The following is a 903,376-nucleotide window of genomic DNA, read 5'->3' on the forward strand; positions in this document are numbered from 1 at the left end:
CTGTCCGGCGGCCCGCCCCCTCTGGGGCGGGTATTCGTTTATCTAAAGGTATTGTTTTATGGCGTCGACCCAAGTCCTGGCCGGGTTTCACGCGGTTGTCGCGCGGCTGCGGCACGCGCCCGAGTCGATCAAGGAAATCTACGTCGAGGCCTCGCGCCGCGACAAGCGCATGCAGACATTCATCGAGCAGGCCGAGCGCGCCGGCTGCCGCCTGCACCCGGTTCCGATGGAACGCCTGGACGGCCTGGCGCGCGGCACGCGTCACCAGGGCGTGGTAGCGCTGGCCGACGAGCGCCAGCTGGCGGTGGATGTCGACGAGGTGCTCGACGTGATCGAAGGGCCGCCGCTCCTGCTGATCCTTGATGGCGTGACCGATCCGCACAATCTGGGCGCTTGCCTGCGCACCGCCGACGCGGCGGGCGTGCATGCGGTGATCGCGCCGCGCGATCGGGCGGTGGGGCTGAACGCCACCGTGCAGCGTGTCGCATGCGGCGCGGCGGACACGGTGCCGTACCTGATGGTGACGAACCTGGCGCGCACCATGCGCGGCCTGAAGGACCGGGGCGTGTGGCTCGTCGGGACGGACGATCAGGCCACCGACAGCATGCACAAGGTCGATGCCCGCCAGCCGATGGCGTGGGTCATGGGCGCGGAAGGCGAGGGCATGCGCCGCCTCACGCGCGAGACCTGCGACCAGCTCGTGAACATCCCGATGCTGGGTTCGGTGGAAAGCCTGAACGTCAGCGTCGCCAGCGCCGTCTGCCTGTACGAGACCCTGCGCCAGCGCCAATCGTGATCCGTCCCACCCTGTAGATTCACTTCTTCAATTGCGTCAGCCCATCATGCACCAGAACGGCTTTACCACCACGATTCTCCATTCCGACCGTCATCAATCCGTCGAGCACGGAGCGGTGCACAAGCCGATGCACCCGTCGTCCGAATTCGCTTACGACGACGCACGCGAGCTGGCTGCCGTGTTCCAGGGCAAGGCGGGCTTTACGTATGCGCGCCAGGGCACGCCGACCACGACGGCGCTGGAGGCCAAGATCAGCCAGATGGAAGGCGGCAAGGGCACGGTCAGCTTTTCAACGGGCATGGCTGCGCTGGCCGCCATTTTCACCACGCTGCTGCGCCGGGGCGATCACCTGGTGTCCAGCCAGTATGTGTTCGGCAACACCAACAGCCTGTTCGGCACGCTGCAGGAACTGGGCGTTGAGATCACGTTCGTGGACGCGACGGATTCGGCGCAGGTGCGCGCCGCCATCCAGCCCAATACGCGCATGGTCTTTACCGAGACCATCGCCAACCCGGGCACGCAGGTGGCCGACCTGGCTGTGATCGGCGAGATCTGCCGCGAGAAGGGGCTGGTCTATGTCGTGGACAACACGCTGACCTCGCCGTGGATGTTCCGGCCGGCCTCGGTCGGCGCGTCGCTGGTGATGAATTCGCTGTCCAAGTACATCGGCGGGCACGGCAATGCGCTGGGCGGCGCCGTGACCGACACCGGCCTGTATGACTGGGCCGGCAACGACAACATCTACGAAGCCTATCGCAAGGGCGCGTCCACCGGCTGGGGGCTCACGCAGATCAAGAAGAAGGGGCTGCGCGACATGGGCGGCACGCTGGCCGCCGAGCCCGCGCACCGCATCGCGGTGGGCGCCGAAACGCTGGCGCTGCGCATGGCCAAACATTGTTCCAACGCGCTGGCGCTGGCGCGTTTGCTGCAAGCGCATCCGGGCGTGGCGAAGGTGCATTATCCGGGCCTGGCCAGCCACCCTCAGCATGAGCGGGCGGCGGCATTGTTCGGGTCGCGATTCGGCGGTCTGCTGGGCGTCGAACTGGCGGATGGCGTCGATTGCTTCGACTTCCTGAACCGCCTGCGCGTGGTGCTGATGGCGACGCACCTGGGCGATACGCGCAGCCTGGCGCTGCCGGCGGCGCACACGATCTATTACGAGATGGGCGCGGAGCGCCGCAAGCAGATGGGCATCGCGGACAGCCTGATCCGCGTGTCGGTCGGCATCGAGGACGAGGCCGATTTGCTGTTTGATTTCGATCAGGCGCTCAATGGTTGCCTGAAGGGATAATTCTGCAGCCGCGGCGCTCCGGGCAGGGGCGCCAGCAACGCAATCGGGCAGGAACCCATGCTTATTCAGATCGCAGAAGTCTTTACGCCGCAAGAGGCTGCCGACATCCGCCAGCGGCTGGATGCCGCGGACTGGGTGGACGGCAAGGTGACCGCAGGACATCAGTCGGCCCAGGTCAAGCGCAACCGGCAACTGTCCGAACAGCATCCGCTGGCGCAAGAGCTCGGCACGCTGATCCTGCAGCGCCTGTCGGCAAACAACCTCTTCATGTCGGCGGCGCTGCCGCGCAAGATCTTCCCGCCGCTCTTTAACCGCTACGAAGGCGGCGAGGCGTTCGGCTATCACGTGGACAACGCCGTGCGCGGCATCGCCGGCTCGGCCGAGCGTGTGCGTACCGACCTGTCCGCGACGCTGTTCTTCTCGGACCCCGACAGCTACGACGGCGGCGAACTCGTCATCGACGACACCTATGGCCCGCGTGCCGTGAAGCTGCCGGCCGGACACATGGTGCTGTATCCGGGAACGAGCCTGCATAAAGTCAATCCGGTAACGCGCGGCGCGCGCGTCAGTTCATTTTTCTGGATGCAGAGCCTGGTGCGCGAAGACAGCCAGCGTGCGCTGCTGCTGGACATGGACGTCGCCATCCAACGCTTGAATCAAGATGTGGCGGGACATGCCTCAATTGTTCAGCTCACCGGCATTTATCACAATCTGCTGCGCCGCTGGGCCGACGTTTGATGAAGCTTAAAGTGTTTTTTGCGGGTGTCGCGCAAATCCCAAAATGAGCGTTTTTGTTTATTGCGGAATCGGCTAAAAGCTAGTATTGACGCGGGTTGCCGTGAGGTTTTCGCTTGACAGCCGCTCTACGCCAAGGCCTAATACACGTCTGCGTCGCTGACGGTTTGCAGGCATTAAGCCAGCAAATCCTAGGCGGCGCAGCAGTTTAAAAGTTGTGCTTTGCAGCGCAAGAAAAAAGTTTATCCACTGTCTGTTCGTCGTTTGCCTGGTCTCGCGTCCATTTGTGGCATTCCTTCCTGACGGCCATGAACTGCCGCCCCGGGCAGACTCCACACCTTGTGAGGGGTACACCTGCATGAACAAAACCGAACTCATCGATCACATCGCCAGCAAGGCCGATATCTCCAAGGCTGCAGCCGGCCGTTCGCTCGACGCCCTGATCGGTGCCGTGAAGACCACGCTGAAGAAGGGCGGTACGGTCACGCTGGTCGGTTTCGGCACGTTTGCCGTGTCGGCTCGCGCCGCGCGCACCGGCCGCAACCCGCGCACTGGCGAAACCATCAAGATCAAGAAGGCCAAGGTGCCGAAGTTCCGTCCGGGCAAGGCCCTGAAGGACGCTGTCAACTGATAGGACGGCAGCCGATCGCATGGCGCACGGCGCTGCGATTTGCCCACAAGTACGCGGTCCGGTATACTCCGGCCCGCGTATTGCTTTTGAGTACCCCAAATTGGCAATGTCCCCGCGCAAATGCGCCGGGCGATTGCACCGAAATGGGTGCTTAGCTCAGTTGGTAGAGCGGCGCCTTTACACGGCGTAGGTCACAGGTTCGACCCCTGTAGCACCCACCAGAAGCCCTCGCAGTTCACATCGAACCCGCACACATCCCGCCTCCGGCGACGTGGCGGGTTTTTTGTTTTCCGGCCCTGATTGCGATGGCGCGTCTCTTCGGATTGAACGCCTGGCCAACATGGGTCTGACCCGCATTGGTCTGACCCGCGTGGCTAACGCGCCGTCACGGGCATGCCTCGTGCTGCCCGCCTTTTCATAAGCGTTTTATCGATGCTGCCTTGATTCCGATCAGCAGTGTTACGCTGTTCCATTCGAAATACAACGTGCGAATCATTCGCATTTAAGATACTATGACGGGCTTGTACCGGTCAGCCGGCGCCGCGGTCTTGTGCGCGTCAATTTCCTGGCAGGCCGGAAAAGTCAATGCACCCTGGCTGATTCATGCCTAGTCTTCAACCCGGTTGGAATTCTTCTTCGCGGTCTTCTTTTGGTATTCGCGCAGGCGCTGGCCTGGCGGTCGTTGCGCTTCATGCAGCGGTGATCGGCGCCATTTTCATGGCGCCGGAGAGTCGTCCTGAATTGGAGGAACCCGAGGCGATCATGGTGAGCGTGGTGGATGCGCCCGTTCCCCAGATCGCCAAAGCCGAACCTACGCCCGAAGTGCCGCAGCCGGTCACCGAGACGCCGCCCGAGCCGGAACCCGAGATCGAGCCCGAACCCGACCCCGAACCGGAATTGAAACCGGAACCCGAGCCGGAGCCCGAACCCGAGCCGGTGGTCGAAAAGCCGCCCATGCCGGCGCCCAAGCCGCCTCCGCCCAAACCCAAGCCGAAGCCCAAGCCCAAGCCTCAGCCCAAGCAGGAGGTCAAGCCCGAGCCCAAGCCCGAGACGCCGCCGCAGCAGACGCCGCCCAGCGGGGCGCCGGAAGGCACGCAGGCGCCGCAAGGCCCGACGCAGGGCCCGCCGCCCGATCAGCCCGTGCTGGTCTCGAGCATCGAATTCCAGGGCGCGCGTCCGATGCCCAACTATCCGATGGCATCGCGCCGCATGCGGGAAGAGGGGCGTGTCGTGGTGCTGGTGGAAATCAACACCCAGGGCCTGGTCGAGCGCGCGACCATCGACGCTTCGTCGGGGTTTCCGCGCCTGGACGAATCGGCGCTGGCAGCCGCGCGCAAAGGCCGATTCAAGCCGTATACCCGCAATGGCGTGGCCTATCCCGCCAAAGCAAAAATTCCGTTCGATTTCGTAATGAGGAACTGAGATGTCCAACGCACTGCATAGCGCCACCCTGGTGGCGCAGGCGACCACCAGCCCGGCGGCAGCGCCGGCTGCCGCCGCCGCGCCCGCAGCCCAGCAGGCCGCCACGACGGGCGGCGAGGTCGCCCAGCAAGCCGCCGGCGCCGTTCAGCAGGCCGCTGGCGCCGTCCAGCAGTCGGCCGACGCGCTGCACAGCGCCGCCGCAGCGATTCCGCCCGCGCCGGCGCCGGTCCCCGACATGGGCTTCCTGCACTTCGTCGCGCAGAGCGACTTCGTGGGCAAGAGCCTGTTCGTCATCCTGATCCTCATGTCGCTGGTGACCTGGTATCTCATCCTGGTCAAGGCCGCCAGCAATGTCAGCATGCGCAAGCGTTCCGCCGACTTCCTGAACAAGTTCTGGAACGCCAGCTCGCTGGAACAGGTCGAGCACGAAATCAACACGCACGGCGCGCGCGATCCGTTCTCGCATCTGGCCAGCCACGCCATGCACGCGCAGGCGCATCACAACAAGTTCGGCGCGACCAAGCTGGAAGAGTCGGGCAGCAATTCGGATTTCGTTACGCGCACCATGCGCAAGGTCATCGACGAAGAAACCGCCAAGCTGGAAAACGGCCTGACCGTGCTGGCCTCGGTGGGTTCGACGGCGCCGTTCGTCGGCCTGTTCGGTACGGTGTGGGGCGTGTATCACGCCCTGGTCGGTATCGGCCTGTCCGACGGCGTGACCATCAACCGCATCGCCGGTCCGGTGGGCGAGGCCCTCATCATGACGGGCCTGGGCCTGGCAGTGGCAATTCCGGCCGTCCTGGCGTACAACACGTTCGTGCGCAACAACCGCGTGTTCCTGTCGCGCCTGGATGCCTTTGCGCATGATCTGTTTGCGTTCCTGACCACCGGCCAGCAGGTTGCGCTGTCCGACGGCAAGGTGCGCGCACTGCGTCGCCAGAACGGCCACGCGGTCCAACGCGGGAGCGAATGATGGCCTTTGGCAGCTTTGAGGGTAAAGGGTCCGGAAGCCATGCGGTGTCCGAGATCAACATGGTGCCCCTGATCGACGTCATGCTGGTGCTGCTGGTGATCTTCATCATCACGGCGCCGCTCTTGGCGCACTCGATCAAGATCAACATGCCCCAGGTGGCCGCCGAACAGATCGAGGAAGAGCCCAAGACCGTGGACCTGGCCATCGATGCCAGCGGCGCGCTGTTCTGGGACGAGAAGCCGGTCAATATCGACGACCTGCCCAATCGCTTCAAGTCGATCGCCGGCACCAAGCCGCAGCCCGAGATCCGCATCCGCGCCGATCAGAACACCCGTTACGAAACGCTGGCCAAGGTCATGGCCTCGGCGCGTCGTTCGGGCATGACCCGGATCGGTTTCGTCACGACGCCGCCCTCTGGCGGCGCCCCGGCGGCCGGTGCGCCGGCAGGGGCAGCGGCGCCCGCGGCGGCACCGTCCGGCCGGTGAACGAATCCGGAAAGGGGGCGCATTTCGCGCCCCTTTTTTTTTGGATCGCGCTAGAATCGCGGCATGCGAGTTCTGGTAATCGAAGACGACACCACCCTGGGCCATGCGCTCCAGGAATTCCTGGCCGACCAGGGTTATGCGGTCGACTGGCTGACCGATGGCGACCGGGTTCTGGGCGCGTTGGCAGGCCAGCCGTATGACCTGATGCTGCTCGACCTCAACCTTCCCGGCATGAGTGGTCTGGACGTGCTGCGCCAGCTGCGCCAGGACGGCAATCAGGTTCCCGTGCTCATCCTTACCGCCCGCGATGGCATCGAAGACCGCGTCGCCGGTCTGGACGCCGGGGCGGACGACTACGTCACCAAGCCTTTTGAACTGCCCGAGCTGGCCGCGCGCGTGCGCGCCTTCGGCCGCCGCCGCGCGGGCCAGGCCCAGCCGCTCATCGAAGTCGGCCCGCTGGTGTTCGACACCGTTGGCCGCGAAGTGCGCGCCAACGGCCAGCGCCTGTCGCTGTCGGTGCGCGAGCTTTCCGTCCTCGAAATGCTGATGGCCCGCGTGGGCCGCGTTGTGACCAAGCGCCAGATCGTCAATTCCCTGTCCGCCTGGGATGCGGATTTCAGCGAGAATGCGGTCGAAGTCTATGTGTACCGCTTGCGCAAGCGCCTGGAAGGCACCGGCGCCAGCATCCAGACGGTACGCGGCTTTGGCTACATGCTGGATGTGGAAGCGGCCTGACGGGCCGGCCGCGGCCGGCGACCGCCAGCCGCGCGCATTCATCCGCCTCATTAAGGGCTTCGCGCCATGACGCAGGAACGCACCCCCCAACCGTCTCCGGCTGCGCGGCCTCCCATGCTTCCCTCCCGTTCACTGGCCCGGCATCTGGTCATCCGCCTGATGCCGCCCATCCTGCTGCTCGTCCTGCTGGACCTGGCGGCCACCTGGGTCATCACCCACAAGATCGACATGTCGTTGTGGATGCTGGAAGACTTCTTCTGGCTGATGGTCGTGGGCCAGGTGGCGCTGATTGCGCTGTTCGCTTGGGTGGTGATGCAGGGCGTGCGCTCCGGGCTGCGGTCGGTGAATCACCTGTCCGAAGAAATCCGGCAACGCTCCATCGACGACATGCAGCCGCTCGAGGTCGCCGGCGTGCCGGTGGAGATCGAGCCGCTGGTTACCCACACCAATGACTTGTTGCTGCGGCTGGATGCATCGCTGGCCGCGCAGCGCCGCTTCATCGGCCATGCTGCGCACCAGCTGCGCACGCCGTTGTCGGGCCTGCGGATGGAATCCGAACTCATGCTGGCGCGTCCCTTGCCCGACGATGTCCGCGCCCGCGCCGAGCGCATCAAGGCCGTCAGCGACCGCATGATCCGGCTGGGTCAGCAGCTTCTGGTGCTGGCGCGCGCCGACCCGAATGCCCGGCCCCAGGACAGTTTCGTGCGCATCGACCTGTGCGAATGGGTGCGCGTGCATGGCGCGGAATGGTTTCCGCGCGTGCGCGAGGCGAACTACGAACTGGACCTGGCCGCGCCCGAAACGCCCATCTGGATCGACGCGGATCCCTTGCTGCTGGCCGAGCTGCTGGGCAACCTGATCGACAACGCGCTGCGCTATGGCAACCCCACGGGCCGCATCACGCTGATCGTCGGCGCCAATCCCCCCTCGCTGACCGTTGAAGACGACGGCCCCGGCATCCCGCCCGAAGAGCGCGACCGCGTGTTCGAGGCGTTCTACCGGTCGCCCACGGCCACGGCCGGCGGCTCGGGTTTGGGACTGGCCATCGTGCGTGAGATCGCGCATGCGCACGGCGCGTGGTGGAAGCTCACGAGCCGGCCCGACTTTTCCGGAACGCGGCTGTCCGTCGTGTTCCCCGGCCCCCGCAAGGGTGCTCAACTCACTCGCCAAGAACCTGCATCATGAGCCAAGGCACGGTCAGCGCTGCTTCTTTGCCCCCCGGCCACCCCGGCGGCGCGCACGCGCCGTCGTCGCGCGCCGCCCTGATCCTGGGCGCCCTGGGCGTGGTGTACGGCGATATCGGCACCAGCCCGCTGTACACGCTGCGCGCCTGCCTGACCGGCCTGAGCGTGCATACCGATCTGGAACCGGCCCACCTGCTGGGCGTGCTGTCCATCCTGTTCTGGATGCTGATGGTGGTGGTGTCCCTGAAATACGTGATGCTTGTGCTGCGCGCCGACAACCGCGGCGAGGGCGGCACGCTGGCGCTGCTGGAACTGGCGGTGCGTGCCCGCGAGGGCAAGCTGCGCTGGATCCTGATCGTGCTGGGCATCTTCGGGGCGGCGCTGTTCTACGGCGACAGCATGATCACCCCGGCAATTTCCGTCTTGTCGGCGCTGGAAGGCATCGGCATCGTGTCGCACACGCTGGACCACTGGGTCGTGCCGATCGCATTGGTGGTCCTCATCGCGCTGTTCGCGATCCAGTCGCGCGGCACGGCGACGATGGGCAAGCTGTTTGGCCCCGTGATGTTCCTGTGGTTCGCCACGCTGGCCGCGCTGGGGGGCTGGCAGATCTGGCAGACGCCCGAGATTCTGGCCGCGCTGAATCCTATATGGGGGCTGCGCTTCATCGTGGAAGCGCCGTGGGTGAGCTTTGTGCTGCTGGGCGCGGTGGTGCTGGCGCTGACCGGCGCCGAGGCGCTGTATGCCGACATGGGCCATTTTGGCCGCCCGGCGATCCGCCGCGCCTGGTTCAGCATGGTGCTGCCGGCGCTGACGCTGTGCTACTTCGGCCAGGGAGCGCTGCTGCTGCGCGATCCCACCGCGATCCGCAATCCCTTTTTCCTGATGGCCCCGGAATGGGGGCTTGCCCCGCTGGTCGCGCTGGCCACCGTCGCCACCATCGTCGCCTCGCAGGCGGTCATCTCGGGCGCCTATTCGGTGACGCGCCAGGCGGTGCAGCTGGGCTTCTGGCCGCGCATGCAGATCCTGCACACGTCCGCCATCGAAAAAGGCCAGATCTACCTGCCGCAGGTCAACGCGTTGCTGCTGTGCGCGGTGCTTGTCCTGGTGCTGTGGTTCCGCAACTCCGACAACCTGGCAGCCGCCTATGGCTTCGCCGTGACGGGCACGATGCTCACGACGTCGGTGCTGGCGTTCGCGGTGCTGCCGCGCGGCACCACGGGCGTCAAGCGCATGATGTGGTTCGTGGTGCTGGGCTTGCTGCTGCTGCTGGACGTGCTGCTGTTTTCGGCCAACGTCTTCAAGATCCACGAGGGCGGCTGGCTGCCACTGGTGGTGGCGATCGTGGTGTTCACGCTGATGATGACGTGGCGCCGCGGCCGGCATCTGCTGTCCGACATGCAGCAGCGCGACCGCCAGCCGCTCAAGGAATTCATGGAGCAGCTCGAGCAATACCCGCCGTCGCGGGTGCCGGGCACCGCGATTTTCATGACGATGAATTCGGGCAACGTCCCGTCGGCGCTGCTGCACAACCTGAAGCACAACAAGGTGCTGCACGACCAGGTGCTGTTCCTGACGATCCTGTCGGCCGACGTGCCGTACATCGCGCCGGAAGAGCGCTTCGAGGTGAACCGGCTCAGCGCATCGAGCTGGGCCGCGACCATCAACTACGGGTTCAAGGAAGATCCGGACGTGCCGGAGGCGCTGCGCCTGATCGCAGAGGGCTACCCCGAACTGGATCTGGAACCGATGCGCACGTCGTACTTCCTGTCGCGCCAGACCGTGGTGGCGGCCAAAAAGCCCGCCTTGTCGCGCTGGCGGCGCGCGGTGTTCTCGTTCATGGCGCGCAACTCCACTCGCAGCACCAAGTTCTTCAAGATCCCGGCGAACCGGGTGGTGGAAATGGGCATGCAGGTCGAACTCTAGGCGCGCCGCGCCGCGGTCAGGCGAAAAAAAACCCTCGGTGTGAAATGAACTGACCCCCAGAAGTTGGACGGTCAACTAAAGCCCGTAGGCCTGAGCTCGGTATTGCACCGGGCTCAGGCCTTTTAGCTTGAGCTTGATGCGGTTGTGATTGTAGTAATGGATGTACTGCCGGATGCCGGCCAGCAACTGCTCGATGCTCTCGAAGCGGTTGAGGTGGAAGAACTCTGCTTTGAGCGTGCCGAAGAAGCTTTCCATGGCGGCATTGTCCAGGCAGTTGCCCTTGCGTGACATGCTCTGCGTGACGGACCGGGCGGCCAGCATGCGCCGGTAGATGGGCTGCTGGTATTGCCAGCCCTGGTCGGAGTGCAGCACGGGGCGCTCCGTCGGCCGCAGCCGCGCCAGCGCCTTCTTCAGCATGCTGCCCACGAGCTTGAACACTGGCCGCCGAGCGGTCTCGTAGGCCACGATCTCGCCGTTGTACAGGTCCATCACCGGCGACAGGTACAGCTTCTCGCCACGCACGTTGAACTCGGTCACGTCGGTGACCCACTTCTCGTTCGGACGCTCGGCCTCGAAGCGACGCGCCAACACGTTGGCCGCCACATGATGCGACTGACCTCGGTAGGACCGGTACTTCTTGGCGCGCACGAGCGACTTCAAGCCCAGCGCCTGCATCAGCTTCTGCACCGTCTTGTGATTCACCAGCTCACCTGCCTGGCGCAGCACCGCCGTGATCCGGCGGTAACCATAGCGGCCCTTGTGCTGCGCATAAACCGCGTTGATGTGCTGCTTGAGCTCGGCGTACGGGTCCACGGCGCCAAGCGCCTTCAGGTGGTAATAGAACGTGCTGCGCGACAGCTTGGCTGCTCTCAGCAATAGCGCCAGCGGATGACGATGCCTCAACCCTTGGACCATTTGCGCTTTTTCACCAGCGCTTCGGTCCGTTCCGCTTGGATCAAGGCATCGAGTTTTTTTAGGTAATCGAGCTCCGCTCGCAGGTACGCGTTCTCTTCGCGCAACTGCTTCTCTGTCATGTCCTTGGGTGTTGGCTCGGGTGGATACTTGTGTGGCATGGCGGGGCTATCTCGACGTCTGGGCTCCAATGCGCCCATTCCGCCCTCATCATACCCACGACGCCATTTGCCGATGGTCCCGGAATCGCCCAAGTTGTAAACCGCCACAGCCTGCCTGTCCGATAAGCCGTCCTGCTCGATGCGCTTCAACACCTCAAATTTGAATTGCGCCGAATACCGCTTGCGCGGCCTGACTAAACCAGCCCGTCCATGCAGTTGGTAGACAGCCACCCATCGCCGCAGCAACGCATAGTCCACGCCGACCTCCCGCGCCACTTCCGCATAACTATGCTGTTCAGACAGATACCGCCGTACAGCGTCCAGCTTGAACTGCTCGTCGTACTTTGCCATGCAAAAAACCCCCGAAGGATGGATCAAAGTCCAACTTTCGGGGGTCAGTTCAAAAACCGAGGGTTTTTTTTCGGGCCTTGAAGCATTACTTCTTCGAGGTCGCGTCCTTCAGTTGGGGCAGCGACGTGCCGCTGGAGGCGAGCAGGCCGGTCTTGACGTACGTGAACAGCTTTTCGCGCGTGTCGACGATGTCGAGGTTGCGCATGGTGAGCTGGCCGATGCGGTCCGCCGGCGTGAAGGGGGCGTTTTCCACCTTCTCCATGGACAGGCGCTCGGGCGCGTACGTGAGGTTGGGCGACACGGTGTTGAGCAGCGAGTAGTCGTTGCCGCGGCGCAGTTCGATGGTGACTTCGCCGGTGACGGCGCGGGCAACCCAGCGCTGGGCGGTTTCGCGCAGCATGATGGCTTGCGGATCGAACCAGCGGCCTTGGTACAGCAGGCGGCCCAGCTTGCGGCCGTTTTCGCGGTACTGCTCGATGGTGTCTTCGTTGTGGATGCCGGTGACCAGGCGCTCGTAGGCGATGAAGAGCAGGGCCAGACCCGGGGCTTCATAGATGCCGCGGCTCTTGGCCTCGATGATGCGGTTTTCGATCTGGTCGCTCATGCCCAGGCCGTGACGGCCGCCAATGCGGTTGGCTTCGAGCATCAGTTCGACGGGGTCGGCGTATTCGACACCGTTCAGGGCGACGGGCTGGCCTTCTTCGAAGCGCACCGTGACTTCCTCGGCCTTGACGGCGACGTCGTCGCGCCAGAACGCCACGCCCATGATGGGCTTGACGATGCGGATGCCGGAGTTCAGGTGCTCCAGGTCCTTGGCTTCGTGCGTGGCGCCGAGCAGGTTGGAGTCGGTGGAGTAGGCCTTTTCAGCCGACATCTTGTAGTCGAAACCGGCCTGGCGCATGTATTCGGACATTTCCGAACGGCCGCCGAGTTCGTCGATGAAGCGCTGGTCCAGCCAGGGCTTGTAGATCTTCAGTTCCGGGTTGGTGAGCAGACCGTAGCGGTAGAAGCGCTCGATGTCGTTGCCCTTGAACGTGCTGCCGTCGCCCCAGATGTTGACGTTGTCTTCCTTCATGGCGGCGACCAGCATCGTGCCGGTGACGGCGCGGCCGATGGGCGTCGTGTTGAAGTACGTGATGCCGGCGGTCGAGATGTGGAAGGCGCCCGATTGCAGGGCGGCGATGCCTTCGGCCACGAGCTGCGCGCGGCAGTCGATCAGGCGGGCGTTTTCGGCGCCGTAGGCCATGGCCTTACGGGGAATCTCGTCGTAGTCGGATTCGTCGGGCTGGCCCAGGTTGGCGGTGTAGGCGTAGGGAATGGCGCCGTTGTTGCGCATCCAAAGGAGCGCCGCGCTGGTGTCCAGGCCGCCGGAAAAGGCGATGCCGACTTTCTGGCCGGTGGGCAGGTTCGGGAGGATAGTGGTCATTGTTTGAGGTGAGACGCCAACAGGACTTTGACAGCAACGAGCCGCCAAACAAGAAAAGTAGCCCGCCATTTTAACTCTTTTGAGGGGGGCTGGCCTCGGGGGCGAACAGATCGGCAAGCCGCAGTTCGCGGATGAGCTGGCCCGTGGCGGCGGCCAGCCGGGTGGCCGGGCGATGGCGCGGGCTGGCCAGCACCAGGTTGTTGGTGATCGTGGGCGAACCGATGGCGCACAGGGACAGTTCATGCTCGGCGGCCGGGCCGCGCGCGGCCGAGCGGGGCAGGATGGCGTAGGCGTCGCCCTGCGCCGCCAGTTCGACGATGGTCTGCACGGCGTCGACCTCGGCCGCTACCTTGAGCCGCACGCCCTGCGCGCGGCACACGCTTTCCACGAGTGTGCGGATGGCGTTGGGCAGGCTGGGCAGGACCAAGGGATAGTCGCCCAGCCGCGCGACCGGCACGCGATCGGGCAGGGGCGGCTGATGGCCCGCGGCGGCCGCCAGGACGAGATCTTCGCGAAACAGCGATTCGTACGCGAGCTGCGGGGACGGGGCCGGGTCATAGAGCAAGGCCAGGTCCACCCGGCCGGCGAGCAGCCATTCGCGGACCTGCGCGCTCAAGCCTTCGGCCACCGCGATGGAGGCATCCGGGAAGTCCTGGCGGAACGCCTGCACAAGCGGGGGCGTGAGCACGCGCGCGATCCGTGGCGGCAGGCCGATCATGACCTTGCCCGTGGGCGTTTCGCGCAGCGTCTGCAGATCTTCCTTGGCGCGTTCGGCCAGCGTCAGCAGGGCGCGGGCGTGCTCCAAAAAGCGCAGGCCGGCCTCCGTGGGTTCGGCGCCTCGGCCGTTGCGGTAGAGCAGGTGCTGGCCCAGCTCCACCTCCAGCAGCCGCACCTGGCGGCTGAGCGTGGGCTGCGCGACGTCCAGCATCTCGGCGGCGCGCGAGAAGCTGCGGCGCTCGGCCACCCGCACGAAGTATTCGATCTGCTTGAGATCCATCGGATATTAGCTTTTTCGATATCAGAAATATCAGGTATAGCATTGTTTGCCAGGCCACATTCCGCGAGGATGGCGTTTTGCAATGAGGAAGTCCCCCGTGCCCGATTGCCGTCCGCCGCTCGCCTCGCCGTCCCGTCCCCGCCACGCGCTGCCGCCGGGCGCGTGCGACGCGCATTGCCACATCTTCGGGCCGAACGACGTGTTTCCGTACGCGCAGGGCCGCTCCTACACGCCGCCGGACGCGCCGTTCGCCAGCATGGCGGCGCTCCATGCCCATCTGGGCATCGAGCGGGCCGTCGTCGTACAGGCCAATTGCCATGGGTCGGATCACCGCGCCTTGCTGGACGCGCTGGCGCGCAGCGCCGGGCGGTATCGGGGCGTGGCGTTGCTGGGCGCCGACGCCACGGCGGCCAGCGTCAAGGCACTGCATGAGGGCGGCGTGCGGGCCGCGCGCTTCAATTTCGTGCCGCATCTGGGCGGCGCGCCCGATCCGGCCGTGTTCGACCATGTGGTCGCGCTGATTGCGCCGCTAGGCTGGCACCTGTGCCTGCACTTGGACGGCGCGATGCTGCCGGAATTGCTGCCGCGCCTGCTCGCGTTGCCGGTGCCGTTCGTCGTGGATCACATGGGGCGGCTGAAGGCATCGGACGGGCTCGATTCGCCGGCGATGCGGGCGCTGCTCAGCCTGGCCGACGTCGACGCGGCCTGGGTCAAGGTGTCCGGCATCGACCGGATTGCCGCCGGCCGGCGGCCGTTCGCCGAAGGCATCCCGTTCGTGCGCGCGCTCGTTCAGGCCATGCCGGACCGCACGCTGTGGGGCACGGACTGGCCGCATCCGAATGTGGCGGGCGACATGCCGGACGACGGCGAGCTGGTCGACACGTTTTTCGAGGCCTGCCCGGACGCCGGGCTGCGTCAGCGCGTGCTGGTGGACAACCCCGCGCGGCTTTACGGATTTCAGTAGTACCGAGACCGCGGAACGAGGGCCAGGATGCCCGAGCCGCAAGCACACCCCCATCAACGAGGAGACACCATGTTCAAGAAAATCATCTCGGCCGCCGTGCTGAGCCTGGCCGCCGCCGGTGCGGCCCATGCCGACGGTCCCGTGCGCCTCATCATTGCGTTCCCGCCGGGCGGTCCGGTGGACCTGGTGGGCCGCGTGCTGGCCGAGCAACTGGGCAAGGAGCTCAAGCAGAACGTCATCGTCGAGAACAAGGCGGGGGCCAATGGCAACATCGCGGCCGCCTACGTGGCCAAGGCGCCTGCCGACGGCTCGGTGCTGTTCCTGACCAGCGTTGGCGCGGTGGCGATCAGCCCGGCGCTGTACAAAGACCTGCCTTACGATCCGGCGCGCGATTTCGCGCCGGTGTCGCGCGTGGTGAACAACGCCACGGTGTTCGTGGTGAACCCGTCCAATCCGGCCACCGATGCGGCCGACTTCGTGAAGAAGTCGCAAGCCGCGTCGCAGTCGGTCGCCATCGGCTCGTCGGGCATCGGCAGCATTCCGCACCTGACGCTGGAAATGTTTGCCGATTCCAGCAAGGCCAAGGTGCTGCATGTGCCTTACAAGGGCGCGGCCCCCGTCATCAACGACGTGATGGGCAATCAGGTGTCCGGGTTCTTCGGCGACGTGCCGGGCCTCATCGGCCACATCCAGGGCGGCAAGCTCAAGCCCCTGGGCGTGGCGGCGCCGACCCGCCATCCGCTGCTGCCCGATGTGAAGACGCTGGCCGAGCAGGGCATCCCCGGCGTCGAGTCCAACAACTGGTACGGCCTTGTCGCGCCGGCGGGCACGCCTGCCGCCACCGTGGACAAGCTGAACCAGGCCGTGCGCGCCGCGCTGGGCAACGAAACCGTGCGTGCCCGCCTGGAGAAGTTCGGCGCCGAGGCCGCGCCCAGCACGCCGCAGGAATTGGGCGCGCTGATCGCCGCCGACCGCGAGAAGTGGACCGCGCTGATCCAGCGCAAGAACATCCGTCCGGAGTAAGCATGAGCGCCCGCCGAATCGAACCCGTCGTGCCGGGCACGCGCCCGGAACTGGCCGTGCTGGAGGCGCGCATCGCGGCCGCGCGCGGCCGCATTTCGCCGCTGTATCAGGTGCTGCTGAACAGTCCGGCCGTGGTCGAAGGCTGGGAAGCCATGCTGACCGCCATCCGGCAGAAGACGTCGCTGGCGCCGCGGCTGCGCGAGCTGATCATCCTGCGCGTGGCGACCTTGAACAACGCGCCGTACGAGTTCGAGGCGCATGTGCCGCACGCGCTGGCGGGCGGCATGCCGCAGGCGGTCATCGACGTGCTGCGCGGCAATCCCGCTCCGGATCAGGTACCGGGCCTGGAACCAGGCGAGGCCGAGGTGCTGGCGCTGACCGACGCCATGACCCGCGATATCGAGGTGCCGGACGCGGTGTTCGCGCCGCTGCGCGCGCGCTATGACGACGCGCAACTGGTGGAACTGACCGCGACGGTGGGCGCCTACAACATGGTGTCGCGCTTCCTGGTCGCCTTGCGCGTCGGGCATTGAAAGGAGAGGGCTGTGCAGGAAACGATGTTGCTGGTGTCGCTGGGCGAACGGTTTGACGAGGCGCGCATTCAGGATCTGGCCGGGCGTCTCGCGCACGGGCTGGAGGATGTGAAGATCAGCGCGTTTGCCGCGCTGGAAGCCGAAGACACCTACGTATACGTGCGCGGGGCCCGTGCATTGCCGCAGATCCAGGCCCGCCTGAATGAACTGGCGCCCGGCGCGCACGCGCGGATGTTGCATCTGACGCTGGATTTGCCGGGCGCGTCGGCGGGACAGGAGGCGCCGTGGCATTACATCGTCGAAACCGACGTGCTGCCCGAGGCCGAGGCCGACCTGAACGCCTGGTACGACCAGGAGCACCTGCCCGGCTTGGCGTCGGTGCCCGGCACGGTGCGCGCGCAGCGCTGGGAATGCCGCGATGAGTCGCCGCGGTACCTGGCCTGCTACGACCTGCACACGCAGGAAACCTTCGGCAGCCCGCCGTGGCTGGCCGTGCGCGCGACCGACTGGAGCAGCCGCGTGCGGCCGTCCTTTCGCAACACGCGGCGAAAGATGTTCAGGAAGATCCTGTAGCGCCGTTGCGTCACAAAAGAGAAGGGGCCCGGACATCGCGCGATGTCCGGGCCCCTTTTTACCTGCGGGAGGGCGTCAGTCGACCTGACCCAGCAGCAGGAATTCCATCAGCGCCTTCTGCGCGTGCAGGCGGTTCTCGGCCTCGTCCCAGACCACGCTCTGCGGGCCGTCAATGACTTCGCCGGTCACTTCCTCGCCGCGATGGGCGGGCAGGCAGTGCATGAAGACGGCCTGCGGGTCGGCGGCGGCCATCATTTCGGCATCCACGCACCAGTCGGCAAACGCGGCGCGGCGCTCTTCGTTTTCGGCTTCGTAGCCCATGCTGGTCCAGACGTCGGTCGTGACCAGGTGCGCGCCCTTGCACGCCTCCATGGGATCCTTGAACTGGCGCAGCACCTTGTCGGGCGGCGTGCCGATGCGGGCGGATTCAAGTTCGTAGCCGGCCGGCGTGGACACGTGCAGCGTGAAGCCCAGCATTTCGGCCGCCTGCAGCCACGTGTAGGCCATGTTGTTGGCGTCGCCCACCCAGGCGACCGTCTTGCCGGCAATGGGGCCGCGGTGCTCGATGTAGGTGAAGATGTCGGCCAGGATCTGGCAGGGGTGGAATTCGTTGGTCAGGCCGTTGATCACGGGCACGCGCGAATGCGACGCGAAGCGCTCGATGCGGGTCTGCTCGAACGTGCGGATCATGACGATGTCGACCATGCGCGAGATCACGCGCGCGGTGTCCTCGATGGGCTCGGAGCGGCCGAGCTGCGAGTCGTTGGACGTCAGGTTGATCACCGAACCGCCCATCTGGTACATGCCGGCCTCGAACGACACGCGGGTACGCGTGCTGGCCTTTTCGAACACCATTGCCAGCGTGCGGTCGTGCAGCGGCATGTGGGGCTCATAGCGTTTGAACTTTTCCTTGATCAGGCGCGCGCGTTCCAGCACGTAGGCGATCTCGGCGGACGAGAAGTCCTTGAACTGCAGGAAGTGCCGCAGCGGGCCGTTTTGAGTCGTGGGAGGAGTCATGTTGATGTCGCAGGTCATTGGGCCCGGCCAGGCTCGTGGCCCGGCAGGGACGTTGATTATGGTTTTTCGGCCAGGAACTGTTGGATGAGCGGAACCAGGAGGGCGACGATTTGGTCGGCCTCTTCCCGGGTCAGGATCAGCGGCGGCAGCATGCGGATGACGCGGTCGCGCGTGACGTTGATGAGCAGGCCCGCTTCCAGGGCGCGTAGCGCCAGGACGCCGCAGGGGCGGGCCAGTTCGATGCCCAGCATGAGGCCGCGGCCGCGGATGTCGGCCACGCCGGGCGTGCCGGCCAGCGCGCCGGCCAGGCGGTCTTTCAGGTATTTGCCCACGGCATGGGCGTTTTCAAGCAGGTTTTCGGATTCCAGCGCATCGAGCACCGCGAGGCCCGCGGCGCACACCAGCGGCCCGCCGCCGAACGTGGTGCCGTGGCTGCCCGGCGTGAAGACGCCCGCGGCGGGGCCTGCCGCCAGCATCGCGCCGATGGGCACGCCACCCGCCAGCCCCTTGGCCAGCGTCATGACATCGGGACGGATATCGGCCCATTGGTGCGCGAACCACTTGCCGGTGCGTCCGATGCCGGACTGCACTTCGTCGATCATCAGCAGCCAGCCGCGTTCGGTGCACAACTGGCGCAGCGCCTGCAGGTAGGCGATGTCGGACGGGCGGATGCCGCCTTCGCCCTGCAGGACTTCCAGAAGCACCGCAGTGGTGCGGGGCTCGGCATCGCCCGCGGCGCGCACCGCGTCCAGGTTGTTGTACGGCACCTGGATGAAGCCGCTGGGCAGGGGTTCGAAGCCCTTGCGCGCCTTGTCGCTGCCGGTGGCCGCCAGCGTGGCCAGCGTGCGGCCATGCCAGGACGAATCCATCGTGATGATGTAGGCGTGCTTGTTGCCGCGCTGGTACGCGTAGTAGCGGGCGAGCTTGATGGCCGCTTCGTTGGCTTCGGAGCCGCTGTTGTTGAACGCGACTTCCTGCATGCCGGCCAGCGCCGTCAGCCGGGCGGCCAGCGCAGTCTGCTGGGGGATTTCGTAGATGTTGGAGGTATGGATGACCCGGGCGGCCTGCTCGGTGATGGCGGCGACCAGCTTGGGATGGGCATGGCCCAGGCACGAGACGCCGATGCCGGCCAGGGCATCCAGGTACTTTCGGCCGTCCGCGTCCCACAACCAGACACCCTGGCCGTGCGTGAACGATACCGGCAGCCGGGCGTAGATATTGGCCAGAGGCGAGCTCATCGCGGATCCTCCTGGGGGAATGGCATCGACAGCGTGCCCGCTTCCAAGGGGCGAATCGGGGGCGAATCGCGATTTGAAAGAGGGCAAAGGATCAATCATATACAATTCGCGGCGCGGCACGCATGTTTGATCACGCCGAAGATCCGGCTTTCGTGAAAGGCGTCCCGCAGTGAAGAACACATGGCAACTCGCGTCAGACAATTCGTAATTCATGGCGTTACCGAAAGCGGTAGCCGCTTCCGCCCCAGCGATTGGGCGGAACGGCTCGCCGGCGTAATGGCACAGTTCCGGCCGGCCGGCTGTGCTGGTAACCACCTCACTTATTCGCCTTATGTGCTGCCCGTCGTGATCGATGGCGTGCGCGGGATCGTGGTCGACCTGCGCCTGCGCGACCTGGAGCCGCTGGCCTACAAGTTCGTGGTGGACTTCGCCCGCGACAACAACCTCAAGACGGAAGAACGCGAAATCTAGGCCCCCAGAACGAAAAAGCGCCCCAACCGGGCGCTTTTCTCATTCTGCGGCCCTGCACGCCCATCGGGCGGGCCGGGCGCCACCCCCCGCGCGGGCGCTTGGCCCGCACGGCGGCAGGCAGATCACTTGGCGTACACCAGGTCGCGCAGTCCCAGCGTCAGGCCTGGCCAATAGGTGATGACGATCAGGCACAGGATTACGACGCCGACGAAGGGCACCAGCGGCTTGACGATACGCTCGAGCGGCAGCTTGGCCACCGCGCAGGCCGCGAACAGGTTCACGCCGAACGGCGGGGTGATCATGCCCAGCGCCAGGTTGACCACCATGATGATGCCGAAGTGCACCGGGTCCACGCCGAACTGCAGCGCCACCGGCAGCAGCAGCGGGGCCAGCACCACGATCGATGCCGAGGTCTCGATGAACATGCCGATCACGAACAGCGCGGCGTTCACGCCCATCAGGAAACCCAGCTTTGTGTCGAAAATCTGGGCGAGCCACGTGCCCAGCGCGTCCGGAATGCCGGCGCGGTTGAGCAGGAAGCTGAACAGGCCGGCGTTGGCGATCACGAACATGATGACCGCGGTCGACACGACCGACTTGTGCAGCGTGGCGGACAACTGGCGGAACGTGAGGCGGCGGTAGATGACCTTGCCCACGAAGACGGCGTACATCACGGCCACCACCGAGGCCTCGGTCGGCGTGAAGATGCCGCCGTAGATGCCGCCCAGGATGATGACGGGCATCAGCAGCGCCAGCCACGCGCGCTTGAACGACGGCCAAAGCGGCAGCCGGCCTTCGCCGTCGCGCTTGCCCAGGTTGTTGCGCTTGGCGTAGAGCCAGACGTAGAACATCAGCGCCACCCCGATCAGGATGCCGGGCATGACGCCGGCGATGAACAGCTCGCCGGTGGACGTGTCGGTGGACACGGCAAACAGGATCATCGGGATCGACGGCGGAATGATGACGCCGAGTTCCGCCGCGCTGGCCTGTAACGACGCCGCAAAGGGGGCGGGATAGCCGTGCCGGATCATCGCGGGGATCAGGATCGCGCCGACCGCGAAGGTGGTGGCCACGCTGGAGCCGGCGACCGCCGCGAAGATCATGCAGGTCAGCACGCAGGTGCAGGCCAGGCCGCCCTGGATGCCGCCCACCACGCTCTTGGCGAATTCCACCATGCGTTCGGAGATGCCGCCGGCTTCCATCAGGTTGCCGGCCAGGATGAAGAAGGGGATGGCCACGAGCGGATACTTGTCCAGCGCGGCGAACAACTGCTGCGCGACGACCAGCCAGGGCATGCCCGCGGCGCCGACGCCCGCCAGGCTGGCCAGCCCGATCGACACGGCGACCGGCACGGACAGCCCGAAGAAAATCAGCATCGAGACAATCATTAATTGGGACATGGCGATATCTGCTGCTCAGGTTCGATAAGGGGCGGCTCAGCCTTGCGCGTCGTTGCGCACGGGCACGTCTTCTTCGTCGCCGGCGCACCAGCGGGCCAGCACGGCGATGGCCGCCAGCGTGGCGCCCACGGGGATCGCCAGGTATATCCAGGAAATCGAGATGTCCAGGCTCGGCACGTTCTGGAATCGCACGCGGTAGGTCATATTGCCGCCGATCCAGGCCAGAAAGCCGAGAAAACCGGCGCAGATGAGGCCGATGATGGCTTCCAATACCCGGCGCCGCTTGCCGCCCAGCATGTTGCGCAGCAGTTCCACGCTGATCATGGCGCCGTGACGAAAGGCCAGGGCCACGCCCAGCAGCACGGTCCAGATGAGAAGCGCGCGGGTGAGGACCTCGCTCCAGTCGGCGGGCGAATGCAGCACGAACCGGGCGATGACCTGATAGAACGCGGCCGCTGCGGCGGCGACCAAGAGGAGTTGGGCGAATGCCGAGACCAGCTTGAACAGGCCGCGGTCGAAGGCGCAGAGCAAACGCATGGTGAATTCCGTTGGCGAAAGTCGCGAAAAAAATAGGGCGGGCGCGCGGCGAAAGCCGGCCCCGCCGCCAGGCGAGCGGCCCCGCCACGGGGGCCGCGCCGGCTTACTTGGTGTCGCGGATCGCGTCGATCAGCTTCTTGTCGAACTTCTTGTAGTACTCGGGGTAGGCGGGTTCCACGGCGGCGGCGAAGGCGGCGCGGTCCACTTCGGTGACTTGCATGCCTTCCTTCTTCAACTGCTCGACGCCCGTCTTCTCGATGTTGTCGACGTAGGCGCGCATGGCCTGGGCCGATTCCTTGCCGGCCTTGTCGAAGTTGGCCTTGTCGGCGGCCGACAGGCCTTCATAGACGTTGGCCGACATCAGCACCAGGGCCGGGCCGTACACGTGGCCGGTCAGGGACAGGTACTTCTGCATCTGCGACAGCTTGGCCGACGTGATCACGGACAGCGGGTTTTCCTGGCCGTCGATGGTGCCCTGCTGAAGGGCGGTGGCCACTTCGGGCCACGCCATCGGCGTGGGCAGGATGCCGATCTGGCGGAAGGCGGTGATGTGGATCGGGTTTTCCGTGGTGCGGATCTTCAGGCCCTTGGCATCCGCCGGGGTCTTGACCGGACGCACGTTGTTGGTCAGGTGGCGAAAGCCCTGTTCGCCCCAGGCCAGCGCCACGATGCCGCGGCTGGGGAACTTGGCCAGCATGTCCTGGCCGATCTTGCTGTCGAGCACGGCACGGGCGTGCGGCAGGTCGCGCAAGAGGAAGGGAATATCGAAAACGCCGGTTTCGGGAACAAAATTGAGGGTTGCACCGGTCGAAACGATCGCGAGATCGATGGTGCCGATCTGCAGGCCCTCGATGACTTCGCGTTCGCCGCCCAGCGCGCTGTTGGCGAATTGCTGGACCTTGAACTTGCCGTTGGAAGAGGCCTCGATGGACTTGGCCATCGCGTCGGCGCCGGCGCCGTAGTGCGACGAGGTCGACAGGGCGTAGGCCATCTTCAGGGTGGTCTGTGCCGCCGAGGGCAGGGATGTGGCGGCCGCGCAGGCGGCCAGAATCGTGGCCGCAAGCCAGGATTTACGCATTGTCTTCTCCGGAATTGGTTATCTTTAGGGGCGGCTTTGCCTCCCGCCCCGGGATGATATCGGGAATCAGATCGCTTTCTTACCGTTGGCTAACATAGTTGAATGATGGATTTCCCTGATATGTCACAGGCCAAGCGCCCCGGTTTCTGGTCCACCCTGCGCCTGGGCGCCCGGATGATGATGCGCGATGCGCGTGCCGGCGAACTGCGCCTCCTGGTGCTGGCCCTGGTCGTGGCAGTGGCGGCGGTCACCAGCGTGGGCTTTCTGGCGGACCGCGTCGGCCGCGCGCTGGAACGCGACGCCGGCCAGATGCTGGGCGCCGATCTGGTGCTGGACGCCGACGAGCCCGTGCCGGCCGCCTTCAAGGATCAGGCGCGCGAGCGCGGCCTCACCGTGTCCAGCACGTGGCAGTTTCCTTCCATGGTGGGCGCCGGCGACGGCGCTCAGCTTGCCGCCCTGAAGGCCGTGGAACCCGGGTACCCGCTGCGCGGGGCGCTGCGGGTGGCGGATGCGCCGTTCGCGCCCGACGCGCCCACGCGCGACGTGCCGCCCGAAGGCGCGGTGTGGGTCGACGCGCAGCTGCTGGCCCTGCTGAACCTGAAGGTGGGCGACATGCTCAATGTGGGCGACGCCCACCTGCGCATCGACCGCGTCATCACCTATGAACCGGACAAGGGCATGCAGTTCGTCAACGTCGCGCCGCGCGTGCTTCTGCGCGCCAGCGACCTGCCGGCCACCGGCCTGATCGCGCCGGGCAGCCGCATCGGGTATGCCATGCTGATCGCCGGCCAGCCCGACGCCGTGGCCGGGTATTCCGCCTGGCTGAACCAGAACCTCAAGCGCGGCCAGAAGATCGCCACGCTGGAGTCGGGCCGCCCCGAAGTGCGCCGCACGCTGGACCGCGCGCAGCGTTTCCTGTCGCTGGTGGCGCTGCTGGCGGTGCTGATCTCGGCCGTGGCCGTGGCGCTGGCGGCGGGCCGCTACATGACGCGGCACCGCGACGGCATTGCGGTCATGCGCTGCCTGGGCGCCGTGCAGTCGCAGGTCGCGCGGATGCTGACGCTGGAATTCACACTGGTTGGTCTGTTCTCGTCCGCGGCCGGCTGCCTGCTGGGCTTTGGCGTGCACCAGGTGCTGGTGATGCTGCTGGGGTCGCTGATCGACACCACGCTGCCGGCGCCGTCGGCCATTCCGGCGCTGCAGGGCCTGTTGACCGGGCTGCTGCTGCTCTTGGGCTTTGCGCTGCCCGCGCTGGCGCAGCTTCGGCACGTGCCGCCCGCCCGCGTCCTGCGGCGCGACGCGGACACGATCAGCGCCCGCAGCGCCTTCGGTTACGTGCTGGGCGCGGCGGGGTTCGCGCTCCTGATCTGGTGGTTCGCGGGCGACGCCAAGCTGGGCGGCGTGGTGGCGGGCGGCTTCCTGGGGGCCTTCGGCGTGTTCGCCCTGGTGGCCTGGCTGTGCATCCTGGGGCTGGCGCGGGTGCGCCGCCTGGCGGCCGGGTTTCCCGCGCTGCGCTTTGCGCTGGCGGGCGTGGTGCGCCGCCGGGCGGCCACGATCACGCAGGTCTGCGCGCTGGCTGTCGGGTTGATGGCGCTGCTGCTGCTGACCATGACCCGCACCGATCTGATCCAGGGGTGGCAGCGCACCATGCCGCCGGACGCGCCCAACCGGTTCCTGATCAACGTGCAGCCAGACCAGCGCCAGGCCGTGACCGATGCGCTGACGCGCGAAGGGCTGGGCCGCATCACGTTATCGCCGATGGTGCGTGGCCGGCTGATCGCGGTCAACGGCAAGCCGGTGGGACCGGACGACTACGAAGAACCGCGCGCCAAGCGCCTGGTGGACCGCGAATTCAACCTGTCCTATGGCGACGAGCTGCCGTCTTCCAACCGCATCGAGCAGGGCCGCTGGCTGGCGCCGGGCTCGGCCGAGGTCTCGCTGGAGGCGGGGCTGGCGCAGTCCCTGCGAATCGGGCTGGGCGACAAGATGACGTTCGACGTGGCCGGCCAGCAGGTCGAAGTGGCCGTCTCGAGCATCCGGCGGGTGGATTGGGATACGATGCGCGTCAATTTTTTCGCCATCCTGACCCCCGCCGCTCTGGCCGACATGCCTCAAAGCTGGATCACGTCCTTTTACCTGCCGCCTGACAAGGCGGCGGTGCTGCCCGCGCTGGTGCGGGAGTTTCCGAACCTGACGGTGTTCGACGTGGGCGCCATCCTGCAGCAGTTGCAATCCGTGCTGAATGAAGTGGGCCGCGCGGTGCAGCTCCTGTTCCTGTTCACCCTGGCCGCCGGCGTGCTGGTGCTGTCCGCGGCGCTGACCGCGACGCGCGACGAGCGCATGCGCGAGGCGGCGGTGCTGCGCGCGCTCGGCGCCACGCGCCGTCAGCTTGCTCGTTCCCAGCGCATCGAGCTGTGGGCGGTGGGCGGGCTGGCCGGCCTTTTGGCGGCGGCTGGCGCCACGGCGATCGCTTGGGTTTTGTCAACGCAGGTGTTCGACTTCACCATTACCCTCAGCCTCTGGCCATGGCTCGCCGGCATCGGCGCCGGCATGCTGGGCGCCTGGGCGGGCGGCGCGCTTGCCCTGCGCGGCGTGCTGCGCACGCCGCCGCTCGTCACCCTTCGAGAAACCTGATGACGTCCCGCGTCCACACCATTACAGAACCCGTGGAAAATTCCCGCACCATGTTTGACCTTCTTGGCGGCGAAGCCGGCGTGCGCGCCCTCGTCGACCGTTTCTATGACCTGATGGACATGGAGCCCGACCTCAAGGAACTGCGCGCCGCCCACGGCCCCAGCCTGGACGAGGCGCGCGACAAGCTCTTCTGGTTCCTGTGCGGATACTTCGGCGGGCCCGACCACTACATCGAACGCTTTGGCCATCCCCGCCTGCGGGCGCGCCACCTGCCGTTTTCCATCGGCGAGGTCGAGCGCGACCAATGGGTGGCCTGCATCGGACGCGCGATGGAAGACGAGGGCATCGAGCCCGTCCTGATCGAGCGGCTGCTCGAATCGTTCTACGGCGTTGCCGACTGGATGCGCAATCGTGCAGGGTGACGATCGATCCGGCGCGCGGCGCACCGCCTGGGATGGTCCGCTAGCCGGGGCCATGCTCAGCGACGCGCGGCGCGTGGCCGACGCGGGGCCGGAAATCTTCAATCCCGCGCATTACGGCGACCGGGCGCGGCCCGTGGACGCCGGCGGACGTCAGGCCGCGTGGTTCGTGGAGGGGCAGGGCTGGCAGGGCGTGCTTCGGCGCTACCGCCGCGGCGGCATGATCGCCCGCATCAGCCGCGACGCGTATCTGTGGAACGGCGAGTCGCGCACCCGAAGCTTCCGCGAATACCGCCTGCTGGCCGCGCTGCGCGCGCAAGGGCTGCCGGTGCCCGCCCCGCTGGCGGCCGCCTACTGGCGCCAGGGCCCGATCTACCGCGCGGCCATCGTGGTCGAACGCATCCCGGGCGTGCGGCCCTTGGCGCAAGCGCTGACCGAACCGTTATGGCAGCCGGTGGCCGACGCCATCGTCCGCATGCACCGGGCGGGCGTCTGGCACGCCGACCTGAACGCCTTCAACATCCTCATTGGCAACGACGGCCGGGTCTGGCTCATCGACTTCGACCGCGGCACACAGGGCGCGCTGTCCGAGCGTCAGCGCCAGGCCAATCTGGACCGGCTGCGCCGGTCGCTGCGCAAGGTGGCTGGCGAGGCCGGCGACCGTTTCTGGATGCGCCTGCGCGACAGTTACTGGACGGCCTGGGGCATCGGCATCCAGCCCTGACCGCCGGCCCGCCGGCGCGTGGCCGCCACGGGGGCAATTGCGCCAATTACCCCCCAAAGTTGGGCAGGTCAGCGCTAAAAGGCTTTATCATTTCGCCTTTTGGTACTCCTGTCATAAACGGCATAGAGCAAGGGGGCTGGACATAATGGAACTGAAGGCGGGAATGCGCTGGGCGCTCGGCGCGGTGCTGGCTGCGGCAGCTACATCGGCGGCGGTGGCGCAGAACAAGGTCGTCAACGTCTACAACTGGGCCGAATACACGGCCCCTGACACGATCCCGGGTTTCGAGAAGGAAACCGGCATCAAGGTCCGCTATGACGTCTATGACAGCAACGACGCCTTGCAGGCCAAGCTGCTGGCCGGCAAGTCGGGTTACGACGTCGTTGTCCCGTCCACTCATTACGCCTCGCGCCAGATCGAAGCCGGCCTCTTCCAGAAACTGGACAAGTCCAAGATCCCCAACTGGAAGTACCTGGATCCGGAAATCATGGCGCTGGTTGCCACGGTCGATCCCGGCAACGAACACGCCATTCCGTGGGGCTACGGCACCAACGGCCTGGGCTACAACGTCACCAAGGTCAAGCAGATCATGGGCGACGACGTGGACCTGGCCAGCTGGGACATGATCTTCAAGCCCGAGAACGCCGCCAAGCTCAAGGAGTGCGGCATCTCGATGCTGGACGAAGCCGCGCAGGTCTTCCCGGCCGTGCTCAAGTACCTGGGCAAAGACCCCAACAGCACCAACGCCGCCGACTACCAGGCCGCGATGGAAGTGCTGAAGAAGATCCGCCCGTACATCCGCCAGTTCAGTTCGTCGGGCTACATCGACGAGCTGGCCGTGGGCGACCTGTGCATGGTCTACGGCTTTTCCGGCGACGTCATGATCGCCCGCAAGCGCGCGCAGGACGCCAAGAAGCCCTATGAAGTGAACTACTTCATTCCCAAGGGCGGCGCGCCGGCATGGTTCGACCTGATGGTCATCCCCAAGGATGCGCCGCATCCCGAAGAGGCGCTGGCCTTCATCAACTACATCGAAACGCCGAAGGTCCATGCGGCCATCACCAACACCATGTTCTATCCCAACGCCAACAAAGAGGCGCGGCAGTACGTGAACAAGGATGTGGCTGAGAATCCCATGATCTACCCGCCCGCCGAGGTCTCCAAGACCCTGTACGTGATCAAGGCGCTGCCCTTGAACATTTCACGTCTGCAGAACAAGTTGTGGTCCGAGCTGAAGTTGGGAAATTAGTCATCATGAACGATAGCCGTTACTCGGCGCAGCACGCGGCGGACCCGGACGAGTTCGTCCGGGTCTCCGACGTGGTAAAGATCTTTGGCGACGTGGTGGCCGTACGCTCGGTCAACCTGTCCGTCAAGCGCAATGAAATCTTCGCGCTGCTGGGCAGCTCGGGCAGCGGCAAGTCCACCTTGCTGCGCATGCTGGCGGGCTTCGAGGAAGCCACCTCGGGCCAGATCCTGCTGGACGGCGAGGACATCACCAGCGTGCCGCCGTACCGCCGGCCCGTGAACATGATGTTCCAGTCGTACGCGCTCTTCCCGCACATGACGGTCGAGGCCAACGTGGCCTTTGGCCTGAAGCAGGAAGGCGTGGACCGCGCGGAAATCCATGACCGCGTGTTCGAGGCCCTGGACCTGGTGCAGATGGCGGGCTATTCGCGCCGCAAGCCCAACCAGCTCTCGGGCGGGCAGCAGCAGCGCGTGGCGCTGGCGCGCAGCCTGGTCAAGCGTCCTAAACTGCTGCTGCTGGACGAGCCCATGTCGGCGCTGGACAAGCAGATCCGCCAGAAGACGCAGATCGAACTCGTGAAGATCCTGGAGCAGGTCGGCGTGACCTGCATCATGGTCACCCACGACCAGGAAGAAGCCATGACCATGGCGCACCGCCTGGCCGTCATGACCGAAGGCCAGATCGTCCAGTGCGGCACGCCCCAGGACGTCTACGCGTTCCCGAACTCGCGCTTTGTCGCCAGCTTCATCGGGTCGACCAACATGTTCACCGGCACCATCGTGGTCGACGAGCCCGACCACGTCGCCATCGAATGCGCCGAGCTGACCCGGCCGCTTTACGTGAACCACGGCGTGAGCGAGCCGCTGGGCATGGAAGTGCACGTGTCCATCCGCCCCGAGCGCCTCTTGGTGTCGCGCGAGCAGCCCGATGGCGACTACAACTGGGCGCACGGCATGGTCAGCCACATGGCCTGGATGGGCAGCTACGCCCTCTATCAGATCCGCCTGGATTCCGGCAAGACGGTCGAGGCCAGCGTGCCCAGCCGGCTCCTTGCCCAGATGGATGCGCCGGGCATCGACGAAGAAATCTTCGTCAGCTGGGACGCCGACAGCGCGACGGTGCTTGCGTCATGATCCGTTTTTCGCCCCGCGACTGGCTGCCGTCGGGCCGGGCACTGGCGGTGGTGCCGCCGTTCGCCTGGCTGGTGCTGTTTCTGCTGGTGCCGTTCCTGCTGGTGCTGAAGATCAGCTTTGCCGAAATGAAGTTCGGCATCCCGCCGTATACGTCGCTGGCGCAGTTCCAGGACGAGGCGATCCAGTTCAGCCTGCACCTGCGCGGCTACATCTTGCTGTTCACGGAAAATCAGTATTTCCGCACATACCTCAGCTCGGTCAAGATCGCCGGCATCACCACGTTGGTCTGCGTGCTGATCGGCTATCCCATCGCGTACTACATTGCCCGTTCGTCGGCGCGCGTGCGCAACCTGCTGCTGCTGGCGGTAATCCTGCCGTTCTGGACCTCGCTGCTGCTGCGCGTGTATGCCTGGGTGGGCATCCTGCGCAACGACGGCCTGCTCAACAACCTGCTGCAGAGCCTGGGCCTGATCTCCAGTCCGCTCGAGATCTACCGCACCGACCTGGCCGTGTACATCGGCATGGTCTACGCCTATCTGCCGTTTTTCATCCTGCCGCTGTACGCGACGCTGGTGAAGATGGACCTGCGCCTCCTGGAGGCCGCCTATGACCTGGGCGCCAAACCCTGGCAGGCGTTCTGGCAGATCACGGTCCCGATGTCGCGCCAGGGCGTGATCGCGGGCGCCATGCTCGTTTTCATCCCGGCCGTCGGCGAATACGTGATCCCGGAAATGCTGGGCGGGGCCAACACGCTGATGATCGGCCGTGTGATGTGGAATGAATTCTTCAACAACGCCGACTGGCCGATGGCGTCGGCCGTGACGTGCGTGATGGTGTTGCTGCTGCTCGTGCCGCTGGTGTACTTCCAGTACAGCCAGGTCAAGCAGCAGGGGGGAGGCCGCAAATGAACGGTCCGAACAAGACGCTGCGCGCCGTGGTGCTGGGGCTGGGCTACTTCTTTCTGTACGTGCCCATCATCAGCCTGATGGTGTTTTCGTTCAACGAGTCGCCGTCCGTCACGTCGTGGACGGGGTTTTCGCTGCGCTGGTATCACTCGCTGGCCAACGACGACGCGCTGTTGCGCGCCGCCTGGCTGTCTTTCCGCATTGCCGTGCTGACGGCCACCGCAGCGGTCATCATCGGCACCTGGGCCGGCTACGTGCTGGGCCGCATGGGGCGCTTTCGGGGCTTTGCCCTCTACGTCGGCATGCTGAGTGCGCCGCTGGTGATCCCCGAGGTCGTGCTGGGCATCTCGCTGCTTCTGATGTTCGTCGAAGTGCGCGGCGCGCTGGGCTGGCCCGAGCAGAACGGCATGTTCACGATCTGGGTGGGGCACGTGACGCTGTGCATGGCGTTCGTGGCCGTCGTCATCCAGACCCGCATCCGCGACCTGGACCGCTCGCTGGAAGAGGCCGCGCTGGATCTGGGCGCCACCCCGATCACGGTGTTCTTCAAGATCACGCTGCCGCTCATCGCGCCCGCGCTGGCGTCGGCCTGGCTGCTCGCCTTCACGCTGTCGCTGGACGACGTCGTCATCGCGTCGTTCCTGTCCGGCCCCGGTTCCAGCACGCTGCCCATGGAGGTCTTCTCCCGGGTGCGGCTGGGCCTGAAGCCCGAGATCAACGCGCTGGCCACCCTGTTCATCCTGGCGGTGGGCACGTGCGTGATCCTCGCCAACCGCATGCAATGGCGCAAGGAGTCCGAATCCAAATGACGCAAACCACCCTGTATGGCCTGACCAAATGCAGCACGTGCGTGAAGGCGCGCGACTGGCTCACCGAGCACGACGTCGACCACGCCTTCGTGGACTATCGCGACAATCCGGTGGCGGCCGCGACGCTCAAATCCTGGGCCGAGCAGGTCGGCGGCTGGGAAAAGCTGGTCAACCGCGCCTCGATGACGTGGCGCAATTTGCCCGAAGACCGCAAGACCGCGCACACCGACGCCCAGTGGACCAAGCTGATCGCCGAATACCCGGCGCTGGTGCGCCGTCCGGTGACGGTCACGCCGGATGGCGAGGTGAGTGTTGGCTTCAGTGAAAAGCGCTACGGCGAGCGTTTCGCCTGAGGCCAGGGGCGGGCCCGGCCGGGCCCTGCCGGACGCCTTCTTCGACCGCGATGCGGCCCAGCTGGCGCGCGAGTTGCCCGGCAAGGTGATCCGCCACCGGGTCGGCGGCCTGTGGCTGTCGGCCCGCATCATCGAGACCGAGGCCTACTATCTGGAAGAGCGGGGCAGCCATGCCTCGCTGGGCTACACCCACAAGCGCCGCGCCCTGTTCATGGACGGCGGCACCATCTACATGTATTACGCCCGCGGGGGCGATTCGCTGAACTTCAGCGCCGGCGGCCCCGGCAACGCGGTGCTGATCAAGTCCGCCTATCCGTGGACCGACGCGCTGTCCGGCCCGGAAGCCCTGGACCGGATGCGCGAGCTCAACCCCGATGCGCAAGGACGGCCCCGGGCGCTGGGCGCGCTTTGCGCGGGGCAGACCCTGCTGTGCCGGTCGCTGGGCCTGAAAGTGCCCGAGTGGGATGCGCGCCGCTTCGATCCCGAGGCCCTGTACGTCGAAGACGTGGGCGAGTCCCCGCCGTATCTGATCTGCACCACGCGCCTGGGCATCCCCACGGGGCGCGACGAGCACCTGAGCTACCGGTTCGTGGATCCGGCCTACGCCGCCTTCTGCACGCGCAACCCGCTGCGGCGCGGCCAGCGCGCGGGACAGGACTATGTGTGGGTGGACCGGCAGGGCATCGTGCTGCCCGAGGCGCCGGCCGGCGGTTAGATGCCGGCTTCGCGGACGCGCCGGGCAAGCGATTCGCGCAGTTCGGCGTACTTGCGCTGCAGGCGCCGGCGGTTCAGGCGCTTGCTCCATGCATACAGCGGAATCAGCGGCAGCACGCCGAAGCCGTCGATCAGGTACAGCCCCTTCTTGCCGTCGGCGTTCAGGCCCACCGCGATGTTGCTGCTGGACATGTCATGCACCACCACGTGCGCGTCAGCCAGGTCGTCGAAGAATTCGTCCAGCTGCGCCCGCAGGGCCTCGTCAAACTGACCCTTCATCGCAAGTTCGGTCAAGGTAGGCGCCATGTTGCCCGCCTCGTCCGTGATCTTTTCGACAACCAGTCCCAGCCCAAGCGAGGTCTGCGCCACACCGAAAATGCGCGCCATGGGCACCTGCCACACGCCGGAGGGGCGAGTCGTGGTGGTGACGTATTCCGAGATCTCGTTCAGGTAGACGCGATAGGCGCTTTCGCGCTGATATTGCTTGTACCAGCGTTTGAACGGCCGGGCTTCCAGGTAGATCGCCCGCGCGCGCATGTCCATGACCTTGACGAGCAGGGACGGGGAATGCGGGTGCTGGAAAATGTGCCGGTCCCCGCCGGTCGCGAGCGGCGTGGCCGTATCCAGGTTCAGCGGTCCGAACACGGATTGATATGACACGGGAGGCGTGCTGGCGGGGCGGTCGGCAGAGTTCAAAGAAGCGGGGCGATTCATTCGGATGGCCGCCAGTTTAATCCGGTTGCTCCCGCCGCGTCTTCGCGCCCGCCGCGCCGGCTGGAAATGGGGGCAGAATGCGACCTACAATTCGCGCTTTGGAGAGCCCTTTCTTGAACGACATTCTGCTTTGGGTGGCCGCGGGTGGCGCGGTGCTTGCCTTCGTGGCCGCGGTGCTGGCCTGGCTGCGTCCGTCCGCTTCGGACGCCCGCCTTGAGGCCTTGCTGGAAGGCCTGGAAAGAACCGAGCGCGCGCTGCGCGCCGACATCGCCGAAGGCCAGCGCGGCCTGCGCAGCGAGTTTTCCGAATCCACGCGCGGGCTGCGTCAGGAGCTGGCGCAGTCGCACGGCGACCTGCGCGCGGGGCTGTCGCGCGATGCGCAGGCCGCCCGCGCCGAATCCGCCGAATCGCTGGCGCGCTTTGCCGCGGGGTTCTCGGAGCAACTGCAGGGCCTCATCCAGATCAACGAGCGGCGCCTGATGGAAGTGCGCGCCACGGTCGATCAACGGCTGCAGTCGCTGCAATCGGACAACAGCGCCAAGCTCGATGAAATGCGCCGCACTGTCGACGAAAAGCTGCACGCCACCCTGGAGCAGCGCCTGGGCGAGTCCTTCAAGCTGGTGTCGGACCGCCTTGAAGCCGTGCACAAGGGGTTGGGCGAAATGCAGGCGCTGGCGGCCGGGGTCGGCGACCTCAAGCGTGTGCTGACCAACGTGAAGTCGCGCGGCACGTGGGGCGAAGTGCAACTGGCGCGCCTGATCGAAGACAACATGACGCCGGATCAGTACGCCAGCAACGTCAAGCCTGTGCCGGGCAGCGATGCCGCCGTCGAGTTCGCCATCCGGCTGCCGGGGCGCGGCGATGGCGGCGATCCCGTCTGGCTGCCGATCGACGCCAAATTTCCCAAGGAAGAGTACGAGCGCCTGATGGATGCGCAGGAAGCGGCCGACGCCGAAGGCGTGAAGGCGGCCGGGGCCGCGCTGGGCCGCGCGGTCGAAGTGCAGGCGCGGCTGATTGCCGGCAAGTACATCGCGCCGCCGCACACGACCGATTTCGCCATCATGTTTCTGCCCACGGAAAGCCTGTATGCCGAGGTGCTGCGCCGCCCCGGCCTCCTGGACAAGCTGCACGACCTGCGGGTCAACGTGGCGGGGCCAAGCAATCTGGCCGCGCTGCTGAACAGCCTGCAGATGGGATTTCGCACGCTGGCGATCGAACAGCGTTCCTCCGAGGTCTGGCAGGTGCTGCGGGCCGTCAAGACAGAGTTCGGCAAGTTCGGCGAATCGCTGGCCAGCGTCAAGAAGACCCTGGACACCGCCAGCAACAAGATCGGCCAGACCGAGGTCCGCACGCGCGCCATGCTGCGCAACCTGAAGGGCGTGGAGGCCCTGCCCGAAGCCGATGCCCTGCGTCTGCTGGGCGCCGGCGCGGCGGACGCCGCCGACCCCGACGACGACACCGACGACACCCGCGCACCGTCCGCCGGCGGCGTCTGAGGCCGGAACACCCAAGTCCGGGGCCCCGTCCGCCCCGGCGCGTGCTTGTTGCCCGCCCGCGCAGCCGATATCCTCATGCATGCGGCACTTCGCCGTCGATACCTGGAGCATCGTCAGCATGAGCATCGCCGAACGCCATGATTCCTCTTCTCTCGACGCGACGGCGCTGGGCGCCGATATCGCCCTGGGCGCCACCACGGCGCTGGCTGCCATGCAGCAGGCGGTGGACCGCGTTGCGGCCCGCAATCCGTCCATCAACGCCGCCTGCGGCGTGCAGGCCGAGGCCGGCTTGCGGCTGGCAGAGGCGATGGACGCCGAACTTGCGTCGCTGACGTCCGAACAACGCCAGGCGCTGCTGCGCGACCGGCCGTTTCTGGGCGTGCCCACCCTGCTCAAGGACCTGGCCACGGCAGCCATCGGCCTGCCCAGCATGATGGGTTCCGTGCTGTACGGCAAGGTCCAATGGAACCTCGACGCCGACATCGTCAAGCGCTATCGCCGCGCCGGGCTGATTCCGTTTGGCCGCACGACCAGCGCCGAGCTTGGCCTGAGCCCCACGACAGAATCGCCGGTGTATGGCCCGGCCACGCAGAATCCCTGGAAAAAGGGTCATAGCGCGGGCGGCTCCAGCGGCGGCGCCGGGGCGGCGCTGGCCAGCGGGATGGTGCGCATCGCCCATGGCAGCGATGGCGGCGGCTCGATCCGCATTCCCGCCTCTTGCTGCGGCGTGCTGGGGCTCAAGCCCTCGCGCGGCCTCATGCCGCTGGGCCCGCTGAAAGGAGAAGGGTGGGGCGGCCTGGCCACCGAACACATGATGACGCTGTCGGTGCGCGATTGCGCGGCGGCGCTGGACATCAGCGCGGGCGCGGACGTGGGTGCGCCTTATGCGGCGCCCGTCCAGCCCGCGCAATCCTATCGTGGCGTGGTGGCCCGCGTTGCCGCCGATCCGCGCGCGGCGCCCCGCCGGCGCATCGCGTTCATCAACACCACCTACGAAGGCGGCGCGATCCATCCCGATGTCGCCGCCACGCTGGACGAGGCCGCCGCGTTCTTCGCCGCGCTGGGGCATGAACTGGTGCCCGCCGCGCCGCCCGTGGGCTCCGAGGAAGTCCTGTCGCCGATGCTGCCCCTGATCGCCAGCGCGGCCGCCAACGCCATCGACAGCTTTGTGGCTGCGCGCGGCCGCCGCCTGGCCGCCGATGAGCTGCAGCCCACCACGCTGGGCGCGCGCGAGTACGCCCGCGCCATCTCGGGCGCGCAGTACGTGGCCTGCGTTGACACCTGCCACGAAATCACCCGCCGCATCGGGCGCTTCCTGCATCGCGACGGCGCCCAGGGCTACGACCTGTTCCTCAGTCCGGTCCTGGCGCTGCCGCCCGCGCCCATCGGCCGCTACGCCATGGACAACGCCGACTATCTGGCCTACCGTCTGGGCAAGAAGGGCGTCATCGGCTATTCGCCATTTGCCCCGTTGGCCAACCTGACCGGCATGCCCGCCATTTCGATCCCCTTCGGCATGTCCGCGGACGGCCTGCCCATCGGTATCCAGGTAATGGGTCCGCTCGGCGCCGAGGCGCTATTGCTGGAGCTGGCTGCCCAGGTCGAAACGCTGCGGCCCTGGCCCTTGACGGCGCCCATGGCCCGATAGCCGCCGCCGGGCGCCGCCGCCCCGCGCCGGCCGGCCAAACCAGGGAGATCGCATGTCATCGTTCGCGACGCATACCGTGTTCAACCAGGTGCCGCCCCTGGAAGACTATTCCCTGTACGACACCGATCCGGCGCTGCGCGAGGCCGTGCGGCGCGAGGGCGCCGAGGCCTGGGCGGGCGATCTAGCCGCGCACGGCGCCTGGTTGGGCCGGGCGCAGACGCTGGCCGCCGGCGCCGAGGCCAACCGCTGTCCGCCCCGCCTGGTCAGCTACGACCGGGCCGGCCATCGCGTGGATCGCGTCGAATTCCACCCCGCCTGGAACGCGCTGATGAGCGGCATCATGGCGCGCGGCCTGCATAGCCGCGCGTGGATGCAACCCGCGCCGGGCGCGCAGGTGTCGCGCGCGGCTGCCTATCTGATGCAGGGGCAGGTCGAGGCCGGCACGCTATGCCCCACCACCATGACCTTTGCCGCCGTGCCGCTGCTGCAACGCGAGCCCGCCGGCGTGGTGGACTTTGCCGGCCAGTGGCTGCCGGCCCTGTACGCGCGGGAGTTCGATGGCAGCGACGCGCCGCTTGCCGCCAAGCGCAGCGCGCTGATCGGCATGGGCATGACCGAAAAGCAGGGCGGTTCGGACTTGCGCGCGGTCACCACGCGCGCCGTGCCGCTGGGCGCGCCCGGCCGCGGATGCGCCTATCAGCTCGTGGGGCACAAATGGTTCTTTTCGGTGCCGCAGGCCGACGCCCACCTGGTCCTGGCGCAGACCGACGAGGGGCTGAGTTGCTTTTTCGTTCCGCGCTGGATCCCGGATGGCCCGCGCAACGCGGTGCGCGTGCGGCGGTTGAAGGACAAGCTGGGCAACTGGAGCAACGCCAGTTCGGAAGTCGAATTCGAGGATGCCTGGGGCGTGATGGTCGGCGAGCCCGGCCGCGGCCTGTCAGTGCTGCTGGAGATGGCGGGCACTACGCGGCTGGACTGCGTGCTCGGCAGCGCGGCGCTGCTGCGCCAGGCGCTGGCGCAGTCGGCGCACCACGCGCTGCACCGGCAGGCGTTCGGCAAGCCGCTGGTCGAACAGCCGCTGATGCGCAATGTGCTGACCGACCTGGCGCTGGAAAGCGAAGCAGCCATGGTCCTGGCGCTGCGTCTGGCGCGTGCCGTGGATGAGCGCGCCGACGCGGGCGCGCGCGCGCTGGTGCGCGTGGGCACGCCGGCCGCCAAGCTGTGGGTCTGCAAGCGCGCGGTTGCGGCCGTGGCCGAGTGCATGGAGGTCTGGGGCGGCAACGGTTACGTCGAGGAAGGCCCGATGCCGCGCCTTTACCGCGAAACGCCCGTCAATTCGATCTGGGAAGGCTCGGGCAACGTCATGGCGCTGGACGTGCTGCGGGCGCTGCAACGCGAACCCGATGCGCTGCCGGCGCTAGAGGCCGAATTGGCCCGCGCCGCAGGGCAGTACCAGGATTTCGACGCGGCGCTGGCGCGTTGGCGCGCCATGTTGGCGGATGGCGAGCACGCGCAATTCCACGCGCGCCGCATCGCCGCCGGGCTGGCGCGCCTGTGGCAGGCGGCGCTGCTCATCGAGCACGCGCCCGCCGCCGTGTCGCAGGCCTTCGTCGCCAGCCGCCTGCGGGAGACGGGCGGCATGTTCGGCGAACTGGGCGCGGGGGACGATACAGTTGGCGTCGCCACGCCGGGCGTCGCCACGCCGGCGATCCTGGCGCGCGCCTGGCCCGCCATCGCCGCATGCTAAATTTCCCGGCTCAAGCAACTTTTCCGCACTTCTACCGCCATGCTCTCCCAGCAAGAACTCAAGCAGCAAGCCGCCGACGCGGCCCTGGAATTCGTCGAACAGGTCGCCGGCCCGGACGTCATCATCGGTGTGGGCACCGGTTCCACCGCCGACCTGTTCATCGACGGCCTGGCGCGATTCAAGGGCCGCATCGGCGGAACGGTCGCCAGCTCCGAGCGCAGCGCGGCGCGCCTTGCCGGCCATGGCCTCAACGTGCTGGACCTGAACGACGTCTCGACCATGCCCATCTACGTGGACGGCGCCGACGAGATCAACGCCGACCTGCACATGATCAAGGGCGGCGGCGGGGCGCTTACGCGCGAGAAGATCGTGGCCTCGGTGGCCGAGCGCTTCATCTGCATCGCCGATGAATCCAAGCTGGTGCAGACGCTGGGCAAGTTTCCGCTGCCGCTCGAGGTCATCCCGATGGCGCGCGAGTCCGTGGCCCGCGCGCTGACCGCGCTGGGCGGCCAGCCCCGCCTGCGCGACGGCTTTGTCACCGACAACGGCAACATCATCCTGGACGTGTCGGGCCTCACCATCTCGGACGCGCCCGCGTTCGAAGCCATCGTCAACAACCTGCCGGGCGTCGTGACCTGCGGCCTGTTTGCGTTGTCCGGCGCCGACGTGGCCCTGCTGGCCACCCAGAACGGCATCCGCCGCCTGGACCGCCGCGCCTGATTCCGGCGGCCAAGGCTGGTCCCGCCGAACCGCCTTGCGGGGGGCGGGGCCGCCATTCATAATCCTGTCACACTTGGGTCATAACCTTGCCGGTTGTGCAGGCCCATCTCGTAACTTCTCTCAACTTCGGGGCAATGCAATGAGATCAACCACGCAGGGAGCCCGGATGACGGAGCATACAAACAAGCAGTTCGACGCCGATCTGGAAAGCGTCCGTTCGCAATTCTTGCAAATGGGCGGCGTGGTGGAAGCCATGATCCAGGAGGCGATCGATGCGCTGGCCAGCGGCGACATGACGCTGGTTGAAAAGGTGCGCGAGCGGGAAAAGGAAGTCAACCGCCACGAAGTCGAGATCGACGAGAGCATCAGCCGCATCCTGGCCCGGCATCAGCCCACCGCCATCGACCTGCGCATGCTGATGGCCGTGTCCAAGATGCTGACCGACATGGAACGCTCCGGCGACGAGGCCGAGAAGGTCGCCACCGTCGCCCGCCGCGTCCACGAAGGCGAACTGCGCCACATTCCCGTGATCGAACTGCGCCACATGGCCGCCAACGTGCGCAACATGCTGCACCAGGCGCTTGACGCGTTCGCCCGCCTCGACCCCATCCAGGCCGCTGCCGTCGTGCGCAGCGACAAGGAAGTCGACAAGGAATGGAAGGGCGCGCTGCGCCACCTTATCACCTACATGATCGAAGACCCGCGCACGATCTCGCGCGCCATCGACATGATCTTCATCGCGCGCGCGCTCGAACGCATTGGCGACCACGCCAAGAACATGTCCGAACGCGTGATCTACATGGTCAAGGGCGCCGACGTGCGCCACACCGGCGTGAAGAACACCGAGCGCCTGGCGCGCGGCGAAGAAGAATCCGAGGATACCTCGGACCAGTAAACGGCAAGACCGGCTGCCGCTTCACAGCGGCAGCGCTGCTCCCTGGCATAGCCGGGGGTCCGGCACACCCGGCTTGCCGCCGTCGATGCGGCCCGCCAGCCGGCGTCCAAAGACCGGCATGGCCGGCGCACTGACTTCCAGGTCGTACCAGCCCTCGCAACCCGCGTACTTGAGTTCGACCGCGCCGCCCGCGGGCACGTGCGCCATCGCGCGCCAGCCATCGTTCATCTGTGATTCCACCCGCACCGGCTGCGGCTCGTCGCCGTGGTTCACGAGCCGCAGGCGCAGGCCCGAGGTGACGGGCACCAGTTGCGCTTCCAGCGTGCCCGCATCGCGCGCATCGCCGCGGAACTGCCGGTGAAAGCCGTCCGGCCCCAGTAGCCAGAGGTCGTACCTGCGGTCCGCGCCCAGCTTCCAGCCGTCGTCCAGGCGCGCGCCCGCACCGACCGTGTAGCGCCGTGGCGCGCGCGCCAGCGCGAGCCGATCGTACACGTGCAACACGGCGCCCGCGCTGCCCGGATTGCGCAGCGTCAGGCGGTAGTGTTCGCCGTCGGCCGCCATCTGGCCCACGGCCTCCAGCGTGTAGGGCAGGGGACAGGTGTGGCGGTTGCTGTCCGGGTGATGCGAATTCCGGTCGCCAGCGAAATCGAATGCCGTCGTCAGGTCGCCGGCCACCGAGCGCCGCCAGGCGCTGATGTTGGGTTCGGCTACGCCGAACCGCATTTCCAGGAATCGGATGACCGAGGTGTGGTCGAACACCTGCGAATTGACCCACCCGCCGCGGCTCCAGGGCGATACCACCAGCATCGGCACGCGCGGCCCCAGGCCGAAGGCGCGCCCGTGCATGCCGGCCGGATCGTCGGCCGTGGACGCGCTGGGACCCTGCCGCGCGTCGTGGTATTCGCCGTCCAGCTCCACGGTCGACAGGCCGCCCGACTCGCCATCCGGATGTCGCGCTGGCGGCGCGGGCGGGGGCATGTGGTCAAAGAAGCAATCGTTTTCGTCGTAGGTGACGAACAGCACGCACCGGCTCCAGGTGTCGGAACTGGACGTCAGGATGTCCAGCACCCGCTCGGTATAGGCGCCGCCTCGCCGGGGCGAGGAGACTTCGGGATGCTCCGAGTCGGCCGTGGGCGCGATGATCCACGAGACGGCGGGCAGCGTGCCCTGCGCTACATCGCGCGCCAGGTCGTCCAGCGTGCGGGTGGCCAGCGCGCGGTCGCGCAGCGGCGCGTCCCCGGCGCTGCCCGCGTGTTGCCGCCGGTACTGCCGGAATCCCGCGAGCGGATTGTCGTTGTAGTTGTCCGCCATGTCCTGGTAGATGCGCCAGTCCACGCCTGCGTCCTGCAGACGCTCGGGGTACGTGGTCCAGGCGTAGCCTTCGCCCGCGGGGCCCAGCCGGTCAAAGGTGTTGACCAGCGCGGGTCCGCCGGCCGCGCCCAGCGGATCGTTCGTCCCGGTCCACAGGAACAGCCGGTTCGGATTGGTGCCTGCCTGGATCGAGCAGTGATAGGCATCGCACAGCGTGAAGGCGTTGGCCAGGGCGGTCTGAAACGGCACGTCGGCGCTGCGGTAGACGCCCAGGCCCAGCCGGCTCTTGGCGGACAGCCATTGGTCCATGCGGCCGTCGTTCCAGGCGCGCTGCGAGTCGTCCCAGGTATGCGGCGTGATGTAGCCGACGGGCTTGTCGCTGGGAACCTCCGCCTGCAGATCGTAGGGGCGGCAGCGCGCCTGGCCATCGGTCTGCGTCATCACCGTGCCCGCGCGCGTGGGCGCGGGATGCGGATCCGCGAACCCGCGCACGCCGGGCAGCGTGCCGAAGTAATGGTCGAAGGACCGGTTTTCCTGCATCAGGATCACGACGTGGCGTACATCTTGCAGAGTGCCGGACTTGCGGTCGGGTTCGATCTGCAAGGCACGCGCGATGACAGGGGACGGGTCGGGACTGATGGGCGGGCGCGGTTCTTCTTTCATGACAGCTTTAATACGGTCGGCATTCTTTGAATCTTAAGGCCTTGGCCGGTGTGCGATTGACGCTCGGAAGACACTCGGAAGACACTCGGGCAGGACGGATGCCGGCGTGCCGCAAAAACAAAGCCCCTCGCATGCGAGGGGCTTTGCCAAGCCGCGCGCCTGTGGGCGCGGCGGGGGCGGGCCGGATCAGGCCGAGGGCGGAACGTAGCCGTCGGCTTCGACGCTGCCGTCTTCGAACAGATAGCGTTCCATTTGCTGCTGCAGGTACTTGCGCGCGCGGGCGTCTGCCAGGTTCAGGCGGTTTTCGTTCACCAGGCGGGTCTGCACGCCTTTCCAGTCTTCCCAGGCTTCCTTGGAAATGCTTTGCCAGATGCGGGTGCCGAGTTCACCGGGATAGGGCGGGTAGTCCAGTCCTTCGGCTTCACGCTTCAGTTTCACACAGTTGACGATACGGGCCATGGTTCGCTGCCGGAAAAATGAATAACGCGTCATTTTAGCGGGCTTGGCGTGCGTCGGGCGCCAAGCCCCTTCCGCTGGCGGTGCAATGGCCCCGCAGGCCGGTCTCAGAGCTTCTTGATGAAGACCAGGCTGTTGCGGGAACGGTTGTAGTTGGTCTGCTTTTCGCGGGGCAGGTCGGTGATGCCGCCCTGCACGAAACCGCGCTTGATGAACCAGTGCGAGGTGCGCGTGGTCAGCACGAACAGCCGCTTGGCCCCCAGCGCACGGGCGCGCGACTCCATGTGGCGCAGCAGGATTTCGCCCTCGCCCGAGCCTTGCCATTCCGGGTGCACGATCAGGCAGGCCATTTCGGCCATCTGCTCTTCGTGAAAGTCGTGCAGCGCCGCGCAGCCGTAGATGACGCCGTCGTGCTCCAGCACGGTGAAGTTTTCGACGTCGCGCTCGACCACGCTGCGCGGGCGCGGCACCAGTGTGCCGTCGGCTTCCAGCGGCTCGATGAGGCTGAGGATGGCGCCCACGTCGTCGATGGTGGCCGGGCGCAGGTCGTCCAGCGTGTCCTCGACGACCATGGTGCCCACGCCGTCGTGGGTGAAGATCTCGAGCAGCACGCTGCCGTCCAGTTCGAACGGCAGCAGGTGGGCGCGCGCCACGCCGCGCTTGACCGCGAGCGAGGCGTATTGCAGGAAGGAATGAGTCTCTTCGTCCAGCTCGCCGGCCGCCAGCAGGGCGTCGGCATCCACACGCGCCAGTTCGGTATCCAGCGTGCCGTCGTCGTTCAGCACGCCTTGCGAGCTGGACAGGAAGATCAGCTTTTCGGCGCGCAGTCCCACGGCCACGCTGGTGGCCAGGTCTTCCATCGCCAGATTGAAGGCATCGCCCGTGGGCGAGAAACCCAGCGGCGACAGCAGCACGACCGACGAGCCTTTCTCGATGGCGAACTTCAGCGCTTCCACGTCGATCTTGCGCACCTGGCCGGTGTGCTTGTAGTCCACGCCGTCCAGCACGCCCGCCGGGCGCGCGGTGACGAAATTGCCGGAGATGACGCGGATGTGCGCGTGCGACATGGGCGTGTTGGGCAGCCCCTGGCTGAACGCGGCCTCGATGTCCAGGCGTATCTCGCCGGCGGCTTCCTTGGCGCACTCAAGCGCGGCGGCGTCGGTGGGGGACATGCCCCGGTCGAACTGCTGCGTGTAGCCTTTCAGGCGCAGTTGCTCGTTGACCTGGGGCCGCGAGCCATGCACCAGCACCAGCCGGATGCCCAGCGACGAGAGCAGGGACAGATCCTGGACCAGGGCGTTCAGCGCGCCGGCCTGCACCAGTTCGCCGCCAAACGCCACCACGAAGGTCTTGCCTCGGAACGCATGCACGTAGGGGGCCACGTCTCGGAACCATCGCACAAATTGCGCGGCGGCGAATTCAGGGGCTTCAAGGGCGGAGACGGTGTCTGGTTCCAGGTCGGGCATGATGTGTGTTGCTTAAGATCCTATGGGTCGCGGGACGGCGCGGGCCGAGGGGCCATGCGCAGAGCACCGCCCCGGGGGCGGCGCTAGGCGGAATTATAGGGCTCGCGCCTGCCGCGCCCACGGCGGTCGCGGCGGGCGTTGTTGCGGGCGCCCCACAGGCGGTCGCGCTTTGCGGTCCCGGCAGGCGAGCCGACCGCAAGGCGCGCGTCAATGCCGCGACAGCTGGCGGTGTTCCAGCCGGCTGAGCAGCCGCACCACCGGCCACAGCAGTGCCAGGTAGAAAAGCGCCGCCAGCACGATGGGCGACGGGTTGTAGACCAGCGACTGGGCGTCGCGGGCCACCCGAAGCAGCTCGGGCAGCGCCACGGCGCTGGCCAGCGTGGTCAGCTTGACCACTTCGAGCGTGTTGCTGATGAGGTCGGGCATGACATTGCGCGTGGCCTGCGGGATCTGAACGTGCCACATCGTTTGCCAAGCCGACAGGCCGGTGGACCGCGCCGCCTCGATCTGGCCGCGCGGCACGCTTTCCAGGCCGGCGCGAAAGACCTCGCCGTAGTAGGACGAGTTGTTCAGCATGAAGCCCACGGCCACCGCCAGCAATTTGGGCAGGTCCAGTCCCAGGAACGGCGCGCCGAAATAGATGAAGATCAGCAGCACCAGCGGCGGCAGGGCGCGAAAGAAGTCGATGTAGATGGCCAGCAGCACGCGCGACCAGCGCGCCTTCAGCGTGACCGACAGCACCCCGATGAGCAGCCCCGAGGCCAGCCCCACGGGAATCACCATGGCCGACAGCATCAGCGTGCGGCCCAGGCCCTGCAAGAGGTACGGCGCGACGCTGACATAGATGTTCAGATTGAAGAAATTCTGCAGGATTTCGTCCATGCGGTTCCCCTGGGGCCCGTTTGGGGCCCGTTCGGGGCTCCCTTGTTGTGTCGGGCGGGTGTGATCAGCCTCGCTTCCCGCCCGGTATGTATTCGTAAAGATGCGTTCGCGCAGTGCTTCCCGTCAGTGCTTCCCGTTAGTGCTTCCACTTAAAGCGCGTTTCGGTCCAGCGCCCCAGCACGACCACGGGCAGGAAGATCAGCAGGCACGCCACTGCGGCCAAGGTCAGCGGCGTAGCGTTGCCCGCATTGCTGCTGGCCGATTGCGCGTTGTTGAGCACTTCGCTCAAGCCCACGACAGAGCCCAGCGCGGTGCTTTTGGTGATGGCGATGACGCGGTTGGTCAGCGGCGCGACCGTCAGCCGCATGGCCTGCGGCATCACCACATACACCATGCTCTGCAGCCAGTTCAGCCCCGTCGAGCGCGCCGCCTCGGCCTGGCCTCGCGGCACCGACAGGATGCCAGCCCAGAAGATTTCCTCGGCAAAAGCGGCCAGCACCAGCGACAGCGACAGCCAGCACGCCATGAACGCCGACATCGACAGGTTGATGTACGGGAACGCGAAGAACAGCACCATGATCACCACCAGCGGCGGCAGCGCGCGCAGGATGTCGGCAAAGCAGATGATCAGGAAATTGACCGGCCGGATGCGCAGCGCGCGCACCACGGCCAGGACGAGACCGAGCGCCACGCCTGTCGCGGCCACGGCCACGCCCAGTTGCAGCGTGACCCACATGCCGGCCAGGATGTCGGGCAGGTAGCGCCAGGCGACTTCCGCATTGAAGAACGAGAACAGCAGGGCATTCAGATCCATGGCGAACTCTTCAAACCGCGTTACGCGGCATGTTCCGCCATGCTGGCCAGGAAGGCCTGCGTGCGGGGTTGTCGGGGGGCGCCGAAGACGTCCTGCGGCGGGCCTTGTTCGACGATCACCCCGCCGTCCATGAACACGACCCGGTCGGCTGCCGCGCGGGCAAAGCCCATTTCGTGGCTGACCACCATCATCGTCATGCCGTCGCGCTTGAGTTCACGCATCACGTTCAGCACGCTGCCCACCAGCTCCGGGTCCAGCGCGCTGGTCGGCTCGTCGAACAGCACGACCTTGGGCCGCAGCGCCAGCGAACGCGCGATGCCCACGCGCTGCTGCTGGCCGCCGGACAACTGGTCGGGATAGGCTTTTGCCTTGTCGGCCAGCCCCACGCGGTCCAGCGCCTCCATGCCGCGGCGGTCGGCCTCGGCACGCGCCAGCTTCTGCACCTTGCGCAGCGCCAGCGTGATGTTCGACAGCACGGACATGTGGCGGTACAGGTTGAAGTGCTGGAACACCATGCCGATGTTCTGGCGGATGCGGTTCAGCTCGGCCGCGGGGGCGGTGATTTCCTCTCCGTCGACGTGGATGCTGCCGGCAGTCGGCTCCTCCAGCCGGTTGCAGCAGCGCAACAGGCTGCTCTTGCCCGAGCCGGACGGGCCGATCATGAAGACCAGCTCGCCCTTGCCCACGTCCAGGTCGATCCCTTTCAGGACCGCGTTGTCGCCATAGGACTTGTGCAGCCCGGCGATTTTCAGGATCGGCGTTTCCATTGAAAGCTCCTCAAAGCGCGGGCAGGAGGCCGCGTGGCGGCTTCCCCCCCTGTCGTTGGCGGTGCGTCGGAAAATCAGCTGCAGCGCAGCTCGACCGGCTTGGCGTCGTAGCCCGGCAGGTCCGGCACGCCCTGGCCCGGCGTCACCGTGACCGCCGCGGAGCCCGCGGCAGGCGTGAAGCCGAACCACTTCTGCGCCAGCTTGGACACCGTGCCGTCCTGCTTGAGGCACTTGAGCGCCATCGACACGCGGTCGCGCCCCGCCTGGTCGTCCAGCCGGAACGCCAGCGCCCACACCAGGCCCGTCTTGATCGTGTAGCTGGTGCGCACCGCGGGGTTCTGCTTGGCCGCCCACGCCGCCACCGTGTTGCCCGCCAGGTTGGCGTCCGCGCGGCCGGCCTGCACGGCCTGAACCGCGTCGGCGTTGGAGGCGTACACGTCATACGTGAAGCCGTACTTGGCGGCGTTGTCGCGCGCCCAGTTCTCGTAGGCCGAGCCCTTGTTGACCGCCAGCTTGCGGCCCTTCAGGTCATCCAGCCCTTTGATTTCCTTGCCGTTCTTGCCGATCACGAAGGTGTAGTCCGTGTTCAGGTAGCCCTCGGAAAACAGCAGGGCGCGGGCGCGTTCCTCGGTGGCAGTGGTAGGCGCCAGCACGAAGTCGTACTTCTTGGCGTTCAGCCCCGGAATCAGCGCCGCGTATTCGGTGCCCTCGATCTTGATCGTCGTGCCCAACTGCTTGGCGATCGCTTGGCCGAGTTCGATGTTGAAGCCGTCCAGGCCGCCGCCCAGCTTGGGCATGGCGTGCGGGGCGAACGTGGCGTCCACGCCGGTGGTCAGCGGCTGGGCGGCAACCGCGGCCAGGCTGGCGCCGGCCAGGCACAACGTGAGGCCGCAGCGGCCGGCAAAAGTCAGGGTGCGGAGAAGGCGGGTCATGGCAGGTCCTTTAGGGAAGAGGCGTCTTGCCCAGGGCGGGTCCGGTTCCCACACGCTCGAGGATCAAGCCGTAGTGTTCCGGACGCCGGTGGGCGGCGAAGTTGAAGATGTGCTGCTTGAAGGTGTCTCCCAGCGCCAGATCGGCCTGGCAGAAAATCACCTCGTCCTCCTCCCCCTGCGCCTGCGCCACGATCTCGCCCGTGGGCGCGACGATGGCCGATCCGGCGATCAGGTGGCTGCCGTCCTCGTTGCCGGCCTTGCCTGCGGCAGCCACCCAGACCGCGTTCTGGTACGCGGCCGCCTGCAGACTGAGCAGGTGGTGGAACATGCGCAAGTGGACCGGTTCGTTCCAATGGATGTTCAATGACGGCGTGTTGTATCCCAGCGCCACGATCTCGGCGCCCTGCAGCGCGAGCACGCGCCAGGTCTCCGTCCAGCGGCGGTCGTTGCACAGGCACATGCCGATGCGCGTGCCCAGCGTTTCCCAGACATTGAAGCCGTCGTTGCCGACTTCGAAGAACTTCTTTTCCAGGTGCTGGAACGGCGCGTCGGGCTTGTGGTCGCTGTGGCCCGGCAGATGGATCTTGCGGTAGCGTCCGACGATGCGCGCGTTGGCGTCGACCAGGATGCTGGTGTTGTAGCGCCGGCCGTCCGAGGAGATTTCCGCATAACCCAGATAAAACCCGATGCCCAGTTCCCGGGCGGTGTCGAACAGCACGCGGGTCTCGGGGCCGGGCATCTCCTTTTCGAAGTAGCGCGCCACCGCCTCTTCTTCGGTCATCCAGTAGCGCGGAAAGAAGGTGGTCAGCGCCAGTTCCGGAAACACCACCATGCGCGCGCCGCGTCCGTGCGCCTCGCGCATCATCTCAAGCAGGCGGGCCACCGCCTGCCGCCGGGTCTCTTCGGGTTGCACCGGACCCATCTGCGCGACCGCCAGGCCGAAGGGACGTTTGCTCATGCCGTGATCCTTTGCTCAGTGACTCAGGCGGCGCTGTCGGCCGAAAAGTATTTGCGCACCAGCGCGTTGGGATTGCCGGTCAGGCGCTGGCGCAGCACCGGTTCCGGCGTGCCGCGCTTGATGAAGCGGCCGCTGCCGCGCGCCACGTGCAACTGTCCGTCCTGGACGGCGATGCGGCCGCGGCTGATGACCACTTCGGGCCAGCCGCGCACCGTCCGGCCCTCGTAGGGCGTGTAGCCGACGTTGTCGTGCAGCATGGATGCGGAGATCGTCACTTCGCGTTCCGGGTTCCAGATGGCGATGTCGGCGTCCGCGCCCACGGCGATCGTGCCTTTCTGCGGATACAGGCCGTAGGTGCGGGCGTGATTGGCTGCGGTCAGCGCGACGAAGCGTTCGATGGAAATGCGCCCGCCCAGCACGCCTTCGGAGAACAGCAGCGGCATGCGCACCTCAAGTCCGGGCACGCCATTGGCCACGTCCTTGAAGGTGGTGGCCTCGCCCTTTGGAAGCTTGCCGCTGGCATCGAAACGGTAGGGCGCGTGGTCGGACGAATAGATCTGCAGCGTGCCGTCGGCCAGGCCCTGCCAGACGGCCTCTTGCGAAGCCGCATCGCGCGGGGGCGGGCTGCAGCAGAACTTGGCGCCTTCCAGTCCCGGCGCGTCAATGTCGTCGGCCGTCAGAAACAGATATTGCGGGCAGCTTTCGGCGTGGATCGGCAGCCCCAGCGCCTGCGACGAATGCACCACGCGCACGGCTTCCAGCCCGGCCACGTGCACGATCAGGATCGGCACATCCATCATCCGGGCCAGCGTCACGGCGCGGTTCGTCGCCTCGCTTTCGGCCAGCGGCGTGTGGGCCACCGCGTGATACTTGGGCGCCGTCATGCCGCGTTCGGCCAGGCGGCGCGCCACCCAGCGGATCATGTCGTTGTTCTCGGCGTGGACCATGACCAGCGCGCCCTCGCGGTCGGCGACCTCCAGCACGTCCAGCAGCTGGTAGTCGTCCAGCTTCAGGCGGTCGTAGGTCATGAAGACCTTGAAAGACGTGATGCCGTTCTTGATGAGCGCGGGCAGGTCGTGCTTGAGCGCCTGTTCCGTGGGATCGGACAGGATCAGGTGAAAGCCATAATCGATGACGGCCTTTTCCTCGGCGCGGCGGGCGTAGTCGGCCACGACTTCAGGCAGCGCGTTGCCGCGATGCTGTGCCGCGAAGGGGATGATGGTGGTCGTGCCGCCGAAGGCCGCGGACACGGTTGCGCTGTAGAAGTCGTCGGCGCACATGATGCCCATGCCCGACAGCTGCTCGACGTGGCAGTGGCTGTCGATGCCGCCGGGCAGCACCCAGCGGCCCGCGGCGTCGATGTCGCGCGCGCCCGGCGGCAGGCCCTGGCCCAGCGCGACGATCACGCCGTCGCGCACGCCGATGTCGGCATGGAAGGTGTCGGCGGCCGTGCTGATGCGGCCGTTGCGGATCGTCAGGTCGAATGCTGCGGTGTCGGTCATGGATAGGGATTTCCGCGCGAATGTGTGGTCAGAGCGTGCCGGGATAGATGCCGCCGTCCAGCACGAGGTTCTGCCCCGTCATGAAACCGGCGCGCGCGCCGCACAGGAAGGCGCAGGCGTCGCCGAACTCGGCGGGGTCGCCATAGCGGCCCGCGGGGATGCCCGCCAGCCGCGCAGCCAGCACGTCGTCCACCGTCTTGGCGCTGTCGCGCGCGCCGCGCTCGGCCGTCTGGCGCAGGCGGTCCGTCAGGAACGGGCCGGGCAGCAGGTTGTTGATCGTGACGCCGTGGCGCACGGTCTGGCGCGCCAATCCCGCGACAAATCCGGTCAGCCCGGCGCGTGCGCCGTTGGACAGGCCCAGGATGTCGATGGGCATCTTCACGGCGGCCGACGTAATGTTCACGATGCGGCCGAAGCGGCGCGCGATCATGCCGTCCACCGTGGCGCGGATCAGCGCGATCGGCGTCAGCATGTTGGCGTCCAGCGCCGCAATCCAGTCTTCGCGCGACCATTCGCGGAAGTCGCCCGGCTTGGGTCCGCCCGCGTTGGTGACCAGGATGTCGGGCTCGGGGCAGGCCGCAAGCAGCGCCTGCCTGCCGGCCTCGGTGGTGACATCGGCGGCCACCGTGACGACCGAGGCGCCCGTTTCGCGGCGGATCGCGTCCGCCGCGGCGTCCAGCGTGGCCGCGGTGCGCGCGGCCATCACAAGATTCACGCCTTCGCGCGCCAGCGATAGCGCGCAGGCGTAGCCCAGACCCTTGCTCGATGCGCACACGAGCGCGTGCTTTCCCTTGATGCCCAGATCCATGCGTGCGCTCCTTTTTCAGCCTTGCACGGGTTGGCGGCCGGTGGCGGCCAGGGACAATCCGACGCGGGCGACCGTGGCTTCCAGTTCGGCCGCGGTCACCGGATCGATGCGCATCCCCGGCGCGCGCAACGCATGGCTCTTGATGGCGCCGCGGCGCTGGTACACGTACTTGCGCAGCGCCAGTCCGATCTTGGGCTGGAACTCGTAGCGGATCAGCGGGCAGTAGCGGTCGAAGATCGCGGCGGCGCCGGCGTGGTCGCCGCTGGCGTAGCGTTCGTAGATGGCGACCAGGATCTCCGGAAACGCAAAACCGGTCATGGTGCCGACCGCGCCGCGCTGCAATTCCTCAAGGAAGTACACGCCGCCCAATCCGCCGAAGATCGCCATCTCCGCGTCAGGCACCAGTTCGCGGATGCGGCTGATCTTCTGGCCCACCGGCGGCTCTTCCATCTTGATCATGTGCACGCCGCCTTCGCGGCCCAGGCGCGCCACCACCTCGGGCCGGATCTCGGTGCCGAAGGAATCCGGAAAGTCGTGGATCACGACCGGGATCTTCACGGCGTCCGCCACCGCCTTGTAGTAGTCGAACAGCAGCGCATCGCTGGCGTTGTCCAGGGGGGCGGCGAACACGGCCGAGGCGCCCAGTTCCTGGGCTTCGAGGGCCTGCTCGATGGCGCCGGCAATGCCGTGGGCGCGCACCCCGACCCACACCGGCACGCGGCCATCCGTGTGCTTGACGAAGGTTTCCAGAACCAGTCTGCGCTCGGCGTTCGACAGCTTGTGAAGCTCGCCGAGAAACCCGAGGATGGCCAGGCCAGTGACGCCGGTTTCCAGCAGGAAGTCGACCAGCGTCCGGATGCTGTCGGCATCGATGCGCAGGGCATCGTCAAAGGGCGTGGGGCAAATGGTGAAGACGCCTTTGGCGTCGATGGAGGCTGCCATCTTTTCTCCGTCAGGATGCGTGAAAACCGAAATCGGGAACGACGTTTCGATGTCATCCTAAAGCGGAACTTTTAGAACTCCACTTGCTTTTTTATTGCCTTGGTATAACAGCCGGTTAAGTCAAGGTTTACCCTTGGCAGGGTTTGCCTGGACCTGCGCCGACAGCTCGAAACCCTGCTCCTGCAGCGTGTGGCGCAGCACGTCCACGAAGGCTTGCGCAAGCTGCGACAGGGGCTCGAATCGCGACTGCACCAGGCTCGCCGTAAGGATCTTGGCCTGATCGATCGGACGCACCACGAAGTCGCCTTGCGTGCGGCTCTTGACCGAAAATTCGTCGACGATCGCGATGCCCGCGCCAGCCTGCACCAGCGAGCACGCGTTCTGCGGCGAGCTCACTTCGACAGCCAGCCGGCGGGTCTGGCCGGCCTCGTGGTACATCTGCTCGACCAGCATCCCGAACGGCGTGTCGCCGCCGTAGGAAATCAGCGGGTAGGGCAGCAGGTCCCCGATCGACAGCAGCGAGCGATGGGCAAGCGGATGGTTGTAGGGGCAGATGCAGACGAGCCTGGCCTGCCCGATCGGCTGGGTCAGCAGGTTGGGGTGCTGGACCGGCAGGATCACGACGCCCAGTTCGGCGCGGTTGTCCAGCAGCATCTGCGTGAGGGGCTGCTGCGTAAGCGGCTGGAAGGTGATCTTGACGTCCGGATGCGTTTCGCGAAAGCGCGAGATCGTCAGCGGCACCAGCATGTGGCCGATGCTGGGGCTGGACACCAGGTGCAGGATGCCGCTGCGCCGCTCCGACAGTTCCGAGGCCAGCTCGCCCACGCGGCGCACGCCCGCATAGACGGTTTCCACTTCGCGAAAGAGTTGCCGGGATTCGGGCGTGGGATAGAGCCTGCCCTTGATGCGTTCGAACAGCGCGAAGCCCAGGCGCTGTTCCGTGTGCGACAGCAGCCGGCTGACCGCAGGCTGCGAGACGAACAGCAGCTTGGCCGCCCCGCTGATCGAGCCCGTGGTCATCACCGCCCGGAAGACTTCGATTTGCCGCAGATTCAGTTGCATGGCGCGCCCGCTCCGAATTGACGCGACGAGCATAACAAAGGGTTAAGGGCAGCGCACAAATTGACAATACATGCTCAGGCCGTGCGCGGCTAGACTGGCGCCGTACCTTGCCCCGGACCGCGCCCGCGCGTCGCCAACACCAGGACGGACGAATGGAACAGACCCTGTTTGTGATCAATCCCAACTCCACGCAGGCCGTGACGGACGCGTTCGACGCGGCGCTGGAACCGCTGCGCATGGCCGGTGGACCGCGCATCCGGTGCCTGACGTTGGCCGAGGGGCCCGCGGGCGTGCAGACCCAGCTGGACGTCGAAAGCGTGACCCTGCCGCTGGCCGCCCTGGTGCGCAAGCTGGACGCCGACCACGGCGCCGCCGCCGCCGGCTTCGTCATTGCCTGCTTCAGCGATCCCGGCCTGCATGCCGTGCGCGAAGCCACCCGCAAGCCGGTGCTGGGCATCAGCGAATGCGGCATGCTGACCGCCCTGACGCTGGGCCAGCGCGTCGGCGTGATCGCCATCCTGCGCCAGTCGCTGCCGCGTCACGGGCGCATGTTCGGCGCAATCGGCCTGGCCGGCCGCGTGGCGGCCGAGCTGCCGCTGGATCTGGGCGTGGTGGAACTGTCCGACGAAGCCCGCACGCGCGAGCGCCTGCTGCATGTCGGCGCGCGGCTGCGCGACGAGCATCAGGCCGACGTGCTGGTGCTGGGCTGCGCGGGCATGGCCGCCTATCGGGGCTGGTTGCAGGCCGAGCTGGGCCTGCCCGTGGTCGAGCCGACCCAGGCTGCCGCGGCGATGGCGATCGGCCGCATCCGCCTGAACTGGCACGGCGCCTGAGGCCACCATGCGCAATCATGAACTGATCGAGCGGCTGTCGCATCTGGTGGGCGATGGCGGACTGGTGCTGGATGCCGACGGCCAGGCGCCCTATGTGCGCGACTGGCTGGGCAAGTGGCAGGGCAGCACGCCCGTGGTGGTGCGGCCGCGCAACGCCACGGAGGTGTCCGCGGTCATGCGGCTGTGTCACCAGACCCGCACGCCGGTGGTGCCGCAGGGCGGCAATACCGGGATGAGCGGCGGCGCCACGCCGGATGGCAGCGGCGCGCAAGTGATCCTGAGCCTGAACCGGATGAAGCGCATCCGCGAGGTGGACCCGGTCAACAACACGTTGTGCGCCGACGCTGGCGTGTTGCTGGCCGACGTGCAGGCGGCCGCGCGTGAGGTGGGCCGCTTCTTCCCGCTGAGCCTGGGCGCGGAGGGCAGTTGCACCATCGGCGGCAATCTGGCCACCAATGCCGGCGGCACCGCGGTGCTGCGCTATGGCAACACGCGCGACCTGGCGTTGGGACTGGAAGTGGTGCTGCCGGACGGCCGGGTCTGGAACGGCCTGCGCGGGCTGCGCAAGGACAACACCGGCTACGACCTGAAAAGCCTGTTCATCGGCTCGGAGGGCACGCTGGGCATCATCACCGGCGCGGTGCTCAAGCTGTATCCCGCGCCGGCGGGCCGCGTGGCGGCCTGGGTGGGGGCCGAGACGCCCGCCCAGGTCGTGGGGTTGCTGAGCCGCCTGCAGAGCGTCTGCGGCGAACGGCTGACCGCGTTCGAGATGATGTCGGCGCGCTGCCTGGATCTGGTGGTGGCGCACGTCAGCGGCGCGGCCAGCCCGCTCGCCGGCCGTCACGCGTATCACGCCTTGGTGGAGCTGTCCGACACGGAACCGGCCGGCCTGCCGGGTTTGCTGGAAGCCGCGTTGGGCGCGGCGCTGGAGGCCGGCGTCATCCAGGATTGCGTCGTCGCCATGAACGACACGCAGGTGCAGACCCTGTGGCGCCTGCGCGAGGGCATCTCGCAGGCGCAGGTGCGTGCGGGCAAGGCGGTCAAGCACGACATCGCGCTGCCGATCTCACGCCTGGCGGCGTTTGTGGAGGAAGCGGATCTGGCCCTGGTCTCGGATTTTCCGGGGCTGCCCATCATCAATTTCGGCCACATCGGCGATGGCAACCTGCATTACAACGTGCTGCTGCCGCTGGACGTGGCGCCGGCCGAATATGCCCGGCTGACCGCCGCGCTGAACCGGCGCGTGCATGACCTGGTGGCGCAGCGCGGGGGCAGCATCAGCGCCGAGCACGGCGTGGGCCAGTTGCGGCGCGACGAGCTGCGCCGCTACAAATCCCCGGTCGAAATGGACCTGATGCTGATGATCAAGCGGGCGCTCGATCCCAACCAGCTCATGAATCCGGGCAAGCTGCTGTAGGACGCCCGAAGCGGGCTGGGCAGGGGGGGCGCGCGCGAAGTCCGCCAGAAATTTATAATGGCGGGCTAATCGGATAAATCCTACATGCCTGAATCCTCCAGCCCGCGGGCGCCGAAGCAACCGGCGCCGCGCGCCAGCGACGCGGAAAAGCCCGGGGAACAATCCCGGAAAGACAACCGGGAACCCGCCCGGGCCCGGCCCGAAGGCCGCGTGGCCGCACCTCGTCCCGAACGGCCCATTCCGGCCGTCACCTATCCCGAAGACCTGCCCGTCAGCGCGCGGCGGCAGGAGATCGCGCGCGCCATCGCCGGCCATCAGGTCGTGATCGTCAGCGGCGAGACCGGCTCGGGCAAGACCACCCAGCTGCCCAAGATCTGCCTGGAACTGGGCCGCGGCCGCCAGAAGATGATCGGCCACACGCAGCCGCGCCGCCTGGCGGCGACGTCGGTGGCCAAGCGCATCGCCGAAGAACTGAACACGCCCATGGGCGAAGTTGTCGGCTACCAGGTTCGGTTCAACGACCGCACCGGGCCCAACGCGTCCATCAAGCTGATGACGGACGGCATCCTGCTGGCCGAATCGCAGCGCGATCCGCTTCTGCGCCGCTACGACACGATCATCATCGACGAGGCGCACGAGCGCAGCCTGAACATCGATTTTCTGCTGGGCTACCTGAAGCAGCTTCTGCCGCGGCGCCCGGACCTCAAGCTCATCATCACCTCGGCCACCATCGATGCCGAGCGCTTTGCCAAGCACTTTGCCGCCTCGGAAGACAAGCCCGCGCCGGTCATCGAAGTCTCCGGCCGCCTGTATCCCGTCGAAGTGCGCTACCGGCCCGTGCGCGAAGAGCCCGCCGCCGACGACAACGCGCCCGCGCCCAACAAGGCCGGCCGCGATCGCGAGCGCATGTCGGGCGACGAAGAGCGCGACCTGATCGACGCCATCGTCGATGCCGTCGACGAATGCGCGCGGCATGGCCCTGGCGACGTGCTGGTGTTCCTGCCCGGCGAACGCGAAATCCGCGAATCGGCCGAAGCGCTGCGCAAGCGCCATCCTGCGGGCACCGAAGTTCTGCCGCTCTTTGCGCGGCTGTCGCAGGCCGAGCAGGAACAGATCTTCCGCCCGCGCGGCAACGCGCGGCGCATCGTGCTGGCCACCAACGTGGCCGAAACCTCGCTGACCGTGCCCGGCATCCGTTTCGTGGTCGACAGCGGGCTTGCCCGCATCAAGCGCTATTCGTGGCGCAACAAGGTCGAGCAGTTGCGCATCGAGCCCATCAGCCGCGCCTCGGCCAACCAGCGCGCGGGCCGATGCGGCCGGGTGGGGCCGGGCGTCTGCATCCGGCTCTACGACGAGCTGGACTTCAACAACCGGGCCGCCTTCACCGATCCCGAAGTGCTGCGTTCGTCGCTGGCCTCGGTGATTCTGCGGATGAAGTCGCTCAAGCTTGACGACATCGAGCAGTTTCCGTTCGTCGAGGCGCCGCCGGGACGGGCGGTGGCCGACGGCTACCACCTCTTGCAGGAACTGGGCGCCATCGAGCTGGCGTCGGCGTCCGACGATGATGCGGACGACGGGCGCACGGGCGCGTCTTTTGTTCTGACCCGCACCGGCGATGAACTGGCCAAGCTGCCCGTGGACCCGCGCATCGGCCGGATGATCCTGGCCGCGCGCGAACACCAATGCCTGGCCGAGATGCTGATCATCGCCTCGGCGTTGTCCGTGCAGGATCCGCGAGACCGCCCCATGCAGGAGCGCGAGGCCGCCGAGGCCGCGCACGCCAAGTTCGGCGACGACAAATCCGAGTTCGTCTCGTTCCTGAAGCTGTGGCGCTGGTATGGCGAGCAGGTGCAGCACAAGGCCTCGCAGCGCAAGCTGGTGGGCCTCTTGCGGCAGAACTTCCTGTCGCCGATCCGCCTGCGCGAATGGCACGACGTGCACACGCAGCTTGCGGCGCTGGTGGGCGAGCAGGGCTGGCGCGTCAACCAGTCCGAAGCCACGTATGAACAGCTGCACATGGCGCTCCTGTCCGGCCTGCTGGGCAACATCGGCTTCAAGAGCGACGACGGCGGCAGCTACCTGGGCGCGCGCGATATCCGCTTCCACATCCATCCGGGTTCGCGTCTGGCCAAGAAGGCCGGCCGCTGGATCATGGCGGCCGAACTGGTCGAGACCACCCGCCTGTATGCGCGCTGCGTGGCGCGCATCGATCCGGTGTGGCTGGAGAAGGTCGGCGCGCACCTGATCCGCAAGAACTGGTCCGACCCGCGCTGGGAAAAGAAGGCCGGGCAGGTGGTGGCCAACGAGCGCGCCACGCTGTATGGCCTGGCCATCTACACCGGCCGGCGCATTCACTACGGCCGCGTGAACCCCACGCATGCGCGCGAACTCTTCATCCGCCAGGCGCTGGTGCCGGGCGAAATCGACACGCGCCTGCCATTCGTCGCGCACAACCGCAAGCTCATCGCGGGCATCGAAAAGCTGGAACACCAGACTCGCCGGCCGGACATCCTGGTCGACGACGAACTCATCTACGCGTTTTACGACCGGCAACTACCCGCCGACATTTCGCAGACCGCGTCGCTGGAAAAGTGGGTAAGCGGCCTGGACAAGGCGGCCGCGGCCAAGCTGATGCTGACGCGCGACGAGCTGATGCGCCACGAGGCCGCCGGCGTCACGACCGATGTCTTCCCCAAGAAGGTGGAGTGGCAGGGCGTGTCGATGGCGCTGGACTACCACTTCGAACCCGGCTCGCCGCGAGACGGCGTCACGCTGTCGGTGCCGCTTTTCGCGCTGAACCAGATCGATCCCGCGCGCTGCGAGTGGCTGGTGCCCGGGATGCTGAAGGAAAAGGTGCACCTGCTGCTCAAGTCGTTGCCGCAGAAGCTGCGCCGCCATTGCGTGCCGCTGCCCGACTACGCCGCCGGCTTCTACGACCGCTGGTTCGACCGCCAGGCCGATCCGCAGCAGGGGCTGGTGGACGCGATCATCGCCGACATGTGGGATCAGGTGCAGGTGCGTCCGGCCGTGGGCGACTTCAAGCTCGAGACCTTGCCTGCGCATCTGTTCATGAACTTCCGCGTCGTGGACGAGCACGGCCGCATGCTGGCCGCCGGACGCAACCTGGCGCAACTGCGGGCCGAGTTCGGCAAGCAGGCCCAGGCCACCTTCCAGCAGCTGGCGGCCAGCGACACCCAGGTCGCGCAGGCGCTGGCGCACGAAAACCTGACTTCCTGGTCATTCGGCCCCTTGCCCGAGATTATGGAGATCAAGCGCCGGGGCCAGTCCGTCATCGGCTATCCGGCGCTGGTGGACCGCGGCGCGCATTGCGACCTGGACGTCTTCGACGATCCGGACGAGGCGCGCAAGCACCATCGCGCGGGTCTGCTCAAGCTCTTCCGGCTGGGCCTGCGCGAACAGGTCAAGTTCCTGGAAAAGAACCTGACTGATCTCACCAAGATCAGCATGCTGTACATGACGCTGGGCACGCAGGAAGAACTGCGCGACCAGATCATCGACTGCGCGCTGGGGCAGGCCTGCCTGGCCGAACCGTGGCCGGTGAACGAACAGCAGTTCGAAGCGCGCCGCGCCGAGGGCAAGGGCCGGCTGGGCCTCTTGGCCCAGGAAGTCGCGCGGCTGGCGGGTGCGGTGCTGACGGAATACGCAGCGCTGCAGCGCAAGCTGCCGCAGGCCAAGCCGCATGCGGCGGCCTACGCAGACCTGCAGCAGCAGCTTGGTGCGCTGATGCCCAAATGGTTCATCCGCGACACCCCGTACGCGCAGTTGTCGCACTTTCCGCGATACCTGAAGGCGGCGGTGGCGCGCATTGACAAGCTGCGCGCCGATCCCGCGCGGGATGCAAAGCTGGTGGCGGAAATGGCGCCGCTGGTCACGCAGTACCAGCGGGCGCGGTCGGCGCTCAAGGGCGCGCCCGATCCCCGGCTGGACGAGTTCCGCTGGCTGCTCGAGGAATTGCGCGTGGCGCTTTTTGCGCAAGAGCTGCGCACGCCGATGCCCGTGTCGGTGAAACGCCTGATGAAAAGCTGGGAGTCCCTGCAGCGCTGACCGGCGCGGCATCGCTAGCCTAGGTGTCTGACACCCTTGAGCCGGCGCCCCGCCTGCCAGGGGCCCGCCCGGGTGTCAGACACCGGTGCGCATGCGGGTTTACAGCGCCAGAAACCCGACGACCACCAAAGCGATCAGCCCGAACTTCGTGGCCTTGTACGCCGTGCGGTTCCACTTCTTGAACGCCTTGCGCTTCTGGTCGATCACCCAGTGCGCGTGGGTCAGCTTGTTGATGGCGCCGGTCTGGTCGCCGCCGTCGTTGGGCGAGCTGGCCGCGGACATGACCTTGCGGCCGAACCAGCGGTTGAAGGCCTCGGCCCAGCGCCACTTCAGCGGGCGTTCGACGTCGCAGAACAGGATGATCCGGTTCTGGTCCGTCTTGTTGTAGGCCTCGTGCACGTAGGTTTCGTCGAACACCACGCTTTCGCCATCGCGCCAGCTGTAGTGTTCGCCGTCCACGATGATGTGGCAGCCATCGTCGTTGGGCGTGGCCAGGCCCAGGTGATAGCGCAGCGACCCGGCGAACGGGTCGCGGTGCGGATTCAGTTGGCCGCCCGGGGGCAGTTCGGCAAACATGGCGGCCTTGACCTTGGGCAGGCCTTTCAGGATGGCGACAGTTTTGGGGCAAAGTTCTTCGGCCGACGGGTGGCGGGCGTCGTACCACTTCAGGTAGAAGCGCTTCCAGCCGTACTTGAAGAACGAGTTGAAGCCGATGTCGTTATGGGTGTCGGCTGCCTTGATCCGGCGAAGCTCGGCCATCTGCATGGCTTCCTCGCGGATCGTTTCCCAGTTGTCGTCCAGTACCTTCAGTTCGGCGATTTCGCTGGTGGTCAGGTAGGGGGTGGTGGGCACCCGCGACGTCAGGACCATAAACGCGTTGATCGGCGCCAGCAGCACCGAGTGGTCCAGCAGCTGCCGGCCCAGCGGCAGCTTGACGCGGCCGCGGAAGTGCGCGAACAGGATGGCGGCAAGCCAGATCCCGGGTATTAACCATTTCATAGGTAGATCTCGTCGTGCTACGGGGTGGTGCGTTATAGGGCGGTATTGTCCCACAAGCGGGCGACGCCAATCAGCCGGCAGGGCGCGCGGCCTGCCGGATTCTGATTCAAAGGATTGCCCTCTGGAGGTCGGCCGCTGGGTACAATTCCGCCATGTCCGAAGCCGTAACGACCCCGACCCCATTTGTTCACCTGCGCGTTCACTCCGAGTTTTCGGTCGTGGACGGCACGGTGCGTATTCCCGACCTCATCAAGCGTGTGGCCAAGCTGGGCCAGCCCGCCGTCGCCCTGACCGATCTGTCGAACCTGTTCGGACTGATCAAGTTCTACAAGGGCGCGCGCGGCGCGGGGGTCAAGCCCATTGCCGGCTGCGATGTCTGGATCTCCAACGACGAAGACCCCGCCAAGCCATTTCGCCTGCTGTTGCTGGTACGCAACCACCAGGGCTACCTGAATCTCTGCGAACTGCTGTCCAAGGCCTTCCTGACGAACCAGGGCAAGGGCCGCGCGGAAATCCGCCGCGAATGGCTGCAAGGGCAGGCCGGTCTCATCGCCTTGTCCGGCGGACGGGCCGGCGACGTCGGGCAGGCGCTGGAGGCCGGCAATGCCGTCTCGGCGCTGGCCTTGGCCCGCCAGTGGGCGCTGATGTTCCCCGGCAGCTACTACATCGAATTGCAGCGCGCCGGCATGGACGGCGACGAAGGCTACTGCCAGGCCGCCATGCGGCTGGCCGCCGAAGCCGGCCTGCCGGTGGTCGCCACCCATCCCGTGCAGTTCCTGGATGAATTCGAATTCCAGGCCCATGAGGCCCGTGTCTGCATCGCCGAAGGCGAGATCCTGGCCAACCCGCGCCGCGTGCGCCGGTTCTCCAAAGAGCAGTACCTGCTCAGCTCCGAGGAAATGGCGCGCCGGTTCGCCGACGTGCCGTCGGCGCTGGCCAATACGGTCGAAATCGCCAAGCGCTGCAACCTGAGCCTGGTGCTGGGCAAGCCGCGCCTGCCCAATTTCCCCACGCCGGACGGCGTGACGCTCGACGATTACCTGGTCCAGCTCTCCGAGCAGGGCCTGGAAAAGCGCATGGAGTTCCTGTTTCCGGACCCCGCCGAGCGCGAGTCCAAGCGCGAGCAGTATTACGAGCGGCTGCGCTGGGAGTGCAAGACCATCATCCAGATGGGCTTTCCCGGCTACTTCCTGATCGTGCAGGACTTCATCAACTGGGGTAAGAACAACGGCGTGCCGGTTGGACCGGGCCGGGGTTCCGGCGCCGGTTCGCTGGTCGCCTACGCGCTGGGCATCACCGACCTCGATCCCATCCGCTATGACCTGCTGTTCGAGCGCTTCCTGAATCCCGAGCGGGTCTCCATGCCCGACTTCGATATCGACTTCTGCCAGGACAACCGCGAACGGGTCATCGACTACGTCAAGGAAAAATACGGCCGGGCCGCCGTCAGCCAGATCGCGACCTTCGGCACGCTGGGCGCCAAGGCCGTGGTGCGCGACGCGGGCCGCGTGCTGGACATGCCCTACATGTTCTGCGATGGCCTGTCCAAGCTGATCCCGTTCAACCCGATGGATCCCTGGACGCTGGAGCGCACGCTCAAGGACGAGCCCGCCTTCAAGGACCGCTACGAGCAGGAAGAAGAAGTCCGCTCGCTGGTCGACCTGGCCAAGCCGCTTGAAGGCCTGACCCGCAACATCGGCATGCACGCGGGCGGGGTGCTGATTGCGCCCGGCAAGCTCACCGACTTCTGCCCGCTGTACTGCCAGCCGGGGCAGGAGAACAGCGCGGTCTCGCAGTTCGACAAGGACGACGTGGAGGCCGCCGGCCTGGTGAAGTTCGACTTCCTGGGGCTGCGCAACCTGACGATTCTGGACTGGGCCGTGCGCTACGTGCGCCAGTTCAACGCCGAAAAGCGCGACTTCGACGTCATGGCGTTGGCCCTGGACGATCCGGCGGCCTACAAGATCCTGTGCGATGCCAACACCACCGCGGTGTTCCAGCTTGAATCGCGCGGCATGAAAGAGCTGCTCAAGAAGCTGCGGCCCAACACGTTCGAAGACATCATCGCCATGCTGGCTCTGTATCGTCCGGGGCCGCTGGAATCGGGCATGGTGGACGACTTCGTGAACCGCAAGCACGGGCGCGCGGCCGTCGATTATTTCCACCCGGACCTGGAAGCCACCCTGAAGAGCACCTACGGGGTCATCGTCTACCAGGAACAGGTGATGCTGATCTCGCAGATCATCGGGGGCTACTCGCTGGGCGGCGCCGACCTGCTGCGCCGGGCCATGGGCAAGAAAAAGCCCGAGGAAATGGCCAAGCACCGCGAGCTCTTCGAACAGGGCGCCAAGGAAAAGGGCCACGATCCCGACCTGGCGGTCAAGCTTTTCGACCTGATGGAGAAGTTCGCCGGCTACGGCTTCAACAAGTCGCACTCGGCCGCGTACGCGCTGATCTCCTACCAGACCGCCTGGCTGAAGGCCTACCACCCGACCGAGTTCCTGGCCGCCACCATGTCCTCCGACATGGACGACACCGACAAGGTCCAGATCTTCTGCCGCGACGCCCAGGACAACGGCGTCGAGGTGCTGCCGCCCGACGTCAACCACTCGGGCTACCGGTTCGAGCCCGTCGCCGACAAGCACACCGAAAAAGGCAAGCCGCCGCGCACGATGCGTTACGGCCTGGGCGCCGTCAAGGGCACGGGGCAGGGCGCGGTCGAAGACATCCTGCGCGCGCGCAAGGAAGGCGGCCCGTTCCTGAACCTGTTCGACTTCTGCCGCCGCGTCAGCAAGCAGGCCGTCAACCGCCGCACCATCGAAGCGCTGATCAAGGCTGGCGCGTTCGACACCATCGAGCCCAACCGCGCCGCCATGCTGGCCTCGGTCCCCACCGCCATGGAAGCGGCCGAGCAGGCCGCGCGCAGCGCCAACCAGGCTTCGCTCTTTGGCGACGACAGCGGCGACGTGGTCGCCGGCGAACTGGCCAAGGTCGCGCCCTGGGACCTGCACAAGAAGCTGACCGAAGAAAAATCCGCGCTGGGCTATTACTACAGCGGCCACCTGTTCGATGCGTGGCGCGACGAAGTGCGCCGCATCGTGCCGATGCAGCTTGCGCGGGTGGAGCCTCAGCGCGACCTGCAATGGATGTGCGGCGTGCTGGCCAGCGTGCGCGTCATGATGACCCGCCGCGGCAAGATGGTCTTTGCCGTGCTGGACGACGGCACGGCGCAGGTCGAGATCTCGGTCTTCAACGAACTTTACGAGAAGCATCGCAACCGGCTGCGCGAAGACCAGCTCGTCATCGTGCAGGGCAAGGTCAGCAACGACGACTATTCCGGCGGCATGCGCATCGTCGCCGAGCAGCTCTACGACCTGCAACTGGCGCGCGAGGCGCGCGCCAAGTCCCTGCGCGTCAAGCTCAACGGCACTGCCGACGCGGCCCGCCTGCGTCAGATGCTCAATCCCTTCCGCGCCGAACCCGAGAATGGCATTCCGGGGGTGCCGGTCGATATCGTCTACACGAAGAACAATTTCCTGTGCACGGTCCGGCTTGGGGAGGAATGGCGCGTGCGCATGGCCGACACGCTGCTGGCCAACCTGAACGACTGGACCAAGCCTGATGGCGTGGAGGTCACCTACTAATGATGCCCAGCCTGCGTATTGTGCATTCGGAAGCCGCCACCAGTTTCGGCGGACAGGAAGGACGTATCTTCAAGGAAATGCACGCCATGCGTGCGCGTGGGCATCACCTCGAGGCGATCTGCCAGCCGCGCGCGCAGCTGACGGAACGGCTGCGCGATGCCGGTTTCACGGTGCACGCCGTGGACATGGCCGGGCCGGTGAACTACCTGAAGGGTGTGGCCGCGGTCCGCAAGATCCTGAAGGCCGGACGCTTTGACGTGCTCAATACCCACAGCCGGCGCGACACGGTCATCGCGGCCCTGGCCGGCCGCATGGCCGGCACGCCGCTCATCGTGCGCACCCGCCACCTGTCCAATCCGGTCGGGTCGATGTGGTCGTACACCGTCCTGCCGCACCGCGTCACGGCCGTCAGCGACCACGTGCGCAAGTACCTCATCACCCGCGGCGTCCCGCCCGAAAAGATCGCGACGGTGTATTCGCCCATCGTGCTGCCCGCGCCGGTCGAGCGCTCCACCCTGCGCGGAGAACTTGGCCTGGCCGACGACGACGTCGTGGTGGGCTGCGTGGCCGTCATGCGCGCCACCAAGGGCCACAAGGACCTGATCGACGCAATCGCGCCGCTGATGGCCACGCGCCCGAAGCTGCATCTGGTGTTCGTCGGCGCCGGATCGCCGGTCTTCGAGCAGACCCAGGCGTACGTCGCCGAGCGCGGACTGCAGGACCGCATCCATCTGATGGGCACGCGGCGCGACGTGCCCAATCTGCTGGCGGGATTCGATCTCTTTGCCTTGGCCACGCAGCAGGAAGCGTCCGGCACGGTGTTTGTCGAAGCGCAGGCCAGCGGCCTGCCCGTCATCGGCACGAACGTGGGCGGCGTGTCCGAAATGTTCCGCGACGGCGTGACCGGCTTTCTGGTCCCGCCCAAGGACCCGGCCGCATTGACCGCCGCGCTGGCGCGCCTGATCGACGACCCGGCCCTGCGCCGCACGATGGGCGAGGCTGGCCGCAAGATGGTCTGGGAAGAGGGCGTGTTTTCGCCCGCCCGCCTGGCGGAAACCACGGAAGCCATCTACCTGCGCTGGCTGGCGGAGCGCCGCCCGGCGGAGCGCCGCCCATGAATGCGCCCAATGTGCCGGTGCTGATGTACCACCACGTCACGCCGGCCGGCGGCATGATTGCCGCAACGCCTGACGTCTTCGAGGCGCAGATCTCGCGCCTGGCCCGCGCCGGCTACCAGTCGCTCACCACGGCACAGTTTGCCGCCTATCTGGCCGGCGCCCCTGTACCCGAACGCGCCGTGCTCATCACGTTCGACGACGGCTACCTGAACAACTGGGTGCACGCGCATCCCGTCCTCGCCCGTCATGGCATGCGCGCGGTGTTGTTTACCATCACCGGCTGGATCGGCGACGGCCCCGTGCGGCCCCATGCGGGGCATGGCGGCCCGCTGCCGCCCACGCCCGACCACCACGCCTGCAAGGAACTCGTGGCGTCGGGCCGGGCCGACGAGGCGATGCTGCGCTGGAGCGAGATCGAGGCCATGCAGGCGGCCGGCACCTTCGAGTTCCATTCCCACACCCACACGCACACCCGCTGGGACAAGGTCTGCGGCGCGGATACGAACGCCAAGCGCGAACACATCGCGCAGGATCTGGAGGATTCGCGTGAAACCCTGATCCGCAGGCTGGGCGGCGTGAGCGACCACCTCTGCTGGCCGCAGGGCTATTTCGATGCCGATTACGTGGCCGCCGCCGGGCAGGCCGGTTTCCGGCACTTGTACACTACCGACCCTTTCGGCCAGAACCTCCCCGGCACGGATCCCGCTCACATCTACCGCTTCGCGGTGCGCAATCAGGGCGGGTCCTGGCTGAACCGCCGGATCTGGCTGTCGCGCGACCCCTTCTGGGGCCCGCGCTATCACGCCTGGAAGGCCTGGAAAAAGCGTCTTAGGAATCGCGGATGAAGTTATCAGTCATCATCATCACCAAGAACGAAGCGGCCAACATTGCCGCCTGCCTGAAGTCCGTGTCGTTTGCCGACGAGTTCATCGTTGTGGATTCGGGCAGCACCGACGGCACCGTGGAATTGGCGCGGGCGTTGGGCGCGCGGGTCGAAGTCACCCCTGACTGGCCCGGCTTCGGTCCGCAAAAGAACCGCGCGCTGGATCTGGCGACGGGCGACTGGGTCCTGTCGATCGATGCTGACGAGCGCGTCACGCCCGAGCTGGCGCAGGAAATCCGGGACGTGCTGCGCGCGCCCAAGGCCGATGCCTACGAAATCGCGCGCCTGTCCAACTTCTGCGGCCGCGACATCCGCCATAGCGGCTGGTGGCCCGACTACGTGCTGCGGCTTTTCAAGCGCGGCACGGCGCGCTTCACCGATGCCGCCGTGCACGAACGCGTGGTGCCCGCCAATGGCCGTCCCCTGCAGTTGCGCGGCTATTTCAACCACTATCCATACGACAACCTGGACGCGCTGATCAACAAGGTCAACCGGTATTCGTCCGACGCGGCCGCCATGATGTACGCCAAGGGCAAGCGCACGTCGGTCTTCGGTGCGCTGGGCCACGGCTTCTGGACCTTCGTGCGCATCTACCTGATCCGCCGCGGCTTCCTGGACGGCCGTCACGGGCTCGTGCTGGCCGTGACGGCGGCGGCGGGCAGCTTCTTCCGTTACTCGAAGCTGATGTTCCTGGCAGAAAACAAAAAGTGAAGATCCTCTACACGAACTTCCACGCGGGCAACGGCGGGGGGCACGTCACCTACATCATCAACCTGGCCAAGGCGCTCGCCCGCGACCACGAGATCACGGTGGCGGTGCCGGAGACCAGCCGGCTGTACCGCTACGCCAAGGCCATCCCCGGCGTGAACGTGGTGGACATGCGCTACACGACGCGCCCCTCGTCCTGGTTCAAGGACCGCGCCAGGCTGCACCGCCTGATCGCCGACGGCCAGTTCGACATCATCCACGCCAACGGCTCGGCCGATCACAAGCAGGTCATGCTGGCCACGCTGGGCATGCGGCGCCGGCCGCGCATCGTGTTCACCAAGCACAACGATCACCCGCTGACCAGTTTCGGGCACAAGCTGCGGGTGGCGCTGGCCACCGATCACGGCATCGCCGTCAGCGACTACATCCGCGGCATGATGGAGCAGTCCCCGTACCGCAAACGCCCCATCACGACCATCCGGCACGGCATCGATACGAATTTTTTTGCCCCGCCGCCGCCCGAAAGCCTGGACAAGCTGCGCGGACTCTTCTTTGGCCCGGACTGGCAAGGCAAGCTGCTGCTGGGCAGCGCGGGCGGCACCGATTACGACAAGGGCTGGCTGGACCTGGTGGCGGCCGCGGCCGCGCTGCCGCCGGCCGACAAGGCACGCGTCTTGCTGATGGTGGCGGGCGATCCGCCCTCCGAGGCCAAGCTGGCGCGTGTGCGCGAGCTTGGCATGATCGATCAGGTGAAGTTTCCCGGGTTGCTCGATGACGTGCGCGCGGCGCTGGCGTCCTGCCACGCGGGATTCGTGCTGTCGTACCGCGAGGCGTTGTCGTTTGCCTGCCGCGAGATCATGGCGCTGGGACTGCCGGCGCTTGTCAGTGACGCGGGCGGTTTGCCCGAAAACGTAACAGACGGCGTGGATGGCTGGATCGTGCCCGCGCGCGACATCCCGGCCATGACCGCCAAGTTGCGATTCATGCTGGACAACCCGGAGGCTGTGCGCCTGATGGGCCACAAAGCGCGCGAGACCAGTTTGCGCGACTTCAACCTGGAGCGTTTCGCGGCTGCCACAGTGGATGTATACCAACGCACGCTCGCGGGACGCTGAGTCATATAATGTCGAGCTATGTCTATTCCAATCCTTATGTATCACCAGATCGGCGAGCCCAACCCCAAGGGCACGCCGTTTCGCGGACTGACGGTACATCCCGATAGCTTTGCCCGCCAGATGCGCTGGATGCGCCGGCTTGGCTATCGCGGATTGTCCATGCGCGACGTCATGCCTTATGTCCGCGGCGAGCGCCAGGGAAAGGTCTTCGGCATCACGTTCGACGACGGTTTCCGCAATGTGCATCACAACGCGATGCCGGTACTGAGCGAACTGGGATTCACCGCCACCAACTATTTCGTGGCCCGGCAGTTCGACGGCGGCAACGTGTGGGACCTCGAAAAGGGGATCCCGTTTGCGCCGCTGATGACCGTCCAGGAAATGCGGGAATGGGCGCAGGCCGGCAACGAGGTCGGCTCGCACACGCTGGATCACGTCCACCTGCCCGAGCTGCCTGCCGAAGAAGCGCGGCGCCAGATCGTCCAGTCCAAGGACGAGCTCGAACAGGCGCTGGGCGCGCCCGTCACCGCGTTCTGTTATCCCTATGGCGACCATGGCCCCGAGCATCAGGCCATGGCGCGCGAGGCCGGTTACGAGAACGCCACGCTCACCAGGCGCGGCCTGGCGGCGGCGTCCGACGATCCCTTCGGACTGCCGCGCGTTACCGTGGCGCGCTCGACCAACATCGTCCGATTCCTCCAGAAGTGCCTCACCCGGTATGAAGACAGCCGCCGGCGCTCCTGAACGCCGGCTTCGCATCGCGCTGTTGGTTGATCGCTTCGGCAACCGTTTCGGGGGGGCCGAGGCCTATGGCGTCGAGTTGATGCGTGTCCTCGGCAAGCGCCACGACATCTCCGTGGTCGCCCGCGATTTCGACAGCGACCTGCCATTCGAATACCTGCCCGTGCGTTTTCCCGGCTGGCTGCCCAGCTGGACGCGGGTGCTGTATTTCGCCTGGCGCGCCGACCGCCTCACCCGCGGCCGCTTCGACATCGTCCATTCGCACATGAACGGCTGGGCGGGCGAAATCCAGGTCATGCACGTGACGCCGGTCCGCTACAACCGCATCACCCGGGTCACGCCGCTGCAGCGCCTGACGGCCTGGCTCAGCCCGCGGCTGGCTACCTACCTGATGCTGGAAAAGCTGCGCGTGCGCAAGACGCCCCAGCGCCGCGTGGTGGCGGTATCGGGCCTCATCATGGACCAGCTGCACCGCAGCTACGGCGAAGAACTTGCGGTCGACATCATCGCCCCGGGCGTCAAGCTGCCCGCGCCCGACCGTAACGGGGGCCGCCAGGCCACGCGCGCGCGGCTGGGCTGGGACGCGGACACGATCGGCTGTCTGCTGGTGGCGCGCAATCCGCTGCGCAAGGGCCTGCCCGCCTTGCTGGACGCGCTGGCGCTCTTGCCGCCGCGCTACCGGCTGCTGGTGGTCGGCGCCGACGAGCCCACGCGCGAGCGCGTTCGCGCCGCCGGAGACGTCGCCCGCCGCGTCACGCTGGTCGATCCCACCCCGGACGTCGCCCAGTATTTCAATGCGGCCGACATCTACACGCACCCGACCCTGAACGACAGCTACGGCATGGCGCCGCTGGAAGCCATGTCGCACGGTCTGCCGGTCATCGTCAGTTCGCCGGTCTATTGCGGCTTTGCGCAATACCTCACGGCGGGAACGGATGCGCTCATCCTGCAGGACCCGCGCGATGGCGCCCAATTGGCGCAGGCGCTGGAAAGCCTGGGTTCGGATCCGCAGCTGCGCGCGGCGCTGACGTCACGCGGCCTGGAAATCGCCCGCGACCAAAGCTGGGAAACCGTGGCCTCGCGCTACGAGGCCCTGTACGAACAGGTGCTGCTGGAGCGCCATTGAAAACGGGGCGTCAAGCCCCGTTTTCAATGGCAGGGCGCGGTTGCCCTTTCCAGGTCGGCCAGCCAGCGGATGGCGTGTTCGCGGTCGGAACCGCACATCTCGTGCTGGGGCTGCAGTCCCCCGCAGAAGTCCGGGCGGGAAGGATCACCAAAGATCGCGCACCGCATGTCCGGCAGCAACTGAACACAGGGCACGCCCGCGGGCTTGCCCTGCGGCATCCCCGGAATGGGCCGCGTGATCGACGGCGCGATGCAGCAGGCGCCGCATCCCGAGCGGCACGCTGGCGCCGCGCCGGTCAGGCTCATACCCATCCGCGCAACCAGTACACAAAGAGACCCGCGTATTCCTTCACGATCGAACGGCTGGCGTCGAACGTGCGTTCATCGGGCAGCCACAACGACAGCGACCCGTCGGCCGGCTCCACGATCTGCGGCGGCGCGGGGGCGGCAATCACTTCCACGCCTTGCTTGGAAAAAGCCGCCATGGCGCGGGGCATGTGCAAGGCGGACGTGACCAGCAGCACCTTGCCGATGCCGCGCGCCTTGAGCTGGTCCTCGGTGAGCGTGGCGTTTTCATAGGTGGTGCGGCTGGCGTTTTCCAGGATCAGGGCCGACTCCGGAACGCCCTGCTGGCGGATCGCATGCGCCATGCCGCGCGCTTCGCTGACATCGCCTTCCAGCGCGCCGCCCGACAGCAGCACCTTGGGCGCGCGGCCGGCCAGATACAGCTGGGCCGCGGCGTCCACGCGCACGATGGCCGTGTCCTTGTCATAGGGCAGGAACCAATTGGCGCGGCCGTTGGCGGTATTGCCGCCCAGCACCACGATCGCGTCGGCCGTCGGCATCTCGGCGGCGGGCTTGTGCGGATAGCGGTTCTCCAGCGCGCCGCCCGCCCACAGCGACGTCGCCGGCAACGACCAGGCCAGCGCCCAGAGCAAGCCCGCCGCAACGAGCGCGAGGCCAGTCTTGCGAAGCCGGAACAGTCCCAGCACCAGGCCAAGGACCACCAGGGTGATGCACAAATTCAAGGGAATGATCAGATTCGTGAGATAGCTGGAAAAGGTCATTTCGAGACTGTCCTGATTACTGCGTACCATCCAGCAGGCGCTCGGCCTGCTGCGTTGCTTCTTCCTGCGACGGCCAGGCCTGGTCGCTGCCCAGGCACACCGCGCGCGGCGACCACGGGCCGGTGCGTTGCGGCTGTGTCACGCCAAACAGCGTCAGCTGCCGCGCCGACGCCGCCGCCGCCACGTGCGACACGCCGGAGTCGTTACAAATCACCAGCGCGGCCCGGGCGGTCAGCGCCGCAAAGGCGCCCAATCCCAGCGGGGGCAGCAACTGAGCGGTCGGCGCATTGCGCCGGGCTTCGTCGGTTTCGGCCGGAGGGGGGCACATTACCACGGTATGGCCGCGGGCCTGCAGGGCGCGCGTCAGTGTATCGAATCCCGGCCACACCTTGATCCTGCCCTTGTGCAGGCCCGTGGCGGTGGGCGCGATCAGGACGAAGGGCCGGTCTTGCAGGCCGGCCTGGGTCAGGGCCTCGCCGGCCGCGCGTTCATGCGCCGCCGTCAGCGGCAGGTCCAGCGTCGGGCCAGGCTGGGCGGGACCGCTGGGCAGATTCCAGCGGATCAGGGCCTCGCGGGTCAGGTGATGCCAGGATTCGACGGCGTGCATCGGCTGGTCGGGTTTGGCGAACGGCCAGCGCAGCAGAAAGCTGCGGCCGTCGTCGCGGTAGCCCGCCGACGGCACGCCGGCCAGCCGGAACACCAGCGCGCTGGACAGGGAATCCGGCAGCAGTAGCCCACGGGCGCGGCGGCCTTGCGCGCCCAGCCCGCGCCGGTGCGCGCTGACCGCCGCCCGGTCCGGTCCGACCTTGCCGCGCATGGGGACGAAATCCAGTTTGTCCACGCCATCAAGCAGGTCGCGGGCCCAGGGGCGGGCGCAGAGGACGAGGGGAAGGCCGCTTGCCGCCAGGGCGCGCAGGCTGGGCAGGCTCATGCAGACATCGCCCACCCAGTTGGGCAGGCGGACATACAGGCAACTGATATCGGACATGGAAGGGCGCACGGGCGCGGATAGGGCTAAGGGGCGGGGACGGCGCGCAGACGCGCAGCCGGTACAATCCTGGGCACAATTGTATGAAAAGCGAGTGATCCCTTTGAATTCTGCCGCACGGAATGCGCCAGCGGGCTCCCAGCCCGTCAAATCCGAACTCTGGACCCGGATCTACAGCCGGGTCGGTTCCTACTGGAAGGGCTTGCTGGCGGCCGTCCTCCTGATGGCAGGCGCCGCGGCCACGCAGCCCGTACTGGCGGTCATCATGAAGCCCCTCCTGGACGGCGGCTTCTCCGGCGCCAAGCCGTATTACGTGTGGGCGCTGCCGCTGGCGGTCGTGGGCCTGATCCTGGTGCGCGGCATCTGCAACTTCTTCAGCGACTACCTGCTGGCCTGGGTGGCCAACAACGTGCTGCTGGGCATGCGGCGCGACATGTTCGAGCGCCTCCTGGGCCTGCCGGACGCCGACTTCAAGCGCGGCGACACCGGGCGCCTCCTGAACCGCTTCACCATCGACGCCGGCAACGTCACCGGCTACGCCACCGACGTCATCACCGTGCTGGTGCGCGAAACCCTGGTGGTCATCGCGCTGATCTGCGTGCTGCTCTACATGTCGTGGGTGCTGACGCTGATCATCCTGGTCATGCTGCCGGTCTCGGTCCTGATCTCGCGCTTTTTCATCAAGCGCCTGCGCCGCATCAACCGCGAAACCGTCAACATGAACGCCGAGTTGACCCGTGTGGTCGGCGAAGGCATCGACGGCCAGCGCGTCATCAAGCTGTTCGACGGCTACGAGGTCGAACGCGGCCGCTTCGATTTCGTCAGCCGCCGCCTGCGCCGCTTTGCCATGCGCACGGCCACGGCCGATGCGGCGCTGACGCCCTTGACCCAGGTCTGCATCTCGATTTCCGTGGGCGCGGTCATCGCCGTGGCGCTCAGCCAGGCCAACAGCGGCTCGCTCACCGTGGGCAGCTTCGCGTCGTTCATGGCCGCGCTGGCCCAGATCTTCGACCCCATCAAGCGCCTGACCAACGTGGCCGCCCGCCTGCAAAAGATGCTGGTCTCGGCCGAAAGCGTGTTCACCCTGATCGACCAGATCCCGGAAAACGACACCGGCACCAAGGAATTGCCCGAGCCCGTGCGCGGCAAGGTCGAGTTCCGCAGCGTGTCGCATCGCTTCCCCGACGCCGACCGCGACACGGTCAATGACATTTCCTTCGTGGTCGAACCCGGTCAGACCGTCGCCCTCGTGGGCCGCTCGGGCAGCGGCAAGACCACGCTGGTCAACATGCTGCCCCGCTTCGTGCTGGCCGACAGCGGCCAGATCCTCGTGGACGACGTGCCCATCGATGAACTCACGCTGCGCAGCCTGCGCTCGCACCTGTCGCTGGTCAGCCAGGACGTCGTGCTGTTCGACGACACGATCGCCGCCAACGTCGGCTACGGCGCATTGGGCAAGTCCAGCGAGCAAAAGGTGCGCGATGCGCTGGCCGCCGCCAACCTGCTCGACTTTGTCGAAGGCCTGCCGCAAGGCATCAACACGCCCGTGGGCGAGAACGCCGCCCGCCTGTCCGGCGGCCAGCGCCAGCGTCTGGCCATCGCGCGCGCGCTCATCAAGAACGCGCCCATCCTGATCCTGGACGAAGCGACTTCGGCGCTCGATAACGAATCCGAACGCCAGGTGCAGGCCTCCCTGGAACGCCTGATGAAGGGGCGCACCACGCTGGTCATCGCGCACCGCCTGTCCACCGTCCAGAACGCCGACCGCATCATCGTCCTGGACGCCGGCAAGATCGTCGAACAGGGTCCGCACGCGGAACTGCTGGCGGCCGACGGCCTGTACGCATCCCTCTACAAGATGCAGTTCCGGGAAGACTGAGCCAAACCGGTCACGTCTTTCCCCAGCAGCCGCCCCTCGGGGCGGCTTTTCATTGCCGAAGTTCCTGTTTGCCAATCCCGCGGTTTGCCGGAAAATGGCCCCAGCCTGCGCAGAGCGGGCTGGGCGGCGTCCCAGGCGCTTCGGCCCGCCATGCAACCAGGAGCGCTCCATGGCCCTGCCTTCCGAAGGCAATCAAGTCCTCAACGTCGTCGTTCTGCTTGGCGCAGCGGTGATTGCCGTCCCCTTGTTCAAGCGTCTAGGACTGGGTTCGGTCCTGGGCTATCTGGCGGCCGGCCTGGCGATAGGCCCGTTCGGCATCGGGTTTTTCACCGATCCCAAATCCATCCTGCACGTCGCCGAACTGGGCGTGGTGATGTTTCTTTTCATCATCGGGCTGGAGATGCAGCCGTCGCGCCTCTGGAAGCTGCGCGGCGAAATCTTCGGGCTGGGCGTCGCGCAAGTGCTGGTTTGCGGTGCGCTGCTTACCGGCGTCGGGTTGCTTGCAGGTCTGTCAGGCGCCGCGGCCTTCATGGCGGCGATGGGTTTCGTGCTTTCATCCACGGCCATCGTGATGCAGATCCTGGCCGAGCGCGACGAGACCACCAGCGCGCAGGGCCAACGCATCGTCTCCATCCTTCTTCTCGAAGACCTGGCGATCGTCCCGCTGCTGGCGCTGGCCGCCTTGCTGGCTCCCGCAAGCAGCGGCAGCGAGGCCAATCCGTGGTGGCAGGCCGCCATTGCGCTCGGCTGCATTCTGGCGCTGCTGGCCGCGGGCCGGTGGCTCCTCAACCCACTGTTTCGTCTTCTGGCCGCGGCGCATGCCCGCGAAGTGATGACCGCGGCTGCATTGCTCGTCGTGCTGGGCGCCGCGTTGCTGATGGAACTGGGCGGCCTGTCCATGGCCATGGGCGCGTTCCTGGCCGGTGTGCTGTTGTCCGAATCCACATTCCGCCATCAGCTCGAAGCCGATATCGAGCCCTTTCGCGGCATCCTGCTCGGCCTGTTCTTCCTGGGCGTGGGCATGTCGCTGGATCTCCTGGCCGTGGCGCGGGAATGGCCGCTCATCCTGGCGGGTGTCGTCGCTTTCATGGCGGTCAAATCCGTGGGCGTCTACATCGTGGCGCGCCTGCTGCGCGCCACCCATGCCGAAGCCATCACCCGTTGCGCGTTGCTGGCGCAAGGCGGCGAGTTTGCCTTCGTCCTGTACAGCGCCGCCGCTGACAAAGGCATCTTCGACGCGCATACGGGCGCGGTGCTGACCGCGGTCGTCATCATTTCCATGGCGCTCACCCCGCTGTGCGTCCTGGCCCTGCGCTGGCTCCTGCCCAAACCCAAACCATCCATGGATGGCGTGGACGTGGCCCGCGACCTGGACGGCTGCGCGCTGATCGTGGGTTTTGGCCGTTTCGGCCAGATCGTGACGCAGGCAATGCTGGCACGCGGGGTCAAGGTCTCGATCCTGGACACCGACACCGACGCGATCCGCGCCGCGGCAAAGTGGGGCGTGAAGGTGTATTACGGGGACGGTACGCGCGCCGACATGCTGCGTTCGGCCGGCGCCGAAAACGCCTGCGCCATCCTGGTGTGCATCGACGACCCGCGCGCCGCCACCCACATGGTGCATCTAATCAAATCCGAATTCCCGCTGGTGCGCGTCGTGGTGCGGGCCTATGACCGCATCCATTCCCTGGCGCTGGCCCGCGAAGGGGTGGATTTCCAGGTCCGCGAAACCCTGGAATCGGCGCTGGTCTTCGGCGAAGCGGCGTTGCGCGCCATCGGCGTGCCGCCCGACGAGGCCGAGGAGGTCATTCAGGACGTACGGCAACGCGACACCGAACGCTTCGAGCTCGAGGTGGCAGGCGGGCTGTTCGCCGGCCGCTCGCTGCTTTACGGAAATATGACGGGCCAACCGGATGGCATCAATGACCGGCCGGACCGCGAAACCGGCGATGCTGCGCCCAGTCCATCCGCCTGACGGCTATTTTTCGGCGTGCATTTCCGGATCTTTGCATTACTTTACGCATCATTTCACGCGCAAAATCAAGCAGCTAGGGTAGATTAATCCGCAATGACGCTTCACTCAGGAAGCGCTTTTGCCAGGGGGCTGCCATGCTGCAAACGGACCGTAATTCGACTACGTCGCACGCCATCGGAATCGAGCTTGCCCGGCGTCAGGCCATGACGCTTCGTTGCGGATTCTCTGGCGTGCTCACCCGCCAATTGATGGCGCAGGCCGGCGGGGCAGGGCCCGCCTGGGCCATCAACGCCCACCGCGAGACCGACAAGGCTCGCGGGGCCAAGGCCTTCCCGTTCCGCATCGCAGCCGCCGCGCTGTCCTGAAAGCCCCGCCTCGGGCGCGCCGCGCCCGGCTGCTGTCTTTCCGCGCGTGCCCGGGCGTCTTTCCGGGCAAAAATTCCCGTCACTTGCGCTGATCGCCGCCCCTGACTTTGCCGTCCAGGGCGGCGATGCCTTGCGCCTGGCATCGGACATCGGCATCATCATGCACAGCTTGCAGCTGAACTACGCCACCCGACCGCCACCGCGAAGGAGCGCCGTATTGAAATCACGCGGGATCGTGCACCTTACGCTGTACGCGTTGGCCGGCATCGTCGCCATCGGTATCTGTACGGCAGCAGTCGCTCTGTTGTGGATGGACCGCCGCGTGACGTGGGACGCGGCCTACGTATCGGCCCGCAACCTGGCCAGCGTGCTCGCGGCGGACATCGGCCGCACGTTGCATGTCTACGACCTGTCGCTGCAGGGCGTGGTCGAGCGCCTGCAAGAGCCAGGCATCGCCGACCTCGAACCGGAATCCCGGCATCGCTTCCTCTTTGACCGCGCCGCCACCGCCGCGTATCTCGGCGCCATCGTCGTGCTCGACGCCCAAGGCAACATTCGGTACGACTCGCTTGCCGCCACCCCGCCTGACGTCAATTTCGCGGACCGCGATTACTTCAAGGTGCACCAGACCACGGACGACGTCGGTCTCTACGTCAGCCGGCCGTATTACAGCCGCCTGCGAAGTGCCGATGAAAGCATTGCGATCAGCCGGCGAATCTCCAACGCCGACGGCAGTTTCGCCGGCGTCGTTGCCGGCTCCCTGCGCATGGCGTACTTTCGCGATCGCTTTGCCGAGGTATCCATCGGTCCGCACGACGCCATCACGGTCTTTCGCAACGACGGCGTCGTCCTGTTGCGCAATCCCTATTCTCATGCCGACTTCGACAGCGACATCGACATGCCGCTCGACTTCCAGCAATACCTGATTGGCCGCGAGGGCGCATTTGTCGGCGTGCTGTCGCCCGATGGCGTCAATCGTCTCTATGCGTTCGACGCCATCGAGCGCACGCCGCTGGTGATCGACGTGGCGTTGGCCGTCGACGATCTGCTCGAACCCTGGGTGCGCCGCGCCGCCCTGATCGTGCCCGTGACCTTGGCGCTCTTTGCATCGGTGATGGCGCAGATCCTCCTCTTTCGGCGCGAGATGCGCTGGCGGCAGGCGTTCGAGGCGCAATTGGCGCGTCAGGCCCAGACGGACGGACTCACCGGTATCGCCAACCGGCGCACCTTTGACGAGGTACTCGACAGGGAATGGGCGGCCGCGCGTCGCGATCGCGCGCCGCTGTCGCTGCTGTTCCTGGATGCCGACCGCTTCAAGCTTTACAACGATCGCTATGGCCACCAGGAAGGCGACGCGTTGCTCAAGATGCTGGCGCTTGCGCTTCAGAGCAAGGCTCGCCGGCCTCGCGATCTGGCGGCCCGCTACGGCGGCGAAGAGTTCGTGGTGCTGCTGCCCGACACGCGCCGCGAAAAGGCGCTGGTCATCGCCGAAAGTATCCGGCGCGCGGTCGAGGACCTGGCCATTCCGCACGAAGACAACGAAGGCGGTATCGTCACCGTCAGCGTCGGCGTGGCCACGGTCGTGCCGCTAGGCGACGACGTCTCGGCCGCCCTTGTGGAAGCCGCCGATGCGGCCGTTTACCAGGCCAAGGCCGCGGGCCGCAATCGCGTCGCGTCGGCGCCGGCCTGATTATCGACATGGCAAGAAAAAGCCCCGCCGCACCTTTCGGTGACGGCGGGGCGATGTGTGGCACAGTGTGTTTGAGCGGTGCTTAACGGCCCATGATCACGGCCTGCAGGCGCGTCTGTGCTTGCTGCACATTCTTGGCCTGCGCGTTCATCTCTTGCAGCAGCTTGTTCAGCTCGGCTTGCACGGCAGGATCGGTCACCGTCACGCTGTTGCCCGAGATCTCGATCTTCGACTTGTTCGCTTCCACGTAGTCGGCGATCTTCAGGGTGACGTCGTAGGTGGCGTTGATCTGCGGCAGCACGTCGCCAAAGGTGTCGGCCGGCAGGGTGATGGTCTTCTCGTAGGCCTTGTCGTACACGGCCTTCAGGTCCTCAGGCTGCTTGAGCTGGGCGTGAGCCGCGTCGGCCTTGGCGCGATGCTCCTTCAGCGCCGTGTTCATGTCATCCAGACCGGCACGCACGGACTTCAGGTCTTCGCGGCGCGTGACAATATCGTTCACCGAGCGCACCTGACCCTTCTGCAGGATCCCCGACAGCGGCTTGACCGACGCATCCATGCCGGCATTGAAGTCGGTGATGATGGCGTAGTGGGCCGCGTAGTCGCCGAAGGACTTCTTTTCTTCCTCCGTCAGCTTCGGCACACGCACGCCCGGCTTGTCCACGATGCGCGTCTGCAGGAACTGCGTGAACGCCGCGCGCTGTTCGGGCTCCTTGTCGCCGCAGGCTGCCAGCATCAGCGGCAGGGCCGCGACCAGAACCAGGAACGGACGGAATAGGGACTTCATTGCAATGACCTCCGAATGACTAAGGGAAAAGCGCCGAGGCGGTAACCGACCCGGCAAAGCGCCCGCAGCTTATCGATAACCCTTACTTGTCGCCATCCGTTTCAGAAATCATTTCAAACGAATTGTTAAGTCACAAAATCCACACAAATCGAGTTGAAGCCGGTTCGCGATTCGGGTATGGCTCCTCGTCCTCGTACGCGCGCTGGATGCGGACGTTGCGAAGAGCGGCCGCCAGCGCGGTTTACAGCTCATACGCGCGCATCAATGGGCGCGCAGACATATCGCCATTTCGGCCGCCCGATGGCCCCCATCCTGCCGCGCCCGAATGAAAAAAGCCGCGCTTGCAGGCGCGGCTCTTCCGTCGGTCCGATGACTAGGCATTCTTCTTATGCCGTCAAACGAGGATGATGTCGTACTTCTCCTGTGAATACGCCGCTTCCACTTCCAGCGACACGCGCTTGCCCACGAAGTCGCCCAGCATCGCCAAATGCTGGCTTTCCTCTTCCAGAAAAAGGTCCACCACTTCCTGCGAGGCAAGAATGCGAAATTCCTTGGGATTGAATTGCCGTGCCTCGCGCAGAATCTCGCGCAGGATTTCATAACAGACCGTGCGCGGCGTACGCACATTGCCGCGCGACTCGCACATGGGGCAGGGCTCGCAAAGCTGGTGCGCCAGCGAATCGCGCGTGCGCTTGCGCGTCATTTCCACCAGCCCCAACTGCGTGAATCCATTGACGGTCATGCGGGTCCGATCGCGCGACAACGCCTTCTTCAGCTCCGCCAGCACGGTGTCGCGATGTTCCTGTTCCTCCATGTCAATGAAGTCCAGAATCACGATTCCCCCCAGGTTGCGCAGCCGCAGCTGCCGCGCAATTGCCTGTGCCGCCTCAAGGTTCGTCTTGAAGATCGTGTCGTCGAAATTGCGGCCCCCCACAAACCCGCCGGTGTTGACGTCCACCGTGGTCAACGCCTCCGTCTGGTCAATGATCAGATAGCCGCCCGACTTCAGGTCGACCCGGCGCGACAACGCGCGTGCAATCTCGTCGTCCACGTTGGCGGTGTCGAACAGGGGGCGCTCGCCGCTGTAATGCTTGATGCGGTCAACCACCGACGGCGTGTACACACGCGCCCATTCCAGCATCGCGGCAGTCGTGGTGCGTGAATCCACCAGTATCGACCCGGTCTCGGGGCCGACCATGTCGCGCAATACGCGCTGGGCAAGCGTCAGGTCCTGGTGCAACAGCGCGGGGGCGGGCTGGGTCCGGGCCGCCGCCTGGACACTCGTCCACAGCTTGCGCAGATATTCCACGTCGGCAGTCAGCTCCGCGTCGTTGGCGCCCTCGGCCTGCGTGCGCACGATGAATCCGCCTTTCTCGTCCGAGGGCATCAGCGCTTGCAGACGTTCGCGCAACTGGATGCGTTCGGACTCGGAATCGATCTTCTGCGAAATGCCGATGTGCGGATCGTGCGGCAGGTACACCAGCATCCGCCCGGCCATGCTGATCTGCGTCGACAGCCGCGCACCCTTGGTGCCGAGCGGGTCCTTCACGACCTGCACCATGAGGGTCTGTCCCTCAAATATCAGCTTTTCGATTGGCGTCGGTGTCAAACCCTGGCTGCGCTCGGTACGATTCTCGCGCAGGTCCGCAATATGAATGAACGCCGCCCGCTCCAGCCCAATGTCGATGAACGCGCTCTGCATGCCCGGCAGCACCCGCACGACCCGACCCAGATAGATATTGCCGACGTGGCCCCGTTGGATGCTACGTTCGACGTGCAATTCCTGAACCGACCCCTGTTCCACCAGCGCAACGCGGGTTTCAAACGGGGTGACGTTGATCAGGATGTCTTCGCTCAGGGCGATCGCAGGGGGCATGAGGTATCTGTCTCCAATCAGATGCGACGTACAGGCGAATAGTAAACGTACATACTAGTCCCACAAGCAGGGGCTGCCGCTATCTATATATAGGCGCGGCCAGTCACGGCCCGTGCCTCCTTCGACGGAGCAGGGCGTCGGCGCCAGCCTGACTGCCTTTCCATCAACAAATTTGCGACACTGGCATGACAGCCCAAAATTCTGTGCTATAGTCTCGCTCCTTCGCAGCTCAGACAGTTTTGAGACGCGAAGCCAAGCAAGTGCAACAGGTGACGGGGCAACCCAATTTCACCTGCCGCAGCGGCAATCAGTAATGAGCGCCAAGCGGTTATTGCAAAGATCGACGCAAATCAGGCAGAAGCCAGTTGCAAGATCTGCAAAAATTGTGCTATAGTCTTGGGCTTGGCAGTTACTGAAAAATTAGGGTTTACCCTGAAGTTTCGATAGCTGCTAGGGCAGGACGAAAGTCCTGGCGAGACCTGAAGAGGTCGCCGCAAGCCAAGCGACGCAACTGCGTAAAGCAAAAAGCGAAGCTGACTTGACAAGCGATAAAAACTTCTTCATAATCTCGTTTCTCTGCTGCAACGACAGCGACGACGCAAAAGCGAAGTTCGCCGAAGTTAAAGGCAGAAACCCGTAGTACAGAATTTAGCAGTACCGCTCTTTAACAACTAAACAACCGATAAGTGTGGGCGCTTGATGCGAGTGCAGCGATTGGGTTTCGGCCTTATCGCAAGCACAAGAAATCAAGTGCTCACTAGAAGTGAAGTACCTTAGACGTCAAGTTTAAGAACATACCTCACTTCCTTTGAGTAGCGACGTATGACCTGGTTTGGATTTATTCAGACCAAGAATACGAAACAAATACAGAGATTAAACTGAAGAGTTTGATCCTGGCTCAGATTGAACGCTAGCGGGATGCCTTACACATGCAAGTCGAACGGCAGCACGGACTTCGGTCTGGTGGCGAGTGGCGAACGGGTGAGTAATGTATCGGAACGTGCCTAGTAGCGGGGGATAACTACGCGAAAGCGTAGCTAATACCGCATACGCCCTACGGGGGAAAGCAGGGGATCGCAAGACCTTGCACTATTAGAGCGGCCGATATCGGATTAGCTAGTTGGTGGGGTAACGGCTCACCAAGGCGACGATCCGTAGCTGGTTTGAGAGGACGACCAGCCACACTGGGACTGAGACACGGCCCAGACTCCTACGGGAGGCAGCAGTGGGGAATTTTGGACAATGGGGGAAACCCTGATCCAGCCATCCCGCGTGTGCGATGAAGGCCTTCGGGTTGTAAAGCACTTTTGGCAGGAAAGAAACGTTCCGGGTTAATACCCCGGGAAACTGACGGTACCTGCAGAATAAGCACCGGCTAACTACGTGCCAGCAGCCGCGGTAATACGTAGGGTGCAAGCGTTAATCGGAATTACTGGGCGTAAAGCGTGCGCAGGCGGTTCGGAAAGAAAGATGTGAAATCCCAGAGCTTAACTTTGGAACTGCATTTTTAACTACCGAGCTAGAGTGTGTCAGAGGGAGGTGGAATTCCGCGTGTAGCAGTGAAATGCGTAGATATGCGGAGGAACACCGATGGCGAAGGCAGCCTCCTGGGATAACACTGACGCTCATGCACGAAAGCGTGGGGAGCAAACAGGATTAGATACCCTGGTAGTCCACGCCCTAAACGATGTCAACTAGCTGTTGGGGCCTTCGGGCCTTGGTAGCGCAGCTAACGCGTGAAGTTGACCGCCTGGGGAGTACGGTCGCAAGATTAAAACTCAAAGGAATTGACGGGGACCCGCACAAGCGGTGGATGATGTGGATTAATTCGATGCAACGCGAAAAACCTTACCTACCCTTGACATGTCTGGAATGCCGAAGAGATTTGGCAGTGCTCGCAAGAGAACCGGAACACAGGTGCTGCATGGCTGTCGTCAGCTCGTGTCGTGAGATGTTGGGTTAAGTCCCGCAACGAGCGCAACCCTTGTCATTAGTTGCTACGAAAGGGCACTCTAATGAGACTGCCGGTGACAAACCGGAGGAAGGTGGGGATGACGTCAAGTCCTCATGGCCCTTATGGGTAGGGCTTCACACGTCATACAATGGTCGGGACAGAGGGTCGCCAACCCGCGAGGGGGAGCCAATCCCAGAAACCCGATCGTAGTCCGGATCGCAGTCTGCAACTCGACTGCGTGAAGTCGGAATCGCTAGTAATCGCGGATCAGCATGTCGCGGTGAATACGTTCCCGGGTCTTGTACACACCGCCCGTCACACCATGGGAGTGGGTTTTACCAGAAGTAGTTAGCCTAACCGCAAGGAGGGCGATTACCACGGTAGGATTCATGACTGGGGTGAAGTCGTAACAAGGTAGCCGTATCGGAAGGTGCGGCTGGATCACCTCCTTTCAGAGCTTATGTGCTCGTGTTAAGCGTCCACTCTTATCGGTTGTTTGATATAGCTGGGATCAGTTGTAGGCTTGGGTCGAGGGAATCTTCCCTAGGTCTTCAGCTTCCTGACTACTGATCCGAGAAGGTTTTGGGTCTGTAGCTCAGTCGGTTAGAGCACCGTCTTGATAAGGCGGGGGTCGTTGGTTCGAATCCAACCAGACCCACCAGGTATTTCGCGGCAAGCGAAATATGGGGGTGTAGCTCAGCTGGGAGAGCGCCTGCTTTGCAAGCAGGATGTCATCGGTTCGATCCCGTTCACCTCCACCATTGATTCTCATTGATCGCCGGTGGCGATGTAGAGGCCAACTCATAGTGTCGTCAGTCACGACGTTATGAGTTGGGTTTTACCCAACAGCTATATTTGTTCTTTAACAATCTGGAAGAAGCACAACGAAAATGTGTTCATCGAGTAATCAGCGTTGCTGATGAAGATGGGCACGGGTTGTGATTGCATTATTTTTTGTTCCAAGTTCTCAAGACTGGGGTGATAAGCCTCAGACTGCTTTGAAACTTATGAACGGCACAAACGCTAATACTCAGGTCCTATAGCCTACAGCGTTATAGGATCAAGCGACTAAGTGCATATGGTGGATGCCTTGGCGATCACAGGCGATGAAGGACGTAGTAGCCTGCGAAAAGCTGCGGGGAGCTGGCAAACAAGCTTTGATCCGCAGATATCCGAATGGGGAAACCCACTGCAGCAATGCAGTATCCCTAGCTGAATACATAGGCTAGTGGAAGCGAACCGGGTGAACTGAAACATCTCAGTAGCTCGAGGAAAAGAAATCAACCGAGATTCCGAAAGTAGTGGCGAGCGAAATCGGATGAGCCTTTACGTTTTAGCGCGCAGGATAGTCGAACGGAATGGAAAGTCCGGCCGTAGCAGGTGATAGCCCTGTAGACGAAATTCTGTGTGTGGAACTAAGCGTAAGACAAGTAGGGCGGGACACGTGAAATCCTGTTTGAAGATGGGGGGACCATCCTCCAAGGCTAAATACTCGTGATCGACCGATAGTGAACCAGTACCGTGAGGGAAAGGCGAAAAGAACCCCGGAAGGGGAGTGAAATAGATCCTGAAACCGTATGCATACAAACAGTAGGAGCCTCCTTGTGGGGTGACTGCGTACCTTTTGTATAATGGGTCAGCGACTTACATTCAGTGGCAAGGTTAACCGAATAGGGAAGCCGTAGCGAAAGCGAGTCCGAATAGGGCGATTCAGTCGCTGGGTGTAGACCCGAAACCAGATGATCTATCCATGGCCAGGTTGAAGGCACGGTAACACGTGCTGGAGGACCGAACCCACTAATGTTGAAAAATTAGGGGATGAGCTGTGGATAGGGGTGAAAGGCTAAACAAATCTGGAAATAGCTGGTTCTCTCCGAAAACTATTTAGGTAGTGCCTCAAGTATTACTGCGGGGGGTAGAGCACTGTTATAGCTAGGGGGTCATGGCGACTTACCAAACTATGGCAAACTCCGAATACCCGCAAGTACAGCTTGGGAGACAGAGCACCGGGTGCTAACGTCCGGACTCAAGAGGGAAACAACCCAGACCGCCAGCTAAGGTCCCGAATTATCGCTAAGTGGGAAACGAAGTGGGAAGGCATAGACAGTCAGGAGGTTGGCTTAGAAGCAGCCATCCTTTAAAGAAAGCGTAATAGCTCACTGATCGAGTCGTCCTGCGCGGAAGATGTAACGGGGCTAAGCGATAAACCGAAGCTGCGGGTGTGCACTTTTAGTGCACGCGGTAGGAGAGCGTTCTGTAAGCCTGCGAAGGTGGCTTGTAAAGGCTGCTGGAGGTATCAGAAGTGCGAATGCTGACATGAGTAGCGATAAAGGGGGTGAAAAGCCCCCTCGCCGTAAGTCCAAGGTTTCCTGCGCAACGTTCATCGGCGCAGGGTGAGTCGGCCCCTAAGGCGAGGCAGAGATGCGTAGCTGATGGGAAGCTGGTTAATATTCCAGCACCGTCGTACAGTGCGATGGGGGGACGGATCGCGGAAAATCATCAGGGTGTTGGATGTCCCTGTTGCTGTATCGAAGATGGCGCTTAGGCAAATCCGGGCGCGTAAATCAAGGGTATGGCACGAGCGAGCATTGCTTGCGAAGTGATCGGAAGTGGTTCCAAGAAAAGCCTCTAAGCTTCAGCTGTACGAGACCGTACCGCAAACCGACACAGGTGGACGGGATGAATATTCCAAGGCGCTTGAGAGAACTCAGGAGAAGGAACTCGGCAAATTGATACCGTAACTTCGGGAGAAGGTATACCCCGGTAGTGTGAAGCGCCTGCGCGCTTAGCATGATGGGGTCGCAGAGAATCGGTGGCTGCGACTGTTTATTAAAAACACAGCACTCTGCAAAGACGAAAGTCGACGTATAGGGTGTGACGCCTGCCCGGTGCCGGAAGGTTAAGTGATGGGGTGCAAGCTCTTGATCGAAGCCCCGGTAAACGGCGGCCGTAACTATAACGGTCCTAAGGTAGCGAAATTCCTTGTCGGGTAAGTTCCGACCTGCACGAATGGCGTAACGATGGCCACACTGTCTCCTCCTGAGACTCAGCGAAGTTGAAGTGTTTGTGATGATGCAATCTACCCGCGGCTAGACGGAAAGACCCCATGAACCTTTACTGTAGCTTTGCATTGGACTGTGAACCGGCCTGTGTAGGATAGGTGGGAGGCTTTGAAGCGTGGTCGCTAGATCACGTGGAGCCATCCTTGAAATACCACCCTGGTTTGTTTGCGGTTCTAACCTTGGTCCGTTATCCGGATCGGGGACAGTGCATGGTGGGCAGTTTGACTGGGGCGGTCTCCTCCCAAAGTGTAACGGAGGAGTTCGAAGGTACGCTAGGTACGGTCGGAAATCGTGCTGATAGTGCAATGGCATAAGCGTGCTTGACTGTGAGACTGACAAGTCGAACAGGTGCGAAAGCAGGACATAGTGATCCGGTGGTTCTGAATGGAAGGGCCATCGCTCAACGGATAAAAGGTACTCTGGGGATAACAGGCTGATACCGCCCAAGAGTTCATATCGACGGCGGTGTTTGGCACCTCGATGTCGGCTCATCTCATCCTGGGGCTGTAGCCGGTCCCAAGGGTATGGCTGTTCGCCATTTAAAGAGGTACGTGAGCTGGGTTTAAAACGTCGTGAGACAGTTTGGTCCCTATCTGCCGTGGGCGTTGGATACTTGACGGAGCCTGCTCCTAGTACGAGAGGACCGGAGTGGACGTACCTCTGGTGTACCGGTTGTCATGCCAATGGCATTGCCGGGTAGCTAAGTACGGAAGAGATAACCGCTGAAGGCATCTAAGCGGGAAACTCGTCTGAAGATTAGGTATCCCGGGGACTTGATCCCCCTGAAGGGTCGTTCGAGACCAGGACGTTGATAGGTCGGGTGTGGAAGCGCAGTAATGCGTTAAGCTAACCGATACTAATTGCCCGTGAGGCTTGATCCTATAACACTGATGGTTATTGACCTGGTGATATAGCGTTCCAAGTGTCGTTCAATACAAAATACTGGCTGCACCGTCAGCAGCCAGCCAACACAATTACACCCCACCGTGCGCCGATCATCGAGCCCCAGGCTCTGATCGCCACGCGTTGCGCTTCTTCCAAGATTGGAGCTGTTGCCTAACCCGCAGCTGCTCAACCAGTTACGCCTGACGACCATAGCAAGGTGGTCCCACTCCTTCCCATCCCGAACAGGACAGTGAAACGCCTTTGCGCCGATGATAGTGGACGGACGTCTGTGAAAGTAGGTCATCGTCAGGCTTTTATTGCTCAAAACCCCGCAGGTATCCCCTGCGGGGTTTTGTCTTTGTGGCGTCGGGATTACTGCAGCGATTCCAGTATCGAAAATGCGGTACCGGGAGTGCCGTATCGGGAGTGCGGTATCGGGAAAGTAATTAAAACCCCCCTCGCGGCTTGCGCCGCGAGGGGGGTTTGTTTTTGGTGTCGTAAAGGGATCTGTGCGCCGCGCGGGTCTTGAGGGCGACTGCGGTGTGGGACTTGCGCTAGACGGTGCCGCGAGGCGCGGCCACGTATTCCTGGCGGTCGATGCCGTGGCGCTGGAGTTTGTCGTAAAACGTTTTGCGGGGAATGCCTAGGGTGTCGAGCGTGGCTTTGATGTCGCCACGGTGTGCGGCGAGGGCATCGCGGATGATCTGTGCCTCGTAGTTTTCCATGCGTTCGGGAAGGCTGAGCGAGCCGGCGGACGCCGGAGCCGTATCAGGTGCCGGGCCATTGAGCACGCCCAGCACGAAACGTTCTGCGAAGTGGGCGAGTTCACGCACGTTGCCGGGCCAGTCGTGCGTCATGAGGTGCTGACGGATCGAGGCAGGCATGTCGGGGATATCGCGATGAAAGCGGCGCGCGGCGTGGCCGAGATAGTGTGCGAAGAGCAGCGGGATGTCTTCGCGGCGCTCGCGCAGGGGGGGCAGGCGGATCGTGACGACGTTCAGGCGGTAGAAGAGGTCCTCGCGGAACTTCGCGCGGATGGCGGGGCTGCCCAGATCTTCCTTGGTGGCGGCGACCACGCGCAGGTCGAGATTGCGGACTTCGTTGCTGCCAAGCGGGGTGATCTGGCGGGATTCGAGCACGCGCAGCAGCTTGACCTGGACGGCGAGCGGCATGCTTTCGATCTCGTCGAGAAACAAGGTGCCGCCGCTGGCGTGTTCGATGCGGCCGATGCGTTTCTTTTGTGCGCCGGTGAAAGCGCCGGGCTCGTGGCCGAAGAGTTCGCTTTCGATGACGCTTTCTGGCAAGGCGCCGCAGTTGATGGCGACGAGCGGCCGGTGCCGGCGGCGGCTCAGGCGATGCAGGGCTGTGGCGACAACTTCCTTGCCTGTGCCGGTTTCGCCTTCGACGAGCACGTCGACGTCGGCGTCCGCGATATGGCGCAAGGTCTGCTTGATGCGTTGCATGGCGGGCGTGGTGCCGATGAACGGCACCTCGTCGGCCTCGACGTTGAAAGCGGCTTCGCGGAGACGGCGGTTTTCGAGGACCAGCCGCCGCTTTTCGGCGGCGTGGCTGATGGCGGCGACCAGGCGGTCGGCGGGGTAGGGCTTGGACAGGAAGTCATACGCGCCTTCGCGCATGCACTGAACGGCTGTGGCGATGTCGCCATGGCCGGTGATCAGGATGACCGGGATATCGGGATCAATGTTGCGCAGCCGCTGGAAGAGTTCAAGTCCGTCCATGTCCGGCATGCGGATGTCGGTGACCACCACCCCATCGAAGTTGCGGTCCAACGCCGGCAACGCGGCGCGGGCACTGCCGTGAGCCGCCACCGAGATGCCATGCAGCTTCAGGGTTTGGAGCGCGGCGCGGCGCAGTTCGTCGTCGTCGTCGATGAAGACGGCGTGAGGGGCCACTGGCCGCTGCATGGGATCGTCGGTGACGATCGTGGCGGGGAGCTGGAGATCAGGGGCGCGCGTCATGTGGAGTGCTCGGTGCGGTGGGTCTGGTCCGGCGCCTTGCGCAGGGTCAGGATGAACAAGGCGCCGCTGCCGGGCGCATGGGGAGACGACAGGCTGGCGTCGCCTGCGCGCGCGGCGCGCAGTTCGCCGCCGAACTCGGCGACGATGTCGCGGCTGATGACAAGGCCCAGGCCCAGGCCATCTGGTTTGGTCGTGTGAAACGGGGTGAACAGGCGGGCACGGGCCTCGTCGGAGAGTCCGGGACCGTTGTCGTGAACCTGTAGCTGAACGGATTCGCCCAGGTCTTGCAGGGCGATGACCATCCGTCCGTTTTCCGTGCCTTCGAGGGCCTCGAGGCCGTTCTGCAAAAGATTGACCAGCACCTGTTCAAGCCTGACCCGGTTCGCCTGGACGCGGCAGTTGTGGTTGCGTGGCGGGCTTTGCAGCGTGACGCCCTGGCGCCGGGCACGCGGGCCGACGAGCAGGATTGCGCCTTCGAGCGCCTCCATCAGATCCGTCGGGCCGACAGTCGCACCGGCCTTGCGCGAAAAGGCGCGTAGCTCTCCGGTGATGTGGCCGATGCGATCGGTCAATGCCGCAATGGTGCCGAGGTTTTCCCGGACGGCGCCTTCGTCGTGGCGCCGCAGAAATTCGGTGGCGTTGTCCGCGTAGGCGCGTATGGCGGCGACGGGTTGGTTGACTTCGTGCGCAACGCCGGCGGCCACCTGGCCCAGCAATGCCAGTTTGCTGGCCTGCACCAGTTCGTCCTTCATGGTGTGAAGCTGCGTTTCGGCGCGTTGGCGCTCGTCCATTTCGCCGACTAGCTTGGCGTTCACGTCGCGCAATTGCGCGGTGCGCTCGTCGACCAATGCCGCGAGCTGTTGCTGGACGGCTGCTTGCTGCTCGGCCCGCTCCTGGTTGCGGTGGCGGCGGTAAAGCACTACGCCGATCAGCGCCGCGAGCACGCCTTGGGTGAGCAACGCCCCGAGTTGGGCATTGGCGCTGGCCTGGTTCATGGCCGCCTGGATGGGGGACAACTGGTGCAGTGTCCAGCCGGGCGATTCGGTGACCGGCAGGGTGGTGTGCAGCAACGGGGTGCCAGCGGCGGCGCGGGGCAAGGCGTCGTCGGTGCGTACGAGTTGCCCGCTGCTGGCAGCTTGCAGGCGCGGCGACACAGGCAGCGGCTGAAACTTGGCGTCGCCAAACTGCAGGCTGGTGCGCAGCGTTTGCGCCAGCGCAGGCGGCAGCGGCGACAGGACTCTGAAACGCCAATCTGGAATATTGCCGAGCAGCACCACGCCGTGCTCGTCGGTGACGAAGATGACGGCGTTGGCCTGACGCCAGTCGGCTTCGAGATCCCGGAAGTCGACCTTCAAGACCACTACGCCCAACATCGCGCCCTGCGCGTCGTCGACCCGACGCGACAGATACAGGCCGGCTTCGTGACTGACGGTGCCGAGCGCGAAATGTTCGGCGGCGCCGTGCGCAACCGACCCTTGAAAATAAGGGCGGAATTCGTAGCCGATTCCGACGAAAGTGGCGGGCTCGCGCCAGTTGCTGGCGGCGATGGCCAGACCTTTCTTGTCCAGAACGTAGATGGCGGAGGCGCCGACGCCGCGGCTCAGGGATTCGAGTTTCTCGTCCAGGGCCTCGATCTGCCTGGCGCTGGCACCTTGCAGTGCGGCGCGCAAGTCGACGTCCTGGGTCAGCACGAAGGGCAGTGCGCGGAATTTGTCGAGGTTGTTGCGCAATAAAGCGGCATTGATCTGACCCGTGCTGCGCGCCTGGATGGCGGCTTCGCGAAGTGCGCCGTCACGCGCCCACTGCGTTGCCGCGTGCAGCGTGAACGTGACCGCGGCGACAGCCAATAGCGCCAGGGCCACGCGCCACGGCCAGGGCAACCTGCGCGGTCGAGCGGGCGGGGAAAGGGGGGAGGAGGTGGAGCCGGTCATGGTGTGCGGTTTTCCGCACATTTTAGCGGGTTTCTGTGCGAAGTTTCGCCGCTTTAAGTGACCGAATATTCCGGACGAGATTTAAAAAGATATTTAATTTCAATGGCTTATGTGCGGCGATGACGCCGGTTCCCACCTGGCATGGGTATTGCATTTACACGGGCAAGCCGCGCGACGCATCACCCGCGGTGAAATCGGCTGGCGGCAGGATCGCATGGCCATAAAAGAGAAAACGCCCCGACGTCGCACGCGCCACGCTGCGCGGAGCAAGGGGCCCTGGTGGGGACAATCCCAATGATCGAAGTGGATCAAAGCGCGCCCGCGCGCAAGCTCAAGTTCTATCAAATCCTGTATGTGCAGGTGATTTTCGCCATCGTGGTGGGTATCTTGCTTGGCGCCTTCAAACCCGAGCTGGGCCAGCAGATGCAGCCGCTGGGCGATGCGTTCATCAAGCTGGTGAAGATGATCATCGCGCCGGTCATCTTCCTTACGGTGGCCACGGGTATCGCGGCAATGAGCGACCTGAAGAAGGTCGGGCGCGTGGCCGGCAAGGCCATGCTGTATTTCCTGGTGTTCTCGACGCTGGCGCTGGTCGTCGGCATGGTGGTCAGCCATATCGTGCAGCCCGGCGCCGGCATGCACATCGATCCGTCGACGCTCGACCAGAAAGCCGTGTCCGGCTATGTCGCGAAGGCGCATGACTCGACCATCACCGGCTTCCTGATGAACGTGATTCCCACGACCATCTTCAGCCCGTTCGTGGGTGGCGACATCCTGCAGGTGCTGTTCGTGGCGGTGCTATTCGGTATTTCACTGGCCATCGTGGGCGAGCGCGGCAAGCCGATCCTGAACTTCATGACGGCGTTGGCGCAGCCCATCTTCAAGATGGTGGCGATCCTGATGAAGGCCGCACCCATCGGCGCCTTTGGCGCGATGGCGTTCACCATCGGCAAGTACGGCATCAAGTCGGTCGTGAACCTGGCGATGCTGGTGGGCACGTTCTACGCCACGTCGGTGCTGTTTGTCGTGGTCGTGCTGGGCCTGGTTGCCCGCTACAACGGCTTCTCGATCCTCAAGCTGGTCCGCTACATCCGCGAAGAACTGCTGCTGGTACTGGGCACGAGTTCGTCGGAAGCGGCGCTGCCCACGCTGATGCAGAAGATGGAGCGCGCCGGCTGTTCGAAGTCGGTCGTCGGCCTGGTGGTGCCCACCGGCTATTCGTTCAACCTGGACGGCACCAACATCTACATGACGATGGCGGCGCTGTTCATTGCGCAGGCCTGCGACATTCCGCTGTCGCTGGGCGACCAGATCCTGCTGCTGCTGGTGGCGATGCTCAGCTCCAAGGGCGCGGCCGGCGTGACCGGTGCGGGCTTCATCACGCTGGCGGCAACGCTGTCGGTGGTGCCGTCGGTGCCGGTTGCCGGCATGGCGCTGATCCTGGGCGTGGACCGTTTCATGTCGGAATGCCGCGCCCTGACGAACCTGGTGGGTAATGCCACCGCCACCGTGGTCGTCGCGCGCTGGGAAGGCGAGCTGGACCAGGAGCAGTTGCATGCCGCGCTGGACAGCGCCAGCACGCCCGCCACGCCGCAACCTCAGGTTGCCATTGGCGAGCCTGCGCGGCAAAGCTGATCGCCTGGGCGCGCTGTGCGGATTTCCGCCAGCGCGCCCGTGCCTGATCCGCGCGCGGCAGTGCGCAAGGTCAAAAAGAAATCCCCCGATGCCTCGCGGCACGGGGGATTTTTCTTGGGGATGCGGGCGGAAATCAGGGCACCTGGATGCCCTCCTCCCGCAGCAGGTTGGCCGTTTCGAAGAGGGGCAGACCCATGACGCCGGTGTAGCTGCCGGCGATGTGCGAGACGAAAGTGCCGGCCAGGCCCTGAATGCCATAGGCGCCCGCCTTGCCGAAGGGCTCGCCGCTGTCGCAGTAACGGGCAATTTCGTCCTCTTGCAAGGCGCGCATTTGGACATGGGTGATGGAGACCGCTTCGAGCAGGCGGTCGCCGCTCCAGACTGCCACGGCGGTATGGACCTCGTGCGCGGCGCCAGACAGCGCGCGCAGGATGCGGATGGCGTCGTCGCGGTCGGCGGGCTTGCCCAGCACCTCGCCCGCCAGGATGACAGTCGTATCGGCCGCGAGCAGCGGCAGTTCGGGCAGCGCTTGCGCGCGCATCCAATCGCGGCCCCGCAAGGCCTTGTCACGGGCGGTGCGCTGTACGTAGTCGGCGGCGCTTTCGCCGGGGTGTTGCGGCTCGTCCTCGCCGGGCGGGGCGGGCACGCGCAGGACTTCGTGCGCCAGGCCGATTTGCGTCAGCAACTCGCGGCGGCGCGGACTGGCGGAGGCGAGATACAGGCGCGGGGACGAACTGGGGGAGTGGGCGGTGTCGGTCATGCGGAGCAGGCCAGGCGCCGCGAGGCGGCGGTCAGGCGCGGTGATAGGGGTGGTTGGTCATGATGGCCCAGGCGCGGTAGAGCTGTTCGGCCAGAACCACGCGCACCATGGGGTGAGGCAACGTGAGGGAAGACAGGCGCAACTGCCCGCTGGCGGATGCCTTGAGCGCGGGATCCAGCCCGTCGGGGCCGCCCACGAGAAACGCGACATCCTGTCCCCCGGCGCGCCATTGTTCCAGCTTTTGCGACAGCGCCATCGTGGTGAGGTCGCGGCCGCGTTCGTCCAGGGCCAGGCGCAGCGCATTGGCGGGCAGGGCCGCCTCGATGCGTTTGGCTTCGGCCGCCATCATCTGGGCGGGCGTCTTGCCGGTGGTGCGGGGTTCGGGCTTGATTTCGCGAAGCTCCAGCGCGCAGTCGGCCGGCAGGCGTTTGGCGTAGTCGTCCCAGGCGGTCTGCACCCAGTCCGGCATCCGCGTGCCCACCGCGACGACGATCAGCTTCACGGCGCGTTCAGTCTTCGTTGTCGTCGTAACCGCTGCCGCTGTCGCTGGCGACCGGGGCGGGACGGGTCGATTCGGGAAGGAGCTTCACGCGCACCGGCTTGCCGCCCCAGATTTCTTCGAGGTTGTAGTACTGGCGGATGGCCGGCTGCATGATGTGCACGACGACATCGCCCAGGTCGACGACGACCCATTCGCCGGTGTCTTCGCCTTCGATGGTGATGCCGGTGAGCGACATGGCGCGGCCGCGATCGGCGACGCTGGACGCGAGGGCGCGCGTCTGGCGGTTGGAGGTGGCGCTTGCAATCACGACGCGATCGAACAGGCTGGTCAGATGCGTGGTGTTGAAGACCTTGATGTCTTGCGCCTTGACGTCTTCGAGGGCGTCGATGACGGCGCGTTGGAGTTTCTGTATATCCATAGCTGCAAATATAACCCGCGCAGTGGCAACGGCGGCTTGCCGGTGGCGCCGGGCGGGGAGGGGTTTATCGGTAGAGCTTGTGCGCCGCAATATAAGCGGCGACGGATGCATCGAGCAGTCCGTCGGTGGATTCGCCTTGCGACAGGCGCCGGCGGATTTCAGAAGCGGACACAGGCATGGGCGGAAACGGCAGTTCCTGCAGAACGCGACCCTGTTCGCGCAGCCACTGCGCCAGTTCCGGCGGCGCGCTGAGGGCTGTGCCGGGGCGGGTGGCCACGGCCAGGTCGACCAGGCTGGCGATGTCGCGCCAATTGCGCCAGGTGCAGAAGTTGGCGAGCTGATCGGCGCCCAGCAGCCACACGTAGCGCGCGTCCTGCGGCAGCGCGCGCAGCGTGTCGATGGTGTAGGTGGCGCCGCCCCGCTCGATTTCGATGGGGTTGACCGCCAGCCCCGGATGGCCGGCGATGGCCAGATCCAGCATGGCGCGGCGCTCTTCGCCGGTGGCGTTCAGCGCGGCACGCTGCCAGGGATTGGCGGCGGGAATGAGCTGCACCTGGGCCAGCCCGAGCGACTGCAAGGCGTTCTGGGCCAACGCGATATGCGCGACGTGGACGGGGTCGAAGCTGCCGCCCAAGAGGCCGATGCGTTTCAAACCCAGTCCCGCGGTTTCAGGTAGTCGGCCAGTTCGGCCTCGGGCGTGCGGGGCTGCGGTTGCCAGTCGTAGCGCCACTGCGCGATGGGCGGCATGGACAGCAGGATCGATTCGGTGCGGCCGCCCGATTGCAGGCCAAACAGCGTGCCGCGGTCAAAGACCAGGTTGAATTCGACGTAACGGCCCCGGCGGTAGGCCTGGAAATCGCGTTCGCGCTCGGTGTAGGCGATGCCGCGGCGCTTGTCGACGATGGGCAGGTAGCTGTCCAGAAAAGCGTCGCCAACTGACCGGGTCAGCGCGAAGGACGCGTCGAACCCGGGGGCGTTCAGGTCGTCGAAAAAGACGCCGCCGATGCCGCGGGTTTCGTTGCGGTGCTTGAGGAAGAAATATTCGTCGCACCAGCGCTTGTAGCGCGGGTAGTAATCGGGACCGTGGGGCGCCAGCGCGTCCCGGCATACCGTGTGGAAATGGCGCGCGTCTTCTTCGAACGGATAGTACGGGGTGAGGTCGATGCCGCCGCCGAACCAGAAGACGTCGGCCTCGTCGTGGCCGGGCCGCGCCGCCGCGACGAACATGCGCACGTTCATGTGTGTGGTGGGCACGTACGGATTGCGCGGATGCAGCACCATGGACACGCCCATGGCTTCCCACGAGCGGCCCGCGAGCTCCGGGCGATGCGCGCTGGCGGACGGCGGCAGCTTGGAGCCCTTGACGTGGCTGAACAGCACGCCGGCGCGCTCGAAGAGTTGGCCCCCTTCGAGCAGGCGCGACAGCCCGCCGCCGCCCTCCGGCCGCACCCATTCGTCGGCGCGGAAGGGGCCGCCTTCGGCCGTTTCCAGCGCGCCCACGATGCGGGCTTGCAGGCCGGTGAGGTAGTCCCGGACGGCGGAGACGGGCAGAGCGGTCATGGGCGGTTCCGTTTATGCGTTGGACTTGGGCTTTTGCTGCGAGGGCTTGAGCGCGCGCCAGCCGATGTCGGTGCGGTACTGGCGGCCATCGAAGTGGATGCGGTCGATGGCTTCGTAGACGCGATCGCGCGCCATCTTGACGGAGTCGCCCAGCGCGGTGACGCACAGCACGCGGCCGCCGGTGGTCTTGATGTCTTCGCCGTCGAGCTGGGTGGCGGCGTGAAAGACCATGCAGTCTTCGGCGTCGGCGGGCAGGCCGCGGATGACGTCGCCGGTGCGCGGCGTGTTGGGGTAGTTGTGGGCGGCCAGCACGGCGCCCAGGGCGGTGCGGCGGTCCCAGACGATGTCGGCCTGGTCGAGCGTGCCTTCGACGGCGTGCTCGAGCGCGTCGAGCAGGTCGCTCTTGACGCGCATCATGATGGGCTGGGTTTCGGGGTCGCCCATGCGGCAGTTGAATTCCAGCGTCTTGATTTCGCGGTCGGGATCGTCGCCCGGGGCGATCATCAGGCCGGCGTACAGGAAGCCCGTGTACGGAATCCCGTCGCGCGTCATGCCCTGCACGGTCGGCAGGATGATTTCGCGCATGATGCGGTGATGCAGTTCGGGGGTGACGATGGGCGCGGGCGAGTAGGCGCCCATGCCGCCCGTGTTGGGGCCGCGGTCGCCGTCCTGCAGGCGCTTGTGGTCCTGGCTGGTGGCCAGGGCGAGCACGTTGCGGCCATCGCACATGACGATAAAGCTGGCTTCTTCGCCAACCAGGCATTCCTCGATGACGACGCGCGCGCCGGCTTCGCCCATGGAGCCGTCGCCCAGCATGGCGTCGACGGCGGCGTGCGCTTCTTCGAGGGTGGCGGCAACCACGACGCCCTTGCCGGCGGCCAGGCCGTCGGCCTTGATGACGATGGGCGCGCCTTCCTGGTCGATGTAGGCGTGGGCCTTGGCCGGGTCGGTGAAGGTTTCGTAGCGCGCGGTCGGGATGTTGTGCCGGACCATGAAGGCCTTGGCGTAATCCTTGGAGCTTTCAAGCTGCGCGGCGGCCTTGGTGGGGCCGAAGATCTTCAGGCCACGGGCGCGGAAGACGTCGACCACGCCGGCGGCCAGGGGCGCCTCGGGGCCGACGACCGTCAGGGCGATGCCCTCGCGCTGGACGAAGTCGGCCAGTTCCTCGGCATTGGTGAGCGGGATGTTCTCCATCTGCTCGGCCCGTTGCGTGCCGCCGTTGCCCGGAGCGACGTACACCTTGTGTACGCGCGGGGAGCGGGCCAGCCGCCAGGCGAGGGCATGTTCGCGGCCGCCCGAGCCAATAACCAGGAGTTTCATGTTGCGTGAGTCTGAAGAGGCGCGCAGGCGGGCGGAGCCGCCGGCGCGCCAGGAAAGGGAGATTTACTGCGCTTCGTCGAAAATGACGGTCGTATAGACTTCCTGCACGTCGTCCAGGCTTTCCAGGGCGTCGAGCAGTTTCTGCATCTTGACGGCGTCGTCGCCGGCCAGTTCGGTTTCGTTCAGGGCTTTCATGACGATGCCGTCGACTTCGGCCTTCAGGCCGGCGTCGTCGAAGGCCTTGCGCACGGCCGCGTAGTCGGACGGGGCGCAGACGACTTCGATCACGCCTTCTTCGTCGGTGGTGACGTCTTCGGCGCCGGCCTCGAGCGCGGCTTCCATGACCTTGTCTTCGGGGGTGCCGGGGGCGAACACGAATTGGCCGCAGTGCTTGAACATGAAGGCGACGGAGCCTTCCTGGCCGAGGTTGCCGCCGTTCTTGGAGAACGCGTGGCGGACTTCGGCGACGGTGCGGGTGCGGTTGTCGGTCATGCAGTCGACGATGACCGCCGCTCCGCCGATGCCGTAGCCTTCGTAGCGGACTTCTTCGTAGGCCTCTCCGTCGGCGCCGCCGGCGCCGCGCTGGATGGCGCGCTGGATGTTGTCCTTGGGCATGTTGGCGTCGGTGGCCTTGTCCCAGGCCATGCGCAAACGGGGGTTGCTGTCCGGGTCGGGGCCGCCGGCGCGCGCCGCCACGGTGATTTCACGAATGATCTTGGTCCAGAGCTTTCCGCGCTTGGCGTCTTGGCGCCCTTTGCGGTGCTGAATATTGGCCCATTTGCTGTGTCCGGCCATGGCTTCCCAGGAAAATGTGTCTGCAAAGACGGCATTTTACCGTGCCGGCGGCCCTCCCGTCCGGCTAGAGGGCCGCTTGTGTCCATATAGCCACGCGCACAAGCCGCGCGGCAGGCTCTACACTTGGGCATCCATTTGATCCCTGGTCCGGAGCCGCTCATGCCCACCCCCCTTGTCATCGCCAAGAACGCGCAGACCGAGTTGGCGCTGCTGCCGGCGCTGGCCAACCGCCACGGATGCATCACCGGCGCCACGGGCACGGGCAAGACCGTCACCCTGCAGGTCCTGGCCGAATCCTTTTCCCGGATCGGCACGCCGGTCTTCATGGCGGACGTGAAAGGCGATCTGACCGGTATTTCGCAGGCCGGCGTGCCCAGCCCCAAGCTGCAGGAACGCCTGAAGAACCTGGGCCTGGCGGAACCCGCCTGGGGCGCCAGCCCCGTCGCGCTGTGGGACGTCTTTGGCGAGCAGGGGCTGCCCGTGCGGGCGACCATCACCGACATGGGGCCGTTGCTGCTGTCGCGCATCCTGGAATTGAACGACACGCAGGAAGGCGTCCTGACCCTGGTTTTCAAGGTGGCGGACGACGAAGGGCAACTGCTGCTGGACCTGAAGGACTTGCGGGCGATGCTGCAGAACGTGGCCGACCGGGCCGGCGAGTTGAAGACCCGTTACGGCAATGTGTCCGCGGCCAGTGTCGGCGCTATCCAGCGCGGCCTGCTGGCGCTGGAATCCCAGGGCGCGGAGAAGTTCTTTGGCGAGCCGATGCTGGACGTGGCCGACCTGATGCGCGTGGACGCGCAGGGCCGGGGCATCGTCAACGTGCTGGCGGCCGACAAGCTGATGCAGGCGCCGCGCCTGTACGCCATCTTCCTCTTGTGGCTGCTGGCCGACCTCTACGAAAAGCTGCCCGAAGTTGGCGACATGGATCAGCCCAAGCTCGTTTTCTTCTTCGACGAGGCGCACCTGCTGTTCAACGACGCCCCGCAGGCGCTCCTGACGAAGATCGAGCAGGTCGTGCGCCTGGTCCGCTCCAAGGGGGTGGGCGTTTATTTCGTGACGCAGAATCCGCTGGATATCCCGGATACCGTGCTGGGGCAGTTGGGCAATCGCGTCCAGCATGCCTTGCGGGCGTTCACGCCGCGCGACCAGAAAGCCGTCAAGACCGCCGCGCAGACCATGCGCCCCAATCCGGGCCTGGATATCGAAGCCGCCATCACGGAGCTGGGCGTGGGCGAGGCGCTGGTGTCGCTGCTGGATGCCAAGGGGCGGCCCATGCCGACCGAGCGGGCGTACATCGTGCCGCCGGGCAGCCGCATCGGACCGGCCACAGACGCCGAGCGGCAGGCGCTGCGCCAAGGCAACCCCCTGGCGGCCAAGTATGAAAAGGCGGTCGACCGGGAATCCGCCTATGAAATCCTGGCGGGCCGCGCGGCGGTTCCCGCCGAACCGGGCGCCGCCCAGGACGCGCCGGCCCGGGCGGGGCAGCCGGCCCCCAAGACAGGCGAGCCGCCTGCCTCAGACAGCGGCGGGCTGATGGACAGCCTGAAGGACGTGCTGTTCGGATCGACCGGACCGCGCGGCGGCAAGCGCGACGGCGTGGTGCAGACCATCGCCAAAAGCTCGGCCAGGTCCATCGCGCGGGAACTGACGCGCGGCATTCTGGGATCGTTGCTGGGATCGAAGGGCCGGCGCTAAGCCGCATGGACGCTGATCGTCCCATGCCGCCGTCCATTCCCGCCACCCATTTGGGGGCGGGGTATTTGTGTTGCGCACATTTATGCCTAAGATTGCGGGCGGTGTATCAATGAAAACCAAAGGAAGACACGGTGGCTAAGAAACACAAAATTGCAGTGCTCCCAGGAGACGGAATCGGCAAGGAGGTCGTGCCGGAAGGTTTGAAGGTGCTGGATGCCGTGGCGGCGCGGTTCGGAATCGACTTCCAGTGGGACCATTTCGACTGGAGCTGCGACTACTACGCCAAGCACGGCAAGATGATGCCGGACGACTGGAAGGACCAGATCGGCCAGCACGAGGCCATTTTCTTCGGCTCGATCGGCTGGCCCGCCACGGTGCCCGATCACGAGGCGCTGTGGGGCTCGCTGTTCAAGTTCCGCCGTGAATTCGATCAGTACATCAATCTGCGTCCGGTGCGGCTGATGCCCGGCGTGCCCTCGCCGCTGGCCGATCGTAAGCCTGGCGAGATCGATTTCTTCATCGTGCGCGAGAACACGGAAGGCGAATATTCCAATAGCGGCGGCCGCCTGTTCGAGGGCACCGACCGCGAAGTGGTCATCCAGGAAAGCGTCTTCACGCGCATCGGCGCCGAGCGCGTGCTGAAGTTCGCATTCGAGCTGGCGCAAAAGCGCGGCAAGCACCTGACCGCCGCCACCAAGTCCAACGGCATTTCCATCTCGATGCCCTGGTGGGACGAGCGCGTTGCCGACATGGCCGGGAACTATCCCGATGTGCGCTGGGACAAATACCACATCGACATCCTGTGCGCGCACTTCGTGCAGCATCCGGACTGGTTCGATGTGGTGGTGGCTTCCAACCTGTTCGGCGATATCCTGTCCGACCTGGGGCCGGCCTGCACGGGCACCATCGGCATTGCGCCGTCGGCGAACCTGAATCCGGAACGGAAATTTCCGTCGCTCTTCGAACCAGTGCATGGCTCTGCGCCGGACATTTATGGCAAGGGCATCGCCAACCCCATCGGACAGATCTGGAGCGGGGCATTGATGCTGGATTTCTTGGGGTATCCCGACGCGTCGGCCGCCGTGGTCAAGGCAATCGAAACCGTGCTGGCCGATGGCCCACGGACGCGGGATATGAAAGGCAACGCTTCGACAGCCGAGGTCGGTGACGCAATTGCTTCGCTGGTCCGGGGCGGTTAAGTGCAGTTGCGGGCAGGCCTGTCTGGTTAGTAGATGAACGACTCGATTTTTTCTCCTCCCTCCGATCACGTGGGCGGCGGGCGGGCCGACCGGTTTGTCCGCAAGCTTTTCCGCATGCTGCGTTCGCGCACGCAGCGGCACAATCAGCACCTGTGGCCGTTCGTGCGGATCTGGCGGGACAAGGAGGGCGCAATCAGCGCCTATCGTGCGTTCGGCCGTTCATTGCGCATCACTCCCTTGTCGCAGGGCTACGACCCTGCCGACAAGGTGGTGCACTTGATCCTGAGCGGCCCTTCGATCTCCGAGATCCCGTACGACCGCATGGATATCGGCGTGGCGATGGGCGTAAATGGCTCCATCGCGCTGTCGCGCAAGTTCGACCTGCAGTTCAAGTATTACTGCATCATCGACCAGAACTTCGTGCGGGACCGCATTGAGCTGGTGCGCGATATCGTCGGGCGCGACCTGACGCTGTATGTGTTTCCCGAAGTTCTGCGCTACATCATGCAGGGCATTCCGCAGGAGCAAATCCGCTGCCGCATCTGCATCATCGAGCTGATCTCCCGGCGCGCCTACGAGCGCAGCGTTGCGCCAGCAGTGCTCAAGCGCATTGCCGCTGCCTCGCCTGATGTTGAACTGCTGGACGCCAAACAGGGGCTGGGCTACAGCTTCGATGCGTCGCTGGGCGTGTTCGATGCCGATACCGTGGCCTATGCGGCGCTGCAGGTCCTGATGTCCGGCGGCGCGCGCGAGGTCTACGTGCATGGGCTGGACCTGACCGTGCAGGGCGGATTGCGTTTCTACGATGAAGGCGGCAAGCCGCAGACCAGCCGGCTGACGCGCAACTTTCCGAAGTTCATCGAGCCGTCATTCCGCTTTGCGTCGCCGCTGTGGCGCGAGCGCGGGGTGTCCGTGTTCAATCTGTCTCCGGTCAGCGCGCTGTCGGCCGACATCATCGAACGCAAGGACTGGCAAACGCTGCTCAGGGACTGATCCGCATGGACCAAAAGGAAAAGGCGCCGCGAGGCGCCTTGTCATTGGGCCATGCCGCGCGGATCAGTGCGCGCCCGCCGCCGCTTCCGCCGCGCCGCCGCCACCCGACTTGGACGACCGCGGCCGCGCAAACCACACCAGGCCCGTCAGCAGCAGGAAGATGACCGCCGACGCATAGAACACGTCCGTTGCCGACATGGTGAAGGCCTGCGCGTTGATCATCCCGTCCACCATCGTGAGGGCCTGTTGGTGCGAGACGCCCAGGCCGTTCCGCAAGGTGTTCATGGTCTGGTCGAACGCCTGTTGGCCGGGCTTGGCGATTTCGGTCAGCTGCGCGTGATGCAGGGTGGCTCGGTTTTCCCACAACGTCGTGGAGATCGACGTGCCGAAGGCGCCCGCCGTCAGCCGCAGGAAGTTCGACAGGCCCGACGCGGCCGGGATGCGCCAGGGCTCGATGCTCGAGAGCGTAATCGACGTGAGCGGCACGAAGAACGCCGCCATCGCCGCACCCTGGATGATCGTCGGGATCATCAGCGTGCGCACGTCCGTCTGCGTATTGAACCCGGAGCGCATGAAGCAGACCAGCGCAAAGATCAGGAAGGCAACCGTGACGAGTTGCCGCGGATCGCGCGTGGCCAGCATCTTGCCCACGATGGGCGTCAGCAGGATCGCCAGAAGTCCCACGGGCGCGGTGACAAGGCCCGCATAGGTTGCCGTGTAGCCCATATTGCTTTGCAGCCACAGCGGCAGCAGCACGACGTTGCCGAAGAAGACGCCATAGGCCACCGCCAGCGTCAGTGCGCCGACCGTGAAGTTGCGGACCTTGAACAGGCGCAGGTCCACGACGGGGTGCGCGTCGGTGAGCTCCCAGATCAGGAAGAAGACAAAGGCGACGAAGGCGATAGCCGCCAGCGCGATGATGGTGGGGCTGGCGAACCAGTCCAGCTCCTTGCCCTTGTCCAGCATGATCTGCAGCGCGCCCACCCAGACCACGAGCAGGACGAGGCCCAGCTTGTCGATGGGCAGCTTGCGCGTGACCGATTCCCGGTTGCCGTAGATGCGCCAGCTGATCCATGCGGCCAACAGGCCCACCGGCACGTTGATGTAGAAGATCCAGGGCCAGGTGTAGTTGTCTGAAATCCAGCCGCCCAGCAGGGGGCCGGCCACCGGCGCCACCAGCGTGGTCATGGACCAGACCGCCAGCGCCATGCCCGCCTTGGATTTCGGAAAGCTGGCCAGCATCAGTGTCTGCGACAGCGGGATCATCGGGCCGGCGACGGCGCCTTGCAACACGCGGAAGGCGATCAGCGCCTCTAGCGACGGCGAGAAGCCGCACAGCCAGGAGGCCAGCACGAAGAGCAGCGTGGAGATCAGGAACAGGCGCACCTGGCCGAATCGCTGCGTGAGCCAGCCGGTAAGCGGCACCGTGATGGCGTTGGCCACCGCGAACGACGTGATCACCCAGGTGCCCTGGCTGGTGCTTACGCCCAGGTCGCCCGAGATGGTGGGGATGGAGACGTTCGCGATAGACGTGTCCAGCACGTTCATGAAGACCGCGGTCGACAAGGCGATGGACCCGATGATGCGGGTCGCGCCTTCCAGAGGCGGATGGGTGCCCGGCGGGCGGGCGGCGTCGGGGGGCGCGCCGGCGCCCGCGGGCTGGGCGGCTGTGCTCATGATGCGATGTTGGCGGCGATGATCTTCGCGATCATCGCATCGACTTCATTGTGGGCGGGTTCGAAGGCGCGGGTCGACCAGGCCGGTTCCTTGCGCGCCACTTGCGTGAGCGGGGCGCCGTCGTCCTTGCCCACGTCGACTTCCACGTCCATCGACAAGCCCACGCGAAGCGGATGCTGCTTCAGGTCTTCGGGGTCCAGCGTGATCCGCACGGGGACGCGCTGCACCACCTTGATCCAGTTGCCCGTGGCGTTCTGGGCGGGAAGCAGGGCGAAGGCGCTGCCCGTGCCGGCATCCAGGCCGGCGACGGTGCCGTGGTAGGTGACCGAGCTGCCGTACAGATCGGCCACCATCTTGACCGGCTGGCCGATGCGCATCTTGCGCAACTGGCCTTCCTTGAAGTTGGCTTCGACCCAGACCTGGTCCAGCGGCACCACGGTCATCAGCGCGGCGCCGGGGGCAACGCGCTGGCCGACCTGCGCGGTGCGGCGCGCGATCACGCCGCCCACGGGGGCGGGCAGCACGGTGCGCGACTGGGCAAGCCACGCATTGCGCAGCTCGGCGGCCGCCTGGCGCACGTCGGGGTGGTCTGCCACCGTGGTGCCTTGCGTCAGGGCCTGGTTGGTGGCCAGCTTGGCCTGCGCGGCGGCCAGCGCCGCCTTGGCTTGCGCGACGCCGGACTGGGCCGACTTGAGCGCGACCTCGGCGTGCAGGATTTCCTCGCCGCTGACGCCGCCCGACTTGGCGAGCTGCTGGCGGCGCTTGACGTCGCTTTGGGCGCGGGTCAGCTCGGCCTGGGCGCGCAGGATGTCGGCATTGCGCAGGTCGACGTCGGCCGCCAGCGCATCGTTCTGCACGTAGTAGGTCTGCACCTGGCGCACGGTCTGCGCCAGCTTGGCTTGCGCCTGCTGCAGGGCGACGTCGGTGTCGGCGGGATCGAGGCGGACCAGCGGCTGGCCGGCCGTGACGGTTTCGGTATCGTCGGCTTCGATGGCGACCACGGTGCCGGGCACCTGCGGCGTGATTTGCACCAGATTGCCGTGCACGTAGGCGTCGTCGGTGCTTTCGAAGTGCGCGCCGAACAACGCCCACCAGATGCCATAGGCGATCGCGATGACGATGAAGGCTCCGGTCGCGAGCAGCAGCAGGCGTTTACGGGCGGGATGGGTTGTGGGAGTGGCAGCGTTCATGACGTCTGAATCCGGGATCGTTCAATGAATGGAGTTCGGGGCCGGCTCGGCCGGGGCCGCGTAGCCGCCGCCCAGGGCGGTGGCCAGGTTGGCGTCGAGCTGATAGGCGCGGATGCGCAGGTCCGTGTCAAGGCGCGCCTGCGTCAGCACGCCGGTCTGGGCGATCAGCACGGAGATGTAGTTGCCCATGCCTGCCTTGTAACGGTTGACGGCGAGCGCGTAGGCGGCCTCGATGGCCTCGCGCGCCTGGCGTTGCTGGGCCTTTTCCTGATCCAGCAGGCGCAGGCCGTCCAGTGCGTCGGCGACCTGGTGCGCGGCGTCCAGCACGGTCTGGTTGTAGTCCGACACCGCCAGGTCCGCGTCGGCACGGCGGCCCGCCAGGTTGGCATTGAGTTCGCCACCGTGGAAGATGGGCAGCGTGATCGCCGGACCGATCCCGGCCATGCGGGCGTCCGCGCCCAGCAGGTTGCCGGTGCCAATGGCCTGGAAGCCGACGAAGGCGACCAGGTTCACGTTGGGGTAGAACTCGGCCTTGGCCGCGTCGATGGTGTGGCGCGCCGCCTCGGCGCGCCAGCGGGCGGCCGTGACGTCGGGACGATGCCCCAGCAGGTCGAGCGGAACGCTGGCCGGCACGGCGCCTGCCGGCGCGGTCAGCGTCACTTGAACCAGATCCTGTCCGCGCTGCGGGCCGGCGCCGGCCAGCGCGGCGACCTGATTGCGCAGCTGGGCGATCGTCGTGTCGGTCTGGGTCAGTTCGACCTTGCCGGAGGCCAGCGACGATTCCGCCTGCTTGACCTCGACCTGCGTGTCCAGGCCCGCGGCGTAGCGGCCCTGCGTCAGCGACAGCACCTCGGCGCGCTGCGCGATCACCCGGTTCAACACGTCGCGCTGCGCAAAGGCGTTCTGCAGGTTCAGGTAGGCGCGCACGGTGGCGCTGGCGAGCAGGTTGCGCGCGGCCTGCGCATCGGCGCTGGCGGCTTCCTGCTGCGACACGGCGGACTGCAGGCGTGAGCGGTTCTTGCCCCAGAAGTCCAGTTCATAGCTGAAATCAAGCGCCAGCCGGTTGTCGCTGACGACCGAGCCGCCCAGTGGCGCGGGGTAGATGTAGTCCTTGGACAGGTGCTCGCGATTGAGCGTGTAGCCTGCGTCCACCCGCGGCAGCAGCGGCGCGCGCGCGATGCCGACGGCGGCGTTGGCCTTGGCCAGGCGCGCCTGCGCGGCGCTCATCGACGGACTGTTTGCCAGCGCTTCGGTCATCAGCGCATTGAGCTGCGAATCGCCGTAGCGTTCCCACCACTGCGCGGCGGGCCATTCGGTGGCCTGCCCGGTCAGCCCGAGTTTGGCGGCGTCAAGCTCGGCGACGGGCTTTGGCGCCGGCTCCATCAGCGCGCAACCGGTGAGGGCGAGCACCAATGCGATAGATAAAAGGCGTTTCATCCTGACTGTTAGCTGAAAGTAATTGATTGATCTGTATTTGCCTAGGCAACGATTATGCCAAATAAAAACCCCGGCTCCCGCTCGGGGTGTGGGCGTCAGCGCTCGGGGGCGGCGCCGGAGGCGGACCCGTTGGCGATCATCCGGCGCATGAAGTGCATGAGCTGGGTGACTTCGTCGGTGGAGAAGCCGCGCAGGTGGTGGTTCAGCGCACGGGCGATGTTGGCGGGGATGAGGCGGGCCTTGGCCTCGCCCAGTTCGGTCAGTTCGATCTTGACCACCCGGCGGTCTTCCTGGCTACGGTTACGGCGCAGCAGGCCCTTGGCTTCCAGGCGGTCCAGCGCGCGGGTCATGGCGCCGGTGTCCATGTCGTTCAGGCGGGCCAGTTCGGCGGGCGTGTCGGCGCGGCCCAGGAACACCATGGCCAGGGGGCGCCATTGCATCGCGGTGAGATCGAGGGGCGCCATCTCCTGGTCGAGCATCCGGGTCAGGGAGTGGTAGACCAGCTTGATGAGGTAGCCCGCGTTCTCTTCCGCCATACACCGCGTGTCGTTGCGGTAATGGATGGGAGCGTCGGACGGCTCGGAGGATACGGGCGAGGGCGGGGAGGGCGCGTCAGTCATGCGCCGAATTTTACTGCCTAGTCAGTTATTGTCGAGGCTGTATTTTCGCGGGCTGCTCGGACGCCGGCGCCTGCTTGCGCAGTCCCGACCACACGATGGCTGCGACGATCAGCGCGGCGCCGGCCAGCATGCGCGGAGTGGGCTGCTGGCTGAAAAGCATCCAGGCGAACGCAATGGCGTAGACCGGCTCCAGGGCGATGACAAGCCCCGCGCTGCGGGCATTCAGGCGGGTCAGGCTGGACACGAACAGGTAATGGGACAGCCCGGTGCAGAAAATGCCCAGGAGCGCCAGCCAGAACCAGTCCAGCGCGTGCACGGCGGGCAACTGGCCGACGGCAAAGGGCACCATCACCAATGCGACCACCACGTTTTGCCAGCAGGCCACCTGCATCGGGTCCATGCCGGAGGCCGAGCGGCGGTTGCTCAAGGCGAGCAGGGCAAAGGTCAGGCCGGACAGAATGCCCCACGCCAGCCCGATGGTGCCCTGGTCTGCGAGGTCGAACGACGGCGTGACGAGCACCAGCCCGGCGGTCACCAGACCCAACAGCAGCCATTCGGCCAGACGGACTCGCTCGCGGAAAAGGAGTCCTTCGAATAGCGTGATGAACGCGGGAAAGCTGGCAAAGCCGAGCGTCGCGATGGCGATGCCGCCCACCTTGACGGAAATGAAGAAAGTGACCCAGTGCGCCGCGAGCAGCGCGCCCGCGATCACCAGCACGAACAACTGGGCCGGCGTCAGCGCGCCCAGCAGCGGTTTGCGGCGCATCCGCGCAAAGATGCCCAGCGACACGACCGCGAATGCCGCGCGTCCCAGCGTGATGACCGCTGCGCTGGCCTGGATCAGTTCGCCGAACACGCCGGTCAGGCCGAATAGCACGGCGGCAAGATGGATATAGGTGAGCGCGCGGTGTCGAGTCATGCTGCGAAAGAAGCGGATTGCATCAGAGAAGGCGTGCAATTATTTTTGCGGTGAATTTAAAATCATCGCATGAATCGTATTGCCAAGCTTACGGCGCTCCCGCTGGCGTCCAGCCGCGCTGCCGGGATCGCCATGGCGGTGCTTGGCGCGATCCTCTTTTCCGCCAAGGCCATCGTCGTCAAGTTCACCTACCGCTACGGCATCGACGCGGTCACGCTGATCGCGTTTCGCATGCTGTTCGCGATGCCGTTCTTCGCGGTGGTGGCGTGGCGCCAGTCGCGCCGCGCGGCGCGGGGCGAGATCGTGACGATGACCACGAAGGAACGCCTGCAGGTGTGCGTGCTGGGCCTTCTGGGTTATTACCTGTCCAGCTTCCTGGACTTCCTGGGGCTGCGTTACATCACCGCCAGCCTCGAACGCCTGATCCTGTTTCTGTCGCCCTCGCTCGTCGTGCTGCTGTCGGCCCTCTGGTTCAAACGCCCGATCGAACGCCGGCAATGGCTGGCCATGGTGCTGTCCTACGCGGGCGTGGTGCTGGTGTTCGCGCATGATCTGTCCTTCGGCGGGGGCAGCGAGGTGCTGTTAGGGTCTTTGTTCGTTTTTGGCTCGGCCGCAAGCTATTCTGTGTACCTCATATGTTCCGGGGAACTGATCAAGCGGATTGGCCCGACGCGGCTGGTGGCCTATGCCATGCTCGTGTCGTGCGTGGCCTGCATTATCCAGTTCTTCGTCGTGCATCCGCCGTCGATGCTGATCCAGCCCGCCGCGGTCTACGGTTACTCGATCATTCACGCCACCCTGAATACGGTGGTGCCGGTGTTCATGCTGATGTGGGCGGTGTCGCTGATCGGCGCGCCTACCGCGTCGCTGCTGGGCATGGTGGGACCGGTGTCGGTGCTGTTTCTCGCGTCGTGGTTCCTGGACGAGCCCATCACGGTGTGGCAAATGGGCGGAACCGTCCTGGTGCTGGCGGGGGTGTTTGCGTTGATGGGCGGCGGCGCCGCCCGCGCGCCCGCCGGACAGGACGGCAGGAAATTCCCCCGGTGAAGTCTGCAAATTTGGTCAATTCGCGTTATTTCCAATGAAAGGAGGCCAGCATGGCCAGCAATTTCGTCAAGGCAATTCGTATCGAGCAGCACGGTGGTCCCGAAGTCCTGAAGCTGGTCGAGGTGGAAGTGCCGCCGCCGGCCGCCAACGAAGTCACGATCGAGCAGCACGCCGCCGGCCTGAATTTCATCGATATCTATTTCCGCACGGGCTTGTATCCCCATCCGCTGCCGCATGGCCTGGGTTTTGAAGGCGCGGGCGTGGTCACCGCCGTGGGCGCCGACGTCAAGCACCTGAAGAAGGGCGACCGTGTCGCCTACGGCCAGAGCCCCATTGGCGCGTACGCCAAGGCCCGCAATGTGCCGGCCCTGCAGGTCGTCAAGGTGCCCAAGGGCATCGGCTTTGACGAAGCGGCCGCGCTGATGCTCAAGGGCCTGACGGTGCAGTACCTGTTCCGCCAGACCTACCGCCTGCAAGGTGGCGAAACCATCCTGTTCCATGCCGCAGCCGGCGGCGTCGGGCTGATCGCTTGCCAATGGGCCAAGGCCCTGGGCGTCAAGCTCATCGGCACGGTGTCCAGCCCCGAAAAGGCGGAACTGGCTCGCGAAAATGGCGCCTGGGAAACCATCGACTATTCGCGCGAAAACGTGGTCGAACGCGTGCTGGAACTGACGGGCGGCAAGAAGGTGCCGGTCGTGTATGACGGCGTGGGCAAGGACACGTGGGAAACCTCGCTGGACTGCATCGAGCCGCGCGGCCTGATGGTCAGCTTCGGCAACGCGTCCGGTCCGGTGGCAGGCGTGAACCTGGCCGTGCTGAACCAGAAGGGCAGCCTGTACGTGACGCGCCCCTCGCTGGGCATCCACGTGAACACGCTGGAGAAGCTGCAATCGGCTTCCGAAGAGCTGTTCGACCTGGTGCTGAAAAAGAAGATCAAGGTCCGCATCGACCAGCGTTACGCGCTGGAGCAGGCGGGCGAAGCGCAGACGGCGCTGGCGTCGCGCAAGACGACGGGCGCGACGGTGCTGACGCTGGACTGATTGCAGTACTGATCGCACCACAAAGCAAGGCGGCGCCCCGTGGGGCGCCGCGACAGGCCTGGAGGACGCGCTGCGCGGACTGCCGGGCTTTTTTTGATCAGCCGCCGATCAGAGCTTTTCCTCGTTGATGAGGTCTTCCTTGCCGTAGAACTTCACGCCGATGTGAATGCGCTCGCGGCCTTGCGAGCGGCGGTGGCGGTTGGTGTCGCGCAGCGAATAGACGCAGCCGCAGTATTCCTGCTGGTAGAAGTTCTCGCGCTTGCTGATTTCGATCATGCGGGCCGAACCGCCGCCCTTGCGCCAGTTGTAGGTCCAGTAGATCAGATCGTCGTAACGCGCGGCGGCGCGTTCGCCGCAACCGTTGATCTGGTTCATGTCCTTCCAGCGCGAGATGCCGAGCGAGCTGGTGATGGTGTCAAAGCCATGCTCGTGGGCGTAGAGCGCGGTGCGTTCGAAGCGCATGTCAAAGCACGCCGTGCAGCGCTCGCCGCGCTCGGGGGCGTCTTCCATGCCCTTGACGCGTTCGAACCAGTTGTCCATGTCGTAGTCGGCGTCGATGAATTCGATGCCGTGCTGCTCCGCGAAGCGGATGTTCTCCTGCTTGCGGATTTCGTACTCTTTGACCGGATGGATGTTCGGGTTGTAGAAGTAGATCGCGTAATCAATGCCGGAGGCCGTCATGGCCTCCATGACCTCGCCGGAACAGGGCGCGCAGCACGAATGCATCAGCACCTTGCTGCGGCCGGCGGGCAGGTCGAGTTTGGGGCGGACTAGTTCAGACATGGCGGTGGGGCAAAAGCGGAAAAACCCTTATTTTACGACGAGTTGCCGTCACCCCAGCACCGTCGTCCACAGTTCCCGCACCGCGGCGCGTTCCGGCTGGAGCTGATCGGGCGCCACGCGGGCCTTTTCCACGCCCTGCAAGCGCAACTGATGTTGCACACGCCGCAGGGTGCGGTAGGCGTCGCCCGACCGCGCCGCCAGCTCGGGCGGGATCAGCCCCACTTCGGCAGCCAGGCGCAGCAACGTGATGTTGCCCAGGTTGCGCACCAGCACAGGGTGCGTGCCCGCGTGGCACAGCACCAGATATTGCGTCACGAACTCCACGTCGACCATGCCGCCGCGGTCGTGCTTCAAGTCGAAGCGGTCCGAGGTGTTCGGATGGCCGGCATTGATCTTCTCGCGCATGGCCAGCACTTCGTCGCGCAGCGCCGCCGGGTCGCGCGGCAGCACCAGGATGTCCTCGCGGATCTTTTCAAAACGCGCACCCACGTTGGCGTCGCCAGCCGCGAAACGCGCGCGGGTCAGCGCCTGGTGTTCCCAGGCCCAGGCGTGCTTGTGCTGGTATTCCTCAAAGGCCTCGATCGATACCGCCAGCAGTCCCGCGTCGCCGTCGGGCCGCAGACGCAGGTCGGTCTCGTACAGCCGCCCCGACGAGGTCATGGTCGACAGCCAGGACGACATGCGCCGGCCCAGCTTGGCATAGACCTCCGCCGCGTCGTCGCGCGGGTCGTCGAACAGGAACACGAGGTCCAGGTCGGAGGCATAGCCCAACTCCTTGCCGCCCAGTTTGCCGTACGCAATGACGGCAAAGCGCGGCTCGGCGCCTTCGACTTTGTTCACGAGCGGCCAGGCGCGGCGGATGGTCTCGGTCAGCAGCAGGTCCGCCAGCGCCGATAACTGGTCGGCCAGCTTTTCAACGGTGAGCTCGCCTTCCAGGTCTTGCGCCAGCAGCTGGAAGCTGGCCTGGCGCTGCACGTCGCGCATCAGGTTCATCTGGCGTTCGACGTCGGGGTCGCCGTCCGGCAGGCGGCAAGCGTCCAGGTCCGCCGTCAGCTGCCGCGCGATCTGGCCGAAGTCGAGCGGTTCAAAGAGCGTGCGCCAGTCGATCAGGCTGTCGAGCAGCAATGGGTGTTGCGTCAGGTACTGCGCGGCCCAGGGGCTGGCGGCCACCATGCGCGCCACCCGTGCCAGCGTGTCCGGGTATTCGGCCAGCAGCGCCAGGTACGCGCTGCGCTGCGCAATCTTTTCGATCAGGTCGAAGAGCCGCACCGCGGCCTCGCGCGGGGCGGGCGTTTGCAGCGCGGCGCGCAGCGCGGCCGGAAGCAGGACCTCCATGCGGCGGCGGCTGCTTTCGGGCAGGCTGCGCACGCGGTGGCTGCCCGACAGCGTCTGGGCCCGGCGCAGCAGGTCGTCCGCGTCCTCGCCAAACGCCTGGCGGATCTGGTCGGTAAGCTCGCTTTCGCTGTCGGGTTCTTCCTGGCTGGACGGCGCCTCGCCCGGCGTGGGGGCAGGCGCCGCTTCTTCCTCGCCCATGCCCACCATGCGGAACACGTTGCGGAAGGTCTGCGACACGAAGTCGCGGTGCGCGGCCAGCGTGCTCTCGAATGCGTCGGGCGTCATCCCCAGCGCCTCGGCCAGGGCGGCGCGCAGGGCGGGGTCGCCGGGCAGCAGATGGGTCTGCTCGTCTTCGCGATATTGCAGCGCGTGCTCGGTGCGGCGCAGGAACCGGTAGGCCTCTTCAAGCCGGCGGGCGTCGTCTTGCGGCACCAGGCCGGCCACGCATTCGGCATGCAGCGCTTCCAGCAAGCCGCGCTTTTGCAGCGCCGGCATGCGTCCGCCGCGGATCAGCTGCGCCAGTTGCACCACGAACTCGATCTCGCGGATGCCGCCGTCGCCCAGCTTGATGTTGTTGGCGCTGTCGATGCCATTGCGCGCCGACGCGCGGCGCTGCCAGTCCTGGCGGATGCGTTCGCGCAGCGCGCGCAGCGCGGCCAGCGCATCGAAGTCAAAGTACTTGCGGTAGACGAAGGGCACGCGCAGGCTTTCCAGTTGGCGGGCCTGCGCGGCGCTGTCGCTGTCGTCGAAGGCTTGCGCCGGCATCAGGCGCGCCTTCAGCCACGCATAGCGCTCCCATTCGCGCCCCTGGCCGATCAGATAGTGCTCCAGCGCGTCCAGGCTCCAGGCCAACGGGCCGGCGTCGCCGTCCGGGCGCAGGCGCAGGTCGGTGCGGAACACCTGGCCGTTGGCGTCCACCTCGGACAGCACCGGCATCATGCGGCGCGTAAGGCGGCCGTAGAACTCGTGATGGCTGATGCGGCGGGGGCCGTCGGTTTCGCCTTCCTCGCCGTAGAGCATGATGAGGTCGATGTCGGACGACACGTTCAGCTCGCACCCGCCCAGCTTGCCCATGCCCACGATCAGCATTTCCTGGGGCTTGCCCGTGGCCGGGTCGCGCGGCACGCCGTGCACGGCCGCCAGTTCGGCGGCCACGCTGCGGTAGGCGGCTGCCACCGCCATGTCCGCCAGCGTGGTCATGGCGCCCACCACTTCTTCAAGCGGGGCCTGCCCGGACAGGTCGCGCACGATCAGCACGCTGAAAACGCGTTCGCGCAGCTTGCGCAGCACCATGCGGCAGACATCCACCGGCAAGGCGCCGGTCACGGCCGGGCCGGCCAGTTCGTTCTGCCATTGCGCCATCAACGCCGGTGTGACGGGTTGTTTCACCGCCTCGCCCAGCCACGCGGCCAGATCCGGGTGAGCGTCCAGACGGCGGCGCAGATGGCCGGACCAGGCGAGGGCAGGGGCGATAAGTGATGGTTTCGACATGGTGCAAAGGGCGGCAGACGGATGGACGTGTTTCAGGTATAAGTGGGGACGATACTGCAAGACATCTCCTCCTGCCCACTGATCCGTGTCTGTTCCAAAAAAAGTGCTCCGCAGCCTGTTCTGGGCCGCGCTGACCGTCTATGGCGTTGTCGCCATCGGGTTTCTGGGCGTGCGCTATTGGGTCCTCCCGCGGGTGGATCAGTGGCGCCCTCAGATTGAAGCCTACGCCAGCCAGGCGTTGGGCGCCCGCGTAACGATCGGCGCGATCAAGGCCAACTGGCAAGGGCTCAATCCCCGGCTCGATCTCGCCGCGGTCCAGGTCTACGACGACGAGACGGATCCGGTATTGAGCCTGCCGTCCGTGTCCGCGGTCGTGGCGTGGCGCAGCATCCTGTCCCTGTCGCCCACCCTGGTGCGGCTGCGGCTCGAAAAGCCGGAACTGACGCTGCGGCGGGACACGTCAAACCATCTGTGGGTCGCTGGCCAGAATATCGACCTGAATACCAGCGACCACGCTTCCGATCTGAACCATCCCGGTCTGCGCTGGCTGGCGGCGCAGCGCGAGCTGCTGGTCAGCGACGCAACGCTGCGCTGGCAGGACGAATTGCGCCAGGCGCCCGAGCTTACGTTGGAAGGCGTCGACTTCCTGGTGCGCAACGGCAGCCTCTCGCATCGGTTCGTGCTGCAGGCATCCGCGGGGCCGGCGCTGGCCCACAAACTGGAGCTGCGCGGCGAGTTCAACCGCAGCCTGTTTGCCGCCGACGCCAAGAAGCCCGCCAACTGGAGTGGCCAGATCTTTGCCCAGGTCGATGACGTGGAGCCGCTGGCCTGGGCGCCCTGGATCGACGTGCCCCGGGTAGCCGGCCGCATCGCCGCGCGCGCGTGGTGGCAGCTCGACCACGGCAAGTTGACCAAATTGACGAGCGACGTCGCGGCGCGCGGCGTGTCCTGGCGCGCGTCGCCGGACGGACCCGCCTTTCAGGGCGGTTCGGGCCAGTTGCGCATTGCCGCGCTGCCGGGCGATTTCGTGACGATCGATGGCCTGCCGATGGCGCGCAGCCCCGGCGCGGCCGACGTGACGGTCAAGGGCGCGGTGCACCAGTTGCGCGTGACCCTGCCGGGCGTCTTCGAGACGCCGACGCTGCGGGCCGACGACCTGGAGCTCGACGCCCAGGTCAAGGGGCCTGATGCGGACAACTGGTTCGTGGACGTGGCCCAGATGCGTCTGGCCAATGAAGACATGGATGTGCGTCTGCAAGGCCAGTGGCGCAAAGAGGGCAAGACCGCGGCGGGCAGCGCCGACGTGCGCGGCACGATGGTGCGCGGGTCGATGCCCGCCATTCACCGTTATCTGCCGCTCGAGGTGAACGCCGACGCCCGTGAATGGCTGGCGACCGGTTTGCCTGCCGGCCAGATGCATTCGGCGGCCATCACGCTCAAGGGGGATCTGGACGACTTCCCGTTCGGCGCGCCGGGCGCCACCGGCGAATTCGTCATCGCCGGCGCGTATTCCGGCGCGAAGGTCGACTACGCGCCGGCGGGCGAGAATCGCAAGGGCTGGCCGATGCTGGAAAACCTGTCGGGCAGTTTCCGCATCGACAAGGTGAGCCTGGCGCTGGACAGCGCGGGCGGCGCGGTGGCGCACACCGGCAAGGGGCACACCGTCACGTTGGGCGCCGTGAAGGCGGCCATTCCCAATATGGAGCATGACTCGGAACTGCGAGTCACCGGCGACACCTCGGGGCCGGTGGCGGCCTATCTGGCGCTGGCCGCGAATTCTCCGTTGGGCGAACTGCTGGACGGTGCCCTGGACGAGGCCCAGGGCACCGGCGACTGGCGCATGCCGCTCGATCTGAAGGTGCCGCTGCTCAATACCGATGACACTCAGGTCCAGGGGCGTATCCGCTTCTCGGACAATTCCTTCACCTTCATGCCCGAGATCCCGCCGCTCAGCCAGATCCACGGCGACCTGGAGTTTTCAGAAAAGGGCGTGCAGACCAAGGGCATCCGGGCGCAATTCCTGGGCGGACCCGTCAACATCTACGGCACGCTGGCGCAGGGCACGGACGCGCTGCATTTTGACGGCACCCTGTCGGGGCCCGGGCTGGCGCAGTTGAGCCGCGCCGCATCGATGTCGCGTTTCACCGGCCGCGCAGCCTACAAGGGCCGGCTGCTCTACCTGAAGGGCGGCGCCATCGACATATCGGCCGAGTCCGACCTGGTTGGCATGGCGATCGACATGCCGGCGCCCGCCGGCAAGCCGGCCAAGTCCGCGCAATTGCTGAAGCTGCAATGGTCGCCGGCGCAGGACCGCGGCGCCCGCGACCGGCGCTGGCTGACGGCCAGCCTGGGCGATAACGTCAACGCCTTGTTCGAACGGGACCCCGCCGAGGGCTCGGCCGCCTACTTTTCGCGCGGCGCGCTGGGCATCGGGCGGCCGGCCAGCCTGCCGGAGCGCGGGCTGAGCCTTAACGCCAGCCTGCCCGAACTGGACATGGACGCCTGGGATGCCGTCTCCGAGGGATTCAACGTGGCGCCCGCGAAAGGCCGGCCGCCTTCCAAGCCCATCCTGCCGCAGCCCGAGCGCATCAGTCTGGCTGCCGGCGCGCTGCACACCAGCGGCTACACCCTCAATGACCTGACGCTGTATGCCACGCGCCCTGCGCCGGCGCGCTGGCGCGTCGAACTGGAATCGCGGCAGGCCGCAGGCACGCTGGAATGGCGCGAGGCGCAGGGCGCCATCGCCGGGCAGATCACCGCCCGCCTGAAGCATCTGTCCATTGCGGGCGAGGGCGACTCCAACCAGGCCGACAAGGCGCTGGCCTCCGGCAACGACCTGTCCGACATTCCCGCGATCGATCTGCAGGCCAATCAATTCTTGTTGTATGGCAAGAACCTGGGGGCGCTGCAGGTGACGGGCACCAACCTGGAGCGGGGGCGGCAATGGCGGCTGGACAAGCTGGCCATCACCAATGATTCGGCGGCCCTGAACGCCACGGGCAATTGGGGGCTTGAAGGGCCGAACCGGGGGCTGACCGTCGATGCCGTGCTCAAGCTGGAAAACGTCGGCGACTTCATGAGCCGGATCGGCTTTGAGAACGTCGTGTCCAACGGCAAGGGAACGATCCAGGGCAAGGCGACCTGGCGCAACCTGCCGTGGACGCACGATATCGCCGACGTGGTGGGCGATGTGGTCGTCAGTCTGGACAACGGCCGCTTCATGCACGTGAACTCCCGCACGGCGCGGCTGTTGGAGCTGCTGTCGCTGCAGTCGCTGCAGCGGCTGGCGCGGCTGGACGTCAATCCCACGAACCTGCTGCGGGACGGGTTTCCGTTCGACACCATCCGCGGCAACGTCAAGGTGGCCGACGGCACGCTGAATACCGAAGGCTACAAGATCAACGGTCCGGTGGCCGCAATCGTACTGGCGGGCGGCGTGAACCTCGTCAAGGAACGCTGGGACATGAAGGCGGTGGTAATTCCCAATCTGGACGCCAGCGGCGCGGCAATGGTCACCGCGCTGGCGGTCAACCCGCTGATCGGTCTGGGCGCGTTCGTCACGCAGTGGCTCCTCAAGCAGCCGCTGGCGCGCGCGATGACGATGGAATACGCCGTCACGGGAAGCTGGGACGACCCGCGCATCGAACCCATCGACGCCTCGGGCAAGGAACCGGACAAGCAGACGCCCCGGCCGGCCAATTCCTCGCCGCGCCGGATGCCGGAGTTCATCGAGCACTGAGCTGCCGCGGGAAGCTTCGCAGGTGTCTGACACCCACCGAGATGCCATTGCAGGCTGACGACGATCTCCGCCGGGTGTCAGACACCGTCCGAGCTGCCGCCGACGCAGGACGGGACAGCCACCCAAGAAAAAGCCGCCTCGAAGGCGGCTTTTTCGTGGGCGCGGACGGTGCGCTTACTTCTTCTTCATCATGTCGAAGAATTCGGCGTTGGTCTTGGTGGCGCGCATCTTGTCCAGGATGAATTCCATGGACTGGACTTCGTCCATGTCGTGAATGAACTTGCGCAGCACCCACACCTTCTGGAGCAGGTCGGGGGCGATCAGCAGCTCTTCGCGGCGGGTGCCCGACTTGTTCAGGTTGATGGACGGGTAGACGCGCTTTTCGGCCAGGCGGCGTTCGAGGTGGACTTCGGAGTTGCCGGTGCCCTTGAATTCTTCATAGATGACTTCATCCATGCGGCTGCCGGTTTCGATCAGCGCGGTGCCCAGGATGGTGAGCGAGCCGCCTTCTTCCAGGTTGCGCGCCGCGCCGAAGAAGCGCTTGGGGCGCTGCAGGGCGTTGGCGTCCACGCCGCCGGTCAGCACCTTGCCGGAGGCCGGCACGACGGTGTTGTAGGCGCGGGCCAGACGGGTGATCGAGTCCAGCAGGATCACGACGTCCTTCTTCATTTCGACCAGGCGCTTGGCCTTTTCGATGACCATTTCGGCCACTTGCACGTGACGGGTGGCGGGCTCGTCGAAGGTCGAGGCCACGACTTCACCGCGCACCGTGCGCTGCATTTCGGTCACTTCTTCCGGGCGTTCGTCGACCAGCAGGACGATCATGACCGCGTCGGGGTAGTTGGTGGTGATGGCGTGCGCAATGTGCTGCATCATCACCGTCTTGCCGGACTTGGGGCTGGCGACGATCAGGCCGCGCTGGCCCATGCCGATCGGGGCGAAGACGTCGAGGATCCGGCCAGTGAGGTTTTCCTCGCTCTTGATGTCGCGTTCCAGGCGGATGACGCGATTCGGGTGCAGCGGCGTCAGGTTCTCGAACATGATGCGATGCTTGATCGCCTCGGGCGCCACGCCGTTGACCTTGTCCACCTTCACCAGGGCAAAGTAGCGCTCGCCATCCTTGGGGGTGCGCACTTCGCCTTCGATGGAGTCGCCGGTGTGCAGATTGAAGCGGCGGATCTGCGACGGAGAAATGTAGATGTCGTCGGTGCTGGCCAGATACGAGGTTTCCGGCGAGCGCAGGAAACCGAAGCCGTCGGGCAGGACTTCAAGAACGCCGTCGCCGAAGATCTGCTCGCCTTGCTTGGCGCGCCGCTTCATGATGGCGAACATCAGTTCCTGCTTGCGCAGGCGGTTGGCGTTTTCGATTTCCAGGCCAGCGGCCATTTCGAGCAGCTGCGAGACGTGCAGCGCCTTCAGTTCGTTGAGGTGCATCGCGGTGGGTGTTGGGGGAAAAGTAAAGGAGGGCTCTGGCGGCGCGCCACGGACGGGCTCGCGCGGTACTGAATGAGCGCCGCCTATGCGGCGGCGCCCTCGGTTACAGCACGCGATTTACAACGCGCCGTCCAGGAATGCGGTGAGTTGCGACTTCGACAGCGCGCCAACCTTGGTGGCGGCAGCCTGGCCGTCTTTAAAGAGCATAAGGGTGGGAATGCCGCGGATGCCGTACTTGGTGGCCGTGCCCTGATTTTCATCCACGTTCAGCTTGGCGATCGTCAAGCGGCCTGCGTACTCGGCGGCGACTTCTTCCAGGATGGGGGCGATCATCTTGCAGGGGCCACACCAGGCAGCCCAGTAGTCCACCAGCACCGGCTGGCCGGATTTCAACACATCGGCATCGAAGCTGGCGTCACTGACGTTCTTGATTTGGTCGCTCATGATGGTGATTCTCGGTTCGGCAGCAAAAGGCGCGTTAAGACGCGCCTTGCCGTTGTTCTTGTTTGTGGAATGGACTCAAGCATACCACTGTCAATAACAACAGGCATACCACTGTTAATAACAACAGGGTTTGCAGGAATTTGTGTAGGATGTTGCGGCGCAGCTGTCGCGATCCGGGCGGTCAAAGTCCGGAACGGCGGTTGTGACTGTCATCATCCTACCGAAATCGGACCTGGTCAGGTCGTGCGCATCCCACCCGGAGCCGCGCAGAATCTAGGCTTGTCCGTAAAATGTCGGTTTTTTTCCACAGATGTTGGGGATAACTTGGCCACTCCACGTTACAACGAGGCGTCCATCCGCGTCCTGAAGGGGCTGGAACCCGTGCGGCAGCGCCCGGGCATGTACACCCGCACCGAAAACCCCCTGCACGTCGTGCAGGAGGTCATCGATAACGCCGCAGACGAGGCGCTGGCCGGCTACGGCAAACAGATCCAGGTCACGCTGCACGCCGATGGCAGCGTGTCCGTCGAAGACGACGGCCGCGGCATTCCCGTCGGCCTGCATCCCGAAGAAAACGCGCCCGTCGTCGAACTCGTGTTCACGCGCCTGCACGCGGGCGGCAAATTCGACAAGGCCGGCGGCGGCGCGTACGCCTTCTCCGGCGGCCTGCACGGTGTCGGCGTGTCCGTCACCAACGCGCTGGCCACCCGCCTGGAAGTCGTCGTCTGGCGCGACAACGCCGTGAGCCGCCTGGTGTTCAAGGGCGGCGACGTCGCCGAGCCCCTGGCGCCTTACGACCAGGGCGGCCGCAAGAAGTCCGGCACCCGCGTGCGCGTCTGGCCGGACGCCAAGTATTTCGACAGCCCCAACATTCCGTTGGGCGAGCTTACCCACCTCTTGCGCAGCAAGGCCGTGCTGCTGCCGGGGGTGAAGGTCACGCTCGTCAACGAGAAAACCGGGGACACCAAGACCTGGCAGTACCAGGACGGCCTGCGCGGCTACCTGGCCGAGGCCCTGGCGGGCGCCGAACTGATGGTGCCGTTCTTCGAAGGCGCGCAATACGCCGGCGCCGACCACGAAAACTTCGCCGAGGGCGAGGGCGCCCAATGGGTCGTGGCCTGGACCGAGGACGGCAACGCGGTACGCGAGTCCTACGTCAACCTCATTCCCACGCCGGCTGGCGGCACGCACGAGTCCGGCCTGCGCGAAGGCCTGTTCGGCGCCGTGAAGGGGTTTGCCGAGCTGCACAGCCTGCTGCCCAAGGGCGTGAAGCTGCTGCCCGAAGACGTATTTGCCCGCGCCAGCTTCGTGCTGTCAGCCAAGGTGCTCGATCCGCAATTCCAGGGCCAGATCAAGGAACGCCTGAACAGCCGCGACGCCGTGCGCCTGGTGGGCGGGTTCTCCAAGAGCGCGCTCGATCTGTGGCTGCACAGCAATGTGGAATACGGCAAGAAGCTTGCCGAACTGGCAATCCGGCAGGCGCAGGCGCGCCAGCGCTCGGCCCAAAAGGTCGAAAAGCGCAAGAGTTCCGGCGTGGCGGTCCTGCCCGGCAAGCTGACCGACTGCGAGTCCAGCGATGCCACGCGCACCGAGGTATTCCTGGTCGAGGGCGATTCGGCCGGCGGCTCGGCCAAGATGGGCCGCGACAAGGAATTCCAGGCCATCCTGCCGCTGCGCGGCAAGGTGCTCAACTCCTGGGAAGTCGACCGCGACCGCCTCTTTGCCAACAACGAGATCCACGACATTTCCGTCGCCATCGGCGTGGATCCGCACGGTCCCAACGATACGCCCGACCTGTCCGGCCTGCGCTACGGCCGCATCTGCATCCTGTCGGACGCGGACGTCGACGGCTCGCACATTCAGGTGCTGTTGCTGACGCTGTTCTACCGCCACTTTCCCAAGCTCGTCGAGGCCGGCAACGTCTACGTCGCCAAGCCGCCGCTGTTCCGTCTGGACGTGCCGGCGCAGGGCAAGCGTCCCGCCCGCAAGATCTACTGTCTTGACGAAGGCGAGCTCGAGGCCGCGCAGGACAAGCTGCGCAAGGAAGGCGTGCGCGAAGGCGCGTGGGCCGTCAGCCGGTTCAAGGGCCTGGGCGAAATGAACCCCGAGCAGTTGTGGGAAACCACCATGAATCCGGACACGCGCCGCCTGCTGCCGGTGGGCTATGGCGACCAGACGCCCGACGACACCACCCGCATGTTCGACATGCTGATGGGCAAGGGCGAGTCCTCGCAACGCCGCGCGTGGATCGAGGAAAAGGGCAACCTGGCGGAGCTCGACATCTGATGACCGCGACCGTGCCCGGGCAAGCCCGCATGGTCGTCGACCTGACCGCCGACGACTACGCGGATTTCGCCGCCTATGTGTACAAACGGCCGGAACTGCGCCGCCGCCGATACCGGTCCCATCTGCGCTTCGGCGTCCTGATGATCGTGGCCTTGCTCGCCTACCTGATCTGGCAGACCTGGGACGGCAAGGGGCCGAACTGGGGCGCGCTGCTGCCGGTGTATTTCCAGGGCCTGGCGGTGGGCCTGGGCATCCTCGCGTTGCTGGCCCTGGCGTACGAATATGTGCTGCCCGGCCTCGTGAAGATGAACACGCGCCGCATGCTGGCCAAGCAGCCCGACACCCTTTACCTGGGGCGGCACGAGCTGGACTTCGGGCCGGACGGCGTCACGGACACCACTGCCACCGCCTCCGGGCACATGGCGTGGTCCGACGTGCGGCGGGTCGAGGAAACCCCCGAACACCTCTACGTCATCCTGGGCACGTTGCAAGGCGTGATCATCCCCAAGCGCGGGCAGGACGCCTCCACGCTGCAGGCCGTGCGCACCCAGATGCGCGCGCATGTCGCCGACACGCAGTTTTTGGCCCCGTCCGCCTGAGGCGCATTGACGCCGTTTCGATGAAATTGTCTACCTGAATACAACATGACCGACACCAATCAACCCGGCCTGTTCGACTCCAATCCGCCCGGCGGCGACGGCGATGGCAACGCCGCCATCACGCTGGCGCGCTACGCGGAGCAGGCCTATCTGGACTACGCGGTGTCCGTGGTGCGCGGCCGCGCGCTGCCCGACGTGGGCGACGGGCAGAAGCCCGTGCAGCGCCGCATCCTTTTCGCCATGCAGGCGATGGGGCTGGGCTCCGGCGCCAAGCCTGTCAAATCGGCGCGCGTCGTGGGCGACGTGCTCGGTAAGTACCATCCGCACGGCGACCAGGCGGCGTACGACGCCATGGTCCGCATGGCGCAGGACTTTTCGCTGCGCTATCCGCTGATCGACGGCCAGGGCAACTTCGGTTCGCGCGATGGCGACAACGCCGCCGCCATGCGTTACACGGAAGCGCGCCTCACGCCGATCGCCAAGCTGCTGCTCGACGAGCTGGACGAGGGCACGGTGGATTTCGTGCCCAACTACGACGGCAGCCAGCAAGAGCCGCAGATGCTGCCGGCGCGCCTGCCCGTGATGCTGCTGAACGGCGCCTCGGGCATCGCCGTGGGCATGGCCACCGAGATCCCCCCGCACAACCTGCGCGAAGTCGCGCAGGCCTGCGTGGCGCTCATCAAGCAGCCGCAGTTGCCCGACGAAGAACTGTACGCCATGATCCCCGGCCCGGACTTCGCGGGCGGCGGCCAGATCATCACCCCGGCGGCCGACATCGCGCAGATCTACAGTGTGGGCCGCGGGTCCCTGAAAGTGCGCGCGCGCTGGCAGTTCGAGGAACTGGCGCGTGGCCAGTGGCAACTGGTCGTCAACGAGCTGCCGCCCGGCACCTCGGGGCAGAAGGTGCTGGAAGAAATCGAGGAAATCACCAATCCCAAGGTCAAGACGGGCAAGAAGAGCCTGACCCCGGAGCAGACGCAGGCCAAGGCGGTCATGCTGAACCTGCTGGATGCGGTGCGCGACGAATCCGGCAAGGACGCCGCCGTTCGTCTGGTCTTCGAACCCAAGACCTCGCGGGTCGACCGCGACGAATTCGTCAACACGTTGCTGGCGCAGACCAGCATGGAAGGCAGCGCCAGCGTCAACCTGGTGTGCATCGGCACCGACGGCCGTCCGCGCCAGAAGGGGCTGCGCGACATTCTGGTCGAATGGCTGGCGTTCCGAACCAACACCGTGGTGCGCCGCACGCGCTTCCGCCTGGACAAGGTCATTGACCGCATCCACGTGCTGGAAGGGCGCATGGTCGTCTACCTGAACGTGGACGAGGTCATCCAGACGATCCGAGAATCCGACGAGCCCCGCGCCGCGTTGATGCAACGCTTCAAGCTGTCCGAACGGCAAGCCGAGGACATCCTCGAAATGCGTCTGCGCCAGCTGGCCCGCCTGGAAGGCTTCAAGATCGAGCAGGAACTGGCCGACAAGCGCAAGGAACAGGTCTCGCTGCAAGAACTTTTGGACAACCCCACAACGCTCAAGCGCCTGCTGGTCAAGGAAATCGAAGCCGACGCCAAGCAATATGGCGACGAGCGCCGCACGCTGATCGAGACGGCCGAGCGCGCCGTGCTTGAAACCAAGGTGCTGGACGAGCCTGTCACCGTGATCGTTTCGCAAAAGGGCTGGCTGCGGGCCCGTCAGGGCCATGGCCATGATGCCGCGCAATTCGGCTTCAAGCAGGGCGACGATCTGTACGGCGCCTTCGAGTGCCGCACCACCGACACGCTGATCGCGGTTGGCGACAACGGCCGGGTCTATTCCGTGCCGGTGTCCGGCCTGCCGTCGGCGCGTGGCGACGGCCAGCCGGTCACCACGATGATCGACCTGGAATCGGGCACGCGCATCGTCCACACGATCGCGGCCTCGGCCGACAGCCGCTGGCTGCTGGCAACGCGCGGCGGCTACGGGTTCGCGGCCAAGCTGTCCGACATGGTCAGCCGCCAGCGGGCCGGCAAGCAGTTCATCACCCTTGAGACGGGCGACGAACTGCTGCGTCCGGTGCCGTTGTTCGCCGGTGCCCAGCAACTGGCGCTGCTGTCGCAAAAGGGCAAGTTCCTGGTCTTCGGCCTGGACGAAGTGAAGTCCCTGGCGGGCGGCGGACGCGGCACCATCCTGATGGGGCTGGACGGCGCGGACAAGCTCGATCAGACCGTGCCGATCGGCACGTTGGGGCTGCGCGCCACCGGCATCTACCGCAACAAGATGACCGAGGACATCCTGGCGGGTGCGGACCTGGCGGTCTACGTCGGCAAGCGGGCCCGCAAGGGGCGCGCGCTGGACGTGCGGCCCAAGCAGCCGTTGCTGTCTCCGGTGCTGGGTTGAGGCCTGCCCGCCGCCTGACGCAGCAAAGGCCCGGCGGCGCGCGCGTGTTGCGCCGGCGGCACGCGATCCGGGGGCGGGCATGACCGGCGGCCACGCCGTCCGGCCGCGGCTTGCCCACGTCGATGCCCTGCGCGGCTTTGCGCTCTTCGGCATCCTGGTGGTCAACATCGGCGTGTTCGCCTTTCCGTTCTATGGCGGGGGCGTGGCCGATCCGGTCTATTCGCGCCCGGTCGACGTGACGGTCCGCTGGCTGATCGCCTGGTTGTTCGAGACCAAGTTCTACCTGCTGTTTTCCTTCCTGTTCGGCTACAGCTTCACCCTGCAGATGACGGCCGCCGAACAGGCCGATGCCGCCTTCGCGCCGCGCTTTTTGCGCAGGCTGGCGGGGCTGGCTGTCCTGGGCTTTGCGCACGCCATCCTGTTCTACCAGGGCGACATCCTGGTGACCTATGCCCTGCTGGGCTTCGCGCTGCTGCTGTGCCGGCGCATGGATCCGGGCCGTGCGCTGCGCGTGGCGCTGTGGCTGATCGCGCTGGCGTCGGCGGTGTGGGCGATCCTGGGCGCACTGACATTCCTGGATCCGGCGCCCGCTGGATACGCCGCGCTGTACAAGGCCGAGGCGCTGGCCTCCATCGAGGCGTATCGCGGCACCATCGGCACCACGATCGCGCAGCACATCAAGGAGCTCACGGAAACCATCTGGTTCACCGTGCTGCTCGTGCAGGGGCCTTTCGTCTTTGCCATGTTCCTGGCCGGATATGCGCTGGGGCGGCGCAATGCGCTGGCGGACCCGTGGCGCTCGCGCCGCGCGCTTGGGCTGCTCTGCGCGCTGGGCCTCTTGCCGGGACTGGCCGGCGCCGCGGCCTACGCGACCAGCGCATTGCCGCAGGCGCGCGTGGTGTGGGAACTGCCGGGATTGGCCGTGGGCCTTTTCACAGCGCCGCTCTTGAGCCTGTCGTACGGTGCGGCGTTCCTGCTGGCGCTGCGCACGGGGCCGGGCGAGCGCATGGGGGCGTGGCTGGCGCCGGCGGGACGGATGGCGCTGAGCAATTACCTGATGCAGTCGGTCGTCTGCGCATTCCTCTTCACGGCCTGGGGCTTGCGGCTGTATGCCGCCGTGCCGCCCCTGGCCGCATTCCTGGTCGCGGTGGCCATCTTTGCCGCCCAGCTGCCGCTGTCCGCATGGTGGTTGCGGCGCCACGCCTACGGACCCGTCGAATGGTTCCTGCGCGCGCTCACGATCGGTGCCTGGCCCCCCTGGCGCCGAGCGGCGCCAGGCTGACCGAACCTGCGCAAAGCGGGTCTTTCGATCCCGCTTCAACGGCTGGCGTCTAATCGCCCGATTGCGCGATGGCGGCGTCGATGGCGCCGGTCAACCGTTCGGTCAGTTGGTCCAGTTCGTCCTCGGAAATGATGAAGGGCGGCGCAAGCAGCACGTGATCGCCCTGGCGGCCGTCGATCGTGCCGCCCATGGGATAGACCATCAGCCCCCGCGCCATGGCCTCGCGCTTGATCCGCGCATGCAGCGCCAGATCGGGATCGAAGGTCTGTTTGGTGGCGCGGTCCCGAACCAGTTCCACGCCCATGAAAAGGCCCCGGCCACGGATGTCCCCGACGTGGGGATGGTCGCCCAGCGCCTCCTGCCGCCGCTGCGCAAGGCCTGCGCCCATCACCCGCACCCGCTCCAGCAGCCCGTCGCGCCGGATCACGTCCTGCACCGCCAGCGAGGCCGCGCAGGCCAGCGCATGGCCAAGATAGGTGTGGCCGTGCTGGAAGAAGCCGCTGCCTTGCTGCATGGCCTGCACGATGTGCTGCTGCGCCATGACCGCGCCGATGGGCTGGTAGCCGCCGCCCAGGCCCTTGGCAATGGTGATGAGATCCGGCGTCACGCCTTCTTGTTCGACGGCGTACAGGGTGCCGGTCCGGCCCATGCCGCACATGACCTCGTCGGCGATGAACAGCACGCCGTGACGGTCGCAGACCTCGCGGATCCGGCGGAAATAGCCGGGCACGGCCGTCACTGCGCCGGACGTGGCGCCCACCACGGGTTCCGCCACGAATGCCATCACCGAGTCGGGGCCAAGGCGCTGGATGGCCGCTTCCAGTTCCTCGCCCAGCCGTTCGCCGTACTGCTCGGCGGTTTCGCCGCTGTGCTGGTCGCGATAGGCATAGCAGGGCGACACGTGTTCGACCTCGATGAGCAGCGGCGCGAACTGCGCGCGCCGCCAGGCATTGCCCCCAACCGCCAGCGCGCCCAGCGTATTGCCGTGATAGCTCTGCCGCCGCGCGATGATGTGGCGGCGCTGCGGCTGGCCGATTTCGACGAAATACTGGCGCGCCATCTTCAGCGCCGCTTCCACCGCTTCTGATCCGCCGGACACGAAGTAGGCATGCGATGTGCCTGCCGGGGCGTCGGCCACGAGCCGGGCCGCCAGCTTTTCCGCGACCTCGGTCGTAAAGAAGCTGGTGTGGGCATAGGCCAGCGCGTCCACCTGCGCGTGCAGCGCGGCCTGGACGTCGGGGTGGTTGTGCCCCAGGCACGACACTGCCGCGCCGCCAGAGCCGTCTAGATACGCGCGGCCGGCGCTGTCATGGATCCAGACACCCTGGCCGCGCACGGCGACGGCAGGCGTATGGCGAAGGGAGCGATGCAGGACGCGGGTTTGGCTCATGCTGCGAAGTTCCTGGGTCAGGTTGAGGAGGTTGCCGGCCCGAAGGCCCGGCCCGGGCGGCGCGCGGGCGCGCCATTCCAGTAAACGTTGTCGGCTTGCAGGCGCTGTTCCACCTCGGCCAGCCTGTCCAGCACGGCCTGGCCGCCGCGGGCCGTCAGGCGGGCGATCAGGTGTTCGGCCAGCCCCAAGAGCCCGGCCGTCGTATGAAAGAACGAGCCCGGCCCCTGGCGCGCGGGCTGCGCGCGCACGCCGTCGCGGTCGGGCGGGGCAAACCGCAGGGTGTGGCTGGCGTCCAGCGCCAGCGGCGAGAGCGGATCGTCGGTCAGCGCCACCAGCGCCACACCGCGCTGGGCCGCCTGGCGCGCGAGCTGGACGGTGGCCGTGGGATAGGGCGCCTGCGAGATGACGATCAGCGCATCGCCCGCGCAGAGGTTGTCCGCCTGCTCGGCGGGCGCGCCGCCCAGCCCGTCAATGAGGACGCTGTTGCGTCGCACGAGCTGATAGGCATATCGCATCTGGAACGCGATGCCAAAGGCCGAGCGCGTTCCCAAAAAGCCGACCTGACGCGCATCCAGCAGGGTCTGCACGGCCGCGTCGAACGCTTGCGTCGAGTTCAGCGCGCAGACCGAGGACAGGGCCTGGACTTGGACGTCAGTCAACGTGCCCGGGCCCGGTTCCGGGTTGTCGCTTGACGCGGCCTGCAGGGCGGCGGCGCGGTCGCGCATTCCCGGCTCGTCGCGTCCCGCCAGCGCGTCCTGAAACGGCCGGCGGAAATCCTCGTAACTGGCGTAGCCCACCGCACGGGCCAATCGCAACATCGTGGCGGGCGCCACGCCCAACGCCTGTGCTTGCCGGCGCATCGACCACAGCCCCACCTGCGCGGGATTGGCCACCACCCACTGCGCCGCCCGCTGCAATTCGGGCGGCAGTTGTTCCAGCTTTTCCTGGAGGGCAGCGAGCAGGGAGGAGGGCAGGGGCATGAGAGAGCAGCGTCGTTCGTTCGCGTAAAAACATATGATAAATAAAACATCATGAACAAAACATATGTTTTTTATCCGGGTAAGACCTAGGGGCGACCGTGCGCTGAGCCGCATCCACGCTGGATCCGCCGCACGGCAAGTCCAGTCATAGTGCCGTCATCCTCGCCAAATCAGCGTTCATTTATTTACATCGTGCCGGCGTTTTTGTTTGACTCGAATAAATCGGGCGCATATCATTCGTGTAGAAATGATTTTGTCCGAACCCATCGCAACCCATGACTGACGCCGCGAATTCCGAAACATCTCAGCAGTACGACCTGCGCATTTTGCGAGCTCTGCGCCGCATCACGCGTTCGATCGCGCTGCATTCGCGACAGTTGTCCGCGGTCAGCCACATCACTGCCCCGCAGCTGATGTGCCTGCGCACCGTGATCGCCAATGGCCCCATGACGGCCACGGCGATCAGCCGCGAGATGCACGTCAGCCCCAGCACGGTGGTCGGCATCCTGGATCGGCTGGAAGACAAGGCGCTGATCCGCCGCGAGCGGGGCCGTGAAGACCGCCGCATCGTATTTGTCACCGCCACGGAGGCGGGACGTGAATTGGCGCAAGGCGCGCCGTCGCCGCTGCAAAAGCATCTGGCTGACGCGCTCAATGCCTTGCCGGAATTGGAACAGGCCACCATCACCCTGTCCCTGGAGCGCATCGTGACGCTCATGGAACAGGAAGGTCAGGCCGCAGTCGACACGCATGGAGACGTGTCGTCGCCCATCCTAGAAGTGCCCACGGGCGGGGCACCACCAGAATCAGGAATCGTCGCATGAAGAAAAACGAACTGGACACCCCCACACTCTCAAGTGCCGTGGCGCCGGCGGTCAGCGCGCAGACCCATACCATGCGTCTGCCCGACCGCAAAGACGGCGCCGCGATCCACCGCCTCATTTCCGAGTGCCCGCCACTCGACCTGAATTCCCTCTACGCGTACCTGCTCCTGTGCGAGCACTTTCGCGACACCTGCGTCCTGGCTGAAAGCGCCGGAGGACGTATCAACGGTTTTATTTCCGCCTATGTGGACCCGTCCCGCCCTGACGTTCTGTTCGTCTGGCAGGTTGCGGTGCACGCCCGCGCACGCGGCCAACGCCTTGGCCGCGCCATGCTCCGGGAACTCTTGCAGCGCAAGAACCTGGCGCATGTCCGCTATCTTGAAACCACGGTGGGGCCTGACAACCAGGCTTCGCGCCGCACCTTTGCCGGCTTGGCCGCCGAGGTGGGCGCCCACGTTTCCGAACAGCCGTTCTTCGACCGGCAATTGTTCGGCGGCGCGGATCACGACGACGAGATGCTCTTGAGGATAGGCCCGTTCGCCTTGCCATCCCCGTAGGGGTGGTACAGGCCTGACGGTCTTATCGGTTTACCGGGACGATTCTGCTGTCCGGGTGCGCTTGCCGCACCCGGGGGGATCAGGCCGTCCGTCAATTTATGAGATGAAAAGGGAGGATTAATCATGGACTTGAAGATCTTTGACCGTATGGAGTCTGAGGTGCGGGGCTACATCCGGTCGTTTCCCGTGATATTCAATCAGGCCCGGGGCTCGACGCTCATCGATGAGGATGGCGCCGAATACATCGACTTCTTCAGCGGCGCAGGCACGCTGAACTACGGCCACAACAATCCTGTTCTCAAGGAAAAGCTGCTGGAGTATGTGCAGGCGGACGGTGTCGTCCACGGCCTGGACATGGCCACCAGCGCGAAGAAGCGTTTCCTGGAGACGGTGGATCGCGTGCTGCTCAAGCCGCGCAACTGGCAATACACGCTGCAATTCACCGGCCCGACCGGCACCAACGCCGTCGAAGCCGCGCTGAAGATCGCGCGCCAGGTCAAGGGCCGTCCCAACGTGATCTCGTTCACGCACGGTTTTCACGGCGTGAGCGGCGGTTCGCTTGCCGCGACCGCCAACATGAAGTTCCGTGACGCCGCCGGCTACGCGCTGGGCAACACGACGTTCATGCCCTACGACGGATACTTCGGTCCGGACGTGGACACCATGGCCTACATGGAACGCATGCTGGAAGACCCGAGCAGCGGCATGGACAAGCCGGCCGCCGTCATCGTGGAAACGGTGCAGGGCGAGGGCGGCGTCAACGTGGCCACGCTGCGCTGGCTCAAGGAACTGGAAAAGCTGTGCAAGCGCCACGACATGCTGCTGATCGTGGACGACATCCAGGTCGGCTGCGGCCGTACCGGCACGTTCTTCAGCTTCGAGACCGCCGGCATCCGTCCGGACATCATCACGCTGTCCAAGTCGCTATCCGGTTTCGGCCTGCCGATGTCGCTGGTGCTGATGAAGCCCGAGCTGGACATCTGGAAGCCCGGCGCCCACAGCGGCACCTTCCGCGGCAACAACCTCGCGTTCGTCACCGCGACCCAGGCGCTGGAAACCTACTGGACCAACGCCGCGTTCACCGCTGATATCCAGCGCAAGGAACGCCTGGTGGGCGACTGGCTGGAAAACCTGGTGCACAGCTACCCCAATGCCGGCCTGTCGGCTCGCGGCCGTGGCCTGATCCAGGGGCTGGTTTCCAACGGCAATCCGGCGCTGTCCAACCGCATCGCCCAGTGCGCCTTCAAGAAGGGCGTCGTGATCGAAACGTCGGGCGCGCACGATGAAGTGCTCAAGCTGCTGCCCGCGCTGACGATCGAGGAAGAGCTGCTGGCCAAGGGCCTGGATCTGATCGAGGCCAGCGTGGCAGAAGCGCTGGCCGATGAGGGGCAGTCCGCCCGCATCCTGAAATTTGGAGGAAAACGTCAATGATCGTACGTAATGTCAAAGATGTGATCGGCACCGCCGACGAAGTCCGTACCGACACCTGGGTCAGCCGCCGCGTGCTGCTGAAGAAGGATGGCATGGGATTCTCGTTCCATGAGACCACCATTTTTCCGGGCGGCCGCACGCACATCCACTACAAGAACCACCTCGAGGCCGTGTGGTGCATCGAGGGCGACGGTTCGATCGAGACCATTGCCGACGGCAAGAAGTACGACCTGGGCCCCGGCGTGGTCTACGCCCTGAACGAACACGACGAGCACTGGCTGTGCGGCGGCAAGGAGCCGCTGCGCGTCATCTGCGTCTTCAACCCGCCGCTGACCGGCCAGGAAGTGCACGACAAGGAAGGTGTCTACGCGCTACCCGATGCGGTCGCGGCCTGAACAAGGAGGTACGCATGATCTCACCCGCGCAGGATCCGTACGCCTCTCGTACGGATCGCAGTTCCGCCATCATTTCCCGCCAGGACCCCGTCGTCTATGAAGACGGCAAGTACGCCAGCGCGCTGACCACCGAGCAGGTGGGCCAGTACGACCGCGACGGTTTCCTGCTGCTGGAAGACCTGTTCTCGGAGGCCGAAGTGCGTGCGCTGTCGGCCGAGGTCGAGCGCATGACGCGCGACCCGTCCATTGTGCGCCGCGAAGAGGCCATCACCGAGCCGGGCAGCAACGCCGTGCGTTCCATCTTCATGGTGCACGTGCTCAATCCCATGCTGGCCCGCCTGGTGCGGGATCCGCGCCTGGTCAACGTGGCGCGCCAGATTCTCGGTTCCGAGGTCTACATTCACCAGTCGCGCGCCAACATGAAGCCGGGCTTCAAGGGCAAGGAGTTCTATTGGCACTCCGATTTCGAGACCTGGCACGTCGAGGACGGCATGCCGTCGATGCGCGCGCTTAGCTGCTCGGTGCTGCTGACCGACAACAACGAATGCAACGGCCCGCTGATGCTGGTGCCCGGCTCGCATCGCCAGTTCATTTCGTGCGTCGGCGAGACGCCGAACGAGCACTACAAGCAGTCCTTGAAGAAGCAGGAGTACGGGGTCCCGGATCCCGTCAGCCTGCAACTGCTGGTGGAGCAGGGCGGCATCCGCACGATGACGGCCAAGGCCGGCTCGGTGGTGTTCTTCGACTGCAACACCATGCACGGCTCGAACAGCAACATTTCGCCGTGGCCGCGGTCCAACGTCTTCATGGTCTACAACAGCATGGAGAACACCCTGAATCCGCCCAAGTACGGGCTGACCCCGCGTCCCGAGCACATCGCGACGCGCAAGGGGTTCAAGGCGGTGACCCCGCTTGACACCTTGAAGCTGGTGGGCGGCTGAGCAACCGCCACCTGATCTGGCCCGGGCTTGTCCCGGGCTTTTTTTGTCTCTTTCGGGCGGCCCGGCGTGCCGCATTTCTTGTATTCTCTGCGGCATCCGTCACCCGTTGAGCCATCGCCGCCATGTCCGCCCGCATCCTCAGCCTGCATATCTATCCCGTCAAATCCTGCGCGGGCATCGACCTGACCGAATCGCCCATCGACCGGGCGGGGCTGGCCAATGACCGGCGCTGGATGGTGGTGGACGCGGCAGGCCAGTTCATGACGCAGCGGCAATGGCCAGCCATGGCGCTCATCCGCACGGCGCTCACCGCGCACGCGCTGCGGCTGTCGGCGCCCGGCATGGCGGACCTGGACGTTCCGCTGGACGGGTCGGGTCTGCACGGCGAGGCGCTCTCGGTTGGCGTCTGGAGCGACACCACCACGGCCCGGCGCGAAAGCGAGGCCGCCGCCCAGTGGCTGTCCCAGTTTGTGCAGACCCCGTGCGCCCTGCTCAAGGTGGACGCCGCGGCGCGCCGCGACGCCAAGCCTGATTGGGTGTCACGCTGGGTTGATGCACACCCCGACCTGGCCGACGCTTTCGTCGGCGAGCACTGCTTCGGATTTGCCGACGGGTTTCCGCTGCTGATCGCCAACCAGGCGTCGCTGGACGACCTGAATGGCCGCCTGAAGGCCAAGGGGGCGGATCCGGTGCCGATGGACCGCTTCCGTCCCAACATCGTGGTCGAAGGCGAATGGGAAGCCTTCGAAGAAGACCACACCGCCATGATCACGGCGGCGGGCGTGCGCATGGCGTTCGTCAAGCCGTGCACGCGTTGCTCGATTCCCGACATCGACCAGCGCACGGCCAGGCAATACGAGGAGCCGGGCCGCACGTTGGCGGGTTACCGCAATCTGGACATCGGGGTGGTGTTCGGCCAGAACGCCATTCTGGATGCGCCGGCGGGCGCGAGGCTGAAGTTGGGCGACGCGGTCGAGATCGAACTGGATTTCTGACGCGCCGCCCCGATGGGCCTGGGCTAGGCCTGAGCCTTATGCCTTGAGCGGCCTGAGCCTTATGGCGTGGACAGCTTCAGGCCAACCAGACCCAGCACGATCAACGCAACGCTGGCAATGCGCAGCCAGTTCGCCGATTCCCCGAACAGCACGATGCCTGCCACGAAGGCGCCGATCGTGCCGATCCCTACCCACACGGCGTAGGCGGTGCCCAGCGGCAGGGTTTTCATGGCCAAGGCCAGCAGCCAGAAACTGGCCAGCATGCCGGCCACGGTGCCAACGGATGGCCACAGCCGGGTGAATCCGTGCGTGTATTTCAGGCCGACGGCCCAGACGATTTCGAACAGGCCGGCCAATACCAGGATGATCCAGGTCATTCACGACTCCCAAGTTACGCTGCCGGCAAGCCGCCGGCATAAATGGGGTCGTCCCCGGAAAACGCGCCAGCCGTTTGACTGTGCGCAGCAACGGGCCGTCCCGTTGCGGCAAAAATTATAGAATACCGGCTTTCGACGGCAAATCCGGATGCCGGGCATCAACCATGCAACACTTCGCGGTCCGGGCCGCGGAACCAGGAATTTTTTATGCAACGCATCATGCTGCGGGCAAAGCTGCACCGCGTCACGGTCACCGAAGCCGACCTTCACTACGAAGGGTCTTGCGGCATCGACGAAGACCTCCTCGACGCTGCCGGCATGCGCGAGTTCGAACGCATCGAACTCTACAACGTGACGAATGGCGAACGCTTCGACACCTACATCATCAAGGCTGCGCGCGGCAGCGGCGCCATCTCGCTGAACGGCGCGGCGGCGCGCCGGGCGCAGGTGGGCGACCTGCTGATCATCTGCACGTACGGCCCCATGTCCGAAGAAGATTCGGCCACGCACAAGCCCCAGGTGGTGCTGGTTGACGACGCCAACCGCGTCAAGGAAATCCGCAAGTTCCCGGCATGACGCCGGGCCGGGCGGGGCGCCTTTCCGGCAATACCCGGATAGCGCTTCGTCGCCTCTGAACCGTTTCATCATGAGCTTCCAGGTCATCATTCAACCCAGCAAGCATCAATTCCCGGTCGAGCCCGGCCAGACCGTGCTCGACGCCGCATTGGCGGCGGGCATCGTCCTGCCTTACAGCTGTCGCAACGGCGCGTGCTCCACCTGCAAGGGCAAAGTGGTTTCCGGGGAGTTCGACGCCGGCCAGTACCCCGCGCAGATCCTGTCGCCCGAGGAACTGGCCGACGGCTACACGCTCTTCTGCCAGGCCCGCCCCGAGTCCGACCTCGTGGTCGAGTCCACCGAAGTCCGGCTGGCCAGCGACATCCAGATCCGCAAGCTGCCGTCGCGTGTCCAGACCATGGAGCGCGTGGCGCCGGACGTCACGGTCCTGAAGCTGCAACTGCCGGCCTCCGAGCAGTTCCGCTACTACGCCGGGCAGTACGTCGAAATCATTCTAAAGGACGGCCGCCGCCGCAGCTATTCGATGGCCGGCGCGCCGCACACCGGCAGCCCGCTGGAACTGCACATCCGGCACATGCCGGGCGGGCTCTTCACCGATCACGTCTTCGGCGCCGGCGACACGCAGATGAAGGAACGCGAGATCCTGCGCCTGGAAGGGCCCTTCGGCTCGTTCTTCCTGCGCGAAGACAGCGACAAGCCCATCGTGCTGCTGGCCAGCGGCACGGGCTTTGCGCCGGTCAAGGCGATCGTCGAACACATGATCCACAAGAACATCACCCGGCCCGTCGCGCTGTATTGGGGCGGCCGCCGTCCGCAAGACCTTTACATGGACGCGCTGGCGCAGTCCTGGTCGGCCCAGCTGCCGAACTTGCGTTACGTCCCGGTGGTGTCCAACGCGCTGCAGGAAGACAACTGGACCGGCCGCACCGGCTTTGTCCACGAAGCCGTGATGCAAGACATCGCGGACCTGTCCGGGCATCAGGTCTATGCCTGCGGCACCCCGCTGATGGTCGATGCCGCGCGCCGTGAGTTCAGCGCGCAGAACGGCCTGCCACCCGAAGAGTTCTACGCGGACGCGTTCACGTCCGAGGCCGATCTGGCGAAGGCCGGGTCGTAAGTAATATGTTTTTTTATTACTTAGGCGGCTGCAAAACGGCAAGGTAAACTGCTTTGGCAGCGGCCTGCCGGGGGTACGCGGACATCGGGTCCGCGCACGCAACCGGCATGCAAGGAGCAATGCAGGCATGAAAGTAGCGGTATTGGGTAGCGGCATTATCGGCATCTCCAGCGCCTGGTGGCTCAGCCAGGCGGGTCATGACGTCGTGGTCATTGACCGCTGCACCGGTCCCGCACAAGAAACCAGCCTTGCCAACGGCGCGCAGATTTCCGTGTCCTACGCCGAACCCTGGGCCAATCCCCAGGCGCCGATGAAGCTGCTCAGGTGGATGTTCCGCGACGACGCGCCGCTGCTGTTCCGCCCGCAACTCGACTGGCGGCAATGGATGTGGGGGCTGGCTTTCCTGCGCGAATGCCTTCCCAGCCGGCTCGCTCCCAACATCCGGGCGATGGTTCGCATGGCCGAATACAGCCGCGCCACGCTGCGCGGAATGCGCGCCGACCTCGGCATCCAGTACGACCACCTCGAGCGCGGCATCCTGAATTTCTACCGCGATCCCCACGAATTCGAAAACTCGCAGCGCGCCGCCGGCCTGATGCGCGACTTCGGCGTGGAACGCCGTGTCGTGACTGCCGACGAAGTCATCGCCATAGAGCCCGCGCTGGCGCCGCATCGTGCCACCATCGTGGGCGGCGATTACACCCCCGAGGACGAAAGCGGGGACGTACACCTCTTTACCGTCGCACTGGCCGAACACTGCGCGCGCGCGGGCGTCGAATTCCAATACAACACGCGGGCGACCCGGCTCCTGACTCAGGGCGGCGCGGTCACGGGCATCGAAATCATCCAGCCCGATGGCCGGTATGCCACGCTCTCGGCCGACGCCTATGTCGTCGCCATGGGTAGCTTCAGCCCCGCGATGCTGCGTCCCCTCGGAATCCCGTGCAACGTGTATCCGGCAAAGGGCTATTCGGCCACCTTCCCGGTGCTGAATCCGGGTGCGACCCCCACCGTCAGCCTGACCGACAGCAGCCACAAGATCGTCTTCTCGCGCTTGGGCGATCGGCTGCGCATGGCGGGCACGGCGGAACTGTCCGGCTATTCCCGCAGTCTGAATACCGGCCGCTGCGAGGCCTTGACCCGCCTCGCCAAAGAACTCTTTCCCGACGCGCTCGATTTCGGACGCGTCAGCTATTGGTCGGGCTTGCGCCCGTCCACCCCCTCGAACGTACCCATCATTGGCCGCAGCCGCATTCCGAATTTGTATATCAATACAGGACACGGTACGCTTGGCTGGACGATGGGTGTTGGCTCGGGCCGGGCATTGGCCGATCTGATCAGTGGACGGCGGCCAGAACCGGAATTCCCTTTTCTTGGTCTGTGAACCTATGAAGAAACTGCAATTGGCGGGCGTTGCCCGCGCGATGTTCGCCAGCCGGCGCGCATGGGTGTTTGGCGCCGCGATGGCGATGGCCGGCGTGGCAAATGCCGCACCCGTCGAGATCCAGGTCTGGCACACCCTGACAGACGCAAACAAGGCCGAGTTCGAAAAGCTCGCCAAGCAATACAACAAGGAACAGGACGACGTCAAAGTGACGCTGCGCGGCTTCGCCTCGCCGTCCGCCCTGGAACAAGAGGCCGTGTCCGCGGTAAAGGCCAAGAAGGGCCCGAACCTGCTGCAACTGTCCGATAACCATTCGCCCGAAATCGTGGCTCAGCACAAGGCGGTACTGCCGCTGTACGAACTGCTGGCCAAGTATCCGATCAAGGACCTGAACTGGTTCATCCCGGCCACCAGCAATTTCACGCGCGACAGCAAGGGCCGTCTGCTGGCTTTCCCCTGGATGGCCGAAGTGCCCGTGATGTTCTACAACACCGCCGCCTACAAGAAGGCCGGTCTCGATCCCAACAAGCCGGCGCGCACGTGGACCGCGCTGCAGGCTGAACTGCTGAAGCTGCGCGACGTGGCCGACATCGACTGCCCCTACGCGTCCAGCGACCAGGTCGCGGTCCACCTTGAAAACCTGGCGCCCATCAACAACCAGCAGTTCACCAGCAACAACAACGGCCTGGATGCGGTCACCAAGAAGTCCGCTGCCCCCGCCATGCAGTTCGACACGCTGTACATGCGCCACATCTCGCTGATGGTGAGCTGGAAGCGTTCGCTGCTGTTCACTGCCTATTCCGGCGACAACGCCAACGACAAGCTGTTCGCCAAGGGCGAATGCGCAGTGCTGACGGCCAATTCGGGCGCTTTAGGCCAGTTCCTGGCCACCAAGTCGCTGAACTTCGGCGTCGCGCCGCTGCCCTACTACGAGCAAGTCACCAAGGAAGGCGGCAAGCCGTTCGTCAGCGGTTCGGCATTGTGGGCGCTGGAAGGCCACCCGCAGGCGCAGGAAAAAGCCACCGCGCAGTTCCTGGCATGGCTGTCAAAGCCGGTCGTCGCAGCCGAATGGCACCAGCGCACGGGTTACCTGCCGCTGACGGAAGCCGCGTTCCGCGCTTCCGACGTGTCGTTCTACAGCAAGATCCCGGGCGCGCAGGCTGTTGTCGCCTCGATGAGCGCCAAGCCCGTCCAGAACAGCCGCGGCTTCCGCATGGCCAACTACGATCGTATCGAGCCCGTGCTGAACAAGGAGCTCACCGACGCCTTCGACGGCAAGGTGCCGCCCGTTGCCGCACTGAACAACGCTGCCGCGCAGGCCCGCACCATCGCCACGCAGCGCTGATCGCAGCCGTGCGGCAAGCAAAGCCGCACGCCACGCGCAGCAAGCAAAGCCCGGTCTTCGGACCGGGCTTTTTTTGCGCCTGAATTCGTAGCTCCGTCAGTGGGGATGATTCCATCCCTACGTACATGCCAGTCTGGCGGCGCCTTCCGTGCTCGGCCACCATGCCGCTCATGCGTGTCGCTTCCGATGCGCCCTTTGTTCGCGGTGAGGCATGGTACGAATCTTTTTCCTGGCGGCCGGGCTGTCTTGCCTTGGCGCCTGCTCGTGGTCGGGCCCCGGTGCGGCGGGCGGATCTTCCTGGCAGTCCGGCATTCCGTCCTCTCAGGGGTTCCGTTTCGATTGGCAACTGTCCGGCGATCCCGCCGTTGCACCGCTGCAGGTCTTCGACGACGGCCGCGAGACCTGGTTGCAGTTCTTGCCGGGCCAACCGTTGCCGGCCATCTTCGGCCTGGGCGACGGCGGCGAGCACCCCTTGCCGTACGTACGGCGCGACCCCTACGTCGTGGTTGCTGGCGCATGGAATGGGCTTTCCTTTCGCGGCGGCAGGTTGACCGCGCGGGCGCGGCGCGCGCATGCCGCGGCCAACCCGGCGCGCGAACCGGCATCCGCCTCCCGCCTGGCGCTGTCCACGGCGGCAGGACCCGATCAATTGCAGCGTCCGCCGCGCGATGCCACTGCGTCCATCACGCTTTCGACGGACACGCCCGCGCGATCGGACGGCAACGCGCCGGCCGGCCTGCAGATGCTGAATTCCCAAGCCGCGGGCATCGCACCGCCGACCGCGCACGAGGCCGGGAACGCCGGCGTACAGGTGGCCCCGCACGCCGCCGCATTCCGCGCGGCGCCGCCCGACGCCACGCTGCGCGCCGTCCTTGCGCGCTGGGCTGACTCGGCCGGCTGGACGTTCCAACCGCAGCATTGGGCGGTGGACGTCGACATTCCGCTGGCTGCCACGGCCGAATTTCCCGGTGACTTCAAGGCTGCCGTGCGCGGCCTGCTTGGCGCAACCGAACTGGCGGACCGACCCCTGCAACCTTGCTTCTACGGCAACCGCGTTCTGCGGGTGGTGCCGCTTGCGCAATCGTGCTCGCGCGCGGCCACGCCCAAAGGAGCCGCGGCATGATCATCAGCCTGTTTGCCCGCGCCGCTCGTTTGCGCAAATGCCGGGCTCTCGCTTGCGTGTCTCTCTCGTGCGTCCTCGCCGGATGCTCGGTATCTGAACGGGTCACGGACATGCGGCGCGCGGCCAGCGCCCAGCATGCGGATGCCGCGTCCCGACACGCGGCCTATGCCGATGGCTTGACCGATCGTCAGGCGCGCATCGCCGCACAGGAAGTCGCCACACCCTGGCTTGCGGGCAAGCCGCAACCGCTTGCGCGCGAGGTCGTGCTGCCGCCCGCATTGCGTGAAAACGTGAAAACCACGCTCATGCTGGCTGACGACGCGGACCTGCCCACGCTGGCTCAGCGCCTGACCGCCGCTACCGGCATCGCGGTGCGCGTGCGTCCGGACGCACTACTTGCCTCAGACCATTTCCTGCCGCGTCTGGCCGTCAGCGGCTCAGTAGCCTTGGCCGCGCCCGCGCGCATCGAAGTGCGCGCGGATCCGCAACCGCTCGCCGATCTGCTCGATGCGCTGGCCGCACGCTTCTCGGTGCACTGGCGTTACGAACACAACGCGCTCGAGTTCTACCGCACCGAAACGCGCGTCTTCGACCTGCGCGCGCTAACGTTGGCCAGCAAGGTTGACGTGCGGCTCGGCCGGTCGGGCAGCGCGGAAGGCGAGGGATTCGAAAGCACATCCAACACCACGCTATCCGCAGGCGAGCACAACGCGCTGGCCATCTTGCGCGCAAACATCCTGCCATTCCTCACGCGATCCGGCGTGATCGCAGAGCCCGTGGAAGGCGCGGCCGCGCTGGTGGTTACCGATACGCCCGACGCGCTAGACCGGGTCGCGCGCTACCTCGAGCGCGAGAACAAGGCGCTGACCCGCCGCGTCCGCCTCCTTTTCGAGGAGATCACCCTCATTGCCAGCTCCGAGGCCGCCGGCGGTCTGGACTGGAACGCGCTGTATGCGGCCGCGGGCGCGACGGCACGACTGGCCATGCCGGGGGTGCCCGTCACCGGCGCGGGCCTGCTTCAGGCTGCATCGGCCCAAGGGCCATTCCAGGGCTCGCAGGCCATCGTCTCCGCGCTCAGCACGATGGGGGCGGTCGTGCGGCACAGCAAGATCCCGGTTCTCACCTTGAACCGCCGGCCGGTCTCGCACGCCGTGCGAACCACGTTCTCGTACATCGATCGCGTGCAGAGCACGGCAATGCCCGGCATGACGTCCACCGGCGCAAATGGGACGCTGCCTGCGGTGTCCATCAGCCAAAAGGAAGAAACCGTCGGTTCATTCCTTACGCTGGTGCCGGACATCCAGGAAGACGGGCAGATCCTGCTTTCGATCGCGTATGACAACGCGGTCGCGCAGCCCCTGAAGACGATCACGTTCGGTGAAAGCGCCAATCAGGTTCAGGTGCAGCAGATCACCATCGATGGCAGTGGCACGGTGCAGCAGATCGAACTGCGCCCAGGGCAACCCATGATCGTGGCCGGCTTTGACCGCAAGCAGGATCAGCATGATCGCCAACGGCTGGCGCCCGGCTTGCCGCTCGTGGCCGGCGGTCTGGACAGCGCGGCCACCGAACGCCATACCACCCTCATCCTGGTGACAGCCCAGGTCGAGGAAGGGTATTGATCGTGAACCGGGCCCCTCAATTTCTGCTGATCGAATGCCCCGGTGCGGATCGCATGCTGGCGTTCGGCCTGCGCTGGTTTGCGCTCATCGGCTCCAATGTCCCCAAGCTCGCCCGATCCCGCGGGCGCCGCCTGCGCGCCACGCACTACGTTGTGGGCGGATCGCCGGCAATGGTCGCGGGGTATGGGCGGGGACGGCCGGGCCTGCGGGCGGCGCGGCCCTGGCGCCGCGCGCGGTCACCGGGCGCCACGCCGCCGCAATCGGCCGCGCAGTTGTTCGCCCTGCTGTATCCCGAGGGCGGCCATAGTCTGGTTCGCCTGCCGGATGGACGCCATTGGCTGGTTGCCGCACATGGCGGCGCCGTCCTGTCGCAGACGGACAGGGTGTTCGATTCGCTGGATGATGCACAGTCGGAACAGCGCGCGCTGCTCGCGCAGCGTCCGTCGCTGACGGAGCATTCGCCGGATCAGGTGTGGGCGGCATTGGCGCAGACGGTGGAGTCTGGCGCCGCGCTGACGGTGCTGCCTTCGCGTTGGGCCGAACTGCCTGCCGCCCTGCGTCTATTTCTTGCCTGCATTGGTCTTGCCGCCATTGCGCCATCTTTGTGGAACGCGAGCGTCGCCCCGTTCGCGCGCAAACCGGCGGCCCCATCCGCGCCAGCCGCGGTTCGAGACCCGATGGCTGACGCGTACGAGGCGATGCTGCAAGGCACGACGGTCCATCCCGCCACGGACCTGACGCGCCTGCTCGCCAGCGTGGCGGCGTTGCCTGTGCAGGTGCAGGGTTGGGCGCTGCGCCGCGCCCAATGCGAGGCCGCCGCGCAGCAATGGGACTGCGCGGCCGTATATGCCAGGGCTCACCCGCTCGCCACCAATCACGGGCTGCACGCGCTGCTGCCCGCCGGCTGGCAGGTGTCGTTCAAGCCGCTCGAGGAAGCCACGCTGGCCTGGCGCGTGGCGTCGGCGCCCATCCGTGTGGCCGACCTGGCGTTGCCCACGTCGATGCACGTGGACACGCGGGTGGCAGGGGGGCTGCAAGGGCTGCGTCCCGCATTCGCTTCCGTTGCGCTGTCGCCGGCCGTGCCGCTGATGCCGCGGCTGCCTGCCGCGGCGCGTGCCGTTGCGTCGCCCGACAGCGCTGACGGATGGGGAACGCCGCTTGTTCGCAGGCGCAGCCTGGTCTTGCATGGCCCGTTGCGCTCCATGGCGTTGCTGCCGGGGCCAGTGCCCGCTGCCCGCTGGTCGCGCCTTGTGGTGAATGTGCAGCCGCAACCGCGGCCCAGCCTCGTCGCGAGTGCGCTTGTCGCTGAATTGCAGGGGGATCTTTATGAACAGGAATAAGTTTTGCATCCAGCGCAGACGCGCAATCGGGCGCATGCTGGCCCGCATTTCACTGAGCGCCGCGGCGGTCTCGGCAGGCCAAGCCCGGGCCGCGGATCACGCGCAGACGCCCCAACCCTGGCCAGAGGTCGAGACCGTCCGCACCTTGTTGCGGGCGGATGCCGCGGCCGCATTGGCTGACTGCCGGGTGCCGGGCCTTTGCGGAGTGGGCGAAGGCAAGAGCGCCTCGGCGCCATCCGTTGCACACGGCGCAGACGACATCCGCGTGACCGCGATATTCGGCACGGCGCGCGCCTTGAACGTGGACGTCGTCGTCAACGGGACCTTGCTGCGCTACCGGGCCGGCCGTGCCGATCCCGTGGCAGGCGGCGCACTGATGGCGCCGTATCGCCTGCTGGCCGTCGACGGCGCCTGCGTGCGCTTGCAGCGCGACGGTCGCGAGCTGTCGGCTTGTCTGGATGCAGGAAGGGGCCATTGATGCCGATGCACACCTTGCCCGCTTCGGCAATGCCAGCTTGCCCGCCCGAACTGCATACGCCTGAAGACGTCGCTGGCATGGAGCCGGCCTTCGTGCGCGCGCTGAGCCGCCAGTTCGATCTGGCGGCGCTGGCCGGCCGCCTCTGCCCGGTGTTGCTTGAAGGCGGCCAGGCTGCGATCTTCGCCGTCAAGGAATACACCGTTGGCGACCCGATCGATGAGGTCGAACGGATGGTGAAAGCAGCGGGTTACCGCATGGCGCATCCCGCGCGCTACGCCGTTCCCGCGCCGCTTTTGCTGATGATCGCGCGAGGCCAGTACACGGCGTCCGGGCCGGGGCGCCTGGCAAAGGCCAACCCGGCCGAACGCGCCTCGGCGCTGGCTGCGTTGTTCCTCGACATCATCCGCTGGGGCGTGGTGCAGGGCGCCAGCGACGTGCACATCAACGTGGACCAGCGGCGCGACGGCGGCGACATCCGCTACACCATTCACGGCGAGTATGTCGGCGCCGAGCGGTTCGCGGGTCTTTCCAGCGCCACGCTGCTCGAGGTCCTGGCCGTGGCGTGGATGGACGTGCGCGGCGGCAACGGCGCGGTGTTCGATCCGGCGCTCGAGCAACAGGGGCGCATTTCTCTGACCGTGGACGCCGCGCCCATCGTGTTGCGCTGGGCCTCCCTGGCCGCGGACGCGGGGCCTTCGGTGTGCCTGCGGATCCTGCGGCTGGACGCGACCGTCAACGGCGACCTGCTGGCCTTGGGTTACCTGCCCGCGCAGGCCGAAACGTTGCTGCGGGCGCGCGAGCGCGAGGGTGGCGCCATCGTGCTGGCGGGTGTGGTCGGCTCGGGCAAGTCCACCACCATCGCCGCGCTGATGCGAGGCATCTCGCCAACACGTAAGGTCATCACGCTTGAAGATCCCGTGGAATACCACATCGGCAACGCGCTGCAGAACACGTTGAGCGGCGCGCTGGCGGACGCGGCGTGGCCCACGCTGGACGCCAAGCTAAAGACCATCAAGCGCTCGGCCATGAACGACCTATTGATCGGCGAGGTCCGCGATATCCAGACGGGCCGCGCCTTCATGGACCTCGCCAGTTCGGGGGTGAGCCTGTACGCCACCACACACGCCGGGTCGGCCGCGATGATTCCCGAACGCCTGGCCTCCGACGCCATCGGTGTGTCGCGAGAGTTTCTGGCTTCGCCCGGCATCCTGAAACTGCTCATCTACCAGACCCTGCTGCCACGCCTGTGTCCCGGTTGCGCGCTACCGGTGGACAGCCTGTGGTCGGGCGTCCCGGCGCGGCAGGCGCAAGGTTGGGACTGGCGCAGTTGGGTGCGCGCGATGCAAGACACCTTCGACCTGGACGCGGCGTCGCTCAAGGTCAGGAACGAGGCAGGCTGCCCCGCGTGCCGGCGCGATCACATGCCGGAACTGAACGGCACGGCGGGACGCAGTGTCGCGGCCGAAATGATCGAGCCGGACCGCGTGCGGGGCTTTCTTGAGCAAGTGCGGCGGCGCGACAACCACGGCTTGAAGCAGCAGTTCCAGCCCGAAATAGGCGGCGCCTGGCGCGATGCCGCCTTGCGCGGCGCGCGGGCGCTGGATTGCGCCTTGTACCGGACGAGCCTCGGAGAAATCGATCCGCGCACGCTGTTGCGCCGCTTCGAACTGCCGGTCTTGCCGGCGCTGGGTTCGGTGTCGGCTGTTTCAGTGCTGGCCGCAGCGTCTGCGCCGACCCGCGCGGCCGTGTCCCAGGGAGTCCGTCATGGCTGACGTCATAGCGCGCGCATCGCGCTGGTCTGCGTCGTCGGCCGGCCAGCATCGGCTGCGGCTGGATGCGCTGCGTTTTCGCGCGCAGCGTGCGGACTATTACGAATACCTGGCCGATGTCGTCGAAGGCACGCAAGGGCGCAAGAGCCTGCGCGACATCTTCGAGGACGACGCCAGCCGCTACGGACCCGACACCGTGCGCGGGCGCCTCTGCCAGCATTGGGCCGCCGCTTATCTGGGCGCTGGCGGCGACCTGGGCGTTGCGTGGTCAGACACGCTGCCGCACGGCGAATGCCTGTTGCTCAGTTGCGTGCAGGAGGAAGGCGGCGATCTGGCCGCGGCGCTGCGCGATCTGGCGCGCGCCGTCAGGTTGGCGTCCGAGGCCTGGTCGGCATTGCTGTCGGCGGCGGCCACGGGCGTGATCGCCGCCATCGTGGCTTTCGCATTGCTGTGCGCCATTCCGTTTTTCAGCGTGCCTAGGCTGCAGCAGGTTTTCCAGGCCGTGCCCGCCGAAGACTATGCGCCGCTCACGCGTGGCCTGTTCGCGCTGGCGGGCGGCTTGAAGCAGTGGCTTGCGCTGTGGGTCGTCCTGATATTCGGCGCGGTCATGCTGGCGCTCTGGTCGCTCGCCAACTTCACGGGCGATATCCGCGCCGTGCTCGACCGCTGGCTGCTCTGGCGGCTGTATCGCGATTTCCAGGCGATCCGCTTTCTATCGCTGCTGGCCGTGCTCATCAGACAGCACGGCGCAGCCGACACGCGTTTGCGCCACGCGCTGTCCGTGCAGGCGCGCGACGCCTCGCCATGGCTGCTGGCGCACCTGCAGGCCATGCTGAGCCGGATCGACGGCGGCGCCAGCGGCGCGGAAATCTTCGGCACCGGTCTGCTGGATGCCCAGACCTGGTGGTACATGGCGGACCTGATGGATGCGCTGGGCGTCGAGCCGGGTCTGGCCCGCGTGCGCCAGCGCGTGGAGGTCCGCCTGCTGGCCCGAGTGCGGCGGCAGGCGCTGGTGCTGCGCTGGTCATTGCTGATTGCCTCGTTGTCCACGGTGCTGGGCATCACGCTGTGGCACTACGCGGTGATCGACGAGCTGCGCCTGGCGTTGACCAATTTCTATGCCAGCCAGTAGTGGATCGCCGGTTGGCGGCAACTGCGCGGCTCGCCGCGCGCTTTTATCAAAGAGGATCTTCATGAAAAGAGTCAGAGTGTTTCGATGCGCCCCGTGGAAGCAGCAGGGGTTTTCGTTGATGGAGGTGTCCATCGTCACGGCGATCGTCCTGCTCATCGCGATCGTCGGCATCCCGGCCATTGGCGGCTACGTCATAGAAAACAAGGTGCCGAAGGTAGGCGAAGAACTGCAGCGCTTCGTCGCCAGCATGAAAATCAACGCCCAGGGCGGCGGCGTGACGCCTTACACCGGACTGGATACCGGTGCGTTGGCCAACGCGCTGCGCGACTCCACCGTGCTGTCGGTCCAAGGAACGGGCGCGGCGGCAAGCGTGGCCCACGGCCTGGGAGGCAGCGGCACCAGCGGCAGCGGTGTGGTCCAGGTTGAACCGGCCTCCGTTGACGGGGCGGGCATGGGGTCCGCGTTCACGCTGACGCTCACCAACGTCAGCCATGCCGCCTGCCCGGCGCTGGCGTCCGTCCTGCAGCGGGTCTCCGAAATCATTTCCATCAGCGGCAGCAGCGGCGCCAAGGTCGTCAAGGACTCGATCGCCACTCCCGCCACGCCGTACCGCGCCGCACAGGCGCAGGCGCAATGCAGCCAGGGCGACGTGAACACTTTCGTTTTCACGGCAAGATGAGCGCGCCTCGCTGCGCCCCATGCATGCCGGCATGGCGCCCGCGGCCGCCCGCCGTCCGGCGGCGGCAGGAGGGCTTTTCGCTCATCGGCATGGCGCTGGCGCTGGCAATCACCACCGCCGTCGCCATCTGGGCCTCCAACGAAGTCGTTCACCGCATCGAAGCGTCCGCGGCCCGGTCCACGGGCGTCTGGATGACGCAAATCCGCCTGGCAGTGACGCAGATGCTGTCGCGGCATGCCGAGGCCCTGTCCGAAGGCAAGCCGCCTCTGGATGGCGAAGGCCAGCCGCTGTTCGCGCAGGCCCTGCGACCCAGCCTGGCGGAATTGCGCGCCCAGGGGCTGTTGCCCGCCGACTTTCCCAATCGGTCGGCGCTGGGCTTCGGGGCGGACATCCACATCGCTCGCAGCCAGACCTGCCCGGGCGATCCCTGCCGGTTGGACGGCATCGTCTACGCCGACAAGCCCCTGCTGAAAAAAGGGTCGCAAGTGCCGGACGAAGTCGCCATGGCATCCGTCGTTGCATCCACGGACGGATACGGCGGGGCGGTGTGGCCACAGGCGCCAGCCCAACTGCGCGGCGCCGCGTATGGGTTTCCCAATCCCCTGGCCGCCGGCGCGCCCACGCATGCGCCGGGCACGCTTGCCCTGTGGGCGGGCGCTGGCGCCGGGCTGCCCGACCTGAGCGGCTACGTGAAAATGCGCGACACGCGCGATCCGGACCTGCAGGGCGGGCTGACAGTGGCTGGCAGCGTGGAGACGGGCGGATACGTCAACGTGGGCGCCCGGGAAGTCCCGGGCCACGCCTGCGGGGCGCAGCCCGGCGCTTTAGCTAAATCCGCCGCCGGGCAGCTGCTTTCCTGCGAATCGGGGGTCTGGATGCAGGCCAGCGGCGGGTTTGGGGGCGCCTTCAGCGTGAATTACCCGCTAGGCTGCTTCCATTACACGGGCATCTCCACGGCCAACCCCCGCACGGGCCAATGCGCATGCCCGACGGGCTATGAGAGCGTCGTCGTGTCCTCGGGCGGCGTCTGGAAGGGAACCGAAGGCTGGACCATCGGTTACGTCTGTGTCCGGTAACCGCCGTCCAGCCGATTCCCCGCGTATTCCCGCCAACCCTCTATAATTGGCGATTCGCCCTAAATTCTGCTTCATCCACGATGAAATCCTCCGAGATTCGCCAGCAGTTCCTGCAATTCTTCAAGTCCAAGGGACACACCATTGTTCCCTCGTCGTCGCTCGTCCCGGGCAACGATCCGACCCTGCTCTTCACCAATTCGGGCATGGTCCAGTTCAAGGACGTCTTCACGGGCAAGGAATCGCGGTCGTACACGCGAGCCACCTCGTCGCAGCGCAGCGTGCGCGCCGGGGGCAAGCACAACGACCTGGAGAACGTGGGCTACACCGCCCGCCACCATACGTTCTTCGAAATGCTGGGCAATTTCAGCTTTGGCGACTACTTCAAGCGCGACGCCATCCAGTACGCCTGGGAGCTCTTGACGCAGGTCTACAAGCTGCCGGCGGAAAAGCTCTGGGTCACCGTCTACCAGGAAGACGACGAGGCCTACGACATCTGGGCCAAGGAAGTGGGTGTGCCGACCGAGCGCATCATCCGCATCGGCGACAACAAGGGCGCGCGCTATGCGTCCGACAACTTCTGGCAGATGGCGGACACCGGCCCCTGCGGTCCTTGCTCCGAAATCTTCTTTGACCACGGTCCCGAGATCTGGGGCGGCCCTCCGGGATCCCCCGAAGAAGACGGCGATCGCTACATCGAAATCTGGAACCTGGTGTTCATGCAGTTCGAACGCGACGCCGCCGGCAACATGCCGCGCCTGCCGCGTCCCTGTGTCGACACCGGCATGGGCCTGGAACGCATCGCCGCCGTGCTGCAGGGCGTGCATTCCAACTACGAAATCGATCTCTTCCAGCATCTGATCGCCGCCGCCGCGCGCGAAACCGGCATCAAGGACCTGGAAGACAACTCACTCAAGGTCATCGCCGACCACATCCGCGCCTGCTCGTTCCTCATCGTCGACGGCGTGATTCCCAGCAACGAAGGCCGCGGCTACGTGCTGCGCCGCATCGTGCGCCGCGCGCTGCGTCACGGCTACAAGCTGGGCCAGACCAAGCCGTTCTTCCATCGCCTGGTGCCGGATCTCGTTGCCGAAATGGGCGAGGCCTATCCGGAACTGGCAGCCGCGGCCGAGCGCGTGGCCCAGGTCCTCAAGCAGGAAGAAGAGCGCTTCGGCGAAACCCTCGAACACGGCATGCGCATCCTCGACACCGCCCTGGCGAATGTGCCCAAGGGCGGCGTGCTGGACGGCACCACGCTGTTCACGCTGTACGACACCTATGGCTTCCCCGTCGACCTCACGGCCGACATCTGCCGCGAACGTGAAGTCGAAGTCGACATGGCCGGCTTCGAGGTCGCCATGGAGCGTCAGCGCGACCAGGCCCGTGCCGCCGGCAAGTTCAAGATGGCCGAAGGCCTCAGCTACGAAGGCGCCGAAACGCGTTTCGAAGGCTACGAAAAGCTTGAACTGGACAACGTCAAGGTCACGGCCTTGTACGTGGATGGCACCCAAGTCCAGGAAGTAAAGGCAGGCCAGAGCGCCGTCGTCGTGCTGGACGCCACCCCGTTCTATGCGGAGTCGGGCGGCCAGGTGGGCGACACCGGCCTCCTGGAAGCCGACGGCGTGCGCTTTGCCGTCGCCGACACCCTCAAGATCCAGTCCGGTGTGTTCGGCCATCACGGCACGCTGGAATCCGGCTCGCTGGCCGTCGGCGACACGCTGCTGGCTCGCGTGGATGCCATCCGCCGCGCCCGCACGGTGCGTAACCACTCGGCCACCCACCTCATGCACAAGGCCTTGCGCCAGGTGCTGGGCGCGCACGTGCAGCAGCGCGGCTCGCTGGTGGATCCTGACAAGACCCGTTTCGACTTCGCGCAGGATGCGCCGCTGACGGCCGAGCAGATTGCCCGCGTCGAAGCCATCGTCAATGCCGAAGTCCTGGCCAACCAGCCCACGGTCGCGCAGGTCATGGGCTATGACGATGCCGTCAAGGGCGGCGCCATGGCGCTGTTCGGCGAAAAATACGGCGATACCGTGCGCGTGCTCGACATCGGCTTCTCGCGTGAACTCTGCGGCGGCACGCACGTCAGCCGCACCGGCGACATCGGTCTGTTCAAGATCGTTTCCGAAGGCGGCGTGGCCGCCGGCGTGCGCCGCATTGAAGCCATCACCGGCGACAACGCGCTCGCCTGGGTGCAGAACCAGAACGCCTTGCTGACCCAGGTCGCCGGCATGCTGCGCAGCACGCCCGCCGACCTGCCGGCGCGCATTGCGCAGGTGCAGGACCAGGTCAAGGCGCTCGAAAAGGAACTTGAGCAGTCGCGCAACAAGCTTGCGGCCAGCGCCGGCAACGACCTGGCTTCCAGCGCCGCCGTCGACGTCAAGGGCATCAAGGTGTTGGCGGCCAGCATTGGCGACGTCGATCCCAAGGCGCTGCGCGGCATGGTCGACAACCTGAAGGATCGTCTGAAGCCGGCCGTCGTGCTGCTGGCCACTGGCTCGGCCGACGGCAAGATCAGCGTGGTGGGCGGTGTCACGGCCGACCTGACCGACCGCATCAAGGCGGGCGATCTGGTGGGCTTCGTGGCCGGCCAGGTGGGCGGCAAGGGTGGTGGCCGTCCCGATATGGCCATGGGCGGCGGCACGGATATCGCCGCGCTGCCCGCGGCGATCGCCGGTGTGCAGAAGTGGGTGGACGAGCGCCTCTGATGAGCGACGTCGATTCCCGTCTCGATGCCGGCGCCGAGGCGCCGGTGTTCGCCCAAGAGGTCGATGCAAGCGGCCTGACCTGTCCGTTGCCCATCCTGCGCGCCAAGAAGGCGCTTGCGCAGATGGAAAGCGGGCAGGTGGTGCGCGTGATCACCACCGACCGCAACGCCATCCGCGATTTCCAGGCATTTTCTCGTCAAACGGGCAATGCGCTGGTCGCGCAGCAGGAAGCCGACGGGCGGTGCGTGCATTTCCTGCGCCGGCGCTGACCCGCACCGAATCGCGCTATCAACAAAGGCCCGCTCCCGCAGCGGGCCTTGTTCATCCTGGCGGCGTCGGCTAGCGGTGGATGGCCGCTGCGACCGCCTGGGTGATCGTGAAGTCCACCAGGTCACCTTCCTTCAGTTGCTGGAGTTTCTCGCGCAGCGCCGGGTCCCTGACCTGGATGGTGCGGCGGCCGCCCTGAGGACCTTTCAGGATGACCAGATTCGCGCTTCGATTGATGTGCCAGATCTCGGCCGTGATCGTGGTCTGACGGCCGATGGCGCCGCCTGGCATCGCGCCCTTGGCGGTACGAGCCGCCGCGGTCTCGGTCACGACTTCGGGCGCGCCGGAGCCCGCCGGGCGCACATCCACCGCGATCGACTCGTAGTAGTCCAGCGTCAGGGTGTCGCCCGGTTTGATCTGCTTGAAATTGCGGATATCCGGTCCGGCAACGATCTCGACGGTGTTGCCATCGGCGCCGCGCAAGGTGAGGGTCCGGCTTGCCTGGTCCACGGCGGTCACCTGGCCCGATGCCGTCGTCAGCGCCGCACCCATCACCCGTGCGGACGCGCCCGTTGGCAGCGCAAGGGATCCCGCCAGCAATCCAGCGACAGCCAGGCGCGCGACGGGGGCGAAGACGGATTTTTGGTTCTTCATGATGTGCACACTCCAGTTCAAGGACGTCAGTGGGGGAAAGCGCAGCCAGGCGCAGCCGCAGCCGCTCCGATCGGGGAGGCCGGGCCCTGAGGGGGCAGGAAGGCAGGGGAAGGCTGTCGTTGCGGGGAGGCCGGCAAGGGCAGGGCGTAGAGTTTTGCGCGGGTCGACATGAATCCGATCTCTCCAATCAGATTGCTCTTCAGACGCACCAACTGCTCAAACGCATGACAACGAGACAGGCTGCAGGCATGGGCCGGGGGCGGCATGACCGGGCGGACACAGCCCTACGGCGCAACGCCGGACGCCACCACGGCGCGGATACCTGCAGATAGAGCCGCAGCAGGGCTGGGCTCGTGCTTGTAGAATACCCGGATGTGGTGTTTTAGGATACAAATCGCGCCACATCACAGATTCCGGCACTCGCATTTGCCAGCAGGCTCCTTTCAGTGCTAGAATTTCCCGTTTTTCACAACTAATTCAAGGGATTACCTATGGTGGTGATTCGCCTGGCCCGCGGTGGGTCCAAGAAGCGTCCGTTCTACAACCTGGTGGCCACCGATTCGCGTAACCGTCGCGACGGCCGCTTTATCGAACGCGTGGGTTTTTACAACCCCGTGGCTAGCGAAGGCACGGAAAACCTGCGCATTGCGCTGGATCGCGTGCAGTACTGGACCGGCACCGGCGCGCAACTGTCGCCCGCCGTCGAGCGTCTGGTCAAGGAATACTCGGCCAAGGTTTCCGCCGCGGCCTAATTGCCCGCGTCGCACATCCTTAGCTGAAATTCTTTAGCTGAATTCTGAGCGGCTAGTTTTTCCACGCTGAAAGCCCTCGCGCTTGCAAGCTGACATTCCTAGCTGCTTCATCGCTATCCAAGCCGATAAAGAGCACGATAAATGCCTGATGCCGCAACCTCCAACGCGGCGCCTACGGATTTGGTCGAGCTGGGCCGCATCACTGCAGCCTACGGTGTGAAAGGCTGGGTTAAAGTGCAGCCGCATTCGGCCAACGCCGAAGTGCTGCTCTCAGCGTCTCAATGGTGGTTGACTCGCCCTGTGCCTGAATTGGCGCGGGGCGCTGTCGCGTCTGCGCCTGTCGCATTCAAGATCTTGCAAGCCCGATCGCAGGGAGCCACCGTCGTGGCGCAACTGCAGGGCATCACGGATCGCGATCAGGCCGAAGCGCTGCGCGGACATTCCGTGCAAGCGCCGCGCGGTTCGTTCCCCGCGCCCGAGGAAGACGAATACTACTGGGTCGATCTCATTGGTTGCGCGCTGTACTCCAGCGCCAGCGGCGAACCCACGCGAATCGGCGTGGTAAGCGAGGTCCTCGACAACGGTGCTCATGCCGTGTTGAAGGTCCTGCTGCAGAAGGGCGAGGGCGAGAATCCCGAACCCGTCCTGGACGCCAAGGGCCGGCCCGCCGAAATGCTTGTTCCGTTCGTACGCGCGCACATCCATGCCGTCGATCTGGCCGCGCGCCGCATCGACAGCGACTGGCCCGCGGATTTTTGATGCGTATCGACGTCGTTACGCTATTTCCCGAAATGTTCGGGGTGGTGCGCGACCTCGGGGTCACCGGCCGGGCCCATGCCCAGGGCCGGTGGCAGCTGCATGCCTGGAATCCGCGCGATTTCACGCATGACGTCCATCGCACCGTCGACGACCGCCCCTACGGCGGCGGTCCCGGCATGGTCATGATGGCGGGGCCTCTGGAAGCCGCCGTCAACGCCGCCCAGCAGGCGCGCGCCGGACAGGGGCTTGGTCCCGCCCCGGTGGCGTTGCTGGCTCCGGTGGGCCGGCGCTATGACCAGGCTGGCGCCGAGGCACTGGCCGCCAGCGATGGCCTCATTCTCATTTGCGGACGCTACGAAGGCGTGGACCAGCGCTTCATCGATCGCTGCGTCACGCAAGAGATTTCGCTTGGCGACTTCGTCTTGTCCGGCGGTGAGATCGCGGCGCTTGCCGTGATCGATGCCGCGGTGCGCCTTTTGCCCGGCGTGCTCAACGATGGGGATTCCGCGCTGCAGGACTCCTTCAATGACACCTTGTCCGGCCTGTTGGACAGCCCGCATTACACGCGTCCCGAAGTGTACGAAGGCGAAGCGGTGCCGGCGGCCCTGTTGAGCGGTCATCACGCCAATATCGCGCGCTGGCGGCGCGAGCGTTCATTGGCATTGACCGCGGCGCGCCGGCCTGAACTCATCGCGACCGCGCGCGAGAAAGGCTGGCTCAGCAAGCTTGACGAGCGATATCTGGCCGAGTTGGCCGGGACGCCGCTACCCGCCGAGCCGGGATCATCCCGGCGTCGCCGGCCGCGCAAGCCGTCCGATCCCTCTGGCGCCGCCTGACGGTCATCGCGGCCCATCCGCAACGCCCACAACGCTAGGGAAGGTCCTAGATTGTGGGCGTTTTCGCTGCTCCTTAGTATTGAAAATTACATGCACATGAAATTTTCATATGAGCCGCTCAGCCGCCGTTCGTCGTGCCAGTGCAGCACCGTCGTCACCCGCCCGGGCGGACAGGCCGGAGTCGGCCGTCGATCTATGGCTGGGCCAGCAACTGCGTCAGCTGCGCAAACAGCAGGGACGGTCGCTCGCTGACGTCGCCCAGGCTTGCGGCATGTCGCTGGGCCTTCTGAGCCAGATCGAAAGAGGGCTGAGCTCGGCCTCCGTCAAAGTCCTTCATCTCCTGGCGCGCGAGTTTCGCGTGTCGGTCAATGCCCTGCTGCGCAACGCCGAGCACACGGGCGGCGAGGAAGATGGGCGCGTGGCCCGCGCGGGCACGCATCGCTACATCGACCTCAAGGAAAAGGGCATCTGCAAAGAGATGTACACGCCCGCCGCCTGCCGCAGCATGGACCTGTGCCGCGCCTCGATCGCGCCCGGTGGCTCCACCGGCAGCGAGCTCTTCGTGACCGGGCAGGGCGAGCAGATCGGCGTGGTGCTCAAGGGCGTGCTGGAGTTGTGGGTCGGCGACCGCGTCATCCGCCTGCAGGAGGGCGACAGCTTCTGCTATGCCAGCAGCACGCCGCGCCGCTGGTGCAATCCGGGGTCCGAGACGACCGAGGTCATCTGGGCCATCTCCAACATCACTCAAGCCGCGGAGGGCGACACGTCACAAGCGCCCTGAGCGCGCAGCACCCATGCGGCGGCACGCGAGGGGAGCGGGCCGCCACCGGGCGCGCCAGGCGCGGCCCGGCCTTCTTTGCCACGATGAGGATATGTCATGAAATTCAAGACCCTGGTTGTCTCTGTATTCGCAGCATTGTCCATGGCGGCGGGCGCCCAAGCCCAGACGGTATTGAAGGTGGGATCCACGCCCACCGGCAGCCCGTTCACGTTTCTCGATACCAAGACGAACAGCATCGAGGGCGTGATGGTCGACATTGTGAAAGCGGTCGGCAAGGAGGCCGGATTCTCGGTGCAGATCGAGCCGATGGCGTTTTCAGCGCTGATCGGCTCGCTGACTTCCAAGCGCATCGATATCGTGTCGGCGGCGATGTTCATCACGCCTCAGCGCCAGCAGGTGGTGAGCTTTTCGGAGCCCGTCTATCGCTATGGCGAAGGCCTGATGGTGCTCAAGAGCGACAACAAGGAGTACAAGTCGTTCGCCGACATGAAGGGCATGACGGTCGGCGTGCAGGTGGGCACGGCCTTCGTCGAGCCCATTCAGAAGAGCGGCGTCTTCAAGGAGGTGAAGCTCTACGACAATCCGCCCGACATGATGCGCGACGCAAACGCCGGCCGGATCCAGGGCGGGTTCATGGACTATCCCATTGCCGCGTATGTGCTGTCGCAAGGCAACTACCCCAATCTGAAGATGGCGCAGTCCTACCAGCCCACGATCATGGGCAGCCTGGGGCTGGCCACGCGCAAGGAAGACACCGAGCTGCTTGATCGCATCAACAAGGCGTTGGCCAAGCTGAAGGCCGACGGCGCTATCGACGCCATCCTGAAGAAGTGGGGCCTGGGCGGCGCTTGAGGCCGGCCGGGCTTTCGTAGCGCAAACATTCGTAAAAATCCCGCCGGCGCGATCAAACCCGCCGGCGGACGCCGCGCATCCGGAGCGCGACGCGGGCAGTCTTCTGGGGGTGGTGGACGCATGATGCAATTCATGAAGGACGCGGCAGAGTTCATGCCGATACTGCTGGAGGGCGCCAAGCTCACGATCCTGGTCACGCTGGGCTCGCTGGCGCTGTCGACGGTGCTGGGACTGGTCTGGGCGTTGATGCGGGTATCGGGCAACAAATACCTGTCGGGCTTTAGCGCCGGCCTGGTCAATCTGCTGCGCGGCATTCCCATCATCGTGCTGCTCTTCTACATCTACTTCGTGATGCCGGACATGGGCGTGTCGCTGAGCGCGGTGCAGGCAGCGATCATCGGCCTGGGCGTCGCGTATTCGGCCTACCAGGCCGAGAACTTCCGTGCCGGCATCCAGGCAATCGATCGCGGCCAGATCGAGGCGGCCATGGCCATGGGCATGGGCTGGGGGCTGACGATGCGCCGCGTCGTGCTGCCGCAGGCCGTGAAGATCGTCCTGCCGCCATACGGCAACATCATGATCATGATGCTCAAGGACTCGTCGCAGGCATCCACCATCACCGTTGCCGAACTGGCGCTGCAAGGAAAACTCATCGCCGTGTCGACGTTCAAGAACGCCACGGTGTTCACGCTGGTGGCGCTGATGTATCTGGTGATGTGCGTGCCGCTAATCCTGCTGGTGCGGCATCTGGAAAAACGGAGCGCAACCAAATGATCAGCCTGCAAGGCGTTAGGAAAAGCTTTGGGCCGCTCGAAGTCCTCAAGGGCATCGACGCCGAAGTCGAGCAGGGCGAGGTCGTGTGTGTCGTGGGGCCATCCGGCTCGGGCAAGTCGACCATCCTGCGGTGCATCAACGGACTGGAACGCTACAACGCCGGCCGCATCACGGTCGACGGCGAGCTGGTCGATTGCGATTCGCCTTCCATCGTGTCGATCCGCACGCAGGTGGCGATGGTGTTCCAGCGCTTCAACCTGTTTCCGCATCGCACGGCGCTGGAAAACGTCATCGAGGGCCCGATCTTCGTCAAGAAAGAGCCGCGCGCTCAGGCGGTGGAACGCGGCCGCGAGCTGCTGGCCAGCGTCGGCCTGGCGGACAAGGAAAACGCGCATCCGAACCAGCTGTCGGGCGGCCAGCAGCAGCGCGTGGCGATTGCACGCGCGCTGGCCATGCGACCGAAGGCGATCCTGTTCGACGAGCCCACCTCGGCGCTCGATCCCGAATTGGTCGGCGACGTGCTGGGCGTCATGCGCAAGCTGGCCGAGGCCGGCATGACGATGGTCGTCGTAACGCACGAAATGAGCTTTGCGCGCGAGGTCGCCGACCGCGTCATGTTCTTTGACGGCGGCGTCATGGTGGAACAGGGCGCCGCCCGCGAAGTGCTGAATCATCCGCAGCATCCGCGCACGCAGGACTTCCTGCGGCGTGTGTTGCACCCCATGTAAGGACGCCCCATGCAGCCAGCGCCGTTTCCGCTTTCCCCGTCACTATGGGCGGCCACCGCAGCGCCGCCGCCGCCCACCGGGCCGCTTGACGCGTCCACGCGGGCCGACGTCGCCGTGATCGGCGGCGGCTACGCCGGCCTGTCCACTGCGTTGCACCTGGCCGAGCGTGGCGTCAAGGTCGTGCTTTTGGAGGCGCGCGAGATCGGCTTTGGCGGCTCGGGCCGCAATGGCGGGCAGGTCATTCCGGGCTTGAAATACGACCCTGACGATCTGGTTGCTATGTTTGGCCCCGAGCGTGGCGAGCGGTTGACACGGTTCGCCGGCGGGACGGCGGACGCGGTCTTCGACCTGATCGAGCGCCACGCAATGGACGTGCCGCGCGTGCGCAAGGGGTGGATCCAGGGCGCGCACACGCCCGAGGCGCTGCGTGTCGCGCAAGGCCGCGCGGCGCAATGGGCGCGGCTGGGCGTGGACGCGCAACCGCTGGATCGGGCGCAGGTCGCCCGTCTTATCGGCACGGATAAATATCTGGGCGGATGGGTGGACCGGCGGGCGGGCGCGGTGCAGCCGCTGAGCTATGCGCGCGGCCTGGCGCGCGCCGCGCTGAATGCGGGCGCGATCCTGCACACCGACACGCCCGTCACGGGCCTGGCGCGCGACGGCGGCAAGTGGAAAGTGTCCACGGCGCGCGGGCCGTCGATCAGCGCCGATCGCGTGGTGATGTGCACCAATGCCTACGGCGGCGAGCTGTGGCCCGGCCTCAAGCCGTCCATCATCGATGCCAACACCTTTCAGGTGGCCACCGTCCCACTGCCCGACCGAATCCGCGCGGGCATCTTTCCCGAGGGACACGTCACGTCCGACACGCGCAACCTGCTGCTGTACTTTCGTCTGGATCACCAGGGCCGCCTCTTGATGGGCGGCCGGGGGCCGTTTCGCGAACCCAAGGGCGAGGCGGATTGGGCGCATCTGGAGCGCGTGATGGTCAAGATGTTCCCGCAGGTGGCCGGCACGCCGTTCGAGTTCCGCTGGTGCGGCAGGGTGGCCGTCACGCGCGACTATCTTCCGCATCTGCATGAACCGCAGCCCGGGCTGCTGGTGGACATCGGCTGCCAGGGCCGCGGCGTCGGCCTGCAGACCTGCATGGGGGCCGCAATGGCGCAGTACGTGGTCACGGACGATGCCAATGCGCTGCCCGTGCCGCTGTCGGCCATCAAGCCATTTCCGCTTTATCCGCTGCGCCGCCTGTACGTCAATGCGGTGGTCAGCTGGTATCGGATGACGGACGGCGGGGTCTGACTCCCGGCTGTCCCCAAACAAAAACCCCGGAACAATGTCCGGGGTTTCTGGGGCGGCGCGAGGATCAGTTGCCGAGCTTTGCGCGCTGCTCCTGCACCTTCTGCAGGGTTTCGCCGAACTGCGCCATGCGGGCCTTTTCCTGTTCCACGACGGCGGCGGGCGCGCGCTCGACGAAGCTGGCGTTGGACAGTTTGCCCTGGGCCTTGGCGATCTCGCCGGAGAGGCGGGCGATCTCCTTGTCCAGACGCACGCGCTCGGCGGCGACGTCGATCTCGACGTGCAGCATCAGGCGGCTGGCGCCGACGACCTGCACCGGCGCGCCCGCGTCGGGCAGCACGTCCAGCACGTCAACCTGGCTCAACTTGGCCAGCGCGGCCAGGTAGGGCGCGTTGCGGGTCAGCATGGGCGCATCGCCCTGCGCGCACAGCGGCACCTTCTGGGCGGGCGACAGGCTCATCTCGCCGCGCAGGGCGCGCACGGCCTCGACTTGCGCCTTCAGTTCGGCCACATCGGCTTCGGCGGCTGCATCCACCGCGGCCGGATTGGCCTTGGGGTAGGGCTGCACGCTGACGCTGTCGGCCACGCCTTCCTTGCGCTTGCCGGCCACGACCGACACCTTCTGCCACAGCTCTTCCGTGATGAACGGAATGATCGGATGCGCCAGGCGCAACACGCATTCCAGAACGCGGATCAGCGTGCGGCGGGTGCCAAGCTGCTGGGCCGGCGTGCCGGTCTGGATCTGCACCTTGGCCAGTTCCAGATACCAGTCGCAGTATTCGTCCCAGACGTAGCGGTAGATTGCATTGGCGATGTTGTCGAAACGGTAGTCGGCAAAGCCGCGCGCGACGTCGGCTTCCAGCGTCTGCATCTGGCTGACGATCCAGCGGTCGACAAAGGACAGTTCGCCTTCGTCCGGCACCGACAGGTCATGGCCTTCGGTGTTCATCAGCACGAAACGTGTGGCGTTCCAGAGCTTGTTGCAGAAATTGCGGTAACCCTCGCAACGCTTCAGGTCGAAGTTGATGTTGCGGCCCAGGGTGGCGTAGGCCGCCATCGTGAAGCGCAGCGCATCGGTGCCATAAGCGGGGATGCCGTCGGGGTACTGGCGGCGCGTGGCCTTTTCGATGGCGCCGGCCTGTTTCGGATTCATCAGGCCGTAGGTGCGCTTGGCCACCAGGCCGTCCAGGTCGATGCCGTCGATCAGGTCCACCGGGTCCAGCGTGTTGCCCTTGGACTTGCTCATCTTCTGGCCGTCGGCGTCGCGGATGAGGCCGTGCACGTAAACGTGCTTGAACGGAATCTGGCCAGTCAGGTGCGTGGTCAGCATGACCATGCGCGCCACCCAGAAGAAGATGATGTCAAAGCCCGTGACCAGGACGCTGGAAGGCAGATAGCGCTGCAGGTCCGGCGTGTTTTCCGGCCAGCCCAGCGTCGTGAAGGGCACGAGGCCCGACGAGAACCACGTGTCCAGGACGTCGGGATCGCGCGTGAGCGGGCCCGTGACGCCGGCGGCGCGCGCCTGCTCGATTGCGCCCGCTTCGTCGTGCGCCACGAACACCTGGCCGTCTTCCGAGTACCAGGCCGGAATCTGGTGACCCCACCACAGCTGGCGCGAAATGCACCAATCCTGGATGTTGTTGAGCCACTGGTTGTAGATGGTGGTCCAGTTGTCCGGATAGAACTGGATGCGGCCGTCGGCCACGACTTCCAGCGCGACTTCGGTGATGCTCTTGCCCGGGTTCAGTGTGCCTTCCGGCGCGGGCTTGCTCATGGCGACGAACCACTGGTCGGTCAGCATCGGCTCAAGCACGACGCCGGTGCGGTCGCCCTTGGGCTGCATCATCTTGTGCGGCTCGACCTTGACCAGATAGCCCTCGGCTTCCAGTTGCGCAACGACCGCCTTGCGGGCCTCGTAGCGTTCCATGCCCTGGAATTGCTTGGGACCGTTTTCGTTGATGTGCGCGTCCAGCGTGAAGATCACGATCAGCGGCAGATCGTGGCGCATCGCGCAGGCGTAGTCGTTGAAGTCATGGGCGCCCGTGATCTTCACGCAGCCCGTGCCGAATTCAGGGTCGACGAAATCGTCGGCAATGATGGGAATGTTGCGGTCGCAAAGCGGCAGCTCGACTTGCTTGCCGACCAGATGCTTGTAGCGGGGATCGTCGGGATGCACGCACAGCGCGCCGTCGGCCAGCATGGTTTCCGGGCGCGTCGTGGCGATGGTCATGCCGCGCAGGGTGACGGTCTGGCCGTCCTTGTCGACGATGGTCTGCGGACCGTCGACGAACGGGTAGAGGATGTGCCACATGTGGCCATCGGTCTCTTCGGACTGCACTTCCAGGTCGGACACGGCCGTGAGCAGCTTGGGATCCCAATTGACCAGGCGCTTGCCGCGGTAGATCAGTCCCTGTTTATGCAGCCGGACAAACGTTTCCACCACGCCGCGCGACATGCGGTCGTCCATGGTGAAGTATTCGCGAGGCCAGTCGGCCGAGGCGCCCAGGCGGCGCACCTGTCCGGTGATGGCGCTGCCGGACTTCTCCTTCCATTCCCACACCTTCTCGACGAACTTCTCGCGGCCCAGGTCGTGGCGCGAAACCTTTTGCGCGTCGAGCTGTCTTTCAACGACGATCTGCGTGGCGATGCCGGCGTGGTCGGTGCCGGGAATGAACACGGTGTCGTCGCCCGACATGCGGTGGTAGCGCACCAGGCCGTCCATGATGGTCTGGTTGAACGCGTGGCCCATGTGCAGGGTGCCGGTCACGTTGGGCGGCGGGAACTGGATGACGTAGGGCTGGCTTTCCGTCCCCGTTTTCACGTGCTGGCCCGCGGCGAAGTAGCCGCGCTTGTCCCACTCGGCGTACCAGCGGGATTCCAGTTCGGAGGGTTCGAAGCTCTTGGAGAGTTCCGGGGTTTCGCCGGCGATGGGCGCGGCGTTCGGGGGAGCAGCTTGAGTCATTACTAAGTTCCGGCAGACAGGGGCGCCCGGGTAGGAAGCGGGCAGCAAACCGCTCATTTTAAGATGTAATGCGGTCTTCTCAGCGTGTTAGAATACCGGGTTACTGTAAACCTTTTAGAAGTCCCTGAATTCATTGAGGATTCCTTCGGAAATGCGCGTTGAATCATTGGATTGGCGCGCAGCCGGAATCCCGCTGGCATTCCAGGATGCGTCCGACAGGTCGGCAGTGTCGAATCCTGTCTTGGTCGGTGGTTCAGGGCGGCCCGAGACACCCATTCGTTTCGGATCTCCTGCGTGCCAACGGCGCGATGGCGCTTGATGTGGCACCCAAGGGTGGCACCCCAGCGCGGCATCGGCAAGCACAGAGCCCCACCAGGCAATTAACTAGAAACCCGTCAGAAATCAGTTTTCGGAGTCCTTTATGTCCATTCAACGCACCCTCTCGATTATCAAGCCCGACGCCGTCGCCAAGAACGTGATCGGCCAGATCGTCGCCCGTTTCGAGCAAGCCGGCCTGAAGGTCATCGCCGCCCGCCTGACCCAACTGTCGCGCGCCGACGCCGAGCGTTTCTACGCTGTGCACGCCGCCCGCCCCTTCTTCAAGGACCTGGTCGACTTCATGGTCTCGGGCCCCGTGTTCGTGCAAGTCCTGGAAGGCGAAGACGCCATCCAGAAGAACCGCGACCTGATGGGCGCCACGGACCCCAAGAAGGCTGAAGCCGGCACCATCCGCGCCGACTTCGCCGACAGCATCGACGCCAACGCCGTCCACGGCTCCGACGCGCCGGAAACGGCCGCTGTCGAAGTGGCTTTCTTCTTCCCCGAAATCAACATCCACAGCCGTTAATTTTTGGCTTAAGTTGTTGAAAGCGCTTTAGTTTTACCTGGTTATGGAATCCGTCGAACGAATCAATCTGCTGGGGCTGGACGGCTCCGCCCTGTCCGAACTGGTCGGGCAGTGGGGCGGCAAGCCGTTTCGCGCCCGCCAGCTGCAGCGCTGGATGCACCAGCGCGGCGCCGATTCGTTTGACGCCATGACCGACCTGGCCCGCGATTTCCGCAGCCAGCTTGCCACGCATTGCCGCATCGAGGCATTGCCCGTCAACATCGAGCAACGCTCGACCGACGGCACCCGCAAGTGGCTGTTCGATGTGGGGCAGGGCAATGCCATCGAAACCGTCTTCATCCCCGAAGACGACCGTGGCACGCTGTGCATCTCCAGCCAGGCTGGCTGCGTGGTGAACTGCCGTTTCTGCTCGACAGGGCACCAGGGCTTCAACCGCAACCTGAAGACCAGCGAAATCATCGGCCAGCTGTGGTGGGCCAAGCGCGTGCTAGAGGCCGACATCGGCACGGCCCGCCTTGAAAGCGCCCGCGCCACCGAAGACACCCGCGTCATCAGCAACGTCGTCATGATGGGCATGGGCGAACCCCTGCTCAATTACGACCAGGTCCTGCCCGCGCTGCGCCTGATGCTGGACGACAACGCGTACGGCCTGTCGCGCCGCCGCGTCACGGTGTCCACGTCTGGTGTCGTGCCCATGATGGACCGCCTGTCGCAAGACTGTCCTGTGGCGCTGGCCGTGTCGCTGCATGCGCCCAACGACGCGCTGCGCGACGAGCTCGTGCCGCTGAACAAGAAGTACCCGCTGAAGGAGCTGCTGGCCGCCTGCGAACGCTACCTGGCGTTTGCGCCCCGCGACTTCATCACGTTCGAATACTGCATGCTGGACGGCATCAACGACACCGACCAGCACGCCAAGGAATTGATCCACATTGCACGCCAGGTGCGCTGCAAGCTGAACCTCATCCCGTTCAACCCGTTCCCCGCCTCCGGCCTGAAGCGATCGGCCTCGGCGCGGGTGAAGGTGTTTGCCCAGCGTCTGATGGACGCCGGCATCATCACCACGGTCCGCAAGACCCGGGGCGACGACATCGATGCGGCTTGCGGCCAACTGGCCGGAGAGGTGCGGGATCGCACTCGGATCACCGAGCGCAATGCCGCCCAGCGCCAGACCATACCAATTAAACAGGTGCACGCATGACGCAGGATTTCGCTTCTGCAGTTTCCGACTCGTCCGCCGGCGCGGTGGGCAGCGTGGGCGCAGCCTTGCGCGGTTTGCGCCTGGCCAAGGGCTGGTCGCTCGACGAAGTCTCCAGCCGCATCAAGTTTTCCACCAAGCAGATCGAAGCCCTTGAAAACGAGCAGTGGGACAACCTGCCCACCGGCGTTTCCTTGCGCGGCCTCGTGCGCAACTATGCGCGGCTGCTCGGCGCCGACGCCCAGGCCATCGTCGACTCGCTCGATCCCAAGGCCCGCGCCACCGGCCCGGCCAAGCTCAGCCCCAGCTCGCTGCATTCCGCGCATTCCATTCCGCAATCCAGCGCCGACGACGACCGCTCGTCCACGTCGTCGTGGGGCTGGCTGATCGCCATCGTGCTGGTGCTTGCCGCCGGCGTGGCGTATGCCTTCTGGCAAGGTTGGCTGCCGCAGCAGTGGCTGCCCGCCGACTGGCTGCCGAAGCCGACCAAGTAACCCGGTTCCAACCGATGCAAGATTCTTCTCTGCCTTGCCAGGACGCGCCGCCTCCCTCGGTGGGGGCCGCAGCGCGCCGCGCCACGCGTTCCGTCGCGGTGAAGTGGGGCGATCGTGTCGTGACGGTGGGCGGAGACGCCCCGGTCGTGGTTCAGTCCATGACCAACACCGACACCGCGGACGCCATCGCCACCGCGATCCAGGTCAAGGAGCTGGCTCAGGCCGGCTCCGAGCTCGTGCGCATTACCGTGAACACGCCCGAGGCCGCCCGCGAGGTCGTCGCCATCCGCGAGCAGCTCGACCGCATGGGCGTGAACGTGCCGCTGGTGGGAGACTTCCACTACAACGGCCACAAGCTGCTGACGCAGTTCCCGGAATGCGCCCAGGCGCTGTCCAAGTACCGCATCAACCCCGGCAACATGGGGGGCGGCAAGCGCCGCGACGACAACTTCGCGCAAATGATCGAAGTCGCCTGCCGCTATGACAAGCCCGTGCGCATCGGCGTCAACTGGGGCAGCCTCGACCACGAGCTCATGGCGCGCAAGATGGACGAAAACAGCCGCCGCGCCCAGCCCTGGGAAGCGCAGGCCGTCATGCGCGACGCGCTGGTCGTCTCGGCCATCAGCAATGCCCAGCGCGCCGAGGAACTCGGCCTGCGGCGCGACGCCATCATCCTGTCGTGCAAGGTCAGCCACGTGCAGGATCTCATCGCCGTCTACCGCGATTTGTCCGCCCGCTGCGACTATCCGCTGCATCTGGGCCTGACCGAAGCCGGCATGGGCAGCAAAGGCATCGTGGCCTCGACCGCCGCACTTGCCGTGCTCCTGCAGCAGGGCATCGGCGACACCATCCGCATTTCGCTCACCCCCGAACCGGGCGGAGAGCGCAGCCGCGAGGCCATCGTCGCGCAGGAAATCCTGCAGACCATGGGCCTGCGCGCATTCACGCCCATGGTCGTCGCCTGCCCCGGTTGCGGCCGGACCAGCAGCACGTTCTTCCAGGAACTTGCCGACAGCATCCAGTCGTTCCTGCGCCGGCAGATGCCGGTGTGGCGTACGCAGTATCCCGGCGTCGAATCGATGAACGTCGCGGTGATGGGCTGTGTGGTCAATGGGCCGGGCGAAAGCCGTCATGCCGACATCGGCATCAGCCTGCCGGGTACCGGCGAAGTGCCGGCTGCGCCGGTGTTCGTCGACGGCGAGCGCACGGTGACGCTCAAGGGCGACCATATCGCCGAAGAGTTCCAGGCCATCGTTGAAGAATACGTTGCGCGCCGGTATGGCGCGCTCGCCTCTCACTAAAGTAAGGGTGTAGCCATGGGCGCGCTTCTCGGGCGCGCCGACGGCATGATCAAGATGACTCAAGCTTTCCAGAAAGTCGCCGCCATCCGCGGCATGAATGACCTGTTGCCGGGGGCAAGCGCCCGCTGGGAGCAATTCGAGGAAATCGTGCGCGGCTGGCTGCGCGGCTATGGCTACCGCAATGTGCGTACGCCCGTGCTTGAGCATACGCGCCTGTTTGCACGCGGCATCGGCGAAGTCACCGACATCGTCGAAAAAGAGATGTACACGTTCACCGACGCGCTCAACGGCGAATCGCTCACGATGCGCCCCGAAATGACCGCCGGGATCGTGCGCGCCTCGATCGAACACAACCTGCTCTACGATCGCCCGCAACGCGTCTACTCCATCGGTCCCGTCTTCCGTCACGAGCGCCCGCAGCGCGGGCGCTATCGCCAGTTCCACCAGATCGACGTCGAAGCGCTGGGCTTTGCCGGTCCCGACGTGGACGCGGAACTCATCGTCATGCTGGGCCGCCTCTGGAAGCTGCTGGGCCTGAAGGACGTGCGCCTTGAACTGAATTCGCTGGGCCAGCCGGCCGAGCGCGCCGCGCACCGCGCCGCCCTGATCCAGCATCTTGAAAAGCACCGCGACATCCTCGACGAAGACGGCCAGCGCCGCATGTACAGCAATCCGCTGCGCGTGCTGGACACGAAGAACCCCGCCATGCAGGAAATGGCCGACAGCGCGCCGCGCCTGTTCGACTTCCTGGGCGAAGAATCGCGCGCGCACTTTGACGGCGTGTGCCAGCGCCTGACCGACGCCGGCATCGAATACCGCTTGAATCCCCGTCTGGTCCGCGGCCTGGACTACTACAACCTGACCGTCTTCGAATGGGTCACGGACCGCCTGGGTTCCCAGGGCACGGTCTGCGGCGGCGGCCGCTACGACGGCCTGGTCGAACTGCTGGGCGGCAAGCCGGCGCCTGCCGTGGGCTTTGCCATTGGCATGGAGCGCCTGCTCGACCTGTGGGAACAAAGCGTCGAAGTCGCCGCGCCGGCCGAGTGCGACGTGTACGTCGTGCACCAGGGCGAGGACGCGCAGCGCCTGGCCGCGCGGGTCGGCGAAGACCTGCGTGACGCGGGACTGTCGGTCATCGTGCATGCCGGATCGGCAGGCTTCAAGTCCCAATTCAAGCGCGCGGACGCCAGCGGCGCCCGCGTTGCGGTTATCCTTGGCGCCGACGAAGTGGCGTCGCAGACCGCCAGCGTCAAGTTCCTGCGCGCAGAAGGGCAGGGCGACTCGGCGCAGCAACAGGTTCCGCTGGCGAAGCTGGCCGACGCATTGAACAACAAGGGTTAACGCATGGCATACGATCTTGAAGAACAGGAAAAACTCGACGCGATCAAGGCGTGGTGGGCCCGCTATGGCACGCTTCTGCTGACGCTGGCGACGGCGGTGCTCCTGGCCTGGGGCGGTTGGTGGGGCTGGAAGGCGTACGAATCGCACCAGGCCAACCAGGCAATGGGCTACTTCGAAGCGCTGGAAGACGCCGCGCGCCTGGGTGGCGCCGATTCCTCGGTGCGCATCAAGACCGCAGCCTCGACGCTGCGCGAAAAGTATCCCAACACCGGCTACGCCGCGCGTGGCGCCCTGGTGGCCGCGCAGGCCCTGCAGGCGCAGAAGGATGACGCCGGCGCTCGCGAACAGCTCGAATGGCTGGCCGGTCAGAACAAGAACCCCTCCATGCAAGCCGTGGCGCGCCTGCGCCTGGCCGGCATGATGCTGGACCAGAAGCAATACGACGCCGCGCTGGCGCAGCTGAACAATCCGCCGGCCGCCTTCGCCGCCTTGTTCGCTGACCGCCGCGGCGACGTGCTGGCTGCGCAAGGCAAGCGCGAGGAAGCGCGCGCGGCCTGGCAGAGCGCCATCGATGGCCTGGGTGCGGCCAATCCCTTGACCCAGGTTGTGCAACTGAAACTGGATGCCTTGAGCGGAGCGTGACTGTAATGCGTAAATTTGCACCTGGCCGTACGTGGCGCGGCGCCGTCCTCTTGGCAAGCCTGCTTGCCCTGGGCGGATGCGGCCTGTTCTCCCATGACGACGGCCGTTACGATCCGGCGCCCCTGACCGAATACAAGGCCGGCATGTCCGTGCGCCAGGTCTGGTCCACGTCCATCGGCAGCGGCTCCGGCCTGGGCTTCGCGCCCACCGTGCTGGGCGATGCCATCTATGCCGCCACGCCCGACGGCTCGGTCGGCAAGTTCGACCTGCAAAGCGGCCGCGTCATCTGGAAGGCCAAGGCCGAGGGCAAGCTGTCGGCGGGCGCCGGCAGCGACGGCACCACCACTGCGGTCGCTTCGCCCAACGGCGACGTCATCGCCTTTGACGACACCGGCAAGGTGAAGTGGAAGGTCCGCGCCACCAGCGACGTCACGATTCCGCCGGTCGTCGGCTACGGCATCGTCGTCGTGCGCAGCGGCGACTACCGCATCCAGGCTTTCGACGCGAACAGCGGCGAGCGCGTCTGGAGCGTGCAGCGTCCCGGCCCGTCGCTCGCCTTGCGCAGCGTCTCGCAGATGGTCCTGGCCGAAGGCCTCGTCATCACGGGCCTGCCCGGCGGCAAGATCATGGCCATCGCCTCCAATAGCGGCAACGTGCAATGGGAAGGCACCGTGGCCACGCCGCGCGGCGCCAGCGACCTGGAGCGTCTGACCGACGTGGTGGGCGCGCCCCGGATCGCGGGCAACCTGCTGTGCGCGGTTGCTTATCAGGGACGCATCGTCTGCTTTGACGTCACCGCTGGTGGCCGCCCGCTCTGGACCAAGGATTTCTCCAGCGTCAGTGGCCTCACGCTCGATGACCGCTTCGCTTATGCCGCCGACCAGAACAGCGTGGTCAACGCGTTTGCGCTCGATAACGGCGGCAATGTCTGGAAACAGAGCGCTCTGAAGAACCGCCAGCTCACGGCTCCGGCTATGCTTGGGGGAGCGCTGGCTGTCGGCGATCTGGATGGTTACGTGCACTTCCTGTCGCGCAGCGATGGCAGCCTGATGGCGCGCCTGTCGGTGGGCGGCGGTGCAGTCGTGTCGCCGCCGCAGACGACGCCCCAAGGTGTGCTGGTCCAGACGGGCAATGGCAATCTCGTCATGATCGGCGCCAACTGAAACTTATAAAACAAAGCCTTTTACCGTGTCTTTCAAGCCTGTCGTTGCCCTGGTCGGCCGCCCCAATGTGGGGAAATCGACCCTTTTCAACCGCCTGACGCGATCGCGCGCCGCGCTGGTGGCCGATTATTCCGGCCTGACCCGCGATCGCCATTACGGCGAGGGCAGGGTGGGCGATATTCCGTTCATCGCCATCGATACCGGCGGCTTCGAGCCCGTGGCCAAGGACGGCATCCTGCTGGAAATGGCCCGGCAGACCCGCCAGGCCATCGCCGAGGCGGACGTCGTCGTGTTCCTGGTGGATGCGCGCTCTGGCATCAATGCGCACGATCACGAGATCGCGCAACTGCTGCGCAAGTCCGGCCAGCAGCGCGTGCTGCTCGCGGTGAACAAGGCCGAAGGCATGGGCCTTGGCCCCGCCATCGCCGAGTTCCATGAACTTGGCCTGGGCCAGCCGTATCCCATTTCGGCGGCGCACGGCGACGGCATCGTGGATCTCATCGAGCTGGCGCTCAAGGATCTGGCCGAGCCGCCCGTCGAAGAAGAACCGGTCGAAGAAGGCGAGCACGATCACCGCATCAAGCTGGCGATCGTGGGCCGTCCCAACGTAGGCAAGTCCACGCTCATCAATACGCTCATGGGCGAAGAGCGCGTGATTGCGTTCGACATGCCGGGCACGACGCGCGACGCCATCGAAATCGATTTCGAGCGCGATGGGCGCCGTTACACGCTGATCGACACGGCCGGGCTGCGCAAGCGCGGCAAGGTGTTCGAGGCGGTCGAAAAGTTCTCCGTCATCAAGACCTTGCAGGCCATCGAGGCCAGCAACGTCGTGCTGCTCATGCTCGACGCGCAAACCGAAATCTCCGAGCAGGACGCGCACATCGCCGGATTCGTGCTGGAAACCGGCCGAGCCGTGGTCGTGGCCGTCAACAAGTGGGACGGCCTGGACGGCGAAGAAAAGGAACGCATCGAGCGCGAGTTCAACCGCAAGCTGCGCTTCCTGTCGTTCGCGCGCGTGCACACGATCTCGGCGCTGCGCGGGCAGGGCATCAAGCCCCTGCTCAAGTCCATCAATGCCGCCCATGCCGCGGCCTTTGCCAAACTGTCCACGCCCAAGCTCACGCGCGAGCTGCAGGCCGCTGTCGAACAGCAGCCGCCTCCGCGCAAGGGCATCTTCCGTCCCAAGATGCGCTACGCGCACCAAGGCGGACAGAACCCGCCGCTGGTCGTCATTCACGGCAACGCCCTGGACGCCATTCCCGATTCGTACCGCCGTTACCTCGAAACGCGTTTCCGCAATGCGTTCGACTTGGCCGGCACGCCGCTGCGTATCGAATTCAAGTCCTCGCACAACCCTTACGCGCAGGAAAGCTGATCCATGAGCCGCTTCTGGAGTCCCGTTGTCGGGACGCTCAGTCCCTATGTGCCGGGCGAGCAGCCCAAGCTTCAGAATCTGGTCAAGCTGAACACCAACGAGCACCCTTACGGGCCGTCGCCCAAGGTGCTCGATGCGATCCGCGCCGCTTGCGACGATACGCTCAAGCTCTATCCGGACCCGTCCTCGGACCGCCTGCGCGAGGCCATCGCCGCCGCGGTCGGCGCGCAGCCGCAGCAGGTGTTCGTGGGCAACGGGTCGGACGAGGTCCTGGCGCATGCGTTTCTGGCCCTGCTCAAGCATGACCGTCCGCTGCGCTTTCCGGACATCACGTACAGCTTCTATCCCGTGTACTGCGGCCTGTACGGCATCGAATTCGAAACGATGCCGCTCACCGCGGACTTTTGCATCGACGTCGAAGACTACCTGCCCGCGCGCCACGGTCAGGCGGGCGCCATCATCTTCCCGAATCCCAACGCGCCCACCGGCCGGGCGCTCAGCGCCGCCGAGGTCGAGCGCATCGTGGCCGGCAATCCGGACACCGTCGTTGTCGTGGACGAGGCGTATGTGGATTTCGGCGCCGAATCGGTGATCCCGCTGGTCTCGCGCTACGACAACCTGCTGGTGGTGCAGACCCTTTCGAAGTCGCGTTCGCTTGCGGGCCTGCGGGTTGGTTTTGCCGTGGGCAGCGCCGCGCTGATCGACGGGCTTGAGCGGGTAAAGAACAGTTTCAACTCCTACCCCATCGATCGTTTGGCATCCGCCGGCGCAGTAGCGGCGCTGGAAGATACGGAGTACTTTGAGCAGACCCGCAAAGGCGTGGTCGATACGCGGTCCCGCATGACCGCAGGGTTGCAGGCGCTGGGCTTCGAGGTGCTTCCTTCAGCGGCGAACTTCGTGTTCGCGCGCCATCAGTCACAGGACGCCGCGACGCTTGCCGCCGCCCTGCGCGAGCGCAGCATCATCGTGCGTCATTTCCGTCATCCACGGATCGATCAATTCCTGCGCATCACGGTGGGTACCGAAGCCCAGTGCGACCTGCTTCTGCAAGCGCTCCAGAGCATCCTGAAGGCGTGAATTTCAGAGGCATTTCAGCTGGAAAACTCTGGTCTCATTTTTGCTTCCCGGCCAAGTAGCACGGGCCGGGAAAACCCTGTAGAGTACGTGTTTCGGCGTGCACCACCAGTACAAAAAGCGCGTCATTACTCAATAACAAACAAATGGAGCCTGGCCAATGAGCAATAAAGGGCAAACTCTGCAAGATCCGTTCCTCAACACGCTGCGCAAGGATCATGTGCCCGTGTCGATCTACCTCGTGAACGGCATCAAGCTTCAAGGGCAAATCGAATCCTTCGACCAATACGTGGTGCTGCTGCGCAATACGGTCACCCAAATGGTTTACAAGCACGCCATTTCCACCGTCGTTCCCGCGCGCGCCGTCAACTTTCAAGTGGAAGTCCCTGCTGAGTAATCTCGCTCCAGCTTTACCTTTTATTGCCCGCCAGACGGTTCTCGTCGGCGGGCATTTTCGCTTTGGCTCGAATATGGTGCATGTATGCGCGCTCTGATCATCAGCGTGGATCTCGGTGATCCGGACTTCACGGCACACGCCGAGGAATTTGCCATGCTGGCCAAGGGCGCGGGCGCCGAAATCGTCGGCACCCTGACGGCCCGCCGCGATCGTCCCGACGCCAAGTTCTTCATCGGCTCCGGCAAGGCCGACGAGGGTGTCGCGATGGCGCAGGCGCTGCTTGCCGACATCATCCTTTTCGACCAGCCGCTTTCGCCAGCCCAGCAGCGCAACCTCGAACGCGCCTTCAACCTGCGCGTCGTGGATCGCGTTGCGCTCATCCTGGACATCTTCGCGCTGCGCGCGAAGAGCCACGAAGGCAAGCTGCAGGTCGAACTGGCCCAGCTTCAGCATCTGGCCACGCGCCTGACACGCATGTGGAGTCACCTGGAACGGCAACGCGGCGGCATCGGGATGCGCGGGCCAGGTGAATCCCAGCTTGAAATGGACCGCCGCATGATCGGCGCCAAGGTCAAGACGCTGCGTGAACGGCTCGACAAGGTCGAACGCCAGCGCATCACCCAGCGGCGCGCCCGCGCGCGGGGCGGTGCGTTGTCGGTGTCGCTGGTGGGTTACACCAACGCCGGCAAGTCGACGCTGTTTAACGCGCTGACCCGCGCGGACGCCTACGCGGCCGACCAGTTGTTCGCCACGCTGGACACGACGACCCGCCGCATCTGGATCGAAGGCGCCGGATCGGTGGTGGTGTCGGACACCGTGGGCTTCATCCGCGACCTGCCGCATAACCTGATTGCCGCCTTCCGCGCCACGCTCGAAGAAACCGTGCACGCGGATCTGCTCCTGCATGTGGTGGACTCGGCCAGCCCGCAGCGGGATGAGCAGATTTTCGAAGTCAACAAGGTCCTCGCCGAAATAGGCGCTGCCGCGATTCCAACCATTCTGGTATACAACAAGATCGACCGGGCGGGCCTGGACCCGCGGGTGGAGCGCGATGCACATGGTACGATTGCGCGAGTATTTGTAAGCGCCACCGAGCGCGCCGGTTTGGATGCGTTGCGCGGGGCAATTGCGGAAACCGGACAGATTGTGGGAAACAATGCCGCGAATTATCAAACTCTTCAATCTGAATGACCCCGGCTGGGGTCGCGGAAACAACAATGGCTCCGAGCCGCCGCCCAAGCGGCCTCAAGGCAATGGGGACGGCCCTCCCGACCTGGACGAGGTCTGGCGCGATTTCAATAATCGCATCGGGAACCTGTTCGGGCGCAAGGGCGGGGGCGGCAACAACCGGCCCGGCAATCGTGGCGGCATGACGCCGCCATCCCCGCGGGGCACACGCATCGGCCTGGGCGTCATTGCCCTGGTGGCGGCAGGCATCTGGCTGGCCAGCGGCTTCTACATCGTGCAAGAAGGCCAGGTCGCGGTCGTGACCCAGTTCGGCAAATACAAGAGCACGTCGCAAGCCGGTTTTCAGTGGCGCCTGCCTTATCCCATTCAAAGCCATGAAATCGTCAACGTGTCGCAACTGCGCACGTTCGAAGTCGGTTTCCGTGGCGGCGCGCGCAACAAGGTCCTGCCCGAAGCGCTGATGCTCACGACGGACGAGAACATCGTCGATATGCAGTTCGTCGTCCAGTACCGCCTGCGTGCGGACGGCGCGCCCGACTATCTCTTCATGACGCGCGACCCGGACGAATCCGTGCGCCAGGCGTCGGAAACCGCCATGCGCGAAGTGGTGGGCAAGCAGTCGATGGACTTCGTGCTGTACGAAGGCCGTACGACGGTGGCCTCGCAGGTCCAGGCGCTGATGCAGCAGATTCTCGACCGCTACAAGACGGGCGTGCAGGTCAGCACCGTCGCCATCCAGAACGTGCAGCCGCCCGAACAGGTCCAGGCCGCGTTCGACGACGCCGTGAAGGCCGGTCAGGATCGCGAGCGCCAGATCAACGAAGGTCAGGCCTATGCCAACCAGGTCGTGCCGCTGGCCAGCGGTCAGGCTTCGCGCATGACGGAGCAGGCCGAAGGCTACAAGGCCAAGGTCGTGGGCGATGCGCAAGGTAATACATCGCGCTTTACCAGCATCCTGGGCGAATACGAAAAGTCTCCCCAAGTCATGCGCCAGCGCATGTACCTGGAAAGCATGCAGGACATCTTCACCCGCGCCAGCAAGGTCATGGTCGACACCAAGAGCAACAACAACATGTTGTATCTGCCCTTGGACAAGATCATGCATCTCGCCGCTCAGGACGCAGGCAAGTCGAATATCGGCAGCTCCGGCTCGCCGGTGGCCAACCCGCCTGTCCAGCAGCCTTCGCGCGGTTCGGCCGCGCCGGTGCCGCAGCCTTCCGGCAGCAGCAATAGCAACACGCTGCCCCGCGACCGTATGTCGCGCTAATCCGGAGGAGTCCTGAACATGAATCGTCTTATGCCCATCCTGGTCGGCCTGCTCATCGTGCTGGCCCTCCTTTCCTCCAGCGTTTTCGTGGTCCGCGAGCGCGACTATGCCCTGGTGTTCTCGCTGGGTGAGGTCCGCCGCGTCATCAGTGAACCTGGTCTGTACTTCAAGGTTCCGCCGCCTTTCCAGAATGTCGTCACGCTCGACAAGCGCATTCTGACCATCGAAACCAACGAAGCCGAGCGCATCCAGACTTCCGAAAAGAAGAACCTGCTGATCGACTCGTACGTCAAGTGGCGCATTGCGGATCCCCGTCTGTTCTACGTGACGTTCGGCGGCAATGAGCGTGCGGCGCAAGAGCGTCTGCAAGCCCAGATCCGCGACGCCCTGAACGCGTCGGTCAACGTGCGTACGGTGCGCGACGTGGTCTCGACCGAACGCGACAAGATCATGACGGAAATCCTGGACAACGTCGCCAAGCGCGCCGAGCCGCTGGGCGTGCAGATCGTTGACGTGCGTCTGCGCCGCATCGAGTTCGCGCCGGAAATTTCCGAGTCGGTGTACCGCCGCATGGAAGCCGAGCGTACTCGCGTGGCGAACGAACTGCGCTCGATCGGCGCTGCCGAAGGCGAGAAGATCCGCGCCGAGGCCGACCGCCAGCGCGAGGTCATCGTGGCTCAGGCATACGCCAAGGCCCAGGGCATCATGGGTGAGGGCGACGCCGCCGCGGCAGCCATCTACGCCCAGGCTTATGGCAAGAATCCGGACTTCTATACGTACTACAAGAGCCTGGAAGCCTATCGCGCCTCGTTCTCCAAGCCGGGCGACGTGCTGGTGGTGGACCCCAGCTCCAGCTTCTTCCAGTTCATGAAGGATCCGGCGGGCGCCGCCCTGGCGCCGGTCACCGTGCCGGCCAAGTAACTGGCAGCAGCCGGCACGAACGACAAAGCCCCTCGGGTACCCGAGGGGCTTTTCTGCTTCTGGCGGGATGCTCCCTTACCGGTATCGGGGACGCCGCGGGGCTCTGGACATGCCCGTCCCCCGGGTGGCGCTTGCCGCTGAACCATGTACAATACCGCGTAAGCTAGAAAACATTCCGCAGCGGCTGAGCGGGCTTACGCCCCTCAGCCGCTTTTCGTTTGGGCGACGCCCACGCATCACTTGGCGTTATTCAGGTAAACACATTCATGGGTAACTGGCTGCTGCCCGAAAGCCTCGCCGACGTACTTCCGGCAGAGGCCCGGCGCATCGAGGAACTGCGCCGCGAACTTCTCGATCTTTACCGTACGTACGGGTTCGAGCTGGTCGCGCCGCCCCTGGTCGAGTACATCGATTCATTGCTGTCGGGCACCGGCAGCGATCTGGATCTGCGCACCTGCAAGCTGATTGACCAGCTTTCGGGCCGCACGCTGGGCGTGCGCGCGGACATGACTCCCCAGGTCACGCGCATTGACGCGCACTTGCTCAACCGCGCGGGCGTCACCCGCCTGTGCTATTGCGGCAATGTGCTGCATGCCCGTCCCTCGGACTTGCTGTCCAGCCGCGAGTTGCTGCAGATCGGCGCCGAAATCTACGGCCATGCCGGATTCGAAGCCGATCTGGAAATCATCCAGCTGGTGCTGGAAACCGTTGCCATCGCCGGCGTTCGCAATCCGCGCCTGGATCTGAATCATCCCGGTGTGCTCCGCGCGATCCTGAAGTCGGATCCGGCGGCTGCCGAGCTGGCGCAGGACGCCATCCGGCTGATGCGCGACAAAGACGTGCCCGGACTGGGCGAGCTGGCGGCGCGCGCGCCCGGCATCCGGCCGGAAACGCTGAAGGCGCTGCAATTGCTGCCCACGCTGTACGGTGGTCAGGACGTGCTGAAGATCGCCCGCCGTGACCTGCCGGCGCTGCCGGGTATCGCCGAGGCGCTCGACGCCCTTCAGGCAGTGGTAGACGCCATGCCCAACGTGTCTTTCAGCGTCGATCTGGCCGACGTCGGTGGTTACGCGTACCACTCGGGCGTCAAGTTTGCGCTGTACGCTGAAGGCTGGCACGACGCGTTGGTCAGCGGTGGCCGCTACGACGACGTCAGCCACGCGTTTGGCCGGTCGCGTCCGGCAACGGGCTTCAGTCTTGATTTACGCAAGCTGGCGGCGGGTCTGCCGCCGGCGGAAAGGGCGCGAGCGGTTCGCGCGCCCTGGGGGCAGGCCCCCGCTCTGACCGAGGCGGTTCGCCGCTTGCGCCGGTCAGGGGAAATCGTCGTTCAGGTATTGCCCGGTCACGAGCAGGATCAGGACGAATTCGTTTGCGATCGCGAGCTGGCGCTGCAGGATGGCGTCTGGACGGTCAAAACGCTGTGACTAACTCCCTCTCGGAAACGAGGGGGCCGCGGGGAGATTTCCGGATTTCCCGAGAAACTCGAAATTGATTCGTATCATGAGCAAGAACGTAGTCGTAATCGGCACCCAATGGGGTGACGAGGGCAAGGGCAAGATCGTCGACTGGCTGGCGGAATCCGTCCAGGGCGTGGTCCGCTTCCAAGGCGGTCACAATGCCGGCCATACGCTGTGGATCAACGGCAAGAAGACGATTCTTCGCCTGATCCCGTCGGGCATCATGCACCCCGGCGTCACCTGCTTCATCGGCAATGGCGTCGTGCTGTCCCCGGAAGCCCTGCTCAAGGAAATCGAAGAGCTTGAGGCCGCCGGCCTGGACGTGCGTTCGCGCCTGCAGATCTCCGAGATCTGCCCGCTGATCCTGCCGTACCACGTCGCCATCGACAAGGCGCGCGAAGCGCGCAAGGGCGAGGGCAAGATCGGCACGACGGGCCGTGGCATCGGCCCTGCCTACGAAGACAAGGTCGCCCGCCGCGCCCTGCGCGTGCAAGACCTCTTCAATCCGGCGCTCTTTGACGAAAAGCTCGCCGAAGTGCTGGATTACCACAACTTCGTGCTGACCCAGTACCTGGGCGCCGAAGCGGTCTCGGCCAACGAAGTGCGCGATCAGGCCATGGCTTTGGCGCCGGCCATCGCCCCGATGGTCAAGGACGTCTCCAGCAACCTGTACGCCATGCAGCAGGAAGGCAAGCGCCTCCTGTTCGAAGGCGCGCAAGGCGCGCTGCTGGACGTCGATCACGGCACTTATCCCTTCGTGACCAGCAGCAACTGCGTTGCGGGCGCGGCCTCGGCAGGCGCCGGCGTCGGCCCCCAGCAACTGGATTACGTGCTGGGCATCACCAAGGCGTACACCACGCGCGTCGGCTCGGGCCCGTTCCCCACGGAACTGGTCGACGAGATCGGCACCCGCCTGGCCACCATCGGCAAGGAATTCGGTTCGGTCACAGGCCGTCCGCGCCGTTGCGGCTGGTTCGACGGCGCCGCGCTGAAGCGCTCGGTCCGCCTGAACGGCATTTCCGGCCTGTGCATCACCAAGCTGGACGTGCTGGACGGTCTGGAAACCATCCAGTTGGGCGTCGGCTACCGCGTCAACGGTGAATTCCGCGACGTGCTGCCCTACGGCGCGCACGCCGTTGCGCAAGCGCAACCGGTGCTCGAAGAGCTGCCCGGCTGGAGCGAATCCACCGTCGGCATCACCGAATACGCCAAGCTGCCCGCCGCCGCGCGCCGTTATTTGGAGCGTGTCGCCGAAGTCTGCGGCGTGCCGATCGACCTGGTGTCCACCGGTCCGGACCGCAACGAGACCATTGTCTTGCGTCATCCCCTGAAGGGCTGACATCGGGTTATTATTCCCAAGGCCGCCGCCGGTCATACCGGCGGCGGCCTTTTCGTATTTTTGTGCAGGAGATGCTTGCCTATGAGCACGCCGACCAGTGACGATAGCCACCTGTGGGTAACGTGGGACGATTACAACCGCTTGATCGAGCGCCTTACTTTGCAGGTGCATCAGTCGGGCTGGAAGTTTGACAAGATTCTTTGCCTGGCGCGCGGCGGTATGCGCGTGGGTGACGTCATGTCGCGTATTTTTGACGTGCCGCTGGGCATTCTTGCCACCAGCAGCTATCGCGAGGCGGCTGGCACCAAGCAAGGCGACATGGACATCGCCCAGTTCATCACCATCACCCGCGGCACGCTGTCCGGCCGGGTGTTGCTGGTGGACGACATGGTCGATACCGGCAAGACCTTCAACAAGGTCTTCGATCACCTGAAGAGCCAGTTCGCCGACATCACCGAATTGCGCAGCGCCGTGCTGTGGTGGAAGGGGCATTCCCTGGCAACGCCCGATTATTACGTCGAGAAGCTGCCCACGAATCCCTGGATTCACCAGCCTTTCGAAGACTACGACAGCTTGCGTCCCCATCAACTGGAAGCCTGGATCCGCAAGGGTTCCCTGAGCTGATAGCGGGCAGGAAAAGGGCGGGGCCCAGGGCGCGGACTGTCCCTGGCAGTAGTCAAACCGTCCTTGACCATGCTAGAATCGCTGGTTATCGCTAAACCGAACTTGGCTTGTTACTCTTTGGGTAGTCTTTGGGTAACGGAAACAGCCAGCTCAAACCCGGGTGGACGCATGCCCGGGTTGCGCTTTGAAGGTTCACAGTTCGCGGTACTTGCCTATTGGCGGTTTGCAGGTCTTATCGCCAGAGGCCGTCTTCGCGTACCTGGGTCCGCGCAGCGTTGCTGGAAAAGCAAGCCAGGTTTGTCATCAACTTTGTTACCCTACAAGCAGGCCAATTACTTTATGCCTATCGTTCGACTGAAGGAAAACGAACCGTTTGAAGCCGCTCTGCGCCGCTTCAAGCGCACCATCGAAAAGACCGGTTTGCTCACCGAACTGCGCTCGCGCGAGTTCTATGAGAAGCCCACCGCCGAGCGCAAGCGCAAGCATGCCGCCGCCGTGAAGCGCCACTACAAGCGCATCCGTAGCCAACAACTGCCCCCGCGCCTGTATTGATTTCTGATTCCCGAATCTATTGATTCCAGAATCATTCATCCAGGATTTGCTCGCCCGAGTCGACGTCGTCGACGTTGTCGGGCGATATGTGCAGTTGCGAAAGGGTGGGGCCAACTTGCTTGGCCTATGCCCCTTTCATAACGAAAAAAGCCCCTCGTTCACTGTCAGCCCCACCAAGCAGTTCTATCACTGCTTCGGTTGTGGAGCGCATGGCAGCGCCATCACCTTCCTGATGGAACATACGGGCGCCAGTTTCCCCGACGCCGTGCGTACGCTCGCGGCGTCGGCGGGAATGACGGTCCCCGAAGAAAACCGCAGTCCCCGCCAGCAGCAGGAGTCCGCGCGCCGCAAGGCCGAGGAATCCCGGCACACCCAGGTGCTGGACGCTGCCCAAGCCCATTACCTGAAACTGCTGCGCGCTTCGCCCGCCGCCGTCCGCTATTTGAAGCAGCGCGGCCTGACTGGCGAGATCGCCGCGCATTTCGGCCTGGGCTGGTCAGGCACGGACCGGCACGGTCTGTCCCAGGTGTTTCCGAACTACGAGGACCCCACGTTGGTGGAGTCCGGCCTCGTCATCGAGTCCGAGGACGGGCGGCGCTACGATCGCTTTCGCGAACGGGTGATGTTTCCGATCCGCAATGCGCGGGGAAGCCTCATCGGGTTTGGCGGCCGGATCATCGGCAAAGGCGAACCCAAGTACCTGAACTCTCCTGAAACTCCCCTGTTTTCGAAGGGGCAGGAGCTCTACGGGTTGTGGGAAGCCCGCCAAGCCATCCGCCAGGAAGGCCAGGTGATCGTCGTCGAGGGCTACATGGACGTGGTCGGCTTGGCGCAGCAGGGCATTGCCAATGCCGTTGCCACGCTCGGCACCGCCACCACGCCAGATCACGTCAAGAAGCTCTTGCGCGCCAGCGACAAGGTCATCTTCAGCTTTGATGGCGACAAGGCCGGCCGGCGCGCCGCCTGGCGCGCGCTGCAGGCCTGTCTGCCGGTGCTTCGGGATGACATCGCGATCCGGTTCCTCTTCCTGCCGGCGGAGCATGATCCCGATTCGTATGTGCGCGAATTGGGCGCCGAAGCGTTCCGCGCGTGTCTAGGCGACGCCGTGGCGCTGTCGCGCTTCCTGTTGGACGAATTGGCGTCGCGTCACAACATGACCGAGGCCGAAGGGCGCGCCAGTTGTCTGCACGAGGCCAAGCCGCTGCTGGCAACGATCCCCGAGTGCGCGTTGCGCGTGCAGATCGAACGGGAAATGGCCAAGCTGGTGCAATTGACGCCCGAGGAAATGGCGCAGGTTCTGGCGCAACAGCCTGCCAAGCCATTTGCGCCGGCTGCGCGGCCCGCGTCGGGCGGTGCCGAGTCCGGCATGGCATCGGGCGGCGAGCCGAGCCACGACGGCGGTCCGCCGGACATGGGCTACGACTACGGCAACCACGACTTCCACGACATTCCGGCCGACGAGTCCGACGATTACGGCCAGTACGCCTCGCATGGCGAAGAGTCTGCTGGCGGATCTGCGGGCTGGCAGCCAGGCGCCAAGCAGGAATGGAAGGGCAAGAGCGATTGGAAAGGCAAGAGCGACTGGAAGGGCAAGGGTGATTGGAAGGGCGGCAAGGGCAACTGGAAAGGCCGGCGCGACAACGATGTTGGCGGCTTCGAGGGGCGCCGCACCATGCCGTCGCTGGCCAAGCGGCTCTTGAGCCTGCTGCTCGCGCATCCCGAGCTGGTCGACTCCATGGGCGATCAGCAGCTTGAAGTCATCGACCATGGCCCCCATCTAGGATTGGTACGAGACCTGATCATGCTCGCGCAATCCAGCGGCGCGCGCCATGTTGGCGCCTTGCTGGAGGCCGCGGAGCCGGACTCGGACCTTGCAACCGTATTGAAGGGGCTGCGGGCGGACATCCTGGCGCAGGAAGACCTGCCCGACCCGCAGACGGAATGGGACGATGCGTTGCGGCGGATCGAGTTCGATTCGGCGAAAAATGAAATGGCCAAGCTGGCGGCTTCCGGACTGGCTTCGGAAGAGGCTCGCAAGCGGTATCTTGAGCTCTCCCGCCGCATGACCGTGCTGAAAGGTGCCGGAATACGCTAAATACGCTAAAATCAAAGGTTTTCCGCTCATGCGGGGGCCTGTGAGGCCGGCGCAGTTTGGCCAAGCGCGGATGCCGCCATTGCCAGCTGTGCCCGACTGTTGCATGATCGCTGGAAATTCAAGGTCGATTGTTGGCGGATTGTTCGCCAGATCGATGCAGCAAGAGCAGGAACGTGACACGAAGTCCGGCAACTGGAATCTATTCCGGAAGCCGGAATCTAATGATTTATGTACCAATTTGACGAGAGCGGCCTGAAGCTCGGGCATCCCGGTTATTGAGCCCAGGCGGCATCGCTAACCACTAAAAAAGGTTAGAAACGGGACGCGTGCGTCAAAATTGTTACATCGTTAATTAATATAGCTGAGCGGTGGATCAAAAGCAGTTCAGCGGCGGTAACTCCGCGTGGCGTGAGTGGTTTGGGTGCTGTGTATACGTAGCTGCTTGGGGCAATGGCCCGATAAGCGAGCAAAGCCTATTTATAGGCAGGCAGCCCCCCCAACGTCCGCAACCCGCCGTTGAATGAGGTCATGCACGTCGGGCGTCAGAACGGTCAAGAACCGGAGACGTCGCCAGACGGGCTCGCAAGAGCCGGTGCTGCGAACAACGCAGCCGCGTGATCTTCGCCGATCCACCAGATTTACCCGTATTCCATGCCGCACCGGATCCGTATCCGGCGCGGCGTTATGCGGTGCAACAAGCCCGAACGGGTTGCGACGACCACGGAAGCGACTATGACCAAATCCACCGGCAAATCCTCCTCTGCAATTGATGCGGCCGAAACCAAGGCTGTGGCGGCCAAACGCGCCGTCAGCATGGCCGCGGAAAAAGCGCCCGCCAAGACGGCGGTGAAGGTCGCCAAGCCCGCCGCCAAGACGGCCGCCAAAAAGGCGGCCAAAACGGCAGTTGCCGCGGACAAGCCCGAAAAGGTGACGAAGGCCCGCGCCAAGAAAGCCGAAGACAAACTGGCCGACCTGGTCGGCAGCGCGCGTCCCGCGCCGAGCGGCCGCCGTCCGGGCCGCCCCGCCAAGAACGCCAACAACGACTCCGACGGTTTCGACGATCCGATGGACGGCGAAGGCGAAGTCCTGCCCGATCTGAAGCCGCCCAAGCGCGGCGGCAAGCGCGGCAAGGCCGATCCCAAGGACCTGATCGCCCGTGGCCCCGTCACGCCGGAAGAATACGAAGCGCGCCGCAATCGCCTGAAGCAGCTGATCAAGCTGGGCAAGGACCGCGGCTACCTGACGTACGGCGAAATCAACGACCATCTGCCCGACGACCTGGTCGATGCCGAAGCCATCGACGGCATCATCAGCACGTTCAGCGACATGGGTATTGCGGTCTATGACCAGGCCCCCGACGCCGAAACCCTGCTGATGAGCGAGAACGCGCCGGTTGCGTCCAACGACGACGACGTCGAAGACGAAGCCGAAGCCGCGCTCACCACCGTGGACTCCGATTTCGGCCGCACCACCGACCCGGTCCGCATGTACATGCGCGAAATGGGCTCGGTCGAGCTGCTGACCCGCGAAGGCGAAATCGAGATCGCCAAGCGTATCGAAGACGGCCTGAAGCACATGGTCATGGCCATCTCGGCCTGCCCGACCACCATCAACGAAATCCTGGCCCACATCACGCGCGTGCGTGAGGGACAGGCGCAGATCGACGAAGTCGTCGACGGCCTGGTCGATCCGGAAGACGGCGAGGAATACGCCGGTGCCGGCGTCACCGCCGATGAAGACGAAAGCGACGACGGCCCCGCCGGCGGCATGTCCAGCAAGCAGCTGGAAGACCTGCGCGTCAAGGCGCTGGCCAAGTTCGACGAAGTGGGCAAGCAGTTCGACAAGATGCGTCTGTCGTACGAGAAGGACGGCTACAAGTCGGACATCTACGTGCGCGCCCAGGAATCGATCCAGAACGAACTGATGGGCATCCGCTTCACCGCCAAGATGGTGGAAAAGCTGGCCGACACGCTGCGCAACCAGGTTGAAGAAGTGCGTCAGCTCGAGCGCGCTGTCCTGCACACGTGTGTGGACCGTGCCGGCATGCCGCGCCTGCACTTCATCAAGGTGTTCCCCGGCAACGAAACCAACCTGCAGTGGGTCGTCGACGAAGTGGCCGCCGGCCATCCGTACGCCGAAACGCTGGAGCGCCAGATTCCTGCCGTGCAGGAACTGCAGCAAAAGCTGATCGACCTGCAAACGCGCGTCGTGCTGCCGCTGAAGGACCTGAAGGACGTCAACAAGCGCATGGCCACCGGCGAAGCCAAGGCTCGCAAGGCCAAGCGCGAAATGACCGAGGCCAACCTGCGTCTGGTGATCTCGATCGCCAAGAAGTACACGAACCGTGGCCTGCAGTTCCTCGACCTCATCCAGGAAGGCAACATCGGCTTGATGAAGGCCGTGGACAAGTTCGAATACCGCCGCGGCTACAAGTTCTCGACCTACGCAACGTGGTGGATCCGTCAGGCCATCACGCGTTCCATCGCCGACCAGGCGCGCACCATCCGTATTCCGGTTCACATGATCGAAACGATCAACAAGATGAACCGCATCAGCCGCCAGATTCTGCAGGAAACCGGCGCCGAGCCGGATCCCGCGACCCTGGCGCAAAAGATGGACATGCCTGAGGACAAGATCCGCAAGATCCTGAAGATCGCCAAGGAACCGATCTCCATGGAAACGCCCATCGGTGACGACGACGATTCGCACCTGGGCGATTTCATCGAAGACACGTCCACGCTGGCGCCTTCGGATGCGGCGCTGCATGGTTCGATGCGCGATGTCGTCAAGGAAGTGCTAGACTCTCTCACCCCGCGTGAAGCCAAGGTCCTGCGCATGCGTTTCGGCATCGAAATGAGCACCGACCAGACCCTGGAAGAAGTGGGCAAGCAATTCGACGTCACGCGCGAGCGCATCCGCCAAATAGAGGCTAAAGCGCTGCGCAAGCTGCGTCACCCCAGCCGGGCCGACAAGCTGAAGAGCTTCCTGGAAGGGCAGTAAATTTCCTGGGCCTCTAGCTCATGCCTGGTTAGAGCAGCGGACTCATAATCCGTTGGTGCCGAGTTCGACTCTCGGGGGGCCTACCAAGAATGACGCGGGTTTGCATGAAGTTCATGCAGCCCGCGTTTTCTTTTGTGTGTGGGGATTTTTTGCCAATCTGGCTGAGCGCCGTTTTGATGGCTTCGGTGGCCAGGTGCGCGTAGCGCTTGGTGCTGGCTGCGGACTTGCGCCCCAGCACGGCGCCCGCGGTGTACAGGTCGACCTTGGCGTTGATCATCTGGCTCGCTGCGCTGTGTCGCAGGTCGTGAAAGCGCAGGTGGCCCAGTATGCTGGAGTTGGTGAGCCATGTGCCCCGCAGCCGGACGCTTGAGCTGCGCGAGCGAGACGCCACGAGAAAGGCCGCGCAGCGGGAAGTGGGACGAATCTCCCTGGCTCTTGCGCCTTGGACAAGTAGCAGCCGAGGCGCACTGGCGTGCCAATCGTTTGGCTTTGCCTGAGCACATTGAAGTCTCTTTTTGAAACAACTGAAAAAAATGGTAAAACGTCAGGCTGTTATATCAGCCCCAGGAAGTTGCACACCATGAAGCAGTTGAAATTGAAGTCGGATCTCACCGTCGGAGACATCATCGGCCACGGGATTATCTGGATCCTCTTGAGTATCGTCACGTTCGGCCTAGCGCTTTTCGTGTTCCCGTATTACATGCAGCGTTTCATCATCAGCCGCACTTCGGTGCTCGATGATTCTGGACGCCGTGTGGGCCGCCTGCAATGCACCATCGATCTGGCCAGCATTATCGGAAATATCGTCATCTGGGCGATTATCTCTATCGTCACTTTGGGCATCGGGTATCTGATCTTCCTGTACAAGATCAACGCGCATTGCATGAATCACACTAAAGTGATTGACGTCACACTTTGACTCCGACGCTATGCCGCAGACGGCCGCCTCCGGGCGGCTTTTTTGTTTCTGGAGAGCAGGTACCAGGGGAAAACTGCCCGCCGGGCTGCGTGGGCAGCGGCTGGCAGCGTCACGCGAGGCTGCGCGAGCCGTGCCGCGGTGCCATTCCTGATTGGTAACGCCGCGTAACACTTCCTCATCCAAAAGGACTATTCCCCAATAATCCTCGAAACCGCTCGTGGCTGTGGGCGATGAGGGGAGGGCCCATCCGCCCCGTCTGATGTTTGGCATGTGCTGATACCGAAGCTCGATCGGAGGAAGTTTCATGAAAAACAACGCTCTGCCCGTCGGCGTACTGTCTCGTTCGTCGCTGCTCCCCCTCCTGGCATTTCCTTGGGTATCGGTCGCTCAGATCACAATCGAAAGTGGGCAGACGGTAACCGTTCCGGGAACTCAGGCTTCTCCTTGGAACATCAACAGTCCCCTCCTGGTTGGAAATACGGGCGCCGGCACGTTGAACGTGTTGGGTGGCGGTCTGGTGAATAGCCCGGATGCTTACCTGGGAGGTGTTTTCGGTGGCGCCGGGGTGGTGTCGGTGACCGGACCAAACGCGCGATGGGAGGTGTCCGCCAACAGCCTGAGCACGCTGAATGTCGGCTGGAGCGCGGCAGGGACTCTGACGGTTGCCAGCGGTGGCGTGGTCCAGAGTCAGCGCGCCGTTCTCGGGGAATTCGACGATGGCGTAGGCGTTGTGAACATCACCGGCGCCGGATCGCAATGGATCAACAACCAGCTGCTCTACGTCGGGATGTCGGGCGAGGGACGTTTGAACATCTTGGACGGGGGCTACGTTTCGACGGGCTCGGGATCCATCGGCGTCGTTGGCGGCAGGGGAGACGTCACGGTCCGCGGGGCCAATTCCCGGTGGCTTTCAGGATCGCCCATTCAGATTGGCTCGTTCGGCACTGGCAGCTTGACGATCTCGGATGGCGGGCAGGTGATTGCCCCGGGCGCGGTGATGGGGACGACAGCTTCCGGGATCGGCAAGCTTGTCATCGGCAGCGATGTGGGCACTGCACCGGTCGCGCCTGGCACGCTGGAAACCACGCGCGTTGCATTTGGCCCGGGCGACAGCCGGGTGATTTTCAATCACACGTCTTCCGGTTATGTGTTCGACGCGACGATCAACAACGGCGCCAACAATGCCGCGGGCTCCAATACCGGATTGGTCGGGGGCGGGCGGTTGGAGGCGATGGCGGGTCGCACCATCCTGAATGCGGACCACGGGGACTTCTCGGGCGCCGCGCGAGTAGGCGGCGCGGGCATTCTGCAGGTCAATCGCGACCTGTCGGGCGCGGCGATGCAGATTCTCTCTGGCGGTACGTTGGAAGGGCGCGGACGGGTGGGCAGTGTCGTCAATGCAGGCACCGTATCGCCCGGGGCCTCGTTGGGCACGCTGACCATCAGCGGGAACTACACGGGCGGCAGCGGTTCGCTGTTGCAGCTGGAGACGGTGCTTGGCAATGACGCGTCGCCTACCGACAAACTGGTCGTGACGGGCAATGTCGTGGGCAGTACCGCCGTCAAGGTCACCAATCTGAATGGCAGCGGGGCGCAGACGGTAAATGGCATTCGCGTCATTGAGGTCGGCGGCGCGTCGCCTGCGAGCGCGTTCAACCTTCGGGGCGATTATCGGGCCGAAAACGGTCAGCAAGCCGTGATTGCCGGCGCGTATGCGTACACGCTGCAACACGGCGGCAGCAATACGCCCACGGACGGTCACTGGTATCTCGTATCCGAATTCAAGGAACCGGAGACGGCTCCCGAACCGGAGCCAGGGCCGGGACCTGATCCAGAGCCCGAACCCGAACCCGGGCCGGGCGCGCCGGTGGAGGAAATTCCCGGCAGTCCCGAAGCGGGGCCACGCTATCAGCCTGGCATACCGCTTTATGAGCAGTATCCCCAGGTGCTCGCTTCCCTCAATACGTTGCCGACGTTGCAGCAACGCGTCGGAAACCGGTTCTGGCGGACGGACGGTCAGCCCGCGGCCGAGGACAAATTCGGGGGGTGGGCCCGCATCCAAGGCGCCACCAGTTCGATGCGGCCGGCACAGTCGGCGACGAAGTCGAGCCGGGATATCGATCTGTGGAAGCTGCAAACGGGCATTGACGTCGTCGCAAACCGCCAGCCCGATGGTTCGATGTTGGTGGCTGGCGTCAATCTTTCGCATGGCAACGCGTCGGCCGATATCGCGTCTCCGTATGGCCGGGGCAAGATCGACACGACTGGCACGGGCGTGGGCGCCAGCCTGACGTGGTACGGCGTCAGCGGGTTCTACGTGGACGGACAATTGCAGGCCATGTGGTTCGACAGCGACATCTCGTCGCGCACGATCGGGCGCGACGAGGTGAAGGGAAACAATGGAAACGGCGTCGCCATCTCGGTGGAGACAGGCTATCGCCATGACATCGGCAAGGGCTTTTCGCTGACGCCGCAGGCGCAGTTGATACGCTCTAGAGTCCACTTCGACAGCTTTACGGACCCGTTCGGCGCCAAGGTGCGGCTTGACGATGGCGACAGTCTGATCGGACGTCTGGGCGTGTCGCTCGATTACGAACCTGAACGCTCCATTGCGAAAGGGGCGGCCGGGCAAACGCATGTGTACGCCATCGCCAATCTGTACAACGAGTTCATGAATGGCACGAACGTCAACGTGGCGGGCGTGTCATTTCGAAGCCGGGACGAGCGGCTGTGGGCCGAACTTGGCGTTGGCGGGACCTACCAATGGAACAAAGGGCGCTACGGCGTTTATGGAAACCTGAGCGTGGCCGGCGCGACCAACAACATGAGCGACAACCACTCCGTGGGCGGCATGATCGGCTTTCGCGTGCAGTGGTAGGGGGGGAACGTACCTGCCAGCAGGAAAGCGTCTCCAAATGGAAGAGCGCCCCAGCTCAAGATGAGTCTGAGGCGCTCCTGCCCGGCTTCGCACGCGATGGGTGTCAGACAGCCCGGCAACTCCAATCTACTGCTCGGACTTCAGCCCGGCAATAGGGGAAACCCTTGCCAAAAAAAGGGTGGGAACGTCATTGGCGCAGGACCTTTGAGGCACGCACATGCGTCAAGGGGGCATGCGCGGATTTGTCCGTCTCGGCATCCACGAATTGTCCGCCCGCCGCCCGCTGGCGACACTGGCCTCCACGTTCAATGCACGGGAGAGCAGATATGTGGGGGCATCGAAAGCGCCAACTGGGACAGGGGATGACGGAGTACATCGTTGTCGTCGCGCTGGTCGCCGTGGCGGCGATCGCGGTTTATCAGTACTTCGGACAGGTCGTGCGTGCGCAGACGGCAGCCATGGCTCGCGAGCTTGCCGGCGAAGACGGCAGCACGCAATCCAAAGCGGCGCAGCAGGCGGCCCAAAAGGCGGCGGCCCAGACCAAGGCGCGGTCGCTCAAGTCATTTACCGGCAACGCCGAGATCGCGAATTGAACGCGCCGCCGTCCATGTTCGACGATCAACAACGGGGCCAAGCCCTGGTCCTGGGTTTGATGGTCGCTGCCGTCGGCGTGGCGTCGCTCGTCGTCCTGTACAACGTTGGCCAGACGGTCGAAGCGCGCAGCCGCCTGACCCACGCCGCGGATGCGGCGGCCTATAGCGGTGCGCTCATGCAGGCGCGCGCGCTCAATGCCATCGCCTACGTGAATCGCAGCCAGATCGCGCATCAGGTTGCGATGGCGCATCTGGTGACGCTAGGGGCGTCGGCGCAATACCTCGATGCGTTGCAATCGCAGCGTCGGCGCGGCAATCCGCCAGCCGGCCTGATCGCGATGCTATTCGGGCCGGCTGCCGGGGCGTCCTACCAAGGGGCGCAGGCCCCTCCGGGCGCCGAAAGCCGTCTGGCGCGCGCGTTCGCGCAGCATGATCGCGTCGTGCATCAGGTGCTGGAAGCCGCGGCGCGAGCGATTGCTGGCGATTTCATCATGTCTCGGGATCGTGTCATGCGCGAGGTGCTGGCTGCCAATTATCCCGCGTTTGGCAAGACTGGCCAGGACGCTGCATCCGGGGCTTCGCCGCTGGATCTGCGTGTGTTGACGGACGGCTGGCCGGGTTTCACGGAGCGCCAAGCCGCCACACGCAAGGCCGGCCTGCGGCCGGCTATTGAAAACGCAGCGGCCCGCTATGGTTTCCTGGACCGCCGCAACACGACGCTACGCAACCCTTGGGTGGTCAGCACCCGGTGTCCGTGGCTTAGGCACGAACTCCGGCGGCGCGGCTCGACCTGGCTTGGGCCGGATGGCCATTGGGGCGCGTTGGACACGCAGTCCTACCATGCCCTGCGCTCGAACCGCTGGATTGGCTGCTACTTCCGCGAATACGCGATGGGGTGGGGCACCGTCCAGGGCAATAAAAGCCGTGCGCCCGACGACGTGGAATTCGTCGAAGATCCGCCCGCAGACTTTTCGCAGGAAGACTTCTGGCGATGGGTGGAGCACGCCACGTCCTGGAACATCTTTGACGGAGCCAACAACCCCATGGCGAACTCCTACGCAATGGCTGGGGTGCGCCGGTGGCCCGGGGGCGGCTTGCCGGCCTACCGGGAAGTCGCGGCCAAGCGTCTTGCCGATCCCTTGCGTTTTGCCGTGGCGGTCGGCCTGCAATCGTCCGTGGTCAAAACTACGGACGCCAGCAGCGCTGTATCGGCGCCGATCGGTCAGTTTCGATATGCCGCACTGGGCCGAACGGGCGCCATCACGGTCAGCACGGCTGCCGAGACCTACTTTTCCCGGCCGGAGCGGCGCGCCGACGGGCGCCTGGAGCTCGCCACGCTTTTCCGGCCCTATTGGCAGGCTCGCCTTTCCGCAGTCACGCCGCAAGAGGAAGCATTGGCCAGGAGGGTGCCGTGATGCAAGGCGGATCAAACGAACAAGGACAGGCGGTGGTCGAGGCGCTATTGATGTTGCCGCTTTTGACCGTGTTGCTGTGGGCGGTCTCGGATATCGGCGCAATGCAGTTTTCGGCACAGCGCACGACCCAGGTTAGTCGTCAGGCCGCCATGGCGGCGGCGTTGGGGCAGCCGGTCGCGACGCTTCGCGCGCCGGCGCGGATGGACGTGGAAGGCAGCGCGCAACGCTGGCTTGGATCTTCCGTTGCGGGGGGCAGCGCGTTGCAGGATGAATGGTTTGGCGCGGCAATGCGTCTGCTGTCCGTGCAAGTGCATTCGCTGCCGCCGCCGGGCAATGTCATGTTTGGACTGCCGGTCTCGCGTCACCTCAGCGTGGCAGCCGATGCGGGCTATGCGCATGGCGACGCGGATGCGCAACGCCGTATTGGGGCATCGCCAACGGGCTGGTTGCAAGCGAGCCGCACCTCGCAGGCTGAGGCGGCAAGGATGCAGCGTCCCGTCAGCCAGGCAGAGGCGCCGTGGGGGCGGCCGGCGCTGTCGCGGGATTGGCTTTCCGCCTGGGCGGATGTGCTGCCTGGTGATCGGCTTGGCGGGCGTGCGGAGGGCGGAAAATGAATCTTGTCCGAAAAGTGTGCGAAGGGCAGGGCATGCGAATCCGTCCTGCCTTGCTTGCAGTCGGCATCGGGCTGTGCGGTGTGTTGATGCTGTTGCCCGAACGCGCGGGCGCATCAGGCGGCGTGTCCAGCCTGGAGCGCCTGCGGCTTCCCGAAGGCGCCTTGCGAGAACGCATGGCTGATCGGTTGTGGCTGCACGGCATGCCCGCGCAAGTGTGGGTGTTCGATGCGCCCCAGCGCCCATCGGCCGTGGCCAGAACGCTGGCCGCGCAGCAACCTGCGTTGGCGGATCTGCACGTGCTGCCGGGGCAACTCATCCTGTCCGGCCGCGTCGGCGATGAGCGTTGGGTGGCCCAATTGGAAAACGCGGGCGCGGATCGTACCGTCGGCAGCCTCTCGGCAATTTCTGTGCGTGCGGCTCCCTCCGCGCATCTGCCGAGGTGGCTGCCCAACGGCGGGCGCGTCAGGTCGGACGTTGCCGTGATGGAATCCGGCGTCAAGGTTTCCGACCGGATCTGGCAGTACACATTGCCGCCTAACAAGCTGGCTGAACTGCTTGATGCCGCGTTGCGGCGTACAGGATGGCGGCCGCAGGGCGACCCGGATAGTGAGGGGGCCGCGATGGCGGCGTCAGCGGCCACCGCGGGGCGAGGCGCGCCCTCCGCAGGCGCTGGCCAATGGTGGGCGCGTGAACGGGAGCGGATGAAGCTCTGGCTGGTGCCTGTGGAAGGCGGCAGCGGGCTGCGAGCCCTTGGGTGGGCGCCATGAAGCCCTGGATCATTCGCGGCGCCGAGCGGTTGCGCCGTACCGGCGTGTATGGATTGGCGGTGCTGGCGGGCCTGGTCGCCGCATGGGCCGTGCGCGAGCACGTCCAGCAGCGCGTGCAGGCGCTGGAAGCCGAGGCGCAGACGCCGCTGGTCAGCCGTCTTGTGGCGGCCTATGACCTGCCGGCCGGCACATTGCTCGAAGAGGTGCATCTGGCCGTGCGCAAGATCCCTCAGCCCTGGGCGCCTGGCGCCAGCGTCGACCCGATGGAACTGGGCAGCGTGCTGGGCGCAACGCTACTTGCCGATCTGGCGCATGGAGACCCCTTGCTGAGAAGCTTCATGACTTACGACCCGCCGCAGCCTTCGCTGGCCGCGCGGCTTGAAGCGGGGCAGCGCGCGTTCACGGTCAACGCGGCGGACCTTGGCGGGCTTGCAGACATGCTCAAAGGCGGCGATGCCATCGATATCTACGTGACGTTCAATCATCGCCAACGCGAACTCACCGTCCCGGTGCTGCAGGGCATGCGAGTCCTGACCGCCATGAGCGACGACGGCGCGGGCAACATCACCCTGGCCGCGACGCCTGACCAAGCCATGCGGTTCATTGCCGCGCGGCAGGCTGGGGTGCTGACCGCAATGCTGCGTCATCGCGACGACGCCGCGTCCGTAAACCCCGTTGCACGAAGCGATCTGGCTTCCCTCATGGGACTGGACGCCGAACCCAAGCCCGTGCCCGGTGTCGCCATCGTTTACGGTGATCGCCTGGATGCACAGGCAGGCTTTGACGCGGAGCGGCCATGAACCGAATTCAACGCTTGCTCGCCATCGTGCTGTGCCTGTGCAGCCTGCCTGCATGGTCGAACACGCAGACGCTGGAACTGCAAGTCGGCGAAACACGCGTGTTGCCGCACCCCGGCGTGCGGCGAGTCGCCATCGGCAATAGTCAGGTAGCCAGCGCCGTGGCGGCGGAAGGGCGCGAGGTCGTGGTGTTTGCGCGAGCCGAAGGCGTGTCGTCCGTGCATGTGTGGGCAGGACGCGATCGCGTGGCAGCCTACGAATTGCGTGTGGTCCCTGCCGGCACGCCACAACTGCGCGAGGAGGTCCAGATTCTGCTCTCCCGGATCCCGGGGGCGCGCAGCTCGAACGTGGGCGGCCGCATCGTCATCGAAGGCGATGACCTGTCCGACGATGATCGCGCGCGCATTGCGGCGCTGGTGGACCGGTATCCGGACGTCGTGGATTTCACGGGTCAGGTCGGATGGGACCGCATGGTGCTGCTGGACGTGCAGGTGGTCGAGATTCCCACATCGCGGCTGCAGGAGTTCGGCGTGCGCTGGGATGGCATGACGCAGGGTGGCCTTAATGCGGGCCTTGCTTGGGATGGGGGATCGCGCAGCCGCATGACACGCCCTGGCGAGCAGATCATCGAGACGGCCGCGCCGGTCGCGTCGGCCGCGGGCTACTTCGGCGTCAATGCGCTGCTTTCGGCGCGCATTGCCGCGCTGGCGCAAACGGGTGAAGCCGTAATGCTTGCGCAACCGCAGCTGCTGGCGCGCAGCGGCGCCAGTGCGACGTTTCTCGCCGGCGGGGAAGTGCCCTATGCCTCCACGGATGCACGGGGCAATCCCACCACGCTGTTCAAGCCCTATGGCGTGTCGCTGAACATCACGCCTCGGATCGATCGCAATGGGGTCATCCGGTCCTTGATCGAGGTGGAGGCCAGTTCGGTCGATACGTCGCTAAGCCTTCCCGGCGGCCCGGCGCTGCGCACGCGCCGCGCGTCCACCGAGTTCAACGTGCGGTCGGGCAACACGCTCGTCATCGGCGGGTTTCTTTCGCGTGAGCAGGGCACCGATGTCAGCGGTCTGCCGGGGTTGCGCAACATTCCGATCCTGGGCGCGTTGTTTTCCTCAACCCGCTATCAACGCCGCGAGACCGAACTGGCGATCTTCGTGACGCCCAAGATCGTGTCGCAAGCAGAGCCCGCCATGGCCGATCGCATACGCCGCGGGCGAGAGACGCTGCAGGCGGCGTTTCCCGATCCTCCCCGCCTTGGGACGGCGGTTCCGTCGGACGCGATCGGTTGGGATCCCTACTCGGGCGCGGGGTCCCAGTGGGGACAGACATCTGCCGAGGCCGATTCACCTTTTCCGGAGGGGCGCGATGCTCAACGTTGAACTGACCATTGAACTGACCATTGAACTGACCTTCGAGGACGCCGCGCAGCAACAGCTCACGCTGCGCGCGCCGGTGCTGATCGGAAGGGGCGTTCAGTGCGGATTGCGGATTCCCACCTGGAGAGTCGGGCGTCAGCACGCGCGGCTTCTGTGCGAAGCGGATCAAATCGTCCTGGAAGACCTGGGCACGTTGGCAGGCACGATGGTGAATGGGGTGCGGATCGTGCGGCATGCGCCGGTACAGCCTCAAGACGAGATCCTGATCGGGCCTTGCAGGCTGCGCGTGTCGATGCGGAAAGCCGTGGCCGCCTCGCCTCTTGACGGTGCGGATGCGGTGTCATCAGACCCGGTTCAACCGGAAATCCGGTCGATGGGCGATGACCGGGGCGTTGCGCCGCCAGTTGTTCCGCCCTGCGCCCCACATCGGCTGCACGACCGTCGACGTCTCCACGCGGCCCTGCTGAGCGCGCTGGACCTGAGACGGCGCGACGTGGCGGGGATGAGCGACGGGATGCTTCGTGCCGAAGCCGAGCGCCTTCTGGTCCAGATCGTTGCCACGGACGCCGAACTTGCGCCCCATGCGGACAAGGCGGCGCTGTGCCGCGAGGTGCTCGACGAAGCGGTTGGGCTCGGGCCGTTGGAACCCTTGCTTGCGGCCCCCGACATCACGGAAATCATGGTCAACCGCTACGACGAAATCTATGTCGAGCGAGCCGGGCGCTTGTGGCGGGAGCAGGCCGCATTCACCAGCGAACAGTCGGTGCGCTGGGTAATCGAACGCATCGTCACGCCCTTGGGGCGCCGCATCGACGAAAGCTCGCCGATGGTGGACGCTCGGCTGCCCGATGGCTCGCGGGTCCACGCCATCATTCCGCCGGTGGCAATGAAGGGTGCCAGCCTGACCATACGCAAGTTTCCGCAGCGTCGCCCGCAGATGCCCGATCTGATTGCGCTGGGCGCGCTGAGCGACGCGATGTCGCAGTTTCTGGCTTTGTGCGTACGGATGCGCAAGAACCTGGTCGTTTCCGGGGGGACGGGGGCGGGCAAGACCACGCTGCTGAACATCCTGTCGAACGAGATTCCGGACGGCGAGCGCGTGGTCACGATCGAAGACGCTGCGGAATTACGGCTCAACCATGCGCATCTCGTTGCGCTGGAGGCCCGGCCGGCCAACCAGGAAGGAAGAGGCCGAATCGACATCCGCGAACTGGTGCGCAACGCGCTGCGCATGCGGCCTGACCGCATCGTCGTCGGCGAATGCCGGGGCGCCGAGGCGTTCGACATGCTGACGGCCATGAACACGGGCCACGAAGGGTCCCTGACGACGCTGCATGCCAACTCTCCGCGCGATGCGTTGGCCCGGCTGGAGTCCATGATTCTCATGGCAGGGCTTGACCTGCCGCTGTCCGCGGTCCGCGAGCGCATTGCCGCCAGCGTGGACGTGGTCGTGCAGCAGGCACGACTGGCGGACGGCCGCCGCGTGGTCACGTCGATCGTCGAAGTGGCGGGCATGGAAAGCGGCCGCATCCAATTGCAGGACTTGTTTGGGTTTGACCGCAGCCACGGATTTCGGGGATGCGGCGCGCTGCCCGGCTTTGCGCGCGATTGGGCCGATAAGGGCGTGAGCCTGGACGCCACCTGGTTTTCGGATTTGGCGGGCCAGGCGCCGGGCGTTGCGTCCTTTGCGCAGGGCTTGCCATGATCTGGCTTGCGGCGGCGGCCGCGATGCTGTGCGCGGGGTTGCTGGCGTGGCGCGCACAGAACTGGTTTGCGCCCGCGCTGCGGCGATACCGCGAGGTCTACACGCAGGATGCGGGCGTGCGGTTGAGCGAGGTGTTCCTCTTCATCGACCCGCGCCAACTGTGGGCGGGCGCCATCATCTGCGGGGTTGCCGCTGCGGCGGCCGCGTTCTCGGCCACCGGAAGCGCGTTGCTCGCGGCCATGTTCGCGCTGGCGGCCTCGCGCCTGCCAAGGTCGGTCGTTGACGGACTGCGGCGGCGGCGTGCGCGGCGCTTTGAAACGCAATTACCGATGGCGCTGTTGATGCTGGCGTCCGCGCTGCGGGCTGGCGTGGCCATGACGACTGGCCTGCGCCACGTGGTGGAACAGAGCAGCGCGCCGCTGGCGCAGGAGTTCGGCCTGATGCTGCGCGAACAGCGTCTTGGCGTGCCATGGGAGGTTGCGCTTGGCAACCTGCAGGCCAGGATGCCGGCCGATTCGACCTCGCTGGTGGTGGCTGCCATGCGCATCGCGGCAACAACCGGCGGCAACCTGGCCGAGGCCCTTGAAAGCATCGCGCAGACACTGCGGGCTCGCCTGCAGTTGCAAGCGAAGCTGCTTGCGCTGACCTCGCAGGGGCGGCTGCAAGCCTGGATCGTGGGCGCGCTGCCCTTGCTGCTGCTGGCGGTGCTGGACCGGCTGGAGCCCGACATCATGAGTCTGTTGTGGCATACGCCGACGGGATGGGGTGTCCTGGCCATCGTGGCGGTGCTGGAGACGGCGGGCGTGCTGCTGATCCGGCGGATCATGCGGATCGATATCTGAAAGGGGGCGGCATGTGGCTTTATGTGGGCATGGCGGCGACGGCGGCGGGAACGGCCTGGCTTGCGTGGGTGTTGTTGTGTCCGTTGCTGCGGCAGGAACAGAACGCCGAGCGTGCGATGCCGTGGTGGTGGCGCGCCGCATGGCCGTGGATCGTGGCGGTGGCGCCGTTGGCGGGTCCCCTTTGCGCCTGGCGCTGGCGGCTGCGGCTGAACCGGGCAATAGCGCGGGCGGCCTTGCCGCCAGGAGTCGGGTATGCGCACATCGCGGCGTTGTGCGGTAGCGCGGCCGCCGCTGCCGGTGGCGTGGCCGGCGCCGTGGCGGTGGTGCTTGCTGCACCCGGCTCTGCGTCGTGGGTGCTCTGGACGGCTGCGGCGGCGCTGGCCGCCGGGGTGGCGCCGGCGGCGTGGTTGAAAGGCCTGGGCACGCAGCGGCGCCGCGCCATCGAACGGGACTTGCCCTTCGTGTTCGACATGATGACGTTGTGCGTCGAGGCCGGACTGAGCGTGCAGGGCGCGCTGCATTTGGCGGCGCAGAGCGGGCCGCCTGGCGTGCTGCGCGACGCGCTGGCGGATGCGCTGGCCGAGATGCGCGCCGGCGTTTCCCGAACCGCCGCGATCAAGACCTTGGCCGAGCGCAGCAACAGCCCGTTGGCGCGCAATTGGGCGGCGGCCCTGGCGCAGGCCGAGGCACTGGGAGCGAGCTTGGGGCCGGTCTTGCGCGCGCAGGCGGCGCAGTGCCGCAGCGACCGCCACACGCGGGCCGAGCAACTGGCGATGCAGGCGCCGGTGAAGATGCTGCTGCCGTTGATCGGTTGCATCTTCCCTTGCACTTTCATCGTGCTGGCGTTTCCGATCGCGATGCAGTTGCTGCAGAGCGTGCAATGAGCCGCGCCGCGCTATTGCGCCAAGGGCGCCTGCGGCTGTTGATGGTAAAGCGGTGGTGGGGTCGGATGCGCGGGTTGCTGGGGCGGGCCCCGCCCGGGCCGCGCACAGGGGTGATGCTGATTCCCTGTGCCGCGGTGCATACCTTCGGCATGCGTTATGCCATCGACGTGGCGTTCATCGGCCGGGACGGCCGGGTTGTGCGATTGCGCCGGGCGCTTGCGCCGTGGCGGGTGGCGTTATGCCTGCGCGCCGTTGCCGTTGTCGAGATGCGTGCTGGAACTATTGATGCCGAACACGGAGGTGTAGGCCGGATAGAAGCTGCAGTAAAGCACGCCACCGGCGGCAATGTTGAACGGAATCTGCAGCGTGCCGGCCATCTGCGGCGACAAGCCGACGGCGACCAGCAGCCCGGCGCACAGGTCGATGAACAGAAAGACCATGATCCAGCAGACCCCGTAGACCAGGAACGGCAGCTTGTTGCGCCAGCAGGCAATGCCGGAGAAGAACAGGGCCTGGGTCAGGCGCAGGCCGTGCCAGGCGACCAGCACGGGTGCATGCCAGAACAGCGCCGCGATCACCACGTAGCAGATCGCAAACAGCATCAGCGGCACGGCCATGGCTGACAGGATCGGTTCCATGCTTTTTTCGACGGAGGCGATGCGCATGCCTTCCATCATGGCGTCGGAGAAGGGCAGGAAGATGACCAGGCCCATCACCAGGCAAAGGCCGGCATACAGCACGCCCATCAGGAAGAGCTTGCGGAATACGCCCGGCTGCTTCAGCGGCTTGCCCCACATGGAGGGCAGCATGATGCGATCGGCCTCGACATGTTTGCACGCGGACAATGTCATCAGCGTGATGATGGGCATCAGGGCCACGACGAGCATCGGGCCGACCGGCGGCGTGGCCGACGCAAAGACGACGAGCAGGCTGATGGCCATGGCCCAGGTGAACATGGCCAGGGGCTGCTTGCGGAACAGGCGGAATCCGTCGCGGACCCAAAGCCAGCCGGACGTCGCGGGTAGAAATGCTGCTTGCATGGCTCTCTGAAGGGGGAGATCTTTCAAAAAGGGGGCGCTATTCCCATTATGGGGGGCGTAGCGATTACGGCAAGACGGGCAGTTCCGAGCGGTGGCGCGCTTGCAACACTCTTTCGAAGTGGCGCGGGTCGTGCGGCTTGAGCGTCTGCGCGGGGCGGGGCAGGAAGAAGTCATACAGCCTGGACAGCCAGAAGCGCAAGGCTGCCGCCCTGAGCATCTGGGGCCAGACTTCGCGCTCGGCGTCGGTGAAGGGGCGAACCGAGGCGTAGGCGGCCAGCCAGGCCTGCACCAGCTCCGGGATGAATTCGCCGGTGTCGCGCTCGATGCACCAGTCGTTGACGCTGACTGCCACGTCGAACAGCCAGGTGTCGCAGCCCGCGAAGTAGAAGTCGATGATGCCGCCCATGAGCGGATTCTCGAACGTGCCTGCAAACAGGACGTTGTCGCGGAACAGGTCGCAGTGGGCCGGTCCGCTTTGCAGGGTCTGCCAGGCGGGCGTCTTGACGGCGGCCTGCTGCGCGGCCAGTTCCGAGGTCAGCAGCTCGGCCTGGGCCGGGCTGAGAAAGGGCATGACCTTGGGTGCCGTTTCCAGCCACCAGGAAAGCCCGCGCAGATTGGGCTGGTGGATCGGGAAGTCCCGTGCCGCGACGTGGGCGCGGGCCAGCGTGGCGCCGGCGAGCGCGCAGTGGGCGGGACCCGGGGCGGGTTCGTAGCCGCCCGGCAGGCGCGACACGATGGCGCAAGGCTTGCCGTGCAGGGTGGTCAGCCGGGTGCCGTCGCGCAGGGTCTGCGGCTGCGGCACCGGGATGCCGCGTTCCGCCAGGTGATACATCAATTCGATGTAGAAGGGCAGTTGGGCGTGCGTCAACACCTCGAACAGCGTCAGGACATATTCGCCACGCGTCGTGTGCAGGAAATAATTGGTGTTCTCGATACCCGCCGTAATGCCTCGAAGCGAGACAAACTCGCCCAGATCGAAATGCGCCAGCAGGGCGCGCGCGTCGTCATCGGATACGGGGGTGAATACGGCCATGGATCTTCGGTATGAGGGTTGAACGGACGCGCGCACAGGCGTGCAGGGTTGCGGCGCCGCAATTTTAGACCACATGGCGGGCGGGCTTCGGCAGCGGTTCGGCCACGGGTGCCCGGGCCCGGCGGGCACAATGTCGCCAAGCACCGTAAAATACCGCATCCCCTTGTTTTGTAGAGTGATTCTTGGACTCCCCCGACTGGCGGCTCTGCGTCGCCCCGATGATCGACGTCACCGACCGCCATTGCCGGTACTTTCACCGGCTGCTGGCGCCCCGTGCCCGCCTGTACACCGAAATGATCACGACCGGTGCGCTGCTGCATGGCAATGTGGCCCGCCACCTGGACTTTGACGAAGCCGAGCATCCGGTCGCCTTGCAGCTTGGCGGCAGCGAGCCCGATGCGTTGGCGCATGCGGCCAAGCTTGGCAAGCAGTGGGGGTATGACGAAATCAACCTGAATTGCGGCTGCCCGTCCGAGCGGGTGCAGAAGGGTGCGTTTGGCGCCTGCCTGATGGCCGAGCCGGCGCTGGTGGCCGACTGCATGAAGGCCATGCAGGACGCCGTGGATATTCCAGTCACGGTCAAGCACCGCCTCGGGCTGGACTACGACGAATCCTACGAGTTCGTGCGCGACTTTGTCGGCAAGGTCTACGACACGGGTTGCCGCGTGTTCATTGCGCATGCGCGCAACGCGGTGCTCAAGGGCTTGTCGCCCAAGGACAATCGCGAGATTCCGCCGCTGCGCTACGACGTGGTCGCGCAATTGAAGCGTGATTTTCCGGATTGCACGTTCGTGCTCAATGGCGGACTGGCCGATGCCGGGCAGTCGGTGCAGGCGGCCGAAACCTTTGACGGCGTGATGCTGGGCCGCGCCGCCTGGCATACGCCGCGCGTGTTGTCCGAGGTTTCCATGCAGCTGTGGCCGTCGGTGCGGTTGCCCAGCGATGCGCAGGTGGTGGACGCCATGACGGAATACGCCGCGCGGCAGGTGGCCAAGGGCGTGCCACTGCGCGTGATGACGCGTCCGATGCTGGGGCTGGTGAACGGGCAGTCGGGCGCAAGGCGCTGGCGGCGGATGCTGTCGGATCCGGCCCTGCTGGCCGCGAATAATCCGGAACTGATTTATGACGCGTGGCGCAGCCAGCGTCATGCGCCGGGCTCGCGCGATGCCACTCGCGAGGCCGCGCCCGCCGGGATGTAGATCCGCAGCCGGCGCCGCAACGGCGCCGGCGGGCTCAGGATTGGGCCGGTTCCGCGCTTTCGGCGGGCCAATCGCGGATGTAGGCCTTCAGCATGTTGTTTTCAAACTGCTGGGCCGCGACGATGGCCTGCGCCATGTCGTAGAACGAAATGACGCCCATCAGGGTGGGGCCGTCCATGACGGGGATATAGCGGGCGTGTTTTTCCAGCATCAGGCGCTGGACTTCGTCGGCGCTGGTGTTGGGCGAAACGCTGACCGGCGCGTCGTCCATGATGGATCTGATGGTGGTATCGCCGGCGCCGCCATGCTCGTGCATGTGGCGAATGATTTCGCGGAACGTGAGCATGCCGGTCAACGTGCCGAATTCCATGATGACCAGGGAGCCGATATCCTGCTCGCTCATGGTTTGCACGGCCTGGGCCACGGGCATGTCCGGCGACGCCGTGTAGAGCGTATCGCCCTTGACGCGCAAAATCTCACTGACCTTCAACATCGGTATCTCCTGGGGGCGGACTGCGCCCTATGCTTTGCTATTTCTTGTTCGCTTCCAGTTGCAGCACTGGTGCGACGCCATTTCCGGTATTTTGCGCTTCTCCGCAGAGTTCTTCCAGCGTTGGCGTGGTTTGCGGCGAATTTACGGACGATGCGATGCGCAGGATGTCGGGATCGTTGCGCACGCGCGGCTGGCTGCGGTCCAGCAGGAAGCGATCCACGACCGGCGCCAGCGAGGTCTCGCGCGCATCGCACGTCAGCATCCAGTTGTCTTCCGGGCTGCGGGTGGCCAGTCCCATCGCGCTCAGCGTTTCCAGGACTTCGTTGAGCTCGTCCTGGTGCAGCCGCAATTCCGAGGCCAGCAAGCTGGCGGACACCCCGCCCGGCGTGGAAAGCTGCGCTTGGCGCAGCGCGCGCAGGGCGTCCAGCGCGTCGACGAACGAAGCGCCCGGGTAGCGATTGATGTGCCAGCGGCCCAGCCGGATGAGCGGCGCGCTGGAGGCAAGCGTTGCGCCCAGCAAGACGGCCAGCCAGGACAGGTAAATCCACAGCAGGAAGATCGGGAGGGTGGCGAAGGCGCCGTAGATGACCGTGTATGTGGGAAACCGCGTCAGGTAGAAGGCGAACGCGGACTTCATGATTTCCAGCACGATGGCCGTGACGCAGCCTCCGATCAGCGCATCGCGCCACAGCACCTCGCGGTTGGGCACGACGACGAAGAGCGCCGCAAAGCCCAGGCCGGTGAGCACCAGGGGGATGAACGAGACGGCCACGCTGATGACTTCGGGCACGTCCTTGATTAGCCCCAGCGATTCGCGCGCGACGAACGAGGTGGCCCACAGGCTGGCGCCGGCCAGCACGGGGCCCAGCGTGATGATGGCCCAGTACACCAGCGCCCGTTGCGGCAGGGGGCGCTGGCGCGAGACGCGCCAGATGTCATTGAACGCCTGGTCGATCGTCATGATGAGCAGCAGGGACGTGACCAGCAGGAATGCCCCGCCAATGGCGGTCAGGCGCGAGGCCTGGTGCGCGAACTGGTTCAGGTAGTCCATGATGTTGTCCGAGACGGACGGCGGCATCAGGCTGGTGGTGAGGAAGTCCTCGAGGGCGACCCGGAATTCCTGGAACACGGGAAACGCCGTGAACAGCGACAGCACCACCGCGAGCATGGGAACGATGGCGAGGACGGTGGTGAAGGTCAGGCTGGAGGCGACCTGCAGCAGCTTTTCTTCGTTGGCGCGCTGGACGACGAAACGAAATACGCGTCCGGTCCTCGCGACCCGGGAAATGCGCGAGGTTGGTCGTTCTTTGACCGCCGGCGTAGCGGCGGCGGGCTCGGCGGGGCGATTCATCAGGCGATAATAGCAGCATGAATCCCGAACTCAACCCCCGCCTGCGCCTCGTGGCCTCGGTTTCATTGTTTGCCCTGATCGTGCTGTGCGTCGCCTGGGAAACCGTGGTGGCGCCTGTGCGGCCGGGCGGTTCCTGGATGCTGCTCAAAGCCTTGCCGCTGGCGTTCCCGCTGCGCGGCATCGTGCGCGGCAATCTCTACACCTACCAGTGGGCGGCCATGCTGTCGCTGCTGTATCTGATGGAAGGCGTGGTGCGCGCCATGTCGGATCCGGCGCCGCTGTCCGTCCTGATGGCGTGGGGCGAAATCATCCTGTCCACCACGTTTTTCCTCAGCGCCATTTTCTATGTGCGGCCCGCCAAGCGCGCCGCCCGGAGGCAACGCGCATGACCGCCCTGTCCCTGTCCGAATTGCAAGCCGTCAACTCGTTTGCGGCCCTGCCCGAGACCTTCTACACCCGGCTGGCGCCGCGGGGGCTGAACAATCCCCGCCTGCTGCACGCCAATTCGCAAGCCGCCGCCCTGATTGGCCTGGATCCGTCGGTGCTGACCACCCCCGAGTTCCTGCAGGTTTTTTCCGGCGCGCAGCCCTTACCGGGCGGCGATACGCTGGCTGCCGTCTATAGCGGCCACCAGTTCGGCGTGTGGGCGGGGCAATTGGGCGACGGACGGGCTCATCTGCTGGGCGAAATCCAGGGGCCCGCGGGCGCCTGGGAACTGCAGCTCAAGGGCTCCGGCATGACGCCGTATTCCCGGATGGGCGACGGCCGCGCCGTGCTGCGATCGTCGGTGCGCGAGTACCTGGCCAGCGAGGCCATGTTCGGGCTGGGCGTGCCGACCACGCGCGCCCTGGCATTGGTCGTGTCCGATGATCCGGTCATGCGCGAGACCGTCGAGACGGCAGCCATCGTGACCCGGATGTCGCCCAGCTTCGTCCGGTTCGGCTCGTTCGAGCACTGGTCGTCGCGGCGTCAGCCCGACCTGCTCAAGACGTTGGCCGATTATGTGATTGACCGCTACTACCCCGAGTGCCGAGACGTGCGGGCGGGCGAGCCCGCATCCGAGACGGCGCCATATGTGAATCTGCTGCGGGAGGTCACTCGGCGTACGGCATTGCTGATGGCGGATTGGCAGGCCGTCGGGTTTTGCCACGGCGTCATGAATACCGACAATATGTCCATCCTGGGACTTACGCTGGATTACGGCCCGTTTGGTTTCATGGACGGTTTCCGGCTGGGGCATATCTGCAACCACTCGGATGCCGAAGGACGTTATTCCTGGAACCGGCAACCTTCCGTGGCGCTTTGGAATCTGTATCGGCTGGGCGGCAGCCTGCATATGCTGGTGCAGGACGCCGATGCCTTGCGTGCCGTGCTGGATGAATACGAAGCCATTTTCACGCGCGCCTTCCACGACAAAATGGGCGCCAAGATGGGATTGGCGGCTTGGCAGCCCGACGACGAGGCGCTGCTGGATGATCTGCTCAAACTGATGGACGCGAACCAGGCTGATTTCACGCTGACGTGGCGGCGCCTGGCCGATGCGATACAAGGCCAGCGCAGCGGATTTGAGGATTTATTTATCGATCGGCCCGCTGCCGGCGCCTGGCTTGACCGGCTGATTTCCCGTCATGGCCGGCAGGGCAGGTCGGCCGCGGACACGGCGGCCGCCATGAATGGCGTCAATCCGCTGTATGTACTGCGCAATCATTTGGCCGAACAAGCAATTCGCGCGGCCAAGGCGGGCGATGCCAGCGAAATCGATACCCTCATCAAACTGCTGCGCAATCCCTATGTGGCGCAGGACGGTTATGAACGCTACGCCGGTTTGCCGCCGGATTGGGCTGGCGGAATCGAAGTGAGCTGTTCGTCCTGAGGGCGATTTTGCGATATTGTCGGTGGCATTATTCTGGCTGGGAGCCCAGCATTAAGAAAAAGCCTGGGTAAAAAGGTGAAATATCGCCGTTTTTTTCACTGCAATCATTCGTTTCTATTGTAAAAGTCGTAAGATTGCCGGCTCGGGGGCATTTTTTCTTGCGTGGGCGCTCCAGGGTTTTCGTCGACAATTTCAAGGTAAAGCACTCTGAATATGCCTGGTGCAGATGGTTTGCTATGTATTGGTCTACTTGAGGACGACGCCGATTTCCGCGAGGAACTGGCGCTGGGCCTGGGCGGCTATGGCTTTCGCGTGGCGTTTGCTTGCGACAATGCGGTCGCGTTCTACCGCCGGCTGCAAGAGCAGCCCTGCGACATCGTCATCCTGGACGCCCATCTTCCCGGCGAAGACGGTTTTTCCGTCGCGACCCGCCTGCGCGCCCTGAGCCCCGTGGGCATCGTCATGCTGACGGGCCGCAGCGCCCTTGAGGACCGCGTCCGCGGCCTGGAAGGCGGCGCCGACGTCTACATGACCAAGCCGGTGGACCTCCTGGAACTGAGCTCCGTCATTCGCAGCCTGGCGCGCCGCATGCGTCTGGCCAAGGCGCCGCGTCCGGCCGATGCCGAAACGCGCGCGTCGGCGGACACGAACTGGTCGTTGCAGGATGGCGGATGGATTCTGGTGGCGCCGGACGGCGCCTCGCTGCACCTGAGCGCGCAGGAACGGACGTTCCTGGTGGCGTTGATGGACGCCGCGGGCAGCGCCGTCAGCCGCCAGGCGCTGGCCGAACTCTTCCTGCCGGACAGCCCGGGCGGGTTTGAGTTGCGGCGTATCGACGTGCTGGTGAGCCGTCTGCGCGCCAAGGCGCAAAGCGCGGGCCTGAAGCTGCCGGTGTTGTCGGTGCGCGGCCAGGGCTACGTGTTCGCGGCCTGATCCAGGCCGCCGCCCGGGCGGCGTCTAGGCCGTCGGGCCGTTTGAGGGCAGGGTGATGACAAAGCGCGTGCCCACGCCCACCTTGCTCTGCATCGTCAGCGATCCGCCCTGGCTTTGACAGATGCGCCGGGCCAGATACAGCCCGATCCCCATGCCTTGGGTTTCGCGATGCGCTGACCGCCGAAAGCGCGGCTCGAAGATGCGGGCCTGTTCTTCTTCTCCGATGCCGGGACCACGGTCCACGACGGCCGCCCAGGTCATGGGTGTTTCGCCGATGCGCGTGTGCCCCGTTTCGATCCGCACCGGCTCGTTGGCCGGCGAATACTTGATGGCGTTGTGGATCAGGTTGCGTACGACCACGCTGGTGAGCGGCCGATCGCAAAAGACCGGTTGCGGCGCTTGCGCTTCAAGCACCAGCGCGTGCGCGGTATCCGGTCGCATGGCGTTCACCACGTCGCGCACCAGATCGGCCATGTCGGTCTGTTCGCCGCGGGGGCTCCAGGCGTGTTCCTCGAGGCGGTCCTGGTTCAACAACTGGTCCATCAGTTCGGTCATCCTTCCGACCGAGCGGTGAATGCGCGCCAGCCGCGTGTCCACGGTTTCGCCGCTGTCCGACAGAATCATGTCCAGGGATTGCGCGGCGGCGCTGATGGTGGCGAGCGGCGCGCGCAGCTCGTGCGAGATCAGTGCGTTCATCTGCCGCTGCGCGTCCAGCGCGCCGGCCAGTTCCGCCAGCCGCAGTTCGCCTTGCGCCAGATGTTCGGCGTCCGAACCGGCGCCTGTCTTGCTGGCGGACGCGGCGGTATTGGAGGCGTCCAGGGCAACCCAGAGCAGCGCGCCCGACACCAGCATCAGCCTCAGCACTTCCATGCCGGCGTCCGCGGCGTCCGCGCCGCCGGCGTGCCAGGCGTCGTGTCCCAGAACCCAGGCCGATACGGCATAGGCAAGCGCCAGCGTCAGGCTGGCCGGGCGGCCGGCGCGCTGCCGGATCGCGCTGGCCAGAAACCAAATCGCCAGCGGCACGCTGAGCGCGGCGCACACGCCGGCGATGGAGGCGGGCAGCACGCCGGATTCGGTTTCGTACACAAAGATCAGCGCCAGGGCGGCCACCCCGGACAGCAAGATGCTGATCCACCGGCATGCGGCGCCCAAACCGGCCGCCAGGCGTGATCCCTGCAACAGCGGCGCGGTCAGGGCAAGCAAGGCGGCGTAGGACGCGGCCTGGAGCGCGCCGGGCGGCATCAGCTCGGGCAAGGAGCGGAACAGTCCTTCGAGCAGCGCGAAGATCATGCCCGCCGCGAACAATGCGTTGCGGGTGTGCGCCCAGGCCACGCCGCACGTCACCGCGCAGGCGATCGCGACGCCCGCAGTCAGGCCGGCGGGCAGGCCGTCGTAGCCGGCATTCAGTCCGTAGGCAAGCGCATGGGCAGGCCAGAAAAGGGCGCATAGCAGCAGGCCGAATCCCGGCCAGACGGATGTCCGGAACACGCCGGGACGGCTGGGGCGCAGGTGGCGACAATGCCAGCGGGTGCGAAGAAACAATCCTTCCGTCAACTAGGAACCCATTGATGATCGTGCGCGAGGTCTTGCGCGTGGGCGGAGTTTACGACAGCGCCGCTTATCGCGCGGACGCCGAGTTCCTCCAAGATGAGCTGCGTGGCGGCGTCCGGCACGTCGGCGGCATGGACCGACATGCCGAGCGTCATCGCGGTGGCGACGACGGTGGCGGCCAGATGCTGGCTGCCGGGACTATGGAGCAGGCCGCTGATGAAGCTTCCACTCAGCGTCACGTACGAAACCGGGAATTCGTGCAGGTGCTCCATGGCGCCGAACTGCTGCGACAGCCGCGATACGCCGACCCGCCCGCCGGCGCCCGTGACGATGTCGCAGAGCTGGCGCACGTCGGCGCCTTGTTCGACGAGGCCCGCGGCTTCGACTTCCAGGATCAACCGGCTCGACAGCGTGGGCCGGTCGGCCAGCATGCGTTCCAGGCGTCCGAAAAACGATCCTTGAGCAAGCGTGGCAAGCGACACCGGCACGGTCAGCGCGCCTTCATGCGTGAACAGCCAGTCCAGGCCCAGGCGAATCGCCTGGATATCGCATTCGGCGGACAGCCCCAGGCGTACGGCGGGCGGCATGAAGATCGAGGCCGGCACGGGATCGGTGCCGGACAGGTCATGCAGCGTCAGGCTAGCCTCGTGCTGGAGCAGCGCGCCGGACAGGTCGTGCAAGGGTTGGGCCGACAGCGAGAACCGGTGCTGCTCTAGCGCCGTGATCAACGCGTCGTGCCAGCTATATTCGCCGATGCGGGTGCTGTCGGCGGCCTGGCTCGCCGGGGTGATCTGGTCGTCATCGGCGCTTTCGGCGCACATCAGCGCGTGGTCCAGGCGGGCCAGGATGTCACTCATGTTGTCGCCCGGCGCGAATGCGGCCATGGCCAACGCCCAGCGGCACCAGCCGAACTTGTCCATGGGCACGCGCAGCGACCGCAGTTCGCGGCGCACGCGCTCGGCCAGCACGCTGGCTTGCGGCGCCGAGGTGCGCGGCAGCAGCAAGGCGAAATCCGATCCGCTGATGCGCGCAATCAGCGTCCCGGGGCCGCCGAATTCCTGCACCAGCTTGCGCAGGCGATCCGACGAGGAGCGCAGCCACTGGTCGGTGAAGGCGCGCGACAGGTGGCGGTTGATCTGCGCCAGGTCGCGTTGGCGGAACATGAGCAGATGGCCGCCGGCCTCATCGGATTTGTCGGCCAGCGTCAGCCGGAACTGGTCGACGAAATGTTTGCGGTTGGATAGGCGGGAGATGGGATCCCGGTAGATCTCGCTTTGCAGCGATTCGATGCGGGCATTCTGTTCTTCGACCGTGGCGGCGACGCGGCGTTGCGCATCGACAAGCGCCTGGTCCACGCCCGGCACTTCGCATGAACCGGTCAGCTGCGCGTCCGCGCCCGGCGCCAGGGCGCGCACGCGCTCGCAGATGTCGCGGGATGTGCGGGCTTCGATCCAGCGGACAAGATTCGTCGCGAAGAGCGCCCAGAATGCGGCGGCCGCCAGCACCAGGCCCAGCACCCGCACGCCACCTTGCCACAGGGTGTCACGCGCCAGCCGCGCATCGGCCTGCACCGTCAGAACGCCCTTGGCCTTGCCGCCCGGAATGACGAAGGGCCGCGAAACCGCGGGCGCCTCCATGTTCAGCCACGCGGCGCGCCAGTCGGACTCATGGCCGGTGCCGCCCGCTGGCCCGGCACGGCGCTCCACGCGGATCGCGTTCCCTTCGTTCGTGATATTGACCAGCGAATACAGGCCTTGGCCAAACAGTTCATCGGCAAGTTCGATCTGCTCTCGATGGCTGCCCGTGCTGTGCGACAGCGCCCAGGCGAGCGCGTTGGCGCCCGATTCGCTCTGCTGGGCAAGCTGGGTATTCAGATAGCGATGCGCCGCCAGCATCCCCAGGGCTTGCGCGCCGAGCAGGATGAAGCCGATCAGAAGGGCAGAGCAGAAAAGCAGCCGGCGTAAAGTGGACATGTACTTGCGAGTCCCTGTCTGGGTATACGCGGCAGCGGACGCGGGCAGGTGTCCACTGCGGCTTCAACGGGCATCAGGCGGCAAGGGCGCCTGCGCGGGATAAAAAAACCTGGATATCAAACGTGACACACGTTACGAAACGACCGTCAACGACGCGGATGCAGGAAACAGGGGTTGTCACAGAACGCACAGAATATTACGAAATCCTCGGTCATATCAGACAAGGTGTGTAATTATTTCGCTCGTGAGAATGGACCGGTTGAGAACTATTGAGACACTGCGTATTAATTTTTCGGGTTGCGGTGTCGTAGATGGACCGAGGCATGGCGAAAGGACCGGCCAGCGATCGCCGTCCAGGGGCCCAGCCATGACCGAAGCGAGCAACAAGGATCCAAGGAAAGTCAGGATAAAAGGGGCGCGTTGCCTCCGAAATGTGGCGTTTTTTTGCGAAAACAATGCATAATTTAAAATATGTTACAGCCCCCGGGCCCGTGGTTGGGCCGCAACGCCGGGGGCTTATGGATAGGGGGCTCCGTGCGTGAGAGTTACCTGCTCGCACTGTGCCTGACGCTCGCGGGCGCACTTGCAGCGATCAGTCTGCTGTTCTTCCGCCGGGAGCGCGCGCTGCGCCGACGCCTGACGCGGGATGAACTGACCGGCCTCCTTAGCCAGCAGGAGCTGCATCGTCGCGTGCGCGCCTGGCTGGGCCAGCCGCAGGGCACGACCCGGCGCGGCGCCTTTTTTCTCGTCAGCTTCGAACACTATGCCCAGATCAGCGCCATGCTGCGGGCCGGTGAAGATCAGGCGCTGCTGGTGCAGGTGGCCGATCGCATCGGCCTGGTCGCCCGCGCGCTCGGGGGCATGGCCGCGCGCACCGGGACCGACTCGTTCACCGTCTGCGTGCCCGGCGTTGACGAGGAGGGCGCTGCCCAGGTGTCTGCCAAACTGCTGGCCGACCTGAGCGTGCCTTATGAACTGGGCGCCCGTCCCCTTATTGCCGTCTTTCGCATCGGCGCCGCCCTGTACCCGGCCCACGGCCGCAGCGTCGAGGAATTGCAGCGCTGCGTGCAGGTCGCGATGGTGCCGCTTAAGGATCAGGGCGGCCAGGGGTGGAATCTCTTCGACTTCCGGCTGCTGGCACGCCAGCGGGACCAGCAGGGCCTGGAAAACGACCTTCGGCTGGCCCTGACGACGCCGGCCATGGAGCAGTTCGAGCTCTACTACCAGCCGGTCTGCGACAGCGCGAGCGGCATGGTGCAGGGGTGCGAAGCGCTGCTGCGCTGGCATCACCCCGTACTGGGCAGCGTGTCGCCCGCCGTGACGATCGAGCTGGCCGAACGCAGCGGCCTCATCGTGCCGCTGGGCGCCTGGATCCTGGAGCGAGCCTGCACGCAAGCGGCGCTATGGCCCGCCGCGTGGCGCGTGCACGTGAACCTGTCGGTCAAGCAGATGAACGAGGACGGGCTGGTTCAACTGGTGTCGGACGTGCTGGCCGCCACCCGCCTGGCGCCGTGCAAGCTGGTGCTGGAGATCACCGAATCCATCTTCATCCTGCACTACGAGCGGCATGTGAAGATTCTGAACACGCTGCGCGACAAGGGTATCGGGGTGGCGCTGGATGACTTCGGCTGCGGCTATTCCAGCCTGAATCATCTGCGCCATCTGCCCATCGACTGGGTCAAGATCGACCGCAGCTTTATCTCCGCGCTGGAATCGGACGCCGGCAGCCGCGAGGTGGTTTCCGCCCTGTTCGGCTTGTGCCAGGCGATGCACCTTCCGGTCGTGGCCGAAGGTGTCGAGACGGAAGGCCAGCGCGAAATCCTCAAGTCGCTGGGATGCCGGGTGATGCAGGGTTTTCTGCTGGGACGGCCTGCGCCGGCTGCCGAAATCCAGGCTTTGGCTGCGGCGGTGTCATAATCGGGGTTGCTTGCAAACCCGACCTGTTGACTCCCTATGCCCGGCAATACCCTAGGTACTCTCTTTACCGTCACGAATTTCGGCGAATCCCACGGGCCGGCCATCGGTTGCGTCGTGGACGGCTGCCCGCCGGGGCTGGCCCTTACCGCGGCCGACATCCAGTTCGAACTGGACCGCCGCCGTCCGGGCACCTCGCGCCACGTGACGCAGCGCCAGGAAGCCGATCAGGTCGAGATCCTGTCCGGCGTTTACGAAGGGGTCACCACCGGCACGCCCATCGGCCTGCTGATCCGCAATACCGACGCGCGCAGCAAGGATTACTCCAATATCGAGGACACCTTCCGGCCCGGCCACGCCGACTTCGCTTACTGGAACAAGTTCGGCGTGCGCGACCCGCGCGGCGGCGGACGATCGTCGGCCCGCCTGACCGCGCCCACCGTGGCGGCTGGCGCCATCGCCAAGAAGTGGCTGTCCGAGCAGTACGGCGTCAAGGTGCGCGGCTACATGAGCCAGCTCGGCCCCGTCGCCATCCCGTTCGTTTCGTGGGACGAAGTGCCCAACAATCCCTTCTATGCGCCCAACGCCGAGGTCGTGCCCGAACTGGAAGCCTACATGGACCAGTTGCGCCGGGACGGCGATTCCATCGGCGCACGCATCGAGGTCGTTGCCGAGAACCTGCCGGCCGGCTGGGGCGAACCCATCTACGACCGCCTCGATGCCGACATCGCCCACGTCATGATGGGCCTGAACGCGGTCAAGGGCGTCTCCATCGGCGCGGGTTTTGAATGCATCACGCAGCGCGGCTCGGAACATGGCGACGAAATCACGCCCGAAGGCTTTCTGAGCAACCACGCCGGCGGCGTGCTGGGCGGCATCTCCACCGGACAGCCCATCACCGTGTCGCTCGCAGTCAAGCCCACTTCCAGCATCCGAGTCGAGCGCCGCTCGGTCAACCGCGCCAACGAGCCGGTGATGGTGCAGACGCTGGGCCGTCACGACCCTTGCGTGGGCATCCGCGCCACGCCGATCGCCGAGGCGATGCTGGCGCTGGTGCTGATCGACCACGCGCTGCGCCATCGCGGGCAGTGCGGCGCCGCCCCGGTCTGATACGTTTTTCCGTTGTTGAAAATGGCTTGGAGGCCGACATGAAACAGAAGCGTCATTTTCTGCGCAATGCCGGAGCCGTGCTGTCGCTGGCCGTGCTGGCGGGCTGCACCGGCATGAACACCACGCAGTCGGGCGCCGTGGGCGTCAACCGCACCCAGTACATGTCCAGCATGGTGCCTTCGCAGGCGCTGGAACAGGAAGCAACCCAGCAATACGCCGAGATCCTGCAGCAGGCCAAGTCCAAGGGCTTGCTGGACAAGGATGCCAAGCAGGTGGCGCGGGTGCGCGCCATCTCGCAGCGTTTGATCGCGCAGGCGGGCGTGTTCCGTCCGGATGCCGCAAGCTGGAAATGGGAAGTCCACGTGCTGTCCAGCGACGAGGTCAACGCCTGGTGCATGCCCGGCGGCAAGATCGCGGTCTATACCGGCCTGATCTCGAAGATCAACCCAACCGACGATGAGCTGGCTGCGGTACTAGGCCACGAGATCGCCCATGCGTTGCGTGAACACGCCCGCGAGCGCGTATCCCAGCAGATGGCTACCAGCCTGGGCCTGCAGGTGTTGTCCATTGCCACCGGATCGTCGGCGGCGTCGGACCTGGGCGGCGAATTGACCAATGTGATGTTCACGTTGCCCAACAGCCGCACGCACGAGACCGAAGCGGACCGCATGGGTGTTGAACTGGCCGCCAGGGCAGGTTATGACCCGCGTGCGGCCGTGACGCTGTGGCAGAAGATGGGCGCTGCCAGCCAGGGCAGCGCGCCGCCCGAGATTCTGTCCACTCACCCGTCGGCAGCCTCGCGCATCAGCGACCTGCAAACGGCGGCGCAGAAGGTGATGCCGCTTTACGAGCAGTCCAAGGGACAAGCCGCGCGCTGATCGCGCGGGGGGCGGCGCTCCGGTTGGGGCGCCCGCCGGCTTGCCGGGCCCAGCGCGGACCGTTCCGCTTACTCCACACTTGGCGTCTTGACGCCCTGGCCTCGCATGATGTCGATGCCCAGCCCTTGCAGGATGCGTTGGGTTTCCGCGTCCGGCACATCTTCCGCGTACACGGCAATCCCCAGCGACCGGGCCGTTTCCAGGACCGAGGCCGTGAGTTGCTGGCTGCCCGGGCTTTGCGACATGCCGCCCACGAAGCCCCCGCCCAGTTTCACGTAGGACAACGGCAGCGTGTGCAGTTGCGCCACCGCGCCGAACTGCTGCGCCAGCCGGCGCACGCCGATATGGGCGCCGAACTCCGCGGCGACGCGGGCAAACGCGGTGATCTGCTCGTGGCATTCCACCAGGCCGTGCGCGTCGATTTCCACGTACAGGCGGCGCGCAAGCGGCCGGTTTTCGGTCAGCAGCAACGCGAGCTGGCGCAGGAACTTCTGGCCGCGCAGCGACGGCAGCGACACGCGCACGGCAAGCTCGCCCGCGTGGCTGGCCAGCCATTCCAGGCCCAGCCGCACCGCTTCCAGATCGCACTCGGCTACCAGGTCCAGCCGCACCGCCGGCGGAATGAAAAGCGTGGCGGGAATCGGCTCCTGATCCGGGGCGGTGCGCAGCATCAGCATGGCTTCGGTGCGCACGACGCGTCCATTCAGCGCCAGCAGGGGTTCGGTCGACAGTTCGAAGTGACGGCCTTCCAACGCCGTCTGGATGGCGTCCTTCCAGGCCCGCTCGCCGGCTTCCGACGGCGAATGCGTGTCCGTGGCGCCCGCGATGACGACCTGGTCGTTGCCGGCGCTTTCCGCGCGCATCAGGCCGAAATCCAGGCGGGCAAGCACGGCGCCAGCCTGGCTGCCGTGTCCGTAGTCGGTCATGGCCTGCGCCCAGCGGCAAAGATGGCCTTCGCCGACTGGAATGCGCGACGCATGCAGGTCGGCCCGGACCTGCTCGGCCACCATCATGGCCTGGGGCGCCGCGCAGCCCGGCAGCAGCAGCGCAAAGTCCGATCCATTCAGCCGCGCCAGCATGGGCGCGGCGACGTGCATGCGCTTGAGCGTGCCTTGAATGCGTTCGCAGGCAGTGCGCAGCCACTGGTCGATGAATTCGCGCGGCATGTGGCGGTTCAGGTCGGCCAGGTCGCGCTGGCGAAACACCAGCACGTGCCCGCCATCGACCCGCGACGTTCCCGGCGCTGCCCGGGTTTCCAGCGCGCGGCGGAACTCGTTGACGAAGTACTTGCGGTTGGGCAAGCCGGTCACGGGGTCCTGGTTCAGCTCCAGTTCCAGCGACTCGATCTTGGCGTTCTGTTCTTCGACGCTGGCGTGAATGCGCTCGCGCGTCTGGTTCAACGCCTGCACCACGCCGGACAGTTCCGGCACCCGCGCCTCGACCTGCTCGCCCGGCGCATCCCGGCCGATGCCGCGGACGTGGTCGCTGATTTCGCGCAGCAGACGGTTCTTGATCCACCCGACCAGAACGAAGGCGAAGATGGCCCACAGGATGCCCGCGCCGACCACCAGCGCAATCATCTTCAGGCTGCTGCGCCACAGGGCTTCCCAGGCGTAGGCATCGTTGGCGATCAGGGTGACTTCGCCGATCTGCCGCCAGCCGTCGCTGACCGCATGGCTGGCCGCCTGGCTATCCAGCGGCGCCAGCGCCTGGAACCACGCAGGCACCGACGCGGCAGTGGCGGTCGACCGGCGTTCGATCAGCACCTTGCCGTCGGGATCGGTCAGGCGCACCAGCGAAAAGTGCCCGCCATCGTAAAGCGCGGACACCAGCAGTTCCTGCACGACCGGGTCGTTGTTCGCCGGCTGCGACAAGGACAGGGCCAGCGATACGGCCGCGTCGGTGCTTTGCACCTGAAGCTGGCCCGACAGGTACTCGCGCGCCGAGTTGACGCTGAGCGCCAGCGTTCCCAGCAAGATGACGCTGATGGCGAGGGTCACGCTGAGCAGGAGCTGTCGAAGTATGGACATAGTCTTGTTTCCGGACGTCAGGGGCGGATGCCTTCCCGTTCCATGCGTTGAAGGAGGTCGCGCCAGCGGCTGAGGCGGTCGACAGGCGCGGCCGCCTTGCCGTCCACGTAGACGCCGTCGGCGTTGAAACTGAACACCGGCGTCAGGTCGCGCCGCTGCGTGGCCGGCAGGATGGTTGAAATCAGGCTGTCCAGCACAAGCGGGACGGCATTCGGGGTTTCGTAATAGCCCAGCACCATGTGGGCCACCTGGGCGCTGCTGGCCGCGCCGCCGATGCGGGCGCGCACATAGATGAAGCGCAGCTTGTTGGCCGGCACCCCCATGGAGAGCAGGGTGAAATACTTGCCGATGACATAGTCTTCGCAATCGCCGGCGCCCCGGCCCAGCGACTCCAGCGGCGTGGCCCAGTAATCGGCCTGCTTCCAGATGATGGAGTCCTCGCCGGAGAGCAGGGCGCGGTTCCAGAAGTCGTTGGCGACGGTGAGGCGGTCGCGATCCGATGCCGGAGCGGGGCTGCGCAGCAATTGCAGCCAGTTCGATACGGACTTTGCGCCCTTGGCGCCGTAGCGGCTGGCGGACAGGCTTTGCAGCCTGTCCGTGTTGATCTCCAGCGCCGAGCTGCCGCTCCACCCGCAAGCCAGGCATAGCAGCGCCACACGGCACAGAGTCAGCGCGCTACGAAAACGGCGGGTTGGGGGCATGAAACGGATTTTCACATTTTTTCGGGCATCTTGGACGCGCCCTTGAAAAAATGCGTCGGGCGGGAGGGTAAGGCCTGGGCCGGCCCTCCCGTCACGTCGATGTTCAATGATGATCGACGTTCAGCTTCCCCTTCTGCAGCAGGTCGTTGATGATGGCCTGGTTGCTGACGGCCTGACCGTGGACGTCGTGGGTGAGATCGACGCCCTCCAGCACGATCTTCTGATCGGCACCCTGGCCGATCTGGCCCTTGGTGTTGATCTCGAGAATCGTATTGTTGGCGTTGGCCGGATCCTGCTTGAAGTTGAGGTAGTTGGACAGATTGCCATCCTTCTCGCCCACGAGCAGGTCCTTCAGGTCCAGCACATCGCCGCCGTCTGCGGGTTTGGCCAGCGAGAAGTCCTTGATCCGGTCCACGGCCGGGTTGGACGTCGTTCCCTGATCGTTGAACTCCCAGCGGAACGTATCGGAACCGTCGCCACCGATCAGGGTGTCGTGGCCCTTGCCGCCGATCAGCACGTCGTTGCCCTTGCCGCCGTTCAGGGTGTCGTTGCCATCTCCCGCAAGCAGGATCTCGCTCTTGTCGGTGCCCAGCAGGCTGCTGCCCGCTTGATAGGCCACAGACACGTTGGCGCTATCGCTATGGCCGTCCGCCGTACTGATCGTGTACGAGGAATTGGCCACGGTGTCGGCAACGGGCGATGCAGCGGAGTAATCGACGGTCATCGTGAGCAGGTAGTCTTCTTCTCCCGTGCCACCCCAGCTCGATCCGTTGTCGTCGATGTTGACGATATGGATTTCGTAGCTGGCGCCCGTCGCGGAAGAGATGGAATCGCCACTCTTGAGCACGACATAGTCGTCCGAGCTTCCTGCCAAGCGATACTCCATCCGGATCCAATTGGATTGCAGGTTATGGTTCAGCGTAAGAATCTCGCCTGCGCTCAATGCAATGGTGATCAGATCCTGGTCATTGCTGCGGGTGGCGCCGACGCTACCGAGATAACCGTCCACCTTGATCTGAGCGCGATTCTGGCCGATCTGGGCAAGGTCGGCACGATTGACCGTCAGGAATTTGTTCGCGTTGCTGCTGCCGCTGGTGCCGTCGAAGTCAAGCGTCTTGACCGAGGAGGCAGCAAAGTCGCCTCCCTTATCCTTCCAGCCCGTATTGACCGTCAGCGGTCCCATCGTCAACGCGCCCGTGCCGCGAACGTCGTTGGCAAGCAGGGATCCGGCCTGAACCGTCAATTGCGGGCTCAGGATGTTGGTGATCACCGTGTCGTTCACGGCATCCGGGTTTTGATAAACCGGCGCCGTCACCGTCAGCGTGAGGCTGGAGCTTGCTGTATCGCCGTCGCCATCCCTGACCGTGTACTGGACGGTGTCGGTGCCGGCGGTTTGCGGCTGGTAGCGATAATCACCCAGGTTTTCGCCCGCCAGATCGATCGTGAACTTGCCGTGCGACGTCGTCACCGTCAGTTCGGACTTGGCCGAATCGAAGGTGAAGGTCGCGCCGGCGCTAGCCGTGACCTTGTTGGTCGCAACGTCGTAGTTGTACGTCTTGCCGTCGATCACCAGTTGCGTGATGCGCGCACCGGCCAGGTCGGCGCCCAACGTACCGCCCGCCGAGATGTCGCCGACGATCGGCGGTGCGATGGTGTCCGAAATCGCCGTATCCAGACCGTTCAAGTCCTTCACGATGATCGTGTTGCTGTCCTGCGGCTTGCTGGGGTTGTAGGACACCGGATCGATGTACGTGCCGGTGGCGTTGGTGCCAAGACCGATGCCGTAGGAATTGATCTGGTTGTCCGAGAGGAACTTTTCCCACGTCGCCTGCTGAGTGGCGTAGACGGGACCGTTCTCAGGGTTTCCGTCTGTGAAGAAGTAGGAGATGTTCTGGACATTGGCGCCTTCCAGCTTGCCCGTGCCAGAGTTGTTCCACGCAGTCATTGCGGTGTTCAGCGCGGCTTCGTAGTTGGTGCCGCCGCCGTAGCTCAAGCCATCGACCAGCGTCTTGGCTTCGGCCAGCGACATCCAGCCGCCGCCCTTCTGACTCGCGGTCGAGTTGAATTCGACAATCATGACGCGCACGTCGCCGGACTCGCCATACTGGTCGAGCAGCTTGGCGACCGAGGATTTCAGTACCTCCAGGCGCGTCAGCTCACGCTTGTTGTTGTAGACACCGCTACCGTAGTTCATGCTGCCGGACGTATCCAGCGTGAGCATGATGTTGGTGCCGCGTGACGACAGCGCGGAGCTGTCGGCAATCGGGACCAGGTTGGGCGCCGTATCGGTCACCAGCACGCCCAGGTCGCCCGTCGCCTTGCCGCCGAACTTGTCTTCGACCGTGATCGCGAAGTGGTCCTGGACGTTGGTGTCGTCGCCAGTGTGTTGCTGTGCGCCGCTGGTCTGGTAGGTGTAGGTCACCTTGCCGGTTGCCGCGTCGTAGCCAGTGAGCGTCAGCGTGCCCTTGCTGGTGGTCAGCGTGAGCGGGTTGCTCGACAGGCCCGCCAGGCGGTCCAGAGTAAGCGTCGCGTCGGCGTTGCCGGTGCCGTCGATCGAGATCGACTTCAGTCCGGCTGCCGCGGTGATCACGAAGGAACCGCTGCCGGTGGCCTGTGCTTCGGACACGCTCAGGACGCCAGGGGCGCCGGCATTGTTGTCTTCGATGGTCAGGGTCGGGCCCGTGGGCTCGACACCGCCAACCTGGAACTGGCCGTTTGCGAAATCGCCATCCGCGTCGGTCACTTGGTACGTGAAGTCGATCAGCTTGTTGGCCGTGCCGTTCATGGGCTGGTACTGATAGAACTCCCACTTTCCGGTGGCCGGCGTCAGACGGATCTCGAACACCAGATTGCCCGACGCATCCAGACCCTGGATCAGGTTGCCGTTGGCAGCCACATTGGTCTTGATTGCGCCGCCATCACGCGTCGTCAGGCCGCTTTCCACGCCCGTCAGCTTCAGCGTTCCGGGGCCGTCAGCGCCGTAGGCGAATTGCAGGTTGCCGTCGGCGTAGGCGATGGCATGGACATCCTGGCTGCCCAGGAACGTCACGCCAGTCACCGTGAAGTCGCTGTTGTCGCTCGAGGAATTCTTGTGGTTGTCCGTGGCAGACACGACGATCGTGTCGAAACCGCCTTCCTCGACCCGGAAGTTCGCCGCGTAGTCGCCGCCGCTCTTGTCGGAGGTGAAGGTGCGTTCGGCGATCAACACGCCATCGCGGTAGAAGCGTGCGATGCCGCTTTCCACTTCGCCACCATACATGGCGGCGAAGTCGATGGTTGCGCCGTAGGCGATCTTTCCGCCGGTGAGGCGGATCGTCAGTTCTTCCGACGCGCCCTGGCCGTTCAATTCGCGGTAGTCCACCTCGTTCGCGATGTTGTGATACGGGGAGCCCGAACTCGCCACACCCAGCCCTGCGGTGCTCTGGTTGACCTTGGCGTCGATCAGCGTCAGGTCGTTATTCGACGTGAATCCCTTGGCCGAGACTTCCACGGCGCCGTTGCCGAACGTGAACTTCCACTGGCTATCGCTGCTGGAGGAGCCGGCAAAGGAGACCTTGCCGGTATAGACATCGGGAATGCCGGCGGACTCGACGTTGACGGGCGCGTTCTGCTGCACGACAGGCGAATCGTCTTCGATCGTGACGTTCAGCGTGGTGGTGACGGGCGCATTGACGCCGTCCGCGACCTTGACGGTCACGGACAGGCCGACCGTGTCTTCACGCGTCGTGTCCGGATGATCCACCGGCGCCAGCATCTGCACCGTGTAGGCGCCAGCATTGTCGATCTTGATGATGATGGCGTCGGTGGTGCCGGCGCGGCCGGTCAGCGTATGGCCATTGTCGGACAGCGTCCAGTTGATTGGCACGCCGTCGGAGCTGAGGCTGCCATTGGCCGGCGCCACCAGCGTGATCGTGTAGGCGGCTCCGCTGTTGTCGTCGGTGATGTTCAACTGGCCATTGGCCTTCGCCGAATCGGTGGTGTCGGACGTGCCATTGCCGTCCTTGATGCCACCGCTCAGGCCTTCCTCGGACACCGCGACGGATGCGTTGCCCACGACAGGCGGCTTGTTGATGTCCACGATGGCCGCATTGCCGCTGTCCGAGATGCCTGCCGGAAGGGCGGTACCGCTAGCGGTCTGACCGGAGAGCGTGGCGTTGAGCACCATGCTTTCGGTGCCTTCGTAGATGCCGTCGGCAGTCGTGGGCACTTGGACGACAATGCCGCCGGTGGTGCCGGACGGAACCTTGACGCTGTACGAGCCGTCTGCGTTGGCCGTCACCGCCACGGACGTTCCGCCGATCGTCACAACGGGCTTGCCGTAGTCGGCGCCGGTAACCTGGCCGCCCAGCGTGAAGGTCAGCGTCGTTTCGGCATCGACCGGCTTGCTCAGGGTCACGTTGAAGCTCGCCGTGTTCCCTTCGGTCACGTTGCCCGCGTCGGAGACATTGAGCGACGGCACATCGGCGCCCGGACCACGGCTGTCCACGATGGCGGCGTTGCCGGTATCGGTGATGTTGCCAGGCAGGGCGACGCCGCTGGCGGTGTTGCCCGAGAGCGTGGCTTCCAGGGTCAGCTGTTCACGGCCTTCGAACACCGAATCATCGGTGGTGGGGACGGTGACCACGATGCCGCCAGTCGTGCCGGCCGGCACGGTGATGCTGTAGGAGCCATCGGCGTTGGCCGTGACCGTGGCGGGCTTGCCGCCGATCATGACCGTGGGCGTGCCCACGTCGCCGGCTTCGATCTGGCCGCCGAGCTTGAACGTCAGCGTGGTGTTGGCGTCAACGGCCTTGTTCAGCGCGACGTTGAAGACGGCGTTGCTGCCTTCGTTGACGTCGCCCGCGTCGGAGACGGTCAGGGTCGGCACGTCGGCGCCCGGACCACGATCGTCCACGATTGCGGCGTTGCCGGAATCGGTGATGTTGCCAGGCAGCGCGACGCCGCTGGCCGAGCTGCCGGTCAGCGTGGCGTCAAGCGTCAGTTGTTCACGGCCTTCGAAGACGGAGTCGTCGGTGGTCGGGACCGTGACGACGATGCCGCCAGTCGTGCCGGCCGGCACGGTGATACTGTAGGAGCCATCGCCGTTGGCCGTGACGACGGCAGGTTTGCCGCCGATCATGACGGTGGGGGTGCCCACGTCGCCAGCTTCGATCTGGCCGCCCAGCGTGAACGTCAGGGTCGTGTCGGCATCGACCGCCTTGGTCAGCGCGACATTGAAGACGGCGTCGCTGCCTTCGTTGACGTCGCCGGCATCCGAGACGGTCAGGGCCGGCACGTCGGCGCCCGGGTTCGGGTTCGACGGGTCGGTGCTTTCCGTATCGACAATCGTGGCGCTGCCGGAATCGGTAATGTTGCCAGGCAGGGCGACGCCGCTGGCGGTGTTGCCCGAGAGCGTGGCGTTGAGCGTCAGCTGCTCGCGGCCTTCGAACACCGAATCATCGGTGGTCGGGACGGTGACAACGATGCCGCCGGTCGTGCCGGCAGGCACGGTGATGCTGTACGAGCCATCGGCGTTGGCCGTGACGGTGGCAGGCTTGCCGCCGATCATGACCGTGGGCGTGCCCACGTCGCCGGCTTCGATCTGGCCGCCGAGCGTGAACGTCAGCGTGGTGTCGGCATCGACCGCCTTGGTCAGCGCGACATTGAAGACGGCGTTGCTGCCTTCGTTGACGTCGCCCGCGTCGGAGACGTTCAGGGCCGGCACGTCGGCGCCCGGGTTCGGGTTGGACGGGTCGGTGCTTTCCGTATCGACAATCGTGGCGCTGCCGGAATCGGTAATGTTGCCAGGCAGGGCGACGCCGCTGGCGGTATTGCCCGAGAGCGTGGCGTCCAGCGTCAGCTGTTCACGGCCTTCAAAGACGGCGTCATCGGTGGTCGGGACGGTGACAACGATGCCGCCGGTCGTGCCGGCAGGCACGGTGATGCTGTAGGAGCCATCGGCGTTGGCCGTGACGGTGGCAGGCTTGCCTCCGATCATGACCGTGGGCGTACCCACGTCGCCGGCTTCGATCTGGCCGCCGAGCGTGAACGTCAGCGTGGTGTCGGCATCGACCGCCTTGGTCAGCGCGACATTGAAGACGGCGTTGCTGCCTTCGTTGACGTCGCCCGCGTCGGAGACGGTCAGGGCCGGCACGTCGGCGCCCGGGTTCGGGTTGGACGGGTCGGTGCTTTCCGTATCGACAATCGTGGCGCTGCCGGAATCAGTGATATTGCCCGGCAGGGCGATGCCGCTGGCCGAGTTGCCGGTCAGCGTGGCGTCCAGCGTCAACTGCTCACGGCCTTCAAACACCGAGTCGTCGGTGGTCGGGACCGTGACAACGATGCCGCCAGTCGTGCCGGCAGGCACGGTGATGCTGTACGAGCCATCGGCGTTGGCCGTGACGGTGGCGGGTTTGCCGCCGATCATGACCGTGGGGGTGCCCACATCGCCGGCTTCAATTTGACCGCCCAGCGTGAACGTCAGCGTCGTATCGGCATCGACAGCCTTAGTCAGCGCAACATTGAAGACGGCGTTGCTGCCTTCGTTGACGTCGCCGGCATCCGAGACGGTGAGGGCCGGCACGTCGGCGCCCGGGTTCGGGTTCGACGGGTCAGTGCTTTCCGTATCGACAATCGTCGCGCTACCGGAATCAGTGATGGTGCCCGGCAGGGCGATGCCGCTGGCCGAGCTGCCGGTCAGCGTGGCGTCCAGCGTCAGCTGTTCGCGCCCTTCAAACACGGAGTCATCGGTGGTCGGGACCGTGACCACGATGCCGCCTGTCGTGCCGGCAGGCACGGTGATGCTGTACGAGCCATCGGCGTTGGCCGTGACGGTGGCAGGCTTGCCGCCGATCATGACCGTGGGCGTACCCACGTCGCCAGCTTCAATCTGGCCACCCAGGGTGAACGTCAGGGTGGTGTCGGCATCAACCGGCTTGGACAAGGCGACGTTGAAGACAGCGTCGTTGCCTTCGTTGACGTCGCCTGCATCCGAGACGGACAGGGTCGGCACGTCGGCGCCCGAACCGTGGTCGTCAACGATGACTGCGCTGCCCGAGTCGGTGATGGTGCCCGGCAGGGCGATGCCGCTGGCCGAGCTGCCAGTCAACGTGGCGTCCAGGGTCAGTTGCTCGCGGCCTTCAAAGACGGAGTCGTTGGTGGTCGGGACCGTGACGACAATGCCGCCCGTGGTGCCAGCCGGCACCGTGATGCTGTAGGAGCCATCGGCATTGGCCGTGACCGTGGCGGGCTTGCCGCCGATCATGACGGTGGGGGTGCCCACGTCGCCAGCTTCGATCTGGCCGCCGAGCGTGAACGTCAGCGTGGTGTCGGCGTCGACCGGCTTGGACAGGGCGACGTTAAAGACAGCGTCGTTGCCTTCATTCACATCGCCTGCATCCGAGACGGACAGGGTCGGCACGTCGGCGCCCGAACCATGGTCGTCAACGATGACGGCGCTGCCGGAATCGGTGATGTTGCCCGGCAGGGCGACACCGCTGGCGGTATTGCCCGAGAGCGTGGCGTCCAGGGTCAGCTGTTCGCGGCCTTCGAAGACGGAGTCATCGGTGGTCGGGACGGTGACAACGATGCCGCCGGTCGTACCAGCCGGCACGGTGATGCTGTAGGAGCCATCGGCGTTGGCCGTGACGGTGGCAGGCTTGCCGCCAATCATGACCGTGGGCGTGCCCACGTCGTCGGCTTCAATTTGACCGCCGAGCGTGAAGGTCAGGGTCGTGTCGGCGTCGACAGCCTTGGTCAGCGCGACATTGAAGACAGCGTTGCTGCCCTCATTGACGTCGCCGGCATCCGAGACGGTCAGGGCCGGCACGTCAGCGCCCGGGTTCGGGTTGGTCGGATCGGTGCTTTCCGTATCGACAATCGTGGCGCTACCGGAATCGGTGATGGTGCCCGGCAGCGCGATGCCGCTGGCCGAGCTGCCGGTCAACGTGGCGTCCAGCGTCAGCTGTTCGCGGCCTTCAAACACCGAGTCGTCGGCGGTCGGGACCGTGACAACGATGCCGCCTGTGGTGCCAGCCGGCACCGTGATGCTGTAGGAGCCGTCGGCGTTCGTCGTGACGGTGGCCGGCTTGCCACCGATCATGACCGTGGGCGTACCCACGTCGCCAGTTTCGATCTGGCCGCCGAGCGTGAACGTCAGGGTGGTGTCGGCGTCGACCGGCTTGGACAGGGCGACGTTAAAGACAGCGTCGTTGCCTTCATTCACATCGCCTGCATCCGAGACGGACAGGGTCGGCACGTCGGCGCCCGGACCATGGTCGTCAACGATGACGGCGCTGCCCGAGTCGGTGATGGTGCCAGGCAGGGCGATGCCACTGGCCGAGCTGCCAGTCAGCGTGGCGTCGAGCGTCAGCTGTTCGCGGCCTTCGAAGACGGAATCGTCGGTGGTCGGGACCGTGACGACAATGCCGCCGGTGGTGCCAGCCGGCACGGTGATGCTGTAGGAGCCATCGGCATTAGCAGTCACGACGGCAGGCTTGCCGCCAATCATGACCGTGGGCGTACCCACGTCGCCAGCTTCGATCTGGCCACCCAGGGTGAACGTCAGCGTGGTGTCGGCATCAACCGGCTTGGACAGGGCGACGTTAAAGACAGCGTCATTGCCTTCGTTGACGTCACCGGCGTCCGAGACGGACAGGGTCGGCACGTCCGCGCCCGAACCGTGATCGTCAACAATGACGGCGCTGCCCGAGTCGGTGATGGTGCCCGGCAGCGCGATGCCGCTGGCGGAGCTGCCGGTCAGCGTGGCGTCCAGCGTCAGCTGTTCGCGGCCTTCGAAGACGGAATCGTCGGTGGTCGGGACGGTGACAACGATGCCGCCGGTCGTGCCAGCCGGCACGGTGATGCTGTAAGAGCCATCGGCATTCGCAGTCACGACGGCCGGTTTGCCGCCGATCATGACCGTGGGCGTACCCACGTCGCCAGCTTCAATCTGGCCGCCCAGGGTGAACGTCAGCGTGGTGTCGGCGTCGACCGGCTTGGACAGGGCGACGTTAAAGACAGCGTCATTGCCTTCATTCACGTCGCCGGCATCCGAGACGGACAGGGTCGGCACGTCCGCGCCCGAACCGTGATCGTCAACGATGACGGCGCTACCGGAATCGGTGATGGTGCCCGGCAGCGCGATGCCGCTGGCCGAGCTGCCAGTCAGCGTGGCGTCCAGGGTCAGCTGTTCGCGGCCTTCGAAGACGGAATCGTCGGTAGTCGGGACGGTGACCACGATGCCGCCGGTCGTGCCAGCCGGCACCGTGATGCTGTAGGATCCATCGGCATTCGCAGTCACGACGGCAGGTTTGCCGCCGATCATGACGGTGGGGGTGCCCACGTCGCCGGCTTGGATCTGGCCGCCCAGGGTGAACGTCAGCGTGGTGTCGGCGTCGACAGGCTTGGAGAGCGCGACGTTGAAGACGGCGTCGTTGCCTTCGTCGACGTCGCCGGCGTCCGAGACGCTCAGCGAGGGCACATCCGCGCCGGAGCCATGATCGTCAACGATGACGGCGCTGCCGGAGTCGCTGATGTTGCCAGGCAGCGCAACGCCGCTGGCGGTATTGCCCGAGAGCGTCGCTTCGACCGTCAGTTGCTCGCGGCCTTCAAACACCGAATCGTCAGTGGTCGGGACGGTAACGACGATGCCGCCCGTCGTACCCGCAGGAACCGTGACGCTGTACGTACCGTCCGGATTGGCCGTGACGGTGGCGGGCTTGCCGCCAATCATGACGGTGGGCGTGCCCACGTCACCATTTTCAATCTGGCCACCCAACGTGAACGTCAGCGTGGTGTCGGCGTCGACGGCCTTGGTCAGCTCGACATTGAAGACGGCGTCGTTGCCTTCGTTGACATCACCCGCGTCCGAGACGGAAATGGCCGGCACGTCAGCCCCCGGGTTCGGGTTCGACGGATCGGTGCTTTCGGTATCGACAATCGTGGCGCTACCGGAGTCGGTAATGTTGCCAGGCAGGGCGACGCCGCTGGCGGTATTGCCCGAGAGCGTGGCGTCCAGCGTCAGCTGTTCGCGGCCTTCGAAGACGGCGTCATCGGTGGTCGGGACGGTAACGACGATGCCGCCAGTCGTGCCAGCCGGAACCGTGATGCTGTAAGAACCATCGGCGTTGGCCGTGACGGTGGCAGGCTTGCCGCCGATCATGACGGTGGGGGTGCCCACGTCGCCGGCTTCGATCTGGCCGCCCAGCGTGAACGTCAGCGTGGTGTCGGCGTCAACAGCTTTGGTCAGCGCAACATTGAAGACGGCATCGCTGCCTTCATTGACATCGCCCGCGTCGGCGACGGTCAGGGCCGGCACGTCAGCGCCCGGGTTCGGGTTCGACGGGTCGGTGCTTTCCGTATCGACGATCGTGGCGCTACCGGAATCGGTGATATTGCCCGGCAGGGCGATGCCGCTGGCGGAGTTGCCGGTCAGCGTGGCGTCCAGCGTCAACTGCTCACGGCCTTCAAACACCGAGTCGTCGGTGGTCGGAACGGTGACGACGATGCCGCCGGTCGTGCCGGCAGGCACCGTAACGCTATACGTGCCGTCAGGATTGGCGGTGACGGTGGCGGGCTTGCCGCCGATCATGACGGTGGGGGTACCGATGTCGCCGGCTTCGATCTGGCCGCCCAGCGTGAAAGTCAGGGTCGTGTCGGCGTCGACCGCCTTGGTCAGCGCGACATTGAAGACGGCATCGCTGCCTTCGTTGACATCGCCTGCGTCGGAGACGGTCAGGGCAGGTACGTCAGCGCCAGGATTCGGGTTCGACGGATCGGTGCTTTCGGTATCGACAATCGTGGCGCTACCGGAATCGGTGATATTGCCTGGCAGGGCGATGCCGCTGGCCGAGTTGCCGGTCAGCGTGGCGTCCAGCGTCAACTGCTCACGGCCTTCAAACACCGAGTCGTCGGTGGTCGGAACGGTGACGACGATGCCGCCGGTCGTGCCGGCAGGCACCGTAACGCTATACGTGCCGTCGGGATTGGCGGTGACGGTGGCGGGCTTGCCGCCAATCATCACGGTGGGCGTGCCCACGTCGCCGGCTTCGACCTGGCCGCCCAGCGAGAACGTCAGGGTCGTGTCGGCGTCGACCGCCTTGGTCAGCGCGACATTGAAGACGGCATCGCTGCCTTCGTTGACATCGCCCGCGTCGGAGACGGTCAGGACCGGCACGTCAGCGCCCGGATTCGGGTTGGACGGATCGGTGCTTTCGGTATCGACAATCGTGGCGCTACCGGAATCGGTGATGTTGCCCGGCAAGGCGACGCCGCTGGCGGTATTGCCCGAGAGCGTGGCGTCCAGGGTCAGCTGTTCGCGGCCTTCGAAGACGGAGTCATCGGTGGTCGGGACCGTGACGACGATGCCGCCAGTCGTGCCGGCAGGAACCGTGACGCTGTACGTGCCGTCCGGATTGGCGGTGACGGTGGCGGGCTTGCCGCCAATCATCACGGTGGGGGTACCCACGTCGCCGGCTTCGATCTGGCCGCCGAGCGTGAACGTGAGGGTGGTGTCGGCATCAACCGGCTTGGACAGCGCGACATTGAAGACAGCGTCGCTGCCTTCATTGACATCGCCCGCGTCCGAGACGGTCAGGGCCGGCACGTCAGCGCCCGGGTTCGGGTTCGACGGGTCGGTGCTTTCCGTATCGACAATCGTGGCGCTACCGGAATCGGTGATGTTGCCCGGCAAGGCGACGCCGCTGGCGGTATTGCCCGAGAGCGTGGCGTCCAGGGTCAGCTGTTCGCGGCCTTCGAAGACCGAGTCGTCGGTGGTCGGGACTGTGACCACGATGCCGCCGGTCGTGCCAGCCGGCACCGTGATGCTGTAGGAGCCATCGGCGTTGGCCGTGACAGTGGCAGGCTTGCCGCTAATCATCACGGTGGGGGTGCCGATGTCCCCGGCTTCGATTTGACCGCCCAGCGTGAACGTCAACGTGGTGTCGGCGTCGACCGCCTTGGTCAGCGCGACATTGAAGACGGCGTCGCTGCCTTCGTTGACATCGCCTGCGTCGGACACGTTGATGGCCGGCACATCGGCGCCGGTGCCGCGGTCGTCCACGATGACGGCGCTGCCGGAGTCGGTAATGTTGCCAGGCAGGGCGATGCCGCTGGCGGAGCTGCCAGTCAGCGTGGCGTCCAGCGTCAGCTGTTCACGGCCTTCGAACACGGTGTCGTCGGTGGTCGGGACGGTGACAACGATGCCGCCGGTGGTGCCTGCAGGCACCGTGACGCTGTAGGAGCCATCGGCGTTGGCCGTGACGGTGGCGGGCCTGCCGCCGATCATGACGGTGGGGGTGCCCACATCGCCCGCTTCAATTTGGCCGCCCAGCGTGAACGTCAGGGTGGTGTCGGCGTCGACAGCCTTGGTCAGCGCGACATTGAAGACGGCATTGCTGCCTTCGTTGACATCGCCCGCGTCCGAGACGGACAGGGCCGGCACGTCGGCGCCCGGGTTCGGGTTGGTCGGGTCGGTGCTGTCGGTATCGACGATCGTCGCGTTGCCGGTGTCGGAGATGCCGGCGGGCAGTTGGGCGCCGTTGGCGGCCTGGCCGCTGAGCGTGGCCTCCAGCGTCAGGGTCTCGCTGCCCTCGAAAGTGTTGTCGTCCGTCGTGGGCAACGTCACCACGATGCCGCTCGTGACGCCGGCGGGCAGCTGGAAGCTGTACGTGCCGTCTGCATTGGCAGTTACGGCCACGGCCACGCCGCCGATGGTGACGACCGGCACGCCGACGTCCTGGGGTTCGACCTGACCACCAACCTTGAGCGTGATGGTCGTTTCACGGTCCAGATCGATCGTGTTGCCCAGACTGATGTTGAACGTGGCGCTGCCGCCTTCGTTGATGGTGCCCGCGTCCGAAACGGCGATCGTGGGCACGTCGAGCACGCCAACGATCGTGACGGCGACCGTTGCGGTCGAGGTGGCGCCCGACGGATCGGTGATCGTGTAGGAAATGGTGGAGCTCGCGGTCTCGCCTTCTCCCAGCGCCTGGTAATCGCCATTGGGGTTGAAGACGTACGAACCGTCAGGGAACACCGTGAACGATCCGCCGTTCGAGCCGGGCACGGTCAGGCCGGCGCTGGTCATGGGGCGGCCATTGACGGAAACCAGCGTCAATGCGTCGCCATCGGCGTCGGCGTCGTTGGCGAGCAGATTTCCGCTGATCGAATTGTCCTGACGGGTGGTGACGCCGTCGTTCTGCGCGACCGGAGGCGTGTTGCCCGGGACAGCTGCAGCAGCGTCGCCGTCATCGGCGGTCAGCGCCGCGCCGGAAACCCGCGGCAGCGTGTCGTCGCCGCGCGCCGGATTCGGGTAGGCCAGGTCCAGCGGGCTGGTGGTTTCGAGGATGCGGGCCAGACGGACGAAGCTGCTGCCGCCGGCTTCACCGCCGCCAGCCACGACGGCGGCGGTCGGATCGAGTTCGTCGAACGGGTCGCGGCCGGCTTGCAGCGCGGCCAGCAGGCGGTCCGAATCGGTGCCAGAGGGCGGCGCAACCGCGGCCTCGGTCGGATCGGCCAGCGGGCCGGTCATGTCGCCGTTGACCGCGACTTCGCGGCCTTCGCCGATCACGATCGGCATGCCGTTTTCAACCTGAAGCGAAACCGTGGCGCCCGAGGCAGTGACGATGTCGCTGCCGGCGGGGACTTTGCTGCCTTGATGCAGTTCGGTCAAGGAACCGTCGCTATTGCGTATCCACGCGCGACCGGAAATTTCGTTGACGACTGCGGGAGAAGAGTTGGCCATGTTGGTTCCGTTTCAGGGAGTTATCCAAGATGGCCAGATACTACGGGTCGCCGCTGGCGGCGGGTATTGTCCTTGAGGACAGGTTTACGCAGTGATTTTGCTGCGCGCGTCGGCGGGTGCGGAAATGCCGTGGACCAGCAGGGCGAGCTGGAGGCGATCGGTGACGCCCAGCTTGTCGAAAACGGCCGACAGGTGCGCCTTGACCGTGCGTTCGGTGATGCCCAGCGCTTCGGCGATCTGGGCGTTGGACTGGCCGCTGGCGGCGTAGCGCGCGACGGTGATTTCGCGCTCGGTGAGCCGGCCGCCGTCCCAGGCGTGCGCGTCCTGCGCACGCTCGGTGACGAGCTTGAGCAGGCGCGACACCAGCGAGCGGCCCATCCAGATGCCGCCGGAGGCGACGACTTCCAGGGCCTGGGCCATCGCGGCGGGCGGCGCATAGCTGTGGCAGTAGCCGTGCGTGCCGGCGCCCAGCGCCTGCGTGCCTTGTTCATCGTTGGGGCTGGCGCTGGCGACCACGACGTGCAGGCCGGCCAGCGTCGGGGTCCAGAACGGATCGTGCCAGGCGGGCAGCTTGGGCACGTCGGCGTCCAGCACCGCCAGCGTACGGCCTTGTTCTCGCCAGCGTTGCAGATCCGCCAGGCCTCGCCCGCGGGCAGCCATCCAGCGCGCCGGGTCAAGCGCGCGCCAGTGCTGCCAGAGCAGGTCGTCGTGCGTAATCAACAGGACGGGAATGGGTTTCATAAGGCCTTGAAGCTCTCCATTAACGTTCGGTGAAGGCGTTGGCCTTCGCCCGCAGAATGGGCTTGAGCAGGTACTGGAGCACCGTGCGCTTGCCTGTCAGGATATGAACCTCTGCCACCATCCCGGGGATGATGGGCAACAGCTTGTCGCCTACCGTGCTGCGGTCCGTGCGCACGCGCACGACGTAGTAGGAGTTGCCTTTCTCGTCGGTCACGGTGTCCGCGCCGATCTGTTCCACGCGGCCTTCCAGGCCCCCGTAGATCGCGAAGTCGTAGGCCGTGAACTTGACCTCGGCCTTCTGGTCCGCGTGCAGGAAACCGATGTCGCGCGGCTGGATGCGCACTTCGAGCAGCAGCGTGTCGTCCTTGGGGACGATTTCGATGATGTCCTTGCCCGGCTGCACCACGCCGCCGACCGTGTTGTTGAACAGGGTCTTGACGGTGCCGCGCACCGGGGCGCGCACTTCGGCCAGCTTGACCCGGTCGACCAGCGCCGCCTTGCCTTCGCGCAGGGTCGCCAGCTTGGTGTTGGTTTCCGAGAGCTCGCTGCGGGCCTGGTTGCGGATGTTCAGCTCGGCTTCCTGGATCTTGCTTTCGGCTTCCTTGATGGACGCCTGGAAGCGGTCGATCTGCGCCTCGGCGCCTTTCTGCTCGCCGCAATAGCGGGCAACGTCGCGCTGCAGGCGCAGCAGATCGACCTCGGACACGGCGCCGCTCTTGAGCAGCGGCCGGGTCACCTGCAGCTCGCGCGAGGTCAGGCCGCAGCTGGCCGAGGCCTGGTCTCGCTTGGCGATGGTTTCGCGCAGGTCTTCCTGGCGCTGCTTGAGCTGTTCGCGGGCCACGTTGACCGTGGCGTTCAGCTCGGTGTTGCGCGCCTGCCAGGCGTTGCGTTCCATTTCGCCCAGGCCGGGCGCCTGTTTCAGCACTTCCTCGGGCGTGACGAAGGGTTCGCCCGTGGCCAGCGCCTTCAGGCGGGCCGCCTTGGCCAGCAACGACAGGTACTCGGCGTTGTTCTCGCCCAGCGACGAGTTGAAACGGGTGGAGTCGATCTTGAGCAGGACCTCGCCGGCCTCGACTTCCTGGCCGGGGCGCACCAGGATCTCTTCGACGATGCCGCCGTCCAGGCTCTGGATGATCTGCACCTGGCGGGACGGCACGACCTTGCCTTCGCCGCGGACCACCTCATCGATGCTGCCAAAGCCTGCCCAGACCAGCAGGCCCATCGTGGCCAGCAGCGACGTCCACAGCAGGATGCGCGAGCCGCGGGCCTGCGACTCGTGGATGACCCATTCGGCATTGCCGATGTAGTCGGACCGCTGGGCGGGCTTGCCCTTCTCGGCGCCGTCCAGCAGGCGGTCGAAGAAGAACACGAAGACGTTGCGCGGCGCGCGCAGCAGGTTGCCAAAGAAACCGTGCTTGGGGGCTCCAGGATTGTTCAGCATGGTCTTCTCAGCTTCCGCGTCCAACGCGTCCTTGACGCAGGGCTTCGACAACCTGTTCCTTCGGACCGTCGGCCACGATATGGCCGTTGTCGATCACGATGAGCCGGTCGACCAGCTCCAGGAGCGCGGTGCGGTGCGTCACCAGCAGGACCGTCTTGGTTGCGCTGGCTTCGCCCAGGCGCTTGCGCAGCTGGGCCTCGCTCTGGTGGTCCATGTTGCTGCTGGGTTCGTCCAGCAGCAGGATGGGCGGATCGTTGATCAGCGCGCGCGCCACGGCCACCGATTGGCGCTGGCCGCCGGAAAGCGATTCGCCGCGCTCGCCGATGATCATGTCAAAACCGTTGGGATGCAGGTTGGCGAATTCGGTCACGCCGGCCGTGTTGGCGGCCGCCAGGATGCTGGCGTCGTCGGCGTAGGGCGCGCCCATCGCCAGGTTGTGCTTCAGGCTGCCGTAAAAGAGCAGGGGATCCTGCGGGACGTGGCCGATGGCACGGCGCACGTCGGCCGGGTCGATCTGGCGGACGTCCACGCCATCGAGCAGCACGGCGCCTTCGGTGGGCTGGTACAGGGCCAGCGCCAGTTTCTCCAGCGTCGTCTTGCCCGAGCCGATGCGCCCGATGATGCCGACCTTCTCGCCGGGCTTGAGCTTGAACGACACCTTCTTGAGCACCGGTTGCGTGCTGCCGGGATACGTGAAGGTCACATCGCGGAATTCCAGGCCGCCGTGGAACACGGGGCGATGCAGGAACTCGGCCTCGGCCGGACGCTCGATCGCCATCTTCATGTAGTTGTCGATGGAGCCCAGCGAGGTGCGGGCATTCTGGTATTGCATCAGCAGGCCGGCGACCTGGCCCAGCGGCGCCAGGCAGCGGCCGGCGATCATGGACGCGGCAATGATGCCGCCCATCGACAGCGCGGATTCCTGCGCCAGGTACACGCCGATAATCACGACGGCGATCGAAACGAGCTGCTGGACGGCTTGCACGAAGCCGACCGTCGACGAGGAAATCAGCTTGAGCTTGCCGCCCGTCTGGGCGATGAACTCCGTGGCGCGTTCCCAGTTGCGCTGGATCGAGCCCTGGGCATTCAGCGTCTTGACGGCTTCCAGGCCGGTCAGCGCTTCGACAAGCGTGGCGTTGCGCTGCGACGAGGCCTGGAACGAGGCCATCGTCAGCGCTTCCATGCGCGCCTGTGCCGCCAGCGACACCAGCAGGATCAGCACGATCGCGACCAGCGGCGGCAGGATCATCCACGGCGAAATCCAGGCCAGGGCGCCCAGGAACAGCAGGATGAAGGGCAGGTCGACCAGCGTGGTGATGGTGGCCGAGGCGATGAAGTCGCGGATGGATTCGAACGAGCGCAGGTTGGCCGCGAATGAACCGACGGACACCGGGCGGCCTTCCAGGCGCAGGTCCAGCACGCGCTCCATGATCTGCGAGGACAGGCGCACGTCGACCCGCTTGCTGGCGCTGTCCACGACATGCGAGCGCGCGGTGCTCAGGATCATGTTGAAGATCACCACCAGCGTGATGCCGATGGCCAGCACCCAAAGCGTTTCGACGGCGTTGTTCGGCACCACGCGGTCGTACACGTTCATGGTGAACAGCGGCATCGCCATCGCGAACACGTTGATCAGCAGCGCCGCGACCAGGGCGTCGCGGTACAGCCGGCGGTTCTCCATGATGGCGGCCCAGAACCAGTGGCGCTCGCGCACCTTGGCCACTTCCGGGGACCGGGCGTCAAACCGGAATTGCGGACGGACAAAGCAGACCAGCCCGCTGTACTGCTCGGCCAGTTCGGCCGGATCCATGTCGATGGAGCTGCCGCCCAGTTCGGGGTGGCTGACCACGAACTTGCCGCCGTCCTTTTTCAGCAGCAGGCAGGCGCGTTCGCCCTTGAGCAGCAGGATGGCGGGCAGCAGGTCCGGCGAGATGTGATCCAGCGAGCGCTTGACCACGCGCGCGGAAAGCTGCGCCCGCGCGGCCGCCCGAGGCAGCAGGGCGGGCGTGAGGCGGTGTTCTTCCAGGGGCAGGCCCGCCGACAGGGCTTGCGCGGTGGCCGCGACGCCGTGCAGGCGGGTGATTTCCACCAGGCAATCGAGCAGCGGGTCGTCGTGCGCGGAGCGGGCGTCCGCGCGCCATTCCCGGGCAGCCAGATCAGATAACTTGTCCATCTTCGTCATCCAACAGGTCAAGGTGTTCCGAGAGGCGCGCACGCTGCTGCTTGCGCTGGGTGAGCTTTTGCTGGGCCTGGATAGGCAGGTCCGTCATACGCAAGGTGCCGTTGGCGATCAACGCGTCGATCAAGTCTTCCAGGACGCGGACAAAGTCCGCGTCCAACTGCGAGAAATCACTGCCCTTGTTGGCCATTGGGCCTCCTTGCTGCCTGCTCCGATCAGGGTCGGGCGGCAGGCGAGTTCACCGGCACCAGCGTCGGGGGAAGGGTGCCTTCGTTGTAGTGCACGCGAACGGGAGCCAGGCGGGCGGTGTCCGGAACGGTCGAATTGCACAGCTTGATCACTTCGTCCGACACTTCCAGCTTGCCGTTTTCCTCGGGCATTTCGTTGCGCGCGGGTTGCAGCGCCAGCGCCGGCAGCAGGGTGTGGGACAGCGCCAGCCAGCGATACTGCGCAAGACGCAGATCATAAATGGCATTGGTCAGCGCACGGCGCGATTCGAACAGTTCATTTTCCGTGTCCAGCAGGTCCAGCAGAGAGCGCTGGCCAATCTGGAACTGTTGCGCGTATGCATCACGCACCTTGGTCGTGGCCACTTCATGGTCACGCAGGAAGGGCAGCTTCTGGCTCAGGCTTGTGATGTTGTTCCAGGCCACGGCCAGGTCCTGCTGCACGTTGCGGCAGGTGTAGTCGCGGATGTCGCGGGCGGCATACGACTGGTTGGCGGTCTGGCGCACGCGGGCGGAGTCGGCGCCGCCGCGGTACAGGTTGTAGCTCATCACGACCTGGACGCTGGAGCTCTGGATGTCGCGGCTTTGCGGGGTCGGGTCATTCTGGTCGCGGCCGGTGTTGGCCACGAACTCGAACTTGGGCGAGAACGCGCCCTTGGACGACTGCACGCCCGCCTGCGCGGCCTGCAGGCTGGCCTGCTTGGACAGGAAGCTGGGATTGCGGCGCAGGGATTCATTGAAGTTGCCCGGGGCCTTGGGCAGCTTGTCGGCGATATCCGGAGCCGGCAGCATCGATTCGGGCGGCAGGGCGCCGGTCACGCGCTGAAAGCGCTGCTGCACGTCCAGCAGGTTGGCCGTTTCGGTCATCAGGTTGGTCTGGGCCAGCGACAGGCGGCCACCGGCCTGCTCCAGGTCGACGCGACGGCCCACGCCGGATTCCGTGCGCTCGCCGATTTGCTTGAGGGTGTTTTCGTGCAGCGAATAGTTCTGGCGGGCCAAAAGCTCCATGTCGCGGTAGCGCTGCAGGTCGATGTAGGCCTGCACGGCGGTGAACGCGGTGTTGTCGCTGGTGGCCAGCACGTCATAGAAGCGGGCCAGCTTGTCGAAACCGGCCTGCTTGACGTCGTTGGTGGTGCGAAAGCCGTCAAAAATCAGTTGACGCAGCTCGACGCTCCAGCCGGGGCGGTTCCAGCTCTGCGAGCCGACGCCGGGCACGTTGTTGCGCCATTCGCGGCCCAGATAACCTTGCGCATTGATCTGCGGAAAGTAGGCGGCGCGCGCGACGGCCTGGCCTTCCAGGGACGCCTGGAAGTCGTGGTACTTGGCCTGGATTTCGGGGTTGCTGAGCAGGGTCTGCTCAACGATCTGATTCAACGTCACTTGCGGCTGCCCGGCCGGTGCGGTGGCAGCGGGCATCGCGGACTGTGCAAAAACGGCAGGGGCAAATGCAAGGGCAAGGACCGAGGTCGTGCTTTTGAGCAAAAACGAAGCCATAGTGATTATTCGCGAGTCAAGTTGAGATTGAATGGCCGCCATGTTGTATGTAAATGTCAGCTTTGGCGAGTCAAGATTTGTTAATTCTTGAGGTTTGTTGCCGGCGGTCCATAAGGTGAATTTCGCGCAACATCTAACTACTTCTTCGAATTTGCACGAACATCGCTCAATCTAAAATCGTTTATTTCTATTAATACGGTTTATTACGCATTATTTCGAAGTGAACGCTTTCAGGGCGTGCGGCGATTATATCTATTTGAGAGTTCTGTATCTATTTTGTTTACCAATTTGTATCGATAGCGATTTTTCCCGGGCATTAATTGGCTATGCAACAAGTCAACACAACTGCAGGATTGGCCCCCGTCGAGTCGGTCAGCGTGGTAGTGGTAGTACTGGTATATCAGGTGTGCTTGTACTAGGTTTGGTGGCTGGGCATAATTCCCTTCATGCCGCAGCAGCCGGCGCGGAAGGGTAGCGTTTTACCCCTCGCGCCAGGCTCGAGCCGGATTGTCTATTTGCAGAGCGCATCCATGGCCCAAACTCTTTACGACAAACTCTGGGACGCCCACATCGTCCACCAGGAATCAGACGGCACCTGTCTGCTCTATATCGACCGCCACCTGCTGCACGAGGTCACCAGCCCGCAGGCGTTCGAGGGGCTGACGCTGGCGGGCCGCAAGCCGTGGCGTACCGGCGCCAACCTGGCGGTGGCCGATCACAACGTGCCCACGATGAATCGCGCGCAGGGCATCGACGATCCCATCTCGCGCCTGCAGGTGGACACGCTGGATGCCAACTGCGGCAAGTACGGCATTACCGAATTCCGCATGAACGATCTGCGCCAGGGCATCGTCCATGTGATCGGACCGGAGCAGGGCGCCACCCTGCCGGGCATGACCGTGGTCTGTGGCGACTCGCACACCAGCACGCACGGCGCGCTGGGCGCGCTGGCCTTCGGCATCGGCACGTCCGAAGTCGAGCACGTGCTGGCCACGCAGACGCTGCTCATGAAGAAAGCCAAGAGCATGCTCATCAAGGTCGATGGCGAACTGCCCTTCGGCTGTACGGCCAAGGACGTGGTGCTGCACATCATCGGCATCATCGGCACGGCCGGCGGCACGGGTCACGCCATTGAATTTGCCGGCAGCACGATTCGCTCGCTGTCCGTCGAAGGCCGCATGACCGTCTGCAACATGGCGATCGAAGCCGGCGCCCGGTCCGGCATGGTGGCGGTCGACGACAAGACCATCGAATACTTCCGTGGCCGTCCGTTTGCGCCCACCGGCGTCGTCTGGGATCAAGCCGTCAAGTACTGGCGCACCCTGCACACCGATGAAGGCGCCAAGTTCGACACCGTGGTCGAAGTCAATGCGCGCGACATCAAGCCGCAGGTCACCTGGGGCACGTCGCCCGAAATGGTGTTGCCCGTGGATTCGCGCGTGCCGGACCCCGACCGCGAAAAAGACGACGTGCGCCGCAGCGGCATGGAGCGCGCGCTGGAATACATGGGCCTGAAGCCCAACACCCCGCTGACCGATATCCGCGTGGATCGCGTGTTCATCGGTTCGTGCACGAACTCGCGCATCGAAGACCTGCGCGCCGCCGCCGTCGTGGCGCGCGGCAAGCGCGTGGCTTCCAATGTGCGCCAGGCGATGGTCGTGCCGGGCTCCGGCCTGGTCAAGCAGCAGGCCGAACGCGAAGGCCTGGACAAGATCTTCATTGAAGCCGGCTTTGAATGGCGCGAACCGGGCTGTTCCATGTGCCTGGCCATGAATGCCGACCGCCTCGAACCCGGCGAACGTTGCGCCTCGACCTCGAACCGCAATTTCGAGGGCCGGCAAGGGCAGGGCGGCCGCACGCACCTGGTCAGCCCGGCCATGGCCGCCGCCGCGGCCGTCGCCGGCCATTTCGTCGACGTTCGCACGTTCCGATAAGCGTCAAGCACCGAGTAGACAACATGCAAGCATTTACCACTCATGAAGGCCTGGTGGCGCCGCTCGACCGCGAAAACGTCGACACGGACCTCATCATCCCCAAGCAGTTCCTCAAGTCCATCCAGCGCACGGGCTTCGGGCCCAACCTGTTCGACGAGCTCCGTTACCTGGACCACGGCGAACCGGGCATGGACAACAGCAAGCGCCCGCTCAATCCGGACTTCGTGCTGAACCAGCCGCGCTACCAGGGCGCCTCGGTCCTGCTGGCCCGCAAGAACTTCGGCTGCGGCTCCAGCCGCGAGCACGCGCCCTGGGCGCTGACGCAGTTCGGTTTCCGCGCCATCATCGCGCCGTCCTACGCCGACATCTTCTTCAACAACAGCTTCAAGAACGGCCTCTTGCCGATCGTGCTGTCCGAACTGGAAGTGGCGCGCCTTTTCGACGAAGTGAAGGCGTTTCCGGGCTACAAGCTGAACATCGATCTGGACCGCCAGGTCGTGATCGCCGCGGATGGCCGCGCGATGGGCTTTGACATCGAACCCTTCCGCAAATACTGCCTGCTGAACGGCCTGGACGACATCGGTCTGACGCTGCGCCACGCCGACAAGATCCGCGCCTTCGAAGCCGAGCGCCTGGCCCGCCATCCGTGGCTCGAAAGCCGCCCCATCGCCTGATCAAACCATCGAACACAGGATCGTTATTCAATGACCCACAACATCGCAGTCCTGCCGGGTGACGGCATCGGCCCGGAAATCGTCGAACAGGCCGTGCGCGTCCTGAAGGCGCTGGATGTGCCCTTCGACATCAAACAGGCGCCGGTCGGCGGCGCTGCTTTTGACCAGTTCGAACATCCGCTGCCGCCCGCCACGCTGAACCTGGCCAAGGAATCGCACGCCGTGCTGTTCGGCGCGGTCGGCGACTGGAAGTACGACAGCCTGCCGCGCGAATTCCGTCCGGAACAGGCGATCCTGGGCCTGCGAAAGGCGCTGGGCCTGTTCGCGAATCTGCGTCCGGCCATCCTGTACCCGGAACTGGCCAGCGCCTCGTCGCTCAAGCCGGAGATCGTGTCGGGCCTGGACATCCTGATCATCCGCGAACTGACCGGCGACATTTATTTCGGCACGCCGCGCGGCGTGCGCTCGTCGCCGGACGGCGCCTTCACTGGCGAACGCGAAGGCTACGACACGATGCGCTACGCGGAATCCGAAGTGCGCCGCATCGCGCGCATCGGCTTCGAATCGGCGCAAAAGCGCAACAAGAAGCTGTGCAGCGTGGACAAGGCCAACGTGCTCGAGACCTCGCAGTTCTGGCGCGACATCGTCATCGAAGTGGCGCGCGAGTATCCGGACGTCGAGCTGTCGCACATGTATGTCGACAATGCGGCCATGCAACTGGTGCGCAACCCCCGCCAGTTCGACGTCATCGTCACCGGCAACCTGTTTGGCGACATCCTGTCCGACGAAGCGGCGATGCTGACCGGCTCCATCGGCATGCTGCCCTCGGCGTCCCTGAACGCCAGCGGCCAAGGCCTGTACGAGCCCAGCCACGGTTCGGCGCCCGACATCGCGGGGCAGGGCATTGCCAATCCGCTGGCGACGATCCTGTCGGCCGCCATGCTGCTGCGCTACTCGCTGAACCTCGCGCCGCAGGCGGACCGCATCGAGGCGGCCGTGCGCAGCGTGCTGGCCAGCGGCCTGCGCACTGCGGACATCTTCGAACCGGGCACGACGAAGGTCACGACCGCCGGCATGGGCGACGCGGTCTTGAAGGCGCTTGCCTGATGAGGCAAGGGGCCGCGTCCTGATCGCGGTCTCTTTATATATAGCGAGGCCGCCCCGCGGGCGGCCTCGCTTGTTTTGCCAGTGCAAGACGCCGTGTTGCCAGCGCGCGCCGAAAGTCTCGCGTTGCGCTTGCGGCCCCGTTTTTTTCTAGCTGCATCGCAACATCCCTGCGTGCATTCTGATAAATTGTTGAATTGCAGGATTTTTCCCTCCTTACCTTGTCACCCCCTTTAAAGAGCGATTGAAATGAATCAAGCAGTAGGCCTTGTCGGCTGGCGCGGTATGGTCGGCTCGGTGCTCATGCAACGCATGCGCGACGAGAACGACTTCGCACTGATCGAACCGGTGTTTTTCTCCACCAGCAACGCTGGCGGCGCCGCCCCCACTTGGGCGACTGGCGCAGGCCCGCTGCAAGACGCCTACAACATTGACGCTCTGAAAAAACTGCCGATCATCGTGACGGCGCAAGGCGGCGACTACACCTCCGAGGTCTATCCCAAGCTGCGCGGCGCGGGCTGGAACGGCATCTGGATCGACGCGGCCAGCACCCTGCGCATGGCCGACGACGCCATCATCGTGCTGGACCCGGTCAACCGCCCGGTGATCGACGCGGCGCTGAAGCGCGGCGTGCGCAACTTCATCGGCGGCAACTGCACGGTCAGCTGCATGCTGATGGGCCTGGCGGGTCTGTTCAACAACGATCTGGTCGAATGGATGACCTCCATGACGTACCAGGCCGCGTCGGGCGGCGGCGCGCAGCACATGCGTGAACTGCTGACCCAGTTCGGCGAGATCAACCAGTCGGTCAAGTCCCTGCTGGACGACCCGGCCTCGGCCATCCTGGAAATCGACCGCGGCGTGCTGGCCAAGCAGAAGGACGACGCGCTGCCCCACGAACACTTTGGCGTGCCGCTGGGCGGCAACCTGATTCCCTGGATCGACAAGGACCTGGGCAACGGGATGTCCAAGGAAGAGTGGAAGGGCGAAGTCGAAACCAACAAGATCCTGGGCCGCGGCGCCGCCTTCGGCACGCCTGTCACCCCGATCGACGGCCTGTGCGTGCGCATCGGCGCCATGCGCTGCCACAGCCAGGCACTGACCATCAAGCTCAAGCGCGATGTGCCGCTGGACGAGATCGAAGCGCTCATCGCCCAGGGCACGCAGTGGGCCAAGGTCGTTCCCAACACCAAGGAAGCCACCGTTTCGGCGCTGACCCCCGTGGCCGTCACCGGCACGCTGGACATCCCGGTGGGCCGCCTGCGCAAGCTCTCGATGGGCTCGCAGTATCTGGGCGCATTCACGGTTGGCGACCAACTGCTGTGGGGCGCGGCCGAGCCGCTGCGCCGCATGCTGCGCATCGCGCTGAACGAAGCCTGATGTCGTGCAGGGCGGCTTTTCTGGCCGCCCGCCACGCGCAAGAGGCAGTCAGGGCACCTTCGGGTGCCCTTCTTTTTTTGGCGCGCGGCTGGATTGCCCAGCCCGCGAAGATGCACCATCGTGGCGCAGTCCGGCCAAGCCCGGCGGGCGACTCGTACGCCAACAAGCGCCGCCCGTGCCCGCAAGCCAACGTGCGCGCCCCTTTCAGGTTTGTGAAATGCGCTTGATCCATTACACTTTTCGGGTGAATTGAGGCCCTTTTTTGCGCGGCAAATGGCGCGAATGGGTCCAGGCCCGTAATTCGATTACAAGAACGGAATTCCAGCTTATGACCCAGCGTTCGCGCCAAGTGAAGCATGCCCGCCGTTTGAAAGCCCTTCAGTGGGCCATTGCGCTGGCGATCGGTTCAAGCGTGTGCGGTTCGGCGCTGGCCATGCGCGTCGGGCATTCGCGCGTCGTTTCTGTGCCGGGCGCGCCGTTGCAAGCCACCGTGGGTCTGCAGGAATTGACGCCCGAAGAGATCAGTTCGCTCAAGGTTTCCATCGCCGATGAAGCCGCGTGGCAGCGCGCGGGCGTCAAGCCGCCGGTGCCGCTTGCCAGCATGGTGGTCCGCGTCGAAGACGGAATGGATCCGACGCGCAAGAATTTGCGGGTGCGGTCCACGCAGGCGCCTGCGGGCGGCGCGGTGGATCTGCTGCTGGACATCAACTCCAGTTCGGGTCAGCGCCAAGTGCAGGTCAGCATCCTGGTGCCGCTGCGCGGCACGGGCGCCGACGTTACACCCGCCGCCGTGGGCGGGGCCGCCCGCGCGGGCGGCACCTCGGGCTCGGTCACGGTGAAGTCGGGCGACTATCTTTTTGCCATCGCCCAGCGCAACGCGGTGCCGAACGCCTCGGTCTACCAGATGCTGGTGGCGCTGTGGCGCGCCAATCCGCAGGCCTTCATTCAGAACAACATGAATCTGGTGCGGGCCGGCCAGACACTCAAGATCCCGGATGCCGCCACGGTGCGCGCCATCGATCCGGCCGAAGCCCGCCGCATCTTCAATGAGCACGCCGAGGCCTATGCCAAATACCGCGGCCGCGTGGGCGCGGCGGCGGGATCGAACCCGTCGGTGGTCAAGGGTCAGGACGCAGCATCGGGCACGGTCGCCCCGCCGGCCGACACCGGTGTGGCAACCGCCGCGCCGACACAGGACCGCGTGCGCCTGTCGACCGGTCAGGCTCAGGACAGCGCAGCCGCGCAGGCCGAAGCCCAGGCAGACGCCAAGACGTCTGCCGACCGGGCCTTGGCCGACGCGCAAGGGCGAGTCGCCCAACTGCAAAGCAATGTCGACGAACTGACCAAGGCCGTCGCGCAGCAATCGGGCGCGGCCGGCACAGGCGCGGCTGGTACGGGCACGGCCGGCGCTGGTGCGGCAGGCACTGGCGCGGCAGGTATGGCGGGCGCAGCAGGTACGCCCGGTGCGGCAGGCGCGCCCGGTGCAGCAGGTACTCCTGGTGCAGCAGGCGCTTCCGGTGCGGCAGGCGCTTCCGGTGCGGCAGGCGCTTCCGGTGCGGCAGGCGCTTCCGGTGCGGCAGGCGCTCCCGGTACGGCAGGCGGTCCCGGTGCGGCAGGCACCCCTGGCGCGGCAGGCGCTTCCGGTGCAGCAGGCGCTTCCGGTGCGGCAGGCGCTCCCGGTGCTGCAGGCACTCCCGGTGCAGCAGGCGCTTCCGGTGCAGCAGGCGCTCCCGGTGCAGCAGGCACTCCCGGTGCAGCAGGCGCTTCCGGTGCAGCAGGCGCTCCCGGTGCAGCAGGCACTCCCGGCGCTGCTGGCGCTCCCGGCGCAGCAGGCACTTCGGGTGCAGCAGGCACTTCCGGCACAGCAGGCAGTCCCGGCACAGCCGGCGCTCCCGGCACAGCTGGCGCTCCCGGCACAGCCGCCACTCCCGGCACAGCAGGCACTCCCGGCGCAGCGGGTTCTCCCGGCGCAGCGGGTTCTCCCGGTGCAATGGGTACGCCCGGCACCGCAAGCACTTCGGGCGCGGCAAGCACACCGGGCGCCGCGACGACCACGTCGAACGCCACAGGCGCGTCGAACGCCACCACCTCCCCAGGCGCCGCAGGCTCGGCGCCCGCCGATGCCGCCAAGCCCATCGGCACGCTGCCGGACAAGACCGTGCAAACGGGGATGCCTGGCTGGCTGGCCGACAATCTTCTCGTGATCGTTACCGCGGTGCTGGCGCTCGTCGCCTTCGCCATCGCGTGGCTGTTGCGCCGGGCCGGGGCGCGGCGTGACGACGATGACGAAGAAAGCTACACGTACAACGAGCCGGCGCTGGATACGGCAGCGCTGAACCGCAAGCTCGACACCATCAATCTCGACCTGGACGTACCGCCCACGGACGAACCGCGCCGTATCGGCGGTCCTCGGGTTTGAAGCATGTCTAGAGTTGCATTGGGGCTGGCGTATGACGGCTCCGCCTGGCAGGGTTGGCAGACACAGCCGCACCGGCAGACGGTGCAGGACTGCCTGGAGTCCGCCCTGGCCAGTTTTTGTGGCGTCACCGAGCCGGTGCCCACGATCTGCGCCGGCCGCACCGACACGGGCGTGCACGGCGCGATGCAGGTGGTCCATCTGGACACGGCGCTCACCCGCAAGACGGAGTCCTGGGTCCGCGGCGTGAATGCGTTTCTGCCGCCGAGCATCTCGGTGCAGTGGGCCGAAGAAGTTTCCGAAGAATTCCATGCGCGCTTTTCGGCGCGCGCCCGCACGTACGTTTACCTGCTCTGGCGGGGCCGGGTGCGTCCGGCGCTGTGGGCGGGGCGTGCCGGCTGGTGCTTCCAGCCGTTGGATGTGCAGGCCATGCGCGCGGCCGCTAAGGCGCTTGTCGGCGAACATGATTTTTCCAGCTTCCGTTCGTCGCAATGCCAGGCCAAGCATCCAGTGCGGCACATGCACAGCCTGGAGATCGAGGAGCGGGGACCGTTTCTCGTCTTTACCTTGAAGGCAAACGCCTTTCTGCATCACATGGTGCGCAACATCATGGGTGCGTTGCTGCAAGTGGGGCAGGGCAGGGAAACGGTTGACTGGATGACGCAGCTCTTGGCGTGGCGCGACCGCAAGCGCGGCGCGCCCACGTTTGCGCCTGACGGCCTGTACCTGGCCGCGATCGACTATCCCGAATCTTTCGGACTGCGCGAGCTCGACGGCGGATCGTCGCTGCTGTCGCCCTTTACTCAATCTTTTTAGGGAAGCCGCCGCGCAGGCGGCGGGATCCCGCGCCTTTCTGGAGGCATGCGCCATGCAACGCCGCGCGTTTCTGAAGCAAACCGCCTTGGGCGCCGCCGCAGGCAGTGCCGTGCTGGCGGCCCCCGCGATTGCGCAGGAAGCTCCCAACCTCACCTGGCGGCTGGCTTCGGATTTTCCGGTCGACGCGGCCACGCTGTTCGCGGGCGCGACCGACGTTGCGCGCTGCGTGGCCGAGGTCACGGCGGGGCGCTTCACCATCGAGATATCCGCCGCCGGCCAGCTGTTCCAGTCGGGTCAGGCGCTGGAGGCTGTGCAGCACCACATCGTCGAATGCGGCCACGCGGCATCGGCCCGCTACTTCGGCACCGATCCCGCGATTTGCTTTGACGGCGGCGTGCCATTCGGCCTGAATACCCGCCAGATGAACGCGTGGATGCGGCAGGGCGAGGGGCTGGCGCTGACCCGCGAGGCCTTTGGCAAGTACGGCATCCTGAACTTTCCGTGCGGCTATACCGGCGCGCAGATGGGCGGATGGTTTCGGGGCGAGATCAAGACCCTCGATGACCTGCGCGGACTCAAGGTGGCGGCTGACGGCTTTACGGGGCACATCCTGTCGCGTCTGGGCGCCTCGCCGCTGGCAATTCCCGCTGGCGAACTGCATGCCGCGCTGGCAGAAGGCCTTGCGGACGGGGCCGTCACGATCGGACCGTTCGAGGACGAGCGCCTGGCGCTCTTTGACGTTGCGCGGAACTATTACTTTCCGGGCTGGTGGGCCGGTACGCAACAGTTGTCGCTGTACGTGAACCAGGACGCCTTTGCGGAACTGCCCAAGTCATACCAGACCGCGTTGTCCCTGGCTTGCGCGGCGGCAAGCGAAAACATGATCGCAACCTTTGATGCCAACAATCCGCAAGCGCTGCGCCGGCTGATGTCGCAAGGCGCGCAACTGAAGGCGTATTCCAGGCCGCTGCTGCAAGCCGCCCACGAAGCCACGGTGGCGGCCTGCAATGAATTGAGCGCCAAGGATGCGATGTTCAAGAAGCTCTACGACAGCATGCTGGCATTGCGCGGCAACCAGATCCCCTGGTTCCGCATGGCCGAGGGCAGCTTCGACAACATGATGGCCACGCTGGGTTCGACTGGCGCGTGAGACCGGTTTTTCGGTCCGGATATACTGATCCAGCCAGTCGCCGCGGGGCGACACTTCCAGAAAATGTCATGCGTACACGCATAAAGATCTGCGGGCTGACCCGCGAACAAGATGTCGAAGCCGCCGTTGCCGCCGGCGCCGACGCGATCGGATTTGTCTTCTATCCCAAGAGCAAGCGTTGCCTCACGCCCACGCGCGCCGCGCAGCTGCGCCGGATGGTGCCGGCGTTTGTCGACGTCGTCGCGCTCTTCGTGAACGCGCAGGAAGAAGAGATCCGCACCGTGCTGGGTGAAGTGGGGCCCGAGCTGCTGCAGTTTCATGGTGACGAAACGCCGCTGGAATGTGCGCGCTACGGGCATCGCCATCTGCGGGCCTTCCGGGCCGGTGCGCCGGGCCTTGAGACGGCGGAGAGCCTTGCGGCCACGTGCCGCGCCTACGGAGAGGCGGCGGGCTGGTTGTTCGACAGCTATAGCGCCGGCTACGGCGGCAGCGGGCATGGATTCGACTACGCGTTGCTCGATGAGGTGCGGGCCGACCCGGTGTCCCGCCCCTTGATCCTGTCCGGCGGACTGAACGCCGAAAACGTGGGCGCCGCTATCGAATTGGTGCGGCCTTGGGCGATCGATGTGAGTAGCGGCGTCGAAGTCGAGCAAGGAATAAAAAGTTCTGATAGAATCTCGTTCTTCGTTGCTGCGGCACATGACGCGGACACGAAATTGAAGGGCAAGAAGTAGTGCTTAGGCGGGTGGTGCAGGGCGTTGAATGGCAGTTTGGTTTTGACCGAATTGATTTAAACGCGCTTTCAACCGCGTTGCGCAAGAAGTGAAGCTGGCAATCGGTAAACGCCGCAAAACTTCAGACGCAACAAAAAATGCAAAAAATCTTCCAAGACGATTTGCATAGTTTAAAAAAGCACTATATAATTCTTCTTCTTTGCAGGCGGTTAGCTCAGCTGGTTAGAGCGCCACGTTGACATCGTGGAGGTCGTTGGTTCGATTCCAATACCGCCTACCAAATTCCTGCAAAGGTGTGTTTGACAGAGCTAGTCGAACACAGACCTGAAAAGCCGCGTAAGTCTGATGACTTCGCGGCTTTTTTGCATTCAGCGGCGCCGTCAAGTTGCCTGCATCTGGCTCAGCCAGGGGGGGAGCCCAGCTCCTGCCGTGTGTCAGTGCTGCCAAATGTCGCGACAGGCATTTTCCACAGCGATAGGCGGTGTTGCGTGCGAGCCACGACCCCAGGTTACAATGCGCCACCGGAATTATTCACCGCCCGGGAGTGCCGCGGCGATATATTGGTCACGATTCAGTATTCCGCATTTTGCCGTGAGCGGCGGTGTCATAGCCGGCGGCAGACGCCCGATATGGCGCACGGCGGGAATACCAATAATGCGTTTCACGGGTGGCAGAGCAAGCCATTCCAGAGAAAATCCACATAAGAAAATTAATGGGTCGTGGCAGGGATTTTGCCGGAATGCGGGCTTGTGCAGACCTTCCTTAAGGTCTGTTTCTCAATCGCGGTTAGTTGCATGGTGTCATGGAAAACAAGGGTAATACTGCTTCGAGCAGTTTCAAGATCGCCGTCGTTATACCGTCTTATAAGGTAACGAAGCACATCCTGCATGTCATTGCGGCTATCGGTGAAGAAGTCTGCCGAATCTACATCGTCGACGACTGCTGCCCCGATCAATCGGGCAAATTCGTGGAAGCGCATTGTTCCGACGCCCGCGTCGTTGTCCTGCGCAACGAAACCAATCAGGGCGTCGGTGGTGCCGTGATGGCGGGCTACAAGGCGGCAATCGCAGATGGCATGGACATCATTGTCAAGATTGACGGCGACGGACAAATGGACCCGTCCCTGCTGCAGGAGTTCGTCTCCCCGATTATTTCTGGGGAAGCCGACTACTGCAAGGGCAATCGCTTTTTTGATCTTGAAAGCGTCCGCGCGATGCCCAAGCGGCGCTTGCTCGGCAATGCCGCGCTCTCGTTCATGACGAAGCTCTCGTCCGGATACTGGAATATTTTCGATCCCACCAATGGGTATACTGCGATCCACGCTAGCGTAGCCAAATATCTTCCTTTCGAAAAAATCAGCAATCGATATTTTTTCGAGACCGACATGTTGTTTCGGCTCAACACCCTTGGCGCTGTGGTGGTGGATGTGCCGATGGTGGCCAAATATGCCGATGAAGTCAGCAATCTGAAGATCAGCAAGATCGTGGGGGAATTTCTGGTAAAGCATGTCCGGAATTTCTTCAAGCGCCTTTTCTATAACTATTATCTGCGCGGAGTTTCCCTGGCGTCCCTTGAATTGCCTCTGGGCGTCCTGCTGGTATTGTGCGGTGTTTTCTTTGGCGCCGGCCATTGGATCGAGTCGGCTCGGACGGGGGTTTCGACTGCGGCGGGTACCGTCATGATATCCGCGATGCCAATAATACTTGGCGTGCAGTTCATTCTTTCATTCATTGGCTACGATATCTCATCGGTGCCGACCAGGCCGTTCCATAGAACAAAATTGAAATGACATATTTACTCGCAATCGCATGTGTGGTCGGTATCGCCATCGGTCAGCTGCTGTTCAAATTTGGGGCCGCGACTCTGAAGAACAGCGGTTCGATCTTCGATCCCAAGACTTTCATGGTGCTTTCTTTTTCCATCGGTCTTTACGGGCTCGTGACCATTTTGTGGATTTACGTCCTGCAACGGCTGGAACTCGGAAAAGTCTATCCCCTGATGGCGCTGGCGTTTGTGCTTGTTCCCATCGGCAGCTATTTCCTGTTTGGCGAAAGATTCCAGCCCCAATATTTCGTCGGCTTATTTCTGATCCTGCTCGGCATTATTGTCATAGCCAAGGCGTAAGGCGGCACGAACGCGACCCGAATAAGACGATATGTTGATCTTGCTTTCTTCGTTGGGTTTCCTGACCTTTTTTGCAGGACGCCTGCGAATCAAGCTGTCCATCGCCATGTACTTGCATGTGGCGTTGACGGTGCTATGGCTGTATTCCGCCGGCCTGGCCGGACTGCTGCGCCCGGGTGCAATCATTTCCGTTTTGGCGGGAATGGGGCTGCTGGCGTACACGCTGATCTGGCTTTTCCGGCGGCGTGCGGAGTTTCTGCCGCTGAAGTGGAGTGCCGGCAAGCTCAGCCAGTTGCTTTACCTTGTACCGTTCGTATTTTTCGTCTCCCTCGTGCCGTTCGATTTCAAGCTCACGGGTTGGGATGAGTTTTCCTTCTGGGGGCTCGGGGCGAAAGTCATTCACGCCACCCATTCCTTGTATCTGAAAGATTCGCCGATCGTCGATATTTTCAAGGCGTATCCGCCCGCTCAGCAGCTATTTCAGTATTACTTTCTGTTTTTAGGTCCGTGGTCTGAAAGCGGGTTGCTGTCGGCTCAAATTATCTTCATGCTTGCGGCGCTTGCATGTGCGATAGGCGCTTTTCACGGGCGTGCTTCGGTTCTCGAGGTGCTGACGTTCTTTTCGGCCTGCGCAATACCCTATTTCTTTGGGTTCGACTATAAGCACATATTCGTGGATCCGTTGCTGGCCCTTGTGTTTGCGGCCAGCGTTGCGCTGGCGGCGACGGCCAAGGGCCTCAGAGGGTCGCTCCTGGTAGCGGTCAGCCTCGCGGTGCTGGTCCTGATGAAGCAGATCGGCCTGATATTGGCGATGCTTGTCATCGCGATCCATTTTTTCTCGTCTGTTTTGCAAACGGCCGATATCGGTGTTGCTGCCAGATTCAAGCGCGCGATCATCCAAGTAATTCCGGGCTGTATCGCAACACTTCTGACCTTTGCCTCGTGGCAGTGGTACTCGAAATCGATAGGCGCGGGTCTTACCGTGTCCATGCCCAAGCTGAGTTCGCTGTTCCAGGAGCCTCTGCTGGGTCGGATCGGAAAGACGGCGCTCGAATTCATTCAGCGTTTCCAAGCTGAGAACTTCGGGCTTTATCCCGGCGGCTGGAAGATCGTGCTGCTCATGTCTCCGTTGAGCGTGATGCTTTGGCTGATGGTGCTCAGTGCGATTTGCATCCTGATCAGCCGGCGCTACGAGATATTGCCTCGGATCGCAGCGTTCTCGCTGCTTTCCGCCGGTGCGATCGCCTACCTGCTTTTTCTTCTGCTCTCGTATCTGCTGTTCTTTTCGGAGTACGAAGGAATACGGCTGGCTTCTTTCGAAAGATATGCGGGAACCTATTTCCTGGCTTGGGCCCTGGTCGTGTTTGGCGCCTATTCGGGGGCGGTAGACACATTCAAGATCAAATGGCTGCGCCCCGTTCTCGCCATCCCCATACTGGCGGGGTTGCTGTGTTTGCCCCTCGGTTTGTTCGCTCCGCCGGTCGCATCACCCCAGATCGAGAAGGTTCTGCAGCAGCGTGAGCGAATCGATGCATTGGCCGAGCTCGTCAAGAAGCATGCTGCGAAGGGGGATAAGGTCTATTTTATTGACCAGAATTCCACGGGCTTCGAGAAGTTCATGTTCAGCTACAGCGTGAGTCCGCTTGAGACCCAATGGTGGTGCTGGTCTGTGGGCGAAAAATACAATAAGGACGACGTCTGGACTTGCAAGGAAGATCTGCGAAAGCTTCTCGATGGCTATTCGTTTGTCGTCCTGTACAACGCTGACGAGCAATTTTGGGCATCCAATGCCGATCTCTTTGCACCGGATGCCCGAGGACTGACGACGGGCGTATTCAGCGTTGCTCGCAAGGATGGGCAGCTTGTCTTGACCCAGGTCCCATAGCCGAAATGTCGGATCTGGAGGCGGGCCCGGGCGGCACTTCGAGCTTGTGCACGGTCAACCGAGTGGCGCTGGCTTCGCTGCTGGCCCAATTGCTGTGGTTGTCCGGCTGCGTGATCAAGCTTCCTGCGCCCGCTCCGGTGCAAAGCGACGAGGCGCCGATGTATGCCGGGGTGGATCGCCGCGCGGCCGCTGCCTTGCGCGCGGGCGATGAACAACAGGCCGCCGAGGCCGTGAGGGTGTTTGGATCGCCTGGCGCGGCAGCGCAGGCGCGGGTCGAGCAGGGCTACCGGCTTTTTCGCGAAGACCGGCCGGGCCAGGCCATGCGGCAATTCAATCAGGCGTGGCTGCTCAATCCCGACGACCCCGAGGTATACGCGGGTTTCGCGGTCGTGCTGGAAAGCCAGCGCAAGACCTGCCAGGCGATGAGCATGATGGACCGCGCGATCAGCATGAATCCGCCGGCGTTTCGCGGCATTCATGCGGATGCCGGCCGGATCGCGGCGCGTTGCGCCGCCGAGGACAAGACGCTGCCCCCCGAAGCGCGTATCGCGGCGACGACGCGGTCCGACGAGTGGTACCGAAAGGGCGAGGCCGTGGAGCCCGACAAGGGCTATCTGTATGCCTCGTGGGCCACGGCCTATTACTGGCGTGGCCAGTACGCGGAGGCCTGGGCCATGGTCCACAAGTCACGCGCCGCGGGCGGCAGTCCGGATGCGAAATTCGTCAGGATGCTGCGCGCAAGGATGCCGGAGCCCGCCGCGTCGTGAATCAAGCGGCGCACGATGCCTGGCGGACTGCCGGCTGCCCATTTGCGATATCCTGCTCACCATCATGATGAGAGCACTTTGGTTATGCCTGGGCTGCTTGATGCTGGCGCTGGGCGTCATCGGCGCCTTCTTGCCGGTGATGCCGACGACGATCTTCCTGATCCTGGCGGTGGCCTGCTTCTCCCGCTCGTCGCCCCGGCTTGAAAAATGGCTGCTGGATAGCCCGACGTATGGTCCGTCGCTGCGCGCGTGGCGCGACGAGGGCGCGGTGTCGCGCAAAGGCAAGACGTATGCCAGCCTGGGCATGGCGGCTGGTTACGGGATCTTTTACTGGAGCGCCCATCCCTCGCTGCCCCTGGCCATCGGCGTAGGCATCTTCTTTCTGGCCAGCGCGGCCTATGTCCTCAGCCGGCCCAGCCCCCGCGCGGGCGGCCCGGCCAGCAAGCCGCCGCGCGAATAAGCCGCGCGCCAAGCCGCACCCCTCCCGGCCTCAGTGCGAATGCCGCGGATCCCCTCGCGTCTCCACCACTTTCAAATACAGCGTCGCCGCCTCCAGGCATCCGCCCGTGGAAAGCTGCCCCACGGTCTGCCGGTACAGTTCCTGCCACGGCGTCTGCGATGGCGGCGCTTCGTACGGCGGCTCCTGGCGGCGCCGTTCCAGTTCCGCTTCGTCCACCTGCAACATGACCGACCGCTGGTTCAGGTCCACGCGGATCCGGTCGCCCGTGCGCAGCAGCGCCAGTCCGCCGCCCACCGCGGCTTCGGGCGACATGTTCAGGATGGACGGGCTGGCCGAGGTGCCGCTCTGGCGGCCGTCGCCCAGACAGGGCAGGGACTCGATGCCGCGCTTGATAAGGTGCGACGGCGGGGCCATGTTCACGACTTCCGCGCTGCCGGGGTAGCCCACGGTGCCGGCGCCCCGGATCACCAGAATGCAGTGTTCGTCGATGTTGAGGGCCGGGTCTTCGATGCGGGCGTGATAGTCCTCCGGGCCCTCGAACACGATGGCGCGTGCGTCGAAGGCGTTTTCCGACCCCGGTTCGGACAGGTACGCCCGGCGAAAGGCTTCGCCCACGACCGACATCTTGATGATGGCGCTGTCAAAGAAATTGCCCGACAGCACGATGAAGCCGGCGCGGTGCTTGAGCGGCGCGTCGCAGGTCCGGATGACGTCGGTGTTGTGGGTCTTGGACGCCGTCGCAATATCGCCGATGGTCTTGCCGGATACGGTTCGGCAGTCCGGATGCAGGCGGCCGGCCGCCAGCAACTCATGCAGCACGGCGGGTACGCCTCCCGCGCGGTGAAAGCCTTCGCCCAGATGCTCGCCCGCCGGCACGCAGTTGACCAGCAGCGGCACGTCTTCGCCCAGCCGTTGCCAGTCGTCCAGGCTGAGGTCGACGCCCATGTGGCGCGCGATGGCAATCAGGTGCGGCGGGCAGTTGCTGGACGCGCCCAGCGCCGAGGCCACGACGATGGCGTTCTCGAACGCCTCGCGGGTCAGGATTTGAGAAGGCCGCAGGTCTTCGCGCACCATGTCGCAGATGCGCATGCCGGTGGCATAGGCCATCTGCCCGCGCTCGCGATAGGGCGCCGGAATGCTGGCGCAGGTGGGCAGCGACATGCCCAGCGCTTCGGCCAGCGAGTTCATCGACAGCGCGGTGCCCATGGTGTTGCAGTGGCCGATGGACGGCGACGACGCCGTGGCAAGCGTCATGAAGCCTTCGTAATCCAGCTTGCCGGCCGCCATCAGGTTGCGTGCGTGCCAGATGACCGTGCCCGAGCCCACGCGCTGGCCTTCATGCCAGCCGTCCAACATGGGACCGCCGGACAGCACGATGGCGGGAATGTCCACCGTCGCCGCCGCCATCAGGCACGCGGGCGTGGTCTTGTCGCATCCCGTGGTCAGCACCACGCCATCCAGCGGATAGCCGTGCAGGATCTCCACCAGGCCCAGATACGCCAGGTTTCGGTCCAACGCCGCCGTAGGCCGCCGTCCCTGTTCGGCCAGCGGGTGCACCGGGAATTCCATGGGAATGCCGCCGGCGTCGCGGATGCCCGCCTTGATGCGTTCGGCCAGCGCCAGGTGGTGGCGATTGCAGGGCGCCAGGTCGCTGCCTGTCTGCGCGATGCCGATGATCGGCCGCCCGGACTGCAGTTCCTGGCGCGTCAGGCCATAGTTGAGATAGCGCTCGACGTAGATCGCCGTCATGTCGGCGTGCGAGGGATCGTCGAACCATTTCTGGCTGCGCAGTCGGCGGGGTGTCTGGGACATGGCTGTCTCGCTTTGCTTCGGTTGCATTCAGGCCCGGACCCCCACGGGATCCGGGCCGGCACGGTTAGTTCCGCGCCTTCTGGATTTCGTCGTTCAACTGCTTGATCAGTTCCGGCCCGAGTTCCTGGGTGTACTTGTCGACCACGGGCTGCACCTTCTGGCGCATGCGGGCCACTTCCTCCGGCGAGACGGTGTTGATCTTCATGCCGTTCTTCTCAAGCGTGCCCATCGCCTTGGTGGAATCGGCGCGGCTATCCTGCCGCTCGAAGTCGCGCGATGACGCGGCTGCCTGGCGGATCAGCTTCTGTTCGTCGGGCGAGAGCGTGTCCCACCACTTCTTGGAGGCCATCACCACCCACGGCGTGTAGACGTGGCGCGTGATGGTCAGGAAGGGCTGCACCTCGTAGAACTTGCTGCTCTGGATCGTGGTGATGGGGTTCTCCTGGCCGTCCACGGTGCGGGTTTCCAGCGCGGTGAACAATTCCGAGAACGGCATCGGCACGGCATTGGCGCCCAGCGTATTGAAGACGCCCAGCGCAATCTGGTTCTGCATGACGCGCAGCTTGATGCCCTGCAGGTCCTCGGCGCGCGTGATCGGACGCTTGGAGTTCGTCATGTTGCGAAAGCCGTTTTCCCAGTAGACCAGGCCGACCAGTCCCTTGGCTTCCAGCTTCTTGAGCAGATCCTGGCCGAGCTGACCGTCCAGCACTGCGTCGGCTTCCTTTTCGCTGTTGAAGAGGAAGGGCAGGTCAAACACGCCGAACTCCTTGACCATGCCAGCCAGCGGCGCGGTCGACCCCACCATCATTTCCTGCGCGCCGCCCACCAGTGCGCTCTGCATCTGCTCGTCCGAACCCAGGTTGGCCGAGCCAAAGGTTCTCATCTTGAGCTTGCCGCCGCTGATCTTCTCCAGTTCCTGCGCCAGATGGCGGGCCGCGCGGCCCTGCACGCTTTCCTCGTTCAGCCCGTAGCCAAAGCGGATGAGGCGCGGCTTGACGTCCGCCGCCGCGGCCACCCCGGCGACGGTGCAGGACAGCACCGCCGCCAGGACAAGAACGCGGGTCTTCAATTGCTTGATCATGGTGTTTCTCCTCGGGGGTTTGTAATTGCCGCTAGTGCATCCAGCGTGCGGGTACGGTGATCAGTTCGGGGAAGATCACCAAAAGAACCAGCAGCAGCGTGTAGGCCACGACATAGCGCCACACCCCTCTGCAGATGGTTTCCATATTGATGCGGGCCACGCCGCACACGACGTTGAGTACCGTGCCGACCGGGGGCGTCAACAGGCCCACGCTGCCGACCATGACGAACATGACGCCGAAGTAGACGGGGTCGATGCCGGCCTTGACGACGACGGGCATCAGCACGGGGCCGAGAATCAGGATCGTCGGCGTCAGGTCCATCACCGTGCCGACCAGGATCAGCAGGATCAGCAGCGCGAACATCAGCAGCTTGGGCTGGTCCATGACAGGCTCCAGCAGGGCAATGAGCTCCTGCGGCAGGTCAGCCAGCGTAATCATGTAGGACGACACCATTGCCGCCGCCACCAGGAACATGACCACGGCCGTGGTGCGGGCGGCGTTGATGAAGAGCGGCCCCAGGTCGCGCCAGCCGATCTCGCGGTACACGAAGAGACTGACCAGGAGCGCATACACGGCGGCGACGACTGCGGCTTCGGTTGGCGTAAAGATGCCGCCGCGCAGCCCGCCGATGATGATGACCGGAAGGAACAGCGCCCAAAGCGATCCGCGCAGCGCTTTCAGACGGTTGGACCACGGCTCGCGCGGCGAAGGCGTGATGCTGCCGTGCTTGCGCGCCACCCACGTCCACACCGCCACCAGCGTCAGCCCCATCATGAGGCCCGGCGCGATGCCGGCGAAGAACAGCTGGGTGATCGACACATTGGTGGCGACGCCGAAGATGATGAACGAGATCGATGGCGGAATGATGGGCGCGATGATGCCTCCCGAGGCGATCAGGCCGGAAGCCTGCCCCGCGTCATAGCCTTTCTCGCGCAGCATGGGGATCAGCAGCGACCCCAGCGCCGCGGCGTCGGCCACGGCCGAGCCCGACAGCGATGCCAGCAGCACGCTGGCGAAGATGGCCACGTAACCCAGGCCGCCCTGGATGTGGCCCACAAACGTGTTGGCCAGGTGAACGATGCGGCGCGAGATGCCGCCGGCATTCATCAATTCGCCGGCCAGCATGAAGAGCGGCACCGCCATCAGCGTAAAGCTGTTGGCGCCGGACAGCATGTTCTGGGCAAGAAGCTGGGTGTCGTAGAAATCCAGCTGGAACATCATGACGATCGCGCTGATGATGAGCGCGAAGGCGATCGGCAGGCCCAGGGCAATCAGCCCCAGCAGCACGACTAGGAAGACGGTCAGGATCATTGCGGGTATCCGGGCGGATGGGTGGAGGCGGGTGAGGGCCGGGTCAGACCAGCGGGTCTTCCGGACTGGATTCCGCCGGCAGCGGACCGCCCGCAATCACGCGGACCAGGTCGACGACCGTCAGGATGCCCATTGCCACCGCGGCATACAGCCCTGCGGCGTTGAACACGGCCTGGGGCATGCCGGTGACAGGCAATACGGTGTCAAGGCCGATGACCGTCTGGACCCAGCTGCCTTCGGCCATCAGCCACAGCACCCACAGGATCATCAGCTGGCAGGCAATATGCGACACCCGGCGCGCGCCCGGGCCAAAGCGTTCCACCAGCATGGTCACGCCGATGTGCTGGTGCTCGCGCAGCGCGATCACCGAACCCAGGAAAATCATCCAGACGAACGCCAGGCGCGAGACCTCGTCGGAGACGTTGATGCCGGAGTTAAAGAGATAGCGCAGCGCCACGTTGCCGAACAGCAGCACCAGCATGATGACCAGACAGGCGACCATTAGCCAGGTCTGGGCCGCAAAGCACCAGTCCGCGGCGCGGGCCAGCGGCGAGCGGCCCGGACGCGATGGCCCCGGCCGCCCCATTGGGGAAGCTTGCATGTTTGTCTCCTCTCCGTTTGCCGGAATTTTTTAGAGGTTTGATGCGGATCATGTTAGCGCTAACATTTTTGCTTTGGCAAGCCCCTTTTTTTCGGTCAGACTACGCGCTTGCATTCACCGCGAGGGTCCATGTCCATCCGCAAACCTCGAAGCTCGCGCGCCGGCCGCGTCACCATGCAGGATGTCGCGCGGCGCGTGGGCGTCAGCGCGATCACGGTATCGCGGGCGTTGCGCACGCCCGATAAGGTGGGCCAGGATCTGCGCCAGCAAATCGCGCGGGTGTGCCAGGAACTGGGCTACGTGCCCAACCACGCCGCCAGCGCGCTGGCGTCGGCGCGGTCGCAGACCATCGTGGTGCTCATTCCGTCGCTCAGCAACGTGGTGTTCGTGGACATCATCACGGGCATCAAGGAAGTGCTGGATCAGCACGGCTACCACATGCTGATCGGCGTGACGGGCTATTCGCCGGACGAGGAAGAAGCACTGCTGCGCAAGTATCTGCAGCATTCGCCCGACGGCGTGGTCCTGACCGGCATCGACCACAATCCGGGCGTCTGGGATCTGCTTCGCACGCATGCGATTCCCACGGTGCACACGATCGAAACGCTGCAAGGCGGCGAGGACATGAGCGTCGGGTTCTCGCAGTTCGACTCGGGCTACGCAGCAGGCCGCCATCTGGTCGAGCGCGGCTACCGCCGCATCGGCATCATCGGCGCGCAGCTGGATCCCCGGTCGCTGCGCCGCTGCGAAGGGTGCCGGCAGGCGTTGCGCGACGCGGGGCTGTACGACGCCGCCCTGGAAATCATGACGCCGGAAAAATCGTCGATCAGCCTGGGAGCGTCGTTGATCCAGGATCTTCGCGCGCGCCATCCCGACTGCGACGCTGTGTTCTTCTGCAACGACGACCTGGCGCAAGGCGCGGTGTTCCAGTGCGGCCGGGATGGCGTGCGTGTGCCGGAACAGATGGCTATCGTCGGCTTTCATGACTTTCCGGGCACGGCCTGGACCACGCCGCCGCTGTCCACCATTGCCACGCCCCGCTACCAGATCGGTTTGTCAGCCGCGCAACTGCTCATGCAGCACCTGGCGGGCGAACCCGTGCCCGAGCGGCATGTGGATTTGGGTTTCGAACTGGTCCAGCGCGAAACCAGCTAGGCGCCATCCAGCATCGCCATCAGGCCGATGATGAGCGCCTGCATGCCCTGATCCAGTTCCTCTTCCATCTCGGATTCCTCCGCCGCGCGCGCGGCGTCGACGACCGGCTCCAGTCCTGCCACCGAATACACCGTGTCTGCCACCGCAAGGCCGTGAAACGCCACGGTCGCCAGCAGGATGCGCGACTGGTCCTTCGAGATGCCATAGGCGTCGGCAATGTGGCGCTGATGCGCATCTATCTTCTCCAACATGGACGGCGTGGCCGCCAGTCGCCGGATCACGAAGGGCGTCACGCCCGGGTGCGCCTTGACGAACTCGCGCACCGACGTCGCGAATACGGTGAGGTAGTTCTTGAGGTCGCCGCGATCGTTGCTACAGGCCTGCGGAATCTGCCACCGCTTGAAGATTTCTTCGGCGACCAAGCGCTTTAGCGCTTCAAGGCTGGGCACGTGCTTGTACAGCGCCATATGGCTGACGCCCAGCGCTGCGGCCACGCCGACGAACGTGATGTTGGGCAGACCCACCGCGATGCCGGCGTCGGCGATCCGCTCGCGAGTGATGGTGGGAGGGCGTCCCCGCGCGGGGCGGCGCTCTGACGGCTGCATGTGTGATCCCTGTTTTGGCGTCGGCGATCCCCGCACTTTAACCCGTCCCGCAATTATTTAGTTTATTTCAATGCAACTATTTCAGAATTTAGTTTATAGTGATGCAAATAATTATCAACTCCGTCCTGGTACTTTATTCATGAGCACTTCCGGAGCCGCGCCGGCCCCTCCTCGACAGCCCGGCCCGCTCAGCCTGGTGTTGTCCCCCATCCGCGGACAACTGGTCGCCGCGACCACGCTTGCCGCACTGGGTACGACGCTCACGCTGGCGCCGCTGGCGGCCATCGCGCACATTGCCCGCCTCGTTCTGGAAGGTCCGGAGTCAACGGTTTCGGGTCCCGCCATCTGGTGGACCGTCGCCGCCGCCGTTGCATGCATGCTGAGCGGCATGGCATTGGTTTCGGCCGCCGAGCTGACAGCGCACCTGGCCGACAACCGGATCACGCATCACCTGCGCCTGGCCGGCGCGCGACGGTTGGCGCAAGTGCCGCTGGGCTGGTTCACGGACCGGGCGTCGGGCGAGGTCAAGCAGGCGCTGCAGGACGATATGGCGACCCTGCACAGCCTGACCGCGCATTTCTTCACGGCGGTGGGGCGCGCCGGCGGCGCCATCGTGGCGTCGGCGGGCTACCTGGTCGCGCAGGACTGGCGTCTCGCCATCGTGGCCCTGCTGCCGTTTCCGGGCTTCTTTCTCTTTCTGCGCCGGGCCATGAAGGCCGGCGGCGCGAACATGCCGGTGTTCGTCGAACGCCTGGGCCGCCTAAACGGCGCGACCGTCGAATTCGTCAACGGCATGCCGGTGGTCAAGGCGTTTGGTGACGCCGGCAAGGCGCATCGCGGATACCGGGACGCCGTGGACGGTTTTGCCGCGGCCTTTGCCGACTTCACCCGGCCATTGGTCGCGGCGATGGCGCGGGCCCATGCGCTGATCGCGCCAGTAACTGTCCTGGGCGTGGTGCTGGCCGGGGGCGCGCTGTTCGTGGCGCTGGGCTGGATGGCGGCGGTGGACGTGCTTCCGTTCGCGCTGGTGGCGCCGGGCGTCTGCGCGCCGATGCTGCTGCTGCACACGCTGTTGCACGATCTGGGCAGCGCCACGGGCGCGGCGCAGCGGGTGCAGGCGCTCTTGAATACGCCCATTCTGGAGACCCCGCCGGCCGGATGCGGACACCGCCCGGAAGGCCATGAAGTCCGGTTTGAAAACGTGGGCTACCGCTACGGCGACGGCCACGAAGCCGTGTCCGGCATCACTTTCACGTTGGCGCCCGGCACGGTGACCGCAATCGTCGGCCCATCCGGCGCGGGTAAGTCCACGCTCGCCCGTCTGCTGGTGCGGTTCTTCGACCCGGCGCAAGGGCGCATCACGCTCGGCGGCGCCGACCTGCGCCAGATCGAGAGCGCGCAGCTCTACCGGCGCATCGGCTTCGTGCTGCAGGAGGTGCGGCTGATCCAAGCCAGTGTGCGCGACAACATCGCGCTGGGCCGGCCGGACGCCAGCCAGCACGAGATCGAAGCCGCCGCGCGGGCCGCCAACATTCACGAGCGCATCCTGGCGCTGCCGCGCGGCTACGACGCGGTAATCGGCGAAGACGCGCAGTTGTCGGGCGGCGAACGCCAGCGCGTGAGCATCGCGCGCGCCGTCCTGCTGGACCCGCCCGTGCTGGTGCTGGACGAAGCCACGGCCGCGGCCGATGCCGGCAATGAGGCGGCGGTGCAGGAAGCGCTGGCGCGCTTTGCCAAGGGACGCACTCTGATGGTGATCGCGCACCGGCTGGACACGGTGGTTCATGCGGATCGCATTCTGGTCCTGGAAGACGGGATCATCACCGAACAGGGGCGGCACAACGCGCTGCTGGGGCAGGGCGGCACTTACGCGCGGCTTTGGGCGCAGGGCGGTCATGCAATGGTCCGGGCGCAAGAGGAGCCGGCATGCTGAAGACCATTGCGCGCCTGCTGGGCAACGAAGTGCATCTTCTGCGCCGCTACGGGTGGCTGGCCGTCGCCTATGGCCTGGCCTGCGGGCTCACCATAGTGGCCGCTGCGCCGCTGCTCACGTATCTGCTGACCGGCGAGGCGCGGCAGGCCGGCCCGTGGCTGGCCGCGTTGCTCGCGGGGGTGGCGTGCTGCGGGGCGCTGCGCCTGCCGGTCGAGCGGGCAGGCGTGCGCGTGGGCGTCGCTGTCCTGCAAGCCGGCCGCCATCGGCTGGGCGACCATGTGGCGCGCCTGCCCGTCGGCTGGTTCACGGCGCAGAACACCGCGCGTCTGACCCATGTCGTCACGCAGGGCATGATGAGCGTGGCCCAACTGCCCGCCCACGTCTTCACGCCGCTCATCGCGGGCGTGGCGGCGCCCCTGGTGCTGGTGGCCGCCCTGTTTGCGCAGCATTGGCTGCTGGGGCTGATTGCATTGGCCGGGCTGCCGCTGCTGGCGGGCGTGCTGGCGCTTTCCGCGCGCCTGGCCGGGCGCGCCGACGCGGCGTTTCACCAACGCTTTGCCGAAACCAGCCAGCGCGTGGTCGAGTTTGCGCAGGCGCAGTCGGTGTTGCGCGCCTTCAGCGCCGAAGGCGGCGGCATGCGGCACTTCGAGCAATCCCTCGACGCGCAGCGCAAATCGGGCGCGCGTCTGATCTGGCGGTCGGCGGCCGCCGCCGTGCTCAACGTCTGGGCGGTGCAAGCAGTCTTTGCCGCCTTGCTGATTGCAACCACGCTATGGCTCAACGGCGTGCTGGACGCCGGCGCCGCGTCCGGGCAAGTGGTGGCCGCCATCGTCGCGATGCTGCTGGCGGCCCGCTACATCGATGGACTGCTGGAGGCCGCCGGCTATGGCGAAGTCCTGCGCGGCGCGCGCGCCCAGCTTGAAGCGATTGATGCGCTGTTTGCCGTCGCGCCGCTGCCGGAGCCCGCCGCGCCGCAGGCGCCGCGCGACGCGTCCATCGAATTGCGCGACGTGCGCTTTCGCTACGCGCACGACGCGTCGGACGTGCTGCGCGGCGTCAACCTTCGCATCGCGCCCGGCAGCATGGTGGCGCTGATCGGCGCGTCCGGGTCCGGCAAGACGACGCTGGCGCGGCTGATTGCGCGTTTCTTCGACGTGAACGAGGGTAGCGTGCGCGTCGGCGGGGTCGATGTGCGGCAGATCGCCAGCGCACAACTGGCCGGCCAGATCAGCCAGGTCTTCCAGGACACCTACCTCTTTGCGGGCAGCATCGCCGACAACATCCGCGCCGGCCGGCCCGGCGGCAGCGATGCCGATGTCCTGCGAGCCGCGCGCGAAGCGGGCGTGGACGAGATTGCCGCGCGCCTGCCGCAGGGCATGGACACGCCGGTGGGCGAGGGCGGCGCACGGCTGTCGGGGGGCGAGCGCCAGCGCATCGCCATTGCTCGCGCGCTGATTAGCCAGGCGCCCATTCTGCTGGTGGACGAGGCCACCGCGGCGCTGGACGCGGGCAATCAGGCGGTCATCGCCGAGACGCTGGCGCGCCTGCGCGGCACGCGGACGCTGGTGGTCATTGCGCATCAGTTGTCGACGGTGGCGATGGCCGACGCAATCGTCGTGCTGGAGGACGGTCGGATCGTCGAGGCAGGGGCCCCGGCGGCGCTGCGCGCCAGCAACGGACGATATGCGCAGTTCCTGGCGCAGCGCAAGGCCGCCAAGGGCTGGCGCATCGCGGGAGACTGCGTTTGATGCGTGCGGGGTGTTTGGCGCTGTTCGTCGTGCTGTGCGGCGCGTCCCTGCTGGTCGGGGCGCGGCAGTTGGGGTGGGCGCAGCTGTTCACGCTGTCGGGCGACGCGTGGCTGACGCTGACCGCCAGCCGCCTGCCGCGGCTGGCCGCGCTGGTGCTGACGGGCATCGGCCTGTCGGTGTGCGGGGTGATCCTGCAGCACATTGTGCGCAACAAGTTCGTCGAACCCGCCACGTGCGGCGGGCTGGACGCCGCCAAGCTGGGCATCCTGGTTGCGCTGACGGTGGCGCCGTCGATGGGGCCGGGCGGGCGGATGGCGTTTGCGCTGGCGTTCTGCTTTGCCGCCAGCCTGGCCTTCGTCATGATCGTGCGCCGCATCCGGTTCAAGAACACGGTGCTGGTGCCGGTGATGGGGCTGATGTTCGGCGGCGTGCTGAGCGCGCTGGCCGAATTCCATGCCTATCGCAACAACATCCTGCAAAGCATGCAGGGCTGGCTGCTGGGCGACTTCTCGAAGGTCGTGCAGGGCAACTACGAGATCATCTATCTCATCCTGCCGATCGTCGCGCTGACGTATCTGTACGCGCACCGCTTCACTGTGGCGGGCATGGGCGAGGACATGGCCGAGAGCCTGGGGCTGAACTATCCGGCCACCGTCGCGCTGGGCCTGACGCTGGCGGCGGTCACGGTGTCGGCCACGGTCATCACGGTGGGGGCGATTCCGTTCGTGGGGTTGGTGGTGCCGAATCTGGTCGCGCTCCACTACGGCGACAACCTGAGCCGCACGTTGCCCGTCGTCGCGCTGGGCGGCGCGTCGCTGCTGCTGGTCTGCGACATCCTGGGACGCGTGCTGATCCATCCGTTCGAAGTGCCCATCGGCCTGACAGCGGGAGGCGTGGGCGGCGTGCTGTTCCTGGCGCTGATTGTCTGGAGGCATCGATGATGCGCGCGGCTTCCCGACACGTCGTGTGGTTGGCGGTCATCGCGCTGGCCGTGGTGTTCCTTGTGTTCCGGTCGGGCCTGGATTTCGACTACGTCATTCCCAAACGCCTCGCGCGGCTGGCGGCCATGATCATCGGTGGCGTCTGCATCGCCTGGTCGTCGATCGTGTTCCAGACGCTGACCGGCAACCGCATTCTCACGCCCGCCATCATGGGCTACGAGGCGGTGTACCTGCTGCTGCAGTCCGTGATGATCCTGACGCTGGGTACGCAAAGCCTCGTGCTGCTGGGGCCGAACGGCAATTTCCTGCTTTCGGTGCTGGTGATGCTGGCGTATTCGTGGATACTGCATCGATGGTTGTTCCGGCAGAGCGGGCAGAACGTGTATTTCCTGCTGCTGGTGGGGCTGGTGCTGACGATGGTCATCGGCACCTTCACGCAGTTCGTGCAACTGAAGACGAGTCCCGGCGAGTTCTCCATCCTGCTCGGCTTCACCCAGGCCTCGTTCGGCAAGGCCGAGCCCGCGCAACTGCTGGCATCCGCGGCCGTCGTTGCCGCGGTGTGCCTGGCTGGGCGCAGGCAGGTACCCACGCTGGACGTGCTTTCGCTGGGGCGTGAACAGGCCATGTCGCTGGGCGTGGACCACGCGCGCGTCGTGCAACTGCACCTGGCTTTGATCGCCGTGCTGGTCGCCGTCTCCACCAGCCTGCTGGGACCCACGGCGTTCATGGGCATCTTTGTCGCCAACACCGCCTACGCGCTGGCCCGCTCGCGCCTGCACCGGGTCACCTTGCCCACCGGCTGCGCAATGGCTATCGGCATCTTCATCCTGGCCCAGCTCGCTGTCGAGCACGTCTTCAACTACAAGACCACCGTCGGCATCCTGGTGAACCTGGTCTGCGGCGGCTGGTTTCTCGCGCTCATGGCGCGTACGCGGGGCCCCGCATGATCACGACCAGAAATCTGACGAAAAGCCACGGCGCAAAGACCGTCCTGCGCGACGTGAGTCTGCAGTTCCCCGAAGGCAGACTGACGTCGCTCATCGGCCCGAACGGCGCGGGCAAGTCCACGCTCCTGATGATGATGGCGCGCTTGCTGGAACCGACGCGGGGCGGCATTTTCATTGGCAATCGCAGCGTGGCAGACATGCGCCGCCACGATTACGCGCGGCGCGTCGCCACCCTGCGCCAGTCTCCCGACTTCAACCTGCGGCTCACGGTCGAAGACCTGGTGGCATTTGGGCGCTTTCCCTACAGCCGCGGCGCTTTGACGGCGCGGGATAGGCAGGCGATCGACGAGGCCATCGCGTTCCTGTCGCTGGAGCCGCTGCGCCGCAACTATCTGGACGAGCTGAGCGGCGGCCAGCGGCAGATGGCGTTCATGGCCATGACCATCGCGCAGCAGACAGATTGCCTGCTGCTGGACGAGCCGCTGAACAACCTGGATATCCGCCACGCCGTGCAGATCATGCGCGCCCTGCGCCGCCTGTGCGACGCGCACGGCCGCACGGTGATCCTGGTCGTGCACGACATCAACTTCGCGGCCAGCTATTCCGACCACGTCGTCGCGCTGAAGGACGGGGCGCTGCAATGCGCGGGCGCGGTGCACGAGGTCATGACCGAAGACCGGCTGCGCGAACTGTACGGGCTGGACTTCGAGATCACGCAGGGCGATCGCGGTCGCCTGTGCAACTACTTCAATCCCCCTGGAGAACTGAAATGATCCTGTCGCACTGGCCGAGGGCGCTGCTGCTAGCCGCCGCGATCGCCGCAACGGCCGCGCTGCACGGCTGCGGCCCGGCCACTGATGCGTCCACGGCTGGCGCCGCGGCGCCGGCCTCCGCCCCGCCACAGAACGCCTATGCGCCCATCACCGTCAAGCACAAGCTGGGCGAGACCGTGATCGCCCGGTTGCCGCAGCGCGTGGTGGCGCTGGACATGAACGAAGTCGATTTTCTGGACGAGCTGGGCGTTCCTCTCGTGGGCATGCCCAAGGACTTCGTGCCGCACTTCCTTGCCCGCTACCGCGACGCGCCGGACGTGCAGGACATGGGCGCAATCGTCCAGCCGAACCTGGAGCGGGTGCATGCGGCGCGACCGGACCTCATCCTGATCACGTCGCTGCAGGCAAACCACTACAAGGAACTGAGCCAGATCGCGCCCACCATCCACTTCGACGTGGACTACCGCGACAGCCAGGCCGATCATATCGAGATCGTCAAGGACCATCTGCTGACGTTGGGGCGCATCTTCCGCAAGTACGACCTTGCCCGCCAGAAGGCCGCCGATCTGGACGCCAAGGTGGAGGAGGCGCGCGCGCTGATCCGCGACCGCCCTGAGACGGCACTGGTCGTGCTGCACAACAACGGCGCTTTCAGCTCGTTCGGCGTGCAATCCCGCTACGGCTTCATCTTCAAGGCGCTGGGCGTGAAGCCGGCCAGTCCGTTGGCTGATGGCGGCCTGCATGGCCAGCCGATCTCCAGCGAGTTCATCCAGCAGGCGAACCCGGGCATCGTCTACGTGGTCGACCGCACGGCCGTGATGGAACGCCGGCCGGCGCTGAACGCCGAAACGCTGGGCAACCCGCTGCTGCGTCAGACGTCCGCATGGCGCGACGGCCGCGTGGTCTTTGCCGACGCCGAAGCGTGGTACGTCACCGCTGCCAGCGTGAAGTCGCTGCATCTCATGATCGACGAAGTCACGAGGCCTTACCGGAACTGATTTCCCGCGACGCCCCGCGCGTCATTGCCAATTCAAACGTAAATGATTCCCAGTCGCCTGGATTGCCGGGCGATCCCCAGCTCAACTGAACGGAGCATTCCATGAGCAAACGTCGCCACAACGGCCGCGTCGCACGTCATTCGCTGCAGGCCGGGCAGGCAAAGCCCGCCTTTTCCTTGAACCCTCTCATCGCCGCCGTATTCGGCCTCACGTTGGGCGCCGTGGCTGCGACGCCCGTCTGGGCGCAACAGGAGGCGGGTGTGAAGACCCTGCCCACGGTGACGGTCACCGGCCAGGCCGAAGCGCAGGAGGCGCCCTCAACGCCCTACGCCGGTGGCCAGGTCACTTACGGCGGCCGCGTGGGTTTCCTTGGCGACAAGGATTTCATGGACACGCCATTCTCCGTCATCAACTACACGGAAAAGTACATCGAGGACCTGCAGGCCAAGGACATCACCGACGTCATCGCCCGCACCGATCCGTCGGTGTTCAGCAACGGCGTGTCGGGTGCATGGAGCGAGAACTACTCGATCCGCGGCTTCACGTCCGCCACCACCGACATGACGTTCAACGGATTGGCCGGCATGGCGCCTTACTACCGGACGTCGCCCGAGATGTTCGAGCGGATCGAGGTGCTGAAAGGCCCGTCCGCCTTGCTGAACGGCATGCCTCCCGGCGGCTCGGTTGGCGGCACGGTAAACCTGGTGCCCAAGCGCGCCGGCGCAGATCCTCTGACGCGCCTGACCGCCACCTACATGTCGGACGCGCAGTTCGGCGGGCATCTGGATATGGGACGCCGTTTCGGCGAGAACCAGCAGTTCGGCATCCGGTTCAATGGCATGTACCGCAACGGCGACGGCCCCGTGGACGACCAGAAGAAGCGGGCGCAACTGGCGTCGCTGGGCCTGGACTGGCGCGGCGAGCGGGTCCGTATCTCCGCAGATCTTTACGACACCGATGAGCGCATCGACGGCGTGACGCGCGGCATCAACCTGGCGCCCGGCATCGGCGTGCCCAAGCCGCCCAAGCCCGAAACCCTGTTGAACCCGGATTGGGCCTACGTGAAGAACCAGGATCGCGGCGCCATGATCCGCGGCGAGTTCGACGTCACCGACGAGCTGATGGCGTATGGGGCCGTCGGCACCAGCCGTTCCGAATACACCTACAGCGGCGCCATGTCGGCGCAGGTGTTCAACAATGCCGGCGACTTCCGCACGTCGATGGGGCAACTCAACATGGAGGTTGAAAAGACCTCCGGCGACGCGGGCCTGCGCGGCAAGCTGCAGACCGGCGCGATCAAGCACCAGTGGGTGCTGAACGCCACGTACTACTCCGATGACCAGCACGACTATGGCCGCCGCTCGGTGCCCGGCGCAGACTGGGTCACCAACATTTATCACCCGGTCTGGGGGCCGGCGCCGGCCGGCGTTTTCCCGCCGATCATGCACAGCAAGACGCGCATGATCAGCTACGGCCTGGCGGACACCTTGTCCTTTGCCGAGGACCGCGTGCAACTGACGCTGGGAGCGCGCCGCCAAGAGGTTCGCACCGACAGCTTCAGCGTCGTCACCGGCGCACGCACCAGCCGCTATGACGCTCACGCGACGACGCCCGCCGCCGCGCTGCTCGTCAAGGCCACGGGCAACATCTCGGTGTACGCCAACTACATCGAAGGCCTCTCCAAGGGCCAGGCGGCGCCGGCCACTGCGGCGAATGCGGGAGAACTCTTTGCGCCTTTCAAGACCAAGCAGAAGGAGATCGGCCTGAAGATCGACCTGGGCGACTTCACCCATACGCTGGCGCTCTTTGAAATCAACCGCCCCAGCAGCTACACCGACCCGGTCACCAACGTTTTCTCGTTCGGCGGCGAGCAGCGCAACCAAGGCGTGGAATGGGGCTTCTTCGGCGAACCGATGCGCGGGATGCGCTTCATCGGCGGTGTTGCCTACATCGACCCCAAGGTGACGAAAGCCGCCGTTGCGGCCAATGAGGGTAAGCAGGCCACCGGCATCCCGAGGCTGCAGGGCAAGCTCGGCGTGGAATGGGACGTGCCGGTCGTGCAGGGCCTGACGTTAACGGCCAACGCGACCTCGGTGTCCAAGCAGTACATCAGCGCGGACAACTCGCTGTCGGTGGGCGGACGCACGACGTATGACGTGGGCGCGCGCTACGCCACGCGGGTGGCCGACCGCCCGGTGGTGCTGCGCGCCGCCATCAACAACCTGACGAATAAGGCGTACTGGGGAATGCCTCAGCTGTCGAGCCTGGCGTTGGGCGCGCCGCGCACGTTCATGTTGTCGGCGTCGATGGCGTTCTGACAGGCCGCAGTGCCAGAAAGACCCCGGCCGCCATAATCAGCCCCATGCCCGCCAGCGCCAGCGCGTCTGGCGGGCGCTGGAACCAGAATGTGCTGAAGCCCAGCGCCAGCAGCAGCTGGAAGTAGTTCAGGGGCGCCAGCGTTGCCGCGGGAACCCGCTGGAAGGCCGCGATCAGCAGGATCTGCGCCAAGCCGCTGCAGGCGCCCAGGGCAAGGATGATGACGGTATCGGCCGTTCCCGGCCAGGGGTCGGGCAGGAAGAACGGCGCGGGCAGCGCGGTCACGATCAGGCAGATGAAGGCCGTGTACGCATACTGCACCGGCCCCGGCACCTTGTTCGACAGCTTGCGGGTCAGCACCTGGAAGATCGCGTAGCTGACGGCCGACACCGCCATCAGCAACGTGCCCAGCAGGGGCAGGTCGCCGCCGGGCCGCACGATCAGCAGCATGCCCGCAAAGCCGGCGGCAACGGCGCCCCATTGCGCCGCCCGGACGCGTTCGCCCAGCAGCCACGGCGACAGCGCCACCATGATGAGCGGGGCGGTGAAGTAGATGGCGGTGGCCTCGGACAGCGGCATCCAGATCAGCGCGGTCATGAAGCACGTGGCCACCGTGGCCAGCATGACGCCGCGTAGCACCAGCAGGGGCTTTTCCGGCGCGTCGCGCAGCCGCAGGCCGCGGCCGTGGCGCCACAGCATGCCCATCGCCAGCGTCACCACCGCCAGGTAGCGCATCACGTTCAGAAAGGGCGCCGGATAGCGATCCAGAAGCTGCTTGGCGCCCGCATCGAAGGTGGCGAACGCTACCAGCGCCGCGAAGAACAGCAGGACGCCAGTCTGGCGCGCGCCTTCATTTGCCGCCACGGCCAAAGCCTTCAAGAAACGCATCCAGCGCGGGCCCGATCGCCTCGACCATGTAGCCGCCTTCCTGCACCACGACGGTGGGCACGCGCAAACCGGCGACGCGCGCGCCGATGTCGCGGTACGCGTCGATGTCCAGCCTGAGCACGCTGATCGGATCATCCTTGTAGGTGTCGAATCCCAGCGGCAGGACCAGCGCCTGCGGCGCATAGCCCGCCAGGGCATCCAGCGCGGTGTCCAGCGCCTGCAGGAATTCCGCGTTGCCGCAGCCATGCGCCAGCGGCAGGTTCAGGTTGTAGCCTTCGCCCGCGCCGTGCCCGCGCTCGTGCGCGTAGCCGGTATAGAAGGGGTAATACCCGGCCGGATCGGCGTGCAGCGAGACGGTCATCACGTCCGCCCGGTGATAGAAGATGTTCTGCGTGCCGTCGCCATGATGCGCATCCACATCCAGCACCGCCACTTTCGACCAGGTCTGCAACAGGCGGCTTGCCGCGGCGGCGCTGTTGTTCAGGTAGCAGAAGCCGCCGGCGCGGTCGCGATGCGCATGGTGGCCGGAAGGCCGGGACAGCGCGTAGGCCACGCCACCGGCGCTCGCCACATGGTCCGCCGCCGCCAGCGCGCTATGCGTGGACCGCAGCGCCGAGCGCCAGGTCTGCGGCCCGATGGGGCAGGCGAGGTCGCTCAGGTAATACCCGGTTTGCGCCACGATGGACGGGGACGGGCAGGGGCCCCGTCCGGCGGCATCGATGCGGCCGTTGTAGTAGGGCGAAAGATTGGGTAGCACTTCCGGACCGGGATCGACGCCCGGCGCCTTCAGGGCCTGCCAGCGCGCAAAGGCGGTTTCCAGGTAGTCCAGATAATCCGTGCTGTGCACGTGTTCAAGCGGCTTGCGGCCATAGTCGGATGGCGCTTCGACCTTCACGCCGCGGGCGGCCAGCGCCTGCTGCAGGCTCTCAGCGCGCGACGGCAGGTCGGTGGGGGCGCTGATGCGGCCCAGCCGCATGAATTGCCGGGGCGAATGCAGCAACTGTTCTTCGGAAAAAAACGCCTTCATGGATATCCTCGCTCAGACCGTCACGGTCGCTGCCAGATGCGTGGGGCTTATGCCCGCTTGAGTTCGATCTCGACGAACACGAATTCCGTGTCGCTGGGGTTGATGACATTGTGTTCCACGCCCACCGGCCGGTAATACGCCACCCCCGTGGTGAGCTGGCTGGTGACCTGGCCGTTGGGCGTGTCCAGCAGCAGTGGGCCGGTGGTCTGCGGCACCACCACGTAGTTCATTCCATGACGGTGCCAGCCCGTCTCGCCGCCCGGCGGAAAGCGCCATTCGGTGACGGTGACCAGTTCGTTGTCGATCTGCACGGTGGGGATAGCGGCGGGGCGTTGCATAGCGGTTCTCCTGGAATTCAATGTCGAGGCGATGTCCGGTCAGGCGGCCTGCGCCTTGGTCGGGTCCCAATGCTGGCCCGGCACGGCGGCGATCAGCTGGCGGGTGTAGGCGTGCTGCGGGTTGTCGAAGATCTGAGAAGGCGATCCGTACTCCACCACCTTGCCGCGATGCATGACCAGCACCGAATTGCAGATCTGCGCCGCCACGCGCAGGTCATGGGTGATGAACACCAGCGCAATCTTCAGCCGCTGCTGCAGGTCGTGCAGCAGTTGCAGCACCTGCGCCTGAACCGACACGTCCAGCGCCGACACCGATTCGTCGGCCACCAGCACCTTGGGCTCCAGCGCCAACGCGCGCGCGATACCGATGCGCTGGCGCTGGCCGCCCGAAAACTGGTTGGGGTAGCGGTCAAAGGCGGACGGGTCCATGCCCACCAGCGACAGCAGTTCGCGCGCCCGGGCCTCGGCTTGCGCGCGCGGGACGCCATTGGCGACCGGGCCGTCGCTGATGATGCGGCCCACCGTATGCCGGGGATTGAGCGAGGCGAACGGGTCCTGGAAGATCATCTGGATCTCGTGCCGCATCGGCCGAAAGCGCGATTCGGGCAGCGTGGCGATGTCCTGGCCGTTAAAGAGCAACTTGCCGCCATTGATGCCGACAAGCTTGAGCAGGCATTTGCCGATCGTGGACTTGCCCGAACCGGATTCCCCCACGATGCCCAGCGTCTCGCCGCGCCGCACGGCAAAGCTCACGCCGTCCACCGCGTGCACCTGGCGCTTGTTGCCCAGCCAGCCGTGGCCGATCACGTAGGTCTTTTTCAGATCCTTGACCTCCAGCACTGGCGTGTCGTCGGCCAGCCCGGCGCGCTCCTCGCCGCGCCGGTGCGGCACGGCCGCGATCAAGCGCTGGGTGTAGGGATGGCGCGGGCGGTTGAGCACCTCGCTGGCCGGGCCTTGCTCCACCAGAATGCCTTTCTCCATGACGGCGACGCGGTGGGCGATCTCGGCCACCACGCCGAAGTCGTGCGTGACGAACATCACGCCCATGCCTTTTTCCTTCTGGATGCGCGCGATCAACGCCAGGATCTGCGCCTGGGTGGTGACGTCCAGGGCGGTCGTGGGCTCGTCGGCGATCAGCAGCGCGGGCTCCAGCGCCAGCGCCATCGCGATCATCACGCGCTGGCGCTGCCCGCCGGACAAGCGGAACGGATACACGTGATACAGCGTGGCCGGATCCGGCAGGCCGACGAACTCCAGCAGTTCAAGCGTGCGCTTCAAGCGTTCTGCGCCGGGGTAGGCGTTGTGCACGCGCATCACTTCGCTGATCTGTTCGCCCACCGTCATCAGCGGGTTCAGGGCCGACAGCGGCTCCTGGAAGATCATCGCCATGTCCTTGCCGCGCATGGCCTGCAGAGCGGGTTCGTCCAGTTGCAGCAGGTCCTGGCCGCGGAACAGGATGCGCCCGGCCTGCGGCGTCAGGTAATCGGGCAGCAGTCCCATGATGGCGTTGGCGCTCATCGACTTGCCCGAGCCCGATTCGCCCACGATGCACAGGATTTCACCGGCGCGAATGTCGTACGAGACGTCTTGCACAGCATAAGGACGGTCGCCGCCCTTGGGCAATGCGATGGTCAGATTCTGGATCGACAGGAGCGGCGGGGTTGTCAGGTTTTCATTCATGCCGGCCTCCTATTCGCCGCGCTTGCGCAGTTGCGGGTTGAGGGCGTCGTTCAGGCCTTCGCCGATCAGGTTGATGGCCAGCACGGTCAGCAAGATGGCGACCCCGGGCCACACGCTCATCCACCAGGCCTCGCGGATCATGGTGCGCGCCGCGCCGATCATGAAACCCCAGCTCATCAGGTTGCGGTCGCCCAGGCCCAGAAACGACAGCGACGACTCCGTCAGGATCGCGGTCGCCACCATGAACGAGGCCGACACGATGATGGGCGACATGGCATTGGGCAGGATCTGCGTGCCCACGATGCGGGCAGGCGTCTGGCCGATGACGATCGCGGCCTGCACGAATTCGCGCTGCTTGAGCGTCATGAATTCCGAGCGGACCAGCCGCGCGGCCGGCGGCCAGGACACCACCGCGATGGCGCCCATGATCGAATAGACCGACGGGCTCAGGATGGCGACCAGCACCACGGCCATCGCCAGTTGCGGAATGGTCTGGAAAAACTCGGTGAACCGCATCAGCGCGTCGTCCACGCGGCCGCCGCAGTAGCCGGCTATCGAACCGACCACGATGCCAAAGAGCAGCGCGACGGCGGTGGACAGCAGGCCCACCATCAGCGACACGCGCGCGCCCCACACCAGGCCCGCGGTGATGTCGCGGCCCAGCATGTCCGTGCCGAACGGATAGTCCGCATTGGTGAACGGCGGGATCAGCGGGTCGGCCACCATCATCCAGGGCGACTCTTCGTACAGCAGCGGCGCCGCCAGGGCGACGGCGACCACGATCAGCATGATGACCAGGCCGGCCACCGCCCCGTAGTTGCGCAGGTAACGTCGGGCAAATGACTTCATGCGGAGGCTCCTTGCTGCGCACCCGCGCCGATGCGCGGATCGATCAGGCGGTACAGCACGTCGGTCAGCAGGTTGAAGACCACGACCATGATGGAGGTGACCAGGAAGATGCCCAGCAGAAGCTGGTAGTCGCGTTGCAGCAGGGCGTCGAACATCAGGCGTCCGATGCCGGGCCACGCGAAGACGGTCTCGGTCAGCACCGCGCCGCCCGCCATCTGCCCCAGCTGGATGCCGGCAAACGTGATGACCGGCAGCAGCGCGTTGCGCAGCACGTGCGCGCGGATCACGCGGCTGGGGCTCACGCCCTTGGCGCGCGCCGTCTTCACGAAATCCATGCCGATCACTTCCAGCATCGACGCGCGAGTCAGCCGCACGTAGACGGCCATGAAGAAGCACCCTAGCGTCACGGTCGGCAGGATGAGATGCAGGGCGATGTCGCCCGCGCGCGCCCAGCCGGTCAGGTTGGCGCCCACGGTCTCCATGCCGAAGGCCGGCAGCCAGCCCAGCACCACCGAAAACAGCAGGATGCCCATCAGCGACAGCCAGAAGAGCGGCGTGGCGTAGAGCAGCAGGGCGCCGGTCATCACCGAGCTGTCGATCCAGCGGCGCTTGTTGCGATAGCGCGCCTTGGCGGCCACCACGCCCAGCAGCACGCCCAGCACGATGGAAAACACGAAGGCGCACGACATCAGGAGGAATGTGGCGGGCAGGCGCTCGACGATCAGGTCCAGCACCGGCACGTGGTTGCGATAGGAAAAGCCCAGATCCAGCTGCACCACGCCCTTCAGGTAGAGAAAAAGCTGCGTCAGGACGGGCTTGTCCAGGCCAAAGGCAACACGCAGCTGGTCCACGTAGGCGGCATCGCCCGCGCCGGCCTGGCCGGCCAGCACGGCGGCGGGATCGCCGGGCGCAAGCCGTATCAGGAAGAAATTGATGATCACCACGCCCAGCACCACCACCAGGGCCTTGCCGATGCGGGACAGCAGGAAAGACAGGAATCTCATGCTCGGGTCCTTTCAGGACGGACGTGCCTCGCGGCAACCCTGCCCGCCGCGCAGCCGGGCGCCGCCGCGGACACGGGATCCGCGGCGGCACCCCGGGGGCGCTTACTTCTTCTCGATGTAGACGTCGTCGAACGACTCGTTCAAGCCGATGGCGGTCTTGACCAGGTTCTTCACGTTGGCGCGATACAGGGTCGGAAACTCCATATCGACCAGGAAGCCATTGGCGACCTCGTTGACGAGCGTCGTCTGGATCTGGGTGTAGAGCGCCTGACGCTTGGCCGGATCGACCTCGGAGGCGGCGGCCTCCCACAGCTTGTCGGTCTCGGGGTTGCTGTAGCCCTGCACATTGGCAAAGGGCGACCCCTTGACGATATTCGACGAGATATACAAGCGCTGCACGCCCAGCGCGGGGTCGCCGTACTGGTACGTGAAGGTGGTGGTCAGGTCGAAGTCCCAGTTGCCGGTGCGGCTTGCCCAGCCGCCCGCGTCGGTCGATTCCACGTTTACCTTGAAGCCCAGCTGTTCCAGCGCCTGCTTGGTGTATTCGCCCAGCCGGTCCCACGTCGAGCCGTACGGGAAGCTCAGTTGGCGGATCGTGTAGTCGCCGGGCTTGATGCCCGATTCCTTGATCAGCGCGCGCGCCTTCTTCATGTCGAACGGCATCGGCGGCATGTTCTTGTCGTAGAACATCTCGGTGGTCACGAAGGGGCTGGTCGACACCTTGCCCAGACCGAAGAAGATGTTGTTGACCACCATGTTGCGGTTCATGGCCGCCATGACCGCCTGGCGCACCTTCAGGTTGTCGAAGGGCGGCTTACGCATGTTGAAGATCAGGTAGGCCTGCGGCGAGAACATTTCCCAGCCCGCGGTCGTGTATTCCACGTTGGGAAGGCCGCGCAGGCGCTTGATGTCGACGTTGTCCACGTCGCCGCCGCGCAGCACGTCCACGCTGCCGCGCTCGAAGGCCACCGCGCGCGACGCCGCGTCCGGAATCACGTTGAACACCAGCTCGTCCAGATACGGTTTGCCCGGCTTCCAGTAGTCGGGATTGCGCGCCAGCTTGATGTATTCGCCGCGCTTCCATTCCTTGAAGACGAACGGGCCGGTGCCCACGGGCTTCTGGTTGGCCGGGTTGGTCATGTAGTCCGTGCCGGCGTACAGATGCTTGGGCATCATCGGCGCGAAACCGGGTTCGAACATCAGCATGAAGGCCGGAAACGGCGTCTTCAGCTTGATGACCACCGTCTTGGCGTCGGGCGCCTGCACGGACTCGACGAACTTGTTCAGGATGACGCGGGCGCGCGCGTGGGTCTTGGGCAGCATGTCCGCCAGCGAGAACACCACGTCCTCGGACGTGAACGGCTTGCCGTCATGCCACTTCACGTTGTCTTGCAGGTGGAATGTGTAGGTCAGTCCATCGGCGGCGGCCTCCCACGACTTGGCCAGTCCGGGCTGCGGCTTGAGGTCGGTGGAGTAGGTCAGCAGGCTCTCGTAGATCTTGCCCGCGACGAATTGCGTCGGCCCCTGCTGATTGATGGCCGTGACGATCACCGGCGGTTCGGGCTGGACGATCATGTTCAGCGTGCCGCCCTTGGTCTGAGCCAAGGCCTGCGTGGCGGGCAGCGCGGCCGCAAGGACCAATGCGCCGATGCTTAGGGAAAACCAGTTTTTCGATTTCACTGCGAGCCTCCGGGCTGGAAAGGGTCGGACAGGCGGCCGCTCGGACGCGGCGATCGCCGTGCCGGATCAAGCAAACCTCATGCCACCTGCGTTTCTCGGGTACTGCGGGTGGAGCTGCTGCAACAATGCTTCGTTCAGGTGCTGGTTAAGGCGCCGCGCACCAATGCGGAGAATTCAGTGGTGCTTGGCCATGTCTGCGGTGGCCGCTTGGGGCGCATTGGCTCGCGCCACCATGGCGTCAAGCAACACGTTGCAGCCGGCTTCCAGATGCTCGGGCCGGGCGTCTTCGATTTCGTTGTGGCTGATGCCGTCCTTGCACGGCACGAAGATCATCGCGGTGGGTGCCACGGCAGCCATGTAGACGGCATCGTGTCCGGCGCCCGTGACGATGTTCATGGCGGGCAGGCCGCGGTCCGCGGCGCCCTTGCGCACCTTGTCGACCAGATCGGGATCGAACGGCGTGGGCGGAAAATACTGCACGTCCTTCACGTCGACGCGAACGCCGTGCGCGACCGCAATGTCGTCGCAGATGCGCCGCCAGTCCCGGTCCATGCGGTCCAGCGTCGCTTCATCTTCGTGGCGCAGGTCGGTGGTGAAACGGACCTGCCCCGGAATGACGTTGCGCGATCCCGGATATGCGTGGATCTCGCCCACCGTTCCGCGTCCATGAGGCTGATGGCTGTTGGCAATGTTCACCACGGCCTGCAGCAGGAAGCTTGTGGCAAAGAGCGCGTCGCGGCGGATCGGCATGGGTGTGGGGCCGGCATGCATTTCCATACCGGTCACGGTGACGTCGTACCAGCGCAGGCCCAGCGACCCCGTCACGACGCCGACGGTCTTTTCCTCGTGCTCCAGGATCGGACCCTGTTCGATATGCGCCTCGAAGTAGGCGTCCACCGGGCGCCCGCCGACGGGGTCGGCGCCGGCGTAACCAATGGCCTGAAGTTCTTCGCGCACGCTGATACCCTGTGCGTCGCGCGCCGACAACGCGGTTTCCAGCGGAAATTTTCCGGCAAAGACGCCCGATCCCATCATCACGGGCACGAAGCGCGAGCCTTCCTCGTTGGTCCAGATGGCCACTTCCAGCGGAGCCTCGGTCGTCACGCCCGCGTCATTGAGCGTGCGGATCACTTCAAGACCGGCCAGCACCCCGTAACAGCCGTCGAACTTGCCGCCGGTGGGCTGGGTGTCGATATGGCTGCCCGTCATCACGGGCGGCAGGCTGTCATTGCGGCCCGCGCGCCGGGCGAAAATGTTGCCCACCTGATCCACCCGCACCGTCATGCCGGCCTCGCGCATCCAGCCGGTCACCAGATCGCGGCCCTGGCCATCGAGCGCGGTGAGCGCCAGGCGGCAGTTGCCGCCCTTGGGCGTCGCGCCGATCTGCGCAAGATCCATCAGGGATTGCCACAGCCGGTTGCCGTTGATGGACAGAGGGGGTGTCGTCATAGGTCGCCTCGGGGGTGGGAAACGTCGCCAAAGTCCTCGCGCAGGCGCGCCAGGATGCCAAGCAGGTGTGCGTGCATGGCGTGCCGCGCACGAATGGGGTCGCGCGCCACGATCGCGGTCAGGATGCGCTGGTGTTCGGCGTGGGCCACGGCCCACACCTTGGCATCGACGAAATAGTCCTGCATCCGCCGGTACACCGAGCTGGATTGGGTCAGGTTCCACAGATGGGCGACGGCAGCGGCCAGCGCTGCGTTGCCGCAGGCGGCGGCGATCGCGCCGTGAAACTCCCGGTCATGCCGGCCTGGCGAATCCGTCAGGGACATGCCGTCGTGGGCGTCGAGGATGGCCGCCAGCTGGGCGGCCGTGGCATGCTGCGCCGCCATGCCCGCGCATTCGGGTTCGATGATGAGGCGCGCTTCCAGCAGGTCGAACGGCCCGATGTCGTCGACGCCCTGCGCCGCGCTGGGCGGTGTTCCGGCGGCGGCCGCCATGCCGGCGCCTTCCTTGTCCGCCACGAACACGCCGGTGCCCACTCGGACTTCGACGTAGCCCTCGATTTCAAGCGCAATCAGCGCTTCGCGGATCGACGCGCGGCTGACCTGCAATTGTTCGGCCAGGTCCCGCTCCGACGGCAAACGCCGCCCGCGCGGGAAGTCGCCGGCCCGGATCCGTCCGGCGATCTGGTCGGCGATCATGCGATACAGACGGGTGACGGCGACGGCTTGGAAGGTGCTCATCGGGCGGGGGCTTGGCCTGGTGGTCAGGCCACCAATATAGGCACCTCGCCGTTGAAACAAAAGGGAAAACTGACGCTTTCAGGGAAAACGATGTGAGGGATTCCACCGCTGTTCGTCTGGTGGTCAGGCCAGTGGACCGGCCCTTTGGAGTCCGCCGCCGGTCGGGCCGGCGGGATGCCGGGTTCGCTACGCCTCGTCGTCCGGTTCGGGCGTCTGCGTGAAGGCGCAAACCAGACGGGCGATGCCGTCCAGTTCGTCGTGCGCGCCCATCACCCATTCCGGTTTGTCGAACGGGCTGTCCGCCGGCGTGTTGTCCAGATTGGCTTTCAGGTCGCCCAGCAGTTCCAACGCCATGTCGGTGGCCTGGGGGCTGCTGCGGGTGGATAGGGCGATCGCAATCGCCAGCGCCTGGCGCATGGCCAGCAGGCGGCCTTCCAGTTCGGTTTCCATTAGGGGTCCTTGTTTGCTGCGGGAATCGCGGCATTTTACGGGGCAGGGCGCGGGCCGGTAACGGCCCGGCAAAGCTTGCCCAACGGCAGATGCGTTGCGCTCGGTTTGCGCAAGATCAATGTGAAGGGCGCGGGGCAGGCGAATAATCTGCGTTATGCAAGCCGCTCTACGCCCACAATCTTTGGAATCGCCGGCGCCCGCCACCGCCGAGCCGTTTTTTCCTCCCCAACTGCTGGCCCGGTTGGACAAGAACGGGCCGCGATACACCTCGTATCCCACGGCGGACCGCTACCACGGGGGCTTCGCCGAGCAAGACTACCGGCTTGCCTTGCAACAGCGGCGCGCAACCAGTCCGGCCGAGCCGCTGTCGCTCTACGTTCACATTCCGTTCTGCGAATCGGTCTGTTATTACTGCGCCTGTAACAAGGTGGTGACCCGCCACCATGACCGAGCCGCCCGCTACCTGGATGCCCTGGCCCGCGAAATCGCCTTGCACGTGCAAGAACTCGGCCCCGGCGTGCCGGTGTCGCAACTGCATTTCGGGGGCGGCACGCCCACTTTCCTGTCCAATGAGGAACTGGCGCGCCTGATGGGCGATCTGCGCGGCGCCTTCCATTTCCAGCCCGACGCCGAAATCTCCGTCGAAGTCGATCCGCGCACTGCAACGCCCGAGCGCCTTGCGTTCCTGCAGCAGCTAGGCTTTAACCGCCTGAGCTTCGGCGTGCAGGATTTCGACGAACGGGTGCAGGTGGCGGTGCATCGGGTTCAGTCTTTCGATGACGTCGCCGCGCTGATGCACAGCGCCAGGGCATTGGGCTATGCGTCGGTCAACGTCGATCTCATCTATGGCCTGCCGCTGCAAACCGCGGCGTCGTTTGCCCGCACGATCGAACAGGTCATCGCGCTGCGGCCCGACCGCATTGCGCTCTACGCCTACGCGCACCTGCCCGAACGCTTCAAGCCGCAGCGCCGCATCAACGAAGCAGACCTGCCCGATCGCGAGACGCGCGTTGGCCTTCTCAGTTCGGCCATTCAGGGCTTCCTGCACCAGGGCTACACCTACATCGGCATGGACCATTTCGCGCTGAACACCGACGCGCTGGCCATCGCCAAGCAACGCGGTGAACTGCACCGCAATTTCCAGGGATACAGTACGCAGCCGGATCGCGACCTCATCGCGCTGGGCGTGTCGGCCATCGGACGCATTGGCGACACCTACAGTCAAAACGCGAAGATCCTTGACGAATACTACGCGGCCATCGAATCCGGAAAGTTCGCAGTCGAGCGCGGCCTGACGCTCAGCGCCGACGACCTGGTCCGCCGCGAGGTCATCATGGACATCATGTGCCAGGGCCGGGTGGACTTCTCGAGTATCGAAGCCAAGCACGGCCTGCAGTTCGGCGACTACTTCAGCCGAGAATTGTCGCAGATGGCCAGCCTGGCCGAACTGGGCCTGGTGAACCTGCACCTGGGAGAACTGCGAGTCACTGGCCTGGGTTGGTACTTCGTGCGGGCGGTGGCCATGACCTTCGACAAATACCTGCGCTCGGCGATGCCGACCGCCAGGTACTCCCGCATCATCTGACCTGCGCGCGGCCGCGGCGCCGCGCGCTCATTCGGCAAACTTGTCGCGCAGGTACAGCGCCAGCGACAAATCATCGGACAGTCCCAACTTGCGCATGGCGCGGCGCTTGTGCGTGCTGACTGTCTTCTTGCTGCGCACCAGCCTTTCGGCGATCTGCGTCACCGACATCCCCTGCCTGATGTGGCGCAGGATTTCCACTTCCGAAGTCGTCAACAGCGCGTGCGGCGCCGTCGGCTCCATGCAGCGGATCTTCCCGTCCTCTACCGTCAGAAAGGGCGCCTTGGCCTCGATGACGCCGCGGATCATGTCCGGCAGCAAGACCAGCCCCCATTGCTTTGCCAGATAGCCGGCGGCGCCGGCGCGGTATGCCGCGTACTCGGTTTCTTGCCGGTTGCCGGCCGAAAACGTGATGACCGCCATGTTGGGGTGGTAGCGGCGCACCCGCCGCAGATAGTTGACGCCGTCGCAGGGTTCCAGCGGCAGATAGAAATCAATGAGCGCGACGTCGCACGGCTGCTTCGCCAGTTTTTCCAGCAACGCGCGCGCGGAGGTTTCGCGATGAACGACATGAAAGCCAGGCCGGCTTTCGAGGAACGCGCCGATGCCCAACGCCACCACGGGATGGTCGTCCAGGACCGCGACCCGGATGACGGGCGGCGGCCGCGACAGCAGCAGGTGCTTTCGGGTTTCAAAGCCGTCCTCCGGCGCGATAAACGGGCCGTGAAGCGAGCCGCCGGTCATCTGGCTTGCAGTCTCTGAAACGCAATTCATCGTTGCTCCACGATCGGATGGGGGTTCAGGGCGATCCGGGCGGCCACGAGGGGCGGTCGCGTGGCGCGTTTCCTTGAGCAGCCCTGAAATTGGTGGGCAGATTACGTGGTCGGCGCGCGTTTGGGTCGCGAAACGAGGCAAAATCAGACCGATGCACTCGGCGCAATTGATCCGTTGCGGTCCCCCGCGTCGCCCTGCAATCCTCCGTGGCGTTTTCGCCACGGGCAGGGCGCAAACGGTGCTACAATCGGCAACGATCCATGCAGCTATTTCGGCTGCATTTGTCTTGCTGCACCTTGATTCGCGCTGCGCTTCGCGCGCGCACCCACAGGCTCAAAACATGCTTTTCCCGCCCGCACGAACTACGACCCGGAACTTTCGCCCCATGTCGCGTTAGTTTTTTCGTGCGTCGGGTTTCACCGTGTCAGGTCAGCGGTAGGACTCATCAAGACAATCAAATGAACGCGGCTTTGAAGCCGCGTTTTTCGTTTCTGTTTTCGTTTTTCAGTTCCAAGAACCCCAGGAAGCACTCCCGATGGTACAGATCACATTGCCCGATGGTTCGCAGCGCCAATTTCCGGGACCGGTCACGGTCGCCGAAGTGGCGCAATCGATCGGTACGGGCCTGGCGAAGGCTGCCCTGGGCGGCCGCGTGACGTTCGACGGCGCGGAATCCAAGCTCGTCGACACCAGTTTCCGCATCGCGCAAGACGCCCGTCTGGCCATCGTGACGGCCAAGGACGCGGACGGCCTGGATCTGATCCGCCACTCGACGGCTCACCTGCTGGCCTACGCCGTCAAAGAGCTCTTCCCGGACGCACAGGTCACCATCGGCCCCGTGATCGACAACGGCTTCTACTACGACTTCTCGTACAAGCGCCCCTTCACGCCCGAAGACCTGACCGCCATCGAAAAGAAGATGGCCGAACTGGCCAAGAAGGACGAAGTCGTCACGCGCGAAGAATGGTCGCGCGACGACGCCGTTGAATTCTTCAAGGGCATCGGCGAAAAGTACAAGGCGGAAATCATCGCCTCGATTCCCTCCAACGAGACGCTCAGCCTGTACCGCGAAGGCGACTTCATCGACCTGTGCCGCGGCCCGCACGTGCCGTCCACCGGCAAGCTGAAGGTCTTCAAGCTGATGAAGGTGGCCGGCGCGTACTGGCGCGGCGACAGCAAGAACGAGATGCTCCAGCGCATCTACGGCACCGCCTGGGCGACCAGGGAAGAACAGGAAGCCTACCTGCACATGCTCGAAGAGGCCGAGCGCCGCGACCACCGCAAGATCGGCCGCGAACTCGACCTGTTCCACTTCCAGGACGAAGCCCCGGGCCTGATCTTCTGGCACCCCAAGGGCTGGACCCTGTGGCAGCAGGTCGAGCAGTACATGCGCAGCGTGTACCGCGACAACGGCTACCAGGAAGTCAAGGCGCCGCAGATCCTGGATATTTCGCTCTGGAAGAAGACGGGCCACTGGGACAACTACCGTGAAAACATGTTCACGACCGAGTCCGAAAACCGCGTCTATGGCCTGAAGCCGATGAACTGCCCGGGCCACGTGCAGATCTTCAATGCGGGCCTGCATTCCTACCGCGAACTGCCCCTGCGCTACGGCGAATTCGGCCAATGCCACCGCAACGAGCCCTCCGGCTCGCTGCACGGCATGATGCGCGTGCGCGGCTTTACGCAGGACGACGGTCACATCTTCTGTACCGAAGAGCAACTGCAGGACGAATGCGCCGATTTCACGGCGCTACTGCAAAAGGTCTACCGCGATTTCGGCTTTACCGAAGTCCTGTACAAGGTCGCCACGCGCCCCGAAAAGCGGATCGGCACGGACGAAGTCTGGGATACGGCCGAAGCCGCCCTGATGGAAAGCCTGCGCCGCACGGGCTGCGAATTCGAAATCTCGCCAGGCGAGGGCGCCTTCTACGGCCCGAAGGTCGAATACACCCTCAAGGACGCCATCGGCCGGCACTGGCAATGCGGCACGATCCAGGTCGACTTCTCCATGCCCGTGCGCCTGGGCGCCGAGTACGTGGACCAGAACGACCAGCGCCGCCCGCCCGTCATGCTGCACCGCGCGATCCTCGGTTCGCTCGAGCGCTTCATCGGTATGTTGATCGAAAACCACGCTGGCGCCATGCCGCCGTGGCTGGCGCCGGTGCAAGCAGTTGTGTGCTGCATTTCCGAACCTTCGGCCGATTATGCGGCGCAAATCACGCAAAGCCTGAAAAAACAAGGCTTTAGAGTCGAGTCCGATTTGCGCGGTGAAAAAATCACTCGTAAAATCCGGGAACACAGCCTGCAAAAGGTGCCGTACATTCTTGTCGTCGGCGACAAGGAAAAGCAAAACGGCACTGTTGCCGTACGCGGACTGGGCGGCCTGGACCTTGGCGCCATCCCCTTCGACGACTTCGTTTCCCGGTTGTCCGACGACGTGGCCGCCCGCCGCGACGTCCAACCGACTTGATAGCAGCGCTGCTTAACATTTCTAGGAGCTTTCAACATCGCCACTGAAAAAGCCAATCGCATCAACGGTGAAATCCGCGTCCCCGAGGTGCGCCTGATAGGTCTGGACGGAGAACAGCTGGGCATCGTCAAGATTGCCGACGCCTTCCGTCTTTCCGAGCAAAACGACGTGGATCTGGTGGAAATCGCGCCGAACGCCGAGCCCCCGGTCTGCCGTTTGATGGACTACGGCAAGTTCAAGTACCAAGAGCAAAAGCGCCAGGCCGAAGCCCGCTCCAAGCAAAAGGTCATCCAGGTCAAGGAAGTCAAGTTCCGCCCGGCGACCGACGAGGGCGACTATCAGGTCAAGCTGCGCAACCTGCGCCGCTTCCTCGAGGAAGGCGACAAGGCCAAGGTCACGCTGCGCTTCCGCGGCCGCGAAATGGCTCACCAGGAACTTGGCATGCGCGTCCTTGAACGCGTGCGCGACGATCTCCTGGAGCTTGCCCAGGTCGAAGCCATGCCCAAGCTCGAAGGCCGTCAGATGGTCATGGTGCTGGCGCCGAAAAAGAAGGCTGTGCCTGCAGGCAAGCCTGAATCGGCAGCCTGAGTCCCAGCCGTACCGACAGGCAGGGCCCAGCCGCCCATTCCTGCAACCCGCCGTGTCCGTCTCGTGACCGGCGGGTTCGCTTATTGGCTGGCTCTACGCTACGATGTCACAAAGCCTAGCCGCCTTCCCAGCAGGGGAGGCGGCGTCCGTTCAGGGTGTCGCGATGCACGTTTTGTTCGTTTTGGATCCCTTGCCGCTGCTCAAGGCGTACAAGGATAGTTCGGTCGCCATGATGCGTGCCCTCGTGGCGCGCGGCCATACGCTCAGCGTGGCCATGCAGGGTGACCTCTACATCGAGGCGGGCGTCGTCAAGGCGCAGACCACCCCGATCGAGCTCGTCGCCGATGCCGACCTGCACGGCCACGACTGGTGGCGCGAATCCGCCCCTCAGGATCTGCCGCTGGCGGATTTTGGCGCGGTCGTGATGCGCAAAGACCCCCCGTTCGACATGGAATACGTGTATTCCACGCATCTGCTCGAATATGCCGAGGCGCAGGGTGCCTGCGTGTTCAACGGCGGCGCGGCCATCCGCAACCACCCGGAAAAACTGGCCATCACCGAGATCAGCGAGTTCACCGCCCCGACGCTGGTGACCCGCAACATGGCTCGCCTCAAGGCGTTCCATGACAAGCACCAGGATGTCATCGTCAAGCCGCTGGACGGCATGGGCGGCACGGGCGTGTTCCGCCTGCAGCCCAAGGACCCCAACCTGAACGCCATCCTGGAAACGCTGACCGACAACGGCGCGCGCACCATCATGGCGCAGCGCTTCATTCCGGACATCATCAAGGGCGACAAGCGCATCCTGCTGATCGGCGGTGAACCCGTGCCGTATTCGCTCGCGCGCATCCCGTTGGCAGGCGAAACGCGCGGCAATCTGGCCGCCGGCGGCCGCGGCGTCGCCCAGGAACTCTCCCCCCGGGACCGCCAGATCGCCGAAGCCGTGGCGCCCAAGCTGGCCGCCCGCGGCTTGCTTCTGGTTGGCCTGGACGTCATCGGCGACTTCGTCACCGAAGTCAACGTCACCAGCCCCACCTGTTTCGTCGAAATTGCCGAGCAGACCGGGTTCGATGTGGCCGGCATGTTCGTGCAGGCGCTCGAGAAAGCGGTGGCGGCCAAGGCTGCAGGCGCTGCCGCCGTTGCAGCCTGATTTTCCGGAACCGACATGACCACGGGTATTGTGATCGTCGTGCATGCGCCCCTGGGCGCCGCAATGCGCGAATGCGCGAGCCACGTCATGGGCGATCTGGACGGCATGCTGGCTATTCACGACATCCAGCCCGAAGATCAGCCGGACGACCTGGCGCCGGATGTCCTGAAAGACATCCTCGAACAGGACCACGGCGCGGGCGTGCTGGTGCTGACCGACCTGATCGGCGCCACCCCCGCCAATATTTCCAAGCGCGCGGTCGCCGACGCGCAGGCCCAGGGTATCCAGTGCTGTGTACTCGCGGGTCTCAACACCCCGATGCTGTTGCGCGCGTTGACCTACCGCAACCTGCCATTGGCTGAAACCCGCGAAAAGGCGCTTGCCGGCGGCGTGCAAGGTGTCTTGCGGGTAGACTGACGGGCAGAAAATTGCCCTATTATGTCGGCTATTATTTCAAGCCGACGATCGGTTCGACGATTGGCTGCGATCAACACTGCGGCATGGTCCGCGGTCACCATCTTTCCTATGCCTAATACTGACATTGTCATCAGCAACAAACTGGGATTGCACGCTCGGGCCGCGGCCAAGCTGACGCAGCTTGCCAGCAAGTTTTCCAGCGAAATCTTCATTTCGCGCGGTGCGCAGCGCGTGAACGCCAAGAGCATCATGGGCGTCATGATGCTGGCGGCCGGTCTGGGCGTCACGGTCAAGCTCGAGGCCTCCGGCAGCGATGCCGAGCAGGCCTTGTCCGAAATCGAAACTCTGTTCGACAGCAAATTCGGTGAGCAGGAATAAAACGTCTTCTGAAGCTGCCGGCCCGGCTCGGGCCGGTTCGCCTGCACCCGCGACCGGCGCGCCCGCTGCTGGCGCGCCCCACGGGGCTGGCTCTGCCAGCCCCGTTGTGTGTCTGTACGGCAAGGGCGTCGCCAAGGGGTACGCCATCGGCCGCGCCGTGGTCATGGGCGCTGCCGCCCTTGAAGTCGCGCACTACCGGATCTCTCCGGAAGATGTGCCCGCCGAGAGCGCACGCCTGACCGAAGCGCTGGCGTCGGCGCAGCAGGAACTGCTGCAACTGGCCGACACGCTTCCGGCCGACGCGCCGCGCGAACTGGGCGCGATGCTCAATGTGCACAGCCTGCTCCTGGGCGATCCGCTTCTGGCCGAACAGACGCTTGCCCTGATCGCCGACCGTCACTACAACGCCGAGTGGGCGCTGACGACGCAGGGCCAGATCCTGGGGCAGCAGTTCGACGCCATGGAAGACGAGTACCTGCGCGAGCGCGGGGCGGATGTGCGCCAGGTGATCGAGCGCGTGCTGCACGTCCTGGCCGGCACGTCGGCGATCCTTCCCGACATGTCCCACATGGGCGGCGACGATGCCCTGGTGGTGGTGGCGCACGATATCTCTCCCGCCGACATGCTGCGCCTGCGCGGCGGCCGGTTCGCCGCCTTCGTCACCGACCTGGGCGGCCCGACGTCTCACACCGCGATCGTGGCGCGCAGCATGGGCGTGCCCGCCGTGGTCGCCATGGGCAACGTCCGCGAGCTCGTTCGCGACGGCGACATGCTGATCATCGACGGCTCGGTCGGCGCGGTGGTGGTCAACCCGTCCGACCGCATCCTCCAGGAATACCGCCGCCGCCAGGCCGCCTACGCAGACGAGCGCGCCGAGCTCAGCCTCCTGCGCGACGAGCCCTCCGTCACGCTGGACGGCATCGACATCACGCTGCACGCCAACATCGAGCTGCCGGACGAAGCTGCGCTTGCGCTGGCGTCCGGCGCGCATGGCATCGGGCTCTTTCGCAGCGAATTTCTCTTCATGGGCCGGCCAGACCTGCCCGGCGAAGAAGAGCAGTACGAGGCCTATGCATCGGTCGTCAAGGTGATGGCGGGCCGTCCGGTCACGATCCGTACGCTGGACATCGGCTCGGACAAGACGCTGGACGGCGAGGCCACCGTGGCCACCAACCCCGCTCTGGGACAGCGCGCCATCCGCTATTGCCTGGCGCGTCCAGAGATGTTCGCGACGCAGCTGCGCGCCATCCTCAGGGCTTCCGCCCACGGCCCGGTGCGCCTCTTGATCCCGATGATCGCGCACATGCACGAAGTCGTGGCTGCCAAGGCCGCCATCGAATCCGCCCGCCGCGAACTCGATGCTCGTGGTCAGGCCTATGCGCCACACATGGAAGTGGGCGCGATGGTCGAGGTGCCCGCGATCGCCATCGCGATCGAACCCTTCGCCCAGGCGCTGGATTTCCTGTCCATCGGCACCAACGACCTGATCCAGTACACGCTTGCCATCGACCGGGGCGACCACGACGTGGCGTCGCTGTACGATCCGCTGCATCCGGCGGTGCTGCGCCTGGTCGCCAACACCATCAATGCGGGCGAACGCGCGGGCAAGCCGGTCGCCGTCTGCGGCGAAATGGCGGGCGATTCGCGCATGACGCGCCTGCTGCTTGGCCTGGGCCTGACCGAGTTCTCCATGCACCCGCAGCAGCTCCTGGACGTGAAACGCGAGGTTCGCCGCGCGCATTCCAATGCGCTTCGCATCAAGGTGGCCTCGGCGCTGAACCGCGCCTTGCCCGTCGACCTGGACGCCCTCGGCCCGGCTTGATTCATCCTTTGCGGCAGTGACTGAACCGGGTGTCAGACACCCGTGGAGTCGACCGCAATCAGACGACCCTTTCCGCCGGGTGTCTGACACCCTCCCAAGCAAGCTGACAAAAAAAGAGCCCTTCATGATGAAGGGCTCTTTCATTTTCCATCCCGCCCCGCCGCAGGGCGCGGCGGGAGCGTCGCAGCAACTTAGCTGTGATAGGCGGATTCGCCGTGGCTGGTGACGTCCAGGCCTTCGCGCTCCTGGTCTTCCGGCACACGCAGACCGCACAGGGCGTTGGCGATCTTGTAGGCAATCCATGCCACCACGCCAGACCACACGACCGTCAGCAGGACACCTTCGAGCTGCACCCACAGTTGGTGGGCGATCATGCCGGGCTCGGCCAGGCCGGGGCCGCCGAAGACCTGCGCGTTGAACACGCCGGTGAGCAGGGCGCCGACAATGCCGCCCACGCCGTGGATGCCGAACACGTCCAGCGCATCGTCAGCACGCAGCAGGCGCTTCAGGCCATTCACGCCCCAGACGCAGACCACGCCGGCAACCACGCCGATGATCAGGGCGCCCACCGGACCGACCAGGCCGGCGGCGGGAGTGATGCCGACCAGGCCGGCAATGGCGCCCGACGCGGCACCCAGCATCGAGGGCTTGCCCTTGATGGCCCATTCCGTGAACAGCCAGGCCAGGACGGCGCCCGCCGTGGCGATCATGGTGTTGAAGAAGGCCAGGGTGGCGTTCTCGTTGGCGGCCAGGGCCGAACCCGCGTTGAACCCGAACCAGCCCACCCACAGCAGGGCGGCGCCCACGAACGTCATCGGCAGGTTGTGCGGCTGCATGGCTTCGCGGCCGTAGCCCACGCGCTTGCCGACCACGTAGGCGCCGACCAGGCCAGCCACGCCGGCGTTGATGTGCACCACGGTGCCGCCGGCGAAGTCCAGCGCGCCTTGGGCATTCAACAGGCCCGGCGCGGTTTCAGAGGCGAACCACACCATGTGCGCAATGGGGATGTAGGCGAACGTGAACCAGATCACCGTGAACACCAGCACGGCCGAAAAGCGGGCGCGCTCGGCAAAGCTGCCGACCACCAGGGCGCAGGTGATGCCGGCGAACGTGGCCTGGAACGAGGCGAACAGCAGCTCGGTCAGGGTGTTCGACATGGCGTACGTGCCGTCTGCCGGGTTGAACATGCCAGAGAAGAAGGCGCGCGAGAGGCCGCCGAAGAAGGCGTTGCCCTCGGTGAACGCGAGGGAGTATCCATAGATGAACCAGAGAACCAGGCCCAGCACGAACGTGCACAACACTTGCAGCAAGACGGACAGCACGTTTTTGCTGCGCACCAGGCCGGCGTAGAACATGGCCAGGCCGGGTACGGCCATCATCAATACAAGCAGGGTAGAGACGAGCAACCAGGAGATATCTGCTTTATCCATTTTCAGGCTCCATTGAGGCTTTATTTATTTACAGCGCAGCTTCGCCGGCTTCGCCAGTTCTGATACGGATGACTTGTTCAAGGGGGGCGGCGAAGATCTTGCCGTCGCCGATCTTGCCGGTGCGGGCGGCTTGTTCGATTGCTTCGATGACCTGATCGACAAGGTGATCGGGCACGGCGGCCTCGACCCGCAGCTTGGGCAGGAAGTCCACGGCGTATTCCGCGCCGCGATAGAGTTCGGTGTGGCCCTTCTGGCGGCCAAAGCCTTTGACTTCGGTAACGGTCAGGCCCTGGACCCCGATCCCGGACAGAGCCACCCGCACTTCGTCGAGCTTGAAGGGCTTGATGATGGCGATGATGAGTTTCATGGCATTTCCTCTCATGGTTGCACGCACCCTGGTTAAAGCAATATCCGTGCCATGTTGGACAGCGCCGGGGATGGCCGGGAAAGGCGCAAATGTTGTGCGGGAAGGCACCATAATGGTGCGCAATGCACCGTGGAGCGGCCTCTTTTTGGTGCGCAACAATGGGTAGCCCCGCCATGCAACCAGATGTATGCCGCACGAAGGATTTGTAGCCATTTAATGCGGACGTGTCGGGCACGTGCGCGTGCGTGCCGCCGCATCCGCCGGTGCGTTGCGCCGGCTCCGCAGGCCGCTCAGCGTTACCGGCTGCGGCTCCGCGCATGCAGCGCGGGTTTCGGGGGCGGCCGCGTTTGGCCCAAAGCGCCTCAAATTGGGGTGCGAGCCTGATACGAGGGTTTACACCGATCGGCTTGTTGGTAGGGGTGGGGTCGAGAAGAATCGAAACCAGGACGTGTATCGGGCAAATGACCGATGCACAGCGCGGTCTCAGCGACCGGCGGCAAGGCTAGTGGTGTTGGTAGGGGGTTGCCGTCAGGCAGCCCGGTTTTCTCCTGTGCTTTGAAGGGCGGTCACCGCATGCGGCCCGCCCTTTTTTTTGCGGCGGCGTAAGCGGCGCGGCCTGAACCCGGCGACCAACGCACTACACTTGAGGCATCCGGAACATCGAGAGGCAACTATGAACAATCGCACCCAGTGGATGGAAGACCTTCAGAAGAACATTTCCGACCTGATCGCGCGCAGCCCGGCGGCGGACGTCGAGCGCAATGTGCGCGCCATGATGACGCAGGCGTTTTCCAAGCTGGATCTGGTCACCCGCGAAGAGTTCGACGTGCAGGCGGATCTGCTTGCACGCACGCGCGCCCGCGTCGATCAACTGGCTGCCCAGGTGCAGCAGATGGAAGAGCGCCTGACCGGGCTGGACAAGGGGCCGGCCACCGGGCAGGACAAGTAAGCAAGCCCCGCGCGCCCGCTTTGCGCGGGCCCTGCGCGAGATCGTTTTGTCACGGCCGCTTCCCGCGGCCGTTTGTTTTTTGCGGATACTGGCGGCCCGAACCCTCCGGAGACCGTCGTGACGCTTGCCGTACTTGCCAGCCGGGCCCTTTGCGGCATGCATGCCCATGCGGTCCGCGTGGAAACGCACCTGGGGCCTGGGCTGCCGGGTTTCAACGTTGTCGGGCTGGTCGACACCGAAGTCCGGGAAAGCCGCGAGCGGGTCCGCGCGGCCATCATCAACAGCGGTTTTGAATTTCCGGCGGGGCGCATCACCGTCAACCTGTCGCCGGCCGACATGCCCAAGGAGTCCGGCCGCTTTGATCTGCCGATTGCGTTGGGGGTGCTGCTGGCGTCCGGGCAGTTGGCTGCCCCCGCGCAAGACGGTGCACCTGCCGGCGCACCGGATCCCGCGCTGGCCGGGCTGGTGCTTGCCGGCGAACTTTCCCTCACCGGGGCGCTTGTGCCCGTCGCCGCGCCGCTGGTGATCGCCCTGAGCGTCGCCCGGGACGCGCCCGACGCCACGCTTATCCTGCCAGCCGGCAGCGCCGAGCAGGCCGCCTGGGTTCCCGGCTTGCGTGTGCTGTCGGCCCGCTGCCTGGCGGACGTGGCAGCCCACGCAGCTGGCGCCTGCCTGCTTCCCAATGCCGTGCCCGCGCCGTGGCCGCCCGCCGCGCCCGTCCCCTGTCTGTCGGATGTGCGGGGCCAGCCGGGCGCGCGGCGGGCGCTTGAAGTCGCGGCGGCGGGCGGCCACAGCCTGTTGATGCTGGGGCCGCCCGGTGCGGGCAAGAGCATGCTGGCCGCACGCCTGCCGGGCCTGCTGCCGCCGCTGGAGCGCAATCAGGCGCTCGAAGCGGCGGCCGTGGCGACGATGGCCGGAATGCCCGACACGCTCACCGGGCAGCCGCCGTTCAGGGCGCCGCACCATTCGGCTTCGGTAGCCGCGCTGGTCGGCGGTGGCGGGCGCCCGCGGCCCGGTGAAATCAGTCTGGCGCATCACGGCGTGCTGTTCCTCGATGAGCTTCCGGAATTCAGCCGCCGCTCGCTCGAGGCGCTGCGAGAGCCGCTGGAGGCGGGCAGGGTGGTCATCTCGCGGGCGTTGCACGCCGCGCAGTTTCCGGCCCGTTTTCAGCTCGTGGCCGCAATGAATCCCTGTCCTTGCGGCTGGCGCGGCCATCCGGCGCGCACGTGCGCCTGCACGCCGGATCAGGTGACGCGTTATGCGGGCAAGATATCGGGACCGTTACTGGACCGGATCGATCTGCATGTGGCCCTGCCGCCGTCCGATCCCGCCTGGATGACCGCGCCTCCCGGCGAATCGTCGCAAGCCGTCCGCGAGCGCGTGGTCCGCTGCCGTGAACGCCAGATGGCCCGCCAGGGCAAGATCAACGCCGGGCTGGCCGGGGCCGAGCTGGACGAATTCTGCGTGATGGATGCCGATGCCCAGACGCTGCTGCAGCAGGCCATGCGCCGCCTGACAGGCTCGGCGCGGGCGATGCACCGGGCGCTGCGCGTGGCCCGCACGATCGCGGATCTGGACGGCCAGGCGGTGCTGGCGGCCAGTCATGTCGCGCAGGCGGTGCAGTACCGGCGTACGGGGGTATGATCCCCGGGCGGCGTCGGCCCTGCGATCCCGTTGTTCCGGGCGTACGCGCTGACTCGACAAAGTCCAGGAAATCACCATATAATCAAAGGCTTTTCCGGATGTGGGTCAGTTTTGTCCGCCTTCGGGAAACAATCGCGAAACCGCCTGGCCGGCTGCTTTATCGAATGGATGCATTTCGTTCGGAACTGGCTTTTCAGATTTCGCGACCCCCCAGAAGTGGCAACAGGTCTACAAGTTTTGGCGTCTTTGGCGCCAAGCACCTGGCGTCATGTAAATCAACAATGCGTGTTTTAGTTTAGGGAATCATCATGCCCAAGATGAAAACCAAGAAAAGCGCCTCCAAGCGCTTTAAGGTGCGCGGCAGCGGCTCCATCAAGCGTGGTCAGGCGTTCAAGCGTCACATCCTGACCAAGAAGACCACCAAGGCCAAGCGTCAATTGCGCGGCTCTGCGGCGGTTCATGACTCCAACGTGGCCTCCGTCAAGGCCATGATGCCTTTCGCTTGATCTAAGGGAGATCTACTATGCCTCGCGTCAAACGCGGCGTAACTGCCCGCGCACGTCACAAGAAAGTCATTGCCGCCGCCAAGGGTTACCGTGGCCGCCGCGGTAATGTGTTCCGTATTGCCAAGCAAGCAGTCATGCGCGCTGGCCAATACGCCTACCGCGACCGCCGCAACAAGAAGCGTACGTTCCGCGCTCTGTGGATCACGCGTATCAACGCGGCCGTCCGTGAGCATGGCGTCAGCTACAGCGTGTTCATCGCTGGCCTGAAGAAGGCTTCGATCGAACTCGACCGCAAGGTCCTGGCCGATCTGGCCGTGCGCGACAAGGCCGGCTTTGCCGCCATCGTGCAGCAAGCCAAGGCTGCCTTGGCTGCCTGATCGCGCGCTTTAACTCATCGCGCATCGCTGCAAACGGGGCTGTAATGGCCCCGTTTGCGTTTTGAAGGCTGGATTTCATGACTCGATTGGTTGACGACCTGGTAGCCCAGGCGCAAGAACGGTTCGCCGCGGCTACGGATGCCGCCGCGCTTGAGAACGCAAAAGCTCGCTTCCTGGGCAAGGAAGGCGCCTTGACGGTGCTGCTCAAAGGCCTGGGCAAGCTCGATCCCGAGCAGAAGCGAGAGGCCGGCGCACGAATCAACCAGGCCAAGCAGAAGATCGAAGAGCTTCTGACCTCGCGCCGTGCCGAACTGGCGCAGGCGGAGCTGGATGCCCGTCTGGCATCCGAAACCATTGACGTCACCCTCCCGGGCCGCGGTCGCGCGCCGGGCGGTATCCATCCGGTGATCCGGACCTGGGAACGCGTGGAAGAAATCTTCCGTTCCATTGGCTTTGACGTGGCCGACGGCCCCGAAGTGGAAAACGACTGGACCAATTTCACCGCATTGAACAACCCGCTGGACCATCCCGCGCGTTCCATGCAGGACACGTTCTACGTCGACATGAACGACGCGGACGGTCTGCCGCTGCTGCTGCGCACGCACACCAGCCCCATGCAGGTGCGTTATGCCCGCATGCACAAGCCGCCCATCAAGGTCATCGCGCCCGGGCGCACCTATCGCGTCGACAGCGACGCCACGCACTCGCCCATGTTCCACCAGGTGGAAGGGCTCTGGATCGCCGAGGACATCTCGTTTGCCGACCTGAAGGGCGTGTACACCGATTTCCTGCGTTGCTTCTTTGAAAGCGACGATCTGGTCGTGCGATTCCGCCCGTCGTTTTTCCCGTTCACGGAACCGTCCGCCGAGATCGACATGATGTTCACCTCGGGTCCCAACCGCGGCCGCTGGCTGGAGATCTCCGGTTCCGGCCAGGTGCATCCGCAGGTGGTGCGCAATTTCGGGCTGGATCCCGAGCGCTACATCGGCTTTGCCTTCGGCTCCGGACTCGAGCGCCTGACGATGTTGCGCTACGGCGTCAACGATCTGCGCCAGTTCTACGAAGGCGATTTGCGCTTCCTGCGCCAGTTCAACGAATAACAGACGGCTGATCATGCAATTTCCCGAATCCTGGCTGCGTACGCTGGTCAATCCTCCGATCGCAACCGATGAACTCGCGCACCGGCTCACGATGGCCGGCCTGGAAGTCGAAGAAACCGAACCGGCCGCGCCCGCCTTCTCAGGCGTGGTCGTCGCGCACATCGTCGAAATCGCCCCGCATCCGGACGCCGACAAGTTGCGCGTCTGCCAGGTCGACGACGGCTCGGGCGAACGCCTGCAGATCGTGTGTGGCGCGCCCAACGCGGCCGCCGGCCTGAAGGTGCCTCTCGCCCGCGTGGGCGCGGAATTGCCCGGCGGCATGAAGATCGGCGTGGCCAAGATGCGCGGCGTGCAGTCCTCCGGCATGCTGTGCTCGGCGCGCGAACTGGGTCTGTCGCAAGACCACGCGGGCCTCCTGGAACTGCCCGCGGACATGGTGCCCGGCCAATCCATCCGCGAAGCGCTGGACCTGGACGACACGCTGTTCACGCTCAAGCTGACGCCCAACCGCGCCGACTGCCTGTCGATTCTGGGCGTGGCGCGCGAAGTGGCCGCGCTGACCGGCGCGCCGCTGTCGGTGCCGACGGCCGCTGCCGTGCCCGTCACGCTCGATGAGCGCCTGCCCGTCAAGATCGAAGCGCCCGACCTGTGCGGCCGTTTCGGCGGCCGCGTCATTCGCGGCGTGAACGCGCGCGCAGCGACGCCCGAGTGGATGAAGACGCGCCTTGAGCGCGCCGGCCAGCGCTCGCTGTCCGCGCTGGTCGACATCTCCAACTACGTCATGCTTGAACTCGGCCGCCCGTCGCATGTGTTCGATCTGGACAAGATCGGCGGCGACATCAGCGTGCGCTGGGCGCGTGAAGGCGAAACGCTTGAACTCTTGAACGGCCAGACCGTCACGCTCGATCCGAAGGTCGGCGTCGTCGTCGCGGGCGACCAGGTCGAAAGCCTGGCCGGCATCATGGGCGGCGAAGCTACCTCGGTGACGCTGGACACGCAGAACATCTATCTCGAAGCCGCATTCTGGTGGCCGCAAGCCATTGCCGGCCGTGCGCGCCGCTTCAAGTTCAGCTCCGAAGCCAGCCACCGCTTCGAACGCGGCGTGGACTACGCCAGCATTCCCGAGCACATTGAATTCATCACCCGCCTCATCGTCGACATCTGCGGCGGCCAGGTGGGTCCCATCGACGACCAGATCGTCAATCTGCCGCAGCGTCCGCCGGTGCGCATGCGCCTGGCGCGCTGCCATCGCGTGCTGGGCGTGCCGGTCACGCGTGAGCAGGTGGCAACCATCTTCGGCAGCTTGGGACTGGACTACGCGCTAGAGGGCGATGACTTCATCGTCAATCCGCCGTCGTACCGTTTCGATCTGGAAATCGAAGAAGACCTGATCGAGGAAGTGGCTCGCATCTACGGTTTTGAAAGCATCCCCGACGTGCCGCCGATGGCGCGCGCCAAGATGTTCTCGCAGCCCGAAGTGCGCCGCGGCGCGCATGCGCTTCGCCGTCTTGCGGCCGCGCAGGACTACCAGGAAGTCGTCAACTACAGCTTCGTCGAAGCCGACTGGGAACGCGATTTCGCGGGCAACGACAATCCCGTGCGGCTTGTGAACCCGATCGCCAGCCATCTGTCGGTCATGCGTTCCAGCCTGATCGGCGGCCTGGTCGCCAATATCCGTCACAACGCCAACCGCAAGCAATCGCGCGTTCGCCTGTTCGAGCTGGGACGCGTGTTTTTCCGCGATGCGTCGGCCGAGGACGGCCCGCTGCAAGTGGCTGGCGTGCGCCAGCCCATGAAGCTCGCGGGCGCAGCCTGGGGCCCGGCGGCCGAAGAACAGTGGGGCGTGCCCACGCGTCAGGTGGACTTCTTTGACGTCAAGATGGACGTCGAGTCGCTGTTCGGCGCACGCGGCCGCCGCCTGCGCTTCGAGGCTGCGGCGCATCCCGCGCTGCATCCCGGCCGTGGCGCGCGCGTCATGCTGGACGGCAAGCACGTGGGCTGGATCGGCGAATTGCATCCGCGCTGGGCGCAACAGGCCGACCTGGCGCATGCGCCGGTGGTCTTCGAGCTGGACGTGGACGCGCTGTCGGAAGGCGAATTGCCGCAGGTGCGCGAGCTCTCGCGCCAGCCCGTGGTGGTGCGCGACCTGGCGCTGTGGGTCGACGAGGACGTGACGGTACAATCCATGCTCGATACCGTCGCCAAGGCCGTCAAGGCCGATACGCAACTGGCCGTTGTGCAGGATGCGCGCGTGTTCGACGTGTGGCGCGACAAGGCGCAGGGCAGCGAACCGGTCGCCGAGAAAAGCCTTGCGTTCCGTTTCTGGCTACAGGACACTGAGGTCACTTTGGACGAAGCCCGCGTGGCCGACTGCCTCGCGCGCATCAAGGAAGCCCTGGTTGCCGCGCACGGCGCGCGCCAACGTGGCTGAACATGGGGACCAGTATGCTTGCCGAGCAACGCACCCTCACCAAGGCCGAGCTGGCCGAGCTGCTTTTCGAGCGGGTCGGCCTGAACAAGCGCGAAGCCAAGGACATTGTCGATACGTTCTTCGAGGAAATCCGCGACGCCCTGGCGCGCGGTGATTCCGTCAAGCTCTCGGGTTTCGGCAACTTCCAGGTGCGCGACAAACCGCCGCGCCCTGGCCGCAACCCGAAGACCGGAGAAACCATTCCCATCGCGGCGCGGCGTGTCGTCACCTTCCACGCCAGCCAGAAACTCAAGAGCGTGGTCGAGCAGGCCGTTCCTACAACGCCCGACGCCGCGGAGTGATACGCTTTGTCGGTAATTGTTATCGGCGCACCACGCATCGCGCGCATAAAATCCGCTTATGACACGTACTGAATCCACCGTTACCTTACCGCCCATTCCCGCCAAGCGTTACTTCACCATCGGCGAAGTCAGCGACCTGTGTGGCGTCAAGCCTCATGTGTTGCGGTACTGGGAACAGGAATTCACTCAGCTCAAGCCCGTGAAGCGCCGCGGCAACCGCCGCTATTATCAGCACCACGAAGTGCTGCTCATCCGCCGCATCCGTTCGCTGCTGTACGAGCAAGGCTTCACGATCAGCGGCGCGCGCAATCGCCTGGGCGATGCGCGCGACGTGCCGCACGACCAGGATGCCGCCGTGCGCCTGTCGGGCACCGAGATGCAGTCGCTGCGCGCGGAACTCGGCAACGTGTCGGCGATGCTTGCCGAAGCCTTGGGAACGACGGGCACTGCGCCCGCCGCTGCTGCGTCGACGCAGACCGCGCCCACTGCCTGAGCCGTTTTCTTCGCGACCCATCGGTTGCAATCCAGCGTTTGATTTCAGTACCCGCGACGCGCGACCGCCTTCATGGCAGCGCGCGTCGCAGCTAGTCGTGCCTTGCGCTTCGCGCGCGCCGCTTCATCACTTTGCACCGATGTGAACGGCGAACGCAAAGCGCAAAATTTTTTCCGGTATTCAGCACTTTTTTTGCACCAATGCGTGCAAACATTTTTTAGTTCTGCTATACTCTTTTTCTTTCGGGGCGTAGCGCAGCCTGGTAGCGCACTTGCATGGGGTGCAAGGGGTCGCGAGTTCGAATCCCGCCGTCCCGACCAGTAGTTCCAAGGCCGTTAGTGAGAGTACTCACTAACGGCCTTTCTCATTGTGGGGACTTTCGTGGGGACATCATCCCCGCGAATTCCATATCCCCTATGCCACCTTCCGCTTCAAAACCGTCAACGCCGGACTGCGCGTGTCGGTCGCGGAAACTCGGTTCGCATATTCAATAAGCTTCGCCAGCTCAGCCGTTGAATAATGCGAAGTGATACTCCCGTCTGTGTGTCCCAATAATGCCTTGCGGTCCTCCTCTGGCACGTCGGCCGCCCGCAGTCGCCTTCCGTATGTGTGCTTCAAATCGTGAACACGCAGGCTCGCGAACCCAGGGTGCGGCGCCGCGCCGTGGGTCTTCTTCCACTGCGCGGCGGCCCGCTTTCGTGCGTTACGCCAGGCGGTGTCGTTCATCCGGTGCAAGGCTCGGCCCTCGTAGGGAAAAACCCATTCGGGATGCTGTCCCCGTTGCTTGCGAATGATTGACCGCGCGACATCGTTGAGCACAACCAGTCGCTCCTCCCGGTTTTTCACGCCGGAGTCGTCGAACCGTCCTCCGAACTCTGCTGGGATGAGGAACACGCTGGTGCCGAGCCCCTCAACTTCGATTTCCCACTGCCATTTCAGTTTGCAGACTTCCTGCTCGCGGCAGCCGGTGTTCACCTTGTAGAGTGCCATGACCTGCAGGTGCTCCGGCAGCTCTTTGAACAGCGCCGCCTGTTCCTCCCATGAGAGAGGGTAGGGCTGGCGCCGCGACTTCTCGCTCAGCATTTCGATCATCGGGACCACCGCGAGCCAGGGCTTTCGGTTGTCGTCGCGCCACTTGCGAGAAGCGACATTTAGGACTCGGACGACGCGCTGCAGCGCAATGTTGACCGTGCGAGGCGCTCGCCCGGCCTCGAGGCGATCATCGACATAGGCCTGCAGCGCTTCGTTGTCGACCTCATCCAGATGTAGGTCGCCGATGTACGGGTCCAGCTGCTTGAGATAGGTGGCTGTCAGCCAAATGGATGGTTGGTGCGCGTACTCCTTTAGGTAGCGGGTTGCCGCGGCGCGGAAAGTCGGGCGCCAGTGGGGGCGCTCCTTCCGCTCTGCGTCGGCCTGGACGATTCGCTCGAGGAGGAACCGCTCGGCTTCCGCGCGAACGCTTGTGCCAGTGCTGCCTCGAATTCGTCCGTATCCGCGGACGACTTTGTCGATGTGCCAGACGCCGTCTTTGAGCGTGAGCCCGGTAATTGTTTTTTGCCCCATAGACTTGATGCTCCGTTGCTACGTGGGCGCTCGCTGCGGGGGGAATCCTTGCGCGCAGGTGCGTCCTTGTCAATCGCCATCCGCTCCGCATACTCGTCAGCAAAGCGGTCGAGCTCCTTGCGATCGAAGGCAATTCCTTGCTTTCCGATGCTGATTTCTCGCAGAAAGGGCCGTGCCGCCACATCAAAGACGCGGCGGCACATGCCGAGGTAGGCCGGCGCCTTGCCGACTCGGATGAATCGCGGAGGAATGTCGGACATTTATCGGTCCCCGTTTGTATCTGCCGCGCGCGGCGGCGCGTCGTCGCATGCGCCGCCTGTAGTAACCGAGCTGATGAGACGGTCCAGGCCGATGACGGCCGGGTCAGCGGCTGGGAGGAAGGCCAGGGCTGCCCGGACGTCGCGCAGAGCCTGAACGAGGTTGAAAGCCGGCTGCGGTGCCGTGCCCAGGACGGCTCGAATAGTCGCGCCAAAGGTGCCGATGCGCGGGCCGCGTGCGGCGAACGTATCGATCCAGACCTGGTCGGGCTGGTCCGGCACGAGACGCCATGTAGTCGTCGTCATACGCGCGGGCCCTCCATCGCCGCCTTGATGCGGGTTTGCTGAAGCAGGTCGATCTGATCCTCGGGCTTGCCCGTGGCCATCACGTTGCGCAAGATGGGAAGCGCCTGTCGGAGGGCTTCCACGCTGCGCTCCTGGATCGGAACGAGGTAGTGCAGGGCGACGTGCAGGTCGCGCAGCGGCTGGAGCGGAAGCGTCTTGCCGTGGCGGGCTTCCCACATTTCGAAGTGCCATATCAGGCCCTCGATCGCGGGTGCGGCTTCGTACCGATAGCCGTCACACGCCAGGAACTCGGGGAACCCGCGCTCATTGACGGATACCGTGCCTGTGCGGTCCAGCTCGTCGAACAGCTGCTCGAGCGGGCGCATGACGATCTCCGCGCCGACCATCATCGGCGCGGCCTTGGGCCGCTCCTCGTGGCGCGTGCGGCTACGGCGACGGCCTTCGATGCGCTGTACCAGCCGGCGATCCTTTCGGTTCATGTATGGGTGCATAGTCAGGCCTCCGCGCGCTGCAGGTCCCGGATTGCGAAATAGACGTCCATGCAGCCTTTGACGTCTGCCATCGCGCTGTGGGCGTTCACGAGCGGCTTGCCTGTGAAGAATTGGACCGCCTCGCCCAGATTGGCCGTCTTGTAGTGGTTCCTTCCGGCCGCGATCATTTTTGCGGTGGGCGGGCATTTGACGATGGGCGTCGCCTTGCGCGCCGTGCATTCCGCGACGCCGTTCTTCCAGGCGACCAGCTCGGGTTGGAGCTCGCCGGCGCGGTGTTGGGCGATGCGGATGATGCGCGCGTCGAATTGTTCGTTGTGCGCGATCCGGGTACGACGGCCCCAAAGCTCCAAGAACAACGAGAGGGCCAGAGACTCGGGCACCCCGACGGCTGCCGCGTGTTCCGTGGTGATGCCGTGCACCGCCGCGACTTCGTCGGGGATGATCCACCCCTCGGGGCGGACGACGACGTCCAGGCTGGCAACCGTCTCACGGGTGTCCAGGTCGACCAGTGCCGCGGCCAGCTGCACGATATGGGGTTGGTCCGGATGCTCGGACGGCTGGTTAAACAGCGGCAGGCCAGTCGTTTCGGTGTCGTAGAAAAATCCCAGGTTTTGCATGTCGTTGTCCTTGTGTCAGGCGGCCGCGCGCAGCTTGGGCTGCTCGGTCGTACCGTTTTCAATCCAGAAGGTGGTGAAGGCATCCGAGGGCGCAGCCGGCGCGGCTTTGAGCGTGCCCAGCAGCAGGATGGTGTGCAGGTGGCCGTCAGCTGCCAGCGCGTCGACCAAGCCGAGCGCGTCGCCGCGGCCGGGCAGGTCCAGGCAGTCGAAGCGGTCCAGGATCAAGCAGCGCAGGCCTGAAATGAGGGCCAGAGCGGCTCCAATGAGAGCGTCAACGCGCCAACGTTCGGACTCGGACAACAGCCGATACTGTCGACCTGCCCACGTGATGCCCATGTCAGCGCCAATCGCGGGCGCATGCCACCCGGCCAACCCAGCCAGTTCGGCCAGCTTGTCGTTGAAGGGCTGCAATGCCTCGGACAGGATCTCGCCCGGAATGCCATCTGGCGAAAGCGCGTCGCCGATGGCCAGCCAAGCCAGCACCTCGCCGTGGTAGCGCGTAGCGTTCTGAGTGCGCTCCGCAGCGCTGGCGGCGGCCTGTTTGGCGTTCAACAGCGCCTGCACGCGGTCGTCGATCGCCTTGCGCTCAGCGCGCAGTGCGGTCACCTTGGCTCGTGCGGCCTCCACGTCGGCGGGCTGGATCGCCTCCGGTGCGGCCGCATCCTGCAGTTGTGCTTCGGCGGCCTCTGCCGCGGCGATGTCGCGCCGGTCGTTCTCGACGCTGCGCGCCATCAGGTCGCGGGCCTCGATCGCCTTCGGCAGGGCCGCGACAGCCTCCGGATCGCCTTTGCCGTCAATGGGGCCATACTGCGCGACATACTTGCCCAGAGCGGCATCGGCCACGTCATACGCTTCGAAGCCGCCACCCTCTGCCTCAATGAAATTCAGGGCGCTGTACAGCCAGTCGGCCAGCTCATGGATGAGGCCTTCGCGCGCGCCAGATCCGGCCTTGGCCTGCAGGGCTTCGATCTTGGCCGCCAGATTGGCGCATTCGGCCTCGTCGAATTCCAGCTTCTGGCGTAGCGCCGGCAGCTTCGCGGCCTGCGCCTGTCGAGCCGCGATCTGATCGCGGGCCGCCGCATAGGCGTTGGCCTTTTGCTCGAGAGCGCCCAGGGCTTTGGTGTGCTGTTCCAGCTTCGCGTCGACGCCGGCCAGCGTCGCGCGCTCGCCTACCAGCGCGGCCTGGTCGAACGGCGGAATCTCGGCGGCCCATCCTTCTGCCTTCTGGCTTCCCCACTGTTCGCCGGTCGCGGCCTTCCAGGCGCCCTTGGCCTGGGTCGCCTCCTGCTTGGCGTGCTCGGCGCCGGCGGCAAAGCCGCTACGCAGGATGGGCTTGATTTGCGTCACCAGGTTTGCGGCGCACCCGCGCTCCACCAGGCGGCGTTCGATGTCATCCGGCTTGATCTTCGTGCCCATGAGCGTGAACAGCAGCGTACGGCGGTCGTCCGGCTTGGCGGCGGCGAACCGCTCGGGCGCGAGCACGTAGGGCAGGGCGGGTGATGATGGCACCAGTGCCTCGCCCGACTGCGTGCCTTTGGGCAAACCGATACCGATGGCGCCTTCGTCCAGGTCCAGCGTGACTGCACCAAGCTTCGCGCCATCGGTGACGAGCGCGGGAAACTCTTTCTTGAGGCCGACGCGCTCCGGGCTGCCCAGCATTGCCAGGCGCACGGCTTCGGCGATGCTGGACTTGCCGGCACCATTGGGCCCGGCGATCAAGGCGACGGGGGTGCGCAGATCAAGATCAACGGCGCGGGCGCCTTGGAAATTTTCAATGGTGATACGGTTGATTCGCATGATTGCTCCTCAGATTGGGAAAACCAGTTCGCGAGAGCCATCGGGGCGCATCGCCGTAACGACGCCGAACTGCTCCAGGGATTCCAGGAGCGACGCGGCGCGGTTGTAGCCGATGCGCAGATGGCGTTGAACGAGGGAAATTGAGGCGCGGCCGTGTTGGACGATGACGTGGCGCGCTTGAGCCAGAAGCGGGTCGACATTGGGCTCGTCGTCGCCGCTCACGAGCGCCGGCCCGGTTGCCGTCCGGAACATATCGCCCTGGCGGTCGTCAACACATTCGCCACCCAACACGTCCACCAGGTCGGCGATCAGAGGGCGTAGAGTGCTGGCCATCAAGTAAAAATCCGCCTCGAACGTGTCCGCGTCGTTCTTCGCAACGCGCTCCACATCCTTGTGCAGGGCCTCGCAGGGCAGGACGCGTTTCAGCACCAGCTCGTCGTCCAGCAGAAACGACACCTTGTCGTTCCAGGTAAGGCCAAGGCGCGTGCATTGCATGCCGTTCTGGAGGTGGCGGCGGATCTCGTCGGCCTCCAGCGGACGGTTGACGTACTGCACAGCGCCCGCGCCCTGACCGGCGGCGCGCAGGTCCGCCGTCGTGTCGATCGTGAAGCCTTCCGGCGCTTCGTCTTCGGCAAGCCAGCCCGTCATCGCGCCAGCCGCAGCGGTCTTGACGGTGAGGCGTTCCAGGACGAAGTTGTCGATGCTCTTGCACAGCAGACTGATGGCGGTATCTCGCGGGCCGCTCGCAGCGCTGTCGATGCCAAGGCGGCCAGCGTGCGTGTCGATCCATATCAGGACGTCATCCTGCTGCCGGAACGCCGCGGGCAGCATCTGCGTAATGACCTGCTCGCGGATCTCCTTGCGCTGCTTCTTTCCGGGCTTGAACCCCTGGGACTTTTCCACCTTTTCAGCGAGTTCCTGCAGTTGCAGTTCGATCGCCTTGGCGGGCATCACGCGCGATTCCGTGCGCATGCGCAGCAACAGATGGCTCTGCACGGCATGCACCACACCGAAGCCCTCATGGACCGGGGCCCACCCGGTGGACTCGGCCTGCAGATCCGTCGTGGGGACGAACAGAAAGCGCTCGAGCATGCTTGTCAGCTGCTCAAGGGTCACGACCCACCCAGCGGGCAGGGAGTAGACCGAGAGGTTGCGGAAAAACACCATGTCGGTCCCCGGCCGTTACTCGGGTGCGGCCATGCGACGGCGCGGCGTTGTAGCCGGCGCGCGCTGCTGCTCTGCGGTCATGGATACTCGACGCGATTGATACAGCTTGTGCAGCCGCGCGCGCTCGGCCAGGTCGTTCACCCCCTCGATCGAATCGCTGGCCAGGTCCAGGACGTCCAGGGATTTGGCGTTGGAGATCTGGTGTTCCACTGCTGCCGGATCCAGGCCCGGATCCGCGTCACTAGCGCCGGCCGGGTCGGGATGTTGGTCCCCGGCCGCCTCCTCCTGCGCGACAGTGGCGGCTATTGCCCCGTCCTGCGCCGGGTTACCGGCTGCGGCTTGCGCCTTCGCTGCGGAGGTGTCAGGTTGGTCGGCGGGCTCGCGCGCCTCGATGTCGACAGCGTCTGCCTGTGCGGACGCGGGCTGGCGCTGGGTTGGCTGGGCGGTAGCGCGCAGCTCGTCCACATTGACGCTGATGGTGCCGTCAGGCCCGGTGGTCGCTTCAATAATGTCCTGGGCCTCCTCGACGGATTGGAGGCCCATCAACAGCTCGGGCGCGTACAGCTTGCCGAAGAAGCTCGCCGTGCGGTAGCGCAGCATGACTTCTTCCATGGTCTGCCACTTGCTGCCCGACTTCGTGTACCAGCCTTCCTTGACGGCCATTTCGATGGTGACCTTGGGAGACTCCAGGCGCTCTCCCGTCTCTTTCTCGATGGCCCATGCCACGCAAACCTTGTCCCGGATCTTCACCGTGCGGCTGCTGGTTTCGCGCTGGCCGTTGTTCCAGCTGGTAGTCGTGTAGGCGACCTCCTTGTCGCCCAGGTCCTGGATGTCGAAGCGCAAGGGCGAGAACCGGCCGCAGCCGTTGATCGCGGCGATGATCCACTGCGACGACCACGACGGCCGCCCCTCCACGATGTAGAGGTTCTGCATGACCATCAGCGGGTCGGCGCCCATGCGCTGCGCCATGTTGAGCGCGACGACGGAATTCGCCAGCGCGTTGGGGTTCTCGCGCGATTCCTTGACGTTGCCGAAGCGGTCCAGCTTCTCGATCGTCTGGCGGTAGGCGACGGGCACCAGGGTGCTGCTCGACAGCAGGCGCGCAGCGCGCTGCATGAGTTCGAAGCCCTGCAAACTGCCGAAGCCGGGCGCCACCATCGGCATGTGCGATTCGGGCGCCGCGCGCAGGCTCTGGACGGTTGTGTTCTGATTCATGGTTAGCTTCCTTTCTTCTGTTGAGCGCGGTAGTCGTGGTATTCGGCGGCCGTGGCCATGGCGACGGTCTGGCGCTCGTCGGGCTTGGCCTCCTTGTCGTACTGCTTGACCTGGCTGACCAGAAATTCGGCCGGTTCCCAGGCCAGGTGCTGGGTAACGACCGATTTGCCGGCCTTGTCGGTGCGCCGGACGAACACGTCGCGGCTGACGGGGTGGAGGGACATGCGGGGCTCCTCTGGTTATCGGAAAAGGCACGAAGACCAGCGCGCGCAGTACTTCTGGCTGCAAAGAACGCTGGATGGGTTGGGCGGGAAAAGGCCGGTGCGGAACATGGCCGCGGCGTGCTCGAGCAGGCCGGGCTGTTCGGGCTCGCCGACCATGACGCGGCGGGCGTCGAAAACAGGACTCACGGCGGTCGCGGCGCTACCGCTGGTGGACAGGGCGATGATTTGGGAGCCGACCGTGCGCACCTTCTTGGTGTGCTCGTACATGAGCTGATAGGTGCCGGTCTGCGCGGCGCGGCCTTGCGTGACGGCCTTGCCGTCCTGCACGACGCGCGCGCCCGTCTTCACGTCGGGCACGACAATGCCGCCCTCGGTTTCGGCCACGCGCGCTCGGTCCATCGTGCCGGTAAGTCGGACGGTCATTCCGTTGCCGCAGTCGATGTCCAGCGGGTCCAGCTTCGTTTCGACGTCGATGTAGGTGAACTTCGGGGCGACGTCCGCGCAGTACTTCACCAGGATGGTCAGGGCGATCTGCTCGGCTTTCGCCATCGGCAGGCCGTCCTGCGCGTGGTCGACCTCATAGGCGGGGTTGCGCAGTTCGTCGACAAGCACGTCGGCGGCTTCGTCGGGCGTGCACGGCTTGCCCTCCAGGCGGGCCAGGTCATAGGCCGCGGTGCCAGCGTGGACGGCGGTCCCCAGCAACGCGCGCATACCCGCGGGCTTCTTCATGCCCAGGATGTGCGTGCCTTCCCAGGCGTGGGCGCAATCGAAGAGGCGGCCCCAGCTGGACGCCCGCACGGTGAAAACGTTGGGTTGCATGGTGGTCCTTCTCAGCGAGCGGCGTGGTAGGCGGCGCCGGGCTGCTGTGCCGGTTGGGCGTCCAGAGTCGGACCGACCACGCCGGTGGCGGCCAGCATCAGCGCGCCGACGGCGAACGCTGCGTAACCGGCCAGGTCCAGATCGCGGCCTGCGCGGCGTGCGCGGCGCCAGAGCACTACGATGCGGCGCGCGCTCATGCGTGCCTCGCATAGTCAGAGTCGGGCACGATCACAACGTCGCCGCGGATCTGATGGGGAATGCCGCGGGCGTCCTGGTAGAGGCGCGTTGCGGCCGGGTTGACGGGCAAGTTCTTTTGGATTCCGTCGTCGTCGACCAGCATGACGTGCACGTGGTCGGCGAGGCTGACCGTGTCCAGGGCGTCAGCGCCGATCATCTGGCAGACGTCCTGGATAGCGTGGGGCCCGTGCAGGATCGTTTCGGTGCCGTCGGCGCGGATCAGTTTGCGGATGGGCTTCATTCGCGGCCCCCTTGTTCAGCCTCGAGCGCGGCCTGTGCCATCTGAGCCAGCTCGAAATCGCGATCAAGGATGCCGGTGGAGCCACCGGCAATCTGCGCCAGCGTGGAACGCAGGCGGGCGTTGGCCAGGCGCAATTCCAGGTTTTTCGACTGCAGCGCGGAGTTCTTCGATTGCATGGTGGCCTCGGTCACCATCTTGGGCTGATCGTGCTCAGACGCGACGTATGGCCGGCCAGCCAGCGCTGCGTCGGCTCGGCTGGCGATCCAGCGCAGGCGCCGCGTTTGCGACGAACTAGCGCGTGCCGTGCGCATGATGTGATCCAGCGCGTCGCGCTGGAGGTCGTGGGTGTTCATAGCGAGCGGTTCTCCAGGATGGCCGCGCCGGGGCCGATCTGCCGGCTCGGCAGGCACTCGAAGGCGATGCGGGTGGTGGGCGGAAAGATGTCTAGGACGTCGAGGCATTCGGCCTGCGTGGCGAAGCGTTCGATCACCACGACGGGCGGACGGTCGTAGTCGGCGGGCAGGAAGGCCAGCAAGACCCAGAGGGTGGCGGCCGTCATGCGCGTCCCCACGGATCAGTGCGCCGGCGATAGGCCGCGAACGCGTCGATGGCGCGGGCCATGCAGAACGCAACGGGCAGGAGGAGGAGTGCGGAGGCAGTCACGGCTGGCCGCCTTTGCCGAGAATTTGGCGGGCGCGCAGGACGAGTTCGTCCTGCAGCTGCTTCACACCTGCAGCGCCGGCGTCACGATCAAACTGCCACTTGCTGATGGCGGTCAAAGCGACGCCGGCGGCTGCGGTGGGATCCAAGTCGCACTGCAGCGTTTCGGTCCACCAATCGATGGGCTCGCCGAAGGCGCGGGCCGCGCGCCCCGCAAACAAATCGCAGAGGACGCTGAGGATGTCGGCGTCGGTCAGTTCGGCGGGGGCGAGTTGGATTAGGGTGGACTCGGCCACGACGATGTCGCCGTGTGCCGAAGTCGAGGGCGGGGGCCAGAGGCGTCGCATCGTTCGTCTCCAATACTTAAAGTAGAAAACTGAGTTGAATTCTACATAAAGTAGAATTCCAGTCAACAACTAAAAGTAGAAGCTTGGCGACGGGCTTCTTTTAGAAGCGGCAAAGATGCGGGCGAAAAAAAAGCCCCGGACGGGGCTCACAAGAGATCAGTCTGCTAGAAACGCGAGGGGGTCCGCCGCCCTAGGCGAGAAATTTCCGTTTCGCTGGAGTTGCAGTGAGTACTCCATAACCGTCGAGTACGCGAGATTTCCTGCTTGGGTCGTCTTGAATTGGCGAGGTGTGGGGTCGTATGAAACGGTCATGTCATTGAGAAACCGCCCGCATTTCGAGCTAAAGGCGGCTCCTGTCGCGAACCAAGCGGTGTACACACCGGAGGGGATACCTTGAAAGGTGTAGGTCTGTCCGCGCCTGACGTACCCACTGAACGCTGTGTGACCCTGTGCGTCTTTGAGTTTCACCAGTGCGTCGCGGTCACCGTTCGCGACGATACGCAGTTCATGGTCTCCATCCGCGCTCGGCCGCTTCAAAACTGTTCCCGAACTCAAGGGAGCACCGTCGTCTTGGCAGAGTTGCCTAAGCGTATCCGCGTCCGATCCCACCTGAATGTACGTGGCGTTGACATACCCAAACCCAGCCCGATGCGACACAGGAATCCAGCCGACACTTTGGGGGCCTTCAATCGACACCGTATCAAGAAATCGGAGCCTGGCAAGCACGTCGTGGTTGGCGCCTGGGCCGGCACGAACATTTAGCTCCACTGCGTTAACTCGTCCCCTCGGTAATTGGCTTGTAACGGGTGCAGCAGAAGGTGCCGGCATGACAGTCGGCAGCCGCGCCGCCTCACCGGGAATTGAAGACCGATTGACAACCGGCGGGGCTGCCGCAGGAGAATTCGATCCATAACGAGTGGAGCTTGGGGTCGGAGAGGACGCGTCCGTCGGCCGCGGGAATTTATGAGCGGGTTGCGTCTTAGATCCGTTCGATTCTATCAACGCTAGAACGACGATTAATACCAAGAAGCCCCCGCCAAAGACCCAGCCGGATGACCATTCGGATCGCGGTTTTGCTCGCGGAGGCGGCTGCGGCGGCGGCTCCTTTCTGGGTGGGGCGGCATGGGACTTTGAACCGGAAGGATCAGCGCCTTGGCTCCGAGCATTTGGTTGATTTTGAGCTCTTTCCTTAGCTTCCTGCTGGGCAATCCAAGCATCATGCGCCGCGCGCCGAGCAGGATCTGACAGCTCCGCGTACGCCTCGTTTATGAGCCGCATTGCGTTCGCTGCGGCCGCAGAACCTCCGTGTTTGTCGGGATGGTACTGCTGGGAAAGAGCCTTATAGGCCGCCCGAATCACGAAATCTGGAGCGTTGCGCGCAACCTTCAGATTGTCGTAGTAAGTGTGGATCGTGGGTCCCATTTCATTCGAGCCAGTGATATGGCGGTTTTTGCTTCACCGCAAAATAATAGCTACACAAATAGTTTTTGGTTACAAGGCGGCGAAAACTTTGTCCCAAATCGCGCGTAGACCACGTTGTCTTCGATTGACAGAATGGTGCGAGGCGCTGCCGGAGCTACGCTCCCTCCGTGCCGGTGCGCGTGCCTGGTCCGCGGCCGACCTTTGAACCGCGTGCAGACTTATTGATACGCAACTCGATGATGCTTTCAATGTCGTCTTTTACGTCATCATCAAGAGCGGCATACTCTTCCGGCTTGATCCGCATAAACGGATAGCACGAGCCGTGTCTATCGGCACCTGTTACCCCCTCCGAGGTTGGTGTAGTCGCAGGGCTGTCCTCGGTACCGTACTGCAGGAAGCTCGCGCTCACCCCAAGGATTTTAGCAATTTCGCCCATCTTGTCGGGGCGAGGCATGGCTTGCCCCAGCGTATAGCGCCGAACCATCTCGTACGTAATCCGCACTCCAGCACGCTTAAGGGCATCGACGATTCCCTGGACTTCCCACGCGCCATTTGCCATCGCCGTTCTCACGCGTTCGGCGAAATCAGGATATCTGATCGGCAGTTTGTTTCTTTCTACCATAGGTAGAAATCTAACAGTCGCGGCGCAGGCGGTCATTTCTATTTTAGGTAGTTGGAAACTTCTACTTTAAGTAGTAGGATTGCGGGTATGGACGAAAAATCACATATCGCCGAGGCGATCGATATCGCCGGGGGGCTGACGGCCGTGGCCAAGCGCGCGTACCCAAAGCAGCTCACTGCGTGGGCCGTATCGAAGTGGCTTCATGGGCTGCCGGCTAGCCGAGTGTTGTTTCTAGCTGAACTCACCGGGTGGCGAAAGACTCCCCATCAGCTTTGTCCCTCCCTATATCCCAATCCGTGGGATGGAATTCCCCCCGGCCGAGCTGGCGATCACGCGGAGCTGGGCGACGGATGCGCAACGGTCCCGGAGGAGGAGAGTGCATGAGGCCCGAGTGCTTTTAGGTCCGATCCAGCCGATTGCTTGCGACCAACGGGCTCGCGCTGATGGCGTCCACTTGTGCCGGGGTACAGCGGCGTGACTGCCGTCATACCGGGCGACGTAGCAGCCAACAGGGCAAGACGCGTGGAGAGATCCCTCAACGCCGCCAGGTCTAGCGATGCTGCGCCGGCCTGCGCGTAGTCGTTGGCTGTTTCGATCCATCCCTTGATCCATGTCTATGTCGGCATTCTGCCCACCGCGCCGAGCGGGGCCAAGCCGAACAACTTCCGATAGGAATCCCATGACCAACCCCGTCCTGCACTCCCTCGAATCGCGCCCGGCTGAAACGTCCGCTGCGGGCAAATGCACTGAGCGCCTGGATATCCCCTGCACCAGCGACCTGTACGACGCGATCGCGGCCCTGGCCACGGTCAGTGGCAAGAACAAGGCCGAGTACGCCCGCGCTGTCCTGGAGCAGCACGCGTTCGGCGCATTGGGCTACGTGCGCGCTCGCGCCAATCCGGTGGCATGACGCTATGACCCTCTCTGATATCAACCATTTCCACCTTTTCTCCGGAGCCGGCGTCGGCGCGGCAGGCATGCAAGACGCGCGACCGGAGATCCCGGGCCTGACAGGGCGCATGGTGTGCTTGGGCGGGATCGACGTGGATGCGGCCGGCGCCGCAGACTTCTTCCGGTTCACGGGTGTGCGTTGCACGGTGCGCGACCTGTTCAGCCGCCAGCAGTACGCCGCGTTCCATGGGCAGCAGCCCCCGGATGGCTGGGTCGAAGCCATGCCGGACGACATCCGCGCGGCTGCCGGCGGGCGCCGTCCCCACATCCTTTTTCTGTCGGCGCCGTGCAAAGGCTTTTCTGGCCTGTTGTCGCATTCGCGCAGTTTGACTGCCAAGTACCAGGCGCTCAATGAGCTGACGCTGCGCGGCATCTGGCTGGCGCTGGAGGCCTGGAAGGACGACCCCGTCGAGGTGATCTTGTTCGAGAACGTGCCCCGCATCGCTTCGCGCGGGCGTCATTTCCTGGATCAGATCGTCCAACTGCTGCGCCATTACGGTTACGTGGTCCGCGAGACGACCCATGACTGCGGCGAGCTGGGCGGCCTTGCGCAGAGCCGCAAACGCTTCCTGATGGTCGCGCGACACGCCGACAAGGTGCCGGCATTCATCTACGAGCCGCCGAAGCGCCCGCTGCGCGCGGTGGGCGAGATCCTGGGCCGCATGCGTCTGCCGGGCGACCTCGCGGCCGGGCCCATGCACCGCATCCCAAACCTGAGCTGGAAAACGTGGGTGCGCCTGGCGTTCGTCGAGGCGGGGAGCGACTGGCGAAGCTTGAACCGCCTGACAGTCCAGGACGGCTACCTGCAGGATTACCTGCTGGTACCGGAAATGCACCGCGGCGCCTTGGGCGTGCACAGCATGCAGGACAGCGTCGGCGTAATCGCCGGCCGCAGCTTCCCCTTGAATGGCGCTTTCTCAGTGGCGGATCCTCGCTTTGATCCGTCGGCCGCGTGGAAAGACGGTCAGGCCTACGGCGTGCGGCGCTGGGATGCGTCGACTGGCGCGATCGCGGGCCAGCAGGGGCCGGGGCAGGGCGCCTATACCGTCGCCGACCCGCGCCACCACGGGCCCGCCAAGCACAGCAACGAATTCCGCATCGTGCGCTATGACGCCGCGGCGCGCGCCGTCACGGGTGCGCATGGCACCGGGCAGTGCATCGCAGACCCTCGCGGCGGTCCAGACCCAAGCAAGCTGCACGGCAAGTATCACACTGCGCGCTGGAGCGAGCATGCCCATGCGGTCATCGCCGGCAACGCCAATGGCGCCTTTTCCGTGGCCGATCCGCGCCCCGGCCTGGCCCGCGAGCGCGGCGATCACTATCTGACCGCCGGGCATTACGGCGTGGCCGCCTGGGACAAGCACATCGGCGCCGTGTCGGCATCGGCTTGTCACGACAACGGCTCATGGTCCGTGGCGGATCCGCGCTCCCTGCCGGCCGCGAATGACAAACTCGTGTGCAGGATCGTGGCCGAGGACGGCACCTGGCATCGGCCGTTCACCACGCTCGAGCTCGCCGCCCTGCAAAGCTTGTACGACCCCGATGATTACGCCGAAGCCGAGGCGCAGGGCGCTCACTTCGTCATGGATGGCAATTCTGACGGTGCCCACCGCGAGCGCATCGGCAACGCGGTACCGAAGAAGGCCGCAACGGCTATGGCCGAGGAAATCGGCCGCGCCATCCTGCTGTCGCGTGCCGGCGAAACATTCCAGCTTTCGGCCACGCCAATCTGGGTGCGCCCGATCGCAACGGCGATGGCAGTGCGTGGGGGAGAACTGCTGTGACAGGCTTATGTGTGGATATTCGCGTCGAACTCAGCAAGCATTTCGGTCTGGCTTTGGAAAAAGTCGTTTGTGATCTTGCGAAGGTACAGAACGCGGTCCTCCGCGTCACCTTTCTGGGGATCCAGTTGGTCCGATTCAGGCGCCGTCTCGTCAGCGTGGTACGCCTCATCAAGCAAGGCCGTAATCGACATCACGGCACGCTGAACTTGTGCTCGCATGTCGAAGGCAAGGCTTACTCGGCGGTGGCCACCAAGCTCGTGGTGGGGCAGATGATCGAAGGCAGCCATTGCCGCCGTCATGGTGGGCAACAGGAACATCTTCCACGAAAAGACAAAGCTCTCGTAGTCGAGTTCAATTGCTGTCTGTCTGACGGCATAGATTTCCTTGTGAAGCTGGACGACAACGGCTTGGCTCCCATGCTCCACCCGGGATCTTTGAAGGTGAAACACTTCAAGCGCGTGGTCGCGTGCTTTGCGCGCCTGCCGCTCCCCAAGCCAGTACGACGCTCCAATAGCGATGATGGAACCGACAGCTTGGATCCAGGCCGCGGCGTCAGCACTGTTTTTTGGCGCAAAGCTGTCGACCTGAGGAGCAAACAGGACACTTACAAGGCCCACTGCCGCAAAGAATCCCACTATGCCGACGGCCACAGCGACGGCGATCGTGCGGGCGTAGGTTTTCATCGGTTGTCTCCTATTCCATCGGGGCGGCGCCATATTAGCGCGGCAGGGGGCACGACATGAACTGGTCGGAAAATGCCATCGCCCGCGCGCTGGCGCGGCAGTCGTTCAATCGGAAGTACCTGGTGGTCGTTCCGAACTGCAACTGGACTGGCCACGAGTGCGACCTGCTGGTGGTGACGGAGAACCTCCGCCTCATCGACGTCGAAATCAAGATCAGCCGTGCGGACCTGAAAGCCGATGCCAAAAAAGAAAAGTGGTGGCACCGAGAATATCTCGGACAGTGGCCCACTGTCTCCGAACTGCGCCACAGCAAGCTGTCAAACGACCTCGTAGAGGTGCGCAGGCACCGCAAGTCCAGGTACAAGAGCACGCCGAAGGACTGGCCGCGCAAGGTCTGGAAGCACTATTACGCGCTGCCGAAGGATATCTGGCACCCCGACCTGTTCGCGGCGCTTCCCAGCGCGCACAGCGGCGTCCTCCTGCTGGACCGCGAGGGCTACCCGCGCCCGGTCGACGCCGGCATGCGCGTGGACTGCGTGCGCCGCGCAACGCCGAATCGTGATGCCCCTTCGATCAGTCCGGCTGCCGCGGTGGACATCGCTCGCTTGGCCAGCCTGCGCATGTGGGACGCATTTGCACGCCTCGAGCACCGGGAGGCTGCATGACGCCCAAACGGCCCTTAATCCGCTACCACGGCGGCAAATGGCGGCTGGCTCCCTGGATCATCCAGCACCTGCCGCCACACCGAGTTTATGTCGAGCCGTTCGCCGGCGGCGCCAGCGTGCTGTTGCGCAAGCCGCGTGCGTACGCCGAGGTCTACAACGATCTGGACGGCGAGATTGTGAATCTGTTCCGCGTAGCCCGCGACGACGGCGAGCGCCTGGCGCGCGCCTGCGAACTGACGCCCTTCGCTCGGGCCGAGTTCGACGACGCGTACGACCCTGCAGACGACCCGCTGGAGCAGGCCAGGCGGACAGTGTTCCGAAGCTTCTCGGGTTTCGGGTCCGCCGCCGTGACGGGGCAATCCAGCGGGTTCCGATCAAACAGTAGCCGGTCAGGGACGACGCCTGCGCATGACTGGATGAATTATCCGGACTGCCTGCGCCTTGCCATTCAACGACTGCGCGGTGTGGTGATTGAAAACCGCGATGCCATCGACTGCATGACCCGCCACGACGGCCCCGAGACGTTGCACTACGTCGATCCGCCTTATGTCCATTCGACACGGTCATTCCGCACCAGGGCGCATTCCTATCGTCACGAGCTGAACGACCAGCAACATGAGCAGCTGGCCGGCATTCTGCACGGCCTGTCAGGAATGGTCGTGCTCAGTGGCTATCGCTGCGAGCTATACGACCGGCTCTACGCCGGATGGACGCGCATTGATGGCAGGTCGCACGCGGATGGAGCCCGGCCGCGCGTCGAGTCCTTGTGGCTGTCGCCGTCCATTCCAAGGGGCACACTTTTTTCAACGGAGGGCACATGACTGATCTGGAGTTGCCCGACCCTCTCACTCCTCCGGATTGCAATCTGCGCGGCCTGCCGTTCATGCCACTGCAGACTGAGCGCCTGTTGGACAGTGACATGATGGCTCTCTCTACCGGCGAGGAGTTCAAGACGGCCCTGCGGCTCTGGTGCAAGAGCTGGAACCAAGAGCCGGCAGCGTCGTTGCCCGACGATGACCGCATCCTGGCCCACTTGGCCGGCAAAGAGCAACCCGCCTGGCGCAAGGTGAAGACCATGGCCCTGCGGGGCTTCGTCAAATGCGCCGACGGGCGCCTTTATCACCCTGTCATTGCTGCCGAGGCAATCAAGGCCATGGCTAGGCGCGAGGAGCACCAGGCCGCGAAGGACGGCGACAGCGAGCGCAAGCGCGAGGAGCGCGAGGACCGAAAGCTGCTGTTTGCCGCTCTGCGTGACATGGGCGTGATCCTGCCGGCGAAAGGCACAAGCACGTCACACCTGCGCGAGGTCGCGGCGTCACGCGGAATATCCATTGTGGTCACTGAGGGTCACAAGGTTGTCACTGTGACACCGAAGGGAAGTCACAAAGAAAGTCACGGCGGTGTCACGGCTAAGACAGGGACAGGGACAGGGACATATATAAAAGAAGAAGCAGCGGCGGCGTCTCTCACGGGCGCACCCGCGTGCGAGGCTGAGTCCTCGCCGCCGCCGCTCGATGCCGACAAGACCCTCGAGGAAAAAGCCGTTGCCGTGGCTGGCTGGCTGCGCCGCAAGGAACAAGCTCGAGGAAAGCAGCCGCGCGGCACGAACGCCAGTGACCCGCGCATTGCGGCGTGGCTCGAGGCCGGCGCCACCGGGCTGCAACTGGCCGAGGCATACGACCAGGCTCTGCTGGACCGCCAGGCCACAGGCGACGCCGGGCCCGTCACACCCGGCTTCCTGGACGTGTTTGTCGCAAAGGTGCTCAACCCGCCCAAGGGCGAGAGCGCCGTGAACGGCAAGCCAAGGCAAGCCGCGCCGTCGGATCCGCTGGCCTGGGCCACAACCGCGTCGGGGATCACAGCCAAGGGCCAGGAGCTGGGCATCGCGCAAGAGCAGGGCGAAATCTTCCCCGCGTTCAAAGCTCGAGTGCATTCGGCCGCAGGCCTGACCGACGCCGATCGCGCCCGACTGCTGGCCGACTACGGGGTGCGCGCATGACGGCCACCGTGCAGTGCGTCGCCTGCGAGCGCTTCACGCTGCGCCATCACACCGGCATGGCCGCGCAAGGCCTGGGCCGGTGCATCGACATGACCGACCGCCCGGGCACGTTCGTCAGCCCGGCGTTTCCCCGGCAATGCCGGAACCATCAACCTGCGCCGGCGGACAAGACCGCGGCGCGTATCGAATGGCTGCGCGAGCTGCGCAGCGAGGGAGTCTGATGACTACGCAATCTCACAGCCTCGTGCTGCCATACCCGATCAGCGCGAACCGCTACTGGGCCAGTAGGACGGTCAAGCCGCGCAACGGCGGAAAGTCGTTCACGACCACCTACGTGACGCCTGAGGCAAAGGCATACAAAGCGCAGGTGGAGCGCATTGTCCTGGCCACCGGAATTTGCCAGCCTATCCTGGGTCGCGTTCAGGTGGACTTGCGCTTGTACCCGCACCGGCCGCAAGACTGGCAGGCGCGGCAACGCAAGTTCGGTGCTGCCTGGGACGACACGGTCCAGTGTTTGGACTTGGACAACGCCCGAAAAGTCGTCTATGACGCCCTCAAAGGCCTGGTCATGGATGACGATGCGTGGGTCAGGCGTGAGACAGGCGAGCGCATGGAACCGGATGTACTGGGCGCGCGGCTGGAGGTGACCGTCACGTCGCTGGTGTCCTGCGACCCGCAAGCTGCCCTGTTCGGCGTGGAGGCTGCAGCATGAGCACACGCGAACGCAACGCGGAAATCACCCGCCGGCGCTTGGCCGGTGAACGTCCAACGGACTTGGCGGCCGAGTTCGGCATCACGTCGGAGCGCATCTGGCAAATCGTCCAGGCCGAGCAGCGCCGGCTGCGCGGCGAGGCGCCTGCCCAGCGCCAGCGCAGCGGGGCCCAGGCTGCCGCGCCCAAATTGTCCCGGCAATCCGAGCCGTTCGCGGTCCGTCCGCGGCTGCGCAAAGCCGCCTCTGGTCGGTGGGAATGCAGCTGCGGTCAGGTGGCGCGTGCAGCTTCCACGCCGGCGGAGGCGTATAGCCGCTGGCTTACGGCATCGATCATGGATGCGCAGCCCAAGGCGTCGACCTCCATCCCCGCTACGCCGCCGGCCCCGCCCAAGGCCGAGGACGAAGTCTCGCGCGCGATCGCCAGCTACCGCGGGGACGTCGAAATCATCAAAGGAACGCCGGCTCGCAAGCCGCTGTCCTTCGCGTCGCGCCTCGGTCTGAACCTGGAGCGTGTGGGTAAGGCCCAACCGCCGGTGCAGAGCCTGGCAGGCGCGCGCAGTCCTCGCAGTGGCGGGTTTCATGACCAGGAATGACCAGCTGGCCCGGCAGGCCGGCGCACGAATTTTTCTCGATTGCCAGGAGCGCACAGTGTCCGAACCGCTTTTCAAGGGTGCCCACCAGGCGCTCACGTACGCCTTCAACTACTCCAGCGGCACGTTGGACAGGCCGGCCATGGTGAAGATGGCCGACCGAACGCCTCGCACCGGCCGCGGCCTGGCCGGCGTCGATGGCGCAGCGCAGGCGGGCTTCATCCTGCGCGAACTGCAAGCGTTGTCGCCGCTGCATCAGCGGATCCTCGAGGCGGCATTCTTGCCGCAAACCACGCCGTGCCCCTGCTGCCACAGCGCAGTCTGGAATGCCGAGTGGCTGCAATCCGTCCGTGTTGTGTCTGACGCCGCCATGGGTGCGGGCGTGCTGTCGGGTCATGTCGTGCACCGGGTTGTCCGCGACGGCTTGGTGATGCGGTATTTCGCGACCAAGGCGAACCGGCCGCGCATTGTGCTCTCGGATCTGGCCAGCAAGGCCGGCATCAGCGAGCGCACCGTCACCGACCAGAACGGAAAAATTACGCTTTGGCTGCGTGGCGCGCGCCTGGTGCGGAAAGGGCGAGGCGAGTTCGACAAGGGGAAGAAGGGCGAGGAGGCAAAGGCCATGGAGCAGGTCGAAGCCGTGCTGCGCCAAGCCGAAATCGTAGGCGAGTTGGCGGTCGCGGCTTGACATTTGCGGATTGCATCCGCAAAATCCGCCTCATTCTGTCACTGGTCATCAGTGCGCCCAAGACCCCGCCGGCAAGCCGAGCGGGGTTTTTTGTTGCCCTCCTGCCTGGCTTTCCCCTCTCCATGCCCTCCAAAAAATCCCCAGCGCCCAAGCCGGCGCGGAAGACGCCTGCGCGCACGAAACGCGCCTTGTCGACCGCTGCCCGCCGTGTGGTGTCCGTGGATAGCGCGTTGTCGCCGCAGCAGCGGCGCTTCGTGGAGGAGTTCGCCGCTGGTGGCTTCACGAACCAGACAAAGGCGTACGAGGCCGTTTACGCGGCGCGTGGTGCGGCGGCCGTCAGTGGCGCATCCCGCCTGCTAGCCCAGGCTAACGTCGCCGCGGCGGTGCAGGCCATGCGCGACAAGCTTTCGGCACAGCTGGAGGTCACCGCCAAACGCGTGCTCGAGGAATGGGTGGCGATGGGCTTCTACGACCCGGCCGACCTGGTGGTTACGGATCCGACCACTGGCGAAGTGCGCGACATCACCAGCCCGCGTGACTTGAAGCTGCTGCCGGAGCAGGTGCGGCGCTGCGTGATCGGCTGGTCCTGGGACCGCAACGGCAACTTCACGCTCAAGCTGGCGCCCAAGACGCCCAACCTGGAGCTGATCGGGCGTCACCTGGGCATGTTCGTGGAGCGCAAGGAGCTGCGCGTGGGCGACTTGGACAAGAAGTCCGACGCCGAGCTGGATGCCGCGATCGCGCAAGCTGCCCAGGAAATCGCCCAGGCCGAAGGCGTTCCGGTGGAAAAGGTTCTCGCCCAGCTGCGCGCGGCCGGCTCGGGACCCACGATGCACTGATGTCCAATCCGCGCGTGATGTTGGCCCGGGCACTGCAGGAGCGTGCCTGGCGCGCCAAGCGCAACCGGCTCAAGTACTACCGGCCATACGCCAAGCAAAGGGAGTTCCACGCACAGGGCGCCGCATACCGCGAGCGCCTTTTTTCCGCCGGCAACCAGCTGGGCAAGACCTATTCGGGCGCCTACGAGACGGCCATGCATCTGACCGGGCGCTACCCGGACTGGTGGGAAGGCAAGGTTTTCCAGAAGCCCACGGCGGGTTGGGCGGCCTCGGTGTCTGCGGCACTGACGCGGGACGGTATGCAGCGCCTGTTGCTGGGCCGGCCTGGTGTCGAGAGCGATCGCGGCACCGGCGCCATCCCGGCCGACGCCATCAAGGAAGTGGCGCCGCTCGCCGGCGTGCCTGGCGCGGTGTCCATGATCGTGGTGCGCCATGGCGGTGGCGGCGATGTCCAGGCCGGCGAGAGCGTGCTGGGCTTTCGGAACTACGAGCAGGGCCGTGCGAAGTTCCAGGCGGAAACGCTCGATTTCGTATGGCTGGACGAGGAGCCGCCGCACGACATCTACATGGAGGCCATCACCCGAACCAACACGACGTTGGGCCCGGTATACATGACTTTCACGCCCCTGATGGGCATGTCCGCGACCGTCAAGCGGTTCCTGATCGACAAGCACATCGGCACGGTCGTGGTGTTCATGGGCATCTACGATGCCGAGCACTACACCCGCGAGCAGGCCGACGCGATTCTGGCCAGCTACCCGGACCACGAACGCGAAGCCCGCGCCTACGGCAAGCCGGTGCTGGGTTCGGGCGCGGTGTTCCCGGTGCCGGAATCCAGCATCGTGGTGCCGCCGTTCAACATCCCAGACAGCTGGCCGCGCATCTGCGGCCTGGATCTTGGCTGGGACCACCCGACGGCCGGCGCTTGGCTGGCCCACAACCTGGACGCCGATATCGTCTACGTCTACGACGTCTACGCCGAGAGAAAGCAGCCGGTGTCCGTGCACGCCAGCGCCATCAAGGCGCGCGGCAAGTGGATCCCGGTTGCATGGCCGCATGATGCCCTACAGGCGCAGAAGGACACCGGCATTCCGATGCGGGATGCCTACCTGGCGCAGGAAGTGGCGATGCTGCCCGAGCGCGCACAGTTCGAGGATGGTTCGAACGGCGTGGAAGCCGGCATCCAGATCATGTTGGACCGAATGATGACCGGCCGGTTCAAGGTGTTTTCGCACCTGGAGCTGTGGCTTTCCGAGTACCGCACCTATCACCGCAAGGACGGCGCCATCGTCAAGATCGACGACGACGTCATATCCGCATCGCGCTATGGCGTGATGTCCCTGCGCTTCGCAGTCAACAACGTGCCCTCAAACTTCAAACGACACCGGGAATCCTGGCGCGCATGAACACTTCCGTTACCGGCTTTCGCCTCCTCGATGGCAGCGACGGCGCGACCGCGCACGCCCGCGATCAGGCGCCGGCCGAGCCCGGCGCGCTGTCCGTGTCCCAGCTTGAACGCTGGCTGGACGAGATTCGCGATCAGCCCAGCTGGCGCCGCGAGGCGGACAAGGCCTGCGACTACTACGACGGCAACCAGCTGGACGCCGAGACGTTGGCGCGCCTGGACGAGAAGGGCCTGGGCCCGTTGGTCACCAATCTCATCCAGCCCACCGTGAACGCCGTGCTGGGCATGGAGGCCAAGACCAGGACCGACTGGCGCGTAGGCGCCGACGATGACCGGTACCAGGACGTCGCCGAGGCGCTTTCGGCCAAGATGCACGAGACGGAACGCGAAGCCCAGGCGGATACGGCCACGTCTGACGCGTACGCCAGCCAGATCAAGGCCGGCTTTGGAGTCGTGGAAGTCTCGCGCAACAGCAACCCATTCAACTACCCGTACCGCGTGACGAGCGTGCCGCGGTCGGAGATTTATTGGGACTGGCGCAGCCGTAGTCTGGACTGGAGCGACGCGCGGTACGTGGTGCGCAAGAAGCGGTACGACGCCGACCACATCGCCGCGTTCTTTCCTGAGCACCGGGAAATGATCCTGGCAGCGTCCAACTGGCGGGACTGGACGGATCACCTGACGAACGAAGCCCGTATGTCCGCGGACTTCTTCAATTCCCTCGGGCAGGGCACGCGCACAACCTGGGACGACCTGGACTGGCGCGATGTCGAGCGCCGCGTGGTGACGTGCTTTGAGGTCTGGTACCGAGTCTGGGTGCGCGGCCTGGTGCTGGCGCTGCCCGGCGGCCGCACGCTGGAGTTCAACGAGCAGAACCAGGTGCATCGCGCGCTGGTTGCGTCGGGCGCCGTTCAGCCCAAGCTGGCCGTCTACGACAAGATCCGCTGCGCCTTTCACATCGGACCGATCCGCGTGCTGGACCGGGGCACCAACCGCCGCAGGTTTCCGTACATCCCTTTCTTCGGCTACCGGGAGGACCTGACGGGTGTGCCCTACGGGATCATCCGGGCGATGCTGTCGCCCCAGGACGAGGTCAACGCCCGCGCCGCTCGCATGATGTGGCTGCTCAACAGCCGGCGTACGTTCATCGACTCCGACGCGCTGGACGAAAAGTACAACACGATGAGCGACGCCAACCGCGAGCTAGGCCGGGCGGACGCCTTCATCGTCACGAATCCAAGGGCGGCCAAGGGCAACATCAAGGTCGAAAGCAACTTCGAGTTGTCCCAGCAGCAGTTCCAGATCATGCAGGAGCGCAAGCAAGCGATCCAGGAGGCTGCCGGCGTGTACGCGGCCATGATGGGCCAGCAGTCCAACGCCAGCTCCGGGCTGGCCATCCAGTCGCTGGTAGAGCAGGGTGTCACCACGCTGGCCAAGATCAACGATAACTACCGGGTGGCCCGGCGCGGCGTGGGTAACGCGTTGCTGGACCTGATCAAAGAGGACATGACCAGCCAGGCCGAAATCCTGGTGGACAACGGGACGGTCAAACGCAAGGTGGTGGTGAACATTCCTCGCAAGGATCCCGTGACGGGCGAGGCCTACAAGGAGAACGATGTGCAGACGGCGCCGGTCAAGGTGGCGCTGTCCGACGTGCCGAGCACGCCCACTTACCGCGCTCAGCAGTTCGCCGCGTTCTCCGAAATCCTGAAATCCATGCCGCCGAACATGCAGGCGCTGCTGATTCCCTTCGCCCTCGAAATGTCCGACTTCGGCAAGCGCAAGGAAATGGCGGCATTCCTTCGCGCGCAACTGGGCATCCAGGCCGACCCGAACTCGCCGGAGGCCCAAGCCGCCCAGGAGCAGGCCGCCCAGGCCGCGAACGCTCAAGCCGAGGCGGCAATGCAGGACGCGCAATCCAAGATCGCCGAGCGGCAGGCCCGCGCCGAAAAGCTGCTGGCCGAGGCCGAGCGCATCCGCCGGGAAGCGGGTGCCGCAGGCGACGCCGACACGGTGGGCCAGGTGGACGGCGCGCTGGCGCGCTACGAAAGCGAAATGCAGGCGCTGCGACAGCAGCTGGCCGATCGCACGTCCGAATGGCAGACCCGCCTGCAGCAGACCGCCATGCACGAAGAAGCCGAAACGGAGCGCGCCCGCATCCGCGCCGAGGCCCAGACGGGCGGCGCACAGATGCAGGAGCGGTTCCAGCAGCTGACCGATGAGGTCGACCAGGTCCTGGCACGGCTGGGCTCTCGCCAGCCCACGGCCGCATAGCGCACCGATACGAATTCCCCGCCCAGGGACACGGGCAACCACAGGCCCCCGCCGAGCAATCGCCGGGGGCTTTTTCGTTTCAACCCACGGACCTATCCGAGAACTAGGAGCAGGAAGACATGAGCACGGAAAACACGACGGACAATCCCATCGATAACCTCGATGCGGTCTTGCGCGACCCCCTCAGCTTGTCGGAAGACGCGCTGGCGGCGCTCGTAGGTGGGCAGGAAGCCACCGCAGACGCCGGCACGACGACGTCCGACGATGACGCCGCGGCGAATGCTGGCGGCAAACCCCAGGGCGATACCAGCGGTGCAGCGCCCGGCACCGGTGAGGACGGGACGCAACATGAGGCCGCCGCCGCGCCGCAGCAGGGTGACGCCGTCGTGCAGGCGAAGGACGGCAAGCACGTCATTCCGTACCAGGTGCTGCAGCAGGAGCGCGAGCGCGCTATCCGCGCTGAGCAGATGGTGCGGGATCTGACCGCGAAGCTGGAACTGGACCAGGCGGCCGCCGAACAGGGCAAGGCGACCAAGTCGCTCGATCTGAATGAGATCGTCGACGAGCAGCTGTTGGAACAGCTGCGCGAAGAAGCTCCCGACGTCGCCAACCGGATGGACAACCTGATCGCCCTGGCCAAGCGCCTGAGCGACCAGGTGGACGCCGGCCGGCCCGCCGCCGAGGAAGCCGAAACCGCGCGGCGTGAGCTGCAGGTGCAAGCGCTGGTGTCCGTCGAGGACACCATCCTGTCCATTCCCAAGCTTGCCCACCTCCGTGCTACCGCCCCGGCCGAGTTCAACGAAGTCGCCGCCATCGACACCATGCTGCGCGCCAAGCCGACATGGAAGGACAAGCCGCTCTCCGAGCGGTTCGATGCGGCGCTCCGTATGTACGAAGCCGAGAACGGTGCGATCGAGCTGCCCGGCCAGGCCAAGGCCGCCCCGGCGCAGCAGCCAGCCGATCAAGCCGCACGCGTTGCGAGCGCCGTCGCGAAAGCGACCGCCGAAGCATCGGGGCCTTCCACGCTTTCCGATATCCCGGGCGGCCAGCCGGCCGCCGCGTCCGCGACCGACGCCATGACGGCCTTGTCGGGCAGCGCCCTGACGGACCACTTCATGAATCTGTCGCCGGACGAAATCGAAGCGCAGCTGGCGCGCCTCTCTTCGTAAATCCCACGAACTGGAGGCAATATGTCCCAAACTACTGTTCCCGTTGGCTCGCCGCTCGCGCGCAAGGTTTTCGGCGCGGCGCTGTTTGCCAACACCCAACGTCAGCCCTCGCTGATGAACAACCTGACCGGCGCGGCGCCGAAGCAGTCGGCCGCCGAGGCGAAGCTGAAAGGCCAGACCAGCCCGGATATGCCCCTGGTCCGCGTGACCGACCTGACGAAGTCGCAGGGCGATCAGGTGAGCGTCGACCTCATCAACCAGACCGGCGGCAAGCCGATCATGGGCGACAAGCAGGCCGAGGGCAAAGGCGAGCGCCTGGACATGTCCAGCATGGACATCCGCATCGACCTGGCCACGAAGGTGGTCGACGCCGGCGGCAAGATGACCCAGCAGCGTACGGTGCACAACCTGCGCGGCCTGGCGATGGCGAACCTGCAGGGCTGGTTCCGCCGCTTCAACGACCAGTCCACGATCGTGCACCTGGCGGGCACGCGCGGTTCGCAAGTGGGCACGGACTGGGTGGTGCCCATGGCGAGCGATCCCGATTTCAGCGAAATCATGATCAACCCCGTCAAGGCGCCGACCTACAACCGTCACTGGGTGGCCGATGGCACGTCGCTGGTGCAGGGCGGCCAGGGCCTGGGCTCGATCGACACCACGGATACGTTCAAGCTGGAGCACCTGGACCACCTGGGCGCGATCATCGACGACATGGAGTTCAAGCTCCAGCCGATCAAGATCGCGGGCGACGCAGCTGCCGATGACGAGCCGCTGTACCTGTTGCTGGTCACGAACCGCATGTGGCAGAGCATCCTGACCAACACCGCTGCCAACAGCCTGCAATGGCGCACGTTCCTCCAGAATGCCTGGAACCGTGCGTCGTCGTTCACCGGCCCCAAGAAGCACCCCCTGTTCACGGGCGAGGCCGGCATCTGGCACAACATCCTGGTGCGCAAGATGGACCGTGCCATCCGCCTGAATCCGGGCGATACGGTCCAGTACTGCACCCAGGCCGGCCAGGCCACGGCCGCCGAGGCCTCCGTCACGATCCCGGCCCTCCAGCCGGGCTACAGCGTCGATCGCGGCATGCTGCTGGGCGCGCAGGCGCTTGCCCACGTCTACGGCAAGAACCAGGGCTCCGACACCTACGCCAACTGGATGGAGAACCGCTACAACTTCGAGCGCAACCTCGAAGTGGCGGGTGAAGTCATGTGCGGCAAGGCCAAGCTGCGCTTCTCCGTTCCCGACGCGCGCGGCAACAAGATCCCGACGGACCACGGCGTGATGGTGCTCGACACCGTCGTCAACCTCAACACCTGATCGGTTGCGGGCGGCCGGGAAGGCCGCCTGCTCCGGTGGAACTGGAGAAATTCATGGATCGCTACTCTCCCGACTACAACGCGAAGCCTCTGCACACGCAGGCCTTCGGCAATGCCTGGGTGGAAACCTACGGCTATCGCAACGCCGCAGCCGTGGGCGACAAGGTTTACCTGGGCGTCATCCCCGCTGGCGTCGTTGTGACCGCGCTGCGCTTGGTTGCCGACGCTGCCGGCGCGGGCGTCAAGGTGGATCTGGGCTTCGAGCCCTACGACGCCTCTGACGGCCCGCTCGCCGATCCGGACGCCTGGCTCGCGGGCGCCGACATCGCCACGGCGGGCAATGTGGACTCCAAGGCACATCCCATCCTGTTCAAGCGCCCGGTCAAGTTGGTCGCGACGATCAGCGGTGCGGCAGTCACCGGCACGCCGCAGCTGACGGCCGTGGTCAACGGTCAGATGGTCGGCGTCGCCTAAGCCCATTTCGGGGCTGTCTCGCCGCACCAAGCGGCGTTCGGGGCCGGGCGGGTGACCGTCTGGCCCCATCTTTTTGGAGTTCCCCATGGAACAGGACAATCCGATCCCGATCATGTACATCGGGTCGAAGGCTCAGAAGAAAGACACGGTGGCGGGCACCGGTCTGGTGTGGGAGCGCGGGCAGATTCACTTTGTGCCGCCGCTGATCGCCATCAAGCTGACGCCCTACAAGGACGTCTGGCGCGAAGCCTGGGACGAGGCGGAAGACAACCCGGCCAGCGTCGGCCTGGTGCTCACGACCCAGCAACACGCCGGCACCCCGCGGTCGGCCGAGCAAAGCCAGGTCCCGCCGTTCAATATGCCGAACCTGCAGGGCATGAAAAAGGAAGACCTCCAGACGTTCGCCCTGGGGCAATTCAACCATCAGCTGGACGGCGCCCTGAAGAAGGACGAAATGATCCAGCAGATCGTCAGCCTGGCCAACTCCCGCGCGGCGGGTGAGCCCACCTAATGGCTGCCCTCGCAGACTTCGAGCGGTTCGTGCTGCCGCTGGTGGAAGGCGCGCCGGCGCCGGCGGTTGAAGATGCCATCCTGGATGCTTCCGTCGAATTCTGCACACGCACGCGCTTGCTGCGCGCCTTTCTGGACCCGCTGACGCTGGTTCCGGGCACGACCGAATACGAGCTGGATCCGCCCGAGGCGGACACGCAGATCGTCGATGTCACCGGCGCCTGGCTGCCCGAGGGCCAGATTGACCCGGCGACCCGGCCCGAACTCGAGGAAATGTTCCCGGCGGGATGGGCCTGGCGCCAGGTTGGTACGACGGCTGAGGTGAGCCGCTTCTATTGCCGCCTACCCGGCTTCGTCCAGCTGGTGCCGGCGCTGTCGGTCAAGGCGCCGCGAGCGCTGCGCCTGGAAGTTGCGTATGCACCCACGCGCACCTCGCGCGAATTGCCCGACGTGCTGCTCAACCGCTACGCCGAGCAACTGGCAAGCGGAGCGCTGGCGCGCCTGCACCAGCACAAGGCCGGGTATGCAGATCCGGGCCGGGCGGCCGCCTATCTGACCGCCTTCGATCAGGTATGCAGCGTCCTGGCGGATGAGGGTGCCCGCGGGTTTGCCAAGCGGCGCATGCGCACGGGTGGAGACGAATTCCGATGAAAGTGGCCGATGTGCTGGACCGCGCGCGGACGATCTTGCAGGACGCCGACGCCGTGTATTGGGAGGACGACGAGCTGCCGAAGTGGCTGAGCGACGCCCGCCTAGAGGCGTACAGGCTGCGCCCCGATATCTTCGAGGCGTCTGAGGACTTCACCTGCGCCGAGGGTGCGCGGCAGAAATTGCCGGGCGGCGCCCGGCTGTTGTTCGACGTGCCGCGAAACATATCCGCCAAGCGGCAGCGAGCGGTGACGGTGGCAGACGCGGGCGCGCTTGGCCGCGTGCGGCCCAATTGGCGCAGCCTGGCTCCGGCCCAAGAGATCCGCCACTTCCTTTACGACGAACGCAGCCCGGGCCAGTTTGAGGTGTACCCGCCCGCGCGCGCCGGCGTGGTCATCGAACTGTCGTACGCCAAGCTGCCCGCGGCCGTGACCAAGGACATGGGCAATCAGGACCTGGCGCCGGAAGGCGAATACGCCCCGGCGCTCGTGGATTACGTCCTGTACCGGGCCTTCCTGAAGGAGGCCGACACCGTGCCCGCTTTCCACCAGCGCGCGGCGCAGCACCTGGCCGCGTGCCACTCCACCCTGACCGGCGACGTTACCGCGAAGGCAATGACCAGCCCCAACGAGCAGAAATAGAGCATGGCCACGACCAAAATTCGCCTGGTGCAGGGCGACACCGCGCCCGACCTGATTCTGTCGCTCACGGACGAGCGTACCGGTCTTCCCATCAACGTCGCCGATGCCGGCACCACCGTCCGCGTCTTGTTCCGGGAAGTGGGCGGCGATGCGATCAAGGCGACGATGCCGGCCCGCCCCATCGCCGGTTACCAGGACCCGGAGACGCAGGAAATCGACTACAGGCCGCCATACGACCAGCCAGGCCGGGGCGGGCGCGTTGTCATGCAGTGGGACGCGACAGCGCTGGACACTGCCGGCGAGTTCGAGGCTGAGGTGGAAACGACCTTCCAAGACGGGCGAAGCCAAACGGCCTTCGGCATCCTGAAGTTCCAGGTCCGTGAGCAGTTCTAACAACAGGTCCGGCGGCGTGCGCCTCGAGCAGGAGATTGTGCGGCCGACCGCGCGCGCTGAGGCGGCGAGCATCGCGGCGCTCCCGCAATGGGTGATCGTCCAGGTCCAGGCGATTCTGGATGCTCGCGGGCTGAATCCCTTGTATTCAGACGTCGCTTCTGCGCTGGATGCGTTGACTCTCATTCGAACCAGCCCGGTGATGGACATGGCCGCGGCTTCCGACCTCATCGCTACGCTGACCCAGCTCGCGCTGCGCGATCTTTCTCTGGCCGGCGACGCGCTGAACTGGCGCGCCTCTCAGCCCCTTCGTGACGCCAGTGCGAATACCGACGGCGGCTCCATTTTCAAGCAGAGCTACGCAACCAACTACGTCGAAAACACGTACGTCGGCGAAGAACTCACCTCGTTTTAGGACTCAAGCACCATGAAAGATCAGGCGCCTTTGAAAAGTGCGGCTGGGGCCTCCGGCCGTCTGGAGATCATCGCCTATCGCGGCAAGACCGGGGAAGTTGACCGCTTCGTGGTGGACAACATCTGGGTGGACGGCGGCCTGGGCTATATCGCGGCACGCTGCGCAGGCGAGGTCGTGAATCCGATTTCGCATATGTCCGCCGGCACCTCGGCCGCGCCGGCAGCAGGCACCGATACCGCGCTCGGCGCGGAATTCGCCGGCGCCAGGCGCCCGGTTACGGTTGCCGGCACTGGCGCGCAGCGAGTGTACTCGGCGGTCTTCCCCGCCGGCGTTGCGACAGGTGACTGGCGCGAGGCTGGACTGTTCAATGGCGCCGCCGCCGGCCTCATGACGAATCGCACGGTGTTCGGGCTCAAGACGAAGGATCCAGAAGACGTGTTCACGGTCAACTGGACCCTGCGGCATCAGCGAGGCTGACATGGCCATTGACCTCACGCTTCGCCGCGACCTTCCACGCCTACTCACGGACGGGGAGGTAGATGACAACTTCGTCGCGCTTCGCACCGCCATTCAGGGCGTGCTCGATGGAAGGGGAAAGGCCGAGGGGTACGCGGGCCTGGCTGCCGACGGCCGCCTGCCGCTGTCGCAGGCGCCGATCGTGACGGCGACCCTGCTGCCGACCGATGCGCACGACTTGAACACCTATGTCACTCCTGGGCCGTTCTACCAGGGTACGGCCTCGGCCGCCACGCTGGCCGCCAATTACCCGATCGCCAACGTGACCGGGTTCCTAGATGTGGAGACGTTTGGGTCCGCCACGCTGCAGCGGTTCAGCACGCGCACGGCTCCCTACCAGGAATTTTGGCGAGTCAAGACCGGCGCGACCGCCTGGTCGGCGTGGAAAGAAAGCATCGACCACACCACGGGTTTGGTGTTCCAGGGCGTCATGGCGGCGTCTCAGGACCTGAACACCTACACGCAGCGCGGCATCTGGATCGTCACGTCGTCAGGCATCGCCGGCGGGGGCACCAACTTTCCGATTGGTCAGTCCGGCGTGCTGATGGTCTATTCCGCTGGGTATCCGGGCGGCACAACCGCCACGGGCGCGAACCAGGTCTACATCGCCAGCAACTCCAACCAGCAGTTTTTCCGCTCGCTGGTTGGCGGCACGTGGTCCGCCTGGGAACGGGTCGCCACCCTGACCAGCGGCCGGCTGCCGGCTGAGCAGGCACCCTCGGCGATTCTGCTGCCCATCACCGCTCACAGCCTGGACGACATTCGCACCGCCGGCGTGTACGCGCAGAACGCGACCGCAGGCGCTGTGGCCGGCACCAGTTACCCGGCGCCCTTCGCCGGTCTGCTGGAAGTCCATTGCGCCGAAGGCGTGTCGGCTGCAAACCTGCTGTGGCAGGAGTACACCGTCTACGGCGTCGAAGGCGGATCGCCTGTGGGCTTTGGGGGCCGCCGCTACTGGCGTTCGTGCTCCAACAAAGTCACCGGCACCTGGGGACCGTGGCGGGAGGTGGCGCGCGCCAGCGAGGCAATGACCAAAATCGCCCTCACAGCTGCGACTGACGCCGACACGCTGACGGCGGACAACACGTGGTGGACGTGGAGCGCGTCTGCTGCGATGGGAAGCAACTTCCCTCCCGTGCCCGTTAAGTCCGGTGGAAGCCTGTCGACCATCGTCATGACGGCGGCCTACATGGTGCAGACTTGCATCGTCGTGCCCAGCACCGGCCGACGCCCTATTGAGTACCGCCGCGCCGGAAATGCCACGACGTGGTCCAACTGGAAGCTGATCTCGCCTGTACAGCTTGCGTCCGATCTGCCGACCGCGGACTGCGGCGACTGCTATGTGGACGGCGAGGGCTGGTACACGTGGACCGGCACGGCGTATTGGCCGCTGTTCGCTGCTAAGGACCACGGCCAGTGCCGTTTCGGTTATTCAAGCGCGACGAATTGCGTTCTGATCCCTGTCGACGGGAATGGGCTTGTCATCAACGGCAGGCAGTACCGAATCCCGGCAGCAGGCATTCTCGTCCCGGCTACTGGCCTTGCAGCAAGCACCCAGTATTACGCTTACGCCAAGGACGACGGTTCGGGCGGGATTGCGATTGACCTCTTGCCTGCTGCCTCGAACCCCCACAGCAAGCATACCGACGGGGTGGAGATCCGCACGGGCAACCCGGCATACACGCTGGTGGGCTATCTCATCACGACCCCATCCGCGCAGTTCCAGAATACGCCCAACGGGAAGTACGTGCTGTCCTGGTTCAATCGCCGTTTGACTGCGATGGTCGAGGCGGCGACAAATAACACGACGGCCTCGACGACCTACGTGAAATTGCAGCCGGGCCTTTACACCTTGATGTGGGCGGGTGACAGCCTGCAGATGCACGCGACAGGCATCGTTCGACCCGGCGTGGCGGGGGGCGGCGGTGGGTACATGGTCATGACGGTCAACGGCACGGCCATCTCTGGCGGCCAAGGCTACACCCTGGCCAGTGCGGCTGGTGCGCAGCAGGCCAGCGTGACATCTACTGCTTACACCGCTAACTCCGATGGGTACTACAACTTCGCTCCATACGGGTTCACGAGCGCTGCGGCTAACCCCGTGACGTTCTACCACGACGTTTCTGCACTGGCTCTCACATGAAAAAAATTGGCCCCACCTTTTTCTTCGAGCTGCAAGCCGCTGGCCTCACTGAGGGCGTCTCATGGGGAGAAGACGACGGCTCTTTGCGCTTTTCGGAATACGTGTCCGAAGACTACAGGGACCGGGTACGGGCTGTGCTCGACGCGCACGAGCCCGGCAGACCTGCGCCGCCTCTCGTGCCGGAATCGGTAACGAAGTACCAATGCTGCGTGGTGCTGGCCCGGTACAACCTGCTCGACGCGACGACCGCATTTTTCTCTGCAATGGCGGCGGATGATCCTCGCAGGCTCGCCTGGGAAATGGCGCCAACGGTTTTGCGGAGCGGCGATGCAACGCTTGCCGCCGCGGCGCATCACGGCCTGTCCTCCGAACAGGTCGATTCCATGTTCATCGAAGCTGGCCAGGTCGGCGGCTGATCCCGTCGATCCGCACAAAGAGGAGAAAAAATGGCTGAACCTACCAGCACTGTCGGTGCCGCAGTGGCCACGGCGTCCGGCGTTCTGTTCGCGGCGCTGTTGCCCGGCATCGATAGCGGCGCGCTGATCGGGGCGTTCGCGGGCGCGGCGGTGTTCATGATGCACAGCCGCGAACTCGGGCTGGTCCGCCGCCTCGGCTACGGCCTGGTTTCCTGGCTGCTGGGCTACTTCGGCGCCGGGGAGCTTAGCCGAGTCACGGGCGTGAACGAAACCGTGATTACCGGCTTTGTCGCTGCGGCAGTGGCGGTGACCATCGCTGTTACGGCTATCGAACGGATCAAGACGTTCGACATCTCTGTGCTTTGGAAACGGGGAGGCTGATATGCACACGTCCACAATCGCACTCGGCATGACGGGCCACCATCTGGTGGCCTTTCTTTTTGTTGCGGTGAATCTTGGCACGGCCGGCCGGCTGATCTGTTACCGGCGAAAAGGTGCGCGGTATCGCCCGGGCATGTCCGCGATCGCCTACCTGTTGGCGGTCTTCACGGGCGGGCAGGGCCTGGACGTGCTCATTCGCCAGGGTCAGCTTGGCGCATGGGCTGGCGGCGTCACGCTCTGGCAACTGGGCATTGCGGTGCTGCTGGCGATCCTGGTGTTTCGGGCTCGGGGCAACGTCGCCGCCATCGGCAAGCCAGCACGGGCGCAGTGGCGATGAGGGAAGCGATCAAGGCGTTCACCGGCATGCTGCCGCGCGTCGAGCCGCACCTCCTGCCTGCTGGCGCCAGCCAGGATGCGCTGAATGCCAACCTGCAGCGCGGCTCGCTCGTTCCGTACATGGTGCCGGTCAAGGTGGCCGACCTTGCCAAGGTGGGCACCAAGCGCGCGATTTATCGCTTCGGGCGCTCGCTCGATGACGATGCGCGCTACTGGTTTCACTGGACCAACGACACCGACGTGGCTCGTGGCGCGATCCCCGACGACGCGCAAGAACGCACCTACTTCACCGAAGCTGGCCAGCCGCCCCGGGTGACGGACTCCACGATGGCGACCACGAACAACCTGATGCCGTCCGCCTGGTATCGCCTTGGAATCCCGGCGCCGACGTCGCGCGCCACGGTGACCGTCGCCGAGCAGCCCAACCCGCCAGAGAACCTGGAGCGGCAGTCGTGTCTCATGGCGTACACCTTCGTCTCAGCTTGGGGCGAGGAAGGGCCGCCCAACGAAGTGAGCGACCCGTTTGACGCCGCCACGGATGACACCCTCAACGTCATCAACCTGGAGGGGCCGCCGGCGGGCGAATACAACATCACGCACAAGCGGCTCTACCTTTCCACCACGGATGCGACCGGTACCGCGATCCTGCGGTTCTGGAAAGAGATCCCCGCGGGCGCCGTGACGTTCAGCGACAAGGTGGACTTCACGATGCTCGGCGAGGCTTTGCCGGAGCGCGCGCTGGTGCCGCCACCCGCCGACCTTTTCGGCCTGATGGACCATCCTGCTGGGTTCATGATCGGGTTTTCCGGCAAGCGGGTTTACCGCTCGGAACTGTTCAAGCCCTTCGGCTGGCCGTACTACTCGCCCGTGGCGGACGAGATTGTTGGCGGGGCCATCATGGGGCAGGCCACGGTGGTTTGCACCAAGGGCGACACCTACCTGGCCACACAGGCGGACCCGGTCACGCTGACGCCGGTGCGCCTGGATGGCAACCAGCCGTGCGTCGCCAAGCGTTCGATTCGAGCATTCAAGGGCGGCGTGGTGTATGCCTCGCCGGACGGCTTGGTCATGGTCGATCAGACGGGCGGCATCGGCCTGGTCACGGAGGAGCTGCTGACGCGCGAGCAATGGCAAGCCTACCGACCCGAATCCATGCACGCCAACGTCCACGACAACCGGCTGTTTTGCTGGTACGACACCGGCGCCGCCCGGGGCGGCCTGATCTTCGACCTGACGCGCGGCGCCATGTCCATGACGCGCACTGACGTGTACGCTACAGCGTCGTATTCGGACGGCCGGCGCGACGAACTGTTCCTGGCGCTACCCGCCGGCGGCGTGCACAAATGGGGCGGCGGCGCGCTCCCGCTGGCCATGCGCTGCGTCAGCAAAAAGTACTTGCTCGAGCGGGCCCAAAACATCGGGGCTGCGCAGGTCGTGGCCGCGGCGTATCCCGTGACATTCCGGCTACGTGCCGTGATCGAGGCCGTCGGCGGTGCGCGCGAGGTGGTTGTCGAGCACGTCGTGCAAAGCGGCCGCCCGTTCCGGCTGCGGGGGAACTACCGCGCGCGCAGCTACGAGTTCACGGTCGAGGGCACGGCGGCAATCACAGAGGTCACGGTGGCGTCGACCTTGGGCAACGTCACGGCGGTCTGAGCATGGCAACTTCTCCACGATCCGGCCTGCGCTACACGGACCTGCCGGCGATCGAGGCTGCCCAGCTGCCCGGCAACCCGGCGGCCACACGCGCGCTCGAGCAGATGAGGATGACGCTCGCCACGCGCTTCGGCAAAGGCGGCCAGGCCGTTGACCGCGCCGTTACCTGGGGCGACTTGGTCGAGAACGGCATCGTTTCGATGCGGGGCGCCGACGGCAAACCTATCCTCATCACGAACCCTGGCGGCGCGTTCCAACCCAGCATGCCGCCAGCGGTTGACGGAATTCCGCCGGCGCCCACCGGCTTCACAGTGACGCCGGCGCTCGGCGCCGTGGTGCTGGAGTGGGACAAGCCGAATTTCGCCTACTTTGGCTATGCCGAAATCTTCCGGGGGACCACGGACAACCAGGCCCAAGCGCTCAGCGTGGGACAGACGACGGGATGGGTGTATGCCGATCCGGTGGGCACGGACGCTGCTACGACGTACTACTACTGGATCCGGTTCGTGTCGGTCGGTGGGAAGATCGGGCCATTCAATTCCGCTGGCGGTACCGCCGGCGCCGTGTCGATGGACCCGGCCTACTTGATCGACGTCCTGGCCGCGGCCGGCGACCCCAAGGCGCTGCTGTACGAAATCCATGAGCCCACGGAAATCAACGGCGTGCCGGTTCCGCCGGGCATCTATATCCGCAACCTGTACGTCGCCAATGGCTCGATCAGCACGCTCCAGCTGGGCAACGCCGCCATCACGGACGCCAAGGTGGCGTCCCTGTCCGCGGCCAAAGTGACATTCGGGGAGATGAGCGGCGATCGCATCGCGGTGAACAGCCTGAACGCAGATCGTCTGACGGTCGCCTCGCTGTCGGCGCGCCTGGCCGTCATCACCGACGCTTACGTCAAGACGGCCAACATCCAAGACGCGGCTATCACCAATGCCAAGATCGCCAACCTGAGCGCCGAAAAGATCACCGCCGGCGTCTTGAACGCGGCCCGTATCGCTGGCGGATCCATCACAGCGGACAAGCTGAGCGTGACGTCCTTGTCCGCCATCACCGCGACCATCGGGCTGCTGCGCACGGCGGTCAGCGGCGCCCGTCTTGAGATCCGCGACAACCTGTTGCTCGTATTCGATGCGGCCAACGTTCTGCGCGTGCGCCTGGGGATCTGGTAGTGCCTGCGGGAGTGGAAACGTACGGCCCCAACGGGGCGGTCCTTACCTCGTACACAAGCAAGATCGCGCGTCAGCGGGGCTCGTTCTTCACGGGCACCTCGGACGGGGCATTGAACTTCCCTGAGCTGGCAGACGGGATACCGTGGGTCGCGTCGTTTCCGCTGGGCTCGCCGTCGCACAGCAACGCCCCGGCGATCTTCAGAGAGGGAACAACCATCCGCTGGCGCTTTGTTTCTGGAATGCCGGGCGATCGCGTCTCGGTCAAAGTTGTCTACGGGGTCAGGTAATGGGTACGGGCTTTCAGGTGATGTCGGGCGCGAGCGAGCTGATTGTCGATAGCTCCTCGATCAATATGTTTCTGCGCCACGCCGGCGTCGCAAACACAGACGTGACTGTCCCGGCCATCGACCCGGTGGTGTTCATTCGGCCGCTGGCCAACCCCGGATATCTCAGGTTGGCGAACCTGGTGAACGGTCAACTGCAGCTGTCCTTCCGCAACCCGTGCGAGTACTACGTGTTTGATCGGCCGGTGGAGCCCAGCTATCTGGACGCTTTCAACGAGTCGGGAGCGCAGATTTTTACGGCGGCCCAGCGCCCGCTGGACATCATCGGTAGCGTGACCATCCCGGCCTACTACGAGGCCTACCGACTGGCATTTCAGGACGGCTGGACCTACAGCGGCCTGGTATCGGGCAAGTACGCCTACAACCAGTCCTATATCCGACAGGGGTTCAACTGCCAGCCCTACGTGGGCGGCGGCTGGATTTCCTACCTAGTGATGGAAACGCTCGCCCCGACCGCAAATGGCTTCTGGGCAAGCTTCGCGGAATGGTCCACGCCATTTATCGGATGGGCGCCGGTTTACGCCAACGCCTTTGTCTCATACGCGCCCAGCGTGGAAGTGTCGATCATCGACGTCGCGGGCATCCTCTAACCACCATCGGAAGCAATCCATGAATAAGGAAATCGAGAGCGTCATTTTCTCCAACGTCGGCAATCGGCTGACGCAGGAGCTTGCCATGGGTTTGGTCATGAGCTTGGCCCAGATCCTGCACCAAGCCGTCCAAGCCGAGCGGCACGCGGCGGCGGACGCGGCGGATGCGGCTCCGCTGGATGCGCAGGCAGGCGCTGGCCAGGGCCAGCCGGTGGACGGCGGCGGGTCCGCAATCATCGACCCCGCCTACCAGCGCGCGCCGGCGCCCGCGCGGCCCCGGCGAACGACGGCCGCCGGGCTCAAGGCCGCGGCCAGCACCAAGACCAAGAAGGCGCGCCAATGAGCGCGCCTTTTTTTGACCCAGCCCTGGCTCTGCGCTGGATGCGTGGCAACCAGGCCGCCGTGGACTTCCTGCGTCTGGCCTTCCAGGTGGCCCACCTGTGGGATGACCTGATCGACCGCGACCGGGTGTTGGCTGACGACGCCATCAACGATGGCATGTTCGCTGCGCTGGTGCTGCTGCCGCGCAACCCCTTTTACCGGGCCAACTTCGACACGCTCAATTCCATTTTGGCGAACGCCAGCACCAACTGGCGCATTTCGACCGAGCTGGAGCGCGCCGATGGCACCGCACCCAAGCGGATCGCCTACGTATTGCGCGGCGCGTACATGGACCTGGTCACGCACAGCGCGCTCCTGCTGGGCGGGCCTCAGTGGGCGCGGGACGTGGGCTTGGAGCTGCGGCAACTGACCGAGCCCTGGGGCGAGTACTTGACCAACCTTGAGGCCGAGCGGGCCGCACGGGGAGACTGACATGGGCTGCATGTCGACAGAAGTGAAGCAGGATCCGGCCGTCGGTCGGGCACAGGAGGCGAACGCGCAGATCGGGATGCGCGCGCAGGACCTGGCGGAACGCAACTTCGAATGGAACAAGGACCTGACGGACCAGTTTGCGCCCATCTACCAGGGTCTGATGAACAACGCGCTGGGCGAAGCGACGAAGAACGCTGAGCGCGGCGACGACCAATGGCAGCAGTACAAGGACGTCTTCCAGCCTATCGAGAACAAGATGGCCGAAGAGGCCATGAACTATGACAGCCCGGAGGAGGTGGCGCGCCGCGAAGGTTTGGCCGCGGCCACCGTTGGCCGGCAGTTCGACAACGCGCAGGAGCAGACATCCCGCGAGATGGCGCGCATGGGCGTGTCGCCCACCAGCAGCCTGGGTAACACGGCGATGACCGACCAGGCAAACGCCCGGGCCTTAGCGACGGCAGGGGCGGTGACGAAGGAACGCAATGACACCAAGCTGCTGGGCATGAGCCTGCGTGAGAACGCCGCGCGCTTTGGCCGAAATCAGACGGGGACCGGGATCGCCGCCTCGCAGGCGGCGCTGCAGGCGGGGAACTCTGCCACGGGCGTCATGGGCGCGCAGTCCGCCCAAGGCAACGCGGCGGGCACTGCGCAGGGCCTGCTCGGCACAGCCAGCGGAGCATACGGCGCCATGGGGAACCTGGGGCTGAGCCAAATGCAGATGCAGCAGCAAGCCAACTCCGCCAGCCAGGCCGGCCTAGGGTCGTTGATCGGCACCGGAATCATGGCGGGAGCCATGATGTATTCGTCCAAGGAACTGAAGGAGGACGGCGCGCCCGTCGATGACGAAGAAGCCCTGGCCGGCCTGACCAGCGTGCCCGTGGAAAGCTGGAAGTACCAAGACGGAGTCGCCGATGGGGGCCGTCATGTCGGTCCCTATGCCGAAGACATGCAGGCTGCCTTCGGCGACGAGGTTGCTCCCGCCGGCGTGGGCCTGGACATGATCAGCGTCAGCGGCAAGCACCACGCCGCGATCCGTGCTCTGGCCAAGAAAGTGGAGCGACTGGAGCGGCGCGGGAACAAACGCGCGAATGAGGGGGAAGGGGCAGGCCTGGCTGAGTTCGCGCCCTCGCTCGCCGGGGATCTCTCCGGCGGCTTGATTGGACTGGAGCGCATCTGACATGGCGAACTACGGAAGTTTTGCAGGCGGCCTGGCCGACGGGCTGCGCAATGGCATGGCAATCGGACAGGCGTATGACGCCGCCAAGGACAGGAAGCTCGCGCGAGAAGCCGATGAGAAGCGCAAGCAGGTGGAAAAGGAGATCGCGGAAGCCATGGCCGGTAATGCGGCGCAAGGTGCACCGGCCGGACTGGAACGCATGCAGGTTGCGCAATCTGTGCCCAACGGCTCAGCAGTGGGCGACACCTGGGGGCTGCAACCTGTTGCTGTCGGTGCGCCTGCGGCGATGGATACGGCGCGGGGGCTGGATGCCAGCGCCGTGGGCCTGGCGGATTCGGCGCCAGGTGCATTCGGGGGGACCGGGCTGCGCCAGCCGGTCGCCCCAGCCATGGCGGGATCGGCTGAAAAAAAAAGTCCGCAACCAGCTGACTACCTCGGCGGCGGCGAATTCGGCCAGATCGCGGACGGATTGACGCGGGCCTACCGCAAGGCACTTGAGCTGGGCGAGCCCGGGCGCGCCATGCAACTGCTGGCCGACCGCGAAAAGTTTGTCGGCCAGCATCGGGAGCAGGCTTTCAACGCCGCGCAGAGCCGCTATCAGTTGACGGGCGACCCCAATTCCTATGTGCCGTTCGTGAACCGATTCATGCCCGGCGGCATCGAGGTGACCGCCATCAACAAGCGTGCCGAGCAGGCCGGCGGCGCGCCCGTGTACGACTTCGTCGGCGTGGACACCGCTACTGGCAAGCCGGTCCAGCAGCCCATCAGCGAGTTCATGCTACAGAACTTCGTGCGCAGCGTGAGCGATCCCAAGGCGCAGCAGGCGATGGTCGCGCAACAAGCGAAATTGTTGTGGGAAGCGGAGCAAAAGCGCCGCGACAAGTTGCTGGAGAGCCAACTGCGCAGCGATGAGGAGCTGCGAAAGCCGCGCGTCCTAGGCAAGGATCAGACGCTGTATGTGCCCGATGGCAAAGGGGGCATGCGCGTAGGGGCAGAGGGAAGCGAAGCCGGCAAGCCCAAGATGGTCACGTCCAACAAGGACTTCGCCAACCACGTCATGCGGATCTTTAAGGTGGACAGCCTGGAAGGCCTGGGCGACGACCAGCGCAAGCAGGTCAGCGGAATCATCGCCACCGGCGAGAACATCAACCGCTTGAACGCCGGCACACCGGAAGGGGAAGTACTCACCGCCGGAAACCTGGCTTCCCTTGCCCAGCAGGTCCAGGCAGGGACGGCGGACATCGTGCCGATCCGCCTGGGGGACCGTCAGTTTGGGTTCGGTGTTGAGCACGAGGGCCAGCTAATCCGACTGCCCGTTTCCGTCGTGCCCAAGCAGGTGCAGGAACAGATTCGCGCGCGGCTTTCGGCCGCGCCGGTGTCCGCACTAGGGGGGCAGCCGAGCGCCGGCACGGCACAGGCCGCGCCGTCGGCGGCGACTGCGGCCGCAGGTCCCGCAGGGGCCGCACGCGCGGCAGGCACGTCGGCCGGCGCAGGTCCGGCGAGCGCGCCAGCATCAGGCGGTTCGTCCTCTGACCAGGACGCTGACCGGCCCGAAGGCGTGCAACTGGATGCCGCCCGGGCGCAGCTGCATCAGGCGGAAGCGATTGTGCGGAAGCTGCGCACCAAGCCGCCGGGCCTGAAGGCCGGCCCCGAGGCACGGGCCAAGCACGCTGCCCTTCTGCAACAGGCAGAGAACGACGTCGAATTGGCGCGGGCCGCTGAGCGGGCAGCCGCAGACAGTTGGGCACGGGCCACGGAACGGTCCGAAATCACGCGCGCTGCCATGGGGCGTGCCAACGGAGAAGGTGTAGATGGACAACTTTGAAAGCCCCGACGAGGGGATCGAGTTCAAGGACAACGTGGACGCGCGCCATCAGGGCGCCCGCGAGGATCTGAAGGTCCGATTCTCGGACGTCAAGGCGCCCGCTGGCGCCGCTCCGATGACCGCCCCGTTTACGTTCCGCGTTGCCGACTTCCAGCAGCCAAAGCAGGACGCCAGCGGCATCGAGTTCGTCGACTATCCCAAGACCTTCGCCGGCGGCGCAATCAAGGGTGCGGGCAGCGCCGTGCGCGGTGTTGGAAAGGTGGCCGAAGGATTGGGGCGTGTGGGGGTTACCGCCCTCAACCAGGCCTTCGACGCCGGGCTGGAAATTCCCAGCAATCCGCTGGAAGGTGCGGCGGACGCGAGTCGCGATCTGGGGCAGCGCGTGCTTGATTCGCGCAGCGCCGAGGCGAAGCAGCGCGAGGCGGACTCGCAGCCGGGTGGTGACCTGGACAAGCCGGACACGTGGACGCTTGGCCGAGACCCTTCGGCGTCGGGCTTGGCGCTTCAGGCATTGAACGCCAGCGGCTCCAGCCTATTGCCGATCGCGGCTTCGTTGGCAGCCGGCCCGGCTGGCGTCGGGGCGCGCATGGCGGCCGGCGCGGGCGCGGGCGGCGCGATGGGCGGCGGCAGCGCCATCGAACAGGCACGCGAGACCATCGACGCAATGGACGACCAGCAGCTGGCTGCGGCCTCGTCCGGCTTTCGCGACTTGCTCGCCCAGGGGCTGACGCCGTCGGAGGCGCGGGCGCGCGTGCGCGCCGCGGCGGAGGATGCTGCGTTTGTCCGAACCCTTCCAGTGTCTGCCGCCGGCGGTGCTGCAACCGGCAGAATCCTGTCACCAGCGGGCCGCGTGCTGGGCGGCCGAGGGGCAGTCGCGCAGACGGTTGGCCGCGCTGGCCTGGCCGGTGCTGAGGAGGCTATCCAGGAAGTCGGCGAAGGTGTCGCAACGCAGAAGGGCATCAACGCGGGCGCTGGCACGGACCTGGACCCACTGGATGGCTCGTTCGGCAACGCCGCGCTGGGCTTTGTCGTCGGCGTGGGCCCTGGTGCAATCCATGGCGCGGCCGATGGGGTACGAAACCGTGGGGTGCGCGTGGCGCCTTCTCTGGAGGCGGGCGACGTGATGCACGCCAGCGGCAGGCCATTTGTCACGGCCAGCGCGGCGCGCCAGCGTGCGGCGGAGCTGGGTGGCGATGCCCAGGTCATGCGCCACGATAACGGCTTCATCGTGCGTCCGGGCCGAGGACGGGAAGCGCCTGTCCACGCGGATGGGGCTGCCGAGCCGACACAGACCACGCCGATGTATGAACGAGGCGAGCAGGTCTTTTGGAACGGCGTTCCGGTGGAGTTCATACGCATGGAGCCGGAGGCAGGGGCCGACGGGCAACAATATGCCAGGGTGCGCGTGAACCAGCAGGAGTCGTACGTGCCTGCGGTCGAGCTGGCCAAGGCACAACGGTCGGCCGCACAGGCGCAGGCGGCAACGCCTGGCAAGACCAAGGCGGGCGACTCATTCACGCGGGGACAGCAGATTTATCTACGTCAGAACGGCCAGGAACTGCCGGTCGAGTTTCTGGGCTTGGAGCGGAACGCTGCCACTGCGCGGCCAGGCGGGGAGCCTTTGGCGCGGATCCGGACGGGTGATGGTCGTGGGTATTTCGTTCGCCTATCGGAGTTGGCCTCAGACCCGCTGCCTCCAACGCCTGCGCTGTCCAATGATGCGCCGCGTCAGCCGACGGATAGGCCGGCGCGAAGTGATGTGCTGCCAGCTCCGGATGGCTATGCCGCCGGCGATGGCTTCTCGGCCCGCGAATCTTGGCGCATGCCCGCCAATGCCCCGCGTGGAATCCGGAACAACAACCCCGGCAACATCCAGAAGGGTGTCGCGTTCGCCGGCGAGGTGGAAGGCAATGATCCGCGCTTCGCGACCTTCGCGACGCCGGAGGACGGAATCCGGGCCACTGCGCGCAACCTTCTGACCTATCAACGCCAGCACGGGCTGGACACCGTGCAGGACATCGTGAATCGCTGGGCGCCGCCGTCGGAGAACGACACGGGCGCCTATGTCCAGCAGGTCGCGCGCGCCCTGGGCGTTGACGCTGGCGAGCGGCTGGACCTGAGCGACCACAGCACGCTGGAACGCCTGACGACGGCCATCATCCGGCACGAAAACGGCATGCAACCCTACACGGCCGAGCAGCTCGCCGAAGGGGTGGGCGCGGCCCTCGCCGGTGCTCCAGCGCGAGGCGCGTTGCCGGCGCCCGTGTACCAGGTGGATGCGGACGGCGTCGCCGCGACCGCCGGCCAGCGGGGTGTCGAGCTGGAACGTCAGGCGGCCATGGGCCTGACGCCCGATGTGGCCGCCGCCGGCGCGCGCCATCCAGGCGCGGCGATCGACACGGCTGCGAACGAGGCTGCGACCTCACCTACGAATGGCCGGCCAGAGCCGTCGGAAGCTCAGAAGGAGGCCGGCAACTACAAGGTCGGGCGCACGCGCGTGGCTGGCCTGGAGTTGTCGATCGAGAATCCGGAGGGGTCAGAGCGTCGCGGCACCGCGCCGGACGGTACCGCATGGGTGAACCGGATGGCGGGCCACTACGGCTACATCCGCCGCACGGAAGGCGCAGACGGTGACCAGGTCGACGTATTCGTGCGGCCGGGCACGTCGCCCAACTTCAGCGGCCCGGTGTTCGTGATCGACCAGGTGGACCCTGGGCACCGCGGGTTCGATGAATCCAAGGTGATGTTGGGCTACGACAGCCGGGAGGACGCTGAACGCGCATATCGCGACAGCTATACGCCGGACTGGCGGGGTATGGGCAAGGTCACGCAGATGGACATGCCCACGTTCAAGCGCTGGCTGGCCGATAGCGACACCACTCGGCCCGCGGCAGAATCCGGGCTTGGCACGCTGGTGTACGAGCCCGATATCACCGCCAAAAATGGCCGGCCGTTTCTCACGCGAGGCGCTGCACAGCGCGCCGCCACCGCGCATGGAAACGCGGAGCCGGTGCCAGTCGAGGGTGGATTCGTCGCCCGGCCGCGCACGGGGCAAGCGCCCGCCGCAGAGCCCGGGTCCACCGCCGCGGATTTCGGGCGTGATGCGCGGCGCGACTTTCTCCAGATGGTGCGGCAAGCAGGCGGTATCCGGCCGGAGCTGGCAGCCGATATCTACGGCGATCGCGCGCACTTGGCCAATCGCCGCGCGCCCGGGTTGTTCCGCAGGGGGGGCATGGATGCCGACATGCTGGTGGAGGCCATGCAGCAGGCGGGATATCTGCCGATGGACGGCGACACCGTCGATCTGTCGGGCACCGCTATGGACCGCGTACGCGAAGCCCTGGAAGGTGAGGCGGTCTACACACTGGAGCAGATGGACGAGGCAGCCCGCCGCGCGTATGCTGAGCGCCAAGCCGAACGGTTCAGCGATACGAAAGACAAGCAGAAGCTGGCCGAGGACATTTTTGGCGTCATCGACGCCATGCCCGCCGGCACGACAGCGCTGGAGCTGGCCGCACAGTTCGATGCGGCCGTCTATCTGAGCGAACAAGGAATTACGGATGTCCCAACCCAAGAAGCCATCATCGAGCGTGCCTCAATCCGAGCCGACGGCGACGCCGGACTCTACGAGGCCGACATTAAGTCCCAAGCAGCGGCGTATGGCCGACGGGACACTGGCAATTCTTCGCGCGGTGCAGGCCAACCGGGAGCGCGAGGCAACGGACCAGGCGCAGAAGGTGATCGCGCGGGCGGCCCGCAAGCGCTGACACTGGAGAGCCCGACGTCCGACGGGCTACGCAATGCAGCTCAGGCGGTGGCCGCCGGAGAGCAGGAGAATGCTGCGCAGGCTCGAGCGGCCGACCAGCATGCGGCAGCCGATGCGGCCCGCGACGACTTCGTCCTGACGGGGAGTGATCGGGTGGCGGACCAAGCGGAGGCGCGCGGGCAGCGCACCCTGTTGAATGGCCCGCGACCGCTAGAGCGGCGCTCAGCTGAAGAACCCCGGCCCCGCGCCGGGGTTTCTGTTTCCGAGGCCACGAAAGTTGCCGACGCTTTCATGGGCAAGCTGCCTGGCGCGGCCAGCCTTCGGGTGTCCGTCGTGGAAAGCGTGGACCAGATCCCGGAAGGGGCCAAGCCGTCCCTCCTTGCCGAGGGCGCCTATTACCCAGCCAATGACGGCGGCCGCATCTACCTGGTGGCTGAGAACCTACCGACGGCCGAGCGTCTGCACCAGGTCCTGACGCATGAGGTGGTCGGACATTTCGGCGTGGAGGCGGTGCTGGGTGATCGCTTCGGCGAGGTTCTGGCGGACGTGCGCCGCCTAGCGCGGGCGCCTGACGGCGCGCACATCCCGCGCAACGCCGGCCCGGATCATCCGCATTACGCCACGTTCGAAGCGGTGACGCTGCGCTACCCCGACTACTCCGCCGAAAACCGGGCCCGCGAAGTCCTGGCCCGGATGGCGGAGCAGGGCCAGCGCCCTGTTTTCCTGGAGCGACTCTACGGCAAGATCCGAGCCGCGCTGCGACGGCTCGGCCTGAATCTGAAGCTGACCAACATCGACATCAAACAGATGGTGATCGATGCCGGCCGATTCTTGCAGCGTGCGCCAGCCGCTCGCGTGAGCGCGGGCATGCAGGAGGCGGCGGCCTCCCTGGCTGCGGAATCGCGCCGTGGCGCGGAACCCGTCGACCTGCCTCCGACCGTGATCGGCCAACGGCTGGGCACCGCCGGCAAGCACCCCGACCACGGTGCTGCCAAGGCCGGCGACACCGAGGCGGCGTATCGACTTCTCAAAGACGTGTTGTCGCGTGAGGCCGTCGAACAGGTGCGCGCGGCGATCGGCGACGAGAAGCCAGTCATCGTGCCCGTGCTGGCGGTCGAGGCTGCTGGCCCCAACAAGATTCCCGCGGTCACCGCTATGGCTCTTGGCCAGCAGTTGGGTCTGACGGTGGACAGAGGGATCTATCAATCCGTCAGAGCCAAGCGGACGGCGCTGGATGGTATGGGCCGAATTTTTCAGCAGCCTGAATTTGATGGAGAGGTGCAGCCGGGCAGGGCGTACTTCCTCGTGGATGACACCCTGACGCAGGGCGGAACCCTTGCAGCGCTCGCTTCGCACATCCGGCAAAACGGGGGGCGGGTGGTCGGCTCGTTCGCGTTGACTGGCAAACTCTACAGTGCTACCTTGCGGCTGTCCCCCGAAACACTTTCTGAATTGCGAGCCCGCTATGGCGATGTCGAACAAGAATTCCGCGAAGCCACTGGCCGCGGCTTCGACGCGCTCACAGAATCGGAAGGTCGTTATCTCGCCAAGCATGACGCGCCTGACGCCGTCCGAGACCGAATCCTTGCTGAAAGACATGCACGATTCGATGGAGCTGGCAAGCAGGCTGCTGAAGAAGGATCCGCTGCCGCTCTAACATCGGAGCGCCAGGACGAAGCCCCGCCAAGTGCGGGGCTTTCTACTTCTGGGCCGATGGAATCGCGCGCCGCTTCCGACACGGCGGGCGTGCCGCCGATGGAACCGCGCGCCCCACGCGAGCCCAAGCGCGGCGCCAAGGTCGCGCGCCCCGGCGAATCCCTTTCGGACATCGAGCGCCGCCAGCGCAACAAGTTCCTGGGCAAGATCGGCGCATGGGCTGAGCAAGATCCGATCAAGGAACGTCTGGCCAAGGTGTCCGATCGGTGGCAGGCCAAGCTGGTGCAGGGCATCTTCGACCAGTTCGCGCCGCTCAAAGGCATCAGCGCAACCGCCTACATGCAGGCGCGCCTGTCCAAGGGTGCGGACGGCGCAGCGGAGTATTTAGTCCGCCATGGTGCCGTCAAGTTGCAGGACGGCGCGCTGGACACCGCCGGCGGGAAAGGCCTGGCGGAGATCCTGGCCGGCCTGAACGGCGAGCACGATCATTTCATGGCCTGGATTGCAGCCAATCGAGCCGAGCGCCTGGCGGCGGAATGGCAAGTGCAATTCGACAATGGCGTGACCGAGCGCTTCGCCAACGAAGCCGCGGCGCGTGCAGAGGCGGCGAAGTGGCCGGGCGCCAAGGCCGAAGCTGCGTCGCGCGAACGCCTGTTCACACCCGAGGACATTGCGGCCGGCAAGCGCCTCGCCGCCGGCAAGATGGCCGATGGCCGCGACCGCGCGGCGGTGTACCGTGAGGCTCTGAACGAGTTCAACTCCCTGCAGCGCTCCGTGCTGGACGTGGCGCAGGAGGCCGGCCTGGTCGATCCCAGCGCCCGCCAGTTGTGGGAGAGCGAGTTCTACGTCCCGTTCTACCGCGTCATGGAGGACGATGCCACCGGCACGATGGGGCCTGGCCAGATTGGTGGCCTGGTCGGCCAGCACGCGTACAAGCGCCTGAAAGGCGGCACCGACAAGCTGGGCGACCTGGTGGCGAACACCGTTTCCAACTGGTCCCACCTGCTTTCGGCCAGCATGAAGAACTTGGCAGCGCAGGGTGCCCTGCAAGAGGCGGAAAAGCTCGGCATTGCCACGCGCGTGCGCCAAGCCGAGCGCGGAAGCGTGCGGGCCATGTTCAACGGCCAGGAGCGTCACTACCTCGTGGACGATCCGCTGGTGATGAACGCGCTCACGGCTCTGCATTACGCGGGATCCAATGACCCATTCACCAAGGCGGCTCGCAAGTTCAAGCACGCCCTGACCGTGGGCGTGACGATCAGCCCGACGTTCCGCGTGCGCAACCTGCTGCGCGACACGATCCAGGCCATGTCGATCGACAGCAATCTGTCCGTCAACCCGCTGCGCAACCTGGCGGAAGGCTGGAAAGCGACGGGGTCCGAAAGCGACACCTGGCGCCGGTTGATGGCGGGCGGCGGCGCCGTCCGGTTCGGATCCTTCAACGACGGCAACGCCCGCAACGTGAAGCGTCTTGTGGATGAGCTGGGTGCCCACCCCGACGACGTGATTACGTCGCCCGCCGGTATGGGGCGTGCGTTGCGAAAGGCCTTCGACTGGTACCAGGAAACAGGCGACAGGGCGGAGACAATCAACCGCGCGGCGATCTACCAGCAGGCGCGCAAAGCCGGGCGCAGCCACCTGGAGGCCAGCTACGCCGCGCGGGATTTGATGGACTTCACCGCCGGCGGCACGTTCTCGGCAATCCGCCTATTGTCCCAGGTCGTGCCGTTCTTCAACGCTCGCCTGCAGGGTATGTACAAGCTGGGCCGCGGCGCGGCCGCCGACCCTGGCCGATTTGCCGCCGTGACGGGCGCCGTCGCGATGGCGTCGGCGCTGCTTTACCTGGGGATGAAGGACGACGACGACTACAAGCAGTTGCCTGACTGGGCGCGCAACTCGTTTTGGATCACCAAGCTGCCCGGCACCAATCAGTTCGTCTACATCCCCAAGCCGTTCGAAATTGGCGCCCTGGGCAGCGTCGTCGAGCGCGGCACCGAGCTGGCGTTTGGCGGCGATGATTTTCGCCTGCGCGACTTCGGCCGCACGGTGGGCGCCATCCTGACGGAGCAGCTATCCATGAACCCCGTGCCCCAACTGGTAAAGCCCGCCATGGAAGCGGCGTTCAACCATGACTCCTTCCGCGAGCGCGACATCGACAGCGTGGGCCAGCAGCGTCTGCCGGCCGGCGATCGCTTTACGGCATCGACTTCCGCCGGCGCGGTGGCGCTGGGCCGGGCGCTGGGGGTCTCGCCGCAGCGAGTCGAGCACCTGGCGCGTGGCTACTTCGGCTGGCTGGGCACCCAGGCGCTCAACGTGTCCGACCATCTGGCCCGGCCACTGTCCGGCCTGCCGGAGAACCCTCGGCGCGACCTCAGCCGCCTGGACAACTGGTTCGTCGTCGGCGACTTCGTCAAGGAGGCCGACCCGCGCAGCAGCAAGTACATCCAGCGCTTCTACGACGAGCAGCGGGAAGTGAACCAGATCTATGCCGCCTACTCGCAGGCTCGCGAGCTCGGCGACCTGGAGCGTGCGCGAGAGCTGGCCGGCGATGAGCAGCTGCGCGTGCGCGCTCTATTCAAGACTGCCGACAGCCAACTGCGTGACGTGAACACCAAGATCAAAGCACTGGAGCGCGCCGACCTCGAGCCGGAGGAGAAGCGCGCGCAGCTGGATCTGCTGTACCGCGCGCGCAATCGGCTGGCCATGCTGGCGGACGAGCGCGCGCGAGCCGCGCGCCCCTGACGACACCAAACCCTTTCTGAGCAACGGCGCGCCTTCGGGCGCGCCTTTTTTTGAGGAGCAACTATGTCTGGATTCGCCTTGTCGGCGCGCAGCTTGCAGCGCCTGGAAGGGGTACACCCCCAGCTTGTCGAAATCGTCAAACTGGCAATTCAACGCACGGCGGTGGATTTCACGGTGGTCGAAGGCCTACGGACGCCGGAGCGCCAGCGCGAGCTGGTGGGCGCAGGCAAGAGCCAAACCCTGAACGGCCTGCACCTTCGCCAAGCGGATGGCTATGGCCATGCCGTCGATCTGGCGCCTCTTGTTGGTGGCGCCATTCCGTGGAACGAATGGGCCAGGTTTAAAGAGCTGGCCGACGTGGTAAAGGCCTGCGCCGCGGAGTTAGGCGTGCCGGTGGAGTGGGGCGGGGACTGGAAGACGCTCAAGGACGGACCACATTTCCAACTGCCCCGCGGCTGGAAGGTAGCAGCATGATGGCCGCCGGCGGGAAGCTGGTAGGCATTCTGAGCGGATGGAAAGGGTATGCCGCGGCGGCGGTGGCAGGGGCAGGTGCTGCCTGGTACGTGCTTGCTGCGTCCCACGGCCAAGAGTTGGCCGAGTTGCAATTGGACCGGGCTGTCGACGACTTGGCCCTGGCGCGTGCCTCGATCCAGCAAACCAACCAAGACTTGCAGGCGATGGCCGAGAACGCTCGCGCTGCGGCGGCGGTCGGTCCCGAACTCACTGCGTCGATCGGCGCACTCTCCACGGCCTTGAAAAATGCGAATCCTCTGCCTGCTGGCTGCCGGCCTGACGTTGACCGCGTGCGCACCCTCACGGACGCTGTACGTGCCACGAACGGTACCGCCACTCGATAGCGCCCTTGCAGCGCCATGCCCGTCGATTCCGGATCCTCCGCAAGCGCCTGCGAGCTATGACGAATGGCAAACTTGGGTGCAGGATCAGGTGTTGGTGCGATACGCCGTGTGCGCTGCGCGCCACAGCGCGACGGTGAAGGCGTGGCCCGGAAAATATAGAGATTTATGGGATGGCGCGCGAAGCGCAACGAGTCAGCTTCTCGATTCTGGATCGAAGGGACTTGCATCGAATGTGCCAAAGGATTCCAAGATTTGCTCTTCGAGAACCGATGCCTGGCGGTGATCCATCACGAACACCGTCACCTCCGGCCTGGTGTCACTGGCATCCTCGGCCAGGGGTAGGTGTTCCACACGCAAAATCATGACCCCGGGCGTGCCTTTCAGTCGGCCGACTTCCGTCCGGACTATCCGGCTAATTGAGCCGCTTGACGCTTCGCGCATGAATCGCTCCCAAGGTTGCCTCGTTCTCGAAAAATGGCCGAACTCCCGCCCACAATGCGTGTCTCCGAGGCGATCGTGGTCACAAGGGCACCGTCAGACATCACGCGCTAGGCTTGCCCGACACACACTCCAGAAGAGTATCGATATGGACAGGCTTTTCAAGCCAGGCGCTGACCCCTTCAGGACAGGTGGTCACAGCGTCGTCCCGAACACTTCCGCTCAAAATGATGATTCGCACGCCGGAGGTAGGGCACGAAGCTCTCAACGGTGCGACCAGTTCAATCCCGGACACATCCGGCAAGTGCACATCCAAGAGGATGACGTCAGGCGCGAATGAACCGACGACGTTTAGGGCGGACGCGCCGTCACTCGCGATTTCGATGGATACGTCAGCATCCATCATCAAGCATTCAGCGGTTAACTCCGCCGACAAACTATCGTCGTCTACGATCAAAATTCGCATGATATCGGCCTCAAAATACTGTCTCGCTGTAAAGCGCTTTTGGGTCGAGCCAAGACCCAACTGTACCAACATACAGGGAGACGAAGCACGATCAGCGGCGGACGGCGCGCGGCGTGCGATTTTATGCGTCCTGTTTTTCGACACGATCGGACGAGGCCTGTATCCAGCCTTCCTCCCATGCGTGAACTTTGGCTTCCCAATCCCAAAATCGCTCGCCGGTGTGCGCAGGCATTGCGCTGGCATGGATAAAGGGGCAATCCCAGATTGTGAGACCGATTCGGGCCGCGGCGGCGCCTTGACGTCGGACTTCTTCAAGCATGGCCGTGTCCTCCGGTTGGGGGATAACCAGTGTTCGCCTTCTTGCGCCTCATTGCAATAGTGCGGGAAGACCTCCTCACATCTGTGCGCCATGAAAAGCAGGCCTGCCGCGGCTTACGCGCCGTGCACCCAATGGTAAGAATTTGCACGATGGGAAGAATTTTCGTCTTCTCCCGCATTGGCTGACTGGCAACAGCCTGATGGGGAGGGGAACGACGTTTGCGGATACGACGCATCCTGTCAGGGCTCGCGGTGGAAAAATGGACGCGGATGAGATTTTGGAAAAGATGATTACCCGGGCTGCGTCAGTGCGGCCGTTTGAAGACTGGGCTGAAGTGCTATCCAAGTGCGCTGTCTGCTTGGCCTCCATTGAGTCCAAAATCAGCGCCCGTGAAATGAACGCGTTAGTGAATGCCGGCGCAGACTTTTATCGCACGTTGGCACGCGCCGAGGCTTACCGGGCCAATGCCATGAAGCCGCCTTGACACGCGGGTTGACGTGGCCCGCGCATCGTCATAAAACGGCGGTCACTCCCCGCGCTTTTGGGGGGAACGGGAGAAGGAGCCCGATAGTGAAGATCGATTGGCACCCAGAGGCGGCGAGGGACGTCTTCGGCTTGGCCAGTGCTGACCAGCGTCGAATTGTGGATGCGGTCCAGGAGGTCGCTTTGCGTGTCGAGCAGGAGGTTGGATTGCTTTCGGAAAGCGCGCCTCACACAATGACGGTGGGCGGCTACGAAATTCGTTTCGGTGTTGCGGGCGATACCGTAGACGTGCATGGCATTAAGTTGAGACAGGAGCAAGCGTGAAAGAGATTGGCCCCACAGTCTTGCACGTGGATGGTGTTCCCGCGTTTGTGGTGCTGCGTTACGACGAGTACCAGCGTCTCCTTAAGTTGGCCTCCGCTTCGCCTGCCCGACCTGCAGGGATAGTCGACCCTGAATTGATAGGTTTGCTGGCCGATGACGAGCTCACTACCCTTTCAACCGATCCGGCAATGCTGCCAGTGATCGGTGAGTCCCAGCGTCCGAGGATCCCGGCCGATGGGCTAATCCCGCACGAAGTAGTCGTTGCCGCAGTGCATAATCACTGGTCCCTCGCGCGCGCTTGGCGGGAGTATTTGGGGTTAAATCAGCTGACTATGGCCCAACGCATGGGCGTGAGCGTGTCAGCGTACACAAATATGGAAACGGAGTTTTCCCGCCTGTCGCAGGCAAGTCGAGAACGGCTTGCGGACGCGTTAGGGATTGGGCTGGACCAGCTCGTCACGCGCCGACGGCGCCTGCGTCGCCAAGACTACGAGTAGGTCGATCATTCGAATGCTCGTACGGAGCCGTGATCTCTTAGTGCTTTGAGCCGGGGTCGTCGGATTGCGCCGGCATTTCGCCCACAGCCGTGCCTATCTTGCCGTCGGGCATTCGGTACCGCGTGCCCGACAGCCAAGTCACCAATTCGCCCGTGGCGAGCATACAGATGAACTGGGTGTGCAGCGTGCCGCGGCGCCCGGGCGCCACCACCAGGCGGCGCTCCACGCGGCATGTCGAATGATCAGGGAGTTCGAGAACCACATCAGACAATCTTGAACCGGCGGGCATGATGAGACATCCTTCGCACCTGCAGGCCAGATGTAGCAGTGTGCAGGCTCCTGGCATCAAATTTTCTTCCCGGCGCGGAGGAAGTGCCATCGGGAATCCGGCGGATAGGCACGCCAGCATCTGGAGCAATGGGGCTGCGAGGGTCGAGTTCGCCTGCCCGAGTGCCAGCAGAGTGGAGCGACCCGAATGCACTCCGCCCAGCAATAGGGCTACACTTCGTCAACGCAGTTATGGGCAATACCATCATGATTTTCACTATTGGGTACGAGGGAATCGATCTCTCTCGCTTTATTTCGCTCCTCGGGCATCACAGCGTCGAAACTGTTGTCGATATTCGTGAAATGCCCCTCTCCCGCAAGCCGGGGTTCTCCAAAACCGCATTGCGAGCGTCCCTAAATCTGTCCGGCTTTGAGTACACGCATGTAGCGGCACTCGGATGCCCAAAAGACGTTCGCAATCAGTATCGAGTGGACGGAAACTGGTCTTTGTATAAGAAGGGATTTTTGCGATATCTGGCCTCACAAGAGGCAGAGATAGCTGCTCTCGCTGCTTTGACGGCAAGTTCAAATTGTGCGCTTCTTTGCTTCGAGGCGGACCACAATTACTGCCATCGATCGATGGTCGCAAATGCAGTATCAGCGGTGTCGGGCGCAAAGGTTAAACATATCGGTGTAACGCAGTCGGTTAAAACAGCGCGTACTGACTCGTGGGCGTTTGCCTAGGCGGGTAGATGAGACTGATGATCAGCCACTGGTCTTGAAATCGGTGTTGATTGCCCATCAACAGCATCATGTCTTTCTGCAACATCGAATCTAGCAACTTCTGCTTGAACATATCGTCGCATTCCAAGCCGTAGTCTCTCTCGCAACGCCTGTAAAGCTGGCCCGCCTCCCAATCAACGATTTTGTGGCGTCGCTCAATGCCGTCGGAACAGACATACCGATAGTAGAAGTCACAGGGAAGTTTGTTGAGCATGGCGATCTCGCCTCGCGCTTCTGGCTCGGTTAGTAGACTCCCCTGATTTTGAGCACGCATAAGCTTGGCGATTTCTTCGTCGGTCCAATCGGCCCTCCGCGCAGGGACGACGTCCAACGCATTCAGCTTGCGGGGGCATATCAACGCCAAGGACGCCTTCGTCTCAGAAGACCAACGCTCCAGGGCTGAAAAGGACTCAAATTGGGGAAGTCGACCGATCCACTCTCGGCGCGCGTTCCATTCGTTCTTTGGAAGAATTTTCTCGCGGCATTCTAAAGTTCCCACATCTATCCTGAAGCTCTCTGGACGGTGGTCGTTGCGGGCTTTCTCAATGTTGGCATCTACCCATTGCCATTTGGAAAACTGTTGCTCATCTTCGAGCAGCCGAAATGGCACAGGGAATAGGCGCCGCATTTTTCCCGCCGAATTGATACCTGCCACACAGGACGTTTCGATGTAATTAGCGCTCGGCGATGGGTATGTTTTCGCCAAAATTAATATTCGTTCCCGTTGGAGTGCCATATCGCAAACCCTTTCGTTATCGTCCGATGAGATGCTGACCTTCAGACGCTAATTTACCAGAGGTTACGTTGTGCTCGATTGTGTGTATATAACGCGCCAGAATCTACGCCGTCCAGCGCACCTATCATCCTTAATAATGTCGCCGGCCGTCGATCTCTTCGAACCCGCACACCATCATTCCTCGATCGGAGCGAAACGTCAGCATCTCTGGCTCGAGCAGATCAGAGATCGGGCTTTTTTCCGTCGCGCCAAACTTGGCGAGTCGGTCCATGGTGTGGTGCGCGCGGTCCCTGGTGCTGGAAGGTAATGTGGTCTGGCGACTTCTCTGCGATGCTTAGAGGAGAAAGGATGCGGGAGGATGTCCTGAAAAAATGCATTCGCCAGCTCTCGCGTCCATGCGATGAGCTAGCGCTTATAGACTTCCTGGTGATGCTAGGGGGAGGTGCCGCGTCCAATTACAGAACAGCGACAGAGATGCACAACGCTACTGTGGCGTGCGCTGCTTGGTGGGATCACCCTGAACCTGTTTTCGCGCGGCGTCTTCTTTTTGTTCTTGGGTTTGCTGCTCTTGCTGTTTGTTCGACTGGTCGTCCTGACCGGGTTGCGAAGGAGGACCGGCGGCGCTAAAGCGAGTAGGGAATGTCATGATGTGTACCTCTTGAGTTGTCGTGACGTATGCCACCTATTCACGGTACTCCCCATGGCACGTACGTCCTAAGACTGAATTGAAACAACCGTAAGGCTCTGACCGTCCCGGGCCTACACTAGGTTTAGGCACCGACGGGAGGACGCCATGACACAGTCAACGGGTGTAAACGCACAGGAGCGTTGGGACGATGAAGGGGGCTCACAGCTTGCTTCGCTGGCCAAATCATTCGCTATCGAGGAGTACGAGGAGTCTGAGCGTCGAATTCTCGCCTTCCTTGGGGCGTCCATTTTGAGCCTTTGGGATGAGCTTCCGCTTGACGCGCGCCAACAAGTGCTGAATCGTCAAAGTGCTCAAGCAGCGTTTACTAAGTCTGCACTTAAGGCGAAGATTGCGCGCCTAGCAACGGATGATCTTTTGTAGGATTCGCCATGGACCACGATCATCAAGATGACCATGAGATTGAGCGCTGGCTAAACGAGGGCGGCGTGCAACTGCCTACGTTTGTTGAGATGCTGGACCCTGGGGTTCTTGACGAGCATGAGCGGCGCGTCATTGCTTGCCTGGGGGCTGCGGTCGTGAGCGTTTGGCACTCTATGTCGACCGACGCTCGAAGGGTTGTATTGCAGGCTGCCGTCAGGAATTCGACTTATGATGCTAAGTCGCTGAAGGGAGAGGTTGCAGCGTTCTTGCGAGGGAAGGGAAAGTCGGCGTGACACATGCCCCAAGAAAACTTCGGGGCAGAAGTGCTCAACTTCGCGCGCCCCTTTTTTTGATATTGCGTGAATGAGGTTCGACATCTAGGACGGTCTTGGTGGCAACGACAGTCCACTGTCGGTCCAAATGCGTGCGCTCGGAGTTCGTCATTCCGTGCAGGCAATATCTACACTTGAAGGGGGGCTGCGGCGGCTCAGGCGGAGGTGCCATTCGCCTGAGGGCCCGAAGGATGTGCCCACCGCCGCAGCGCCTTGTGGGGCTCGCAAGTACTGTGCCCAGGTGCTGGCTGTTTGCGATGTTAGGAAGGCGGTCTAATCTGCGCTATCAACGCCCTTGGCCGTTCGGCAAGCGCTGCCGATTTTCGCAGAGCCAATTCGACATTGCATCCACCCCTTCCGGGAGTAGCGCCGCCCGCCCACTGTGGCTGGACGCGGACTATTTCTTCCAGTCGGTATGTCTGCGCGGACCGTGCCCGCGGCCGTCTTTAACGGTGTTGGAACCTTCCTCTTTTGTAGGCCGCTCCTGGCTAGGCACCGCAGGACTGTCTGTCTTATTCGGCGTTTGCGTCTCAGGCGAAGAGTGGGACGGAAGGGAACTTTTCTTACCAATATCGCGTGTGCTGCTTTGATGTTGAGTGTTCAATCGCATAGGCTGACCGTCGACGTCAAAGTCCGAGCTGCTTAAGTTCTTCATGAGGAACTCCCTTTCTAGTAGGCATGTCTGCCGATCAAAATCACGCTACTCAGAGGAGGGCGAGCCTTTGCCGGACGAACGGTCCTGCACGCTGTCACGATCCTTCGAGTTAAGAATTCTTGTCGACGTTGGACTCCTTTTTTTCGCTGGGTGTGGTCTCTTGCCTGGCGTCTTCCTGTTGTTGCCGAGGTTGCTCCGATAGGTGTTTCCCCGGCAAATCTTTCTCGTTAAGTCTGCCTGATTGGTCACCAGGCGAATTCATGCGAACCGTCAAGCTCATATATGCACCCTTTGATCTATTGCGGCGAAATGCCACCTCTTTACGGTACGACCTTCCGAAGCCTTTCCCTACCGCTCATTTGAAACAAGCAATCTTTGGGTGAGGTGCGCGGGGACACGGAGGCGCCCATGCGTAGAAAAATGGTCTGCTCGGACAGGAGCTCTGCCGTTTCTGCACCACCTCCGACGCCGGCCGCGTGCCAAAGTGGACGCGCGCCGTTTTGTTAGGTTTGCGTTGCGACGGTTTAGCCTTCCGCCCACTGCATCCACCACCCCTGGTAATAGCGCCTGCCGTCGATTTCTTCGAAGCCGCAGACCATCATGCCGCGCTCAGAACAGAACGTCAGTAGCTCCGGCTCCAGCAAATCGGGAATGGGGCCTTTGGAGGTCGCACCGAACTTAGCCAAGCCGTCCATGGTCATCACCCGTACTTGGCGGCGCATGTCCTCGCGCGTGATCGAGTACATCCGCACAGTGCCGGTCACCGCTGGCGCGGGGTCATTGTCGCGGCGCTTCTGACCGAGATAGTGGGTGCGGACGACGGAGCAAAGCATGATTCGCTGCAATAATGCTGTATGTATATACAGTATATGGCAGCAGAAAAGGGGTCAGGTCATCGGTATGGCGACCAGCTTGTCGGGCGGGAAGGGCACCAGGAAATCTCGGCTCTGATCGGCCGGTGCGGTCAGCCAGTCGCCGTACGCGCCCTCGGGAAGGATCACCACCATGCGTTTTTCCTTGCCGGCCTGGTGATAGTCGCGGAACAGCGGGTCCTCATCCGCGTTGATGGTCAGCATGGTGTAGCTCTCTTGCCACTGGCCAGCTGCATCCCGGAACCGGTCCCATAGCCCAGCCACGCCCAACGGCGCCCCGTCGGCTCTGGTGAATCGCGTCGCTACGGCTTTGCCTGAGCGCCAGTCCGGCTCGAAAATGGCATCGGCTGGAATGATGCAGTGCTGCCCGCGGCGCCAAGCATGGCCAAAGGTGAAAGATGTGGCCGCGCTTTCACTACGAGCGTTGAACGTGGATAGCTTCGCGGCCTTGTCCAAACCGTAAGGCTTGGTCAACGCACTGATGAGGCCCCAGCGGCCGGCTACAGCTTCGCGCTGCGCGGCGGCCTCGTCGCCGGCGTCATGCTCCGGCGGCCGTCGGACGAACACGCCCTGGTAACGCGGCCACATGTCGTATCTGCTCAGCACGCCCGGCCTGGTCACACCGAATTTCCTGAGCAGCAGCTCGGCGTCTTTCAGCGTTTGGTAATGGCTACACATGGTCTCTCCATCGAATGTCCAGTGTAGGCGCGGCGGAGAGAGCGAAACAAATTGACCGCAAAGCGTATCTATCGCACAGTTCACGCCTCGAAGCCAGCAAGCGGCATTCGATGAACTGGGACTTCGACCTTCCAAATATTAAGCAGGCCAACTGTATGCGAGTTCTCATTGTTGACGACGATTCGGCGATGGCCGAATTGACAGCCGAGTGCTTAATGATGGATCCAGCCGTGTTGGTCCGGACAGCCGGCGACGGGGCGTCTGCATTACGGGCAGCGGCAGAGTTCGAGCCCGAAGTGGTCCTTTTGGATGTCGAACTGCCTGACGTATCAGGCTTGGAGTTGGCGCCGCAGCTCAAAGCACGAGGCTCCCGAGTTGTCCCGCGGATCATCATCTTCAGCGGAAGCGTGCAAGAAGCCGATTTCAAGTTTCTGCCGGATGGCGTTGAGGCCTGGCTCACGAAGCCTGCGCAACTTGACGCTCTGCTGGACCGCATTTTTCGCCCCACAGCGTCCAAGAACGGCTGCAGTGATCGAATCAGTCACCACGTTTTGAAAGGCGTTCTTCGCTCTCCACCATGACGTGGGGACTTTGTGGGGACATCCCTGAACGTTTTTGCGCTTCGTTGCGCACCGTTTGCAGCGAGCGACAACGTAAGTCGTTGAAAATAAAAGGGATCGGTCCGACCGCTTTGCATGGGGTGCAAGGGGTCGCGAGTTCGAATCCCGCCGTCCCGACCAGTAGTTCCAAGGCCGTTAGTGAGAGATCACTAACGGCCTTTCTCATTGGTCTCGCGATCACGTCGGCAATCTTCCAATAACCGGGACCTAAGACTTCAACTTAAGACCTCGACCTACGGTGTCACGATGTTGAACCAGAACTCGAAGTTGTCCAAGGACGCAAACATGTCCGTGATTTTCTGCTGATCGCCGCTGACTTTTACGTCACCCTTGGCCAGTGCGTCCTTGAGCGTCATCTCCTTTAGCATCATCCGGTTGAGCGTTTCCCGGCTGAGCGACATGCTGGCCGTCGGCTCCTTGGCCTGCTTGCCTTCGGTGTGATTTAGCACGCTGTTCACCATCTCGAGCGTGTATTTCTGGTCGGTGTCGGTGAAGTCAAGGTTCAGCACCACGTGCTTGCCTGCGGCCTTTTCGCGATTTAGCCGAACCGCGAAATAATCGAACAGCATATCCAGCGTCATTGCGCGCACGGTGTCCGGGCTGGCGGTGTCGGGGACGGGCAGTTTCTGCACGCCTTCGCGCAGTTCCTTTGCCCCGGTCAGGTAAAAATTGCGCCACGGGCCGCTTTCTGCCTGGTAGCCCATCTGCTCCAGGGCGTCGGCCTGGAGGTTCTTTGCTTCCTGGTTGTCGGGCTCAGCAAAGACTGCGTAATTCACCACCTCGGCCACCCAGCGGTAATCTCCCTTCTTGTAGTAATCGCGCGCTTTGGAAAGAATGGCAGGCACGCCGCCCATCATGTCCACGTAGCGCTTGGAAGCCTCCTGGATCGGCAATGTGTGCAGGGTGGCGGGGTTGCCATTGAACCAGCCCAGATACAGCACGTAGGTGGCGCGCACATTGTGGTTAACGGAGCCGTAATAGCCGCGGTTGGAGAACTTCGTGGCGATCGCCTCCGGCAGCTTGACCTGTTCGGCAATCTCTTCTTTGTTGTATCCCATGTTGGCCAGGCGAAGCGTCTCGTCGTTGATGTAGCGGTACATATCCCGCTGCATGCCCAACTGCTCCTGGACTTCCTTCTTTCCCCACACCGGCCAGTGGTGCATGGCATACATGACTTCGACGTCGTCACCCCACAGCGCCAATGCCTCGTTCAAGTATTTTGACCACGCAAGCGGGTCTCGGATCTTGGCGCCGCGAAGCGAATAGGTGTTGTGCAGTGTATGGGTGGAGTCCTCGGCGGTGTTCAGCGCCTTTTTCTCTTTGATGTAGTACAGCATTTCGGCGGGCGCTTCGCTACCGGGTGCGTACAGGAATTCATACGTGAGCCCGTCGATCGTGCGCGTCTCGCCCGTCTTCTCGATGATGTCCGTAGGCGGGATGAGGGTCACCGTGCCGGCTGAGGTCGTCGTGCCCAGCCCCGCGCCCACTTGTCCCGTCGCGCTGGGCGGCAGGAGGTTGCCGTACATGTAGCTTGCGCGTCGGCTCATGGCGGTGCCGGCCATGACGTTTTCCGCGACGGCATGTTCCAGAAACCCAAGCGGCGCGTAGATCTTGACGGTCCCGGCCTTCACGTTCACTTCATCCACCACCCCTCGCACCCCGCCATAGTGATCGACGTGGCTGTGCGTGTAGATCACCGCGACCACAGGCTTCTTTGGACGATGCTGGAAATAGAGATCCAACGCAGCTTTCGCGGTTTCTGTGGAAATGAGCGGATCCAAGATCGTGAGGCCGTCCTTGCCCTCGACGATGGTCATGTTGGACAGGTCGTAGTTGCGAACCTGGTAAATCCCGTCCATCACCTTGAACAGACCCGAAATATTCAGCAGCTGCGATTGCCGCCAGAGGCTGGGATTGACGGTGTCGGGCGCAGGCGCACCTTCCTTGATGAAGTCATACTTGGTCGGATCCCAGACCAGGTTGCCTTGTTCGCCCTTGATCATTCCGGAGGGAAGGGGAGCGATGAATCCCTTGTGCGCCAGTTCGAAGGAGGTCTTGTCGGAAAAGGGCAACTCCTGCAGGAGCGCGGCGTTGGCGTCCTTGGTGGCCTGTTCCGCGGGCTTGGGCGCTGCTGCGGCCCACGCTGATGGTGCGAATGCCAGTACGACGGCCGTGGCGATCGTGCTGATCCTTAAAGGCTGGCTGCGTGCTACTCGGGCGGAACATCTCCGTGCTGCGGAAGACGGGGAAAGGATGTTCATACTGGAAGTGAGCTTCATAACGACTTCTCTCCATGTATCGAGGCAGATTCTCGCCGGCGGCGAGCCGGAAGAAACGGACGGCAGGTATCGAGTCGTGCGGGTGGCCTGAAGGAGGGGGAGGCGGCCTTGCCCGGAAAATTGGTAGGCGAGGGATTTTCGTGACCGAATCGCGTGCGGTGCAGCGGTTTACCGCTTTGTGGTGCAGGCGCAACGCGCGCCAGCAGGATGCTGGAGGCGCCTTTGTTTTTCGCGCCGGTTGCGTGATATTCGAACGAATCCGACCATATGGCAAGGTGTCAATTCATGTTGTCCATGGAGAACCAGCATGTTCAACACACGCGCATTTGGGTTGCGATATGCTCCCTGGCCGCTGCGGAGCGGGAGCGTGCCGGGGTGCCTCGTGATGGGGCTCGCGTGCCTGGCGGGTGCCGAGGCCACGGCACAATCAACCATTCGGTTGAGTCACGATGATCTACAGAAGCGTGCCAATGGGGTATTGGCGCTTATGTCTTTTTCCATCGTGCCAGACATTACGACAAGTTCGTTGTCCATTGGCAGCGCCGGTGCTTCCACCACGGGCTCAACCGAGTTTTTCATGACGCAATTGGGTGGGGGCGACACGATATCTGATTCCGTCCCTATCTACCTTGAAGGCGTGCTGGCCGGCAGCCGCTACGACCCCACTTTCATTGCGACCCAAGGCGCGGAGCAACGCCGCATTCCCACCAAGTGGAACAGTGTGTCGGCTACCGGCGGCATCGGTTGGGACTTCAAACTGACCGATGAACTGAAGCTACGCCCCATCTTCAATGTCGCGTTGGGCAACGTCACGAGCGACTTGCGCGCGGCCAGTTGGTACGTGGGGCAGCGCACGGGCAGGGATGTAGACTTTCTCGATCGTGGATCATTGAACGCGTACGGGTTGGGCGGGTCGCTGATGTTGGACTACGAACATTACCGCCCGGGCTATGAGGTGGACGTGGAGTTGCGGTACTCCGACATCCGCTTGAAGAGCTTCGACAGCTCGACTGCGGTGCAGGGCAGCGCGGTGGCCCAGTCCGCCAATTTGTGGGCGCGCTACCGGGCCCCTACGGGTATCACCATGCTGCAGCGCCCATTGCGATATGTTCTGGAGCTTACCCATTCGGAGTTTCTAGGGGACCAGCGCGGCGCCCTGGGCTTTGACCGGCTGACGGCACTGGGCGCGGGTCTGGAGCTGGACTCTAGCGCCTATGACGTGTTCATCACGCGCACGAGGCTGGTCGGAAGATACGTGTTCGGCACCAATGTGTCGGGCTTCTCTGCCGGGCTGGCGGTGAGCTTTTGATGCGTGAAGCTACAGCAAAAGCAACGCACCCGCCGCAACTGCCGTGGGACCCAGCGCGCCAAGCAGCAGTCCGCCGATGCTGATGGTCTCGTCTGAAAAGCCGCGCTTTAGCAGTGCCACGCCCGCCGGGTTGGGGGCGTTTGCGATGACCGTCAAGCCGCCGCCGGCGACGGCGCCCGCCACCAGCATGTATTTCGATTCGTCGGAGATGCCGTCGATCAGCGAGCCCAGATAGGTCAATGCGGCGTTGTCGGTGATCGCGGTGAGCGCCAGGGATCCGAAGAATAGTGCGATGGGTTCCAGGCTGGAGACGATGGGCTGCAGCCACCACGCCTGCATGCCTCCCAGGATGACGAGGCCGGCCAGGAAGAAGCCAACGAGCAGCGCCTCTTTGAGGATCAGCGGGTTCTGATGCCGCTCATAGGCTTGCGTAAATCCCAGGAACATCAGGAACAAACCAAGAAACGCGACGGGATGGTGCGCCAGGGCAACGACCGCGGCCAGCACGACCAGGTGAACGATGACCACGGTGATCGGCACGGGAGGGCGCTCGGACCGGGTCATGCTTTCGGCCGGCAGTTGAAGCAGATACTTGCGCATCATGAACGTGGCCACGGTGGCGTTCACGACCACGGCAATGGCGGCTTTCCAGCCGAAGGTGGCCAGCATGAACGCCGAGTCCCAATTCCAGGTGGCGGCGACCATCAGAACGGGGGGCGCCGCGTAGGCGGTCAGTGTTCCCCCGATCGAAATGTTGACGAACAGCACGCCAAGCGCGAAGTACTTGGGAACGGCCGGAACGGACGGCCGAAACAATTGCGGGGCAAGCATGAGGGCCGCAATGGTCATGGCGGCCGGCTCTGTGATCAGGGATCCCATCAGCGGAACCGCGGCAAGGCCCAGCCACGCGGTGGCGACGGAGGTATGGAAAGGCAGGTTCTTTGCGACCAGGTTGACGGCGACCATGACCGTCTGGAGGACCGGGCGGGATGCCGCCACGACCATGACTACAAATACGAAGAGCGGTTCGGTGTAGTTGCGAGACTCGGCGTAGGCGAGCGCTTGATCTCCACCGGCGGCTATCGCCATGACGATCAGAAGCACAAAGGCCCAAAAGCCGAAGACGATCTCGACTTCGCCGAGCAGGTGAAACAGGCCGGCGTGGCGGGGATAGCGGTGGGAGAGCCGCTCGAACTGTTTGACCGTGAAGGTGTGGATCAGCGCCAATGCAAAGATGATGGCGGCTGCGATGTCGAGGGCATGGGGGATGCTGGGCTGCATGGACGCGCGGGCTCCTGCGTGGCGGCCCGACCATCGCGTTGACCTGCCAGCGCGAAGGAATACGCCTGACACCCAGCCCGGTAGTGTATCTCGATCGCGGATTTCGGCCTACCCCATCGCGGTGGCCGCTGCGGGACACGATCGCGACGATTGATGTATTTCAAGAGGCGGGACGAGGATTCATATTGTTCCTATCGACACACCTTTTGTATTTCCGGATATTGGCCAGGTTATCAATCGACGGGGCGATCGAATGGTCCAACGGTCAATCGCAGGCATTGTTCTTCAGGCTGAAGCAGTCGGCGCTCTTGCGAAGGCGCTGGCTGTGCCGCGTCAGTTCAGGAGTTAGCGATGCGCTGCAAAGGGCTGGCCGGGCGGTTGTTCAGTCACGACTTCCGGCCGGTGTTTGATACCGCGGCGGTCGATACCGCGGCGGTCGACACCGCGGCGGTCGGCACCGCGCCGCCGAAGGCGAAAGCATTGGTGGCAGGGCCGTCTCGTGACTCGAACAACGTCGTGGGCGCAACGTCCTTGATGGGCGATCGCTTTTACAACGGCCATGTATGCGTGCGCTGCGGGTACAAGATCATCCGGGAACTGTAATGCGCTCGCGCAGCAAGCGCGCTTGCCGGGGACAGCGGAGAAATTGAAGCGGCGGAAAGGGCCGCAGCGGCCAGAGGGAGGGAGTGTGCGGAGCCGCCCTCTGCTTGATCGAATGACAATCACGCCGCTGCGGCAATTGGGTTCCAGCAAACCCCGTTCCCGCCAGCGGGCCAGACGGGATCAGTCCAGCGATTGTTGCAATAACCGGCGGCGGCGAAGCTCTGCAAGGCGGGCTTCGTTTTCCTGATGCCAGCCGGCCTGCCACGAGGCCAATCTGGCGCGCCAACCAGGTAGCGACTCGCCCGTATGGCTGGGCATGTTGGTTTCTTTCATGAGGGGGCAGGCAGATAGCGGCACACCATATCTGGCGGCTTCCTGGCCGGCTCTGTGAACGGGGTCATCCATTCGCGCCTCCTCGTGGGAAAGGTCCTGAGCCAAAAGATGAGCGCGATCGCCATCCTTGTCCAGAAAAGTTACGCGCAGAAATAGCGGGATGGATCATCGTCCGCACGGCTTTGCCGCGCGTCTACAGGTGCACCCACTGCATCCACCACCCCTGGTAATAGCGCCTGCCGTCGATTTCCTCGAAGCCGCAGACCATCATGCCGCGATCGGATCCGAAGGTGAGCAGTTCGGGCTCGAGCAGATCGGGGATAGGGCCTTTCTGCGACGCGCCGAACTTGGCCAGGGTGTCCAGCGTCATGACGCTGATGTAGCGGCGCATGTCCTCGCGCATGATGGAATACATGCGGACCGTCCCGGTCACTGCAGGGGCGGGATCGTTGTCGTGGCGCTTCCGGCCCAGGGTGTGGGTTCGGATGACGGTGCATCGCATGATGAAACTAAAAATACTGTATGAATGTACAGTATATGTCGATAAAAACGGGGCCGATTCACTTATCCGGGTTTCGTATCTGCTCCGCGACATTTGCTTGCGATGCCAAATGCAAAGCGCCCCGGAGGCGGGGCGCATGTCGAGTCAATTGCAAAGCCGCGCCATCGCGCGCGGCACGTAGCGGAAACGGCCGCCAGGGGGCGCTTGGCCGCCGCCCGTGGCCTCCATCCATCCGGCTTCCCAGGCTTCGACCTTGCCGCTCCACTCGGAGATCGATTCGCCGGTATGGCCCGGCATGGCGGCGGCCCGATAGAACGGGCAATCCCACAAGGTCAAACCGTCTCGCGCAGCTTGTGCGCCCAGCTTTTGGATGTCTTCGCGTTGCATTGCAACCTCCTCCAAAAGTAGTTGGTCGGGACGCAAAGTATTCCGCAGCGACGTGTGATTTTCAATAGTGATGGCGCACCAAGCGGGGCGGTGCGGCCGTCATGTCGGCCACGTCTTCCTTGATGCCGAAAGGCGTCTGTTATGCGTGCAATTTCGCGGCTCTGTGCCTTTTCACGTTCGCGCCGCGGCACGCACAATCTGGGCTTGCCGCCCGTGTCGGGTGGATCTTGAGGATGTTTGGATGCGCTACCGCTACGTGACGGCCGATGTGTTCACCGGCCATGCTTACCTCGGCAATCCGCTGGCTGTCGTGCTGGACGCGCAGGGTCTGGACGCACGCCAGATGCAGCGGATCGCACGCGAATTCAACTATTCGGAAACCAGCTTCGTGATGCCGCCGCAAGACCGTGCCCATACCGCGCACGTGCGCATCTTCACGCCGGATCGCGAAGTGCCGTTTGCCGGCCATCCGAATGTGGGCACCGCGGTCGTGCTGGCGCGCGAGCAGATCGCGGCCGGGTTGCCGGCGCCGCAGGCGTTCGTGTTCGAGGAAGAAGCCGGCCTGGTGCGTATTGCGTTGACGTACGGGGAGCACGGCCTGCAGGGTGCGCAACTGCGCGCGCCGCAGCCGCTGTCGCGCGGCAGCGAGGCGCCGTTGGACGCGGTGGCCCGGGCGCTGCGTCTGGATTGCGAGGACATCATGGTGTCAACGCACGCGCCGATGGTGGCGTCGGTGGGATTGCCGTTTTTGGTGGTGCAGGTTGCCAGCCGCGACGCGCTGCGCCGCGCGTCGCCCGATGCGGCGGGCTACGCGGCCTTGATGCCGCAACTGGGCGCGAAGTCCATCTATGTCTACACCACCGACACGGCAAGCGAGGCGATGGATGCGCCCACCGATATCCAGGCGCGGATGCTGACGAGCCGCATGACCGAAGACCCCGCCACGGGCAGTGCGACGGCGGCCGTCACGGCGCTGCGCGCCTCGCTTGCTGGCAAGGGCGCCCTGCGGCTGCGCGTGGGGCAGGGCGTGGACATGGGACGTGCAAGCCTGTTGCTGGCGCATGCGGAGCCGCGGGACGACGGAGTGTGGGCCAACGTGGCCGGCCAGGCGGTGGTGGTGATGGAAGGCACATTGCCCGCGCCCGCGACCGATTGACAAGGCGGTGCGGGGTTTGCGGGCGGCAGGGCGCCTCGTGTAAGCTGCAGCGCATGAACGCACCGCACATCGCTGCCGCATCGCGCGCAGATTTCCGACGAATCACTCGACGTCTCCGTTGAGTGGCTAGCCGTGTTCGGGCGCCGGTTATGCGGCGCTTATCCCAGAAGGCCACGATACCCCTCGTGGCCTTTTTTGTTTGATTGCGTTTTGCATCCGGGGCGTATCGCAAGGCCTTCGTTCTTTCATCACAAGGAATGAAGCATGTCTCAGCAAGACCTCTCCATCCGGCCGTTTCAGGCATCCGACGAAACCGCGCTGATCGCGTTGTGGCAAGCCTGCGGTCTGACACGGCCGTGGAACGATCCGCGCAAGGACATCGCGCGCAAGTTGACGGTGCAGTCCGATCTCTTTCTGGTGGGTGAATGGGATGGCGCCATTGTCGCGACGGTGATGGGCGGCTACGACGGCCATCGTGGCTGGATCAATTATCTGGCCGTTTCGCCCCTGCATAGGCGGCGCCACTTCGCCTCGGCGCTGATGCGGGCGGTCGAGCGAAAGCTGCTTGAGATGGGGTGCCCGAAGATCAATCTGCTGATCCGTTCCGAGAACGTCGCGGTGAAGCGCTTCTACGACAGCCTGGGCTTTCAGGAGGATGCGGTGATCAGCATGGGCAAGCGCCTGATTCCGGATCTTTGAGGATTCGGCGGACATCAGGCGCAAGGCGCTTGATGCCCGGTATGCGCGGCGAGCCGGGCGCATGCGTGCGGCGCCCGCGTCGCTTGGTCACGCGATGTCAGGCGTCAGATCGCCTGCGTCAGATACACGGCTTCGCGGCCCACGATGGGCATGCGCGTGGGCATGAAGATCGTGCAGGCATCGCACGGGGAGCGGATTTCTTCCGTGCCATTCATGGCAATCAGTTCGCCCTTGTCGAAGGTCTCAAAGCCAATCACCGGACGCGTGAAGGTGAAGTCCTCGGACTTCACCATGTGGACCTCCAGCAGGCGATAGCGCTGCGGGGTGGGCGGGGCCGGCGTGCCGGCCGGCGTGTCGATGAGGCCCAGATGCGCGAGAAAGCGCAAGGTGACGTCGGTGGCGAGTTCGGCCGCGGAACGCGAAAAATGCTGGCCGCATTCGACAACGAGCGCACCGCCGCTGTCGGACAGCGGATCGCCATGATGGCCGTAGCCCATGACCCCGGTGCCCGGAAACTTGTCTTGCGGCATGACCAGGTGCACCTGCGGCGAGCCGACTGCAGCGGCCAGCGCGGTGTTGCGGTCCATCTCGTTGTAGACCCAGAAGGGTTGCACGGGGGCGCGCGTGGAATGGATGTCCAGCACGAAGTCGGCGGCGTCCAGGACAGGGCGCATCTCGCGGGCGCGGCGCAATTCCGGACTGTCTTCCGCACCGTCCAGCATGGCGGCCGACCAGATGCGGTTCAGGTTGTGCACGAGCTGGCGGTTGTCGTAAGGTCTGTCGATGTCGAAAGCCTCGTAGGCCTCGACGTGCGCAAAGCTGACCGTCAAGGTGCCGATCTTCGGGCGCACGCCGGTGTCCAGCAGATGGGTGGCGGCCACCATGCCACAGATCTCGTTGCCGTGCGTGATGGCGTTGATGAGCACATGCGGTCCGGGCTTGCCGGAGTCGAAGCGATGAACGTAGGGGATGCCGGTGTTGCCTTCGCGATAGGCGGACAGGTCTCGCGGCAAGACTTCCAGCGGAGCGGTATCAGGTTCGAAGACGGGTTTGTTCATGGGGTCGATGGCAGGTTTGAATGTGAGCCGGTGGGGGGCAATCAATTACGCGCAGCGCAGTGGCCTGACATTATGCGCCGGTTCGCCAATTCGGCGATGAGGGCAAAAATGCGATTTTTCAGCGCTGATTTTTTCAACTTCAAGATGCCTTCGCACTAGGCGAATTAGTACTGTTTTACCCCTTAAAAACTCTGCTTTCCAAGCCTTTTTGTTTGGTGCATATTGCGGCCCGTTAGTCGGAATTCAGAGGTGCAGCATGAGCGGGTGGCCAGAGCGTCATATCAACGGTTTTCAAGTGCAGTGTGAAGTGGTGGACTTGGAAACCGGGGTTTTGGCCATCGAAATCATGGTCCGCCGTCAGGGCAACGAGGCCGCCACGCAGCGGTGGTCGCTGCCTCGTTTCGTCACCTTCAACGATCCTGCCGCCGCGCGGCGTCATGCCGAGCTGGTGCTCTCGGGCATCCGGACCGTTGACGAGTTCACCGGCGAGCCCCGATACGGAATTCTCTAGCGCTTGCTAGTGTTTTGTTTCGTTTATCACATTCATGTGTCTTGTTGGACGTGGAATGCCCGGTACAGTTGTTCATGCATGACAACAAAAGGAGAGTTCCATGTTTGACGCTTATCCCGTTCTGCGCCGCACCGGCATGGCGATTGCAATCGGCGCCGCCGGCGTTCTGTTTGCAGGCTGTACCACGACCACGCCTTCCAAGTCTCCGGCCGCTTCGACGGCAGAGCAGCGGCAATCGATGAACAGCGCGGCCAATGCCACGCTCGCCAAGCTGTATGAAGCCGCTCCCCAGTCCAAGGACCTGGTTGCGCGCGCCAAGGGCGTGCTGGTGTTCCCCGACGTGTTGAGCGGCAGCTTCATTGTCGGCGCCGAGCATGGCAAAGGCGTGCTGCGCGTGAACGGCGCGAATGCCGGCTACTACAGCACGACGGCGGGCTCGATCGGCTTCCAGGCCGGCGCGCAATCGAAGGCGATGATCCTGCTCTTCATGACGGATGACGCCTTGAACAAGTTCCGCAACAGCAGCGGCTGGACCGTTGGCGCGGACGCCACGGTGGCGGTGGTCAATATCGGCGCCAATGGCCGCATCGACACCAACACGGCCCAGCAGCCGGTCGTGGGCTTCGTCATGAACAATGGCGGTCTGATGGCTGGCGTGTCGCTCGCGGGCACCAAGATCTCGAAGCTGGATCGCTGATCGCGCGAGCCCCCCAGTCAAAACGCCGCGGCATCGAGCCGCGGCGTTTTGTTTTGCTGCGGAGCAAGCCGGACCTGCTCCGCGGCCTTTGCCGGCCGGTCAGCCGATCACGTCATCGCTGTTTTTGAGGACGGCGGTTTCGCGATCGATCTCGGCTTGCTCGATGGCGGGGTCCAGACCGCGCCAGCGAAGGATGTGGCCGCGCTCTTCTTCGGGCTCCCAGCCCAGCATGCCGTAGCGCGTGATTTCAGTTTCGCCGGAGGCGAACTCCACTTCGAAGTAACCCTGACGATCGGGTAGCGTATTGCCGGGGAACCAGTCGGTTTCGGGCATGGTGTGCTCCTTGCTAAGCGATGGGAGGGATGCTGGCGCCGGAATGAACGAAACGGCGCCATGCAATTTGATTGTGGGCTTGCCGCCGCAATCCCGCAAGCGCTCGATGGATACCAGATGCGGCGTCAGGCCAGCGGCACGGCGGTGGTGTAGAGCACCTGCTTCAACGCAAAGCTGGACCGGATGCTTGCCACCCCGGGAATGCGCGTGATGTGTTCGACGATCAGCCGTTCCAGCGCATCGACGTCGGGCACGAGCGCGCGGATCAGGTAGTCGGCGTCGCCCGACATCAGGTAGCACTCCATGATTTCGGGCAGCACCGCGATTTCGCGTTCGAACACATCCAGCGCGGCCTTGCGTTGCTTGTCGAGCGAGATCTGAATGAAGACGTTCACCTTCAGGCCAAGCTTGCGCGCGTTCAATAGCGTGACGCGGCGGTCGATGAGTCCTTCGGTTTCCAGCCGCCGCACTCTCGCCAGGCAGGGCGAGGCGGACAGATTCACGCGGGCGGCAAGTTCCACATTGGTGAGCCTGGCGTCGCGCTGCAGTTCGTTCAGGATGCGGATGTCGGTGGCATCCAGGTTGATTTCCGGCATAAGTCACCTCAAGACGGCGGTTTTACGGTGCATGTGTGCCGAGTATGCCGGCAAACGACGCAGAATGCGGTCAGAAATGCTGGGGTTTACCCTATAGACTGTTCCGTTCTTCGGCCATTTGGTCGGAATGCAGAATATTCAGCGGCAGAGCAGGGTAGTGATGAGTCAGCAAGGCAGTCTTCGCAGGTTTCTCCCGCTTGCGGGTGCGGTCGCCATCTGGGGAGGGAATTGGCCCGTGATGAAAATGGGGCTGGCCCACATGAGCCCGTTGTGGCTGGCTGCCAGCCGGTTCGGATCCGCCGCGCTCATCAGCGTGCTGGTGCTGGCCCTGCTGGGTCGCCTGCGTGTGCCGACACGCCAGGAATGGCCGCTGGTCGCGGGTGTGGCCTTGCTGCAGATGGGCGCCTTCACCGCCCTCGCGCTGTGGGCGTTGCAGTACGTGGCGCCTGGACGCGCGTCGGTCATTGCCTATGCGACGTCCATCTGGGTGATCCCGCTGTCGTCGCTGATCCTGAAAGAGCGCCTGTCGATGGGCCAATGGCTGGCGACGGCGCTGAGCTACGCGGGCATCGGCGTCATCGTGGCGCCCGCGTTCAGCCCGTGGCAGGCGCACACTGTCATCGGTCTGGTGATGCTGCTTGGCGCATCGTTCGCATGGGCCTGCAACATCATCCAGCTGCGCGCCAATCGCCACGTTCGGCTGGGCGCCGACATGATTCCCTGGCAGACCGCATTGGCCACGATACCGCTGGCCGCGCTGGCCTGGATGCGTGACGGCGCGCCGACCTTTCTGGCCGATGCGCAAGCCTGGCCGCTGATCCTCTACACCGGACCGCTTGCCACTGCGCTGACGTTCATTGTCGTGCTGAGCATGACGCAGAAGCTGCCGCCTGCCGCGACGTCCATTGCGATGCTGTGCGTGCCGGTGATCGGGCTGATCGTGTCGTCCGTCGTGTTCCACGAACGCATCTCGGCGGACCTGGCGCTTGGGCTTTCGCTGATCGCGGCCAGCGTGGCGGCCTCGGCGCTGGCCGCGCGCCTGCGGCCGTTCGCGTTGCGACCCTCATAGAAGGCTCTAGAATGGCGTGCGCCGGAAATGGTGCCGGCACGTCATGCGGAACGCGCAGCGGATATGGACTCGTTATATGTAGTGGTCGTGGTGGGCGCCATGGCCGCGGGCTTCGTGCAAGGCTTGTCCGGCTTTGGTTTCGGCATGGTGGCCATGTCGTTCTGGGCCTGGACGGTGGACCCGCGGCTGGCTGCGGCGATGGCGGTGTTTGGCGCGTTGACCGGACAGTTGCTGGCGGCTTTTACCGTGCGCCGGGGCTTTGCCGCCGCGCATCTGCTGCCATTCGTCGCCGGCGGATTGCTGGGTATTCCGCTGGGCGTGAAAGTGCTGCCGCATCTTGATCCGACGGTGTTCAAGGCCTTCATCGGCGGGCTGCTCGCGATCTGGTGCCCAATCATGCTGTTTGCCGCGCGCATCCCGCGCATCACGGTAGGCGGCAAGGTTGCCGATGGCGTCGCGGGTGCGATTGGCGGAGTCATGGGCGGGCTGGGCGGGTTCACCGGGGTGATTCCGACGTTGTGGTGCACCTTGCGCGGCTTTGACCGCGACGTGCAGCGCGCGGTGATCCAGAACTTCAACTTGTCGATGCTGATGGTGACGATGGCCAGTTATGTGCTGACCGGCGTGGTCACGCGCGACATGCTGCCCCTCTTTGCGCTGATCGTGCCGGCAATGCTGGTGCCGACACTCTTGGGCACCCGCGTGTATGTCGGCATCAGCGACGTGGCGTTCCGCCGCGTCGTACTGGGCCTTTTGACGGTTTCGGGCGTTGCGTTGCTGGCGTCGTCGGTGCCGCGTCTGCTTGGCTGACCATTGGCTGACGCGGGCCGGACGGGCTTGACGGCCATGCTATCGTAGACAAATTCACGAGAGAACCACGCATGGCATTGCATCGTTTCGAAAAGGGCGAACTGGGACATTGGCTGCGCGTCGTGGCCGACAACAACGAGCCCGGCGCAGTCCAGACCGACGTGCCCGCAAACGTCGCACAAGCGCTTGAGACACTGCGCTGCATTCAGGCCGGCGCAGACGGCCGCTGGGTCATCACCGACAAGGGCAGGCTCTCGCTGCGCATGGAAGAGCCGGGCGCCATCCATTTGCGTTAGGCCATTTGCGGTCGTCGCACATTTGCGGCAATCGCCGGCTTACGCACCATGCCAGCGTTCGCGTGCCCAAGGCGGCAACGAAATTACCGCATGGTTGCGAATGTTTTCGCAGTATTTCGTGCGCCGCGCCGCCACCCCTGCGCCGTCGGGCATATCCTGAGACGGAATGTGCGAATTGACATCTTTCCGTCGTATCCGGCCCGGCGTCTCGCCAGTAAGATGAACTTTGCGTGACGTTTGAAGGTCTATTGTCTTGCGCGGGAAATTTTGTCCTGTTGCACGTCACGCGTGGTTCGCGCGTTTAGGTAACCGACTGGGAGGTAGCACATGCAGCATCGTGACCAGGAAGTACTGATCGACGTTTCCACAGCGGCCATGGACACCGGCGGATATGGCGTATTGCTGACGGTTACGGCTGAGGGCGGCACCGAAGTGGATGCCGCGTTTTCCCACTTGGGCAACTGCGCTTCGTTGGACGAAGCTCGTGATCGCGCGGAAATCTTCGCGCAAAACTGGGTAGAGGAAAATATCTTCCGATAGGGCTTGCACCCTGGACGGAGCTGATCGGCACGACCGGTCTGTGTGTGCATGAGCACGTGGCGGATTCCTACGAGATGGCGACGACGATTTCGGTTATCGTTGCTGCTCCAAAACCTGGGGCCCTCGTCGGGTTTGCGCCGTTCCAAGATGACTGCCGCACAGACCAATTCCTTTCTTGCGGATGATATCCGCGCGCTGCGGGCGCATTTTGATTCTGTCGTGTTGCCCATGTGGTTGGACCGCGGCTTCAACGACGCGCTCGGACTGCCATACGAATCCTTGGACGCTGCCAGCGGTGAACCGCTGCCCGTCACGCGTTATCGCGCCATGGCGTGCGCGCGACAGCTTTATGTTTTTGCCCAGGCGCCTGGCCAGGCGGCCGCGCAGCACGCTGATCGCCTCTTCGAATCCCTGCGACGTGTTTTTCAGAACGAGCATGGCGGTTGGCGCTATAGCGTCGACGCGCAGGCTCGGCCGCTGGACGATACCCAGGACCTGTATACGCACGCGTTCATCGTGTTGGCCGCGTCGGCGTATTTCCAGCGCAGCCGCAATGCGCAGGCGCGCAAGCTGATGCTGGCCACGGCGCGCACGATCGAGGCGCGTTTCAAGACCACGGATTCGCTGTACCACGCGGCGCTGAGCGCGGACTTTTCCCAGCCTTTGAAGCCGCCGGCGCAAAACCCCATGATGCACCTGACCGAAGCCTATCTGGCGGCGGCGCAGGTTGCCGAACCGGCTGGGTTTGCGCAGCACCTGCGCGAGCTTGCGCAAGGCGTCAGCCAGTTCTTCGTCCACGCGCCCACGCAATGCGTATCCGAGGCGTTGCAGGGCAGCGCAGGCAACCGGCTGGAGCCGGGCCATCAATTCGAATGGCTGTCCCTCGTGCACGAATCGGCGCAGGTGTTCGAAGGCCTGGATCTCGCCGAAACATTGCCGCGTGCCGTGCAATGGTCGCGCGCCCATGGCGTGGATGCCGCGGGCGTGATCGCGTCGCTGGATGAATCGGGGGCCGTGGCGGACGACACGCGCCGGATCTGGGCGCAGACGGAATACCTGAGGGTCTTGGCCGTGATGGGCGATCTGCCGGCGCTGCAAACGGCACTGGCAAGCTTTCGCGAGCGGTTTCTGCATCCGGGCGGCTGGCACGAATGCCTGGATGCGAAGGGCAATGTGACTCGGGCCGACATGCCATCGACCTCGCCTTATCACTTGGCCACCTGCCTGACCGCGTTACAAAACGTTGTATCCTAATCACGTTAACAATTTTTATTCCCAAGTTGGGGGCGAATTAATAGAAAGACATTGGTGAAATCCCTTACAATTTGCTAACACTGTTTGTGGGGAAGCATCAATGAGCGTTATGTGTTTGGCTTGCCAACGCATTAATCCAGGCCTTGCCGGTGTTGCGCCGCATTCGCACCTGGGACATCAAGGATTTACCAACCCAACGCAGAAGGGCCGGGAGGAAAGCCGCGAAGACCACTTCCGCTGCCTGAATTGCGGCGCGAAATGGCTGCGCGAGACCGACAAGTGGGGCGTGGACCTGGGCTTCAAGCTCGCGCCCTGACCGGATCCGCCGGCAACTCGGACGACACGGGCCCCTTTATGGGGCCCGTTGCTTTTGGTTGCATGCGCGGGCATTCCCGCACGATGGCGTTTGAGTCTCAGGCGGGAGCGCCGGCCGCCATGACGTCAGGATCCCGGCTGGCGGTTTCCAGCAGCCATTGGCGGAAACACGCCAGGGCGTAGTGGTCGCGCCGCTGCGCGGGCGCGCAGAGGTGGTAGCCGCGGTCGATACGGATGGCCAGTTCGGGGAAGGGGGCGGCGACGCGGCCGGCCTGCAGTTCGTCTCGGACCAGGCAGCGTTGCAACACAGCGATGCCCATGTCGGCCATGACCGCACGGATCAGGATCGATACCTGATCGAACCCGTTCGACAACGTGACGCTGGCGCGAGGCACGCCGGCTGCGGCGAACCATTGGCCCCAGTTTTCCCGGCCGTTGGTGTGATACAGCAGGGGCTCGCCCAACAAGCCCTGCGGCGTGCTCCACAGGCCCTTTGCCTGGCGTGCCGCCAGACGCCCGGGGTGGCAGATCACGACCATTTCGCGGCCGATGACGTAGTCCGCGTGCCAGCCCGGCCACTGGTCTGGCGTGCCCGACAGAATGCTCGCATCCGGCGTGGCGCCGGAGAAGTCTTCGTTGCGTCGGTAGGCCGAGAAGCCGAGCTGGATGTCCGGGTGGCGCTGGTGGAAGTCCGGCAGACGCGGCACGAGCCACGCGCTGGCCAGCGTGGGCACCGAGGATAGGGTCAGGCGCAGCCGGCGGTCGTCAGCGCGCAATTCCGTGCTGAGCGCTTCAATCGCATGCAGGGGCGCCTGTGCACCGTCGTACAGCTTGCGGCCGGTCTCGGTCAGCGTGAGGCCGTGGGCATTGCGGTGCATGAGCGGCTGGCCGAAGTGCGCCTCCAGCCGCGAGATGGCGCGGCTGATGGCGCCCTGGGTCACGCACAGCACCTCTGCTGCCTGGGTGAAGCTGCCCAGCCGGGCCGCGGTCACGAAGGCATGCAGCTCGGACATCGAGGGCGAATGCAGACGCATCTAGCATGACCTTTGGTAATGAAGGAGTGCAATATAGTCGTTTGAAAGGGGATCGTAAAGTTTGGACACTGGCGGCCTTCAGCACTACAACCCAGGAGTCGCCTCATGTCCCGCCGTCTTTTTGGCCGGTCCGCGCGCTTTGCGCTCGCCGGCATGCTTGCCACGTTGTCCTTTGCCGGCATGTCGCATGCCGCCGACTATCCCGCGCGTCCGATCAAGCTGGTGGTGCCGTTTGCCGCGGGCGGGTCGACCGACATCGTGGCGCGGCTTGTGGCCGAGTACGCGGGCCGCGACCTGAAGCAGACCATCGTCGTCGAGAACAAGGCGGGCGCCGGCGGATCGCTGGGCATGGAACAGGTGGCCCGGTCCACGCCGGACGGCTACACGATCGGCATGGCGACCATGAGCACGCACGGGTCGAATCCGGCGGTGTTCCGCAAGATGAACTACGACCCGGTCAAGGATTTCGTGCCGGTGGCGAACGTGCTGGCCGTGCCCAGCATCTTTGCGATCAACCCCAATGTCCCGGCCAAGAACATGGCCGAATTCGTCGCGCTGGCCAAGGGCGCGCCCGAACGCTACAGCTTCGCGTCGCCGGGCGTCGGTTCGCTGGGGCACGTGAACATCGAGAATTTCATGATGCTGTCGGGCATCAAGCTGCTGCACGTGCCGTACCGGGGGGCGGGGCCGGCGTTGAACGATGTGATGGGCGGGCAGGTGGACGCGATCACGGACAACCTGTCGTCGACGCTGCCGCAGGTGCTGGGCGGCAAGCTGCGCCCGCTGGCGGTGCTGGGCGCCGAGCGCTCGCCGCTGCTGCCCGACGTGCCCACCTACATCGAGCTGGGCTATCCCGACATGGGCACCGGCGGCTGGTTCGGGCTGGTCGCGCCGGCGGGCACGCCGCAGGCCGTGGTGGAGCGCCTGAACAAGGCCGTGCGCGCAGCGATGGAAGATCCGGAATTCCGCAAGAAGGCCGAAGACGTGGGTGGTACGCTGATGCCCACGACGCCGCAAGAATTCCAGGTGCAGATCGACCAGGCCCTGGCCCGCTACGCAAAAGTGGCCAAGACCGCCAATATCCAGGCTGATTGAACGATGACGACCGCCGACTTCCCCGCTGTTTCCGTGCATGAACCCACCGGGCCCGCGTTGCCGCTGGTCTGTGATTCGCCGCATAGCGGCGAGCGCTATCCCGATGACTTCGGCGCCTCGGCCACGCTGGCGCAATTGCGCCAGGGCGAGGACACGCACGTGGACGCGTTGTGGTCGGCGGCGCCCGCGCTGGGCGCGACGCTGGTCGCGGCCAATTTTCCGCGCGTCTACATCGACCCGAACCGCACCTTGCAGGATCTGGATCCGGAACTGCTGGCCGAGCCCTGGCCCGAGCCGCTGGACCCCGGCGAAAAGACGCGCCTGGGCAAGGGTCTGATCTGGCGCCGGATGGACAAGGCCACGCCGATCTACGACCGCAAGCTGACGCTGGCGCAGGTGCGGCATCGCATCCAGGCGTACTACGAGCCTTATCACGCGGCATTGGCCACGGCGATCCGGCACGTCCACGAGCGCTTCGGCGCGGTATGGCACCTGAATCTGCATTCGATGCCGAACGACGCCTACGAGCGGCTGGGACGCCAGAGCGAACATCCGCTTGCCGACTTTGTGCTGGGCGACCGGGACGGCACGACGTGCGAGCCGGAGTTCATCGCGCTCATCGAGACGGCGCTGCGCGACAAGGGCTACACGGTGGCGCGCAACGACCCGTACAAGGGCGTGCAGCTCATCGCGCAGATAGGCCAGCCCGCGCTGAACCGGCACAGCCTGCAGGTTGAGATCCGCCGTCCGCTCTACATGGACGAAGCCACGCGGGAACGCAACGCGGGTTTTGACGCGTTGCGCGAGGATCTGTCGCATGTGCTGGAACAGGTGGCGGCCTATGTGCGCGTGCGCGCGCAAGCGGTCACGTCGACAAAATAGAGTCGTTTGAATAACCGGCGCGCAGGGCGGAATGCCGCGCCGGTCCCGGCTTAAGTTTTCTTGGGGCAAGCCGTTGTGAACGTGTCGGCGCGCCCGCTCGATCGCGCCCAAGGAAACCGCAATGTCCGAGAAGATCATCGATGGATTTTCAGTGGTCGCCTACGCGACCCAGCCCGAGGGGCGCATCCCCGCGCGCGCGTTTCTGGAGACGCGGCGCCTGCCCGTGAAGGCCGCCGAAGCGCCTGCGCCTGCCGATGACGCCGAGCCGGGCGCCGAAGCGGCTGCGCCCGAGCCGGAAAGCCAGGCCTTCGAGATATTCCTTTCGCGGCGCTTTCGCAGCACGATCGAAGCCATGTCGGCGGCGCGCAATGCGCTGGACCGCGTGAAGTCCGTGGATGCGGACGGCGTGCCGGACCCGTTGCCCGAGTAGGCCGCCGTCAGGCGGGTCAGGTCAGGGTGCTGCGCATCAGGATGTCGATCAGCGCGCGGGTAGGTTTGCCCGGCGCCGGGGCCGAGATCACGATGAATTCCACCGGCGGCAGCGCGGGCAGGTTAGCCGCGCCCGCGGGCGCCGACAGGCCGGCGGTGGACAGGTGCGAGGGTTGGACGGTGATGCCCAATCCCGCGCGCGCGGCCGCCTGGCAGCCTGCGTAGCTGGTGCTGGTGCAGACGATCTGCCAGCTGCGTCCGGCGCGCGCCAGGGCGTCCAGCGTCAGCGTGCGCGTGACGCTGGGCTCGCGCAGCAGGATCAGCGGAAGCGGTTCGTCTGACACGATCCGCAAGCCTTCCTTGGCGCGCCACAGCAGCGCCTCTTTGTGCAGCGTCTGGCCGCGGCGGTCGCCACGCCGGCGCTTGCCGATCATCACATCCAGGCGGTTGTCGTCCAGCAGCTTGTAGAGCTCGCTGGTGACGCCGATGGTCAGGTCCAGCTCCACTTCGGGATGCGCAAGCCGGAACGCCGCCAGGACGTCGGGCAGGGGACCCATCGCCAGATCGTCCGAGGTGCCGAGCCGGATCCGGCCGCGCAGCCGTGGCGCATCGAACAGGCGTTCGGCTTTTTCGTGGGCGGCCAGGATGATTTCGGCATGCACGAGCAGGCTGCGGCCATCGCTGGTCAGGGCGAGCGAATGCGTGTCGCGCTGGAACAGCCGGCGATTCACGGCCGATTCGAGTTGCCGGATGTGTTCGCTGACGGTGGGCTGGGTCAGGCCCAGCCGGCGCGCGGCCTCGGTGAAACTTGGCGCGCCGGCGGCGGCCGCGAAGGTCTTGAGCCACAGGGGATTGAGCATGGGCGCGGTCTGGTCATAGGAAATGCCGATGACAGTTAAAGTACCCAGTGGCCTTCACGATGGCAAGGGGCGCGCCTATAGTGGGCGCATTTTCTTCGACACGTCCCTGCCATGCGCCGCTTTCTGCCCGACCAATTCACGCTCATCCTGATCGCCACCGTGGCGTTCGCCAGCTTTTTCCCGGCGGTGGGCAAGGGCGCGACGTTCATGATGGTGGCCAGCAACGTGGCGATTTCGCTGCTGTTCTTCCTGCATGGGGCGCGGCTGTCCACGGACGCCATCGTGTCCGGTGTGAAGGACGTGCGCTTGCACGGGCTGATCCTGGCCTGCACCTTCCTGCTGTTTCCTGCCCTGGGCCTTGGCCTGCGCGCCCTGTTTCCCGGGCTGCTGACGCCGTCGCTGTGGCTGGGCGTGCTGTTCGTCTGCACGCTGTCTTCCACCGTGCAGTCCTCGATTGCCTTTACCTCGATGGCGCGGGGCAACGTGCCGGGTGCGATCTGCGCGGCGACGGCCTCCAACCTGTTGGGCACTGTGCTGACGCCGCTGCTGGTGGCCGTTTTGCTGCATCGCCAGGGCGGCGGGCACGGGCTGGCCGACGCCGGCCGCATCCTGTTGCAGCTGTTGCTGCCGTTCGCGGTGGGCAGCCTGCTGCGGCCGTGGATCGGGGCGTGGGCGCTGCGCAACAGCCGCACGCTGTCCAAGGTCGACCGCAGCTCGATTCTGCTGGCCGTCTACACCGCGTTCAGCGAAGCCGTCGCGCAAGGCATCTGGCACGCGTTTCCGGCCATCGACCTGGCCACGATGGTGCTTGTGAACGCCTTGCTGCTGGGATCGGTGCTGGTGATCACGACGTGGGGCAGCCGCAAGCTGGGGATGACCAAGGAGAACGAGATCACGCTGGTCTTTTGCGGATCGAAGAAGTCGCTGGCGTCGGGCATTCCGCTTGCGACGGTGCTGTTTGGAACGTCGCAGATGGGCGTGGTGGTGTTGCCGCTGATGATCTTTCATCAGATGCAGCTGATGGTTTGCGCGGTACTGGCGCGGCGCTATGCCGAGCGCGAGGAACCGGCGGCGGCGGTGCCGGCCCGGGCGTAAGGCCCCGCGCGGCGCGACGCCTGGCGATGGGATCAGGCGGCTGCGTCCAGCGGCTGGATCCTGCCGGCGGGCTGCCAGAAGACGCTGCCGTCGCGCTCGGTGACGTCCAGCGTGGTCAGGCGTCCGTTCTTGCAGGGCCCGCCCACGCAAACGCCTGTGTCGGGTTGGTAGGTGGCGCCGTGGCGGGCGCACATGATGAGGTCGCCCGCGCGGGTGAAGAAGCTGCCTTCCCAATCGAGTTCCACGCCGATGTGGGCGCAGCGGTTCAGGTAGCCGTGCACCTGATCCTGGTAGCGCACGAAGAAGGCGGTGGTGCGGCCCGCGCCATCGGTCACGGGCACCTTCACGCCCAAACCGCCGTTGACCAGGTCGCCGGCGGCGCAGACGAGCACTTCGGGAAGGGTGGGGGAATCCTGCATGGGAGGCCTGGCTCTCAAAGGGTGCGATGTTCTGACAGGGGGCGCGGCTTGTCAATCCGCGGGCGCGGACCGTGCGCTCTCCTGCTGGCGGGTCCACATGCCGGCGTAGATGCCGCCCTGGGCGAGCAGTTGCGGATGACGGCCGCGCTCGACGATGCGGCCGTCTGCCAGCACGATGATCTCGTCCGCGTCGGCCACCGTGGACAGGCGGTGCGCAATGATCAGCGTACTGCGGCCCTGGCTGACCTCGCGCAGGTTGGCCTGGATCTCGCGTTCGGTATGGGTGTCCAGGGCGCTGGTGGCCTCGTCGAACAGGAAGATGGCCGGATTCTTGAGGATGGTACGGGCGATCGCGACGCGTTGCTTTTCGCCGCCTGACAGCTTCAGGCCGCGCTCGCCCACCAGGGTGTCGTAGCCGTCCGGCATGGTCAGGATGAGGTCGTGGATGTGCGCCAGGCGCGCGGCGGCCTCGATTTCCGCTTCCGTGGCGCCGGGCCGCCCGTAGCCGATGTTGTAGCGGATGGTGTCGTTGAACAGCACGGTGTCCTGCGGCACGACGCCGATCGCCGCGCGCACGCTGGCCTGCGTGACGTCGCGCACGTCCTGGCCGTCGATCAGGATGGCGCCGCTGTCCGCGTCATAGAAGCGGAACAGCAGGCGCGCGATCGTGGACTTGCCGGCGCCCGAGGTGCCGACCACGGCCACCGTTTTTCCAGCGGGAATGGAAAAGCTGACGCCCTTCAGGATGGCGCGGCGCGGGTCATAGCCGAAATGCACGTCGCGGAATTCGACGGCGCCGCCCGAGACCTGCAGCGGCGTGGCGCCCGGGCGGTCGGCCACTTCGCGGTCCTGGCCCAGCAGCTCGAACATGCGCTCCATGTCGATCAGCGCCTGCTTGATTTCGCGGTAGATGAACCCGAAGAAACTGAGCGGCGTGTAGAGCTGCAACAGATAGGTGTTGACCAGCACGAAGTCGCCCAGCGTATAGCGGCCCTCGGCGATGCCGTTGGCCGCCATCCACATCACGAGCGTCAGCCCCACGGAGATGATGGCGGCCTGGCCCACGTTCAGGATCGACAGGCTGACCTGGCTGCGCACGGCAGCGCGTTCGTAGCGGGTGAGCGAAGCGTCGTAGCGCCGGGCCTCGTGTTCTTCGTTGCCGAAATACTTGACCGTCTCGTAGTTCAGCAGGCTTTCGATGGCCTTGGTGTTGGCCTCGGAGTCGGTTTCGTTCATCTGGCGCCGGAACTTGGTGCGCCATTCGGTCACAGCCAGGGTGTAGGCCATGTAGAGGACGACCGTGGCGCCCGTGGCCAGCGCCAGCCAGCCGTCGAACATCTTCCACAGCACAACGCAGACGAGGCTGATTTCGAAGAACGTGGGCAGGATGTTGAACAGCAGGAACGACAGCAGCGTCTGGATGCCCTTGGTGCCGCGTTCGATGGCGCGGTTCAGCCCGCCGGTCTGGCGCGCCAGGTGAAAGCGCAGCGCCAGGCTGTGCAGGTGACGGAAGATCTGCAGGCCGACGGAACGGATCGCATGCTGGCCGACCCGCGCGAAGATCGCATCGCGCAGTTCGGAGAACAGCAGCGACAGGACGCGCGCGGTGCCGTAGGCCAGGATCAGCCCGAGCGGCACGGTCACCGTGCCGGGCGCGCCCTTGCCCAGCTCGTCCACCGCCTGCTTGTACAGCAGGGGCACGTAGACGGTCGCGGCCTTGGCGGCGAACAGGCACAGCAGTGCCGCCACCACGCGTAGCTTCAGGCCGGTCTTGCCGGGCGGCCACAGGTAGGGAAAGAGGGTGCGAAGCGTGGCAAGACCGCCGCCCTTGCCGGGCCGCGTTTCAGGAGGATTCATGGGTCGGGATGCCGTGGTTGAGGCGGGCTCCACCAGGGGAGTTAAGCCGTTTGCAGGGCATTATGGGGCACCAGCGGTACTATTTGAGGCATAACCCCTGGGCACGGGTGCACCTTGACCAGGGGCTGCAAGGCGGTATCGCGACACGGGCGCAGCGCGTCGGGCCCGTTTCTTTCTCTTCCAACCGGGGGGCCGGCCGGCTGCTCCCCTGGTTACGCGACCGGGCGCGTTTTCGCCGCGCCGCGGTGACGTTGCAAGCTATGGAGGGTCTTATGGCGAAGGTACCCGCAGTGAAATTGAACGACGGAGGCAAGATTCCGCAGTTGGGCCTGGGCGTGTGGCAGGTGCCTGACGATCAGGCGGCCTCCAGCGTGAAGGAAGCGCTGGCGGCAGGTTACCGGTCGGTGGATACGGCAGCCATCTATGGCAACGAGGCGGGCGTGGGTGCGGGCTTGCGGTCGGCCGGCGTGGCGCGCAAGGACCTGTTCATCACGACCAAGCTGTGGAACGACAGGCACGGCTACGACGACGCGCACAAGGCGATGGACGAAAGCCTGGAGAAGCTGGGCCTGGCGTACGTGGACCTGTACCTGATTCACTGGCCGGTGGCCGGGAGCGAGAAGTTCCTGGACGCCTGGCGGGCCATGATCGAGATGAAGGAAGATGGCCGCGCGCGATCGATCGGCGTGTCGAACTTCACGCAAGCGAATCTGGAACGCCTGATCGACGCGTCGGGCGTCACGCCCGCCGTCAACCAGATCGAGCTGCACCCCGGATTCACGCAGACTGCGCTGCGGGCCTTCCATGCCCGCCATGGCATCGTGACCGAATCCTGGAGCCCGCTTGCGCAGGGCAACATCACGAAGGAAAAGGTGATCCTGGATCTGGCGCAAAAGCACGGCAAGTCGCCAGCCCAGGTAACGCTGCGCTGGCATCTGCAGCATGACCTGGTCGTGATTCCGAAGTCCATCACGCCGGCGCGGATCCGCGAAAACATCGACGTCTTCGACTTCGAACTGTCGCCGGCCGAGATGGCGGCCATCGACGGCATCAAAGAAGGCCCGCGGCTGGGGCCGGACCCCGAGAAGTTCGCGTAACGAGCGGACGTAGGCACGGCGGGCGCGGCGAGCGGGGCCGCGCGGCCGTCCTGGACCGCCCGATTGCGCCAGCAAGCGGCCGGCTAGTGATCGAGCGGGAAAACCCAGTAGCGCAGGATCACCACGAGCAGAATGGTGAGGGCAGTCCATGACGCCCAATGCCACGCGCCGGTGCCCAGTAGGGCGGCCAGCAGGCCGAAGATGCTGAGGGCGCCCAGCAGGATCGGCATGCCCCACACGAACAGGAAGCCGCGGCCGCCTTTGCCTTTGAACTGGCTCATGCGGGCGTCCTTTGCGGGGCGGCGGCTGCCTGGTGTTTCTTGATGAGGTCGTTGATGCGCGCCTCGGTGGCGCGGCGGCGGGCCAGCCACAGGTACAGGCCGCTCACCAGCACCACGATGGTGACCAGGTCGAGCAGCGCCCAGATGATCTTGAGCGGCAGGCCGCCGTAATCGCCGAAATGCAGCGGCCGCGAGACTTCCAGCGCGGTCAGGTACCACGGCATCCGCGCGACCGTCGTCAGTTCGCCGGTCCGGCCGTCGATCAGAACGGGCGTATTCAGCTTGGACGTCAGCGGCGTGTCGCCGCGCATCCAGGCGATGAAGTGTTGCGGGCTGCCGAAGGCGTTGCCGGGGAATGAAATGAACGAAACCTCGTTGCCGGGCATGGACTTGCGCGCGGTGTCTGCCGCCAGTTGCGCCGATGCCAGCTGCGTGGGGATGGGCTGGCCCTTGTAGGGTTCCAGGACGCGCGGCAGTTCGGTGGACTGCCATAGCCGGAAGAGCGGCGTGGACAGTTCGTTGACGACGCCGGTGACGCCCACCACAAACGCCCAGACCAGCGTGACGATGCCCAGCAGGTTGTGCAGATCCAGCCACTTCAGGCGTGTCGAGCGCGTGGCGCGCACGGTGCCGAATTCCAGCTTCTTCATGAAGGGGCCGTACAGCACGACGCCCGACACGATGGCCACGCAGAACAAAAGACCCATGAAGCCCAGGAACAGCTCGCCCGCCAGTCCCGCGAAAAGGTCCACATGCAGCGCCAGCATGACGCCCATGAACGAAAACTTGTCTTCGGTGTAGAGCGGGCCGTCGAGCAGCACATCGCCCGTGCGCGCGTCCATGCGGATGGCATGGCCCGAGGCCTGCCCGTCGCCCGGCGTCTTGGCCATGCCGACGAAGACCTGCGGTTCGTCGGGGTCGAAGAACAGGTAGTCGACGACCTCGTTCGGGTACATCTCGCGGGCGCTCGCGACAAGTTTGTCGAGGTTGGCGGGCGGCGTGCCGGCAGGCACCTCCGATAGGGGCTTGGCATCGTCCAGCCAGTGCTCGATCTCGTGATGGAACACGAGCGGCAGGCCGGTGAGACAGATGATCAGCAAAAAGATCGTGCAGACCAGGCTGGTCCATTTATGGACCAGATACCAGGTTTTGATGGTGGACGCGGCGGTCATGGCGACGGCGGGGGAGCGGCCAGGCGCTACCCCCTCAAGAACGGAACGGGAAAGGAGGAAACATTATCACGAACAAGAGCGATTCTCGTAACGCTATTTGACCCTTTCGGCATCCGGGCTGGCCGTGGGGACAGAGCAAAGCGGGTTAAAAAGAAGGGTCAGATTTTTCCTTGCGGCATACCCGAATCATCATGGAGCAGCGTTTTCTCAAGGTTCCGCGCAATGAAGCCGGCCGCGATTTTGCGGTGGGCGACGTGCACGGCCATTTTTCGCGTCTGCAACAGGCGCTGGATGAACTGGGGTTCGACCCCGCCTTCGATCGGCTTTTTTCCGTGGGCGACCTGGTCGACCGCGGGCCCGAGAACGAGGCCGCGCTGGACTGGCTGGCAAAGCCGTGGTTTTACGCGGTGCAAGGCAATCACGAGGACTACGCGATTCGCCACGTGCGCACCGGGCAAGTGGACGTGAAGAACTGGCGCGGTTACGGGGGTGGCTGGTTTCTGGATTTGCCTGCCGAGCGGCAGGCGGTGTTTGCCGAGGCCTTCACCCGGCTGCCCATTGCCATCGAGGTTGAAACGTCGTCGGGCGCGGTCGGACTGCTGCATGCCGATTGCCCGGTGCTGTTCTGGCCCAGGCTGGAGTCCGCGTTGCAGGACCGCTACAAACGCACCAGCGCGGCGTGCCAGTGGTCGCGCGACCGACTGCGCCAGATGGACCGCACCGGCATCCTGGGCGTCAGGGCGGTGGTGGCGGGGCATACCCCGGTGGCATCGCCGCTTGCGCTGGGCAATGTGTATCACATCGACACCGAAGGCTGGAACGGCGGCTACTTCACCTTTTTGAACCTGGAATCCCTGCAGGCGTGGCCGCGCGAGGTCGTGACCGAGGCCGCGGCCGCCGAGTAGCGGGGGCGGGTCCCAAAAGAAAAACGGGCGCCGAGGCGCCCGTTTTGCGTGATGCGCGGCGCTTACAGCGGCCGGGCGGTCACCGTGCCGGGGCTGGTCACGGCGCTGGCGCTCACGCCGGCCGAGTCGGCCGGCGCGGCCGCGGCAGGCAGGGCCGGCGGCTGCACGCCGCCCGCGGCGGGCATGGCCTGCGCCTGCGGGCCGGGCGCGGCGTCCGCGCGCGGCACCGGGATCGGCATCAACGGCGGTTGGATCGGACTGTCTTGCGGGGCTGCGGCGCCGCCCGGGGGCAGCGGCTTGACCGAGGTGTCGACGCCATCCGTCGAGCGGTTGTTGTTCAGGAAATCGGTGAGCGCGTCGCCGGAAGACAGGTCCAGCGAGGCCACGGCCTGGCCGGGCGGGAATTCGGAGAAGTAGTACTCGCCGTTGTCCACCAGCAGGCCATCGGGACGGGGCGCCGGCTTGGCCTGCGGCACGTCCTTGAGCACGGGCTGCATGTAGTCCAGCCAGGTGGACAGCGCCAGACCGCTGCCGAACTCGTTGGTGCCCAGCGACTTGGGCTGGTCAAAGCCCATCCACACGGTGGTGGCCAGGGTCTGCGTGAAGCCCGAGAACCAGACGTCGACGGCGTCGTTCGTGGTGCCGGTCTTGCCGCCGATGTCGTTGCGCTTGAGCACCTGATGCGCGCGGGCGGCGGTGCCGTTGACGGTGACGTCGCGCAGGATGTCGTCCATGACCCAGGCGGTGCGCGGGTCGATGGCGCGCGCCTGCGCATCGCCGGCCACGACGGGCTGGGCCTTCATCAGCACGTTGCCGGCGCGGTCCGTGACGTGGTCGATGAGGTAGGGCGTCACGCGATAGCCGCCGTTGGCGAACACGCTGTAGCCATTGACGACCTGCAGCGGCGTGGCGCCGCCCGCGCCCAGGGCAAGCGGCAGCACGGCCGGCCAGCGCGACTTTTCGAAGCCGAAGCGCGTCAGGTAGTCCTGGGCATATTGCGGGGAAATTGCCTGCAGGATGCGGATCGACACCATGTTCTTGGACCGCATGAGGCCCTGGCGCAGGGTCAGCATGGGTTCGTACTTGTTGCCGTCGTTCTTGGGCTGCCAGGCCTTCGAGCCCGTCTGCTCGGCCGTCAGCATGAAGGGCTGGTCGGAAATCTGCGTGGCGGGCGTGAGGCCCCGTTCCAGCGCGGCCGCGTAGACGAACGGCTTGATGTTCGAACCGGGCTGGCGCCAGGCCTGCGTGACGCGGTTGAAGTGGCCGCGATTGAAGTCAAAGCCGCCGATCATGGCGCGGATGGCGCCATCCTGCGGCACCATCGACACCAGCGCGGCTTGCAGCGCCGGCATGTTGATGATTTCCCAGTTGTCGCCGTTCTTGTGGATGTAGACGACGGAACCGCGGCGGATGCGCTGGGTGTCGCTGGCCTTGGGATTGAGCGCGCGGGCGACAACCGCCAGGGCCTTCTTGTCCGAGATCGTGATGATGTCGCGTCCGCTGCGCGCCACGGTGACTTCGGTGGGGCTGGCGGCCAGCACGACGGCGGCGAGCAGGTCTTCGCTGTCGGGCGACTTTTCCTGCACGCCATCCAGGACCTCGTCGAGCGCCTGCGGATCCTTTTCCACGCCGTCGGGCAGGTCGACCTGGTCTTCCGGACCCGGATAGACGGCGCGGCGTGTGTAATCGATGATGCCGTCGCGCACGGCGCGATAGGCGGCTTCCTGGGCCTTGGAATCGATCGTGGTGTAGACGTCGATGCCCTGCGAATACGTGTTTTCCTGGAAGACGCCGTACATCAGCTGGCGGGCCAGCTCGGCCGGATAGTCGCCATGCACCGCGAAGCCGCGCGCGCTGCTGCCGTCCGACCCGCGGATCGTGAGGCGCTGGTTCAGGGCCTCTTCGGTCTGCTCCGGCGTCAGGTAGCCCAGCGTCTTCATGCGGCCCAGCACGTAATGCTGGCGGATTTCCGCGCGCGGGAAGTTGGTGATGGGGTTAAAGCGCGAGGGCGCCTTGGGAATGCCGGCCAGCATCGCGGCTTCGGCCGGGGTGACCTCCGACAGCGGTTTGCCGAAGTACGTGCGCGAAGCGGCCGCGAAACCATAGGCGCGATGGCCCAGGTAGATCTGGTTCATGTAGAGCTCGAGGATCTGGTCCTTGGTGAGCTCGGATTCAATCTTGAACGTCAGCAGCAGTTCATAGAACTTGCGCGAGTAGGTCTTCTCCGACGACAGATAGAAGTTGCGCGCAACCTGCATCGTGATCGTGCTGCCGCCCTGGGACTTGGAGCCCTTGACGATGTTGGTCAGCACGGCGCGCGCAACGCCCATCCAGTCGACGCCGCCGTGGCTGTAGAAACGGTCGTCCTCGGCCGCCAGCACGGCTTGGCGCATTACCGGGGGGATCTCGTCGAAACGCAGCACGTTGCGGTGCTCTTCGCCGTATTCGCCGATCAATACCTTGTCCGCCGTGTAGATGCGCAGCGGCACGCGCGGCCGGTAGTCGGTCATCGCGTGCAGGTCGGGCAGGCTGGGCCACGCCAGGGCCAGCGCGAGGCCGAGCAGGATGGCGCCGCACACGGCTGCGCCGGCGGCTGCGATGCCCGCTTTGACCAGGAGAGGTTTCCAGGGGAGGCCCGATTTGCCGCCCGGGTTGGCGGAGGATTGCTGGGGGGTGCTCATTGCAGGCGATTCTAGGTCAGAACGCTATAGACCGCCCAGGGCGCAATAAGGTTTCGGTAACGAAATCTGCCCGCCCAGGAGGAATTCAGCTTTATGTCAGGCGCTTGCAGCGCCGGGGACGCATTGCAGGTAGCGCTGCGGCGGCGCGCCCAGCGCGCGGTGGAACATGGCCGAGAACGCGCTGGCGCTACGGTAGCCAAGGTCCGCGGCGATCCGCGCGACGGGCTCGCCCAGCGACAGGCGGCACACGGCGTCGGCCAGGCGCACCTGCTGCACCCATTGGCGGTAGTTCAGCCCCAGTTCGCTTTGAAACAATCGGATCAATGTGCGGCCGCTGGCGCCGATCTCGCTGCCCCAGTCGTCGATGCCGCGCTGCAGGCCGGGCTGGTCCAGAATGGCCGCGCAAATGGCTTGCAGGCGCCGGTCGCGCGGCCAGGGGATCTGAATCGGCACGACACGGGCCGCGGCCAGTTCGGCCAGGATCAATCCGGCGATCTGTTCGATCCGTCCCCCGAGCGGGTAGTCGATGGGCTCGGCCGTCAGCGCCAGGATCAGTTCGCGCAACAGGCCGCTTACCTCGATCACCTGGCACTGGGGCCAGTAGCCCGCAGCCGCCTCGGCCTGGATGTAGAGCGAACGCATGGAGACCGCGCCCACCATGTCCACGCCGTGCGGCACGCCGGCCGGCACCCAGAGCGCGCGCAGCGGCGGCAGGGCCCAGAAGCCGCTGGGCGTGGTGACGCGCATCACGCCTTCGATGGCGTAGATGAGCTGCGCGCGGGGGTGCGAATGCGAGCCGGTCTGCGCGCCCGCGGGAAATTCCTTGGCCATTGCCGTCACGACGCGCGGGCGATGCTGGTAGTCCTGGGCATTGATGCTTCGCGCGGGATCGGGGGCGGGGCGCACGACCATGGTGTCACTTCCGGCAAAAGGATGAGGGCACGCTCAAAAGCGCAGTGCGCCTATTTTGTCACTTTGGCGACGAAAATTGGCAGATCGCGCGGACGCCGGATTTCTACACTTGAGGCCTGGTTCCGGCGTCCGGCCGGCTGTCCTTCAATCTTTCTTGCGCGACCCATGAACTCCGCCCAGAATCCCGGCGCCGGCCTGGCTGCCACTCCGCCCGCGGCACCGGCCGCCTCGTCCGATCCCTCCACCGCCTTCAAGGTGTTGGGCGCCATCAGCGTGGCGCATCTGATGAACGACATGATCCAGTCGATCCTGCTCGCCATCTATCCGATGCTCAAGGATTCGTTCAGCCTGACGTTTACGCAGATCGGCCTGATCACGCTGGTCTACCAGCTTGCCGCGTCGTTGCTGCAGCCCTTCATCGGCTTGTACACCGACCGGCATCCCAAACCGTACTCGCTGCCGGTGGGCATGGGGTTCACGCTGGTGGGCCTGTTGCTGTTGTCGATGGCGCCGTCCTTCGGCTGGCTGCTGGTGGCGGCGGTGCTGGTGGGCACGGGCTCGTCGGTGTTTCACCCCGAGTCGTCGCGGGTGGCGCGCATGGCGTCGGGGGGGCGGCACGGGCTGGCGCAGTCGCTGTTCCAGGTGGGCGGCAATGTGGGATCGGCGCTGGGACCGCTTCTGGCCGCGCTGGTCATCATTCCGCACGGGCAGGGCAGCGTGGCGTGGTTCTCGGTGGCGGCGCTGTTCGGCATCGGGGTGCTGATGTGGATCGGCCGCTGGTACAGCGCCAACCGCGTGCTGCTCAAGCCGCGCGCGCGGCGCGAGGGCGCGGACAATGGGCTCACGCGCCATCAGGTGATGGGCGCGTTGGCGGTGCTGGGCCTGCTGGTGTTCTCGAAGTACTTCTATCTGGCCAGCCTGAACAGCTACTTCACCTTCTACCTGATCGACAAGTTCGCGCTGTCGGTGCGCGAGGCGCAGCTGTATCTCTTTCTGTTCCTGGCTGCCGTGGCGGTGGGCACCGTCGTGGGCGGACCGGTCGGCGACCGCATCGGCCGCAAGATCGTGATCTGGGTGTCGATCCTGGGCGTGGCGCCTTTCACGCTGATGCTGCCGCACGCGAACCTGTTCTGGACGGGCGTGCTGGTGGTCATCATCGGCGTGGTGCTGGCCTCGGCGTTCTCGGCGATCGTGGTCTATGCCCAGGAACTGGTGCCGGGCAAGGTGGGGATGATCGCGGGGCTGTTCTTCGGCTTTGCGTTCGGCATGGGCGGCCTGGGCGCGGCGGTGCTGGGCAGGCTGGCCGACGCCACCAGCATTGGCCATGTTTATCAGCTATGCGCCTATCTGCCGCTGCTGGGCGTCGTGGCCATCCTGTTGCCGAAGATGCGGCGCGTGTAGGGCCACCCGCGAGGATCGCAAATCTGCCGGCGCCAGAGGCACGCGCCACGCCCGTGGGGCGTGGCGGCGGCGCTGACGGCTGGGCCGTCGACGCACGGAACTTTGCGGATATTTGCGTAAGTTAACTGTCAATTACTGCAAAGGGAACGTCACGGCGCGGGCGCCTTGGCGTATTCTTTCGTCGCAGGCCGTGCGATCGTCTTGGCGCGGGCAGTAAAGGTTCTGAACGAACACGCGCGCGTTGCCCCGATGGGCAAACGCGCAGTGGGTCATTTTGTCGTTCTGGTAACAAAAAGCATCAAAAATGCTGACGTGTAACGCGTTATCGATTGCGAACCCAGTGCAACTGCAATTCCCAACGGCGGGGCAGGCCCAGAAGGCCTGAGCCGGAACAACCATGACGACTAGCTTGTTTTTCCTGATGTGGGGACTCGCCACGGCGCTGGCGTTGCCGCTGCTGCTGCCGTTTCATGGCCGCGGCGTCGAAGGCGTGCCCGCGTTCATGGCGGCCAATGCGCTGGCCGTGCTGTCGATGCTGGCCTACGCGTGCGCCGAGATGATGCCGCCCGCGGCCTATGTGATGGTGTCCAACGCGGCCTGGGCTGTGTCCGCCGCGCTGGTGTACATCGGCGTGCGCCAGTTCTTCGGCTTGCATCCGCACATCCTGCGCACGACCGTGTTGTGCTCGCTGTGCACGTTTGGCTTTGCGCTGCTGCTGTATCGCAACGACAGTCTGCTGTCGCGAATGATGCTGTATTCCGGCTACACCTGCGTGCTGATGGCGGCAACGGGCTGGGTCATCTTCCGGCAGCGGCGGCGCATCCAGACCAAAGGCGTCGTGCTCTATCTGCTGCTGGCCTTCTTCGGGCTGGTGGGATTGCACGCGCTGCGCGTGTATGTCTACGGCGCGGGCGTGGAAGCGCCGGTGTCGCTGTTGCAGCCGTCGGCGTGGGGCCTGTTCTTCATCGTGTGCGGCTCGGTCACGGTGCCGGGGCTGTTTCTGGCGCTGCTTTTCATGATCCAGTCCAGCCAGGCGGAAAAGATGCAGGCCGCGCTGACGTTCGACAGCCTGACGCAGGCCTACTCGCGGCGCAGCATCCTGGACGAGCTGGAACGCGAGCTGCAACGTTGCGAGCGCTGCGGCGGGAAGCTGGCGGTGCTGGTGCTGGACATCGACCATTTCAAATCCATCAACGACCGCTATGGGCACGCGGGCGGCGACACCGCGCTGCGGCACTTCGCGCGCGTGGTGCAGAACGCGGTCCGGTCGAGCGACCGCTTCGGACGCATGGGCGGCGAGGAATTCGTGCTGCTGATGTACGACTGTGATCCGGCGAGCGCGCTGGTGCAAGCGCAGCGCGTCTGCGATGCCTTGCGCGACATGCCGCTTTACCTGCAGGGGTTGGAAGTGCAGATGACCACGAGCGGGGGGCTGGCGTCCTACCAGCCCGGCGATAGCGCCGACGTGATCCTGGCGCGGGCCGACGTGGCGCTGTATCGGGCCAAGGAACAGGGGCGCGACCGGGTGGAAATGGCCTGGAGCGGCCGGGGGATGGTTCGGGCAGGCGGCGGCCAGCCGGCCGCCGCCACGAACGCCCTGGAGGCCGAAGCCGCGGGCACTACGGCTTGAGGTGTTCCGTCAGGAACTTCTCCATGGCCTCGTAGAACTCGAACTTGTTCTCGTCGTTGTGAAAGCCGTGGCCTTCGTTGTCCTTGACCATGTATTCCACATCGACGCCGCGAGCCTTGAGCGCCGACACCATCTGATCGCTCTCGTCCTTGTTCACGCGCGGATCCTTGGCGCCTTGCGCCACGAATAGCGGCGTGCGGATCTTGTCCGCATGCAGCGCCGGCGACGTGGCGGTCAGGCGGTCGCGGTCCCGCACAGGGTCGCCCACCATGTCCTGCATCTTGTCCAGCATCGGCTTCCAGTAGGGCGGAATCGACTTCATGAACGTAAAGAGGTTGGACACGCCCACGTAGTCGACCGCCGCGGCGTACAGGTCCGGCGTGAAGGCCACGCCGGCCAGCGTGGCGTAACCGCCGTAGCTGGCGCCATAGATGCCGATGCGCTTGGGATCGGCGATGCCTTGCTTGACCAGCCATTCGACGCCATCGGTGATGTCGTCCTGCATCGCCAGGCCCCATTGTCCGAAGCCCGCTTCCCAGAAGTCGCGGCCGTAGCCGGTGGAGCCGCGGAAGTTCATCTGCAGGACGCAGAATCCGCGGTTGGCCAGGAATTGCACTTCGGGGTTGTAGCCCCAGCCGTCGCGGGCCCAGGGGCCGCCGTGCGGGTTGACCACGCAAGCCAGGTTCTTGGGCGTGCGGCCCGCGGGCAGCGTCAGGTAGCCGTGGATGGTGCGGCCGTCGCGGCTTTGGTAGCTGATGGGCTGCACCCGTGACATATCGGCCTCGGGGATCGCCGGATTCAGGTCCGCCAGCTTGGTCAGCGTGCCGGCTACCGCGTCATAGATGTAGCGCGAGCCGGGCGTGCGGTCGTTGTAGGCGGCGACGATGAACTTGTTTTCGTCGCGGTTGCCGCCCTGCAGAACGACGTCGTAGCCGGGCAGGCGCTCGGCGAGGGTCTTGTACAGCGCTTCGGTTTCGGCGTCGAAGAACTTGTATTGCGGCTTGTCGGTCTGGTAGGACGCGACGGTCAGCACGCGGCGCTTGCGCGAGAATGCCGCGCCGTCCAGGTCGACCGCGTCGGGCGTGAAGATGACGTCTTCAACGTCCGGCGTGGCCGGGTCGATGACGACGAGCGAAAGCTTGTCGCGGCCGCGGTTGCTGAGCGCGTAGAACTTCTTGTCGTCGAACGTGAAGAACGCGGGGCTGACGCTGGTGCGGTAGTCGGTGGTGATGAGGGGGCGGAAGTCGGAGGCTTCGTCGTCGCGGTAGAGCAGGGTGGTGTTCAGCCCGTCGCTGGCGACGGCGGCGCGCACCTTGCCGGCGTGGTCGGTCTGCCAGCCGACGATGTTGCCCGGGTTCTGCGCCACCAGCACGGCCGCGCCGGTGTGGACGTTGACGCGGTAGACGTCGAAGACTTCGGGGTCGCGCTGGTTGTGACTGATCAGCACGTGGTCGGGATCGTCTTCCAGGTCGTCTTCGATGCCCGCGCGCACGCCCTCGTAGGGCGTCAGGTCGGTGATCGTGCCGGTCTTGGCATTGACGGCCAGGACGTGGAAGTTCTCGTCACCGCCAAAATCCTTCTGGTACAGCACCACGTCCGCGCCTTTCCAGAAGTAGGCGCTGATGTCGCGCGCGGTCTCGCGGGTCAGTTGGCGCGGCTCGCCGATGAGCTCGCTGCCTTGCAGGGGCTGCACATAGATGTTCATGCGGGCCGGATTGCCGTCCACGCTGGTCGGCTGCATGAACGAGAGCGTCTGGCCGTCGTCCGAGAGCCGGAAAAAACCGCGATCCGGGTTGCGGAAGAAATCTTTCAGGGGATAGGCGCGAGGAGGCGGCTGCGTGGCGCAGGCACCCAATGAGGCGCCGACAATGCCGGCCGCAAGGACGGTGCGCAGGAATGAGAACAAGGGAAACCTCCGTGATGTCGATCCGCGTTGCAATGGCCGGTCGATAATGCCATAGCCGCGCAAGGGGTGTCGAACCGGCCCCACTTATGCCGTCAGACGGTTTGCGGGATAATCGCGGCAATTCTTCTGGAGATTTACATGTACAGGAATCTGGTCGCGGCCTCGGCGCTGGCCCTGGGGCTGGCCGGCTGCTCGCTCGGCATTTCGCCGGACAGCGCGTCGCCGCACAGCGAATTCAAGGCGCCGGTGGCGTTCAAGGACGCCTACGATGCGGTCATCCGCCAGTCCAACGCCTGCCTGCGCAGCACCGACAACGCCTACCGTGTCGTGTCCGACCTGAACGAAAGCGCGCAAACCGGCGTGGTGCGCGTGCTGGCGCCGTACTCTGATCGCGAAATGTCGCGCGTGGACCTGAAGTCGCTGGGCCCGAAGTCCACGGACGTGCGCATCGTGATGTGGGGCAAGGGCACGTGGGATGCGGCCGCGATGCGCGCCATGCAGGACGCGGTGTACTACGGGCTGGTGTCGTGCAGCACGTACATGCCGCTGGATCCGCGTCCGCCCGTCAAGCCGTCGCGCGACCTGCCCAGGTAGGACAGGGAGCCTGGTAAGGTCAGTCGCCGCCCGGACGGCGGCGGATGATCTTGAAGGTGGCGGTGGCGCGCGCTACCAGTTCGCCGTCAGCGCGGCGGATGTCGCCCTCGCAGAAGGCGATGGAGGCGCCGCGGCGCAGGCAGCGCGCCTCGATGACCAGATCGCCGGTGCCGGGCGACAGGAACGTGGTGTTCATGTCGATGGTGGCCATGCCTTCGGTGGCGTCGGCTGAGCCGCGGGCGGCGGCGCTCAGGGTGAAGTCCAGCACGCTCATCAGCGTGCCGCCGTGCACATCGCCGCGGCTGTTGGTCAAGTCTTCGCGCCACGGCAGCGTCGTGCGGGCGTAAGCGGGCGCGATGCTTTCCGGCACCAGGCCGATGAAACTCATGAAAGGAATGGTCAGGCCGAAGTAGTCGGTGTTGGCGCGGGCGGGTGCAGTCATGGATCCGTCGGGGGCAAGAAGGGATAGCGAATTGTCGCCGGTCATAATATATGTTTTTGCCACGGGATTGAGGCCATGACGGGGCAGGCGCCCGCGCACTCCGCGCGCAAGATCGTGCATGTGGACATGGATGCTTTCTATGCATCCGTGGAGCAGCGCGACAACCCCGACCTGCGTGGCAAGCCGGTGGTCGTGGCCTGGACGGGCCCGCGTTCGGTCGTGTGCGCGGCCTCGTACGAGGCGCGGCGCTACGGCATCCATTCCGCGATGTCGGCCATCAAGGCCGAACGCCTTTGCCCGCACGCGATCTACGTGCCGCCCGATTTCAACCGATACCGTGACGTCTCGCGCCAGGTGCGGCAGATCTTCGCGCGCCATACCGACCTGATCGAACCCTTGTCGCTGGACGAGGCCTACCTGGACGTCACGGTCAACAAATGCGGGCTGCCGTCGGCCACCGAGGTGGCGCAGGTGATCCGCCATCAGATCCGCGAGGAAACCGGCCTGACCGCGTCGGCGGGCGTGGCGCCAAACAAGTTCCTGGCCAAGATCGCGTCGGACTGGAATAAGCCCGATGGGCTGTTCGTGGTGCGGCCCAACAAGGTGCTGGCGTTTCTGGAGTCCTTGCCGGTGCGCAAGGTGCCGGGCGTGGGCAAGGTCACGCAGGCGCGGCTGGAGCAGCTTGGAATCCAGACGGTGGGCGACCTGGCGACGCACAGCGCGCAGGAACTTGAGCACTATTTCGGCCGCTACGGCCGGCGCCTGTATGAACTGGCGCGCGGCATCGACGAACGCGAGGTGCAGACGGACCAGCCGCTGCAACAGGTGTCCGCGGAAACCACGTTTTCCAACGATGTCCGGCTGGACGCCGTGGGATACGCGCTGGACCGCATGGCGGAAAAAGTGTGGGATCAGGCGCTGAAGAAGGGCGCCTTGGGACGCACGGTGGTGCTCAAGCTGAAGACCGACCGCTTCCGCATCCTGACGCGCAGCCAGACCTGCGCGCAGCCGCCCGCATCCGCCCTGGAACTGGCCGCGCTGGCTCGGCTGCTATGCGAACGGGTCGACCTGCCGCCGGACACGCTGTACCGGCTGGCGGGAGTGGGGATGAGCAACTTCGCAGACCCGGCGGAGCAGTCGCGCCAGCCGGATCTGTTTGGGGGGGCGTTTTAGTTTGCGAGGCGGGCTTTCACTTGCTGCGACAGCGCCGTCATGTCGGCGCGGCCGGCCAGGTTCTGCTTGAGGATCGCCATTACCTTGCCCATCGCGGGCGCGCCGGTCACGCCTTGCGCGGCCACTTCCGCAAGCGCGGCGTCGATGGCGGCAGCCACTTCCTCGGGCGTCGCGGCCTGGGGCAGGAATTCCTGCAGCACGGCGAGTTCGCCCTTTTCCTGCTCGGCGGTTTCCGTGCGGCCAGCCTGCTCGAACGCGGCGATCGATTCGCGGCGCTGCTTGACCTGCTTTTCGATGATGGCGGTGATTTCGGCGTCGGACAGATCGCGGCGTTCGTCCACTTCCTTCTGCTTGACGGCAGCCAGCAGGAATCGCAGCGTGGTCAGGCGCTCGGTGGCCTTGGCGCGCATCGCGTCCTTGACGGCGTCGGACAGGCGGGTCTTGAGCGTAGCAGTGCTCATCGGTAAACCTTTGTGGTGTTGCGGTAATCGGGAAGTGTAAACCGGGCCGGGGCGCACCGGGCGGCCCCGGCCCGTTGGGCTTACTTCACCGTGGCGAGGTCGCCGCGCAGCGCGACGCCTGCCACCATGGCGCCGGCGTGGCACTCGTAATCCGTGGTGCTGCGGTATTCGTTCTTGCGGTAGTAGCTGACGATATTGGTGACGGCATTGGCGCCGGCCTTCTTCGCGGCCTCATGCAGCGCGATCACGGCGGACTGGGCCACCCACACGCAAGCCTCTTCGTCCTTCTTGGCAAAGGCGTTCGTCTTGCGGTTGGTGACCACGCCGGCCTCCAGCACCTTGCCCTTGGGCCCCGTGCCGGCCAGGTAGAACTTGACGCTGCCGTCGATCTTGCCGGCGTCCTGCGCGGCCTTGACGGCGGCCGCGAGGGGCAGGTGGACGGTGCGATCCGCGGCCAGGACCGGGGCGGTCAGGATAAAGGACACGGCCAGCGCGCCAGCGAGCTTGCAATGGAGGGTCATGACTTGCATTCCTTGATGAGACGTTGGAAAAGCGGGAAAGCGGTAGCAGCGGCGCTGGCCCGCGTCAGGGCCAGCGCTTGAAGATCAGGGACGTGTTGATGCCGCCGAACGCGAAGTTGTTGTTCATCACGTATTCGTTGCTCATGCGCCGGCCGTCTCCGTCCAGATAGTCGAGTTCGCCGCACCGCGGATCGACATTCTGCAGATTCAGCGTGGGGGCGTACCAATCGTTCCTGAGCATCTCGATGCTGAACCACGATTCCAGCGCGCCGCAGGCGCCCAGCGTGTGGCCCAGGTAGCTCTTCTGCGAGCTGATCGGCATGCGGCTGCCAAAGAGGCCGGAAGTCGCTTGCGTTTCGGCCACGTCGCCCTGTTCGGTCGCGGTGCCGTGCCCGTTCACGTAGCCGATGGCCTCGGGCGGCAGGCCGGCGTCGGCCAGGGCCATCTCCATCGCGATGCGCATCGTGGCCGCTTCGGGCCGGGTGATGTGCGTGCCGTCCGAATTGCTGCCAAAGCCCACGATCTCGGCGTGGATGCGCGCACCGCGGGCCTGGGCGTGTTCCAGCGATTCGAGGACCAGCATGCCGCTGCCTTCGCCAATGACCAGTCCGTCGCGGTCGCGGTCGTAGGGGCGGGGCGTCAGTTCCGGCGTGTCGTTCTTCTGGCTGGTTGCGTACAGCGCGTCGAACACCAGCGCTTCGCTGGGGCACAGTTCTTCGGCGCCGCCCGCCAGCATCAGGTCCTGACGGCCGTAGCGGATGGCCTCGTAGGCGTAGCCGATGCCCTGGCTGCCGGACGTGCAGGCGCTGGAGGTCGGGATGATCCGGCCCTTCAGTTCGAAGAAGATGCCGATGTTGGCCGCGGTGGTGTGCGGCATCATGCGCACGTAGGAATTGGCGTTCAGGTCATCCGTCACGCCGTTGAGCAGCATGTTGCCGAAGGCGCGGATTTCGGCGGTGCTGCCGACCGACGATCCGCAGGCCACACCCATGCGCCCGTCGGTGATGCTGCGCTCGCCCAGCAGGCCGGCGTCGGCCAGGGCGTTTTCGGCGGCGCGCACCGCCAGCTGCGACACCCGGCCCATGCTGCGCAACTGCTTGCGCGTCCAGTGCGAGGGCGGCTGGAAGTTTTCGACCGGGCCGCCCAGACGGGTGTTCAGTTCCGTGTAGCGCGACCAGTCGGGCATGACGCGAATGGCGCTGCGGCCCTCCTGGAAAGCCTGCTGGATGGCCTGCCATTCCGATCCCAGGGCGCTGATGCCGGCCATGCCGGTGACAACGACGCGTTTCATCAGCAAAGTCCTCCGTTTACAGCGATGACCTGGCGCGTGATGTACGCGGCGCCGGGCGACATCAGGAATGCCACGGTCGCGGCCACCTCTTCGGGCCGGCCCATGCGCTGCGCCGGGATGGCCTTCAGGATTTCCTCGACCGGCACCTGCTCGTCGATCATGTCCGTATCGATCAGACCGGGCGCCACGCAGTTCACGGTGATCTGGCGTTTGGCCAGTTCCACGGCCAGCGCCTTGGCGGCGCCGATGAGGCCGGCCTTCGAGGCGCTGTAGTTGACCTGTCCGCGGTTGCCGACCAATCCGGAGACCGAGGTCATGCACACCACACGGCCCGCCGCGCGGCGGCGGATCATGGGCATCGCCAGCGGGCTCATCACGTTGTAGAAACCGTCCAGGTTGGTCCGCAGCACCTGGTCCCAATCGTCGCCCGTCAGGGCGGGGAACGCGCCATCGCGCGTCAGGCCGGCATTGAGCACGACGCCGTAATACGCGCCGTGCGCGTCGACGTCTGCTTGCAGCACCGCGGCGCACTGCGCGCGGTCGGCCACGTCGAACTGAAGGATGCGGGCCTGGCGGCCACGGGCCTGCACCTCGGCCTGGACGGCCTCGGCCTGCGCGCGCTGTTGGCGGCAATGCAGCACCAGATCGTGGCCCGCGTCGGCCAGGGCCAGTGCGATGGCGCGGCCGATGCCGCGGCTCGAGCCGGTGACGAGAATGGGGTCGGCGCTCATTGGGGGGCTTGTTCCTGCATAAGAGTGTTGGGGTCGCTGGGCTGATAGACGTTGAGCCGGGCTTGGGCCAGCACGCGCGGGCCCTCGCGCAGTTCGCATTCGAAGACGCTCATGCCGCTGGCGTCGATCAGGCCGCGTTCGACGTGGATGGTGAGGGCGGCGCCGGCGGGCAACGAGGCGTCGTGGCATTCGTAGCGCCGCGTGCCAAGCAGGAAGCCGAGCTTGACGGCTTCGTTGGCCTGGCGGGCCTGGCAACCTGCCCAGGCGCCGACGGCCTGGGCCATCAGTTCCATGCCAAGCCAGGGCGGCAGGGAGCCGTCGGGCAGCGAGTAGGGGCCGGGCCGCACGACGGCCTGGGCGGTAAGGCTGTCCGCGTCATGGTGGGTGACCGCGTCGAGCAGGATCATGTCGCCTGCGTGCGGCAGCAGGCTGGCGATGGGCCACGTCGTCATGGCTGGCCTCCCAGCACCAGGCTTGCATTGTTGCCGCCGAAGGCGAACGAGTTGCTCATGGCGAGCCGCCGCCGGCCCGCCGGGTAGCGGTGCGCGGACGTGCTGAAGTCCAGCGCGGGCAGCGCCGGATCCGGTTGGCCATCCCACACATGGGGCATCAGCGCGCCCTGCGTGTTGGCGGCGGACAGCGTGATCCAGGCCAGCGCGGCTTCCAGGGCGCCGGCCGCGCCCAGCGTGTGGCCGGTCAGCGCCTTGGTCGACGCGCAGGGCACGCCGTTCGGAAACACCGCGTGCGTGGCGTGGCTTTCCATGGCGTCGTTGTGCGGCGTGCCGGTGCCGTGCAGGTTTAGCCAGCCGATGCTGGCGGCGTCCACATGGGCCGATTGCAGCGCGGCCTGCATGGCCCGGCGCGCGCCTTCGCCGGTCGGGTCGGGCGCGGACATATGCCAGGCGTCGGAGCTGGCGCCGCCGCCCAAGAGCGCCACGGCGTTGGCATCGGCTGGATCGCGTTCCATCAGGAACAGCACGCCGGCTTCGCCGATGTTGATGCCGCGGCGGTCGGCCGAGAAGGGCGCGCACAGCGCTTCGTCCACCGCTTCGAGCGTCGCGAAGCCATTGATGGTCAGGCGGCAGAGCGTGTCGGCGCCGCCGCAGATCACTGCGTCGCACAGGCCCAGCTGCAGCAGCCTGCGCGCCGACAGCAGGGCGCGGGCGCTGGAGGTGCATGCGGTGGACAGGGTGTAGGCCGGCCCCGTCACGCCCAGCCAGTCCGCAAGGAAGGCGGCGGGCGAAGACAGGGCCTGCCGGCGGTAGTCGTAGTCGTCCGGCCAGGCGCCATGGGCGCGCAGATGGCGGAACGCGGGCGCATTGTCGTTCACGCCGGACGTGCTGGTGCCCAGCACCACCGCGACGCGCGCGGCGCCGTACCGGGTGATGGCGCCGCGCAGCCGGTCTTCGATCTGGAGGGCCGCGGCAAGCAGCAACTGGTTGTTGCGGCTGTGGTGATGCGCGGGCATGTGCGGGGGCGCCGGCGGCAGCGCGCCGGTGACGGCGCCCAGCGTCAGCGTGCGGCCGTTCACCCAGCCGTCCTGGGCGCGCATGCCGCTGGTGTCGCCCGCGAAAGCGGCGCGGCCGACGGCGTCCACGCCAGCGCCCAGCGCGCAGACGATGCCGGGAGTGCCAAGCCAGGTCGTCATGGCTGCTCCTTCAGGGGGGTGATGCGCCACGTCACGCCGCTGGCGCTGCCGATCGACAACGCCTGGCTCTGCGAGTCCGCGGGATAGGTGACCGTCCAGCGCACCTTGCCGCCATCGAGCAGCAGGCGTTGCGTGGCGCCGCCGTGCGATGCCGCGCGCCACGACGCCGCGCCGTAGGCTGCGTCAAGCTCGGCCTGCGGGGTCCAGGCAAACATCAGCGCCGCGAACAGATCGCGCGCCTGCGCGTTGGGCCGCATGAAACCATCGTTGCGCCATTGCCCGCGCTCCAGCATCTGGCGCGCCTGCGGCACGCCCATGGGGTCGAACAGCGACCACCGCAAGGCGGCGTCTTCGCGCTGGACCACCAGCAGCAGGTCCTGGGCGGGCTGGCCCGGCGCGGCCTGCACCACGTGCAACTGGCGCGGCAGCGAAAAGCCGGCGTCGCGCGCGGGCAGGGGCGGCGCGCCTGCGCAGCCGGCCAGCGCCAGCAAGGCCAGCGTCATCGCCAGCGCGCGGCAGGCGGACAGGAAGGAGGCGGGATGGGCGGTCATGATGGGTTCAGGCGGGCTGGGCGAGCCTGTCGCCGCTGCGGCACAGCTCGCTCAGCATGCGCAGGCGGCGCTGCGGGTTGGCGACGAAGGGGTTTGTCGTATCCCAGGCGTAGCCGGCCAGGATGGAGCTGATCATGCGGCGGATTTCCGGTTGCGCCTGCTGATAGAAGACAACGTCCTGGAATTCGCCGGTGTACCAGCCCTGCACATACGCGCGGAAGGTTTCCACGCCGATCATCAGCGGGTCGGCGAATTCGGCTTGCCAGTCCACCTGCGCGCCGCCCAGTTGCCGGTGCAAGGCGTCCGCGGCCAGCTTGGACGAGCGCAACGCGATGGTGACGCCGGACGAGAACACCGGATCCAGGAATTCCGCGGCGTTGCCCAAGAGGGCGAAGCCGGGGCCGTGCAGGCGGGTGACGCTGGCGGAGTATCCGCCGATGGTGTTGGCCGGCGTGTCCCAGACGGCGTTCTTCAAGACGCGCTTCAGGTTGGGCGCGGCATCGGCCATGGCGCGCAACGTGGTCATCAGGTCCTCGCCGGGGCCGCCAAAAAGGTCATCGCCGCCCACCACGCCGAACGAGCAGCGGCCGTTGGAGAAGGGAATCAGCCAATACCAGATGCCGCGCTGTTCAGGGTGAACCGTGATCAGGATCTTCTCGCGGTCAAAGCCGGGATCGTCGATGCGGTCTTCGATGTGGGTGAAGATGGCCTTGCGGGGCGGCAGGCCGGAGGGGCGTTCCAGGTCAAGCAGACGGGCCAGCACGCGGCCGTAACCGCTGGCGTCCAGCACGAACTGGCTCTTGACCTGGTAGGCGCTGCCGTCTGCGCGGCGCACGTCCAGCAAGGGCCCGGCGCTGCCGAAGTCCGCGGCCGTGACTTCCTGTTGATAACGCACCTCGACCCCTTGGCGCGCGGCGTCGTCTGCCAGCACCTTGTCGAAGTGCGCGCGCTGCACCTGGAAGGTCGTGCCCGGCCCGGCGGTGAACTTGTCGCGGAAGTCGAAGTACGTGTAGGCGTCGCCGCAGGCGAACGCGGCGCCGTTCTTGACCTGGAAGCCCGCGGCCTGGACGGCGGGCAGCATGCCGGCCTCTTCCACGAATTCCAGGCAATGCGCGAGCAGGCTTTCGCCGATGGAGAACCGGGGGAACTGTTGGCGCTCCAGCATGAGCACGTCATGGCCCTGCCGCTTGAGCAGCGCCGCGGCGACCGCGCCGGCGGGGCCCGCCCCGATAACCACAACTTCCCGATGTTCCATGCTGGAGGTTTCCATGATTCCTTGGTGAAAGAGGCAGATGTCAGGCCCGCCGGGGCGGCCCGACCCAGGGCGCCCACAGGAGCGAAAAGGCGACGCCCAGGGCCACCGCCAGCCCGAAGTTGGCGATGGCGGGCGTGTGGCTCAGGGCAAGCAGTCCGAAAGACAGCAGCGTCGTGACGGCGCCCAGCAGAATGCCGACGAGGCTGGCTGCGGGGCCGGCGACGCGCTCGTACATGAAGATGGCGTAGTCCACGCCGATGGCCGACACCAGCAGCAGGCCGAAGAGGCTGAAGAGCGTCAAGGGCTGGCCCAGGTAGCCCAGCGCGGCCAGGCTGCAGGCGGTGGCCGCCAGCGGCACGGCAAGGATGCGCCAGGTGGCGGCGCGTCCGAGCGTCAGAAGCAGCAGCACGGCCGCGGCCACGTAGGACAGCAGCTTGAGTTCGGCGGCTTCGACCCGCGTGGCGGCGAACATGCGGTTCAGCTCGCCGCTGCGGTCGACCAGCGTGACGCCCGGCGCGGCCTGCGCGATGGTTGGCAGCGCGGCCGGATCGGTCAGGCCCAGCAGCGAGATCATGCCGGCGTATTCGCCGTCGTGCTGGCCAAGCCACAATGCGCGCCAGCGATCGCCCTGCGGACCTTGCAGCGCGCCGTCGATGGTGACGACCGGCAGCGCCGCCAGCGACTGCAGCTCCTGCGTCACGGCCTCGAGCGGAATGCCGAGGTCCGTCATGGGCTTCCACACTTGCGGTTGTCCGGCCAGCGCGGCCAGGCGGCGGCCCAGGGCCTGCTGGTCGGCGGCGGGCGACACAAGCTGGCTGAGTGCGTTGTAGGTGGCCAGGCCGCCCCGCTGGACCAGCGTGTCGAGCGCTTGCGCGACCCGCGCCTGGCGCCGCAGCAGTTCGTCGGGATCGGGGGCGCGCACCAGAAAGAACTGGCTCGTGGGCACGAAACCGGTGATCTCGCCGATCTGCCTGGCCTGCTGCATCAGCGGCGCCGGCAGGCTCAGCCATTGACGCAGATCGTCCTGGATGCCCAGCCGCGCGATGCCGCCCGCCGTCACCGCCACCAGGACGGCCGCCCCGGCCCACAGGACGCCGCGCCGGGCGCCCAGCCGTTCGCGCGTGGCGAGCGCGGCCTGGGCAAAGTGAAGCAGCGGCAGCCAGGGGCGCGGCTGCCAGCCCCGCATCCACGCCGGAAGCTGGCACACGGTGCAGGCATACGCGCCAAGCAGGCCGGCCGCCGAGAACACGGCGGTCTGGGTCAGCGCCGGAAACGGCGTGAACGCCAGCGCGACATAGCCCACCAGACTGGCGGCCAGGCTGATCGTCAGGCCGGGCAGCACGCGGCGCAGCGCCGGCCACGCTTGCCAGTCCGGCATCCCGAAGCGCTTGCCCAGCCAGTGCATGGGAAAGTCGACCGCCACCCCGATCAGGCTGGCGCCGATGACCAGCGTCAGGACGTGGATCGAGCCGAACACCGCGACGCACGCGACCGCGCCGGTCACAAGGCCCACGGCCACCGGCACGAAGGCCAGCAGCACCCGCCAGCGGCGCAGCGCCAGCAGCAGGACGAGCACGATGCCGATCGTGGCGCCGGACCCGATCCAGCTGCTTTCGGCGACCGCTTGCGCTTTGCCGGCCGCCGCGTACAGCGCGCCGGCCGCCACCAGCATCTGGGCGCTGCCGGCCTGCAGGGCCTCGCGGTCCTCGGCGATCTGCGTGGCGATGCGTTGCGGCGCATCGGCATCGAACGCGTCGCCGCGCGTCTCGGCCCGCACGAGCACCCAGCGTTTGCCGTTTTGCTGCGCCTGCAGCGTGCCCGAGCCCATGTCGTAATGCACGGGTCCGCCAGGCCTGAGCGATTGCTCGGCGCGGCGCGTGAGCCCCAGCCAGTCTTGATCGGCGGGCACGAGCCCCGGCGAGGAGAACGGATCGGACAGCTCGCGTGCGCGGCGCTGTGCGAATGCGGCGGGATCGGTCTCAAGCAGTTGGCGGTCCGCCAGCGGCAGCATCGCCAGGCGGCCGGCCAGCAGTTGTTCGCGCAGGGCGGCCAGGTCCACATTGACTTCCACCTGCACGGCCGAAAAGAGGCCGCTGTCCGTCCAGCGTTTGGCAAGCAGGCGCGCCGCCTGCGCGGGGTCGGCGCCATCCGGGGCAGACACCAGCGCGATGAGCTGGCGCGACAGCGGTTCCTGGATGCGGGCCTCGGCCAGCTGGCGCGTGGCGTCACTGGCGCTTTGCGGCACCAGCTCCATCAGGTTGGCCGACACCGGCCAGCCATTGCGGCATTGCCAGGCGCCGGCAAGCAGCACCAGCAGCAGCCCCAGCTTGAAGAGGCGGGGCAGCCAGCGTTCAGTCCGAGAATGCACGCTGTTCCTCGGGCGTGAGCGCGTCGGCCGCGACCGCGCCCGTCATCTGCAGGACGCTGCGGTCGCCTTGCGTCTCGCGCAATTCGATGCGATCGACCAGCGCGCCGCCGTCGATCTGGATCGTGCTGAAGATCTGCTTGAGCAGCGCCGACCGCGGCGTCAGCGTCAGTTTCCAGGAGGTCGCCTCGCCCGTCAGCGCCAGGTCGAAGTTCTCTTCGAGCCCGCGCGTATCGCCAGCCAGGACCGACAGGAACAGCTGGTTCTCGCGTCCCGCGCCGGTGTGCTGGGGCAGCGCCTGCCAGGCGCCCGATTCGTCGCGGCGCGCGATGCCGTCGGCGTTGATGCGCAGGTCCTGGGCGATGGGCGTACGCAAGCGCCACAGCAGGCCCTTGCCCGCGGCCAGCGTGAAGTCGCCGCGGCTGGTCAGGGGTTGGGGCAGCGACCGCAGGAATTTCTGCTGGACGAACTGGCCGCGCACGATCGGCGTGGCGCGCAGTTGCTGTTGCAGGGCGTTCAGGTCGAACGCCTGGGCGCTCAAGGGCAGCAGCGCCATCGCCAGCAGAAAGAGAAATCGGTTCCAGCGCCTCGACAGGGTCAGGTGCTGGGGCAGGATCAGGCGCATGTCGCGGTCTCCTGGGATTGAAGGGCGCGCTGGACCGCATCGACGAAGACGTTGGGCGAGGTCAGCTGCATTTCGCGGCTGGCCAGGCACACGGCGACCTGTTCGGAGGTGGCCCGGGTGAGCCGCTGGCCCGTGGCCGCGTCCTGGATCAGGTAGTTGATCTTGAGGCGGTGCTCCCATTCGACCAGTTCGGCGCGCACGACCAGGCGTTGGCCGAACTGCGCGGGCTGGGCGTAGCGCAGATGCAGGTCGATCACCGGCCAGGCGTAGCCGCTTGCCCGCATCGCGTCGTAGTTGTGGCCGATCCGGTCCAGAAGCTCGCAGCGCGCCTGTTCCAGATATTTGACGTAATGGCCGTGCCACACGACGTTGATTGAATCGACATCGAAGAAGGGCACACGGATTTCGACTTGCGCGCCGATCGCGCCACGTTTACGCATCGTCTTTCCAGAAGGGGTAGAAGTTGAACCACTGCAGCGGCGCGTCGCGGCAATGCGCGGCCAGACGGTCGGCATAGCGCTGGGTCCAGACGGCGATCTGCGCCTGCCGGGTCGCGCGCGTCCATTCGACGCGCTCGGTCAGGCGCTCCATCGAGACGCGATAGCGGCCGCCGTGGCGGGTGCAGCGCAGCAGGTTCACGGGGCAGCCCAAGAGGCCCGCCAGAAGCCACGGGCCCTGGGGGAACAGGGCGGTGGCGCCCAGGAATTGCACGGGCACCGTGCGGTCGCCGCGCAGCGGCACACGGTCGCCGGCGATGGCAAGCCATTCCCCGCGCTCCAGGCGCTCGGCCAGATCCAGCATGACGGCGGCATCCAGCTCGCTGACCTGGATCATGCGCAGCCCGCCGCCGGCCTCGTCGAGCAGGCGGTTGAAGTTCACGGCGTGCTTGCTGTGCACCAGCACATTGAGCCGCAGCGCGCCGGTCTGCTCCGCAAGCGCGCGGCAGATTTCGAGGTTGCCCAGGTGCGAGCCCACCAGGATCTGTCCGCGGCCGTGGCCCATCTGGCCATGCAGGCCGTCCGGGTCCGCGATATCCAGGCGTGCCATCGTGATCTTGCCCTGCCATACGTCCAGCTTGTCCAGCATGGCGGTGGCGAAGGCGAGGTACTGGCGGTACACGGGCAGGGCGCGCGGCAGCGGCGCGGCCAGTTCGCCGGAGGCCGCCACGCGAGACTGGTACACCGCGATCGCGCGCCGCGCGCGGGCGCCAAACGCGTAGAAGTACAGCACCACCACCCAGACCACCGGGGCGACCGCGCGCCGTCCCAGCCTGCGCGCGGCCCAGGCCGTCAGGCGCATCAGCACGGGGCTGCCGCGTTCGCGCTGCCCGGCCCAATGCTGATCGGCCACGCTCATGGCTGGGCGCTCCGGGACAGGCGGCGCCACAACAGCGCCGGCGACCGGGCCAGCATGCCGAAGAACAGGCGCGCGTGCATGCGGCTGATCAGCACGTTGTCTTGCAGGCCCTTGAAATGCGAAATGCCGCCCTCGGGGTAGACCACGCGCGTCGGCAGCCAGGCCATGCGCAAGCCGCGCCAGTGCAGCCGCACCAGCACGGCAATGTCGAAGTCCATGCGCTGGCCGACGTGGGCGCCGTCGATCACCGGCAGCACGGCTGCCAGCGGGTAGACGCGAAACCCGCACATGGCGTCGGGGATGTCGAGCGACAGGGTGTTGATCCAGACCCACACGCGGGTCAACCAGCGGCCGTAGAGACGGCTGCGCGGCACGTCGTCGCCGTACACGGGCGCGCCGCAGATCACGGCGTCCGGCTGCTCGCGCGAGGCTTGCGCGAATAGCGGGATGTCTTGCAGCGCATGCTGGCCGTCGGCGTCCACCTGCAGGGCATGCGTGTATCCCAATGCCAGCGCGGCCCGCAATCCATCCTGCACTGCGGCGCCCTTGCCGCCGTTGACGGCGCGGCGTACCAGGTGGGTGTCGGGCCGTTCTGCCAAGGCGTCCAGCACGGCGGCGCACGCGGGCGCGGAGCCGTCGTCCACCAGAACGCAAGGCAGGCCTTGCGCGGCAAGCTGCGCGACGACCGCGGCGACGGTGCCGCCGTGGTTGTACACGGGCACGACCGCGCACAGCTTATGCGGCGTCATGGCTTGCTCCGTGGAGAATGCGCCCGGACGAGCACGGCGCGTCATTCACCGTGAAGGTGAAGTAGAGCTTCTGTTTGGCGTTATCCCATTTCAGCGTCAGGACGGCGGCGTCGCCCGGACGCAGCAGACGCTGGAACTTCAGCGCTTCCATGCCCGCGAAGTTCAGGCCGGGGTGCAGGTCACGCTGGGCAAGCGACATGGCCCAGCTGATCTGCGCCACGCCCGGCACGACCGGCGCCGCGGGAAAGTGTCCGCTGAAGTAAGCCAGGTCGTAGGGAATGTCCAGCGTATAGCGGCGTTCGTTGTCCGGTTGTCCGGGCAGGCCGGCCGGGATGGCGGCGGGCGCCACGGGGCGCGGGCCGGCCGCGGCCTCGAAGTCGGCTTGCGGCAGTTTGCCCTGGGCGTTGGCGGGCAGGTGGGGCAGCAGCCGCCAGGTGCGCGGAATCGCCAGCGATTCGAAGCGCGCGGCCAGATGGCCCCGCAGCGCGTCCACCACGGCTTTGCGGCCCTGGTTGCGCAGTGCATGCAGACCGTGGGCCGACAGCGCAACGAGGGCGGCCAGGCGCGTGGCGCCGGCGGCCTTGCCGAGCCGGACGTCGGACGTGAATGCATGTTCCATCAGCGCGTGTTCGATCATGGGCAGCGACACGCGCTTGTCTTCGATCTTCATGATGCGGTCCAGCCTGCCGAGCAGCCGGAAACCCGTCGCTGTGAGCTCGGCGCCATCGGCGGTCTGCGCCTCGCTGGACTGCACCCAGGGCGACGACACGCGCAGCGCGCCTGCGTCGTTCAGGTCGACGCTGACGCCTGGCAGCGGCTGCCAGTCGGTGTCGCCGGTGCGCCACGCGACCGCGCCCGTTTCAGAACTGCCGTAGATCTCGGTGGGGCGCAGTCCGAGCGAACGTTCGATGTCGTCGGATACGTCAAGCGGAAGCGCGCCGCCCGACGAATGGATGCGCGTCAGCCGCCCGCGCAGTTGCGCCGCGTCCAGGCGCTGGCCCAGCCGGCGCAACAGCGCGGGGCTGGCGATCCAGGCGAATGTGGGAAAACGCAGGCTGCCCTGTTGCAGGTCTTCGGGGTACAGCCGTTGGCGGCGGTCGATCTGGCGGCCCGCGCAAAGCGGCCACAGCACGCGAAAGGGCAGGCCATACATATGCTGGGCGGACACGCTGCCCAGCACCGGTGTCTGCGTGTCGGGCCATTGCCGCTGCAAGGCGTCGATCTCCGCCGCAAGCTGGCGCCATTGCTTGACGATGTGCTTGGGCGCGCCGCTGGAGCCCGAGGTGCACAGCACCAGCGTCACCGATGCATCCAGTTCGGCGGGCGCGAGCGGCGGCTGGTCCAAGAGGTCCGCCAGCCGCCATTGCCGCCCGGCAGGCACGGGCAGATCGGTGTCGGTCAGCCACGCATCGACCGTGCCGTCCAGGCCGTTGCAGGTCTGGCCCTGGTTGTCTCCGGGCAGGACGGCCACGACGCCCGCGCGCCAGCACGCGAACAGCGCGCAGGCCAGTTCCACCGCGTCGTCGAACCACAGCGCGGCGCGGCGTACCGGGCGCGCGCGCAATGCGCCCGCCACGGACAGGGCGTTCCGCGCAAAGACGTCACGGGTGATCGCCGGGCCATCCGCGATGGCGGCGTCCATGCCGCCAGGGGCGGGCATCAGCAGGCGGGGCAGGGGCGTCCAGGCCATGGATTCAGGCGGCCTTCGCGGCGGCGGGGCGCACCAGCCATTCGCCGGCGGCCATCATACCCATCAGTACGTAGCTGGCGCAGCCGTTGTAGGCGACCCACCAGCTCCACGGCGCCCAGGCCGCCAGCGCGGCGGCGGTCGCGCCGTTCAAGGCGAAAAACACGCACCAGGCGCGGGTCACGTTGCGGGTGTAGCGCACGCCCTCGGGCGGCAGATTGGGGTGGGGCAGGCGCGCCAGGCGTTCCACCACGGGCGGTCCGGCGCGCAGGCTCATGCCGAAAATGGCCAGCATCATGGCGTTGACCAGCACGGGATACCAGCGCAGCCAGCTCTCGGAATTGGTTACCGCCAGGATCAGGCAGAAGACCAGTGCGGCGGCGGGCAGCAGCTTGTCGCCGGGCTGCGCGGCGCGCGCGGTCAGGCCGCGGGCCAGCCACAACAGCGCCAGCGGCAAGGCCAGCCAGGCGGCGTTCACGCGTCCCAGCATCGCGTACACGACGAAGGGGTAAGCCACTGCGGCGGCGGCCAAGGCGGCCGCAACGCCACGGTTCATGCGGCCGGGTCCTGCTTTTGCCACATGGCCTGCACGACGTCTTCGACGGTGCGGACCGTGCGGAAGTCGTTGGCGTCCAGCTTGCGGCCCGTCTGGCGGCGCACGTGGTCGATGAGGTCGATCGCGTCGATGCTGTCGATTTCCAGATCGGTGTACAAATGCGCGTCGGGCGTGATCCGTTCCGGTTCGATTTCGAACAGTTCGACGAGGGCGCCGCGCAGCGTGTTGAAGATTTCGTCGCGGGTGTGCATGGTGACTCCGTATGCGTCAGTCGCGGCGTTGCGCAGTGACAAATGCCGCCAGGCTGGCAATGCTGGCGAAATGCTCGCGCATGTTGCGCGTTTCGGGATCGATGGTGATGGCGTAACGCTTTTGCAGCGCCAGGCCCAGTTCCAGCGCGTCGACCGAATCCAGGCCCAGTCCGTCTCCGAACAGGGCGGCTTCGCGGTCGATGTCGTCGGGCGTGATGTCTTCGAGCCCGAGGGACTCGATGACGAGCGTCTTGAGCTCAAGTTCCAGTTGATTCATCCAGCTTTGACTCCACTTGCGCCGCCGTGGGCGGCGGCGCGTTCATTGGGGCGCCTTGCGGCGCCTGCGGCGCCAGCTTGGCTTCGAAATAGGCGTGCAGGTAGGCATTCATCTTGCGGCCGGCGATTGGCAGCGGATGCGCCTGGCTCCAGGTCGCCGGGTCGATGTCTTCACCGACCTCGATGACATAGCGCATGCGCGAGGGCGGAATCCGGTACCAGGGCTCGCCCTTGGTGAGGCTGCGCGGATTCATCCGGATCACGACCGGCGTCACGACCTGCGCGCCGCGCAGCGCAATGGCGCATGCGCCGCGATGAAACTGCGGCATGGCGTCCGGCGGCGTGCGCGTGCCTTCCGGAAAGACGATCAGCGTTTCGCCATTGCGCAGCACATCAGCCGCGCGGTCGAACATGTCGAAGCTTTCGTCATTGGTGATGTATCCGGCATTGGCCACGGGGCCGCGGGTGAAGGGATTCGTGGCAAGGCCATGCTTGACGATGCAGTTGGCGTTCTTGACGTGCCCGACCAGGAACACCACATCCAGCAGCGACGGGTGGTTGGCAAGAATCATCTGGCCCGGCCGGCCCAGGCGGTCGGCGCCCTTGAATTCCACGGTCAGGATGCCCACGCGCACCATGAACCGGATGAACAGCCTGAAGGTGCCATTCAATGCCCAGCGGGCCCGGCGTTGGCGGTCCTGGCGGTCGCCCGGCAGCAGGCGCTGGGGCGGAAACACCATCAGGCGCAGCAGCACGCCGCCCACCCCGAACATGGTGAAGGCCATGCCGGTGGCGACCAGGCGCCAAAGCCAGAAATCTTGACGAACTTGAGCCGGGGAGGTCATGCGTTACGTGTCCAGGTCCATTGGCGGCTGCGGTTGGCGTGCCGCCAGCTTCGGGTCTGCAGCGTCAGGTGGCGAACCAGATTCAGCGGATTGGGCCAGACTTGCGGCGGCGCATCGTGGTCGCCAGCCGGACCCATCGAGAGCGCCCAGTCCGTGCCCGGGCACAGGCGGAAGGCGGCGGCGTAGGAAAACGGCGCGTCGCCCACCCAGGGCGCGTACGGGGGCGGCGGCACTTCCTCGGCCAGCACCACCAGCACGTTGTCATGCCCCTGGCCGAACAGCAGCGCGGCTTCGAGGAAGGCGTGCTCCAGGCCGTCGTCCTCGACGGACAGCGCCACGGACTCGGCCGTTTCGCGGCGTATGATCGACCATTGCGCGGCTATCGCGTTGTGAACCGACAGGCCAAATGCCGTGGGCGACAGCGGCTCGTCGGCCGCCAGCGACTCAAGCAGTCCGAAGTTGCGCGTGGTTTCTCCGTGCCGCGAGGCGAATACGAACGGCATGTCCGGGTATCCGTCGGCAAGCGGCCACGCGCACGCAAACACCCCGCGAGCCAGAGGGCTGAGGCGGCGGCGCTGCATGGGGGGCAAGAAGTCGAGGCGGGCGGCGGCCTGATCTCCGAGGGGGCAATACGGGTGTTCCGCCCAGTGCTGCCAACTGCTCGGGTCTTGAAATCCTGGTGTCCAACCTTGCCAATGCGCGATGGAGAACGTCAACATAGCGCGCGATTCTACTATGGCAAACTCGGCTCAAACTGTTTTGAATAGTTACACATCACACAAATTGGCTTAGATTTCTCGCATTATTTTCTAAATAGTTACTTTCTCCGTTGGATATTCAGGAACTTTTAATCTGGTGGGCGGATCAAAGCGCCGCCTCTCTATATAGCCCCGAGCAGCTCTCCGCCGAAGACGCTGCCCGAGCGGCTGCGATCCGCAGCGGCAAGGCGCTGCGCGACTGGAAGGCCAGCCGCGCGCTGTTGCATGACGTGCGCAGCCGCCAGCCCGATTTCCGCCCGGCCTCGCTCAGCCACAGCAACGGCCACGCCATCGTGGCCACCGCCCCGGCCGGCTGGAAAGTCGGCGCCGACCTCGAGGCAATCTCGCCGCGCGACGTGCAGGGGCTGGCCCAGTGGGTGTGTTCGTCCGCCGAACGCGATCTGTTGGCGGGGCTGCCCGACGAGGCGCGCCTGCTCCGCTTCTACCAGCTATGGACATTGAAAGAGGCCTTCATCAAGGCCGCCAGCCTGGATTTTCCGGCTGACATGGCATCGGTGGGCTTGGGTCCGGCGCCGTCCGGTTTGGCGCTGCGCCCGCCGCCGGGACGCTGGCGGGCCTGCTCCTATCGGGTGGGCGCCGGCTGGATGGCCTCGGTGGTGTGGCAGGCCCCAGAAGGATCAGCAGGGGACGTGGCGCAACCCGTGTGGACCGGCGCGGCCGGCTGTCAGCTGCCGGATGTCCTGATACAAGGTTGTTGGCTGCCCGATACGACTTGAAACCGCCCTGACGTTTCGCCGCTCGCATTTAAAGATGTATTATGAATATATGTTTAAAGGCGATCCTGTTCGCCATTCAAGGAGCAGTTGATGTTGAGCCCCCAAATCCGCGAGCTGGTCAAAGCCACGGCCCCCGTCCTGAAGGTCCATGGCGTTGCCTTGACCAAGCACTTTTACGCGCGCATGTTCCAGCACAACCCGGAACTCAAGCACGTGTTCAACCAGGCCCACCAGGCGGGCGGCGCGCAGCAGCACGCGCTGGCCGGCGCGGTCACCGCCTATGCCGAGCACATCGACGATCCCTCGGTGCTGATGCCGGTGGTGACGCGGATCGTGCACAAGCACGTCAGCCTGGGCATCCGGCCCGAGCACTACGCCATCGTGGGCAAGCATCTGCTGGCTTCCATTCGTGAGGTGCTGGGCGAAGCCGCCACCGACGAACTGGTGGACGCGTGGGCGGCGGCGTACGGCCAACTGGCCGACCTGCTGATCGCCGAAGAGGCCCGCCTGTATGCGGAATCGGCCAACAAGCCCGGCGGCTGGACCGGCTGGCGCGCGTTCCGCGTCGTGGGCAAGCAGCCCGAAAGCGCCGAAATCACCTCGTTCTACCTCGCCCCGGCCGACGGCGGCACGGTCCCGGCTTACCGGCCCGGCCAGTATGTGTCCGTGCGCGTGTTCGTGCCGGAACTGGGCCTGATGCAGCCGCGCCAATACAGCCTGTCGGACGCGCCCGGCCAGGATCGCCTGCGCATCTCCGTCAAGCGCGAGCCGGCCGGCGACCAGACGCCGGCGGGCCGCGTGTCCAACGCGCTGCATGACCGCCTGGAAGAAGGCGGCGTGCTGGACGTCGCGCCGCCGCAGGGCGATTTCCACCTGCGCGAGGATGGCGATGCGCCCGTCGTGCTGCTGAGTGGCGGCGTGGGTCTGACGCCCATGGTGTCGATCCTCAACCATCTGGTGCATGCCAATGACGCGCGCCAGATCCGCTTCGTGCACGGTTGCCGCAATCGTTCGGTGCACGCCATGCGCGACCACGTGAACGACATCGCGGCAAAGCGCGCCAACGTGCGCAAGGCGGTGTTCTACGAAGAGGTGGGCCACGGCGACCAGGCCGGCCGCGACTACGATCACCAGGGGCGCGTCGATCTGCACGCCATTCGCGACGAGGCCATCGTGCCGGGCGCGGACTACTACTTGTGTGGCCCGGCGGCCTTCATGCGTGCGCAGCGCGAGGCGTTGCTGGGGCTGGGCGTGACCGAAGACCGCATCCACGCCGAAGCCTTCGGCACCGGCGGCGTCGCCGGCTGACCGGTGTATCCTGGCGGCCCGACGTTTCCGGGCCGCCCGGTCCACATGTCCTGTCCACCATGCAACTGAACCGTTTCACCGACTTCGGCCTGCGCGTCCTGATGTATCTGACGCAATGCCGCGACCGGTCCGCCGCCGTCACGATCCCCGAGATCGCTGACCGCTTTGGCCTGTCGCGCAATCATCTGGTCAAGGTCGTGCATTTCATGTCGCAGCGCGGCTGGGTCAGCACCACGCGCGGCAAGGGGGGCGGGCTGAGCCTTGCCCGCCCCGCCACGGAATACCGCGTCGGCGATCTGGTGCGCGAACTCGAACAGCAGGGTCCCCTCATCGACTGCCGCGAACCCCCGTGCGCGCTGGACGGCGTGTGCCGGCTGTCGGGCGTGCTGGCGCAGACGCTGCAGGCCTTCTACGACACCCTCAATGGCTACACGCTGGCCGATCTGGTCCGGGAACCGACTGCCGCCGCGATCATCAAGCTGCACCGCGTCGCCTGAATCGGGGACATGATGTTTGGTTATGGCCCCTGCGGCGTTTGGCATTTGCCGGCGCGGGGGCGGCCGTTACAGAATGGCCGTGTTCGCGGTCTACTTGGATAACGGTATGCGCGTTTGCGTAATTGGCGCCGGCGTCGTCGGTGTGACGTCGGCCTATTTCCTGGCGCGCCAGGGTCATGACGTGGTGCTGGTCGACAGCCAGCCCCGCCCGGCGGAAGTCTCCAGCTATGCCAATGGCGGTCAGCTCAGCTACAGCTATGTGGCGCCGCTGGCCGGGCCCGGCGTGCTGCCCAGCGTGCCGGGCTGGCTGCTGCGCCATGATTCGCCGCTGCGGTTCCGGCCCCGCCTGGACCCGCATCAGTGGCGCTGGTGCCTGCAATTTGCGCTGGCCTGCCGCGCCTCGGTCGCCAAGGCGTCCACCGCCCAGATGCTGACGCTGTCCTACCTCAGCCGCGATGTCATGCACTCGCTGCTGGAACAGGAAGACCTGGCGTTCGGCCACCTGAAGAACGGCAAGCTCATCGCCTACCGCAGCCCCGACCTGCTGGAAAAGGCGCGCGCGCTGGTGGCGTACCAGGCGGCGCACGGCGCGGACCAGCAGGTGCTCGATGCCGCCCAGACCGTGGCGCGCGAACCGGCGCTGGCCGGCATGGGCGCCAGCCTGGCGGGCGCCATCTATACCCCCAGCGAGGAAGCCGGCGACTGCCGCCAGTTCACCGAAGCGCTGTTCGACCGCCTGCAAGGCCTGGGAAACGTGCAGTGCGCCATGTCCAACCCGGTGTCCGGCCTGCAGCGCGAAGGCCGCCGCATCGTCGCGGTCAACACGCGCGACGGCGACATCGGCGCCGACGCCGTCGTGCTGGCCACGGGCATCGGCACCCGCGCTTTGCTTGGGCCCCTGGGCCACGACGTGCCGCTGTACCCCCTGAAGGGTTACAGCCTGACCGTGCCGCTGGCAGACGACGACACCGTGGCGCCGCGCATCAGCGTGACCGACTACGAACGGCGCATCGTCTACGCCCGTGTCGGCGGCGTGCTGCGGATCGCGGCCATGGTGGACATCGGCAGCAACAACGCCGACATCGACCCCGCTCGCGTCGGCCTGCTGAAAAAACAGGTGCTCGAAGCTTTCCCGCAACTGGACCTGCGCCAGGCTATTCCGTGGGCGGGCCTGCGCCCGGCCACGCCCACCGGAAAGCCGCTGATCGGCCGCAGCCCGGCAGCCGACAATCTGTGGCTGAACGTGGGGCAGGGAGCGCTGGGGTTTACCTTGGCCTGCGGCAGCGCGGCGTTGCTGACGGCGCAAATGGGCGGCCTGGAGCTGCCGCTGGATCCGGCGCCGTTCAAGCCCTGAATCCTGAACCCCGACGCGTGAACCGGGCGCCAGCTAGGTCAATGTCCATTTTGCGATAGCGTGTGCCTTTTCGTCGGCAGACGGGCTGGCGCAGGCTCAATAGGATGGCGGTCACTCCTTCGCGGCACCGCATTCCGGCGGATGCGAAGGAGCCGATCCCTCCTTCGAGCTCCTGACCATGTCCTATCTGTTTCCGTTGTTCGCCATCCTGTTCTGGGCGGGCAACGTCATCGTCTCCAAGATGGCCGCCAGCGCCATCTCTCCCACCGCCATCACCTTCTACCGCCTGCTGCTGGCGCTGTTCCTCATGGGGCTGTTCACGGCCCGTCCCGCGTGGCGCAATCGCAGGGTCATCCTGCGGCACTGGCCGAAGCTGGCGCTGTACGGCGCGCTGTCGTCGGCGGTTTTCCAGGCGCTGTCGTACCGGGCGGCCGAAACCACCACCGCCACCAACATGGCCATCCTGACGGCGCTGATTCCGCTGCTCAGCATGCTGGGCAGCGTCGTGATCCTGCGCGATCCGCCGACGCTCGGCATGGCCGCGGGCGGGGCGTTGTCGTTCCTGGGACTGTTGTATCTGGTGGGGCAGGGCGACATGCTGAGCGTGTTCCAGCATGGCGTGCATGTGGGCGACGGCCTGATGCTGCTGGCCGCGTTGTCGTACGCGCTGTACGGCGTGCTGCTGCGCCACTGGAAGGTGCCGGTGCCCGCCTGGCAGTCCACCTTCGTGCAGTCGATTTTTGCGCTGATCTATATGCTTCCGCTCTACCTGCGGGTGCCGGCCGCCCAGGCCGCGCTGGACACCAATACCATTCCGCTGATCCTGTACGCCGGCATTTTCTCGTCGGTGCTGCTGTCGTATCTGTGGATCGAAGGCGTGCACCGCTTGGGCCCGAACCGCTGCAGCATCTTCATCAACCTGCTGCCGCTCTTTACCGCGCTGGCCGCTTTCGTGATGCTGCGCGAGCACCTGCAGCGCTATCACGTCCTGGGCGGCGCGGTCACGCTGGCGGGCGTGCTGCTGGCGCAGACCGTGCAGCGGCCGCTGTTTGTCGCCGGGCGCGCGCTGGCGGCCGGCAAGGCGTAGCCCCCGCTGTTCACGGGCGTTCAAGACAGGCGCTTGCCGCCGACGCATAGTGGCCGCTTTGCGCGGTGAGGCGATGAGCATTTTTCAAAAGACCACAATTGCGCTGGCCCGGAGCCCGGCGGTCGGCCAGGCGATGCGGGCGATGGCCGCCCGGACATCGCTGGCGCGCCGGTTCGTCGGCGGCGCCGGCGTGGACGAAGCCGTGCGCACCGCCGTGAGACTGCGCGAGGCGCACGGCATCCGCGCGTCGCTCTTCTATCTGGGCGAGTACGTGGCGGATCGCGCCGGCATCGACCACAACGTCGGGCAAGCCATCGACGCCTGCCGGGCGTTGGCGGGCGCGGGCCTGGACGTGCATGTCTCCGTCGACCCCACGGCCATCGGCTACATGCACGCCGACGCGCTGGGCGAGGAAAACGCGCGCCGTATCGGCAGGGCGGTGCAGGCCGTCTCGGGCACGGGGCGGGACTGGCTGGTGCTGGACATGGAAGATTCCGGCATCCGCGACCGCACGTGCGCGCTGCACCGGACACTGCTGGCCGAGGGCCTGCCGGCGGGCCTTACGCTGCAGGCGCGGCGCCGGCGCACGCCCGAGGATCTGGCCTGGGCGATCCGGCAGCGCACATCGCTGCGGCTGGTGAAAGGCGCCTTCCCCGAGCGTGCGCTGGACCACGCCGGGCGCGCGCGCATCGACCAGGCCTATCTGGACGCGGCGTCCATCATGTTGTCACGCGAGGCCCGCGAATCGGGCTTTTACCCGGTGTTCGGCACGCACGACGACCGGCTGGCCGGGGCCATCGTCGATCTGGCGCGCGAGCGCGGCTGGCCCGCCGAGGGATTTGAATTCGAAATGCTCTACGGCGTGCGTCCGGACTGGCAGATTGCGCTGCGCGGATTGGGCTATAACGTCAGGGTTTATCTTCCGTTCGGCGCGGACTGGTGGCCGTATGCCATCCGCCGCGTCGGCGAAAATCCTCGCAATGCGTGGCTCCTGGCCCGTTCGCTGACATCGGACGGGCATTACTTCGGATAGCCGCGACTGGCTGGCGCAACATGGCGGTTTCTCAACACATCTGGCATTGCGGCGCGGGGCTGCCCGGCGACGTCCTGATCGCGGACCTGCGCGCCTACCGGTACGCGCCGCATTTTCACGACGCCTGGTCCATCGGCGCCATCGAGCATGGCCGGTGCGACTTCGCCGTGCAGGGCGAGGCCCACGCCGCCTGCGCGGGCGAACTGGTGGTGATCGCGCCGGGACAGGTGCACACGGGCGGCACGGCCGCCGGACCGCTCGCGTATCGCATAGCGTACATCGATCCGGCCTGGTTCCAGGACCACGCTCGCGCGCTGCATGCGCAGGGCGCGCGGCTGGCGGGACCGGTGATCGCGGATGCCGCCCTGTGCGCGCAATGGCTGGAGGCGTTGACGCCCGACGAAATCGCGCCCGCCGAACGCAGCGCACGCCTGTCCGCGGCCCTGTTCGGCACGCTGGCCGCGCACGGCAAGGCGCTGGTGGAAAGCGGGACGCCCGCAGCCGGTATGCCCGAAGCCGGTACGCCCGCAGCCGGCATGCCCGCAACACCTCCCTCCGATGACCTATCCGCCATCACCGACGTCTGCGCCATGCTGCACGCGCGCATGGCCGCGGATCCGTCCTGCGCGCCCGACCTGCAAGCGCTGGCGCAGGCGCAGGATCGTCATCGGACCACGCTGGTCAAGCAGTTTGCGCGGCGTTACGGATTACCGCCGCAGGCGTGGCTGCGCAACTGGCGCGTGGCGCGCGCGCGGGTGCTGCTGCGCGGCGGCTTGCCGTTGGCGGACGCGGCGCAGGCGGTGGGTTTTGCCGATCAGGCGCACCTGACGCGGGTGTTCAAGCAGGTTTACGGCAGTCCGCCCGGCGTGCTGGTGAGAGCCGGTGCCGGCGGCTCCCAGACGTTGTGACTGCGGGGCGTTTCGAGCCGGTAATCCGAATATTTGCGTGTGAAGAATTCCGCGCCCAGCGCCTGCGCGGCGGCCAGCGGGCGCCGCGGATCCAGCGCCACCTCGCCGCGCCGGTTGCCCGCGCCGTGCACATATCCCACGAAGTCGGAATGCGTGTAGCGCGCAAACTCCTGCACCTGATGCACGATGCCCAGCGCCGCGCCGGGATAGGTCTCTTCGGACGCCACAGTCAGTCCGAGCCGCTTGCCGGCCATGCGGGTCTTGACACGTTCGGGTTCGGGGCCGGAACCCGCGTAGTGGCTGAAAGATCGGTCAAAGAACGCCTTGGTCTGCGCCGACATTCCATACCAGTAGATCGGCGTGCAGAACAGCACGCCATCTGCCGGCAGGAAATGGTCCAGGAAAAGTTCGGCGTACCGGTCGGCGGGCGGTTTGGCATGGCGCAGATCGGGCAGCAGGCCCTGGATGTAGTCATCCAGGAAAAATAGGGAGGCCGAAATGCCAGCCGCCTGCGCGCCCTGGCGCGCGGCGTGGGCCAACGCCGCGCTGTTGCCATTGCGGCGCGGGCTGCCCACCAGGATCAGCAGTCGCTGTTTTGGGTGATTTGAGTTCATTCTTGGCTCCTTGGTGAAATGCTGGGACTACATTCGGATAGGTAATCCTGATCTCCAGACAGGGCCGCGACAACTGACGATTCCTTCACTAAGATGAATCCTGTTCATCCCAGGAATCGCCCATGTTCGCCACGCTACCCGTCACTGCGCTGCGCACGTTCGAAGCCGCCGCGCGGCTGCGCAGTTTCAAGCTGGCCGCGGCCGAACTGTCCGTCACCCCGACGGCGGTGTCGCATCAGGTCAAGGCACTGGAACGCCATGTGGGGTGCGCGCTGTTCGATCGCGTTCCGCGCGGCGTGCGGCTGACCGACCAGGGGGCGCGCCTCTTTGCCGGCGTGCATGGCGCGTTGCTGGACGTGGCGCAGACGCTGGACGCCCTGCGGCCCGCGCCGGAATCCGGCGCGCTCACCGTGTCCACGACGCATTCCTTTGCGGCGTTGTGGCTCGTGCCCCGGCTGGGGCGCTTTCACGAGGCCTACCCGCAGTATCAAGTGCGTCTGGATACGTCGCCCGACCCCGTGGACCTGCTTAAGGACGCCAGCGTGGACGTCGCCATCCGCTACAGCCGGGCGCGCTATCCCGCATTGCACGCGGCCTGCGCGCTGCCCGAATGGTTCGGGGTATACGGCGCGCCGGCGCAGGTTGCCCGTGCGGGCCGGCGGGCGCCGGCCCTGGTGACGGTGCGCTGGCGCGACTCGCCTTTATACGAACAGGGGTGGCAGGCGTGGTGCGAAGCCGCCGGCCTGCCGGCATGGAAGCGGCCGGTGGCAGAGCACGCCTACACCGAGGAACACTACGCGCTGCAGGCCGCCATTGCCGGGCAGGGCTTGGTGCTGGCCAGTTCGGTGATGGTGTCCGACAGCGTGGCCGCAGGCACGCTCGCGCCTTATCGGCCCGAGGTCCGGGTGCCGGGCGCGGCCTACACTGCGCTGTGCGCGCCGGGGCGCGAGCGTCATCCGCCCGTCAAGGCATTCCTGGCATGGTTGCGCAAGGCCTTCCAAGGCTAGTGGCCGGCCGCGCGCGGCATCCGTGGTGCGCGCACGCGCGGCGGGACAGGAGGCGCACGAGCGGGTACATTGACGTCGCCGCCCGTGTGCGGCGTTCGCGTTTTCAGACTACGGAGTGCGCCCCGCCGTGAACCGATTCCATGAAATGACGGTATTTCTTGCGGTTGCCGACGCGGGCGGCTTTGCCGCGGCAGCGCGCCGGCTGGAGATGTCCGCGCCCAGCGTCACGCGCAGCGTCGCCGCGCTGGAACGCCGCCTGGGCGCCTTGCTGCTGGTGCGCACGACGCGCAGCCTGCGCCTGACCGAGGCCGGCCAGCGCTACGCCGCCGATTGCCGCCGCATTCTCGACGAGGTCGAGCAGGCCGATGACGCCGCGGCGGGCGCGATGGCGGTGCCGCGCGGCGCGCTGTCCATCACCGCGCCCGCGCTGTTCGGCGAGCTGCACGTGATGCCGGCGGTGCTGGGCTATCTGCGCGGGCATCGCCAGGTGTCGCTGCGCGCGCTGCTGGTGGACCGCGTGGTGAACCTGGTGGACGAGGACATCGACGTGGCCGTGCGCATCGGCGCGCTGCCGGACTCGTCGCTGACGGCGGTGCCGGTGGGCCACGTGCGCCGGGTGGTGTGCGCCGCGCCGGGATTCCTGAGCGCCCATGGCGAGCCGGCCGACCCCGAATCGCTGCATCGCTTCTGCACCATCACCGCGGCCATGGAAGGCCGCGGGCCGCAATGGCGCTTCCTGCAGGACGGCCAGAGCCTTCGCTTGAACATGCAGTCGCAATTGACCGTCACCTCGTTCCAGGCGGCCGTGGCGGCTGCCCGGGAAGGCTGGGGCCTGACCCAGGTGATGTCCTATCAGGTGGCCCCGCACCTGGCCAGCGGCGCCTTGCAGGTGGTGCTGCGCGACTTCGAGATGCCGCCCGTGCCCGTCCACCTGGTGTATCCGGAAGGGCGGAAAAGCTCGGCCAAGGTGCGCAGCTTTGTCGATTTCTGTGTCGAGGCGCTGCGCCGCGACCTGGCGGCGCTGCCGGCCTGACCGGTTTATTTCATTTCCGGCAAGAGTGTCTTGCCGGCGCCGGCCGTTCTCCATTGGCGCGGGCAGGCTCAAGATGGTGGCTCGAATCCACCTGAGAGCCTCCGATGCCATCCACCTCCTCGCAATCCGCCCCGGCGCAAGCCGCCGCTCCGCTCAAGTTCTATAGCTTCGCGCTTTCCGGCCACGCGCATCGTGTCGCGCTGATGCTGTCGCTGCTGGACGTGCCGCACCAACGCATCGACGTGGATCTGCGTCAGCGTGAGCAGAAGCGTCCCGAATTCCTGGCGCTCAACGCCTTTGGCCAGGTGCCCGTCATCGACGACAACGGCGTGGTGGTGGCCGACTCGACCGCCATCCTGGTGTACCTGGCCAAGCGCTACGGCGGCGGGGCCTGGCTGCCCGAGGATGCGGCGGGCGCTGCGGCCGTGCAGCGCTGGTTGTCGGTGGCGTCCGGGCCGCTGGCGGGCGGTCCGGCGTCGGCGCGCCTGGTGACGCTGTTTGGCGCGCCGCTGGATGTCGACGCCACGTTGGCGCGCGCGCATGCGCTGCTTGCCGTGATGGAAAGCGAACTTGCGCAGCGTGACTTCCTGGCCGGCAGCGAGCCCACCATCGCCGATGTGGCCTGCTATGCCTACGTGGCGCATGCGCCTGAAGGCAACGTGTCGCTGGCGGACTATCCGCGGATCCGCGCGTGGCTGAGCCGCATCGAGAACCTGCCGCGCTTCGTTCCCATGGAATCGTCGCCGGTGGGCCTGCTGGCCGCCTGATTCCCGCCAATCGACCGCGAGGACATTGCCATGAACCTCCCCGAAAACACCATGCCGTCGCCCTGGCACGCGGGTGAATTGCAACTGCAAGCGCACGCGGGCGTTGCCGCGCGCATGGACATGGTCGGCCGCAAGGTCATCCGCGACTACATGCCCGATCAACACCGCGAATTCTTCGCGCAGTTGCCGTTCGTGGTGGCCGGCGCGGTCGACGACCACTGCGATCCCTGGGCCGGCATCCTGGAAGGGCAGCCGGGCTTTGCCGTGTCGCCGGACCCGCACACGTTGCGCATCGCCGCCATGCCGGACGCGGATGACCCGTTGCGCGCGGGAATGGGACTGGGCAAGCCGGTGGGATTGCTGGGTATCGAACTGCACACCCGCCGGCGCAACCGCATGAACGGCCGCATTGCGGCGTGGGACGGCAAGCGCTTTGACGTGGCGGTGGCGCAGTCGTTTGGCAACTGTCCGCAGTACATCCAGTCTCGCGATTTTTTCTTTGCGCGTTCGCCGTCGCTGCGCTTTGCCGGCGCGCCGCAGGAGCGCGCGGGGCTGGACGACGCGGCGCGCGCCCTGATCTCGGTGTCCGACACCTTCTTTGTGGCCAGCTATGCCGACCGTGATGAAAGCGTGGGCGGACGCGCCGTCGATGTCTCGCACCGGGGCGGCAAGCCCGGCTTCGTGCGGGTGGATGGCGACGTGCTGACCATTCCGGACTTCTCGGGCAACCGGTTCTTCAACACGCTGGGCAATCTGGCCGCCAATCCCGTCGCGGGGCTGCTGTTCATCGACTTCGAACGCGGCGACGTGCTGCAACTGACGGGAAGGGCGGAGGTGATTCTGGACAGCCCGGAAATCTCGGCCTTTGAGGGTGCCGAACGCCTGTGGCGCGTGCATGTGCGCCGGGTGGTCAGGCGGCCTGGCGCGCTGGCCTTGCGCTGGCGCTTCGATGCCTGGTCGCCCACGGCATTGGCGACAGGGCGGTGGCCTGCCGCGGCCTAGCGGCTGTCTTGCGTCACCTTGCGCACGACCGTGTCGCCGGGGCGCAGCGGCCGGCCGTCCTGCGCGCGGATCTCCATGCGTTGCACCGGCTGGCCGCGCTGGCGATCGATCAACGTCGAGTGCGCCTCGTCCGGCCCGAAGTAGTGGTCCTCGCCCCATTGGCGCAACCCGACGATCACCGGAAACAGCGCCTCGCCTTTTTCCGTCAGCACGTATTCCTGATACGCGCTGCCGTCTGACGCCGGGGCGACGGCCAGGATGCCGTGCGCGACCAGCGTGCGCAGCCGGTCGCTCAGGATGTTCTTTGCCATGCCCAGATTCTTCTGGAATTCGCCAAACCGGCGCAGGCCGTCGAAGGCGTCCCGCACGATAAGCAGCGACCACCAGTCGCCAATGGCGTCGAGCGAGCGCGCGACCGGACAGGCGGCGCCTTCAAGGCTGGTGCGTTTGACCATGCGGATTCTTTGCGCAGGCTGAGGGTGAAGTTGGTTGCATTATAAAACCTCATGAACTAGCATTCTGGTTTCGTTATAAAACCAGATAAATCATGATGCCAACCGCTCGATCCCGCGCGCCGGGATACGACGAGACACCCTCGATGCCGCCCGCGCTGGTGCTGCTGCTGGCTGCGGCCTGCGCGCTGAGCGTTGCCAATGTCTATTACGCACAGCCGCTGCTTGATGCGATCGGCCACGAATTCCGCATGGACGAGGGCGCGGTGGGCATCGTAGTCACCGCCACGCAGTTGGGCTGCGCGCTCGCGCTGTTCTTCGTGGTGCCGCTAGGCGACCTGCTGGACCGGCGGCGACTGATGCTGGCGCAGCTGGCACTGCTGGTGCTGGCTCTGGCGGCGGTGGCGGCTTCGGCAAGTTCGCCCTGGCTGCTGGCCGGCATGGTGGCGTTGGGCTTGCTGGGCACGGCGATGACGCAGGGCCTGCTTGCGCTGTCCGCGGCCCTGGCCGCATCGGCGGAGCGCGGGCGCGTGGTGGGCGCGGCGCAGGGCGGGGTGGTGATCGGCCTGTTGCTGGCCCGCACGCTGGCCGGCGCCCTGGCGGATCTGTGGGGCTGGCGCGCGGTCTACGTGGTGTCGGCCTGCCTTTCGGCGGTGCTGGCGCTGTTGCTGGCCCGCTGGCTGCCGCGGCGGCGCCTGCCCGTGGCCGGGCTGGGTTATGGCGCGTTGCTGCGCTCGGTCTTCACGCTTCTCGCGACCGAACGCGTGCTGCGGGTGCGCGGCATGATCGCGCTCTTGATGTTTGCCGCGTTCGGCGCGTTCTGGACGGCGCTGGTGCTGCCGCTGAGCGCGCCGCCGCATTCGCTGTCGCACACGGCGGTGGGGGCATTCGGATTGGTGGGCGTCGCGGGCGTGCTGATGGCGGCGCGCGCCGGCCGACTGGCCGACGCCGGGCACGGCCAGCGCACCACCGCGCTGGGCTTGGCCCTGCTGTGCGTGGCCTGGATTCCCATTGCCTTGCTGGACCACAGCCTGTGGCTGCTTGCACTGGGCGTGCTGGTGCTGGACCTGGCTGCGCAGGCGCTGCATGTGACCAACCAGGCCATGATCTTCAGCATCAGCGCGCAGGCGCACAGCCGCCTGGTCGCGGGCTACATGATGTTCTACGCCGTGGGCAGCGGCCTGGGCTCCATTGCCGCGACGGCCGTGTACGCGCGCGCCGGGTGGCTGGGCGTTTGCGCGTTGGGCGCGGGAATCAGTGTGGCGGCGTTGGTGTTCTGGGCGGCGACGGCGCCGCGCGCCAACTGTGCAAGGCAGGGGCGGGCGCGCGCCTGACGGCGCGCGCGCCCGCTTGCCGTGTTACGGCTGAACCTCGTACTCCGCCGTGCCCAGCACCACCGCCGCCAGGCCCGGCGCCTGCGTCAGCTTGTGCAGCGCAAAGCATTGCGCGGTGGCGATCTTGGCGTTGTGGAAGTCCGGGTCTTCGGCCTGCAGGTCAAGGCTGGCCAGCAGCGCGCGGGCCATCTGCCAGCCGGCGAAGGTCGTGCCCGCCAGCAGCAGGTAGGGCACCGCCGCGCCAAAGACCGCGTTGGGATTGCCGGCCGCGTTGGCAAGAATGAACTCGACCGCGCTGGCCAGCGCTTCGCGGGCCTCGCGCAGCAGCTTGAGCATGCGGGCGGCGGCGGGCTCGCTGCGGGCTTGCAGGTCGGCCTCGGTCTGGCGGACCGCGTCCAGCAAGGCGCGCGCCACGGCGCCGCCGTCGCGCAGCGTCTTGCGGCCGACCAGGTCGTTGGCCTGGATGGCGGTCGTGCCTTCATAGATGGTCAGGATGCGCGCGTCGCGGTAGTACTGCGCCGCGCCGGTCTCTTCGATGAAGCCCATGCCGCCGTGCACCTGCACGCCCAGGCTGGCCACGTCGATCGACATTTCGGTGCACCAGCCCTTGACGATCGGCACCAGGAATTCCTGGATCGCCAAGTGGCGCTTGCGCTCGTCCGCATCCGGGCTGGCATGCGCCAGGTCTGCATGGCCCGCCGTGACGTAGGCCAGCGCGCGGCCGGCTTCGGTCAGGGCGCGCATGGTGCCCAGCATGCGGCGCACGTCCGGATGCTGGATGATGGGCACCGCCTCGCGCGACGAGCCGTCCACGGGGCGGCTCTGCACGCGGTCGGCGGCGTACGCCACCGCATGCTGGTAGGCGCGGTCGGCGATGGCGATGCCTTGCACGCCGACGGCATAACGCGCGGCGTTCATCATGATGAACATGGCGTCCAGGCCGCGGTTCTCCTGGCCGACCAGGTAGCCCAGCGCGCCGCCGCCGTCGCCGAACTGAAGCGTGCAGGTGGGGCTGGCCTTGATGCCCAGCTTGTGCTCGATGGACACGCAGGCCACGTCGTTGCGCGCACCCAAAGAGCCGTCTTCGTTGACCAGGAACTTGGGCACCAGGAAGAGCGAAATGCCCTTCACGCCGTCGGGCGCGTCCGGCAGGCGGGCCAGGACCAGATGCAGGATGTTCTCGGCCAGGTCGTGCTCGCCGTAGGTGATGAAGATCTTGGTGCCGGACAGGCGGTAGGTGCCATCGCCCATCGGCTGGGCGCGCGTGCGGATCATGGCCAGGTCCGAACCGGCCTGGGGCTCGGTCAGGTTCATGGTGCCGGTCCATTGGCCGGAAATCATGGGGCCGATGAAGCGCTCGCGCAATTCGGGCGAGCCGGCTGTCATCAGGGCCTCGATGGCGCCGTTGGTCAAGAGCGGGCACAGCGCGAACGACAGATTCGCGGCGTTCAGCATTTCAGAGCACGGCGAGCCGATCAGGCCGGGCAGCCCCTGGCCGCCGTATTCGGCGGGGTGGGCCAGGCCTTGCCAGCCGGCGTCGGCGTATTTGCGAAAGGCCTCTTTGAACCCCGGGGCGGTGGTCACCGCGCCGTCGTGCCAGGCGCTGGGTTCGCGGTCGGCCGGATGGTTCAGGGGCGCCAGCACTTCCGCGGCGAAGTGGGCGGATTCTTCCAGCACGGCCTGGGCGGTGTCGGGCGTGGCCTCCTCGAAACCGGGCTGGGCGGCCACCTGCGGCAGGCCGGCCAGATGGTTCAACACGAACAGCATGTCTTTCACGGGGGCTTGGTACGTCATGGCGTAGGCGCTCCTGGTTTTATGGAATTAGCGGATCAGGCGGGCTTGCCGGGGTCGGCCACGTCGATGGCGGACGTGGCGCCGACGGCGGCGCGCAGCTCGAATTTCTGGATCTTGCCGGTGGAGGTCTTGGGCAGTTCACCGAAGCGCACCGCGCGCGGCACCTTGAAGCCCGACAACAGCAGCTTGCAGTGCGCGATGATTTCCTCGGCGGTGGCGGTGCAGCCGGGCTTGAGCTCGACGAAGGCGCAGGGCGTCTCGCCCCATTTGGGATCCGGCATCGCCACGACGGCCACGGCCGCCACGGCGGGATGCCGGTAGAGCGCGTCCTCGACCTCGATGCTGGAGATGTTCTCGCCGCCCGAGATGATGATGTCCTTGCTGCGGTCCTTGATGCGGACGTAGCCGTCGGCCGTCATCACGCCCAGGTCGCCGGTGTGGAACCAGCCGCCGGCAAAGGCGTCATCGGTCGCGCGGGCGTTCTTCAGGTAGCCCTTCATGCAGATGTTGCCGCGGAACATGACTTCGCCGATGGTCTGTTCGTCGGGCGGCACCTCCTGCATGGTGTCGGGGTCGCGCACCGAGACGCCGGCCTGCAGGTGATAGCGCACGCCCTGGCGGGCGGTCAGCAACGCGCGGCGCTCGGGGTCCAGCGCGTCCCACGCGTCCTGGTGGGCGCAGACTGCGGCGGGTCCGTAGACTTCGGTCAGGCCGTACACGTGGGTGAGTTCAAAGCCGATCTCGCGCATCTTGTCGATCACGGCCGGCGCGGGCGCGGCGCCCGCCACCATGGTGCGCACGGTGTGGGTGATGCCGGCGCGCAGTTCGGCCGGGGCGTTGGCCAGCGCGCTTTGCACGATGGGCGCGCCGCAGTAGTGCGTGACGCCTTCGTCGCGGATCAGGTCGAACACCGTCTTCGGGTCGAACTTGCGCAGGCAGACGTTGACGCCCGCGCGCGCCGCGATGGTCCAGGCGAAGCACCAGCCATTGCAATGAAAGAGGGGCAGCGTCCACAGGTAGACGGGATGCTTGGGCATGTCCCATTCGAGGATGTTGCTGACCGCGTTCAGGTAGGCGCCGCGGTAGTGGTAGACCACGCCTTTCGGATCGCCCGTGGTGCCGGACGTGTAGTTCAGCGCGATGGCGTCCCATTCGTCGGCGGGCGGCTTCCAGTCGTAGGTGGCGGGCGCGGCCGCCAGGAAGTCCTCGTAGTCGGTGGCGCCCGGCAGCGTGGCGGGAGCGCTTTCCAGGTCGTGCACCGAAATGATCTTCAGGTGCGGGAATTCGGCGCGGGCGCGCTGGGCGACGTCGGCGTATTCGGTGTCGACGATCAGCGCCCGGGCTTCGCCGTGGCCCAGCATGAACAGCACGCTGGGCGCGTCCAGGCGGGTGTTCAGGGTGTTCAGCACGGCGCCCAGCATGGGCACGCCAAAGTGCGCCTCGACCATGGCGGGAATGTTGGGCAGCATGACGGCGACCGTTTCGCCGCGCTGGATGCCGGCCTGGGCCAGGGCGCCGGCCAGGCGCTGGGCGCGTTCATAGGTCTGCCCCCAAGTCCGGCGGACCTTGCCGTGGACGATGGCCAGCCGCTGGCCATAGACTTGCGCCGCCCGGGCAATGAAATCCACGGGGGTCAGGGCTTCGTAGTTGGCCTCGCGGCGTTCAAGGCCGTGATCGAACATGCCGGTCATGCTTGTCTCCAATGGGGCGGGTTGACCCCTTATCAAGTCCGCGGGGTGTTGATCCCCGTCGCTTGCCCTAGCTTATGGCCGGCTGGAAAATGGCGTCTGTCGCCTGCATGACAGACCCCCGGCCGGTTGCGCATTCCTCAAGTTTTACACGGTTCTTCCCATGTCCGATGTTTCAAACACAGTTTCCGCCGACGAACTGCCTGCGCTGTTTCGCGCCTGTACGTGGTTCGGGGCGCTGGATGCGCGGCACCAGGCGCTGGTGCTGGCGACCTCGCGCGCGGAACACGTGGCCAGCGGCGCATGGATTGCGCGGCGCAACGCGCCGTCGGACTACTGGCTGGGCGTCAGCCAAGGACTGCTCAAGCTGGCCATCTACAACGAATCCGGCCGCAGCTGCACGTTCTCGGGCGTGCCGCCGGGCGGCTGGTTCGGCGAGGGCAGCGTCATCAAGCGCGAGCTGCGCAAATACGATGTCGTGGCCATCCAGCCGTCGCTGGTGATGATGGTGCCCACCGCGACATTCCACGCGCTGCTGTCGGCCAGCCTGCCGTTTTCGCACTTTGTCATCGGCCAGTTGAATGACCGCATGGGCGAGTTCATCGCGTCCATCCAGAACCACCGTTTGCTGGATGCCGACGCGCGCGTGGCGCAATCGCTGGCCCAGCTGTTCAATCCGCAGCTGTATCCGTCCACCGATCTGACGCTGGCGATTTCGCAGGAAGAACTGGGTTACCTGACCGGGCTGTCGCGCCAGCGGGTCAACCAGGCGCTGCAGACGCTGGCCGACCAGGGCATCCTGGCGCTCGCCTACAACCAGATCAAGGTGCTGGACCTGTCGCGCTTGCGCCAGTACGGGCTGGATCAGATCTGACCGCCGTCAGGCGGCCGGGCCGCCTAGCGCACGGTCCAGCGCGGCGCGCGCCAGCACGCGGGTCGAGTCCAGCGTCGGCAGGACGCAGTTGCCATCGTTCAGCACCAGCGGCAGTTCGGTGCAGCCCAGCACGACTGCGTCGCATCCGTCGTCCTTCATTCGTTGGACGATGCCTTGCAGCCGGGACACCGAGGCCGGCTCGAAGACGCCATAGACCAGCTCGTCCATGATGATGCGGCCCAGCAGCCGGCGGTCGTTCTGCCCCGGCCGCGCATATGCCAGGCCGCGGGCACTGAAGGCTGCGGGGTAGACGTCGCTGTCCACCAGCCAGTGCGTGCCCAGGATGCCCACGCGCCGGTAGCCGCGCGCCGCCGCGACGGTGGCGACTTCCTGGGCGATGTGCAGCCACGGGCGCGGCGAGTCCGCCATGACGCCGCCGAACGCCTGATGGATGGTGTTGTCCGGGCAGATCAGAAAGTCGGCGCCCGCGCGGGCCAGCTTGCTGGCCGACGAAAGCATCAGGGCGGCCACGCCGTCCAGGTCGCGGGCATCCAGGCAGGCCACGTAGTCCGCCAGCGAATGCGTGTGCAGCGAGATCTCGGGATGCGCATGCGGGCCCATGCGCTGCGCGCCTTCGGCGCACAGGGTGCGGTAGCAAAGCGCGGCGCCTTCGGCGGAGCAGGCGACGATGCCAATGTGCAGCGGCGTGGCGTTCATCCAGGCGATTCCTTCTGTAAGGGTCCAATGGACCAGATGGCGGGCGGATCGGGGTCAAATTCACCATGCGAGGGTTGTTTATACCCGCAATCGCGATAGTAAAAAACACCACAAAGAATCCAACCTGTTGATTCTGCGTGGTTTTTTTCTGGCACGGATTTCGCATGAGGACACGTACCCAACCAACCGCAACACAGGAGGGCGTTCCCATCATGGGTCCGTATCGGAAATTATGGTTCACGTTGATCGCCGTGGTGGCGATCACATTTGCACTGCTCGGGTTTTACGGCGGCGAGGTCTACCGCCAGGCGCCGCCGATCCCCGGGCATGTGGTGACGTCCGACGGCCGCGCGCTGTTCGGGCGCGAAGACATCCTGGATGGGCAGACCGCCTGGCAGTCCGTGGGCGGCATGCAGCTCGGTTCGATCTGGGGCCACGGCGCTTACCAGGCGCCCGACTGGACGGCCGACTGGCTGCACCGCGAGCTGATGGCCTGGCTGGACCTGGCCGCGCGCGACGAGCACGGCCAGGCCTACGCCGACCTGTCCAAACCGCAGCAGGCCGCGCTGCGCGAAACGCTCAAGGCCGAGTACCGCGCAAATCGCAGCGACGCCGCGACCGACACGCTGACCATCACGCCGCGCCGCGCCAAGGCCATCGAGCAGACGGCGGCCTATTACGACCAGTTGTTCTCCGATGCGCCGGCCCTGCAAGGCAGCCGCGAGAGCTTCGCCATGAAGGAAAACACGCTGCCGGACGCCACGCGCCGCCAGCAGCTCACGCACTTTTTCTTCTGGACGGCCTGGGCCGCGGCAACCGAACGCGAAGGCAAGCCGGTCACGTACACCAACAACTGGCCGCATGAACCGCTGATCGGCAACCAGCCCAGCGCTGAAAACGTCATGTGGTCCATCATCAGCGTCGTCGTGCTGCTGGCAGGCATCGGCTTCCTGGTCTGGGCGTGGGCGTTTCTGCGCGGCCAGGAAGAAGACGAACCGCAACCGCCCGCCCGCGATCCGCTGACCACCTTCGCCCTGACGCCCTCGCAGCGCGCGCTGGGCAAGTACCTGTTCCTGGTCGTGGCGCTGTTCGGATTCCAGGTGCTGCTGGGCGGTTTCACCGCGCACTACACCGTTGAAGGACAGAAGTTCTATGGCATCGACGTCTCTCAGTGGTTCCCGTATTCGCTGGTGCGCACCTGGCACATCCAGAGCGCCCTGTTCTGGATCGCAACCGGGTTCCTGGCCGCCGGCCTGTTCCTGGCGCCGCTGATCAACGGCGGTCGCGATCCCAAGTACCAGAAGGTGGGCGTGGACATCCTGTTCTGGGCGCTGGTGCTGGTCGTGGTCGGCTCGTTTACCGGCAACTACCTGGCCATTGCACAGATCATGCCGCCCGAGCTGAACTTCTGGCTGGGCCATCAAGGCTATGAATACGTCGACCTGGGCCGCCTGTGGCAGATCGGCAAGTTTGCGGGCATCTGCTTCTGGCTGGTGCTGATGCTGCGCGGCATCGTGCCCGCGCTGCGCACGCCGGGCGGCGACAAGAACCTGCTGGCGCTCTTGACGGCATCGGTCGGCGCCATTGGACTCTTCTACGGCGCGGGCTTCTTCTACGGCGAACGCACGCACCTGACCGTCATGGAGTACTGGCGCTGGTGGATCGTCCACCTGTGGGTTGAAGGCTTCTTCGAAGTGTTCGCCACCACCGCGCTCGCGTTCATCTTCTCCACGCTGGGTCTCGTGTCGCGCCGCATGGCAACGACAGCCAGCCTGGCTTCGGCCTCGCTGTTCATGCTGGGTGGCATTCCCGGCACGTTCCACCACCTGTATTTCGCGGGCACCACCACGCCTGTGATGGCGGTGGGCGCCAGCTTCTCGGCGCTGGAAGTGGTGCCGCTGATCGTGCTGGGCTATGAAGCCTGGGAAAACTGGCGCCTGAAGACCCGCGCCGCCTGGATGGACAACCTGAAGTGGCCGCTGATGTGCTTCGTGGCCGTGGCCTTCTGGAACATGCTGGGCGCCGGCGTCTTCGGCTTCATGATCAACCCGCCCATCTCGCTGTACTACATCCAGGGTCTGAACACCACGCCGGTGCACGCGCACGCCGCGCTGTTCGGGGTGTACGGCTTCCTGGCGCTTGGCTTCACGCTGCTGGTCCTGCGCTACATCCGTCCGCAGTACGCGTTGAATCCGGGCCTGATGAAGCTGGCGTTCTGGGGCATGAACATCGGTCTGGCCCTGATGATCTTCACCAGCCTGTTGCCCGTGGGCCTGATCCAGTTCCATGCCAGCGTCAGCGAAGGCATGTGGTACGCCCGCAGCGAAGCCTTCATGCAGCAGGACCTGCTCAAGACCCTGCGCTGGGGCCGCACGTTCGGCGACGTCGTGTTCCTGCTGGGCGCGCTGGCCATGGTCATGCAAGTGATCCTGGGCCTTCTCAGCAGCAAGCCCGCACTGGTCGAACCGCGCCTGACGCCCAAGGCGGCACGCGGCTGACCTGCGCACCTTCGCGACTTTGCGCCAGCGCAACGTTGCGAAGGGGACCTCCCGGTTCAATGGAAGCAAAGCCTGCGCCGGCCCGGCGCAGGCGCTTCGGAGAAACTCCGCATGCGCTTCCTGCCCATTGCCGCAACCGTTGCCGGCGCCATGACATTGTTGTTGATCGCTTGCGGGCCCGCAGACCGGGCCCGCTTTGCGTTGCCTGACCTTACGCGGCTTCCGCCTGGCGAGGTCACGCATCAGCCCCCCGGCGAGGCGCTGCGCAACGGCTATCCCGTCACCCCCGCACCGGTCACCACCCGCCACCCGCGCGGCGTCGCCATCATGACGCGTCAGGTCAGCCAGGCCGAATACGCGGCGTGCGTGGCCGCCGGCGCCTGCAAACCGCTGGACGCGGCGCACCGCAAGGACGCGTCGGCCGATCTGCCCGCCACCGGCATCAGCTGGTCCGACGCGACGGCCTACGCCGCGTGGCTATCGGGTTCGACCGGCCAGCGCTATCGCTTGCCGCGCTACGCCGAATGGATCTACGCGGCCGGCGAGGCCTATCGCGAAGAATCGCCGCCTGCCGCCTTGCAAGACAACGGTCAGGCGCCCAACGACCCCGCGCAGCGCTGGCTGGCGGAATACGAACAGGAAATCCGCCGCGGCAAGCAGGGCGCCGACATCGACGTGCGGCCGTTTGGCCAGTATGGCGCCAACGCGGCCGGCCTGAAGGACATGGCGGGCAGCGTGTGGGACTGGACGTCCGATTGCCACTCGCGCCGCGTGCTGGACGCGGCGCCGGACGCTGCCGAAGACGCGGACCTGAGCCGCAACTGCGGCATACGCGTCGCGGCCGGACGGCATATTGCGTACCTGCCTGATTTCATCCGCGATCCCAAGAACGGCGCGTGTTCGGTCGGCGTGCCGCCCGCGAACCTGGGGATGCGGCTGGTATTGGAAGAGGGCTAGTGGCCTGTTGCCGGTGACCCGTTGCGGCAAGACAGGCACGATGCGCAGTCCATGGCCGGCTGCGCGTTCTGCGACAGGCTGGCCAGGGCGGCGGGCGAGCGAAGCACGATGCGCTTGCGGCCGCTGCTGACGATGCCGCGCTGCTTCCAGTCGCTGAGCAGCCGGCTGACGGTGTGCAGCGTGGTGCCGGTCATTTCGGCGACGTCCTGCCGCGTGATCGGAAAGCTGATGCCGATGCCGTCGTGCATGGGCTGCCCCGATTGCTGCACCAGCCGCAGGATGGCGCGCGCCACGCGCTGTTCGACTTCGTCGGTGGACAGTTCCTGGATGCGCAGGTGCGCATCCTGCAGCCGTTGTCCCATGGTCTGCAGCGCAATCGCGCCCAATTGCGGATGGCTGCCCATGAAGCCTTCCCAGGCCGACGCCGGCCACGCCAGACACACGCTTTCCTGCACGGCCAGCACGCTGGCGGGGTAACAGGACTGCCGCATCGCGCAAGCCAGGCCAAACATATCGCCCGGATTGACATATCTCACGACAACTTGATCGCCTTCCGATGTAATTTGTGTCACCTTGAGGCAGCCGTGCAGCAACACGAAGAAATGGGCGCCTTCGGCGCCTTGCCGGTAGGCGGCTTCGCCGGCTTCAAGGCGGCAGGGAACGGCGTCCTTGAGCGCGACATCTAGCTGCGCATCGGACAAGGGCCTGAACAGATCCAGGTTGCGCAGCAGGGCATGGCATAAAGGCGATGGCATGGCGGTCCGCGTGTGGACGTGGAGGGATTTTCCACGGATCGATGGTGACACCTGAGGGGCACCATGACAACTTGCGGGCGGCCGCAGGGTTATCCCGAATTTGCGCTACAGCAAAGAACGCGATCGCTCGCGGTTCTTCAATGGAGGTGCCGACAGACTCGGCTTTGAAGAAACCGAAAGAGGAGTAGCACATGAACGCGTTGCGCCCCACCTTGCTTGCCGCCGCCCTGATGTTCTCGATGGCGGGTGGCCTGGCTTCCGCCCAGAACGCAGACACGCTGCCGCGCGCCAAGGTCACGCTGGTCGCCCCGCCGTTGGTTCACCCGCATGAGCAGGTGGCCAAGTCGGGACCCAAGGTTGTCGAATTCACCATGACCATCGAAGAAAAGAAGATGGTCATCGACAGCAAGGGCACCACGCTGCAGGCCATGACATTCAACGGATCCATGCCCGGCCCCACGATGGTCGTGCACGAGGGCGATTACGTGGAATTGACCCTGGTCAATCCCAAGTCCAATGCGATGCCGCACAACGTCGACTTCCACGCCGCCACGGGCGCCTTGGGCGGCGCCAAGCTCACCAACGTGAACCCCGGCGAACAAGCCACCATGCGCTTCAAGGCCGACCGCGCAGGCACCTTCGTCTATCACTGCGCGCCGGAAGGCATGGTGCCGTGGCATGTGGTGTCCGGCATGAGCGGCACGATCATGGTGTTGCCGCGCGAAGGCCTGAAGGACCCGCAAGGCAAGCCGCTCAAGTACGACCGCGTCTACACCATCGGCGAGTTCGACCTGTACATCCCCAAGGACGCCAACGGCAAGTACAAAGACTACGCGACCCTCGCTGAAAGTTATGGCGACACCGTGGAAGTCATGCGCAAGCTGACCCCGTCGCACATCGTCTTCAACGGCAAGGTTGGCGCCCTGACCGGCGACAACGCGCTTACCGCCAAGGTCGGCGAAACCGTGCTGCTGATCCATTCGCAAGCCAATCGCGACACGCGGCCCCACCTGATCGGCGGCCACGGCGACTGGGTCTGGGAAACCGGCAAGTTCAACAATCCGCCCGAAAAGGACCTGGAAACCTGGTTCATCCGTGGCGGTTCGGCTGGCGCGGCGCTGTACACGTTCAAGCAGCCGGGCGTGTATGCCTACCTGAACCACAACCTGATCGAAGCCTTCGAACTGGGCGCGGCCGGGCACATCAAGGTCGAGGGTAAGTGGAACGACGACCTGATGAAGCAGATCAAGGCGCCGGGCCCCATCCCGCAGTAATGCCCAGACGGCAGGGCGCGCGCCGCGCGGCCTGCCGGTTTGCTATCAACCCCACGCCTGGAATTGCTGCCATGCCTCTTATTGCTCGAATCGCCTTTGCCCTTGCGCTGACGGGACTGCCCGTGCAGCATGCCGCGGCCGACACGCTTGCCGCCGTCAATCCCGCCGGAGAAAAGCTCTATAAATCCGCCTGTGTGGTGTGTCATGCCAGCGGCGTGGCCAATGCCCCCAAGCTGGGCGACAAACAAGCCTGGACGCCTTTTCTGGCGCAAGGCGCCGATGCGCTGATGGTCACCGTGCTGAAAGGCAAGGGCGCCATGCCGCCGCGTGGCGGCTCGGCGGCAGACGAGGCCACGCTGCGCGCCGCCGTGGAATACATGATGGCGGCAGCGAAGTAGCGCTCAATGGCTGGCGGCGCGCGCCGCTACACGCGGCTGGCCGCCCGCCCTGCTAAACACGGCTGGCCCGCCTCGCTACACGCGGCGGGCCAGCAAGGCCCACACGCCAGCGGCCGACATCAGCGCGCCGCCGCCCAGGTTGAAGCCGCGCTGCGCGCGCGGCGACACCAGCATCCGCCGGGCCGAGCCCGCAAAGATGGCGTAGGCCGCGGCATTGATGCCCGCGCAGGCCACAAAGGTGGCCGACAGCATCCACAACTGCCGCGTCACATCGCCCGCCGGATCGATGAACTGCGGCAGGAAGGCCACGAAGAAGATCATGCCCTTGGGGTTCAGCGCGGTCACCAGATACGTGTTGGCAAAGAGCTTCCAGCGCGAACCCACCGGCTTGGCGGCGGGCAGCGTGGCCGGCGACACGCCGGCGCGCAGCAGACGGTAACCCAGATACAGCAGATACAGGCCGCCGACGGTCTTGACCACCGTGAACCAGAAGGCGGACGCGGCCAGCAGCGCGCCCAGGCCCAGCAGCGACAGCACCAGGGCGGTCGAATCGCCCAGCGCCACGGCCAGCACCAGCGGCAGGCGTGCGCGCTTGCCGTGGGTAAGCGAATAGCTGATCACGGTCAGGATGGTGGGGCCGGGCAGCATGACAAGCAGGGCCGAGGCGCCCAGGAAGGCCAGCCAGGTTTCGAGAGACATGGAAGGAACTCCGCAAGAGGGACCGGCGCGTGGGGCCGGCTGCGGCCAATGTATCCCAACCGGGGCGGCGTGAGAACCAGGGGGGCCGGCATCCAAGACCCGGCAGTCCGCGACGCGGTGGTGTTAAATACAGCTTTCCCGGACAGTGAACGCCGGCCGCCAGGCCGCGCGAAGGAAACCCCATGGCATTTGACTTTGACCTGTTTGTGATCGGCGCGGGCTCGGGCGGCGTGCGCGCGGCCCGTTTTTCGGCCAGCTTTGGCGCGCGCGTGGCCGTGGCCGAAAGCCGCTACCTGGGCGGCACGTGTGTCAACGTGGGCTGCGTGCCCAAGAAGCTGCTGGTCTACGGTGCGCACTACAGCGAAGACTTCGAACAGGCGCATGGCTTTGGCTGGACCGCGGACACGCCAAAGTTCGACTGGCCCACGCTGATCGCCAACAAGAACCGCGAGATCGAGCGCCTGAACGGCATCTACCGCAATCTGCTGGTCAACAGCGGCGTGACGCTGCTCGAAGGCCACGCGCGCATCGTCGACCCGAACACGGTCGACATCAACGGCAAGACCTACAGCGCCGCGCACATCCTGGTCGCGACCGGCGGCTGGCCGCAGGTGCCCGACATTCCGGGCAAGGAACACGCCATCACGTCCAACGAGGCCTTCTTCCTAAAAGACCTGCCGCGCCGCGTGCTGGTCGTGGGCGGCGGCTACATCGCCGTGGAATTTGCCTCCATTTTCAACGGCCTGGGCGCGCAGACCATCCAGTCCTATCGCGGTCCGCTGTTCCTGCGCGGCTTTGACCTGGGCGTGCGCGAGCACCTGCGCGACGAATTGGTCAAGAAGGGCATCGACCTGCGCATGAACACCGAGGTCGCCCGCATCGACAAGCGCGCGGACGGCTCGCTGGCCGCCACCTGCAAGGACGGCTCCGTCATCGAGACCGATTGCGTGTTCTACGCCACGGGCCGCCGTCCGATGCTGGACAACCTGGGGCTGGAGAACACCGGCGTGAAGCTGCGCGAGGACGGCTTCATCGAGGTGGATGACGAATACCGCACCGCGGAACCTTCCATCCTGGCCATCGGCGACGTGATCGGCCGCGTGCCGCTTACCCCGGTGGCGCTGGCCGAAGGCATGGCCGTGGCGCGCCGGCTGTTCCGCCCGCAGGAGTATCGCAAGGTCGACTACAAGCTGATTCCCACCGCCGTGTTCAGCCTGCCGAACATCGGCACCGTGGGCCTGACCACCGAAGAGGCGCGCGACGCCGGGTACGAGCTGCGGCTTTTCGAAAGCCGCTTCCGGCCCATGAAACTGACGCTGACCGAGTCGCAGGAACGCACGCTGATGAAGGTGATCGTCGACGCGCAGACCGATCGCGTGCTGGGCGTGCACATGGTGGGCCCGGAGGCCGGCGAAATCGTGCAGGGGCTTGCCGTGGCGCTGAAGGCGGGCGCAACCAAGGCCGTCTTCGACGACACCATCGGCATCCATCCCACGGCGGCCGAAGAGTTCGTCACGATGCGCACGCCCGTCGCGCAGTAAGACGCGCGAACGCCTGACGCTACAGGCGTTCGATCATGACGCGCGCCGCCGCCGGCGCGCGTTCTTTTGCCCCATTGATGAAGTACGCAAAGACGTCCTGAACCTTGGCAGCCTTGGCAGGCTTGGCTGGCTTGGCCGGCGCGCCGATGCGCGGCAGGTCGTCCGGGTGGGCGCCGCGCGACCAGGCCTGCAGTCGCTCTGCCCAGGCGTCCAGCGCCTTGGGCGCATACCCGGCCTTGTACCGGGTGCTGGCGCGCATCAGCCGCGCGTAGACAAAGTCGCCCGTCCGGTCGGCGATGGCGGGAAACTCATCGCTGTCGGTGTAGACGGTCGCTGCGCGATGGCGGCGCGCAAGGTCCAGATATTCCTCGCAGGCAAAGCTGGCATGACGCACGTCCAGCGCATGCCGCAAGGGCAGTCCGCCCACCTTGTCCGGCAGCAATTCCAGGAAGGCCCCGAAGTCCTTTGGATCGAACTGCTTGGTCGGGGCGAACTGCCACACGATGGGGCCGAGCTTGGCGCCCAATTCGGCGATGCCGCTTTTGATGAAGCGATCGATCGAGTCCCCCGCGCCCGCCAGTTCGCGCCGGTTGGTGCAATAGCGCGACGCCTTGAGCGAGAACACAAAATCCTCGGGCGTTTCGTCGCGCCACTTGGCGAACGTGGCGGGCTTTTGCGTGCCGTAGTAGGTGCCGTTGATCTCGATGGCCGTGACCTGCCGGCTGGCGTATTCCAGTTCGCGCGCGTGCGGCAGGTCGTCGGGATAGAAGACGCCGCCGCGCCACGGCTCAAAGGTCCAGCCGCCGATGCCAACGCGGATCGCGGCGGCCCGGCCTGCCGGGGACGGATGACGTTTCGGCATGGACTGCGCTCCACAAAAGGGGTCGAGCGGTCCACTGTATCGCCGGCGCGACTAGCCGCCAACCCCATCGGAAAATTCCGCTGTTCCGGTACAGTTTTCGGCTAAGGTGTGCATACACGATCCGACTTTTTCCCGGCGCACGCCGGCTTCCCATGCCCGACCTGACACATCTGCTGACTTTCGCCCTGGTAGCGCTGGGCATGGTGCTCACACCCGGCCCCAACATGATCTACCTGGTGTCCCGCTCCATTTCGCAAGGGCCGCAGGCCGGCCTGATTTCCCTGGGGGGCGTGGCGGTCGGGTTCATCTTCTACGTGGCCTGTGCGGCGTTCGGCATCACCGCCTTGCTGATGGCCGTGCCCTACGCCTACGACGCGCTGCGCATCGGCGGGGCGCTCTACCTGCTCTACATGGCGTGGCAGGCGATCCGCCCGGGCGGCCGGTCACCGTTTCAGGTGCATGACCTGCCCAAAAGCAGCCCGCGGCAATTGTTCACGATGGGTCTCCTGACCAATCTGCTCAATCCCAAGATCGCGGTCATGTACGTGTCGCTGCTGCCGCAATTCATCCAGCCCGATCACGGCAGTGTCTTCACCCAATCGCTGGCGCTGGGCATGACGCAGGTCGTGATCAGCCTGTCCGTGAACGCGCTGATCGCGATCATGGCGGGTTCCATTGCCGGTTTCCTGGCGGGCCGCCCGCTGTGGATGGTGGTGCAGCGCTGGCTGATGGGCACGGTGCTGGCCGGCCTGGCGGTGCGGATGCTTGCGGATACGCGACGCTGATGCCGGCCCAGGACGGATTTTTCGCGACGCTGGGCGGCATGCTCGGCGAGGGCCTGCGCGCCATCGTTGCAGGAATCAAATGGCTCTTGGGCGGACTGGGCGGCGCGCTGGCGGACTTCTACGCCGGCCTGGCCGGCGCGATGGGCATGAGCCCGTCGATCTTCAATCTGGTGCTGCTGGCGCTGGGCCTCATGTTCCTGTGGGGCGCGGTCAAGGCGCTGCTGCGGCGCTCGATTCTGGGGTTCCTTTTCTGGCTGTTCATGACGCTGCTGGTGCTGGGCGGGCTGGTGGACTAGCGGGCCCGCGGCACCGCCTTTGCTACCGCTTGGGCCACCTCCCGCAACCGCCGCACCATCGCTGGAAAGCGTTCCGCGCCGGTGTTGCCATAGCCGATCACCAGACCATTGTCCTCGGGGCGCGGCGTAAGCGCGAACGAAGACAGCGCGCCGGGATTCATGCCCAGCTTGCGCGCCTCGGCCACGATGGCCGTATCCGCATATTCGGACGGCAGCCGCACCGTCAGATGCAATCCGCAGTGCCCGCCCAGCACCTCGTGTTCGATCCCCAGATGCAAGGCCAGCGCCTCGCGCAGCGCCGACTGGCATTCGCGGTACAGGCGCCGCATGCGGCCCAGGTGGCGCGAGAACTGGCCGTTTTCGATGAAGGCCGCCATGGTGAGCTGCTCCAGCCGGTGGCCGCCGCGCTGCATCTCGATGATGGACGGCATGGCCTCGCGCGCGATGGCCTCGGGCAGCACCAGAAAGCCCAGGCGCAGGGCGGGGAACATGGTCTTGCTGAATGTGCCCACGTACAGCACCGGGGCGTCCGGCAGCAGGCCCTGCATGGCGGCGATCGGTTCGCCCTGATGGCGGAATTCGCTGTCGTAGTCGTCTTCGATGATCCACGCGTGCGCTTGCCGCGCGCGTTCCAGCAGGTCGAGCCGGCGCGTCAGCGACAGCACCGCGCCGGTGGGGTACTGGTGCGAAGGCGTCGTCTGGATCAGGCGGGGCGGCTGGCGCGCCCAGGCGCTTTCCGGGATAACGATGCCGTCGGCATCCACACGCATCGCCACGACATTCAGGTCGCCCGCATGAAAGGCGGCCTTGGCGCCGCGATAGCCCGGGTCTTCCAGCCAGGCCGTGTCTCCGGGATTGGTCAGCAGTTGCACGCACAGCGCCAGTCCGCCTTGCGCGCCTTCCGTGATGACGATGCGCGAGGCGTCGCAATGCACGCCGCGCGATACGCGCAGGTATTGGGCGATGGCCTCGCGCAGCGCGGGTTCGCCGGCCGGATCGCCATAGCCCAGCGCGGCGGCGGGGGCGGCCTGCAGCGCGCGGTCCTGCGCGCGGCGCCAGGCATTCAGCGGGAATTGGGTCAGCGCGGGCGTGCCGGGCGTCATCGGCAGCGTGGCGTCCACGGCATGGCGTGTGGAGACGATGCGGGCCAGGCGCCGGGCGGTCGCCGGGGCCTGCGTGGGGCTGGGCACGGTCTGGCGGGCGGCGTGGCGGGCCGCGGCCGACAGCGGCGCCACGCGCGTGCCCTGGCGGTCGGCGATCACGTAGCCCTCGGCGGTCAGTTGCTCGTAGGCGATCAGCACCGTGTTGCGCGAGATGGCCAGGTCCTCGGACAGCGCGCGGGATGACGGCAGCTTGCCGCCTGCCGGAAGCTGGCCCGCCAGAATGGCCTGCTTGAGCCGCTGGATGAGCTGGCGTTGGCGCGGCAGCGAACCCGGGCCGCGCGCAAGCGGACTGGACAGCAGTGAAGCATGGGCGGCGTCGCCCAAGGCAGAGTCGGTCATGGCCCTATTAAATTCCCGGTTCGTGGCGCTTTTTATGATGCCACGGTTCCGATATCGTGAGGCCCTGGGTGTTGCGCCTGCCACCGTCGGCGGCGCGCCCTGAACCGATCGCCGAGGCACCGCCCGCATGCAACCGCGCACCAACGATTTCCAGCAACCCATCGGCCCGGCGCTGCCCGGCTGGACGACGCGTCCGCGTCCGCCGCTCGCGCCCGCCGTCGGCCGCTATTGCCGCCTGGAGCCGCTGTCGGCCGAGCGCCACGCGGCAGACCTGTACCAGGCCTTCAGCCAGGCGCCCGACGACAGCGACTGGACCTACATGGGCGTCGGCCCCTTCGCGGACGAGGCTGCGTACCGGACATTCGCCGAAGCCGCGCAGTCCAGCCCGGACCCCATGCACCACGCCATCATCGACCTGGCCACGGGCCGCGCCGTCGGCACGCTGGCGCTGATGCGCATCGACGCGCCCAATGGCGTCGTCGAGGTCGGCTTCGTGTCCTATTCGCGCCAGCTCAAGCGCACCCGCATTGCCACCGAAGCGCAGTTCCTGCTGATGCGCCGCGCCTTCGACGAGCTGGGCTACCGCCGCTATGAATGGAAGTGCGACAGCCTGAACGCGCCGTCGCGCGCCGCCGCGCTGCGACTGGGCTTCACCTTTGAAGGGATCTTCCGGCAGGCCACCGTCTACAAGGGCCGTAGCCGCGACACGGCGTGGTTCTCGATCATCGACAGCGAATGGCCCGCGCGGCGCGCGGCCTACGAGCGCTGGCTTAGCCCGGACAACTTCGACGCCGAGGGCAAGCAACGCCAGGGCCTGGCGGCGTTGATCGCGGCCGAAGCGGCCGCCGGCGCGGGCAACGATGTGGCCGGCAATCGGCGGGGCAACGGCGCAGGAGACCCGGCCGCGTGCGCCTGATTCCGGTGGCACTGGCCCTTTTCTGGGGGCTGAATTGGCCGGCGGTGAAGATCATTCTGTCCATCTTCCCGCCGTTCACCTTGCGCGTGCTCGGCCTGGGCAGCGGCGCGCTGCTGCTATTGCTGCTGGCGGGCGCCAAACGCTTGCCGCTGTTGCCGCCGCGCAGCGCGTGGCCCGGGATCGTGGTGGGCGGCGTCCTGGCCGTGGCCGTCTTCAACCTGGCCGTGGCGTGGGCGCAGCTCAGCACCAGCACGTCGCGGGCGGCGGTGCTGACCTTCACGATGCCGATGATGTCGGCGCTGCTTGCGTGGCTGGTACTGGGGGAACGCCTGGATCGCCGCCGGGGGCTGGCGCTGCTGTTGGGCGCTTGCGGGGTGGCGGTGCTGGCCTGGCCGGTGCTGCAAGCGGTGTTCGCCGGCAACGATGTGGCCGCCGCCAAGGGGCTGGTCTTTCCGCTGGTGGCGGCGTTCGGGTGGGCGGCCGGCACCGTGTATCTCAAGCGCTGGCCCGTCGCGGGAGACCGCATCGTCATCACCGCGTGGCAACTCGTGGTCGGCGCCAGTTGCGCATTGGCGGGCGCGCTGATCGCCGGCGAGTCCTTCCCCACGCGCGGCTGGACCGCCAGCGTCGCGGGCGCGCTCTCGTTTCACATCATCCTGGGCACCGCGGTCGCGTACTGGCTGTGGTTCGTGCTGAGCGAACGCGTCAGCGCCACCGTCGCGGCGCTGACGACGCTGATGGTGCCGGTCGTGGGCGTGCTGGGCGCGATGGCGCTAGTGGGCGACCGGCCTGCCCCGGCGGACTGGTGGGGCTTCGCCTTCGTCATGGCCGGGGCGGGGCTGATCGTCCTGAACCTGGGTCAGCGGCGCGCCTGACCGGCGCCCTCGGGCGGCGACGGCATCCACGTGCCGTGCAGCCCGGCGGGCACGCGGCGCGGCAGGCGAACCTGCGCGACAGGACCGGCGGCCAGGTCGCGGGCGTCCAGCACGATGAACCGGCCCCCGGTGTCGTTTTCCGCATGCACGAAGCTCAGGATGTAGCCGTCCGCTTCACCCGCGCCGGCCGGGTCGGCCGCGAACACCGGTTCGCAGGCGGTCTGCCCGGCGGGCAGCCGGAACACGGACTTTTCACCCGTCTGCAGGTCGTAGCGGGCAAAGGCTTCGAAGGCGCCGGGCTGCGGCGTTTCACCCGGACGCGGGTCGCGCAGGCCGGCATAGCAAAAGCGGGCGCGCCGCCCGAGCCACGCATCGTTGACCCGGCCGAACTCGCAGGGCTGATCGTCCAGCATCTGATCGTCCACGCGTCCGCTGTCCAGGTCGATGCGCAGACGGTGCATCTCGAGCCGCTTGCGCGCGTTGGGTCCGTAGCCGTCGTGCCAGGGCAGCACGGCCTCGATCACGTTGCCATCCACGCAGGCATTGGCGACGTGCCAGTTGAAGAAGGGATCCGCTTCGATCCACCGGATCTGCGCCGCGTCGTTGCAGTTGCGCGGCACGAGCAGCACGTGCGTGCCGCGTTGCGGCTCCCAGGCTGGCGCCGCGGGTCCGCGGCTGAAGTCGAACACCAGGGGGCACACAAACGCGACTACGTGGGTGGCGGTCAGGCCAATGTCGTGGACCAGCGCCGGCCAGGGCGACGCGAAGGACACCTGGCGGTCCACTTGGCCGGCGGCGTCCAGCCGCATGTATTGCAGCGTGCCGGCCACGAGGTCGTAGTTGATCGCCAGCATTTCCCCGGTCAGCGGATCGACCTTGGGATGCGCCGAGAACGCGCCCGTGAGTTTGCCCTGGAACGTATTGGGACCCAGCGTGCCCAGCGCGTCATTTACTTCGTAGGGACATCCGCCTTCGTACAGCGCGTGGATGCGGCCGGCGTGGCGCAGCACGTTGGTGTTGGCCAGGTTGGCTTGCGGGGGCGGGCCGAACGTCGGGTTGTACAGGCGGTGTCCGGCGTCCCGTTCTTCCTGAAGCTCGGCGGTCAGCACCCAGCGGTTGCGGTAACGCGCGCGGCCGCCGTCCAGGTAGAGCGCGTGGATCATGCCCGTGCCGTCGTAGGGATAGGCGTAGCCCGGTCCCGGTTCGAATTGCGGGTTGGGGCCGTTGCGCATGAAGACGCCGGACACGCCCGCGGGCAGGTCGCCTTCAATGGGCAGGTTCGCGTCGTCGCGTTCGTCAAAGACCGGTGCGAACGCACGGGTCAGGGCGGGGTTGTCGCTGTGCCAGGGTTGCATGGGGACTCCGGGCGGTGGCCGCGCGCCGGGGGGGGCGGCAAGCGTCCGGGGCGGCAAACGTCCGTTATATCCGCCCGGACCGCAGGGTGAAAGCCGAGTTAACCATGATGGCCGGTTCAACCCAAGATGGCCGAGTCAACCATGATGGCCAGTTCAACCATGAGACGCGCCGCCGCGCCGCCTGCGCAGCCGTTCCCGCACCATTTCCGCGCCGCTGACCAGCGTGATGCCGGCCAGCACCATCACCGCGCCGATCACGAATCCCGCATCCAGCGGCTCATCCAGAATCAGCACGCCAAAGCTCACGCCAAAGAGCGGCGTCATGAAGGACAGGATTGACAGGCGCGAGGCAAGATACCGGCGCAACAGCCAGAACCAGACCAGGTAGCTGGACAGCGCCACCACCACCGACTGAAAGGCGACGCTCAGCACGGCGGCCTGGGTATAGCGGATGCCGTGATGGCCGGTGGCCACGGCGAAGGCCAGCAGCCCCACCGCGGCCACGGCCATCTGATAGAACAGCGTCTTGGCGGGGGCGGCCTCGGACAGCGCCGTCTTGCGGATCGCGACCGTGGTGGCGCCCCACAGCAATCCGGCCGCCAGTCCCATCGCATCGCCCAGCAGCATGTTGCGGGCGCCCTCGTGGACGGCGGGTTCGCCGCCCTTGACCAGGAACGCGACCGCGATGCCGCAGAAGGCCAGCGCCACGCCTGCCCATTGCAGCGGTTTGAGGCGCTCTTCGGGCAGCAGCCAGTGCAAGCCGAGCGCCGCGAAGATAGGTGCGGTGTATAGAAACACCGCCATGTGCGAGGCCGTGGTGTAGACCAGACCCTGCGCGACGAACAGGAATTCGCCCGCGAACAGCAACCCCACGGTCAGTCCGGGCAGGATGGTGCCGTCGGTGAACGCGCGCCCGCGCTCTGAACGCCACACCACCACCGCCAGTACCAGGGCCGCGAACGTCGAGCGCAGCCCGATCTGCATGATGGGGGCGATGTCATCGGCCACCAGCTTGATGGCAATCTGCTGAAAGCCCCAGCACACGCACAGCGCCAGCATTGCGCTGGTGGCCAGCGTGTCCAGGGGAAGGCGTTGCGGCCTTGCGGCGGCGACGCTCACGGTAGTTCGGCAGGGTAGCTGTCAAGCGCCAGCCCGATCTGCTGGCGCAGGTCCCATTCGGCCAGCGTGGATTGCACCGGTCCGTAGAAGGCGCCGTCGCGGGCGACGAACATGGCCGGCAGGTGAAAGACCTCGTAGCGCTCGACCAGCCCGCGGTTGTCGCCGGCATCGATCCAGCAGATGCGCTCGACCGGCAGTTCAACGGCCGGAAGCTGCTCGCGCGCCACGCGGCAGGTGCCGCAGGTGCGGCTGTGAAAGACGATGAGCGACAGGCCGGGCGCGTCCAGCAGATAGCGGTCGGCGGTGCTGTCGTTGAGGGTTATCTGTTCCATGGTGTAGGGCTCTCAAGCGCCGCGCAGCACGCGATCGAGTTCCAGCACCGACTGATACAGCACGCGGGTGCCGTCCAGGAGTTGCGCCGGTTCGATCCATTCTTCGGGGCAGTGGCTGCGGCCGTTCAGGCAGGGGATGAAGATCATGCCGATGGGGCCGGTGGGCGCCATGTAGACGGCGTCGTGGCCGGCGCCGCTGGGCAGGCGCATCGACGCATAGCCCAACTGGTCGGCGGCAGCCTTGACGGCGTCCATGACCAGGGGCGAACAGTCCGTGGGCTGCGCGCGGCTGAGCTGAGTGAAACCGGCGGTCAGGCGCAGCGCTTTCAGGTCGTCCGCCACGCCTGCCATCAGGGTTTCCGGGAAGGCATCGAGCACGGCGTTGCTGTCGCTGCGCATTTCCAGCGTCATCTCGACCCGGCCGGGCACCGCATTGGCCGCATTGGGCGTCATGGCCAGCCGGCCCACCGTGGCGACGACGTAATGCGGATTGCCGCTGGCGGCGCTGGCCTGTCGGTGGGCGGCATCAATGATTCGGGCCGCGCCCACCAGCGCGTCGCGCCGGATATCCATGGGCGTGGTGCCCGCGTGATCGGGTTGGCCCTCGACCACGATCTGCACGCGGCGGATGCCGACGATGTTGGTGACCACGCCGATCGGCAGGTTGCGGCTCTCGAGCACGGGGCCCTGTTCGATGTGCAGTTCGACGAAGGCGGCGGTTTCGCCCGCGCGGCGCAGCGGCGCATTCAGCGCCGCCGGATCGCCGCCGATGCGGGCGATGCCCTGCGCCAGCGTCTCGCCCTGCGGATTGCGGGCGGCCAGCATGTCGGCGCTGAGCTGGCCGCACAGCGCGCGGCTGCCCACGCAGGAAATGCCGTAGTCGCTGGGTTCCTCGGACAGGAAGTCGATGACCTCGAAGGGATGGTCGAGGGTGATGCCGTGTTCCTGCATCGTATGCGCGACCTCGATGCCTGCCAGCACGCCGATGATGCCGTCGAAGCGGCCGCCGCTCATGACGGTGTCGCAGTGCGAGCCGGTGGCAATCGGCTTGCGCGCGGCGTCGCGCCCGGCGCGCGTGCCGACCAGGTTGCCGCCCGCGTCCAGGCGCGTGGCCAGCCCCGCGGCTTCGAACTCGCTGCGCAGCCAGGCGCGCGCGTCATCGAACAGCGGCGAAAAGGCGCGGCGCGTCCAGGGCACGTCGGGCAGGGTGAATTTGGACAGGGTGTCGACGCGCGCCCAGAGGCGTTCGGCGTTCAGGGGAGGAAAGGCGGGCGGTGTGGCTTGCGGCATGAGACTTCCAGAAGATCGCCCTGGATTATGGCATCAATGCCATGGCGTCCATGCCGCCGCGCGCCGGGCCGCCGCCTACGTCGTTCTGCGCCAGGCTGGCTCGCGCTTTTCCAGGAAGGCGGTCACGCCTTCGCGCGCTTCCCCGGTGCTGCGGATGGCCGCGATGCGTTCGACCGAGTCGGCGATCAGGGTTGCATTCAGCGGCTGGCCTGCGAAGTCCCGCACCAGCCGCTTGCTGGCCTGCACGGCGCCCGGGCCATTGGCGCACAAGGTGCGGCACAGCGCTTCGGCAGCCGCGAGCGCTAGCGCTGCGGGCACCACCTCGTGCACCAGCCCCAGCCGCAACGCGGTGGCGGCGTCAAAACGTTCGGCGGTCAGGAAGTACCGGTTGGCCGCGCGCTCGCCCATGGCGCGGATCACGTAGGGGCTGATGGTGGCGGGCAGCAGGCCCAGGCGGGTTTCGGACAGGCAGAAGTGCGCGCTGTCCGCCGCCACCGCCATGTCGCAGGCGGCCACCAGCCCCATGCCGCCCGCGTAGGCGTCGCCATTGACGCAGGCGACGATGGGTTTGGGGCAGGTCCAGACCGCGTGCAGCATGTCCGCCAGCCGCGTGGCGTCCTGGCGGTTGTCCGCATCGGTCAGCGTGCCCATTTTGCGCATCCAGTTCAGGTCGCCGCCGGCGCAGAACGCCTTGCCCGCACCCGTCAACAGCAGGACCCGGACCCGGGAGTCTTCCACGGACGTCTTGACCGCGGCCGTCAGCGCGGCGATCAGCGTCTCGTCGAACGCGTTGCGCATGTCCGGGCGGTTCAGCGTCAGGCGGGCGATTGGGCCGTCGAGGGCCAGGTCCAGCGGTGCAGTCGGCGTCATGCGCGGTCTCCGGTGTTATTGATGATGGCTCAATCGGGGTGGCCATTTGCCTGGCTGATTCTATGGGTATAAGCGCGATTTCGCGATACTTCGTTTGGATATATTGAGTTATCCTCAACAAAAAATTCGGAGACAGACATGAGCCAGCATCAGGACGGCGCGTCCGCCCGTGAGCGTTACGCATCGATATTCCGGCCGGGGTTGTTCGACGGCAAGACCGTCATGGTGACCGGCGGCGGCAGCGGCCTGGGCCGATGCACCGCGCATGAGCTGGCGGCGCTGGGCGCCGGTCTGGCGCTGGTGGGGCGCAACCCCGGCAAGCTGCGCGCCGTGGCCGAGGAAATCGCCGGCATCTACCCCGAAGCCGCCGGCCGCATCAGCCAGCATGCGTGCGACATCCGCGACGAGGCCGGCGTTCGCGGCGCCGTGGCCGATGCGCTGGCCGCGCACGGCGGGCTGGACGGCGTTTTCAATTGCGCGGGCGGGCAGTTTCCCGCGCCGCTGGACCGGATCAGCCTGAACGGCTGGAATGCCGTGGTGCAGAACAACCTGCACGGGACGTTTCTGGTGTCGCGCGAGGTCTATACCCAGCACATGCGCCAGCACGGCGGCGCCATCGTCAACATGCTGGCCGACATCTGGGGCGGCATGCCGGGGATGGGGCATTCCGGCGCGGCGCGCGCGGGCGTGTGGAACTTGACCGAAACCGCTGCCTGCGAGTGGGCGCATGCCGGCGTGCGCGTGAACGCGGTGGCGCCGGGCTGGATCGCTTCCAGCGGCATGGACAGCTACGACGAACATTACCGCGGGGTGCTGCGCGAACTGAAGACCAAGGTCCCGCTGCAGCGCTTCGGCACCGAGGCCGAGCTGGCCGCGGCGGTCGTTTTCCTGCTGTCGCCCGCGGCGGCGTTCATCAATGGCAGCGTCATCCGCGTCGATGGCGGCGTGCCCAACGCGCGCCATTCCTGGAATCTGCAGCCGGCCGAGCGCGGCCAGGCCTACAACGGCTTTCCTCAGTACGTGCCGCCGTCGCTGTTTTCGGAAGATTGAAGGCGATGCAGGGCATTCTGGACTTCGCCCCGGAACTGCGCCAGCGCCAGCGCATCCTGGCGCGGCGGCTGCAAGGCCTGCCACAAAAAGCCCACCAGGTGGTCGGCGGTGGCTGCCACATCCACGCCCGTGCCGCGCAGCATCGCGTCCCACAGCACGTGTTCCATCGGCCCGTAGACCGCCGAGCGCAGCAGCCGCAGCGGCATGTCCTGGCGGATGTCGCCATCGGCCTGGCCTTGGGCCAGGATGCGCATCAGCGGGGCGGTGTAGCGGCGTTGCAGGCCGGCGTAGATCTCGCCAAAGTCGTCGTTGCGCGCGCGCCCTTCGGACAGGATGAACGCGCACAGGCCGGGACCCTCGGCCAGCAGATGGCGCAGGTGCGTATGGACCAGGTAATGCAGTTGGGCCCGCGTGCCGTGTATATGGGGCAGGTGGTCTTCCACCCGCGCGATGATTTCGTCGTACCAGTCGCTGATCACCCGCACGCAGAGTTCGCGCTTGCCGCCGAAGTAGGTAAAGACGGTGGCTTCCGAAACCCCCAGGCGCTGCGCGATCTCGGTGGTGGTGGCCGCCTGGAAGCCCGCTTCGGAGAACACCTGGCGCGCGACCCGCAGGATGTCGCGGATGCGTTGCTCGGACTTGGCGCTGGCCGGCGGGCGGCGCATCGGGACGGCTGGGCTATTTTCCATGCAGGCAAAAGGCGAAAAAGGGGCGGGCGGCCTGCCTGGCCGTCCGCGCGAGCGCCTATTATTGAGCGAGGGTCAACGCCGTGGCAAGGCGGGATGCAACCCGCCGCCGCGGCTCCTTCATGGCAACAACCATAATCATCAAGAGACAACCATGCTGCATCGAGCAGATTCCTACGCGCAAGTCCTGTCCACGTTCCAGTGGCAGGTGCCCGCGGCCTACAACATCGGCGTCGACGTGTGCGACAAGTGGGCGGACGGCAGCGGCCGGCTGGCGCTGATCTATGAAAAGAGCGATGGGGCGCAGACGCGCTACACGTTCGACCAGATCAAGTCGCAGTCGAACCAGCTGGCCAACAGCCTGGCGCGCTACGGCATCCGCCGTGGCGAGCGCGTGGCCATCTACCTGCCGCAGGCGCCCGAAACCGCCATCGCCCACGTCGCTGCCTACAAGATGGGCGCGGTGGCGGTGCCGCTTTTCACGCTGTTTGGCGTGGACGCCATCCAGTACCGGCTGGCCAACAGCGGGGCGTCGGCGCTCATTACAGACGCCGAAGGCTGCCGCAAGCTGCTCGAGATCCGCGACAGCCTGCCGGATCTGAAAGTGATCTATTGCATCGACGGCGAGGCGGGGGGTATGGAAGACCCGGTGGCCGCCGTCAATGCGCTGCCGTTTCAGCAGAGCCTGGCGCTGGAGGCTGACGCGTTCGACCCCGTGGCGACGGCGGCCGACGATCCGGCCGTCATCATCTACACCTCGGGCACCACCGGCAAGCCCAAGGGCGCGCTGCATGCGCACCGCGTGCTGCTGGGCCATCTGCCCGGCGTCGAGATGTCGCACGAATTTTTTCCGGAAAACGCCGTCCTGATGTGGACGCCGGCCGACTGGGCATGGATCGGCGGGCTGCTGGATGTGCTGTTGCCGTCGTGGCACCACGGCGTGCCGGTGCTGGCGCGTCGGTTCGAGAAATTCGACGGCGCCTCGGCGCTGGAGCTCATGGCACGCCACGGCGTCACGCACACCTTTCTGCCGCCCACCGCGCTCAAGATGATGCGCGGCTGCGAATGGCCCGGGGACGCCGGGCCGCGCGCGCTGCGCTCGGTGGCCAGCGGCGGCGAATCGCTGGGCGCGGAACTCATCGACTGGGGCCGCCGCGTGCTGGGCGTGACCATCAACGAGTTCTACGGCCAGACCGAATGCAACATGATCGTGTCCTCGTGCTCGTCGCTGTTCGCCCCCCGCCTGGGCGCCATCGGCCGCGCCGCGCCCGGTCACCGGGTCGCTATTGTGGATGACGCCGGGGCCGAGTTGGCCGATGGACAAGAGGGCAACATCGGCGTAATGCGCCCGGATCCGGTCATGTTCCTGGGATACTGGAACAACCCGGCGGCGACAGCGGAAAAATTTGCCGGCGATTATCTTCAGACCGGCGATATCGGCGTGCGCGACGCGCAAGGCTTCATCCGCTTCGTGGGCCGCAACGACGACGTCATCACCAGCGCCGGGTACCGGATTGGTCCGGGCCCAATCGAAGACTGCCTGCTCGGGCATCCCGCCGTGCGCATGGCGGCGGTGGTGGGCATGCCGGATGCTGAACGTACGGAAATCGTGGTGGCGTATGTGGTGCTGAAAGAGGGGGTCGACGGCGACGAGGCGCTGGTCAAGGCGCTGCAGGCGCATGTCCGCACCCGGCTGGCGGCCCATGAATATCCGCGCGCGATCCGGTTTGTAACCAGTTTGCCCACGACCGCGACGGGCAAGATTATCCGCCGGGAGTTGCGCGCCGGTTACCCGGGCTGAGCGGTCTCACACGGTGACAATCTCCTCCATGTGGATGGGTTGACGGGTTGCCCGGCGCTGCAAGTATGATGGCGCAAACTGGATACGGCCCCACTCAATTGGGGCCGTATCACCTTTAGCCAAAGTATGGAGATAACCCCAATGAATAAGCCTTTGGACGGGGGACTGGCAGCCTTGAACGTGCCCGCGTACGTCAAGCACCGCGGACTGATCGACTGGGTTGCCAGTTTCGTCGCGCTGGCCAAGCCCGATCGCGTCGTGTGGTGCGATGGCTCGCAGGAAGAGTACGACCGCTTGTGCGAGCAGATGGTCCAGTCCGGCACCATGCGCCGGCTCAACCCCGCCAAGCGCCCCAATTCCTACCTGGCGTGGTCCGACCCGTCCGACGTGGCGCGGGTTGAAGACCGCACCTTCATCTGCTCGGACCGCGCCGAAGACGCCGGCCCCACCAACAACTGGGCCGACCCGGCCGAAATGCGCGACACGCTGAACGGCCTGTTCGACGGCGCCATGCGCGGCCGCACGTTGTACGTGGTGCCGTTCTCGATGGGCCCGCTGGGTTCGGACATCGCCCACATCGGCGTCGAACTGTCCGACAGCCCGTACGTGGCCGTGAACATGCGCATCATGACGCGCATGGGCAAGCAGGTGTATGACGTGCTGGGCACCGATGGCGACTTCGTGCCCTGCCTGCATTCGGTCGGCAAGCCGCTGGCCGAGGGCGAGGCCGACGTGGCCTGGCCGTGCAACCCCACCAAGTACATCGTGCACTTCCCCAAGACCCGCGAAATCTGGAGCTACGGCTCCGGCTACGGCGGCAACGCGCTGTTGGGCAAGAAGTGCTTTGCGCTGCGCATCGCATCCACGATGGGCCGCGACCAGGGCTGGCTGGCCGAACACATGCTGATCCTGGGCGTGACCTCGCCCAAGGGCCGCAAGTACCACGTCGCTGCCGCCTTCCCGTCGGCCTGCGGCAAGACCAACTTCGCCATGCTGATCCCGCCGCAAGGCATGGACGGCTGGAAAGTCACCACCATTGGCGACGACATCGCCTGGATCAAGCCCGGCCCGGACGGCCGCCTGCATGCCATCAACCCCGAGGCCGGCTACTTTGGCGTGGCGCCGGGCACCAGCGAGCAGACCAACTTCAACGCCATGGCCACGCTCAAGGCCAACGTCATCTTCACCAACGTCGCGCTGACCGACGACGGCGACGTCTGGTGGGAAGGCATGACCGACACGCCGCCGGCGCACCTGGTCGACTGGCAGGGCAAGGACTGGACGCCCGAGATCGCGCGCGAAACCGGCCGCAAGGCCGCGCATCCTAACGCGCGCTTCACCGCGCCCGCCTCGCAGTGCCCGTCCATCGACCCCGAATGGGAAAACCCCAAGGGCGTGGTCATCGACGCGTTCATCTTCGGCGGCCGCCGCTCCACCACCGTGCCGCTCGTCACCGAAGCCCGCAACTGGGTCGAAGGCGTCTACATGGCCGCCACGATGGGCTCCGAGACCACCGCCGCGGCTGCCGGCCAGCAAGGCGTGGTGCGCCGCGACCCGTTCGCCATGCTGCCGTTCTGCGGCTACAACATGAGCGACTACTTCGGCCACTGGCTCAATCTGGGCAAGCAGCTCGAAGCCGCCGGCGCGACCCTGCCGCGCATCTATTGCGTGAACTGGTTCCGCAAGGGTCCGGACGGCAAGTTCGTCTGGCCGGGCTTTGGCGACAACATGCGTGTGCTGCGCTGGATGCTGGGCCGCATCGACGGCCAATCCAAGGGCGTGGACCAGGTGTTCGGCGTGTCGCCCAGCTACCAGGACATCGACTGGACCGGCCTGGAGTTCAGCCCGGACAAGTTCGAGCAGGTCATGTCGGTGGACGAGAAAGCCTGGCGTGAAGAGCTGGCGCTGCATCACGAGCTCTTCGGCCAGCTGTCGCAAGGCCTGCCCGACGAACTGCGGACCACCAAGACCGAAATCGAAGGCCGTCTGGCGGCCTGAGGCTGCTGGACCCTGTGGTCTGAACGAACCCGCCTGCTGTGCGCAGGCGGGTTTTTTTTGCGTGCAGCGGGTGCAGCCCAGGGGCTTAATGCGACTTGCTGGCCGCGATCCCGTCCAGCGCCTTGGCCACGTCGTCCGGCAGTTGCAGCGACGCGGCTGCCAGGTTTTCGCCCAGGTGTTTCGGGGACGACGTCCCCGGAATCAGCAGGATGTTGGGCGAACGGCGCAGCAGCCAGGCCAGCGCTGTCTGCATCGGCGTCGCGCCGATCCGCGCCGCGGCGTCGTTCAGGATGGACGACTGCAACGGGCTGAAGCCGCCCAGCGGAAAGAACGGCACATAGGGAATGCCTTCGCGCGCCAGGTCGTCGATCAGCGCGTCGTCGCCCCGGTGCGCGACGTTGTACTGGTTCTGCACGCACACGATCTCGCAGATGCCGCGGCCCTGCGCCACCTGCGCGGGCGTCACGTTGCTCAGCCCGATGTGCCGGATCAGCCCTTGCTGCTGCAGGCTCGCCAGCACGGACAGCGGTTCCTCGATGGAGCCTTCCGCCGGACCATGCACGTCGAACATGGCGCGCAGGTTGACCACGTCCAGCACGTCCCGTCCCAGGTTGCGCAGGTTGTCGTGCACCGCGCGGGTCAGCTGTTCGGCCGAGAACGCGGGATTCCAGGACGCATCGTCGCCGCGCACCGCGCCCACCTTGGTCACGATCACCAGGTCATCTGAATAGGGGGCCAGTGCCTCGCGAATCAGCTGGTTGGTGATGTGCGGGCCGTAGAAATCGCTGGTGTCGATGTGGTTGACGCCCGCGGCCACGGCCTCGCGCAGGACGGCCAGCGCGGCGTCGCGATCCTTGGGCGGCCCGAAGACGCCGGGGCCCGCAAGCTGCATGGCGCCGTAGCCAAGCCGATAAACCTGGCGCGAGCCGAGCGCGTAGGTGCCGCTGTCTGCGAGTTGAGTCATGTCTGATCCTGTTTTCGGTGAGAGGGAGGCATGGGCCAAACGATAGAACTTCCAGCGCCGCCTGATAAGCCAATACAATCCGCACGGCTTGTACGGAAAAATGAACAATGGCGACCGACCTCGATGACCTCAACGCCTTCGTCGCGGTGGCGCGCGCGCAAGGCTTTCGCGAAGCGGCCCGCACGGCCGGCACCAGCGCCTCGCGGTTAAGCGACACCGTGCGCCGCCTTGAGGCGCAACTAGGGGTGCGGCTCTTTAACCGCACCACGCGCTCGGTCGCGCTGACGCAGGCCGGCCAGGAACTGCTGGCCCGGCTGGCGCCCGCGCTGACGGAAGTGGAGGCGGCGCTGGACGCCGTCAACGTCTTTCGCGACAAGCCCGCCGGCACGCTCAGGCTCAATGTGCCGCTCAGCGCCGCGCGGCTCGTGCTGCCGTCCATCGTGCCGGCCTTCCTGGCCGCCTATCCCGACATCCGCCTGGAAGTCGTGGCCGAAGAGAGCTTCGTCGACGTGCTGGCCGCCGGATGCGACGCCGGCATCCGCTACGACGACCGGCTGGAACAGGACATGATCGCCGTGCCCATCGGCCCGCGCGTGCAGCGCTTCGCGGCCGGCGCCTCGCCCGCCTACCTGGACCGGCACGGGCGGCCCGCCCATCCCGAAGCCCTGATGCAGCACGCCTGCCTGCGGGGCCGATTTCCCAGCGGGTCGATGCCGCCGTGGGAGTTCGAGCGGGACGGGGAATCGGTGCGCATCGACGCATCGGGTCCGCTGGTCGTGCAAATCGGCGGCGCGGTCGACCTGGCCGTGGATGCGGCCATCGCGGGCGCCGGTGTCATGTATCTGTTCGAAGACTGGCTGCGCCCGCACTTCGAAAGCGGCGCGCTGGAACCCGTACTGGAGCCCTGGTGGCCGCAGTTCTCGGGACCGTTTCTGTATTACTCCGGCCGCCGGCTGGTGCCTTCGCCGCTCAAGGCGCTGATCGACTTCATCAAGGCGCGGCCGATTTCCTGAAAGGTGCGCTCGGTCTCGCAGGCCTGCGCCGTTTGATGCACAATCGCTCCATGCACCTGGATCCCGAAGACCTCGCCAAGATCACGTCCCTGACGCTCGCCCATTACGAAGAGAACGCCGATTCGTTCCAGGCCGGCACGCAGGACCACGACGTCAGCCAGAACATCGCCGCCTTGCTGCGCCATATCGACGGCGAGCCGCCCTTTGACATCCTGGATCTCGGTTGCGGACCGGGCCGTGACCTGAAGACGTTCCTGGCGATGGGGCACCGGCCCGTCGGCCTGGACGGCACGCCGCGGTTTGTGCAAATGGCCCGCGCGGCAAGCGGTTGCGAGGTCTGGGAGCAGGATTTCCTGCAGCTTCAACTGCCCGCGGCGCGCTTTGACGGCATTTTCGCCAACGCCGTGCTGTTCCATGTGCCGGGGCAGGAACTGCCCCGTGTGCTGCGCGAGCTCCATGCCACGCTGCGCCCGCGCGGCGTGTTGTTCAGCTCCAATCCGCGGGGCGGCAACCAGGAAGGCTGGAATCGCGGGCGCTATGGCGCGTATCACGATCTTGAAGGCTGGCGGGCGCTGATGCAGGCCGCCGGCTTCGAGGAGCTGGAGCATTACTACCGGCCCGATGGGCTGCCGCGCGAGCAGCAGCCGTGGCTGGCGAGCGTCTGGCGGCGGCGCGACTAGCGCCGGCTTCACGCCGGTGCTGGAAATCCGCTTCCCCTCTTGACGTCTCTCTCATGGTTGCCTCCACGCTCGTTGGCATGCTGTGCGCACACCTGCTGTGCTTTTCCGGCATGTTTCTGCTTATCAGCCGTCGTCTGCCTGGCAACAGGATGGGGATGGACTTCTTTGCTGTCGGCAACCTGCTGCTGGCGGCCGCCTACATCCTGCAACTCATCGAAGGCGGCCCCGCGTGGAGCCTCATGAGCGTCGTCAACCACTGCCTCACGCTGGCCGCCCCAATCGCCTATCTGCTGGGCGCCATGCGGTTCTTCGGGCATCAGGTCCGCTTGTGGCCGCCGCTGCTGGCATTCTGCCTCGTGTACGCCATGGCGCAATGGTGGGTGCAATGGCAGATGGGCCCGGAAGCCCGCTACGCCATGCTAGCCGCGTCGGCCACGCTGCTTTTCTTTGCGATGTCGGTCGCGGTGCTATGCGGCACACGAACCTTCGCCAAGGACTTGCGCGCGGAAATGATCTTCTTCGCGTGCCTGATTGGCGGGATCTGCGTGCTGAACGCGTTGAAGTTCCTGAAAATCATGGAGGGCGGCCTGGATGCCCTGCACATGGACAGCCGTTTCCAGATGATTTTCTACATCTATATGTCCACCCTCGCCACGATCGTGCCGCCGTCGATTGTCTGGCTGGTGCTGCGCCGCTTGACGGACAGCCTGCGGAATATGGCGGCGCGGGATCCGATGACGGATCTGCTCAACAGGCGCGGGCTCTCGGATGCGCTCGTCCAGTATTTCAATGGGCGCAATGCAAAGCCGGCGTATTTGCTGGTGTTGGACGTCGATCACTTCAAGCGCATCAACGACACCTACGGCCACCAGGCCGGGGACGAGGTGATTTGCCATGTGGCGGGGTTGCTGCGTGCGGGCGTGCGCCGTGGGGATCTGAGCGGCCGGATCGGGGGAGAGGAGTTTGTCGCCATTCTGCTCGAATCGGACGTGGCCGATGTGATGGCGCTGGCAGAGCGGCTGCGGGCCAGCATCGAGAGCCAGCCGATCCGTGTCACCGGCGCGAACGAGCGGCTGCGCTGCACCGTGACGATCGGCGTGTCGTCACGGTTCGATGGGGCGGATGCGCTGGAGGAAGCGCTGCGCGAGGCCGACGCGGCGCTCTATCGCGGGAAGGCGGCGGGGCGCAATCGGGTGGAGGTGGACCTTTCAACTCCCGGCGTCCTCGCCCCGAGCGGCGCGTAGCTTCTTCCATAGCGTCGTGCGCGAAATGCCGAGGAGTTTCGCGGCCTGCCCCATATGGCCACCCGACTCCGCAATGGCTTGCTGGATCGCACGCTGTTCGGCGCCAAACCGGGTGGCGGCCAGATCCGGCGTTTCCACAAGTTTGCTTTCCGGAAAGATGTCGCCGCTTTTGACCGTCGTGTCATCCGTCATGACCGCTGCGCGGGCGATGCGATTCTTCAGTTCGCGTACGTTGCCCGGCCAGGCGTAGTCGCACATGGCCTGCAGGGCGTCGGATGACAGCGCGGCCCCGGCGGGCGACTGCTGCGCCAGCAAGGCGCGCGCCAGGTCGGGCAATGCGCCCAGCCGTTGCCGTAGCGGTGGGACCGCGATGCTGGCCACGGTCAGCCGATAGTAAAGATCGGGACGAAACGTGCCTTGGGTCATTGCGGCTTGCAGGTCCGAACTGGTGCTGGACACAATCCGGCAATGCGTTTGCCTTGCGGCGCCGTCGCCCAGCGGCCGGTATTGGCCGTTTTCCAGTACGCCCAACAAGACGGCTTGCGCTCTGGGCGTCAGTTCAGCGACTTCGTCCAGATAAAGCGTGCCGCCGCTGGCTTGTGAAAACAAGCCCTCGCGCGCGGAGCTGGCGCCGCTGAAGGCGCCCTTCACGTGTCCGAACAACAGGCTTTCCACGAGCTCCGTCGCCAATGTGGCGCAATTGACCGCGACAAAAGGGCCCGCCGCGTAAGGCGAGCGCGTGTGCATGTAGCGGGCGGCACGGTCTTTGCCCGATCCCGTCTCGCCTTCGAAGAGCACCGGCAGCGAACTGGCGGCCAGGCGTTCAAGCTCCTGCGCCACCGCGAAGGTCTCGTCGTGTATTGCGAAGGGGTTTTCGAGGACGTCATCGTGAGGGCCGGCGGGTTGCGCGGCGATGACCGACCGGATGCGTGCCACCAGCGCATCGGTGTCGTAGGGCTTGGTCAGATAGTCGTTGGCGCCGGCCCCGACCAGCCGCACCGCCTGCGCGATATCGCCATACGCCGTCCCAAAAACCACGGTTGTGCTGGCCAGGTGGGGAATGAGGCGCCGGTATAAATCTTCCCCGGAGCCGTCGGGAAGCCGGATATCGGCCAACAGAAACGCCGGCCGCATGCGCGTCCGGCGAAACAGTTCGACCGCTTGCGCGCAGCTCTGCGCCCACTGCGCCGAAATGCCTTCAAGCCGCAGTCGCTGCAACAACGCGTGACCAAGCAGTTCGTCGTCTTCGATCAGCAAAACCTGTATGTCGTTCAAGGCGCTTGTTCCTGTATGCCAAAGGGTAGACGCACGGAAATGCGCGTGCCGCTTGCGGGGGACGTGACGCGCAGCCCTCCACGCATGGCTTTTATCAGATCGGCCACAATGCCCAGCCCCATGCCATCGCCGTCGGTCTGGCATCCCGTCAATGCGCGTCGTGCGGCGGGCGGCAAGCCTCTTCCGGCATCGGCCACATGCAGCGTCAGGGCGCCACCGCGGGCACGCGCGAAGACGCGCACCAGTTCGCCCGGCGCCGACGCCTGGATCGCGTTGAGCACCAGATTGAGCAACACCTGACGGACGGCGCCGGCGGGCAGCGCGAGGCGCCGCTCCTGAAGACCTTCGCAATGAAGTTCCACGCGCACGCCGCCCCGGCTGGCTTGTGCCCCCACCATCAGGCGGATGTCGGCGATATCCGCTTCACGCAACAGCGCGTTGCCTGGCCGAAAGGTGCGAAGGCTGGCGTCCACGACGGCTTGCAGGGTTTCGACGCCGCGTTCGATGAAGCCCAGCGACTCGCTGCGGACGTCGGCGCGGTCGCCGAATTGCCTGAGCGTCTGCACGGCGGTGCGCAACCCGCCCAACGGATTGCGCACTTCGTGGGCAAGCGCAGCCGACATTCTTCCCAGCACGGCCTCACGTTCGATGCGGGCGCTGCGTTGCGTCAGCGCTTCGCGTTCCAGCACGCCTTCAATCATCCAGTTGTAGGCCGACAGCAGTTGCTGCAGTTCGGGGTCCGTGGTGTTTACCGGCATGGGGCGCAGGCGATTCTCCGGGCCAGCGCGCAGCGCTTGCGTCAAGGAGATGATCGGGCGTTGAAGCCGTCGCGCCATGCCGAAGCACAACGCCGCGCCAATCAGGCTGATTGCCAATCCCACCAGGCCGAGTTCCCAGGCAAGCGCCTGCCGTTGCCGATGAAAATCACTGACATCAAGGTTGGCCACCACGGTTCCCAGCCCGGGCCGCGTGTCGTCCAGCAGGCGCCATGTCCACACGCCTTCCGATCGCGGGCTGACAAGCGTGCCGGCGGTGTCCACAAATGATGCCAGCGGAATCGGCTCGACCTCGGGATAGCGGGCCACGTGGGCCAGGATGCGGCGATCGGCGGTGACCACGGCAAGGGTTCGATCGACCACGCCCAGGTGCGTATCCAGTGCCCGGTTGAGCACGTCGTCCATCTGCGCGGTGTCTCCGGCGCGCACCGCCGGAAGAATCGCCGCGGACAGGCCGTCCAGATACACCTGTCCCAAATTGGCGACCTGCCTGTCGAACTGGCGTGACACGCCATGCAGCGCCAAGGAAATCAGCGCGGCGGATATCACGAGGAACAGCAACGAGACGGCAAGCGGAATTCTTGCAGTGAGGGGCAATCGGAGCATGCGAGGCGCCAGCAGGCGGAAAAGGCCGATTATGCCTTGGACGATTCGGGCATTGCAGTTGCAAGCAATGGAAAGCGAGCGGCGCGTGGACAAGATCCGTGCCAACCGCTTATCCGGTGAGAAATCGCCGGGCGTTGTTCACTTTTGTGAACATGCCGTGTGAACGGCTGTTCATTCATTCACGCCAGCGTGAACGTCTCTGGCCGCCGCTGCTGGTTTACCCGAATTTCGCGCGTCCAGCCGTGAAAGCGAATTGCAAGGCGTCCTTCTTAAAGTGCCTCCTCCTTCGGCTCGCGACAATCCGCGCGCCAGGATCTTTCGACAACAAACAGGGGAGCAAGCCGTGGGCAGCACCATATTTTCCAGAAAGCGCGATTTATGGGGCGGGGCGTTCATTGCCCTGTGCGGCGCGCTGACTATTCTTGAAGCGATCTCGTACAACATCGGGGAACTGGCCCGGATGGGCCCCGGTTATTTTCCCCTGATGGTCGGCTGCTTTCTGGTGGCGCTGGGCATCCTGGTCCCGCTTAGCCCCGACCCTGATGAAGTGCAGGAAGAGATGTTGGAAGAGCAATTGCCCCAGCCAACGCAGCGTGAGCGCGTGCGCGGCATGGCGTGCATCGCGGGCGGCATCGCGCTGTTCATCATCCTGGGCAGTTACCTGGGATTCCTGCCCGCCACCTTCGCGCTGGTGTTTGTCTCTGCGCTGGGCGATACGTCCAACTCGGTCAAGTCCGCCGCCATCCTCGCGCTTGCGATGACCGTCTTTGGCGCGGTGGTGTTTTCCTGGGCGCTGCAACTGCAGTTTCCGATGCTGCGCTGGGGTTGAATCATGGATCTTTTCGATAACGTATTGCATGGCTTTTCCGTGGCGTTGCAGTGGGAGAACCTGCTGTGGTCGCTCTTTGGCGTCTTCATGGGCAACATGATCGGCGTGCTGCCGGGCATGGGCGTGCTGGCGGCCATCTCGATCCTGCTGCCGCTGACCTACGCGATGACCCCGGTAGCCGCGCTGATGATGCTGGCCGGAATTTACTACGGCGCGCAGTATGGCGGCGGCATCACCTGCATTTTGCTGAATTTGCCCGGTACGCCGTCACACGCGGTGACGTGCCTGGACGGCAATCCCCTGGCCCGGCAGGGCAAGTCAGGATCGGCCCTGTTCATGCTGGTCATGGCGTCCTTCGTCGGCGCCAGCGTGGGCATCGTCATCATGATCCTGTTTTCGCCGCTGCTGGTTGAGGTTGCTTTCCAGTTCGGCCCGGCGGAATATTTCTCGATGATGATGCTGGGCTTGTTTGCTGGCGCAACGCTGGCCAAGGGCTCGGCGATCAAGGGCATTGCAATGGTCTTTCTCGGGTTGCTGCTGGGTGTCGTGGGCACCGACGTCAACACGGGAACCATCCGCTACGGCTTCGGCGTCATTGAACTGAGCGACGGCATCCCGCTGGTGGCGCTGGCGATGGGCCTGTTTGGTCTTGCGGACTTCTTTGCCAACGTCAACCGCATTGGCAAGGCCACCACCGTGGGCGCGGGCCCCAAGATGTCGGTGCGCCCGGAACCCGGCGATATCAAGAAATCGGCCATGCCGGTCGCACGCGGCAGCGCCATCGGCGCCGTCCTGGGCATCTTGCCTGGCACGGGCGCGACGATCGCGTCGTTCATGTCCTATGCCGTGGAAAAGCGCGTTTCGAAGACCCCCAAGCGCTTTGGCAATGGCGCCATTGAAGGCGTGGCGGGTCCGGAAGCGGCCAACAACTCGGCCGCGCAGACCAGCTTCATTCCCACCATGAGCCTGGGCATTCCCGGCGACTCGGTGATGGCCCTGATGCTGGGCGCGCTGATCATCCACGGCATTCAGCCTGGTCCGCAGATGGTGACCGAACACGCCGACCTGTTCTGGGGGCTGATTGCCAGCTTCTGGATCGGCAACATCATGCTCGTCGTGATGAACCTGCCGCTGATCGGCATGTGGGCAAGACTGTTGAAAGTCCCCTACAAGTATCTTTTTCCGTCTGCGCTGTTCTTCGTGTGTGTCGGCGTCTACAGCACCAACAACAACCTGTTCGACGTGGGCATGGTGCTGGTGCTCGGCCTGGTCGGCTACCTGTTCCTGAAGCTGCGGTTTTCCCCCGCGCCGCTCTTGCTGGGTTTCGTGCTGGGTCCGATGGTCGAAGAGAACTTCCGCCGTGCGTTGCTGTTGTCGCGTGGCAGCATGAGCGTCTTCGTCGATCGTCCGATCAGCGCCGGTTTTGTCTACGCGATCCTGGCACTTGCCGCCTGGCTGGTGTTTTCGACGGTGCGCAATCGCAAGCGCGTCCGTGAGCTTGAGCGCGTCCAGGCCAACGCCTGACCGCCAAGCGGCGACGCGCCGATATTCGGGGGCCACTGGCTGGCCCCTTTTTGTATTTACAGGAGGGAGTGATGAAGCAACTGGGGCTGAGTCAGGACACCAACAAGGCCGGACAGGCGCTGACGGTCGTTCGCGAGCTTCCCTTTGTGGAATTCATCGAACTGCTTGAATTCAGCCACTTGCGCTTTGACCTTCCAAAGCGCGGCTCCACGGCAACCTTGGTCGGTTCTCAGGAATGGAACCGGCAAATCCAGGATGACGCGGCCGATCCGGGTTCTGTCTATGTCTGCACGACACTCGACGCGCTGCATCACGCGGTGCTGCCCCCGGAAGACGCCGTACTGAAAATCGACATGCCCTCAAAGAGCCGCGTGCGCCTGCGAACGCTTTCACGCCAACGCGGGCGGCCCGCATCTCAGCCGTGCGTGCGCGTGGATTTGCAGGGACTGATACGGCGTGTTCTCGTGCCCGCCAATGCGCCTGCGCACCTGTTCGACCTGGTCAGGCATGTCGTCATGACGCGCCTCTGGGTGGAAGTTGCGCGGGTCTCGTCCGCTCGGTTCTGACATCCGGGTCACAAACACCCATCCCTTTTTCACACAGGAACGCCAACGTGACAGAGTCCGGTCTGCAAATCCTCGCCGCCATCGTGTTTGCGATTGCCCTGCTGCACACCTTTTCCGCGCCGATCTTCCTGCGCCTGGCGCATCGCAGCAAACGTCATGGCGGTCTGCTGCATCTCTTGGGTGAGGTCGAAGTCGTTTTTGGATTTTGGGCGGCGATCCTGCTCATTCTGATGGCGTTGGCCGCCTCGGGCAGCACGGCGCTGGCGTATGCCGAATCGCGCAACTACACGGAACCGGCTTTCGTATTTGTCGTGATGGTCATCGCGGCCTCGTTGCCGGTGTTGACGGTGGTGATGCGGCTTGTGGAACGCGTCGCGCGGGTCCTGCCCGTTCAGGATCAGACCGCCAAGGCGTGGCTGTGCCTGGCGCTGGTTCCGTTGGCGGGATCCCTGGTGACCGAACCGGCCGCCATGACGATTGCGGCCATGATGCTGGCGCCCCAGGTCTTCCATCGCGACATGCCGGAGCGGCTGAAGTATCTGGCGCTGGGTGTCCTGTTCGTGAACATCTCGATCGGCGGGACGCTGACGTCCTATGCGGCGCCGCCCGTTCTGATGGTGGCCTCGACGTGGGGGTGGGATAGCGCGTTCATGTTCACCACGTTTGGCTGGAAGGCGGCGCTGGCCGTGCTGGTCAACGCCACGCTCGTGACCCTGTTGCTGCGTCCTTACCTGCGTTCTGGGGATGTGTTGTCGGCCAGGAAGGCCGCGGCGCCAATGTCGCCGGTCGTCATCGCCGTGCACCTGTTCTTTTTGGCCGCGGTCGTGTTCACCGCGCACCACCCGATCATCTTCCTGGCGCTGTTCCTGTTTTTCATCGGTTACACGCAGGCTTACAAGGCCAGTCAGAGTCCGCTCATCATCAAAGAGGCGCTGTTGGTCGGCTTCTTTCTTGCAGGGCTGGTCGTGTTGGGCGGCATGCAGCAATGGTGGTTGCAACCCATCGTGAGCGGGCTCGAACCCAACGTGCTGTTTGTGGGCGCATTGGCGCTGACCGCAATCACGGACAATGCCGCGCTGACCTATCTGGGTTCACTCATTGACGGCATTTCCGACCAGGCGCAGTACATGCTGGTGGCCGGCGCGGTGGCTGGCGGCGGGTTGACCGTCATCGCCAACGCGCCCAATCCGGCGGGCGTGGCGTTGCTTCGAGGCGGTTTCGCCAATGGTGCGGTCGGCATGCTTGGGTTGTTGTCTGGTGCGCTGGTGCCCACGGCGATTGCCGCTGCGTTCCTCTTTTTTCTTTGAACTGTCGATTCCGCCCGCTCAGTGAACAAGCCGGCGCGGGGAGGGCCCAAAACGCAAAAAGCCGCGCAAGATTGCGCGGCTTTTCCCTTCACGATGCGGCAACCCTTACCCCATCTGCCCATACTTTCCGGCATTGAAGTCCTGGATCGCCTCGACGATTTCCGCTTGCGAGTTCATCACAAACGGCCCGTACCCGACCACGGGTTCATCGATCGGCTCCCCGCTCAAGATCAAAAACACCGCGTCGTTATTCGCTTCGACCGTGATGTCCTCGCCCTCTTTGGAGAACAGTGCCAATTGCGCATCCCGCGCGACGGATTCGCCGTTGACCAGCACCGTGCCGCGCAGCATGACGAGCATGCTGTTGCGGCCCGCGGCAACGGGGAAGGTTGCCGTCTTGCCCGCCGTCAGCTTCACGTCCCACACGTCCATCGGCGTAAAGGTCCGGGCCGGGCCTGTTTGGCCAGCGTAATTGCCAGCGATCACGCGGAGCGTGCCTGCGTCGTCGGGCAGGTCCACGACCGGTATGTCTGCGTTCAGAATGCCCTGGTAGCCGGCCGGCGCCTTCTTGTCCTTGGCGGGCAGGTTGACCCAGAGCTGCACCATTTCCAGTTTGCCGCCCGTGCGGGTGAAGGCGTGGGAATGGAATTCCTCGTGCAGGATGCCGGACGCCGCCGTCATCCACTGGACGTCGCCGGGGCCGATGACGCCGCCGTTGCCGGTGGAGTCGCGGTGTTCGACTTCACCGCTGTAGACGATGGTCACGGTCTCGAAGCCGCGGTGCGGGTGCTGGCCGACGCCGCGGGGCTGGCTGGCCGGACCGAATTCGGCGGGACCGGCGTAGTCCAGCAGCAGGAACGGGCTGGTGTCTCGGCCCTTGTCGTTGTACGAGAACATGGAGCGCACCGGAAATCCGTCGCCCACCCAGTGGGGACGGGGGCTGGCGTGCACGCCGAGGATCTTCTTCATGGTGAGGTTTCCTGTTGCGCGGCCCCTTCGGGGCCGTTCGTCATAGGCAAGAAGATAAGGGCGGATCGGCATTCCCGGTAGTGCTCGTGATTGATAAGCACCGTTCCATGTGGCGAACGATCAATGCGGGCGAGGCGGGCGGGCCAGCCTCGCGGCGGGTATCCTTCCGGGCATGGACAAGATCAGGGACGACATCGCGGCGGCGCGGCGCGAGGCGGTGGTTACGGGATTTGCCCCGGTGGTGGGGGACGGCCCGCGCGTGCTGGTGCTGGGCTCCATGCCGGGCGTGGCGTCGCTGCGGCAGGCGCAGTATTACGCGCATCCGCGCAACGCATTCTGGCCGCTGGCGGCGCGGATATTCGGGTTTGACGCCGGGCTGGGCTACGACGAGCGGTTGCAGGCACTGCGGTCGAACCGCGTGGCGCTGTGGGATGTGCTGCAGGCGTGCGAACGGCCGGGCAGCCTGGACGCCGATATCCGGGGCGACACGCTGGTGCCGAACGATTTCAACGCCTTCCTGGGCCGCTATCCCTCGATCGCGCGCATCTGTTTCAACGGCGCGAAGGCCGCGGCGATGTTCCGGCGGCATGCGTTGCCCAACCTGCCTGCTGCCGCCTCGATCCAGTTTTTTGAACTGCCTTCGACCAGCCCCGCGCATGCTTCGGCCAGCTTCGCGCAAAAGCTGGCGGCTTGGGAACCGGCGCTGACGCTTCCAACGCCCTGATGGGGCGTCCGGGCCAACCGCCCGCCGCCACCCTGACTCCGTCCCCCAATTGACGCTTATCAAGGCGCTATATAACTACAGGTGATAAGTTAATTTCCGTAACACCTAAACGTTTCGGAGTTTAACGATGCACACCCCCACCAGCCCCCCGGAAACACCGCTGCCGGGCAAGCGTGGCTTTCTGAAAGGGCTGCTCGGCCTGGGCGCCGCGGCCACCGTCATTCCCATTCATGCCGACGCCGCGCCCGGGCTCAACGGGCAGCCGCCGCGCCGGCCCGGCATGGCAGGCAAGCGCTACGGCATGGTTGTCGACATGCGCAAATGCATCGGCTGCCAGTCCTGTACGGTGAGCTGTTCACTGGAGAACGTGCCGCCCATCGGGCAGTTCCGCACCACCGTCCTGCAGTACGAGGTCACGCCCGACGCGGGCGGGCCGTGTTCGATGGTCATGCTGCCGCGCCTGTGCAACCACTGCGACAAGCCGCCCTGTGTGCCGGTCTGCCCGGTGCAGGCGACCTTCCAGCGCGAAGACGGCATCGTGCTGGTCGACAACGCGCGCTGCGTGGGGTGCGGTTACTGCGTGCAGGCCTGTCCCTACGATGCGCGCTTCATCAATCACGAGACCCAGACGGCCGACAAGTGCACGTTCTGCGAGCACCGGCTGGAAGCGGGGTTGCTGCCCGCTTGCGTGGAAAGCTGCGTGGGCGGCGCCCGGGTGATCGGGGACATGAACGATCCGGACAGCGCCATTTCGCACTTGCTGGCCGAACACAAGGCCGACATCAAGGTGCTCAAGCCCGAGATGAAGACCGATCCCCACGTCTTTTACATCGGCCTGCCCGATGCGTTCGTGCATCAGGTCGACGGCCAGGCCGGCGTGCGCCTGGCGGGCGGCCACTGAGCCAAGGAAGGGGACACTCATGCAAATATCTGAATTGCTCACGCCGGTCTACGACGCCGCCTGGCTGCCTTGGGCCGTGCAGTATTTCTTTCTTATCGGCATCAGCGCCACCACCGCGCTGACCGCCGCCTTCGCGGCCTTCGGCCGGGCCGACTCCGACGCGCGCCGCCTGCTGCCGGCGGCGGTGACGGTGCTGCTGGTCAGCGCCATCGCTGCGCCGGTGTCGCTGTTGGCCGACCTGCACCAGCCCGGCCGCTTCTGGCACTTCTATGCGCACATCACGCCGTGGTCCTGGATGTGGCTGGGGGCATTGCTGCTGCCGGTCTTCGTGACGCTGGCGCTGCTGTTCTGCGCGGCGTGGTGGTGGGGCCGGATGGGGTGGCTGCGGGTGGTGGCGGCGGCACTCGCGCTGTCGGCGCTGTCCATTCTGGTCTACACCGGCGCCGAGGTCATGGTGCTGCGCTCGCGGCCCTTGTGGCACACCGTGTTCCTGCCGGTGAACTTTGCGCTGACCGCCTGGCTGGGCGCGCTGGGCGCGATGTTCCTGGTGGGCCGGTGGCTGCCCGGCGGACTGCGCGTGTTGCCGGTGGCGATGCTGCGCCGGCTGAGCGTGACCGCGGTCGTGATGATGGCGATGGGCGCGGGGGCGTGGGCGTTGCTGGGCCTCTCGGGACTCGATGCGTCTTTCGAGGCGGCGCTGCGGCTTTTCGCGGACTTTCCGGTCTGGCGTCTGAGCCTGGCGGGCGCGGTCATCACCGCCTTCTGCATCGTCGCGCTGCTGCAGCGGCCGGCACGCACGCTGGCCGCGCCCCTGCCGTCGGCCGCGTTGGCGCTGACCATGCTGGGTGCGGCGTGGATCTTCCGGTGGGTGGTCTTCATGAGCGTGCAGGGCGTGCCCAAGTACGGCGCGGGGCTGTACCTGTACGACATGCCCTGGGGCAGCGACGGACTGCTGGGCATGGTGGGCGTGCTGGGGCTGTGCGTGGCGCTGATCACCGTCGTGACCTGGGCCCTGGACATCTTCCCCGCGCGCACACGCGCCGTGGCCGCCTGAGCGCGCGCCGAGACGAAAGCACATGGATAAGAACGCAATGGACAAGCAACACAAAGACGACAAGCCCGGCGCCGCGGACGACAGCCCGGATCTGCCTCGCGACGAGGCCCGCCGCAAGCTCATGGTGCGCGGCGGCCTGGCGGCCGGCGGCATGGCGGCGTTTGCCGCGGGCTACGGCGACACGGTGGTCAAGGCGGTCAAGGGGCTGGCGCAAGGCACGGCCGGCGTGCCGACGGCGCATGCCGTGCGCGGCAACTCGCTGCCGCCAGAGTTCCGCATCGACCCGCTGACTGGTGCGCTCAGCGCCCAGCCGGGGCAGACGGTCAGCCCGTCGAGCTGCCTGGGCTGCTGGACGCAATGCGGCGTGCGGTTGCGCGTGGACACGGCCGAGAACCGCATCCTGCGCGTCGCTGGCAACCCGTATCACCCGCTGGCCACGACGCGGCCCGCGGCCATGGAGACTCCGGTGCGCGAGGTCTACGCGCAATTGGGCGGCGACAGCGGCCTGGAAGGGCGCGCCACCTCGTGCGCGCGCGGCTCGGCCATGCTGGAACAGATGGACAGCCCGTATCGCGTGCTGCAGCCCTTGAAGCGGGTGGGCAAGCGCGGCGAGGGCAAGTGGCAGACGATCAGCTTCGAGCAACTGGTCGAGGAAGTCTGTGAAGGCGGCGATCTGTTTGGCGAAGGCCACGTGGACGGCCTGCGCGCGATCTACGACCGCGAGACGCCGCTGGACGCCGACAATCCCGAGTACGGCGCGAAGGTCAACCAGTTCCTGTTCACCGACGCGTCCAACGAAGGGCGCACGCCGCTGATCCAGCGCTTTGCGGGACAGTCCTTCGGCACCCTCAACTTCAGCAATCACGGCTCGTACTGCGGGCAGAGTTTCCGGGTGGGGGCGGGCGCGGCGCTGGGCGACCTGAAGGGCATGCCGCACGGCAAGCCGGACTGGGACAACGCACGTTTCGGGCTCTTCATTGGCGCGGCGCCGGCACAGGCGGGCAACCCTTTTCAGCGCCAGGCCCGTCAGCTGGCCGAGGCGCGCGTGCGCCCGCAGGAATCGGGATTCAGCTACGTGGTGGTGTCGCCCGTGCTGCCGGCCTCGTCCAGCCTGTCGGCGGGATCGGGCAATGAATGGGTGCCCGTCAATCCGGCTAGCGATCTGGCGCTGGCCATGGGGCTGATCCGCTGGATTCTGGACAACGAACGCTTCGACGCGCGCATGCTGGCGCAGCCGGGCCCCGCCGCCATGAAGGCGGCGGGCGAATCGGCGTGGACCAACGCCACGCACCTGGTGGTGGCCGAACCGGGCCATCCGCGCCTGGGCGCCTTTTTGCGCGGCGCCGATATGGGCTGGGCGCGCCCGGCCGACGCGGACGAGAAATGGGAGGACGTCTACGTCGTGCGTCTGGCGGACGGCACGCTGGCGCCGCACACGACGGCCTCGCCGGCCGCGCTGTTTGTCGACGAGCCGGTCGTCGCGCCGGGCTTGGCGGGTCCGCAAGCGGCGCTGCGGGTGCGCACCTCGCTGGACCTGCTGCGCGAAGAAGCGCGCCGCAAGACGCTGGACGAGTACGCCGCGCTCTGCGGCGTGCCGGCAGCGAAAATCGCGTCCCTGGCCGAGCGTTTCACCAGTCACGGCAAGCGCGCCGTGGCCGATGCGCACGGCGGCACCATGAGCGGCGCGGGCTTTTACACCGCCTACGCCATCGCCATGCTCAACACGCTGGTGGGCAACCTGAACGTGGAAGGCGGACTGGTGCTGGATGCCGGGCCGTTTCCGCCTTACGGCGCGGGGCCGCGCTACAACATTGCCGGCTTCGCGAACAAGGCCACGCCCAAGGGCGTGTCGCTGTCGCGCAACCGCTTTCCGTACGAAAAATCCAGCGAATTCAAGCGCAAAAAGGCCGCGGGCCAGCCTGCCTATCCGGCAGCCGCGCCGTGGTATCCGGCGACGGGGGGCCTCAGTTCCGAGATGCTGGCTTCGGCGCTGGCGGGCTATCCGTACCGCGCCAAGGTCTGGTTCAACCACATGAGCAACCCGGTCTACGGGATTGCCGGGTTCAAGCACGTGGCGCTGGAAAAGCTGAAGGACCCGCGCATCCTGCCGCTGGCGGTGTCGATCAACCCTTTCATCAACGAGACCAACGCGCTGGCCGATTACATCGTGCCGGACACGGTCACGTACGAAAGCTGGGGCGTGTCGGCGCCGTGGGCGGACGTGGTGGCCAAGGCCTCGACGGTGCGCTGGCCCGCCGTGCAGCCGCGCGTGGCGCGCACGGCCACGAACGAGCCGGTTTGCCTGGAGACCTTCCTGATCGCGTGCGCCAAACGCCTGGCCATGCCGGGATTCGGCGAGGGCGCGATTTCAGACAAGGAGGGCGCCAAGTACGCGCTGGATACGCCCGAGGACTTCTTCCTGCGCGGCATGGCGAACATCGCGTTTGCCGCGGGACGGCCGGTGCCGCAGGCCAACGACGACGACATGGCGCTGACCGGCGTCGATCGCTATCGCGACCTGCTGCAGGCTAAGCTCAAGCCTGCCGAATGGCGGCAGGTGGCCATGCTGATGAGCCGCGGCGGGCGATTCGACCGGATGGACGACGCCTGGACGCAAGAGGGCGGCCAGACGCGCCGCACGCGCGTGGCGCACGCCAAGCCGCTGCAGGTGTGGAGCGAAGAACTGGCGGGCTTTCGTCATGCGATGACGGGCGAGCGGTACAGCGGCTGTCCCACCTGGTATCCGACCAGGCTGGCGGACGGGCGCGACATGCGCGATGCGTATCCGCGGCAGGAGTGGCCGTTCCTGCTGAGTTCGTTCAAGTCCAATCTGATGAGCTCGATGTCGATTGGCGTGAGCCGCCTGCGCCAGGTGCATCCGCACAACCCGGTGTCGATCAACCGGCAGGACGGCGAACGGCTGGGCATCCGCAACGGCGATACGGTGCGCATCGTCACGCCGGGCGGGTCGGTGACAGGGCCGGCGTTGCTGCGCGACGGCGTGCAGCCGGGCGCGGTGGGCATCGAGCACGGCTACGGCCACACCGAGCTGGGCGCGCGCGTCCATGTCGTCGATGGCAAGCCAATGCCGCATGATCCGGCGCTGGCCGCGGGCGTCAACCTGAACGACCTGGGTTTTGGCGACGCGACGCGGGGTCAGCACGCCAACGTCTGGATCGATTGGGTGTCGGGGGCGGCGGTGCGGCAAGGCCTGCCTGCCCGGATCGAGCGGGTCTGACGGCTGGGGGGGCGGCCCGCGAGCGCGGCGGTAAGCGTCAGGGCACGACGGTGTCGGCCACCAGCGCCAGGCCGTCCGCCCGAGGCCCCACATCCGTCAGCACGCCGTGCAGGTCTCCGGGCTGGGCGGCGGCGTTGCCCGAGCGGCTGACGCGAATCTCCACACGCACCTTGCCGGCCTTGGACAGCGTGGCGTCCGGCGACATGGCGGTGCTGTCGTCCAGCACGAAGGCCCGCGGCAGGTCCGCGGCCTGCATCTTCAGGATGGCGACGGGCATGCGCGATCCCGTCATGGGGCGCGCCAGGATGAAAACGGTGTCGGTCGGGTGGACCTGATCGCGCAGGGCGTCGGCGATCCGAGCCTGGCCGGCCAGCCGGGCGGTCGTGACCGAAGGGCCGGCGGAAGGGTCGGGCGCCATTGCGCCGGGCGCCGCCGTGCCGCTTGCCGCCATGGCGCGCGCCTGGGCGATGTTCGTCTGGATCTGCCGCGCGGCCTCGGAGTCCGGCGGCAGCAGCGCGCGCAGCCGTTCCCAGTGCGTCAGCGCGTCGGCAGCGTCTCCGCGGCGCAGCGCCATCATGCCGGCCAGCGCCAGGGCCTTGGGCTGGTCGGGATCGGCCTGAAGCGCTTGCGCAACGGCGGCAATGGAGGCCTCGTCGGGCTGTCCCTGCCGTGCCGACAGCAGCGCGTCGGCCAGATCGGCCAGCACGGCGGGTTGGCCGGGCACTAACCGCAGCACTTCCTGATAAGCGGCGACGGCGTCGTTGTAGCGGCCCAGCGTTTCGTAGGAACGCGCCAGCATGTACCAGCCGTCGGCGTCATCGGGCGAGGCGCGCAGGCGCTGGGCCAGCGCGTTGATCGCCAGCGCCATGTCGTTGTCCGCCGCCTGCGCATGCGGCTCGGGCGCCTGTGACAAGGCGACGGTGGCGACCGCGCGCGGATTGCCGAGCTGGCCGTACAGCAGCACCGCGGCCACCGGAACGGCCACCGTCAGCACGCAGGCCGCGGCCAGGCCGGCGCGCTGACCGCCCAGCCGCGCGCGCGGATCGCGGCGCATCGCCAGATCCTGCAGCAGGTCTCGCTGAAGCTCTTCGTCGGCGCGGGCGTGCGCCTGCGCGGTGAGGGCGCCGTTGGCGAGATCGCGGCGCAGTTTTTCGCGCTGCGCAAGGTAGAAGGCACGCACGCTGGCGTCCGACGCGGTCTCCGCGGCCGGCGTGCGGCGCAGCAGCGGCGGCACCAGGCAGAGCAGGGTGGCCAAGAGCAGGGCCAGGACGATGAGCCAGAGCGTGGTCATGAGCCGGAATCCAGGAAGCGGGCGGCGCGGGCGCGTTCGTCCGCGGTCAGCGGCGCGCGCACGCCGGCACGCCGCTTGAGTGTGCGCACCAGCACCAGAAAGCCCAGCGCCAGCAGCGCAAAGGGGCCCAGCCAGAGCAGCCAGGTGACCGGCTTGAACGGCGGGTCGTAGCGCACGAAGTCGCCGTAACGGTCTTCGAAAAAGCGCATGATCTGCGCGTCGGTCTTGCCGTCGGCAAGCTGGCCGCGAATGAGGTTGCGCATGTCCTGCGCCAGCGGCGCATTGGATTCGGCCAGGGTCTGATTCTGGCAGACCAGGCAGCGCAATCCATGCGCCAGCTTGTCGGCGCGCTGCTCTTGTTCGGCCGACAGCACGGGGGCCGGCGCGGTGTTCGGGCCGGGCGCCGCAAGCAGCGCGGCCGGCAGCAGCAGAAGGCTTAGCAGTAGCGGCAGAAGCAGGCGACGCAGCGAACGACGACGCAGCGAAAGATGAAGCAGCGGGCAAGGCTGACAAGGCGCGGCGGTCATTGCAGCGCCTCGATGACAGGTTGCAGGCGCGTGCGCCATAGCTCCGGCGTGATGAGGCCCAGGTGCTTGTAGCGGATGCGGCCGTCGCCGTCGATTACAAAGGTCTCGGGCACGCCGTAGACGCCATACTCGATGCCCACGCGCCCGTCGACGTCGCTGGCGGACGCGAGGTACGGATTGCCGTTGCGCGCCAGCCATTGGCGCGCCTCGTCAGGCTTGTCCTTATAATTCAGCCCGTAAAGCGCAATGCCGTGGCGCTGCGCGGCCTCGCGCAGCACGGGCAGCTCGTCCTTGCAGGGGCCGCACCAGGACGCCCACACATTCAGCAGCCACACCTTGCCGCGCTGCGACTCCACATCCAGCGTCTTGCCGGGCTCCAGCAGGTCGGGCAGGCCGATGGCGGGCGCGGGTTTGTCGATCATCGCGGACGGCACCGCGCGCGGGTCGCGCGACAGCCCCTTCGCCAGAAACACGGCCATCGTCAGAAAGATCGCAAGCGGCAGCAGATAGCGCAGCATCAATAGCCCTCCCGCGCCGCGCGGGCAGTCTCCGGCACGCCGGCCTGCGCTGCCCGCTGTGCCTCTGCCTTGGTCTGCGCTTGCTGCGCACGCCGGTAGCGGCCATCGCCCGCCGCCAGCAGGCCGCCCAGCGCCATCAGGATGCAGCCGGTCCAGATCCAGGTCATGAAGGGCTTGACCTGGATGCGCACGGTCCAGGCGTTGCCGGCCACCGGTTCGCCCAGCGCGACGAAGAGGTCGCGGGTAAAACCGCTGTCGATGTCGGCCTGGCTGAGCGCCATGTCCTGCACGGTGTAATGGCGCTTTTCGGGATACAGCGTCACCACCGGCTTGCCGTCCCGCACGACGTGGAATACCGCGCGTTGCGCGGTGTAGTTGGGGCCGGTGGCCGGGCCGATGCCGGCAAACGTGAACTGGTAGCCGCCGGCTTCCTGCGTGGCGCCCACGGCCACGCGCAGCTCGCGCTTGTCCTCGTAGCCGTTGGCAAGCGTGACGCCCGCGATGAAGATGCCCACGCCCACGTGCGCCAGCAGCATCCCGTACCAAGCGCGTGGCTGGCGCGTAAGCCGCCGCAGCACCTCGCCGTCGCCATCCATCAGGCGCTGGCGCGCGTGCGCCGCGGCGCTGGCGACAGACCAGGCGGCAAGCCACAAGCCCAGCACGATCATCGGCGAACCAAAGCGCGACGGCCCGGGCATGGCCAGCGGCACCAGCACCGCCGTCAGCACGCTGACCACGAAGGCCGCGCGCAGGCGTTTGCCCAGCTCGGGCACCTCGGCCTGTTTCCAGCGCGCGACGGGTCCGACCCCCATCAGGAAGATCGCGGGTGTCATCAGCGGCACGAACACGGCTTCGAAGTAGGGCGGCCCGATGGAGATCTTGCCCCACTCCATCACGTCCAGCACGACGGGGTACAGCGTGCCCAGCAGCACCGAGCCCGCCGCGACCGTCAGCACGACGTTGTTGGACAGCAGCAGCGATTCACGCGACAGCAGGGAAAAGCCGCCGCCCAGCCCGACGGTGGGCGCGCGCCATGCGTACAGCGCAAGCGAGCCGCCCACGATCAGCGTCATGAACGCGAGGATGTACAGGCCCCGGCCCGGGTCCACCGCAAACGCGTGAACCGACGTCAGCACACCCGAACGGACCAGGAACGTGCCCAGGATGCTGAGCGAAAACGTGCAGATGGCCAGCAGCACGGTCCAGCTTCGGAACGCGCCGCGCCGCTCGGTCACGATCAGTGAATGGATCAGCGCCGTGCCCGCCAGCCACGGCATGAACGACGCGTTCTCGACCGGATCCCAGAACCACCAGCCGCCCCAGCCGAGCACGTAGTAGGCCCACGCGCTGCCCAGCAGGATGCCGATGGTCAGGAACGTCCACGCGGCCAGCGTCCACGGCCGCACCCAGCGCGCCCACATGGCGTCCAGCTCGCCCGACAGGAGCGCCGCAATGGCAAAGGCGAATGCCACCGAGAAGCCCACGTAACCCATGTACAGCATGGGCGGGTGCACGATCATGCCGGGGTCCTGCAGCAGCGGGTTCAGGTCGCGGCCCGCCATGGCGGGCGGGATCAGGCGCTCGAACGGATTGGACAGGAACAGCATGAACAGCAGGAAGCCCACGCTGATCCAGCCCATCACCGCCAGCACGCGGCCGACGAAGGGCAGGGGAAGCCGCTTGCTGCACAGCGCTACCGCCAGCGTCCACGCGGTCAGCAGATACAGCCACAGCAGCAGCGACCCCTCGTGTCCGCCCCACACCGCCGCGAAGCGGTAGCCGGCCGGCAGGTCGGCATGGGAGTTCGCGGCTACATACAGCACCGAAAAATCGTTGTGAACGAACGACCACGCCAGGCAGGCGAAGGCCAGCGTCGTCAGGCCGAACTGGCCGATGGCGGCGGGCCGGGCCACACGCAACCCGGCCTGCCAGCCGGTGGCCGCGCCGATGAGCGGCAGGGTGCCTTGCGCCACCGCGACCAGCAACGCGAGGATCAGGCAGAAAAGACCGATTTCGGGGATCATCGCGCCTCCGCCTGAAGGGCTGGGCCGTAGCCCGATGCCGGTACGCCCGCCGCCGGTACGCCCGCCGCACCCTGCGCGCGCTGCTCCGCCTTCTTGATCGCGTCGGCGGCTTCGGGCGGCATGTAGTTCTCGTCGTGCTTGGCCAGCACCTCGGTCGCGCGGAATACGCCGTCCGTGCCCATCTTGCCCGCCACCACCACGCCCTTGCCCTCGCGGAACAGATCGGGCAGGAGGCCCTGGTAGGTGACGGGCACGGCATGGGCGGTGTCCGTCACTGCAAAGCGCAGCGTCAGGCCGTCGGCGTCGCGGCGCAGCGAGCCTTGTTCTACCAGGCCGCCCACGCGGAAGCTGCCGCTGGCGGGCGCCTCGTGCGCCACCACCTGCGTCGGGCTGAAGAAGAACACCAGATTCGATTGCAGCGCGTTGAGCACCAGCGCGGTGGCCAGGCCCAACAGGCCAAGGCCGCCCACGATGGCGAGCGCGCGGCGTTTGCGCGGGGTCATCGGCGCGGCCCTCCGGGGCGGCGCGCGCGGCGTGCGCGCCGCCACAGCGCCAGCACTTCCCAGGCCATCAGCGCGATCGTGACGCCGTAGGCGCCCATCAGGTAGGGCCCGTGGCCCTGCAGCGAAAAAAACGTATCCCAGTTCATGGCGCCTCCGACCGCGTGCCGCGGCGCACGCCGGCAGCCGCCGCGCCGTCCGGCGAACCGGCCGCCGGCGTGCCACCCGATGGCACGGCGCCCGGCTCGCGCTCCACAATGATCCCGCGCACGCGCGCCAGCGCGACCGCCGCGCTGTACAGCCAGAAGGCCGCCACCATCAGCAGCATGGCGGTCACCATGACGCGCGCCATGCTGGGGGCCGACGTCAGGTTGATCGAGGCGCCCTGGTGCAGCGTGCTCCACCATTGCACCGAGAAATAGATGATCGGCACGTTCACCACGCCCGCCAGCAGCAGGATCGCGCCACCGCGGTCCGCGCGCTGCGTGTCGTCGGTGGCGGCCTGCAGGGCCATGAAGCCCAGGTACAGGAACAGCAGGATCAGCTCGGACGTGAGCCGGGCGTCCCACACCCACCACGTGCCCCAGGTCGGCTTGCCCCAGAGCGCACCTGTCCACAGCGTCAGGAAGGTAAAGAGCGCGCCCGTGGGCGCCAGCGCGCGCATCATCATGAACGACAGGCGCGTATTGAAGACGAGGCCCAGCGCCGCATACCCCGCCATCAGCAGATACAGGAACATCGACATCCAGGCCGCGGCCACGTGGATGAAGAGGATGCGGTAGACCTCGCCCTGCTGGCTGTCGATGGGCGCCACCACGAGGCCCGTGTACAAGCCGGCCGCGGCAAGCAGGGCGGCGCCCGCCGCGAAGAACGGAATCATCCGCCCGGCCAGCGGATAGAACAGTGCGGGCGACGCATAGCGCAGCCAGCTTGACCGCGCGGCGGCGGGGCGGGGAGCGTCGAAGGTGGAGGGATTGTGCATGGATAACCTCAGTCCAGCGCCACGCGCAGCGCCGCCGATGCGCCCCAGGGGCAGAGCAGGATCGCCAGGCAAAGGCCTGCGCCCAGCAGCGACAGCTGCGGCCCCGCGCCCAGCCCGGCGTGCGTGGCCGACACGGCGCCCGCGCCAAAGATCAGCACCGGCACGTACAGCGGCAGCACCAGGAGCGGCAGCAGCGCGCCGCCGCGCAGGCCCAGCGTCAGCGCCGCGCCCAGGCCGCCCACCAGCGCCAGCGTCGGCGTGCCCAGCAGCAGGGACAGCACCAGGATGCCGATGGCGTGCGGCGGCAGGCCGAATTGCAACGCCAGCACCGGGCTGGCAAGAATCAGCGGCACGCAGGTGCTGAACCAGTGCGCGCCCAGCTTCACGCCCACCAGCATGGGCAGCGGATGCGGCGACACCAGCAGCTGCTCCAGCGCGCCGTTGTCGTAGTCCTGCGCAAACGGGCGATTGAGGCTGAGCAGGATGCCCAGAAGCGCGCAGACCCACAGCACGCCGGGCCCGATTGCCAGCAGCAGCACGGGATCGGGCCCCGCCGCCAGCGGGAACAGCGACCCCGCGACGATGAAGAACAGCGTCGCGCCCAGCGTGTCGGCCGGTCGACGCCAGGCCAGCCGGACTTCACGCAGCGCCAACTGAGACAACGTTGCCAGCATCCGCGTAGTCATCCATGTTCAGGGTTTGGGTGTGTTTGGCTAGGGTTGCCGGGCCGCGATGCGAGGCGACGACGGCCGCGCCGCCCGCCGCCAGATGGGCGGCAAGCGCCTCGCCCAGCTGGTCCAGGCTGGCCGCGTCCAGGCCGGCGTCGGGTTCGTCCAGCAGCCACAGGGGCTTGGCGCCCAGCACCACGCCGGCCAGCGCCAGCCGGCGGCCCTGGCCTTGCGACAGGCGGGCGGCAGGCGTGTGCACGCAGCCGCCCAGCCGCCATGTCTGCAGGCAGGCAGCGATCGCGTCGTCGCCGTGCGGCGTGCCGGCCACGTGCAGCGCGCAGCGCAGGTTTTCCAGTGCGGTCAGGTCGCCCGACAGGCCATTGCCGTGTCCCAGATAGGCCGTGCGTGCAAAGTGCGCCGCCGGATCATGGCGGATGTCGCCGTCGCGGCCGATGACAGCGCCGTCCAGCGGCCTCAATAGGCCCGCCAGCATCCGCAGCAGACTGGTCTTGCCGCTGCCATTGGCGCCTTGTACATGCAGAAGCTGACCGGCGTACAAGTCGAGATCCAGCGACGCGGACCCTTCGGGCGCCCCGCGCCGGCTGACCAGCCCGCGCGCGCTCAGCATCGGCGGCGGCGCGTCAGCGGGCCGCATTGGCGACCTCTTTGGACGCCCTGGCCGGCGGCGTCGCGTCAGAGGTCTGGCCAGGCGGTATGTGCGGCAGTGTGTGGGCGATGCCCTTGTGGCAGTCGATGCAGGTCTTGGACTTGTCGGCCAGGTAGGTCGAGTGCATGTTCTGTGCGCGCACGCTCTGGCGCGTGAAATCCATGTACTCGTAGTTGTGGCAGTTGCGGCATTCCAGCGAGTCGTTCGCCTTGAAGCGCGCCCACTCGTGCTGCGCCAGCTCCAGCCGCTTGTCCACGAACTTCTCGCGCGTGTCGATGGTGCCGAAGATTTTGCCCCAGACTTCCTTGGACGCCTGCATCTTGCGGGCGATCTTGTCGGTCCAGTTGTGCGGCACGTGGCAGTCCGAGCACAGCGCCCGCACGCCCGAGCGGTTGGTGAAGTGGATCGTGCCTTTCAGTTCCGCGTACACGTTGTCACGCATTTCATGGCAGCCGGTGCAGAACTTCTCGGTGTTCGTCAGCTCCATGGCGGTGTTGAACGCGCCCCAGAACAGGATGCCGCCGATGAATCCGCCAACGGTCAGAAAGCCCAGGCTGAAGTGCACGCTGGGCCGGCGGATGATGTTCCAGTAACGCTTGATGAGCTTGACCATGACGGGCTCCTGTCCCTCACTTCTTGTCGGGCGCCGGGGCGGAGAGGCGCTTGAGGATCACGTCGATGTCCTGGAAGTTGTTGGGGACCAGCGGCTTGGCCTCCGTTTGCGGAACGTGGCACTGCAGACAGAAGTAGCGGCGCGGCGACACTTCGGCCAGCACGTTGCTGTCGCGGTCCATGTAGTGCGTCACGCTCAGCGGCACCGCCTGCGTCTGCTCCGTGTTGACGCGGGCGTGACAGGCCAGGCAGCGGTTGAAGTTCTTGTCGATCTGGTAGCCGTCGATCTTGTGCGGAATGGTCGGCGGCTGCATCGAGTACGTGCGCATGCGCCGCACGTCGCGGTTTTCAACCGGGGCCATCAGGGGCGGCGTGGCCGATTCGGTCAGCGGCGTCGGCCCCCGCATCGGATCGACCATCGGGTCGGGCGGGGCGGCCCACGCGTTGGAACCGATCAGAAAGACGATGGCGATCGAAGTGGCGCGAATGTTCATGAGCATCTCCGTCGGCCGTCAAGCCTTGGTGATCTTGACCGCGCACTTCTTGAAGTCGGTCTGGAACGAGATCGGATCGGTGGCGTCGAGCGTGACCTTGTTGATCAGCTGGCCGGCGTCGAACCAGGGCACGAACACCAGGCCGCGCGGCGGCTTGTTGCGCCCGCGCGTCTCCACGCGGGTCTGCATCTTGCCGCGCCGCGACGCAATCTCCACCAGTACGCCGCGCCGCAGCCCCATGGCCTGCGCGTCATCCGGGTGCATGAAGCAAACCGCGTCGGGGAAGGCGCGATACAACTCCGGCACGCGCCGCGTCATCGAGCCGGAGTGCCAGTGCTCCAGCACGCGGCCGGTGGACAGCCAGAAGGGATATTCCTCGTCCGGCACCTCGGGCGGCGGCTCGTAGGGCAGGGCATAGATGTTGGCCTTGCCGTCCGGGTTGCCATAGAAATTGAAGCCGGAGCCGACCTTCACGTACGGGTCCGCCTTCTCGCGGTACCGCCAGCGTGTCTCGACCCCGTCCACAACGGGCCAGCGCAGCCCGCGCACCTGGTGATAGGTGTCAAAGGGCGCCAGGTCGTGGCCATGGCCGCGGCCGAACTCGGCGTATTCCTCGAAGAGCCCCTTCTGCACGTAGAAGCCGAACGCCTTGGCCTCGTCGTTGGCGTACTCCGGGTCCAGCTCCGTGTTCGGAAACTTGTTGACCTTGCCGTTCTCGAACAGCACCTGAAAAAGCGTCTTGCCTCGAAGTTCGGGCTTTTTGGCCAGCAGGTCCGCGGGCCAGACCTCGTCGGTGGTGAAGCGCTTGGAGAACTCCATCAATTGCCACAGATCCGACCGCGCGCCGCTGGGCGCGTTGACCAACTGGTGCCAGAACTGCGTGCGCCGCTCGGCGTTGCCGTAGGCGCCTTCCTTCTCGACCCACATCGCGGTGGGCAGAACCAGATCGGCCGAGATCGTGGTGACCGTCGGGTAGGCGTCGGACACCACGATGAAATTGGCGGGGTTGCGGTAGCCGGGGTAGCCTTCGTTCAACATGTTGGCCGCGGCCTGCATGTTGTTGTTGACCATCACCCAGTAGGCGTTGATGGTGCCGTCCTTCAACATCCGGTTCTGCAAGACCGCGTGGGCGCCAACCTTTTCGGGGATGGTGCCGTCAGGCAGCCCCCAGACTTCTTCGGCGCGCGCCCGGTGCTTGGGGTTGGTCACGACCAGATCCGCGGGCAGGCGGTGTGAGAACGTGCCCACCTCGCGCGCCGTGCCACAGGCGGACGGCTGGCCCGTCAGCGAAAACGGGCTGTTCCCCGGGGTGGAGATCTTGCCCGTCAGCAAATGGATGTTGTAGACCAGGTTGTTCGCCCACACGCCGCGGGTGTGCTGGTTAAAGCCCATGGTCCAGAACGACATGACCCGGATCTTCGGGTCGGCGTACAGCTCGGCCAGCGCTTCCAGATTCCGCGCCGGCACACCAGTCAGCTTGGCGGTGTATTCCAGGTCGTACTTGGAGACGAACTTCGCGTACTCATCGAAGGTGATCGGGCGCGACCCGCCGGCATTGTTGGCGTTCTTGGCGGCCTTTTGCAGCGGGTGCTCCGGACGCAGGCCATAACCGATGTCGGTATTGCCCTCCAGGAACCGGGTGTGCTCGTCGACGAACTCGCGGTTGACACGCTTGGTCTTGATGATGTGGTTGGCGATGTAGTTCAGGATCGCCAGGTCGGTCTGCGGCGTGAACGTCAGCGACACGTCGGCCAGCTCATACGACCGGTTCTCGAAGGTGGACAGCACCACCACCTTGGTATTGGGCTTGCTCAGCCGCCTGTCGGTCACCCGCGTCCACAGGATGGGGTGCATTTCGGCCATGTTGGCGCCCCACAGCACGAAGGCGTCGGCGCTTTCAATGTCGTCATAACAGCCCATGGGCTCGTCGGCGCCAAACGTGCGGATGAAGCCCACCGCCGCCGACGCCATGCAGTGGCGCGCGTTCGGGTCGAGGTTGTTGGTGCGGAACCCCGCCTTCATCAGTTTGAGCGCGGCGTAGCCTTCCCAGATGGTCCATTGGCCCGAGCCGAACATGCCGACGGCTTCGGGGCCTTTGTCCTTGAGCACGCGCTTGAACTGTTCGGCCATGACGTCAAACGCCTGGTCCCACGAGACCGGGGCAAGTTCGCCATCCTTGGCGTACTTGCCGTCCTTCATGCGCAACAGCGGCGAGGTCAGCCGGTCATTGCCGTACATGATCTTGGACAGGAAATAGCCCTTGACGCAGTTCAGGCCGCGATTGACTTCCGCGTTGAAGTCGCCGTGCGTCGCCACGACCTGGTTGTCCTTCACCGCGACGTTCACGCCGCAGCCGGTCCCGCAGAATCGACAGGGCGCCTTCGACCACTTCAGCTTGGCGGCTTCCGACTCGGTCACGATGTTCTGCGTGTAGCCCACGATGGGGATGCCGGCTACCGTGGCGGCAGCGGCGGCGGCAGATTGCTTGATGAACTCTCTACGAGCCATGGACATCGTCAATCTCCTCATTCATCGCGGCAAGCGTGTCGGAATGCTGATACACCAGCGCCGAGGCTAGTACGCCATCCAGCCGCTGGATCTGCGCGATGCGCGCAAGCATGTCTTCGGTAGAGGGGGCTTCCAGCGTGACCACCAGCTTGCCGGTCTCGGAAGCGCCGTGGATTTCGCCGCCGTCGATCGCAAGGATCGCGCCGCGAACATCGGCCAGCCGGCGCGGGGCGGCATGCACCACCATGCTGGCGATGTGCAGCTCGGGCGCCGCGCTACAGGACGCGGGGGCGGGCCGACTGTCGGGGGAAGGGGGGAGGGCGCTTGTCATCAGCTTCCCGGGGGGCCTGCAAACATCTGGTAGATCCAGACCGCAAAACCGTACCCGGCCACGATGACTACTGCCAGCACCGGAGCCATGACTGCCGCCAGGAACAGGAAACTTCGGAATTCCTGGGCTTTTGTGTAGCCATCGGATTCGTCTTGCACACACCACCTCGCTGCAAAAACTTGTAGGGGTATTGCGTCAAACGTACTGATGCGAAAGTTTGTAGCAGATGACTTTGCGCTGCGTCAATGTTGCAACACAGCGAAATATTCGAGAAGGTACCGCGGACTGTTTACGCTGCGATGACGGCAAAGACAGTCCGTGCATACGCCAATGCAGATGCCAACGCGGATGCCCGCGATACCGCGTGCGGCCGCGTCGGCGGATCGCGATGCCGCCCGCCACCGCGTCAGGCGGCTGCGATGCCGCCCGCCGCCGCGTCAGCCGATCGCGCCGTATATGCGCCGGGCGTCCGCCGCCGTCGCCAGCGGCCGGCCCAATGCCTGCGCGCCTTGCGCGGCCTGCGCCACTAATGCCGCGTTGTCCGGGGCGATCGTCCCGTCGCGCAGCTTCAGGTTGTTTTCAAACCCCACGCGCATGTGCCCGCCAAACGCGGCAGCCGTCGTGACGCAGGCGTTTTCCTCGGGGCCGAAGGCGCAGATGGCCCACGGCAGCGAATGATCGTAGGCGGCCAGAAAGGGCAGCAGGTCGTGCGCCGACGACGTCTGCCCGGCGCTGTAGCGCCCCAGCACGAACAGCACCGACCACGCGCCGGGCGGCACCAGCCCGCGCGCGCGCAGCGACAGCCAGCGGCGCACGTCGGCCTCGTCGTACAGGATGATCTGCGTCATGATGCGGCGCTCGGCCAGCCATGCCAGGAAGGCGGCCAGTTCCGCTTCGGCAATGCCCGGCACGGCGATTTCGCGCAGGCCGATGGAGACGGCTTCGGGCTGCAATTCGCGCACCATCGCGATCTGCTCGGCAGCCTGGTACACGCCCGCCGCTTCGCTGGTCACCTGCACCAGCAGTTCATCGCCGACTGCCTTGTGCACCGCGGCAAGCGCGTCGCGATAGGCCTGGGCATCCAGCAGGTGGCTGCCGTCGGGTTTGCGCACGTGCATGTGCATCATGGCGGCGCCGGCGTCCAGGCAGGCCCGGGCCTCGCTGGCCAGGGCCTGCGCGGTCAACGGCACGGCCGGGTGGTCGGCGGTCTTCTTGTAGGCGCCGTTGGGCGCGACGGTGATGATGACGGGCGAGTCGGCCAGCGCGGCGCGCGGCAGGACGGGGGCCAGGGCGCTCATGGCTGGATCTCCGGCAGTTCGGGAGCAATCAGGTCCAGGCCCGCGCGCAGCAGCCTGTCGTAGCGCGCGCGTTCGGCGGCGATGGTCTCGGGCGTCCAGACATGGAAGCCCTCGCCGGCCTTCATGCCGTGGCGCCCGTCGGCGGCGCGTTCCGTCAGGCAGCGCGCCGGGTGGTCGGCGTTGCAGAAGGTGGGATACATCGTGGCGCCGGCCGCCGCGTGAACGTCGATGCCGGCGTGGTCGCGCTGCATGACGGGGCCCGCCGCCAGGAACCGGAAGCCGAAGCCGAAGCGCACGGCGGCGTCCACGTCCTCGGGCGACGCGATGCCGCGGTCGATGAGGTCAAAGGCTTCGCGGGACAAGGCGTGCTGCAGGCGGTTGGCCAGAAATCCGGGCAGATCCTGCTTGACCTTGACCGGCACGCTGCCGCAACGCCGCATGAATGCAATCAGCGTGTCGGCGCAGGCCTCGTCGCTGGCCTCGCCCAGCACCACTTCCACCAGCGGCACCAGGTGCGCGGGCATGAAAAAGTGCAGGCCCAGCATGCGGCCGCGCGTGTCCAGCCCCTGGCTGATCGCACTGATCGGAAAGCTGGAACTGTTGCTGGCCAGGATGGCGTCCGGCCGCGTGCGCCGCGCCAGGTCCGCAAACAGGGCCTGCTTGATGTCCAGCCGCTCGGGAATGCACTCGATGACCAGATCCACGGTGGACCAATCCAACGCGTCCAGCGACGGCGCGGTGGCCAGCAGCGTGGCGTTTGCCTCGCGCCCGATGACCTTCAGGTTCTCCGCCACCCGCGCCGGCACGCCGGCCGCGCGCTCGGCATTCGATTCGATTACCGTCGTGCGGCACGCCGTGCGCGTCAGCACGACGGCCACATCCGCGCCCATCGTGCCGCCGCCCACCACCACCGCATGCGCCGCGCCCGGATTGGGCAGCGCCTTCGCGTCCTTCTGCATGCTGTTCTCCTGATTCTGGAAACCCGTCTGGAGGCGAGTGTAGAGAAGCGCGGTTGATTGATGAATCAGAATTTTTGAATAGAATGATCGACTAATCAGATCAATAACGTCCGGGGACAAACCATGCAGATCAATCTCTCGATGCGCGACATCGACACCACGCTGGTGCTGGGCCGCACGCTCAATTTCCGGCAGGCCGCCGGGCAGCTGCATCTGTCGCAGTCGGCGCTATCCACGCAGATCCAGCGGATCGAGGAGGCGCTGGGCGTGCGACTGTTCGACCGCACCACGCGCACCGTGCGGCTGACGGCCGCAGGCGAGGTCTTTCTGCAGCAGGCCGCGACCCTGCAGGCGGCTTTTCGCGACGCAATCGCCGCCGTGAGCGGCATTTCCAGCGCGGAAGAGGGCCAGGTGTCGGTCGCCGCGCTGCCGTCGCTGGCGGCGCGGCTGCTGCCGCGCGTGTTGATGACCTACCGCCAGGCGCACCCGCATGTCGCGCTGAAGGTGCGCGACACGCTGTCCGGCCCGGCCTTCGACCTGGTGCGCGCGGGCGAAGTGGACTTTGCCCTGACCGCCGCCGACCCGCAGCACGCCGACCTGCACTACGTGCCGCTGATGTCCGACAGCTTCATCCTGCTGATCCCCGAGGCGCACCCGCTTGCGCGCGCAAAGGGTCCGCTGCGCTGGGCCGACACGGCCGGCGCGGAGCATGTGTCCATGGTCCACCCGAGCAGCGTGCGCCAATACACGGAATGGGCCTTCCTGCAGAACCGCATCCGCTTTGCGCCCGCCTTCGAGGCCGAACACCTGACCACCATCGTGGCCATGGTGGAATGCGGCTTCGGCGTGGCCGCGCTGCCAGAGATCGCCGCCGGCGCGGTGGCGCAGACCGGCATCGTGCAGCGCCGCCTGACGGCGCCGGTGGCCGAGCGCTCAATTGGGTTGGTGACGGCGCGCAACCGCAGTCTGTCGCCGGCTGCCGTGGCGCTGGTGCAGACGCTTCGGGAGTACGTGGCGGCGCAGCCGCGATGAAAAAAAGCCGGCCTCGTTGCGGAGGCCGGCTTTGCGGCAGGCAGCGGATTCGCGGCGCGGGGGCCGCGAATCCTTGCAGGCGTACGGATCAAAAATCAATCTGCGCCGACAACAAGAACGTGCGCGGCGCGGCCACCGTCGCGTACGAGCCGCTGGCCAGCCAGAAGTCCTTGTTGAACAGGTTTTCGATATTCGCGCGGAACACCACGGAGCGGCCCAGGATCTCGGTGTTGTAGCGCGCGCCGATGTCGTAGCGGGTCCACGAGGGCAGGGTCAGCGTGTTGGCCGCGTTGAAGTACATCGACGAGGTGTGGATCACGCGGGCGTTCAGGCTCAGGCCGCGCACCCAGGGGGTGTCCCAGTCCACGCCCAGGTTGAAGGTGTTCTTCGGCACGCCGTTGGCTTCGTTGCCGTCGTTCACGCCGCCCGCGGTGCGCTTGAGGGTGGCGTCGTAGAACGTGGCGCTGGCCATCATGCGCAGGCCCGGCATGGCTTCGCCGAAGGCCGACAGTTCCAGGCCGCGGTTGCGCTGTTCGCCGTCGAAGCTGTAGATCCGCGTGTCGGGATCGGTCATCGAGTTGGGGCGCGTGATCTGGAACACCGAGGCGCTGGTGATGATCTTGCCCCAGTCGACCTTGACGCCCGCTTCGTATTGCTTGGACTTGTAGGGCGCAAACACCTGGCCGGCGTTGGCGGCCGTGGCGGGGGCGATGCCGCCGCGGGTCAGGCCGGAGGTGAAGTTGCCGTACAGCGAGACGTTGGAAATCGGCTTGAACACGATGCCGGCGACCGGGGAGATCGCGCTTTCGTCATAGGCGTTCAGGCGCGCGCCGGTGGCGGTCGAATAGTTGTCCAGCGCGACGCGCTGGTTGCGCAGGCCGCCGGTGATAAGCAGGGTGTCGTCGGCAAAGGACAGGGTGTCGGTCAGCGTGTAGCTGGTCAACTCGGTCTTGGACGCCTTTTGCGGCGCGCCGCGGTAGGCCGTGACCGGGGGCAGCGGCGCGGGGCGGTAGATGCTGGACGGCACGCCCGGGCCCGAAGACGTGACGTAGGCGTTGCCGGACTCCTGGTCCAGGCGCGTGGCCGACAGGGTGACGGTGTGGCCGACGCCCCAGGTGTCGAAGCGGGCGCGCAGGCCGACGTCGCCCGTCCAGGTGCGCGAATACGAGTCGTAATACGCGTTGGACACCGTGAAATTGCCGAGCGCATCGGCGGGGCCGGACGGGAAGGTCTGCTCGGCGGTGCCGTAGCGGTAGCCGGTCGCGCCGTAGACCATCAGGTGGTCGTTGATGTCGTACTCGAGGCGGGTGGCCACGGTCGAGTCGTTCAGCTTGAGCTTCGTGCCGGGATAGAAGTTGCGGTGGCCGGACGGCGGCGACGGCAGCGAGGTCACGTTCGACTGGAAGCCGATCTGGGGACGGAAATTGTCGATGTCTTCGTGCTGGGTGTAGGCATCCAGCGACCAGCGCAGCTTCGTGCCGCGGTAGTCGAGCGCCAGCGCGCCCACGCCTTGCTCCTGCTTGCCGTCATCGATGTTGGTGTCGCCGTTGCTGTAGACGCCGTTGACGCGGATGCCCCATTCGTTGTTCTCGCCAAAGCGCCGGCCCATGTCGAGCTGGCCGCCCAGTTGCGATTTGCTCTGGTAGGTCGTGGTCAGGCGGGTCAGGGGTTCGTCGCCCGCGCGCTTGGTGACGATGTTGATGCCGCCGCCGATGCTGCCGCTGGGGCCGATGCCGTTCATCAGCGTGCCGGGGCCCTTCAGGACTTCGACGCGCTCCATCATGGCCGCGGGCATGCGGCTGGCGGACGCCAGGCCGTACAGGCCGTTCAGGCCCACGTCGCCTGCCGCGACGGAAAAGCCGCGGATCTGGAATTCGTCGGAGAAGCCGCCGCTGGACGTGGTGGTGCGCACCGAGGACTCGCTGATGACGATGTCGGCCAGCGTGCGGGCCTGCTGGTTCTCGATCATCTGCGCGGTGTAGTTGGTGGTGCTGAACGGCACGTCCATGACGTCGCCCGTGCCCAACACGCCCAGGCCGCCGCCGCGCGCCACCTGGCCGCCCGCGAAGGGCGCGGGCAGGGTGGGATCGGCGGCCGAGGCCGTCACCGTCACGGCGGGCAGTTGCGTCGTGGCGATGCCCGCGCCGGCCGGGCGGTCCAGCACATAGCTGCCGTTGGATTGCGGCAGCACGCGGATGCCGGTGCCGGCCAGCAGGGTGTCCAGCCCGCCGCGCACGCCGTAGGTGCCACGCAGCCCATTGCTTTGCAGGCCGGCCGTCACGTCGGGCCGGAACGACAGCACGATGCCGGCTTCGCGCCCGAAGCGGCCCAAAGCATCCTCAAGCGTCCCCGCGGGAATGTCGTAGCTGCGCGTGGCGGCGGCCTGCGCGTGGGCGGCGGTGGGGACGGCCAGTGCGGGGGCCGCGAGCAGCGTGGCGGTGGCGATGCGGCCCGCCAGGCGCGCCGTGGCTGCGCGGCGCAGGATGCGGGAGGACTGGCGCTTGGGCGCCCGGACGTGATTCATGAACTGGCCTTTCAGAGAGGTGAGGTTGCTGTGTGCTCACCCTCCTTGACCCTTCGGATCGAAAAACGGATCAGCTTTTTTGTAACAGCGGCGACGGACGCGCCGTGTCGGGGCCGGCGATGAGGTGCAGGCGGCGGCCGCGCCAGCGCCGCGTCTCGGTTTCCACGCGGATGTCCAGCGTGGCGCTGAGCGCGGCCAGCACCTTGTCCACGTTGTTGACGGGAAAGGAACCGGACAGCAGCCGGTCCGCCACGGCCGGATCGCAACTCAGCGTGTCGCGGCTATAGCGGCCGAGTTCGGCAATGAAGTCCGCCAGGCGCATGCCGCGCGCCACGATGAAGCCGTCTTTCCAGGCGATCTGGTTGGTTTCGGCGGCGGCTGGCTGCGCGACATCACGCGACGAGTAATGGGCGCGCAGCCCGGCCTGCAGCGTCAGTCCGTGCGCGGCGTCGTCGCGCGGGCGGATCTGGACGGCGCCTTCGAACACGCTGACCTCGGTCGAGGTGTCCAGCAGCCGCACGGCGTATTCGGTGCCCAGCGCGCGCGCGGTGCCGTGCGCGGTCTCGACAAGAAAGGGCCGGTGGGGTACGCCTGTCTCTTGGGCGGTGGTGATCAGGATTTCGCCCGCGATGAGCGCCACGCGCCGCAAACCCGCGCTGTAGCGCACGTCGATGGCGCTGTCGGTGTTCAGCACCACACGGGTTCCGTCCGGCAGCGTCAGGCTGCGGTGTTCGCCGATGGCGGTGCGATGGTCTGACGTCCACGTACGCCACGGGGCGCTCTGCCCGACGCCCCAGGCCGCGCCGCTGGTGATACCCAGGAGGCTCACGGCCTTCAACGCGCGCCGGCGCTGGGCGCAGGCGGGGGCAGCCAGCGCTGCCTGCGCGATGGCCGAGCTTCCCGGGGCAGCCAGCGGCTGCAGTCGGCCTTGCACGGATTCGATGCGCAGCCACGCGCGCTCGTGGTCGGGGTGCGCGGCGCGCCAGGAGGCCCATGCGCGCACCGTTTCCGGCGCGACGGGGTCGTCTTGCAATTGCACCAGCCATTCCAGCGCGCGTTGCGCGACGGCGGGCGACACGGCAGCCGCATCGCGGGTGGCACCGTACCACGGCGAGGCGGACATGCGGCGGCTCATCCGGTAAAAGACAGATCGGCGAAGCAGCAGCGCTGCAACGCCTTGACGAGATAGCGCTTGACCGTGGGGACCGAGATGCCCAGCGCCTCGGCCACCTGGGCATGCGTGTGCCCGTCCAGCTGCGACAGCAGGAATGCCTGCCGCACGATGGCGGGCAGCCCATCCAGCAGACGGTCCAGCTCCAGCAGCGTTTCCAGCACGATGGCCCGGTCCTCGGGCGACCAGTGCACCGCCTGAGGCGCCTGGGCCAGCGCTTCCAGATACGCGCGCTCCAGTTTCTCGCGGCGCCAGTGGTTGGACACCAGGTGCTGGGCGACGGTAGTAAGAAACGCGCGCGGTTCGGTGAGCGTGGCCGGAATCCGGTCGCTGCTAAGCAGGCGGATGAAGGTGTCGTGAGCCAGGTCTTCCGCTTGATCGGCGTTGCCCAGGCGGCGGCGCAACCATCCTCTCAGCCAGGAGTGGTGATCGCTATAAAGCGTTTCGATGGAGGAGGGGAAGGCGCATCCCGGCGTACTCAAGATCCAACCTTTTGATCAAGCCGCCGGCGCCTCGCAGTCGGAGGCGGGACAACTGCTCATGCGAATTACGGGAAATAGTAATTGTTATTATTACCGATTCCAGGCAGGGCTTGTCAAATTGTTGCCGGGCGAGGGCGGCCGGGCGTTGCCGGCAGGCGTCAGATATGAGCGGCCGGATAGGTGGTTCTGAAACCGAGTGGCGGAATCGGTTTCAGAACCGGTGGGGCACTGGGCTATTGCGGCATGGTGCCGGCGCCGAGCGCCGCGCAGTGATCGTAGATGGCGCCCGGCCGGGTGAACCAGATCTTGTCGCGCTCGGGGTGTTCGACGATGTACTTCAGTGCACGGCGCAAGGCCCGCAGGCGGTAAGGCTGGCCGACGATCATGGTGTGCAGCGCAATGCCGCAGACCAGAGGCTGCGTGGCCGATTGCGCCAGCATTTCGTCGAACTGATCGATGATCATCTGTTCAAATTCCACGGCGGAATGGCGGCGCACCAGCATCTGCGGCGAGTCATTGATCTCCAGCGGATAGGGCACGGACATCAACGGGCCTTGTTGCGTGCTCATCCATACCGGTTGGTCGTCGGCCGGCCAATCCATGACGAATTTGTAGCCGGTTTCCACCAGCAATTCCGGTGTCTGGTGGCTTTGCGACATCCATGGTCCCATCCAGCCGCGAACATCCTGGCCGGTATGCGTCTTGATGGCATCGCGCACCTCCAGCAGCAGGCGGCGTTCGTCGGCCGGCCAGAGATGCCCTTGGGCTTCGGCATTGGTCCGGCCATGGCCGATGATCTCATCGCCACGCGCTACCAGGCGTTCGGCGATCTGCGGCGCGTAGTCAAAGACCACGGTGTTGAGCAAATGGGCGGCTGGCAGCTCAAGCTCATCGAACAGATCCAGCAGGCGCCAGACGCCGACCCGGTTCCCATAATCTCGCCATGCGAACGCGCGTACATCCGGCTGCGGCAGCTCGGCGCCGAGATTGTGTCCCCGGCCGGCGCCGAAGGCGAAATGCTCGATGTTCAGGCCCAGGTAAACCGCCAGACGTTTGCCTTGCGGCCAGTTGTAGTTGCTGCGTTCTGGAATCGCGCTATAGGGATAGCGGTCGTGATACGGAAGAAGCATGATGGTGTCCTGTGTTTAAACGCCTAGAAAGGCAGTCTGTACCTTGGGGTCTTCGAGCAGGGCATCAGAAGCGTCGTCATAGACCTTCTCGCCCAATTGCAGAATGGCGGTCCGGCTGGCGACGCGCATCGCCCAGTTGGCGTTCTGTTCCGCCAGCACAAAGCTCAGGCCTTCGCGAGCCTGGATCTCGAGCAGAATGTCGCCAATGCGCTCGACGACAATAGGCGCCAGTCCCAAAGAGGGCTCATCCAGAAGGAACAATCTTGGTCCGCTCATCAGCGCACGGCCGATGGCCAGCATTTGCTGTTCGCCACCGGACAGGCTACCCGCAGCCTGGCGGGCGCGTTCCTTCAGGCGCGGGAAATAGCCGTAAATCTCGGTCATGCGCTGCGTGGCGCGTTCACGGCCCCGGCCGAACGCGCCCATCTTCAGGTTTTCGGCCACCGTCAGCGACGGAAACACGCGCCGTCCCTCCGGCGAGAACCCAATGCCCAGCTTGACCACTTCCGAGGCAGGCAGTGTCTTGATGCTGCGGCCTTCCCAGAGAATTTCGCCCTGATATTGCCGCGCCAGGCCGGAGATGGCGCGCAAGGTGCTGCTTTTGCCGGCGCCGTTGGCGCCGATGAGCGCGACGGTTTCACCCGCGGCGATGGTCAGCGACAACCGGCGCGTGCCGACCACCTGGCCATAACGTACTTCCAGATCACGCAATTCCAGCAGTGACATTTCTCGTCCCCAGATAAGCTTCGACAACCCGGCTGTCGCGCAGCACGTCGGCCGGTTTGCCTCGGGTCAATTCCTGGCCGGCGGCAACCACCAGCAGGCGGTCGCACAGGCCGGCGATAAAGCGCATGTTGTGATCGATCACCATGACGGTGACCCCGGATTCGCGCACTTGCTGGATGACCTTGCGCACCTGGTCGGTTTCCTCGGCGCTAAGGCCGGCAACGGGTTCATCCAGCATCAATAGCCGAGGCCGAGCCGCCAGTGCAATGGCAATGCCGAGGATCTTCTGTAAGCCGTAGGGCAGACTGCCGGCGCTGGCATCGGCCACGGCGCGCAGATTCATGCTGCCGAGCAATTGTTCGACCAGCGCGTCGGACTCGGCCCGGCGCTGGCTGCTGCTGCCCATGCCGAACAGAGCCGGCAGCGCGCCGGGATAGCGCAGCAGATAACAGCCGCGCACCAGGTTTTCGCGCACGCTGGCTGCGCTGTAGACGGCTGTGGATTGAAAGGTGCGCACCAGTCCGCGTCCGCTGAGTCTGGATGGCGCCCACCCGGTCACTTTTTCGCCATCGAAGACGACCGTGCCGCGTGAGGGCATGATGACGCCGCTGATCAGGTTGACCAATGTGGTCTTGCCCGCGCCGTTGGGGCCGATGACGCCAAGAATTTCGCCAGCATAGACTTCGAAACTTACGCCATCGACCGCTTTCAGACCGCCGAAGCTGCGACCGATGTCTTGCACCTCAAGCAAGGTTTTCATGCCTGGCCTCCACGGCGGCGCGTGGCCAGCCAGCTGAACAGACCTGCCAAGCCCGAAGGGAAGGCGGCCATCACGACGATAAGGGCGATGCCGAACAGAATGCGCTGCACTTCGACATAGCCGCGCAGCAATTCGGGCAGGGCAACCAGAAAGACGGCGCCGATAATGGGGCCGATGGCGTTGTACATGCCCCCTAGCACATTCATCACAACCAGATTGAGCGAATCGACCATGCCGAACGTGGTCGGATCGATGTACCGCATGAAGAAAGCCAGCAGCCCGCCTTGCAGACCCGCCAGCGCGCAACCCAGCACGAAAATGCCGACCTTGAGCGGCAACACGCGCACGCCCGCGCATTCGGTCAGACGCGGCGCCTCACGCACGGCATCGATGGCGCGGCCGGTTTCCGACATCAGCAACCGCACGCACAGCAGGGTGCATAGCGCCGCCGCGATCAGGGACACGTAGTACTGGGCCAGCGGTGAACTCCAGGCCGGGTTGAGCGGTGGCAGATTGGACAGCCCATTGGCGCCGCCCGTCAGGCTTTCCCATTCGACCAGCACCAGACGGATGATCTCGCCCAGCAAAAAGGTCACCAGCACAAAATACTTGCCGGTCAGGCGCAGTAGCACCGGGCCGACCAGCAGGGCGAGCAAGCCGGCTGCGGCAGTACCCACGGCCAGGCCCATGGCGGGCGGCAGTTGCAGTTTCGTGACGGCCAGCGCGCAGCCATAGGCGCCGATGCCGATAAAGCCTGCGTGCGATAGCGAAATATGGCCGGTTCGGATGATGAGGTGCAGGCTCAGAGCGCCGATGATGTTGAGCAGAATCAGCGCGCCGATGGCGAGCAGGAAGGCGTTGTCGAACACCTGGGGCGCCAGTGCCAGCAGCGCAAGCACCAGCAGGCCTGCCAGACTGGCTGCCAGGCCGCGTGAGCGCCGGGGCCGTGCGGGTCGCGCCAGGGGCATGGATAGTTGAGTCATGAGTGCGCGTCCTTCAGTGTTCGGGTTTGCCCAGCAGGCCCCAGGGGCGTATCACCAGCAGGGCGATGACTACCGCAAAGGAAACAAAGGTCGAGGTGGCCGAGCCGTAAAACGTGGCGAGGAAACTCTCGGCAAAGCCGAAAATCACACCGCCGAGCGCCGCGCCAGGGATGCTGCCCATGCCGCCCAGAATGACCACGATGAAGGCGACCATCAAAGGCCGCTCTCCCATGAAGGGCGAGAGTGCATAGGTCTGGGCGTAGATGGCCCCCGCGATGGCGGTCATGAAGACGGCCAGAAAGAATGCCAGCTGGTAGATGCGGCGCGTGTTCACCCCCTGCGCTTCGGCGATCTCGATGTCTTCGGCCGAGGCGCGCACCGCCAGGCCGTAGCGGCTGCTGCTCATGAAGGCCCAGAACGCCAGCAGTACGGCGATGGCGATGCCTATCACCATCAGCTTGTCGGCGGGAATCATGACCGGGCCCAGTTGCACCATGGTGTCGAGCGCTGCGGGCACCGAACGCTCATAGACGTCCCAGATCAGCACGCTGGTGTAGACAATGGCGATGTCCAATCCCAGCAGGCCAATCATGCTCTGGAACATCTTTTGATAGAAACGGCGGTACACCAGCCATTCCAGGATAAGGCTTAGCGAGGCGACTGTCAGTGCTGCCAGCACGATGGCGACCACGTATGGCAGCTTCAATTCGCCGAAGTAGTAGAACAGGGCGTAGCCGCCCAGCATGGCGAAACTGCCATGCGCGAAGTTGACGACTTTCATGATGCCGAACAACAGCGTGAAGCCAAGCGCGATCAGCACATAGATCGCACTCAGGCTCAAGCCATTGATCAGCACCTGCATCAGCACAGGTGCGGAGAACATGAGCATTCCTCGAAACGGGACGGGCTTATTCCTTGACCGGAACCAGGGAAGTCAGGGCATGCGGCTTGCCGTTCTTGATCTCGGTGATCCAGAACTTGTTCAGCAATTGATGGTTGACGCCATAAGCGCGTTCGCCGCCCCAGACCACCGGGCCGTAAATGCCGGCGTCAAAGCCGCTGATGCTCTCCATCGCCTTGCGTACCTTATCCGTGTCGCTGACCGTTCCCGCTTCTTCGATGGCCTTGAAGAGAATCCGCGCCGAGTTGTACCAGCCGGGCGTCTGGGCATTGATGACGCCGCTCCAGCGCTTTTTGTAGTTTTCGACGAACTTCCTGGCGGCGGGTTCGTTGAAGTCGAACACGTCATAGGACATGAAGCCCTCGGCCAGGGGGCCGGCGATATCGGCGACCTCATCGATGCCAGGGCCGCCCACCTGCCAGATGATGCCCTTGTAGCCTATCTGGCGAGCCTGTTTGACCAGCAGGCCGGCCTCGCCTGGCGCGTTCAAATTCAGGTCCAGCACATCGGCATCCTGGGCCATCATGCGCATCAAGAGCGGCGTGAATTCTTTGGAGCCGCGCTCATAGCCTTCCGACCACACGCTGTAGCCGGCGTCTTTATAGGCCTGGCCCAGCGTGGGCATGACGACTTGCCCGGTGGCGTCATTGGGCACGATCAGGGCCACTTTCCTGGCTTCTGGGCGGTTCTCCTTCAGCCACTTCACCATGGCCGGGCCGAACTCGACATTGCTGTTCATGGTGCGGAAGTTGTAGCCGTCCTTGCCGTTCTGCTTGAGGATGTCCGGCGCATAGCCATTGGACAGCATGATGACGCGGCCCTGATTGACGATGGGAACTGCCGCCATGACCGAAGGCGTGCCGATGGGCCCGACGATGAACTTGACCTTGTCGTAATTGACCAGCCGTTCGGCGGCCGTGCGCCCGCCGGTGGCGCTGTACTTGTCGTCATACATCAGCAATTCGGGCTTATAGGTCTTGCCGCCCACCTTGAGGCCGCCTTGCGCGTTGACTTCGTCGATCGCCATCTGCACGCCGCGCTGCACCGCCAGGCCCCACGCGGTGCCTCCACCCGACAGTGGCCCGATGCCGCCGATCTTCAGTGTCTCCTGGGCGTGGGCGCCCACGCTCAATGCACTCAAGGCCAGTGTGGCCAGGATATGTTTTGCTTTCATTGGTATTCCCCTTGTAGTCGTACTGCGGTTGACTGGATTCACGAGGCAGGCGGCGGCTGCAGCGCCTGGGTCACAAAGCGGGCGGCGGCGAGCAGGCGCGTGTCCTGGCCATAGGGGCCAATGAGTTGCGCGCCCACTGGCAGGCCGCCGGGCCCGATCTCCAGCGGAAAGGAGATGCAGGGCAAATGCAGCAATGTCCAGATCGCGCCATATCGGGGCGAGCCGGCCGACTGGTGGCCGGCTTCTGCTTCGCCTTCGGCGGCGGGATACAGCAGCACGTCGTAATCGCTGAACAGCCGGCGCGCACGCGCCCGCAGCCGCGCGGCCTGTTGCAGCATGAGGGTGTACTCGTCCAGGCCGATTTCGGTGCTGAGCCGGGCAGCCAGGCGCGGGCTCAGGCGATCTGCGTGTTGCAGGCGTTCCTGCGCCAGGGACAGGCGAGCCTCGAAGGCAAAGATGCGCAACTGAAGCGCTTCCAGCGCTTCGAACTCGTCCGGCAGCCAGAAGCGTTCAACCGTGCAGCCCTGGCCCTGCAATACGGCGGCGGCGCGCTCGATGGCGGCCAGTGTTGCCGCTTGCGCATAGTCCCATTGGCGGGACAGGCAGAGCCCCACGCGCGGGCGAGCGCCCGTCGCGGCCATGACGTCGCGCGCGGCATGCAGGCCCAGGGTGAAGAACGCCGCGTCGGCCACATCGCGAACGATCACCCCGACCGTGTCTTGCGAGGGGCTCAAGGCCTTCATGCCAGCCGAGGCGATCAGGCCGAAGCTGGGTTTGAAGCCCACGACGCCGCAGTAAATGGCAGGCCGGACAATGGAGGCGGTGGTCTGAGTGCCGAAGGCAACCGGCACCATGCCATCCGCGACTGCGGCGGCCGACCCGCTGGAGGAACCGCCAGGCGTATGGCTCACGCGCAGCGGATTGGCGGCGCGGCTGGGCGTTTGCGTGGCGAATTCGCCGGTGGCGACTTTGCCCAGAAGCATCGCGCCATGATGGCGGGCCATGGCGATGCAGCTGGCGTCGGTGGACGGGCGATGGCCTTGATAGATGGGGGAGCCGTACTCGGTCGGATAGTCAGCCGAGTCGAAGATGTCCTTGGCGGCAAACGGCACGCCACGCAACGGCGCGCCGGCCAGGGGCGTGACACGCCGGGCTTCTGCCAGGACGCGCTCGGGGTCATGCGCCACAAAGGCCTGTATTTCGTCGTTGCGCTCGGCGATACGGTCCAGGCAGGCCCGCGCCACCGCTTCGGGGGTGGTGTCGCCGCGGGCGATGGCGGCGGCCATTTCGCAGGCCGTCCATTGATTCAAAGGCTTCACAGTGAGATCCGTTGTGGGCTACGTCACTGAGAACTTTATGGTTGGCCAATTGGTATGTCTAATACAATAAAAAACAGCAATTAAGATGAAAACTGACCTAATGTTCGGGGTAAACCATGTCCTTGGTTTCACGCGCGCTGCGTGCGTTTGTGGTGGTGGCCGAAGAGCTGCACTTTGGCCGGGCGGCAGTCAGGCTCAATCTCAGCCAGCCGCCGCTTAGCCAGTTGATACGCCAATTCGAGGCCCAGGTCGGCACCGAGCTGTTCGTGCGCTCCACCCGGTCCGTCAAGTTGACCAAGGCGGGCGAAGTGCTCTTGCTGCGCGCGCGGCGTTTGCTCGACGAGGATGAGGCCGCCGTGCATGCGGCGCGGCGTGCCGGCAGCGGTGATGCCGGGCGGCTGGCGGTGGGTTTTGTCAGCACCGCGGCTTATCAGGTCCTGCCGCGTGTGCTGGCGAAGTACCGCGCGGAGTATCCGGACGTCGAATTGGTGCTGGAAAATGCGCTGACCAGCGAGCTGACGGAACAGTTGATGGCCAATACCATCGACCTGGCGATCTTTCGCCGTTTGCCGCGCGCGGTCGAGCCCGATCTGGTGTTTGAGCGGGTGCACCGCGAGAAGATGATCCTGGCCTTGCCGCCGGGACATCCGCTGACACGTTATGAACGCGTGCCGATGGCGCGTCTTGACGGTCAGGATGTGGTCGGCTTTAAACGTGAGGCCTCGTCGTACTTCAATGCCGTGCAGACGCGATTGTTCCGGGATCACAATGTGCGGCCGCATATCGTGTACGAGAGCGTTCTGCCGACCTTGCTGGCGCTGGTGGAAGGCGGAATGGGGGTGGCCCTGGTGCCGGAATCGGCGGCGACGCTGCGCATTAACGGCGTCGAATACCGGCCGCTGACGGGGCAGCAAAATGCCTTCGATGTGGACCTTTACTGTGCTCGTCGCCCCGACAACGTCAACCCTACGGCGGAAGCCTTCGCCCGGATTCTGCGCGGATCAAAGAAGGGCTTGCCCGCCGGTTCCGAGGCTAAAACGAAGTGACCGAGATTGATGGATGCCTTGACAAGTAAGCCATCATCAGCGAGCGGTCAGATCGCAGCGGAAGGCGGCAGGTACGCGCCCTGCGTCTGCGCATACGCCTGTTGCGAGGCCAGATAGGCATCGCGCGACGGGATCAGGTGGTCGCGGCACACGGCCATCAGCGCGTCGCGGTCGCCGTCGCGCAGTGCCTGGATCATCGTCCAGTGCTCCTGACGCGCCCGTTCGCGGTGGCCGGCTGTCACCAGCGAGCCGAAGCGGATCGGGTGGGTGCGGCGCGCGTATTCCTCGATGGCCTGGCCCAGCACGGCGTTGTCCAGCAGGCCGACGAATTCACGGTGAAAGTGCTGGTTGCTGCGGAACACGCGGCGCGCGTCGCCCGCCGCCACCGCCGCATCGTGCTCGCGCTGCACCGCCACCAGCGCGGCCAGCCGCGCTTCGGGCACGGGCAGCGGCATCTGGCGGGCGGCGTGCACTTCCAGCACTTCGCGCAAGGCGTACAGCTCCATCACCTCGCGCACCGAGAACGCGCGCACCACCGCGCCGATGTTGCGCTTTTTCTCGACCACGCCCAGGAGCTCCAGGTCGACCAGCACCTGGCGCACCGCGTGCCGCTTCATGCCAAAGCGCGCCATCAGCTCGTCCTCGGTCAGGCGTTCGCGCGGATGCAGCCGGCCGAAGACGATGTCTTCCTCCAGCGCGGCCACCGCCGCCTGTACGGCGTCGGGGGCGGGTTCCTGCAAGGCGGCGGGCGTGATGGCGTTCATGGCAATGAGGGCAGGTTTACTTCTTGGGCACCGTGTCGTGCGTGACGCCGGCGCGCAGGAAGTCGAAGTCGACGCCCTGGTCGGCCTGCGTCACGGACTGCAGGAAGAGCTTGCGGTAGCCGCGGTCGGCGGCCGGCCGCGTGATGGGTTGGGCGGCGGCGCGGCGCGCCAATTCGGCGTCGTCGACCAGCAGCGCGATTTCGCGCCGGGCCACCGACAGGCGGATGCGGTCGCCGTTTTGCACATAGGCCAGCGGACCGCCGATGGCGGATTCCGGCGTGACGTGCAGCACGATGGTGCCGGCCGCGGTGCCGCTCATGCGGCCGTCAGAGATCCGGACCATGTCCTTGACGCCGGCGCGCGCCAGCTTCTTCGGGATGGGCATGTAGCCGGCTTCAGGCATGCCCGGCGCGCCGGTGGGACCGATGCGCTTGAGCACCAGGATGTCGTCGGCGGTCACGTCCAGCGCGTCGTCGTCGATGCGGCGCGCCATGTCCTCGGCGTCTTCGAACACCACCGCGCGGCCTTCGTGCTCCATCAGTTGGGGATTGGCCGCCGACTGCTTGATGATGGCGCCGCCGGGCGCCAGGTTGCCGCGCAGCACGGCCAGGCCGCCCACCGGATAGATGGGCGCGGCGGCCGTGCGGATGACGTCCTGCTTGAAGGGCGGGGGGGCGTCGTCCAGCTCTTCGCCCAGCGTGCGGCCGGACACGGTGAGCGCGTCCAGATGCAGGAAGGGACGCAGCTCGCGCAGCAGGGCGGGCATGCCGCCCGCGTCGTGGAAGTCTTCCATGTAGTGCTGGCCCGACGGCTTCAGGTCGACCAGCACGGGCGTCTCGCGGCTGATGCGGTCCAGGCCGGCCAGGTCGATGTCGATGCCCAGGCGGCCGGCGATGGCGGTCAGATGGACGATGCCGTTGGTCGACCCGCCGATGGCGAGCAGCACGCGCAACGCGTTTTCGATGGACTTGCCGGTCAGGATGCGGTCCGGGGTCAGGCGCGAAGCCGCCATGGCGACGGCGGTGGCGCCGGTGTGCTCGGCCACGCGCACGCGGTCGGCGGTGACGGCCGGGGCCGAGGCGCCGCCGGTCACCATCATGCCCAGCGCTTCGGTGATGCAGGCCATCGTGCTGGCCGTGCCCATGACGGAACAGGTGCCCACGCTGGCGACGAGCTGGTTGTTCACGTCGGCGATCTCGACGGCGTCGATTTCCTCGGCGCGGTAGCGGCCCCAGTAGCGGCGGCAGTCGGTGCATGCGCCCACGCGCTCGCCGCGGTGCGAGCCGGTCAGCATCGACCCGGTGACGAGCTGGATGGCGGGTACGCCTGCCGAGGCGGCGCCCATCAGTTGCGCCGGCACGGTCTTGTCGCAGCCGCCGATCAGCACGACGGCGTCCATCGGCTGCGCGCGGATCATCTCCTCGGTGTCCATGGACATGAGGTTGCGCAGGTACATGCTGGTGGGCTGGGAAAAGCTTTCGTGCACCGAGATGGTGGGAAAGTCCATCGGCAGGCCGCCGGCCAGCATGACGCCGCGCTTGACGGCCTCGATGAGCTGCGGGGCGTTGCCGTGGCAGGGGTTGTAGCTGCTGCCGGTGTTGACGATACCGATGATGGGACGCGCCAGGGCATCGTCCGACAGGCCGGCGCCCTTGATGAAGGCCTTGCGCAGGAACAGCGAAAAACCCTTGTCGCCGTAATTGGTCAGCCCGCGGGCGACGCCTTGCGCGGTGGCGCTGTCGCTGTCAAAGGGGCCCTTGCCGGGCTTGCCGCCCTTGGTCTCGTCCGTCATTTTCAGTCCCGATAATATTATTGATAATCCTGCGGCGACATCATATCCAGCCCCTTGCGACGCCCGCAAGCGGTATGTGCACATGCCTTCTATTGATCTGAAATAAAGATCAGTCGATAGAAAAATGTCGATTCTTCAATCAAGCACGGCCCCCTACACTGGCTCGGTTGACGAACCGGGCGTCCGTTCATTCCTATACCCATCCCGGCTTGGAGAGACCCTATGTCAGACCTGCGTCTGCGGCCGCGCCGCGCCGTGCTGTTTTCCCTGCTGGCCCTTTGCGCCGGCGTTTCCGCCCCGGCGCTTGCCGCCGACGCCTATCCGGACAAGCCCATCCGCATGATCGTGCCTTACCCGCCCGGGGGCGCCACCGACGTGATCGGCCGCGTGCTTGCGCAGGAATTGACGGGCGCGCTGGGCCAGACCGTGGTCGTGGAAAACCGCGCGGGCGCTGCGGGCAACATCGGCGCCGATCAGGTCGCCAAGGCCCAGCCCGACGGCTACACGCTGCTGATGGGCGCGCTGACCAGCCACTCCATCAATGCCGCGCTGTACCGCGGCCGCGTCACGTACGACGTGGAAAAGAGCTTCGCGCCGGTGTCCATCGTCGGCACCGTGCCGCTGGTGTTCGTGGTGAATCCGTCGGTGCAGGCCAAGACGCTGCCCGAATTCATCGCGCTGGCCAAGTCCAAGCCCGGCTACCTGACCATGGCCTCGGCCGGCAATGGCTCGCCCCAGCATCTGGCCGGCGAAATGTTCAAGCGCGCGGCGGGCGCCGACATCCTGCACGTGCCTTACAAGGGCAGCGGCCCGGCCATGACCGACCTGATGGGCGGCCAGGTGCTGAGCATGATCGAGACGGTGCCTGCGGCGCAGGCCAACATCAAGGCGGGCAAGCTGCGCGCCCTGGCGGTGACCTCGCCGCAGCGCGTGGATGCGCTGCCCGACGTGCCCACCGCCGCCGAAGCCGGCCTGAAGGACTTCGAGGTCAGCTCGATGTTCGGCATCGTGGCGCCGGCCAACACGCCGGCGCCGGTCATCGAACGCCTGAATGCCGAGCTCAAGAAGATCCTGGCCAAGCCCGAAGTGAAGGCGTCGCTCCTGAACCAGGGCGCGATCGCCACGTGGACCACGCCTGCCGACGCCGGCAAGCGCGTGTCGGCCGAAGTGGCGCGCTGGACCAAGGTCATCGATGAGGCGGGCGTGAAGGGCGAATAAGCCCATTGCCGCGGGCGCCTTGCGCGCCATCTCCGCCATGCGCCGGAAATCCGCCAGGGGTTTCCGGCGTTGTCGTTTTTGCGGGTATTGAAAGGAAGCGAAATAATCGATTCCCGTTGCACGCCGCCTGCGCCGGGAAAACACCTGTATTTCAGACAATTGCAAAGCTGCGGGAATGGCTGTGCAATAAAACGCAATAAACAGGTTTGCACCGCCGCAAAGATGGTTGACCCCAAATTCAGTAGCCCGTAATGTGTTTCGCGGGCCTTAGGACGGCGGGGGGATACCAATGACTGAGAACCAGGACGAAAAGTCGATCCTGCACACGCATTTCGGTACGCAGAGCCCATATTGGCGGTTATCCGCCGATAGCGATGCGATTGAACTCGCCGCAGTCAAGGGCGCGACCAATATTGCCATGGCCTTGCGCCCGGATCAGGCCGAGGCCGTGCGCAGCCTGACCGGCATCACGTCCAGCTTGCGCATCGACATCACGTTGTATGGCGATCTGCTGCACCTGCACCTGGTCGGCCGCAAGATCAACGCCAACGAATGGGCCGGCACCGCATCGGCTCACACCGATACCGAATCCGTCGCCAAGGACCTCGTCGAAGGCCTGTCGTTCGCCGAAACGGTGGTGTCGGAAGCCAATTCGGTCATCGCCATCGTGGACCAGAATGGCCGCGTGCAGCGCTTCAACAAGCTGTGCGAGGAATACACCGGCAAGCGCGAACAGGACATCGTGGGCCGCAGCGTCTTCGAGATGTTCATGACGCGCGAAGAAGCCATCGCCTCGCGCCGTAATATTGCCGAGTTCTACAAGCGCGGACAGTCGTATGAGGTCGAGCGCACGATCAACACCGTCAAGGGGCCGCGCCTCTTTCTGTTCCGCAACAAGTTCGTCACCAGCGGCAGCGGCGAAAAGCGCGTCTACCTGATCTGTTCGGGCACGGACATCACGGAAGAGCGTCAGGCGCAGGAACGCCTGCGGGTGCTTGCCAACACCGACATGCTGACCAACCTGCCCAACCGGCACGCGATCACGTCGCGGTTGAAGGCCGCGCTGGAAGCCGGCCGGGAAGGGCGGGGCGGGGTGCTGTTCCTGGACCTGGACAACTTCAAGCGCATCAACGACCACTACGGCCACGGCTTCGGCGACCGGCTGTTGAAAGCCGTGGCCGTCGCCATCTCGAACTGCCTTTCCGATGGACAGACGCTGGCCCGCCTGGGTGGCGACGAATTCATCGTGCTGCAGGAAGAAGCGCAGGCCTGGCAGTTGGAGGCGACCGCGCAGCGCATCATCGACCGGCTGCGCGAGCCCTTCCGCCAGGGCCTCATCGAGGTCTACACCAGTTGCTCCATCGGCATCGCCATGTATCCCGACCACGGGGCCGACCTGGACAGCGTGGTGCGCAGCGCCGACATCGCCATGTATGTGGCCAAGGAAGCGGGCCGCCATACGTACCGGGTGTTCCAGCCCGACATGGACCGCCGCAACGCGGACTACGTGTGGCTGGACACCAATCTGCGCAAGGCGCTGGCCGAGAATCATCTGATGCTGTACTACCAGCCCAAGCTGGTGGGACGCACCGGCGAGGTGGACGGCGTGGAAGCGCTGGTGCGCTGGCGCTCTCCGGAGCGCGGCATGGTCGGGCCCGACACCTTCATTCCGTATGCCGAGGAGTCGGGCCTCATCTCGCCGCTGGGTGTCTGGGTGATGCGCGAAGCCGCGCGGCAGGCGGCGGCCTGGAAGCGCGACGGCCTGAACCTGCGCATCGCCATCAATATGTCGGCCCGCCAGCTGGACGACAAGGGCGTGGTCAGCGAATTCATGCGGGCCATCAACGACGCCAGCCTCAATCCCTGCCTTCTCGATATCGAACTGACGGAAAGCTGCCTGATCGACGATGAAGACGCCGCCATCGAACTCATCAAGCAGTTCCGGCAACTGGGCGCGCGCGTGCACCTGGACGACTTCGGCACGGGCTATTCGTCGCTGTCGCAGCTGGCGCGAATTCCGCTGGACGCGATCAAGCTCGACGCCAGCTTCGTGCGCGGCGTGAACGAGAATCCGGTGTCGCAGGCGCTGGCGCGCGCCATCGTCGCGGTGGCGCGCACGCTGGAGCTCAAGGTCATCGCCGAGGGCGTGGAAACCCAGGAAGAAACGGTCTTCCTGGACACCCTGGGCGTGGACGCCAAGCAGGGCTATCTGTACGCCAAGCCCATGCCGGCGCAAGAGCTCACCGCCTGGCTGGCGCAACGCCGCCGGCTGCATCTCATTGCGTGACGCAACCGGCGGCGCGCCGCCGGGTCAGTGCATGGTGGCCACTTCGGTGGCCTCCGAGCTGCCTGCCGTGCGGCGGTTCTGCGCCATCACCAGCCGTTCCATGTAGGCGCGGTCCTTCGGATCGATGGAGAAGGCCGCCTCGACCCAATCCTCGGTGATATCCATCAGCTCGGAACGCGATAGGCTGAGCACGCGTTGGCGGGCGCGCAGCATCGCGCGCATGCCGTTGAGCTTGGGGCGCATCACGTCGATGAAAGTGCGCGTGGCCTTGTAGGCGTCGCCCGGCTCGAACAGCACGTCGACCAGGCCGCGGCCGTGATACCACTCGGCGGTGTGCGATTCGCCGGTGCCGATCAGCTCTTCGGCCAGCTTCATGCCCGAGCGGCGCGCGACCAGCGAATAGCCGCCCATGCCGGGAAACAGGTTGAACGCCATTTCGGGAAAGCCCATGCGCGCATTGTTCTGCGCCAGCACGAAGTGGTGGGCCAGCGCGGCCTCGAAGCCGCCGCCCAGCGCGGTGCCTTCGATCATCGCCAGCGAGATGGCGCCGGTATCGAAACCGCGCGTGGCGGCATGCACGCAGTCCACGCAGGCGCGGGCATAGGCCCGCAGCGCCTCGCGCTTGCCGGTGCGGATGGCCTCGGCGAAAAAGTTCAGGTCGCCGCCAACGTTGTAGATCTGGGGCACCAGCGAACCGGTGACCCAGAAGTCGATGGGCAGGCCGGAATCCTTGGCGGCGCGCGCCAGGGTCATGATCTCGTCGATGAGTTCATGGTTAAAGCACGGGCGCGGTTGCGCGCGCAGCATCATCCACATGACACGGCGACCTTCCTCGTAATACGCGGAGATCTGCTTCAGATTGCCTGCGGCGGTAAAGGGGTGGCAGTCCGGATGAATGAGTTGATTCATTGCTTTCGTCCAATCGATCAAGGTGAGTCGGAGTACTGCCGGGTCAGGCTAAACCACGGCTTAGGCACTCCGTCTCATGCAAACCTCGTCCAACTGGCCAGACTTTTCCGTAATGCAAAGTCCCGAGCGCGAGATCGGAAAATTTCAAAACCTGCAACGGCTCCTCGGTCCATCGGCCGAGGCGCGCATGGGTAGAACGGATGAGGACAGCAGCAAATATGCGGCGTTCAGCGCCGTGAAAGAAAAGCCCGGCCGACTGGCCGGGCTCGTGCGTTGGGATGAGAGCGCGCCGCAGGAAGGCGCCGGCGCCGACGAAAAAGTTTTCAGGCCACGCCGCCATTGGCGCGCACGATCTGCCCATTTACCCACCCGCTGTCCGGTCCCGCCAGGAACGAGACGATGCCCGCGATGTCATCCGGTTGGCCCAGGCGTTCCAGCGGCGGCATCTTGGCGTAGTGCTCGATCAGCTCGGGGCTCTTGCCCTTGAAGAACAGCTCGGTGGCGACGGGGCCGGGGGCGACGGCATTCACCCTGATCTGGCGGCCGCGCAGTTCCTTGGCAAAAACCTGCGTCAGGCTTTCGACGGCGGCCTTGCTGGCGATGTAGACCGAGTAGCCGGGCAAGTTGAGCGCGACGGTGGTGCTGGACACATTGACGATGCTGCCGCCATCGGCAAGGCGGGCGGCCGCCTCGCGCAAAGTGTTGAAGGTGCCCCGGGTGTTGATGTCGAACGTCCGGTCGTACAGGTCGTCGCTGGTGTCCGCCAGCGGCTGCACCTGCAGCACGCCCGCGCTGTTGACCAGCACGTCCAGGCGGCCGAATTCGGCCGTGACGGCATCGAACATCGCGCGCACCGCATCCGGCTTGGAGACGTCTGCACGCACCGCGAGGGCGCGTCCGCCGGCCTGGCGGATGTCGGCGGCCAGGGCGTCGGAGTCTGCCGCGCCGGACGCATGGTTGATGGCGACGGCAAAGCCGTCATTGGCCAGGCGGCGCACGATGGCGGCGCCGATGCCGCGCGATCCGCCCGTGACGAGGGCAACGCGTTGGGAAGCTTGGTCGGTCATGCGATCTCTCCGTGAAGGGGTGAGGCATATGATCGACTATTCCGTTCGAAAGATAATTAGCCTCCGTTTGCTAAGATAATTTCATTTGCTTTAACAATGGACCTGCGTGGCAGGTAGCCAAAGGCATGGATCGATTCCAGGAAATGCAGGTGTTCGTGCGCATTGCAGAGCGCGGCAGCTTTACCAAGGCCTCCGATGACCTGCGCATTCCGCGCGCCACGGTGACCAACCTGATCAAGCGCATGGAGGCCCGGTTGGGCGCACGCCTGCTCGAGCGCACCACGCGTCAGGTGCGGCTGACGCACGACGGCGAGGCCCACTACCGGCGGTGCGTGCGGCTGCTGGCCGACCTGGAGGAGGCCGATGGCGCGTTCCTGGATACGGCCCCCAAGGGGCTGCTCAGGGTCAATGCGCAGGGCACGCTTGCCCGCTTTTTCGTAATGCCCGGCCTGCCGGACTTTCTGAAGCGCTATCCCGACATTGCCCTGCACTTGGGCGAAGACGACCGGCTGGTTGACTTGGTGCGTGAAGGCGTGGACTGCGTGCTGCGGGCGGGCGTGCTGCAGGATTCGACGCTTGTCGGGCGGACGATCGCGCAGATGCCGCAGGTGACGGTGGCCAGCCCCGCCTACCTGGCTCGACATGGCATGCCGGACAGCGTGCAGGCGCTGGAAAAGCACCTGGCCGTGGACTACGTGTCCAGCGCCACGGGCCGCGCGGCGCCGCTGGATTTTTGGGTCGATGGCCGCATCGTGCAGGTGCGCCCGCGCGCGGTTGTCAGCGTGAGCGGCGCCGAGCTTTACACCAGCGCGGCGTTGGCGGGCCTGGGTATGGTGCAGGTGCCGCGCTATCGCGTGGAACGCGAACTGGCGGCGGGGCACTTGAAGATCGTGCTGCCCCACGCGCCGCCCGCGCCGATGCCGGTGTCGGTGTTGACGCCGCAGAACCGGCAGGTGCCGGCGCGGGTGCGCGTGTTCACGCAGTGGCTGGCGGGCGTGTTTGCCGCCGCCTTCGATCAGACGATGCCGGTCAGGTAGAACACGCCGATCACCAGGAACACCGACAGCGTCGATATCAGGGTGATGGCGAAGATATCGCCATAGGACTGGCGGTGCGTCAGGCCCGTGACGGCCAGCAGCGTGATGACCGCGCCGTTGTGCGGCAGCGTGTCCATGCCGCCGCTCGCCATCGCAGCAACCCGGTGCAGCACTTCCATGGGAATGCCGGCCGCCAGGGCGCCGTCGATGAAGGTCTGCGACATCGCGGCCAGCGCGATGCTCATGCCGCCAGAGGCCGATCCGGTGATGCCGGCCAGCGTCGTCACCGCCACGGCTTCGCCGACCAGCGGATCGGGAATGGCCTTCAGGGCCTGCGCCACCAGCAGAAAGCCCGGCAGTGCGGCGATGACGCCGCCGAACCCGTACTCGGCCGCGGTGTTCATCGAGGCCAGCAGCGCGCCCGACACGGCGCTCTTGCTGCCCTCCGCAAAATGCGACTTGATGGCGCGAAACGAGAACAGCAGGATGGTGACGATGCCCGCGATCAGCGCACCCATCACGGCCCACAGCGCCACCTGCTCGTCCGCGTTGACGGGCAGGGGCTTGGGCAGGCCGGGCAAGTTCACTTCGGAACCGGCCGGATACCAGCCCGGGATCCAGCGCGTCAGCAGAAAGTTCATCACACCCACCACCACCAGCGGCAGCAGCGCGATCAGCGGATGATGATTGCGTTCGGTGGGGGGCGTGGCGGGTTCGTTGCGCAGGTCCGTGCCGTAGGTCTCGCCGGCCGCGGCGGCGCGCTTGCGGCGCCATTCCAGGTAGGCGATGCCCGCGGTCAGCGTGAACGTGGCGCCGATGAGGCCCAGCCAGGGCGCGGCCCAGGTCGTGGTCTCGAAGAAGGTCGTCGGAATGATGTTCTGGATCTGCGGCGTGCCCGGCAGCGCCGTCATGGTGAACGTGAAGGCGCCCAGCGCAATCGCGCCCGGCATCAGACGCTTGGGGATGCCGCCCTGGCGGAACATCTCGGCGGCAAACGGGTACACCGCGAACACCACCACGAACAGCGACACGCCGCCGTAAGTCAGCACCGCGCAGACCAGCACGATGGCCACGATGGCGCGCTCGGCCCCGATCAGCCGCAGCACCGCTTGCACGATGGCGCGCGAAAAGCCCGATAGCTCGATCAGCTTGCCGAACACGGCGCCCAGGAGGAACACGGGGAAGTAGAGCTTGGCAAAGCCCGCCATGCGCTCCATGAAGATGCCCGAGAACACGGGCGCCAGCGCGGACGGGTCCGTCAGCAGCACCGCGCCCATCGCCGCAATGGGCGCGCAAAGGATGACGCTATAGCCTCGATACGCCGCCAGCATCAAGAACGCCAACGCCGCCACCACGATGAACAATCCGGTCATTCGGTACTCCAGGAATGAAGAGACAAGGGGTGTGGGGCTACACCTTAACGTATTGGGCGGTCAGCGCGCTGCCATCAAGTCGGCCGCCTTGTGCGCCAGTTCCGCCACCCCGAAGCTGGTGGCCAGCGCGTGGGCATCAAGATCGTCCAGCGACACCCAGCGCGCGTCGCGGGCATCGTCGCCGGCGACCGGTTCGCCGGACACCCAGCGGCACAGCACCGCGATCAGGATGAAGTGGCGGCGCAGGGCGCCTGCGTCGTCGCGGTCGAACACGTCGACGGCGTCGAAGACGTGCAGCGGCTCGGCCGTGACGCCCGTTTCTTCCAGCAACTCTCGCGCGGCCGCGTCGGGCAGGCGTTCGCCCGCATCGATCTTGCCGCCCGGAAACGCCCAGCGGTCCTGATCGGGCGGATTGGCGCGGCGCACCAGCAGCACGTGGCCGTCGCGCACGACGGCGGCGATGGTGGCGGCGATGGGGCGCGGGGCGGGTTGGGTCATGCGGGTCTCCAGCGGCAGTCAGGCATGCGGCAAGGATACGCTGGTCCGTTCACACTTCTTCGATGCGTTGGCTGGGGGCGAACGGCGTGCCCAGGCCGAGCAGCGCGTAGATGCGTTCGGTGATGCGCTGGCGCCGTGTCGGCCTGCCCATGCGCCACCGCATGTCGAGCCACAGAAGCGGCAGCGCAAAGCACAGCCATACCACCAGGAACATCCCCAGGATGAAGAGCGCGAGTTCCGGAAAATCGCCCTGTAGCGCGTCGGCGTCCATGAACCAGGTCAGGCCAATCAGAAACAGCCAGACCGCAAGCATCAGGCCGCCGATGGCCTTGAGCAGGGGCGCGCGCTGGTTCATGCCGACGCCGACCGGCGTGTCGCGGCCGGGAATGGCGCGGAATCGCAGATGGCACATGTAGGCGCGCCCGTCCTCCAGATTGCGCAGCGCATACACCGCATGCGGTTCGCCCGGAACCGGCTGGGCGTTGACGGCCATTTCAACGGCATCGTCCTGCGCCAGGAACGGCTGCCAGCTTCCCAGCGATTCATCGACCGTCATCAGGAACGTGCGGCCCTGGATGGAAAAGCGATAGTGGCCGTAGGTCGGGCCTTTGTGCACATGCCGCGTTTCATGCGTGATCCCGTCAAGCTGCCCCCGGATCAGGAGCAGGGGCGGATCGCCATCCTGCGTCAGCGCGGCCGGTTCCTGCCGGGGAAGCGGGGCGGCTGGCGCGGCTGAAGCGGCCGCCATGGCCGCTGGCCGCCGGGCGGGATCGAACTGCGCCTCGCTGGCGAGAATGCGTGGCCGCTCGCGGCGGTTGTGCCAGAGGACATGCAAGGCATTCGCGGCAAGTACCAGCCCCATCAACGCGATCACCAGCGCGAACACCATCAGGAATACGCGCGGCAGCGTCGCGATCCCGGACAGCCACGCTGCACCCAGCGCGGTCACGCCCACGGCGCCGCAGATCGCGGCCTCGCGCCCGCTACGCCGTTGCGCGGTCTGGTAGGTGAGCGGAGCAATGGGATCGCCCTGCGCCGGCACGGCCCAACAGAAGCGGTTCAGGCCATGCTCGGCCTCCAGCACCCCAATGCGCACGGCCGTGCCTTTGTCGTGGAAGGCGCGCAGCTGGGCGATGTGCGATGGGTCCAGCCCGGGACCCCAGATCATCTGCGCGCCGATCCGCAGGAACACATCGTCTCGCCGGACCGGCGTGGCGACCCGGATCTGGTCTATCGTGCCTTCGATGATGCGGGCGGCTTGTTGCGGCATGTCGGCGCGGCGGATGCAAAGCCGCAAGGATAACGCGGCGGGCGTTACCCGCCGCGGGTGCCATCGGCCGCGTCCGCGCGCCGCGGGAACGCCCGCCGCAGGACCGCCTGCCGCGTTACTTCTTCACCAGCGGGCACGTCGACCGGGACAGCGGCATGAAGGCCTGGTCGCCGGGCAGCGTGGCCACCAGCTTGTAGTAGTCCCACGGCCGCTTGGACTCCGACGGCTTTTTCACCTCGAACAGGTACATGTCGTGGACCATGCGGCCGTCCTCGCGGATGCGGCCGTTGGTGGCGAAGAAGTCGTTGATGGGGGTGGCCTTCATCTGCTTCATGACGGCAGTGGGCTCGTCGGTGCCCGCCGCCTGCACGGCTTTCAGGTAGTGCATCACCGACGAATACGTGCCCGCCTGGCTCATGTTGGGCATCTTCTTGAGCTTGTCGTAATAGCGCTGCGACCAGGCGCGGGTCTGGTCGTTCATGTCCCAGTAGAAGGCTTCCGTCAGCGTCAGGCCCGCGGCGGCATCCAGGCCGATGGCGTGGATGTCGTTGATGTACAGGAGCAGGCCCGCCATCTTCTGCCCGCCCTTGGTCAGCCCGAATTCGCTGGCCGCCTTGATGGCGTTGACCGTGTCGCCGCCCGCGTTGGCCAGCCCGACGATCTGCGCCTTGCTGGCCTGCGCCTGCAACAGGTACGAGGCGAAGTCGCTGGAACCCAGCGGGTGGCGCGAGGCGCCCAGCACCGTGCCGCCGTTGGCCTTCACGACGTCGGTGGCCGAGGCCTGCAGCGTGTGGCCGAACGCGTAGTCGGCCGTCAGGAAGTACCAGCTCTTGCCGCCTTGCTCGACGGTGGCGCGCGCGGTGGTGTTGGCGAGCGACCAGGTGTCGTAGGTGTAGTGCACGGAATAGGGCGAGCACAGGTCGTTGGTGATGCGCTCGGTGCCCGGTCCGCTGAAGACGACGATCTTCTTCTTTTCGCGCGCCACTTCCAGCACGGCCAGCGCGGGCGCGGAGCCGGCGACGTCCATGATGGCGTCGACCTTCTGGATGTCGTACCACTCGCGCGCCTTGGCGGCGGCGATGTCGGCCTTGTTCTGGTGGTCCACCACCAGCAGGTCCACCTTCTTGCCCAGCACGGTGCCGCCGAAATCGGCGATCGCCATCTCGGCGGCGGTGGCGCTGCCCTTGCCGGTCACGTCGGCATAGACGCCGCTCATGTCCAGGATCAGGCCCAGCCGCACCACGTCGTCAGAGACGGCGGGCGCAGGCGATTGCGCGTGTGCGCCGGCGGCGGCAGCTATCGCCGTGGCGGCGAACAATTGGATGATCTTGCTGCGGCACTGCATTGAAATCCGGGTCTTGTCGGCATGCTTCATGGTTGTCTCCCTGTATGCCGGATTCTTTTCGGATAGTGCGGGCGCGTGTCCTGGTTTTATTGATCTGGCGCCGGGTGTGGGGTTGGGACAGCGGGCGGGCGATGGGTGGGCGATGGTCTCCTTGATGCGGGTCGGCGAGGCGGTCAGCGGTTGGTGAGCAGGTCGAATTCCATCCGCACCTTGCGAAACGGAAATTCCAGCCGCGCGAAATACACCACGCGGCCGTCGATGCAGGCATAGCGGCGCAGTTCGGCCACCGGCGAGGACACGGGAATCTGCAGCGATTCGGCCGACTCCTGGCCCGCCTCGATCACGTTCAGGACCTGGCGCGCTTCGGAGATGCGCGCCCCGTAGAACTGGTCCAGCACCGGCGCGACGGTGCTCTTCTGGATGCGGGCGCGATGCTTGCGAAAAAGGCCGCTGTCCAGAAAGACCTCGCTATAGCAGAAGGGGCCGGCATCGGTCGTGTGGATGCGCCGCAGGTACTGGAAGCTGCCGCTGCGGTCGGCGCCGCACGGCATGCCCAGCGTGTCGGGCAGGGGCGAGTCGGCGTTGGACTCGACCAGCGACACGGTGCCCAGCTGGTTGCTCAGCTCGACGGTTTCGGCCCAGGTCTTGGGAATCAGCAGCGTGGGCGTTTCCGGCAGCTCGGCGTTCACGAAGGTGCCCGACCCGCGCGAGCGCCGGATGAGGCCGTCCTCTTCCAGCAGGCCGAACGCCTGGCGGATGGTCGCGCGCGAGATGCCGTAGGTTTCCATCAGCGATTCCAGCGGCGGAATCTGCTGTCCGGGCCGCCACGTCCGGTTCTGGATGTGGCTGCGAAACAGCGCGGCGGCCTGCAGATAAAGCGGCTGGGGACTGCGCGAAAAAAGCTTGCGGGCGGGCATGGCGGGCGGATGGTTATGACGCGGAACCCGAGAGCATAGCGTCCGCCATCTCGCGCAGCCGGTGCTTCTGGATCTTGACCGAGTTGGCGCTCTCGACCGACGGAAAGGCGTCCAGCACGGTAAACCCGGCGGGCGCCTTGAAACCCGCCATGGCCGCCTTGCACGCGGCGGTCCAACCGGCCGGGTCGGCCTGGGCGCCCGCGTGCAGCAGCACGAAGGCGTAGGGCACGATCTTGCCGTGGCGCGTGGCGCCCACCACCTGGCAGGCGCGCACGCCCGGCAGGGTTTCGACGACCTGCTCGATCTCCACCGGATTGACCAGAAAGCCCGAGAGCCGCAGCGAATCTCCCATCCGGGTCTGGAACACGAATTGGCGGTCGGTCAGCGTATAGCCCAGATCGCCGGTCTTGAAGTAGCCGTCGGCCGTCAGGGCTGCGCGGGTGGCGTCCGGATTGTCCAGGTAGCCCAGCATCAGGCTGGGCGACAGGATCTCGATCTCGCCGGACTGGCCGTGCGGCAGCACCTGGCCGCTTTCGGGATCGCGGGCCCGCACGCGGGCGTTCGGGTAGATCAGCGTGCCGCCGGGCTGGTGCCGCGCCGACACGTCGCCTTCGGCGGAATCGCGGGGCTGGCCGGCCACCAGCGCGATCAGTTCGCTGGAGCCGTAAAGCCCGGTGAGCGGGACGCCAGCCGCGCGGGCCAGGTCCAGCATGTTGTCCAGCGCGGGCGTGAAGCTGGCAAACCCGAACAACCGGACGGACGAGAACGTGCCGGGCGCGGCGGCCTGCATCATGCCGACCAGGGCTTCATTGTTGGCGTAGGTGTGCGTGACGGCGTGACGGGCGATGGCGCGTGCCGATTCGGCCGCATCGAAAACGGGCGCGCAGACGACCGGTACCCCGCGCGCCAGACCGCCCACGAGCGTGGCAAACCCGAAGGCGCCGCAGAATGGCGCGCTGGCCAGCACGCAGGCCCGGTCGTCGTAGCCGAACGCCTGCGCGACCATGGCGCCGTGCCGCAAGAGAGTCTTCTGGTCGTGCAGGACGAACTTGGGCTTGGAGGTGGTGCCGGATGTGGTGAAGCACAGCACGCCGGCATTGGGGTGGGCGGCGGGCGCGGGGTCGGCGCAGGCCAGCAGGGCGTCGTACCGGTGCACCGGTTTGCCGTGTAGCGATGCCGGGGGCAGTTCGTCCGGCCCGGCCAGGGCGACCGCGCCCTGCAACTGCTCCGCATCCACGGGCGCCACGCCATCCAGGATGCCCTGGAAGTCGATGCCCTTGAAGTCGGGCCAGTACACCAGCCAGTCGGCGCGGCCGCGGCCCAGGATGTCGGCCACCTCCACCGACCGGAAGCGCGTGTTGACGGCCAGCACCAGCGCGCCCAGATGGGCGCAGGCCAGAAAGGTTTCGACCCAGGCGGCGCAATTGGGCAGCCAGACGGCGACGCGGTGGCCGGGCTGCACACCGATGCGGGCAAGGCCAGCCGCCAACGCGCGGCTGCGCGCGCGCAGGTCGGCAAGGCGCAGCGGCTGGTCGCGGTCGATCAGCGCAATGGCATCGGGCTGACGGGCCGCCAGCGCATCCAGGTGTTGGGAGAACGTGGAGTGGGACAGCGGCATGGCTTACACCGTGGCAATGGGCGTCACGGGCGAACCCACCGCGCCGGGCATGCGCAAGGGCGGGGCGGTCAGCAGGAACCGGCTGCGGCCGTGCGCGTGAAGCCAGTCGGCCAGGTCCTTCAGGTACCACAGCTCGGCCAGCGGCACGCCCAGCTTGAAAAGGCAATGATGGTGCAGCGGCAGGATGGAATGGCCCGGGCCGGCGGTGCGCGCGGGATAGGCCTCCACGGCATAGTTGTCGGCGCAGATCGCCGCAATGCCGGACTGCGTGATCCAGTCGAGCAGGGCGGGGTCGGCCCCGTCCAGCACCGCGCCGGTTTCCTCCAGTTTGTGCGGATCGGGCTGGCCGTTCATGGCCACGATGGCTTCGGCGAATCCGGTCCGCAGCACCAGCATGTCGCCGGCCTCGGGCACGGCGTCCTGCTCGCGCATGGCAGCCTGTAGCTGGTCGTGGCCGACGAGAGTGCGGCCGGGGCCGAACGCGCGCGCCAGATCGACCAGCACGCCGCGGCCTTGCATGCCTTTTTCGGCGTAGCGGCTGACGCTGAGTTTGCGCGCGAAGGAGCCGCCCGGCGGGCAGCAGGGGGCTTGCGAGTTGTCGGGATCCGCGCCGCCAAACACGTCCACGCCGGCTGCGTAGCCGTTGTAGTAGACGCGGCGCGCCTGGCCGTCTCCCTGGATGTCGAACATCGCGCCCACGTGGCACAGGCCGTCCCATTGCGTGGAGTACTGCATGGACAGGGTGACCTGATCGTCCGACAGCACGTCGACCGCCTCGGGCTGCACCTGCGACATGGCGAAATTCAAATAAGGCGTGCCCTCGCGGAAGGTGGGCTTGAGCGTGGGCGCGTGGCGGCGGGGATTGAGCACGTTGCCGCCGGGCAGATCCAGCGGCAGCGACAGGCAGAAGACCTTGCCGGCTTGCACTTCGCGCACCGCCTGCAGCACCTTTTCCTCGGTCAGGAGGTTCAGGCGGCCCAGTTCGTCGTCGGGGCCGAAGTCGCCCCAGGTGGAACCTTCGGGGCGTTGCGTCCAGCGTTTCATCTGCTTGTCTCCTGTCGGTTTTCTATGTTCTTATGAATATAGTACGTATTTACGTACTTTAAAAAGAAATCCGCAATCAGCGGGTTCGATAGGAGACGAGACCATGACGCATTTGCCGCAGCCGCGCGCCGGATGGCGCATTGCCCTTGCCGCGCTGGCCGTTCTGGCGCTACCCGCAGCCCACGCAGCGGGCTATCCCGAGCATCCCGTGACCGTCGTCGTGCCGTATCCGCCCGGCGGCGGCGCGGACCTCTTTGGCCGCGCCATCGCCAACGCGCTGCAGCCCGGCCTGAAGCAGACGGTGCTGGTCGAAAACAAGCCAGGGGCGGGCGGCAATATCGGCATGGCGTACGTGGCCCGAGCCAAGCCGGACGGCTACACGCTGGGGCTGGGCACGATCGGCACGCAGACGATCAATCAATTTCTCTACAGCAACATGCCGTTCGACCCCGAACGCGACCTGGTGCCGATCGCGCTGGTGTCGACCACGCCGAACGTCATCGCGGTGAGCGCCAAGTCGCCATACAGGACGGTGGCGGACGTGATCCGGGCCGCCAAGCAGTCGCCGGACAAGAAACTGACGTACGCATCGCCGGGCATCGGCTCGTCCGTGCACCTGACCGGCGCGTACTTCGAGGCCATGGCGGGGGTGACGATGCTGCACGTGCCGTTCAAGGGCTCGTCGGCGTCGCTGCCGGCGGTGGCGGGCGGGCAGGTGGACCTGCTGTTCGACAACCTGCCGGGCGCGCTGGCGCAGATCAAGGACGGCAATCTGGTGCGTGGGGTGGCCGTGACCTCGGCCGCGCGGGATCCGTCGGTGCCGGACTTGCCCACTGTTGCCGAGTCCGGGCTGCCTGGTTTTGACGTGACGGCGTGGTTCGCGCTGTACGCGCCGCGCAATACGCCCCAGCCGGTCGTCGACCAACTGATCGCCGCCGCGCGCAGCGGGTTGCAGACGCCGGCCATCGCCGCCAACTTCGCCACCATGGGCGCCAAGCCGGGCACGCTGTTCGGGGCAGACCTTGCCGCGTTCGAAGCCGCCGAACGCAAGAAGTGGGGCGGACTCATCAAAGACCAGGGAATCAAGGCGCAATGAACCCACCCATCGCTCTCGTTACCGGCGCCAGCCGGGGAATCGGCCGCGCCATCGTGGCGCGCCTGATCGAAGACGGCTTTCAGGTCGTCAATTTCAGCCGCACCTCGCCCGAGACGCTGCTGCCGGGGGAAACGTTCCGGTCGGTGGACCTGTGCGACGCGGCCGCAACCATTGCCGCCGCCCGCGAGCTTGCGGCGCAGCAGCCGGTGCTGAATCTGGTCAACAACGCGGGCATGATCCAGGTCGCCAACATCGAGGACATCACGCAAGAGGAACTGGCGCGCACGATGGCGCTGAACCTGACCGCGCCGATCCTGCTGATGCAGGCGCTGCTGCCAGGGATGCGGCAGGCGAAGTATGGGCGCGTGGTGAACATCGGCAGCCGGGCGGCTCTGGGCAAGGGCGGGCGGTCGGTGTACGGGGCGTCCAAGGCCGGGCTGGCGGGCATGACACGGACCTGGGCGCTGGAGCTGGCGGGCGATGGCATCACGGTGAACACCGTGGCGCCGGGGCCGGTCGCGACCGAGCTGTTCAATCAATCCAATCCGCCGGGTGCGCCGAAGACGCTGGCGCTGGAGGCGGCGATTCCCGTGGGGCGGGTCGGCCAGCCGGATGAGGTGGCGCATACCGTGTCGATGTTCCTGGATCCGCGTGCTGGGTTTGTGACGGGGCAGGTGCTTTATGTTTGTGGGGGGATGTCGGTGGGGTTGGTGGGGTGACTGGGGAATAGGGCTTGGCGTTGGTGTTGCCGTTGCCGTTGCTGGTGCTGGTGCTGGTGGTCGGGTGGGGTTCTTGAGACGCCCGGTGCGGCATGGGCCTGGGGCGGACGGGGCTCCGATTGCGGTCCGGAGCCTTCGCTCCGGACTGCCCCGCGCTCAACCTCGTACGCCTTCGGCTCCCTTCGGTTTCCGCCGGGCGCATCTAAACGCCCCGCCCACCCCAGGCCCACGCCACACCGGGCTCTATGGTTGAATCTTTTCGGGCGGCGGGGGGAGTTGGGTTCTTGAGGTTCTTGCACCCAGTTGGGTGGTAGAGAATGATCTTGCGGGGGCCCGCCCACGGGCGGCCGCGCGGGCGGCCTTCGTGGGCTTACGCGGTGTCTTGCGTCGTCGCGATGGCGCTGCGCGTGTGGCTGCTTCTGCTCCTGGTGTTTGACACTCTGTCCTAGGTGTCTGACACCCTGGTGAGATTCGCTTCATACCAAGTTCATCTACCAAGGGTGTCAGACACCGGCAGCGGCGGACGATCGGCGGCCGCGCAGATGTGCTGCCCCGACCACGGGGACCGCAACGTCGGGCGGCCTACGACGATCTCACGCGGCCTTGCCGTTATTGCCGGGGCGCTTGGGCACCGGACCCACGTGTTGTTCGACGGCCTTCCTGGTCATCTTGCCGGCGCTCTCAAGGGCGCCTGCACGCTCCTCGCGCAGGCGTCGCAGGACTTCGGTGGGTGCGACGCCGAAGTGGGCCGCGAACTTGCGCTGGAAGGTGCGGCGCGACATCTGGCAGGCGTCTGCCATGTCGTCCACCGACCAGCGGGCCGATAGCCTCGCTTCCATTTTTTCGATTAGTTCGCGAAACGGCGCGGCCACGCGGTCTTGCAGCCGCAGCGTCTGGCTGTATTGGCGCTGGTCGCCGTTGCGGCGCATGAAGACGACGAGCCGGCGCGCGACCTGTTGGGACAGCGCGGCGCCGAAGTCGCGTTCGATGAGCGCCAGCGCGAGGTCGATGCCGGCCGTGACGCCCGCGGAGGTCCAGTACTTGCCGCTTTCGATGAAGATGCGGTCGTCGTCGACGCGCAGGCCGGGGTAAAGCTGGCGCAGCCGGTCGGCCGAGCGCCAGTGTGTGGTGACCGCGCGGCCGTCCAGCAGTCCGGCCGCCGCCAGTACGAACGCGCCGGTGCAGACGCTGCTGGTGCGGCGCGTGCCGGCGTCGCGCCGCCGCAGCCAGGCGCGCGTTTCGCCGTGCGCCGCGGCCCGGTCGACGCCGGGGCCGCCGGGCACGAGCAGCATGTCGATGGGCGCATCGCCGTCGGCCTCGAAGGTGCCGTCGACCTGCATGCGCAGCCCCTGTTCCCACGTGGCGACGATTGGCGTCGCCGCGATGGTGTGCAGGGCGTAGAGCTGGCGGCCCGCCTCTTCGTTGGCCGAGCTGAAGGCCTGCCACGGTCCGGCCAGGTCCAGCGGCTGGAAACCGTCGTACAGCACGAACATCACGCGTTGTGGCGCGATTGGCGCATTTGGCGCGCATTCTGGCGCGCCGTGCGTGGCGCGTTCGCCTATGCTGGGTTCTGGCGTTTCCATGGGAGCATCGTCATGAAGGTGAATATCGTCTTGTTCGAAGGGCTGACCCAGCTTGATATGACCGGGCCGTACGAAGTGCTGGCGAACGCGCCGGGATTTACGGTGGATTTTGTCGCAAAAACGATGGAACCGGTGCGTTGCGACCGGGGATTGTGTTTCGTGCCCACGCAGACGATCGCGTCGGCGCAGCCTTGCGATTTGCTGGTGGTGCCGGGCGGGCCGGGCACGGATGACGCCATCGTCGATCCGGCATGGGTCGATTTCACGCGCCGGCAAGGGCAGGGTGCCAAGTACCTGTTCGGCATCTGCACGGGTTCCCTGCTGCTGGGCGCGGCCGGGTTGCTGCGGGGCAAGCGGGCGTCCAGTCACTGGCGCGCGCGGGAACTGCTGTCCCGTTTCGGGGCCACGCCGAGCGACGAGCGCCTGTGCGTGGATGGCAACGTGTTCACCGCGGGCGGCGTGACGTCGGGGATCGACATGGGGTTGAAGGTGGTGGCGGCGCTCTGCGGCGAGGACGTCGCCAAACTGATCCAGTTGCAGATCGAGTACGACCCGAAGCCGCCGTTCCCGGGCGGCACGCCGAAGACATCGGACCCGGCGATCGTGGAACGCTATCTGGCGATGTCGCAGGCGCGTTTCGAGCGGCGCAGCGCGGCGGTGGACCGGGCGGCGGCGGCCATGCCGTGAGGTGACGAGCCTTATCGGCCCAGATGATCCAGCGGCAGGGGACTTTGCGGCTTAACCGTCTGGATCGCGAAATTGCTGCGAATATCTTTGACGCCCGGCAGTTTCAGCAGGGTATGCAGCAGGAAATGCTCATACCCCCGCAGATCGGGCACCACGACCTGCAACAGAAAGTCGGATTCGCCGGACACGAGGTGCGCGGCGATCACCTCCGGTAGCGCGCTGACCTCGTTGCGGAACATCTCGGCGTCCCGTTCGTGGTGACGCTCGACCTTCACGCCCACGAACACCGTCAATCCCAGCCCGACCTCGTGCGGATCCAGGCGCGCTTCGTAGCCCTGGATGACGCCGGCTTCCTCCATCATCCGCACGCGGCGCAGGCAGGGCGACGGAGACAGACCGATCTGGTCCGCGAGCTCCACGTTGGTGAGCCGGCCGTTCTTTTGCAATGCCTCCAGAATGCGGCGGTCGTAGGCGTCAAGTTGGCGTTTTGGCATGGATGGATGGAATTCGATTTTTGATTGGTGTGTTGTGCCAGGAATGGTATCGAAGTTGGCAAGAATGGCAAGCACATGCCAGCCCCTTTTTTCTAGAATTTCGCCATTGAAAACTTGTGGTGGAGCGCGGTCATGGCCGATATGGCGTTGTTTCTTGGGGCCCTTCTGATCGTGTACGTGGTGCCCGGGCCGGACATGATCCTGTTGTTGGAAACCGGTCTGCTGCGCGGCCGCGGGCAGGCGCTGGCGGTGGCGGCGGGCTTGGCGATCGCACGCGCGGCGCACGTGACGCTGGCTGCTCTGGGTTTGGCGGCCTTGTTCAAGACCCACCCGTGGGCGTTCGACGCGGCGCGCACGGTAGGCGGTTGCTATCTGGTGTGGCTGGGGATCCGTCTGCTGCGCGCGCCGCTGGCGATTCCGCCCTTGAACGGCGAGGTCGCGCCGCGGCATGCGGGCTGGGGACCCGCGCTGATGAGCGGGGTGCTCACCAACGTGCTCAACCCCAAGGCGCTGCTGTTCTGCTCGGTGCTCCTGCCGCAGTTCGTGTCTCCCGAGCGCGGCCCGATCGGCCAGCAGTTCGCCGTGCTGGGCGTCATCCTCGTCGGTTTGGGCCTGACGTTCGACGTGCTGTGCGCGCTGGCGGGCGGCGCGGTAGGCCGCTGGATGTCGGCAAGTCCGCGTGCGCAGAAGATTCAGGGCCTGGTCTTCGGCACCGCGCTGATCGGCTTCGGCCTGCGCCTGACATTCGCCAACCGCCCGGGCTGACGGGCGCGGCAACTTGCCAGGTGTATGACACCCGGGCGAGAGGGGATCGGCAGTTGCTAGGTGTCTGACACCCTGGGGAAGTGATCGACAGTTTGCGGCCGCATCTCAGAGGGTGTCAGACACCGGGACTGAGAGGGTGTCAGACACCGGGACTGACCAAATGAGGTGTCAGACACCACCCCAATGCGGTGAACCGCCAACAAGAAAGGCCCGGCGCGCAATTGTGCCGGGCCTGGTTGCTTCGCACCGCGCCAGCGTTACTTGCCGAAGGCGAGCGAAGCTGCGTCGACCTCGTCGGTCTTGGCGGGCGGCGGGACGGCGCCGTCTTCCAGGAGTTCGGCCGGGTCCAGACCCTTCGTCAGCTCCAACGCCTGACGCTCGAACAGGCGCCGGTACAGGCCGCCCTTCAGGCGGATCAGCGCGTCATGGCTGCCTTCCTCGATTACGCGTCCATGGTCCATGACCAAGAGGCGGTCCAGCGCGCGGACCGTCGACAGGCGGTGCGCCACGACCAGCGTCGTGCGGCCTTCCATCAGGCGGTCCATCGCGCGCTGGATCAGCACCTCGCTTTCGCTGTCCAGGCTGGACGTGGCTTCGTCCAGGATCAGGATGGGCGCGTCAGCCAGGAATGCGCGGGCAATGGCCACGCGCTGGCGTTCGCCGCCGGACAGCTTGACGCCGCGTTCGCCCACCAGCGTGTCGTAGCCCTTGGGCAGCGCCATGATGAAATCATGCGCGCTGGCCAGCCGGGCCGCCTGCTCGATGTCGGCCTGCGACGCGCCGGGTCGCGCGTACGCGATGTTCTCCGCCAGCGTCCGGTGAAACAGCACGGGCTCCTGCTGCACGATCGCGATCTGGCTGCGCAGCGACGCCTGCTTTACCTGGGCGATGTCCTGTCCGTCGATGGTGATGCGCCCGCCATTCACGTCATACAGGCGCTGGATCAGCTTGATGAACGTGGTCTTGCCGGAACCCGAGTGACCGACCAGGCCCACGCGTTCGCCCGGCGCGATCCGCACGGAGAACCGGTCGTACAGCGCGGTGTGGTGCGACCCGTAGCGGAACGTCACGTCCTCGAAGCGGATCTCGCCCGCCGTCACGGCGATCGCGCCCGCGCCCGGCCGGTCTTCCACGCCAAGCGGCTGCTTTTCCAGCGACACCAGTTCCTCCATGTCGTTGACCGACCGCTGCAGGTTGCGGATGTGCATGCCGACGTCGCGCAGATAGCCCTGCAGGACGAAGAACATGGTCAGCGTGAATGTGATGTCGCCCACGCTGGCCTGGTTGCGCGACCACAGCAGCAGCGACGCGCCCAGGATGGACGCCTGCATGGCCACCAGCATCGCGCCCTGGATGCCGCCGTTGAACGTGGCGCGGATCCAGGTGCGGCGCGTGCGGCGGCGCCACTTGTCGATGACCCGGTCAAGGCGCGCTTCCTCACGCGTCTCCGCGCCAAAGGCCTTGACCACGGCGTTGCAGCTGACGGCGTCGGCCAGCGCGCCGCCCATGCGCGTGTCCCAGGCGTTGCCCAGGCGCGCCGCGGGCGCCACATAGGCCAGCGACAGTGTGGCAGTGACGGCGATGTACAACACCGAGCCCAGGCCCACCACCAGCCCCATCAGCGGCCAGTGCGCGCCCAAGAGGGCGGTGGCGCCCACCAGCATGACGACCGATGGCAGCAGCGCCACCAGCAGCGTGTCGTTCAAGAGGTCCACCGCCCACATGCCGCGCGTGATCTTGCGCACCGTCGAGCCAGCGAAGCTGTTGGCATGCCAGTCGGTGGAAAACCGCTGCACGCGATAGAACGCGTTGGAGGCGATGCCGTTCATCATCTTCAGCGTGAAGGTGATGATGTTCTGGAAGACAGCCTGGCGCAGCAGCGTGCCGCCCACGCCCAGCGCGACCAGCAGCCAGAAGGCCGTGATGGCGGCGTTCCAGGCAAGCTGGTCGCCGGCCGCGCCCGACGCCACTGCGTCGACCAGACGGCCGGCGTACATCGGCGTCAGCACGTCGGCCACGGCGGACAGCAGGGCCAGCGCCACGATGACCACGATGCGCAAGGGTTGCCGGCCCCAATAACGGAAGGTAAAGCCCAGGACATCCTTGAAGGCCTGTCCTCGAAAGTCGATTTTTTTTCTAGCCATTGCCATGGTCTGGCGGGACGAACGCGCCAGGTCCTTGTAAGGAAAGAGGGGAAAACACGCCGGGCGCCTGTTGGGCGCTGGCCACTGCGTTCAAGGGTTCAGATAGGCACGGCGGACCGGTCGCCAGATACGGAACTGGCGACGGGGCCGCGCGGGCGACGACTTAATGGCGTCGCGGGGACACGCGCGGGACGGCGTTCGGCATGGGGTACATCATGCAGCCTCCCTGTCGGTGGGTGAGGGGAAAAAAAGAATGGGCAAGGGCCCGAATTGCCGATTCTATCGAAGTGATATAGGCGAATCAACGGGCCGAGTGCAGGGACCGAATGGGCTGTCGGTTTTTTTCAACGCGACGTTAGCCGGCCTGCGACGCCGCGGCCGCGTAGCCGCCCTGATGGCTTGCCAGCCGCGCATACACGCCTTGCTTGCGCAGCAGTTGGTCATGCGTGCCGGACTCGGCCAGCGTGCCGCGGTCCAGCACCAGGATCAGATCGGCGTCGCGGATGGTGGACAGGCGGTGCGCAATCACGAGCGTCGTGCGGTGGCGCATCAGCACGTCCAGCGCGCCGCGCACCTGCATTTCCGACAGCGTGTCCAGGTGCGAGGTGGCCTCGTCCAGAATGAGCACCGGCGCGTTCTTCAGGAAGGCGCGGGCGATCGAGATGCGTTGGCGCTGGCCGCCCGACAACTGCATGCCGCGTTCGCCCACGCGCGTGGCCAGACCCTCGGGCAGGCGCTTGACGAAGTCGGCCAGCGCCGCCTGTTCCAGCGCGCGCATCAGGTCCTCGCGGCTGGCCTCGGGGCGGGCCAGCCGGATATTGCCTTCGAGCGTGTCGTTGAACAGGTAGGTGTCCTGCGTCACCAGCGCCACGCGCTCGCGCAGGCCGTCGAGCCTGAGCTGGCGCACGTCCACGCCGTCCAGCTTGACCGCGCCTTCGCGCGGGTCCCAGAAGCGCAACAGCAGACTGGCCACCGTGCTCTTGCCGGCGCCCGAGGCGCCCACGATTGCCACGGTGGCGCCGGCCGGCACGGTGAAGCTGAGGTCGTGCAGGGTGTCCTGGCGCTTGCCAGGATAGGCAAAACTGACGCGATCGAACGCGAGCGACAGGCCGTGGGCCGCCACCGGCGCGGGCAGGGGGCCGTCCACGACCGGTTCGGGTTCGTTGGCCACCACATGCAGTCGGCGCGTGGCGGCGATGGTGTCGGCCAACTGTCGGCTGACCTGCGAGATCTCCGACACCGGCAGGAACGTGGCCAGTGCAATCAGCACCAGCAGGGGCAGCATGCCGGCGGACAGCGTGCCCGCCTGCACCTGCAACGCGCCCACGACCGCCACGGCCAGGCCGCCCAGGCCCATCGCCGTTTCGAACCAGGCGGTCTGGCGCGACAGGTCGCGCAGAATGGCAAGACGCCGCTCGCGGTAGTGGTCGGCGACCTTCAGGAACTGGTCGCGGCGCCGGCCGGTGGCCTGAAAGGCGGTCAGGTCCGCCAGGCCCTGGATGGTGTCGGTGGTGTGGGCGCTCATTTCGCCCAATGCCTGGCGCGCCTTGTCGCCCAGGGCGTCCACGCGCTGGCGGCCGCGCACCGGCGACAGCAGCGCGTAGGCCAGGAAGGGCAGCAGCGCCAGCGCAACCGGCCAGCTGTAGAACCCCAGAAAGCCCAGCACGGACAGCGGCACCAGCACCGACACGATGGCCGGCGCGATGGTGTGCGCGTAGAAATATTCCACCATCTCCACGTCTTGGGTGGCCAGCGCCACCAGGTCGCCGGAGCGGCGCTGCAGCAGATAGGCGGGCGCCAGCCGTTCAAGTTTGTCGTAGAGCTTGACGCGCATGTCGGCAAGCAGCTGATAGGCCATCGCGTGCGCCAGCCACGATTCCAGCCAGTGGAAAAGGGCGGCCAGCGGCGCGGCGATCAAGAGGCCAGCGACCAGCGCGCCGGTCTCGCGGCCATCGCGGATGGCGGCCACGATGAGGGCGCTGAACACGCCCACGCCGATGAAGGCGGCCACGCGCGCCACGCCAAGCAGGATGGTCGCAATCAGCGTGCCGCGCCACGGCCGCACCACCGACAACAGCGTGCCTAGCGTGGCGCGCCAGCCGACCTGGTCGGCGTCGGCGTCCAGCGAGCGCAGGGCGGGGCCCCGGTCGTTGCCGTCGTCCGGGACAGCCGCCCGCGCCGTGTCGGGCCGCGCGGCGGGCGTCGTGCCCGCGGCGGGATTCCGATGCGCGGCGGCCTGTTCGTGCATCAGCCGGTGGTACAGCCCGCCTTGGCGCATCAGCGCGGCATGGGGTCCCGATTCCGCCACGCGGCCCTGGTCCAGGACCAGGATGCGGTCGGCGCCGATCACGCTGGCCAGGCGGTGGGCCAGGATGAGCGTCGTGCGGCCGGCCATCAGACGGTCGAGCGCCTGCTGGATCAGCGCCTCGTTCTCGGTGTCCACCGAGGACAGCGCCTCGTCCAGGATCAGGATGGGCGCATCGCGCAGCAGGGCGCGGGCGATCGCCACGCGCTGGCGCTGGCCGCCCGACAACTGCAGGCCGCGTTCGCCGATGCGCGTGGCGTAGCCGTCGGGCAGCGCCATGATGAAGTCGTCGATGTTCGCGGCGCGCGCGGCCGCGCGCACCTCGTCCTGCGTGGCGTCTGGGCGGCCCAGCCGCAGGTTGTCGTCGATGGTGCCGTGAAACAGCGTGATGTCCTGGCTGACCAGCGCAAAGTGCGACAGCAGGAACTGCGTGTCCAGCGTGTTGATGTCGTGTCCGCCGACCCGCACCACGCCGCCTTGCGGCACGCATTCGCGCAGCAGCAGCCGCACGATGGTGGACTTGCCCGCGCCGCTGGGGCCGACCACGCCAACGCGTTCGCCCGCCGCGATCCGAAACGCCAGGCCCTGATGGGCAGCGCGTTCGGGCGTATATGAAAACGCCACGTCGTCGAACTCGATGGTGGGCGCCAGGCGGGCGGCGCCCGCTCGCACGGCGTCCGCTCGCCCGGCGCTGTCCGGGGCGGGCGTCAGCGGTTGGGCGTCCATCAGCGCGTGGATGCTGGCGGCGGCCGACTGGCCCAGCATGCCCCGGTGTAGCACCGCGCGCAGGTCGCGCAGCGGCCGGAAGATCTCGGTGCCCGCCATCAGCACGATCAGCAGCGCCTCGACGCTCATGTCGCCGGCGGCGACGCGCCACGCGCCCAGCGTCAGCGCCAGCGCGGCGCCCAGCGCCACGCCCAGGTCGCTGATGCCGCGCGTCAGCAGGCTGACGGACAGGACCCAGAAGGTGTTGTCCGACAGGCTGCGCGCGCGGGCGGCCAGCCGTTCGCCCCAAGCCTTGCCCTGGCCATATGACTTGAGCGTGGGCAGGCCCTGCACGGCGTCCAGGAATTCTTCGCCAAATTCGTTCAGCGACCGGCTGCGCGCCAGGCTGGCGCGCCGGTCCAGCATGTGCACCGCCATCGGCCCGAACAGCGCGAACAGCGCCGCGGCCAGGAACACCAGGGCGGTCGGCACGTCCCAGAATGCGATGACGGCAAAGATCGCGAACGGCGCGGCCGCGGCGATGGCGACCTGCGGCAGGTACTGTCCGAAAAATGTCTGCAATTGTTCGACGCCGTCCACCACGGTGAGCATGACGCCGCCGGTGCGCTGGTTGGCAAACCATGCCGGCCCCAGCGCGACGATGCGGTCGTACAACCGAGCCCGCAGCGTGTGCTGGATGGCCGCCGACGTGCGGTTGGCCTGCACCGTGCGCCAGTCGTCCAGGAAGGCTCGCAGCAGCACCATGGCCGCCACGCACAGCGCGGGCGCCGCCCAGTCCTGCCACGGCGCACCGTCGAACACGCGGGCCAGCAACTGGCCCAGGAACACGTAGCGTGCAATCCCGGCTGCCAGGGCCATCAGGCCCAGAAAGATGCCGCCCGCCATGCCGGCGCGCAGACCCTCGGTCAGGCGCCACAGCCTCGAATCGAAATACATAGCCGTTTACTCCATCCAGAGCCTGCATGGTCCACGATCCGGCCTGCATGCGAAAGCGATGAATTTTCAATCAAGGGTTGAGATAAACTCAACCGATGTCCGACGCCTCCACCCGCACTCCGCCGCTGGCCGCCTTGCGCGCCTTCGAAGCCGTGGCCCGGCTGGGCAGCCTGAGCCGCGCCGCGGCAGAGCTGAACGTCACGAAAAGCGCCGTCAGCCATCAGTTGCGGGCGCTTGAGGCCGACCTGGGGGCGCCGCTGCTGCGTCGGGGCGGCACCGTGCGGCGCGCCGAGACCACGGAAGCGGGCGCCGCCTTGCTGGCATCCGTACAACAGGCCTTGACCCTATTGGAGACAGCCTGCCGCAATGTCCGGGCCAGCGCCCGCGGCAAGCGGCGCTATACGTTGAACGTGTCCGCCAACCCCTCGCTGGCCGCGCTGTGGCTGGCGCCGCGCATCGGGCGGTTCATCGAGTTGCATCCGGATATCGACATCCAGGTGTATCTGCATGCCAGCCAGGATCCGGCCTGGAAAACCCAGGACATCGATCTGGCCTTCCTGCATGTGCGGGCGATGGGACCGCACATCGCCGCGCCGGGCGACATCCCGCTCATGACCGAGACCGTGGTGCCGGTGTGCAGCCCGGCGCTGGTGCCCGAGGCCGAGCGCAACGATCCGGGCGTGTTCCTGCGTCATCGCTGGCTGGAGGAAAAGCACATCGACAGTCCCGAAACCGACTGGCGAACGTGGCGTCCCAGGCTGGGTCTGGCCCCGGACGACTGGCAGGACCCGATGGTGCTGAGCGGCCTGAGCACCGTGGTGGCCGCCGCGGCGGCGGGCGTCGGGATCGCGCTGGGCCGCGCGCCGCTCATCGACGAAGACCTGGCGAGCGGCCGGCTGGTGCCGTTGGCGCCCCACCTGCGCATGGCGGGTTCGTGGGGCTATGTGATGCGCATCCACGCCAACCGGCCGATGGATCCTTCGTTGCCGGCGCTGGTGGAGTTCCTGGCCGAGGAAGGCCGCCGCGCGTAGCTGGGCGTGGGGCAAGGGCGGGGCGCCCATCGGGCCCCCCCGCCATTAGTCGGCCGCCAGCTCCATGCTGCGCGTGACTTCCTCCTGCACGCGCTCCCAGATGGCGCGCTTCAGTTCCACGAAGCGGGGCGACAACTGCACGTCGGCGCTGCGCGGATGCGGCAGGTCGTTCTGGATGTCCTGCACGATGCGGCCGGGCTTGGATCCCATGACGGCCATGCGCGTCGACAGGGTCAGTGCCTCGTCGATGGAGTGCGTGATGAAGACGATGGTCTTGCCGCTCTGCTCGTAGATCGACAACAGCTGGTCTTGCAGCACCTGCCGCGTCATCGCGTCCAGCGCGGCGAAGGGCTCGTCGAACAGCATCACGTCCGGGTCGTTGGCCAGCACGCGCGCGATCGACACGCGCTGCTTCATCCCGCCCGACAACGCATGCGGATACTTGTCCGCCGCGTGCTTCAGTCCCACCATCTCGATGAAACGGCGGGCGATCGGCGCGCGTTCCTGGCGGGACATGCCCCGCATCTTCAGGCCGAACTCCACGTTTTCCTGGACCGTGCGCCACGGAAACAGCGCGTACTGCTGGAACACCATGCCGCACGCGGCGGTCACGTCGGTGACCTCTCTGCCGTTGATCTGCACCGATCCGGTGTTGGGCGTGATGAAGCCGGCCATCAGGTTCAGCAGCGTCGACTTGCCGCAGCCCGAGGCGCCCAGCAGCACCAGGAATTCCCCGCGCTTGACCTCCAGGTTCACCTTGTCCAGCACGGGCACGTCGCCGTAGGCCTTGGAGACGTCCGTCAGCCGGATCATCGTGTCGTTCATCGCTGCCATGCCAGCACCCACCGTTCAAGAAGCCGCAAACACAGATCGGTCACCAGCACGGTGAAACTGATCAGCACCATGCCCAGCACCACCGTGTCGGTCTGGAAGAATTCCTTGCCGTTCATGATCATGAACCCCAGGCCTTCCTTGGACGCCACCAGTTCCGCCGAGATCACGCAGGTCCAGGACAGGCCCAGGATGATCTTCATGCCCGACAGGATCTGCGGCAGACAGCCGGGAAACAGCACCTCGCGCATGACCTGCCAGCGGTTGGCGCCCAGGTTGCGCGCGGCGCGCACCAGCACCGGATCGATGCTGCGCGAGGCTTCCATCACGTAAAGCAGGGCGGGCACGAAGGAACCCATGAAGACGATGCTGTACTTCTGCGTTTCGGTAATGCCGAACCACAGCAGCGACAGCGGAATCCAGCTCATCGATGGCAGCGGGCGCAGGAACGAGATGATGGGATCGAAGACGGCGCGCGCCACCTTCGAGGTGCCCAGCAAAATGCCCAGCGGAATCGCGACGATCACCGCGGCCAGAAAGCCCACCATGACGCGGCGCGTCGAGGCCAGCACGTTGTAGAACAGCGTGCCCTGGTCGGACATGGACAGCGCCCGCGCCAGGACCTGGGACGGCGCGGGCAGGAAAATGGGATCGACCGCGCCGGCGCGGCACAGCCCCTCCCACAGCAACAGAAAACCGAGCAGCGAAAACACGCTGACCCAGAGCAGGCGTGTTTCGCGTGAAGAAGAACGTGCGGACATAGGCAGAATGTCCCGGGTTCAGAGATACGCGGACTGGACCCAGTCCTTGACGGCGGGCGCGCGGTCGATCTGCTTGAGCGACACCAGCATCTCGGCCAGTTTCTGCATGCCGTTCACAAAGTTGCCCGGTTCGATCATCAGGGCTTTCTGGTCCTCGGCCGAATACCACTGCGTCTGCTTGATGACCGCAAGCTGTTCGTCCTTGGACAGGCCCGTCAGCTCCAGCAGCACGCCCGCGGCCTCCTCGGGCTGGTTCGTCAGCATCGCATTGGCCTGGAACACCGCCGTGAGGAACTTGCGCACGGCCTCGGGGTTCTCCTTGCCCAGCTTGGCATGGGTCAGCAGCACATCGGGACCCGGGGTGATGGCGTACTGCTTGTAGAGCGAGAACGCCGTATCGTCCAGCAGGACATGCGTGCCCGGCACGGCCTTGATGCGGTCAAAGGCCGGCGTCCACGCCACGGCGGCGTCGATCTGCCCGCCCTGGTAGGCCGACAGCAGGTTGGTGGCCGGCAGGTTGATGATGGCCACGTCGCGATCAGGGTTCAGACCGGCCTGGCGCAGCACGTCCAGCAGCAGCACGTGGGCGCTGGAGGCGTAGGTGACGCCGATCTTCTTGCCCTTCAGGTCGGCCACCGACTTGACGTTCTCGCGCACCAGCACGCCCTCGGCGCGGCCGAAGTTGTTTGGGGTCGCGATGACCTGGAACTGGCGCGCGCCCGCGGCCATCAGCGCCAGCGACGACACCACGCCGGTGCCCGCCAGATCGATGTTGCCGGCCATCACCGCGCTCATGCGGTCGGACGACGTGGCAAAGCTCTGCCATTTGATGTCCAGGCCCTGCTTGGCGAACAGCCCCGTTTTCATGGCGATGTAGGCGGAGTAATGGCCCAGCCACGCGGAGCCGCCATAGGTGTAGGACGCGCCCGCGGCGCGGCCGATCATCGGAAAGCCCAGGGCGCTGGCGCCCGCAAGCGCGGCCGTGCGCACCAGCATGGCGCGGCGATTCATGTTCATATTTTTCCCCTACTGTCTGTAGATTGACCGATGGATTCCATGTCGCCGGCACTCTGGGGTGCGGCAGACGAGACTTTCGCCCGAGCATCCGGCCGCGGCATGAATATAAGGAGCGGCGATGGTCAACATCAGCGGCGCTTAATCGGCGCGCCGCAGGCAGCAAGGGAAAGGCCGGCGCGGCCGCAACGCGCGGCCGTGCCCGAGGCGCCCGTGTCAGATGCCCTGGCCGCCCGAGACTTCGATGCGCTGGGCGTTGACCCAGCGGTTGTCTTCGGACAACAGGCTGGCAATCATCGGCCCGATGTCGTCGGGCACGCCCACGCGTCCCAATGCGGTCATGTCCGCGAACGCCTTGTTGAACTCGGGCGTGTCGCGCACCGCGCCGCCCAGAAAGTCCGTTTCGATGGCGCCCGGCGCCACGGTGTTGACGGCGATCCCGCGGTGGCCAAGCTCCTTGGCCAGGTAGACCGTCAGCACCTCGACGGCGCCCTTGACCGCGGCATACGCCGCCCAGCCGGGCGCCGACACGCGCGTCAGGCCGCTCGACAGGTTCACGATGCGGCCGCCGTCGGCTAGCAGCGGCAGCAGGTGCTGCGTCAGAAAGAACACGCCCTTGAAGTGCACGTCGACCAGGTTGTCGAAGGCCTCGACGCTCATGTCGGCAATCTGCGCCATCTCGCCATGGCCGGCGTTGTTGACGAGATGATCGAAGCGGTCGCGCTGCCATGTCCGGGCCAGCGCCGCCTGCAGGCGGGCGGCAAAATCCGGAAACGCGGCGACGTTGCCCGCATCGAGCTGCAACGCGACGGCCTTGCCGCCCAGCTGTTCGACCTCGGCGACGACCTCGTTGGCCTGCGCCTCGCGGCTTTGGTAGGTGATGACGACATCGTTGCCGTGGCGGGCGAGTGCCAGGGCGGCGCTGCGGCCCAGGCCGCGGCTCGATCCGGTGACGAGAGAAATCTTGCTCATGGAATGGCTCCTTGGTGGCTTGCGATGAGGCTTCCATTCTGTGGCGGAAGCCGCCGATGGCCTTTGCCTGAACGTTGACGTTGTTGGCCTGATCCTCCAAATGTGCGCCCGGCTCGACGAGAACCCATTACGATGGCCCCGTGGCAACCTCTTGCGAATCCTCCATGAACGACGCCCTGCGCGCGGCCGCCAGCCGCTACGCGGCGTGCCACGCCGGGCTGGCCGGTTTGGCACAAACCCCCATCCCGGGACTCGCCGTCATCCGCGCGGTGCAGCCCAGCGGGCTGGACCACGCGATCTCGCGGCCGCTTGCGTGCCTGGTGCTGCAGGGCGCCAAGCGCGTGTCGCTGGGTGCGGACACCTTCGATTTCGGCGCGGGCGATTCGCTGCTGATCACGGCCGATGTGCCCACCGTCAGCCAGATCACGCGCGCCAGCGCGGCGCAGCCGTATCTGTCGCTGGTCCTGGATCTGGATCTGGCCGTCATCGCCGAACTGGCCCTGGAAATGAAGCTGGGGCCGGGAGAACCCGGCGCGCCGGTGCGGGTGGAGCAGACGGATGCCGAAGTCGCCGACGCCGCGCTGCGTCTGCTGCGCCTGGTCGAACGGCCGACGGCGCTGCCCATTCTGCAAGCCCAGCTGGTGCGCGAAATGCACTATTGGCTGCTGGCCGGCCGCCACGGGCAGGCGATCCGCCAGCTGGCCGGGCCGGCCAGCGCCGTCCCGCGCATCGCGCGCGCCGTCGCGCTGCTGCGGGCCGAGTTTGCGCAACCGCTGCCGGTCGAGCGGCTGGCGGCCGCGGCGGGCATGAGCGCCTCATCGTTCCATCAGCACTTTCGCGCGGCCACGTCGCTGTCGCCGCGCCAGTTCCAGAAGCAACTGCGCCTGATCGAGGCGCGCCGGCGCATGACGGCCGAGGGCGCGTCCGCCAGCAGCGCGGCATTCGGGGTGGGCTATGAAAGCGTGCAGCAGTTCACCCGTGAATACCGGCGGATGTTCGGCCTGCCGCCGGGCAGGGATGCCGAGGCGATACGCGCCGCCGCCAGCGCCGCCGCCTGACACCCGGCGCGCTTTTCCAGAACGCTTTTATTAAGTATTCGCGGCGCTTATATTGCCGCGGCTCCGAAAGGCCGGGCCCACACTCGCGGCACTTGTCCTTGGAGCCTTGTCGTGAAAAGTTATGACGTGATCGTGATTGGTGCCGGCGTGATCGGCAGTTCGGTGGCCTTTCACCTGGCCGAGCTCGGCGCGAAGAACGTGCTGGTGCTGGACCGCGAGACCATCGGGGCGGGCACCACGTCGCAGTCGTCCGGCATCCTGCGCACGCACTATTCCGTGCGCGAGAACGTGGAGCTGGCCCAACGCTCCTGGAGCGTGTTCAACAATTTCGCCAGCTATCTGGGCGACGACGAGGCCTCCTGCGGACTGGTCAAATGCGGCTACCTGATCACCGCCGCCGACGACGACAAGCTGGAACCGCTGCGCGGCGCGCTGGCGCAGCAAAAGGCGCAGGGCATCGCGCTGGAATTGCTGGATGCCGCCCAGGCCCGCGAACTGCTGCCCATCGCGTCTTTCGACAACGCCGCGCTGATCGGCTACGAGCCGGAAGCGGGCTTTGCCGACGCGTACCTGGTGGCCACCAGCTTTGCGCGCGGCGCGCGCCGCCGTGGCGTCACCATCCGCGAGAACGTCAACGTCCAGCGCCTGCTTATCGACAACGGCCGCGTGACGGGCGTTTCCACCTCGGAAGGCGACTACCACGCCCCGTTGGTCATCAGCACGCAGAACATCTGGACGCCCGAGCTTGCCGGCTGGACGGGCGTTGCCATGCCCGTCGTGCCTGAGCGCCACGCCGTGCTGGCGCTGGAATGCGACGCCGCGCCCTATACGTATTCGATGCCCGTCTTCAAGGACCTGGCGTCGCCCGGCATGCTGTACTGCCGCAGCTACGGCGGCAACCAGATGCTGGTGAGCGAGGGCATCGTGGGCGAGGCGCTGCAAAAGAGCGACGCCGAACAGGGCGACATTCCGCTGGACTACGTGGCCGAAGTCGGTGCCCAGGTCGCGGACCGCTTTCCGGCCTACGAGTCCGCCGGACTGGCGTCGTCCTGGACCGGCGTCTACGACGTGACGCCCGACTGGAATCCCGTGCTGGGCCGCGTGCCCGGCGTGCAGGGCCTGATCGTGGGCTTTGGCTTCTCGGGCCACGGCTTCAAGCTGTCGCCCACCGTGGGCCGCGTGCTGGCGCAGGAGGCGCTGGGCCTGGCGACCGACGTGTCGCTCACGCCTTATGAACTTGGCCGCTTTCAGCGCGGCGCGTTGTTGACCGGGAAGTACGGCCTTGGCGCGGTGTCCTGATTTGGCCGCGCCGCAGCGCGCCAGCTGGATGGCGCTGCCGCCCGAGCCCTGGAAAAACGGCGGCGGCGTCACGCGCACGCTGGCAGCCGACCCGGACGGGCGCTGGCGCGTCAGCATCGCCGATATCGAGCGCGACGGCCCGTACTCGCGCTTTCCCGGCTACGACCGCGTGTCGGTAGTGCTGTCCGGGGAAGGCGTGACGCTGCAAGGGGAAGGGGTTGCCGTGCCGCTGCGGCCGCGCGAACCCGCGCCGTTCGGGGGCGATGACGTGCTGCAGTCCACGCTGATCGGCGGGCCGGTGCGCGTGCTGAACCTTTTTGTCCGGCGTGGCGAGGCGGTGGCGTCGGTGACGTGCACGGGCGTGGCGGCGGGCCGATGCGACGTGGGCGGCTTGCCCGGCACGTTGGCCGGGCGCACGGTCACGCAGTTGATCGTGGCCGCGGACGCGGGTGGGACGGGCGGTCAGGGTGGTTTTCCGGGGGAGCTGGAGTCAGGCGAATACCTGTTGTGGCGGGACGTCCCCGCACCAGACGCCCGCCCGCTGCCTGCCACCCCCGCCGCCGGATTCGCCGTGATCCTCACCATCGCCGTCTCCGCTGCCAGCCCCGGCTGAACAAGCTGCATCCGTTTCCGCCGCGATGCGGTAACGGCCGTTGATTCCTTTCACTCAGGAGTGTTTCCATGAAGGTACTTGCCGCGGTCAAGCGCGTGGTTGACTACAACGTCAACGTACGCGTCAAGGCCGACCAGAGCGGCGTGGACATCGGCAACGTCAAGATGTCGATGAACCCGTTCGATGAAATCGCCGTCGAGGCCGCCGTGCGCCTGAAAGAGCAGGGCGCTGCCGCCGAGGTCGTGGCCGTGTCCTGCGGCACGGCCCAGTCGCAAGAGACGCTGCGCACCGCGATGGCCATCGGCGCCGACCGGGGCGTGCTGGTGCAGACGGATGCCGCGCTGCAGCCGCTGGAAGTGGCCAAGCTGCTGCGCGCCGTCGTGGAGCAGGAAGCGCCCGCGCTGGTGATCCTGGGCAAGCAGGCGATCGATGACGACGCCTGCCAGACCGGCCAGATGCTGGCGGCCCTGCTGGGCTGGCCGCAGGCCACCAACGCCAGCGCCATCGCCATCGGCGACGGCACGGCGCGCGTCACGCGCGAGGTCGACGGCGGGCTGGAAGTGGTGGAACTGACCCTGCCCGCGATCGTCACGGCGGACCTGCGCCTGAACGAGCCGCGCTACGTCACGCTGCCCAACATCATGAAAGCCAAGAAGAAGCCGCTGGATGTCCAGACGCCCGCCGCGCTGGGCGTGGATCCCGTATCCCGCCTGCAGACGCTGCGCGTCGAGGAACCCGCGGCGCGCGCGCCCGGCATCAAGGTGGCGGACGTGGCCGCGCTGGTCGACAAACTGAAGAACGAAGCCAAGGTGATCTGATGACGGTCCTTGTTATTGCCGAACACGACAATCGGGCGCTCACCGGCGCCACGCTCAACACCATCGCCGCGGCAACCCGGCTGGGCATGCCCGTCCACGTGCTGGTGGCGGGCGGGGACGCGCAGCCCGTGGCCGACGCCGCCGCGCGCGTTGCCGGGGTGGACAAGGTGCTGCTGGCGCAAGCGCCGCAGCTTGCCGATGGCTTGCCCGAAGCCCTGGCCGCGCAGGCGGTCGCGCGTGCCCCCGGTTACTCGCACCTGTTCCTGCCCGCGACGGCGCAGGGCAAGGGCGTGGCGCCGCGCATCGCCGCCTTGCTGGACGTGGCGCAGATATCGGATGTCATTGAAGTGCTGGCGCCCGACACGTTCAAGCGTCCCATCTACGCCGGCAATGCCATCGCAACGGTCAAGAGCGGTTACCCGGTTATCGTCGCCACCATCCGGCCCACGGCCTTCGACGCCGCGCCCGCCGAGGGCGGCAGCGCCGCGGTGGAAACGGTCGAAGCCGTCGCTGGAAGCGGGTTGGCGCGATTCGTCAGCCGCGAGATCGCGGTGTCCGAACGCCCCGACCTGGGCGGCGCCCGCGCCGTGGTCTCGGGCGGACGCGGCCTGGGCAGCGCCGAGAACTTCAAGTTGCTGGATCCGCTGGCCGAAAAGCTGGGCGCAGCTCTGGGCGCCTCGCGCGCCGCGGTGGACGCGGGCTACGCGCCGAACGACTGGCAGGTCGGCCAGACCGGCAAGATCGTCGCGCCGGAGCTGTACGTGGCGGTCGGCATCTCGGGCGCCATCCAGCATCTGGCGGGCATGAAGGATTCCAAGGTCATCGTGGCCATCAACAAGGATGGCGATGCGCCGATCTTCGGCGTGGCCGACTACGGGCTGGTCGGCGACTTGTTCGAGGCCGTGCCGGCGCTGACGGCATCGCTGCCGTAATCGCGCGTCAACGCCGCAGGCTGCGCCACAGCGTGGCCGGCGGCAGCCCCAGGGCCGGCGCAAGTTCCTTCTGGATCAGGCGTTCCATGGCCATCAGGATCACGTCGCGGGCCTCAAAGGGCAGCTTGCCCACTTCCTGCTGGCGCGCGGCCAGGAACAGCGTGCGCGACAGGCTGGGATCGTCGGCCCGCGCCGCGCCCAGATATGGCGCCAGCGGCAGCACGCGCAACTGGTCCAGAAAGTGGCGCGACTGCCAGATGCACAGCGGCGTGCTGATGCCAAAACCCAGGCCCGCCGTGACCAGGCTGAGCAGCGGGTCGGTGTTGTCGAATTCGTAGGTGCGTTCAATCGTCACGCCGTGCGACTCGACCAGCCGGTCGATCTCGGCGCCGATGAACGAACGCGCGCTGTAGCGGATGAACTGCGCGCGCTTGCCCAATTCCTTGAGCGTATCGATCCGGTCCATGTTCATCGAACGCGGAACGATCAGCACGTAGGGCTCGCTGAACAGGCTGTACTTGCGGATGTTGGGTTTGCCCGCGGACGCGCTGGTGGTGACGACGAGGTCCAGTTGCCGGTCCTCCAGCTGCTTGTCCAGCACGGGCGTGATGCCCGACCACAGCCGGATCTGACGCGACGCGCCGGACAGGCCGTGGATCAGCGTGGGGCCCAACGTGCCCGCAAAGGAATCCACGCAACCGAAACGCACGATGTTGCGCTTGGCCCGGCTAAGGTTGCGCACGCTCTCGGTCATGTCGCCGGCCTGCGCCAGCAGCCGCGCGGCGTGTTCGAACAGCAGCTCGCCGGCCGGCGTGGGCCGGGCCGGGCGGGTGCTGCGGTCCAGCAGTTCGGTCGACATGGCGGCTTCAAGCTGCTTGATCCGCTGCGACACCGCCGCCTGCGAGAACCCCAGCAGCCGCGCTGCGCCGGACACCGACGCGGCTTCCACGACCGCCACCCAAGTCAGCAGCAGGTTCCATTCCGGGTAGTTTTCCGTGGTGCTGAACGAAAAGCGGGTCATGGCGTTGGCGTCCGGCTGCGAAGGGCGGGGGGTTAGCGCTGGCGCGCGGTGGTCTGGCGCAGCGCGGCAGTCACCATGCCTTCGACCACCGGAATGACCTTGCCGGCCAGGTCGGGGCGATAGCCGTACGGGTACGTTTCGTCCATGTAGGTGGACTGGCACATCTCGAGCTGGATGGCGTGGACGTTGTCCGCCGGGGCGCCGTAGTGGCGGGTGATGTAGCCGCCCTTGAAGCGGCCGTTGACGGCCCAGGTGTAGTCGGTGCACGCGTCCAGCTGGCCTTGCACGGCGGCCAGGATATCGGGCGCGCACGACGCGCCGTCGGACGTGCCGATGTTCAGGTCCGGCAGCTTGCCGTCGAACAGGCGGGGCAGGACGCTGGCGATCGAGTGGGCTTCCCACAGCAGCACCGTGCCGTGCTCGGCCTTGATGCGGTCGAGCTCTTCGCGCAGCTTGGCGTGATACGGCTTCCAGTACGCCTCCAGCCGCTGGGCGCGTTCGGCGTCGGTGAGCACGGCCTCGTTCTGGTACAGCGCATCGCCGCGAAACGCCTGGGTGGGGCACAGGCCGGTCTTGGTCTGCCCGGGATACAGGCTTTCGTCGTTGGGCGGGCGGTTCAGGTCGACCACGTAGCGCGAATAGCGCGCGCCCAGCACGGAGGCGCCCAGCGCCTGGGCAAATTGGTACAGGGTGTCCAGGTGCCAGTCGGTGTCGCCCGACTGCAGGGCGACGGATGTCATTTGCGGCTGTTGCGCCTCGGGAATCTGGCTGCCGAGGTGGGGAATAGAGATCAGCAGCGGGGCGGTGCCGCGGCTGAAGTGATAGATGTCGCTCAAGAGAAACTCCGGGTGGCAATGGCAATGCGCCGCGGCAGAACCGCGGGCGGCGGGCGCTTGTATGCTAGGCAGCGCGGCCCGCCGCGGGAATTGCATCAGTTTAATGGATGCTGATGATTAGCCGGGGCGATGCTGAACGCCTTGACCAAGGCGCGGACGCGGGGGAACGCGCCCGCTTCGTGTCCTTGCGGCAGCAAACCGCCGGGCGGGGTGAGGTAGAGTAGATGGCTCGCACACTCTAGCGAGCCTTCATGATCGATGAACTGATTCAACTGGGCAAGCTGGTCAGCCTGGGTCTGGCGCTGATGTTGCCGCTGGCCAATCCGCTGACTTCCATGACGCTGCTGCTGTCGCTCGGAAACCAGATTCCGTTCAAGGAACGGCAGAAGCAGGTGACCCAGGCGGCGTTCTATGTCGTCGGGATCATGCTGGTGACGTACTACGCCGGCGCGCTCTTGATGCACACCTTCGGCATTTCCATCCCCGGATTGCGCATCGCGGGCGGGCTCATCGTGGTCACCATCGGCTTCAGCATGCTGTTTCCGTCGGACCATCCCCGCGCCCTGGAGGCCGAAGCCACGGCCGATGCGTTGGAGCGCGAAAGCCCGAACATCGCCTTCGTGCCGTTGGCGCTGCCGGGCACCGCCGGCCCGGGCACGATCGCGATGATCATCAGCGGCGCATCCTCGGTCGATTCCGCCATTGCGCCCGACTATGTGCGCTGGGTGGTCGCCGTCGCGCCCGTCATCGTGTTCTCGCTGCTGGGGCTGCTGTTCTGGATCTGCCTGCATTGGGCGGGCCGCATCGTGGCCGTGATCGGCAAGAGCGGCGTCGAGGCCATCTCGCGGGTCATGGGCTTTCTGCTGGTCTGCATGGGGGTGCAGTTCGTCATCAATGGCGTGCTGGAGATCGTGGGCACGTACCCCAATCTGTAGATGCCGGGCCCCGACCGCGAATTCGTGACCTGGGCCTGATCGGGCTGGCCTGCCTCGCGTGCGTGACGGGCGTCCGGCGGGTTCTGGTCCCGTTGACGGCGCGTCAGTTTGCCGCCCTTCAGTTGCCCGCCATTTGCCGTCCTGGCCGTTCCAATCCCAGATGCCCGCGCAGCGTGGCGTGTTCGTAGTCTTTACGGAACAGTCCGCGCTTTTGCAGCACCGGCACCACCTGTTCTACGAAATCGTCGATGCCGCCCGGCAGTGACGGGGGCATGAGATTGAAGCCGTCGGCGCCTTCGTTCCTGAACCAGTGTTCCATCCGGTCGGCGATCTGCTCTGGCGTTCCCACCATCGTGCAGTGCCCGCCGCCCGCGGCCAGCCTGCCCAGCAACTGGCGCACCGTGGGCTGTTCGGTTTCGATGATGCGCAGGATCGTCGCGTAACGGCCCTTGGGCCCCTTGAACTCGGACAAGGGGGGCAGGGGCGGCACGGGGGCGTCCAGTTCCCAACCCGAGCAATCCTGCAGGACGAACATCCCCAACTGTCGCAGCGAGGCGTCCGCGGGCAGCAGCTCGTCCAGTTCGCGCTGCTTGGCGCGGGCTTCGGCTTCGGTCGAGCCGACATAGGTCACCAGCCCGGGCATGATCGGCACGAAGGCGTCGCGGCCCGCGGCCCGCACCCGCTGCTTGATGTCGCGGTAATAGGATTGCGCGGCCGGCAGGTCGTAGGCCACCGCGTAGATGGCTTCCGCGCGCCGCGCCGCCAGATCGCGGCCCTGGTCCGAGGCGCCTGCCTGGAACAGCACCGGATGGCCTTGCGGAGGTCGCGGCACGGTCAACGGGCCGTCCACCAGGAAATGTTCGCCGTGGTGATCGATCTTGTGCAGGCGGTCGGGCACGCCAAAGTAACCGTTGCGGTCGATGGCCAGGGCGTCGTCGTCCCACGAGTCGAACAGCCGCAGCGCGACGTCGACAAACTCCTCGGCGCGCGCGTAGCGCCAGTCGTGGCCGGGCATGGCTTCGTAGCCGTGGTTGCGCGCTTCGGCGTCGAACATCGACGTCACCACGTTCCACCCCATGCGGCCGCCGGAGATGTGATCCAGCGAGGCCACCATGCGCGCCGCATGAAAAGGCGTGAAGAACGTGCTGGATACCGTGCTGATCAGCCCGATGTGCGTGGTGGCGCGGGCGATGGCCGCCATCGTGGTCAGCGGTTCCAGGTACCAGCGCGGACCGTCGCCGATGTTGTCCATCGACTGGCCGTCGGCAAAGAAGATGGCGTCCAGCTTGCCGCGTTCGGCCGTGCGCGCCAGGCTTTCGTAATAGGCGATGTCCCCCAGCCGCTCTGCCGCCGAGTCCGGGTGGCGCCAGGCCGCGCGGTGGTGGCCGCAGCCGAAAATGAACAGGTTCAGGTGCATTATGGCGATCAGGTCTTCTTTGGCGTCATCGGTTGCCGCGTCCGGCGCGCCCGCCGGTGCCGCAAGCGGGCGAAATTAGCATAAATCACCCGCGCGGGCGCCCGCCACCCTTGCCAGCCACCCCCGCCCGCCACACCGGCCTGCGCCGCGCGTTGACATAGCCGCGCCGCTCTCCTAACCTTGCGGCAATTCCTGGGGGAGCCCTGCATGGGCTGAGATTCCGCGGCAACGCGGTAACCCTTTGAACCTGATCCGGGTAATGCCGGCGAAGGGAAGGACTCCGCAAGTCTCGCGCGCCCTCCCTGATTCCACTCATCTTGCGGCCTTCCGACGGCGGGCCGCCGCGTTACGCGTGTGGCCGCAGGCCGCCCGCGGGAGGACCGACCTTCATGTTGACCCAAACCACCGCCCTGATATGGCTGTTGCTGTTCTCGGGCGGCTTCGCCGTGGCCAGCGTGCTGTACACCCGGCGCAAGCGCAGCACGCTCGAAGACTACATCGTCGCGCGCAACAGCCAGGGGTCGTTTGGCACGATCCTCACGCTGATGGCGTCCACGCTGGGCGCCTGGATTCTTTTCTCGCCCGCGCAGGCGGCCACCTGGGGCGGCCTGGCGGCCGTGATCGGCTACGCGCTGGGCTCGATGTCGCCGCGGCTGGTCATGATTCCGCTGGGACGCCGCATGCGCGCACTGATCCCGCACGGTCACACGCTGACGGAGTTCCTGATGGCGCGCTATGGCCGGCCCATGTATGGCCTGGCACTGTTCATCATGCTCTTTTATCTCTTCATCGCGCTGTCCGCCGAGGTCACGGCCATCGCCAAGCTGGTCGCGATGCTGGCGCCCGTGCCGCTGTGGACCACGGCCGCCATCGTGATGGGGACGACGCTGCTCTACACCACCTACGGCGGGCTGCGCTCTTCGATCTTCACCGATCAGGTGCAGATGATGATCATCGTGCCGCTGCTGCTGGTGTTGTGCGTCGTGGGCTGGCTGGCGGCCGGCGGCGCATTGCCCACCATCGAGGCGCTGCAGGCCAAGGCGCCGCAACTGCTGGATGTGACCGACCCGGTGGGCGTGAAAGCCGGCCTGACCTTCTTTGTCGCCATCCTCTTGACCGGCATCTTCCACCAGGGCAACTGGCAGCGCATCTACGCCGCGCGCGACGCGCGCACGATGCGCAACGGCTTTCTGCTGGGCGGCGTGCTGGTGGCGCCGTTCATATTCCTGATGGGCCTGTTCGGCCTGGCGTTTGTCGGCCTGGCCCCGGCGGGCGACAGTTCCATTGCGCTATTCAGCGTCATCATGCCGCACGCTCCGGTGTGGTTCGTCATCGCCCTGATCCCGCTGGGCCTGGCGCTGGTCATGAGCACCGCCGACACCGCCATCAGCGCGGTGACCAGCATCATCGCGGTCGATCTGCGCCGCCTGATGCCCAACGCCACCGCCGGCACCATGAAGCGCCTGGCGCGCTCGCTGGTGCTGCTGATGGCCATTCCCGTCATGATCGTGGCCTCGCAGGGCTACAGCGTGCTGTACCTGTTCCTGCTGGCCGACCTGCTGTGCTCGGCCGCCGCGTTCCCGGTGTTCTACGGCCTTTTCAGCCGCAAGCATGACGGTTTCACTGCCACGCTCTCGACCATTACCGGCCTCGTCGCCGGCCTGTTCTTCTTTCCCGCACCGGGCGACAAGCCTGTTTTCCTGCTGGAATCGTTCCTGCTGGCCGCGTTTGTGCCGGTGGTGACGACGGTGCTGATCCGGCTGGTGATGCGCGGGCGCAAGGAGTTTGATTTTGCGACGCTGAGCGGGGCGGTGCGCAGGTTGGATCAGGAGCGGGTTTGAGGGGAGGGGCCTAGCGGATAGGCATGGGCTTGGCAGGCGTCTTGTCCCGAACAATATTGAAGATCTCGACCTCCTCGTCACTTAGTGGGCCGGCTTCATGAGCGATGGCTGCCAGTAGCGAGCCTAGGCATGTCTGGCGGCTTGCCGGACGGCTGGGGCGGGATTGTCGAAGAGGCTCAAATCGCTACTGCGACTTTGCTCGGCTACGCGATCTCCCGCTGCGGTATACCGCGGTTCGGACGTGTGCTGAAGTTTGATGAAAGGCATAAAGAAAGTCCGCTCGGCCATTGCGGCCCGATGGCGAACATTCTGGGCCGGCCAGCGACGGCGGCCAACGCCTACACGAAGCAAATCAGACGCACAGAAACAAAAAAGCCTTGGCACACAAAAGTGTCCAAGGCTTTTCCGTCTGGAATTTGGTGGAGCGGAGGAGGATCGAACTCCCGACCTTCGCATTGCGAACGCGACGCTCTCCCAGCTGAGCTACCGCCCCAAATCAAGCAAGAGCAGAAATATACAGGAATTCGGCCTGGGTGCGCAACATGCGCCGGACCGAATTTTTTCAAACGAATTGCAGGGTGGCGATGACCGGGGCGTGGTCCGAGGGCTGCTCGTTGCGGCGGGGTTCCTTGTCGATGACGCAGGCGACGCAGCGCTTGACCAGCGGGGCGGACAGCAGCACGTGGTCGATGCGCAGGCCGGCGTTGCGGCGGAAGGCGAATTGGCGGTAGTCCCACCAGCTGAACGACTTTTCCGGCTGTTCGAACAGCCGGAACGAATCGGTCAGGCCCAGGTCCAGCAGCGAGCGCAAGGCCTGGCGTTCGGGTTCGGACACCAGGACCTGCCCTTCCCACTTTTCGGGGTTGTGCACGTCTTCGTCGGCCGGGGCGACGTTGTAGTCGCCCAGCACGGCAAGGCGGGGGAATTGCTTGATCTCTTCGGCCAGCCACTTGCGCATGGCTTCGAACCATTCCAGCTTGTAGGCATACTTGTCGGAACCGACCGACTGGCCGTTCGGGCAGTAGGCGCAGACGACGCGCACGTCGCCTTCGGGGCTGGGGAAGGTCAGGGCCAGCACGCGCTGCTGCGAATCCTCGAAGCCGGGAATGTTGCGCACCATCGTCGTGCCGGGCATGCGCGAGATGATCGCGACGCCGTTGTAGGTCTTCTGTCCGGCCCAGACGGCGTGATAGCCGGCTTCCTTGAACGCCGCCTCGGGGAATTTGTCGTCGGTGAGCTTGAGCTCCTGGATGCACAGCACGTCGACGGGATTGGCGGCGAGCCAGTCCAGGACCTGTTGCAGGCGCACGTTCAGGGAGTTGACGTTCCAGGTGGCGAGTTTCATGTTTTCTTCAGACCGTTTATTCAGGCGGTTCTTGGCGGTGGCGCCTTCCAAACCCCGGTCTAGCTACTCATCTGGCTACGCATCCGGGGCGTGGTTGGCATTCGCCGGGGATAAGGCCAGATGATACCCGCTCATGCCGTCTTCTTCTGCTTGCTGAACTCCGCAAGGTCCGCAAGGTGTCTGACACCCTGGGGAGACGATCCTCAGTTCGTGGCGGCGTCCCAACGGGTGTCAGACACCGGCCAGCGAAGCTCCGCCATTGCCGCAAGGTGTCTGACACCCTGGGGAGACGATCCTCAGTTCGTGGCGGCATCTCAACGGGTGTCAGACACCGGCCAGCGAAGCTCCACCGTCGCCGCAAGGTGTCCGACCCCTTCAAGCAAAAACCCCGATTCCTGCGAATCGGGGTTTTTCTTTTGCTACTCACTGATGTGATTGAACTCGACCGAGCCCGGTTCGATGCCGCCGCGCCGCAGTCGGCCGTCGACATCGTCCGGATTTCCGCCCGCCGCGTCTGCCGCCGGCAGGTCCAGCCAATTTGCCAGTTCCTGCTTCGCCTGCTGGCTATCGGAGATCCCGCCATTGACCAGCGCCACGCCGTCGCTGCCGTCGAGCTTTCGATAACTGATCTGTGTCTTCATCTTGCCTCCTGGGTTGCGGTGGATTGCCGGTCCACCGTAACACACGACGCGTTGGCGCCATCCGGGGGCAACCCGGAGGTGACGGTCAGCCCTTGACCAATCCGCCATCCACAATCAGGTTTTGCCCGGTCACCGCGCGCGACCACGGGCTGGCGAAGAACAGGACGGCGTCGGCGAATTGTTCCGGCGTGGTGACCTCGCGCAGCGGGGTGCCGGCGGCGATCATGTCGAAGACGGCGTCGGGGGTGGCGGCGGACGCGTCGGTGGTGCGCAGCAGGCCGCCGGACACCATGTTGACGGTGATGCCGTCGGCGCCCAGCTCGTGCGACAGCGTGCGGGTGAAGGCCAGCAGCGCGGCCTTGGCGGCGGTGTAGTCGTGGTAGGGCACGACCGGGTTCTGGACGAGGTTGGTGCCGACGTTGATGATGCGTCCGCCGCCGGCGGCGCGCATGCCGGGCAGGGCGGCTTGGGTGGTGTTCAGCGCGGCGCGCACGCTGCCTTCGAGCTGGGCGTTCATCTGCGCCCAATCCAGCGTGTCGGCGTGGGGGCGGGCATCGCCATTGAACTGGAAGGCGGGCAGCGCGTTGTTGACGATGGTGTGGACCGGCTGGCCGAAATGTTGGCTGGCGCGGGCGACCATGGCGGCGACGGCGGCGGGGTCGCGCACGTCGGCCTGCACGGCCAGGGCGCGGTCCGGGGCGGTGGCAGCAAGAGCCTGCGCGCGGTCGGCGCTGTTCAGGTAGTTGATGACGACCTTGGCGCCTTCACGCAGAAAGGCCTGCGCGATGGCGGCGCCCAGGCCGCGGCTGGCGCCGGTGACGATGACGAGTTGCTGGTCCAGGGTCGGTTGCGGGCGTTGCGATGACATGAATTGAAGCTTCCTGCTTAGTGTTCCGAGCCGCTGTTGAGCATGCGGCTGCGGGCTTTTTCGATATGGGCGCGCATGACGTTGCGGGCGCCCTCGGCATCCTGATCGCGGATCAGTTTATAGATGTGGCGATGTTCGTCGATAGCGGCGCGCGTGCGCTTCCAGGGTTCGCTGTGGACCAGGTGGCGCATGACGTTCACGGCGTGGCTGACGTCGTACTCCAGCGACTTAAGCACCTGCACGAAGCGCTGGTTGCCGGTGGCGGACGCAATGGCGCGGTGAAACCCGTAGTCGTGATGGTGGGCGATGGCGCCGGACGCGTCGGCTTCTTCGTAGCCGGTCAGCATGCGGTCCATTTCCTGCAGGTCTTCGGGCGTGCGGCGCAGCGCGGCAAGGTGGGCGCATTCGGGCTCGATCACCATGCGCAGTTCCAGGCCTTCCAGGATATGGCCCACGCGGCGCGCGGGGTCCACGGCGGGCATGCCGCCCATCAGGTCCGGTTTGGACTTGACGTAGGTGCCGGAGCCGCGGATCGAGTCCACGAGCTGGTCTTCACGCAGGCGATCCAGCGCCTGGCGCACGACCGGCCGCGACACCTCGAAGAGGGCGGCCAGTTCCAGTTCGGTCGGCAGCTTATTGCCGGGCGCGATCTTGCCGGTGGCGATCGCGTAGAACAGGCTTTCGTAGACGCGCTCGGCAAAACGCTCGGCGCGCACGTAGCCCAGGCCGGACGCCACCTCGGCCAGAACGTCCAGTTCGGGACGGGGTCGGGTGGCCGCGGCCAGCAGCGATTCCAGCTGCGGGTCACGTACGTTGCTCATCGGACGCTCCTTGAAGTGGGGACGGGTTGTCATGCGGCATGACTTCCCCGCAGGGCGCTAAGCCCCTGAAATATTAGGGATAACCCGATCATCCAGAAAAATATCCTGAACCTTGGGATAAAAGCTGTCATTCCAATTGACAAGTTACGGAGGGCTCCCGTACCTTGCCATCACACCACAACGCCCGCGCGCATGACGCGCTGGCGGCGCGGCTGGCCCTCTGCCGGCAAGCGCCTGGAGACACGCAGATTCCCCCAACCGGCCATTCGGCCGCTACTTTACTCCGCACATCGTGACTCAGAAGAACTTTATCGCCAACCAATGGGTGGCCGCGGCCACCGGTGAAACCATTCCCGTCCTGAACCCGTCCGATGGCAAGCCTTTCGAGGAACTGGCCCGCTCGAACGAGGCGGACGTGGACCGTGCCGTCAAGGCAGCCCGCCAGGCCTTCGAGGGCGAGTGGGGCCAGATGGCGCCCGCCGTGCGCAGCCGCCTGTTGATGAAGATCGCTTTTGCGCTGCTGGACCGCCAGGAGGAACTGGCGCAGCTGGAGTCGGCCGACACGGGCAAGCCCATCAAGCAGGCGCGCGCCGACGCCGCCGCGGTGGCGCGCTACTTCGAGTTCTACGCCGGCGCGGTCGACAAGCTGCACGGCGAGACCATTCCCTACACGCCCGGCTTCACGGTGCTGACCGTGCGCGAGCCCCACGGCGTGACTGGCCACATCGTGCCGTGGAACTACCCCCTGCAGATCTTCGGCCGCAGCGTCGGCGCGGCGCTGGCCGCGGGCAATGCCTGCGTGGTCAAGCCCGCCGAGGACGCCTGCCTGTCGCTCCTGAAGCTGGCCGAGATTGCCGCTGAAGTGGGCCTGCCCGCCGGCGCGCTGAACATCGTCACCGGTTACGGCCATGAGGCGGGCGCCGCGCTGTCCGCGCATCCCGGCATCGACCACATTTCGTTCACGGGCTCGCCGCAGACGGGCAAGATGGTGGCGCATGCCGCCGCCGAAAACCACGTGCCCGTCACGCTGGAGCTGGGCGGCAAGTCGCCGCAGATCGTGTTTGACGACGCCGACCTGGACGCCGCGATGCCGGTGCTGCTGGGCGCCATCATTCAGAACGCCGGCCAGACGTGCTCGGCCGGCAGCCGCGTGCTGATCCAGCGCGGCGTGTACGAGACCGTGCTCAAGCGCCTGTCCGACGCGTTCTCGGCCACGGTGACCGGCCCGGCGGCGGCCGACCTGGATGTGGGTCCGCTGATCAACGCGCGCCAGCAGGACCGCGTGCGCGGCTTCCTGGCCGAAGCCGAAGCGCAAGGGATGAAGGTCGCGGCGCGCGGCAAGCTGAAGGACGGCACGCCCGAGGCCGGCTTCTACCAGCCGCCCGTCCTGTTCCGCGACGTGCCGCCGGACAGCCGCCTCGCGCAGGAAGAAGTCTTCGGCCCGGTGCTGGCCGCCATGGTCTTCGACACCGAGGAAGAAGCGCTGGAAATCGCCAACGGCACGCTGTACGGCCTGGTGGCCGGCGTGTGGACGCGCGATGGCGGCCGCCAGATGCGCCTGGCGCGCAAGCTGCGCGCGGGCCAGGTGTTCGTCAACAACTACGGCGCGGGCGGCGGCGTGGAGCTGCCGTTCGGCGGTTCGCGCCAGTCGGGCTACGGCCGCGAGAAGGGCTTTGAGGCGCTGTACGGCTTCACGTCCTTGAAGACCATCGCGATCCGCCACTGATCGCGGGGCGGGGCGGCGGCCCTGACCCAGGACCCGGGCAAAATATCGGTTAACGTTGATGTTTTGCTTCCGGGGCCTGCCGCCCCGCATTCAGGATCCGTATGTTCACCGGTATTGTTCAAGGCACCGCGAAGATCGCAAAGATCGCGGATCGCGAAGGCCTGCGCACCTTCACGCTGGATTTTCCCCCTGGTTTCTGCACTGACCTGGCCATCGGCGCCAGCGTTTCGACGGACGGCGTCTGCCTGACCGTCACGGAAATCCTGTCCGAGAACCAGGCCACGTTCGATGTCATGCTGCAAAGCCTGGCGATCACCACGCTGGGCAGCTATGCCGAGGGCGACAGCGCGAATGTGGAGCGCGCGGCCAAGGACGGCGCCGAGATCGGCGGCCATCCGCTGTCCGGCCACGTGGACTTCACCTCGCAGGTGCTGATGGTGAAATCGTCGGACACCAATCGCCTGATGCGCTTCAGCATCCCCGAGGCCTTTCGCAAATACGTGTTCGCCAAGGGCTACATCGCCATCAACGGCGCCAGCCTCACCGTGTCGGAAGTGAACCGCGCCGAGGGCTGGTTCGAGGTCTGGCTGATTCCCGAGACGCGCCGCACGACGGTCTTCGAGGACAAGCAGGTGGGCGATGCGGTCAACATCGAGATCGAACGCAGCACGCAGGTCATCGTCGACACCGTGCGCGAAACCGTTCAGGAAAGCCTGGGCAAGCTGCAACCGCTGCTGGAAGCGATCCTGAAGGAAAAGGGACTGACGCTGGAGGACTTCGTCAGCCCACAGGGCAAGCTGAAGTAATACCGCCCAAGCGCGGCCACCGTGGCCGCCCTGGCTGCAATGGCCGGCGCCTTCGCGCCGGCCATGTCGTTTTCACGCCGTCCTGAACGGCTGCCCCTGCGGCCGCACCCGCATCCCGGGCTCAAGCCGCGTCCACGGCAGATCCGCGGGATCCGCCTGCATCGGGCCAGGCGCCTTGGCCACCAGCACCTCGTGCGCAATCGGCTGGAAGTCGGCCCGGAAATGCACCGAGCTTTTCACCACCAGGATCGCCATCTGTTCGGGCTGCACGCCGCCGACGCGGAAGAGGTTGCGGTCCAGCATCTGCGCCTTGCCGGCGCTGGCCACCACCCGCACGCCGCCAATCCGCAGCGTGGCCGTCGCGCCCAGGTCCACGTCCATGCCGTTCATCATCGGCCCGTCAAAGCGCAGCTTGCCGTCCGATAACGCCTCGACGACGAATTCGCCTTCGAAGGCGGCGTCGCCCGCGACGCCGGATTGCCCGCCCAGGCTGAGCGCCACCGTGGCGCCGACGCCAGCCTCGGTTGCCTGACGCACCGCCTCGGGGTCGTATAGCAAGCCCAGCGCCGCATTCTGCGCGTCGGCTTGCACCAGTGCGCGCAGCATGCCAGTGGTGTTGGCGTCGCCGCCAGCGCCGGGGTTGTCCTGCGTGTCGGCGATCACGACGGGCCGCGTGGCGCCGGCGGCGAGCGCCTGCGCGCGGCGCACGGCTTCGGCCGGTTCCAGGAAATCAGGCGACCACTCGGGTTCCAGTTCCAGCACGCGCGCATACAGCGATTCGGTGACGGCTTCGACCGCGGCGGCGTCCGTGCCGTAGGCCCACACCACCGGCCCGCACTCCGGGAAATCCGCCGCCGGAAAGCCCGGCGCGAAAGAGATGGAGGCAACCCCCGGCGTCTGTTCCAGTTCGCTCAGCAGCGCGTACACGCCCTGCGAGGGTTGCAGCATCGTGCACATGCCGTTGATGGGAATCAGGAAGGGCAGGCGGCGCTCGCTGCGGGTCCATTGTTCTCCGGCCTGAATGCGCGCCATCAGCAGCCGCGCGGCCAGCACGCCGGTATCGGCCATGTCCACGTGCGGATAGGTGCGAAACGCCACCAGGCCGTCCGCGCTTTGCAGCATGCGCGCAGTGACGTTGGCGTGCAGGTCCAGGCTGGCGACCACCGGCACGTCAGGCCCCACAATCTCGCGCACGCGGGCCAGGAGTTCGCCCTCGCCGTCGTCCAGGTGCTCGGTCACCATGGCGCCGTGCAGGTCCAGGTAGATGGCGTCAAAGCCGCCAGCCCGCACCGCATCCAGGATCTCGCCGGCGATGCGCTCATAGGCATCGCGCGTCACGTGGGCCGACGGGCTGGCGCCCGCCCAGATCACCGTCTGCACGGTGTGGCCTTCAGCCGCCACGGCATTGATGAATCCGCCGGCCGGGATGTTGACCTCGCGCAGCGCCAGCATGTCCGCGCCGCGCACCATCGCGGGAAAGCCTTCGCCGCGCACGAAATTGTCGTAACCCGCCTTGGAGGGCGCAAAGGTGTTGGTCTCGTGCTGGAAGCCAGCAACCAGGATGTGCATGAGCGTTTTTCCTTGCCGTGTGAGAGAGGGGGAATGCGAGCGTTCGGAAATTATTGGGGGCGGCGCCGCGATCAGCAATACCGCTGTCCACGCCCGAACGTGACAACGCATCCACAAGCTCGCCAGCGCGGGAAATCCCTGATGAATCGCGCGTTGCGTGCCTCGAAGTTGCTCGCTTAGAATATTTTTATGTACTACATAAGTATTGCTAAACAATACTTGAAACGTAGGCGATAAATCAGGGCATCGAATCGGATGCGGGCTATCGCGCCGGCCATCCAGGCGCATCAAGGTTGCAGGGAAGTCATGCGGACAGACGAGTACGAAGAGCAGGACGGTTTGGCGTTGGCGGGGCTGGTTGCACGCGGCCAAGTCACGCCGGCCGAGCTGATGGAATGCGCGTTGCAGTTGGCCGAGGAACGCGGTGCGCCATTGAACGCGCTGACCTATGTGCAGCGCGAAACGGGGCGCAAGCTGGCGCGCGACTGGACCGAACGCGGTCTGTTCCGCGGCATTCCCTTCCTGCTCAAGGATTCGGGCCTGCCGAGCATGCGATTTCCGTCCAGCCTGGGTTCGGCGCTGTTCGACGACACGGAATATGCGTTCGATGCGACGCTGGCCCAACGCTTCGAAGCGTCGGGACTGATTCCATTCGCGCGGACCACGGTATCCGAGCTGTGCATGGGGCCGTCTACGGAGGCGCGCCGCAACGGCGGCGCCACGCTGAACCCGCGTGCGCTGGACCGGTCCGTCGGCGGTTCCAGCGGCGGTGCGGCGGCAGCGGTGGCGGCGGGCATCGTGCCGGTGGCCCACGGTAGCGACGGCGGCGGATCGATCCGCATCCCGGCGGCTTGCTGCGGGGTGTTCGGGCTCAAGCCCAGCCGGGGACGAGTACCGATGGGACCTGCGCGCGGCGAGGGGTGGGGCGGCATGGCGTGCGAAGGCGTGCTGACGCGCAGCGTGCGCGATACCGCGGCGGCGATGGACGGCATCAGCGGTTATGCCGCGGGCGCGCCCTATGCCGCGCCGCCCGCGCCCGGGTCGTATCTGGATTCCGTGCGCGAACAGCGCCGCGAGCCGCTGCGCATTGCCCTGTGGCGCCAGGCATGGAACGGGATCGCCATCGCGCCGGAATGCCTGGCAGCGGTGGAGCGCACCGCCCGCTTGTGCCGGGAACTGGGGCACGACGTGGTGGAAGCGCCTTTGCCGGATCTGGACTATTCGGGATTCGTCCGCGCCCACGGCACGGTGCTGGCCACCAACATCGTGCTGGCCGTGCAGACGCGGCTCGCAATCCGCGGCCGCGAACTGCGTGACGACGACCTGGAACCGGTCATCCGCGACGGCCTGTCGGTCGGACGCGAACTGACGGCCACGCAATATGTGGATTCGATCAACCGATTCCACGCCATCGGACGCGCCATCGAGGCGGCCATGACGGATTTTGATTTGGTGCTGACGCCTACGCTGGCGCAACTGCCGGCCAAGCTGGGGGATCTGGCGCTGGAAGGCGAGTTCTGGGCGTTCCGCGAAAAAGTGTCTCGCTACGCGACATTCCTGGCGGTGATCAATGCTTCGGGCCAGCCGGCGGCCAGCCTGCCGCTGGACTGGACGGAATCGGGTGTGCCGGTGGCCAGTCAGCTCATCGGGCATTTTGGGCGCGAAGACCAGATCCTGCGCTTGGCCGCCGAGCTGGAGCGCGCGGCACCTTGGGCGGGACGGCAGATACTGCTGCCCTGATCCGCACCCCGGCCCGCGGCACGCCGCCGGCGCCGGACCAAACCATAAAAGGGGAAGAAATGAAGCGATCCTTTCTGTTTTCCGCAGCAATGTTCCTGGCCGCCGCCGCGCCGCTGGCCGCCGCGCCGGCCGCCAGCCACGCCGAAACCACGGCAAAGTTCGTGATGCATGCACCGCTGCGCGTGCTGGATCCGATCCTGACGTCGGCCTATGTCACGCGCAACCACGGCTATCTCGTGTACGACACGTTGTTTTCGATGGACGCCTCGGGCCGGCCCCAACCGCAGATGGTGGACTCGTGGACCGTGTCGGAAGACGGCATGACCTATGTTTTCAAGTTGCGCGCGGGGCTGGTGTTTCATGACGGGGCGCCTGTCACGGCCGAAGACGTCGTCGCGTCACTGCAGCGGTGGCAGGCTGGCGACGCCACGATCGGCAACCGGCTGAAAAACGCCACGGCCGAACTGGCTGCGTCCGGCCCGGACACCGTCACGCTCAAGCTCAAGTCGCCCTACGGGCTGGTGCTGGAGTCGCTGGCCAAGGAAAGCTCGCCGGTGCCGTTCATCATGCCCAAGCGCATCGCGTCCGTGCCGGCTTCACAGGCGATCAGCGAGACGATCGGCTCCGGTCCCTACAAGTTCGTGCAGGCCGATTTCCAGGCTGGCGTGAAAGCCACCTACTTGAAGTTCGACGGCTACGTGCCGCGCAAGGAACCGGCCAGCGCGTTCGCGGGCGGCAAGGTCGTTACCGTGGACCGGCTGGAACTGCTGAACATCCCCGACAGCCAGACGGCGGTGAACGCGCTGCGCAATGGCGAGATCGACTTTCTGGAAGATGTGCCGCCCGACCTGATGCCGCAGTTGAAGGACGCCAAGGGCATCTCGCTCAAGTCTTATGGCAAGAACTCCAACATGTTTACCTTGCGGATGAACTGGCTGCAGGCGCCGTTCAACAACGTGAAGGTGCGCCGTGCGGCGCTGGCCGCCTTGTACCAGGCGGACTATCTGGATGCGCAGATCGGCGATCCGGACGTCTATCAGGTCTGCGGCGCGGTCCTGACCTGCGTGTCGCCCTATGCGTCCGAGGAAGGCGCCACGCAGATCAAGACGCCGGACCTGGCGCACGCCCGCAAGCTGTTGAAGGAAAGCGGCTATGCCAACGAGAAAGTGGTGGTGCTGCATCCGACCGACCTGCCCATCTTCGCCAACATTGCGCCGGTCACGGCGCAGGCGCTGCGCAGCATCGGCATGAACGTCGAGATCCAGTCGATGGACTGGGCCACGCTGCTTAGCCGCCGCAGCAAGAAAGAGGGCGTTGATCAGGGGGGATGGAGCATCTTCCAGTCCAACATGTCCAGCCTGGACCTGATCTCGGCGGTCGGCAATCCCAATCTGGACGGGCGCGCCGACTCGACCTATCCCGGCTGGACGCACGACGCTGTCATGGACGAACTGCGCAGCCGCTTCGCTGCCGCCCGCACCGAGGACGAACGCCGCGAACTGGCCCAGGCGATCCAGCGCCGCAACTACGAACAGGTGATGTACGTGCCGCTGGGCGGGTACTCCAAATTCAAGGGCTACAACGCCAAGTTCGCTGATCTGGTCGATGCGCCGATTCCGCTGTTCTGGAACTCGCCCAAGTAGCGCAAGGGGATCTCCATCATGCTCAACCTGATCTTCAAGCGCGTGCTGGCCGCCATCCCCGTGATGCTGGTGGTGGCCACCGTGGTGTTCCTGCTGCTGCGGCTGGCGCCGGGCGATCCCGCCCGCGTCATCGCCGGCGACATGGCCAGCGAGCAGGCGGTGGCCGAGGTCCGCGCCGAAATGGGCCTGGACCGTCCGCTGGCCACGCAATATGCCCTGGCGATGGGCGCACTGCTCAAGGGCGATCTGGGCTCCTCGATCATTTCGAAGGACCCGGTCACCACGCTGATCGGCCAGCGGCTGGGGCCGACGATGGCGCTGGCGATCTGCGCGATCCTGCTCACCATCTTTGCCGCGATTCCGCTGGGCGTCTTTTCCGCCTGGTGGCACAAGGGCCTGTTCGACCGCGTGACGCTGGCGGTCACGGTGCTGGCGTTCTCCGTGCCGGCGTTCGTGGTGGGTTATCTGCTGATCCTGGTGTTCTCGGTAAAGCTGAACTGGTTTCCGGTGCAAGGCTATGCGGGACTGGCGTCGGGCTTCGGCACGTTCCTCTACCACATGGCGCTGCCCACCATCACGTTGGCGACCGTGTTCGTGGCGCTGATCACGCGCATTACGCGCGGCAGCATGCTGGAAGTGCTGGGCGAAGACTTCGTGCGCACGGCACGCGCCAAGGGCGTGCCCGAACGCTACGTGCTGTACCGGCATGCCTTGCGCAACGCCGCGGTGCCCATCGTCACCGTCATCGGACTGGCGCTCACCACGCTGATCAGCGGCGTGGTCGTCACCGAGACCATCTTCAACATCCCCGGCGTGGGCCGCCTGATCGTCGACGCCGTGCTGGCGCGCGACTATCCGGTGGTGCAGGGCACGATCCTGTTCTTCTCGTTCGTGTATGTCTTCATCAACCTGGCGATCGACCTGCTGTATGTCGTGCTCGATCCGCGCATCCGCTACTGAGGCCGGACATGACCACAACTGCTCTGGACCGTCCCCGTTCCTTCTGGCCCGCGCTCACGCGCGATCCGCTCATGTTCACCGGGCTGGCGCTGCTGGCCGCGCTGGTGGGGCTGGCCATGCTGGCGCCCCTGATCACCTGGCATGACCCGGCCGCGCTGGCGCCCCGGATGCGGCTCAAGCCGGTCAGCGCCGAATATTGGCTGGGCACCGATTCGCTGGGCCGCGACCTGTTTTCGCGCGTGCTTTACGGCGGCCGGCTGTCGATCACGCTGGCGGCGCTGGTCAGCGTGATCTCGGTGTGCGCCGGCCTGCTGCTGGGCCTCCTGGCGGGCTATTTCCGCCAGTTGGATGCGGTGGTGATGCGCATCATCGACGGCATCATGGCCATTCCCGGCCTGCTGCTGGCCATCGCCATGGTGGCGCTGGGCGGCGCGACCATTCCCACCATGGTGACGGCCATCGCCATCCCGGAGATTCCGCGTGTGGCGCGGCTGGTGCGCAGCGTGGTGCTGTCAGTGCGCGAAGAGCCCTACGTCGAGGCGTCGCTTGGCATGGGCACGCCGACATGGCGCGTGCTGTGGCGCCACGTCCTGCCCAGCACGATCAACCCGCTGGTGGTGCAGGCCACGTTCATCTGCGCCTCGGCAATCCTGATCGAAGCCGTGCTGGGTTTTCTGGGCCTGGGCTTTCCGCCCGAGATCCCCAGCCTGGGCAGCATCATTTCCGAGGGCCGTCCGTTCTTCCAGCGCGCGCCGTGGATCGTCCTGTTCCCGGGCGTCTTCCTGGCGCTGCTGATCCTGTCAGTGAACCTGTTCGGCGACGCGCTGCGCGATCGCCTGGACCCGCGCATGGCGCGTCAACGCAAGGGCTGAAAGCCAATGTCCTCTCATCCCATTCTGGAAATCCGCGACTTGAAGGTCAGCCTGCCCGGCGCCGGCGACCGGCGTTACGCCGCCGAAGGCATCGCGCTTACCGTCAGCCCGCGCGAAATCGTGTGCATCGTCGGCGAATCGGGCTCGGGCAAGTCCGTCACGGCCAGCGCCGTCATGGGCCTGCTGCCCAAGAATGTGCTCAAGCTCGAAAGCGGACAGATCCTCTTGTCGGGCCGCGACATCACGCACGCTTCCCTGGCCGAGCTGCGTGCGCTGCGCGGCGACCGGATGGCCATGATCTTCCAGGAGCCCATGACGGCCCTGAACCCGCTGATGCAGGTGGGCGACCAGATCGCCGAGATCTTCCAGTTCCATGGCCCGTCGCTGTCGCGCCGGGAAGTCGACCGGCGCGTGCTGGCGTTGCTGGCCGATATGCGGCTGCCGTCGCCCGAGACGCTGCGTCACGCCTTTCCCCACCAACTGTCGGGCGGGCAGCGCCAGCGGGTGATGATCGCGATGGCGCTGGCGATGGAACCGGCGCTGATCATCGCGGACGAGCCGACCACGGCACTGGATGTGACGTCGCAGGCCCAGGTGCTGCGCCTCTTGCACGGCCTGCGCGAGCGTCACGACACCGGCATCCTGTTCATCACGCACGACTTCGACGTGGTGGCCGAGATTGCCGATCGCGTGATCGTGATGCAGCACGGCCGCATCGTCGAGGCCGGCACGGCTGCCGAGGTGCTGGCCAATCCCCAGCATCCCTATACCCGCAAGCTGATCGACGCGGTACCCAAAGGCAGGTTCGGCGCCGGCGCGCCCTTGGCCGCAGCCGATCCCGTCATCGCGGTCGAGAACCTGGGCATGCGCTTCGTGACGTCCAGCCTGTTCCGGTCCAAGCGGCGCGAGGTCAATGCGCTGGATGGCGTGTCGCTGTCGCTGGCCCGTGGCGAAACGCTGGGCATCGTCGGCGAATCCGGGTCGGGCAAGACGACGCTGGGCCGGTGCCTGGCGCACTTTGCCCGGCCCACATCCGGCCGCATCGTGATGAACGGCCAGGACGTCTCGAACCTGTCGCGCGCGGCCTGGCGCCAGTGGTGCAAGCGCATCCAGATGGTGTTTCAGGATCCTTACCGGTCCTTCAACCCGCGCCTGACCATCGAAGCCACGCTGTCCGAGGGGCCGCTGAACTACGGCGAAGACCCGGCCCGCGTGCAGGCGCGGATGCGCGACATGCTGGCGCTGGTCAGCATCGATGTCAGCGCGCTCAAGCGCTATCCGCACGAGTTTTCCGGCGGGCAGCGTCAGCGGATTTCGATCGCGCGGGCGCTGATGATGGAGCCGGAAATCCTGATCGCGGACGAGGCGGTGTCGGCGCTGGACGTGTCCGTGCAGGCGCAGATCCTGGATCTGCTGGAGCGGATCCGCGCGCAACTGAACCTGAGCATGATCTTCATCACCCACGACCTGCGCGTGGCCGCCCGGCTATGCCACCGCATCGCCGTGATGCAGCGCGGCCGCGTCATGGAGATCGGCCCCGCCGAACAGATATTCACGCGGCCCGCCAGCCGCTACACCCAGGAACTGCTGGCCGCCATTCCCGGCAAGGACGGGCTGGGCAGCCGCGATGCGGCCGGACTGGCGTTGGCCGGCGCTTGAAGGAAACCCCCCAATGACACGCGTTGCCTTGCTGAGCCGATCCGCCAATCTTTCCTACTTTCAGCCGTTGTTGCAGGGTCTGGCGCCCGACCTGGACGTTGCCGTCTGGCCCGATCCGCGCAGTCTGCACGCCGAGGTGGCGGTCTGCTGGAATCCGCCCGTGGGCGTTTACGACGACATGCCGAACCTGAAGCTGATCCACAGCATCGCCGCCGGCGTGGACAACCTGCTGGACGGCCAGCGCACGCGCGGGCTGCCGGTCTGCCGCGTGGTGGATCCGCAGCTGGCGCAGGGGATGCTCCAGTACGTGCTGTGGTGCGTGCTGACCTTTCATCGCAAGCTGGATCTGGCGCTGTCCAACCAGCGCGCCGCGCGCTGGAACCGGCCGCCGCAGACGCCGGCGTCGCAATGCCGGATCGGGCTGATGGGCCTGGGCGAGCTGGGCGGCGCCATCGCCGCCGTGCTGCCGGGGCTGGGCTATGCGGTCAACGGCTGGTCGCGCACGCCGCGCGATCTTGACGGCGTGCGCGTCTATGCCGGGGAGGCTGCCTTTCACGAATTCCTGGCCAACACCGATGTGCTGGTGTGCCTGGTCCCGCTGACCGACGCGACCCGCGGCATCCTGAACCGGCGCACCTTCGACGCGCTGCCGCAAGGCGCGGCGGTGGTCAATTGCGGCCGGGGAGAGCACCTGGTCGCGGCGGACCTGATCGACGCGCTGGCGCGCGGGCAACTGCGCGGCGCCGTGCTGGACGTGTTCGCGCAGGAACCCCTGGATCCGGCCGATCCGCTGTGGTCGACGCCGGGCGTGATCGTCACCCCGCACATGGCGACCATGCCCGCGCCCGCCACCGTGGCCGAGCAGGTCGTGGCCAACATCCGCCGGCTGGGCCAGGGCGAGGCCCTGGCCCACACCGTGGACCTGACGCGCGGCTACTGACGCCGCCACCCGTTTTCCGATTGCCAACCCAAGACGAGACATTCCATGTATTTCGAAGATCCCGCGTTCACCATCCCGACCGGCACGCCCGCGCCCCTGGACCCGCAGATCGCCGAGTTCCTGCGGCGCATGGCGGCCGATGCGTCGCAGTATCCCCGCCGCGACACCCTGTCCATCGAACAGGGCCGCGCCAATGCCGAAAAGGTACGCCTGCCGTGGGCCCAGGGCGGCCCGCAGATGGCGCGCACAGCGGAACATCAGGTTGCGACGCGCCATGGACCGGTGCGCGTGCGCATCTACTACCCGGCCGAGCGCCGGCTGCCGGGCGCCTTCATGTACATCCATGGCGGCGGCTTTGTGCTGTTCAGCATCGACACGCATGACCGCGTGATGCGCGAATACGCCGAGCGCGCCGGAGTGGTGGTGGTTGGCGTGGACTACACCCGCGCGCCGGAGGCCAAGTTCCCGCAGCCGCTGGAGGAATGCGTGGACGTGCTGCGCTGGGTCGCCGCGTCGGCGGGCGAACTGGACATCGACGCCGCGCAGATCTTTGTGGGCGGCGATTCCGCCGGCGCCAACCTGTCCATGGGCACGGCCCTGACGCTGCGCGACGAAGGCGTGCCGCTCATCAAGGGGCTGGTGCTGAACTACGGGGGCTTCGGCAGCAATCTGTTCCGCAACTCGGTCGTGCGGTATGGCGCGGGTGAGTACGGCCTGTCGCTGCACATGATGATCTGGTTCCGCGGCATGCACATCCGCCACGGCAAGGATTTCTTCGATCCGCGCGTGGACATCCTGCGCGCCGACCTGCAAGGCCTGCCGCCGGCCTGGCTGGTGGTGACCGAATGCGATCCGCTGCATGACGACAGCATCGAGCTGGAGCGCAAGCTGCGCGAGGCCGGCGTGGATGTTGCGTCCAAGGTCTACCCGGGCACCGCGCACAGCTTTCTGGAGGCCGTTTCGATTGCCGCCGTCGCGGGCGAAGCCTTCGACGACACCGCGCGCTGGCTGCACGCGAAGGCCTAGGGGACGCCATGTACACCCCGCCGGCCTATGCCGAATCCGATATCGGTACGTTGCACGCGTTCATGCGCACCCACAGTTTCGCCACGCTGGTGACCGTGGGCGCGGCGGGCGCGAACGCCACGCACCTGCCGTTCCTGCTGCGCGAGGACGGCGCGTGCGGGACCTTGGTCACGCATCTGGCGCGCGCCAATCCGCAGTGGCGGGACCTGCAGGACGGCGCGCAGGCGCTGGTGCTGTTCCAGGGGCCGCATGCGTTCATTTCGCCCAGCTGGTACGTCAACCGGCAGACGTTCCCGACGTGGAACTACACCGCGGTCCATGCGCGAGGCACGCCACGCTTGATCGAGGCGCCCGAGGCCATTCGCGCGGTCCTGGCGGAAACGGTGGCGCGCTACGACACGCCGCTGGGTGGCGAATGGCGCTTTCCCGAGATGCCCGAGACCCTGACGGCGCCGCGCCTCACCGCGATTGCGGCGCTGGAGATCCCGATTGCCGGGCTGGAGGGAAAGATGAAGCTGAATCAGGACAAATCGGTGGCCGACCGCCTGGGCGTGATCCGCGAGCTGGAACGGTTGGGGGACGCGGGCAGCCTGGCGGTCGCCCGGCTGATCCGCGCCCAGCCGGACCTGGCGGCGGACAACGCCTGATTCCAACCGGAGCTCTCATGACGCAAGCACTCACCGAAGCGCACGTGCGCGACGAACTGGCCGCCCTGTACCGCCTCGTCGCCCACTTCCGCATGACCGATCTGATCGACACCCACATCAGCGCGCGGGTGCCGGGCACGCAGGACCATTTTCTGATTAACCGCTATGGCGTGCTGTTTCACGAAATGCGGCCGCAGGACCTCGTGAAGATCGACCTGGACGGCAATCCGGTCGATCCGGGCGACGCCGACAGCCAGCAGGTCAACGCGGCGGGCTTCACCATTCATTCGGCGGTGCATGCCGCGCGCCACGATCTGGCGTGCGTGGTGCATACGCATACTGCGGACGGCATTGCCGTGGCGTGCCAGCGCGATGGCCTCCTGCCGATCACGCAGCATGCGCTGCGCTTCTACAACAGGCTGGGCTATCACGACTACCAGGGCATCGCGCTGGACCTCGAAGAGCGCGAAAGCCTCGTCGCCAGCCTTGGCCCACACAAGGCCATGATCCTGCGCAACCACGGCCTGCTGGCGGCGGGATCGTCGGTGGCCGAGGCCTTCGTCAATATCTATTACCTGGAGCGCGCCTGCCAGGCGCAGGTCAAGGCCCAATCGGCCGGCGCGCCACTGGTGTTCCCGCCGGAGGCGGTGTGCGAGCGCACCGCGAGCCAGTTTGAACGGCCCACCGCCCCGATCTACACGCAGCGGGTATGGACCGCCGCGCGGCGCCTGCTGGAGCCGGACCTGGAGACAATCGAATGAAAGACAGCCTGACGACAGCCCGCGCCGAACTGGCCGGGCCGCAGTTCCTGCATACGCCCGGCCCGACGCACGTGCCCGATGCGGTGCGCGAGGCCATGGGCCGCCAGTGCATGGATCTGTCCGATCCGCGGCTGGCCGAATTGGTCGCGGATTGCGAGGCGGGCTTGGCCCGTCTGCTAGGTACGCGGCGCGCGGACGTGCTGATGTACGCGGCCAACGGGCATGGCGCGTGGGAAGCCGCCATTGCCAATCTGGTCCCGCCCGGCGCGCAGGTGCTGGTGGCCGGCAGCGGCCATTTCGCGGAGGCGTGGGCCGTGCATGCCGAGGCCATGGGCGCCACGGCTTTGCGCACGCCGACCCGCCCCGGACAGGCGCTGGATCCGGTCGCGATCGAAGCGGCGCTGCGGGCCGACAAGGCGCGGCGTATCGCCGCCGTGTTCGCCGTGCATACCGACACGGCCAGCGGCGTGACCAGCGACATTGCGGCCGTGCGCCGGGCCATGGACGCCAGCGGCCATCCGGCGCTGCTGGTGGCCGACGTGATCGCCTCGTTGGGCGCCACGCCCTTCCGCATGGACGAGTGGGGCGTCAACGTGGCGATCGGCGCATCGCAGAAGGCGCTGATGGGGCCGCCGGGATTGTCCTTCACCGCGGTGGACGCGCGCGCGCTGCAGGCCGCGCAAGCCAATCCCACGCCGCGTGCCTATTGGGACTGGGAGAAGCGCAAGAGCGATCTGCTTTACCGCAAGTTTTGCGGCACGCCGCCGCAGAGCCTCCTGGCGGGCATGCGCGCCGCGCTGGCGCTGATTGCCGCTGAAGGCGAGGAGGCGGTGTTCGCCCGCCACCGGCGCGTGGCGGACGCGGTGCATGCCGCGGTGGACGCGTGGTCGCGCGGCGGCGCGCTCAAGCTGTTCGTGCAAGATCCCGCCGCGCGGGCGGTCTCGGTCACCACGATTTCGGTCGCCGACGGCGTGGACGTCGAAGCCATGCGTACCGTGGCGCGCGAACGCTTCCACGTTGCCGTGGCGGGCGGGCTGGGGCCGCTTGCCGGACGGATGTTCCGCATTGGCCACCTGGGCGACGTGCATCCCGCCATGATCCTGGGCGCGCTGGGCGGCGTTGACGCCGCGTTGCGGGCCTGCGGCATACCCATTGGCGACGGAGCGCTGCTGGAGGCCGTCAAGGCGCTGCACGACTGAATCGGTTTTGCTGGCGCGGCCCTGACCCGGCCGCCATTTCTGCCGTACCTACGATAAGGACGCATGATGAGACAACGTGGATTTGCGGCGGCCGCCCTGGCTGCCCTCGCGGTGGCGGTTTCCTTTTGCCCGGCCCACGCCCAGGCCGAGCCGGTCAACGCCAAGGTGGTCATGCATGCGCCGCTGCGCGTGCTGGACCCGGTGCTGACCAATGCGTACATCACGCGCAATCACGGGTACATGGTGTACGACACGCTGTTTTCGCTGGACGCGAGTTCGCGTCCGCAGCCGCAGATGGTGGCGTCGTGGACGGTTTCGCCCGACCAGCTGACCTATGTATTCACGCTTCGGCCGGGCTTGAAATTTCATGACGGTGCGCCCGTCTCCGGTGAAGACGTGGTGGCGTCGCTCAAGCGCTGGTCGCAGCGCGACCCCGTCGGTTCGCGCCTGGCCGGCATCACGCAGCGCATGGACAGCCCGTCGGCCGACACCTTCCGCATCGTGCTCACCAAACCCTACGGGCTGCTGCTGGATGCGCTGGCCAAGCCGGGTTCGCCTGTGCCGTTCATCATGCCCCGTCGCATCGCGGCGACGCCGCCGTCCGAGGCCATCAAGGAAACTGTCGGCTCGGGTCCGTACAAGTTCGTGCAAGCCGAGTTCCAGGCCGGCGTGAAGGCCGCGTATGTGAAGAATGCGGATTACGTGCCGCGCAACGAGCCGGCCAGCCGCTTTGCCGGGGGCAAGGTCGCCATGTTCGACCGCATCGACGTGGTGAACGTGCCGGATGCGCAGACCGCGGTGAACGCACTGCGCCAGGGCGAAATCGACTTCGTCGAGAACGTGGCGCCCGACCTCTTGCCACAGCTGGACGGCGTGAAGACCGTGACGGTGCAGAGCTATGGCGACGCGTCCGAAACCTACACCTTGCGCATGAACTGGAAGCAGCCGCCCCTGGACAACGTGAAGGTGCGGCGTGCGGTACTGGCCGCGCTGTACCAGGCCGACTACCTGGATGCCTCGCTGGGCGATCCGGCCTACTACAAGCTGTGCGGCGCCATGTTGAGCTGCATCTCGGCATACCAGACCGAAGACGGCGCGACGCAGACCAAGCCCGCCAATCTGGCGCAGGCGCGGGCGTTGCTGAAGGACAGCGGCTACGCGGGCGAGAAGATCGTGGTGCTGCATCCGACCGACGTGCGCAGCCTGTCCAGCCTGGCGCCGGTGACCGCGCAGGCGCTGCGCAGCATCGGTATGAACGTGGAAGTGCAGTCGATGGACTGGGCCACGCTGCTCTCGCGGCGCAGCAAGGACGCGCCGCTGGCCGAAGGCGGCTGGAGCATCTTCCATTCCAGTCTGACCAGCATGGACCTGCTAAACCCCATCGTGAACGCCAATCTGGACGGAAGGGGCGAGGGCGGCTATCCGGGCTGGACCAAGGACGACACCATCCAGCGCCTGCGCGCCGAGTTCGAGTCGGTGAGCGGGCTGGAAGCGCAGAAGCGCGTGGCCGCCGAAATCCAGCAGCGCGCCTACGAGCAGGTGATGTTCGTGCCGCTGGGGGGCTACTCGGAATTCAAGGCGTACGACAAGAAGTTCGACGGCATGGTGCCGGCCCCATTGCCGCTGTTCTGGCGCGGCAAGTAGGAAAGGCCGTTCAGGACAGCCCCACCTTGCCGCTCAGCCCCCGCGCCGCGGTCAGCAAAAGCGGCGAATAGCGTCGCGCAAACTCCGCCGGCGACGCCCATTCGGACACCAGCCCGGCGATCTGGATGGCCGCCACCGGCCGATGCCGATGATCCAGGATGGCGGCGGCCAGGTTCAGTTCGCCCAGCATGCTTTCCTCGATGGCCGTGGCATACCCATCCTGGCGCGCCTGCTGGACCAGCCCCCGGATGCGGTCCGGGTCGTTGTCGGTCTTGGGCGTGCTGGGGATGGTGTCGAGCGGCATGTCCTTGGACCGGGAAAGGATGTCTTCGACTTCTTCCTCGGGCAGGTGGGACATGATGGCCCGTCCGCCGGCCGTCTGCACCATGGGCAGGGCGCGGCCGGCAAGCGTGCTGCTGAAGGTCTGGCGCTTGGTCTGGCGGCGCAGGGCAAAAATGATGTACAGGTCGTCGAACAGGCTCAGTTCGACGCGTTCGTTGGTTTCGCGCTGCATTTCGGCGATCAGCGGGGTGGCGCGTTCAAGCAGCGGCACGCTGCGCATGTAATCGAAGCTGCGTTGCAGGATCTTCTTGCCGGGCGTGTAGCCCTTGCCGCCCGCGCCGCGTTCCAGGTAGCCCAGCGTGACCAGCGTGTGGGTCATGCGCTGCGTGGTGCTGCGGTCAAAGCCGGTGATCTCCATGAGCTCGTTCATGCTCATGGTTGACGGGCGCTGGGCAAAGGCTTCCAGCAGTTCGAAGCCTTTGGCCAGGGATTGCACGAAGAGAGGGTCGGGACGGCTCATGGAAATCGCTTGTAGGGTGGCGGTGGGCGTCCGCGCCGGTTGGAAACTGTAGGGATTTTATAAAGATTCCAAGGTATTTCCTAGAGATACTTGCGTGCTCGCAACCGGCTCTGGTTTCCAGAAGGCGGGACGTGTGGGCTTGACATAGAATGGCCGCACATCAGCGGTCATTTCGAGGTACCCATGTCGGCCACATCCGATATCAAACTACGCCCGCTCGAACGCGGCGACCTGCACTTCGTGCACAAGATCAACAATAACGACGTCATCATGCGCTACTGGTTCGAAGAGCCGTACGAAGCCTATGACGAACTCGTCGCGCTGTACGACCGCCACCTTCACGACCAGAACGAGCGGCGCTTCATCATCGAGCACGACACGGGGCAGCCGGCCGGGCTGGTCGAGCTTGTGGAGATCGACTACATCCATCGCCGGGCCGAATTCCAGATCATCATCGCGCCCAGCTACCAGGGCAGGGGCTACGCCAAGGCCGCGACGCGCATTGCGGTGGGCTATGCGTTTCGGGTGCTGAACCTGCACAAGGTGTATCTGGTGGTGGACAAGGACAATACCGCCGCCGTGCACATCTACGAACGGTGCGGCTTCCAGATCGAAGGCCTGCTCAAGGAAGAGTTCTTTTCCAACGGCGCGTACCGCGATGCCTATCGGATGGCGCTATTGCAGCACGACCATCTGCGCGACGTGGGACCGGGCGCGCCGGACGCGCCCGTGCTGCGGGACTGGCCGCAGGAAGAGCAGGCGGGCTAGCGCCGCCTGCTGCGTGCTACATCAGGGCTTGAAGAACGCCGTCGGCGTCATCAGGCGGTTTTCCTGGCTGATCAGGTAGCCGGCTTCGGCGCTCTTGGTCAGGTAGGTCGCCCAGGCCGGATCCTTCTGCAGCGCCTGGCGCTTGGCTTCGCGGTCGGCGGCGCTGTCATACACCCAGATGTGCATGTAGGAGTTGACGTTGCCGGTTTCGGTCTGCATGTAGGCGAGCGGCTTGCCCAGATGGCGGCTCTGCACCTCGTAGCCGTGCTCGGCATAGAGCGCCAGGTGTTTCTTGATGGTGCCGGCGCGGCACGTATAGGTACGGACGTCGTAAAGCATGTTGATCCTTGATAGGGGTAGCGGAAAGCGTGTTACTCGGCCGTGGCGCCGGACTGCTTGACCAGCTCGCTCCAGCGTTCCACTTCGGCGTTCACATATTTCTGGAAGGCGGTGTGGCCGTCGCCCACGGGGTCGGCGCCCAGGCCCTTCAACTTGTCCTGCACGGCCGGGTCGGCGACGCTGTCGGTGACGGCCTTGGATAGCTTCTCGACCACCGGTGCGGGCGTGGCGGCCGGCACGAACAGGCCGAACCACGACCGCGCGTTCATGGCCGGGTAGGCCGCCTCGGAGAACGCGGGCACGTTGGGCAGCGCCGCATGGCGCTGGGTGCCGGTGACCGCGATGGGCGTCAGGCGCCCGGCCTGCACCTGCGACAGCACTTCGGGCAGGTTGGCGAACATGATCTGGACCTGTCCGCCCATGAGGTCGTTGAGCGCCTGCGCGCCGCCCTTGTACGGCACGTGCGTCATCTGCGCGCCGGCCAGCGAATTGAACTGCGCGCCGGCCAGGTGCGAAGCCGTGCCGGTGCCGCCCGAGGCGTAGTTCACGCGGTTGCCGTTGGCCTTGGCATAGGCTGCCAGTTCCTGCGGGGTCTTGGCCGGCACCGAGGGGTTCACCACCAGCAGCAGCGGCACCGACGCCAGGTTGGACAGGCCGGCAAAGTCGCGCGTCAGGCTGTAGTCGAGCTTGTGATAGAGCGTGGCGTTGATGGCGTGGCTGGACGTGGCCATCAGCAGCGTGTAGCCGTCGGGCTCGGCGCGGGCGGCCATGACGGCGCCGATGTTGCCGTTGGCGCCCGCCTTGTTTTCCACCACCACGGGCTGGCCAAGCCGCGTCGACATGGCCTGCGCCACGGTGCGCGCGATCACGTCGGTGGCGCCGCCCGCGGCGAAGGGCACGATGATGCGCAAGGGGCGCTCGGGGAAATCGGCCGCGGCGGCCGTTGCTGCCGTGCCCAGCGACGCGGCGGCCATCAGGACGGCGGCGGCCAGGCGCCGCACGGGGGTCAGGGTTTTCGTCATGTCTCTCTCCAGGGTTTTGGGTTTTTTTATGGGTTGCCGGGCCTGGTCTCTCAGGCGCCGGCGGTGCGCGCCTTTTCGCGCAGGCTCGTCAGGGTGGCCCGGGGCGTGATCACCTCCGGGTCCAGGCTGAGTTCGATCAGATATGGGGTTCCGCTGTCCAGCGCGCGTGCCAGCGCGGGCGGGAAGGCTTCATGCGTCTGTACGCGTTCGGCCGTCACGCCGAACGATTGCGCGTACGCCACGAAATCCGGGTTGCACAGGTCCGTGCCGATGGTGCGCCCGGGGTAGTGCACCTCCTGGTGCATTCGGATCGTGCCGTACATGCCGTTGTTGAACACGATGAAGACGATGCCAAGCTGGTGCTGCTTCACGGTGGCCAGCTCCTGCGAAGTCATCAGGAAGCAGCCGTCGCCCGCCAGGCAGATCACCTGGCGGTCGGGGTGGCGCAGCTTGGCCGCGATGGCCGCGGGCACGCCGTAACCCATGGCGCCGCTGGTCGGCGCCAGCTGTGTGCGCGGGTGGGTGAAACGGTAGTAACGATGCGCCCAGGCGCTGTAGTTGCCCGCGCCATTGGTCAGGATGGCGCTCGGGTCCAACTGGTCGCGCAGCGCGGCAATGACGCGCGCCGGGTCCAGGCCCGTGCGCGGGGCAGGCAGCTCGGTGTAGCGCAGGTAGTTGTCGTGCAGGCGCTGCGCCCAGGCGCGCCACGGCGATGCGTCCACGGGCTCCAGCTCCACCGCCGTCTTGGCGAAGGCGTCCATGCCGGCCTGGATCTTCACGGCCGGCTGGTACACGCGGCCCAGCTCTTCGGGGCTGGCCAGCACGTGGATCAGCGTCTGGCTGGGCACCGGCGATTGCAGCAGCGAATAGCCGCCCGTCACCATCTCGCCCAGGCGCGCGCCCACCGCCAGGATGACGTCGGCTTGGCGCACCGCCTCGGCCAGCTCGGGGTTCACGCCGATGCCGACTTCACCCACGTATTGCGCGTGGTGGTTGTCAAACAGATCCTGGCGGCGGAACGAACACGCCACGGGCAGGCCGTTCAGTTCGGCAAAGCGGGTCAGGCTTGCCAGTCCCGCGTCGGTCCAGCCCGAACCGCCGACGATCATCAGGGGGCGCTGGGCGCCCGCCAGCAGTGTGCGCATGCTGGCCAGGGCGTCGGGCGCCGGATAGGCCTGCGGCACCTGGATCGTGCCGCAGGGCAGGGCCGGGGCCACGTCGGTCAGCATGTCCTCGGGCAGCGCCAGGACGACCGGGCCGGGGCGGCCGGACGTGGCGACGGAGAACGCGCGGTTCAGGTATTCGGTGACGCGCGCGGCGCTGTCGATCTGCGCCACCCACTTCGTGAACTGGCCGAACATGCGGCGGTAGTCGATTTCCTGGAACGCCTCGCGCTCGACCATGTCGTTGCCGACCTGGCCGACCAGCACGATCAGCGGGGTGGAGTCCTGGAAGGCCGTCTGCACGCCGATGCTGGCGTTGGTGGCGCCGGGGCCGCGCGTGACCATGCAGATGCCGGGGCGGCCGGTCAGCTTGCCGTGCGCTTCGGCCATGAATGCCGCCGCGCCTTCGTGGCGGCAGGACACCAGCCGGATGCGGTCGCTGTGCGCGTACAGCGCGTCCAATACGTCCAGGTAGCTCTCGCCGGGTACGCCGAATACGGTATCCACGCCGTGGTCCAGCAGGGCTTGCACCACGTGCTGGCCGCCCGTCATCAATGTCGAAGTGTCGTTCATCGCAATTTCAATCTGGCCGCAGCGCGGCGGGTTGAGTCCGGATGAACTTTACGCAGCCCTGGTCAGGGCGCGTTAGGACAGATCAGAGCTTGTTTTGCACTTTTTTGCGGGCCGGCCTGCGCGGCCGCAGTCCGCCGGTCACTCAGCCATTACTCGATGGGGCGGTAGTACTTCTTGCGGAAGTCGCCCGGCGTGCAGCCGGTGTGCTTCTTGAAAAAGCGCGCGAAATAGGCCGGATCCTCGATGTTCAGCTGAAAGCCGATCTCTGCGATGCCCAGATCCGTGTTGCACAGAAGCCGCTTGGCCTCCAGCGCAATGCGTTCCTGCACGAGCTGGCTGGCCGTGCGTCCCACGCTGCGCTTGACCGCCTCGTTCAACTGGCGTTCGCTGATGCACAGCGCGTCGGCGTACTGGCGGATGGCCGAGAAATCCAGATAGTGCTCTTCGATCAGCATGGTGAAGCGCTTGGCCAGCGAATAGCTGGGACCCGCCGCGGTTTCACGCTCGTCAGCCGGATACAGCCGGCGCAGCTGCGTCAGGAGGATCAGCAGGTAAGAGCGCACCACGTCGAACCGGCCCGTCTGGCGGTCGCGCGTTTCGCGTTCGATTTCCGCCAGCAGCGGCAGCATGGCGTCGTGCTGCTCGCGCGTCAGGTAGATGACCGGCGATCCGCCCGCCAGGTGAAAGAACGGGAACTTGGCAATGTCGTCGGCGCGCGGAAACATCTGCGCGAAGAACTCGGTGCTGATGTTCATGACGTAGCCGCTGGGCTTGACCGACGACGTCCAGGCGTGGATCTGGCCGGGCGACAGGAAAAAGACCGAGTGGTCGCGCACCTCGTGCTGCTCAAAGTCCAGCAGGTGGGTGCCTTGCGCCTCGGTCATCCACAACAGGTGGTAATAGCGGTGCCGGTGCAGGAAACCGCGCGGGATGTCGTCGTGGTCCTGCAGGCGCACGAGGTCGAAGTAGAAGGAGCCCTCTCCTGAGAAATCCGAGGATTCGAAGGTGGGAAAGGTCTCCGGGACGGGCGAAATCGTACCTGCGGACAAGCGGGAGTCTCCTTGATGGCGCGCGGGGCGGCTCTGTTTTTCGCCATCATACGGGGATTCGCCGCCAGGGCCGCCGCGCCGCCCGCTTCGCTTACCGGCTGGCCGGCGCGGCGCGCAGCAGGCGCAGACCGTTCGCCACCACCAGCAGGCTCGCGCCCACGTCGGCAAACACCGCCATCCACAGCGTCGCGTGACCCGTCACGGCCAGCGCCAGGAACACCACCTTGATGCCCAGCGCCAGCGCAATGTTCTGCACGAGGATGCGGTGCGTGGCGCGCGACAGGCGCAGGAAGGTGCCGATCTTGCGCAGGTCGTCGTCCATGAGGGCCACGTCGGCCGTCTCGATGGCCGTGCCGGTGCCCGCCGCGCCCATGGCAAACCCGATGTCGGCCCGGGCCAGCGCGGGCGCGTCGTTGATGCCGTCGCCCACCATGCCGACCCGGACGTCCGGCGCCAGCTTGCTTTCAATGGCGGCCAGCTTGTCCTCGGGCAATTGGTCGCCGCGCGCCTCGTCGATGCCGACCTGGCGCGCGATGGCCTGGGCGGTCGGCGTGTTGTCGCCCGTCAGCATGAGCGTGCGCACGCCCAGGCCGTGCAGGTCTGCGATGGCCTGCGCGCTGGTGGGCTTGACCGTGTCGGCCACGGCGGCCACCGCCAATACGCGGCTGCCGTCCGAAAGCGCGATGACGCTCTTGCCCTGGCTTTCCAGCTCGTCAAAGCGGGCGTCGAGCGCGGCGCTGGATACGCCCAGTTCCCGCATCAGGCGGCGGTTGCCCAGATGGTAAGTCTGCCCGCCCACCTGGCCGCTGACGCCGCGGCCGGGCAGGGCGGCAAAGGCCTCGACTTCCAGCAGCGTGCTGCCGGCCTGGCGCGCCGCGTTGGCCACGGCCAGTGACACCGGGTGATCGGATCGGGCCGCCAGGCTAGCCGCGATGAGGGCGGCGGAGTGAGGGCCAGGCGCCGCCGCGTCCCAGTCCTGCAGGTCGGTTTGAACGGGCTTGCCGTGCGTCAGTGTGCCGGTCTTGTCCAGCGCCAGCCATTTCAGGTTGCGGCCTTCTTCCAGATAGACCCCGCCCTTGACGAGGATGCCGCGGCGCGAGGCGGCGGTCAGGCCGCTGACGATGCTGACCGGCGTGGAAATCACGAGCGCGCACGGGCAGGCGATGATCAGCAACGCAAGCGCGCGGTACAGGGCATCGAACCATGGCTGGCCCCACAGCAGCGGCGGCAGCACCGCCACGGCCAGCGCAATGGCCACGACCGCAGGCGTGTAGATGCGCGAGAAGCGGTCGATGAAGCGCTGCGTGGGGGCGCGCGCGCCCTGCGCCTGTTCCACCGCGTGGATGATGCGCGCCAGCGTGGTGTTGCCCGCCGCGGCGGTCACGCGGTATTCAAAGGAGCCGGAGGTGTTGATGGTGGCCGCGAAGACGTGATCGTCCTGCGTCTTTTCGACGGGCAGGCTTTCGCCCGTGATCGGCGACTGGTCCACGGCCGACGTGCCGTTCACGACGATGCCGTCGGCCGCGATGCGCTCGCCCGGCCGCACGCGCACGATCCCGCCCGGTTGCAGCGACGCTGCGGGCACTTCGACCCAGCTGCCGTCCGCCTGGCGCAGGGTCGCCGTCTCGGGCGCCAGGTCCAGCAGGCCGCGCACGGCGTTGCGGGCGCGGTCCAGCGAACGGGCTTCGATCAATTCGGCCACGTTGAACAGGAACATCACCATGGCCGCCTCGGGCCACTGGCCGATCAGCACCGCGCCGGTGACGGCGATGCTCATCAGGGCGTTGATGTTCAGGTTGCCGTTGCGCACGGCGATCCAGCCCTTGCGATAGGTGCTGACGCCGCAAGCCAGGATGGCGGCCACGGCCAGCGCGGCGGTCACCAAGAGCGGGGCGTCCAGGTAGTGCGAGACTTCCGACAGCGCGGCCAGCACGCCCGCGCCGCCGATCAGCCACCAGTTCACCGCCTTGGCGGCGGGGGCGGGCGCGGCGGCCGCGCCGTCGGCCAGGGGCTCGGGCGTCATGTCCAGCGACTTGATGGCCGCGACGATGCGATCCAGCGCGCCCTCCGCGTGGACAACGGTCAGGATGCGCTGCATCAGGTTGAAGTCCAGCGCATGCACGCCGTCCACGCCGTCCAGCTTCTTGCGGATCAGCGTTTCCTCGGTGGGGCAGTCCATCTGCCCGATGCGCAGGCGCGCCAGCAGCTGGCCGGGGCCGGCAGTGAGCGTCGCGGCAGCGGCGGCCGGCTGCAGGACCGCATCGCCGTGCGCGTGACCGCAGCAGGCATCCGCGCCATGGGCGTGGCCAGGAGCCGGGTCGGCGTGCTGGTGGGCGGGTGCGCCGTGGTCGTGGCCATCGTGATGGTGGCCGTCGTGGCCCTGCGCCGCGTGGCCGGCGTTCGCATGCGGCGACTTGCCCTCATCGTGACCGCAGCAGGAGCCGCAGGCCCCGCCCGACTGATGTTCGCGTTGTTTGACCGGAGGTAAAGACATCCGCTTGACCCTTCAAATAAGCTGGTGACGCAATTCCACACCTTGGAGTTACTATAGGGTCAACCCCTAATCATCGGATCGGATCCGGGAGGCAGCGATGCGTATCGGCGAATTGGCCACGGCGGCCGGCACCACGGTCGAAACCGTCAGGTACTACGAAAAGGAAGGACTGCTGCCCGCGCCGGAGCGGGGACTGAACAACTACCGCAGCTACGGGCAGATGCACCTGGAGCGCCTGCGCCTCATCCGCAACTGCCGGGCGCTGGACATGACGCAGGACGAGATCCGCGCCATCCTGTCCGTGGCCGACAACCACCGCACCGGTTGCGGCCCCATCAACCAGTTGTTCGACGAGCACATCTCCCACGTGGACGAGCGCATTGCCGAACTGATGCAGCTGAAATCCCAACTGAGCGAATTGCGCCAGCGCTGCGTGTCGGCGCGCCCGGACACGGACGACTGCGGCATCCTGCACGGCCTGACCGAAATGCAGGTCGAAGAGCGGCAGGAGCGCCATACCCATCTGGGGTGACCGCGCACGGCGCGATGTCCTTGTTGCAGGCCAGGGGATCGGCGATGGGGCGGCCGTCATCGCGTACTATGAGAATCTGTTTTTTTCCCATTTGCGCATCGATCAATGACCGTCACCCAGACCGCCACCCCGCTCCACGCCCTGACTTCGCGCCGCTCCTTCAAGTTCCTGCGGGCCCCGGCGCCCAAACCCGACGAACTCGAACAGATCCTGCAGGCCGCCATGGCGGCGCCCGATCATGGCGCGCTGCGCCCGTGGCGCTTCGTCGTGATCCAGGGCGAAGCCATCGGCAAGCTGGCGGACATGGCGCTGGACGCGGTCAAGCGCAGCGGTGATCCGCGCATGACGCCTGAAAAGGAAAAGTCGGTCCGCGAATGGATGGCCGGCGTGCCGCTGTTCATCGCCGTGGCCCAGAAGATCGCCCACGACAACACCAAGATCCCCGAGCAGGAACAGCTTCTGGCCACGGGCTGCTCGGTCATGAACATCCTGAACGCCGTCCACATGCTGGGCTACGCCGCGTTCTGGAGCACCGGCCTGGGCACCTACGTCGAAGACGTGCAGAACGCGCTGGGTCTGGACTCGCTGGATTACCGCTTCCTGGGCTTTCTGGCCGTGGGCACGCCCGCGTGCGCGGTGCCCCCCGCCAAGCGTCCCGACTACCGTGAATTCGTCACGGAATGGACCGGCGCCGCCTGAGGAAAACCCTCAGTCCAATGCGGCCCCAAAAGGCCGCGCGGCCCGCTCATCGGCCCTGTCCCCTGTGCTAATCTCGTCAACGGCCTTGCCCATGTATCCCCGGGCGCAGGCCGGCGACGGCAGCGTCCGAGGTCACACGCCTCTGGCAATGCCTTGGTAGGAAGAAAACGCATGACACGATCAAGCGTGGAGACAATACATGAGCCAATATGGGCCGCTGAAGTTGCACGTCCCCGAGCCGACAGGGCGACCGGGTTGCAAGACAGACTTCTCCTATCTGCATCTATCGCCGCCCGGCGAGGTGCCCAAACCCCCCATTGATGTTGCCGCGGTCGACACCGGTCCACTGGCCTACAGCCTGGTCCGGGTCATCGACAATGACGGCCATGCCGTCGGGCCGTGGGCGCCGGAGATCAGCCACGACATGCTGCGCGCCGGCATGCGGGCGATGCTCAAGACCCGCATCTTCGACGGGCGCATGCTGACCGCGCAGCGCAAGAAGAAGATCTCGTTCTACATGCAGAGCCTGGGCGAGGAGGCCATCGGCACCGCTCACGCGATGGCGCTGGAAAAGGGGGACATGTGCTTTCCCACCTATCGTCAGCAAAGCATCCTGCTCTCGCGCGATGTGTCGCTGGTGACGATGATGTGCCAGCTCATGTCCAACGAGCGTGACCCGCTCAAGGGCCGCCAGCTGCCGGTCATGTATTCCGACCGCGAAAACGGCTTTTTCACGATTTCGGGCAACCTGGCCACGCAGTTCATCCAGGCGGTGGGCTGGGCCATGGCGTCGGCCATCAAGGGCGACACCCGCATTGCCTCGGCCTGGATCGGCGACGGCGCCACCGCCGAAGCCGACTTCCACACCGCGTTGACCTTCGCGCACGTCTACCGCGCGCCCGTCATCCTGAACGTGGTCAACAACCAGTGGGCCATTTCCACCTTCCAGGCCATCGCCGGCGGCGAGGGCGCGACCTTCGCGGGCCGTGGCGTGGGCTGCGGCATTGCGTCGCTGCGGGTGGACGGCAACGATTTCCTGGCGGTCTATTCCGCCTCGCGCTGGGCGGCCGAGCGCGCCCGCCGCAACCTGGGCCCGACGCTGATCGAATGGGTGACCTACCGCGCGGGGCCTCACTCCACGTCGGACGATCCCTCCAAGTACCGGCCCGGCGACGACTGGAGCCACTTTCCCCTGGGCGACCCGATCGAGCGCTTCAAGAAACATCTCATCCTGTTGGGCATCTGGTCCGACGCCGAGCACGACGCGGTCCGCGCCGAACTCGACGCCGAGATCCTGGCGGCTCAGAAGGAAGCCGAGAGCTACGGCACACTGGTGGACGGCCACGTCCCCAGCGCCGCCAGCATTTTTGAAGACGTGTACAAGGACATGCCGGAGCATCTGCGCCGGCAGCGCCAGCAGCTCGGAGTCTGACCATGGCAATCGATAACAACGCTGGTCCGGCCTCGGCGCCGATGACCATGATCCAGGCTTTGCGCTCGGCCATGGATGTCATGCTTGAGCGCGACAACAACGTCGTGGTGTTCGGGCAGGACGTGGGTTACTTCGGCGGCGTGTTCCGCTGCACCGAAGGCCTGCAGGCCAAGTACGGCAGCTCGCGCGTGTTCGACACCCCCATTTCCGAAGGCGGGATCGTCGGCGTGGCGGTGGGCATGGGCGCGTACGGCCTGCGGCCGGTGTGCGAAATCCAGTTCGCCGACTACTTCTATCCGGCTTCGGACCAGATCGTTTCCGAGGCCGCGCGCCTGCGCTACCGGTCGGTCGGCGAATTCATTGCCCCCATGACCATCCGCATGCCTTGCGGCGGCGGCATCTACGGCGGGCAGACGCACAGCCAGAGCCCCGAGGCGATGTTCACGCAGGTCTGCGGGCTGCGCACGGTGATGCCGTCCAACCCGTACGACGCGAAGGGGCTGTTGATCGCCGCCATCGAGAACGACGATCCGGTGATTTTCCTGGAGCCCAAGCGGCTCTACAACGGCCCGTTCGACGGCCACCACGACCGCCCCGTCACGCCGTGGACTGGCCGCCCCGGCAGCGTCGTGCCCACTGGCTACTACACCGTGCCGCTGGAATCGGCGGCCATCGTGCGCCCGGGTTCGGAACTGACGGTGCTGACCTACGGCACCACGGTGCACGTGTCGCTGACCGCGGCCGAGGAAACCGGCATCGACGCCGAGATCATCGACCTGCGCAGCCTGTGGCCGCTGGACCTGGACGCCATCGTCAACTCGGTCAAGAAGACGGGGCGCTGCGTGGTCGTGCACGAGGCCACGCGCACCTGCGGCTTCGGCGCGGAACTGATTGCGCTGGTGCAGGAGCACTGCTTCCATCACCTGGAGGCGCCCGTCGAGCGCGTGACCGGTTGGGACACTCCCTATCCGCACGCGCAGGAATGGGCGTACTTCCCCGGCCCGCGCCGGGTCGGCGAAGCGTTCAAACGCGCGATGGAGGCATGACATGGGGATTCATATCATCAAGATGCCCGACATCGGCGAAGGCATCGCAGAGGTCGAGCTGGTGGGCTGGCACGTCAAGGTGGGCGACACGGTCGCCGAGGACCAGCCGCTGGCGGACGTGATGACGGACAAGGCCACGGTCGAGATCCCGTCGCCGGTGGTCGGCAAGGTGATCTCGCTGGGCGGTGATGTTGGCCAGGTGATGGCCGTGGGCGGTGAGCTGATCCGCCTGGAAGTCGAAGGCGAAGGGAATGTGAAGGCGGGCGCTGCTGCGGCGGCCGCGCCGGCGGCGAAAGCGGCTGTGCCTGCGGCTGGCGGGATTGCTGCCGACGGCGCGCAGCGCGCTGGGGGGGCGAGTCTGGTGGAAAGTGGCGTGGCGGCAACGACGCCCGGCGCAGCGACGCCCGGCGCATCGACGCCCGGCGCATCGGCGCCCGGCGCATCGGCGCCCGCAACTTCCCCGCCGGCCAAGTCATCATCATCCGCATCAACATCAACATCCGCATCTGCCTCTGGCCCCGCGTTGGCGTCGGCCAAGTCGCCAGCCGCGCGCCAATCCGGCGGCGCGCCCGCGGCAATCCGCCAGCCCGGTGAAAAGCCGCTGGCCTCGCCCGCCGTTCGCAAGCGCGCGTGGGACCTGGGCGTGGAGCTGCGCTACGTGCAGGGCAGCGGCCCGGCCGGGCGCATCCTGCACGAAGACCTGGACGCCTGGCTGCAAGGGCAGGGCACCGTCAGCAGCGCGCGCGGCGGGTCGGCCTATGTGGAACGCAACGACGAAGACGCCGTGCCCGTCATCGGCCTGCGCAGGAAGATCGCGCAGAAGATGGCCGAGTCCAAGCGCCGCATCCCGCATTTCAGCTACGTCGAGGAAATCGACGTGACCGAGCTCGAAGACCTGCGCGTGCAGTTGAACGCCAAATGGGGCGAGTCGCGCGGCAAGCTGACGCTGCTGCCGCTCCTGGCCCGCGCGATGGTGGTGGCGCTGCGCGACTTCCCGCAGATCAATGCGCGCTACGACGACGAGGCGGGGGTGGTCACGCGCTATGGCGCGGTGCACATCGGTATTGCCACGCAAAGCGACGGCGGCCTGATGGTGCCGGTGATGCGCCACGCCGAGGCGCGCGACCTGTGGTCCATGGCCGCGGAGATCAATCGGCTGGCGCAGGCGGTGCGCAGCGGGTCGGCCGGCCGCGACGAGCTGTCCGGTTCGACCATCACCATCACCAGCCTTGGTCCCTTGGGCGGCATCGTCACCACGCCGGTCATCAATCATCCCGAGGTCGGCATCGTGGGCGTGAACCGCATCGTCGAACGCCCCGCCTTCCGCAACGGCGCCGTGGTGGCGCGTAAGCTGATGAACCTGTCGTCGTCCTTCGACCACCGCGTGGTGGACGGCATGGACGCGGCGCGCTTCATCCAGGCCGTGCGCGCGCTGCTGGAACAACCCGCGTTGCTTTTCGTGGAGTGAGCATGAGCCAGATCACAAAGACAACGACATTGCTGGTGATCGGCGGCGGCCCCGGCGGCTACGTGGCCGCCATCCGCGCCGGACAACTGGGCGTGCCGACCATCCTGGTCGAGGGCGCGCAGTTGGGCGGCACCTGCCTGAACATCGGCTGCATCCCCTCCAAGGCCCTGATCCACGCGGCCGAGGAGTTCGACAAGGCGCGCCACTACGCCGGCGAATCGGCGCTCGGCATTGCCGTGGACACGCCGCGCATCGACATCGCCAAGACGGTCGCCTGGAAAGACGGCATCGTCGGCAAGCTGACGGGGGGCGTGGGCGCGCTGCTCAAGAAGAACGGCGTGGAAGTCGTACGCGGCTGGGCGACGCTTCTGGACGGCAAGACGGCGGAAGTCGAAACGCCCGACGCGGGGCGCGTGCGCATCCAGTGCGAGCACCTGCTGCTGGCGGCAGGCTCCGAACCCACGCCGCTGCCGTCAATGCCTTTCGGCGGCATGGTGGTGTCGTCCACCGAGGCGCTATCGCCCGCCAGCATCCCGAAGCAGCTCGTGGTGGTGGGCGGCGGCTACATCGGCCTGGAACTGGGCACCGTCTACCGCAAGCTGGGCGCCGAGGTCGCTGTCGTGGAGGCGCAGGACCGCATCCTGCCGACCTACGACGCCGAGCTCACCAAGCCCGTCGCGGCCGCGCTGGGCAAGATGGGCGTGGCGTTGCACCTGGGCCGCAAGGTGCTGGGGTTGAACGGCAAGGGCGACGCGGTGCGGGTGCAGGACGCCAGCGGCGCCGAAACCCTGCTGCCGGCCGACCGCGTGCTGATCTCGGTGGGACGCCGTCCGCGCACGCAGGGCTGGGGGCTGGAAAGCCTGCAGCTGGACCGCAAGGGCAACGCGCTGAGAATCGACGACCAATGCCGCACGTCCATGCGCGACGTCTGGGCCATTGGCGACATCGCCGGTGAACCGATGCTGGCGCACCGCGCCATGGCGCAGGGCGAGATGGTGGCCGAACTGGTGGCGGGCAAGCGCCGCCACTTCCAGCCGGCCTCCATCCCGGCCGTGTGCTTCACCGATCCCGAGGTCGTGGTGGCGGGCCTGTCGCCGCACGAGGCCGAAGCCGCCGGCCTGGATTGCGTGACGGCCTCCTTCCCCTTCGCCGCCAACGGCCGCGCCATGACGCTGGAATCCACCGACGGGTTCGTGCGGGTGGTGGCCCGGCGCGACAACCACCTGATCGTGGGGTGGCAGGCCGTGGGCCGTGCGGTGTCGGAGCTATCGACGGCGTTTGGCCAGTCGCTGGAAATGGGCGCGACCCTGGAGGATGTGGCGGGCACCATCCACGCGCATCCCACGCTGGGCGAGGCGGTGCAGGAGGCCGCGCTCAAGGCGCTGGGGCATGCTTTGCATATCTGACGGTCTGCAGACCTGATGCCCCCGCACGGCGCGTCGCGCAAATGCCGCGCCGTGTTTGCTTTCGTCCTGTTCATGCCGCACGCAAGACCTGTGCGGCGGTCCCATCGGACGCCTGAGGCGTTCGCCTTCAGCGGCTCCCATCGATGTAAGGCCGCGCCTGCAGGATCAGGATCTTGTCTGCCTGCACGGCCCATTCGATGTCCTGGTCTCCATTTCCCAAGCGCTTTTTCACCTGCCGTCCCACGGCGGCCAGCCGGGCGACCAGGGCATCGTTCAGCACCTGCCGGCCGCCCTCGATGGGCGCTTCGCGCACGCCGCCGCCCGCATCGGCCACGAGCTGCGTGTCCTCGGCGGAACGGCTCAGCACCTGCACCGCCTTGGACCAGCTTGAGTACATGACCTGTTCGGCCTGCCGCTTGCCTTCCACCACCTTGATGCCCAGGCCGCGCTTGGCGGACAGGTAGGTGACGTGGCGGCGCGAGGCGTCGAAGGGATCGCGCGTGATCATGACGCCCGAGCTGTCCGACGCCGCGGCCCGTTGCACCAGCACCGCCATGACGACGGCGTCCTGCCCGAAGCCAGCGGTGCGGCGCGCCTCGTAAGCCTCGAAGTTGTAGACCGAAGCCCACACCGTCTGCACGGCCCGGGCCAGCGCATCGGCCTGCGTGACGTTCGGCACGGTGGTGTACAGGCCCGCGCCGCTGAAACCCGGCAGGTCTTCGGAATTGGACGAGCTGCGCACGAAGACGCCGTGGCCACCCAACTGCTTTTCCCAGCGGGCGCGCCAGGCGGCCGACAAGGCGGGGTCGGGCGTTGCGTCGACGATGTCCTGGCGCAGCTTGGCCAGTTCGGCGCGCCGCACGTTGGCGTCGCTGGCAAAGTCGGCCCGCTGCGCCAGCGCCGCCACGCGCGCGGGCACCCCCAGCTGGTCCATGAACGCTGCGTATTGGGCAAACGGAATGCAAAATCCATCCGGCACGCTCGCCGCGGGCGGCAGCACGGCCGTCAGCGCGCCCAGGTTCGCCGCCTTGACCCCGCAATGGCGGCTGTCGCGCGTGGTCATTCCGGACAGCGGCTTGAGGGCGCGCACCGACAGGTCTGGTTTGGGTAGCGAGGGCGAGGCGGTTGGGGTTGCCGCCGTGGCTGGCGACGCGGCCGGCTGCGCGATGCGCTGCACCCGGTAGCCGTTGCTTTCAACGGTCAGTTCGACCCATTGGCCATCATGCTCGCGCAAGGCCGCCACGGCGTCGCGCACGTAGGCATTGGGAATGCGCCAGCCCTTGGCCAGCAGGTTCACGTGGGACAGCAGCGTGGACGGGCGCTGCGTGACCAGGCCCGCCACCGGCGTGAGCGCCACGGGCACCTCGTCCAGCACCACGATGTCGGTGGGCGAGAGGTCAGCCGTTTCGTCCACGGCCTTCACGATGCGCAGCCGGCCCTGCGCGCGCCCGGTATTCAGCGGCAAGAAGGTCTGCTCGCGCAGCAGCGCCTCCTGTGTGACGAAGTCCAGCCCGGCCCGCCGCGCGGTCGCTTCCTGCAGCGTGGAGTTGCTCTTGAATCTCAGCGGCTCGTAGAACGTGGCCGCAAGCCGCTGCGCCGTCAGGGTCAGCAGTTCGGGCGTCAGCAGATCGCCTTCCCAGAACTCATAGGTATAGCCAGGCAGGCTGTTCTGCCAGCTCAGCGTGCCGAACAGCAGACGACGATTGGGATCCTTGTACTGCGCCACCAGCGCGGCCCGGTCGCCGGACAGCAGCCGCCGCTCGCGCGCAAAGGTCTCGTGCAGCGCGTATCGCGGCGTGTTGACGTAATAGATGCGATCGGCGCGCTGGCGGTCGATGATGAACAGCACATGGGGGATTTCCAGCGGCGTGCCGGCGTTATAGACCCGCGCCAGTTGATCGAATTCGGCCCGGGTCTTGATCTGCGCCAGGAACCGCGGGCCTCCCCACCGCGCGTCCTCGGCCTTGCGTGCCTCGACCTCGTCGGGGCGCAGGGGGCGGCCGTTTTCGTACGGGGAGGGTTTGCGGGCGGTTTGGGCTTGGGCGGGCGGCGCGCCGGCGCCAACGAGCAGCGCGGAGACGGCCAGCACGGCCAGCGACATCCGCAGTGGAATAAGGGGCCTGAGCGGCGCGCGCGCGAGGATCATGGTCTCGGGGACAGAGCGGCAAAGGCGCCATCATATCCGGCCCGGGAGCGGGATTGCTGGCTGGGGGCGGAAACAACAAGGCCCCCAAAAAGGGGGCCTTGCATCCAACGCATCTACGGCAAGCCGAAATCAGCCTTGCGCCGTTTCCGCCAGCACGCGCTGGGCTTCTTCGGCGACGCGTTCGGGGGCGGTGCCGCCCACGTGCTTGCGCGCGGCGACCGAGCCTTCCAGCGTCAGGACCTGGTGCACGTCCTCGGTGATGCTGGGGTGGTAAGCCGTGAGTTCGGCGGTGGACAGGTCGGCCAGATCGCAGCCGCGCTGTTCGCAGTCGCGCACGGCGTGAGCCACGACTTCGTGGGCGTCGCGGAAGGGCACGCCGCGCTTGACCAGGTAGTCGGCCAGATCGGTGGCGGTGGCAAAGCCCTGCAGGGCCGCGGCGCGCATGTTGTCGGCCTTGACCTTGATGCCGCCGGCCATGTCCGCGAAGATCGTGAGCGTGTCGCGCAGCGTGTCGGCGGTGTCGAACAGGCCTTCCTTGTCTTCCTGGTTGTCCTTGTTGTAGGCCAGGGGCTGGCCCTTCATCAGGGTCAGCAGGGCGACCAGGTTGCCGTTAACGCGGCCGGTCTTGCCGCGGGCCAGTTCGGGCACGTCGGGGTTCTTCTTTTGCGGCATGATCGAGCTGCCGGTGCAGAAGCGGTCGGCCAGGTCGATGAAGCCCACGCGCGGGCTCATCCAGAGCACCAGCTCTTCGGACAGGCGCGAGACGTGCGTCATGATGAGCGCGCCGGCGGCGCAGAATTCGATGGCGAAGTCGCGGTCGGAGACGGCATCCAGCGAGTTGCGGCACACGCCCTCGAAGCCCAGCGTCTTGGCGACGCGTTCGCGGTCGATGGGGAACGACGTGCCGGCCAGGGCGGCGGCGCCCAGCGGCAGGCGGTTGACGCGGCGGCGGCAGTCGGCCAGGCGCTCGGCGTCGCGGCCGAACATTTCGGCGTAGGCGAGCAGGTGGTGCCCGAAGGTGACGGGCTGGGCGACCTGAAGGTGCGTGAAGCCGGGCATGATGGTGCCGGCGTTTTCCAGGGCGACCGTGGCCAGGGCGTGGCGCAGCTGGCGCAGCAGATCCTGCAGGGTGTCGATTTCGTCACGCAGCCACAGGCGGATGTCGGTGGCGACCTGGTCGTTGCGCGAACGGCCGGTATGCAGGCGCTTGCCCGCATCGCCCACCAGTTCCACGAGGCGCTTTTCGATGTTCAGGTGGACGTCTTCCAGGTCGAGCAGCCATTGGAACGAGCCGGCGTCGATCTCGGACAGGATCTGGGTCATGCCGTGCTGGATGTCGGCCAGATCCTGGGCGCCGATGATGCCCTGGGCGGCCAGCATGTCGGCGTGCGCGAGCGAGCCCCGGATGTCGTGGCGCGCCAGGCGCTTGTCGAAATCCACGGACGCCGTGTAGCGTTTGACGAGTTCGGAAACCGGCTCGGAGAACCGGGCGGACCAGGCCTGCGCCTTGTTGGCGAACTGGTTTTGATCGGAGGAGGGAGTGTTTGCCATGATGGGCAGGATTATAGGGCCTTGCGCCACGCCGGGCGACGGCGGCCGTTATGCGGGGCCGGAACGCGCAGATGGCGTGAGTTGTCGGATAATCCAGATCAATTTCAAGACCCTGTAAAGCGAGTACGGATCCATGCCCCTGGAATGGGAAGAGCTAGTCACCCAAATTGATACCCATATGCCCCGGGAGATCTGGGCGCAGACGCTGATCGGCATCGGCGCGCTCGTCCTGACCGCGCTGTTCGTGCAGTGGGTGGTCGCGCGGGTGGTCCTGCTGCTGGCGCACCGGCTGCTCGTGGTCAGCGGCCATGGCGACTGGGACAAGGCGCTCCAGCGCCGCCGCGCGTACCAGAACCTCTGGTACGCGGTGCCGTTTGCGGTGGTCTCCATGGGCATCGACCTGGTGCCCCATGCCGAGCGGGTGGTCACCATCGTGGGCCGGCTGGCGCACGCGGGCGCCTGGATCTGCGTGTTCATCGCGTTTTCGGGCGTGCTGAGCGCCTGGCAGGACACCTATTCGGCAACGACCCGCGCGCAGACCCGCTCCATCAAGGGCTACATCCAGATCGGCAAGCTGATCCTGATGGCGGTATGCACCGTCCTGGTGCTTTCCATCCTGATCGACCGCTCGCCGCTCTGGATGATCTCCGGCCTGGGCGCGCTGTCGGCGGTGCTGCTGCTGGTGTTCAAGGACACGCTCCTGTCGCTGGTGGCCAGCACGCAGCTCACCAGCAACGACATGCTGCGCATCGGCGACTGGATCGAGATGCCGCAATGCAATGCGGACGGCTTCGTCAAGGACATTGCGCTGCACACCGTGAAGGTGCAGAACTGGGACAACACCGTCACCACGGTGCCGACCTACAAGCTGTTCTCGGAAAGCTACCGCAACTACCGGCACATGTTCGAATCCGGCGGCCGCCGCATCAAGCGCACCATCCGCATCGACGCGGCCAGCGTGCGCTTTCTGACCGACGACGAGGCGCAGCGGCTGATGAAGTTCCGGCTGCTGCACGACTATCTGCAAAGCAAGACGCAGGACATCGTCCAGGCCAACCAGACGCTGGGCGAACTGGCCAGCGTGCCGGCCAACCGGCGCCGGCTGACCAACATCGGCACGCTGCGCGCCTATGCGCTGGCTTATCTGAAGCAGAATCCGGAAATCCGCCAGGACATGGCAATGATGGTGCGCATGATGGAGCCCACCTCCGAGGGCATTCCGGTCGAGGTCTATTGCTTTACCGCCGTGACCGCATGGGTGGAATACGAACGCATCCAGGGCGACGTGTTCGACCATCTGCTGGCGATCCTGCCCGAGCTGGGCCTGCGCCTGTACCAGCAGCCGTCCGGCGCCGACATCGGCGCGATGGGCGGATACCTGCGCGACAGCGCGATCCAGGCGGCGCTGTCGGCCGAGCGCGACCGGCAAGGATCCCCGGACGGCAGTCCGGCGCTGCCGTTCGAGCGCGGCCTGACCGACGGCAAGATGCCGCGCCAGGCGGAATAAGGCCCGTGAGATAATCCGGCCGTTGATTCCCGGGCCTCCAGCCCCCCCGGCGCAGCCCTCCACGTCGCAATCTCCAGGCGAACCTCCCAGGCGAAATCCCCGATGTCGAATCCGTTCTTCAACCTGTATTCCCACGGCTTCGCCCGGGTCGCGGTCGGCGTGCCCGAGTGCCGGGTCGCCGATCCCGCGTTCAATGCCGCCCAGACCATCGCGCTGGCGCAGCAGGCTGCCCAAGGCGGCGCGGTGCTCGCGGCGTTCCCGGAACTGGGTCTGTCGGCCTACACCTGCGACGATCTCTTTCACCAGAAGGCCCTGCTCGACGCCTGCGAGGCGGCGCTGGCTCAGGTGGTCGAGGCGACCGCCGACCTGGATATCGCAATCGTCGTGGGGGCGCCGCTGCGGGTGGCGCACCAGTTGTTCAACTGCGCGGTGGTGGCGGCCGGCGGGCGGGTGCTTGGCGTCGTGCCCAAGACGTATCTGCCGAATTACGGCGAGTTCTACGAAGCCCGACAGTTCAGCGCGGCCGACTGCGCCATCGGCACGCAGATCGACCTGTTGGGCCAGACGGTGCCGTTCGGGTCCGAGCTGCTGTTCCAGATGGAAAAGCTGCCGCTGTTCCAGTTCCACGTTGAAATCTGCGAAGACGTCTGGGTGCCCATTCCCCCGTCGTCCTATGCCGCGCTGGCCGGCGCCACGGTGCTGGTAAACCTGTCGGCCTCCAATATCGTCGTCGGCAAGTCCGCCTACCGCCACCAGCTCGTGTCGCAGCAGTCGGCGCGCTGCCTGTCGGCCTATATGTACACCTCGGCCGGCCGGGGCGAGTCGTCGACGGACCTGGCCTGGGACGGCCAGGCGCTCATCTACGAAAACGGCGAGCTGCTGGCCGAATCCGAGCGCTTCCTGAACCATTCCCACCTGCTGTTCTCGGACGTGGACCTGGAGCGCCTGTCGCGCGAACGCATGCGCCAGAGCACCTTCGGCCAGTCCGTGCGCCGCCACGCGGACGAGGTCCGCCGATTCCGCCGCGTGGCGGTGCCGGTGAATCCGCCGCTGGAGGACGCCGAACTGGCGCTGGAACGGCGCGTGGCGCGCTTTCCCTATGTGCCGGCCGACCCGCAGCGCCGCGACGCGCGCTGCAAAGAGGTCTACAACATCCAGGTGCAGGCGCTGGCGCAGCGCTTGTCGGCCAGCGGCATGAAGAAGGTCGTCATCGGCATTTCGGGCGGGCTGGATTCCACACATGCGCTGCTGGTCTGCGCCAAGGCGATGGACGCCCTGGACCTGCCGCGCTCGAACATCCTGGCGGTCACGATGCCGGGTTTTGCCACCAGCACCCGCACGCTGCAGCAGGCGCGCCGCCTGATGGCGGTGGTGGGCTGCACGGCCTCCGAAATCGACATCCGCCCCAGCTGCCTGCAGATGCTCAAGGACCTGGGCCATCCCTACGCCAACGGCGAGCCGGTCTATGACATCACCTTCGAGAACGTCCAGGCGGGCGAGCGCACCAACCACCTGTTCCGGCTGGCCAATTTCAGCAACGCCATCGTCATCGGCACGGGCGACTTGAGCGAGCTTGCACTGGGTTGGTGCACGTACGGCGTGGGCGACCATATGTCGCATTACAGCGTCAACGCCAGCGTGCCCAAGACGCTGATCACGCACCTGGTGCGCTGGGTGGCCGAGTCGGGCCGGCTGGGCGACGAGGGCGCGCAGGTGCTGCTGGACGTGCTGGGCACCGACGTCAGCCCCGAGCTGGTGCCGGGCGGCGCGGACGACAAGCCCGAGCAAAAGAGCGAGGCCTCGATCGGCCCTTACGAGCTGCAGGACTTCAACCTGTACTACACGCTGCGTTACGGCTTTGCGCCGACCAAGGTGGCCTTCCTGTCCTGGACGGCCTGGCGCGACCGCGAGGCGGGCGCCTGGCCCGAGGCCGGGCACGTCGTGCGCAACGAATACGATCTGGCCGCCATCAAGCGCAACCTGAAGATCTTCCTGGACAAGTTCTTCCGGACCAGCCAGTTCAAGCGCACCTGCATCCCGAACGCGCCCAAGGTGGGTTCCGGCGGCTCGCTGTCGCCGCGCGGAGACTGGCGCGCGCCCAGCGACTCCGAGTCCGTGGTCTGGATGCGCGAGGCCGACCAGATTCCCGACGAAGCGCCCAAAAGCTGAGGGCGGCGCCGCGCACCACATTGGGGCGGCGGCAGACAATTCGCGGGCGCCGCTTGGCGACCGCGCGGTGTTATTCTCTGTCCATTGCGCCCGGCGCCCGCCTGTGTCACAAGACAGCGGGCCGCGCGGCAGGGCGACGCACCACATCAAAAACCCAGGACGACCAACGTGAAACAAGTCACCGCCATCATCAAACCCTTCAAGCTCGACGAAGTCCGCGAGGCGCTGGCGGAAGTCGGCGTCAGCGGCCTGACGGTCACCGAAGTCAAGGGTTTCGGCCGCCAGAAGGGCCACACCGAACTCTATCGCGGCGCCGAATACGTGGTGGATTTCCTGCCCAAGATCCGCGTCGAAGTCGTGCTGCCCGACGACCAGGTCGAAGCCGCCATCGAAGCCGTCGTCAAGGCCGCCCGCACCGGCAAGATCGGCGACGGCAAGATCTTCGTGACGCCGGTGGAACAGGCCATCCGCATCCGCACCGGCGAGAGCGACGAGGAGGCGCTCTGAGCCTTGTCTCTGATCGGGCCGCACTCGCGGCCCGCATCCCTACCTGATCAACTGGTTCATCTCCAGAATCGGCATCATCACCGCCAGCACGATCAAGAGGACGAATCCCCCCATCAGCAGTATCAGCGCCGGCTCCAGCAGGGCCGTCATCGCCATCGCGCGCCGCTCCAGGTCGCGCGACAGGTTTTGCGCGCCCCGGTCCAGCAGTTCGGGCAACCGCCCGGTCTTCTCGCCGCTGGCGATCAGGTGCACCAGCAGCGACGGAAAGACCTTTTGCGCGCCCAGCGACGATGACAGCGCCGCGCCCTCGCGCACGCGCGCCGCGGCCTCGTCGACCGCCAGCCGCAGCACGTCGTTGCTGAGCGTGCGCCGTGCGGCTTCCAGCGCGGTCAGCAGGGCCACGCCGCTGCCGCTCAGGATCGCGAGGGTGGACGCAAAGCGCGCGGCGTTCACGCCCAGCACGAAGCGTCCGGCCAGCGGCAGCCGCAGCACGCGCGCGTGCCAGGCCCGCCGCGCGGCCGGCGCGCGCAGCGTGTAGCGCCACAAGGCGATGGCCGCCACCACCGCAATGCCCGTGACCGCGCCCCATTCGCGCACGTAGTCCGACAGCCCCAGCATCACGCGCGTGAGCATCGGCAATTCCTGCTTGGCCTGGCTGAAGGCGGACACCACCTGCGGCACCACATAGCCCAGCAGGAAGATCACGATGACCACCGATACGCTGGCCACCACCGCCGGGTAGATGAAGGCCGTCATGACCTTGCTGCGCAAGGTGTTGCGTTCCTCGATATAGTCGGCCAGCTTTTCCATCACCTGCGCCAGGTCGCCCGATTCCTCGCCCGCGCCGATCAGCGCGCGATAGATTTCGGGAAAGTCGCGCGGCCGCGAGGCCAGCGCCGCCGACAGGCGATGGCCGGCGCGCACATCGTCGCGCACGCCGCCCAGCGTGGCGGCAATGTGTTTTTTCTCGGCCTGTTCCAGCGTGGCGCTGAGCGCCGCATCCAATGGCAGGCGAGCGGCAAGGAGGCTGGCGAGCTGGCGCGTCAGCCACGCCAGATCGGCGTCCGACAGACGCGCGCGCAGCGCCGCGCCCATGCCTTCGGCGCGCGCCGCCAGCGAGGTCGACAGGGGCAACAAACCGCGGCCGCGCAACTGGTTCCGGGCGCCGCGTTCGGAGTCGGCATCGATCGTGCCGCGCACGATTTTTCCGAGCGCGTCGGTGGCTTCATAGCGATAGGAAGGCATGGCTGTAATAAAGCGGAAGCACCTGCCGAAATCGCCAAGAGCCCCGAATTTAAAGGGTTTCCAGCCCGTCACCTTGCCTATGAAATATGACCGGGATGTTGCAGTCACACCCCGTATACTCCGACGCGCTTTCCCGTTTTTCCAAACGATTTCACGTCTCGGGCACCTATCTCGTCATGCGTCACATCGCGCAATTCAGCCTTGCATTCCTGCTTGCCGCAAGTCAACTCGGACCCGCCGCCGGCACGGCTCACGCACAACAGGCGGACAACCGCGTCAGCCTGAACTTCGTCGACACGGACATCCCCGCCGTGTTGCGCGCGCTGTCCCTGTTCACGCAGCGCAACTTCCTGGTGGACCCTCGCGTCAAGGGCAAGCTCACCCTGGTTTCGGATCGTCCTGTCGATAGCGCGCAGGCGCTGTCCATGCTGACCGGCGCATTGCGGCTGCAAGGGTTTGCCATCGTCGACGTGGACGGCGTGACGCGCGTCGTGCCCGAGGCCGATGCCAAGCTGCAAGGCAGCGCCGTTGTGGGCGGAGCGGGGCCGGCAGGCGCCAAGCCTGCGGCTGGCGCGCCGGCCGCGGCGGGCAGGGCGCCCGTGCCCGTGTCGGCCTTTGCCAAAGGCGGGGGCAACAGCGGCGAAATGCTGACGCGGGTGTTCCCGCTGAAGTACGAGAACGCCGCGAACCTGGTGCCGGTGCTGCGCCCGATGGTGCCGCCGAACAACCCGATCAACGCGTACCCCGGCAACAACACGCTGGTCGTGACGGATTACGCGGACAACCTGGAGCGCATCGCCGCGGTCATCGCGCGCATCGACGTGCCCAGTTCGATGGACACGGACGTGGTGCCGGTGCAATCGGCCATTGCGACGGACATCGCCATCCTGGCCTCGCAGCTGCTCGACACGCAAAGCAGCGATCCCACGCAGCGCATCGCGGTCGTGGCGGATCCGCGCAGCAACAGCGTGCTGGTGCGTTCGGGCAGCCCGGCACGCACGCGCCTGGCGCGCGAACTGATCCAGAAGCTGGACGCGCAGCAGAACCGCGCGGGCAATCTGCATGTGGTGTACATGCGCAACGCGCAGGCCACGCGCATCGCCGAGGTGCTGGGCGGGCTGCTGACGGGCCAGGCAAATTCGGCGCCGGGCGCGGCCCCGGGCGCCAGCAGCAGCACCGGCGGCGCGCAGGGCGGCGCGCGCGCGCAGAACACGGCCAGCAGCTCGGGGACGCAGGCAGGCATGGGCATGTCCAGCCAGTCGGGCTCGTCGCGCAGTGGCCTGTCGGGCGAACAGGAGCGCATCGCGCGCGAAGACAATTCGACGCAGGCGGTGTCGTATTCCGCGGGCGGCGCCACCATCCAGGCAGACCCCGCGACCAACTCGCTCATCATCTCCGCGCCCGAGCCGCTGTACCGCAGCCTGCGTGAAGTGATCGACCAGCTAGACCAGCGCCGCGCGCAGGTGCTGGTGGAAAGCCTGATCGTGGAAGTCAGCGAAGAGAAGGCCGCCGAATTCGGCATCCAGTGGATGACCGGCGCGGGCAACATCAACGGCAACGGCACCAGCTTCATCGGCGGCACGAACCTGGGCGGCAGCGGCATCACCGGCAACGGGCCGACCTCGATCGACGCGCTGGGCAGCGGCTTGAGCCTGGGCGTGGTCAAGGGCACGGTCGACGTGCTGGGCAACGAGGTCATCAACCTGGGCGTGCTGGCGCGCGCCATGCAGAACACGGGCGAGGCCAACATTCTGTCCACGCCCAACCTGCTGACGCTGGACAACCAGTCGGCCAGCATCCTGGTCGGCAAGACGGTGCCGTTCGTGACGGGCCAGTACGTGACCTCGGGCAGCAATGGCAGCTCCAATCCGTTCCAGACCATCGAACGCGAGGACGTGGGCCTGAAACTGAACATCCGGCCGCAGATTTCCGAAGGCGGCGCGGTCAAGCTGGACATCTACCAGGAAGTCAGCAGCATCGACGAAAGCCGCTCGAACGCCACCACCGGCATCGTCACCAACAAGCGCGCGATCGACACCAGCGTGCTGATCGACGACGGCCAGATCATCGTGCTGGGCGGCCTGCTGGAAGACAACGTGACGCTCACGTCCAACGCGGTGCCGGGATTGAGTTCGCTGCCGGTGATCGGGTCGCTGTTCCGCTATGACACGCGCAAGCGCACCAAGACCAACCTGATGGTGTTCCTGCGCCCGTACGTGGTGCGCGACGCCAACCGCAGCGCCAGCGTCACGATGGACCGCTACGACTACATGCGGCGCGCGCAGGGCGCGGTGCAGCCTCGCGACCACTGGGCGCTGCCGGACATGCAGGCGCCGATGCTGCCGCTGCCGGGCTCGGCGCCGTCGGTGTCGAACAACGCCTACGATTTGCGGCCCGAGCAGCAGGCGGCCACGCTGCGCCGTCCGCCGCCGGCCACGGTCGAGACCTTTGCGGTGCGCCAGTATCCCGGCACGCCGCCCGCGCCCGCCCAGCAACCCATCCGCGCGCCGCGGCCGGTCATGATGACGGTGGCGGTGGACCCCGAGAAGCTGCTATGAGCGCGCACCCCTTACCGTACGCCTGGGCCCGCGCGCAGCGCGCGGTGCTGTCGCTGCGCGGGGGGCAGGCGCAGTTGACGGTCAGCCCGCGCACGCCGGAGTGGGCCGTGCGCGAGATCCGGCGCTGCCACGGCGACATCGGGCTCACGCAGATCGACGACGAGGCGCTGGAGACGCTGCTGACCGCGGCCTACAGCCACTCGGAAGACGCCGCGTCGGTCATGGGCGTGGCGGAAAACGAGATCGACCTGGACCGCCTGATGCAGGACATGCCCGAGGTGGCGGACCTGCTGGAAGCGCAGGACGATGCGCCCGTGATCCGCATGATCAACGCGCTGTTCGCGCAGGCTGCGCGCGACGGCGCCAGCGATATCCATATCGAACCCTTCGAAACGCATTCCGTGGTGCGCTACCGCGTGGACGGCACGCTGCGCGACGTGGTGTCGCCGCGCAAGGCGCTGCACGCCGCGCTGATTTCGCGCATCAAGATCATGGCGCATCTGGACATCGCCGAAAAGCGCCTGCCGCAGGATGGGCGCATTGCGCTGCGCGTGGGCGGGCGTCCCATCGACGTGCGCGTGTCCACGTTGCCGACCGGGCATGGCGAGCGCGCCGTGCTGCGCTTGCTGGACAAGGAGGCTGGCCGGCTGCAACTGGAAAAGCTCGGCATGAGCCCGGGCGTTCTGTCGCAGCTGGACCGTCTGATCCGCCAGCCGCACGGCATCGTCCTGGTGACCGGCCCGACCGGCAGCGGCAAGACCACCACGCTATATGCGGCGCTGAGCCGTCTGGACGCCTCCACCAGCAACATCCTGACGGTGGAAGATCCCATCGAATACGACCTGGCCGGCATCAGCCAGACGCAGGTCAACGCCAAGATCGACATGAGCTTTGCGCTCGCCCTGCGCGCCATTCTGCGCCAGGACCCGGACGTCATCATGATCGGCGAAATCCGCGACCTGGAAACCGCGCAGATCGCGGTGCAGGCCTCGCTGACCGGCCACCTGGTGCTGGCCACGTTGCACACCAACGATGCCGTGTCCGCCGTCACTCGCCTGACCGACATGGGTGTCGAACCCTTTCTGCTGGCGTCGTCGCTGCTGGGCGTGCTGGCGCAGCGGCTGGTGCGCAAACTATGCCCGGCGTGCAAGTCGCCGTCGATGCTGGACGGCGTGCAGGTCTTTCACCCCGTGGGCTGCGAGGCCTGCAACCACACCGGCTACAGCGGCCGCTCTGGCATCCACGAGCTCTTCACGGTGGACGACGAGGCCCGCCGCCTGATCCACGAAGGCCGCGACGAACGCGAACTGCGCCGCGCCGCGGCGGCCGCCGGCATGCGCAGCATGCGCGAGGACGGCCAGCGGTGGGTGGACGCCGGGCAGACGTCCCCCGAAGAAATCCTGCGCGTGACGCGCGACGCATAGCCCGCGGCCGTTTGCGTTGGGCCGTTGGGTGTAGGACACCTCGCTGGGTGTCTGACACCTGCCCGACGTCGCTCCTATCTCGCAGGGTGTCTGACACCCTGGTGAGTGGTCCTTCATCTGCCGCGGGCCTTCCCAGGGTGTCTGACACCTTCCCGCTCTCCGACGCCGCCCTTATCGCCCGGATTTCCCCACGCTGAACGTCACCGTATCGCCCGAGCGGCGGCCCAGTGTCGACAGCAGACCGTCCAGCGCGGCGCGATCGGCCTCGTTGGCCGATCGGGCGAACGTGGCTTCGCCCTGGAAGCTGATGCCTCGGGGGCCGTTGCCTCGGGGGCCGCTGCTGCCCTGGCCCTTGACGTCAAGCAGCCCGCTTTCCGTGCTGAGGACCAGCGTCGCGCCGGTTTTACCGCCCTGCACGCGCAGCAAATAAGTCCCCACTGGCGAGATGGGCGAGAGCGCAGTCGCGGCGTTGCGCCAGCGCACGTCCACGGCCGGGCCGGTGGGAAGCGGGGCGCCCAGGCGCAAGGGCTGCCAGTTGATCTCCAGCATGCCTTGCGGCGACAACGTATTCCAAGGCGCGCCGAGCGCAGGCAGAACCGTTGCGGGCACGCGCAGGGACGACGCGGGCAGGGCCAGACCGTTCCACCCCGGGCGCGCGCGCAACGCGCCTTGCAACCAGGGGTGCGAGATGTCGAGCGCCATCGTGTCCCAGCGCCATTGCCATTGCACCGGTTGCGGCAGCACGCGGCGCGCGCCTTCGGAGCCAAGGGCGATCCATGCGCTGCCGTGCCACAGCGTGCCGCTGGCGTCGGCCAACGTGACCGGCGCGTCGGCGGGCAAGAGCGCCAGCACCCATCGCGCAGGCAGTACGGCGGCACCCGCAGCTGCGGCGCACAACACGCCAGCCAGCCACAGGCCCGCCACGCGGCGTGAAGGAAGTTTCAGCGGCATCAGCGGCTCCCGGCCGCCTGCGGCGGCAGCAGCACGACCTTGCCGTTGACCAGGCCCGGCAGCGGCCGCCCGTTGGCGTTTGCGGCGCGCGTCAGGTCCACCTGCGAGATGGCCAGTCCCCAATCGCGCCCCGCGCCGTCCAGCCAGCGCATCAGCGCCGATGACGGCGCCTGCTCCAACGACAGCGTGACGCCGCCCGCGTCTGCGTCCGACAGTGTCCATTGCCCGGCGGGCAGGCCGGCGCGTTCCAGGCTGGCCGACAGTTCCTGCGTTCTGGGCATGGCTCCGGCGGGCACCGCGTTGCGCTGACGCAGGGCGGAGGCTTGCGCGGTCAGGTCGGCGACGGTGGCGGCCTGCGTGCGCAGGCCTGGCAGCTCGGCGTGCAGTTTGCGCACGGTGTTCAGGGCGGGCTCGATCAGCGTCACAAAGCCTATCGCCGCGCCCAGAAGCAACGCCGCGCCGGCGACGAGGCGGCGTTCGCGCGGGGCCAACGCCTGGTAGCGCGCGCGGGCGCGCGCCAGCGCCGGGTCCACGGGTTTGCGGGCGGCCTGCCACGCGGCTTGAAGTCGATGTAGCGGTGTCATGGTTGGCTGCGCACGATGCGCCAGGTGTTGTCGGTGTCGCCGCGTTCCGGCTTCAGCCCCAGGGCGGCTGCTTGCTGAATCAGCGCCGGCGTTTCAGCGACGCGTTGCGCTTGCGGGCCGGCGTCCGCCAGTTGCAGCGTGAGCGCCTGGTCGGCATATGTCAGGTGAGCGACCTTGTCGGCGGCAAAGGGCAGCGCCTGCGCGGCGGCGCGGGCCAGCGGCAGGAAGTCGCCGGCGCTGGCGGCGCCGCGATTGGCCTGCAACGCGTCCAGCCCCTGCTGCGCCTGGCGCGCGGGGTCCAGCACGACGGGCACGTTCGGAAATGCCGCCAGCACCTGGTCGTGCATGCCACGCCGCAAGGTGTCCGCTTCGCCGCGCAGTTGCGCGGCATACAGGTTCAAGCCAGCGATCCACACCACGGCCGCCAGCGCGCCCCAGCGCCACACCGGCCGCCAGCGTGACACGCTGACCGGCGCAAGATGCGGCATGGCCAGCGACCAGGCGGGCGAGGGGGCGTGCCAGCGCGGATCGGCAGGGTCGCGCAACGGCGCATCGGTGGCGGGCGCCAGCGCCTGCGGGGCGATCAGCGCGCGCACGCGCAGGCCTTGCTCGCTCAGCAGGCTCCACGCGCGGCGCACCGGTTCGCGCGGGGACCAGGCCAGCGCAACGGACCCGTCGGCGGCGCGCGCGCCGTGACCGATGGCAAGGCCATCCAGGTCGCTCAGGACCAGCGGTTCCAGCGCGCCGCGCACGGCCGCCCCGAAATGCGCGCGCGCCACGGCCGGAATCTGCACCGTGGCCGAAATGACGTCGGCCGGGTGCAGAACCGCTTCGCACGCGGCCTGGGGCCAGGCGTGCCCAAGGGCGCGTAGCGCCAGCTCGCCTTGCCGCACGCACCGGCCGCGCCGGTCGAACCAGGCGTAGGGCAGCGGCGAATCGGCGCCAAATTCCTCCAGCGCGGGCAGGGAGATGCGCAGGGTGTTCTTCAAGGTGTTTCTCTCGTCCAGAGGGTTTCGGGAGCGGCCGGCGGGGCGCTGCGCATCAGCGCCTGCATGGAGACGCGCGCCCGTTCGTAGACCACGGTGCCGCTGGCCAGGAACCAGCTGCTATTCGTGGAGACGGCGGGCGCGGGCGTCTTCACGCCCGTGCCCGCCAGCCGGTTGGCGAAGTCGCCGGTGTTGTTGAACCAGTTGCCGCGGTCGCGCTCGCCCGCCAAGGCGCGGGCCTGCGCAAGAGACAGCCCCGGCACCAGCGCGGCGATCACCTCCGCGGGCGCGGTGTTGACGTTGACCTGGGTGGCCGACGGCAGCAGCGTCATCGTGCGCCGCAACGCGTTTCGCATGGGCGGTTCAAGGTCCAGCAGCGCCGCGATTTCGTCCACGCCGCGCGGCAACGGCGCACGCGCCAGCGGGCCCGGCTGCGCCGCGGTATTGGGCGCGTCCGCCGCCAGCGCGGGCGGCTGTGCGGCCGCAACGATGTCCACGATGCGCGCGGCCAGCGTGTCGGGCAGTTCCAGCGTGCCGAGCAGGCGCCGCAGAATCTCTTCCTGCTCGGGCTGCGCCACGCCATTGCGCGCCAGGTTGTAGAGGTTGTACTTGCCCTGTTCGTCCTGCACTCCGCCCGAGAACACCGCCACGCGGTCGTCGCCGGGGCGCTCGATACGGGTGTCCAGCACCGGGGTCGCCCAGATCTGGTCGCCGCGGGTGGTGGGCTCGCGCCGGCCATGGTCGCGCACCACCAGCCGCGCCCAGTCGATGCCGCCCGCAAGCATCGCGCGCGCCTGCACGCGCGCCAGTTCATTCTCCACGCGCCGCGTGCTGGCGGCCTGCCGCTGGAACAGGCTGGTGGTCAGCGCGGCCACGATCGCAACCACAATGAGCGCGCTGACGACCGCCGCGCCGCGTTGGCGGTTGCCGCCGCCTCTCCCATGACCGCTGCACGGGGCCTGTGCGTGAACAGCCCTGCGGCTCATGGCAGCTCCAGGATGCGCGAGTAGCGCCGCAGATCGCCCGGCACGCCACGATCAAAAACAATCTCCAGGCCGCTGGGCGCCGCCGCGAACGCCGCGTTCGCGTCCACCCAGCCCACGCCCGGCACCCACGCGCGCAGTGCAAGATTGCGCACGCCCGGCAAAAGCAGCACGCCGTCAACGGCCGCCGGCAGCGGACTGCGCGGCGCGGACGGGCCACTGGTGCGCCACAGTCCGTCGTTGCGGACCTGCCATCGAACACGCTGCCACAGGCCGTTGCCATCGGGATCGGGACGCAGGACTTCCAGCGTCTGCCCGCCGGCGGCGCGTGGCAACAGCCGCAGGCCCGCCGTGAACGACACCGCGTCCAGACCCGGTGAATCGAACGCAGGGCCCGCGTAAGACAGCTCCACATCGCGCGCCATCTGGCCCAGCGTGCGTACGATGGTGTCCGTGTCCTCGGCCTGCGCGGCGATAAGGTCGCGCGCGCCCGACACGCTGGCCAGGCCGCGCCAGGCCATCAGGCTGACAAGCGCCATCAGCGCCAGGGCGACCAGCACCTCGATCAGCGTGAAGCCGGCCTGGGATTGCGGTGGGCGGCGCACGGTCATCGCAGGCTGGACAGCAGTCCGTCGAGCTGCAGCAGGATCGCGCCATCGCGCGAAGACGCGGCGTCGTGGACCTTCACCGACACCTGCCGAAAGCTTCGGTTCATCGAATTGGTGAAGACCAGTTCGCACTGCAGCGCCAGGCCGCCTTGCGGACACGGCACCGTCTGCGAGCCGGCGCGCGGCAGCGTCTGTTCCAGACGCAGCTGCGTAAGCGCGTTCTGCGCCGCCAGCAACGCCAGGGTCTTGTCCTGCAGCGCGCGGTTGTTCGCGGCCATGACGCCCGTGGCGCGCAACGCCGCGCCCATCGCCACGGCGATGATCGCCAGCGCGACCAGCACTTCAATAAGCGTGAAACCGCGTTCGCGGTTGCGCGGACGCGGCAATGCCGCGCCATCGAGGGCGGCCTGGGCGAATTCGTCAGCGGATCTCATAGCGTCCAGCGGCATCGCGTTGCAGTGTCACGCGCACGTCTGCAGCGCTCAACGTCAACGTCATGGGCGCGGCGACCCATTCCGTATTGAAGATCAGCGGCCGGTCCGGATCCAGCCGCCATTGCACCGGGCTGGCCGACCAGGCCTGCGGACGCAGCACCTCGTCGGTGTCGAGACGGTCCGGGGGCACCGGGATGTCGTCTTGCGCGGTAGGGCCGGCCGCGCGGCCGTTGCGCTCGAATGACCACCCCTGGCCGTTTGCCAGCCAGCGGATCGGGCGCCCGTCGCTGCGCGCTTCGCTCTGCGCCACGGTGAACGCGTCCGCCAGCCGCTCGGCGTCGGCGCGCAGACGATTGTCGCCGCGGCCGACCGACAGGCTCACCATGCTGGCCGCGATGGCCACGATCACCAGCACCACCAGGACTTCGACCAGCGTGAAGCCGCGTTCAGAGTTCCCAGGAACCGATGTCGGCATCGCCGCTTTCTCCGCCGGGCTTGTTGTCGGCGCCGAACGAGAAGACATCGACGTCGCCTTTGACGCCGGGGCTCAGATATTGGTAGGGGTGTCCCCACGGATCGTTGGGCAGCTTGTCCAGGTAGCCACGCCAGTTGGCAACGCCCTCCGGCTTCTGCGCCAGCGCCCGCAGGCCCTGCGCCGTGGTCGGATAGCGGCCATTGTCCAGCCGGTACAGCTTGAGCGCCTGCATGATGCCCGCAATGTCCTGCCGGGCGGCCGCCTGACGCGCCTGATCCGGGCGATCGAGCACGCGCGGCACCACCAGCGCGGCCAGAATCCCCATGATCACAATCACCACCATGATCTCGATGAGGGTGAAGCCCTGCTGGCGGGCAAGCCCGCGCGGTAACTGACGCACTTTGCAACTCCGGTCTTTCAGTAGAAGCCCGGGATTGTGGACATGAAATATGACAGTAATGCGCACGCCGGCAGGTCACCCGCCGGCATTCACTTCAAGCGCGTGATTCCGCCCGGCGCGTCCTGGGCAGCCGGCGCGGCCAGGCGGCTCGCGCGGCCCGACTGCTCGACCGTCACGGCGTCCGCCGCGATGTCGCGAAGCACGATGCCCGGCGCCACTTCAGCCCCCGCGCGCCAAGCCAGCGGAGGTCCGCCGTCCACGCTCAGCACGGCCGCACCATCGGGCCCAGCCGCGATCACCCCCAGCACCGTGATCTGCGTGCGCATGGCTTCGTCCTTGCCGAACCACAGCGCGACCGGCGTATTGTCGGCCGCACGCGGCGCAGCGGCCGAGACCGCCGGAGGCAGGGGCCCAGGCTGTGGCGCAAGCAGGATAGACGCCCACACGCCAAGCCCCGCGGCAAAAGCCAGCACGGCAAGGACACGCAGCAAGGCGGGCGCGGAGGGCAGGGGCAGGCGCAGGGACAAAGGCATGGAATTCAGGCACGGACAACACGACCCGGCCGACTATAGCGGCGATTCATGACAGCAATGTTGGGTGTCTGACACCCATGGAAGTGAATGCTGGCTTGTCGCAACGCCTCATTGGGTGTCAGACACCTTGCACCGTCGTCTTTCCCCAAAAGAAATCAATACGGGGTGTCTCAATACGGGGTGTCTGACACCCATGGAAGTGAATGCCAGTTTGTCGCAATGTCTCATCGGGTGTCAGACACCCGGCATCATCACCTCCCCCCAAAAAAATCCCGACCCAAACCTTGCCACACGCGAAGCGTCATCGCGACGACGCAAGACACCGCGTAAGTCCCCGGAGGCCGCCCGCGCGGCCGAACGGGGACGGGCACCGCAAGAAGCTCGTAGCCCGAAAAGTCCCACCCAAAAATGCCAAGCACACCCACCGCCCCAGCACCCGAAAAATTGCAATTGCCAGAGTCCGGTGCGGTGGCGGCCCGGGGTGCGCGGGGCGTCGATAAGCCCGAGGGAATCTGAAGGGAGCCGAAGGCGGACGAAGATGACGACGGGGCAGTCCGGAGCGAAGGCTCCGGACCGCAATCGTGGCCCCGCGCGCCCCGGGCCGTCGCCGTGCCGGACGTCTCAAGAACTCAACCTCAGGCAAGCCAAAACGCAAAAGCGTACAAGCCGTCAGGCAGCTCGGGGAGAAGGTCACCGGCATGTCGTGTCGACTTTCAGAGTGCCAGACCCCCGTCACCACCACAATCCGGGCCGCCGATAATCCACCCCCTGCCTTGCCTCGCACGCAATCCCCCCGCCCAGAAGTCCGACGCGCATTGCCTCATCCGCAAAAGAATCCTGATTCAGCAATCAAGGTTTCTCGCCTTTGCTTCACGGGTCTTTCACGTTCGGTCGCCACCATGTCGGCCAGCGTAAGACCCCCTTCATGAAAAAGAGAAGAGAAGCAATGCAGACATTGAATTGGAGAAGATGGTGCGCCATGTTGCTGGCGACCAGCGTGTTGGCCGGCTGTGGAGGCGGCGATGACGATGACGACGAGGCCCCCGTGGCCCCGCCGACCCAGCCGCCCGTGACAACGCCGGGCGAGGCGAGCGCCAGCAAGGTGCTGTTTGTCGGCGTGGACGGCCTGACGTATGACGCGCTGCGGCGCGGCGTGGCGGACAACACGCTGCCCAACCTGAGCCAGCTGACCGTCACCCGCGCCTGGACCGGCGGCGTGACCGGCACCGTGACCCAACAGCCCACGCTCTCCGCGCCCGGCTGGGCCACCTTGCTCACCGGGCAATGGGCCGACGTCCACGGCGTGCGCTCCAATGCCCAGAGCCAGGGCATGAAAGCCCCCAGCCTGTTCCAACGCATCAAGACCGCGCAGCCTGAAGCGCGCACCGCCGGCGCCTTCAACTCATCGCTGCTGGCCAGCCTTTTAAACATCGACCGCGACGCCGGCTACGTCCAGACGCTAACCGACTGCGCAGGCCAGGACGATTGCGTCGCCTCCCAAGCCCGCGACCGCATCGCCGAAGGCTACGACCTCGTCGTCGCGCAATTCGGCGCGCCCGAACGCGCCGCCGCAGAAAGCGGCTTCGGCACCACCTACGACGCTGTCATCCGCCAGACCGACGCCGCCCTTGGCGTCCTGGCCAAACAGCTGGTCGACCGCCGCGCCGCGCATCCCAACGAAAACTGGCTCATGGTCGTCGCCACAAGCCACGGCCTGGACAAGACCGGCGGCAGCGACGGCCTGCCGTTCTCTTCCAACAAGACCATCCTGCTCGCCGCCAATCAGCCCGCGCTGCTCGGCGGCAGCGCCGACGACGCCTCGTTCGACGGCGTATGGGACACCAACTGGTACGCGCTGCCCAGCGCTGCCGACGTGGCGCCCACCGTCCTGTCGCACCTGGACGCCTTGCCCGAGGCCGCCGCCTACGACATGGCCGGCACCGCGCTCAGCGAGCCGCTGGCGCTGCGCCGCGTTGCCACCCGCACCTCCATGGACAACAAGAGCGTCACCGTCACCTGGGTCCGCGTGGGGGAACCCGCCGGCGACATCATCGTCAGCCGCGACGGCAAGGAAGTCGCGCGCCTGCCCGGCACCGCCACCGAATACGTCGACACCGGCTTCACCTTCACTGCCGAGGGCGTGCATGAAGTGGCCTACAGCGTCTCCACCGGCCACGCGGTCAGCGCCGCGCGCGCCACGGTCGTCTACGTCAAGCCCGTGCCCCTCTTGGCCTCGCTGCGCACCGGCCTGACCATGTTCTTCCCCTTCGAGGGCGACGTGGCCGACAAGGCCGCCGGCGGCGGCGCGATCACGCCCTTCGACGGCACCCAGGCGCCCGCCTATGCCGACCCCGGCGTGTACGGCAAGAGCTTCCGGAACGAGCGCGGCTCGGCGGCCCTGGGCGCATTCAAGCTGGACTATCCGGCGGGCCTCCTGGACAGCGTGCAGGCGTTCACCATCGGCTTCTGGTTCCAGTCCGACGGCACCGCCAATGACCGCTCGATCATCGGCAATAAAGACTACAACTCCGGCGGCAACCCTGGCATCACCATCGCCCAATGGGCAGGGCCCGAACTGCGCTTCAACATCGCCGGCGGCGGCAAGCGCGCGGACATCAACGGCGTGAAGTTCACGCCCAACAAGCCCGTCTACATCGCCATGACCATCGACAAGACGGCCCGCACCATGACCGCCTACCGCTACGACAGCGAACTGGGCTTTGTGCGCAGCGTGACCTCCACCGCCACGCCCGGCGTCAACCTGGCCCAGGTCGCCGGCGTCTTCGGTCCGCACATCGGCCTGAACGAAGACGGTCGCGGCACCTACGGCATCTGCTGCGCCGGCACCAAGGGCCCGTACACGATGATTTTCGATGACCTGGCGTTCTGGTCGCGGGCGTTGACCGAGGAAGAAGTGAAGTCCCTCGCCCTGTCCGGCAAGTCCGTCCACGAACTGTTTCCCTGATGTCCCAAGGATAAATACCCCATGAGCAAGTCCATGATTTTGCGCGGTTTCCTGCGCGCCGGCGCGGTGCTGATGCTGACCGCCACCCTGGCCGCCTGCGGTGGCGACGATGGCAGCGACGACGACGCCGCCACGCCTGGCAATCCCGGTACGCCCACCCAGCCCGAAACGCCCACCACGCCGCCGCCGGCCAAGCCCGAACTGCGTTGCGCGCCCTGAGCCGCGCTTATTCCAGACACATAGGAAAATCCTCCGTGAAGTCCGATAAAGACACGATCCACGCCGGCAAGCGCCGGTTCCTGCGCAACGCCGCTGCCTCCACGGCGGGCCTGACCGCGCTGTCGATGTTCCCGCCCGCGATCCGCCGCGCGCTCGCCATTCCCGCCAATAACCGCACCGGCACCATCAACGACGTCGAGCACGTGGTCATCCTGATGCAGGAGAACCGCTCGTTCGACATGTACTTCGGCACGTTCAAGGGCGTGCGCGGGTTTGGCGACCGCATCACCATCCCGTTGCCGCAGGACCGCTCGGTCTGGGAACAGACCAACGGCACGCGCGTCGTCATGCCGTACCACCTGGACAGCACGCAGGGCAACGCCCAGCGCGTGGCCGGCACGCCCCACGACTACGTGGATGCGCAGATGGCCTGGGACGGCGGCCGCATGTATCAATGGCCCCGCTACAAGCAGAACCAGTCGATGGGCTACTACCGCCAGAAGGAAGTCGAGTTCCAGTTCGCGCTGGCCGACGCCTTCACCCTGTGCGACGCCTATCACTGTTCCACCCACGGCGGCACCAACACCAACCGCCTCTTTCACTGGACCGGCACCAACGATCCGCTGGCGCAGGGCAACGGCCCGTCGACCCGCAACCAGTGGGACAGCCTGGGCGCCTCGAACATCGGCTGGACCTGGAAGACGTATCCGGAGCGCCTGCAGGAAAACGGCGTGACGTGGAAGGTCTACCAGAACCTGCCGGAAAACTTCGGCGACAACCCGCTTGCCGGCTTCCAGCAGTACCGCCGCGCCAACGAACTGGCGGGCAACGGCAGCAACGGCGCGCCTTACCCGGCCTGGACGCCCAGCATGGACGCGGCCAATCCGCTCTACAAGGGCACCGCCAACACGATGCCGGACGGCGGCTTCCTGCAGGCGCTGCGCGACGACGCGATGAACGGCACGCTGCCGCAGGTGTCATGGATCGTGGCGCCGGCAACCTACTCCGAGCACCCCGGCCCCTCCAGCCCCGTCCAGGGCGCCTGGTACATCCAGGAAACGCTGGACGCGCTGACCGCCAATCCGGACGTCTGGAGCAAGACCGTCCTGCTCATCAACTTCGACGAGAACGACGGCTACTTCGACCACGTGCCGCCGCCCGCCGCGCCCTCGCTGAATGCCGATGGCTCGATGGCCGGCGCCTCCACCGTCAACACCGACCTGGAGCGCCACACGCACGCGTCCGCCCAGGACGCCGCCGACAACCGCGTCTACGGCCCCGGCCCCCGCGTGCCGATGTACGTCGTGTCGCCCTGGAGCCGTGGCGGCTGGGTCAATTCCCAGGCCTTCGACCACACCTCCGTGCTGCAATTCCTGGAAGCCCGCTTCGGCGTGAAGGAAGAGAACATCAGCCCGTGGCGCCGCGCCGTGCTGGGCGACCTGACCTCGGCCTTCAACTTCGCCACGCCCAACGACGAAAAACTGCCCGACCTGAACATCCTGACCCGCAGCGGATCGGACCAGGAACGCGCCGCGCAGGAAGCGCTGACCGCCGTGCCGCTGCCCGATCCGTCCACGCAGGCCAAGGGCGTGCAGGAGCCCGGCGTGCGTTATTCCCGCGCCTTGCCGTACGAGCTGCACGCGAGCGGCCGCAGCCAGCCGGGCACCGGCAACATGTGGCTGGTGTTTTCAAACACCGGTAAACAGGCCGCAGTGTTCCATGTGTATGACCGCCTGCATCTGGACCGCCTGCCGCGCCGCTACACCGTGGAACCGGGCAAGCAGCTCGAAGGCAGCTGGGACACGGCGGCCGACGGTGGCAAATATGACCTGTGGGTCCTGGGCCCCAACGGCTGGCACCGCCATTTCGCCGGCGACGTGGCGCATGACCGCACGGCGCAGCAGGATGCCGAGATCCGCGTCTGCTACGACATCGCCAATGGCGATGTGTACGTCAGCTTCATCAACGCCGGCAAGACCCCGTGCACGTTTGAAGTCACGCCCAATGCGTATTACGCCAACCACGAGCGCTGGACCTTCACGGTCGCAGCCGGCGCGCAGGTCGAGCAGCACTGGGCGCTGGCGGGCAGCCACGCGTGGTACGACTTCACGGTGCGGCTGGCCGAGGATCCGTCGTGGCTGCGCCGCTTTGCCGGCCGCGTCGAAACCGGCAAGGCGTCCGTGACCGATCCGGCCATGGCGATGTAAACGTCACGCGGCGGTCTGCGGTTCGCGTGCGCGGAAAGCCTGCGCGCACGCCTCGCAGATCGCTGCCGTGATGCCCTGGCGGGCGTGTTCGCGGCGTTCCAGCATGCCAATGGAGCGGGACAGCGGCCCCAGGTCGTCGGGCAGGTGAAAGATCCGCAACTCCGGACTGTGCTGCCAGTTCGCGCCGTTGATCAGCGGCAGCAGCGTCACGCCGACTTCCTGGCGCACCAGTTCCACCAGCGTCTCGATCGCGTTCAGTTCCAGGAAGTCATTGACCGGCACCGCCATCCGGCGCAGCAGCCGGTCGATCTGCAGTCCGGTGCGCTGGGTGCGGTCAAAGCGCAGGAACGGATTGCCCGCCAGCACCTCGCGGGCGTCCTTGCCGGCCGCCGAGCGCGGGGCGATCACCACCATCTGTTCTTCATAAAGTGCGGTCCAGCGCGTGCTGGCCATCTTGCGCCCGGCTTCCACCAGGAATGCCGCATCCAGCTCGCCGTCCTCGACCTTGCCCGCCAGCTCGCTGGCCTTGCCCGACAGGATGCGCACGTCCAGCTTGGGGTGGGCCTTTTTCAGTCCCGAGATGACCTTCGATAGCGTCCCCATGCAGGACACGATGCTGCCCACCGACACGGACCCGGCCAATTCGCCGGGCGCCGTGTTCGGCCGCCGCAGTCTGTCGTATAAATCTAGCAAGTGCTTGATTTCAGGAAGCAATTCGCGGCCGGCCGCGTTCAGGATGGCCAGACGCCCGCTGCGGTCGAAAAGTTCTCGCCCCAGCTCGGCTTCCAGCGAGCGCATCTGAAAGCTGACGGCCGCCTGCGTCAGGGCCACCTGCTCGGCTGCTTCCGAGAAGGAACCGTGGTGCGCGACGGCTAGAAACGTGCGCATGAACCGGATCGTACTCATAAAAAATTCTTTTATGACGGAACAAAAAATCAAATTGATTTAATTAAAGCACGAGAGTAACTTCGCCCGCTTAACCTTATGAGACCCGCCACATGAAAACCTTCGACTGGGCCAACCCGTATCCTTCCGTCCGCATTCCGCTGTTTGCCCGCAACGTGGTTTCCACGTCGCACCCGCTGGCTGCCCAGGCGGGGCTGCGCATGCTGCTCAAGGGCGGCAACGCCGTGGACGCCGCCATTGCGGCCGCGGCCACGATCGTCCTGGTCGAACCGGTTTCCTGCGGCCTGGGCGGCGACTGCTTTGCCATCGTCTGGGACGGCAAGGAGCTGCACGGCCTGAACTCGTCGGGCGTTGCGCCCGCCGCATGGAACACCGAATACTTCAAGCGCAAGTACGGCACCGACGCCAATGGCCTGGCCATCCAGCCCAAGCGCGGCTGGGACGCGGTCACGGTTCCCGGCGTGGTGGCCGGCTGGGCCGCGTTGCATGAAAAGCTGGGCAAGCTGCCGTTTGAACAACTGTTCGAACCCGCCATCGAGATCGCCGAACGCGGCTACGCCGTGCCGCCCGTCGTGGCGCACAAGTGGGCCGCCGCTGCCGAAGAACTGAAGTCGCAGCCCGGCTACGCCCAGGCCTTCCTGCCCGAAGGCCGCGCGCCCAAGGTCGGTGAGCACTTCCGCTTCCCCGACGCCGCCAACACGCTGCGCCGCATCGCCGAATCCAAAGGCCGCGACTTCTACGAAGGCGAACTGGCCGAGCGCATCGCCGCCTTCAGCAAGGAATGCGGCGGCGCGATGACGCTGGAAGACCTGCGCGGCTACCGTCCGGAATGGGTCAAGCCCATCTCCAAGTCCTATCGCGGCTACGAGCTGCACGAAATCCCGCCGAACGGGCAGGGCATTGCCGCGCTGATCGCGCTGGGCATCGTCGAACGCTTCGACATGGCCGACATCCCCGTGGATTCGGTGCAGTCGCAGCACATCCAGATCGAAGCCATGAAGCTGGCGTTCGCCGACCTCTACAAGTATGTCGCCGACCCGCGCGCCATGCAGGTCACGCCCGAGCAGATGCTGTCGGACGCCTACCTGGACAGCCGCGCCAAGCTGATCCGCCTGGACCAGGCCACCCACTTCGAGGCCGGCCGTCCGCACGCGGGCGGCACCATCTACCTGACCGCCGCCGACGAAAACGGCATGATGATCTCGTTCATCCAGTCCAACTACATGGGCTTCGGGTCGGGCGTGGTCGTGCCGGGCACGGGCATCAGCATGCAGAACCGCGGCGTGGGCTTCTCCATGGATCCCAAGTCGGCCAACGTGGTCGAAGGCGGCAAGCGCCCGTTCCACACCATCATCCCGGGTTTCCTCACGCGCGGCGGCAAGCCGGTCATGAGCTTTGGCGTCATGGGCGGCGACATGCAGCCCCAGGGCCACATGCAGACCGTGGTCCGCATGATCGACTACCACCAGAACCCGCAGGCTGCGTGCTGCGCCCCGCGCTGGAAGGTCAACCGCGACTTCACGCTCGACATCGAGACCAATATGAAGGCTTCTACGATTGCGGGACTGAAAGACCTGGGGCATGCTTTGAAATCCGTTGACGATCCTTACATGGATTTCGGCGCCGGCCAATTCATCTGGCGCATGTCCGAAAACGACAACGAACTGGGTTACGTCGCCGCCAGCGACAGCCGTCGTGACGGCCAGGCGGTGGGCTTCTAAAGCGCTTCCTTAAACCGGCAAATGCAGCAACAAGGGGAATAAACACAATGAAACGCTTGACCATGACCTTCGGCGCCAGCCTGCTGGCGCTGGCCGCCGGCGCCGCCAGCGCCCAGAACATCCGCATCGGCCTGCAGGAAGATCCCGATGTCCTGGATCCGCACCGCGCCCGCACCTACGTGGGCCGCATCGTGTTCACGTCGCTGTGCGACAAGCTGGTGGACATCGATCCCAAACTGCACTTCGTGCCGCAACTGGCCACCTCGTGGTCGTTCAGCGACGACAACAAGGTGCTGACCTTCAAGCTGCGCGACGACGCGTCGTTCCACGACGGCACCAAGTTCGACGCGGCCGCGGCCAAGGCCAACCTGGAACGCGCCATGAGCCTGCCGGACAGCCTGCGCAAGGGCGAGCTGCGTTCGGTCGCCAAGGTCGACGCGCCGGACGCCACCACGCTGGTGCTCACGCTGAAGGAACCGGACGCCACACTGCTCGCGCAGCTGTCCGACCGCGCCGGCATGATGCTGTCGCCCAAGACCTTCTCGGACGACGTCGCCGCCGTGGGCCGCAAGCCCATCTGCTCGGGTCCGTACAAGTTCGTCGAACGCATCCAGAACGACCGCATCGTTCTCGAAAAATTCGACCAATACTACGGCGCCAAGGATTACGCCTTCAAGCGCCTGACCTTCCTGCCCATCCCGGACACCACCGTGCGCCTGTCCAACCTGCGCGCCGGCGACCTGGACATGCTGGAACGCCTGAATCCGTCCGACGCCCCGCAGGTCAAGACCGACGCCAACCTGACGTTCGCACCGGTCGCGGGGCTGGGCTTCCAGCAGTTCATGTTCAACGTGGGCAACGGCAAGCGCGCCGAAGACAACCCGTTCAAGAACAAGCTGGTGCGCCAGGCGTTCCAGTACGCCATCGACCGCAACGCCATCAACGAAGTGGCCGGTGGCGGCATCTTTGAACCGGCCCAACAGCCGTTCCCGCCCGCCAGCCCTTACCACAGCGACAAGTTCCCCGTCACCCAGCGCGACGTGGCCAAGTCCAAGAGCCTGCTCAAGCAGGCGGGCTTTGACCGCGTGAAGGCCGAGCTGGTGTTTGGCAACAACACCACCACCTCGTCCATTGCCGAAATCGTCCAGGCGATGGCCGCCGAGGCGGGCTTTGACCTGTCGCTGCGCCCGACCGAATACGCGGCGCTGCAAAAGGAAGCCTCGGGCGGCAACTTCCAGATCGTGATGCTGGGCTGGTCCGGCCGGGTCGATCCCGACGGCAACATCCACGCCTTCGTCACCTGCAAGGGCGCGCTGAACGATGGCCACTACTGCAACCCTGAAGTCGACAAGCTGCTCAACCAGGCGCGCACCGTGCCGGACGAGGCCAAGCGCAAGGCCATCTACGACCAGGCGCAGACCATCATTCAGGACGAACTGCCCGGCGTGTACAACTACTACCAGCCGTGGCCCTTCGTCATGAGCAAGAAGGTCCAGGGTTTCACTCCCTACCCGGACGGTATGATCCGGCTCAAGGGCGTGACGTTCGCGCAGAAGTAATGTTGGGGCGGCAATCGACCGCCGCACCCGCCGGACGCGCCTTGCGCGTCCGGTTGTCGTTTGCGGCGGACGCGCATCGTCCCTTGTCCGGCCGGCGCCGTCCGTCGTTCCTGTCTTACGGTTTTCCTCATGCTTAAACTCATCTTGCGCCGCGTGATCGTCGCGATCCCGACACTGATATTGGTGTCGATGATCGTGTTCATGCTGCAGAAAATCCTGCCCGGCGATCCGGTGCTGACCCTGGCCGGCGAAGAGCGCGACCCGGCCGTGCTGGACTACCTGCGCGACAAATACCGCCTGAACGACCCGTTGCCGATGCAGTACGCGGCCTGGGCCGGGCAGGTGCTGCAAGGCGACCTGGGCAAGTCCCTGCGTACCGACGTGCCCGTCACGACGCTGATCGCGCAAAAGCTGCCCGTCACCCTGCAACTGGCCGCCATGGCGATGTTCTTTGCGCTCTTGGTGGGCATTCCCATGGGCATCATCGCCGCGGTGCGCAAGGGCAAGCCCGTCGAGATGGGCGCCAACATCGCGGCGCTCTCGGGCATGTCCATTCCCAATTTCTGGCTGGGCATCATCCTCATCATGGTGGTGTCGGTGCAGTGGAAGCTGCTGCCGGCCTCGGGCTATGTGTCGCCGTCCGAGGACTTCTGGCTGTCCATCAAGACCATGCTGATGCCATCGCTGGTGCTGTCCACCGCGATTGCCGCATACCTGATGCGCCACACCCGGTCGTCCATGCTGGAGGCGCTGTCTGCGGATTACGTGCGCACCGCCCGCGCGAAGGGCGTGTCGCCGCGCAGCGTGGTGCTGCGCCACGCGCTGCGCAATGCGCTCATGCCGATCGTCACGCTGGTCACGCTGCTGTTTGGCGAACTGCTGGCCGGCGCCGTGCTGACCGAACAGGTCTTCACAATCCCGGGCTTCGGCAAGCTGGTGGTCGACGCGGTGTTCACCCGCGACTACGCGGTGGTGCAGGGCGTGGTGCTCTGCGTGGCGGTGGGCTTCATCCTGATGAACCTGCTGGCCGACATCCTGTACATCCTGGTCAATCCCCGCCTGAGGCACTCATGAGCGCAATTCCTGCAACGGCCGCAGCCGTCACGCCGCCCCGCAGCCGCAATCGCGCGTGGGCCAAGTTCAAACGCAACCGCATCGCGATGCTCGGCTTGGGCATCGTGCTGTTCTTCGTGCTGGTGGCCATCCTGGCCCCGTTCATCGTCAGCCAGGATCCCCTGCAAACCAGCTTCACCACCATCCGCAAGGCGCCGTCGGCGGCGCATTGGCTGGGCACGGACGAGCTGGGCCGGGACATCTACAGCCGCATGGTCTACGGCGCGCGCGCCTCGCTGATGGCGGGCCTGGTGTCGGTGCTGATCGCGCTGGTCGTGGGCGTGCCCTTTGGCCTGGCTGCGGGCTACTTCGGCGGCTGGACGGACAGCGTCATCTCGCGCGCCACCGAGGCGCTGCTGGCGATCCCGTTCCTGATCCTGGCCATTGCGCTGGCCGCCTTCCTGGGGCCCAGCCTGACGAACGCAATGATCGCCATCGGTGTATCGGCGGCGCCCAAGTTCATCCGGTTGACCCGAGGGCAGGTGCTGGCGGTCAAGAACGAGGACTACGTGCAGAGCGCCCGCGCGCTGGGCGCTTCCGACCTGCGCATCATCGGCCGGCACGTGTTTCCCAACGTCATGCCGCCGCTGATCGTGCAGGCCACGATCACCATCGCCACGGCCATCATCGCCGAGGCCAGCCTGTCCTTCCTGGGCCTGGGCCTGCAACCGCCGACGCCGTCGTGGGGCTCGATGCTGAACACGGCCAAGAACTTCATGACCCAGGCGCCCTGGATGTCGATCTTCCCCGGATCGGCCATTTTCCTGGTGGTGCTGGGCTTCAATCTGCTGGGTGACGGGCTGCGCGACGCGCTCGATCCGCGTCAGGAAAAGTAATCGATATGGCAACCATGGATTCCAACCGCGTCGTGCAGGTCAATGACCTGACGGTGCGGTTCAAAACGCCCGAACGCACCGTGGAAGCGGTGCGCAATGTTTCCTTTCACGTGAACCGCGGCGAGACGCTGGCCATCGTGGGCGAGTCGGGGTCCGGCAAGTCCGTGACCTCGCTGGCGCTGATGCGTCTGGTCGAGTACGGCGGCGGACATATCGCCAACGGCGGGATGCTGCTGCGCCGGCGCAGCGGCGACGTGCTGGATCTGGTCAATGCGCCCGATTCCACGCTGCAACGCGTGCGCGGCGCGGATGTCGCCATGATCTTCCAGGAGCCGATGACCTCGCTGAACCCCAGCTTCACGGCCGGCAACCAGATCGCCGAGGCCCTGCAGCTGCATCAGGGGCTGGACGCGGCGGCCGCCCGCGCCGAGACGCTGCGCATGCTGGAGCGCGTGCGCATTCCCGAGGCGCGCGCCATTCTGGACCGCTATCCGCACCAGCTGTCGGGCGGCATGCGCCAGCGCGTGATGATCGCGATGGCGCTGTCGTGCAAGCCGCAACTCTTGATCGCCGACGAGCCGACGACGGCGCTGGATGTCACGATCCAGGCGCAGATCCTGCAGCTGATCCGCCAGCTCCAGGAAGAGATGGACATGGGCGTGATCTTCATCACGCACGACATGGGGGTGGTGGCGGAAGTGGCCGACCGCGTGCTGGTGATGTACCGGGGCGACAAGGTCGAAGAGGGCGGTTCGGACGAGATCTTTGCGCGTCCGCAGCATGCCTACACGCGGGCGCTGCTGTCGGCGGTGCCGCGCCTGGGCGCGATGCAGGGCACGGACGAGCCGGCGCCGTTTCCGCTGTTGAAGGTGGACGAGGCCGCGCGCGTGCCGGATCCGGCCAAGCTGGTGGATACGCCGGTGGCCGCGCCCTCGACGGTGCGGCGCGAGAACGGGCCGGTGCTGAAGGTGCGGGATCTGACGACCAGCTTTGACATTACCGGTGGCATTCTGGGCCGGGTGCAAAAGCGCGTGCATGCGGTCGAGAAGGTCAGCTTTGACCTGTATCCGGGCGAGACGCTGTCGCTGGTGGGCGAGTCGGGGTGCGGAAAGACGACGACTGGCCGTTCATTGCTGCAACTGGTCAAGAGCAAGAGCGGGTCGATCGAATTCGACGGCAAGAACATCGGTACTCTGCGCGGCAGCGCCATGCAGACGCTGCGTCAGCATATCCAGTTCATTTTCCAGGACCCGTTCGCATCGCTGGATCCGCGGATGACGGTGGGCTATTCGATCATGGAGCCGCTCTTGATCCACAAGGTGGCGCGCGGTAAGGCGGCGCAGGATCGGGTGCGGTGGCTGATGGACAAGTGCGGGTTGCTGCCGGAAATGATCGACCGCTATCCGCATGAGTTTTCAGGCGGGCAGCGTCAGCGGATCTGCATCGCGCGGGCGCTGGCGCTCAATCCCAAGGTGGTGATCGCGGATGAGTCGGTGTCGGCGCTGGACGTGTCGATTCAGGCGCAGATCGTGAATCTGCTGCTGGATCTGCAGCGTGAACTGGGTGTGTCGTTTTTGTTTATCTCGCACGATATGGCGGTGGTGGAGCGGGTGAGCCATCGGGTGGCCGTGATGTATCTGGGGCAGATCGTGGAGATCGGGCCTCGGCGGGCGATCTTTGAAAATCCGCAGCATCCTTATACGAAGAAGCTGATGGCGGCGGTGCCGATTGCGGATCCGCAGCGGCGGCATCGGGAGCGGTCGCTGCTGGTGGATGAGATTCCCAGCCCGATGCGTCGGGTGGGGGATGAGCCGCTGGTGGAGCCGTTGGTTGCCGTGGGAGATGGGCATTTCGTGGCGCGGCATGCCATTGGGGTTTATTGAGGCGGTGTCGGCTGGTTTGCTTGGTTGACTGGCTTTGATGTTGTTTGCTGTGTTTGCTGTGTTTGCTGTATTTGCTGTATTTGCTGGCGGTGCTGTCGATGCTGTCGATGCTGTCGATGCTGGCGGCGGTCGGGGTTCTTAGGCCGCGGCCGGCGCCGGGCCGGGTGCGAGCGCGGGGCCACGATTGCGGTCCGGAGCCTTCGCTCCGGACTTGCCCCTGCGTCATCCTCGTTGGCGCCCTTCGGCGCCTGCCTTCGGATTCCCTTGGGCGCATCGACGCCCCGCGCTCGCACCCGGCCCGTCACCAGCCGCTCCATTAGTTGCTGGCGCTGGGTGGCGGGGCGAGTTGGGTTATTGCGTTTTTGCCGCGGGTGGGGTGGGGCGGAAGATCTTGCGGGGCCGCCAAAATCGGCCGCGCGGGCGGCCTTCTTTGGCGTTTGGGTGTCTTGCGTCGTGGTGATGACGCTGCGCGCGCTGGTGACGCGGTATTTGATCGCCGTCGGGTGTCTGACGACCGCCGTCGGGTGTTTGACAACCTTATGAGATGCGCATGATCGCCGCCAGGTGTCTGACACCCTTACGAAATGCGCGTGATAGTGCAGCCGGCCTCCCCGGGTGTCTGACACCCATCCCCCGCCAGGTGTCTGACACCCTTACGAGATGCGCGTGATAGTGCGGCCGGCCTTCCCGGGTGTCTGACACCCGTCCAAGCGCGGGTGTTCAAACATCCCGCCATTCATCAGCGCTTTTCCAGCGCCAACCTAAATCCAAACGCGATAAACACCGCGCCGGTCACACGGTCCAGGCCGCGGGTGACTGCGGGCCGGGAAAGCCAGCGGGCCAGGGGGCGGGTGGCGGCTACCAGCAGGACGAACCAGAGCATGCCGACGATCGCGTGGACCGTGGCGAGCAACAGGCTGAAACGCAGGACGTCGGCGCCGGCGGGGATGAACTGGGGCAGGAACGTGATGTAGAAGACGCCGACCTTGGGATTCAAGGCGTTGGTGAGGCAGCCGCGGACGAACCAGGCGGTGGCGGTGCTGCCGGGGCGCGTTGCGGCGGCGATTCTGGAGGCGGGGGGCGCCGTACAGTTGCCGGTGGCGCTGGCGGTGCCGGTGCCAGTGCCGCTGCCAGCCACCGTGTCCGTACCACTGATCTGCTTGGCGGCCTGGCCTGAGTTCTTGCGCACGGCGCGGGTGCTCCACAGCAGCTTGATGCCCAGATAGAACAGGTAGATCGCGGCGCAGATGCGCAGGGTGTCGTAGGCGAGCGTGGACACGGCCAACAGCGAGCCGAGTCCGAAGGCGGCGATCGCGCCCCATAGCAGGCAGCCTGCGCTGATGCCCAGGCCGGCCATGAGGGCGCGGCGGCTGCCTTCGACGGCGGCGGTGCGCAGCACCAGGGCGTTGTCCAGGCCGGGGGTGATGGTCAGGATGGCGGCGGCCAGGGTGAAGGTTAGGAGGGCGGCGGTGGCTGTCATGGCGCGGGAATGTTGAGTGGCGCTGCCGGCAGGGTTGGCGCGGCGCAGGCCCGGCAAGTGTAACGCCCGGTTCTAGCCGTTGGGCTTGATCCTTGAGCCTTGACCCCTGAGCCATGGCCTGCGGCGCTTGGCACGCAGCTTAGGGCGGCGGCAATGCCTGCCGGCATGGGCGATTCACGAATGCCGAGGCGCGGGGCGCCCCGCAGCGGGCGGTTATCATGGCGGCCTTCCCGCAATTCGCTTTTGAACGGACCTACGCCATGGCCCTGCGCGCCACCATCTATAAGGCCGACCTGAACGTCGCCGATACCGATCGCCATTATTACGGCAGTCACGGGCTTACCGTGGCGCGTCATCCCTCGGAAACGGACGAGCGGATGATGGTACGGCTGGCGGCGTTTGCGTTGCATGCGCAGGAGGAGCTGTCGTTCACGAAGGGGCTGAGCGATACCGATGAGCCGGACCTGTGGGTGAAGGATCTGACGGGCGAGATCAAGCTGTGGATCGAAGTGGGCCAGGCCGAAGAGCGCCGCATCCTGCGCGCCTGTGGCCGTGCCGACGAGGTGATCGTGTACTGCTATGGCGGTTCGGCCAGCAAGATCTGGTGGGACGGCGTGCGCAACAAGCTGGAACGCACGCGCAACCTGAAGGTGATCAACCTGCCGGCCGAGCAGAGCCGGGCGCTGGGCCAACTGGCCGAACGCACGATGCAGCTGAACGCCAATATCTCGGACGGCGTGGTGTATTTTTCGGCGGCCAAGGGCGAAGTCACCCTCGAACCCGAGGTGTGGCGCTGAAATAGGGGCCGGGGCTTGCGCTTCGGAACAGGGCGGGCTTAATATGACAAGCATCATATTTTGGACGTCCCGATCATGTCTGCCTCCCGCAAGGAACAATCCCACGAACGCATCGTCGATGCGGCGGCGCGGGCCATCCGCCGCGCCGGGTATTCCGGGGTAGGCGTCGCGGACGTCATGAAGGAAGCCGGCCTGACGCACGGCGGCTTCTACGCGCATTTCCCTTCGCGCGACGCGCTGCTGGCGGCGGCGATGGAGCGTGCCGGCCAGGACGGCGCGGCGCGCCTGTCCCAGAACATGGCGCGCCGCCGCGCCGAAGGCGCCAGCCCGTTGCGCGCCTGGGTCGAAGCCTATCTCAGCGACGCGCACCTAGCCGGCTGCGAGCGGGGTTGCCCCGTCGCGGCGCTGGCCTCGGAAATTCCCCGCCAGTCGGACGACGTGCGCGAGGTGGCGGCCAGCCGGGTGCAGCGGCTGATGGAAGCCGTGCAGCAGGTGCTGCCCGCGCAGGCGGGCGAACACGCGGCCGCGGCCGTGCTCAGCACGCTGGTCGGCGCGTTGCAACTGGCGCGGGCGTTGGGCGACAACCCGCGCGGACGCGCGGTGCTGGCCTCGGCCCGACAAGCGGTGCTGGACCAGTACGACCACGAGGCTGCCGCAACGTCTCACTGATTCGATTTTCTCCGGCCGCGCTGCGCGGCCGTTTTGCTGCCTTTAAATATGATGATCATCATATTCTGATTCACCGAAGTCCCTACCTTCACATCAATTCATCCTCAGGAATGCGCATCATGGAACTGAAAAACGCCGTTGTTTTCATCACGGGCGCCAATCGCGGCCTCGGTCTGACCTTTGCCCGCAAAGCGCTGGCCCGGGGCGCGCGCAAGGTCTACGCCGCCGCGCGCGATCCGTCGGCCATCACGCTGGAGGGCGTCGTGCCTGTCAAGCTGGACGTGACGCGCGCCGAAGATGTGGCCGCCGCCGCCGAACTGGCGGGCGACGTGACGCTGGTCATCAACAATGCTGGCATTGCGGACTTCGGCGGGTTCCTCGCGCCGGGCAGCGTGGAGTCGGCGCGCCGCCATCTGGACGTCAATCTCTTCGGGCCGCTACTGGTGTCGCAGGCCTTCGCGCCGGTGCTGGCCGCCAACGGCGGCGGGGCGATCCTGAATGTCCTGTCGATCGCCAGCTGGCTCAACAGGCCGATGCTGGGCGTGTACGCGATGAGCAAATCCGCCGCGTGGGCGCTGACGAACGGGCTGCGCCAGGAGCTGCAGGCCCAGAACACGCAGGTGCTGGGCCTGCACATGGGCTTCGTGGACACCGATCTGACCAAAGACATCGATGCGCCCAAGTCCTCGCCGCAGGCCATCGTGGCCCAGGCGCTGGATGCGCTGGAGGCGGGCGAGCGCGAAGTGCTGGCCGACGAGCTGACGCGCCAGGTCAAGCAGGGCCTGACCGCCAGCCCGGCCGTCTATCTGTAAGCGGGGACCGGACAGCCATGCGTATCCCCACAACTTCCGCCGGGTCCGCGGCCGGCCTTGGCGCCAACGACCCGGCCTACGTCGCGGCGGATACCGCCGGCGACAAGGCTGCGGCGGTCAGCCTGACCGCAACCGGCGTCGCCCCGTCGCAGCCCGCCGCGCCACAAGCCTCGCCCTGGCCCGTCTTCTGGATCGCCAGCATCGCGGTCTTCCTGGTGTCGCTGGACAGCACGATGCTGTATGCCGCCTTCGGCGCGCTGCGCGAAGGATTCCCGACGGCCTCGGCCGCAGACATGTCCTGGGTCCTGAACGCCTATACGGTGGTCTTTGCCGCCATGCTGATCCCCTCGGGCGGACTGGCCGACACGCATGGCCGCAAGCGCATGTTCATGGGCGGGGTGCTGCTGTTTCTTGCGGCGTCGGCGGCCTGTGGGCTGGCTGCCACGGAACAGTGGCTTATCGCCGCGCGCGTGCTGCAGGCGGTCGGCGCGGCGCTTTTGACGCCCGCATCGCTGTCGATCGTGCTGGCGGCGTTTCCGGCGTCGCAGCGGTCCGTGGCGGTGAGCCTGTGGGGCGCGGTGGGCGGACTGGCGGCGGCCGTCGGGCCGAGCCTGGGCGCTTTTGTGGTCGACGTGGCCGGCTGGCCCTGGGCGTTTTACATCAACCTGCCGTTGGGCGCGGTGTCGTTGTGGTTCGGCGCGGGCCTGCTCAAGGAATCGGTCAAGCCCGACGCGCGCCGGCGCGTGGATGGGGTGGGCATGGCGTTGCTGATGGTGGGCGTGGGCGCGGTGGCGCTGGCCATCGTGCAGTCGGAGTCGCCAACGTGGCAGCGCGGCGAACTGGCGGTTGCGGCCGCCGTGGGTGTGATGGCGCTGATCGCGTTCGTGGTCTGGGCGCGCGTGACGCCGCACCCGCTGGTCGATCTGGCGCTCTTCAAGCACCGGACGTATCGCTACGTGAATCTGGCGACGCTCAGCTTTGGCATTGCCTTTGCCATGATGTTCTTTGCGTTCTTTTTCTACATGACGGGCGTGTGGCACTACAGCCTGCCGCGCGCGGGGCTGGCGGTCACGCCCGGTCCGCTGCTGGTGATGCCGACGGCGATCATCACCGGCCGGCTGGCGGCGCGGATGGGGCACCGGCCCTTCCTCGTGGGCGGCGCGCTGGTGTATGCGGCCAGCGGGTTGTGGTTCCTGTTGGTGCCGGGCGCGGAACCGGCCTATGTGCGCGAATGGTTGCCCGGACTGTTGCTGAGCGGCATCGGGGTGGGCATGGTGCTGCCGTCGCTGTCCGGCGCGGCGGTGAACCGGCTGCCGGCGCAGCATTACGCGGTGGGCAGCGCGGTCAACCAGGCGACGCGCCAGATCGGCGGCGTGCTGGGTGTGGCGGTCACCGTGGTGCTGCTGGGGCATGGCGCCGCCAGCCACGCGGATTTCTCGCCCATCTATCTGGCGCATGTGGGTCTGGCCCTGCTGACCGCCTTGCTGTGCCTGCCGGTGGACACCCGGCCGAAAGCGGCCTGAGCGGGTGGGCGCAAGGGCGGGGGAACGACGCCGCAGTACGGAAAACGGGGAGGCGATCTGCCTGATCAACCCGCCGAAATGATGCAATTTTGGTGCGGAACGTGACAGAATGTCAGCCACCACGCGCTGGCTGTACCGGTGAATTCCGTATTGATCAGGTTTCGAAATGCCCGCTTCCGGAGATGCGTCCCCCATCCTTCCGCCTGGCCCTGACGCGGCCGGCGCGCCACGCGAACCGGACGGTCCGCTGGACAGGTTGGCGCGGCTGGCCCGGCGCACGATAGGCGTGGACACGGTCATCATCGCGTGCACCGACGCCGATGGCGCGTGGCGGGCAGTGGCTGGCGCCGCGCCGGGGCCCGCGCCATGTCCCTGGTCCCTCGACCATCCGGTGCGCGCCGCCGATGGCCGCCTGCTCGGCACGCTGCGCCTGCTGCACAACCAGACGCGCCGGCTGTCGCCCGACGATCAGCAAACCTTGCAGGATCTGGCGGGCCTGGCGGCCACGGCCATCGAAAAGCGCCACGCGCTGGCCTGCGAGCGTGCCGACGAAGACACCTGGCGCGACGAAGCCCGCAAACTGTCGCTGGCCATTGCCGGCAGCGGTACCGGCGTGTGGGACCGCAACGTGGTGACCGGCGAGATCACCTATTCGCCGGGCTGGAAGGCCTTGCTCGGTTACAGCGAAGCCGAGCTCACGACGCGCATCGAAGACGCTTACACCCGCCTGCATCCGGACGACCGGGACTATGTCCAGGCCGCCATGCAGGCGCACTTCGATGGCAAGACCGACAGCTACGAAGTCGAGCACCGCATCCGCTGCAAGGACGGCAGCTACAAGTGGATCTGCAGCCGCGGCAAGGTGGTCAGCCGCGACGAAACGGGCCGCGCGCTGCGCATGATGGGCACGACCACGGACATCAGCACCCTGCGCGCCATGTCCGAAAGGCTCAAGCGCACCGCGGATCTGGTCGTGAACCTGACCGACGCCGTGCCCGGGCTGGTGTTCCAATGCCGGCCGGTGCCGGAGGGCGGATCGTGGTTCTCGTATGTCAGCGCGGGCATCTGGGACATGTTCGAACTGACCGCCGACGACGTGCGCGCGAGCACCACCGCCATCGAACAGCGCATCCATCCCGACGACCTGCCTGCCTACCGCGCGTCGCTGCAGGCAGCGGCCGCGGCCCAGATGCCCTGGCATCTGGAATTTCGCGTCTGCCTGCCGCTTCAGGGCATTCGCTGGCGCCAGGGCGATGCCAGCCCGCGCCGCGACGCCGACAACGGCGTGGTCTGGCACGGCTTTGTCACCGACATCACCGACCGCAAGCGGGCGGAACTTGAATTGCGCGAACTGGCCGCGACCGACGCGCTGACCACCTTGCCCAACCGCCGCCACTTCATGTCGCGCATCGCCGCGGAGCTGACGCGGATAAAGGGGCAGGGCGGGCAGGGGGCGGCCGTGCTGATGTGCGACCTGGACCACTTCAAGCACATCAACGACACCTGGGGCCACGCCATCGGCGATGGCGTGTTGCAGCATTTCGCGAACATGCTGCGCGCCCAATTGCGCGAAATCGACCTGGTGGGCCGCATCGGGGGCGAGGAGTTCGCGGTCGTCCTTCCAGACACCGACTTCGAACGCGCGCACGTGTTTGCCCGCAACGTGCAGCGGCGGATCGCCGACACGCCGTATTCCACGGGCGGGTGCCCCATCCCGCTGACGGTCAGCATTGGGATTTCCGCGCTGCACAACAACGACGACGATGCGGGGCTGGCGCTCAGCCGCAGCGATCGTGCGCTGTATTACGCCAAGCAGCGGGGACGGAATCGGATCGAGTCGGTGTTTTCCCGATAGAACAACCGCCGGGACCATTTGTTCCATTGACCGTACATTAGGACACCCCTAGAGTTCCCGTCATGGGAACCTCATTGCCACTTCCGAAATACCATCAGATCTATCTCGTCCTGCGCGAACAACTGCAGGAGGGGCGGTTCGACCAGGACGGCGTGCCTGGCGAGCATGCGCTGGCGGACCAGTTCGACGTCGCGCGCATCACGATTCGCAAGGCGATGGAAATGCTGGTCGCCGACGGCCTGGTGTCGCGGCGCCCCGGCCTGGGCACGTGGCCCCTGCGCGGCGCAGCCGCCGCGCACAGTGCGCCGGCACCCGATTCGCAGCAGAAGGCGCACCTGACCGGCCTGCTGGAAAACATCGTCAACATGGGCTTGCGCACGTCGGTGCAGGTGCTGGACAGCACGCTCGTCTATGCGCCGCCGTCCGTGGCCGACGCCTTGCATATCCCGCCCGGCACCCCCGTGCACAAAAGCCTGCGCGTGCGCAGCACCGATGCCGGGCCACTCTCGCACATCACCACCTACGTGCCGCAGTCCGTGGCCGATTTCACGCGCGAAGACCTGGAACGCGAACCCCTCCTGATGCTGCTGGAAGCCGCCGGGGTGGAGTTCGGCGGCGCCACGCAGACGATTTCCGCGCGCCTGGCCGATGCGCAGGTCGCGCGGCTGCTGGACGTCGCGGTCGGTTCGGCGTTGCTGGCCGTCACGCGTCTGGTGCGCGACGTGGGCGACCGGCCGGTGCAATTGCTGCAGGGCCTGTACCGGCCCGACCGCTACCAATATCAGTTGCAGCTATCGCGCGTCGGCAGCATCGACGCCAAGGTCTGGGTCAGCGAAGAGCTGTCGGCCCAATTTCATTGAACCCCTCGGAGATCCGCCCATGAATTCGCGCCGCACTTTCCTCTATCAATCCGCCGCCGCGGCGGCCCTCGTGTCCGCCCCGTGGGTGGCCCGGTCGCAGGGGGCCGCGCCCATCAAGGTCGGGGTGCTGCACCCGGTGACGGGCGCGCTGGCGTATTCGGGCCAGCAATGCCGCCTGGGCGCGCTGCTGGCCATCGAGGACATCAACAAGGCGGGCGGCATCAAGTCGCTGGGCGGCGCGCCGCTGCAAGCGGTGCTGGGCGATGCGCAATCGCGTCCCGAGGCGGGCTCGGCCGAAGTCGAGAAGATGAACGAGGCGGGGGTATCGGCGATCGTGGGCGCGTATGCGTCGGCGATCTGCCTGGCCACGACCCAGACGGCCGCCAAGTACAACTTGCCGCACGTCGTGGACGTGGGCGTGGCCGACCAGATCGTCGAGCGTGGCCTGAAGAATACCTTCCGTTTCGGTCCGGGCTACCGTGCCTGTAGCGAACGCGCCATCCTGGACCTGGCCGCGCTGAACGACGCCGCCGGCAAGCCGGCCAAGACCGTGATGATCGTGCACGAGGACTCGCTGTTCGGCACGGGCACCGCCGCGCTCCTGTCCAAGGCGCTGCCGGAGCACGGCTTCGAGGTCAAGGAAGTCGTCAAGCACCCGAACCCGACGCGCGACTTCAACAACATCGTGCTGCGCATGCGGTCCGTGAATCCCGACATCGTGATCCCGGCCAACTACTACAACGAATACGCCTTGCTGCTGCGCGCCATGAAGCAGCAGAAGGTGCAGCCCAAGGCCATCTACTCGGTGCTGGGCGGCGCGGCCTCCAGCTACAAGTTCCTGAAGGAATTTCCGGACATCGCCAACGGCATCATCGACTGCAACCACTGGTTCAACCCGAAGGATGCGCGCGTCGCGCCGCTGAAGGCCCGGGTGGAAGAGAAGGGCGCGTACTTCAGCTACGAGGTCTTCATGACCTACACCGCCATGCTGCTGCTGGCCGATGCGCTGGAGCGCGCCAAGTCCGCCGACCGCGCCGCGATCATCGAGGCGCTGGCGTCCAGCACCTTCCAGGACAACCTGATGCCCTATGGCCCGACCAAGTTCGTCAATGGCCAGAACACCGGCGCGCAGCCGCTGCTTACGCAGGTGATCGGCGGCGACATCAAGGTGATCTTCCCGGCCGAATACCGCCAGGCCGATGCCGTGTTCCCGCTGAAGGCCTGACAAGACCCATGCTCGATCCCGCCATCCTCTTTTCCTCGGTGCTGAACGGCCTGACGACGGGCGCGGTGTACGCGCTCATCGCCCTGGGCCTGACCCTGATCTACGGGGTGCTGCACATCATCAACTTTGCCCACGGCGCGGCGCTCATGGTGGCGCTGTACGCCGTGTACCTGCTCAAGGACCGGCTGGGCATCGACCCCTATGCCGCCTTGCCGCTGGTCGTGCCCGGCATGTTCGTGCTGGGCTACGCCTTGCAGCGCGTCGTCATCAACCGCGCAAGCCACGGCAAGGACGAGAACATCCTGCTCGTGACGCTGGGCCTGGCGATCGTGCTGGAGAACCTGGCGCTGGTCTGGTTCAAGTCTGACACGCGCAGCATCGACACCGCGTACACGCTGTCCACGGTCGAGATCGGCCCGGCCATGATCGCGCTGCCCAAGGTCATCGCCTTCTGCGGCGCGCTGGCGGTGGCGGCGGTGCTGTTCTGGATCATCCGCAGCACCGACCTGGGCCGCGCCATCCGCGCCGTCGCCCGCGAAAAGCAGGGCGCCAAGCTGATGGGCATCGACGTGGAAAAGGTCTACGCGGTGTCGTTCGGCATCGGCATGGCCTGCCTGGGCGCGGCGGCGTGCTTTCTGCTGCCGGCCTACTACGTCAATCCGCAGGTGGGCAGCGGCTTCGTGCTGGTCGCCTTCACCATCGTGGTGCTGGGCGGCATGGGCAGTTTCGTGGGGGCGCTGGTGGGCGGACTGCTCATTGGCGTGGTGGAGTCCATCGGCGGCCTGTTCCTGGGCGACTCGCTGGGACAGATGGGCATCTTCGCGATCTTCATCGCGGTGCTGCTGTTTCGCCCGCAGGGGCTGTTCGGGGCGAGGGGCTGAGCATGAAACGGGATCTTTTCGCTATCGCGCTATTCGGGGTGGTGCTCGTGGCCGTGGCCGCGCTGGCCCAGTCGGGCGTGCTGCTGACGTTCGTCATGATGTCGCTCTACGCGGCGCTGCTGTCGCAGGCCTGGAACATCCTGGGCGGGTACGGCGGCCAGCTGTCGTTCGGGCATGCGCTCTTTTTCGGCGTGGGCGCGTACGCGCAGGCGCTGGGCCAGTTGAACCTGGGCCTGAACCCGTGGCTGGTGCTGCCCATGGCGATCGCGCTGGGCGCGCTGGTCGGCGTGGCGGTGGGCGGGCTGACGTTCCGCTACGGGCTCAAGGGCTCGTATTTTGCGCTGGTGACGCTGGCATTTGCTGAAGTCTTTCGCATCCTGGCGCTGTCGGCCTCGTTTACTGGCGGCGGCGTCGGGCTGATGGTGCCGCTGCAGGAAGGCGTGGCCAACATGCAGTTCGGCTCGCGCCGCGGCTACATCTACCTGCTGCTTGCGTTCGTGCTGCTGGCCCTACTGGTGACCGCGTGGCTGCGCCATTCCCGCTTCGGCGCCTATCTGCAGGCCGTGCGCGACAACGAGGACGCGGCGCGTGCCATCGGCGTGAATCCGCTGCGCGTCAAGCTGGGCGGCATTGCGCTGTCGGCCGCCTTCATGAGCGTGGCCGGCGCCTTCTACGTGCAGGTCTTCCAGTACATCGACCCGGGCATCGCCTTTGGCTCGGCCGTGTCGGTGGAGGCCCTGGTGGGCGCCATCGTGGGCGGTATGGGCACCCTGTGGGGGCCGCTGCTGGGCGCGGTGACGCTGCATGCGCTGGCCGACCTGACCCGCAACCTCTTCGGCGAGCTGCCGGGCATCAGCATGGTGATCTACGGCGTGGTGCTGATCCTGATCGTGATGTTCATGCCGCGCGGCATCACCGGCGGCGGGCAGTCGCTTGGCCGCCTGTTTGGAATGAAGGAGCGCGCCCGTGTCTGACATCCTGCTTCAAGCGCGCAATCTGTCCATCACGTTCGGCGGCCTGAAGGCCGTGCAGGACGTGAGCCTGGACGTGCGGGAAGGCTCGCTGACCGCGCTGGTCGGGCCCAACGGCGCGGGCAAGACGACGCTGTTCGGCCTGCTGTCGGGTTTTCTGAAGCCCGGGTCGGGTTCGGTGCACTTTGCCGGCCAGGACATCACCGGGCAGGCGCCGCACGAATCCGCGCGGCTCGGCCTGACCCGCACTTTCCAGATCGTGCAGCCATTCGGCGCGCAGACCGTGCGCCAGAACATTGCCGTGGGCGCGCATCTGCGCCTGGCGGACCGCGACGAGGCGCTTGCCGCGGCCGAGGCCGTGGCCGCGCGCGTCAACCTGCAGGCCTCGCTGGACAAACCGGCGGCGGACCTGACGGTGGCCGGACGCAAGCGCCTGGAACTGGCGCGGGCGCTGGCCACGCGGCCGCGCCTCCTGCTGCTGGACGAGGTGCTGGCGGGCCTGAATCCCAGTGAGATCGACGAGATGATTCCGGTGGTGAAAAAGCTGGTGGACGATGGCGTCACCGTGCTTATGATCGAACACGTGATGCGGGCGGTGATGAGCCTGGCCGAGCATGTGTGGGTGCTGGCGCAGGGCCGCCTGATCGCCTCGGGCACGCCCGGAGAGGTCACGCGCGACCCGAAGGTCGTGGAGGCCTATCTGGGCCACGGCGCGGCGGCGCGGCTTGCCGCGCAGGGAGCGCCGGCATGAGCGCGCTGCTGGAGGTCAAAGGCTTGCGGGCGGGCTACGGGCGCATGGAAGTGCTGCGCGGCGTCGACCTGGACGTGGGCGCGGGCGAGATCGTGGTGCTGCTGGGCAGCAACGGCGCGGGCAAATCCACCCTGAACAACACGGTGTGCGGCCTGCGCCGGCCGTGGGGAGGCACGGTGCGCTTCGAAGGCCAGGACCTGACCGGCCGCCACTACCGTCAGGTGGTGCAGGCGGGCCTGATCCAGGTGCCCGAGGGCCGCCGCGTGTTCCCGAACCTGAGCGTGCGCGAGAACCTGGAACTGGGCTCGTTCACGCGGGCGCGCGAGCGCCGTGCGCAGAACCTGGACAAGGTGCTGGACATTTTTCCGCGGCTGCGCGAACGCCTGGATCAGCTGGCGGGCACGATGTCGGGCGGGGAACAGCAGATGCTGGCGATCGGCCGCGGCCTCATGGCCGAGCCGCGCCTCCTGATCCTGGACGAACCCTCGCTTGGCCTGTCGCCGTTGATGGTCGAGGAACTGTTCGGCCTCATCAAGCGGTTGCACGGCGACGGACTGGCGATTTTGCTGGTCGAGCAGAACGTGGGCCAGTCCCTCGAAACCGGGCAGCGGGCCTATGTGCTGGAAAACGGCGCCGTGCGCTACAGCGGCAGTTGTCCCGACCTTTTGGCTAGCGACGACGTGCGCCGCGCCTATCTGGGGATGTAATCATGGCCCAGCCTCAAACCCTGGCCCAGAAGCTGATCGCCGCCGCCTGCGGGCGGGAGACGGTGGCCGAGGGCGAAATCGTGACCTGTGCGGTCGACCTGGCGATGTTCCACGATTCCAGCGGTCCCCGGCGCCTGCAGCCCATGCTGCAAGAGCTGGGCGCCACGTTGTGGGACCCGTCCCGCATCGTGCTGGTCATCGACCACTACGTGCCGGATTCGGACGACGAATCGCGCCGCATCGTGCGCATCGCGCGCGACTGGGCCGCGGAGCAGCAACTGCCCAACGTGTATGACTCGGTCGGCATCTGTCACGTGGTGGTGCCGCAGCACGGCCACATCCGTCCCGGCATGTTCTGTGTGGGCGGCGATTCGCATTCGCCGACCGGCGGCGCGTTTGGCGCGTATATGTTCGGCATCGGCAGCACCGAAATGCTGGGCGTGGCGGTCACCGGCCAGATCTGGGTCAAAGTGCCCAAGACGCTGATGATGCACTGGCGCGGCCAACTGGCGGCCGGCGTCACCGCCAAGGACATGATGCTGCACATGATCGGCCGCTACGGCATGAACGGCGGACGCTACCAGGCGGTGGAATTCTGCGGCGAGGCCGTGCGCGCGCTGTCCATGCAAGAGCGCATGACGCTGTCGAACATGAGCGCCGAACTGGGCTCGCAGGTGGGCCTGATCGCCCCGGACGAGACCACCGCGGCCTATCTGCGCGAGGCCGGCGTGACGGCGGACCTGGACCTGGCGCGTTGGCAGAGCGACCCGCAGGCCGACGCCGAATGGCACGAGTTCGATGCCGCGGCGCTGGCCCCGCAGGTTGCCGCGCCGCACAGCCCGGCCAACGCGCGCGGCGTGGACGAATACAACGACGTGCCGGTGCAGGTGGCCTACATCGGCGCCTGCACCGGCGCCAAGCTGGACGACCTGCGCGCCGCGGCCAGCGTGCTGCGCGGCCGCCGGCTCGCGGACGGCATGCAGCTGATGGTGGCGCCGGCCAGCCGCGTGGATCAGGAACAGGCCGACCGCGAAGGCGTCATGCAGGTACTGCGCGACGCGGGGGCCCAGGTGCTGGCCACGTCCTGCGGCGCCTGTGCGGGCTATGGCGGGTCCATTCCGGACGGCGCCAGCGTCATTTCCACCACCGCGCGCAATTTCAAGGGGCGCATGGGCTCGGAGACCGCGCAGGTCTACCTGGCGTCGCCCTACACCGTCGCGGCGTCGGCCGTGGCGGGCCGCGTGGCCGATCCCCGGGAGTTCCTGGCATGAACGCAGACACCACGACGCACCGCGTCTGGCGCGTGGGCGCGGACATCGACACCGATGCGCTGGCGCCGGGCGCCTACATGAAATTCGGCATCGACGAGATCGCGCGCCACTGCCTGCAGCGGGTCCGGCCCGATTTTGCCGGCCAGGTCCAGCCCGGCGACGTGCTGGTGGCCGGCCCCAACTTCGGCATCGGCTCGTCGCGCGAGCAGGCGGCCGGGGCGCTCGTGCGACTGGGCGTGGCCGCCGTGATCGCGCCGTCCTTCAACGGCCTGTATTTCCGCAACGCGTTCAACGTGGGGCTGCTGCTCCTGACGTGCAGCCAGGCCGACACCCTTGCCGAGGGCGAAGGCATCACGTTCGACCCGGCCGCCGGCCGCATCGGCCGTCCCGGCGGCACACCCGCCGAATTGCACTGCGAGCCCGTGCCCGGCTTCCTGCTTGACATGGTGCAGGCCGGCGGACTGCTGAATCTGCTGAAACAGCGTCAAACCTCTTAGGAACAACATCATGCTTGACCCCGTTACCCTGGCGGTCCTGAAGGGCCGCCTGGAACAGATCGCCGACGAAATGGACGCGACGCTGTACCGCAGCGCGTTCAATCCCATCATCGCCGAGGCCCATGACGCCTGCCACGGCATGTACGACGCCGCCACCGGCGCCACGCTGATCCAGGGCAAGTCGGGCCTGCCCGTCTTCGTGGGCGCGATGGCGTTCGCGGTGAAGGCGGCGGCCAAGGCCGCGGCCGGCCGTGGCGGCATGGTGGACGGCGACGTGTGGCTGTTCAACGATCCTTACGAAGGCGGCACGCACGCCAACGACTTCAAGCTGGTCAAGCCGGTGTTCCGCGGCGGCAAGCTGTTCTGCTACCTGGCGTCGGCAGCACACTGGCATGACGTGGGCGGCGCGGTGCCCGGCAACTACAACCCGGCCGCCACCGAATGCTGGCAGGAAGCGGTGCAGATCCCGCCCGTGCGCATCGTGCGCGCGGGCGTGCTGGACCAGGACGTGCTGGCCATCCTGAAGGCCAATACTCGCCTGCCCGACAGCCTGTGGGGCGACCTGAACGGCCAGCTCGCGGCGCTGGAACTGGGCGCGCGCCGGCTGGACGGTCTGCTGGACGAATACGGCGACGCCACGGTGCTGGAGTCCCTGGACACCCTGCGCGAACGGGCGCGCCGCCTGATGCGCGATCACATCGCCCGCCTGCCGGATGGCGAATACGCCTTTGAAGACATGCTGGACAACGACGGCGTGCGCGATGCGCCGCTGCGCATCGCGCTCAAGCTCACCATCGCCGGTGACCGCCTGGGGCTGGACTTCACCGGCACGTCGCCGGCCTGCGCGGGTCCGGTCAACATCTCGCGCGCCACCGCCATCGCAGCCTGCTACGTGGCGCTCAAGCACCTGTTCCCGGATGTCCCCGCCAACGCGGGCGTGCTGGACGCGGTGGAGGTGACGCTGCCGGACGGCCTGGTGATCTCGGCCGACCGTCCGCGTCCGGTGGGCGGCTACACCGAGACCATCCTGCGCATGATCGACGTGATCTTCTGCGCGATGGCCCAGGCCGCGCCGGACCGCGCGATGGCGCAGGCCTACGGCACCATCAACGCGCTGTCGATCGCCGGCTACCGCAGCGACGCCGCCCGCAAGGGCCAGCGCTGGGTGATGTTCAGCTTCTTTGGCGGCGGCCACGGCGGGCATTCGGACGGCGACGGCCTGAGCCACGGCAATGCGCCGATCTCCACCGCGACCATTCCGCCGCTGGAAATCCTGGAGGCGGCGTATCCGGTGCGCTTCACGCAATGGGCGCTGCGTCCGGATTCGGCGGGCGACGGCGCGCATCGCGGCGGCCTGGGCGCCATCTATGAAATCGAATTGCTGGAAGACAGCGCCGAGGCGTTCATCTTCGGCGAGCGCGGCCGCAGCGCGCCCAAGGGCATCGCGGGCGGCGGCCAGGCCGCGCTCAACGTCTTTCGCTATCAGCAGGACGGCCAGTGGCTGTCCCCGCCCATGAGCTCGAAGATGCTGGGCATCCGGCTGCAACGCGGCGACCGCGTGCGCCTGGAAACGCCGGGCGGAGGCGGCTATGGCGATCCCGCGCGGCGTGACCCCGCGGCGCGCGAGCACGACCGCAAGATGGGCTATGTGAGCGACATTCAGAAGGAGCAGTCGGCATGAGCGCGGCGCAAGGTTTGGTGGTGGGCGTGGACGTGGGCGGCACGTTCACGGATCTGTTCGTGCTGGACGAGGCGGGCGGCAGCGCCCGCGTGGTCAAGGTGCCGTCGACCCGCGGCGAGGAAGCGCGCGGCTTCATGAACGGCATCGCCCGGGTGGCTGACGGCGCCGGCGACATCGCGACGATCGTGCACGGCACCACCGTGGGCACCAACGCACTGCTGGAGCGCAAGGTCGCGCGCACCGGCATCATCACGACCGAGGGCTTTCGCGACGTGCTGGAAATGCGCCGCCGCGACCGGCCGCAGACCTGGGGCCTGCGCGGCAACTATGAACCCGTCGTGCCGCGCGATCTGCGCCTGGAAGTGCGCGAGCGCGTGCTGGCCGATGGCGCGCTGCACACGCCCGTGGACCTGGACCAGGTGGAGGCCGCGGCGCGCACGCTGCTGGCGCAAGGCTGCGAGGCGGTCTGCGTGTTCTTCGTGAACGCCTACGCCAACCCCGTCAACGAAGCCCAGGCCGCCGCCCGCGTGCGGTCCATCTGGCCCAACGGCAACGTCACCGCCGCGACCGAGGTGCTGCCCGAGATCCGCGAGTTCGAGCGGTGCTCGACGGCGGTGCTGAACGCCGCGCTGCAGCCCGTGGTGGGCAGCTACCTGACGCGCCTGGAATCCGATCTGCAGCAGCACGGCTTCCAGGGCGAACTGCTGGTGGTGCAGAGCAATGGCGGCGTGATGTCGCGCCAGACGGCGTGCGACGTGCCCGTGCGCACCGCCTTGTCGGGGCCGGCGGCCGGCGTCATCGCGTGCGCGGCCATTGCCCGTGCTGCGGGCTTTCCCAATGTGGTCACGGGCGACATGGGCGGCACCTCGTTCGACGTGTCGTTGGTGGCCGAGGGCGAGGCCTCGCTGTCGGCGCAGACCGCCATCGACTTCGGCATGGTCGTGCGCGCGCCGATGATCCAGATCGAAACCATTGGCGCGGGCGGCGGCTCGATCGCCAGCGTCGATGCCGGCGGGCTGTTGCAAGTCGGCCCTGAATCCGCGGGCAGCATCCCCGGCCCGGCCTGCTATGGCCGCGGCAACACCCGGCCCACTGTCACGGACGCGAACGTGCTGCTGGGCCGCATCGCCGCGGACCGCCCGTTGGGCGGGGGTCTTCTGGCCAAGATGGACGTCGACCTGTCGCGCGCCGCCATCGAGGAACACGTGGCGCGTCCGCTGGGACTGGACGTCCATGCGGCCGCGGAAGCCATCCTGACGGTCGCCAACGCCAAGATGGCGGGCGCGATCCGCGTCGTGTCCATCGAGCGCGGCCACGATCCGCGCAAGTTTGCCTACATGCCGTTCGGCGGCGGCGGCGCGCTGCACGTCTGCGCCATGATGAACGAGGTGGACGCCGCCCACGGCATCGTGCCGCGCTACCCGGGCGTGACGTCGGCGCTGGGCTGCGTCATGGCCGACATGCGCCACGACGGCGTGCAGACCCTGAACGTGGCGCTGGATGCGCTGGACGCGGCCGACCTGCTGGCTCGCATCGACGGGCTGGCAGACGCCTGCCAGCAGCGCCTGGATTCGGCGGGCGTGTCGTTCGAGGGCATCCGCGAAAGCATCGAGCTGGACATGCTGTACGTGGGCCAGAGCCACACCGTGCGCGTCGAAGTGGGCCGCGCGGACCTCAGCCGCGAGGGCATAGCCGCCGCATTCGACCGCGCCTACCAGGCCGCCTTCGGCCGCAGCCTCACCGGCATTGCGGTGCGCATTCTGAACCTGCGCTACGCGCGGATCGGCCAGCGTCCCAAGTTCGATCTGGCCCTCCTGGCGCCCACCAGCACAGCCATGCCCGCGGCGCTGGGCACGCAGGCAGTCTTTCATGCCGGGCAATGGCACGATGCGGTGCGCTACGCGCGCCTGGACCTGCCGGTCGGCGCCGAGGTCGCGGGCCCGGCTATCCTGGAACAGCCCGACACCACCATCTGGATCGAGCCCGGCTTTGCGGGCCGGGTCGATTCCCTGGGCAATCTGCTGATCGCCCGGACTGCATCGTAGGAGCCCGCCATGCACGCCTTCGATCCCCGCACGACCGCGCTGGTCATCATCGACCTGCAGAACGACTTCCTGGCGCCGGGCGGCGCCTACGACCGCGGCGGCGCGGTCAGCCCGCAGGCCAGGGCCTTGCCCGCGCGGGTCGCGCCCGTGGCCCGCGCGCTCAAGGGGCAGGGCGGTTTCGTGGCCGCCAGCCAGTTCACGCTGTGGCCCGATGCGCATGGCGAACCGATGATCTCGCCGCACCTCAAGCAACTGCGCCCGTTCCTGCGCCGTGGCGATTTCGTGGCCGGCTCACCCGGTCAGGCCAACGTGGCCGAGCTGGACGGGCTGGTCGACGTATCGGTCTGGAAGGTCGCGTACTCCGCCTTCTTCAACACGCAGCTCGACTGGGTGCTGCGGCGCGCAGGTATTTCCAGCGTGGTGGTGGCCGGCATCGTCACCAATGGCGGGGTCGCCAGCACGGTGCGCGATGCCCATATGCGCGACTATCACGTGACGGTGCTGGCCGATGGCTGCGCCGCGCCGACCCCCGCCATGCACGAAGCCGCGCTGGCGGACCTGCGCACGGTGGTCGAGGTGGTGTCGTGCCAGGACCTGCTGGACAGGCTGGCATCGTGAGCGCACCCGTCGTCAGAAGGGGCGAGGCGCCCGGCGCGGACGCGATGCACGTGCCGGTGGCCATCATCGGCGCGGGCGCTTGCGGCCTGACCGCCGCGCTGCGCCTGGCCAGCGCCGGCATCGAGACGGTGCTGATCGAACGCGATGCCGTGCCCACCGGATCCACGGCGCTGTCTTCCGGTTTCATTCCCGCAGCCGGCTCCGCGGTGCAGCGCGCCGCAGGCATCGAGGACGACGCGCAGCGCTTTGCCGCCGACATCCAGGCCAAGGCCAACGGCACGGCCTCGCCAGCCCTGGTGGCTGCCTACACCGGCGCGGCCGCCGCCGCCATGGACGCATTGGCCGCGCACGGGCTGCGCTTCGAGGTGCTGGACGGCTTCCTGTATCCGGGACACACGGCGCGGCGCATGCACACGCTGCCCGAGCGCACCGGCGCGGCGCTGGTCGCCGCCCTGGAACGCGCCGCCACCGGGGCAGGCGCCTACCTACTGACGCGCGCGCTGGCCCGCGAGATCTGGACGGACGACGAAGGCCAAGGCCGAGTCTCGGCGGTGGGTTGCGAACGCCCGGACGGTTCGGTCGACGTGATCGGCTGCGATGTCCTGATCCTGGCCTGCAACGGCTTTGGCGGCAACGCCGCGATGGTGGGCGAGTACCTGCCCGCCATGCGCGAGGCCGTCTACGGCGGCCATGCGGGCAACGACGGCAGCGCCATCCAGTGGGGCACGCAGCTGGGCGCGCGCCTGGCGGACCTGGGCGGCTACCAGGGCCACGGCTCCTGGGCCACGCCGCAAGGCGCGCTGATTTCCTGGGCCGTGATGATGGACGGCGGCGTGCAGATCAACCGCGAGGGCCGGCGCTTTCACGACGAGACACACGGCTATTCCGAAGCCGCGGTCCATGTGCTGGCGCAGCCGGACTCGGTCGCCTGGAACGTCTTTGACGACCGCACGCTCGCGCTGGCGCGCGGGTTTCCCGACTTTGTGCAGGCCGAGCAAGGCCAGGCGCTCAAGACGTGCGCTAGCGTGCCCGAGCTGGCCGCGCTGATCGGCTGCGATCCGCTCGTGCTGGACCAGACGCTGGATGCGGTCCGCCCCGGCGCGCCGGATCCGCTGGGACGCCGCTTTGAACGGACCCTGCAGGCGCCGTACCACGCGGTCAAGGTGACCGGCGCACTCTTTCACACACAAGGCGGATTGGACATCGACGCGCAATGCCGCGTCCTGGACAACGCCGGCCAGGCGCTGCCCAATCTCTTGGCCGCGGGCGGCGCCGCCCGGGGCGTTTCGGGCAACGACGTGTCGGGCTATCTGTCCGGCAACGGCTTGCTCAGCGCGGTTGCGGGCGGCCATATCGCCGCGGCCACGGCGGCGGCGCTGCTCGGGCGCCGCCTGGATTAGGAACCCAAGATGCAAACACAGAACCTGAAAGCGCAATTGGCGGCCGGCACCGTTCTGGCTCCCGGCGTCTACGACGCCTTGTCGGCGCTGATCGCCGAGCAGGCGGGCTTTTCCGCGCTGTACCTGTCGGGCGCGTCCATCGCTTACTCGCGGCTGGGCCGCTCGGACATCGGCCTGACCACGTACACCGAGGTCGAGGACACGCTGGCCCGCATCGCCGAGCGCGTGTCGGCGGCGGTGATCGTGGATGCCGACACGGGATTCGGCAACGCGCTGAACACCCAGCGCACCGTGCGCGGCTTCGAGCGCGCGGGCGCGGCCATGATCCAGCTCGAAGACCAGACCTTCCCCAAGCGCTGCGGCCACCTGGACGGCAAGAGCGTGATTCCCGCTGCCGAGATGTGCGGCAAGCTACGCGCCGCCGTGGACGCACGCGTCAATGCGTCGACGCTGATCCTGGCGCGCACCGACGCGCTGGCGTCCGAGGGCCTGGATTCGGCGCTGGACCGCGCCGAATCCTATCTGGAAGCCGGTGCGGACGCGCTCTTCATCGAAGCGCTGCGCTCGCCGGAACAGATGCGCGCGGCCTGCGACCGCTTCGCGGCGCGCGTGCCGCTCTTGGCCAACATGGTGGAGGGCGGCAAGACGCCAGTGCAGGACGCCGGCGCGCTCGCCGCCGTGGGGTTTCGCATCGTGATCTTCCCGGGCGGCACCGCGCGCGCCGTCGCGCATACGCTGCAGGGCTATTACGGCAGCCTGCGCCAGCACGGCACGACGGGGCCGTGGAAGGACAGCATGCTGGATTTTGACGGGCTCAATGACGTGATCGGCACGCCGGAACTGCTGGAGCAAGGGCGGCGGTACGAAGGCTGAACCCGCTTACAGCGGGGGGCAGGGTACCTGAATCGGGGCGGTGTGCGCGGTTGTGACGGCAGCGGGGGCGCCGCGTGGGCTGAACGTTTTCGCTGTGGCCCGCACTCAGCCGCCTCAGCGCGGCGTGCGCTGGTGCGGCACGAGCGGCGGCACGGGCTGGCCGGCGATCAATTCCCAGAAGTCCGGCAGAAAGCACTCGGCCACCAGCAGCGGCTGGCCCTGGCGCCAGAACACCGAGCGGCGCGCCCAGATCCGGCGGGCCTGCAGCGCGCGGGCTTCAGGCGGCAACACGTTCGAGGCGGTGGCATGGAACGGCACGGGCGAGGCCAGGCGGCGGCACGCAAAGGGTGACCGGATCACCGTGCTGTCGTGATACAGCATGTCGGCCAGCGGCCGGGTCAGCAGGCGCCGCATACCTTGCCAGGCGCCGTGCGAAGCGGTCAACGGCGTCAGGCTGCGCGCCGGGACGCTGTCCACACCGTTCACGGACATCAATACCTCGCGGATCCACACCGGTGCGCCCGGCGCAATGCGCATCGCACGCGCCTCGTCGGCCGGCGCGCCATCGGCGTACTCGGCCAGCACCCGCAGACGCACCTGCCCGACCTGGCGCAAGCCGGCGGTAAGTGCGCCCGGCCGGAACAGCCAGTGGCGTTGGGCGGGGGACAGAATGGCCGGGGCTTGCGCCAGCCAGCCAGCGGCGAGAGGGGGGCAATGGGCTGCGGGTTTCGTCATGGCTGCGTATTATGCCAAGCCCCGCCCGAAGGCCGTCTGCGTCGCAATGCCGCAGGGCAGGGGGGCACCGGCCGTCCGCATACAATACCGCCCATGGAAAAAGTACGTATCTCCAAGCTCATGTCCGAGCGCGGACTCTGTTCCCGCCGCGAGGCGGACAGCTATATCGAGCGCGGCTGGGTCCGCGTCGACGGCGTCGTCGTGTCCGAATTGGGCGCGCGGGCCTATCCCGACCAGGAAATCACGCTGGAGCGCGCCGCGCACGCGCGCCAGACCTCCCGCGTCACCATCCTGATCAACAAGCCCGTGGGCTATGTCTCCGGCCAGGCCGAAAAAGGCTACACGCCTGCCGTGGCGCTGATCGATTCACGCTCGCGCTTTGCCGGCGACCGCGCCCCGCAGCGCTTCGAACGCGCCCACCTGGACGGGCTGGCCGTCGCTGGCCGCCTGGACATCGATTCGCAAGGGCTGCTCGTCCTGACGCAGGACGGCCGCGTCGCCAAGCAACTGATTGGCGAAGACTCCACCATCGACAAGGAATATCTTGTCCGCGTTCAGGGCGAGCTCTCCGACAACGGGTTGGCCTTGCTCAATCACGGCCTGTCGCTGGACGGCAAGCCCCTCAAGCGCGCCCAGGTGCGCTGGCAGAATCACGACCAGCTGCGGTTCGTGCTGCGCGAAGGCAAGAAACGCCAGATCCGCCGCATGTGCGAAATGGTGGGACTGAAAGTGATCGGCCTGAAACGCGTGCGCATCGGCCGCGTCGCGCTGGGCGACCTGCCGCTGGGCCAATGGCGCTACTTGCGCGACGACGAATCGTTCTGAGCTGGTGCCCGCCAGCCGGATGGCGCCCGACTTTCTTCTAAGCCGGTGTCTGACACCCTGGTGAGACAGTCTTCCTTCCAAGATCCTGCCCCAAGGGTGTCAGACACCTACCACCGCTCGACCGAGTTTCGTCTGAGCTGGTGTCTGACACCCTGGTGAGACAGTCTTCCTTCCAAGATCCTGCCCCAAGGGTGTCAGACACCTACCAGCGCTGATCAACGCAAGGGTCTGACACCCTGGTCAGAGCCTCTCCATCTTGAGACGCCGTCCAAAGGGTGTCCGACACCGTCAGCGAGACACCTCTCGCAGCATTGGTCACCGCACCCGACAACACTTGTCGGCCGCCGAAGGATTTTTCAGTCTGTTTCGGCCTTAGCCGCGTTTCATGAAAGCAGGCGTATCCTTCGCTTGCCAGTGGCTGCCCAGCCGCTCCATCAGGAACTCGATGAAGATCCGGGTCTTGGCGGGCAGCAGGCGCGTCTCGGTGACGGCGTGGACCGGAAACGGGCCAAGCTGCCAGTCGGGCAGCACGCGCTGCAACTGGCCGGACTGCTGTTCCGCCAACTGACCTCCCACCAGCACCGCAATGCCCGCGCCCAGCATGGCCAGGCGGCGGGCCATGGCGACGCCGTTGACGGAAAACCGGTTGCCCGGCGTGAACTCGATGTGCTGTTCGCCGTTGGTGAGCGGCCAGCGCGTCACGCGGCCGGCGCCTTCCGCGCGGAACTCAATGCACTCGTGCCGGGTCAAGTCGCTGGGATGCTTCGGTTCGCCGTGCTTTTCCAGGTATTCGCGCGAGGCATACAGGTAGGCAGGCAGCATGCCCAGCAATCTTGCAATCTGGGTCGAGTCGGGCAGGTCGCCGATTTCGATCGACACGTCGCAGGTCTGGAACACGCGCGATGCGTGGTCCGGGTTCGCGAGGTCCAGGAAAAACGTCACATCGGGATAGCGCCGGGAAAACTCCATGAACGATTCAGCCAGGAAGTCCGTGCCGAAGTCCGCGGGCATGTTCACCCGCAGCGGCCCGGCCGGCGTGTCCACCAGCTTCTGCAGTTCTTCATGGGCGATCTGCGCCTCGGCCACGATGCGCTGGCAGCGTTCGAAATACAGCCGCCCGGCGTCGGTCAGCTCCACCTTGCGCGTGGTGCGGCTCAGCAGCCGCAATCCCACGGACCGCTCCAATTCGGCCACCTGGCGAGACAAGGTCGACTTTGGCACGCCCAGCGTTGCCGCAGCGCGGCTAAAACTGTTTGTCTTGGCGACCTCGACGAAGAGTTCCATTCCCTGTAGGCGTTTCATGACCGAATTTTGTCACAGTGCGGATCGAACAATTGTCCCATAAATGGAATGATGTTTTCTCTTCATGCCCCTTTGTTTCTAAAGCGGGATAACTCAGAATGCGAGTTCTGCAATGCAGCAATGCGATAAACGTCCAGCCTTGCGTGTTCCACGCGAATCCACCCAGGTCGAACGCCGCGGACCGCGCCAAGACGGTCTGACGGGCTGATGTTCTTCGCAGAATCGCCCCAGGCAAACCGGCCCCTTCAGGGCCAACAGGCACGCGGCGCTTGCGCGGCGTGGGGCTACCTTTATTGAAATCGGGAATGCAATCTATGAATAAGAAAAGCGCTATGTGGCGCGGCGCGGCGGTTTTCGCGCTGACGGCATCGGCTCTCACCCTGGCCGCTTGCGGCAAGAAGCAAGAGGCGCCCCAGGCGGGCAAGCCGCAGGTCACGGTCGTCACCCTGGCGACGCAGCCCGTTTCCCTTACCACCGAGCTGCCTGGCCGCACGTCCCCGTTCCGCGTGGCCGAAGTCCGTCCGCAGGTCAACGGCATCGTCCAGAAGCGCCTCTTCACCGAGGGCGGCGAGGTCAAGGCCGGCGAACAGCTCTATCAGATCGATCCCGCCCTCTACCAGGCCAACGTCGACAGCCAGAAGGCTGCGCTGGCCCGCGCCCAGGCGCAGCAGAAGACGGCCGCGCTGCTGGCCGAGCGCTACAAACCGCTGGTCGCCACCCGCGCGGTCAGCCAGCAGACTTACGACAACGCCGTCGCCTCGCGCGATCAGGCCGCCGCCGACGTGCTGTCGGCCAAGGCGGCGCTGGACACGGCCCGCATCAACCTCGTCTACACCAAGGTGCTGTCGCCCATCGACGGCATCATCGGCCGCTCCGCGGTCACCGAAGGCGCGCTCGTGACTGCCAACCAGACCAGCGCGCTCGCCGCAGTGCAGCAGATCGACCCCATCTACGTCGACCTTACGCAGTCCAGCGTGCAATTGCTGCGCCTGCAGGATGCGCTGGCCAGCGGCCAGCTGCAAAAGGCGGACGGCGAGCAGGCCGCGCTGGTCACGCTGACGCTGGAAGACGGCTCGCAATACAAAGAGACCGGCAAGCTCCAGTTTTCGGAAGTGACCGTGGACCCGGGCACGGGCTCGATCACGCTGCGCGCGGTGTTCCCCAATCCGGACCGGCGCCTGTTGCCCGGCATGTTCGTGCGCGCGCGCCTGGCTGACGGCGTTGCGGCCGACGGCCTGCTGGTGCCGCAGCGCGGCGTGACGCGCAACCAGCGCGGCCAGCCGACCGCGCTCGTCGTCAACGCCAAGAACCAGGTCGAATTGCGTGACCTGAAGACCGACCGCGCCATCGGCGACAAGTGGCTCGTGACGGACGGCCTGTCCGCCGGCGACCGCGTGATCGTGGAAGGCCTGCAGATGGTGCGCCCCGGCGTTGAAGTCGTCGCCACCGAGGCCAGCGCCAAGGCGCCGCAGCCGCAGGAGCCGCAAGCTGCCGGCGCCGCGCCGGCCAAGCAGTAATCAGGGAGCCACGCATGGCAAAGTTTTTTATCGACAGGCCGGTATTTGCCTGGGTGATCGCGATCGTGCTGATGATGGCCGGCGCGCTGTCCATCCTGCAATTGCCGGTTGCCCAGTATCCCAACATCGCGCCGCCCGCCATCGGCATCGCGGTGACCTACCCGGGCGCGTCCGCGCAGACCGTGCAGGACACCGTCGTGCAGGTGATCGAGCAGCAGATGAACGGTCTTGACGGCCTGCAGTACATCTCCTCGGAAAGCAACTCCGACGGCAGCATGTCCATCACGCTGACCTTCAAGCAGGGCACCAACCCCGACACCGCGCAGGTGCAGGTCCAGAACAAGCTTGCGCTGGCGCAGCCGCTTCTGCCGCAGGAAGTGCAGCAGCAGGGCATCCGCGTCACCAAGGCCACCAAGAACTTCCTGATCGTGGCGGGCTTCGTGTCCACCGACGGCTCGATGACCAAGGACGACCTGGCCGACTACGTCGCCTCGTACGTGCAGGATCCCATCAGCCGCACGCAGGGCGTGGGCGACTTCCAGCTCTTCGGCTCGCAGTATGCGATGCGGATATGGCTCGACCCGGCCAAGCTCGTCAACTACGGGCTGACCACGGTCGACATCACCACCGCGATCAAGGAACAGAACGTCCAGGTGTCGTCCGGCCAGCTGGGCGGCCTGCCGTCCGTACGCGGCCAGCAGCTGAACGCCACCATCATCGGCCCGTCGCGCCTGCAGACGCCCGAGGACTTCGGCCAGATCCTGCTCAAGGTCAATTCCGACGGTTCGCAGGTGCGCCTGCGCGATGTCTCGCGCATCGAACTGGGCGGCCAGACCTACGCCATCGACAGCTTCTACAACGGCAATCCGGCATCGGGCCTGGCCATCAAGCTGGCGCCGGGCGCCAACGCGCTGGACACGGCGCAGGCGGTGCGCGACACCATCAACAACCTCAAGCCGTATTTCCCGCCGGGCATGGACGTCGTCTATCCGTACGACACGACGCCGTTCGTCAGCCTGTCGATCCATGAAGTGTTCAAGACGCTGGTCGAGGCCATCATCCTGGTGTTCCTGGTGATGTATCTCTTCCTGCAGAACTTCCGCGCCACCATCATTCCCACGCTGGCCGTGCCGGTGGTGCTGCTGGGCACGTTCGGCGTGCTGGCCGCGTTCGGTTATTCCATCAACACCTTGACCATGTTCGGCATGGTGCTGGCCATCGGCCTGCTGGTCGACGACGCCATCGTGGTCGTGGAAAACGTCGAGCGGGTGATGGCCGAAGAGGGCCTTACGCCCAAGCAGGCCACGCGCAAGTCCATGAGCCAGATCACCGGCGCGCTGATCGGCATTGCGATGGTGCTGGCCGCCGTGTTCATCCCGATGGCGTTCTTCGGCGGCTCCACGGGCGTCATCTACCGGCAGTTCTCGATCACGATCGTGTCTTCGATGGTGCTGTCCGTGATCGTGGCCATTGTCTTCACCCCGGCCCTGTGCGCGACGCTGCTCAAGCCCATTCCCAAGGGCCATCATGGCGCCAAGAGGGGCTTTTTCGGGTGGTTCAACCGCACGTTCGAACGCAGCAGCAACGGCTACGCCAACACCGTCGCGCGCGGCCTGAACCGCACCAAGCGCCTGATGGTCGTGTATCTGGCGCTGGTCATCGCGATGGGCTGGCTGTTCACCCGCATCCCCACCGCGTTCCTTCCGGCCGAGGACCAGGGCATCCTGTTCGCCCAGATCCAGACGCCCGCCGGCGCCACCGCCGAGGCCACCAAGGCCGTCATCGACGACGCCACCAAGTACCTGCTGACCGAAGAAAAGGACGCCGTCACCTCGGTGTTCGCGGTCAACGGCTTTAACTTCGGCGGCCGCGGCCAGAACGCGTCCATCCTGTTCATCAAGCTGCGCGACTGGGAAGAGCGCGGCGACGCCAGCCTGAAGGCCGCCGCCGTGGCCGGGCGCGCCAACGCGCATTTCGCCCAGACGGAACGCCGTGCGAAATTGTTCGTTGTGCCGCCGCCGTCCGTGATGGAACTGGGCAACGTCACCGGCTTTGACTTCCAGCTCATGGACCGCGCCGGCGTGGGCCACGAGAAGCTGCTTGCCGCGCGCAACCAGCTGCTGGGCGAGGCCGCTCAAAGCCCGGTGCTGGTGGGCGTGCGTCCCAACGGCATCGAGGACGCGCCGCAGTACCAGCTGGATATCGACCGCGAAAAGGCCCGCGCCCTGGGCGTGGCCGTGTCGGACATCAACAGCACGCTGGCCACCGCGTGGGGCTCGTCGTACGTCAACGACTTCATCGACCGCGGCCGCGTGAAGAAGGTGTTCGCGCAGGGCGAGGCGTCCTCGCGCATGCTGCCGGAAGACCTGAACAAGTGGTACGTGCGCAACAAGGATGGCGACATGGTGCCGTTCTCGGCGTTCTCCAGCGCCACCTGGAGCTTCGGCCCGCAGAAGCTGAACCGCTACAACGGCGTGCCGTCGTACAACATCCAGGGCCAGGCGGCGCCGGGCTACAGCTCGGGCGCAGCCATGGAAGAAATGGAGCGCCTGGCGGCCAAGCTGCCGGTGGGTGTCGGCTTTGAATGGACCGGCCTGTCGTTCGAAGAACGCCTGTCCGGCGCCCAGGCGCCCGCGCTGTACGCGATCTCGCTCATTGTGGTGTTCCTGTGTTTGGCGGCGCTGTATGAAAGCTGGACCATTCCGTCTGCGGTCATGCTGGTGGTGCCGCTGGGGATCATCGGCGCGCTGCTGGCCACGCTGATGCGCGGCCTGTCCAACGACGTGTACTTCCAGGTGGGTCTGCTGACGACAATCGGGCTGGCGGCCAAAAACGCCATCCTGATCGTGGAGTTCGCCAAGGAGCACTATGAATCGGGCGCCAGCCTGACGGAATCGGCCATCCACGCCGCCCGCCAGCGTCTGCGTCCCATCCTGATGACGTCCCTGGCGTTCATCCTGGGCGTGACCCCGCTGGCGATTTCCAGCGGCGCGGGCTCGGGCAGCCAGAACGCCATCGGCACGGGCGTGATCGGCGGCATGCTGACCGGCACGTTCCTGGCCATCTTCTTCGTACCGGCTTTCTTCGTCATCATGCTGCGCGTGTTCAAGGTCAAGCGCATGAGCGAAAACGTCGACAAGCACGACACCAGCGCCAAGGGGCCGCAGGACGTGCCGGCGGAGGGTCAACCGTAATGACATTCCCGATGAGAACCTTGCTGTCTGTATCCCTGGCGGCGGCCCTGGCGGGCTGCTCGCTGGCCCCCACCTACGAGCGTCCCGATGCGCCCGTCGACGCGGCTTACCCCACGGGGCCGGCGTACAACGCCGCCCAGACGGCTGCACCGGCCGGCATGGCCGTGGCCGACATCGGCTGGCGCGACTTCTTCGGCGATCCGCTGTTGCAACAGCTGATCGAACAGTCGCTGACCAACAACCGCGACCTGCGCGTGGCCGCGCTGAACGTCGAGGCGGCGCGCGCGCAGTACCGCATCCAGCGTGCCGACCTGGCGCCCAGCATCGGCGTGGCGGGCCAGGGCTCGGCCCAGCGCACGCCGGCCGACCTGTCGCCCAGCGGCCGTGCCACCACCAGCCACAGCTACCAGGTGGGCGCCGCCATGTCCGCCTGGGAGCTGGACCTCTTTGGCCGCATCCGCAGCCTGAGCGACAAGGCGCTGGAGTCGTATCTGGCGCTGGACGAAACTCGCACTGCCACGCAGCTCACGCTGATCGCCGAAGTTGCGAACGCTTACCTTACGCTGCGCGCGGACCAGGAGCTGCTCAGCCTGACGCGCGACACGCTCAAGAGCCAGCAAGATTCCTACAACCTGACCAAGCAGAGCTACGACCAGGGCCTGTCCACCGCGCTGGACCTTAGCCAGGCCGAAGTGTCGCTGCGCACGGCCGAGCGCAACCTGTCGCAATACACGCGCCAGGCCGCGCAGGACCGCAATGCGCTGGTGCTGCTGGTGGGCCAGCCGCTATCGCCCGAAATGGCGGCGGCGCTGGACAACGCGGTCAAGCTGGACGACAGCATGCTGCCGACCACGCTGCCCGCCGGCCTGCCATCCGATCTGCTGGCCCGCCGCCCGGACATCCGCGCGGCCGAGCATCAATTGAAGGGCGCCAACGCCAATATCGGCGCGGCGCGCGCCGCGTTCTTCCCCACCATCAGCCTGACGGGCTCGGCCGGCACCGCCAGCGCCAGCCTGGGCGGCCTGTTCGACGGCGGCTCCGGGGCCTGGAGCTTCGTGCCCCAGATCACCGTGCCGATCTTCGCGGGCGGCTCGCTGCTGGCGGGGTTGGATCTGGCGAAGGTGCAGAAGAATATCCAGGTGGCGCAGTACGAGAAATCCATCCAGACGGGATTTCGCGAAGTGGCCGATGCATTGGCCGGCCGCGGCACGCTGGACGAGCAGATCCAGGCGCAGCGGTTGCTGGTGGACGCCAACCAGCGCGCGTATGACGCGTCCGAGCAACGTTTCCGGCAGGGGATCGACGATTACCTGAGCGTGCTGGATTCGCAGCGCTCGCTGTACACCTCGCAGCAGGCGCTGGTCGATACGCGCCTGGCGCGGCTGACCAATCTGGTCACGCTGTACAAGGTGCTGGGCGGCGGCTGGACGGAGCGCACGGTGGCCGCGCCTGCCGCGCCGGCCACGACTGCGGGCTGATTGCCTGGCGCGCGTTTGGCGGTTTGCCATGTAAAACGGGCCGATCTTGCGATCCGCCCGTTTTTTTGCCTGTCGGACGCGAGGAAGTCAGGTGCGCTTTCTGGCGATCAGGCCCACCACGAACAGCACGATGATCGCGCCGACGACGGATCCGATCCATCCCGCGGGTTCGCCGGGGGCGTACCAGCCCAGCGATTGGCCCAGGAAGCCGGCCACGACGGCGCCGATGATGCCCAGAATGGTGGTCATGATGATCCCCATGTTCTGGTCCCCGGGCATGATGGCGCGGGCGATCAGGCCCACGATGAACCCGACGATGATCATGATGATGATGCTCATGCGCGTACTCCTTACTAGGGAAAAGGGGGCAATGTGGACTGATGATACCCACGGATACCCGCGCCCCGCGCGCCACCGTTGTAACAACTGGTGTGCGGACCCCGCCCGTCGGGTCAGGAGGTCAAGTCGATGAGCTGGCGCACGTCCTTGGTCAGCGCCTCGATGCTGTCGGTGTCAGATGCTAGCAGGCGCGCCTTTCCGTCCTTGTCGAAAATGTACACACCGCGGCTGTGCGTCACTTCGTACATGTCGGCGTCGTCGCCAGGACGGGGCTTTTCGATCTGGTAGGCCACGCGGTAGCGGCGGGCCAGGTCCGCGATCTGCTTTTCGTCGCCCGTCACGCCGATGGCGTTGTTGTTGAAGGCATTGACGTAGGCCTGCAGGATGTCTGGCGTATCGCGGTGCGGGTCCACGCTGACAAAGAGAATCCGCACGTCCTTGGCCTTGTCGCCCAGGTTCTGCAACACCGCGGTCAACTGCGCCATGGTGGTGGGGCAGATGTCCGGGCAGCTGGCGTACCCGAAAAAGAGCAGCACCGTCTTGCCCTTCAGGTCGTCGCTGCTGACCGTCTTGCCGCCCGCGCCCGGTAGCGAGAACTTCAGGTCCGGCAGGTGCCCCTTGACGTTGTAAAGCGTCCAGTCCACGTTCCTGTCGCCGCAGGCGGCAAGAAACACACACAAAGCCATCAGCAGTCCGCGAAAGAAGCGGCCGGTAATCGAGTGTCGCATGGGTCCAGTAGCCGGAAGGGGGTAAACCTTTCGGATTCTACCTGCTGGATCCGAGGAGAGTTTGCGCGGCCGCAATGCCTTGTGCCGGCGCAGGCTGAAATCAAAAAAATGGCCCGTTCAATGGCGGCCATCTCTCGGAGGGGCGAAATGTGCTGCAGGCGCTCAAGGTGTCAGACACCCGATGAAGGCCGCCGCAAGGTGCGGCGGTGCCTCAGGGGTGTCAGACACCGTCATCAACTGACCGTCATACCGCTATGGCGCAGCAGCGCGTCGATACGCGGCGCGCGGCCTCGGAATGCGGCAAACGAATCGGCCGCCGGGCGTGAGCCGCCCACGGCCAGCACTTCGCGGCGAAAGCGCGCGCCGGTTTCCGGATCCAGCGTGCCCAGCGCATTGCCCGCCTGTTTGGCAGCCGCTTCCTCGAAGGCCTCGTACGCGTCGGCCGACAGCACTTCGGCCCACTTGTAGCTGTAATAGCCCGCGCCGTAACCGCCCGCGAACAGGTGCGAGAAGGCATGCGGCAGGCGATGCCATTGCGGCGGGAACAGCACCGCCACTTCCTGGCGCACTTCCTGCAGCAACGCCAGCACTTCGGAAATCGACGCGCCCTTGCTGCGGTCGTGCATCAGCATGTCGAAGAGCGCAAATTCGATCTGGCGCACCGTCTGCATGCCGCTCTGGTAGTTGCGGGCGGCGACCAGGCGGTCGTAGAGTGCGCGCGGCAGGGGCTCGCCGGTGTCCACGTGCGCCGACAGCTTCTGCACCACGGCCCATTCCCAGCAGAAGTTCTCCATGAACTGCGAAGGCAGCTCGATGGCGTCCCATTCGACGCTGGCGAATGCCGCGGCGCCGGGCTCGTCGACTTCGGACAACAGCGCGTGCAGCGCGTGGCCGGTTTCATGAAAGAGGGTGATGACGTCGTCGTGCGTCAGCACGGCGGGGCGATCGCCGTTGGGGCGCGAGAAATTGCACGTCAGGTAGGCAATGGGCGTCTGCACCGTGCCGGCCACGACGCGGCGAGTACGCTCGCTGTCGACCCAGGCGCCATTCTGCTTGCCGGCGCGGGCGTACAGGTCCAGATACAGATGGCCGATCAGCGCGCCTTCCGGGCTTTCGACGCGTACGCCGCGCACGTCGCCGTGCCACGACGACACGGGCGTTTCGGTCAGGCGCACGCCGAACAGGGTCTGGATCACGTCGAACAGGCCGGCCAGCACGCGCGGTTCGGTGAAGTACTGTTTGACCTCGTCTTCCGAGTACGCATAGCGCGATTCGCGCAGGCGTTCCGAGGCGTAAGCCACGTCCCACGGCTGCAGGCTGTCCAGGCCCAGTTCGCCGGTGGCATAGGCCGTGAGTTCGGCCAGGTCACGCTGCGCGAAAGGCTTGGCGCGCGCGGCCAGGTCGCGCAGGAACCCGGTCACTTCCTTGGCGTCGCGGGCCATGCGCGTCTGCAAGCGCAGCGCGGCAAACGTGCCCAGGCCCAGCAGGCCCGATTCCTCGGCGCGCAGCGCGAGCAGTTCTTCGATCAGCGGCGAGTTGTCGAACTTGGCGTCGCCCTGCTCGGACGCCACCGTGCCGTAGCCGCGGTACAGCGCCTCGCGCAGCGAGCGGTCCTTGGCGTACTGCATGACGGGCAGGTAGCAGGGCATCTTCAGCGTGAGCTTCCAGCCGGCCTTGCCGTCTTCCTGGGCGGCTGCGCGCGCGGCGGCGATCACATCGGCCGGAATGCCGGCCAGGCGGCTTTCGTCTTCCACGATCAGCGACCAGGCGTCGATGGAATCGAGCACGTTTTCCGAGAATTTCTGCGAGGCCTGCGCTTCGCGATCGGAAATCTGGGCATAGCGTTCACGGTCCGCGCCTTGCAGTTCGACGCCGCTCAGGCGGAAATCGCGCAGGGCCATTTCCACGATGCGGCGGCGCACCGGCGTCCAGGATGCGAAGTCGGGCGCGGCAGCCAGCCGCTGATATTGCTTGTACAGGCCTTCGTGCAGGCCGACCCAGGTCGAAAACTCGGTGACCAGCGGCAGCGCGGCGTTATAGGCCTCGCGCAGCTCCGGCGTGTTGACGACTGCATTCAGGTGGCCGGCCACCGACCAGGCGCGCCACAGGCGCTCGGACGCGGTGTCCAAGGGCTCGACCACAGCCCCCCAGGTGGGCGCGAGCGCGGGATCGGCAGCCTGGTCGACGGCCTTGCGGGCGATGCCCAGCAGCTCCTCGACGGCAGGCACGATGTGCGCGGGTTTGACGGCCGCGTAATCGACCAGTTCGGACACGGGAGCGAGCAGGGGGTTCTGAGTCATGGTGTTACCGGCTTATTGAGTGGCGGACGACGCGCGCGGCGCGCCGGCGATAAGGATCAGGTGAGGGCGATCGTTCCGAACGCAAGGCCCGCCGGCGGACGGGGAGGGTGTCTGCCCCCAAGTTGCGGCAGGTGTGCGGCAGGTGTGCGGCAGGTGTCTGACACCCTTGAGGCGCCCGTTCAAGCTGAAGCGCGTCTCACACGGGTGTCAGACACCGAGGTCTACACACGGGTGTCAGACACCGGGTTTCATGCGGGGCGCCAGGCACCCATTTGCGGCAGGTGTCTGACACCCTTGAGGCGCCCGCTCAAGCTGAAGCGCCTCTCACACGGGTGTCAGACACCGAGGTCTACGCAGTCAGCCTGCAGCGCGTTCCGCTGCTTCGACCGTGTTGACCAACAGCATGGCGATGGTCATGGGGCCGACGCCGCCGGGGACCGGCGTGATGGCGCCGGCCACTTCCTTGGCGGACGCGAAATCCACGTCGCCGCACAGCTTGCCGTCGGCGCCGCGGTTGATGCCCACGTCGATGACGACGGCGCCCGGCTTGATCATCGAGCCGTCGATCATGCCCGGCTTGCCGGTGGCCACGACCAGCACGTCGGCGCGGCGGGTCTGGGCCGCCAGGTCGCGCGTCTTGGAGTTGCAGATCGTGATGGTGGCGCCGGCCTGCAGCAGCAGCATGGCCATCGGCTTGCCCACGATGTTGCTGGCGCCCACGATGACGGCCTCGGCACCGCGCAGGTTCACGCCTTCCGATTCCAGCATCTTCATCACGCCATACGGCGTGCAGGGACGGAACAGCGGCTGGCCGGTCATGAGCAGGCCCGCGTTGCTGATATGAAAGCCGTCCACGTCCTTTTCGGCCGCGATGGCCTCGATGACCTTGTGGGCGTCCATGTGCTTGGGCAGGGGCAGCTGCACCAGGATGCCGTGGATGCTGGGATCCTGGTTCAGGACCTGGATGCGGGCCAGCAGTTCGGCTTCGGTCATCTCGGCCGGGTATTGCTCTTTCACGGAATGCAGTCCGGCCTTTTCGCAGGCCGCGACCTTGTTGCGCACATACACCTGGGACGCGGGGTCCGCGCCGACAAGCACAACGGCCAGGCCGGGGCGGGTGCCCTTGGCGGCCAGGGCCGAGACACGCTCGGCGACTTCTTCGCGAATGCGCTGCGACAGCGCGGCGCCGTCAATAATCCTTGCGGTCATGCGTGTGCCTCGGGTTTGGCCAGAGCCACTTTCATCAAATCTGCAACGGTGGTCACTTCAAGTTTTTCCATGATGTTGGCGCGGTGCGCCTCGACGGTCTTGATGCTGATGCCCAGGTCGTCGGCGATCTGCTTGTTCAAGCGGCCCGCAACGATGCGCTCCAGCACCTGTTGCTCGCGCGCGGTCAGGCGCGCCAGCATGGCTTCGTGGTCCTTCTGAGCCTGGTGCTTGCTCACGCGCTGCGTGGCCTGCTCCAGCATGCGCGCCACGATCTCGCGCAGGTCGGATTCGTTGAACGGTTTTTCCAGGAAGTCGACGGCGCCTTTCTTCATGGTGGACACCGCCATGGGCACGTCGCCGTGGCCGGTGATGAACACGATGGGCAGCGGGGCATTGCGCGCGATCAGCTGTTCCTGAAGTTCCAGGCCGCTCATGCCGGGCATCCGCACGTCGGCGATCAGCACGCCGATCTGGCTGGCGTCGTAGTCTTCCAGGAACGATTCGCCGCTGGCGTAGGCGCGAACGCGGTATCCATTGGCTTCAAGCAGCCAACGCAGCGAATCGCGGACCGCTTCGTCGTCGTCGACAATGAATACCGTGCTCGACAGGTGGGGCGTGTTCATGCGTGCAACTCCTCGGACTGATCGTTCTGGGCCTGCGTCTGGGTCGCAGCGCAGGGCAGGGTGAAGCGGAAGATAGTACCGCCGGCCGGGTTGGGGTCAGCCCACAGGCGGCCGTGATGCGATTCGATAATGGTACGGCAGATATTCAGCCCCATGCCCAGGCCCTGGGACTTGGTGCTGAAGAACGGTTCGAACAGGCGCTCGGGTTCGGCCAAGCCGTGGCCGCGGTCGACGACGGCCACCTCGATATGCTGATCGTGAAGAATTACGGCAACCTTAAGCTCGTCGGACTCGCTCTTTTCCATGGCTTCCAGCCCGTTCTTGAGCAGGTTCAGCAGTACCTGTTCAATAAGGATGGGGTCGGCCAGGACGTCGGGCGCGTTGGACGGCACGAAGCTGTCGATGCGGATGCGGCGCTTGCGGGCGTCGATCTCGGCAAAACCGATGGCGTTGTCGACAATGCGGCCGATCGCCACGCGCTGGCGGCGCGGCTCGCTGCGCTTCACGAATTCGCGGATGCGGCTGATGATCTTGCCGGCGCGCTCGGCCTGCGAGGCGGCTTTTTCCAGCGCGGGCAGCAGCATGTTGGGACTGGTGTGGCCGGCCTTGACCAGGGCCACCGCGCCCATGCTGTAGTTGGCAATGGCCGTCAGCGGCTGGTTCAGTTCGTGCGCCAGCGACGAAGCCATTTCGCCCATGGTGGTCAGGCGGCTGGTGAGCTGGATCTTTTCCTGCTGCACGCGCGACGCTTCCTCGTGGCCGCGGCGCTCGGTGATGTCGCGCGCCACCTGCATGCGCACGCGGCGCCCGTCGGTCCAGGCCAGCATGCGGTGGTGCACTTCGAACCAGCGCTGCACGGACGGCGCGAACACTTCGACCGATTCGTCGGTGAAGCGGCCGCGGCGGCCGGCCAGCAGCTCGTCGTGACCGCCCGTCTGCGCACCGAACACGCGGCGATAGGTGCGGTTGGCAAACAGCAGCTCCAGCCCGTCATGCGTGTCGGCAGTGACCGAAATGGCGTCGTCCAGGCCTTCCAGCACGGTCATGAACCGTTCGTGGGCGGCGGTCAGGGCCTCGCGGATGCGCTTGGGCTCGGTGATGTCCGTCATGGACGTCATCCAGCCGATCTGGTTGCCGTTGGGGTCCAGGAGCGGCGACACGTACATGCGCGCCGTGAAGCGCGATCCGTCGCGCCGCTGGGCCTCGACTTCCAGGCCGCTGCTGGGCGTCTTGCCCGACATCAGCACGTCCAGCGTGTGCTGGTGCTGTTCGTGGCGGCCCGGCACCCAATAGGGGAAGGGCGGGCTGCGGCCGATCAGGTCGGCCTCGTTCCAGCCGATCATCCGGCAGAAGGCCGGGTTCACATAGGCGATGCGGCCCTCCATGTCGAGCACGCGCATGCCCGTGGACATGGAGTTTTCCATGGCGCGCCGGAACCCGGTCTCGGCAATGAGCGCGGCTTCAGCGGTGGACCGGAAGCGCGTATAGCGCCACAACATGAGCAGGCTGATGACGATGACGCAGGACAGGGCCAGCACGACCCAGATCAGGCGTTGCTGGCGTAATTCCTGGTCTATGGTGACAAACATGACGCTATCGTCATGGATGCGCTGCAACCAGAAGAACACCCCCATCACACAGATATAGAGGATCAGCACCATGGCGGGCGTGACCCAATACACCCCGCGCCGCCGGGTGCGGGCGTGATCGTGGAAAGGCGTAGGTATGTTGGACTTGGGCGCGCTGGACATGGAATTCGGGGCCGGTAGACCGCGCATTTTAGTGCGTGTTGGAACGGAATTGCCGGGAATCAAGTCCACCATTCGTCCTAGCCCATAAAAACGAGGGTGTTCAGCAATTCAGCTTCTGTTCAAGTTTCCGCATTATGAAATGCCGTACCGCAACATGAAATTTTCCTTGCGACCGGTTAATCTTCTTTCTTAGAATGCCGCCTGACAGGGAAACCGCCCCTGGCAGGTCCTTAGAACGCCCCGACCCCATTCATCACATGGTAGCCCGGATGATCCCGGCTACCATGCAATGTCCGCGAGCAGATCAATAAGCGGTTTGTGGTCACGAACGAACCCCAACAGGAGACACATGATGTCCTCTAACGCCCAGGCTGGCGCCGTGCAGGCCGCCAACGACGAAGACACCCTTGAAACCCAGGAGTGGCTCGAAGCCCTGGCAGCCGTCCTTGATCGCGAAGGACCGCAGCGCGCCCATTACCTGCTGGAACGCCTGATCGACGAAGCCCGTCGCTCCGGCGCTCACATTCCGTTCTCCCCCAATACCGCTTACGTCAACACGATTCCCCCCGGCCTGGAGCCGGCGCACCCGGGCAACCTGGAGCTGGAATCGCGCATCCGTTCGTACGTGCGCTGGAACGCCATGGCCATGGTGGTCAAGGCCAACAAGCACAACCCGCCCGATGGCGGCGACCTGGGCGGCCACATCGCGTCGTTCGCCTCGCTGGCCACCATGATCGGCTGCGGCCAGAACCACTTCTGGCATGCTGAAGACGAAGGCCACGGCGGCGACCTGGTCTACTTCCAGGGCCACACCTCGCCCGGCATGTATGGCCGCGCCTACCTCGAAGGCCGCCTGACCGAAGACCAGCTGAACCATTTCCGCCAGGAAGTGGACGGCAAGGGCCTGTCCTCGTACCCGCATCCGAAGCTGATGCCGGACTTCTGGCAGTTCCCGACGGTGTCGATGGGCCTGGGCCCGCTGATGGCCATCTACCAGGCCCGTTTCCTGAAGTACCTGCACGCCCGCGGCATTGCCGACACCAGCAACCGCAAGGTCTGGGTGTTCTGCGGCGACGGCGAAATGGACGAACCCGAGTCGCTGGGCGCCATCGCCCTGGCGGCCCGCGAAAAGCTCGACAACCTGATCTTCGTCATCAACTGCAACCTGCAGCGCCTGGACGGCCCGGTGCGCGGCAACGGCAAGATCATCCAGGAACTGGAAGGCGACTTCCGCGGTTCGGGCTGGAACGTCATCAAGCTGATCTGGGGCGGCTACTGGGATCCGCTGCTTGCGCACGACAAGGAAGGCATCCTGCGCCAGATCATGGAAGAAACCGTTGACGGCGAGTACCAGGCGTACAAGGCCAACGACGGCAAGTTCGTGCGCGAACACTTCTTTGGCAAGCACCCCAAGCTGCTGGAAGCCGTGTCGCGCATGAGCGACGAGGACATCTGGCGCCTGAACCGTGGCGGCCACGATCCCCACAAGGTGTACGCGGCCTTCAAGTCGGCCAGCGACCACACCGGCCAGCCCACCGTCATCCTGGCCAAGACCATCAAGGGCTACGGCATGGGCCACGTCGGCCAGGCCAAGAACCCGACCCACCAGCAAAAGAAGCTGGAACTCGACTCCATCCGCGAATTCCGCGACCGCTTCGGCATCCCCATCCCGGACGACAAGCTGGCGGACCTGCCGTACTTCAAGCCGGCCGAAGACTCGCCCGAAATGAAGTACCTGCACGAGCGCCGTGCCGCGCTGGGCGGCTACCTGCCGCGCCGCCGCGCCAAGGCCGACGAACAGCTCAAGGCCCCCGCGCTGGACGCGTTCAAGGCCGTGCTGGAGCCCACCGCCGAAGGCCGTGAAATCTCGACCACCCAGGCCTTCGTGCGCATCCTGAATCAGGTGCTGCGCGACAAGGAACTGGGCCCGCGCGTCGTGCCGATCCTGGCCGACGAATCGCGCACCTTCGGCATGGAAGGCCTGTTCCGCCAAATCGGTATTTACGCGCCGGAAGGCCAGAAGTACACCCCGGTCGACAAGGACCAGGTCATGTACTACAAGGAATCGGCCGACGGCCAGCTCCTGCAGGAAGGCATCAACGAAGCGGGCGCGATGAGCTCGTGGATTGCGGCGGCCACGTCGTACTCCTCGAACAACCGCATCATGATCCCGTTCTTCATCTACTACTCGATGTTCGGGTTCCAGCGCATCGGCGACCTGGCCTGGGCCGCCGGCGACATGCAGGCGCGCGGCTTCCTCCTGGGCGGTACCGCCGGCCGCACGACGCTGAACGGCGAAGGCCTGCAGCACGAAGACGGCCACAGCCACATCCTGGCCTCGACCATCCCGAACTGCGTCTCGTACGACCCGACGTTCGGCCACGAGCTGGCCGTGATCATCCAGCATGGCTTGAAGCGCATGGTGGAAGACCAGGAAAACGTCTACTACTACCTGACGGTGATGAACGAAAACTACCCGCAGCCCGGTCTGACCAAGGGCGACGAGGAAGGCATCATCAAGGGCATGTACAAGCTCAAGTCGCACGGCAAGGGCAAGAACCGCGTGCAGCTCATGGGTTCGGGCACCATCCTGCGCGAAGTCATGGCCGCGCAGGAACTCCTGGCCGCCGATTGGGACGTCGCCTCGGACCTCTGGAGCGTCACCAGCTTCACCGAGCTGCGCCGCAACGGTCTGGACGCCGAACGCCACAACATGCTGCACCCCGACGAGAAGAAGCCGCAGGTCGCTTACGTCACGGAACAGCTGGCCAAGACGGAAGGCCCGATCATCGCGTCGACCGACTACATGAAGCTCTTTGCGGACCAGATCCGTCCGTTCGTGCCCAAGGGCCGCGAATACAAGGTGCTGGGCACCGATGGTTTCGGCCGCTCGGATTTCCGCGCCAAGCTGCGCGAGCACTTCGAGGTGGATCGCCACTTTGTCGTCGTGGCCGCCCTGCGCGCGCTGGCCGACGAAGGCAAGGTGCCGGTCGCCAAGGTGGCCGAAGCCATCAAGAAGTACGGCATCAATCCGAACAAAGCCAACCCGCAATACGCCTGAGGGTAAAGAGACATGAGCAACATCGTGCAAATCAAGGTTCCCGACATCGGCGACTTCAAGGAAGTGGAAGTCATTGAAGTGCTGGTTGCCGTGGGCGACACGATCAAGGCGGAACAAAGCCTGATCACGGTCGAATCCGACAAGGCCTCGATGGAGATCCCCGCGTCGCAGGGCGGCGTGGTGAAGTCCATTTCCGTGAAGGTCGGCGACAAGGTCGCCGAAGGCGCGGTCGTGCTGGAAGTGGAAGCCGCCGAGTCGGACGCTGGCGCCGCCAAGGAAGAGGCCCCCAAGGCCGAGTCCAAGCCGGCTGCCAAGGAAGAACCCAAGCAGGCGGCCGCCGCCGCGCCCAAGGCCGAGGCCTCGGCCCCGGCTGCCGCCAGCGGCCCGGTCGAGATCGAAGTGCCGGACATCGGCGACTTCAAGGAAGTTGAAGTCATCGAAGTCATGGTCGCGGTCGGCGACACCATCAAGGCCGAGCAAAGCCTGATCACCGTCGAGTCCGACAAGGCCTCGATGGAGATCCCGGCCTCGCAAGGCGGCGTGGTCAAGGAAGTGAAGGTCAAGGTGGGCGACAAGGTCGCCAAGGGCTCGGTCGTGGTGGTGGTGGAAGGCGGTGCGCAAGCTGCCGCGCCGGCCGCCAGGTCCGAAGCCGCGGCCCCGGCCGCCAAGTCGGAAGCGAAGGCCGAGGCCAAGCCCGAGGCCGCCGCCTCGTCGGCGCCGGCCGCGCGCCCGGCGCCCGCCGCCGCGCTGGAAGACGCCAACCTCAAGCCCGGCCAGTTGCCCCATGCCTCGCCGTCCGTGCGCAAGTTTGCGCGCGAACTGGGCGTGAACCTCTCCAAGGTCAAGGGCACCGGCCCCAAGGAACGCATCACCGCCGACGACGTGCGCGGCTTCGTCAAGCAGGCCCTGTCGGCTGCCCCGGCGGCCGCCGCTGCCGGCGGTTCCGCCGATGGCGCCGCGCTGGGCCTCTTGCCGTGGCCGAAGGTCGACTTCACCAAGTTCGGCCCGATCGAAGCCAAGCCGCTGTCGCGCATCAAGAAGATCTCGGGCGCAAACCTGCACCGCAACTGGGTCATGATCCCGCACGTCACCAACAACGACGAAGCGGACATCACCGACCTGGAAGCGCTGCGCGTCACGCTGAACAAGGAAAACGAGAAGTCGGGCATCAAGGTCACGATGCTGGCCTTCCTGATCAAGGCCGTGGTCGCGGCCCTGAAGAAGTTCCCCGAGTTCAACGCCTCGCTGGACGGCGACAACCTGGTGCTCAAGCAGTACTACCACATCGGTTTTGCGGCCGACACGCCCAACGGGCTGGTGGTGCCGGTGATCCGCGATGCCGACAAGAAGGGCATCCTGCAGATCGCCCAGGAAATGACCGACCTGTCCAAGAAGGCGCGTGACGGCAAGATCTCGCCCGCCGAAATGCAGGGCGGTTGCTTCTCGATCTCGTCGCTGGGCGGCATCGGCGGCACCTCGTTCACGCCCATCATCAACGCGCCGGAAGTGGCGATCCTGGGCGTATCGCGTTCCTCGCACAAGCCCGTCTGGGACGGCAAGCAGTTCGTGCCGCGTCTGATGGTGCCGCTGTCGCTGTCCTACGACCACCGCGTCATCGACGGCGCGTCGGCCGCGCGCTTCAACGCCTATCTGGGTGCGTTGCTGGCCGACTTCCGCCGCATCGCGCTGTAAACGGGGAGCCCTATGAGCAATACCGTTCAAATCAAAGTGCCGGACATCGGCGACTTCAAGGAAGTGGAAGTCATCGAGGTGCTGGTGGCCGTGGGCGACACGATCAAGGCGGAACAGAGCCTGATCACGGTTGAGTCCGACAAGGCCTCGATGGAAATCCCGGCGTCGCAAGGCGGCGTGGTCAAGTCCATCGCCGTCAAGGTCGGCGACAAGGTCGCCGAAGGCGCGGTCGTGCTGGAAGTGGAAGCGGCCTCGGGTGCTGACGCTGGCGCCGCCAAAGAAGAGGCTCCCAAGGCTGAATCCAAGCCGGCCGCCAAGGACGCTTCCAAGCCGGAAGCCCCCAAGGCCGACGCGCCTGCCGCCAAGGCTGCAGCGCCCGCCGCCGCCACCTACAGCGGCTCGGCTGACGGCGAATATGACATGCTGGTGCTGGGCGCGGGCCCTGGCGGCTATTCCGCCGCCTTCCGCGCTGCCGACCTGGGTCTGTCCGTGGTCCTGGTCGAACGCTACAGCACGCTGGGCGGCGTCTGCCTGAACGTGGGCTGCATTCCGTCCAAGGCGCTGCTGCACAACGCCGCCATCATCGACGAAGCGCGCGAGCTGGCTGCCCACGGCATCAGCTTCGGCGAGCCCAAGATCGACCTGGACAAGCTGCGCGGCTACAAGGACAGCGTGGTTGCCAAGCTGACCGGCGGCCTGGCCGGCATGGCCAAGGCCCGCAAGGTCACCGTGGTGACGGGCGTGGGCGAGTTCGCCGACGCCAACCACCTGACGGTCAAGGGCGCCGACGGCAAGTCGCAGACCTTGCGCTTCAAGCAGGCCATCATCGCCGCCGGCAGCCAGTCGGTGAAGCTGCCGTTCCTGCCCCAGGACGAGCGCATCGTCGATTCCACCGGCGCCTTGCTGCTGCGTGAAGTGCCCAAGAAGATGCTCATCATCGGCGGCGGCATCATCGGCCTCGAAATGGGCACGGTGTACTCCACGCTGGGCGCGCGCCTGGATGTCGTGGAAATGCTGGACGGCCTGATGCAGGGCGCCGACCGCGACCTGGTCAAGGTGTGGCAGAAGAAGAACGCCTACCGCTTCGACAACATCATGTTGAAGACCAAGACGGTGGGCGCCGAGGCCAAGAAGGACGGCATCTACGTCTCCTTCGAAGGCGAGGGCGCGCCCAAGGAGCCGCAGCGCTACGACCTGGTGCTCCAGGCCGTGGGCCGCAGCCCCAACGGCAAGAAGATCGGCGCCGACAAGGCGGGCATCGCCGTGACCGACCGCGGTTTCATCGAGGTCGATCGCCAGATGCGCACCAACGTGCCGCACATCTTCGCCATCGGCGACATCGTCGGCCAACCCATGCTCGCCCACAAGGCCGTGCATGAAGGCCACGTCGCCGCCGAAGCCGCCGCCGGCCAGAAGTCCTTCTTCGACGCGCGCGTCATCCCGTCGGTGGCCTACACCGATCCGGAAGTGGCGTGGGTTGGCCTGACCGAAGACGAAGCCAAGAAGCAGGGCATCAAGATCGAGAAGGGCGTGTTCCCGTGGGCCGCCTCCGGCCGCGCCATCGCCAACGGCCGCGACGAGGGCTTCACCAAGCTCATCTTCGACGCCGAGACGCATCGCATCCTGGGCGGCAGCATCGTGGGCACCCACGCAGGTGACCTGATCAGCGAACTGGCCCTGGCCGTGGAAATGGGCGCCGACGTCGTCGACATCGCCAAGACCATCCACCCGCACCCGACCCTGGGCGAATCGGTGGGCATGGCCGCGGAAGTCGCCGAAGGCGTCTGCACGGATCTGCCGCCGATGAAAAAGAAGTAACGCGCCGCGGCTTGCCGCGGTCGCAACAAAAAGCGCCGCCCCTTTTTGAGGGGGCGGCGCTTTTTTTCGTGTGTTCGTTGTGGATGCGTGCGTTGGGGATGTGTGCGTTGTTTACCCGGCGTTGATCCGCCGATACGAGGCGGGCGAAAACCGCATTGCCAGCGCCAGCAACACGACCGCGCCGGCCAGCATCACGATCCATGCCTGGGTCAAACTCGCAAACCGATCGCGCAGGACGCCCGCCAGCAGCGGCATGAAGCTCGCAATCAAGTAGCCGCCGCCTTGCACGAAAGCCGCCAGCATTCCCGCTTGCGCGGGATCGTCCAGGTGGTCCATCGCCACGATCAGCGACAACGGAAAGAGCGCGCCGATGCCGATGCCCAGGAGCAGGCACGCCAGCAGCGCCAGCTTGAGGTGATGGCGCTGGTGGGGCGTCTGCTGCAAGCCACGCACCTGCTGGAGCGCAACTGGTTCCTGCCCCTGGCCGCGCAATTCGAACTGCATCAAGGCGAATTCGACGTCATCGCCACGCTGCGGCGGTCGGGTAGCCCTTACGCCATGACGCCCACCGACCTGCATGAAGGCTTGATGCTGTCGTCAGGCGCCATGACCAGCCGCCTGGACCGCCTGGAACGCAAGGGCCTCATCGAACACGTGCCATCGCCCAACGACCGGCGCAGCACGCTTGTGCGGCTTACCCCGGCGGGCCTGGCGCTCATCGACAAGCTGCTGCCGCTGCACGTGGAGAATGAGCAGCAGGCACTGGCGTCGTTGACCCAGAAGGAGCAGGCGCAGCTGGATGGGTTGCTGGCGAAGCTGCTTGTGGGGTTGGGGCGCAAGCCGGGGGATTGAGGCGGCGAACACGGTGTTGCGTTGCCAGCGGCGACTGCCGCACCAATGGCGCAAGTGTCTGACACCCAAAGCGCCGGACGCAATTTGAGCCGACGTCCCGTGGGTGTCAGACACCGGTCTTCATGCAACGGAGGTTCGTGCTCCACATATATCGCAGGTGTCTGACACCCTGGAAGCGCCGTCGCAATTTGAGCCGACGTCCCATGGGTGTCAGACACCGGTCTGGCTCAAGCACCATTTTTCATATTCTTTGCGCCTTGCTTGTGGGTCCGGTCCCATCGCTGCATACAGGTCATGCAAATCCAGTTGTTTGTCGCTGACGATTCCCATCCGGGCCTGATAACTCGACCATCGGTATTCCGAGGCGGATGCGGTCAGGCCGGCTCGTACCGGATTCAGTTCGATATACATGCAGCATGCAAGCAGATACTGCTCAGTATCGATCACCCGCGATTTGAATCGGGCTTCCCATAGCGAGCCGGCGACGTCCCTGCGCGCATTCCAACGTCGCGTCGCACGTTGCGCGATTCGTTGCATTAGCATCGACACCGTACGCGGGTCGTCCTGCGGCGCGAGCAATAGATGCACATGGTTCGGCATCAGGCACCACGCGTACAGCGCAACGCCCAGAGATTGGCGGTAGTCGTGGAGATCCTCAAGGTAAGCGCAATAGTCTTCGGACTCATCAAACACAGCGCGCTGCCGATGGCCGCGCTGGACCACATGGTGAGGCTGATGCGCAATAAGAATTCGAGGTCTTCTGGCCATGGCTACACGTGAATGAATGGAATAGCAGGCAGGATAGCGATAGCCAGGTCTGTGGGGCGCGTGCGAGAGATAATTTTGGCGCTGCTTATGACGGTGCGCCGGTGTCTGACACCCTTGAGACGGCGGTGAAATTCGAAGCGGATCTCTCCAGGGTGTCAGACACCTCATCAGATGATGAGCAATTTTGGCCCTGCGAATGCTGCCGCTCGGGTGTCTGACACCCATCCACTGCCGCGCCCAATAGAAAAGCCGCCCGTGGGCGGCTGTCTGGTGTGCGAGTCGTCGCGGCGTATTGCCGCGTGGTGCTGATTCAGGCGTGGGTGTTGATGCGCGAACCCAGCGTGCCGTCGATGGCCAGCACCGGCAGCGACTGCAGCAGCGTGGCGACCGAGTCGGCTTGCGCGTTGATCGCTTTTTTCGTGACCGATGCCTGCACTTCCATCATGAGATTCGCGTCGCGCAGGGCCAGAGCGGAATTGACGGTGTTGTTGACGGAAGCATCCATGGTCTAGGTGTCCTGGTGATGTGAGGCCGGGTCAACGGCCGAAGCAAGTCGCATTATGGGGCACGCCGTTCGAATGATGCAAAACATTTCGCAATGATCGCGAGCCGTGTTGCATTGTTGCGCGAATACGTGGCGGGCATGTGACATGCCAGCCTCTGCGGGTTATGGGCGCGCCGTGCCATGAGCGGCCTTGGCGCACTAAGGCTGCGCCGGACATTCCTTCACTTTGCCCCAGCCTTGATTGGGTTCGCAGAATTGCTTGCGCGCTGCCCATGCGCATTCGGGACGCTCGAAGAAACCCAGTTCCGCGCACCGTTCCAGTTCGCCATCCAGCGCGGCGACCCACGCCATCGGGTCCGGCGCGGGGATGACGGTGATGCGCAGCGACGGCTGCGGACCGGTGGCTGAGTGTTCGGCAGATGATGGGGAGGCCGCAGCGCGAGCCGGTTCGGCGGAAGCGGCCGCCGGGGCGGCATGATCCGCCGCCGAAGAAGCGCCGTCGGCATGATCCGGCGCCGAAGAAGCCCCGTCGGCATGATCCGGCGCTGAAGAAGCCGGCGCGGCCTGATTCGACGCGGAAGAAGCAGCGTCCGTCACCTGCCGGTCTGCCGCGGAAGAGGAGGCATCCGGCGCCGGCCGATCCGGCGAGGAATCAGTCGGCTTGTCTTCTTGGCGTCCTTCCGGTGACGGCGCGGCGCGCTTGTTGGCCGCATCCGATTCGGGCGGCTGGGTCGGCAGGGGAGTCAGGGGCACGCGCACCGGACTGGCGGCTGTCGAGCCCGACGTTGCCGTGTTGGGCGAATTCCACGACACGACGAGCAGCACCAGTGCGCCATAAATGGCGAGCGTATAGATTACGGTCACCGCCGCACATCCCACGCTGCGGCGCGTGACGGGTTCGCCATCGTCGCGCCCGAAGAGGCTGCGCCACCCGACCAGCGCCGCGCCGGGCGCCGAGATCAGCCACCAGCCCAGGCGCCTGAACCAGCCCGGGTCCTGCCGCGGCAGCGACGCGTGCACCTGCGCGGCCAGCAGTTCGCGCAGGGCGCGGTTTTCTTCCTGCAGTCGCTGGGTCCGCGTGTCCGCCGGCCCCTGGCCGTCTGGATCCGGAGTGCCGTCGTGCTGCGTAGCGAGTGGATCTGGAGGCGTGGCGGTCATCGGGTGAAAAATATGGATACAAAGCTGCGGAGGCAATTATGAAGCAAGTCCGCAGGGGCCAACCGGGGAATAGGACGGAAAATAGGGCGCTTCGAGAAAATATGCGCGCGGGGCGGACCGCCGGCGTCAGCCGCCCGTCGCTTCGCGTCGTCCCAATAGCTTGAGCGGATTGCCGCCTTGTATCGAATAGGCCTCGATCTCGCCGCGCACGACGCTGCCGGCTGCGATGACGCAACCCTGGCGCAGGATGGCGCCATCGAGCAGCACGCAGTTGGCGCCGATCCAGACGTCGTCCTCGATCACTATGCCGCCCTTGCTGGGCCGGAAGCCTTGTTCGCGAATGGGCAGGTCGCGGCGGCGGAACTCGTGGTTGGCTGGCGCAAAGGTGCAGTTGGCGGCCACGGCCACGCGCGCGCCCATGCGGATGCCGTTGCCGGTGTAGAGCACGCAGCCGGAATTGATGACGCATTCCGGCCCGATCTCGACATCGCCCGAACCGCCCGCGGGCTTGATTTTGACGAAGGCGTCAATCACCGCCCGCGGTCCTACCGCGATGCGGGTGCCGCGGGTCGAATCCTCGATATCCGCAAGCTTGGACACGCGCGCGGTGGGATCGATGTGGATCATGCTGTCAGACCGTGGCGCGATCAGGCCACGCGGCGCAGGAAGCCGTCCGGCGCCGACGTGACGAGCAGGCGGTCTTCGACCGAGCGGTCGATCTCGAACTCGGGGTGCTGCTTGATCCATTCCCACACGGCCGTCTTTGGGTTGTTGCCCTTGCCCCAGTGGCGGCCCGGCCATTCGTAGTCGGCCGGCATGTCTTCCACGAAGGTGTCGAACACGACGCAGTAGCTTCCCACGCTGACGAGATCCGCGTACGCGTTCAATTCAGCCAGCACGTGGTCGTGGGTGTGGTTGGAGTCCAGGCACACCATGATGTTCTTCTTGCCCTCGGCATGCGCGCGCACTTGCGCGATCGTTGCCGGGTCGATGCTGGAGCCCTCGAAGAGATGAATGCGCTTGGCCAGCGGATGGGCCTGGATGGCCTTGCGGTTGTGTTCGCGGATTTCGATATCCACGCCGACCACGTCGCCGGCGCCCAGCAGTTGCAGCATGGATGCCGACAGCATCAGCGAACCGCCGTGGGCAATGCCCGTCTCGATGATGAGGTCCGGCTTCACGGCCCAGATCAGTTCCTGCATGGCCATGGCGTCCATCGGCAGCTGGATGAGCGGCCGGCCAGCCCACGAGAAGTTGTTCATGTACTTGCGCTCCAGCGCCATCTGGCGCCAGGCGATGGACAGCTCGCGGAACTCCTGGTCTTTGGCGAAGCCGGCTATGCGGGCTTCCTTCTCCTGGCGGTATTCCGGGTGCGCGTCGGGCGTGGTTTCAAGGTAGGACATTCAGATTCCTTTGTGCAGGCGGTACTGCGCTAGAAAATTCGGGAAAAATTCGGAAAACGGACGCGGGGGGCGGCGGACAAGCGCTTGCGTGCGTTGCACGTCGATGTCGTCGAACGCCCACGCCGGCGCACCGGGCGCCACCGAGAACGGGTAGCCCAGCACGTCCCGCACGCAGGCGGCGACCTCGCGGTTCTCCACGCCGGCGCCGTGCGCGACGTTGAAGATGCCGGCCGCGTCCGACAGGGCGATGGCCATGATCTGCGACACGGCGTCGTCAATGTGCAGATAGTCCTTGCGGGATTCCAGCGCGGTGCGCAGCGTGATGCGGCCGTCGCGTGCACCTTCCTCCAGCAGTTGGTCGATGAAGCTGTCCGGCGTGTCGCGCAGGCCGACGATGTTGGACAGGCGCGCCACCTTGGCCGGCCGGCCCCCATGCAGGCAAAGCGATTCGCCCATCAGCTTGGACAGGTTGTACAGGTCGCTCGGGTCGTTCGGATTGACGCGAAGCGCCGCGTCTTCACGCGTGCTGGCGGCGCCCGAATACACGCGCGTGCTGGACAGGTAGGTCAGGCTGTCGAAATCCCCGTGCGCGAGCAGGCTGCGCAACAGGCAGACGTGGGCCTCCACGGTATCCAGTGGACGGCTGCGAAAGTCCGACGTGAGGCCGATGGCGTAGATCACGTGTCCCAGCGGGCGGCTCAACAGGTCCGCATCCTGGCGCGGCGGCGCTTCGCAGGCGACGCCATCGGCGCGCAGGCGCGCGACCAGGTGGCGGCCGATGAAGCCCGAGGCGCCCAGAACGGTGACCGGCCGGTGGTTCATGCGTGCGGACCGCTGTCGATGGAGAGCGACGGGATCGCCGTGACCAGCTTGGCGTTCCAATCATGGCGGGCGTAGGCAAGCTGCTCCGACACTTCGGTCTTCAGGTTCCAGGGCAGGATCAGGATGTACTCGGGCCGGTCCTCGCGCAGCCGGGCTTCGGCGACGATGGGAATATGGCTGCCGGGCAGGTACTTGCCCTGCTTGGCGGGGTTCAGGTCCACCACGTACGGCAAGAGGTCGGGGCGCACGCCGGCAAAGTTCAGCAGCGTGTTGCCCTTGGCCGCCGCGCCGTAGGCGGCGATGCGCTTGCCGCCGCGGCGCAGCTCGACCAGGAACGCCAGGAGGTCGTTCTTGACCCGCTCGGCCTGCTGCTGGAAGCGCGCGTAGAAATCCGGAGTGCCGACGCCAGCCCGCTGCTCTTCGTCCAGGGTGCGCGCGACTTCGGCGTTAGTCTCGTGTTTGCCCGTGTCCAGCCGCTGCGCAAAGACACGCAGGCTGCCGCCGTGCGTGCTCAGGTGCTCGACGTCGAACACAGACAGGCCGTTGGCCGTGAAGATGCGCGATACCGCCGTGAGCGACAGGTAGGAATAGTGTTCGTGATAGACCGTGTCGAACTGGCCTTCCTGCACCATGCGCAGCAGGTGCGGAAATTCGAACGTCGCCACGCCTTGCGGCTTGAGCAGCGCGGCAAAGCCCGACACGAAGTCGTTGATGTCCGGGACATGCGCCAATACGTTATTGGCGGCGATCAGGTCCGCGGCGCGTCCCGATTCGGTGAGCTCGTCGCCCAGCTCCACGCCAAAGAAGCGCTGCACGATGTCGATGCCGCGGTCGCGTGCCGCTTGCGCGGTGCTGGCCGTGGGTTCCACGCCATAGCAGGCAATGCCGGCGTCCTTGACATACTGCAGCAGATAGCCGTCGTTGGCCGCGATCTCGGCGACCATGCTGTCCTTGCCCAGGCCGAAGCGGCCGATCATCGCGGCCACGTAGCGGCGCGAATGCGCCAGCCACGACGACGAGAACGAGCTGAAGTAGGCGTAGTCGTCGGTGAACAGGGCTTCGCGGCCCGCGTGGTCTTCCGTCTGGACCAGCCAGCAGGATTCGCACACGAGAATGCGCAGGGGAAACCAGGTCTCCGGACCGCGCAGCGCCGCTTCGCTCAGGTAGGCATTGGACGGCGGCGCGTGGCCCAGATCGAGAAAGGGCAGGCGCAGTTCGGCCTGGCAATGGCGGCACTTCACAGTGCGACTCCAGAGTAAGCAGCGTCCAGGCGCGGGTGTTGCTGATCGCGCTCGGACACGAGGGTAGGGGGGGCGGGCCAGGAGATGCCGACGCGGGCCTCCTGGAAATGCAGGCCGGCCTCGGCCTGCGGGGCATAGGGGGCGGAGTGGCAGTACAGCATTTCCACGTCGTCGCTCAGTGTCTGAAAGCCGTGGGCGAAGCCTTCGGGAATCAGCAGCGCGCGGCCGTTGTCCGCTGACAGGCGTTCCGCATGCCACTGCAGGAACGTGGGCGAACCCTGCCGCAGATCGATGGCGACGTCCCAGACCACGCCCCGGATGCAGCTTACGAGCTTCATCTCTGCAAAGGGCGGCAACTGGTAGTGCATGCCACGGAGGGTGCCGGCCTGCGCGGTGTAGGTGTGGTTGACCTGGGCGACCGGCCCCGTCCAGCCGCACGCGGCCAGATCGGATGCATCGAAGAGCCGCGCCAGAAATCCGCGGGTATCGCCGCGCGGATGGCGCTGCACGACCTTCAGGCCCGAAATCGGGGTGTCGAGAACGCCCAGGCTCATGGATGCGCCTCGTACTGGTCGATATCGGCATGGCAGAGCGGCAGCGCGTCCTCGCCCGCGTCAAAGCGCCGGTACCAGTCCATGCTGCGCAAGACCGCCTGCGCCAGCGGCCATCGGGGCGCCACTTTCAGCACGGCGCGCGCCTTGGACGTGTCCAGCGTCAGCAGCCCCGCTTCATGGGGACCTTCGATCTGCTCGGCATAGACCACGCGGCCCTTGCCATACGCGGCCTGGGCCAGATCCACGACGGTGCGCACGGACGCTGCCTCGGCCGCATCGGGCCCGAAGTTGTAGGCGTCCGCTAGGTCAGGCGCGTTCCACAACGATTCCGCCAGGGTCAGGTAGCCGGCAAGCGGTTCCAGCACGTGCTGCCACGGGCGCACCGATTGGGGCCGCCGCACATGAAGATCGCCGCCGCCTTGCCAGGCGCGCACGGCATCGGGCAGCAGGCGTTCAGCCGACCAGTCGCCGCCGCCGATCACGTTGCCCGCGCGTGCGCTGGCCACGGCCAGGCCCTGCTCACGCAGGAAGGCGTCGCGATAGGACGCAATGACCAGTTCGCTGGCGGCCTTGCTGGCGCTGTAAGGGTCATGTCCGCCCAATGCGTCGTTCTCGCGGTACGGGTAGGGCCATTCGTTGTTGCGGTAGACCTTGTCGGTCGTGACCATGACCGCGACCCGGGCCGAGGGCGTGGCGCGCAGGGCATCCAGCAGATGGGCGGTGCCCATGATGTTGGCGGCAAACGTCTCCACGGGCTGCGCATAGCTCGGGCGCACCAGCGCCTGCGCGGCCAGATGCAGCACAATCTCCGGACGGGCGGCCATCACCTGCTCGCGCAGTGCAGCGGCGTCGCGGATGTCGCAATGGCGGCTGTCGATCAGGTCGCCGATGCGGGCGGCCTCGTACAAGCTGGGTTGCGTGCACGGCGGCAGGGCAATGCCCGTCACCTGCGCGCCCAGCCGCTGCAGCCAGATCGCCAGCCAGCCGCCCTTGAAGCCGGTGTGACCGGTCACAAGGACGCGCTTGCCGCGCCAGAATCCTGCGCTGGGCGTTACCAGACTTTCCATGGCGCCTTGCCCGTGCTCCAGAGGGATTCCAGCAGGTTCTTTTCGCGCAGCGTGTCCATGGGCTGCCAGAAGCCCAGGTGTTCGTACGCGTGCAGCTGGCCTTCGCGGCTCAGCGTTTCCAGCGGACCCAGTTCCCACGTGCAGTCGTCGTCCTCGATCAGCTTGAGGACGCTGGGCGACAGCACGAAGAAGCCGCCGTTGATCAGACCGCCGTCGCCGCGCGGTTTCTCCGCAAAGCCCGTGACCTGATCGCCTTCGCGGCGCAACGCGCCATAGCGCCCCGGCGGCTGCACGGCCGTGACCGTCGCGGCCTTGCCATGCTTGCGGTGAAACGCGAGCAGGGCGGTGATGTCGATATCGGCCACGCCGTCGCCGTACGTGAAGCAGAACGCCTCGTCTTCCTTCACATAGTCGGCCACGCGCTTTAAGCGGCCGCCCGTCATCGTGCTCTCGCCGGTGTCCACCAGGGTCACGCGCCACGGTTCGGCCTTGCGCTGATGCACTTCCATGCGGTTGTCGGCCATGTCGAACGTGACGTCGGACATGTGCAGGAAGTAGTTGGCGAAGTACTCCTTGATCATGTAGCCCTTGTATCCGCAGCAGATCACGAAGTCGTTCACGCCGTGGGCGGAATAGGTCTTCATGATGTGCCACAGGATGGGCCGCCCGCCGATTTCGATCATCGGCTTGGGACGCGTGTGGGTCTCTTCGGAAATCCGGGTGCCAAGGCCGCCGGCCAGGATGATTGCTTTCATGCTTGGGTTTCGCACCAGTTCTTGAACATTTCGCGCAGCGCGCCTTCGAACTTTCGCGCGAAGGCGGGTTCGTCCATCAGGGGGCTCGCTTGCATTTCGTCGCGCAGGCCGGCGCGGATGCTTGCCAGGGCGGGCAGGTCGCTGGCCAGCGCGACGACTTTCTCCACGTACTCCACTTCGGACTGCGCGACCCATTCGGGCCGTTGGATGCCATGCAGGATCGAACTGCCGATCCGTCCGACGCTGGGGCGGCTGGCGAGCGTGATGTAAGGCACACCCATGTACAGGGTCTCGACCAGGGTCACGCCTGAGTTGTGGGGGAAGCAGTCCAGGCCAATGTCCATGCTGCGCAGGATGTCCCACGGAGGGCTGTCCCAGCCGATCAGCAGACGGTCGCGCGCGATGCCGTGCGCGCCAAAGCGGCTTGCCAGCTCTTCGCGCATCGGGCCGTCCTTATAGCTTCTGCTATTGACGATCAGGCGCGACTGCGGCACGCGGCGCAGGATCTCGGCCCACACGCCGACCACCTTGTCGTTCATGCGGATCGCGCGCGTCAGACTGCCGAAGGTGATGAAACCGTTCTTCTTTGCCGGCAGGTCGTTGCAATCGCCCATGCCCGCGCCTGCGCGATAGACGAAATTGCTGTCGGGCAGCCGCCATGGCTTTTCGGAGAACAGCGCTTCGCTGCCCGTGGGCGCCATCACTTCGTCGCTCATGATGTAGTCGATGGCGGTGAGGCCCGTGGTGTAGCCAAAGCCCAGCCAGGTCAACGAGATGGGAGCCGGCTTGCGGGCGAAGACGCCCAGCCTGTTGCCGCCCGTGTGGCCCGCGACGTCGATCAGGATGTCGATGCCGTCCGCGCGGATGCGGTCGGCGAGCGCCGCATCGCTCATGCCCGCGGTGGGCGTCCAGGCGTCGAAATAGGTCTTGAAGCGGGTCGTGACCGGGTCTTCCGCGACGAATTCCGCGTAGGCGTGCAGCTCCAGGTTCTCGCGGTCGTGATGGGACAGCAGCGGCTCGATGAAATTGTTGCCCGAATGCTGGCGGAAGTCCGGAGACACGTAGCCCACGCGAATGCGGCGCCGCGCATCCCGGGGATTGGCATGCGGACGCCACGTTGAGCGCAGGCCCTCGCAATGGACCTGATTGAATTGGCGATAGGCCTCGAATACTTCCTCCGCGCTCGCGGAGGGCGAATAATTCAGCGAGAACAGCAGGTTGTTGTGCGCGATGAGTGCTTTGGGGGCCAGCGACACCGCGGCCTTCGCTGCGGCCACGGCGCCTTCGGCATCGCCCCGGTCCAGGAGGATCTTGCCCAGGTTCGTACGGGCCTTTTCCTGATAGGGATCCAGCGACAGCGCGGTCAGGCAGCTAGCCTGCGCTTCCTTGTAGCGCAGTTCCGAACACAGTGCATCGCCCAGCACGCCATGCGTGGACGCATCCCGAGGCGCAAGTTCCACGGCCCGGCGCGCGGCGCCGATGGCTTCGGACGTTCGGGTCAGCGCTGTCAGGCAGGACGACAGGACGATGTAACTTTGTGCCCGCGCAGGCGCCAGCTCAAGCATCTTCAGCGCAGGCGCAAGCGCCTGGCGGAACCGGCCGGAATTGCACAGGGTCACGGCCAGGGGCTCCCACGCGGCTGAAGCGCCCGGCACGGTCTTGGCGAGCTGCCTCGCCAAGCCTTCGGCCTTGTCATATTGGCGTTCCGTCAGCAGGTCCTGGATGCGCATCGCAAGCGACGCGGCCGCGGGCGGCAGGCCGCCCGCCATCGAGCCGGCGGCCAGAATGCGCTGATTGAGGCTGACGCGTGCGAGGGCGCCGGCGTACAGCCCAAAGAGCTGCGCGTCGCCCTGGCTTGCGGTCAGCGCCTCGTTCAGGCGCGCGGCCCACGCGGTCGCCGAACCCTGCAGCAAACCGTAGCGCTTGAGCAGCCCAAGCAGTTCCAGTAGGCCAGAGGTGTCTCGGGGAATGCCTTCAGCCGCGGACTCGGGGGCGGTGCTGACCTCAAGCAGCGGCAGGTCTTGGGCCAGCCGGTCCGCCATGGTCTGGAAGTCGGGCGTCAGGATCAGCCTGACCGGTTCGTGCCACAGGTTAAAGCGCAGCGGAACCCCGTCCGCAAACGTTTCGGAGAGCGCCACGTTCACGCAGGCAACCGGACGGACCTGTGCATTGTCTTCACGGTCGTAGGGGCCCGCATCCAGGCAGAAATGCGCCAGATCGTGCTCGATCAGTGTGGTCAGGGATTTGTCCAGCAGCTTGCGCGCCGCCCCGTCGTCCAGCCCTTCCGCGTGCATAAGCACGGCCACCAGCGTTGTATAGGGCAGGGAACCCGGCCAGGCATGGGCAAGCGTGTCCATCAGCTTGACCATGTGCGCGTCGGTAGTCACCAGGCCGCGGCCCAGGTGGTTCACATAGGTCGCGCCGACTTCCTGCCCGTTGGCGGCGAGCCGTTGCGCCCCGCACGCCCAACGCAGGTCCTTGAACCGGTTCAGGTCCGCGCGCGGCTGCGACTGTTCGGCGGCGGCCTGGGTGGTGAACAGGCTTTGGCGGAATCCCCGACCGGTCGCGAAGTCCAGATATTGCTGTCTGACGCTGGCCGGCTGGCCCATCGTGAGCAGGCTATGGGTCAGCGATACGTTCTGACCCATGTGCAGCGCGATTTCGGACAGCGGTTGGGCGTCGCCCACGTAACCCAGTCCTGCCTCGGCGGCGCGTCCCGCGAACTCGACGAAGTAGCAGGGATTGCTGGCAATGGGGGCCACCGTGTCCTGCGTCTGGCCATCAAAGGCGCGCTGGAATTGTGCGGCAGCCACCGCCAGAGGATTGCCGATCGGGTTGAATCCCGCAATTCCTTCCTTGAAGAGCGTCAGTGCGGCCAGCGCGCTGGCGCGGAACTGATCTTCGGTCTGCGCGGCATGGGCGTGCAGCAGGATGGCGTCGCGTACGACTTCCTGGGCCTTGGCGCCCGGGTAAACGTGGTAGTCCACGTACAGGATGCCATTGGGCGACAGTAGCTGGCCGCAGCGTTGCAGCAAGGCTTGCGCCGCGTCGGGCGGCAAAAAGCTGTAGAGGCCGGTGACGATGATGTAGTCGAACGGGGCGGTCCCCGGATCCAGTTCGGCATAGTCCTGCGCCAGCAACTGGAGATTCGTCAGGCCCAGCGCGGTGGCCATCTCCCTGCCTTGGGCGATGACCGCTTCGGACGCGTGGATGCCCGTGACGCGCGCCTCGGGGTAGGCCAAGGCGAAGGGAAACAGGCCCTTGCCCGTGCCGCAGCCCACGCCGAGCACCCGCGCCTTGTCCAGCGCCGGCGCTTCGACGCCATAAAGATAGGCGGTGGCCTGCAGGTTCAGGGGGGAGTGGCTGGTCGCCAGAAGTCCCGGTTCGGCGGTTGCCTGGCGGTGATGGTAGGCCGGAGTCGACATGGATGCGGGTGACGGACAGGCGCGAGGCCCGGAGTACGAGGAATCTGGCAATTCTACGAACCGCCACCTCCGTTCATTCCGCGAATCAGCGTCGGAATTCAGCGCCACTTTCCCCAAAGCGTCCCGCGTGCGGCAGACGAAAAAAAACCCGCCAGGAGCGGGTTCTTGGGGCGATCGGGCAAGGCGCGAAGGACCTTGCCCGGTCTGCAGCCAGGAAAGCCGTGGCTTTCCTGGCTGTTCGTACTGCTTGCTGAGAATTAACGCAGCAGCGACAGCACGGTTTGCGGCACTTGGTTGGCTTGCGCCAGAACCGAGGTGCCAGCCTGTTGCAGGATCTGAGCCTTGGACATGTTCGACACTTCCGTGGCGTAGTCGGCGTCTTGAATACGCGAACGAGCGTTGGAGAGGTTGTTGACCACGTTGTTCAGGTTGGCGATCGTCGATTCCAGACGGTTCTGCACAGCACCCAGTTCGCCGGTCAGCTTGTCCAGCTTCGTGAAGGCGGCGTCCAGCGTCTTCATCGGATCGGTCGTCTTCGTGCCCTTGCTGGTGTCTTCCGTGGTCAGCTTGCCGGAGCTGTTGACCTTGGCTTCCTTGCCGACTTGAGCTTCGTAGTCGCCGGTGCCCGTGCCGCTCTTGACCGTGGCCTTGCCCGTGTTGGGGTCAACGGTGTAGGTCGTGTCGTACGTCTTGGTCGTGGTGAACGTGCCCTTGTCGTCGACGTACGTGTCGGTCGACTTGCCGCTGGTGAACGTGACGTTGGCGCTGGTGATGCCTTGGCCCAGCTTGATGATCACGTTGCCGGCGGTGGCGTCGGCCTTGACGTTGGCCAGCAGCGCATCGGAAGCGATGGTGTTGGTGAACGTCAGTTGGTTGGCCGTGCCGGTGTTCTGGTACGTCTTGCCGCCGATCGAGACCGACGAGTTGCCGGCACCGCCGCTGCCGTTCGAGGCTGCAGCCATGACGGAGTCGAGCGTAGCTGCCGTGGCGCTGGAGCTGTTGGTGGTCAGGTTGCCAGCGGCGTCCAGGTAGGCGTCTTGGCCGCCGATGGTGACCTTGCCGGTCGCGTCGACGTCAAACGAGGTCGAAGCCGAGCCGTTGCTGTGCGTGTAGGTGGCCGAGACGGTGCCGGTGGCCGGGCGCAGCGAGGTGGCCAGGGCGGTAACGGCAGCAGCGTCGGAAGCCGACTTGTCGGTGAACGTGAAGTTCTTGTTGGCAGCGTCGTACGTGTAGGTGACGCCGGTGGCGCCGGTGCCCACGCTGACGGTGTTGCCGTTTTCCAGCTTGGCGAACGTTTGGTCGGCGGTAGCGGCAGCGTGCGTCGTCGTGACCGTCCAGTCGTTACCAACGGCGGTGCCGCCAGCAGCTTGCAGATCCGACACGGTGGCCGAACGGTTCTGGGTCACGCCCGAGCCGTTGACGTTGAAGCCGTCCAGGCCCAGGGTCTTGACGCTGATTTCGGTCAGGTTCAGGGTGATCGTTTCGCCGTCGTTGGCGCCGACTTGCAGCGTCAGGGGCTTGGCCGAATCCGACAGAACCTTCACGCCGTTGAAGTCGGTTTGTTGCGAGATGCGATCGATGTCCGACAGACGCTGGTTGATTTCGTCTTGCATCGAGTTCAGCTGTTCTTGCGAGTAGCTGCCGTTGGCGGCTTGCACGGACAGTTCGCGAACGCGTTGCAGGTGGGTGTTGACTTCCGAGGCGGCGCCTTCGGTCGTCTGAGCCAGCGAGATGCCGTCGTTGGCGTTACGAGCGGCTTGGGTCAGGCCCTTGACGTTCGCGGTGAAGCGGTTGGCAATCGCCATACCGGCGGCGTCGTCCTTGGCGCTGTTGATGCGCAGGCCCGACGACAGGCGTTCGATGGCGGTACCCAGGGAAGATTGCGACTTGTTCAGGTTGTTCTGAGCAACGAGCGACAAGTAGTTGGTATTGATGACTGCAGCCATGTTTAGGCTCCCAAGAGAGAAAGGCTTCTTCAAACCGGGCAGCGGGGCCGCCCATCTTTGTAACGGGAAGAATTCTTTGACTTGTGTCTTCGAATTTCTCCGTTGCCAGGATTACGGCAGTCCAAAATCAATCTTTAGGTTTTTTTTTTGCCAATCGTAAATTTGGCCGATGGACGCCTGGTTTTCCTGCCGGCGCCCTCTGGGCGAGCCGGCAGGGGGCACGGCACTCAGTTCAGCAACAGGCCGCTGCGGCGCAGTTCAGCCAGCAGGGAATTCAAGAATTCCTGGGCGACGGGCTCCAGATTGCGGGCGCCCTTATACGATTGGCCATTCGGATGCGGATGCTTTCCGGTCGTCAAAGCATCACGCACGGCGCTGCGCAGCTCGGTCGCGCTTCGGGATCCGTCCATCAGGGTCATGATGTGCCGGCTCAGCGGATCGGCCGGCGGCGTCACGCCCTGGTGCCAAAGATTGTGCAGGCTGACCTGTGTGTTCTGGCGGGTGGCTTCGGGCAGCAGATCAAGGGCGCCCGCGATGAGCGCCGGCTTGGATTGCGGGGCCTGGTATTGCGCAGGCTCAAGGCGGTAGTGCAGCGCATTCGATTGCACCAGCGCGATGACATGGGCCAGCAACGCTGCTGTCATCTCGTCCTGCGTGGCGGCGGGTGCATGCTTGCTCGCGGCCTCGCGGATGGCTTCGAACGACACCGACTGCGGCCAGGACTGGCCCAGCAGGTCCATCAGCGTATGCGCAATCGGGTCGTGCGACGTCAGTGTCGCGCCCCGCGCCGTGAGGTACTGCCGTTGCTGCGCAGGCGCCGCGGTGCCGGCCTGCAGACGCAGGTCGGCCGCCAGGTGCATGCCTGTGAAAGCGCTGCCCTCCGGCTGCTCAAGGATTGCGCCGGCCCGCTCGGCGTGAATCAGCAGGCTCTTGCGGAACGAGCGGCCGATGGCGAAGTCCAGATACTGTTCGCGCATCTCGCGGCCGGCGTTCACTGCCAGCCCATTCAGGCCCAGCGCAACCCGAGAGCCATACGTCGAGGGAAAGGACAATTGCGGTTCGGCATCCGTCAGGTAGGCCAAGCCGGCCTGCTGGGCTGCGGCGGCAAACTCCAGGAAATAGCAGGGCGTGTTGACGGCTTCCAGGTATTCGTGAAGCAGGTAGTGGTCGCTTTGCCCCCGCAACTGCTGGGCGGAATGCCGCAGCGCCGACTGCAAGGGATTATTTTCCCAAAGGCCGTTTTCAATCAGGTTCAGCATGTCCTTGGCGCGCGCCACCTTTTCTTGCGGCGTTTGCGCCCCGAAACTGTTGAGCATCATGGCGTCGCGAAGGACATCCGACGCCTTCCAGCCCGGGTAGGTGTTGTAACTGATATAGGCGATGCCCTCGGGCGCGAGGTTCTCCCTGCAGATGCGCAGAATCGCGTCGCGCACTTCCGGCGGCACCCAGCTGAAGACGCCGTGGCAGATGATGTAGTCGAACGTGCCGAACTCGGGCGTGATGTCCGTCAGGCTCATGGCGTGCAGATCGAGATTGCGTGCGCCGGCGGCCTCTGCCGCGCGCTGGCCCGCTTCGATCTGCTGGGGCGACAGGTCGACGCCGACCGCGCGGGCGTCGGGATACGCTATCGCGAACGGCAGCAGATTGCCCCCCGCCGCGCAGCCGAGTTCCAGCACGCGCGCGCGATTCAATTCAGGTGCGGAAATGCCATACAGATGCGCCACGGCGCGCAGGCTGCCGGGCGCCGTGTAGGAAAACGGCAGGGAAAGATAGGGGGTTTCGTCGTAGGCGTCAGAAATGGCCTGCGTCAAGCGGTCGGGTGCGCTCATGGCGAAATTCCGGGAGGGTCGTGGTGCACTGCGAGGCTCTCGCGGTTCGCGGCGCACAAGTTTGTGGGCTAGACCGAAAGGCTAGCAGCCCCGTTGCGACCCGGAAGGCATGAACAAGGTCCGATTTTCCCCCTGAATCCGTGCCGGCTGAAAATCGCCCCGATTCCGCCGCGGGGGAAAATCAGATGATCTGCGCGATCTGCCCTTCCTGCGGCAATTCCTGCCAGGCCTGATCTTTCAACCTTGCGCGTATCCGCGCCGTCGCCTGCGACCTCAATTGGCACACCCGCGCCTCGGTCACATTCATGATCGCGCCGATTTCCTTCAGGTTCAGCCCTTGCTCGTAACACAGCGACAGCAACAGCTTTTCGCGGTCGGGCAGGGCGTCGATGGCGTGAACCAAGGCCTGCCGGAAGTCGCCGGCCAATAGCGAGTCCAGCGGATTGCCGCTGGGCGCGCCGTGATTCAACGTGGCGGACCAGTCCGCCTGACCCGATGCCGAATCGGGCTCGGTGGTGAAGTCTTCATAGTGAACGATCTGCACGCCTTGCGCGTCGTGCAGCAGCGTCTGGTATTCGTCCAGCGGCAGTTCTAGCTGCTTGGCGATCTCGGCTTCAGTCGGCGCGCGCATCAAACGCTGTTCCAAAAACTGGATCGCCTGTTCGATCTTGCGGGCTTTCGTGCGCACGCTGCGCGGCAGCCAGTCCTGGCCGCGAAGCTCATCGAGCATCGCGCCGCGAATGCGCGTCGTGGCGTAGGTCTCGAACTGAGCGTCCGCGGTTTCCTGGTAACGGCGGACGGCGTCGAGCAGGCCGATCATGCCGGCCTGTATCAGGTCGTCGAGTTCGACGCTGGCGGGTAAACGGGCGAGCAATTGCAGGGCCAGCTTCCGAACTAGCGGCGCATATTCGACCAGGCTGTCATCTGCGTGGGGCATTGCGGGAATTCTGGCGGAGTCGATCGTGAAGCGCGGTCGATGTTGTCAATTTGCGACATTGTCGACAAGCGCGGCTACGGTAATGCGGGCGAATCTAGGGAATCGTCAAGATGGCATTGTCGGCAATGGGCGGCCGTTCATTTCAGGAAGTACGCAACGTTTTGAATGCTTATTTGGCAAATTGACCAAAATTTGTCACGAACTTGTATGTCAAGGTGTGTCTAGAAAGGCACGTTGCGCAACATCAACAAAGATTTGTCATATAAGTCATAGAAAATGACATGACCTGTGGTAAATTTTACTTAAATTGCGAACAAATGATACATTTCGCATTAAAACAGGATGCAGCGAGCGGACAGGCAACAAACGTTGCCTGCGCTATGAGTAATCAAGCCCCTCGGGTGGGATAGGGATAGGGAGTACGGCGTGCAACAAGTAGAAAATTCTTTGCTGGCAGATATTCGCGAAGTGAATCTGTCATATTTGTTACTGGCTCAGCGGATGTTGCGTGATGACTATGCCGCATCGATGTTCCGCCTGGGGTTCAGCAATGAAGTCGCTGACATTCTCATGCGCCTTTCGCCGGCGCAACTGGTAAAACTGGCCAGCTCCAGCTCGCTGCTGTGCCGCTTCCGTTTCGACGATTACAGCCTGCTGTCGGCGCTGACCCACGATGTGCTGGGTGGTGCGCTGCAACAAGCCCACGCCACCATCCTGCTCGCCAAGCAGCCTGTCGAAGAACTGGCCTGACGGCCCGCGAATCCCACTCGGACACACACCTGTCATGGCCTCCAAGAGCGTTTCCCAGGAAGCGGACGACATTCTGCTTGCCAGCTCCATGATTACGCTGGGCGCGCGCCTTCAGGTGCTTGAGGCTGAAACCAGCCTCAGCCACGATCGCCTCGCCCGCCTGTATCGCGAGATCCGCGGCTGCTCGCCACCCAAGGGCATGCTGCCTTTTTCGGTCGACTGGTTCATGACCTGGCTGCCGAATATCCATTCCTCTCTCTTCTATAACGTGTATTCGTTTCTGAATACGCGCACCACCAGCAAAGGCATACGCGCCACCATCGACGCGTATCGCCTGTATCTCGAAAACGCGGGGCAGGAAGCCGCGGATGCCGAGCCCGTCCTGAGCTTTACCCGGGCGTGGATGCTGGTGCGATTCTTCGACAGCGGCATGCTGCAGCTTTCTGCGTGCCGGCAGTGTGGCGGCCATTTCATTGCCCATGCCCATGATCCCCAGTCGGATTTTGTGTGCGCTATCTGCCGTCCGCCACCCCGCGCGGGCAAGACGCGGGCGGCCGCCAAGGCACGTGCCGGCACCCGTGCAGCCCCCATTGCGACCGCCGCTCCGACCTGATCGGGCGTCCAAATACATCAAAAGCCCTGGAAAACACCCCCTAACCCGCCTTTTTGGGGCAGGGGGGACAGGGGATCATTGACGCAAGTTATAGACTTCGTTGGCAGGGGCCCGTTGTGTTGATTGTTATCGGTTTTCTTGTGGTGATCGTGTCGGTCGTCGGCAGCTTCATGGCGCTGGGCGGACACTTGGGCGCGCTCTACCAGCCCTTCGAGCTGACGCTGATCTTCGGTGCGGCGTTCGGGGCTTTCCTGGCGGGCAACAGCAAGAAGTCGCTGATGCTGGTCAAGAAGGCGCTTCCCGACGCGCTCAAGAGCTCGCGCTACGGCAAGGATGTCTACATGGAGCTGATGGCGCTCCTGTACGTGCTGCTGAACAAGGCGCGCCGCGAAGGCCTGATGGCCATCGAATCGCACATCGAGGATCCGGGCTCCAGCCCGATCTTCAGCGAATATCCCCGTATCGCCAAAGACGAGAAGCTCATGGAGTTCATCACGGACTACCTGCGCATCATGATCAGCGGCAACATGAGCTCGTTTGAAATCGAGACGCTCATGGACGAGGAAATCGAAACCTACCGCCACGAGCGCGAAGTGCCGGCTCATGCGCTGCAGCAGATGGCCGACGGCTTGCCCGCGTTCGGTATCGTGGCCGCGGTGCTGGGCGTGATCAAGGCGCTGGCGGCCGTGGACCAGCCGCCCGCCATCCTGGGCGACCTGATTTCCAAGGCCATGGTCGGCACGTTCCTGGGTATTTTGCTGGCTTATGGTTTCGTCGGTCCGCTGGCCTCCCGCGTGGAGCGCCGCACGGACGAGGCCATGAAGGTGCTTGAGTGCATCAAGACGACGCTGCTGGCCAGCATGAACGGCTATCCGCCTCAGCTTGCGGTGGAATTCGGCCGCAAGGTGCTGTTCTCGGCGGTCCGGCCCACCTTCGGTGAGCTGGAAGAGCACGTGCGCCAGACCAAGTCGACCGGCAAGGCCTGACGGAGCGGGCCATGAGCACGGTAAATAATCACCGTGTGGTGATCCGCCGCAAGAAGGTCAAGGGCGGCGGGCACCACGGGGGCAGCTGGAAGATCGCGTACGCCGACTTCATTACGGCGATGATGGCGTTCTTCCTGGTGATGTGGCTGGTCAGCATCGTGCCGAAGGAAGAACTCAAGGGGATTGCGGAATACTTCCGCATGCCGCTGCGCGTCGCCATCACGGGCGGGCCCAGCAGCTCGGCCGAAACCAGCGCCGTGCCGGGCGGCGGGCAGGATCCGTTGCGCAGCGAAGGCGACGTCCGCCGCGGCCAGGGCAACCGGGTCGAATCCCAGCCCATGGGCGACGCCGAGCGCCGCGAGCAGCATCGCCTGGAAAATCTCAAGAAGCGCCTCGAGAACGTCATCGAGACCAGCCCCGTCCTGAAATCCTTCCGGCCGCAGCTGCTCATCGACCTGACGACCGAAGGCCTGCGCATCCAGATCATCGACAACCAGAACCGCCCGATGTTCGCGACCGGCCGCGCCGAAGTGCAGCCGTATATGCGCGACATCCTGCGCGAGCTGGGGCCGGTGCTCAATGAACTGCCCAACAAGGTCAGCATCTCGGGTCATACCGACGCGTCGCAGTATGCGCGCGGCGAGCGAGCCTACAGCAACTGGGAGCTTTCGGCCGACCGGGCGAACGCCTCGCGCCAGGAGCTGGTGGCGGGCGGCATGAACGAAAGCAAGGTCATGCGCATCCAGGGTCTGTCTTCCAGCATGAGTCTGGTTAAAGATGATCCGTATGCAGCCGTTAATAGACGCATCAGCCTGGTGGTGCTCAACCAAAGCACCCAGAAGCGCATCGAGAGCGAGAACGCCGCAGCGGCGGATTTGAGCGCCAAGGATGCGCGCGAGGTGGGGACGGCCGTGCAGGCGGTGCAAGCCGCCAGCAAGGCCGCAACGGCAACCAAGCAGGGCGAGGCGGTGAACGCCCCGCCCGCTGAAGGGGTTCGACAGCAATGACGGCAACGATACTCGTGGCGGACGATTCCACGACCATGCGGATGATCGTTCAGGCGACGCTGACCGGCGCAGGCTGGAAGGTGTTGACGGCCTGCAATGGCCAGGAAGCGCTCGAGGTGGCGATGGCCAACCCGGTGGATCTGGTCGTCAGCGACTGGAACATGCCTGTGAAGGGCGGTCTGGAGTTGATCCAGGGGTTGCGCGAAGAGGACCGGTACATGGATGTGCCGGTGCTGGTGCTGACCACCGAGGACGACGTGGACAGCAAGATGGCAGCCCGGGATCTGGGCGTTTGCGGCTGGCTTTCCAAGCCGGTGGATCCCGATGTGCTGGTGGAATTGGCGACCGAGCTGCTCGACGAGCAGGCCGGCGCGTAGCAGGTTCATTTAGAAAGGCGTACGGGTCATGAGTTCTGGTTTGGACCTCAGTCAGTTTTACGAGACCTTTTTCGACGAGGCGGACGAACTGCTTGCGCAGATGGAGCAGCTGTTGCTCGAGCTCGATGTGGGCTCGCCCGACATCGAGCAGCTCAACGCCATTTTTCGCGCGGCGCATTCGATCAAGGGTGGTGCGGCGACGTTCGGCTGTTTCAACCAGCTGGCGGGCACGACCCATCTGCTTGAGAACCTTCTGGACGCGATCCGGCGTGGCGAAATGGCGCTGCGCACGGACATGATTGATATTTTCTTGGAAACGAAAGACGTGCTCAAAAGCCAACTGGACGCCTATCGGGCCTCCGAAGAGCCCGATGACGCCGTGTTTGAGCGTATTTGCGCCGTATTGAGGCAGCTTGCGCTGGAGCATAAGGATCCCGCCGCGGCCGCCGCAGCTGCACCCGCGCCCGCTGCGCCGGCCGCTGCGCCGGCTCCGGCGCCCGCCCCGGTGCAGCAGGCGCCCCAGCCCGCGCCGGCCGCGCCCGCCGAGCCGGCGGCTCCGGCCGCGGCGTCCGGTTCGCAGGATGGCCTGCCGCTGCGCGTGCGCATCACCAAGGTGTCGGACAAGGACGCCGCGTCCCTGCTCGAAGAGATGGGCAATCTGGGCAACGTCAAGGCAAGCGAACGCGCCAACGGCGTGCTGACGGTGTGGGTGGACAGCACCTGCACGCCGGAAGACATCGAGGCCGTGTGCTGCTTCATCGTCGACGGCGACCAACTGAGCATCGCTCGTGAAGCCGCGCCGGCAGGCGGCGACGCCGCACCGGCGGCCGCCGAAGCGGCGCCCGCCGCGCCCGTAGCGCAGCCGGCCCCCGCCGCAGCGCCGGGCGTGGCCGAAGCGCCGGAAGCGCACGCCGCAGAACCCGCCGCCGCTGAAGCCGGCGCCCCGGCTGCCCGCGCCGCGCGTCCCGCTGCGTCCGCTGCCGCGCACGCCGACAAGGAATCGACTTCGATCCGCGTCGGCGTTGAGAAGGTCGACCAGGTGATCAACCTGGTGGGCGAACTGGTCATCACGCAGGCCATGCTGGCGCAGACCGCCTCCACGCTGGATCCGGTGCTGCACGATCGCCTGCTGAACGGCATGGAGCAGCTCGAGCGCAACGCGCGCGATCTGCAGGAAGCCGTCATGTCGATCCGCATGATGCCGATGGATTACGTGTTCAGCCGCTTCCCGCGCCTGGTGCGCGACATTGCCGGCAAGATGGGCAAGCAGATCGAACTGCAGACGTACGGCCGCGCGACCGAGCTGGACAAGAGCCTGATCGAGCGCATCATCGACCCGCTGACCCACCTGGTGCGCAACAGCCTGGACCACGGCATCGAAACGCCTGAAAAGCGGATCGCCGCGGGCAAGGACCCGGTCGGCCAGCTGGTGCTGTCCGCGCAGCACAACGGCGGCAACATCGTCATCGAAGTCAGCGACGACGGTGGCGGCCTGAACCGCGAGAAGATCCTGAAGAAGGCCATGGCGCAAGGCCTGGCCGTCAACGAGAATTCGCCCGACGACGAGATCTGGCAGCTTATTTTTGCGCCCGGCTTCTCCACGGCCGAAAAGGTCACGGACATTTCCGGCCGCGGTGTGGGCATGGACGTGGTGCGCCGGAACATCCAGGACATGGGCGGTCACGTGCAGCTGTCGTGCGAGCCGGGCCACGGCACCACGACGCGCATCGTGCTGCCGCTGACGCTGGCCATTCTGGACGGCATGTCGGTGCGCGTGGGTGAAGAGACCTTCATCCTGCCGCTGAACCACGTTACCGAATCGCTGCAGCCCACCAATGACCAGATCTACTCGGTCGCCGGCAACGAACGCGTCATGCACGTGCGTGGCGAATACCTGCCGCTGGTCGAGATGCACCGGGTGTTCTCGGTGGGAGAAGCCCAGACCGATCCCACCCAGGCGATCGCCGTCATCATGCAGGCCGAGGACCGCCGCTTTGCGCTGCTGGTCGATCACCTGATCGGGCAGCACCAGGTCGTGGTGAAGAATCTGGAATCGAATTACCGCAAGGTCCCGGGCATTTCCGCCGCCACCATTCTTGGCGATGGCAGCGTGGCCCTGATTGTCGACGTATTTGCGCTCGCGCGCGCCAACCGGGAACGCTGGTCGCAGCCCGAAGCCGTTCTGAATTGATGGAGCTCTAAAAATCATGGCAGCCAAACCGCAAGCGCAAGCCGCGCGCAATGAAGATGTCGGCAGCGAATTCCTGGTCTTTACGCTGGGCGACGAAGAATACGGCATCGACATCCTGAAGGTGCAGGAGATCCGCGGCTACGACGCCGACACGGTCACCCGCATCGCGAATGTCCCGCCCTTCATCAAGGGCGTGACGAACCTGCGCGGCATCATCGTGCCGATCGTCGACCTGCGCATCAAGTTCAACCTGGGCCGCGTCGAATACAACGAGCAGACCGTCGTCATCATCCTGAACCTCGACCGCCGTGTCGTGGGCATCGTGGTGGACGGCGTGTCGGACGTGCTGATGCTGAACGCCGGCCAGGTCCGTCCGGCGCCCGAGTTCGGCGCCACGCTGTCGACCGAGTACCTGACCGGTCTGGGCACCGTGGACGAGCGGATGCTGATCCTGGTGGACATTGAAAAGCTGATGACCAGCGACGAAATGGCGCTGGTGGAGAAGGTCGCCTCCTGATCGGAGTTCGGCCGGAACGCGGGGTAAAGGCGCCATATTGATCGCGAGGTGGCGCTTTCCTTTAACGATTGCAGTCAAGGGATGGTTCTTGTGATGCGCAAGTTTTTCGCGAACATGACGATACGCAGCAGCCTGTTGTGGGTGCTGGCGTTCTTCTCATTCATGTTGGTGATCGGTGCCGCGCTGGGCGTGCTGTCTTTGCGCATCAGCAACGGGACGCTGGCCGAAATCAAGCAATCGCAGGAATTGGACGACGCTGTCAGCCGCGTCGTGTCCAGCTACAAGGACACCCTGAACGGCCTGGGCCGTGCCGCGTCCTCCAACTATTCGGACATCGTGCGCAGCATCGGCCAGCCGACCTTGTTGGCGCAGGGGCTGTCCAGCGAGGCCGCCGGCCTCTTGGAGCGGGCCAAGGCGTCGCAGAACAAGGGCCAGGCCGAGTTCGATTTCTTCAAGACATTGCCGCGCCCCCCCGAGGCGGCCGAGGCGCTCAAGGAAATCGACGATTCGTATACGGCCCTCGTGCAGCAGGGCATCACGCCGCTGGTCGGCGCGCTGGAAAAGGCCGACATGCCGGCCTATCAGGCGCAGGTCCAGAAGGTGCAGGACGCGTTGGAGGGCCGCTTCTCGCGCGCCATCGAGAGCTTCGACTTCTGGCGCGCCAGCAAGATGATGGACGCCTTCGAGGTGGCGCAGGTGCGCTACCAGTTCGTGCTGATGGCGGTGAGCGCCGGCGGCGTCATCGCCGCGCTGCTGGTCTTTGCCACCTATGTCTTCCTGCGCCGCCGCGTGCTGCAGCCGCTCAAGGAAGCCGGCCATCATTTCGACCGCATTGCCAGCGGCGACCTGACCGCCCGCGTTGAGGTCGGCAACACGAATGAAATCGGCCAGCTGTTTGCGGCGCTCAAGCGCATGCAGGAAAGCCTGACGCGCACGGTGGCCTCGGTGCGCCGTGGCGTGGATGAAATCAACGTGGGCTCGCACGAGATCGCCGCGGGCAACACGGATCTGTCCAGCCGGACGGAGCAGCAGGCTGCCTCGCTGGAAGAGACCGCCGCCTCGATGGAAGAGCTGGCCTCGACCGTCAAGCAGAACGCGGACAACGCCCGCCAGGCCAACCAGCTTGCAGCCAGCGCGTCGGACGTGGCCGAGCGCGGCGGCGCGGCGGTGTCGGAAGTGGTGCACACCATGGAGGGCATCTCTGCCAGTTCGCGCAAGATTTCCGAGATTGTCTCGGTCATCGACGGCATCGCGTTCCAGACCAACATCCTGGCGCTGAACGCCGCCGTGGAAGCGGCCCGCGCGGGTGAGCAGGGCAAGGGCTTTGCGGTGGTGGCGGGCGAAGTGCGCTCGCTGGCGCAGCGCAGCGCCCAGGCCGCCAAGGAAATCAAGGGCCTGATCGAAGACTCCGTGACCAAGGTGGGCGCCGGTTCGCAGCAGGTCGAACGCGCCGGTTCCACGATGCAGGAAATCGTGGCGTCGGTGAAACGCGTGACGGACATCATGGGCGAGATCTCGGCAGCGTCCGAAGAACAGTCCAGCGGCATCGACCAGGTAAACCGCGCGGTTTCGCAGATGGATGAAGTGACGCAGCAGAACGCGGCGCTGGTGGAAGAGGCCGCGGCCGCCGCCGGCTCGCTGCAGGAGCAGGCCCAGCGCCTGGCCGAAGCGGTGGCCGTATTCAAGATCAACACGGGCGAGGTCATCGAAGTGCCGGCGCATCGGCTGTCTTCGGTGCACGCCACCTATGACGATGCCCGCCTGCATGCGCCCGATGCGCCTGCACTGGGACGCTGAGGATACGCGTGGCAACTTCGGCGAATACGGCGCCGTCCATTCCGGTGGACCGCCAGTTTGATTTCCGTGACGCGGACTTTTCCCGCGTCCGCAAGATGATCCACGCGCGGGCCGGCATTTCGCTGGGCACGCACAAGCGCGAGATGGTCTACAGCCGCCTTGCGCGCCGCCTGCGTGCGCTGGGCGGGCAGGATTTCGCCAGCTATCTGGATAGCCTGGAGAACGCGCCTGACTCGGCCGAGTGGGAAGATTTCATCAACGCGCTCACGACGAACCTGACCGCTTTTTTCCGCGAATCGCATCACTTTCCCATCCTTGCCGACTTCGCGAAGAAGCGCGGCGGGCCGGTATCGGTCTGGTGCTGCGCGGCCTCGACGGGCGAAGAACCTTACTCGATCGCCATCACACTGACCGAGGCCCTGGGGCCGCGGGGCGCGGGTTCCACCGTGCTGGCGACCGACATCGACACCAACGTGCTGCAGCGCGCGCGCACGGGCGTCTATCCGAACGAGCGCGTCGCGAAGATGGAGATCGAGCGCCTGCGCCGGTTTTTCCTGAAGGGCCGCGGCGCGAACGAAGGGCACGTGCGGGTGCGCCCCGAGATCGCCGAGATGGTGCGCTACGAGACGCTGAACCTGTTGTCGCCGTCGTGGGGGATCACCGAGAAGTTCGACGTGATCTTCTGCCGCAACATCATGATCTATTTCGACAAGCCGACGCAGGCCAAGATCCTGGAGCGGTTTGTGCCGCTCATGAAGCCGGGCGGCCTGCTGTTTGCCGGCCATTCCGAGAACTTCACGTACATCAGCCGCGATTTCCGTCTGCGCGGGCAGACGGTCTATGAATGCGCAAATAAGGCCTGACCGGGCCAGGGCAGCAAACAAGATGAAGAAAATTAGCGTTTTGTGTGTGGATGACTCCGCGCTGGTGCGCGGCCTGATGACCGAGATCATCAACAGCCAGCCGGATATGGAAGTGGTCGCGACCGCGCCCGATCCGCTGGTCGCCCGCGAGCTCATCAAGCGCCACAACCCTGACGTGCTGACGCTGGACGTGGAAATGCCCCGCATGGACGGGCTGGACTTCCTGGAAAAGCTGATGCGCCTTCGCCCCATGCCGGTGGTGATGGTGTCGTCGCTGACCGAACGTGGCGGCGAAATCACCCTGCGCGCGCTGGAGTTGGGCGCGATCGACTTCGTGACCAAGCCCAAGCTGGGCATCCGCGACGGGCTGCTCGAATACACGGAACTCATCGCCGACAAGATCCGCGCCGCGTCGCGCGCCAAGCTGCGCGCCCCGACGCCCCATACGGCGCAGGCCGCGCCGGCGCCCATGCTGCGCCGTCCGCTGTCCAGCTCGGAAAAGCTCGTGATCGTGGGCGCTTCCACAGGCGGCACCGAGGCCATCCGCGAAGTCCTGCAGCCGTTGCCGCCGGACAGCCCCGCGATCCTGATCACGCAGCACATGCCGGCCGGTTTCACGCGATCGTTCGCGCAGCGCCTGGACGCCCTGTGCGCCGTGACCGTGCGCGAGGCCGTGCATGGCGAGCGCGTGCTGCCCGGTCACGTGTACCTGGCCCCGGGCGGTGAAATGCACATGCGCCTGGGCCGCAGCGGCGCCAACTACGTCATCGAGCTGGAAGCCAGCGAACCGGTCAACCGCCACCGTCCGTCCGTGGACGTGCTGTTCAACTCCGCGGCCGTCGCAGCGGGCAAGAACGCCATCGGCGTGATCCTGACGGGCATGGGCAAGGATGGCGCCACCGGCATGCTGGCCATGCACCGGGCGGGCGCGCACACGATCGCGCAGGACGAAGCAAGCTGCGTGGTCTTCGGCATGCCCCGCGAGGCCATCGCTATCGGGGCTGCAAGTGAAGTGGTGCCGTTGTCGGCGATGAGCGAACGCATTCTGACTCGCCTGGGCGACCGTGGGCACCGCGTTTAACGCGGACTGACGCCACGATCGATCTCAAGCAAATTTTTTCTGGAGTGAAAGATGGTAGACAAGGGCCTGAAGATTCTGGTGGTGGATGACTTCCCCACCATGCGGCGGATCATCCGCAACCTGCTCAAGGAGCTGGGTTTCGAGAACGTGGATGAGGCAGAGGACGGCGCCATTGGCCTGGAGAAGCTGCGCAACGGCGGCTTCCAGTTCGTGGTGTCCGACTGGAACATGCCGAACCTGGACGGCCTGGAGATGCTCAAGCAGATCCGCGCCGACGCGTCGCTGGCATCGCTGCCGGTGCTGATGGTGACGGCGGAAGCCAAGAAGGAAAACATCGTTGCCGCCGCACAGGCGGGCGCCAACGGTTACGTGGTCAAGCCTTTCACCGCGGCGACGCTGGAGGAAAAGCTGAACAAGATCTTCGAAAAGATTGGCGGCTGAGGTGTGCGATGAGCTCCACGGAAACAGTTGACCCGACAGAGTCGCCCGACCTGATCCATCGGATCGCCTCGCTGACGCGTATGTTGCGCGACAGCATGCGCGAACTGGGCCTGGACCAGGCGATCAAGGACGCCGCCAACGCGATTCCCGACGCCCGGGACCGCTTGCGGTACGTGGCGCAGATGACCGAGCAGGCCGCCAACCGCGTGCTCAACGCCACCGAACAGGCCGGTCCGATCCAGGACAACATGGCCCGTTCGGCGCAGGCGCTGGATAGCCGCTGGCAAGAGTGGTACGACCAGCCGCTGGAAATGCCGCAAGCGCGCGAACTGGTGAAGGACACGCGTGCCTTCCTGGCCGACGTGCCCAAGCAGACCCAGCAGACGCAGTCCAAGCTCATGGAAATCATCATGGCGCAGGATTTCCAGGACCTTACGGGCCAGGTCATCATGCGCATGATGGACGTGGTGGGCGCCATCGAACGCGAACTGCTGCAGGTGCTGCTGGACAACGTGCCGCAAGAGCGCCGCGACGAAGCCAACAGCCTGCTCAACGGCCCGCAGATCAACCCGCAGGGCAAGACCGACGTGGTCACCAGCCAGGATCAGGTCGACGACCTGCTGGCCAGCCTGGGCTTCTGAGCCCACGGCCCGCGATGTCCGCCGGCGGCGGAAAGACGGCGTCTTTCCGCCCGCATGCGCCAGCGTCGTGCGCGTGTCCCTCCTTCTCATGACGTATTCCCTAAGGGCGCAAATGCCTGCTGGCCGATAGACTCCTGCCAACAATAATCGGGGCCTTGCAGCGCGAGACAGGGCGCGCCCAGCGCGCCAGACCACGGATGCCCAAAGCAGGCGGTCCGGGTCAGGGAGAGGAGGTTCATGATGGCCAGATCCGTATTCCGCTTGGGCGGCATGTGGGGATTGTTGCGTCGGCTCAACCGCGGCGATGCGGTGCTGTCCGAGCGCCCCTTGTCCTTCAGTCCGGCCGCCTGGCCGCTCTACCGGTTCCTGGCGCAGATCCGGCTTCGGATCATGACCGTGCGCCAATCCAGCATCGAGATCGCGCTGAACGCGGCGCGCACGCAATTCCAGGCGGGGCGCTGTTCATTGCTGGCGCGCGAGCAGGCGAGGGCGGCCGAGGCCCTGGCCGCCAGCGGGGCGCAGATCGCAGATCTGTCTGCGTCGACCTCCACCCACGCCCGCGACATTGCCGCGGTGTCGGGCCAGAACCTGCAGGCGGCGCGGCAGGCGCTGGCCGAGCTGACCGAGGTCAAGACGCGCGTGGACCGCATGACGCATGAGATGGCCGCCTTCACCGAAGTGGTGGGGCAACTGGCGGCGCGCGCGCAGTCGGTGGGCGACATCAGCAAGACAATCAAGGGCATTGCGCTACAGACGCAGCTGCTTGCCTTGAACGCTGGCGTGGAGGCCGCTCGGGCGGGGGACGCGGGCCGCGGCTTCGCGGTGGTGGCCAGCGAGGTCGGCCGGCTGGCCGAGCGCGTCAACACGGCCACCAGCGACGTCGGCCGCCACACGACGCAGATGCTCGACCTGGTGGGCGCGACGCAACGCCAGACGGGCACGCTACGCGAGGACGTGGACGCCTCGGGCGCGGTGCTGGACCGGACCTCCCGCGGCTTCGAGCGCTTCGTGCGCGACTTCGACAGCATGAACCGGCAGGTGAGCGACGTGGTCCAGGCCATTGGCGAGGTCGACGCCACCAACCACGGCATGAGCGAGGAGGTCGGGCGCATTGCGGCCTTGAGCGCGGACGTGCTGGAACGGGTGGGAAGCATGTCGGGCGAGATCGACCGCATCCGGCGGCAGACGGAAAGCGTGCAGGAAGTGCTGGCCGACATGCGCACGGGTGGCACCGCGTTCGACAGCCTGTCGGAATCGCTGGAGGCGTTTGCCGGTGCTGCGGCCGGTCTGCTGCAGGATGCCCGGCGGCGCGGCGTGGACGTGTTCGACCGCCACTACCAGCGCATTGCCGGCAGCGAGCCGCCGCGTTATCACACGGCTTACGACCGCGCGATCGACGAGCCGCTCACGCGGCTGCTCGACAGCGTGCTGGAGGCCGTGCCGGGCGCCATCTATACGATTCTGGTGGATGACCGGGGCTACGCGCCCGCCCACAACAGCCGGTTCTCGCTGGCGCCGACCGGCGATCCGAAGGTCGACATCGCGCGCGTGCGCAACAAGCGCATCTTCGACGACCCCGTGGGCGCCCGGCTGGCCGCCAACACCGGCGCGCAGCTGTTCCAGACGTATTCCCGCGACACCGGCGAGATCGTCAACGACATTTCCCTGCCCATTTATCTGGGGCCGGAACACTGGGGCGCCGTGCGCATCGGGCTGGATTACGCGCGCTTTCAGACCATCCTGGACGGCCACGCCGCCAGCGGCCGGGTAGCTCAGGCGGCGGGCTGAGGCGGCTGCTGCCGGGGGGCTGCCCGGCAGCCGGCGGCGCATCTGGGAATAGCGCCGCTTTCCCCCCTTTTCTTGGCATATCGCCAACCCCCGGCGCCTCCTAGAATCTCGGCGGGCGGCTTGCATTCCCACGTCAGCGAGCCGCAACAATCCCGTAGAGCATGTCCGAAGAAAGCGACCTCGAGAAAACCGAAGCCGCCTCTCCCAGGCGCCTGGAAAAGGCGCGCGAGGAGGGGCAGATTGCGCGTTCCCGGGAACTGGGCACGTTCATGATGCTGGCGGTGGGCGTTGCGGCGATCTGGGCGGGCGGAGGGTCGCTGTACCAGGGCCTGACCGGCGTGCTGCGTAGCGGGCTGGCATTCGATCAGCGCGTCGCGCTGGATCCGGGGGTGATGGTCGAGCAGGCGGTGAGCGGCTTCGGTCACGCGCTGATGGTGCTGTTACCGATCTTTGGGCTGCTGGCGGTGGTGGCCGTGCTGTCCAGCGTCGTGCTGGGCGGCCTGGTCATTTCGACCAAGCCCTTGCAACCCAATTTTTCCAAGCTCAGCCCGCTGGCGGGTTTGAAGCGCATGTTCTCGTCGCAGACGGTGGTGGAGCTGATCAAGGCGCTGGCCAAGGCCATGCTGGTCGGCGGCGTGGCCGTCTGGGTCATCTGGCGCTATCACGACGACATGCTCGGGCTGATGCACGTGGCGCCGTCCGCCGCGCTGACCAAGGCGCTCAGCCTGGTGGCGATGTGCTGCGCCTTCATCGTGGCTTCGCTCCTCATCATCGTTTTGCTGGACGTGCCCTGGCAGATCTGGAGCCATTTGAAGAAGTTGCGGATGTCCAAGGAGGACGTGCGCCAGGAACACAAGGAAAGCGAAGGCGATCCGCACGTTAAGGCGCGCATCCGGCAGCAGCAGCGCCAGGCTGCCCGCCGCCGCATGATGTCCGACGTGCCCAAGGCCGATGTCGTCGTGACGAACCCGACGCACTACGCAGTGGCGCTGAAGTACGACGAAGCCAAGGGCGGCGCGCCGCGCGTGCTGGCCAAGGGCACGGGCCTGATCGCCGCGAAGATCCGCGAACTGGCCGCCGAGAACAAGATTCCCACATTGGAAGCGCCGCCGCTGGCGCGCGCATTGCATCAACACGTCGAGCTGGGACAAGAAATCCCGGCCGAGCTGTATACCGCGGTGGCGGAAGTGCTGGCATGGGTATTCCAGCTACGATCCTGGCGCTCGGGCTGGGGGCATGAACCGATGGCCCCCACGAAACTGAACGTGCCAGCCGAACTGGACCCGCAGGCAAAAACCGCAGCACAAGGAGTTTAAGGAATGAGCGCACTGCTCACCATGTTGAAGAGTAACGGCGGCACGCACGCGCGGCTGCTGGCGGGTCCCATCCTGATCGTGATGGTGCTGGGCATGATGGTGCTGCCCCTGCCCACGTTCCTCCTGGACCTGCTGTTCACCTTCAACATCGCGTTGTCCGTGATGATCCTGCTGGTGGCCATGTTCACGCGCAAGCCGCTGGATTTTGCCGCCTTCCCGGCCGTGCTGCTGTTTGCAACGCTGCTGCGCCTGTCGCTGAACGTCGCGTCTACTCGCGTCGTGCTGCTGAATGGGCACTCGGGGCCGGACGCGGCGGGCAAGGTGATCGAAGCCTTCGGCCACTTCCTGGTGGGCGGCAACTTCGCGGTCGGGATCATCGTCTTCGTCATCCTGACCATCATCAACTTCATCGTCATCACCAAGGGTGCGGGCCGTATCGCCGAAGTCGGCGCGCGCTTCACCCTGGACGCCATGCCCGGCAAGCAGATGGCGATCGACGCGGACCTGAACGCTGGCCTGATCGGCGAGGACGAGGCGCGCAAGCGCCGCGCGGAAGTGTCGCAGGAGTCGGACTTCTTCGGCTCGATGGACGGCGCCAGCAAGTTCGTGCGCGGCGACGCCATCGCCGGCCTGCTCATCATGGTGATCAACGTCATCGGCGGCCTGGTCGTGGGCGTGGCGCAACACGACATGTCCATGGGCGAAGCCGGCCGCGTCTACACGCTGCTGACCATCGGTGACGGCCTGGTGGCCCAGATCCCGGCGCTGGTGATCTCCACCGCTGCCGGCGTGGTCGTGTCGCGCGTGTCGACGGACCAGGACATCGGCCAGCAGATCATCAGCCAGCTGTTCTCGAACCCGAGCGTGCTGTTCCTGACCGCCGGCATCATCGGCATCATGGGCCTCATCCCCAACATGCCCCACATCGCCTTCCTGACCCTGGCCGGCGCGCTGGGCTGGGGCGGCTGGGCATTGCTCAAACGCAAGCAGGCCGCCGCGGTGGCGGCCGAAGAGATACCGCCTCAGGCGATCACCCAGGCGCAGGCCGCGGCTGCCGAGGCAAGCTGGGAAGACGTGTCGATGGTGGACCAGCTGGGGCTGGAGGTCGGCTACCGCCTGATCCCGCTGGTGGACCACGCCCAGAACGGCGAGCTGCTGCACCGCATCCGCAGCCTGCGCAAGAAGTTTGCGCAGGACGTGGGCTTTCTGCCGCCGGTCGTGCACATCCGCGACAACCTGGAACTCAAGCCCAACGATTACCGCATCCTGCTGTCGGGCGTGGAAGTGGGCAACGGCGTGGCGATGCCCGGCCAGTGGCTGGCCATCGACCCGGGCGGCGTGACCATGCAGATCAAGGGCACGCCGACGACCGATCCGGCGTTCGGCCTGCCGGCGCTGTGGATCGACAGTTCGCTGCGCGACCAGGCCCAGGTGGCCGGCTATACGGTGGTGGATGCGGGCACGGTCGTGGCCACGCACCTGAATCACCTGATGCACCGCCACGGTTCGAACCTGCTGGGCCGCCAGGAAGTGCAGCAGCTGCTGGACCGCATCGGCCGCGACGCGCCCAAGCTGGTCGAGGACCTGGTGCCCAAGACGCTGTCGCTGACCGCGCTGCAGAAGGTGCTGCAGGGCCTGCTGTCCGAAGAAGTGCCGATCCGCGACATGCGCACCATCATCGACACGCTGTCCGAGCACGGTCCGCGTCTGGCGGCGCTGGCCGCCGGTTCGGGTGGCCAGCCCGACATCAACGAGCTGATCGCGCTGACGCGCCGCGCGCTGGGCCGCGCCATCACGCAGCAGTGGTTCCCGGGCGAGGGCGAGCTGCGCGTGATCGGGCTGGATGTGAAGCTGGAACGCGTGCTGTCGCAGGCCATGACGACCAGCGGCGGCCTGGAGCCGGGTCTGGCCGACACGCTGCTGCGCGAGGCGCAGGCGGCGGTCGAACGGCAGGAATCGCAGGGCAATGCGCCGGTGCTGCTGGTGTCGCCAGTGTTGCGCGCGCCGCTGTCGCGCTTCCTGCGCCATCATCTGCCGCAGTTGGGCGTCTTGTCGAATACGGAAATTCCCGATGAGCGCATCGTCCGCGTGACGGCGCTGATCGGCGGGAGCAATGGGCAATGAAGATCAGCCGCTTTTACGGCGCAAACACCCGTGACGTGATGCGCCAGGTGCGCGAGGCCCTCGGGCCGGACGCGTTGATCGTGTCGAACCGCAGCGTCGAGGGCGGCATCGAGGTGCTGGCCACCGTTGATGGCGCGTTCGACGATGCGCCGCCACCGCAGACGCCGCCGCGCGAGGCGCCGGCTCATGCGCAGCCCGCGCCGCAGCGCCCAGCCGCTGCGCCGTCGTTCGGCGCGCCTGCCGGGATGGAGCGGCCGCAAGGGGCGCCGGCCAACATGCCGGCCATGCCGCCGGGGATGACGCCTGCCATGTCGCCTGCCATGTCGCCGGCCAGCTATGCGGCGCCGGCGCGGTCCATTGCCGCCTACCAATCCGCTTATGCGGCGTCCGCGCAGCCTGCGTCGGAATCGTTGGCATCGCCGATGGACTTCGCGCCGGCTTCTTCGATACCGGGTTCGGCAACGGCTGCGCCCGCCGCCGCCGTGCCGGCCGGGTCTCAGCCGGTCGGGTCTCAGCACGCCGCGCCTCAGCAGGTCGCGCCGCAGCCGGTAGCACCTCAGCCGGCCGCTCCTCAGCCGGCCGCTCCTCAGCCGGCCGCGCCCATCCGCGTCGAGTTGCCGCCGCTTGCGCCGATCCGTCCTTCGGCCGCCGCAGCCCCCGTGCCCGCGCCGGCCGCTCGCATGACGCCGGAACACGCCATGCCCGAGCGCATGGCCGCGTCCGTCGCGCCTGCAACTGCCGCAATGGCCGCCGCGCCCGCGGCCGCTTACCAGGCGCCGCGCGGTTACGCTGCGGCGCCCGTCGCACCTGCGCAGCCGCCGGCCATGCCGCCGGCGGCTGCGCCCCTGTCCGCCGCGCCACCGGCCACCTTGTCCGCCGCACCCTCCATGGGCCGCATGCCGGACGCGCCGGTCCGCCCGCCGCAGGGTTTGCCGCCCGCGCCGCTGGCGGCCGATACCGCCGCCGGTCTGCAGGATGCCATCAGCGCGTTGCGCGGAGCGCTCGAAACCCGCATGGACGGCCTGCTGTGGGGCGGACGCCAGGGTCCGGGCCGGGAGCCGGCCGCCGCCGCGCTATTCCGCAGCCTGCTGGATGCGGGGTTCAGCACCAAACTGGTCCGCACGCTGGTCGAACGCCTGCCGCAGGGCCTCTCCGCCGAGGCGGCGCAGAGCTGGGCGCGCAATGAGCTGGTGACGCACCTGCCGGTGGTTCGTTCCGAAGACGAATTCCTGGCCGGCGGCGTGTACGCGCTGGTCGGCCCCACCGGCGTGGGCAAGACCACCACGCTGGCCAAGCTGGCCGCGCGCTGCGTGGCCCGCGAGGGACGAGAGCAGGTCGCCATGCTGACGACCGACCTGTTCCGGATCGGCGCGCTGGAACAATTGCAGATCTACGGCCGCCTGATGGGCGTGCCCGCGCATTCGGTGCGCGATGCCGGCGAGCTGCGCCGCATCCTGGCCGAGCTGGGCAACCGCAAGATCGTCCTGATCGACACGACCGGCATCAGCCAGCGCGACCGCCTGGTGGCCGAGCAGGCGTCGATGCTGTGCAACGCGGGCAAGCCGGTGCGCCGGTTGCTGGTGCTCAATGCCGCCAGCCAGGGCGACACGCTGGATGAGGTCGCGCACGCCTACCGCAATGGCGTCGGCGAGGACGTCGCCGGCTGCATCATCACCAAGCTGGACGAAGCCACGCGCTTGGGCGCGGCGCTGGACACCGCCATCCGCCACCGCTTGCCGATCCATTACATGTCCGTCGGCCAGAAAGTGCCCGAGCACATGGAGCTGGCGCGCGCGGACGTGCTGATCGATCGCGCGTTCGCGATGGTGGAGCGCGCCCGCGCGCTGTACACCCCGAGCGAGGCCGATCTGGCGTCGCTGGTGTCGTCGTCGCGCGAACCGGACGCCGTGGATCCGGCGCGCCGCCGCCAACTGCTGGCCTCGGCGATCCTGCCGCAACAGGCGGGCGCGGGGTCGATCGCCGCGGCGCAAAGCCTGGACGACACGATTTCGTGGCTGGACAACGACCCCGCGTGCCTGCAGGCGCGCACCGCCTGGCGTGAATACGTCAGCGACGGCGCCGGTTCCAGCCTGGCCGCGCTGGGCGACGAGCCGCTGTCGATGGCGCGCCGTGAGTTTTCCGCCGCCTGCACCCGCAACCTGCTTGTGATGCACGGCAAGACCGCCATGAAGGGTGACGCCTTGCCCGGCGGCGCGCTGCTCGGCGCACTGCTGATGAGCGATCGCGGTGCCGCGCTTGCGGCGCCCGCGCAGCAACTGGTGCTGCCGCACGGCATGCTGAGTTCGTTTGCGCCTGCCGCGCCGGCCCAGCCGGATCCGGCGCTGGCCCTGCAATCGCGCGTGGCGTGGCTGGGCGAGCGCCTGCAGTCCGTGCCGCTGGTCCACATGCTGGAGGCAGGCACGGTCGGGCTGTGGCAACCCTTCTCCGAGCAGGGCGTGTCGTGGGTGGCTCGTTGCCCGGGCGGCCTGCGGGTGATCCAGGACGAGTGCCCGACCAACCTGAATGCTGTCGGCAAGAGCGTGGGCTATCTGCCCGTGGGCCAGCCCGGCGACATGCCGGGCCTGCGCCTCGCGGCGGGCGGCAAGACCGTGCCGCTCGCGCTGTGGGCATCGGGCACCGAAGTCGTGCTGCCGGGCAAGGGGCAGGGCGCCAGCGTGCGCTTGATCTGCGCGCGGCTGATCGACACCGTGACCGGCGAGGTCGCGGGCCAGTTGTTCGGCGCGACCAACCTGCCGGCCTCGCAGGCCGACGCCGCAACGATCGCGCGCTGGCTGGTCCTGCAAGACGAGGCCAAGGCCGCGTTCCGCTACATGGCCAATGCGTGGCAAGCGCTGCCCGCGGTCGACGGCGCCCACACGCTGGCGCGCCAGTCGCTGATGGCCGGCCAGCTGGGCGCCGCCTGCTGGCAACTGGCCCACTCGCCAGCGGCCGACGTCGTGCGCGGTCCGCTGTCGGGCATCGTGGGCACGGAACGCAAGCTATCCGGCAAGATGCTGCCGGTGGCGCTGCTGAAGATGTTTGCGCTGCTGGAGATGACGGGCGGGGCGTGAAGATCCTATCGGCGTGCTGCGACGCAGCTCACCCGTAGTTTCACGTGTTCGAGTGAAGCGGGCCAGATTTGACTCGATCGGGTCAAATTTGGCCTGCCGTGTTTTGTTAGGAATCAACGGGTTATGGCCGGCCGGGCCAATATTGGCCCGCCTCGGAGAGCAAACACGCGGGTTCTTTACGCGGCGCGCGACCATCAAAGAAGGGGAGGGACTTGGCCCTCACTCTTAGCGCGTTGATTTCATTGAGGTTTAGCCGGGCCAACCAAGCCTGGCACGGATTTCGCGTATGTCGTTCACGCCCGTATGGGGCCTCACGACACCGGAATCCCTCATGCTTTCTCCCCAGCACACGAGAATTTTCGACAAGACTAAGGACGATTCTGCAGGCGACGCTGACGGCGCACGTCTAGGATCCGTAACTCCGTCTTCTTCGTGCATATCTACAGACGTCAGACTTGCCCCAATTGGTTTTGCTGTTGAGGATACCGGGATGCCCCGTTTATCCGAGATACTGTTCGCGCCTTCCGCCTCGCCGGCAGACGAGAGTGATGAAGTAGTGGACTTCACCCCTCGACGATGCGCCGATCAAGCGCGTGCCGTCACGCTGGGTGCAGCGGGATGAGCTTCATCACCAAAACGCCACGAGAGTTGAACAACTGCACGGCCAGCGATTCCGCTGAGTCGTCTCGTCAGTGCAATAAGGTCATTCTCTTCTACCCGCTCAGATATGCCGTTGCCCCGGCGGAAAAGGCCGGTTACGCCTATACCCACAAGAATCTGGAACGCGGATTTCCTGTCCTTGCCAGCAGCCAATACGTGCTGCGCAGCTTGCGCGACGACGACGGCTTTCTCTACATCCTCGATCCGGACAATCGCGAGCAGATCCTGTGCTTCGTCTATCGCAGCCCGGATGGCGAGAAAAATGGCGGCAAGCGCAGACCCGCCAGCGTTCAGCGGCTTCAGCTCGACGAGGCGTTTCGCGCGACGGGGCTGGTGGGCGAGCTACTGCCGTTTCCCTATATTCCGGCCTATCACCATGACCCGAAGAGCGTCACGATCTGGTTCGCCGACACGCTCTTGAGTGCCCGCAAACTCACCGCTATCCATGACGGCTCTACCGCCGCGTTCGGTACATTCGGAACTTCGGTCGATTTGACGCCCTGGCTCACCGCATTTGCCCAAGACCTCAATCCGGAGCAAGCGCCTGAGGTTCCCCACACCCTGCGCCTGGAAGACATTGCGGATCAGAAGACCATCGGATTGGACGGCGCAACCGTTCCCTGGTCCGAGTATGCCGACGGCGTGCTCGCGCCCTCAGTGGCAGCAATGCGCATGGCGCAAGGCCCGGGCAGTGCAAGATTGGCAGTGGTGCTGCACGACCCCGTCGGCATGGCCAGCGAACTGAATCACCGCATCGACGGCGTGCTGCGGCAATGGAGCACATACAACGAGCATGCCGCTCGCCTGCGCTGGGTCAGTGACGCGATCGAAGCGCTTGGCAACAACGTGGCCCGCGAGGCGGAGCTCCAGACGCTCTCGAACGATGCGGTCGGCAGCGCGCTACCGCCGGGCGTGACCGGAGGCGCAGCCAACGCGGCGCGAGCGCGTGCATACGAAAAGGGCCTCGCCGCCAAGCGCAAGCTGTTCATGGAATCCGTGGACGAGAAAGCCCGGGCAGAGTTTCTGAAGAACGATGTGCCCACGGTGGGTCGTTATCAGGAGTGGCTGAATGCCGCGGCGGCGGATCTCCTGGCCTGCGGCGCATCCCACTCTGGCCCGGTAAATTTGACAACGGCGATTCGCAATCTTTACGACTGGAAAGACGCTGGAAACTTCCTCGCCGGCCGTGCTGCTGTGGTACGAACCTTGTTTGGTCTGACCTGTTGCGGTGCAGGCACACAGCAGCTGGCGCTACAGCTGACGTCAGACGGGCCAATCGAAGGCAGTTTGTTGGGCCTTGCGCTGACGGGCCATCCGCAGATTACCGCCTGGGCCGCAACCCGCAAGATCCTGGAGACCACGACGGATCAGATAGCCGATCATGCGCTGAAAGATCTCAATGCGCTTGTGGGGGAAATCCGCCCCGACGCGGCATCCAGACAACTGACGTCACTGGTCATGTTGGCCCTAATCAAAACAAGAGCGCCGGTGACGGCGGAAGGACTATGGGCAAGCCGGTACGTGGCCATGTTTGAAATCGCGGAAGGCCACCTGGTCGTCCCCGAGAAAATTGCAGCGCGCGACGTCCCGCAACTGTTGCGCCGCGAAGCCAATTTGACCGGCCAGATCGACTTTCGTATGAGCGCGGTCCCGTCAGGAGGCAACGAGCACATTACGGTAATGCGGCTCAACGTCCTGAGCAAGGTAGCGAATCCAGCTCCGGTGCGTGAATTGGCGCCGGGGCTAGCAGCCAGGCTGTCGCTTTGGCACCAGACGCGTTTGGGATTGGGAGGCCTGAATCTGCTTGCGTCAGTCACAAATACGGGTTCTCGCACCTTCACGCAAAGTTGTGGGGAGAAGGGTTATCGCGCACGGGGCAAAAGGCAGGGCTGTACATTGTGGGACGAGCGGCGTTGCCTGGCATTGTCGGAAGGACTGCCATATGGTTTGCCGGCGCTCCGGCGGCTTTGACCGTTACAGCGCTCCAGGTTGCCTATGCTTGGAACCAGGCTCGTGCCGATAGAGCAAGAATTGCTGATTGGATGCGTCACGGATGCCTGGGCATCGATCCGGAACTCGATGGTGCAACTGAGCAAAATGGGTACTACAAGCTTTTCCTCCAGCCCAGGATCGACGCGAGCTATCAGTGGGGCAACATCGTGCTCGAAAGCGTGGTGCCACGCTTTGGCCGGCCGCGTGCGCAACGGGAAGTCGCGATCCTGCTGCCGGGCTGGCAGCCACAGATCAGCGCTTACACGCTTGTCCAGCATGTCGTCTTTGGGTTGATGACGGAAAACGTCGTGGACGACCCCAGCAATGTTCAAGTGCGAAACGGAAACGGCTATCTGCTCTTGGATGCGCACAATCTGTTGGGGAATACGGCGGTTCGCTATTGGCCGAACGGTTTTACGCAGCCCGATCTGATACTGGAGATGACCCACTGATGTCCAACACGGGAAACTGCCACAGCTTCCAGCAGTTGCTGAAGAATCTTGAGAATGACCCGAATTGGCAACGCTTGCCTGACATCCGGATTGCAATGGCACCTCACCAGGCCAGGTTCTCTGATGACCTGTCCGACAGGACGTTGTTTAACGATCGCTATATTGAAAGCCGCATTCTGGTTGGCAAGATGGCCTTTGCACTGCGGTTGACATGCGCCGGTCTTTTGGCATCGCTGATCATCCTTGCGGTGGCCATAACGAATGGCGTGCAGGCCGGTAAAAGCTGGGGAGAAGCCGCTTCACCGTTGTGGGTGATTGCTCTGCTCTCGGTTCTGCTGTTTGTTTTGGCCTATCGGCTCGCCAAGGCCGAACCGGTGTTTGTCCGGTTCAATCGTCAAGCGCAACTTGTCCATGTCTACCGAGGGGAGAACCAGACGGTTTCCGCGCCGTGGCGAGAAGTCCACCCCTTTACCAAATTCAGCGCCTCCGGGGACGGCAAGTTTTCCCTCACCCTGGTATTTCGCGTCGGCCAATCGGATCTGGATGCGGTCTCGGGCGCGTTCGACATCGGCGATGAGTCGGCATTGGTCGATAACCTCGTTCGCCTGGAATTTGTGCGCCGCTACATGGCTGAAGGATTGTCTGCCGTTCAACCCGATCCGGCACGTACGCCACACAAGCCTAGCGGGTTCAGTGCGACGGCGACACGGGAAGAAGGCCTGCTCGATTATCTGATCGAAAAACTGGTGATGCGGCCTGGCTACTATCTGACGGGCGGCTGCTGGGTTGACCGCTATCTGCTCCGTCGCGCGGCAAACATCCGTTGGCCGGCGGAGGTAGAGCGCCTTTGCGCACCGGGCGCCGATTTGAGCTCTTATGACATTACGCCCGTGCAATCGCGCAAGGACGTCTATCACCGCTTCAACGGCTATGGTTTCGATCTGGTCGATATTGCAGGAGAAGTGATCGGCTGAATGGCGCCACGATTTGGCGCAGACCGTTCCTCGGATCCGTCCGGCGCAGAGGGCCGGATATGCATCGCGGCCGAGGAAGCGTTCAGCCCGCCACGATCGGCCGGCGGCCCGGCGCGCTGCGGGCGCCGCGGCCTTGCGCGTCGTAGGTCGAGGCACTGCCGACGCCGACGTTGCGCAGGGCGTCCAGCGACTGCTGGGTATAGCGCAGGTGCACGTCGATCAGGGCGCCATTGCGCATGTTGATTTCGCTGGCGGAGGCCGACTTGGACAGGAGCGCCTGCCAGACGCCGGAGAGCTGCGGATACTGCGCCGCGGCTTGTTCGGTGCCGACGTGGCCCGTGGGCAGGCCGATTTCGGTGAGCAGGGTGTCGCGGGTGTGGCTCAGGTCGACCAATTGCTGCGCGATGCCGCGCTTGCGTTCGGTGATCTGGTTCAGCGCCTCGACGCTGCCCTGGCTGACCAGGACCTCGGTTTCTTCCTCGAGGATCGAGGAGAACTCGGAGACCAGGGTGTCTTCCTGCTTCATGCAGGATTGCAGGGAATCGACGAGGCTCATGACAGACGGCTCTATATAAAGAAAGGGCAGGCTATTTCAGAAGGTCGCGGGCGCTGGCGATCAGGCTGTCGGCGATGCGGCCGGTGTCGATCTTGAGCTGCCCGGATGCGATCGCGGCGCGGATGGCGGCAACGCGCTCGACGTTGATGTCGTTCGAGCCGTCTTGCAGGGCCAGCATCTTGCGCGACGCCGAACTCAGCGCGACTTGCGAGCTGCTCGAGCCGGTGGCGCTGCCGGCGCCATAGGCCTGGCTGACCGCGGACTCGGCGCGTGCACCGACGGCGTCGGCCGCCAGGGGCCGGTTGGTGGTCGAATTGATTTTCAAGGTTTTCTCCGCAGGGCGTCCTGGGTCGGTTTGCGACGGATCCGCCTACTTATGTCTCTGTAACGACAAGGGGCGAAGGAACTTTAGGGTATATACACACCCGCCGCAACGCGATTTGTAACATTATCTAGAGCTGTATTTCCACCAGGGTGGCGTTTCGGACGATACCGCTGACCACTTGACCGCCCGCCGTCTTGACCTGGACCACCGCGCCGGGCGGGGCGTTTTCCAGGGCTTCGCCCTCGCTGCTGACCGTGAATCCCTTGCCTCGCGCGTTGATGCGCACGTTGGTGCCGCGCTGCACCGACTGGGCGTTGCGCAGCGAGGAGCTGCGGATGGGCTGGCCGGCATTGATGCGGAACGCGGCGGTCATGCCGGCCACCGCCTGCGGGTCGGTGATGGCGCCGGGGGGCAGGGCGACCAGATCGCCGTCGCGGGCGTCCAGGTCCGCCGGGGTCAGGGCCTGGCCGGCGGCAATCAGGCGCGAGGCCACGTAATAGTGGCCGGCCACGCTGACGGTCGCCTGCACGTAGGCGGTCCAGCCCTTGGCCGCATTGCAGCGCACGCCGACGGTCATGCGCGAGCGCAGCTTCATGCCGGAAGGCAGAAACGGGGACAAGGTGTCGCAGGGCGCCAGCCGGTCGGTGCGCGGCGGGTCGATGGCAATTGACGCCTGGCCGGGCAGGGAGGCCAGCTGCTCCTGCAGATAGGTCTGGGCCGCCATGACGATCGCTTCCGGCGCCTGGGTGGCCGCGGCCTGGGCCTGGGCGGCGCCCGCCGAGGCCAGAAGCAGGACAGCCAGGCCTGCGCGCGCGTGAAGGAGTCGTGCGGAGATTTTCATGATGGATGAATTGTAGAAGTGGGCAGCGTTCGGCAATACGTGAATTGGATGAGAAATGACGGGTTATTTGGCTGATTGTGTTACCAGTCCGGCCCCTATCATGCCGTCATCCAATGGGATAACGGTGTGTCCGGTGTCCCTCGGTTTATCTGATTTGCAACGTATTCAAGGCGCCACGATGCTCGACAGGCTCAACGAAGATTTCCGGTTCTACCAGCAGGCTCTGGCACTGCGCGCGCAGCGCCAGGAAGTGCTTTCCTCGAACATCGCCAACGCCGACACGCCCAACTACAAGGCGCGCGACATCGACTTCAAGGCGGCGATGCAAGCCGCCATCGAAGGCACGATGCGCCTGCCCGACACGTCGCTCAAGCTGACCTCCGCCCGTCACATTCCGGCCAAGGCCGTGTCGCAGGGCCCGACGGATCTGCTGTACCGCCTGCCGTACCAGCCCAGCATGGACGGCAACACGGTGGACATGGACATCGAGCGCGTGCAGTTCGCCGACAACACGCTGCATTACCAGAGCACGATGCAGCTCATCTCCAACCGCATCCGCGGGCTGCAGACCGCCATTCAGGATTGATCTTTAAAGGGAGCAACAGGCAATGTCCTTGTTGAGCATTTTCGATATCGCCGGCTCGGCGTTGAGCGCGCAGTCGCAGCGCATGAACGTGGCGGCCAGCAACATGGCCAACGCCGACAGCGTGGTGGGCCCGGACGGCCAGCCGTACCGCGCGCGCCAGGTCGTGTTCCAGGTCAACCCCGCCGCGGGTCAGGCGCTGGGCCAGGAGATCGGCGGCGTGCGCGTGGCCGGCGTGGTCCAGGACCAGTCGCCCCTCAAGCAGGTCTACGACCCGAAGCATCCCCTGGCCGACGCCCAGGGCTACGTCAGCATGCCCAACGTCGATCCGGTGGCCGAAACGGTCAACATGATCGCGGCATCGCGGTCTTATCAGGCCAACGTCGAAGTGCTCAACACCGCCAAGGCGTTGATGCAGAAGACGCTCACCATCGGCCAGTCCTAATTTCCAGCCAGAGTGTATCCATGACCACCGTCGATCAATCCACGAGCACCACGGCCATGGGCCTGGCGCAAACCGGCGCCAACAGCGCGAGCACCGCGCAGGGCCTGCAGGACCAGTTCCTGAAGCTGCTGGTCACGCAGCTCAAGAACCAGGATCCGCTGAACCCGATGCAGAACGCGGAGCTGACGTCGCAACTGGCGCAGATCTCCACGGTGGAAGGCATCACCAACCTGAAGAACACCATGCTGGCCATCAGCGGCCAGATCGACGTGTCCCAGTCGATGAACGCCGTGTCGATGATCGGCAAGGGCGTCCTGATCCCGGGCACGAAGGTCAAGGTCGGCGTGGACAGCGCCAACCCGGCGGACCGCGTGGTCACGCCCTACGGCCTGGACCTGCAGGGCGACGCCGCCAAGGTGCAGGTTCGCATTTCCGATTCGAACGGCGCGGTGGTTCGCACCATCGAGCTGGGCGAACAGAAGACCGGCGTGTACACGCTGGAATGGGACGGCAAGAACGACGCCGGGGTGGCGCTGGAAGCGGGCGCCTACAACGTGTCCGTGCTGGCCACCGACGCGGAAGGCGCGAAGGTGAATACGGAAGTGCTGAGCTACGGCAACGTCAAGAGCGTGGCGTACTCCACCAACGGCCTGCGACTGGATCTTGGCCTGGACGGCCAGACCAGCATGCTGGACGTGCGCAAGGTGATCGGCGCCTGAACGGGCGGATATGAATCGGTGCCGGCGCACGGGCGACGGCTTTTCCACTAAAGATTAGCGAGAGTAAACATGGGCTTCGGACAAGGATTGAGCGGCTTGAACGCCGCTGCGCAGAACCTGGACGTCATCGGCAACAACATCGCCAACTCGGGCACCGTCGGCTTCAAGTCGGCGACTGCATCGTTCGCTGACGTCTACGCCAGCTCGCGCGTGGGCCTGGGCGTCAAGGTCGCGGCCATCAACCAGCGCTTCACCGTTGGCGCGGTGACGGGCGGCGGCGGCGAATACGACATCGCCATCGATGGCGCCAAGGGCATGTTCCGCGTGACCGACCAGAGCGGCTCGGTCATGTACACGCGCAACGGCGAGTTCCTCGTCGACAAGAACAACTTCATCGTGAACGCCCAAGGCTACCGCCTGACCGGCTACCCCGCGGGCGCGATCGGCGCGAACCCGGTCGAACTGCAACTGCCGACCGCCAACGTGGCGCCGCAGGCCACCAGCACCGCCACCACCGTGGCCAACCTGGACGCCAACGCCAAGGTCATCTACCAGGTCGACACCGTGACGTCGCCGGCCGTTCCCGGTTCGGTCACGCTGGGCGGCACTGCCTACACGTTCACCAAGGCCGCCGGCGGCGCGCTGACGTGGACCCCGGCCAACCCGCCCGCCGCCACGTACGGCACGGCGCCGAACACCGTCACGATCGACGGCACGGGTCAGGTTACCGCTGGCGCGCTGGAAGACATCCCCGGCTTCGTGGACTACACCGCCGCCGTCACGGAAATCGGCAAACCGTTCGATCCGAAGATCTCCAGCACCTACACGAACGCCTCGCCCATGACGGTGTTCGACTCCCTGGGCAACTCGCACCAGGTCATGCAGTACTTCGTCAAGCGTGAAGCCGCGGCCGGCACCAGCGTGTACGACGTGTACTACACGATGGACGGCCAGGCCATGGCGCCCACGACGGAAGCCGGCGGCGTGTGGGGCAACCCCCAGCAGTTCACGTTCAACAACGCCGGCACGCTGACCAGCGCGCCGATCGTGAACCTGTCGTTCGCCCAGCCTGGCGGCACCGCCACCCCGGCCGATCCGCTGAACATCGCGGTCAACTACACCGGCACGACGCAGTACGGCAGCAACTACAAGCTGGTCGCCAAGCCCGACGGCTACACGTCCGGCGAATTCAGCGGCATCAACATCAGCAGCGACGGCAGCCTGGTCGCCAGCTACACCAACGGCGAAACCCAGGTCGTCGGCACGCTCGTCCTGGCCGACTTCTCGAACCTGCAGGGCCTGCAGCCCGTGGGCAACAACGCCTGGAAGGAAACGGCGGCCTCCGGCCAGCCGATCCTGGGGCAGCCCGGCACCAACAGCATGTCGACGGTGGTGGGCCAGGCAACGGAAGCTTCCAACGTGGACATGAGCCGCGAACTGGTCAACATGATCATTGCCCAGCGCACTTACCAGGCCAATTCGCAGACCATCAAGACTCAGGACGAAATCATGCAAGTCCTGATGAACCTGAAGTAATGCCCGCTGGGCAAGTGACGACACCGACGACACCCACGGAATAGGCAATGGATCGAATCATCTACACCGCCATGAATGGCGCAGCGCGGATCACGGAGCACCAGGCCGCGCTCTCCAACAACATGGCCAACGTGAACACGACGGGCTTTCGCGAGCAGATCGCGCTGTACCGGTCGGTTCCGGTGACGGACGGGGTGAGCCTGCCTACGCGTGTTTCGACGGTGGCGTCCACGCCCGGCAACAGCTTTCAGATGGGCACCATGCAGACCACGGGCCGCGACCTGGACGTGGCGCTGTCCAGCGAAGCCGGCTGGATCGCGGTGCAGACCCCGCAGGGCGAAGCCTATACGCGCGCCGGCAGCCTGCAGGTGGGCATCAACGGCCTGTTGCAGACGTCGCTGGGCCAGCCGGTCCTGTCGGACCAGGGCGGTCCCATCGACGTGCCCGACCAGGCCGCGCTGACCATCACGTCCGACGGCACGATCACGGCGCTGGGCGCCGGCGACGCGCCGAACAACATCCTGAACCTGGGCCGGCTCAAGCTCGTCAATCCGGACAACAAGCAGCTGGTGCACGGCGACGACGGTGTCTTCCGCATGGCGCCGGTCAATGGCCAGCCCGCGCCGCCGCTGCCTGCCGATCCCGGCCTGCGCCTGTTGTCGGGCGTGCTGGAAGGCAGCAACACCAATCCGATGGCGTCGATGGTGGGCATGATCGAAAACGCCCGCCGCTTCGAGCAGCAGATGCAGGTGATTCAGCAGTCGGACCGCAATGCGGAACGCGCCAACGGCATTCTGTCCGTAAGCGCCTGATTTAAATAAACATTTTGTTCGCGGCCAAGCCGCGGCACCGGAGTTTCTCATCATGATGCGTTCGCTGTGGATCGCCAAGACGGGCCTGGAAGGTCAGCAGACCTCCATGGACGTGATTTCCAACAACTTGGCCAACGTCTCTACCAATGGGTTCAAGCGCGGCCGTGCCGTGTTCCAGGACCTGATGTACCAGACGCTGCGCCAGCCCGGCGCCCAGGTGGGCGACGCCACGCAACTGCCGTCCGGCCTGCAACTGGGCACCGGTGCACGTGTGGCCGCGACCGAGCGCATCCACTCGACCGGCAACCTGAACAACACGGGCAGCGAAATGGACGTGGCCATCAACGGCCGCGGCTTTCTGCCGGTGGAATTGCCCGACGGCACGCAGGCCTACACCCGTGACGGCGCCCTGCAGCGCGACCAGAACGGCCAGCTCGTGACCGTCAGCGGCTACGTCATCCAGCCGCCGATCAACGTGCCGGACAACGCGCTGTCCATCACCATCGGCAACGACGGCATGGTGTCGGTGACGCAACCCGGCGCGGCCGGCGTGAACGTGCAGATCGGCCAGCTGCAGATCGCCACCTTCATCAACCCGACCGGCCTGCAAAGCATCGGCGAAAACCTGTACCTGGAAACCGACTCGTCGGGCCCGGCGAACCTGCTTCAGCCCGGTGTGGACGGCGCGGGCTCGATCATGCAAAAGTATGTCGAGACCTCCAACGTCAACGTCGCCGAGGAACTGGTCAACATGATCACGACGCAACGCGCCTACGAAATGAACAGCAAGGCCGTCAAGACGTCGGACGAAATGCTGGCCCGCCTGACCCAACTGTGATGCCCATGTCTGTCCTGCGCCTGGTATTTGCGTCTGCGCTGGCTCTGCTGGCGGCTGGCTGCGCCATCATCCCGCCCGAGCCCATCGTGACCGGGCCGACGACGGCGGCGCCGCCGCCGCCGCCGATGCCGATGGCGCAGCCCACGGGCTCGATCTACCAGCCCACGACATACGGCAATTACCCGTTGTTCGAAGACCGCCGGCCGCGCAATGTGGGCGACATCGTCACCATCGTCTTGAACGAGCGCACCAATGCGTCCAAGAACGTGGCGACGAACACCAACCGCACCGGCTCGGCCACCCTGGGCATTGCCGCCGCGCCGTCCTTCATGGACAGCTGGGCGAACGCCAACCTGAACACGGAAGCCAACGGCGGTAACGTGTCGCAGGGCAAGGGCGACAGCAGCGCCAACAACGCCTTCACCGGCACCATCACGACCACGGTGGTGGGCGTGATGTCCAACGGCAACCTGCAGGTTGCCGGCGAAAAGCAGATCGCCATCAACCGCGGCAGCGAATACGTGCGCTTTGCCGGCGTGGTCGATCCGCGCTCCATCACGGGCACGAACACCGTGTCGTCCACGCAAGTGGCCGATGCGCGCATCGAATACCGCAGCAAGGGCGTCATGGACGAAGTCCAGACCATGGGCTGGCTGCAACGCTTCTTCCTGATCGCCTCGCCGTTCTAAATCATGAAACAACCGACTCCGATATCCACCTTGCTGTCCCTGTTGGCGCGGGTGTGCGTGGCCGTCGGCCTGGCCGCGGGCGCCGGCGCGGCGCACGCCGAACGGCTCAAGGATCTGGCAAGCATCCAGGGCGTGCGCGGCAACCAGCTGATCGGCTACGGCCTGGTCGTGGGCCTGGACGGCAGCGGCGACCAGGTGCGCCAGACGCCCTTCACGCAGCAGAGCCTGACGAACATGCTGTCGCAGCTGGGCATCACGGTGCCCGCCGGCAGCAACATGCAGTTGAAGAACGTGGCGGCCGTCATGGTCACGACCACCTTGCCGGCGTTTGCGCGGCCCGGCCAGACGCTGGACGTGGTGGTGTCCTCGATGGGCAACGCCAAGAGCCTGCGCGGCGGCACGCTGCTGATGACGCCGCTCAAGGGCGCGGACAGCCAGGTCTACGCCATTGCCCAGGGCAACATCCTGGTCGGCGGCGCGGGCGCCTCCGCGGGCGGCTCCAGCGTGCAGATCAACCAGCTGAACGGCGGCCGCATCAGCGCGGGCGCCATCGTCGAGCGCGGCGTGCCCACCACGTTCACGCGCGACGGCTACGTGCATGTCGAACTGAACAACACGGACTTCGGCACGGCGCAGAACGTGGCCACCGCCCTGAACCGCAGGTTCGGGCAGGGCACGGCCACCGCGCTGGACGGCCGCGTGATCCAGGTGCGCACGCCCATGGAGCAGGGCTCGCAAGCCCGCTTCCTGTCGCAGATGGAAGACCTGCAGGTCACCCGCGCGCCCACGGTCGCCAAGGTCATCATCAACGCCCGCACGGGCTCGGTTGTCATGAACCGCACGGTCATGATCGAAGAGGCCGCCGTCGCGCACGGCAACCTGTCGGTCATCATCAACCGCCAGAACGAAGTGGTTCAACCGGACACGCCGTTCACGCAAGGCCAGACGGTGGTGGTGCCCAATACCCAGATCGAAGTGCGCCAGGACAACGGTTCGCTGCAGCGCGTCAGCACCAGCGCCAACCTGGCCGACGTGGTCAAGGGCCTGAACGCCCTGGGCGCGACGCCGCAGGACCTGCTGGCCATCCTGCAGGCGATGAAGAGCGCGGGCGCGCTGCGCGCCGAACTTGAAATCATCTGACGGACATGGCTTACACCAACGACGCGGCAGGCGCCAGCACCCGGCAGGATTCGGTCTTCGACATGGGCCGCCTGTCGGACCTGAAGCGCGACGTCAAGAAAGACCCCGCCGGCACCGAGCAGCAAAAGCAGGTCGCCAAGCAGTTCGAGGCGCTGTTCCTGCAGATGATGGTCAAGCGCATGCGCGAGGCCACCCCGAAAGAGGGGCTGTTCGACTCCCAGCAGACGCAGATGCTGCAATCCATGGCGGATGAGCAGTTGGCGCTGCACCTGGCCTCGCCCGGCATCGGCCTTTCGCAGGCCATCCTGGCGCAGATGCAGCAGGGCACGCCCGGCGAGATGTCCGACGAAGCGATCAAGCGCATCGGACAGGGCGGCGACCTGGACTTCCAGACGGGCGGATCGCGTGAAGTGTCTGCATTGCTGAACGTGATGCGCAACAACCGTCCGGCTGACCGTGCGCTGGCCGCGGCGGAAGGCGCGCCCGGGCATGTGGTCGATTTTGTCTCCAAGATGTCGCGCGCGGCCAACCTGGCGTCGCAGCAAAGCGGCGTGCCGGCCCGCCTCATCATGGGCCAGGCGGCCCTGGAATCCGGCTGGGGCAAGCGCGAGATCAAGCACGCCGACGGCAGCACCAGCTTCAACCTGTTCGGCATCAAGGCCGGTCCCAGCTGGAAGGGCAAGGTCGTCAATGTGCTGACCACCGAATACGAAGACGGCGTTGCCCGCAAGGTGACGCAGCCGTTCCGGGCCTACTCGTCGTACGAGGAATCCTTCGCCGACTACGCCCGCCTGATCGGCAACAGCCCGCGCTACGAAAGCGTGACGACGGCCCGAAACGAGATCGAGGCGGCGCGCCGGATCCAGGACGCCGGTTACGCGACGGACCCGCGTTACGCCCAGAAGCTCATCGGCATCATGGGCCAGCTGCGGGGCGCGGCATCCAACGTGGAAAATTCGCGCCGGATGCTGGAAGGACTCTAAATTTGGGTGAGCTCCTGCCGTAAACGGGGTATCCAGAGATAACAGCTGCGGTTACATACGGGGCATTGTCAGCATGAATTTGTACAAAACGGCACTGGGCGGGTTGAACGCGGCGCAAGCGGGCCTGGCGACCACCGGCCACAACATCAACAATGCCACCACGGTCGGCTACAACCGCCAGCGCGTCATGACCTCGACCGCGGGCGCCCAGGCGACCGCCAACGGCTACATCGGCCGCGGCGTCCAGGTCGACACCGTCGTGCGCAGCTACGACAGCTTCCTGTACAAGCAGCTCGTCGGCGCGAACGGCAGCGGCGCCCAGCTCCAGGCGCAGCTTGACCAGGTTTCGCAGATCAACAACCTGTTCTCCGACCGCACCGTGGGCATCGCCCCGGGTCTGACCAATTTCTTCACCAGCATGAACACGGTGGCCAGCAAGCCGGCGGATCCCGCCGCGCGCGCCGACCTGCTTGGCCAGGCCAACAGCCTGACGACGCAGATCCGCTCGGCCTACTCGGAAATGCAGAAGCAGCGTGAAGGCCTGAACTCGCAGATCAGCACCACGGTCGACCAGGTCAACAGCTACCTGACCCGCATCGACGACCTGAACCAGCAGATCTCGCTGGCGGCCGGCAAGGCCGGCGGCAGCCCCCCCAACGACCTGCTCGACCAGCGCGACCAGGCCGTCATGGAACTGAACCAGCTTATCGGCATCACGACCTACGAGCAGGGCGACAAGATCAGCATCTCGCTCACGAAGGGCGGGCAGTCGCTGCTGTCGGGCAACACCCTCTACCCGCTGCAGGCCGTGCCGTCCGCTTCGGACGCGGGCCGCACGGTCATTGCCTACACGCTGCCCGCGGGCACCGGCAAGACCATCGCGGTCGAGATGAACGACACCGAAATCTCCGGCGGCAAGCTGGGCGGCCTGTTGCAGTTCCGCGCCTCGTCGCTGGACGTCATGCAGAACCAGCTTGGCCAGATGGCCGTCGGCCTGGCGCTGTCGTTCAACGAGCAGCACAAGCAGGGTCTGGACCAGGGCGGAAATCCGGGCACGGACTTTTTCAGTATCGGTTCGCCGCAGAGCGTGCCCAATACGGCAAACAAGAGCAACGCGCAGATCTCGGGCGAATTCACCGACTTGGCAAACGTCAATGCCAAGGACTACGAGATCTCGTTCGACGGCACCAATTACCAGGTCGTGCGCATGCCGGAAGGCTCGCAGGTCTACAACGGCCCGGCCACCGGCACGCCGCCCACCGCCACGCTGAATCTCGAAAGCGAGATGGGCGTGACGCTGACCATCAATGCGCCGCCCCAGGCCGGCGACAAGTGGTCGCTGTCGCCCACGCGTAACGCGGCCCGCGACATCAACGTGCTGATCACCGATCCCGACAAGGTTGCCGCGGCGGATCTGGACGGGGGCGATGCCAACGGCAAGAACGCCTTGAAGCTGGCGCAGCTGCAGACCAGCAAGGTGCTGAGCCACGGCACGATGAGCATCAACGACATGTTTGCGCAGGTCGTGAACACGGTCGGCGTGCAGACGCAGCAGATCAAGACCGCCGCCACGGCGCAGGTCAACCTGATCAAGCAGACGACGGCCGCGCAGCAGGCGGTGTCGGGCGTGAACCTGAACGAAGAATACGTAAGCCTGTCGCTGTACCAGGAGCAATACCAGGCCAGCGCCCGCATCATCGATGTGGCGAGCACCATTTTTGACACGCTGTTGGGCCTGCGCGGCTGATCAGAACGTTGACTGTGAATACTAGAAAGCATTTCGGAGCTGCACCATGCGTCTGAGCACCACGATGATGTACACGAACGGCCTGAGCGGCGTTCTCGCCCAGGAATCCGACATGAATCGCCTGGTGGAACAGGTTGGCAGCGGCCGCAAGTTCCTCACCCCCGCGGACGATCCGCTGGCGGCTTCCCTGTCGATCGGCGTCGCGCAGACGCAGAGCATGAACACGACGTACGGCCTGAACCGCAACACGGCCAAGACCAATCTTGGCCAGGAAGCCAACGTCCTGGACTCGATCACCACCGCGCTGCAGGACGTGCGAACGCGCGTCGTGCAGGCCGGTAACGGCACGTTTGCCGACAGCGACCGCCAGGCGCTGTCCACGGCGCTCAAGAGCGCCCGCGACGCGCTGCTGGGCCTTGCCAACAGCACCGACGGCAACGGCCAGTACCTGTTCTCGGGCTATGAAGGCAGCGTGGTGCCTTACGCCCAGGACGCGACCGGCAAGATCGTCTACAGCGGCGCCACCGGCGAGCGCACCGTGCAGGTCGACCAGTCGCGCCAGTTGTCCACCAGCGACCTGGGCAGCGACGTATTCAATCGCGCCAATCCGGGTTCGACCGCGTACGTAAGCACGGCATCGCCGGCCAACGGCGGCACCGCGCAGTTCAGCACGGTCTCGGTCACGCCGGGCAGCCCCAACATCGGCAAGAATTTCAGCCTGCAGTTCGAATCGGACCCCGCCACGGGCAACATGGGCTACCGCGTCATCACGACCGACCCGTCCGCCACCCCGCCCGTGCCGCCGGTGATCACGCCCGCGCCGCCGGCCGGTCCCACGGAATACAAGGAAGGCGCCAGCATCGACTTCGGCGGCGTCGCCGTGGTGGTCAAAGGCACGCCGCAAAATGGCGACGTGATCGATGTCGAGAGCATTCAATCGGCCGATGTGGATCTGTTCAACACCCTGGACAACCTCATCAAGGTCCTGGATTCGCCCATCGCGGGCGATGAAAAGGCGCTGGCGCGTCTGAACAACGAACTGGCGACGGCGAACAAGAAACTCGCGACCAACTACGACAACGTCCTGACCGTGGGCGCGTCGGTGGGCGCCCGCCTGAACGAGCTGGAGGCGCTGGACGCCACCGGCACGCAAAAGGGCCTGTCGTACTCGAAGTCGCTGTCGGATCTGGAAGACCTGGACTACTACGCGGGCGCCAGCCAGCTCGCGCTGCGCCAGGTGGCCTTGCAGGCGGCTTCGGCTGCTTTCATGACCATTCAGGGTTCCAGCCTGTTCAGCCGCAAGTGATGCGGTAGGTTTCAGCGCGGCGCGGCGTGTCCGCACCGCGACAGGCGCACTTTTCGGACGCTGCCGGCCAAGGGCCGGGGCGTCCGTAGTGCGTATAGGGTGGGTTGTGTCGTTCTTCGTTGCTTAACGCTCGGATATTTCATGCTTGGAAATTTGAAAGTTCGCACTTGTATCATTCTGGTGCTGTTGCTCTTCACGGGCGCCATGTTCATTTCGAACGGGGTGGCGTGGATGGGGTTGAACTCCGGCAGCGACAAGCTGGCACAGGTCAACGAAGCCTATGCCAACCAGGCGGCGCAACTGCAGCGCGCCTACAGCACGTTCCTGCGCGGACGCCTGCTGCTTGCCAACTCGCTGATGGACATGCAGCAGGGCAAGACCGAACAGTCGACCTCGCAGGCCCAGCGCGCCGACGGCCTCATGGCCGATGGCCTGAAGTTGTTCGATGCCTTCCGCAAGGCGCCGCGCATGGCGGGTTCCGAAGAGATCGTGGCCAAGCTGGACGCCGCCTACAAGCAGTTCGATGACGTCTACCGCCGCCAGGCCGCCGCGCTGAAGAATCTGGCCATTCAAGACTACCTGGACCTGAACGACGCAGGCGGGGCTGCCAACACCGCGTTCCGCGAGGCCGTGAACAACGTGCTGCAGTTCACGGACACGCGCACCGACGAGCTCATCGCGCAGGCGGAAACCGATCACAACATCTCCCGCACCGTGACCATCGTGATGCTGGCCATCGCCCTGGTTCTGGCGCTGGCCTGCTGGATTTTCATCAGCCGCACCGTCCTGCGTCCGTTGCATGAAGCCGGCGACCACTTCGAGAAGATTTCGGCCGGCGATTTCACGGGCCGCATCGAAGTGCGCAGCACCAACGAAATCGGCCACCTGTTCGGCGCCATCAAGCGCATGCAGGAAAGCCTGACGCGCACGGTGGCCTCGGTGCGCCGCGGTGTCGAAGAGATCAACCTGGGCGCGCGTGAAATTTCCGCGGGCAACACCGACCTGTCCAGCCGCACGGAGCAGCAGGCCGCTTCGCTGGAAGAGACCGCCGCCTCGATGGAAGAGCTGGCCTCGACCGTCAAGCAGAACGCGGACAATGCGCGCCAGGCCAACCAGCTGGCCGCCAGCGCGTCGGACGTGGCCGAGCGCGGCGGTTCGGCGGTGTCGGAAGTGGTCAACACGATGCAGGAGATCTCCGCCAGCTCGCGCAAGATCTCGGAGATCGTGTCGGTCATCGACGGCATTGCGTTCCAGACCAACATCCTGGCGCTGAACGCCGCCGTGGAAGCGGCCCGCGCGGGTGAGCAGGGCAAGGGCTTTGCGGTGGTGGCGGGCGAAGTGCGCTCGCTGGCGCAGCGCAGCGCCCAGGCCGCCAAGGAAATCAAGGGCCTGATCGAAGACTCCGTGACCAAGGTGGGCGCCGGTTCGCAGCAGGTCGAACGCGCCGGTTCCACGATGCAGGAAATCGTGGCGTCGGTGAAGCGCGTGACGGACATCATGGGCGAGATCTCGGCAGCGTCCGAAGAACAGTCCAGCGGCATCGACCAGGTGAACCGCGCGGTGTCGCAGATGGATGAAGTGACGCAGCAGAACGCAGCGCTGGTGGAAGAGGCCGCGGCCGCCGCCGGTTCGCTGCAGGATCAGGCCCAGCGCCTGGCCGAAGCGGTGTCCGTGTTCAAGATCAACGCCGGCGAAGTGATCGAAGTGCCCGCCCGCCAGTTGGCGCAGCAACGCAGCGCGCCGCTGATGGCCGCGCCCAAGCCCGCGCAGGAAGAGCCCGCCAAGCCGGCCGCGCAGGCCGATGCAGCGCCCGCGCCTAAGGCCGCGCCCGCACCGCGTTTGACGCAAGTGGCCCGGCCCAAGCCGGCGGGCGCGACCGCCGCGCGCCCGATGCGCCGGCCGGCAGCGCGCACCGCGGACGCCGCGGACGCTCCTGCAGCCGCGCCCAAGCCCGCCACGCGCCGTCCGCCGCCCTCGGACGACGATTGGGAATCTTTCTGACGGTTGTAGTGGGCGTCAGTGCATTGAACAGGCAGTAGAGGAAAACCCCTTTTACGGCCCGGCGGCCTCGAAAGCGCCGCTGGGACGGCTACCGGAACTACGGAAATGTTTAGCAATCTGAAGGTGCGCACCGGATTGATGCTGGCCCAGTTGGCAGTTGCCCTGGCCGCGCTCGTTGCCATTGTCCTGGGTTGGAACAGCATGCAGTCCAATGCCCGGGCGATCGACGCCTTGGATTCTCTGAGCGTGCAGCAGAGCAATCTGATCAAGGATTCGTACACCCAGATGTTGCGCGCGACCGTGCGCGCCGACATTGCCGCCGCGCAACGCGCCGCTGGCGACACGAGCGGCGCCGCCGAGAACTCGCGCATCGTCCAGCAGTTGATCGCGGACTCCAAGAAGAAGATGGAGACCTTCAAGGCGATTCCGAAGGCCACCGACATTGGCCGCGCGTCGGAAGGCCAGCTGCTTTCCGCGTTCAACGGCTTTGCCGAGTCGCTGGAAAGCATGATGACCGCCCTGGACAAGGGCGATGCCGCGACCTACCTGTCGCTCAAGAACACCAAGGCGGGTGCCGCCAGCGGCGCGTTCTTCAAGCAGCTCAGCGATTTCGCCGCCAACATCAACAAGTACAGCGAAAACATGGTGAATGCGTCGCGCGCCCAGGCGTCGACGATGACCTACGTGTATATCGGCCTGGCGCTGCTGATCCTGGCCGTGTCGCTGGGCGCGTTCCTCTTCATGAACCGCGTCGTGCTGCGTCCGCTGCGCGCCGTGGGCGAGAGCTTTGACAAGATCGCCGCCGGCGACCTGACCGTGCGGGTGGACGTCAATTCCACGAACGAGGTCGGCGCGTTGATGGCGGCAGTCAAGCGCATGCAGGAAAGCCTGGCGCGGACCGTTTCCGCGGTGCGCCGTGGCGTGGACGAAATCAACGTCGGTTCGCGCGAGATCTCGGCGGGCAACACGGATCTGTCCAGCCGCACGGAAGAGCAGGCAGCCTCCCTGGAAGAGACCGCGGCATCGATGGAGCAGTTGGCGTCGACCGTCAAGCAGAATACCGACAACGCCCGCCAGGCCAACCAGCTGGCGGCCAGCGCATCGGACGTGGCCGAGCGCGGCGGTTCGGCGGTGGCGGAAGTGGTCAGCACGATGGAAGGCATTTCGGCCAGTTCGCGCAAGATTTCCGAGATTGTGTCGGTCATCGACGGCATCGCGTTCCAGACCAACATCCTGGCGCTGAACGCCGCCGTGGAAGCGGCCCGCGCGGGTGAGCAGGGCAAGGGTTTCGCGGTGGTGGCGGGCGAGGTGCGTTCGCTGGCGCAGCGCAGCGCCCAGGCGGCCAAGGAAATCAAGGGCCTGATCGAGGACTCGGTCTCCAAGGTCGGCGCCGGGTCGCAGCAGGTCGAACGCGCCGGCGCGACGATGCAGGAGATCGTGGCCTCGGTGAAACGCGTGACGGACATCATGGGCGAGATCTCGGCAGCGTCCGAAGAACAGTCCAGCGGCATCGACCAGGTGAACCGCGCGGTTTCGCAGATGGATGAAGTGACGCAGCAGAACGCAGCGCTGGTGGAAGAGGCCGCGGCCGCCGCCGGTTCGCTGCAGGATCAGGCCCAGCGCCTGGCCGAAGCGGTGGCCGTGTTCAAGATCAATGCGGGCGAAGTCATCGAAGTGCCGGCGCGCCAGTTGGCCCAACAGCATCGGCCGGCCGCCCGCGTGGCGGCGCCGGCGGCTGCCGGGACACCCGCGCGGGCGCCCGAGCCTGCGCCCGCCGAGCCGCCAGCCAGGCCGGCCGCGGTGCGGCTGGCGCACAGCACGGCCACCAAGTCCGAGCCGGCCGCAGGCGCCTCGGCGGCGCGGCCGCCACGCAGACCGGCGGCGACGCGCTCCGCGCCCGCCGCGAAGACCGACCCGAAGCCCGCATCCGCAACGGCCGCAAGCCGGCGGCAGGCGCCTTCGGACGACGATTGGGAATCTTTCTGACGCCGGGTAGACCGGCAAATAGGCAGGGTATGCGAGGTTATCTACATCTTCTGGCAGCGGCCGCGATTGTGGCCTTTGTCGCGGGTTGCGCGGCAACGGGTCATAACTTCGATCCGAGCAAGCTGTCGACCTTGACGCCCGGTCAGACGACGGTGGAAGAGGCCGCGCGCGCGCTGACCGCTCCGCCTGCCCAACAGTTCAAACAGAGCGACGGCACGGTGCTGATGCTCTGGTCCCACAAAATCACCTTTGTCGCCGACGGCCTGTACAGCCGCAAGGAAGCGCTGCTGCAGTTCGGCCCCGATGGCCGGCTGATGCGGCTCGTCGACAGCACCAATATTCTGCTGGAACCCTGGGAACGCCAGAAATTGTTGGGACCGGCCCCTGCGCCTGAGATCACTCAGGACTGGGCCCAACCCGCCGTGGCCCCCGAGGTGCAAACCATCTACATTCCGGGTCCGGGAGAACCGGCCGGTCTGGCGCCGCAGGGCAAGTAGCCCCGCAGTCCAGCAGAAGACATCGGGCCCCAAGCCCGATGTTCGTCGCCCTGAGTGCAAGCCCTGTGTAACAGGGCGTGTCCCACGGGTGGTTTTTCATTTGGTCAGAGCAGTTCCTGAGGGATGGGGAAATAAATGGAAGCGAGTCTCGAATCCGGCGCAAAGGCCGGCAAGGCGGGCAAGAAAAAAGCCGCGCGCGCACCCAAGGTCAAGCGCAAACTGAGGCTGCGCGATGCGCGCGTCGGCACGATGCTGCTGTGGGTGATGGCGTTTTTCGCGCTGCTGATCGCAGCAGTGGGGGGCTTGGCCGCCTACTTCCTGCAAAGCAACTATGAATCGATCCGAGAGGTCAATGCGCTGACCGAGCGCGCCAAGCAGGTCGAGATCATCAACAGCGACATGCTGCGTGCACGCGTTGGCCTGATGGTGGCCGCCCGTCACCTGCAGGAGTCCGGCTGGGGCAGCGGCGAGAATTCGGCGCGTGACGCGGCCGCCGCGCTCAAGGGTTCCACCGACCTGTTGACCGGCGTGCGCAGCCGCTTCGCCGATTTCCAGAAGAACATGCTCGAGGACGACACCGGCCGCCAGCTGTCGATGAACCTGGTGCGCCGCTATCGCTCGTACATCGACGACGGCGTGGACACGATGGTCGAAGCCCTGCGCAGCGAAGACTATTCGACGTTCTACATGGTGAACAACGAATACGGCACGCCGCGCAGCGCCGCCTTCATCGAGGCAATCGCTCAGTTCGACAAGTACATCGCCGATCAGCAGCGCCAGACGATCGATCAGGCCGAAGCGAACTTCAAGCTGGCCATGATCGCCGTGGGCATTGCCGTGGCGCTGGCCCTCTTGTTGATGGTGCTTGCCCGCATCCTGTTCGGCCGCCTGGTCGTGCGCCCCTTGGTCGAGGCCGGCCAGCACTTCGACAAGATCGCCGCCGGCGACCTGACGGGCCGTGTGGAAGTGCGTTCGCACAACGAAATCGGCCAGCTGTTCGCCGCCCTCAAGCGCATGCAGGAAAGCCTGACGCGCACGGTGTCGACGGTGCGCCGCGGCGTGGACGAGATCACGGTGGGCTCGCGCGAGATTTCCGCGGGCAACACGGATCTGTCCAGCCGCACGGAAGAGCAGGCCGCTTCGCTGGAAGAGACCGCTGCCTCGATGGAAGAGCTGGCCTCGACCGTGAAGCAGAACGCCGACAACGCGCGCCAGGCCAACCAGCTGGCGGCCAGCGCGTCTGATGTGGCCGAACGCGGCGGCTCCGCCGTGTCGGAAGTGGTCAACACCATGGAAGGCATTTCGGCCAGCTCGCGCAAGATTTCCGAGATCGTGTCGGTGATCGACGGCATCGCGTTCCAGACCAACATCCTGGCGCTGAACGCGGCGGTGGAAGCCGCGCGTGCCGGTGAACAGGGCAAGGGCTTTGCGGTGGTGGCGGGCGAAGTGCGCTCGCTGGCGCAGCGCAGCGCCCAGGCCGCCAAGGAAATCAAGGGTCTGATCGAGGACTCGGTCTCCAAGGTGGGCGCCGGTTCGCAGCAGGTGCAACGCGCCGGCGCGACCATGCAGGAAATCGTGGCGTCGGTGAAGCGTGTGACGGACATCATGGGCGAGATCTCGGCGGCGTCCGAGGAACAGTCCAGCGGCATTGACCAGGTGAACCGCGCGGTTTCGCAGATGGACGAAGTGACGCAGCAGAACGCGGCGCTGGTGGAAGAGGCCGCGGCCGCCGCCGGATCGCTGCAGGAACAGGCTCAGCGCCTGGCCGAAGCAGTGGCCGTGTTCAAGATCAACGCGGGCGAAGTCATTGAAGTGCCTGCGCATCAGCTCGGCGGCTATGCCGCGCCGTCGCTGAACTGATCGTTGTTGTTCCGGGCCGCGCCCGATCCCGCAAATGCGGGATCGGGCGCGGCTTTTTTACGTCCGCAATGCTCGGATCCGGCAGCCATCGCGTGACTTATTTCCAGCGGTTATAAGGACGTTGATCGCGGTCATAAGCACGTTAAGTTTTCTGCTTTATGACCGTAAACATTGGCAACGCCTGATGCGTCAGGCCGAAAACACAGTGATCGATGGTGACCGGGGGATCGGGCGCCAGACCAAGCCCGCGGGAGTGCACCGTTGCCTCGCATCGCGACCGTTGCATGCCGCTCAATCTGCTGTCGTATATGTTGTAAACCCGGAGACAAGCCGTGCGCGTCAACCTACCCGTCACCAATGTGGAAACCAAGCTGCGCGAGGATCAATACCTGATCTCGCGCACGGATACCAAGGGCCGCATCGTCTATGCCAACCCTGCGTTCGTCGATGTCAGCGGCTTCACGCGCGACGAACTCATCGGCAAGCCGCACAACATCGTGCGCCATCCCGACATGCCCCCGGAGGCCTACGCGGATCTTTGGGAAACCCTGGAGGCTGGCGAGTCCTGGCTGGGGGTCGTCAAGAACCGCCGCAAGGATGGCGGCTTTTACTGGGTGCTGGCCAACGCCACGCCGATCGTCGAGAACGGCGAGGTCGTGGCTTATTCGTCGGTGCGCGTGCGCCCGTCGGAAGAGCAGGTCGAGATGGCAGAGGAACTCTATGCGCGCATGCGCGAGGGCACGGCCAAGGGCGTGCGCATCCTGCGCGGCCGCCCCGTGCGCGCCGGCTGGCGACGCGGGCTGGACGTGCTGGCGTTTCCGTTCCGGTCCGGCGTGCGCAACCGCATGCTGCGCCACGCCACGCTGACGGCCGGCTTCGTCGCCGCGGCGGGCGCCTATGGGCTGCACGCCAATTGGGACAGCCTGTCGCCGTGGGGCGCGGGGCTGGGCTGCGGCGCGATAGCGCTGGCCGTTGCCGCCATCTACGGCATGAGCTGGAGCCTGGCGCGTTCGCTCCTGGATCCGATGCTGGACGCGGCCAACATGGCGCGCCAGGTAGCGGCCGGCAATCTCACCACGCAGATCGTGCCCGAGTCGGATGACGAGGTGGGCAGCCTGAAGTTTTCGCTGGAAGTGATGCGCAAGAGCCTGATCGGCATCGCGTACGATGTGTACCGCGGCATCGAAGGCACGACGCACGCTGCCGTGGACATTGCCCGCGGCAACCAGGAGCTGGCCGGCCGCACTCAGGGGCAGGCGGCGTCGTTGCAGCAGACCGCCGCCAGCATGCAGCAACTGACCTCGACCGTTCGTCAGAACGCCGACAACGCGCGGCAGGCGAACGACCTGGCCGCCAGCAGCATGGACGTTGCGCGGCGCGGCGGCGTGGCCGTCGGGCAGGTGGTCAACACCATGCACGGCATTTCAGACAGCTCGCGCAAGATCGCCGACATCGTCAGCATCATCGAAGGCATCGCCTTCCAGACCAACATCCTGGCGCTGAATGCGGCGGTGGAAGCGGCCCGGGCCGGCGAATCCGGCAAGGGCTTTGCGGTGGTGGCGGGCGAGGTGCGCAGCCTGGCGCAAAAGAGCGCGCAGGCGGCCAAGGAAGTGAAGTCGCTGATCGAGGACTCGGTCGATCGCGTGACGGAAGGCTCGGCACAGGCCGAACAGGCTGGCGCGACGATGCAGGAGATCGTGGACGCCGTGCACCGCGTCACGGCCATCATCAGCGAGATCTCGCGCGCCTCGCAGGAACAGTCGACCGGCATCGAGCAGGTGGACACCGCGGTCTCGCAGATGGACGTGATGACCGAGCAGAACACGGCGCTCGTGCAGGAGCTGGGCGGCGCGGTGACGCAGTTGGGCAATCAGTCGGGCGCGCTGCGCGAGACCATCCGCGTCTTCCGCGTGGTGGGCCAGCACTGAGCGGCTGGCGGCGGGGCCGCTCGCCGGCCCCGCTAGCGTCCCGCCAGGGCGTCCACGACGCGGCTCATCGCGGTCAGGCCCGATTCGAAGAGCGATTCCAGGAACGGGCCGGCGTGAGGCAGCACGATGGTCAGCACCGTGACGCCGATGATGAGCGTGACGGGAAAGCCCACCGAGAACACGGAAAGCTGCTGGGCGGCGCGGTTCAGGATGCCCATCGCCAGGTTGATGGTGAGCAGCGCGCAGATCAGCGGCAGCGCCAGCAGCAGGCCCGACACGAACACCGTCTTGCCCCATTCGACGACCGTGCCCCAGCCATTCTGGTGCAGCTGGATCGTGGCAATCGGCAAGGTATCGAAGGACCGCACCAGGGCCGCCAGGACGAGAAGGTGGCCGTCCAGCGCCAGGAAGGTCAGCATCGCGACGATGTTGAACAGGCGCGACAGCACGGCGGTGTTGGCGCCCGAGCTGGGATCGAAGAACGACGCAAACGACAGACCCATCTGCAGTCCCACGAATTCCCCCGCGGTCTGCACCGCCGCGAACACGATGCGCATGGTAAAGCCCATGGCGATGCCGATCAGCACCTGCTGCATCACCATCCAGAGGCCCGCGTACGATCCGGGCGCCACCGGCGGCATGGCATCGAGCGCGGGCCCGATCGCCACTGCCAGCACGAAAGCCAGGCCAATCTTGACCTTGACGGGAATGAGCGATTCGGAGAACAGGGGCGCGGTGGCCACGAGCGCCAGGATACGCACGAACGGCCAGAGAAACTGGCCGACCCAGCCGTTGAGCTGCTCGAGCGTGAAAGAGAACATGGCGTGGCAACCCGTGTCCGGCGGCGGGCGCCGCTCAGGACACCAGCATGGGGATCTGGCCGATGAGCTGCCGGATGTAGTCGACCATGACGCCGATCAGCCACGGGCCCAGCAGCACCAGCACGCCGCACATGGCCAGCAGCTTCGGAATGAACGACAGCGTCATTTCGTTGATCTGCGTGGCGGCCTGGAAAATGCTGATGACCAGACCCACCACCAGCGTGACCAGGAGCAGGGGACCGGCCATCGCCAGGACGACCTTCATCGCCTGGTAGGTCATGGTCATGACGGTTTCGGCAGTCATGGCGATCTCCTTGCGGCGTTACTGGTAGAAGCTCTGGGCAAGCGAGCCCATGAGCAGGTTCCAGCCGTCGGCCAGCACGAACAGCATCAGCTTGAACGGCAGCGCCACGGTGACGGGGGGCACCATCATCATGCCCAGCGCCATCAGGACGCTGGCAACCACCAGGTCGATGATGAGGAAGGGAATGAAGATCGTGAACCCGATCTGGAAGGCGGTTTTCAGTTCGCTGGTGATGAAGGCCGGGACCAGGATGCGCATCGGCACCTGCGAGGGGTCTTCCAGCGCCGGCTGTTTGGCCAGGTTGGCGAACAGCGACAGGTCGTTCTCGCGCGTCTGGTGCAGCATGAACGTGCGTAGGGGACCCGCGGCGCGTTCGACCGCAGCCTCGAACTGGATCGTCCCTTCGGACAGAGGCTTGTAGGCGTCGGTGTAGATCTTGTCGAACACCGGCGACATCGTATAGAAGGTCAGGAACAGCGCCAGGCCGATCAGCACGTGGTTGGGCGGCGACATGGCGGTGCCCATTGCGCTGCGCAGCAGGCCCAGCACGATGATGATGCGCGTGAAGCCCGTCATCATCAGCAGCGCCGCCGGCAGGAAGGACAGCGACGTCATCAGCAGCATGGTCTGCATGCTGAGCGAGTACGTCTGCGAGCCGTCCGCGCCCGGCGTGGCCGTCAGCGCGGGCAGCGTGGCCTGGGCCACGACGCCGGCCGGGAAGAAGGCCAGGCCCAGCACCGCGGCGGCGGCCAGCATGGGCAGCGCGCGCTGGCCGGCGCGTGCGAATGTCGTGCGGGTAGGCAAACTCATGGGTATCGCTTGAATCGCGCCGGGGCGTTGTGCCTTAGCGGCGCTTGAGTGCCTGGCCCAGCTTGGCCGCAAAGGCGGCCGTGGGCAAAGGCGAACCCTCCGGCAACTGGCCGGCGGGCAGGGTATGCAGGGTGGTGAGCTGGTTCGGGCCAACGCCCACCACCAGCCAGGTGTCTTCGATCTCGACGACGACGACGCTTTGGCGCGGACCGACCGGCAGGCTGGCAACCTGGCGCAGCAGATTGCCGCCGCCGCGTTGCACCAGTCCGGCGCGCTTGGCAAGCCACGCCGAGACCAGGATGGCGGCCACCACCAGCACGAGGCCGACGATGACGCGCAGCAGAGCAGGTTCGGTCATGGCGCCAGGGTTCAACGACGGTTGTTCAAGCGGTTGATCCGCTCGGACGGGGTGATGATGTCGGTCAGGCGGATGCCGTACTTTTCTTCGACGACCACGACTTCGCCCTGGGCGATCAGATAGCCGTTGACGAAGATGTCCATCGGCTCGCCGGCCAGGCCGTCGAGTTCGACCACGGAGCCCTGGCCCAGCTGGAGCAGGTTCTTGATGGTCAGCCGGGTGCGGCCCAGCTCGACCGTCAACTGGACGGGAACGTCCATGATGAGGTCGATGTCGGTGCCTTGGCCGGACGTGGCGCCAGCCAGCGGCTTGAACACCGATTGCGCCGCGGATTGCGCGGGCGCAGCCGGTGCGGCGGCCGGGGCCGGGGCGGCGGGCGCGGGGGCAGCCGCCGCCGGCGTGGCGGCCTGTTCCGCCATCGCGGCGGCCCAGTCGTCCTGCGGCTTCAGACCGTCGGCTTGCGTGGGCGGGTTGGCGCGGGATTGTTCGGCGAGCGCGTCGGCCCAGTCGTCGGCCGGGGACGAGCCAGTGCCGGGCTCGTTCTTGTCAGTCATGGTCAGAGGCCTCGTTGGGTTCTGTATCGTGGGTAAACAGGTTTTGTACGCGCAGGGCGTATTGGCCGTTGAAGACGCCGTAGCCGCATTCCATCAGCGGCACGCCGTCGACGTGGGCGATGACGGTTTCGGGCACGTCCACCGGAAGGACGTCGCCGACCTTCAGGCTCATCAGCTCGCGGATCGACGACGGGATGCGGGCAAATTCCGCGACCACGTCGATGTCGGCGCTGCGCACCTGGCGCGACAGCTGCTGCGACCAGCGCTGATCCACTTCCTCGAGCGTCGTTTCCTGCAACGGGCGCGTCAGCAGATCGCGCACCGGCTCGATCATCGAGTAAGGCAGGCAGATGTTCAGGTCGCCGCCGGTCGCGCCGAATTCAATGTGGAACGAGGAGACGACCACCACTTCGTTGTTGCCGGTGATGCTGGCGAACTTGGTGTGCATCTCCGAACGGACGTACTCGAACTCGATCGGATAGACCGGATCCCATGACTTGCCGTAGCTTTCCAGGGTCAGGTTGAGCAGGCGCCGGATGATGCGCTGTTCGGTGGTGGTGAAGTCCCGGCCCTCGACCCGCGTGTGGTAGCGGCCATCGCCGCCGAACAGGCTGTCGATGACCAGGAACACCAGATTCGGGTCGTAAGTGAAGAGCGCCGTGCCGCGCAGCGGCTTCATCTGAATCATGTTCAGATTGCTGGGAACCGGCAGGTTGCGCTCGAAGTCCGCGTACTTCTGGATCTTGATCGAGCCGACGGTGATGTCGGCGCTGCGGCGCATGAAGTTCAGCAGAACGTTTCGCATGTTGCGCGCAAAGCGTTCGTTGATGAGCTCCAGCGTCTGCATGCGGCGGCGTACGACGCGCTCGGGCGAGCTCAAGTCGTAGGCGCGCGCGCCGGCATTCTGGCCGTCGGATTCCTTTTTACTATCGCTCTCGCCGGTGACGCCGGCCAGCAGCGCATCGACTTCGTCCTGCGAAAGAAACGCCTCGTAGGCCATGCTTATTGCACCACGAACGCCGTGAACAGCACGTCGGTCACGTACTGGCCGTCAGGCAGGGGCGAGAAGGGACGGTTCACAGCCTGCTTGATGGCCGCGACCATGTCGTTCTTGCCTTGCTGCGTCTGCACGGCGGTGGGCGACTGCGACGACAGCACCATCAGGATGCGGCTGCGCACTTCGGGCATGTACTTTTCCAGGCGCGTGCGGGTCTGTTCGTCGCTTACGCGCAGGGTCAGGCCGACGTGCATGATGCGTTCCGTGTCCGCGTTCTGCAGCGTGACCGTGAAGGCTTCGATCGGCACGAAGATGGGCGCGGGCACGGCGATCGGGGTGGCGGACGGCGCGACGAAGGTCGTCGGCGTGGCCTGCGGGCCCTGGCCTGGCTGGCCTTGCACGCCGCCGGCCTGACCGGGCTGACCCGGCTGGCCGGGTTGGCCGCCAGGCACCTGGCCCACGCCAAGCTGCACCGGAGCGCCGCCTTGCGGCTGCTGCAGGCGCTGCGTGATGAACCAGGTCGCGCCGGCGCTGGCCGCGGCAACCAGCAGCAGCACCAGGATCGCCAGCAGCGGCCGAAGGATGCGGCCAATGCCGCCGGAGGACTTCGCGTCGCGCGCCGGCGCGGGAATGGGTTTGATAGTCGCCATCTGGAGTTCGATGCGTGTATGCCGCTGGTGAAAACGGATTCTTAGTGGATGAAAGCATTCTGCCCGAATTCACGCCGCCGCTTGGAGGCGAAAAACAGGGCGAAAGCCGCGTATCTCAAGCTATTGCTGCACCGCCCGCATCCGTTGCCGGGCGCGGGCTGCCGGATCATTAGGCGAACGTGTCGACCAATGCGTTGGCGTTGCGCGACACCGTCACCGCGGGCTGCGCGGACTCTGCCACGCCGTCCGCGACGACGGCATTGCCGCCTTGCTGACGCTGCGAGCCGCTGCCGTTCTGCTGCGCGAATTCCTGCTGCGCGGCCTGTTCGCCGACGCTGGTCTGGCCCAGCGAGATGCCGGCCTGGGCGAGCGCCTGCTGCAACTGCGGAATCGCCACTTCGATCGCCTGGCGCACGGAGGCGTGCGCCGACACGAACGAGGCGCTGGCCACGCCATCGGCCAGGTTCAGGCTGACGCGCAGCGGGCCCAGGTCCGGGGGATCCAGGCGCAGTTCCGCCGTCTGCATGCCCTGGCGCACGTTGTTGCTCATCATGACCATCTGCTGGCCAAGCTCGGTGCCCCAGTGGGTGGCGCCGACGGGCGTGGCCACTTGCAGCACGACGGGTACGACCGGCTGCGCGAGCGCGGCCTGGTTGACGACCGGCAGGGCCTGCCGCTGGGTGGCGGCGGCAAGCGCGGCGCCAAGCGCCTCGTGCGGCGTGGCGCCATGCTGCGGCGCCTGGAATTGCGGGGTCGTGCCGGCCAGCAGATCGGGCTGATCTTCATCGGCCACGTGGGTCTGCGGCGCGGGCGCGGCAGGGTCGGCGGGCGTCTCGCGCGCGACGCGCGGCAGAGGCAGGTCGGCAGCCGCCTTGAGCGCGTCGGCCTTGACCGTCGCCTTGGGATCGGCAGGCGCCTGGGCAACGGGCGCGGAACCCGGCTTGACCGCGGCGGTGAGGACCGGCAGCGCGGCTTCGGCGTCGCGGGCGATCTGGGCGGCGGCGTCTTGCGCCTGGCCGGCGGTCGCGGCCACCGGCGTCAGCTGCGCGGCCTGCGGCGCCAACGTGTCGGCGGCATTGAGCGCGGCCGTCAGCACGGCGGCGCCCTGGTTCATGGCGGTGACGGCCGCAGCGGCATTGCCGCGGGCAAGCTGCACCTGTTCGGCGGCCTGGGCCGCGATCTCCAGGGCCTGTTGCGGCAGGTCGGACGGGGCCACGGGCAGCTGCGCCGCGACGGCCAGCGCGCCGGCTTCGGCCTGGGCGGCGGTCTGCACCGCGTCATTGATGGCGCCGGCGGCGGCGCCTTCGGCCGTGGCGGCCGGATCGCCGGGCTTGCCGTCCCTGGACGGCGTCTTGCTGTTGCCGTTCGCGGGCCGGGCGTCGGCGGCCTGGTTGGGCCGCCGCTGCGCCGGACGCTGTTGCGCCAGGACGTCGGAGAAGGCGGGGCCTTTATCTTTCTTGTTCCCGGCAGCCGGTTTGGCGCCGCGCGCGTCGTTGACCGGCGCCGGAGAGGCCGGCGCGATCGAAGGCAAGGGCAGGGGAGCGGTCATCTAAAGCTTCCTGTGAGTATTGCTTAATGCTGCATGCCGCTGGCCTGGCGCTGGACCAGGCGGGCGGAGTATTCGTCGTTGGCGCGCTGTTCACGGCGCGACTCCACCAGCGCCTGGGCGCGCTGTTCGCGCTGCGCCAGGGCATCGTAGGAGTTGAGCTTGCGTTTTTCCTGCTGCCAATAGAGCTGCCCCTTGGACAGGTTTTCCTCGGCTTGGCGCAGCACGCCCTGCTGCTGGCCGATCGCGTCGTCCAGCGTGCCGATGAAGCGCTGATAGTTGTGGCAGTCGCTGGCGGCCATGCCGGTCGTCATCGCCGTCTGAAGGCGCTCGAGGTAGTCCTGGCGGTAGTCGTGCAGCATGGAAAGCTGGCGTTGCGCATTGCTGCGTTCGGCGGTCAGCCGGCCGAGCAGGCGCGCGGCTTCGTCCGTGCTTTCCTTGGCCAGGTTGATCAGCATGTCCAGAGGCAGTTGGCTAGGCATAAGTGTCCCGTGATTCGAAACTGGCTCGCAATTGATTGACGGCGTCTTCGTACCCGACGTTCTCGCCGATGTCCTGCTGCAGGAAGGCTTCCAGGCGCGGGTAGCGCGCGATGGCGTCGTCCAGCTGCGGGTCGTTGCCGGCGGCGTATGCGCCCACGGCGATGAGGTCGCGGTTGCGCTGGTAACGCGACAGGCTTTGCTTGAAGCGGCGCACGATGGAGAACTGCTGCGGCGTGATGAGCGAGGTCATCGCCCGCGAAATCGACGCTTCGATGTCGATGGCGGGGTAGTGGCCCGATTCGGCCAGGTGGCGCGACAGCACGACGTGGCCGTCCAGGATCGCGCGCGCCGAGTCGGCGATCGGATCCTGTTGATCGTCGCCCTCGGCCAGCACGGTGTAGAACGCCGTGATGGAGCCGGCCTTGCCGGACGGGCCGGGCGCGCCCATGCCCGCGCGTTCCACCAGCGTGGGCAGCTTGGCAAACACCGACGGCGGATAGCCCTTGGTGGCGGGCGGTTCGCCGATGGCCAGCGCGATTTCCCGTTGCGCCATCGCATAGCGGGTCAACGAGTCCATGATCAGCAGCACGTCCAGGCCCTGGTCGCGGAAATGCTCGGCCAGGCGCGTCGCGTACGCGGCGCCTTGCAGTCGCAGCAGCGCCGACACGTCGGCCGGCGCGGCCACCACGACCGAGCGCGCCAGGCCTTCCGGGCCCAGGTTGTGCTCGATGAATTCCTTGACTTCACGGCCCCGTTCGCCGATCAGGCCGACCACGATCACGTCGGCCTTGGTGTAGCGGGCCATCATGCCCAGCAGCACGGATTTACCGACGCCGGAACCGGCGAACAGGCCCATGCGCTGGCCGCGGCCGACCGTGAGCAGCCCATTGATGGCGCGCACGCCGGTGTCCAGCACCGTATCGATGGGCGCGCGCGACAGCGGGTTGATCGGTTGGGCAGACAGGGGCGCCAGTTCGGCGCCGGTCAGCGGACCCAGGCCGTCGAGCGGACGGCCCGCGCCGTCCAGCACGCGGCCGAGCAGGGCGTTGCCGACCGGCAGGTGGCGGCCAAGCTGAGGCTTGGCGTTGCCGTTCAGTTCGGCCTTGCGCGGCAGCGGAATCTGCCGCTGCACGGGCGGTTCGCCGGGCACGACGCGCGCGCCGGGCGGCAGGCCGGAAATGTCGGCCTGCGGCATCAGGTACAGCGTGTGACCGTCAAAGCCCACGACTTCGGCGTCGGCCCAGTGGTCGTGTCCGCGCGCGATCTCGATGCGGGCGGCGGCGCCGACGGGCAGGCGCAGGCCGGTGGCGTGCAGCACGAGGCCGGTCGCGCGCGTGATCTTGCCGCTGACCAGCCACGGATCGGTGGACGCCGCGCGGATCGAGCCGATCTCAAGCTGCGTCTGCCAGCGGTCGAGCACGGGCGCGGTCGGCTTGGCGGACGCGGAAACGGCCGGGGCGCCCGCGAGGGGCGCGCCGGCCTGGCCGGGTTGCTCGGAGGCCGGATTGCCGTTCACACCGGCTCCTCCCAGGAGGCGTTGCGGCCGAGCGAGGCGGCCACGCGGCGCCAGCGGGTCTGCAAGGTGGCGTCGATGTCGCCGAAAGGCGTCTCGGCGCGGCAGCCTCCACGCAGAATGGATTCATCGGCCAGCACGCGCCAATGGCCTTCCTTCAATTCGTCGGCCAGGTGCAGGCGGATCAGTTCGATATCGTCCGGATTGGCCCACAGGCGCATCTGGCCGCCGGCCGTCGGATTGATGTGCAGCACGTCGCGCACGGCGTTCACCACCGATTCGGGCTGTTCGGCGAGGGTGGTGCGCACGACTTGCTGGGCGATGTCCAGGGCCAGCGTCAACAGGCTTTGCCCCATCTTTTCTTCCAGCGCGCCGATCGACACGGCGCAGGCTTCCACCAGCGCATGCAGACGCTGCGCTTCGGCGGCGCCCTGTTCGCGGCCCTGGGCCAGGCCTTCGGCGTGGCCGGCTTCGCGGCCGGCGGCAAGACCGGCCTCATAGCCCGCCTGCTGGCCAGCTTCGAACCCGGCGGCATGACCGCGCGTGACGCCTTCCTCGTGGCCTTCCGCAATCGCCTGGGCGCGCAACTGCGCCATCACCACGGCGGGATCGGGGCCCGGATCGGGTTCCGGCTCGGGTTCGACTTCGACGGGCGCCGGCTCGTCGAACGACAGCATCTGCCAGCGCCGCCAGGCGGCGCTGCGCGAGATGAGCGTCGCCGCGCCGTTGTCCGCTTCAGACATACGCGTCGTCTCCGGAGTTGCCCAACACGATCTGGCCGCTTTCCGCCAGGCGGCGGGCGATCTGCAGGATCTTCTTCTGTTCGGTCTCGACCTTCGACATGCGGATCGGGCCCTGGGCTTCCAGGTCCTCGCGCAGCATTTCGGCCGCACGGCTGGACATGTTGCGCAGGAACTTGGCGCGCAGCTCTTCCTGGGCGCCCTTGAGCGCGACCATGAGCGTGTCGTTGTCGATTTCCTTGAGGATGAGCTGGATTGCGCGGTCCTCGACGTCGAGCAGGTTGTCGAAGACGAACATCTCGTCGATGATCTTCTGCGCCAGGTCGTTGTCGCGTTCGCGCAGGCTGGCGACCACGGTCTCTTCCTGCGTCGAGTTCATCATGTTCAGGATCTCGGCCGCGGTGCGCACGCCGCCCATCTTGCTGCGCTTGGCGCCCTGGCCGGCCAGCACGGAGTTCAGCACTTCGGTCAGCTCGGACAGCGCGGCCGGCTGCACGCCGCCGAAGGTGGCGATGCGCAGCATGACGTCGTTGCGCAGGCGGTCGGTCAACAGCGCCAGCACGCCGGCGGCGCGGTCGCGCTCCAGGTGCACCAGGATGGTCGCGATGATCTGCGGGTGCTCGTCGCCGATCAGCTCGGCCACGGTGTTCGGATCCAGCCAGTTCAGCGCGTCGATGCCGCTGCCGCCGTCGCCGGCTTCCAGGATGTCCTCGATCAGGCCGGCTGCGCGGTCGCTGCCCAGCGCCTTGGTCAGGACGCTGCGGATGTAGTCGTCCGAGCCCAGCGTCACGGCCATGAACTGGTCGGCTTCCTGGCGGAACTCTTCCAGCACGACGGCGACGTCGTTGCGCGTGACCTGCTTCAGGCTCGCCATCGCGGCGCCGACCTGCTGCACTTCACGGGCGCTCAGGTACTTGAACACTTCGGCCGCGGCGTCTTCGCCCAGCGACATCATCAGGACGGCGCTGCGCGTCATGCCGTCCATTGGCAGGGAATCATTTTTCATCTTTGGTCATCCAGGTGCGCAGGACCATCGCGACGGCGCGCGGATCCTTGTTGGCCATGGTGCGAGCGCGTTCAAGGTTGTCCTGATAGCGATCGGTTTCCTTGGCGCGGGCCAGGTCCTGCGCCTCGCGGGCGGCCTCAGCACGCTCGGCTTCGGCCTGTTCCGGATCCACCGGCGGGTACAGGTACTCGGTGACCGAGCGGCGAATCTTGCGGTACAGCCACAGGGCCAGGACGCCACCGACCAGCCAGAGCAGGATCGTCTTGAACAGCGAGATCATTTCCGGATCGCGCCACATCGGCAGCGGCGGCGGGCCGTCGTTGAACTGGCTGTTGACCAGGTTCAGCGAGTCGCCACGGCCTTCGGAATAGCCCATGGCCTCGCGCACCAGGTTGGTGAGCTTGTTCAGTTCCTCGGGCGGCAAGGCCTGAAGTTCGCCGTCCTTGTCGCGCACGTAGTTCACGACCACGGCCACCGACATGCGCTTGAGGTTGCCCACGGGCTGCTTGATGTGGCTGATGGTGCGGTCGACTTCGTAGTTCGTCGTCGCGTCGCGGCGTTCGTTCAGGTTGCCGGCGGGGGCCTGCGTGCCGGTCTGCTGCTGTTGTTGTTGCTGCGCGTTGGCCGCCTGCGGGGGCTGGCCGGGGCGGGGCGGCTGTTGCTGCGGGGGATTGGCGATGGGCGCCTGCGCGTTGGCGGGCGCCTGGTTCGACAGCGCGCCGGGCACGCCTTGGGCGGGGCCGACGCCACGCTGGGTGGAATCGCTGGTCTGCTGGCTGCGCACGGCGGCCTGGCCAGGTTCCTGGTTCGGACGGTAGACCTCGGACGTTTCCTCGCGGCGCGAGAAGTCGACGTCGGCGGTGGCCTGGGCGTGCACGTTGCCGGGGCCGACCAGGGGATTCAGGATGGTGAGGATGCGCTCGACGGTGCGCTGCTCGATCTCGCGCACGAAGCGAAGCTGGTCGGCGTCCATGCCGCGGCCTTCGCCCAGCGGGGCGGACAGCAGGCGGCCGTTCTGGTCGACGATGGACACGCTTTCGGCGGTCAGTTCCGGCACGCTGGAAGCCACCAGCCAGGAGATCGCGGACACCTGGGCATCGCTCAGGCTGCGGCCCGGGTACAGGTTCAGCAGCACGGAGGCGGTGGGCGCCTGGCGCTCGCGCACGAACAGCGACTGGCGCGGCATGGCCAGGTGGACGCGGGCGTGCTGCACCGTGTTCATGGCTTCGATCGAACGGGCCAGCTCGCCCTCCAGACCGCGCTGGTAGTTGATCTGTTCCGCAAACTGGCTGGCGCCGAAGCGGGCGTTGTCCATCAGCTCGAAGCCGACCGAGCCGCCGCGCGGCAGGCCTTGCGAGGCCAGCTGCAGCCGGGCGTCATAGACGCGGTCGGCGGGCACGAGCAGCGCGGTGCCGTTTTCGTTGTAACGGTAGGGCACGTTCATCGTGCCCAGGGCCGTCACGATGGCGCCGCCATCACGGTCGTCCAGGTTCGAGAACAGGACCTTGTACTTCGGTTCGCTGCTCCACATGGCCACGGCGACGATCGCCGCGACAAGGGCCGCGGCGGCGCCGAGCAGGACGGGCTTGGGAAGCGCGCGGACCCGTTCCAGCACGGGGAACTTGGCCAGAAGCGACGAGCTCAGGGTAGCCTGCTGATTCATTGACGGCTCCCGCTGGCTTCGCGGAGCAGGGAAAATGACTTCATGTCTGGGTAGGGCCGATTACACATGCAACGTGCTTCTGGTCTGGGGAGAGCGTGGATTATTGCCCCTGAGACACCAATCCCAATCGATGAAAACAGCCGTTTTTTGGCGTTACTTAAGCCCTATGTCGATGACGAGGCGCAAAGCGGGGCCGCATCCCCTGTGGGGGACGTTCGCATTCGTTGAAATATCGGGTTTTTTGGCGGTTCTTGTCGGCTATGGACCGCCCGGATCGGCGTTACGCTGCGTCTTCAATTTGGCGTAATCCCCACCAGCAAGGAATAGGTAATGGCTGTATCAGGCTTGTCCGGCATCGAAGGCATGCTCCAGCAGATGCGCGCGGTCGTGAGCAAGGCGGAGACGGGTAATCTGTCCGCCGGCGAGGGCGTCGCGCAACCCGACGGTTTTGCCGCGGAACTGCAGCGCTCCATCCGTCGCGTGACCTCCGCCCAGAACGCCGCCAGCAACCAGGCCAAGGCCTTCGAGCTGGGCGCGCCCGACATCTCGCTCAACGACGTCATGATCGACCTGCAGAAGGCCAGCCTGGGCTTTCAGACGGCGGTTCAGGTGCGCAACAAGCTGGTTGCCGCCTACAAGGAAATCTCGTCGATGGCCGTGTAAGGCCGGCAAGCAGTTCAAAGGCCTTCCCCGCGGGGAAGGCCTTTTGCGTTGCAGCGGTGTCATCAGGGTCGCGCCATCAGGGGCACGCCACGAGCCCGCAAGACGCCGTTTCAGTTGCGCTGCGCGCCTTTCTCCAGGCGCCACACCACCTGCTGCAGCCAGTTTTCCTGGCGGGCGTTCAGGTTCATGAAGAGGGCGCCCACATGGCTGACCGGGGGTTCGCCCGTCAGCGACACGTGCTTGGGCGCTTCACCGTCGCTGCCGTCGGCGGCGGCCATCGGCTGGCCCGACACCGGATAGATGTTGCGCACTTCCAGGTCGGCGCTCAGTTTGCCCAGTTCGCCGAAATCCAGCTCCACGTCCTGCATCACCGTGCCGCGCTCGGGCAGCTCGCCCACGGCCAGTCCCACGCGCAGGCCCACGCCGTCCACTGAAATGTCGCGCACGGTGAAACCCACCGGCTTGTCCGCCGGCGCCGGTTGCCACGTTGCGAAGCACCGGTTGGCGCTGGTAATCATCGAGGCGCGGAACATCTTGCGCCGCTGGATTCGGGCCAGGCGATCGGGGAAGGGCGACATCAGCGCCGCGCTGCCGTCATCGAAGTGGATGACTTCAGGACGCTGGACGCGAAAGCGGATCTGCACGCCGCCATAGGCGGTGGCGTGGAAGTGGAAGTTCGTGCCGCTCAGGAGGCCCATGCTGTCCGACTGCTCGAAGTCCGCGCCATCGTAGTCGCGCGGGCGCCAGAAGAACTGGCGGGTCTGCTTGTCGGCCCCCAGGATCAGCACGGCAATCTCACGGTCCGCGGCATCGCGCACCAGGATGTGGCTGTCGGGGTGCGTCAGCTCGAAAAGGGCTGAGCGCATGTCTTCCGGCCGGGTCAGCAGGAATTCCGGATCGGCGGCATCCAACACGGTGATCGTCCTTAGGTAGAGATTTCGGGCCGCGCGGCCTGGGGTATGTCGCGCGATTCCAGGCGGTACAGCCAGGCGAGCAATTCTGCCACCGCGACATAGAGTTGGGGGGGAATATGCGCGTCCAGGTCGACCTGCATGAGCAAGCCCACCAGTTCGCGCGATTCGTGCACGTACAGTCCGTTTTCCTCGGCCGCGCGGACAATCGTGTCCGCCAGCTGGCCGTAGCCCTTGGCCACCACGCGGGGCGCGCCGTCGCTTTCGTCGTACGAGATGGCGACCGCCGCGTTGCGGTTGGCGTTCGGGCCGGCGTCCGCGGGGGAGGAAGGGGTGTTCATCAGAAATCGGTCGGGATGACGGGGCGGGGTTCAACCACGCTTACCGTCAGATTGCTCAGGGTCAGGCCGGCAGCCAGAAGGCGCGAGCGTAGCATGTCCGAGGAGTCGTTGATCTCGGAGGCGCTGTGCGGCGCAATGAGCTGCAGCACGATCTGGTCGCCCGCAAGGTTCAGGCGCGCGTCCACCAGGCCCAGGCGCGGCAGATCCAGCTTCACGCGCGTGGCCCAGGTGGGAACCGCGGATTCACGGTCGGCGCCGTAGGGGTCGCGTTCGACTTCCCATTCCATCTGCGTGCCGGGCCAGGCTTCGCCTTGCCAGTTCACCGTCTGATTGGCCAGCACGTCCAGCTGCTGGCGCACCAGCACCGTCAGATCCTGATGGATGCCGCTGATCGGCGCACCGGGCGTGGACGACGCCGCCGAGCCGCCCGAGGACGCCGGCGCCTCGGCGCCGCCGCCGGACCGGCTGGCGCTGGCCGCTTCGGTGCGGCCGCGCGCCTGGACGTTGGCGTGCGAGGCCGTGTCGCGAGACAGCCGGGCTTGCGGCTCGTTCTCCAGCGTGGACGGATTCTTGCGGCCGAAGACCATGTCGGTCAGATGCGATTCGTAGAACAGACCGCTGGTCTGCAATGCATTGCGCAAGGCCTGGCCGAGGGCGCGGGCAGACGGGCCGCTGGCGGCAAGCGAGGCGTGCGAGACGGCGTCGGCGCCTTTCGCGCCACCAGATTGTCCAGCCGGATGCGTGGCCGGCTTGGCGCTGGCGGCGTCTGCGGACGCAGAAAGAGAGGCGCCCGGGGTAGCGCCCGGGGTGGTGGCAGGCGTGGCGGCGGCAGCGGGCAGCGGGGTTGCCGGTGCGGTGGCGGGCTGGCCGGGCTGGCCAGCCTGCGCGGGTTGGCCGGGTTGGGCCGGGCCGGCCTGGCTGCCCGGGGCGGCGCCGCCGGGTTGCTGTCCGCCCTGCGCATCGGCGCTCCACAAGGGCGCTCGGCCTTGCACGGCCGGCGCGGCTTCGGGGTATTGGGCCAGCAGGGCCAGGATGGTGCGGGCCGTCGTGCCCAGCGTGGTCGGGGCCGAGGCGGTCGTGTCGCTGCTGGTGACCAGGCCGCGCGCGGCCAGTGCCAGCGCGGCGGCGGTTTTGGGGTCGACAACAGTATTCTGGCGGTCGCCTCGGGCGCCGCCAGTTTGTATGCCTTGCCGGGGATCGCGCGCCGAGCCGTCCGAAGGCCCGGCTTTCTCGGGGCTGTTGGGCTGGCTGACCGCGTCGGGCCGCGCGCCCGAAATCTGGTTGGCGTTGGCGGCGGACATCGTCGTGCCAAGCACGGCGTCCAACCGCTGCACCAGGACGTTGCCGAGCGCGGCGGGACCGATGCTCATTCGTCGGGCGCCTGGTTGCCGTAGGCGGACAGCAGGGTCTGCTGGCGCTTCATGCGTCCCAGCAGTTCGCCCAGCCGCGCCAACTGGGGCAGCGCCAGGTCGCGCGTCATGGCATCGTTTTCAAGAATGCGCACAAGCAAGTCGTACTTCATGCTGCGCCCGGCTTCGTCCAGCGGATTGACGGGTTCGGCATGGCGCAGGCGCTCGACCTGCTCGCAATAGAGCTGGCCGTGCATGAGTGCGGTGTCCCAGTCGCCGGCCTGGGCGGCCGTCAACATCTCGCTCGTTGAGAGCGCGATCTCCTGGTACTGTTCCAGGATGGTGGAAGACTGGGTGAGCGACGTCATAGAAATCTCGGGCGATCGATGGCTGGCAATAGCGGTTATGGGGGCCATCAAAGCGTTGCGCCCGGGGCAGGCCGATCGATGGAAGTCTGCCAGGCGTCGGCCAGGTCCGCCAGCAGGCGGTCCGCAATGTCCAACTGCTCGACGTCGGCTTTCAGGTTTGCCATGAGCAGGGTGCGGACGATGTAGTCGTAAAGCCGGCTCAGGTTGGCGGCGATGTCGCCGCCGGCTTCCATGTTCAGGCCCATCTTCAGGCCTTCGTCGACGATCTTGATGGCCTTGGTGATCGCTGCGCCGCGCTCGGCAACCCGCCCTTCCTGCAGATGCAGGCGAGCCTGTCCGATTGCCGCGCGCGCACCCTGGTAAAGCAGGGTGATCAGCCTTTCCGGGGTGGCGCTCATCACTTGGGTCTCCAGGCCGATATCGGCGTAGGAGCGGACAGAGTATGAGCCTGTGGGGCGGCGCGCGGCGTACGTCATTTAATGCATCTTCTCGGTTATCACTTCGTCGACTTGTTCATGGCCGCGAACTGCTGCGTCAGGTAGTTGGCCGTGACCGACTGCTGCGCAACGAATTTGTCCAACTGGACGAACTGCGCGCGCATCAGCTCCAGCGAAGCTTCGCCAGCGGCCTTCGCGCGCGTGTACTGATCTTTCACGTTGGCGATCGACTTGGCCAGACCGTCGGTCTTGGTCTTGATCGAGCCGGTGTCGCTCAGGATGTCCTTGGTCGCTTTTTCAAAATTGGCGGCCAGGCCGTTTTCGCCCGTCAGCATGCGCGAGACGTCCGCGCCGTTCGTGGACAGCGCCTTGTCCAGCTTGGTCTGGTCCAGCGTCAGCTGGCGCGTCTGCGGGTTGGTCGTGATGCCCAGGTCGGCCAGCGAACGCAGTGTGCCTTCGCCCGTCACGAACTGCAGGGCGCTGGCGAGCGACGACTGGATGGCGCGCGTCGTGCCGTCGCCGGTCAGCGGCTGGTTGGTGGCGGCGGCGGCGTCGAAAGCCGTCAGGTTCTTGATCGTCGTCTGCAGCGTGTTGTAGGCGGTCACGAAGCTCTGGATCGCCTTGCTGGCCACCGAAGGATCGCTTTCCAGCTTCAGCGTGATGGGCTTGCCGGCTTCGGTCTTGGACGACAGGTTGAGCGTGACGCCGTCGATGGCGGTCGAAATATTGTTCGTGCCGCTCTTGACGGTGATGCCGTTGATGTCGATTTCAGCGTCGACAGCGGCGGTGGCCGTCATCTTCGCGCTGGTGTCGGCAGCGTCGGTGTTGTAGTTCAGGACGTCCTTGAGCGACTGGTCGCCCGTCACCGTGATGGACTTGACCGACGCCTGCACGCCCGTGTCCTTGGCGGTCATCATCAGGTAGCTCTTGCCGTCGCCGTCGGTGATGACGGTGGCGCGCACGCCCAGCGAGTCGTCGGCGTTGACCGCCTTGACGATGCCGTTCAGCGAGGTGTCGTCCTTCAGGTCGACGGTCTTCTTGGTGCCGTCGGCCAGTTCGATTTCAAAGGAACCGGTGGCGCCATTGGACGCCTTGCGGTCGGCGACCGCGCCCGATTGCAGGGTCTGGGAGGTGGCAACGTTCTTCACGTTGATCGTGTACTGGCCGGCCACGGCGCCTTCGGCAGCCACGGTCGCGGTCAGGGCGTCGCCGCCGGTCACGCTGCCTTTCACGGCGCCCAGCGTCTCGGGCTTGCCCAGCGCGGCGGCAGCCTTCTGCACGGCTTCCACGGCGCTCTTGAGCTGGCCGTATGCCGTAACGCGGGTTTCGAAGCTGGTCTGCCGTACGGTGTACTGCTGCAGCTTCTTTTCCTCGGCAGCTTCCAGCTTCGAGAGGATGTCCTCCAGGGGCAAGCCTGAATTCGAACCGAGGTTGGTGATGGTGGCCATGTGAAGTTCCTTCCTAGCGATGCAATTCTGACAAAAATGTGGTCCCGGCTATCGGCCGGGTAAAGGCATAAGGCGGGCCTATTTCGACGGTTCTCGTGCCGGGCCCCGCTTCAATTTTGGCGAACGGCGTTTTAAGTGCCGGATCAGGCCGAGGTCTTGATACCGTTTCCCTGCATGTTCACGATCATTTTGGCGATCTTGAGCACCGCTTCGCTGGGGATGGTGCGCAGGACGTCACCCGACTCGGCGTCGATCACGGACACAACCACCTGGTGCACATTCGGGTCGATCTCGAACTGAAGCTGGGTCGACCAGGCCTTCATCTGTTCGTTGATCTCGTCCAGCGCCTTATCGAGCGGCATCTTCTGCGCATTGGCCTGATCCGACGTGGCGTTGCCGGAGCCGCTGCTGTTGCTGCTGGCAGGTGCGGGCGTGGCGGTGGCGGAAGGGTCGGGCGTGGCGATAACGGTCGAAACCGGTAACGACGCGAACGCTGCGGGGGCTAACGGGGTTACGGCCATGATCACTCCAACGGCGAGGGGGGCGTCTCGGAGAACGCGCTGTTTTCAGGAAATTCTCAGTTACCATAACGGCACCCTCGGGGCGAACTTTAGCCCCGCGCAACTGGATGGTTCACGTGCTAAGAGTCTGGATCGGGCAATGAGTGTCAAGACGGCGTTGCGAGTTATCGAAATCATCGAAACCTACGCCCGCGAGAAACGCGCGCTGCCCCTGTCGGAACTGGCCCGCCTGCTGGACGTGCCGGTCTCCAGCTGCCTGGCGCTGATCCGCACGCTCACCAGCCTGGGCTACCTGTATGAAACCGGAAGGCGCCAGGGCTACTACCCGACCGGCCGGCTGCTCGCCATGGCCCAGCGCATCGCGCGGGCCGATCCTGTCCTGGACCGGGTGTATCCCAGCCTGGTCGAACTGCGCGACGCCACGCGCGAAACGGTGGTCTTCGCCAAGCTGTCGGCCGACGGCCGTGTCGTGTACCTGGATGTGCTCGACTCCCCCCATACGATCCGATACGCGCCGGTTGCCGGCGAGTTCAAGGACGTTCACGCCAATTCGCTGGGTAAGGCGTTGCTGTCGCTGCTGGATGACGCGGCGCGCGATGCGTTGCTGGCGGGCATCCCCATGACGCGGTACAACGAGCGCACCCTGGTGACCCGCGAGGCGCTGCTCGCGGATCTGGACGCCTCGCGGCAGCGGGGATGGTTCATGAATAGCGGCGAGTCGATCGCCGACGTGGGCGCGATCGCCTGGCCGGTCACGCTGTCCGGCGAACACTACGCCATTTCGGTGGGTGGCCCGATCTACCGGATCGAGCCGGAGCAGGAATCGTATGCCCGGATCCTGAGGGCGGCCTGCACGGGGCTGGAGCAGCAGGCCTGAACCGCGCCCGCCTGCGGGCGGGTGTGCTTAGTACGACTTGGGCAGGCCCAGCACCTTTTCCGCAATGAAGCACATGATGAGCTGCGGGCTGACCGGCGCGATGCGGGGGATGAAGCTTTCGCGCAGCAGCCGCTCCACGTGGTACTCCTTGGCGTAGCCCATGCCACCCAGCGTCATCACCGCCGTCTGGCAGGCGTTGTAGCCCGCTTCGGCCGCCAGGTACTTGGCCGAGTTGGCGGCTGGGCCGCAGGGCTTGCCCGCGTCGTACAGGCTGGCCGCCTTGAACACCATCAGGTCCGCGGCCTCCAACTGCATCCACGCCTGGGCAAGCGGGTGCTGGATGCCCTGGTTCTTGCCGATGGGGCGGCCGAACACGGTGCGTTCGCCGGCATACTTGACCGCCCGGTCCAGCGCCGCGCGGCCGATTCCCACCGCTTCGGCGGCGATCAGGATGCGCTCGGGATTCAAGCCATGCAGGATGTATTCAAAGCCGCGGCCTTCCTCGCCGATACGATCGGCCACCGGAATACGCAGGCCATCGATGAACAGCATGTTCGAATCGACCGCCTTGCGGCCCATTTTTTCAATCTCACGCACCTCGATCTTTTCCCGGTCCAGGTCGGTGTAGAAGAGCGACAGGCCCTGCGTGGGCTTGTCCACCTCGGACAGCGGCGTGGTGCGCGCCAACAGCAGCATCTTGCTGGCCACCTGGGCCGTCGAGATCCAGATCTTGCGGCCATGCACGATGTATTCGTCGCCCTGGCGCACGGCGCGGGTGCTCAGTTTGGTCGTGTCCAGCCCTGCGTCGGGCTCGGTGACCGCAAAACAGGCCTTTTCCCGGCCGGCGATCAGCGGTTCGAGCCACCGCCCGCGCTGTTCATCGCTGCCGAACACCACGACCGGATTCAGCCCGAAGATGTTCATGTGGACGGCCGAGGCGCCGGTAAAGCCCGCACCCGACGCGGCGATGGTCTGCATCATCAGCGCCGCTTCCGTCATGCCCAGGCCCGCGCCGCCGTACTCCTGCGGCATCGCGATGCCCAGCCAGCCGTCGCGCGCCAGGTCCGCGTGCAGGGGTTCCGGAAACCCGCCCTCGCGGTCTCGTTCCAGCCAGTATTCGTCGGGGTAGCGGTCGCAGATGCGCGAAACCGCGTCGCGCAGGGCGAGTTGGTCGGGGGTGAATTCAAAGTCCATCGTTGTTTCCGTCCTGGGTAATGCCACGGGCAAGCATGGCGTCGATCTGTTCCTGGCCGTAGCCCGCCTCGGCCAGCACCTCGCGGCTGTGCTGCCCGAGGCGCGGGGCAGGGCGCCGTATCGAAGTCGGCGTGCCTTCGTAGCGGCCCAGCGTTCCGGTGGTGCGAATGCGGCCCTCCGACGGGTGGTCCATTTCCTGGATGAAGCCGGTGGCGGTCAGGTGCTCGTCCCGCAGCAGGCCGTCGATGGTGTAGAGCTGCGAGGCGGGAATGTCGGCGCGCGCCAGTTCCGTCAGCCACTCCTGGCTCGGGCGGGTGGCGATCACCTCGGCCACGAAGGCGTAGACCTCGCTGATGTGCGCCGCGCGGGCGCCGTGCGTGCAAAAGCGCGGATCCTGCGACAGCTCGGGACGCCCGATCAACGCGAAGAAGTTGCGCCAGTGCTTGTCGTTGTAAATCAGCAGGCAGATGTATCCGTCAGCGGTGGCGTACGGCCGGCGATGCGGCGCCAGCAGCCGCGCGTATCCCGTGGGGCCCATCGGCGGCTCGAAGGTCGCGCCGCCCAGATGGTCGCCCAGCACCAGGTGCGCCATGCCCTCGAACATCGGGATCTCCACCTGCTGGCCGCGGCCGAGCGTGCGGGCGCCCAGCACCGCGGACACCAGCGCGATGCCGACGTGCAGGCCGACCGCCCGGTCAGCCAGCGTCAGCGGCGCATAGCGCGGCACATCGCCGCTCTGCTGCGCGGAGAGCGCGGCAATGCCGGTCTGCCCCTGGATCAGGTCGTCGTAGGCGGGGCGGCCCGCATAGGGGCCGGCCTCGCCGAATCCATAAGCGCCGACATAGACAAGTCGCGGGTTGCGCGCGGCCACCGCTTCGTACGACAGCCCCAGCCGCGCCATCGCCTGCGGGCGGATGTTGTAGAGCAGGGCGTCGCAGCCTTCCGCCAGTTTCAGGCAGGCCTCCCGGCCCTCGGGGGTCTTCAGGTCCAGGACGATCGACCGCTTGTTGCGGTTCAGGTGCAGGTAGAGATGCCCCATGCCCGGGTTGCGCATGGGGCCGACGGCCCGCATGTTGTCCCCCGCCGGCGACTCCACCTTGATGACGTCCGCACCCAGGTCCGCCAGGACCTGGGTCGCATACGGCCCCATCACCACCGAGCTCAAGTCCAGGATGCGCACGCCGGCGAGCGGCCCGGCGGCCGGCGTGTCGGGCAGGGGCTGGTCGATCATTGCTGCTCGATCCCCGCGTCGCGGATCAGTTTGCCCCACAGGTCGCGCTGTTCGCCGACGAACTGGGCGAAGGCCTCGGGGGTGCTGGAGAACGCATCAAATCCCAGTCCCGCCAGGCGCTTTTTCGTATCGGGATTTGCCGCGATCTTGTTGATGGCCGCATTCAGCTTGGCCACGATCTCGGGCGGCATCCCGGCCGGGCCGAAGTAGCCATTCCAGGAATTCAGGTCGAAGTCGGGCACGCCCGCCTCGGCCATCGATGGCAGGTCGGGCACGATGGCGCTGCGCTCGGCCGTGGACACGGCCAGGGCGCGCAATTGCCCCGACTGCACGAACGGCAGGCCCGAGGCCAGATCGGTGAACATGAAGTCCACCTGGCCGCCCACCACGTCCGTCAGGCTCTGCGGCGTGCCTTTGTAGGGCACGTGCAGGATATCGATCTTGGCGCGGTTGGCCAGTGTTGCGCCGGCGACGATGCCCGTGCTGTTGCCGCTGGCATAGGTGATGCGGCCGGGATTCTTCTTGGCGTCGGCCACCAGGTCAGCCACCGTCTTCCAGGGACGCTTCGGGTTCACGACCAGGATGAAGGGCAGGTTGCCGCCCCGCGCGATGGGGGTGAAATCCTTCACCGGGTCGTATGGCACGTTCTTCATCAGCCATGGCGCGGCGGAATGGGACGTGTTGGTGGTGACGAAGAGCGTGTAGCCGTCCGGCTTGGCGCGCGCCACGTAGTTGGCCGCGATCGTCGCGTTGGCGCCGGGCTTGTTCTCGACCACGACCTGCTGGCCAAGGATGGTCGACAGTTCGGCCCCGAAGATGCGGCCCACGGCGTCCGTGCCGGATCCGGCGGGAAAGGGCACCACGAGGGTGATGGGCTTGGCGGGGTAATCGGCGGCGTGCGCGGGGCCAGCGGCCATCAAGGCGGCGCCGCTCACTAGCGCGGCGCCCAGCAGGCGTAGGGATTGCATGGGTGTGTCTCCTGTTTTTATGGAATGCGGCGCGGCTCTGCGGCCGCTGCCTGGGTCAAGCCGCGTCAAGCGGCCGAGGGTGACGCCGGAAAATCGCGTATTACGCGGTCGGGGGATTCTTCGTACGGGGGCGTGTAGATGACCAGCAGCCGGGCGGGCTCGTCGCTCGTCACCGTGAAGACGTGGGGGATGTCAGGCGGAAAGTAGCAGCAGTCGCCCGGGCCCATGTCGGCCCATTCGTCCTGCACCTGGGCGCGGGCGGTGCCCGAAATCAGGTAGCAGACCTGTTCAATGCCGGGATGCGCGTGCGGCAGCGCGCCCTTGCCCTTGTCGATCACGCCCAGCAGGACTTCCACCCCGCGGGCGCCCACGGTGTCCGGGCTGATCAGCCGGCGGTTGAGGGTGCCGGTGTGGTTGGCCGGGTGGTAACCGGGGACGTCGGCTTCACGCACCAGCCAGCTCGGGGTATCGCGCTGCGTCATGTCTCTTCCTTATATTTTTCATACATGAATTTATTTTTACGTATGAGAAAAACATGGGCAAGCACTTTTTGTTCCGGGATACCGGGCCGCGCCCTAGGGGATTAGGGAAAACACCGGGCGCGGACTGCTAAAATCGCAGGCTGATTTCCTTTCGCGAACCCGCCTCATGTCTTCTGTCCGCACGCCTGACGCCGCCGCCAACCTGTCTGATTGGCTGCAGTACCTGGAGTCCATCCACGCCACGGCGATCGACATGGGTCTGGACCGGGTGCGCCAGGTCGCGGACCGCATGGCGCTGTCGCTGCCCGGCGTGAAGTTCGTCGTCGGCGGCACCAACGGCAAAGGCTCCACCTGTGCCATGCTCGAGGCCATCCTGCTTGCGGCGGGCTACAAGGTGGGCCTGTACACCTCGCCGCACCTCATCGACTTCAACGAGCGCGCCCGCGTCAACGGGCAGATCGCGTCCGACCAGGACCTCATCGCCCAGTTCCAGGCCGTCGAAGCCGCGCGCGGCGACGTGTCGCTGACTTACTTTGAATTCACCACGCTGGCCATTCTGCGCCTGTTCTCGCAGTCGCGGCTCGACGCCGTCGTCCTCGAAGTCGGCCTGGGCGGACGCCTGGATGCCGTGAACATCGTCGACGCCGACTGCGCCATCGTCACCAGCGTCGACCTCGATCACACCGACTGGCTGGGCGACACGCGCGAAAAGATCGGTTTCGAAAAAGCCCATATCTACCGCAGCGGCCGGCCGGCCATCTGCAGCGACCCGGTGCCCCCGCAGTCGCTGCTGGATTACGTCCAGGAGATCGGCGCGGACCTGTGGCTTTTCGGGCGCGACTACAACTATTCGGGCGACCGCCAGCAGTGGGCCTACGGCGGGCGCGAACAGCGCCGCAGCGCGATGGCGTATCCGGCGCTGCGCGGCGCCAACCAATTGCTCAACGCCTCGGCGGCGCTGGCCGCGCTGGAATCCGTGCGCGACCGGCTGCCCGTGCAGCAGCAGGCCGTGCGCCTGGGGCTGCTGCAAGCTTCGCTGCCAGGCCGCTTCCAGATCCTGCCGGGCCAGCCCACGGTCATCCTGGACGTCGCGCACAACCCGCACGCCGCCGCCGTGCTGGCGCAGAACCTGGACAACATGGGCTTTCATCCCTACACCCACGCGGTGTTCGGCATGCTGAACGACAAGGATCTCGCCGGCGTGGTGGCCAAGCTCGGTTCCCGCATAGACTACTGGTATTGCGCGGGCCTGCCCGGACCGCGAGGCACCCCGGGCCAGGCGCTTGCGGACCAGGTCGGCGCGGCTCTCCCACCGCTGCCCGCCGGCAGCGAAAGCCCCGGCATCCAGGCCTACGCCGATCCCGCTCAAGCCTTTGCCGCAGCGCGCGAACGGGCAGGGGAGAATGATAGAATCGTCGTATTTGGATCGTTTCTCACCGTAGCCTCCGTTTTGCAGGCTCTGGGTCGCAAGGCATAGGCAAATCGGGCCATTCGCGTCATGGCGGCCGTACCGCCGCAATGCCGCAAGGCGCCGCAAGGAATTCTCTTCCATGGGTTTTTTCAAACGCAAAGATCCTGCCGAGCAGGCGCAGGCCTCCAAACGGGCTGCCGTGCCCAGCGAGGTCCAGGCGGCCGAGTTGCGCGGCCGTGCGCGGCGCAGGCTTGCGGGCGCAGTGGCGCTGGTGCTGGCCGCAGTCATCATCCTGCCCATGGTGCTGGACTCTCAGCCCGCCCCGGTCGACGACAACATCCCCATCAAGGTGCCGGAACGCACGACGCCGTTCCAGCCTCAGGTCTCCGAACCCCAGGTTGCCGCTCCCGCCGACCCCTCGGCGTCCGGGGCCACCGACCCGGCTGCGGTGCCTACGCCTCCCGCCGTGAATTCCGTGCCGCCCGTGGCCGCCGCGTCCGGCACGCCCACCACGCCCCACACCACGCAGCCGGCCACCCCGCCCGCGACGCCTGCCGTCCCGCCGGCCACGCCGCCTAAGCCCGAAACCAAGCCCAAGCCCGAGCCCGCCAAGCCGACCACGCCGGCCAAGCCTGAAACGCGTTCCGATGACGGCGCGCGCGCCCTGGCGCTGCTCGAGGGCCGCAGTGCGCCGGCATCGGCGCCCAAGCCGGAAGCGTCCAAACCCGCCGCCGCGAAGGGCAATTTCGTGCTGCAGATCGCTGCCTACACGACTTCCGAAGACGCCCAGTCGCGCCGCGGCAAATTGCATCAGGCCGGCGTCACCAACGCCTTTGTCGAGCAGGCCACGATCAATGGCAAGCAGCAGTACCGTCTGCGCGTGGGGCCGTTCCCGTCGCGCGAGGCGGCCCAGGCGGCCCAGGCGCGGTTGCGCACGCTGGGCTATGACAATGGTTTCATTGCCGCCCAATAGTGACCGGCTTCGACTTCGTCGTGCTGGCCATCCTGGTGGTATCGGGTGTGCTGGGCCTGGTGCGCGGCCTGCTCAAAGAGGTGCTGTCGCTGGTCGCCTATCTGCTGGCCTTCGTGGCCGCGATATGGTGGGGGCCCACGGTGTACACCTGGCTGGAGCCCTATATTGAAACGACGCTGCTGCGCATGGGAGTCTCCTACGCGGCGGTGTTCATCATCGTGTTGCTCGGCGTGGGGTTAGTCAATATGACGCTTGCCGCCCTGATCCGCAGCACCGGACTCAGCCCCGCCGATCACGGCCTGGGCGGAATGTTCGGGCTGGCCCGTGGTCTATTGATCGTGCTGGCGCTGGTCGCCGCCGCAGGGTATACGCCGCTGCCGCAAGAGCCGTGGTGGCAGGACGCCATGTTTTCGCATTCGGCCATCGAGGCCATCAAACATATCAAGACGTGGCTGCCGCCAACCCTGGCGACGTGGCTGCCGTACTGATTAGCTTCAAATCAACCAGGAAATCTCACCATGTGTGGAATCGTAGGGGTCATCGGGCGCGGGCCGGTCAACCAGCTGCTCTATGACAGCTTGCTGCTGTTGCAGCATCGCGGGCAGGACGCCGCGGGCATTGCGACGTCGCAAGGCAACCAGTTCAATATGTACAAGGCGCACGGCCTGGTGCGCGACGTCTTCCGCACGCGCAACATGCGCGCGCTGCCCGGCACGTCGGGCGTCGGCCAGGTCCGCTATCCCACCGCCGGCTCCAGCGCCAGCGAGGAAGAGGCCCAGCCGTTCTACGTCAATGCCCCGTTCGGCATCATGTTGTCCCACAACGGCAACCTGACCAACTGGCGTGAGCTGCGCGAGTCGCTGTATCGCGTCGACCGCCGCCACATCAACACGAACTCCGATTCCGAAGTCCTCTTGAACGTGCTGGCGCACGAGCTGCAATCGGCCGCCAACGGCGTGTCGCTCGACGAGGACGCCATGTTCCGCGCCGTGTCCGCCCTGCACAAGCGCGTGCGCGGCGCCTATGCCGTCGTGGCCCAGATTTCCGGCTACGGCCTGCTGGCCTTCCGCGATCCCAACGGCATCCGCCCGCTGTGCATTGGCCGCCAGGAAACCGAAGAGGGCGTGGAATGGATGGTTGCCTCGGAATCCGTGGCGCTTGAAGGCAGCGGATTCACGTTCGTGCGCGACGTGGAACCCGGTGAAGCCGTCTTCATCGACCTGGACGGCCGCATGGTGGCCCGCCAGTGCGCCGACAACCCCCAGCTGGTCCCCTGCATTTTCGAATACGTCTACTTCGCCCGCCCCGATTCGATGATCGACGGCGTGTCGGTGTACGACGCGCGCCTGCGCATGGGTGAGTACCTGGCCGACAAGGTCGCGCGCAACATGCGCCTGGGCGACATCGACGTCGTCATGCCGATTCCCGATTCCTCGCGCCCGGCCGCCATGCAGCTTGCCGCACGCCTGAACCTGGACTATCGCGAAGGGCTCATCAAGAACCGCTACGTGGGCCGTACGTTCATCATGCCGGGCCAGGCAGTGCGCCGGAAGTCGGTGCGCCAGAAGCTCAATGCCATCGGCATGGAATTCAAGGGCAAGAACGTGCTGCTGGTCGACGACTCCATCGTGCGCGGCACGACCAGCCGCGAGATCGTCGACATGGCCCGCGCCGCCGGCGCCAACAAGGTGTACTTCGCCTCGGCCGCGCCTCCTGTGCGCTTCCCCAACGTGTACGGCATCGACATGCCCACGCAGAGCGAGCTCATCGCCACCGGCCGCACGGACGAGGAAATCGCCCGCGCCATTGGCGCGGACAGCCTGGTCTACCAGGACCTGCACGACATGCAGCAGGCCGTGCGCGACATCAATCCCAAGCTGACGCGCTTCGAGGCCTCGTGCTTCGACGGCCAGTACATCACCGGCGACATCACGCCCGAGTACCTGGCCCGCCTGGGGCAATCGCGCTCCGAGCCCGGCAAGGACGAAGACGCGGGCGGCCTGCGCTTCAACATGGGGCACACCTCCGACGACGCCTGATCGCCGCCGGCGTTTCGCGCAGAACAAAATGCCGTCCCTCGGGACGGCATTTTTTTTGGTTCATTGAGCATTACCGGGGAAGGCCGCGCGGATTTTGAGGAAGAAGTATTCCTGGTCTCGGTAACCGTAGGCGCGCCGCTTAATGACCTTGATGGTGTTGTTGATGCCCTCAACGATGCTGGTATTTAGACGATGTCGGCATCTGGCCAGGATGCCATGCAGATAGCCTTTCAGGCGCTGAGCGAAGGTGTTCAAGGGGGCTATTCCGCTTTGCTCAGCCTGCTCGCACCAGTGGTGCCAGGCTTGTTTTGCCCAGGCAGGTCTTCGGTAGAACCAGAGCCGCTTGAGTTCGTCCCGCAGGACATAGACCGTCAGCAGCGGCTGGTTGGCGTGCAGCAATTCGTCGAGTCGGACGGCCTGCTGCCGGTCTAGCTTGTCGCGGTTGCGCAATAGCAGCCAGCGGCTCGATTTGATGACCCTGCGCGCGGGACGATCCTGGCGCAGTTGGTTGGCCTGGTCCACGCGCACCCGATCAATGACCTCTCGTCCGTACTTGGCCACGACATGGAACAAGTCATAGACGATCTCCGCCTGTGGGCAGTGGGCCTGGATCTCTAACTCGTAGGCCGTAGTCATGTCGATGGCAACGGCCTTGATGCGTTGGGCGACCCCACGCGGCAATTGCTCGAAGAACGCCCGAGCCGTCTCGCGTGAGCGTCCTGGGCCGATCCACAGCACCTGCCTGCTGATCGGATCGACGACTACCGTCGCGTACCGATGCCCTTTATGCAGGGCGAACTCGTCCATCGCTAAATACTCGATCCTGGACCAATCCGGTTCGCGCACTGATGCTCGGAGCCGGGCCTTGTCCAGCGTCTTGACGGTATGCCAACCCAGCTCGAAGAACCTAGCCACCGCCTGCACGTTGCTCGATTGCAGCAATTGGCTGCAGGCCGCCGCAAGCCGATCCGTCACCCGTTGGTAACGCCCCAGCCAAGTAAGCCGCTCCAGGCGCGGGCCACCGCATTGCTCACACAACAAGCGCCGGCGTGGCACGTGAAGAACAACCCGGTACTCAAATAACGGCAGATCTCGAACCCGTCGCACCGTGGTCTCATGGACCTGGCGACATCGTGCGCCGCACTGCTCGCACAGCATCACCTTGGCGGTCGGCTTCAAATAGATCGACAGCGTGCGCCCAGCGCCCTCGGGCCACTCCACGCGTTCGACGACATAGCCTTGCCAGCCCCCCAGCGACTCCAGCAGCTTGCGATCCAGCATCTCCACGCACTCCTGATGGCAAATTCCTGCCATCAAGAGTACGAAAACTTGCCAAATCCCTCCACGCTATTGCGCGATGAACCTTTTTTTTACCCGTTGCAGATGCGATCTAGCCTTTCGCTTCCCAAAGCGGCGTGCGCGTGGCCTCCAGGTGCGTCAGGTACAGGCGCAGGTCGAATTCGTACTGATGGTAGTGCGGCTCCATGCGCAGGCACATGTTGTAGAAGGCCTTGTTATGGTCCTTCTCCTTCAAGTGCGCCAGCTCGTGCACGGTGATCATCTTCAGGAATGGCGCGGGCACGTTCCTGAACAACGTCGCCACGCGGATCTCGTGCTTGGCCTTCAGCTTGCCGCCTTGCACCCGCGAAATGTAGGTGTGCTGGCCCAGGGCGTGCTGAATCACATGGATCTTGCTGTCGAACGCGACCTTGTTGATCTGGTCGCCATTGCGCATGTGGGCGTTCTTCAGCTCGGTCACGTACTGGTACAGCGCCTTGTCGGTGCGCACGTCGTGCGCGCCTTCCGGATAGCGCGCCAGGAGGGCCGCGCCCAGCTTGTCCTGGTCGAGCAGTTTCTGGGCCTGCGCCAGCAGCGGTTCCGGATAGCCGGCAAGGTATTTCAGGGTCTGCATGTGCACGCCGGGTTCAGGCCCGGCCGCGCCTGAACGCCACCGGCAGCGCCATGAAGAACAGGATGACAAAGAGCGCCAGGCTCCACAGGGCGTATTCAACGCCCAGCACCGGCACCTTGGCGTCCATGCAGGTGGCGTAGATGCCGAACAGCGACGGGATGGCGCTTTCCAGGCCGATGCCCGTCATGAAACGATCGGCAAAGGTCTGGTCGCACGAGAGCATGTTGGCGGCCACGCTGTACTGGTACCAGGCGGCCACGATGCCCGACAGCGACAGCAGGGCGGCCAGAAAGCCGCAGATCCGCGTCAGGGCGCGTCCGCCGCCAAAGCCGCCCACCAGGGCAACGACGCCGATCACCAGGTAGATCAGGCGCTGCAACACGCACCAGGCGCAGGGCGGCATGTCGAAGACGTGCTGGGAAACGAGGGCGATGCCCACGGCGCCGAAGGAGAAGAGGGCGATCAGGCGGAGCAGGCGTTCTGAGCGAGAGGTCATTGTTGCGTTGGAATGGGTTAGACGAGGCCGGCGCGACGGCCGGCCATGCTTAGGCCTTCGGGACGGGAATTGGTTGCATCACCTGGGTCAGTACGCCCAAAAGGAGTTCCCGGGCGCCCTCCCAGAAGATCTGCACCCCCAGGCACAGCATGATGAAGGCCGACAGCCGCATGAAGACAGCGGTGCCATTGTCTCCCAGGCGGTGCAGCATCTGGGCCGCAAAGCGCAAGCAGACATAAAGCGTGAGCGAAACGACGATGATGCCAGGAATGGAGCCGGCCAGGCGCACCAGGCTCAATGCGTGATTCTGGTCTCGCAGCGAGACGCCGACCGTGATGGCGGCCGCGATGGAGCCGGGACCGCAGCTGATGGGAAAGGTTAGCGGATAGAACGCGCGGGCCTTGGCCATTTCGGGGGTGAACGATTCGGCCATGCGGGCGACGCGTTCGGTGTCGGCATCTGGCGAGTTCACCAGCCGCCAGGCGCTGGCGATCACCAGCATGCCCCCGCCCACGCGCACGATCGACAGCGAGATTCCAAAGAAGCTGAGAAGCACGTTGCCCGCCACCATGGCCACGATCAGCATCAGGCACACGTTGGTGGCGACGCGCTTGGCCAGCACCACCCGTGTGGCGGACGAAGCGCCCTCGGTCAGCGAGAGGAAGATGGGGGCGATCGCGGGTGGGTTCAGAAACGGCAGCAGCGTGGCCAGCGCGAAGAAAAAGCTGCCACCGAAAACGCGCAGATAGTCATTGAGCTGCATGGGAGCAAGCATCGCCTGGCCGAAAACCCGGATTGTATGCGGTCCGGGCGGGGTCTGGCGATGCGGGCTCAGGCGGCGCGCTGCTGGGCCGTGTCGCCGGAAAGCGCGTCCAGGATGTCGCGTTCGAACTGCATCTGGCTGCGGGGGCGCGCCAGGGCGGATCCGTCCACGATGAACACGTCCTCGACGCGGTCTCCCAGCGTCATGATCTTGGCCATGAGCAGGTTGACCTCGTGGCGGGCAAAGACGCGCGCCAGGGCATGCAGCAGTCCCGGCCGGTCGGTCGCCGTGACGGACAGGCGCCACGATGTGCTGCGCTCGTCCGGCTGCAGCTCGGCCTGCGGCATGACCGGAAACACGCGAGACACGCGCGATTGCCGGCCGCGTCCGTACCATCCGCCGCGCCCGGGCTGGGCCTGCGCGGCTGCCTGCGGGTCCTTCAGCCGCTCGGCCAGTTCGTGCTCGACCAGCGTGGCCTGCGCCCGCAGGTCGCTGGCGCCTTCCGGCAGCAGCACGATGAAGCTGTCCAGCGCCCAGCCATGGCGGGTCGTGTGGATGCGGGCGTCCTGAATGGACAGGGACTTGGCGTCGAAATAGCCGCAGATCGCCACGAACAGGTCGGGGGCATCGCGCGTGTAGACCATGATCTGCAGGCCTTCGCCCTGCTCGGTTGGGCGCGCCTTGACCACGGCCCGCGCGGGCTCGACCTGGTGGTACAGGTGGCGCGTGTGCCAGGCGATGTCCGAGGCGTCGTGCCGCAGGAAGTACGCCACGTCCAGCTGATTCCAGAAGGCTTCGCGTGCGTCGTCGCGCAGACCGGCCAGGCGCGTCAGCCGCGCCGCTTCTTCCTTGCGTTCAGCCAGCACCGTATGGGCGTCGGCATGGGCGCCGCCCAGCGCGGCCAGCGTCAGCTTGTACAGGTCTTCCAGCAGCTTGCCCTTCCAGGCGTTCCAGACCTTGGGGCTGGTGCCGCGGATGTCGGCCACCGTCAGCAGATACAGCGCGGTCAGATGGCGTTCGTCCTTGACCGTCGCGGCAAACTCCTTCACCACGTCGGGGTCGGACAGATCCCGCTTTTGCGCCACCGCAGACATCAGCAGATGCTGGCGCACCAAGAACTCCACCAGCTTGGCGTCTTCGGGGTCCATGCCGTGGTCGGCGGCAAACTTGCGAACCTCGCGCGCGCCCAGTTCAGAATGGTCGCCGCCGCGGCCCTTGGCGATGTCGTGAAACAGCGCGGCCACGTACAGCAGCCAGTGACGGTCCAGGCCCGCGATCAGCTGGCTGGCCAACGGATATTCCTGCGCGTGCTCGGGCATGGTGAAACGGCGCAGGTTGCGCACCACCGCAAGCGTGTGCTGGTCCACCGTATAGGCGTGGAAAAGATCGTGCTGCATCTGGCCCACGATGCGGCGGAACACCGGCAGGTAGCGCGGCAGGATGTTCAGCATGGTCATGCGCCGCAATTCGTGGACGATGCCGCGCGGCTGCTGCAGGATCTGCAGGAACAGCTTGCGGTTGACCGGATTGCGGCGGAACTGCGCGTCGATGCGGTGACGCGAATGCCAGATGGCGCGCAGCGTGCGGGCAGACATGCCCGTCAGCTCGGGGTGCTGCTGCATCACCAAAAAGGCGCGCAGGAGCAGGGTGGGATTGCGCTCGAAGCCGTCGTCCCGAATGATGTCCAGGCGGTCGCGCAGGTTGCGGAAATCGTCGTCGATGTCGCGCGCGTCGCTGTCGGGACGGGGAAACAGCCGCTCCTCGATGTTCTGCACCAGGATGCCGTTCAGCTGTGTCACCAGCCGCGCCGCCCAGTAGTAGCGCTGCATCAGCAGTTCGCTGCCGCGTCGCGTGGCAGTCGCATGGATGCCGTAGACCTCGGCCAGCGCGGGCTGCAGGTCGAACAGCACCCGGTCTTCGCGCCGGTTGGCAAGCAGGTGCAGTTCGATGCGCAGGCGCTTGAAGGCTTGCTCGGCCTTGCGCAGGTCGCGCGCCTCGGACGAGGTCAGCAGACCCGCCTGCGCCACCGAGCGCCAGTTGTTGCCAAACCCGGCGGCCCGGGCCATCCACAGGATGACCTGCAGATCGCGCAGCCCGCCCGGCGATTCCTTGCAATTGGGTTCCAGCGCGTAGGGCGTGTCGTGGTAGCGCCCGTGGCGCTGCTGCATTTCGACGCGCTTGGCCAGAAAGAACGCTTGCGGATCGAGCCGCGACTTGGTGGCCGCGTCGAACTTGCGCATCAGCACGCGGCTGCCGGCCAGCCAGCGGGATTCCAGCAGGGCGGTTTCCACGGTGATGTCGGCATCCGCCTCGCGTTCGCAGTCCTCGATGGTGCGCACGCTGTGGCCCGGCTCCAGTCCCAGATCCCACAGCGACGCCACCAGCTTTTCGATCGCGCTTTCCTCGTCGGGCGTCGGCGCATGCGGCAGCAGGATCAGCAGATCGACGTCGGAGTGGGGGTAGAGCTCGCCCCGGCCATAGCCCCCCACGGCCGCCAGCGTGGCGCCGACCGGCAGCGGGCAATGCTTGACCAGATCCCGCAGGGCGGCATCCACGATGCGCCGCAGTTCGGTCAGCAGGATGTCGGGGCGTTCGTGTTCCCGGAACTGGGCCACCGCGGCCCGCCGGGATTCCTGAATGCGTTCGCGCAGCTGGGTAAGGATTTCGGCGGTCATGGGTGGCTGCGGTGCTTCAGACGGCGGGGATGACGATGGGTTCGGTGATGAACGCGGGCGGCTGGGGCATGCCGGGCGACAGGGTCAGGACCTCGTAGCCGGTCTCCGTCACGCAGACGGCGTGTTCCCATTGCGCGGACAGGCTGTGGTCGCGCGTGACCACGGTCCAGCCGTCGGCCAGTTGGCGGATTTCGCGGCGTCCGGCGTTGATCATCGGTTCGATCGTGAACAGCATGCCGGTCACCAGCTTCACGCCCGTGCCGGGCTTGCCGTAGTGCAGGACTTGGGGATCTTCGTGAAAGCGCTGCCCGATGCCGTGGCCGCAGAATTCGCGCACCACCGAAAATCCGTTGGACTCGGCGTGCTTCTGGATCGCATTGCCGATGTCGCCCAGGGTGGCGCCGTTCTTGACCTGCTGGATGCCCTTCCACATGCACTCGAACGTGATGTCGGACAGGCGCCGGGACAAAATGGACTGTTCGCCCACCGCGTACATCCGGCTCGTGTCGCCGAACCAGCCATCCTTGATGATGGTGACGTCGATGTTCAATGAGTCCCCATTTTTCAGCACCTTGTCGCCCGGGATGCCGTGGCACACCTGGTGATTCACGGAGGTACAGATGGCGCCGGGGAAGGGCGGGTAGCCGGGGGGTGCGTAGCCGACCGTGGCGGACTTCACCTTCAGTTCGTCGGTCAGGTACTCCAGGCAGAGGCGGTCGAGTTCGCCCGTGGTAACGCCCGGTTTGACGTGCGGCGTGATGAAATCGAGAACTTTGGCGGCGTCCTGGCAGGCGGCGCGCATCTTGGCCAGGTCGGCCGGATCAGTGATTGTGCCCATGGAAAGCTTGCGATGTGTCGCTTGAATGTCTGCTTGAAAGAATAGTAGAATTATAGGCTTCCCTAAAAATTTGGGGAGCAATCGGGTTACCGGCAAGAAGGGTCTGCACCGCCAGCGCCATGGCAAGAGCTTCGGCAAAAGCCACCGCTCAGGCAGTCTGACCCCCAGCCAAACCCGGCGGGTGCTGGCCTTTGGGTCCAGGGCACACCCGGCAGGATTTTTCGGTCATGCGCGGTTCTTCGTAAGATCTCGCGGCAGGCCCTGAAGTTTCACCGCAAGCGAAGGTTGTGGAGCGAATTCGGGCAAGCCGCAGGGTGTTGGGAAGCAGCCGGGCTTTGGTCGGGATCCAGCCGGATGCGTTCCGGACATGAATGCCGCCGCCAGCTGGGCGCGGTGTGCTTGCAAGCCCGGAAGTGTTTTCGAGCGGCGATGCAGGTTCGGTATGGGCGCTGGATTAAGTTCTTGGAAATGCGCTGAAAAGCGCGCCCTGAAAAGGGCATTCCTGAAAAGGATCCTGAAGAACTGCCACAGCGGCCTGATGCGCGGGCTGGCCTAGCGGCCACGTTTGCGAAGAACTGGATTTCGCCGCCAACAAAACAACTCCGGGTGCGTCTCGAAGAAACTTCCAGGAATCTCCTGGAGTGTCGGAAAGACGCAATGCAAGAATCTTGTGGTGGCGGCCGTCTGGGTTTATCGCGGCAGCGTAGTAGAAGTCGTTAAAGGCGAGCCGCTACAGGCAACGCGCCTGGAGCGTCGTAGTTATTGCGGCAGTGATCGGCCGGCCCGGTTAAAATCTTTGTCATCCCGCGTTTTGCGGGAAATCGCGCGCAACACCACCCAGGGTGTCAGCAAGATGCTGATGCAGGTGCGGCGCAAGAAACCAACCCTTGGAGAATTAAATGTCTTTGATGCGCGAAATGCTGGAAGCGGGTGTCCACTTTGGTCACCAGACCCGTTACTGGAACCCCAAGATGGCTCAGTACATCTTCGGTCACCGCAACAAGATTCACATCATCAACCTCGAAAAGACGGTTGATAAGTACCAGGAAGCCACCAAGTTCGTGAAGCAGCTGGCTGCTCGCGGCGGCAACATCCTGTTCGTCGGCACGAAGCGCGCCGCTCGCGAGCTGGTCGCTGCTGAAGCCGCCCGTTGCGGCATGCCCTACGTCGACGCCCGCTGGCTCGGCGGCATGCTGACCAACTTCAAGACGGTCAAGACCTCGGTCAAGCGCCTGAAGGACATGGAAGCCGTGGTCGCCGAAGGCGGCGCCGAGCGCATGATCAAGAAGGAAGGCCTGCTGTTCCAACGCGAACTGGACAAGCTGAACAAGTCGATCGGCGGCATCAAGGACATGAACGGTCTGCCCGATGCCATGTTCGTGATCGACGTCGGCTACCACAAGATCGCCATCGCCGAAGCCAAGACCCTGGGCATCCCCGTGGTCGCCGTGGTTGACACCAACCACTCGCCCGAAGGCATCGACTACGTCATCCCCGGCAACGACGACTCGGCCAAGGCCATCGCGCTGTACGCCAAGGGCATCGCCGACGCCGTCCTGGAAGGCCGCGAGCAAAACCTGAACGGTCTGGTCGAAGAGCTGGGCGAAGGTCAGGAAGAGTTCGTCGAAGTGCAAGACAACCAGGCCTAAGCCTGTTGTCATGTCCGGCGGGTAAGGTCTGGAAGCGGCGCCGAATCTGGTCCGCTTTCGCCCCGTCGGCGCTGCGAAGCTGGGCTCCCATCTTCCAGGCCCGACACGTGCGGGCGTCTCATCGAATCAAATCACAGCCCCGGCCCGCCGGGGCGTGTCTTAGCAAAATTTGGAGCAAACATGGCTGAAATTACCGCTGCCCTGGTCAAGGAACTGCGCGAAAAGACTGACGCGCCCATGATGGAATGCAAGAAGGCCCTGACGGAAGCCGAAGGCGACCTGGCCCGCGCCGAGGAAATCCTGCGCGTCAAGCTGGGCAACAAGGCCAGCAAGGCCGCCGCCCGCGTCACCGCCGAAGGCCTGATCGGTCTGTTCATCTCCGCCGACGCCAAGAAGGGCGCCGTCATCGAAATCAACTGCGAAACCGACTTCGTCGCCAAGAACGACGACTTCGTCGGCTTTGTGAACAAGCTGGCTGAGCTGGTCGCCACGCAGAACCCGGCCGACGTGGCCGCGCTGTCGGCGCTGCCCTTCGGCGAAGGCACCGTCGAAACCACCCGTACCGCCCTGATCGGCAAGATCGGCGAAAACATCTCGATCCGCCGCTTCGAGCGCATCGAGACCGCCAACTCGCTGGCCAGCTACGTGCACGGCGGCAAGATCGGCGTGCTGGTCGAATACACCGGCGCCGAGGAAGTGGGCAAGGACCTGGCGATGCACATCGCCGCCACCAAGCCCAAGGCCCTGAACGCCGACGGCGTGAACCCCGCCGACATCGCCGCCGAGCGCTCGGTTGCCGAGCAGAAGGCCGCCGAATCCGGCAAGCCGGCCGACATCGTCGCCAAGATGGTCGAAGGCTCGGTCGTGAAGTTCCTGAAGGAAGTGACGCTGCTGTCGCAGCCGTTCGTCAAGAGCGACAAGCACACGGTCGAACAGCACCTGAAGGAAAAGGGCGCGTCGATCAGCAAGTTCGTGCTGTTCGTCGTCGGCGAAGGTATCGAGAAGAAGACCAGCGACTTTGCCGCTGAGGTTGCCGCCGCCGCCGCTGGCGCCGCCTGACCTCTAGGTAGTGCTTAAAGGCCGGCGCTAGATTAAATTCTAGTCCGGCCTTTTTCGCCGCATGGCCCCCCCAAAGGCAGACGCCGATGGGGTAGCCAACCCGCCAGGCGGGCGCGGTGCTGGGGGTCAACCCCATTCTTGTCTTACACTTTCGTCGGATTGTTCTTCGGGATATCACCTATGAGCAGCAGGGCATACAAACGGGTTCTTCTCAAACTTTCCGGCGAGGCGCTGATGGGCGACGATGCATTTGGCATCAATCGCTCCACCATCGTCCGTATGACCGATGAGATCGCTGAAGTCGCCGCCGCAGGCGTCGAATTGGCCATCGTCATCGGCGGAGGCAACATCTTCCGTGGCGTCGCCCCGGGTGCGCAGGGCATGGACCGCGCCACCGCCGACTACATGGGCATGATGGCCACCATCATGAACGCGCTTGCGCTGCAAGACGCGCTCAAGCACAAGGGTATCGACACCCGGGTACAATCCGCGCTGAATATCGATCAGGTCGTCGAGCCCTACATCCGGCCCAAGGCCTTGCGTTACCTCGAAGAGGGCAAGGTCGTGATCTTCGCCGCGGGTACCGGCAATCCCTTCTTCACCACCGACACGGCTGCGGCACTGCGCGGCGCCGAAATCGGCGCGGAGATCGTGCTGAAGGCCACCAAGGTGGACGGCATCTACAGTGCGGATCCCAACAAGGATCCCACCGCGACGCGTTACGCGCGCATCAGCTTCGACGAGGCGATCGTTCGCCGCCTTGAAGTCATGGACGCCACCGCCTTCGCGTTGTGCCGCGACCAGAAATTGCCGATCAAGGTGTTTTCGATCAATAAGTCCGGCGCGCTCAAGCGAGTCGTGAGCGGCGAGGACGAAGGCACGTTGGTACACGTTTAAAGAAAAGGAAATTCCATGAGCGCAGCAGAAATCCGCAAATCCGCCGAAGCCAGGATGGCCAAGTCGCTTGATACGCTCAAGACCAACCTGGCCAAGATCCGCACGGGCCGCGCCCACACCGGCATCCTGGACCACGTGCAGGTCGAATACTACGGCTCGCCCGTGCCGGTCGGCCAGGTCGCCAACGTGAACCTGGTCGATGCCCGCACCATCAGCCTGCAGCCGTACGAAAAGCACATGGCCGGCCCGATCGAAAAGGCCATCCGTGAGTCGGACCTGGGCCTGAACCCCATCTCGATGGGCGACACCATCCGCGTTCCGATGCCCGCGCTGACCGAAGAACGCCGCCGCGACCTGACCAAGGTCGTGCGCAGCGAAGGCGAAGACGCCAAGATCGCGGTGCGCAACTTGCGCCGTGAGGCCAACGAAGCGCTCAAGAAGCTGGTCAAGGACAAGGAAATCTCCGAAGACGACGAACGCCGTTCGCAGGACGACGTCCAGAAGCTGACGGATCGCGCCGTCGCCGACATCGACAAGATGGTCGTCCAGAAAGAAGCCGAAATCATGACCGTATAATCCCAACACGCCGCGCGGCGCCGCTTTGTCGGCCCGCGTGGCGTCAGGATTTCGTTGCACATGCGCCGTCCTGTCCATTGCCTCGCGGTACTTCCTCGTAGCGATGGAAACGACGGCGCAGGTTTTTTCCCGTATTCGTGTCTTTCGCCGGTCCGCCGCGCGCAGCCCCCAAACTAATGGCAACAAGTTCGACTCAGGCGGTTCCCGATATCCGCGACATCCCCGAGCACGTCGCTATCATCATGGATGGCAACGGCCGCTGGGCGACGCGGCGTCTGCTGCCTCGCACGGCCGGGCATGCCAAAGGCGTGCAGGCCGTCCGCCGCGTGGTCGAGGCCTGCGGTCGCGCGGGTGTGCGCTACCTGACGCTGTTTGCGTTCAGTTCCGAGAACTGGCGCCGTCCGGCCGAAGAAGTCTCGCTCCTGATGCGCCTGTTCGTGCAGGCGCTCGAGCGCGAGGTCGGCAAGCTGCAAGAGCAGGGCGTGCGCCTGCACGTCATCGGCGACCTGAGCGCCTTCGAGCCGCGCCTGCGCGAGCTGATCGCCGCTGCGCAAGAGCGCACCGCGCATAACGACCGGCTGCACCTGACCGTCGCCGCCAACTACGGCGGCCGTTGGGACATCCTGCAAGCCACCCGCGCCATGCTTGCGGCCGAGCCCGACCTGGCCGCGCACCCAGAACGGGTGGACGAGGAGCGTCTTTCCCGGCACCTTTCCATGGCATGGGCCCCCGAGCCCGACCTGTTCATCCGCACCGGCGGTGAGCAGCGCATTTCCAATTTCCTGATCTGGCAGATGGCGTACGCGGAGTTCTACTTCACGGACCGCTACTGGCCGGATTTCGGCGCCAATGAACTCATGGCCGCCTTTGATTGGTACCGCACGCGCGAGCGCCGCTTCGGCCGCACCAGCGCACAAGTCAGCGAAGCGGCTGCAAAGTAAGCCGAACGCGACGCGCGCGTCTTTCCAGGCTGCACAAGAGGAGACCGTCACATGCTGGGCCAGCGTATCGTTACCGCCGTCGTTTTGTTGGCCATTCTGGCCGCCGCCATGGCGAGCGCCAATCCCTGGTGGTTCGTCGCGCTGCTGGCCCTTGCGGCCGCGTGCGCCAACTGGGAGTGGCTGCGCCTGACGCTGCCGCAACCGCCTTCCCCCCTGATCTCCATCGGTGTCGCCGTCCTGCTGTTCGCTGGCATGCTGGTGCTGACGTCCGCCTGGCTGGCGGGCGACCGGGCCGGCGCGGGCGATCCCGGCTGGGTGCTGCGCTATCTGGTGCCGGCCGTGTCGGCCGTCTGGCTGTTTGCGGGCGTGGCCGCCGTGGTGCGCGGGCGCGCCGACGCGCCGCCGGCCAGTCTGGCGTGGTCGGTCTTCTCCGTCCCGGCCGCCTTTGCGGCCTGGGCGGTGCTGGCGCAGATGTACGTGGCGCGCGGCGCCGTGTTCGTCGTGTCGCTGCTGGCCCTCGTCTGGGTGGCCGATATTGCCGCTTACTTTGCCGGCCGGGCCTTCGGCAAGCGTAAACTGGCTCCGCGAGTGAGTCCGGGCAAGACCATCGAAGGCGCCATTGCCGGCGTCCTGGGCGCGGTGGTGTGGATCGGGCTGTCCAGCCTGTGGGACGGCACCTTCGGTCACGCCCTGGTGGAACGCTGGACTTTCTGGCTCGCCCTGCCGATCGCTGCGGTGCTGGGCGTGCTGTCCATTGTGGGGGACCTGTTCGAGTCGCTGCTCAAGCGCCGCGCGGGCCGCAAGGATTCCAGCACACTCTTGCCTGGCCATGGCGGCGTCTATGACCGGATCGATGCGATTCTTCCCGTCGCGCCGTTCGCGCTACTTTTGTCTGGAGTCTTGTTTTGACGGCTTTTCAACGTGTCGTCGTGCTGGGATCGACCGGTTCGATTGGTGAAAGCACGCTGGACGTGATTGCCCGCCACCCGCAGCGGATGGCGGTTTACGCGCTTTCGGCCCACAGCCGGATGCAACGGCTGGCCGAGCAGGCGCTGGCCAGCCGGGCCGCGGTCGTCGTGGTGCCCGACGCCGCCGCCCGCCAGAAATTCATCGATGCCTGGACGGGCGGGCGAGCCATGCCCGAGATCCGCGTGGGCGCACAGGCGCTGGCCGACACCGCCGCGGATTCGCAGTGCGACACCGTGATGGCTGCCATCGTGGGCGCCGCAGGCCTGCCTTCGGCGCTTGCCGCCGCGCGCGCCGGCAAGCGCGTCCTGCTCGCCAACAAAGAGGCGCTGGTCGCCGCCGGCACGCTTTTCATGCAGGCCATCCGCGACAACGGCGCCGAATTGCTGCCCATCGACAGCGAACACAACGCCATCTTCCAATGTCTGCCGCACCAAGGCCGTGCCGATGCGCCGCAGCAGCCGGCCAAGGGCGTGCGCCGTTTGCTGCTGACCGCGTCGGGTGGGCCTTTCCGCGGCCGCGACCTGGAAGACCTGCACGACATCACCCCCGAACAGGCCTGCGCCCACCCCAACTGGAGCATGGGCCGCAAGATCTCTGTCGATTCGGCCACGATGCTGAACAAGGGGCTTGAGGTCATCGAAGCGCACTGGTTGTTCGCGATGCCGGCCGATCGGATCGACGTGGTCGTGCACCCGCAGAGCGTCGTGCATTCGATGGTCGAGTACGACGACGGCTCGGTGCTCGCGCAGCTGGGCCAGCCCGACATGCGCACGCCCATCGCGTACGGCCTTGGCTTTCCCGACCGCATTGAGAGCGGCGTAAGCCCGCTGGATTTGACCCGGCATGGCCGCTTGGACTTCGAAAAGCCGGATCTGACCCGCTTTCCGTGCCTGGCGCATTCCTTTGCCGCGATGCGGGCGGGGCAGGGCGCGTGCGTGGTGCTCAATGCGGCCAACGAGGTGGCGGTTGACGCATTTCTGGACGGGCGGCTGGCCTACACCTGGATTCCGCGGGTCATCGAGGCTGCGCTCGAGTGGCAGGCGCGGCAAGCATCTGTTACGCTCAGCAGTCTTGACGACGTACTTGCGCTTGACGCCGAGGCGCGCGCCTTTGCGGGCAACCTCGGACTGGCCTGATGGCGGGCCGCGATTGCCTCTGCGTTTGCCTCTGATTTCCTAGATTCCGACCCCATGCTTTTCACCTTGCTGGCCTTTGCGGTAGCGCTCGGCTCACTGATCATTTTCCATGAGCTCGGGCACTATTGGGTCGCCCGCCTTTGCGGTGTGAAGGTCCTGCGTTTCTCGGTGGGCTTTGGCAAGGTCATCCTGCGCCGCACCGACCGGCACGGCACCGAATGGGCGGTATCCGCGCTGCCGCTGGGCGGCTACGTCAAGATGCTGGACGATGCGCCGCCTGGGGCCTCGCCGGCCGTGGCGGCTTCCGCCTTCAACACCAAGCCTGTGGGCCAGCGCATCGCCATCGTGGCCGCTGGCCCCATCTTCAACCTGATCCTCGCGGTGTTCCTGTATGCGTGCCTGAACATGGCCGGCACCGAGGAACCCGTCGCCATCATCGCGCCTCCCGCGGCCGAGACCCCCGCAGCGCGGGCTGGCCTGTTGGCCGGCGACCGCATCCTGGCCATCGATGGCCAGGAAGTCGCGTCGTGGTCCGACGCCCGCTGGCGCCTGATGGACGTCATGTCCACCGGCGGGCGTGCCAGCATCGAGGTCAGCACACCCTCCGGCGCCGTCCAGCGGCGCGAACTCGATCTTCCCCCCAACACGATGGACCCGGCCGAGGGCGACCCGCTTGCCGCGGCCGGCGTGCGTCTGGCCCAGCCCAAGCCCGCGGTACGCGCGGTGATCGACGGCGGAGAAGGGCAGGCCGCTGGCCTGCGCGCGGGCGATCTGGTCGTGGCCGTCAATGGCCAGCCGGCGCCCGACACCGGCGCGCTCGTCAAGCAGATCCAGGAAAGCGCCGGCAAGCCGCTCGCCCTGACCGTGGTCCGGGATGGCGCCAACGTCACGCTGAATGTCACGCCCCGCCCTGAAGTCGTCAACGGCCAGGAAATCGGCCGATTGGGCGTGCAACTGGGCGGCAACGTGCCGATGGTGACCGTGCGCTATGGCGTCTTCGACAGCCTCTGGCGCGGCGCCGTCCGCACCTGGGACACCGCCTGGTTTTCGCTGCGCATGATGGGCCGCATGGTGACGGGCGACGTGTCGTGGCGCAATGTGAGCGGTCCGGTCACCATTGCGGACTACGCCGGCCAGACTGCCCGGATCGGAATTGTTGCGTATATCGCCTATATCGCATTGATCAGTATCAGCCTGGGCGTTTTAAATTTGCTGCCTATTCCTATGCTGGATGGTGGCCATCTGCTGTACTATCTCGTCGAAATTGTGCGGGGCAGCCCCCCGCCCGCAAGATGGATCGACATCGGACAACGCGCCGGCATAGGCATATTGGCAAGCCTGATGGGGCTTGCGCTGTTCAACGATTTCACGCGTTTGTTCACTTGAACGCCATTTAGCATAAAATCCCCCGCCATTTGCACGACCGAGGATACTCAAGGATGTCTTTTCGCCGGATGTTTCAACACAAAAAGGGTGTACTGCCGGGTCTCGTAGCCGCGCTGATGTTGCCGGCCTTGGCCCACGCCTTCGAACCCTTTGTCGTGCGGGATATCCGCGTAGAGGGTATTCAACGAACCGACGCCGGCACCGTCTTTGGTTATCTGCCTGTCAAGGTCGGCGAGAAATTCACCGAAGAAGAAGCCACCGAAGCCATCCGCCGTTTGTATGGCACGGGCTTTTTCACCGACGTTCAGATCCAGACGGACAATAATGTCGTCGTCGTGGTCGTTCAAGAACGTCCCACCATCGCGTCCGTTAATTTCAACGGCATGCGCGAATTCGATTCCAAGGCCATCACCACCTCGCTGGCGCAGGTCGGTTTTGCGGAAGGCCGCATTTTCGACCGCTCCATGCTCGAGCGCGCCGAATACGAATTGAAGCAGCAGTATCTGTCCAAGGGCAAATACGGCGTCGAAGTCACTTCCACCGTCACGCCGCTGCCGCGTAACCGCGTCGGCGTGAGTTTCGACGTGTTCGAAGGCTCGGTTGCCCGCATTCAGGAAATCCGTTTCGTCGGCAACAAGGCCTTTTCCGAAAGCGATCTGCTGGACGAATTCAAGCTGACCACCCCCGGCTGGCTGACCTGGTACACCGATACCGACAAATACTCGCGCGAAAAGCTCGAGGGCGACCTCGAACGCCTGCGCTCGTTCTACCTGGACAAGGGTTACCTTGAGTTCTCGGTCGAGCCGCCGCAGGTCACCATTTCGCCGGATCGCCAGGACATCCGCATCACGATCACCGTCCATGAAGGCGAGCCCTACAAGGTGCGCAGCGTCAAGCTGGCCGGCAACCTGCTGGGCCTGGACAAGGAAATCAACGACCTGGTGCAGATCAAGGCAGGCGAGACCTTCTCGGCCGCCAAGACCAACGATTCCGCCAAGGCGATCACCGACTACCTGGGTGAGCTGGGCTACGCGTTCGCCAACGTCAACCCGAACCCGCAACTGGACCGCGCCAAGCACGAAGCCGACTTGACGTTCTACGTCGATCCGAGCCGCCGCGTCTACGTGCGCCGCATCCAGATCGGCGGCAACACCCGTACCCGCGACGAAGTCGTGCGCCGCGAAATGCGCCAGCAGGAAGCCGCCTGGTACGACGCCGGCGACATCAAGACCTCGCGCGACCGCGTCGACCGCCTGGGTTACTTCAGCGACGTCAACGTCAAGACCGAGCCGGTCCCGGGCTCCCCTGACCAGGTCGACGTCAACGTCGACGTGAAGGAAAAGCCCACCGGCATGATCAACCTGGGCGTGGGCTACGGCTCGTCCGAAAAGGCGATTCTGTCGGCCGGTATCAGCGAAGACAACGTCTTTGGCAGCGGCACCAACCTGACGCTGCAACTGAACACCAGCAAGACGAACCGGGCCGTGGTGCTGTCGCATACCGATCCGTACTGGACCAAGGACGGCATCAGCCGCACGACGTCGGCGTACTACCGCGTGACCGAGCCCTGGAACAACAACGACGGTGACTACCGCGTCAAGGCCTTGGGCCTGGGCATGAACTTCGGTATCCCGATCTCGGAGTACGACCGCATCTTCCTGGGCGGCAACTTCGAACGCAACCAGATCGACCTGTACAACAACTCGCCGGCGGCCTACGAAAGTTTCGTTGACCAGTATGGCGATGCGACGAACTCGGTGATCCTGAGCGCCGGCTGGTCCAAGGACACGCGTGACAGCGCGCTGGCGCCGACCAAGGGTTCGTACACGCGCTTGAAGGCTGACGTGTCGACCATCGATCTGCAGTACACGATGCTGACGGCGCAACAGCAGTATTACGTGCCGCTGGGCGGCTCGTACACCCTGGCGCTGAACGGCATGGTCGATTGGGGCCAGAGCTACGGCAGCAAGGATTACCCGGTCATCAAGAACGTCTACGCCGGCGGTATCGGCACCGTCCGCGGCTACGAAGGCTCGTCGCTGGGTCCGCGCGACGTCAAGACGGGCGATTACCTGGGCGGCACGCGCCGCATCGTGGCCAACGCCCAGCTGTACCTGCCGTTCCCGGGCGCCTCGAAGGATCGCACCCTGCGCTGGTTCATCTTCAGCGACGCCGGTCAGGTGTCGGCGGGCAGCGGCCTGTCCTGCACCCGCGGCCGCGACAACACCGAGGTCGAGGATCCGTGCGGCTGGCGTTTCTCGGCCGGTATCGGCCTGTCTTGGCAATCGCCGATGGGCCCGCTGCAGCTGTCGTATGCGCGACCGCTTAATTCCAAGCCGGGCGACGACAAGCAAAGCTTCCAGTTCCAGATCGGGACGGGATTCTAAGCGAGGCGTTACTCTTGAAAACAAGGGCGCGGCCCCCTGGTCCAGCGTCCTTGCTGTTTAGTGGCACAATACACACTTTGGCTTTGCCTTACTGGAAGGTGAGATTTTCATGATGTCTGATTTCGCACTTAAATCATCGAAGACGCTGGGCGCCAAGCGCCGTGGCAAGCTGGGCGGCTCCATTGCCCTGGTGGGTGCGCTCATTCTCGGTTCGGCTGCCGCGATCCCCGCGCAAGCGCAAGGCACCAAGATCGGTTTCGTCAATACCGAACGCATCCTGCGCGAATCGGGTCCGGCCAAGACTGCCCAAAGCAAGATCGAAGCCGAATTCAAGAAGCGCGACGACGAACTCCAGCGCCTGAACAACAGCCTGCGCTCGCAAGCCGAGAAGTTCGACAAGGACGCCCCCGTCCTGTCGGAATCCGACCGCGTCAAGCGCCAACGCGAACTGGCCAACCTGGACACCGACCTGCAGCGCAAGCGCCGCGAGTTCCAGGAAGACTTCAACCGCCGCCGCAACGAAGAATTCTCGGGCATCGTGTCCAAGGCCAATGACGCCATCAAGCGCATTGCCGAACAGGAAAACTACGACCTGATCATCCAGGACGCGGTGACGGTCAACCCGCGCATCGACATCACCGACAAGGTGATCCAGAGCCTGGGCAAGTAAAGCGATACCCGTCTAGTCATGCCGGTTTTACTGGATCTTGCCCGCGCGCCGACACTCGAAGCATTGTTGAGCGCCGCCAATACCCAGGGTATGGACTGGCGTATCAGTGCGGTTCCCGGCGCAGACCCCATCCGGGTCTGCGGCATCGGGACCCTGTCTTCGGCCGGCCGCCAGGAAATCACTTTCCTGTCCAATCCCCGTTACCAAAGCCAGCTTGGGGCAACCGGAGCGGGGGCGGTCATCGTCTCCACCGACGTCGCCGAGGCGCTCGAAGCCCAGGGCAGCGACCGCCCGCCATTCGCGCTGGTCGTCTGCAAGCATCCCTATCTGCTCTACGCGCGCGTCGCGCAGTGGTTCGACACTGCCCGCAGACCCGCCTTGCCCGCTGAAACCCATTCGTCCGCCGTGGTTGCGTCCGACGCGATCATCGAAGAAGGCGTGCGTATCGGCCCGAACTGCGTCGTCGAAGCCGGCGTGCGCATCGGACGGGGCACGGTGCTGGGTCCGGGTTGCGTCATCGGCGCCGGATCGTCCATCGGGCCCGACGGCCGGCTGCATGCCAACGTCACGCTGTACGAAGGCGTCAAGATCGGCGCCCGGGTCATCCTGCACAGCGGTTCGGTGCTGGGGGCCGATGGTTTCGGCTTCGCGCCGGATCCCTCGCTGGGCAAGGGCGCCTGGGGCAAGATCCCGCAGTTCGGCGGCGTTTCGCTGGGCGATGACGTCGAAATCGGCGCCAACACCACCGTCGACCGCGGCGCCCTTGAAGACACCGTCCTGGCGGACGGCGTGAAGCTCGACAACCAGATCATGATCGGCCACAACTGCCGCATCGGCGCGCATACCGCGATGGCGGCCTGCGTGGGTGTGGCGGGCTCGACCACCATCGGCGAGCGCTGCACCATCGGCGGCGCCGCGATGCTCTCGGGGCATCTGGTGCTGGGCGACGACGTGCATATCTCGGGCGGCACGGCAGTGACGTCCAATATTTCCAAGCCTGGCCGCTACACCGGGGTCTTCCCGTACGCGGAGCATGGCGAATGGCAGCGCAACGCCGCCGTGATACAACAGTTGGCGCAATTGCGCCGCCGCGTGCGCACGCTGGAAAAGGACTAGGGCGCGTTCGCCGCCCTGGCGCGCCAGCGCCGCCACATTATTTAATTTCGCAGGAACGCATAGAAAAATGGAACTCGACATCAAGGGGATCATGGAGAGGCTGCCGCATCGCTACCCGATGCTGCTGATTGACCGTGTCGTGGAAATGGTGCCTGGCAAGTCCATCGTCGCCATCAAGAACGTCTCGATCAACGAGCCGTTTTTCAACGGTCACTTTCCTCACCATCCGGTGATGCCGGGCGTGCTCATCGTCGAAGCCATGGCCCAGGCCTCGGCGCTGTTCTCGTTCACGGACGAAAACGGCGGCCTCAAGTGCGAAGGCGCCAAGACCGCCTATTACCTGGTCGGCATCGACGGCGCGCGCTTTCGCCGCCCCGTCGTCCCGGGCGACCAGCTGCGCATCGAGGTCGAAGCGGAACGCCTGAGCCGCAGCATCTGTAAGTATCAAGCACGCGCGACGGTCGACGGCCAGGAAGTGGCTTCCGCCAAGCTGATGTGCGCGATTCGCAGCCTGGAAGAGTAAATGGCAGGAAACATCCATCCCACCGCTGTTGTCGATCCGGCGGCAAAAATCGACCCGACCGTGGTCATCGGCCCGTTCGCAGTGGTGGGGCCTGATGTGACCATCGGTGCGGGGACCGAAATCGGCCCGTACTGCATGATCGACGGTGTGACCACCATCGGTCGCGACAACCGCTTCTATCGTTATTGCTCCATCGGCGGCATGCCGCAGGACAAGAAGTACGCGGGCGAGCCGACGCGCCTGACGATCGGCGACCGCAATACGGTGCGCGAATTCGTCACGCTCAATACCGGCACGACGCAGGATGGCGGTGAAACAACGCTGGGCAACGACAACTGGATCATGGCCTACGTTCACGTGGCCCATGACTGCCACATCGGCAGCAACACGATCCTGGCCAATTCGGTGCAGCTTGGCGGCCACGTGCATGTGGGCGACTGGGCGATCATCGGCGGCCTGACCGGCGTGCACCAGTTCTCGCGCGTGGGCGCGCATACCATGACGGGCGGCAACAGCTCCCTCATGCAGGACACCCCGCCTTTTGTGCTGGCGGCCGGCAACCCGTGCCGCCCGGTGGGCATCAACGTCGAAGGCCTGAAACGCCGCGGTTTTTCCGCGGCATCGATTTCGGCCCTGCGCGAAGCCTACAAGATCATCTACCGCCGGGGCCTGCCCCTGGACGCGGCGCGCGCCGAACTGCGCGAGCGCCAGCAATCCACACCTGAAGCCGCGGAACATCTGCAGACGCTGCTGGACTTCCTGGACGTCGCCTCCCGCGGCATCATCCGCCCATGAGCGCTCGGATCGGCATGGTGGCCGGCGAGCCTTCGGGCGACCTGCTGGCCGGACGCATCATTGCCGGTCTGCAAGCGCGCGACAGCGGCGTGCGCTGCGAGGGCATCGGCGGACCGCAGATGCAGGCGCGAGACTTCGACGCCTGGCATCCGATGCACGCGCTGACCGTGTTTGGCTACGTGGACGCGCTCAAGCGCCTGCCCAGCCTGCTGGCTACCTACCGCGACGTCAAGCGCCGCTGGCTCGCCGAGCCGCCGTCCGTCTTCGTGGGCATCGACGCACCCGACTTCAATCTGCGGCTGGAGCACCAGCTGCGCCAGGCGGGCACGCCGACGGTGCATTTCGTCGGCCCCTCGATCTGGGCCTGGCGCTACGAGCGCATTCACAAGATCCGCGAATCGGTCTCGCACATGCTGGTGCTGTTTCCGTTCGAGGAAGAGATCTACCGCAAGGAACGCATACCGGTGACGTACGTGGGCCATCCGCTGGCCGGCGCCGTGCCGATGCAGCCGGACCGCGCGGCGGCCCGCGAGCGCCTGGGCATCGATCAAGACGCCCGTGTGCTGGCGATCCTGCCCGGCAGCCGGTCCTCCGAGATCCGTCTGCTCGCGCCGCGCTTTCTGCAGGCGGCCCAGCAATTGCTGAAGAAGGATCCGGCCCTGCAGTGCATCGTGCCCATGGTCAATGACCAGCGGCGGGCCGAGTTCCTGGAAATCCTGGCCCAGTACCCGGTGCCCGGTCTGCGCTGCGTCACCGCGCACGATCTGCATGGCGAGGGCGGGGACCGCAAGGCGCCGGTGGCCTGGTCCGTCATGGAAGCCGCCACGGCCGTCCTGGTCGCAAGCGGCACCGCCACGCTGGAAACGGCGCTGTTCAAACGGCCCATGGTCATCTCCTACGTCCTGTCGCCCTGGATGCGGCGGATCATGGCGTGGAAGTCCGGTCAGCAGCGCCCGTACCTGCCCTGGGTGGGCCTGCCCAACGTGCTGCTTCGCGACTTCGTCGTTCCCGAGCTTTTGCAGGACGACGCGACGCCCGATAAACTGGCCGAAGCGACCTGGCAGGCGTTGACCGACGACGCCCTGATCGCCCGCGTGGAGGCCCGTTTCACCGCCATGCACCAAGACCTGTTGCGCGATACGCCGGCGCTGGCCGCGCAGGCGATCCTGGAGGTGGCCGATGGAGCAGCCTGAGCTTTTCGTGGCGCCGGAGCAGCCCGCGCTGCTGACCGCCGGTGTCGACGAGGCGGGCCGCGGCCCGCTTGCCGGCCAGGTCTATGCGGCGGCGGTCATTCTGGATCCGTCACGCGTCATTGACGGCCTGGCCGACTCCAAGGTCCTCACCGCCGTGCGCCGCGAGGAATTGGCGCTGCAGATCAAGGAACAGGCGCTTGCCTGGTGCATCGCCAGCGCCACGGTCTCGGAAATCGACAGCCTGAACATTCTGCGCGCCACCATGCTGGCGATGCAGCGCGCGGTGCAGGGCCTGGCCAACGAGCCGCAACTGGCGCTGGTCGACGGCAATCAGGCGCCGAAACTGCGCTGCACCGTGCAAACCGTCATCAAGGGCGATGCGCTGGTGCCGGCAATCTCGGCCGCCTCCATCCTTGCCAAGACCGCGCGCGACGCCGACCTGCTTCGCCTGCACGCCCTGTATCCGCAATACGCGTTCGACCAGCACAAGGGCTACGGCACGGCGCTGCATCTGCAACGGCTGCGCGAGCACGGTCCGTGCGCCGAACACCGGCGCAGCTTCGCGCCCATCAAGGCCTTCGGCCTGGTTTCATGAAGCACATCAGTTCCCGGGACAACCCGGCGGTCAAGGCGCTGGTCAAGCTGGCCGGCACCGCGGGCAAGCGTGGCGCTCCAGTGCTGCTCGATGGCGTGCACCTTTGCCAGGCATGGTTGCAACACCACGGCGCGCCGGATCGGGCGATTTTCGACGTGGACCGCCTTTCCCAGCCGGACATCGCGGCGCTCGCCGTGGCCGTGCCGGACAACGTCAGCCTCGCGCTGGACGCGCGCCTGATGCACGCCGTGGCCGCCGTCGAAAGCGGGCAGGGCGTCGCCTTCCTGGTCACGCCGCCGGTGCCCGCGCTGCCTGAACGGGTGGATGAAACCTGCGTGCTATTCGACCGCATCCAGGACCCTGGCAATGTTGGCACTTTGCTGCGCACGTGCGCCGCGGCCGGCGTCAAGCGGGTGTTTCTTGCCACGGGCTCGGCGGCGGCCTGGTCTCCCAAAGTGCTTCGCAGCGGCCAGGGCGCGCATTTTGTCCTGGATATCCACGAGCATGTCGATCTCCAGGCCTTGCTGCCGCGCTTGCGAGTGCCACTGGTGGCGACGGCGCTGGACGGCTCGCGCGACCTTTACGCGGACCGCCTGCCAGAGCGGTGCGCGTGGGTGTTCGGGCATGAGGGCCAGGGTGTGGCGCCCGCGTTGCTGGCCGCTGCCAGCCTGAAGGTGCGCATTGACCACGACGCCGCCGCCGTCGAGTCGCTGAATGTCGGCGCCGCCGCAGCGATCTGCCTGTTCGAGCAGCGCCGCCAGGCGACCCAGCGCCATCCCGCCTGAGCCGGCGCGGGATCCCCCCGTTTTTCCACCGATTGATCGGCGAATCTGCCCCCTATACTGCCGCGCTTGTGCAACGTGGGCGGCGCACTGACGCGGCCCGCATTTCGAGCCCGGGGAGGGGACACGTGAAACACTGGATCAAACTGAGCCTGGCCGCGCTGGGCGCCGCAACCGTGCTGGCGGGCTGCGCGGGCCCCCGGTATGGCGACGTGGCGGCCAAGATCTCCGCACTGGAGCCGGGCGAAGGGCGGATCTATTTCTACCAGCCCAAGACGTCCAACGGCGACAAGGTGCCGCATCCGGCCATCCTGGTCGACAACGCCCGCGTCGGCAAATCCAAGGCAGGCCACTTCTTTTTCGTCGACCGGTCGGCCGGGACGCTCGAAGTGATCACGGCAACGGACCGCAAGGAACGCAAGGACCCGCTGGTCGTGCCGCTAGCGGCAGGGCAGACGCAATACGTCCGGGTGGACGTCGCGGGAGGCAAGCAAGTGCTGCGCCTGGAGCAGTCGCCCGACGCCGCGCAGCAAGCGCTGGCCGACTTGCGATATTGGGGCGCGGGTCGACGCGAGCGCGAGGCGCTGCGCTATTGATTGCGGATACGTTTTGTAGATTTCTGACGCACCCCTATACTTACGCACTTCATTCGTTGCCGGGGTATCCATGGTGTCGTCGGAAGTTCCAAAAATCGCGGGCGCGGCCCGTCTGAGCAAGTTTGCCGTGTTGGCCGTCGCGGGCATGCTCTCCTTGAGCGCGTGCATGTCCGTGTCGACACAGCGGGCGAACCTGGTGCCCGTGGCGCCGGCGGACCCGGTCAACGTGATCCAGCTGTCGCGCTTGGTCACCGCCCAGCTGCCCAATGACAGCATCGCGAATCTGCCGGCGGCGTCGCAATGGCAGCGCGTGGGCGCCTTGCCGCAAGGCGACGTCTACCGGTCGCTTGGCGGCCTGTTCACGGTCCAGACGCGGCGCCAGGGAGAGGCCTATCTCGTGGCGTCCTCGGGAAAGCTCGTCGGCTTTTACCTGCCTGGTGAAATGGCCTATCTGCCGTTGAACCGTCCTGTCACCCTGCCTGTGGAAAAGCGTCAATGAAGATCTGGATGAAATTGGCGGCGACGGCCGCGACGGTGGTTGCGCTGGCCGGGTGCGCGGGTCCGCAGTACCAATCCTTGCAGGGGCGCATACCGCCAATCGCGCAAGGCGATGGGCGCATCTACTTCTACCAGCCGCAGGCGCAGGCGTCGGCCGCCGCTGTGGCGCAGCAAAAGCTGCGCGTGAACGGCGATGTCGTAGGGCGCAACAAGCCGGGCAGCTTCTTTTTCGTGGACCGCCCGGCAGGCAGTTATGTCGTGACCAACCTGTATTGGACGGGTGACGGCGTGAGTTTCAAGCTTGATCCCGGTCAGACGCGCTATGTGCGCATCAAGGCCGAATCGCTGGGCAGCACGGGCACGGTGGGCAAGCTGTCCATGGAAATGGTCGATCCGCCCGAACTCGCTGAAACCGAGCTCCTGAAGATGCGCTATTGGGGCGCGGCTTCGCCCGAGCAGGTTCCTGGCTTGCGTTAGACCCGAACCGAAGAGAAATCCATGCAGAGCAGCTTGAAGTTGATGGCCGCCGCCGCGCTGGGCGCCGCCTTGTTGGCCGGTTGCGGCGGTCCCCGCTACAAGGATGTGGCGGGCACCATTCCCGTCATGGTCCCGGATACGGGCCGAATCTATTTCTACCAGCCGCCGGCGCCGATTGGCGTGGTGTCGAATCAACCGTATCTGCGCGTCAATGGGGTGAAGGTCGGCCGGTCCAAGCCGGGCAGCTTCTTCTACGTGAACCGTCCGGCGGGCAAGTACGAGATCGATACGCTGCGCGATGGCGAGACCCTGACGTTCGACCTGGCGCCGGGCCAGACGCGGTACGTGCGCCTGAGCATCGAGGGCGCAACCGGAAATGCCGCCAGCGTGGGGCGGCAGGACATGCGCCTGGAAGAGTCCGAAAAGGTTGCCCAACAGGAGATGTCGCCGCTGAAGTACTGGGGCGCGGGATCACGAGAGCGCGTCAAGCTGCGTCCCTGAATATTCACCGTAACATTCGCCGGCTGAAATCGCCGGTCAATCAAGGGCGCGCCTGAACGCGCCCTTTTTCTTTATCCGCGATCCAGGCCGACTTCCTGCAACACGGTGGTCGCGATCTCTTCGATCGATTTCGTGGTGCTGGACAGCCACGAAATGCCTTCGCGGCGCATCATGCGTTCGGCTTCCGCCACTTCGTAGCGGCATTGCTCAAGTTGCGCGTAGCGGCTGTTGGGGCGGCGCTCGTTGCGCACTTCGGCCAGGCGCTCGGGCTGGATCGACAGGCCGAACAGCTTGCCCCGGTGAGGCGCGATGGTCGAGGGCAGGGTGCCGCGTTCGAAATCGTCGGGCGTGAGCGGGAAATTCGCGGCTTTGATGGCGTATTGCATGGCCAGGTACAGACTGGTGGGCGTCTTGCCGCAACGCGAGACCCCGACGAGGATCACGTCGGCCTGATCGAGCTGGTTCACGAACTGGCCGTCGTCATGCGCCAGGCTGAAGTTGATGGCGTCGATCCGGTTCCGGTACTTTTCCGAGTTGGCCTGCATGTGCGAGCGGCCGATGGAGTGGCTGGATTTCAGGCCCAGCGCCTGCTCGATGTGGCTGACGAACGTGCCGAACAGATCCAGAAAGATGCCGTTCGCCTGGCGAACGCGGGCCAGGATTTCAGGGTTGACCAGGGTACTGAAAACGATGGGAGGCACGCCCGCATCCTGGGCGCTGCGATCGATCCGCATGGCGACTTCCGCGGCCTTTTCAAGCGTGTCCACGAAGGGCAGGCGGATGGGCTTGAAATTGACCTCCTCGAACTGCGAAAGCACTGACTGGCTGAAGGTTTCCGCGGTGATGCCGGTACTGTCGGAAACGATGTATACCGTGCGTACGATAGGGGTAGATGTCATGTGTAAAAAATTCCAACCAGGCAGATGGCCGGACGTACTCCACCGAGTACAATCAGGCCCCTATAAGTCACCCCAAGGGCGGTCCAAGGCCAGTTTGGTCAGCGTCTGAAAGCGTGTCTGCACAAGCCGGAAAAAGCGTTTCTCCGGCACTCAGAACAGCGCATTTCATCCGTTGACCAAACTCGCTTTCATTCCATTGTAAAAGGTGACTTCAATGTCGTATGTTGTTTTGTTCGAGCAGCTCCGCATGACGGACGTGGACTCGGTAGGAGGCAAGAACGCATCTCTTGGCGAAATGATCAGCCAGCTGTCTGGCGCGGGTGTCCGCGTGCCGGGCGGCTTTGCCACGACCGCAGACGCCTTCCGCGATTTCCTGAAGGCTTCGGGCCTGGACAAGCGGATCGCTGAACGCCTGACCACGCTGAACCCCGAAGACGTGCGCGAACTGGCCACCGCCGGTGCGCAGATCCGCCAATGGATCGTCGAGGCGCCGTTCTCGCCGGAATTCGAATCGCAGATCCGCGAAGCCTTCGCCAAGCTCGACGCCGATGGCAAGGGCTCGTTCGCCGTGCGCTCGTCCGCCACGGCCGAAGACCTGCCCGACGCCTCGTTCGCCGGCCAGCAGGAAACCTTCCTGAACGTGGTGGGCATCGACGACGTGCTGGACAAGATCCGCCACGTGTTCGCGTCGCTGTACAACGACCGCGCGATTTCCTATCGCGTGCACAAGGGCTACGCCCATGCCGACGTCGCCTTGTCGGCCGGCATCCAGCGCATGGTGCGTTCCGACAAGGGCAGCGCCGGCGTCATGTTCACCATCGACACCGAATCGGGCTTCCAGGATGTGGTGTTCATCACCTCGTCGTATGGCCTGGGCGAAACCGTCGTGCAGGGCGCCGTCAACCCTGACGAGTTCTACGTCTTCAAGCCCACGCTGGAGCAAGGCCACTATCCCATCGTCGGTCGCCGCATCGGCTCCAAGCTCATCAAGATGGAGTTCGATCCCGAGCGTCCCGAAGGCCGTGCCGTGCGCACGGTGGACGTGCCCGTGTCCGAGCGCAACCGCTACTCGCTGACCGACGACGAGGTCAACGAACTGGCCCGCTACGCCGTCATCATCGAAAAGCACTACCAGCGTCCGATGGACATCGAGTGGGGCCGCGACGGCGTGGACGGCAAGATCTACATCCTGCAGGCGCGCCCCGAAACGGTGAAGTCGCAGCAGGGCGCCAACGACGTGCAGCAGCGCTACCGCCTGAAGGCGACCGGCCAGGTGCTGATCACCGGCCGTGCCATTGGCCAGAAGATCGGTTCGGGTCCGGTGCGCGTCGTGGGCGACATCTCCGACATGGACAAGGTCCAGCCGGGCGACGTGCTGGTCACCGACATGACGGATCCCAACTGGGAACCCGTGATGAAGCGCGCCTCGGCCATCGTGACGAACCGCGGCGGCCGTACGTGCCACGCCGCGATCATCGCGCGTGAACTGGGCATTCCGGCGGTGGTGGGCTGCGGCAACGCGACCGACGTGCTCAAGGAAGGCCAGGCCGTGACCGTGTCCTGCGCCGAAGGCGACGAAGGCCGCATCTATGACGGCCTGATCGAGACCGAAGTCGAGGAAGTGCGCCGTGGCGACATGCCCGCCATCGATCTGAAGATCATGATGAACGTGGGCAACCCGCAACTGGCGTTCGACTTCGCCCAGATCCCGAACGGCGGCGTCGGCCTGGCTCGCCTGGAATTCATCATCAACAACAACATCGGCATCCACCCGAAGGCAGTCCTGGACTACCCGAACGTGGACGGCGAACTGAAGAAGGCCGTGGAATCGGCCGCTCGCGGCCATGCAAGCCCGCGCGCCTTCTTCGTCGAGAAGATGGCCGAAGGCGTGGCGACGATTGCCGCCGCCTTCTACCCCAAGCCGGTCATCGTGCGCATGTCGGACTTCAAGTCCAACGAGTACCGCAAGCTGGTGGGCGGTTCGCGCTACGAGCCCGAGGAAGAGAACCCCATGCTGGGCTTCCGCGGCGCGTCGCGCTACATCGCCGAAGACTTCGCCGAGTGCTTCCGCATGGAATGCGAAGCCCTCAAGAAGGTGCGCGATGAAATGGGCCTGACGAACGTCGAGATCATGGTGCCGTTCGTGCGCACGCTGGGTCAGGCCGAGAAGGTCGTGAACCTGCTCGCCAAGCACGGCCTGGCGCGCGGCGAAAACGGCCTGAAGCTGATCATGATGTGCGAAGTGCCGTCCAACGCCATCCTGGCCGACGAGTTCCTGCAGTACTTCGACGGCTTCTCCATCGGCTCGAACGACATGACCCAGCTCACGCTGGGCCTGGACCGCGATTCGGGCATGGAGCTTTTGGCGGCGGACTTCGACGAGCGCGACGAAGCCGTCAAGTTCATGCTGCGCCGTGCGATCAAGGCTTGCCTGGCTGCCAACAAGTACGTCGGCATCTGCGGCCAAGGCCCCAGCGATCACCCGGACTTCGCGCAGTGGCTGAAGGACGAAGGCATCCTGTCGATGTCGCTGAATCCGGACACGGTTGTCGATACGTGGCAGCGCCTGGCCAAGAACTGATTGGCCGGTTGAAACGAAAAACCCCGCGTCTTTTGGGACGCGGGTTTTTTTTATTCGCTCGGGCTTTATTCGACCCGTGCCGGCTCAGGCAGCCTTGGCTTCCCGGGCAATGAGTTCGCGCTTGCGGTCGATGCCCCAGCGGTAGCCGGCCAGCGAGCCGTCGGTGCGCACCACGCGATGGCAGGGAATGGCCAGCGCGATGTTGTTGGTGGCGCAGGCGCGGGCGACGGCGCGCACGGCGGTGGGAGCGCCGATGCGCTCGGCCACCTGCGCGTAGGTGGCGGTTTCGCCCAGCGGGATTTCGCAGAGCGCCTCCCAGACCTTGCGCTGGAATGCCGTGCCGCGCACGTCCAGCGGCAGGTCCAGGCCGCGCGCCGGATCTTCGACAAAGCCGACAACGTCCGCAACCCAGCTTTCGAACTGGGGATCGGCGCCGATCAGCCTGGCGGCGCGGAAGCGGTCCTGCAGGTTCTTGACCAGCCGGTCAGGGTCCTCGTCCAGCGCGATTTCGCAGATGCCGGTGCTGCTTGCCGCCACCAGCAGCGCGCCCAATGCGCATTGCGCGACCGCGAACCGGATGTCCACGCCTTCGCCGTTTTTGCGGAACGCGGTGGGCGTCATGCCCAGGATGGCGGGGGCGGCCTCGTAGAAGCGTCCGCTGGAATTGAAGCCGGCGTCGTACATGGCGTCGGTGACGCTGGCGCTTTCTTCCAGGCGCTGGCGCGCGCGGCTGGCCCGCAGCGCGTTGGCGTAGGCCTTGGGCGTGATGCCCGTGGCGGCCTTGAAAACGCGGTGGAAATGGAAGCGGCTCATGCCGGCCTGTTCGGCCAGCGTCGACAGATCGGGCGGCTGCTCGGCTTCCAGGGCGCGGCAGGCGCGCTCGACGGCGGCGGCGTGCTGTTTGCTCAGGGGGACGGCGGCGGGGCTCATAAGGGACTCCTGACTGGCGCGTGTTGGCGTAACGCTCGACGCTATCGTCTCAAGACTGACCGGCCCCGGCACTCCGCTTGTTGCGGCGCAGCCTAGGTCTTTGGCGTACCCCCGTGGCGTCCCGGCGGGGCCGGCGGGACGCCCGCGTAACTCAGGCGCCGGGCGCGTAGGTCTCCAGGAAGCGCCGCAGCAGGCCTGCCGCCACTGGCGTCGCGCGCACGTTGGCCGACAGATCGGGCATGTCGAGGTTTTCGGCGGCGTAGCGGCGGCCATAACGCTCGAGATGAGCCAGGATGAAATCCGGCCCGAACTCGGGGTGAAACTGGGTCGAAAAGACGTTGCGGCCGATGCGGATCATCTGGTGGTCGTCCAGATCCGAACGCGCCAGCACCGCCGCGCCCGGGGGCAGCTGCAGCACGGTCTGCGCATGCAGCATCTGCGCAGGGAAGGTGGACGGCACGCCGGCCATGAGTGGATCGCCGGAGGCGGTCGGCAGCAATTCCACGGTCTGGGTGCCCACTTCCCGGCCCGAAGGGTTGTAGCCGACCTTGCCGCCCAGCGCGTGCGCCAGCAGTTGGTGCCCGTAGCAGACGCCGAACATCGGCAGGCCCGCGTCGACGGCCTCGCGCAGCCAGGCGGCGGTGTCTTCGCTCCAGGGTTCCTTGTCGGACACCATGGCGGGCGAACCGGTGATCAGGGCAGCGCGGTAGCTGGAGGGCGCCTGCGGGCGCTGGCCCTCGTATACCGCGACGATCTCGACGTTGCTGGCGGCCAGGCCGGCCGCCGTCATGATTTGTTCGGCATAGCCGCCGAACTGGCTTTTGAGCGTTTCGTCCGGATCGCCGGTGTGCAGGATCAGGACGGGAAGAGCAGAAGGAGTTGCGGCGGTCATAAAAGCTTATAGGTGGATGAGGGCGGCGCGTTGGTCCCGCGACGTGGCGCGCCAGCGCACATAGTAATCCAGCGAAAATGTTCTCGTCGGCGCACTGCGGCTCCCGCTCCGTCCCGGAAATACGTACAATCCGCTCAGATACTCATCCTTACAGACGATTCTCAATACTATGTGGATTTGGCTGGGATTGGCCGCGCTGGCGCTCATCGGAGAGCTGGCGACAGGAACCTTCTATTTGCTGCTGGTCGCATTGGGCCTGGCCGCCGGCGGCATCGCGGCCTGGATGAACGCCGGCCTGCAGTGGGAGCTGGTGGCGTGCGGCGTCGTGCTGCTGCTGGGGCTATTGGTGCTGCGCAAGACCCGGGTGCTGAAAAAGCGTGAGGTCAATTCCGCTCGCAACGCCGACGTCAACCTGGACATCGGCCAGACCGTCGTCGTAGAGGCGTGGTCCGACAGCGGGGCGGCGCGTGTCTGGTACCGGGGCGCGCATTGGCAGGCCGAGCTGGCCAAGGGACACGCCGCCCATCCCGGCGAACACATCATTACCGAATTGCGCGGCTCGATCCTCGTGCTGACTCCCAAGCGCGGCCGATCGGCATAGCAGAACGCACCCGCGCAGCGCCGCGGGCAATCGCCGGAACCCCGGCCAGCATGGCGGGGCAGGCCGGCGCATCCATCCGAAAAGAGGCTTCACACCATGATCGATTCTTCAACCGTCGTGCTGCTTGTCATCGTTGCGCTGGCGATCCTTATCGTCGTCAAGGCGATCGCCATCGTGCCGCAGCAGCATGCCTGGGTGGTCGAGCGGCTGGGCAAGTTCGACCGCGTCCTGTCGCCGGGCGCCGGGTTCGTGATTCCGTTCATCGAACGGGTGGCCTACAAGCATTCCCTGAAGGAAATCCCCCTGGATGTGCCCAGCCAGGTCTGCATCACGCGCGACAACACTCAGCTGCAGGTCGACGGCGTGCTGTATTTCCAGGTCACGGACCCGATGCGTGCCTCGTACGGTTCGTCCAACTACATTTCGGCGATCACGCAGCTTGCCCAGACCACCTTGCGTTCGGTCATCGGCAAGATGGAACTGGACCGCACCTTTGAAGAGCGCGACTCCATCAACAGCAACATCGTCTCGTCGCTGGACGAGGCGGCGCTGAACTGGGGCGTGAAGGTGCTGCGCTATGAAATCAAGGATCTGACGCCGCCCAACGAGATCCTGCGTTCGATGCAGGCCCAGATCACGGCGGAACGCGAGAAGCGCGCGCTGATCGCCGCCTCCGAGGGCCGCCGCCAGGAGCAGATCAATATCGCCACCGGCGAACGCGAAGCCGCGATCGCGCGATCCGAAGGCGAGAAGCAGGCGCAGATCAACCAGGCGCAGGGCGAGGCGGCCGCGGTGCTGGCGATTGCCGAAGCCACCGCCAAGGCCATCACGCAGGTTGCCGATGCGGTTCGCCAGCCGGGCGGCATGGAAGCGGTCAACCTGAAGGTTGCCGAGCGCTACGTCGAGGCGTTCGGTAACGTGGCCAAGGAAGGCAACACGCTGATCCTGCCGGCCAATCTGTCCGACGTTGGCGGGATGATCGCCTCCGCCATGACCATCGTGAAGTCCACGCGCAACACCTGATACCGCGCCTCGCGGCGCGCCGCCCATGATCGCTCCCGTTAATTTGCTTCTGATAGCAGCGCTGGCGGGAGTGCTTTCGCTGTGCGTGCTGGGGTCCCTGGCGCGCAGCGGCATGGCCGGCATCCGCGAGACCATACGCGCCAACCTGCTCACGCTGTTGGCGTTTTCCACATTTGCGCTGCAGAACACCGAGGCTCCGCTCTGGGCGTCCATCCTGGTGCCGAACGCGGCGATCGCGCTGGCCCTTTGTGCGTATTACGCCGGCGTGCGCCGGTTGCTCGGTCTTGCGGTGCCCCGGCATCTCATGACCCTGGGCTGCCTGGCGGCGCTGTCGGTCGTGGCCACCTACACCTACGTGGACTGGCAGGTGAGTCCGCGCGTCGTCGCGATGTCGCTGCTGCAAATGGGCTTCATGCTGGCCGTGGCCATCGTCGTCCAGCGCAACATGCCCAAGCATCGCTCGCGCTACGCCTACCGTTTCGTGTGGGCGGTGACGCTGATCTCCGCCGTGGTCTGCGCGCTTCGCGCCGGGGTCTACCTGGCGGGGCTGGGCACGGTGGCCGCCTTTCTTGAACCCACGCTGTGGGGCGTTGCGTTCCTGACGTTGGGCGTGTTGATCATGCCGTGCCTGACGCTGGGAACCATCATGATCATCCACGACCGCATGCTGGCCGACCGCGAACAAGAGGCCAATACCGACTTCCTGACGGGTCTGATGTCTCGCAAGGCGTGGTGGCTGCAGGCCGAACGGTATTGCGCACAGGCCCTGCGCATGCGCCGTCCGCTGACCTTGCTGCTGTTGGACATCGACCATTTCAAGCGCATCAACGACACGCATGGCCATGCGGCCGGCGATGCGGTGCTGCGCCATTTCGGCTTGCTGGCGACCGCGACACTACGAACCGGCGATCACGTGGGACGCGTGGGGGGCGAGGAATTCTGCGTGCTGTTTGCGGACATGCGCAGCGACGCGGTGCTGGAGGTGGCCGAGCGCCTGCTGGATTCGGTGCGGCGCACGCCTTGCGCGCACGGGGGCAGCACGATTTCGTATACGTTCAGCGCGGGCGTCGAGGACTGGATCCCGGGCGAAAACCTGCAAGTGCTGTTCGAACGGGCCGACCGCAAACTCTATGCGGCCAAATCGGCGGGACGCAACCGCGTGGTGGGCCCCGGCCACGAGGCCGAGCGCCCGGCGCTGCCGGTGGCCGCCTGAATCAATCGTCCTTGCTGCGGCGCGGGGCGCGGGTGTCGTGCTTCATGATGCGTTCCTTTTCGCGCGCCCAGTCTTTCTCGCGCGCGGTGTCGCGCTTGTCGAACAGCTTCTTGCCGCGGCCCAGCGCGAAATCAAGCTTGATGCGGCCGTTCTTGTAGTGCAGGTTCAGCGGCACGAGCGTATAGCCGCGCTGCTCGACCTTGCCGATGAGCTTGCTGATTTCCTCGGCCTTGAGCAGCAGCTTGCGCGTGCGCATCGCGTCGGGGTGAATGTGCGTGGAGGCCGTGGGCAGGGGGCTGACGTGCATGCCGAGCAGGAACAGTTCGCCATCGCGCACGATGACGTAGCTTTCCTTGAGCTGCACGCGGCCGTCGCGGATCGCCTTGACTTCCCAGCCTTGCAGAACAAGGCCGGCCTCGTAGCGGTCTTCGATGAAATAGTCGTGCGTGGCCTTGCGATTGTCGATGATGCTCATAAAGCCTTCTTGCTGGGGAATTCTGCGAATCCGGCGGATTGCGGGTTGTTGCGGGCGGCGATTGCTCGGTATCCTGGCGGCTGTCGTTTGCCGCTGCTTTGTTCACTGCTTTGTTTACTGCGCTGGCCGCTGCACTACTTTGGCCGCAGTTTTGTTCACTGTTTTGGCCTCTGTTTCGGCCCATTCAAGCCCACAAAGCGCTGTGCCGGTAAAATCTTGCCATTCTAGCCATTTGCGATAGTCGATGCACAAAGTACAACGATCCGTCCTGGTGCCTTACAGCGCCGCCCAGATGTTCGACCTGGTTGCCGACGTGGAGAAGTACCCCGAGTTCATGCCGTGGTGTGGCGGCGCCGAGGTGCAGACCCGCGACGAACACGGCATGCAGGCCTCCATCCTGATTTCCTTCGCGGGGATGAAGCAGCGCTTCACCACCCGCAACACCCACGTCTACCCCGAGCGGATCGACCTGGAGCTGGTGGATGGTCCGTTCTCCAGCCTGGTTGGTCATTGGGTGTTCCAGCCGCTGGCCGAAGACGCGTGCAAGGTCCTGTTCACCATGGAGTACGCGTTCTCGAACCGGCCGCTTGAAATGGTCGTGGGTCCGGTCTTCAACCGCATTGCGACCAGCTTCATCGATTCCTTCACCAAGCGCGCGCAGGCCAAGTATGGCGAATGAGGGGTCCGCGGGCGGGCAGATCGGCGTCATCGTCTGCTACGCCTTGCCCGGCCACGCCTGGCAGCGCGACGTGCGCTTGCCGGACGGCGCGACCGTCGAGGACGCGTTGGCGGCCAGCGGTTTTGCACAGGCATTTCCCGTCGTCAAGCCGTGGGAAGCGGGCGTGGGCATCTTCGGCCGCGCCACCGAACCCAAGGCGCGCCTGGCCGACGGAGACCGCGTGGAAATCTATCGCGGTCTGACCTTCGACCCGAAAGAGTCGCGCCGCCGCCGCGCCGAGCATCGCAGGGCCAAGACGGCCCGCAACGGGCGCATCCGGCCGGCAGGGCTGCTGTAACGGCGAACCGACGGCACCCCGGCCCAGCGTCCCGCACGCCACCGTCGACCTCCGCCGGTGGCGTTTTGCTTTCGGCCCGTCCCCGCACATTGTCATCAATAAGACAAAGCGCCCGGCCGCTTCGGGCGTAACATTGAGCCGTATTCCCGCTTACGTTTACGTCAACGTCATGTCAAAATCGACGGGCTGGCGTTCACGAGACGGCAGCAACGCCACGAGACAATACCGACTACAACAGGAGACAGGCTGTGGACTTGGAACTGACCGACGAGCAGCGCGCGTTCGCGCAGGCCGCGCGCGACTACGCTGAGGGCGAACTGGCTCCCCACGCCGCGCGCTGGGACGCCGAGGGCATCTTCCCGCGTGAAGCCTTTGCCCGGGCGGGCGAGATGGGTTTCTGCGCGATCTACGCCAGCGAGGACATCGGCGGCCTGGGCCTGCCGCGCCTGGACGCCACGCTGGTGTTCGAGGAAATGGCGGCGGTGGATCCGTCCACCACGGCGTTCCTGACCATACACAACATGGCGACCTGGATGGTCGGCAAGTGGGGCCAGCCGGCCTTGCGGCAAGCCTGGGGACCCTTGCTCGCCAGCGGTGAAAAGCTGGCCTCTTATTGCCTGACCGAGCCCGGCGCGGGCTCCGACGCGGCGTCGCTGTCCACGCGCGCGCAGCGCGATGGCGACAGCTACATCGTCAACGGCGCCAAAGCCTTCATCTCCGGGGGCGGCGACACCGACCTGCTGGTCGTGATGGCCCGGACCGGCGGCGAGGGGGCCGCGGGCATCAGCGCCTTTGCGATCCCCGCAGACAGAGAAGGCATCGGCTATGGCCGCAAGGAAGAGAAGATGGGCTGGAACAGCCAGTCCACGCGTCCCATCACCTTTGAGAACGTCCGCGTGCCGGCCGCCAACATGCTGGGCGTGGAGGGCGAGGGCTTCAAGATCGCCATGAAGGGCCTGGATGGCGGCCGGATCAATATCGGCACCTGCTCGGTGGGCGCGGCGCAGGGCGCGCTGGACGCCGCCCGCCGCTACATGGACGAGCGCCGCCAGTTCAACCGCAGGCTGGCGGAATTCCAGGCCTTGCAGTTCAAGCTGGCCGACATGGCGACGCACCTGGTGGCGGCGCGTCAGATGGTGAGGCTGGCCGCCTGCAAGCTGGACGCCGGCGCGCCCGATGCGTCGACCTACTGCGCGATGGCCAAGCGTTTCGCCACCGACATGGGCTTCCAGATATGCCTGGACGCGCAACAGATCCATGGGGGTTATGGTTACCTGAAAGACTATCCCTTGGAGCGTTTGGTGCGCGATACTCGCGTTCATCAGATTCTGGAGGGCACCAACGAGATCATGCGCGTGATCATTGCCCGCCAATTGTTGGAAAAAGGAGCCGACATAAGATGAATGCACCGGTGTTGTTCGAAGAAAGATCCGCCGCCAATGGAATGCGTTTTGGCATTGCGACGCTGAATGCGCCGCAAACGCTGAACGGCCTGTCGCTCGAGATGGTTGACCTGCTGGCGGACCGGCTGGACGCCTGGGCGCGTGATCCCGGTGTTGCGCTGGTGGTGCTGCAGGGCGCGGGCGACAAGGCGTTCTGCGCCGGCGGCGACCTGCACGGCCTGTATCGCAGCATGACCGAGAACGCGGGCAAGCCCAGCTGGAGCAACACCTACGCGCGCACCTTCTTCGAACGCGAGTACCGGCTGGACTATCGCATCCACACGTATCCGAAGCCCGTTCTGTGCTGGGGCCATGGCATCGTCATGGGCGGCGGCATCGGCCTGATGATGGGCGCAAGCCACCGCGTCGTCAGCGAGACCTCGCGCCTGGCCATGCCGGAAGTGTCGATCGGCCTGTTCCCGGACGTGGGCGGCAGTTGGCTGCTGAACCGGATGCCGGGCCGCAGCGGCGTCTTTTTGGCGCTGACGGGCGCGCAACTGAACACGTCCGACGCCTTCTTTGCGGGGCTGGCGGATTTCCGCCTGAATAGCGCCGATTGGCCGGCGTTGCTGGCGTCGCTGGAGCAGCAGCCGTGGGCCGGCCAGGCCGCGGATGCGGCCGAGGACGCGATTCCTCCGCGCTCGATCAACGACGGCCTGCTGCGCCGCGCGCTGACCGCGCTTGAACCGCCCACGCCGCTCGAACCCGGGCCGCTGCGCCAGCACTCGTTCGTCGTCAACAACCTGTGCAACGGCAACCGGCTGGACGACATCTACGAAGAGCTGTCCTTCCTGAAGGACCACGAAGACCCCTGGCTCTCGCGCGCGGCCAAGACGATGCTGGCGGGCTCGCCGGGATCGGTGCGCCTGGCGTTTGCCTTGCAGCAGCGTACGCGTCTGCGGTCGCTGGACGACGTGTTTCGCGTCGAGTACATCGCCGCGCTGGCGTGCACGGCGCATGGCGACTTTGCCGAAGGCATCCGCGCGCTGCTGGTCGACAAGGACAAGAACCCGCGCTGGAATCCCGCCGTCATCGACATGGCGACCGACGCCTGGGTGCAGAAATTCTTTGAAGAACCCTGGCCCGAGGGCGAGCCGCATCCGCTTGCCGACCTGGGCCAGGAAGGGCGCTGATCCGCGGCCGGCCCGCCAGCCGGCCGATCCGCCACGCAGGTCACGATGAATCCATACCTACAGCAATAGCAACAGGAGACAAGACATCATGAGCAGCATCGCGTTTATCGGTTTGGGCAACATGGGTGCGCCCATGGCATTGAATCTGGTCAAGGCTGGCCACAGCCTGAAGGTGTTCGATCTGGTGCCGGCGGCCATCAAGCAGCTGACCGATACCGGCGCGACTGCGGCCGCGTCCGCGTCGGAAGCGGTCCAGGGCGCGGAGGTCGTGATCTCGATGCTGCCGGCCAGCAAGCACGTCGAGGGCCTGTACCTTGACCAGGACCTGCTGGGCAAGATTTCCTCGAGCGCGCTGGTCATCGAATGCAGCACCATTGCGCCGGATTCGGCGCGCAAGGTGGCCCAGGCGGCCGAGGCGCGCGGCATTGCCATGATCGATGCGCCGGTGTCGGGCGGCACGGGTGGCGCGGTCGCGGGCACGCTGACCTTCATCGTGGGCGGCGCGGCCGCCTCGCTGGAGCGCGCGCGGCCCGTGCTGGAAAAGATGGGCAAGAACATCTTTCACGCGGGGCCTGCCGGCGCCGGACAGGTCGCCAAGATCTGCAACAACATGCTGCTGGGCATCCTGATGGCCGGCACGTCCGAGGCCCTGGCGCTGGGCGTGGCGAACGGCCTGGATCCGAAGGTGCTGTCGGACATCATCGCCAAGAGCTCGGGCCGCAACTGGGCGACCGAACTCTACAACCCGTGGCCGGGCGTGATGGAGCATGCGCCGGCCTCCAAGGGCTATGCCGGCGGATTCGGCGTGGACCTGATGCTCAAGGACCTGGGGCTGGCCGCCGAGGCCGCCCTGTCGGCGCGGGCGTCAATTCCGTTGGGCGAACTGGCGCGCAACCTGTATTCGCTGCATAGCGCCGGTGGTTCGGGCAAGCTGGACTTTTCCAGCATCGTCAACCTGGTCAAGCGCGAGCAGGACTGACGTGGCGCACGTCAACGCCTCGGAAGACCCGGCCGCGCGGGTCCAGGCCAGCTTCGATCAGCAGAGCATCATGGCGCTGCTGGGCGCGCGGCTGCATAGCGTCGAGCCGGGCAGGGTGGAGATCGTCCTGCCGTACCGGCAGGACCTCTGCCAGCAGAACGGCTTTCTGCACGCGGGCATTTCCACCACCATTGCGGACAGTGCGGGCGGCTATGCGGCCTACACGCTGTTCGGACCGGGCGAGGATGTACTGACGTCCGAATTCAAGATGAACTTCCTGGCGCCCGCCAAAGGCGACCGGTTCGTCGCGACCGGCCGCGTGGTCAAGCCAGGCAAGCGTCTTTCGGTCTGCCAGGTGGAGATGTTTGCGCACGACGGAGAACAAGCCACGCTGTGCGTGATAGGCTTGCTCACCGCGGTGCGCGTGACGCCGCGATGAACGCTGCCGGGCATGCCGGGGCCATCGCCTCGCATGCCCGGCGCCCGTCACGCGTTGCATGGGTTTTCCGGCAATGCCAGCAAAAGAACACCACAGAATTTTCCGCAGCAACTGGCTGCGCGCCGCAGTGCTGGGCGCCAACGACGGTATCGTCTCCACGGCCAGCCTCATCACCGGCGTCGCGGCTGCCCAAGCCTCGCACGGCGCCATTCTCACTTCCGGACTGGCCGGCCTGGTGGCCGGCGCGCTGTCGATGGCAGCGGGCGAGTACGTGTCCGTGCGCACCCAGGCCGACACCGAAGCCGCCGACCTGCGGCTTGAACAGCGCTCGCTCAAGCGCAACTCCGGCGAAGAACTGGCTGAACTGGTCGACATCTACGTCGATCGGGGGCTGACCCGCGACTTGGCCGAGCAGGTGGCCCGTCAGCTCACCAGCCATGATGCGCTGGATGCGCACGCCCGCGACGAGCTGGGCATTTCGCTGCACAACCGCGCACGGCCGGTCCAGGCTGCGTTGGCGTCGGCGGCGTCGTTTGCCGGCGGGGCTGCCGTACCGCTCGCGGTGGCGGCGGTATCGCCCGGACCGCCCCTGATCGGGTGGGTGATCGGCGCATCGGTCTGTTGTCTGGCGGCCCTGGGCACCATGGCCGCAAAGGCGGGGGGCGCGCCCAAGCTGCCTGCCGCGCTGCGCGTCACGGTGCTGGGCGCGGCGGCCATGGCGGTGACGGCGGGCGTGGGTGCGCTGTTCGGCGTGGCGGTCTGAAGACGAACGCCAGATTCGTGCGCGCCACGATTGGCGCGCACGGGCGCGGCAGGGTCAGGGATTGATGGCGTAGGGCAGCGGGGCGGGCGCGATGCGCGGGCCGTCGGCGCTGGCCAGACGCAGATCGCCCTCGGGCAGTGCGGCCAGGGTGGTTTCGAACAGCACCGACACCACGCCGGCATCGCTGGCGGCCTGCACCACGCGGCCAATGGCCTCGCCCGGTTGCGTGGCATCGAACACGTCCACCCCCGTCAGCGCCGGGCCCTGCAGGCTGGCGTCGGAAACGGTGCCGAAGGCCATGCGCCGCTTGACGGTACCCCGGTAGTGGCTGCGGGCCACCACTTCCTGCCCGGGGTAACAGCCCTTGGTGAAGCTGACGCCCTGGATCAGGTCCAGGTTGACCGTCTGCGGAATGAAGACGTCCTGCGTGGCCGCGGCAATCCAGGGGATGCCAGCCGCCAGGTCTGCCGCCTGCCACTGCTGCGCCGAGGCCAGTCCCAGCGCCTGGGTCAGTGCGGCGGACTGTGCCAGCTGCTCGTCAGAGGCAATCCACCACCAGCGCAGGCGGTCGTCGGCCGACGGCGCGACGATCCAGGTGCCGGACGGCAGGTCGGCGCGCTGCCACGTGGCGCGCGGCAAGGCGCCCGTCACGGCTTCCAGCGCGGCAGCCTGTTCCGGGGTGGCCTGCACGCCGGCCACGTGCAGGGGCGCGGCGGCCAGCTTGGCCTTGGCCCGCAGGACGAACATGGACAGGCGCTTGATCAGTGCTTGGGACAGGTCCTGGCGAACCATGCCGTAGAACTGGGGGGCGTCGTCGGTATCGCCGGCGCCGCGCCACATGACCATCGTGGCCAGCAGGCGGCCCTTGGCGGTGCAGTAGCCGGCCAATCGCGCGGCGTCTTGGGGCAGACCCGTGACGTCCTGCGTGAGCTGGCCGTGCAGGAAGGACAGGGCGTCGGCGCCCGAAGCAGTGAAGACCGCCAGATCTTCCAGCGGAGCGCATTGCGCGCAACCTTCGGCGCGGACAGGAATCGAAGCGTAATAGGCGTGCATGGCGGCGGGAGTTATCGCGTCATCAAAGTGCTGATGATAGCCGTGTTCCCGGGCCGGCCCGGGCATGTCCCCGATGCGCAAAGGGGCGCGCCGCGCGATCCGGCCCCCGTTGTGCCACGGCTGCGGCCCGCGATCCATTAAACTTCCGACACTTATGAAGATGCGACTCCGAAATTTCGTCCTGTGGTTCCTGTTGCTCATCGTCCTGGCCGTGGGCGGCGCGGTGGGCGCCGCCTATACCTGGATGCACCGCCCGATGACGCTGTCGTCCGACAAGATCGACTTTGTGGTGGATCCGGGCAGCAGCCCGCGCACCGTCGCGCGCGCGCTCAACGCCGCCGGCGTGCCGATATGGGAGCCGGGTTTCGTGTGGATGGCGCGCCTGTCCGAGCGCGACAAGCTGATGAAGGCGGGCGGCTACCAGGCGCTAAATGGCGACACGCCCTGGCTGCTGCTCGAACGCCTGGCCCGCGGCGACATGACGCAGCGCCAGATCACCTTTCTTGAAGGCTGGACCTATCGCCAGATCCGCCAGGCGCTGCGCGAGAACCCCGACGTCAAGCAGACGCTGGACGGTGTCAGCGACGAAGAACTGATGGAGCGGCTGGGATCGACCATCAAACACCCGGAAGGCCTGTTCTTTCCGGATACCTACGTCTTCACGCCCGGCAGCACGGATTTCGACCTGCTGCGCCGCGCCTACCAGGAAGGGCAGCGCATCCTGAACGACACTTGGGACAAGCGCCAATCGGACGTGGCGGTGTCCACGCCCTATGAGGCGCTGGTGCTCGCCTCCATCATCGAAAAGGAAACCGGCCATGGCCCAGAGCGCCGGCGCGTGGCGGGCGTGTTCACCAACCGGCTGAAGATCGGCATGCTGCTGCAGACCGATCCCACGGTGATCTACGGCATGGGCGAGGCCTACCAGGGCCGCATCCGCAAGCGCGACCTGCAGACCGACACGCCCTGGAACACCTACACGCGTCCGGGCCTGCCGCCCACGCCGATTGCCGCGCCCGGCCGGGCGGCCCTGCTGGCCGCCGTGCAGCCCGAGCAGCACAAGTTTCTTTATTTCGTGTCCCGGGGCAACGGCACCAGCGAGTTCTCGGCCAACCTGTCCGAGCACAACCGCAACGTGGCCCGCTACATTCTCGGTCAGCGGTCCACCCCCACGCCCACCCCCGCGCCGGCGGCCCCGGCAGCGCCCGAACCCGAATCAGCACAAGGACAAGATCAATGACCTCACGCGGACGTTTCATTACGCTGGAGGGCGTGGACGGCGCGGGCAAGAGCACGCACACCGTCTGGATCGCGGATTTCCTGCGCGCGCAGGGTCTTGAGGTCGTGTCCACCCGCGAGCCCGGCGGCACGCCGCTGGGCGAGAAGCTGCGCGCGATGGTCCTGAACGATCCGATGGGGCTGGATACGGAAACCCTGCTGATGTTCGCAGCGCGATGCGAACATTCGCGCCAGGTGATCGAGCCTGCGCTGGCGCGCGGCGCGTGGGTCGTCTGCGACCGCTATACCGACGCCAGCTACGCCTACCAGGGCGGCGGCCGCGGCCTGGGCGCCGAGCGCGTGGCGGTTCTGGAAGCCTGGATGCATGCCGGCCGGCCGGACCGCACCTGGCTTTTTGACGTGCCGCTGGAAGTCGCCCGGGCGCGCCTGGCAGACGCGCGCGAACCCGATCGCTTCGAGCGCGAGGGCGCGGCGTTCTTCGAGCGCACCCGCGAGGCCTACCATGCCCGCGCAAAGGCCGATCCGGACCGCATCCGTGTCGTCGATTCGACGCGCGCCATCCCCGAGATCCGCGCCGACCTGGAAGCCGGCCTGCGCGAGCTGTTGGCCATTCCCGCATGAGCGCGCCCCAGTTTCACCCCTGGCAGATGGACACGGCCCGCGCCTGGCTGGGCAATCGCGACCGCTTTGCGCATGCCTGGCTGGTGCATGGGCTGGCCGGCATCGGCAAGCTTGATTTCGCCATCGCTGCGGCGGCCAGCCTGTTGTGCGAAACGCCTGAAAACGGGCTGGCCTGCGGCCACTGCGCCGCCTGCGCCTGGTTCGCCAGCGGCAACCATCCCGACCTGCGCCGCATCCGCCCCGAGGCAGTGGCCGTGGAAGAGGGCGCGGACGCCGCCGAACAGGCCGAAGACGCCGAGCCGGCGGCAGGCGCCGCCAAGCGCGCGCCGTCCAAGGAAATCCGCATCGACCAGATCCGTTCGCTGGAGTCCTGGTTCAACACCGCCACGCACCGCGGCGGCTGGCGCGTGGCGTTGCTGTACCCGGCCCATGCGCTCAATGTCGTGTCCTCCAACGCCTTGCTGAAGGTGCTGGAAGAACCGCCTCCCCATACGGTATTCCTGCTGGTCGCGGACGCGCCGGACCGCTTGCTGCCCACGCTGGTGTCGCGCTGCCGCCGCTTGCCGCTGCCCGCGCCCGATGCGGATACGGCGTTGCAGTGGCTGCGGGACCAAAACGTCGAGCCCGCGCGCGAATGGCTGGCCGCAGCGGGAGGCGCGCCGCTGGCGGCGCTGCGCCTGGCGCAATCCGGCGAATCCGCCTGTCCCGCGTGGCTGGGCCAGCTGGTCAACCCGCTGGCCAAGGGGCAGACGCCCGACGTGGGCACGCTGGCCGAAGCGCTGGAGAAAGTGGCCGCGCCAGAATGGATCGATGCCCTGCAACGGCTGTATACGGATCTGATGCTTGCCAGCGCCGGCGCGCCGGTGCGCTATTTTCCGTCGCTGGCGGCCGGCGTGGCGCAGGTGGCCGCCCGCATGCATCCTGCCCGCGTGGCCGAGGCCGCCCGCTGGCTGACGCGCCAGCGCGCGCTGGCCACCCACCCCTTGAACGCCAAGCTGTTCGCCCACGCCACCCTGCAGCGCGTGGTGCTATCCTGCCAGGCGTAAGTCCTTGATCCGGCGGCGCTTTGCTTCGCTTCGCGACGCGCCCCGGTTCGCAACACCAGACTCACCATGTACGTCGATTCTCACTGTCATCTGAATTTCCCCGAGCTTGCCAACGATCTGCCGGCCATTCTTGACCGCATGACGGCCAATCAGGTCACGCACGCGCTCGTCGTCAGCGTCAACATGCCGGAATGGCCCGGCCTGATGTCGCTGGTCGAGCCGCAGCCCCGCCTGTGGGCCTCGGTGGGCGTGCACCCCGACTACGAAGACACGCCGGACCCGACGCCCGAGGAATTGGTGCGGCTGGCCGAGCATCCCAAGGTCGTGGCCATCGGCGAAACCGGGCTGGACTACTACCGTCTGTCCGAACCGCTGGATTGGCAGCGCGAACGCTTCCGCCGCCATATCCGCGCCGCGCGCGACGCCGGCCTGCCGCTCATCGTGCATACGCGATCGTCCGCCGAGGACACCGTGCGCATGCTGCGCGAGGAAAAGGCGGCCGAGGCGGGCGGCGTGATGCACTGCTTCACCGAGACGTGGGAAGTGGCGCAGGCCGCGCTGGACCAGAACTTCTACATTTCGCTGTCGGGCATCGTGACGTTCAAGAATGCGCAGATCGTGCATGAAGTGGCCGCCAAGGTCCCGCTAGACCGGCTGCTGATCGAAACCGATTCGCCCTACCTGGCCCCGGTGCCGTTTCGCGGCAAGCTCAACGATCCGTCCAAGGTGATCCACGTGGCCGAAAAGATCGCGGACCTGCGCGGCATCACGGCAGCCGAGGTCGCCCGCGCTTCCACCGACAATTTCTTCAAGCTTTTCAGCAAGGTGAAGAAATAGGTCGACCCGATTTTTTGAATCTGCATCCTAGGACAGCCATGGCCATCCGCATCGCCTCCGCCCACAAAGCCCTTCTGACGTGCAGCCGCGCCGGCCTGCTTGCGCTGGCCATCGGTCTGGCCGCGCCGACCGTGCAGGCGGCCAATCCGGGAGACTGGTGGGTCTACGTCGCCAACGATTACCCCGACGACATCCGCGACCTGCTGGCGCAGGGGTCGGATCCCAACGTGCGCTACAAGAACGGCCAGCCGGCCATCATGCGCGCGGTCGTGGACAACGCCTGGAAGGTGTTCGACGTGCTCGCCGCGGACAAGCGCACCGACGTCAACGCCGAGAACCCGGCGGGCGAAACGCCGCTGATGTACCTGGCCATCGCCGGCCAGACCGAGCGCGCCAAGAAGCTGATCGCGCGTGGCGCGCAGGTCAACCGCCTGGGATGGACGCCGCTGCATTACGCGGCCTCCAAGGGGCAGATGGAAATGGCGCGACTGCTGCTCGCGAACAAGGCGATGGTCAACGCGCCGGCGCCCAATGGCGAGACGCCGCTCATGATGGCAGCGCTGTCTGGCCGCAAACCCATGGTCGAATTGCTGATCCGGGCCGGGGCCGACGTCACCACGCAGGACACGAAGGGGCAGGATGCGGCCGCGTGGGCGGCCACGGGCAAGTCGGAGTCGCTGGCCGCCGAGCTGACGGCCATGGCTCAGAAGGAAGCGGACGCCAAGCGCAAACGCCGCGCGTCGGCGCAAGGGGCGCCGCAGGAGGCGGGCGCCGCTGTCACGGGCGCGGGGCAACCCGCCGAGGCGCCTGCGCCGGTCCCGGCACCCGCGCCGGCTGCCGCCGCGCCGGCGGCTGGCGGCGGTGTGAAGGGTGTCTCTGGCGTCGGACTGTCGGATTACGAGAAGCCGCCCGCGCCCTGATCCTTGGTCTCGTTCGTGATCTGCCCCGCGGTCTGACCCAACCGCCGCAGACGCCGCCAATGCACCAAACCCGCCTCCCGGCGGGTTTTTTTGCGTCCGAATTTCGGGGTTTTCCCTTGTGATTCTCATTGAGTGGGAAAAAATAGAAGCCAAACCGCCACAAATTGATAATCTCGCGTCCATATTGCTGGGAGTTGAGTCGTTATGTCGGAAACATCTGTCGGGGCGGGCGCGGATCGCGTCCTGTATGTGCTGGCCACCTTGGCCCGGCACGACGGCCCGCTCAGCATTGCCGCGCTGGCCGACAAGACGGGCCTGGCGCAAAGCACGCTGTACCGGCAGATTGCGCTCCTCAAGCGCTGGGGTTTTGTCGCCGAACACGACGGCGAATACGGACCCGGACCGCTGTGCGTGCAGCTTGCGTGGGGCTTTGACCAGTCGTCTTTCCTGATTCATGAGGCGCAGCCCGACATGGCTGCGCTTGCCGCATCGTCCGGCGAAACCATCGGACTGCTCGTCGCCGTGAAGGACCAGGCTGTGTGCCTGGACATGGTGGAAAGCCAGCATCCGCTGCGCTGCTCGTTCACCAAGGGCCGCGGACTGCCGCTGGCGCGGGGCGCGTCGGCCAAGTCGCTGCTGGCGTTCATGCCGCAGGCCCGGCTGCAGGCGGCGCTTGCCTACCTGGCCAACGAGGCCGCCGTGGATGCCGACCGGCTGGCGAGCGAGCTAGAGGCAATTCGCGAGCAGGGCTATGCCGTGACCGACAGCGAAGTCGACGCCGGCGTCTGGGGCGTCAGCGTGCCGATCTTCCAGCGGCCGAACCAGGCCGTGGCCTCGATCACGCTGATGGCGCCGTCCACCCGCGCCGCGCAGCATCCCGACGCGCTGATCGACATGACCTTGGCAGCCGCCCGCCGCATCTCCGAACGCCTGAAGGCCGCCTGACGCTGCATTGCACACCCTCTTACCTCCCGTCGTACCCACTTCCATAGGACCCACCATGATGAATCGCCGCACTCTGCTGTCCGCCGCTCTGTCCCTGAGCCTCGCCTGCGCCGCTGGCGCCGCGCACGCCCAGGAAACGATCCGCGCCGTCACCGACGCCACCTTTCCGCCGATGGAATTCGTCAAGGACGGCAAGCGGACCGGCTTTGACATCGAACTGGTCGAGGCGCTGGCCGGCGCGATGGGCAAGAAGATCGAGTGGATCGACATCGACTTCAAGGGCCTGATTCCCGCGCTGCAAGCCGGCCGCGCCGACATCGCGGTGTCCGCCATCTACATCACGCCCGAGCGCAGCAAGGTCGTCGACTTCACCGACCCGTACTACGCGGGCGGTCTGGTGGTCCTGACCAAGGCCGACGGTCCCATCAAGACGCTCAAGGACCTGGAAGGCCGCAAGGTGTCGGTGCAGGTCGGCACGAAGTCGGTGAACTACCTGAAGGAGCATTTCCCCAAGGTCCAGCGCGTGGAAGTCGAAAAGAACCAGGAGATGTTCAACCTGGTGCAGATCGGCCGCGCCGATGCCGCGGTGACGGGCAAGCCCGCCGCCAAGTTGTTCGCGCAAAGCACCAACGGCCTGACCGTGCTGAACGAGCAGATCACGACCGAGGACTACGGCATCGCCGTGCCCAAGAACAAGCCTGAGCTCACGCGCGACCTGAACGCCGCGCTGCAGAAGTTGAAGGCTGATGGCAGCTACCAGGCCATCGTCAACAAGTGGTTCGAGGCGCCCGCGAAATGAACCTGGATTTTTCTCCCGTCTTCGCCGACTTCGACGCGCTCTTGCGGGGCGCGGTGGTCACCATCGAGGTGACCGCCGGCGCCTTGCTGCTGGGCTGCGTGATGGGACTGCTGGTCGGTATCGGCAGGCTCAACCCGCAGCGCCGCGTCATTTATCACCTGTGCAGCACCTATCTGCTGTTCTTTCGGGGCACGCCGCTGCTGGTGCAGCTTTTCATCTGGTTCTTCGGCCTGCCTCAGTTCGGCGTGACGCTGCCGGCGTTCGCCTGCGGCGTGCTGGGCCTGGGCATGTACTCCGGGGCCTACGTGTCGGAAATCGTGCGGGGCGCGATCCAGTCGGTGGATCGCGGCCAGACGGAGGCGGCGCGTTCGCTGGGCATGTCGTCCGGCCAGGCCATGCGCATCATCATCCTGCCGCAGGCAGTGGTGCGCATGATCCCGCCGCTGGGCAACGAGTTCATCGCACTGATCAAGAACTCCGCGCTGGTGTCGCTGTTGACCATTCACGATCTGATGCACGAAGGGCAGAAGATCATCAGCGTGTCTTACCGCTCGCTGGAAACCTACCTGGTGGTGGCATTGATCTATCTGGCCCTGACCACGATCGCCATGGTGATTTTGCGCAAGATCGAACATCGCCTGCGCGCTGGAGGAATGGTGCAATGAGCCTCGTCATCGAAGGGCAGGAAATGATCCGCATCCGCGGCCTGCATAAATCCTACGGCGATCACGCCGTCCTGCGCGGCATCGATTTCGATGTGCTGAAGTCGCAAGTGGTCGTGGTCATCGGACCCAGCGGGTCGGGCAAGAGCACCTTGCTGCGTTGCTGTAACGGCCTTGAAGTGGCGCAGCGCGGCACCGTGGACATCTGCGGCCAGACACTGCAGGACAACGGCGCGCTGTTGCCGGAGGCCGAGCTGAACGCGTTGCGCACGCAGGTGGGCATGGTGTTCCAGGGCTTCAATCTGTTCCCGCACCTGTCGGTGCTGGACAACGTGACGGTCGGCCCGCGCACGCTGCTCGGCATGGGCCGCGAAGAGGCCAATGGGCTGGCCGCGGACCTTCTCAACAAGGTGGGCCTGTCGCAGAAAATGGCGGCCATGCCCGCCAGCCTGTCGGGCGGCCAGAAGCAGCGCGTGGCCATCGCACGCGCGCTCGCCATGCAGCCGCAGGTCATGCTGTTTGACGAGCCGACCTCGGCGCTGGACCCGGAATTGGTGGGCGAAGTGCTGCAGGTCATGAAGCTCTTGGCCCGCGAAGGCATGACCATGATGGTCGTGACCCACGAGATGGGCTTTGCCCGCGACGTGGCCGATGTGGTGGCCGTGATGGACGGCGGCGTGATCCTGGAGTCCGGTCCGCCGGACGTGATCTTCACCCAACCACGCGAGGCCCGCACCCGCGAGTTCCTGCAGGCGGTGCTGAGCGCGAGTCCGGGGGCGGCAGCATGAACGCATCGCAACTGGACAAGAGCGTGTGGAAGGCGCGCGACGACAGCGCCGAGCAGGGCGACACCCGCCGGCTGGCGCATATCGTCGAGGCCGAAGCGGGGCAGGGCGAAATGGGCGAAGCCGTGCTGCTGGGCTTTGCCTGCGATGCGGGCGTGGCGCGCAACCAGGGGCGCGTGGGCGCCGCCGCGGGGCCGGCCGGTATCCGCAAGTACCTGGCGGGCCTGCCGGCGCACGGTCTGACGCGCCTGCTGGATGCCGGCGACGTCGAATGCCACGGCGACAAGCTGGAGGACGCACAGGAGCGCCTGGGCTTGCGTCTGGCCGAACTGATGGGCCGGGGCGCCCGGCCGGTCGTGCTGGGCGGCGGGCATGAAATCGCCTGGGGCAGTTTCCAGGGGTTGGCCCGCTGGCTGGATGCGCGCGGCGACGCCGGCGCCGTGCTGGTGCTGAATCTGGACGCGCACTTTGATCTGCGTACGGGCCGTCCCGGCAGTTCCGGCACGCCGTTCGACCAGATTGCGGCAGACAGCGAGGCGCGCGGGCGCGAGCTGCAATACGCCTGCCTGGGCGTCTCGCGGCTGGCCAATACGCCGGCGCTCTACGCCCGCGCCGCGGAAATCGGCGCCGTGTGGGTCGAGGACCGGGACATGCAGGAGCGTCATCTTGAGGCGCGGCTGGCCGACGTGGATGGGTTGCTGGCCAAGGCGCAGCACGTGTATCTGACAATCGACCTGGACGTGCTGCCCGCGGGCGTGATGCCGGGGGTGTCCGCGCCTGCGCCTTACGGGGTGCCGATGGCGGTGGTCGAGGAGATCGTTTTGCGTGTCAAAGCCAGCGGCAAGCTGCGCCTGGCCGACCTGGCGGAATTCAACCCCAAGTTCGACGTCGACGGTCACGGCGCGCGCGCGGCGGCGCGTTTGGCCTGGCAGTTGTTGTCGGCGTGATTCGATGCTGATGCGGTGTCTGACACCCTTGCTGCGATGGTGCAGGCTGCAGACCGTCTCACCAGGGTGTCAGACACCGGTGGGCATGAAGGTGTCTGACACCCTTGCTGCGATGGTGCAGGCTGTAAGACCGTCTCGCCAGGGTGTCAGACACCGGGCAGATGCAGGGCGGATCCTCTTTGCGAGGGCCGCCCTTTTTTATCGGCCGTGGCGTCTCGCGCAGGCTGGACGCGCCCGGTTTCGCGGCTTAGGATAGGTGCAGCTTCCGGCCCCGCCTGCGACCCGTTCGGTATCCGCAACATCTATACGTCCCTATTTAAAAAATTTAGACTTTAAATAGGGACGGTATTAGTTTCGTGGATAAAATGGCGCAACTTTGTCAGGAGAGCATGCTCATGTCTCAAACTCCCACCCATGCCTTGCCGTCTTATCTGAATGCCGAGGACCTCGGCCCCTGGGGTAATTACCTGCAACAAGTCGACCGGGTCACGCCGTACCTCGGTTCCCTGAGCCGGTGGGTCGAGACGCTGAAGCGTCCGAAGCGCTCGCTGATCGTCGATGTGCCGATCGAACTGGACAACGGCACCATCGCCCACTTCGAGGGCTACCGCGTGCAGCACAACGTGTCGCGCGGCCCGGGCAAGGGTGGGGTGCGTTTCCACCAGGACGTCACGCTGTCCGAAGTGATGGCGCTGGCGGCCTGGATGTCGGTCAAGAACGCCGCAGTCAACCTGCCGTACGGCGGCGCCAAGGGCGGCATCCGTGTCGATCCGCGCAAGCTCTCCGCGTCGGAACTCGAACGCATGACGCGCCGCTACACCAGCGAAATCGGCGTCATCATCGGACCGTCCAAGGACATTCCCGCGCCTGACGTGAACACCAACGCCCAGACGATGGCCTGGATGATGGACACGTATTCCATGAACGAAGGCGCCACCGCCACGGGCGTAGTCACGGGCAAGCCGATCGCGCTGGGCGGCAGCCTGGGCCGCGTCGAAGCCACGGGCCGCGGCGTTTTCGTCGTGGCGTGCGAAGCCGCGCGTGACAGGAACATCGATGTGGCCGGCGCACGCGTTGTCGTGCAAGGCTTTGGCAACGTGGGCGGCACCGCCGCCCGCCTGTTCCACGAGGCCGGTGCCAAGGTCATCGCCGCGCAGGACCACACCGGCACCGTGCACAACCCGGCCGGCCTGGACGTGCACAAGCTGCTGTCGCATGTGTCGCAAACCGGCGGCGTGGGCGGCTTCTCGGGTGGCCAGGCGCTGGACAAGAACGAGTTCTGGACGCTGGAAACCGAGTTCCTGATCCCGGCAGCCCTGGAAAGCCAGATCACGGTCGACAACGCCGCCAAGGTGCGCGCCAAGATCGTCGTGGAAGGCGCCAACGGCCCGACCACGCCGGAAGCGGACGACATCCTTGCCGAGAACGGCGTGTACGTGGTGCCCGACGTGCTGGCCAACGCCGGCGGCGTGACGGTCAGCTACTTCGAGTGGGTGCAGGACTTCTCCAGCTTCTTCTGGAGCGAGGAAGAGATCAACCAGCGCCTCGAGCGCCTGATGCGCGAAGCCTACGCGTCGGTGGCGCAGGTGTCGCGCGAGCACAAGGTGACGCTGCGTACCGCCGCGTTCATCGTGGCTTGCACGCGCATCCTGCAGGCCCGCCAGGTGCGCGGCCTGTACCCGTAAAGACTGAACCGGCATGGCGCCTTCGCGGGCGCAATGCCGGAATCGCTCCGCAAGGGGCGATTCCTATTTGTGGTGATGAAAAATGCCGGGCAGATGCCCGGCATTTTTACGTCAAGACCCGGGATGGTCGAGGCTTCACGATGCCGGCAGCAGTTCCGGCTTCAGGATGCCTCGCAGATCCTGGTACGAAATCGTCAGCTCCGGCTCGCCGTGCGAATACGGCGCGATCGAGTAGGCGTCGTACTTGACCACGATGCCATCGCGCGTGATCGCGAAGTTGTCGCTTTCCTGGAAGGGCCACATCTTGTTGTACGCGGCCGGGTCGCGCTTGGCGTCGGGATTGCCCGTCAGCCATTTCACGTGCGCGCGCTGCAACGCGGCGACGTAGTCGGCGCGGCGTCCCGGGATCAGTGCTTCGTCCAGACTCATGACGCGGCCGCGGCTGCGTTCCCAGTTCAGGTACTGGGTGGCCGGAATGCCGTGCGCGGCGCCGGTCAGGTACTGTTCCGTGTGCAGTTCGACGGCGACGATGTCGCCCACCGTGTCCTTCACGCTGGCCTTGAAGTAGGTCGCATCACGCGGGCGCGCCGTGGACCAGAAATACTGCGTGTATTCCGACAGCGTCTCGTAGGGGCCGCGGCGATTGGCGTCGGTGCCGGTCATGTAGGCAAGCACGTGGTCCACCAGCGCGGTCAGTTTCGGGATGCCCGGAAACGCCACGCTGTCGATTTCGATGCGCGGGCAGTCGCCTTCGCAGCCCGGCTTGCTGGCCGCCCATTTGATGCGTTCGGTGGACAGGTCGCCCAGCTTTTCCGGCGTGGCCGAAGATGAGGCATCGGGCGTTGCCAGGGTGATGTTCGAGGGGGGCGTGCTGCCGCAGCCGGCCAAGGCCAGCAGGGCGGCGCCCAGGATCAGACCGCGTATCGCGCCAGCCGGCGTGAAGCTGCGATTCATGCAATTACCTCCAGAAAACGCAAGGCGCCGTCAGGGCACGACGCCTGTCCACTCGTCGCGGGAGAATTTTTCGTCCGCCTGCGCCTGCGCGCGCGCCAACGTTTCCGTGCCCACGCTACCCGGGGTCAGACGATGCAGCCCGGCAAAAGTTTCCACCATGCGGTCGATGATGACCTCGCGCGCCAGCCCGGTTTGCGTGCGCAGCGGATCGACGCGTTTCTTGGCGCTGGTGGTGCCCTTGTCGGAAAGCTTCTCGCGCCCGATGCGCAGGACCTCGACCATCTTGTCGGCGTCGATATCGTAGGACATGGTGACGTGATGCAGCACAGCGCCGGCGCGGCGAGCCTGCGCGGCGCCGCCGATCTTGCCGATGTCGGAGGCGATGTCGTTGAGCGGCTGATACCAGGCCTTGATGCCCAGGCCCTGCAGCGCGGTCAGCACCCAGGCGTCCAGGAAGGCATACGACTCCTGGAAGCTCATGCCGTGGACCAGCGCCTGCGGCGCGCTCAGCGAATACGTAATGGAGTTGCCCGGCTCGATGAACATCGCGCCGCCGCCGCTCACGCGGCGCACCACTTCGATGCCGTGGCGCTTGGCGCCGTCCGGATCGACTTCGTTCTTCAGGGATTGAAAGCGGCCGATCACGACAGCCGGCGCAGACCATTCCCAGATGCGCAGGGTGGGTGGGCGCTGGCCGGCGCCGACTTCGTCGGTGATGACGGCGTCCAGCGCCATGTGCAGCGCGGGCGGCTGCGGGCCTTCGTGGATCAGCTGCCAGTCGTAATCGTTCCAGTCGGTGCGGCTCATGCCAGCGCCCTCCGCAGCACCACGGCGATGGCTTCGGCCGAGAAGCCGAACATTTCGGCGTCGGCCGGCAGGGCCGATTGCACGGCAACCGCCAGCTCCAGTTCGCCGGCGTCCGCGGGCATGCCGTTCAGGCCGCGGTTGATGGCTTCCAGCGCCTCGGGCGGTTCAAGGAAAAAGTCGCCGCTGATGCGCACGTCGGCCAGACGGCCATCGCGCACTTCCAGGTCCGCGACGACCAGCTTGCCGCCGGGGACTTTGTATTCGCCATGCAAAGGCATTGGGCGCTCCTTTTCAAATCAGAATCAGACGTTACAGGCTGAGCTTCATGCCGTCATGGCTGGCCTTGAAACCCAGGCTTTCATAGAACCGGCGCGCATCGGGGCGCGCGCGGTCGGTGGTGAGCTGGACCAGTTCGCAGCCCTGGATCCGGCATTGTTCGATGGCCCATTCGAACATGGCGTGGCCCAGTCCCGCGCCGCGAAACGCCGACGCGATGCGCACGCTTTCGATCTGGCCCCGCCACATACCCCGCCGCGACAGGCCGGGTATGAACGATAACTGCAAACAGCCCGCCAGTTGTGAATCCTGCTCAACCACGGCGAGGAATTGGTTGGAATCCTGCTCGATGGCCTCGAAGGCGGCAAGGTAGCGCGGGTTCAGCGGGACCGAGGCGTCCTCGCGGCCTGCGCCCAGGTCGTCATCGGCCAGCATGGCCACGATGGCGGGCAGATCGGCCGCGCGTGCGCGGCGAAAAACGCGTTGCGGGGCAGTCATGGCGTGCTCCTTCCTGGTCAGCGGGCGACGTTCTGGGCGGTCTGGCCGAACAGGATGCGGCGTGAGGCTTCGTCGTTGACCGACGGGGTGGTGTTGATGGTGTCGGCCAGCGCGTAGGCGCGTTGCGTCGCCGGACGCGCGCCGATGGCTTCGAACCAGCGCTTGAGGTGCGGAAATTCGTTCAGGTCCTGGCTTTGCTTGGCGTGCGGCACGATCCACGGGTAGGCCGCCATGTCGGCGATGGAATAGTCGCCCGCGACGAACTCGCGGTCGGCCAGGCGCTTGTTCAGCACGCCGTACAGGCGATTGGTTTCCTTGACGTAGCGCTCGATCGCGTAGGTGATGCGTTCCTGCGCGTAACCGGAAAAGTGGTGGTTCTGTCCGGCCATGGGGCCCAGGCCGCCCATCTGCCAGAAGAGCCACTGCGACACTTCGGCGCGCCCGCGCACGTCGGCGGGCAGGAATTTGCCGGTCTTCTCGGCCAGGTATTGCAGGATGGCGCCGGATTCAAACAAGGAGATCGGCGCGCCGCCGTCGGCGGGCGCGTGGTCCACGATGGCGGGGATGCGGTTGTTGGGCGCGATAGCCAGGAATTCGGGCTTGAATTGGTCGCCGCGGCCGATGTTGACCGGGTGGATCTTGTAGGGCAGGCCAGTTTCTTCGAGGAACAGCGTGATCTTGTGGCCGTTGGGGGTCGTCCAGTAATAGAGATCGATCATGAGTGTGTGTCCTGTGTGTCATGGCGCCGCGGGCAAGCGCCCGCGGATGGAAGGGCCATGATAGCGGCGCACACCGGACGGATGCCTGAATAACCGGGGGGCGGATGCGGGTTTCCGCGCAGGGCCCCGGGGCGCCCTAGGGTCAGACCGCGCCAGGACGCGGGCTGCGAGGCAGCCGCCACGTCCAGTTCAGGCTGACCGCGGCGGCGGCCAGGAAGATCAGCGCCACGCCCGCGATCTGCGAGGCGTCCATGCGGTGGCCGTAGACCACGAAGTCGAGCAGGATGGCGACGGCCGGATAGATGAAGCTGAGCGCCGCGGTGGACGTGGTGGGCAGCTTCTGGATGGCCGAGTACATCAGGATGTACATGAGGCACGTGTGGATGAGACCCAGCGCCACCAGGTATCCCCATTGCACAGGCTGGGCGGGCAGGGCATTGAAGTCGGCCATCGGCAGCAGCATCACCGCGCCCAGCGTCACCTGCACCAGCGCCAGCACCTGCGGGGGGATGCCCTTCAGGCGCTTTACGATGATGGCGGTGATGCCGTACAACGCGGCTGCGCCCAGGCCCAGCATCAGACCCGTCAGATAGGCGCCGCCGCCCGCCGCGCCGCCATCGCCCAGACGCAGCACCAGCAGCAGCCCGGCGAACGCGACGAGGGACCACGCGACCTTGCCGCGGGAGGGGCGCTCGCCCAGGAACAGCACGCCCAGCCCGATCAGGAAGAACGGCTGCACGTTGTAGACCGCGGTGGCCAGCGAAATGGACGCCAGCCGATAGGCCGAGAACAGCAGCACCCAGTTCAGCACCAGCGCGGCGCCGGCGGCCAGCGCCAGGGCCAGCGTTTTCGGGGTAAAAAGTCCCGGCTTGAGCAGGCCGCGCGCCCAACAGTACAGAAAGAGCGACAGGGCGCCGAACACGCAGCGAAAGAATACGACGTTCCAGGCGCTTTGCCCGGACTCCAGAACGAAGACGCCGAGCGTGCCCGACAGGGTCATGGCGGCCGCCATCTGCGCGAGGCCCGTGCGTTCGGTCGAGGGGATCATGGTGGTTCTCCAAAGGCCATCTGGCCAGGAATTCGATGGAGAAATTATCCCAGGCGGTTTCATCCGCTTATATGATGTTGCCGTGGCACTTTCGCGATTCAACCTTGCTTTGGGTGGAATTTATGCAGAACGACCTAAAAAATGAAAGTCCGGTTTTGGATGGGATCGACCGCCGTCTCGTGGAGATGCTGTCTGCCAATGCGCGCACCACCACGGCCGACCTGGCGCGGCAGGTGGGCATGTCGGCGCCCAGCGTCGCCGACCGCATGCGGCGGCTCGAGGAATCCGGCGTGATTCGCGCATACACGCTGGACGTGGATCCGGTGGCGCTGGGTTATTCGCTGGAGGCCGTTGTGCGCATCCGGCCGTTGCCCGGGCAGTTGCGCCATGTCGAGGGCCTGATCCAGCAGATTCCGGAATTCGTGGAGTGCGACAAGGTAACGGGCGATGATTGCTTCATCGCCCGCATGGTGCTCCGGTCCATCACGCACCTGGACGGCATTCTGGAGCGGGTGACCGAATTTGCCGAAACCAACACCGCCATCGTCAAGTCGCACACGGTGCGCCGGCGGCTGCCGCCGCTGCGTTAGACGGGGGCGGACAGGGCCGCGGTGATGTCGTCGCGCAGGCTGGCCGGCGTGTCGGTGGGCGCGTAGCGCTTGATCACGCGGCCGTCGCGCCCGACCAGGAACTTGGTGAAGTTCCACTTGATGCCTTCGGTGCCGAAGACGCCCGGCTTTTCGCCCTTGAGCCATTGGTACAGCGGGTGGGCGTTCGGGCCGTTGACATCGATCTTGGCAAAGAGCGGAAAGGTGATGTCGTACTGGGTGCTGCAGAAATTGCGGATCTCGGCCTCGTCGCCGGGCTCCTGGTGGCCGAACTGGTCGCACGGAAAACCGAGCACCGTCAGGCCGTCGTCGTGGAACGCGCGGTAGAGCTCTTCCAGACCGGCATACTGCGGCGTGAACCCGCATTTGGAGACAACGTTCACCACCAGCAGCACGCGGCCGCGGTACATCTCTAGGGACTGCTGCGTGCCGTCGATGGCGCGGACGGAGAAATCATGGATTGTGCTCATGCGGGCTCCTGGAATCGGGCGTCGTCCGCGCATCGGCGCGGGCGTTGGGGCAGACTTGGGAGTGTAGCGCCGCAGACGCGCGTGGGGGCTTTGCGGCATCGCGGCAGGGCCCGGCCTATGATGCGGGTTTACCGAAGACGCTGGAAAGGAGCCGCGGCATGGAAGGAATGATCGAGCGACTGGAGGCGATGCTGGCCAAGGGCACCGACAATCTGCTGCTGCGATTTTCGCTTGGCAAGGCCTACGCCGAGCAGGAAAGCTTTGCCGAGGCCGTCACCCATCTGCGCGCGGCGCTGGCTTTCGATCCCACGTATTCGGTCGCCTGGAAATGGCTGGGCAAGGCCTGCCTCGGGCTGAATGACAAGCCCGGGGCCCGCGCCGCCTGGGAGTCCGGGCTGGCGGCGGCCCAGGCGCGGGGAGATCAGCAGGTCGTCAAGGAATTGCAGGTGTTCATCAAGCGCCTGGACAAGGAAGCGGCCGCGGGCGCCTGAGACTTTCGGCGTTCCCTGGCCGTGCCGCGGCCGGAGCCGGTGCGCTGGCCACGCGGAAGACCTCGATGGCGTGACGCAGGCGGGCGCCATCCGTGCGCAGGTTGGCGACCGCCTTGGCGGCCTGTTCGACGCGCGCGGCGTTGCCCTGCGCGGCGCTGTCGGTTTCCGAGATGCTGCGGCTGACCGTGTCGATGCCCGCATGCTGGTCCGTCGACGTGGCGGCGATCTCGTTGATGATGCGCGTGACCTTTTGAACGGATTCCACGATATCGCGCATGCTGGCGCCGGCCCGCTCGACGTGCCGCACGCCTTCGCCGACGCGCGCGTCCGAGCTTTCGATCAGCGCCTTGATCTCGCGAGCGGCGGTGGCGCTTTTCTGGGCAAGGCTGCGCACCTCGCTGGCCACCACCGCGAATCCCTTGCCGGCCTCGCCGGCGCGCGCGGCTTCGACGGCGGCATTGAGCGCAAGGATGTTGGTCTGGAAGGCAATGCCGTCGATGATGCCCACGACCTCGGCAATGCGCGATGAGCTTTGGACGATGCCTTGCATGGCGTGCGCGGCCTCGTCGACCACATTGCCGCCGCGCCGGGCGAGGTCGCTGGCCTGGTTTGCCATGGCGTCGGCATCCTGCGCGTTGGCGGCATTTTGCTTCACGGTGACGGCCAATTGCGCCATGCTGGCGGCCGCCTGTTCCAGCGACGCCGCCTGGCGCCCGGTGTGGGCCGAGAGGTCGGCGTTGCCTTGCGCGATGTCGGCGGCGGACTGCAGGGCGTTCTCGATGCCGCCGTGCACGTCTCGCGTGATGCTGACCAGGCTTTTGCGCATGACTTCCAGGGAAAACTTCAGTTCGCCGATCTCGTCCCCGGTCAGGGCGCCGGGCAGCGGCGTGCTCAGGTTGCCCGCGGCGATCTGGCGCGTGAAGTCGGTGGCCGCGCCCAGCAGCCCGGCGATGGCGCGCGCAAAGCCCCAGCCCGACGCGAAGATCAGCGCGACGCCGCCCGCAGTCAGCGCCACGGCCGCGGCCAGCGCGCTGCTGCTCAGGCGGTCGTGCATGCCGTAGATGGCCGCGCCGGCGGCGCCGATGAACAGCGAGGCGGACAGCACCGCCCACGCCAGGAGGCGCGAACGCACGCCGGTCAGGCGCCAGCGTTTGAGCCGCGCCAGGACGCCGCGCACCCCGGCCGGTTTGACCCGGCCGCCGCACAGCCGGATGCCGCGCGCCGTGCCCAGACGCAGGCTGGCATAAACGGCTTCGGCTGTTTCGATCTGCTGGCGGGTGGGCTTGACCCGCACCGAGGCATAACAGACGGTGGTGCCGCGTTCCACGATGGGCGTGACGTTGGCCAGCACCCAATAGAAGCCGCCGTCCTTGCGGCGGTTCTTGACCATGCCTGTCCACGACTCACCACGCTGGATGGTGCTCCAGAGGTCTTCGAAGGCGGCTGGCGGCATGTCGGGATGGCGCACGATGTTGTGGGGCGCGCCGACCAGTTCCTCGCGTGAAAAGCCGCTTGCGTGAACAAACGCCGGATTGGCGTAGATGATCCGGCCCCGCGAGTCCGTGCGGGAGATCAGGTATTGCTCGTCGCGGAGTACGTATTCCGTGTCGTTGACCGGCTGGTTGTTGCGCATGCGTCGCTCGTCCTGTGATGGGCGAGGGCATCATCCGGGACGGGCGCGGCGGCGGCGTTGATGTACGTCAACGCCGCCACAGGTCGACGCGCTTACGCGGCGGGCAGGTTGCCAAAGGCTTCAAGCGCCCGCAGCCGGCTTTGCGCCAGATCCACGATCGGTTCCGGATAGCCCGCGGCGGCTCGTTCCATTGGATTCGGATCGTGGATGGCCTTGTCGTCCAGATGCGCCAGTTCAGGCAGCCATTCGCGCAAAAACACGCCGCGCGGGTCGAATTTGCGGGACTGCGACAGCGGATTGAAGACGCGGAAGTAGGGCACCGCATCGGCGCCCGTGGAGGCGCTCCATTGCCAGCCGCCGTTGTTGGCGGCCAGGTCGCCGTCCACAAGCTGCGACATGAACCAGGCCTCGCCCAGACGCCAGTCGATGAGCAGGTTCTTGGACAGGAACATCGCCGTCACCATGCGCAGCCGGTTGTGCATCCAGCCCAGCGCCTGCAACTGGCGCATGGCGGCGTCCACGATGGGGATGCCGGTCTTGCCCTGCTGCCAGGCCGCCAGGTCGTCGGGCGCGTCGCGCCAGGGCACGGCCGCCGTCTCCGGCTTCATGGGCTGGTGCATGGACAGGGCGGGGTAGGCCGCCAGCAGGTGCAGGTAGAACTCGCGCCACAGCAGTTCGTTGATCCACGTGGCGGCGCCGGCCTTGCCGCTGTCGATCTCGCCCTGGTTGGCAGCCAGCGCGGCGCGCAGCGCCTGGCCGGGAGACAGGACGCCCGCGGCAAAGTAAGGCGACAGGCAGCTGGTGGCGGGCAGTGAGGGGAAATCGCGTTCGTCCTTGTAGGCAAAGATGGCCTCGTCGGCAAAGGCGGCCAGCCGGTCGCTGGCGGCCGCTTCACCGGCGGGCCAGAGCGCCCGGACGGCGTCGCTGGGCGCGCCGAACCCGTCGAACGAGTCCGGCAGCGGATCGGACTTCCAGCGCGGCGGCGTCTGGGCGCGGGGCGCGGGAATGGGCCGCACCGGCGCGCTGCGCAGGCGCTCGCGGCAGGTGCGGGCATAGGGGGTGTAGACGCGATAGCAATCGCCCTTGCCGGTCAGCACGGTGCCGGGGCGCAGCAGCGTCGCGCCGTGGTGCACCGTCCACTCGATGCCGATGTCGGCCAGCGCGGCCGCGACGGCGTCGTCCCGGCGGCGTTCGTTGACACCCCACTCGGCGTTGACGTGGACCGCTTCGATGGCGTGTTCCTGGCAGAACGCGGCCACGGCCCGCGGTGCATCGCGCCAGTCGTCAACGGTCAGCAGCTTGAGCGGAATCCCGGCCTGTCCCAGGTCCTGGGACAGCTCGCGCAGGTTGCGCAGCCAGAAATCCACCTTGGCCGGGGCGTCGCCATGCTGGCGCCATTGTCCGGGCGCGGCCAGGAAAAGCGCGGTGACCGTGCCGGCCTCGGCCGCCGCGGCCAGCGCGGCGTTGTCGTGCATGCGCAGGTCGGTGCGCAGCCAGAGCAGCGTGTTCATGGGGAGGCTCCAGGGACAGGGGGCCGGGCGGCGCGCCGGCGAGGCTGCGATTCTATCCCGAGCACGCGCGCGGCCTGGGGCGAACGCGCCTGGAAGACGATGTAAAAACTACGAGGAGATGTGACCGGTGTTGCACTGCAACCCGTTGCGGCGCCTGGTTGGCAGGGGCAGGGGCCAGACGGCCCCCGCACGCCAAAACGCCCGGCATTGGCCGTCAAACCATGAAACACGCTGGCGCGTAGCGTGTATTGACGCACGTGTAGACGCCGCCATGTAATGCAAGTAAACGACTAAAGCAGGCAAACGCTATGGGAAATCTGATGGACCTCCGCCCGTCCTTTCTGAAGGGACGTACACCCGCCGGCAAGACGTCCCGCGATGTCTTGCAGAAGCTCTGGCGTTCGGTCGATTTGCCGGACGCGTCGCTTGAGCACGTCGTGCTGACCGGCGCAGACCCTGTCGTCCCTTCCTCATTTGCCGTCGGCACGGCGGCGCAGACCAGCATGGCTGCCGCGGCCCTGGCTGCCGCGGAGGTCTGGCACCTGCGGGGCGGCGCCCGGCAGCAGGTCAGCGTGGACATGCTGCATGCGGCGCAGGAGTGCCGCAGCCACTACACCATCAATGGCGTCACGCCCAATCCGTGGGATCCCATCACCGGCGTCTATCGCTGCGGCGATGGCGGCTGGGTGCGCATTCACGCCAACTTCGCGCATCACCGTGACGGGGCGCTGGCCTTGCTGGGCTGCCCGACCGGCGACGGCGCCACGCGCGAAGCCGTGGAACGCGCGCTGAGCCGCTGGAAGGCGCTGGATTTCGAGCAGGTGGCGGCCGATGCCGGCATGGTCGTGTCTGCAATGCGCTCGTTCGAGGAATGGGACCGCCATCCGCAGGGGCAGGCTGTCGCCGTGCAACCGCTGCTGACCATCGAACGCATCGGTGAAGCCGATCCTCGCCCGCTGCCGAAATACGCGCAGAATGCGCGGCCGCTGCAGGACATCCGCGTGCTGGACCTGACGCGCATCATCGCCGGGCCGGTGTGCGGCCGCGCGCTGGCCGCCTATGGCGCCGACGTGATGCTGGTCAACAGCCCGCAACTGCCCAATATCGACAACATCATCGACACCAGCCGCGGCAAGCTGTCCGTGCTGGCGGACCTGGACACGGCCGATGGCCGCATCGCGCTTGGCAACCTGCTGCGCAGCGCGCATATCTTTGTGCAGGGCTATCGGCCGGGCGGCATGTCCGCACTGGGATTCGGTCCGCAGGACGCGGCTCGCATCCGTCCGGGCATTGTCTATGTGTCTTTGTCCGCGTACGGCACGACGGGTCCGTGGGCGAACCGGCGCGGGTTCGATTCCCTGGTGCAGACGGCCACGGGTTTTAACCACGCGGAAGCGCTGGCTGCCGGTCAGGAGGCGCCCAAGGCGTTGCCGATGCAGATCCTGGATCACGCGTCGGGTTACCTGATGGCGTTTGGCGCGCAGGTGGCGTTGGCGCGCCAGGCAACCGAAGGCGGCAGCTGGCACGTGCGCGTGTCGCTCGCTCAGACCGCGCATTGGCTGCGCGGATTGGGGCGGGTGGACGGCGGGCTGGACTGTCCCATGCCGGGCTTTGACGGCCTGATGGAGACGTCGCCATCAGGTTTTGGCGAGCTGGTCGCGGTGCGCCATGCGGCGCGCTTCTCGGAGACCCCTGCGCGCTGGATCCGGCCGTCCAGTCCGCCCGGCACGCACCCGACGGTCTGGCCGTTCAACTGATCTTCGACAGGCGATCTCACCAGGGCGTTACTGCCTGGCCTTCCATTCCCGCAGCGCGCGCATCGTGTTTGCCACGTGCGACTCGGGGCTCATGTTCGTGTATTCGTACAGGATCTTGCCTTCGGGCGAGATCACGTAGGACACGCGCTGCGCATATTCCGGCCGCTTGTCGTGCACGGCGTCGTACGCCTTCATGACTTTGCCGTCACCGTCGGCCGCGACGGCGAATTTGTTGCGGCACTCGCTGACGGAAAACTTCTTGAGCGTGTCGATGTTGTCGGTCGAGACGCCGATGACCGTGGCGCCCAGCGACTTGTATTCGTCCGTGGCCTCGGCGAAATTGTGGGCTTCGATGGTGCATCCCTGCGTGAATGCCGCCGGGAAGAAATACAGCACCACCGGACCTTGCTTGAGCGCTTCCTTCAGTTTGAAGGTGTATTCGTTGCCGCCCAGCGCGGCCGGCACGCTGAAGTCCGGCGCGGCGGCGCCCACCGGCAGCGCGGCGAGGGCCGGCGTGCCGGCCATCAGGCCGCATACGAGGAACCAGGGGGCAAGGCGCTTCATGGGTGTCTCCCGTTGGAGCCGCGGAAACGCCGCGGCAAGCTGTCTACTGTAGCGGCGGGGCGCGCACCGGTCCAGTTCAACCGCCGTCAGGCCCGCCGCGGCCATTGTTGCCGCGCGGCTGGTCGCGTTGCTGCTGGCGTGACTGCTGCTGTTCCCGCTGCTGCTGTTGTTGCTGTTGCTGTTGCTGCTGTTGGCGGGCCTGCTGCGCCTGCTGGTCGCGCTGCTGTTGCTGATCGCGCTGTTGCCGCTGCTGCTGCTGTTGCTGCTGCTGCTGCTGACGGACCTGTTGCGCCTGCTGGTCGCGTTGCTGTTGCTGGCGGTTCTGGCGCGCCTGTTGTTCGTGCTCCTGACGGTCACGCGCCATTTGGCGTGCCTGGTCGTCGCGTTCCCGCTGCTGGCGCGCCTGTTGATCCTGTTGCCGGCGTTCGCGCAGATCCTGCTGGTTCTGCTGATCGCGTTGCTGCTGCTGGCGCGCCTGCTGGTCACGCATCTGCTGCTGGCGCAATTGCTGCTGGGCCTGCGCGTCGTTCTGCTGACGGTCGCGCAACTGCTGGTCACGGCTTTGCTGTTCGCGAGCCTGCTGTTGGCGCTGCTGATCGTTTCTCAACTGATCGCGCGCCTGCTGGTCGCGGACTTGCTGCTGGCGGTCCTGCGGCAGGCGATCCTGGGGCAGGCGGTCCTGCGGCAGGCGGTCCTGCGGCGCGGACGGGTTGTTGCCCTGCGGGCGGGCGTCCCGGCCGGGCCTGCCGCTGTTCGGATGATCCACATATGCCTGGGGCGGCTTGCCTTTGTTGTGTTCATAGAACTGGGCGCGGTTGCCGCCCGCATCGCGCACGTAGGCGCGCTGCGCGTCGGTGGGGCCCGCGTGGCGGTCATTGCGCGCGGCCAACTCGCGCGGGTCGGCATTGCGGCGCACGCCTTGCGGCCCGCCGTGGTAGCTGACCCGGCGGTTGTCCACGTTGTTGACGACGATGTTCCGGTTGTAGACGTTCGTCACGCGGGTGATGTTCACGTTCGTGACTGACCGGTTGTAGTAGAAGCGGTCGCGCTTCCAGTAACCGCCCACATAACCCAGGCCCGTATAGCCGAAGCCGTAGTTGATGCCGCCGTAGAAACCCACGTGCGGCCCCCAGTAGCCCGGGTTCCAGAGGTAAACGCCATTGGAAAAGCCCCAGTAACCGGGCGTCCAGAGAGCGCCCTGATACGGCGCCAGCACCCAGGCGCCGGGCACCCAGAAAAAGCCGTAACGGTTGCGGCTCCAGTAGCCGGGCACCCACAGATAGCCGTCCGCGGGGGCGGGCGGCTGCACGTAGACCGGCAGGGGTGGCGGCGGCTCGGGACTGCGGTCAACCAGCGCAAGATTGGCGTTGGCGGGATCGCCTTCGTCGTATACGGGTTGTTGATATGCAGACGGAACCGGCACCTGCTGCGTGGAGTAGACGTTCTGCGCGGCGGCCAGCGCCGGGGCGGCGGCGGTAACTACCAGCAGGGCCGCGGTGGCCAGGGGCCGCAAGCGGGCAATCCGGAAGGAAGGGCTCATGAGAATGTCCTTGGCGCAGCAGATCCGATGTTCAATAGCCGCGATAGTAATAATGCGGGGCGGGATACGCCGGGTAGTAGTAATAATGCGGCGTGGCGTAGACCGGAGCGGGCCGGTAGTAAGCCGGCCGCGCCGGGACGACCACACAGCCGCTCAAGGCGCTTGTCATCGCCACCATCAACAACAAAGTCTTTTTCATCATCCGGCTCCCGCCTGGCGCAAGGCGCGAAATACGCCTTCACTGCGCGCATGCAAATTAGGCCATGCCGGCGAGACCAAGTTCGGGGACTGTAATGGTTCCGAAACAGCTTTCGCGTGACGGATGTTTGCGCCTGCGTGACGGTCGATGACGTTCGTATCAATGTCTGCGTAAACGCGTCATAGTCGTCGCAAAAAGAAAGGGACCGCGAATGCGCGGTCCCTTGTGGTGTTGCCTTGCAGGTCCGCCGCGTGGCGCGGCGGACGGGGCAGCCGGTCAGTTCCAGCGGCCGCCGGTGCCAGCCAGGCTGAAACGGCCAGCGCCCATGAACGCGATCGCCAGGCCGGTGAACAGGTACATGCCTTGCAGTTCCAGTGCCCAGCCGCCGTTGTTGGTCATGCTGGCAATACTGCCGCTGTGGGCGAGCAGGATGGCGACGACCATGTTGATGGCGATGATCAGACCGGCCAGACGGGTGTAGACGCCGATGATCAGCAGGACGGGAGCGACGATTTCGCCAATGTACACGCCGTAGGCCAGAAAGCCGGGCAGGCCGTGCGAGGACAGCATGCCGCTGATGCCGCCGACGCCGCCGCCGGTCAGCTTGAACAGGCCGTGGAGCAGAATCAGGATACCGAGGGTCAGGCGCAGGATCAGCTTGCCGGTGTCATCGGACTTGATCATGGTGAGTTTCTCTTGTGATGGTTAAGGGGGACAGTGGGCAGGTTGGAGCTCACTGCTTGCCTTTGGTTCCGCGCCCGCCGCGCCTTTCGAAAAAACCAGCATAGCGGCGTGCGGGCGGCGCCATTATGGCAAAGCCCGTGTGAAACCCACAAGCTTTTGCCGCCCGTGACTGCCGCCCGCCGTGCCGGATCAGAATTCTTCCAGGAAGCGCATGCGGAACCGGCGGCCCTTGATGTTGCTGTTGGAAATCCGGGAGAACGCCTGCTTGGCGATCTGGCGGTCCAGCGCCACATACGACGTGAATTCGGTGATGTTGATCTTGCCGACCTGCTCGAACGTCAGGCCGCCGTCGCCGGTCAGCGCGCCCAGCAGGTCGCCAGGGCGCAGCTTGTCCTTCTTGCCGCCCTGGATGCTCAGCGTGATCATGGGTGCGCGCAACGGGCGGTCCGCCTTGGGGCGCAGCGATTTGAGATCACCCCATTTCAGCGGCGAGCCCTGGTATTGCTCGATCAGGGTGGCCCAGCGCATTTCCTCGGGCGAACACAGGCTGAGCGCCAGCCCCTTCTGCTCGCCCCGGCCGCTGCGGCCGATGCGGTGAACGTGGACCTCGGTGTCCTTGGTGACGTCCACGTTGATGACGGCGCCCAGGTTCTGGATGTCCAGCCCGCGCGCGGCCACATCGGTGGCCACCAGCACGGCGCAGCTCTGGTTGGCAAACTGGATCAGGATTTCGTCGCGCTCGCGCTGCTCCAGGTCGCCATTGAGCGCCTGGGCGCTGATGCCCTCGGCTTGCAGGCGTTCCACCAGGTCATGGCTGCGGATCTTGGTGTTGCAGAAAGCCAGCGTGGAGGCGGGACGGAAATGCGCCAGCAGCTTGGCCACCGCGTCCAGGCGTTCGCCTTCGTCGATCTCGTAGAAGATCTGCTCGATGCGGCTGGCGTCGTGTTGCGCCTCGACCTTGACCTCGGCGGGATTGCGCAGGAAACGCGCGCTGAGCTTGCGGATGTTGTCGGGATAGGTGGCCGAAAACAGCAGCGTCTGGCGCTTGGCGGGGCAGTGCGAGGCAATGGCGACGATGTCGTCATAAAAGCCCATGTCCACCATCCGGTCGGCTTCATCCAGGACCAGCGTGTTCAGGCCCGACAGGTCCAGGCTGCCGCGTTCCAGGTGGTCCTGGATGCGGCCGGGCGTGCCGACCACAAGGTGCGTGCCGCGGGCCAGCGACTCGGCCTGCGGCCGCGCTGCGGCGCCGCCGCACAGCGTCAGGATCTTCACGTTGGGAATCAGGCGCGCCAGACGCCGCAGTTCTTGCGCGACCTGGTCGGCCAGTTCGCGGGTGGGGCAGACCACCAGACCTTGCGGAACCAGGCGATTCACGTCCAGGTTCTGAAGCACGCCCAGCCCGAACGCCGCCGTCTTGCCGCTGCCGGTCTTGGCCTGGGCGATCACGTCGCGCCGGTCCAGGATGAGCGGCAGCGCCTGCGCCTGGATCGGCGTCATCTGTTCGAAACCCAGGGTTTTCAGGTTTTCGAGCAGCGGGGGAAGGAGGGGAAGGGTGGAGAAGGCGGTGTCGGTCACGGGGGGCGGATCCGGTGAAGGATCGGAGAAAAGCTGAGTTGGGCGTAGTGTAAAGCCTGAGTCGGTATGATCTACCGACGGGTTGGCCGGCTGCGGGGCGGGTCTGTCCCGATCATCAACGCCAACTGACGTCAGGGTGGATCATGTTCGACAAGTTCAAGGCGCTGTCCGAAGGCGCGGCCGTCAAGGCGCGCGCGCTGACCAGCCGCACGGCGGGAGCGCTGGAAAGTTCAAAAGCCCAGCTGGGCGATGCCGCCGCGAATGCGCGGGCCAAGGGCCTGGCGCTGGCGGGCGCCACGGCGGTGAAAGGCCGCGAGCTGGCCGGGGCCACCGCGGAAAAGGGCCGCGAAGTGGCGGACGCGACCGCCGAAAAGGGCAGCGCGCTGGTGGACCAGCATTGGCAGACCATCGAGCGCGTGACGGTCGACGGCTTGCTCAGCGTCTCGGCCGAAAAGCTCAAGGACGACGCGATGGTCAAGGACGTGCTGGAGCGCGCCTACGAGGCGCTGCCGACCGTGGTGCGGCTCGTCCTGCCGCGCGACCGGTATCTGGAAATCGTCATTCAGAAAAAGCAGCCGCTGCTGGCCAAGATCGAAGGCGCGAGAAACCGCCGCCAGGAGCGGGCGCAGGCCGGCGCGGCCAGGAACGACCCGGACGCGTGAATCGTCCCGACTAGAATGGCGCCTCGTACGTTCCCGCCAACGCCCGGGCGGCTTCCTGCATGCGCGGCAGCCACGCCCGCGCGCCGTCGATCGACAGCCTTGCCACCGGCGCATGCAGCGCCACCGCCGCAATGGCGCGCGATCCATGCAATATGGGCACCGCCATGCAGACGATGCCCAGCAGGAATTCCTCGCGGTCGAAGCTGGCGCCTTCTTTCTTGATGGTCCGCAGTTCTTCTTCCAGCGCCGCCGCGTCGCAGAGCGTGTTCGGGGTATAGCGCGGCAACTGGGCCGCCGCCAGCATGCGCTGGCGGGTTTCGCGGCGCATGTACGCCAGGAACAGCTTGCCGCTTGCCGAACAATGCAGCGGCACGCGCGAGCCCGATTGCAGGTTGACGCGCAGCGGCCAGGCGGTTTCCACCCGATCCAGGTAGATGACCTCGTCGCCGTCGAGCATGGTGCAGTTGCAGGTCTCGCCGATTTCGTCGACCAGGCTGTCCAGGATGCGGTGGCGCTCGCCGCGTAGCGGTGAATTGAGCAAGGTGTCGCGCGCCAGCGCCCCAAGACGCGGGCCGCTGACGTAGCTTTTGCCGGCCGGTTCGCGCAGCAGCATGCCGGCGTCGACCAGGCGGGACAGGATGCGCAGGACGGACGGTTTGGGCAGGCCGGTGGCCTCGGTCAGTTCGGCCAGCGAGACGGGCTGGGACGAACGGGCAACCTGTTCCAGCAGCGTCAGCGCGCGCAGGGCGGCGGAGGATTCGTCTTTCATCTTTCAATAATTGAAGAATTGGCGATCGGCTGCCCATCGTCGCACAGAAAATGCAGAAAATGGAACGCCCGGGGGTGGGAAGGCAGGGATTTCTGGCGCAGTATCGGATCACACCGGCCAACTAGCAATCGGACGAGCGCCGGCATGCCAGGAGAGAGACCATGAGCAGCAAGCAACACATGACCCCCAGCGAAGCGTTTGTCGAAACGCTGGTCGCGCAGGGCGTCAAGGATGTTTTCGGCATCGTCGGTTCGGCCTTCATGGATGCGCTGGACCTGTTTCCCGCGGCCGGCATCCGCTTCGTGCCGACGGTGCACGAACAGGGCGCGGCGCACATGGCCGACGGCTATTCGCGCGTGACCGGCCGGCACGGCGTGTGCATTGCACAAAACGGCCCCGGCATCACCAATTTCGTGACGGGCGTGGCGGCGGCCTATTGGGCGCACAGCCCGGTGGTGGCGATCACGCCCGAGACCGGCACGTCGGGCATGGGGCTGGGCGGCTTCCAGGAGACCGAGCAGCTGCCGATCTTCTCGCGCATCACGAAGTATCAGGCGCATGTGAACCGCCCGGATCGCATGGCCGAGTTCACGGCCAAGGCGTTCGACAACGCGATGGCCGAACGCGGCCCCGCGCAGCTGAACATTCCGCGCGACTATTTCTACGGCGAAATCGACGTGGCCATCCCCGAACCGCGCCGCATCCGGCGCGGGCCGGGCTCCGAAGAGGACCTGGAAGCCGCGGCGCGCATGCTGGCCGAGGCCAAGTTCCCGGTCATCGTGGCGGGCGGCGGCGTGTTGTTCTCGGACGGGCAGGCGGAATGCGTGGCGCTGGCCGAGCTCTTGGGCGCGCCGGTGGTAACCAGCTATCTGCACAACGACGCGTTCCCGGCCAGCCATCCGCTGTGGTGCGGCCCGCTGGGCTACCAGGGCGCCAAGGCCGGCATGAAGCTGTTGTCGCAGGCGGACGTGGTGCTGGCGCTGGGCACCCGGCTGGGGCCCTTCGGCACGCTGCCGCAACACGGGCTGGAATATTGGCCGCAGAATGCCCGCATCATCCAGGTCGACGCCGACCATCGCATGCTGGGCCTGGTGCGTCCGGTATCCGTGGGCATCTGCGGCGACGCCAAGCCGGCCGCCGCCGCGCTGACGGCCAAGCTGCAGGGTCGCGACGTGGCCTGCGTGCGCACCAAGGATCAGCGCGCCAGCGAGATCTCTGCCCAGAAGGCCGAGTGGGAACAGGAACTGGACAGCTGGTCGCACGAGCGCGACGACTGGAGCCTGGACATCATCGAGCAGGGCGGCGGGCGCATGCACCCGCGCCGCATGCTGCGCGAGCTTGAACGCGCGATGCCCAAGCACGTGATGGTCTCCACCGATATCGGCAACATCTGCTCGGTGTCCAACAGCTACCTGCGTTTCGACGAGCCCAACTCCATGCTGGCAGCCATGAGCTTCGGCAACTGCGGCTACGCGCTGCCGGCGTTGATCGGCGCCAAGCTTGGCCGGCCCGACCGTCCGGCGGTGGCGTATGTGGGCGACGGCGCCTGGTGCATGAGCTTCCAGGAATTGCTGACCTGCGTGCGCGAGCAGATTCCGGTGACCGCGGTCGTGTTCCACAACGGCCAGTGGGGCGCCGAGAAAAAGAACCAGGTCGACTTCTATGGCCGCCGCTTCGTGGGCAGCAACCTGCGCAATCCCAACTTCTCGGAATTGGCGCGCGCCATGGGGGCCGAAGGCATTCGCGTGGAACACGCCGACCAGGTCGGCGCCGCGCTGCAGGCCGCGTGCCAGGCGCAGCTTGAAGGCAAGACCACCGTGCTGGAAATGATGGTCAGCCAGGAGCTGGGCGATCCGTTCCGCCGGGATGCGCTCAAGCAGCCGGTGCGGTTCCTGGACAAGTACCGCAAGTACGTGAACCAGCCGTTCCAGGCCGGCGAGGTGCCGCTGTCGATCGAGCCGGTGGGACGCTGACCGGCGCGCCCGGCGCGGGCAGGGGCAGGCCGTCACGCCCTGGCCCCGCGCCGGTCAATCACCCGGCCGCCGCACGCGCGGCCGCGGCAGGAGCGAAGACATGGCATTCGACCGTTTGTTCGAGCCGCTGCGCGTTGCCGCGCTGGCGGCGGGGCGGCTGCGCACCGCGGTGGCGTATCCGCTGTGCCCCGTCAGCCTGCGCGCCGCCGTAGAGGCGAGCGAGGCAGGCTACATCGAGCCCGTGCTGGTCGGGCCCGCGGACCGCATGGCCACGCTGATGGCGCAGGAAGGCATACGCGCGGGTTCCATGGAGATCGTCGACACGCCAGACGATGAGCTTGGGGCCGCACGCGCGGCCGCGGCGCTGGCGCGTGACGGCGCGGTCCGCATGCTGATGAAGGGCAGCCTGCACACCGATCACTTCATGTCGGCGGTGGTGACGCGCGAATCGGGCCTGCGCACGGGCCGGCGCATCAGCCACGCCTTCGTGATGGCGGTGGCGGCCTACCCGAAGCTGCTGATCCTGACCGACGCGGCCGTCAACATCGCGCCCACCTTGCAGGAAAAGGCGGACATCGCGCAGAACGCCATTGATCTGGCGCGCGCCCTCGGCGTGGAACGGCCCAAGGTTGCGGTGCTGTGCGCCACCGAATCGGTCAACCCGGCGATGCCGGCCACGCTGGATGCGGCCGCGCTGTCCAAGATGGCGGACCGCCAGCAGATCCGGGGCGGCGACATCGATGGGCCGCTGGCCTTCGACAACGCCATCTCGCGCGAAGCCGCCGACCAGAAAGGCATTGTGTCGCGCGTGGCGGGCGACGCCGACATCCTGCTGGTGCCCGACATCGAGGCCGGCAACATGCTCTACAAGGAGCTCACGTGGCTGGCGGGCGCCGGCGCGGCGGGCCTGGTGCTGGGCACGCGGGTGCCGGTGCTGTTGACGAGCCGGTCCGATTCCATGGAAGCGCGCGTGAACAGTTGCGCCGTCGCGGCGCTGCACGCGCACGCCATCGGCCGGTGACCGCAGGCAAGCCTGGCACCACCAAGTCTGGCGGTTTGGTACTAAGCGTGCATCCGGGGGATGACTACGCTAGACCGCAAGCCATCCATGAATGGTTCATGCCACAACATCAAAGGGGTAGCACATGCGCAGCGCAAGACTAGGCCTGGCCACGATTCTGTCGGTGTTTGCAATGGCGGGGGGCGCTGGAGCGGCGGACGCGCCCAAGGCCGGCGGCACGCTGGTCATCGGATCCACGCAGGTGCCGCGGCACCTGAACGGCGCGGTCCAATCGGGAACGGCCACCGCGCTGCCCAGCGCGCAGCTCTTTGCCAGCCCGCTGCGCTACGACGCCGACTGGAAGCCGCAACCCTACCTGGCCGAGTCGTGGGAACTGGCGCCGGACGGCAAGTCGCTGACGCTGCACCTGCGCGGCGACGCGGTCTTTCATGACGGCAAACCGGTGACGTCCGAGGACGTGGCGTTCTCGATCATGGCGGTCAAGCAGAACCATCCCTTCCAGACGATGTTCGCGCCCGTCGAAAGCGTGGACACGCCCGACGCGCGCACCGCCGTGCTGCGCATGAGCAAGCCGCATCCGGCAATCCTGCTGGCGCTGTCGCCGGCGCTGATGCCGGTGCTGCCCAAGCACATCTACGGCGACGGCCAGGACCTGAAGACGCACCCGCGCAACTCGGCGAACGTCGTGGGTTCGGGCCCGTTCATCTTCAAGGAATTCAAGCCGGGACAGGAGATCGTGCTGGAACGGTTCGACAAATTCTTCTTGAAGGGCAAGCCGCTGCTGGACCGCGTGGTGGTCAAGATCAATCCCGACGCTACCAATCTGCTGATCGGACTGGAGCGCGGCGATATCGGCGCGCTGCCGTTCATGACCGAGCCGACCATCCTGCGGCGCGCCAAGGACAATCCGTCCATCGTCATGACGAGCAAGGGCTATGAAGGCATCGGCGCGCTGAGCTGGCTGGCGTTCAACACGGCGCGCAAGCCGCTGGACGACGTGCGGGTGCGCCAGGCCATCGCCTACGCGACGGACAAGGGCTTCATCACGAAGGCGCTGAATGCGGGCTTTGCCGCGCCGGCGCATGGCCCGATCGTGGGCACCAGCCCCTTTGCCAGCGACGACGTGAAGAAGTATCCGCTGGATCTGAAGCGCGCCGAACAGCTGCTGGACGAGGCCGGGTTCAAGAAGGATGGCAAGGGCGAGCGCATGACGCTCACGGTGGACTACATGCCGGGCAGCGACGTGCAGGGCAAGAACGTCGCCGAGTACCTGCGCAGCCAGTTGAAGAAGGTGGGCATCAACGTGCAGGTGCGCGCGTCGCCGGACTTTCCGACGTGGGCCAAGCGCATCGCCGGCAAGGATTTCGACATGACCACCGACATCGTCTTCAACTGGGGCGATCCGGTCATCGGCGTGCACCGCACGTACATGTCGTCCAACATCCGCGACATCATCTGGACCAACACGCAGTCCTACAAGAATCCCAAGGTCGATGCGCTGCTGGAGCAGGCGGGCACCGAGACCGACGCGGACAAGCGCCGCGCGCTGTATGCGGAGTTCCAGCGCCTGGTCACCGAGGACGTGCCAATCGACTTCCTGACCGTCATTCCGTACCACACGCTCTCGTCCAAGAAGGTGCAGGGCCTGCCGTCCGGCATATGGGGACTTCTGTCGCCGCTGGATGAAACCTCCGTGCAGTAGCGGGAGCCGTCATGCTGCGATATCTCTCGCGCCGCCTGGCCTACGCCGCGATCCTGCTGCTGGCCGTGGTGACGCTGAACTTCCTGCTCATCCACATATCGCCGGGCGATCCCGTGGAGACCATCGCGGGGTCCATGGGCGGCATCAGCGAAGACCTGCGCGCCCAGCTGCGCGCGCAGTACGGGCTGGACAAACCGTTCCTCGCGCAGCTTGGCATCTATCTCGGCCAGGTCGTGCGCGGGGACCTGGGATATTCCTACTTCTTCAACGTGCCGGTCGCCCAATTGATCTGGGACCGCGTGCCGGCCACGCTGCTGCTGGTGGTGACGTCGGTGACCGTGGCGTTCCTGACGGGCACGCTGCTGGGCACGCTGGCCGCCAGAAAGCCCAACGGCCTGCTGTCGCAGGGCATCACGCTGCTGTCGGTGGTGGGCTATTCGGCGCCGGTTTTCTGGACCGGCATCATCCTCATCATCCTGTTTGCCTCGGTGCTGCCGATCTTTCCGGTGTCGGACATGCGGTCGGCGGGCGGCCCTGAAGACGGCTGGGCGGGTGTGCTGGACGTGCTGCATCACCTGGTGCTGCCCGCGTTCACGCTGGCCTTCGTGTACCTGGCGCAATACAGCCGGCTGGCGCGCGCCAGCGTCATGGACGCGCTGTCGGCCGACTACATCCGCACCGCGCGCGCCAAAGGTCTGCCGGAGAACACGGTGCTGTACAAGCACGCGCTGCGCAACGGCGTGCTGCCGGTGGTGACCATGCTGGGGCTGCAGTTCGGCAACGTGCTGGCCGGGGCGATTCTTGTGGAGACCGTCTTCAACTGGCCGGGGCTGGGACGCCTGGCCTTCGATTCCGTGCTGCGCCGTGACTATCCGACGCTGCTTGGCATCCTGCTCTTTGCCTCGTTGCTGGTCGTGGTGATGAACCAGCTTACCGATCTGGCGTACCGCCTGATCGATCCCCGGATCAAGACATCATGAGACCCGCACCCATCGCGCTGCCCGGGCAGGCCCGCGCCGACGCCCGTCCCAAACCGCCGCCCCGGCCGTCGTACGAGGCGCTGCGCGTGTTCGCGCGCAACCCCAGCGCGCTGGCTGGCGTGCTGCTGCTGGCGACGATCCTGGCGGTCACGATCTTCGGCCCGATGATGATGCAGGCCGATCCCTTCGAGATCGCCGCCGCGCCGATGGAACCGCCCGGTGGCGAACTGCTGCTGGGGTCCGACTACCTGGGCCGCGACGTGCTGACCGGCATGATCTACGGCGGCCGCGCAACGCTGCTGGTGGGCGTGGTGGCGGCGGTGCTGTCCATGGCGATCGGCATCACCGTCGGCGCGCTGGCGGGCTATTACGGCGGCTGGGTCGACGAAACCCTCATGCGCATCACGGAATTCTTCCAGGTGCTGCCCACCTTGCTCTTTGCGATGGTGCTGGTGACCCTCTTCAGCCCGTCGCTGGCCACCATTGCAGTCGCCATCGGCGTGGTCAGCTGGACGGGAACCGCGCGGCTGGCCCGCGGCGAGTTCCTGCGGTTAAAGCGCCGCGAATACGTGCTTGCCGAGCGCGTGATCGGCGCGGGCGGCGCGCGCATCATCTGGCGCGTCATCCTGCCCAATGCGCTGGCGCCGCTGATCGTGTCGGCCACGCTGGCCATCGGCACGGCGATCCTGTTCGAGGCGGGGCTGTCGTTCCTGGGCCTGGGCGACCCCAACGTGATGAGCTGGGGCCTGATGATCGGCAGCAACCGGCCCTACATCCTGACCGCGTGGTGGGCGGTGACCTTGCCGGGCGCGGCCATCTTCCTGACCGTGCTGGCCGTCAGCCTGATCGGCGATGGCCTGAACGATGCGCTCAATCCGACGTCGCGGGGCCGGGCATGAACGCGGCCGACCTGACTCCCGTGCTGCAAGTGGACGGCCTGAGCCTGGAGTTCCGCACGCGCGGCCGCGCGGCCGAAGTGCTGAGCGACGTGAGCTTTGACCTGCGTCCCGGCGAAACGCTGTGCCTGGTGGGCGAGTCCGGTTGCGGCAAGAGCATGACGGCGCTGGCGATCATGCGCCTTATCCCGCCGCTGGCCCGCATCGGCGCGGGCCACGTGCGTCTGCGCGGCGCGGACCTTGCCATGCACGACGACGAGGCCATGCGCCGGGTGCGCGGCAACAACATTTCGATGATCATCCAGGAGCCCATGACCGCGCTCAATCCGGTCTACACCGTGGGGGACCAGATCGGCGAGCCGCTGCGCCAGCACCAGGGGCTTTCCAAGCACCAGGCGCGCGAGCGCGCCATCGAGATGCTCAAGTCCGTGGGCATCCCGCTGCCCGAGCGCCGCGTGGACGACTATCCGCACCAGATGTCGGGCGGCATGCGGCAGCGGGTCATGATCGCCATTGCGCTGGCCTGCGACCCGGACGTGCTCATCGCCGACGAGCCCACGACCGCGCTGGACGTGACGGTGCAGGCGCAGATCTTCGACCTGTTGCGCGAGCAGCAGGCGCGCCGCGGCACCGCCGTGCTGCTGATCACGCATGACATGGGCGCGGTGTCCGAGATGGCGGACCGCGTGGTGGTGATGTATGGCGGGCGCGTGGTGGAGCAGGGCAGCGTCGGCCAGATCCTGGCGCAGCCCCGCCATCCGTACACGCAGGGCCTGATCGCCTGCTTGCCGGAACTGGATCGCGAGCCCGGCGACGACCGGCCCGATCTGCCTGAGATTCCTGGCGTGGTGCCCTCGGTCTGGGAGCGCGGCGCGGGCTGCCCCTTCGTTGACCGCTGCAAGCACGCGATGGCGCGGTGCAGCCGCGAGTTTCCGCCCATGACGCTGCTGGACGGCGGCCAGGGCGTGTCCTGTTGGCTATATCCGGAGGCATCGCAATGAGCCCGTCGCACGCGTCGTCCCTGCTGTCCGTGCGAGACCTGTCGGTGCATTTCCCGGTGGGCGGGCGCGGGCGCGATGGCAAGCCGGTGGTCGTGCGGGCGGTGGACGGCGTGTCGTTCGAGCTCGAGCGCGGCCGCACGCTGGCCATCGTGGGCGAGTCCGGTTCGGGCAAGACCACCACGGCGCTGTCGGTGCTGCGCCTGGCGGACCCCACCGGCGGCAGCATCCATTTCGACGGCAACGACCTGACCGCGATGCGCGGCGCGGCGCTGCGGCGAATGCGGCGCCGGTTGCAGCTGGTTTTCCAGGATCCGTACTCGTCGCTCAACCCGCGCCAGCGCGCCGAGGACATCGTGCGCACGCCGCTGGACCTGATGGGCATCGAGCCGCCGGGCGGGCGCGAGGCGCGTGTGGCGTTGATGTTTGAACTGGTGGGCCTGCGGCCCGAACAGCGCCAGCTGTTTCCGCACCAGTTCTCGGGCGGGCAGCGCCAGCGGCTGAACATTGCGCGGGCGCTGGCCAGCGCGCCGGACCTGATCGTCTGCGACGAGCCCGTGTCCGCGCTGGATATCGCCATCCGCGCGCAGATCCTGAACCTGCTGCGCCGGATCCAGCGCGAGCAGGGGCAATCGTTTCTCTTCATCTCGCACGACATGGCGGTGGTGGAGCACGTGTGCGACGACATCGCCGTCATGTATCTGGGCAAGATCATCGAACGGGCCTCGCGGCGCGCGTTTTTCTCGCGGCCGCTGCATCCGTACAGCGTGGCGCTGATGTCCGCCGTGCCCACCGTGAAGGGCGGGCGCGAGACGGCGGCGCGGCGGGTCAAGCTGTCCGGCGACCCGCCCAGCCCGGTCAACCCGCCGCCCGGCTGCCGCTTCGCAGGGCGCTGTCCAGCCGCGCAGGCGCTGTGCTCGACCCGGGAACCCGCCTTGCGCGAGGTTGCCCCGGCGCATCACGTGGCCTGCCATTTCGTCGAGACGCGCGGCGGCGTGACGGTGTCGCCGCTGCAGGGCTGATGCGCGCGTGCCGATATTTCCCGACTGACAAGGAACCCCGATGAACCAGCCTTCCGGCGCCACGACCCTCTACGTCGCGCGAACCATCCTCACCATGAACCCCGCGCAGCCGCGCGCGACCCACGTGGCCGTGCGCGATGGCCGCATTCTGGGCGTGGGAACGCGGGAGGATCTGGCCGGCTGGGGGCCGGCGCAGATCGACGACCGGTACGCAGACAGCGTGCTGATGCCGGGTCTGGTCGAAGGCCATTGCCATCTGCCCGAGGGCGGCATGTGGAAGTTCGTCTACGTGGGCTTTTATGACCGGCGCGGCCCCGACGGCAAGCTGTGGCCGGGCCTGAAAAGCTTTGCGGACGTCGCGGCCCGGCTGCGCGATGCCGAGCGGTCGCTCGCACAGGGCGAGACGCTGATCGGCTGGGGTTTCGATCCCATCTTCTTTGGCGGCGACCGCATGAGCATCCATGACCTGGATGCGGTATCGGCCGAGCGCCCGGTCGTCGTGATGCACGCCAGCATGCACCTCATGAACGTCAATTCGCCCATGTTGGCGCGTGCGGGCATCGACCGCGATACTGATATCGAAGGCGTGACGCGGCTGGCGGACGGGCGGCCCAGCGGCGAGCTCTGCGAGTTTGCGGCCATGTTTCCCGTCATGCGGCTGATCGGCAGCCCGTTCCGCACGGTGGGCCTTACCGAGGAGGGGTTGCGGATGTTCGGCAAGGTGGCGCAGTGGGCGGGCGTGACCACCGCGACGGACCTGGTCAACGAGCTGAACGACGAAGGATTGGCGACGCTGGCGCGGGTGACGGCGGAATCCGGCTATCCCGTGCGCATCGTGCCCGCGGCGTCGGCGCTGACCTACGCGGGCAACGCGGCCGGCTGCCTGGAAAAGCTGGCGGCGGCCCGCCGCCTGAATCACGCCAAGCTGCATCTGGGCATGGTCAAGCTTGTGGTGGACGGATCGATTCAGGGCTTCACGGCGCGGGTGCGCTGGCCCGGGTATTACAACGGCGCGCCCAACGGCATCTGGGTCATCGCGCCGTCCGAACTGGATGCGATGGTGCAGACCTACCACGACGCCGGCGCGCAACTGCACATCCACACCAACGGCGACGAAGCCACGCAGCTGGCCATCGAGGCCGTGGACCGCGCGCTTCGGCGCACGCCGCGGCGCGACCACCGCCACACGCTGCAGCACTGCCAGATGGCCGACGCGGCCCAGTTCCGGCAGATGGCCAGCCTGGGCATGTGCGTGAACCTCTTTGCCAACCACATCTACTACTGGGGCGACGCCCACTATGCGCTGACAATGGGCCCGGACCGCGCCAACCGCATGGACGCTTGCGCGTCGGCGGCGCGGGCGGGTGTGCCCTACGCCATCCATTCCGACGCGCCCATCACGCCGCTCGGCCCGCTCTTTACGGCCTGGTGCGCCGTGAACCGGCAGACGGCCTCGGGCCGCGTGCTGGGCGAATCCGAGCGCATCGGCGTCGACGCGGCGCTGCATGCCATCACGCTGGGCGCTGCGTATACCTTGCACATGGATCATCTGGTCGGTTCGATCGAGGTCGGCAAATACGCGGACTTCTGCGTGCTGGCCGACGACCCGTCCGCCGCTGCGCCGCAGTCGCTGAAGGACCTGAAGGTGCTGGGCACGGTCATCGGCGGGCGTCCGCTGCCGCTGGAGGCGTGACATGGCGCGTATTCCGTTGACGGTGGTCGGCGGCTTCCTGGGCGCGGGCAAGACCACCTTGCTCAATCATGTGCTGACCGCCAGCCCGCGCCGCGCGGCGGTGCTGGTCAACGACTTCGGTCCGGTCGACATCGACGCCGGCCTCGTCGCAGGGCGCGCCGACAACGTCATCCGGCTGTCCAATGGCTGCGTCTGCTGCTCGATGGCAGGCGGACTGGACGATGCGCTGGCCCGCGTGCTGGCGCTTGATCCGTTGCCCGAGTGGATCGTCATCGAGGCGAGCGGCGTGTCCGATCCGGGGCGCATTGCGCAGGTCGGCATGGCCGACCCCCTGTTGCAGCTGGAAGCCGTGGTGGTGCTGGCCGATGCAGGCGCGATCCGCGATGTGGCGGCCGATCCGCTGCTGGCCGACACGGTGCTGCGGCAGCTGCGCGCGGCCGATCTGCTGGTGCTGAACAAGACGGATCTGGCGGCGCCGGCTGACCTGGCGGCGGTGCATGACTGGCTGCGCGAGGCGAGCGGCGGGGCGCCTGTGGTGCAGACGCGCGAGGGAAAGTTGGACCTGCGGCTGCTTGGGGGCGGGGATGGCGCGGCGGCGGCCAGGCACGCGGATGACGAGGCCCACGCCTGCGGACACGGCGAGGGGCAGACCGCTGCCGCTGACTGCGGCCGCGGCGGCGCCGTCGACACCGGACACAACCGCCGGCGCGATGCGCCGCCCGACCCCGACCATCCGTTCCACAGCTGGCTGTGGCGCGCACCTGCGCTTGTCGATGCCGACATGCTGGGCGAGCGCCTGAAGCAGCTGCCGCGCCACGTGCTGCGGGCCAAGGGGTGGGTGTGCACCGGCCGGCATGGCTGGGTGCTGGTGCAGTTTGCGGGACGGCGCGTGCGCTTTGACACGCAGGCGCCCCTGCCGGCAGGGCAGCGCGAGCCGTCGCTGGTCGTGATCGGCATGCGTGGCGTCACGGACATGCCGGCCATCGCGGCGCGGCTGGACGGGGCGGCGCTGCCTGGCGCCGACAGCGCGCCGCAAGCGTTGTGGGCCGAGCCGCTGCGCTAGTTCTGGTGCAAGCGATTCCCCGGGTCTGGTCCTACCCCCGTGCATGGCCCGCACGTACCTTGAGGGTTCAGCGTGGACGCATCTCGCGCCGCGCCAGAGAAGGAGGGTAGGCAATGCAAAAGTCCGTCACCGTGGAAATGCTGGCCGAGTTTGCGGCCGCCTGGAACCGGCACGATATCGACGCCTTGATGTCGTTCATGAGCGAAGACTGCGTGTTCGAGACCGTGGGCGGGCCGGAGCAATACGGCAGCCGTCACGCGGGTCCGGAAGCGGTGCGCGCGGCCTTTGCCGCGGCCTGGAAGACCTTTCCGGACGCGCAATGGGAGAACGGACGGCACTGGGTGGCCGGAGATCGCGGCGTGTCCGAGTCCACGTTTTGCGGCACGGCGGCGGACGGCTCGCGGGTGCAGGCCGACATGGTCGACGTGTTCACCTTCAAGGACGGCAAGATCCAGGTGAAGAACGCCTTTCGCAAGCAGCGTCCGGCCTTGCCGGCAAAGGCCTAGATTCCGTCATGGATACGCAAATGTCGGTCGGCATTCCCCGCCCGGCGCCCGCGTCCGGCGCCGCCCTCAACGCCTACAACCCGGCCTACGATCCGCTGGTGTCGCCACCTGGCCAGGGCCAGGACTACGCGCCGACTTATTGGGTGGCGACGGCCGGCGCGCCGCCCGAGGACGATGGACCCATCAACGGCGACATCGACGCCGACGTGGTGATCGTCGGCTCGGGCTTTACCGGGTTGTCGGCCGCGCTGGCGCTGGCGCGCGACTTCGGCGTGAAGGCGGTCGTGCTGGAAGCCAACCGCGCGGTCTGGGGCTGCACCAGCCGCAATGGCGGACAGGGCCAGAACGCGTCCGGACGCCTGTACCGCTCGCAGTGGATCGAACGCTGGGGACTGGACACGGCCAAACGCCTGGATGCCGAGATCCGCGAAGGATTCGAATACTGGAAGAGCCTGGTGGCGCAGGTGGATTGCGATGCGCAACCCGGCGGCCACCTGTACACGGCGCATCGCCAGAAGAAAATGGCTTTCCTGCAAAACGAAGCGCGCGTGATGCGCGACGTCTTCGGCTACGACACCAGGATGCTAAGCAGCGCGGAACTGCGCGAACGATACGTCGACGACCGCGAGGCCGTGGGTGCCATGCACGAGCCGGATGGCGTCGGCGTGCATCCGCTCAAGCTGGCCTACGGCTATCTGCGGCAGGCGCGGGCGCTGGGCGTGCGCATTCATCCGTCCAGCCCTGTGCTGGGCTGGCACGTGGAAAACGGCGTGTACCGGCTGCAGACCCCCGGCGGCACGGTGCGCGCGCGTCGCGTGGCGTTCGCCACCGGCGGCTATACCGCGCAGGGCGTCAACCGGCTGCTGGACAATCGCATCATGCCGGTGCTGTCCAATTCCATGGTCACGCGCGAGCTCTCGCCGGCCGAACGCGAGGCGGCGGGACTGAAGAGCACGGTGTTCATCACCGACACGCGCACGCTGCGCTTTTACTACCGGCTGCTGCCCGACGGCCGCATGCAGATCGGCAGCCGCAGCGCGTTGCGCGGCGCGGACGCCGAGAATCCCCGGCACCTGGCGCTCCTGCGCGAAGGCCTGGCGCGCAAGTTCCCCGCGCTGCGCGGCGTGGACGTGGCCTACTCGTGGTGGGGCTGGGTGGACGTCAGCCACGACATGATGCCGCGCGTGACGCAGCCCGATCCCGCGCAGCAGGTGTATTACGCCTTCGGCTACGGCGGCAACGGCGTGGCCTTCTCGGCCCACGCCGGCAGGCGGCTGGCGCAACGCATGATGGGCAAGGACGGCATTGCGTGGAACCTGCCGATCTACGACACGCCGTTGCCAGGCCACCTGTTCGCGCCATTCCGCCGCATCGGGCAGGGGTTGCTTTATCGCTGGTACTACCTGCGTGACGAACTGCTCTAACGGTGCGAAGAAGTCAGACACCAGCAGATGAGGCAGGTGTCTGACACCCTCTGAGACGGCGTCGCAGGATGAAGGCGCTCTCACCAGGGTGTCAGACACCGTCAAGCACGAGAAGCCCGTAGATGAGGCAGGTGTCTGACACCCTCTGAGACGGCATCGCAGGATGAAGGCGCTCTCACCAGGGTGTCAGACACCGTCAAGCACGAGAAGCCCGTAGATGAGGCAGGTGTCTGACACCCTCTGAGACGGCATTGCAGGATGAAGGCGCTCTCACCGGGGTGTCAGACACCGTCAAGCACGAGGTCCTGCGCCGCGCGTCGCTGTGCGTCGACCACTTTGGCCAGCCGGGCGATGCCCGGCTCGATGTGCTCGGGGCGGATCGACGTGAACCCCACGCGCAGGAAGTTGCGGGGCGCGTTTGCGCCATCCATGAAAAACACGTCGCCCGGCTCGACCACGACGCCTTCGGCCAGCGCGGCTTCGGACAGCGCCATGGCATTGAGCCACGGCGGGCCTTGCAGCCAGCAGGACGATGAACCCGTGATGGGGATGGCCGTGAAGTCCGGCAGGTGCCGCGCCAGCGCCTGGGCCAGTTCGGCGCCGCGCTTTTGATAGGCCTGCGACTGGCGCCGCAGCAGCGAATGGTGGTGCCCCAGCGAGATGAACAGCGAGAACGCGCGCTGGATATACGCCGACGGGTGGCGCAGCATCAGGCGGCGCAGCGCGCGCAGTTCGGCCGCCAGTTCGCACGGCGCGACGATGTAGCCGATGCGCAGCCCGGGCGCGAACGACTTGGCAAGGCTTCCCACGTAGATCACGCGCCCGTCGCGGTCCAGGCTCTTTAACGCGGGTATCGCGCCTTCGCCCCAGCGGCTTTCGCTTTCGAAGTCGTCTTCGATGATCAGGCTGTCGGCCTGCCGCGCCAGCGCCAGAAGGGCCGCGCGACGCTCCATCGACAGCGTGACGGTGGTGGGGCACTGATGGCCGGGTGTGACGAACAGGTAGTCGCATCCCAGCAGCTGCGTGCCGGTGCGCAGACCCTGTTCGTCCACGGGCAGCGGCAGCAGGTGGCGGGTGTGGCTGGCAAAGATATTGCGCGCGTCCGGATAGCCGGGGTCTTCCATGCCGACCACCGTGTCTTCGTTCACCAGCAGGTCGGCAAGCAGATAAAGCGCGTGCTGCGCGCCAACCGTGATGACGATCTCTTCGGCGTCCGCCCACACGCCGCGGCGCGGCAGCACCTGCGTGCGGATCTGTTCGATGAGCGCCGGGTCGTCGTGCGTGATGAGGTCGGGCGCCCAACTACGGATGTCCAGCACCGACAGCGCCTTGATGCAGCACTCGCGCCATTCGGCGGTGGGAAATAGGTCCTGGTCGAACTGGCCGTACACAAAAGGGTAGGGCTGCTTCTGCCAGTCGCGCGGCTTGGTGATGTTGCGTTGCCGCGTGGGGCGAAAGCGCAGGCGTTCGTCCCAGCGCACGCCGCCGGCGTGGGCGGGTTGCGCGGGCGTGGCGTCGGCGGCGGGGCCCGAGTGGCCCTCCATGACGGTATCGCTGACGAAATGGCCGCTGCGTTCGCGCGAGACCAGATAGCCTTCGCACACCAGCTGCTGGTACGCAAACACGACGGTGTTGCGCGCGATGCGCAACTGGTCGGCAAGGTAGCGGCTGGACGGCACGGGCATGCCGGGCGGCAGGTGCCCGCTGAGGATCGCCGACACCAGCATCTGGCGCACGCGCCCCTGCAGGCTGAGGTTGGGCGCGCTGGCTTTTTCGAACAGGCGTTCCCACAACACAGGCTTGAGCATCGAGGCCTGGCTGGACATGGCTGGCTCCTTTTGACTCTCGGCACGGCCGGGCGCTGCGCTGCGGCGCCCGGTGGGTCCGAGTCTCAGAATAAAGGAGCCGGATGGGGGAAGGAATGCGGGATTGCCCTGTCAGATGCGTCCCTTCCACGGGATGGCGAAGCGTTCAAGGTAGCGCACCAGCAGGTCGAACGCGAAGGCAAAAAGGCCGATTACGATGATGCCCATGATGACCGTGTCGCTGGCCAGGAACTGCGCGGCGTTCAGCACCATGAAGCCCAGGCCCCGGTCGGCCGCGACCATTTCGGCGGCCACCAGCGTCGTCCAGCCCACGCCGATGCCGATGCGCATGCCCGTGAAGATCTCGGGCATCGCCGCCTTCAGGATCACGTGCCAGACGATCTGGCGGCTGGTCCCGCCCATGGCGTAGGCCGCGTGGATCTGTTCGATGGACACCGAGCGCACGCCCGCGCGCGCGGCGATCGCCATGGGCGCGAAGATCGCCAGGTAGATCAAGAGGATCTTTGGAAATTCGCCGATGCCGAACCAGATGATGATGAGCGGCAGGTAGGCCAGCGGCGGCAGCGGCCGGTAGAACTCGATGGGCGGGTCGAAGACGCCGCGCGCGTACCGGTTCACGCCCATCAGGATGCCGACCGGGATCGCGGTCACGCAGGCCAGGAAGAACGCGCCGAACACGCGGCCCAGGCTGGCAAGCGCATGCTCGGTCAGCGTAGAGTTGGCCACGCCCTCGGTCATGGCAAAGACGAACTTGTCGTACACGGCGATGGGCGAGGGCAGGAACAGCGGCCGCACCCAGCCGGCGCTGGTCACCAGGAACCACAGCGCGAGCAGCGCCAGGCTGGTCAGGAGACTGATGTGCCCGCTGTAGCCTGCGCCCGGCGCCCCGTAGACCTTGCCCGGCGCGGCGGGCGTGTGGCCGGTGCGCCGCTTAGGCATGGAGGGCGTGCGGGGCGGCGGCGCGCTCGTCCCCGTAGATGATGCCGAGGACTTGTTCGCGCATGGCGATGAAGTCGGGACTGGATTTGATGCCACGGCCATCGCGGGTCTCCAGGTAGCGCCGGTTGAACGCCGGCTCGAACGTGTGCGTGATCCGGCCCGGGCGCGGCGACATGACGATCAGCCGCGATCCCAGAAAGAGCGCTTCTTCCACGCTGTGGGTGATGAAGAAAAACATCTTGTTGGTCTGCCGCCAGATGTCCAGCAGCAGTTCCTGGATGGTTTCCCGGGTCAGCGCGTCCAGCGCGGCCATGGGCTCGTCCATCAGCAGCATGGCGGGGTCGCAGGTCAGCGCGCGCGCAATCCCCACGCGCTGCTGCATGCCGCCCGACAGCTGGTAGATCATGTGGCGGTGAAAATCCTGCAGGCCCACCAGCTCCAGGTTGCGGCGGGCGCGGGCGCGGCGGGTTTCCTTGTCCACGCCTTGCAGCTTCAGGCCGAATTCGGTGTTTTCCAGCACGTTCAGCCAGGGCAGCAGCGCGTGCTTCTGGAACACCACGCCGCGGTCCGCGCCCGGGCCGACGATGGGCTTGCCGCCCAGCGTGATCTCGCCCTCGGTCGGCGACAGAAATCCCGCCAAGAGGCTGAGCAAGGTGGTCTTGCCGCAGCCCGACGCGCCAAGCGCGACGACGAATTCGCCCGGCTGGATGGTCAGGTTGACGTCGTGCAGCGCGATCACCGGGCCGCTGTCGTGCAGGCCGGGGTAGGTGACGCTGACGCCTTCGGCGCACAGGCGCTGTGCGGCGGATGTGGACTGCTGCATGGTCATGCTGCTCCCCCTGGTCGTTGTGGCGGGGCCGGCGGCTGCCGGGTCCGCCCTGTCGCGGCGGCCGGCGCCGGGGTGGCGCCGTGCCGGGCGGGGTGATTACTTGGCCGCCGCCTTCGCGTAGTGGTCGGTGACGAACGGGCTGTAGTCGTCCAGCGCCTTGTCGATCTGCTTCTGGTCCTTCAGGAACTTGGCGCTGGCCGCGAAGGCGCGCGCGGCGCCCGAGTCCTTGCCGCCGCCGAGCCAGGTCTTGGACGCCTGCTCTTCCACGGTCGGGAACACCAGCAGGCCCAGCGCCTCGACGATGTCTTCCGGCTTGCCGCCGATGAGCTTGACGATGCCCTTGACCTGCGGCGAGTCGGCCGTCCACTTGGCGCTGTTGGCGCGGTAGTCGGCATACGACTTGGCCAGCACGCCGGTAAAGGCAGCCATGAACTTCGGATGCTTCTGCGCCCAGGCCTTGTCCACGACGATGCCGTCGAACGTCGGCACGCTGGCCGCGCCGATCTGTTCGGAGTCGGCGATGATCTTGCCGGTCTTGGCAATCTCGGTCAGGGCGGGCGGCCACACGTAGGCGGCGTCGATGTCGCCGCGCTGCCAGGCGGCCACGATCTGCGGCGGCTGCATGTTCAGGATGCGCACGTCGCGGGGCGGCACCTTCCAGACCTGCTCAAGCCCGACCAGCAGGTGAAAGTGCGACGTCGACACGAACGGCGTGGCGACGCGCTTGCCTTTCAGGTCGGCCGTGCTGTTGATGCCGGAACCGTTGCGCGCCACCAGCGCTTCGGATTTGCCGATGTTGTCCAGGATCCAGAAAAGCTGCATGTCCACGCCGCGCGTGGCGGCCGAGGTGATGCCCGTGGAACCCAGCACGCCCACCGGCACGTTGCCCGAGGCCAGCGCGGTCGAGATGTCGCCGCCCGAGGTGAACTGGCGCCAGTCCACCTGGTAGCCGGCCTCTTTGAGGGCCTTGTCGAAACTGCCGTCCGCGATCGAGGACAGGAAAGGCCCGACGATGAGCTGATAGCCCACCACGAGTTTGGTCTGCGCGTAGGCGGGCGCAGCCAGTAGCGCTGCGGCCAGGCCGGCCAGGGTGCAGCGGCGAATCAGGCGGTATATCGCGTTCATGGAGATCTCCGGGAGAGAACGGCCGCGCCCCGGCGCGACCGGCTTGCTGGTGCCAGTTTGCCCGGATGGGACCAGAACGCTAGGGCCAGATGTCCGGATCAGTAGGAGCCAAAAGCGGCCGGGCCCGCCGGCTGCGCCGGCAATGCCCGAACCGGCATCGTCGTCGCAGCGGGCGGGCCCGCGATATGCGCCAAAAGGATGAGGGACGTGGCAGTGACTGCTTGCCGGGTGTCTGACACCCTGCAGAGAGCGCCGTCAGATCACGGCCTTGCCACAAGGGTGTCAGACACCCCTCCCGGATGGCCGGTTCAGCGAATCAGGCTGAGAAACTCCGCACGCGTGGACGGGTTTTCATGGAACTCGCCCAGCATCACCGAGGTGACCATGGACGAATTCTGCTTTTCGACGCCGCGCATCATCATGCACATGTGCTGGGCCTCGATGACGACGGCCACGCCGGCCGCGCCGGTGACGCTTTGCACGGCTTCAGCGACTTGGCGGCTGAGGTTTTCCTGAATTTGCAGGCGGCGCGCATACATTTCGACGATGCGCGCGACCTTGGACAGGCCCAGGACCTTGCCGGCCGGCAGGTAGGCGACGTGCGCCTTGCCGATGAAGGGCAGCATGTGGTGTTCGCACAGCGAGTACAGCTCGATGTTCTTGACCAGGACGATCTCGCGCGTGTCCGAGGTGAACAAGGCGCCGTTGACGATCTCTTCCAGGTTCTGGTCGTAGCCCCGGCAGAGGTGACGCATGGCCTTGGCCGCGCGGGCGGGCGTGTCGGCCAGTCCCTCGCGGGACGGATCTTCCCCTAGTGCTTCGAGAATGGCGGTGTAGTGCTTTTCCAATGACATGGGGACTCCTGGCGGCGCGCCCTCTGGCGCGCGGTGATGCGTGGGTTGATGCAGGGCGGCATCGGGGATGCGTTCGTGTCGCAAGTCTACCTCAGCGGCCAAGTCGCAATGCGCGCTTGCCCGCGGCGCGTGGGGGTATTTGCGGCATTCAGACGCCCCGGTTTTCCACCGCGTACTTGATGAGCTCGGCCTGGCCGTCGATGCCCAGCTTGCGCTTGATGTTCAGGCGGTGCGTTTCGACCGTGCGCACGGACAATCCCAGCATCTGCGCGATCTGCTTGTTGGCATGGCCGTCCGCGATGTGCCGCAGCACGTCGCGCTCGCGCTGTGTGAGCAGCGTCGCCAGCGCGCTGGCCTGCGACAGCCGCACCGCCGCCGCGGCGCTGAAGTAGCTGCGGCCGGCCATGACGGCGTCGATGGCGGCGATGATCTCTTGCGCCGGTTCGTCCTTGAGCAGGTAGCCGCGGGCGCCGGCCTTCACGGCCTGCACCATATATTCGGGGTTGTCGTGCATGGACAGCACCAGCACCGCAATCTGCGGATAGCGCTCGTGCAGGAACGCCGTCAGCTCCAGGCCGCCGACCCCGGGCATGTTCAGGTCCATCAGCGCCAGATGAGGCAGGGTGCCGCCCTGTGGGTCTTCGGCCATGCAGGCGGCCAGGAACGCCTGGGCGGCGGCGGCGTTGCCGGCTTCGCCCACCACCCGCAGCTGCGGCACGGTTTCCAGGCGCAGGCGCAGGCCGTCTCGCACCAGGGGATGGTCGTCGATCAGCAGCAGGCGGATAGCGTCGGATTTGTTGGTCATGCTTGGCGAGGGGTCGAAAGCGGGGCGCCGGCGGGCGGCAGGGGAAGCCAGGCCTGCAAGGTCGTGCCTTGCGCGGTGGAATGAAAGGTCAGGGTGCCGGACAGCGCGCTCATGCGTTCGCGCATGTTGCGCAGCCCGATGCCGCGATGGGGGTCTTGCTGGACGGCGGCATCGTCAAAGCCGCAGCCGTCGTCGCTGATGGTCAGGCGCAGGTCGCGCGCCGAGTACGCCAGCGTCAGGTCCGCGCGCGTCGCGCCCGCGTGGCGCATCACGTTGGTCAGCGCTTCTTGCGTCACGCGAAACAGCGCGGTCGCGTAGGCGTCGGGCAGCTTCACCGGCTGCCCGACGGTATGCAGGTCCACGGTCAGCGGCGGCGCGCCATCCTCGGCGCGGATGGCGAATTCCCGGCCCAGGTGCTCCAGCGCCGCGGGCAGGCCCATGTCGTCCAGCAGGGTGGGGCGCAGGTTGTGCGAGATGCGGCGGACTTCGCCGACGGCCGTGTTCAGCCGGTCGAGCGCGCCGCCCAGCGGCGTGTCGATGTGCGCAAGCACGCGAGGATCGTCCGGGTGCGACTGCCGCAGCCGTTCGCGGGCGGCCTCCAGCGACAGCTTGACCGACACCAGCACCTGGCTGATGCCGTCGTGCAGCTCGCGCGACAGGCGCGCGCGCTCGTCTTCCTGCGAACGCACGATCTGGCGGGCCATCAGGCGCAGCTTGGCGTCGGACTGGCGATGGTCGCTGATATTGAGCGCCAGGCCGCAGGCCGCCACCCCCAGGATCGACACGGCCGCGATGCCCGCCACCCACGCAAACATGTCCCGGATATTGGCCTGCGCCGCGGCGTCGATCCGCACCAGCGCCTGCTGCACGTCATCCAGATAGATGCCGGTGCCCAGCATCCAGCCCCAGCGCTCCAGCACCACGACGTAGCCAAGCTTTTCGACGGTCTGGTTGGTGGACGGCTTTTCCCAGAGGTAATGCACCACCTCGCCCTGCTGCCCGCCGCGCCGCGCCGCCGTCAGCAGGTTCTGGATGACGGGCTGACCCTGCGTGTCGCGCAGGTTCCAGAGGTCTTGCCCGACCAGTTCCGGCTGCCGCGGGTGCATCAGGTTCCTGCCGTTCAGGTCGTAGACGAAAAAGTAGCCGTCGTGCCCGAACTCCATCTGCGACAGGAGTTCAAGCGCGCGCTGGCGCGTGGCCTCGTCGTCGCCCGCGGCCTGCAGGGGCGCGATGGCGCTGTAGGCCAGGTTCACGTAGTGGCGCAGTTCGCCTTCCTTGCTGGCAAGCCAGGCGGTTTCGACCACCTGCTTTTCGCGCTGCGCCAGTTGCAGTCCCTGCACGTACACGGCGACCGTGATGGCGGCGACGGCCACCAGCAGCGGGACTGCCGCAAGCAGCAATATTTTGAGACGCAGCTTCATAAGGATTTGTATCAGCCCGGGACGGCTTTGCTGCGACGCATCAACCGATGGGGCGCCGAGGCAGGAACGCGGAAAGTTCGGGGGATTTTACGATTTCCACGAAATTTTGCTGCGGCGCATGGCGTAGTAACACGTAGCCCGCTTGCGTAGTTCCGCGCTTGTTGGCGCCGTGGGCGGGCGGCAATACTGGCGCCCGCGTCGACCCGACGCAAGCGTGGACGCGTGCGTCCGCCACCCCACAACAATGAGTCTGCCTTCCGCGGGACGAAAAAAGCGTTTCACGCCAAGAGCATGGCGGGAGGCAAGAGGAGCACTTATGCACACCAGCAGTAAGGGACTGGGTCAGCACCTGGTCTGGCTGGCGGTTGCGGTACTGGGCGCGTTTGCGCTGGGCACCGTGGCGCTGGCCAGAGGGGAGACCATCAACGCGCTATGGGTGGTGATCGCCGCCGTCTGCGTCTATCTCATCGCCTACCGTTACTACAGCCGCTTCATCGCACGCAAGGTCTTCCAGCTTGACCCCACGCGCATGACGCCGGCCTGGAAGTACAACGACGGCCTGGACTACGTGCCCACCAACAAGCATGTGCTGTTCGGCCACCACTTTGCCGCCATCGCCGGCGCGGGTCCCCTGGTCGGACCGGTGCTGGCCGCGCAAATGGGCTATCTGCCCGGCATGCTGTGGATCCTGGCCGGCGTCGTGTTCGCCGGCGCCGTGCAGGACTTCACAATCCTCTTCATTTCCACCCGCCGCGACGGCCGCTCGCTGGGCGACCTGGTCAAGTCGGAACTGGGCAAGATCCCCGGCGTGATCGCGCTGTTCGGCGCGTTCATGATCATGGTCATCATCCTGGCCGTGCTGGCCCTGATCGTCGTGAAGGCGCTGACGCATTCGCCGTGGGGCACCTTCACGGTGGCCGCGACGATCCCCATCGCGCTCTTCATGGGTGTCTACCTGCGCTACATCCGCCCGGGCAAGATCGGCGAGGTGTCCATCATCGGCTTCCTGGGCCTGATGGCGGCCATCACGTTCGGTCAGGACGTGGCCGCGCATCCGGTCATCGGCCCGATGTTCGACTTCGACGGCAAGGGCCTGACCTGGATCCTGATCGTCTACGGCTTCATCGCCTCGGTGCTGCCCGTGTGGCTGCTGCTGGCGCCCCGCGACTACCTGTCGACCTTCCTGAAGATCGGCACCATCGTGGGTCTGGCGATCGGCATCGTGGTCGTGGCCCCCGAACTGAAGATGCCCGCGCTGACCCAGTTCATCGATGGCACCGGTCCGGTGTGGTCGGGCAACCTGTTCCCGTTCCTTTTCATCACCATCGCCTGCGGCGCGGTGTCCGGTTTTCACGCGTTGATCTCCTCGGGCACCACGCCCAAGCTGATCGAAAACGAAACCCAGGCCCGCTACATCGGTTACGGCGGCATGCTGATGGAATCCTTCGTGGCCATCATGGCGCTGGTGGCGGCTTGCGTGATCGAGCCCGGCATCTACTACGCCATGAACAGCCCGGCAGCCGTCATCGGCACGACGCCGGACCAGGTCGCCCAGGTGGTGTCGAGCTGGGGCTTCGTGATCACGCCGGCCGAGCTGGTGCAGACGGCCAAGGACGTGGGCGAAAGCACGATCATCTCGCGCGCCGGCGGCGCGCCGACGCTGGCCGTGGGCATGGCCCACATCCTGCATCAGGCGCTGGGCGGCCCGGGCATGATGGCATTCTGGTACCACTTCGCCATCCTGTTCGAGGCGCTCTTCATCCTGACCGCCGTGGACGCCGGCACCCGCGCGGGCCGCTTCATGCTGCAGGATCTGCTGGGCACGTTCGCCCCGTCGCTCAAGCGCACGGATTCGCTGCCCGCCAACCTGATCGCCACCGGCCTGTGCGTGGCGGCGTGGGGCTACTTCCTGTATCAGGGCGTGGTCGATCCGCTGGGCGGCATCAACACCCTGTGGCCGCTCTTCGGCATCGCCAACCAGATGCTGGCGGCGATTGCGCTGACACTGGGCACGGTCGTCCTGTTCAAGATGAAGCGCGACCGCTACGCCTGGGTCACGGTGCTGCCCACGCTCTGGCTGCTGGCATGCACGCTGACCGCCGGTCTGCAAAAGCTGTTCCACTCGGACCCGCGCGTAAGCTTCCTGGCCCACGCCGACAAGTACAACGCCGCGATCGCCGAAGGCAAGGTGCTGGCGCCGGCGAAGTCGCTGGGCGAGATGTCGCGCGTGGTGATGAACGACTACATCAACGCAGGACTGTGCGCGATCTTCATCTTCGTGGTGGTGAGCATCGTGGTGTTCGGCTTGAAGTCGGTGCAGCGCGCCCGCAATGAAAACAAGCCGACGTCCCGCGAAACGCCGTACGAGGCGCTGCCCGCAGCCGCCGGCGCCGACTGACCGCAACCCAGGAGAAGCCGCATGCTGTTCAGCAACATGACTTCCGCAGCCGGCGCCGCCGGCCGCTACCTGGGGCAAACGCTCCGGCTGATGGTCGGCGTGCCGGATTACGAGACGTATGTCGAGCATATGCGGCGCACGCATCCTGAGCAGGAGCCGATGAGCTACGAGGATTTCTTCCGGGAGCGCCAGGAGGCGCGATACGGGGGGAAGAAGCGGATTGGGTGCTGCTGATTTGGTGGATGGAAGGCCTTGCTGATGCAGGGCCTTTTTTCTTGTGAGGGTGTTGTTGCGGTTTTTGGCTGGGGGGCGGTTCTCTTAGGTGGTCGGTGCTTCGTAAGTGGTCGGTGCTTCGTAGGCGGTCGACTCTTCGTAGGCGGCAGGATCTTCGCGGGGGGGCACGATCTTCGTAGGTCGCCCGACGCCGCGGTCACCGTGGGCACGATCGCCCACGATTGCGGTCCGGAGCCTTCGCTCCGGACTGCCCCTTCGTCATCTTCGTCCGCCTTCGGCTCCCTTCAGATTCCCTCGGGCGCATCGACGGCGCTCGCGCCCACGGTGCCCGCGACGCCGTGCTGCGAGGGTCTTTGGTATGTGGCGCTGTAAGACCTGTGGTCAGGGAAGGGGATCTGCGGGGCCGCCGAATTGCTGCCGCCCGGGCGGCGGCAATCGGCATCGGGGCGGTGGGGCGTCGTGGCAGTGTGCGCTTATGCGCTGGCGGAGGGTGGTTTGCTGATGGGCGCTCCAACGCGGGGGGGGGGCGGTGATGGGCGGCGCGCGTCCACGGACAATGGCAGCCTGCCGACCTGTACGCGCGCCGCCCATCGGGCACTGGAGTTGACTTGACGATTAGTAGCGAGCGGGGCGTGTGGGCGCTTGGTATCTGAACCATCATTAGGCATGCGCTAAGCGTGATTGCCGATGGTGTCTTGCACGTCTGAAAGATGCACTTGGTATGACGGGATCTTGCCTGGGTGTCGGCCACCTGAATCAGGTTTACGAATGTGCCAGTAGTTGCTGCCGCCGGTGTCTGACACCCTCGGGAGGTGAACTTGGCATGAAGCGCATCTCACCAGGGTGTCAGACACCTTGAAGACCTTGAAGAGGAGGTCGCCACACGCGAAGCGTCATCACCTCGACGCAAGACGCCGCGTAAGCCCACGAAGGCCGCCCGCGCGGCCGCCCGGGGGCGGGCCCCGCAAGATTTTTCTCTGCCACCCAACTGTGTGCAAGAACCTCAAGAACCCGAATCCCCCCGCCGCCCGAGAAGATTCAACTGCAAAGCCCGGTGTGGCGTGGGCCTGGGGTGGGCGCGGCGTTTAGATGCGCCCGAGGGAATCCGAAGGGAGCCGAAGGCGGACGAGGATGACGACGGGGCAGTCCGGAGCGAAGGCTCCGGACCGCAATCGGAGCCCCGCCCGCCCCAGGCCCAGGGAGTGTCCGGATTTTTGTGTGCAGGCCTATGATGGTTTTCAAGGAGACCGACCATGGCACGCACCCCGAAGTCTGCGAAGCAGTCCAGCAAGCCGGCGCTGCCGGCCAGTGCTGAGCAGTTACTCGATGAGCTTGTAACCGGACCGATGACGGCTGAGGCGGTCCAGGACACGTTCATGCTGCTGAAGAAGGCGTTGATCGAACGGGCGCTGGGCGCCGAGCTGGGTCAGCACCTGGGATATCCGGCAGGACAGGCCCGTCCCGAGGCGTCCAGCAACCAGCGCAACGGCAAGAGCCGCAAGACGGTATTGACCGATGACGGGCCCCTGAAGCTCGATATCCCGCGTGATCGGGACGGCAGCTTCGCCCCGATCCTGATCCCCAAGCACGCCCGGCGTTTTACGGGGTTCGATGACAAGATCATCGCGATGTACGCCCGTGGCATGAGCGTGCGCGAGATCCGGGCATTTCTGGACGAGCAATACGGCACTGATGTGTCGCCGGAATTCATCAGCTCGGTGACTGATGAAGTCATGGAAGAGGTGCAGGCCTGGCAGAACCGGCCGCTGGATCCGATGCTGCCGGTGGTGTTCTTCGACGCACTACGGGTCAAGATCCGGGATGAAGGCCTGGTTCAGAACAAGGCGGTATATCTGGCGCTGGGCGTGCTGCCGGATGGCTCACGCGAGATTCTAGGTTTGTGGATCGAGACCACTGAAGGCGCCAAGTTCTGGATGCGGGTGTTCAACGACCTTAAAACGCGAGGCGTGCAGGACATCCTGATCGCGGTCACCGACGGTTTAAAAGGGATGCCGCAGGCGCTAGAGGTCGTGTTCCCGGCCACGAGCCTGTCCGTATTTTTGTGGGCGAGGCGTTTTAAAAGTTGTTATCCCCGGGCCGCAGTAAACCGTTCGCCGAACAGGATAGCAAACTGGTTCATGGCGACTTTCCAGTCGAAGGTCGCTCTGACGGACTTGGCCAGCACGTTGCGTAGCGCCAGCCATAGGAGCTTGATGGCGGCCTCATCCGTTGGGAAGTGGCCTCGCGTCTTGATGATCTTGCGCAATTGCATGTTCAAGCTCTCGATGGCATTGGTCGTGTAGATCACGCGCCTGATGTCCGGCGGGAACACGAAGAACGGCGTGACGTTCTCCCAGGCCCGCTGCCAGGCCGCGACGATGGTGGGGTACTTGGTTCCCCAGGGCCCATCGGCGAACGCCTGTAGCGCCTGCTCGGCTGCTTGTGCGCTGGCGGCTGCGTAGATCGGGCGCAGGGCGGCGGCTACAGCCTTGCGATCCTTCCACCCCGCGTAATCCAGGCTGTTGCGGATCAGATGCACGATGCAGGTCTGCACCGTCGTGCGCGGGAAGGCCGTGCCGATGGCGTCGGCCAGGCCCTTCAGGCCGTCGACCACGGCGATCAGGATGTCCTGGCACCCTCGGGTCTTGAGTTCATTGAAGACCTTGAGCCAGAACTTGGCCCCCTCGGTTTGCTCGACCCACAGGCCCAACACATCGCGCTGGCCGTCGGCCTGCACGCCCAGCGCCAGGTACACCGCCTTGTTGCTGACGCCGCCGTCGTCTCGGATCTTGACCCGCAACGCGTCGAAGAACACCACCGGGTACATCGCCTCCAGCGGCCGGTTCTGCCAGGCGATGGTCTCGGCCATGACCTCGTCGGTGACCGAGCTGATGAAGTCCGGCGAGACCTCGGTGCCGTAGCTCTCGGCCAGGAACGCCTGGATCTCGCGCACGCTCATGCCCCGTGCGTACATGGCGATGATCCGGTCATCGAACCCGGTGAAGCGTCGCTCGTGCTTGGGGATCAGGATCGGGGCGAAGGAGCCGTCCCGGTCACGGGGAAGCTCCACGCGCACCGGGCCATGCTCGGTCAGCACCGTCTTGCCGCTGGCGCCGTTGCGCTCGTTGGCCTGGCCTTCGGGCTTGTCCTCGCCTGGCCGATAACCCAGATGCAGGTTCATCTCCGCGGCCATCGTGCGTTCGATCACCGCCTTCTGGAACGACAGGAACAGGTCTTGGACCTCGCTGGGCGTCATCGGTCCCTTGACCAGATGATCCAGCAGTTCGGCTGGGACTTCAGGCAGCGGCCCACGGGCCGCCGCCTGAGCGGCTGCGCTGCGTCTCTTCTTCATCGGCATATCCATGGTCTTTAGTCCTCATGATATGCCTCGCACACAAAATTGCGGATAGGCCCCCGGCCACGACGCTGCAGACCTGCATCGTGCACCTGATCCGCAACAGTCTGAGCTACGCGGGCTGGAAGGAGCGGCGCACCATCGCCGCGGCACTGCGCCCGATCTACGCCGCCGTGAACGCTCAGGCCGCGCAAGAGGCGCTCGATGAGTTCGCTGCGAGCCCATGGGGACTGAAATACCCCATGATCGTTAAGGCCTGGAAGGACGCGTGGGAGCAGGTCATCCCATTCTTCGTGTTCCCGCCCGCGATCCGCCGCGTGATCTACACGACCAATGCGATAGAGAGCGTAAACGCGCAGCTTCGCAAGATCATCAAAACGCGCGGCCACTTCCCCACCGACGATGCAGCTATTAAGCTGCTCTGGCTGGCGCTCAGAAACATCGCCGTCAAATGGGGATCGGCCACACACCATTGGACCGAGGCCATGCAGCAGTTCGCCGTCCTCTATGAGGAACGATTTACCCGGCCCCGTATCGACTCACAGCCGGCTGGCTAGCTAATGATGCAACGTCAGAGCAAATGCCTAGAACACAAAAATTCTGACACTCCCCAGGCCCACGCCGCGCCGGGCGTCTCAAGAACCCCGCCCGACCACCAGCACCAGCACCAGCACCAGCATCAGCACCAGCACCAGCACCAGCACCAGCATCAGCACCAGCACCAGCACCAGCATCAGCACCAGCATCAGCACCAGCATCAGCACCAGCACCAGCACCAGCACCCGCCACCAGCAACCAGCAACCAGCTACCAGCAACCGTCAGCCACCAGCATCAGCCAACTCACAATTCAACGCCCATCTCAGGCACTTCTGCGCTCACCCTCAATCCGGCCCGCATCGCTGCCCTCAAGCGGCAACCCTTCGTCGACCCAGCCGGTGATGCCGCCAGTCATCACCTTCACGGGACGGCCCAACTGCGCCAACCGCAATGCGCCTCGTGTGGCCCCGTTGCAGTGTGGACCCGCGCAGTACGTGACAAAGAGCGTGTCGGCCGGATAGTTGACCAGCTTCGATTCGACGATCTTGCCGTGCGGCAGGTTCAGCGCGCCCGGGACATGGCTCTGGGCGAATAGCGCCGGGCTGCGTACGTCCAGCAGCACGAAGCCCGGGGTGCCCGAGGCGAGGGCGCCTGCCACGTCGGAGCAGTCGGTCTCGAATTGCAGCGATGCGTGAAAGTGGGCGAGGGCGGTTGCGCTGTCGGCGGCGGGGATGGCGGTGACGGCGTTGGTCGTGGGCATGGCGAAACTCTTAAAAGGAGGATGAGAGGCATCTGGAAGCAATATCCAGAAGCCCCATTCTGGCGTCGCGCCGCCTCGCCGATAAGTGGCGTAAATGACATTTACCGGTAACATTACGCCATGAGTAACCACCTAGTTGTCGCGCTGGCTTACGACCGGCTCTGCACCTTCGAATTCGGCTGCGTGACCGAGTTGTTCGCGCTCGAGCGTCCAGAGCTTGATGTCGATTGGTATCGCTTCGCCGTGTGCGCCAGCGAGCCTGGCCCGCTGCGCGCCGCAGGCGGCATTACCGTGGCCGCGCCTTATACCCTCAAGTTGCTTGATCGTGCCGACACCATCGTCGTGCCCGGTTGGCGTGATGCCGACGAATTGCCGCCCGCGCCGTTGCTAAAGAAGCTTCGCGCGGCGTATCAGCGTGGGGCAAGGCTCTGTTCGATCTGTTCCGGCGTTTTTGTTCTGGCCGCCGCCGGCGTGCTCGACGGGAAGACCGTGACCACCCACTGGCGATATGCCGCAAAACTGCAGCAGCGTTACCCGCAGGTGCGGGTTCAACCCGATGCGTTGTATGTGGATGACGGACAGATCATCACGTCGGCCGGGTCCGCGGCCGGGCTGGACATGCTGCTTCACCTGGTGCGCCGCGACTATGGTGGGGCGGTGGCCAATCGGGTCGCGCAGCGGCTCGTGGTGGCGCCGCACCGCGAAGGAGGGCAGGCGCAGTTCGTGCCGCGGCCCATGCCTTCCGACGAAAGCGGGCGCCTGGCCAAGTTGATGGACTGGATGCGGCAGCATTGCACGTCGCCGCATACGTTGCGGTCGCTGGCGGACCGCGCCGCGATGAGTCCGCGCACGCTGCAACGGCAATTCCAAGAGGCTACCGGCATGGCCCCCTATGAATGGCTGATCCGCGAACGCGTGGCCGCCGCCCGTGAAATGCTTGAATCGCAGGCGCGTTTGTCCGTGGGCCGCATTGCCGAGCTGGCCGGGTTTGGCTCCGAGGAGTCCATGCGCCGGCACTTCCGGCGTATCGTGCTGACCAGTCCGGCCGCCTACCGCGAAAAGTTTGGCCATAACGCGGCCGCGTTCAAGCGCGGTTCAGGTGTCAGCGGCGAATCGCGCGATGCCATCGCCGCCCCGCGCACGCGCTGAACGCCAACGCCACGTTCAGCTCGCCTCGCGCCGCCGCAGTTTTTCCGAGACCATCACCAATGGTGCGGCCGCGGCCGCGCACAGCGCCATCACCAGAAAGCCGCCCGGGGCGAAGCTGCGGTACAGCGCGCCGCCGAGCTGGATGCTGGCGAACATGAACACGCCGCCCGACAGCATGGCGTACAACGCGATTGCCGAAGTCTTGCAGGCGGCGGGCGCGCGGCGGGTGATGTACCACATGATGGCGGCATTGTTGCCGGCCAAGGTGAAGCACTGCAACAACTGCAAGCCCGCGATCAGCGCGGGGTCGGTGGTGGCGGACAGGCCCGCCCAGCGGATCGCCGTCATGACGGCCGAGGCCAGGATCAGCCACTGCGCACCCGTGCGCGCCAGGATGCGCGGCGCCAGAAAGAAGAACAGGACCTCGCTTGCCACGCCCACCACCCACAACAGCGAAATCATCGCCGTCGACAGGCCGCTCGCGGTCCAGTACAGCGTCGAATAGGAATACAGGAAGCCGTTGCTTGCCTGCACCAGCGAGGCCGCGGCGATGCACAGCAGCAACGGGCGGTCGCGCAGCACTTCGCGCATCGGCACCCGGACGCGGTCCGCCTGGGATTCTTGAGGCGCCGGCCGCGCCGCCTGCGGCAGCAGCCGCACGCAGGCCAGGCACGCGACGATCAGCAGGATCGACAGCCACATCACCCAATCCGCGTCGAACGTCTTGATCAGATAGCCGCCCGCCACCGTCACCGCGGCAAAGCCCAGCGAACCGCAGGCGCGCATCACCGTGTAGGAATTGCCCTGTCCGCGCCCGCTCGCAATGGCCATGCGGTCCATCAGCGGCAGCACGGCCGGGAACACCGCGTTCAGCAACAGCGTGATGGCCAGCAGCCAGGCTGAAGTCTGGCTGAACGGATAGCACACGAAAAGAACCAGGGACGCCGCGAGCGCCGACGCGATCAGCGCGTGGGCGCGGCCCGTCTGGTCCGCGATGTGCGCCACGATCGGCGTCGACACGATCTTGGGCAGGAACGACGTGGCGACGATCAGCCCGATCAGGGCCGGGTCCAAGCCCCGGCTGGCGAACCACAAGGGCAGGAAGGGAATGCTTGCGCCCTGCAGGCCGTAATACAGGAAATAGAACCCGTGCAACGCGATGGCGCCTTGCCTGGCGTCGGGATTGCCGCGCATGGTGGGAAGGGATCAGGGGGATGCGAAGCGGCGTAGCATACTCCTTCGCTGCGCCGGGCATTGGCAAAGCGCATCCAGAGATTTACGCTGTGCCTCGCGGGCGGTTCATGCCGCGCCGCAATCGTGTTGTCCGATTCATTTCACAAAGGTGCGATCCATGGCCAAGAAACTGAATGAGAAGACCACCAAGGCGCTGAAGGTCCGCCGCAAGGCGCCGCTGGCAACGCCCACCGACCTGGCGGCCGACGCCACCCGCGACATCTCCGCCGTGCTGAATCAGGTGCTGGCCGACGTGTTCGCCCTGTACCTGAAGACCAAGAACTTTCATTGGCACGTCAGTGGGCCCCACTTCCGGGACTACCACCTGTTGCTGGACGAGCAGGGCGACCAGCTGTTCGCCATGACGGACCCCATCGCCGAGCGCATCCGCAAGATTGGAGGCACGACGCTGCGGTCCATCGGCCACATCTCGCGCTCGCAGCGCATCTCGGACAACGACGCCGACTTCGTGCAGCCGCTGGACATGCTGGCCGAGCTGCGGGAAGACAACAAGGTGCTGGCGGCAACGCTACGCGAGGCGCACAACGTCACCGACGAGCATCGCGACATCGCCAGTTCCAGCCTGATCGAAAACTGGATCGACGAGACCGAGCGGCGCACGTGGTTCCTGTTCGAAGCCAGCCGTCAGGGCGATTCGACCGGGCACTGACCCTGTCGCCCGGCGGGGCGGTGGTTCAGTCGTACCGGTATCGTCGCGTCAATGCCGCCCGCCAGAAAGCGCGGGCGGGTAGGTTCCGCGGGATCAGGCGCGGTCGTCCAGCAGCGCGCTCAGCACGCTTAGCGCCGTATCCATTGCGTTTCGCCGCTCAGCCAACATCCGGGGGCGTCGCCGCGCCGGCGCAACTGGATTGCCGAGGGCGATCCCATGGCCACGCCCTGGCGGACCGTGTACACACCGTCCGCCGGCACGCTGCCCGTCTCGTTCAGGTAGCCCCACAAGGCGGCGGCCGCAATGCCGGTGGCCGCATCCTCGGGGTAGCCAGAAGCCTTGGGAAATTGCCGCGCGCTGGCGCCGTCCGTCATCAGCGCATAGGGGTAGAGACCGGTCGAGCCGATGGCCTCGCAGAGGTCCCGCATCGCTTCGAAGTCGGGCGCCAAGGCGTTCAGCTCGGCCACGCCCGGCAGCCGTACCAGCGTCTTCACGCGGCTGGTGCTGGCATTGATCATGTGCAGGCCGGGCAAGTCCGGATCGATGCGCAGCACCTCAGCGATCGCGCGGCATTGCGCCGGTGTGAGCGCCGAGGTGGCCACGGCAGGCTGCGACACCCAGGCGCGATTGCCAGCGTCGTCCCATTCGATATCCACGCTGCCGCTCAGGGTCTGAACACGTGCGCGCGGCGTCGTCCAGCGTCCCCACTGCCGCAGGGCCCAGAGCGTGCCCACGGTTGCGTGTCCACACATCTCCATTTCGTGGCCGGGCACGAAGAATCGCAATTGGCACAGATGATCATCGCCATCGGCCGGCACAACGAAGGACGACTCGTGGCCGTGGTGTGCGGCCAGGGCCTGCATGTCGCTGGCCGTCATGCCCTGCGCGTCAAGCACCAGCGGCACCGGGTTGCCGCCTTCGCGGGGCTGAGACGTATCGACGAATACGCGCAGCAGGATCGCCTGGCCGGGGGGCGGCTCGGCGGGCGCGGCAGGGAAGGCGGGCTTAGTCAAACTGGACTCCGGTCTTGGTGATGAGGTCGCCCCAGAAGGCAAGGTCGTGTGAGACGGCTTGCGTCAGGGCTTCGGACGTGCCCGGACGCCCGTCCACGCCCTTGGCGGCCAGGTCCGAGGCCACGGCCGGATCGCGCAGTGCCGCGTTGAGCGCGGCATTCATCTTTTGCACGATCGCATCGGGCGTCTGCTTGGGAAAGGCCAGGCCATACCACAGCACCTGCGTATAGGCCGGCATGCCTTGGGAGACAAAGGTCGGCACGCCCGGCAGGATCGGAGTGGGACTTGTGGTGGCCACGGCCACCAGCTTGCCGCTCTGCACGAACGGCGCCAGCCCCACCGGGTTGTCGAACATGATGTCCACCTGCCCGCCGATCAGGTCGGTATACGCGGGGGCCGCGCCGCGATACGGCACGTGCGTGAGGTCCAGCTTCTTGTCCTTCGTGAACATTTCGCCAAGCAGATGCGACACGGTGCCCGCGCCCACCGACGCGAACGTGCCGGTGCGGCGCGCCTTCAAGGCGTCGGTCAGCGTCTCGACCGTGGCCGCCTTCAACGCCGGTTGCACCGCCAGCACATAGGGCGAGGTGCCGATGAAGCCGATGTAGTCGAAATCCTTTTCCGGGTTGTAGGGCAGCTTCTTGTACAGGCTGGCGCTGAGCGCGGTGGTGCTGGTCGTCACCGCCAGGGCCGTGTAGCCGTCCGGCCGCGCGCGGGCAGCCTGCCCGGATCCCACCGTGCCGCCGGCGCCGCCGGTGTTCTGGATGATCACGGTCTGGCCCAGCTCGCGCGATAACGCGGGCTGCAAGGTGCGCACGACCAGGTCCGTGCCCCCGCCCGGCGGGAAAGGAACGATCAGGGTAATGGGTTTGTCGGGCCATGCGGACTCGGCCAGGGCGCTGGTGGCCGGCAAGGCCAAGACGGCGGCCGATAGCAATGCGGCGGGCAGTGCGCGGATCATCTACTTCCCCTTGTGCTGGTTTGAATGACCCAGATCGTAAGCAAGACGTCCGGACGGCAGCGAACCGCGGTGCGACATGGAATGATCCCGTACGCGACAGGGGCGGGTGTTGGCGTCCCGCCGCGCTTGCGGGAAAGCCGCCACGCGCCGATACTGGCCGGACGCCCCATTCCGCCGTTGCCAGCGTGGCCTGACTCGGCACTTGTCTTGCCCGCCGTCATGATGCGTTCCGTCCCGCTATCTTCCAAACAAGGCCTGATTGCCCAGACCGGCTTCGCGCTCGCGGCCAGCCGGCAGCCGCGCTACGCGTTTCAATGGCACGAACACGATTGCGCCATGTTGCTGTGGCCGCGCGCCGGCGCCCTGGATAGCGCCTGGCGCGACGAGGAGGGCGCGCGCCGGCGTTGCCGGCTGGTGCGCGGACAGGCCTTGCTGCTGCCATCCCACGTCCAGCACAGCACGCGCGCAGAAAGCGTGACGCAGCAGCATGGCGAGCTCTATCTGGCGCCCGAATTGCTGCGAAGCTGCGGGGCGGACGGTGTGCTGCAACTGGATGGCGCGGCGCAAGCCATGCTTGATGCGCTATGGATGCCGGCGATGTCGGCGTCAGCGCTGCCGATGCTGGTTCAGGCGCTTATTGCGCAGCTTGACGCCGGCTCCCGTCTGCAGGCCCGCACGCGCGCACCGCAGCCGCCGCTGCCGCTCGCCCGGCAATGGCTGGCGCTGCTGCGCGATCGCCTGGACGCGGGGCTGCCGCTGCCTGCGATTGCGGAGTCCGCCAGCATGCTCGGCGCGACCACGCGCAGCTTGCAGCGCGCCTGCATCGAGACCTATGGGCGCTCTCCCATCACGCTGCGCCGCTTCGTGCTGGCGCAGACGGCGCGCCGGCGGCTTGCGCTTGGCGAATCCCTCGCAAGCGTCAGCGCCGACCTGGGATTTTCCAGCAGCGGGCATCTGGGACGGCTGCTGCGCGCCGTGCAAGCCGGCGATGACGACTGGGACGGGAAAGCGGAGCAGGGCTAGCGCCGCCGTCCCGCAAGGACCGGGGTTCAGCCCTCCCGGCCAAACCCGCCCGCTGCCCAATCCGAGGCCCGCTGCACGTTCAGCTTGTACGTCGGCGGCACGCGGATCTGGGCGAGCTGCTCGCCCAGTTCGTCGTAGGCGCTGAGCGTGGCGTAGGGTTCGTCCTCGTCGGGCACGATGTCCAGCTTGACGGTTAGCCGGCCCTCGGCGGCGTCGATCTTCACGCTCTTGTGCAGCGTGGCGTGCAATTGCTGTTCGTGGCGGCGCAGGACTTCGTTGGCCGTCTTGACCAGGGTGTGGAAGGCCGGGGCGTCGAGCGGCTTGGGGTTCTTCTTGTCGCGGCCCATGGTCCAGGGCCCGACCAACGCGGGCTCGGCCTGGCCGTCCAGCGTCATTTCGACGGCCCAGCCGTCGTCGTCTTCGTTCTTGATGATGCGCGCGGTCCAGCCGTCGTCGCGCCAAAGCGTGGCTTGCTGTTCTTTGGGCGCGTCGGAAAGGTCGGTGTCCGGCGTGGAGGTGTCATTCACTGCGGTACGGCTCCTGCAAGGGGTGATGCGCAGCTTGTAGGGGGCTGCGGGCCGGGTTGGCGACCCTGCAATGTAGCCTAACGCGGCAGGCGGACCGGGACATCGGGAACAGCCTCTGGCCAAAGTGCGCCAGCGCTAGATCGCGCAGGAGGCGGCCCAGGCCCGGAACTGCGTCAGTTCGGGCGATGGCCGCCGGTAGTCTTCGGGGGGCAGGACAAAATAATAGCTTTGCGCGCCCAGATCCACGGTCAGGTCGAACGGCGCCACCAGCCGGCCTTCGTCCAGTTCCTTCTGCACCAGGGGCTTTTGCGCGATGGCCACGCCATAGCCCTCCAGCGCGGCCTCGTAGGCCAACGCGGACGATTCATAGCGCAGGCCGCGCGTGACGTCGATCCCGGTCAGGCCGGCAGCCTGCAGCCATATTTCCCAATAGTCGGGGCGGGCCAGCGTATGCAGCAGGATCTCTCCCTTCAGATCGGCGGGCGTGCGCAGCCGCGCGCATTTGCCGGGCACGCAGACCGGCAGCAGTTCATTGACCATCAGCTTGTAGCTCACCAGGCCGCGCCAGCGGCCATCGCCCATGCAGATGCCGGCGTCGACTTCCTCGCGTTCGAAGTCCGGCGCGTCCACGGCCGTGTGCAGCTTGACGTCGATATCGGGATACTGCCGGTGAAACCCCGACAGCCGGGGCAGCAGCCAGCGCATGGCGACGCTGTGCGGCGCCTTGATGACGAATTGGCGGCGTCGAGAGCGCTCGCCCAGTTCCGACGTGGCGCGCTGCAGCCCGCCAAAGCAGCGCGCGATGTCGGCGTGATACGCCGCACCCATGGAGGTGAGCACGATGCGGCGGTGCTGGCGCAGGAACAGCTTGAGCCCCAGGTGTTCCTCCAGCAGACGAATCTGGCGGCTGATGGCGGCGGGCGTCACGCTGAGTTCCTCGGCCGCGCTGGTGATGCTGCCCAGGCGGCCGGCGACCTCGAAACAGCGCAGCGCGTTGAGCGGAGGCAGGGCGGTCATCGCGGCGGTTCAGTTAACAAAAAGTTAAGTGTGCCATAGATAAAGTCGTTTGAACCCCGGCGCGCGAACGCCCAAGATGGCACGGCCGCCTGACTTTGCGGCCAAGAACAGTCATAAGGGGAAATCCATGTTCAGAACGTTGGTTCGACGGATCGGAATTGCCGCCTTCTGCGGCGCCGCGGTGTTGGCCGGAACCGCTTCGGCGGCCGACTATCCGCAGCGTCCCGTCAGCATCGTGGTGCCGACCACGCCGGGCGGCACCGCCGATATTCTTGCCCGGTTGATCGGTCCCCGGCTCGCGCAGCGCTGGGGGCAGGCCGTCGTGGTGGAGAACAAGCCGGGGGCGGGCACGCTCATCGGCGCCGACTACGTGGCCCGGGCCAAGCCCGACGGCTACACGCTGATGCTGACCTTCAATGAGCTGGCCACGCTGCCTGCCCTGAACCCCAATGCCAGGATCGATGTCGAGAACGGCCTCGCGCGCATCGGCAAGATCGGCAGCCTGCCCGTTCTGGTCCTGACCCGTCCGGGCATCGACGATGCCGATCTTTCCGCGCTGATCAAGCGCTTTCGCGCCGAGCCGGGCAAGTACACCTACGCGTCGAACGGCTCGGGATCGTCGCTGCAGCTGTTTACCGAAATCTTCAAGCGCGAGGCCCAGGTGGACGTGATGCACGTGCCGTACCGGGGCGCGCTCGAGGCCTCGATGGCGGCCATCGGCGGCGAGGTCGACCTGCTGGTGCAGTTCGCGTCGGGCAACGTCATCAACCATGTGAAGGGCGGAAAGCTCAAGGCGTATGCCCTGGCGTCGCCGCAGCGCCTGGAGGCCTTGCCCGACGTGCCGACCGCCGCCGAGGCCGGCCTGCCCGGACTGCGCCTGGAAGCCTGGTATGGCCTGTTCGCGCCCGCCGGCCTGCCGGACGATATCAAGCAGAAGATCAACCGCGACCTGAATGAGGTCCTGGCCGAGCCCGCGATCCTGGAGCGCCTGAAGGGCATCAATCTGCAGGTGCAGCCGGGCACGCCCGCTGAATTCGATACGTTCTTCCGCGCCGAATATGCCCGCTGGAGCGCGCTGATTCGCACCCTCGGCATCAAAAGCAGTGAATAAGACCACCGGAGCCATGCCTTGACCTACGATCCCAGCACCCACGCTGCCCTGACTTTTCATGACGCCCGCGCCGCGTTTGCCGACCGCCGCGACACGCCCCGCGACTATCTGGAACGCTGCCTGGAAGTGATTGCCGCGCGGGAGGGCCAGCTCAAGGGCTGGGTCGTCCTGAACGAGGCGGGCGCCCGCGCCGCCGCCGACGCCAGCGCCCAGCGCTATCGTGACGGCCGGCCGCTGTCCGCCATCGACGGCATGCCCGTCGGCATCAAGGACCTAATCGAAACGCGCGACATGCCCACGCAGATGGGCTGCGCGGCCTTTGACGGCAACTTTCCCAAGAATGACAGCGCCGTGGTCCGTGCGCTGCGCGATGCCGGCGCGATCATCCTGGGCAAGACGGTCACCACGGCGCTGGGGTTTCTGGACCCCGGCCCGACGACCAATCCGTTCGATCCGCGGCGCACGCCGGGCGGATCGTCCAGCGGGTCGGCCGCCGTGGTGGGCGCCAACATGGTGCCCATGGCCATTGGTTCGCAACTGGTGGGGTCGGTATTGCGGCCGGCCAGCTACAACGCCAACTGGGCCTTGAAGCCGACGTTCGGCGCGCTCAATCGCGGCGAGCGGTTGGGGTTGAGTCAGGCGCATATCGGCATCCATGCCAATTCCGTCGAAGACATGTGGACGGCGGCGGCGGAAATTGCCCTGCGGGCGGGCGGCGATCCCGGCCACCCCGGCCTCTATGGCCCGCTGCAGGCGCCGGCCGCACGCAAGCCGGCGCGGCTCGTTGCGCTGGAAACCGAGGGGTGGGCGCGCGCCGAACCGCAGGCCCGCGAGGCGTTCGAGGCCACCCTGGACGCGCTCTCGCGGCAAGGCGTGTCGATCATCCGGCGCGGCGATTCGGCGCTGGTCGATGCGCTGGAGCGCGCCATCTCGCAAGCCGCGCCCTTGTCGTTGCGGCTCATTTCCTGGGAACAGCGCTGGTCGCTGGCCAACCTGGTCGCCAATCATCCCGACACGCTCGGCCCCAGCCTGGTGCGGCAACTGGAAAGCGGGCGCGCCATGACGCTGGCGGACTACCGCGAATGCCTGCTGCTGCGCGAACATGCGCGCCAATGCCTGGCGGCCCTGGCCACGCAATGCGACGCGCTGGTCAGCCTGAATGCATGCGGCGCGGCGCCCATTGCGGCGGACATCCGCGACACCCGGTATCCGACGGGCGATGTCTCGTTTGCCTGCGCGTCGTCATTGCTGGGCGCGCCCGCGATCAATGTGCCGTTGATGGCCGTCGATGGCCTGCCGCTGGGACTGCAGGTGATGGGATTGCCGCATGGCGACGCCGCGATCACCGGCATCGGCACCTGGATTCTCCAGGCGTTGCGGCATCCCGGCTGACCCGCCGCGCTGGGGCGTTCAGGCGTGCCCGGCGGCCGCGCTTTCAACGCGGCCGGCGTCGGGCGCTGTCGCCGCCCGGTGACGCGCCGCATTGTCCAGGTCTGCAATCGGCGCCAGCAGGCCCCGGTCAAAGGCCTCGTGCGGCGCGCCCGCGCGCAGCCGGGCAGGCCAGTCGGCGTGCGTGAGCGCCCCGCGCCCCAGCGACACGAAATCCGCGTCCTGGCGCGCCAGCAGGGCTTCGGCCTGCCGGGGATCGTGCAGGGATCCGTTTGCCAGCACGGGTACCCGGACATGGCGGCGCGCCAATGCCGCAAGGCTCGCGCCGCTGTCGCCAAAGGCGGGTCGCCAGGCCTCGAACTCGGTGGTGTGCACGTAATCGATGGGCGCCGCGCCCAGCGCGCCGAAGATCCGCGCCGCATCGTCCTGGCCGCCTTCCCACTTGTGGGTGAAGTCATTCACCTTGCCCTGCGAGGTGCGCACGCCGACCACGAAGCTTCCCGATGTCGATTGGCGCGCCGCCAGGATCACGTCCACCGTCAGCCGCAGCCGGTTCTCCAGACTGCCGCCGTAGCCGTCCTCGCGCCGATTCGTGTGGCGCGTGAGGAACTGGTCCAGCAGGTATCCGTTGGCGCCGTGTATCTCGACGCCGTCGAACCCCGCTTCCTGCGCGCGGCGGGCCGCCTGCGCAAAGCCTTCGACCACCTCGGCGATGTCGTCCAGGTTCATCGCGTGCGGCATCCGGTACGGACCCTGGCCGCGATAGAAGGTCATCTGCTGCCCGCCCGGTAACACGGCCGATGGGCCTTTTGTCCCGGGACGATGCGGATTGCCTTGCGACAGCGCACCGGCGTGCATGAGCTGGGCAAAGATCCGCCCGCCTTGCGCATGCACGCGGTCCACCACGGGCCGCCACGCATCGCGCTGCGCGTCGTCGGCCAGGCCGGGCTGGAACAGGTACCCCTGTGCATGGGCCTTGTCCGTGTAGATGCCCTCGGTGATGACCAGCCCGAACCCGCCGCGCGCAAACGCTTCGTAGTAGCCCGCCATCTGCGCCGTGGCAAGGCCGTCGGCGGTGGCGCTGACCCGTGTCATGGGAGCGACGGCCAGCCGGTTGGGCAGGTCCACACTGCCCACCCGCAGCGGCGTGAACAGGCCGGCGGGCGCGGGCTGCGCGTCTTGCCGTGGATCGGTAGCGGCGGTCATGTCAGCGGCCCTCCGTGGGGCGGACCGCGGCGATCGCCTCGATCTCGATCATCGCGGCCGGATCGTACAGCGCCTTGATCTCGGCAATCGTGTCGGCCGGGTAGGGCGCCGAAAAGAACTTGCGGCGCAGGGCAACCACGTCGTCGAAATGCCCCATGTCGGTCACGAAGATGGTGACCTTGATGACGTCCTCCAGGCGCGAGCCGCCGGCTTCCAGCGCGCGGCGCAGATTACTGAACGCCTGTTCGCCCTGCGCCAGGAATCCGCCGTCCACGATCTTCCCATCGTCGGCGGCGCCGGCCTGGCCCGAGATGAAAAGCAGATTGCCGAACTGGATGCCCTGCGACAGCAGGAAGGGCGCGTAGTTGTCGGGCTGGGTGATGACCTGTTTGAGCATGATGCGAATTCCTTCATCTATATCCGGGTGGGGGTTGTCGGTTGATGCGCCGCCCGGTGACTGAACTTTAGAATTCCGGCCTGACCGTGACAAAGGTTCGTTTGTCAGCTATAAGACGAGAAAAATTCATCTATGTGAGCGCCGCCCATGCAACGCCGGTCCCTCCCGCTTTCCGCGCTGCGCGCCTTCGAGGCCGCCGCGCGCCTGGGCAGCTTCAAGGCCGCCGCCGAGGAACTTGCCGTCACCCCGACGGCCGTCAGCCATCAGATCCGCGCGCTGGAAGCGGGAACGGGCCTGGCGCTGTTCGATCGCCAGGTGCGCAAGGTGACGCTGACCGACACCGGGGCGCAGCTTTACCCGGTGCTGCGCGACGGCTTCGACAAGTTCGAGTCGACACTGGCGCGCCTGACGCAGCAGCGCACGCGCGCGCAGGTCAGCATTTCCGCGACCAATGCGTTCACCGTGAAGTGGCTGGTGCCGCGCATGGCCGATTTCCGGCGCCGGCATCCGGATATCGATCTGCAGCTGCAGGCCAGCGACGACCTCGTCGACCTGCGCTCGTCCGCCGTCGACATCGCCATCCGCTATGGCCGGGGGCCGTACCCCGGGCTGGCGGTGCAGCCCTTGTTCACCGACCGGTTCGCACCGGTGGCCAATCCCCGTCTGGGCGTCGTCGCGCCCGGCGATCTGGCGCGGGTGCCGCTGATCCGCTTTGACTGGAAGCGCGCGCAACCCGACAACCCGACATGGGAGCGCTGGTTCGCGATCGCCGGGCGTCCGCTGCCGCCGGAAGCCGGGCAGTTGCGGTTCTCGGATGAAGGCCATGCGATACAGGCCGCCGTGGCCGGCCACGGGATCGCGTTGGTCAGCCTGGCGCTGGTGGATGATGAGTTGCGGGCGGGGCACCTGGCGCAGCCGTTCGGGCCCGAGATCGACGGGCACACGTATCACCTGGCGATGTTCGCCGGGCGGGAGGCGTCGGGGGCGGTTCAGGCGGTGGCGGGGTGGCTGAAGGGGCAGGCAAACCCCGTCAGCCCATGATCCGGTTCCGGCCGCCCCGCTTGGCTTGATAGAGCTTGGCGTCAGCCTCTTGATACATCGCTTCCCAGGATTCGAAGCGATCCGTGTGCGCCACGCCCGCGCTGATCGTGACCGGTGCTTCGCCGCCCGGGTCCCGCACGGCTTGCTCCACCGCGGCACGCAGGCGTTCCGCGCAGCGCAGGGCCTCGGGCAGATCGGTGTCCGGCAGGAAGATGCCGAATTCCTCGCCGCCGATGCGTCCGAGCACGTCGTGCTTACGCACCGCTTGCTCAAGAACCTTGGCCACCTGCGTGAGCGCCTTGTCCCCGCTCTGGTGCCCATGCAGATCATTGATGCGCTTGAAATTGTCCACATCGCAGACGATGAGCGCCACCGGGGCGTGTCCGTTCGATTGCAGCGCGCGCACGCGTGTTTCGAAGCCGCGCCGGTTGTAGACGCCCGTCAGCCAATCCTTGTCGCCTTCCTTGCGGACCTCGTCAATGGCGTCGGCTGCAATCGCAATCAGCAGCGTGAGCGCCAGCGCAACGCTGAATACCGCTAGAGAAAGCTGCAACGTTTGCCAGAATGCCGAGTCGGCAAACGCAAGCGCGCCCTGTGGCGCCAGCCTGCCCATGCTCAGCAATGTGCGCGGAACAAAGTGCAGGCCGAAAAGCAGCATCACAAGGAAAAGCGCCTTGTCGATCGGGCGCTGACGCGAAGCGCGCCGCAGGCGCCACGCGGCGTAGCAGAACAGCAATCCGAAGCCTGCATTAAGCACGTAAACGCGCACGAGCAGGTTGCGATCGACGTAGAAGAAGTACCAAAGCGCGGCCATGATCGCCGCGCCATAGAGGCCATACGCGGTCCAGGGCAGGCGAACGCGTGCGCGTTCAAGCACGCCCTGCACGACCAGGCAAGCCGCCGCCGTGTACAGAAAACCCGAAACCAGCGCGTTGAGTCCCGTGTCGCGGGGCACGTACAGAACTTGTGAAACCGCTCCGCACGCAAACGTCGCGCAGCCTGCGGCGAGGTGCAGCAGAAAACGTTTGCGATGGAAGAAGAACCAGATGGCGAGGAAGGTAACGCCGAAGATCAATAGCAGCGCGGGTGCGATCAGCGACAGCGTTACTCGGACTTGCGAACCTGCCATCGGGTCCTCGGGTGACGTGGCGGCGCGGCCAGGAGGCTCAGGTGGCCAGGAAGCGCGTGACCTCGTCCCAATCGTTGGTCGACAGGGCGAGGTCCTCGTAGTCGTCAGCTTCCTCGTCGTAGCGCGACACACAGAAGCGCTGGCTCCGGCCGGATTCGCGGTCGGCATAGTTGGCGTAGTCGACGTACACCTTCAGTCCACGCGCCTCGTTCGTGAATGAAGGCGCTGCGTCGATATAGCTCGACGAGTCTGAATACCCTTCGGGAAGGGGCGGCAGGGTGGTGATGTCGAAGTCGGGAAACTCGCGACGCAGGCGATCAAGGTTCATATGAGAAGCATATTGAGGCTGGAAGCCTGACATTTTACGTTGCTCGCTGTCAGGCGTCCCGACGTCCCCAATTTAATGCTTCGCACCCACCAGCACCGGCTTGTCCCGCCACCAATCCGGAAACGTCTTTGCCAGGTTCTCCACCTTGGGCACGTCATTGATCACGATGTACAGGCTGTTCGGATTGCGCACCAGATAATCCTGGTGATAGTCCTCGGCGGGATAGAACGCCTGCAGCGGTTCAATGGTGGTGGCCAGCGCTTTGGGATACACCCCCGTCTTGTTGAGCTGCGCGATGTACGCCTCGGCCACCTTGCGCTGGCTGTCATTGGCGGGAAAGACGGCGGATCGGTACTGCGTGCCGTGGTCGGGGCCCTGGCGGTTGAGCTGGGTGGGGTCGTGCGCGACCGAAAAGTAGATCTGCAACAGCTGGCCGTAGCTGATCTGCCGGGGGTCGTAGGTGATTTCCACGGCCTCCGCGTGGCCGGTGCGGCCGCTGCCGACGGCGTTGTAGTTGGCCGTGCCGGCCTGCCCGCCGGCATATCCCGATACGGCGTTGCTTACGCCCTTCACGTGCTGGAACACGGCCTGCACGCCCCAGAAGCAGCCGCCTGCGATGACGGCTTTTTCCTGCGTGGCGGTTGCCGCCGCACTGGCTGCCTGGTCCGCGGCAGGCGGCGGGATGATGAAGGCCCGTTCGGCGGCTGGCGTGGCGCTTGAAATGAGGAGGCCGCCAGCGGTGGCGAGCGCGGCGCAGAGCCGGCGCAGGGGGGGATGCTTGGACATGATGTCGGGTCCTTTCAGGAATGCAGATCGCGTATCAGGCTTGCGGGGCGAAGGTCATCGCCACGCCGTTCATGCAGTAGCGCAGGCCGGTGGGGCGCGGGCCGTCGTCGAACACGTGGCCCAGATGGCCGCCGCAGTTGGCGCAGTGGACGGCCGTGCGGACCATGCCGAAGCTGCGGTCGCGCGTTTCGCCGGCGGCGCCGGGCAGGGGCTGCCAGAAGCTGGGCCAGCCCGTGCCGCTGTCGAACTTGGTCGCGGAGGAGAACAAGGGGTGTTCGCAGCCGGCGCAGGCGAAGGTGCCCTTGCGGTGTTCGTCGTTGAGCGGGCTGGAGTAGGGGCGCTCGGTGCCGTCGCGGCGCAGCACCTGATACTGCTCGCGCGTCAGGCGTTCGCGCCATTGCGCGTCCGTCAGCGTGTAGGGAAACGATGCCGTGGCCGGGGCCGCCTGCGCGCTGCCGCCGCGCGCGGCCAGCAATGGGGCGAGGCCCGCGGCGGCGGCTGCCGCGCCGCCCAGCCCCAGGAAGTGTCTGCGTTTGAGGTTCATGGCGAATTCCGTGCGGGTTCGTTCTGGCGGGGACCGGTTCACGCGGTCCCCGCGCGGGTTTACTTCTGCATGCCGTCCTTGCCCATCGCGTCCTTGGACATTGAATTCTTGGACATGGAATCCTTGGACATCGAATTCCTGGACATCGAATCCTTCGACATGGAGTCCTTGGACATGGAGTCCTTGGACATCGAGCCCTTCGACATGCCATCGCGAGACATCGAGTCCTTCTTCATGCCGTCCTGGGACGGCGCCTCCTTGGACATGCCGCTCTTGCTCATGCCTTCCTTGCCCATGGTGTCGGCGGCGTGGGCGGCCGTGGCGCCGAAGGCCAGGCACAGTGAAAGGGCGGCGGTGGTCAGTTTGCTCATGATGCGTTCCTTTGTTCAGGGGAAAAAAGAAGGGAATTCACCTAGCTTCCGCCGAACCAGTTGTAGCCCTGGTCCTCCCAGTAACCGCCCGGGTAGGTGTTGGTGACGAAAATTGCCTGGATGTGCTTGGGGTTCTTGTAGCCAAGCTTGGTAGGCATGCGCAGCTTCATGGGGAAGCCGTACTCGGGGGGCAGCGTCCGGCCGTCGTAGGTCAGGGCCAGGATCGTCTGCGGATGCAGCGCGGTGGGCATGTCGATGCTGGTGTAGTAGTCGTCGGCGCACTTGAAGCCGACATACTTGGCCGACAGGTCGGCGCCGACGCGCTTCAAGAAATCCGCGAACGGCACGCCGCCCCATTTGCCGATGGCGCTCCAGCCTTCGACGCAGATGTGCCGGGTGACCTGATCCACCTGCGCCATCGCGCGCAGCTCGTCCAGCCGCCAGCGGCGCTTGTCGGCCACCAGGCCGGTGACTTCCAGCCGGAACGACGCCTCGTCCACCTGCGGCACCTCGTCGATGCCGTAAAAGGCATTGAAGGGAAACGGCCGGGTGATCATGGATTCCGGATAGGTCGGCGCAAGTTTGGCGGGATCGAAGATCCAGCCTTGCACGCGGTCGTTGAAGCGGGAGACGGCCGACAGCGCCTGTTCGACGCTCTCGTCGTCGGACAGCGAGCACCCCGACAGCATGGCCAGGCCGCCCAATGTCAGGCCGCGGCGCAGGAAGGCGCGGCGGGACGGCTGCTCGACGCGCTTGTCCAGCAGTTTTCCGGCTTCGCGCAGGATGGCCGGGGCGTCCAGGCCCGGCAGAAGGCGTCGTTTATCAGTCATGGCAGGCTTTCCCTATTTGCCGCGGATCATGGTGAGCAGGCTGCGGGGCACCAGCGCCACCATTGCCAGGTGCACGGCGACAAACCCGGCCAAAAGCGCCATTGCAAAAAAGTGAACGCGCCGCGCGGCCTCGTAGCCGCCCATCAGGTCGCGCAACAGGCCGAACTGCACGGACTTCCACAGCACCAGGCCGGACAACACCAGCACCGCGATGTCCACCATCACAAAGAGGTACGCCAGCCGCTGCACCTGGTTGTAGCGGCGCGGGTCGGCGTGCGAAAGACGGCCCCGCAGCGTGGCCAGCAGGTCGCCGACGACGCCGCCCGGGCTGACGGGCAGGAATTTGCGCCACAGACGGCCGCTGGCGGCGTTCAACGCCAGATAGATGAGGCCATTGGCAACCAGCAGCCACATGCCCGCAAAGTGCCACTGCAAGGCCCCGCCCAGCCAGCCGCCCAACGTGATGCCGTTGGGAAAGGTGAAATCGAAAAAGGGCGCGGCGTTGTAGATGCGCCAGCCGCTCATGGCCATGATGACCACGGCGAGGGCGTTCAGCCAATGCGTGACCCGCAACCAGCGGGGGTGTATGGCCGGCTGAGGGGCGCCCGGCGCTTGTTCGATTGCAGGTGGAGCCATCATGGCGGTCTCCGGTGAATGTCGTTGGACGCATTCTTCCCCGGCGCCAATACCGAAGTCCTCACGCAAAGTTAAATTAAATGTGAACTTTGGCCCCCGCCGATTGGCGACAATAGGCGCATCGCTCACGCCCCAGGTTGCCCCATGGATACGCCCCGCCGCGTACTGATAGTTGAAGACGACGCCCACATTGCCGAACTGCTGCGCCTGCACCTGCGCGACGAGGGCTACGCGGTCGAGCATGCGGCCGACGGCAACGAGGGCATGCGCCTGCTTGAAGAAGGCGGCTGGGATGCGCTGGTGCTGGATCTGATGCTGCCGGGCATCGACGGCCTGGAAATCTGCAAGCGGGCACGCGCGATGGCGCGCTACACCCCCATCATCATCACCAGCGCGCGCTCCAGCGAAGTGCACCGCATCCTGGGACTGGAACTGGGCGCGGACGACTACCTGGCCAAGCCATTCTCGATGCTGGAACTGGTGGCGCGCGTGCGTGCGCTGCTGCGCCGCAGCGACGCCATCGAACGCAACGCGCGCCAGGAGGCTGGCAGCCTGTCCGTTCATGGCGTGTCGATCGACCCCATCGCCAGGACGGTGGACGTGGATGCGCGCCGGCTGGATCTCACGCCGCGCGAGTTCGACCTGCTGCACTTTTTTGCGCGGCATCCGGACAAGGTGTTCTCGCGCATGGACCTGCTGAACCAGGTGTGGGGCTACCAGCACGAAGGATACGAGCACACGGTCAACACCCATATCAACCGGTTGCGCACCAAGATAGAAGCCGACCCGTCCGACCCGCAGCGCATCCTGACGGTCTGGGGCCGGGGCTACAAGTTCGCGGCCGCGCCGGGGGGACAGCCATGAAACGCTTCACCTTGACCCAGCGCCTGTCGGGCGTGTTTGCGCTGCTCTTGCTTGCCTGCTGCGGCGCGTCCGCCTGGCTGCAGATCGCGGCCAACTCGCGCTATGAACAGGAGGTCGTGCAGAGGCTGTCCAGCGGACTGGCGCAGCACATCGCCGGTTCCACCGAACTGATGGACGCCAGCGGCTGGAAGCCGGGCGCGGTCCGGTCGATGTTCGACATGCTGATGACCGTGAATCCCGCGGTTGAGGTCTACCTGCTGTCGAGCGATGGCCGCATCGTGGGCGACGCCGCGCCGCCCGGTCAGATCAAGCGCGAACGCGTGGACCTCGGCCCGGTCAAGCGTTTGCTGGCCGGGGGGATGCTGCCCATCACGGGCGATGATCCGCGCAGCGCCGATGCGCAAAAGGTGTTCAGCGCCGCGCCCGTGCGCGTGGATGGGCGCGAACAGGGCTATGTCTACGTGGTGCTGCAGGGGCAGGCGCATGATGCGCTGGCGATGGATGTGTCGCGCAGTTCGGTGCTGCGCACCACGCTCTGGTCGATCGCGCTGGTGGCCTTGCTGGGGTTGGTGGCGGGGCTGGCCGCGTTTGCGCTCATCACGCGGCCGCTTCGCGGGCTGACACGCGCGGTGCGCGCGTTCGAGGGCGACGACGGCCAGGCGCTGGCCGCGCTGGAGCAGCCGGGCGACGCGTCCGCCCGCAATGGCGACGAGATCGCGGTGCTGCGGCGCACGTTTGCGCAGATGGGGCGGCGCATCTCGGAGCAATGGCGGGAGCTGACGCGCCAGGACCAGCAGCGCCGGGACCTGGTCGCCAATATTTCGCACGATCTGCGCACCCCGCTGACGTCGCTGCACGGATATCTGGAAACGCTGCGATTCAAGGATGAGACACTTGCGCCGGCCGAGCGCCGCCGCTATCTGGACATCGCGCTGGCGCAAAGCCGCAAGGTGGGGCGGCTGGCGCAGGAACTGTTTGAACTGGCGCGGCTGGAGTCCGGACTGGTACGCCTTGAGCCCGAGACGTTTTCGCTGCCTGAACTGGTGCAGGACGTGATGCAGAAGTTCGAACTGGCCGCCGAGGCGCGCCAGCAGCGGCTGTCCACGGACATCGCGCAGGCGCTGCCGCCCGTGCGTGCGGACCTGGGCCTGATCGAGCGCGTGCTGACGAACCTGTTGGACAACGCGATCCGCCATAGCCCGCCGGGCGGCCGGATCGAATTGCAGCTGGGGCTGGCGCGCAACCGCGTGCGCGTGCAGGTCAGCGATTCCGGCGCGGGCATTCCGGACAAATTGCGTGCCGGACTATTCACGCGCGCCTCGGCGCTGAACCGGGGGCCTAGCGAGGGCGGCGGGTTGGGGCTGGTGATCGTGCAGCGCATCCTGCAACTGCACCAGAGCGAGATCCGGCTGGTCGACGACGCCGAGGGCGGGGCGGTGTTTCAGTTTGAACTGGCGGCTGCAACGCCCGCCTGAATGACATATCAGCCGGGCACTTCGCCCGTCACGCGGTGGATGATGCCGCGCACCGCGTCCACCTCCAGCACATCGCCGGTGGCGACGTCTTGCAGGATGCCGTGGACGCTGACCACGGCGGGGATGCCAAATTCGCGCGCCACGATGGCGGCGTGCGACAGATAACCGCCGACTTCCATCACCACCGCGCCCGCGCGCAAAAAGAGGGGCGTCCACGCCGGGTCGGAAGACGCCGCGACCAGGATGCCGCCGGCCGGCATCGCCAGGCCCTCGTCGGGCGTGCGCGCCACGAACGCGCGCCCGCGGGCGCGGCCCCCGGCCACCGGCGTGCCGCTCCAGGCGTTCATTGCGCCGGCCGCAGGCGCGCGCGCTTCCTGTTCGCGGGCTGGCGGGCTCGCGCCGGCGTGTTCGGTGATGACATCCAGGTCCGGCAGGGCCGACCAGGCCTGCAATTGCGCCCGCCGGGCCGTGGCGCGCCGGCCCAGCGCCGCCGCGCCGATCCGGCCGTCCGCCAGCGCGAAGATCTCGGCCGCATTCAGATGGAAGACGTCTTCGGGCGCGGCCAGTCCGTGCGGACCGGCGGTGCGGCGACCCAGTTCCAGCGCGCTTCGGCGGGCCACGGCCAGGTAAGCCACGAGCACGCTGCGCGCCGCCTCGCGCTGGTTGCCTTCCAGGCGGGAGGCGGCCAGCAGCTTGGCCGCGAGCGGCCGCTGCCAGAAGGGCAAGGCACGGCGCACGCGGCGCCATGCTTCTTGCGCGGCCTCGCGTTGCCGCGCGCGCAGGGCGGCCGGATCGGCGCCGATCAGGTTCAGCACACTATTCAGCAAATATCCCGGCGCCTCACGCCAACGCGGGTTGCGCAGGTAGGTTTCGTACACGGCGCGGTGGCCGTAGCGGTCCAGGAATTCGGCAAAGGCCGTCTTGAAGGGGCTGACGTCTGGCAGCGCCTCGGCCCACGCGGCGTCGTCGCGGTCCGGCGCGCGAAGCCAGGCAAGCGCCTGCGCGTCCTCGGCCGCCAGTTGGGCCAGCGTCATCAGGGCGTAGCCCTGCTGCGCGGTGACGCTGGGGTCGCCGCCCGCCATCAGGGCGGCGGTCAGCGCATGGCCTTCGCCCGGCACGGCTTTCTCGACCAGTTCCAGCAGCTTGGAAAGCGCGCCGCCCCCCGAGCCCTGCAAAAAGAACAGTTCATCCGCGGCCAGCACGGTTTCGAACTGCTGGCACAAGCTGGCGCCCAGCTCGGAGTTTGACGCCGGCAAGGGCGCCCTGAGCCATTGCTGCGCGCGGGCCAGCAGCCGGGGCAGGTTGGCCGCGGCGTGACGGCGCAGGGGCGCGGCACGGCGAAGATAGCGCACGATGCGCAGGCCGTGCCGCACGCGCTGACCCAGGGACAGCGGCGTCACGTGGATCTCGGGCTGTGCGCCGCCCAGCAGCGCGTTCATGTCGCGGGGCTTGACCCCCAGCGCGTCGTAGCCGACCCACTGGATGACCGAGGCATTGAGATAGGCCCGGCCTTGCAGCAACGCGGCCAGCCGCACGCCGGGCAGGGTTTGGTAGCCGCTCAGTTCGAATCCGCAGGTCAGCATGCGCTGGGCCATGACGCGCCCCGCATCCCATTCCATTGCCGACATCACCTGCGGCAAAACTTCGCGCGTGTTGCCGCGCGACCAATAGTCGGGCTGGCCTTGCAGTGCGGGATACGTGTGGCGCGCGGACGCGGTGACGGGCCGGGCCTGCACGATCCAGAATCTCTCGCCGTCCCACGCCCACTCGATGTCGTAGCCGGCGCCGCTGTAGTCCAGCGCGCGGGCAGCGTCGCGAGCCATGTCGCCCAGCGTTTCGGCCTGGGTATCCGTCAGCACGGCCTGCGCGGCGCGCGCGTCGGACGTGCCGCTGCGCTGCGTTCCTCCGTTTGCGGCCGGCGTCGTGGCGAGGCGCTTGGCGCCGATGCGCCGCAGCGCGACGGGCCATGCCTGGCGCAGGTAATCCTCGCGCAGGTGGTAGGCGTCGCCGTCCGCCTCGCCGTTCACCAGCGACTCTCCCAACCCCCAGTTCGCGTGGATGACCATCTCGTCGTGGCGGCCCGTCGCGGGATCGATGGTGAAGGCGATGCCCGAGGCCACCGCGTCGATCATCGGCATCACCACCACCGCCATGCCGCCCGCGCCGTCCGCCGGCAGGCCAAGACGCTGACGGTAAGCCTGCGCCTGGGGCGTAAACAGCGAATCCCAGATGCGCCGCAGCGCATGGCGAACCGCCTGGGGCCCCCGCACGTTCAGGCAGGACAAGTGGATGCCGGCAAACGAGGCGCGCGCGGAGTCCTCCTGCGGCGCGGACGAGCGCAGCGCCAGGGGACGATCCAGCCAGCCGCGTTGGCGCAAGGCCTCATGCAGCACGGTCAGCACGGCTTCGGGCACGTCCCGGCCCGGCTGATGGGCGTGGCTGGCCTGCGCGGCCAGCACGAAGCCGTCCGGCACCGGCACGCCGAACTGCGCCAGGCGGCCCAGTTGCCAACCCTTGCCGCCCGCGGTTTGCGGACCGGATTCGGCCGCCGCTGCCCAGTCCAGCACCAGGGCGCTCATGCCGTGCTCCCGCCGACGCCGTCCACGAAAAGCGTGATGGCGGCGTCAAATTCCTGCTTGAGCGATGCGCCGGGCTGGTCCAGCCACCGCAGCAACGCGCCCAGGTAAAGAAACTGAAGGTGGTGCGCCAGGAGGTCCGCGTCCAGGTCGGACCGGGCCTGGTTTGCCGCTTGCGCGTCCTGGATCAACGTCGCGAACACACGCTGCAGGCCGCTGCGCGGATGGCGTTCGTCGTCGCGTCCGGTGGTCTGCATGCTGGCGAATCGGTAGCGCAGGTAAGGGCCGAGATAGGCGCGGTGCGATTCGGACCAGTGTGCCGAGGCATGCAGCAAGCGCGTCAACCGCGCGGCAAGCGTGGGCAGCGCCTTAAGTGCTGGCCACAATTCGGCCAGGGACGCCGCCAGCTCGGCATGAAAGCGGTGTGCCAGCAGCGCTTCCTTGACGGGAAAGTGGTTGTAGAGCGTGCCTTTGGACACGTCGGCCTGCGCGGCGATCTGCTCCATCGTGATCGCGTCGTACCCCAGGGCCTCGAAGAGCCGCCATGCCGTCTGCGTCAGATGATCCAGCGTCTGCTGGCGCTTGCGTTCGCGGCGGCCGGCGTCGGCAGCGTCGGCGGCGGGCGAAAGAAAAGAAGAGAAGGGCATGGCGATTTAATAATTAGACGACGTCGAAAATTATACGTCGTCTAATTATTTATGCAGGCAGTCGTTTCGAGGCGTCAGGCCGCCGCCGCGGCGGGCTCGGGTTTCACGCGTACCGCCCGCAGAACGCCGACCATCAGGCAGCCGATGCCGACAAGCGTCAGCGGCGCCGGCATGGCGCCGCGCAGGATAAAGGCGTACGCCAGCGCGGCCAGCGTTTCAAACACGATGAGCTGACCGGCCAGCGCCGTGGGCAGGCGTTGGCTGGCCTCGTTCCAGCACAGCGTGCCCAGCCAGGACGCGAACAGCCCGATGGCGATCATGAGCCCCAGAAACACGTCGGGCCGCGGACCCAGCGGCATGTCGAAACGGCTGCCGGCGGCCGACATGCCGATCCACAGCAGCGCGTAGCCCGCCAGCGCCAGCGGCAGTGTGGCCACGCCCTGCGCGGTGGCCCACGTGCGAGGACTTCGGCCGGGATGGTCGCGCAGCCAGTCGGCGTTGCGCAGCGGATACCACGTCCAGCAGGCGACCGCGCCAAGCGCCAGCACGGCGCCGATCGCGTAGCGCGACAGGTCGGCGTCCGGCGCCTGGCGCAGCGCCTGCAGCTCCACCTGATTGACGCAGCCGATGCCGATCGCGATCAGGGCCAGCGACGGCGCCAGCCGCTTCCACGGCAGCCGGCCGTCGCGCCGGGCATTGCGCAGGTTGGCGCTGATGGCGATGACCACGGGCAGCGTGCCGATGATCATGGTCGGGACCGGGCCGCCGGCGCGCTGGATGGCGCTGGCCAGGCACAGGTAATACAGCAGGTTGCCGATGGCGGCGAGCTTGACCGCCTCGATCCAGTCACTGCGGGTCAGGCGGCGCAGGTTGCGCCGGTCCAGCCAGGCGAGCGGAAGGGCGATCAGGCCGAAGGCGAGATAGCGGGCCACGGATTGCAGGGCGGCGGGGTATTCCGGCAGCAGCAGCGGCCCGATGAAGACCAACCCCCACATCAGGCCCGCGGCCAGGGCGTAAAGGGTTCCAGCCCACATACATTGCTCCAGGTCGTGAATGCGGGCAGTCTAGCCAGCGGCGCGGGGCAGATCTTGTACGAGATTGCGGTGGGGCCACTCACCGTGCGCCACTAGCCGTGCGCCACTAACCGTGCGTCTGCCTTTGATAGCGTGCGGGGGTGACGCCGTAGCGGCGCGAGAACGCGCGGGTCAGATGGGCCTGGTCGGTCAGCCCGGCCGCGAGGGCGACCTGGGCCGGCGGCATGCCAGCGGCCAGCAGGCGCTTGGCTTCGTACAGGCGCAGCGCCATCAGCATCTGCTGCGGGGTGGTGTGATGCTGCGCCTGAAAGCTGCGCAGGAAATGGAAGGGGCTCAATCCGGCTTGCGCCGCCAGTTCGTCCAGCGTCAGACGCCGCGACAGGTTCGCGCGCAGGTACTCGATGACGTGGGCGAATCGCGGCGCGCCCTGGGCGGCGGCCGGGTGAGGCACGCGGGCATGCGGCCGGAACTGGACCAGCAGCGCGTGTAGCGCGCTGTCGAACGCCAGCGGCTCGGACGCGTGCCACAGCGTATCCAGCAAAGCCGTCACGCGTTGCGCTGCGGGGGCATCATGTCCCACCGCCGCGCCGAACCACCAGCCCGATTCCCCCGTGACCCGAGCGGCAACGTCCGGGTCGATGTAGACCATGCGGTAGCGCCAGCCGCCTTCCGTTTCGGCGCGCCCGGTGTGCAGCTCGTCCGGGTTCATCAGCACCAGCGAGCCGGACGGCGCCAGATGGTCGGCGCCGCGATAACGGAATCGTTCGACGCCGGATTCGATGGCGCCCAGTCCGAAGGCCTCGTGCGTATGCGGTTCGAACGCGTGACGGATGATGTGCGCGCGGTAGAGCTCGACGCCAGGCTGGTGGGCCGGCCGGCGGAATTGCGCGCGGTCATTGGGATGGTCGAACGCCGCCGGCACGCCCGTGATGGGGGGCGCGGCCATATCGGGAGGAGCGGCGTCGAGGGGTTGCATGCGTGGGATTTAAGCACGCCGCCATGTCGGCCTTCCACCCCGCGCCTCAGACTCCGCGCCACAGACCCCAGGCCTCAATTCACAGGGCCGCCGTCCGACTCCTGCGGCATCTCCTGCGCGCGCGCCAGCAGCAACTCGCGTTCGCGGGCGTTGCGCGTCATCCCCGCCGCGCGTTCGAATTCGGCCCGGGCTTCGGCGCCGCGGCCCAGTTTGGCCAGCAGGTCGGCGCGCACGCTGGGTAGCCAGTGGTAGTTCGCCAGCGACGGGTCCGAGGCCAGCTGGTCGACGAGGTCCAGCGCGGCCTGCGGGCCGAACGCCATGCCGATGGCGACCGCGCGGTTCAGTTCCACCACCGGCGACGGCGCAGCCTGGGCGAGCGCGTCGTACAAGGCCACGATGCGCGGCCAGTCAGTTTCCGCGGGCGTGCGGGCCTGGGCGTGGCAGGCGGCCAGCGCGGCCTGCAGCGCATAGGGACCGCGCGCGCCGCCCAGCGCATCGGCGCGCGCCAGCGCCGCCAGTCCGCGGCGGATCAGCAGCGGATCCCAGCGCCGCCGGTCCTGGTCCATCAACAGCACCGGCCGGCCCTGGCCATCGGTGCGCGCGTGCAGGCGAGATGCCTGCAATTCCATCAGTGCGGCCAGGCCGTGCACTTCGCCTTCGGCCGGCGTCAGTTCGGCCAGGATGCGCGCCAGCCGCAGCGCTTCGTCGCACAGGCCCGGCCGCATCCAGTCGTCGCCCGACGTCGCGGAATACCCCTCGTTGAAGATCAGGTAGATGACCTCCAGCACGGACGCCAAACGCGGCGCCCGGTCCGCCGCCGACGGCACCTCGAACGGCACGTTGGCGGCCGACAGGGTGCGTTTGGCGCGCACGATGCGCTGCGCAATCGCCGATTCCGATGCCAGGAAGGCGCGCGCAATTTCTGCCGTGGTCAGTCCGCCCAGCAGGCGTAGCGTCAGCGCCACGCGCGCCTCGGTGGACAAGAGCGGATGGCAGGCCGTGAAGACCAGGCGCAGCAGGTCGTCGCCGATGTCGTCCTGGCGCGCCGCGTCCAGCGCGTCGACGAAGTCGGGCTCCACGTCTGCCTGCAACGCCTCGAGTTCATGGCCGATCTGCTCGTGCTTGCGGGTATGCAGCGCATCGAGCCGCAGCCGGTCGCGCGCACGGTTCTTCGCGGTGGTCATCAGCCATGCTCCGGGATTGTCCGGCACACCCGTCTGGGGCCAGCGTTCCAGCGCGGCGACCAGCGCATCCTGCGCCAGTTCTTCGGCCAGTCCCACGTCGCGCACCAGGCGCGCCACGCCCGCGATGACGCTGGCGGATTCGATCCGCCAGACCGCTTCGATGGCGCGATGCGTGGCCGCGTTCGTCATGCGCCGGCCGCGTCGCCGGGAACCATGTGGACAAGTTCCCAGATATGCCCGTCCAGGTCCTCGAACCCGTGCGCGTACATGAAGCCGTGATCCTGCGGCGCCCGCGGCGCCGAGCCGCCCGCCGCCACGGCGCGCGCCACCAGGTCATCGACCTCGGCCCGGCTCTCGCACGACAGGCAGACCAGCACTTCCGTCGTCTGGGTGGCATCGGCCACCGGCTTGCCGGTAAAGCCCTTGAAGAAGTCCTTCACCAGCAGCATGACGTACAGGTTGTCGCCAACGACCATGCACGCGCCCTGGTCGTTGGTGAAATCGGGATTGAAGCTGTAGCCCAGTTTCTTGAAGAATGCCTGGGACTTCTGCATGTCGTTGATGGGAAGGTTGACGAAGATCTGCTTGTGCATGGCGTGTCTCGCTGGAATTGTCAGGGGGTTGGCGCGTCGGATTCAGAGGCTGGGAGCGGGCATCTGGCGAAAGCGCTCGACTTCCTGGCTGGGTTCGAAGTCATCCAGTTCGAACACCTGGCGCACCTCGATTTCGCAGGGTTGGCCGGGGAAGGGCGACGGAAAGCGCATCGCCCACTGCATCGCCTCTTCGCGCGAGCGCACCTGGATCATCGTGTAGCCAGCGATCAGTTCCTTGGTTTCGGCGAACGGCCCGTCGATCAGCTTGCGTTCGCCGCTGCCGTCATAGCGCACGCGCCAGCCCTTCGAGGTTGGCTGCAATCCGTTGGCATCCAGCAACACGCCCGCCTTGACCAACGCTTCGTGATAGGTCGCCATCGAGGCGAGCAGGCTGTCGTCCGGCATCATGCCGGCTTCGCTATCGGGCGTAGCCCGGACGATGATCATGAATCGCATCTGAATCTCCTGGGAAGGCAAGGCCCGAAGGGGCGCTTGTACAGGTACGACGAACGCAGATGCCTCGGATCGACATCAATACCGAAATATCAGGGATAACACTTAGGCGGCGGGCCTTCGCTGCCGTCCTAGCACCTGGTTACGAAGGTCCAGCCCTTGTTGCACGCGCCTCTCATACACTCGCTTCCGTCCCCAACCCTTTGAAGCACAACGATGAAAGTCCTGTTCAGTCTTGCCCTTGTCGCCACCCTGCTGACCGGCTGTGCCGTGTACACGCCGCAAGGTTCGGTCGTCGTCGATCCGCACGATGGCGGCGGCCGGGGCGGCTTCTGTCCGCCCGGACAGGCCAAGAAGGGCAATTGCTGATGCCGATGCCGGCCCGCGCCAGACTGCCGGGCCGGTGCTGCGTCACATGAAGCACGGCCCCAGTTCCCTGACCTCGACCGTGGCCCACTGGGCGGCCGGACACTCGGCCGCCAGCGCCAGCGCTTCTTCGCGGGTCTCGCAGGTCAGCAGGAAGAATCCGCCGATCATTTCCTTGGCTTCGGCGTAGGGACCGTCCATCAACTGGCGTTCGCCGTCGCGGATGCTCAGGCGCACGCCTTCGGCATCGGACTTCAGGGATTCGGCGCGTGTCAGCAGGCCGCGCGACTGCAGCGATTCGGCGTATCGCACCATTTGCGCGTAAGCCTCGCGGCCTTCGTCGGGCGTGCGCTGGGCGCGTTGGCCCACCGGTTCTACGATCAGCAGCAGGTAAGACATGGGGACTCCCGGAGCAAACTGCAGACGCCGCGAACGGCGGGCCTGCTAGGTTACCGCCGACCCCGCGCGCGCGCCAAGGCGGCGGGGCTCAGTCTTCCTGGAAGATCGATTCGATCGAGGCCTGAAAAACCCGGGCAATGGCGAAGGCGAGCGGCAGGCTCGGATCGTATCGCCCCGTCTCGATGGCGTTGACGGTCTGGCGCGACACGTCCAGGCGTTCGGCCAGCGCCGCCTGGCTCCAGCCGCGTTCGGCGCGCAATTCGCGGATGCGGTTTTTCATCGATGGCGCAGCGTGTCGACGATGGTCGTGAATGCCCAGACCCCGCCCATCAGCGGCCAGACCACAAACATGCTCAGTTTGGGAAAGCCCGCGATCTCCAGAAAGCCATACGTGAACGTGACCCCCGCCGTGACGGCAGCGGCGATTGCCAGGTGTTCCAGCGTGGTCTTGCGGATGAATTCGTCGGACCGGCGAACGGCGCGCACCACGGCGCGCAGCGCCAGCAGGAACGCCAGCATGGGGGTCAGCAGCACGAGGGTGCGCAGCATGCCGGACGGCATGTCCAGACTGAGCCGCAGTGCGCCCGCCAGCAGCACGACGTACAGCGCCAGCGCGATGCCCAGTTCCTTGAAATAGCGGCGCTTGGCCTGGTGTTGATTCATGAAGAGCCCTTGTGGATGTAAAGCGTGCTTGACATTCTGGCGGGGCGCGGGCGGTGTGTCAAGCGTCCTTTACATCGCTCGTCTTTTACCTCGTTCGCGAACGGCGGCGGCCCAATAAAAAACCGGCTTGCGCCGGTTTCTAAAAAAGAGGATCGCAGACGCGATCAAGAATGGGCCGGCGCGGCGGACGCCGGGGCCTTCGCGGCATTGCCCGCGGGCTTTGCGTTCGTGGCCGACGTCTTGCCGCCCGCCGTCTTGGCGACCGGCGTTGCCGGGTTAACCGCGGGCGCGGCGGCCTGGGACGTTTCGGCCGCCTTGCCTGCGGCGGGAGCCTGAGGGGCGGCGGCGGTCTTGGCCTGGGGCGGCGCGATGTCCATGATCAGCTCGACGCGGCGGTTGGCGGCGCGGCCGGCGGCCGTGTCGTTGGACTCGATCGGGCGCGTCTCCGCGTAGCCCACCGCGCGCAGCCGTTGCGGCGCCACGCCGTCGCGCACCAGTTCGCGCAACACGCTGGTCGCGCGGCTGCTGGACAGTTCCCAGTTCGAGGCGAACTGCTTGGTCAGGATGGGCACCGGGTCGCTGTGGCCTTCGACCGACACCTGGTAGTCGTTCTTGTTGAGGATGCCGGCCAGGCGCTTGATCACGTTCAGGCCCTCGTTGCTGAGGGTGGCCTGGCCCGAGGCGAACAGCAGCTCGTTGCTGATGCGAAAGCTGACCGACTGTTCATTGACGATCACATCCACCGAATTGCCCAGGTCCGCCAGGCCGAGCGATTCCTTGGACGGGGCGGTCAGCGGCTTGGCGGCTTCGGCCACCACGACCTCGTCATCGGCCGGGGCGGGCGCGGCTGCCGCGGTGGCCGTGGCGGCTGCGGGCGCTTCGGTCCAGCTGGCCGGGATCTGCACGGTCTCGAACTCGGCATACTCGCCGTCGTACTTGGGCAAGCCGCTTGCGGCCAGCGTGCCCACCAGCTCCACGGGCGCTTCGGACTTCGCGTAGCCGCCGCCGTTCAGTGCAACCGCCAGCATCACAACCAGCATCGCCAGCAGCAGCGTGATGAGGTCAAGGTAGCTCAGCAGCCAGTTCTCGGAATCCTGCTCGACGGCATCCTCGACGTGCCAGCGCGCATAGCGGTCCTGGCGATCGCTGTCGCTGGGCCGCCAGCCGCTGGCGGCGGCCGCCTTTTGCGCGCGCAACTGCGCCTGGCGGGCCTGCTCGATCCGCTGCGCAAGGGAAGGGGAAATCAGGCTCATTGACGCGCGGCAGCGGGACGGGCGATGGACACGGGGGCGGCGGCCGTGGCGCCGGGGGCGGTTGCAGCCGGCTTGACCTGGCCTTCGGTCTTGGCCTTGGCCTTGGGCTTGGCGTCGGCGCCGCCGTCATAGATTTCGTCCTCGACGTGCATGACGAAGGAATTCAGGGTCTCGCGCACCATGGCCGGGCCGCGCTTCTCGCACATCATCGAGATGCCTTGCAGCACCATGTTCATGGACTCGACGCGGCGCGCCGTGCGGCGTTCCAGCTTCAGCGCGATCGGCTTGCAGACCAGGTTGGCCAGCAGGATGCCGTAGAACGTGGTCATCAGGCCGATGGCCAGTTGCTGGCCGATGGTCTGCATGCTGCCGTCGCCCAGGACGCCCATCAGGTTGATCAGGCCGACCAGCGTGCCCAGCATGCCGAAAGCCGGGGCAAAGGTGGCCATCACGCGAAACATCTGGGCTTCGGCCTGTTCGCGGGCGCGCAGACGGGCCACGCGCCACTTCAGGAGTTCGATGATCTGGTCTTCGGGCGTGTTGTCGATGATCAGCTGCACGCCCGTGCGCAGGAAGGGGTTCGACACCTTCTTGAGCTCGTGCTCGACCTTATGCACGTCGGCGTTCATCCAGAGCTGCGCCATCGACACCAGCTCCTCGATGTCGCGCTGCTGGTCGTGCTGGTCGTTGCGGAACACCGTGCGCACCAGCTTGAAGACGCGCACGACTTCCTGCAGCGGGTAGGCGATGAACAGCGCGGCGCAGGTGCCGCCCAGCACGATCGCCAGGCCGGGCAGGTTGAAATACATGCTGGCGTCGTTGGCGGACAGCGCCACGACGATGATGAGCGTGAGCAGGCCGACAACGGCGCCGATGACGGTAGACGGATTCATGGATCTTGCCCGAGAACATGGCATTCCACGCGCGGAAAGCCGGATTGTCGGGAATTCTAGCCAGCGAACGCCCCGATCAATTGGCCGGAAAGCGGGGCGAAATAGGCGGTAAGCGCCGGCTTAATCCGCCAGTCAGGCGGGCGATTTGCTTGCGGCGCTCTGGCGGCCGTCCGACTAACCGAACGCAGCCGCCGGGCGCAAAACGGGGACGGTCTACGGCTTGGTCACGGCATCCTGCTGCGCCAGCCATTCCTCGCGGGTGATCTCCCAGATCTCGGCCAGATGGCGGCCGCTGACGAAGCCGCGCTCTTCCGTGCCCACCAGCCGCATGCCGCTGCGCGACGAGATCCGCCGCGAGGCAGTGTTGGCGATGGCCTTGGGTGCGCGCAGAACGGGTTTGCCCAGCACGCCGAACCAGTAGGCGGTGACGGCGGCGCTGGCTTCGGTCATGTAACCGCGCCCCTGGTGGGCAGGATCCAGCCAGAAGCCGCGGTTGTTGTCAGGGTCATCGTCCATCAGGCTGACGACGCCGATCAGTTCGTCCGGCTGGGCGCGCGTGCGGATCGACCAATGCCACTGCGATCCGCGGCGCATGGCCGGCAGCGCGGCGTTCACCAGAAACTGGCGTGCCCCGTCGGCCGGGTAAGGCCAGGGCACCTTGTCGGCCAGAAAGCGCACGACCTCCCACTGGGCAAACGTGCGCTGGATGGCGTCCGCGTCGTCCAGGGACAGGGGGCGCAGCACCAGGCGGTCGGTCAGGAGTTCGGCGGGCGGCAGGGCGTCTGGCATGGCGGGCAGAGGGTGGCGGACGAGAAGATCAAGCGGATATGTATATCATGGGCGGATTCTGGCGGTCGCCGAGGCCTGGCTTGGCCCTGGCGACCGTGGCATTGGAGAGAACATGAACAACCCCAACGAAAACGTCAGCATGGCGCTTTTCTGCGACTTCGAGAACGTGGCGCTGGGTGTGCGCGACACCAAATTCCAGAAGTTCGACATCCGGCCGGTGCTCGAGCGCTTGCTGCTCAAGGGCAGCATCGTCGTCAAGAAGGCCTATTGCGACTGGGAGCGCTACAAGGAATTCAAGGCGCCCATGCACGAGGCCAATTTCGAACTGATCGAAATTCCGCACGTGCGGCAGTCGGGCAAGAACTCGGCCGACATCCGCCTGGTCGTGGACGCGCTGGACTTCTGCTACACCAAGTCCCACGTCAACACCTTCGTCATCATCAGCGGCGACTCCGATTTCTCGCCGCTGGTGTCCAAGCTGCGCGAGAACAACAAGAAGGTCATCGGCGTGGGCGTCAAGCAGTCCACCTCGGACCTGCTCATCGCCAACTGCGACGAATTCATCTTCTACGACGATCTGGCCCGTGAAGGCCAGCGCACCGCCGAGGCACGGCGCGACACCCGGGGCGCCAGCGCCCAGCGCCGCTCGCCCGACGAGGAGCGCCGCCGCAAGGAAGAGCAGGACGCGCGCAAGACGCGCGCCGTCGAGATGGTGGTCGAGACCTTCGAGGCGCTGATGGCCGAACGCGGCGACAGCGGCAAGATCTGGGCGTCGGCCCTGAAAGACGCCTTGAAGCGCCGCAAGCCGGATTTCAACGAGTCCTACTATGGCTTTCGCGCGTTCGGCAACCTGCTGGAAGAAGCGCAGTCGCGCGGCTTTCTGGAAGTCGGCCGCGAAGAGAAGTCCGGCACGTACGTGTACCGCGACAGCACGGGCGACGCGCCTTCGATCCGGGGCGGTCAGGCGCACGGCGCCGGGCCGGCCGACGTTGTGACCGATAACGGGGAAGCGCCGGCCGCTGGCGGACGCAATGCCCGCAAGTCGCGCGGCGGCCGCAAGGCCGAGGGCGGCCGCGCGGCGGGTTCGCAGGGCGAGGGCGCCGATCGGGACGAGACCGGGGCGGCGCCCGAGGCGCTTGCCGAAGGCGCGGATGCCTGGAAGCAGTCCGACGCGCCGCAGCAGACCGAAGGCGGCACGGAGGTGGACGTGTCGCAGGCGCCAGGTCAGGGGGCGGGCGCAGCGCCTCTGGAAGAATCCCCGCGGGCGCGCACGGCCGGACAGAAGGACAACGCGCGGCAAGGACGTTCGGGCCGCCGGGGGCGCGGCGCAAGAGGCAGCGACGATGCGCGGCAATCGGTTCAGGCCGGGCACGTCGAAGCGGGCTCGGGGCTGCAGGGTTCGACCGAAGCGCGTGCGCCATCCGCGGTGACGGAATCGTCCAGCGGGCAGGCTGCGCCTGAAAACCAAGCGGCCTCGGAAGGGCCGGCTGCGGGAGAAGGACAGGCGCCCAAGGAGAGGCCAGCCGCCGACACGGCGCCCCCCTTGATGCGGCCGATGCCCCCGCTGCCGCAATCGGCGCTTGTCTCTGGCCCGCCGCCCGTCGTGAACGTTTCCGAATGGATGTTCGTTGCGCCGCCCGCCAAAACGGAACGCGAACGCCGGGGCGAGGCCTCGGATCCCTTCGCCGGGGCGCGCCGAGGAACGGCCGGGTCCGCTTCCGAAGCTGCTTCGGACACCACTTCGGATGCCGCTTCGGATGCCGCGCCCGCCAAGCCCGCCACGAAATCCGCCGCCAAGTCTGCTGCCAAACCCGCCCGGGGCGCCCGCAAGACGGCGGCCAAGACGGAGGCGGCGGCCGAGACGCAGGGAACGTCCGAGCGCCCGAACGCCTCGGCCCCGGCGCAGTCCGCGCAGCCGGCGCCGTCATCGACGCCTGCCGCCGACATCGGCGCCGACACTGCCGCCCCTGCCAAGCCGGCGCGCAAAACGGCTCGCAAGACCGCGCCGCGCAAGGCCGCAAAGAAGGCCGATTCGGCCTGACCGCAAGGACATCCCGGACTGCCGCCCGCCACGTTTGGCTCCTATCCCAAATGCAACACGTTCTGGTCAGCTCCTGCCTTCTGGGAAACCCCGTGCGCTACGACGGTCGCGGGGTGCCGCAAGGCGGGGCGGTCCTGACCCGCTGGCTGGCAGAAGGGCGTGTCGTGGCGGTCTGTCCCGAAGTGGCCGGCGGCATGCCGATCCCCCGGCCCCCGGCGGAAATCGAGCCGGGCAGGGACGCGGCCTCGGTGCTGGCGGGCCACGCGCGCGTTGTCGCCGTGACGGGCGACGACGTGACGGCGCCTTTCGTGCACGGGGCGCGCGAAGCGTTGGCAGCCGCGCAGGCCCACGGCATCCGCATGGCCGTGCTGAAAGAGGGCAGTCCGTCTTGTGGAAGCGGCTACGTCTACGACGGCCACTTTGCAGGCCGCCGGCAGCCCGGCGTGGGCGTCACGGCGCAATTGCTGCGCGGTGCAGGCTTGTACGTGTTCAGCGAACACCAATGGGCTGAAGCGGCGGCGTTCCTGGCCGAACTGGAGGCAAGCGATGCTGGCTGAGGCGGGCGACTGGCTGGTGCTGGCCGGGGTAGCCGGATGCGGCTACCTGGCCTGGAAGGGCACCGTTCGCACCCATCGGGGCGTCGCGTTTGCCCGCGTGGCCGCGATGGCAAGCCTGATCCTGTCCGCCGTCTTCTTTTACGCCTGGTACGCGCAGTACTTGCGGTGGGAGTTCAACGAGTTGGGCCGCTACTACGATCCGATCGAACAGGTCGTCTACACGGACTCGGGGTTCGTCTGGGTGCTGCCGGCGGGTGCGCTCTTGGCCGTCGGCTTGATATTTGCCTGGCGCGGTTGGCGCCGCTGAAGCGTGCCCTTCGAGCGCGCCGGCCGGTATCCCCGACACCGCGCCTGTCAGTTTGCGCGATATCCGCGGCTAGTCATGCAAGAATCCAGCGCGCGGTTGTAGGTGTCCACCATGATCTGGGTGGTCCATTGGGTGATGGTGGCGGGATCGTAACCGCTCTGGTTCATGGCCCAACGCTGGCAGTCCGTGGTGGCGTTCGCCTGGGCGGCATTGACCGGGGGCGCGGGCTCGTATTGCACCGGCGCGTACTGCGGGACCGGCGTGGAATACGCAACCGGCGGTGCTTCGTAAACCGGGGCGGTGTAGACCGGCGCGGCTTCATAGACCGTCGTCCCATATACGGGCGCGGCATACAGCGGCGGGCTCGTATAGCCGACCCCAGAGGAATAAACCCCGGTCTGCACGTAGGAAGGCCCTGAATTGGCTGCCAGCAGCAGCCCGATCGACGCCAGCGCAAAGGCGCCGCCAATCCACCAGCCGCTGGAACTGCTGCCACCGCCGCCGTGGTGATGGTGGTAGCCGCCACCATGACCGCCGCCGTAGCCACCACCATAACCGCCCCAATTCCCGCCACGCCCGCCAGCCATTGCTGGGGCGCTGGCAACCGCCAGCGCCAATCCCACAACAACCGCCCGGCCCACAAACCGCTTCATGATCTTGCTCCAAGGCCGTCCGGCATGGGCAGATTGCCATCAGGCCGGACGATAGCCGTACTGTACTGCGCCGGCGCCTCGGCGGTATGTCCAGAATCGCTACGGGAATTTCAAGTGATTTCAGGCGTCTGACGGCGGCACGGCTGCAAGCCGAAATGGCCAGCGCGCGGCCAGTCTGCGTCGCCTTCGGTAGCGCAAAGCAGGGATCGGTAGTACTTTTCCGCGATGATCACGGCACTACCCGATTCGGCACCGCAGGACAAGCGTCTTACCAAGGGTGAACGCACGCGGCGGCAACTGTTGACCGTCGCCGCGGCGGAATTCGCCGAGCGGGGATTCCAGCACACCCGCGTCAGCGATATCGTCGCCCGCGCCGGCGTGACCCAGCCCGTGTTCTATCAATACTTCACCAGCAAGCAGGCCGCCTATGACGAGCTGGTGGGCCTGTTTGCCCAACGGCTCCGCCAGGCCATCAGCCAGGCCCGCTTGCCCGGCGACCTGCAAGGCGCGGCGCTTGTCGCGCGCATCCGGCAAGGCATCGGCACGCTGCTTGCCATCTTGCAGGAAGACCCCAACCTCACGCGAATCGGCTTTTTCCAGGCCGACGCCGCCGAAGCGCTCAAGGACGAACTGGTGGCCCTGATCGCCGACAACGTCCGCTCAGAACAGCAGGCAGGCCTGTTCCGCCCGGAAATCTCGCCCGAGTGGTTCGGCCAGTCCCTCATGGGCATCATCGAACGGTTCACCCGCCAGCTCCCCGACGCCGCCACGCAGAATGCGCTGGCCGAGTTCATGACGGATCTGCTGCTGGACGGGATGCGCAGAAGGTGAGCCTTACAGGCCATTGACAGGTGATGGGCCAGGCGTTTCGGGGGGAATGCGCGTCACGGTTCGATTTGTTCGCTGTTAACGCAAATATCCTGGGTGCGCGGATCTTCGAAGCCGCACAACCGGTCGATCTCAGCAGGGAACTGCGCGTAAGGGACGTTGTATTGAACGAAGGCCTCCACGCTGTCCGGGATAGCGTGGATCAATAACCCGCCGAGCGAAAGTGGGATAGTAATCGGCGCTTTCATTAAGCCATAGGGCTTCGCGATTCTGCGACGCAATCCTGCATACCACTCCCGGTACGGTTGGAGAGCTTCCTGTTTGCGGGTTAGCCGAGGAGGCAGCGGCGCGGGTTCAGGTAAACCTTCGGGGCCGTGGGCCATAAAGGCTTGAAGATAGGCCCACAGCGCCTTGGCCGACCGATCACCGACCGCTACCCCAAGGTTTCCACATGCCACACAGATCTCGGTGGGCGGGGTCATGGCCATATCCACGCCTAACAGGTACAGCGGATGCCTTGACGTATTGATGGTGCCTGAAAATATCGGGATGTAGCCGGCCAGAGCCTCGACTTGAGCCCAGTCGATAACGTGAAGTCGTTTACTCCTGGGGAAGACGTAATACAGCTTCTGCGTGCGCCTATTAATTCGAACATAAGCACCACGAGTTCGATGTGCTCCACTCGCGAAATAAATCAGCGTTGTGACAGCAGGCAGTGCCGGTGCAGCCATAATAATCGAAAGATAATTTTCGAAATTCGAATTCTTCTCGTTCAAGATGGCTATCATCAAGATCACCCCTGCGATCGCTACCACCGCACCGAGCCCGATATGTCTGGCGGCCCCACTTTGCGTAAAGTTTGCGTACGTTTCGAGTTCGACACATCGTTCATTGACGCGCCTCACCCCGTCCGGTTGAGGATGCTCTCCCGTGGGTCGGTGGTGGTAGAGAGGCGTACCGCCGAACCGGAGGCTTTTTGGCAGGCGTTTGGTGTCAGACATTACTTGGGCTCCGGATTGGCTCGAGTAACGCTGAACTGATCGGGTCAGACAGCCATCCGCCCGATGAGAACTGCAATGGCGTTGGCGCGTGCGGTTGCCGCAACGCTATGTCAGGGCGCGAATCAGGGTCCGGGAAATACAGATACTCGAGTGCCACCCTGGCATCTTTATGCATCTGGATTGACCAGCCGCCATAGCGCAGCGGATACAGGGGTACACCGCGTTCGCAGGGCGGTGGGGAGATGGCTTTTCCCAGGCGTTTTTCATTCGGGCGCTTGGCGCCCAGCGCTTTTTTAAAGTTCACGTTGTGGGGGGCCATCGATCCGGACGCCTCAGGCATCCGATCAGTCGTTACTCGCGCCATGAGCTTCACTCGGTGATTGAACGAAAGGACGTTCAATCTAAGGCGGTACGAACCCCTTGGACATTTGAATAGTTCGAAACTGCGAATGAGAGGGTCTGATTTGTAGAATCCTCGAGTCCGCTATCAAACCAAGTGTCATGGGCTAGGTTCGATTGATATGCATGCGCAGGCGCAGAAGTGCGCCAGTATGAAAACCCCGGCGCCGGGCCAGGGTTGCAATGCCAAACTTGTGCGTGAGCCGCTTCTACTCCACCCGAGCCCCCGACGCCGCCACCACCTTCCCGGCCGCTTCAAAATCCGCCTTCAGCAATTCCTGAAACTGCGCCGCCGACTTCGCTTCGGCTTCGACGCCCAGCGAGGCCAGGCGGGCCTGCACCTTGGGGTCGGCCAGCACCTTGTTCACGGCGGCGTTGATCTGGTCGCGGTTGGCGGCGGAGATGCCGGCCGGGGCCAGCAGGCCGAGCCAGGAGTCGAAGGCGTAGCCGGGCAGGCCGCTTTCGGCCACGGTGGGCAGGTCGGGGGCAAAGTGTGAGCGGGTTTTGCCGGTGTAAGCCAGGAACGTGACGCGCGGGTCGTTGCGGTAGGCGGTGACGCCGATGGTGGCGGCGGTGACCGCCTGGACGCGGCCGGCCAGCAGTTCGGTCACGGCGTCGCCCGTGGACTTCATGGGGATGTGCTGCATCTGCGCGCCGGCGGCCGTCAGGAACGACGCCATGCCCAGGTGCGAGGCGCTGCCGTTGCCAGCGGACGCGTAGTCGTAGGCGCCGGGCTTGGCCTTGACGGCCTGGATGAATTCGGCCGTGTTCCTGGCGTTCAGCGACGCGGACGCCAGGATGATGTAGCCGGTGTTGCCGATGTAGGCGACGCCCGTGAAGTCCTTGCCGGGGTCGTAGCTGAGGTTCTTGTACAGATACCCGGCGATGTTGTGGCTGGCGGCGGCCAGGACCAGTGTGTTGCCGTCGGGCTTGGCGCGGGCGACCTGGGCGGTGCCCACGGTGCCGCCGGCGCCGGCGCGATTTTCAATCACGATCGAGGCGTCCAGGGCCTTGCCCAGTTCATCGCCGATGGCGCGGGCGATGGTGTCCTGGACCGCGCCGGTGCCGTAGGGCACGACGATGCGGATAACGCGTTGATCGGCGTGCGCGGCGCCCATGCTGGCGGCGGCCAGGGCAAGGGCGAGCAGGGTATTGCGGCGTGTGGCTTGGAATCGTGAGGTCATGAAGCGGACTCTTGGTTGGGCGCACCGCTCGGATTGCGGCGCGGGTAGGACGGCGTTGGACTCTAATCAATGGGTCCGCCCGCACCAACGAATTAATCGCCGCTTGTTTATTGCTTGCGGCGATAAGGCCGCCGCCAAAGGGGACAGACCATGGGCTTTATCATGTGCCAGTGACCAAGCCGCGACTCCGGTCGCCGGCGCTTTTTTTTGGCCTGGCATCCATGCCCTGATCGCAGAGGAGATTTATTAGTGGTTCGATCCGCAACGACAGCATCGCACTCCATTCCGACCCGCCATCATGCCGCCGTCTCCTGGCGGCGCAGACGGGAAAGGCCATGGCTGGCGGCCTGGCTGCTGGCGGCGATGCTCAGTTGCTTGTCGTTCCTGTGGCAGGCCCCGGCGGTGGCCGCGTTCCCGCTGCTGCCGGCTGCGTCGGCACAGGAACCGGCAGCCGCGCCTTCGACGTTGACGCCCGCTGCGCTGGCGGACCTGCTGGACAACCCCGAAGCCCGCCAGGCCCTGATCGACCAGCTTCGGTCGCAGGCGGCAGGAGACAAACAGGCGCCGGCCAGCAACGCACCATCGCGCGCGGCGCCCGCCAAGCCAGTTGCCGCCACGCCGGCCGAACCCAGCCTGCAAGAGCGCATGGCCGACGGCGTGCAGCGCTTCCTGACCGGCATTGCGGCCGACATGGGGCAGGGTGCCGACGACCTGCGCGCGCTGGCGTCGGGCCAGAATCTGCGCATGGACAGCGGCCAGGCGCGTAGCGCCTTGCTGCCGCTGGCGATGGCCGTCATCGCCACCATCATCGCCTTTATCCTGCTGCGCATGATCGCCATGCGCATCTATACGCGGATCGACAATTGGGTTGCCGAGCAGGGTTGCGAAACCGGCACGCCGCCCGCGCGCGGCAAGCCGGCGTCCATGAAGGTGCTGGCGCGCCGCGCGGGCGCGATCATCGGCGCGCTGGCCATCGACGTGGCCGTCGTCCTGCTGGCCGCTATGGCGGGCGGGGCGGCGGCGCTTTGGACCACGCCGGGGCGCGGCACGCTGGACGGGCTGGCCTCGCTGTTTCTGCAGGCCTTCGTGGCGGTGGAGATCGTCAAGGTGCTGATCCGCACGGTATTCGCCGTGCGCCATCCGCATCTGCGCCTGTTGCCGATGTCTGACGAACTGGCCAAGTACTGGAACGCGTGGCTCGTGCGCATCGTGGCGGCGGCCGGTTACGGCACGCTGGTGGTCGGTCCCGTGATGGCGGCGGCGCTGTCGCCCGCGCTGGGTCGGCTGACGACGATGCTGATCATGCTGGCGGTGTACATCTACGCCGTGCGCGTCATCTGGCAGAACCGGCAGGCCGTTCGCGAACGCCTGGACCGCCGCGCGGCCGGCGCCGCCACCTTCATGGGATCGCGCCTGCGCCTGCTGTCGCGCATCTGGCACGTGCTGGGCATCGTCTACTTCACCATCCTGCTGGTGGTCAGCCAGGTCGACCCGACGGACGCGTTGCCCTTCATGGCCCGCGCCACGGCGCAGACGCTGCTGGTCATCGGCGTGGGCAGCCTGCTGATCCTGCTGCTCAATGCCATGCTGTCCAAGCCGATCCGCCTGTCGGACGACCTGCGCCGGCGGCTGCCGCTGCTGGAAGCGCGCGTCAACGCCTACGTGCCGGTCGCGCTGAAGGTGGTGGGCTGGATCATCCGCATCATCATCGTGCTGCTGATCCTGGACGCGTGGCGGGCCTTTGACCTGTCGCGCTGGCTGGCGTCGGACGCCGGCGCCGCCGCGATCAAGGTAGTGCTGAACATCGTCATCGTCCTCCTGATCGCCATGCTGGCGTGGACGGTGATCGCCAGCATCATCGAGCACCGCCTGAGCCAGAGCGAAGAGCGGGGCATGCCCAGCGCGCGCGAGCGCACGCTGCTGGCGCTGTTCCGCAACGCCGCGCTGATCGTCATCGTGACCATGACGCTGATGGTGCTGCTCTCACAGATCGGCATCGACGTCGGTCCGCTGATCGCGGGCGCTGGCGTGGTGGGCCTGGCCATCGGTTTTGGCGCGCAGAAGCTGGTGCAGGACATCATCACCGGGGTCTTCATCCAGCTTGAGAACGGAATGAACGAGAACGACGTGGTGCAGGTGGCAGGCGTTTTCGGCACGGTCGAGAAGATGACCATCCGCTCGGTCGGCATCCGCACGCTGGACGGCGGCTACCATCTGGTGCCGTTCTCGTCGGTGGACGTGGTGGCCAACCACATGCGTGACTTCTCGTATCACCTGGGCGAATACACCATTGCGCACCGCGAAAGCGTGGACGACGCGATCGAGCATCTGCGCGCGGCCTTCGCCGAACTGATGACGGATTCGGTGCTGGGACCGGAGATCCTGGAAGAAATGACCGTGGCGGGGGTCACGGCGGTCAACGACAAGGGCGTGACCATCCGCATCCTCATCAAGACCACCCCCGGCATGCAGTGGGCGGTGCAGCGCGGCTACAACCGGCTGCTCAAGAAGCATTTCGACGCCGCCGGCATCGAGCTGCCGTACCCGCACACGGTGGTGTACTTCGGGCAGGACAAGCGCGGCTTTGCGCCGCCCGCCAACGTGCACCTGCAGGCCGAACGGCCCGACGACGGCGGGGACGCGCGCGCCGCGGGCCATACGCGCCGCCGTTTGAAGCCGGAAGCGGCCAACGCCGATTCGGCAGAGGTGCTGGGCAACGAGCTGGAGGCCCGGGAAGAGGCCGAAGCCGATCCCGCGCGCACGGAGCCGGGACGCAGTTAGCGGCGACGGGAATGGCGCCTGCGCCGCAGTGGTGCAATCGGGCCTAGCGCCCGGTCTGCACGCCTGCGGCCTGCAAGCGCTCGTTGACGGCCTGGTAGCCGGCGCTCGTCATGTCGGTCTTGCGGATCGCCTGGTCGCAGGCCTTGCGGTCGTCAGGGCAGCCGGCCTTGTCCGGCATGTCGCCCGCGACGACGAAGTAGTCGACGACGAATTTCGCCACGTATTCCTTGACCGGCTTGCCTTGCAGGAATGCGGCGATGTCGGCGCGAAAGGTGGCGACGGTCTTCTCGGCGATCGGCGCCCAGTCCTGGCATTGCGAGAACGTGGCAACGCCATCGGCCCACGCCAGCTTGGTGCAATTGAGCAGCAGGGCGTCGGCGGGCTTGGCGCCGGCAGGCAGCATGGCGCGAACGGTGGCCCCGCGCGTGCCGGCGAAGGTGACGACGCCGGCTTTCGCGGCGGCTGCGTCGATCGTTGTCTTGATCACGAAGGAATCGTCGATCACGGCCGGCAGCTTGGCCGTCGGGCCGTTGGCATACAGGTCCGAGACCTGCGCGGCGCTCACATTCGTCACGTCCATCATCCGGCCCAAGAGGCGCCGATCGGCGGCGAGCAGCGCATCGTGCTCTTCGCGTATGCCGTATTCCAGCACGGCGCGTTCAATATCGGTGGGCGTGTATGCGGCGTCGGCCAGCGCCGGCAGCAGGGCGGTGGCGACGGCGGCGAATGCAAAGGGAATCGTCTTCATGAAGGGATGGCGTAAAGGAATGGTCCGCGAGGGTAACCGAGATAGGTCCCGCCTGTCCCGGTTTGACCATGCCGCTTGCGGTATAAACGAGACCCACCATGTCAGAGCAAGGGAGTCTCGTGTCCAGCAAACTCGGAGCAGGCCGCCTCGTCGCGGCGACCGTCGGCGTCATCCGGAAACAGGGCCGCACGATGTTGGCCGCGGCCCCCTGGTCGTTGGCGGTGTTCGTGCTGACGCTGCCGTTCGCGCTGGTCGTGTCTCCCTTGTATCGGTTTCAGGATTGGCTGATCCTTGCGCTGGCGCTCGTCTGCCTGATCGCCTTCGCGCGCACGACGTACGCGTGGCATCGGGTGGTATTGCTGGGCGAGACAGCGCGTACGGCCGCCTCGCGGGGCGGCAGCCCGGAGGCCCGGCACTTCGTGTTGCTGGGCGGACTGGCTGTTGGCGGCATGGCCATCGCGCGCGCCACGGGCGATCTTCCGTATGTCCTCTACATGCTGATCGGCGGTGGCAACGATGAATTGTTCTACGGCATGCTGATGGCGTTGCTGGCATTGGTGTGGCTGCCCGTGCTGTATGGATTGGCCGTGTACGGCCTGAGCCTGCCGCGCGCTGCGGTCACCGGCACGTATGGGTTTGGCGCGGTGCGCGGCGCGATGCGCTATCCGCGGTGGCCGCTGATGCTGGCCTTCTTCCTGTTGCTGGTGTTGGGCGCCCACGCGGCAAACGATCTGCGTCCGATGCTGTACGACGCCGTTGGCGTGCAGGCGCTGCAGGGCGTGTTGGGCGCCGTGGCGTGCGTCGCCATGATTTTTGTGCTGACGGCGATGACGTCAGTGGCGTATAGGGATTCGGCGCTAGCCGTTGAGTCGACGTAAGCCGTTTGGTGCGTATCGCACAACATCGTGCTTCCCACGCGGTGTCTACCGCGCCCGCCGGCCCGGTTCTACGATGCCCTCACTGTCTCTTCCCGACCTTGAGGATCCCCATGAATGACTCTTACAACGCCGCCCGGCGCACGCTGATTGCCGGCGGCGCGCTGCTGGCAGGCAGCGCCTTCGCCATCGGGGCGCAGGCGGCCCCGCAGCGCAACTCCCAACCCCAACGGGACGCTTCCATCGGCAGCAGCAGCTTCGTCACCAAGGATGGCACGACGCTGTACTACAAGGATTGGGGCTCGGGCCCGGTCGTCACGTTCTCGCACGGCTGGCCGCTCAATGCCGATGCGTGGGATGGACAACTGCACTTCCTGGCGCGCAACGGTTTTCGCGTGATTGCGCATGACCGGCGCGGCCACGGCCGCTCGTCGCAGCCGTCCGGCGGCAACGACATGGACACGTACGCCGATGACCTGGCGCAATTGATCGAAGCGCTGAACGTGAGCAACATCGCGATGGCGGGCCACTCCACCGGCGGCGGCGAAGTGGCGCGCTATATCGGCCGTCACGGCACCAAGCGCGTGTCGCGCGCCGTGCTGATTGGGGCGGTGCCGCCGGTGATGCTGAAGTCGGCGGCCAACCCGGAAGGCCTGCCGATGTCGGTGTTCGACGGCATCCGCGATGGCGTGGCGGGCGACCGCTCGCAGTTCTACAAGAATCTGGCCGTGCCGTTCTACGGCGCCAATCGCCCGGGTTCGACGGTGTCGCAGGGGCAGTTGGACCAGTTCTGGCTCTGGAGCATGCAGAGCGGGCAGAAGAACGCCTACGAATGCGTCAAGGCGTTCTCGGAAACCGACTTCACCGAAGACCTGAAGAAGATCGACGTGCCCACGCTGTTCATGCACGGCGAGGACGACCAGATCGTGCCGATCCACGACTCGGCCAAGAAGGCTGTGCGCCTGGTGATGAACGCGCAGGCGATCTACTACCCGGGCGCGCCGCACGGCCTGACGGCCACCATGCAGGACCGTATCAACGCCGATCTGCTGGCATTCCTGCGCGGCTGACACGCGCGCCGCCATTCAACTACCCGGCGCAAGGGCGCCGGCTTCCTGCGGCCGATCCGGCCGCCATCCAGGAGATAACGCCATGTTTTCCGCAGACACTTTGGACCCCATCACCCAGACCGCCATCGATCTGGTTCCTTCCCGCTATGCCGTGCAGATCGGCGACATCGATGCGCTGGTTGTCAGCGACGGGGTGCTGCCGCTGCCCACCTCGACGATGGCCACGAATGCCGATCCGGCCGATCTGGCCGACTGGCTCGACCACATGTACATGCCGCCGGACGCATTCGACTGGCCGCTGAACGTGATGGTGGCGCGCAGCGGCGAGCAGACCATTCTGATCGACGCCGGACTGGGCGGCCAGTTCCCGGGCTTTCCGCGCGCGGGGCAGTTTCCGCAACGCCTGCAATCGGCGGGCATTGCGCTCGAATCCGTGACGGACGTGATCATCACGCACATGCACATGGACCATGTGGGCGGACTGCTGGTCCCCGGCGTGAAGGAGCGCCTGCGCAAGGATGTGCGCATCCATGTCAACGCCACCGAAGTGGCGTTCTGGACATCACCGGACTTTACGCAGACGGTCATGCCCAAGCCGGTGCCCGCCGTGCTGCGCTCGACCGCGACCAGCTTCTATGAAACCTATCGCGACCAGATCCAGGTCTTCGAGGATCGCAAGGAAGTGGCGCCGGGCGTGATCGTGCGCTTGACCGGCGGCCACACGCCCGGCCACTGTGTCGTCGATCTGATCTCGGACGGCGACCGCCTGACGTTTGCGGGCGACGCCGTATTCCCGGTGGCGTTCGATCATCCCGAATGGCACAACGGCTTCGAGCACGATCCGGTGGAGTCGGCCCGGGTTCGCCTTGCCCTGTTCAACGAATTGGCCCAGAACAAGGGGCTGCTCGTGGCGGCGCATCTGCCGTTCCCGTCGGTGGGCCGGGTGGCCAAGGAAGGCGATGCGTTCCGCTGGGTGCCGGTTATCTGGGATTTCTGATCTCGGGCGTGTCGCCCGCGCCCAGGTCCCAGTACAGCCCCGTCATCAGGCTGAGCCCCTGCCGCAGCAGTTCGGGCGGCAGGTGTTCATTGGGCGCGTGCTGCGAGCAGCCGGGGTACGAGTGGGGCACCCAGATCGTCTTGAGGCCCAGCACGTCGGTGAAGATGTCGTTGGGCAGCGAGCCGCCCAGGTTGGGCAGCAGTGCGGTCTTCTGGCCGGAAGTGCGTTCCAGCGACGCAACCGCCCAGCGCACCCAGGCGTCATCCGGGTCGATGCGGGTCGCGCGGAACATGGTTTCGCGCGTCAGGGATATCTGCACCATCGGAAAGCCGTGGCTGTCCAGATGACGGCGCAGGGCCGGAATGAGGTCGTCCGGGTCCACTCCCACCACGAAGCGCAGCTGGCAGCGCGCCCACGCGCGCGGCGGGATGGCGTTGACGGGCGTGTCCGGGTTGCCGGTCTTGTAGGCCAGCACCTCGAACGAACACCAGCCGAAGACGCGTTCGGCGGGTGACAGGCCGGGCTCGCCCCAGTCGGGTTCGATCTCAGGCCCGTCCGCGCCGCCATCGACCTCGCAGTCGGCCAGCGCGCGGCGCACGACCGGCGGCAGTTCCTTGGGCACCCATTCCGGGATGCGGATCTGGCCGTTGGGCGTGGCGATGCTGGCGATCGCATGCGCCAGTTGCAGGCCGGGGTTGGAGATCAGTCCGCCCCAGTTGCCGGAATGATGGCCGCCGGCGCGCGCCTCGATGGTGAGGTCGAAGTTCAGGCTGCCGCGCGCACCGAGGAAGATGGTGGGGCGGTTGGCGCTCAGGCGCGGGCCGTCGGAGGCGATCAGCAGGTCGGCCGCCATGAGGTCGCGATGCTCGGTGCACAGTTCGCGCAGGCCCATCGAACCCGTTTCCTCGCCCATCTCGATCAGGTATTTGGCGTTGAAGCCCAGCTTGCCGCGCGTTTCCAGGACCAGCCGCAGCGCCTCCATGTTGATGCTGTGCTGACCTTTGTTGTCGGCGATGCCGCGGCCATACCAGCGGCCTTCGGCCTCGGTCAGCGCCCAGGGTGACAGGCCTTCCTTCCATTCCCGTTCCAATCCGCGGATCACGTCGCCGTGGCCGTAGCCCAGCACCGTGGGCAGGTCCGGGTCCTCGATGCGCTCGGCGTACAGGAAAGGGGCCAGCGCCTTCGGATGCGTGAGGGTGCGGCAGGTAAAGCCCAGCGCTTCGAACGCCGGCCGGATTTCCGCTTCCAGGTAGTCCGCCAGCACGGCGGCGCGCTCGGGGTTCTGGCTTTCCGTGGGCAGCGCCAGCCGGCGCGCCAGAAGCGTGCGGAAGGCGCCGGAATCAAAGCACTGCTCGGCCTGGGCGATGGCTTGTGCGCGGGTCATGGCTGGGAAGCTCCGGTGGAAGTCGAAGGATGGGTGGGGTAGAGGTGGCAGGCGACGAGCGCTCCATCGCGCAGCGTCAGCGCGGGCCGTTCGGTCTTGCATTGCGGCATGGCGTGCTGGCAACGCGGATGGAAGGGGCAACCGGACGGCGGATGCAGCGGGTCGGGAAACGACAGGCCCAGGCCCATGTCGGGGATGCCCAGCCCCGGCTCGGGGGTGAGCACCGACGCCAGCAGCGCCTGCGTGTAGGGATGGCGCGGGTCGTGAAAGAGGCGGGCGGTGGGCGCCGATTCGACGACGCGGCCCAGGTACATCACGGCCACGTGGGTGGCGATGTGTTCGACCACCGCCAGGTTGTGGCTGATGAAGACGTAGGTCAGGTTGAAGTCGCGCCGCAGGTCCATCAGCAGGTTCATGATCTGCGCCTGCACCGACACGTCCAGCGCGGAGGTCGGCTCGTCGCAGATCACGAGCTCGGGCTGCATCACCAGCGCGCGCGCGATGGCCACGCGCTGGCGCTGGCCGCCCGACAGCTGCCCGGGCGTGTTGTGGGCCAGCCGCGGCGGCAGGCCCACGCGTTCCAGCATGTCGATGGCCTTGTGCATCTTCGGGTTGGGGATGCCGTGCACCTCCAGCGGCAGCGACACGATGGACGCGATGGAGCGGCGCGGGTTCAAGGACGAATACGGGTCCTGGAAGATGGGTTGCACGCGGCGGGCGAGGGCGCGCCGGTCCATCTTTCGGATGTCCTGGCCTTCAAGGCGGATGCTGCCCTCGGTTGGCGGCGTCAGGCCCAGCAGCATGCGCGCCAGCGTGGACTTGCCGCAGCCCGACTCGCCGACGATTCCCAGCACCGCGCCCCGGTCGACGGCCAGGTCCACGCCATTGACCGCGTGCAGCGTGGCCCGCGGGCGGAACATGCCGGCACGCACCGTGAATTGGCGGCTGACGGCATCGGCTTGCAGCAGCGCGCTCATGCGGGGACTCCTTCGGCGCTGAGAATGCAGCGCCATTGCTGGCCAGCGGCCTGGCCATGGATGGGAACGGCCTGCCGGCATTGCGGTTGCGCATAACGGCAGCGATCGGCGAAGGCACAGCCGCGCAGCTCGCCCACCAGCGACGGCACGACGCCCGGGATGGTGCCGAGCGCCTCGCCCGGGGCCGTGCGGCCGGGCACGGGGATACAGCCAAGCAACCCTTGCGTGTAGGGATGGTGCGGGGTGGCGAAAATGTCGGCCACGGGGCCTTCTTCCACGATCTGGCCGGCGTACATCACCGCCACTTGGCGGGCGATGCGCGCCACCACGCCCAGGTCGTGCGTGATCAGCACCATGGCAATGCCCAGTTCGGCCCGCAGGTCCGCCAGCAGCCGCAGGATCTGCGCCTGGATCGTGACGTCCAGCGCGGTGCTGGGTTCGTCGGCAATCAGCAGCTCGGGGCCGCACATGAGCGCCATCGCGATCATCACCCGCTGGCGCAGCCCGCCGGACAACTGGTGCGGATACTGGCCCAGACGCTGGCCGGCCGACGCGATGCCGACCTTCTCCAGCAGTTCCACGGCGCGGTCGCGCGCCTGCTGGCTGCTCGCCTTGCAGTGGTGGATGTAGTGTTCGGTGAGCTGTTCGCCGATGGCGTAGGCGGGGTTGAGCGCCGTCATGGGCTCTTGAAAGATCATCGCCATCTTGCTGCCGCGCAGGGCATTGACGCGCCGGCCGCGCGCCTTGGACAGGTCCTCGCCCAGCACGGCCAGCCGGCGCGTGCTGCGCCGGGCGGCCTTGGGCAACAGGCCCATGATGGCAAGCGAGGTCATCGACTTGCCGCAGCCCGATTCCCCGACCAGGCACAGCGTTTCACCGCGCCGGACCTGGAAGGACACGTCGCGCACCGCGTGCAGCGGGCCGCGTGGCGTGGCGATGTCGACGGTCAGGCCCTGCACGTCCAGGACGATATCGGTGCCATTCATGCTCAGGCCCTCTCTTCAGGCGTCAGGAGTTGATGCAGTCCGTCGCCGGCCAGGTTGATCGCGAAGATCAGCAGCGCCAGCGCCGATCCAGGAATGGCGATCAGCCAGAACGAGAAGAACATGTAGGCCTTCGCCTCGGAGATCATCAATCCCCAGGACGGCAGCGGCGGTTGCACGCCCAGGCCCAGGAACGACAGCGAGGCCTCCAGCAGGATCGCGCTGGCGGCTTCCAGCGTGGCGATCACGATCAGTTGCGGCACGACGTTGGGCAGGACCTCGCCCCAGACGATGCGCCAGGTGCTGGCGCCGGCTGCCTGCGCCGCGGCCACGTATTCCAGCGAGCGCACCTGCTGCGTGGCGCTGCGCATCACCACCGCGTAGCGGTCCCACTTGAGCAAGCCCAGCACCAGGATCACCACCCACAGCGAGCCGCCGACAATGGCCACGGTGGCCAGCGCCACCAAGATCACCGGCATGGACAGCCGCGTGGTGATGAGGAACGACACGGCCATGTCGACCTTGCCGCCGAAGTAGCCGGCCGCCATGCCCATCGCCGTGCCGATGAGGCCGGAGATGAGCGCGACGCTGATGCCGATCAGGAGCGAAATGCGCGCGCCGTAGAACAGGCGCGACATGTAGTCGCGTCCCAGCTGGTCGGTGCCCAACGGGTGCAGCCAGGTGCCTTTCTCGTACCAGACGGGCGGCGCGGTACGGTAGGCCAGATCCTGGAAATACGGATCGTGCGGCGAGATCCACGGGGCCAGCAGGGCGATCAGCACGATGACGAGCAGAATGCCGCCGCCGGCCAAAAGCGCCTTGTTGCGCCGCAGGCGGCGCCAGCGCAGCGTGGCCGCGGACAGTTCGAGCGGCGCTGCCGCAGGCGTGGCGGGGGTGATCGTAGGCGTATTCATGTCAGGACACCCGGATGCGCGGATCGAGCCACGCGTTGGCCACGTCGGCGGCAAGCGTCAGCAGCACATACAGCACCGACAGCAGCAGCACGATCAGCTGCATGACCGGGTAGTCCTTGTACGTGATGCTCTGGTAGGCCAGGTAACCCAGCCCGTCCAGCGCGAAGATGGTCTCGATGACCACTGAGCCGCCCAGCAGGTAGCCCAGCTGTACGGCGGCCAGCGCCACCACCGGCACGATCGCGTTGCGCAGCGCGTGCTTGAAGATCACCTTGCCGGCCGGCAGCCCCTTGGCGCGCGCGGTGCGGATGTAATCGGCGCCCAGGACCTCAATCATGCCAGCGCGGATCAGCCGCATGAACGCAGGCGCCACGTAATACCCCAGCGCGATCGCGGGCATGACGAAGTGCTGCCACGTGCCGCTGCCCGACACCGGCAGGATGCGCAGGGATATCGAGAACAGCATGATCAGGATCAGCGCGAAGAAGAAGTTCGGCAGCGCCTGTCCCAGCACGGCAATCGCCAGACAGACGCGGTCGATCAGGCTGCCCTTGTACAGGGCGGCCAGCACGCCCAGCGGAATCGAGATGAACAGCGCGAAGGCCAGCGCGGCCATGCCCAGCTTGAGCGTCGTCGCCAGCTTGGACAGGATGAGTGGCCCGGCCTCGGTCTTGAAGTACACCGAGGTGCCGAAGTCGCCTTGCAGGATGTGCCAGAGCCAGTCGGCGTACTGGACGATGATCGGGCGGTCCAGCCCGTAGGTTTTGCGGATCATGTCGATGTCGGCCTGGCGCGCGCCTTCGCCGGCCAGCGCCAGCGCCGGGTCGCCCGACAGGTGCAGCAGCAGGAACGCCAGAATGGACACGGTCAGCGCCACCAGCGCCGCCAGGCCCAGGCGCCTCAGCGTGAAATAAAGCATAGGACTTCCTCTCTGTTCAGCAGCGCCGGGCGGGCCGCGGGGCCGGCCCGGCGCGGGGCGCGCCTTACTTCCAGCTCATGTCCCAGAAGCGCACCAGCTCATCCGAGTAGGGCTTGAAGTTCACGTCCTTGGTGGCGACGTAGTAGGCGGGCAGCGTCCAGAGCGGCACCGCGTAGGCCTTTTCCGCGATGATGTCCAGCGCCTCCTTGTAGGCCGCTTTGCGCTGCCCGCTGTCGATGGTGGTATCGCCCTTTTTCAGGAGGTCGCGCACCTTCGGGTCGCGCGTGATGTCGTCGCTGCCGAAGGCGAAGTACACCGGCGTGGATGCCGACACGTCGTTCACCAGGTTCGAGCCCCAGGTCTGGTGCGTGAGCGAGGCCTTGTTGGCGCGGATCATGTCGCGCATCGCGGCGTATTGCAGGAAATTGAGCTTGGCGCGGATGCCGACGGCCTGCAGGTAGTTGATGATGGCTTCGGTCTGGTTGCGTTCGCGGTACGCAACGATGTCGATGTCAAAGCCGTTGGGATAGCCTGCCTCGGCGAGCAGCTTCTTGGCCTGCGCGGGGTCGTACTTGTAGGTCGGCGCGCCTTCCTGCGTGCAGCCCACCTGCGACGGGGTGCAGATGGTGTTGATGAGCCCGCCGCCTTCGCCCACGATGTTCTTGAGCATCGCCTCGCGGTCGATTGCGTGGATGATGGCGCGGCGCACGCGCTCGTCCTTCAGTTGCGGCGCGGGCGTGCCTTCCAGGATGTTCATCTGCATGAACACGATGCGCATGGTGTTGCCGGTCACCATCTGCAGGTTCGGCATGCCGCCCAGCTGCTCGGCCTGGTCCTTGGGCACGCTCATGATCAGGTCTTCGCCGCCGGAGATCACCTCGGCCATCTGCGTCTGGCGGTCGGGGATGAAGCGGATGACCACCTTGCCGATCTTGGGCTGCGCCTTGGGCGAATCCTTGAAGTAGTCGGCGTTGCGTTCCAGCGTGATGGATTTGCCGGGCTGATAGTCCACGACCTTGTAGGGACCGGAGCCCACGGGCTTGGCGTTCATGCCCTTGGGGCCGACTTCCTGGTAGTACTTGGCGGGGTGGATGGCGGCCGTGGTGGACAGGTATTCCTTGGCGCCGGGGAAGGGCTCCTTGGTGGTCAGGCGCACCTTGTACTTGTCGATCTTCTCGACCTTGTCGATCCACGACACGTTCTGCTGCGTGACCGCCTTGTTCTTCGGGTCGGCCACGAAGTTCAGCGTGTAGACCACCGAGTCGGCGTCGAACTCTTCGCCGTTGTGGAATTTGACGCCCTCGCGCAGCTCGAATTCCATGGTCTTGTCATCGATCTGTTTCCAGCTCTTGGCGAGCTGGCCCTTGTACTCGTTGGTGACCGGGTCGCGGTAGAGCAGGGTGTCCCACACGTTGGCCGCGATGATGACGCCGATGCGCACGTTGTTGAAGTAGGGATCGACACTTTCCGGGGCCTGGTCGTAGGCCATGCGCAAGGTGTCGTCCTTTTTGCCGGCAAGCGCGGGCTGGGATGCCAGTGCGGCGCAGGCCACCAGCGCGGCGGCCAGTGCCTTCAATGGCGTGACGCGGCGCAAGGACAGCGCGGACGCGGCGGGGGTGAAGCGAGAAAGCGTGATGCAGCAAGGTGTGAAGCGACTATCAGCCATGGTGAAGGCTCCTCTTGATGACACTACATGTGTTGCGTATCTATCGTCTCGCTCCGGCTCTTGAGCGCCGCCTCGCATTTGCGCTGCAGGTGCTGCCGCATGATGGCTGCCAGCCGGTCCGCGTCGCGCGCGGCAAGGGCCTCCGCCATTTCTATGTGTTCGCGCATCGCCAGATCCCATTTCTGCCGGTTCTCGTTCGAGACGAAGCGCAGGTTCTGGATCCGCGCGTTCTGCGCGTCGTAAAGCTGCTTGAGCAGGCTGTTGTGCGCGGCCAGGCTGATGCGTTCGTGGATCTCGCGGTTGACGCGAAAGTACGTCGGCAGGTCATGCCGCGCATGGCTCGCCATCATTTCGTAGGTGAGTGCGCGGATTTCCGCGATCTCGACGTCGGTCGCGCGCTCGCAGGCAAACCGGCACGACATCGCTTCCAGCCCGCCGATCACTTCGAAGGCTTCGCGGATGTTCGCTTCGGACAGCGCCACCACCTGGGCGCCGCGGTTCGGTTCGATCTGCACCAGGCCTTCGGCGGCCAGCAGGCGGAACGCCTCGCGCAGCGGGGTGCGCGACACGCCCAGCAGGTCGCACAGCGCGCGTTCGTTCAAGCGGGTGCCGGGCGGGAATTCGCCCTGGATGATGCGTTCGCGCAGCGATCCGGCCGCCGATCCCGCCAGCGTGCGCCCGTCGCCGGCGGCGCGAACTGCCGCGGGCACTGGGACGGGCGCCAGATCGGGCGAGGCCACGGCCCCGGCGTGATCCGGCAAGAAGCTAGGATCGCTGCTCATTGGTATACAAAAATTCCCCTTGTTTTCGCAGACTATAAACCTGTCCTTGCTGCGGTTTTGATGGGTGTATACCCTAGGTTATCGACGTAAAAACAATGGGATAGAGTGGCGCAAGCCGCAAGTCCGCCAGGCTGGCGCGCGTCGCATCACGATGCGCGCAGGCCGTACTGGTATACAAACCGTCCATATTGGGGCCCCGCATGCTCACGCTGAACTCCCACCCGTCCGGCCGGCATTTCCTGCAGATTCCCGGACCAACCAACGTCCCCGACCGCGTCCTGCGCGCCATCGACCAGGCCACCATCGATCATCGGGGACCGGAATTCGGCGAGCTTGGCAAAGCGGTGCTCACGGGCATCAAGAAGGTCTTCCAGACCGAGTCGCCCGTCGTGATCTTTCCGGCTTCGGGCACCGGGGCCTGGGAAGCGGCGCTGGTCAACACGCTGTCGCCGGGCGACCGCGTGCTGATGGTCGAGACCGGCCACTTCGCCAGCTTGTGGCGCAAGCTTGCCGGGCGGCTGGGGCTGGATGTTGATTGCATCGAAGGCGACTGGCGTCGCCCCGTCGATGCCGGCGTCATCGGCGCGCGGCTGGCCGACGATGCCCAGCACCGCATCAAGGCGGTGTGCGTGGTGCACAACGAGACCTCAACCGGCGTCACCAGCGACATCGCTGCGGTGCGCGCCGCCATCGATCAGGCCGGGCACCCGGCGCTGCTGATGGTCGACACGATTTCCTCGCTGGGCTCCATCGACTACCGCCACGACGAATGGGGCGTGGATGTCACGGTGTCCGGATCGCAGAAGGGCCTGATGCTGCCGCCGGGCCTGTCTTTCAACGCGGTGGGGCCGCGCGCGCTGGCCGCGGCCGAGACCGCGCGCCTGCCGCGCTCCTATTGGGATTGGCGGGAAATGCTGGGCCCCAATGCGAAGGGCTATTTCCCGTACACCCCGTCGACCAACCTGCTGTATGGCCTTCATGAAGCGCTGGCCATGCTGGCGGCCGAAGGCCTGCCGCAGGTGTTTGCGCGCCATGAACGCCATGCGCGCGCCACGCGGCTGGCGGTGGCCGGTTGGGGGTTGGAGTTGCTGAGCCTGGACCCCGCCGCGCACAGCCCGGCGTTGACCGCGGTGCTGATGCCCGACGGCCACGGCGCCGACGCGCTGCGCAAGGTCATTCTGGATCGCTTCGATATGTCGCTTGGGCAGGGCCTGGGCAAGCTGTCAGACCGCATCTTCCGCATCGGCCATCTGGGCCACTTCAACGACCTGACGCTATGCGGCACGCTGGCGGGCGTGGAGATGGGGCTGGCCGCGGCCGGCGTCCCGCACCGCTCCGGCGGATTGCAGGCGGCCATGGAATATCTGACCCGCGCGCCCGAACGCGTGGCGGGATGAACACACAACAACGAGGGAACCGATGAATACGCTCATGCAGCAGGCGATCCAGTTCGCCAACGATCACGAATCGACCTGGGATCGCAGCGTCAAAGGCAATTTTGGCGTGCACCTGAACGACCCGCCGCCGTGGAACCGTCTGCTGGGTCCCATCCACGATCGCGGGCCGGTGTCCGGCGTGGTGGTGGTGGACGGCAAGACAGTGGCCTCGTGGGGCGAGCCTGACCGGGCCGACCTGACGTTCAGCGTCGCCAAGCTTTACCTGGCCATTTTGGCGGGCGTCGCGCATGACCGCGGCCTGCTGCCGGATGTGGACGAGCCCGTGGGCAAGCGCGTGCCGGGCATCGGCTTTGACGAAGGCCGCAACGCGTCCATCACGTGGCGCCACCTGTTGCAGCAGACAAGCGAATGGGAAGGCGAACGCTTCGGCGTGTCGGATCAGGCGGACCGCTACCGCGCCGTCACCTTCGGCGTGCCGCCGGATGGCAAGAAGGGCGATGCGCGTCCGTTGCAGGAACCCGGCACGTATTGGGAATACAACGACGTCCGCATCAATCAGTTGTCTTATGCGCTCTTGCATCTGTTCCGCAAACCGCTGCCGGAGGTATTCCGCGAGGCCGTCACGCGGCCCATCGGCTGCAGCGAGAACTGGCAGTGGGTCGGCTACGACAACGCCTGGGTCGAGATCGACGGCCAGCGCATGCCGTCGGTGCCGGGCGGTTCGCACTGGGGCGGCGGCATGTCCATCAGCGCCAACGACCAGGCGCTGATCGGCCAGATGCTGTTGAACGACGGCCAGGCGAACGGCCGCCAGATTCTGTCGCGCGAATGGCTGCAGGCCATGCGCACCCCCTGCGACATCGCGCCGTACTACGGGTATTTGATCTGGCTGAACCACGAAGGCAAGGTCTTTCCCAGCGTGCCGTCCTCCAGCTTCTTCGGCGTGGGCGCGGGCAGCTCGTTCACGTGGGTGGAGCCAGAGCGCAAGATGGTCGTGATCGTGCGCTGGCTGAATTCGGCCCATGCCGACGCGCTGTTCGGCAAGATCCTGGCGGCGGTGGATGCGGGCGACTGACACCTGCGCAACGAGGCCGGTGTCTGACACCCGTGCAGGCCGGCGTATGTTCGGGCCGGTGCGGCATGGGTGTCAGACACCTAGCAATGACGCAGGTGTCCGACACCCTTACGACGCAGGTGTCTGACACCCTTACGCGTTGGCCGTCATGCTGGCACGGCGCAGCTTGGGTGTCTGACACCGGCCTCTGCGAGCTGACCGCCATGCCGGCACGGTGCCGCCTGGATGTCTGACACCCTCATCCCATCCTGGGTTTTGCGGCATGTCAGGTTTTTTCGGGCAAGATATCGCGTTCGGCCGCGCGTTGCCGCGTGGCCTCGCCGCATCTTTTCATCCGATCAAGGAACCACGCCATGAACTACCGCCGACTGGGAACCAGCAATCTCCGGGTATCGCCGCTCTGCCTGGGCACCATGATGTTCGGAGAGCAGACGCCCGATGACGAGGCCGCGCGCATTGTTGCGTCAGCGCGCGATCATGGCGTCAATTTCATCGACACCGCGGACGTCTACAACGAGGGCCGGTCGGAAGAAGTGGTGGGCAAGCTGCTCAAGGGGCAACGCCACGACTGGGTGCTGGCCAGCAAGATCGGCAATCCGGTCGGCAAGGGACCGAACCTGGCGCATTACTCGCGCCAGTGGCTGATCCGCGGGGTGGAACAGAGCCTTTCGCGCATGGATACGGATTTCATGGACATCCTGTACCTGCACCGCGACTACCACGAAGAAAATCTGGAAGAGGCGTTGTGGGCGCTGGGCGACCTGATCCGCGCGGGCAAGCTGCGCAGCTTCGGCCTGTCGAATTTCCGCGGATGGCGCATTGCCGAGGTGATGCGCCTGTGCGAAAAGCTGGGTGTGCCGCAACCGGTGGTGTGTCAGCCGTACTACAACATGCTGAACCGCGGCCCAGAGGTCGAGATCCTGCCGGCGTGCAAGCATTACGGCCTGGGCGTCGTGCCGTACAGCCCGATCGCGCGCGGCGTGCTGACGGGCAAGTATCTGCCGGGCCAGGCGCCGGCGCCGGATACCCGTGCCGGGCGGGGCGACCGCCGCATCCTGGCCACGGAATTCCGCGAAGAATCCCTGCGGATCGCGCAGAAGCTTGTGCAGCACAGCGCCGCGCGCGGGGTTCAGCCGGGCCACTTCGCGACCGCGTGGGTGCTGGCCAATCCTGTCATCACCGCCGTCATCGCCGGTCCGCGCACGCTGGCGCAAATGGACGATTACTACGCGGCGCTGGACGTGACGATCACGCCTGAAGACGAAACGGTCGTGAACGAGTGGGTGGTGCCCGGTCACGCCTCCGCGCATGGCTACAACGATCCGAACTATCCGTTTTACGGCCGTCCGGTGACGGCGGCCTGAGCGGGCGCGGAAGTCGGGCTTGTGCCCGTTGCACCCGTGCGCGCACGGGTGCAACGATCCGGACGCCCGTTCAGCGGCTAGCGGCCGGCTCGGCCGAGATGCCGTGCAGCATCATCTGCTCGGCCACCTGCGCGATGCCCATGCGGGCAATCCGGCCGCGGCGCTCGGCATCCACCATGCTGGTGATGATCGCGATCAATAGTTCGCTCAGCGCGGCGGCGGTCATGTCCACGCGGAAGGCGCCTTCGCGCTGTCCCCGCAGAAAAAATGCGTCCAGCGTTTCCTGGTAGCCCGACCAGCTGTTCATGATGTCGGGCTCAAGCTCGGTGTCGGGCTTCCAGTTGTAGATCAGGAACGCCGTCAGTTCCTTGTGCGCCAGGTGCTGTTCGATCAGGTTGCGCAGCGCCGCGCGGGGCGGGGCAGTGTCCAGGTGCGAGTCCGCCAGCGCCTGCTTCATGACCTGCGCGCAATGCGTCATCAGGCGCAGCACCAGCTGGTCTCGCGTCTTACAGAACCGGTACAAGGTCGCCTTGCTGACGCCCACCGCCTTGGCCAGTTCCTGCAGCGTGGCGCGCGGCTGGTCCACCATCGCAAGCGCCAATGCGACAAGCAGCCGCTCGTGGCCTGCCTCTTCAGACATTGCCTCCTCCCCATTTTCGATATCCCTGGGCCGGTATTGGATCATGGCCGATTCACTTTGTACAAACTTTGGCGAATTTTTCAAGTACGGACTTGTTGGACCGCAAAATCAAGCTTCAAAGAAACAAATGAATCAATATTGATTCAAATCGGTCTTTAAGGTAGCATCGGCGTCTCTTTGAATTCAAGACGCGCGGCGCGGGGGTAGTGAATGAAGTGGAATAAAGCATGGCAGTTGCCCCTGGCGGTGTTGTCGACAGCAATCCTCTTGGCCGGTTGCGGCGGCTCTGACGGCGGTGAGCCCCAGGCGGCAGGGCCGCGTCCCGTGCAGGCGCTGGCCGTGCAGCCGCAGCGCTACACGTTGACGAGCGAACTGCCCGGGCGCGTCGAGCCCATGCGCGTGGCCGAAGTCCGCGCCCGCGTGGCCGGCATCGTGCTGAGCCGCGATTTCGTCGAAGGCGCCGACGTCAAGGCGGGCGACGTGCTGTTCCGCATCGACCCCGCGCCGTTCAAGGCCGCCTTGTCGCGCGCACAGGGCGAGCTGGCCAAGGCCCAGGCCGCCGTGGCCGATGCCCAGGCCGTCGTCAAGCGCTACACGCCGCTGGTCAAGATCGAAGCCGTCAGCCAGCAGGACTTCGACACTGCCAACACCACGCTCAAGAGCGCGCTGGCCGCCCGCCGGTCGGCCCAAGCCGACGTCGAGACCGCGCAGCTGAACCTGGACTACGCCACGGTCAAGGCGCCCATCTCGGGCCGCATCGGGCGTGCGCAGGTGACCGAAGGCGCGCTCGTGGGCCAGAACGAAGCCACCGTGATGGCGACGATCCAGCAGCTGGATCCGGTCTATGTGGACTTCAACCAGCCCGTCGCCGACATGTTGCGCATGCGCGCGGCCATGCAGGATGGCAGCCTGGGCGAAGGCGAGGGCGCGCGCATCTCCATCACGATCGATGGCACCGACAAGCAACGCGAAGGGCGCCTCCTGTTCTCGGACATCGCCGTGGACCGCAGCACCGGCCAGGTGGCCCTGCGTGGCGAATTCTCCAATCCGGACGTGCTGCTGTTGCCCGGCATGTACGTGCGGGTGCGCACGCATCAGGGCGTGGATCCGGATGCGATCCTGGTCCCGCAACGCGCCGTCACCCGCAGCACCGATGGCAAGCCGCAGGTGCTGGTGGTGGGGGCGGATGACGTTGTCCAGACCCGCGCCGTGCAGACCGGCACGATGCGCGGCGGCGATTGGCACATCACCGAGGGCCTTGCGCCGGGCGACCGGGTGATCGTGGGCGGCGTCAGCGCCGCCGTGCCCGGCCAGAAAGTCAGCGTGACGCCCGTGAACGAGCCCAAGGTGGCCGCCGCCGGCGATGCCGCCGCTGCCGCCAAGCAATAAGCGGCCCCCATGCATCGCGCGCAAATCCGAGGTTAGACCATGTCCAAGTTTTTCATTGGCCGCCCCAATTTCGCCTGGGTGGTGGCCATCTTCATCTCGCTCGCGGGGCTGCTGGCGATTCCGTCGCTGCCGGTGTCGCAGTTTCCGGTGGTCGCGCCGCCGCAGGTGACCATTGCCGCCACCTATCCGGGCGCCTCCGCGACCGTGCTGGTCGATTCGGTGACCAGCGTCATCGAGGAAGAGCTGAACGGCGCGAAGAACATGCTGTACTACGAGTCGTCCAGCAGTTCCAGCGGCAGCGCGGAAATCACCGTCACGTTCCAGCCGGGCACCGATCCCGACCTGGCGCAGGTCGACGTGCAGAACCGGATCAAGAAGGCCGAAGCGCGCCTGCCCACCGCTGTGACGCAGCAAGGTCTGCAGGTTGAGCAGGCCAGTTCGAACTTCCTGATGATCTACGCCCTGACATACAAGGGCGACGATGCGCACAAGGATGTGGTCGGGCTGTCCGACTACGCCGCGCGCCACATCAACAACGAGATCCGCCGCGTCAATGGCGTGGGCAAGGTGCAGTTCTTCGGCGCCGAAGCCGCGATGCGCGTCTGGATCGACCCGCAGAAGCTGCTGGGTCTTGGCCTGTCCGTGGCGGACGTCAACGCGGCCATTGCCGCGCAGAACGTGCAGGTGCCGGCCGGCAGCTTCGGCAGCCGTCCCGGCGCGCCCGAGCAGGAGCTGACCGCGACGCTGGCCGTCAAGGGAACGCTGGACAACCCCGAGGAATTCGGGCGCATCGTCCTGCGCGCCAATCCGGATGGCTCTTCCGTGCGCCTGGCCGACGTGGCGCGCCTGGAAGTCGGCCGCCAAAGCTATGACTTCGAAACGCGCCTGAACGGCAAGAAGGCGGTCGGCGCGGCGGTGCAGCTTGCGCCGGGCGCCAACGCCATCGACACCGTCAAGGCCGTGAATGCCCGCCTGAAGGAACTGTCGGCCTCGTTCCCCGAAGACATTGCGTACTCGGTGCCGTTCGACACCTCCAAGTTCGTCAGCGTGGCCATCACGAAGGTGGTGCACACGCTGCTGGAGGCGATGGTGCTGGTCTTCCTGGTGATGTACCTGTTCCTGCAGAACTTCCGCTACACGCTGATTCCGACCATCGTCGTGCCGGTGTGCCTGCTGGGCACGTTCGCGGTGATGTCGGTGCTGGGCTTCTCAGTCAACATGATGACCATGTTCGGCATGGTGCTGGCCATCGGCATCCTGGTCGACGACGCCATCGTGGTGGTTGAAAACGTCGAGCGCATCATGGCCGAGGAAGGCCTGTCGCCGCGCGAAGCTACCGTGAAGGCGATGGAACAGGTGTCCGGCGCCATCGTGGGCATCACGCTGGTGCTGTCGGCGGTGTTTTTGCCGCTGGCGTTCATGAGCGGTTCGGTGGGCGTCATTTACCAGCAGTTCTCGCTGTCGCTGGCGGTGTCGATCCTGTTCTCGGGCTTTTTGGCGCTGACCTTCACGCCGGCCTTGTGCGCCACGTTTCTCAAGCCCATTCCGAAGGGCCACCACGACGAAAAGAAGGGCTTTTTCGGCGGATTCAACCGCGCGTTCAACCGCCTGACGGGCCGCTTCGAGGCGCTCAATTCCCGCCTGGTGCGCCGCACCGGCCGCTACATGGTGATCTACGCGGCCATCGTTGCCGTGCTGGCCGTGCTGTACATGCGCGTGCCGGAATCCTTCGTGCCGCCGGAAGACCAGGGCTACGTCATCGTCGACGTGCAACTGCCGCCGGGCGCGACGCACGTCCGCACCGACAAGGTCGTGGCCGACGTCGAGCAGCACCTGCTGTCGCTGGACGCCATGGGCGATGCCTTCACCGTCATGGGTTTCAGCTTCTCGGGCACGGGTCAGAACGCGGGCATCGCGTTCCCGACGCTCAAGGACTGGTCCGAGCGGGGCAAGGGTCAATCGGCCGCCGACGTGGCCGACAGCGTCAACGCGCGTTTCGCGGTGATCGACGACGGCGCGGTCATGGCCGTCAACCCGCCGCCCATCGACGGATTGGGCAACTCGGGCGGCTTCGCGCTACGGCTGCAGGACCGCGGCGGCGTGGGCCGCGCGGCGCTGACCAAAGCGCGCGACCAGCTGCTGGCGCAAGCCAACAGTTCGCCCGTGATCGCTTACGCCATGATGGAAGGCCTGGCCGACGCGCCGCAGCTGCGGCTGGACATCGACCGCGAAAAGGCCGAGGCGCTGGGCGTGGGCTTTGACGTGATCAGCACGGCGATTTCGTCGGCGTATGGGTCGGCCACCGTCAACGACTTTGCCAACGCCGGCCGCCTGCAGCGCGTGGTGGTGCAGGCCGACGTGCGCGACCGCATGACGCCCGAGAGCATCCTGAAGCTGAACGTGCCGAACAAGACCGGCGGCATGGTGCCGCTCAGCGCGTTCGTGAAGACGGACTGGGAGAATGGCCCCGTGCAGATCTCCCGCTACAACGGCTATCCGGCGTTCAAGATTGCGGGCGACGCCATGCCCGGCAGCAGCACCGGCCAGGCCATGGCCGAGATCGAGCGCATCGTGGCCGGCTTGCCGGAGGGCATTGGCTACGAATGGACCGGCCTGTCGTATCAGGAGAAGTTCGCGGGGTCGCAGGCGCCGATGCTGTTCGCGCTGGCCTTCCTGGTGGTGTTCCTGCTGATGGTCGCCCTGTATGAAAGCTGGTCGATTCCGGCGTCCGTGATGCTGATCGTGCCGATTGGCGCGCTGGGGTCGGTGCTGGCGGTGACGGTGCTGGGCATGCCGAACGACGTGTACTTCAAGGTTGGCCTCATCACCATCATCGGCCTGGCGGCCAAGAACGCCATCCTGATCGTGGAGTTTGCCAAGAGCCTGCGCGAACAGGGCCACAGCCTTGCCGACGCCGCCATCCAGGCCGCCAAGCTGCGCTTCCGTCCCATCGTGATGACGTCGCTGGCGTTCATCCTGGGAGTGGTGCCGCTGGCGTTGGCCTCCGGTGCGGGCGCGGCCAGCCAGCGCGCGCTGGGCGTGGGTGTGATCGGCGGCATGCTGACCGCCACGCTGCTGGGCGTGATCTTCGTTCCCATCTTCTTCGTGTGGGTACTGTCGCTGGTGCAGCGCAAGCGGGGCAAGTCCTCGCCCGCCGCCAACGCCGCGCCGCGCACCGTGCAGGAGTAACGCCATGATGCAGACCTTGTTTCCCTTGCGGCTGTCCGCCTTGCTGCTGACGGCGGCGCTGGCGGGTTGCTCGCTCGCGCCTGTCTATGAACGTCCGGCGTCTCCCGTGGGCGACCACTGGAGCCTGGCGGCGTCCGGCCCCGGCGAGTCGGCGGCGGCGACGCTGGACTGGCAGTCCTTCATCACCGACGACGCCTTGCGCAAGCTGGTGGAATTGGCGCTGGCCAACAACCGCGACCTGCGCCAGACGCTGCTCGACATCGAGGCGGCCCGGGCGCAGTACCAGATCACCCGCGCGGACCGGCTGCCCGGCATCGACGCGCAGGGCACGGGCACGCGCCAGCGTGTGCCGGCAGACCTGAGCAGCACGGGCGCCTCGTCGGTCCAAAGCAGCTATCAGGCCGGCCTGGGCTTGACCGCCTTCGAACTGGACCTGTTCGGCCGCGTGCGCAGCCTGTCGGATGCCGCCTTGCAGGAGTACCTGGCGACCGAGGCGACCGCGCGCAGCGCGCAGATCAGCCTGGTGGCCGAGGTGATCCAGGCGTATGTGGCGCGCGATAGCGCGCAGCGGCGTCTGGATGTGACACGCCAGACGTTGGCCAGCCGCGAGGCGTCGCTGGCGCTGACCGCCAAGCGCCGGCAGGCGGGCGCGGCCACCGCGCTCGACTATCAGGAAGCGCTGGGCCTGACCGAGCAGTCACGCGCCGAGCTCGAGCGCACGGATCGCGAGGTCCGCCAGGCCGGCAACGCGCTCGGCCTGCTGGTGGGCATCAGCGACCTGTCGCCGTATCTGCCGGCGCGCACGGCCGATGCGCCGATGCTGGTGCAGGAGATCGCGGCGGGCGCGCCATCCGCGCTGCTGGAAAACCGGCCGGACATCCTGGCCGCCGAGCATGCGCTGCAGGCGCGCAACGCCAGCATCGGCGCGGCGCGGGCCGCGTTCTTTCCCAGCATTTCGCTGACCGGCCTGTTCGGCAGTTCCAGCGCGGACCTGTCGGGCCTGTTCGAAGCCGGCCAGCGCGCCTGGTCGTTCACCCCGCAGATCACGCTGCCGATCTTTGCCGGCGGGCGCAACGTGGCCAACCTGGATCTGGCCACCGTGCGCAAGGACATCGCCGTGGCCCAGTACGAACGCACGATCCAGACGGCGTTCCGCGAGGTGTCGGACGCGCTGGTGGCGACCGAGACGCTGCGGCGTGAAGAGGCGTCCCGGCTTGCGCTGGCGCAGTCCAGCCAGGTGGCCCTGCAGCTGTCGGAGGCGCGCTACCGCGGCGGCGTGGACAGCCATCTGCGCTATCTGGATGCGCAGCGCAGCGCTTACACGGACCAGATCGCCTACATCGACGTCAGCGCGCAGCGCCAGGCGGCGCTGGCGACCTTGTTCAAGGCGCTGGGCGGCGGGTGGCCGGTCCAGCAGCCGCCGCAGGCGGCACGGGACTGAGCGGCGAAAGGGGGGCGTCGGACGGACCCCCGGTTGTGACCCGTGCGGATCCGCTGCGCACGGGCCGCCCGCCGCCTACGCCTTGCGCAGCCCAGCCCGCTGCATGGACGGCTGGCTTGCGTCGTCCACTTCCACCGGCTGCCTGCCGCGCCCGATCAGCCACGCGCAGAAGGCCGACACGACCCCCGCAAACATCACGTACAGGCAGATCAGCCACGGCTGCCCGCCACCCGTCTTGAGCAATGCGGTGGCGATGATCGGCGTGATGCCGGACGCGAAGATACCCGAGAACTGGTAGACGAACGAAATGCCGGTGTAACGCACCTTGGCATCGAAAAGTTCGCAGAACAGCGCGGCCTCCGGACCGTACACGGCGGCGTACAGGATCCCGAACGGAATGATGATGGCCAGCCAGATCAGCATCACGTTGCCGCCGCTGTTGATCATCATCCAGAAGCCGGGGAAGGACGCCGCGGCGGTGATGAGCGAACCCCAGAAGTACACGCGGGTGCGGCCGATGCGGTCGGACAGCCGGCCGAAGAAGGGGATGAAGAAGCACATCACCAGCGCCGCCGCCATCACCCCGATCAGCGCCTCGGTCCGGGTGATCTGCACCGATTGCGTCAGGAACGAGATCGAGAACACGCCAAAGACGTTGAAGAACACGCCGTCGATATAGCGCGCGCCCATCCCCTTGACGACGTTGCCCGGATAGCGGCGCATCATGTCCATGAACGGGATGCGGCTTTCGGCGTTCTGCGCCTTGACCGCCGTGAACTCCGGCGTCTCCTTGATGTTGAGCCGGATGTACATGCCCACGGCCACCATCGCGGCGGACGCCAGGAAGGCGACGCGCCAGCCCCACGCCATGAACTGCTCGTCGGTCAGCAGCACGGATAGCAGCGCCACCGTGCCCGAGGCCAGGCAAAGTCCGATCGCCAGCCCGATCTGCGGCAGTGACGCGTAGAAGCCTTTCTTGTCGGGCGGGGCATATTCATAGGCCATGAGCACCGCGCCGCCCCATTCGCCGCCCAGCCCGATGCCCTGGAACACACGCAAGAGCAGCAGCAGGATGGGCGCCCAGATGCCGATCATCTCGTACGTGGGCACCAGGCCGATCAGGAAGGTGGCTATGCCCATGATCATCAGCGTCATCACCAGCATGCTCTTTCGGCCGATGCGATCGCCGAAGTGACCGAAGATCAGTCCGCCCAGCGGCCGGGTCACGAAGCCGACGGCGAACGTCGTGTAGGCCAGCATGGTCGAGACCAGCGGATCGCCGGTGGGGAAGTACAGCTTGTTGAATACGATGCCGGCGACGACGCCATACAGGAAAAAGTCGTACCACTCGATGGTGGCGCCGATCAGCGAGGCGGTGACGACTTTGCGCACCGCCGCTTCGTTTTGCTTGGCCATGTCCAGTCTCCTTTGGTGGGTCGGCCGGACAATCTGCGCTGCCGCGGCCGGGTCTGTCTGCGATATGCGTTTCCTAACCGGGGTCCGTCATCTCCATCCGCGCAGGCGTGCGCACGGTCTGCGCGCGCGCCTGCCGCACGTCCTGCAGCATGAAATCCGCCGCGCGCTCGGCCAGCATCACGACCGGCGCGTTGGTGTTGCCCGAGACCAGCGTGGGCATGATCGAGCAATCCACCACGCGCAGCGCCGACACGCCGTGCACGCGCAGGCGCTCGTCGACCACGGCCATGGGGTCGCTGCGCGGGCCCATCTTCGCGGTGCCCGAAGGGTGGAAGATGGTGGCGCCGTACTCGCGGCAGAAGTGCAGGATCTCGTCGTCTGTCTGCACGTCCGGACCGGGGCGGAATTCGCGTTTCATCAGGCCGGCCAGCGGCTCGGTCGCGGCGACCCGGCGCGCGTACCGGACAGCGGCCACGGCCATGCGGCGGTCCAGCTCCGTCGACAGGTAATTCGGCAGCATGGACGGCGCCTCGAACGGGTCCGTGCTGCGCAGCCGAACGCGGCCGCGCGAGCTGGGCCGCAGCTGGCACACCGAATAGGTGCAACCCGAGAAGGGATGCACCTTGCCGCCCGCCATGTCGGCCGACAGCGTGGCGAAATGGAACTGGGTGTCGGGCGTGCGGCTGGCCGGGTCAACCCGGCAGAACAGGCCCCCCTGGTTGATGCCCACGGCCAGCGGACCGCTGCGCAGCAGCAGCCATTGCAGTCCCATGCGCAGGCGGCCGTGCAGCGTGCGCAACTGGTCGTTGGTGGTGATCGGGCGCGTGGTCTCGTAGATCAGGCGGATCTGCAGATGGTCCTGCAGGTTTTCGCCCACGCCGGGCAGGTCGCGCACGATGCCGATGCCGAACTCGCGCAGCAGGCTGGCCGGGCCGATGCCGGACAGCTGAAGCAGTTGCGGCGATTGCAGCGCGCCCGCGCAAAGCACCACCTCGCGCCGGGCGCGCAGCGTTCGGACCTGGCCATCGCGGCGGTAGCGCACGCCGCAGGCGCGGCTGCCTTCGAACAGCACGGCCATCGCGTGCGCATCGGTTTCGATGCGCAGGTTGGGGCGGTCCTGCGCGGGCCGCAGGTAGGCGACGGCCGTGGAGCATCGTCGCCCGTTGCGCGTGGTGAGCTGGTAGTAACCCACGCCTTCCTGGTCGCCCGAATTGAAGTCACGGACGCGCGGCACCCCCAGCTTGCCGGCGGCGCCGATCAGCGCTTCCACCAGCGGATGCGGCGTCTTGATGGACGTGGCGTTCAGCGGGCCCTCGGTGCCGCGGGTGGGGCCCGGGCCCAGATCGTTGTTTTCCAGCTTGCGGAACCAGGGCAGGCAGTCGTCCCAGCCCCAACCCGGGTTGCCGGCTTCGGCCCAGGCGTCGTAGTCGTCGCGCTGGCCGCGGATGTAGATCAGGCCATTGATGGAACTGGAGCCGCCCAGCGTGCGGCCGCGCGGCCAGTAGATGCGCCGGTCCAGCATGTTGGGATCCGGGTCGGTGTAGTAGCCCCAGTTCACCACCTTGTGGAACATCGTCTTGCCGTAGCCGATGGGAATATGGATCCACGGATAGGTGTCCTTCGGACCGGCCTCCAGCAGGCAGACCGAATGCGCGCCGTCCGCGCTCAACCGGTTGGCCATCACGCATCCGGCCGAGCCGGCGCCCACCACGATGTAATCGACGGTATCGGACATTTCTGCGCGGTCTCCCTTATATTTGTTCGGCATGACCGGCCGGTGCAGACTCCGCAATGCGGACCAGGCCGGCATCTGAGGCGATTCTAGGAAGCGCGCGCACAGAACAAAGCACAACACGCGCTGGGGCGGAGAAATGGAACAGAACATGCGGCTTCGGTTTCAAAATCGCAGTGCAGCATCGCAGGAGCCGGCCGATGGCCGGTCCGATGACGCGGGCGGACAGCAGGAGGCCGCCCGTTCGTTGCGGGCGTTGCTGGTGCTGGATCATCTGGCGCGGGCGCAGCATCCGCCCACGCTGGCGCAGCTTGCGCAGCGGCTCGACATGCCCAAGACCACGTTGATGCGCCTCTTGGCGGCCATGCAGCGCGCCGGCTTCGTGGCCGCCACGCCCACCGAAAACGGTTTCGTGCCGGGGCCGCAGGCCACCTCGCTGGCGCTGGCCACGCTGCGCGCCTGCGCCTTCACCCGCGCGTGCCGCGCCGTGCTGACCCAACTGGTGGGCACGCTGGGCGAAACCTGCAACCTGACCGCGCCCGACGGCGACCGCGTCGTCTACATGGAGCGCGTCGAGACCAATGAGCCGTTGCGGCTCTTTTTTGCGGTGGGCAGCCACGTGCCCATGCACTGCACGGCAAGCGGCAAGCTGTTCCTGGCCTCGATGAACCGTCTGGAGCGCAGCCGCGTGCTGGCCCGCCTGCCGCTCACGCGCAACACGCCGCGCACGCTGACCGACCCGGCCCGGCTTGAGGCCGAGCTGGAGCGGCTGGCCGTGCGCGGCATCGGCATCGACAACGAGGAATTCGTGCGCGGCATGAGCGCGGTGGCGGTCCCGGTGCGCGACGGCGAAGACCGCGTGGTCGCGGCGGTGGCCTGCCATGCGCCCACGGCGCGCGTGATGCTGGACGATCTGCTGCGCGCCGTGCCGGTGCTGCAGCGCGCGGCGCAGTCGCTGCACGAGGTGCTGGCGGCGCACCGGCCGGGCGGTTGAACCTGGCGCCGGGCACAGCCGTCCGGGCCATCAGTGGGTCATGCGGCCCCCGCTCACCATCCAGCGCGTGCCATACCGGTCGACCAGCGCGCCGTAGGCTTCTGCCCAGAACGTCTTTTGCAGCGGCATCGTGACGCTGCCGCCTTCGGCCAGAAGGTCGAATACCCGATGCGCGTCCGACACGGTGGGATACACGAGCGCCAGCGCCACTCCCCGGTTGCCGGGGTAGGGGTGTCCGGCGGTGGCGTCGCTGCCCAGCAAGGTCTGCTCATCCAGCGTCAGGCGGGCGTACATGACGCGTCCGGCGTCCTCGTCGGACAGAATGGGCATGACGGCATCGGCGGGCGCATCGGCATAACGGACCAGCGCGTCAAGGCGGCCTCCCAGCACGCGTTCGTAAAAGCGCATGGCTTCGGCGCAATTGCCGTCGAAACTGAGATAGGCGGATAACTGGGGCATGATGGCTCCGGGCGGGGTGAGGTGCGGCGGGTCCGCATGGGCAAGGCGGGCGGCACAGGCCTATGATGGAAGTCTGATCCGATAACGGCCGGGAGACAATCCATGCAACAAGGAAGCTGCCACTGCGGACAGATCGCCTATGAAGTCGATGGCGATGTGTCCCAGGTGCTGGAATGCAATTGCTCGCACTGCAGCCGCAAGGGCTATCTGCTGTGGTTCGTGCCGCGCGCCGCGCTGCGCATCACGTCCTCGACGCAGACGCTGTCCACGTACACCTTCAACAAGCACGTGATTTCGCACCATTTCTGCGCCAATTGCGGCTGCGCGCCATTCGGTTTCGGCGTGGGCGCCGAAGGCAAGGAGACCGCGGCCGTCAACGTGCGCTGCCTGGAAAATGTGGACTTGAATGCGCTGACCCGCATTCCCTACGATGGCCGCAATACCTGATTGGCGGCCCCGGCCCCCGACGGATCGGAACAGGGCTGCCGCGAAAGGGCGGTGGCGTCACGATTTTTTCACGATGGAGCGGTGCAATGAGCACGGTAAGGCTGCTGAGCGATGACGAAATCCGTAGAAGTCCCGAGGCCTGGGCGGTGTTGGAAGACATCCGCGCCACGCGCAAATCGGACTTCGTCAACAATTTCTGGCGTGCGCTGGCCAACGATCCGCCGCGGATGCGCAGCGTCTGGGAGCAGCTCAAGACGGTAATGATGGCCGAGGGCGAGCTCTCGCCGCTGGTGCGCGAGCTGATTTACATCGCGGTGTCCACGGCCAATGGGTGCTCGTATTGTGTCCATTCCCACACGGCCTCGGCCCGCGCCAAGGGCATGACCGACGGCCAGCATGCGGAACTGCTGGGGGTGATCGCGATGGCGTCGCAGACCAACGCGCTGGCGACGGCGCTGCAGGTGCCGGTGGACGAAGCGTTCCACGTGACATGAACAGGAGGCGGCCATGTCGCTGATTCCCTTGTTTCCATTGTCCAACGCGCTGTTTCCCGACGGCGTGGTGCAACTGCGCATCTTCGAGGTGCGTTACCTGGACATGATCCGCCGCAGCATCGCCGAGAACACCGAATTCGGCATCGTGGGCCTGCTGGCCGGTAGCGAGGTCCGTTCCCCGGAAGGCGAGGAGACGCTGTCGCCTGTCGGCACGATGGCCCGGGTCGAACGCTGGGAGGCGCCCATGCCGGCCTTGCTGGAAATCCGGTGCCGCGGCGGGGAACGCTTTCGGCTGCGGTCCAGCGAGGTGGCAAAATACGGCCTTTGGATGGGCGAGGCCGAGCCCATCCCCGACGATCCGCCCACGCCCGTGCCGGCAGCCATGCAGCCCAGCGCCGATGCGCTGGGCCGGCTGGTGGCGCAGTGGCAGCGGGACGGCGTGCCCGCTGAAAGAATGCCGCTTGCGCCGCCGTTCCGGCTGGACGACTGCGGCTGGGTGGCGAACCGCTGGTGCGAACTCTTGCCCTTGCCGCCGGACGACAAGGCGACCCTGTTGGCGCTGACCGATCCGGTCTCGCGGCTGGCGGCGATCCAGGACGTGCTGCGCGGACAGGGGCTGGCGTAGCGCGCGGCCCGACTTTATTTGGACACCATGGAAATCAGAGTAGACGAAGGCCTGCGCGCCTATATAGACCCGCTGACCGAGGACGAACACGCCGCGCTGGAGCGCAGCCTGCTGGCCGAAGGGTGCCGCGACGCCCTCGTGCTGTGGGGCGATCTGCTGGTCGACGGCCACAACCGCTACGCCATCTGCGTCAAGCACGACATTCCCTTCAAGACCATCCAGCATCCGCACTTCAAGTCCATCGAGGACGTGCATCTGTGGATGATCGAGAACCACCTGGGCCGGCGCAGCGTGTCGGACTTTCAGCGGGGGGTGCTGGCGCTGCGCAAGAAGGAGATCCTGCTGGCGCGTACGGGGCCTGAAACCGGGGCGGCGACTGGCGAGGGGGCGACAGAAGGCGCTGGCTCCGACGGATCGCCGCCCGACGGATCGCCGCCCGACGACTCTCCGCCGTGGGATGAAGACGCGCCCGGGACCGCTGCCGCGCCGATGCGTGGCCACGCCAATCCGGACTGGAAGCCGGCCGTGCCCAGCCGGCAGGCGCTGGCGCGCGCCGCCCGCATCAGCAGCAACACCCTGGGCCAGATCGAAAAGATCCAGAAGTCCGCGGCGCCGGAATTGGTGCGCGCGGTCAAGGAAGGCGCCATCTCCATCAACGCCGCGGCGGCCGTGGCGTCGCTGCCGGCGGAACGGCAGGCTGCCGCGGTTGCCGGCGGCCGCAAGGAATTGCAGCAGGCCGCCCGGGAAGTGCGGCAGGCCAAGGCCCCGCCACCGCGCGAGGCGCCGCCCGAGGAGCCCATCGAGAACATCGCCGACATGCCGGCCGAGATCGCTCGCCTGCGCCAGTTGCTGGCCAAGCTGACGGACGAGCGTGACCAGCTCAAGAAGAAGGTCATGCACCTGACGGTGGCGTTGTCCGAGGCGCGCAGCGCGTCGGGCACCGGCGACGACTGAGCGCGGATGCAGGAATAAGGGATAACCCTTAAGCGGCGTAATCCACGAAAAATATTCGTGGATCGCTGGGAATTTATATCGTTTTGAGGAAAGGCTTGCGCGGCTTTGTAATGCAGGTTCGCTTCAACGCTCCTTGCATTCACACTGACTTTCCTTATGAATCCCATCGGATATCGCATTCTTTCCCGTACCGCGCCGGCCGTCGCCGCCGACGTGCTGGCCGGCTTTGCCACCATCGGCTCGGCCCAGATCAGCGACTGCATGAATCGTCTGTACGGCGTGTCGGGCCTGCGTCCGCTGCATAACGGCGCACGCCGCACGGTCGGCGTGGCGCTGACCGTCAAGACCCGTCCGGGCGACAACCTGATGATCCACAAGGCGATTTCGCTGGGCGGGGCGGGCGACGTGATCGTCGTGGACGGCGCGGGCGATACCAGCAACGCGCTGGTGGGCGAACTGATGATGATGGACGCGCAGTCGCGCGGGATCGAAGGATTCGTGATCGACGGCGCCGTGCGCGATGCCGACGTATTCGCGCAGGGCGAATTCGGCTGCTTTGCGCGTGATGTTTCGCACAAGGGGCCTTACAAGGACGGTCCGGGTGAGATCAACGTGCCCGTGTCGGTGGGCGGCCAGGTGGTCAACCCCGGCGACGTGGTCGTGGGCGACGCCGATGGCGTGGTGGTGATTCCGGCCGAGCATGCCGGCGCCGTGCTGGCGCTGGCACTCAAGAAGGAAGCCGACGAAGCCGTGGCCAAGGAAAAGCTGCGCGCGGGCACGTACACCAAGCCGTGGCTGGAAAAGACCCTGGCCGAAAAGATGGGGGCGGCCAAATGAGCATCGTCGCCGACCGCATCAAGCGCATCAAGCTTTCGCCCAGCGTCGCCGCGCGCGCCATCATCGCCGAACTGCGCGAACAGGGCCGCCGCATCATCGACCTGACCATCGGCGAACCCGATTTCTCGACGCCCGAACACATCCGGCAGGCCGCGACGGCCGCCATGAACCGCGGCGAAACCAAGTATCCGCCAGCGCAGGGCACGCTCGCCCTGCGCAAGGCCGCCGCCGCGCATCTGCTGGAAGCGACCGGCGTGACGTACCCGGCTTCGCGCGTCATTGTCAGCACCGGCGCCAAGCAGGTGATCTTCAACGGCCTGGCCGCCACGCTGAACGATGGCGACGAAGTGCTGATTCCCGCGCCGTTCTGGGTGTCCTATCCGGACATGGTCCTGGTCAACGGCGGCGTGCCGGTGACGGTGGAAACGTCGCCTGCCAGCGACTACAAGGTCACCCCCGACGCCCTGGAACGCGCCATCACGCCGCGCACCAGGTGGCTGATGATGAACGCGCCCAGCAACCCGACCGGATCGGTCTACACCGCGGAAGAACTGCGCGGCCTGACCGAGGTCCTTGCGCGTCATCCGCACGTCTGGCTGATGACCGACGACATCTACGCGCGCCTGAACTTCACCGGCGAGCCCACCGTGCATCCGCTGCAGGTGGCGCCGGAACTGGCCGAACGCACCCTCGTGGTCAACGGCGTGTCCAAGGCCTATGCCATGACGGGCTGGCGCATCGGCTACGGCGCCGGTCCCGACGAGCTCATCAAGGCAATGGCGATCCTGCAATCGCAAAGCACGTCGGGCGCCTCGTCGGTCAGCCAGGCGGCCGCGCTGCAAGCGTTGACGGGCCCGCAGGACTGCGTCGTGGAGTTTGCCAAGGTGTTTCGCGAGCGCCGTGACCTGGCGATCGCCGAATTGTCGGGCACGCCGGGCCTGGACATCGTGGTGCCGCAGGGCGCGTTCTATGTCT

General features: G+C 66.1%; 826 protein-coding genes, 7 tRNA genes, 3 rRNA genes, 3 pseudogenes and 1 riboswitch (1 of these 840 running past the window's edge). Of the genes and pseudogenes, 473 read left to right on the top strand and 366 right to left on the bottom strand.

The features are described 5' to 3' along the window. Positions 1 to 58: 58 nt before the first annotated feature. From rlmB to V6V88_RS08155, 11 genes are all read left to right on the top strand, one after another. Complete coding sequence (rlmB, locus tag V6V88_RS08105) at positions 59 to 796, top strand: 23S rRNA (guanosine(2251)-2'-O)-methyltransferase RlmB (RefSeq protein ID WP_223574821.1); 738 nt, start codon at positions 59 to 61, stop codon at positions 794 to 796. A 46-nt stretch (positions 797 to 842) separates the two neighbouring features. Beyond that, the gene (locus V6V88_RS08110; protein WP_062838442.1) at positions 843 to 2,087 is read left to right on the top strand and encodes a cystathionine gamma-synthase family protein; all 1,245 of its coding nucleotides are present in this window, start codon (positions 843 to 845) and stop codon (positions 2,085 to 2,087) included. Positions 2,088 to 2,144: 57 nt separating this feature from the next. Beyond that, positions 2,145 to 2,825 carry a Fe2+-dependent dioxygenase gene (locus tag V6V88_RS08115; protein WP_062838441.1) on the top strand — a complete coding sequence of 227 codons (681 nt, stop codon included), beginning with the start codon at positions 2,145 to 2,147 and terminating at the stop codon, positions 2,823 to 2,825. 355 nt (positions 2,826 to 3,180) lie between these two features. Continuing rightward, positions 3,181 to 3,453 carry an HU family DNA-binding protein gene (locus V6V88_RS08120; RefSeq protein WP_003812968.1) on the top strand — a complete coding sequence of 91 codons (273 nt, stop codon included), beginning with the start codon at positions 3,181 to 3,183 and terminating at the stop codon, positions 3,451 to 3,453. Positions 3,454 to 3,598: 145 nt separating this feature from the next. Next, positions 3,599 to 3,674, top strand: a tRNA-Val gene (locus V6V88_RS08125). A 382-nt stretch (positions 3,675 to 4,056) separates the two neighbouring features. Further along, on the top strand, positions 4,057 to 4,875 hold the full coding sequence (locus V6V88_RS08130) for an energy transducer TonB (RefSeq protein ID WP_280003725.1): 819 nt from the start codon (positions 4,057 to 4,059) through the stop codon (positions 4,873 to 4,875). A gap of 1 nt (position 4,876) precedes the next feature. Further along, positions 4,877 to 5,848: a MotA/TolQ/ExbB proton channel family protein gene (locus V6V88_RS08135; protein ID WP_056320084.1), complete on the top strand. Its 972-nt coding sequence runs from the start codon at positions 4,877 to 4,879 to the stop codon at positions 5,846 to 5,848. Then, positions 5,848 to 6,333, top strand: coding sequence for a biopolymer transporter ExbD (locus V6V88_RS08140; RefSeq protein ID WP_056320087.1), 486 nt, complete (start codon positions 5,848 to 5,850; stop codon positions 6,331 to 6,333). Before V6V88_RS08135 ends, V6V88_RS08140 begins: the two co-directional genes overlap by 1 nt. A 63-nt stretch (positions 6,334 to 6,396) precedes the next feature. Next, positions 6,397 to 7,068, top strand: a complete 672-nt coding sequence (locus tag V6V88_RS08145; protein ID WP_008164454.1) for a response regulator transcription factor — start codon at positions 6,397 to 6,399, stop codon at positions 7,066 to 7,068. 114 nt (positions 7,069 to 7,182) lie between these two features. After that, the gene (locus V6V88_RS08150; protein ID WP_338618759.1) at positions 7,183 to 8,253 is read left to right on the top strand and encodes a HAMP domain-containing sensor histidine kinase; all 1,071 of its coding nucleotides are present in this window, start codon (positions 7,183 to 7,185) and stop codon (positions 8,251 to 8,253) included. Continuing rightward, complete coding sequence (locus V6V88_RS08155) at positions 8,250 to 10,178, top strand: potassium transporter Kup (protein ID WP_223574825.1); 1,929 nt, start codon at positions 8,250 to 8,252, stop codon at positions 10,176 to 10,178. The genes V6V88_RS08150 and V6V88_RS08155 overlap by 4 nt, the downstream gene beginning before the upstream one ends. A gap of 75 nt (positions 10,179 to 10,253) precedes the next feature. Here V6V88_RS08155 and V6V88_RS08160 read toward each other — a convergent pair. The 3 genes from V6V88_RS08160 to V6V88_RS08170 form a co-directional block, all read right to left on the bottom strand. Beyond that, positions 10,254 to 11,602 (bottom strand): IS3 family transposase gene (locus V6V88_RS08160; RefSeq protein WP_280004194.1). Its coding sequence is split into 2 segments (ribosomal slippage): positions 10,254 to 11,132 and positions 11,135 to 11,602, totalling 1,347 coding nucleotides; the frame shifts between segments, so codons are not numbered across the junction. A gap of 85 nt (positions 11,603 to 11,687) precedes the next feature. After that, positions 11,688 to 13,028 (bottom strand): argininosuccinate synthase, encoded by a 1,341-nt coding sequence (gene argG, locus V6V88_RS08165; protein WP_063952908.1) that lies wholly within the window; start codon positions 13,026 to 13,028, stop codon positions 11,688 to 11,690. A gap of 70 nt (positions 13,029 to 13,098) precedes the next feature. After that, a complete protein-coding gene (locus V6V88_RS08170; protein ID WP_152383860.1) occupies positions 13,099 to 14,025 on the bottom strand; it encodes a LysR substrate-binding domain-containing protein in 927 nt (308 codons plus the stop codon). A gap of 97 nt (positions 14,026 to 14,122) precedes the next feature. Here V6V88_RS08170 and V6V88_RS08175 point away from each other — a divergent pair, with 97 nt between their 5' ends. The 4 genes from V6V88_RS08175 (at position 14,123) to V6V88_RS08190 (ending at position 17,118) form a co-directional block, all read left to right on the top strand. After that, entirely contained in the window at positions 14,123 to 14,989 is an 867-nt protein-coding gene (locus tag V6V88_RS08175; protein WP_223576477.1) for an amidohydrolase family protein, read from the top strand. A 69-nt stretch (positions 14,990 to 15,058) separates the two neighbouring features. Continuing rightward, positions 15,059 to 16,012 (top strand): tripartite tricarboxylate transporter substrate-binding protein, encoded by a 954-nt coding sequence (locus V6V88_RS08180; RefSeq protein ID WP_056320100.1) that lies wholly within the window; start codon positions 15,059 to 15,061, stop codon positions 16,010 to 16,012. 2 nt (positions 16,013 to 16,014) lie between these two features. Next, entirely contained in the window at positions 16,015 to 16,545 is a 531-nt protein-coding gene (locus tag V6V88_RS08185; RefSeq protein ID WP_223574829.1) for a carboxymuconolactone decarboxylase family protein, read from the top strand. 12 nt (positions 16,546 to 16,557) lie between these two features. Further along, entirely contained in the window at positions 16,558 to 17,118 is a 561-nt protein-coding gene (locus tag V6V88_RS08190; protein ID WP_223574832.1) for a DUF4286 family protein, read from the top strand. Positions 17,119 to 17,193: 75 nt separating this feature from the next. Here V6V88_RS08190 and argF read toward each other — a convergent pair whose 3' ends face one another. Together argF and V6V88_RS08200 are read right to left on the bottom strand one after the other, a co-directional pair. After that, positions 17,194 to 18,135 carry an ornithine carbamoyltransferase gene (gene argF / locus V6V88_RS08195; RefSeq protein ID WP_338618764.1) on the bottom strand — a complete coding sequence of 314 codons (942 nt, stop codon included), beginning with the start codon at positions 18,133 to 18,135 and terminating at the stop codon, positions 17,194 to 17,196. Positions 18,136 to 18,191: 56 nt separating this feature from the next. Continuing rightward, positions 18,192 to 19,373 carry an aspartate aminotransferase family protein gene (locus V6V88_RS08200; RefSeq protein WP_338618765.1) on the bottom strand — a complete coding sequence of 394 codons (1,182 nt, stop codon included), beginning with the start codon at positions 19,371 to 19,373 and terminating at the stop codon, positions 18,192 to 18,194. 180 nt (positions 19,374 to 19,553) lie between these two features. On the opposite strand from V6V88_RS08200, the gene V6V88_RS08205 reads away from it, so the two are divergent. Then, positions 19,554 to 19,844, top strand: a complete 291-nt coding sequence (locus V6V88_RS08205; RefSeq protein ID WP_013392635.1) for a DUF3579 domain-containing protein — start codon at positions 19,554 to 19,556, stop codon at positions 19,842 to 19,844. A gap of 122 nt (positions 19,845 to 19,966) precedes the next feature. Here the strand turns inward: V6V88_RS08205 and V6V88_RS08210 are convergent, their stop codons facing one another. The 3 genes from V6V88_RS08210 to V6V88_RS08220 form a co-directional block, all read right to left on the bottom strand. Continuing rightward, positions 19,967 to 21,244: a TRAP transporter large permease gene (locus V6V88_RS08210; protein ID WP_062838431.1), complete on the bottom strand. Its 1,278-nt coding sequence runs from the start codon at positions 21,242 to 21,244 to the stop codon at positions 19,967 to 19,969. Positions 21,245 to 21,280: 36 nt separating this feature from the next. Further along, the gene (locus V6V88_RS08215; protein ID WP_056320109.1) at positions 21,281 to 21,781 is read right to left on the bottom strand and encodes a TRAP transporter small permease; all 501 of its coding nucleotides are present in this window, start codon (positions 21,779 to 21,781) and stop codon (positions 21,281 to 21,283) included. Between the two features lie 103 nt (positions 21,782 to 21,884). Continuing rightward, on the bottom strand, positions 21,885 to 22,859 hold the full coding sequence (locus tag V6V88_RS08220) for a TRAP transporter substrate-binding protein (RefSeq protein WP_062838430.1): 975 nt from the start codon (positions 22,857 to 22,859) through the stop codon (positions 21,885 to 21,887). Between the two features lie 102 nt (positions 22,860 to 22,961). On the opposite strand from V6V88_RS08220, the gene V6V88_RS08225 reads away from it, so the two are divergent. The 9 genes from V6V88_RS08225 (at position 22,962) to V6V88_RS08265 (ending at position 31,800) form a co-directional block, all read left to right on the top strand. Beyond that, entirely contained in the window at positions 22,962 to 25,493 is a 2,532-nt protein-coding gene (locus V6V88_RS08225) for an FtsX-like permease family protein (protein WP_081100833.1), read from the top strand. Further along, positions 25,493 to 25,915, top strand: coding sequence for a group II truncated hemoglobin (locus V6V88_RS08230; protein WP_081100832.1), 423 nt, complete (start codon positions 25,493 to 25,495; stop codon positions 25,913 to 25,915). The genes V6V88_RS08225 and V6V88_RS08230 overlap by 1 nt, the downstream gene beginning before the upstream one ends. Then, positions 25,905 to 26,636, top strand: a complete 732-nt coding sequence (locus tag V6V88_RS08235) for a 3-deoxy-D-manno-octulosonic acid kinase (RefSeq protein WP_062838428.1) — start codon at positions 25,905 to 25,907, stop codon at positions 26,634 to 26,636. The genes V6V88_RS08230 and V6V88_RS08235 overlap by 11 nt, the downstream gene beginning before the upstream one ends. Positions 26,637 to 26,781: 145 nt before the next feature. After that, entirely contained in the window at positions 26,782 to 27,885 is a 1,104-nt protein-coding gene (locus V6V88_RS08240) for a polyamine ABC transporter substrate-binding protein (protein ID WP_056320119.1), read from the top strand. Between the two features lie 5 nt (positions 27,886 to 27,890). Continuing rightward, positions 27,891 to 29,018 carry a polyamine ABC transporter ATP-binding protein gene (gene potA, locus V6V88_RS08245; protein ID WP_056320123.1) on the top strand — a complete coding sequence of 376 codons (1,128 nt, stop codon included), beginning with the start codon at positions 27,891 to 27,893 and terminating at the stop codon, positions 29,016 to 29,018. Beyond that, entirely contained in the window at positions 29,015 to 29,926 is a 912-nt protein-coding gene (locus V6V88_RS08250) for an ABC transporter permease subunit (RefSeq protein ID WP_062838427.1), read from the top strand. Before potA ends, V6V88_RS08250 begins: the two co-directional genes overlap by 4 nt. After that, on the top strand, positions 29,923 to 30,732 hold the full coding sequence (locus tag V6V88_RS08255; protein WP_062838426.1) for an ABC transporter permease subunit: 810 nt from the start codon (positions 29,923 to 29,925) through the stop codon (positions 30,730 to 30,732). Before V6V88_RS08250 ends, V6V88_RS08255 begins: the two co-directional genes overlap by 4 nt. Then, entirely contained in the window at positions 30,729 to 31,085 is a 357-nt protein-coding gene (locus V6V88_RS08260) for a Spx/MgsR family RNA polymerase-binding regulatory protein (RefSeq protein ID WP_062838425.1), read from the top strand. The genes V6V88_RS08255 and V6V88_RS08260 overlap by 4 nt, the downstream gene beginning before the upstream one ends. Then, entirely contained in the window at positions 31,054 to 31,800 is a 747-nt protein-coding gene (locus V6V88_RS08265; RefSeq protein ID WP_280003687.1) for a DNA-3-methyladenine glycosylase, read from the top strand. Before V6V88_RS08260 ends, V6V88_RS08265 begins: the two co-directional genes overlap by 32 nt. Here the strand turns inward: V6V88_RS08265 and V6V88_RS08270 are convergent. Beyond that, positions 31,797 to 32,513, bottom strand: coding sequence for a PhoP regulatory network YrbL family protein (locus tag V6V88_RS08270; protein ID WP_280003686.1), 717 nt, complete (start codon positions 32,511 to 32,513; stop codon positions 31,797 to 31,799). The genes V6V88_RS08265 and V6V88_RS08270 overlap by 4 nt on opposite strands. 113 nt (positions 32,514 to 32,626) lie before the next feature. Here V6V88_RS08270 and rmuC point away from each other — a divergent pair, with 113 nt between their 5' ends. From rmuC to phoU, 5 genes are all read left to right on the top strand, one after another. Continuing rightward, positions 32,627 to 34,009, top strand: a complete 1,383-nt coding sequence (gene rmuC, locus V6V88_RS08275) for a DNA recombination protein RmuC (protein ID WP_062838422.1) — start codon at positions 32,627 to 32,629, stop codon at positions 34,007 to 34,009. Positions 34,010 to 34,088: 79 nt separating this feature from the next. Further along, positions 34,089 to 35,657, top strand: coding sequence for an amidase (locus V6V88_RS08280; RefSeq protein ID WP_338618774.1), 1,569 nt, complete (start codon positions 34,089 to 34,091; stop codon positions 35,655 to 35,657). 52 nt (positions 35,658 to 35,709) lie between these two features. After that, positions 35,710 to 37,404 carry an isovaleryl-CoA dehydrogenase gene (locus V6V88_RS08285; protein ID WP_338618776.1) on the top strand — a complete coding sequence of 565 codons (1,695 nt, stop codon included), beginning with the start codon at positions 35,710 to 35,712 and terminating at the stop codon, positions 37,402 to 37,404. Between the two features lie 39 nt (positions 37,405 to 37,443). Beyond that, positions 37,444 to 38,124: a ribose-5-phosphate isomerase RpiA gene (rpiA, locus tag V6V88_RS08290; protein WP_180099204.1), complete on the top strand. Its 681-nt coding sequence runs from the start codon at positions 37,444 to 37,446 to the stop codon at positions 38,122 to 38,124. A 166-nt stretch (positions 38,125 to 38,290) separates the two neighbouring features. Then, on the top strand, positions 38,291 to 39,019 hold the full coding sequence (gene phoU / locus V6V88_RS08295) for a phosphate signaling complex protein PhoU (RefSeq protein WP_056320149.1): 729 nt from the start codon (positions 38,291 to 38,293) through the stop codon (positions 39,017 to 39,019). A gap of 21 nt (positions 39,020 to 39,040) precedes the next feature. Here the strand turns inward: phoU and V6V88_RS08300 are convergent, their stop codons facing one another. The 12 genes from V6V88_RS08300 to V6V88_RS08355 all read right to left on the bottom strand — a co-directional run bounded on the left by V6V88_RS08300 (position 39,041) and on the right by V6V88_RS08355 (position 51,582). Then, positions 39,041 to 40,993, bottom strand: coding sequence for a phospholipase C, phosphocholine-specific (locus tag V6V88_RS08300; protein WP_338618779.1), 1,953 nt, complete (start codon positions 40,991 to 40,993; stop codon positions 39,041 to 39,043). 186 nt (positions 40,994 to 41,179) lie between these two features. Then, a complete protein-coding gene (locus V6V88_RS08305; protein ID WP_056320154.1) occupies positions 41,180 to 41,452 on the bottom strand; it encodes an oxidative damage protection protein in 273 nt (90 codons plus the stop codon). A 104-nt stretch (positions 41,453 to 41,556) separates the two neighbouring features. Continuing rightward, on the bottom strand, positions 41,557 to 42,915 hold the full coding sequence (gene argA, locus V6V88_RS08310; RefSeq protein WP_062838419.1) for an amino-acid N-acetyltransferase: 1,359 nt from the start codon (positions 42,913 to 42,915) through the stop codon (positions 41,557 to 41,559). Positions 42,916 to 43,122: 207 nt separating this feature from the next. Next, positions 43,123 to 43,797, bottom strand: coding sequence for an amino acid ABC transporter permease (locus V6V88_RS08315; protein WP_062838418.1), 675 nt, complete (start codon positions 43,795 to 43,797; stop codon positions 43,123 to 43,125). A 136-nt stretch (positions 43,798 to 43,933) separates the two neighbouring features. After that, positions 43,934 to 44,611, bottom strand: a complete 678-nt coding sequence (locus tag V6V88_RS08320) for an amino acid ABC transporter permease (protein ID WP_062838417.1) — start codon at positions 44,609 to 44,611, stop codon at positions 43,934 to 43,936. A gap of 20 nt (positions 44,612 to 44,631) precedes the next feature. Then, positions 44,632 to 45,378, bottom strand: a complete 747-nt coding sequence (locus V6V88_RS08325) for an amino acid ABC transporter ATP-binding protein (protein ID WP_056320163.1) — start codon at positions 45,376 to 45,378, stop codon at positions 44,632 to 44,634. A 74-nt stretch (positions 45,379 to 45,452) separates the two neighbouring features. Next, positions 45,453 to 46,310: a transporter substrate-binding domain-containing protein gene (locus V6V88_RS08330; protein ID WP_175156869.1), complete on the bottom strand. Its 858-nt coding sequence runs from the start codon at positions 46,308 to 46,310 to the stop codon at positions 45,453 to 45,455. A 10-nt stretch (positions 46,311 to 46,320) separates the two neighbouring features. Further along, the gene (locus tag V6V88_RS08335; RefSeq protein WP_142049803.1) at positions 46,321 to 47,268 is read right to left on the bottom strand and encodes an N-carbamoyl-D-amino-acid hydrolase; all 948 of its coding nucleotides are present in this window, start codon (positions 47,266 to 47,268) and stop codon (positions 46,321 to 46,323) included. A 23-nt stretch (positions 47,269 to 47,291) separates the two neighbouring features. After that, entirely contained in the window at positions 47,292 to 48,770 is a 1,479-nt protein-coding gene (gene hydA, locus V6V88_RS08340; protein ID WP_175156870.1) for a dihydropyrimidinase, read from the bottom strand. 28 nt (positions 48,771 to 48,798) lie between these two features. Next, positions 48,799 to 49,578, bottom strand: a complete 780-nt coding sequence (locus V6V88_RS08345; protein ID WP_338618786.1) for an SDR family oxidoreductase — start codon at positions 49,576 to 49,578, stop codon at positions 48,799 to 48,801. Between the two features lie 15 nt (positions 49,579 to 49,593). After that, the gene (locus V6V88_RS08350; protein ID WP_338618788.1) at positions 49,594 to 50,520 is read right to left on the bottom strand and encodes a dihydrodipicolinate synthase family protein; all 927 of its coding nucleotides are present in this window, start codon (positions 50,518 to 50,520) and stop codon (positions 49,594 to 49,596) included. A 120-nt stretch (positions 50,521 to 50,640) separates the two neighbouring features. After that, positions 50,641 to 51,582, bottom strand: coding sequence for a LysR substrate-binding domain-containing protein (locus V6V88_RS08355; protein WP_056320178.1), 942 nt, complete (start codon positions 51,580 to 51,582; stop codon positions 50,641 to 50,643). A 152-nt stretch (positions 51,583 to 51,734) separates the two neighbouring features. Between V6V88_RS08355 and V6V88_RS08360 the strand changes: the two genes are divergently transcribed. From V6V88_RS08360 to hrpA, 3 genes are all read left to right on the top strand, one after another. Further along, complete coding sequence (locus tag V6V88_RS08360; protein WP_062838412.1) at positions 51,735 to 52,415, top strand: aspartate/glutamate racemase family protein; 681 nt, start codon at positions 51,735 to 51,737, stop codon at positions 52,413 to 52,415. 7 nt (positions 52,416 to 52,422) lie between these two features. After that, a complete protein-coding gene (locus tag V6V88_RS08365; protein WP_062838411.1) occupies positions 52,423 to 53,832 on the top strand; it encodes an FAD-binding oxidoreductase in 1,410 nt (469 codons plus the stop codon). 84 nt (positions 53,833 to 53,916) lie between these two features. Then, positions 53,917 to 57,897 carry an ATP-dependent RNA helicase HrpA gene (gene hrpA / locus V6V88_RS08370; protein WP_338618790.1) on the top strand — a complete coding sequence of 1,327 codons (3,981 nt, stop codon included), beginning with the start codon at positions 53,917 to 53,919 and terminating at the stop codon, positions 57,895 to 57,897. A gap of 99 nt (positions 57,898 to 57,996) precedes the next feature. Here hrpA and lpxO read toward each other — a convergent pair whose 3' ends face one another. Continuing rightward, a complete protein-coding gene (gene lpxO / locus V6V88_RS08375; RefSeq protein ID WP_062838410.1) occupies positions 57,997 to 58,896 on the bottom strand; it encodes a lipid A hydroxylase LpxO in 900 nt (299 codons plus the stop codon). 152 nt (positions 58,897 to 59,048) lie between these two features. On the opposite strand from lpxO, the gene dnaE reads away from it, so the two are divergent. Genes dnaE through V6V88_RS08410 form a run of 7 tightly spaced genes read left to right on the top strand, consistent with a single transcriptional unit; the run spans position 59,049 to position 68,231 of the window. Beyond that, complete coding sequence (gene dnaE / locus V6V88_RS08380) at positions 59,049 to 62,540, top strand: DNA polymerase III subunit alpha (protein ID WP_062838409.1); 3,492 nt, start codon at positions 59,049 to 59,051, stop codon at positions 62,538 to 62,540. Between the two features lie 2 nt (positions 62,541 to 62,542). Beyond that, entirely contained in the window at positions 62,543 to 63,658 is a 1,116-nt protein-coding gene (locus tag V6V88_RS08385) for a glycosyltransferase family 4 protein (RefSeq protein ID WP_280003691.1), read from the top strand. After that, positions 63,655 to 64,503: a polysaccharide deacetylase family protein gene (locus V6V88_RS08390; RefSeq protein ID WP_280003675.1), complete on the top strand. Its 849-nt coding sequence runs from the start codon at positions 63,655 to 63,657 to the stop codon at positions 64,501 to 64,503. The genes V6V88_RS08385 and V6V88_RS08390 overlap by 4 nt, the downstream gene beginning before the upstream one ends. Continuing rightward, a complete protein-coding gene (locus V6V88_RS08395) occupies positions 64,500 to 65,252 on the top strand; it encodes a glycosyltransferase family 2 protein (RefSeq protein WP_223574866.1) in 753 nt (250 codons plus the stop codon). Before V6V88_RS08390 ends, V6V88_RS08395 begins: the two co-directional genes overlap by 4 nt. Then, positions 65,249 to 66,364: a glycosyltransferase gene (locus V6V88_RS08400; protein ID WP_338618795.1), complete on the top strand. Its 1,116-nt coding sequence runs from the start codon at positions 65,249 to 65,251 to the stop codon at positions 66,362 to 66,364. The genes V6V88_RS08395 and V6V88_RS08400 overlap by 4 nt, the downstream gene beginning before the upstream one ends. An 18-nt stretch (positions 66,365 to 66,382) precedes the next feature. Beyond that, on the top strand, positions 66,383 to 67,108 hold the full coding sequence (locus V6V88_RS08405; protein ID WP_223574870.1) for a polysaccharide deacetylase family protein: 726 nt from the start codon (positions 66,383 to 66,385) through the stop codon (positions 67,106 to 67,108). Further along, positions 67,083 to 68,231: a glycosyltransferase family 4 protein gene (locus tag V6V88_RS08410; protein ID WP_223574872.1), complete on the top strand. Its 1,149-nt coding sequence runs from the start codon at positions 67,083 to 67,085 to the stop codon at positions 68,229 to 68,231. Before V6V88_RS08405 ends, V6V88_RS08410 begins: the two co-directional genes overlap by 26 nt. 23 nt (positions 68,232 to 68,254) lie before the next feature. Here the strand turns inward: V6V88_RS08410 and V6V88_RS08415 are convergent, their stop codons facing one another. The 3 genes from V6V88_RS08415 to V6V88_RS08425 are packed head-to-tail and all read right to left on the bottom strand — an operon-like array spanning position 68,255 to position 70,285. Further along, entirely contained in the window at positions 68,255 to 68,536 is a 282-nt protein-coding gene (locus V6V88_RS08415) for a YkgJ family cysteine cluster protein (protein ID WP_223574874.1), read from the bottom strand. Continuing rightward, the gene (locus tag V6V88_RS08420) at positions 68,533 to 69,297 is read right to left on the bottom strand and encodes a YdcF family protein (protein WP_338618796.1); all 765 of its coding nucleotides are present in this window, start codon (positions 69,295 to 69,297) and stop codon (positions 68,533 to 68,535) included. The genes V6V88_RS08415 and V6V88_RS08420 overlap by 4 nt, the downstream gene beginning before the upstream one ends. Positions 69,298 to 69,313: 16 nt before the next feature. Further along, the gene (locus V6V88_RS08425; RefSeq protein ID WP_338618797.1) at positions 69,314 to 70,285 is read right to left on the bottom strand and encodes a glycosyltransferase family 9 protein; all 972 of its coding nucleotides are present in this window, start codon (positions 70,283 to 70,285) and stop codon (positions 69,314 to 69,316) included. Positions 70,286 to 70,388: 103 nt separating this feature from the next. On the opposite strand from V6V88_RS08425, the gene msbA reads away from it, so the two are divergent. The 4 genes from msbA to V6V88_RS08445 all read left to right on the top strand — a co-directional run bounded on the left by msbA (position 70,389) and on the right by V6V88_RS08445 (position 76,194). Next, positions 70,389 to 72,164: a lipid A export permease/ATP-binding protein MsbA gene (gene msbA, locus V6V88_RS08430; RefSeq protein WP_056320209.1), complete on the top strand. Its 1,776-nt coding sequence runs from the start codon at positions 70,389 to 70,391 to the stop codon at positions 72,162 to 72,164. Positions 72,165 to 72,333: 169 nt separating this feature from the next. Continuing rightward, complete coding sequence (locus V6V88_RS08435) at positions 72,334 to 74,139, top strand: monovalent cation:proton antiporter-2 (CPA2) family protein (RefSeq protein WP_152383887.1); 1,806 nt, start codon at positions 72,334 to 72,336, stop codon at positions 74,137 to 74,139. Positions 74,140 to 74,273: 134 nt separating this feature from the next. Beyond that, complete coding sequence (locus V6V88_RS08440) at positions 74,274 to 74,504, top strand: hypothetical protein (RefSeq protein WP_062838401.1); 231 nt, start codon at positions 74,274 to 74,276, stop codon at positions 74,502 to 74,504. 217 nt (positions 74,505 to 74,721) lie between these two features. Beyond that, positions 74,722 to 76,194, top strand: coding sequence for a diguanylate cyclase (locus V6V88_RS08445; RefSeq protein WP_338618799.1), 1,473 nt, complete (start codon positions 74,722 to 74,724; stop codon positions 76,192 to 76,194). 82 nt (positions 76,195 to 76,276) lie between these two features. Here V6V88_RS08445 and V6V88_RS08450 read toward each other — a convergent pair whose 3' ends face one another. Together V6V88_RS08450 and rng are read right to left on the bottom strand one after the other, a co-directional pair. Next, positions 76,277 to 76,978: a DUF3053 domain-containing protein gene (locus V6V88_RS08450; protein WP_175156879.1), complete on the bottom strand. Its 702-nt coding sequence runs from the start codon at positions 76,976 to 76,978 to the stop codon at positions 76,277 to 76,279. A gap of 394 nt (positions 76,979 to 77,372) precedes the next feature. Then, the gene (rng, locus tag V6V88_RS08455; protein ID WP_056320252.1) at positions 77,373 to 78,836 is read right to left on the bottom strand and encodes a ribonuclease G; all 1,464 of its coding nucleotides are present in this window, start codon (positions 78,834 to 78,836) and stop codon (positions 77,373 to 77,375) included. A gap of 893 nt (positions 78,837 to 79,729) precedes the next feature. Here rng and V6V88_RS08460 point away from each other — a divergent pair. The 5 genes from V6V88_RS08460 (at position 79,730) to rrf (ending at position 85,067) form a co-directional block, all read left to right on the top strand. Continuing rightward, positions 79,730 to 81,260 (top strand): 16S ribosomal RNA (locus V6V88_RS08460). Between the two features lie 132 nt (positions 81,261 to 81,392). Next, positions 81,393 to 81,469: transfer RNA gene (locus V6V88_RS08465), tRNA-Ile, on the top strand. Between the two features lie 24 nt (positions 81,470 to 81,493). After that, positions 81,494 to 81,569: transfer RNA gene (locus V6V88_RS08470), tRNA-Ala, on the top strand. A gap of 297 nt (positions 81,570 to 81,866) precedes the next feature. After that, positions 81,867 to 84,751, top strand: a 23S ribosomal RNA gene (locus V6V88_RS08475). A 203-nt stretch (positions 84,752 to 84,954) separates the two neighbouring features. Then, positions 84,955 to 85,067, top strand: a 5S ribosomal RNA gene (gene rrf / locus V6V88_RS08480). The 16S, 23S and 5S rRNA genes sit together here with 2 tRNA genes alongside, the layout of an rRNA operon. A gap of 242 nt (positions 85,068 to 85,309) precedes the next feature. On the opposite strand, the gene V6V88_RS08485 is transcribed toward rrf, so the two are convergent. Together V6V88_RS08485 and V6V88_RS08490 are read right to left on the bottom strand one after the other, a co-directional pair. After that, entirely contained in the window at positions 85,310 to 86,680 is a 1,371-nt protein-coding gene (locus V6V88_RS08485) for a sigma-54 dependent transcriptional regulator (RefSeq protein ID WP_223576478.1), read from the bottom strand. A 50-nt stretch (positions 86,681 to 86,730) separates the two neighbouring features. Then, positions 86,731 to 88,665 (bottom strand): ATP-binding protein, encoded by a 1,935-nt coding sequence (locus tag V6V88_RS08490; protein WP_223574880.1) that lies wholly within the window; start codon positions 88,663 to 88,665, stop codon positions 86,731 to 86,733. Between the two features lie 294 nt (positions 88,666 to 88,959). Between V6V88_RS08490 and V6V88_RS08495 the strand changes: the two genes are divergently transcribed. Further along, positions 88,960 to 90,300 (top strand): dicarboxylate/amino acid:cation symporter, encoded by a 1,341-nt coding sequence (locus V6V88_RS08495; protein WP_280002081.1) that lies wholly within the window; start codon positions 88,960 to 88,962, stop codon positions 90,298 to 90,300. Positions 90,301 to 90,433: 133 nt separating this feature from the next. Here the strand turns inward: V6V88_RS08495 and V6V88_RS08500 are convergent, their stop codons facing one another. The 7 genes from V6V88_RS08500 to V6V88_RS08530 all read right to left on the bottom strand — a co-directional run bounded on the left by V6V88_RS08500 (position 90,434) and on the right by V6V88_RS08530 (position 95,655). Further along, positions 90,434 to 91,060: a nucleoside triphosphate pyrophosphatase gene (locus V6V88_RS08500; RefSeq protein ID WP_223574883.1), complete on the bottom strand. Its 627-nt coding sequence runs from the start codon at positions 91,058 to 91,060 to the stop codon at positions 90,434 to 90,436. A gap of 31 nt (positions 91,061 to 91,091) precedes the next feature. Further along, the gene (rlmH, locus tag V6V88_RS08505) at positions 91,092 to 91,562 is read right to left on the bottom strand and encodes a 23S rRNA (pseudouridine(1915)-N(3))-methyltransferase RlmH (protein ID WP_056315576.1); all 471 of its coding nucleotides are present in this window, start codon (positions 91,560 to 91,562) and stop codon (positions 91,092 to 91,094) included. Positions 91,563 to 91,569: 7 nt separating this feature from the next. Further along, a complete protein-coding gene (rsfS, locus tag V6V88_RS08510; RefSeq protein ID WP_062842068.1) occupies positions 91,570 to 91,980 on the bottom strand; it encodes a ribosome silencing factor in 411 nt (136 codons plus the stop codon). Between the two features lie 64 nt (positions 91,981 to 92,044). Continuing rightward, the gene (gene nadD / locus V6V88_RS08515) at positions 92,045 to 92,632 is read right to left on the bottom strand and encodes a nicotinate (nicotinamide) nucleotide adenylyltransferase (protein WP_223574885.1); all 588 of its coding nucleotides are present in this window, start codon (positions 92,630 to 92,632) and stop codon (positions 92,045 to 92,047) included. Next, positions 92,629 to 93,540: an oxygen-dependent coproporphyrinogen oxidase gene (hemF, locus tag V6V88_RS08520; protein ID WP_223574887.1), complete on the bottom strand. Its 912-nt coding sequence runs from the start codon at positions 93,538 to 93,540 to the stop codon at positions 92,629 to 92,631. Before hemF ends, nadD begins: the two co-directional genes overlap by 4 nt. Before the next feature lie 12 nt (positions 93,541 to 93,552). Further along, positions 93,553 to 94,860, bottom strand: a complete 1,308-nt coding sequence (purD, locus tag V6V88_RS08525; RefSeq protein ID WP_056315584.1) for a phosphoribosylamine--glycine ligase — start codon at positions 94,858 to 94,860, stop codon at positions 93,553 to 93,555. 63 nt (positions 94,861 to 94,923) lie between these two features. Next, positions 94,924 to 95,655 (bottom strand): YebC/PmpR family DNA-binding transcriptional regulator, encoded by a 732-nt coding sequence (locus V6V88_RS08530; protein ID WP_056315585.1) that lies wholly within the window; start codon positions 95,653 to 95,655, stop codon positions 94,924 to 94,926. A gap of 159 nt (positions 95,656 to 95,814) precedes the next feature. On the opposite strand from V6V88_RS08530, the gene V6V88_RS08535 reads away from it, so the two are divergent. The 3 genes from V6V88_RS08535 to V6V88_RS08545 all read left to right on the top strand — a co-directional run bounded on the left by V6V88_RS08535 (position 95,815) and on the right by V6V88_RS08545 (position 99,545). Beyond that, positions 95,815 to 97,353, top strand: coding sequence for a helicase HerA-like C-terminal domain-containing protein (locus V6V88_RS08535; protein ID WP_062842065.1), 1,539 nt, complete (start codon positions 95,815 to 95,817; stop codon positions 97,351 to 97,353). Positions 97,354 to 97,484: 131 nt separating this feature from the next. Continuing rightward, the gene (locus tag V6V88_RS08540; RefSeq protein ID WP_056315592.1) at positions 97,485 to 98,552 is read left to right on the top strand and encodes a tartrate dehydrogenase; all 1,068 of its coding nucleotides are present in this window, start codon (positions 97,485 to 97,487) and stop codon (positions 98,550 to 98,552) included. A 33-nt stretch (positions 98,553 to 98,585) separates the two neighbouring features. Next, on the top strand, positions 98,586 to 99,545 hold the full coding sequence (locus V6V88_RS08545) for a hypothetical protein (RefSeq protein ID WP_062842064.1): 960 nt from the start codon (positions 98,586 to 98,588) through the stop codon (positions 99,543 to 99,545). Positions 99,546 to 99,608: 63 nt separating this feature from the next. Here V6V88_RS08545 and V6V88_RS08550 read toward each other — a convergent pair whose 3' ends face one another. From V6V88_RS08550 to V6V88_RS08570, 5 genes are all read right to left on the bottom strand, one after another. Then, positions 99,609 to 101,222, bottom strand: coding sequence for a DHA2 family efflux MFS transporter permease subunit (locus V6V88_RS08550; RefSeq protein ID WP_223574891.1), 1,614 nt, complete (start codon positions 101,220 to 101,222; stop codon positions 99,609 to 99,611). Beyond that, the gene (locus V6V88_RS08555) at positions 101,219 to 102,412 is read right to left on the bottom strand and encodes an efflux RND transporter periplasmic adaptor subunit (RefSeq protein WP_062842062.1); all 1,194 of its coding nucleotides are present in this window, start codon (positions 102,410 to 102,412) and stop codon (positions 101,219 to 101,221) included. The genes V6V88_RS08550 and V6V88_RS08555 overlap by 4 nt, the downstream gene beginning before the upstream one ends. Before the next feature lie 21 nt (positions 102,413 to 102,433). Beyond that, positions 102,434 to 103,849 (bottom strand): efflux transporter outer membrane subunit, encoded by a 1,416-nt coding sequence (locus tag V6V88_RS08560; RefSeq protein ID WP_338618819.1) that lies wholly within the window; start codon positions 103,847 to 103,849, stop codon positions 102,434 to 102,436. A 95-nt stretch (positions 103,850 to 103,944) separates the two neighbouring features. Further along, the gene (locus V6V88_RS08565) at positions 103,945 to 104,469 is read right to left on the bottom strand and encodes a MarR family transcriptional regulator (protein ID WP_062842060.1); all 525 of its coding nucleotides are present in this window, start codon (positions 104,467 to 104,469) and stop codon (positions 103,945 to 103,947) included. Positions 104,470 to 104,494: 25 nt separating this feature from the next. Beyond that, positions 104,495 to 105,388: a DMT family transporter gene (locus V6V88_RS08570; RefSeq protein WP_338618822.1), complete on the bottom strand. Its 894-nt coding sequence runs from the start codon at positions 105,386 to 105,388 to the stop codon at positions 104,495 to 104,497. A 69-nt stretch (positions 105,389 to 105,457) separates the two neighbouring features. On the opposite strand from V6V88_RS08570, the gene V6V88_RS08575 reads away from it, so the two are divergent. Further along, positions 105,458 to 106,435, top strand: a complete 978-nt coding sequence (locus V6V88_RS08575) for a DMT family transporter (protein WP_223574893.1) — start codon at positions 105,458 to 105,460, stop codon at positions 106,433 to 106,435. 50 nt (positions 106,436 to 106,485) lie between these two features. Further along, a complete protein-coding gene (locus V6V88_RS08580) occupies positions 106,486 to 107,475 on the top strand; it encodes a quinone oxidoreductase (RefSeq protein WP_338618825.1) in 990 nt (329 codons plus the stop codon). A 108-nt stretch (positions 107,476 to 107,583) separates the two neighbouring features. Here V6V88_RS08580 and V6V88_RS08585 read toward each other — a convergent pair whose 3' ends face one another. Then, positions 107,584 to 108,258 carry an epoxyqueuosine reductase QueH gene (locus tag V6V88_RS08585; protein ID WP_128827921.1) on the bottom strand — a complete coding sequence of 225 codons (675 nt, stop codon included), beginning with the start codon at positions 108,256 to 108,258 and terminating at the stop codon, positions 107,584 to 107,586. Positions 108,259 to 108,306: 48 nt separating this feature from the next. Beyond that, positions 108,307 to 111,084, bottom strand: a complete 2,778-nt coding sequence (gene glnE / locus V6V88_RS08590) for a bifunctional [glutamate--ammonia ligase]-adenylyl-L-tyrosine phosphorylase/[glutamate--ammonia-ligase] adenylyltransferase (RefSeq protein WP_223574895.1) — start codon at positions 111,082 to 111,084, stop codon at positions 108,307 to 108,309. Between the two features lie 103 nt (positions 111,085 to 111,187). On the opposite strand from glnE, the gene V6V88_RS08595 reads away from it, so the two are divergent. Next, positions 111,188 to 114,823 carry a YhdP family protein gene (locus V6V88_RS08595; protein ID WP_223574897.1) on the top strand — a complete coding sequence of 1,212 codons (3,636 nt, stop codon included), beginning with the start codon at positions 111,188 to 111,190 and terminating at the stop codon, positions 114,821 to 114,823. A gap of 174 nt (positions 114,824 to 114,997) precedes the next feature. Here the strand turns inward: V6V88_RS08595 and rho are convergent, their stop codons facing one another. Both rho and trxA read right to left on the bottom strand, forming a co-directional pair. After that, a complete protein-coding gene (gene rho / locus V6V88_RS08600; RefSeq protein ID WP_043541410.1) occupies positions 114,998 to 116,257 on the bottom strand; it encodes a transcription termination factor Rho in 1,260 nt (419 codons plus the stop codon). A 117-nt stretch (positions 116,258 to 116,374) separates the two neighbouring features. Next, complete coding sequence (gene trxA, locus V6V88_RS08605) at positions 116,375 to 116,701, bottom strand: thioredoxin TrxA (RefSeq protein ID WP_056315616.1); 327 nt, start codon at positions 116,699 to 116,701, stop codon at positions 116,375 to 116,377. A gap of 324 nt (positions 116,702 to 117,025) precedes the next feature. Here trxA and V6V88_RS08610 point away from each other — a divergent pair, with 324 nt between their 5' ends. From V6V88_RS08610 to V6V88_RS08625, 4 genes are all read left to right on the top strand, one after another. After that, positions 117,026 to 118,987 (top strand): DNA topoisomerase IV subunit B, encoded by a 1,962-nt coding sequence (locus V6V88_RS08610; RefSeq protein ID WP_056315617.1) that lies wholly within the window; start codon positions 117,026 to 117,028, stop codon positions 118,985 to 118,987. Next, positions 118,987 to 119,586 (top strand): YcxB family protein, encoded by a 600-nt coding sequence (locus tag V6V88_RS08615; protein WP_056315620.1) that lies wholly within the window; start codon positions 118,987 to 118,989, stop codon positions 119,584 to 119,586. The genes V6V88_RS08610 and V6V88_RS08615 overlap by 1 nt, the downstream gene beginning before the upstream one ends. A gap of 45 nt (positions 119,587 to 119,631) precedes the next feature. Further along, complete coding sequence (parC, locus tag V6V88_RS08620) at positions 119,632 to 121,962, top strand: DNA topoisomerase IV subunit A (protein WP_128827925.1); 2,331 nt, start codon at positions 119,632 to 119,634, stop codon at positions 121,960 to 121,962. A gap of 79 nt (positions 121,963 to 122,041) precedes the next feature. Beyond that, a complete protein-coding gene (locus tag V6V88_RS08625; protein ID WP_142049728.1) occupies positions 122,042 to 123,244 on the top strand; it encodes a DUF418 domain-containing protein in 1,203 nt (400 codons plus the stop codon). A 49-nt stretch (positions 123,245 to 123,293) separates the two neighbouring features. Here the strand turns inward: V6V88_RS08625 and V6V88_RS08630 are convergent, their stop codons facing one another. Both V6V88_RS08630 and V6V88_RS08635 read right to left on the bottom strand, forming a co-directional pair. Further along, positions 123,294 to 124,634: an aspartate aminotransferase family protein gene (locus tag V6V88_RS08630; RefSeq protein WP_338618839.1), complete on the bottom strand. Its 1,341-nt coding sequence runs from the start codon at positions 124,632 to 124,634 to the stop codon at positions 123,294 to 123,296. Positions 124,635 to 124,651: 17 nt separating this feature from the next. Beyond that, on the bottom strand, positions 124,652 to 125,614 hold the full coding sequence (locus tag V6V88_RS08635) for a MurR/RpiR family transcriptional regulator (protein ID WP_338618843.1): 963 nt from the start codon (positions 125,612 to 125,614) through the stop codon (positions 124,652 to 124,654). A gap of 275 nt (positions 125,615 to 125,889) precedes the next feature. Here V6V88_RS08635 and V6V88_RS08640 point away from each other — a divergent pair, with 275 nt between their 5' ends. The 6 genes from V6V88_RS08640 to V6V88_RS08665 all read left to right on the top strand — a co-directional run bounded on the left by V6V88_RS08640 (position 125,890) and on the right by V6V88_RS08665 (position 130,757). Beyond that, a complete protein-coding gene (locus V6V88_RS08640; RefSeq protein ID WP_175236487.1) occupies positions 125,890 to 126,438 on the top strand; it encodes a MarR family transcriptional regulator in 549 nt (182 codons plus the stop codon). Next, positions 126,435 to 126,995: a diaminobutyrate acetyltransferase gene (gene ectA / locus V6V88_RS08645; RefSeq protein WP_056315633.1), complete on the top strand. Its 561-nt coding sequence runs from the start codon at positions 126,435 to 126,437 to the stop codon at positions 126,993 to 126,995. Before V6V88_RS08640 ends, ectA begins: the two co-directional genes overlap by 4 nt. Positions 126,996 to 127,118: 123 nt before the next feature. Beyond that, positions 127,119 to 128,426 (top strand): diaminobutyrate--2-oxoglutarate transaminase, encoded by a 1,308-nt coding sequence (ectB, locus tag V6V88_RS08650; RefSeq protein ID WP_128827927.1) that lies wholly within the window; start codon positions 127,119 to 127,121, stop codon positions 128,424 to 128,426. Further along, entirely contained in the window at positions 128,423 to 128,821 is a 399-nt protein-coding gene (locus V6V88_RS08655; RefSeq protein WP_008165124.1) for an ectoine synthase, read from the top strand. Before ectB ends, V6V88_RS08655 begins: the two co-directional genes overlap by 4 nt. Positions 128,822 to 128,835: 14 nt before the next feature. Further along, complete coding sequence (gene thpD, locus V6V88_RS08660; protein ID WP_056315639.1) at positions 128,836 to 129,762, top strand: ectoine hydroxylase; 927 nt, start codon at positions 128,836 to 128,838, stop codon at positions 129,760 to 129,762. Between the two features lie 122 nt (positions 129,763 to 129,884). Next, on the top strand, positions 129,885 to 130,757 hold the full coding sequence (locus V6V88_RS08665) for an MOSC N-terminal beta barrel domain-containing protein (RefSeq protein ID WP_279214135.1): 873 nt from the start codon (positions 129,885 to 129,887) through the stop codon (positions 130,755 to 130,757). Positions 130,758 to 130,816: 59 nt separating this feature from the next. On the opposite strand, the gene sugE is transcribed toward V6V88_RS08665, so the two are convergent. Then, the gene (sugE, locus tag V6V88_RS08670; protein WP_056315644.1) at positions 130,817 to 131,134 is read right to left on the bottom strand and encodes a quaternary ammonium compound efflux SMR transporter SugE; all 318 of its coding nucleotides are present in this window, start codon (positions 131,132 to 131,134) and stop codon (positions 130,817 to 130,819) included. Between the two features lie 207 nt (positions 131,135 to 131,341). Here sugE and panD point away from each other — a divergent pair, with 207 nt between their 5' ends. The 14 genes from panD (at position 131,342) to V6V88_RS08740 (ending at position 147,749) form a co-directional block, all read left to right on the top strand. Continuing rightward, positions 131,342 to 131,710, top strand: coding sequence for an aspartate 1-decarboxylase (panD, locus tag V6V88_RS08675; protein ID WP_050446262.1), 369 nt, complete (start codon positions 131,342 to 131,344; stop codon positions 131,708 to 131,710). A gap of 70 nt (positions 131,711 to 131,780) precedes the next feature. Next, positions 131,781 to 132,827 (top strand): CDP-6-deoxy-delta-3,4-glucoseen reductase, encoded by a 1,047-nt coding sequence (locus tag V6V88_RS08680; RefSeq protein ID WP_062842046.1) that lies wholly within the window; start codon positions 131,781 to 131,783, stop codon positions 132,825 to 132,827. A gap of 127 nt (positions 132,828 to 132,954) precedes the next feature. Continuing rightward, positions 132,955 to 134,211: a D-amino acid dehydrogenase gene (locus V6V88_RS08685; RefSeq protein ID WP_062842045.1), complete on the top strand. Its 1,257-nt coding sequence runs from the start codon at positions 132,955 to 132,957 to the stop codon at positions 134,209 to 134,211. A 4-nt stretch (positions 134,212 to 134,215) separates the two neighbouring features. Continuing rightward, on the top strand, positions 134,216 to 135,556 hold the full coding sequence (locus V6V88_RS08690) for an extracellular solute-binding protein (protein WP_062842044.1): 1,341 nt from the start codon (positions 134,216 to 134,218) through the stop codon (positions 135,554 to 135,556). A gap of 211 nt (positions 135,557 to 135,767) precedes the next feature. Beyond that, entirely contained in the window at positions 135,768 to 136,679 is a 912-nt protein-coding gene (locus tag V6V88_RS08695) for a TcpQ domain-containing protein (RefSeq protein WP_338618855.1), read from the top strand. Next, the gene (locus V6V88_RS08700) at positions 136,676 to 138,301 is read left to right on the top strand and encodes a hypothetical protein (RefSeq protein WP_223574914.1); all 1,626 of its coding nucleotides are present in this window, start codon (positions 136,676 to 136,678) and stop codon (positions 138,299 to 138,301) included. Before V6V88_RS08695 ends, V6V88_RS08700 begins: the two co-directional genes overlap by 4 nt. Before the next feature lie 2 nt (positions 138,302 to 138,303). Then, on the top strand, positions 138,304 to 139,641 hold the full coding sequence (locus V6V88_RS08705) for a hypothetical protein (RefSeq protein WP_280002058.1): 1,338 nt from the start codon (positions 138,304 to 138,306) through the stop codon (positions 139,639 to 139,641). A 34-nt stretch (positions 139,642 to 139,675) separates the two neighbouring features. Further along, the gene (locus V6V88_RS08710) at positions 139,676 to 140,119 is read left to right on the top strand and encodes a hypothetical protein (protein ID WP_223574917.1); all 444 of its coding nucleotides are present in this window, start codon (positions 139,676 to 139,678) and stop codon (positions 140,117 to 140,119) included. Next, a complete protein-coding gene (locus tag V6V88_RS08715; protein ID WP_223574919.1) occupies positions 140,119 to 141,891 on the top strand; it encodes an ATPase, T2SS/T4P/T4SS family in 1,773 nt (590 codons plus the stop codon). The genes V6V88_RS08710 and V6V88_RS08715 overlap by 1 nt, the downstream gene beginning before the upstream one ends. Continuing rightward, entirely contained in the window at positions 141,884 to 143,020 is a 1,137-nt protein-coding gene (locus V6V88_RS08720) for a general secretion pathway protein (protein ID WP_175157095.1), read from the top strand. Before V6V88_RS08715 ends, V6V88_RS08720 begins: the two co-directional genes overlap by 8 nt. 61 nt (positions 143,021 to 143,081) lie before the next feature. Beyond that, positions 143,082 to 143,699, top strand: a complete 618-nt coding sequence (locus V6V88_RS08725; protein ID WP_062842040.1) for a type 4 pilus major pilin — start codon at positions 143,082 to 143,084, stop codon at positions 143,697 to 143,699. A gap of 23 nt (positions 143,700 to 143,722) precedes the next feature. Further along, positions 143,723 to 144,775, top strand: coding sequence for a prepilin (locus tag V6V88_RS08730; RefSeq protein ID WP_223574921.1), 1,053 nt, complete (start codon positions 143,723 to 143,725; stop codon positions 144,773 to 144,775). A gap of 80 nt (positions 144,776 to 144,855) precedes the next feature. Continuing rightward, complete coding sequence (alaS, locus tag V6V88_RS08735; protein WP_056315663.1) at positions 144,856 to 147,480, top strand: alanine--tRNA ligase; 2,625 nt, start codon at positions 144,856 to 144,858, stop codon at positions 147,478 to 147,480. Then, complete coding sequence (locus tag V6V88_RS08740; protein WP_223574923.1) at positions 147,480 to 147,749, top strand: sulfurtransferase TusA family protein; 270 nt, start codon at positions 147,480 to 147,482, stop codon at positions 147,747 to 147,749. Before alaS ends, V6V88_RS08740 begins: the two co-directional genes overlap by 1 nt. Positions 147,750 to 147,819: 70 nt before the next feature. On the opposite strand, the gene V6V88_RS08745 is transcribed toward V6V88_RS08740, so the two are convergent. After that, positions 147,820 to 148,401 carry a hypothetical protein gene (locus V6V88_RS08745; RefSeq protein ID WP_062842037.1) on the bottom strand — a complete coding sequence of 194 codons (582 nt, stop codon included), beginning with the start codon at positions 148,399 to 148,401 and terminating at the stop codon, positions 147,820 to 147,822. Positions 148,402 to 148,892: 491 nt separating this feature from the next. On the opposite strand from V6V88_RS08745, the gene rpsP reads away from it, so the two are divergent. The 8 genes from rpsP to V6V88_RS08785 all read left to right on the top strand — a co-directional run bounded on the left by rpsP (position 148,893) and on the right by V6V88_RS08785 (position 155,182). After that, on the top strand, positions 148,893 to 149,153 hold the full coding sequence (gene rpsP / locus V6V88_RS08750; protein ID WP_008165084.1) for a 30S ribosomal protein S16: 261 nt from the start codon (positions 148,893 to 148,895) through the stop codon (positions 149,151 to 149,153). A 141-nt stretch (positions 149,154 to 149,294) separates the two neighbouring features. Continuing rightward, positions 149,295 to 149,912 carry a ribosome maturation factor RimM gene (rimM, locus tag V6V88_RS08755; RefSeq protein WP_062842036.1) on the top strand — a complete coding sequence of 206 codons (618 nt, stop codon included), beginning with the start codon at positions 149,295 to 149,297 and terminating at the stop codon, positions 149,910 to 149,912. Continuing rightward, on the top strand, positions 149,912 to 150,748 hold the full coding sequence (gene trmD / locus V6V88_RS08760) for a tRNA (guanosine(37)-N1)-methyltransferase TrmD (RefSeq protein ID WP_062842035.1): 837 nt from the start codon (positions 149,912 to 149,914) through the stop codon (positions 150,746 to 150,748). The genes rimM and trmD overlap by 1 nt, the downstream gene beginning before the upstream one ends. 109 nt (positions 150,749 to 150,857) lie before the next feature. Further along, positions 150,858 to 151,529 carry a helix-turn-helix domain-containing protein gene (locus V6V88_RS08765; protein ID WP_338618871.1) on the top strand — a complete coding sequence of 224 codons (672 nt, stop codon included), beginning with the start codon at positions 150,858 to 150,860 and terminating at the stop codon, positions 151,527 to 151,529. 96 nt (positions 151,530 to 151,625) lie between these two features. Continuing rightward, positions 151,626 to 152,381 carry an ABC transporter substrate-binding protein gene (locus V6V88_RS08770; protein ID WP_056315679.1) on the top strand — a complete coding sequence of 252 codons (756 nt, stop codon included), beginning with the start codon at positions 151,626 to 151,628 and terminating at the stop codon, positions 152,379 to 152,381. Positions 152,382 to 152,501: 120 nt separating this feature from the next. After that, positions 152,502 to 153,155: an amino acid ABC transporter permease gene (locus tag V6V88_RS08775; protein ID WP_062842033.1), complete on the top strand. Its 654-nt coding sequence runs from the start codon at positions 152,502 to 152,504 to the stop codon at positions 153,153 to 153,155. Further along, positions 153,152 to 153,883, top strand: a complete 732-nt coding sequence (locus tag V6V88_RS08780) for an amino acid ABC transporter ATP-binding protein (RefSeq protein ID WP_056315684.1) — start codon at positions 153,152 to 153,154, stop codon at positions 153,881 to 153,883. The genes V6V88_RS08775 and V6V88_RS08780 overlap by 4 nt, the downstream gene beginning before the upstream one ends. Positions 153,884 to 153,892: 9 nt before the next feature. Continuing rightward, positions 153,893 to 155,182 carry an FAD-binding oxidoreductase gene (locus V6V88_RS08785; RefSeq protein ID WP_280002055.1) on the top strand — a complete coding sequence of 430 codons (1,290 nt, stop codon included), beginning with the start codon at positions 153,893 to 153,895 and terminating at the stop codon, positions 155,180 to 155,182. 64 nt (positions 155,183 to 155,246) lie between these two features. Here V6V88_RS08785 and V6V88_RS08790 read toward each other — a convergent pair whose 3' ends face one another. Continuing rightward, positions 155,247 to 158,141, bottom strand: coding sequence for a valine--tRNA ligase (locus V6V88_RS08790; protein ID WP_056315688.1), 2,895 nt, complete (start codon positions 158,139 to 158,141; stop codon positions 155,247 to 155,249). 421 nt (positions 158,142 to 158,562) lie between these two features. Here V6V88_RS08790 and ndk point away from each other — a divergent pair, with 421 nt between their 5' ends. The 20 genes from ndk to V6V88_RS08890 all read left to right on the top strand — a co-directional run bounded on the left by ndk (position 158,563) and on the right by V6V88_RS08890 (position 180,502). Continuing rightward, the gene (ndk, locus tag V6V88_RS08795; protein ID WP_056315689.1) at positions 158,563 to 158,988 is read left to right on the top strand and encodes a nucleoside-diphosphate kinase; all 426 of its coding nucleotides are present in this window, start codon (positions 158,563 to 158,565) and stop codon (positions 158,986 to 158,988) included. A 43-nt stretch (positions 158,989 to 159,031) separates the two neighbouring features. Beyond that, positions 159,032 to 160,186, top strand: a complete 1,155-nt coding sequence (gene rlmN / locus V6V88_RS08800; protein ID WP_056315692.1) for a 23S rRNA (adenine(2503)-C(2))-methyltransferase RlmN — start codon at positions 159,032 to 159,034, stop codon at positions 160,184 to 160,186. Next, complete coding sequence (locus tag V6V88_RS08805; RefSeq protein WP_056315695.1) at positions 160,183 to 160,677, top strand: helix-turn-helix domain-containing protein; 495 nt, start codon at positions 160,183 to 160,185, stop codon at positions 160,675 to 160,677. The genes rlmN and V6V88_RS08805 overlap by 4 nt, the downstream gene beginning before the upstream one ends. Before the next feature lie 14 nt (positions 160,678 to 160,691). After that, positions 160,692 to 161,978, top strand: a complete 1,287-nt coding sequence (ispG, locus tag V6V88_RS08810; RefSeq protein ID WP_062842031.1) for a flavodoxin-dependent (E)-4-hydroxy-3-methylbut-2-enyl-diphosphate synthase — start codon at positions 160,692 to 160,694, stop codon at positions 161,976 to 161,978. Between the two features lie 54 nt (positions 161,979 to 162,032). Then, on the top strand, positions 162,033 to 163,319 hold the full coding sequence (hisS, locus tag V6V88_RS08815; protein ID WP_338619558.1) for a histidine--tRNA ligase: 1,287 nt from the start codon (positions 162,033 to 162,035) through the stop codon (positions 163,317 to 163,319). Positions 163,320 to 163,322: 3 nt separating this feature from the next. Then, positions 163,323 to 163,961 (top strand): tetratricopeptide repeat protein, encoded by a 639-nt coding sequence (locus V6V88_RS08820; protein ID WP_056315703.1) that lies wholly within the window; start codon positions 163,323 to 163,325, stop codon positions 163,959 to 163,961. A gap of 5 nt (positions 163,962 to 163,966) precedes the next feature. Next, positions 163,967 to 165,124 carry an outer membrane protein assembly factor BamB gene (bamB, locus tag V6V88_RS08825; protein WP_056315705.1) on the top strand — a complete coding sequence of 386 codons (1,158 nt, stop codon included), beginning with the start codon at positions 163,967 to 163,969 and terminating at the stop codon, positions 165,122 to 165,124. 25 nt (positions 165,125 to 165,149) lie between these two features. Continuing rightward, positions 165,150 to 166,502 carry a ribosome biogenesis GTPase Der gene (gene der / locus V6V88_RS08830; RefSeq protein WP_062842029.1) on the top strand — a complete coding sequence of 451 codons (1,353 nt, stop codon included), beginning with the start codon at positions 165,150 to 165,152 and terminating at the stop codon, positions 166,500 to 166,502. Positions 166,503 to 166,505: 3 nt separating this feature from the next. Continuing rightward, positions 166,506 to 167,579, top strand: a complete 1,074-nt coding sequence (gene hisC, locus V6V88_RS08835) for a histidinol-phosphate transaminase (protein ID WP_062842028.1) — start codon at positions 166,506 to 166,508, stop codon at positions 167,577 to 167,579. Between the two features lie 157 nt (positions 167,580 to 167,736). Then, positions 167,737 to 167,973, top strand: coding sequence for an RNA chaperone Hfq (gene hfq, locus V6V88_RS08840; RefSeq protein WP_006218585.1), 237 nt, complete (start codon positions 167,737 to 167,739; stop codon positions 167,971 to 167,973). 84 nt (positions 167,974 to 168,057) lie between these two features. Next, entirely contained in the window at positions 168,058 to 169,164 is a 1,107-nt protein-coding gene (hflX, locus tag V6V88_RS08845; RefSeq protein ID WP_062842027.1) for a GTPase HflX, read from the top strand. Beyond that, on the top strand, positions 169,130 to 170,428 hold the full coding sequence (hflK, locus tag V6V88_RS08850; protein ID WP_062842026.1) for an FtsH protease activity modulator HflK: 1,299 nt from the start codon (positions 169,130 to 169,132) through the stop codon (positions 170,426 to 170,428). The genes hflX and hflK overlap by 35 nt, the downstream gene beginning before the upstream one ends. An 18-nt stretch (positions 170,429 to 170,446) precedes the next feature. Continuing rightward, positions 170,447 to 171,349: a protease modulator HflC gene (hflC, locus tag V6V88_RS08855; RefSeq protein ID WP_056315716.1), complete on the top strand. Its 903-nt coding sequence runs from the start codon at positions 170,447 to 170,449 to the stop codon at positions 171,347 to 171,349. A gap of 266 nt (positions 171,350 to 171,615) precedes the next feature. Further along, complete coding sequence (locus tag V6V88_RS08860; protein ID WP_062842025.1) at positions 171,616 to 172,773, top strand: ATP phosphoribosyltransferase regulatory subunit; 1,158 nt, start codon at positions 171,616 to 171,618, stop codon at positions 172,771 to 172,773. A gap of 76 nt (positions 172,774 to 172,849) precedes the next feature. Next, complete coding sequence (locus V6V88_RS08865; RefSeq protein WP_056315722.1) at positions 172,850 to 174,145, top strand: adenylosuccinate synthase; 1,296 nt, start codon at positions 172,850 to 172,852, stop codon at positions 174,143 to 174,145. A gap of 81 nt (positions 174,146 to 174,226) precedes the next feature. Next, entirely contained in the window at positions 174,227 to 174,769 is a 543-nt protein-coding gene (locus V6V88_RS08870) for a phosphoribosyltransferase family protein (RefSeq protein ID WP_223574931.1), read from the top strand. 339 nt (positions 174,770 to 175,108) lie between these two features. After that, complete coding sequence (rpsU, locus tag V6V88_RS08875; RefSeq protein ID WP_006218592.1) at positions 175,109 to 175,321, top strand: 30S ribosomal protein S21; 213 nt, start codon at positions 175,109 to 175,111, stop codon at positions 175,319 to 175,321. A gap of 19 nt (positions 175,322 to 175,340) precedes the next feature. Continuing rightward, a complete protein-coding gene (gene dnaG, locus V6V88_RS08880; RefSeq protein ID WP_223574933.1) occupies positions 175,341 to 177,416 on the top strand; it encodes a DNA primase in 2,076 nt (691 codons plus the stop codon). Positions 177,417 to 178,148: 732 nt separating this feature from the next. Next, a complete protein-coding gene (gene rpoD, locus V6V88_RS08885; protein WP_056315728.1) occupies positions 178,149 to 180,416 on the top strand; it encodes an RNA polymerase sigma factor RpoD in 2,268 nt (755 codons plus the stop codon). Between the two features lie 7 nt (positions 180,417 to 180,423). Continuing rightward, positions 180,424 to 180,502 (top strand) — tRNA-Ile (locus tag V6V88_RS08890). A gap of 158 nt (positions 180,503 to 180,660) precedes the next feature. Here V6V88_RS08890 and V6V88_RS08895 read toward each other — a convergent pair. Then, positions 180,661 to 180,807: pseudogene (locus tag V6V88_RS08895) on the bottom strand (hypothetical protein); the annotation flags it as partial. 189 nt (positions 180,808 to 180,996) lie between these two features. On the opposite strand from V6V88_RS08895, the gene V6V88_RS08900 reads away from it, so the two are divergent. The 11 genes from V6V88_RS08900 to V6V88_RS08950 all read left to right on the top strand — a co-directional run bounded on the left by V6V88_RS08900 (position 180,997) and on the right by V6V88_RS08950 (position 193,206). Beyond that, positions 180,997 to 181,335, top strand: coding sequence for a DUF6693 family protein (locus V6V88_RS08900; RefSeq protein ID WP_179688745.1), 339 nt, complete (start codon positions 180,997 to 180,999; stop codon positions 181,333 to 181,335). 304 nt (positions 181,336 to 181,639) lie between these two features. Further along, entirely contained in the window at positions 181,640 to 184,213 is a 2,574-nt protein-coding gene (locus V6V88_RS08905) for an autotransporter outer membrane beta-barrel domain-containing protein (RefSeq protein ID WP_338618894.1), read from the top strand. 326 nt (positions 184,214 to 184,539) lie between these two features. Further along, positions 184,540 to 184,806, top strand: a complete 267-nt coding sequence (locus tag V6V88_RS08910) for a hypothetical protein (protein WP_280002033.1) — start codon at positions 184,540 to 184,542, stop codon at positions 184,804 to 184,806. Positions 184,807 to 184,820: 14 nt separating this feature from the next. Next, positions 184,821 to 186,221, top strand: coding sequence for a pilus assembly protein TadG-related protein (locus V6V88_RS08915; protein ID WP_338618899.1), 1,401 nt, complete (start codon positions 184,821 to 184,823; stop codon positions 186,219 to 186,221). Then, on the top strand, positions 186,221 to 186,835 hold the full coding sequence (locus V6V88_RS08920; RefSeq protein ID WP_338619561.1) for a TadE/TadG family type IV pilus assembly protein: 615 nt from the start codon (positions 186,221 to 186,223) through the stop codon (positions 186,833 to 186,835). Before V6V88_RS08915 ends, V6V88_RS08920 begins: the two co-directional genes overlap by 1 nt. Positions 186,836 to 186,867: 32 nt before the next feature. After that, positions 186,868 to 187,602 carry a hypothetical protein gene (locus tag V6V88_RS08925; RefSeq protein WP_155721939.1) on the top strand — a complete coding sequence of 245 codons (735 nt, stop codon included), beginning with the start codon at positions 186,868 to 186,870 and terminating at the stop codon, positions 187,600 to 187,602. After that, the gene (gene cpaB, locus V6V88_RS08930) at positions 187,599 to 188,402 is read left to right on the top strand and encodes a Flp pilus assembly protein CpaB (RefSeq protein ID WP_280002026.1); all 804 of its coding nucleotides are present in this window, start codon (positions 187,599 to 187,601) and stop codon (positions 188,400 to 188,402) included. The genes V6V88_RS08925 and cpaB overlap by 4 nt, the downstream gene beginning before the upstream one ends. Then, positions 188,399 to 189,778, top strand: coding sequence for a pilus assembly protein N-terminal domain-containing protein (locus V6V88_RS08935; RefSeq protein WP_280002025.1), 1,380 nt, complete (start codon positions 188,399 to 188,401; stop codon positions 189,776 to 189,778). The genes cpaB and V6V88_RS08935 overlap by 4 nt, the downstream gene beginning before the upstream one ends. After that, on the top strand, positions 189,765 to 191,480 hold the full coding sequence (locus V6V88_RS08940; RefSeq protein WP_280002024.1) for an ATPase, T2SS/T4P/T4SS family: 1,716 nt from the start codon (positions 189,765 to 189,767) through the stop codon (positions 191,478 to 191,480). Before V6V88_RS08935 ends, V6V88_RS08940 begins: the two co-directional genes overlap by 14 nt. After that, positions 191,477 to 192,322, top strand: coding sequence for a type II secretion system F family protein (locus V6V88_RS08945; protein ID WP_280002022.1), 846 nt, complete (start codon positions 191,477 to 191,479; stop codon positions 192,320 to 192,322). The genes V6V88_RS08940 and V6V88_RS08945 overlap by 4 nt, the downstream gene beginning before the upstream one ends. An 11-nt stretch (positions 192,323 to 192,333) precedes the next feature. Continuing rightward, positions 192,334 to 193,206 carry a type II secretion system F family protein gene (locus V6V88_RS08950; RefSeq protein ID WP_062841910.1) on the top strand — a complete coding sequence of 291 codons (873 nt, stop codon included), beginning with the start codon at positions 192,334 to 192,336 and terminating at the stop codon, positions 193,204 to 193,206. A gap of 236 nt (positions 193,207 to 193,442) precedes the next feature. Here the strand turns inward: V6V88_RS08950 and V6V88_RS08955 are convergent, their stop codons facing one another. Then, positions 193,443 to 194,246, bottom strand: coding sequence for a BPSS1780 family membrane protein (locus V6V88_RS08955; RefSeq protein WP_056315756.1), 804 nt, complete (start codon positions 194,244 to 194,246; stop codon positions 193,443 to 193,445). A 64-nt stretch (positions 194,247 to 194,310) separates the two neighbouring features. Then, complete coding sequence (locus V6V88_RS08960; RefSeq protein WP_062841908.1) at positions 194,311 to 195,279, bottom strand: homoserine kinase; 969 nt, start codon at positions 195,277 to 195,279, stop codon at positions 194,311 to 194,313. A gap of 218 nt (positions 195,280 to 195,497) precedes the next feature. On the opposite strand from V6V88_RS08960, the gene dusA reads away from it, so the two are divergent. After that, positions 195,498 to 196,478: a tRNA dihydrouridine(20/20a) synthase DusA gene (gene dusA / locus V6V88_RS08965; protein ID WP_263293064.1), complete on the top strand. Its 981-nt coding sequence runs from the start codon at positions 195,498 to 195,500 to the stop codon at positions 196,476 to 196,478. Between the two features lie 34 nt (positions 196,479 to 196,512). On the opposite strand, the gene V6V88_RS08970 is transcribed toward dusA, so the two are convergent. Together V6V88_RS08970 and V6V88_RS08975 are read right to left on the bottom strand one after the other, a co-directional pair. Continuing rightward, on the bottom strand, positions 196,513 to 196,971 hold the full coding sequence (locus V6V88_RS08970; RefSeq protein ID WP_062841907.1) for a CBS domain-containing protein: 459 nt from the start codon (positions 196,969 to 196,971) through the stop codon (positions 196,513 to 196,515). 37 nt (positions 196,972 to 197,008) lie between these two features. Beyond that, on the bottom strand, positions 197,009 to 198,322 hold the full coding sequence (locus V6V88_RS08975) for a YihY family inner membrane protein (RefSeq protein ID WP_062841906.1): 1,314 nt from the start codon (positions 198,320 to 198,322) through the stop codon (positions 197,009 to 197,011). 17 nt (positions 198,323 to 198,339) lie between these two features. On the opposite strand from V6V88_RS08975, the gene V6V88_RS08980 reads away from it, so the two are divergent. From V6V88_RS08980 to V6V88_RS08990, 3 genes are all read left to right on the top strand, one after another. Beyond that, positions 198,340 to 198,711 carry a DUF2069 domain-containing protein gene (locus tag V6V88_RS08980; protein WP_056315766.1) on the top strand — a complete coding sequence of 124 codons (372 nt, stop codon included), beginning with the start codon at positions 198,340 to 198,342 and terminating at the stop codon, positions 198,709 to 198,711. Next, on the top strand, positions 198,708 to 200,195 hold the full coding sequence (locus V6V88_RS08985; protein ID WP_062841905.1) for a protein adenylyltransferase SelO: 1,488 nt from the start codon (positions 198,708 to 198,710) through the stop codon (positions 200,193 to 200,195). Before V6V88_RS08980 ends, V6V88_RS08985 begins: the two co-directional genes overlap by 4 nt. A 213-nt stretch (positions 200,196 to 200,408) precedes the next feature. After that, positions 200,409 to 201,128, top strand: a complete 720-nt coding sequence (locus V6V88_RS08990) for a response regulator transcription factor (RefSeq protein WP_043518814.1) — start codon at positions 200,409 to 200,411, stop codon at positions 201,126 to 201,128. 24 nt (positions 201,129 to 201,152) lie between these two features. Here the strand turns inward: V6V88_RS08990 and V6V88_RS08995 are convergent, their stop codons facing one another. Then, positions 201,153 to 202,616, bottom strand: coding sequence for a HAMP domain-containing sensor histidine kinase (locus tag V6V88_RS08995; protein ID WP_230965020.1), 1,464 nt, complete (start codon positions 202,614 to 202,616; stop codon positions 201,153 to 201,155). A 62-nt stretch (positions 202,617 to 202,678) separates the two neighbouring features. Next, on the bottom strand, positions 202,679 to 204,652 hold the full coding sequence (locus tag V6V88_RS09000) for an EAL domain-containing protein (protein WP_081101108.1): 1,974 nt from the start codon (positions 204,650 to 204,652) through the stop codon (positions 202,679 to 202,681). Positions 204,653 to 205,186: 534 nt separating this feature from the next. Here V6V88_RS09000 and V6V88_RS09005 point away from each other — a divergent pair. Genes V6V88_RS09005 through V6V88_RS09015 form a run of 3 tightly spaced genes read left to right on the top strand, consistent with a single transcriptional unit; the run spans position 205,187 to position 208,554 of the window. Next, complete coding sequence (locus V6V88_RS09005) at positions 205,187 to 206,569, top strand: GGDEF domain-containing phosphodiesterase (protein ID WP_062841904.1); 1,383 nt, start codon at positions 205,187 to 205,189, stop codon at positions 206,567 to 206,569. A gap of 36 nt (positions 206,570 to 206,605) precedes the next feature. Further along, on the top strand, positions 206,606 to 207,676 hold the full coding sequence (gene aroC, locus V6V88_RS09010) for a chorismate synthase (protein WP_338618911.1): 1,071 nt from the start codon (positions 206,606 to 206,608) through the stop codon (positions 207,674 to 207,676). A gap of 38 nt (positions 207,677 to 207,714) precedes the next feature. Next, positions 207,715 to 208,554 (top strand): M48 family metallopeptidase, encoded by an 840-nt coding sequence (locus tag V6V88_RS09015; RefSeq protein ID WP_280002018.1) that lies wholly within the window; start codon positions 207,715 to 207,717, stop codon positions 208,552 to 208,554. Between the two features lie 68 nt (positions 208,555 to 208,622). Here V6V88_RS09015 and V6V88_RS09020 read toward each other — a convergent pair whose 3' ends face one another. The 8 genes from V6V88_RS09020 to V6V88_RS09055 form a co-directional block, all read right to left on the bottom strand. After that, entirely contained in the window at positions 208,623 to 210,584 is a 1,962-nt protein-coding gene (locus V6V88_RS09020) for a LapD/MoxY N-terminal periplasmic domain-containing protein (RefSeq protein WP_280002017.1), read from the bottom strand. A gap of 17 nt (positions 210,585 to 210,601) precedes the next feature. Continuing rightward, complete coding sequence (locus V6V88_RS09025) at positions 210,602 to 211,285, bottom strand: transglutaminase-like cysteine peptidase (protein WP_217617817.1); 684 nt, start codon at positions 211,283 to 211,285, stop codon at positions 210,602 to 210,604. Between the two features lie 103 nt (positions 211,286 to 211,388). Next, positions 211,389 to 225,008, bottom strand: coding sequence for a retention module-containing protein (locus V6V88_RS09030; RefSeq protein WP_338618916.1), 13,620 nt, complete (start codon positions 225,006 to 225,008; stop codon positions 211,389 to 211,391). Positions 225,009 to 225,092: 84 nt separating this feature from the next. Beyond that, a complete protein-coding gene (locus V6V88_RS09035; RefSeq protein ID WP_280003753.1) occupies positions 225,093 to 225,749 on the bottom strand; it encodes a response regulator transcription factor in 657 nt (218 codons plus the stop codon). 19 nt (positions 225,750 to 225,768) lie between these two features. Beyond that, positions 225,769 to 227,190: an HlyD family type I secretion periplasmic adaptor subunit gene (locus V6V88_RS09040; protein WP_056318595.1), complete on the bottom strand. Its 1,422-nt coding sequence runs from the start codon at positions 227,188 to 227,190 to the stop codon at positions 225,769 to 225,771. A gap of 7 nt (positions 227,191 to 227,197) precedes the next feature. Continuing rightward, complete coding sequence (locus tag V6V88_RS09045; protein WP_142049629.1) at positions 227,198 to 229,372, bottom strand: type I secretion system permease/ATPase; 2,175 nt, start codon at positions 229,370 to 229,372, stop codon at positions 227,198 to 227,200. Then, positions 229,347 to 229,559 carry a hypothetical protein gene (locus V6V88_RS09050; RefSeq protein WP_056315801.1) on the bottom strand — a complete coding sequence of 71 codons (213 nt, stop codon included), beginning with the start codon at positions 229,557 to 229,559 and terminating at the stop codon, positions 229,347 to 229,349. The genes V6V88_RS09045 and V6V88_RS09050 overlap by 26 nt, the downstream gene beginning before the upstream one ends. Before the next feature lie 25 nt (positions 229,560 to 229,584). After that, complete coding sequence (locus V6V88_RS09055; protein ID WP_223575070.1) at positions 229,585 to 231,090, bottom strand: TolC family outer membrane protein; 1,506 nt, start codon at positions 231,088 to 231,090, stop codon at positions 229,585 to 229,587. 530 nt (positions 231,091 to 231,620) lie between these two features. Here V6V88_RS09055 and leuC point away from each other — a divergent pair. The 14 genes from leuC (at position 231,621) to V6V88_RS09125 (ending at position 246,534) form a co-directional block, all read left to right on the top strand. Further along, on the top strand, positions 231,621 to 233,024 hold the full coding sequence (leuC, locus tag V6V88_RS09060) for a 3-isopropylmalate dehydratase large subunit (protein WP_056315809.1): 1,404 nt from the start codon (positions 231,621 to 231,623) through the stop codon (positions 233,022 to 233,024). Between the two features lie 23 nt (positions 233,025 to 233,047). After that, on the top strand, positions 233,048 to 233,698 hold the full coding sequence (leuD, locus tag V6V88_RS09065; RefSeq protein WP_056315812.1) for a 3-isopropylmalate dehydratase small subunit: 651 nt from the start codon (positions 233,048 to 233,050) through the stop codon (positions 233,696 to 233,698). Positions 233,699 to 233,728: 30 nt separating this feature from the next. Then, on the top strand, positions 233,729 to 234,805 hold the full coding sequence (gene leuB, locus V6V88_RS09070) for a 3-isopropylmalate dehydrogenase (RefSeq protein ID WP_056315814.1): 1,077 nt from the start codon (positions 233,729 to 233,731) through the stop codon (positions 234,803 to 234,805). Positions 234,806 to 235,051: 246 nt separating this feature from the next. Next, positions 235,052 to 236,182: an aspartate-semialdehyde dehydrogenase gene (gene asd, locus V6V88_RS09075; protein ID WP_056315817.1), complete on the top strand. Its 1,131-nt coding sequence runs from the start codon at positions 235,052 to 235,054 to the stop codon at positions 236,180 to 236,182. Between the two features lie 328 nt (positions 236,183 to 236,510). Next, positions 236,511 to 238,601, top strand: coding sequence for a FimV/HubP family polar landmark protein (locus V6V88_RS09080; RefSeq protein WP_280003754.1), 2,091 nt, complete (start codon positions 236,511 to 236,513; stop codon positions 238,599 to 238,601). Between the two features lie 3 nt (positions 238,602 to 238,604). Beyond that, entirely contained in the window at positions 238,605 to 239,414 is an 810-nt protein-coding gene (gene truA / locus V6V88_RS09085) for a tRNA pseudouridine(38-40) synthase TruA (protein ID WP_223575074.1), read from the top strand. Between the two features lie 52 nt (positions 239,415 to 239,466). Then, positions 239,467 to 240,564, top strand: a complete 1,098-nt coding sequence (locus V6V88_RS09090; protein WP_280003757.1) for an ABC transporter substrate-binding protein — start codon at positions 239,467 to 239,469, stop codon at positions 240,562 to 240,564. Positions 240,565 to 240,632: 68 nt separating this feature from the next. After that, the gene (locus V6V88_RS09095; RefSeq protein ID WP_142049620.1) at positions 240,633 to 241,298 is read left to right on the top strand and encodes a phosphoribosylanthranilate isomerase; all 666 of its coding nucleotides are present in this window, start codon (positions 240,633 to 240,635) and stop codon (positions 241,296 to 241,298) included. Positions 241,299 to 241,501: 203 nt separating this feature from the next. Further along, positions 241,502 to 241,578 (top strand) — tRNA-Val (locus V6V88_RS09100). 522 nt (positions 241,579 to 242,100) lie between these two features. Continuing rightward, a complete protein-coding gene (locus V6V88_RS09105; RefSeq protein ID WP_280003758.1) occupies positions 242,101 to 243,087 on the top strand; it encodes a glycosyltransferase family 2 protein in 987 nt (328 codons plus the stop codon). Continuing rightward, positions 243,084 to 243,422 (top strand): EamA family transporter, encoded by a 339-nt coding sequence (locus V6V88_RS09110; RefSeq protein WP_056315836.1) that lies wholly within the window; start codon positions 243,084 to 243,086, stop codon positions 243,420 to 243,422. The genes V6V88_RS09105 and V6V88_RS09110 overlap by 4 nt, the downstream gene beginning before the upstream one ends. Positions 243,423 to 243,453: 31 nt before the next feature. Next, a complete protein-coding gene (locus tag V6V88_RS09115; RefSeq protein WP_280003759.1) occupies positions 243,454 to 245,307 on the top strand; it encodes a hypothetical protein in 1,854 nt (617 codons plus the stop codon). 5 nt (positions 245,308 to 245,312) lie between these two features. After that, positions 245,313 to 246,074: a hypothetical protein gene (locus V6V88_RS09120; RefSeq protein ID WP_223575081.1), complete on the top strand. Its 762-nt coding sequence runs from the start codon at positions 245,313 to 245,315 to the stop codon at positions 246,072 to 246,074. A gap of 64 nt (positions 246,075 to 246,138) precedes the next feature. Then, entirely contained in the window at positions 246,139 to 246,534 is a 396-nt protein-coding gene (locus V6V88_RS09125; protein WP_196589544.1) for a YbaN family protein, read from the top strand. Positions 246,535 to 246,564: 30 nt separating this feature from the next. On the opposite strand, the gene V6V88_RS09130 is transcribed toward V6V88_RS09125, so the two are convergent. The 4 genes from V6V88_RS09130 to V6V88_RS09145 all read right to left on the bottom strand — a co-directional run bounded on the left by V6V88_RS09130 (position 246,565) and on the right by V6V88_RS09145 (position 251,340). After that, a complete protein-coding gene (locus V6V88_RS09130; RefSeq protein WP_280003760.1) occupies positions 246,565 to 248,346 on the bottom strand; it encodes a dihydroxy-acid dehydratase family protein in 1,782 nt (593 codons plus the stop codon). A gap of 64 nt (positions 248,347 to 248,410) precedes the next feature. Beyond that, positions 248,411 to 249,427, bottom strand: coding sequence for a TRAP transporter substrate-binding protein (locus V6V88_RS09135; RefSeq protein ID WP_280003761.1), 1,017 nt, complete (start codon positions 249,425 to 249,427; stop codon positions 248,411 to 248,413). A gap of 31 nt (positions 249,428 to 249,458) precedes the next feature. After that, on the bottom strand, positions 249,459 to 250,739 hold the full coding sequence (locus V6V88_RS09140) for a TRAP transporter large permease subunit (protein ID WP_280003762.1): 1,281 nt from the start codon (positions 250,737 to 250,739) through the stop codon (positions 249,459 to 249,461). A gap of 43 nt (positions 250,740 to 250,782) precedes the next feature. Further along, positions 250,783 to 251,340, bottom strand: a complete 558-nt coding sequence (locus tag V6V88_RS09145) for a TRAP transporter small permease (RefSeq protein ID WP_062841892.1) — start codon at positions 251,338 to 251,340, stop codon at positions 250,783 to 250,785. A 129-nt stretch (positions 251,341 to 251,469) separates the two neighbouring features. On the opposite strand from V6V88_RS09145, the gene V6V88_RS09150 reads away from it, so the two are divergent. Further along, positions 251,470 to 252,495 carry a LacI family DNA-binding transcriptional regulator gene (locus tag V6V88_RS09150; protein WP_062841891.1) on the top strand — a complete coding sequence of 342 codons (1,026 nt, stop codon included), beginning with the start codon at positions 251,470 to 251,472 and terminating at the stop codon, positions 252,493 to 252,495. On the opposite strand, the gene V6V88_RS09155 is transcribed toward V6V88_RS09150, so the two are convergent. Beyond that, a complete protein-coding gene (locus V6V88_RS09155) occupies positions 252,492 to 253,100 on the bottom strand; it encodes a TetR/AcrR family transcriptional regulator (protein ID WP_223575085.1) in 609 nt (202 codons plus the stop codon). The genes V6V88_RS09150 and V6V88_RS09155 overlap by 4 nt on opposite strands. A gap of 139 nt (positions 253,101 to 253,239) precedes the next feature. Here V6V88_RS09155 and V6V88_RS09160 point away from each other — a divergent pair, with 139 nt between their 5' ends. The 7 genes from V6V88_RS09160 (at position 253,240) to V6V88_RS09190 (ending at position 262,758) form a co-directional block, all read left to right on the top strand. Next, on the top strand, positions 253,240 to 255,033 hold the full coding sequence (locus tag V6V88_RS09160) for an ABC transporter ATP-binding protein (protein ID WP_223575087.1): 1,794 nt from the start codon (positions 253,240 to 253,242) through the stop codon (positions 255,031 to 255,033). Then, positions 255,027 to 256,781, top strand: a complete 1,755-nt coding sequence (locus tag V6V88_RS09165) for an ABC transporter ATP-binding protein (RefSeq protein WP_223575089.1) — start codon at positions 255,027 to 255,029, stop codon at positions 256,779 to 256,781. The genes V6V88_RS09160 and V6V88_RS09165 overlap by 7 nt, the downstream gene beginning before the upstream one ends. Further along, positions 256,781 to 257,722: an iron chelate uptake ABC transporter family permease subunit gene (locus V6V88_RS09170; RefSeq protein ID WP_223575091.1), complete on the top strand. Its 942-nt coding sequence runs from the start codon at positions 256,781 to 256,783 to the stop codon at positions 257,720 to 257,722. Before V6V88_RS09165 ends, V6V88_RS09170 begins: the two co-directional genes overlap by 1 nt. Further along, on the top strand, positions 257,722 to 258,669 hold the full coding sequence (locus V6V88_RS09175) for an iron chelate uptake ABC transporter family permease subunit (protein ID WP_223576483.1): 948 nt from the start codon (positions 257,722 to 257,724) through the stop codon (positions 258,667 to 258,669). Before V6V88_RS09170 ends, V6V88_RS09175 begins: the two co-directional genes overlap by 1 nt. Then, a complete protein-coding gene (locus V6V88_RS09180) occupies positions 258,666 to 259,442 on the top strand; it encodes an ATP-binding cassette domain-containing protein (RefSeq protein ID WP_223575094.1) in 777 nt (258 codons plus the stop codon). The genes V6V88_RS09175 and V6V88_RS09180 overlap by 4 nt, the downstream gene beginning before the upstream one ends. Next, positions 259,439 to 260,440, top strand: a complete 1,002-nt coding sequence (locus tag V6V88_RS09185; RefSeq protein WP_223575096.1) for a siderophore ABC transporter substrate-binding protein — start codon at positions 259,439 to 259,441, stop codon at positions 260,438 to 260,440. Before V6V88_RS09180 ends, V6V88_RS09185 begins: the two co-directional genes overlap by 4 nt. 101 nt (positions 260,441 to 260,541) lie before the next feature. Then, positions 260,542 to 262,758 carry a TonB-dependent siderophore receptor gene (locus V6V88_RS09190; RefSeq protein WP_276530676.1) on the top strand — a complete coding sequence of 739 codons (2,217 nt, stop codon included), beginning with the start codon at positions 260,542 to 260,544 and terminating at the stop codon, positions 262,756 to 262,758. Here V6V88_RS09190 and V6V88_RS09195 read toward each other — a convergent pair. The 10 genes from V6V88_RS09195 to V6V88_RS09240 all read right to left on the bottom strand — a co-directional run bounded on the left by V6V88_RS09195 (position 262,730) and on the right by V6V88_RS09240 (position 272,858). After that, complete coding sequence (locus V6V88_RS09195; protein WP_338618938.1) at positions 262,730 to 263,635, bottom strand: DMT family transporter; 906 nt, start codon at positions 263,633 to 263,635, stop codon at positions 262,730 to 262,732. The two genes, V6V88_RS09190 and V6V88_RS09195, sit on opposite strands and share 29 nt — an antisense overlap. After that, the gene (locus V6V88_RS09200; RefSeq protein WP_152383956.1) at positions 263,607 to 264,671 is read right to left on the bottom strand and encodes a histone deacetylase family protein; all 1,065 of its coding nucleotides are present in this window, start codon (positions 264,669 to 264,671) and stop codon (positions 263,607 to 263,609) included. Before V6V88_RS09200 ends, V6V88_RS09195 begins: the two co-directional genes overlap by 29 nt. Positions 264,672 to 264,718: 47 nt before the next feature. Next, the gene (locus V6V88_RS09205; protein WP_056315859.1) at positions 264,719 to 265,009 is read right to left on the bottom strand and encodes a cupin domain-containing protein; all 291 of its coding nucleotides are present in this window, start codon (positions 265,007 to 265,009) and stop codon (positions 264,719 to 264,721) included. 39 nt (positions 265,010 to 265,048) lie between these two features. After that, positions 265,049 to 266,689 (bottom strand): ABC transporter ATP-binding protein, encoded by a 1,641-nt coding sequence (locus V6V88_RS09210; protein WP_280003765.1) that lies wholly within the window; start codon positions 266,687 to 266,689, stop codon positions 265,049 to 265,051. A gap of 9 nt (positions 266,690 to 266,698) precedes the next feature. Next, positions 266,699 to 267,538, bottom strand: a complete 840-nt coding sequence (locus tag V6V88_RS09215) for an ABC transporter permease (protein ID WP_062841887.1) — start codon at positions 267,536 to 267,538, stop codon at positions 266,699 to 266,701. Next, entirely contained in the window at positions 267,535 to 268,542 is a 1,008-nt protein-coding gene (locus V6V88_RS09220) for an ABC transporter permease (protein WP_056315866.1), read from the bottom strand. Before V6V88_RS09220 ends, V6V88_RS09215 begins: the two co-directional genes overlap by 4 nt. Before the next feature lie 102 nt (positions 268,543 to 268,644). Next, entirely contained in the window at positions 268,645 to 270,222 is a 1,578-nt protein-coding gene (locus tag V6V88_RS09225; protein ID WP_142049603.1) for an ABC transporter substrate-binding protein, read from the bottom strand. Between the two features lie 174 nt (positions 270,223 to 270,396). Beyond that, positions 270,397 to 271,671 (bottom strand): Zn-dependent hydrolase, encoded by a 1,275-nt coding sequence (locus V6V88_RS09230; protein ID WP_223575102.1) that lies wholly within the window; start codon positions 271,669 to 271,671, stop codon positions 270,397 to 270,399. After that, positions 271,668 to 272,408, bottom strand: a complete 741-nt coding sequence (locus V6V88_RS09235; protein ID WP_062841885.1) for a FadR/GntR family transcriptional regulator — start codon at positions 272,406 to 272,408, stop codon at positions 271,668 to 271,670. The genes V6V88_RS09230 and V6V88_RS09235 overlap by 4 nt, the downstream gene beginning before the upstream one ends. Before the next feature lie 186 nt (positions 272,409 to 272,594). After that, the gene (locus tag V6V88_RS09240) at positions 272,595 to 272,858 is read right to left on the bottom strand and encodes a hypothetical protein (protein WP_338618944.1); all 264 of its coding nucleotides are present in this window, start codon (positions 272,856 to 272,858) and stop codon (positions 272,595 to 272,597) included. Positions 272,859 to 273,012: 154 nt separating this feature from the next. Between V6V88_RS09240 and hemN the strand changes: the two genes are divergently transcribed. Beyond that, complete coding sequence (gene hemN / locus V6V88_RS09245) at positions 273,013 to 274,443, top strand: oxygen-independent coproporphyrinogen III oxidase (protein ID WP_338618946.1); 1,431 nt, start codon at positions 273,013 to 273,015, stop codon at positions 274,441 to 274,443. A 27-nt stretch (positions 274,444 to 274,470) separates the two neighbouring features. Here the strand turns inward: hemN and V6V88_RS09250 are convergent, their stop codons facing one another. Then, positions 274,471 to 275,436, bottom strand: a complete 966-nt coding sequence (locus V6V88_RS09250; protein WP_223575106.1) for a response regulator transcription factor — start codon at positions 275,434 to 275,436, stop codon at positions 274,471 to 274,473. Positions 275,437 to 275,749: 313 nt separating this feature from the next. Between V6V88_RS09250 and thrS the strand changes: the two genes are divergently transcribed. From thrS to ptsP, 6 genes are all read left to right on the top strand, one after another. Further along, positions 275,750 to 277,687: a threonine--tRNA ligase gene (gene thrS / locus V6V88_RS09255; protein ID WP_338618947.1), complete on the top strand. Its 1,938-nt coding sequence runs from the start codon at positions 275,750 to 275,752 to the stop codon at positions 277,685 to 277,687. A 36-nt stretch (positions 277,688 to 277,723) separates the two neighbouring features. After that, the gene (gene infC / locus V6V88_RS09260; protein WP_076812461.1) at positions 277,724 to 278,275 is read left to right on the top strand and encodes a translation initiation factor IF-3; all 552 of its coding nucleotides are present in this window, start codon (positions 277,724 to 277,726) and stop codon (positions 278,273 to 278,275) included. Positions 278,276 to 278,438: 163 nt separating this feature from the next. Then, entirely contained in the window at positions 278,439 to 279,425 is a 987-nt protein-coding gene (gshB, locus tag V6V88_RS09265; protein ID WP_338618948.1) for a glutathione synthase, read from the top strand. A 15-nt stretch (positions 279,426 to 279,440) separates the two neighbouring features. Then, on the top strand, positions 279,441 to 279,842 hold the full coding sequence (locus V6V88_RS09270) for a PTS mannose transporter subunit IIA (RefSeq protein WP_056315884.1): 402 nt from the start codon (positions 279,441 to 279,443) through the stop codon (positions 279,840 to 279,842). A gap of 108 nt (positions 279,843 to 279,950) precedes the next feature. Then, on the top strand, positions 279,951 to 280,220 hold the full coding sequence (locus tag V6V88_RS09275) for an HPr family phosphocarrier protein (RefSeq protein ID WP_006387993.1): 270 nt from the start codon (positions 279,951 to 279,953) through the stop codon (positions 280,218 to 280,220). A 163-nt stretch (positions 280,221 to 280,383) separates the two neighbouring features. Further along, entirely contained in the window at positions 280,384 to 282,042 is a 1,659-nt protein-coding gene (ptsP, locus tag V6V88_RS09280) for a phosphoenolpyruvate--protein phosphotransferase (protein WP_338619567.1), read from the top strand. 191 nt (positions 282,043 to 282,233) lie between these two features. On the opposite strand, the gene amt is transcribed toward ptsP, so the two are convergent. Then, positions 282,234 to 283,472 carry an ammonium transporter gene (gene amt, locus V6V88_RS09285; RefSeq protein ID WP_056315887.1) on the bottom strand — a complete coding sequence of 413 codons (1,239 nt, stop codon included), beginning with the start codon at positions 283,470 to 283,472 and terminating at the stop codon, positions 282,234 to 282,236. 28 nt (positions 283,473 to 283,500) lie between these two features. Beyond that, on the bottom strand, positions 283,501 to 283,839 hold the full coding sequence (locus V6V88_RS09290) for a P-II family nitrogen regulator (protein ID WP_006218735.1): 339 nt from the start codon (positions 283,837 to 283,839) through the stop codon (positions 283,501 to 283,503). Positions 283,840 to 284,512: 673 nt separating this feature from the next. Here V6V88_RS09290 and V6V88_RS09295 point away from each other — a divergent pair. The 9 genes from V6V88_RS09295 (at position 284,513) to V6V88_RS09335 (ending at position 292,000) form a co-directional block, all read left to right on the top strand. Then, positions 284,513 to 284,788, top strand: coding sequence for an accessory factor UbiK family protein (locus tag V6V88_RS09295; protein ID WP_223575109.1), 276 nt, complete (start codon positions 284,513 to 284,515; stop codon positions 284,786 to 284,788). Positions 284,789 to 284,905: 117 nt separating this feature from the next. Further along, positions 284,906 to 286,432 carry a YifB family Mg chelatase-like AAA ATPase gene (locus tag V6V88_RS09300; RefSeq protein WP_338618949.1) on the top strand — a complete coding sequence of 509 codons (1,527 nt, stop codon included), beginning with the start codon at positions 284,906 to 284,908 and terminating at the stop codon, positions 286,430 to 286,432. Positions 286,433 to 286,740: 308 nt separating this feature from the next. Continuing rightward, entirely contained in the window at positions 286,741 to 286,938 is a 198-nt protein-coding gene (gene rpmI, locus V6V88_RS09305; RefSeq protein WP_008159912.1) for a 50S ribosomal protein L35, read from the top strand. A 17-nt stretch (positions 286,939 to 286,955) separates the two neighbouring features. Beyond that, on the top strand, positions 286,956 to 287,315 hold the full coding sequence (gene rplT, locus V6V88_RS09310; RefSeq protein WP_006218741.1) for a 50S ribosomal protein L20: 360 nt from the start codon (positions 286,956 to 286,958) through the stop codon (positions 287,313 to 287,315). A 77-nt stretch (positions 287,316 to 287,392) separates the two neighbouring features. Beyond that, positions 287,393 to 288,415 (top strand): phenylalanine--tRNA ligase subunit alpha, encoded by a 1,023-nt coding sequence (gene pheS, locus V6V88_RS09315; protein WP_056315894.1) that lies wholly within the window; start codon positions 287,393 to 287,395, stop codon positions 288,413 to 288,415. 13 nt (positions 288,416 to 288,428) lie between these two features. Then, positions 288,429 to 290,846, top strand: coding sequence for a phenylalanine--tRNA ligase subunit beta (pheT, locus tag V6V88_RS09320; RefSeq protein WP_338618952.1), 2,418 nt, complete (start codon positions 288,429 to 288,431; stop codon positions 290,844 to 290,846). Between the two features lie 2 nt (positions 290,847 to 290,848). Then, a complete protein-coding gene (locus V6V88_RS09325) occupies positions 290,849 to 291,187 on the top strand; it encodes an integration host factor subunit alpha (protein ID WP_081101104.1) in 339 nt (112 codons plus the stop codon). A 58-nt stretch (positions 291,188 to 291,245) separates the two neighbouring features. After that, complete coding sequence (locus V6V88_RS09330; protein WP_062841878.1) at positions 291,246 to 291,680, top strand: MerR family transcriptional regulator; 435 nt, start codon at positions 291,246 to 291,248, stop codon at positions 291,678 to 291,680. 243 nt (positions 291,681 to 291,923) lie between these two features. After that, a tRNA-Pro gene (locus tag V6V88_RS09335) sits at positions 291,924 to 292,000 on the top strand. A gap of 94 nt (positions 292,001 to 292,094) precedes the next feature. Here V6V88_RS09335 and V6V88_RS09340 read toward each other — a convergent pair. From V6V88_RS09340 to V6V88_RS09415, 16 genes are all read right to left on the bottom strand, one after another. Further along, positions 292,095 to 293,243 (bottom strand): tyrosine-type recombinase/integrase, encoded by a 1,149-nt coding sequence (locus V6V88_RS09340; RefSeq protein WP_338618954.1) that lies wholly within the window; start codon positions 293,241 to 293,243, stop codon positions 292,095 to 292,097. 260 nt (positions 293,244 to 293,503) lie between these two features. Further along, a complete protein-coding gene (locus V6V88_RS09345; protein ID WP_338618956.1) occupies positions 293,504 to 293,806 on the bottom strand; it encodes a hypothetical protein in 303 nt (100 codons plus the stop codon). After that, the gene (locus V6V88_RS09350; protein WP_338618958.1) at positions 293,803 to 294,285 is read right to left on the bottom strand and encodes a hypothetical protein; all 483 of its coding nucleotides are present in this window, start codon (positions 294,283 to 294,285) and stop codon (positions 293,803 to 293,805) included. The genes V6V88_RS09345 and V6V88_RS09350 overlap by 4 nt, the downstream gene beginning before the upstream one ends. A 14-nt stretch (positions 294,286 to 294,299) precedes the next feature. Then, positions 294,300 to 294,914, bottom strand: a complete 615-nt coding sequence (locus V6V88_RS09355; RefSeq protein WP_338618959.1) for a 3'-5' exonuclease — start codon at positions 294,912 to 294,914, stop codon at positions 294,300 to 294,302. A 15-nt stretch (positions 294,915 to 294,929) separates the two neighbouring features. Further along, a complete protein-coding gene (locus tag V6V88_RS09360) occupies positions 294,930 to 296,711 on the bottom strand; it encodes an AAA family ATPase (protein ID WP_338618960.1) in 1,782 nt (593 codons plus the stop codon). A gap of 9 nt (positions 296,712 to 296,720) precedes the next feature. Continuing rightward, positions 296,721 to 297,878: a recombination-associated protein RdgC gene (gene rdgC / locus V6V88_RS09365; protein WP_338618963.1), complete on the bottom strand. Its 1,158-nt coding sequence runs from the start codon at positions 297,876 to 297,878 to the stop codon at positions 296,721 to 296,723. A gap of 15 nt (positions 297,879 to 297,893) precedes the next feature. Further along, on the bottom strand, positions 297,894 to 299,093 hold the full coding sequence (locus V6V88_RS09370; protein ID WP_338618965.1) for a hypothetical protein: 1,200 nt from the start codon (positions 299,091 to 299,093) through the stop codon (positions 297,894 to 297,896). Positions 299,094 to 299,095: 2 nt separating this feature from the next. Beyond that, the gene (locus tag V6V88_RS09375) at positions 299,096 to 299,317 is read right to left on the bottom strand and encodes a hypothetical protein (RefSeq protein ID WP_338618966.1); all 222 of its coding nucleotides are present in this window, start codon (positions 299,315 to 299,317) and stop codon (positions 299,096 to 299,098) included. 15 nt (positions 299,318 to 299,332) lie between these two features. Next, positions 299,333 to 300,136 carry a PD-(D/E)XK nuclease family protein gene (locus tag V6V88_RS09380; RefSeq protein WP_338618967.1) on the bottom strand — a complete coding sequence of 268 codons (804 nt, stop codon included), beginning with the start codon at positions 300,134 to 300,136 and terminating at the stop codon, positions 299,333 to 299,335. 11 nt (positions 300,137 to 300,147) lie between these two features. After that, entirely contained in the window at positions 300,148 to 300,312 is a 165-nt protein-coding gene (locus V6V88_RS09385) for a hypothetical protein (protein ID WP_338618969.1), read from the bottom strand. Positions 300,313 to 300,329: 17 nt separating this feature from the next. Beyond that, on the bottom strand, positions 300,330 to 300,614 hold the full coding sequence (locus V6V88_RS09390; protein ID WP_338618972.1) for a hypothetical protein: 285 nt from the start codon (positions 300,612 to 300,614) through the stop codon (positions 300,330 to 300,332). Next, positions 300,611 to 300,967, bottom strand: coding sequence for a hypothetical protein (locus tag V6V88_RS09395; protein ID WP_338618974.1), 357 nt, complete (start codon positions 300,965 to 300,967; stop codon positions 300,611 to 300,613). The genes V6V88_RS09390 and V6V88_RS09395 overlap by 4 nt, the downstream gene beginning before the upstream one ends. After that, positions 300,964 to 301,185 (bottom strand): hypothetical protein, encoded by a 222-nt coding sequence (locus tag V6V88_RS09400; protein WP_338618975.1) that lies wholly within the window; start codon positions 301,183 to 301,185, stop codon positions 300,964 to 300,966. The genes V6V88_RS09395 and V6V88_RS09400 overlap by 4 nt, the downstream gene beginning before the upstream one ends. A gap of 88 nt (positions 301,186 to 301,273) precedes the next feature. Beyond that, positions 301,274 to 301,570, bottom strand: coding sequence for a hypothetical protein (locus V6V88_RS09405; protein ID WP_338618977.1), 297 nt, complete (start codon positions 301,568 to 301,570; stop codon positions 301,274 to 301,276). Between the two features lie 207 nt (positions 301,571 to 301,777). Next, complete coding sequence (locus V6V88_RS09410) at positions 301,778 to 303,043, bottom strand: DnaJ domain-containing protein (RefSeq protein WP_338618979.1); 1,266 nt, start codon at positions 303,041 to 303,043, stop codon at positions 301,778 to 301,780. A gap of 154 nt (positions 303,044 to 303,197) precedes the next feature. Next, positions 303,198 to 303,665, bottom strand: coding sequence for a hypothetical protein (locus tag V6V88_RS09415; protein ID WP_338618982.1), 468 nt, complete (start codon positions 303,663 to 303,665; stop codon positions 303,198 to 303,200). 679 nt (positions 303,666 to 304,344) lie between these two features. Between V6V88_RS09415 and V6V88_RS09420 the strand changes: the two genes are divergently transcribed. After that, positions 304,345 to 304,575, top strand: coding sequence for a hypothetical protein (locus V6V88_RS09420; protein WP_313619522.1), 231 nt, complete (start codon positions 304,345 to 304,347; stop codon positions 304,573 to 304,575). Positions 304,576 to 304,642: 67 nt separating this feature from the next. Beyond that, positions 304,643 to 306,400, top strand: coding sequence for a DNA cytosine methyltransferase (locus V6V88_RS09425; RefSeq protein ID WP_338618987.1), 1,758 nt, complete (start codon positions 304,643 to 304,645; stop codon positions 306,398 to 306,400). A 5-nt stretch (positions 306,401 to 306,405) separates the two neighbouring features. Here V6V88_RS09425 and V6V88_RS09430 read toward each other — a convergent pair whose 3' ends face one another. After that, positions 306,406 to 307,083 carry a hypothetical protein gene (locus tag V6V88_RS09430; RefSeq protein WP_338618989.1) on the bottom strand — a complete coding sequence of 226 codons (678 nt, stop codon included), beginning with the start codon at positions 307,081 to 307,083 and terminating at the stop codon, positions 306,406 to 306,408. 56 nt (positions 307,084 to 307,139) lie between these two features. On the opposite strand from V6V88_RS09430, the gene V6V88_RS09435 reads away from it, so the two are divergent. From V6V88_RS09435 to V6V88_RS09595, 33 genes are all read left to right on the top strand, one after another. Then, positions 307,140 to 307,748: a hypothetical protein gene (locus V6V88_RS09435; RefSeq protein WP_338618991.1), complete on the top strand. Its 609-nt coding sequence runs from the start codon at positions 307,140 to 307,142 to the stop codon at positions 307,746 to 307,748. After that, a complete protein-coding gene (locus V6V88_RS09440; protein WP_338618993.1) occupies positions 307,745 to 308,569 on the top strand; it encodes a DNA adenine methylase in 825 nt (274 codons plus the stop codon). The genes V6V88_RS09435 and V6V88_RS09440 overlap by 4 nt, the downstream gene beginning before the upstream one ends. Next, positions 308,566 to 309,747 (top strand): DUF1376 domain-containing protein, encoded by a 1,182-nt coding sequence (locus tag V6V88_RS09445; RefSeq protein WP_338618994.1) that lies wholly within the window; start codon positions 308,566 to 308,568, stop codon positions 309,745 to 309,747. The genes V6V88_RS09440 and V6V88_RS09445 overlap by 4 nt, the downstream gene beginning before the upstream one ends. Continuing rightward, positions 309,744 to 309,968: a hypothetical protein gene (locus V6V88_RS09450; protein WP_338618997.1), complete on the top strand. Its 225-nt coding sequence runs from the start codon at positions 309,744 to 309,746 to the stop codon at positions 309,966 to 309,968. Before V6V88_RS09445 ends, V6V88_RS09450 begins: the two co-directional genes overlap by 4 nt. Continuing rightward, complete coding sequence (locus V6V88_RS09455; protein ID WP_338619000.1) at positions 309,968 to 310,459, top strand: RusA family crossover junction endodeoxyribonuclease; 492 nt, start codon at positions 309,968 to 309,970, stop codon at positions 310,457 to 310,459. The genes V6V88_RS09450 and V6V88_RS09455 overlap by 1 nt, the downstream gene beginning before the upstream one ends. Further along, positions 310,456 to 311,052, top strand: coding sequence for a hypothetical protein (locus V6V88_RS09460; protein ID WP_338619002.1), 597 nt, complete (start codon positions 310,456 to 310,458; stop codon positions 311,050 to 311,052). Before V6V88_RS09455 ends, V6V88_RS09460 begins: the two co-directional genes overlap by 4 nt. After that, positions 311,039 to 311,737 carry a hypothetical protein gene (locus V6V88_RS09465; protein ID WP_338619003.1) on the top strand — a complete coding sequence of 233 codons (699 nt, stop codon included), beginning with the start codon at positions 311,039 to 311,041 and terminating at the stop codon, positions 311,735 to 311,737. Before V6V88_RS09460 ends, V6V88_RS09465 begins: the two co-directional genes overlap by 14 nt. Positions 311,738 to 311,925: 188 nt before the next feature. Beyond that, entirely contained in the window at positions 311,926 to 312,576 is a 651-nt protein-coding gene (locus tag V6V88_RS09470; protein ID WP_338619005.1) for a terminase small subunit, read from the top strand. Beyond that, a complete protein-coding gene (locus V6V88_RS09475) occupies positions 312,576 to 313,982 on the top strand; it encodes a terminase family protein (RefSeq protein ID WP_338619007.1) in 1,407 nt (468 codons plus the stop codon). Before V6V88_RS09470 ends, V6V88_RS09475 begins: the two co-directional genes overlap by 1 nt. After that, positions 313,979 to 316,255 (top strand): hypothetical protein, encoded by a 2,277-nt coding sequence (locus V6V88_RS09480; protein ID WP_338619009.1) that lies wholly within the window; start codon positions 313,979 to 313,981, stop codon positions 316,253 to 316,255. Before V6V88_RS09475 ends, V6V88_RS09480 begins: the two co-directional genes overlap by 4 nt. A gap of 119 nt (positions 316,256 to 316,374) precedes the next feature. Continuing rightward, positions 316,375 to 317,424 (top strand): hypothetical protein, encoded by a 1,050-nt coding sequence (locus V6V88_RS09485; protein ID WP_338619012.1) that lies wholly within the window; start codon positions 316,375 to 316,377, stop codon positions 317,422 to 317,424. A 21-nt stretch (positions 317,425 to 317,445) separates the two neighbouring features. Beyond that, complete coding sequence (locus V6V88_RS09490; protein ID WP_338619015.1) at positions 317,446 to 318,744, top strand: DUF4043 family protein; 1,299 nt, start codon at positions 317,446 to 317,448, stop codon at positions 318,742 to 318,744. Between the two features lie 53 nt (positions 318,745 to 318,797). Continuing rightward, positions 318,798 to 319,217 carry a hypothetical protein gene (locus V6V88_RS09495; protein ID WP_313619550.1) on the top strand — a complete coding sequence of 140 codons (420 nt, stop codon included), beginning with the start codon at positions 318,798 to 318,800 and terminating at the stop codon, positions 319,215 to 319,217. Between the two features lie 85 nt (positions 319,218 to 319,302). Continuing rightward, positions 319,303 to 319,728 (top strand): hypothetical protein, encoded by a 426-nt coding sequence (locus V6V88_RS09500; RefSeq protein ID WP_338619018.1) that lies wholly within the window; start codon positions 319,303 to 319,305, stop codon positions 319,726 to 319,728. Continuing rightward, positions 319,728 to 320,378 carry a hypothetical protein gene (locus V6V88_RS09505; protein WP_338619020.1) on the top strand — a complete coding sequence of 217 codons (651 nt, stop codon included), beginning with the start codon at positions 319,728 to 319,730 and terminating at the stop codon, positions 320,376 to 320,378. Before V6V88_RS09500 ends, V6V88_RS09505 begins: the two co-directional genes overlap by 1 nt. Further along, positions 320,375 to 321,016, top strand: coding sequence for a DUF6682 family protein (locus tag V6V88_RS09510; RefSeq protein WP_338619021.1), 642 nt, complete (start codon positions 320,375 to 320,377; stop codon positions 321,014 to 321,016). The genes V6V88_RS09505 and V6V88_RS09510 overlap by 4 nt, the downstream gene beginning before the upstream one ends. A 3-nt stretch (positions 321,017 to 321,019) precedes the next feature. Then, on the top strand, positions 321,020 to 321,409 hold the full coding sequence (locus V6V88_RS09515; protein WP_338619022.1) for a hypothetical protein: 390 nt from the start codon (positions 321,020 to 321,022) through the stop codon (positions 321,407 to 321,409). Continuing rightward, entirely contained in the window at positions 321,396 to 321,821 is a 426-nt protein-coding gene (locus V6V88_RS09520) for a hypothetical protein (RefSeq protein ID WP_338619023.1), read from the top strand. The genes V6V88_RS09515 and V6V88_RS09520 overlap by 14 nt, the downstream gene beginning before the upstream one ends. A gap of 12 nt (positions 321,822 to 321,833) precedes the next feature. After that, entirely contained in the window at positions 321,834 to 322,298 is a 465-nt protein-coding gene (locus V6V88_RS09525; RefSeq protein ID WP_338619027.1) for a hypothetical protein, read from the top strand. A gap of 1 nt (position 322,299) precedes the next feature. Next, positions 322,300 to 324,480, top strand: a complete 2,181-nt coding sequence (locus V6V88_RS09530; RefSeq protein ID WP_338619030.1) for a pyocin knob domain-containing protein — start codon at positions 322,300 to 322,302, stop codon at positions 324,478 to 324,480. Then, a complete protein-coding gene (locus V6V88_RS09535) occupies positions 324,477 to 324,896 on the top strand; it encodes a hypothetical protein (protein WP_338619032.1) in 420 nt (139 codons plus the stop codon). Before V6V88_RS09530 ends, V6V88_RS09535 begins: the two co-directional genes overlap by 4 nt. A gap of 30 nt (positions 324,897 to 324,926) precedes the next feature. Further along, positions 324,927 to 325,277, top strand: a complete 351-nt coding sequence (locus V6V88_RS09540; protein WP_338619034.1) for a putative holin — start codon at positions 324,927 to 324,929, stop codon at positions 325,275 to 325,277. A 1-nt stretch (position 325,278) separates the two neighbouring features. Then, positions 325,279 to 325,614, top strand: a complete 336-nt coding sequence (locus tag V6V88_RS09545; RefSeq protein ID WP_338619036.1) for a phage holin family protein — start codon at positions 325,279 to 325,281, stop codon at positions 325,612 to 325,614. Next, positions 325,611 to 327,266 carry a hypothetical protein gene (locus V6V88_RS09550; protein ID WP_338619037.1) on the top strand — a complete coding sequence of 552 codons (1,656 nt, stop codon included), beginning with the start codon at positions 325,611 to 325,613 and terminating at the stop codon, positions 327,264 to 327,266. Before V6V88_RS09545 ends, V6V88_RS09550 begins: the two co-directional genes overlap by 4 nt. 2 nt (positions 327,267 to 327,268) lie before the next feature. After that, positions 327,269 to 328,438: a hypothetical protein gene (locus tag V6V88_RS09555; RefSeq protein ID WP_338619038.1), complete on the top strand. Its 1,170-nt coding sequence runs from the start codon at positions 327,269 to 327,271 to the stop codon at positions 328,436 to 328,438. Positions 328,439 to 328,724: 286 nt separating this feature from the next. Then, on the top strand, positions 328,725 to 329,372 hold the full coding sequence (locus tag V6V88_RS09560) for a hypothetical protein (protein ID WP_338619039.1): 648 nt from the start codon (positions 328,725 to 328,727) through the stop codon (positions 329,370 to 329,372). Positions 329,373 to 329,391: 19 nt separating this feature from the next. Next, positions 329,392 to 329,715 carry a hypothetical protein gene (locus tag V6V88_RS09565; protein WP_338619040.1) on the top strand — a complete coding sequence of 108 codons (324 nt, stop codon included), beginning with the start codon at positions 329,392 to 329,394 and terminating at the stop codon, positions 329,713 to 329,715. Then, positions 329,712 to 330,185: a hypothetical protein gene (locus V6V88_RS09570; RefSeq protein ID WP_338619041.1), complete on the top strand. Its 474-nt coding sequence runs from the start codon at positions 329,712 to 329,714 to the stop codon at positions 330,183 to 330,185. The genes V6V88_RS09565 and V6V88_RS09570 overlap by 4 nt, the downstream gene beginning before the upstream one ends. A gap of 10 nt (positions 330,186 to 330,195) precedes the next feature. After that, positions 330,196 to 331,362 carry a tail fiber domain-containing protein gene (locus V6V88_RS09575; RefSeq protein WP_338619042.1) on the top strand — a complete coding sequence of 389 codons (1,167 nt, stop codon included), beginning with the start codon at positions 330,196 to 330,198 and terminating at the stop codon, positions 331,360 to 331,362. 1 nt (position 331,363) lies between these two features. After that, positions 331,364 to 333,187: a hypothetical protein gene (locus V6V88_RS09580; protein ID WP_338619044.1), complete on the top strand. Its 1,824-nt coding sequence runs from the start codon at positions 331,364 to 331,366 to the stop codon at positions 333,185 to 333,187. Next, positions 333,174 to 341,351 (top strand): LPD38 domain-containing protein, encoded by an 8,178-nt coding sequence (locus V6V88_RS09585; protein ID WP_338619046.1) that lies wholly within the window; start codon positions 333,174 to 333,176, stop codon positions 341,349 to 341,351. Before V6V88_RS09580 ends, V6V88_RS09585 begins: the two co-directional genes overlap by 14 nt. A 63-nt stretch (positions 341,352 to 341,414) precedes the next feature. Beyond that, a complete protein-coding gene (locus V6V88_RS09590) occupies positions 341,415 to 341,825 on the top strand; it encodes a M15 family metallopeptidase (RefSeq protein WP_338619048.1) in 411 nt (136 codons plus the stop codon). After that, the gene (locus V6V88_RS09595) at positions 341,822 to 342,208 is read left to right on the top strand and encodes a hypothetical protein (RefSeq protein WP_338619050.1); all 387 of its coding nucleotides are present in this window, start codon (positions 341,822 to 341,824) and stop codon (positions 342,206 to 342,208) included. Before V6V88_RS09590 ends, V6V88_RS09595 begins: the two co-directional genes overlap by 4 nt. A gap of 192 nt (positions 342,209 to 342,400) precedes the next feature. On the opposite strand, the gene V6V88_RS09600 is transcribed toward V6V88_RS09595, so the two are convergent. Together V6V88_RS09600 and V6V88_RS09605 are read right to left on the bottom strand one after the other, a co-directional pair. Beyond that, a complete protein-coding gene (locus tag V6V88_RS09600; RefSeq protein WP_338619051.1) occupies positions 342,401 to 342,649 on the bottom strand; it encodes a hypothetical protein in 249 nt (82 codons plus the stop codon). 100 nt (positions 342,650 to 342,749) lie between these two features. Beyond that, positions 342,750 to 343,427: a response regulator gene (locus tag V6V88_RS09605; RefSeq protein WP_338619052.1), complete on the bottom strand. Its 678-nt coding sequence runs from the start codon at positions 343,425 to 343,427 to the stop codon at positions 342,750 to 342,752. 263 nt (positions 343,428 to 343,690) lie between these two features. Here V6V88_RS09605 and V6V88_RS09610 point away from each other — a divergent pair, with 263 nt between their 5' ends. From V6V88_RS09610 to V6V88_RS09620, 3 genes are all read left to right on the top strand, one after another. Continuing rightward, positions 343,691 to 343,915 carry a DNA-3-methyladenine glycosylase gene (locus tag V6V88_RS09610; RefSeq protein ID WP_338619053.1) on the top strand — a complete coding sequence of 75 codons (225 nt, stop codon included), beginning with the start codon at positions 343,691 to 343,693 and terminating at the stop codon, positions 343,913 to 343,915. An 86-nt stretch (positions 343,916 to 344,001) separates the two neighbouring features. Beyond that, on the top strand, positions 344,002 to 344,238 hold the full coding sequence (locus tag V6V88_RS09615) for a hypothetical protein (RefSeq protein WP_338619055.1): 237 nt from the start codon (positions 344,002 to 344,004) through the stop codon (positions 344,236 to 344,238). Further along, positions 344,235 to 344,735 (top strand): helix-turn-helix transcriptional regulator, encoded by a 501-nt coding sequence (locus V6V88_RS09620; RefSeq protein WP_338619056.1) that lies wholly within the window; start codon positions 344,235 to 344,237, stop codon positions 344,733 to 344,735. Before V6V88_RS09615 ends, V6V88_RS09620 begins: the two co-directional genes overlap by 4 nt. A gap of 37 nt (positions 344,736 to 344,772) precedes the next feature. Here V6V88_RS09620 and V6V88_RS09625 read toward each other — a convergent pair whose 3' ends face one another. After that, positions 344,773 to 345,024, bottom strand: a complete 252-nt coding sequence (locus V6V88_RS09625) for a hypothetical protein (RefSeq protein WP_338619057.1) — start codon at positions 345,022 to 345,024, stop codon at positions 344,773 to 344,775. A 230-nt stretch (positions 345,025 to 345,254) separates the two neighbouring features. Here V6V88_RS09625 and V6V88_RS09630 point away from each other — a divergent pair, with 230 nt between their 5' ends. After that, complete coding sequence (locus tag V6V88_RS09630; RefSeq protein ID WP_338619059.1) at positions 345,255 to 345,746, top strand: DUF488 domain-containing protein; 492 nt, start codon at positions 345,255 to 345,257, stop codon at positions 345,744 to 345,746. Here the strand turns inward: V6V88_RS09630 and V6V88_RS09635 are convergent. Both V6V88_RS09635 and V6V88_RS09640 read right to left on the bottom strand, forming a co-directional pair. After that, positions 345,709 to 346,521: a hypothetical protein gene (locus V6V88_RS09635; protein ID WP_338619061.1), complete on the bottom strand. Its 813-nt coding sequence runs from the start codon at positions 346,519 to 346,521 to the stop codon at positions 345,709 to 345,711. The two genes, V6V88_RS09630 and V6V88_RS09635, sit on opposite strands and share 38 nt — an antisense overlap. A 484-nt stretch (positions 346,522 to 347,005) precedes the next feature. Then, positions 347,006 to 347,167, bottom strand: coding sequence for a hypothetical protein (locus tag V6V88_RS09640; protein ID WP_338619062.1), 162 nt, complete (start codon positions 347,165 to 347,167; stop codon positions 347,006 to 347,008). A 147-nt stretch (positions 347,168 to 347,314) separates the two neighbouring features. On the opposite strand from V6V88_RS09640, the gene V6V88_RS09645 reads away from it, so the two are divergent. Continuing rightward, on the top strand, positions 347,315 to 347,590 hold the full coding sequence (locus V6V88_RS09645) for a hypothetical protein (RefSeq protein WP_175125970.1): 276 nt from the start codon (positions 347,315 to 347,317) through the stop codon (positions 347,588 to 347,590). An 8-nt stretch (positions 347,591 to 347,598) separates the two neighbouring features. Next, complete coding sequence (locus V6V88_RS09650; protein ID WP_338619064.1) at positions 347,599 to 347,883, top strand: hypothetical protein; 285 nt, start codon at positions 347,599 to 347,601, stop codon at positions 347,881 to 347,883. A gap of 1,218 nt (positions 347,884 to 349,101) precedes the next feature. Here V6V88_RS09650 and V6V88_RS09655 read toward each other — a convergent pair. Together V6V88_RS09655 and V6V88_RS09660 are read right to left on the bottom strand one after the other, a co-directional pair. Next, positions 349,102 to 349,410, bottom strand: coding sequence for a hypothetical protein (locus tag V6V88_RS09655; RefSeq protein WP_338619065.1), 309 nt, complete (start codon positions 349,408 to 349,410; stop codon positions 349,102 to 349,104). Positions 349,411 to 349,464: 54 nt separating this feature from the next. Then, the gene (locus V6V88_RS09660) at positions 349,465 to 350,127 is read right to left on the bottom strand and encodes an SOS response-associated peptidase family protein (RefSeq protein ID WP_338619067.1); all 663 of its coding nucleotides are present in this window, start codon (positions 350,125 to 350,127) and stop codon (positions 349,465 to 349,467) included. Between the two features lie 110 nt (positions 350,128 to 350,237). On the opposite strand from V6V88_RS09660, the gene V6V88_RS09665 reads away from it, so the two are divergent. Further along, positions 350,238 to 350,708 (top strand): response regulator, encoded by a 471-nt coding sequence (locus V6V88_RS09665; protein WP_338619070.1) that lies wholly within the window; start codon positions 350,238 to 350,240, stop codon positions 350,706 to 350,708. Between the two features lie 272 nt (positions 350,709 to 350,980). On the opposite strand, the gene V6V88_RS09670 is transcribed toward V6V88_RS09665, so the two are convergent. Beyond that, positions 350,981 to 353,026 carry an alkyl sulfatase dimerization domain-containing protein gene (locus tag V6V88_RS09670; protein WP_338619072.1) on the bottom strand — a complete coding sequence of 682 codons (2,046 nt, stop codon included), beginning with the start codon at positions 353,024 to 353,026 and terminating at the stop codon, positions 350,981 to 350,983. A 385-nt stretch (positions 353,027 to 353,411) separates the two neighbouring features. Here V6V88_RS09670 and V6V88_RS09675 point away from each other — a divergent pair, with 385 nt between their 5' ends. Continuing rightward, positions 353,412 to 354,335: a hypothetical protein gene (locus tag V6V88_RS09675; RefSeq protein ID WP_338619569.1), complete on the top strand. Its 924-nt coding sequence runs from the start codon at positions 353,412 to 353,414 to the stop codon at positions 354,333 to 354,335. A gap of 9 nt (positions 354,336 to 354,344) precedes the next feature. Here V6V88_RS09675 and V6V88_RS09680 read toward each other — a convergent pair whose 3' ends face one another. Then, positions 354,345 to 355,616, bottom strand: coding sequence for a putative Na+/H+ antiporter (locus tag V6V88_RS09680; RefSeq protein ID WP_338619073.1), 1,272 nt, complete (start codon positions 355,614 to 355,616; stop codon positions 354,345 to 354,347). A 351-nt stretch (positions 355,617 to 355,967) separates the two neighbouring features. On the opposite strand from V6V88_RS09680, the gene V6V88_RS09685 reads away from it, so the two are divergent. Beyond that, on the top strand, positions 355,968 to 356,219 hold the full coding sequence (locus V6V88_RS09685) for a hypothetical protein (RefSeq protein WP_338619074.1): 252 nt from the start codon (positions 355,968 to 355,970) through the stop codon (positions 356,217 to 356,219). A gap of 180 nt (positions 356,220 to 356,399) precedes the next feature. Here V6V88_RS09685 and V6V88_RS09690 read toward each other — a convergent pair whose 3' ends face one another. From V6V88_RS09690 to V6V88_RS09700, 3 genes are all read right to left on the bottom strand, one after another. After that, entirely contained in the window at positions 356,400 to 356,624 is a 225-nt protein-coding gene (locus V6V88_RS09690) for a CrpP-related protein (protein WP_142049585.1), read from the bottom strand. A 121-nt stretch (positions 356,625 to 356,745) separates the two neighbouring features. Next, positions 356,746 to 356,967, bottom strand: a complete 222-nt coding sequence (locus tag V6V88_RS09695; protein ID WP_056315910.1) for a hypothetical protein — start codon at positions 356,965 to 356,967, stop codon at positions 356,746 to 356,748. Between the two features lie 231 nt (positions 356,968 to 357,198). Further along, positions 357,199 to 357,441 carry a CrpP-related protein gene (locus tag V6V88_RS09700; RefSeq protein ID WP_056315913.1) on the bottom strand — a complete coding sequence of 81 codons (243 nt, stop codon included), beginning with the start codon at positions 357,439 to 357,441 and terminating at the stop codon, positions 357,199 to 357,201. 241 nt (positions 357,442 to 357,682) lie between these two features. Here V6V88_RS09700 and V6V88_RS09705 point away from each other — a divergent pair, with 241 nt between their 5' ends. Together V6V88_RS09705 and V6V88_RS09710 are read left to right on the top strand one after the other, a co-directional pair. Next, entirely contained in the window at positions 357,683 to 358,597 is a 915-nt protein-coding gene (locus tag V6V88_RS09705; RefSeq protein ID WP_338619082.1) for a PhzF family phenazine biosynthesis protein, read from the top strand. Positions 358,598 to 358,861: 264 nt separating this feature from the next. After that, the gene (locus tag V6V88_RS09710; RefSeq protein ID WP_062841874.1) at positions 358,862 to 359,296 is read left to right on the top strand and encodes a GNAT family acetyltransferase; all 435 of its coding nucleotides are present in this window, start codon (positions 358,862 to 358,864) and stop codon (positions 359,294 to 359,296) included. 104 nt (positions 359,297 to 359,400) lie between these two features. Here V6V88_RS09710 and V6V88_RS09715 read toward each other — a convergent pair whose 3' ends face one another. Beyond that, on the bottom strand, positions 359,401 to 360,354 hold the full coding sequence (locus V6V88_RS09715) for a succinylglutamate desuccinylase/aspartoacylase family protein (RefSeq protein ID WP_056315919.1): 954 nt from the start codon (positions 360,352 to 360,354) through the stop codon (positions 359,401 to 359,403). Between the two features lie 331 nt (positions 360,355 to 360,685). Between V6V88_RS09715 and V6V88_RS09720 the strand changes: the two genes are divergently transcribed. Both V6V88_RS09720 and V6V88_RS09725 read left to right on the top strand, forming a co-directional pair. Next, positions 360,686 to 360,865 carry a hypothetical protein gene (locus tag V6V88_RS09720; RefSeq protein WP_230965016.1) on the top strand — a complete coding sequence of 60 codons (180 nt, stop codon included), beginning with the start codon at positions 360,686 to 360,688 and terminating at the stop codon, positions 360,863 to 360,865. Between the two features lie 100 nt (positions 360,866 to 360,965). Continuing rightward, positions 360,966 to 361,562: a YSC84-related protein gene (locus tag V6V88_RS09725; protein ID WP_062841872.1), complete on the top strand. Its 597-nt coding sequence runs from the start codon at positions 360,966 to 360,968 to the stop codon at positions 361,560 to 361,562. A 99-nt stretch (positions 361,563 to 361,661) separates the two neighbouring features. Here V6V88_RS09725 and V6V88_RS09730 read toward each other — a convergent pair whose 3' ends face one another. Then, entirely contained in the window at positions 361,662 to 361,895 is a 234-nt protein-coding gene (locus tag V6V88_RS09730; RefSeq protein WP_056315928.1) for a hypothetical protein, read from the bottom strand. Positions 361,896 to 362,020: 125 nt separating this feature from the next. Continuing rightward, a complete protein-coding gene (locus tag V6V88_RS09735) occupies positions 362,021 to 362,491 on the bottom strand; it encodes an Lrp/AsnC family transcriptional regulator (RefSeq protein ID WP_006226939.1) in 471 nt (156 codons plus the stop codon). Between the two features lie 160 nt (positions 362,492 to 362,651). On the opposite strand from V6V88_RS09735, the gene V6V88_RS09740 reads away from it, so the two are divergent. The 6 genes from V6V88_RS09740 to V6V88_RS09765 all read left to right on the top strand — a co-directional run bounded on the left by V6V88_RS09740 (position 362,652) and on the right by V6V88_RS09765 (position 366,776). After that, on the top strand, positions 362,652 to 363,560 hold the full coding sequence (locus V6V88_RS09740) for a DMT family transporter (protein ID WP_223575128.1): 909 nt from the start codon (positions 362,652 to 362,654) through the stop codon (positions 363,558 to 363,560). A gap of 63 nt (positions 363,561 to 363,623) precedes the next feature. Beyond that, positions 363,624 to 364,370 carry a sulfite exporter TauE/SafE family protein gene (locus V6V88_RS09745; protein ID WP_056315934.1) on the top strand — a complete coding sequence of 249 codons (747 nt, stop codon included), beginning with the start codon at positions 363,624 to 363,626 and terminating at the stop codon, positions 364,368 to 364,370. 71 nt (positions 364,371 to 364,441) lie between these two features. Next, positions 364,442 to 364,666, top strand: coding sequence for a hypothetical protein (locus V6V88_RS09750; protein WP_056315937.1), 225 nt, complete (start codon positions 364,442 to 364,444; stop codon positions 364,664 to 364,666). Between the two features lie 327 nt (positions 364,667 to 364,993). Next, positions 364,994 to 365,206 carry a hypothetical protein gene (locus tag V6V88_RS09755; RefSeq protein WP_006218759.1) on the top strand — a complete coding sequence of 71 codons (213 nt, stop codon included), beginning with the start codon at positions 364,994 to 364,996 and terminating at the stop codon, positions 365,204 to 365,206. Between the two features lie 147 nt (positions 365,207 to 365,353). Continuing rightward, positions 365,354 to 366,460 carry an AGE family epimerase/isomerase gene (locus V6V88_RS09760; protein WP_223575130.1) on the top strand — a complete coding sequence of 369 codons (1,107 nt, stop codon included), beginning with the start codon at positions 365,354 to 365,356 and terminating at the stop codon, positions 366,458 to 366,460. A 100-nt stretch (positions 366,461 to 366,560) separates the two neighbouring features. Next, complete coding sequence (locus V6V88_RS09765) at positions 366,561 to 366,776, top strand: hypothetical protein (protein ID WP_006388022.1); 216 nt, start codon at positions 366,561 to 366,563, stop codon at positions 366,774 to 366,776. A 97-nt stretch (positions 366,777 to 366,873) separates the two neighbouring features. On the opposite strand, the gene V6V88_RS09770 is transcribed toward V6V88_RS09765, so the two are convergent. After that, complete coding sequence (locus V6V88_RS09770; protein WP_223575132.1) at positions 366,874 to 367,809, bottom strand: LysR substrate-binding domain-containing protein; 936 nt, start codon at positions 367,807 to 367,809, stop codon at positions 366,874 to 366,876. Positions 367,810 to 367,914: 105 nt separating this feature from the next. Between V6V88_RS09770 and V6V88_RS09775 the strand changes: the two genes are divergently transcribed. From V6V88_RS09775 to V6V88_RS09785, 3 genes are all read left to right on the top strand, one after another. After that, positions 367,915 to 368,904: a tripartite tricarboxylate transporter substrate binding protein BugE gene (locus tag V6V88_RS09775; RefSeq protein WP_223575134.1), complete on the top strand. Its 990-nt coding sequence runs from the start codon at positions 367,915 to 367,917 to the stop codon at positions 368,902 to 368,904. A gap of 3 nt (positions 368,905 to 368,907) precedes the next feature. Next, the gene (locus tag V6V88_RS09780; RefSeq protein ID WP_223575136.1) at positions 368,908 to 369,786 is read left to right on the top strand and encodes an N-formylglutamate amidohydrolase; all 879 of its coding nucleotides are present in this window, start codon (positions 368,908 to 368,910) and stop codon (positions 369,784 to 369,786) included. A gap of 121 nt (positions 369,787 to 369,907) precedes the next feature. Further along, positions 369,908 to 370,216: a hypothetical protein gene (locus V6V88_RS09785; RefSeq protein ID WP_179688784.1), complete on the top strand. Its 309-nt coding sequence runs from the start codon at positions 369,908 to 369,910 to the stop codon at positions 370,214 to 370,216. A gap of 16 nt (positions 370,217 to 370,232) precedes the next feature. Here the strand turns inward: V6V88_RS09785 and V6V88_RS09790 are convergent, their stop codons facing one another. Then, positions 370,233 to 371,075, bottom strand: coding sequence for a LysR substrate-binding domain-containing protein (locus V6V88_RS09790; RefSeq protein ID WP_062841866.1), 843 nt, complete (start codon positions 371,073 to 371,075; stop codon positions 370,233 to 370,235). A 111-nt stretch (positions 371,076 to 371,186) separates the two neighbouring features. Between V6V88_RS09790 and V6V88_RS09795 the strand changes: the two genes are divergently transcribed. After that, positions 371,187 to 372,170 (top strand): bile acid:sodium symporter family protein, encoded by a 984-nt coding sequence (locus V6V88_RS09795; RefSeq protein WP_056315950.1) that lies wholly within the window; start codon positions 371,187 to 371,189, stop codon positions 372,168 to 372,170. 32 nt (positions 372,171 to 372,202) lie between these two features. Here V6V88_RS09795 and V6V88_RS09800 read toward each other — a convergent pair whose 3' ends face one another. Next, positions 372,203 to 372,589 (bottom strand): Rieske 2Fe-2S domain-containing protein, encoded by a 387-nt coding sequence (locus V6V88_RS09800; protein ID WP_062841865.1) that lies wholly within the window; start codon positions 372,587 to 372,589, stop codon positions 372,203 to 372,205. Positions 372,590 to 372,640: 51 nt separating this feature from the next. After that, positions 372,641 to 374,446 carry an ABC transporter ATP-binding protein/permease gene (locus tag V6V88_RS09805; RefSeq protein WP_062841864.1) on the bottom strand — a complete coding sequence of 602 codons (1,806 nt, stop codon included), beginning with the start codon at positions 374,444 to 374,446 and terminating at the stop codon, positions 372,641 to 372,643. Between the two features lie 272 nt (positions 374,447 to 374,718). Between V6V88_RS09805 and V6V88_RS09810 the strand changes: the two genes are divergently transcribed. Then, entirely contained in the window at positions 374,719 to 375,543 is an 825-nt protein-coding gene (locus V6V88_RS09810; RefSeq protein ID WP_223575138.1) for an aldo/keto reductase, read from the top strand. An 83-nt stretch (positions 375,544 to 375,626) separates the two neighbouring features. On the opposite strand, the gene V6V88_RS09815 is transcribed toward V6V88_RS09810, so the two are convergent. Both V6V88_RS09815 and V6V88_RS09820 read right to left on the bottom strand, forming a co-directional pair. Continuing rightward, the gene (locus tag V6V88_RS09815; RefSeq protein ID WP_056315961.1) at positions 375,627 to 375,824 is read right to left on the bottom strand and encodes a hypothetical protein; all 198 of its coding nucleotides are present in this window, start codon (positions 375,822 to 375,824) and stop codon (positions 375,627 to 375,629) included. Continuing rightward, on the bottom strand, positions 375,821 to 376,996 hold the full coding sequence (locus V6V88_RS09820) for a PepSY-associated TM helix domain-containing protein (protein WP_223575140.1): 1,176 nt from the start codon (positions 376,994 to 376,996) through the stop codon (positions 375,821 to 375,823). Before V6V88_RS09820 ends, V6V88_RS09815 begins: the two co-directional genes overlap by 4 nt. A 191-nt stretch (positions 376,997 to 377,187) precedes the next feature. Here V6V88_RS09820 and V6V88_RS09825 point away from each other — a divergent pair, with 191 nt between their 5' ends. Then, positions 377,188 to 377,901 (top strand): metallophosphoesterase, encoded by a 714-nt coding sequence (locus V6V88_RS09825; protein ID WP_223575142.1) that lies wholly within the window; start codon positions 377,188 to 377,190, stop codon positions 377,899 to 377,901. Positions 377,902 to 377,963: 62 nt separating this feature from the next. Here V6V88_RS09825 and V6V88_RS09830 read toward each other — a convergent pair whose 3' ends face one another. Beyond that, positions 377,964 to 380,582 carry a PBP1A family penicillin-binding protein gene (locus V6V88_RS09830; RefSeq protein ID WP_223575143.1) on the bottom strand — a complete coding sequence of 873 codons (2,619 nt, stop codon included), beginning with the start codon at positions 380,580 to 380,582 and terminating at the stop codon, positions 377,964 to 377,966. A gap of 96 nt (positions 380,583 to 380,678) precedes the next feature. After that, entirely contained in the window at positions 380,679 to 381,494 is an 816-nt protein-coding gene (locus V6V88_RS09835) for a helix-turn-helix transcriptional regulator (RefSeq protein ID WP_223575145.1), read from the bottom strand. A 165-nt stretch (positions 381,495 to 381,659) separates the two neighbouring features. Here V6V88_RS09835 and V6V88_RS09840 point away from each other — a divergent pair, with 165 nt between their 5' ends. Together V6V88_RS09840 and V6V88_RS09845 are read left to right on the top strand one after the other, a co-directional pair. Beyond that, entirely contained in the window at positions 381,660 to 382,895 is a 1,236-nt protein-coding gene (locus tag V6V88_RS09840) for an MFS transporter (RefSeq protein WP_223575147.1), read from the top strand. A gap of 397 nt (positions 382,896 to 383,292) precedes the next feature. Next, on the top strand, positions 383,293 to 384,525 hold the full coding sequence (locus tag V6V88_RS09845) for a GGDEF domain-containing protein (protein ID WP_223575149.1): 1,233 nt from the start codon (positions 383,293 to 383,295) through the stop codon (positions 384,523 to 384,525). On the opposite strand, the gene V6V88_RS09850 is transcribed toward V6V88_RS09845, so the two are convergent. Then, a complete protein-coding gene (locus V6V88_RS09850) occupies positions 384,515 to 386,431 on the bottom strand; it encodes a S9 family peptidase (RefSeq protein WP_152383985.1) in 1,917 nt (638 codons plus the stop codon). The genes V6V88_RS09845 and V6V88_RS09850 overlap by 11 nt on opposite strands. Before the next feature lie 138 nt (positions 386,432 to 386,569). Between V6V88_RS09850 and V6V88_RS09855 the strand changes: the two genes are divergently transcribed. Further along, positions 386,570 to 387,025: a hypothetical protein gene (locus V6V88_RS09855; RefSeq protein ID WP_175236199.1), complete on the top strand. Its 456-nt coding sequence runs from the start codon at positions 386,570 to 386,572 to the stop codon at positions 387,023 to 387,025. 19 nt (positions 387,026 to 387,044) lie between these two features. Here the strand turns inward: V6V88_RS09855 and V6V88_RS09860 are convergent, their stop codons facing one another. Then, positions 387,045 to 387,467, bottom strand: a complete 423-nt coding sequence (locus V6V88_RS09860) for a PaaI family thioesterase (RefSeq protein WP_063955853.1) — start codon at positions 387,465 to 387,467, stop codon at positions 387,045 to 387,047. 75 nt (positions 387,468 to 387,542) lie between these two features. Between V6V88_RS09860 and dinB the strand changes: the two genes are divergently transcribed. Continuing rightward, the gene (dinB, locus tag V6V88_RS09865) at positions 387,543 to 388,640 is read left to right on the top strand and encodes a DNA polymerase IV (RefSeq protein ID WP_223575151.1); all 1,098 of its coding nucleotides are present in this window, start codon (positions 387,543 to 387,545) and stop codon (positions 388,638 to 388,640) included. Here the strand turns inward: dinB and V6V88_RS09870 are convergent. The 19 genes from V6V88_RS09870 to V6V88_RS09960 all read right to left on the bottom strand — a co-directional run bounded on the left by V6V88_RS09870 (position 388,637) and on the right by V6V88_RS09960 (position 404,527). Further along, positions 388,637 to 389,101: a GatB/YqeY domain-containing protein gene (locus V6V88_RS09870; protein ID WP_128828002.1), complete on the bottom strand. Its 465-nt coding sequence runs from the start codon at positions 389,099 to 389,101 to the stop codon at positions 388,637 to 388,639. The two genes, dinB and V6V88_RS09870, sit on opposite strands and share 4 nt — an antisense overlap. Before the next feature lie 80 nt (positions 389,102 to 389,181). Beyond that, positions 389,182 to 389,622: an excinuclease gene (locus V6V88_RS09875; RefSeq protein ID WP_223575153.1), complete on the bottom strand. Its 441-nt coding sequence runs from the start codon at positions 389,620 to 389,622 to the stop codon at positions 389,182 to 389,184. Positions 389,623 to 389,686: 64 nt separating this feature from the next. Next, positions 389,687 to 390,913 (bottom strand): beta-ketoacyl-ACP synthase, encoded by a 1,227-nt coding sequence (locus V6V88_RS09880; protein ID WP_280003076.1) that lies wholly within the window; start codon positions 390,911 to 390,913, stop codon positions 389,687 to 389,689. After that, positions 390,913 to 391,644 carry a 3-oxoacyl-ACP reductase FabG gene (gene fabG, locus V6V88_RS09885; protein ID WP_062841850.1) on the bottom strand — a complete coding sequence of 244 codons (732 nt, stop codon included), beginning with the start codon at positions 391,642 to 391,644 and terminating at the stop codon, positions 390,913 to 390,915. The genes V6V88_RS09880 and fabG overlap by 1 nt, the downstream gene beginning before the upstream one ends. Further along, complete coding sequence (locus V6V88_RS09890) at positions 391,641 to 392,096, bottom strand: hotdog family protein (protein ID WP_062841849.1); 456 nt, start codon at positions 392,094 to 392,096, stop codon at positions 391,641 to 391,643. The genes fabG and V6V88_RS09890 overlap by 4 nt, the downstream gene beginning before the upstream one ends. Continuing rightward, positions 392,093 to 393,292 carry a beta-ketoacyl-[acyl-carrier-protein] synthase family protein gene (locus V6V88_RS09895; protein WP_062841848.1) on the bottom strand — a complete coding sequence of 400 codons (1,200 nt, stop codon included), beginning with the start codon at positions 393,290 to 393,292 and terminating at the stop codon, positions 392,093 to 392,095. Before V6V88_RS09895 ends, V6V88_RS09890 begins: the two co-directional genes overlap by 4 nt. Further along, positions 393,289 to 393,843 carry a DUF3261 domain-containing protein gene (locus V6V88_RS09900; RefSeq protein ID WP_062841847.1) on the bottom strand — a complete coding sequence of 185 codons (555 nt, stop codon included), beginning with the start codon at positions 393,841 to 393,843 and terminating at the stop codon, positions 393,289 to 393,291. Before V6V88_RS09900 ends, V6V88_RS09895 begins: the two co-directional genes overlap by 4 nt. 7 nt (positions 393,844 to 393,850) lie before the next feature. After that, positions 393,851 to 395,113, bottom strand: coding sequence for an NAD(P)/FAD-dependent oxidoreductase (locus tag V6V88_RS09905; RefSeq protein ID WP_062841846.1), 1,263 nt, complete (start codon positions 395,111 to 395,113; stop codon positions 393,851 to 393,853). 25 nt (positions 395,114 to 395,138) lie between these two features. Then, positions 395,139 to 397,466 (bottom strand): hypothetical protein, encoded by a 2,328-nt coding sequence (locus V6V88_RS09910; RefSeq protein ID WP_338619117.1) that lies wholly within the window; start codon positions 397,464 to 397,466, stop codon positions 395,139 to 395,141. After that, the gene (locus V6V88_RS09915; protein WP_338619120.1) at positions 397,450 to 398,088 is read right to left on the bottom strand and encodes an outer membrane lipoprotein carrier protein LolA; all 639 of its coding nucleotides are present in this window, start codon (positions 398,086 to 398,088) and stop codon (positions 397,450 to 397,452) included. The genes V6V88_RS09910 and V6V88_RS09915 overlap by 17 nt, the downstream gene beginning before the upstream one ends. Beyond that, positions 398,079 to 398,528, bottom strand: coding sequence for an acyl-CoA thioesterase (locus tag V6V88_RS09920; protein ID WP_056316008.1), 450 nt, complete (start codon positions 398,526 to 398,528; stop codon positions 398,079 to 398,081). Before V6V88_RS09920 ends, V6V88_RS09915 begins: the two co-directional genes overlap by 10 nt. Further along, a complete protein-coding gene (locus tag V6V88_RS09925; protein WP_062841843.1) occupies positions 398,521 to 399,444 on the bottom strand; it encodes a glycosyl transferase in 924 nt (307 codons plus the stop codon). The genes V6V88_RS09920 and V6V88_RS09925 overlap by 8 nt, the downstream gene beginning before the upstream one ends. Further along, the gene (locus V6V88_RS09930) at positions 399,441 to 400,193 is read right to left on the bottom strand and encodes a glycosyltransferase family 2 protein (protein WP_338619123.1); all 753 of its coding nucleotides are present in this window, start codon (positions 400,191 to 400,193) and stop codon (positions 399,441 to 399,443) included. The genes V6V88_RS09925 and V6V88_RS09930 overlap by 4 nt, the downstream gene beginning before the upstream one ends. After that, on the bottom strand, positions 400,180 to 401,883 hold the full coding sequence (locus V6V88_RS09935) for an AMP-binding protein (protein WP_338619125.1): 1,704 nt from the start codon (positions 401,881 to 401,883) through the stop codon (positions 400,180 to 400,182). The genes V6V88_RS09930 and V6V88_RS09935 overlap by 14 nt, the downstream gene beginning before the upstream one ends. 4 nt (positions 401,884 to 401,887) lie before the next feature. Further along, positions 401,888 to 402,436, bottom strand: coding sequence for a hypothetical protein (locus tag V6V88_RS09940; RefSeq protein WP_223575172.1), 549 nt, complete (start codon positions 402,434 to 402,436; stop codon positions 401,888 to 401,890). Next, complete coding sequence (locus V6V88_RS09945) at positions 402,433 to 402,687, bottom strand: acyl carrier protein (protein WP_056316019.1); 255 nt, start codon at positions 402,685 to 402,687, stop codon at positions 402,433 to 402,435. Before V6V88_RS09945 ends, V6V88_RS09940 begins: the two co-directional genes overlap by 4 nt. Before the next feature lie 16 nt (positions 402,688 to 402,703). Then, positions 402,704 to 402,964 (bottom strand): phosphopantetheine-binding protein, encoded by a 261-nt coding sequence (locus V6V88_RS09950; protein WP_056316022.1) that lies wholly within the window; start codon positions 402,962 to 402,964, stop codon positions 402,704 to 402,706. Next, positions 402,945 to 403,808 (bottom strand): lysophospholipid acyltransferase family protein, encoded by an 864-nt coding sequence (locus V6V88_RS09955; RefSeq protein WP_152384001.1) that lies wholly within the window; start codon positions 403,806 to 403,808, stop codon positions 402,945 to 402,947. Before V6V88_RS09955 ends, V6V88_RS09950 begins: the two co-directional genes overlap by 20 nt. Further along, positions 403,805 to 404,527 carry a beta-ketoacyl synthase chain length factor gene (locus V6V88_RS09960; RefSeq protein WP_338619132.1) on the bottom strand — a complete coding sequence of 241 codons (723 nt, stop codon included), beginning with the start codon at positions 404,525 to 404,527 and terminating at the stop codon, positions 403,805 to 403,807. Before V6V88_RS09960 ends, V6V88_RS09955 begins: the two co-directional genes overlap by 4 nt. Before the next feature lie 110 nt (positions 404,528 to 404,637). Here V6V88_RS09960 and V6V88_RS09965 point away from each other — a divergent pair, with 110 nt between their 5' ends. The 7 genes from V6V88_RS09965 to V6V88_RS09995 all read left to right on the top strand — a co-directional run bounded on the left by V6V88_RS09965 (position 404,638) and on the right by V6V88_RS09995 (position 411,490). After that, positions 404,638 to 405,303 carry a 4'-phosphopantetheinyl transferase superfamily protein gene (locus V6V88_RS09965; RefSeq protein WP_338619135.1) on the top strand — a complete coding sequence of 222 codons (666 nt, stop codon included), beginning with the start codon at positions 404,638 to 404,640 and terminating at the stop codon, positions 405,301 to 405,303. A gap of 90 nt (positions 405,304 to 405,393) precedes the next feature. Further along, positions 405,394 to 406,611, top strand: coding sequence for an NO-inducible flavohemoprotein (gene hmpA / locus V6V88_RS09970; protein WP_062841836.1), 1,218 nt, complete (start codon positions 405,394 to 405,396; stop codon positions 406,609 to 406,611). Positions 406,612 to 406,670: 59 nt separating this feature from the next. Beyond that, positions 406,671 to 407,108, top strand: a complete 438-nt coding sequence (locus V6V88_RS09975) for an Rrf2 family transcriptional regulator (RefSeq protein ID WP_056316034.1) — start codon at positions 406,671 to 406,673, stop codon at positions 407,106 to 407,108. 106 nt (positions 407,109 to 407,214) lie between these two features. Next, positions 407,215 to 408,462: a D-amino acid dehydrogenase gene (locus tag V6V88_RS09980; protein ID WP_056316037.1), complete on the top strand. Its 1,248-nt coding sequence runs from the start codon at positions 407,215 to 407,217 to the stop codon at positions 408,460 to 408,462. 178 nt (positions 408,463 to 408,640) lie between these two features. Further along, positions 408,641 to 409,549: a DMT family transporter gene (locus V6V88_RS09985; RefSeq protein WP_338619140.1), complete on the top strand. Its 909-nt coding sequence runs from the start codon at positions 408,641 to 408,643 to the stop codon at positions 409,547 to 409,549. Positions 409,550 to 409,622: 73 nt separating this feature from the next. Then, positions 409,623 to 410,582, top strand: coding sequence for a proline dehydrogenase family protein (locus V6V88_RS09990; RefSeq protein WP_338619141.1), 960 nt, complete (start codon positions 409,623 to 409,625; stop codon positions 410,580 to 410,582). 20 nt (positions 410,583 to 410,602) lie between these two features. Continuing rightward, entirely contained in the window at positions 410,603 to 411,490 is an 888-nt protein-coding gene (locus tag V6V88_RS09995; protein WP_338619143.1) for a helix-turn-helix domain-containing protein, read from the top strand. Here V6V88_RS09995 and V6V88_RS10000 read toward each other — a convergent pair. Beyond that, positions 411,430 to 412,104: an NAD(P)H-dependent oxidoreductase gene (locus V6V88_RS10000; protein ID WP_062841833.1), complete on the bottom strand. Its 675-nt coding sequence runs from the start codon at positions 412,102 to 412,104 to the stop codon at positions 411,430 to 411,432. The two genes, V6V88_RS09995 and V6V88_RS10000, sit on opposite strands and share 61 nt — an antisense overlap. Positions 412,105 to 412,226: 122 nt before the next feature. On the opposite strand from V6V88_RS10000, the gene V6V88_RS10005 reads away from it, so the two are divergent. The 4 genes from V6V88_RS10005 to V6V88_RS10020 all read left to right on the top strand — a co-directional run bounded on the left by V6V88_RS10005 (position 412,227) and on the right by V6V88_RS10020 (position 415,913). After that, positions 412,227 to 413,111: a LysR substrate-binding domain-containing protein gene (locus tag V6V88_RS10005; RefSeq protein ID WP_062841832.1), complete on the top strand. Its 885-nt coding sequence runs from the start codon at positions 412,227 to 412,229 to the stop codon at positions 413,109 to 413,111. 127 nt (positions 413,112 to 413,238) lie between these two features. Next, entirely contained in the window at positions 413,239 to 414,144 is a 906-nt protein-coding gene (locus tag V6V88_RS10010) for a LysR family transcriptional regulator (RefSeq protein WP_062842078.1), read from the top strand. Positions 414,145 to 414,248: 104 nt separating this feature from the next. Continuing rightward, complete coding sequence (locus V6V88_RS10015) at positions 414,249 to 414,911, top strand: glutathione S-transferase (RefSeq protein WP_253857139.1); 663 nt, start codon at positions 414,249 to 414,251, stop codon at positions 414,909 to 414,911. A 30-nt stretch (positions 414,912 to 414,941) separates the two neighbouring features. Continuing rightward, positions 414,942 to 415,913: a pyridoxamine 5'-phosphate oxidase family protein gene (locus V6V88_RS10020; protein WP_062841830.1), complete on the top strand. Its 972-nt coding sequence runs from the start codon at positions 414,942 to 414,944 to the stop codon at positions 415,911 to 415,913. On the opposite strand, the gene V6V88_RS10025 is transcribed toward V6V88_RS10020, so the two are convergent. Beyond that, complete coding sequence (locus tag V6V88_RS10025; RefSeq protein ID WP_062841829.1) at positions 415,910 to 416,368, bottom strand: helix-turn-helix domain-containing protein; 459 nt, start codon at positions 416,366 to 416,368, stop codon at positions 415,910 to 415,912. The two genes, V6V88_RS10020 and V6V88_RS10025, sit on opposite strands and share 4 nt — an antisense overlap. A 95-nt stretch (positions 416,369 to 416,463) precedes the next feature. Between V6V88_RS10025 and V6V88_RS10030 the strand changes: the two genes are divergently transcribed. Further along, positions 416,464 to 417,699 (top strand): MFS transporter, encoded by a 1,236-nt coding sequence (locus V6V88_RS10030; RefSeq protein WP_338619571.1) that lies wholly within the window; start codon positions 416,464 to 416,466, stop codon positions 417,697 to 417,699. A 24-nt stretch (positions 417,700 to 417,723) separates the two neighbouring features. Here V6V88_RS10030 and V6V88_RS10035 read toward each other — a convergent pair whose 3' ends face one another. Continuing rightward, the gene (locus V6V88_RS10035) at positions 417,724 to 419,493 is read right to left on the bottom strand and encodes an acyl-CoA dehydrogenase (protein WP_338619148.1); all 1,770 of its coding nucleotides are present in this window, start codon (positions 419,491 to 419,493) and stop codon (positions 417,724 to 417,726) included. Between the two features lie 35 nt (positions 419,494 to 419,528). Further along, complete coding sequence (locus V6V88_RS10040; RefSeq protein ID WP_338619150.1) at positions 419,529 to 421,184, bottom strand: acyl-CoA synthetase; 1,656 nt, start codon at positions 421,182 to 421,184, stop codon at positions 419,529 to 419,531. A gap of 160 nt (positions 421,185 to 421,344) precedes the next feature. On the opposite strand from V6V88_RS10040, the gene V6V88_RS10045 reads away from it, so the two are divergent. After that, positions 421,345 to 422,055, top strand: coding sequence for a Crp/Fnr family transcriptional regulator (locus V6V88_RS10045; RefSeq protein WP_056316086.1), 711 nt, complete (start codon positions 421,345 to 421,347; stop codon positions 422,053 to 422,055). A 6-nt stretch (positions 422,056 to 422,061) separates the two neighbouring features. Here V6V88_RS10045 and V6V88_RS10050 read toward each other — a convergent pair whose 3' ends face one another. Then, positions 422,062 to 422,772, bottom strand: a complete 711-nt coding sequence (locus V6V88_RS10050; RefSeq protein ID WP_338619152.1) for an amino acid racemase — start codon at positions 422,770 to 422,772, stop codon at positions 422,062 to 422,064. A gap of 212 nt (positions 422,773 to 422,984) precedes the next feature. Here V6V88_RS10050 and V6V88_RS10055 point away from each other — a divergent pair, with 212 nt between their 5' ends. Next, entirely contained in the window at positions 422,985 to 425,270 is a 2,286-nt protein-coding gene (locus V6V88_RS10055) for a nitric-oxide reductase large subunit (protein WP_056316091.1), read from the top strand. Positions 425,271 to 425,381: 111 nt separating this feature from the next. Then, positions 425,382 to 426,227 (top strand): SUMF1/EgtB/PvdO family nonheme iron enzyme, encoded by an 846-nt coding sequence (locus V6V88_RS10060; protein WP_338619153.1) that lies wholly within the window; start codon positions 425,382 to 425,384, stop codon positions 426,225 to 426,227. On the opposite strand, the gene V6V88_RS10065 is transcribed toward V6V88_RS10060, so the two are convergent. Continuing rightward, positions 426,224 to 426,982, bottom strand: a complete 759-nt coding sequence (locus V6V88_RS10065; RefSeq protein WP_062841823.1) for a Crp/Fnr family transcriptional regulator — start codon at positions 426,980 to 426,982, stop codon at positions 426,224 to 426,226. The genes V6V88_RS10060 and V6V88_RS10065 overlap by 4 nt on opposite strands. A 191-nt stretch (positions 426,983 to 427,173) precedes the next feature. On the opposite strand from V6V88_RS10065, the gene nirK reads away from it, so the two are divergent. Together nirK and V6V88_RS10075 are read left to right on the top strand one after the other, a co-directional pair. Further along, positions 427,174 to 428,256: a copper-containing nitrite reductase gene (nirK, locus tag V6V88_RS10070; protein ID WP_062841822.1), complete on the top strand. Its 1,083-nt coding sequence runs from the start codon at positions 427,174 to 427,176 to the stop codon at positions 428,254 to 428,256. A 71-nt stretch (positions 428,257 to 428,327) separates the two neighbouring features. Next, positions 428,328 to 428,654 (top strand): c-type cytochrome, encoded by a 327-nt coding sequence (locus V6V88_RS10075; RefSeq protein ID WP_313691592.1) that lies wholly within the window; start codon positions 428,328 to 428,330, stop codon positions 428,652 to 428,654. Between the two features lie 75 nt (positions 428,655 to 428,729). Here V6V88_RS10075 and V6V88_RS10080 read toward each other — a convergent pair whose 3' ends face one another. Beyond that, positions 428,730 to 429,353 carry a LysE family translocator gene (locus tag V6V88_RS10080; protein ID WP_108696702.1) on the bottom strand — a complete coding sequence of 208 codons (624 nt, stop codon included), beginning with the start codon at positions 429,351 to 429,353 and terminating at the stop codon, positions 428,730 to 428,732. A 182-nt stretch (positions 429,354 to 429,535) separates the two neighbouring features. Between V6V88_RS10080 and gorA the strand changes: the two genes are divergently transcribed. Next, positions 429,536 to 430,894, top strand: coding sequence for a glutathione-disulfide reductase (gene gorA, locus V6V88_RS10085; protein ID WP_338619161.1), 1,359 nt, complete (start codon positions 429,536 to 429,538; stop codon positions 430,892 to 430,894). Positions 430,895 to 430,913: 19 nt separating this feature from the next. Here gorA and V6V88_RS10090 read toward each other — a convergent pair whose 3' ends face one another. Further along, entirely contained in the window at positions 430,914 to 431,756 is an 843-nt protein-coding gene (locus V6V88_RS10090; protein WP_338619163.1) for a DUF72 domain-containing protein, read from the bottom strand. A gap of 152 nt (positions 431,757 to 431,908) precedes the next feature. On the opposite strand from V6V88_RS10090, the gene V6V88_RS10095 reads away from it, so the two are divergent. Together V6V88_RS10095 and V6V88_RS10100 are read left to right on the top strand one after the other, a co-directional pair. Then, on the top strand, positions 431,909 to 432,541 hold the full coding sequence (locus V6V88_RS10095; RefSeq protein ID WP_056316112.1) for a LysE family translocator: 633 nt from the start codon (positions 431,909 to 431,911) through the stop codon (positions 432,539 to 432,541). Further along, on the top strand, positions 432,541 to 432,837 hold the full coding sequence (locus V6V88_RS10100; RefSeq protein WP_056316115.1) for a hypothetical protein: 297 nt from the start codon (positions 432,541 to 432,543) through the stop codon (positions 432,835 to 432,837). The genes V6V88_RS10095 and V6V88_RS10100 overlap by 1 nt, the downstream gene beginning before the upstream one ends. Here V6V88_RS10100 and V6V88_RS10105 read toward each other — a convergent pair. After that, entirely contained in the window at positions 432,834 to 434,339 is a 1,506-nt protein-coding gene (locus tag V6V88_RS10105) for a PLP-dependent aminotransferase family protein (RefSeq protein ID WP_338619165.1), read from the bottom strand. The two genes, V6V88_RS10100 and V6V88_RS10105, sit on opposite strands and share 4 nt — an antisense overlap. Before the next feature lie 127 nt (positions 434,340 to 434,466). Here V6V88_RS10105 and V6V88_RS10110 point away from each other — a divergent pair, with 127 nt between their 5' ends. Further along, the gene (locus V6V88_RS10110; RefSeq protein ID WP_223575211.1) at positions 434,467 to 435,255 is read left to right on the top strand and encodes a GNAT family protein; all 789 of its coding nucleotides are present in this window, start codon (positions 434,467 to 434,469) and stop codon (positions 435,253 to 435,255) included. Continuing rightward, positions 435,246 to 436,130 carry a DMT family transporter gene (locus V6V88_RS10115; protein ID WP_056316119.1) on the top strand — a complete coding sequence of 295 codons (885 nt, stop codon included), beginning with the start codon at positions 435,246 to 435,248 and terminating at the stop codon, positions 436,128 to 436,130. The genes V6V88_RS10110 and V6V88_RS10115 overlap by 10 nt, the downstream gene beginning before the upstream one ends. Here the strand turns inward: V6V88_RS10115 and V6V88_RS10120 are convergent. From V6V88_RS10120 to V6V88_RS10140, 5 genes are all read right to left on the bottom strand, one after another. Next, positions 436,115 to 437,485: a carotenoid oxygenase family protein gene (locus V6V88_RS10120; RefSeq protein WP_338619166.1), complete on the bottom strand. Its 1,371-nt coding sequence runs from the start codon at positions 437,483 to 437,485 to the stop codon at positions 436,115 to 436,117. The two genes, V6V88_RS10115 and V6V88_RS10120, sit on opposite strands and share 16 nt — an antisense overlap. A gap of 153 nt (positions 437,486 to 437,638) precedes the next feature. Continuing rightward, positions 437,639 to 438,544: a DMT family transporter gene (locus V6V88_RS10125; RefSeq protein ID WP_338619573.1), complete on the bottom strand. Its 906-nt coding sequence runs from the start codon at positions 438,542 to 438,544 to the stop codon at positions 437,639 to 437,641. A 56-nt stretch (positions 438,545 to 438,600) separates the two neighbouring features. Next, positions 438,601 to 438,936 carry a thioredoxin family protein gene (locus V6V88_RS10130; RefSeq protein WP_062841814.1) on the bottom strand — a complete coding sequence of 112 codons (336 nt, stop codon included), beginning with the start codon at positions 438,934 to 438,936 and terminating at the stop codon, positions 438,601 to 438,603. Positions 438,937 to 438,948: 12 nt separating this feature from the next. After that, positions 438,949 to 440,226, bottom strand: coding sequence for a Zn-dependent hydrolase (locus V6V88_RS10135; RefSeq protein ID WP_152384024.1), 1,278 nt, complete (start codon positions 440,224 to 440,226; stop codon positions 438,949 to 438,951). Between the two features lie 75 nt (positions 440,227 to 440,301). Further along, on the bottom strand, positions 440,302 to 441,096 hold the full coding sequence (locus V6V88_RS10140) for an enoyl-CoA hydratase/isomerase family protein (RefSeq protein WP_338619169.1): 795 nt from the start codon (positions 441,094 to 441,096) through the stop codon (positions 440,302 to 440,304). A gap of 138 nt (positions 441,097 to 441,234) precedes the next feature. On the opposite strand from V6V88_RS10140, the gene V6V88_RS10145 reads away from it, so the two are divergent. After that, the gene (locus tag V6V88_RS10145) at positions 441,235 to 442,146 is read left to right on the top strand and encodes an SDR family oxidoreductase (RefSeq protein ID WP_338619170.1); all 912 of its coding nucleotides are present in this window, start codon (positions 441,235 to 441,237) and stop codon (positions 442,144 to 442,146) included. Here V6V88_RS10145 and V6V88_RS10150 read toward each other — a convergent pair. Next, positions 442,110 to 442,835 carry a TetR/AcrR family transcriptional regulator gene (locus tag V6V88_RS10150; RefSeq protein ID WP_056316137.1) on the bottom strand — a complete coding sequence of 242 codons (726 nt, stop codon included), beginning with the start codon at positions 442,833 to 442,835 and terminating at the stop codon, positions 442,110 to 442,112. The two genes, V6V88_RS10145 and V6V88_RS10150, sit on opposite strands and share 37 nt — an antisense overlap. A gap of 151 nt (positions 442,836 to 442,986) precedes the next feature. On the opposite strand from V6V88_RS10150, the gene V6V88_RS10155 reads away from it, so the two are divergent. Both V6V88_RS10155 and V6V88_RS10160 read left to right on the top strand, forming a co-directional pair. Further along, complete coding sequence (locus V6V88_RS10155; RefSeq protein ID WP_338619176.1) at positions 442,987 to 444,633, top strand: acyl-CoA synthetase; 1,647 nt, start codon at positions 442,987 to 442,989, stop codon at positions 444,631 to 444,633. A gap of 141 nt (positions 444,634 to 444,774) precedes the next feature. Next, positions 444,775 to 446,631 carry a phosphoenolpyruvate carboxykinase (GTP) gene (locus V6V88_RS10160; protein ID WP_280003038.1) on the top strand — a complete coding sequence of 619 codons (1,857 nt, stop codon included), beginning with the start codon at positions 444,775 to 444,777 and terminating at the stop codon, positions 446,629 to 446,631. Positions 446,632 to 446,716: 85 nt separating this feature from the next. Here V6V88_RS10160 and V6V88_RS10165 read toward each other — a convergent pair whose 3' ends face one another. Further along, entirely contained in the window at positions 446,717 to 447,595 is an 879-nt protein-coding gene (locus tag V6V88_RS10165) for an aldo/keto reductase family oxidoreductase (RefSeq protein ID WP_338619179.1), read from the bottom strand. A gap of 107 nt (positions 447,596 to 447,702) precedes the next feature. On the opposite strand from V6V88_RS10165, the gene V6V88_RS10170 reads away from it, so the two are divergent. From V6V88_RS10170 to V6V88_RS10180, 3 genes are read left to right on the top strand one after another with little or no spacing between them, the layout of a single operon-like run. Beyond that, on the top strand, positions 447,703 to 448,608 hold the full coding sequence (locus V6V88_RS10170; protein WP_142049432.1) for a LysR family transcriptional regulator: 906 nt from the start codon (positions 447,703 to 447,705) through the stop codon (positions 448,606 to 448,608). A 50-nt stretch (positions 448,609 to 448,658) separates the two neighbouring features. Continuing rightward, positions 448,659 to 449,288 carry a class I SAM-dependent methyltransferase gene (locus V6V88_RS10175; protein ID WP_062842075.1) on the top strand — a complete coding sequence of 210 codons (630 nt, stop codon included), beginning with the start codon at positions 448,659 to 448,661 and terminating at the stop codon, positions 449,286 to 449,288. A 53-nt stretch (positions 449,289 to 449,341) separates the two neighbouring features. Beyond that, positions 449,342 to 450,532: a GGDEF domain-containing protein gene (locus tag V6V88_RS10180; RefSeq protein WP_338619184.1), complete on the top strand. Its 1,191-nt coding sequence runs from the start codon at positions 449,342 to 449,344 to the stop codon at positions 450,530 to 450,532. Here V6V88_RS10180 and V6V88_RS10185 read toward each other — a convergent pair. Continuing rightward, a complete protein-coding gene (locus tag V6V88_RS10185; protein ID WP_062841806.1) occupies positions 450,497 to 451,807 on the bottom strand; it encodes a sigma-54 dependent transcriptional regulator in 1,311 nt (436 codons plus the stop codon). The genes V6V88_RS10180 and V6V88_RS10185 overlap by 36 nt on opposite strands. Beyond that, positions 451,804 to 453,189 (bottom strand): HAMP domain-containing sensor histidine kinase, encoded by a 1,386-nt coding sequence (locus tag V6V88_RS10190; protein ID WP_223575232.1) that lies wholly within the window; start codon positions 453,187 to 453,189, stop codon positions 451,804 to 451,806. Before V6V88_RS10190 ends, V6V88_RS10185 begins: the two co-directional genes overlap by 4 nt. Positions 453,190 to 453,532: 343 nt before the next feature. Between V6V88_RS10190 and V6V88_RS10195 the strand changes: the two genes are divergently transcribed. The 4 genes from V6V88_RS10195 to V6V88_RS10210 all read left to right on the top strand — a co-directional run bounded on the left by V6V88_RS10195 (position 453,533) and on the right by V6V88_RS10210 (position 457,415). Then, a complete protein-coding gene (locus tag V6V88_RS10195; protein ID WP_223575234.1) occupies positions 453,533 to 454,018 on the top strand; it encodes a tripartite tricarboxylate transporter TctB family protein in 486 nt (161 codons plus the stop codon). A 3-nt stretch (positions 454,019 to 454,021) separates the two neighbouring features. Then, positions 454,022 to 455,542, top strand: a complete 1,521-nt coding sequence (locus tag V6V88_RS10200; protein WP_280148704.1) for a tripartite tricarboxylate transporter permease — start codon at positions 454,022 to 454,024, stop codon at positions 455,540 to 455,542. A gap of 71 nt (positions 455,543 to 455,613) precedes the next feature. Next, positions 455,614 to 456,108 carry a hypothetical protein gene (locus V6V88_RS10205; RefSeq protein WP_223575239.1) on the top strand — a complete coding sequence of 165 codons (495 nt, stop codon included), beginning with the start codon at positions 455,614 to 455,616 and terminating at the stop codon, positions 456,106 to 456,108. 47 nt (positions 456,109 to 456,155) lie between these two features. After that, a complete protein-coding gene (locus tag V6V88_RS10210) occupies positions 456,156 to 457,415 on the top strand; it encodes a putative Na+/H+ antiporter (protein ID WP_280148706.1) in 1,260 nt (419 codons plus the stop codon). 105 nt (positions 457,416 to 457,520) lie between these two features. Here the strand turns inward: V6V88_RS10210 and V6V88_RS10215 are convergent, their stop codons facing one another. Continuing rightward, positions 457,521 to 458,384 (bottom strand): pirin family protein, encoded by an 864-nt coding sequence (locus V6V88_RS10215; RefSeq protein WP_062841802.1) that lies wholly within the window; start codon positions 458,382 to 458,384, stop codon positions 457,521 to 457,523. A 172-nt stretch (positions 458,385 to 458,556) separates the two neighbouring features. Here V6V88_RS10215 and V6V88_RS10220 point away from each other — a divergent pair, with 172 nt between their 5' ends. The 4 genes from V6V88_RS10220 to V6V88_RS10235 all read left to right on the top strand — a co-directional run bounded on the left by V6V88_RS10220 (position 458,557) and on the right by V6V88_RS10235 (position 464,301). Then, entirely contained in the window at positions 458,557 to 459,108 is a 552-nt protein-coding gene (locus tag V6V88_RS10220; protein ID WP_338619187.1) for a DNA-deoxyinosine glycosylase, read from the top strand. 127 nt (positions 459,109 to 459,235) lie between these two features. Beyond that, positions 459,236 to 460,009, top strand: coding sequence for a sulfate reduction electron transfer complex DsrMKJOP subunit DsrO (gene dsrO / locus V6V88_RS10225; protein WP_062841801.1), 774 nt, complete (start codon positions 459,236 to 459,238; stop codon positions 460,007 to 460,009). 19 nt (positions 460,010 to 460,028) lie between these two features. Beyond that, positions 460,029 to 461,063: an NrfD/PsrC family molybdoenzyme membrane anchor subunit gene (gene nrfD / locus V6V88_RS10230; RefSeq protein ID WP_062841800.1), complete on the top strand. Its 1,035-nt coding sequence runs from the start codon at positions 460,029 to 460,031 to the stop codon at positions 461,061 to 461,063. A 22-nt stretch (positions 461,064 to 461,085) separates the two neighbouring features. Then, positions 461,086 to 464,301 carry a tetrathionate reductase subunit A gene (locus tag V6V88_RS10235; protein ID WP_223575247.1) on the top strand — a complete coding sequence of 1,072 codons (3,216 nt, stop codon included), beginning with the start codon at positions 461,086 to 461,088 and terminating at the stop codon, positions 464,299 to 464,301. A gap of 37 nt (positions 464,302 to 464,338) precedes the next feature. Here the strand turns inward: V6V88_RS10235 and ccmI are convergent, their stop codons facing one another. The 16 genes from ccmI to V6V88_RS10315 all read right to left on the bottom strand — a co-directional run bounded on the left by ccmI (position 464,339) and on the right by V6V88_RS10315 (position 477,680). Further along, complete coding sequence (gene ccmI / locus V6V88_RS10240) at positions 464,339 to 465,592, bottom strand: c-type cytochrome biogenesis protein CcmI (protein WP_223575249.1); 1,254 nt, start codon at positions 465,590 to 465,592, stop codon at positions 464,339 to 464,341. Continuing rightward, on the bottom strand, positions 465,589 to 466,059 hold the full coding sequence (locus tag V6V88_RS10245; RefSeq protein ID WP_223576485.1) for a cytochrome c-type biogenesis protein: 471 nt from the start codon (positions 466,057 to 466,059) through the stop codon (positions 465,589 to 465,591). Before V6V88_RS10245 ends, ccmI begins: the two co-directional genes overlap by 4 nt. A 56-nt stretch (positions 466,060 to 466,115) precedes the next feature. After that, positions 466,116 to 466,637, bottom strand: coding sequence for a DsbE family thiol:disulfide interchange protein (locus V6V88_RS10250; RefSeq protein WP_062841797.1), 522 nt, complete (start codon positions 466,635 to 466,637; stop codon positions 466,116 to 466,118). Then, on the bottom strand, positions 466,637 to 468,661 hold the full coding sequence (locus tag V6V88_RS10255; protein ID WP_338619190.1) for a heme lyase CcmF/NrfE family subunit: 2,025 nt from the start codon (positions 468,659 to 468,661) through the stop codon (positions 466,637 to 466,639). Before V6V88_RS10255 ends, V6V88_RS10250 begins: the two co-directional genes overlap by 1 nt. Next, positions 468,658 to 469,164, bottom strand: a complete 507-nt coding sequence (gene ccmE / locus V6V88_RS10260; RefSeq protein ID WP_223575253.1) for a cytochrome c maturation protein CcmE — start codon at positions 469,162 to 469,164, stop codon at positions 468,658 to 468,660. The genes V6V88_RS10255 and ccmE overlap by 4 nt, the downstream gene beginning before the upstream one ends. Beyond that, complete coding sequence (ccmD, locus tag V6V88_RS10265) at positions 469,161 to 469,310, bottom strand: heme exporter protein CcmD (RefSeq protein WP_056316183.1); 150 nt, start codon at positions 469,308 to 469,310, stop codon at positions 469,161 to 469,163. The genes ccmE and ccmD overlap by 4 nt, the downstream gene beginning before the upstream one ends. Then, a complete protein-coding gene (ccmC, locus tag V6V88_RS10270; protein WP_338619192.1) occupies positions 469,307 to 470,143 on the bottom strand; it encodes a heme ABC transporter permease CcmC in 837 nt (278 codons plus the stop codon). The genes ccmD and ccmC overlap by 4 nt, the downstream gene beginning before the upstream one ends. An 8-nt stretch (positions 470,144 to 470,151) precedes the next feature. Then, a complete protein-coding gene (gene ccmB, locus V6V88_RS10275) occupies positions 470,152 to 470,817 on the bottom strand; it encodes a heme exporter protein CcmB (protein ID WP_338619574.1) in 666 nt (221 codons plus the stop codon). Then, a complete protein-coding gene (ccmA, locus tag V6V88_RS10280; RefSeq protein WP_338619196.1) occupies positions 470,783 to 471,466 on the bottom strand; it encodes a heme ABC exporter ATP-binding protein CcmA in 684 nt (227 codons plus the stop codon). The genes ccmB and ccmA overlap by 35 nt, the downstream gene beginning before the upstream one ends. Next, the gene (locus tag V6V88_RS10285; RefSeq protein ID WP_108696731.1) at positions 471,453 to 472,091 is read right to left on the bottom strand and encodes a cytochrome c3 family protein; all 639 of its coding nucleotides are present in this window, start codon (positions 472,089 to 472,091) and stop codon (positions 471,453 to 471,455) included. Before V6V88_RS10285 ends, ccmA begins: the two co-directional genes overlap by 14 nt. A gap of 16 nt (positions 472,092 to 472,107) precedes the next feature. After that, positions 472,108 to 472,584 carry a nitrate reductase cytochrome c-type subunit gene (locus V6V88_RS10290; RefSeq protein ID WP_338619197.1) on the bottom strand — a complete coding sequence of 159 codons (477 nt, stop codon included), beginning with the start codon at positions 472,582 to 472,584 and terminating at the stop codon, positions 472,108 to 472,110. Positions 472,585 to 472,602: 18 nt separating this feature from the next. Then, positions 472,603 to 475,098, bottom strand: a complete 2,496-nt coding sequence (gene napA / locus V6V88_RS10295) for a periplasmic nitrate reductase subunit alpha (RefSeq protein WP_056316199.1) — start codon at positions 475,096 to 475,098, stop codon at positions 472,603 to 472,605. Then, a complete protein-coding gene (locus tag V6V88_RS10300; protein ID WP_223575259.1) occupies positions 475,082 to 475,423 on the bottom strand; it encodes a chaperone NapD in 342 nt (113 codons plus the stop codon). Before V6V88_RS10300 ends, napA begins: the two co-directional genes overlap by 17 nt. Beyond that, positions 475,423 to 475,581 carry a periplasmic nitrate reductase, NapE protein gene (gene napE, locus V6V88_RS10305; protein ID WP_056316205.1) on the bottom strand — a complete coding sequence of 53 codons (159 nt, stop codon included), beginning with the start codon at positions 475,579 to 475,581 and terminating at the stop codon, positions 475,423 to 475,425. The genes V6V88_RS10300 and napE overlap by 1 nt, the downstream gene beginning before the upstream one ends. A gap of 279 nt (positions 475,582 to 475,860) precedes the next feature. Beyond that, positions 475,861 to 476,721: a 3-keto-5-aminohexanoate cleavage protein gene (locus V6V88_RS10310; protein WP_223575261.1), complete on the bottom strand. Its 861-nt coding sequence runs from the start codon at positions 476,719 to 476,721 to the stop codon at positions 475,861 to 475,863. Continuing rightward, a complete protein-coding gene (locus V6V88_RS10315) occupies positions 476,718 to 477,680 on the bottom strand; it encodes a 3-hydroxyacyl-CoA dehydrogenase NAD-binding domain-containing protein (RefSeq protein ID WP_338619202.1) in 963 nt (320 codons plus the stop codon). The genes V6V88_RS10310 and V6V88_RS10315 overlap by 4 nt, the downstream gene beginning before the upstream one ends. Before the next feature lie 123 nt (positions 477,681 to 477,803). Between V6V88_RS10315 and V6V88_RS10320 the strand changes: the two genes are divergently transcribed. Beyond that, positions 477,804 to 478,712 (top strand): LysR family transcriptional regulator, encoded by a 909-nt coding sequence (locus tag V6V88_RS10320; RefSeq protein ID WP_062840807.1) that lies wholly within the window; start codon positions 477,804 to 477,806, stop codon positions 478,710 to 478,712. A gap of 88 nt (positions 478,713 to 478,800) precedes the next feature. On the opposite strand, the gene V6V88_RS10325 is transcribed toward V6V88_RS10320, so the two are convergent. The 10 genes from V6V88_RS10325 to V6V88_RS10370 form a co-directional block, all read right to left on the bottom strand. Next, a complete protein-coding gene (locus V6V88_RS10325; protein ID WP_280003855.1) occupies positions 478,801 to 481,236 on the bottom strand; it encodes a TonB-dependent receptor in 2,436 nt (811 codons plus the stop codon). A 70-nt stretch (positions 481,237 to 481,306) separates the two neighbouring features. Next, positions 481,307 to 482,359, bottom strand: coding sequence for a FecR family protein (locus tag V6V88_RS10330; protein WP_338619206.1), 1,053 nt, complete (start codon positions 482,357 to 482,359; stop codon positions 481,307 to 481,309). Between the two features lie 8 nt (positions 482,360 to 482,367). Continuing rightward, entirely contained in the window at positions 482,368 to 482,889 is a 522-nt protein-coding gene (locus V6V88_RS10335; RefSeq protein WP_128828040.1) for a sigma-70 family RNA polymerase sigma factor, read from the bottom strand. Between the two features lie 233 nt (positions 482,890 to 483,122). Next, positions 483,123 to 484,019, bottom strand: coding sequence for a polysaccharide deacetylase family protein (locus V6V88_RS10340; RefSeq protein WP_338619209.1), 897 nt, complete (start codon positions 484,017 to 484,019; stop codon positions 483,123 to 483,125). A gap of 15 nt (positions 484,020 to 484,034) precedes the next feature. After that, on the bottom strand, positions 484,035 to 484,745 hold the full coding sequence (locus tag V6V88_RS10345; RefSeq protein ID WP_056316225.1) for an ABC transporter ATP-binding protein: 711 nt from the start codon (positions 484,743 to 484,745) through the stop codon (positions 484,035 to 484,037). Then, positions 484,723 to 485,505: an ABC transporter ATP-binding protein gene (locus tag V6V88_RS10350; RefSeq protein WP_338619213.1), complete on the bottom strand. Its 783-nt coding sequence runs from the start codon at positions 485,503 to 485,505 to the stop codon at positions 484,723 to 484,725. Before V6V88_RS10350 ends, V6V88_RS10345 begins: the two co-directional genes overlap by 23 nt. Beyond that, a complete protein-coding gene (locus tag V6V88_RS10355) occupies positions 485,502 to 486,488 on the bottom strand; it encodes a branched-chain amino acid ABC transporter permease (RefSeq protein ID WP_338619214.1) in 987 nt (328 codons plus the stop codon). The genes V6V88_RS10350 and V6V88_RS10355 overlap by 4 nt, the downstream gene beginning before the upstream one ends. 13 nt (positions 486,489 to 486,501) lie before the next feature. After that, positions 486,502 to 487,371 carry a branched-chain amino acid ABC transporter permease gene (locus V6V88_RS10360; protein ID WP_338619215.1) on the bottom strand — a complete coding sequence of 290 codons (870 nt, stop codon included), beginning with the start codon at positions 487,369 to 487,371 and terminating at the stop codon, positions 486,502 to 486,504. Between the two features lie 25 nt (positions 487,372 to 487,396). Beyond that, on the bottom strand, positions 487,397 to 488,563 hold the full coding sequence (locus V6V88_RS10365; RefSeq protein WP_338619216.1) for an ABC transporter substrate-binding protein: 1,167 nt from the start codon (positions 488,561 to 488,563) through the stop codon (positions 487,397 to 487,399). A gap of 38 nt (positions 488,564 to 488,601) precedes the next feature. Beyond that, positions 488,602 to 489,882: an amidase gene (locus V6V88_RS10370; RefSeq protein ID WP_338619219.1), complete on the bottom strand. Its 1,281-nt coding sequence runs from the start codon at positions 489,880 to 489,882 to the stop codon at positions 488,602 to 488,604. A gap of 116 nt (positions 489,883 to 489,998) precedes the next feature. Between V6V88_RS10370 and V6V88_RS10375 the strand changes: the two genes are divergently transcribed. Beyond that, positions 489,999 to 490,928 carry a LysR substrate-binding domain-containing protein gene (locus V6V88_RS10375; protein WP_175236132.1) on the top strand — a complete coding sequence of 310 codons (930 nt, stop codon included), beginning with the start codon at positions 489,999 to 490,001 and terminating at the stop codon, positions 490,926 to 490,928. A gap of 47 nt (positions 490,929 to 490,975) precedes the next feature. On the opposite strand, the gene V6V88_RS10380 is transcribed toward V6V88_RS10375, so the two are convergent. After that, a complete protein-coding gene (locus tag V6V88_RS10380) occupies positions 490,976 to 491,692 on the bottom strand; it encodes a GntR family transcriptional regulator (protein WP_056316245.1) in 717 nt (238 codons plus the stop codon). A 16-nt stretch (positions 491,693 to 491,708) separates the two neighbouring features. Continuing rightward, positions 491,709 to 493,484, bottom strand: coding sequence for an IlvD/Edd family dehydratase (locus V6V88_RS10385; protein ID WP_056316248.1), 1,776 nt, complete (start codon positions 493,482 to 493,484; stop codon positions 491,709 to 491,711). Between the two features lie 222 nt (positions 493,485 to 493,706). Between V6V88_RS10385 and V6V88_RS10390 the strand changes: the two genes are divergently transcribed. Continuing rightward, entirely contained in the window at positions 493,707 to 494,702 is a 996-nt protein-coding gene (locus V6V88_RS10390; protein WP_056316251.1) for a tripartite tricarboxylate transporter substrate binding protein, read from the top strand. A 289-nt stretch (positions 494,703 to 494,991) separates the two neighbouring features. After that, entirely contained in the window at positions 494,992 to 496,989 is a 1,998-nt protein-coding gene (pdeR, locus tag V6V88_RS10395) for a cyclic di-GMP phosphodiesterase (protein ID WP_142049347.1), read from the top strand. A 24-nt stretch (positions 496,990 to 497,013) separates the two neighbouring features. Here pdeR and V6V88_RS10400 read toward each other — a convergent pair whose 3' ends face one another. Beyond that, entirely contained in the window at positions 497,014 to 497,898 is an 885-nt protein-coding gene (locus V6V88_RS10400) for a crotonase/enoyl-CoA hydratase family protein (protein WP_056316258.1), read from the bottom strand. Positions 497,899 to 498,221: 323 nt separating this feature from the next. Further along, positions 498,222 to 498,965 (bottom strand): SDR family oxidoreductase, encoded by a 744-nt coding sequence (locus V6V88_RS10405; protein WP_338619222.1) that lies wholly within the window; start codon positions 498,963 to 498,965, stop codon positions 498,222 to 498,224. A gap of 125 nt (positions 498,966 to 499,090) precedes the next feature. Here V6V88_RS10405 and V6V88_RS10410 point away from each other — a divergent pair, with 125 nt between their 5' ends. Further along, complete coding sequence (locus tag V6V88_RS10410; RefSeq protein ID WP_142049344.1) at positions 499,091 to 500,002, top strand: LysR family transcriptional regulator; 912 nt, start codon at positions 499,091 to 499,093, stop codon at positions 500,000 to 500,002. Here V6V88_RS10410 and V6V88_RS10415 read toward each other — a convergent pair. From V6V88_RS10415 to V6V88_RS10445, 7 genes are all read right to left on the bottom strand, one after another. Beyond that, positions 499,981 to 501,375 (bottom strand): GntP family permease, encoded by a 1,395-nt coding sequence (locus tag V6V88_RS10415; protein WP_338619223.1) that lies wholly within the window; start codon positions 501,373 to 501,375, stop codon positions 499,981 to 499,983. The two genes, V6V88_RS10410 and V6V88_RS10415, sit on opposite strands and share 22 nt — an antisense overlap. A gap of 60 nt (positions 501,376 to 501,435) precedes the next feature. Next, entirely contained in the window at positions 501,436 to 501,873 is a 438-nt protein-coding gene (locus tag V6V88_RS10420) for an NUDIX hydrolase (protein ID WP_338619224.1), read from the bottom strand. A 49-nt stretch (positions 501,874 to 501,922) separates the two neighbouring features. After that, the gene (locus tag V6V88_RS10425; RefSeq protein ID WP_338619225.1) at positions 501,923 to 503,143 is read right to left on the bottom strand and encodes a hypothetical protein; all 1,221 of its coding nucleotides are present in this window, start codon (positions 503,141 to 503,143) and stop codon (positions 501,923 to 501,925) included. Between the two features lie 115 nt (positions 503,144 to 503,258). Then, complete coding sequence (locus V6V88_RS10430) at positions 503,259 to 504,518, bottom strand: ABC transporter substrate-binding protein (RefSeq protein WP_062840818.1); 1,260 nt, start codon at positions 504,516 to 504,518, stop codon at positions 503,259 to 503,261. 143 nt (positions 504,519 to 504,661) lie between these two features. Next, positions 504,662 to 505,405 (bottom strand): GntR family transcriptional regulator, encoded by a 744-nt coding sequence (locus V6V88_RS10435; RefSeq protein WP_108696996.1) that lies wholly within the window; start codon positions 505,403 to 505,405, stop codon positions 504,662 to 504,664. 13 nt (positions 505,406 to 505,418) lie between these two features. After that, positions 505,419 to 507,023, bottom strand: a complete 1,605-nt coding sequence (locus V6V88_RS10440; RefSeq protein ID WP_062840820.1) for an AMP-binding protein — start codon at positions 507,021 to 507,023, stop codon at positions 505,419 to 505,421. 3 nt (positions 507,024 to 507,026) lie between these two features. Continuing rightward, positions 507,027 to 508,067, bottom strand: a complete 1,041-nt coding sequence (locus tag V6V88_RS10445) for a cyclase family protein (RefSeq protein WP_056316279.1) — start codon at positions 508,065 to 508,067, stop codon at positions 507,027 to 507,029. Between the two features lie 103 nt (positions 508,068 to 508,170). Between V6V88_RS10445 and V6V88_RS10450 the strand changes: the two genes are divergently transcribed. Together V6V88_RS10450 and V6V88_RS10455 are read left to right on the top strand one after the other, a co-directional pair. After that, positions 508,171 to 509,163, top strand: coding sequence for a tripartite tricarboxylate transporter substrate binding protein (locus tag V6V88_RS10450; protein ID WP_280003848.1), 993 nt, complete (start codon positions 508,171 to 508,173; stop codon positions 509,161 to 509,163). Next, a complete protein-coding gene (locus V6V88_RS10455) occupies positions 509,160 to 509,882 on the top strand; it encodes an SDR family oxidoreductase (protein ID WP_062840822.1) in 723 nt (240 codons plus the stop codon). The genes V6V88_RS10450 and V6V88_RS10455 overlap by 4 nt, the downstream gene beginning before the upstream one ends. Before the next feature lie 593 nt (positions 509,883 to 510,475). Here the strand turns inward: V6V88_RS10455 and V6V88_RS10460 are convergent. Continuing rightward, positions 510,476 to 511,378, bottom strand: coding sequence for a DJ-1/PfpI family protein (locus V6V88_RS10460; protein ID WP_338619576.1), 903 nt, complete (start codon positions 511,376 to 511,378; stop codon positions 510,476 to 510,478). Positions 511,379 to 511,477: 99 nt separating this feature from the next. Between V6V88_RS10460 and V6V88_RS10465 the strand changes: the two genes are divergently transcribed. Further along, entirely contained in the window at positions 511,478 to 512,152 is a 675-nt protein-coding gene (locus V6V88_RS10465) for a DJ-1/PfpI family protein (protein ID WP_223575282.1), read from the top strand. Positions 512,153 to 512,163: 11 nt separating this feature from the next. On the opposite strand, the gene V6V88_RS10470 is transcribed toward V6V88_RS10465, so the two are convergent. Then, the gene (locus V6V88_RS10470; protein ID WP_056569934.1) at positions 512,164 to 512,646 is read right to left on the bottom strand and encodes an Lrp/AsnC family transcriptional regulator; all 483 of its coding nucleotides are present in this window, start codon (positions 512,644 to 512,646) and stop codon (positions 512,164 to 512,166) included. A 132-nt stretch (positions 512,647 to 512,778) separates the two neighbouring features. Here V6V88_RS10470 and V6V88_RS10475 point away from each other — a divergent pair, with 132 nt between their 5' ends. Continuing rightward, entirely contained in the window at positions 512,779 to 513,411 is a 633-nt protein-coding gene (locus V6V88_RS10475; RefSeq protein ID WP_056570579.1) for a LysE family translocator, read from the top strand. Between the two features lie 257 nt (positions 513,412 to 513,668). Here the strand turns inward: V6V88_RS10475 and V6V88_RS10480 are convergent, their stop codons facing one another. Then, positions 513,669 to 515,555, bottom strand: coding sequence for an ABC transporter ATP-binding protein (locus V6V88_RS10480; RefSeq protein ID WP_223575287.1), 1,887 nt, complete (start codon positions 515,553 to 515,555; stop codon positions 513,669 to 513,671). A gap of 355 nt (positions 515,556 to 515,910) precedes the next feature. After that, positions 515,911 to 519,522, bottom strand: a complete 3,612-nt coding sequence (locus tag V6V88_RS10485; protein ID WP_223575289.1) for an ABC transporter ATP-binding protein — start codon at positions 519,520 to 519,522, stop codon at positions 515,911 to 515,913. A 95-nt stretch (positions 519,523 to 519,617) separates the two neighbouring features. On the opposite strand from V6V88_RS10485, the gene V6V88_RS10490 reads away from it, so the two are divergent. Then, complete coding sequence (locus V6V88_RS10490; RefSeq protein ID WP_056316296.1) at positions 519,618 to 520,553, top strand: LysR substrate-binding domain-containing protein; 936 nt, start codon at positions 519,618 to 519,620, stop codon at positions 520,551 to 520,553. A gap of 45 nt (positions 520,554 to 520,598) precedes the next feature. Here V6V88_RS10490 and V6V88_RS10495 read toward each other — a convergent pair whose 3' ends face one another. The 4 genes from V6V88_RS10495 to V6V88_RS10510 all read right to left on the bottom strand — a co-directional run bounded on the left by V6V88_RS10495 (position 520,599) and on the right by V6V88_RS10510 (position 524,131). Next, positions 520,599 to 521,387 (bottom strand): ABC transporter ATP-binding protein, encoded by a 789-nt coding sequence (locus V6V88_RS10495; RefSeq protein ID WP_056316298.1) that lies wholly within the window; start codon positions 521,385 to 521,387, stop codon positions 520,599 to 520,601. Beyond that, positions 521,375 to 522,145, bottom strand: a complete 771-nt coding sequence (locus V6V88_RS10500; RefSeq protein ID WP_056316301.1) for an ABC transporter permease — start codon at positions 522,143 to 522,145, stop codon at positions 521,375 to 521,377. The genes V6V88_RS10495 and V6V88_RS10500 overlap by 13 nt, the downstream gene beginning before the upstream one ends. An 18-nt stretch (positions 522,146 to 522,163) precedes the next feature. Continuing rightward, positions 522,164 to 523,162 (bottom strand): aliphatic sulfonate ABC transporter substrate-binding protein, encoded by a 999-nt coding sequence (locus tag V6V88_RS10505; protein ID WP_056316304.1) that lies wholly within the window; start codon positions 523,160 to 523,162, stop codon positions 522,164 to 522,166. A gap of 213 nt (positions 523,163 to 523,375) precedes the next feature. Beyond that, positions 523,376 to 524,131 (bottom strand): SDR family oxidoreductase, encoded by a 756-nt coding sequence (locus V6V88_RS10510; protein ID WP_223575292.1) that lies wholly within the window; start codon positions 524,129 to 524,131, stop codon positions 523,376 to 523,378. A 164-nt stretch (positions 524,132 to 524,295) separates the two neighbouring features. Between V6V88_RS10510 and V6V88_RS10515 the strand changes: the two genes are divergently transcribed. The 5 genes from V6V88_RS10515 (at position 524,296) to V6V88_RS10535 (ending at position 528,851) form a co-directional block, all read left to right on the top strand. Further along, positions 524,296 to 525,189, top strand: a complete 894-nt coding sequence (locus V6V88_RS10515; RefSeq protein WP_223575295.1) for an AraC family transcriptional regulator — start codon at positions 524,296 to 524,298, stop codon at positions 525,187 to 525,189. Between the two features lie 111 nt (positions 525,190 to 525,300). Beyond that, positions 525,301 to 526,488: an FAD-binding oxidoreductase gene (locus V6V88_RS10520; RefSeq protein ID WP_223575297.1), complete on the top strand. Its 1,188-nt coding sequence runs from the start codon at positions 525,301 to 525,303 to the stop codon at positions 526,486 to 526,488. Between the two features lies 1 nt (position 526,489). Continuing rightward, a complete protein-coding gene (locus V6V88_RS10525; protein WP_223575299.1) occupies positions 526,490 to 527,101 on the top strand; it encodes a HutD family protein in 612 nt (203 codons plus the stop codon). Positions 527,102 to 527,169: 68 nt separating this feature from the next. Beyond that, positions 527,170 to 527,919, top strand: coding sequence for an electron transfer flavoprotein subunit beta/FixA family protein (locus tag V6V88_RS10530; protein ID WP_062840831.1), 750 nt, complete (start codon positions 527,170 to 527,172; stop codon positions 527,917 to 527,919). Then, positions 527,919 to 528,851, top strand: a complete 933-nt coding sequence (locus V6V88_RS10535; protein WP_223575301.1) for an FAD-binding protein — start codon at positions 527,919 to 527,921, stop codon at positions 528,849 to 528,851. The genes V6V88_RS10530 and V6V88_RS10535 overlap by 1 nt, the downstream gene beginning before the upstream one ends. A 7-nt stretch (positions 528,852 to 528,858) precedes the next feature. On the opposite strand, the gene V6V88_RS10540 is transcribed toward V6V88_RS10535, so the two are convergent. Continuing rightward, positions 528,859 to 529,872, bottom strand: a complete 1,014-nt coding sequence (locus tag V6V88_RS10540) for a LysR family transcriptional regulator (protein WP_056316326.1) — start codon at positions 529,870 to 529,872, stop codon at positions 528,859 to 528,861. A gap of 32 nt (positions 529,873 to 529,904) precedes the next feature. Then, the gene (gene hutG / locus V6V88_RS10545) at positions 529,905 to 530,708 is read right to left on the bottom strand and encodes an N-formylglutamate deformylase (RefSeq protein ID WP_223575303.1); all 804 of its coding nucleotides are present in this window, start codon (positions 530,706 to 530,708) and stop codon (positions 529,905 to 529,907) included. Positions 530,709 to 530,959: 251 nt separating this feature from the next. On the opposite strand from hutG (V6V88_RS10545), the gene V6V88_RS10550 reads away from it, so the two are divergent. Then, the gene (locus V6V88_RS10550) at positions 530,960 to 531,643 is read left to right on the top strand and encodes a MarC family NAAT transporter (RefSeq protein ID WP_056316331.1); all 684 of its coding nucleotides are present in this window, start codon (positions 530,960 to 530,962) and stop codon (positions 531,641 to 531,643) included. Positions 531,644 to 531,761: 118 nt separating this feature from the next. Here the strand turns inward: V6V88_RS10550 and V6V88_RS10555 are convergent, their stop codons facing one another. Continuing rightward, positions 531,762 to 533,063, bottom strand: coding sequence for an LLM class flavin-dependent oxidoreductase (locus V6V88_RS10555; RefSeq protein ID WP_338619579.1), 1,302 nt, complete (start codon positions 533,061 to 533,063; stop codon positions 531,762 to 531,764). A 181-nt stretch (positions 533,064 to 533,244) separates the two neighbouring features. Beyond that, a riboswitch (TPP riboswitch) is annotated at positions 533,245 to 533,351 on the top strand. Positions 533,352 to 533,449: 98 nt separating this feature from the next. Between V6V88_RS10555 and V6V88_RS10560 the strand changes: the two genes are divergently transcribed. Next, positions 533,450 to 534,901 carry a sodium:solute symporter family protein gene (locus tag V6V88_RS10560; protein WP_338619233.1) on the top strand — a complete coding sequence of 484 codons (1,452 nt, stop codon included), beginning with the start codon at positions 533,450 to 533,452 and terminating at the stop codon, positions 534,899 to 534,901. A 417-nt stretch (positions 534,902 to 535,318) separates the two neighbouring features. On the opposite strand, the gene V6V88_RS10565 is transcribed toward V6V88_RS10560, so the two are convergent. The 5 genes from V6V88_RS10565 to V6V88_RS10585 all read right to left on the bottom strand — a co-directional run bounded on the left by V6V88_RS10565 (position 535,319) and on the right by V6V88_RS10585 (position 538,576). Further along, positions 535,319 to 535,394: transfer RNA gene (locus V6V88_RS10565), tRNA-Ala, on the bottom strand. 69 nt (positions 535,395 to 535,463) lie between these two features. Further along, complete coding sequence (gene xth / locus V6V88_RS10570) at positions 535,464 to 536,246, bottom strand: exodeoxyribonuclease III (RefSeq protein WP_152384069.1); 783 nt, start codon at positions 536,244 to 536,246, stop codon at positions 535,464 to 535,466. Positions 536,247 to 536,665: 419 nt separating this feature from the next. Continuing rightward, positions 536,666 to 536,887, bottom strand: coding sequence for a hypothetical protein (locus tag V6V88_RS10575; RefSeq protein ID WP_063952506.1), 222 nt, complete (start codon positions 536,885 to 536,887; stop codon positions 536,666 to 536,668). A gap of 85 nt (positions 536,888 to 536,972) precedes the next feature. Then, positions 536,973 to 537,755 (bottom strand): 3-oxoacyl-ACP reductase, encoded by a 783-nt coding sequence (locus V6V88_RS10580; protein WP_056316342.1) that lies wholly within the window; start codon positions 537,753 to 537,755, stop codon positions 536,973 to 536,975. 17 nt (positions 537,756 to 537,772) lie between these two features. Beyond that, a complete protein-coding gene (locus V6V88_RS10585) occupies positions 537,773 to 538,576 on the bottom strand; it encodes a FadR/GntR family transcriptional regulator (protein WP_062840836.1) in 804 nt (267 codons plus the stop codon). A 289-nt stretch (positions 538,577 to 538,865) separates the two neighbouring features. On the opposite strand from V6V88_RS10585, the gene V6V88_RS10590 reads away from it, so the two are divergent. Beyond that, positions 538,866 to 540,302 (top strand): aldehyde dehydrogenase family protein, encoded by a 1,437-nt coding sequence (locus tag V6V88_RS10590; protein WP_174245458.1) that lies wholly within the window; start codon positions 538,866 to 538,868, stop codon positions 540,300 to 540,302. Positions 540,303 to 540,403: 101 nt separating this feature from the next. After that, entirely contained in the window at positions 540,404 to 541,108 is a 705-nt protein-coding gene (locus tag V6V88_RS10595) for a riboflavin synthase (RefSeq protein WP_062840838.1), read from the top strand. A gap of 72 nt (positions 541,109 to 541,180) precedes the next feature. On the opposite strand, the gene V6V88_RS10600 is transcribed toward V6V88_RS10595, so the two are convergent. Beyond that, a complete protein-coding gene (locus V6V88_RS10600; protein ID WP_338619235.1) occupies positions 541,181 to 542,677 on the bottom strand; it encodes a M81 family metallopeptidase in 1,497 nt (498 codons plus the stop codon). Between the two features lie 306 nt (positions 542,678 to 542,983). Between V6V88_RS10600 and V6V88_RS10605 the strand changes: the two genes are divergently transcribed. The 11 genes from V6V88_RS10605 (at position 542,984) to V6V88_RS10655 (ending at position 555,768) form a co-directional block, all read left to right on the top strand. After that, the gene (locus V6V88_RS10605) at positions 542,984 to 544,417 is read left to right on the top strand and encodes an amidase (RefSeq protein ID WP_338619236.1); all 1,434 of its coding nucleotides are present in this window, start codon (positions 542,984 to 542,986) and stop codon (positions 544,415 to 544,417) included. 59 nt (positions 544,418 to 544,476) lie between these two features. Further along, positions 544,477 to 546,060 carry an ABC transporter substrate-binding protein gene (locus tag V6V88_RS10610; protein ID WP_062840840.1) on the top strand — a complete coding sequence of 528 codons (1,584 nt, stop codon included), beginning with the start codon at positions 544,477 to 544,479 and terminating at the stop codon, positions 546,058 to 546,060. 18 nt (positions 546,061 to 546,078) lie between these two features. Continuing rightward, positions 546,079 to 547,020 carry an ABC transporter permease gene (locus tag V6V88_RS10615; protein WP_223575308.1) on the top strand — a complete coding sequence of 314 codons (942 nt, stop codon included), beginning with the start codon at positions 546,079 to 546,081 and terminating at the stop codon, positions 547,018 to 547,020. 8 nt (positions 547,021 to 547,028) lie between these two features. Next, a complete protein-coding gene (locus V6V88_RS10620) occupies positions 547,029 to 547,892 on the top strand; it encodes an ABC transporter permease (protein ID WP_062840842.1) in 864 nt (287 codons plus the stop codon). 6 nt (positions 547,893 to 547,898) lie between these two features. Further along, complete coding sequence (locus V6V88_RS10625; RefSeq protein WP_338619238.1) at positions 547,899 to 549,551, top strand: ABC transporter ATP-binding protein; 1,653 nt, start codon at positions 547,899 to 547,901, stop codon at positions 549,549 to 549,551. A gap of 13 nt (positions 549,552 to 549,564) precedes the next feature. Then, positions 549,565 to 550,491 carry a glyoxylate/hydroxypyruvate reductase A gene (locus V6V88_RS10630; protein WP_338619239.1) on the top strand — a complete coding sequence of 309 codons (927 nt, stop codon included), beginning with the start codon at positions 549,565 to 549,567 and terminating at the stop codon, positions 550,489 to 550,491. A gap of 45 nt (positions 550,492 to 550,536) precedes the next feature. Continuing rightward, positions 550,537 to 551,517: an alpha/beta hydrolase fold domain-containing protein gene (locus V6V88_RS10635; RefSeq protein WP_280001763.1), complete on the top strand. Its 981-nt coding sequence runs from the start codon at positions 550,537 to 550,539 to the stop codon at positions 551,515 to 551,517. Positions 551,518 to 551,525: 8 nt separating this feature from the next. Further along, positions 551,526 to 552,164 (top strand): FMN-binding negative transcriptional regulator, encoded by a 639-nt coding sequence (locus V6V88_RS10640; protein ID WP_280001761.1) that lies wholly within the window; start codon positions 551,526 to 551,528, stop codon positions 552,162 to 552,164. A 17-nt stretch (positions 552,165 to 552,181) separates the two neighbouring features. Beyond that, positions 552,182 to 552,925 carry a class II aldolase/adducin family protein gene (locus V6V88_RS10645; RefSeq protein WP_062840847.1) on the top strand — a complete coding sequence of 248 codons (744 nt, stop codon included), beginning with the start codon at positions 552,182 to 552,184 and terminating at the stop codon, positions 552,923 to 552,925. Further along, the gene (locus V6V88_RS10650; protein ID WP_280001760.1) at positions 552,922 to 554,124 is read left to right on the top strand and encodes an aminotransferase class V-fold PLP-dependent enzyme; all 1,203 of its coding nucleotides are present in this window, start codon (positions 552,922 to 552,924) and stop codon (positions 554,122 to 554,124) included. The genes V6V88_RS10645 and V6V88_RS10650 overlap by 4 nt, the downstream gene beginning before the upstream one ends. A 63-nt stretch (positions 554,125 to 554,187) precedes the next feature. Further along, the gene (locus V6V88_RS10655; protein ID WP_338619243.1) at positions 554,188 to 555,768 is read left to right on the top strand and encodes an ABC transporter substrate-binding protein; all 1,581 of its coding nucleotides are present in this window, start codon (positions 554,188 to 554,190) and stop codon (positions 555,766 to 555,768) included. Between the two features lie 10 nt (positions 555,769 to 555,778). On the opposite strand, the gene V6V88_RS10660 is transcribed toward V6V88_RS10655, so the two are convergent. Further along, positions 555,779 to 556,570: an IclR family transcriptional regulator gene (locus V6V88_RS10660; protein WP_062840848.1), complete on the bottom strand. Its 792-nt coding sequence runs from the start codon at positions 556,568 to 556,570 to the stop codon at positions 555,779 to 555,781. A gap of 183 nt (positions 556,571 to 556,753) precedes the next feature. On the opposite strand from V6V88_RS10660, the gene speG reads away from it, so the two are divergent. After that, a complete protein-coding gene (gene speG / locus V6V88_RS10665) occupies positions 556,754 to 557,338 on the top strand; it encodes a spermidine N1-acetyltransferase (protein ID WP_056316355.1) in 585 nt (194 codons plus the stop codon). 21 nt (positions 557,339 to 557,359) lie between these two features. On the opposite strand, the gene V6V88_RS10670 is transcribed toward speG, so the two are convergent. The 5 genes from V6V88_RS10670 to V6V88_RS10690 form a co-directional block, all read right to left on the bottom strand. Further along, the gene (locus V6V88_RS10670; RefSeq protein ID WP_105238410.1) at positions 557,360 to 557,677 is read right to left on the bottom strand and encodes an NIPSNAP family protein; all 318 of its coding nucleotides are present in this window, start codon (positions 557,675 to 557,677) and stop codon (positions 557,360 to 557,362) included. 32 nt (positions 557,678 to 557,709) lie between these two features. Further along, a complete protein-coding gene (locus V6V88_RS10675) occupies positions 557,710 to 558,699 on the bottom strand; it encodes a tripartite tricarboxylate transporter substrate binding protein (RefSeq protein WP_223575314.1) in 990 nt (329 codons plus the stop codon). Between the two features lie 50 nt (positions 558,700 to 558,749). Further along, positions 558,750 to 560,435, bottom strand: a complete 1,686-nt coding sequence (locus tag V6V88_RS10680) for a thiamine pyrophosphate-binding protein (RefSeq protein WP_338619247.1) — start codon at positions 560,433 to 560,435, stop codon at positions 558,750 to 558,752. 149 nt (positions 560,436 to 560,584) lie between these two features. Continuing rightward, positions 560,585 to 561,484, bottom strand: a complete 900-nt coding sequence (locus V6V88_RS10685) for a helix-turn-helix domain-containing protein (protein WP_062840851.1) — start codon at positions 561,482 to 561,484, stop codon at positions 560,585 to 560,587. 91 nt (positions 561,485 to 561,575) lie between these two features. Further along, positions 561,576 to 563,978, bottom strand: a complete 2,403-nt coding sequence (locus tag V6V88_RS10690) for a heavy metal translocating P-type ATPase (RefSeq protein ID WP_338619250.1) — start codon at positions 563,976 to 563,978, stop codon at positions 561,576 to 561,578. A 97-nt stretch (positions 563,979 to 564,075) separates the two neighbouring features. On the opposite strand from V6V88_RS10690, the gene cadR reads away from it, so the two are divergent. The 6 genes from cadR (at position 564,076) to lpdA (V6V88_RS10720) (ending at position 570,561) form a co-directional block, all read left to right on the top strand. Beyond that, positions 564,076 to 564,510: a Cd(II)/Pb(II)-responsive transcriptional regulator gene (cadR, locus tag V6V88_RS10695; protein WP_056316368.1), complete on the top strand. Its 435-nt coding sequence runs from the start codon at positions 564,076 to 564,078 to the stop codon at positions 564,508 to 564,510. A gap of 105 nt (positions 564,511 to 564,615) precedes the next feature. Continuing rightward, positions 564,616 to 565,209, top strand: coding sequence for a nitroreductase (locus tag V6V88_RS10700; RefSeq protein ID WP_056316369.1), 594 nt, complete (start codon positions 564,616 to 564,618; stop codon positions 565,207 to 565,209). Between the two features lie 199 nt (positions 565,210 to 565,408). Beyond that, positions 565,409 to 566,641, top strand: a complete 1,233-nt coding sequence (locus V6V88_RS10705; protein WP_056316373.1) for a 3-methyl-2-oxobutanoate dehydrogenase (2-methylpropanoyl-transferring) subunit alpha — start codon at positions 565,409 to 565,411, stop codon at positions 566,639 to 566,641. Positions 566,642 to 566,643: 2 nt separating this feature from the next. Further along, on the top strand, positions 566,644 to 567,687 hold the full coding sequence (locus tag V6V88_RS10710; RefSeq protein WP_063952498.1) for an alpha-ketoacid dehydrogenase subunit beta: 1,044 nt from the start codon (positions 566,644 to 566,646) through the stop codon (positions 567,685 to 567,687). 1 nt (position 567,688) lies between these two features. Further along, on the top strand, positions 567,689 to 569,155 hold the full coding sequence (locus V6V88_RS10715) for a dihydrolipoamide acetyltransferase family protein (protein ID WP_338619252.1): 1,467 nt from the start codon (positions 567,689 to 567,691) through the stop codon (positions 569,153 to 569,155). 2 nt (positions 569,156 to 569,157) lie between these two features. Continuing rightward, positions 569,158 to 570,561 carry a dihydrolipoyl dehydrogenase gene (gene lpdA, locus V6V88_RS10720; RefSeq protein ID WP_062840855.1) on the top strand — a complete coding sequence of 468 codons (1,404 nt, stop codon included), beginning with the start codon at positions 569,158 to 569,160 and terminating at the stop codon, positions 570,559 to 570,561. A 127-nt stretch (positions 570,562 to 570,688) separates the two neighbouring features. Here the strand turns inward: lpdA (V6V88_RS10720) and V6V88_RS10725 are convergent, their stop codons facing one another. Both V6V88_RS10725 and argH read right to left on the bottom strand, forming a co-directional pair. After that, on the bottom strand, positions 570,689 to 572,707 hold the full coding sequence (locus tag V6V88_RS10725) for a PEP/pyruvate-binding domain-containing protein (protein ID WP_338619253.1): 2,019 nt from the start codon (positions 572,705 to 572,707) through the stop codon (positions 570,689 to 570,691). Between the two features lie 129 nt (positions 572,708 to 572,836). Further along, positions 572,837 to 574,258, bottom strand: coding sequence for an argininosuccinate lyase (argH, locus tag V6V88_RS10730; protein ID WP_338619254.1), 1,422 nt, complete (start codon positions 574,256 to 574,258; stop codon positions 572,837 to 572,839). A 133-nt stretch (positions 574,259 to 574,391) separates the two neighbouring features. Here argH and V6V88_RS10735 point away from each other — a divergent pair, with 133 nt between their 5' ends. From V6V88_RS10735 to V6V88_RS10745, 3 genes are all read left to right on the top strand, one after another. After that, entirely contained in the window at positions 574,392 to 575,765 is a 1,374-nt protein-coding gene (locus V6V88_RS10735; protein ID WP_338619255.1) for a mechanosensitive ion channel domain-containing protein, read from the top strand. 102 nt (positions 575,766 to 575,867) lie between these two features. Then, positions 575,868 to 577,934: an NAD(+) synthase gene (locus V6V88_RS10740; protein ID WP_338619256.1), complete on the top strand. Its 2,067-nt coding sequence runs from the start codon at positions 575,868 to 575,870 to the stop codon at positions 577,932 to 577,934. Positions 577,935 to 578,102: 168 nt separating this feature from the next. After that, positions 578,103 to 578,441: a P-II family nitrogen regulator gene (locus tag V6V88_RS10745; RefSeq protein WP_006386376.1), complete on the top strand. Its 339-nt coding sequence runs from the start codon at positions 578,103 to 578,105 to the stop codon at positions 578,439 to 578,441. Between the two features lie 39 nt (positions 578,442 to 578,480). Here the strand turns inward: V6V88_RS10745 and gspF are convergent, their stop codons facing one another. Next, positions 578,481 to 579,686, bottom strand: coding sequence for a type II secretion system inner membrane protein GspF (gene gspF / locus V6V88_RS10750; protein ID WP_062840859.1), 1,206 nt, complete (start codon positions 579,684 to 579,686; stop codon positions 578,481 to 578,483). Between the two features lie 176 nt (positions 579,687 to 579,862). On the opposite strand from gspF, the gene gspD reads away from it, so the two are divergent. Beyond that, the gene (gene gspD, locus V6V88_RS10755; protein WP_175157379.1) at positions 579,863 to 582,244 is read left to right on the top strand and encodes a type II secretion system secretin GspD; all 2,382 of its coding nucleotides are present in this window, start codon (positions 579,863 to 579,865) and stop codon (positions 582,242 to 582,244) included. Then, positions 582,241 to 583,668: a type II secretion system ATPase GspE gene (gene gspE / locus V6V88_RS10760; protein WP_056316401.1), complete on the top strand. Its 1,428-nt coding sequence runs from the start codon at positions 582,241 to 582,243 to the stop codon at positions 583,666 to 583,668. The genes gspD and gspE overlap by 4 nt, the downstream gene beginning before the upstream one ends. Before the next feature lie 171 nt (positions 583,669 to 583,839). Here the strand turns inward: gspE and gspN are convergent, their stop codons facing one another. From gspN to V6V88_RS10805, 9 genes are all read right to left on the bottom strand, one after another. Further along, the gene (gspN, locus tag V6V88_RS10765; RefSeq protein ID WP_223575323.1) at positions 583,840 to 584,619 is read right to left on the bottom strand and encodes a type II secretion system protein N; all 780 of its coding nucleotides are present in this window, start codon (positions 584,617 to 584,619) and stop codon (positions 583,840 to 583,842) included. Further along, positions 584,619 to 585,203: a type II secretion system protein GspM gene (gene gspM / locus V6V88_RS10770; protein WP_223575324.1), complete on the bottom strand. Its 585-nt coding sequence runs from the start codon at positions 585,201 to 585,203 to the stop codon at positions 584,619 to 584,621. The genes gspN and gspM overlap by 1 nt, the downstream gene beginning before the upstream one ends. Next, on the bottom strand, positions 585,200 to 586,192 hold the full coding sequence (gene gspL, locus V6V88_RS10775; protein WP_223575325.1) for a type II secretion system protein GspL: 993 nt from the start codon (positions 586,190 to 586,192) through the stop codon (positions 585,200 to 585,202). The genes gspM and gspL overlap by 4 nt, the downstream gene beginning before the upstream one ends. Beyond that, entirely contained in the window at positions 586,189 to 587,175 is a 987-nt protein-coding gene (gene gspK / locus V6V88_RS10780) for a type II secretion system minor pseudopilin GspK (RefSeq protein WP_223575326.1), read from the bottom strand. Before gspK ends, gspL begins: the two co-directional genes overlap by 4 nt. Continuing rightward, positions 587,172 to 587,783 carry a prepilin-type N-terminal cleavage/methylation domain-containing protein gene (locus tag V6V88_RS10785; protein WP_223575327.1) on the bottom strand — a complete coding sequence of 204 codons (612 nt, stop codon included), beginning with the start codon at positions 587,781 to 587,783 and terminating at the stop codon, positions 587,172 to 587,174. Before V6V88_RS10785 ends, gspK begins: the two co-directional genes overlap by 4 nt. After that, positions 587,780 to 588,214, bottom strand: coding sequence for a type II secretion system minor pseudopilin GspI (gspI, locus tag V6V88_RS10790; protein WP_223575328.1), 435 nt, complete (start codon positions 588,212 to 588,214; stop codon positions 587,780 to 587,782). The genes V6V88_RS10785 and gspI overlap by 4 nt, the downstream gene beginning before the upstream one ends. After that, positions 588,201 to 588,689: a type II secretion system minor pseudopilin GspH gene (gene gspH / locus V6V88_RS10795; protein WP_128828106.1), complete on the bottom strand. Its 489-nt coding sequence runs from the start codon at positions 588,687 to 588,689 to the stop codon at positions 588,201 to 588,203. The genes gspI and gspH overlap by 14 nt, the downstream gene beginning before the upstream one ends. After that, positions 588,661 to 589,089, bottom strand: a complete 429-nt coding sequence (gene gspG / locus V6V88_RS10800; RefSeq protein ID WP_056316420.1) for a type II secretion system major pseudopilin GspG — start codon at positions 589,087 to 589,089, stop codon at positions 588,661 to 588,663. The genes gspH and gspG overlap by 29 nt, the downstream gene beginning before the upstream one ends. Positions 589,090 to 589,178: 89 nt before the next feature. Next, complete coding sequence (locus V6V88_RS10805) at positions 589,179 to 589,622, bottom strand: general secretion pathway protein GspC (RefSeq protein ID WP_175210863.1); 444 nt, start codon at positions 589,620 to 589,622, stop codon at positions 589,179 to 589,181. A gap of 979 nt (positions 589,623 to 590,601) precedes the next feature. Here V6V88_RS10805 and V6V88_RS10810 point away from each other — a divergent pair. From V6V88_RS10810 to V6V88_RS10820, 3 genes are read left to right on the top strand one after another with little or no spacing between them, the layout of a single operon-like run. Next, positions 590,602 to 592,587: an alkaline phosphatase family protein gene (locus V6V88_RS10810; RefSeq protein WP_338619257.1), complete on the top strand. Its 1,986-nt coding sequence runs from the start codon at positions 590,602 to 590,604 to the stop codon at positions 592,585 to 592,587. Positions 592,588 to 592,608: 21 nt separating this feature from the next. Then, entirely contained in the window at positions 592,609 to 592,806 is a 198-nt protein-coding gene (locus V6V88_RS10815; protein WP_196589516.1) for a hypothetical protein, read from the top strand. A 35-nt stretch (positions 592,807 to 592,841) separates the two neighbouring features. Beyond that, positions 592,842 to 595,013 (top strand): phospholipase C, phosphocholine-specific, encoded by a 2,172-nt coding sequence (locus V6V88_RS10820; RefSeq protein WP_217617900.1) that lies wholly within the window; start codon positions 592,842 to 592,844, stop codon positions 595,011 to 595,013. 3 nt (positions 595,014 to 595,016) lie between these two features. On the opposite strand, the gene V6V88_RS10825 is transcribed toward V6V88_RS10820, so the two are convergent. Beyond that, positions 595,017 to 595,919 (bottom strand): LysR family transcriptional regulator, encoded by a 903-nt coding sequence (locus V6V88_RS10825; RefSeq protein WP_062840868.1) that lies wholly within the window; start codon positions 595,917 to 595,919, stop codon positions 595,017 to 595,019. A 92-nt stretch (positions 595,920 to 596,011) separates the two neighbouring features. Here V6V88_RS10825 and ggt point away from each other — a divergent pair, with 92 nt between their 5' ends. The 5 genes from ggt to V6V88_RS10850 all read left to right on the top strand — a co-directional run bounded on the left by ggt (position 596,012) and on the right by V6V88_RS10850 (position 603,031). Continuing rightward, entirely contained in the window at positions 596,012 to 597,640 is a 1,629-nt protein-coding gene (gene ggt, locus V6V88_RS10830) for a gamma-glutamyltransferase (RefSeq protein WP_056316430.1), read from the top strand. A 47-nt stretch (positions 597,641 to 597,687) separates the two neighbouring features. Next, complete coding sequence (locus V6V88_RS10835) at positions 597,688 to 599,199, top strand: ABC transporter substrate-binding protein (RefSeq protein WP_062840869.1); 1,512 nt, start codon at positions 597,688 to 597,690, stop codon at positions 599,197 to 599,199. A 129-nt stretch (positions 599,200 to 599,328) separates the two neighbouring features. Further along, positions 599,329 to 600,273 carry an ABC transporter permease gene (locus V6V88_RS10840; RefSeq protein WP_056316436.1) on the top strand — a complete coding sequence of 315 codons (945 nt, stop codon included), beginning with the start codon at positions 599,329 to 599,331 and terminating at the stop codon, positions 600,271 to 600,273. Next, positions 600,270 to 601,148: an ABC transporter permease gene (locus V6V88_RS10845; protein WP_056316437.1), complete on the top strand. Its 879-nt coding sequence runs from the start codon at positions 600,270 to 600,272 to the stop codon at positions 601,146 to 601,148. Before V6V88_RS10840 ends, V6V88_RS10845 begins: the two co-directional genes overlap by 4 nt. 14 nt (positions 601,149 to 601,162) lie before the next feature. Beyond that, entirely contained in the window at positions 601,163 to 603,031 is a 1,869-nt protein-coding gene (locus tag V6V88_RS10850; protein ID WP_155721895.1) for a dipeptide ABC transporter ATP-binding protein, read from the top strand. Positions 603,032 to 603,770: 739 nt separating this feature from the next. Here V6V88_RS10850 and V6V88_RS10855 read toward each other — a convergent pair. Beyond that, a complete protein-coding gene (locus tag V6V88_RS10855) occupies positions 603,771 to 604,511 on the bottom strand; it encodes a LysE family translocator (protein WP_338619258.1) in 741 nt (246 codons plus the stop codon). 260 nt (positions 604,512 to 604,771) lie between these two features. On the opposite strand from V6V88_RS10855, the gene V6V88_RS10860 reads away from it, so the two are divergent. The 18 genes from V6V88_RS10860 to V6V88_RS10945 all read left to right on the top strand — a co-directional run bounded on the left by V6V88_RS10860 (position 604,772) and on the right by V6V88_RS10945 (position 623,947). Then, on the top strand, positions 604,772 to 605,308 hold the full coding sequence (locus V6V88_RS10860; RefSeq protein ID WP_338619259.1) for a YaeQ family protein: 537 nt from the start codon (positions 604,772 to 604,774) through the stop codon (positions 605,306 to 605,308). A 75-nt stretch (positions 605,309 to 605,383) separates the two neighbouring features. Then, the gene (locus V6V88_RS10865; RefSeq protein WP_056316442.1) at positions 605,384 to 605,977 is read left to right on the top strand and encodes a TetR/AcrR family transcriptional regulator; all 594 of its coding nucleotides are present in this window, start codon (positions 605,384 to 605,386) and stop codon (positions 605,975 to 605,977) included. A 119-nt stretch (positions 605,978 to 606,096) separates the two neighbouring features. Further along, a complete protein-coding gene (locus V6V88_RS10870; RefSeq protein ID WP_280001722.1) occupies positions 606,097 to 606,789 on the top strand; it encodes an SDR family oxidoreductase in 693 nt (230 codons plus the stop codon). Positions 606,790 to 606,806: 17 nt separating this feature from the next. Next, on the top strand, positions 606,807 to 608,312 hold the full coding sequence (locus V6V88_RS10875; protein WP_230964981.1) for an MFS transporter: 1,506 nt from the start codon (positions 606,807 to 606,809) through the stop codon (positions 608,310 to 608,312). 166 nt (positions 608,313 to 608,478) lie between these two features. Continuing rightward, a complete protein-coding gene (locus tag V6V88_RS10880; protein WP_338619260.1) occupies positions 608,479 to 610,167 on the top strand; it encodes a diguanylate cyclase in 1,689 nt (562 codons plus the stop codon). A gap of 62 nt (positions 610,168 to 610,229) precedes the next feature. Then, the gene (locus V6V88_RS10885; protein WP_056316452.1) at positions 610,230 to 611,027 is read left to right on the top strand and encodes a GntR family transcriptional regulator; all 798 of its coding nucleotides are present in this window, start codon (positions 610,230 to 610,232) and stop codon (positions 611,025 to 611,027) included. Positions 611,028 to 611,046: 19 nt separating this feature from the next. Then, the gene (locus V6V88_RS10890; RefSeq protein ID WP_062840872.1) at positions 611,047 to 612,252 is read left to right on the top strand and encodes an ABC transporter substrate-binding protein; all 1,206 of its coding nucleotides are present in this window, start codon (positions 611,047 to 611,049) and stop codon (positions 612,250 to 612,252) included. Positions 612,253 to 612,260: 8 nt separating this feature from the next. After that, on the top strand, positions 612,261 to 613,133 hold the full coding sequence (locus V6V88_RS10895) for a branched-chain amino acid ABC transporter permease (RefSeq protein ID WP_056316458.1): 873 nt from the start codon (positions 612,261 to 612,263) through the stop codon (positions 613,131 to 613,133). A 2-nt stretch (positions 613,134 to 613,135) separates the two neighbouring features. After that, complete coding sequence (locus V6V88_RS10900) at positions 613,136 to 614,107, top strand: branched-chain amino acid ABC transporter permease (RefSeq protein WP_056316460.1); 972 nt, start codon at positions 613,136 to 613,138, stop codon at positions 614,105 to 614,107. Beyond that, complete coding sequence (locus V6V88_RS10905) at positions 614,100 to 614,855, top strand: ABC transporter ATP-binding protein (RefSeq protein WP_062840874.1); 756 nt, start codon at positions 614,100 to 614,102, stop codon at positions 614,853 to 614,855. Before V6V88_RS10900 ends, V6V88_RS10905 begins: the two co-directional genes overlap by 8 nt. Continuing rightward, complete coding sequence (locus V6V88_RS10910; RefSeq protein WP_338619261.1) at positions 614,852 to 615,562, top strand: ABC transporter ATP-binding protein; 711 nt, start codon at positions 614,852 to 614,854, stop codon at positions 615,560 to 615,562. The genes V6V88_RS10905 and V6V88_RS10910 overlap by 4 nt, the downstream gene beginning before the upstream one ends. A gap of 2 nt (positions 615,563 to 615,564) precedes the next feature. Next, on the top strand, positions 615,565 to 616,833 hold the full coding sequence (locus tag V6V88_RS10915) for a 3-isopropylmalate dehydratase large subunit (protein ID WP_338619262.1): 1,269 nt from the start codon (positions 615,565 to 615,567) through the stop codon (positions 616,831 to 616,833). Further along, entirely contained in the window at positions 616,830 to 617,330 is a 501-nt protein-coding gene (locus V6V88_RS10920) for a 3-isopropylmalate dehydratase (protein ID WP_338619263.1), read from the top strand. The genes V6V88_RS10915 and V6V88_RS10920 overlap by 4 nt, the downstream gene beginning before the upstream one ends. 10 nt (positions 617,331 to 617,340) lie before the next feature. Then, positions 617,341 to 619,011, top strand: coding sequence for a hydantoinase B/oxoprolinase family protein (locus V6V88_RS10925; protein WP_223575339.1), 1,671 nt, complete (start codon positions 617,341 to 617,343; stop codon positions 619,009 to 619,011). Then, the gene (locus tag V6V88_RS10930) at positions 619,008 to 621,056 is read left to right on the top strand and encodes a hydantoinase/oxoprolinase family protein (RefSeq protein ID WP_279213096.1); all 2,049 of its coding nucleotides are present in this window, start codon (positions 619,008 to 619,010) and stop codon (positions 621,054 to 621,056) included. The genes V6V88_RS10925 and V6V88_RS10930 overlap by 4 nt, the downstream gene beginning before the upstream one ends. Positions 621,057 to 621,065: 9 nt before the next feature. Beyond that, the gene (locus V6V88_RS10935) at positions 621,066 to 621,674 is read left to right on the top strand and encodes a cysteine hydrolase (protein ID WP_338619264.1); all 609 of its coding nucleotides are present in this window, start codon (positions 621,066 to 621,068) and stop codon (positions 621,672 to 621,674) included. Further along, positions 621,671 to 623,074 carry an FAD-dependent oxidoreductase gene (locus V6V88_RS10940; RefSeq protein WP_338619265.1) on the top strand — a complete coding sequence of 468 codons (1,404 nt, stop codon included), beginning with the start codon at positions 621,671 to 621,673 and terminating at the stop codon, positions 623,072 to 623,074. The genes V6V88_RS10935 and V6V88_RS10940 overlap by 4 nt, the downstream gene beginning before the upstream one ends. A 9-nt stretch (positions 623,075 to 623,083) precedes the next feature. Beyond that, positions 623,084 to 623,947, top strand: a complete 864-nt coding sequence (locus tag V6V88_RS10945) for an oxaloacetate decarboxylase (protein WP_062840882.1) — start codon at positions 623,084 to 623,086, stop codon at positions 623,945 to 623,947. 114 nt (positions 623,948 to 624,061) lie between these two features. Here the strand turns inward: V6V88_RS10945 and V6V88_RS10950 are convergent, their stop codons facing one another. Then, on the bottom strand, positions 624,062 to 624,682 hold the full coding sequence (locus V6V88_RS10950; protein WP_338619266.1) for a chorismate lyase: 621 nt from the start codon (positions 624,680 to 624,682) through the stop codon (positions 624,062 to 624,064). A gap of 93 nt (positions 624,683 to 624,775) precedes the next feature. Here V6V88_RS10950 and V6V88_RS10955 point away from each other — a divergent pair, with 93 nt between their 5' ends. After that, the gene (locus V6V88_RS10955; protein ID WP_056316485.1) at positions 624,776 to 625,507 is read left to right on the top strand and encodes a pseudouridine synthase; all 732 of its coding nucleotides are present in this window, start codon (positions 624,776 to 624,778) and stop codon (positions 625,505 to 625,507) included. A gap of 372 nt (positions 625,508 to 625,879) precedes the next feature. Here the strand turns inward: V6V88_RS10955 and V6V88_RS10960 are convergent, their stop codons facing one another. Continuing rightward, positions 625,880 to 626,791: a LysR family transcriptional regulator gene (locus V6V88_RS10960; RefSeq protein WP_062840885.1), complete on the bottom strand. Its 912-nt coding sequence runs from the start codon at positions 626,789 to 626,791 to the stop codon at positions 625,880 to 625,882. Between the two features lie 350 nt (positions 626,792 to 627,141). Here V6V88_RS10960 and V6V88_RS10965 point away from each other — a divergent pair, with 350 nt between their 5' ends. From V6V88_RS10965 to adeC, 3 genes are read left to right on the top strand one after another with little or no spacing between them, the layout of a single operon-like run. Beyond that, positions 627,142 to 628,326 carry an efflux RND transporter periplasmic adaptor subunit gene (locus V6V88_RS10965; RefSeq protein WP_223576489.1) on the top strand — a complete coding sequence of 395 codons (1,185 nt, stop codon included), beginning with the start codon at positions 627,142 to 627,144 and terminating at the stop codon, positions 628,324 to 628,326. 14 nt (positions 628,327 to 628,340) lie between these two features. Then, positions 628,341 to 631,520, top strand: a complete 3,180-nt coding sequence (locus tag V6V88_RS10970; RefSeq protein ID WP_062840887.1) for an efflux RND transporter permease subunit — start codon at positions 628,341 to 628,343, stop codon at positions 631,518 to 631,520. Beyond that, positions 631,520 to 632,998 carry an AdeC/AdeK/OprM family multidrug efflux complex outer membrane factor gene (adeC, locus tag V6V88_RS10975; protein WP_062840888.1) on the top strand — a complete coding sequence of 493 codons (1,479 nt, stop codon included), beginning with the start codon at positions 631,520 to 631,522 and terminating at the stop codon, positions 632,996 to 632,998. The genes V6V88_RS10970 and adeC overlap by 1 nt, the downstream gene beginning before the upstream one ends. Positions 632,999 to 633,085: 87 nt before the next feature. On the opposite strand, the gene V6V88_RS10980 is transcribed toward adeC, so the two are convergent. The 6 genes from V6V88_RS10980 to V6V88_RS11005 form a co-directional block, all read right to left on the bottom strand. Beyond that, the gene (locus V6V88_RS10980) at positions 633,086 to 633,337 is read right to left on the bottom strand and encodes a GlsB/YeaQ/YmgE family stress response membrane protein (protein ID WP_056316497.1); all 252 of its coding nucleotides are present in this window, start codon (positions 633,335 to 633,337) and stop codon (positions 633,086 to 633,088) included. A gap of 113 nt (positions 633,338 to 633,450) precedes the next feature. Then, positions 633,451 to 634,065, bottom strand: coding sequence for an SCO family protein (locus V6V88_RS10985; RefSeq protein ID WP_128828120.1), 615 nt, complete (start codon positions 634,063 to 634,065; stop codon positions 633,451 to 633,453). A gap of 233 nt (positions 634,066 to 634,298) precedes the next feature. Then, positions 634,299 to 636,365, bottom strand: a complete 2,067-nt coding sequence (locus V6V88_RS10990; protein WP_223575344.1) for a M3 family metallopeptidase — start codon at positions 636,363 to 636,365, stop codon at positions 634,299 to 634,301. 357 nt (positions 636,366 to 636,722) lie between these two features. Then, a complete protein-coding gene (folD, locus tag V6V88_RS10995; protein ID WP_056316504.1) occupies positions 636,723 to 637,574 on the bottom strand; it encodes a bifunctional methylenetetrahydrofolate dehydrogenase/methenyltetrahydrofolate cyclohydrolase FolD in 852 nt (283 codons plus the stop codon). Next, positions 637,571 to 638,197 carry a response regulator transcription factor gene (locus tag V6V88_RS11000; RefSeq protein ID WP_006219003.1) on the bottom strand — a complete coding sequence of 209 codons (627 nt, stop codon included), beginning with the start codon at positions 638,195 to 638,197 and terminating at the stop codon, positions 637,571 to 637,573. Before V6V88_RS11000 ends, folD begins: the two co-directional genes overlap by 4 nt. Next, the gene (locus V6V88_RS11005) at positions 638,194 to 639,948 is read right to left on the bottom strand and encodes a PAS domain S-box protein (RefSeq protein ID WP_056316505.1); all 1,755 of its coding nucleotides are present in this window, start codon (positions 639,946 to 639,948) and stop codon (positions 638,194 to 638,196) included. Before V6V88_RS11005 ends, V6V88_RS11000 begins: the two co-directional genes overlap by 4 nt. A 352-nt stretch (positions 639,949 to 640,300) precedes the next feature. On the opposite strand from V6V88_RS11005, the gene aceE reads away from it, so the two are divergent. From aceE to lpdA (V6V88_RS11020), 3 genes are read left to right on the top strand one after another with little or no spacing between them, the layout of a single operon-like run. Then, the gene (gene aceE, locus V6V88_RS11010; RefSeq protein WP_056316508.1) at positions 640,301 to 643,009 is read left to right on the top strand and encodes a pyruvate dehydrogenase (acetyl-transferring), homodimeric type; all 2,709 of its coding nucleotides are present in this window, start codon (positions 640,301 to 640,303) and stop codon (positions 643,007 to 643,009) included. Between the two features lie 12 nt (positions 643,010 to 643,021). Beyond that, positions 643,022 to 644,701, top strand: a complete 1,680-nt coding sequence (gene aceF, locus V6V88_RS11015) for a dihydrolipoyllysine-residue acetyltransferase (protein ID WP_338619267.1) — start codon at positions 643,022 to 643,024, stop codon at positions 644,699 to 644,701. 12 nt (positions 644,702 to 644,713) lie between these two features. Further along, positions 644,714 to 646,519 (top strand): dihydrolipoyl dehydrogenase, encoded by a 1,806-nt coding sequence (gene lpdA, locus V6V88_RS11020; protein ID WP_338619268.1) that lies wholly within the window; start codon positions 644,714 to 644,716, stop codon positions 646,517 to 646,519. Positions 646,520 to 646,630: 111 nt separating this feature from the next. Here lpdA (V6V88_RS11020) and V6V88_RS11025 read toward each other — a convergent pair whose 3' ends face one another. Next, a complete protein-coding gene (locus V6V88_RS11025) occupies positions 646,631 to 646,963 on the bottom strand; it encodes a hypothetical protein (RefSeq protein WP_338619269.1) in 333 nt (110 codons plus the stop codon). On the opposite strand from V6V88_RS11025, the gene V6V88_RS11030 reads away from it, so the two are divergent. Continuing rightward, complete coding sequence (locus V6V88_RS11030; protein WP_280001700.1) at positions 646,937 to 647,371, top strand: MarR family transcriptional regulator; 435 nt, start codon at positions 646,937 to 646,939, stop codon at positions 647,369 to 647,371. The two genes, V6V88_RS11025 and V6V88_RS11030, sit on opposite strands and share 27 nt — an antisense overlap. A 210-nt stretch (positions 647,372 to 647,581) precedes the next feature. On the opposite strand, the gene V6V88_RS11035 is transcribed toward V6V88_RS11030, so the two are convergent. From V6V88_RS11035 to V6V88_RS11100, 14 genes are all read right to left on the bottom strand, one after another. Further along, positions 647,582 to 648,139 carry a transposase gene (locus tag V6V88_RS11035; RefSeq protein WP_338619270.1) on the bottom strand — a complete coding sequence of 186 codons (558 nt, stop codon included), beginning with the start codon at positions 648,137 to 648,139 and terminating at the stop codon, positions 647,582 to 647,584. Between the two features lie 310 nt (positions 648,140 to 648,449). Next, positions 648,450 to 648,644, bottom strand: coding sequence for a putative motility protein (locus V6V88_RS11040; protein WP_056316520.1), 195 nt, complete (start codon positions 648,642 to 648,644; stop codon positions 648,450 to 648,452). Positions 648,645 to 648,842: 198 nt separating this feature from the next. Beyond that, positions 648,843 to 649,802: a hypothetical protein gene (locus V6V88_RS11045; RefSeq protein WP_280001696.1), complete on the bottom strand. Its 960-nt coding sequence runs from the start codon at positions 649,800 to 649,802 to the stop codon at positions 648,843 to 648,845. A 126-nt stretch (positions 649,803 to 649,928) separates the two neighbouring features. Then, the gene (locus V6V88_RS11050; protein ID WP_223575349.1) at positions 649,929 to 650,429 is read right to left on the bottom strand and encodes an acyltransferase; all 501 of its coding nucleotides are present in this window, start codon (positions 650,427 to 650,429) and stop codon (positions 649,929 to 649,931) included. Positions 650,430 to 650,449: 20 nt separating this feature from the next. Next, on the bottom strand, positions 650,450 to 651,205 hold the full coding sequence (locus V6V88_RS11055) for a cephalosporin hydroxylase family protein (protein ID WP_280001693.1): 756 nt from the start codon (positions 651,203 to 651,205) through the stop codon (positions 650,450 to 650,452). After that, positions 651,206 to 652,027 (bottom strand): NAD-dependent epimerase/dehydratase family protein, encoded by an 822-nt coding sequence (locus V6V88_RS11060; protein WP_280001691.1) that lies wholly within the window; start codon positions 652,025 to 652,027, stop codon positions 651,206 to 651,208. Further along, the gene (locus V6V88_RS11065; protein ID WP_280001689.1) at positions 652,024 to 653,268 is read right to left on the bottom strand and encodes a class I SAM-dependent methyltransferase; all 1,245 of its coding nucleotides are present in this window, start codon (positions 653,266 to 653,268) and stop codon (positions 652,024 to 652,026) included. The genes V6V88_RS11060 and V6V88_RS11065 overlap by 4 nt, the downstream gene beginning before the upstream one ends. Further along, positions 653,265 to 653,822, bottom strand: coding sequence for a dTDP-4-dehydrorhamnose 3,5-epimerase family protein (locus tag V6V88_RS11070; protein WP_152384164.1), 558 nt, complete (start codon positions 653,820 to 653,822; stop codon positions 653,265 to 653,267). The genes V6V88_RS11065 and V6V88_RS11070 overlap by 4 nt, the downstream gene beginning before the upstream one ends. Then, positions 653,819 to 654,889, bottom strand: a complete 1,071-nt coding sequence (rfbG, locus tag V6V88_RS11075) for a CDP-glucose 4,6-dehydratase (protein WP_280001687.1) — start codon at positions 654,887 to 654,889, stop codon at positions 653,819 to 653,821. The genes V6V88_RS11070 and rfbG overlap by 4 nt, the downstream gene beginning before the upstream one ends. After that, positions 654,874 to 655,644, bottom strand: coding sequence for a glucose-1-phosphate cytidylyltransferase (gene rfbF, locus V6V88_RS11080; RefSeq protein ID WP_063953479.1), 771 nt, complete (start codon positions 655,642 to 655,644; stop codon positions 654,874 to 654,876). The genes rfbG and rfbF overlap by 16 nt, the downstream gene beginning before the upstream one ends. Continuing rightward, entirely contained in the window at positions 655,641 to 659,069 is a 3,429-nt protein-coding gene (locus tag V6V88_RS11085) for a methyltransferase domain-containing protein (protein ID WP_338619271.1), read from the bottom strand. The genes rfbF and V6V88_RS11085 overlap by 4 nt, the downstream gene beginning before the upstream one ends. Positions 659,070 to 659,326: 257 nt before the next feature. Next, positions 659,327 to 661,015: a flagellin gene (locus V6V88_RS11090; RefSeq protein ID WP_062840904.1), complete on the bottom strand. Its 1,689-nt coding sequence runs from the start codon at positions 661,013 to 661,015 to the stop codon at positions 659,327 to 659,329. Between the two features lie 227 nt (positions 661,016 to 661,242). Further along, a complete protein-coding gene (locus V6V88_RS11095) occupies positions 661,243 to 662,844 on the bottom strand; it encodes a methyltransferase regulatory domain-containing protein (protein ID WP_142049173.1) in 1,602 nt (533 codons plus the stop codon). A 181-nt stretch (positions 662,845 to 663,025) separates the two neighbouring features. Further along, positions 663,026 to 663,781: an RNA polymerase sigma factor FliA gene (locus tag V6V88_RS11100; protein ID WP_056316558.1), complete on the bottom strand. Its 756-nt coding sequence runs from the start codon at positions 663,779 to 663,781 to the stop codon at positions 663,026 to 663,028. Positions 663,782 to 664,207: 426 nt separating this feature from the next. On the opposite strand from V6V88_RS11100, the gene flhD reads away from it, so the two are divergent. The 19 genes from flhD to V6V88_RS11195 all read left to right on the top strand — a co-directional run bounded on the left by flhD (position 664,208) and on the right by V6V88_RS11195 (position 687,422). Then, the gene (gene flhD, locus V6V88_RS11105) at positions 664,208 to 664,531 is read left to right on the top strand and encodes a flagellar transcriptional regulator FlhD (RefSeq protein WP_006219025.1); all 324 of its coding nucleotides are present in this window, start codon (positions 664,208 to 664,210) and stop codon (positions 664,529 to 664,531) included. A gap of 34 nt (positions 664,532 to 664,565) precedes the next feature. Next, on the top strand, positions 664,566 to 665,144 hold the full coding sequence (gene flhC / locus V6V88_RS11110) for a flagellar transcriptional regulator FlhC (RefSeq protein ID WP_056316560.1): 579 nt from the start codon (positions 664,566 to 664,568) through the stop codon (positions 665,142 to 665,144). A 116-nt stretch (positions 665,145 to 665,260) separates the two neighbouring features. Continuing rightward, a complete protein-coding gene (gene motA, locus V6V88_RS11115; RefSeq protein WP_062840907.1) occupies positions 665,261 to 666,130 on the top strand; it encodes a flagellar motor stator protein MotA in 870 nt (289 codons plus the stop codon). An 11-nt stretch (positions 666,131 to 666,141) separates the two neighbouring features. Beyond that, on the top strand, positions 666,142 to 667,137 hold the full coding sequence (motB, locus tag V6V88_RS11120; protein ID WP_223575355.1) for a flagellar motor protein MotB: 996 nt from the start codon (positions 666,142 to 666,144) through the stop codon (positions 667,135 to 667,137). Beyond that, positions 667,134 to 667,514 (top strand): response regulator, encoded by a 381-nt coding sequence (locus V6V88_RS11125; RefSeq protein ID WP_056316568.1) that lies wholly within the window; start codon positions 667,134 to 667,136, stop codon positions 667,512 to 667,514. Before motB ends, V6V88_RS11125 begins: the two co-directional genes overlap by 4 nt. A 28-nt stretch (positions 667,515 to 667,542) precedes the next feature. Next, positions 667,543 to 669,705 (top strand): chemotaxis protein CheA, encoded by a 2,163-nt coding sequence (gene cheA, locus V6V88_RS11130; protein ID WP_338619272.1) that lies wholly within the window; start codon positions 667,543 to 667,545, stop codon positions 669,703 to 669,705. A 16-nt stretch (positions 669,706 to 669,721) separates the two neighbouring features. Then, on the top strand, positions 669,722 to 670,222 hold the full coding sequence (cheW, locus tag V6V88_RS11135; RefSeq protein ID WP_056316575.1) for a chemotaxis protein CheW: 501 nt from the start codon (positions 669,722 to 669,724) through the stop codon (positions 670,220 to 670,222). Between the two features lie 93 nt (positions 670,223 to 670,315). Further along, positions 670,316 to 672,019 carry a methyl-accepting chemotaxis protein gene (locus V6V88_RS11140; protein ID WP_338619273.1) on the top strand — a complete coding sequence of 568 codons (1,704 nt, stop codon included), beginning with the start codon at positions 670,316 to 670,318 and terminating at the stop codon, positions 672,017 to 672,019. Positions 672,020 to 672,114: 95 nt separating this feature from the next. After that, positions 672,115 to 672,882: a CheR family methyltransferase gene (locus V6V88_RS11145; protein ID WP_230964985.1), complete on the top strand. Its 768-nt coding sequence runs from the start codon at positions 672,115 to 672,117 to the stop codon at positions 672,880 to 672,882. 22 nt (positions 672,883 to 672,904) lie between these two features. After that, the gene (locus V6V88_RS11150; RefSeq protein ID WP_056316581.1) at positions 672,905 to 673,963 is read left to right on the top strand and encodes a chemotaxis response regulator protein-glutamate methylesterase; all 1,059 of its coding nucleotides are present in this window, start codon (positions 672,905 to 672,907) and stop codon (positions 673,961 to 673,963) included. A 51-nt stretch (positions 673,964 to 674,014) separates the two neighbouring features. Next, complete coding sequence (gene cheY, locus V6V88_RS11155) at positions 674,015 to 674,404, top strand: chemotaxis response regulator CheY (RefSeq protein WP_056316584.1); 390 nt, start codon at positions 674,015 to 674,017, stop codon at positions 674,402 to 674,404. Between the two features lie 8 nt (positions 674,405 to 674,412). After that, entirely contained in the window at positions 674,413 to 675,045 is a 633-nt protein-coding gene (cheZ, locus tag V6V88_RS11160) for a protein phosphatase CheZ (protein WP_056316587.1), read from the top strand. Between the two features lie 237 nt (positions 675,046 to 675,282). Further along, entirely contained in the window at positions 675,283 to 676,833 is a 1,551-nt protein-coding gene (locus V6V88_RS11165; protein WP_338619274.1) for a methyl-accepting chemotaxis protein, read from the top strand. Between the two features lie 161 nt (positions 676,834 to 676,994). Next, a complete protein-coding gene (gene flhB, locus V6V88_RS11170; RefSeq protein ID WP_223575359.1) occupies positions 676,995 to 678,149 on the top strand; it encodes a flagellar biosynthesis protein FlhB in 1,155 nt (384 codons plus the stop codon). A gap of 3 nt (positions 678,150 to 678,152) precedes the next feature. Beyond that, on the top strand, positions 678,153 to 680,273 hold the full coding sequence (flhA, locus tag V6V88_RS11175; RefSeq protein WP_062840912.1) for a flagellar biosynthesis protein FlhA: 2,121 nt from the start codon (positions 678,153 to 678,155) through the stop codon (positions 680,271 to 680,273). Then, positions 680,270 to 683,344: a flagellar biosynthesis protein FlhF gene (gene flhF, locus V6V88_RS11180; protein ID WP_338619275.1), complete on the top strand. Its 3,075-nt coding sequence runs from the start codon at positions 680,270 to 680,272 to the stop codon at positions 683,342 to 683,344. The genes flhA and flhF overlap by 4 nt, the downstream gene beginning before the upstream one ends. A 618-nt stretch (positions 683,345 to 683,962) precedes the next feature. After that, positions 683,963 to 685,975 (top strand): toxin VasX, encoded by a 2,013-nt coding sequence (locus V6V88_RS11185; RefSeq protein ID WP_338619276.1) that lies wholly within the window; start codon positions 683,963 to 683,965, stop codon positions 685,973 to 685,975. Positions 685,976 to 686,046: 71 nt separating this feature from the next. Then, complete coding sequence (locus V6V88_RS11190) at positions 686,047 to 686,448, top strand: hypothetical protein (RefSeq protein ID WP_338619277.1); 402 nt, start codon at positions 686,047 to 686,049, stop codon at positions 686,446 to 686,448. Then, positions 686,448 to 687,422, top strand: coding sequence for a DUF6708 domain-containing protein (locus V6V88_RS11195; RefSeq protein WP_062840915.1), 975 nt, complete (start codon positions 686,448 to 686,450; stop codon positions 687,420 to 687,422). Before V6V88_RS11190 ends, V6V88_RS11195 begins: the two co-directional genes overlap by 1 nt. An 82-nt stretch (positions 687,423 to 687,504) precedes the next feature. Here V6V88_RS11195 and V6V88_RS11200 read toward each other — a convergent pair whose 3' ends face one another. The 3 genes from V6V88_RS11200 to flgA form a co-directional block, all read right to left on the bottom strand. Continuing rightward, positions 687,505 to 687,978, bottom strand: coding sequence for a flagellar protein FlgN (locus tag V6V88_RS11200; RefSeq protein ID WP_223575363.1), 474 nt, complete (start codon positions 687,976 to 687,978; stop codon positions 687,505 to 687,507). 31 nt (positions 687,979 to 688,009) lie between these two features. Next, complete coding sequence (gene flgM, locus V6V88_RS11205) at positions 688,010 to 688,303, bottom strand: flagellar biosynthesis anti-sigma factor FlgM (protein WP_056316603.1); 294 nt, start codon at positions 688,301 to 688,303, stop codon at positions 688,010 to 688,012. 127 nt (positions 688,304 to 688,430) lie between these two features. Next, entirely contained in the window at positions 688,431 to 689,144 is a 714-nt protein-coding gene (gene flgA, locus V6V88_RS11210; protein ID WP_056318671.1) for a flagellar basal body P-ring formation chaperone FlgA, read from the bottom strand. A gap of 178 nt (positions 689,145 to 689,322) precedes the next feature. Between flgA and flgB the strand changes: the two genes are divergently transcribed. The 16 genes from flgB to V6V88_RS11290 all read left to right on the top strand — a co-directional run bounded on the left by flgB (position 689,323) and on the right by V6V88_RS11290 (position 708,214). After that, positions 689,323 to 689,730, top strand: a complete 408-nt coding sequence (flgB, locus tag V6V88_RS11215) for a flagellar basal body rod protein FlgB (RefSeq protein ID WP_056316606.1) — start codon at positions 689,323 to 689,325, stop codon at positions 689,728 to 689,730. 22 nt (positions 689,731 to 689,752) lie between these two features. Continuing rightward, complete coding sequence (gene flgC, locus V6V88_RS11220; protein ID WP_056316609.1) at positions 689,753 to 690,172, top strand: flagellar basal body rod protein FlgC; 420 nt, start codon at positions 689,753 to 689,755, stop codon at positions 690,170 to 690,172. Between the two features lie 20 nt (positions 690,173 to 690,192). After that, positions 690,193 to 690,891 (top strand): flagellar hook capping FlgD N-terminal domain-containing protein, encoded by a 699-nt coding sequence (locus V6V88_RS11225; RefSeq protein WP_062840918.1) that lies wholly within the window; start codon positions 690,193 to 690,195, stop codon positions 690,889 to 690,891. A 69-nt stretch (positions 690,892 to 690,960) separates the two neighbouring features. Further along, entirely contained in the window at positions 690,961 to 692,427 is a 1,467-nt protein-coding gene (locus tag V6V88_RS11230) for a flagellar hook-basal body complex protein (RefSeq protein ID WP_338619278.1), read from the top strand. Positions 692,428 to 692,474: 47 nt separating this feature from the next. Continuing rightward, entirely contained in the window at positions 692,475 to 693,239 is a 765-nt protein-coding gene (locus V6V88_RS11235; protein ID WP_056316617.1) for a flagellar basal body rod protein FlgF, read from the top strand. Between the two features lie 52 nt (positions 693,240 to 693,291). Next, positions 693,292 to 694,077 carry a flagellar basal-body rod protein FlgG gene (gene flgG, locus V6V88_RS11240; protein ID WP_056316620.1) on the top strand — a complete coding sequence of 262 codons (786 nt, stop codon included), beginning with the start codon at positions 693,292 to 693,294 and terminating at the stop codon, positions 694,075 to 694,077. Next, the gene (locus V6V88_RS11245) at positions 694,077 to 694,766 is read left to right on the top strand and encodes a flagellar basal body L-ring protein FlgH (protein WP_056316623.1); all 690 of its coding nucleotides are present in this window, start codon (positions 694,077 to 694,079) and stop codon (positions 694,764 to 694,766) included. Before flgG ends, V6V88_RS11245 begins: the two co-directional genes overlap by 1 nt. A gap of 3 nt (positions 694,767 to 694,769) precedes the next feature. After that, positions 694,770 to 695,906, top strand: a complete 1,137-nt coding sequence (locus V6V88_RS11250; protein ID WP_056316626.1) for a flagellar basal body P-ring protein FlgI — start codon at positions 694,770 to 694,772, stop codon at positions 695,904 to 695,906. Between the two features lie 5 nt (positions 695,907 to 695,911). Next, entirely contained in the window at positions 695,912 to 696,889 is a 978-nt protein-coding gene (gene flgJ, locus V6V88_RS11255; protein WP_223575365.1) for a flagellar assembly peptidoglycan hydrolase FlgJ, read from the top strand. A gap of 73 nt (positions 696,890 to 696,962) precedes the next feature. Beyond that, positions 696,963 to 698,636, top strand: coding sequence for a flagellar hook-associated protein FlgK (gene flgK / locus V6V88_RS11260; protein WP_056316633.1), 1,674 nt, complete (start codon positions 696,963 to 696,965; stop codon positions 698,634 to 698,636). Positions 698,637 to 698,682: 46 nt separating this feature from the next. Continuing rightward, positions 698,683 to 699,942 (top strand): flagellar hook-associated protein FlgL, encoded by a 1,260-nt coding sequence (gene flgL / locus V6V88_RS11265; protein WP_062840922.1) that lies wholly within the window; start codon positions 698,683 to 698,685, stop codon positions 699,940 to 699,942. 141 nt (positions 699,943 to 700,083) lie between these two features. Continuing rightward, positions 700,084 to 701,943, top strand: coding sequence for a methyl-accepting chemotaxis protein (locus V6V88_RS11270; RefSeq protein ID WP_338619280.1), 1,860 nt, complete (start codon positions 700,084 to 700,086; stop codon positions 701,941 to 701,943). Between the two features lie 105 nt (positions 701,944 to 702,048). Beyond that, the gene (locus V6V88_RS11275) at positions 702,049 to 703,929 is read left to right on the top strand and encodes a methyl-accepting chemotaxis protein (protein ID WP_338619281.1); all 1,881 of its coding nucleotides are present in this window, start codon (positions 702,049 to 702,051) and stop codon (positions 703,927 to 703,929) included. 29 nt (positions 703,930 to 703,958) lie between these two features. Continuing rightward, positions 703,959 to 704,426, top strand: coding sequence for a hypothetical protein (locus V6V88_RS11280; protein ID WP_338619586.1), 468 nt, complete (start codon positions 703,959 to 703,961; stop codon positions 704,424 to 704,426). A gap of 135 nt (positions 704,427 to 704,561) precedes the next feature. Continuing rightward, entirely contained in the window at positions 704,562 to 706,286 is a 1,725-nt protein-coding gene (locus V6V88_RS11285) for a methyl-accepting chemotaxis protein (protein ID WP_062840925.1), read from the top strand. A gap of 332 nt (positions 706,287 to 706,618) precedes the next feature. Then, entirely contained in the window at positions 706,619 to 708,214 is a 1,596-nt protein-coding gene (locus V6V88_RS11290) for a PAS domain-containing methyl-accepting chemotaxis protein (protein WP_062840926.1), read from the top strand. A gap of 32 nt (positions 708,215 to 708,246) precedes the next feature. Here the strand turns inward: V6V88_RS11290 and fliR are convergent, their stop codons facing one another. From fliR to fliL, 7 genes are all read right to left on the bottom strand, one after another. Then, positions 708,247 to 709,035 (bottom strand): flagellar biosynthetic protein FliR, encoded by a 789-nt coding sequence (gene fliR / locus V6V88_RS11295; protein ID WP_128828151.1) that lies wholly within the window; start codon positions 709,033 to 709,035, stop codon positions 708,247 to 708,249. 34 nt (positions 709,036 to 709,069) lie between these two features. Beyond that, entirely contained in the window at positions 709,070 to 709,339 is a 270-nt protein-coding gene (fliQ, locus tag V6V88_RS11300; protein WP_056316656.1) for a flagellar biosynthesis protein FliQ, read from the bottom strand. An 18-nt stretch (positions 709,340 to 709,357) separates the two neighbouring features. Then, positions 709,358 to 710,095 (bottom strand): flagellar type III secretion system pore protein FliP, encoded by a 738-nt coding sequence (fliP, locus tag V6V88_RS11305; RefSeq protein ID WP_056318673.1) that lies wholly within the window; start codon positions 710,093 to 710,095, stop codon positions 709,358 to 709,360. Positions 710,096 to 710,183: 88 nt separating this feature from the next. Next, positions 710,184 to 710,507, bottom strand: coding sequence for a flagellar biosynthetic protein FliO (gene fliO, locus V6V88_RS11310; protein WP_056316659.1), 324 nt, complete (start codon positions 710,505 to 710,507; stop codon positions 710,184 to 710,186). Positions 710,508 to 710,518: 11 nt separating this feature from the next. After that, positions 710,519 to 711,061 (bottom strand): flagellar motor switch protein FliN, encoded by a 543-nt coding sequence (fliN, locus tag V6V88_RS11315; RefSeq protein ID WP_056316662.1) that lies wholly within the window; start codon positions 711,059 to 711,061, stop codon positions 710,519 to 710,521. After that, positions 711,054 to 712,061: a flagellar motor switch protein FliM gene (gene fliM / locus V6V88_RS11320; protein ID WP_152384178.1), complete on the bottom strand. Its 1,008-nt coding sequence runs from the start codon at positions 712,059 to 712,061 to the stop codon at positions 711,054 to 711,056. The genes fliN and fliM overlap by 8 nt, the downstream gene beginning before the upstream one ends. 2 nt (positions 712,062 to 712,063) lie before the next feature. Next, positions 712,064 to 712,708 carry a flagellar basal body-associated protein FliL gene (gene fliL, locus V6V88_RS11325; protein WP_056316670.1) on the bottom strand — a complete coding sequence of 215 codons (645 nt, stop codon included), beginning with the start codon at positions 712,706 to 712,708 and terminating at the stop codon, positions 712,064 to 712,066. Between the two features lie 14 nt (positions 712,709 to 712,722). On the opposite strand from fliL, the gene V6V88_RS11330 reads away from it, so the two are divergent. Next, positions 712,723 to 712,881 carry a hypothetical protein gene (locus V6V88_RS11330; protein WP_338619283.1) on the top strand — a complete coding sequence of 53 codons (159 nt, stop codon included), beginning with the start codon at positions 712,723 to 712,725 and terminating at the stop codon, positions 712,879 to 712,881. Here V6V88_RS11330 and V6V88_RS11335 read toward each other — a convergent pair. From V6V88_RS11335 to fliF, 6 genes are all read right to left on the bottom strand, one after another. Next, positions 712,878 to 714,257 (bottom strand): flagellar hook-length control protein FliK, encoded by a 1,380-nt coding sequence (locus V6V88_RS11335; protein WP_338619284.1) that lies wholly within the window; start codon positions 714,255 to 714,257, stop codon positions 712,878 to 712,880. The two genes, V6V88_RS11330 and V6V88_RS11335, sit on opposite strands and share 4 nt — an antisense overlap. 23 nt (positions 714,258 to 714,280) lie before the next feature. Then, positions 714,281 to 714,736, bottom strand: coding sequence for a flagellar export protein FliJ (fliJ, locus tag V6V88_RS11340; protein WP_056316675.1), 456 nt, complete (start codon positions 714,734 to 714,736; stop codon positions 714,281 to 714,283). Beyond that, the gene (gene fliI / locus V6V88_RS11345; RefSeq protein ID WP_056318674.1) at positions 714,729 to 716,156 is read right to left on the bottom strand and encodes a flagellar protein export ATPase FliI; all 1,428 of its coding nucleotides are present in this window, start codon (positions 716,154 to 716,156) and stop codon (positions 714,729 to 714,731) included. Before fliI ends, fliJ begins: the two co-directional genes overlap by 8 nt. Before the next feature lie 92 nt (positions 716,157 to 716,248). Continuing rightward, positions 716,249 to 716,992: a flagellar assembly protein FliH gene (gene fliH, locus V6V88_RS11350; RefSeq protein WP_280002631.1), complete on the bottom strand. Its 744-nt coding sequence runs from the start codon at positions 716,990 to 716,992 to the stop codon at positions 716,249 to 716,251. Next, complete coding sequence (gene fliG, locus V6V88_RS11355) at positions 716,985 to 717,995, bottom strand: flagellar motor switch protein FliG (RefSeq protein ID WP_056316680.1); 1,011 nt, start codon at positions 717,993 to 717,995, stop codon at positions 716,985 to 716,987. Before fliG ends, fliH begins: the two co-directional genes overlap by 8 nt. After that, on the bottom strand, positions 717,985 to 719,658 hold the full coding sequence (gene fliF, locus V6V88_RS11360) for a flagellar basal-body MS-ring/collar protein FliF (protein ID WP_223575369.1): 1,674 nt from the start codon (positions 719,656 to 719,658) through the stop codon (positions 717,985 to 717,987). The genes fliG and fliF overlap by 11 nt, the downstream gene beginning before the upstream one ends. A gap of 330 nt (positions 719,659 to 719,988) precedes the next feature. Here fliF and fliE point away from each other — a divergent pair, with 330 nt between their 5' ends. Continuing rightward, the gene (gene fliE, locus V6V88_RS11365; RefSeq protein WP_056316686.1) at positions 719,989 to 720,321 is read left to right on the top strand and encodes a flagellar hook-basal body complex protein FliE; all 333 of its coding nucleotides are present in this window, start codon (positions 719,989 to 719,991) and stop codon (positions 720,319 to 720,321) included. Positions 720,322 to 720,431: 110 nt separating this feature from the next. On the opposite strand, the gene V6V88_RS11370 is transcribed toward fliE, so the two are convergent. From V6V88_RS11370 to V6V88_RS11400, 7 genes are all read right to left on the bottom strand, one after another. Further along, a complete protein-coding gene (locus tag V6V88_RS11370; protein ID WP_062841394.1) occupies positions 720,432 to 721,232 on the bottom strand; it encodes a hypothetical protein in 801 nt (266 codons plus the stop codon). A gap of 14 nt (positions 721,233 to 721,246) precedes the next feature. Beyond that, entirely contained in the window at positions 721,247 to 721,573 is a 327-nt protein-coding gene (locus V6V88_RS11375) for an EscU/YscU/HrcU family type III secretion system export apparatus switch protein (RefSeq protein ID WP_056316694.1), read from the bottom strand. Then, positions 721,573 to 722,943: a flagellar hook-length control protein FliK gene (locus V6V88_RS11380; RefSeq protein WP_223575370.1), complete on the bottom strand. Its 1,371-nt coding sequence runs from the start codon at positions 722,941 to 722,943 to the stop codon at positions 721,573 to 721,575. The genes V6V88_RS11375 and V6V88_RS11380 overlap by 1 nt, the downstream gene beginning before the upstream one ends. After that, positions 722,940 to 723,290, bottom strand: coding sequence for a flagellar protein FliT (locus V6V88_RS11385; protein ID WP_062841391.1), 351 nt, complete (start codon positions 723,288 to 723,290; stop codon positions 722,940 to 722,942). The genes V6V88_RS11380 and V6V88_RS11385 overlap by 4 nt, the downstream gene beginning before the upstream one ends. A 47-nt stretch (positions 723,291 to 723,337) precedes the next feature. Continuing rightward, positions 723,338 to 723,766 (bottom strand): flagellar export chaperone FliS, encoded by a 429-nt coding sequence (gene fliS, locus V6V88_RS11390; RefSeq protein WP_062841390.1) that lies wholly within the window; start codon positions 723,764 to 723,766, stop codon positions 723,338 to 723,340. Positions 723,767 to 723,786: 20 nt separating this feature from the next. Then, entirely contained in the window at positions 723,787 to 725,175 is a 1,389-nt protein-coding gene (fliD, locus tag V6V88_RS11395) for a flagellar filament capping protein FliD (RefSeq protein WP_062841389.1), read from the bottom strand. 143 nt (positions 725,176 to 725,318) lie between these two features. Next, complete coding sequence (locus V6V88_RS11400; RefSeq protein ID WP_056316709.1) at positions 725,319 to 725,696, bottom strand: flagellar protein FlaG; 378 nt, start codon at positions 725,694 to 725,696, stop codon at positions 725,319 to 725,321. Positions 725,697 to 725,835: 139 nt separating this feature from the next. On the opposite strand from V6V88_RS11400, the gene V6V88_RS11405 reads away from it, so the two are divergent. After that, a complete protein-coding gene (locus V6V88_RS11405) occupies positions 725,836 to 726,573 on the top strand; it encodes an IclR family transcriptional regulator (protein ID WP_056316712.1) in 738 nt (245 codons plus the stop codon). Positions 726,574 to 726,600: 27 nt separating this feature from the next. On the opposite strand, the gene V6V88_RS11410 is transcribed toward V6V88_RS11405, so the two are convergent. From V6V88_RS11410 to V6V88_RS11425, 4 genes are all read right to left on the bottom strand, one after another. Further along, entirely contained in the window at positions 726,601 to 727,767 is a 1,167-nt protein-coding gene (locus V6V88_RS11410; RefSeq protein ID WP_142055701.1) for an acyl-CoA dehydrogenase family protein, read from the bottom strand. Then, entirely contained in the window at positions 727,757 to 728,998 is a 1,242-nt protein-coding gene (locus tag V6V88_RS11415; RefSeq protein ID WP_338619285.1) for a CoA transferase, read from the bottom strand. The genes V6V88_RS11410 and V6V88_RS11415 overlap by 11 nt, the downstream gene beginning before the upstream one ends. Then, the gene (locus tag V6V88_RS11420; protein ID WP_338619286.1) at positions 728,995 to 729,966 is read right to left on the bottom strand and encodes a tripartite tricarboxylate transporter substrate binding protein; all 972 of its coding nucleotides are present in this window, start codon (positions 729,964 to 729,966) and stop codon (positions 728,995 to 728,997) included. Before V6V88_RS11420 ends, V6V88_RS11415 begins: the two co-directional genes overlap by 4 nt. A 65-nt stretch (positions 729,967 to 730,031) precedes the next feature. Continuing rightward, a complete protein-coding gene (locus V6V88_RS11425) occupies positions 730,032 to 730,448 on the bottom strand; it encodes a cupin domain-containing protein (protein ID WP_142055697.1) in 417 nt (138 codons plus the stop codon). 166 nt (positions 730,449 to 730,614) lie between these two features. Here V6V88_RS11425 and folC point away from each other — a divergent pair, with 166 nt between their 5' ends. The 4 genes from folC to purF all read left to right on the top strand — a co-directional run bounded on the left by folC (position 730,615) and on the right by purF (position 734,871). Then, the gene (gene folC, locus V6V88_RS11430; RefSeq protein WP_056316725.1) at positions 730,615 to 731,925 is read left to right on the top strand and encodes a bifunctional tetrahydrofolate synthase/dihydrofolate synthase; all 1,311 of its coding nucleotides are present in this window, start codon (positions 730,615 to 730,617) and stop codon (positions 731,923 to 731,925) included. A 73-nt stretch (positions 731,926 to 731,998) separates the two neighbouring features. After that, positions 731,999 to 732,832: an SPOR domain-containing protein gene (locus V6V88_RS11435; RefSeq protein ID WP_062841384.1), complete on the top strand. Its 834-nt coding sequence runs from the start codon at positions 731,999 to 732,001 to the stop codon at positions 732,830 to 732,832. Then, complete coding sequence (locus V6V88_RS11440) at positions 732,832 to 733,320, top strand: CvpA family protein (RefSeq protein WP_056316730.1); 489 nt, start codon at positions 732,832 to 732,834, stop codon at positions 733,318 to 733,320. Before V6V88_RS11435 ends, V6V88_RS11440 begins: the two co-directional genes overlap by 1 nt. Before the next feature lie 30 nt (positions 733,321 to 733,350). Next, positions 733,351 to 734,871, top strand: coding sequence for an amidophosphoribosyltransferase (gene purF / locus V6V88_RS11445; RefSeq protein WP_062841383.1), 1,521 nt, complete (start codon positions 733,351 to 733,353; stop codon positions 734,869 to 734,871). Between the two features lie 60 nt (positions 734,872 to 734,931). Here purF and V6V88_RS11450 read toward each other — a convergent pair whose 3' ends face one another. The 6 genes from V6V88_RS11450 to map all read right to left on the bottom strand — a co-directional run bounded on the left by V6V88_RS11450 (position 734,932) and on the right by map (position 741,555). Continuing rightward, on the bottom strand, positions 734,932 to 736,152 hold the full coding sequence (locus V6V88_RS11450; protein ID WP_338615745.1) for an ISL3 family transposase: 1,221 nt from the start codon (positions 736,150 to 736,152) through the stop codon (positions 734,932 to 734,934). 109 nt (positions 736,153 to 736,261) lie between these two features. Then, the gene (locus V6V88_RS11455) at positions 736,262 to 736,783 is read right to left on the bottom strand and encodes a YgjP-like metallopeptidase domain-containing protein (protein WP_223575376.1); all 522 of its coding nucleotides are present in this window, start codon (positions 736,781 to 736,783) and stop codon (positions 736,262 to 736,264) included. A gap of 13 nt (positions 736,784 to 736,796) precedes the next feature. Beyond that, entirely contained in the window at positions 736,797 to 737,279 is a 483-nt protein-coding gene (locus V6V88_RS11460; RefSeq protein ID WP_062841381.1) for a disulfide bond formation protein B, read from the bottom strand. A 49-nt stretch (positions 737,280 to 737,328) separates the two neighbouring features. Next, positions 737,329 to 738,042, bottom strand: coding sequence for a MarC family protein (locus V6V88_RS11465; RefSeq protein WP_056316742.1), 714 nt, complete (start codon positions 738,040 to 738,042; stop codon positions 737,329 to 737,331). A 68-nt stretch (positions 738,043 to 738,110) separates the two neighbouring features. Then, on the bottom strand, positions 738,111 to 740,717 hold the full coding sequence (locus V6V88_RS11470; RefSeq protein ID WP_280002641.1) for a [protein-PII] uridylyltransferase: 2,607 nt from the start codon (positions 740,715 to 740,717) through the stop codon (positions 738,111 to 738,113). Between the two features lie 16 nt (positions 740,718 to 740,733). Next, positions 740,734 to 741,555, bottom strand: coding sequence for a type I methionyl aminopeptidase (map, locus tag V6V88_RS11475; protein ID WP_056316747.1), 822 nt, complete (start codon positions 741,553 to 741,555; stop codon positions 740,734 to 740,736). A gap of 899 nt (positions 741,556 to 742,454) precedes the next feature. Between map and rpsB the strand changes: the two genes are divergently transcribed. The 20 genes from rpsB to V6V88_RS11575 all read left to right on the top strand — a co-directional run bounded on the left by rpsB (position 742,455) and on the right by V6V88_RS11575 (position 760,301). Then, positions 742,455 to 743,204, top strand: coding sequence for a 30S ribosomal protein S2 (gene rpsB, locus V6V88_RS11480; protein WP_063952311.1), 750 nt, complete (start codon positions 742,455 to 742,457; stop codon positions 743,202 to 743,204). Positions 743,205 to 743,384: 180 nt separating this feature from the next. Next, on the top strand, positions 743,385 to 744,263 hold the full coding sequence (gene tsf / locus V6V88_RS11485; RefSeq protein WP_056316754.1) for a translation elongation factor Ts: 879 nt from the start codon (positions 743,385 to 743,387) through the stop codon (positions 744,261 to 744,263). A 180-nt stretch (positions 744,264 to 744,443) separates the two neighbouring features. Then, entirely contained in the window at positions 744,444 to 745,160 is a 717-nt protein-coding gene (gene pyrH, locus V6V88_RS11490; RefSeq protein ID WP_056316757.1) for a UMP kinase, read from the top strand. Between the two features lie 15 nt (positions 745,161 to 745,175). Next, positions 745,176 to 745,736, top strand: a complete 561-nt coding sequence (gene frr, locus V6V88_RS11495; protein ID WP_056316760.1) for a ribosome recycling factor — start codon at positions 745,176 to 745,178, stop codon at positions 745,734 to 745,736. A gap of 176 nt (positions 745,737 to 745,912) precedes the next feature. Then, positions 745,913 to 746,677, top strand: a complete 765-nt coding sequence (gene uppS / locus V6V88_RS11500) for a polyprenyl diphosphate synthase (RefSeq protein WP_056316763.1) — start codon at positions 745,913 to 745,915, stop codon at positions 746,675 to 746,677. Positions 746,678 to 746,728: 51 nt separating this feature from the next. After that, positions 746,729 to 747,586: a phosphatidate cytidylyltransferase gene (locus V6V88_RS11505; RefSeq protein WP_223575378.1), complete on the top strand. Its 858-nt coding sequence runs from the start codon at positions 746,729 to 746,731 to the stop codon at positions 747,584 to 747,586. Beyond that, positions 747,583 to 748,782, top strand: a complete 1,200-nt coding sequence (locus V6V88_RS11510; protein ID WP_223575379.1) for a 1-deoxy-D-xylulose-5-phosphate reductoisomerase — start codon at positions 747,583 to 747,585, stop codon at positions 748,780 to 748,782. Before V6V88_RS11505 ends, V6V88_RS11510 begins: the two co-directional genes overlap by 4 nt. A gap of 54 nt (positions 748,783 to 748,836) precedes the next feature. Then, positions 748,837 to 750,168 (top strand): RIP metalloprotease RseP, encoded by a 1,332-nt coding sequence (gene rseP, locus V6V88_RS11515; protein ID WP_142055686.1) that lies wholly within the window; start codon positions 748,837 to 748,839, stop codon positions 750,166 to 750,168. A gap of 53 nt (positions 750,169 to 750,221) precedes the next feature. Continuing rightward, positions 750,222 to 752,555, top strand: coding sequence for an outer membrane protein assembly factor BamA (gene bamA, locus V6V88_RS11520; RefSeq protein WP_056316774.1), 2,334 nt, complete (start codon positions 750,222 to 750,224; stop codon positions 752,553 to 752,555). Between the two features lie 109 nt (positions 752,556 to 752,664). Further along, positions 752,665 to 753,225, top strand: a complete 561-nt coding sequence (locus V6V88_RS11525) for an OmpH family outer membrane protein (protein WP_056316777.1) — start codon at positions 752,665 to 752,667, stop codon at positions 753,223 to 753,225. A gap of 18 nt (positions 753,226 to 753,243) precedes the next feature. Next, entirely contained in the window at positions 753,244 to 754,341 is a 1,098-nt protein-coding gene (gene lpxD / locus V6V88_RS11530; protein ID WP_223575380.1) for a UDP-3-O-(3-hydroxymyristoyl)glucosamine N-acyltransferase, read from the top strand. A 67-nt stretch (positions 754,342 to 754,408) separates the two neighbouring features. After that, on the top strand, positions 754,409 to 754,864 hold the full coding sequence (gene fabZ, locus V6V88_RS11535; protein ID WP_006385190.1) for a 3-hydroxyacyl-ACP dehydratase FabZ: 456 nt from the start codon (positions 754,409 to 754,411) through the stop codon (positions 754,862 to 754,864). Next, entirely contained in the window at positions 754,865 to 755,659 is a 795-nt protein-coding gene (gene lpxA / locus V6V88_RS11540; protein WP_062841377.1) for an acyl-ACP--UDP-N-acetylglucosamine O-acyltransferase, read from the top strand. After that, positions 755,656 to 756,852 carry a lipid-A-disaccharide synthase gene (gene lpxB / locus V6V88_RS11545; protein ID WP_062841376.1) on the top strand — a complete coding sequence of 399 codons (1,197 nt, stop codon included), beginning with the start codon at positions 755,656 to 755,658 and terminating at the stop codon, positions 756,850 to 756,852. Before lpxA ends, lpxB begins: the two co-directional genes overlap by 4 nt. Next, a complete protein-coding gene (gene rnhB, locus V6V88_RS11550) occupies positions 756,839 to 757,447 on the top strand; it encodes a ribonuclease HII (RefSeq protein ID WP_223575381.1) in 609 nt (202 codons plus the stop codon). The genes lpxB and rnhB overlap by 14 nt, the downstream gene beginning before the upstream one ends. Further along, the gene (locus V6V88_RS11555) at positions 757,444 to 758,232 is read left to right on the top strand and encodes an RNA methyltransferase (RefSeq protein WP_062841374.1); all 789 of its coding nucleotides are present in this window, start codon (positions 757,444 to 757,446) and stop codon (positions 758,230 to 758,232) included. Before rnhB ends, V6V88_RS11555 begins: the two co-directional genes overlap by 4 nt. Positions 758,233 to 758,357: 125 nt before the next feature. Continuing rightward, complete coding sequence (locus V6V88_RS11560; RefSeq protein ID WP_062841373.1) at positions 758,358 to 758,825, top strand: DUF2846 domain-containing protein; 468 nt, start codon at positions 758,358 to 758,360, stop codon at positions 758,823 to 758,825. 166 nt (positions 758,826 to 758,991) lie between these two features. Next, the gene (locus V6V88_RS11565; RefSeq protein WP_223575383.1) at positions 758,992 to 759,324 is read left to right on the top strand and encodes a hypothetical protein; all 333 of its coding nucleotides are present in this window, start codon (positions 758,992 to 758,994) and stop codon (positions 759,322 to 759,324) included. Then, entirely contained in the window at positions 759,321 to 759,800 is a 480-nt protein-coding gene (locus V6V88_RS11570) for a DUF2846 domain-containing protein (RefSeq protein WP_062841372.1), read from the top strand. The genes V6V88_RS11565 and V6V88_RS11570 overlap by 4 nt, the downstream gene beginning before the upstream one ends. 21 nt (positions 759,801 to 759,821) lie before the next feature. After that, positions 759,822 to 760,301: a DUF2846 domain-containing protein gene (locus V6V88_RS11575; protein WP_062841371.1), complete on the top strand. Its 480-nt coding sequence runs from the start codon at positions 759,822 to 759,824 to the stop codon at positions 760,299 to 760,301. A 71-nt stretch (positions 760,302 to 760,372) separates the two neighbouring features. Here the strand turns inward: V6V88_RS11575 and V6V88_RS11580 are convergent, their stop codons facing one another. After that, a complete protein-coding gene (locus V6V88_RS11580) occupies positions 760,373 to 761,200 on the bottom strand; it encodes a pyruvate, water dikinase regulatory protein (RefSeq protein WP_056316802.1) in 828 nt (275 codons plus the stop codon). Positions 761,201 to 761,414: 214 nt separating this feature from the next. Between V6V88_RS11580 and ppsA the strand changes: the two genes are divergently transcribed. Continuing rightward, complete coding sequence (gene ppsA, locus V6V88_RS11585) at positions 761,415 to 763,781, top strand: phosphoenolpyruvate synthase (RefSeq protein ID WP_056316805.1); 2,367 nt, start codon at positions 761,415 to 761,417, stop codon at positions 763,779 to 763,781. 84 nt (positions 763,782 to 763,865) lie between these two features. Here ppsA and V6V88_RS11590 read toward each other — a convergent pair whose 3' ends face one another. Together V6V88_RS11590 and V6V88_RS11595 are read right to left on the bottom strand one after the other, a co-directional pair. After that, complete coding sequence (locus V6V88_RS11590; RefSeq protein WP_056316807.1) at positions 763,866 to 764,711, bottom strand: methylated-DNA--[protein]-cysteine S-methyltransferase; 846 nt, start codon at positions 764,709 to 764,711, stop codon at positions 763,866 to 763,868. Positions 764,712 to 764,862: 151 nt separating this feature from the next. Then, entirely contained in the window at positions 764,863 to 765,603 is a 741-nt protein-coding gene (locus V6V88_RS11595; protein ID WP_062841370.1) for a glutamine amidotransferase, read from the bottom strand. 169 nt (positions 765,604 to 765,772) lie between these two features. Between V6V88_RS11595 and V6V88_RS11600 the strand changes: the two genes are divergently transcribed. The 3 genes from V6V88_RS11600 (at position 765,773) to V6V88_RS11610 (ending at position 768,440) form a co-directional block, all read left to right on the top strand. Next, on the top strand, positions 765,773 to 766,204 hold the full coding sequence (locus tag V6V88_RS11600; protein WP_223575384.1) for an NfeD family protein: 432 nt from the start codon (positions 765,773 to 765,775) through the stop codon (positions 766,202 to 766,204). Between the two features lie 96 nt (positions 766,205 to 766,300). Continuing rightward, the gene (locus V6V88_RS11605; RefSeq protein ID WP_223575385.1) at positions 766,301 to 767,227 is read left to right on the top strand and encodes an SPFH domain-containing protein; all 927 of its coding nucleotides are present in this window, start codon (positions 766,301 to 766,303) and stop codon (positions 767,225 to 767,227) included. A gap of 25 nt (positions 767,228 to 767,252) precedes the next feature. Next, entirely contained in the window at positions 767,253 to 768,440 is a 1,188-nt protein-coding gene (locus V6V88_RS11610; RefSeq protein WP_223575386.1) for a GGDEF domain-containing protein, read from the top strand. Between the two features lies 1 nt (position 768,441). On the opposite strand, the gene smpB is transcribed toward V6V88_RS11610, so the two are convergent. Further along, positions 768,442 to 768,915: an SsrA-binding protein SmpB gene (smpB, locus tag V6V88_RS11615; protein WP_063952333.1), complete on the bottom strand. Its 474-nt coding sequence runs from the start codon at positions 768,913 to 768,915 to the stop codon at positions 768,442 to 768,444. 244 nt (positions 768,916 to 769,159) lie between these two features. Between smpB and V6V88_RS11620 the strand changes: the two genes are divergently transcribed. From V6V88_RS11620 to V6V88_RS11650, 7 genes are all read left to right on the top strand, one after another. Then, entirely contained in the window at positions 769,160 to 769,594 is a 435-nt protein-coding gene (locus V6V88_RS11620; protein ID WP_056316825.1) for a type II toxin-antitoxin system RatA family toxin, read from the top strand. Then, a complete protein-coding gene (locus V6V88_RS11625) occupies positions 769,584 to 769,931 on the top strand; it encodes an RnfH family protein (RefSeq protein ID WP_280002654.1) in 348 nt (115 codons plus the stop codon). Before V6V88_RS11620 ends, V6V88_RS11625 begins: the two co-directional genes overlap by 11 nt. Before the next feature lie 248 nt (positions 769,932 to 770,179). Then, complete coding sequence (locus tag V6V88_RS11630; protein ID WP_338619288.1) at positions 770,180 to 771,334, top strand: acyl-CoA dehydrogenase family protein; 1,155 nt, start codon at positions 770,180 to 770,182, stop codon at positions 771,332 to 771,334. Next, complete coding sequence (locus V6V88_RS11635) at positions 771,331 to 772,506, top strand: enoyl-CoA hydratase/isomerase family protein (protein WP_062841364.1); 1,176 nt, start codon at positions 771,331 to 771,333, stop codon at positions 772,504 to 772,506. Before V6V88_RS11630 ends, V6V88_RS11635 begins: the two co-directional genes overlap by 4 nt. An 88-nt stretch (positions 772,507 to 772,594) precedes the next feature. Beyond that, positions 772,595 to 773,485, top strand: coding sequence for a 3-hydroxyisobutyrate dehydrogenase (mmsB, locus tag V6V88_RS11640; protein WP_338619289.1), 891 nt, complete (start codon positions 772,595 to 772,597; stop codon positions 773,483 to 773,485). Between the two features lies 1 nt (position 773,486). Next, positions 773,487 to 773,924, top strand: coding sequence for a PaaI family thioesterase (locus tag V6V88_RS11645; protein ID WP_338619290.1), 438 nt, complete (start codon positions 773,487 to 773,489; stop codon positions 773,922 to 773,924). A 73-nt stretch (positions 773,925 to 773,997) separates the two neighbouring features. After that, positions 773,998 to 774,687 carry a VIT family protein gene (locus tag V6V88_RS11650; protein ID WP_056316842.1) on the top strand — a complete coding sequence of 230 codons (690 nt, stop codon included), beginning with the start codon at positions 773,998 to 774,000 and terminating at the stop codon, positions 774,685 to 774,687. 54 nt (positions 774,688 to 774,741) lie between these two features. Here V6V88_RS11650 and V6V88_RS11655 read toward each other — a convergent pair whose 3' ends face one another. Next, the gene (locus V6V88_RS11655; protein WP_338619291.1) at positions 774,742 to 775,740 is read right to left on the bottom strand and encodes a folate-binding protein; all 999 of its coding nucleotides are present in this window, start codon (positions 775,738 to 775,740) and stop codon (positions 774,742 to 774,744) included. 154 nt (positions 775,741 to 775,894) lie between these two features. Between V6V88_RS11655 and mltG the strand changes: the two genes are divergently transcribed. The 11 genes from mltG (at position 775,895) to V6V88_RS11710 (ending at position 786,226) form a co-directional block, all read left to right on the top strand. Continuing rightward, the gene (mltG, locus tag V6V88_RS11660) at positions 775,895 to 776,980 is read left to right on the top strand and encodes an endolytic transglycosylase MltG (RefSeq protein WP_062841362.1); all 1,086 of its coding nucleotides are present in this window, start codon (positions 775,895 to 775,897) and stop codon (positions 776,978 to 776,980) included. Continuing rightward, on the top strand, positions 776,977 to 777,600 hold the full coding sequence (gene tmk, locus V6V88_RS11665) for a dTMP kinase (RefSeq protein WP_338619292.1): 624 nt from the start codon (positions 776,977 to 776,979) through the stop codon (positions 777,598 to 777,600). Before mltG ends, tmk begins: the two co-directional genes overlap by 4 nt. Further along, positions 777,597 to 778,646: a DNA polymerase III subunit delta' gene (gene holB / locus V6V88_RS11670; RefSeq protein ID WP_062841360.1), complete on the top strand. Its 1,050-nt coding sequence runs from the start codon at positions 777,597 to 777,599 to the stop codon at positions 778,644 to 778,646. Before tmk ends, holB begins: the two co-directional genes overlap by 4 nt. 66 nt (positions 778,647 to 778,712) lie before the next feature. After that, positions 778,713 to 779,483, top strand: a complete 771-nt coding sequence (locus V6V88_RS11675; protein ID WP_056316856.1) for a TatD family hydrolase — start codon at positions 778,713 to 778,715, stop codon at positions 779,481 to 779,483. 38 nt (positions 779,484 to 779,521) lie between these two features. Then, on the top strand, positions 779,522 to 780,403 hold the full coding sequence (locus V6V88_RS11680) for an ankyrin repeat domain-containing protein (RefSeq protein WP_223575389.1): 882 nt from the start codon (positions 779,522 to 779,524) through the stop codon (positions 780,401 to 780,403). A gap of 204 nt (positions 780,404 to 780,607) precedes the next feature. Further along, positions 780,608 to 781,348 carry an IclR family transcriptional regulator gene (locus V6V88_RS11685; protein ID WP_062841358.1) on the top strand — a complete coding sequence of 247 codons (741 nt, stop codon included), beginning with the start codon at positions 780,608 to 780,610 and terminating at the stop codon, positions 781,346 to 781,348. A gap of 55 nt (positions 781,349 to 781,403) precedes the next feature. After that, positions 781,404 to 782,147 (top strand): transporter substrate-binding domain-containing protein, encoded by a 744-nt coding sequence (locus V6V88_RS11690; protein WP_062841357.1) that lies wholly within the window; start codon positions 781,404 to 781,406, stop codon positions 782,145 to 782,147. Next, positions 782,144 to 782,812 carry an amino acid ABC transporter permease gene (locus V6V88_RS11695; protein ID WP_062841356.1) on the top strand — a complete coding sequence of 223 codons (669 nt, stop codon included), beginning with the start codon at positions 782,144 to 782,146 and terminating at the stop codon, positions 782,810 to 782,812. Before V6V88_RS11690 ends, V6V88_RS11695 begins: the two co-directional genes overlap by 4 nt. Then, positions 782,809 to 783,597 (top strand): amino acid ABC transporter ATP-binding protein, encoded by a 789-nt coding sequence (locus tag V6V88_RS11700; protein WP_056316871.1) that lies wholly within the window; start codon positions 782,809 to 782,811, stop codon positions 783,595 to 783,597. The genes V6V88_RS11695 and V6V88_RS11700 overlap by 4 nt, the downstream gene beginning before the upstream one ends. Continuing rightward, a complete protein-coding gene (gene hutG, locus V6V88_RS11705) occupies positions 783,594 to 784,541 on the top strand; it encodes a formimidoylglutamase (RefSeq protein WP_280002661.1) in 948 nt (315 codons plus the stop codon). The genes V6V88_RS11700 and hutG (V6V88_RS11705) overlap by 4 nt, the downstream gene beginning before the upstream one ends. A gap of 395 nt (positions 784,542 to 784,936) precedes the next feature. Then, the gene (locus V6V88_RS11710; protein ID WP_056316875.1) at positions 784,937 to 786,226 is read left to right on the top strand and encodes a Glu/Leu/Phe/Val dehydrogenase; all 1,290 of its coding nucleotides are present in this window, start codon (positions 784,937 to 784,939) and stop codon (positions 786,224 to 786,226) included. A gap of 135 nt (positions 786,227 to 786,361) precedes the next feature. On the opposite strand, the gene V6V88_RS11715 is transcribed toward V6V88_RS11710, so the two are convergent. From V6V88_RS11715 to V6V88_RS11740, 6 genes are all read right to left on the bottom strand, one after another. Further along, entirely contained in the window at positions 786,362 to 787,180 is an 819-nt protein-coding gene (locus V6V88_RS11715) for an RsiV family protein (RefSeq protein ID WP_223575390.1), read from the bottom strand. Positions 787,181 to 787,210: 30 nt separating this feature from the next. Beyond that, on the bottom strand, positions 787,211 to 787,987 hold the full coding sequence (locus V6V88_RS11720; protein WP_128828177.1) for a biotin/lipoate A/B protein ligase family protein: 777 nt from the start codon (positions 787,985 to 787,987) through the stop codon (positions 787,211 to 787,213). Further along, positions 787,984 to 788,259 (bottom strand): lipoate protein ligase C-terminal domain-containing protein, encoded by a 276-nt coding sequence (locus V6V88_RS11725; RefSeq protein WP_056318682.1) that lies wholly within the window; start codon positions 788,257 to 788,259, stop codon positions 787,984 to 787,986. Before V6V88_RS11725 ends, V6V88_RS11720 begins: the two co-directional genes overlap by 4 nt. A gap of 37 nt (positions 788,260 to 788,296) precedes the next feature. Further along, positions 788,297 to 788,761, bottom strand: coding sequence for a GNAT family N-acetyltransferase (locus V6V88_RS11730; RefSeq protein ID WP_056316881.1), 465 nt, complete (start codon positions 788,759 to 788,761; stop codon positions 788,297 to 788,299). A 17-nt stretch (positions 788,762 to 788,778) separates the two neighbouring features. Then, positions 788,779 to 789,480: a glutathione S-transferase N-terminal domain-containing protein gene (locus tag V6V88_RS11735; protein ID WP_223575392.1), complete on the bottom strand. Its 702-nt coding sequence runs from the start codon at positions 789,478 to 789,480 to the stop codon at positions 788,779 to 788,781. Positions 789,481 to 789,622: 142 nt separating this feature from the next. Beyond that, positions 789,623 to 790,528 (bottom strand): DMT family transporter, encoded by a 906-nt coding sequence (locus V6V88_RS11740; protein ID WP_062841351.1) that lies wholly within the window; start codon positions 790,526 to 790,528, stop codon positions 789,623 to 789,625. 122 nt (positions 790,529 to 790,650) lie between these two features. On the opposite strand from V6V88_RS11740, the gene V6V88_RS11745 reads away from it, so the two are divergent. Continuing rightward, positions 790,651 to 791,118 (top strand): Lrp/AsnC family transcriptional regulator, encoded by a 468-nt coding sequence (locus tag V6V88_RS11745; protein ID WP_056318685.1) that lies wholly within the window; start codon positions 790,651 to 790,653, stop codon positions 791,116 to 791,118. Here V6V88_RS11745 and V6V88_RS11750 read toward each other — a convergent pair. Continuing rightward, the gene (locus V6V88_RS11750; RefSeq protein WP_338619295.1) at positions 791,115 to 791,606 is read right to left on the bottom strand and encodes a glutathione peroxidase; all 492 of its coding nucleotides are present in this window, start codon (positions 791,604 to 791,606) and stop codon (positions 791,115 to 791,117) included. The two genes, V6V88_RS11745 and V6V88_RS11750, sit on opposite strands and share 4 nt — an antisense overlap. Positions 791,607 to 791,764: 158 nt before the next feature. Between V6V88_RS11750 and V6V88_RS11755 the strand changes: the two genes are divergently transcribed. After that, complete coding sequence (locus tag V6V88_RS11755) at positions 791,765 to 792,097, top strand: tetratricopeptide repeat protein (RefSeq protein ID WP_081101071.1); 333 nt, start codon at positions 791,765 to 791,767, stop codon at positions 792,095 to 792,097. Here the strand turns inward: V6V88_RS11755 and V6V88_RS11760 are convergent. Next, positions 792,060 to 793,730, bottom strand: coding sequence for a PAS domain-containing methyl-accepting chemotaxis protein (locus V6V88_RS11760; RefSeq protein ID WP_223575393.1), 1,671 nt, complete (start codon positions 793,728 to 793,730; stop codon positions 792,060 to 792,062). The two genes, V6V88_RS11755 and V6V88_RS11760, sit on opposite strands and share 38 nt — an antisense overlap. A gap of 92 nt (positions 793,731 to 793,822) precedes the next feature. Then, positions 793,823 to 795,241, bottom strand: coding sequence for a deoxyribodipyrimidine photo-lyase (gene phrB, locus V6V88_RS11765; protein WP_223575394.1), 1,419 nt, complete (start codon positions 795,239 to 795,241; stop codon positions 793,823 to 793,825). A gap of 308 nt (positions 795,242 to 795,549) precedes the next feature. Between phrB and V6V88_RS11770 the strand changes: the two genes are divergently transcribed. Continuing rightward, positions 795,550 to 796,998 (top strand): CoA transferase, encoded by a 1,449-nt coding sequence (locus V6V88_RS11770; protein ID WP_223575395.1) that lies wholly within the window; start codon positions 795,550 to 795,552, stop codon positions 796,996 to 796,998. 27 nt (positions 796,999 to 797,025) lie between these two features. Here the strand turns inward: V6V88_RS11770 and V6V88_RS11775 are convergent, their stop codons facing one another. The 5 genes from V6V88_RS11775 to dbpA form a co-directional block, all read right to left on the bottom strand. After that, complete coding sequence (locus V6V88_RS11775) at positions 797,026 to 797,562, bottom strand: peroxiredoxin (RefSeq protein ID WP_223575396.1); 537 nt, start codon at positions 797,560 to 797,562, stop codon at positions 797,026 to 797,028. Positions 797,563 to 797,638: 76 nt separating this feature from the next. Then, positions 797,639 to 799,102, bottom strand: a complete 1,464-nt coding sequence (locus V6V88_RS11780; protein ID WP_223575397.1) for an adenylate cyclase — start codon at positions 799,100 to 799,102, stop codon at positions 797,639 to 797,641. Between the two features lie 31 nt (positions 799,103 to 799,133). Beyond that, positions 799,134 to 799,301: a hypothetical protein gene (locus V6V88_RS11785; protein WP_174245455.1), complete on the bottom strand. Its 168-nt coding sequence runs from the start codon at positions 799,299 to 799,301 to the stop codon at positions 799,134 to 799,136. Positions 799,302 to 799,577: 276 nt separating this feature from the next. After that, positions 799,578 to 799,985, bottom strand: coding sequence for a DoxX family protein (locus tag V6V88_RS11790; RefSeq protein WP_056316902.1), 408 nt, complete (start codon positions 799,983 to 799,985; stop codon positions 799,578 to 799,580). Between the two features lie 189 nt (positions 799,986 to 800,174). Further along, positions 800,175 to 801,563 (bottom strand): ATP-dependent RNA helicase DbpA, encoded by a 1,389-nt coding sequence (gene dbpA, locus V6V88_RS11795; RefSeq protein ID WP_223575398.1) that lies wholly within the window; start codon positions 801,561 to 801,563, stop codon positions 800,175 to 800,177. A gap of 143 nt (positions 801,564 to 801,706) precedes the next feature. Between dbpA and V6V88_RS11800 the strand changes: the two genes are divergently transcribed. Beyond that, positions 801,707 to 802,225, top strand: a complete 519-nt coding sequence (locus V6V88_RS11800; RefSeq protein WP_223575399.1) for a hypothetical protein — start codon at positions 801,707 to 801,709, stop codon at positions 802,223 to 802,225. Between the two features lie 10 nt (positions 802,226 to 802,235). Here the strand turns inward: V6V88_RS11800 and V6V88_RS11805 are convergent, their stop codons facing one another. Beyond that, on the bottom strand, positions 802,236 to 802,994 hold the full coding sequence (locus V6V88_RS11805; RefSeq protein WP_223575400.1) for an IclR family transcriptional regulator: 759 nt from the start codon (positions 802,992 to 802,994) through the stop codon (positions 802,236 to 802,238). 161 nt (positions 802,995 to 803,155) lie between these two features. On the opposite strand from V6V88_RS11805, the gene xsc reads away from it, so the two are divergent. The 11 genes from xsc to V6V88_RS11860 all read left to right on the top strand — a co-directional run bounded on the left by xsc (position 803,156) and on the right by V6V88_RS11860 (position 816,272). Beyond that, positions 803,156 to 804,967 (top strand): sulfoacetaldehyde acetyltransferase, encoded by a 1,812-nt coding sequence (xsc, locus tag V6V88_RS11810; RefSeq protein WP_062841341.1) that lies wholly within the window; start codon positions 803,156 to 803,158, stop codon positions 804,965 to 804,967. Between the two features lie 100 nt (positions 804,968 to 805,067). Continuing rightward, positions 805,068 to 805,988 carry a bifunctional enoyl-CoA hydratase/phosphate acetyltransferase gene (locus tag V6V88_RS11815; RefSeq protein ID WP_223575401.1) on the top strand — a complete coding sequence of 307 codons (921 nt, stop codon included), beginning with the start codon at positions 805,068 to 805,070 and terminating at the stop codon, positions 805,986 to 805,988. 124 nt (positions 805,989 to 806,112) lie between these two features. Next, on the top strand, positions 806,113 to 807,690 hold the full coding sequence (locus tag V6V88_RS11820) for an ABC transporter substrate-binding protein (RefSeq protein WP_223575402.1): 1,578 nt from the start codon (positions 806,113 to 806,115) through the stop codon (positions 807,688 to 807,690). An 11-nt stretch (positions 807,691 to 807,701) separates the two neighbouring features. Further along, positions 807,702 to 808,670 (top strand): ABC transporter permease, encoded by a 969-nt coding sequence (locus tag V6V88_RS11825; protein ID WP_056316920.1) that lies wholly within the window; start codon positions 807,702 to 807,704, stop codon positions 808,668 to 808,670. Then, a complete protein-coding gene (locus tag V6V88_RS11830; protein ID WP_223575403.1) occupies positions 808,667 to 809,569 on the top strand; it encodes an ABC transporter permease in 903 nt (300 codons plus the stop codon). Before V6V88_RS11825 ends, V6V88_RS11830 begins: the two co-directional genes overlap by 4 nt. Further along, positions 809,566 to 810,567, top strand: a complete 1,002-nt coding sequence (locus V6V88_RS11835) for an ABC transporter ATP-binding protein (RefSeq protein WP_338619300.1) — start codon at positions 809,566 to 809,568, stop codon at positions 810,565 to 810,567. Before V6V88_RS11830 ends, V6V88_RS11835 begins: the two co-directional genes overlap by 4 nt. Then, positions 810,564 to 811,586, top strand: a complete 1,023-nt coding sequence (locus V6V88_RS11840) for an ABC transporter ATP-binding protein (RefSeq protein WP_062841336.1) — start codon at positions 810,564 to 810,566, stop codon at positions 811,584 to 811,586. Before V6V88_RS11835 ends, V6V88_RS11840 begins: the two co-directional genes overlap by 4 nt. A 40-nt stretch (positions 811,587 to 811,626) precedes the next feature. Continuing rightward, the gene (locus V6V88_RS11845) at positions 811,627 to 813,279 is read left to right on the top strand and encodes an amidohydrolase (RefSeq protein ID WP_223575405.1); all 1,653 of its coding nucleotides are present in this window, start codon (positions 811,627 to 811,629) and stop codon (positions 813,277 to 813,279) included. 1 nt (position 813,280) lies between these two features. Continuing rightward, positions 813,281 to 814,342, top strand: a complete 1,062-nt coding sequence (locus V6V88_RS11850) for a CobW family GTP-binding protein (protein WP_062841334.1) — start codon at positions 813,281 to 813,283, stop codon at positions 814,340 to 814,342. Between the two features lie 113 nt (positions 814,343 to 814,455). Further along, entirely contained in the window at positions 814,456 to 814,848 is a 393-nt protein-coding gene (locus tag V6V88_RS11855; RefSeq protein ID WP_056316937.1) for a nuclear transport factor 2 family protein, read from the top strand. 8 nt (positions 814,849 to 814,856) lie between these two features. Continuing rightward, positions 814,857 to 816,272, top strand: a complete 1,416-nt coding sequence (locus tag V6V88_RS11860) for an FAD-binding oxidoreductase (protein WP_338619303.1) — start codon at positions 814,857 to 814,859, stop codon at positions 816,270 to 816,272. 281 nt (positions 816,273 to 816,553) lie between these two features. On the opposite strand, the gene V6V88_RS11865 is transcribed toward V6V88_RS11860, so the two are convergent. The 7 genes from V6V88_RS11865 to V6V88_RS11895 all read right to left on the bottom strand — a co-directional run bounded on the left by V6V88_RS11865 (position 816,554) and on the right by V6V88_RS11895 (position 824,071). Then, the gene (locus tag V6V88_RS11865; RefSeq protein WP_223575408.1) at positions 816,554 to 818,098 is read right to left on the bottom strand and encodes a PLP-dependent aminotransferase family protein; all 1,545 of its coding nucleotides are present in this window, start codon (positions 818,096 to 818,098) and stop codon (positions 816,554 to 816,556) included. A 111-nt stretch (positions 818,099 to 818,209) separates the two neighbouring features. Further along, positions 818,210 to 819,037 (bottom strand): ABC transporter permease subunit, encoded by an 828-nt coding sequence (locus V6V88_RS11870; protein ID WP_056316945.1) that lies wholly within the window; start codon positions 819,035 to 819,037, stop codon positions 818,210 to 818,212. Continuing rightward, positions 819,030 to 819,866 carry a taurine ABC transporter ATP-binding protein gene (locus tag V6V88_RS11875; protein WP_056316948.1) on the bottom strand — a complete coding sequence of 279 codons (837 nt, stop codon included), beginning with the start codon at positions 819,864 to 819,866 and terminating at the stop codon, positions 819,030 to 819,032. Before V6V88_RS11875 ends, V6V88_RS11870 begins: the two co-directional genes overlap by 8 nt. A gap of 96 nt (positions 819,867 to 819,962) precedes the next feature. Next, positions 819,963 to 820,991 (bottom strand): taurine ABC transporter substrate-binding protein, encoded by a 1,029-nt coding sequence (gene tauA, locus V6V88_RS11880; RefSeq protein WP_338619306.1) that lies wholly within the window; start codon positions 820,989 to 820,991, stop codon positions 819,963 to 819,965. A 308-nt stretch (positions 820,992 to 821,299) separates the two neighbouring features. Beyond that, complete coding sequence (folE, locus tag V6V88_RS11885; RefSeq protein WP_056316955.1) at positions 821,300 to 821,845, bottom strand: GTP cyclohydrolase I FolE; 546 nt, start codon at positions 821,843 to 821,845, stop codon at positions 821,300 to 821,302. 148 nt (positions 821,846 to 821,993) lie between these two features. Continuing rightward, entirely contained in the window at positions 821,994 to 822,650 is a 657-nt protein-coding gene (locus V6V88_RS11890) for a response regulator transcription factor (protein WP_056316960.1), read from the bottom strand. Then, entirely contained in the window at positions 822,647 to 824,071 is a 1,425-nt protein-coding gene (locus tag V6V88_RS11895; RefSeq protein ID WP_056316962.1) for a cache domain-containing protein, read from the bottom strand. Before V6V88_RS11895 ends, V6V88_RS11890 begins: the two co-directional genes overlap by 4 nt. A gap of 316 nt (positions 824,072 to 824,387) precedes the next feature. Between V6V88_RS11895 and V6V88_RS11900 the strand changes: the two genes are divergently transcribed. The 3 genes and pseudogenes from V6V88_RS11900 to V6V88_RS11910 form a co-directional block, all read left to right on the top strand. Then, a complete protein-coding gene (locus V6V88_RS11900; protein ID WP_062841328.1) occupies positions 824,388 to 826,469 on the top strand; it encodes a carbon starvation CstA family protein in 2,082 nt (693 codons plus the stop codon). A 21-nt stretch (positions 826,470 to 826,490) separates the two neighbouring features. Then, entirely contained in the window at positions 826,491 to 826,703 is a 213-nt protein-coding gene (locus V6V88_RS11905; RefSeq protein WP_105238611.1) for a YbdD/YjiX family protein, read from the top strand. A 1,253-nt stretch (positions 826,704 to 827,956) separates the two neighbouring features. Then, a pseudogene (locus V6V88_RS11910) lies at positions 827,957 to 828,754 on the top strand (IS256 family transposase); the annotation flags it as partial. Between the two features lie 35 nt (positions 828,755 to 828,789). Here V6V88_RS11910 and V6V88_RS11915 read toward each other — a convergent pair. Then, complete coding sequence (locus tag V6V88_RS11915) at positions 828,790 to 830,061, bottom strand: IS256 family transposase (RefSeq protein WP_102776314.1); 1,272 nt, start codon at positions 830,059 to 830,061, stop codon at positions 828,790 to 828,792. A 56-nt stretch (positions 830,062 to 830,117) separates the two neighbouring features. Between V6V88_RS11915 and V6V88_RS11920 the strand changes: the two are divergent. Beyond that, positions 830,118 to 830,615, top strand: a pseudogene (locus V6V88_RS11920) (transposase); the annotation flags it as partial. Between the two features lie 78 nt (positions 830,616 to 830,693). On the opposite strand, the gene V6V88_RS11925 reads toward V6V88_RS11920, so the two are convergent. Both V6V88_RS11925 and V6V88_RS11930 read right to left on the bottom strand, forming a co-directional pair. After that, positions 830,694 to 830,834, bottom strand: a complete 141-nt coding sequence (locus V6V88_RS11925) for a hypothetical protein (RefSeq protein ID WP_338619308.1) — start codon at positions 830,832 to 830,834, stop codon at positions 830,694 to 830,696. 84 nt (positions 830,835 to 830,918) lie between these two features. Then, positions 830,919 to 831,356: a rhodanese-like domain-containing protein gene (locus V6V88_RS11930; RefSeq protein WP_223575703.1), complete on the bottom strand. Its 438-nt coding sequence runs from the start codon at positions 831,354 to 831,356 to the stop codon at positions 830,919 to 830,921. A 120-nt stretch (positions 831,357 to 831,476) separates the two neighbouring features. On the opposite strand from V6V88_RS11930, the gene ftrA reads away from it, so the two are divergent. After that, complete coding sequence (gene ftrA / locus V6V88_RS11935) at positions 831,477 to 832,505, top strand: transcriptional regulator FtrA (protein ID WP_062841326.1); 1,029 nt, start codon at positions 831,477 to 831,479, stop codon at positions 832,503 to 832,505. A 15-nt stretch (positions 832,506 to 832,520) separates the two neighbouring features. Here ftrA and V6V88_RS11940 read toward each other — a convergent pair whose 3' ends face one another. Next, a complete protein-coding gene (locus tag V6V88_RS11940; protein ID WP_223575702.1) occupies positions 832,521 to 833,699 on the bottom strand; it encodes an MFS transporter in 1,179 nt (392 codons plus the stop codon). Positions 833,700 to 833,856: 157 nt separating this feature from the next. Here V6V88_RS11940 and V6V88_RS11945 point away from each other — a divergent pair, with 157 nt between their 5' ends. After that, positions 833,857 to 834,408: a DNA starvation/stationary phase protection protein gene (locus V6V88_RS11945; protein ID WP_056316975.1), complete on the top strand. Its 552-nt coding sequence runs from the start codon at positions 833,857 to 833,859 to the stop codon at positions 834,406 to 834,408. 128 nt (positions 834,409 to 834,536) lie between these two features. Here the strand turns inward: V6V88_RS11945 and V6V88_RS11950 are convergent, their stop codons facing one another. Both V6V88_RS11950 and V6V88_RS11955 read right to left on the bottom strand, forming a co-directional pair. Continuing rightward, the gene (locus tag V6V88_RS11950; RefSeq protein ID WP_223575701.1) at positions 834,537 to 835,421 is read right to left on the bottom strand and encodes a PhzF family phenazine biosynthesis isomerase; all 885 of its coding nucleotides are present in this window, start codon (positions 835,419 to 835,421) and stop codon (positions 834,537 to 834,539) included. Beyond that, a complete protein-coding gene (locus V6V88_RS11955) occupies positions 835,414 to 836,382 on the bottom strand; it encodes a tripartite tricarboxylate transporter substrate-binding protein (protein WP_223575700.1) in 969 nt (322 codons plus the stop codon). Before V6V88_RS11955 ends, V6V88_RS11950 begins: the two co-directional genes overlap by 8 nt. A 219-nt stretch (positions 836,383 to 836,601) precedes the next feature. Between V6V88_RS11955 and V6V88_RS11960 the strand changes: the two genes are divergently transcribed. After that, complete coding sequence (locus V6V88_RS11960) at positions 836,602 to 837,405, top strand: helix-turn-helix transcriptional regulator (RefSeq protein ID WP_223575699.1); 804 nt, start codon at positions 836,602 to 836,604, stop codon at positions 837,403 to 837,405. A gap of 26 nt (positions 837,406 to 837,431) precedes the next feature. Here V6V88_RS11960 and V6V88_RS11965 read toward each other — a convergent pair whose 3' ends face one another. Next, positions 837,432 to 837,932: a hypothetical protein gene (locus V6V88_RS11965; RefSeq protein ID WP_056316987.1), complete on the bottom strand. Its 501-nt coding sequence runs from the start codon at positions 837,930 to 837,932 to the stop codon at positions 837,432 to 837,434. Positions 837,933 to 838,067: 135 nt separating this feature from the next. Continuing rightward, positions 838,068 to 838,949: a transcriptional regulator GcvA gene (gene gcvA, locus V6V88_RS11970; RefSeq protein ID WP_056316990.1), complete on the bottom strand. Its 882-nt coding sequence runs from the start codon at positions 838,947 to 838,949 to the stop codon at positions 838,068 to 838,070. 127 nt (positions 838,950 to 839,076) lie between these two features. Between gcvA and V6V88_RS11975 the strand changes: the two genes are divergently transcribed. Together V6V88_RS11975 and V6V88_RS11980 are read left to right on the top strand one after the other, a co-directional pair. After that, positions 839,077 to 840,060, top strand: coding sequence for a tripartite tricarboxylate transporter substrate binding protein (locus tag V6V88_RS11975; protein WP_062841397.1), 984 nt, complete (start codon positions 839,077 to 839,079; stop codon positions 840,058 to 840,060). A gap of 18 nt (positions 840,061 to 840,078) precedes the next feature. Beyond that, complete coding sequence (locus V6V88_RS11980; protein ID WP_338619311.1) at positions 840,079 to 841,452, top strand: amidase; 1,374 nt, start codon at positions 840,079 to 840,081, stop codon at positions 841,450 to 841,452. Between the two features lie 18 nt (positions 841,453 to 841,470). On the opposite strand, the gene V6V88_RS11985 is transcribed toward V6V88_RS11980, so the two are convergent. After that, positions 841,471 to 842,655 (bottom strand): NADH:flavin oxidoreductase, encoded by a 1,185-nt coding sequence (locus V6V88_RS11985; RefSeq protein ID WP_338619313.1) that lies wholly within the window; start codon positions 842,653 to 842,655, stop codon positions 841,471 to 841,473. 1 nt (position 842,656) lies between these two features. Then, a complete protein-coding gene (locus V6V88_RS11990) occupies positions 842,657 to 843,052 on the bottom strand; it encodes a RidA family protein (protein ID WP_056317001.1) in 396 nt (131 codons plus the stop codon). A gap of 147 nt (positions 843,053 to 843,199) precedes the next feature. Between V6V88_RS11990 and V6V88_RS11995 the strand changes: the two genes are divergently transcribed. Continuing rightward, positions 843,200 to 844,093 (top strand): LysR substrate-binding domain-containing protein, encoded by an 894-nt coding sequence (locus tag V6V88_RS11995; protein WP_338619315.1) that lies wholly within the window; start codon positions 843,200 to 843,202, stop codon positions 844,091 to 844,093. Here the strand turns inward: V6V88_RS11995 and V6V88_RS12000 are convergent. The 7 genes from V6V88_RS12000 to V6V88_RS12030 form a co-directional block, all read right to left on the bottom strand. Beyond that, complete coding sequence (locus V6V88_RS12000) at positions 844,083 to 845,222, bottom strand: GGDEF domain-containing protein (RefSeq protein ID WP_338619316.1); 1,140 nt, start codon at positions 845,220 to 845,222, stop codon at positions 844,083 to 844,085. The genes V6V88_RS11995 and V6V88_RS12000 overlap by 11 nt on opposite strands. Before the next feature lie 37 nt (positions 845,223 to 845,259). Continuing rightward, a complete protein-coding gene (locus V6V88_RS12005; protein ID WP_056317005.1) occupies positions 845,260 to 845,550 on the bottom strand; it encodes a hypothetical protein in 291 nt (96 codons plus the stop codon). A 72-nt stretch (positions 845,551 to 845,622) separates the two neighbouring features. Then, positions 845,623 to 846,336 (bottom strand): peptide-methionine (S)-S-oxide reductase MsrA, encoded by a 714-nt coding sequence (gene msrA, locus V6V88_RS12010; RefSeq protein WP_223575694.1) that lies wholly within the window; start codon positions 846,334 to 846,336, stop codon positions 845,623 to 845,625. 34 nt (positions 846,337 to 846,370) lie between these two features. Next, on the bottom strand, positions 846,371 to 846,880 hold the full coding sequence (gene msrB, locus V6V88_RS12015; RefSeq protein ID WP_223575693.1) for a peptide-methionine (R)-S-oxide reductase MsrB: 510 nt from the start codon (positions 846,878 to 846,880) through the stop codon (positions 846,371 to 846,373). A gap of 59 nt (positions 846,881 to 846,939) precedes the next feature. Continuing rightward, positions 846,940 to 847,251 (bottom strand): pentapeptide MXKDX repeat protein, encoded by a 312-nt coding sequence (locus tag V6V88_RS12020; RefSeq protein WP_223575692.1) that lies wholly within the window; start codon positions 847,249 to 847,251, stop codon positions 846,940 to 846,942. Positions 847,252 to 847,292: 41 nt separating this feature from the next. After that, positions 847,293 to 848,081 carry a molybdopterin-dependent oxidoreductase gene (locus tag V6V88_RS12025; protein ID WP_056317018.1) on the bottom strand — a complete coding sequence of 263 codons (789 nt, stop codon included), beginning with the start codon at positions 848,079 to 848,081 and terminating at the stop codon, positions 847,293 to 847,295. 12 nt (positions 848,082 to 848,093) lie between these two features. Then, positions 848,094 to 848,720: a cytochrome b/b6 domain-containing protein gene (locus V6V88_RS12030; protein ID WP_223575691.1), complete on the bottom strand. Its 627-nt coding sequence runs from the start codon at positions 848,718 to 848,720 to the stop codon at positions 848,094 to 848,096. A 141-nt stretch (positions 848,721 to 848,861) separates the two neighbouring features. Between V6V88_RS12030 and V6V88_RS12035 the strand changes: the two genes are divergently transcribed. Then, positions 848,862 to 849,581 (top strand): response regulator transcription factor, encoded by a 720-nt coding sequence (locus V6V88_RS12035; RefSeq protein ID WP_062841313.1) that lies wholly within the window; start codon positions 848,862 to 848,864, stop codon positions 849,579 to 849,581. After that, positions 849,578 to 851,056: a HAMP domain-containing sensor histidine kinase gene (locus tag V6V88_RS12040; protein ID WP_223575690.1), complete on the top strand. Its 1,479-nt coding sequence runs from the start codon at positions 849,578 to 849,580 to the stop codon at positions 851,054 to 851,056. The genes V6V88_RS12035 and V6V88_RS12040 overlap by 4 nt, the downstream gene beginning before the upstream one ends. A gap of 8 nt (positions 851,057 to 851,064) precedes the next feature. Here the strand turns inward: V6V88_RS12040 and V6V88_RS12045 are convergent, their stop codons facing one another. The 7 genes from V6V88_RS12045 to V6V88_RS12075 form a co-directional block, all read right to left on the bottom strand. Beyond that, positions 851,065 to 853,635 carry a PEP/pyruvate-binding domain-containing protein gene (locus V6V88_RS12045; RefSeq protein ID WP_223575689.1) on the bottom strand — a complete coding sequence of 857 codons (2,571 nt, stop codon included), beginning with the start codon at positions 853,633 to 853,635 and terminating at the stop codon, positions 851,065 to 851,067. After that, positions 853,632 to 854,279 carry a TetR/AcrR family transcriptional regulator gene (locus V6V88_RS12050; RefSeq protein WP_223575688.1) on the bottom strand — a complete coding sequence of 216 codons (648 nt, stop codon included), beginning with the start codon at positions 854,277 to 854,279 and terminating at the stop codon, positions 853,632 to 853,634. Before V6V88_RS12050 ends, V6V88_RS12045 begins: the two co-directional genes overlap by 4 nt. 74 nt (positions 854,280 to 854,353) lie before the next feature. Next, the gene (locus tag V6V88_RS12055; RefSeq protein ID WP_062841309.1) at positions 854,354 to 855,313 is read right to left on the bottom strand and encodes a DMT family transporter; all 960 of its coding nucleotides are present in this window, start codon (positions 855,311 to 855,313) and stop codon (positions 854,354 to 854,356) included. 106 nt (positions 855,314 to 855,419) lie between these two features. Next, complete coding sequence (locus V6V88_RS12060) at positions 855,420 to 856,289, bottom strand: AraC family transcriptional regulator (protein WP_338619320.1); 870 nt, start codon at positions 856,287 to 856,289, stop codon at positions 855,420 to 855,422. Between the two features lie 74 nt (positions 856,290 to 856,363). Further along, a complete protein-coding gene (locus V6V88_RS12065; protein ID WP_338619322.1) occupies positions 856,364 to 857,662 on the bottom strand; it encodes an RNA polymerase sigma factor in 1,299 nt (432 codons plus the stop codon). Further along, positions 857,659 to 858,066 carry a VOC family protein gene (locus tag V6V88_RS12070; RefSeq protein WP_223575685.1) on the bottom strand — a complete coding sequence of 136 codons (408 nt, stop codon included), beginning with the start codon at positions 858,064 to 858,066 and terminating at the stop codon, positions 857,659 to 857,661. The genes V6V88_RS12065 and V6V88_RS12070 overlap by 4 nt, the downstream gene beginning before the upstream one ends. 42 nt (positions 858,067 to 858,108) lie before the next feature. After that, a complete protein-coding gene (locus V6V88_RS12075; protein ID WP_056317037.1) occupies positions 858,109 to 858,522 on the bottom strand; it encodes a YciI family protein in 414 nt (137 codons plus the stop codon). A gap of 213 nt (positions 858,523 to 858,735) precedes the next feature. Here V6V88_RS12075 and V6V88_RS12080 point away from each other — a divergent pair, with 213 nt between their 5' ends. Further along, on the top strand, positions 858,736 to 858,888 hold the full coding sequence (locus V6V88_RS12080) for a hypothetical protein (protein WP_172802141.1): 153 nt from the start codon (positions 858,736 to 858,738) through the stop codon (positions 858,886 to 858,888). A 42-nt stretch (positions 858,889 to 858,930) separates the two neighbouring features. On the opposite strand, the gene V6V88_RS12085 is transcribed toward V6V88_RS12080, so the two are convergent. From V6V88_RS12085 to V6V88_RS12110, 6 genes are all read right to left on the bottom strand, one after another. Beyond that, on the bottom strand, positions 858,931 to 859,284 hold the full coding sequence (locus V6V88_RS12085; RefSeq protein ID WP_062841560.1) for a YciI family protein: 354 nt from the start codon (positions 859,282 to 859,284) through the stop codon (positions 858,931 to 858,933). Positions 859,285 to 859,372: 88 nt separating this feature from the next. Next, a complete protein-coding gene (locus V6V88_RS12090) occupies positions 859,373 to 859,564 on the bottom strand; it encodes a helix-turn-helix transcriptional regulator (protein WP_056317041.1) in 192 nt (63 codons plus the stop codon). Then, complete coding sequence (locus V6V88_RS12095) at positions 859,561 to 859,947, bottom strand: hypothetical protein (RefSeq protein WP_223575684.1); 387 nt, start codon at positions 859,945 to 859,947, stop codon at positions 859,561 to 859,563. Before V6V88_RS12095 ends, V6V88_RS12090 begins: the two co-directional genes overlap by 4 nt. 164 nt (positions 859,948 to 860,111) lie before the next feature. After that, positions 860,112 to 861,200, bottom strand: a complete 1,089-nt coding sequence (locus tag V6V88_RS12100) for an OmpA family protein (protein ID WP_338619325.1) — start codon at positions 861,198 to 861,200, stop codon at positions 860,112 to 860,114. After that, the gene (locus V6V88_RS12105; protein WP_063953424.1) at positions 861,197 to 862,093 is read right to left on the bottom strand and encodes a MotA/TolQ/ExbB proton channel family protein; all 897 of its coding nucleotides are present in this window, start codon (positions 862,091 to 862,093) and stop codon (positions 861,197 to 861,199) included. The genes V6V88_RS12100 and V6V88_RS12105 overlap by 4 nt, the downstream gene beginning before the upstream one ends. A 213-nt stretch (positions 862,094 to 862,306) precedes the next feature. Beyond that, the gene (locus V6V88_RS12110; protein WP_142055577.1) at positions 862,307 to 862,882 is read right to left on the bottom strand and encodes a GNAT family N-acetyltransferase; all 576 of its coding nucleotides are present in this window, start codon (positions 862,880 to 862,882) and stop codon (positions 862,307 to 862,309) included. 112 nt (positions 862,883 to 862,994) lie between these two features. Here V6V88_RS12110 and V6V88_RS12115 point away from each other — a divergent pair, with 112 nt between their 5' ends. From V6V88_RS12115 to V6V88_RS12125, 3 genes are read left to right on the top strand one after another with little or no spacing between them, the layout of a single operon-like run. Further along, complete coding sequence (locus V6V88_RS12115) at positions 862,995 to 864,923, top strand: NYN domain-containing protein (protein WP_338619326.1); 1,929 nt, start codon at positions 862,995 to 862,997, stop codon at positions 864,921 to 864,923. Between the two features lie 50 nt (positions 864,924 to 864,973). Then, positions 864,974 to 865,480 carry a DUF523 domain-containing protein gene (locus V6V88_RS12120; RefSeq protein WP_338619328.1) on the top strand — a complete coding sequence of 169 codons (507 nt, stop codon included), beginning with the start codon at positions 864,974 to 864,976 and terminating at the stop codon, positions 865,478 to 865,480. After that, the gene (locus V6V88_RS12125; protein ID WP_338619329.1) at positions 865,470 to 865,787 is read left to right on the top strand and encodes a hypothetical protein; all 318 of its coding nucleotides are present in this window, start codon (positions 865,470 to 865,472) and stop codon (positions 865,785 to 865,787) included. The genes V6V88_RS12120 and V6V88_RS12125 overlap by 11 nt, the downstream gene beginning before the upstream one ends. A gap of 47 nt (positions 865,788 to 865,834) precedes the next feature. Here the strand turns inward: V6V88_RS12125 and V6V88_RS12130 are convergent, their stop codons facing one another. Beyond that, on the bottom strand, positions 865,835 to 866,440 hold the full coding sequence (locus V6V88_RS12130) for a hypothetical protein (RefSeq protein WP_056317057.1): 606 nt from the start codon (positions 866,438 to 866,440) through the stop codon (positions 865,835 to 865,837). 225 nt (positions 866,441 to 866,665) lie between these two features. Between V6V88_RS12130 and V6V88_RS12135 the strand changes: the two genes are divergently transcribed. Then, positions 866,666 to 867,271, top strand: a complete 606-nt coding sequence (locus V6V88_RS12135) for a TetR/AcrR family transcriptional regulator (protein WP_338619331.1) — start codon at positions 866,666 to 866,668, stop codon at positions 867,269 to 867,271. A 53-nt stretch (positions 867,272 to 867,324) separates the two neighbouring features. On the opposite strand, the gene V6V88_RS12140 is transcribed toward V6V88_RS12135, so the two are convergent. The 3 genes from V6V88_RS12140 to V6V88_RS12150 form a co-directional block, all read right to left on the bottom strand. Next, a complete protein-coding gene (locus tag V6V88_RS12140; protein WP_338619333.1) occupies positions 867,325 to 868,269 on the bottom strand; it encodes a DUF6708 domain-containing protein in 945 nt (314 codons plus the stop codon). Continuing rightward, on the bottom strand, positions 868,262 to 868,588 hold the full coding sequence (locus tag V6V88_RS12145) for a hypothetical protein (protein WP_280002484.1): 327 nt from the start codon (positions 868,586 to 868,588) through the stop codon (positions 868,262 to 868,264). Before V6V88_RS12145 ends, V6V88_RS12140 begins: the two co-directional genes overlap by 8 nt. Before the next feature lie 289 nt (positions 868,589 to 868,877). Continuing rightward, positions 868,878 to 869,852, bottom strand: coding sequence for a tripartite tricarboxylate transporter substrate-binding protein (locus V6V88_RS12150; RefSeq protein ID WP_223575675.1), 975 nt, complete (start codon positions 869,850 to 869,852; stop codon positions 868,878 to 868,880). 363 nt (positions 869,853 to 870,215) lie between these two features. Between V6V88_RS12150 and V6V88_RS12155 the strand changes: the two genes are divergently transcribed. Next, positions 870,216 to 872,633: a mechanosensitive ion channel domain-containing protein gene (locus tag V6V88_RS12155; RefSeq protein ID WP_223576504.1), complete on the top strand. Its 2,418-nt coding sequence runs from the start codon at positions 870,216 to 870,218 to the stop codon at positions 872,631 to 872,633. 43 nt (positions 872,634 to 872,676) lie between these two features. Here V6V88_RS12155 and V6V88_RS12160 read toward each other — a convergent pair whose 3' ends face one another. After that, a complete protein-coding gene (locus V6V88_RS12160) occupies positions 872,677 to 873,381 on the bottom strand; it encodes a hypothetical protein (protein WP_223575674.1) in 705 nt (234 codons plus the stop codon). Between the two features lie 98 nt (positions 873,382 to 873,479). Between V6V88_RS12160 and V6V88_RS12165 the strand changes: the two genes are divergently transcribed. The 3 genes from V6V88_RS12165 (at position 873,480) to V6V88_RS12175 (ending at position 876,323) form a co-directional block, all read left to right on the top strand. Then, positions 873,480 to 874,259 carry a hypothetical protein gene (locus V6V88_RS12165; protein ID WP_338619336.1) on the top strand — a complete coding sequence of 260 codons (780 nt, stop codon included), beginning with the start codon at positions 873,480 to 873,482 and terminating at the stop codon, positions 874,257 to 874,259. A 110-nt stretch (positions 874,260 to 874,369) separates the two neighbouring features. Beyond that, a complete protein-coding gene (locus V6V88_RS12170; RefSeq protein WP_338619338.1) occupies positions 874,370 to 875,326 on the top strand; it encodes an alpha/beta hydrolase in 957 nt (318 codons plus the stop codon). Between the two features lie 82 nt (positions 875,327 to 875,408). Beyond that, positions 875,409 to 876,323, top strand: a complete 915-nt coding sequence (locus V6V88_RS12175) for an MBL fold metallo-hydrolase (RefSeq protein ID WP_056317083.1) — start codon at positions 875,409 to 875,411, stop codon at positions 876,321 to 876,323. On the opposite strand, the gene V6V88_RS12180 is transcribed toward V6V88_RS12175, so the two are convergent. From V6V88_RS12180 to V6V88_RS12210, 7 genes are all read right to left on the bottom strand, one after another. After that, positions 876,307 to 877,707 carry a M20 family metallopeptidase gene (locus tag V6V88_RS12180; protein ID WP_338619341.1) on the bottom strand — a complete coding sequence of 467 codons (1,401 nt, stop codon included), beginning with the start codon at positions 877,705 to 877,707 and terminating at the stop codon, positions 876,307 to 876,309. The two genes, V6V88_RS12175 and V6V88_RS12180, sit on opposite strands and share 17 nt — an antisense overlap. Next, complete coding sequence (locus tag V6V88_RS12185; protein WP_062841543.1) at positions 877,704 to 878,684, bottom strand: oligopeptide/dipeptide ABC transporter ATP-binding protein; 981 nt, start codon at positions 878,682 to 878,684, stop codon at positions 877,704 to 877,706. The genes V6V88_RS12180 and V6V88_RS12185 overlap by 4 nt, the downstream gene beginning before the upstream one ends. After that, positions 878,681 to 879,670, bottom strand: coding sequence for an ABC transporter ATP-binding protein (locus tag V6V88_RS12190; protein ID WP_338619343.1), 990 nt, complete (start codon positions 879,668 to 879,670; stop codon positions 878,681 to 878,683). The genes V6V88_RS12185 and V6V88_RS12190 overlap by 4 nt, the downstream gene beginning before the upstream one ends. Positions 879,671 to 879,672: 2 nt before the next feature. Next, complete coding sequence (locus V6V88_RS12195; RefSeq protein WP_280002482.1) at positions 879,673 to 880,581, bottom strand: ABC transporter permease; 909 nt, start codon at positions 880,579 to 880,581, stop codon at positions 879,673 to 879,675. Between the two features lies 1 nt (position 880,582). Further along, on the bottom strand, positions 880,583 to 881,500 hold the full coding sequence (locus V6V88_RS12200; protein WP_056317093.1) for an ABC transporter permease: 918 nt from the start codon (positions 881,498 to 881,500) through the stop codon (positions 880,583 to 880,585). A gap of 64 nt (positions 881,501 to 881,564) precedes the next feature. Then, entirely contained in the window at positions 881,565 to 883,166 is a 1,602-nt protein-coding gene (locus V6V88_RS12205) for an ABC transporter substrate-binding protein (protein ID WP_338619346.1), read from the bottom strand. Between the two features lie 23 nt (positions 883,167 to 883,189). Then, on the bottom strand, positions 883,190 to 883,948 hold the full coding sequence (locus V6V88_RS12210; RefSeq protein ID WP_155721917.1) for a GntR family transcriptional regulator: 759 nt from the start codon (positions 883,946 to 883,948) through the stop codon (positions 883,190 to 883,192). A 200-nt stretch (positions 883,949 to 884,148) separates the two neighbouring features. Between V6V88_RS12210 and V6V88_RS12215 the strand changes: the two genes are divergently transcribed. From V6V88_RS12215 to V6V88_RS12225, 3 genes are all read left to right on the top strand, one after another. Next, positions 884,149 to 885,345, top strand: a complete 1,197-nt coding sequence (locus tag V6V88_RS12215; RefSeq protein WP_338619349.1) for an aminotransferase class V-fold PLP-dependent enzyme — start codon at positions 884,149 to 884,151, stop codon at positions 885,343 to 885,345. Positions 885,346 to 885,367: 22 nt separating this feature from the next. Beyond that, a complete protein-coding gene (locus tag V6V88_RS12220; protein ID WP_062841539.1) occupies positions 885,368 to 886,420 on the top strand; it encodes a serine hydrolase in 1,053 nt (350 codons plus the stop codon). Positions 886,421 to 886,773: 353 nt separating this feature from the next. Then, entirely contained in the window at positions 886,774 to 887,784 is a 1,011-nt protein-coding gene (locus tag V6V88_RS12225) for an aldo/keto reductase (protein WP_338619351.1), read from the top strand. Between the two features lie 70 nt (positions 887,785 to 887,854). On the opposite strand, the gene V6V88_RS12230 is transcribed toward V6V88_RS12225, so the two are convergent. Continuing rightward, the gene (locus tag V6V88_RS12230; protein ID WP_338619352.1) at positions 887,855 to 888,424 is read right to left on the bottom strand and encodes a TetR/AcrR family transcriptional regulator; all 570 of its coding nucleotides are present in this window, start codon (positions 888,422 to 888,424) and stop codon (positions 887,855 to 887,857) included. A gap of 210 nt (positions 888,425 to 888,634) precedes the next feature. On the opposite strand from V6V88_RS12230, the gene V6V88_RS12235 reads away from it, so the two are divergent. From V6V88_RS12235 to V6V88_RS12245, 3 genes are read left to right on the top strand one after another with little or no spacing between them, the layout of a single operon-like run. Next, entirely contained in the window at positions 888,635 to 889,813 is a 1,179-nt protein-coding gene (locus V6V88_RS12235) for an efflux RND transporter periplasmic adaptor subunit (protein WP_223575665.1), read from the top strand. 39 nt (positions 889,814 to 889,852) lie between these two features. Then, positions 889,853 to 893,002, top strand: a complete 3,150-nt coding sequence (locus tag V6V88_RS12240; protein ID WP_223575664.1) for an efflux RND transporter permease subunit — start codon at positions 889,853 to 889,855, stop codon at positions 893,000 to 893,002. Between the two features lie 4 nt (positions 893,003 to 893,006). Beyond that, entirely contained in the window at positions 893,007 to 894,443 is a 1,437-nt protein-coding gene (locus V6V88_RS12245) for an efflux transporter outer membrane subunit (protein WP_276530682.1), read from the top strand. A 75-nt stretch (positions 894,444 to 894,518) separates the two neighbouring features. Here the strand turns inward: V6V88_RS12245 and V6V88_RS12250 are convergent, their stop codons facing one another. Further along, positions 894,519 to 895,859: an MFS transporter gene (locus V6V88_RS12250; RefSeq protein WP_223575663.1), complete on the bottom strand. Its 1,341-nt coding sequence runs from the start codon at positions 895,857 to 895,859 to the stop codon at positions 894,519 to 894,521. A gap of 73 nt (positions 895,860 to 895,932) precedes the next feature. Beyond that, the gene (locus V6V88_RS12255; protein ID WP_175235245.1) at positions 895,933 to 897,594 is read right to left on the bottom strand and encodes a choline dehydrogenase; all 1,662 of its coding nucleotides are present in this window, start codon (positions 897,592 to 897,594) and stop codon (positions 895,933 to 895,935) included. 136 nt (positions 897,595 to 897,730) lie between these two features. Between V6V88_RS12255 and V6V88_RS12260 the strand changes: the two genes are divergently transcribed. Next, a complete protein-coding gene (locus tag V6V88_RS12260) occupies positions 897,731 to 898,585 on the top strand; it encodes an IclR family transcriptional regulator (protein WP_056317121.1) in 855 nt (284 codons plus the stop codon). A gap of 30 nt (positions 898,586 to 898,615) precedes the next feature. Here the strand turns inward: V6V88_RS12260 and V6V88_RS12265 are convergent, their stop codons facing one another. Next, complete coding sequence (locus tag V6V88_RS12265; protein ID WP_056317125.1) at positions 898,616 to 899,044, bottom strand: VOC family protein; 429 nt, start codon at positions 899,042 to 899,044, stop codon at positions 898,616 to 898,618. Between the two features lie 102 nt (positions 899,045 to 899,146). Here V6V88_RS12265 and V6V88_RS12270 point away from each other — a divergent pair, with 102 nt between their 5' ends. The 6 genes from V6V88_RS12270 to V6V88_RS12295 all read left to right on the top strand — a co-directional run. Further along, positions 899,147 to 899,491, top strand: coding sequence for a GFA family protein (locus V6V88_RS12270; protein ID WP_056317126.1), 345 nt, complete (start codon positions 899,147 to 899,149; stop codon positions 899,489 to 899,491). Between the two features lie 86 nt (positions 899,492 to 899,577). After that, positions 899,578 to 899,985, top strand: a complete 408-nt coding sequence (locus tag V6V88_RS12275; RefSeq protein WP_062841534.1) for a carboxymuconolactone decarboxylase family protein — start codon at positions 899,578 to 899,580, stop codon at positions 899,983 to 899,985. A gap of 13 nt (positions 899,986 to 899,998) precedes the next feature. Beyond that, entirely contained in the window at positions 899,999 to 900,610 is a 612-nt protein-coding gene (locus V6V88_RS12280) for an LON peptidase substrate-binding domain-containing protein (protein WP_223575661.1), read from the top strand. A gap of 27 nt (positions 900,611 to 900,637) precedes the next feature. Continuing rightward, entirely contained in the window at positions 900,638 to 901,564 is a 927-nt protein-coding gene (locus V6V88_RS12285; RefSeq protein ID WP_223575660.1) for a hypothetical protein, read from the top strand. Between the two features lie 156 nt (positions 901,565 to 901,720). Next, a complete protein-coding gene (locus V6V88_RS12290; RefSeq protein WP_062841531.1) occupies positions 901,721 to 902,401 on the top strand; it encodes an RraA family protein in 681 nt (226 codons plus the stop codon). Beyond that, positions 902,398 to 903,376: the 5' portion of an aminotransferase class I/II-fold pyridoxal phosphate-dependent enzyme gene (locus V6V88_RS12295; RefSeq protein ID WP_062841530.1), read on the top strand. Its footprint extends 224 nt past the window's final position; the window shows 979 of its 1,203 coding nt (coding positions 1-979); its start codon is at positions 902,398 to 902,400; its stop codon lies beyond the right edge, outside the window. The genes V6V88_RS12290 and V6V88_RS12295 overlap by 4 nt, the downstream gene beginning before the upstream one ends.

The sequence above is a fragment of the Achromobacter sp. E1 genome (genome assembly GCF_037039475.1).
Taxonomy (GTDB): Bacteria; Pseudomonadota; Gammaproteobacteria; order Burkholderiales; family Burkholderiaceae_B; genus Achromobacter; species Achromobacter mucicolens.

What these genes read in the sequence shown, in the direction of transcription:
- rlmB (WP_223574821.1), top strand. Translation starts at nt 59, where the DNA reads ATGGCGTCGACCCAAGTCCTGGCCGGGTTTCACGCGGTTGTCGCGCGG.
- V6V88_RS08110 (WP_062838442.1), top strand. Translation starts at nt 843, where the DNA reads ATGCACCAGAACGGCTTTACCACCACGATTCTCCATTCCGACCGTCAT.
- V6V88_RS08115 (WP_062838441.1), top strand. Translation starts at nt 2,145, where the DNA reads ATGCTTATTCAGATCGCAGAAGTCTTTACGCCGCAAGAGGCTGCCGAC.
- V6V88_RS08120 (WP_003812968.1), top strand. Translation starts at nt 3,181, where the DNA reads ATGAACAAAACCGAACTCATCGATCACATCGCCAGCAAGGCCGATATC.
- V6V88_RS08130 (WP_280003725.1), top strand. Translation starts at nt 4,057, where the DNA reads ATGCCTAGTCTTCAACCCGGTTGGAATTCTTCTTCGCGGTCTTCTTTT.
- V6V88_RS08135 (WP_056320084.1), top strand. Translation starts at nt 4,877, where the DNA reads ATGTCCAACGCACTGCATAGCGCCACCCTGGTGGCGCAGGCGACCACC.
- V6V88_RS08140 (WP_056320087.1), top strand. Translation starts at nt 5,848, where the DNA reads ATGGCCTTTGGCAGCTTTGAGGGTAAAGGGTCCGGAAGCCATGCGGTG.
- V6V88_RS08145 (WP_008164454.1), top strand. Translation starts at nt 6,397, where the DNA reads ATGCGAGTTCTGGTAATCGAAGACGACACCACCCTGGGCCATGCGCTC.
- V6V88_RS08150 (WP_338618759.1), top strand. Translation starts at nt 7,183, where the DNA reads ATGCTTCCCTCCCGTTCACTGGCCCGGCATCTGGTCATCCGCCTGATG.
- V6V88_RS08155 (WP_223574825.1), top strand. Translation starts at nt 8,250, where the DNA reads ATGAGCCAAGGCACGGTCAGCGCTGCTTCTTTGCCCCCCGGCCACCCC.
- argG (WP_063952908.1), bottom strand. Translation starts at nt 13,028, where the DNA reads ATGACCACTATCCTCCCGAACCTGCCCACCGGCCAGAAAGTCGGCATC.
- V6V88_RS08170 (WP_152383860.1), bottom strand. Translation starts at nt 14,025, where the DNA reads ATGGATCTCAAGCAGATCGAATACTTCGTGCGGGTGGCCGAGCGCCGC.
- V6V88_RS08180 (WP_056320100.1), top strand. Translation starts at nt 15,059, where the DNA reads ATGTTCAAGAAAATCATCTCGGCCGCCGTGCTGAGCCTGGCCGCCGCC.
- V6V88_RS08185 (WP_223574829.1), top strand. Translation starts at nt 16,015, where the DNA reads ATGAGCGCCCGCCGAATCGAACCCGTCGTGCCGGGCACGCGCCCGGAA.
- argF (WP_338618764.1), bottom strand. Translation starts at nt 18,135, where the DNA reads ATGACTCCTCCCACGACTCAAAACGGCCCGCTGCGGCACTTCCTGCAG.
- V6V88_RS08200 (WP_338618765.1), bottom strand. Translation starts at nt 19,373, where the DNA reads ATGAGCTCGCCTCTGGCCAATATCTACGCCCGGCTGCCGGTATCGTTC.
- V6V88_RS08205 (WP_013392635.1), top strand. Translation starts at nt 19,554, where the DNA reads ATGGCAACTCGCGTCAGACAATTCGTAATTCATGGCGTTACCGAAAGC.
- V6V88_RS08210 (WP_062838431.1), bottom strand. Translation starts at nt 21,244, where the DNA reads ATGTCCCAATTAATGATTGTCTCGATGCTGATTTTCTTCGGGCTGTCC.
- V6V88_RS08215 (WP_056320109.1), bottom strand. Translation starts at nt 21,781, where the DNA reads ATGCGTTTGCTCTGCGCCTTCGACCGCGGCCTGTTCAAGCTGGTCTCG.
- V6V88_RS08220 (WP_062838430.1), bottom strand. Translation starts at nt 22,859, where the DNA reads ATGCGTAAATCCTGGCTTGCGGCCACGATTCTGGCCGCCTGCGCGGCC.
- V6V88_RS08225 (WP_081100833.1), top strand. Translation starts at nt 22,962, where the DNA reads ATGATGGATTTCCCTGATATGTCACAGGCCAAGCGCCCCGGTTTCTGG.
- V6V88_RS08230 (WP_081100832.1), top strand. Translation starts at nt 25,493, where the DNA reads ATGACGTCCCGCGTCCACACCATTACAGAACCCGTGGAAAATTCCCGC.
- V6V88_RS08240 (WP_056320119.1), top strand. Translation starts at nt 26,782, where the DNA reads ATGGAACTGAAGGCGGGAATGCGCTGGGCGCTCGGCGCGGTGCTGGCT.
- potA (WP_056320123.1), top strand. Translation starts at nt 27,891, where the DNA reads ATGAACGATAGCCGTTACTCGGCGCAGCACGCGGCGGACCCGGACGAG.
- V6V88_RS08250 (WP_062838427.1), top strand. Translation starts at nt 29,015, where the DNA reads ATGATCCGTTTTTCGCCCCGCGACTGGCTGCCGTCGGGCCGGGCACTG.
- V6V88_RS08255 (WP_062838426.1), top strand. Translation starts at nt 29,923, where the DNA reads ATGAACGGTCCGAACAAGACGCTGCGCGCCGTGGTGCTGGGGCTGGGC.
- V6V88_RS08260 (WP_062838425.1), top strand. Translation starts at nt 30,729, where the DNA reads ATGACGCAAACCACCCTGTATGGCCTGACCAAATGCAGCACGTGCGTG.
- V6V88_RS08270 (WP_280003686.1), bottom strand. Translation starts at nt 32,513, where the DNA reads ATGAATCGCCCCGCTTCTTTGAACTCTGCCGACCGCCCCGCCAGCACG.
- V6V88_RS08280 (WP_338618774.1), top strand. Translation starts at nt 34,089, where the DNA reads ATGCGGCACTTCGCCGTCGATACCTGGAGCATCGTCAGCATGAGCATC.
- V6V88_RS08285 (WP_338618776.1), top strand. Translation starts at nt 35,710, where the DNA reads ATGTCATCGTTCGCGACGCATACCGTGTTCAACCAGGTGCCGCCCCTG.
- rpiA (WP_180099204.1), top strand. Translation starts at nt 37,444, where the DNA reads ATGCTCTCCCAGCAAGAACTCAAGCAGCAAGCCGCCGACGCGGCCCTG.
- phoU (WP_056320149.1), top strand. Translation starts at nt 38,291, where the DNA reads ATGACGGAGCATACAAACAAGCAGTTCGACGCCGATCTGGAAAGCGTC.
- V6V88_RS08300 (WP_338618779.1), bottom strand. Translation starts at nt 40,993, where the DNA reads ATGAAAGAAGAACCGCGCCCGCCCATCAGTCCCGACCCGTCCCCTGTC.
- V6V88_RS08305 (WP_056320154.1), bottom strand. Translation starts at nt 41,452, where the DNA reads ATGGCCCGTATCGTCAACTGTGTGAAACTGAAGCGTGAAGCCGAAGGA.
- argA (WP_062838419.1), bottom strand. Translation starts at nt 42,915, where the DNA reads ATGCCCGACCTGGAACCAGACACCGTCTCCGCCCTTGAAGCCCCTGAA.
- V6V88_RS08315 (WP_062838418.1), bottom strand. Translation starts at nt 43,797, where the DNA reads ATGGACGAAATCCTGCAGAATTTCTTCAATCTGAACATCTATGTCAGC.
- V6V88_RS08320 (WP_062838417.1), bottom strand. Translation starts at nt 44,611, where the DNA reads ATGGATCTGAATGCCCTGCTGTTCTCGTTCTTCAATGCGGAAGTCGCC.
- V6V88_RS08325 (WP_056320163.1), bottom strand. Translation starts at nt 45,378, where the DNA reads ATGGAAACGCCGATCCTGAAAATCGCCGGGCTGCACAAGTCCTATGGC.
- V6V88_RS08330 (WP_175156869.1), bottom strand. Translation starts at nt 46,310, where the DNA reads ATGACCCGCCTTCTCCGCACCCTGACTTTTGCCGGCCGCTGCGGCCTC.
- V6V88_RS08335 (WP_142049803.1), bottom strand. Translation starts at nt 47,268, where the DNA reads ATGAGCAAACGTCCCTTCGGCCTGGCGGTCGCGCAGATGGGTCCGGTG.
- hydA (WP_175156870.1), bottom strand. Translation starts at nt 48,770, where the DNA reads ATGACCGACACCGCAGCATTCGACCTGACGATCCGCAACGGCCGCATC.
- V6V88_RS08345 (WP_338618786.1), bottom strand. Translation starts at nt 49,578, where the DNA reads ATGGATCTGGGCATCAAGGGAAAGCACGCGCTCGTGTGCGCATCGAGC.
- V6V88_RS08350 (WP_338618788.1), bottom strand. Translation starts at nt 50,520, where the DNA reads ATGGCAGCCTCCATCGACGCCAAAGGCGTCTTCACCATTTGCCCCACG.
- V6V88_RS08355 (WP_056320178.1), bottom strand. Translation starts at nt 51,582, where the DNA reads ATGCAACTGAATCTGCGGCAAATCGAAGTCTTCCGGGCGGTGATGACC.
- V6V88_RS08360 (WP_062838412.1), top strand. Translation starts at nt 51,735, where the DNA reads ATGGAACAGACCCTGTTTGTGATCAATCCCAACTCCACGCAGGCCGTG.
- V6V88_RS08365 (WP_062838411.1), top strand. Translation starts at nt 52,423, where the DNA reads ATGCGCAATCATGAACTGATCGAGCGGCTGTCGCATCTGGTGGGCGAT.
- hrpA (WP_338618790.1), top strand. Translation starts at nt 53,917, where the DNA reads ATGCCTGAATCCTCCAGCCCGCGGGCGCCGAAGCAACCGGCGCCGCGC.
- lpxO (WP_062838410.1), bottom strand. Translation starts at nt 58,896, where the DNA reads ATGAAATGGTTAATACCCGGGATCTGGCTTGCCGCCATCCTGTTCGCG.
- dnaE (WP_062838409.1), top strand. Translation starts at nt 59,049, where the DNA reads ATGTCCGAAGCCGTAACGACCCCGACCCCATTTGTTCACCTGCGCGTT.
- V6V88_RS08385 (WP_280003691.1), top strand. Translation starts at nt 62,543, where the DNA reads ATGCCCAGCCTGCGTATTGTGCATTCGGAAGCCGCCACCAGTTTCGGC.
- V6V88_RS08390 (WP_280003675.1), top strand. Translation starts at nt 63,655, where the DNA reads ATGAATGCGCCCAATGTGCCGGTGCTGATGTACCACCACGTCACGCCG.
- V6V88_RS08395 (WP_223574866.1), top strand. Translation starts at nt 64,500, where the DNA reads ATGAAGTTATCAGTCATCATCATCACCAAGAACGAAGCGGCCAACATT.
- V6V88_RS08405 (WP_223574870.1), top strand. Translation starts at nt 66,383, where the DNA reads ATGTCTATTCCAATCCTTATGTATCACCAGATCGGCGAGCCCAACCCC.
- V6V88_RS08410 (WP_223574872.1), top strand. Translation starts at nt 67,083, where the DNA reads ATGAAGACAGCCGCCGGCGCTCCTGAACGCCGGCTTCGCATCGCGCTG.
- V6V88_RS08415 (WP_223574874.1), bottom strand. Translation starts at nt 68,536, where the DNA reads ATGAGCCTGACCGGCGCGGCGCCAGCGTGCCGCTCGGGATGCGGCGCC.
- V6V88_RS08420 (WP_338618796.1), bottom strand. Translation starts at nt 69,297, where the DNA reads ATGACCTTTTCCAGCTATCTCACGAATCTGATCATTCCCTTGAATTTG.
- V6V88_RS08425 (WP_338618797.1), bottom strand. Translation starts at nt 70,285, where the DNA reads ATGTCCGATATCAGTTGCCTGTATGTCCGCCTGCCCAACTGGGTGGGC.
- V6V88_RS08435 (WP_152383887.1), top strand. Translation starts at nt 72,334, where the DNA reads ATGGCCCTGCCTTCCGAAGGCAATCAAGTCCTCAACGTCGTCGTTCTG.
- V6V88_RS08440 (WP_062838401.1), top strand. Translation starts at nt 74,274, where the DNA reads ATGCTGCAAACGGACCGTAATTCGACTACGTCGCACGCCATCGGAATC.
- V6V88_RS08450 (WP_175156879.1), bottom strand. Translation starts at nt 76,978, where the DNA reads ATGAAGTCCCTATTCCGTCCGTTCCTGGTTCTGGTCGCGGCCCTGCCG.
- V6V88_RS08485 (WP_223576478.1), bottom strand. Translation starts at nt 86,680, where the DNA reads ATGCAGCGGCCAGTGGCCCCTCACGCCGTCTTCATCGACGACGACGAC.
- V6V88_RS08490 (WP_223574880.1), bottom strand. Translation starts at nt 88,665, where the DNA reads ATGACCGGCTCCACCTCCTCCCCCCTTTCCCCGCCCGCTCGACCGCGC.
- V6V88_RS08495 (WP_280002081.1), top strand. Translation starts at nt 88,960, where the DNA reads ATGATCGAAGTGGATCAAAGCGCGCCCGCGCGCAAGCTCAAGTTCTAT.
- V6V88_RS08500 (WP_223574883.1), bottom strand. Translation starts at nt 91,060, where the DNA reads ATGACCGACACCGCCCACTCCCCCAGTTCGTCCCCGCGCCTGTATCTC.
- rsfS (WP_062842068.1), bottom strand. Translation starts at nt 91,980, where the DNA reads ATGGATATACAGAAACTCCAACGCGCCGTCATCGACGCCCTCGAAGAC.
- hemF (WP_223574887.1), bottom strand. Translation starts at nt 93,540, where the DNA reads ATGACCGCTCTGCCCGTCTCCGCCGTCCGGGACTACCTCACCGGCCTG.
- purD (WP_056315584.1), bottom strand. Translation starts at nt 94,860, where the DNA reads ATGAAACTCCTGGTTATTGGCTCGGGCGGCCGCGAACATGCCCTCGCC.
- V6V88_RS08530 (WP_056315585.1), bottom strand. Translation starts at nt 95,655, where the DNA reads ATGGCCGGACACAGCAAATGGGCCAATATTCAGCACCGCAAAGGGCGC.
- V6V88_RS08535 (WP_062842065.1), top strand. Translation starts at nt 95,815, where the DNA reads ATGCCCACCCCCCTTGTCATCGCCAAGAACGCGCAGACCGAGTTGGCG.
- V6V88_RS08545 (WP_062842064.1), top strand. Translation starts at nt 98,586, where the DNA reads ATGAACGACTCGATTTTTTCTCCTCCCTCCGATCACGTGGGCGGCGGG.
- V6V88_RS08550 (WP_223574891.1), bottom strand. Translation starts at nt 101,222, where the DNA reads ATGAGCACAGCCGCCCAGCCCGCGGGCGCCGGCGCGCCCCCCGACGCC.
- V6V88_RS08555 (WP_062842062.1), bottom strand. Translation starts at nt 102,412, where the DNA reads ATGAACGCTGCCACTCCCACAACCCATCCCGCCCGTAAACGCCTGCTG.
- V6V88_RS08560 (WP_338618819.1), bottom strand. Translation starts at nt 103,849, where the DNA reads ATGAAACGCCTTTTATCTATCGCATTGGTGCTCGCCCTCACCGGTTGC.
- V6V88_RS08565 (WP_062842060.1), bottom strand. Translation starts at nt 104,469, where the DNA reads ATGACTGACGCGCCCTCCCCGCCCTCGCCCGTATCCTCCGAGCCGTCC.
- V6V88_RS08570 (WP_338618822.1), bottom strand. Translation starts at nt 105,388, where the DNA reads ATGACTCGACACCGCGCGCTCACCTATATCCATCTTGCCGCCGTGCTA.
- V6V88_RS08575 (WP_223574893.1), top strand. Translation starts at nt 105,458, where the DNA reads ATGAATCGTATTGCCAAGCTTACGGCGCTCCCGCTGGCGTCCAGCCGC.
- V6V88_RS08580 (WP_338618825.1), top strand. Translation starts at nt 106,486, where the DNA reads ATGGCCAGCAATTTCGTCAAGGCAATTCGTATCGAGCAGCACGGTGGT.
- V6V88_RS08585 (WP_128827921.1), bottom strand. Translation starts at nt 108,258, where the DNA reads ATGTCTGAACTAGTCCGCCCCAAACTCGACCTGCCCGCCGGCCGCAGC.
- glnE (WP_223574895.1), bottom strand. Translation starts at nt 111,084, where the DNA reads ATGTCGAAACCATCACTTATCGCCCCTGCCCTCGCCTGGTCCGGCCAT.
- rho (WP_043541410.1), bottom strand. Translation starts at nt 116,257, where the DNA reads ATGCACCTCAACGAACTGAAGGCGCTGCACGTCTCGCAGCTGCTCGAA.
- trxA (WP_056315616.1), bottom strand. Translation starts at nt 116,701, where the DNA reads ATGAGCGACCAAATCAAGAACGTCAGTGACGCCAGCTTCGATGCCGAT.
- V6V88_RS08615 (WP_056315620.1), top strand. Translation starts at nt 118,987, where the DNA reads ATGACCGCGACCGTGCCCGGGCAAGCCCGCATGGTCGTCGACCTGACC.
- parC (WP_128827925.1), top strand. Translation starts at nt 119,632, where the DNA reads ATGACCGACACCAATCAACCCGGCCTGTTCGACTCCAATCCGCCCGGC.
- V6V88_RS08625 (WP_142049728.1), top strand. Translation starts at nt 122,042, where the DNA reads ATGACCGGCGGCCACGCCGTCCGGCCGCGGCTTGCCCACGTCGATGCC.
- V6V88_RS08630 (WP_338618839.1), bottom strand. Translation starts at nt 124,634, where the DNA reads ATGAGCCAAACCCGCGTCCTGCATCGCTCCCTTCGCCATACGCCTGCC.
- V6V88_RS08635 (WP_338618843.1), bottom strand. Translation starts at nt 125,614, where the DNA reads ATGCCCCTGCCCTCCTCCCTGCTCGCTGCCCTCCAGGAAAAGCTGGAA.
- V6V88_RS08640 (WP_175236487.1), top strand. Translation starts at nt 125,890, where the DNA reads ATGACTGACGCCGCGAATTCCGAAACATCTCAGCAGTACGACCTGCGC.
- ectA (WP_056315633.1), top strand. Translation starts at nt 126,435, where the DNA reads ATGAAGAAAAACGAACTGGACACCCCCACACTCTCAAGTGCCGTGGCG.
- ectB (WP_128827927.1), top strand. Translation starts at nt 127,119, where the DNA reads ATGGACTTGAAGATCTTTGACCGTATGGAGTCTGAGGTGCGGGGCTAC.
- V6V88_RS08655 (WP_008165124.1), top strand. Translation starts at nt 128,423, where the DNA reads ATGATCGTACGTAATGTCAAAGATGTGATCGGCACCGCCGACGAAGTC.
- thpD (WP_056315639.1), top strand. Translation starts at nt 128,836, where the DNA reads ATGATCTCACCCGCGCAGGATCCGTACGCCTCTCGTACGGATCGCAGT.
- V6V88_RS08665 (WP_279214135.1), top strand. Translation starts at nt 129,885, where the DNA reads ATGTCCGCCCGCATCCTCAGCCTGCATATCTATCCCGTCAAATCCTGC.
- sugE (WP_056315644.1), bottom strand. Translation starts at nt 131,134, where the DNA reads ATGACCTGGATCATCCTGGTATTGGCCGGCCTGTTCGAAATCGTCTGG.
- panD (WP_050446262.1), top strand. Translation starts at nt 131,342, where the DNA reads ATGCAACGCATCATGCTGCGGGCAAAGCTGCACCGCGTCACGGTCACC.
- V6V88_RS08680 (WP_062842046.1), top strand. Translation starts at nt 131,781, where the DNA reads ATGAGCTTCCAGGTCATCATTCAACCCAGCAAGCATCAATTCCCGGTC.
- V6V88_RS08685 (WP_062842045.1), top strand. Translation starts at nt 132,955, where the DNA reads ATGAAAGTAGCGGTATTGGGTAGCGGCATTATCGGCATCTCCAGCGCC.
- V6V88_RS08690 (WP_062842044.1), top strand. Translation starts at nt 134,216, where the DNA reads ATGAAGAAACTGCAATTGGCGGGCGTTGCCCGCGCGATGTTCGCCAGC.
- V6V88_RS08695 (WP_338618855.1), top strand. Translation starts at nt 135,768, where the DNA reads ATGGTACGAATCTTTTTCCTGGCGGCCGGGCTGTCTTGCCTTGGCGCC.
- V6V88_RS08700 (WP_223574914.1), top strand. Translation starts at nt 136,676, where the DNA reads ATGATCATCAGCCTGTTTGCCCGCGCCGCTCGTTTGCGCAAATGCCGG.
- V6V88_RS08710 (WP_223574917.1), top strand. Translation starts at nt 139,676, where the DNA reads ATGCTGGCCCGCATTTCACTGAGCGCCGCGGCGGTCTCGGCAGGCCAA.
- V6V88_RS08715 (WP_223574919.1), top strand. Translation starts at nt 140,119, where the DNA reads ATGCCGATGCACACCTTGCCCGCTTCGGCAATGCCAGCTTGCCCGCCC.
- V6V88_RS08720 (WP_175157095.1), top strand. Translation starts at nt 141,884, where the DNA reads ATGGCTGACGTCATAGCGCGCGCATCGCGCTGGTCTGCGTCGTCGGCC.
- V6V88_RS08725 (WP_062842040.1), top strand. Translation starts at nt 143,082, where the DNA reads ATGAAAAGAGTCAGAGTGTTTCGATGCGCCCCGTGGAAGCAGCAGGGG.
- V6V88_RS08730 (WP_223574921.1), top strand. Translation starts at nt 143,723, where the DNA reads ATGCCGGCATGGCGCCCGCGGCCGCCCGCCGTCCGGCGGCGGCAGGAG.
- alaS (WP_056315663.1), top strand. Translation starts at nt 144,856, where the DNA reads ATGAAATCCTCCGAGATTCGCCAGCAGTTCCTGCAATTCTTCAAGTCC.
- V6V88_RS08740 (WP_223574923.1), top strand. Translation starts at nt 147,480, where the DNA reads ATGAGCGACGTCGATTCCCGTCTCGATGCCGGCGCCGAGGCGCCGGTG.
- V6V88_RS08745 (WP_062842037.1), bottom strand. Translation starts at nt 148,401, where the DNA reads ATGAAGAACCAAAAATCCGTCTTCGCCCCCGTCGCGCGCCTGGCTGTC.
- rpsP (WP_008165084.1), top strand. Translation starts at nt 148,893, where the DNA reads ATGGTGGTGATTCGCCTGGCCCGCGGTGGGTCCAAGAAGCGTCCGTTC.
- rimM (WP_062842036.1), top strand. Translation starts at nt 149,295, where the DNA reads ATGCCTGATGCCGCAACCTCCAACGCGGCGCCTACGGATTTGGTCGAG.
- trmD (WP_062842035.1), top strand. Translation starts at nt 149,912, where the DNA reads ATGCGTATCGACGTCGTTACGCTATTTCCCGAAATGTTCGGGGTGGTG.
- V6V88_RS08765 (WP_338618871.1), top strand. Translation starts at nt 150,858, where the DNA reads ATGAGCCGCTCAGCCGCCGTTCGTCGTGCCAGTGCAGCACCGTCGTCA.
- V6V88_RS08770 (WP_056315679.1), top strand. Translation starts at nt 151,626, where the DNA reads ATGAAATTCAAGACCCTGGTTGTCTCTGTATTCGCAGCATTGTCCATG.
- V6V88_RS08775 (WP_062842033.1), top strand. Translation starts at nt 152,502, where the DNA reads ATGATGCAATTCATGAAGGACGCGGCAGAGTTCATGCCGATACTGCTG.
- V6V88_RS08780 (WP_056315684.1), top strand. Translation starts at nt 153,152, where the DNA reads ATGATCAGCCTGCAAGGCGTTAGGAAAAGCTTTGGGCCGCTCGAAGTC.
- V6V88_RS08785 (WP_280002055.1), top strand. Translation starts at nt 153,893, where the DNA reads ATGCAGCCAGCGCCGTTTCCGCTTTCCCCGTCACTATGGGCGGCCACC.
- V6V88_RS08790 (WP_056315688.1), bottom strand. Translation starts at nt 158,141, where the DNA reads ATGACTCAAGCTGCTCCCCCGAACGCCGCGCCCATCGCCGGCGAAACC.
- ndk (WP_056315689.1), top strand. Translation starts at nt 158,563, where the DNA reads ATGTCCATTCAACGCACCCTCTCGATTATCAAGCCCGACGCCGTCGCC.
- rlmN (WP_056315692.1), top strand. Translation starts at nt 159,032, where the DNA reads ATGGAATCCGTCGAACGAATCAATCTGCTGGGGCTGGACGGCTCCGCC.
- V6V88_RS08805 (WP_056315695.1), top strand. Translation starts at nt 160,183, where the DNA reads ATGACGCAGGATTTCGCTTCTGCAGTTTCCGACTCGTCCGCCGGCGCG.
- ispG (WP_062842031.1), top strand. Translation starts at nt 160,692, where the DNA reads ATGCAAGATTCTTCTCTGCCTTGCCAGGACGCGCCGCCTCCCTCGGTG.
- hisS (WP_338619558.1), top strand. Translation starts at nt 162,033, where the DNA reads ATGACTCAAGCTTTCCAGAAAGTCGCCGCCATCCGCGGCATGAATGAC.
- V6V88_RS08820 (WP_056315703.1), top strand. Translation starts at nt 163,323, where the DNA reads ATGGCATACGATCTTGAAGAACAGGAAAAACTCGACGCGATCAAGGCG.
- bamB (WP_056315705.1), top strand. Translation starts at nt 163,967, where the DNA reads ATGCGTAAATTTGCACCTGGCCGTACGTGGCGCGGCGCCGTCCTCTTG.
- hisC (WP_062842028.1), top strand. Translation starts at nt 166,506, where the DNA reads ATGAGCCGCTTCTGGAGTCCCGTTGTCGGGACGCTCAGTCCCTATGTG.
- hfq (WP_006218585.1), top strand. Translation starts at nt 167,737, where the DNA reads ATGAGCAATAAAGGGCAAACTCTGCAAGATCCGTTCCTCAACACGCTG.
- hflX (WP_062842027.1), top strand. Translation starts at nt 168,058, where the DNA reads ATGCGCGCTCTGATCATCAGCGTGGATCTCGGTGATCCGGACTTCACG.
- hflK (WP_062842026.1), top strand. Translation starts at nt 169,130, where the DNA reads ATGCCGCGAATTATCAAACTCTTCAATCTGAATGACCCCGGCTGGGGT.
- hflC (WP_056315716.1), top strand. Translation starts at nt 170,447, where the DNA reads ATGAATCGTCTTATGCCCATCCTGGTCGGCCTGCTCATCGTGCTGGCC.
- V6V88_RS08860 (WP_062842025.1), top strand. Translation starts at nt 171,616, where the DNA reads ATGGGTAACTGGCTGCTGCCCGAAAGCCTCGCCGACGTACTTCCGGCA.
- V6V88_RS08865 (WP_056315722.1), top strand. Translation starts at nt 172,850, where the DNA reads ATGAGCAAGAACGTAGTCGTAATCGGCACCCAATGGGGTGACGAGGGC.
- V6V88_RS08870 (WP_223574931.1), top strand. Translation starts at nt 174,227, where the DNA reads ATGAGCACGCCGACCAGTGACGATAGCCACCTGTGGGTAACGTGGGAC.
- rpsU (WP_006218592.1), top strand. Translation starts at nt 175,109, where the DNA reads ATGCCTATCGTTCGACTGAAGGAAAACGAACCGTTTGAAGCCGCTCTG.
- rpoD (WP_056315728.1), top strand. Translation starts at nt 178,149, where the DNA reads ATGACCAAATCCACCGGCAAATCCTCCTCTGCAATTGATGCGGCCGAA.
- V6V88_RS08900 (WP_179688745.1), top strand. Translation starts at nt 180,997, where the DNA reads ATGAAGCAGTTGAAATTGAAGTCGGATCTCACCGTCGGAGACATCATC.
- V6V88_RS08905 (WP_338618894.1), top strand. Translation starts at nt 181,640, where the DNA reads ATGAAAAACAACGCTCTGCCCGTCGGCGTACTGTCTCGTTCGTCGCTG.
- V6V88_RS08910 (WP_280002033.1), top strand. Translation starts at nt 184,540, where the DNA reads ATGTGGGGGCATCGAAAGCGCCAACTGGGACAGGGGATGACGGAGTAC.
- V6V88_RS08915 (WP_338618899.1), top strand. Translation starts at nt 184,821, where the DNA reads ATGTTCGACGATCAACAACGGGGCCAAGCCCTGGTCCTGGGTTTGATG.
- V6V88_RS08920 (WP_338619561.1), top strand. Translation starts at nt 186,221, where the DNA reads ATGCAAGGCGGATCAAACGAACAAGGACAGGCGGTGGTCGAGGCGCTA.
- V6V88_RS08925 (WP_155721939.1), top strand. Translation starts at nt 186,868, where the DNA reads ATGCGAATCCGTCCTGCCTTGCTTGCAGTCGGCATCGGGCTGTGCGGT.
- cpaB (WP_280002026.1), top strand. Translation starts at nt 187,599, where the DNA reads ATGAAGCCCTGGATCATTCGCGGCGCCGAGCGGTTGCGCCGTACCGGC.
- V6V88_RS08935 (WP_280002025.1), top strand. Translation starts at nt 188,399, where the DNA reads ATGAACCGAATTCAACGCTTGCTCGCCATCGTGCTGTGCCTGTGCAGC.
- V6V88_RS08940 (WP_280002024.1), top strand. Translation starts at nt 189,765, where the DNA reads ATGCTCAACGTTGAACTGACCATTGAACTGACCATTGAACTGACCTTC.
- V6V88_RS08945 (WP_280002022.1), top strand. Translation starts at nt 191,477, where the DNA reads ATGATCTGGCTTGCGGCGGCGGCCGCGATGCTGTGCGCGGGGTTGCTG.
- V6V88_RS08950 (WP_062841910.1), top strand. Translation starts at nt 192,334, where the DNA reads ATGTGGCTTTATGTGGGCATGGCGGCGACGGCGGCGGGAACGGCCTGG.
- V6V88_RS08955 (WP_056315756.1), bottom strand. Translation starts at nt 194,246, where the DNA reads ATGCAAGCAGCATTTCTACCCGCGACGTCCGGCTGGCTTTGGGTCCGC.
- V6V88_RS08960 (WP_062841908.1), bottom strand. Translation starts at nt 195,279, where the DNA reads ATGGCCGTATTCACCCCCGTATCCGATGACGACGCGCGCGCCCTGCTG.
- dusA (WP_263293064.1), top strand. Translation starts at nt 195,498, where the DNA reads ATGATCGACGTCACCGACCGCCATTGCCGGTACTTTCACCGGCTGCTG.
- V6V88_RS08970 (WP_062841907.1), bottom strand. Translation starts at nt 196,971, where the DNA reads ATGTTGAAGGTCAGTGAGATTTTGCGCGTCAAGGGCGATACGCTCTAC.
- V6V88_RS08975 (WP_062841906.1), bottom strand. Translation starts at nt 198,322, where the DNA reads ATGAATCGCCCCGCCGAGCCCGCCGCCGCTACGCCGGCGGTCAAAGAA.
- V6V88_RS08980 (WP_056315766.1), top strand. Translation starts at nt 198,340, where the DNA reads ATGAATCCCGAACTCAACCCCCGCCTGCGCCTCGTGGCCTCGGTTTCA.
- V6V88_RS08985 (WP_062841905.1), top strand. Translation starts at nt 198,708, where the DNA reads ATGACCGCCCTGTCCCTGTCCGAATTGCAAGCCGTCAACTCGTTTGCG.
- V6V88_RS08990 (WP_043518814.1), top strand. Translation starts at nt 200,409, where the DNA reads ATGCCTGGTGCAGATGGTTTGCTATGTATTGGTCTACTTGAGGACGAC.
- V6V88_RS09000 (WP_081101108.1), bottom strand. Translation starts at nt 204,652, where the DNA reads ATGTCCACTTTACGCCGGCTGCTTTTCTGCTCTGCCCTTCTGATCGGC.
- aroC (WP_338618911.1), top strand. Translation starts at nt 206,606, where the DNA reads ATGCCCGGCAATACCCTAGGTACTCTCTTTACCGTCACGAATTTCGGC.
- V6V88_RS09015 (WP_280002018.1), top strand. Translation starts at nt 207,715, where the DNA reads ATGAAACAGAAGCGTCATTTTCTGCGCAATGCCGGAGCCGTGCTGTCG.
- V6V88_RS09020 (WP_280002017.1), bottom strand. Translation starts at nt 210,584, where the DNA reads ATGTCCATACTTCGACAGCTCCTGCTCAGCGTGACCCTCGCCATCAGC.
- V6V88_RS09025 (WP_217617817.1), bottom strand. Translation starts at nt 211,285, where the DNA reads ATGCCCCCAACCCGCCGTTTTCGTAGCGCGCTGACTCTGTGCCGTGTG.
- V6V88_RS09030 (WP_338618916.1), bottom strand. Translation starts at nt 225,008, where the DNA reads ATGGCCAACTCTTCTCCCGCAGTCGTCAACGAAATTTCCGGTCGCGCG.
- V6V88_RS09035 (WP_280003753.1), bottom strand. Translation starts at nt 225,749, where the DNA reads ATGAAACCCATTCCCGTCCTGTTGATTACGCACGACGACCTGCTCTGG.
- V6V88_RS09040 (WP_056318595.1), bottom strand. Translation starts at nt 227,190, where the DNA reads ATGCTGAACAATCCTGGAGCCCCCAAGCACGGTTTCTTTGGCAACCTG.
- V6V88_RS09045 (WP_142049629.1), bottom strand. Translation starts at nt 229,372, where the DNA reads ATGACGAAGATGGACAAGTTATCTGATCTGGCTGCCCGGGAATGGCGC.
- V6V88_RS09050 (WP_056315801.1), bottom strand. Translation starts at nt 229,559, where the DNA reads ATGGCCAACAAGGGCAGTGATTTCTCGCAGTTGGACGCGGACTTTGTC.
- V6V88_RS09055 (WP_223575070.1), bottom strand. Translation starts at nt 231,090, where the DNA reads ATGGCTTCGTTTTTGCTCAAAAGCACGACCTCGGTCCTTGCCCTTGCA.
- leuC (WP_056315809.1), top strand. Translation starts at nt 231,621, where the DNA reads ATGGCCCAAACTCTTTACGACAAACTCTGGGACGCCCACATCGTCCAC.
- leuD (WP_056315812.1), top strand. Translation starts at nt 233,048, where the DNA reads ATGCAAGCATTTACCACTCATGAAGGCCTGGTGGCGCCGCTCGACCGC.
- leuB (WP_056315814.1), top strand. Translation starts at nt 233,729, where the DNA reads ATGACCCACAACATCGCAGTCCTGCCGGGTGACGGCATCGGCCCGGAA.
- asd (WP_056315817.1), top strand. Translation starts at nt 235,052, where the DNA reads ATGAATCAAGCAGTAGGCCTTGTCGGCTGGCGCGGTATGGTCGGCTCG.
- V6V88_RS09080 (WP_280003754.1), top strand. Translation starts at nt 236,511, where the DNA reads ATGACCCAGCGTTCGCGCCAAGTGAAGCATGCCCGCCGTTTGAAAGCC.
- truA (WP_223575074.1), top strand. Translation starts at nt 238,605, where the DNA reads ATGTCTAGAGTTGCATTGGGGCTGGCGTATGACGGCTCCGCCTGGCAG.
- V6V88_RS09090 (WP_280003757.1), top strand. Translation starts at nt 239,467, where the DNA reads ATGCAACGCCGCGCGTTTCTGAAGCAAACCGCCTTGGGCGCCGCCGCA.
- V6V88_RS09095 (WP_142049620.1), top strand. Translation starts at nt 240,633, where the DNA reads ATGCGTACACGCATAAAGATCTGCGGGCTGACCCGCGAACAAGATGTC.
- V6V88_RS09105 (WP_280003758.1), top strand. Translation starts at nt 242,101, where the DNA reads ATGGAAAACAAGGGTAATACTGCTTCGAGCAGTTTCAAGATCGCCGTC.
- V6V88_RS09110 (WP_056315836.1), top strand. Translation starts at nt 243,084, where the DNA reads ATGACATATTTACTCGCAATCGCATGTGTGGTCGGTATCGCCATCGGT.
- V6V88_RS09115 (WP_280003759.1), top strand. Translation starts at nt 243,454, where the DNA reads ATGTTGATCTTGCTTTCTTCGTTGGGTTTCCTGACCTTTTTTGCAGGA.
- V6V88_RS09120 (WP_223575081.1), top strand. Translation starts at nt 245,313, where the DNA reads ATGTCGGATCTGGAGGCGGGCCCGGGCGGCACTTCGAGCTTGTGCACG.
- V6V88_RS09125 (WP_196589544.1), top strand. Translation starts at nt 246,139, where the DNA reads ATGATGAGAGCACTTTGGTTATGCCTGGGCTGCTTGATGCTGGCGCTG.
- V6V88_RS09130 (WP_280003760.1), bottom strand. Translation starts at nt 248,346, where the DNA reads ATGTCCCAGACACCCCGCCGACTGCGCAGCCAGAAATGGTTCGACGAT.
- V6V88_RS09135 (WP_280003761.1), bottom strand. Translation starts at nt 249,427, where the DNA reads ATGATCAAGCAATTGAAGACCCGCGTTCTTGTCCTGGCGGCGGTGCTG.
- V6V88_RS09140 (WP_280003762.1), bottom strand. Translation starts at nt 250,739, where the DNA reads ATGATCCTGACCGTCTTCCTAGTCGTGCTGCTGGGGCTGATTGCCCTG.
- V6V88_RS09145 (WP_062841892.1), bottom strand. Translation starts at nt 251,340, where the DNA reads ATGCAAGCTTCCCCAATGGGGCGGCCGGGGCCATCGCGTCCGGGCCGC.
- V6V88_RS09150 (WP_062841891.1), top strand. Translation starts at nt 251,470, where the DNA reads ATGTCCATCCGCAAACCTCGAAGCTCGCGCGCCGGCCGCGTCACCATG.
- V6V88_RS09155 (WP_223575085.1), bottom strand. Translation starts at nt 253,100, where the DNA reads ATGCAGCCGTCAGAGCGCCGCCCCGCGCGGGGACGCCCTCCCACCATC.
- V6V88_RS09160 (WP_223575087.1), top strand. Translation starts at nt 253,240, where the DNA reads ATGAGCACTTCCGGAGCCGCGCCGGCCCCTCCTCGACAGCCCGGCCCG.
- V6V88_RS09165 (WP_223575089.1), top strand. Translation starts at nt 255,027, where the DNA reads ATGCTGAAGACCATTGCGCGCCTGCTGGGCAACGAAGTGCATCTTCTG.
- V6V88_RS09170 (WP_223575091.1), top strand. Translation starts at nt 256,781, where the DNA reads ATGCGTGCGGGGTGTTTGGCGCTGTTCGTCGTGCTGTGCGGCGCGTCC.
- V6V88_RS09175 (WP_223576483.1), top strand. Translation starts at nt 257,722, where the DNA reads ATGCGCGCGGCTTCCCGACACGTCGTGTGGTTGGCGGTCATCGCGCTG.
- V6V88_RS09180 (WP_223575094.1), top strand. Translation starts at nt 258,666, where the DNA reads ATGATCACGACCAGAAATCTGACGAAAAGCCACGGCGCAAAGACCGTC.
- V6V88_RS09185 (WP_223575096.1), top strand. Translation starts at nt 259,439, where the DNA reads ATGATCCTGTCGCACTGGCCGAGGGCGCTGCTGCTAGCCGCCGCGATC.
- V6V88_RS09190 (WP_276530676.1), top strand. Translation starts at nt 260,542, where the DNA reads ATGAGCAAACGTCGCCACAACGGCCGCGTCGCACGTCATTCGCTGCAG.
- V6V88_RS09200 (WP_152383956.1), bottom strand. Translation starts at nt 264,671, where the DNA reads ATGAAGGCGTTTTTTTCCGAAGAACAGTTGCTGCATTCGCCCCGGCAA.
- V6V88_RS09205 (WP_056315859.1), bottom strand. Translation starts at nt 265,009, where the DNA reads ATGCAACGCCCCGCCGCTATCCCCACCGTGCAGATCGACAACGAACTG.
- V6V88_RS09210 (WP_280003765.1), bottom strand. Translation starts at nt 266,689, where the DNA reads ATGAATGAAAACCTGACAACCCCGCCGCTCCTGTCGATCCAGAATCTG.
- V6V88_RS09215 (WP_062841887.1), bottom strand. Translation starts at nt 267,538, where the DNA reads ATGAAGTCATTTGCCCGACGTTACCTGCGCAACTACGGGGCGGTGGCC.
- V6V88_RS09220 (WP_056315866.1), bottom strand. Translation starts at nt 268,542, where the DNA reads ATGAGATTCCTGTCTTTCCTGCTGTCCCGCATCGGCAAGGCCCTGGTG.
- V6V88_RS09230 (WP_223575102.1), bottom strand. Translation starts at nt 271,671, where the DNA reads ATGACGACACCCCCTCTGTCCATCAACGGCAACCGGCTGTGGCAATCC.
- V6V88_RS09235 (WP_062841885.1), bottom strand. Translation starts at nt 272,408, where the DNA reads ATGAGCACCTTCCAAGCCGTCGCCGTCACCCGTCTGTATCGCATGATC.
- V6V88_RS09240 (WP_338618944.1), bottom strand. Translation starts at nt 272,858, where the DNA reads ATGGAAACCGAACTGGAAGGCCGCCTGCTGGCCATGCGCCAGGCGCTG.
- hemN (WP_338618946.1), top strand. Translation starts at nt 273,013, where the DNA reads ATGCAAGCCGCTCTACGCCCACAATCTTTGGAATCGCCGGCGCCCGCC.
- thrS (WP_338618947.1), top strand. Translation starts at nt 275,750, where the DNA reads ATGGTACAGATCACATTGCCCGATGGTTCGCAGCGCCAATTTCCGGGA.
- gshB (WP_338618948.1), top strand. Translation starts at nt 278,439, where the DNA reads ATGCACGTTTTGTTCGTTTTGGATCCCTTGCCGCTGCTCAAGGCGTAC.
- V6V88_RS09270 (WP_056315884.1), top strand. Translation starts at nt 279,441, where the DNA reads ATGACCACGGGTATTGTGATCGTCGTGCATGCGCCCCTGGGCGCCGCA.
- V6V88_RS09275 (WP_006387993.1), top strand. Translation starts at nt 279,951, where the DNA reads ATGCCTAATACTGACATTGTCATCAGCAACAAACTGGGATTGCACGCT.
- ptsP (WP_338619567.1), top strand. Translation starts at nt 280,384, where the DNA reads ATGGGCGCTGCCGCCCTTGAAGTCGCGCACTACCGGATCTCTCCGGAA.
- amt (WP_056315887.1), bottom strand. Translation starts at nt 283,472, where the DNA reads ATGGATAAAGCAGATATCTCCTGGTTGCTCGTCTCTACCCTGCTTGTA.
- V6V88_RS09290 (WP_006218735.1), bottom strand. Translation starts at nt 283,839, where the DNA reads ATGAAACTCATCATCGCCATCATCAAGCCCTTCAAGCTCGACGAAGTG.
- V6V88_RS09295 (WP_223575109.1), top strand. Translation starts at nt 284,513, where the DNA reads ATGAACAATCGCACCCAGTGGATGGAAGACCTTCAGAAGAACATTTCC.
- rpmI (WP_008159912.1), top strand. Translation starts at nt 286,741, where the DNA reads ATGCCCAAGATGAAAACCAAGAAAAGCGCCTCCAAGCGCTTTAAGGTG.
- rplT (WP_006218741.1), top strand. Translation starts at nt 286,956, where the DNA reads ATGCCTCGCGTCAAACGCGGCGTAACTGCCCGCGCACGTCACAAGAAA.
- pheS (WP_056315894.1), top strand. Translation starts at nt 287,393, where the DNA reads ATGACTCGATTGGTTGACGACCTGGTAGCCCAGGCGCAAGAACGGTTC.
- pheT (WP_338618952.1), top strand. Translation starts at nt 288,429, where the DNA reads ATGCAATTTCCCGAATCCTGGCTGCGTACGCTGGTCAATCCTCCGATC.
- V6V88_RS09325 (WP_081101104.1), top strand. Translation starts at nt 290,849, where the DNA reads ATGGGGACCAGTATGCTTGCCGAGCAACGCACCCTCACCAAGGCCGAG.
- V6V88_RS09330 (WP_062841878.1), top strand. Translation starts at nt 291,246, where the DNA reads ATGACACGTACTGAATCCACCGTTACCTTACCGCCCATTCCCGCCAAG.
- V6V88_RS09340 (WP_338618954.1), bottom strand. Translation starts at nt 293,243, where the DNA reads ATGGGGCAAAAAACAATTACCGGGCTCACGCTCAAAGACGGCGTCTGG.
- V6V88_RS09345 (WP_338618956.1), bottom strand. Translation starts at nt 293,806, where the DNA reads ATGACGACGACTACATGGCGTCTCGTGCCGGACCAGCCCGACCAGGTC.
- V6V88_RS09350 (WP_338618958.1), bottom strand. Translation starts at nt 294,285, where the DNA reads ATGAACCGAAAGGATCGCCGGCTGGTACAGCGCATCGAAGGCCGTCGC.
- V6V88_RS09355 (WP_338618959.1), bottom strand. Translation starts at nt 294,914, where the DNA reads ATGCAAAACCTGGGATTTTTCTACGACACCGAAACGACTGGCCTGCCG.
- V6V88_RS09360 (WP_338618960.1), bottom strand. Translation starts at nt 296,711, where the DNA reads ATGCGAATCAACCGTATCACCATTGAAAATTTCCAAGGCGCCCGCGCC.
- rdgC (WP_338618963.1), bottom strand. Translation starts at nt 297,878, where the DNA reads ATGGTGTTTTTCCGCAACCTCTCGGTCTACTCCCTGCCCGCTGGGTGG.
- V6V88_RS09370 (WP_338618965.1), bottom strand. Translation starts at nt 299,093, where the DNA reads ATGAATCAGAACACAACCGTCCAGAGCCTGCGCGCGGCGCCCGAATCG.
- V6V88_RS09375 (WP_338618966.1), bottom strand. Translation starts at nt 299,317, where the DNA reads ATGTCCCTCCACCCCGTCAGCCGCGACGTGTTCGTCCGGCGCACCGAC.
- V6V88_RS09380 (WP_338618967.1), bottom strand. Translation starts at nt 300,136, where the DNA reads ATGCAACCCAACGTTTTCACCGTGCGGGCGTCCAGCTGGGGCCGCCTC.
- V6V88_RS09390 (WP_338618972.1), bottom strand. Translation starts at nt 300,614, where the DNA reads ATGAAGCCCATCCGCAAACTGATCCGCGCCGACGGCACCGAAACGATC.
- V6V88_RS09395 (WP_338618974.1), bottom strand. Translation starts at nt 300,967, where the DNA reads ATGAACACCCACGACCTCCAGCGCGACGCGCTGGATCACATCATGCGC.
- V6V88_RS09410 (WP_338618979.1), bottom strand. Translation starts at nt 303,043, where the DNA reads ATGGGACCCACGATCCACACTTACTACGACAATCTGAAGGTTGCGCGC.
- V6V88_RS09415 (WP_338618982.1), bottom strand. Translation starts at nt 303,665, where the DNA reads ATGGTAGAAAGAAACAAACTGCCGATCAGATATCCTGATTTCGCCGAA.
- V6V88_RS09420 (WP_313619522.1), top strand. Translation starts at nt 304,345, where the DNA reads ATGACCAACCCCGTCCTGCACTCCCTCGAATCGCGCCCGGCTGAAACG.
- V6V88_RS09425 (WP_338618987.1), top strand. Translation starts at nt 304,643, where the DNA reads ATGCAAGACGCGCGACCGGAGATCCCGGGCCTGACAGGGCGCATGGTG.
- V6V88_RS09430 (WP_338618989.1), bottom strand. Translation starts at nt 307,083, where the DNA reads ATGAAAACCTACGCCCGCACGATCGCCGTCGCTGTGGCCGTCGGCATA.
- V6V88_RS09435 (WP_338618991.1), top strand. Translation starts at nt 307,140, where the DNA reads ATGAACTGGTCGGAAAATGCCATCGCCCGCGCGCTGGCGCGGCAGTCG.
- V6V88_RS09440 (WP_338618993.1), top strand. Translation starts at nt 307,745, where the DNA reads ATGACGCCCAAACGGCCCTTAATCCGCTACCACGGCGGCAAATGGCGG.
- V6V88_RS09445 (WP_338618994.1), top strand. Translation starts at nt 308,566, where the DNA reads ATGACTGATCTGGAGTTGCCCGACCCTCTCACTCCTCCGGATTGCAAT.
- V6V88_RS09450 (WP_338618997.1), top strand. Translation starts at nt 309,744, where the DNA reads ATGACGGCCACCGTGCAGTGCGTCGCCTGCGAGCGCTTCACGCTGCGC.
- V6V88_RS09455 (WP_338619000.1), top strand. Translation starts at nt 309,968, where the DNA reads ATGACTACGCAATCTCACAGCCTCGTGCTGCCATACCCGATCAGCGCG.
- V6V88_RS09460 (WP_338619002.1), top strand. Translation starts at nt 310,456, where the DNA reads ATGAGCACACGCGAACGCAACGCGGAAATCACCCGCCGGCGCTTGGCC.
- V6V88_RS09465 (WP_338619003.1), top strand. Translation starts at nt 311,039, where the DNA reads ATGACCAGGAATGACCAGCTGGCCCGGCAGGCCGGCGCACGAATTTTT.
- V6V88_RS09475 (WP_338619007.1), top strand. Translation starts at nt 312,576, where the DNA reads ATGTCCAATCCGCGCGTGATGTTGGCCCGGGCACTGCAGGAGCGTGCC.
- V6V88_RS09480 (WP_338619009.1), top strand. Translation starts at nt 313,979, where the DNA reads ATGAACACTTCCGTTACCGGCTTTCGCCTCCTCGATGGCAGCGACGGC.
- V6V88_RS09485 (WP_338619012.1), top strand. Translation starts at nt 316,375, where the DNA reads ATGAGCACGGAAAACACGACGGACAATCCCATCGATAACCTCGATGCG.
- V6V88_RS09490 (WP_338619015.1), top strand. Translation starts at nt 317,446, where the DNA reads ATGTCCCAAACTACTGTTCCCGTTGGCTCGCCGCTCGCGCGCAAGGTT.
- V6V88_RS09495 (WP_313619550.1), top strand. Translation starts at nt 318,798, where the DNA reads ATGGATCGCTACTCTCCCGACTACAACGCGAAGCCTCTGCACACGCAG.
- V6V88_RS09500 (WP_338619018.1), top strand. Translation starts at nt 319,303, where the DNA reads ATGGAACAGGACAATCCGATCCCGATCATGTACATCGGGTCGAAGGCT.
- V6V88_RS09505 (WP_338619020.1), top strand. Translation starts at nt 319,728, where the DNA reads ATGGCTGCCCTCGCAGACTTCGAGCGGTTCGTGCTGCCGCTGGTGGAA.
- V6V88_RS09510 (WP_338619021.1), top strand. Translation starts at nt 320,375, where the DNA reads ATGAAAGTGGCCGATGTGCTGGACCGCGCGCGGACGATCTTGCAGGAC.
- V6V88_RS09515 (WP_338619022.1), top strand. Translation starts at nt 321,020, where the DNA reads ATGGCCACGACCAAAATTCGCCTGGTGCAGGGCGACACCGCGCCCGAC.
- V6V88_RS09525 (WP_338619027.1), top strand. Translation starts at nt 321,834, where the DNA reads ATGAAAGATCAGGCGCCTTTGAAAAGTGCGGCTGGGGCCTCCGGCCGT.
- V6V88_RS09530 (WP_338619030.1), top strand. Translation starts at nt 322,300, where the DNA reads ATGGCCATTGACCTCACGCTTCGCCGCGACCTTCCACGCCTACTCACG.
- V6V88_RS09535 (WP_338619032.1), top strand. Translation starts at nt 324,477, where the DNA reads ATGAAAAAAATTGGCCCCACCTTTTTCTTCGAGCTGCAAGCCGCTGGC.
- V6V88_RS09540 (WP_338619034.1), top strand. Translation starts at nt 324,927, where the DNA reads ATGGCTGAACCTACCAGCACTGTCGGTGCCGCAGTGGCCACGGCGTCC.
- V6V88_RS09545 (WP_338619036.1), top strand. Translation starts at nt 325,279, where the DNA reads ATGCACACGTCCACAATCGCACTCGGCATGACGGGCCACCATCTGGTG.
- V6V88_RS09550 (WP_338619037.1), top strand. Translation starts at nt 325,611, where the DNA reads ATGAGGGAAGCGATCAAGGCGTTCACCGGCATGCTGCCGCGCGTCGAG.
- V6V88_RS09555 (WP_338619038.1), top strand. Translation starts at nt 327,269, where the DNA reads ATGGCAACTTCTCCACGATCCGGCCTGCGCTACACGGACCTGCCGGCG.
- V6V88_RS09560 (WP_338619039.1), top strand. Translation starts at nt 328,725, where the DNA reads ATGGGTACGGGCTTTCAGGTGATGTCGGGCGCGAGCGAGCTGATTGTC.
- V6V88_RS09565 (WP_338619040.1), top strand. Translation starts at nt 329,392, where the DNA reads ATGAATAAGGAAATCGAGAGCGTCATTTTCTCCAACGTCGGCAATCGG.
- V6V88_RS09570 (WP_338619041.1), top strand. Translation starts at nt 329,712, where the DNA reads ATGAGCGCGCCTTTTTTTGACCCAGCCCTGGCTCTGCGCTGGATGCGT.
- V6V88_RS09575 (WP_338619042.1), top strand. Translation starts at nt 330,196, where the DNA reads ATGTCGACAGAAGTGAAGCAGGATCCGGCCGTCGGTCGGGCACAGGAG.
- V6V88_RS09580 (WP_338619044.1), top strand. Translation starts at nt 331,364, where the DNA reads ATGGCGAACTACGGAAGTTTTGCAGGCGGCCTGGCCGACGGGCTGCGC.
- V6V88_RS09585 (WP_338619046.1), top strand. Translation starts at nt 333,174, where the DNA reads ATGGACAACTTTGAAAGCCCCGACGAGGGGATCGAGTTCAAGGACAAC.
- V6V88_RS09590 (WP_338619048.1), top strand. Translation starts at nt 341,415, where the DNA reads ATGTCTGGATTCGCCTTGTCGGCGCGCAGCTTGCAGCGCCTGGAAGGG.
- V6V88_RS09595 (WP_338619050.1), top strand. Translation starts at nt 341,822, where the DNA reads ATGATGGCCGCCGGCGGGAAGCTGGTAGGCATTCTGAGCGGATGGAAA.
- V6V88_RS09600 (WP_338619051.1), bottom strand. Translation starts at nt 342,649, where the DNA reads ATGCGCGAAGCGTCAAGCGGCTCAATTAGCCGGATAGTCCGGACGGAA.
- V6V88_RS09610 (WP_338619053.1), top strand. Translation starts at nt 343,691, where the DNA reads ATGGACGCGGATGAGATTTTGGAAAAGATGATTACCCGGGCTGCGTCA.
- V6V88_RS09625 (WP_338619057.1), bottom strand. Translation starts at nt 345,024, where the DNA reads ATGCCCGCCGGTTCAAGATTGTCTGATGTGGTTCTCGAACTCCCTGAT.
- V6V88_RS09630 (WP_338619059.1), top strand. Translation starts at nt 345,255, where the DNA reads ATGGGCAATACCATCATGATTTTCACTATTGGGTACGAGGGAATCGAT.
- V6V88_RS09635 (WP_338619061.1), bottom strand. Translation starts at nt 346,521, where the DNA reads ATGGCACTCCAACGGGAACGAATATTAATTTTGGCGAAAACATACCCA.
- V6V88_RS09640 (WP_338619062.1), bottom strand. Translation starts at nt 347,167, where the DNA reads ATGACATTCCCTACTCGCTTTAGCGCCGCCGGTCCTCCTTCGCAACCC.
- V6V88_RS09645 (WP_175125970.1), top strand. Translation starts at nt 347,315, where the DNA reads ATGACACAGTCAACGGGTGTAAACGCACAGGAGCGTTGGGACGATGAA.
- V6V88_RS09650 (WP_338619064.1), top strand. Translation starts at nt 347,599, where the DNA reads ATGGACCACGATCATCAAGATGACCATGAGATTGAGCGCTGGCTAAAC.
- V6V88_RS09655 (WP_338619065.1), bottom strand. Translation starts at nt 349,410, where the DNA reads ATGCTTTGCTCCGTCGTCCGCACCCACTATCTCGGTCAGAAGCGCCGC.
- V6V88_RS09660 (WP_338619067.1), bottom strand. Translation starts at nt 350,127, where the DNA reads ATGTGTAGCCATTACCAAACGCTGAAAGACGCCGAGCTGCTGCTCAGG.
- V6V88_RS09665 (WP_338619070.1), top strand. Translation starts at nt 350,238, where the DNA reads ATGAACTGGGACTTCGACCTTCCAAATATTAAGCAGGCCAACTGTATG.
- V6V88_RS09670 (WP_338619072.1), bottom strand. Translation starts at nt 353,026, where the DNA reads ATGAAGCTCACTTCCAGTATGAACATCCTTTCCCCGTCTTCCGCAGCA.
- V6V88_RS09675 (WP_338619569.1), top strand. Translation starts at nt 353,412, where the DNA reads ATGGGGCTCGCGTGCCTGGCGGGTGCCGAGGCCACGGCACAATCAACC.
- V6V88_RS09680 (WP_338619073.1), bottom strand. Translation starts at nt 355,616, where the DNA reads ATGCAGCCCAGCATCCCCCATGCCCTCGACATCGCAGCCGCCATCATC.
- V6V88_RS09685 (WP_338619074.1), top strand. Translation starts at nt 355,968, where the DNA reads ATGCGCTGCAAAGGGCTGGCCGGGCGGTTGTTCAGTCACGACTTCCGG.
- V6V88_RS09690 (WP_142049585.1), bottom strand. Translation starts at nt 356,624, where the DNA reads ATGGATGACCCCGTTCACAGAGCCGGCCAGGAAGCCGCCAGATATGGT.
- V6V88_RS09695 (WP_056315910.1), bottom strand. Translation starts at nt 356,967, where the DNA reads ATGTATTCCATCATGCGCGAGGACATGCGCCGCTACATCAGCGTCATG.
- V6V88_RS09700 (WP_056315913.1), bottom strand. Translation starts at nt 357,441, where the DNA reads ATGCAACGCGAAGACATCCAAAAGCTGGGCGCACAAGCTGCGCGAGAC.
- V6V88_RS09705 (WP_338619082.1), top strand. Translation starts at nt 357,683, where the DNA reads ATGCGCTACCGCTACGTGACGGCCGATGTGTTCACCGGCCATGCTTAC.
- V6V88_RS09710 (WP_062841874.1), top strand. Translation starts at nt 358,862, where the DNA reads ATGTCTCAGCAAGACCTCTCCATCCGGCCGTTTCAGGCATCCGACGAA.
- V6V88_RS09715 (WP_056315919.1), bottom strand. Translation starts at nt 360,354, where the DNA reads ATGAACAAACCCGTCTTCGAACCTGATACCGCTCCGCTGGAAGTCTTG.
- V6V88_RS09725 (WP_062841872.1), top strand. Translation starts at nt 360,966, where the DNA reads ATGTTTGACGCTTATCCCGTTCTGCGCCGCACCGGCATGGCGATTGCA.
- V6V88_RS09730 (WP_056315928.1), bottom strand. Translation starts at nt 361,895, where the DNA reads ATGCCCGAAACCGACTGGTTCCCCGGCAATACGCTACCCGATCGTCAG.
- V6V88_RS09735 (WP_006226939.1), bottom strand. Translation starts at nt 362,491, where the DNA reads ATGCCGGAAATCAACCTGGATGCCACCGACATCCGCATCCTGAACGAA.
- V6V88_RS09740 (WP_223575128.1), top strand. Translation starts at nt 362,652, where the DNA reads ATGAGTCAGCAAGGCAGTCTTCGCAGGTTTCTCCCGCTTGCGGGTGCG.
- V6V88_RS09745 (WP_056315934.1), top strand. Translation starts at nt 363,624, where the DNA reads ATGGACTCGTTATATGTAGTGGTCGTGGTGGGCGCCATGGCCGCGGGC.
- V6V88_RS09750 (WP_056315937.1), top strand. Translation starts at nt 364,442, where the DNA reads ATGGCATTGCATCGTTTCGAAAAGGGCGAACTGGGACATTGGCTGCGC.
- V6V88_RS09755 (WP_006218759.1), top strand. Translation starts at nt 364,994, where the DNA reads ATGCAGCATCGTGACCAGGAAGTACTGATCGACGTTTCCACAGCGGCC.
- V6V88_RS09760 (WP_223575130.1), top strand. Translation starts at nt 365,354, where the DNA reads ATGACTGCCGCACAGACCAATTCCTTTCTTGCGGATGATATCCGCGCG.
- V6V88_RS09765 (WP_006388022.1), top strand. Translation starts at nt 366,561, where the DNA reads ATGAGCGTTATGTGTTTGGCTTGCCAACGCATTAATCCAGGCCTTGCC.
- V6V88_RS09770 (WP_223575132.1), bottom strand. Translation starts at nt 367,809, where the DNA reads ATGCGTCTGCATTCGCCCTCGATGTCCGAGCTGCATGCCTTCGTGACC.
- V6V88_RS09775 (WP_223575134.1), top strand. Translation starts at nt 367,915, where the DNA reads ATGTCCCGCCGTCTTTTTGGCCGGTCCGCGCGCTTTGCGCTCGCCGGC.
- V6V88_RS09780 (WP_223575136.1), top strand. Translation starts at nt 368,908, where the DNA reads ATGACGACCGCCGACTTCCCCGCTGTTTCCGTGCATGAACCCACCGGG.
- V6V88_RS09785 (WP_179688784.1), top strand. Translation starts at nt 369,908, where the DNA reads ATGTCCGAGAAGATCATCGATGGATTTTCAGTGGTCGCCTACGCGACC.
- V6V88_RS09790 (WP_062841866.1), bottom strand. Translation starts at nt 371,075, where the DNA reads ATGCTCAATCCCCTGTGGCTCAAGACCTTCGCGGCCGCCGCCGGCGCG.
- V6V88_RS09795 (WP_056315950.1), top strand. Translation starts at nt 371,187, where the DNA reads ATGCGCCGCTTTCTGCCCGACCAATTCACGCTCATCCTGATCGCCACC.
- V6V88_RS09800 (WP_062841865.1), bottom strand. Translation starts at nt 372,589, where the DNA reads ATGCAGGATTCCCCCACCCTTCCCGAAGTGCTCGTCTGCGCCGCCGGC.
- V6V88_RS09805 (WP_062841864.1), bottom strand. Translation starts at nt 374,446, where the DNA reads ATGAATCCTCCTGAAACGCGGCCCGGCAAGGGCGGCGGTCTTGCCACG.
- V6V88_RS09810 (WP_223575138.1), top strand. Translation starts at nt 374,719, where the DNA reads ATGGCGAAGGTACCCGCAGTGAAATTGAACGACGGAGGCAAGATTCCG.
- V6V88_RS09815 (WP_056315961.1), bottom strand. Translation starts at nt 375,824, where the DNA reads ATGAGCCAGTTCAAAGGCAAAGGCGGCCGCGGCTTCCTGTTCGTGTGG.
- V6V88_RS09820 (WP_223575140.1), bottom strand. Translation starts at nt 376,996, where the DNA reads ATGACCGCCGCGTCCACCATCAAAACCTGGTATCTGGTCCATAAATGG.
- V6V88_RS09825 (WP_223575142.1), top strand. Translation starts at nt 377,188, where the DNA reads ATGGAGCAGCGTTTTCTCAAGGTTCCGCGCAATGAAGCCGGCCGCGAT.
- V6V88_RS09830 (WP_223575143.1), bottom strand. Translation starts at nt 380,582, where the DNA reads ATGAGCACCCCCCAGCAATCCTCCGCCAACCCGGGCGGCAAATCGGGC.
- V6V88_RS09835 (WP_223575145.1), bottom strand. Translation starts at nt 381,494, where the DNA reads ATGGTCGTGCGCCCCGCCCCCGATCCCGCGCGAAGCATCAATGCCCAG.
- V6V88_RS09840 (WP_223575147.1), top strand. Translation starts at nt 381,660, where the DNA reads ATGAACTCCGCCCAGAATCCCGGCGCCGGCCTGGCTGCCACTCCGCCC.
- V6V88_RS09845 (WP_223575149.1), top strand. Translation starts at nt 383,293, where the DNA reads ATGACGACTAGCTTGTTTTTCCTGATGTGGGGACTCGCCACGGCGCTG.
- V6V88_RS09855 (WP_175236199.1), top strand. Translation starts at nt 386,570, where the DNA reads ATGTACAGGAATCTGGTCGCGGCCTCGGCGCTGGCCCTGGGGCTGGCC.
- V6V88_RS09860 (WP_063955853.1), bottom strand. Translation starts at nt 387,467, where the DNA reads ATGACTGCACCCGCCCGCGCCAACACCGACTACTTCGGCCTGACCATT.
- dinB (WP_223575151.1), top strand. Translation starts at nt 387,543, where the DNA reads ATGACGGGGCAGGCGCCCGCGCACTCCGCGCGCAAGATCGTGCATGTG.
- V6V88_RS09870 (WP_128828002.1), bottom strand. Translation starts at nt 389,101, where the DNA reads ATGAGCACTGCTACGCTCAAGACCCGCCTGTCCGACGCCGTCAAGGAC.
- V6V88_RS09875 (WP_223575153.1), bottom strand. Translation starts at nt 389,622, where the DNA reads ATGACCCTCCATTGCAAGCTCGCTGGCGCGCTGGCCGTGTCCTTTATC.
- V6V88_RS09880 (WP_280003076.1), bottom strand. Translation starts at nt 390,913, where the DNA reads ATGAAACGCGTCGTTGTCACCGGCATGGCCGGCATCAGCGCCCTGGGA.
- fabG (WP_062841850.1), bottom strand. Translation starts at nt 391,644, where the DNA reads ATGAGCGCCGACCCCATTCTCGTCACCGGCTCGAGCCGCGGCATCGGC.
- V6V88_RS09890 (WP_062841849.1), bottom strand. Translation starts at nt 392,096, where the DNA reads ATGACGACGTGGCCCATCGCCAGCCTGCTGCCGCACGCAGGCGACATG.
- V6V88_RS09895 (WP_062841848.1), bottom strand. Translation starts at nt 393,292, where the DNA reads ATGACGACCTGGCTTGGCACTCCCGGCATCGTCTGCGCGCTGGGCGCT.
- V6V88_RS09900 (WP_062841847.1), bottom strand. Translation starts at nt 393,843, where the DNA reads ATGACCGCCCATCCCGCCTCCTTCCTGTCCGCCTGCCGCGCGCTGGCG.
- V6V88_RS09905 (WP_062841846.1), bottom strand. Translation starts at nt 395,113, where the DNA reads ATGGAAACCTCCAGCATGGAACATCGGGAAGTTGTGGTTATCGGGGCG.
- V6V88_RS09915 (WP_338619120.1), bottom strand. Translation starts at nt 398,088, where the DNA reads ATGCGCCTGATCCTGCCCCAGCACCTGACCCTGTCGAGGCGCTGGAAC.
- V6V88_RS09920 (WP_056316008.1), bottom strand. Translation starts at nt 398,528, where the DNA reads ATGCGTAAACGTGGCGCGATCGGCGCGCAAGTCGAAATCCGTGTGCCC.
- V6V88_RS09925 (WP_062841843.1), bottom strand. Translation starts at nt 399,444, where the DNA reads ATGAGCGTGGCCGATCAGCATTGGGCCGGGCAGCGCGAACGCGGCAGC.
- V6V88_RS09930 (WP_338619123.1), bottom strand. Translation starts at nt 400,193, where the DNA reads ATGACGCCGCATAAGCTGTGCGCGGTCGTGCCCGTGTACAACCACGGC.
- V6V88_RS09935 (WP_338619125.1), bottom strand. Translation starts at nt 401,883, where the DNA reads ATGGCCTGGACGCCCCTGCCCCGCCTGCTGATGCCCGCCCCTGGCGGC.
- V6V88_RS09940 (WP_223575172.1), bottom strand. Translation starts at nt 402,436, where the DNA reads ATGAACCGTGGCGTTGCGGCCGCCTTGGCCGCCGCCGCAGTGGCTTAC.
- V6V88_RS09945 (WP_056316019.1), bottom strand. Translation starts at nt 402,687, where the DNA reads ATGCACACCCGCGACGAAATCTTCAACACGCTGCGCGGCGCCCTCGTC.
- V6V88_RS09950 (WP_056316022.1), bottom strand. Translation starts at nt 402,964, where the DNA reads ATGAATCAACTGGAACTTGAGCTCAAGACGCTCGTCATCGAGTCCCTC.
- V6V88_RS09955 (WP_152384001.1), bottom strand. Translation starts at nt 403,808, where the DNA reads ATGACCTCCCCGGCTCAAGTTCGTCAAGATTTCTGGCTTTGGCGCCTG.
- V6V88_RS09960 (WP_338619132.1), bottom strand. Translation starts at nt 404,527, where the DNA reads ATGTTGACGTTCTCCATCGCGCATTGGCAAGGTTGGACACCAGGATTT.
- hmpA (WP_062841836.1), top strand. Translation starts at nt 405,394, where the DNA reads ATGTTGAGCCCCCAAATCCGCGAGCTGGTCAAAGCCACGGCCCCCGTC.
- V6V88_RS09975 (WP_056316034.1), top strand. Translation starts at nt 406,671, where the DNA reads ATGCAACTGAACCGTTTCACCGACTTCGGCCTGCGCGTCCTGATGTAT.
- V6V88_RS09980 (WP_056316037.1), top strand. Translation starts at nt 407,215, where the DNA reads ATGCGCGTTTGCGTAATTGGCGCCGGCGTCGTCGGTGTGACGTCGGCC.
- V6V88_RS09985 (WP_338619140.1), top strand. Translation starts at nt 408,641, where the DNA reads ATGTCCTATCTGTTTCCGTTGTTCGCCATCCTGTTCTGGGCGGGCAAC.
- V6V88_RS09990 (WP_338619141.1), top strand. Translation starts at nt 409,623, where the DNA reads ATGAGCATTTTTCAAAAGACCACAATTGCGCTGGCCCGGAGCCCGGCG.
- V6V88_RS09995 (WP_338619143.1), top strand. Translation starts at nt 410,603, where the DNA reads ATGGCGGTTTCTCAACACATCTGGCATTGCGGCGCGGGGCTGCCCGGC.
- V6V88_RS10000 (WP_062841833.1), bottom strand. Translation starts at nt 412,104, where the DNA reads ATGAACTCAAATCACCCAAAACAGCGACTGCTGATCCTGGTGGGCAGC.
- V6V88_RS10005 (WP_062841832.1), top strand. Translation starts at nt 412,227, where the DNA reads ATGTTCGCCACGCTACCCGTCACTGCGCTGCGCACGTTCGAAGCCGCC.
- V6V88_RS10015 (WP_253857139.1), top strand. Translation starts at nt 414,249, where the DNA reads ATGCCATCCACCTCCTCGCAATCCGCCCCGGCGCAAGCCGCCGCTCCG.
- V6V88_RS10020 (WP_062841830.1), top strand. Translation starts at nt 414,942, where the DNA reads ATGAACCTCCCCGAAAACACCATGCCGTCGCCCTGGCACGCGGGTGAA.
- V6V88_RS10025 (WP_062841829.1), bottom strand. Translation starts at nt 416,368, where the DNA reads ATGGTCAAACGCACCAGCCTTGAAGGCGCCGCCTGTCCGGTCGCGCGC.
- V6V88_RS10030 (WP_338619571.1), top strand. Translation starts at nt 416,464, where the DNA reads ATGCCAACCGCTCGATCCCGCGCGCCGGGATACGACGAGACACCCTCG.
- V6V88_RS10035 (WP_338619148.1), bottom strand. Translation starts at nt 419,493, where the DNA reads ATGACGTACCAAGCCCCCGTGAAAGACATGCTGTTCGTGTTGAACCAT.
- V6V88_RS10040 (WP_338619150.1), bottom strand. Translation starts at nt 421,184, where the DNA reads ATGACCGGCATGTTCGATCACGGCCTTGAACGCCGCGAGGCCAACTAC.
- V6V88_RS10045 (WP_056316086.1), top strand. Translation starts at nt 421,345, where the DNA reads ATGTCCGATGTTTCAAACACAGTTTCCGCCGACGAACTGCCTGCGCTG.
- V6V88_RS10050 (WP_338619152.1), bottom strand. Translation starts at nt 422,772, where the DNA reads ATGAACGCCACGCCGCTGCACATTGGCATCGTCGCCTGCTCCGCCGAA.
- V6V88_RS10055 (WP_056316091.1), top strand. Translation starts at nt 422,985, where the DNA reads ATGGGTCCGTATCGGAAATTATGGTTCACGTTGATCGCCGTGGTGGCG.
- V6V88_RS10060 (WP_338619153.1), top strand. Translation starts at nt 425,382, where the DNA reads ATGCGCTTCCTGCCCATTGCCGCAACCGTTGCCGGCGCCATGACATTG.
- V6V88_RS10065 (WP_062841823.1), bottom strand. Translation starts at nt 426,982, where the DNA reads ATGCCATCGCCTTTATGCCATGCCCTGCTGCGCAACCTGGATCTGTTC.
- nirK (WP_062841822.1), top strand. Translation starts at nt 427,174, where the DNA reads ATGAACGCGTTGCGCCCCACCTTGCTTGCCGCCGCCCTGATGTTCTCG.
- V6V88_RS10075 (WP_313691592.1), top strand. Translation starts at nt 428,328, where the DNA reads ATGCCTCTTATTGCTCGAATCGCCTTTGCCCTTGCGCTGACGGGACTG.
- V6V88_RS10080 (WP_108696702.1), bottom strand. Translation starts at nt 429,353, where the DNA reads ATGTCTCTCGAAACCTGGCTGGCCTTCCTGGGCGCCTCGGCCCTGCTT.
- gorA (WP_338619161.1), top strand. Translation starts at nt 429,536, where the DNA reads ATGGCATTTGACTTTGACCTGTTTGTGATCGGCGCGGGCTCGGGCGGC.
- V6V88_RS10090 (WP_338619163.1), bottom strand. Translation starts at nt 431,756, where the DNA reads ATGCCGAAACGTCATCCGTCCCCGGCAGGCCGGGCCGCCGCGATCCGC.
- V6V88_RS10095 (WP_056316112.1), top strand. Translation starts at nt 431,909, where the DNA reads ATGCCCGACCTGACACATCTGCTGACTTTCGCCCTGGTAGCGCTGGGC.
- V6V88_RS10100 (WP_056316115.1), top strand. Translation starts at nt 432,541, where the DNA reads ATGCCGGCCCAGGACGGATTTTTCGCGACGCTGGGCGGCATGCTCGGC.
- V6V88_RS10105 (WP_338619165.1), bottom strand. Translation starts at nt 434,339, where the DNA reads ATGACCGACTCTGCCTTGGGCGACGCCGCCCATGCTTCACTGCTGTCC.
- V6V88_RS10110 (WP_223575211.1), top strand. Translation starts at nt 434,467, where the DNA reads ATGCAACCGCGCACCAACGATTTCCAGCAACCCATCGGCCCGGCGCTG.
- V6V88_RS10120 (WP_338619166.1), bottom strand. Translation starts at nt 437,485, where the DNA reads ATGCAACCCTGGCACAGCGACAACCCCGCCCTGACCCGTGCGTTCGCA.
- V6V88_RS10125 (WP_338619573.1), bottom strand. Translation starts at nt 438,544, where the DNA reads ATGCTGGCGCTGTGCGTGTGCTGGGGCTTTCAGCAGATTGCCATCAAG.
- V6V88_RS10130 (WP_062841814.1), bottom strand. Translation starts at nt 438,936, where the DNA reads ATGGAACAGATAACCCTCAACGACAGCACCGCCGACCGCTATCTGCTG.
- V6V88_RS10135 (WP_152384024.1), bottom strand. Translation starts at nt 440,226, where the DNA reads ATGCCGCAAGCCACACCGCCCGCCTTTCCTCCCCTGAACGCCGAACGC.
- V6V88_RS10140 (WP_338619169.1), bottom strand. Translation starts at nt 441,096, where the DNA reads ATGACGCCGACTGCACCGCTGGACCTGGCCCTCGACGGCCCAATCGCC.
- V6V88_RS10145 (WP_338619170.1), top strand. Translation starts at nt 441,235, where the DNA reads ATGAGCCAGCATCAGGACGGCGCGTCCGCCCGTGAGCGTTACGCATCG.
- V6V88_RS10150 (WP_056316137.1), bottom strand. Translation starts at nt 442,835, where the DNA reads ATGGAAAATAGCCCAGCCGTCCCGATGCGCCGCCCGCCGGCCAGCGCC.
- V6V88_RS10155 (WP_338619176.1), top strand. Translation starts at nt 442,987, where the DNA reads ATGCTGCATCGAGCAGATTCCTACGCGCAAGTCCTGTCCACGTTCCAG.
- V6V88_RS10160 (WP_280003038.1), top strand. Translation starts at nt 444,775, where the DNA reads ATGAATAAGCCTTTGGACGGGGGACTGGCAGCCTTGAACGTGCCCGCG.
- V6V88_RS10165 (WP_338619179.1), bottom strand. Translation starts at nt 447,595, where the DNA reads ATGACTCAACTCGCAGACAGCGGCACCTACGCGCTCGGCTCGCGCCAG.
- V6V88_RS10170 (WP_142049432.1), top strand. Translation starts at nt 447,703, where the DNA reads ATGGCGACCGACCTCGATGACCTCAACGCCTTCGTCGCGGTGGCGCGC.
- V6V88_RS10175 (WP_062842075.1), top strand. Translation starts at nt 448,659, where the DNA reads ATGCACCTGGATCCCGAAGACCTCGCCAAGATCACGTCCCTGACGCTC.
- V6V88_RS10180 (WP_338619184.1), top strand. Translation starts at nt 449,342, where the DNA reads ATGGTTGCCTCCACGCTCGTTGGCATGCTGTGCGCACACCTGCTGTGC.
- V6V88_RS10190 (WP_223575232.1), bottom strand. Translation starts at nt 453,189, where the DNA reads ATGCTCCGATTGCCCCTCACTGCAAGAATTCCGCTTGCCGTCTCGTTG.
- V6V88_RS10200 (WP_280148704.1), top strand. Translation starts at nt 454,022, where the DNA reads ATGGATCTTTTCGATAACGTATTGCATGGCTTTTCCGTGGCGTTGCAG.
- V6V88_RS10205 (WP_223575239.1), top strand. Translation starts at nt 455,614, where the DNA reads ATGAAGCAACTGGGGCTGAGTCAGGACACCAACAAGGCCGGACAGGCG.
- V6V88_RS10215 (WP_062841802.1), bottom strand. Translation starts at nt 458,384, where the DNA reads ATGAAGAAGATCCTCGGCGTGCACGCCAGCCCCCGTCCCCACTGGGTG.
- V6V88_RS10220 (WP_338619187.1), top strand. Translation starts at nt 458,557, where the DNA reads ATGGACAAGATCAGGGACGACATCGCGGCGGCGCGGCGCGAGGCGGTG.
- dsrO (WP_062841801.1), top strand. Translation starts at nt 459,236, where the DNA reads ATGCACACCCCCACCAGCCCCCCGGAAACACCGCTGCCGGGCAAGCGT.
- nrfD (WP_062841800.1), top strand. Translation starts at nt 460,029, where the DNA reads ATGCAAATATCTGAATTGCTCACGCCGGTCTACGACGCCGCCTGGCTG.
- V6V88_RS10235 (WP_223575247.1), top strand. Translation starts at nt 461,086, where the DNA reads ATGGATAAGAACGCAATGGACAAGCAACACAAAGACGACAAGCCCGGC.
- ccmI (WP_223575249.1), bottom strand. Translation starts at nt 465,592, where the DNA reads ATGACCACGCTCTGGCTCATCGTCCTGGCCCTGCTCTTGGCCACCCTG.
- V6V88_RS10250 (WP_062841797.1), bottom strand. Translation starts at nt 466,637, where the DNA reads ATGCTGCGCTATCTGCTGCCGCTTGCGATCTTTCTGACGATGGCCGTG.
- V6V88_RS10255 (WP_338619190.1), bottom strand. Translation starts at nt 468,661, where the DNA reads ATGATCCCCGAAATCGGTCTTTTCTGCCTGATCCTCGCGTTGCTGGTC.
- ccmE (WP_223575253.1), bottom strand. Translation starts at nt 469,164, where the DNA reads ATGACCCCGCGCAAACGCCGCGCGCTCGCCATCGTGGGCGGCCTTGGC.
- ccmD (WP_056316183.1), bottom strand. Translation starts at nt 469,310, where the DNA reads ATGAACTGGGATACGTTTTTTTCGCTGCAGGGCCACGGGCCCTACCTG.
- ccmC (WP_338619192.1), bottom strand. Translation starts at nt 470,143, where the DNA reads ATGCACAATCCCTCCACCTTCGACGCTCCCCGCCCCGCCGCCGCGCGG.
- ccmB (WP_338619574.1), bottom strand. Translation starts at nt 470,817, where the DNA reads ATGCTGGCAACGTTGTCTCAGTTGGCGCTGCGTGAAGTCCGGCTGGCC.
- ccmA (WP_338619196.1), bottom strand. Translation starts at nt 471,466, where the DNA reads ATGCGGCCCGCTGACGCGCCGCCGCCGATGCTGAGCGCGCGCGGGCTG.
- V6V88_RS10285 (WP_108696731.1), bottom strand. Translation starts at nt 472,091, where the DNA reads ATGGTCAAGCTCATCAAGCGTTACTGGAACATCATCCGCCGGCCCAGC.
- V6V88_RS10290 (WP_338619197.1), bottom strand. Translation starts at nt 472,584, where the DNA reads ATGAACATTCGCGCCACTTCGATCGCCATCGTCTTTCTGATCGGTTCC.
- napA (WP_056316199.1), bottom strand. Translation starts at nt 475,098, where the DNA reads ATGTCCATGGCTCGTAGAGAGTTCATCAAGCAATCTGCCGCCGCCGCT.
- V6V88_RS10300 (WP_223575259.1), bottom strand. Translation starts at nt 475,423, where the DNA reads ATGACAAGCGCCCTCCCCCCTTCCCCCGACAGTCGGCCCGCCCCCGCG.
- V6V88_RS10310 (WP_223575261.1), bottom strand. Translation starts at nt 476,721, where the DNA reads ATGAGCGCCCTGGCCCCCGTCCTGCCGCGCGCCGCGCTGGCCGACTCG.
- V6V88_RS10315 (WP_338619202.1), bottom strand. Translation starts at nt 477,680, where the DNA reads ATGCAGAAGGACGCGAAGGCGCTGCCCAATCCGGGCGCGGCGCATGCG.
- V6V88_RS10320 (WP_062840807.1), top strand. Translation starts at nt 477,804, where the DNA reads ATGCAGATCAATCTCTCGATGCGCGACATCGACACCACGCTGGTGCTG.
- V6V88_RS10325 (WP_280003855.1), bottom strand. Translation starts at nt 481,236, where the DNA reads ATGAATCACGTCCGGGCGCCCAAGCGCCAGTCCTCCCGCATCCTGCGC.
- V6V88_RS10330 (WP_338619206.1), bottom strand. Translation starts at nt 482,359, where the DNA reads ATGTCCGCCTCGCCGTGGTACGGTGCCACCCGCGATGCGGCTGCCGTG.
- V6V88_RS10340 (WP_338619209.1), bottom strand. Translation starts at nt 484,019, where the DNA reads ATGCTTCTTCCGTATCACGACCGCTATCCCTATAGCGCGATTCCAGAA.
- V6V88_RS10345 (WP_056316225.1), bottom strand. Translation starts at nt 484,745, where the DNA reads ATGTCACTGCTGGAATTGCGTGATCTGGAAGTACGTTATGGCCAGGTG.
- V6V88_RS10350 (WP_338619213.1), bottom strand. Translation starts at nt 485,505, where the DNA reads ATGAAAACCTTGCTTGAGGTGCAAGACATCGGTCGCAGCTTCGGCGGT.
- V6V88_RS10355 (WP_338619214.1), bottom strand. Translation starts at nt 486,488, where the DNA reads ATGACTCAACTATCCATGCCCCTGGCGCGACCCGCACGGCCCCGGCGC.
- V6V88_RS10360 (WP_338619215.1), bottom strand. Translation starts at nt 487,371, where the DNA reads ATGTTCTCCGCACCTGTGCTGATGCAGGTGCTGATCAATGGCTTGAGC.
- V6V88_RS10365 (WP_338619216.1), bottom strand. Translation starts at nt 488,563, where the DNA reads ATGAAAGCAAAACATATCCTGGCCACACTGGCCTTGAGTGCATTGAGC.
- V6V88_RS10375 (WP_175236132.1), top strand. Translation starts at nt 489,999, where the DNA reads ATGTCCTTGGTTTCACGCGCGCTGCGTGCGTTTGTGGTGGTGGCCGAA.
- V6V88_RS10380 (WP_056316245.1), bottom strand. Translation starts at nt 491,692, where the DNA reads ATGAACGCCATCACGCCCGCCGCCTTGCAGGAACCCGCCCCCGACGCC.
- V6V88_RS10385 (WP_056316248.1), bottom strand. Translation starts at nt 493,484, where the DNA reads ATGACGGACGAGACCAAGGGCGGCAAGCCCGGCAAGGGCCCCTTTGAC.
- V6V88_RS10390 (WP_056316251.1), top strand. Translation starts at nt 493,707, where the DNA reads ATGTCAGACCTGCGTCTGCGGCCGCGCCGCGCCGTGCTGTTTTCCCTG.
- pdeR (WP_142049347.1), top strand. Translation starts at nt 494,992, where the DNA reads ATGACTGAGAACCAGGACGAAAAGTCGATCCTGCACACGCATTTCGGT.
- V6V88_RS10400 (WP_056316258.1), bottom strand. Translation starts at nt 497,898, where the DNA reads ATGAATCAACTCATTCATCCGGACTGCCACCCCTTTACCGCCGCAGGC.
- V6V88_RS10405 (WP_338619222.1), bottom strand. Translation starts at nt 498,965, where the DNA reads ATGACCGACCAAGCTTCCCAACGCGTTGCCCTCGTCACGGGCGGATCG.
- V6V88_RS10410 (WP_142049344.1), top strand. Translation starts at nt 499,091, where the DNA reads ATGGATCGATTCCAGGAAATGCAGGTGTTCGTGCGCATTGCAGAGCGC.
- V6V88_RS10415 (WP_338619223.1), bottom strand. Translation starts at nt 501,375, where the DNA reads ATGACCGGATTGTTCATCGTGGTGGCGGCGTTGGCGTTCTTGATGCTG.
- V6V88_RS10420 (WP_338619224.1), bottom strand. Translation starts at nt 501,873, where the DNA reads ATGACCCAACCCGCCCCGCGCCCCATCGCCGCCACCATCGCCGCCGTC.
- V6V88_RS10425 (WP_338619225.1), bottom strand. Translation starts at nt 503,143, where the DNA reads ATGCCGCAACAAGCCGCCCGCATCATCGAAGGCACGATAGACCAGATC.
- V6V88_RS10430 (WP_062840818.1), bottom strand. Translation starts at nt 504,518, where the DNA reads ATGAAGCATGCCGACAAGACCCGGATTTCAATGCAGTGCCGCAGCAAG.
- V6V88_RS10435 (WP_108696996.1), bottom strand. Translation starts at nt 505,405, where the DNA reads ATGCCCGCCCGCAAGCTTTTTTCGCGCAGTCCCCAGCCGCTTTATCTG.
- V6V88_RS10440 (WP_062840820.1), bottom strand. Translation starts at nt 507,023, where the DNA reads ATGCCGCTGTCCCACTCCACGTTCTCCCAACACCTGGATGCGCTGGCG.
- V6V88_RS10445 (WP_056316279.1), bottom strand. Translation starts at nt 508,067, where the DNA reads ATGAAACGCTGGACGCAACGCCCCGAAGGTTCCACCTGGGGCGACTTC.
- V6V88_RS10450 (WP_280003848.1), top strand. Translation starts at nt 508,171, where the DNA reads ATGACGCATTTGCCGCAGCCGCGCGCCGGATGGCGCATTGCCCTTGCC.
- V6V88_RS10455 (WP_062840822.1), top strand. Translation starts at nt 509,160, where the DNA reads ATGAACCCACCCATCGCTCTCGTTACCGGCGCCAGCCGGGGAATCGGC.
- V6V88_RS10465 (WP_223575282.1), top strand. Translation starts at nt 511,478, where the DNA reads ATGAAGGTGAATATCGTCTTGTTCGAAGGGCTGACCCAGCTTGATATG.
- V6V88_RS10470 (WP_056569934.1), bottom strand. Translation starts at nt 512,646, where the DNA reads ATGCCAAAACGCCAACTTGACGCCTACGACCGCCGCATTCTGGAGGCA.
- V6V88_RS10475 (WP_056570579.1), top strand. Translation starts at nt 512,779, where the DNA reads ATGGCCGATATGGCGTTGTTTCTTGGGGCCCTTCTGATCGTGTACGTG.
- V6V88_RS10480 (WP_223575287.1), bottom strand. Translation starts at nt 515,555, where the DNA reads ATGGCTAGAAAAAAAATCGACTTTCGAGGACAGGCCTTCAAGGATGTC.
- V6V88_RS10485 (WP_223575289.1), bottom strand. Translation starts at nt 519,522, where the DNA reads ATGTATTTCGATTCGAGGCTGTGGCGCCTGACCGAGGGTCTGCGCGCC.
- V6V88_RS10490 (WP_056316296.1), top strand. Translation starts at nt 519,618, where the DNA reads ATGTCCGACGCCTCCACCCGCACTCCGCCGCTGGCCGCCTTGCGCGCC.
- V6V88_RS10495 (WP_056316298.1), bottom strand. Translation starts at nt 521,387, where the DNA reads ATGGCAGCGATGAACGACACGATGATCCGGCTGACGGACGTCTCCAAG.
- V6V88_RS10500 (WP_056316301.1), bottom strand. Translation starts at nt 522,145, where the DNA reads ATGTCCGCACGTTCTTCTTCACGCGAAACACGCCTGCTCTGGGTCAGC.
- V6V88_RS10505 (WP_056316304.1), bottom strand. Translation starts at nt 523,162, where the DNA reads ATGAACATGAATCGCCGCGCCATGCTGGTGCGCACGGCCGCGCTTGCG.
- V6V88_RS10510 (WP_223575292.1), bottom strand. Translation starts at nt 524,131, where the DNA reads ATGAGCAAGATTTCTCTCGTCACCGGATCGAGCCGCGGCCTGGGCCGC.
- V6V88_RS10515 (WP_223575295.1), top strand. Translation starts at nt 524,296, where the DNA reads ATGAACGACGCCCTGCGCGCGGCCGCCAGCCGCTACGCGGCGTGCCAC.
- V6V88_RS10530 (WP_062840831.1), top strand. Translation starts at nt 527,170, where the DNA reads ATGAAGGTACTTGCCGCGGTCAAGCGCGTGGTTGACTACAACGTCAAC.
- V6V88_RS10535 (WP_223575301.1), top strand. Translation starts at nt 527,919, where the DNA reads ATGACGGTCCTTGTTATTGCCGAACACGACAATCGGGCGCTCACCGGC.
- V6V88_RS10540 (WP_056316326.1), bottom strand. Translation starts at nt 529,872, where the DNA reads ATGACCCGCTTTTCGTTCAGCACCACGGAAAACTACCCGGAATGGAAC.
- V6V88_RS10550 (WP_056316331.1), top strand. Translation starts at nt 530,960, where the DNA reads ATGATCGATGAACTGATTCAACTGGGCAAGCTGGTCAGCCTGGGTCTG.
- V6V88_RS10560 (WP_338619233.1), top strand. Translation starts at nt 533,450, where the DNA reads ATGTTGACCCAAACCACCGCCCTGATATGGCTGTTGCTGTTCTCGGGC.
- xth (WP_152384069.1), bottom strand. Translation starts at nt 536,246, where the DNA reads ATGAAACTCGCCACCTGGAACGTCAACTCCCTGAACGTGCGCCTGCAA.
- V6V88_RS10575 (WP_063952506.1), bottom strand. Translation starts at nt 536,887, where the DNA reads ATGAAGACACAGATCAGTTATCGAAAGCTCGACGGCAGCGACGGCGTG.
- V6V88_RS10580 (WP_056316342.1), bottom strand. Translation starts at nt 537,755, where the DNA reads ATGTCATCGCAACGCCCGCAACCGACCCTGGACCAGCAACTCGTCATC.
- V6V88_RS10585 (WP_062840836.1), bottom strand. Translation starts at nt 538,576, where the DNA reads ATGAGCAACGTACGTGACCCGCAGCTGGAATCGCTGCTGGCCGCGGCC.
- V6V88_RS10595 (WP_062840838.1), top strand. Translation starts at nt 540,404, where the DNA reads ATGTTCACCGGTATTGTTCAAGGCACCGCGAAGATCGCAAAGATCGCG.
- V6V88_RS10600 (WP_338619235.1), bottom strand. Translation starts at nt 542,677, where the DNA reads ATGCACATCCTGGTTGCTGGCTTCCAGCACGAGACCAACACCTTTGCG.
- V6V88_RS10605 (WP_338619236.1), top strand. Translation starts at nt 542,984, where the DNA reads ATGCGGACAGACGAGTACGAAGAGCAGGACGGTTTGGCGTTGGCGGGG.
- V6V88_RS10610 (WP_062840840.1), top strand. Translation starts at nt 544,477, where the DNA reads ATGAAGCGATCCTTTCTGTTTTCCGCAGCAATGTTCCTGGCCGCCGCC.
- V6V88_RS10615 (WP_223575308.1), top strand. Translation starts at nt 546,079, where the DNA reads ATGCTCAACCTGATCTTCAAGCGCGTGCTGGCCGCCATCCCCGTGATG.
- V6V88_RS10620 (WP_062840842.1), top strand. Translation starts at nt 547,029, where the DNA reads ATGACCACAACTGCTCTGGACCGTCCCCGTTCCTTCTGGCCCGCGCTC.
- V6V88_RS10625 (WP_338619238.1), top strand. Translation starts at nt 547,899, where the DNA reads ATGTCCTCTCATCCCATTCTGGAAATCCGCGACTTGAAGGTCAGCCTG.
- V6V88_RS10630 (WP_338619239.1), top strand. Translation starts at nt 549,565, where the DNA reads ATGACACGCGTTGCCTTGCTGAGCCGATCCGCCAATCTTTCCTACTTT.
- V6V88_RS10635 (WP_280001763.1), top strand. Translation starts at nt 550,537, where the DNA reads ATGTATTTCGAAGATCCCGCGTTCACCATCCCGACCGGCACGCCCGCG.
- V6V88_RS10640 (WP_280001761.1), top strand. Translation starts at nt 551,526, where the DNA reads ATGTACACCCCGCCGGCCTATGCCGAATCCGATATCGGTACGTTGCAC.
- V6V88_RS10645 (WP_062840847.1), top strand. Translation starts at nt 552,182, where the DNA reads ATGACGCAAGCACTCACCGAAGCGCACGTGCGCGACGAACTGGCCGCC.
- V6V88_RS10650 (WP_280001760.1), top strand. Translation starts at nt 552,922, where the DNA reads ATGAAAGACAGCCTGACGACAGCCCGCGCCGAACTGGCCGGGCCGCAG.
- V6V88_RS10655 (WP_338619243.1), top strand. Translation starts at nt 554,188, where the DNA reads ATGATGAGACAACGTGGATTTGCGGCGGCCGCCCTGGCTGCCCTCGCG.
- V6V88_RS10660 (WP_062840848.1), bottom strand. Translation starts at nt 556,570, where the DNA reads ATGAGCCGTCCCGACCCTCTCTTCGTGCAATCCCTGGCCAAAGGCTTC.
- speG (WP_056316355.1), top strand. Translation starts at nt 556,754, where the DNA reads ATGTCGGCCACATCCGATATCAAACTACGCCCGCTCGAACGCGGCGAC.
- V6V88_RS10670 (WP_105238410.1), bottom strand. Translation starts at nt 557,677, where the DNA reads ATGCTTTACGACGTCCGTACCTATACGTGCCGCGCCGGCACCATCAAG.
- V6V88_RS10675 (WP_223575314.1), bottom strand. Translation starts at nt 558,699, where the DNA reads ATGACGAAAACCCTGACCCCCGTGCGGCGCCTGGCCGCCGCCGTCCTG.
- V6V88_RS10680 (WP_338619247.1), bottom strand. Translation starts at nt 560,435, where the DNA reads ATGAACGACACTTCGACATTGATGACGGGCGGCCAGCACGTGGTGCAA.
- V6V88_RS10690 (WP_338619250.1), bottom strand. Translation starts at nt 563,978, where the DNA reads ATGTCTTTACCTCCGGTCAAACAACGCGAACATCAGTCGGGCGGGGCC.
- cadR (WP_056316368.1), top strand. Translation starts at nt 564,076, where the DNA reads ATGCGTATCGGCGAATTGGCCACGGCGGCCGGCACCACGGTCGAAACC.
- V6V88_RS10700 (WP_056316369.1), top strand. Translation starts at nt 564,616, where the DNA reads ATGACCGTCACCCAGACCGCCACCCCGCTCCACGCCCTGACTTCGCGC.
- V6V88_RS10705 (WP_056316373.1), top strand. Translation starts at nt 565,409, where the DNA reads ATGAGCCAATATGGGCCGCTGAAGTTGCACGTCCCCGAGCCGACAGGG.
- V6V88_RS10710 (WP_063952498.1), top strand. Translation starts at nt 566,644, where the DNA reads ATGGCAATCGATAACAACGCTGGTCCGGCCTCGGCGCCGATGACCATG.
- V6V88_RS10715 (WP_338619252.1), top strand. Translation starts at nt 567,689, where the DNA reads ATGGGGATTCATATCATCAAGATGCCCGACATCGGCGAAGGCATCGCA.
- lpdA (WP_062840855.1), top strand. Translation starts at nt 569,158, where the DNA reads ATGAGCCAGATCACAAAGACAACGACATTGCTGGTGATCGGCGGCGGC.
- V6V88_RS10725 (WP_338619253.1), bottom strand. Translation starts at nt 572,707, where the DNA reads ATGATCCTCGCGCGCGCGCCGCTCAGGCCCCTTATTCCACTGCGGATG.
- argH (WP_338619254.1), bottom strand. Translation starts at nt 574,258, where the DNA reads ATGGCAAACACTCCCTCCTCCGATCAAAACCAGTTCGCCAACAAGGCG.
- V6V88_RS10735 (WP_338619255.1), top strand. Translation starts at nt 574,392, where the DNA reads ATGCCCCTGGAATGGGAAGAGCTAGTCACCCAAATTGATACCCATATG.
- V6V88_RS10740 (WP_338619256.1), top strand. Translation starts at nt 575,868, where the DNA reads ATGTCGAATCCGTTCTTCAACCTGTATTCCCACGGCTTCGCCCGGGTC.
- gspF (WP_062840859.1), bottom strand. Translation starts at nt 579,686, where the DNA reads ATGCCTTCCTATCGCTATGAAGCCACCGACGCGCTCGGAAAAATCGTG.
- gspD (WP_175157379.1), top strand. Translation starts at nt 579,863, where the DNA reads ATGCGTCACATCGCGCAATTCAGCCTTGCATTCCTGCTTGCCGCAAGT.
- gspE (WP_056316401.1), top strand. Translation starts at nt 582,241, where the DNA reads ATGAGCGCGCACCCCTTACCGTACGCCTGGGCCCGCGCGCAGCGCGCG.
- gspN (WP_223575323.1), bottom strand. Translation starts at nt 584,619, where the DNA reads ATGCCGCTGAAACTTCCTTCACGCCGCGTGGCGGGCCTGTGGCTGGCT.
- gspM (WP_223575324.1), bottom strand. Translation starts at nt 585,203, where the DNA reads ATGACACCGCTACATCGACTTCAAGCCGCGTGGCAGGCCGCCCGCAAA.
- gspK (WP_223575326.1), bottom strand. Translation starts at nt 587,175, where the DNA reads ATGAGCCGCAGGGCTGTTCACGCACAGGCCCCGTGCAGCGGTCATGGG.
- V6V88_RS10785 (WP_223575327.1), bottom strand. Translation starts at nt 587,783, where the DNA reads ATGACCGTGCGCCGCCCACCGCAATCCCAGGCCGGCTTCACGCTGATC.
- gspI (WP_223575328.1), bottom strand. Translation starts at nt 588,214, where the DNA reads ATGAGATCCGCTGACGAATTCGCCCAGGCCGCCCTCGATGGCGCGGCA.
- gspH (WP_128828106.1), bottom strand. Translation starts at nt 588,689, where the DNA reads ATGCCGACATCGGTTCCTGGGAACTCTGAACGCGGCTTCACGCTGGTC.
- V6V88_RS10805 (WP_175210863.1), bottom strand. Translation starts at nt 589,622, where the DNA reads ATGCCTTTGTCCCTGCGCCTGCCCCTGCCCTCCGCGCCCGCCTTGCTG.
- V6V88_RS10810 (WP_338619257.1), top strand. Translation starts at nt 590,602, where the DNA reads ATGTTGCTGGCGACCAGCGTGTTGGCCGGCTGTGGAGGCGGCGATGAC.
- V6V88_RS10815 (WP_196589516.1), top strand. Translation starts at nt 592,609, where the DNA reads ATGAGCAAGTCCATGATTTTGCGCGGTTTCCTGCGCGCCGGCGCGGTG.
- V6V88_RS10825 (WP_062840868.1), bottom strand. Translation starts at nt 595,919, where the DNA reads ATGAGTACGATCCGGTTCATGCGCACGTTTCTAGCCGTCGCGCACCAC.
- ggt (WP_056316430.1), top strand. Translation starts at nt 596,012, where the DNA reads ATGAAAACCTTCGACTGGGCCAACCCGTATCCTTCCGTCCGCATTCCG.
- V6V88_RS10835 (WP_062840869.1), top strand. Translation starts at nt 597,688, where the DNA reads ATGAAACGCTTGACCATGACCTTCGGCGCCAGCCTGCTGGCGCTGGCC.
- V6V88_RS10840 (WP_056316436.1), top strand. Translation starts at nt 599,329, where the DNA reads ATGCTTAAACTCATCTTGCGCCGCGTGATCGTCGCGATCCCGACACTG.
- V6V88_RS10845 (WP_056316437.1), top strand. Translation starts at nt 600,270, where the DNA reads ATGAGCGCAATTCCTGCAACGGCCGCAGCCGTCACGCCGCCCCGCAGC.
- V6V88_RS10850 (WP_155721895.1), top strand. Translation starts at nt 601,163, where the DNA reads ATGGATTCCAACCGCGTCGTGCAGGTCAATGACCTGACGGTGCGGTTC.
- V6V88_RS10855 (WP_338619258.1), bottom strand. Translation starts at nt 604,511, where the DNA reads ATGACAGCCACCGCCGCCCTCCTAACCTTCACCCTGGCCGCCGCCATC.
- V6V88_RS10860 (WP_338619259.1), top strand. Translation starts at nt 604,772, where the DNA reads ATGGCCCTGCGCGCCACCATCTATAAGGCCGACCTGAACGTCGCCGAT.
- V6V88_RS10865 (WP_056316442.1), top strand. Translation starts at nt 605,384, where the DNA reads ATGTCTGCCTCCCGCAAGGAACAATCCCACGAACGCATCGTCGATGCG.
- V6V88_RS10870 (WP_280001722.1), top strand. Translation starts at nt 606,097, where the DNA reads ATGGAACTGAAAAACGCCGTTGTTTTCATCACGGGCGCCAATCGCGGC.
- V6V88_RS10875 (WP_230964981.1), top strand. Translation starts at nt 606,807, where the DNA reads ATGCGTATCCCCACAACTTCCGCCGGGTCCGCGGCCGGCCTTGGCGCC.
- V6V88_RS10880 (WP_338619260.1), top strand. Translation starts at nt 608,479, where the DNA reads ATGCCCGCTTCCGGAGATGCGTCCCCCATCCTTCCGCCTGGCCCTGAC.
- V6V88_RS10885 (WP_056316452.1), top strand. Translation starts at nt 610,230, where the DNA reads ATGGGAACCTCATTGCCACTTCCGAAATACCATCAGATCTATCTCGTC.
- V6V88_RS10890 (WP_062840872.1), top strand. Translation starts at nt 611,047, where the DNA reads ATGAATTCGCGCCGCACTTTCCTCTATCAATCCGCCGCCGCGGCGGCC.
- V6V88_RS10895 (WP_056316458.1), top strand. Translation starts at nt 612,261, where the DNA reads ATGCTCGATCCCGCCATCCTCTTTTCCTCGGTGCTGAACGGCCTGACG.
- V6V88_RS10900 (WP_056316460.1), top strand. Translation starts at nt 613,136, where the DNA reads ATGAAACGGGATCTTTTCGCTATCGCGCTATTCGGGGTGGTGCTCGTG.
- V6V88_RS10910 (WP_338619261.1), top strand. Translation starts at nt 614,852, where the DNA reads ATGAGCGCGCTGCTGGAGGTCAAAGGCTTGCGGGCGGGCTACGGGCGC.
- V6V88_RS10915 (WP_338619262.1), top strand. Translation starts at nt 615,565, where the DNA reads ATGGCCCAGCCTCAAACCCTGGCCCAGAAGCTGATCGCCGCCGCCTGC.
- V6V88_RS10920 (WP_338619263.1), top strand. Translation starts at nt 616,830, where the DNA reads ATGAACGCAGACACCACGACGCACCGCGTCTGGCGCGTGGGCGCGGAC.
- V6V88_RS10925 (WP_223575339.1), top strand. Translation starts at nt 617,341, where the DNA reads ATGCTTGACCCCGTTACCCTGGCGGTCCTGAAGGGCCGCCTGGAACAG.
- V6V88_RS10930 (WP_279213096.1), top strand. Translation starts at nt 619,008, where the DNA reads ATGAGCGCGGCGCAAGGTTTGGTGGTGGGCGTGGACGTGGGCGGCACG.
- V6V88_RS10935 (WP_338619264.1), top strand. Translation starts at nt 621,066, where the DNA reads ATGCACGCCTTCGATCCCCGCACGACCGCGCTGGTCATCATCGACCTG.
- V6V88_RS10945 (WP_062840882.1), top strand. Translation starts at nt 623,084, where the DNA reads ATGCAAACACAGAACCTGAAAGCGCAATTGGCGGCCGGCACCGTTCTG.
- V6V88_RS10950 (WP_338619266.1), bottom strand. Translation starts at nt 624,682, where the DNA reads ATGACGAAACCCGCAGCCCATTGCCCCCCTCTCGCCGCTGGCTGGCTG.
- V6V88_RS10955 (WP_056316485.1), top strand. Translation starts at nt 624,776, where the DNA reads ATGGAAAAAGTACGTATCTCCAAGCTCATGTCCGAGCGCGGACTCTGT.
- V6V88_RS10960 (WP_062840885.1), bottom strand. Translation starts at nt 626,791, where the DNA reads ATGGAACTCTTCGTCGAGGTCGCCAAGACAAACAGTTTTAGCCGCGCT.
- V6V88_RS10965 (WP_223576489.1), top strand. Translation starts at nt 627,142, where the DNA reads ATGTGGCGCGGCGCGGCGGTTTTCGCGCTGACGGCATCGGCTCTCACC.
- V6V88_RS10970 (WP_062840887.1), top strand. Translation starts at nt 628,341, where the DNA reads ATGGCAAAGTTTTTTATCGACAGGCCGGTATTTGCCTGGGTGATCGCG.
- adeC (WP_062840888.1), top strand. Translation starts at nt 631,520, where the DNA reads ATGACATTCCCGATGAGAACCTTGCTGTCTGTATCCCTGGCGGCGGCC.
- V6V88_RS10980 (WP_056316497.1), bottom strand. Translation starts at nt 633,337, where the DNA reads ATGAGCATCATCATCATGATCATCGTCGGGTTCATCGTGGGCCTGATC.
- V6V88_RS10985 (WP_128828120.1), bottom strand. Translation starts at nt 634,065, where the DNA reads ATGCGACACTCGATTACCGGCCGCTTCTTTCGCGGACTGCTGATGGCT.
- V6V88_RS10990 (WP_223575344.1), bottom strand. Translation starts at nt 636,365, where the DNA reads ATGACTCAGAACCCCCTGCTCGCTCCCGTGTCCGAACTGGTCGATTAC.
- folD (WP_056316504.1), bottom strand. Translation starts at nt 637,574, where the DNA reads ATGACCGCAAGGATTATTGACGGCGCCGCGCTGTCGCAGCGCATTCGC.
- V6V88_RS11000 (WP_006219003.1), bottom strand. Translation starts at nt 638,197, where the DNA reads ATGAACACGCCCCACCTGTCGAGCACGGTATTCATTGTCGACGACGAC.
- V6V88_RS11005 (WP_056316505.1), bottom strand. Translation starts at nt 639,948, where the DNA reads ATGTCCAGCGCGCCCAAGTCCAACATACCTACGCCTTTCCACGATCAC.
- aceE (WP_056316508.1), top strand. Translation starts at nt 640,301, where the DNA reads ATGTCCTCTAACGCCCAGGCTGGCGCCGTGCAGGCCGCCAACGACGAA.
- aceF (WP_338619267.1), top strand. Translation starts at nt 643,022, where the DNA reads ATGAGCAACATCGTGCAAATCAAGGTTCCCGACATCGGCGACTTCAAG.
- lpdA (WP_338619268.1), top strand. Translation starts at nt 644,714, where the DNA reads ATGAGCAATACCGTTCAAATCAAAGTGCCGGACATCGGCGACTTCAAG.
- V6V88_RS11030 (WP_280001700.1), top strand. Translation starts at nt 646,937, where the DNA reads ATGGCGCTGGTGGGGCGTCTGCTGCAAGCCACGCACCTGCTGGAGCGC.
- V6V88_RS11035 (WP_338619270.1), bottom strand. Translation starts at nt 648,139, where the DNA reads ATGGCCAGAAGACCTCGAATTCTTATTGCGCATCAGCCTCACCATGTG.
- V6V88_RS11040 (WP_056316520.1), bottom strand. Translation starts at nt 648,644, where the DNA reads ATGGATGCTTCCGTCAACAACACCGTCAATTCCGCTCTGGCCCTGCGC.
- V6V88_RS11045 (WP_280001696.1), bottom strand. Translation starts at nt 649,802, where the DNA reads ATGACCGCCACGCCTCCAGATCCACTCGCTACGCAGCACGACGGCACT.
- V6V88_RS11050 (WP_223575349.1), bottom strand. Translation starts at nt 650,429, where the DNA reads ATGATCCACATCGATCCCACCGCGCGCGTGTCCAAGCTTGCGGATATC.
- V6V88_RS11055 (WP_280001693.1), bottom strand. Translation starts at nt 651,205, where the DNA reads ATGTCCTACCTTGAAACCACGCCCGACGCGCACCCGGAATACCGCCAG.
- V6V88_RS11060 (WP_280001691.1), bottom strand. Translation starts at nt 652,027, where the DNA reads ATGAACCACCGGCCGGTCACCGTTCTGGGCGCCTCGGGCTTCATCGGC.
- V6V88_RS11070 (WP_152384164.1), bottom strand. Translation starts at nt 653,822, where the DNA reads ATGAGCCTGGGCGTTCTCGACACCCCGATTTCGGGCCTGAAGGTCGTG.
- rfbG (WP_280001687.1), bottom strand. Translation starts at nt 654,889, where the DNA reads ATGGAAAGTCTGGTAACGCCCAGCGCAGGATTCTGGCGCGGCAAGCGC.
- rfbF (WP_063953479.1), bottom strand. Translation starts at nt 655,644, where the DNA reads ATGAAAGCAATCATCCTGGCCGGCGGCCTTGGCACCCGGATTTCCGAA.
- V6V88_RS11085 (WP_338619271.1), bottom strand. Translation starts at nt 659,069, where the DNA reads ATGTCGACTCCGGCCTACCATCACCGCCAGGCAACCGCCGAACCGGGA.
- V6V88_RS11090 (WP_062840904.1), bottom strand. Translation starts at nt 661,015, where the DNA reads ATGGCTGCAGTCATCAATACCAACTACTTGTCGCTCGTTGCTCAGAAC.
- V6V88_RS11095 (WP_142049173.1), bottom strand. Translation starts at nt 662,844, where the DNA reads ATGAGCGCACCCGACCGCTTGACGCAGGCCATTTCTGACGCCTACGAC.
- V6V88_RS11100 (WP_056316558.1), bottom strand. Translation starts at nt 663,781, where the DNA reads ATGCCCCACGCAGATGACAGCCTGGTCGAATATGCGCCGCTAGTTCGG.
- flhC (WP_056316560.1), top strand. Translation starts at nt 664,566, where the DNA reads ATGGCCTCCAAGAGCGTTTCCCAGGAAGCGGACGACATTCTGCTTGCC.
- motB (WP_223575355.1), top strand. Translation starts at nt 666,142, where the DNA reads ATGAGCACGGTAAATAATCACCGTGTGGTGATCCGCCGCAAGAAGGTC.
- V6V88_RS11125 (WP_056316568.1), top strand. Translation starts at nt 667,134, where the DNA reads ATGACGGCAACGATACTCGTGGCGGACGATTCCACGACCATGCGGATG.
- cheA (WP_338619272.1), top strand. Translation starts at nt 667,543, where the DNA reads ATGAGTTCTGGTTTGGACCTCAGTCAGTTTTACGAGACCTTTTTCGAC.
- cheW (WP_056316575.1), top strand. Translation starts at nt 669,722, where the DNA reads ATGGCAGCCAAACCGCAAGCGCAAGCCGCGCGCAATGAAGATGTCGGC.
- V6V88_RS11140 (WP_338619273.1), top strand. Translation starts at nt 670,316, where the DNA reads ATGCGCAAGTTTTTCGCGAACATGACGATACGCAGCAGCCTGTTGTGG.
- V6V88_RS11145 (WP_230964985.1), top strand. Translation starts at nt 672,115, where the DNA reads ATGATCCACGCGCGGGCCGGCATTTCGCTGGGCACGCACAAGCGCGAG.
- V6V88_RS11150 (WP_056316581.1), top strand. Translation starts at nt 672,905, where the DNA reads ATGAAGAAAATTAGCGTTTTGTGTGTGGATGACTCCGCGCTGGTGCGC.
- cheY (WP_056316584.1), top strand. Translation starts at nt 674,015, where the DNA reads ATGGTAGACAAGGGCCTGAAGATTCTGGTGGTGGATGACTTCCCCACC.
- cheZ (WP_056316587.1), top strand. Translation starts at nt 674,413, where the DNA reads ATGAGCTCCACGGAAACAGTTGACCCGACAGAGTCGCCCGACCTGATC.
- V6V88_RS11165 (WP_338619274.1), top strand. Translation starts at nt 675,283, where the DNA reads ATGATGGCCAGATCCGTATTCCGCTTGGGCGGCATGTGGGGATTGTTG.
- flhB (WP_223575359.1), top strand. Translation starts at nt 676,995, where the DNA reads ATGTCCGAAGAAAGCGACCTCGAGAAAACCGAAGCCGCCTCTCCCAGG.
- flhA (WP_062840912.1), top strand. Translation starts at nt 678,153, where the DNA reads ATGAGCGCACTGCTCACCATGTTGAAGAGTAACGGCGGCACGCACGCG.
- flhF (WP_338619275.1), top strand. Translation starts at nt 680,270, where the DNA reads ATGAAGATCAGCCGCTTTTACGGCGCAAACACCCGTGACGTGATGCGC.
- V6V88_RS11185 (WP_338619276.1), top strand. Translation starts at nt 683,963, where the DNA reads ATGAGCTTCATCACCAAAACGCCACGAGAGTTGAACAACTGCACGGCC.
- V6V88_RS11190 (WP_338619277.1), top strand. Translation starts at nt 686,047, where the DNA reads ATGCGTCACGGATGCCTGGGCATCGATCCGGAACTCGATGGTGCAACT.
- V6V88_RS11195 (WP_062840915.1), top strand. Translation starts at nt 686,448, where the DNA reads ATGTCCAACACGGGAAACTGCCACAGCTTCCAGCAGTTGCTGAAGAAT.
- V6V88_RS11200 (WP_223575363.1), bottom strand. Translation starts at nt 687,978, where the DNA reads ATGAGCCTCGTCGATTCCCTGCAATCCTGCATGAAGCAGGAAGACACC.
- flgA (WP_056318671.1), bottom strand. Translation starts at nt 689,144, where the DNA reads ATGAAAATCTCCGCACGACTCCTTCACGCGCGCGCAGGCCTGGCTGTC.
- flgB (WP_056316606.1), top strand. Translation starts at nt 689,323, where the DNA reads ATGCTCGACAGGCTCAACGAAGATTTCCGGTTCTACCAGCAGGCTCTG.
- flgC (WP_056316609.1), top strand. Translation starts at nt 689,753, where the DNA reads ATGTCCTTGTTGAGCATTTTCGATATCGCCGGCTCGGCGTTGAGCGCG.
- V6V88_RS11225 (WP_062840918.1), top strand. Translation starts at nt 690,193, where the DNA reads ATGACCACCGTCGATCAATCCACGAGCACCACGGCCATGGGCCTGGCG.
- V6V88_RS11230 (WP_338619278.1), top strand. Translation starts at nt 690,961, where the DNA reads ATGGGCTTCGGACAAGGATTGAGCGGCTTGAACGCCGCTGCGCAGAAC.
- V6V88_RS11235 (WP_056316617.1), top strand. Translation starts at nt 692,475, where the DNA reads ATGGATCGAATCATCTACACCGCCATGAATGGCGCAGCGCGGATCACG.
- flgG (WP_056316620.1), top strand. Translation starts at nt 693,292, where the DNA reads ATGATGCGTTCGCTGTGGATCGCCAAGACGGGCCTGGAAGGTCAGCAG.
- V6V88_RS11245 (WP_056316623.1), top strand. Translation starts at nt 694,077, where the DNA reads ATGCCCATGTCTGTCCTGCGCCTGGTATTTGCGTCTGCGCTGGCTCTG.
- V6V88_RS11250 (WP_056316626.1), top strand. Translation starts at nt 694,770, where the DNA reads ATGAAACAACCGACTCCGATATCCACCTTGCTGTCCCTGTTGGCGCGG.
- flgJ (WP_223575365.1), top strand. Translation starts at nt 695,912, where the DNA reads ATGGCTTACACCAACGACGCGGCAGGCGCCAGCACCCGGCAGGATTCG.
- flgK (WP_056316633.1), top strand. Translation starts at nt 696,963, where the DNA reads ATGAATTTGTACAAAACGGCACTGGGCGGGTTGAACGCGGCGCAAGCG.
- flgL (WP_062840922.1), top strand. Translation starts at nt 698,683, where the DNA reads ATGCGTCTGAGCACCACGATGATGTACACGAACGGCCTGAGCGGCGTT.
- V6V88_RS11270 (WP_338619280.1), top strand. Translation starts at nt 700,084, where the DNA reads ATGCTTGGAAATTTGAAAGTTCGCACTTGTATCATTCTGGTGCTGTTG.
- V6V88_RS11275 (WP_338619281.1), top strand. Translation starts at nt 702,049, where the DNA reads ATGTTTAGCAATCTGAAGGTGCGCACCGGATTGATGCTGGCCCAGTTG.
- V6V88_RS11280 (WP_338619586.1), top strand. Translation starts at nt 703,959, where the DNA reads ATGCGAGGTTATCTACATCTTCTGGCAGCGGCCGCGATTGTGGCCTTT.
- V6V88_RS11285 (WP_062840925.1), top strand. Translation starts at nt 704,562, where the DNA reads ATGGAAGCGAGTCTCGAATCCGGCGCAAAGGCCGGCAAGGCGGGCAAG.
- fliR (WP_128828151.1), bottom strand. Translation starts at nt 709,035, where the DNA reads ATGTTCTCTTTCACGCTCGAGCAGCTCAACGGCTGGGTCGGCCAGTTT.
- fliQ (WP_056316656.1), bottom strand. Translation starts at nt 709,339, where the DNA reads ATGACTGCCGAAACCGTCATGACCATGACCTACCAGGCGATGAAGGTC.
- fliP (WP_056318673.1), bottom strand. Translation starts at nt 710,095, where the DNA reads ATGCTGGCCGCCGCCGCGGTGCTGGGCCTGGCCTTCTTCCCGGCCGGC.
- fliO (WP_056316659.1), bottom strand. Translation starts at nt 710,507, where the DNA reads ATGACCGAACCTGCTCTGCTGCGCGTCATCGTCGGCCTCGTGCTGGTG.
- fliN (WP_056316662.1), bottom strand. Translation starts at nt 711,061, where the DNA reads ATGACTGACAAGAACGAGCCCGGCACTGGCTCGTCCCCGGCCGACGAC.
- fliM (WP_152384178.1), bottom strand. Translation starts at nt 712,061, where the DNA reads ATGGCCTACGAGGCGTTTCTTTCGCAGGACGAAGTCGATGCGCTGCTG.
- fliL (WP_056316670.1), bottom strand. Translation starts at nt 712,708, where the DNA reads ATGGCGACTATCAAACCCATTCCCGCGCCGGCGCGCGACGCGAAGTCC.
- V6V88_RS11335 (WP_338619284.1), bottom strand. Translation starts at nt 714,257, where the DNA reads ATGACCGCTCCCCTGCCCTTGCCTTCGATCGCGCCGGCCTCTCCGGCG.
- fliJ (WP_056316675.1), bottom strand. Translation starts at nt 714,736, where the DNA reads ATGCCTAGCCAACTGCCTCTGGACATGCTGATCAACCTGGCCAAGGAA.
- fliH (WP_280002631.1), bottom strand. Translation starts at nt 716,992, where the DNA reads ATGTCTGAAGCGGACAACGGCGCGGCGACGCTCATCTCGCGCAGCGCC.
- fliG (WP_056316680.1), bottom strand. Translation starts at nt 717,995, where the DNA reads ATGAAAAATGATTCCCTGCCAATGGACGGCATGACGCGCAGCGCCGTC.
- fliF (WP_223575369.1), bottom strand. Translation starts at nt 719,658, where the DNA reads ATGAATCAGCAGGCTACCCTGAGCTCGTCGCTTCTGGCCAAGTTCCCC.
- fliE (WP_056316686.1), top strand. Translation starts at nt 719,989, where the DNA reads ATGGCTGTATCAGGCTTGTCCGGCATCGAAGGCATGCTCCAGCAGATG.
- V6V88_RS11375 (WP_056316694.1), bottom strand. Translation starts at nt 721,573, where the DNA reads ATGAACACCCCTTCCTCCCCCGCGGACGCCGGCCCGAACGCCAACCGC.
- V6V88_RS11380 (WP_223575370.1), bottom strand. Translation starts at nt 722,943, where the DNA reads ATGAGCATCGGTCCCGCCGCGCTCGGCAACGTCCTGGTGCAGCGGTTG.
- V6V88_RS11385 (WP_062841391.1), bottom strand. Translation starts at nt 723,290, where the DNA reads ATGACGTCGCTCACCCAGTCTTCCACCATCCTGGAACAGTACCAGGAG.
- fliS (WP_062841390.1), bottom strand. Translation starts at nt 723,766, where the DNA reads ATGACGTACGCCGCGCGCCGCCCCACAGGCTCATACTCTGTCCGCTCC.
- fliD (WP_062841389.1), bottom strand. Translation starts at nt 725,175, where the DNA reads ATGGCCACCATCACCAACCTCGGTTCGAATTCAGGCTTGCCCCTGGAG.
- V6V88_RS11400 (WP_056316709.1), bottom strand. Translation starts at nt 725,696, where the DNA reads ATGGCCGTAACCCCGTTAGCCCCCGCAGCGTTCGCGTCGTTACCGGTT.
- V6V88_RS11405 (WP_056316712.1), top strand. Translation starts at nt 725,836, where the DNA reads ATGAGTGTCAAGACGGCGTTGCGAGTTATCGAAATCATCGAAACCTAC.
- V6V88_RS11410 (WP_142055701.1), bottom strand. Translation starts at nt 727,767, where the DNA reads ATGGACTTTGAATTCACCCCCGACCAACTCGCCCTGCGCGACGCGGTT.
- V6V88_RS11415 (WP_338619285.1), bottom strand. Translation starts at nt 728,998, where the DNA reads ATGATCGACCAGCCCCTGCCCGACACGCCGGCCGCCGGGCCGCTCGCC.
- V6V88_RS11420 (WP_338619286.1), bottom strand. Translation starts at nt 729,966, where the DNA reads ATGCAATCCCTACGCCTGCTGGGCGCCGCGCTAGTGAGCGGCGCCGCC.
- V6V88_RS11425 (WP_142055697.1), bottom strand. Translation starts at nt 730,448, where the DNA reads ATGACGCAGCGCGATACCCCGAGCTGGCTGGTGCGTGAAGCCGACGTC.
- folC (WP_056316725.1), top strand. Translation starts at nt 730,615, where the DNA reads ATGTCTTCTGTCCGCACGCCTGACGCCGCCGCCAACCTGTCTGATTGG.
- V6V88_RS11435 (WP_062841384.1), top strand. Translation starts at nt 731,999, where the DNA reads ATGGGTTTTTTCAAACGCAAAGATCCTGCCGAGCAGGCGCAGGCCTCC.
- purF (WP_062841383.1), top strand. Translation starts at nt 733,351, where the DNA reads ATGTGTGGAATCGTAGGGGTCATCGGGCGCGGGCCGGTCAACCAGCTG.
- V6V88_RS11450 (WP_338615745.1), bottom strand. Translation starts at nt 736,152, where the DNA reads ATGCTGGATCGCAAGCTGCTGGAGTCGCTGGGGGGCTGGCAAGGCTAT.
- V6V88_RS11455 (WP_223575376.1), bottom strand. Translation starts at nt 736,783, where the DNA reads ATGCAGACCCTGAAATACCTTGCCGGCTATCCGGAACCGCTGCTGGCG.
- V6V88_RS11460 (WP_062841381.1), bottom strand. Translation starts at nt 737,279, where the DNA reads ATGACCTCTCGCTCAGAACGCCTGCTCCGCCTGATCGCCCTCTTCTCC.
- V6V88_RS11465 (WP_056316742.1), bottom strand. Translation starts at nt 738,042, where the DNA reads ATGCAGCTCAATGACTATCTGCGCGTTTTCGGTGGCAGCTTTTTCTTC.
- V6V88_RS11470 (WP_280002641.1), bottom strand. Translation starts at nt 740,717, where the DNA reads ATGACCGCCGAAATCCTTACCCAGCTGCGCGAACGCATTCAGGAATCC.
- map (WP_056316747.1), bottom strand. Translation starts at nt 741,555, where the DNA reads ATGGGCACAATCACTGATCCGGCCGACCTGGCCAAGATGCGCGCCGCC.
- rpsB (WP_063952311.1), top strand. Translation starts at nt 742,455, where the DNA reads ATGTCTTTGATGCGCGAAATGCTGGAAGCGGGTGTCCACTTTGGTCAC.
- tsf (WP_056316754.1), top strand. Translation starts at nt 743,385, where the DNA reads ATGGCTGAAATTACCGCTGCCCTGGTCAAGGAACTGCGCGAAAAGACT.
- pyrH (WP_056316757.1), top strand. Translation starts at nt 744,444, where the DNA reads ATGAGCAGCAGGGCATACAAACGGGTTCTTCTCAAACTTTCCGGCGAG.
- frr (WP_056316760.1), top strand. Translation starts at nt 745,176, where the DNA reads ATGAGCGCAGCAGAAATCCGCAAATCCGCCGAAGCCAGGATGGCCAAG.
- uppS (WP_056316763.1), top strand. Translation starts at nt 745,913, where the DNA reads ATGGCAACAAGTTCGACTCAGGCGGTTCCCGATATCCGCGACATCCCC.
- V6V88_RS11505 (WP_223575378.1), top strand. Translation starts at nt 746,729, where the DNA reads ATGCTGGGCCAGCGTATCGTTACCGCCGTCGTTTTGTTGGCCATTCTG.
- rseP (WP_142055686.1), top strand. Translation starts at nt 748,837, where the DNA reads ATGCTTTTCACCTTGCTGGCCTTTGCGGTAGCGCTCGGCTCACTGATC.
- bamA (WP_056316774.1), top strand. Translation starts at nt 750,222, where the DNA reads ATGTCTTTTCGCCGGATGTTTCAACACAAAAAGGGTGTACTGCCGGGT.
- V6V88_RS11525 (WP_056316777.1), top strand. Translation starts at nt 752,665, where the DNA reads ATGATGTCTGATTTCGCACTTAAATCATCGAAGACGCTGGGCGCCAAG.
- lpxD (WP_223575380.1), top strand. Translation starts at nt 753,244, where the DNA reads ATGCCGGTTTTACTGGATCTTGCCCGCGCGCCGACACTCGAAGCATTG.
- fabZ (WP_006385190.1), top strand. Translation starts at nt 754,409, where the DNA reads ATGGAACTCGACATCAAGGGGATCATGGAGAGGCTGCCGCATCGCTAC.
- lpxA (WP_062841377.1), top strand. Translation starts at nt 754,865, where the DNA reads ATGGCAGGAAACATCCATCCCACCGCTGTTGTCGATCCGGCGGCAAAA.
- lpxB (WP_062841376.1), top strand. Translation starts at nt 755,656, where the DNA reads ATGAGCGCTCGGATCGGCATGGTGGCCGGCGAGCCTTCGGGCGACCTG.
- rnhB (WP_223575381.1), top strand. Translation starts at nt 756,839, where the DNA reads ATGGAGCAGCCTGAGCTTTTCGTGGCGCCGGAGCAGCCCGCGCTGCTG.
- V6V88_RS11555 (WP_062841374.1), top strand. Translation starts at nt 757,444, where the DNA reads ATGAAGCACATCAGTTCCCGGGACAACCCGGCGGTCAAGGCGCTGGTC.
- V6V88_RS11565 (WP_223575383.1), top strand. Translation starts at nt 758,992, where the DNA reads ATGTCCGTGTCGACACAGCGGGCGAACCTGGTGCCCGTGGCGCCGGCG.
- V6V88_RS11570 (WP_062841372.1), top strand. Translation starts at nt 759,321, where the DNA reads ATGAAGATCTGGATGAAATTGGCGGCGACGGCCGCGACGGTGGTTGCG.
- V6V88_RS11575 (WP_062841371.1), top strand. Translation starts at nt 759,822, where the DNA reads ATGCAGAGCAGCTTGAAGTTGATGGCCGCCGCCGCGCTGGGCGCCGCC.
- V6V88_RS11580 (WP_056316802.1), bottom strand. Translation starts at nt 761,200, where the DNA reads ATGACATCTACCCCTATCGTACGCACGGTATACATCGTTTCCGACAGT.
- ppsA (WP_056316805.1), top strand. Translation starts at nt 761,415, where the DNA reads ATGTCGTATGTTGTTTTGTTCGAGCAGCTCCGCATGACGGACGTGGAC.
- V6V88_RS11590 (WP_056316807.1), bottom strand. Translation starts at nt 764,711, where the DNA reads ATGAGCCCCGCCGCCGTCCCCCTGAGCAAACAGCACGCCGCCGCCGTC.
- V6V88_RS11595 (WP_062841370.1), bottom strand. Translation starts at nt 765,603, where the DNA reads ATGACCGCCGCAACTCCTTCTGCTCTTCCCGTCCTGATCCTGCACACC.
- V6V88_RS11600 (WP_223575384.1), top strand. Translation starts at nt 765,773, where the DNA reads ATGTGGATTTGGCTGGGATTGGCCGCGCTGGCGCTCATCGGAGAGCTG.
- V6V88_RS11605 (WP_223575385.1), top strand. Translation starts at nt 766,301, where the DNA reads ATGATCGATTCTTCAACCGTCGTGCTGCTTGTCATCGTTGCGCTGGCG.
- V6V88_RS11610 (WP_223575386.1), top strand. Translation starts at nt 767,253, where the DNA reads ATGATCGCTCCCGTTAATTTGCTTCTGATAGCAGCGCTGGCGGGAGTG.
- smpB (WP_063952333.1), bottom strand. Translation starts at nt 768,915, where the DNA reads ATGAGCATCATCGACAATCGCAAGGCCACGCACGACTATTTCATCGAA.
- V6V88_RS11620 (WP_056316825.1), top strand. Translation starts at nt 769,160, where the DNA reads ATGCACAAAGTACAACGATCCGTCCTGGTGCCTTACAGCGCCGCCCAG.
- V6V88_RS11625 (WP_280002654.1), top strand. Translation starts at nt 769,584, where the DNA reads ATGGCGAATGAGGGGTCCGCGGGCGGGCAGATCGGCGTCATCGTCTGC.
- V6V88_RS11635 (WP_062841364.1), top strand. Translation starts at nt 771,331, where the DNA reads ATGAATGCACCGGTGTTGTTCGAAGAAAGATCCGCCGCCAATGGAATG.
- mmsB (WP_338619289.1), top strand. Translation starts at nt 772,595, where the DNA reads ATGAGCAGCATCGCGTTTATCGGTTTGGGCAACATGGGTGCGCCCATG.
- V6V88_RS11650 (WP_056316842.1), top strand. Translation starts at nt 773,998, where the DNA reads ATGCCAGCAAAAGAACACCACAGAATTTTCCGCAGCAACTGGCTGCGC.
- V6V88_RS11655 (WP_338619291.1), bottom strand. Translation starts at nt 775,740, where the DNA reads ATGCACGCCTATTACGCTTCGATTCCTGTCCGCGCCGAAGGTTGCGCG.
- mltG (WP_062841362.1), top strand. Translation starts at nt 775,895, where the DNA reads ATGAAGATGCGACTCCGAAATTTCGTCCTGTGGTTCCTGTTGCTCATC.
- tmk (WP_338619292.1), top strand. Translation starts at nt 776,977, where the DNA reads ATGACCTCACGCGGACGTTTCATTACGCTGGAGGGCGTGGACGGCGCG.
- holB (WP_062841360.1), top strand. Translation starts at nt 777,597, where the DNA reads ATGAGCGCGCCCCAGTTTCACCCCTGGCAGATGGACACGGCCCGCGCC.
- V6V88_RS11675 (WP_056316856.1), top strand. Translation starts at nt 778,713, where the DNA reads ATGTACGTCGATTCTCACTGTCATCTGAATTTCCCCGAGCTTGCCAAC.
- V6V88_RS11680 (WP_223575389.1), top strand. Translation starts at nt 779,522, where the DNA reads ATGGCCATCCGCATCGCCTCCGCCCACAAAGCCCTTCTGACGTGCAGC.
- V6V88_RS11685 (WP_062841358.1), top strand. Translation starts at nt 780,608, where the DNA reads ATGTCGGAAACATCTGTCGGGGCGGGCGCGGATCGCGTCCTGTATGTG.
- V6V88_RS11690 (WP_062841357.1), top strand. Translation starts at nt 781,404, where the DNA reads ATGATGAATCGCCGCACTCTGCTGTCCGCCGCTCTGTCCCTGAGCCTC.
- V6V88_RS11695 (WP_062841356.1), top strand. Translation starts at nt 782,144, where the DNA reads ATGAACCTGGATTTTTCTCCCGTCTTCGCCGACTTCGACGCGCTCTTG.
- V6V88_RS11700 (WP_056316871.1), top strand. Translation starts at nt 782,809, where the DNA reads ATGAGCCTCGTCATCGAAGGGCAGGAAATGATCCGCATCCGCGGCCTG.
- hutG (WP_280002661.1), top strand. Translation starts at nt 783,594, where the DNA reads ATGAACGCATCGCAACTGGACAAGAGCGTGTGGAAGGCGCGCGACGAC.
- V6V88_RS11710 (WP_056316875.1), top strand. Translation starts at nt 784,937, where the DNA reads ATGTCTCAAACTCCCACCCATGCCTTGCCGTCTTATCTGAATGCCGAG.
- V6V88_RS11715 (WP_223575390.1), bottom strand. Translation starts at nt 787,180, where the DNA reads ATGAATCGCAGCTTCACGCCGGCTGGCGCGATACGCGGTCTGATCCTG.
- V6V88_RS11720 (WP_128828177.1), bottom strand. Translation starts at nt 787,987, where the DNA reads ATGAGCCGCACCGACTGGAACGATTACGACTGGCAGCTGATCCACGAA.
- V6V88_RS11730 (WP_056316881.1), bottom strand. Translation starts at nt 788,761, where the DNA reads ATGACTGCCCCGCAACGCGTTTTTCGCCGCGCACGCGCGGCCGATCTG.
- V6V88_RS11735 (WP_223575392.1), bottom strand. Translation starts at nt 789,480, where the DNA reads ATGATCGATCTCTATTACTGGACGACCCCCAACGGCCACAAGATCACG.
- V6V88_RS11740 (WP_062841351.1), bottom strand. Translation starts at nt 790,528, where the DNA reads ATGATCCCCTCGACCGAACGCACGGGCCTCGCGCAGATGGCGGCCGCC.
- V6V88_RS11745 (WP_056318685.1), top strand. Translation starts at nt 790,651, where the DNA reads ATGCAGAACGACCTAAAAAATGAAAGTCCGGTTTTGGATGGGATCGAC.
- V6V88_RS11750 (WP_338619295.1), bottom strand. Translation starts at nt 791,606, where the DNA reads ATGAGCACAATCCATGATTTCTCCGTCCGCGCCATCGACGGCACGCAG.
- V6V88_RS11755 (WP_081101071.1), top strand. Translation starts at nt 791,765, where the DNA reads ATGGAAGGAATGATCGAGCGACTGGAGGCGATGCTGGCCAAGGGCACC.
- V6V88_RS11760 (WP_223575393.1), bottom strand. Translation starts at nt 793,730, where the DNA reads ATGCGCAACAACCAGCCGGTCAACGACACGGAATACGTACTCCGCGAC.
- phrB (WP_223575394.1), bottom strand. Translation starts at nt 795,241, where the DNA reads ATGAACACGCTGCTCTGGCTGCGCACCGACCTGCGCATGCACGACAAC.
- V6V88_RS11770 (WP_223575395.1), top strand. Translation starts at nt 795,550, where the DNA reads ATGGGAAATCTGATGGACCTCCGCCCGTCCTTTCTGAAGGGACGTACA.
- V6V88_RS11775 (WP_223575396.1), bottom strand. Translation starts at nt 797,562, where the DNA reads ATGAAGCGCCTTGCCCCCTGGTTCCTCGTATGCGGCCTGATGGCCGGC.
- V6V88_RS11780 (WP_223575397.1), bottom strand. Translation starts at nt 799,102, where the DNA reads ATGAGCCCTTCCTTCCGGATTGCCCGCTTGCGGCCCCTGGCCACCGCG.
- V6V88_RS11785 (WP_174245455.1), bottom strand. Translation starts at nt 799,301, where the DNA reads ATGAAAAAGACTTTGTTGTTGATGGTGGCGATGACAAGCGCCTTGAGC.
- V6V88_RS11790 (WP_056316902.1), bottom strand. Translation starts at nt 799,985, where the DNA reads ATGATCAAGTCCGATGACACCGGCAAGCTGATCCTGCGCCTGACCCTC.
- V6V88_RS11800 (WP_223575399.1), top strand. Translation starts at nt 801,707, where the DNA reads ATGTTCGACAAGTTCAAGGCGCTGTCCGAAGGCGCGGCCGTCAAGGCG.
- V6V88_RS11805 (WP_223575400.1), bottom strand. Translation starts at nt 802,994, where the DNA reads ATGAAAGACGAATCCTCCGCCGCCCTGCGCGCGCTGACGCTGCTGGAA.
- xsc (WP_062841341.1), top strand. Translation starts at nt 803,156, where the DNA reads ATGAGCAGCAAGCAACACATGACCCCCAGCGAAGCGTTTGTCGAAACG.
- V6V88_RS11815 (WP_223575401.1), top strand. Translation starts at nt 805,068, where the DNA reads ATGGCATTCGACCGTTTGTTCGAGCCGCTGCGCGTTGCCGCGCTGGCG.
- V6V88_RS11820 (WP_223575402.1), top strand. Translation starts at nt 806,113, where the DNA reads ATGCGCAGCGCAAGACTAGGCCTGGCCACGATTCTGTCGGTGTTTGCA.
- V6V88_RS11825 (WP_056316920.1), top strand. Translation starts at nt 807,702, where the DNA reads ATGCTGCGATATCTCTCGCGCCGCCTGGCCTACGCCGCGATCCTGCTG.
- V6V88_RS11830 (WP_223575403.1), top strand. Translation starts at nt 808,667, where the DNA reads ATGAGACCCGCACCCATCGCGCTGCCCGGGCAGGCCCGCGCCGACGCC.
- V6V88_RS11835 (WP_338619300.1), top strand. Translation starts at nt 809,566, where the DNA reads ATGAACGCGGCCGACCTGACTCCCGTGCTGCAAGTGGACGGCCTGAGC.
- V6V88_RS11840 (WP_062841336.1), top strand. Translation starts at nt 810,564, where the DNA reads ATGAGCCCGTCGCACGCGTCGTCCCTGCTGTCCGTGCGAGACCTGTCG.
- V6V88_RS11845 (WP_223575405.1), top strand. Translation starts at nt 811,627, where the DNA reads ATGAACCAGCCTTCCGGCGCCACGACCCTCTACGTCGCGCGAACCATC.
- V6V88_RS11850 (WP_062841334.1), top strand. Translation starts at nt 813,281, where the DNA reads ATGGCGCGTATTCCGTTGACGGTGGTCGGCGGCTTCCTGGGCGCGGGC.
- V6V88_RS11855 (WP_056316937.1), top strand. Translation starts at nt 814,456, where the DNA reads ATGCAAAAGTCCGTCACCGTGGAAATGCTGGCCGAGTTTGCGGCCGCC.
- V6V88_RS11860 (WP_338619303.1), top strand. Translation starts at nt 814,857, where the DNA reads ATGGATACGCAAATGTCGGTCGGCATTCCCCGCCCGGCGCCCGCGTCC.
- V6V88_RS11865 (WP_223575408.1), bottom strand. Translation starts at nt 818,098, where the DNA reads ATGTCCAGCCAGGCCTCGATGCTCAAGCCTGTGTTGTGGGAACGCCTG.
- V6V88_RS11870 (WP_056316945.1), bottom strand. Translation starts at nt 819,037, where the DNA reads ATGCCTAAGCGGCGCACCGGCCACACGCCCGCCGCGCCGGGCAAGGTC.
- V6V88_RS11875 (WP_056316948.1), bottom strand. Translation starts at nt 819,866, where the DNA reads ATGACCATGCAGCAGTCCACATCCGCCGCACAGCGCCTGTGCGCCGAA.
- tauA (WP_338619306.1), bottom strand. Translation starts at nt 820,991, where the DNA reads ATGAACGCGATATACCGCCTGATTCGCCGCTGCACCCTGGCCGGCCTG.
- folE (WP_056316955.1), bottom strand. Translation starts at nt 821,845, where the DNA reads ATGTCATTGGAAAAGCACTACACCGCCATTCTCGAAGCACTAGGGGAA.
- V6V88_RS11890 (WP_056316960.1), bottom strand. Translation starts at nt 822,650, where the DNA reads ATGACCAACAAATCCGACGCTATCCGCCTGCTGCTGATCGACGACCAT.
- V6V88_RS11895 (WP_056316962.1), bottom strand. Translation starts at nt 824,071, where the DNA reads ATGAAGCTGCGTCTCAAAATATTGCTGCTTGCGGCAGTCCCGCTGCTG.
- V6V88_RS11900 (WP_062841328.1), top strand. Translation starts at nt 824,388, where the DNA reads ATGCACACCAGCAGTAAGGGACTGGGTCAGCACCTGGTCTGGCTGGCG.
- V6V88_RS11905 (WP_105238611.1), top strand. Translation starts at nt 826,491, where the DNA reads ATGCTGTTCAGCAACATGACTTCCGCAGCCGGCGCCGCCGGCCGCTAC.
- V6V88_RS11915 (WP_102776314.1), bottom strand. Translation starts at nt 830,061, where the DNA reads ATGCCGATGAAGAAGAGACGCAGCGCAGCCGCTCAGGCGGCGGCCCGT.
- V6V88_RS11930 (WP_223575703.1), bottom strand. Translation starts at nt 831,356, where the DNA reads ATGCCCACGACCAACGCCGTCACCGCCATCCCCGCCGCCGACAGCGCA.
- ftrA (WP_062841326.1), top strand. Translation starts at nt 831,477, where the DNA reads ATGAGTAACCACCTAGTTGTCGCGCTGGCTTACGACCGGCTCTGCACC.
- V6V88_RS11940 (WP_223575702.1), bottom strand. Translation starts at nt 833,699, where the DNA reads ATGCGCGGCAATCCCGACGCCAGGCAAGGCGCCATCGCGTTGCACGGG.
- V6V88_RS11945 (WP_056316975.1), top strand. Translation starts at nt 833,857, where the DNA reads ATGGCCAAGAAACTGAATGAGAAGACCACCAAGGCGCTGAAGGTCCGC.
- V6V88_RS11955 (WP_223575700.1), bottom strand. Translation starts at nt 836,382, where the DNA reads ATGATCCGCGCACTGCCCGCCGCATTGCTATCGGCCGCCGTCTTGGCC.
- V6V88_RS11960 (WP_223575699.1), top strand. Translation starts at nt 836,602, where the DNA reads ATGATGCGTTCCGTCCCGCTATCTTCCAAACAAGGCCTGATTGCCCAG.
- gcvA (WP_056316990.1), bottom strand. Translation starts at nt 838,949, where the DNA reads ATGACCGCCCTGCCTCCGCTCAACGCGCTGCGCTGTTTCGAGGTCGCC.
- V6V88_RS11975 (WP_062841397.1), top strand. Translation starts at nt 839,077, where the DNA reads ATGTTCAGAACGTTGGTTCGACGGATCGGAATTGCCGCCTTCTGCGGC.
- V6V88_RS11985 (WP_338619313.1), bottom strand. Translation starts at nt 842,655, where the DNA reads ATGACCGCCGCTACCGATCCACGGCAAGACGCGCAGCCCGCGCCCGCC.
- V6V88_RS11990 (WP_056317001.1), bottom strand. Translation starts at nt 843,052, where the DNA reads ATGCTCAAACAGGTCATCACCCAGCCCGACAACTACGCGCCCTTCCTG.
- V6V88_RS11995 (WP_338619315.1), top strand. Translation starts at nt 843,200, where the DNA reads ATGCAACGCCGGTCCCTCCCGCTTTCCGCGCTGCGCGCCTTCGAGGCC.
- V6V88_RS12000 (WP_338619316.1), bottom strand. Translation starts at nt 845,222, where the DNA reads ATGGCAGGTTCGCAAGTCCGAGTAACGCTGTCGCTGATCGCACCCGCG.
- V6V88_RS12005 (WP_056317005.1), bottom strand. Translation starts at nt 845,550, where the DNA reads ATGAACCTTGATCGCCTGCGTCGCGAGTTTCCCGACTTCGACATCACC.
- msrA (WP_223575694.1), bottom strand. Translation starts at nt 846,336, where the DNA reads ATGTCCAAGCATCCCCCCCTGCGCCGGCTCTGCGCCGCGCTCGCCACC.
- msrB (WP_223575693.1), bottom strand. Translation starts at nt 846,880, where the DNA reads ATGAACCTCAAACGCAGACACTTCCTGGGGCTGGGCGGCGCGGCAGCC.
- V6V88_RS12020 (WP_223575692.1), bottom strand. Translation starts at nt 847,251, where the DNA reads ATGAGCAAACTGACCACCGCCGCCCTTTCACTGTGCCTGGCCTTCGGC.
- V6V88_RS12025 (WP_056317018.1), bottom strand. Translation starts at nt 848,081, where the DNA reads ATGACTGATAAACGACGCCTTCTGCCGGGCCTGGACGCCCCGGCCATC.
- V6V88_RS12030 (WP_223575691.1), bottom strand. Translation starts at nt 848,720, where the DNA reads ATGATGGCTCCACCTGCAATCGAACAAGCGCCGGGCGCCCCTCAGCCG.
- V6V88_RS12035 (WP_062841313.1), top strand. Translation starts at nt 848,862, where the DNA reads ATGGATACGCCCCGCCGCGTACTGATAGTTGAAGACGACGCCCACATT.
- V6V88_RS12040 (WP_223575690.1), top strand. Translation starts at nt 849,578, where the DNA reads ATGAAACGCTTCACCTTGACCCAGCGCCTGTCGGGCGTGTTTGCGCTG.
- V6V88_RS12045 (WP_223575689.1), bottom strand. Translation starts at nt 853,635, where the DNA reads ATGAGCGCCCTGGTGCTGGACTGGGCAGCGGCGGCCGAATCCGGTCCG.
- V6V88_RS12050 (WP_223575688.1), bottom strand. Translation starts at nt 854,279, where the DNA reads ATGCCCTTCTCTTCTTTTCTTTCGCCCGCCGCCGACGCTGCCGACGCC.
- V6V88_RS12055 (WP_062841309.1), bottom strand. Translation starts at nt 855,313, where the DNA reads ATGTGGGCTGGAACCCTTTACGCCCTGGCCGCGGGCCTGATGTGGGGG.
- V6V88_RS12060 (WP_338619320.1), bottom strand. Translation starts at nt 856,289, where the DNA reads ATGCAACCCCTCGACGCCGCTCCTCCCGATATGGCCGCGCCCCCCATC.
- V6V88_RS12065 (WP_338619322.1), bottom strand. Translation starts at nt 857,662, where the DNA reads ATGACGAACGCGGCCACGCATCGCGCCATCGAAGCGGTCTGGCGGATC.
- V6V88_RS12070 (WP_223575685.1), bottom strand. Translation starts at nt 858,066, where the DNA reads ATGCACAAGCAGATCTTCGTCAACCTTCCCATCAACGACATGCAGAAG.
- V6V88_RS12075 (WP_056317037.1), bottom strand. Translation starts at nt 858,522, where the DNA reads ATGCGATTCATGATCATCGTCCGGGCTACGCCCGATAGCGAAGCCGGC.
- V6V88_RS12080 (WP_172802141.1), top strand. Translation starts at nt 858,736, where the DNA reads ATGAAAGTCCTGTTCAGTCTTGCCCTTGTCGCCACCCTGCTGACCGGC.
- V6V88_RS12085 (WP_062841560.1), bottom strand. Translation starts at nt 859,284, where the DNA reads ATGTCTTACCTGCTGCTGATCGTAGAACCGGTGGGCCAACGCGCCCAG.
- V6V88_RS12090 (WP_056317041.1), bottom strand. Translation starts at nt 859,564, where the DNA reads ATGAAAAACCGCATCCGCGAATTGCGCGCCGAACGCGGCTGGAGCCAG.
- V6V88_RS12095 (WP_223575684.1), bottom strand. Translation starts at nt 859,947, where the DNA reads ATGAATCAACACCAGGCCAAGCGCCGCTATTTCAAGGAACTGGGCATC.
- V6V88_RS12100 (WP_338619325.1), bottom strand. Translation starts at nt 861,200, where the DNA reads ATGAGCCTGATTTCCCCTTCCCTTGCGCAGCGGATCGAGCAGGCCCGC.
- V6V88_RS12105 (WP_063953424.1), bottom strand. Translation starts at nt 862,093, where the DNA reads ATGAATCCGTCTACCGTCATCGGCGCCGTTGTCGGCCTGCTCACGCTC.
- V6V88_RS12110 (WP_142055577.1), bottom strand. Translation starts at nt 862,882, where the DNA reads ATGCCAGACGCCCTGCCGCCCGCCGAACTCCTGACCGACCGCCTGGTG.
- V6V88_RS12115 (WP_338619326.1), top strand. Translation starts at nt 862,995, where the DNA reads ATGAACAACCCCAACGAAAACGTCAGCATGGCGCTTTTCTGCGACTTC.
- V6V88_RS12120 (WP_338619328.1), top strand. Translation starts at nt 864,974, where the DNA reads ATGCAACACGTTCTGGTCAGCTCCTGCCTTCTGGGAAACCCCGTGCGC.
- V6V88_RS12125 (WP_338619329.1), top strand. Translation starts at nt 865,470, where the DNA reads ATGCTGGCTGAGGCGGGCGACTGGCTGGTGCTGGCCGGGGTAGCCGGA.
- V6V88_RS12130 (WP_056317057.1), bottom strand. Translation starts at nt 866,440, where the DNA reads ATGAAGCGGTTTGTGGGCCGGGCGGTTGTTGTGGGATTGGCGCTGGCG.
- V6V88_RS12135 (WP_338619331.1), top strand. Translation starts at nt 866,666, where the DNA reads ATGATCACGGCACTACCCGATTCGGCACCGCAGGACAAGCGTCTTACC.
- V6V88_RS12140 (WP_338619333.1), bottom strand. Translation starts at nt 868,269, where the DNA reads ATGTCTGACACCAAACGCCTGCCAAAAAGCCTCCGGTTCGGCGGTACG.
- V6V88_RS12145 (WP_280002484.1), bottom strand. Translation starts at nt 868,588, where the DNA reads ATGGCCCCCCACAACGTGAACTTTAAAAAAGCGCTGGGCGCCAAGCGC.
- V6V88_RS12150 (WP_223575675.1), bottom strand. Translation starts at nt 869,852, where the DNA reads ATGACCTCACGATTCCAAGCCACACGCCGCAATACCCTGCTCGCCCTT.
- V6V88_RS12155 (WP_223576504.1), top strand. Translation starts at nt 870,216, where the DNA reads ATGCTCAGTTGCTTGTCGTTCCTGTGGCAGGCCCCGGCGGTGGCCGCG.
- V6V88_RS12160 (WP_223575674.1), bottom strand. Translation starts at nt 873,381, where the DNA reads ATGAAGACGATTCCCTTTGCATTCGCCGCCGTCGCCACCGCCCTGCTG.
- V6V88_RS12165 (WP_338619336.1), top strand. Translation starts at nt 873,480, where the DNA reads ATGTCAGAGCAAGGGAGTCTCGTGTCCAGCAAACTCGGAGCAGGCCGC.
- V6V88_RS12170 (WP_338619338.1), top strand. Translation starts at nt 874,370, where the DNA reads ATGAATGACTCTTACAACGCCGCCCGGCGCACGCTGATTGCCGGCGGC.
- V6V88_RS12175 (WP_056317083.1), top strand. Translation starts at nt 875,409, where the DNA reads ATGTTTTCCGCAGACACTTTGGACCCCATCACCCAGACCGCCATCGAT.
- V6V88_RS12180 (WP_338619341.1), bottom strand. Translation starts at nt 877,707, where the DNA reads ATGACCCGCGCACAAGCCATCGCCCAGGCCGAGCAGTGCTTTGATTCC.
- V6V88_RS12185 (WP_062841543.1), bottom strand. Translation starts at nt 878,684, where the DNA reads ATGAGCGCGCTGCTGCAAGCCGATGCCGTCAGCCGCCAATTCACGGTG.
- V6V88_RS12190 (WP_338619343.1), bottom strand. Translation starts at nt 879,670, where the DNA reads ATGAATGGCACCGATATCGTCCTGGACGTGCAGGGCCTGACCGTCGAC.
- V6V88_RS12195 (WP_280002482.1), bottom strand. Translation starts at nt 880,581, where the DNA reads ATGAATACGCCTACGATCACCCCCGCCACGCCTGCGGCAGCGCCGCTC.
- V6V88_RS12200 (WP_056317093.1), bottom strand. Translation starts at nt 881,500, where the DNA reads ATGCTTTATTTCACGCTGAGGCGCCTGGGCCTGGCGGCGCTGGTGGCG.
- V6V88_RS12205 (WP_338619346.1), bottom strand. Translation starts at nt 883,166, where the DNA reads ATGGCTGATAGTCGCTTCACACCTTGCTGCATCACGCTTTCTCGCTTC.
- V6V88_RS12210 (WP_155721917.1), bottom strand. Translation starts at nt 883,948, where the DNA reads ATGAGCAGCGATCCTAGCTTCTTGCCGGATCACGCCGGGGCCGTGGCC.
- V6V88_RS12215 (WP_338619349.1), top strand. Translation starts at nt 884,149, where the DNA reads ATGCTCACGCTGAACTCCCACCCGTCCGGCCGGCATTTCCTGCAGATT.
- V6V88_RS12220 (WP_062841539.1), top strand. Translation starts at nt 885,368, where the DNA reads ATGAATACGCTCATGCAGCAGGCGATCCAGTTCGCCAACGATCACGAA.
- V6V88_RS12225 (WP_338619351.1), top strand. Translation starts at nt 886,774, where the DNA reads ATGAACTACCGCCGACTGGGAACCAGCAATCTCCGGGTATCGCCGCTC.
- V6V88_RS12230 (WP_338619352.1), bottom strand. Translation starts at nt 888,424, where the DNA reads ATGTCTGAAGAGGCAGGCCACGAGCGGCTGCTTGTCGCATTGGCGCTT.
- V6V88_RS12235 (WP_223575665.1), top strand. Translation starts at nt 888,635, where the DNA reads ATGAAGTGGAATAAAGCATGGCAGTTGCCCCTGGCGGTGTTGTCGACA.
- V6V88_RS12240 (WP_223575664.1), top strand. Translation starts at nt 889,853, where the DNA reads ATGTCCAAGTTTTTCATTGGCCGCCCCAATTTCGCCTGGGTGGTGGCC.
- V6V88_RS12245 (WP_276530682.1), top strand. Translation starts at nt 893,007, where the DNA reads ATGATGCAGACCTTGTTTCCCTTGCGGCTGTCCGCCTTGCTGCTGACG.
- V6V88_RS12250 (WP_223575663.1), bottom strand. Translation starts at nt 895,859, where the DNA reads ATGGCCAAGCAAAACGAAGCGGCGGTGCGCAAAGTCGTCACCGCCTCG.
- V6V88_RS12255 (WP_175235245.1), bottom strand. Translation starts at nt 897,594, where the DNA reads ATGTCCGATACCGTCGATTACATCGTGGTGGGCGCCGGCTCGGCCGGA.
- V6V88_RS12260 (WP_056317121.1), top strand. Translation starts at nt 897,731, where the DNA reads ATGGAACAGAACATGCGGCTTCGGTTTCAAAATCGCAGTGCAGCATCG.
- V6V88_RS12265 (WP_056317125.1), bottom strand. Translation starts at nt 899,044, where the DNA reads ATGCCCCAGTTATCCGCCTATCTCAGTTTCGACGGCAATTGCGCCGAA.
- V6V88_RS12270 (WP_056317126.1), top strand. Translation starts at nt 899,147, where the DNA reads ATGCAACAAGGAAGCTGCCACTGCGGACAGATCGCCTATGAAGTCGAT.
- V6V88_RS12275 (WP_062841534.1), top strand. Translation starts at nt 899,578, where the DNA reads ATGAGCACGGTAAGGCTGCTGAGCGATGACGAAATCCGTAGAAGTCCC.
- V6V88_RS12280 (WP_223575661.1), top strand. Translation starts at nt 899,999, where the DNA reads ATGTCGCTGATTCCCTTGTTTCCATTGTCCAACGCGCTGTTTCCCGAC.
- V6V88_RS12285 (WP_223575660.1), top strand. Translation starts at nt 900,638, where the DNA reads ATGGAAATCAGAGTAGACGAAGGCCTGCGCGCCTATATAGACCCGCTG.
- V6V88_RS12290 (WP_062841531.1), top strand. Translation starts at nt 901,721, where the DNA reads ATGAATCCCATCGGATATCGCATTCTTTCCCGTACCGCGCCGGCCGTC.